General features: G+C 63.7%; 838 protein-coding genes, 6 tRNA genes, 8 pseudogenes and 1 riboswitch (2 of these 853 running past the window's edge). Of the genes and pseudogenes, 417 read left to right on the forward strand and 435 right to left on the reverse strand.

Annotation, left to right across the window (positions count from 1 at the left end; all coding sequences use genetic code 11):
* Window positions 1–550: the 5' portion of a universal stress protein gene (locus XH91_RS25215; protein ID WP_128953089.1), read on the reverse strand. It extends 281 nt beyond the left edge of the window; 550 of the gene's 831 nt are visible here — the first part of the coding sequence; its start codon is at window positions 548–550; its stop codon lies off the left edge, out of view.
* A gap of 203 nt (window positions 551–753) precedes the next feature.
* Here XH91_RS25215 and fixL point away from each other — a divergent pair, with 203 nt between their 5' ends.
* From fixL to XH91_RS25235, 4 genes are all read left to right on the forward strand, one after another.
* Window positions 754–2,271 (forward strand): sensor protein FixL, encoded by a 1,518-nt coding sequence (gene fixL, locus XH91_RS25220; protein ID WP_128953090.1) that lies wholly within the window; start codon window positions 754–756, stop codon window positions 2,269–2,271.
* A 3-nt stretch (window positions 2,272–2,274) separates the two neighbouring features.
* Window positions 2,275–2,892 (forward strand): response regulator FixJ, encoded by a 618-nt coding sequence (gene fixJ, locus XH91_RS25225; RefSeq protein WP_128953091.1) that lies wholly within the window; start codon window positions 2,275–2,277, stop codon window positions 2,890–2,892.
* 43 nt (window positions 2,893–2,935) lie between these two features.
* On the forward strand, window positions 2,936–3,358 hold the full coding sequence (locus XH91_RS25230) for a response regulator (protein ID WP_128953092.1): 423 nt from the start codon (window positions 2,936–2,938) through the stop codon (window positions 3,356–3,358).
* Window positions 3,359–3,832: 474 nt separating this feature from the next.
* Window positions 3,833–4,531: a helix-turn-helix domain-containing protein gene (locus XH91_RS25235; RefSeq protein ID WP_164933790.1), complete on the forward strand. Its 699-nt coding sequence runs from the start codon at window positions 3,833–3,835 to the stop codon at window positions 4,529–4,531.
* A gap of 41 nt (window positions 4,532–4,572) precedes the next feature.
* Here the strand turns inward: XH91_RS25235 and XH91_RS25240 are convergent, their stop codons facing one another.
* Genes XH91_RS25240 through XH91_RS25255 form a run of 4 tightly spaced genes read right to left on the reverse strand, consistent with a single transcriptional unit; the run spans window position 4,573 to window position 10,491 of the window.
* Entirely contained in the window at window positions 4,573–5,883 is a 1,311-nt protein-coding gene (locus XH91_RS25240; protein WP_128953094.1) for an MFS transporter, read from the reverse strand.
* A 23-nt stretch (window positions 5,884–5,906) separates the two neighbouring features.
* Window positions 5,907–6,440, reverse strand: a complete 534-nt coding sequence (locus tag XH91_RS25245; RefSeq protein ID WP_164933791.1) for a PRC-barrel domain-containing protein — start codon at window positions 6,438–6,440, stop codon at window positions 5,907–5,909.
* 23 nt (window positions 6,441–6,463) lie between these two features.
* Window positions 6,464–8,668 carry an amylo-alpha-1,6-glucosidase gene (locus XH91_RS25250; RefSeq protein ID WP_128953095.1) on the reverse strand — a complete coding sequence of 735 codons (2,205 nt, stop codon included), beginning with the start codon at window positions 8,666–8,668 and terminating at the stop codon, window positions 6,464–6,466.
* 59 nt (window positions 8,669–8,727) lie between these two features.
* Window positions 8,728–10,491: an ABC transporter ATP-binding protein gene (locus XH91_RS25255; RefSeq protein WP_128953096.1), complete on the reverse strand. Its 1,764-nt coding sequence runs from the start codon at window positions 10,489–10,491 to the stop codon at window positions 8,728–8,730.
* Between the two features lie 270 nt (window positions 10,492–10,761).
* Between XH91_RS25255 and XH91_RS25260 the strand changes: the two genes are divergently transcribed.
* A complete protein-coding gene (locus XH91_RS25260; RefSeq protein ID WP_128953097.1) occupies window positions 10,762–11,832 on the forward strand; it encodes a glycosyltransferase family 4 protein in 1,071 nt (356 codons plus the stop codon).
* Between the two features lie 208 nt (window positions 11,833–12,040).
* Here the strand turns inward: XH91_RS25260 and XH91_RS25265 are convergent, their stop codons facing one another.
* From XH91_RS25265 to XH91_RS25280, 5 genes and pseudogenes are all read right to left on the reverse strand, one after another.
* Window positions 12,041–13,975, reverse strand: a complete 1,935-nt coding sequence (locus XH91_RS25265; protein ID WP_128953098.1) for an alkyl/aryl-sulfatase — start codon at window positions 13,973–13,975, stop codon at window positions 12,041–12,043.
* 69 nt (window positions 13,976–14,044) lie between these two features.
* Window positions 14,045–15,202: a GGDEF domain-containing protein gene (locus tag XH91_RS25270; RefSeq protein ID WP_128953099.1), complete on the reverse strand. Its 1,158-nt coding sequence runs from the start codon at window positions 15,200–15,202 to the stop codon at window positions 14,045–14,047.
* A gap of 120 nt (window positions 15,203–15,322) precedes the next feature.
* Complete coding sequence (locus XH91_RS39995) at window positions 15,323–16,606, reverse strand: TRAP transporter large permease (RefSeq protein WP_347338586.1); 1,284 nt, start codon at window positions 16,604–16,606, stop codon at window positions 15,323–15,325.
* Window positions 16,607–16,897: 291 nt separating this feature from the next.
* A pseudogene (locus XH91_RS40000) lies at window positions 16,898–17,215 on the reverse strand (TRAP transporter small permease); the annotation flags it as partial.
* Between the two features lie 235 nt (window positions 17,216–17,450).
* On the reverse strand, window positions 17,451–18,452 hold the full coding sequence (locus XH91_RS25280; protein ID WP_128953100.1) for a DctP family TRAP transporter solute-binding subunit: 1,002 nt from the start codon (window positions 18,450–18,452) through the stop codon (window positions 17,451–17,453).
* Between XH91_RS25280 and XH91_RS39260 the strand changes: the two genes are divergently transcribed.
* Window positions 18,451–18,714 (forward strand): hypothetical protein, encoded by a 264-nt coding sequence (locus XH91_RS39260; RefSeq protein ID WP_128953101.1) that lies wholly within the window; start codon window positions 18,451–18,453, stop codon window positions 18,712–18,714. The genes XH91_RS25280 and XH91_RS39260 overlap by 2 nt on opposite strands.
* Here XH91_RS39260 and XH91_RS25290 read toward each other — a convergent pair.
* On the reverse strand, window positions 18,667–19,437 hold the full coding sequence (locus XH91_RS25290) for a methyltransferase domain-containing protein (RefSeq protein ID WP_128953102.1): 771 nt from the start codon (window positions 19,435–19,437) through the stop codon (window positions 18,667–18,669). The genes XH91_RS39260 and XH91_RS25290 overlap by 48 nt on opposite strands.
* Window positions 19,438–19,592: 155 nt before the next feature.
* Between XH91_RS25290 and XH91_RS25295 the strand changes: the two genes are divergently transcribed.
* Entirely contained in the window at window positions 19,593–20,336 is a 744-nt protein-coding gene (locus XH91_RS25295; RefSeq protein WP_128954989.1) for an SDR family NAD(P)-dependent oxidoreductase, read from the forward strand.
* Window positions 20,337–20,866: 530 nt separating this feature from the next.
* Window positions 20,867–21,069: pseudogene (locus XH91_RS25305) on the forward strand (hypothetical protein); the annotation flags it as partial.
* 249 nt (window positions 21,070–21,318) lie between these two features.
* Here the strand turns inward: XH91_RS25305 and XH91_RS25310 are convergent.
* Window positions 21,319–22,380, reverse strand: a complete 1,062-nt coding sequence (locus tag XH91_RS25310; RefSeq protein WP_164933793.1) for an isocitrate/isopropylmalate dehydrogenase family protein — start codon at window positions 22,378–22,380, stop codon at window positions 21,319–21,321.
* Window positions 22,381–22,515: 135 nt separating this feature from the next.
* On the opposite strand from XH91_RS25310, the gene XH91_RS25315 reads away from it, so the two are divergent.
* From XH91_RS25315 to XH91_RS25365, 11 genes are all read left to right on the forward strand, one after another.
* The gene (locus tag XH91_RS25315) at window positions 22,516–23,904 is read left to right on the forward strand and encodes an MFS transporter (RefSeq protein WP_128953105.1); all 1,389 of its coding nucleotides are present in this window, start codon (window positions 22,516–22,518) and stop codon (window positions 23,902–23,904) included.
* A gap of 159 nt (window positions 23,905–24,063) precedes the next feature.
* A complete protein-coding gene (locus tag XH91_RS25320; protein ID WP_164933794.1) occupies window positions 24,064–24,513 on the forward strand; it encodes a (2Fe-2S)-binding protein in 450 nt (149 codons plus the stop codon).
* A gap of 12 nt (window positions 24,514–24,525) precedes the next feature.
* Window positions 24,526–26,709: a xanthine dehydrogenase family protein molybdopterin-binding subunit gene (locus XH91_RS25325; RefSeq protein ID WP_128953107.1), complete on the forward strand. Its 2,184-nt coding sequence runs from the start codon at window positions 24,526–24,528 to the stop codon at window positions 26,707–26,709.
* Window positions 26,710–26,755: 46 nt separating this feature from the next.
* Complete coding sequence (locus XH91_RS25330; RefSeq protein WP_128953108.1) at window positions 26,756–28,039, forward strand: NAD(P)/FAD-dependent oxidoreductase; 1,284 nt, start codon at window positions 26,756–26,758, stop codon at window positions 28,037–28,039.
* Entirely contained in the window at window positions 28,032–28,481 is a 450-nt protein-coding gene (gene soxX, locus XH91_RS25335) for a sulfur oxidation c-type cytochrome SoxX (RefSeq protein WP_128953109.1), read from the forward strand. Before XH91_RS25330 ends, soxX begins: the two co-directional genes overlap by 8 nt.
* An 8-nt stretch (window positions 28,482–28,489) precedes the next feature.
* Window positions 28,490–28,957, forward strand: coding sequence for a SoxY-related AACIE arm protein (locus XH91_RS25340; protein WP_128953110.1), 468 nt, complete (start codon window positions 28,490–28,492; stop codon window positions 28,955–28,957).
* Window positions 28,957–29,274 (forward strand): thiosulfate oxidation carrier complex protein SoxZ, encoded by a 318-nt coding sequence (gene soxZ, locus XH91_RS25345; RefSeq protein ID WP_128953111.1) that lies wholly within the window; start codon window positions 28,957–28,959, stop codon window positions 29,272–29,274. The genes XH91_RS25340 and soxZ overlap by 1 nt, the downstream gene beginning before the upstream one ends.
* Window positions 29,271–30,050 (forward strand): sulfur oxidation c-type cytochrome SoxA, encoded by a 780-nt coding sequence (gene soxA, locus XH91_RS25350; protein WP_164933796.1) that lies wholly within the window; start codon window positions 29,271–29,273, stop codon window positions 30,048–30,050. Before soxZ ends, soxA begins: the two co-directional genes overlap by 4 nt.
* Before the next feature lie 78 nt (window positions 30,051–30,128).
* On the forward strand, window positions 30,129–31,454 hold the full coding sequence (locus XH91_RS25355; RefSeq protein ID WP_164933797.1) for an ABC transporter substrate-binding protein: 1,326 nt from the start codon (window positions 30,129–30,131) through the stop codon (window positions 31,452–31,454).
* Complete coding sequence (locus XH91_RS25360) at window positions 31,451–32,389, forward strand: carbohydrate ABC transporter permease (RefSeq protein WP_128953114.1); 939 nt, start codon at window positions 31,451–31,453, stop codon at window positions 32,387–32,389. Before XH91_RS25355 ends, XH91_RS25360 begins: the two co-directional genes overlap by 4 nt.
* A complete protein-coding gene (locus XH91_RS25365) occupies window positions 32,386–33,210 on the forward strand; it encodes a carbohydrate ABC transporter permease (protein ID WP_164933798.1) in 825 nt (274 codons plus the stop codon). Before XH91_RS25360 ends, XH91_RS25365 begins: the two co-directional genes overlap by 4 nt.
* Before the next feature lie 65 nt (window positions 33,211–33,275).
* Here the strand turns inward: XH91_RS25365 and XH91_RS25370 are convergent, their stop codons facing one another.
* From XH91_RS25370 to XH91_RS25380, 3 genes are all read right to left on the reverse strand, one after another.
* Window positions 33,276–34,940 (reverse strand): regulator, encoded by a 1,665-nt coding sequence (locus XH91_RS25370; protein WP_128953116.1) that lies wholly within the window; start codon window positions 34,938–34,940, stop codon window positions 33,276–33,278.
* 19 nt (window positions 34,941–34,959) lie between these two features.
* The gene (locus XH91_RS25375; RefSeq protein WP_128953117.1) at window positions 34,960–35,649 is read right to left on the reverse strand and encodes a cysteine hydrolase family protein; all 690 of its coding nucleotides are present in this window, start codon (window positions 35,647–35,649) and stop codon (window positions 34,960–34,962) included.
* Between the two features lie 275 nt (window positions 35,650–35,924).
* Window positions 35,925–36,878 (reverse strand): hypothetical protein, encoded by a 954-nt coding sequence (locus XH91_RS25380; protein ID WP_164933799.1) that lies wholly within the window; start codon window positions 36,876–36,878, stop codon window positions 35,925–35,927.
* A 163-nt stretch (window positions 36,879–37,041) separates the two neighbouring features.
* Between XH91_RS25380 and XH91_RS25385 the strand changes: the two genes are divergently transcribed.
* Window positions 37,042–40,518, forward strand: coding sequence for an indolepyruvate ferredoxin oxidoreductase family protein (locus XH91_RS25385; RefSeq protein ID WP_128953119.1), 3,477 nt, complete (start codon window positions 37,042–37,044; stop codon window positions 40,516–40,518).
* A gap of 133 nt (window positions 40,519–40,651) precedes the next feature.
* On the opposite strand, the gene XH91_RS25390 is transcribed toward XH91_RS25385, so the two are convergent.
* From XH91_RS25390 to XH91_RS25405, 4 genes are all read right to left on the reverse strand, one after another.
* Window positions 40,652–42,382 carry an FAD-dependent oxidoreductase gene (locus XH91_RS25390; protein ID WP_128953120.1) on the reverse strand — a complete coding sequence of 577 codons (1,731 nt, stop codon included), beginning with the start codon at window positions 42,380–42,382 and terminating at the stop codon, window positions 40,652–40,654.
* Between the two features lie 57 nt (window positions 42,383–42,439).
* Window positions 42,440–43,459, reverse strand: coding sequence for a S1C family serine protease (locus XH91_RS25395; protein ID WP_128953121.1), 1,020 nt, complete (start codon window positions 43,457–43,459; stop codon window positions 42,440–42,442).
* Window positions 43,460–43,550: 91 nt separating this feature from the next.
* Window positions 43,551–44,000: a hypothetical protein gene (locus XH91_RS25400; protein WP_128953122.1), complete on the reverse strand. Its 450-nt coding sequence runs from the start codon at window positions 43,998–44,000 to the stop codon at window positions 43,551–43,553.
* A gap of 7 nt (window positions 44,001–44,007) precedes the next feature.
* Window positions 44,008–45,606: a GMC family oxidoreductase gene (locus tag XH91_RS25405; RefSeq protein WP_128953123.1), complete on the reverse strand. Its 1,599-nt coding sequence runs from the start codon at window positions 45,604–45,606 to the stop codon at window positions 44,008–44,010.
* Between the two features lie 200 nt (window positions 45,607–45,806).
* Between XH91_RS25405 and XH91_RS25410 the strand changes: the two genes are divergently transcribed.
* Window positions 45,807–46,595 carry a thermonuclease family protein gene (locus XH91_RS25410; protein WP_128953124.1) on the forward strand — a complete coding sequence of 263 codons (789 nt, stop codon included), beginning with the start codon at window positions 45,807–45,809 and terminating at the stop codon, window positions 46,593–46,595.
* A 213-nt stretch (window positions 46,596–46,808) separates the two neighbouring features.
* Here XH91_RS25410 and cyoD read toward each other — a convergent pair whose 3' ends face one another.
* Genes cyoD through XH91_RS25430 form a run of 4 tightly spaced genes read right to left on the reverse strand, consistent with a single transcriptional unit; the run spans window position 46,809 to window position 50,653 of the window.
* Window positions 46,809–47,192, reverse strand: a complete 384-nt coding sequence (cyoD, locus tag XH91_RS25415) for a cytochrome o ubiquinol oxidase subunit IV (protein ID WP_128953125.1) — start codon at window positions 47,190–47,192, stop codon at window positions 46,809–46,811.
* Entirely contained in the window at window positions 47,189–47,830 is a 642-nt protein-coding gene (locus tag XH91_RS25420; RefSeq protein ID WP_128953126.1) for a cytochrome (ubi)quinol oxidase subunit III, read from the reverse strand. Before XH91_RS25420 ends, cyoD begins: the two co-directional genes overlap by 4 nt.
* Window positions 47,830–49,830 (reverse strand): cytochrome o ubiquinol oxidase subunit I, encoded by a 2,001-nt coding sequence (gene cyoB / locus XH91_RS25425; protein WP_128953127.1) that lies wholly within the window; start codon window positions 49,828–49,830, stop codon window positions 47,830–47,832. Before cyoB ends, XH91_RS25420 begins: the two co-directional genes overlap by 1 nt.
* The gene (locus XH91_RS25430) at window positions 49,820–50,653 is read right to left on the reverse strand and encodes a cytochrome ubiquinol oxidase subunit II family protein (RefSeq protein WP_128953128.1); all 834 of its coding nucleotides are present in this window, start codon (window positions 50,651–50,653) and stop codon (window positions 49,820–49,822) included. The genes cyoB and XH91_RS25430 overlap by 11 nt, the downstream gene beginning before the upstream one ends.
* Before the next feature lie 233 nt (window positions 50,654–50,886).
* Between XH91_RS25430 and XH91_RS25435 the strand changes: the two genes are divergently transcribed.
* From XH91_RS25435 to XH91_RS25445, 3 genes are read left to right on the forward strand one after another with little or no spacing between them, the layout of a single operon-like run.
* Entirely contained in the window at window positions 50,887–51,699 is an 813-nt protein-coding gene (locus XH91_RS25435) for an SDR family NAD(P)-dependent oxidoreductase (RefSeq protein WP_128953129.1), read from the forward strand.
* Window positions 51,700–51,712: 13 nt separating this feature from the next.
* Window positions 51,713–52,267, forward strand: coding sequence for a carboxymuconolactone decarboxylase family protein (locus tag XH91_RS25440; protein WP_128953130.1), 555 nt, complete (start codon window positions 51,713–51,715; stop codon window positions 52,265–52,267).
* Between the two features lies 1 nt (window position 52,268).
* Window positions 52,269–53,069, forward strand: coding sequence for an SDR family NAD(P)-dependent oxidoreductase (locus XH91_RS25445; protein WP_128953131.1), 801 nt, complete (start codon window positions 52,269–52,271; stop codon window positions 53,067–53,069).
* 12 nt (window positions 53,070–53,081) lie between these two features.
* Here XH91_RS25445 and XH91_RS25450 read toward each other — a convergent pair whose 3' ends face one another.
* Window positions 53,082–54,383, reverse strand: a complete 1,302-nt coding sequence (locus XH91_RS25450) for a PQQ-dependent sugar dehydrogenase (protein ID WP_128954990.1) — start codon at window positions 54,381–54,383, stop codon at window positions 53,082–53,084.
* Window positions 54,384–54,588: 205 nt separating this feature from the next.
* On the opposite strand from XH91_RS25450, the gene XH91_RS25455 reads away from it, so the two are divergent.
* The 7 genes from XH91_RS25455 (at window position 54,589) to XH91_RS25485 (ending at window position 59,927) form a co-directional block, all read left to right on the forward strand.
* Window positions 54,589–55,782 (forward strand): urate hydroxylase PuuD, encoded by a 1,194-nt coding sequence (locus XH91_RS25455; protein WP_164933800.1) that lies wholly within the window; start codon window positions 54,589–54,591, stop codon window positions 55,780–55,782.
* Window positions 55,783–55,928: 146 nt separating this feature from the next.
* Entirely contained in the window at window positions 55,929–56,786 is an 858-nt protein-coding gene (locus XH91_RS25460) for a VOC family protein (protein WP_128953133.1), read from the forward strand.
* A gap of 77 nt (window positions 56,787–56,863) precedes the next feature.
* Window positions 56,864–57,139, forward strand: a complete 276-nt coding sequence (locus XH91_RS25465; protein WP_128953134.1) for a hypothetical protein — start codon at window positions 56,864–56,866, stop codon at window positions 57,137–57,139.
* A gap of 214 nt (window positions 57,140–57,353) precedes the next feature.
* Window positions 57,354–58,295, forward strand: a complete 942-nt coding sequence (locus XH91_RS25470) for a lytic transglycosylase domain-containing protein (RefSeq protein ID WP_128953135.1) — start codon at window positions 57,354–57,356, stop codon at window positions 58,293–58,295.
* A gap of 323 nt (window positions 58,296–58,618) precedes the next feature.
* Window positions 58,619–59,215, forward strand: a complete 597-nt coding sequence (locus tag XH91_RS25475) for a hypothetical protein (protein ID WP_128953136.1) — start codon at window positions 58,619–58,621, stop codon at window positions 59,213–59,215.
* Window positions 59,212–59,562 (forward strand): HGGxSTG domain-containing protein, encoded by a 351-nt coding sequence (locus tag XH91_RS25480; RefSeq protein ID WP_245477194.1) that lies wholly within the window; start codon window positions 59,212–59,214, stop codon window positions 59,560–59,562. Before XH91_RS25475 ends, XH91_RS25480 begins: the two co-directional genes overlap by 4 nt.
* Before the next feature lie 8 nt (window positions 59,563–59,570).
* Window positions 59,571–59,927: a response regulator gene (locus XH91_RS25485; protein WP_128953137.1), complete on the forward strand. Its 357-nt coding sequence runs from the start codon at window positions 59,571–59,573 to the stop codon at window positions 59,925–59,927.
* A gap of 22 nt (window positions 59,928–59,949) precedes the next feature.
* Here the strand turns inward: XH91_RS25485 and XH91_RS25490 are convergent, their stop codons facing one another.
* Both XH91_RS25490 and XH91_RS25495 read right to left on the reverse strand, forming a co-directional pair.
* A complete protein-coding gene (locus tag XH91_RS25490; protein WP_245477195.1) occupies window positions 59,950–60,447 on the reverse strand; it encodes a GDSL-type esterase/lipase family protein in 498 nt (165 codons plus the stop codon).
* A gap of 1 nt (window position 60,448) precedes the next feature.
* Window positions 60,449–60,880 carry a GFA family protein gene (locus tag XH91_RS25495; protein ID WP_128953138.1) on the reverse strand — a complete coding sequence of 144 codons (432 nt, stop codon included), beginning with the start codon at window positions 60,878–60,880 and terminating at the stop codon, window positions 60,449–60,451.
* Window positions 60,881–61,089: 209 nt separating this feature from the next.
* Here XH91_RS25495 and XH91_RS25500 point away from each other — a divergent pair, with 209 nt between their 5' ends.
* The 4 genes from XH91_RS25500 to XH91_RS25515 all read left to right on the forward strand — a co-directional run bounded on the left by XH91_RS25500 (window position 61,090) and on the right by XH91_RS25515 (window position 66,158).
* Window positions 61,090–62,337 carry an MFS transporter gene (locus XH91_RS25500; RefSeq protein ID WP_128953139.1) on the forward strand — a complete coding sequence of 416 codons (1,248 nt, stop codon included), beginning with the start codon at window positions 61,090–61,092 and terminating at the stop codon, window positions 62,335–62,337.
* Window positions 62,338–62,378: 41 nt separating this feature from the next.
* Window positions 62,379–63,584, forward strand: coding sequence for a M20/M25/M40 family metallo-hydrolase (locus tag XH91_RS25505; protein ID WP_128953140.1), 1,206 nt, complete (start codon window positions 62,379–62,381; stop codon window positions 63,582–63,584).
* Between the two features lie 178 nt (window positions 63,585–63,762).
* Window positions 63,763–64,848: a mandelate racemase/muconate lactonizing enzyme family protein gene (locus XH91_RS25510; protein WP_128953141.1), complete on the forward strand. Its 1,086-nt coding sequence runs from the start codon at window positions 63,763–63,765 to the stop codon at window positions 64,846–64,848.
* A gap of 161 nt (window positions 64,849–65,009) precedes the next feature.
* Entirely contained in the window at window positions 65,010–66,158 is a 1,149-nt protein-coding gene (locus XH91_RS25515) for an amidohydrolase (protein WP_128953142.1), read from the forward strand.
* A 66-nt stretch (window positions 66,159–66,224) separates the two neighbouring features.
* On the opposite strand, the gene XH91_RS25520 is transcribed toward XH91_RS25515, so the two are convergent.
* Window positions 66,225–66,626 carry a hypothetical protein gene (locus tag XH91_RS25520; RefSeq protein WP_128953143.1) on the reverse strand — a complete coding sequence of 134 codons (402 nt, stop codon included), beginning with the start codon at window positions 66,624–66,626 and terminating at the stop codon, window positions 66,225–66,227.
* 344 nt (window positions 66,627–66,970) lie between these two features.
* Here XH91_RS25520 and XH91_RS25525 point away from each other — a divergent pair, with 344 nt between their 5' ends.
* The 3 genes from XH91_RS25525 to XH91_RS25535 are packed head-to-tail and all read left to right on the forward strand — an operon-like array spanning window position 66,971 to window position 70,261.
* Complete coding sequence (locus tag XH91_RS25525; protein WP_128953144.1) at window positions 66,971–68,395, forward strand: sodium:solute symporter family protein; 1,425 nt, start codon at window positions 66,971–66,973, stop codon at window positions 68,393–68,395.
* The gene (locus tag XH91_RS25530; protein WP_128953145.1) at window positions 68,392–69,576 is read left to right on the forward strand and encodes a sialidase family protein; all 1,185 of its coding nucleotides are present in this window, start codon (window positions 68,392–68,394) and stop codon (window positions 69,574–69,576) included. Before XH91_RS25525 ends, XH91_RS25530 begins: the two co-directional genes overlap by 4 nt.
* A gap of 4 nt (window positions 69,577–69,580) precedes the next feature.
* The gene (locus XH91_RS25535; protein ID WP_128953146.1) at window positions 69,581–70,261 is read left to right on the forward strand and encodes an SDR family NAD(P)-dependent oxidoreductase; all 681 of its coding nucleotides are present in this window, start codon (window positions 69,581–69,583) and stop codon (window positions 70,259–70,261) included.
* 7 nt (window positions 70,262–70,268) lie between these two features.
* On the opposite strand, the gene XH91_RS25540 is transcribed toward XH91_RS25535, so the two are convergent.
* Both XH91_RS25540 and XH91_RS25545 read right to left on the reverse strand, forming a co-directional pair.
* Complete coding sequence (locus XH91_RS25540; RefSeq protein ID WP_164934248.1) at window positions 70,269–73,388, reverse strand: DEAD/DEAH box helicase; 3,120 nt, start codon at window positions 73,386–73,388, stop codon at window positions 70,269–70,271.
* 414 nt (window positions 73,389–73,802) lie between these two features.
* The gene (locus XH91_RS25545; protein WP_128953148.1) at window positions 73,803–74,990 is read right to left on the reverse strand and encodes a CaiB/BaiF CoA transferase family protein; all 1,188 of its coding nucleotides are present in this window, start codon (window positions 74,988–74,990) and stop codon (window positions 73,803–73,805) included.
* 171 nt (window positions 74,991–75,161) lie between these two features.
* Between XH91_RS25545 and XH91_RS25550 the strand changes: the two genes are divergently transcribed.
* The 7 genes and pseudogenes from XH91_RS25550 to XH91_RS25575 all read left to right on the forward strand — a co-directional run bounded on the left by XH91_RS25550 (window position 75,162) and on the right by XH91_RS25575 (window position 81,251).
* Window positions 75,162–76,049 (forward strand): VOC family protein, encoded by an 888-nt coding sequence (locus tag XH91_RS25550; RefSeq protein WP_128953149.1) that lies wholly within the window; start codon window positions 75,162–75,164, stop codon window positions 76,047–76,049.
* A 314-nt stretch (window positions 76,050–76,363) separates the two neighbouring features.
* Window positions 76,364–76,507: pseudogene (locus tag XH91_RS40135) on the forward strand (GntR family transcriptional regulator); the annotation flags it as partial.
* A 99-nt stretch (window positions 76,508–76,606) separates the two neighbouring features.
* Window positions 76,607–77,113 (forward strand): GntR family transcriptional regulator, encoded by a 507-nt coding sequence (locus XH91_RS39485; protein WP_245477198.1) that lies wholly within the window; start codon window positions 76,607–76,609, stop codon window positions 77,111–77,113.
* Window positions 77,114–77,163: 50 nt separating this feature from the next.
* Window positions 77,164–78,345, forward strand: a complete 1,182-nt coding sequence (locus tag XH91_RS25560) for an extracellular solute-binding protein (protein ID WP_128953151.1) — start codon at window positions 77,164–77,166, stop codon at window positions 78,343–78,345.
* A 66-nt stretch (window positions 78,346–78,411) separates the two neighbouring features.
* Window positions 78,412–79,479: an ABC transporter ATP-binding protein gene (locus XH91_RS25565; protein ID WP_128953152.1), complete on the forward strand. Its 1,068-nt coding sequence runs from the start codon at window positions 78,412–78,414 to the stop codon at window positions 79,477–79,479.
* The gene (locus XH91_RS25570; protein WP_128953153.1) at window positions 79,476–80,402 is read left to right on the forward strand and encodes an ABC transporter permease; all 927 of its coding nucleotides are present in this window, start codon (window positions 79,476–79,478) and stop codon (window positions 80,400–80,402) included. The genes XH91_RS25565 and XH91_RS25570 overlap by 4 nt, the downstream gene beginning before the upstream one ends.
* 6 nt (window positions 80,403–80,408) lie before the next feature.
* Entirely contained in the window at window positions 80,409–81,251 is an 843-nt protein-coding gene (locus XH91_RS25575; RefSeq protein ID WP_128953154.1) for an ABC transporter permease, read from the forward strand.
* 172 nt (window positions 81,252–81,423) lie between these two features.
* Here XH91_RS25575 and XH91_RS25580 read toward each other — a convergent pair.
* Window positions 81,424–81,498: transfer RNA gene (locus XH91_RS25580), tRNA-Gln, on the reverse strand.
* A 246-nt stretch (window positions 81,499–81,744) separates the two neighbouring features.
* Here XH91_RS25580 and XH91_RS25585 point away from each other — a divergent pair.
* A complete protein-coding gene (locus tag XH91_RS25585) occupies window positions 81,745–83,523 on the forward strand; it encodes an acyl-CoA dehydrogenase family protein (protein WP_128953155.1) in 1,779 nt (592 codons plus the stop codon).
* Window positions 83,524–83,621: 98 nt separating this feature from the next.
* Here the strand turns inward: XH91_RS25585 and XH91_RS25590 are convergent, their stop codons facing one another.
* The gene (locus XH91_RS25590; protein ID WP_128954992.1) at window positions 83,622–84,866 is read right to left on the reverse strand and encodes an MFS transporter; all 1,245 of its coding nucleotides are present in this window, start codon (window positions 84,864–84,866) and stop codon (window positions 83,622–83,624) included.
* A 302-nt stretch (window positions 84,867–85,168) separates the two neighbouring features.
* Here XH91_RS25590 and XH91_RS25595 point away from each other — a divergent pair, with 302 nt between their 5' ends.
* The 9 genes from XH91_RS25595 to XH91_RS39490 all read left to right on the forward strand — a co-directional run bounded on the left by XH91_RS25595 (window position 85,169) and on the right by XH91_RS39490 (window position 95,530).
* Window positions 85,169–85,927, forward strand: coding sequence for an enoyl-CoA hydratase-related protein (locus XH91_RS25595; protein WP_128953156.1), 759 nt, complete (start codon window positions 85,169–85,171; stop codon window positions 85,925–85,927).
* A 112-nt stretch (window positions 85,928–86,039) separates the two neighbouring features.
* Window positions 86,040–87,698, forward strand: a complete 1,659-nt coding sequence (locus XH91_RS25600; protein ID WP_128953157.1) for a bifunctional metallophosphatase/5'-nucleotidase — start codon at window positions 86,040–86,042, stop codon at window positions 87,696–87,698.
* A gap of 133 nt (window positions 87,699–87,831) precedes the next feature.
* Window positions 87,832–88,761 carry a histone deacetylase family protein gene (locus tag XH91_RS25605; protein WP_128953158.1) on the forward strand — a complete coding sequence of 310 codons (930 nt, stop codon included), beginning with the start codon at window positions 87,832–87,834 and terminating at the stop codon, window positions 88,759–88,761.
* Window positions 88,762–88,834: 73 nt separating this feature from the next.
* Window positions 88,835–89,086 carry an exodeoxyribonuclease VII small subunit gene (locus tag XH91_RS25610; RefSeq protein WP_027554315.1) on the forward strand — a complete coding sequence of 84 codons (252 nt, stop codon included), beginning with the start codon at window positions 88,835–88,837 and terminating at the stop codon, window positions 89,084–89,086.
* Window positions 89,087–89,659: 573 nt separating this feature from the next.
* A complete protein-coding gene (dxs, locus tag XH91_RS25615) occupies window positions 89,660–91,588 on the forward strand; it encodes a 1-deoxy-D-xylulose-5-phosphate synthase (RefSeq protein ID WP_128953159.1) in 1,929 nt (642 codons plus the stop codon).
* 207 nt (window positions 91,589–91,795) lie between these two features.
* Window positions 91,796–92,350 carry a nucleoside 2-deoxyribosyltransferase gene (locus XH91_RS25620; RefSeq protein ID WP_128953160.1) on the forward strand — a complete coding sequence of 185 codons (555 nt, stop codon included), beginning with the start codon at window positions 91,796–91,798 and terminating at the stop codon, window positions 92,348–92,350.
* 24 nt (window positions 92,351–92,374) lie between these two features.
* Window positions 92,375–93,109 (forward strand): TlyA family RNA methyltransferase, encoded by a 735-nt coding sequence (locus tag XH91_RS25625; RefSeq protein WP_164934247.1) that lies wholly within the window; start codon window positions 92,375–92,377, stop codon window positions 93,107–93,109.
* Window positions 93,102–94,349, forward strand: a complete 1,248-nt coding sequence (locus XH91_RS25630) for a class I SAM-dependent RNA methyltransferase (RefSeq protein WP_128953162.1) — start codon at window positions 93,102–93,104, stop codon at window positions 94,347–94,349. The genes XH91_RS25625 and XH91_RS25630 overlap by 8 nt, the downstream gene beginning before the upstream one ends.
* A 500-nt stretch (window positions 94,350–94,849) precedes the next feature.
* On the forward strand, window positions 94,850–95,530 hold the full coding sequence (locus XH91_RS39490) for a hypothetical protein (protein WP_245477200.1): 681 nt from the start codon (window positions 94,850–94,852) through the stop codon (window positions 95,528–95,530).
* Here the strand turns inward: XH91_RS39490 and XH91_RS25640 are convergent.
* The 3 genes from XH91_RS25640 to XH91_RS25650 all read right to left on the reverse strand — a co-directional run bounded on the left by XH91_RS25640 (window position 95,527) and on the right by XH91_RS25650 (window position 97,976).
* Window positions 95,527–96,117 (reverse strand): hypothetical protein, encoded by a 591-nt coding sequence (locus XH91_RS25640; protein ID WP_128953163.1) that lies wholly within the window; start codon window positions 96,115–96,117, stop codon window positions 95,527–95,529. The genes XH91_RS39490 and XH91_RS25640 overlap by 4 nt on opposite strands.
* A 174-nt stretch (window positions 96,118–96,291) precedes the next feature.
* Window positions 96,292–96,927, reverse strand: a complete 636-nt coding sequence (locus tag XH91_RS25645; protein ID WP_128953164.1) for a hypothetical protein — start codon at window positions 96,925–96,927, stop codon at window positions 96,292–96,294.
* Between the two features lie 170 nt (window positions 96,928–97,097).
* The gene (locus XH91_RS25650; protein ID WP_128953165.1) at window positions 97,098–97,976 is read right to left on the reverse strand and encodes a DUF1194 domain-containing protein; all 879 of its coding nucleotides are present in this window, start codon (window positions 97,974–97,976) and stop codon (window positions 97,098–97,100) included.
* 205 nt (window positions 97,977–98,181) lie between these two features.
* A riboswitch (Fluoride riboswitch) is annotated at window positions 98,182–98,260 on the forward strand.
* Between the two features lie 98 nt (window positions 98,261–98,358).
* On the opposite strand from XH91_RS25650, the gene XH91_RS25655 reads away from it, so the two are divergent.
* The 5 genes from XH91_RS25655 to clpS are packed head-to-tail and all read left to right on the forward strand — an operon-like array spanning window position 98,359 to window position 101,102.
* A complete protein-coding gene (locus tag XH91_RS25655) occupies window positions 98,359–99,567 on the forward strand; it encodes an MFS transporter (RefSeq protein ID WP_128953166.1) in 1,209 nt (402 codons plus the stop codon).
* 19 nt (window positions 99,568–99,586) lie between these two features.
* Window positions 99,587–99,976, forward strand: coding sequence for a fluoride efflux transporter CrcB (crcB, locus tag XH91_RS25660; RefSeq protein WP_430648527.1), 390 nt, complete (start codon window positions 99,587–99,589; stop codon window positions 99,974–99,976).
* A gap of 6 nt (window positions 99,977–99,982) precedes the next feature.
* Complete coding sequence (crcB, locus tag XH91_RS25665; protein ID WP_128953168.1) at window positions 99,983–100,408, forward strand: fluoride efflux transporter CrcB; 426 nt, start codon at window positions 99,983–99,985, stop codon at window positions 100,406–100,408.
* 2 nt (window positions 100,409–100,410) lie between these two features.
* Window positions 100,411–100,752, forward strand: a complete 342-nt coding sequence (locus XH91_RS25670; protein WP_128953169.1) for a DUF190 domain-containing protein — start codon at window positions 100,411–100,413, stop codon at window positions 100,750–100,752.
* A 44-nt stretch (window positions 100,753–100,796) separates the two neighbouring features.
* The gene (gene clpS / locus XH91_RS25675; RefSeq protein WP_128953170.1) at window positions 100,797–101,102 is read left to right on the forward strand and encodes an ATP-dependent Clp protease adapter ClpS; all 306 of its coding nucleotides are present in this window, start codon (window positions 100,797–100,799) and stop codon (window positions 101,100–101,102) included.
* Between the two features lie 53 nt (window positions 101,103–101,155).
* Here clpS and XH91_RS25680 read toward each other — a convergent pair whose 3' ends face one another.
* The 4 genes from XH91_RS25680 to fabI form a co-directional block, all read right to left on the reverse strand.
* The gene (locus XH91_RS25680) at window positions 101,156–102,346 is read right to left on the reverse strand and encodes an adenylate/guanylate cyclase domain-containing protein (protein WP_164934246.1); all 1,191 of its coding nucleotides are present in this window, start codon (window positions 102,344–102,346) and stop codon (window positions 101,156–101,158) included.
* An 83-nt stretch (window positions 102,347–102,429) separates the two neighbouring features.
* Window positions 102,430–103,518 carry a chorismate synthase gene (gene aroC, locus XH91_RS25685; RefSeq protein ID WP_128953172.1) on the reverse strand — a complete coding sequence of 363 codons (1,089 nt, stop codon included), beginning with the start codon at window positions 103,516–103,518 and terminating at the stop codon, window positions 102,430–102,432.
* A 177-nt stretch (window positions 103,519–103,695) separates the two neighbouring features.
* Window positions 103,696–104,295 carry a histidine phosphatase family protein gene (locus XH91_RS25690; protein ID WP_128953173.1) on the reverse strand — a complete coding sequence of 200 codons (600 nt, stop codon included), beginning with the start codon at window positions 104,293–104,295 and terminating at the stop codon, window positions 103,696–103,698.
* A 12-nt stretch (window positions 104,296–104,307) separates the two neighbouring features.
* Window positions 104,308–105,120 carry an enoyl-ACP reductase FabI gene (gene fabI / locus XH91_RS25695; RefSeq protein WP_128953174.1) on the reverse strand — a complete coding sequence of 271 codons (813 nt, stop codon included), beginning with the start codon at window positions 105,118–105,120 and terminating at the stop codon, window positions 104,308–104,310.
* A 171-nt stretch (window positions 105,121–105,291) separates the two neighbouring features.
* On the opposite strand from fabI, the gene XH91_RS25700 reads away from it, so the two are divergent.
* The gene (locus tag XH91_RS25700; protein ID WP_128953175.1) at window positions 105,292–105,780 is read left to right on the forward strand and encodes a sigma-70 family RNA polymerase sigma factor; all 489 of its coding nucleotides are present in this window, start codon (window positions 105,292–105,294) and stop codon (window positions 105,778–105,780) included.
* Window positions 105,781–105,886: 106 nt separating this feature from the next.
* The gene (locus XH91_RS25705) at window positions 105,887–106,660 is read left to right on the forward strand and encodes an anti-sigma factor family protein (RefSeq protein WP_128953176.1); all 774 of its coding nucleotides are present in this window, start codon (window positions 105,887–105,889) and stop codon (window positions 106,658–106,660) included.
* A gap of 317 nt (window positions 106,661–106,977) precedes the next feature.
* Here XH91_RS25705 and XH91_RS25710 read toward each other — a convergent pair whose 3' ends face one another.
* Window positions 106,978–107,943, reverse strand: coding sequence for a DnaJ C-terminal domain-containing protein (locus XH91_RS25710; protein WP_128953177.1), 966 nt, complete (start codon window positions 107,941–107,943; stop codon window positions 106,978–106,980).
* Window positions 107,944–108,052: 109 nt separating this feature from the next.
* Window positions 108,053–108,460 (reverse strand): RT0821/Lpp0805 family surface protein, encoded by a 408-nt coding sequence (locus tag XH91_RS25715; RefSeq protein ID WP_164934245.1) that lies wholly within the window; start codon window positions 108,458–108,460, stop codon window positions 108,053–108,055.
* Window positions 108,461–108,573: 113 nt separating this feature from the next.
* Between XH91_RS25715 and pdxH the strand changes: the two genes are divergently transcribed.
* Genes pdxH through XH91_RS25730 form a run of 3 tightly spaced genes read left to right on the forward strand, consistent with a single transcriptional unit; the run spans window position 108,574 to window position 110,802 of the window.
* Window positions 108,574–109,215, forward strand: coding sequence for a pyridoxamine 5'-phosphate oxidase (pdxH, locus tag XH91_RS25720; protein WP_128953179.1), 642 nt, complete (start codon window positions 108,574–108,576; stop codon window positions 109,213–109,215).
* Between the two features lie 39 nt (window positions 109,216–109,254).
* On the forward strand, window positions 109,255–110,007 hold the full coding sequence (locus XH91_RS25725) for an SDR family NAD(P)-dependent oxidoreductase (protein WP_128953180.1): 753 nt from the start codon (window positions 109,255–109,257) through the stop codon (window positions 110,005–110,007).
* Between the two features lie 24 nt (window positions 110,008–110,031).
* Complete coding sequence (locus XH91_RS25730; RefSeq protein WP_128953181.1) at window positions 110,032–110,802, forward strand: class I SAM-dependent methyltransferase; 771 nt, start codon at window positions 110,032–110,034, stop codon at window positions 110,800–110,802.
* A gap of 84 nt (window positions 110,803–110,886) precedes the next feature.
* Here the strand turns inward: XH91_RS25730 and XH91_RS25735 are convergent, their stop codons facing one another.
* Together XH91_RS25735 and XH91_RS25740 are read right to left on the reverse strand one after the other, a co-directional pair.
* Entirely contained in the window at window positions 110,887–111,123 is a 237-nt protein-coding gene (locus tag XH91_RS25735) for a hypothetical protein (protein ID WP_128953182.1), read from the reverse strand.
* 208 nt (window positions 111,124–111,331) lie between these two features.
* Window positions 111,332–112,309 (reverse strand): magnesium transporter CorA family protein, encoded by a 978-nt coding sequence (locus XH91_RS25740; RefSeq protein WP_128953183.1) that lies wholly within the window; start codon window positions 112,307–112,309, stop codon window positions 111,332–111,334.
* Window positions 112,310–112,648: 339 nt separating this feature from the next.
* Between XH91_RS25740 and XH91_RS25745 the strand changes: the two genes are divergently transcribed.
* Entirely contained in the window at window positions 112,649–113,329 is a 681-nt protein-coding gene (locus tag XH91_RS25745; RefSeq protein WP_128953184.1) for a L,D-transpeptidase, read from the forward strand.
* Window positions 113,330–113,370: 41 nt separating this feature from the next.
* Here the strand turns inward: XH91_RS25745 and XH91_RS25750 are convergent, their stop codons facing one another.
* Window positions 113,371–114,444 carry an extensin family protein gene (locus XH91_RS25750; protein ID WP_128953185.1) on the reverse strand — a complete coding sequence of 358 codons (1,074 nt, stop codon included), beginning with the start codon at window positions 114,442–114,444 and terminating at the stop codon, window positions 113,371–113,373.
* A 65-nt stretch (window positions 114,445–114,509) separates the two neighbouring features.
* Here XH91_RS25750 and XH91_RS25755 point away from each other — a divergent pair, with 65 nt between their 5' ends.
* Both XH91_RS25755 and XH91_RS25760 read left to right on the forward strand, forming a co-directional pair.
* Window positions 114,510–116,138 carry a fatty-acid--CoA ligase gene (locus XH91_RS25755; protein ID WP_128953186.1) on the forward strand — a complete coding sequence of 543 codons (1,629 nt, stop codon included), beginning with the start codon at window positions 114,510–114,512 and terminating at the stop codon, window positions 116,136–116,138.
* 149 nt (window positions 116,139–116,287) lie between these two features.
* Complete coding sequence (locus tag XH91_RS25760; protein WP_128953187.1) at window positions 116,288–117,496, forward strand: ABC transporter substrate-binding protein; 1,209 nt, start codon at window positions 116,288–116,290, stop codon at window positions 117,494–117,496.
* A gap of 90 nt (window positions 117,497–117,586) precedes the next feature.
* On the opposite strand, the gene XH91_RS25765 is transcribed toward XH91_RS25760, so the two are convergent.
* Window positions 117,587–118,594 carry an HTTM domain-containing protein gene (locus tag XH91_RS25765; protein ID WP_128953188.1) on the reverse strand — a complete coding sequence of 336 codons (1,008 nt, stop codon included), beginning with the start codon at window positions 118,592–118,594 and terminating at the stop codon, window positions 117,587–117,589.
* Between the two features lie 392 nt (window positions 118,595–118,986).
* Between XH91_RS25765 and XH91_RS25770 the strand changes: the two genes are divergently transcribed.
* A complete protein-coding gene (locus XH91_RS25770; protein WP_128953189.1) occupies window positions 118,987–119,844 on the forward strand; it encodes a DUF1499 domain-containing protein in 858 nt (285 codons plus the stop codon).
* A 119-nt stretch (window positions 119,845–119,963) separates the two neighbouring features.
* On the opposite strand, the gene XH91_RS25775 is transcribed toward XH91_RS25770, so the two are convergent.
* From XH91_RS25775 to XH91_RS25795, 4 genes are all read right to left on the reverse strand, one after another.
* On the reverse strand, window positions 119,964–120,884 hold the full coding sequence (locus XH91_RS25775; protein ID WP_128953190.1) for an MBL fold metallo-hydrolase: 921 nt from the start codon (window positions 120,882–120,884) through the stop codon (window positions 119,964–119,966).
* A gap of 159 nt (window positions 120,885–121,043) precedes the next feature.
* Window positions 121,044–122,258 carry an acyl-CoA dehydrogenase gene (locus XH91_RS25780; RefSeq protein ID WP_128953191.1) on the reverse strand — a complete coding sequence of 405 codons (1,215 nt, stop codon included), beginning with the start codon at window positions 122,256–122,258 and terminating at the stop codon, window positions 121,044–121,046.
* A gap of 83 nt (window positions 122,259–122,341) precedes the next feature.
* Window positions 122,342–123,418, reverse strand: a complete 1,077-nt coding sequence (ribB, locus tag XH91_RS25790) for a 3,4-dihydroxy-2-butanone-4-phosphate synthase (RefSeq protein ID WP_128953193.1) — start codon at window positions 123,416–123,418, stop codon at window positions 122,342–122,344.
* 202 nt (window positions 123,419–123,620) lie between these two features.
* Window positions 123,621–125,351, reverse strand: coding sequence for a cation:proton antiporter (locus tag XH91_RS25795; protein ID WP_128953194.1), 1,731 nt, complete (start codon window positions 125,349–125,351; stop codon window positions 123,621–123,623).
* 67 nt (window positions 125,352–125,418) lie between these two features.
* On the opposite strand from XH91_RS25795, the gene XH91_RS25800 reads away from it, so the two are divergent.
* Window positions 125,419–125,946, forward strand: coding sequence for a DUF3124 domain-containing protein (locus XH91_RS25800; protein WP_164934244.1), 528 nt, complete (start codon window positions 125,419–125,421; stop codon window positions 125,944–125,946).
* A 239-nt stretch (window positions 125,947–126,185) separates the two neighbouring features.
* Window positions 126,186–127,418: an aminotransferase-like domain-containing protein gene (locus tag XH91_RS25805; protein ID WP_128953196.1), complete on the forward strand. Its 1,233-nt coding sequence runs from the start codon at window positions 126,186–126,188 to the stop codon at window positions 127,416–127,418.
* A 7-nt stretch (window positions 127,419–127,425) separates the two neighbouring features.
* Here the strand turns inward: XH91_RS25805 and XH91_RS25810 are convergent, their stop codons facing one another.
* Complete coding sequence (locus tag XH91_RS25810) at window positions 127,426–127,698, reverse strand: helix-turn-helix domain-containing protein (RefSeq protein WP_164934243.1); 273 nt, start codon at window positions 127,696–127,698, stop codon at window positions 127,426–127,428.
* A 157-nt stretch (window positions 127,699–127,855) separates the two neighbouring features.
* Here XH91_RS25810 and XH91_RS25815 point away from each other — a divergent pair, with 157 nt between their 5' ends.
* Together XH91_RS25815 and XH91_RS25820 are read left to right on the forward strand one after the other, a co-directional pair.
* Window positions 127,856–128,320, forward strand: coding sequence for a hypothetical protein (locus XH91_RS25815; RefSeq protein WP_164934242.1), 465 nt, complete (start codon window positions 127,856–127,858; stop codon window positions 128,318–128,320).
* A gap of 94 nt (window positions 128,321–128,414) precedes the next feature.
* Complete coding sequence (locus tag XH91_RS25820; RefSeq protein WP_128953199.1) at window positions 128,415–128,633, forward strand: hypothetical protein; 219 nt, start codon at window positions 128,415–128,417, stop codon at window positions 128,631–128,633.
* 184 nt (window positions 128,634–128,817) lie between these two features.
* Here XH91_RS25820 and XH91_RS25825 read toward each other — a convergent pair whose 3' ends face one another.
* Window positions 128,818–129,684 (reverse strand): ABC transporter substrate-binding protein, encoded by an 867-nt coding sequence (locus tag XH91_RS25825; RefSeq protein WP_164938246.1) that lies wholly within the window; start codon window positions 129,682–129,684, stop codon window positions 128,818–128,820.
* A gap of 357 nt (window positions 129,685–130,041) precedes the next feature.
* Here XH91_RS25825 and XH91_RS39005 point away from each other — a divergent pair, with 357 nt between their 5' ends.
* Window positions 130,042–130,356, forward strand: a complete 315-nt coding sequence (locus XH91_RS39005; protein WP_164934313.1) for a YrhB domain-containing protein — start codon at window positions 130,042–130,044, stop codon at window positions 130,354–130,356.
* A gap of 73 nt (window positions 130,357–130,429) precedes the next feature.
* Here XH91_RS39005 and XH91_RS25835 read toward each other — a convergent pair whose 3' ends face one another.
* Together XH91_RS25835 and XH91_RS25840 are read right to left on the reverse strand one after the other, a co-directional pair.
* Window positions 130,430–130,609 carry a hypothetical protein gene (locus XH91_RS25835; protein ID WP_128953201.1) on the reverse strand — a complete coding sequence of 60 codons (180 nt, stop codon included), beginning with the start codon at window positions 130,607–130,609 and terminating at the stop codon, window positions 130,430–130,432.
* Window positions 130,610–130,910: 301 nt separating this feature from the next.
* Complete coding sequence (locus XH91_RS25840) at window positions 130,911–131,477, reverse strand: CBS domain-containing protein (protein ID WP_245477202.1); 567 nt, start codon at window positions 131,475–131,477, stop codon at window positions 130,911–130,913.
* A gap of 256 nt (window positions 131,478–131,733) precedes the next feature.
* On the opposite strand from XH91_RS25840, the gene XH91_RS25845 reads away from it, so the two are divergent.
* Window positions 131,734–134,205, forward strand: a complete 2,472-nt coding sequence (locus tag XH91_RS25845; protein ID WP_128954994.1) for a penicillin-binding protein 1A — start codon at window positions 131,734–131,736, stop codon at window positions 134,203–134,205.
* 156 nt (window positions 134,206–134,361) lie between these two features.
* Here XH91_RS25845 and XH91_RS25850 read toward each other — a convergent pair whose 3' ends face one another.
* From XH91_RS25850 to XH91_RS25870, 5 genes are all read right to left on the reverse strand, one after another.
* Window positions 134,362–135,180 (reverse strand): aldo/keto reductase, encoded by an 819-nt coding sequence (locus tag XH91_RS25850; protein ID WP_128953202.1) that lies wholly within the window; start codon window positions 135,178–135,180, stop codon window positions 134,362–134,364.
* Between the two features lie 191 nt (window positions 135,181–135,371).
* Window positions 135,372–136,931 (reverse strand): alkaline phosphatase D family protein, encoded by a 1,560-nt coding sequence (locus XH91_RS25855; protein WP_128953203.1) that lies wholly within the window; start codon window positions 136,929–136,931, stop codon window positions 135,372–135,374.
* Window positions 136,932–137,049: 118 nt separating this feature from the next.
* Entirely contained in the window at window positions 137,050–137,469 is a 420-nt protein-coding gene (locus XH91_RS25860) for a hypothetical protein (protein ID WP_128953204.1), read from the reverse strand.
* Between the two features lie 107 nt (window positions 137,470–137,576).
* Window positions 137,577–138,578: an NAD(P)H-dependent flavin oxidoreductase gene (locus tag XH91_RS25865; protein WP_128953205.1), complete on the reverse strand. Its 1,002-nt coding sequence runs from the start codon at window positions 138,576–138,578 to the stop codon at window positions 137,577–137,579.
* Window positions 138,579–138,643: 65 nt separating this feature from the next.
* Window positions 138,644–139,381, reverse strand: a complete 738-nt coding sequence (locus XH91_RS25870; RefSeq protein WP_128953206.1) for an SDR family oxidoreductase — start codon at window positions 139,379–139,381, stop codon at window positions 138,644–138,646.
* 164 nt (window positions 139,382–139,545) lie between these two features.
* Between XH91_RS25870 and XH91_RS25875 the strand changes: the two genes are divergently transcribed.
* Window positions 139,546–140,010: a winged helix-turn-helix transcriptional regulator gene (locus XH91_RS25875; RefSeq protein ID WP_128953207.1), complete on the forward strand. Its 465-nt coding sequence runs from the start codon at window positions 139,546–139,548 to the stop codon at window positions 140,008–140,010.
* Between the two features lie 140 nt (window positions 140,011–140,150).
* On the forward strand, window positions 140,151–141,305 hold the full coding sequence (locus tag XH91_RS25880; protein ID WP_128950217.1) for an IS4 family transposase: 1,155 nt from the start codon (window positions 140,151–140,153) through the stop codon (window positions 141,303–141,305).
* Between the two features lie 127 nt (window positions 141,306–141,432).
* Here XH91_RS25880 and XH91_RS25885 read toward each other — a convergent pair whose 3' ends face one another.
* The 4 genes from XH91_RS25885 to XH91_RS25895 form a co-directional block, all read right to left on the reverse strand.
* Window positions 141,433–143,052: a DHA2 family efflux MFS transporter permease subunit gene (locus XH91_RS25885; RefSeq protein WP_128953208.1), complete on the reverse strand. Its 1,620-nt coding sequence runs from the start codon at window positions 143,050–143,052 to the stop codon at window positions 141,433–141,435.
* On the reverse strand, window positions 143,049–144,206 hold the full coding sequence (locus tag XH91_RS25890; protein ID WP_128953209.1) for an HlyD family secretion protein: 1,158 nt from the start codon (window positions 144,204–144,206) through the stop codon (window positions 143,049–143,051). Before XH91_RS25890 ends, XH91_RS25885 begins: the two co-directional genes overlap by 4 nt.
* Before the next feature lie 190 nt (window positions 144,207–144,396).
* The gene (locus XH91_RS39010) at window positions 144,397–144,555 is read right to left on the reverse strand and encodes a hypothetical protein (RefSeq protein WP_164934176.1); all 159 of its coding nucleotides are present in this window, start codon (window positions 144,553–144,555) and stop codon (window positions 144,397–144,399) included.
* Between the two features lie 27 nt (window positions 144,556–144,582).
* Window positions 144,583–144,957 carry a PRC-barrel domain-containing protein gene (locus XH91_RS25895; RefSeq protein WP_128953210.1) on the reverse strand — a complete coding sequence of 125 codons (375 nt, stop codon included), beginning with the start codon at window positions 144,955–144,957 and terminating at the stop codon, window positions 144,583–144,585.
* Between the two features lie 153 nt (window positions 144,958–145,110).
* Between XH91_RS25895 and XH91_RS25900 the strand changes: the two genes are divergently transcribed.
* From XH91_RS25900 to XH91_RS25925, 6 genes are all read left to right on the forward strand, one after another.
* Window positions 145,111–145,338, forward strand: coding sequence for a hypothetical protein (locus tag XH91_RS25900; RefSeq protein ID WP_128953211.1), 228 nt, complete (start codon window positions 145,111–145,113; stop codon window positions 145,336–145,338).
* An 82-nt stretch (window positions 145,339–145,420) separates the two neighbouring features.
* Complete coding sequence (locus XH91_RS25905; RefSeq protein ID WP_128953212.1) at window positions 145,421–145,972, forward strand: DUF4142 domain-containing protein; 552 nt, start codon at window positions 145,421–145,423, stop codon at window positions 145,970–145,972.
* Between the two features lie 204 nt (window positions 145,973–146,176).
* Entirely contained in the window at window positions 146,177–147,067 is an 891-nt protein-coding gene (locus XH91_RS25910; protein WP_206733188.1) for an SDR family oxidoreductase, read from the forward strand.
* Between the two features lie 78 nt (window positions 147,068–147,145).
* Complete coding sequence (locus XH91_RS25915; protein WP_128953214.1) at window positions 147,146–147,730, forward strand: phosphatase PAP2 family protein; 585 nt, start codon at window positions 147,146–147,148, stop codon at window positions 147,728–147,730.
* The gene (locus XH91_RS25920) at window positions 147,727–148,077 is read left to right on the forward strand and encodes a DUF3147 family protein (protein ID WP_128953215.1); all 351 of its coding nucleotides are present in this window, start codon (window positions 147,727–147,729) and stop codon (window positions 148,075–148,077) included. The genes XH91_RS25915 and XH91_RS25920 overlap by 4 nt, the downstream gene beginning before the upstream one ends.
* Window positions 148,077–148,517: a hypothetical protein gene (locus XH91_RS25925; RefSeq protein ID WP_128953216.1), complete on the forward strand. Its 441-nt coding sequence runs from the start codon at window positions 148,077–148,079 to the stop codon at window positions 148,515–148,517. Before XH91_RS25920 ends, XH91_RS25925 begins: the two co-directional genes overlap by 1 nt.
* 13 nt (window positions 148,518–148,530) lie before the next feature.
* On the opposite strand, the gene XH91_RS25930 is transcribed toward XH91_RS25925, so the two are convergent.
* Both XH91_RS25930 and XH91_RS39015 read right to left on the reverse strand, forming a co-directional pair.
* Window positions 148,531–148,725 (reverse strand): hypothetical protein, encoded by a 195-nt coding sequence (locus XH91_RS25930; protein ID WP_128953217.1) that lies wholly within the window; start codon window positions 148,723–148,725, stop codon window positions 148,531–148,533.
* A complete protein-coding gene (locus XH91_RS39015; protein WP_164934175.1) occupies window positions 148,709–148,867 on the reverse strand; it encodes a hypothetical protein in 159 nt (52 codons plus the stop codon). The genes XH91_RS25930 and XH91_RS39015 overlap by 17 nt, the downstream gene beginning before the upstream one ends.
* A gap of 173 nt (window positions 148,868–149,040) precedes the next feature.
* Here XH91_RS39015 and XH91_RS25935 point away from each other — a divergent pair, with 173 nt between their 5' ends.
* Complete coding sequence (locus XH91_RS25935) at window positions 149,041–149,283, forward strand: hypothetical protein (RefSeq protein ID WP_164934174.1); 243 nt, start codon at window positions 149,041–149,043, stop codon at window positions 149,281–149,283.
* Between the two features lie 135 nt (window positions 149,284–149,418).
* Here the strand turns inward: XH91_RS25935 and XH91_RS25940 are convergent, their stop codons facing one another.
* The 3 genes from XH91_RS25940 to XH91_RS25945 form a co-directional block, all read right to left on the reverse strand.
* Window positions 149,419–149,625, reverse strand: coding sequence for a hypothetical protein (locus XH91_RS25940; RefSeq protein ID WP_128953218.1), 207 nt, complete (start codon window positions 149,623–149,625; stop codon window positions 149,419–149,421).
* 84 nt (window positions 149,626–149,709) lie between these two features.
* A complete protein-coding gene (locus XH91_RS39925; RefSeq protein WP_271606962.1) occupies window positions 149,710–149,841 on the reverse strand; it encodes a hypothetical protein in 132 nt (43 codons plus the stop codon).
* 119 nt (window positions 149,842–149,960) lie between these two features.
* Window positions 149,961–150,155, reverse strand: a complete 195-nt coding sequence (locus XH91_RS25945) for a hypothetical protein (RefSeq protein WP_128953219.1) — start codon at window positions 150,153–150,155, stop codon at window positions 149,961–149,963.
* A 96-nt stretch (window positions 150,156–150,251) separates the two neighbouring features.
* Here XH91_RS25945 and XH91_RS25950 point away from each other — a divergent pair, with 96 nt between their 5' ends.
* Window positions 150,252–150,764, forward strand: coding sequence for a DUF4142 domain-containing protein (locus XH91_RS25950; RefSeq protein WP_128954996.1), 513 nt, complete (start codon window positions 150,252–150,254; stop codon window positions 150,762–150,764).
* Window positions 150,765–150,769: 5 nt separating this feature from the next.
* Here the strand turns inward: XH91_RS25950 and XH91_RS25955 are convergent, their stop codons facing one another.
* The gene (locus tag XH91_RS25955) at window positions 150,770–151,066 is read right to left on the reverse strand and encodes a hypothetical protein (RefSeq protein WP_128953220.1); all 297 of its coding nucleotides are present in this window, start codon (window positions 151,064–151,066) and stop codon (window positions 150,770–150,772) included.
* Window positions 151,067–151,359: 293 nt separating this feature from the next.
* Here XH91_RS25955 and XH91_RS25960 point away from each other — a divergent pair, with 293 nt between their 5' ends.
* Together XH91_RS25960 and XH91_RS25965 are read left to right on the forward strand one after the other, a co-directional pair.
* On the forward strand, window positions 151,360–157,653 hold the full coding sequence (locus XH91_RS25960) for a HAMP domain-containing protein (RefSeq protein ID WP_128953221.1): 6,294 nt from the start codon (window positions 151,360–151,362) through the stop codon (window positions 157,651–157,653).
* 14 nt (window positions 157,654–157,667) lie between these two features.
* A complete protein-coding gene (locus XH91_RS25965) occupies window positions 157,668–159,161 on the forward strand; it encodes an HWE histidine kinase domain-containing protein (RefSeq protein WP_128953222.1) in 1,494 nt (497 codons plus the stop codon).
* Here XH91_RS25965 and XH91_RS25970 read toward each other — a convergent pair.
* A complete protein-coding gene (locus XH91_RS25970) occupies window positions 159,158–159,379 on the reverse strand; it encodes a hypothetical protein (RefSeq protein ID WP_128953223.1) in 222 nt (73 codons plus the stop codon). The two genes, XH91_RS25965 and XH91_RS25970, sit on opposite strands and share 4 nt — an antisense overlap.
* A 141-nt stretch (window positions 159,380–159,520) precedes the next feature.
* Between XH91_RS25970 and XH91_RS25975 the strand changes: the two genes are divergently transcribed.
* Both XH91_RS25975 and XH91_RS25980 read left to right on the forward strand, forming a co-directional pair.
* Window positions 159,521–159,790 carry a hypothetical protein gene (locus tag XH91_RS25975; RefSeq protein ID WP_128953224.1) on the forward strand — a complete coding sequence of 90 codons (270 nt, stop codon included), beginning with the start codon at window positions 159,521–159,523 and terminating at the stop codon, window positions 159,788–159,790.
* 94 nt (window positions 159,791–159,884) lie between these two features.
* Window positions 159,885–160,121: a hypothetical protein gene (locus XH91_RS25980; RefSeq protein WP_128953225.1), complete on the forward strand. Its 237-nt coding sequence runs from the start codon at window positions 159,885–159,887 to the stop codon at window positions 160,119–160,121.
* A gap of 72 nt (window positions 160,122–160,193) precedes the next feature.
* Here the strand turns inward: XH91_RS25980 and XH91_RS25985 are convergent, their stop codons facing one another.
* From XH91_RS25985 to XH91_RS25995, 3 genes are read right to left on the reverse strand one after another with little or no spacing between them, the layout of a single operon-like run.
* Window positions 160,194–160,394, reverse strand: coding sequence for a hypothetical protein (locus XH91_RS25985; protein ID WP_128953226.1), 201 nt, complete (start codon window positions 160,392–160,394; stop codon window positions 160,194–160,196).
* A 60-nt stretch (window positions 160,395–160,454) separates the two neighbouring features.
* Complete coding sequence (locus tag XH91_RS25990; RefSeq protein WP_128954997.1) at window positions 160,455–160,640, reverse strand: hypothetical protein; 186 nt, start codon at window positions 160,638–160,640, stop codon at window positions 160,455–160,457.
* 24 nt (window positions 160,641–160,664) lie between these two features.
* Window positions 160,665–160,874 carry a hypothetical protein gene (locus tag XH91_RS25995; protein WP_128953227.1) on the reverse strand — a complete coding sequence of 70 codons (210 nt, stop codon included), beginning with the start codon at window positions 160,872–160,874 and terminating at the stop codon, window positions 160,665–160,667.
* Between the two features lie 115 nt (window positions 160,875–160,989).
* Between XH91_RS25995 and XH91_RS26000 the strand changes: the two genes are divergently transcribed.
* Together XH91_RS26000 and XH91_RS26005 are read left to right on the forward strand one after the other, a co-directional pair.
* Window positions 160,990–161,220 (forward strand): DUF3072 domain-containing protein, encoded by a 231-nt coding sequence (locus tag XH91_RS26000; RefSeq protein WP_128953228.1) that lies wholly within the window; start codon window positions 160,990–160,992, stop codon window positions 161,218–161,220.
* A gap of 76 nt (window positions 161,221–161,296) precedes the next feature.
* A complete protein-coding gene (locus XH91_RS26005; RefSeq protein WP_128953229.1) occupies window positions 161,297–161,572 on the forward strand; it encodes a DUF6496 domain-containing protein in 276 nt (91 codons plus the stop codon).
* Window positions 161,573–161,584: 12 nt separating this feature from the next.
* Here XH91_RS26005 and XH91_RS26010 read toward each other — a convergent pair whose 3' ends face one another.
* Both XH91_RS26010 and XH91_RS26015 read right to left on the reverse strand, forming a co-directional pair.
* Window positions 161,585–161,947, reverse strand: a complete 363-nt coding sequence (locus XH91_RS26010; protein WP_164934177.1) for a hypothetical protein — start codon at window positions 161,945–161,947, stop codon at window positions 161,585–161,587.
* Between the two features lie 272 nt (window positions 161,948–162,219).
* Window positions 162,220–163,752 (reverse strand): Do family serine endopeptidase, encoded by a 1,533-nt coding sequence (locus XH91_RS26015; RefSeq protein ID WP_164934173.1) that lies wholly within the window; start codon window positions 163,750–163,752, stop codon window positions 162,220–162,222.
* Window positions 163,753–163,964: 212 nt separating this feature from the next.
* On the opposite strand from XH91_RS26015, the gene XH91_RS26020 reads away from it, so the two are divergent.
* Window positions 163,965–164,798 (forward strand): universal stress protein, encoded by an 834-nt coding sequence (locus XH91_RS26020; RefSeq protein ID WP_128953231.1) that lies wholly within the window; start codon window positions 163,965–163,967, stop codon window positions 164,796–164,798.
* Window positions 164,799–164,819: 21 nt separating this feature from the next.
* Here XH91_RS26020 and XH91_RS26025 read toward each other — a convergent pair whose 3' ends face one another.
* The 11 genes from XH91_RS26025 to XH91_RS26075 form a co-directional block, all read right to left on the reverse strand.
* Window positions 164,820–165,032: a hypothetical protein gene (locus XH91_RS26025; protein ID WP_128953232.1), complete on the reverse strand. Its 213-nt coding sequence runs from the start codon at window positions 165,030–165,032 to the stop codon at window positions 164,820–164,822.
* Between the two features lie 176 nt (window positions 165,033–165,208).
* Window positions 165,209–167,080, reverse strand: coding sequence for a putative bifunctional diguanylate cyclase/phosphodiesterase (locus XH91_RS26030; protein WP_245477364.1), 1,872 nt, complete (start codon window positions 167,078–167,080; stop codon window positions 165,209–165,211).
* 2 nt (window positions 167,081–167,082) lie between these two features.
* A complete protein-coding gene (locus XH91_RS26035; RefSeq protein WP_128953234.1) occupies window positions 167,083–168,234 on the reverse strand; it encodes an FIST signal transduction protein in 1,152 nt (383 codons plus the stop codon).
* A gap of 178 nt (window positions 168,235–168,412) precedes the next feature.
* Window positions 168,413–169,150 carry a ribulose-phosphate 3-epimerase gene (gene rpe, locus XH91_RS26040; protein WP_128953235.1) on the reverse strand — a complete coding sequence of 246 codons (738 nt, stop codon included), beginning with the start codon at window positions 169,148–169,150 and terminating at the stop codon, window positions 168,413–168,415.
* Window positions 169,147–170,079, reverse strand: coding sequence for a CbbX protein (cbbX, locus tag XH91_RS26045; RefSeq protein WP_164934172.1), 933 nt, complete (start codon window positions 170,077–170,079; stop codon window positions 169,147–169,149). The genes rpe and cbbX overlap by 4 nt, the downstream gene beginning before the upstream one ends.
* Before the next feature lie 97 nt (window positions 170,080–170,176).
* Window positions 170,177–170,584, reverse strand: a complete 408-nt coding sequence (locus tag XH91_RS26050) for a ribulose bisphosphate carboxylase small subunit (protein ID WP_128953237.1) — start codon at window positions 170,582–170,584, stop codon at window positions 170,177–170,179.
* Window positions 170,585–170,596: 12 nt separating this feature from the next.
* Window positions 170,597–172,057: a form I ribulose bisphosphate carboxylase large subunit gene (locus XH91_RS26055; RefSeq protein ID WP_128953238.1), complete on the reverse strand. Its 1,461-nt coding sequence runs from the start codon at window positions 172,055–172,057 to the stop codon at window positions 170,597–170,599.
* 31 nt (window positions 172,058–172,088) lie between these two features.
* Window positions 172,089–173,174, reverse strand: a complete 1,086-nt coding sequence (gene fba / locus XH91_RS26060; RefSeq protein ID WP_128953239.1) for a class II fructose-bisphosphate aldolase — start codon at window positions 173,172–173,174, stop codon at window positions 172,089–172,091.
* Window positions 173,175–173,188: 14 nt separating this feature from the next.
* Complete coding sequence (tkt, locus tag XH91_RS26065) at window positions 173,189–175,210, reverse strand: transketolase (RefSeq protein ID WP_128953240.1); 2,022 nt, start codon at window positions 175,208–175,210, stop codon at window positions 173,189–173,191.
* A gap of 29 nt (window positions 175,211–175,239) precedes the next feature.
* A complete protein-coding gene (locus XH91_RS26070; protein ID WP_128953241.1) occupies window positions 175,240–176,115 on the reverse strand; it encodes a phosphoribulokinase in 876 nt (291 codons plus the stop codon).
* A 12-nt stretch (window positions 176,116–176,127) separates the two neighbouring features.
* Window positions 176,128–177,165 (reverse strand): class 1 fructose-bisphosphatase, encoded by a 1,038-nt coding sequence (locus XH91_RS26075; protein ID WP_128953242.1) that lies wholly within the window; start codon window positions 177,163–177,165, stop codon window positions 176,128–176,130.
* Between the two features lie 118 nt (window positions 177,166–177,283).
* Between XH91_RS26075 and XH91_RS26080 the strand changes: the two genes are divergently transcribed.
* Window positions 177,284–178,312, forward strand: a complete 1,029-nt coding sequence (locus XH91_RS26080) for a LysR family transcriptional regulator (RefSeq protein ID WP_128953243.1) — start codon at window positions 177,284–177,286, stop codon at window positions 178,310–178,312.
* Between the two features lie 171 nt (window positions 178,313–178,483).
* Here XH91_RS26080 and XH91_RS26085 read toward each other — a convergent pair whose 3' ends face one another.
* The 5 genes and pseudogenes from XH91_RS26085 to XH91_RS26105 all read right to left on the reverse strand — a co-directional run bounded on the left by XH91_RS26085 (window position 178,484) and on the right by XH91_RS26105 (window position 182,580).
* Window positions 178,484–178,681: a hypothetical protein gene (locus XH91_RS26085; RefSeq protein ID WP_128953244.1), complete on the reverse strand. Its 198-nt coding sequence runs from the start codon at window positions 178,679–178,681 to the stop codon at window positions 178,484–178,486.
* A gap of 135 nt (window positions 178,682–178,816) precedes the next feature.
* Window positions 178,817–179,236, reverse strand: a complete 420-nt coding sequence (locus XH91_RS26090) for a DUF4118 domain-containing protein (protein WP_128953245.1) — start codon at window positions 179,234–179,236, stop codon at window positions 178,817–178,819.
* A 136-nt stretch (window positions 179,237–179,372) separates the two neighbouring features.
* Window positions 179,373–180,566 (reverse strand): annotated as a pseudogene (locus tag XH91_RS26095) (MFS transporter).
* A gap of 71 nt (window positions 180,567–180,637) precedes the next feature.
* Complete coding sequence (locus tag XH91_RS26100; protein WP_245477203.1) at window positions 180,638–181,192, reverse strand: TetR/AcrR family transcriptional regulator; 555 nt, start codon at window positions 181,190–181,192, stop codon at window positions 180,638–180,640.
* A gap of 428 nt (window positions 181,193–181,620) precedes the next feature.
* Complete coding sequence (locus XH91_RS26105) at window positions 181,621–182,580, reverse strand: N-carbamoyl-D-amino-acid hydrolase (protein ID WP_128953247.1); 960 nt, start codon at window positions 182,578–182,580, stop codon at window positions 181,621–181,623.
* A 241-nt stretch (window positions 182,581–182,821) separates the two neighbouring features.
* On the opposite strand from XH91_RS26105, the gene XH91_RS26110 reads away from it, so the two are divergent.
* On the forward strand, window positions 182,822–183,046 hold the full coding sequence (locus XH91_RS26110) for a hypothetical protein (RefSeq protein WP_128953248.1): 225 nt from the start codon (window positions 182,822–182,824) through the stop codon (window positions 183,044–183,046).
* 199 nt (window positions 183,047–183,245) lie between these two features.
* Entirely contained in the window at window positions 183,246–183,572 is a 327-nt protein-coding gene (locus XH91_RS26115; RefSeq protein ID WP_128953249.1) for a hypothetical protein, read from the forward strand.
* A gap of 187 nt (window positions 183,573–183,759) precedes the next feature.
* On the opposite strand, the gene XH91_RS26120 is transcribed toward XH91_RS26115, so the two are convergent.
* Window positions 183,760–183,836: transfer RNA gene (locus XH91_RS26120), tRNA-Pro, on the reverse strand.
* A gap of 68 nt (window positions 183,837–183,904) precedes the next feature.
* On the opposite strand from XH91_RS26120, the gene XH91_RS26125 reads away from it, so the two are divergent.
* From XH91_RS26125 to XH91_RS26150, 6 genes are all read left to right on the forward strand, one after another.
* The gene (locus XH91_RS26125; protein WP_128953250.1) at window positions 183,905–184,894 is read left to right on the forward strand and encodes an L-threonylcarbamoyladenylate synthase; all 990 of its coding nucleotides are present in this window, start codon (window positions 183,905–183,907) and stop codon (window positions 184,892–184,894) included.
* Window positions 184,895–184,988: 94 nt separating this feature from the next.
* Window positions 184,989–186,416, forward strand: coding sequence for an FAD-binding oxidoreductase (locus XH91_RS26130; RefSeq protein WP_128953251.1), 1,428 nt, complete (start codon window positions 184,989–184,991; stop codon window positions 186,414–186,416).
* 2 nt (window positions 186,417–186,418) lie between these two features.
* Window positions 186,419–186,850 carry a GNAT family acetyltransferase gene (locus XH91_RS26135; RefSeq protein ID WP_128953252.1) on the forward strand — a complete coding sequence of 144 codons (432 nt, stop codon included), beginning with the start codon at window positions 186,419–186,421 and terminating at the stop codon, window positions 186,848–186,850.
* Between the two features lie 9 nt (window positions 186,851–186,859).
* Window positions 186,860–187,441, forward strand: coding sequence for an NUDIX hydrolase (locus XH91_RS26140; protein ID WP_128953253.1), 582 nt, complete (start codon window positions 186,860–186,862; stop codon window positions 187,439–187,441).
* Between the two features lie 266 nt (window positions 187,442–187,707).
* Window positions 187,708–188,637: a glycine/sarcosine/betaine reductase selenoprotein B family protein gene (locus XH91_RS26145; protein ID WP_128953254.1), complete on the forward strand. Its 930-nt coding sequence runs from the start codon at window positions 187,708–187,710 to the stop codon at window positions 188,635–188,637.
* A gap of 37 nt (window positions 188,638–188,674) precedes the next feature.
* Window positions 188,675–189,868: a CaiB/BaiF CoA transferase family protein gene (locus XH91_RS26150; protein WP_128953255.1), complete on the forward strand. Its 1,194-nt coding sequence runs from the start codon at window positions 188,675–188,677 to the stop codon at window positions 189,866–189,868.
* A gap of 3 nt (window positions 189,869–189,871) precedes the next feature.
* Here the strand turns inward: XH91_RS26150 and XH91_RS26155 are convergent, their stop codons facing one another.
* Entirely contained in the window at window positions 189,872–190,432 is a 561-nt protein-coding gene (locus tag XH91_RS26155; protein WP_128953256.1) for a TetR family transcriptional regulator, read from the reverse strand.
* Window positions 190,433–190,538: 106 nt separating this feature from the next.
* Here XH91_RS26155 and XH91_RS26160 point away from each other — a divergent pair, with 106 nt between their 5' ends.
* Window positions 190,539–190,955 carry a Tautomerase enzyme gene (locus XH91_RS26160; protein WP_128953257.1) on the forward strand — a complete coding sequence of 139 codons (417 nt, stop codon included), beginning with the start codon at window positions 190,539–190,541 and terminating at the stop codon, window positions 190,953–190,955.
* Window positions 190,956–191,073: 118 nt separating this feature from the next.
* Here XH91_RS26160 and XH91_RS26165 read toward each other — a convergent pair whose 3' ends face one another.
* Window positions 191,074–191,838, reverse strand: coding sequence for an SOS response-associated peptidase (locus XH91_RS26165; protein ID WP_128953258.1), 765 nt, complete (start codon window positions 191,836–191,838; stop codon window positions 191,074–191,076).
* A gap of 61 nt (window positions 191,839–191,899) precedes the next feature.
* Here XH91_RS26165 and XH91_RS26170 point away from each other — a divergent pair, with 61 nt between their 5' ends.
* The 4 genes from XH91_RS26170 (at window position 191,900) to XH91_RS26185 (ending at window position 193,724) form a co-directional block, all read left to right on the forward strand.
* Window positions 191,900–192,397: a hypothetical protein gene (locus tag XH91_RS26170; protein WP_128953259.1), complete on the forward strand. Its 498-nt coding sequence runs from the start codon at window positions 191,900–191,902 to the stop codon at window positions 192,395–192,397.
* A 16-nt stretch (window positions 192,398–192,413) separates the two neighbouring features.
* Complete coding sequence (locus tag XH91_RS26175; protein ID WP_128953260.1) at window positions 192,414–192,848, forward strand: NUDIX hydrolase; 435 nt, start codon at window positions 192,414–192,416, stop codon at window positions 192,846–192,848.
* A gap of 45 nt (window positions 192,849–192,893) precedes the next feature.
* Entirely contained in the window at window positions 192,894–193,271 is a 378-nt protein-coding gene (locus XH91_RS26180) for a TIGR02301 family protein (RefSeq protein ID WP_128953261.1), read from the forward strand.
* Between the two features lie 186 nt (window positions 193,272–193,457).
* Window positions 193,458–193,724 carry a hypothetical protein gene (locus XH91_RS26185; protein ID WP_057757219.1) on the forward strand — a complete coding sequence of 89 codons (267 nt, stop codon included), beginning with the start codon at window positions 193,458–193,460 and terminating at the stop codon, window positions 193,722–193,724.
* Window positions 193,725–193,736: 12 nt separating this feature from the next.
* On the opposite strand, the gene XH91_RS26190 is transcribed toward XH91_RS26185, so the two are convergent.
* Window positions 193,737–194,606 carry a sulfurtransferase gene (locus tag XH91_RS26190; protein ID WP_128953262.1) on the reverse strand — a complete coding sequence of 290 codons (870 nt, stop codon included), beginning with the start codon at window positions 194,604–194,606 and terminating at the stop codon, window positions 193,737–193,739.
* A 172-nt stretch (window positions 194,607–194,778) separates the two neighbouring features.
* A complete protein-coding gene (locus XH91_RS26195) occupies window positions 194,779–196,113 on the reverse strand; it encodes a dihydroorotase (RefSeq protein ID WP_128953263.1) in 1,335 nt (444 codons plus the stop codon).
* A gap of 101 nt (window positions 196,114–196,214) precedes the next feature.
* Here XH91_RS26195 and ygfZ point away from each other — a divergent pair, with 101 nt between their 5' ends.
* The 6 genes from ygfZ to XH91_RS26225 all read left to right on the forward strand — a co-directional run bounded on the left by ygfZ (window position 196,215) and on the right by XH91_RS26225 (window position 202,776).
* On the forward strand, window positions 196,215–197,090 hold the full coding sequence (ygfZ, locus tag XH91_RS26200) for a CAF17-like 4Fe-4S cluster assembly/insertion protein YgfZ (protein ID WP_128953264.1): 876 nt from the start codon (window positions 196,215–196,217) through the stop codon (window positions 197,088–197,090).
* Window positions 197,087–197,713 (forward strand): DNA-3-methyladenine glycosylase I, encoded by a 627-nt coding sequence (locus tag XH91_RS26205; protein WP_128953265.1) that lies wholly within the window; start codon window positions 197,087–197,089, stop codon window positions 197,711–197,713. Before ygfZ ends, XH91_RS26205 begins: the two co-directional genes overlap by 4 nt.
* Window positions 197,710–198,324, forward strand: coding sequence for a YfbR-like 5'-deoxynucleotidase (locus tag XH91_RS26210; protein WP_128953266.1), 615 nt, complete (start codon window positions 197,710–197,712; stop codon window positions 198,322–198,324). The genes XH91_RS26205 and XH91_RS26210 overlap by 4 nt, the downstream gene beginning before the upstream one ends.
* 210 nt (window positions 198,325–198,534) lie before the next feature.
* Window positions 198,535–199,041 carry a tyrosine phosphatase family protein gene (locus tag XH91_RS26215; RefSeq protein WP_128953267.1) on the forward strand — a complete coding sequence of 169 codons (507 nt, stop codon included), beginning with the start codon at window positions 198,535–198,537 and terminating at the stop codon, window positions 199,039–199,041.
* Between the two features lie 16 nt (window positions 199,042–199,057).
* Window positions 199,058–200,017 (forward strand): NUDIX hydrolase, encoded by a 960-nt coding sequence (locus XH91_RS26220; RefSeq protein ID WP_128953268.1) that lies wholly within the window; start codon window positions 199,058–199,060, stop codon window positions 200,015–200,017.
* Window positions 200,018–200,064: 47 nt separating this feature from the next.
* Window positions 200,065–202,776: a DUF2339 domain-containing protein gene (locus tag XH91_RS26225; RefSeq protein ID WP_128953269.1), complete on the forward strand. Its 2,712-nt coding sequence runs from the start codon at window positions 200,065–200,067 to the stop codon at window positions 202,774–202,776.
* A gap of 4 nt (window positions 202,777–202,780) precedes the next feature.
* On the opposite strand, the gene XH91_RS26230 is transcribed toward XH91_RS26225, so the two are convergent.
* The 5 genes from XH91_RS26230 to XH91_RS26250 form a co-directional block, all read right to left on the reverse strand.
* Window positions 202,781–204,469: a methyl-accepting chemotaxis protein gene (locus tag XH91_RS26230; RefSeq protein WP_164934171.1), complete on the reverse strand. Its 1,689-nt coding sequence runs from the start codon at window positions 204,467–204,469 to the stop codon at window positions 202,781–202,783.
* A gap of 287 nt (window positions 204,470–204,756) precedes the next feature.
* Window positions 204,757–205,029, reverse strand: coding sequence for a DUF6894 family protein (locus tag XH91_RS26235; protein ID WP_128953271.1), 273 nt, complete (start codon window positions 205,027–205,029; stop codon window positions 204,757–204,759).
* A 160-nt stretch (window positions 205,030–205,189) separates the two neighbouring features.
* The gene (locus XH91_RS26240; protein ID WP_128953272.1) at window positions 205,190–205,804 is read right to left on the reverse strand and encodes a hypothetical protein; all 615 of its coding nucleotides are present in this window, start codon (window positions 205,802–205,804) and stop codon (window positions 205,190–205,192) included.
* A 112-nt stretch (window positions 205,805–205,916) separates the two neighbouring features.
* Complete coding sequence (gene acuI / locus XH91_RS26245; protein ID WP_128953273.1) at window positions 205,917–206,903, reverse strand: acrylyl-CoA reductase (NADPH); 987 nt, start codon at window positions 206,901–206,903, stop codon at window positions 205,917–205,919.
* A gap of 42 nt (window positions 206,904–206,945) precedes the next feature.
* On the reverse strand, window positions 206,946–208,196 hold the full coding sequence (locus XH91_RS26250) for an MFS transporter (RefSeq protein WP_128953274.1): 1,251 nt from the start codon (window positions 208,194–208,196) through the stop codon (window positions 206,946–206,948).
* A gap of 340 nt (window positions 208,197–208,536) precedes the next feature.
* Here XH91_RS26250 and nadA point away from each other — a divergent pair, with 340 nt between their 5' ends.
* The 3 genes from nadA (at window position 208,537) to nadC (ending at window position 212,305) form a co-directional block, all read left to right on the forward strand.
* Complete coding sequence (gene nadA, locus XH91_RS26255; RefSeq protein WP_128953275.1) at window positions 208,537–209,640, forward strand: quinolinate synthase NadA; 1,104 nt, start codon at window positions 208,537–208,539, stop codon at window positions 209,638–209,640.
* A gap of 164 nt (window positions 209,641–209,804) precedes the next feature.
* A complete protein-coding gene (locus tag XH91_RS26260) occupies window positions 209,805–211,415 on the forward strand; it encodes an L-aspartate oxidase (RefSeq protein WP_128953276.1) in 1,611 nt (536 codons plus the stop codon).
* Window positions 211,416–211,426: 11 nt separating this feature from the next.
* Window positions 211,427–212,305 carry a carboxylating nicotinate-nucleotide diphosphorylase gene (gene nadC, locus XH91_RS26265; RefSeq protein WP_128953277.1) on the forward strand — a complete coding sequence of 293 codons (879 nt, stop codon included), beginning with the start codon at window positions 211,427–211,429 and terminating at the stop codon, window positions 212,303–212,305.
* Between the two features lie 6 nt (window positions 212,306–212,311).
* Here nadC and XH91_RS26270 read toward each other — a convergent pair whose 3' ends face one another.
* The 3 genes from XH91_RS26270 to XH91_RS26280 form a co-directional block, all read right to left on the reverse strand.
* Window positions 212,312–213,772: a cell wall hydrolase gene (locus tag XH91_RS26270; RefSeq protein ID WP_164934170.1), complete on the reverse strand. Its 1,461-nt coding sequence runs from the start codon at window positions 213,770–213,772 to the stop codon at window positions 212,312–212,314.
* Between the two features lie 508 nt (window positions 213,773–214,280).
* Window positions 214,281–217,241, reverse strand: coding sequence for a pyruvate, phosphate dikinase (gene ppdK / locus XH91_RS26275; protein WP_164934169.1), 2,961 nt, complete (start codon window positions 217,239–217,241; stop codon window positions 214,281–214,283).
* Window positions 217,242–217,337: 96 nt separating this feature from the next.
* Entirely contained in the window at window positions 217,338–217,493 is a 156-nt protein-coding gene (locus tag XH91_RS26280) for a DUF3096 domain-containing protein (protein WP_128953280.1), read from the reverse strand.
* 224 nt (window positions 217,494–217,717) lie between these two features.
* Here XH91_RS26280 and XH91_RS26285 point away from each other — a divergent pair, with 224 nt between their 5' ends.
* Complete coding sequence (locus XH91_RS26285; protein WP_128953281.1) at window positions 217,718–218,071, forward strand: DUF1236 domain-containing protein; 354 nt, start codon at window positions 217,718–217,720, stop codon at window positions 218,069–218,071.
* 276 nt (window positions 218,072–218,347) lie between these two features.
* Here the strand turns inward: XH91_RS26285 and glyS are convergent, their stop codons facing one another.
* The 6 genes from glyS to XH91_RS26315 form a co-directional block, all read right to left on the reverse strand.
* A complete protein-coding gene (glyS, locus tag XH91_RS26290; RefSeq protein ID WP_128953282.1) occupies window positions 218,348–220,576 on the reverse strand; it encodes a glycine--tRNA ligase subunit beta in 2,229 nt (742 codons plus the stop codon).
* The gene (locus tag XH91_RS26295) at window positions 220,576–221,523 is read right to left on the reverse strand and encodes a glycine--tRNA ligase subunit alpha (RefSeq protein WP_128953283.1); all 948 of its coding nucleotides are present in this window, start codon (window positions 221,521–221,523) and stop codon (window positions 220,576–220,578) included. Before XH91_RS26295 ends, glyS begins: the two co-directional genes overlap by 1 nt.
* Window positions 221,524–221,674: 151 nt before the next feature.
* On the reverse strand, window positions 221,675–221,866 hold the full coding sequence (locus tag XH91_RS26300; RefSeq protein WP_128953284.1) for a hypothetical protein: 192 nt from the start codon (window positions 221,864–221,866) through the stop codon (window positions 221,675–221,677).
* Window positions 221,867–221,981: 115 nt separating this feature from the next.
* Window positions 221,982–222,890, reverse strand: a complete 909-nt coding sequence (locus tag XH91_RS26305; RefSeq protein ID WP_128953285.1) for a S49 family peptidase — start codon at window positions 222,888–222,890, stop codon at window positions 221,982–221,984.
* Window positions 222,891–223,106: 216 nt separating this feature from the next.
* Entirely contained in the window at window positions 223,107–223,874 is a 768-nt protein-coding gene (locus XH91_RS26310) for a tRNA1(Val) (adenine(37)-N6)-methyltransferase (RefSeq protein WP_128953286.1), read from the reverse strand.
* Complete coding sequence (locus XH91_RS26315) at window positions 223,867–224,094, reverse strand: putative signal transducing protein (RefSeq protein WP_092227450.1); 228 nt, start codon at window positions 224,092–224,094, stop codon at window positions 223,867–223,869. The genes XH91_RS26310 and XH91_RS26315 overlap by 8 nt, the downstream gene beginning before the upstream one ends.
* 131 nt (window positions 224,095–224,225) lie before the next feature.
* Between XH91_RS26315 and XH91_RS26320 the strand changes: the two genes are divergently transcribed.
* From XH91_RS26320 to XH91_RS26335, 4 genes are all read left to right on the forward strand, one after another.
* Window positions 224,226–225,233 carry a polyprenyl synthetase family protein gene (locus tag XH91_RS26320; RefSeq protein WP_128953287.1) on the forward strand — a complete coding sequence of 336 codons (1,008 nt, stop codon included), beginning with the start codon at window positions 224,226–224,228 and terminating at the stop codon, window positions 225,231–225,233.
* A 469-nt stretch (window positions 225,234–225,702) separates the two neighbouring features.
* On the forward strand, window positions 225,703–226,218 hold the full coding sequence (locus tag XH91_RS26325) for a winged helix-turn-helix transcriptional regulator (RefSeq protein ID WP_128953288.1): 516 nt from the start codon (window positions 225,703–225,705) through the stop codon (window positions 226,216–226,218).
* 1 nt (window position 226,219) lies between these two features.
* On the forward strand, window positions 226,220–227,482 hold the full coding sequence (fabF, locus tag XH91_RS26330; RefSeq protein WP_128953289.1) for a beta-ketoacyl-ACP synthase II: 1,263 nt from the start codon (window positions 226,220–226,222) through the stop codon (window positions 227,480–227,482).
* 137 nt (window positions 227,483–227,619) lie between these two features.
* Window positions 227,620–228,495, forward strand: a complete 876-nt coding sequence (locus XH91_RS26335; protein WP_128953290.1) for an alpha/beta fold hydrolase — start codon at window positions 227,620–227,622, stop codon at window positions 228,493–228,495.
* Here the strand turns inward: XH91_RS26335 and XH91_RS26340 are convergent.
* From XH91_RS26340 to XH91_RS26350, 3 genes are all read right to left on the reverse strand, one after another.
* Window positions 228,492–229,376, reverse strand: coding sequence for a 4-(cytidine 5'-diphospho)-2-C-methyl-D-erythritol kinase (locus tag XH91_RS26340; protein WP_128953291.1), 885 nt, complete (start codon window positions 229,374–229,376; stop codon window positions 228,492–228,494). The genes XH91_RS26335 and XH91_RS26340 overlap by 4 nt on opposite strands.
* Before the next feature lie 29 nt (window positions 229,377–229,405).
* Window positions 229,406–231,202 carry a tetratricopeptide repeat protein gene (locus tag XH91_RS26345; protein ID WP_128953292.1) on the reverse strand — a complete coding sequence of 599 codons (1,797 nt, stop codon included), beginning with the start codon at window positions 231,200–231,202 and terminating at the stop codon, window positions 229,406–229,408.
* A gap of 325 nt (window positions 231,203–231,527) precedes the next feature.
* Window positions 231,528–233,189 carry an electron transfer flavoprotein-ubiquinone oxidoreductase gene (locus XH91_RS26350; protein ID WP_128953293.1) on the reverse strand — a complete coding sequence of 554 codons (1,662 nt, stop codon included), beginning with the start codon at window positions 233,187–233,189 and terminating at the stop codon, window positions 231,528–231,530.
* Window positions 233,190–233,325: 136 nt separating this feature from the next.
* Here XH91_RS26350 and XH91_RS26355 point away from each other — a divergent pair, with 136 nt between their 5' ends.
* Entirely contained in the window at window positions 233,326–234,132 is an 807-nt protein-coding gene (locus tag XH91_RS26355) for a uracil-DNA glycosylase (RefSeq protein WP_128953294.1), read from the forward strand.
* A 119-nt stretch (window positions 234,133–234,251) separates the two neighbouring features.
* Here XH91_RS26355 and XH91_RS26360 read toward each other — a convergent pair whose 3' ends face one another.
* From XH91_RS26360 to XH91_RS26375, 4 genes are all read right to left on the reverse strand, one after another.
* Window positions 234,252–235,760, reverse strand: a complete 1,509-nt coding sequence (locus tag XH91_RS26360; protein ID WP_128953295.1) for a glycosyltransferase family 39 protein — start codon at window positions 235,758–235,760, stop codon at window positions 234,252–234,254.
* A 99-nt stretch (window positions 235,761–235,859) separates the two neighbouring features.
* Window positions 235,860–236,645, reverse strand: a complete 786-nt coding sequence (gene rnhB, locus XH91_RS26365; protein WP_128953296.1) for a ribonuclease HII — start codon at window positions 236,643–236,645, stop codon at window positions 235,860–235,862.
* Between the two features lie 72 nt (window positions 236,646–236,717).
* On the reverse strand, window positions 236,718–237,173 hold the full coding sequence (locus XH91_RS26370; RefSeq protein ID WP_128953297.1) for a VOC family protein: 456 nt from the start codon (window positions 237,171–237,173) through the stop codon (window positions 236,718–236,720).
* 24 nt (window positions 237,174–237,197) lie between these two features.
* Complete coding sequence (locus XH91_RS26375; RefSeq protein ID WP_128953298.1) at window positions 237,198–238,361, reverse strand: PA0069 family radical SAM protein; 1,164 nt, start codon at window positions 238,359–238,361, stop codon at window positions 237,198–237,200.
* Window positions 238,362–238,571: 210 nt separating this feature from the next.
* On the opposite strand from XH91_RS26375, the gene XH91_RS26380 reads away from it, so the two are divergent.
* The 4 genes from XH91_RS26380 (at window position 238,572) to XH91_RS26395 (ending at window position 245,778) form a co-directional block, all read left to right on the forward strand.
* The gene (locus XH91_RS26380) at window positions 238,572–240,959 is read left to right on the forward strand and encodes a phosphoketolase family protein (RefSeq protein ID WP_164934150.1); all 2,388 of its coding nucleotides are present in this window, start codon (window positions 238,572–238,574) and stop codon (window positions 240,957–240,959) included.
* Window positions 240,956–242,146: an acetate/propionate family kinase gene (locus XH91_RS26385; protein ID WP_128953300.1), complete on the forward strand. Its 1,191-nt coding sequence runs from the start codon at window positions 240,956–240,958 to the stop codon at window positions 242,144–242,146. Before XH91_RS26380 ends, XH91_RS26385 begins: the two co-directional genes overlap by 4 nt.
* A gap of 82 nt (window positions 242,147–242,228) precedes the next feature.
* Window positions 242,229–244,157 carry a hypothetical protein gene (locus XH91_RS26390; RefSeq protein ID WP_128953301.1) on the forward strand — a complete coding sequence of 643 codons (1,929 nt, stop codon included), beginning with the start codon at window positions 242,229–242,231 and terminating at the stop codon, window positions 244,155–244,157.
* Between the two features lie 10 nt (window positions 244,158–244,167).
* On the forward strand, window positions 244,168–245,778 hold the full coding sequence (locus tag XH91_RS26395; protein WP_128953302.1) for a PEP/pyruvate-binding domain-containing protein: 1,611 nt from the start codon (window positions 244,168–244,170) through the stop codon (window positions 245,776–245,778).
* Window positions 245,779–246,016: 238 nt separating this feature from the next.
* On the opposite strand, the gene XH91_RS26400 is transcribed toward XH91_RS26395, so the two are convergent.
* Window positions 246,017–246,856: an RMD1 family protein gene (locus XH91_RS26400; RefSeq protein ID WP_128953303.1), complete on the reverse strand. Its 840-nt coding sequence runs from the start codon at window positions 246,854–246,856 to the stop codon at window positions 246,017–246,019.
* A 320-nt stretch (window positions 246,857–247,176) separates the two neighbouring features.
* On the opposite strand from XH91_RS26400, the gene XH91_RS26405 reads away from it, so the two are divergent.
* Together XH91_RS26405 and XH91_RS26410 are read left to right on the forward strand one after the other, a co-directional pair.
* Window positions 247,177–247,752, forward strand: coding sequence for a glycosyltransferase family protein (locus XH91_RS26405; protein WP_128953304.1), 576 nt, complete (start codon window positions 247,177–247,179; stop codon window positions 247,750–247,752).
* Window positions 247,753–247,814: 62 nt separating this feature from the next.
* Window positions 247,815–248,744: a bifunctional helix-turn-helix transcriptional regulator/GNAT family N-acetyltransferase gene (locus XH91_RS26410; RefSeq protein WP_128953305.1), complete on the forward strand. Its 930-nt coding sequence runs from the start codon at window positions 247,815–247,817 to the stop codon at window positions 248,742–248,744.
* A 209-nt stretch (window positions 248,745–248,953) separates the two neighbouring features.
* On the opposite strand, the gene moaB is transcribed toward XH91_RS26410, so the two are convergent.
* Together moaB and ypfJ are read right to left on the reverse strand one after the other, a co-directional pair.
* A complete protein-coding gene (moaB, locus tag XH91_RS26415; RefSeq protein ID WP_128953306.1) occupies window positions 248,954–249,517 on the reverse strand; it encodes a molybdenum cofactor biosynthesis protein B in 564 nt (187 codons plus the stop codon).
* A gap of 160 nt (window positions 249,518–249,677) precedes the next feature.
* Window positions 249,678–250,622, reverse strand: a complete 945-nt coding sequence (gene ypfJ / locus XH91_RS26420) for a KPN_02809 family neutral zinc metallopeptidase (protein ID WP_128953307.1) — start codon at window positions 250,620–250,622, stop codon at window positions 249,678–249,680.
* A gap of 414 nt (window positions 250,623–251,036) precedes the next feature.
* Between ypfJ and XH91_RS26425 the strand changes: the two genes are divergently transcribed.
* From XH91_RS26425 to XH91_RS26435, 3 genes are all read left to right on the forward strand, one after another.
* A complete protein-coding gene (locus XH91_RS26425) occupies window positions 251,037–252,167 on the forward strand; it encodes a site-specific DNA-methyltransferase (protein WP_128953308.1) in 1,131 nt (376 codons plus the stop codon).
* Window positions 252,168–252,351: 184 nt separating this feature from the next.
* Window positions 252,352–252,678 (forward strand): hypothetical protein, encoded by a 327-nt coding sequence (locus tag XH91_RS26430; protein WP_128953309.1) that lies wholly within the window; start codon window positions 252,352–252,354, stop codon window positions 252,676–252,678.
* 119 nt (window positions 252,679–252,797) lie between these two features.
* Complete coding sequence (locus XH91_RS26435) at window positions 252,798–253,478, forward strand: glutathione S-transferase family protein (RefSeq protein ID WP_128953310.1); 681 nt, start codon at window positions 252,798–252,800, stop codon at window positions 253,476–253,478.
* 54 nt (window positions 253,479–253,532) lie between these two features.
* On the opposite strand, the gene XH91_RS26440 is transcribed toward XH91_RS26435, so the two are convergent.
* From XH91_RS26440 to XH91_RS26455, 4 genes are all read right to left on the reverse strand, one after another.
* Window positions 253,533–255,542: a methyl-accepting chemotaxis protein gene (locus XH91_RS26440; RefSeq protein ID WP_128953311.1), complete on the reverse strand. Its 2,010-nt coding sequence runs from the start codon at window positions 255,540–255,542 to the stop codon at window positions 253,533–253,535.
* Between the two features lie 132 nt (window positions 255,543–255,674).
* Window positions 255,675–258,218: an HWE histidine kinase domain-containing protein gene (locus XH91_RS26445; RefSeq protein ID WP_128953312.1), complete on the reverse strand. Its 2,544-nt coding sequence runs from the start codon at window positions 258,216–258,218 to the stop codon at window positions 255,675–255,677.
* The gene (locus XH91_RS26450; RefSeq protein ID WP_128954999.1) at window positions 258,215–258,799 is read right to left on the reverse strand and encodes a biliverdin-producing heme oxygenase; all 585 of its coding nucleotides are present in this window, start codon (window positions 258,797–258,799) and stop codon (window positions 258,215–258,217) included. Before XH91_RS26450 ends, XH91_RS26445 begins: the two co-directional genes overlap by 4 nt.
* A gap of 135 nt (window positions 258,800–258,934) precedes the next feature.
* Window positions 258,935–259,357, reverse strand: coding sequence for a nuclear transport factor 2 family protein (locus XH91_RS26455; RefSeq protein WP_164934147.1), 423 nt, complete (start codon window positions 259,355–259,357; stop codon window positions 258,935–258,937).
* A 91-nt stretch (window positions 259,358–259,448) separates the two neighbouring features.
* Between XH91_RS26455 and XH91_RS26460 the strand changes: the two genes are divergently transcribed.
* A complete protein-coding gene (locus XH91_RS26460) occupies window positions 259,449–260,363 on the forward strand; it encodes a LysR family transcriptional regulator (protein WP_128955000.1) in 915 nt (304 codons plus the stop codon).
* Between the two features lie 124 nt (window positions 260,364–260,487).
* Here XH91_RS26460 and XH91_RS26465 read toward each other — a convergent pair whose 3' ends face one another.
* A complete protein-coding gene (locus tag XH91_RS26465; RefSeq protein ID WP_128953314.1) occupies window positions 260,488–261,108 on the reverse strand; it encodes a glutathione S-transferase family protein in 621 nt (206 codons plus the stop codon).
* A gap of 128 nt (window positions 261,109–261,236) precedes the next feature.
* Between XH91_RS26465 and XH91_RS26470 the strand changes: the two genes are divergently transcribed.
* Window positions 261,237–262,514 carry a flavin-dependent oxidoreductase gene (locus XH91_RS26470; RefSeq protein WP_128953315.1) on the forward strand — a complete coding sequence of 426 codons (1,278 nt, stop codon included), beginning with the start codon at window positions 261,237–261,239 and terminating at the stop codon, window positions 262,512–262,514.
* A 144-nt stretch (window positions 262,515–262,658) separates the two neighbouring features.
* Here the strand turns inward: XH91_RS26470 and XH91_RS26475 are convergent, their stop codons facing one another.
* The gene (locus XH91_RS26475) at window positions 262,659–263,087 is read right to left on the reverse strand and encodes a PaaI family thioesterase (RefSeq protein ID WP_128953316.1); all 429 of its coding nucleotides are present in this window, start codon (window positions 263,085–263,087) and stop codon (window positions 262,659–262,661) included.
* 251 nt (window positions 263,088–263,338) lie between these two features.
* On the opposite strand from XH91_RS26475, the gene XH91_RS26480 reads away from it, so the two are divergent.
* A complete protein-coding gene (locus XH91_RS26480) occupies window positions 263,339–265,084 on the forward strand; it encodes a sensor domain-containing diguanylate cyclase (protein WP_128953317.1) in 1,746 nt (581 codons plus the stop codon).
* A gap of 4 nt (window positions 265,085–265,088) precedes the next feature.
* On the opposite strand, the gene mutY is transcribed toward XH91_RS26480, so the two are convergent.
* The gene (mutY, locus tag XH91_RS26485) at window positions 265,089–266,186 is read right to left on the reverse strand and encodes an A/G-specific adenine glycosylase (RefSeq protein WP_128953318.1); all 1,098 of its coding nucleotides are present in this window, start codon (window positions 266,184–266,186) and stop codon (window positions 265,089–265,091) included.
* Window positions 266,187–266,427: 241 nt separating this feature from the next.
* On the opposite strand from mutY, the gene XH91_RS26495 reads away from it, so the two are divergent.
* The 10 genes from XH91_RS26495 to XH91_RS26540 all read left to right on the forward strand — a co-directional run bounded on the left by XH91_RS26495 (window position 266,428) and on the right by XH91_RS26540 (window position 277,194).
* Complete coding sequence (locus XH91_RS26495) at window positions 266,428–266,751, forward strand: HigA family addiction module antitoxin (RefSeq protein ID WP_128953319.1); 324 nt, start codon at window positions 266,428–266,430, stop codon at window positions 266,749–266,751.
* Between the two features lie 12 nt (window positions 266,752–266,763).
* A complete protein-coding gene (locus XH91_RS26500) occupies window positions 266,764–267,255 on the forward strand; it encodes a DUF721 domain-containing protein (RefSeq protein WP_128953320.1) in 492 nt (163 codons plus the stop codon).
* Window positions 267,256–267,383: 128 nt separating this feature from the next.
* Window positions 267,384–268,040, forward strand: coding sequence for a DsbA family protein (locus XH91_RS26505; protein ID WP_128953321.1), 657 nt, complete (start codon window positions 267,384–267,386; stop codon window positions 268,038–268,040).
* Window positions 268,041–268,256: 216 nt separating this feature from the next.
* On the forward strand, window positions 268,257–271,721 hold the full coding sequence (gene smc, locus XH91_RS26510; protein WP_128953322.1) for a chromosome segregation protein SMC: 3,465 nt from the start codon (window positions 268,257–268,259) through the stop codon (window positions 271,719–271,721).
* Between the two features lie 151 nt (window positions 271,722–271,872).
* The gene (locus XH91_RS26515; RefSeq protein WP_164934146.1) at window positions 271,873–272,853 is read left to right on the forward strand and encodes a small ribosomal subunit Rsm22 family protein; all 981 of its coding nucleotides are present in this window, start codon (window positions 271,873–271,875) and stop codon (window positions 272,851–272,853) included.
* Window positions 272,854–272,987: 134 nt separating this feature from the next.
* Window positions 272,988–273,548 carry a LemA family protein gene (locus XH91_RS26520; RefSeq protein WP_128953324.1) on the forward strand — a complete coding sequence of 187 codons (561 nt, stop codon included), beginning with the start codon at window positions 272,988–272,990 and terminating at the stop codon, window positions 273,546–273,548.
* 129 nt (window positions 273,549–273,677) lie between these two features.
* On the forward strand, window positions 273,678–274,940 hold the full coding sequence (locus XH91_RS26525) for a M48 family metallopeptidase (protein WP_128953325.1): 1,263 nt from the start codon (window positions 273,678–273,680) through the stop codon (window positions 274,938–274,940).
* 194 nt (window positions 274,941–275,134) lie between these two features.
* Window positions 275,135–275,887, forward strand: coding sequence for a P-loop NTPase family protein (locus XH91_RS26530; protein WP_057757117.1), 753 nt, complete (start codon window positions 275,135–275,137; stop codon window positions 275,885–275,887).
* Between the two features lie 60 nt (window positions 275,888–275,947).
* Window positions 275,948–276,616 carry a hypothetical protein gene (locus tag XH91_RS26535; RefSeq protein WP_164934145.1) on the forward strand — a complete coding sequence of 223 codons (669 nt, stop codon included), beginning with the start codon at window positions 275,948–275,950 and terminating at the stop codon, window positions 276,614–276,616.
* Window positions 276,617–276,861: 245 nt separating this feature from the next.
* Window positions 276,862–277,194: a GIY-YIG nuclease family protein gene (locus tag XH91_RS26540; RefSeq protein ID WP_128953327.1), complete on the forward strand. Its 333-nt coding sequence runs from the start codon at window positions 276,862–276,864 to the stop codon at window positions 277,192–277,194.
* 17 nt (window positions 277,195–277,211) lie between these two features.
* Here the strand turns inward: XH91_RS26540 and XH91_RS26545 are convergent, their stop codons facing one another.
* The 7 genes from XH91_RS26545 to petA form a co-directional block, all read right to left on the reverse strand.
* Entirely contained in the window at window positions 277,212–277,751 is a 540-nt protein-coding gene (locus tag XH91_RS26545) for an adenine phosphoribosyltransferase (protein WP_128953328.1), read from the reverse strand.
* A 9-nt stretch (window positions 277,752–277,760) separates the two neighbouring features.
* Window positions 277,761–279,926, reverse strand: a complete 2,166-nt coding sequence (locus XH91_RS26550) for an anthranilate synthase component I (RefSeq protein ID WP_128953329.1) — start codon at window positions 279,924–279,926, stop codon at window positions 277,761–277,763.
* A gap of 231 nt (window positions 279,927–280,157) precedes the next feature.
* Window positions 280,158–280,808, reverse strand: coding sequence for a hypothetical protein (locus XH91_RS26555; RefSeq protein ID WP_245477205.1), 651 nt, complete (start codon window positions 280,806–280,808; stop codon window positions 280,158–280,160).
* Window positions 280,809–280,817: 9 nt separating this feature from the next.
* A complete protein-coding gene (locus XH91_RS26560) occupies window positions 280,818–281,243 on the reverse strand; it encodes a hypothetical protein (protein WP_128953330.1) in 426 nt (141 codons plus the stop codon).
* A gap of 115 nt (window positions 281,244–281,358) precedes the next feature.
* A complete protein-coding gene (locus tag XH91_RS26565; RefSeq protein ID WP_128953331.1) occupies window positions 281,359–282,033 on the reverse strand; it encodes a dienelactone hydrolase family protein in 675 nt (224 codons plus the stop codon).
* Window positions 282,034–282,209: 176 nt separating this feature from the next.
* Window positions 282,210–284,270, reverse strand: a complete 2,061-nt coding sequence (gene fbcH, locus XH91_RS26570; RefSeq protein ID WP_128953332.1) for a cytochrome b/c1 — start codon at window positions 284,268–284,270, stop codon at window positions 282,210–282,212.
* A gap of 62 nt (window positions 284,271–284,332) precedes the next feature.
* Complete coding sequence (gene petA, locus XH91_RS26575; protein ID WP_092227410.1) at window positions 284,333–284,863, reverse strand: ubiquinol-cytochrome c reductase iron-sulfur subunit; 531 nt, start codon at window positions 284,861–284,863, stop codon at window positions 284,333–284,335.
* A gap of 280 nt (window positions 284,864–285,143) precedes the next feature.
* On the opposite strand from petA, the gene XH91_RS26580 reads away from it, so the two are divergent.
* The 6 genes from XH91_RS26580 (at window position 285,144) to XH91_RS26605 (ending at window position 288,743) form a co-directional block, all read left to right on the forward strand.
* Complete coding sequence (locus XH91_RS26580; protein WP_128953333.1) at window positions 285,144–285,608, forward strand: tRNA (cytidine(34)-2'-O)-methyltransferase; 465 nt, start codon at window positions 285,144–285,146, stop codon at window positions 285,606–285,608.
* A 13-nt stretch (window positions 285,609–285,621) separates the two neighbouring features.
* The gene (gene queE, locus XH91_RS26585) at window positions 285,622–286,254 is read left to right on the forward strand and encodes a 7-carboxy-7-deazaguanine synthase (protein WP_128953334.1); all 633 of its coding nucleotides are present in this window, start codon (window positions 285,622–285,624) and stop codon (window positions 286,252–286,254) included.
* Between the two features lie 14 nt (window positions 286,255–286,268).
* Window positions 286,269–286,634: a 6-pyruvoyl trahydropterin synthase family protein gene (locus XH91_RS26590; RefSeq protein ID WP_128953335.1), complete on the forward strand. Its 366-nt coding sequence runs from the start codon at window positions 286,269–286,271 to the stop codon at window positions 286,632–286,634.
* Window positions 286,631–287,530, forward strand: coding sequence for an oxygen-dependent coproporphyrinogen oxidase (gene hemF / locus XH91_RS26595; RefSeq protein WP_128953336.1), 900 nt, complete (start codon window positions 286,631–286,633; stop codon window positions 287,528–287,530). Before XH91_RS26590 ends, hemF begins: the two co-directional genes overlap by 4 nt.
* Window positions 287,521–288,261, forward strand: coding sequence for an HAD family hydrolase (locus XH91_RS26600; protein WP_128953337.1), 741 nt, complete (start codon window positions 287,521–287,523; stop codon window positions 288,259–288,261). The genes hemF and XH91_RS26600 overlap by 10 nt, the downstream gene beginning before the upstream one ends.
* Before the next feature lie 263 nt (window positions 288,262–288,524).
* The gene (locus XH91_RS26605; protein WP_128953338.1) at window positions 288,525–288,743 is read left to right on the forward strand and encodes a YodC family protein; all 219 of its coding nucleotides are present in this window, start codon (window positions 288,525–288,527) and stop codon (window positions 288,741–288,743) included.
* A 131-nt stretch (window positions 288,744–288,874) separates the two neighbouring features.
* Here XH91_RS26605 and XH91_RS26610 read toward each other — a convergent pair whose 3' ends face one another.
* The 4 genes from XH91_RS26610 to XH91_RS26625 all read right to left on the reverse strand — a co-directional run bounded on the left by XH91_RS26610 (window position 288,875) and on the right by XH91_RS26625 (window position 293,584).
* Window positions 288,875–289,681: a substrate-binding periplasmic protein gene (locus XH91_RS26610; protein ID WP_128953339.1), complete on the reverse strand. Its 807-nt coding sequence runs from the start codon at window positions 289,679–289,681 to the stop codon at window positions 288,875–288,877.
* Window positions 289,682–290,553: 872 nt separating this feature from the next.
* A complete protein-coding gene (locus XH91_RS26615) occupies window positions 290,554–291,594 on the reverse strand; it encodes an MBL fold metallo-hydrolase (RefSeq protein WP_128953340.1) in 1,041 nt (346 codons plus the stop codon).
* Window positions 291,595–291,869: 275 nt separating this feature from the next.
* The gene (locus tag XH91_RS26620) at window positions 291,870–292,862 is read right to left on the reverse strand and encodes a TauD/TfdA family dioxygenase (RefSeq protein ID WP_245477207.1); all 993 of its coding nucleotides are present in this window, start codon (window positions 292,860–292,862) and stop codon (window positions 291,870–291,872) included.
* A 251-nt stretch (window positions 292,863–293,113) separates the two neighbouring features.
* The gene (locus XH91_RS26625; protein WP_128953342.1) at window positions 293,114–293,584 is read right to left on the reverse strand and encodes an SRPBCC domain-containing protein; all 471 of its coding nucleotides are present in this window, start codon (window positions 293,582–293,584) and stop codon (window positions 293,114–293,116) included.
* Between the two features lie 1,004 nt (window positions 293,585–294,588).
* Here XH91_RS26625 and XH91_RS26630 point away from each other — a divergent pair.
* The 3 genes from XH91_RS26630 (at window position 294,589) to XH91_RS26640 (ending at window position 296,438) form a co-directional block, all read left to right on the forward strand.
* Entirely contained in the window at window positions 294,589–295,275 is a 687-nt protein-coding gene (locus XH91_RS26630) for a helix-turn-helix transcriptional regulator (protein WP_128953343.1), read from the forward strand.
* 70 nt (window positions 295,276–295,345) lie between these two features.
* The gene (locus tag XH91_RS26635; protein ID WP_347338606.1) at window positions 295,346–295,591 is read left to right on the forward strand and encodes a VOC family protein; all 246 of its coding nucleotides are present in this window, start codon (window positions 295,346–295,348) and stop codon (window positions 295,589–295,591) included.
* Window positions 295,592–295,871: 280 nt separating this feature from the next.
* Window positions 295,872–296,438, forward strand: coding sequence for a hypothetical protein (locus XH91_RS26640; protein WP_128953344.1), 567 nt, complete (start codon window positions 295,872–295,874; stop codon window positions 296,436–296,438).
* A gap of 10 nt (window positions 296,439–296,448) precedes the next feature.
* Here XH91_RS26640 and XH91_RS26645 read toward each other — a convergent pair whose 3' ends face one another.
* Genes XH91_RS26645 through XH91_RS26665 form a run of 5 tightly spaced genes read right to left on the reverse strand, consistent with a single transcriptional unit; the run spans window position 296,449 to window position 300,042 of the window.
* Entirely contained in the window at window positions 296,449–297,219 is a 771-nt protein-coding gene (locus tag XH91_RS26645) for a sulfite exporter TauE/SafE family protein (protein ID WP_128953345.1), read from the reverse strand.
* Window positions 297,216–298,469, reverse strand: a complete 1,254-nt coding sequence (locus XH91_RS26650; RefSeq protein ID WP_128955002.1) for a CCA tRNA nucleotidyltransferase — start codon at window positions 298,467–298,469, stop codon at window positions 297,216–297,218. Before XH91_RS26650 ends, XH91_RS26645 begins: the two co-directional genes overlap by 4 nt.
* Window positions 298,470–298,490: 21 nt before the next feature.
* Complete coding sequence (locus XH91_RS26655; protein WP_128953346.1) at window positions 298,491–298,754, reverse strand: DUF6111 family protein; 264 nt, start codon at window positions 298,752–298,754, stop codon at window positions 298,491–298,493.
* Window positions 298,751–299,434 (reverse strand): CoA pyrophosphatase, encoded by a 684-nt coding sequence (locus XH91_RS26660; protein WP_245470894.1) that lies wholly within the window; start codon window positions 299,432–299,434, stop codon window positions 298,751–298,753. Before XH91_RS26660 ends, XH91_RS26655 begins: the two co-directional genes overlap by 4 nt.
* Entirely contained in the window at window positions 299,431–300,042 is a 612-nt protein-coding gene (locus tag XH91_RS26665; RefSeq protein WP_128953347.1) for a DUF1285 domain-containing protein, read from the reverse strand. Before XH91_RS26665 ends, XH91_RS26660 begins: the two co-directional genes overlap by 4 nt.
* Window positions 300,043–300,316: 274 nt before the next feature.
* On the opposite strand from XH91_RS26665, the gene XH91_RS26670 reads away from it, so the two are divergent.
* The 6 genes from XH91_RS26670 (at window position 300,317) to XH91_RS26695 (ending at window position 310,480) form a co-directional block, all read left to right on the forward strand.
* Complete coding sequence (locus XH91_RS26670; RefSeq protein WP_128953348.1) at window positions 300,317–301,315, forward strand: AAA family ATPase; 999 nt, start codon at window positions 300,317–300,319, stop codon at window positions 301,313–301,315.
* Entirely contained in the window at window positions 301,315–302,259 is a 945-nt protein-coding gene (locus tag XH91_RS26675; RefSeq protein WP_128953349.1) for a DUF58 domain-containing protein, read from the forward strand. The genes XH91_RS26670 and XH91_RS26675 overlap by 1 nt, the downstream gene beginning before the upstream one ends.
* Entirely contained in the window at window positions 302,256–305,069 is a 2,814-nt protein-coding gene (locus XH91_RS26680) for a DUF4159 domain-containing protein (protein WP_128953350.1), read from the forward strand. Before XH91_RS26675 ends, XH91_RS26680 begins: the two co-directional genes overlap by 4 nt.
* A gap of 142 nt (window positions 305,070–305,211) precedes the next feature.
* On the forward strand, window positions 305,212–307,275 hold the full coding sequence (locus XH91_RS26685) for a hypothetical protein (RefSeq protein WP_128953351.1): 2,064 nt from the start codon (window positions 305,212–305,214) through the stop codon (window positions 307,273–307,275).
* 365 nt (window positions 307,276–307,640) lie between these two features.
* A complete protein-coding gene (locus XH91_RS26690; RefSeq protein ID WP_128953352.1) occupies window positions 307,641–308,063 on the forward strand; it encodes a DUF2946 family protein in 423 nt (140 codons plus the stop codon).
* 149 nt (window positions 308,064–308,212) lie between these two features.
* Window positions 308,213–310,480 (forward strand): TonB-dependent receptor, encoded by a 2,268-nt coding sequence (locus XH91_RS26695; protein ID WP_128953353.1) that lies wholly within the window; start codon window positions 308,213–308,215, stop codon window positions 310,478–310,480.
* Between the two features lie 111 nt (window positions 310,481–310,591).
* On the opposite strand, the gene XH91_RS26700 is transcribed toward XH91_RS26695, so the two are convergent.
* From XH91_RS26700 to XH91_RS26715, 4 genes are all read right to left on the reverse strand, one after another.
* Window positions 310,592–310,975 carry a RidA family protein gene (locus XH91_RS26700; RefSeq protein WP_128953354.1) on the reverse strand — a complete coding sequence of 128 codons (384 nt, stop codon included), beginning with the start codon at window positions 310,973–310,975 and terminating at the stop codon, window positions 310,592–310,594.
* Between the two features lie 25 nt (window positions 310,976–311,000).
* The gene (locus XH91_RS26705) at window positions 311,001–312,611 is read right to left on the reverse strand and encodes an N-acyl-D-amino-acid deacylase family protein (protein WP_128953355.1); all 1,611 of its coding nucleotides are present in this window, start codon (window positions 312,609–312,611) and stop codon (window positions 311,001–311,003) included.
* Between the two features lie 9 nt (window positions 312,612–312,620).
* Complete coding sequence (locus XH91_RS26710) at window positions 312,621–313,940, reverse strand: MFS transporter (protein WP_128953356.1); 1,320 nt, start codon at window positions 313,938–313,940, stop codon at window positions 312,621–312,623.
* Window positions 313,941–314,217: 277 nt separating this feature from the next.
* Window positions 314,218–314,988 carry an IclR family transcriptional regulator gene (locus XH91_RS26715; RefSeq protein WP_128953357.1) on the reverse strand — a complete coding sequence of 257 codons (771 nt, stop codon included), beginning with the start codon at window positions 314,986–314,988 and terminating at the stop codon, window positions 314,218–314,220.
* Window positions 314,989–315,435: 447 nt separating this feature from the next.
* Between XH91_RS26715 and XH91_RS26720 the strand changes: the two genes are divergently transcribed.
* A complete protein-coding gene (locus tag XH91_RS26720) occupies window positions 315,436–318,609 on the forward strand; it encodes a hypothetical protein (protein ID WP_128953358.1) in 3,174 nt (1,057 codons plus the stop codon).
* 117 nt (window positions 318,610–318,726) lie between these two features.
* On the opposite strand, the gene XH91_RS26725 is transcribed toward XH91_RS26720, so the two are convergent.
* Genes XH91_RS26725 through XH91_RS26735 form a run of 3 tightly spaced genes read right to left on the reverse strand, consistent with a single transcriptional unit; the run spans window position 318,727 to window position 320,957 of the window.
* Entirely contained in the window at window positions 318,727–319,194 is a 468-nt protein-coding gene (locus XH91_RS26725) for a hypothetical protein (protein WP_128953359.1), read from the reverse strand.
* Between the two features lie 20 nt (window positions 319,195–319,214).
* Window positions 319,215–319,730 carry a GNAT family N-acetyltransferase gene (locus XH91_RS26730; RefSeq protein WP_128953360.1) on the reverse strand — a complete coding sequence of 172 codons (516 nt, stop codon included), beginning with the start codon at window positions 319,728–319,730 and terminating at the stop codon, window positions 319,215–319,217.
* 54 nt (window positions 319,731–319,784) lie between these two features.
* Window positions 319,785–320,957 carry a hypothetical protein gene (locus XH91_RS26735; RefSeq protein ID WP_245477208.1) on the reverse strand — a complete coding sequence of 391 codons (1,173 nt, stop codon included), beginning with the start codon at window positions 320,955–320,957 and terminating at the stop codon, window positions 319,785–319,787.
* A gap of 113 nt (window positions 320,958–321,070) precedes the next feature.
* Here XH91_RS26735 and XH91_RS26740 point away from each other — a divergent pair, with 113 nt between their 5' ends.
* Entirely contained in the window at window positions 321,071–321,829 is a 759-nt protein-coding gene (locus XH91_RS26740) for a glycosyltransferase family 2 protein (protein ID WP_128955005.1), read from the forward strand.
* A gap of 61 nt (window positions 321,830–321,890) precedes the next feature.
* Complete coding sequence (locus XH91_RS26745) at window positions 321,891–322,268, forward strand: DUF2304 domain-containing protein (RefSeq protein ID WP_128953361.1); 378 nt, start codon at window positions 321,891–321,893, stop codon at window positions 322,266–322,268.
* Between the two features lie 4 nt (window positions 322,269–322,272).
* Here XH91_RS26745 and XH91_RS26750 read toward each other — a convergent pair whose 3' ends face one another.
* A complete protein-coding gene (locus tag XH91_RS26750) occupies window positions 322,273–322,764 on the reverse strand; it encodes an NUDIX domain-containing protein (RefSeq protein ID WP_128953362.1) in 492 nt (163 codons plus the stop codon).
* Window positions 322,765–322,883: 119 nt separating this feature from the next.
* Here XH91_RS26750 and XH91_RS26755 point away from each other — a divergent pair, with 119 nt between their 5' ends.
* Complete coding sequence (locus XH91_RS26755) at window positions 322,884–323,765, forward strand: metallophosphoesterase family protein (RefSeq protein ID WP_128953363.1); 882 nt, start codon at window positions 322,884–322,886, stop codon at window positions 323,763–323,765.
* Between the two features lie 126 nt (window positions 323,766–323,891).
* On the opposite strand, the gene XH91_RS26760 is transcribed toward XH91_RS26755, so the two are convergent.
* The 3 genes from XH91_RS26760 to XH91_RS26770 all read right to left on the reverse strand — a co-directional run bounded on the left by XH91_RS26760 (window position 323,892) and on the right by XH91_RS26770 (window position 326,507).
* The gene (locus tag XH91_RS26760) at window positions 323,892–324,449 is read right to left on the reverse strand and encodes a hypothetical protein (RefSeq protein WP_164934144.1); all 558 of its coding nucleotides are present in this window, start codon (window positions 324,447–324,449) and stop codon (window positions 323,892–323,894) included.
* Window positions 324,450–324,639: 190 nt separating this feature from the next.
* A complete protein-coding gene (locus XH91_RS26765; RefSeq protein WP_008137787.1) occupies window positions 324,640–324,849 on the reverse strand; it encodes a DUF4170 domain-containing protein in 210 nt (69 codons plus the stop codon).
* Window positions 324,850–324,872: 23 nt separating this feature from the next.
* Window positions 324,873–326,507 (reverse strand): isocitrate lyase, encoded by a 1,635-nt coding sequence (locus XH91_RS26770; RefSeq protein WP_128953365.1) that lies wholly within the window; start codon window positions 326,505–326,507, stop codon window positions 324,873–324,875.
* Window positions 326,508–326,740: 233 nt separating this feature from the next.
* Here XH91_RS26770 and XH91_RS26775 point away from each other — a divergent pair, with 233 nt between their 5' ends.
* Window positions 326,741–328,186 carry a helix-turn-helix domain-containing protein gene (locus XH91_RS26775; RefSeq protein ID WP_128953366.1) on the forward strand — a complete coding sequence of 482 codons (1,446 nt, stop codon included), beginning with the start codon at window positions 326,741–326,743 and terminating at the stop codon, window positions 328,184–328,186.
* A 145-nt stretch (window positions 328,187–328,331) separates the two neighbouring features.
* Here the strand turns inward: XH91_RS26775 and XH91_RS26780 are convergent, their stop codons facing one another.
* Entirely contained in the window at window positions 328,332–328,625 is a 294-nt protein-coding gene (locus XH91_RS26780; RefSeq protein ID WP_074120044.1) for an antibiotic biosynthesis monooxygenase, read from the reverse strand.
* Between the two features lie 227 nt (window positions 328,626–328,852).
* On the opposite strand from XH91_RS26780, the gene XH91_RS26785 reads away from it, so the two are divergent.
* Together XH91_RS26785 and XH91_RS26790 are read left to right on the forward strand one after the other, a co-directional pair.
* The gene (locus tag XH91_RS26785) at window positions 328,853–329,665 is read left to right on the forward strand and encodes a hypothetical protein (protein WP_128953367.1); all 813 of its coding nucleotides are present in this window, start codon (window positions 328,853–328,855) and stop codon (window positions 329,663–329,665) included.
* Between the two features lie 178 nt (window positions 329,666–329,843).
* Window positions 329,844–330,203, forward strand: a complete 360-nt coding sequence (locus XH91_RS26790; RefSeq protein WP_128953368.1) for a hypothetical protein — start codon at window positions 329,844–329,846, stop codon at window positions 330,201–330,203.
* A 164-nt stretch (window positions 330,204–330,367) separates the two neighbouring features.
* Here XH91_RS26790 and XH91_RS26795 read toward each other — a convergent pair whose 3' ends face one another.
* Both XH91_RS26795 and htpX read right to left on the reverse strand, forming a co-directional pair.
* Window positions 330,368–331,009 carry a tetratricopeptide repeat protein gene (locus tag XH91_RS26795; RefSeq protein WP_128953369.1) on the reverse strand — a complete coding sequence of 214 codons (642 nt, stop codon included), beginning with the start codon at window positions 331,007–331,009 and terminating at the stop codon, window positions 330,368–330,370.
* A 124-nt stretch (window positions 331,010–331,133) separates the two neighbouring features.
* A complete protein-coding gene (htpX, locus tag XH91_RS26800; protein ID WP_128953370.1) occupies window positions 331,134–332,066 on the reverse strand; it encodes a zinc metalloprotease HtpX in 933 nt (310 codons plus the stop codon).
* A 185-nt stretch (window positions 332,067–332,251) separates the two neighbouring features.
* Between htpX and XH91_RS26805 the strand changes: the two genes are divergently transcribed.
* The 5 genes from XH91_RS26805 (at window position 332,252) to XH91_RS26830 (ending at window position 337,659) form a co-directional block, all read left to right on the forward strand.
* Window positions 332,252–333,553, forward strand: coding sequence for a lytic murein transglycosylase (locus XH91_RS26805; protein ID WP_128953371.1), 1,302 nt, complete (start codon window positions 332,252–332,254; stop codon window positions 333,551–333,553).
* Window positions 333,554–333,822: 269 nt separating this feature from the next.
* A complete protein-coding gene (locus XH91_RS26810) occupies window positions 333,823–334,326 on the forward strand; it encodes a DUF1993 domain-containing protein (RefSeq protein WP_128953372.1) in 504 nt (167 codons plus the stop codon).
* 178 nt (window positions 334,327–334,504) lie between these two features.
* Complete coding sequence (locus XH91_RS26815) at window positions 334,505–335,605, forward strand: alkene reductase (RefSeq protein ID WP_128953373.1); 1,101 nt, start codon at window positions 334,505–334,507, stop codon at window positions 335,603–335,605.
* A 228-nt stretch (window positions 335,606–335,833) separates the two neighbouring features.
* Window positions 335,834–336,697 carry a tetratricopeptide repeat protein gene (locus XH91_RS26825; protein WP_128953374.1) on the forward strand — a complete coding sequence of 288 codons (864 nt, stop codon included), beginning with the start codon at window positions 335,834–335,836 and terminating at the stop codon, window positions 336,695–336,697.
* 22 nt (window positions 336,698–336,719) lie between these two features.
* A protein-coding gene (locus XH91_RS26830) for an IS630 family transposase (RefSeq protein WP_128950151.1) occupies window positions 336,720–337,659 on the forward strand; the annotation gives its coding sequence in 2 pieces (ribosomal slippage) (window positions 336,720–337,055 and window positions 337,057–337,659; 939 coding nt in all).
* A 12-nt stretch (window positions 337,660–337,671) separates the two neighbouring features.
* On the opposite strand, the gene XH91_RS26835 is transcribed toward XH91_RS26830, so the two are convergent.
* The 8 genes from XH91_RS26835 to glpD all read right to left on the reverse strand — a co-directional run bounded on the left by XH91_RS26835 (window position 337,672) and on the right by glpD (window position 346,243).
* Window positions 337,672–338,382: a hypothetical protein gene (locus tag XH91_RS26835; protein WP_128953375.1), complete on the reverse strand. Its 711-nt coding sequence runs from the start codon at window positions 338,380–338,382 to the stop codon at window positions 337,672–337,674.
* Between the two features lie 168 nt (window positions 338,383–338,550).
* Window positions 338,551–340,332 (reverse strand): ABC transporter substrate-binding protein, encoded by a 1,782-nt coding sequence (locus XH91_RS26840; RefSeq protein WP_128953376.1) that lies wholly within the window; start codon window positions 340,330–340,332, stop codon window positions 338,551–338,553.
* A gap of 75 nt (window positions 340,333–340,407) precedes the next feature.
* Window positions 340,408–340,737: a DUF2160 domain-containing protein gene (locus XH91_RS26845; RefSeq protein ID WP_128953377.1), complete on the reverse strand. Its 330-nt coding sequence runs from the start codon at window positions 340,735–340,737 to the stop codon at window positions 340,408–340,410.
* Window positions 340,738–340,750: 13 nt separating this feature from the next.
* A complete protein-coding gene (locus tag XH91_RS26850) occupies window positions 340,751–341,557 on the reverse strand; it encodes a carbohydrate ABC transporter permease (RefSeq protein ID WP_128953378.1) in 807 nt (268 codons plus the stop codon).
* The gene (locus XH91_RS26855; RefSeq protein WP_128953379.1) at window positions 341,557–342,459 is read right to left on the reverse strand and encodes a carbohydrate ABC transporter permease; all 903 of its coding nucleotides are present in this window, start codon (window positions 342,457–342,459) and stop codon (window positions 341,557–341,559) included. The genes XH91_RS26850 and XH91_RS26855 overlap by 1 nt, the downstream gene beginning before the upstream one ends.
* Complete coding sequence (locus XH91_RS26860) at window positions 342,459–343,544, reverse strand: ABC transporter ATP-binding protein (RefSeq protein ID WP_128953380.1); 1,086 nt, start codon at window positions 343,542–343,544, stop codon at window positions 342,459–342,461. The genes XH91_RS26855 and XH91_RS26860 overlap by 1 nt, the downstream gene beginning before the upstream one ends.
* 12 nt (window positions 343,545–343,556) lie before the next feature.
* Window positions 343,557–344,696 (reverse strand): ABC transporter ATP-binding protein, encoded by a 1,140-nt coding sequence (locus XH91_RS26865; RefSeq protein ID WP_128953381.1) that lies wholly within the window; start codon window positions 344,694–344,696, stop codon window positions 343,557–343,559.
* On the reverse strand, window positions 344,693–346,243 hold the full coding sequence (glpD, locus tag XH91_RS26870; RefSeq protein ID WP_128953382.1) for a glycerol-3-phosphate dehydrogenase: 1,551 nt from the start codon (window positions 346,241–346,243) through the stop codon (window positions 344,693–344,695). Before glpD ends, XH91_RS26865 begins: the two co-directional genes overlap by 4 nt.
* Window positions 346,244–346,510: 267 nt before the next feature.
* Between glpD and XH91_RS26875 the strand changes: the two genes are divergently transcribed.
* Entirely contained in the window at window positions 346,511–346,762 is a 252-nt protein-coding gene (locus XH91_RS26875) for a type II toxin-antitoxin system prevent-host-death family antitoxin (RefSeq protein WP_128953383.1), read from the forward strand.
* Window positions 346,762–347,178 (forward strand): type II toxin-antitoxin system VapC family toxin, encoded by a 417-nt coding sequence (locus XH91_RS26880; protein ID WP_128953384.1) that lies wholly within the window; start codon window positions 346,762–346,764, stop codon window positions 347,176–347,178. Before XH91_RS26875 ends, XH91_RS26880 begins: the two co-directional genes overlap by 1 nt.
* Window positions 347,179–347,182: 4 nt before the next feature.
* Here XH91_RS26880 and XH91_RS26885 read toward each other — a convergent pair whose 3' ends face one another.
* Window positions 347,183–348,028, reverse strand: coding sequence for a DeoR/GlpR family DNA-binding transcription regulator (locus tag XH91_RS26885; RefSeq protein WP_128953385.1), 846 nt, complete (start codon window positions 348,026–348,028; stop codon window positions 347,183–347,185).
* A 103-nt stretch (window positions 348,029–348,131) separates the two neighbouring features.
* A complete protein-coding gene (locus tag XH91_RS26890; protein ID WP_128953386.1) occupies window positions 348,132–348,806 on the reverse strand; it encodes an HAD family hydrolase in 675 nt (224 codons plus the stop codon).
* A gap of 147 nt (window positions 348,807–348,953) precedes the next feature.
* On the opposite strand from XH91_RS26890, the gene XH91_RS26895 reads away from it, so the two are divergent.
* Entirely contained in the window at window positions 348,954–349,346 is a 393-nt protein-coding gene (locus XH91_RS26895; protein WP_128953387.1) for a nuclear transport factor 2 family protein, read from the forward strand.
* A 180-nt stretch (window positions 349,347–349,526) separates the two neighbouring features.
* On the opposite strand, the gene XH91_RS26900 is transcribed toward XH91_RS26895, so the two are convergent.
* The 13 genes from XH91_RS26900 to XH91_RS39265 all read right to left on the reverse strand — a co-directional run bounded on the left by XH91_RS26900 (window position 349,527) and on the right by XH91_RS39265 (window position 365,701).
* Window positions 349,527–349,718, reverse strand: coding sequence for a hypothetical protein (locus XH91_RS26900; protein ID WP_128955006.1), 192 nt, complete (start codon window positions 349,716–349,718; stop codon window positions 349,527–349,529).
* 222 nt (window positions 349,719–349,940) lie between these two features.
* A complete protein-coding gene (locus XH91_RS26905) occupies window positions 349,941–350,351 on the reverse strand; it encodes an acyl-CoA thioesterase (protein ID WP_128953388.1) in 411 nt (136 codons plus the stop codon).
* A gap of 7 nt (window positions 350,352–350,358) precedes the next feature.
* On the reverse strand, window positions 350,359–352,455 hold the full coding sequence (locus XH91_RS26910; RefSeq protein ID WP_164934057.1) for a 3-hydroxyacyl-CoA dehydrogenase NAD-binding domain-containing protein: 2,097 nt from the start codon (window positions 352,453–352,455) through the stop codon (window positions 350,359–350,361).
* A gap of 2 nt (window positions 352,456–352,457) precedes the next feature.
* Window positions 352,458–353,741 carry an acetyl-CoA C-acetyltransferase gene (locus tag XH91_RS26915; RefSeq protein ID WP_128953390.1) on the reverse strand — a complete coding sequence of 428 codons (1,284 nt, stop codon included), beginning with the start codon at window positions 353,739–353,741 and terminating at the stop codon, window positions 352,458–352,460.
* A complete protein-coding gene (locus tag XH91_RS26920; protein ID WP_164934058.1) occupies window positions 353,741–356,008 on the reverse strand; it encodes an acyl-CoA dehydrogenase in 2,268 nt (755 codons plus the stop codon). Before XH91_RS26920 ends, XH91_RS26915 begins: the two co-directional genes overlap by 1 nt.
* Before the next feature lie 181 nt (window positions 356,009–356,189).
* Window positions 356,190–356,813: a flavin reductase family protein gene (locus XH91_RS26925; RefSeq protein ID WP_128953392.1), complete on the reverse strand. Its 624-nt coding sequence runs from the start codon at window positions 356,811–356,813 to the stop codon at window positions 356,190–356,192.
* A gap of 181 nt (window positions 356,814–356,994) precedes the next feature.
* On the reverse strand, window positions 356,995–357,594 hold the full coding sequence (locus tag XH91_RS26930; protein ID WP_128953393.1) for a TetR/AcrR family transcriptional regulator: 600 nt from the start codon (window positions 357,592–357,594) through the stop codon (window positions 356,995–356,997).
* A gap of 33 nt (window positions 357,595–357,627) precedes the next feature.
* A complete protein-coding gene (locus tag XH91_RS26935; protein ID WP_128953394.1) occupies window positions 357,628–360,765 on the reverse strand; it encodes an efflux RND transporter permease subunit in 3,138 nt (1,045 codons plus the stop codon).
* 182 nt (window positions 360,766–360,947) lie between these two features.
* Entirely contained in the window at window positions 360,948–362,054 is a 1,107-nt protein-coding gene (locus tag XH91_RS26940) for an efflux RND transporter periplasmic adaptor subunit (protein ID WP_128953395.1), read from the reverse strand.
* A 197-nt stretch (window positions 362,055–362,251) separates the two neighbouring features.
* Complete coding sequence (locus tag XH91_RS26945) at window positions 362,252–363,571, reverse strand: MFS transporter (protein WP_128953396.1); 1,320 nt, start codon at window positions 363,569–363,571, stop codon at window positions 362,252–362,254.
* Window positions 363,572–363,844: 273 nt separating this feature from the next.
* Complete coding sequence (locus XH91_RS26950) at window positions 363,845–365,005, reverse strand: winged helix-turn-helix domain-containing protein (RefSeq protein WP_128953397.1); 1,161 nt, start codon at window positions 365,003–365,005, stop codon at window positions 363,845–363,847.
* Window positions 365,006–365,123: 118 nt separating this feature from the next.
* Window positions 365,124–365,378 carry a hypothetical protein gene (locus XH91_RS26955; protein WP_128953398.1) on the reverse strand — a complete coding sequence of 85 codons (255 nt, stop codon included), beginning with the start codon at window positions 365,376–365,378 and terminating at the stop codon, window positions 365,124–365,126.
* Window positions 365,375–365,701 carry a hypothetical protein gene (locus tag XH91_RS39265; protein ID WP_128953399.1) on the reverse strand — a complete coding sequence of 109 codons (327 nt, stop codon included), beginning with the start codon at window positions 365,699–365,701 and terminating at the stop codon, window positions 365,375–365,377. Before XH91_RS39265 ends, XH91_RS26955 begins: the two co-directional genes overlap by 4 nt.
* Before the next feature lie 72 nt (window positions 365,702–365,773).
* Between XH91_RS39265 and XH91_RS26965 the strand changes: the two genes are divergently transcribed.
* Window positions 365,774–366,415, forward strand: a complete 642-nt coding sequence (locus XH91_RS26965; RefSeq protein WP_128953400.1) for an OmpA family protein — start codon at window positions 365,774–365,776, stop codon at window positions 366,413–366,415.
* Window positions 366,416–366,493: 78 nt separating this feature from the next.
* On the opposite strand, the gene XH91_RS26970 is transcribed toward XH91_RS26965, so the two are convergent.
* Window positions 366,494–367,759: a phospholipid carrier-dependent glycosyltransferase gene (locus tag XH91_RS26970; protein WP_128953401.1), complete on the reverse strand. Its 1,266-nt coding sequence runs from the start codon at window positions 367,757–367,759 to the stop codon at window positions 366,494–366,496.
* A 212-nt stretch (window positions 367,760–367,971) separates the two neighbouring features.
* Between XH91_RS26970 and XH91_RS26975 the strand changes: the two genes are divergently transcribed.
* Together XH91_RS26975 and XH91_RS26980 are read left to right on the forward strand one after the other, a co-directional pair.
* Window positions 367,972–368,670 carry a FecR family protein gene (locus XH91_RS26975; protein WP_128953402.1) on the forward strand — a complete coding sequence of 233 codons (699 nt, stop codon included), beginning with the start codon at window positions 367,972–367,974 and terminating at the stop codon, window positions 368,668–368,670.
* A gap of 2 nt (window positions 368,671–368,672) precedes the next feature.
* Window positions 368,673–369,863 (forward strand): hypothetical protein, encoded by a 1,191-nt coding sequence (locus XH91_RS26980; protein ID WP_164934059.1) that lies wholly within the window; start codon window positions 368,673–368,675, stop codon window positions 369,861–369,863.
* Between the two features lie 166 nt (window positions 369,864–370,029).
* On the opposite strand, the gene XH91_RS26985 is transcribed toward XH91_RS26980, so the two are convergent.
* The 3 genes from XH91_RS26985 to XH91_RS26995 all read right to left on the reverse strand — a co-directional run bounded on the left by XH91_RS26985 (window position 370,030) and on the right by XH91_RS26995 (window position 371,618).
* On the reverse strand, window positions 370,030–370,518 hold the full coding sequence (locus XH91_RS26985; RefSeq protein ID WP_128953404.1) for a VOC family protein: 489 nt from the start codon (window positions 370,516–370,518) through the stop codon (window positions 370,030–370,032).
* Between the two features lie 26 nt (window positions 370,519–370,544).
* The gene (locus XH91_RS26990; RefSeq protein ID WP_128953405.1) at window positions 370,545–370,973 is read right to left on the reverse strand and encodes a VOC family protein; all 429 of its coding nucleotides are present in this window, start codon (window positions 370,971–370,973) and stop codon (window positions 370,545–370,547) included.
* Between the two features lie 129 nt (window positions 370,974–371,102).
* On the reverse strand, window positions 371,103–371,618 hold the full coding sequence (locus tag XH91_RS26995) for a cupin domain-containing protein (RefSeq protein ID WP_128953406.1): 516 nt from the start codon (window positions 371,616–371,618) through the stop codon (window positions 371,103–371,105).
* Window positions 371,619–371,747: 129 nt separating this feature from the next.
* Between XH91_RS26995 and XH91_RS27000 the strand changes: the two genes are divergently transcribed.
* Window positions 371,748–371,966 carry a CsbD family protein gene (locus XH91_RS27000; RefSeq protein WP_128953407.1) on the forward strand — a complete coding sequence of 73 codons (219 nt, stop codon included), beginning with the start codon at window positions 371,748–371,750 and terminating at the stop codon, window positions 371,964–371,966.
* 58 nt (window positions 371,967–372,024) lie between these two features.
* On the opposite strand, the gene XH91_RS27005 is transcribed toward XH91_RS27000, so the two are convergent.
* The 5 genes from XH91_RS27005 to ggt all read right to left on the reverse strand — a co-directional run bounded on the left by XH91_RS27005 (window position 372,025) and on the right by ggt (window position 378,236).
* A complete protein-coding gene (locus XH91_RS27005; protein ID WP_128953408.1) occupies window positions 372,025–372,489 on the reverse strand; it encodes an FKBP-type peptidyl-prolyl cis-trans isomerase in 465 nt (154 codons plus the stop codon).
* 61 nt (window positions 372,490–372,550) lie between these two features.
* Window positions 372,551–374,842: a xanthine dehydrogenase family protein molybdopterin-binding subunit gene (locus tag XH91_RS27010; RefSeq protein WP_128953409.1), complete on the reverse strand. Its 2,292-nt coding sequence runs from the start codon at window positions 374,840–374,842 to the stop codon at window positions 372,551–372,553.
* A 2-nt stretch (window positions 374,843–374,844) separates the two neighbouring features.
* Window positions 374,845–375,861 carry an FAD binding domain-containing protein gene (locus XH91_RS27015; RefSeq protein WP_128953410.1) on the reverse strand — a complete coding sequence of 339 codons (1,017 nt, stop codon included), beginning with the start codon at window positions 375,859–375,861 and terminating at the stop codon, window positions 374,845–374,847.
* Window positions 375,862–375,865: 4 nt separating this feature from the next.
* The gene (locus XH91_RS27020; protein ID WP_245477210.1) at window positions 375,866–376,429 is read right to left on the reverse strand and encodes a (2Fe-2S)-binding protein; all 564 of its coding nucleotides are present in this window, start codon (window positions 376,427–376,429) and stop codon (window positions 375,866–375,868) included.
* A gap of 220 nt (window positions 376,430–376,649) precedes the next feature.
* On the reverse strand, window positions 376,650–378,236 hold the full coding sequence (gene ggt / locus XH91_RS27025; protein ID WP_128953412.1) for a gamma-glutamyltransferase: 1,587 nt from the start codon (window positions 378,234–378,236) through the stop codon (window positions 376,650–376,652).
* A gap of 182 nt (window positions 378,237–378,418) precedes the next feature.
* Between ggt and trhO the strand changes: the two genes are divergently transcribed.
* Entirely contained in the window at window positions 378,419–379,186 is a 768-nt protein-coding gene (gene trhO, locus XH91_RS27030; RefSeq protein WP_128953413.1) for an oxygen-dependent tRNA uridine(34) hydroxylase TrhO, read from the forward strand.
* Window positions 379,176–379,394, forward strand: coding sequence for a SlyX family protein (locus tag XH91_RS27035; RefSeq protein ID WP_128953414.1), 219 nt, complete (start codon window positions 379,176–379,178; stop codon window positions 379,392–379,394). The genes trhO and XH91_RS27035 overlap by 11 nt, the downstream gene beginning before the upstream one ends.
* Window positions 379,395–379,406: 12 nt before the next feature.
* Here the strand turns inward: XH91_RS27035 and XH91_RS27040 are convergent, their stop codons facing one another.
* Entirely contained in the window at window positions 379,407–381,311 is a 1,905-nt protein-coding gene (locus XH91_RS27040) for a diguanylate cyclase (protein ID WP_128953415.1), read from the reverse strand.
* Window positions 381,312–381,477: 166 nt separating this feature from the next.
* A complete protein-coding gene (locus XH91_RS27045) occupies window positions 381,478–381,693 on the reverse strand; it encodes a hypothetical protein (protein WP_128953416.1) in 216 nt (71 codons plus the stop codon).
* 111 nt (window positions 381,694–381,804) lie between these two features.
* Between XH91_RS27045 and hemE the strand changes: the two genes are divergently transcribed.
* Window positions 381,805–382,839 (forward strand): uroporphyrinogen decarboxylase, encoded by a 1,035-nt coding sequence (gene hemE, locus XH91_RS27050; protein WP_128953417.1) that lies wholly within the window; start codon window positions 381,805–381,807, stop codon window positions 382,837–382,839.
* Window positions 382,840–383,008: 169 nt separating this feature from the next.
* Here the strand turns inward: hemE and XH91_RS27055 are convergent, their stop codons facing one another.
* Together XH91_RS27055 and XH91_RS27060 are read right to left on the reverse strand one after the other, a co-directional pair.
* Window positions 383,009–383,713 (reverse strand): dienelactone hydrolase family protein, encoded by a 705-nt coding sequence (locus XH91_RS27055; RefSeq protein ID WP_164934060.1) that lies wholly within the window; start codon window positions 383,711–383,713, stop codon window positions 383,009–383,011.
* A 40-nt stretch (window positions 383,714–383,753) separates the two neighbouring features.
* Complete coding sequence (locus XH91_RS27060) at window positions 383,754–384,734, reverse strand: Bug family tripartite tricarboxylate transporter substrate binding protein (RefSeq protein ID WP_128953419.1); 981 nt, start codon at window positions 384,732–384,734, stop codon at window positions 383,754–383,756.
* Between the two features lie 156 nt (window positions 384,735–384,890).
* On the opposite strand from XH91_RS27060, the gene XH91_RS27065 reads away from it, so the two are divergent.
* From XH91_RS27065 to XH91_RS27080, 4 genes are all read left to right on the forward strand, one after another.
* Window positions 384,891–385,802 carry a LysR family transcriptional regulator gene (locus tag XH91_RS27065; protein WP_164934061.1) on the forward strand — a complete coding sequence of 304 codons (912 nt, stop codon included), beginning with the start codon at window positions 384,891–384,893 and terminating at the stop codon, window positions 385,800–385,802.
* Window positions 385,803–386,011: 209 nt separating this feature from the next.
* Window positions 386,012–387,034, forward strand: a complete 1,023-nt coding sequence (locus XH91_RS27070) for an ABC transporter substrate-binding protein (protein ID WP_128953421.1) — start codon at window positions 386,012–386,014, stop codon at window positions 387,032–387,034.
* Between the two features lie 276 nt (window positions 387,035–387,310).
* Window positions 387,311–388,270 carry an ABC transporter substrate-binding protein gene (locus XH91_RS27075; protein WP_164934062.1) on the forward strand — a complete coding sequence of 320 codons (960 nt, stop codon included), beginning with the start codon at window positions 387,311–387,313 and terminating at the stop codon, window positions 388,268–388,270.
* A gap of 207 nt (window positions 388,271–388,477) precedes the next feature.
* The gene (locus tag XH91_RS27080; protein WP_164934063.1) at window positions 388,478–389,392 is read left to right on the forward strand and encodes an ABC transporter substrate-binding protein; all 915 of its coding nucleotides are present in this window, start codon (window positions 388,478–388,480) and stop codon (window positions 389,390–389,392) included.
* A gap of 273 nt (window positions 389,393–389,665) precedes the next feature.
* On the opposite strand, the pseudogene XH91_RS27085 reads toward XH91_RS27080, so the two are convergent.
* Window positions 389,666–389,955 (reverse strand): annotated as a pseudogene (locus XH91_RS27085) (hydroxymethylbilane synthase); the annotation flags it as partial.
* Window positions 389,956–390,078: 123 nt separating this feature from the next.
* Window positions 390,079–390,606 carry a Crp/Fnr family transcriptional regulator gene (locus XH91_RS27090; RefSeq protein ID WP_164934064.1) on the reverse strand — a complete coding sequence of 176 codons (528 nt, stop codon included), beginning with the start codon at window positions 390,604–390,606 and terminating at the stop codon, window positions 390,079–390,081.
* A 61-nt stretch (window positions 390,607–390,667) separates the two neighbouring features.
* Here XH91_RS27090 and XH91_RS27095 point away from each other — a divergent pair, with 61 nt between their 5' ends.
* Window positions 390,668–391,312 (forward strand): hypothetical protein, encoded by a 645-nt coding sequence (locus XH91_RS27095; RefSeq protein WP_128953425.1) that lies wholly within the window; start codon window positions 390,668–390,670, stop codon window positions 391,310–391,312.
* Between the two features lie 123 nt (window positions 391,313–391,435).
* On the opposite strand, the gene hemC is transcribed toward XH91_RS27095, so the two are convergent.
* From hemC to XH91_RS27110, 3 genes are read right to left on the reverse strand one after another with little or no spacing between them, the layout of a single operon-like run.
* A complete protein-coding gene (hemC, locus tag XH91_RS27100; RefSeq protein WP_128953426.1) occupies window positions 391,436–392,416 on the reverse strand; it encodes a hydroxymethylbilane synthase in 981 nt (326 codons plus the stop codon).
* A gap of 25 nt (window positions 392,417–392,441) precedes the next feature.
* Window positions 392,442–394,067, reverse strand: coding sequence for a GMC family oxidoreductase (locus XH91_RS27105; RefSeq protein WP_128953427.1), 1,626 nt, complete (start codon window positions 394,065–394,067; stop codon window positions 392,442–392,444).
* Window positions 394,068–394,120: 53 nt separating this feature from the next.
* Window positions 394,121–394,711, reverse strand: coding sequence for a TetR/AcrR family transcriptional regulator (locus XH91_RS27110; RefSeq protein WP_128953428.1), 591 nt, complete (start codon window positions 394,709–394,711; stop codon window positions 394,121–394,123).
* A gap of 324 nt (window positions 394,712–395,035) precedes the next feature.
* Between XH91_RS27110 and XH91_RS27115 the strand changes: the two genes are divergently transcribed.
* Window positions 395,036–395,401 carry a nuclear transport factor 2 family protein gene (locus XH91_RS27115; protein ID WP_128953429.1) on the forward strand — a complete coding sequence of 122 codons (366 nt, stop codon included), beginning with the start codon at window positions 395,036–395,038 and terminating at the stop codon, window positions 395,399–395,401.
* 331 nt (window positions 395,402–395,732) lie between these two features.
* A complete protein-coding gene (locus XH91_RS27120; RefSeq protein WP_128953431.1) occupies window positions 395,733–397,694 on the forward strand; it encodes a putative bifunctional diguanylate cyclase/phosphodiesterase in 1,962 nt (653 codons plus the stop codon).
* Between the two features lie 140 nt (window positions 397,695–397,834).
* Here XH91_RS27120 and XH91_RS27125 read toward each other — a convergent pair whose 3' ends face one another.
* From XH91_RS27125 to pgm, 4 genes are all read right to left on the reverse strand, one after another.
* On the reverse strand, window positions 397,835–398,815 hold the full coding sequence (locus XH91_RS27125; RefSeq protein ID WP_128953432.1) for a PDR/VanB family oxidoreductase: 981 nt from the start codon (window positions 398,813–398,815) through the stop codon (window positions 397,835–397,837).
* Between the two features lie 7 nt (window positions 398,816–398,822).
* Window positions 398,823–399,578, reverse strand: a complete 756-nt coding sequence (locus tag XH91_RS27130) for a GntR family transcriptional regulator (protein ID WP_128953433.1) — start codon at window positions 399,576–399,578, stop codon at window positions 398,823–398,825.
* A 5-nt stretch (window positions 399,579–399,583) separates the two neighbouring features.
* Window positions 399,584–400,633: an aromatic ring-hydroxylating dioxygenase subunit alpha gene (locus XH91_RS27135; protein ID WP_164934065.1), complete on the reverse strand. Its 1,050-nt coding sequence runs from the start codon at window positions 400,631–400,633 to the stop codon at window positions 399,584–399,586.
* 298 nt (window positions 400,634–400,931) lie between these two features.
* A complete protein-coding gene (gene pgm / locus XH91_RS27140) occupies window positions 400,932–402,578 on the reverse strand; it encodes a phosphoglucomutase (alpha-D-glucose-1,6-bisphosphate-dependent) (RefSeq protein WP_128953434.1) in 1,647 nt (548 codons plus the stop codon).
* 130 nt (window positions 402,579–402,708) lie between these two features.
* Between pgm and XH91_RS27145 the strand changes: the two genes are divergently transcribed.
* The 3 genes from XH91_RS27145 (at window position 402,709) to XH91_RS27155 (ending at window position 404,976) form a co-directional block, all read left to right on the forward strand.
* Window positions 402,709–402,924, forward strand: coding sequence for a hypothetical protein (locus XH91_RS27145; protein ID WP_128953435.1), 216 nt, complete (start codon window positions 402,709–402,711; stop codon window positions 402,922–402,924).
* Between the two features lie 93 nt (window positions 402,925–403,017).
* A complete protein-coding gene (locus XH91_RS27150; RefSeq protein ID WP_128953436.1) occupies window positions 403,018–404,157 on the forward strand; it encodes an alpha/beta hydrolase family protein in 1,140 nt (379 codons plus the stop codon).
* A gap of 69 nt (window positions 404,158–404,226) precedes the next feature.
* On the forward strand, window positions 404,227–404,976 hold the full coding sequence (locus XH91_RS27155; RefSeq protein ID WP_128953437.1) for a transglycosylase SLT domain-containing protein: 750 nt from the start codon (window positions 404,227–404,229) through the stop codon (window positions 404,974–404,976).
* A gap of 294 nt (window positions 404,977–405,270) precedes the next feature.
* Here the strand turns inward: XH91_RS27155 and XH91_RS27160 are convergent, their stop codons facing one another.
* Together XH91_RS27160 and XH91_RS27165 are read right to left on the reverse strand one after the other, a co-directional pair.
* Complete coding sequence (locus XH91_RS27160) at window positions 405,271–406,086, reverse strand: response regulator transcription factor (RefSeq protein ID WP_128953438.1); 816 nt, start codon at window positions 406,084–406,086, stop codon at window positions 405,271–405,273.
* A 346-nt stretch (window positions 406,087–406,432) separates the two neighbouring features.
* Window positions 406,433–407,317, reverse strand: a complete 885-nt coding sequence (locus tag XH91_RS27165; RefSeq protein ID WP_128953440.1) for an aldose 1-epimerase family protein — start codon at window positions 407,315–407,317, stop codon at window positions 406,433–406,435.
* Window positions 407,318–408,119: 802 nt separating this feature from the next.
* On the opposite strand from XH91_RS27165, the gene XH91_RS27170 reads away from it, so the two are divergent.
* A complete protein-coding gene (locus XH91_RS27170; RefSeq protein ID WP_245477214.1) occupies window positions 408,120–408,473 on the forward strand; it encodes a hypothetical protein in 354 nt (117 codons plus the stop codon).
* An 81-nt stretch (window positions 408,474–408,554) separates the two neighbouring features.
* On the opposite strand, the gene XH91_RS27175 is transcribed toward XH91_RS27170, so the two are convergent.
* On the reverse strand, window positions 408,555–408,959 hold the full coding sequence (locus tag XH91_RS27175; RefSeq protein WP_128953441.1) for a hypothetical protein: 405 nt from the start codon (window positions 408,957–408,959) through the stop codon (window positions 408,555–408,557).
* A 170-nt stretch (window positions 408,960–409,129) separates the two neighbouring features.
* On the opposite strand from XH91_RS27175, the gene XH91_RS27180 reads away from it, so the two are divergent.
* From XH91_RS27180 to XH91_RS27215, 8 genes are all read left to right on the forward strand, one after another.
* The gene (locus XH91_RS27180) at window positions 409,130–409,459 is read left to right on the forward strand and encodes a hypothetical protein (protein WP_128955008.1); all 330 of its coding nucleotides are present in this window, start codon (window positions 409,130–409,132) and stop codon (window positions 409,457–409,459) included.
* A gap of 22 nt (window positions 409,460–409,481) precedes the next feature.
* Window positions 409,482–409,739, forward strand: coding sequence for a hypothetical protein (locus XH91_RS27185; RefSeq protein WP_128953443.1), 258 nt, complete (start codon window positions 409,482–409,484; stop codon window positions 409,737–409,739).
* Between the two features lie 389 nt (window positions 409,740–410,128).
* On the forward strand, window positions 410,129–411,643 hold the full coding sequence (locus XH91_RS27190; protein ID WP_206733537.1) for an FAD-dependent oxidoreductase: 1,515 nt from the start codon (window positions 410,129–410,131) through the stop codon (window positions 411,641–411,643).
* A 134-nt stretch (window positions 411,644–411,777) separates the two neighbouring features.
* Window positions 411,778–412,914, forward strand: a complete 1,137-nt coding sequence (locus XH91_RS27195; RefSeq protein WP_347338600.1) for a glycosyltransferase family 4 protein — start codon at window positions 411,778–411,780, stop codon at window positions 412,912–412,914.
* Window positions 412,915–413,089: 175 nt separating this feature from the next.
* Window positions 413,090–414,253 (forward strand): glycosyltransferase, encoded by a 1,164-nt coding sequence (locus tag XH91_RS27200; protein ID WP_245477215.1) that lies wholly within the window; start codon window positions 413,090–413,092, stop codon window positions 414,251–414,253.
* A 104-nt stretch (window positions 414,254–414,357) separates the two neighbouring features.
* Complete coding sequence (locus tag XH91_RS27205; RefSeq protein WP_245477216.1) at window positions 414,358–415,686, forward strand: glycoside hydrolase family protein; 1,329 nt, start codon at window positions 414,358–414,360, stop codon at window positions 415,684–415,686.
* A gap of 76 nt (window positions 415,687–415,762) precedes the next feature.
* Complete coding sequence (locus XH91_RS27210; protein ID WP_128953445.1) at window positions 415,763–416,998, forward strand: glycosyltransferase family 4 protein; 1,236 nt, start codon at window positions 415,763–415,765, stop codon at window positions 416,996–416,998.
* A gap of 62 nt (window positions 416,999–417,060) precedes the next feature.
* Window positions 417,061–418,455, forward strand: a complete 1,395-nt coding sequence (locus XH91_RS27215; RefSeq protein WP_128953447.1) for a polysaccharide biosynthesis protein — start codon at window positions 417,061–417,063, stop codon at window positions 418,453–418,455.
* A gap of 85 nt (window positions 418,456–418,540) precedes the next feature.
* On the opposite strand, the gene XH91_RS39270 is transcribed toward XH91_RS27215, so the two are convergent.
* Window positions 418,541–418,684, reverse strand: a complete 144-nt coding sequence (locus XH91_RS39270) for a hypothetical protein (RefSeq protein ID WP_206736843.1) — start codon at window positions 418,682–418,684, stop codon at window positions 418,541–418,543.
* Window positions 418,685–418,843: 159 nt separating this feature from the next.
* Here XH91_RS39270 and XH91_RS27220 point away from each other — a divergent pair, with 159 nt between their 5' ends.
* Window positions 418,844–422,752, forward strand: a complete 3,909-nt coding sequence (locus XH91_RS27220; RefSeq protein ID WP_128953449.1) for an RHS repeat domain-containing protein — start codon at window positions 418,844–418,846, stop codon at window positions 422,750–422,752.
* Between the two features lie 243 nt (window positions 422,753–422,995).
* Window positions 422,996–424,132 carry an acyltransferase family protein gene (locus XH91_RS27225; protein WP_128953450.1) on the forward strand — a complete coding sequence of 379 codons (1,137 nt, stop codon included), beginning with the start codon at window positions 422,996–422,998 and terminating at the stop codon, window positions 424,130–424,132.
* A gap of 37 nt (window positions 424,133–424,169) precedes the next feature.
* Here XH91_RS27225 and XH91_RS27230 read toward each other — a convergent pair whose 3' ends face one another.
* Complete coding sequence (locus tag XH91_RS27230) at window positions 424,170–425,630, reverse strand: lipopolysaccharide biosynthesis protein (protein ID WP_164934066.1); 1,461 nt, start codon at window positions 425,628–425,630, stop codon at window positions 424,170–424,172.
* 142 nt (window positions 425,631–425,772) lie between these two features.
* Between XH91_RS27230 and XH91_RS27235 the strand changes: the two genes are divergently transcribed.
* Both XH91_RS27235 and XH91_RS27240 read left to right on the forward strand, forming a co-directional pair.
* Window positions 425,773–426,606 (forward strand): polysaccharide pyruvyl transferase family protein, encoded by an 834-nt coding sequence (locus tag XH91_RS27235; protein WP_128953452.1) that lies wholly within the window; start codon window positions 425,773–425,775, stop codon window positions 426,604–426,606.
* Window position 426,607: 1 nt separating this feature from the next.
* Window positions 426,608–427,720 (forward strand): glycosyltransferase family 4 protein, encoded by a 1,113-nt coding sequence (locus tag XH91_RS27240; RefSeq protein WP_245477217.1) that lies wholly within the window; start codon window positions 426,608–426,610, stop codon window positions 427,718–427,720.
* A gap of 10 nt (window positions 427,721–427,730) precedes the next feature.
* Here the strand turns inward: XH91_RS27240 and XH91_RS27245 are convergent, their stop codons facing one another.
* The 4 genes from XH91_RS27245 to XH91_RS27260 are packed head-to-tail and all read right to left on the reverse strand — an operon-like array spanning window position 427,731 to window position 432,527.
* The gene (locus XH91_RS27245) at window positions 427,731–428,852 is read right to left on the reverse strand and encodes an acyltransferase family protein (RefSeq protein ID WP_128953454.1); all 1,122 of its coding nucleotides are present in this window, start codon (window positions 428,850–428,852) and stop codon (window positions 427,731–427,733) included.
* Window positions 428,849–429,955 (reverse strand): acyltransferase family protein, encoded by a 1,107-nt coding sequence (locus XH91_RS27250; protein ID WP_128953455.1) that lies wholly within the window; start codon window positions 429,953–429,955, stop codon window positions 428,849–428,851. The genes XH91_RS27245 and XH91_RS27250 overlap by 4 nt, the downstream gene beginning before the upstream one ends.
* A gap of 9 nt (window positions 429,956–429,964) precedes the next feature.
* Window positions 429,965–431,308: a hypothetical protein gene (locus XH91_RS27255; RefSeq protein ID WP_128953456.1), complete on the reverse strand. Its 1,344-nt coding sequence runs from the start codon at window positions 431,306–431,308 to the stop codon at window positions 429,965–429,967.
* 7 nt (window positions 431,309–431,315) lie between these two features.
* The gene (locus XH91_RS27260) at window positions 431,316–432,527 is read right to left on the reverse strand and encodes an acyltransferase family protein (RefSeq protein ID WP_128953457.1); all 1,212 of its coding nucleotides are present in this window, start codon (window positions 432,525–432,527) and stop codon (window positions 431,316–431,318) included.
* A gap of 614 nt (window positions 432,528–433,141) precedes the next feature.
* Between XH91_RS27260 and XH91_RS27265 the strand changes: the two genes are divergently transcribed.
* From XH91_RS27265 to XH91_RS27275, 3 genes are all read left to right on the forward strand, one after another.
* Complete coding sequence (locus XH91_RS27265) at window positions 433,142–433,639, forward strand: hypothetical protein (protein WP_128953458.1); 498 nt, start codon at window positions 433,142–433,144, stop codon at window positions 433,637–433,639.
* Between the two features lie 21 nt (window positions 433,640–433,660).
* Complete coding sequence (locus XH91_RS27270; RefSeq protein ID WP_128953459.1) at window positions 433,661–435,892, forward strand: Wzz/FepE/Etk N-terminal domain-containing protein; 2,232 nt, start codon at window positions 433,661–433,663, stop codon at window positions 435,890–435,892.
* Between the two features lie 452 nt (window positions 435,893–436,344).
* Window positions 436,345–436,641, forward strand: a complete 297-nt coding sequence (locus XH91_RS27275; RefSeq protein ID WP_128953460.1) for a hypothetical protein — start codon at window positions 436,345–436,347, stop codon at window positions 436,639–436,641.
* Between the two features lie 56 nt (window positions 436,642–436,697).
* On the opposite strand, the gene XH91_RS27280 is transcribed toward XH91_RS27275, so the two are convergent.
* Window positions 436,698–438,131 (reverse strand): undecaprenyl-phosphate glucose phosphotransferase, encoded by a 1,434-nt coding sequence (locus XH91_RS27280; RefSeq protein WP_128955012.1) that lies wholly within the window; start codon window positions 438,129–438,131, stop codon window positions 436,698–436,700.
* A gap of 577 nt (window positions 438,132–438,708) precedes the next feature.
* Between XH91_RS27280 and XH91_RS27285 the strand changes: the two genes are divergently transcribed.
* Window positions 438,709–439,446 carry a metallophosphoesterase family protein gene (locus XH91_RS27285; protein ID WP_128955013.1) on the forward strand — a complete coding sequence of 246 codons (738 nt, stop codon included), beginning with the start codon at window positions 438,709–438,711 and terminating at the stop codon, window positions 439,444–439,446.
* Between the two features lie 53 nt (window positions 439,447–439,499).
* Here the strand turns inward: XH91_RS27285 and XH91_RS27290 are convergent, their stop codons facing one another.
* Window positions 439,500–439,775 (reverse strand): hypothetical protein, encoded by a 276-nt coding sequence (locus XH91_RS27290; protein WP_128953461.1) that lies wholly within the window; start codon window positions 439,773–439,775, stop codon window positions 439,500–439,502.
* 560 nt (window positions 439,776–440,335) lie between these two features.
* Here XH91_RS27290 and XH91_RS27295 point away from each other — a divergent pair.
* Window positions 440,336–440,608 carry a hypothetical protein gene (locus XH91_RS27295; protein WP_128953462.1) on the forward strand — a complete coding sequence of 91 codons (273 nt, stop codon included), beginning with the start codon at window positions 440,336–440,338 and terminating at the stop codon, window positions 440,606–440,608.
* A 609-nt stretch (window positions 440,609–441,217) separates the two neighbouring features.
* On the opposite strand, the gene XH91_RS27305 is transcribed toward XH91_RS27295, so the two are convergent.
* From XH91_RS27305 to XH91_RS27320, 4 genes are all read right to left on the reverse strand, one after another.
* Window positions 441,218–441,433 (reverse strand): hypothetical protein, encoded by a 216-nt coding sequence (locus tag XH91_RS27305; RefSeq protein ID WP_128953464.1) that lies wholly within the window; start codon window positions 441,431–441,433, stop codon window positions 441,218–441,220.
* A gap of 535 nt (window positions 441,434–441,968) precedes the next feature.
* The gene (locus XH91_RS27310) at window positions 441,969–442,196 is read right to left on the reverse strand and encodes a hypothetical protein (RefSeq protein ID WP_128953465.1); all 228 of its coding nucleotides are present in this window, start codon (window positions 442,194–442,196) and stop codon (window positions 441,969–441,971) included.
* 56 nt (window positions 442,197–442,252) lie between these two features.
* Window positions 442,253–442,432, reverse strand: coding sequence for a hypothetical protein (locus XH91_RS27315; protein WP_128953466.1), 180 nt, complete (start codon window positions 442,430–442,432; stop codon window positions 442,253–442,255).
* Between the two features lie 168 nt (window positions 442,433–442,600).
* Window positions 442,601–443,221 (reverse strand): hypothetical protein, encoded by a 621-nt coding sequence (locus XH91_RS27320; protein ID WP_245477223.1) that lies wholly within the window; start codon window positions 443,219–443,221, stop codon window positions 442,601–442,603.
* A 144-nt stretch (window positions 443,222–443,365) separates the two neighbouring features.
* Here XH91_RS27320 and XH91_RS27325 point away from each other — a divergent pair, with 144 nt between their 5' ends.
* From XH91_RS27325 to XH91_RS27345, 5 genes are all read left to right on the forward strand, one after another.
* Window positions 443,366–444,631, forward strand: coding sequence for an NHLP bacteriocin system secretion protein (locus tag XH91_RS27325; protein WP_128953467.1), 1,266 nt, complete (start codon window positions 443,366–443,368; stop codon window positions 444,629–444,631).
* On the forward strand, window positions 444,624–446,789 hold the full coding sequence (locus XH91_RS27330) for an NHLP family bacteriocin export ABC transporter peptidase/permease/ATPase subunit (protein ID WP_128953468.1): 2,166 nt from the start codon (window positions 444,624–444,626) through the stop codon (window positions 446,787–446,789). Before XH91_RS27325 ends, XH91_RS27330 begins: the two co-directional genes overlap by 8 nt.
* Window positions 446,786–449,674, forward strand: coding sequence for an NHLP bacteriocin export ABC transporter permease/ATPase subunit (locus XH91_RS27335; RefSeq protein ID WP_128953469.1), 2,889 nt, complete (start codon window positions 446,786–446,788; stop codon window positions 449,672–449,674). The genes XH91_RS27330 and XH91_RS27335 overlap by 4 nt, the downstream gene beginning before the upstream one ends.
* A 254-nt stretch (window positions 449,675–449,928) precedes the next feature.
* Entirely contained in the window at window positions 449,929–450,108 is a 180-nt protein-coding gene (locus XH91_RS27340) for a hypothetical protein (protein WP_128953466.1), read from the forward strand.
* 56 nt (window positions 450,109–450,164) lie between these two features.
* On the forward strand, window positions 450,165–450,392 hold the full coding sequence (locus XH91_RS27345; RefSeq protein ID WP_128953470.1) for a hypothetical protein: 228 nt from the start codon (window positions 450,165–450,167) through the stop codon (window positions 450,390–450,392).
* 554 nt (window positions 450,393–450,946) lie between these two features.
* Here the strand turns inward: XH91_RS27345 and XH91_RS27350 are convergent.
* Entirely contained in the window at window positions 450,947–451,192 is a 246-nt protein-coding gene (locus tag XH91_RS27350; RefSeq protein WP_128953471.1) for a type II toxin-antitoxin system VapB family antitoxin, read from the reverse strand.
* A 336-nt stretch (window positions 451,193–451,528) separates the two neighbouring features.
* Between XH91_RS27350 and XH91_RS27355 the strand changes: the two genes are divergently transcribed.
* Entirely contained in the window at window positions 451,529–451,807 is a 279-nt protein-coding gene (locus XH91_RS27355) for a type II toxin-antitoxin system HigB family toxin (RefSeq protein ID WP_245477225.1), read from the forward strand.
* Between the two features lie 33 nt (window positions 451,808–451,840).
* A complete protein-coding gene (locus XH91_RS27360) occupies window positions 451,841–452,215 on the forward strand; it encodes a helix-turn-helix domain-containing protein (protein WP_128953472.1) in 375 nt (124 codons plus the stop codon).
* Between the two features lie 250 nt (window positions 452,216–452,465).
* Here XH91_RS27360 and XH91_RS27365 read toward each other — a convergent pair.
* Window positions 452,466–452,642 (reverse strand): annotated as a pseudogene (locus XH91_RS27365) (PIN domain-containing protein); the annotation flags it as partial.
* Entirely contained in the window at window positions 452,639–452,884 is a 246-nt protein-coding gene (locus tag XH91_RS27370) for a FitA-like ribbon-helix-helix domain-containing protein (RefSeq protein ID WP_128953473.1), read from the reverse strand. The pseudogene XH91_RS27365 and the gene XH91_RS27370, both read right to left, overlap by 4 nt.
* Before the next feature lie 205 nt (window positions 452,885–453,089).
* On the opposite strand from XH91_RS27370, the gene XH91_RS27375 reads away from it, so the two are divergent.
* From XH91_RS27375 to XH91_RS27385, 3 genes are all read left to right on the forward strand, one after another.
* Window positions 453,090–453,380, forward strand: coding sequence for a hypothetical protein (locus XH91_RS27375; RefSeq protein WP_128953474.1), 291 nt, complete (start codon window positions 453,090–453,092; stop codon window positions 453,378–453,380).
* A gap of 205 nt (window positions 453,381–453,585) precedes the next feature.
* Window positions 453,586–454,188 carry a ParB/Srx family N-terminal domain-containing protein gene (locus XH91_RS27380; protein WP_128953475.1) on the forward strand — a complete coding sequence of 201 codons (603 nt, stop codon included), beginning with the start codon at window positions 453,586–453,588 and terminating at the stop codon, window positions 454,186–454,188.
* A gap of 740 nt (window positions 454,189–454,928) precedes the next feature.
* On the forward strand, window positions 454,929–455,468 hold the full coding sequence (locus XH91_RS27385; RefSeq protein ID WP_128953476.1) for a hypothetical protein: 540 nt from the start codon (window positions 454,929–454,931) through the stop codon (window positions 455,466–455,468).
* A gap of 284 nt (window positions 455,469–455,752) precedes the next feature.
* On the opposite strand, the gene XH91_RS27390 is transcribed toward XH91_RS27385, so the two are convergent.
* From XH91_RS27390 to XH91_RS27405, 4 genes are all read right to left on the reverse strand, one after another.
* On the reverse strand, window positions 455,753–456,169 hold the full coding sequence (locus XH91_RS27390) for a DUF5681 domain-containing protein (protein ID WP_128953477.1): 417 nt from the start codon (window positions 456,167–456,169) through the stop codon (window positions 455,753–455,755).
* 299 nt (window positions 456,170–456,468) lie between these two features.
* Window positions 456,469–457,167 carry a uracil-DNA glycosylase family protein gene (locus tag XH91_RS27395; protein ID WP_128953478.1) on the reverse strand — a complete coding sequence of 233 codons (699 nt, stop codon included), beginning with the start codon at window positions 457,165–457,167 and terminating at the stop codon, window positions 456,469–456,471.
* A 217-nt stretch (window positions 457,168–457,384) separates the two neighbouring features.
* Complete coding sequence (locus XH91_RS27400; RefSeq protein ID WP_128953479.1) at window positions 457,385–457,780, reverse strand: type II toxin-antitoxin system VapC family toxin; 396 nt, start codon at window positions 457,778–457,780, stop codon at window positions 457,385–457,387.
* A complete protein-coding gene (locus XH91_RS27405; protein ID WP_128953480.1) occupies window positions 457,777–458,031 on the reverse strand; it encodes a type II toxin-antitoxin system VapB family antitoxin in 255 nt (84 codons plus the stop codon). The genes XH91_RS27400 and XH91_RS27405 overlap by 4 nt, the downstream gene beginning before the upstream one ends.
* Before the next feature lie 142 nt (window positions 458,032–458,173).
* Between XH91_RS27405 and XH91_RS27410 the strand changes: the two genes are divergently transcribed.
* Both XH91_RS27410 and XH91_RS27415 read left to right on the forward strand, forming a co-directional pair.
* Window positions 458,174–458,428, forward strand: a complete 255-nt coding sequence (locus tag XH91_RS27410) for a FitA-like ribbon-helix-helix domain-containing protein (RefSeq protein WP_128953481.1) — start codon at window positions 458,174–458,176, stop codon at window positions 458,426–458,428.
* Complete coding sequence (locus XH91_RS27415) at window positions 458,425–458,847, forward strand: type II toxin-antitoxin system VapC family toxin (protein ID WP_128953482.1); 423 nt, start codon at window positions 458,425–458,427, stop codon at window positions 458,845–458,847. The genes XH91_RS27410 and XH91_RS27415 overlap by 4 nt, the downstream gene beginning before the upstream one ends.
* Before the next feature lie 160 nt (window positions 458,848–459,007).
* On the opposite strand, the gene XH91_RS27420 is transcribed toward XH91_RS27415, so the two are convergent.
* The 4 genes from XH91_RS27420 to XH91_RS27435 form a co-directional block, all read right to left on the reverse strand.
* Window positions 459,008–460,318: a site-specific DNA-methyltransferase gene (locus tag XH91_RS27420; RefSeq protein WP_128953483.1), complete on the reverse strand. Its 1,311-nt coding sequence runs from the start codon at window positions 460,316–460,318 to the stop codon at window positions 459,008–459,010.
* Window positions 460,319–460,421: 103 nt separating this feature from the next.
* On the reverse strand, window positions 460,422–460,937 hold the full coding sequence (locus XH91_RS27425) for a hypothetical protein (protein ID WP_128953484.1): 516 nt from the start codon (window positions 460,935–460,937) through the stop codon (window positions 460,422–460,424).
* 8 nt (window positions 460,938–460,945) lie between these two features.
* Entirely contained in the window at window positions 460,946–461,596 is a 651-nt protein-coding gene (locus XH91_RS27430; protein WP_128953485.1) for a hypothetical protein, read from the reverse strand.
* 445 nt (window positions 461,597–462,041) lie between these two features.
* Window positions 462,042–462,557 (reverse strand): hypothetical protein, encoded by a 516-nt coding sequence (locus XH91_RS27435; protein ID WP_128953486.1) that lies wholly within the window; start codon window positions 462,555–462,557, stop codon window positions 462,042–462,044.
* Between the two features lie 181 nt (window positions 462,558–462,738).
* On the opposite strand from XH91_RS27435, the gene XH91_RS27440 reads away from it, so the two are divergent.
* Complete coding sequence (locus XH91_RS27440; RefSeq protein ID WP_128953487.1) at window positions 462,739–462,984, forward strand: helix-turn-helix domain-containing protein; 246 nt, start codon at window positions 462,739–462,741, stop codon at window positions 462,982–462,984.
* A gap of 236 nt (window positions 462,985–463,220) precedes the next feature.
* On the opposite strand, the gene XH91_RS27445 is transcribed toward XH91_RS27440, so the two are convergent.
* Complete coding sequence (locus XH91_RS27445; protein ID WP_128953488.1) at window positions 463,221–468,056, reverse strand: autotransporter domain-containing protein; 4,836 nt, start codon at window positions 468,054–468,056, stop codon at window positions 463,221–463,223.
* Between the two features lie 392 nt (window positions 468,057–468,448).
* Window positions 468,449–469,225: an outer membrane protein gene (locus tag XH91_RS27450; RefSeq protein WP_128953489.1), complete on the reverse strand. Its 777-nt coding sequence runs from the start codon at window positions 469,223–469,225 to the stop codon at window positions 468,449–468,451.
* Window positions 469,226–469,309: 84 nt separating this feature from the next.
* Between XH91_RS27450 and XH91_RS27455 the strand changes: the two genes are divergently transcribed.
* Window positions 469,310–469,594: a hypothetical protein gene (locus XH91_RS27455; protein ID WP_128953490.1), complete on the forward strand. Its 285-nt coding sequence runs from the start codon at window positions 469,310–469,312 to the stop codon at window positions 469,592–469,594.
* Window positions 469,595–470,301: 707 nt separating this feature from the next.
* Here XH91_RS27455 and XH91_RS27460 read toward each other — a convergent pair.
* Window positions 470,302–470,760 (reverse strand): hypothetical protein, encoded by a 459-nt coding sequence (locus XH91_RS27460; protein WP_128953491.1) that lies wholly within the window; start codon window positions 470,758–470,760, stop codon window positions 470,302–470,304.
* Window positions 470,761–471,114: 354 nt separating this feature from the next.
* On the opposite strand from XH91_RS27460, the gene XH91_RS27465 reads away from it, so the two are divergent.
* From XH91_RS27465 to XH91_RS27480, 4 genes are read left to right on the forward strand one after another with little or no spacing between them, the layout of a single operon-like run.
* Window positions 471,115–471,975 carry a YqaJ viral recombinase family protein gene (locus XH91_RS27465; RefSeq protein WP_128953492.1) on the forward strand — a complete coding sequence of 287 codons (861 nt, stop codon included), beginning with the start codon at window positions 471,115–471,117 and terminating at the stop codon, window positions 471,973–471,975.
* Window positions 471,959–473,137, forward strand: coding sequence for an ERF family protein (locus XH91_RS27470; protein WP_128953493.1), 1,179 nt, complete (start codon window positions 471,959–471,961; stop codon window positions 473,135–473,137). The genes XH91_RS27465 and XH91_RS27470 overlap by 17 nt, the downstream gene beginning before the upstream one ends.
* The gene (locus tag XH91_RS27475) at window positions 473,134–473,760 is read left to right on the forward strand and encodes a hypothetical protein (protein ID WP_245477227.1); all 627 of its coding nucleotides are present in this window, start codon (window positions 473,134–473,136) and stop codon (window positions 473,758–473,760) included. The genes XH91_RS27470 and XH91_RS27475 overlap by 4 nt, the downstream gene beginning before the upstream one ends.
* A gap of 8 nt (window positions 473,761–473,768) precedes the next feature.
* A complete protein-coding gene (locus XH91_RS27480) occupies window positions 473,769–473,993 on the forward strand; it encodes a hypothetical protein (RefSeq protein ID WP_128953494.1) in 225 nt (74 codons plus the stop codon).
* Between the two features lie 216 nt (window positions 473,994–474,209).
* Here XH91_RS27480 and XH91_RS27485 read toward each other — a convergent pair whose 3' ends face one another.
* Window positions 474,210–474,431, reverse strand: a complete 222-nt coding sequence (locus XH91_RS27485; protein ID WP_128953495.1) for a hypothetical protein — start codon at window positions 474,429–474,431, stop codon at window positions 474,210–474,212.
* Window positions 474,432–475,185: 754 nt separating this feature from the next.
* On the opposite strand from XH91_RS27485, the gene gmd reads away from it, so the two are divergent.
* Window positions 475,186–476,277 (forward strand): GDP-mannose 4,6-dehydratase, encoded by a 1,092-nt coding sequence (gene gmd, locus XH91_RS27490; RefSeq protein WP_128953496.1) that lies wholly within the window; start codon window positions 475,186–475,188, stop codon window positions 476,275–476,277.
* 100 nt (window positions 476,278–476,377) lie between these two features.
* Here the strand turns inward: gmd and XH91_RS27495 are convergent, their stop codons facing one another.
* From XH91_RS27495 to XH91_RS27510, 3 genes are all read right to left on the reverse strand, one after another.
* Window positions 476,378–477,679 carry a WcaI family glycosyltransferase gene (locus tag XH91_RS27495; protein WP_128953497.1) on the reverse strand — a complete coding sequence of 434 codons (1,302 nt, stop codon included), beginning with the start codon at window positions 477,677–477,679 and terminating at the stop codon, window positions 476,378–476,380.
* Between the two features lie 59 nt (window positions 477,680–477,738).
* Complete coding sequence (locus tag XH91_RS27500) at window positions 477,739–478,713, reverse strand: GDP-L-fucose synthase family protein (protein ID WP_128953498.1); 975 nt, start codon at window positions 478,711–478,713, stop codon at window positions 477,739–477,741.
* 770 nt (window positions 478,714–479,483) lie between these two features.
* On the reverse strand, window positions 479,484–480,476 hold the full coding sequence (locus XH91_RS27510; protein ID WP_128953499.1) for an ABC transporter substrate-binding protein: 993 nt from the start codon (window positions 480,474–480,476) through the stop codon (window positions 479,484–479,486).
* A 258-nt stretch (window positions 480,477–480,734) separates the two neighbouring features.
* Between XH91_RS27510 and XH91_RS27515 the strand changes: the two genes are divergently transcribed.
* From XH91_RS27515 to tnpC, 5 genes are all read left to right on the forward strand, one after another.
* Window positions 480,735–482,234 carry an undecaprenyl-phosphate glucose phosphotransferase gene (locus XH91_RS27515; protein WP_245477229.1) on the forward strand — a complete coding sequence of 500 codons (1,500 nt, stop codon included), beginning with the start codon at window positions 480,735–480,737 and terminating at the stop codon, window positions 482,232–482,234.
* Between the two features lie 204 nt (window positions 482,235–482,438).
* Window positions 482,439–483,344: a glycosyltransferase family 2 protein gene (locus XH91_RS27520; RefSeq protein WP_128953500.1), complete on the forward strand. Its 906-nt coding sequence runs from the start codon at window positions 482,439–482,441 to the stop codon at window positions 483,342–483,344.
* A 206-nt stretch (window positions 483,345–483,550) separates the two neighbouring features.
* Window positions 483,551–483,946 (forward strand): IS66-like element accessory protein TnpA, encoded by a 396-nt coding sequence (tnpA, locus tag XH91_RS27525; RefSeq protein ID WP_128957938.1) that lies wholly within the window; start codon window positions 483,551–483,553, stop codon window positions 483,944–483,946.
* Window positions 483,947–483,969: 23 nt separating this feature from the next.
* The gene (tnpB, locus tag XH91_RS27530; RefSeq protein WP_430644539.1) at window positions 483,970–484,290 is read left to right on the forward strand and encodes an IS66 family insertion sequence element accessory protein TnpB; all 321 of its coding nucleotides are present in this window, start codon (window positions 483,970–483,972) and stop codon (window positions 484,288–484,290) included.
* A 45-nt stretch (window positions 484,291–484,335) separates the two neighbouring features.
* Window positions 484,336–485,988 carry an IS66 family transposase gene (gene tnpC / locus XH91_RS27535; protein WP_128950307.1) on the forward strand — a complete coding sequence of 551 codons (1,653 nt, stop codon included), beginning with the start codon at window positions 484,336–484,338 and terminating at the stop codon, window positions 485,986–485,988.
* A 130-nt stretch (window positions 485,989–486,118) separates the two neighbouring features.
* Here the strand turns inward: tnpC and XH91_RS27540 are convergent, their stop codons facing one another.
* Window positions 486,119–487,051 (reverse strand): class I SAM-dependent methyltransferase, encoded by a 933-nt coding sequence (locus XH91_RS27540; protein WP_128953502.1) that lies wholly within the window; start codon window positions 487,049–487,051, stop codon window positions 486,119–486,121.
* Between the two features lie 407 nt (window positions 487,052–487,458).
* Between XH91_RS27540 and XH91_RS40140 the strand changes: the two genes are divergently transcribed.
* From XH91_RS40140 to XH91_RS27580, 9 genes and pseudogenes are all read left to right on the forward strand, one after another.
* The gene (locus tag XH91_RS40140) at window positions 487,459–488,022 is read left to right on the forward strand and encodes an LbetaH domain-containing protein (RefSeq protein WP_128953503.1); all 564 of its coding nucleotides are present in this window, start codon (window positions 487,459–487,461) and stop codon (window positions 488,020–488,022) included.
* 7 nt (window positions 488,023–488,029) lie between these two features.
* Window positions 488,030–488,158 (forward strand): annotated as a pseudogene (locus XH91_RS40145) (FAD-dependent oxidoreductase); the annotation flags it as partial.
* A gap of 612 nt (window positions 488,159–488,770) precedes the next feature.
* Window positions 488,771–489,676, forward strand: coding sequence for a GMC family oxidoreductase (locus XH91_RS39500; protein ID WP_245477230.1), 906 nt, complete (start codon window positions 488,771–488,773; stop codon window positions 489,674–489,676).
* Between the two features lie 2 nt (window positions 489,677–489,678).
* Window positions 489,679–490,584: an aldo/keto reductase gene (locus XH91_RS27555; RefSeq protein WP_128953505.1), complete on the forward strand. Its 906-nt coding sequence runs from the start codon at window positions 489,679–489,681 to the stop codon at window positions 490,582–490,584.
* A 27-nt stretch (window positions 490,585–490,611) separates the two neighbouring features.
* Window positions 490,612–491,739: a glycosyltransferase family 4 protein gene (locus XH91_RS27560; RefSeq protein WP_164938303.1), complete on the forward strand. Its 1,128-nt coding sequence runs from the start codon at window positions 490,612–490,614 to the stop codon at window positions 491,737–491,739.
* A gap of 85 nt (window positions 491,740–491,824) precedes the next feature.
* On the forward strand, window positions 491,825–493,045 hold the full coding sequence (locus XH91_RS27565) for an O-antigen ligase family protein (RefSeq protein ID WP_128953507.1): 1,221 nt from the start codon (window positions 491,825–491,827) through the stop codon (window positions 493,043–493,045).
* A gap of 72 nt (window positions 493,046–493,117) precedes the next feature.
* The gene (locus tag XH91_RS27570) at window positions 493,118–493,957 is read left to right on the forward strand and encodes a hypothetical protein (RefSeq protein WP_128953508.1); all 840 of its coding nucleotides are present in this window, start codon (window positions 493,118–493,120) and stop codon (window positions 493,955–493,957) included.
* A 49-nt stretch (window positions 493,958–494,006) separates the two neighbouring features.
* Entirely contained in the window at window positions 494,007–495,125 is a 1,119-nt protein-coding gene (locus tag XH91_RS27575; protein WP_128953509.1) for an acyltransferase family protein, read from the forward strand.
* A 5-nt stretch (window positions 495,126–495,130) separates the two neighbouring features.
* Window positions 495,131–496,063 (forward strand): hypothetical protein, encoded by a 933-nt coding sequence (locus XH91_RS27580; protein WP_128953510.1) that lies wholly within the window; start codon window positions 495,131–495,133, stop codon window positions 496,061–496,063.
* A 263-nt stretch (window positions 496,064–496,326) separates the two neighbouring features.
* On the opposite strand, the gene XH91_RS27585 is transcribed toward XH91_RS27580, so the two are convergent.
* From XH91_RS27585 to XH91_RS27635, 11 genes are all read right to left on the reverse strand, one after another.
* Window positions 496,327–497,052, reverse strand: a complete 726-nt coding sequence (locus XH91_RS27585; protein ID WP_128953511.1) for a hypothetical protein — start codon at window positions 497,050–497,052, stop codon at window positions 496,327–496,329.
* A gap of 196 nt (window positions 497,053–497,248) precedes the next feature.
* Window positions 497,249–498,424, reverse strand: coding sequence for a glycosyltransferase family protein (locus XH91_RS27590; RefSeq protein ID WP_128953512.1), 1,176 nt, complete (start codon window positions 498,422–498,424; stop codon window positions 497,249–497,251).
* Window positions 498,425–498,450: 26 nt separating this feature from the next.
* Window positions 498,451–499,431: an aldo/keto reductase gene (locus XH91_RS27595; protein ID WP_128953513.1), complete on the reverse strand. Its 981-nt coding sequence runs from the start codon at window positions 499,429–499,431 to the stop codon at window positions 498,451–498,453.
* A complete protein-coding gene (locus XH91_RS27600; RefSeq protein ID WP_128953514.1) occupies window positions 499,428–500,996 on the reverse strand; it encodes an FAD-dependent oxidoreductase in 1,569 nt (522 codons plus the stop codon). The genes XH91_RS27595 and XH91_RS27600 overlap by 4 nt, the downstream gene beginning before the upstream one ends.
* A complete protein-coding gene (locus tag XH91_RS27605; RefSeq protein ID WP_128953515.1) occupies window positions 500,997–502,295 on the reverse strand; it encodes a lipopolysaccharide biosynthesis protein in 1,299 nt (432 codons plus the stop codon).
* A gap of 460 nt (window positions 502,296–502,755) precedes the next feature.
* Window positions 502,756–503,400: a hypothetical protein gene (locus tag XH91_RS27610; protein ID WP_128953516.1), complete on the reverse strand. Its 645-nt coding sequence runs from the start codon at window positions 503,398–503,400 to the stop codon at window positions 502,756–502,758.
* Between the two features lie 116 nt (window positions 503,401–503,516).
* On the reverse strand, window positions 503,517–505,763 hold the full coding sequence (locus tag XH91_RS27615) for a polysaccharide biosynthesis tyrosine autokinase (RefSeq protein ID WP_128953517.1): 2,247 nt from the start codon (window positions 505,761–505,763) through the stop codon (window positions 503,517–503,519).
* A 486-nt stretch (window positions 505,764–506,249) separates the two neighbouring features.
* Window positions 506,250–506,831 carry a hypothetical protein gene (locus XH91_RS27620; protein ID WP_245477231.1) on the reverse strand — a complete coding sequence of 194 codons (582 nt, stop codon included), beginning with the start codon at window positions 506,829–506,831 and terminating at the stop codon, window positions 506,250–506,252.
* Window positions 506,832–507,000: 169 nt separating this feature from the next.
* Window positions 507,001–508,476 carry an O-antigen ligase family protein gene (locus XH91_RS27625; protein ID WP_128953519.1) on the reverse strand — a complete coding sequence of 492 codons (1,476 nt, stop codon included), beginning with the start codon at window positions 508,474–508,476 and terminating at the stop codon, window positions 507,001–507,003.
* A 45-nt stretch (window positions 508,477–508,521) separates the two neighbouring features.
* Window positions 508,522–509,103: a hypothetical protein gene (locus tag XH91_RS27630; RefSeq protein WP_128953520.1), complete on the reverse strand. Its 582-nt coding sequence runs from the start codon at window positions 509,101–509,103 to the stop codon at window positions 508,522–508,524.
* Window positions 509,104–509,292: 189 nt separating this feature from the next.
* Complete coding sequence (locus XH91_RS27635; protein WP_128955017.1) at window positions 509,293–510,495, reverse strand: polysaccharide biosynthesis/export family protein; 1,203 nt, start codon at window positions 510,493–510,495, stop codon at window positions 509,293–509,295.
* Between the two features lie 260 nt (window positions 510,496–510,755).
* Here XH91_RS27635 and XH91_RS27640 point away from each other — a divergent pair, with 260 nt between their 5' ends.
* The 3 genes from XH91_RS27640 (at window position 510,756) to XH91_RS27650 (ending at window position 513,073) form a co-directional block, all read left to right on the forward strand.
* The gene (locus XH91_RS27640; RefSeq protein WP_245477232.1) at window positions 510,756–511,307 is read left to right on the forward strand and encodes a hypothetical protein; all 552 of its coding nucleotides are present in this window, start codon (window positions 510,756–510,758) and stop codon (window positions 511,305–511,307) included.
* A 75-nt stretch (window positions 511,308–511,382) separates the two neighbouring features.
* Window positions 511,383–511,658: a hypothetical protein gene (locus XH91_RS27645; RefSeq protein ID WP_128953521.1), complete on the forward strand. Its 276-nt coding sequence runs from the start codon at window positions 511,383–511,385 to the stop codon at window positions 511,656–511,658.
* A gap of 152 nt (window positions 511,659–511,810) precedes the next feature.
* Window positions 511,811–513,073 (forward strand): hypothetical protein, encoded by a 1,263-nt coding sequence (locus tag XH91_RS27650; RefSeq protein ID WP_128953522.1) that lies wholly within the window; start codon window positions 511,811–511,813, stop codon window positions 513,071–513,073.
* A 13-nt stretch (window positions 513,074–513,086) separates the two neighbouring features.
* Here XH91_RS27650 and XH91_RS27655 read toward each other — a convergent pair whose 3' ends face one another.
* A complete protein-coding gene (locus XH91_RS27655; RefSeq protein WP_128953523.1) occupies window positions 513,087–513,716 on the reverse strand; it encodes a transglutaminase-like cysteine peptidase in 630 nt (209 codons plus the stop codon).
* Between the two features lie 192 nt (window positions 513,717–513,908).
* On the opposite strand from XH91_RS27655, the gene XH91_RS27660 reads away from it, so the two are divergent.
* Window positions 513,909–514,646 (forward strand): metallophosphoesterase family protein, encoded by a 738-nt coding sequence (locus XH91_RS27660; protein WP_128955019.1) that lies wholly within the window; start codon window positions 513,909–513,911, stop codon window positions 514,644–514,646.
* Between the two features lie 69 nt (window positions 514,647–514,715).
* Window positions 514,716–515,378: a BRCT domain-containing protein gene (locus XH91_RS27665; RefSeq protein ID WP_128953524.1), complete on the forward strand. Its 663-nt coding sequence runs from the start codon at window positions 514,716–514,718 to the stop codon at window positions 515,376–515,378.
* 30 nt (window positions 515,379–515,408) lie between these two features.
* On the opposite strand, the gene XH91_RS27670 is transcribed toward XH91_RS27665, so the two are convergent.
* From XH91_RS27670 to XH91_RS27680, 3 genes are all read right to left on the reverse strand, one after another.
* Window positions 515,409–515,858, reverse strand: a complete 450-nt coding sequence (locus tag XH91_RS27670; RefSeq protein ID WP_245477234.1) for a hypothetical protein — start codon at window positions 515,856–515,858, stop codon at window positions 515,409–515,411.
* Window positions 515,859–516,010: 152 nt separating this feature from the next.
* On the reverse strand, window positions 516,011–516,250 hold the full coding sequence (locus XH91_RS27675) for a hypothetical protein (protein ID WP_128953525.1): 240 nt from the start codon (window positions 516,248–516,250) through the stop codon (window positions 516,011–516,013).
* Window positions 516,251–516,324: 74 nt separating this feature from the next.
* The gene (locus XH91_RS27680) at window positions 516,325–516,561 is read right to left on the reverse strand and encodes a hypothetical protein (RefSeq protein ID WP_245477235.1); all 237 of its coding nucleotides are present in this window, start codon (window positions 516,559–516,561) and stop codon (window positions 516,325–516,327) included.
* A 207-nt stretch (window positions 516,562–516,768) separates the two neighbouring features.
* Here XH91_RS27680 and XH91_RS27685 point away from each other — a divergent pair, with 207 nt between their 5' ends.
* On the forward strand, window positions 516,769–517,980 hold the full coding sequence (locus XH91_RS27685; protein WP_128955021.1) for a hypothetical protein: 1,212 nt from the start codon (window positions 516,769–516,771) through the stop codon (window positions 517,978–517,980).
* Window positions 517,981–518,009: 29 nt separating this feature from the next.
* Here the strand turns inward: XH91_RS27685 and XH91_RS27690 are convergent, their stop codons facing one another.
* The 3 genes from XH91_RS27690 to XH91_RS27700 all read right to left on the reverse strand — a co-directional run bounded on the left by XH91_RS27690 (window position 518,010) and on the right by XH91_RS27700 (window position 519,141).
* Window positions 518,010–518,297 (reverse strand): hypothetical protein, encoded by a 288-nt coding sequence (locus XH91_RS27690; RefSeq protein WP_245477237.1) that lies wholly within the window; start codon window positions 518,295–518,297, stop codon window positions 518,010–518,012.
* 94 nt (window positions 518,298–518,391) lie between these two features.
* Entirely contained in the window at window positions 518,392–518,808 is a 417-nt protein-coding gene (locus tag XH91_RS27695) for a hypothetical protein (protein WP_128953527.1), read from the reverse strand.
* A 51-nt stretch (window positions 518,809–518,859) separates the two neighbouring features.
* A complete protein-coding gene (locus XH91_RS27700; RefSeq protein WP_128953528.1) occupies window positions 518,860–519,141 on the reverse strand; it encodes a hypothetical protein in 282 nt (93 codons plus the stop codon).
* A 926-nt stretch (window positions 519,142–520,067) separates the two neighbouring features.
* On the opposite strand from XH91_RS27700, the gene XH91_RS39020 reads away from it, so the two are divergent.
* On the forward strand, window positions 520,068–520,241 hold the full coding sequence (locus tag XH91_RS39020) for a hypothetical protein (protein ID WP_164934084.1): 174 nt from the start codon (window positions 520,068–520,070) through the stop codon (window positions 520,239–520,241).
* Here XH91_RS39020 and XH91_RS39505 read toward each other — a convergent pair.
* Together XH91_RS39505 and XH91_RS39510 are read right to left on the reverse strand one after the other, a co-directional pair.
* Entirely contained in the window at window positions 520,238–520,555 is a 318-nt protein-coding gene (locus XH91_RS39505; RefSeq protein ID WP_128953529.1) for an NUDIX domain-containing protein, read from the reverse strand. The two genes, XH91_RS39020 and XH91_RS39505, sit on opposite strands and share 4 nt — an antisense overlap.
* Before the next feature lie 45 nt (window positions 520,556–520,600).
* The gene (locus XH91_RS39510) at window positions 520,601–520,789 is read right to left on the reverse strand and encodes a hypothetical protein (RefSeq protein WP_128953530.1); all 189 of its coding nucleotides are present in this window, start codon (window positions 520,787–520,789) and stop codon (window positions 520,601–520,603) included.
* A gap of 141 nt (window positions 520,790–520,930) precedes the next feature.
* On the opposite strand from XH91_RS39510, the gene XH91_RS39025 reads away from it, so the two are divergent.
* The 3 genes from XH91_RS39025 to XH91_RS27720 all read left to right on the forward strand — a co-directional run bounded on the left by XH91_RS39025 (window position 520,931) and on the right by XH91_RS27720 (window position 523,738).
* A complete protein-coding gene (locus XH91_RS39025; protein WP_164934085.1) occupies window positions 520,931–521,101 on the forward strand; it encodes a hypothetical protein in 171 nt (56 codons plus the stop codon).
* A 527-nt stretch (window positions 521,102–521,628) separates the two neighbouring features.
* A complete protein-coding gene (locus XH91_RS27715; RefSeq protein WP_128953531.1) occupies window positions 521,629–523,212 on the forward strand; it encodes an EAL domain-containing protein in 1,584 nt (527 codons plus the stop codon).
* 160 nt (window positions 523,213–523,372) lie between these two features.
* Window positions 523,373–523,738 (forward strand): VanZ family protein, encoded by a 366-nt coding sequence (locus XH91_RS27720; protein ID WP_128953532.1) that lies wholly within the window; start codon window positions 523,373–523,375, stop codon window positions 523,736–523,738.
* 52 nt (window positions 523,739–523,790) lie between these two features.
* On the opposite strand, the gene XH91_RS27725 is transcribed toward XH91_RS27720, so the two are convergent.
* Together XH91_RS27725 and XH91_RS27730 are read right to left on the reverse strand one after the other, a co-directional pair.
* Complete coding sequence (locus tag XH91_RS27725; protein WP_128953533.1) at window positions 523,791–524,237, reverse strand: CHRD domain-containing protein; 447 nt, start codon at window positions 524,235–524,237, stop codon at window positions 523,791–523,793.
* Between the two features lie 149 nt (window positions 524,238–524,386).
* The gene (locus XH91_RS27730; protein WP_128953534.1) at window positions 524,387–524,668 is read right to left on the reverse strand and encodes a hypothetical protein; all 282 of its coding nucleotides are present in this window, start codon (window positions 524,666–524,668) and stop codon (window positions 524,387–524,389) included.
* Window positions 524,669–524,968: 300 nt separating this feature from the next.
* Between XH91_RS27730 and galE the strand changes: the two genes are divergently transcribed.
* The gene (gene galE / locus XH91_RS27735; RefSeq protein ID WP_128953535.1) at window positions 524,969–525,955 is read left to right on the forward strand and encodes a UDP-glucose 4-epimerase GalE; all 987 of its coding nucleotides are present in this window, start codon (window positions 524,969–524,971) and stop codon (window positions 525,953–525,955) included.
* Between the two features lie 275 nt (window positions 525,956–526,230).
* Here galE and XH91_RS27740 read toward each other — a convergent pair whose 3' ends face one another.
* The 11 genes from XH91_RS27740 to XH91_RS27790 all read right to left on the reverse strand — a co-directional run bounded on the left by XH91_RS27740 (window position 526,231) and on the right by XH91_RS27790 (window position 538,010).
* Window positions 526,231–526,677, reverse strand: coding sequence for a hypothetical protein (locus XH91_RS27740; RefSeq protein WP_128953536.1), 447 nt, complete (start codon window positions 526,675–526,677; stop codon window positions 526,231–526,233).
* A gap of 149 nt (window positions 526,678–526,826) precedes the next feature.
* Window positions 526,827–528,548 carry a methyl-accepting chemotaxis domain-containing protein gene (locus XH91_RS27745; RefSeq protein ID WP_128953537.1) on the reverse strand — a complete coding sequence of 574 codons (1,722 nt, stop codon included), beginning with the start codon at window positions 528,546–528,548 and terminating at the stop codon, window positions 526,827–526,829.
* Between the two features lie 5 nt (window positions 528,549–528,553).
* On the reverse strand, window positions 528,554–529,645 hold the full coding sequence (locus XH91_RS27750) for a protein-glutamate methylesterase/protein-glutamine glutaminase (protein WP_128953538.1): 1,092 nt from the start codon (window positions 529,643–529,645) through the stop codon (window positions 528,554–528,556).
* Between the two features lie 18 nt (window positions 529,646–529,663).
* Window positions 529,664–530,518 carry a CheR family methyltransferase gene (locus XH91_RS27755; RefSeq protein WP_128953539.1) on the reverse strand — a complete coding sequence of 285 codons (855 nt, stop codon included), beginning with the start codon at window positions 530,516–530,518 and terminating at the stop codon, window positions 529,664–529,666.
* 135 nt (window positions 530,519–530,653) lie between these two features.
* Window positions 530,654–532,459, reverse strand: a complete 1,806-nt coding sequence (locus tag XH91_RS27760; RefSeq protein WP_128953540.1) for a methyl-accepting chemotaxis protein — start codon at window positions 532,457–532,459, stop codon at window positions 530,654–530,656.
* A gap of 59 nt (window positions 532,460–532,518) precedes the next feature.
* Window positions 532,519–533,007, reverse strand: coding sequence for a chemotaxis protein CheW (locus XH91_RS27765; protein ID WP_128953541.1), 489 nt, complete (start codon window positions 533,005–533,007; stop codon window positions 532,519–532,521).
* A 31-nt stretch (window positions 533,008–533,038) separates the two neighbouring features.
* A complete protein-coding gene (locus XH91_RS27770; RefSeq protein ID WP_128953542.1) occupies window positions 533,039–534,736 on the reverse strand; it encodes a methyl-accepting chemotaxis protein in 1,698 nt (565 codons plus the stop codon).
* A 40-nt stretch (window positions 534,737–534,776) separates the two neighbouring features.
* Window positions 534,777–535,238: a chemotaxis protein CheW gene (locus XH91_RS27775; protein WP_128953543.1), complete on the reverse strand. Its 462-nt coding sequence runs from the start codon at window positions 535,236–535,238 to the stop codon at window positions 534,777–534,779.
* The gene (locus tag XH91_RS27780; protein ID WP_128953544.1) at window positions 535,238–537,325 is read right to left on the reverse strand and encodes a chemotaxis protein CheA; all 2,088 of its coding nucleotides are present in this window, start codon (window positions 537,323–537,325) and stop codon (window positions 535,238–535,240) included. Before XH91_RS27780 ends, XH91_RS27775 begins: the two co-directional genes overlap by 1 nt.
* Complete coding sequence (locus XH91_RS27785; RefSeq protein WP_128953545.1) at window positions 537,322–537,687, reverse strand: response regulator; 366 nt, start codon at window positions 537,685–537,687, stop codon at window positions 537,322–537,324. The genes XH91_RS27780 and XH91_RS27785 overlap by 4 nt, the downstream gene beginning before the upstream one ends.
* Window positions 537,687–538,010 carry an STAS domain-containing protein gene (locus tag XH91_RS27790; RefSeq protein WP_128953546.1) on the reverse strand — a complete coding sequence of 108 codons (324 nt, stop codon included), beginning with the start codon at window positions 538,008–538,010 and terminating at the stop codon, window positions 537,687–537,689. The genes XH91_RS27785 and XH91_RS27790 overlap by 1 nt, the downstream gene beginning before the upstream one ends.
* A gap of 287 nt (window positions 538,011–538,297) precedes the next feature.
* On the opposite strand from XH91_RS27790, the gene XH91_RS27795 reads away from it, so the two are divergent.
* From XH91_RS27795 to XH91_RS27805, 3 genes are all read left to right on the forward strand, one after another.
* Window positions 538,298–539,437 carry an HD domain-containing phosphohydrolase gene (locus tag XH91_RS27795; protein WP_128953547.1) on the forward strand — a complete coding sequence of 380 codons (1,140 nt, stop codon included), beginning with the start codon at window positions 538,298–538,300 and terminating at the stop codon, window positions 539,435–539,437.
* Window positions 539,438–539,618: 181 nt separating this feature from the next.
* Window positions 539,619–540,287 carry a hypothetical protein gene (locus XH91_RS27800; RefSeq protein ID WP_128953548.1) on the forward strand — a complete coding sequence of 223 codons (669 nt, stop codon included), beginning with the start codon at window positions 539,619–539,621 and terminating at the stop codon, window positions 540,285–540,287.
* A 19-nt stretch (window positions 540,288–540,306) separates the two neighbouring features.
* Window positions 540,307–542,457, forward strand: coding sequence for an adenylate/guanylate cyclase domain-containing protein (locus XH91_RS27805; protein ID WP_128953549.1), 2,151 nt, complete (start codon window positions 540,307–540,309; stop codon window positions 542,455–542,457).
* Between the two features lie 186 nt (window positions 542,458–542,643).
* Here the strand turns inward: XH91_RS27805 and pobA are convergent, their stop codons facing one another.
* Window positions 542,644–543,816, reverse strand: coding sequence for a 4-hydroxybenzoate 3-monooxygenase (pobA, locus tag XH91_RS27810; RefSeq protein WP_128953550.1), 1,173 nt, complete (start codon window positions 543,814–543,816; stop codon window positions 542,644–542,646).
* Between the two features lie 50 nt (window positions 543,817–543,866).
* Here pobA and XH91_RS27815 point away from each other — a divergent pair, with 50 nt between their 5' ends.
* Window positions 543,867–544,772, forward strand: coding sequence for a helix-turn-helix domain-containing protein (locus XH91_RS27815; protein ID WP_128953551.1), 906 nt, complete (start codon window positions 543,867–543,869; stop codon window positions 544,770–544,772).
* Window positions 544,773–544,780: 8 nt separating this feature from the next.
* Here the strand turns inward: XH91_RS27815 and XH91_RS27820 are convergent, their stop codons facing one another.
* Window positions 544,781–545,158, reverse strand: coding sequence for an SPW repeat protein (locus XH91_RS27820; RefSeq protein WP_128953552.1), 378 nt, complete (start codon window positions 545,156–545,158; stop codon window positions 544,781–544,783).
* Between the two features lie 94 nt (window positions 545,159–545,252).
* Window positions 545,253–546,203, reverse strand: a complete 951-nt coding sequence (locus tag XH91_RS27825; RefSeq protein WP_430648561.1) for a GlxA family transcriptional regulator — start codon at window positions 546,201–546,203, stop codon at window positions 545,253–545,255.
* A gap of 126 nt (window positions 546,204–546,329) precedes the next feature.
* Between XH91_RS27825 and XH91_RS27830 the strand changes: the two genes are divergently transcribed.
* Together XH91_RS27830 and XH91_RS27835 are read left to right on the forward strand one after the other, a co-directional pair.
* The gene (locus tag XH91_RS27830) at window positions 546,330–547,043 is read left to right on the forward strand and encodes a DJ-1/PfpI family protein (RefSeq protein ID WP_128953554.1); all 714 of its coding nucleotides are present in this window, start codon (window positions 546,330–546,332) and stop codon (window positions 547,041–547,043) included.
* Window positions 547,044–547,081: 38 nt separating this feature from the next.
* Window positions 547,082–547,471 carry a nuclear transport factor 2 family protein gene (locus XH91_RS27835; protein ID WP_128953555.1) on the forward strand — a complete coding sequence of 130 codons (390 nt, stop codon included), beginning with the start codon at window positions 547,082–547,084 and terminating at the stop codon, window positions 547,469–547,471.
* A gap of 68 nt (window positions 547,472–547,539) precedes the next feature.
* On the opposite strand, the gene pcaG is transcribed toward XH91_RS27835, so the two are convergent.
* Window positions 547,540–548,166, reverse strand: a complete 627-nt coding sequence (gene pcaG / locus XH91_RS27840) for a protocatechuate 3,4-dioxygenase subunit alpha (RefSeq protein ID WP_128953556.1) — start codon at window positions 548,164–548,166, stop codon at window positions 547,540–547,542.
* 4 nt (window positions 548,167–548,170) lie between these two features.
* Complete coding sequence (gene pcaH / locus XH91_RS27845) at window positions 548,171–548,953, reverse strand: protocatechuate 3,4-dioxygenase subunit beta (RefSeq protein WP_128953557.1); 783 nt, start codon at window positions 548,951–548,953, stop codon at window positions 548,171–548,173.
* Between the two features lie 96 nt (window positions 548,954–549,049).
* Between pcaH and XH91_RS27850 the strand changes: the two genes are divergently transcribed.
* From XH91_RS27850 to XH91_RS27860, 3 genes are all read left to right on the forward strand, one after another.
* Window positions 549,050–549,979: a LysR family transcriptional regulator gene (locus XH91_RS27850; protein WP_164934087.1), complete on the forward strand. Its 930-nt coding sequence runs from the start codon at window positions 549,050–549,052 to the stop codon at window positions 549,977–549,979.
* An 80-nt stretch (window positions 549,980–550,059) separates the two neighbouring features.
* Window positions 550,060–551,364 (forward strand): nicotinate phosphoribosyltransferase, encoded by a 1,305-nt coding sequence (pncB, locus tag XH91_RS27855; RefSeq protein ID WP_128953559.1) that lies wholly within the window; start codon window positions 550,060–550,062, stop codon window positions 551,362–551,364.
* Between the two features lie 234 nt (window positions 551,365–551,598).
* On the forward strand, window positions 551,599–552,906 hold the full coding sequence (locus XH91_RS27860) for a GGDEF domain-containing protein (RefSeq protein ID WP_128953560.1): 1,308 nt from the start codon (window positions 551,599–551,601) through the stop codon (window positions 552,904–552,906).
* 7 nt (window positions 552,907–552,913) lie between these two features.
* On the opposite strand, the gene XH91_RS39030 is transcribed toward XH91_RS27860, so the two are convergent.
* On the reverse strand, window positions 552,914–553,534 hold the full coding sequence (locus tag XH91_RS39030; RefSeq protein WP_206733129.1) for a TetR/AcrR family transcriptional regulator: 621 nt from the start codon (window positions 553,532–553,534) through the stop codon (window positions 552,914–552,916).
* 657 nt (window positions 553,535–554,191) lie between these two features.
* Here XH91_RS39030 and XH91_RS27870 point away from each other — a divergent pair.
* Window positions 554,192–557,596 carry an acyl-[ACP]--phospholipid O-acyltransferase gene (locus XH91_RS27870; protein ID WP_128953561.1) on the forward strand — a complete coding sequence of 1,135 codons (3,405 nt, stop codon included), beginning with the start codon at window positions 554,192–554,194 and terminating at the stop codon, window positions 557,594–557,596.
* A gap of 5 nt (window positions 557,597–557,601) precedes the next feature.
* Entirely contained in the window at window positions 557,602–558,357 is a 756-nt protein-coding gene (locus XH91_RS27875) for an alpha/beta hydrolase (RefSeq protein ID WP_128953562.1), read from the forward strand.
* A gap of 343 nt (window positions 558,358–558,700) precedes the next feature.
* Here XH91_RS27875 and XH91_RS27880 read toward each other — a convergent pair whose 3' ends face one another.
* The 3 genes from XH91_RS27880 to tcuA form a co-directional block, all read right to left on the reverse strand.
* Window positions 558,701–560,521, reverse strand: a complete 1,821-nt coding sequence (locus XH91_RS27880; protein WP_128953563.1) for a lipase family protein — start codon at window positions 560,519–560,521, stop codon at window positions 558,701–558,703.
* Window positions 560,522–560,722: 201 nt separating this feature from the next.
* Complete coding sequence (gene tcuB, locus XH91_RS27885; protein ID WP_128953564.1) at window positions 560,723–561,823, reverse strand: tricarballylate utilization 4Fe-4S protein TcuB; 1,101 nt, start codon at window positions 561,821–561,823, stop codon at window positions 560,723–560,725.
* Entirely contained in the window at window positions 561,810–563,201 is a 1,392-nt protein-coding gene (gene tcuA / locus XH91_RS27890) for an FAD-dependent tricarballylate dehydrogenase TcuA (RefSeq protein ID WP_128953565.1), read from the reverse strand. The genes tcuB and tcuA overlap by 14 nt, the downstream gene beginning before the upstream one ends.
* Before the next feature lie 157 nt (window positions 563,202–563,358).
* Between tcuA and XH91_RS27895 the strand changes: the two genes are divergently transcribed.
* The gene (locus XH91_RS27895; RefSeq protein ID WP_128953566.1) at window positions 563,359–564,042 is read left to right on the forward strand and encodes a GntR family transcriptional regulator; all 684 of its coding nucleotides are present in this window, start codon (window positions 563,359–563,361) and stop codon (window positions 564,040–564,042) included.
* Window positions 564,043–564,051: 9 nt separating this feature from the next.
* Here XH91_RS27895 and ybaK read toward each other — a convergent pair whose 3' ends face one another.
* From ybaK to mobB, 8 genes are all read right to left on the reverse strand, one after another.
* Window positions 564,052–564,525 carry a Cys-tRNA(Pro) deacylase gene (ybaK, locus tag XH91_RS27900; protein ID WP_128953567.1) on the reverse strand — a complete coding sequence of 158 codons (474 nt, stop codon included), beginning with the start codon at window positions 564,523–564,525 and terminating at the stop codon, window positions 564,052–564,054.
* A 209-nt stretch (window positions 564,526–564,734) separates the two neighbouring features.
* The gene (gene fdhF, locus XH91_RS27905) at window positions 564,735–567,503 is read right to left on the reverse strand and encodes a formate dehydrogenase subunit alpha (protein WP_128953568.1); all 2,769 of its coding nucleotides are present in this window, start codon (window positions 567,501–567,503) and stop codon (window positions 564,735–564,737) included.
* Window positions 567,500–569,209: an NADH-ubiquinone oxidoreductase-F iron-sulfur binding region domain-containing protein gene (locus XH91_RS27910; RefSeq protein WP_128953569.1), complete on the reverse strand. Its 1,710-nt coding sequence runs from the start codon at window positions 569,207–569,209 to the stop codon at window positions 567,500–567,502. The genes fdhF and XH91_RS27910 overlap by 4 nt, the downstream gene beginning before the upstream one ends.
* 235 nt (window positions 569,210–569,444) lie before the next feature.
* The gene (locus tag XH91_RS27915) at window positions 569,445–569,732 is read right to left on the reverse strand and encodes a hypothetical protein (protein ID WP_128953570.1); all 288 of its coding nucleotides are present in this window, start codon (window positions 569,730–569,732) and stop codon (window positions 569,445–569,447) included.
* Between the two features lie 92 nt (window positions 569,733–569,824).
* Window positions 569,825–571,477 (reverse strand): OFA family MFS transporter, encoded by a 1,653-nt coding sequence (locus XH91_RS27920; protein ID WP_128953571.1) that lies wholly within the window; start codon window positions 571,475–571,477, stop codon window positions 569,825–569,827.
* A 318-nt stretch (window positions 571,478–571,795) separates the two neighbouring features.
* Window positions 571,796–572,059, reverse strand: a complete 264-nt coding sequence (locus XH91_RS27925; RefSeq protein WP_128953572.1) for a sulfurtransferase TusA family protein — start codon at window positions 572,057–572,059, stop codon at window positions 571,796–571,798.
* A gap of 45 nt (window positions 572,060–572,104) precedes the next feature.
* Window positions 572,105–573,361: a molybdopterin molybdotransferase MoeA gene (locus XH91_RS27930; RefSeq protein ID WP_128953573.1), complete on the reverse strand. Its 1,257-nt coding sequence runs from the start codon at window positions 573,359–573,361 to the stop codon at window positions 572,105–572,107.
* Window positions 573,362–573,370: 9 nt separating this feature from the next.
* Window positions 573,371–573,898, reverse strand: coding sequence for a molybdopterin-guanine dinucleotide biosynthesis protein B (gene mobB / locus XH91_RS27935; protein ID WP_128953574.1), 528 nt, complete (start codon window positions 573,896–573,898; stop codon window positions 573,371–573,373).
* Window positions 573,899–574,106: 208 nt separating this feature from the next.
* Between mobB and XH91_RS27940 the strand changes: the two genes are divergently transcribed.
* From XH91_RS27940 to XH91_RS27950, 3 genes are all read left to right on the forward strand, one after another.
* Entirely contained in the window at window positions 574,107–574,997 is an 891-nt protein-coding gene (locus tag XH91_RS27940; RefSeq protein ID WP_128953575.1) for a formate dehydrogenase accessory sulfurtransferase FdhD, read from the forward strand.
* Entirely contained in the window at window positions 574,990–575,619 is a 630-nt protein-coding gene (gene mobA, locus XH91_RS27945) for a molybdenum cofactor guanylyltransferase MobA (RefSeq protein ID WP_128953576.1), read from the forward strand. The genes XH91_RS27940 and mobA overlap by 8 nt, the downstream gene beginning before the upstream one ends.
* A gap of 70 nt (window positions 575,620–575,689) precedes the next feature.
* A complete protein-coding gene (locus XH91_RS27950) occupies window positions 575,690–575,935 on the forward strand; it encodes a hypothetical protein (RefSeq protein WP_128953577.1) in 246 nt (81 codons plus the stop codon).
* Here the strand turns inward: XH91_RS27950 and XH91_RS27955 are convergent.
* Genes XH91_RS27955 through XH91_RS27970 form a run of 4 tightly spaced genes read right to left on the reverse strand, consistent with a single transcriptional unit; the run spans window position 575,902 to window position 581,029 of the window.
* A complete protein-coding gene (locus XH91_RS27955; RefSeq protein WP_128953578.1) occupies window positions 575,902–577,029 on the reverse strand; it encodes an FAD-dependent monooxygenase in 1,128 nt (375 codons plus the stop codon). The genes XH91_RS27950 and XH91_RS27955 overlap by 34 nt on opposite strands.
* Before the next feature lie 12 nt (window positions 577,030–577,041).
* A complete protein-coding gene (locus XH91_RS27960) occupies window positions 577,042–579,021 on the reverse strand; it encodes a molybdopterin biosynthesis protein (protein WP_164934089.1) in 1,980 nt (659 codons plus the stop codon).
* Window positions 579,022–579,034: 13 nt separating this feature from the next.
* A complete protein-coding gene (locus tag XH91_RS27965) occupies window positions 579,035–580,141 on the reverse strand; it encodes a molybdopterin-binding protein (protein ID WP_128953580.1) in 1,107 nt (368 codons plus the stop codon).
* A gap of 54 nt (window positions 580,142–580,195) precedes the next feature.
* Window positions 580,196–581,029 (reverse strand): ABC transporter substrate-binding protein, encoded by an 834-nt coding sequence (locus XH91_RS27970; protein ID WP_128953581.1) that lies wholly within the window; start codon window positions 581,027–581,029, stop codon window positions 580,196–580,198.
* A 388-nt stretch (window positions 581,030–581,417) separates the two neighbouring features.
* Here XH91_RS27970 and XH91_RS27975 point away from each other — a divergent pair, with 388 nt between their 5' ends.
* Together XH91_RS27975 and XH91_RS27980 are read left to right on the forward strand one after the other, a co-directional pair.
* Window positions 581,418–582,311, forward strand: a complete 894-nt coding sequence (locus XH91_RS27975; protein WP_128953582.1) for a substrate-binding domain-containing protein — start codon at window positions 581,418–581,420, stop codon at window positions 582,309–582,311.
* A 103-nt stretch (window positions 582,312–582,414) separates the two neighbouring features.
* The gene (locus XH91_RS27980; RefSeq protein ID WP_128953583.1) at window positions 582,415–583,629 is read left to right on the forward strand and encodes an ABC transporter substrate-binding protein; all 1,215 of its coding nucleotides are present in this window, start codon (window positions 582,415–582,417) and stop codon (window positions 583,627–583,629) included.
* 130 nt (window positions 583,630–583,759) lie between these two features.
* Here the strand turns inward: XH91_RS27980 and XH91_RS27985 are convergent, their stop codons facing one another.
* Window positions 583,760–584,725 (reverse strand): TAXI family TRAP transporter solute-binding subunit, encoded by a 966-nt coding sequence (locus XH91_RS27985; RefSeq protein WP_128953584.1) that lies wholly within the window; start codon window positions 584,723–584,725, stop codon window positions 583,760–583,762.
* Between the two features lie 104 nt (window positions 584,726–584,829).
* Between XH91_RS27985 and XH91_RS27990 the strand changes: the two genes are divergently transcribed.
* The 3 genes from XH91_RS27990 (at window position 584,830) to XH91_RS28000 (ending at window position 587,330) form a co-directional block, all read left to right on the forward strand.
* Window positions 584,830–585,804: a Bug family tripartite tricarboxylate transporter substrate binding protein gene (locus XH91_RS27990; RefSeq protein WP_164934090.1), complete on the forward strand. Its 975-nt coding sequence runs from the start codon at window positions 584,830–584,832 to the stop codon at window positions 585,802–585,804.
* A 329-nt stretch (window positions 585,805–586,133) separates the two neighbouring features.
* A tRNA-Ile gene (locus XH91_RS27995) sits at window positions 586,134–586,209 on the forward strand.
* A 236-nt stretch (window positions 586,210–586,445) separates the two neighbouring features.
* A complete protein-coding gene (locus tag XH91_RS28000; RefSeq protein WP_128953586.1) occupies window positions 586,446–587,330 on the forward strand; it encodes a hypothetical protein in 885 nt (294 codons plus the stop codon).
* A gap of 75 nt (window positions 587,331–587,405) precedes the next feature.
* Here the strand turns inward: XH91_RS28000 and XH91_RS28005 are convergent, their stop codons facing one another.
* From XH91_RS28005 to XH91_RS28060, 12 genes are all read right to left on the reverse strand, one after another.
* Complete coding sequence (locus tag XH91_RS28005) at window positions 587,406–588,368, reverse strand: YecA family protein (protein WP_128953587.1); 963 nt, start codon at window positions 588,366–588,368, stop codon at window positions 587,406–587,408.
* Between the two features lie 20 nt (window positions 588,369–588,388).
* Window positions 588,389–589,828, reverse strand: coding sequence for an argonaute/piwi family protein (locus XH91_RS28010; protein WP_128953588.1), 1,440 nt, complete (start codon window positions 589,826–589,828; stop codon window positions 588,389–588,391).
* Window positions 589,816–591,129 (reverse strand): DUF4365 domain-containing protein, encoded by a 1,314-nt coding sequence (locus tag XH91_RS28015; RefSeq protein WP_164938304.1) that lies wholly within the window; start codon window positions 591,127–591,129, stop codon window positions 589,816–589,818. Before XH91_RS28015 ends, XH91_RS28010 begins: the two co-directional genes overlap by 13 nt.
* Window positions 591,130–591,295: 166 nt before the next feature.
* Window positions 591,296–593,332, reverse strand: coding sequence for a protease Lon-related BREX system protein BrxL (gene brxL, locus XH91_RS28020; protein ID WP_128953590.1), 2,037 nt, complete (start codon window positions 593,330–593,332; stop codon window positions 591,296–591,298).
* A 3-nt stretch (window positions 593,333–593,335) separates the two neighbouring features.
* Window positions 593,336–595,909 carry a PglZ domain-containing protein gene (locus XH91_RS28025; protein WP_128955024.1) on the reverse strand — a complete coding sequence of 858 codons (2,574 nt, stop codon included), beginning with the start codon at window positions 595,907–595,909 and terminating at the stop codon, window positions 593,336–593,338.
* A 5-nt stretch (window positions 595,910–595,914) separates the two neighbouring features.
* Complete coding sequence (locus XH91_RS28030) at window positions 595,915–597,942, reverse strand: type II restriction endonuclease subunit M (RefSeq protein ID WP_128953591.1); 2,028 nt, start codon at window positions 597,940–597,942, stop codon at window positions 595,915–595,917.
* Window positions 597,939–599,864, reverse strand: coding sequence for an Eco57I restriction-modification methylase domain-containing protein (locus XH91_RS28035; protein WP_128953592.1), 1,926 nt, complete (start codon window positions 599,862–599,864; stop codon window positions 597,939–597,941). Before XH91_RS28035 ends, XH91_RS28030 begins: the two co-directional genes overlap by 4 nt.
* A 10-nt stretch (window positions 599,865–599,874) precedes the next feature.
* Window positions 599,875–603,405 carry a BREX system P-loop protein BrxC gene (gene brxC, locus XH91_RS28040; protein WP_245477239.1) on the reverse strand — a complete coding sequence of 1,177 codons (3,531 nt, stop codon included), beginning with the start codon at window positions 603,403–603,405 and terminating at the stop codon, window positions 599,875–599,877.
* A 12-nt stretch (window positions 603,406–603,417) separates the two neighbouring features.
* Window positions 603,418–603,993, reverse strand: a complete 576-nt coding sequence (locus XH91_RS28045; RefSeq protein ID WP_128953594.1) for a BREX protein BrxB domain-containing protein — start codon at window positions 603,991–603,993, stop codon at window positions 603,418–603,420.
* Window positions 603,990–604,760, reverse strand: coding sequence for a BrxA family protein (locus XH91_RS28050; RefSeq protein WP_128953595.1), 771 nt, complete (start codon window positions 604,758–604,760; stop codon window positions 603,990–603,992). Before XH91_RS28050 ends, XH91_RS28045 begins: the two co-directional genes overlap by 4 nt.
* On the reverse strand, window positions 604,757–605,335 hold the full coding sequence (locus XH91_RS28055; RefSeq protein WP_128953596.1) for a BrxE family protein: 579 nt from the start codon (window positions 605,333–605,335) through the stop codon (window positions 604,757–604,759). Before XH91_RS28055 ends, XH91_RS28050 begins: the two co-directional genes overlap by 4 nt.
* Before the next feature lie 8 nt (window positions 605,336–605,343).
* Complete coding sequence (locus tag XH91_RS28060) at window positions 605,344–605,541, reverse strand: hypothetical protein (RefSeq protein WP_128953597.1); 198 nt, start codon at window positions 605,539–605,541, stop codon at window positions 605,344–605,346.
* A gap of 270 nt (window positions 605,542–605,811) precedes the next feature.
* Here XH91_RS28060 and XH91_RS28065 point away from each other — a divergent pair, with 270 nt between their 5' ends.
* The 13 genes from XH91_RS28065 (at window position 605,812) to XH91_RS28125 (ending at window position 618,315) form a co-directional block, all read left to right on the forward strand.
* Complete coding sequence (locus tag XH91_RS28065) at window positions 605,812–606,354, forward strand: hypothetical protein (protein ID WP_128953598.1); 543 nt, start codon at window positions 605,812–605,814, stop codon at window positions 606,352–606,354.
* Between the two features lie 4 nt (window positions 606,355–606,358).
* Window positions 606,359–606,892: a hypothetical protein gene (locus tag XH91_RS28070; RefSeq protein ID WP_128953599.1), complete on the forward strand. Its 534-nt coding sequence runs from the start codon at window positions 606,359–606,361 to the stop codon at window positions 606,890–606,892.
* 1 nt (window position 606,893) lies between these two features.
* Window positions 606,894–607,673, forward strand: coding sequence for a metallophosphoesterase (locus tag XH91_RS28075; RefSeq protein ID WP_128953600.1), 780 nt, complete (start codon window positions 606,894–606,896; stop codon window positions 607,671–607,673).
* A gap of 185 nt (window positions 607,674–607,858) precedes the next feature.
* Window positions 607,859–608,353, forward strand: a complete 495-nt coding sequence (locus tag XH91_RS28080; protein WP_245477240.1) for a hypothetical protein — start codon at window positions 607,859–607,861, stop codon at window positions 608,351–608,353.
* Window positions 608,350–609,132, forward strand: a complete 783-nt coding sequence (locus XH91_RS28085) for a hypothetical protein (protein ID WP_128953602.1) — start codon at window positions 608,350–608,352, stop codon at window positions 609,130–609,132. Before XH91_RS28080 ends, XH91_RS28085 begins: the two co-directional genes overlap by 4 nt.
* Entirely contained in the window at window positions 609,120–609,386 is a 267-nt protein-coding gene (locus tag XH91_RS28090) for a hypothetical protein (RefSeq protein ID WP_128953603.1), read from the forward strand. Before XH91_RS28085 ends, XH91_RS28090 begins: the two co-directional genes overlap by 13 nt.
* Window positions 609,387–610,255: 869 nt before the next feature.
* The gene (locus XH91_RS28095) at window positions 610,256–610,951 is read left to right on the forward strand and encodes a TnsA endonuclease N-terminal domain-containing protein (RefSeq protein ID WP_128953604.1); all 696 of its coding nucleotides are present in this window, start codon (window positions 610,256–610,258) and stop codon (window positions 610,949–610,951) included.
* Window positions 610,952–610,961: 10 nt separating this feature from the next.
* The gene (locus XH91_RS28100) at window positions 610,962–613,346 is read left to right on the forward strand and encodes an integrase catalytic domain-containing protein (RefSeq protein WP_128953605.1); all 2,385 of its coding nucleotides are present in this window, start codon (window positions 610,962–610,964) and stop codon (window positions 613,344–613,346) included.
* Between the two features lie 18 nt (window positions 613,347–613,364).
* Window positions 613,365–614,066, forward strand: coding sequence for a Mu transposase C-terminal domain-containing protein (locus tag XH91_RS28105; protein ID WP_128953606.1), 702 nt, complete (start codon window positions 613,365–613,367; stop codon window positions 614,064–614,066).
* 12 nt (window positions 614,067–614,078) lie between these two features.
* Window positions 614,079–615,119: an ATP-binding protein gene (locus XH91_RS28110; protein WP_128953607.1), complete on the forward strand. Its 1,041-nt coding sequence runs from the start codon at window positions 614,079–614,081 to the stop codon at window positions 615,117–615,119.
* Window positions 615,116–617,455, forward strand: a complete 2,340-nt coding sequence (locus XH91_RS28115; protein WP_128953608.1) for a helix-turn-helix domain-containing protein — start codon at window positions 615,116–615,118, stop codon at window positions 617,453–617,455. The genes XH91_RS28110 and XH91_RS28115 overlap by 4 nt, the downstream gene beginning before the upstream one ends.
* A 20-nt stretch (window positions 617,456–617,475) precedes the next feature.
* A complete protein-coding gene (locus XH91_RS28120) occupies window positions 617,476–617,958 on the forward strand; it encodes a DDE-type integrase/transposase/recombinase (protein ID WP_128953609.1) in 483 nt (160 codons plus the stop codon).
* Window positions 617,959–617,970: 12 nt separating this feature from the next.
* Entirely contained in the window at window positions 617,971–618,315 is a 345-nt protein-coding gene (locus tag XH91_RS28125; RefSeq protein WP_128953610.1) for a glyoxalase superfamily protein, read from the forward strand.
* 191 nt (window positions 618,316–618,506) lie between these two features.
* Here the strand turns inward: XH91_RS28125 and XH91_RS28130 are convergent, their stop codons facing one another.
* Window positions 618,507–622,517 carry a helix-turn-helix domain-containing protein gene (locus XH91_RS28130; RefSeq protein WP_128953611.1) on the reverse strand — a complete coding sequence of 1,337 codons (4,011 nt, stop codon included), beginning with the start codon at window positions 622,515–622,517 and terminating at the stop codon, window positions 618,507–618,509.
* A 183-nt stretch (window positions 622,518–622,700) separates the two neighbouring features.
* On the opposite strand from XH91_RS28130, the gene XH91_RS39515 reads away from it, so the two are divergent.
* Entirely contained in the window at window positions 622,701–622,970 is a 270-nt protein-coding gene (locus XH91_RS39515) for a hypothetical protein (protein WP_128953612.1), read from the forward strand.
* 115 nt (window positions 622,971–623,085) lie between these two features.
* On the forward strand, window positions 623,086–624,219 hold the full coding sequence (locus XH91_RS28140) for a hypothetical protein (RefSeq protein ID WP_128953613.1): 1,134 nt from the start codon (window positions 623,086–623,088) through the stop codon (window positions 624,217–624,219).
* Window positions 624,220–624,240: 21 nt separating this feature from the next.
* Here XH91_RS28140 and ku read toward each other — a convergent pair whose 3' ends face one another.
* On the reverse strand, window positions 624,241–625,167 hold the full coding sequence (gene ku, locus XH91_RS28145; RefSeq protein WP_128953614.1) for a non-homologous end joining protein Ku: 927 nt from the start codon (window positions 625,165–625,167) through the stop codon (window positions 624,241–624,243).
* 142 nt (window positions 625,168–625,309) lie between these two features.
* On the opposite strand from ku, the gene XH91_RS28155 reads away from it, so the two are divergent.
* From XH91_RS28155 to XH91_RS28165, 3 genes are read left to right on the forward strand one after another with little or no spacing between them, the layout of a single operon-like run.
* Window positions 625,310–625,705, forward strand: coding sequence for a hypothetical protein (locus XH91_RS28155; RefSeq protein WP_128955025.1), 396 nt, complete (start codon window positions 625,310–625,312; stop codon window positions 625,703–625,705).
* Between the two features lie 11 nt (window positions 625,706–625,716).
* A complete protein-coding gene (locus XH91_RS28160) occupies window positions 625,717–626,166 on the forward strand; it encodes a hypothetical protein (RefSeq protein ID WP_128953615.1) in 450 nt (149 codons plus the stop codon).
* 3 nt (window positions 626,167–626,169) lie between these two features.
* Complete coding sequence (locus XH91_RS28165) at window positions 626,170–626,886, forward strand: SOS response-associated peptidase (RefSeq protein ID WP_128953616.1); 717 nt, start codon at window positions 626,170–626,172, stop codon at window positions 626,884–626,886.
* Window positions 626,887–627,119: 233 nt separating this feature from the next.
* On the opposite strand, the gene XH91_RS28170 is transcribed toward XH91_RS28165, so the two are convergent.
* The gene (locus tag XH91_RS28170) at window positions 627,120–627,440 is read right to left on the reverse strand and encodes a hypothetical protein (RefSeq protein WP_128953617.1); all 321 of its coding nucleotides are present in this window, start codon (window positions 627,438–627,440) and stop codon (window positions 627,120–627,122) included.
* Window positions 627,441–627,506: 66 nt separating this feature from the next.
* Entirely contained in the window at window positions 627,507–627,962 is a 456-nt protein-coding gene (gene hspD, locus XH91_RS28175; protein ID WP_128953618.1) for a small heat shock protein HspD, read from the reverse strand.
* A 285-nt stretch (window positions 627,963–628,247) separates the two neighbouring features.
* Between hspD and XH91_RS28180 the strand changes: the two genes are divergently transcribed.
* A complete protein-coding gene (locus XH91_RS28180; protein ID WP_128953619.1) occupies window positions 628,248–628,460 on the forward strand; it encodes a hypothetical protein in 213 nt (70 codons plus the stop codon).
* Between the two features lie 98 nt (window positions 628,461–628,558).
* On the forward strand, window positions 628,559–629,173 hold the full coding sequence (locus XH91_RS28185; RefSeq protein WP_128953620.1) for a hypothetical protein: 615 nt from the start codon (window positions 628,559–628,561) through the stop codon (window positions 629,171–629,173).
* Between the two features lie 35 nt (window positions 629,174–629,208).
* Here the strand turns inward: XH91_RS28185 and XH91_RS28190 are convergent, their stop codons facing one another.
* Together XH91_RS28190 and XH91_RS28195 are read right to left on the reverse strand one after the other, a co-directional pair.
* Window positions 629,209–629,706, reverse strand: a complete 498-nt coding sequence (locus XH91_RS28190) for a hypothetical protein (RefSeq protein WP_128953621.1) — start codon at window positions 629,704–629,706, stop codon at window positions 629,209–629,211.
* A 64-nt stretch (window positions 629,707–629,770) separates the two neighbouring features.
* A complete protein-coding gene (locus XH91_RS28195) occupies window positions 629,771–630,112 on the reverse strand; it encodes a hypothetical protein (protein ID WP_128953622.1) in 342 nt (113 codons plus the stop codon).
* Between the two features lie 270 nt (window positions 630,113–630,382).
* Between XH91_RS28195 and XH91_RS28200 the strand changes: the two genes are divergently transcribed.
* Together XH91_RS28200 and XH91_RS28205 are read left to right on the forward strand one after the other, a co-directional pair.
* On the forward strand, window positions 630,383–631,030 hold the full coding sequence (locus tag XH91_RS28200) for a hypothetical protein (protein ID WP_128953623.1): 648 nt from the start codon (window positions 630,383–630,385) through the stop codon (window positions 631,028–631,030).
* 9 nt (window positions 631,031–631,039) lie between these two features.
* Window positions 631,040–638,113, forward strand: coding sequence for a hypothetical protein (locus XH91_RS28205; RefSeq protein WP_128953624.1), 7,074 nt, complete (start codon window positions 631,040–631,042; stop codon window positions 638,111–638,113).
* A 425-nt stretch (window positions 638,114–638,538) separates the two neighbouring features.
* On the opposite strand, the gene XH91_RS28210 is transcribed toward XH91_RS28205, so the two are convergent.
* Together XH91_RS28210 and XH91_RS28215 are read right to left on the reverse strand one after the other, a co-directional pair.
* On the reverse strand, window positions 638,539–639,564 hold the full coding sequence (locus XH91_RS28210; RefSeq protein ID WP_128955026.1) for an aldo/keto reductase: 1,026 nt from the start codon (window positions 639,562–639,564) through the stop codon (window positions 638,539–638,541).
* Between the two features lie 424 nt (window positions 639,565–639,988).
* Entirely contained in the window at window positions 639,989–640,969 is a 981-nt protein-coding gene (locus XH91_RS28215; RefSeq protein ID WP_128953625.1) for a GlxA family transcriptional regulator, read from the reverse strand.
* Window positions 640,970–641,079: 110 nt separating this feature from the next.
* On the opposite strand from XH91_RS28215, the gene XH91_RS28220 reads away from it, so the two are divergent.
* Together XH91_RS28220 and XH91_RS28225 are read left to right on the forward strand one after the other, a co-directional pair.
* Window positions 641,080–641,877, forward strand: coding sequence for an SDR family NAD(P)-dependent oxidoreductase (locus XH91_RS28220; RefSeq protein ID WP_128953626.1), 798 nt, complete (start codon window positions 641,080–641,082; stop codon window positions 641,875–641,877).
* A 125-nt stretch (window positions 641,878–642,002) separates the two neighbouring features.
* A complete protein-coding gene (locus tag XH91_RS28225; RefSeq protein ID WP_206733539.1) occupies window positions 642,003–642,812 on the forward strand; it encodes a type 1 glutamine amidotransferase domain-containing protein in 810 nt (269 codons plus the stop codon).
* A gap of 155 nt (window positions 642,813–642,967) precedes the next feature.
* Here the strand turns inward: XH91_RS28225 and XH91_RS28230 are convergent, their stop codons facing one another.
* Window positions 642,968–643,672, reverse strand: coding sequence for a L,D-transpeptidase (locus tag XH91_RS28230; protein ID WP_128953627.1), 705 nt, complete (start codon window positions 643,670–643,672; stop codon window positions 642,968–642,970).
* Between the two features lie 449 nt (window positions 643,673–644,121).
* Between XH91_RS28230 and XH91_RS28235 the strand changes: the two genes are divergently transcribed.
* Window positions 644,122–645,015 (forward strand): N-acetylmuramic acid 6-phosphate etherase, encoded by an 894-nt coding sequence (locus XH91_RS28235; RefSeq protein WP_245477242.1) that lies wholly within the window; start codon window positions 644,122–644,124, stop codon window positions 645,013–645,015.
* 207 nt (window positions 645,016–645,222) lie between these two features.
* On the forward strand, window positions 645,223–646,137 hold the full coding sequence (locus tag XH91_RS28240; RefSeq protein WP_128953629.1) for a hypothetical protein: 915 nt from the start codon (window positions 645,223–645,225) through the stop codon (window positions 646,135–646,137).
* A 76-nt stretch (window positions 646,138–646,213) separates the two neighbouring features.
* On the opposite strand, the gene XH91_RS28245 is transcribed toward XH91_RS28240, so the two are convergent.
* Window positions 646,214–646,900 (reverse strand): type 1 glutamine amidotransferase domain-containing protein, encoded by a 687-nt coding sequence (locus XH91_RS28245; protein ID WP_128953630.1) that lies wholly within the window; start codon window positions 646,898–646,900, stop codon window positions 646,214–646,216.
* Between the two features lie 136 nt (window positions 646,901–647,036).
* On the opposite strand from XH91_RS28245, the gene XH91_RS28250 reads away from it, so the two are divergent.
* Entirely contained in the window at window positions 647,037–647,624 is a 588-nt protein-coding gene (locus XH91_RS28250) for a TetR/AcrR family transcriptional regulator (protein WP_128953631.1), read from the forward strand.
* Window positions 647,625–647,759: 135 nt separating this feature from the next.
* On the forward strand, window positions 647,760–648,437 hold the full coding sequence (locus tag XH91_RS28255; protein ID WP_128953632.1) for an RraA family protein: 678 nt from the start codon (window positions 647,760–647,762) through the stop codon (window positions 648,435–648,437).
* A gap of 101 nt (window positions 648,438–648,538) precedes the next feature.
* Here the strand turns inward: XH91_RS28255 and XH91_RS28260 are convergent, their stop codons facing one another.
* Genes XH91_RS28260 through XH91_RS28270 form a run of 3 tightly spaced genes read right to left on the reverse strand, consistent with a single transcriptional unit; the run spans window position 648,539 to window position 652,168 of the window.
* Entirely contained in the window at window positions 648,539–649,861 is a 1,323-nt protein-coding gene (locus XH91_RS28260; protein ID WP_128953633.1) for an MFS transporter, read from the reverse strand.
* 25 nt (window positions 649,862–649,886) lie between these two features.
* On the reverse strand, window positions 649,887–650,801 hold the full coding sequence (locus XH91_RS28265; RefSeq protein ID WP_128953634.1) for an NAD(P)-dependent oxidoreductase: 915 nt from the start codon (window positions 650,799–650,801) through the stop codon (window positions 649,887–649,889).
* Between the two features lie 2 nt (window positions 650,802–650,803).
* A complete protein-coding gene (locus tag XH91_RS28270; protein ID WP_164934091.1) occupies window positions 650,804–652,168 on the reverse strand; it encodes an MFS transporter in 1,365 nt (454 codons plus the stop codon).
* A 324-nt stretch (window positions 652,169–652,492) separates the two neighbouring features.
* On the opposite strand from XH91_RS28270, the gene XH91_RS28275 reads away from it, so the two are divergent.
* The gene (locus XH91_RS28275) at window positions 652,493–653,647 is read left to right on the forward strand and encodes an IS4 family transposase (protein ID WP_128950217.1); all 1,155 of its coding nucleotides are present in this window, start codon (window positions 652,493–652,495) and stop codon (window positions 653,645–653,647) included.
* A gap of 123 nt (window positions 653,648–653,770) precedes the next feature.
* Here XH91_RS28275 and XH91_RS28280 read toward each other — a convergent pair whose 3' ends face one another.
* Both XH91_RS28280 and XH91_RS28285 read right to left on the reverse strand, forming a co-directional pair.
* Window positions 653,771–654,694, reverse strand: coding sequence for an SMP-30/gluconolactonase/LRE family protein (locus tag XH91_RS28280; RefSeq protein WP_128953635.1), 924 nt, complete (start codon window positions 654,692–654,694; stop codon window positions 653,771–653,773).
* A 100-nt stretch (window positions 654,695–654,794) separates the two neighbouring features.
* Complete coding sequence (locus tag XH91_RS28285) at window positions 654,795–655,541, reverse strand: IclR family transcriptional regulator (protein ID WP_128953636.1); 747 nt, start codon at window positions 655,539–655,541, stop codon at window positions 654,795–654,797.
* 391 nt (window positions 655,542–655,932) lie between these two features.
* On the opposite strand from XH91_RS28285, the gene XH91_RS28290 reads away from it, so the two are divergent.
* The gene (locus tag XH91_RS28290) at window positions 655,933–656,961 is read left to right on the forward strand and encodes a glycosyltransferase family 2 protein (RefSeq protein WP_128953637.1); all 1,029 of its coding nucleotides are present in this window, start codon (window positions 655,933–655,935) and stop codon (window positions 656,959–656,961) included.
* A gap of 3 nt (window positions 656,962–656,964) precedes the next feature.
* On the opposite strand, the gene XH91_RS28295 is transcribed toward XH91_RS28290, so the two are convergent.
* The 6 genes from XH91_RS28295 to XH91_RS28320 all read right to left on the reverse strand — a co-directional run bounded on the left by XH91_RS28295 (window position 656,965) and on the right by XH91_RS28320 (window position 663,332).
* A complete protein-coding gene (locus XH91_RS28295; protein ID WP_128953638.1) occupies window positions 656,965–658,050 on the reverse strand; it encodes a Gfo/Idh/MocA family protein in 1,086 nt (361 codons plus the stop codon).
* Between the two features lie 3 nt (window positions 658,051–658,053).
* Window positions 658,054–659,073 (reverse strand): Gfo/Idh/MocA family protein, encoded by a 1,020-nt coding sequence (locus XH91_RS28300; RefSeq protein ID WP_128953639.1) that lies wholly within the window; start codon window positions 659,071–659,073, stop codon window positions 658,054–658,056.
* 26 nt (window positions 659,074–659,099) lie between these two features.
* Window positions 659,100–659,972, reverse strand: a complete 873-nt coding sequence (locus XH91_RS28305) for a carbohydrate ABC transporter permease (protein ID WP_128953640.1) — start codon at window positions 659,970–659,972, stop codon at window positions 659,100–659,102.
* The gene (locus XH91_RS28310; RefSeq protein ID WP_245477365.1) at window positions 659,965–660,867 is read right to left on the reverse strand and encodes a carbohydrate ABC transporter permease; all 903 of its coding nucleotides are present in this window, start codon (window positions 660,865–660,867) and stop codon (window positions 659,965–659,967) included. Before XH91_RS28310 ends, XH91_RS28305 begins: the two co-directional genes overlap by 8 nt.
* Before the next feature lie 47 nt (window positions 660,868–660,914).
* Window positions 660,915–662,207 carry an ABC transporter substrate-binding protein gene (locus XH91_RS28315; RefSeq protein ID WP_128955028.1) on the reverse strand — a complete coding sequence of 431 codons (1,293 nt, stop codon included), beginning with the start codon at window positions 662,205–662,207 and terminating at the stop codon, window positions 660,915–660,917.
* Between the two features lie 177 nt (window positions 662,208–662,384).
* A complete protein-coding gene (locus tag XH91_RS28320) occupies window positions 662,385–663,332 on the reverse strand; it encodes a LysR family transcriptional regulator (RefSeq protein ID WP_128953641.1) in 948 nt (315 codons plus the stop codon).
* A 239-nt stretch (window positions 663,333–663,571) separates the two neighbouring features.
* On the opposite strand from XH91_RS28320, the gene XH91_RS28325 reads away from it, so the two are divergent.
* The 4 genes from XH91_RS28325 (at window position 663,572) to XH91_RS28340 (ending at window position 667,569) form a co-directional block, all read left to right on the forward strand.
* The gene (locus tag XH91_RS28325; RefSeq protein ID WP_128953642.1) at window positions 663,572–664,495 is read left to right on the forward strand and encodes an MBL fold metallo-hydrolase; all 924 of its coding nucleotides are present in this window, start codon (window positions 663,572–663,574) and stop codon (window positions 664,493–664,495) included.
* Between the two features lie 16 nt (window positions 664,496–664,511).
* Window positions 664,512–665,525: an alpha/beta hydrolase gene (locus tag XH91_RS28330; protein ID WP_128953643.1), complete on the forward strand. Its 1,014-nt coding sequence runs from the start codon at window positions 664,512–664,514 to the stop codon at window positions 665,523–665,525.
* 112 nt (window positions 665,526–665,637) lie between these two features.
* Window positions 665,638–665,955, forward strand: a complete 318-nt coding sequence (locus XH91_RS28335) for a hypothetical protein (protein ID WP_128953644.1) — start codon at window positions 665,638–665,640, stop codon at window positions 665,953–665,955.
* Between the two features lie 132 nt (window positions 665,956–666,087).
* Entirely contained in the window at window positions 666,088–667,569 is a 1,482-nt protein-coding gene (locus XH91_RS28340) for a tetratricopeptide repeat protein (RefSeq protein WP_164934213.1), read from the forward strand.
* Here the strand turns inward: XH91_RS28340 and XH91_RS28345 are convergent.
* From XH91_RS28345 to XH91_RS28375, 7 genes are all read right to left on the reverse strand, one after another.
* Window positions 667,517–668,869, reverse strand: a complete 1,353-nt coding sequence (locus tag XH91_RS28345; RefSeq protein WP_128953646.1) for a carbohydrate porin — start codon at window positions 668,867–668,869, stop codon at window positions 667,517–667,519. The genes XH91_RS28340 and XH91_RS28345 overlap by 53 nt on opposite strands.
* A gap of 200 nt (window positions 668,870–669,069) precedes the next feature.
* Entirely contained in the window at window positions 669,070–669,867 is a 798-nt protein-coding gene (locus XH91_RS28350) for an adenylate/guanylate cyclase domain-containing protein (protein ID WP_128953647.1), read from the reverse strand.
* Window positions 669,868–669,959: 92 nt separating this feature from the next.
* The gene (locus XH91_RS28355) at window positions 669,960–671,165 is read right to left on the reverse strand and encodes an adenylate/guanylate cyclase domain-containing protein (protein WP_164934220.1); all 1,206 of its coding nucleotides are present in this window, start codon (window positions 671,163–671,165) and stop codon (window positions 669,960–669,962) included.
* A 106-nt stretch (window positions 671,166–671,271) separates the two neighbouring features.
* Window positions 671,272–671,856 carry a HutD/Ves family protein gene (locus tag XH91_RS28360; protein ID WP_128953649.1) on the reverse strand — a complete coding sequence of 195 codons (585 nt, stop codon included), beginning with the start codon at window positions 671,854–671,856 and terminating at the stop codon, window positions 671,272–671,274.
* Between the two features lie 215 nt (window positions 671,857–672,071).
* Window positions 672,072–673,226 (reverse strand): ABC transporter substrate-binding protein, encoded by a 1,155-nt coding sequence (locus XH91_RS28365; protein WP_128953650.1) that lies wholly within the window; start codon window positions 673,224–673,226, stop codon window positions 672,072–672,074.
* Between the two features lie 25 nt (window positions 673,227–673,251).
* A complete protein-coding gene (locus XH91_RS28370) occupies window positions 673,252–674,085 on the reverse strand; it encodes an amidohydrolase family protein (protein ID WP_128953651.1) in 834 nt (277 codons plus the stop codon).
* 20 nt (window positions 674,086–674,105) lie between these two features.
* On the reverse strand, window positions 674,106–674,945 hold the full coding sequence (locus XH91_RS28375; protein WP_128953652.1) for a shikimate dehydrogenase: 840 nt from the start codon (window positions 674,943–674,945) through the stop codon (window positions 674,106–674,108).
* Between the two features lie 245 nt (window positions 674,946–675,190).
* On the opposite strand from XH91_RS28375, the gene XH91_RS28380 reads away from it, so the two are divergent.
* The gene (locus XH91_RS28380; protein WP_128953653.1) at window positions 675,191–676,003 is read left to right on the forward strand and encodes a class I SAM-dependent methyltransferase; all 813 of its coding nucleotides are present in this window, start codon (window positions 675,191–675,193) and stop codon (window positions 676,001–676,003) included.
* Window positions 676,004–676,033: 30 nt separating this feature from the next.
* Here XH91_RS28380 and XH91_RS28385 read toward each other — a convergent pair whose 3' ends face one another.
* The 3 genes from XH91_RS28385 to XH91_RS28395 form a co-directional block, all read right to left on the reverse strand.
* Window positions 676,034–677,605 (reverse strand): L,D-transpeptidase, encoded by a 1,572-nt coding sequence (locus tag XH91_RS28385; RefSeq protein WP_128953654.1) that lies wholly within the window; start codon window positions 677,603–677,605, stop codon window positions 676,034–676,036.
* Between the two features lie 310 nt (window positions 677,606–677,915).
* A complete protein-coding gene (locus XH91_RS28390; RefSeq protein ID WP_128953655.1) occupies window positions 677,916–679,109 on the reverse strand; it encodes a CaiB/BaiF CoA transferase family protein in 1,194 nt (397 codons plus the stop codon).
* Window positions 679,110–679,271: 162 nt separating this feature from the next.
* Entirely contained in the window at window positions 679,272–680,702 is a 1,431-nt protein-coding gene (locus XH91_RS28395; protein WP_128953656.1) for a lipopolysaccharide biosynthesis protein, read from the reverse strand.
* 259 nt (window positions 680,703–680,961) lie between these two features.
* On the opposite strand from XH91_RS28395, the gene XH91_RS28400 reads away from it, so the two are divergent.
* Both XH91_RS28400 and XH91_RS28405 read left to right on the forward strand, forming a co-directional pair.
* Entirely contained in the window at window positions 680,962–682,050 is a 1,089-nt protein-coding gene (locus tag XH91_RS28400) for a glycosyltransferase (RefSeq protein ID WP_128953657.1), read from the forward strand.
* Between the two features lie 100 nt (window positions 682,051–682,150).
* Complete coding sequence (locus XH91_RS28405) at window positions 682,151–683,218, forward strand: endo-1,4-beta-xylanase (RefSeq protein ID WP_128953658.1); 1,068 nt, start codon at window positions 682,151–682,153, stop codon at window positions 683,216–683,218.
* A 19-nt stretch (window positions 683,219–683,237) separates the two neighbouring features.
* Here XH91_RS28405 and XH91_RS28410 read toward each other — a convergent pair whose 3' ends face one another.
* A complete protein-coding gene (locus tag XH91_RS28410; protein WP_128953659.1) occupies window positions 683,238–684,032 on the reverse strand; it encodes a protein-L-isoaspartate O-methyltransferase family protein in 795 nt (264 codons plus the stop codon).
* Window positions 684,029–687,493, reverse strand: a complete 3,465-nt coding sequence (locus XH91_RS28415; protein ID WP_128955029.1) for an ATP-binding protein — start codon at window positions 687,491–687,493, stop codon at window positions 684,029–684,031. Before XH91_RS28415 ends, XH91_RS28410 begins: the two co-directional genes overlap by 4 nt.
* Window positions 687,494–687,628: 135 nt before the next feature.
* Here XH91_RS28415 and XH91_RS28420 point away from each other — a divergent pair, with 135 nt between their 5' ends.
* The 4 genes from XH91_RS28420 (at window position 687,629) to XH91_RS28430 (ending at window position 696,304) form a co-directional block, all read left to right on the forward strand.
* Window positions 687,629–694,063 carry a non-ribosomal peptide synthetase gene (locus tag XH91_RS28420; RefSeq protein ID WP_128953660.1) on the forward strand — a complete coding sequence of 2,145 codons (6,435 nt, stop codon included), beginning with the start codon at window positions 687,629–687,631 and terminating at the stop codon, window positions 694,061–694,063.
* Window positions 694,064–694,198: 135 nt separating this feature from the next.
* Window positions 694,199–694,366 carry a hypothetical protein gene (locus tag XH91_RS39040; RefSeq protein WP_164934214.1) on the forward strand — a complete coding sequence of 56 codons (168 nt, stop codon included), beginning with the start codon at window positions 694,199–694,201 and terminating at the stop codon, window positions 694,364–694,366.
* Window positions 694,367–694,595: 229 nt separating this feature from the next.
* Window positions 694,596–695,327, forward strand: a complete 732-nt coding sequence (locus XH91_RS28425) for a 4'-phosphopantetheinyl transferase family protein (RefSeq protein ID WP_128953661.1) — start codon at window positions 694,596–694,598, stop codon at window positions 695,325–695,327.
* On the forward strand, window positions 695,324–696,304 hold the full coding sequence (locus XH91_RS28430) for an LLM class flavin-dependent oxidoreductase (RefSeq protein WP_128953662.1): 981 nt from the start codon (window positions 695,324–695,326) through the stop codon (window positions 696,302–696,304). Before XH91_RS28425 ends, XH91_RS28430 begins: the two co-directional genes overlap by 4 nt.
* Before the next feature lie 120 nt (window positions 696,305–696,424).
* Here XH91_RS28430 and XH91_RS28435 read toward each other — a convergent pair whose 3' ends face one another.
* From XH91_RS28435 to XH91_RS28445, 3 genes are all read right to left on the reverse strand, one after another.
* Window positions 696,425–697,450, reverse strand: coding sequence for a histone deacetylase family protein (locus XH91_RS28435; RefSeq protein ID WP_128953663.1), 1,026 nt, complete (start codon window positions 697,448–697,450; stop codon window positions 696,425–696,427).
* A 123-nt stretch (window positions 697,451–697,573) separates the two neighbouring features.
* Window positions 697,574–698,515 carry an SMP-30/gluconolactonase/LRE family protein gene (locus XH91_RS28440; protein WP_164934215.1) on the reverse strand — a complete coding sequence of 314 codons (942 nt, stop codon included), beginning with the start codon at window positions 698,513–698,515 and terminating at the stop codon, window positions 697,574–697,576.
* Window positions 698,472–700,508, reverse strand: coding sequence for a PQQ-dependent sugar dehydrogenase (locus tag XH91_RS28445; protein ID WP_245477243.1), 2,037 nt, complete (start codon window positions 700,506–700,508; stop codon window positions 698,472–698,474). The genes XH91_RS28440 and XH91_RS28445 overlap by 44 nt, the downstream gene beginning before the upstream one ends.
* 243 nt (window positions 700,509–700,751) lie before the next feature.
* On the opposite strand from XH91_RS28445, the gene XH91_RS28450 reads away from it, so the two are divergent.
* Window positions 700,752–700,985 carry a DUF6894 family protein gene (locus tag XH91_RS28450; RefSeq protein ID WP_128953666.1) on the forward strand — a complete coding sequence of 78 codons (234 nt, stop codon included), beginning with the start codon at window positions 700,752–700,754 and terminating at the stop codon, window positions 700,983–700,985.
* A gap of 9 nt (window positions 700,986–700,994) precedes the next feature.
* Window positions 700,995–701,171: a hypothetical protein gene (locus tag XH91_RS39045; protein WP_164934216.1), complete on the forward strand. Its 177-nt coding sequence runs from the start codon at window positions 700,995–700,997 to the stop codon at window positions 701,169–701,171.
* 92 nt (window positions 701,172–701,263) lie between these two features.
* Here XH91_RS39045 and XH91_RS28455 read toward each other — a convergent pair whose 3' ends face one another.
* Window positions 701,264–702,037: an enoyl-CoA hydratase-related protein gene (locus tag XH91_RS28455; RefSeq protein WP_128953667.1), complete on the reverse strand. Its 774-nt coding sequence runs from the start codon at window positions 702,035–702,037 to the stop codon at window positions 701,264–701,266.
* A gap of 114 nt (window positions 702,038–702,151) precedes the next feature.
* Here XH91_RS28455 and XH91_RS28460 point away from each other — a divergent pair, with 114 nt between their 5' ends.
* A complete protein-coding gene (locus XH91_RS28460) occupies window positions 702,152–703,741 on the forward strand; it encodes a gamma-glutamyltransferase family protein (protein WP_128953668.1) in 1,590 nt (529 codons plus the stop codon).
* Here the strand turns inward: XH91_RS28460 and XH91_RS28465 are convergent.
* Genes XH91_RS28465 through XH91_RS28480 form a run of 4 tightly spaced genes read right to left on the reverse strand, consistent with a single transcriptional unit; the run spans window position 703,738 to window position 707,198 of the window.
* A complete protein-coding gene (locus XH91_RS28465) occupies window positions 703,738–705,021 on the reverse strand; it encodes an NAD(P)/FAD-dependent oxidoreductase (RefSeq protein ID WP_128953669.1) in 1,284 nt (427 codons plus the stop codon). The genes XH91_RS28460 and XH91_RS28465 overlap by 4 nt on opposite strands.
* Window positions 705,022–705,034: 13 nt before the next feature.
* Window positions 705,035–705,766: an amino acid ABC transporter ATP-binding protein gene (locus tag XH91_RS28470; protein ID WP_128953670.1), complete on the reverse strand. Its 732-nt coding sequence runs from the start codon at window positions 705,764–705,766 to the stop codon at window positions 705,035–705,037.
* On the reverse strand, window positions 705,763–706,416 hold the full coding sequence (locus tag XH91_RS28475) for an amino acid ABC transporter permease (RefSeq protein WP_128953671.1): 654 nt from the start codon (window positions 706,414–706,416) through the stop codon (window positions 705,763–705,765). The genes XH91_RS28470 and XH91_RS28475 overlap by 4 nt, the downstream gene beginning before the upstream one ends.
* Before the next feature lie 23 nt (window positions 706,417–706,439).
* On the reverse strand, window positions 706,440–707,198 hold the full coding sequence (locus XH91_RS28480; protein WP_128953672.1) for an ABC transporter substrate-binding protein: 759 nt from the start codon (window positions 707,196–707,198) through the stop codon (window positions 706,440–706,442).
* Window positions 707,199–707,375: 177 nt separating this feature from the next.
* On the opposite strand from XH91_RS28480, the gene XH91_RS28485 reads away from it, so the two are divergent.
* Window positions 707,376–708,026: a helix-turn-helix domain-containing protein gene (locus XH91_RS28485; protein WP_164934217.1), complete on the forward strand. Its 651-nt coding sequence runs from the start codon at window positions 707,376–707,378 to the stop codon at window positions 708,024–708,026.
* Window positions 708,027–708,220: 194 nt separating this feature from the next.
* On the opposite strand, the gene XH91_RS28490 is transcribed toward XH91_RS28485, so the two are convergent.
* The gene (locus tag XH91_RS28490) at window positions 708,221–709,486 is read right to left on the reverse strand and encodes a D-amino acid dehydrogenase (protein ID WP_128953674.1); all 1,266 of its coding nucleotides are present in this window, start codon (window positions 709,484–709,486) and stop codon (window positions 708,221–708,223) included.
* 49 nt (window positions 709,487–709,535) lie between these two features.
* The gene (gene aptA, locus XH91_RS28495; RefSeq protein WP_128953675.1) at window positions 709,536–710,864 is read right to left on the reverse strand and encodes an omega-aminotransferase AptA; all 1,329 of its coding nucleotides are present in this window, start codon (window positions 710,862–710,864) and stop codon (window positions 709,536–709,538) included.
* A 148-nt stretch (window positions 710,865–711,012) separates the two neighbouring features.
* Between aptA and XH91_RS28500 the strand changes: the two genes are divergently transcribed.
* The 3 genes from XH91_RS28500 (at window position 711,013) to XH91_RS28505 (ending at window position 713,533) form a co-directional block, all read left to right on the forward strand.
* The gene (locus XH91_RS28500; RefSeq protein ID WP_011085008.1) at window positions 711,013–711,561 is read left to right on the forward strand and encodes a cupin domain-containing protein; all 549 of its coding nucleotides are present in this window, start codon (window positions 711,013–711,015) and stop codon (window positions 711,559–711,561) included.
* 185 nt (window positions 711,562–711,746) lie between these two features.
* Window positions 711,747–711,899 carry a hypothetical protein gene (locus XH91_RS39050; protein ID WP_164934218.1) on the forward strand — a complete coding sequence of 51 codons (153 nt, stop codon included), beginning with the start codon at window positions 711,747–711,749 and terminating at the stop codon, window positions 711,897–711,899.
* Window positions 711,900–712,015: 116 nt separating this feature from the next.
* On the forward strand, window positions 712,016–713,533 hold the full coding sequence (locus XH91_RS28505; RefSeq protein ID WP_128953676.1) for a lysozyme inhibitor LprI family protein: 1,518 nt from the start codon (window positions 712,016–712,018) through the stop codon (window positions 713,531–713,533).
* A 65-nt stretch (window positions 713,534–713,598) separates the two neighbouring features.
* Here XH91_RS28505 and XH91_RS28510 read toward each other — a convergent pair whose 3' ends face one another.
* Genes XH91_RS28510 through XH91_RS28520 form a run of 3 tightly spaced genes read right to left on the reverse strand, consistent with a single transcriptional unit; the run spans window position 713,599 to window position 717,396 of the window.
* Window positions 713,599–715,854, reverse strand: a complete 2,256-nt coding sequence (locus XH91_RS28510; protein WP_128953677.1) for a xanthine dehydrogenase family protein molybdopterin-binding subunit — start codon at window positions 715,852–715,854, stop codon at window positions 713,599–713,601.
* Window positions 715,847–716,902, reverse strand: coding sequence for an FAD binding domain-containing protein (locus XH91_RS28515; protein WP_128953678.1), 1,056 nt, complete (start codon window positions 716,900–716,902; stop codon window positions 715,847–715,849). The genes XH91_RS28510 and XH91_RS28515 overlap by 8 nt, the downstream gene beginning before the upstream one ends.
* Window positions 716,899–717,396, reverse strand: a complete 498-nt coding sequence (locus tag XH91_RS28520; RefSeq protein ID WP_128953679.1) for a (2Fe-2S)-binding protein — start codon at window positions 717,394–717,396, stop codon at window positions 716,899–716,901. The genes XH91_RS28515 and XH91_RS28520 overlap by 4 nt, the downstream gene beginning before the upstream one ends.
* A gap of 239 nt (window positions 717,397–717,635) precedes the next feature.
* Between XH91_RS28520 and XH91_RS28525 the strand changes: the two genes are divergently transcribed.
* Together XH91_RS28525 and XH91_RS28530 are read left to right on the forward strand one after the other, a co-directional pair.
* Entirely contained in the window at window positions 717,636–718,298 is a 663-nt protein-coding gene (locus XH91_RS28525; protein WP_128955030.1) for a TetR/AcrR family transcriptional regulator, read from the forward strand.
* A gap of 65 nt (window positions 718,299–718,363) precedes the next feature.
* Window positions 718,364–718,771 carry a DUF4864 domain-containing protein gene (locus XH91_RS28530; protein ID WP_128953680.1) on the forward strand — a complete coding sequence of 136 codons (408 nt, stop codon included), beginning with the start codon at window positions 718,364–718,366 and terminating at the stop codon, window positions 718,769–718,771.
* Here XH91_RS28530 and lspA read toward each other — a convergent pair.
* Together lspA and XH91_RS28540 are read right to left on the reverse strand one after the other, a co-directional pair.
* Window positions 718,768–719,256: a signal peptidase II gene (gene lspA / locus XH91_RS28535; RefSeq protein WP_128953681.1), complete on the reverse strand. Its 489-nt coding sequence runs from the start codon at window positions 719,254–719,256 to the stop codon at window positions 718,768–718,770. The two genes, XH91_RS28530 and lspA, sit on opposite strands and share 4 nt — an antisense overlap.
* A gap of 55 nt (window positions 719,257–719,311) precedes the next feature.
* On the reverse strand, window positions 719,312–720,577 hold the full coding sequence (locus XH91_RS28540; protein ID WP_128955031.1) for an MFS transporter: 1,266 nt from the start codon (window positions 720,575–720,577) through the stop codon (window positions 719,312–719,314).
* 150 nt (window positions 720,578–720,727) lie between these two features.
* On the opposite strand from XH91_RS28540, the gene XH91_RS28545 reads away from it, so the two are divergent.
* The 8 genes from XH91_RS28545 to XH91_RS28580 all read left to right on the forward strand — a co-directional run bounded on the left by XH91_RS28545 (window position 720,728) and on the right by XH91_RS28580 (window position 728,062).
* Window positions 720,728–721,168, forward strand: a complete 441-nt coding sequence (locus tag XH91_RS28545; RefSeq protein WP_128953682.1) for a hypothetical protein — start codon at window positions 720,728–720,730, stop codon at window positions 721,166–721,168.
* Between the two features lie 81 nt (window positions 721,169–721,249).
* Window positions 721,250–721,534, forward strand: a complete 285-nt coding sequence (locus tag XH91_RS28550; RefSeq protein ID WP_128953683.1) for a hypothetical protein — start codon at window positions 721,250–721,252, stop codon at window positions 721,532–721,534.
* Between the two features lie 9 nt (window positions 721,535–721,543).
* Window positions 721,544–722,983, forward strand: coding sequence for a TolC family protein (locus XH91_RS28555; protein WP_128953684.1), 1,440 nt, complete (start codon window positions 721,544–721,546; stop codon window positions 722,981–722,983).
* A gap of 13 nt (window positions 722,984–722,996) precedes the next feature.
* A complete protein-coding gene (locus XH91_RS28560; protein ID WP_128953685.1) occupies window positions 722,997–724,328 on the forward strand; it encodes a multicopper oxidase family protein in 1,332 nt (443 codons plus the stop codon).
* Between the two features lie 35 nt (window positions 724,329–724,363).
* A complete protein-coding gene (locus tag XH91_RS28565) occupies window positions 724,364–724,819 on the forward strand; it encodes a cupredoxin domain-containing protein (RefSeq protein WP_128953686.1) in 456 nt (151 codons plus the stop codon).
* Between the two features lie 17 nt (window positions 724,820–724,836).
* Entirely contained in the window at window positions 724,837–725,136 is a 300-nt protein-coding gene (locus XH91_RS28570; protein ID WP_164934219.1) for a copper-binding protein, read from the forward strand.
* A gap of 289 nt (window positions 725,137–725,425) precedes the next feature.
* Window positions 725,426–727,567: a flagellar biosynthesis protein FlhA gene (flhA, locus tag XH91_RS28575; RefSeq protein ID WP_164938305.1), complete on the forward strand. Its 2,142-nt coding sequence runs from the start codon at window positions 725,426–725,428 to the stop codon at window positions 727,565–727,567.
* Between the two features lie 294 nt (window positions 727,568–727,861).
* Window positions 727,862–728,062 (forward strand): hypothetical protein, encoded by a 201-nt coding sequence (locus XH91_RS28580; protein ID WP_128953689.1) that lies wholly within the window; start codon window positions 727,862–727,864, stop codon window positions 728,060–728,062.
* Between the two features lie 178 nt (window positions 728,063–728,240).
* Here XH91_RS28580 and XH91_RS28585 read toward each other — a convergent pair whose 3' ends face one another.
* From XH91_RS28585 to XH91_RS28595, 3 genes are all read right to left on the reverse strand, one after another.
* Complete coding sequence (locus XH91_RS28585; RefSeq protein WP_128953690.1) at window positions 728,241–729,176, reverse strand: glutathione S-transferase family protein; 936 nt, start codon at window positions 729,174–729,176, stop codon at window positions 728,241–728,243.
* 71 nt (window positions 729,177–729,247) lie between these two features.
* The gene (locus XH91_RS28590; RefSeq protein ID WP_128953691.1) at window positions 729,248–729,739 is read right to left on the reverse strand and encodes a cupin domain-containing protein; all 492 of its coding nucleotides are present in this window, start codon (window positions 729,737–729,739) and stop codon (window positions 729,248–729,250) included.
* A 110-nt stretch (window positions 729,740–729,849) separates the two neighbouring features.
* Window positions 729,850–730,242, reverse strand: a complete 393-nt coding sequence (locus XH91_RS28595; protein ID WP_128953692.1) for a putative quinol monooxygenase — start codon at window positions 730,240–730,242, stop codon at window positions 729,850–729,852.
* Between the two features lie 347 nt (window positions 730,243–730,589).
* Here XH91_RS28595 and XH91_RS28600 point away from each other — a divergent pair, with 347 nt between their 5' ends.
* A complete protein-coding gene (locus XH91_RS28600) occupies window positions 730,590–731,000 on the forward strand; it encodes a MarR family winged helix-turn-helix transcriptional regulator (protein ID WP_245470753.1) in 411 nt (136 codons plus the stop codon).
* Between the two features lie 42 nt (window positions 731,001–731,042).
* Here the strand turns inward: XH91_RS28600 and XH91_RS28605 are convergent, their stop codons facing one another.
* The 3 genes from XH91_RS28605 to dsbD all read right to left on the reverse strand — a co-directional run bounded on the left by XH91_RS28605 (window position 731,043) and on the right by dsbD (window position 734,329).
* Complete coding sequence (locus XH91_RS28605; protein WP_128953694.1) at window positions 731,043–731,738, reverse strand: L,D-transpeptidase; 696 nt, start codon at window positions 731,736–731,738, stop codon at window positions 731,043–731,045.
* Between the two features lie 88 nt (window positions 731,739–731,826).
* On the reverse strand, window positions 731,827–732,462 hold the full coding sequence (locus XH91_RS28610; RefSeq protein ID WP_164934294.1) for a DsbA family protein: 636 nt from the start codon (window positions 732,460–732,462) through the stop codon (window positions 731,827–731,829).
* Window positions 732,463–732,502: 40 nt separating this feature from the next.
* A complete protein-coding gene (gene dsbD / locus XH91_RS28615) occupies window positions 732,503–734,329 on the reverse strand; it encodes a protein-disulfide reductase DsbD (RefSeq protein WP_128953696.1) in 1,827 nt (608 codons plus the stop codon).
* 101 nt (window positions 734,330–734,430) lie between these two features.
* Between dsbD and XH91_RS28620 the strand changes: the two genes are divergently transcribed.
* Both XH91_RS28620 and XH91_RS28625 read left to right on the forward strand, forming a co-directional pair.
* Window positions 734,431–735,093 (forward strand): response regulator, encoded by a 663-nt coding sequence (locus XH91_RS28620; RefSeq protein ID WP_128953697.1) that lies wholly within the window; start codon window positions 734,431–734,433, stop codon window positions 735,091–735,093.
* Between the two features lie 26 nt (window positions 735,094–735,119).
* Complete coding sequence (locus XH91_RS28625; RefSeq protein ID WP_430648562.1) at window positions 735,120–736,403, forward strand: ATP-binding protein; 1,284 nt, start codon at window positions 735,120–735,122, stop codon at window positions 736,401–736,403.
* Window positions 736,404–736,442: 39 nt separating this feature from the next.
* Here the strand turns inward: XH91_RS28625 and XH91_RS28630 are convergent, their stop codons facing one another.
* Window positions 736,443–737,327, reverse strand: coding sequence for an MBL fold metallo-hydrolase (locus XH91_RS28630; RefSeq protein ID WP_128953699.1), 885 nt, complete (start codon window positions 737,325–737,327; stop codon window positions 736,443–736,445).
* Window positions 737,328–737,421: 94 nt separating this feature from the next.
* Here XH91_RS28630 and XH91_RS28635 point away from each other — a divergent pair, with 94 nt between their 5' ends.
* From XH91_RS28635 to XH91_RS28645, 3 genes are all read left to right on the forward strand, one after another.
* Window positions 737,422–737,754 carry an ArsR/SmtB family transcription factor gene (locus tag XH91_RS28635; RefSeq protein ID WP_128953700.1) on the forward strand — a complete coding sequence of 111 codons (333 nt, stop codon included), beginning with the start codon at window positions 737,422–737,424 and terminating at the stop codon, window positions 737,752–737,754.
* A 20-nt stretch (window positions 737,755–737,774) separates the two neighbouring features.
* Window positions 737,775–738,101 carry a rhodanese-like domain-containing protein gene (locus tag XH91_RS28640; protein WP_245470752.1) on the forward strand — a complete coding sequence of 109 codons (327 nt, stop codon included), beginning with the start codon at window positions 737,775–737,777 and terminating at the stop codon, window positions 738,099–738,101.
* Window positions 738,102–738,250: 149 nt separating this feature from the next.
* The gene (locus XH91_RS28645; protein ID WP_164934293.1) at window positions 738,251–739,030 is read left to right on the forward strand and encodes a sulfite exporter TauE/SafE family protein; all 780 of its coding nucleotides are present in this window, start codon (window positions 738,251–738,253) and stop codon (window positions 739,028–739,030) included.
* A gap of 420 nt (window positions 739,031–739,450) precedes the next feature.
* On the opposite strand, the gene XH91_RS28650 is transcribed toward XH91_RS28645, so the two are convergent.
* Window positions 739,451–739,774, reverse strand: a complete 324-nt coding sequence (locus XH91_RS28650) for a hypothetical protein (protein ID WP_128953702.1) — start codon at window positions 739,772–739,774, stop codon at window positions 739,451–739,453.
* A gap of 119 nt (window positions 739,775–739,893) precedes the next feature.
* On the opposite strand from XH91_RS28650, the gene XH91_RS28655 reads away from it, so the two are divergent.
* Window positions 739,894–740,838: an AraC family transcriptional regulator gene (locus XH91_RS28655; protein WP_128953703.1), complete on the forward strand. Its 945-nt coding sequence runs from the start codon at window positions 739,894–739,896 to the stop codon at window positions 740,836–740,838.
* Window positions 740,839–740,920: 82 nt separating this feature from the next.
* Here the strand turns inward: XH91_RS28655 and XH91_RS28660 are convergent, their stop codons facing one another.
* From XH91_RS28660 to fliI, 6 genes are all read right to left on the reverse strand, one after another.
* Window positions 740,921–742,147, reverse strand: a complete 1,227-nt coding sequence (locus XH91_RS28660; protein ID WP_128953704.1) for an NAD(P)/FAD-dependent oxidoreductase — start codon at window positions 742,145–742,147, stop codon at window positions 740,921–740,923.
* 119 nt (window positions 742,148–742,266) lie between these two features.
* Window positions 742,267–743,226, reverse strand: coding sequence for a helix-turn-helix transcriptional regulator (locus XH91_RS28665; protein ID WP_128953705.1), 960 nt, complete (start codon window positions 743,224–743,226; stop codon window positions 742,267–742,269).
* Between the two features lie 298 nt (window positions 743,227–743,524).
* Window positions 743,525–744,622: an anti-sigma factor gene (locus XH91_RS28670; RefSeq protein WP_128953706.1), complete on the reverse strand. Its 1,098-nt coding sequence runs from the start codon at window positions 744,620–744,622 to the stop codon at window positions 743,525–743,527.
* 37 nt (window positions 744,623–744,659) lie between these two features.
* The gene (locus XH91_RS28675; protein ID WP_128953707.1) at window positions 744,660–745,205 is read right to left on the reverse strand and encodes a sigma-70 family RNA polymerase sigma factor; all 546 of its coding nucleotides are present in this window, start codon (window positions 745,203–745,205) and stop codon (window positions 744,660–744,662) included.
* A 319-nt stretch (window positions 745,206–745,524) separates the two neighbouring features.
* Window positions 745,525–745,944: a flagellar export protein FliJ gene (gene fliJ, locus XH91_RS28680; RefSeq protein ID WP_128953708.1), complete on the reverse strand. Its 420-nt coding sequence runs from the start codon at window positions 745,942–745,944 to the stop codon at window positions 745,525–745,527.
* A 133-nt stretch (window positions 745,945–746,077) separates the two neighbouring features.
* Window positions 746,078–747,403 (reverse strand): flagellar protein export ATPase FliI, encoded by a 1,326-nt coding sequence (fliI, locus tag XH91_RS28685; RefSeq protein ID WP_128953709.1) that lies wholly within the window; start codon window positions 747,401–747,403, stop codon window positions 746,078–746,080.
* Between the two features lie 473 nt (window positions 747,404–747,876).
* Here fliI and ctrA point away from each other — a divergent pair, with 473 nt between their 5' ends.
* Window positions 747,877–748,578 carry a response regulator transcription factor CtrA gene (gene ctrA / locus XH91_RS28690; RefSeq protein ID WP_008138878.1) on the forward strand — a complete coding sequence of 234 codons (702 nt, stop codon included), beginning with the start codon at window positions 747,877–747,879 and terminating at the stop codon, window positions 748,576–748,578.
* Between the two features lie 86 nt (window positions 748,579–748,664).
* On the opposite strand, the gene XH91_RS28695 is transcribed toward ctrA, so the two are convergent.
* Both XH91_RS28695 and XH91_RS28700 read right to left on the reverse strand, forming a co-directional pair.
* The gene (locus tag XH91_RS28695; RefSeq protein WP_128953710.1) at window positions 748,665–750,248 is read right to left on the reverse strand and encodes a hypothetical protein; all 1,584 of its coding nucleotides are present in this window, start codon (window positions 750,246–750,248) and stop codon (window positions 748,665–748,667) included.
* A gap of 71 nt (window positions 750,249–750,319) precedes the next feature.
* On the reverse strand, window positions 750,320–752,137 hold the full coding sequence (locus XH91_RS28700) for a CHAT domain-containing tetratricopeptide repeat protein (protein ID WP_128953711.1): 1,818 nt from the start codon (window positions 752,135–752,137) through the stop codon (window positions 750,320–750,322).
* Window positions 752,138–752,412: 275 nt separating this feature from the next.
* On the opposite strand from XH91_RS28700, the gene XH91_RS28705 reads away from it, so the two are divergent.
* Genes XH91_RS28705 through XH91_RS28715 form a run of 3 tightly spaced genes read left to right on the forward strand, consistent with a single transcriptional unit; the run spans window position 752,413 to window position 754,406 of the window.
* The gene (locus XH91_RS28705; RefSeq protein ID WP_128953712.1) at window positions 752,413–752,817 is read left to right on the forward strand and encodes a DUF350 domain-containing protein; all 405 of its coding nucleotides are present in this window, start codon (window positions 752,413–752,415) and stop codon (window positions 752,815–752,817) included.
* Between the two features lie 17 nt (window positions 752,818–752,834).
* Window positions 752,835–753,242 carry a hypothetical protein gene (locus tag XH91_RS28710; protein WP_128953713.1) on the forward strand — a complete coding sequence of 136 codons (408 nt, stop codon included), beginning with the start codon at window positions 752,835–752,837 and terminating at the stop codon, window positions 753,240–753,242.
* Between the two features lie 3 nt (window positions 753,243–753,245).
* Complete coding sequence (locus tag XH91_RS28715; protein ID WP_128953714.1) at window positions 753,246–754,406, forward strand: glutathionylspermidine synthase family protein; 1,161 nt, start codon at window positions 753,246–753,248, stop codon at window positions 754,404–754,406.
* Between the two features lie 176 nt (window positions 754,407–754,582).
* On the opposite strand, the gene XH91_RS28720 is transcribed toward XH91_RS28715, so the two are convergent.
* The 6 genes from XH91_RS28720 to chpT form a co-directional block, all read right to left on the reverse strand.
* Entirely contained in the window at window positions 754,583–755,455 is an 873-nt protein-coding gene (locus XH91_RS28720) for a CheR family methyltransferase (protein ID WP_128953715.1), read from the reverse strand.
* Entirely contained in the window at window positions 755,452–756,654 is a 1,203-nt protein-coding gene (locus XH91_RS28725; protein WP_128953716.1) for a protein-glutamate methylesterase/protein-glutamine glutaminase, read from the reverse strand. Before XH91_RS28725 ends, XH91_RS28720 begins: the two co-directional genes overlap by 4 nt.
* Window positions 756,655–756,728: 74 nt before the next feature.
* Window positions 756,729–757,094, reverse strand: coding sequence for a response regulator (locus XH91_RS28730; RefSeq protein WP_007600538.1), 366 nt, complete (start codon window positions 757,092–757,094; stop codon window positions 756,729–756,731).
* 72 nt (window positions 757,095–757,166) lie between these two features.
* Window positions 757,167–757,640 (reverse strand): chemotaxis protein CheW, encoded by a 474-nt coding sequence (locus XH91_RS28735; RefSeq protein ID WP_128953717.1) that lies wholly within the window; start codon window positions 757,638–757,640, stop codon window positions 757,167–757,169.
* Between the two features lie 81 nt (window positions 757,641–757,721).
* A complete protein-coding gene (locus XH91_RS28740) occupies window positions 757,722–760,553 on the reverse strand; it encodes a hybrid sensor histidine kinase/response regulator (RefSeq protein ID WP_128953718.1) in 2,832 nt (943 codons plus the stop codon).
* A 196-nt stretch (window positions 760,554–760,749) separates the two neighbouring features.
* Window positions 760,750–761,403 carry a histidine phosphotransferase ChpT gene (gene chpT / locus XH91_RS28745; protein WP_128953719.1) on the reverse strand — a complete coding sequence of 218 codons (654 nt, stop codon included), beginning with the start codon at window positions 761,401–761,403 and terminating at the stop codon, window positions 760,750–760,752.
* A 176-nt stretch (window positions 761,404–761,579) separates the two neighbouring features.
* Between chpT and XH91_RS28750 the strand changes: the two genes are divergently transcribed.
* Window positions 761,580–762,407, forward strand: coding sequence for a 3'(2'),5'-bisphosphate nucleotidase CysQ family protein (locus XH91_RS28750; protein WP_128953720.1), 828 nt, complete (start codon window positions 761,580–761,582; stop codon window positions 762,405–762,407).
* Here the strand turns inward: XH91_RS28750 and XH91_RS28755 are convergent.
* The gene (locus XH91_RS28755; protein WP_128953721.1) at window positions 762,401–762,886 is read right to left on the reverse strand and encodes a YHS domain-containing (seleno)protein; all 486 of its coding nucleotides are present in this window, start codon (window positions 762,884–762,886) and stop codon (window positions 762,401–762,403) included. The two genes, XH91_RS28750 and XH91_RS28755, sit on opposite strands and share 7 nt — an antisense overlap.
* A gap of 141 nt (window positions 762,887–763,027) precedes the next feature.
* Between XH91_RS28755 and XH91_RS28760 the strand changes: the two genes are divergently transcribed.
* The 3 genes from XH91_RS28760 to XH91_RS28770 all read left to right on the forward strand — a co-directional run bounded on the left by XH91_RS28760 (window position 763,028) and on the right by XH91_RS28770 (window position 765,298).
* Entirely contained in the window at window positions 763,028–763,636 is a 609-nt protein-coding gene (locus XH91_RS28760; protein ID WP_128953722.1) for a DUF1134 domain-containing protein, read from the forward strand.
* A gap of 120 nt (window positions 763,637–763,756) precedes the next feature.
* Window positions 763,757–765,052: a coiled-coil domain-containing protein gene (locus tag XH91_RS28765; protein ID WP_128953723.1), complete on the forward strand. Its 1,296-nt coding sequence runs from the start codon at window positions 763,757–763,759 to the stop codon at window positions 765,050–765,052.
* Between the two features lie 171 nt (window positions 765,053–765,223).
* Window positions 765,224–765,298: transfer RNA gene (locus XH91_RS28770), tRNA-Val, on the forward strand.
* A gap of 230 nt (window positions 765,299–765,528) precedes the next feature.
* On the opposite strand, the gene greA (XH91_RS28775) is transcribed toward XH91_RS28770, so the two are convergent.
* From greA (XH91_RS28775) to XH91_RS28785, 3 genes are all read right to left on the reverse strand, one after another.
* The gene (gene greA, locus XH91_RS28775) at window positions 765,529–766,011 is read right to left on the reverse strand and encodes a transcription elongation factor GreA (protein ID WP_128953724.1); all 483 of its coding nucleotides are present in this window, start codon (window positions 766,009–766,011) and stop codon (window positions 765,529–765,531) included.
* A 96-nt stretch (window positions 766,012–766,107) separates the two neighbouring features.
* Window positions 766,108–766,614 carry a hypothetical protein gene (locus XH91_RS28780; protein WP_128953725.1) on the reverse strand — a complete coding sequence of 169 codons (507 nt, stop codon included), beginning with the start codon at window positions 766,612–766,614 and terminating at the stop codon, window positions 766,108–766,110.
* A 155-nt stretch (window positions 766,615–766,769) separates the two neighbouring features.
* Window positions 766,770–767,141 (reverse strand): hypothetical protein, encoded by a 372-nt coding sequence (locus tag XH91_RS28785; protein ID WP_128953726.1) that lies wholly within the window; start codon window positions 767,139–767,141, stop codon window positions 766,770–766,772.
* 529 nt (window positions 767,142–767,670) lie between these two features.
* On the opposite strand from XH91_RS28785, the gene XH91_RS28790 reads away from it, so the two are divergent.
* A complete protein-coding gene (locus XH91_RS28790; RefSeq protein WP_128953727.1) occupies window positions 767,671–769,212 on the forward strand; it encodes a peroxidase family protein in 1,542 nt (513 codons plus the stop codon).
* Between the two features lie 176 nt (window positions 769,213–769,388).
* On the opposite strand, the gene XH91_RS28795 is transcribed toward XH91_RS28790, so the two are convergent.
* The gene (locus XH91_RS28795) at window positions 769,389–769,907 is read right to left on the reverse strand and encodes a hypothetical protein (RefSeq protein ID WP_128953728.1); all 519 of its coding nucleotides are present in this window, start codon (window positions 769,905–769,907) and stop codon (window positions 769,389–769,391) included.
* 185 nt (window positions 769,908–770,092) lie between these two features.
* The gene (locus XH91_RS28800) at window positions 770,093–771,640 is read right to left on the reverse strand and encodes an acetolactate synthase large subunit (RefSeq protein WP_128953729.1); all 1,548 of its coding nucleotides are present in this window, start codon (window positions 771,638–771,640) and stop codon (window positions 770,093–770,095) included.
* A 325-nt stretch (window positions 771,641–771,965) separates the two neighbouring features.
* Here XH91_RS28800 and XH91_RS28805 point away from each other — a divergent pair, with 325 nt between their 5' ends.
* On the forward strand, window positions 771,966–772,463 hold the full coding sequence (locus XH91_RS28805; protein WP_430644573.1) for a L,D-transpeptidase: 498 nt from the start codon (window positions 771,966–771,968) through the stop codon (window positions 772,461–772,463).
* Window positions 772,464–772,722: 259 nt separating this feature from the next.
* Entirely contained in the window at window positions 772,723–773,532 is an 810-nt protein-coding gene (locus tag XH91_RS28810; protein WP_164934022.1) for a DUF2927 domain-containing protein, read from the forward strand.
* Window positions 773,533–773,640: 108 nt separating this feature from the next.
* On the opposite strand, the gene XH91_RS28815 is transcribed toward XH91_RS28810, so the two are convergent.
* Window positions 773,641–774,768 carry a threonine synthase gene (locus XH91_RS28815; protein ID WP_128953732.1) on the reverse strand — a complete coding sequence of 376 codons (1,128 nt, stop codon included), beginning with the start codon at window positions 774,766–774,768 and terminating at the stop codon, window positions 773,641–773,643.
* Window positions 774,769–775,061: 293 nt separating this feature from the next.
* Between XH91_RS28815 and XH91_RS28820 the strand changes: the two genes are divergently transcribed.
* The 3 genes from XH91_RS28820 to upp all read left to right on the forward strand — a co-directional run bounded on the left by XH91_RS28820 (window position 775,062) and on the right by upp (window position 778,263).
* Window positions 775,062–776,318, forward strand: a complete 1,257-nt coding sequence (locus tag XH91_RS28820; protein ID WP_128953733.1) for a GTP cyclohydrolase II — start codon at window positions 775,062–775,064, stop codon at window positions 776,316–776,318.
* Window positions 776,319–776,325: 7 nt separating this feature from the next.
* Window positions 776,326–777,564, forward strand: coding sequence for a URC4/urg3 family protein (locus XH91_RS28825; RefSeq protein ID WP_128953734.1), 1,239 nt, complete (start codon window positions 776,326–776,328; stop codon window positions 777,562–777,564).
* Between the two features lie 69 nt (window positions 777,565–777,633).
* A complete protein-coding gene (gene upp / locus XH91_RS28830; protein WP_128953735.1) occupies window positions 777,634–778,263 on the forward strand; it encodes a uracil phosphoribosyltransferase in 630 nt (209 codons plus the stop codon).
* A 7-nt stretch (window positions 778,264–778,270) separates the two neighbouring features.
* Here the strand turns inward: upp and XH91_RS28835 are convergent, their stop codons facing one another.
* Together XH91_RS28835 and XH91_RS28840 are read right to left on the reverse strand one after the other, a co-directional pair.
* Window positions 778,271–779,389 carry a M48 family metallopeptidase gene (locus tag XH91_RS28835; RefSeq protein WP_128953736.1) on the reverse strand — a complete coding sequence of 373 codons (1,119 nt, stop codon included), beginning with the start codon at window positions 779,387–779,389 and terminating at the stop codon, window positions 778,271–778,273.
* A 3-nt stretch (window positions 779,390–779,392) separates the two neighbouring features.
* Complete coding sequence (locus XH91_RS28840) at window positions 779,393–780,541, reverse strand: YjgN family protein (RefSeq protein ID WP_206733532.1); 1,149 nt, start codon at window positions 780,539–780,541, stop codon at window positions 779,393–779,395.
* Window positions 780,542–780,823: 282 nt separating this feature from the next.
* Between XH91_RS28840 and XH91_RS28845 the strand changes: the two genes are divergently transcribed.
* Together XH91_RS28845 and XH91_RS28850 are read left to right on the forward strand one after the other, a co-directional pair.
* Window positions 780,824–782,089, forward strand: coding sequence for a cytochrome P450 (locus XH91_RS28845; RefSeq protein ID WP_128953738.1), 1,266 nt, complete (start codon window positions 780,824–780,826; stop codon window positions 782,087–782,089).
* A gap of 84 nt (window positions 782,090–782,173) precedes the next feature.
* The gene (locus XH91_RS28850; RefSeq protein ID WP_128953739.1) at window positions 782,174–783,448 is read left to right on the forward strand and encodes a cytochrome P450; all 1,275 of its coding nucleotides are present in this window, start codon (window positions 782,174–782,176) and stop codon (window positions 783,446–783,448) included.
* 253 nt (window positions 783,449–783,701) lie between these two features.
* Here XH91_RS28850 and XH91_RS28855 read toward each other — a convergent pair whose 3' ends face one another.
* Window positions 783,702–784,622, reverse strand: coding sequence for a LysR family transcriptional regulator (locus tag XH91_RS28855; RefSeq protein ID WP_128953740.1), 921 nt, complete (start codon window positions 784,620–784,622; stop codon window positions 783,702–783,704).
* A gap of 125 nt (window positions 784,623–784,747) precedes the next feature.
* On the opposite strand from XH91_RS28855, the gene XH91_RS28860 reads away from it, so the two are divergent.
* From XH91_RS28860 to mdlC, 4 genes are all read left to right on the forward strand, one after another.
* Complete coding sequence (locus XH91_RS28860; protein ID WP_128953741.1) at window positions 784,748–785,917, forward strand: acyl-CoA dehydrogenase family protein; 1,170 nt, start codon at window positions 784,748–784,750, stop codon at window positions 785,915–785,917.
* 9 nt (window positions 785,918–785,926) lie between these two features.
* Window positions 785,927–787,024: a CaiB/BaiF CoA transferase family protein gene (locus XH91_RS28865; protein WP_128953742.1), complete on the forward strand. Its 1,098-nt coding sequence runs from the start codon at window positions 785,927–785,929 to the stop codon at window positions 787,022–787,024.
* 15 nt (window positions 787,025–787,039) lie between these two features.
* Complete coding sequence (locus tag XH91_RS28870; RefSeq protein WP_128953743.1) at window positions 787,040–787,891, forward strand: HTD2 family dehydratase; 852 nt, start codon at window positions 787,040–787,042, stop codon at window positions 787,889–787,891.
* 142 nt (window positions 787,892–788,033) lie between these two features.
* Window positions 788,034–789,656, forward strand: coding sequence for a benzoylformate decarboxylase (gene mdlC, locus XH91_RS28880; protein ID WP_128953745.1), 1,623 nt, complete (start codon window positions 788,034–788,036; stop codon window positions 789,654–789,656).
* A gap of 155 nt (window positions 789,657–789,811) precedes the next feature.
* Here mdlC and XH91_RS28890 read toward each other — a convergent pair whose 3' ends face one another.
* Together XH91_RS28890 and trhA are read right to left on the reverse strand one after the other, a co-directional pair.
* Entirely contained in the window at window positions 789,812–790,606 is a 795-nt protein-coding gene (locus XH91_RS28890) for an SDR family oxidoreductase (protein WP_128953746.1), read from the reverse strand.
* A 66-nt stretch (window positions 790,607–790,672) separates the two neighbouring features.
* Entirely contained in the window at window positions 790,673–791,368 is a 696-nt protein-coding gene (gene trhA, locus XH91_RS28895) for a PAQR family membrane homeostasis protein TrhA (RefSeq protein ID WP_128953747.1), read from the reverse strand.
* Window positions 791,369–791,566: 198 nt separating this feature from the next.
* On the opposite strand from trhA, the gene XH91_RS28900 reads away from it, so the two are divergent.
* Together XH91_RS28900 and XH91_RS28905 are read left to right on the forward strand one after the other, a co-directional pair.
* Window positions 791,567–793,036: a YcjX family GTP-binding protein gene (locus tag XH91_RS28900; protein WP_128953748.1), complete on the forward strand. Its 1,470-nt coding sequence runs from the start codon at window positions 791,567–791,569 to the stop codon at window positions 793,034–793,036.
* Window positions 793,033–794,061: a YcjF family protein gene (locus tag XH91_RS28905; RefSeq protein WP_128953749.1), complete on the forward strand. Its 1,029-nt coding sequence runs from the start codon at window positions 793,033–793,035 to the stop codon at window positions 794,059–794,061. Before XH91_RS28900 ends, XH91_RS28905 begins: the two co-directional genes overlap by 4 nt.
* On the opposite strand, the gene XH91_RS28910 is transcribed toward XH91_RS28905, so the two are convergent.
* A complete protein-coding gene (locus XH91_RS28910; protein ID WP_245477366.1) occupies window positions 793,970–795,544 on the reverse strand; it encodes a glycosyltransferase family 39 protein in 1,575 nt (524 codons plus the stop codon). The two genes, XH91_RS28905 and XH91_RS28910, sit on opposite strands and share 92 nt — an antisense overlap.
* A 301-nt stretch (window positions 795,545–795,845) precedes the next feature.
* On the opposite strand from XH91_RS28910, the gene XH91_RS28915 reads away from it, so the two are divergent.
* The 4 genes from XH91_RS28915 (at window position 795,846) to XH91_RS28930 (ending at window position 799,840) form a co-directional block, all read left to right on the forward strand.
* Window positions 795,846–797,582, forward strand: coding sequence for an adenylate/guanylate cyclase domain-containing protein (locus XH91_RS28915; RefSeq protein WP_128953751.1), 1,737 nt, complete (start codon window positions 795,846–795,848; stop codon window positions 797,580–797,582).
* 329 nt (window positions 797,583–797,911) lie between these two features.
* The gene (sorA, locus tag XH91_RS28920) at window positions 797,912–799,111 is read left to right on the forward strand and encodes a SorA family sulfite dehydrogenase catalytic subunit (protein WP_128953752.1); all 1,200 of its coding nucleotides are present in this window, start codon (window positions 797,912–797,914) and stop codon (window positions 799,109–799,111) included.
* An 11-nt stretch (window positions 799,112–799,122) separates the two neighbouring features.
* The gene (gene sorB, locus XH91_RS28925; RefSeq protein WP_128953753.1) at window positions 799,123–799,431 is read left to right on the forward strand and encodes a SorB family sulfite dehydrogenase c-type cytochrome subunit; all 309 of its coding nucleotides are present in this window, start codon (window positions 799,123–799,125) and stop codon (window positions 799,429–799,431) included.
* A gap of 208 nt (window positions 799,432–799,639) precedes the next feature.
* Entirely contained in the window at window positions 799,640–799,840 is a 201-nt protein-coding gene (locus tag XH91_RS28930) for a cold-shock protein (protein WP_008134691.1), read from the forward strand.
* A 169-nt stretch (window positions 799,841–800,009) separates the two neighbouring features.
* On the opposite strand, the gene XH91_RS28935 is transcribed toward XH91_RS28930, so the two are convergent.
* Window positions 800,010–800,471: an Lrp/AsnC ligand binding domain-containing protein gene (locus tag XH91_RS28935; RefSeq protein WP_128953754.1), complete on the reverse strand. Its 462-nt coding sequence runs from the start codon at window positions 800,469–800,471 to the stop codon at window positions 800,010–800,012.
* 114 nt (window positions 800,472–800,585) lie between these two features.
* Here XH91_RS28935 and putA point away from each other — a divergent pair, with 114 nt between their 5' ends.
* From putA to XH91_RS28950, 3 genes are all read left to right on the forward strand, one after another.
* The gene (gene putA, locus XH91_RS28940) at window positions 800,586–803,585 is read left to right on the forward strand and encodes a bifunctional proline dehydrogenase/L-glutamate gamma-semialdehyde dehydrogenase PutA (RefSeq protein WP_128953755.1); all 3,000 of its coding nucleotides are present in this window, start codon (window positions 800,586–800,588) and stop codon (window positions 803,583–803,585) included.
* Window positions 803,586–803,701: 116 nt separating this feature from the next.
* Window positions 803,702–804,907, forward strand: a complete 1,206-nt coding sequence (locus XH91_RS28945; RefSeq protein ID WP_128953756.1) for a CaiB/BaiF CoA transferase family protein — start codon at window positions 803,702–803,704, stop codon at window positions 804,905–804,907.
* 153 nt (window positions 804,908–805,060) lie between these two features.
* Window positions 805,061–805,708, forward strand: coding sequence for a glutathione S-transferase family protein (locus XH91_RS28950; RefSeq protein WP_128953757.1), 648 nt, complete (start codon window positions 805,061–805,063; stop codon window positions 805,706–805,708).
* 9 nt (window positions 805,709–805,717) lie between these two features.
* Here XH91_RS28950 and XH91_RS39055 read toward each other — a convergent pair whose 3' ends face one another.
* From XH91_RS39055 to XH91_RS28960, 3 genes are all read right to left on the reverse strand, one after another.
* Complete coding sequence (locus XH91_RS39055) at window positions 805,718–805,882, reverse strand: hypothetical protein (RefSeq protein ID WP_164934023.1); 165 nt, start codon at window positions 805,880–805,882, stop codon at window positions 805,718–805,720.
* 81 nt (window positions 805,883–805,963) lie between these two features.
* On the reverse strand, window positions 805,964–807,499 hold the full coding sequence (locus XH91_RS28955; RefSeq protein ID WP_128953758.1) for a hypothetical protein: 1,536 nt from the start codon (window positions 807,497–807,499) through the stop codon (window positions 805,964–805,966).
* A gap of 93 nt (window positions 807,500–807,592) precedes the next feature.
* Window positions 807,593–808,579 (reverse strand): hypothetical protein, encoded by a 987-nt coding sequence (locus XH91_RS28960; protein WP_245477367.1) that lies wholly within the window; start codon window positions 808,577–808,579, stop codon window positions 807,593–807,595.
* Between the two features lie 302 nt (window positions 808,580–808,881).
* Here XH91_RS28960 and XH91_RS28965 point away from each other — a divergent pair, with 302 nt between their 5' ends.
* Both XH91_RS28965 and XH91_RS28970 read left to right on the forward strand, forming a co-directional pair.
* Complete coding sequence (locus XH91_RS28965; RefSeq protein ID WP_128953760.1) at window positions 808,882–809,253, forward strand: Crp/Fnr family transcriptional regulator; 372 nt, start codon at window positions 808,882–808,884, stop codon at window positions 809,251–809,253.
* Entirely contained in the window at window positions 809,250–810,062 is an 813-nt protein-coding gene (locus tag XH91_RS28970; RefSeq protein ID WP_128953761.1) for an MBL fold metallo-hydrolase, read from the forward strand. Before XH91_RS28965 ends, XH91_RS28970 begins: the two co-directional genes overlap by 4 nt.
* A gap of 130 nt (window positions 810,063–810,192) precedes the next feature.
* On the opposite strand, the gene XH91_RS28975 is transcribed toward XH91_RS28970, so the two are convergent.
* The 3 genes from XH91_RS28975 to XH91_RS28990 form a co-directional block, all read right to left on the reverse strand.
* The gene (locus XH91_RS28975; RefSeq protein WP_128953762.1) at window positions 810,193–810,690 is read right to left on the reverse strand and encodes a TPM domain-containing protein; all 498 of its coding nucleotides are present in this window, start codon (window positions 810,688–810,690) and stop codon (window positions 810,193–810,195) included.
* Between the two features lie 2 nt (window positions 810,691–810,692).
* Complete coding sequence (locus XH91_RS28980) at window positions 810,693–811,580, reverse strand: TPM domain-containing protein (protein WP_164934024.1); 888 nt, start codon at window positions 811,578–811,580, stop codon at window positions 810,693–810,695.
* Window positions 811,581–811,718: 138 nt separating this feature from the next.
* Window positions 811,719–812,324: a LemA family protein gene (locus XH91_RS28990; protein WP_128953764.1), complete on the reverse strand. Its 606-nt coding sequence runs from the start codon at window positions 812,322–812,324 to the stop codon at window positions 811,719–811,721.
* 191 nt (window positions 812,325–812,515) lie between these two features.
* On the opposite strand from XH91_RS28990, the gene XH91_RS28995 reads away from it, so the two are divergent.
* The 3 genes from XH91_RS28995 to XH91_RS29005 are packed head-to-tail and all read left to right on the forward strand — an operon-like array spanning window position 812,516 to window position 815,730.
* Entirely contained in the window at window positions 812,516–813,367 is an 852-nt protein-coding gene (locus XH91_RS28995; RefSeq protein ID WP_128953765.1) for an enoyl-CoA hydratase, read from the forward strand.
* Window positions 813,368–813,372: 5 nt separating this feature from the next.
* Window positions 813,373–814,521, forward strand: coding sequence for an acyl-CoA dehydrogenase family protein (locus tag XH91_RS29000; protein ID WP_128953766.1), 1,149 nt, complete (start codon window positions 813,373–813,375; stop codon window positions 814,519–814,521).
* Between the two features lie 12 nt (window positions 814,522–814,533).
* Window positions 814,534–815,730, forward strand: a complete 1,197-nt coding sequence (locus XH91_RS29005; protein ID WP_128953767.1) for an acyl-CoA dehydrogenase family protein — start codon at window positions 814,534–814,536, stop codon at window positions 815,728–815,730.
* 154 nt (window positions 815,731–815,884) lie between these two features.
* Here the strand turns inward: XH91_RS29005 and XH91_RS29010 are convergent, their stop codons facing one another.
* Together XH91_RS29010 and XH91_RS29015 are read right to left on the reverse strand one after the other, a co-directional pair.
* A complete protein-coding gene (locus XH91_RS29010; protein ID WP_128953768.1) occupies window positions 815,885–818,209 on the reverse strand; it encodes a xanthine dehydrogenase family protein molybdopterin-binding subunit in 2,325 nt (774 codons plus the stop codon).
* A gap of 114 nt (window positions 818,210–818,323) precedes the next feature.
* A complete protein-coding gene (locus XH91_RS29015) occupies window positions 818,324–819,199 on the reverse strand; it encodes a dihydrodipicolinate synthase family protein (RefSeq protein ID WP_128953769.1) in 876 nt (291 codons plus the stop codon).
* A 112-nt stretch (window positions 819,200–819,311) separates the two neighbouring features.
* Here XH91_RS29015 and XH91_RS29020 point away from each other — a divergent pair, with 112 nt between their 5' ends.
* From XH91_RS29020 to XH91_RS29030, 3 genes are all read left to right on the forward strand, one after another.
* Window positions 819,312–820,145 (forward strand): transporter, encoded by an 834-nt coding sequence (locus XH91_RS29020; RefSeq protein ID WP_245477245.1) that lies wholly within the window; start codon window positions 819,312–819,314, stop codon window positions 820,143–820,145.
* Window positions 820,146–820,352: 207 nt separating this feature from the next.
* Window positions 820,353–821,219 carry a S1C family serine protease gene (locus tag XH91_RS29025; RefSeq protein WP_128953770.1) on the forward strand — a complete coding sequence of 289 codons (867 nt, stop codon included), beginning with the start codon at window positions 820,353–820,355 and terminating at the stop codon, window positions 821,217–821,219.
* On the forward strand, window positions 821,216–821,587 hold the full coding sequence (locus tag XH91_RS29030) for a response regulator transcription factor (RefSeq protein WP_128953771.1): 372 nt from the start codon (window positions 821,216–821,218) through the stop codon (window positions 821,585–821,587). Before XH91_RS29025 ends, XH91_RS29030 begins: the two co-directional genes overlap by 4 nt.
* On the opposite strand, the gene XH91_RS29035 is transcribed toward XH91_RS29030, so the two are convergent.
* The 4 genes from XH91_RS29035 to XH91_RS29050 form a co-directional block, all read right to left on the reverse strand.
* Window positions 821,582–822,652, reverse strand: coding sequence for a sensor histidine kinase (locus XH91_RS29035; protein ID WP_128953772.1), 1,071 nt, complete (start codon window positions 822,650–822,652; stop codon window positions 821,582–821,584). The two genes, XH91_RS29030 and XH91_RS29035, sit on opposite strands and share 6 nt — an antisense overlap.
* Entirely contained in the window at window positions 822,639–823,331 is a 693-nt protein-coding gene (locus tag XH91_RS29040; RefSeq protein ID WP_128953773.1) for a response regulator transcription factor, read from the reverse strand. Before XH91_RS29040 ends, XH91_RS29035 begins: the two co-directional genes overlap by 14 nt.
* A gap of 97 nt (window positions 823,332–823,428) precedes the next feature.
* Window positions 823,429–823,908: a hypothetical protein gene (locus XH91_RS29045; protein ID WP_128953774.1), complete on the reverse strand. Its 480-nt coding sequence runs from the start codon at window positions 823,906–823,908 to the stop codon at window positions 823,429–823,431.
* Window positions 823,909–824,170: 262 nt separating this feature from the next.
* Window positions 824,171–826,507 (reverse strand): Tex family protein, encoded by a 2,337-nt coding sequence (locus tag XH91_RS29050; RefSeq protein ID WP_164934025.1) that lies wholly within the window; start codon window positions 826,505–826,507, stop codon window positions 824,171–824,173.
* 584 nt (window positions 826,508–827,091) lie between these two features.
* On the opposite strand from XH91_RS29050, the gene atzD reads away from it, so the two are divergent.
* Window positions 827,092–828,219 (forward strand): cyanuric acid amidohydrolase, encoded by a 1,128-nt coding sequence (gene atzD / locus XH91_RS29060; RefSeq protein WP_128953777.1) that lies wholly within the window; start codon window positions 827,092–827,094, stop codon window positions 828,217–828,219.
* A gap of 111 nt (window positions 828,220–828,330) precedes the next feature.
* Entirely contained in the window at window positions 828,331–829,806 is a 1,476-nt protein-coding gene (locus XH91_RS29065) for an amidase (protein WP_164934026.1), read from the forward strand.
* Between the two features lie 51 nt (window positions 829,807–829,857).
* Here XH91_RS29065 and XH91_RS29070 read toward each other — a convergent pair whose 3' ends face one another.
* The gene (locus tag XH91_RS29070) at window positions 829,858–830,649 is read right to left on the reverse strand and encodes a hypothetical protein (protein WP_128953778.1); all 792 of its coding nucleotides are present in this window, start codon (window positions 830,647–830,649) and stop codon (window positions 829,858–829,860) included.
* 121 nt (window positions 830,650–830,770) lie between these two features.
* On the reverse strand, window positions 830,771–831,088 hold the full coding sequence (locus XH91_RS29075) for a hypothetical protein (protein WP_128953779.1): 318 nt from the start codon (window positions 831,086–831,088) through the stop codon (window positions 830,771–830,773).
* A gap of 130 nt (window positions 831,089–831,218) precedes the next feature.
* Between XH91_RS29075 and XH91_RS29080 the strand changes: the two genes are divergently transcribed.
* Both XH91_RS29080 and XH91_RS29085 read left to right on the forward strand, forming a co-directional pair.
* Window positions 831,219–832,127 (forward strand): PaaI family thioesterase, encoded by a 909-nt coding sequence (locus XH91_RS29080; RefSeq protein ID WP_128953780.1) that lies wholly within the window; start codon window positions 831,219–831,221, stop codon window positions 832,125–832,127.
* 79 nt (window positions 832,128–832,206) lie between these two features.
* The gene (locus tag XH91_RS29085; protein ID WP_164934027.1) at window positions 832,207–832,572 is read left to right on the forward strand and encodes a hypothetical protein; all 366 of its coding nucleotides are present in this window, start codon (window positions 832,207–832,209) and stop codon (window positions 832,570–832,572) included.
* Window positions 832,573–832,640: 68 nt separating this feature from the next.
* Here the strand turns inward: XH91_RS29085 and poxB are convergent, their stop codons facing one another.
* The 3 genes from poxB to XH91_RS29100 form a co-directional block, all read right to left on the reverse strand.
* The gene (gene poxB, locus XH91_RS29090; protein WP_128953781.1) at window positions 832,641–834,377 is read right to left on the reverse strand and encodes a ubiquinone-dependent pyruvate dehydrogenase; all 1,737 of its coding nucleotides are present in this window, start codon (window positions 834,375–834,377) and stop codon (window positions 832,641–832,643) included.
* 80 nt (window positions 834,378–834,457) lie between these two features.
* Complete coding sequence (locus XH91_RS29095) at window positions 834,458–835,090, reverse strand: 2-dehydro-3-deoxy-6-phosphogalactonate aldolase (protein ID WP_128953782.1); 633 nt, start codon at window positions 835,088–835,090, stop codon at window positions 834,458–834,460.
* Window positions 835,091–835,103: 13 nt separating this feature from the next.
* Window positions 835,104–836,018, reverse strand: a complete 915-nt coding sequence (locus XH91_RS29100) for a 2-dehydro-3-deoxygalactonokinase (RefSeq protein WP_128953783.1) — start codon at window positions 836,016–836,018, stop codon at window positions 835,104–835,106.
* Between the two features lie 219 nt (window positions 836,019–836,237).
* Between XH91_RS29100 and XH91_RS29105 the strand changes: the two genes are divergently transcribed.
* The gene (locus XH91_RS29105) at window positions 836,238–837,335 is read left to right on the forward strand and encodes an LLM class flavin-dependent oxidoreductase (protein ID WP_128953784.1); all 1,098 of its coding nucleotides are present in this window, start codon (window positions 836,238–836,240) and stop codon (window positions 837,333–837,335) included.
* 58 nt (window positions 837,336–837,393) lie between these two features.
* Complete coding sequence (locus tag XH91_RS29110) at window positions 837,394–837,963, forward strand: flavin reductase family protein (RefSeq protein ID WP_164934028.1); 570 nt, start codon at window positions 837,394–837,396, stop codon at window positions 837,961–837,963.
* Window positions 837,964–838,019: 56 nt separating this feature from the next.
* Here the strand turns inward: XH91_RS29110 and XH91_RS29115 are convergent, their stop codons facing one another.
* The 5 genes from XH91_RS29115 to XH91_RS29135 all read right to left on the reverse strand — a co-directional run bounded on the left by XH91_RS29115 (window position 838,020) and on the right by XH91_RS29135 (window position 847,640).
* Entirely contained in the window at window positions 838,020–839,870 is a 1,851-nt protein-coding gene (locus XH91_RS29115; protein ID WP_164934029.1) for a sigma-54-dependent Fis family transcriptional regulator, read from the reverse strand.
* 230 nt (window positions 839,871–840,100) lie between these two features.
* Window positions 840,101–843,406 carry an acetyl-CoA carboxylase family protein gene (locus XH91_RS29120; RefSeq protein WP_164938306.1) on the reverse strand — a complete coding sequence of 1,102 codons (3,306 nt, stop codon included), beginning with the start codon at window positions 843,404–843,406 and terminating at the stop codon, window positions 840,101–840,103.
* An 8-nt stretch (window positions 843,407–843,414) separates the two neighbouring features.
* Window positions 843,415–845,136: an AMP-binding protein gene (locus tag XH91_RS29125; protein ID WP_128953787.1), complete on the reverse strand. Its 1,722-nt coding sequence runs from the start codon at window positions 845,134–845,136 to the stop codon at window positions 843,415–843,417.
* A 137-nt stretch (window positions 845,137–845,273) separates the two neighbouring features.
* The gene (locus tag XH91_RS29130; RefSeq protein ID WP_128953788.1) at window positions 845,274–845,945 is read right to left on the reverse strand and encodes an aspartate/glutamate racemase family protein; all 672 of its coding nucleotides are present in this window, start codon (window positions 845,943–845,945) and stop codon (window positions 845,274–845,276) included.
* 12 nt (window positions 845,946–845,957) lie between these two features.
* Complete coding sequence (locus XH91_RS29135; RefSeq protein ID WP_128953789.1) at window positions 845,958–847,640, reverse strand: methyl-accepting chemotaxis protein; 1,683 nt, start codon at window positions 847,638–847,640, stop codon at window positions 845,958–845,960.
* A 272-nt stretch (window positions 847,641–847,912) separates the two neighbouring features.
* On the opposite strand from XH91_RS29135, the gene XH91_RS29140 reads away from it, so the two are divergent.
* Window positions 847,913–848,308, forward strand: a complete 396-nt coding sequence (locus tag XH91_RS29140) for a GFA family protein (protein ID WP_128953790.1) — start codon at window positions 847,913–847,915, stop codon at window positions 848,306–848,308.
* A gap of 3 nt (window positions 848,309–848,311) precedes the next feature.
* On the opposite strand, the gene XH91_RS29145 is transcribed toward XH91_RS29140, so the two are convergent.
* The 3 genes from XH91_RS29145 to XH91_RS29155 all read right to left on the reverse strand — a co-directional run bounded on the left by XH91_RS29145 (window position 848,312) and on the right by XH91_RS29155 (window position 851,672).
* On the reverse strand, window positions 848,312–849,178 hold the full coding sequence (locus tag XH91_RS29145; RefSeq protein WP_128953791.1) for an urea carboxylase-associated family protein: 867 nt from the start codon (window positions 849,176–849,178) through the stop codon (window positions 848,312–848,314).
* 73 nt (window positions 849,179–849,251) lie between these two features.
* Window positions 849,252–850,178, reverse strand: coding sequence for a CobW family GTP-binding protein (locus tag XH91_RS29150; protein WP_128953792.1), 927 nt, complete (start codon window positions 850,176–850,178; stop codon window positions 849,252–849,254).
* Between the two features lie 3 nt (window positions 850,179–850,181).
* Window positions 850,182–851,672: an amidohydrolase family protein gene (locus XH91_RS29155; protein WP_128953793.1), complete on the reverse strand. Its 1,491-nt coding sequence runs from the start codon at window positions 851,670–851,672 to the stop codon at window positions 850,182–850,184.
* A gap of 561 nt (window positions 851,673–852,233) precedes the next feature.
* Here XH91_RS29155 and XH91_RS29160 point away from each other — a divergent pair.
* The 4 genes from XH91_RS29160 to XH91_RS29175 are packed head-to-tail and all read left to right on the forward strand — an operon-like array spanning window position 852,234 to window position 856,743.
* Complete coding sequence (locus XH91_RS29160; protein WP_164938307.1) at window positions 852,234–853,562, forward strand: 5'-methylthioadenosine/S-adenosylhomocysteine nucleosidase; 1,329 nt, start codon at window positions 852,234–852,236, stop codon at window positions 853,560–853,562.
* Between the two features lie 33 nt (window positions 853,563–853,595).
* Entirely contained in the window at window positions 853,596–854,534 is a 939-nt protein-coding gene (locus tag XH91_RS29165) for a hypothetical protein (RefSeq protein WP_128953795.1), read from the forward strand.
* Window positions 854,535–855,971 (forward strand): GMC oxidoreductase, encoded by a 1,437-nt coding sequence (locus tag XH91_RS29170; protein WP_128953796.1) that lies wholly within the window; start codon window positions 854,535–854,537, stop codon window positions 855,969–855,971.
* A gap of 58 nt (window positions 855,972–856,029) precedes the next feature.
* On the forward strand, window positions 856,030–856,743 hold the full coding sequence (locus tag XH91_RS29175; protein ID WP_128953797.1) for a hypothetical protein: 714 nt from the start codon (window positions 856,030–856,032) through the stop codon (window positions 856,741–856,743).
* A gap of 125 nt (window positions 856,744–856,868) precedes the next feature.
* On the opposite strand, the gene XH91_RS29180 is transcribed toward XH91_RS29175, so the two are convergent.
* Together XH91_RS29180 and XH91_RS29185 are read right to left on the reverse strand one after the other, a co-directional pair.
* Window positions 856,869–857,654: a substrate-binding periplasmic protein gene (locus tag XH91_RS29180; protein WP_128953798.1), complete on the reverse strand. Its 786-nt coding sequence runs from the start codon at window positions 857,652–857,654 to the stop codon at window positions 856,869–856,871.
* A 56-nt stretch (window positions 857,655–857,710) separates the two neighbouring features.
* Complete coding sequence (locus XH91_RS29185) at window positions 857,711–860,104, reverse strand: ATP-binding protein (RefSeq protein ID WP_128953799.1); 2,394 nt, start codon at window positions 860,102–860,104, stop codon at window positions 857,711–857,713.
* Between the two features lie 444 nt (window positions 860,105–860,548).
* Between XH91_RS29185 and XH91_RS29190 the strand changes: the two genes are divergently transcribed.
* The 3 genes and pseudogenes from XH91_RS29190 to XH91_RS29200 all read left to right on the forward strand — a co-directional run.
* Complete coding sequence (locus XH91_RS29190; protein WP_128953800.1) at window positions 860,549–861,268, forward strand: DUF7986 domain-containing protein; 720 nt, start codon at window positions 860,549–860,551, stop codon at window positions 861,266–861,268.
* A 45-nt stretch (window positions 861,269–861,313) separates the two neighbouring features.
* A complete protein-coding gene (locus tag XH91_RS29195) occupies window positions 861,314–861,562 on the forward strand; it encodes a hypothetical protein (RefSeq protein ID WP_128953801.1) in 249 nt (82 codons plus the stop codon).
* A gap of 97 nt (window positions 861,563–861,659) precedes the next feature.
* Window positions 861,660–861,743, forward strand: a pseudogene (locus XH91_RS29200) (SEC-C metal-binding domain-containing protein); the annotation flags it as partial.
* A gap of 523 nt (window positions 861,744–862,266) precedes the next feature.
* On the opposite strand, the gene XH91_RS29210 reads toward XH91_RS29200, so the two are convergent.
* A tRNA-Glu gene (locus tag XH91_RS29210) sits at window positions 862,267–862,341 on the reverse strand.
* Between the two features lie 219 nt (window positions 862,342–862,560).
* Window positions 862,561–862,905 (reverse strand): hypothetical protein, encoded by a 345-nt coding sequence (locus XH91_RS29215; RefSeq protein ID WP_128953802.1) that lies wholly within the window; start codon window positions 862,903–862,905, stop codon window positions 862,561–862,563.
* On the opposite strand from XH91_RS29215, the gene XH91_RS29220 reads away from it, so the two are divergent.
* The 3 genes from XH91_RS29220 (at window position 862,904) to XH91_RS29230 (ending at window position 865,550) form a co-directional block, all read left to right on the forward strand.
* Window positions 862,904–863,911 (forward strand): RluA family pseudouridine synthase, encoded by a 1,008-nt coding sequence (locus tag XH91_RS29220; RefSeq protein WP_128953803.1) that lies wholly within the window; start codon window positions 862,904–862,906, stop codon window positions 863,909–863,911. The two genes, XH91_RS29215 and XH91_RS29220, sit on opposite strands and share 2 nt — an antisense overlap.
* Before the next feature lie 218 nt (window positions 863,912–864,129).
* Window positions 864,130–865,029 (forward strand): RNA polymerase sigma factor RpoH, encoded by a 900-nt coding sequence (rpoH, locus tag XH91_RS29225; protein ID WP_100178250.1) that lies wholly within the window; start codon window positions 864,130–864,132, stop codon window positions 865,027–865,029.
* Between the two features lie 179 nt (window positions 865,030–865,208).
* Window positions 865,209–865,550, forward strand: coding sequence for a hypothetical protein (locus XH91_RS29230; RefSeq protein ID WP_128953804.1), 342 nt, complete (start codon window positions 865,209–865,211; stop codon window positions 865,548–865,550).
* A 116-nt stretch (window positions 865,551–865,666) separates the two neighbouring features.
* Here XH91_RS29230 and XH91_RS29235 read toward each other — a convergent pair whose 3' ends face one another.
* The 4 genes from XH91_RS29235 to XH91_RS29250 all read right to left on the reverse strand — a co-directional run bounded on the left by XH91_RS29235 (window position 865,667) and on the right by XH91_RS29250 (window position 869,188).
* On the reverse strand, window positions 865,667–866,287 hold the full coding sequence (locus XH91_RS29235) for a peptidoglycan recognition protein family protein (RefSeq protein ID WP_206733531.1): 621 nt from the start codon (window positions 866,285–866,287) through the stop codon (window positions 865,667–865,669).
* A 36-nt stretch (window positions 866,288–866,323) separates the two neighbouring features.
* Window positions 866,324–867,526 (reverse strand): GGDEF domain-containing protein, encoded by a 1,203-nt coding sequence (locus XH91_RS29240; RefSeq protein ID WP_128953806.1) that lies wholly within the window; start codon window positions 867,524–867,526, stop codon window positions 866,324–866,326.
* A gap of 603 nt (window positions 867,527–868,129) precedes the next feature.
* A complete protein-coding gene (locus XH91_RS29245) occupies window positions 868,130–868,741 on the reverse strand; it encodes a LysE family translocator (RefSeq protein ID WP_128953807.1) in 612 nt (203 codons plus the stop codon).
* Between the two features lie 72 nt (window positions 868,742–868,813).
* Window positions 868,814–869,188, reverse strand: a complete 375-nt coding sequence (locus XH91_RS29250) for a response regulator (protein WP_128953808.1) — start codon at window positions 869,186–869,188, stop codon at window positions 868,814–868,816.
* Between the two features lie 126 nt (window positions 869,189–869,314).
* Here XH91_RS29250 and XH91_RS29255 point away from each other — a divergent pair, with 126 nt between their 5' ends.
* Entirely contained in the window at window positions 869,315–870,160 is an 846-nt protein-coding gene (locus tag XH91_RS29255) for an SDR family NAD(P)-dependent oxidoreductase (protein WP_128953809.1), read from the forward strand.
* Between the two features lie 134 nt (window positions 870,161–870,294).
* On the opposite strand, the gene XH91_RS29260 is transcribed toward XH91_RS29255, so the two are convergent.
* Window positions 870,295–871,101 carry a lytic murein transglycosylase gene (locus XH91_RS29260; RefSeq protein WP_128953810.1) on the reverse strand — a complete coding sequence of 269 codons (807 nt, stop codon included), beginning with the start codon at window positions 871,099–871,101 and terminating at the stop codon, window positions 870,295–870,297.
* A 474-nt stretch (window positions 871,102–871,575) separates the two neighbouring features.
* Between XH91_RS29260 and XH91_RS29270 the strand changes: the two genes are divergently transcribed.
* From XH91_RS29270 to XH91_RS29280, 3 genes are all read left to right on the forward strand, one after another.
* The gene (locus XH91_RS29270; RefSeq protein WP_128953812.1) at window positions 871,576–872,115 is read left to right on the forward strand and encodes a hypothetical protein; all 540 of its coding nucleotides are present in this window, start codon (window positions 871,576–871,578) and stop codon (window positions 872,113–872,115) included.
* Window positions 872,116–872,489: 374 nt separating this feature from the next.
* A complete protein-coding gene (locus tag XH91_RS29275; protein WP_245477246.1) occupies window positions 872,490–872,870 on the forward strand; it encodes a hypothetical protein in 381 nt (126 codons plus the stop codon).
* Between the two features lie 463 nt (window positions 872,871–873,333).
* Window positions 873,334–873,570 carry a hypothetical protein gene (locus XH91_RS29280; protein WP_128953813.1) on the forward strand — a complete coding sequence of 79 codons (237 nt, stop codon included), beginning with the start codon at window positions 873,334–873,336 and terminating at the stop codon, window positions 873,568–873,570.
* A 269-nt stretch (window positions 873,571–873,839) separates the two neighbouring features.
* Here XH91_RS29280 and XH91_RS29285 read toward each other — a convergent pair whose 3' ends face one another.
* The gene (locus XH91_RS29285) at window positions 873,840–874,223 is read right to left on the reverse strand and encodes a thiol-disulfide oxidoreductase DCC family protein (RefSeq protein WP_128953814.1); all 384 of its coding nucleotides are present in this window, start codon (window positions 874,221–874,223) and stop codon (window positions 873,840–873,842) included.
* A 146-nt stretch (window positions 874,224–874,369) separates the two neighbouring features.
* On the opposite strand from XH91_RS29285, the gene XH91_RS29290 reads away from it, so the two are divergent.
* Both XH91_RS29290 and tcmP read left to right on the forward strand, forming a co-directional pair.
* Window positions 874,370–875,122: a DUF5131 family protein gene (locus XH91_RS29290; RefSeq protein WP_128953815.1), complete on the forward strand. Its 753-nt coding sequence runs from the start codon at window positions 874,370–874,372 to the stop codon at window positions 875,120–875,122.
* An 11-nt stretch (window positions 875,123–875,133) separates the two neighbouring features.
* Window positions 875,134–876,285, forward strand: coding sequence for a three-Cys-motif partner protein TcmP (tcmP, locus tag XH91_RS29295; protein ID WP_164934031.1), 1,152 nt, complete (start codon window positions 875,134–875,136; stop codon window positions 876,283–876,285).
* Window positions 876,286–876,343: 58 nt separating this feature from the next.
* Here the strand turns inward: tcmP and rpoD are convergent, their stop codons facing one another.
* The 3 genes from rpoD to XH91_RS29310 all read right to left on the reverse strand — a co-directional run bounded on the left by rpoD (window position 876,344) and on the right by XH91_RS29310 (window position 881,539).
* Complete coding sequence (gene rpoD / locus XH91_RS29300; protein ID WP_128953817.1) at window positions 876,344–878,479, reverse strand: RNA polymerase sigma factor RpoD; 2,136 nt, start codon at window positions 878,477–878,479, stop codon at window positions 876,344–876,346.
* A 371-nt stretch (window positions 878,480–878,850) separates the two neighbouring features.
* On the reverse strand, window positions 878,851–880,875 hold the full coding sequence (gene dnaG / locus XH91_RS29305; RefSeq protein ID WP_128955039.1) for a DNA primase: 2,025 nt from the start codon (window positions 880,873–880,875) through the stop codon (window positions 878,851–878,853).
* Between the two features lie 265 nt (window positions 880,876–881,140).
* Window positions 881,141–881,539 (reverse strand): gamma-glutamylcyclotransferase family protein, encoded by a 399-nt coding sequence (locus XH91_RS29310; RefSeq protein ID WP_128953818.1) that lies wholly within the window; start codon window positions 881,537–881,539, stop codon window positions 881,141–881,143.
* A 76-nt stretch (window positions 881,540–881,615) separates the two neighbouring features.
* Between XH91_RS29310 and XH91_RS29315 the strand changes: the two genes are divergently transcribed.
* A complete protein-coding gene (locus XH91_RS29315) occupies window positions 881,616–882,419 on the forward strand; it encodes an N-formylglutamate amidohydrolase (RefSeq protein ID WP_128953819.1) in 804 nt (267 codons plus the stop codon).
* Between the two features lie 12 nt (window positions 882,420–882,431).
* Here the strand turns inward: XH91_RS29315 and XH91_RS29320 are convergent, their stop codons facing one another.
* The 3 genes from XH91_RS29320 to XH91_RS29330 are packed head-to-tail and all read right to left on the reverse strand — an operon-like array spanning window position 882,432 to window position 885,094.
* The gene (locus XH91_RS29320) at window positions 882,432–883,049 is read right to left on the reverse strand and encodes a LysE family translocator (protein WP_128955040.1); all 618 of its coding nucleotides are present in this window, start codon (window positions 883,047–883,049) and stop codon (window positions 882,432–882,434) included.
* 51 nt (window positions 883,050–883,100) lie between these two features.
* Window positions 883,101–883,646 carry a hypothetical protein gene (locus XH91_RS29325; protein WP_128953820.1) on the reverse strand — a complete coding sequence of 182 codons (546 nt, stop codon included), beginning with the start codon at window positions 883,644–883,646 and terminating at the stop codon, window positions 883,101–883,103.
* A 2-nt stretch (window positions 883,647–883,648) separates the two neighbouring features.
* Window positions 883,649–885,094, reverse strand: a complete 1,446-nt coding sequence (locus tag XH91_RS29330) for an LVIVD repeat-containing protein (protein ID WP_164934032.1) — start codon at window positions 885,092–885,094, stop codon at window positions 883,649–883,651.
* A gap of 117 nt (window positions 885,095–885,211) precedes the next feature.
* On the opposite strand from XH91_RS29330, the gene XH91_RS29335 reads away from it, so the two are divergent.
* Genes XH91_RS29335 through XH91_RS29345 form a run of 3 tightly spaced genes read left to right on the forward strand, consistent with a single transcriptional unit; the run spans window position 885,212 to window position 886,498 of the window.
* On the forward strand, window positions 885,212–885,526 hold the full coding sequence (locus tag XH91_RS29335; protein WP_128953822.1) for an ArsR/SmtB family transcription factor: 315 nt from the start codon (window positions 885,212–885,214) through the stop codon (window positions 885,524–885,526).
* Window positions 885,519–885,989: an SRPBCC family protein gene (locus tag XH91_RS29340; RefSeq protein ID WP_128953823.1), complete on the forward strand. Its 471-nt coding sequence runs from the start codon at window positions 885,519–885,521 to the stop codon at window positions 885,987–885,989. The genes XH91_RS29335 and XH91_RS29340 overlap by 8 nt, the downstream gene beginning before the upstream one ends.
* The gene (locus XH91_RS29345) at window positions 885,986–886,498 is read left to right on the forward strand and encodes an SRPBCC family protein (RefSeq protein ID WP_128953824.1); all 513 of its coding nucleotides are present in this window, start codon (window positions 885,986–885,988) and stop codon (window positions 886,496–886,498) included. The genes XH91_RS29340 and XH91_RS29345 overlap by 4 nt, the downstream gene beginning before the upstream one ends.
* A gap of 113 nt (window positions 886,499–886,611) precedes the next feature.
* On the opposite strand, the gene XH91_RS29350 is transcribed toward XH91_RS29345, so the two are convergent.
* On the reverse strand, window positions 886,612–887,388 hold the full coding sequence (locus XH91_RS29350; RefSeq protein WP_128953825.1) for a DUF2189 domain-containing protein: 777 nt from the start codon (window positions 887,386–887,388) through the stop codon (window positions 886,612–886,614).
* Window positions 887,389–887,628: 240 nt separating this feature from the next.
* Here XH91_RS29350 and XH91_RS29355 point away from each other — a divergent pair, with 240 nt between their 5' ends.
* Window positions 887,629–889,857 carry an ATP-binding protein gene (locus XH91_RS29355; protein WP_128953826.1) on the forward strand — a complete coding sequence of 743 codons (2,229 nt, stop codon included), beginning with the start codon at window positions 887,629–887,631 and terminating at the stop codon, window positions 889,855–889,857.
* A gap of 103 nt (window positions 889,858–889,960) precedes the next feature.
* On the opposite strand, the gene XH91_RS29360 is transcribed toward XH91_RS29355, so the two are convergent.
* From XH91_RS29360 to XH91_RS29370, 3 genes are all read right to left on the reverse strand, one after another.
* On the reverse strand, window positions 889,961–891,571 hold the full coding sequence (locus tag XH91_RS29360) for an acyl-CoA synthetase (RefSeq protein ID WP_128953827.1): 1,611 nt from the start codon (window positions 891,569–891,571) through the stop codon (window positions 889,961–889,963).
* Between the two features lie 184 nt (window positions 891,572–891,755).
* Window positions 891,756–892,895: an epoxide hydrolase family protein gene (locus tag XH91_RS29365; protein WP_128953828.1), complete on the reverse strand. Its 1,140-nt coding sequence runs from the start codon at window positions 892,893–892,895 to the stop codon at window positions 891,756–891,758.
* A 129-nt stretch (window positions 892,896–893,024) separates the two neighbouring features.
* Window positions 893,025–893,480 carry a GatB/YqeY domain-containing protein gene (locus tag XH91_RS29370; protein ID WP_128953829.1) on the reverse strand — a complete coding sequence of 152 codons (456 nt, stop codon included), beginning with the start codon at window positions 893,478–893,480 and terminating at the stop codon, window positions 893,025–893,027.
* 230 nt (window positions 893,481–893,710) lie between these two features.
* Here XH91_RS29370 and carA point away from each other — a divergent pair, with 230 nt between their 5' ends.
* Window positions 893,711–894,901, forward strand: a complete 1,191-nt coding sequence (gene carA, locus XH91_RS29375; protein WP_128953830.1) for a glutamine-hydrolyzing carbamoyl-phosphate synthase small subunit — start codon at window positions 893,711–893,713, stop codon at window positions 894,899–894,901.
* Between the two features lie 204 nt (window positions 894,902–895,105).
* The gene (locus XH91_RS29380) at window positions 895,106–895,627 is read left to right on the forward strand and encodes a cupin domain-containing protein (RefSeq protein ID WP_128953831.1); all 522 of its coding nucleotides are present in this window, start codon (window positions 895,106–895,108) and stop codon (window positions 895,625–895,627) included.
* Window positions 895,628–895,743: 116 nt separating this feature from the next.
* On the opposite strand, the gene XH91_RS29385 is transcribed toward XH91_RS29380, so the two are convergent.
* Window positions 895,744–896,268 (reverse strand): Dps family protein, encoded by a 525-nt coding sequence (locus tag XH91_RS29385; protein WP_128953832.1) that lies wholly within the window; start codon window positions 896,266–896,268, stop codon window positions 895,744–895,746.
* A gap of 104 nt (window positions 896,269–896,372) precedes the next feature.
* Here XH91_RS29385 and XH91_RS29390 point away from each other — a divergent pair, with 104 nt between their 5' ends.
* The 5 genes from XH91_RS29390 (at window position 896,373) to XH91_RS29410 (ending at window position 902,378) form a co-directional block, all read left to right on the forward strand.
* A complete protein-coding gene (locus tag XH91_RS29390; RefSeq protein WP_128953833.1) occupies window positions 896,373–897,074 on the forward strand; it encodes a class I SAM-dependent methyltransferase in 702 nt (233 codons plus the stop codon).
* Between the two features lie 54 nt (window positions 897,075–897,128).
* A tRNA-Ala gene (locus tag XH91_RS39060) sits at window positions 897,129–897,204 on the forward strand.
* A 481-nt stretch (window positions 897,205–897,685) separates the two neighbouring features.
* A complete protein-coding gene (carB, locus tag XH91_RS29400; RefSeq protein ID WP_128953834.1) occupies window positions 897,686–901,150 on the forward strand; it encodes a carbamoyl-phosphate synthase large subunit in 3,465 nt (1,154 codons plus the stop codon).
* Window positions 901,151–901,373: 223 nt separating this feature from the next.
* Window positions 901,374–901,847: a transcription elongation factor GreA gene (gene greA, locus XH91_RS29405; RefSeq protein ID WP_018318257.1), complete on the forward strand. Its 474-nt coding sequence runs from the start codon at window positions 901,374–901,376 to the stop codon at window positions 901,845–901,847.
* 135 nt (window positions 901,848–901,982) lie between these two features.
* The gene (locus XH91_RS29410; RefSeq protein ID WP_128953835.1) at window positions 901,983–902,378 is read left to right on the forward strand and encodes a DoxX family protein; all 396 of its coding nucleotides are present in this window, start codon (window positions 901,983–901,985) and stop codon (window positions 902,376–902,378) included.
* Window positions 902,379–902,388: 10 nt separating this feature from the next.
* On the opposite strand, the gene XH91_RS29415 is transcribed toward XH91_RS29410, so the two are convergent.
* Window positions 902,389–902,868, reverse strand: coding sequence for an Lrp/AsnC family transcriptional regulator (locus XH91_RS29415; RefSeq protein ID WP_057741909.1), 480 nt, complete (start codon window positions 902,866–902,868; stop codon window positions 902,389–902,391).
* Between the two features lie 266 nt (window positions 902,869–903,134).
* On the opposite strand from XH91_RS29415, the gene trxB reads away from it, so the two are divergent.
* From trxB to XH91_RS29435, 5 genes are all read left to right on the forward strand, one after another.
* On the forward strand, window positions 903,135–904,100 hold the full coding sequence (gene trxB / locus XH91_RS29420) for a thioredoxin-disulfide reductase (protein ID WP_128953837.1): 966 nt from the start codon (window positions 903,135–903,137) through the stop codon (window positions 904,098–904,100).
* A 5-nt stretch (window positions 904,101–904,105) separates the two neighbouring features.
* The gene (locus XH91_RS29425; RefSeq protein ID WP_164934033.1) at window positions 904,106–905,029 is read left to right on the forward strand and encodes a LysR family transcriptional regulator; all 924 of its coding nucleotides are present in this window, start codon (window positions 904,106–904,108) and stop codon (window positions 905,027–905,029) included.
* Window positions 905,030–905,475: 446 nt separating this feature from the next.
* A complete protein-coding gene (locus tag XH91_RS29430; protein WP_128953838.1) occupies window positions 905,476–906,384 on the forward strand; it encodes a 4-hydroxy-tetrahydrodipicolinate synthase family protein in 909 nt (302 codons plus the stop codon).
* Window positions 906,385–906,575: 191 nt separating this feature from the next.
* The gene (locus XH91_RS39065) at window positions 906,576–906,722 is read left to right on the forward strand and encodes a hypothetical protein (protein WP_164934034.1); all 147 of its coding nucleotides are present in this window, start codon (window positions 906,576–906,578) and stop codon (window positions 906,720–906,722) included.
* Between the two features lie 99 nt (window positions 906,723–906,821).
* Complete coding sequence (locus XH91_RS29435) at window positions 906,822–907,001, forward strand: hypothetical protein (protein WP_128953839.1); 180 nt, start codon at window positions 906,822–906,824, stop codon at window positions 906,999–907,001.
* Window positions 907,002–907,077: 76 nt separating this feature from the next.
* On the opposite strand, the gene XH91_RS29440 is transcribed toward XH91_RS29435, so the two are convergent.
* Both XH91_RS29440 and XH91_RS29445 read right to left on the reverse strand, forming a co-directional pair.
* Entirely contained in the window at window positions 907,078–907,755 is a 678-nt protein-coding gene (locus tag XH91_RS29440; RefSeq protein ID WP_028150667.1) for a ParA family protein, read from the reverse strand.
* A 406-nt stretch (window positions 907,756–908,161) separates the two neighbouring features.
* Window positions 908,162–908,509 carry a hypothetical protein gene (locus tag XH91_RS29445; protein ID WP_128953840.1) on the reverse strand — a complete coding sequence of 116 codons (348 nt, stop codon included), beginning with the start codon at window positions 908,507–908,509 and terminating at the stop codon, window positions 908,162–908,164.
* Between the two features lie 454 nt (window positions 908,510–908,963).
* On the opposite strand from XH91_RS29445, the gene XH91_RS29450 reads away from it, so the two are divergent.
* Together XH91_RS29450 and XH91_RS29455 are read left to right on the forward strand one after the other, a co-directional pair.
* On the forward strand, window positions 908,964–909,908 hold the full coding sequence (locus XH91_RS29450) for an AEC family transporter (RefSeq protein WP_128953841.1): 945 nt from the start codon (window positions 908,964–908,966) through the stop codon (window positions 909,906–909,908).
* Between the two features lie 99 nt (window positions 909,909–910,007).
* Window positions 910,008–910,247 (forward strand): hypothetical protein, encoded by a 240-nt coding sequence (locus XH91_RS29455; protein ID WP_128953842.1) that lies wholly within the window; start codon window positions 910,008–910,010, stop codon window positions 910,245–910,247.
* A 4-nt stretch (window positions 910,248–910,251) separates the two neighbouring features.
* Here XH91_RS29455 and tenA read toward each other — a convergent pair whose 3' ends face one another.
* The gene (gene tenA, locus XH91_RS29460) at window positions 910,252–910,941 is read right to left on the reverse strand and encodes a thiaminase II (RefSeq protein ID WP_128953843.1); all 690 of its coding nucleotides are present in this window, start codon (window positions 910,939–910,941) and stop codon (window positions 910,252–910,254) included.
* A gap of 350 nt (window positions 910,942–911,291) precedes the next feature.
* Between tenA and XH91_RS29465 the strand changes: the two genes are divergently transcribed.
* Window positions 911,292–911,329, forward strand: partial view of a hypothetical protein gene (locus XH91_RS29465; RefSeq protein ID WP_128953844.1) — the beginning only. It continues 310 nt past the right edge of the window; 38 of the gene's 348 nt are visible here — the first part of the coding sequence; the start codon lies at window positions 911,292–911,294; its stop codon lies off the right edge, out of view.

A 911,329-nucleotide genomic window follows, 5' to 3' on the forward strand; every position in this document is an offset into this window, starting at 1 on the left:
CGATGGTGATATCCTTCGCCTTGCGCAGCATGGGCAGCGCGTCAGCCACCGCCCGCCGCGCCTCGGGCGTGTCCTTCCAGGCCACGAGCACGCTGCGCAGATCGAGCCAGTCGATCCTGTCGGGCACCACCAGCAGCGGCCGGCCGGCCTGCATCACCAGATCCTTGGGGCTTGCGAGCGCAAAGGAATCGGAGAAGGCCGGGCTCTGTCCGCCGCTGACGACGATGTCGGCACAGCGCGCCTGCGCCGAGACGAATCGTGCGGGGAAGTCCATGGCACTGCGCCATTCCACCCGTCCGCCACGGGCCTTGGTCGCGGCGCGGAATTGCACCTCCAGATCGGCAAGGCGCCTCTTGATGGAGGCTTCTTCCTGATCGATCAGCCGCTGAGCTGCCGCGCCATCCGTGAAATAAAGTGGCGGGGCGAACCGCGCCGCGGCGACCCCGACAATCGCCGCCTCGAATCGTTCGGCAAGCTCGCCGGCGACCTGAAGGCGCGCATCGTTGGGCTGGCCGAGCGCCAGGCTGACCATCACCGTCGCGTATGTCATCGAAGGCCTCCAATACAGTCTATTTGATGAGAATGTAGGCCTGCCTCCATTCCGCGAGATGAGATAGATCAAGAGCGCACCGGCGTGGCTCGTGACCTCAACCGGCTGCCCGGCGACGGAACTTGCCTCTGAGCCGGGCTTGGGCGACATTGCGGCAGCGGTAACGGCGTCTGGGCCACCGCACCAGAAATCAGGAGCATCAGGTGTCGCCGAGTCGCGTAACGCATCCCCAAGATGACGGCCGGGGCGAGCATTTCCGCGTCCGGATCGAGGGATTTGGCGTCGGCACCTGGGATCTCGACCTCAAAACGATGGCATGGGAATGGTCCGCCACGTCCAGGGCCCTGCTCGGCGTCTCACCGGACCAGCCGGAGAGCTACGAGCTCTTCCTGTCCCGTATCGAGCCGAACGATCGCGAGAGGGTCGAGAGTGCGATCCGGCGCGTCTCCGAGCGCGGCGGCGGCCTGGATGTGTCCTTCAGGGTCTCCGGAGCGATAGGCGGGGAAAAATGGATCAGGGCCCGCGCCGGCCTGATCCGCGACGAAACCGGCACCGCCGGTCATCTCAGCGGCATCTTCGTGGACATCGACGAGGAGAAGCACGTCGAGGAAGCGCTGCGCACGCGTGAGACCCACCTCCGCTCCATCCTTCACACCATTCCCGACGCCATGATCGTCATCGACGGTCGCGGCATCATGCAGTTGTTCTCGACGGCGGCCGAGCGCCTGTTCGGCTGGTCCGAGCAGGAGGCGATCGGCCAGAACGTCAGCATCCTGATGCCGGAGCCCGATCGCTCCCGTCATGACGGCTACATCGCCCGCTATCGCTCCACCCACGATCCGCACATCATCGGCATCGGCCGCATCGTCACCGGCAAGCGCCGCGACGGCACGACCTTTCCGATGCACCTGTCGATCGGCGAGATGCAGTCGGGCGGCGAGCCCTATTTCACCGGCTTCGTCCGCGACCTCACCGAGCATCAGCAGACCCAGGCGCGGCTCCACGAATTGCAGTCCGAGCTCGTCCATGTTTCGCGACTGAGCGCGATGGGCGAGATGGCGTCCGCGCTGGCGCACGAGTTGAACCAGCCGCTTGCCGCGATCAGCAACTACATGAAGGGATCGCGGCGGCTGCTCGCCGCCAGCGCCGATCCGAATCGGACGAAGATCGAAAGTGCGCTGGATCGCGCCGCGGAGCAGGCCGTACGCGCAGGCCAGATTATCAGGCGGCTTCGCGATTTCGTCGCACGCGGCGAGTCCGAAAAGCGGGTCGAAAGCCTTTCCAAGCTGATCGAGGAGGCCGGCGCGCTCGGGCTCGCCGGTGCGCGCGAACAGAACGTCCAGCTTCGGTTCAGTCTGGATCAGAATGCCGATCTCGTCCTCGCCGACCGGGTCCAGATCCAGCAGGTCCTGGTCAATCTGTTCCGCAACGCGCTGGAGGCGATGGCGCAGTCGCCGCGGCGGGAGCTCGTCGTCACCAACTCCCGCATCGGTGACGACATGATCGAGATCGAGGTTTCCGACACCGGCTCCGGCTTCCAGGATGACGTCATTCCGAATCTGTTTCAGACCTTCTTCACCACCAAGGAAACCGGCATGGGGGTGGGACTGTCGATCAGCCGCTCGATCATCGAGGCTCATGGCGGACGCATGTGGGCCGAGAGCAATGCATCGGGCGGAGCGACATTCCGCTTCACTCTGCCTGCAGCCGACGAGAGCTGAACCATGACGACCAACGGAATTGTCTACGTTATCGACGACGACGAGGCGATGCGCGATTCGCTGAATTTCCTGCTCGATTCATCGGGATACAGCGTCACCTTGTTCGACGACGCGCAACGCTTCCTCGATGCCCTCCCCGGCCTCGCATTCGGTTGCGTCCTCTCCGACGTGCGCATGCCCGGGATCGACGGGATCGAGCTCCTGAAGCTGATGAAGGCGCAGCACTCTGCGTTTCCGATCTTGATCATGACCGGCCACGGCGACGTGCCGCTCGCGGTCGAGGCGATGAAGCTCGGCGCCGTCGACTTCCTGGAAAAGCCGTTCGAGGACGACCGCCTCCTGACGATGATCGAATCGGCGATCCGGCAGGCCGAGCCGGCCGCCAAGATCGAAGCGATATCGCAGGACATCGCCGCCCGCGTCGCATCGCTCAGCCCGCGCGAGCGCCAGGTCATGGAAGGACTGGTCGCGGGCCTGTCCAACAAGCTGATCGCCCGCGAATACGACATCAGCCCGCGCACCATCGAGGTCTACCGGGCCAATGTCATGACCAAGATGCAGGCCAACAGCCTCTCGGAGCTGGTCCGGCTGGCGATGCGCGCCGGCATGCTGAAGGATTGAGGCAAGTCAAGGCGGCTGCCTCAGCCTGTGCTAGCCAATACCGATGATCGAAGTCGGTTCGTACCCTGCGCGGCTCTCCATGGTGTCATCGGCAAAGCCCACCGTCTACGTGGTCGACGACGATGACGCCGTGCTCGGGTCCCTGCGTTTTCTGCTGGAGACCGACGGCTTTGCCGTACGGACGTTCAGGAACGCCACGGCGCTGCTCAACACGACGAGCCCGTCTGGCGCGGACTGCTACCTGATCGACTACAAGATGCCCGACATCAATGGCATCGAGCTTGCCGGTCGCTTGCACCAGTCGGACCGCGACACGCCGGTGATCCTGATCACCGGCTATCCCGACAAGAACATCTCGGCTCGGGCGAAGGCTGCCGGCGTGAAAGACGTGATTCTGAAGCCGCTTCTCGACGAGAATCTGGTCAAGCGCATCCGTCGCGCCATCCAGAACAGACGCGGAAATTGACCGGGCCTCAGAACGCGCTCCTGTACTGCGAAATCTCGCTGCGCGGACCGTAAATCCACATCGGCTCGCCGCACTCGCTCGGGCCATGATCCGTCATGCAGGCCGCACTCCAGGGGGGAGCCGCGATCTGGCGGCCCGCGATCGGATTTGAATGCGAATGGCCGGCGACGGCGTTGGCTCGAGGCCGTGTCGTCGTTGCCATAGCCAGCGACGGCAGGAGCAACAAGGCGACCAGAACGGGTAAGGCAGATTTGGCTGGCATCGGGCGTCTCCCTTGGCGTGAACGCTTCCGATGACCCGATTTGCGCCGAGGCCCCGTTATTTCCAGGACACCAAACAGTGAGAACAGCGGTATCCTGCCACTGCGGCCGACTACGGGGTTCTACGTAGGTAGCCCCCCTTAAGATATCTCGCGAAATTTTCGAAGCACCCGATACCGCGTAGACAAGCGCCATCACAACGGAGATGGCGCAAATGCTGACGCAGACCCTCAACACCCCGGCGATCAACACCCAAATCGGTGGCAGGATTGCCCCTGTTCATCCCGTCTCCGACCAATTCGGCGCGATCACCGGCCATGTCGGTCTGGTCGCCACCGAGTTCTCCTACCGCAAGGACGAAGAGATCTACGGCGAGGACGAGCCGGCGGAATATGTCTACCAGGTCGTCTCCGGCGCGGTCCGCACCTACAAGCTCCTCTCCGACGGTCGCCGCCAGATCGGCACCTTCCACCTTCCCGGCGACGTGTTCGGCCTCGAATCCGGCGCCAGCCACCGCCTCGCCGCCGAGGCCATCATCGACACCAATGTGCGCTTGGTGAAGCGCGTCAGCCTCGAAAAGGCCGCCGGCATCGACGTGCAGGTCGCCCGCAAGCTCTGGGCCATGACCGCCGGCGAGCTGCGCCACGCCGAAGACCACATGCTGCTCCTGGGCCGCAAGACCGCGATGGAGCGGGTCGCGACCTTCCTGCTCGAAATGGACCGCCGCCTCGCCGTTGCCGGCATGATGGCGCTGCCGATGTGCCGCCGCGACATCGGCGACTATCTCGGCCTCACGCTCGAGACCGTGTCGCGCGCGCTGTCGCAACTCCATGCCCAAGGCATTCTCGGTTTCTCCGGCGCCCGCCAGATCGTGCTGCGCAATCGCCAGCGCCTGCACAATCTCGACGCCTGATCGTTTCGTTCTCCCCCCGCCTAATGGCCGGCTGATCTGGTTCAGCCGGCCATTTCTTTTGCCGCAATGCCGGTGCGTCGGGTCTCCGGCATCACGAACAGGATCAGCAAGAGCCCGGTCGCTGCGATGCCCGCGAGCCCGAAGAAGGCGGTGGCATTGCCGAACTTGTCGCTGACATAACCGCCAAGCGCCGTGCTCAGCGACGCGCCGATGCCGGTCGCCGTGCCGACAATGCCCTGCGCGAGATTGAAATGCCCGCTGCCGAAGGCGACGTCGGCAACGATCAGCGGAATCATCACTGCGAACACCGCCGCGGTGATGCCATCGAACACCTGCACCGCCACCAGCAGATACGGATCGCGCACCGTCGCAAACAGAAGACCACGAATCGCCAGCGCGCCGAATCCGATCAACAGCAAGGGACGCCGTCCCCATGCTTGCGCCTTGCGTCCGACGGTCGGCGACAGCAGCGCCACGATCGCCTGCGGGACAACGATGCAGAAAGCCACCAGCACCGTCGCCCATTGGCTCGACCGCGCCGTTACCGCGCTCGCCATCAACGGCATCATCGAGGCATTGGCGAGCTGCAACAGCAGCACGCTCAGCGCAAAGACGATCAGCGGCCGCTGCCGGATCAGATGCCAGATATTGGTGTCGCCCGGAACGGGCGCTTCGCGCGGCATCTCGCCGTGACAGCGCGCGATGTCCACTTCCTCCTCGCGGATGCGCGACAGCGCGATCAATGTCGGGATCGCCAGCAGGAAGGTGACCAGGAACACCGAACGGCTCGAGAGAAGATAGCCGGCCGTGCCCATCACCGCGGCGGCGACGCCGTTGCCGAGCGAGGCAAAGCGCGCATTGCGGCCGAGCCGCTCGCCGATCTTGAGCGGGCCGACCAGGCCGAGGCTGATCGCCGCGATCGCCGGTCCCAACACGCAGCTCGCCGCCGCATGCAGCGTTGCGGCCGTCACCACCACCGGGAAGATCGGCATCGCCGCATAGGCGAGCGCACAGCCGCCGATGGTCGCGATCGCGAGCGCCGCCACCAATCGCTCCGATTTAGCAGCATCGATGATGGCGCCGCCCGGCATCTGGCCGATCAGGGCGACGATGCCCCCGATCGACAGCACGAAGCCGATCTCGACCTGCGTCCATTTCTGTGTCGTCAGATAGACCGCGATGAAGGGGCCGAAGCCGGTCTGCACGTCGGCGAGGAAGAAGATGAACCAGTCGAGACCGCGCAGGCTCCGTTGCGACGGCGCCGGAATGGCCGCGAGGACGGGTGCGGCGACGTTGTCCTGTTCAACGCGTCCCTCGCGATTTGCACGATCAGGCTTCCTCGACAAGAGCACAGGCGATCAGCCCTCCCCCCTCCTCACTGGATGGCTTGCAGCGGTTGAAGACTGCCGGACGCACCCAACACGACCATCGGCGTGTCTTCCTTGTATTCCGGCGCGGCCGCGACCTGCGCCTTGGTCAATTCGAGCGTGATGCTGTCCTTCTTGCTGGTGATCTTGCCGAAACGAAGCGCGCTCCAGTCCACCACGATCTTGCGGCTGCCGACGCCGAGGAAGCCGCCGAAATCGATCACGGCGGCGCGCACATGGCCGCTGAGATCGACGATGACGTCGACGATATGGCCCATGTCCTCGTCGGCCGCGCTGCGGACGTCGCGGCCGAGCACGCCGTGGGCGTCGCTGGCACCGATGATCGTCACCGACGGCGGCGGCGCGGCGTCCTTCGGCGTGACGGGCACGACCGAGGCCGGCGGTTGCGCCGTTGGCGGCGCGTTCGCTTCGGTCGGGACCGCATTGGCGGACGCGGGCAATTCCTCAGCGGCGCGCGATACGGCAACCGTCAATCCCGCAACGATTGCGACGCTTAAAGCCAACCATCCGGCGGTACGCATGAACTCCTCCTTGCCGCGCGCCGCTAGCGCGCGAGCACGATCGAGACCTGGATCTGGCCGCGGGTGCGCAAAACTTCCAGCGCCACGTCGTGGCCGTGGCGGCTGACGCGCAGGTCCACGCTGGATTCGCCCAGGCGCAGATCGCGCAGGATGATCTCGTTCAAGAACGCCGGCAGGTGCGGATTGCGCAGCCGGATCTCGCAGCGCGCGACGTCGAACTCGATGCCGAGCGCCGCCTCCAGCAGCGTGAACGGCGTTGCGCTGGCCCAGGCTTGCGGCGCGCAAGCGACGGGATAGAGCGTCGGGCCGCGCCGCTTCTCTCGGCGGAAGCCGCAGAACAATTCCGGCAATCGCCTGAGATCCATATAGGTCGCGGCCTCGAACAGTCCCTTGAAGACCTGCGCGACCGAATGCTTGAGCCCGTAATGGGCGAGCCCCAACGCAATCAGTGCGTTGTCGTGCGGCCAGATCGATCCATCGTGATAGGACATCGGATTGTAGCGGACTTCGCCGCGCGCGACGGTACGGATGCCCCAGCCCGAGAAGAAATGCGGGCGCATCAGATCGGCGGCCACCAGCCGGGCGCGGTCCTCACGGATCATGCCGCTGAACAGCACCTGCCCGGCATTCGAGGTGCGGACCTCGCAGCGCCGCTTCTGACCGTCGAGGGCGACCGCATAGGTGCCGAGCTCCTGACACCAGAACGCCTGCTCAAAGCGTTCGGCGAGCGACTTGGCCTCCGCCTCGAGCTTCCTCGCGAGATCGGGTTTGCCGAGCGCCCGTGCACATCGCGCAGCGAGCTGCTTTGCGGCATAGACATAGCCCTGGACTTCGGCGAGCGCGATATTGCCTTCCGCGAGCTTGCCGTCGGCGTGGAAGATGGCGTCGTAGGAGTCCTTCCAGCCTTGATTGGCGAGCCCCTTCTCGGTGGCGCGCTGGTACTCGACGAAGCCGTCTTTATCGGGATCTCCGGGACCGTCGATCCAGGCGAGGCCCGCCTCGATCGCGGGCCACAGCTCGGTCAATGTCGTCTCGTCGCCGGTGCGCTCGAAATAGCGGCCGGCGAGCAGGACGAACAACGCGGTCGAATCCACGCTGCCGTAATATTGCGAGAACGGCACCTCGCGCAGCGCCGCCATCTCGCCGCCGCGCATCTCGTGCAGGATCTTTCCCGGTGCGGCATCGGCGAGCGGGTCGACCGTCTTGGCCTGAAAATGCGCAAGCCGCCGCAGCACGCCCTTCGCCACCCGTGGATCGACCCACAGCATCTGTAGCGCCGTGATCAGGCCGTCACGGCCGAACGTCGTCGAATACCAGGGAATGCCGGCATAGGGATAGCGCCCCTGCGGCGTCTCCGTCATCAGCATGTTGAGGTCGGCCATGGCCTGGCACAGCACCTCGTTGAAGATGTTGTTGGAGGTCTCGATGCTGGCCGCACCGACGGTCGATTGCCGCATCTCGCGACGATGCGCCAGCAAGCCGCGGAAGAAGCGCGCCGGCTTCTCCGCGAGCGGCCGGTTGCAGGACACGGCCACGAACAGCGATTTGGCTTCGTGCGGATCGAGCTCGAGCTGCCAGGTCGCGGCATTGACCGAAAGCCGCGTCGGACGCGGATCGAAATGCAGGCCGGTGGTGCGCTCGGCCTCGTCGAGGCCGCGATAATCGAACAGCACGTCGGTCGGCCCGAGCAGCTTGCTGGTGCCGGTGCCGCGGCGCGGCCGCCGCTCGCCGCGCACTTCGAACAGATCGGCAAAATCATTGTCGAACAGCAGCGTCAGCTCGAAGCTGGCGCGTTGCTCGCCGTGATTCTGCAGCCCGATGCGCTGATAGGCCGTACCGCGCCACAGGAAGATCGTGCGCACGATGTGCAGCAGGTCCTTTTGCAGCACGATGCGGCCCTGGCGATAGATATCGGGGTTGGTGAGATCGACCGTCAATCCCGAATTGTCGTCGCGCAGGTTCGAGCCGAGCAGCAGCGGCTGAAGGTCGTCGAGAACGAGCTCAAGCCGCGCCAGATAGCGCGTGTCGTGGTTGAACAGGCCGTCCGGCCCGCCGGCGGAGGCGCCGATATCGCCATGGCTGTCCAGCACGATGAAGGTGTCGTCGTGCTTGAGCGAGCGGCGGGGCCGCGCCGCGGGTCCCGTCATCGGAATGTAGAACGGCTGCTCGGCGACGGTCTCTATCGTCTGCGAAGACGAGGTCATCCTGGTTGCGGCTTCGGCTGCCATGAGTTGCTCCCCTGCTGCCGGTGTTTCGAACGCGACCAACGCAAACGCAACTGTTGGATTTACGCGGCGAACTTCGCGAGCCGGCTCATTTCCTGCGTCACCAGCTCACGGTACGGTCCATGCCCCTGCATCAGCCGGTCGGGCGCACCGTCCTCGATGATCTTGCCGTTCCTGAGCACGACCACGCGGTCGAAATTGCGCAGCGTTGCGAGGCGATGCGCAATTGCGATCACGGTGCGGCCGCGCATCAGCCGCGACAGCGCCTCGCGGATCGCCTCCTCGGATTCGCTGTCGAGCGCGGCGGTGGCCTCATCCAGCAGCAGGATCGGCGCGTCCTTCACGAAGGCGCGCGCGATCGCGATGCGCTGGCGCTGGCCGCCGGACATTTTGACGCCGCGGTCGCCGACCATGGTGTCGAGGCCGTCGGGCAGGCTATCGATGAAATCGCAGCGCGCCGCGATCGCAGCGCGCAGCACCTCGTCGTCGGTCGCGTTCGGCCGGCCATAGCGGATGTTCTCGCGGATCGAACGATGAAACAGCGAGATGTCCTGCGGCACCACCGAGATGGCCTCGCGCAGGCTCTGCTGCGTGACCATTGAGATGTCCTGGCCATCGACCGTCACGCTGCCCTCGTCGACGTCGTAGAAACGTTGCAGCAGCGTGAACAGGGTGGACTTGCCGCCGCCCGATTGCCCGACGAGGCCGACGCGCTGACCGGGCTGGAGCCGCAAGCTGAAGCGCTCGAAGATCTTCTCGCCGCCCGGATAGCCGAAGGTGACGTTGTTGAACGCGATCGCGGCACCGCTCTTGACCAACGGCTCGGCCTCGGGGTGGTCGCGCAGCTCGTGCGGCACCAGCAGCGTCGCGATCGCCTCGGTCAGGCGCGCGACGTGCTGGGTGACATCGACCAGGGCAACCGCGAGATCGCGGGTCGCGCTCAGGATGGAGATACCGAGAGTGCAGACCAGCACGACGTCGCCGGTGGTCGCCTCGCCCTGCTGCCAGAGCGTGACCGCCCAGGCCATCAAGGCAATCGTCAGGATCACGGTCACGGCGGCATGCAGCAGCCGCAGCTTCTCCAGATAGCGCAGGCTGCGTGCGCGCGCATTGACTTCGCGGTTCACCGTGGCGTCGAAGCGCTCATGCTCATGGCCGATACCGCAGAAGGCGCGAACCAGCGGCATGTTGCTGATGACGTCGATCATCTCGCCATCGACGGCCGCGGCCTTGTCGGCAAACTCGTCATGCAACGGCTTGCCGGCCGCGGCCAGGCGGAACATCGCCGCCACCATGCCGCCGGCGATCACGATCAGGCCCGCGGCCATAGAGGGGCTTACGGTTCCAATCAACCCGATCGCCGCAATTGTGGCAATGCACGGCGGCAACACATTCCAGACGAACATGTTCTCGACCGTGAACACCGCGTTGGATGTCGCCGTGATGCGGCTCGTCAGCATGCCCGGCATCCGGTCCAGGAAGTAACTCGGCGCATGTCCGGTCAGATGACGAAATATGTCACGACGTAAATCGCCCGTGACGCGGACGAAGGTGAAGCTCGCGGTCCAGCTCGCGATCCGCCACAGAAAATTGTCGGCGGCGATCAGCGACATGAGCAGAATGAATGCCAGCCATACGCTGCCACCATGCGAGGTTCCCGCCGACAAAGCGTCGACGAGCGATTTGACGCCGTACTGCGTGCCCACGGAGCAGGCAACCGCTGCGACGACAGCGGACAGAATCACAAGATGCGACGCCAATCGTCGCCGTAGATAGCGCAAGACAAAGGCAAATGGCCTGCGCGCGTATCCAGAAAGATGATCCATGTGACCCCGTCGTGATGATTTCAATTGCGCCGACTGATCGATTGAACAACGACCAGTTCGCCTCGGTTCCCGGGCAATGTCATCACGACATGTGGATGCGGACGATCTGCGAAGCGGAGATGGCAGCATCGAGACACGCGCGCGATGTGTCGAATAAGTAACGATTGTTGAGAGGAACTTCGCAACTGCGGGAACGTTCCCCTGTCGGCATGCCGGTGCCGATACTCGGCGGGGGTTCCAACGTTATATGATCGCAGAGGAGATGGTGAGATGCGCATCGCGCAGGTAGCTCCGTTGACGGAGGCTGTTCCACCCAAGCTGTATGGCGGCACCGAGCGGGTGGTGCATTGGTTGACGGAAGAGTTGGTGGCCCTTGGACACGACGTCACCCTGTTCGCCAGCGGCGACTCGCAGACATCGGCGAAGCTCGATGCATTATGGCCGCGAGCGCTGCGCCTCGACGGTTCGGTGCGCGATCCCAACGCGCTGCACATGGTGCTATTGGAGCGCGTGCGGCAGAAATGTGATGACGAGGAGTTCGACTTCCTCCACTTCCATCTCGACTATTATCCGTGGTCGTTGTTCTACCGGCAGCCGACGCCGTTCCTGACCACGCTGCATGGCCGGCTCGATCTGCCGGAGCATCAGCCGGTGTTCAACACCTTCTCCAAGATGCCCGTCATCTCGATCTCGAACGCGCAGCGACGACCGGTGCCGCAGGCGAATTGGGTGACCACCATTCACCACGGCCTGCCGGAAAAGTTGCTGACGCCGAAGCCGGCGAAGCAGGAATATCTCGCCGTGCTCGGCCGCATCGCGCCGGAGAAGGGCGTCGATCGCGCCATCAAGATCGCGATGCATTGCGGCATCCCGCTGAAGATCGCGGCCAAGGTCGATCGCGCCGACCAGGACTATTATGACGAGCTGATCAAGCCGATGATCGAAGGCAATCCCCTGGTGGACTACATCGGCGAGATCAGCGATCACGAGAAGTCGGACTTCTTGAGCGGCGCGCTCGGCCTGTTGCTGCCGATCGACTGGCCGGAGCCGTTCGGCCTCGTGATGATCGAAGCCATGGCCTGCGGTACGCCGGTGGTTGCCTTCAACCGTGGCTCGGTGCCTGAAATCATCGATGAGGGCCTCACCGGCTTCGTCGTCGAGGACGTCCTCAGCGCCGCCGGCGTCGTGAACCGCCTCGCGCAACTCGACCGCGCCGCCATCCGCAAGCAGTTCGAAAAGCGCTTCACCGCGCGGCGGATGGCTCTCGACTATCTCGCCGCCTACCGCAGCCTGACCGAAGAACAGGCGCCACGCATCAAGCTGGTGAGCAGCGCGGAGTAAGGGGGCGCGCTGCCGCCTCAAGGCACACTGTCATGCGCCGCGAAGGCGGGGCATCCAGTACGCCGCGGCTTCTCGGCCTGAGCACTGAGGTCTCTGGAATACTGGATCGCCCGGTCAAGGGCCGGGCGATGACAGCTGAGGATTGCGCTCCAGTGCTCCACACGCGAGCGCAGCAAAGCAATGACGGAGTGTGCGGCGACGGCGGTGGCTACCCCACCACCGCCCGCTTCGGCTCCACGATCTCGAACATCCGCGGAAACTCGTCCATCAATCCCATCAGTTCGGCAAGCTTCATCGGATTGCCCGATAGCTTGACCTTCCCCGCCGCAACCGCTTCCGGAAAGCTGGTCAGCTTCGCGATCACCTCATCCAGCGTGGCCCGTGCCAGCGTGAAGCTGGCGTCGGCATTGCCGGCCTGCACGCCTTCGGCATAGGTCAGCGCGCAATTCTCCAGATTGAGCACGAACCTCTCGCCGGTATCCGAAAAGCTCCAGTTGAGCACGATGCGCTTGCCTTCCGCCTTGGGCCCGTTGAGACGGATGCCGAGCACGTCCCAGAGCTGCTCCGTTCGCAGCGCGGCCAGGGTCTCGCGCGGCATTGGCGGACGGGGCGGCGTCTTCGGCATGCCTTGCCGCAGCTCCTGCGCGCCAAACAGATAGGCGTTGCGCCAGGTCGAGCTCTCGGCGGCATAGCCGAGCTGCTCCAGCGTGTCGGCCAGCAGCGTCCGCGCCGCTTGATTGTCGGGCTCGGCGAAGACGAGATGCCCGAGCGCCTGCGCCACGAAGCGGAATTCACCCTTGTCAAAATCCGTACGTGCCCGCGCCAGGATCGCGTCGGCGCCGCCCATGTACTCGACGTACTTCTTGCCTGACGCCGCCGGCGGCAGCGGATCGAGATTGACGGGGTTGGCGTCGTACCAGCCGAGATACTTCTGGTAGATCGCCTTCACATTGTGCCTGATGTGACCGTAGTAACCGCGGCCGTGCCAGGCGCCTTCCAGGCTCTTCGGCAGCCGGATCGTCTCGGCGATCTCGGCCGCGGTGAGGCCGTGATTCATCAGGCGGATGGTCTGGTCATGCGCGAACTTGTAGAGGTCGCGCTGCTCTCGGATCATGCTGTCGATGCGCTCCCCTCCCCACACCGGCCAGTGGTGCTGGCCGCACATCGCCTCCGCCTTGCCGCCCCACAGCTGCAGCGCCTCGCCCAGATATTTCGACCAGGCCAGCGCGTCGCGCACGTCGGCACCGCGGAACGGCAGCAGATTGTGGAAATTGTGCGTGCAGTTCTCGGCCAGGTTCAGAAGCTTGTAACGCGGCAGGAAGAAATGCATTTCCGCCGGCGCCTCGCTGTTCGGCGCCATCTGGAATTCGAATTCGACACCGTCGATGACACGCCTGTCGCCGGTCGCCATGATCAGATCGGTCGGACGCAGCAGCGCGACCGCGCCGGCCGCCATGGTCTTGCCGAGCCCGCAATCGACCTGGCCGCGCACGCCCTTGGCGAGGAATGGCCCGAACTGATATTGCGCCCGGCGCAGCATCGCCGGCCCCGCGATGATGTTCTCGGAGACCGCATGCTCCATGAACAGATCAGGCGCGATGATCGGCACCCGGCCGGTGGCAAGCGCATCCTCCTCCAGCACGCCGCGCGCGCCACCCCAATGATCGGTGTGGGTGTGGGTGAAGATGACGGCCGCGACCGGCTTCAGGCCGCGATGCCTGAAGTAAAGATCGAGCGCGGCGCGCGCCCCCTCGATCGAGGTCAGCGTGTCCACCACGATGACACCGCTGTCGCCCTCGATCAGCGTCATGTTGGCGATGTCGAGGCCGCGGACCTGGTAGACGCCTGGCACGACCTCGAACAGGCCGTGCCGCATGTTCAGCCGCGACTGCCGCCACAGGCTGGGATTGACCGTCGGTGGGGCCTCTTCGCTGGACAGGAAACCGTAGGGCTCCAAGCTCCAGACCGTCCGCCCTTGCGGATTTGCGATCTTCGCGTGCTCGATCGTGCCGAGGAAGCCGCGCGCCGCGTCGTCGAAATCCCGCGTGTCGGAAAACGGCAGCGCATTCAACATCGCCTGATGTTGCGCGATGACCGACGGCGTTGCGTCCTTCGGCGTGTTGGCTGCTTCGGTACTGGTCATTGGGCCTCTCCCCGGCGTCTTGTCTGGGGAGGCATCTAACCGCATCTCGAATGCGGTTCCAACCGCTGCTTACGCGGCCAGTCCATCGGACACGAGCCGGGCCGATGCCGTCTTGTCCATGATCCGCAATTCACGCGCCAGCACGTAGCCGCCGCGATTCTGCTTGGCCCGGTAGAGCGCCTTGTCGGAGCGCGACAGCAATGCGTCCGCGGTCCGGCCATCGTCCGGCGCGACGGCAATGCCGACGCTCACGCCGATCTCGACCGTCTGTCCGTCGATGTCATAGGGCGCGCCGATCGTCTGCACGATGCGCTGGGCCACCGCTTCCGCATCGTGCCCCGCGCGTTGGACGAGCACGAACTCGTCACCACCCATCCGCACCACGAGGTCGTGGGTTGCCGCGATCGCCTTGAGCCGCAGGGCCACCTGCTTCAGCAGCGCGTCGCCAACGGGATGACCGAACCGATCATTCGCTTCCTTGAAGCGGTCGAGATCGAGCGTATGGACCGCAATCGTCGCGGCCGCGAGCATGGCAGGCAAGTCGGTCGCCAGCACCGAACGATTGGCAAGGCCCGTCATCGGGTCGATGCGTGACATCTGCTCGAACTGACGCTTCAGCGTGATCTGGTTGATCGAGGCGTTGAAGCTCAGCCGCACCATCTCGAAGCTCGCGGCGACATACATCAGGATGAGCAGACCGAGCCCGACATGGCGCAGATCGGGCTGCATCAGGGTCACGATCGCGGCGGGGGCAGCGATCGCGATCAGGTCGAGCAGCGCCGCGACGGGGCGCAGCGCCAGCCGCGCCACCACGCCGGCGCCGAAGCCGAAGCCGATCCCGACCGCCATCACGCAGCAGAGTGCATCACCCAGTACGATGCTGCGCGCGGCAAAAACGCCGAGGATGAGCGCGGTCACGATGGTACCGGCCACATAGCGCCGTTCCCAGCGTGCGGCCTCGGCCCTTCCGAGTTGCGGCGCGCGCGCAAGACGGCGACGGAATGCAAAAACCTCGACCAGGCGGACGATGGCGACCAGCACGCCGGTGACGGTCAGGCCAGCCGTCACCATATCGCCGGTCTCGTAGATCGTGATGGCACCGACCATCGCCAGGCAGGCAGCCGCGAGAATGTTGGGCACCGACGTGCCGTGAAGGCCCGTGATGACTTCCATATAGACAGCGTCGGAAATCGACGCCCGTCCGGATTCCATTCTATTGAAGAACATGCCAGCCCCATCCGCTGGCATGGTTCTACCGCAGATGCGTAAAGATGCGCTGCCAACGCATGACCCGCATTCGAGCGAACGGATTTACCCGGCGTTAGCCATGTCCAGCCCGCCGATGGGCTAATGCATCCCCAGCACGCGCGGCAGCCACAGCGTCAGATCGGGCCAATAGGTCACGATGACGAGGAAGCCGAGCATGGTCAGCAGCCAGGGCATCACCGCGCCCGCGAGGTCGGTGATGCGCATTCGGGCTATCATGGACGCCACATAAAGGTTCAATCCGACAGGCGGATGGCAGAGGCCGACCTCCATGTTGACGTCCATTACGATGCCGAAATGGACGAGGTCGATGCCGAGCTTCTTGGCGGCCGGCGCCAGGATCGGGGCCATGATCAGGATGATCGAGTTCGGCTCCATGAAGTTGCCGGCGAGCAGCAGCAGCACGTTGACGACAAGCAGGAAGCCGACCCAGCCGAGATTCTGCGCCGCGATCCAGTCGGCCAGCGTTGCCGGCAGGTTCTCGTTGGAGAGCACGAAGGAGAACAGCACCGCGTTGGTGACGATGTAGAGCAGCATCGCGCTGGTGTTGGCAGCGCGCAGCAGCACCCGCGGCACGTCCGACATCTTGATCGCCTTGTAGACGAACACCGCGATGATGAAGGAATAGACCGCGGCCATCGCGGCGGCTTCGGTCGCGGTGAACAGGCCGCTGTAGATGCCGCCGATGATGATGACGACCAGCATCAAGCCCCAGACGCTCTCGCGGAAGGCGTGGACGGTCTCGCCCCAGGTCGCTTTCGTCATCCGCGGATAGTCGCGGCTGCGCGCCAGCCACCAGGTGACGATGCAGAGCATGGTCGTCAGCAGGATGCCCGGCAGCAGGCCCGCGACGAACAACGCGCCGATCGAGGTGTTGGTCGAGACCGCGTAGACGATCTTCGGGATCGACGGCAGCATCAGGATGCCGAGCGAGCCCGCGACCGTGATGATGCCGGCGCCGAAACGCATGGGATAGCCGTGGCGGACCATTTCCGGCAGCACGATGGCACCGATCGCCGCGACCGTCGCGACGCTCGAGCCGCACACCAGCGCGAACATCGCGCAGGCGACGATGCCGGCGAGGCCCAGGCCACCGTGCCAATGCCCGATCAGCGAGGTCGCGAAATTGATCATGCGGCGTGCGACGCCGCCGTGGGTGAGGAAGTTGCCGGCGAGGATGAAGAACGGGATCGCCATGATCTCGAAGCCCTCGATGCCGGTGAACAGCTTCATCGAGACGGCTTCGATCGGCACCGCGGTCAACGTGAACAGGAACGTCATCACGGTGAGGCCCAGCGCGATCGAGACCGGAATGCCCGTCAGCATCAGCGCGATCAGCAGCGCGAACACGGTCGCGGCGCGCATCCAGTGCGGCAGCACGATGAAGCCGGTCTTTTCGGCCATGCAGAGCGCGAAGATCAGGATCGGCGCCATGATCAGGATGACGCCCAGCGGCGAGACTTTTCGCGCGGCAGCCTTGGTCGCGGCGCCGGAAGGCTGCGGATGCAGCGCCGGCGAGACGTCGGCCTCGACGCCCTCGACATGGGTCTCGTCATGATGCGGCAGCTCGCCGGTCCAGAAGTAGAACCAGGAGACCTGCAGGAAGCGGAAGCACATCAGGCCCGAGCCGAGCGGGATCGCCAGATAGACGAACCACATCGGCGCTTCCAGGTCGTTCGATTGCTGACCGGTCTTGAACATCTCGCCGACGAAGGACGCGCCGAAGGTGGCGATCATGCCGGTGAACAGCGCGCCGCACAGCAGCGAGAACAGGATGACGTGCTTGCGCGAATGCTCCGGCAACTTGTTGACGAGCAGGTCGACGCCGACATGGATGCCGGTGCGCACGCCGTAGGCCGCGCCGAACTTCGCCATCCAGATGAACATGTAGATGCAGAGTTCCTGCGCCCAGGACAGATCCAGCGCGGACAGGAATGTGAACACGGCCATCGACAGCGATGCCAGCCAAGTCATCCCGTGCGCGGTCGCCCAGCGCGACAGGTTGATCGATTCGCCCGCACCGTAACGGTGCACGACGGCGATGAAGATCAGCCCGGTTGCAGCGGCAATGAGCGTCGCGATCAACCATTCTTCGAGATGATTGAGCAACTGGTTGAGCACGCGCAGCAAATCAAGGCCCCCCTATCGATACGAAACGGTCGGGAGTGCCTGCACTCCCGACCGTTGGTCTCATTCTCCAGGAAACGCGTCAGTTCATCTTGACGTCGAGTTCTTTGGCGACGAGGTCGAGCACCTCCTGCCCAACCCGGCCCTTGGCCCAGGTATAAGTCGGCCGCATCGCCTCCTGCCAGGCCTTGCGATCGGCGTCGGTCAGTGAATGGAGCGTGGTCTTGCCCGATTTCTTGATCTCGGCGAGCGCATCCTCGTTCTCCTTGCGCGCGATCGAGTTGGTGTAGTCGGTCGCCTCGGACATCGCTTTTTCCAGCTGACCGCGAATGTCGGCCGGCAGACCGTCCCAGAACTTGCTGTTCACGATTACGGCGTATTGCAGATGGGCGTGGTTCGAAACGGTGATGTCCTTCTGCACCTCGTAGAATTTCTGCGTGAGGTAGTTGGACGGGGTGTTCTCGCAGCCGTCGACCACGCCGGTCTGCAGCGCCTGATAGACTTCCGAGAATGCCATGATCTGCGGGATCGAGCCGACGTTGCGGAAGTACTGGTCGGCGATCTTCGACCCGGAAATGCGGAACTTGAGTCCCTGGAAATCCGCCGGCTTGATCAGCGGCTTGTTGGCCGAGACCATGTGGAAGCCGTTATCCCAATAGGCGAGCCCTTTGATGCCCTTGGCCTGGAGCTTGTCGAACAGATACTTGCCGAGCGGGCCCTTCATGGCGGCGGCATAGCTATCGTCGTCCTTGAACAGCCAGGGCAGATCGAGCGCCTCGAATTCCTTGACGCCCAGCGGGGCGAATTTCGCGGTCGAAGGCGCCAGCATCTGCACCGAGCCGAGCTGGAGCGCCTCGATCTCCTCCTTGTCCTTGTAAAGCGAGGAGTTCGGATAGACTTCGACCTTGACCTTGCCGTCGGTGTACTTCTCGGCAAGCTCCTTGAACTTCAGCGCCCCCTTGCCCTTCGGCGTATCGTTGGCGACGACGTGGCTGAACTTGATGATGATAGGGCTCTGAGCTTCGGCGACCACAGGAGCCAAAGCGAGCGCGGCCGCGGCGGCCGCAAAGAACAGTTTGCGCATGAAGGACCTCCCCAACAACTCGAAAAACAGTGCTTTTTTTGTTTTGCAGGTCAGTAGTGGCAGCAATCAGCAGGCCGAACAACTAGACCTAAGCCCAATTTGCCACAGCGAAGATATGCCGCAGCGAGGCTATATTGGCGACGGTCGCATCCGCAACCCGGCGCCCGCTCCGGGCTCCCGGAGCGGGCGCTTATGTCGCATCGCCGAGGTATCATTAACCTTTGCGCTGGGCAACGATGAACAGCCGCCGGAACGGGAATAGCGTCTGTCCCGCGGCGTTCTTCGGATAGGCTTTCGCGACCCGCATCCCATAGGCCGCCTCGAACGCGGCCTTCTCATCGCCCTGCAATACGTCGAGATACCGGGTCAGCCAGGTGCCCTTGGTCCATTCCTTCACGGGATTGTCGCCCTCGAGGACCTGGAGATATTCGGTCTCCCAGATGTCGATGTTCTGCGCGAGCGGGGCAAGAAGATCGTGATAGAAGGCCGGCCCCTCGACCGGCGGCGGCGTCACGAGATGCTCGACCTTGGACCGCCAGGGCCCGTTCAGGGCGGTCTCGCCGATCAGGACGTGCGACGGCGCCAGGAAGTTGCGTGGCATCTGCACCGCGAGCATGCCGCCCGGCGCGACCTTCTCCATGACCGAGGGGAACAGTGCCGCATGATTGGGCAGCCAGTGCAGTGCGGCATTGGAATAGACCACGTCATATTGCTTCGCGGGACGCCAATGGCCGAGGTCTTCATGGGACCATTCCACGTCAGGCGCGGCCTTGCGCCCCGCAGCGACCATCTCGGCCGAGCCCTCGACGCCCGTGACGGCGGCGGACGGCCAACGTTCCTTGATCAGCCTGGTGACATTGCCGGCACCCGCGCCGAGATCGGCGACCGTCCGCGGGCCGACATCGGGAATGCGCATCAACAGGTCGACCGCGGGCCGGAGCCGGTGGCCGGAGAATTTCAGATATTGCTGCGGATCCCATACCATGGCCTGCGCCTTTTCTTTTTCGTGTTTCCTTCGTGTGGCCTCTTGGTTACCACTGCTCGTCCCGGTCGGGCAAATCGCCGCACCCGGGGCATGGCAGGAAACGAATTCCTGGCGAAGACCAAAACGCGAAAAAGCGAACAAGAGAGCGTGTGACCATGGACCTCGGGCTGAAATCGAAAACCGCAGTCGTCACGGGAGCGAGCATCGGCATCGGCCGCGCCATCGCCAAGGGCCTGGCTGCCGAAGGCGTGCGCGTCGTCGGCGTGGCGCGGCGGACCGACCTGCTCGCCGAGCTGGTGAAGGACGTCGGCGGCGGGCTGATCACGCCGTTCGAACAGGACGTGATGGCCAAGGACGCGGCGGAGAGGATTTCCGCCTTCGCGCTGAAAGAGCTCGGCCATGTCGACATCCTCATCAACAATGCCGGGGGCAGCCGCCCCCTGCCGGTCGACGCGCCCGACAGCAAATGGGACGAAGCGATCGCGCTCAACTTCACCAGCTACCGCCGCATTGCCCATGCGCTGCTGCCGCAGATGATCGAACGCAAATGGGGCCGCATCGTCAACATCACCGGCAAGTCCGAACCGGAAGGGCTCAATGCGGCGTTCGCCGCCAAAGCCGCCGTTCACGCCTGGGCCAAGGGCCTGTCGCGCGAGATCGGCGAGCACGGCATCACCATCAACTGCATCCCGCCCGGCCGCATCATGAGCGAGCAGATCCGCCGCAACTATCCGCCTGAGTATCGCGAGCGCTTTGCCGAGGAAGAGATTCCGGTCGGCTATTGGGGCGAGCCGGAAGACCTCGCCGCGCTCGCGGTGTTCCTGTCCTCGCCCGTGGCGCGCTACATCACCGGCACGGTGATCCCGGTGGATGGGGGATTGAGAAGGTATCAGTTCTGACTTGGCGCAAATCTCTCATGTCCCGGACGCGGAGCGCCACTTCGTGCCGCGCCGCGTCCGGAACACAAGTCCTTTCCTAGAGGTCGGACTCACCCCTCGCGCATCTCAATAGCAAGGCGGATACGGATAATATCCGCAGGCCCTTCGGTAGCCATACGCACCATAAGCCCCGGCAGCACCTACCGCTGCTGCGCCGTAATAGGCGCGCCGGTGCACTCTGCGGTTCACGCCCGCGACGCTCATCGGCGTCAGCGGTCGCCCTACTCTCGCTTCGGCGCGGTCCAGTGATACGGATGGAAGTCTTGAAGGCGAGAAGTTGAGCGACAATGGTGCGGCGGTAGACAGAGCCACTGCCGCGACCAGCCCAAGACGCCTGACGTTGAAGATCATGTTGTGTCCTCCCGTGCGAACGCTGACCGGTCCAACGTGACGCGCGCCCGCGGCCGAACCTTTGATCAGGGTCAACACCAGGCAAAGATAGTACGACAGAGACGTTTACGTGTCGCCGATTGCGCCAATGACCATCAGCACTGCGCATTCACGTAGCGGCCGCTGAGGTCAAGTTCCGGGAGGCGCCCGACTTCACCCACACCAACATGCCGCAGGGATTCCCGGATGCGGGATTGCCAAGAGCGGTGAGGTGCTGGTAGCCACGCACATGCCGTTCCCGTCTGTCCGCCATGTCGCAGTCGATGACGACACGTTCCGTTGGGTGCCGGTCTTCTGGGACTACCGATCACCATGGCAACCGAATCGACGCGCACGCTCGCGAGAGCGAGCCGGTTCGGCATTGGCGTTCTGCCTTGCCAGCGCCCCATCATGACATGGCGCCGGTGTTTTGCCCGACGTGTCAACCTGACCGAAGCCTGGAGGGTCGCAACGGCTGCACTTGAAAAAACCTTTGCGCATCAGAGGAACTTCTACTGTGCATGGGGTTGTTTTCGACTTCTCGTCTAGGCCGTCCGACAAAAGCAGCCGCAGCTCACTCCGCCTCCAGGATCTCCGCAATCGCAGCGCCCGCCGCGATGGTGCCGAGCTTGCCGCCGACGTCGCGCGTCGCCCTGCCCGCGCCGAGCGCCTTCGCTACCGCCGTTTCGATTGCGCGCGCCGCTTCCTCGTAGCGGACCGCGCCGCTCCGCTCGCCGTGCCAGGCAAGCAGCAGCGCGGTCGAGAGGATCAGCGAGACCGGGTTGGCGACGTCCTGCCCTGCGATGTCGGGCGCCGAGCCGTGCGCGGCCTGCGCCATGGCATAGCGGTCGCCGACATTGAGCGAGCCGCCAAGGCCGAGGCTGCCCGACAGCTCGGCGGTGAGATCGGACAGGATATCGCCGAACATGTTGGTAGCGACGATGACGTCGAAACGGTCGGGGCTCCGCACCACATGCGCCATCATGGCGTCGACGAGGATGTCGTCGACAGCGAGGCCCGGGTACGCGTTCGCCGCCGCCCGGCAGATGTCGAGAAACATGCCGTCGCCGATCTTGAGCACATTGGCCTTGTGCACGATGGTCAGATGCTTGCGCCGTTTCATCGCCAGCCGGCAGGCGGCATGCGCGATGCGCTCGCAGCACGCCCGCGTGATCCGGCGCAGCGAGATCACGACATCTGACGTGACCAGCAGCTCGCCATTGCCCTGCTCCATGTTGCGGTCGGCGTAAAAGCCCTCCGTGTTCTCGCGCACGACCACGAGATCGAAATCGCCGAGCCTGCCGGGCCGCCCGGCATAGGTGCGCGCCGGGCGGATGTTGGCGTAGAGGTCGAGGTTCTTGCGGAAGTGCCTGGACGGATTGATCTCGCCATGCGCCTCGTCCTTGAAGTCGAAGGTCGCGGTCGGCCCCAGGATCAGGCCGTCGGCGGCGCGGACGATGTCGAGCAGCTCGGGGCGCACCGTGGTGCCTGCCAGCTTCAGGCTCGCATGCCCGACCGCATGCTCCTCCAGCCGCAGGTTGAGCTGGAAGCGCTCGGAGGCCGCGCGCAGCACGCCTGATGTCGCGGCCGTGATCTCCGGTCCTATGCCGTCTCCCGGCAGAACGACGATGTGCATGATGATCCCCTTCCGGAAGCGGCGACTGATCTTCGCGCATACAATGCATGCAAGCATATGCCTGTGGAAGCCACCGCAAGCGTAGTACATGGCGGAGACCATCAAAGCCAGCTGCGGGAGCAAAGCGCCGAGGCAATGATATCAACGTTACCTGCCGCTGCGCGCGAGCCCGATCATCCCAAAGCCGACGGCCTGCCAGCCGAACGGCGGCGCTGGGCGATTGCCGCGATCTTCACCGCGCTGGCGATGGCCTCGCTCGACACCGCGATCGCCAACATCGCACTGCCCGCCATCGCCGCCGATCTGCATGTCAGCCCCGAGCAATCGGTCTGGGTGGTCAATGTCTACCAGATCGCGCTGGTGGCGACCCTGCTGCCGCTCGGCGCGCTCGGCGAGATCGTCGGGCACCAGCGCATCTATCTCGGCGGGCTGATCCTGTTCACCATCGCCTCGCTGCTCTGCGCGGTCGCGTGGTCGCTCGACAGCCTGCTGGTCGCACGCACGCTGCAGGGCCTGGGCGCGAGCGGCATCATGAGCGTCAACACCGCGCTGGTGCGCTTCGTCTATCCTGGCCGGATGCAGGGCCGCGGCTTCGGCCACAACGCGCTGGTGGTCGCCACCGCCTTCACCTTCGGGCCGTCGATTGCATCTGCGATCCTGGCGGTCGGCCCGTGGCCATGGCTGTTCGCCGTCAACATCCCTTTCGGCCTCCTCGCAACAGGCATCGGCTTCGCGATGCTGCCGAAGACGCCGCGCGCCGATCACGGTTTTGATTTTCTCGGCGCACTGCTGGCGGCAATCTGCCTCGGCCTGTTCATCACGGGCATCGGCAGCGCCGCGCATAATCTGTCGCCTGTCCTCGTCGGCTTCGAGCTGGTGACGGCACTCGCGCTCGGCTTCGTCCTGACGCGCCGCCACGCCGATCATCCGGCGCCAATGCTGCCGATCGATTTGTTCGCGCGGCCGATGTTCGCGCTGTCGGCGGCAACGGCGGTCTGCTCCTTTGCCGTGCAGGGTCTCGCCTTCGTCTCGCTACCGTTCTATTTCGAGGACGTGCTCGGCCGCTCGCAGGTCGAGACCGGTTTCTTCATGACGCCGTGGCCGCTGGTGGTCGGCATCATGGCTCCGATCGCCGGCCGGCTCTCCGATCGCCATCCCGTCGGCCTCCTGGGCGGCATCGGCCTTATTTTGCTCGGTCTCGGCATGGCCCTGCTGGCCCTGCTTCCGGCGAGCCCGAGCGTTCCCGATATCGTCTGGCGGATCATGATCTGCGGCATGGGGTTCGGCTTCTTCCAGGCGCCGAACATGAAAGCGATCATGTCAAGCGCCCCGCCACACCGCGGCGGCAGCGCCTCGGGTATCGTCGCCACTGCGCGCCTGACCGGGCAGACCACCGGCGCGGCACTTGCCGCGGCTTGCTTCGCGCTCGCCGGTCACAATGGCGCCACCGTCGCACTGGCACTCGGTGCATGCTTTGCCGGGCTCGGCAGCGTGATGAGCTTTTTGCGATTGGCCGTGAAGTAGAACGGCAGGTGCGCGCAACACCGCTCGAATTATAATCTTCCACGCGATCTCGAAAATCTTCGTGGCCACCCTCGCACTGTTGATTTGAAAGGTTCCAATTTGCCGGACACATTGCGCCCCTTGAGTCCATCGGTGGATGGGCCGATCAGGGGACTTGCGATGGCAAACCTAACAATCAACGGAAAAACCTTCACGCTCGATGTCGAGCCCGATACGCCGCTGCTCTGGGCGATCCGCGAGAATGCCGGCCTCACCGGCACCAAATATGGCTGCGGCATCGCCCAATGCGGCGCCTGCACCGTGCACATGGACGGCGTCGCCACCCGCTCCTGCGGGATCTCGGTTGCCGAGGCCGAGGGCAAGAAGATCACAACGATCGAAGGGCTCGCCTCCGGCGCCACGCTGCACAAGGTGCAGGAGGCCTGGATCGCGCAGGACGTTCCGCAATGCGGCTATTGCCAGAGCGGCATGATCATGGCCGTGGCAGCGCTGCTGAGCGAGAAGCCGAAGCCGACCGATGCCGATATCGACGAGGCCATCACCAATATCTGCCGCTGCGGCACTTTCCAGCAGGTGCGCGAGGCGATCCACACGATCGCAAGCGCGTAAAGGAGCTGGCACATGAACAAGCACGTCTCTCCCAAGTTGAACCGCCGCGCCTTCGTGGTGGGCACAGCCGCTGTCGGCGCTGGTCTTGCCCTCGGTTTCGATCTGCCGTTTGGCGGCCCCACCGTGGTTCGCGCCGCTGACGGCTCGCCCGAGGTCAATGCCTGGGTCGTGATCCGGCCCGACGATACCGTGGTGATCCGCATCGCCCGCTCCGAGATGGGACAGGGCTCGCTGACCGGCCTCGCCCAGCTCGTCGCCGAGGAACTCGAATGCGACTGGACCAAGGTCACCACCGAATTCCCCTCGCCCGGCCAGAACGTCGCTCGCAAGCGCGTGTGGGGCGATTACTCGACCGGCGGCAGCCGCGGCATCCGTGCCTCGCACGACTATGTGCGCAAGGGCGGCGCCACCGCGCGCGTGATGCTGATCCAGGCCGCGGCCAATGAATGGAAAGTGCCGGCTTCCGAATGCACGGCCGCCAGCAGCGTCATCACCCACACGCCGTCCGGCAAGATCACGACCTACGGCAAGGTCGCCGAAGCCGCGGCCAAGCTGACGCCCCCGGCTGACGTCAAGCTAAAGGATCCCAAGGATTGGCGGCTGATCGGCAAGGGCGTGAAGCGGCTCGACACCGCGGACAAGGTCACCGGCACCACCGTCTATGGCATCGACGTCAAGCTGCCCGGCATGCTCAATGCCGCGATCAAGGATTGCCCGGTTACCGGCGGCAAGCTGAAGAGCTATGATGAAGCCAAGATCTCCGGCATGAAAGGTGTGAAGAAGGTGGTGAAGGTCGGCGACACCGCGGTCGCGGTCGTGGCCGACACGTTCTGGCACGCCAAGACCGCGCTCGATGCGCTGCCGATCGTCTGGGATGAAGGCGAGAACGCCAAAGTCTCCAGCGCCTCGATCGCAAAGTGGCTGGCCGAAGGCCTCGATGGCGGTCCGGCCTATGTCGGCAATTCCAACGGCGATGCGAAGGCCGCGCTTGCAGGTGCCGCCAAGACGATCGAAGCCGTCTACAACTATCCCTACCAGAACCACGCCACGATGGAGCCGATGAACGCCACTGCGCTCTATACGGCCGACAAATGCGAGGTCTGGTGCGGCACGCAGAATGGCGAGGCCGCCTTCGCCGCCACGCTGGAAGCATCAGAGCTTCCCGCCGAGAAATGCGACGTCAACAAGCTGCTGCTCGGCGGCGGTTTCGGCCGGCGCGGCCAGACCGACTATGTCCGGCAGGCCGTGCTGATCGCCAAGCAGATGCCGGGCACGCCGATCAAGCTGATATGGACTCGCGAGGAGGACATGACGCACGGCCGGTACCACCCGGTCACGCAATGCAAGCTCACCGCGGGCTTCGATGCCGACAACAATCTGACGGCATTCCATATGCGGATCTCCGGCCAGTCGATCCTTGCGAGCTTGAGGCCGGATGCACTCGTCAAGGGCATGGACGCGGCGACGTTCGCCGGCCTCAACGCCAGGGGCGATGCCCCGTTTGGATACACGGTGCCCAATCTCCTGATCGAGCACTCGATGCGCAATCCGCACATCATCCCGGGCTTCTGGCGCGGGGTGAACGTGAACCAGAACGCCATCTATGTCGAATGCTTCATGGATGAGCTGGCGCACGCGGCAGACCAGGACCCGCTGGAGTTCCGGCGCAAGTTGATGAAGGATCATCCGAAGAATCTCGCGGTGCTGGAAGCCGTGGCTGAGAAGATCGGCTGGAGCACCGCACCGCCGCAGGGCATCTACCGCGGACTTGCACACTTCGCCTCCTACGGCAGCTTTGTCGCGGCGGCCGCGGAGATCTCCGTCACCGACGGCACCAAGATCAAGGTGCATCGCATCGTCGCGGCGACCGATCCCGGCTATGCCGTCAACCCGGCCCAGATCGAGCGGCAGATTGCCGGCTCGTTCGTCTACGGCCTGAGCGGACTGTTCTATGGCGGCATCACGATCAAGGATGGCGCCGTCGAACAGACAAACTTCGATACCTACGATTCGATGCGGATCGCGGCGATGCCGAAAGTGGAATCGATCGTGATGCCGAGCGGTGGTTTCTGGGGCGGCGTCGGAGAGCCGACCATTGGCGTGGCGGGACCTGCGGTGCTCAACGCCTATTTCGCGGCGACCGGCAAGCGAATCCGTTCCGTACCGCTTCGCGATCAGAACATCACCTTCGCCTAAAGAAGCACCGCGGGGGCCGCGATGGCCGCCGCGGCAATTTGACTGGATGATCCTGATGACCGCGCGACCGATGACACGGCGAACTGCCGTGCTCGGCATCACCGCCGCGGCCGCGTCATTGGCGCGGCCATCGCTCCTACGTGGGCAATCGAAAGGTCGCGTCGTCGTGGTCGGCGGCGGTTTTGGCGGAGCTGCCTGCGCCCGCGCGCTCAAGCGGGCGCAAGCCGGCCTGCAGGTGATCCTGATCGACCCCAATGCGATCTTCACCGCCTGCCCGTTCAGCAACGAGGTGATCGCGGGTTTGCGCAACATCGACGCGCAGCAATTTGGCCATGAGAAGGTCGCCGCCGAGGGCGTCACCGTGATTGGCCAGACCGTGACCACCATCGCGCCTGAGCAGCGCAGCGTCATGACGGCCGACGGTGTCGCGCTGCCCTATGACCGCCTGGTGCTCTCGCCCGGCATCGATTTCCATTTCGAAGCTCTGCCCGGCTATGACGAGGCCGCATCGGCAAAAATGCCGCACGCCTGGAAGGCCGGAGCCCAGACGCTCCTGCTGCGCAAACAGCTGGAGGCGATGGAGGATGGTGGCACGGTCGCCATCGCGGTCCCCGCCAATCCCTCGCGCTGTCCGCCCGCGCCTTACGAGCGCGCCAGCCTGATCGCGCATTATCTGAAGACGAAGAAGCCGCGCTCGAAAGTGCTGATCCTCGACGCCAAGGACAATTTCTCGCAGCAGCGGCTGTTCGAGAAGGCGTGGAAAGAACTGTATGGCGACATGATCGAACGGATCGGCCTGTCACAAGGCGGCCGCGTGACATCCGTGGATCCTTCGACCAAGACCATCGTCACCGAGTTCGGCAATTACACTCCTGACGTCGCCAATGTCATCCCGCCGCAACGCGCTGGGCACATTGCCGAGAGCGCGGGTGCAACCGATGTCACCGGCTGGTGCCCGATCGATCCTGTCACCTTCGAGTCGAAACTCGTCAGGAACGTCCACGTCATCGGCGACGCCTGCCTTGGCGGCGGCATTCCCAAATCGGCATCGGCCGCAGGCGCGCAAGGCAAGGCGTGCGCGGCCGCCATCGTCAGTCTGCTCGCCGGCCGCACGCCGGAAACACCGCGGCTCACCGGCGTCTGCTACAACATTGTCGCACCGGGTTATGGCTTCTCGCTGTCAGGCAACTACCAGCCCAAGGGCGACGTCTTTGCCGAGGTCGAGGGCGGCGCTACGAGCCCGGTCGATGCGCCGCGCGAGGTGCGCACCCGCGAAGCGACCGACGCGGAGCGCTGGTTTCGAACCATCACGGCGGACACCTTTGGCTAGATCGACGGTCACCATCGCAGTGCTGATTGCCAGCGTGGTGCAGGTCGCGAACGCGCGCGCCGAGGGACTGGCGCCCTATGAGATCACCGGCGACGGCATCACGACACCGCTCACAGGCGCGCCGGGCGATGCCACGCGCGGGCGCGCTCTGGTGCTGGCGCGAACGACGACCTGCATCCTCTGCCATTCCGGCCCGTTTCCGGAAACACGGTTCCAGGGTGACCTCGCGCCCGATCTCGCCGGCGTGGGGAACCGCTGGACGGTGAGCCAGCTGCGACTTCGACTGGTTGACGCCTCCCGCTTCAACCCGGACACCATCATGCCGTCCTATTATCGCAACGATGGAATGGTGCGGGTCGCACGCAATTTCGTCGGGAAACCGATATTGTCGGCCACTGACATCGAGGACATCGTGGCTTATCTCGCAACGCTTCGGAACTAGGGTTGCTCATGCCGACGACGCGACGACAATTTCTGAGCTTTGCCGGAGGCATCACGGTCGCCGGAACGATCCCGGTCGTCACGTTGCGACCGCTCGAAGCGACGCCAGCGATGCTCAACACTGCAATCCGGAACGTCGTCGGCGAAGCTCCAATTCGCACCGGCAAGGTGAAGCTCGACATTCCGCCGCTGGTCGAAAACGGCAACACGGTGCCGATGACGGTCAGCGTCGCAAGCCCGATGACGCCGGACGACTACGTCAAGAGCATCCACGTCTTCAACGAGAAGAACCCGCAGCCCAACATCGGAAACTTCCACCTGAACCCGTCCTGCGGCCGCGCGCAGGTCTCGACGCGGATCCGGCTTGCCGACACCCAGAAAGTGGTCGCCATCGCTCGCCTCTCCGACGACAGCTTCTGGCAGGTCACGGCGGATATTGTCGTGACGCTCGCCGCCTGCACCGAGGAGGTGAATTGATGGCCGCGCTCATCAACGTTCCCGCCAAGGCCAAACGCGGCGACATCATCGAGATCCGCACGCTGACCTCGCACATCATGGAAACCGGCTTCCGCCGCACCATGGACGGCGCGCTGGTGCCGCGCGATATCATCACGAGCTTCACCTGCCGCTACAACGGCACCGAGATTTTTCGCGCGGATCTGTTTCCGGCGATCGCCGCCAACCCGTACTTGTCCTTCTTCACGGTCGCCGAGGAGAGCGGCAAGCTCGAGTTCGAATGGATCGGCGACAACGGCTACTCGTCCACGGCATCGGCATCGATCACGGTCGAATGAAGTTTTATCGCGCGATAGCGGTGGCGGCGCTTGCCGCCATGGCCCCTGCCCTGCTGGCGGGTGAGATCCCGCCCGATGCACGCCGCTCCGGCTATTCCTTCATGAGTCCCGATACACGCGCCATGCAGGATGACGACACCTCCAATCCGGGCATGCTCTTCGTGCTGGATGGCGAAGTCTTGTGGGGCAAGAAGGTCGGCCGCGCCGACAAGGCGTGCGCGGACTGTCACGGCGATGCGCGAGGCAGTATGAAAGGCGTCGCGGCACGCTATCCGGCGTTCGACCGGACGCGGGGGCGCCCCGTCACCCTCGACCAGCGCATCAACCTTTGCAGAGCCAATCATCAGCAAGCGAGCCCATTGCCTTACGAGAGCCGCGACATCCTTGCGCTGTCCGCCTTCGTTGCTCATCAGTCGCGCGGCGTTGCGATCACCACAGGCGATGATCCACAACTTTTTCCCTTCGTCGAACAGGGCCGCAGCCTCTTCATGCAGCGCGAGGGGCAACTCAACCTGGCCTGTACCAATTGCCATGACGACAACTTTGACAAGCACCTCGCGGGCTCCTCGATCACGCAAGGACAACCGACCGGCTATCCGCTCTATCGGCTGGAATGGCAGACGCTGGGATCCCTGGAGCGGCGCTTGCGGAGCTGCATGACCGGCGTCCGTGCCCAGGCCTATGATTATGGCGCGCCCGAATTGGTCGCGCTCGAGCTTTACCTGATGTCGCGGGCTCGCGGAATGCCGATGGAAACGCCAGCGGTGCGACCGTAACACACAAATTAGGGCTAGGCAGGCGTGGCACGGTCGCTAGTATCTCCCCAAAGAATTGAATCAGAGGGAGGGACTAAAGTGGCTGACCATAAGATCTCGCGCCGTACGCTGTTGACGGGCACTGCTGCGGCTGGCGCGCTCAGCCTCACCGGGCTTCCGGCGCGCGCCGAGGTGAATTGGAAGAAATATGCTGGCACCAAGCTGGAGGTGATTCTCGCCAAGGGGCCGCGCGGCGACAATCTGCAAAAATACGTCAAGGAATTCACCGAGCTCACCGGCATCCAGGTCGAATCCGAGCAAATCCCCGAACAGCAGCAACGGCAGAAATGCGTCATCGAGCTCACCTCGGGCCGGCCGAGCTTCGACGTCGTTCATCTCAGCTATCACGTGCAGAAGCGGCAGTTCGAGAAGGCCGGCTGGCTCGCCGACCTCACGCCCTACATGAAGGATCCGGCGCTGACCGCGCCCGATCTCGTGGAGAGCGATTTCTCGGCCGCCGGCCTGCAATACGCCAAGAACGACAAGGGCCAGATGCTGTCGCTGCCCTGGTCGGTCGATTATTTCATCCTCTACTACAACAAGGAGCTGTTCCAGAAGAAGGGTGTCGCCGTCCCCAAGACCCTCGATGAGATGGTCACGGCCGCCGAGAAGCTCACCGACCCCAAGGAAGGCACCTTCGGCTTCGTCGGACGCGGCCTGCGCAACGCAAACATGACGTTGTGGACCAATTTCTTCCTCGACTATGGTGGTGAATTCCTCGACGCCAAGGGCAACATCCTGACCGACGGCCCCGAAGCGATCGCCGCGACGAAACTCTATCAAACGCTGCTGACGAAAGTCGCTCCGCCCGGCGTCGCCGGCTTCAACTGGATGGAGTCGATGGCCTCGTTCACGCAAGGACGTTCGGCGATGTGGATCGATGGCGTCGGCTGGGCGCCGCCGCTGGAAGATCCGGCGGCCTCGCGCGTGGTCGGCAAGGTCGGCTACACCGTCGTGCCCGCCGGACCGAAGGGACAATATTCGGCAACCTATGGCGACGGCATCGGCATTGCCGCGGCGAGCAAGAACAAGGAAGCCGCCTATCTGCTCTGCCAGTGGATCGTCTCGAAGCAGCAGGGCGCGCGGCTCTTGCAAGCCGGTGGTGGCGTGCCGTTCCGCAACTCCATCCTGAACGATGCGGAGGTCCAGAGCGGCGTCAAGATGCCGAAGGAATGGCTGCAATCGGTGATCGATTCAGCCAAGATCAGCAAGCTCGGCCTGCCCGTGGTGATCCCGGTCGCCGAATTCCGCGACATCGTCGGCGCGGCGCTCACCGCGACATTGTCGGGCGCAGATCCCGCGACCGAGCTGAAGAAGGCCAACGATCAGTACCGTCCGATCCTGGAGCGTAGCGAAAAGGCGTGAGTGCGTTGACACAATCGACTCCGGCCGCGGCGCAGTCTGATGCCGCGCCGGAGAAGGAATTGCGGCCGCCGTCCTATTGGCCGTTCGTGATACCGGCGCTGGTCGTCGTGCTCGCGATCATCATCTTTCCCTGGGTCTTCACCATCTGGATGAGCCTGAACGAATGGCAGGTCGGTTCGCCGACCACTTTCGTCGGGTTCTCCAACTATCTGCGGCTGACCGGCGATCCACGTTTCATCGAGGCAATCGGACATACGCTGGTCTACACCGTGCTGTCCGTCCTTCTGCCGCTCGTGTTCGGGACGATCGCGGCCGTGGTGTTTCACCAGAAATTCGCGGGCCGCGGCTTCCTGCGCGGCATCTTCATCATGCCGATGATGGCGACGCCAGTGGCGATCGCGTTGGTCTGGACCATGATGTTCCACCCGCAGCTCGGCGTGCTCAACTATTTGCTGTCGCTGGTCGGGATTCCCGCGCAGCTCTGGGTGTTTCATCCGGCAACGGTGATCCCCTCGCTGGTGCTGGTGGAGACCTGGCAGTGGACGCCGCTGGTGATGCTGATCGTGCTCGGCGGGCTTGCTGCGATCCCGACCGAACCCTACGAGAGCGCGCAGATCGACGGCGCCAGCCTGTGGCAGGTGTTCCGCTTCATCACCCTGCCGCTGATCATGCCGTTCCTGTTCATCGCCGGCATGATCCGCATGATCGACGCCGTGAAGAGCTTCGACATCATCTTCGCAATCACCCAGGGCGGGCCCGGCTCGGCGTCGGAGACGATCAACATCTATCTCTACAGCGTCGCCTTCACCTATTACGACCTCGGCTACGGCTCGGCGATCGCGGTGGTATTCTTCCTGCTGATCGTCCTGCTTGCAGCAGTGATGCTCTATGCCCGCCAGCGCATGCTGTGGACCGAAATCGCGAGCGGCACATGACACCACGTCAGATCATCGGCAAGATCAGCCTGTGGTTCGCGGTGCTCGTCATCGTGTCGCCGGCCATCCTGTTCTTCCTCTGGATGCTCTCGCTCTCGCTCAAATTCGAAGTCGACAACGCCGCCTACCCGCCGGTGTTCATCCCCGAGCATTTCGCCTGGAAGAACTATGCCGACGTGCTCGCCTCCAACCGCTTCGCGACTTATTTCTTCAACAGCCTGATCGTGACGGGCGGCGCGACGGCGCTGGCACTGATGGTCGGCGTCCCCGCCGGCTACGGCATCGCGCGGATGGCCGCCCATAAGTCCGCGATCGTGATCCTGATCGCCCGCATCACGCCCGGCTTGTCCTATCTGATCCCGCTGTTCCTGCTGTTCCAATGGCTCGGCCTGCTCGGCACGCTGGTGCCGCAGATCATCATCCATCTCGTGGTGACGGTGCCGATCGTGATCTGGATCATGATCGGCTATTTCGAGACGACACCGCTAGAGCTGGAAGAGGCAGCCCTGATCGACGGCGCCAGCCGCTGGCAGGTGTTCCGGCACGTCGCGCTGCCGATCGCCAAGCCCGGCATCGCGGTCGCCTTCATTCTCGCCGTGATCTTCTCCTGGAACAATTTTGTGTTCGGCATCGTGCTCGCCGGACGCGAGACCCGCACCTTGCCCGTCGCAGTCTACAACATGATCTCGTTTGACCAGCTGAGCTGGGGTCCGCTCGCCGCGGCCGCGTTGATCGTGACACTCCCGGTGCTGCTGCTCACCGTGTTCGCGCAGCGGCAGATCGTTGCCGGGCTCACCGCGGGAGCCGTCAAGGGCGGGTAGCTACATCGCAAATGAACGGGCCGGGCGACGCCATGACGCCCGGCCCGTTCATATTGCCATCTGGCCTACTCCGCTGGCGCAGCATGCATCTCCGGATGTGACGCATAGTGCTCGCTGCCGCGCCGGCTGAGCGCATACAATCCGGCCGCCATCACCGCATAGGCGAATGCGACCGAAGGCGTCACACCAAAGCCGCCGCCCATGCCCACGGCTTCTCCGTGCATGAAGCCGAAATAGGTCAGGACCGCGCCGACGAGCGAGAAGGCCGACGCCTTCTCAAAATCACGCTCGATGATGAAGACGCCGATAGCGCCGAGGATGAGGCCCGCCAGAATCGAGCCGCCACCCATCACTTCGAGCCCGTGATAGATCACGCCCTGCTGCGGCAGCGCCGCGATGGCAGCCGCCTTGACTGCATCGGCCTTGTCGGCAGCCATGCCGCCGACAGTCCCCGCCGCCATCATGGTTGAGCCGAGCATGGTGTCGATCTGCAGCTTGGCCCAGGCGGCCAGATGCGGCGTAAACGCCAGCGCAACGGCGGGCGCGTGCTTTGACGGCGTGGTCTGGAAGGCCTGCGCAGTCATCAGCATGCCGATATAGAGCAGGATCGGCGAGATTGCGACGACGGGCACCAGCGCCAGCAGGACCGAAATGACGCCAAACCAGGACAAGACCACCACCATGACGCCGGTCGCAGCCGAGTAGCCGATGCGTCCGCCCATCGCTTTCCAGCCGGGATGACCGATATAGACGGCGTTGATGAACGGATTGCCCATCAGGCAGCCGATCAGGCTGACAACGCCATCGGCAGTCAACACGCGCGTGGTCGGATATTCGTCGCCGGCGGCTTCCGCGCTCTCGACATTATCCATGGCCTCGACGAGGTCATAGATGCCGAACGGAATGGCGGTGACCAGAATGACGCCGAGATATTCGAAGCCGGAGAAGACATAGTTCGCCGCGGGGATCGGCACCGAGAAGCCGAAATTGGCGAAGGCATCACCGACGCCCTTGAGGCTCAATCCGCCGAGGTTGAGACCGAGCATGTTCGAACCCCAGGCAATGACCATGCCGACCACGATCGCAACCAGGCCGGCCGGAATGCCCTTGGGGTATTTCACGCCGCCGAACCAGCTCACCAGAATGATGGCAAAGCAGACGAGACCGATCTGCGGCGTCATATACATTTCGAGCGCCGGGCGCATCGCGATGAAGGTCAGCGAGACCCCCGCAAGCGTGCCGAGCAACGCCGCGCGCGGGGTGATCTTCCGGATGAACGGCGCGATGAAGCCGCCGATCATCAAAATAAAGCTCTGGAAGAACACCCAGACCAGACCAGCCGACCAGCCCTTGAGCGGGTCACCGGTCTTGAGCGTCACCGGCAGCATGATCACGAAGGTGACGATGAACATGTGCGGCACGCTGACGCCCGAGGGCAGCGCGCAGACGTCGCTGCGGCCGGTCTTTTGCGCGAGACGATAGGCGAGGAAGGCGTAGTAGAAGGTGGAGAGGCACATCATCAGCCCGAGCGCGGGCAGGATGCGGCCGAACACGAGGCTATCAGGCATCTTCAGCACGAAACGAAGCAGGCCCGTGAGCACCAGCATGTTGACGAGGATGTTGGTGCCGAAGCCGAAAAACGCGTTCCAGTCGCCTGATGTCCATAGCGCCGGTTTGAACTCGGACGTATTGCTTTCAGACTTGCCGGCCGTCCCCGTCAATGTGCTCATGAGAATACTCCTGTGTGGTCTAAACCTTCATTGCCTCCAAGACTGCGGCTGAGGTCGCGACCCAGCCGAAGATGCCGCCTTGGGCCTTGATCATCTTCAGGCCCATCTCGTGAAACTCGGGGAAGTAGGATGCGCAGCCGTCCGAGATGACGACGCAGCGATAGCCGCGGTCATTGGCCTCGCGCACGGTGGTGTTGACGCACACCTCGGTGGTGACGCCGCACACGAGCAGATTCTCGATGCCGTATTTCTCAAGCACATCGGAGAGCTCGGTGGCGTAGAACGCGCCCTTGCCGGGCTTGTCGATCACGACCTCGCTGTCGAGCGGATAAAGCTCGGGGATGATGTCGTGACCGGCTTCGCCACGAATGAGAATGCGGCCCATCGGGCCGGGATCGCCGATGCGCAACGACGGCGCGCCGCGCTCGACTTTCGCCGGCGGCGCGTCGGACAGATCCGGCAGATGTCCCTCGCGGGTGTGGATCACCAGCATGCCGGTGTCGCGTGCGGCTTTCAGCACCGCGCTAATCGGCCTCACCGCACGTGCGAGCTGGCTGACGTCATTGCCGAGCGTCTCGCCGAAGCCGCCAGGCTCCATGAAGTCGCGCTGCATGTCGATGATTACAAGCGCGGTCGACGACCAGTCGAGCTTGATCGGCTCGGGCTCGGCGCTGATGACGCCCTGTGTCGGCTTGGTTGAGTTCAACATGACGCAGGCCCCCGCGAGAACTCTCTTTGAGGAGTTCTGCAAACGCCGTGCCATTGTGTACAATTGCGGTGACGTGCGGACCGCGACGGAAATCGTCGTGCGCTCAGAAGGTTACGCCGGCGATCGACGCCTGCTTATTCCCTGTGCGACGGCTTTGCGACGTGCATTTGCCTAGAGGATGAGCGGTGGCCGCGCACTCTCCATCCGTCATTCCGGGGCGCGACGAAGGCGCGAGCCCGGAATGACGAGCGGAGGAACTGGGCGAAGCTTTGCCCCTACCGCGCCGCCCCATGCAGCCGCTGATGCTCCTCCTCATACGGCGCATAAGAGTCCTTCAGCGTCGCCATGTTGAGCAGCATGGTCGCGACCATCGCGCCAGCCGCGTCGAACACTCGCGTCTTGACCCAGGCGCTCTCGGTGCGTCGGCTGCCGGACAGGGCGACCACTTCGCGCTCGACCTCATACTCTTCGTCGACGAAGAGCGGCCCCTTCATCAGCCGGATCTCCTGGTCGGCGAACAGGCCGACGGCCGGTCCCTTTGCCGGCAGTGGATCGTCCTTGGAGCGGTACTGGAACAGCACGCTCAGCATCTCCATCGGGATGATCGCCTTCCGCCACGGATTGGCGGCGCTCGAATAGTAAGGCGAGTTTTCGGTGATGACTGCGAGCTTCTGCCTGAGCGAGAACGGATAGAGGTCGCCCATGTTCTGATCGAAGGCCATCCGCACCTGCTGCCGCTTGCTCGTGTGCGCCACCTTCACATCGCGCAGGATGACGGGATCGGTAAGCGGCTTGAGCTCGGTCAGGCGCGTCTCGAGCGCCGTCGCGACTTGCGCTTCGCCGACCGAGGCCGTGCCGCGCAGCACCTCGGTGCCGTCGCGCTTCACCATCTGGATCTGGCACTGGCTCGTTCCAGGCAACGGCTTCGACAGGATCGCCTGCACGTCCTCGCCTTCGAAGCAGGCATTGCGATAATGCGCGGACAGACAGCCACTCTCAAACCACGCCTGTCCCCACAGCCGCGCGCCGAGCGGCGCGAACTGGCTGAAATGCGTTGGGCCCTCGATGGTGCCGCCCTTGAAGCCGAGCTTCTGCGCGGTGGCATCGTCGTGGATGGAGGCGTGCGCGTCGTAAACCTGCGCGTGCAGCATCTGGCGCGGCTGGCGCCACGGCCCGATCAGCGCCTCGGCGGTTTCGGTGATCTCGGTGTTGAACGCGCTTGAAGTCATGGGCTCCTCCACAGGCAGCCATGACTAGCAGGCCCGCCACGGATGCGGCCAGCGATATTGACTTCGGTGCGCCATGCTTTTGACTGCTGACACCCGCTTCGCAAGTCGCCCAGCTTTCCGTGGCGCAAAATTCCCACCGGACGAGACGACGAGGACTTCTGAAATGACGCTGTTGCAGGTCGAGCTGGACGATAAATACCGGCTCGAATCGAAGCGGATCTTCCTGTCCGGCACCCAGGCCCTGGTCCGCCTGCCCATGTTGCAGCGCGAACGCGACCGGCTTCAGGGGCTCAACACCGGCGGCTTCATCTCCGGCTATCGCGGTTCCCCGCTCGGCATGTACGACCACGCGCTGTGGCGCGCGAAGTCGCACCTGCAGCAGCACGACATCGCTTTCGTTCCCGGCCTGAACGAGGATCTGGCGGCGACCGCCGTCTGGGGCAGCCAGCAGGTCGGCCTGTTTCCCGGCGCCAAGGTCGATGGTGTGTTCGGCATCTGGTATGGCAAGGGCCCCGGCGTCGACCGCTCGGTTGACGCGCTCAAGCATGCCAATGCCGCCGGCACCTCGCTCAATGGCGGCGTGCTGGCGCTCGCCGGCGACGACCATGGCTGCCAGTCCTCAACGCTGGCGCATCAGAGCGAGCAGGTGTTCGCGGCCGCGCTGATCCCCGTGATCAATCCGGCAACGCTGCAGGACTATCTCGATCTCGGCCTCTACGGCTTTGCGCTGTCGCGCTTCTCCGGCTGCTGGGTCGGTTTCAAGGCGATCAGCGAGACGGTCGAGAGCTCGGCCTCGATCGACAGCGATCCCGAGCGCATCAAGATCGTGCTCCCCGACGATTTCGAAATGCCGCCCGGCGGGCTCAACATCCGCTGGCCCGATCCGCCGCTGGAGGCCGAGAAGCGCCTGTTCGGCCCGAAGATGGCCGCCGTGCAGGCGTTTGCCCGCGCCAACCGGCTCGACCGCATCGTGCTCGATTCCAAGCCGGCTCGACTCGGCATCGTCGCGACCGGCAAGGCCTATCTCGACCTGCGCCAGGCGCTGGCCGACCTCGGGATCACCGACAAGGATGCGCAGGATCTGGGCTTACGCATCTACAAGGTCGCACTGACCTGGCCGCTGGAGGAAAGCGGCGCCAGGCGCTTTGCCGAAGGCCTGCAAGACGTGCTTGTCGTCGAGGAGAAGCGCGGCTTCATCGAAGACCAGCTGATGCGCATCCTCTACAATATCCACGCGTCGAAACGTCCGACGGTCACGGGCAAGCGCGATGAGAGCGGCGCGCCGCTGCTGCCGAGCGAAGGCGAGCTGACGCCGACCATCGTCGCGGGCGCGCTCGTGGCGCGCTTGCGCAGGCTCGGCCATCACAGCCCGGTGCTGGAGCAGCGCCTCGCGCGGCTCGAGGCCTTCGACAATCCCGTCACGACAAGCACACAGATCAAGCTGGCGCGCACGCCGTTCTTCTGCTCGGGCTGCCCGCACAATACCTCGACCCGCGTACCCGAGGGAAGCCGGGCGATGGCCGGCATCGGCTGCCACGGCATGGCGCTGAGTATGCCGACCCGCCGCACCGATTTGATTTCGCATATGGGCGCCGAGGGCGTGAACTGGATCGGCCAGTCGCCCTTCACCACCGAGAAGCACATCTTCCAAAATCTCGGCGACGGCACCTATACCCATTCCGGCTTGCTGGCGCTGCGTGCGGCCTCAGCGGCCGGCATCAACATCACCTACAAGATCCTCTACAACGATGCCGTGGCGATGACCGGCGGCCAGCCGGCCGAAGGCGCCTTCAATGTCGCGCAGATCGCGCATCAGGTCTGGGCCGAGGGCGTCAAGCGTCTCGCGATCGTCTCGGACGATCCGAGCAAATACCCTGACGGCAATTACTTCCCGCAGGGCGCGACGATTCATCACCGCCGCGAGCTCGATGCCGTGCAGCGCGAACTGCGCGATATCAAGGGCCTGACGGTCCTGATCTACGACCAAACCTGCGCCGCGGAAAAGCGCCGCCGCCGCAAGCGCGGCCTCTATCCCGATCCGGCAAAGCGCGCCTTCATCAACGAGCTTGTCTGCGAAGGCTGCGGCGATTGCTCGCAGGCGTCCAACTGCGTCTCGGTGCAGCCGCTGGAGACCGAGTTCGGCCGCAAGCGCCAGATCGACCAATCCAACTGCAACAAGGACTTTTCCTGCGTCGAAGGCTTTTGCCCGAGCTTTGTGACCGTGCACGGCGGCTCGCTGAAGCGGATGAAGACGTCGGCCGTCGATTCCGGCCAACTGTTCGCGGATTTGCCGCTGCCGCCCGCACGTGAGCTTGATGGACCCTACAACATCCTCGTCACCGGCATCGGCGGCACCGGCGTCATCACCATCGGCGCGCTACTCGGCATGGCCGCTCATGTCGACGGCCGCGGCTGCTCGGCGCTGGACTTCACCGGCCTGTCGCAGAAGAACGGCGCGGTGATGAGCCATGTGCGCATCGCGCCGAAGCCGGAGGACATTTCCGCGGTCCGCATCACCACCGGCGGCGCCGACGTCATCCTCGGCTGCGACATGATCGTCTCGGCCGGGCCGAGCGCCCTCAGTCGCGCCGAGCGCGGCGTGACCAAGGCCTATGTCAACGCCGACCTGCAGCCGACCGCGAGCTTCGTGCAAAACCCCGATATCGATTTCGAGATGGGCACGATGCAGACCGTTTTGCGCGATGCCGTCGGCGACAAGAACCTCGAGATCATCGACGCCACCGGTATCGCCGCCGCGCTGATGGGCGACACCATCGCGACCAACCCCTTCATGCTCGGCTTCGCCTTCCAGAAGGGCGCGATCCCGCTGTCCCTGGAGGCCCTGCTCCGCGCCATCGAGATCAACGGCGCCGCAATCGAGATGAATAAGCTCGCCTTCACCTGGGGGCGCCTCGCCGCGCACGACATGTCGCGGGTGCGCAGCGTGCTGCAATTCAAGAACCGGGCGTCCGCGCCGAGCAAATCGCTTGACGACATCATCGCGACCCGTGCCGAATTCCTAACCGGCTATCAGGACAAGGCGTACGCGGATAACTACCTCGCAGCCGTCGCCAAGGTGCGCAAAGCGGAAGCTGTCGCTTCGCCTGGCTCTTCGGAGCTGACCGAGGCCGTGGCGAAGAACCTGTTCAAGCTGATGTCCTACAAGGACGAGTACGAGGTCGCGCGGCTCTATATCGACGGCAGCTTTGCCAGGAGGGTGTCGGAGAAATTCGACGGCGACTTCACGCTGAAGTACCATCTGGCCCCGCCGATCTTCGCAAAGCGCGACAAGACGACGGGACGGTTGCAGAAGCAGGAGTTCGGCGCCTGGATGATCCACGCTTTCCGCGTGCTGGCGAAGCTGAAATTCCTGCGCGGCGGCGCCTTCGATCCGTTCGGCCGCACCGAGGAGCGCCGGAGCGAGCGAAAGCTGGTCGCGGATTATCTCGGCATGATCGATCAGCGGATGCCCGGACTGAGAGCGGAGCAGATCCCGCTGCTGGCGAAGCTTGCCCGCGTGCCGGAGACGATCCGCGGTTTCGGCCACGTCAAGGAAGCCAACATCAAGCTGGCGGCGGCCGAGAAGGCCCGGCTTGAGGCGGAGCTGGAGAACAGCCGATTTGCGGCGGCAGCGGAGTAGTATTGCCCCACACTCAGTGTCATCGCCCGGCTCGACCGGGCGATCCAGTACTCCGAGACGACTGCGGTTAGATCGATGGGCCGCGGCGTACTGGATGCCCCGCTTTCGCGGGGCATGACGGCGGTGGAGATGGCTAGACCGAGGACGAGGCTGCGGCCGTTCCGATAGCGACCGCAGCCTTCTCCGCCAGATGCCTGCCCGCGATATACCCGAACGTCAGCGCCGGCCCGAGCGTGATGCCCGGCCCCGGGTAATTCCCATTCATGATCGAGCCCATGTCGTTGCCGCAGGCATAGAGCCCCGCGATCGGCGTGCCGTCCTCGCGCAGCACGCGGGCCTGCGCGTCGACCTTCATGCCAATCGCGGTGCCGAGATCGGCGGGATGGATCCGCATCGCGAAGAATGGTGCACTGACGACCGGCGCAACGCAGGGGTTGGGCTTGTGGGCGGCATCGCCAAGATGGCGCTGGTAGACGGTGCTGCCGCGGCCGAATTCAGGATCGCGCCCCTCCCTCGCGCCTTCGTTGTAGTTCGCGATCGTCGCCGTGAGCACAGAGGGCTTGATGCCGACCTTCGCCGCCAGCTGCGCGACATCAGCAGCCTCGACCAGCTCGCCGCTCGCGACATAGCGCCGGACATTGCGCGTGTACGGCTTGATGCGACCGAGACCATAAGCCCACAAGAACGCGCGGTCGCAGATCAGGTAGAACGGCCGGTCCGGTTCGCCATTGCCATCGCGCAGCATGGCAAGCACGAACTCATGGTAGGATAGCGCCTCATTGACGAAGCGGCGGCCGGCCGCGTTGATGGCGATCACGCCCGGCTTGGCACGATCGGTCACCGTGTGCGGAAACACGCCGCGGCTGCCGTCGCCGCGACGGAACAGAGAGGCCGGCACCCAATAGGCCGGGCTGGTCGCGTCCGTGTTCAGCGCAGCACCGGCCGTGGCTGCAAGCCGAAGCCCGTCACCGGTGCCTGATGCGTTGGTCGCCGAGACAAATCCCGCTGCCGCGGGAAAGAAGCGCTTGCGCAAAATCGCATCGTGCGAAAAGCCGCCTGTCGCGATGACCACGCCGCGGCGCGCAGCAATCGAACGGTCGCGCGAGCCGTGGCGAATGACGACCCCGCCGACACGATCGCCTTGCATCGACAAATCCTCGACGTCAACACTGAAGAGGAATTCGACCTGCCGCGCCAGAAGCGACGCATACAGTCTCGCGGCAAGCGCATTGCCGAGATGCAACGTCGTGCCACGCGGGCTACGCAGCCGCTGAAAGGCGTATTGGGAGACGAGACGAGCCGCGCGCAGGGTCGAACGCAAAGACTTTCCGATGCGGCGCAGATGCGGGATGTCGAGACGATTGACCATCATCCCGCCGAACAGCGTGAACTCCGGCAAGGGCGCACGGAGTCGCGCGAAAGCTTGGCCCAGCCGTGTGCCGTTGAACGCAACCGGCTCCAGCACGCGCCCGCCTGATGTCGCGCCCAGCCGCTCCGGATAATAATCCGGATAGACCTTTACCGGCTGAAGGCGAACTTCCGTGTTGGCTTCGAGATACGCGATCGCCTCCGGGCCGCGCGCGAGGAAGGCGGCGCGCAAGCCGGCGTTGGCGGGCTCGGGCACGGTGCTCGACAGATACTGGACGGCATCCGTGATGCTGTCGGAGAGCCCTGCCTCCTTCATCTTGGCATTGGCGGGGATCCAGACCATGCCGCCGGACCACGCGGTTGTGCCGCCGACAAAGGCGGTCTTCTCGATCACCAGCACGCGCAGCCCCTCGGCAGCGGCCACTGCCGCAGCCGTCATGCCGCCGGCGCCAGCACCAATGACAATGACGTCGTAGGTCTCATGCGCTGGCATCATGCGGCAGGGGTCCAGAAGCGGGGCACGACACGTCATACCCCGACCGCGGGCCCGCAGCTAGCGGGCCGGCTTCCGCTCGATTGGATCGATGTCGATCGCCCGCAGTCGGCCGAGCCGCAGCACGTCCATGGCGAGCCGACGGCCGATCCTGTCCCGATCCAGCACGCGGATCAGATCGTCGACGCCGTTGATCTCGACACCGTCGAGCCTGATTACGACGTCGCCGGGCAACAGGCCCGCCTTCGCTGCCGGTCCATCAGGCTCGATCTGCATCAGGAGCGCGCCCATCTTGTTCTCGACCCCAGCGAGCACCGCATGCCGCCGCGGCACCGGCGCGGTCTGGCCCGCGACGCCGATGAAGGCTCGGCGAACATAACCGTGGCGGATGATCTCCGACAGCACGAATTGCGCCGTGTTGCTCGCGACCGCAAAGCAGATGCCTTGCGCACCATTGATGATCGCCGTGTTGATGCCGATCACCTCGGCATTCGACGACACCAGCGGCCCGCCGGAATTGCCGGGATTGAGCGCGGCGTCGGTCTGGATCACGTCCTCGATGGTGCGGCCCGAGACCGAGCGGATCGAGCGCCCGAGCGCCGAGACCACACCGGCGGTAACGGTCGATTCAAAGCCGAGCGGATTGCCGATTGCGATCACGAGCTGGCCGCGCCTCAGCGTCTTCGAATTGCCGAGCGCGGCATAGGGCAAATCGCGCACGCCGTTGGCGCGCAGCAGCGCGAGGTCCGTATCGGGATCGACGCCAAGCACTCGCGCGTCGCCAACGTGGCCCTCGACGTCCCGGAGCCGGATCTCCTTGGAGGATCCGACCACATGGCTGTTGGTGAGGACGAGTCCATCCGGCGAGATCACGATGCCGGAGCCAAGCCCACCGCGCTCGCGGCCATTCGGCGTCTTTGGCCCGGTCTCGACGCGCACGACCGCGGGACCGACGCGATCGGTCACATCGATCACGGCATTGGAATAGGCATCCAGCAGAGCCCGATCATCGACCGGGGCAGATTCCGTCGTTCGCGATGACGGTGCGTCATCGACGATGTCTGAAGTGAAATCCAGCATGGCAAAAGTCCTTGAGGCTCACACAGATGGTGGCCTGTTCCGCCGGATGCAAGGTGCACACCCCGGACGCAAGGCTGGACTGCCCAGCTGGCTAGGGCGCGCGGCGCAACGTGCCGCCCCTGGCCTTGACCGGATCGAGCAGCGACCAGTCGCCATCCGGAAGCGCGTAGCCCTTGGGAAACGGCGCACGCAGCTCCAGCCCGAGCGAGCGCAGCACGCGGTCGTCGCGGTAGTAGCATTGCAGCACGACGCGAACGAGCGTTGCCGCGGCCGCGCCGCCGTTCTTGCGAAACTCCTGCACCACGGCATCGCACTTCGTCGCATCGAGCTCGGCAAGCGGCCCGCCGGCGAGTCGCGCCAAATGATCCAGCGCCGCCATCACCATCTTGGTGTCGCGACCGAGCGTCGCCAACATGTCGGCCTGGATCGCGGCATCGTCGGCGCCTGGCACCTTGTACTCTTCGCTGGCGGGCACGATCATCGCGGCGATGGTGCGGAGGTCGTCGCGTTGAGCGTAGGTGAGTTGAAGACTTTCGGTCATGGCGGCCTCAGTCGAACAAATTGGCGAGGCGCTGCTTCATCTGGTCGGCGATGTAGAGCGCGAGGGCCTGGATGGTGGATGTCGGGTTCACACCACCCGAGGTGACGAAGATGCTGCCATCGACGATGAAGAGGTTCTTCACGTCGTGCGTGCGACCCCATTCGTTGACGACGGAGCGCTCGGGGTCAGTGCCCATCCGCGCGGTGCCGAGCAGGTGCCAGCCGCCCCAGGGGATTGGTGAATTGACGCAGATGTCGGTCGCACCCGCGGTCTCGAGAATTTCCCGACCGCGCGCGAGCGCATGGTCCATCATCTTCCGGCTGTTTTCGGAGATCGTGTAGTCGATCTTCGGGGCCGGAATGCCGTGGCTGTCCTTCAGCACGGGATCGAGCGTGACCTGGTTGTGCTCCTCCGGTAGATCCTCGCAGATCGCGGAGAAGCCGAGCCGATGGCCATTGAGCTTGCGGAAGACGCGGTGATGATCCGCGCCCCACGGCAGAATGCCCTTCTGCTCGCTGACCACAGCCTCGAACACGGGACCTGCGCCGCGCACGAACTGGACGCCATAGCCGCGCACGAAGCCGCGCGACAGGTCCGTGTCGTACCACTCCTTGCTCCACAGGCACGTCGGCGGCGCACGGTTCGAGTCGGTCGGCTCCTTCACATAGCCGTAGATCTGCGCATAGGGGTGGAACATCAAATTCTTGCCGACGAGGCCGGACGAATTGGCAAGGCCGTTCGGGAAGCGGTCGGATGTGGAGTTGAGCAGCAGCCGCGGCGTACCCACGCCGTTGCAGGCGATGATCACGACATGCGCGGGCTGGAACTGCTCGATGCCGTCCTTGTCGTAATAGACCACGCCCGTCGCCATGCCGTTCTCGTCGGTGGTGACCTCGCGCACCCGGCAATGCGTGCGCAGCTCGACGCCGGCGCGAATCGCATGCGGCCAATAGGTGATATCGGTCGAGGATTTTGCGCCCTGCGCGCAGGCCGGCGTGCAATGGCCGAGATTGATGCAGCGCGCGCGGCCCTCATAGTCCATGGTCGCGACCGTCGTGTCCGATGGCCACCAGTGCCAACCGAGCTTGTTCATGGCCTTGCCGACGATGGCGCCGGACAATCCCATCGGCTGCTGCGGCATCGGCGGATGCGTCAGCGGCGACAGCGGATCGCCTGAGAGACCCGACGTGCCCATCATGCGGTCGTTCTCTTCGAAGAACGGCGTCAGCGCGTCGTAATCGATCGGCCAGTCGTCGGCGACGCCGTCGAGCGTCTTCACCTTGAAATCGGAGGGGTGCAGCCGTGGCCAATGCGCGGTGTACATGACCGTCGAGCCGCCGACGGCGTTATAATTCACGACCTTGATCGGGGAATTGTCGTCGTTAACAGGATAGTCCTCGGGCCGGCCGCGGATATTGGGGCTCGACGACCATTCGCCGAAGAACCTGGCCTCCCAATCCCGGCCCGTGCTCGGATATTCCGCCGGGTTCATCCAGCCGCCCTGCTCCAGGCAGAGAATGTGCATCTTGGTTTCGGCCAGCGACCACGCCACCGCCGCGCCTGAAGCGCCGGCGCCGATGATCAGGACGTCCACGGGGTCTTTCATCGAAAAGTCTTCCTCCCACCCTCGCCACTTCCCGGGCGATTCGGCCATCACGGCTCACAAGGTCATCAAACGATAGGGGCAGACCGGCCGGCGAGTAAAGGCTGGCTGGCGAATGTCGCACTTCGCACAGCGCAGACCATTGGTCTGGCGTCTGCCGGATGCTAGGAACGAGCAGCTAGAGCAATCGACAGCGAGAAATTATGTCCTCCGAAAATTCATTGGCCGCCGCCCGCGCCTTCGCGCTTGTTTTGTTTCTCGCTCTTTCCGGATTCGTGGGGACCTCCAGTCCCGCCGCCGCGCTGACTGCGGCCGCGACGGTCCGGGATGCCAATTCGATCCAGCTCGGCGACATCACCTACCGGCTCGATGGCGTCGACGCGCCGGAGCTGGACCAGGTCTGCATCGACGACCACGCCGATCCCTGGACCTGCGGCCTCGAGGCCCGCGACCAGCTCACCAAGCTGGTCGGCGGCAAGCCGGTGCGCTGTGACGACGTCGGTCCCGAGAAGAATTTCGGCAAGCGCCACCGCGCGATCTGCACGGTCGAGGGCGAGAAGGTGTCGTTGAACGAGCAACTGGTCAGGCTGGGCTTTGCCATCGCGCGCGAGCCGCTCAAGGCCAATGTCAAGCCGGCGGCGGCCGAGGCGAAGGCGGCGTCATCAGGCATCTGGAAAGGCTGCTTTGTTGCACCGCAAGAATTCCGCACCGGAAAGAAGGACGGCGCCCTGCTCGGCGCCGCCTGCCGGCCCGACCGCGACAAGGAGATTCGTGCTGTGCTGTTTCCCGAAGAGCTGACGGCGCCGCCGAACTGCGCCATCAAGGGCAAGCTCGCCGTGCGCGCCCGCGTCACCGGCAATATCGGCATTTATCACCTCAGGGGCTGCCCGAGCTATGCCGCGACCACCAAGCCGGATCGCTGGTTCTGCTCGGAGGACGACGCCCAGGCCTCCGGCTTCCGCAAGGCTTATAATTGCCGTCGGCCAAAGTGAAGAATTGGTTCACGCAGCCGTGAGTGGTAGGCCGAGACAGTAATGATCCGGAATTGAACTGAAACGGGAGTTGCTGCACCTTATGTGTACGCAAGCGCTTTGCGCGAGCGTTTCCTTGGCAGACGATCCTCATCGGATTGTCCTTGCTCGGGCGTTTCCTCCCTAGACTTGGGCCGCTTGTCACAACAAGCGGCTCTTCTTTTTTGTGCCGCGCTAACTGTGCATCCGGATGAACTGATCCATCGGCGGCATGTTCTGGTTGAGATGCGACATGATCCAGACCGTTCCTCCGACTACCAGGAAGACGACCAGAAGGCCGAAGGCCAGCGCCAACACGTTGTTGGTGTTATCAGGCCCCGTGGTGATGTGCAGGAAGAACACCAGATGCACGCCCATCTGCGCGATCGCGAGCACGATCAGCGCAACGGGGATCGAAGGCTGCCAGACCAGATCGGTGCCGGCGATGAAGAATGAGGTCGCGGTGAGCAGCAGCGCGAGGCCGAGACCGACGACATAGCCGACGATGCGCTCGCCGACGCTGTGTTGCTCTTCTTCGCCCGGCGCCAAGTCATGTTCGATGTGCGTCTGATCGCTCATACGCCACTCCCAAGCAAATAGACGACGGAAAAGACGCCAACCCAGATGATGTCGAGCGCGTGCCAGAACAGCGCAAAGCACATCATCCGGCGCAGCACATCGGCGCGAAAGCCCTTGGCAAAAACCTGCGCCATCATGGTGAGGAGCCAGAGCACGCCGGCCGAAACGTGCAGGCCGTGGCAGCCGACCAACGAGAAGAACGCGCTCAGGAAGGCGCTGCGCGACGGGCCATAGCCGCGGGAGACGAGATCGGCGAACTCCCTGAACTCGATGGCGAGGAAGATCAGCCCGAGCACACACGTTACGGCCATGCCGAGATAGAACCAGAGCCGGTTGCGCACATCGGCGGCGATGCTGGCCATGCCGCATGTGAAACTCGACAGCAGCAGACAGACGGTTTCGATCGCGACATTGCGCTGCTCAAAAATCTCCGAGCCCTTGGGGCCGTCGGCGGTCTGGCTGACCAGCACCGCGTAAGCCGCAAAGAAGCAGGAGAACATCACGATGTCGGACAGCAGGAATACCCAGAAGCCATAAGCGGTCACGATCCGCTTCGACGCGGGCCCGGGATGCTCGACGATAACACCGATGTGATGGGGATCGGCGTGCGCGCGGCCGACAGTCGCGGTCATCGACATCAGATCGCCCCCGCCATGCTGACAAGGTTGCGCCGTTCCTCGAGGTTAACGCGATCGATCGCAGCGACTTCCGCGGCCGGAATGACGTACTCGTCATGGTCTCGCCAGGCGAACACGACGAAGGTCGCGAAGGCTCCGATGCCGCCCAAAATCACCATCCACCAGATGTGCCAGATCAGCGCAAAGCCCATGATCGTGGCGAAGAACGCGCAGACGAAGCCGGTCGGCGAGTTCCGGGGCATTTCAATGTCGTGATATTCGGGTACCTCGTGCTCGAGCGATTGCTGTTGGGCAGCGATCTTCATGTCCCAATAGGCATCCTCGCCGCGGACATCAGGATGGAAGGCGAAGTTGAACACCGGCGGCGGCGACGAGGTCGCCCATTCCAGCGACCGGCCATCCCAGGGGTCACCGGTGCGGTCACGCAAGGCCTCGCGGTTGCGGATGCTGACGACGAGCTGCAGGATCTGGCAGATCACGCCGACCGACAGAACGGCCATGCCGATTGCCGCCACGATCATCCAGGGCCGCCACTCCGCGACATCATAGTGCTGCAACCGCCGCGTCATGCCGAGCATGCCGGCAACATAGAGAGGGACGAAGGTGATGTAGAAGCCCACGAAAGTGAACCAGAACGCCAGCTTGCCCCAGCGTTCGTCGAGACGGAAACCGAATGCCTTCGGAAACCAGTATTCAAAGCCGGCAAAGGCGCCGAACAGCACACCGCCGATGATGACGTTGTGGAAGTGAGCCACCAGGAACATGCTGTTGTGGAGCATGAAGTCCGCCGGCGGCACCGCGACCAGCACGCCGGTGAGGCCACCGATGATGAAGGTGACCATGAAACCGACCGCCCAAAGCATTGGCGTCGCAAAGCGGATGCGGCCGCCGTACATCGTGAAAAGCCAGTTGTAGATCTTCACACCCGTCGGCACCGCGATGACCATGCTGGCGATGCCGAAGATGGCGTTGACGTCGGGGCCTGCGCCCATCGTGAAGAAGTGATGCAGCCAGACCATGAACGCGATGAGGCAGATCGCCATCGTGGCCAGCACCATGGAGCGATAGCCGAACAGCGCCTTGCCGGAGAAGGTTGAGACCACCTCGGAAAAGATGCCGAAGGCCGGCAGCACGAGGATGTAGACCTCCGGATGCCCCCAGGCCCAGATCAGGTTCATGAACATCATGATGTTTCCGCCGGCCTCGTTGGTGAAGAAATGGAAGCCGAGGTAACGGTCGAGCAGCAGCATCGCGAGCGTCGCAGTCAGGATCGGGAACGCCGCGACGATGAGGAGATTCGAGGCCAGCGTGGTCCAGCAGAACATCGGCATGCGCAGATAGTTCATGCCCTTGGTACGCAGCTTCAGCACTGTCGTGACGAGGTTGATGCCCGCCACCAGCGTGCCGACGCCGGAGATCTGGAGCGACCAGGCGTAATAGTCGACGCCGACGCCCGGTGAATAAGACAGCTCCGACAGCGGCGGAAAGGCGAGCCAGCCGGTGCGCGCGAACTCGCCGATCACGAGCGACAGATTGACCAGCAGGGCACCCGTCGCGGTGAGCCAGAAGCCGACCGAATTCAGCGTCGGAAACGCGACGTCGCGCACGCCAAGCTGAAGCGGCACGACCAGGTTCATCAGTCCAATCACGAACGGCATCGCCACGAAGAAGATCATGATGGTGCCGTGCGCCGAAAAGATCTGGTTGTAGTGCTCCGGCGGCAGATAGCCCTGCGACTGATAGGCGATCGCCTGCTGGATCCGCATCATGATGGCATCACTGCCGCCACGTAGCAGCATCACCGAGGCGAGCAGGATGTACATGACACCGATGCGCTTGTGGTCAACGCTGGTGATCCATTCGTGCCAGAGATAGGGCAGATGCCCCTTCACGACGACCCAGATCAGCACGGCAAGAATCCCGATCAGCACCACGCCGCCCGCGATGAGCGGAATTGGCTGATCGAACGGAATGGCCGACCAGTCGAGCTTACCGAGCATCAACGCCTCCACTGTGGGGACGGCCGGCATCGGAGATGAGCTCCGGTCCCGGTCCCGGCGGAATGTGCTGGCTTGCAATCAAGTCGAACAAGCGCGGATCTTCCAGCCGGTAGGTCGGCCTGCCCCTCTCGATGCTCTGCTGCATCAGCTTCTTGTAGCTATCCTCGTTCAGCACGGCGTCGGTCTTCGCGGTGGTCGCTACCCAGTCGGGAAAGGCCAGCGGCGAGACCACGTTGACGTCGAACATCATGGCCGGAAAACCGTCGCCGGAGAAATGTGCCGAGAGGCCTTGCAGCTTGCCCTCATTGTCGGCACGCAGGTTCAGCCTCGTGACCATTCCGTTCATGGTGTAGATCATGCTGCCGAGCTGCGGGATGAAGAACACGTTCATCACGCTCGACGACGTCAGCTGAAAGTTCAGCTCGGCGCCTGCGGGCACTGTCAACGAATTGACCGTCGCAATGCGCTGGTCGGGATAGATGAACAGCCACTTCCAGTCGAGCGAGACCACCTGGATCCGCACCGGACTTCCGGTGCCCGGCACCGGCGTCCTCGGATCGAGCTGGTGCGAGCCGATCCATGCGACGCCGCCGAGCAGAATGACGGTGAGCGCGGGGATCGCCCACACCACCATCTCGACGCGGCCGGAATAAACGAAGTCGGGCTGGAAGCGTGCTTTGGTGTTGGAGGCGCGAAACCAGAACGCAAAAGCGAGGATCGCAACAATGGTGGGAACCACGATCGCGAGCATGATGAAGACGGAATCGACCAGGATGGTGCTGTTCGCGGCAGCCACCGGCCCTTGTGGATCGAGCAGATTCATCGGCAAGCCAATGGCGATTGGGAGACCCCGACAGCAAGCGTAACGCGAAAAGCGCTCCAGCCGCAAACGCAGTTGCGTGAAGACGGTTCCGAATAGTTGCCGCTCAAAGACAGCTCATCTCGTCCGGCGGCATGCAATTCCGTGCGATGTCAATGACATCGACGCGGGACGGCGGCCCTTCTCACGTCGGCGACGTGTTGCTAGTTTGCAGGAAAATATCGGGACGGAACGACATGCAGGGCCCCGAGGACGATGCCGGCCTCACCGGCAAGGTTGCGCTGATCAGCGGCGGCGGCGCCGCGGGCGACGGCATCGGCAACGGCCGCGCTGCAGCAATTCTGCTGGCCCGCGCCGGGGCAAGAGTGCTGGTGGCCGATCGCGACCTCAAGCTCGCCGGGCGCACTGTCGAGATGATCGAGACCGAGGGCGGCACGGCCGCGGCTCATGGCGGCGATGTCACCAGCGAGAGCGATTGCAAGCAGCTCGTCGAAGCCGCACTCGACCGCTGGGGCCGGCTCGATTTCCTTGACAACAATGTCGGCATCGGCAGCCGCGGCACCGTGGTCGACGAAGCACCCGAACAATACCGCCGCGTCATGCAGGTCAATGTCGAGACCATGTTCCTGCTGTCGAAGCATGCGATCCCCGCCATGATCAAGACCGCCAGGGGCGGCGCGATCGTCAACATCTCCTCGATATCGGCGCTGCGGCCGCGCGGGCTCACGACCTACACGACATCAAAAGCTGCGATCATCGGCCTCACGCGCGCCATGGCGGTCGATCACGGCCGCGACAACATCCGCGTCAACTGCATCTGCCCCGGACCGATGTACACGCCGATGGTCTATGCCCGCGGCATGAGCGAGCAGGCGCGCGCCAACCGCGCCAAGGCTTCCCTGCTCAAGACCGAAGGCACCGGCTGGGACGTCGGGCACGCAGTCAAATTCCTGCTCAGCAATTTTGCCCGCTACATCACCGGCCAGGTGCTGGTGGTCGACGGCGGAGTCACGCTGCAGGCTCCCGAACGCGAGTCACAAGAACACTAGAGGAAACGCAGAAATGGCCCGCCTGCCCTATCTCGAGGCCGACCAGGTCGCGCCTGAGTATCGCGACATGCTCAAGCGCAATACCAATTTGCACAAGCTGCTGGTCAACTCGCCGGAGATGGCTCGCGCTTTCAACGGCATCGGCGGCTACATCCGGTTCAAGAGCAAGCTCGACCCGCGACTGCGGGAGCTCGCCATCCTTCAGGTCGGCTGGATGGAGAAATCGGAGTACGAATTCACGCACCATGTGAAGATTGGCAGGGAGTTCGGCGTTACGGATGAAGACATCGCCGGCCTGATGGCGGAGACCGAAGGCAAGCCATCGACGCTGGAGCCGCTGGCCAAAGCGATCCTGAAAGGCGCCCGCGAGATGGTGCGCGAGCTCGCGATGTCGGAGGCGACCTTCGCCGAGATCAAGCGGCACCTTTCCGATGAGCATATGGTCGACCTTGTTCTGACCGTCGCATTCTATTGCGGCGTGGTGCGCGTTCTGGCCACCATGAAGATCGACAACGAGCCTTATTACAGAGAGGTACTCCAGCAGTACCCGATCCCCGGAGTGAATTGACATGCGCCTGAAAGACAAGGTTGCGATCGTCGTCGGCGCCGGTCAGAGCCCCGGCGAAGGCATGGGCAACGGCCGCGCCACCGCACTGACCTTCGCACGAGAGGGCGCGAAGGTGCTGTGCGTCGATCATCATCTGGAATCGGCGCAGGAGACCGTCGCGATGATCGCCGCGAAGCAGGGCATCGCGGTGGCCTTCAGGGCCGACGTGACAAAATCTGCCGACATCAAGGCGATGGTGGCGGAGGCACAGGTACGCTGGGGCCGCATCGACGTGCTGCACAACAATGTCGGCGTGTCTCTCTCTGGCGGCGATGCCGAGCTGCTGCAAATCACCGAGGAGGCGTTCGATCGTGTCGTCGCGATCAATCTGAAGAGCTGTATTCTCGCGGCGAAGGAAGTGATCCCGATCATGCGCGCGCAGAACGGCGGCGCCATCATCAACATCTCGTCGATGGCGGCGATCACCACCTACCCATACGTCGCCTATAAGGCGACGAAATCGGCGATGATCGCCTTCACCGAGCAACTCGCCTACCAGAACGCCGAATACGGCATCCGCGCCAATGTCATTCTCCCCGGCCTGATGAACACGCCGATGGCGGTCGATACCCGCGCCCGCGAATGGCACAAGACCCGTGCCGAAGTCGAAGCCGAACGCGACAGCAAGGTGCCGCTGCGCAAGAAGATGGGCACGGGCTGGGACGTCGCCAATGCCGCGCTGTTCCTGGCGTCGGATGAGGCAAACTTCATCACCGGCGTGACGCTGCCGGTGGATGGCGGAGCGAGTGTGAGGCGGGGGTAGGTCTCTCCTTTCCTAATGCGTCACTCGCCAGATGGTCCCACCCGTATCTTCCGAGATCAGCAGTGCGCCATCCTTGGCCACCGCGATCCCGACCGGTCGTCCCCACACTTGAGAATCGTTCACGACGAAGCCCGTAACAAAATCCTCGTACTCGCCGGTCGGCTTGCCGTCCTTCATCCTGATGCGGATCACCTTGTAGCCGGTGCGCTTGGAGCGGTTCCAGGAACCGTGCTCGGCGGCGAAGGCGTCGCCCTGATATTCGGACGGAAACTGCGTGCCTTGGTAGAAGGTCATACCGAGCGAGGCCGAATGCGCCTGGATCAACACATCAGGCACCGTCACCCTGTCCTTGAGGTCCGGCCGCGCGCCGGCATGACGCGGATCTTCGTTGCTGCCGATGTAGAACCAAGGCCAGCCGTAGAAAGCGCCTTCCTTCACGCTGGTGACGTAGTCGGGCACGAGATCGTCGCCGAGGCCGTCACGCTCGTTGGTCGAGCACCAGGGCAGGCTCGTTTGCGGCTGGATCGCAAGACCAACGCAGTTACGGATGCCGGTGGCGTAGAGCTTGTGGTCCTTGCCCTCGGGCGTGAATGAGAGCACCGCGGCACGCTCGGCCTCATAGCCCCAGGAGGCACCGAGCGGCTGCGATCGCGACCAGGCCTCCAGTCCGCCGGGCGGGCTCCCCATGCCTTCAGCGACATTGCTGGCGGAGCCGACCGACACCAGCATGCGCTTGCCGTCAGGCGTGAACACGATGTCGCGGGTGGAATGGCCCGATCCGTGCGCGAGGTCCGCCACCACCACATCCGCCTTGCCCGCCGCTTTCAGGTCGCCGGCATGATAGAGAAAGCGGACGACGTTGCCGGCATTGGCGACATAGATCCATTGCGGATTCTCACCGGTCGGGAAAAAGCCGATGCCGAAAGGACGGGTGAGCCCGCTGGCAAAGATCTCGTTGGTCGCAACCTTGCCGCCCTCGCCGAGACGCAGCACCCGAATGCGTCCCGGTCCGGTCTCGGCGACGAAGATATCGCCATTCGGCGCAACGCGCAGCACGCGAGCGTCGGACAGGCCGTCGGCCAACAGCTCGATCTTGAATCCATCGGGCACATCAGGCGTTGCACTGCCACGCGACGTCACACGCGTGGGGTTGGAGACCGAGGGCGAGGCGCCTGGCTTGGCCAGATCCTGCGGGCGGATCAGCCTGACGGTACCGGGCTTGTCGGCCTGCCAGCTGCCATAGGCATCCTTGCCCTGCAGCACCGGCTCGCCTTGCGCGACGGTGCAGACGACCAACAGCCATGCGGGCACCATCATGTGCGAAACATGAATCTTCACGCCACCTTCCTCCCGGACTTATCTGCCAAATCCAACGTCAGCTCATGCCCGCACGATGTGCAGATGGTGTGACCCATCGTACTGGAAAACGGCGTGGATCGGTGCAACAGATTGTAAGGGTACGGCCGCGGGTTGCGGTCATCAAAGCTGCGGCATCGGTGTCGCGGCTGATGGGGTGATCATGTGGGGATCGATCGTATCGGAATGGGCGAGCCTGCTGCTGCGCTGGCTGCATGTGGTGGCCGCGATCGCCTGGATCGGCAGTTCCTTCTATTTCATCGCCCTCGACCTCAGCCTCAAGCCCGGGAGTGACCTGCCCGACGGCGTGCAGGGCGAGGCCTGGCAGGTCCATGGCGGCGGCTTCTACCGGATCATGAAATATCTGGTCGCTCCCGCCCAAATGCCGGACGAATTGACCTGGTTCAAATGGGAGGCCTACACCACCTGGCTGTCCGGCTTCGCGCTGATGGTGGTGGTCTATTATCTCGACGCCGACCTGTTCCTGGTCGACAAGTCGATCCTCGACCTCACGCCATTGCAGGCCGGGCTGTTCAGCTTCGGCAGCCTCGCACTAGCGTGGTTGCTTTACGAAGCCGCCTGCCGCACCGGGATGGCGCAGCGCGAGCTGCCCTTCGCCGTCGGCGGCTATCTGTTCCTGGTCGCGCTGACCTACGCCTTCACCCATGTACTGAGCGGCCGCGGCGCCTTCAACCAGATCGGCGCACTGATCGGCACCATCATGGTCGCCAACGTCTTCGCGGTGATCATCCCGAACCAGAAGAAGATCGTGGCTAGCCTGATCGCGGGCAAAGCGCCTGACCCGAAGCTCGGCAAGACCAGCAAGGAGCGCTCGGTCCACAACAATTATCTGACGCTGCCGGTCGTCGTGCTGATGATCAGCAATCACTATCCCCTGCTCTACGCCACGCGCTTCAACTGGATCATCGTCGCGATCGTGCTGGCGCTGGGGCCGGTCATCCGCCACTTCTTCAACGAGGGCCATGCCGGGCGCAAATCGCCGTGGTGGGTGTGGGGCGTCGCGGCAGCGGGCGCGATCGCGATCCTCTTCCTCTCCGCGGCCGGCCCGCGCGAGGTCAAGACCGGCGCGCTGTCGGCGCAGCCGACCCTCGCCAATGTCGAGGAGATCGTGATGTCCCGCTGCAGCATGTGCCATGCGGCCGAGCCGGTGTGGGACGGCATCGTGACCGCGCCGAAGGGCATCTTGCTCGATGCGCCCGAGCACATCCATCGCAACATCCGCCTGATCGGCCGCGTCGCGGCCTGGTCCAATGCGATGCCGCCTGGCAACATCACCGAGATGACCAGCGAGGAGCGCGCCGTCCTCGCCGCCTATATCGGCGGGCAGGATCGCTAATCGCAACGCGTCGACGCCGCGTTTCGCGGAATGAAATTCGTGGATCTCCCTTCGATTTGAAAATGACTTGAGCGCCTATCCGGCGTAGACAGGACCGGCGGCGCAGGCCGACCAGAGTCAGTTCGCAATTGCCGGGGAAATCGCAAGTGGCCCTCAAGAACGTCATCGGGATCGACCACGCCGTGGTCATGGTGCAGGACCTCGACAAGGCTGCCGAAAATTATCGCCAGCTCGGCTTCACGCTCTCGCCGCGCGGCACCCACAGCGCGCATATGGGCACCGGCAACTACACCATCATGTTCGACCCCGATTATATGGAGCTGCTCGGCGTGCTGGTCGCAACCGAGCACAACGCGCCGGCGCGCGCCTTTCTCGAGCGACAGGGTGAGGGCATCGAACGCATCGCCTTCACCGCGATCGATTCCGCCGCCGGAGCCGCGGAAATCCGCGCACGCGGCTTTACGCCTGTTGGCCCGACCGACTTCGAGCGGCCAGTGACATTGCCTGATGGCACCGTCTCGGCCGCCAAATTCCGCACCTTCATGTGGCCGACCGCGGAAGCCCCGGGCGGCGTGCGCATCTTCGCCTGCCAGCACAAGACCCGCGAGACGGTGTGGATCCCCGAGCTGATGAGGCACGCCAACGCGGCCAGGCGGATCAGTCAGGTGCTGATCGCAACGCCCGAGCCCGCAGCGGAAGCGGCGCATCTGGCGCGGCTGATCGATCGCGAGCCGAAGGCAGAGACCGATGGCGCTTCGACGGTAACCTCAGGCGGCGACCGCGCCGACTTCGTCTATCTGACGCTGGAGCAGCTCGGCAAACGCTATCCCGGCGTGCCGCTCACGGGCCTCTCGGGCCGCGGCGGCGCAGCGCTGGTGCTCGTCAGCGGTGATCTGGCGGCAACCGAGAAAGCGCTCAGCGCGGCGGGCATCCGCAGCGGAGCTGCGGTCGTCGTGCCCCCGGCGAGGGCCAACGGCACCCTGCTCGCCTTCATTGCCGGCTGAGTCGAGGCAATTCTTTAACGCGCGTTTACCTGATGGCTTTAGGATTCCCCTGAAGTCCAAGCCGCCCGGGGACACGCATGTTCAAAGAGGGATCGCCGATCGCTTACGACGCGCCGGCCGAGCTGAAGAAGTGGCCGTCGCTGAAGGGCGAGCGGCAGAAGGACCGTGGCCCGCCCTATCTCGTCTACAACGGCACGCTCGCCGACTGCGTCCGCGAGCTCATGGGAAAGCCCGTCAAGGGCATCTCGCTCTACGACATCATGACCAAGCCGCAGGCGGCCTTCGACCAGACCGTGCTGTCGCCCGGCGATGCCGCCGAGATCGCGATGCGCAAGGATTTTCCCAAGGCGTAAGGCGCCGCCCTCTCCGGCAATGACGTTTGCAGCTCTGAGGTCCGCGCGGTTCCCGTAGAAGCGCGGAAAGCGGCTGCCCGCGTTCCTGCGACGGGAACACCGTACTAACACCGGCCATCTCGCGGAATCGCAGCTTCGCCGCAATTACGGTTAAGAAGTCCTTGTCACCGGCGCACGCTGGTCGTTCCCCCACAGTTCGAGGACTCTTACCGAGATGCGATTTCTCGTCGCGGCTTGCGCTGCGTTCCTGATTCTGATGTGCGACGTCGGCCCGGAGCCGACCTGGCAAACCTCACATGCCGACCAGGCCACGCCGAAGTCCGACCGCGCGCCCTCCTTGGTTCCCCTCGCCGAACTCTTCCTCGCAAGCGTGCAGGCCATCGAGCTTGCCAATGCGCGCGCTTCCTACGAGGACACGATCGAGCCGGAGCCCACGGCCGAAGCTGCCGCAGAGACTCCGCCCTCACCGACCGAACAGTTCTGCCGCGCGCTCAAGGAAGCGGCCGAGGAGAGCGGCATTCCCGTGCCGTTCTTTGCTCGCCTGCTCTGGCAGGAGAGCCGCTTCAAGTCGAACGAGGTCAGCCAGGCCGGCGCGCAGGGCGTTGCGCAGTTCATGCCGGAGACCGCTGCCGAGATGGGGCTCGACGATCCCTTCGATCCGATGAAGGCGCTGCCCGCATCGGCAAGATTCCTGCGCAAGCTCCGCGACGATTTCGGCAATCTCGGCCTTGCCGCGGCCGCCTACAACGCCGGCCCCGGCCGCATCCAGAAGTGGCTCGCCAAGGAGAGCGACCTGCCGCGCGAGACGCGCGAGTATGTCCGCATCATCACCGGCACGAGGGCCGAAGACTGGATCGAGCGTTCGGACGCGCTGGCGATCCGGATCGACCTGCCGCGCGAGGCGCCTTGCGAAGGCGTCGGCAGCCTGTCCAAGACCAGGGACGTTGCCTGGGTGCCGGCGAACCTCACGCCGTCGACCGCCACCATCATCCGCAAGGCCGAGCAGTTGGCGGCGCGGCTCGCGGCCAATCGCGCCCGCAAGCACCTCGTGGCCCTGCTCCGCAAGGGCGGCGCAGGCCACGGCAAGGCGCGCAGCATGATCGCGGCCCGCGCCAAGGGGGCAAAGGCCCACGCCATCCGCTTGGCGGCGCGCTAGCGGTCATCGGGCTGAGCCCGCCGCGACCAAAACGCGAAAACAACCCCATGCACAGTAGCCGGCCCCGCCAGGACGGGGACTTGCGCGCGGGCGACTGCTGAATTTCAGAAAATCACTTTGACCCGTCGGGCAAAACAGGAGTATATTGGCATCATCGCGCTATCAGGCTCTGTCCAGCTTCGCCCGACGACGGGCGCGCTCGATCCGGCGGCGCGTCAACGCATCATCACCACCTGAAAAATCTCAACCGCCGCGTCGGCAGACGCGCGGCCGGCTTCGCTCGCCGCGAGGCCTCGCGCCTGCTTCGGCAAAGGACACATCGCATGACCACATCCCTGACATCGCCGGACACGACTGATATCACAGCCACCGATCGCGCCCCGATCGTCGCAAGCCCGAAAGTCAAGCTCCGCCGCAGGCGGATCGTGATCGAACACCCTGACGCGAACGCCGGCGAAACGCTGCTGGCCGAGGCGCTCGGCGCCGCCGACCGCGACGCGCTGCATGGCCTGTTGAGCCAGCTGGTGAAGGCGAGCGTCGTCGCGCGCAAGCCCGACCAGGGCAATCTCGCCTTCATGGTCTCGGCGCTGAAGAGCATCGCGCCGAAGGATTCGCTCGAATCCATGCTGGCGGCGCAGATGGTGAGCATTCAGGTCGCGACGATGCGCTGCGCCTGTCGCCTTGCGTGCACCGATGACGTCCAGCAGCAGGAGAGCCTCACGCGCGCCCTGACCCGGCTGTCCCGCACCTTCGCAGCCCAGATCGAAGCGCTGAACCGTCACCGCAGCAATGGCGCGTGTGCGATCACGGTGCGGAATTTGTCGGTGCAGGATGGCGGCAAGGCCGTCGTCGGCAACTTCACCCAACATGCAGGCTTGATCGCCGCGCAACCCGGTCTGGTGGACGCCTTCCCCGCATGAGCCACGCCCGCAACACCGAAGCGATGCAGGCGAGCCTGCGTTGTGGCGCGCAAACACGCCTCGGTGAACCATGCCGCGCGCCGGCGCTACGCGGCAAGATGCGCTGCCGCATGCACGGCGGCGCATGGGGATCCGGCGCGCCTGATGGAAACAGCAACGCTGTCAAGCACGGCTACTTCACTAGGGAAGCGGTCGAGGAACGGAGGTTCGTTCGCAGCATCTTGGCTGAAGCGGAAAGCTTGCTCAGCCGACTGCCGGACGCAAACTGCAACACGCGCAAGAACGGAACCCAACTTAATGCGGGAACAGAACAGCCCTCTTCGCACTTAACATATGATAGGAAGTGAGGTGCGTCATGGGCCAATCCAAGCCGATCCGCCCGACCGCGATCGTCGTCGAAGATGACGACATTCAACGCGAGATGCTGACGTTGCTGCTCGAACAGAGCGATTTCGAGGTGCTCCAGTGCGAGGATGCGGAGACGGCGGCGCTGGCGCTGAAGGCGCGCCATCCCTCCCTGATGGTCACCGACATCAACCTGGTCGGCAAGATGGACGGCGTGGATCTGGCTCACCTCGCCCAGCAGCAGAACGCCAACATGCGGATCATCGTGATCTCGGGCCGTCCGCTGCCGCGTCCCCTGCCGCCCGGTGCGAAGTTCCTCACCAAGCCTGTGTACCCGACGGCACTGCTGACGGAAGCAGGACGATAGAAGCGCACAATGGGGGATGCCCCTACTTGCCGAGCGCCGCGGCGACCTCGCCGGCCAGCTGTTCTGCCAGCATGTGATAACCCTCCGGCGTGAGATGCTGCCCGTCGGGTTGGTGCGGCAGCCCGTGCAGCATCCCGTTCGGGAGCATGACGACCTTGATCCCCATCGCACCTAACCGGCTCTGGATTTCAGGCGTGTTGTCGGCGGCCAGCTTTCTCCGATCGTTACCGCCGGGTTGGAGGATCACAACGCTCGTTCCTTTCGGAACGACGCGATCGAGGCGGGCCAGCATGCCGCCGGTGGTGTCACCGTTGATGCCGGCATTGATGACACGGACGCTCAGCCCCCTCGCCCGAAGCAGCGTTTCGAGCTGCGCGGGATAGGCCTGGCTGCGCGACACGCCCTTGCCGAACGTGTTGCTGGCGCCAAGGGCCACGACGGTTGCAGCATGAGCGGTGCCTAACATGGCGAACGCCGCGAATGCGCCGAGAACAACGATCTGTCCGAGCCTTGCGATCATTTTACTTAACCTGCAAATTGACACTCTCGGGATTTTTGTCGAACGTTTGGAGGCCGGCGATCGTATCTACCCACGGCAACGCTGAACATTTCCAGATCTGTCTCACTGGCGTGAACGCTTCGCGCTGCTTGATTGAACCGACGCCTATCCTCAGAATGGATGGATCAAGCAGGGAATGCCTGTAGATTGGCGAGCCGCAATTGCCGCAGAAAGCACGCAATACTTTCCTGCCGCTCTGTTCGGCAGTCTTCACGTAGGTGCTTGGCGTACCACTCAAAAGCACAAATTTAGCGGCCGAGACCGGCACGGCCGTGTTGAAGGCTGTACCGGTTAGAGTTTGGCATTCGCTGCAATGACAAATTCCAAACTCGTTGGTCTCCGCTTCCGCCTCAAACGTAATCTGACCGCAGTGACAGCTACCTTCGATTTTCATATCGCCCTCGCCAGCCTCGCTACAGGAGCAAAGCACAGCGTGGAGATTGCCGCCAGATGCCGAGTTCGGGTTGGGATCAAGGCAGAGCCGACACCCCACCGCTGTGCCGCCTCGACAGGCGGGCCATGCGATAAGCCACCCCCTGCCGGCATTGGCACGCCTCCGCCAATCATGTAACCCGGCTAAAACATTGCCGGGACGAAACGCAGATGAGTGCGGTTGCCAATGACGACGCAGACCATGGCACGAGCGCGCTGATCTTTGCGCTGGTGGCGCTGGCCTGCGGGCACATGCTCTCGACGCTGCTGCGCACCATTCCCGCGCTCAGCCTCGATCTGATGGCCGCGGATTTTCATGTGCAACCGCAGGCGCTGGCGAGCCTCACCTCGGTCTATCATTTTGCCTTCGCGGCCTCGCAGATCCCGGTGGGAGCTGCGATGGACCGCTTTGGCGTGCGGCCGGTGTCGCTGAGCCTGCTCGCGGGCACCGTGATCGGCGCCATCGCGTCGGGCTTTGCGACGGGGCCGTCGAGCTTTGCCTTCGGACAGTTGCTGCTGGGCATCGCGACCTCGGGCATGCTGATGTGTCCGATGACGCTGGCGGCCAAGCAGATGTCGGCGGCGCGCTTCGGGCTGTGGTCGGGCGCGATCCTCTCAATCGGCAATATCGGCATGCTGCTGTCGTCGAGCCCGCTCGCCTTCGTGGTCGACACCTATGGCTGGCGCGCAGGGTTCTGGATCGCCGCGGCCGGCGGCATCGCCGCGGCGCTCGCGGTGTTCGTGCTGGTGCCGAACCAGCCGGCCGAGCACAAGGACGATGCCTCCCCGCTGTCGCAGATGATCGAGGTGCTCAGGCTCGGCTTCTCGCGGCCCTTGCGCGGATTGATCGCGCTGGCGCTGGTGTCGCTCGCGACCTCGCTGGTGCTGCGTGGTCTCTGGGGTGGGCCGTGGCTGATGCAGGTCAAAGGGCTATCGCGGGTCGAGGCCGGCAACCAGCTCGGTGCCTACACGCTGGCGATGATCGCGGGTCCCCTGCTGATGGGCATGGTCGACCGCAAGGTCGGCCATCGCCGCGAGCTGGTGGCCGGCACGCACACGCTCGCGGCGCTGCTGGTCGTGTTGATGGCGCTCGGCGCGCCGCATTATGCGGTTGCATGGCTGTTCGGCGTTGAGGTCATGCCGCCGCAATACGACCTCGTGCTGTTCGTGCTGATCGGGCTTGCGACCTCGGCCCAGCCGCTGCTGTTCGGCATGTGCCGGCAGCTGGTCGATGCGCAAGTCGCGGGCAAGGCGCTGGCCGCGGTGAACCTCGCCTTCTTCCTCGGCACCGCGCTGATGCAGTCGATGTCAGGCGCGGTTGCCGCGGTCGCGGGGCTGCCGGCGGTGCTGCTGTTCATGGCGGCGATGCTGCTCGTCGGCGTGACGATCTTTTTGACTTACACGTCGGCGAGTTCGTAGGGTGGCCCACCCTACGACTCCGCGCGTTAAAGGAATGCATCATGCCCGTCGACACCAAAGCCGCCACCGACCGTCTCATGCGCTTCCTCTCTGTCGAGGGCGTCACCGGACAGGAGGCGGCGATCGGGCGTGAGCTCACCGCCGCGCTGAAGGAGAGCGGCGTGCCCGATAAGGCGATCCGGCTCGACGATGCCAACACCCGCATTCCCGTGCCGACCGAAACCGGAAATCTCATCGTCGACCTGCCCGGCCGCGGCGCGCTGCACAACCAGCCGCGCATCATGTTCATGACCCATATGGACACCGTGCCGCTCTGCGCCGGCGCCAAGCCGAAGAAATCCGGGCGCAAGATCGTCAACGAGGCCAGGACCGCGCTCGGAGGCGACAACCGCTGCGGCTGCGGCGTGCTGGTGACATTGGCGGCCGAGCTCGAAAAGCACAAGCTCGACCATCCGCCGATCACGCTCTTGTTCTGCGTGCGCGAGGAGAGCGGGCTCTACGGCGCTCGCCACGTCAAGCTCGACGAGCTGGGATCGCCGGCGATGGCGTTCAACTATGACGGCGGCTCGGCCTCCAACGTCGTGATCGGCGCCGTCGGCGCCGACCGCTGGACCGTCGAGATTTTCGGCCGTGCCTCGCATGCCGGCGTCGCGCCGGAGCGCGGCATCTCCTCGACCATGATCATGGCCCTCGCTCTCGCAGAGGTGAAGGCCGGCGGCTGGTTCGGCAAGGTGGTGAAGGGCAAGGGCGCCAGCGCGCGGATGGGCACCAGCAATGTCGGCCCCGTCACCGGCGGCGAGGGCCGCCCCGCGGGCGATGCCACCAACGTCGTCACCGATTACGTGCATGTGCGCGGCGAAAGCCGCAGCCATGACGGAAAGTTCTTCAAGGAGATCACCAAGGCCTACAAGGCCGCGTTCGAGAAGGCCGCGAAGAAGGTGACGAACGCGCAAGGCAAGTCCGGCAAGGTCAAGTTCAAGGCCGAGACCGACTATTATCCGTTCCGCATGAAGGAGAACCTGCCGGTGGTGAAGCGCGCGATCGAAGCCGTGTCCGCCGTCGGGGGCACGCCCAACGTCCGCGCCGCCAATGGCGGCCTGGATGCCAACTGGATGGTTCGCCACGGCATCCCGACCGTGACGTTCGGCGCCGGCCAGAACGAGGCGCACACGATCGACGAGTGGATCAATCTGGATGAATACGACCGGGCCTGCGCGCTGGCCGTGCAGCTCGCGACGATGCGGTAGCGTTCGTAGGGTGGGTTAGCGATGCAGATGCGCGAAGTGCATCTGCAGCGCGTAACCCACCGCTGCTGCCGCCGCGGAGACGAAAGAGGTGGGTTACGCCAGCGGACTGCGCTTCGCGCATCCGCTAGCTAACCCACCCTACGAAACTACGAAACAAAAAGAAAAACGGGGAGGCCACATGCCGCGCATTTCAAATCTCGAATCCGGACTCTACCGGATCCCCCTTCCCGTCACGCTGTCCGACTCCACGCATGGCGACATGTCGGCGTTCGAACTGATCACCTGCCGCGTCCGCGATGCCGATGGCGCCGAGGGCGTCGGCTACACCTACACGGTCGGACGCAATGGCGGTGCTGTCGCCGATATCCTTAAGCGCGAGATTCCGCCGCTGGTCGAGGGGCGCGAGGCCGACGACACCGAGGCGATCTGGCATCACGTCTGGTGGGGCCTGCATTATGGCGGGCGCGGCGGGCCGACGGTGCTGGCGCTGTCCGCGCTCGACATCGCGCTGTGGGATTTGAAGGCGCGGCGCGCGAATTTGCCGCTGTACCGGCTGCTCGGCGGCTTCGATGCGCGCGTGCCCTGCTATGCCGGCGGCATCGACCTCGATCTCTCCATCGAGGCGCTGCTCAAACAGACCGACGGCAATCTCGCCAAGGGGTTTCGCGCCATCAAGATGAAGGTCGGCCGGCCCGATCTCAAATCCGACGTCGCGCGCGTCGCGGCGATGCGCAAGCATCTCGGCGACGGTTTTCCGCTGATGGCGGACGCCAACATGAAGTGGACGGTGGAGGAAGCGATCCGCGCGGCGCGCGCGTTCGTGCCTTACGACCTCACCTGGCTGGAAGAGCCGATCATCCCCGACGACGTCGCCGGACACGCGCGCATCATGCAGGCCGGCGGCGTGCCGATCGCGGCGGGCGAAAATCTGCGCTCGCTGTGGGAGTTCAAGAATTACATCACCGCTGGCGCGGTGTCCTATCCCGAGCCCGATGTCACCAATTGCGGCGGGGTGTCCGCCTTCATGAAGATCGCGCGGCTGGCGGAGGCGTTCAATTTGCCCGTCACCAGCCACGGCGCGCACGACATCACCGTGCACCTGCTCGCGGCCTGTCCGAACCGCTCCTACCTCGAGGCGCACGGCTTCGGCCTGGACAAATATATCGAGCATCCGCTGGTGCTGGAGGACGGCAAGGCGCTGGCATCGACACGGCCGGGCCATGGCATCAGCTTCGACTGGGCGGGACTCGCGAAGCTGGTCTGACATTCACCACCCGTCATTCCGGGTTCGCGCCTAAAGGCGCGCCCCGGAATGACGGGGATGCGGCGCGCATTGCTGCACGCGAGGCATTCGCTGGCGCCAGGTGCAGCGCGCGGATAATCGGCTAGAGTGGTGACAGCTGACACCATCAGAGAGCGCCGCATTTGACCCCCGAGCTGCACCAGAAACTGACCGCGTGGCGCCAGCATCTGCATGCCCATCCCGAGCTGTCCCTGCAGGAGAAGGCCACTGCCGCCTTCGTGCAGGAGCGGCTCACCGAGCTCGGCATTCCCTTCGTGCCAGGCATCGGCGGCCACGGCATCGTCGCGACGCTGACGCGCGGATCGGCCGAGGGGCGCGTCGGCCTGCGTGCCGACATGGATGCGCTGCCGATCACCGAGGATACGGGGCTCAGCTATGCCTCGATAAATCCCGGCGTGATGCATGCCTGCGGCCATGACGGGCACACCGCCTCGCTGCTCGGTGCGGCCGCGCTGCTCGCCGCCGACACCGACTGGAGCGGCACGGTCGATTTCATCTTCCAGCCGGCCGAGGAAGGTTTTGGCGGCTCGCGCGCGATGGTCGGAGACGGGCTGTTCGAGCGCTTCCCGATGCATCGCGTGTTCGGCTTCCACAACTGGCCGGGTCTGGAGGCCGGCACCATCGCGGTGCATGACGGCGCGGTGATGGCCTCGGGCGGACGCGTGACGATCACCATCGAGGGCCATGCCGGCCACGCCGGCATGCCGCATCTGACCCGCGATCCCGTCATGGCCGCAGGTCATCTGATCGTGGCGATGCAGTCGATCGTGTCGCGCAGCGTCGATCCGCTCGACACCGCCGTGCTCTCGCTGTCGACGATCGAGGGCGGCACCGCGCCCAACCAGATCGCGGGGAAGGTCACGATCCGCGGCACGCTGCGGCATCATCGCAACGGCGTGAAGGACATCCTCCTGGCGCGGATCGCCGAGATCTGCGCCGGCATCGCCACAAGCTTCGACGTCAAGGTGACCCCTGATATCGTCATGGGCGTCGGCGTGACGATCAACACGCCGGAGGAAGCGGGTTTTGCGCGCACGGCTGCCGACAAGCTGGGGGCCAAGGTCCGGCGCGATCTCGCGCCGAGCATGGCGGGAGAGGATTTCGCATTCTATCTCAAGCACCGGCCCGGCGCATTCGTGTGGATCGGCAACGGGCCCTTGCGCGCCGGCGCCGAGCTGCACGGCCCGCGCTATGATTTCAACGACGCGATCCTGCCCGTGGCAGCGACCTGGATGGCCGAAGTCGCCAAGACCGCGCTGTCGGCGAACTGAAGACGTGTACTCATAAAGTTCAAAACGAGGCTTTTGACCTAAGCGGACGCGGGCTCCCATGCGACCTCAAGCGCGCAGGACGCCTGGGGGCAGCTTGTCTTGTCCGGGAAGCGCTCTGAAAGTTGCTGTGTAGAGCGCAGAGATAGGCATGAGGGCCTTGAGTTGCTCGTCCAGCCATTCGCCCAGTTCATCATATTCTGGAACGATGCCGCCATGACCTGGATGCGTTTTGAGAGGTTCAAGACCTCGATGAAACTTAGCCTCCCAGCTCCGGTAAATCGCCCACCATCGGAACTCTCGTTCCATGAATTGAGTGCTCACTGCATAGAGCCGATAGTCCTGCGTATAGTCGCCTATGCCATCATCAAAGACGGCCGCAATGTAGTGTGGAGCACCGCTAAGATCGGCAGTGCCCGTTCGGATGCCGTCATAGATGTCTCGGATCGTGTGAACCTTCTCGAACTTCATGGTCTCAATAATAATCTCGATCGACGCTACTCACCACCGACGAACTGAGTCGGCTCTTGGCTCTAAACCGAAGCAGCCGCTGAGTATCGTCAAGTCTGCTTTCGAAGGTCAACCGATCGCGGCGTTATGAGTAATCGCCCCAACCGGGAACCCTCCTGAACCTGCTGCGGCAGTGACCGCCGGCGCGACGCGTCGCGCCGCGGATTGCTGCGCGTGCGCTTGACGCACGACGTCCGAGCAGCTTTAATAAGAACCAAGAACAATTGTTCGCATTCCGAACATTTTGCCGTCGGGCAAGCGGGCTCACAACGCCGCATCCCGCGCCACCAGAGGAAACGTCACCGATGCAAGCCATCCTCACCGGCGAAAGCACGCTCGTCATCGCGATGATCGTCGCCTATATCGCTTTCACCTCCTGGCTCACCTTCAAGCTGCGCAGCCGAACCAGCGATCAGTTCATGACCGCTTCGCGCGCGATGCCCGCCGTCGTCGTCGGCGTGCTGATGATGAGCGAGTTCGTCGGCGCCAAATCGACCGTCGGCACCGCGCAGGAGGCGTTCCAGTCGGGCATGGCCGCAGGGTGGGCCGTGCTCGGCGCCTCGATCGGCTTCCTGCTGTTCGGCTTCTTCATGGTGAAGAAGCTCTACAACTCGGGCGAATACACCATCTCTGCGGCGATCGCGCAGAAATACGGCAAGTCGACCATGCTCACGGTGTCGGTGATCATGATCTACGCGCTGCTGCTGGTGAATGTCGGCAATTACGTCAGCGGCGCCGCGGCAATCGCCACCGCACTGCATGTCAGCCTACCGGTCGCGATGTGCATCATCGCCCTGGTCTCGACCTTCTACTACGTGTTCGGCGGCCTGAAGGGCGTCGCCTGGGTGACGATCCTGCACAGTGCCATCAAGGTGGTCGGCGTCATCATCATCTTTGCGGTCGCGATGTCGCTGACCGGCGGCATCGCGCCGATGCAGGCAAAGCTGCCGGCCTATTATTTCAGCTGGGACGGCAAGATCGGCTTTGCCACCATCTTCGCCTGGACCTTCGGCACCGTCGGCGCGATTTTCTCGACCCAGTTCATCGTGCAGGCGGTCGCCTCGACGCCGAGCGCCGATGAGGCACGCAAGGCGACCTTCTATGCCGCCGCGTTCTGCCTGCCGCTCGGCTTCCTGCTCGCCCTGATCGGCGTCGCGGCGAAGTTCCTCTACCCCGACATGAAGAGCCTCTACGCGCTGCCGGTGTTCCTCGAAAAGATGCCGCCGCTGGCTTCCGCTTTCGTGACGACCTCGCTGGTCGCCTCGATCTTCGTCAGCGTCTGCACCGTGGCGCTCGCGATCGCGTCGCTGGTCGTGCGCGATTTCTACGTGCCCTATTGGCAGCCGACGCCGGAGCGCGAGCTGAAGATGACGCGCCTGTTCTCGATCGTGATCGCGATCGTGCCGCTGGTGTTCGTGTTCTTCATTCCGGAGATCCTGAAACTGTCGTTCTTCACCCGCGCGCTGCGGCTGTCGATCACGATGGTGGCGATGCTGGGCTTCTATCTGCCGCTGTTCGCCAGCAACCGCGGCGCCACCGCCGGCCTGATCGGCGCGGCGGTCTCGACCACGGTCTGGTACGTGCTCGGCAATCCCTTCGGCATCGACAACATGTACATCGCCGCAGTGACACCGCTGCTGGTGATGGCGATCGAGCGCCTGGTCATGGGTGCCGCGCCCGCCGCTCCGGCCGCGCAATCCAATGCCTTGGTCGAGAGGACTTCGACGTGATTTCCGAACTCGAGATCACGGCCGACGGCGCCGTTCGCAAGGCGGCCGGCGACCCTGACAGGTTCGACGCCTTCATCCCCTCGCCCTGCGTGCAGAACCACGCCGCCAATCTGATGCCGCTCGCCAATGGCGATCTTGCCTGCGTTTGGTTCGGCGGCACGCAGGAGGGCATGTCCGATATCTCGGTGTATTTCTCGCGGCTTCCGCGCGGGGCAACGCAATGGTCGCCGGCGGAGAAGCTGTCCGACGATCCCGGCCGCTCCGAGCAGAACCCGGTGCTGTTCCCGGCCCCCGACGGCACGCTGTGGCTGATGTGGACGGCGCAGCTCGCCGGCAACCAGGACACCGCCATCATCCGCCGCCGCCTCTCGCGTGACCACGGCAAGAGCTGGGGCCCGATCGAGACGCTATTCCCCGAACATCGCGGCCGCGGCACCTTCATCCGTCAGCCGATCGTCGTGCTCGACAATGGCGACTGGCTGTTGCCGGTGTTCTATTGCCACAGCACGCCGGGCAAGAAATGGAACGGCGACGAGGACACCAGCGCGGTGAAGATCTCGTCCGATGCCGGTGCGACCTGGCGCGATGTGGATGTCCCGGGCAGCCGCGGCTGCGTGCATATGAGCATCGTGCGCCTCGACGACGGCTCGCTGCTGGCGATGTATCGCAGCCGCTGGGCCGACAACATCTATCAGAGCCGGTCGATCGATCACGGCCGCACCTGGTCGGCGCCCGTGGCGACCGCGCTGCCGAACAACAACTCCTCGATTCAGTTGACGCGGCTCGGCAACGGCCATCTCGCTTTGGTTTTCAACGATTCCAGCTCCAAGGATGCGACCGGGCGCCGCCTCTCGCTCTATGACGAGATCGAGGACGATCTGCCGCCCGTACTCGCGGGTGATGGCAGCAAGACGGTTGATCGCACCGCGTTCTGGGGCGCGCCGCGGGCACCGATGACGCTGGCGATCTCGGCTGACGGCGGGAAGAGCTGGCGCAAGCGCAATGTCGAGATCGGCGACGGTTATTGCATGACCAACAATTCGCGCGACCAGACCAACCGCGAACTGTCCTACCCCAGCGTCAAACAGACCGCCGACGGCGCGATCCACATGGCCTTCACCTTCCATCGCCGCGCCATCAAATATGTCCGCGTGAGCGAACCATGGGTGACGCGGGGCTGAGCACATGGACAAGCGGCCGCACGCGCTCGTCACGGGCGCCAGCTCGGGGATCGGCGCTGCGATCGTCGAGCGCCTGCTGCGCGACGGCTGGCAAGTCACCGGGATCAGTCGCCGGCCTGTCACGTTCGACCATCCGGCGTTCGACCATCTCGCGCTCGATCTCGCCGATGTCGCGGCGATTGCGAGCGCCGTCGCTCAACTCGCGCCGACGGCGCTGGTTCACGCCGCCGGCCTGCTGAAGGTCGCCCCGCTCGGATCGCTCGACCATGACGACGGCGCCGCGATGTGGCGGCTGCATGTCGACGTCGCCGAACGTCTCGCCGACGCGCTGGCGCCGCGCCTGCCGAACGGAGGGCGCATCGTCTTCATCGGTAGCCGCACCGCCTCGGGCGCGGCTGGCCGCGGGCAGTATGCCGCGACGAAGGCGGCGTTGGTGGCGCTGGCGCGGTCCTGGGCCGCCGAACTCGCGCCGCGTGGAATCACCGTCAACGTCGTCGCGCCCGCCGCGACGGAGACGCCGATGCTGAAGGACCCCACGCGCGCCACCGTCGCGCCAAAACTGCCGCCGATCGGCCGCTTCATCCAGCCGGAGGAAGTCGCCGCCGCCGTGGCCTTCCTGCTTTCGGACGAAGCGGCTGCCATCACCGGCCAGCAACTCGTGATCTGTGGCGGCAGCTCGCTGTAGGGCTGGCTCACGACTCGTCGAGAAGCTCCAGCAGTTCCTCGACCCGTTCGAACGGGGCATCGCGCATCGGGCTGTGGTAGACGACACGATCGCCATCGCGTTGCAGTGATTTCCCCTTGGATTTCCCCTTGGACTTCCGCAGCCGTCCCGGCAGGAAGGTCGCCGCCACCGCGCTTTGGCCGACGTCGAGACGGATGATGCCCCGGCGCTTGCAGTCCAGCCGCAGTCGCGCCGCCGCAAAGAAATCGCGGGCGATCTGCGGCAACGGTCCGAAGCGGCGCGAGGTCTCCTCCTCGAGATCGTCGAGATCATCCTCGCTGGCGCAGCGCGCGGCGCGGGCATAGAGCTCCAGCCGCACCGGGGCGGATTGCACGTAACTCGCGGGCAGCATGTCCGCGACCGGCAGGTTCAGATCGGGCACCCACACCACGGACATGCCGTCATCGACCTTCTCCGATGCCATCTTGAGCAGATGGCTGTAGAGCACCGGGCCGAACACCTGGACGTGGCCGGATTGCTGCTCCGAGAACAGATCGCCGGCGCCGCGCAGATCGAGATCGCGCTCGCTGATGGCAAAGCCCGCGCCGGGCCGGCTGAACTCTTCCAGCACCTTGAGCCGCTTCTCTGATTGCCCCGAGGCCGACTCGGTCAGGAGATAAGCGAAGGCGCGGATACCGCCGCGCCCGACACGCCCGCGCAGCTGGTGCAGCTGGGCGAGACCGAAATTCTCCGGCCAGCAGACCACGATGGTGTTGGCGCGCGGGATATCGAGGCCGCTCTCGACGATGTTGGTGGCGAGCAGCACGTCGGCCTTGCCTTCGACGAAGGTCATCATGCGCTCGTCGATCTCGTCGGCCGGCAATTTGCCGTGCAGACAGACGATCTTGAGATCGGGCGCCACCGCCTGCACCCGCGCCAGCATCGGCTCCAGATCCTGGATGCGCGGGCAGATCAAGAAGCTCTGCCCGTGCCGCCGCTGCTCGCGCAGCAGGGCCGAGGCGATGGCGGCATCCGACAGCGGCGCGATCTTGGTTGCGACCGGAAGCCTGTGCACCGGCGGCGAGGCGATGAGGCTGAGATCCCTGAAGCCGGCAAGACCCGCGGCGAGCGTGCGCGGGATCGGCGTCGCGCTCATCCAGAGCGTATGCGCATTCTTGGCGAGGCCCGAGAGCTTTGCCTTCTCGGCCGCGCCGAAATGCTGCTCCTCGTCGATGATGACCAGGCCGAGATCGTCAAACCTCACGTCCTTCGACGTCAGCGCCTGCGTGCCGACCACGACCTTGATCCGGCCGCTGCGCAGGCCCTCCCTGGTCTCCCTGACCTCCGCACCCGAGGTGGCGCGCGACAGGCTGCCGACCTCGATATCGAGCGGCGCGAACCGTTTGCGGAAGGTCGCGACGTGCTGCCTCGCCAGCACGGTCGTCGGCACCGCGATCGCGACCTGCTTGCCCGAAAGCACCACGGCCGCCGCCGCGCGCAGCGCCACCTCGGTCTTGCCGAAGCCGACGTCGCCGCAGATCACGCGGTCCATGGGATGGCCGGATGCGAGATCGTCCAGCACGTCGTGGATCGCCTTGGCCTGGTCGATGGTCGTGAAATAGGGAAAGCGGGCGACGAATTTTTCGTAAGGCGCCCCCGGCGGCACCAGCTTGGCCGCCTTGCGCCGCTTGCGCTGGCTGATGTGCTTGGCAAGCACCTTGCCGGCGGCCCGGATCTCCTGCTCGGCCTCGCTGCGGCGCGCCCACCATGTGCTGCCATCCGCCTTGTCGAGCGCGAGCTTGCCGCGCTCGGTCGAGTAGGGCCACATCTGCGCCAGATCAGGCGGCGGCACGAGGACCGCATTGTCGCCGGCGAAGGAAAGCCGGACCATCTCGCGCATGGCCCCGCCGCCGGTATTGACGGTCTGCAAGCCATCGAGCACGCCGATGCCGCGCTGCAGATGCACGACCACCGTGCCCTGCTCCGGCACGTCGGCATGATCGAACGCCGCGCTCCAGCTTCGCGCCATCGGCTGCGGATGATGCGCGCGGCTGCCGAGCACGTCGGTCGCGGTCAGGACGATTGCAGGCTTCTTGCCAGCAATGACGAAGCCGCCATCGAGATCGGCGAGCAGCGCCACATCACGATGGCGCGCACTCTCGGCCTCCGCCCAATCGGCGACGCGCTCCGTCTTGACGCCGCTCATCCGCTCCATCGCGCGCAAATCCTCCTCCTGCGCGGCGACGAAGACGAAGCGCGAGCCGGCGCGCCTGATCTCCTCGACGAAGGCGCGCAGGGCCTTCCTGGCGGACGACAGTTTCGAGAATTCCGGTGTCGGCTGGAATGGAGAGGTGCGCGCCAGCACCTTCATCCCGCGGGTCGCCTGCTTCCAGTCGCTGCGCCCCAGATATTCGCGCTCCCTGTCGGCGCGGCTAGCTGCCTCCTCGATCGTGCTCAACCAGGCATCGGCATGCACGGCAACGCCGGCATCCGCAATCCACTTCGCCTTGCCGCAATAGTCGAACAGCGTCGCACGCCTGGCGCGCGCGCCTGACAGTGCCGTTCGTTCCGACATGGGATCGACGAGCAGCTCCCTGGTCTCGAAGATGATGTCGTGCTGTTGCGGGTCGAACGCCACGATCCGCTTGATGGCGCGGCCGGAATGCTCGACCCGGAACGGCCCCAGCGCGCCGGCCGGGAAAATCTCGAAGGTCTGGCCGTGAAACAGCGCGCCGCCCGGATAATCCGGCTCGTCGTCGAGATCATAGCCCAGCTCTTCCAGGCGGGTGCGAAGCTCGCTCTCGGAAAACGCGCCGCCGACCTTCAGACTGGTGTTCAGACGCAACAGGCTCGCCGGCGGCGGCAGGCGCTCCATCACGGCTTCAGCCGTGGAGATGAGAAAGATCGGCTGTTTGGCCTTGGCCAGGCGCCGCAGCACCGAAGCTCTGCGGCCCGCGATCTCGCGCGATGGTTCCAACTGATCGAACGGCAGGGTGTTCAGCCGCGGAAACACCAGGACCTCGCAAGACGGATCCAGCGCGTGAATGACGCTGCCGAGCCGCTCCGCCCTGTTCTCGCTCTCGGCGAGGAACACGAGACCGCCGCGGCCGGACTCCTTCCATTGCGCCAGCAGGTGCAGCGCCATCATGCCGAGCGGCGATGACGAGGAGATGGTGGCGCGCTGCGCGCCCTTGCTCGGCTTCGGTGAAGCCTTGCCTGGCGCGCGCCTGCTGGTCGGACTCTTTGCGAGCGCGCGCTTCTTGGGCGAAGTCTTGACTGCCGCTTTCTTGATTGCCGCGTTCTTGGCTGGCCGCAATGTCTTGGAATGACGCACGTGAATCCGTTTCTCGTCGTGGACAGTCGTCAATGCCACGCGCCGCCGAGCTCATTGATGATTCGGTTGCGAATGGTCATGCATATGGGATGGGGCGCACGAACATGCGCCTCTCCTCCAACCTCGTGCGACGCAGAGGTCGCCGGCCAACGCACAATGCGCGAGGATGAGCCGCCAGTCGTCTAGCAGACGCGCGGGCTGATTTCCACCGTCGTGATCACGTCGCGGCTAAATGATGCCGCCCTGCCGCAGCGCTGCAATCGCGGCCTTGTCATAGCCGAGTTCCGCCAGCACGGAATCAGTGTGCTCGCCGAGCGTCGGCGGACGCGATGCGATCTCGCCGGGCGTTTCCGAGAGGCGGACGGCGGCGCGCGCGACCGGCGCCTGCTTCGGCAAGCCGGGATAGTCGATGCCTTGCAAAAATCCGGCGGCGCGAATGTGCGGATGATCCAGCGCCTGCTGCGGGCTCAAGACGGGTCCGGTGGGGATCATCGCCTTGCCGAGGGTATCCACAGCTTCCTGCGTGGTGCGGATCGCGCACCAGCGCGCCATGCGCTCGCTGATGACGGGGCCGTTATTGCCGCGGCTGATGTCGTCGGCAAAGCGCGGATCGTTCAACCAAAGCTCCTCCTCGCCCATCAGCTTCGCCCAGCGCTTGAACAGCGGATGACCGGTGACCTGGCACAGCACCCAGCCATCCCTCGTGCGGTAGATATCCGCGGGCGCTGCGGTCTGGCCGAGATTGCCTGTCGGAACGCGGTTGACGTTGATGACCGCCTGCTCGATCAGCGTGGCATTGGTGAAGGACAAGGCGGTCGCCAGCAGCGCGCCCTCGACGATCTGCCCGCGTCCGGATTTGCCGCGCTCGATCAGGGCGGCAAGCGTCCCGAAGGCGCAATGCAGCGCGGTGCCGAAATCGACCCAGTTCACCGCGGCCCGATACGGCGGATCGCCCGCGCCGGTCATATAGACCGAGCCCGACATGACCTGGCCGACACCATCGAAGCCGACGCGGTCGGACCAGGGGCCCGGCCCGCCGAACGCGGTCGCCGTCGTCAGGATGATGTCCGGCTTGATCGCCTTGAGGGACTCATAGTCGAGCTTCATCGCACGCAAGGTCTGCGGCGGCAGATTGGCGACGACGACATCAGCGGTCGCCACCAGCTTGCGCATCACCTCCTGTCCCTCCGTCGTCATCGGATCGAGCGTGATGCACTTCTTGTTGCGGTTGATCTGGAGGAACAGCGCGCCCTCGCCGCCTTCGCCGATCGGCGCCACGAAACGATCCTCGCTGCCGTCGCGCTTCTCCACGCGAATGACCTCGGCGCCGAACTCGGCCAGCAATGTCGCGCAATAGGGCCCCGCGATATAGCGCCCGAAATCGAGGACGCGCACGCCGTCCAGAACTCCCCCCATCGACCTCATTCCTTATGTCGTTCCAGCCAGATTACAGGGAATGGGTGCCGCGGCAAGGTGGCAGCGCACAACATGCCCTGCTCTCAAGATGTGATCGGGCAAGTGTTTCGGCTGGCGGAAATTCTGCTCTAGTATGGAGCCTCTAGTCCCTCCAGCCAGAAGCGCACACCTATGCCGCAACAATTCGACCGATCCGCAGAAGATCTCGGCAACGCCATCCATTTCGAGCACGTCAACATCACGGTTCCGGATCAGCGCCTCGCCACGCTGTTCTACGTCACCGGTCTCGGGCTGACCCGCGATCCCCATCTGATGGTCTCAGACACCAACATGTGGATCAATGCCGGACGGAGCCAGTTTCATCTGCCCGATGGCAAGGCGCAGGTGCTGCGCGGCCGTACCGGGCTCGTCATCGAGGGACGCGAGGCGCTGCTGGCGCGACTGGCCTCGGTCAAAAGCAAGCTCGAAGGCACCGCCTTCACCTACGCCGAGCACAATGACTATGTCGAGGCGACCTGCCCCTGGGGCAACCGCATCCGCATCCACGAGCCCGACGCGGCGCGCTTCGGGCGCATCACGCTCGGTATCCCCTATGTCGAGTTCGATGTGCCCACGGGATCGGCGCAGGCGATCTGCGCCTTCTACCCTGAAATCATGGGCATGCCCGCGGCCCTGCGCAACGGTGACGGCAAGGTCGCCGCGGTGCAGACCGGCCGCGACCAGCACCTCCTGTTCCGCGAGACCGATCGGCCGCAGCCCTTCTATGACGGCCATCATGTGCAGATGTACATCACCGACTTCTCGGGCCCCTATCGCAAGCTGCTGGCGCGCGATTTGATCTCGCGCGAGGACAATCAGTACCAGTACCGCTTCTGCGACATCGTCGATCTCGACAGCGGCAAGCCTGTCTTCACCGTCGAGCACGAAGTGCGCAGCGCGACCCACCCGATGTTCATGCGGCCGCTGGTCAATCGCAATCCCGCCGTCAACAACCGCAACTACGCCTACGGCCACGACCAGGCATCGTGGGCGATGGGACCGGATCAATACGAGGGTTAGGGCGCACCTGGCCGGGGCGGGAGGGAACGAACCTCCGCCGCCAAAGGCGCCCACCATTGCTGAGGATGCGCTGCACTGTTGGGAGACAGCGCGCAAAGTGCCTGCATGGCGCTCAAAAACGCGCTCGGCCTCGGAGATGCGCCCGGCCCGCAGCGCGGTCACTTCCAACGAGTTGACGCTGCGGGGCGCGCTAATATACTAGTGTTCCAATTCTAAGATGGGAGGAAAGTTTGGACCGACGCACGGCGCGCGATCGCGGTCGCCAGGGCGGCCGTCCAAACAGCTCCGCACCCGCCGAGTCCGACGCAATTCTGGTGAGGCGCAATACCATCGCAGAGCAGATCCATGCCCTCCTGCGCCGCGACATCATCTGCGGTCGCCTGTCGCCACGCGCCGGCTTGACCGATCAGGAATTGGTCCAACGCTTTCGCGTATCGCGAACGCCAATCCGGGAGGCCATGATCAAGCTCGCCGATGAAGGCCTGGTCGAGATATTTCCGCAATACGGCTCGTTCGTCGCACCGATCAAGCTCGCCGAGGTCTTGGACAGCCAATTCGTGCGCGAGACGCTGGAATGCGCCGCGGTCGAAAAGGCGATCGCGCAGATGGATTCGAGGCAAGCCGATGACCTGAAGGCTCATCTCGATCGCCAGCGCGCATTGCAGCGAAGCGGCGACGAGGAGGGCTTTATCCGCGCCGACGAGGCCATGCATGCCCGGATTTTTTCGATCGCCGGCCATCCGACGGCCTGGCAGTTTGTGGCCGGCGCCAAGGCACAGATGGACCGCGTGCGCTATCTCGCCATGACGATCCTGCACAAACAACCATCCGTCATCGCCCAGCACGCCCTCATCATCGACGGGCTCTGCGCCCGGGATCGCGAGGGCGCTGTCGCGGCCATGCGCACCCACACGCGGGGAATTCTGAAGACCATCGAGATTCTCAAGGATGGGAAGTACGACTATTTCGCCGAAGAGGACGGACATCCGCAGCCGCGGCGCGAAGCACTCGATCAAGAAGCCCGGAAGCGGCCGCGGAAAGTACAAGCCGACAACTTGCCATAAGCATCGCGCAAGACAATTGCGCGCCAATTCAAGAGGGAGAGAGAACGGCCATGACATTCGCACCCACTCGCCGCAACGTCGTCGCGGGCCTCGCCGGCTCGTTCGCCTTCAACGGTCGCGCTTTCGCGGCGTCTCCGCCGCTGCCCTCCTCCCCCGTATCCTTGAACATCGTCGACGTGGCCGGCAATTTGGCCTTGACGCAGAAGGCGATCGAGGCCTACCGCGCCAAGAAGCCCGGTCTCGTCTCCAGGATCACCTTCACCAAGGCGCCGGCGCCGGAGCTGCCCGGCAAAATCAAGGCGCAACAGGACGCTGGCCGGGTCGACATTGACGGCGTGCTGACCGGCATCGATGCGCTCTCGGCGGGAGTCGACCAGAACCTCTGGATTCCGACCGTGAAGGACTACGCGGACAAGCTGCCGAAGCTTGACGATATCTATCTGCCGGGCGCGCGCGCCATGCAGGGGCTCGCGGCCGATCAGGGCGTTTGCATTGTGTTCTGTCCAGCAGGCCCCGTGATGGAATACATGCCCGAGAAGGTGAAGCAGGTGCCGGGCACGGCCGAGGAGTTGCTGGCCTGGGCCAAGGCCAATCCCAACCGATTCATGTACGCACGTCCCGCCAACTCGGGTCCGGGCCGCATCTTCATGATGGGGCTTCCCTACATCCTCGGGGACAAAGACCCGAAGGATCCGAAGGACGGCTGGGACAAGACATGGTCCTTCCTCAAGGAGCTTGGGCAAAACGTCGAATATTATCCCGCCGGTACGGGCGCGGTGATGAAGGAACTCGGCGAAGGCTCGCGCGACATGATCCCCTCACAGATGGGCTGGGACATCAACCCGCGTGCGCTCGGCGTCGTGCCGAAGGAAGCAAAGGTCTTCTTCCTGAAAGGCTTCCACTGGGTTCTCGACGCCCACTATCTGTGTATCCCCAAGGGCGTCAGCCCTGACAAGCTCGCGGTGCTGCTCGATCTTCTCAACTATCTGCTCGGCAAGGACGCGCAGGCCACCACCTACGACACCGGCTATTTTTATCCAGGACCCGCGGTGAAGGATGTCACGCTGGCGATGGCGCCACAGGACAGCCAAGACGTCATCAAGGAATTCGGTCGCGCGGAATACGAGGCCGCGATCACTGGCAACCCACAGGAGCTGCCGCTGACACCCGATAAGCTCGTCTACGCCTTCGGTCGCTGGGATGAGCAGATCGGCGCCCAAAAGAAGAAATGACGCGGGGTGGCCTGCCTTCATGGCCCTCGGATGAGAGCAGCCTGGTTCTCCTGGAGTTCTTGATACATGTCGATTGCAGGACGTGACTTCCGCGAGCTCCGGCTGGAGGACCTGAATCGCAGCTTTGGCATGCTGAACGCCCTCAAGGGCGTCAGCCTGAGCGTCAAACGCGGCGAGTTCATTGCACTCCTCGGCCCGTCCGGATGCGGCAAGTCGACCGCACTCAACTGCCTCGCAGGCCTGCTCACGCTGAGCGGCGGCAGCATCTGGCTCGACCAGACCCGGATCGACCGGCTCAAGCCGGAAGAGCGCGGCTTCGGCATGGTGTTCCAGAACTATGCGCTGTTTCCGCATATGACGGTCCGCCGCAACATCGGCTTCGGGCTCACAATGCAACGCAGGCCGAAGGAGGAGATCGCGCGCAAGGTCGAGGAAGCCCTTGCCATCGTCCGCCTCAGCCAGCAGGGCGACAAGCTGCCGGGTCAGCTTTCGGGCGGTCAGCAACAGCGCGTGGCGATCGCCCGTGCCATCGTGATCGAACCGCCGCTGGTCTTGATGGATGAGCCGCTGTCCAACCTGGATGCAAAGCTGCGACTGGAAATGCGCTCGGAAATCCGCCGCATCCATGACCTGATCGGCTCGGCCACGATCTATGTCACCCACGACCAGGAGGAGGCGCTCTCGCTGGCCGACCGGATCGTCGTGATGCGCGACGGCACGGTGCGCCAGGTCGGCACGCCGGCGGAGCTCTATGGCCGGCCGGCGCATGCCGATGTTGCGGAGTTCATGGGCTATCGCAACGTGCTGCCTGCGCGCGTGCTCGACGGCAGCGGCAGCGGTTGCATTCAAGTGTCTGTCGGCGGCGCTGCGCTCGAAGGGATGGCCGTCGAACAACGCCCCGCCGATCAGGCGATCGTTGCCGTTCGGCCCGACGATCTCAGGCCCGCCAGCGACGGGCCGGTCGCCGCGATTGTTGAGAGCACGCAGTACCACGGACGCGAATTCTACTGCTCCGGACGTGCGAGCGACGGTACCGAGCTCTATTTCTGCTCACCGCAACCAGTCCGGAAGGGCGAGCGGGTGCTCCTGGCCGCCGATCCGGCCCGGGTGCTGATCTATGCGGGCACACCATGACCCATACTGCCGATCGACTGGCGCGCGCCGCGCAAGAGAGTACTCGTGAACGCACTCCCTGGCGCGTCCGGCTTGCGCTCCATGACATCGACGGCATCACCCTCCTGGTGGTGCCTGCGGTGCTTTTTGTGCTCGGTCTCTTCGTCTATCCGTTCCTCTATGGTTTGGTGTTGTCATTCAAGCCGCGTGCCGGGGACTTCCTCGCCAACTACAGAAAATTCTTCTCCGACCCGTTCCTCTACGACACTATTTTCGCGACATTGCGGCTCGCGCTGCCGGCGACCATCATCAACGTACTGGTTTCGATTCCGGTCGCGCTTCGCGTGCGCAAGCTGCACCGCCGGCGGCTGTTGACGACAATCCTCGTCATCCCGATCACGCTCGGCACGGTATTGATCGCCGAGGGCCTGCTCAACTATCTCGGTCCGCAGGGCTGGCTGAATCGCACGCTGATGCTGTTCGGCGTGATCAGCGCGCCGCTGCGGCTCGTGCACAACTACACCGGCGTGATGATCTCCCTGATTCTGTCCGGCTTCCCCTTCACCTTTCTGTTGACCCTCTCTTACATCACCGGGATCGATGCCTCGCTCGAGCAGGCCGCCGCAACGCTCGGGGCCACGGCCCGAGCGCGCTTCCGCCATATTGTGCTGCCGCTGCTGGTGCAGGGGCTCGCCGTCAACTTCTGCCTCTCCTTCGTTCAAACGTTTTCGGTGTTTCCGTCGGCGGTGCTGCTGGGGGCGCCGGCCGGCGATACAAGAGTGATCTCGATCGCTGCCTATCAGGCCGCCTACGAGCAATACGACGCGTCCATGGCCGCGGCGATCGCGATGATCATGGGCTTCGTGCAACTCACCGTCGTCGTGCTGGCACTCGCGGGGCGCAACCTGTTCTACCGTGGCGCGGCGGGTGGCGGAAAGGGCTAACGGGCAATGGGCCAGGACAAGACCGTCTCCGAGCGACTGTGGGCACTGGCGATCTGGGCAGCCGTCATCTTCTTCATCGTCAACTTCATGGCGATGATTGCGACGGTCGTGATAAACTCCTTCGGCACGCGATGGCTCGGAACGTGGTTGCCGGCCGGCTACACGGTTCGCTGGTATCGCTCGGCGTGGGACGAATTTCAGCTCGGCGACGTGTTGATCACCACGTTCCAGGTCGTTGGCGCTGTGGTGCTGTTATCAGGACTGTTCGGCGTGCCTGCAGCCTATGCGCTGGCCCGCCGCAACTTCCCCGGCAAGCAGTTCGTCATGCTGTTGTTTCTGCTCCCCCTGATGATCCCGCCGATCACGTTCGGCATTCCGCTCGCGACCGTGCTCTATCAGCTCGGCGCCGGCGGAACACTTTGGGGCGTCATCATTGCCAACCTCGTGCCGACAGTGCCTTTCGTCATCCTGGTGATGATCCCATTCATCGAGCAAATCGACCCGCGTATCGAGTCCGCGGCCCGCGTGTTCGGCGCCGGGACGGGGCAGTTGTTTGTTTACGTCCTGGTTCCGCTGCTCGCGCCGGGCATTCTGGCAGCGCTGCTACTGGTACTGGTACGCACGATCGCGATGTTCGAGTTGACTTTCTTTACCGCCGGGCCCGATAGCCAGACGCTGGTTGTCGCGCTTTACTACGCCGTCTATGCCGCCGGTGTGAGGGCGGGCCAGTCGATCGACGCGATGGCGGTCATCTACATGATCACCACGCTGATCTGGCTCCTGATCGCGCTACGTTTCGTCGATCCCACCCAGATGGTCGCCCGCGCCAAGCAGGAAGCAGCGAGGTAAGATGATAAAAATATCCACCGCGCTGTTGCGAGCTCGCCGCGGGCTTCGCGCCAAGTGGGTCCGGGCCGTGGAGAACGACCGCACGCTGGCCTGGCAGCGCGCTCTTTAGGCCGCTTCAAGACTGATATGCTCACCGAGCCACTGGCGGCACGCAATGTTCGAGCTCACGGTCTGGCTGGGGCGGGAGGGATCGAACCTCCGAATGGCGGAATCAAAATCCGCTGCCTTACCGCTTGGCTACGCCCCATCAGGCGACGACGGGAACGGCGGACGAGCAGGCCGCCGCAGATTCCCTTCGGTCGCTGCCGGTCTATAGGGTGCGGCGCGGCATTTCAACCGCCTGGAGGCGCAAAATACCACCGACCGGGGCGCGGTCGCGCCACACCTTGATATAGGCGGTGGTAAAGGCCCGATGCGGTCCCGTATCGCGCCCATTGAGGCCTCCGCCATTTCATGGGAATACGGCGGCAAACCTGTCTACCGGGAGTGAGCCATGACCTACCGCGCGCCGATCTCTGACATGCTGCTGTCGCTCAACCATGGCGCCGGCCTCAAGGCCGCATTGGACGCCGGCCATTATGGCGATTTCGACGCCGACATCGCCGCCGCCGTGCTGGAAGAGGCCGGCAAGTTCGCAACCGATGTGCTGGCGCCGCTGAACAAGGTCGGCGACGAGCACGGCATCAAGCTCGATGCCGGCAAGGTGACGACCGCGCCGGGCTGGCCGGACGCCTACAAGCGCTGGACCGAGGGCGGCTGGAACGCGGTCTCGGGCCCGGAAGATTTTGGCGGCCAGGGCCTGCCGCTGGCGATCAACGCCGCCTGCACCGAGATCTGGAGCGCCTCCAACGTCGCGTTCGGCCTCTGTCCGCTGCTGACGGCATCCGCGATCGAGGCGCTGGACGCGCATGGCAGCGACGAGCTGAAAAAGATCTATCTGGAAAAGCTCGTCACCGGCGAATGGACCGGCACGATGCAGCTGACCGAATCGCAGGCCGGCTCCGATGTCGGCGCATTGCGCACCCGCGCCGAAAAGCAGGCGGACGGCACCTATCGCATCAAGGGGACGAAGATCTTCATCACCTATGGCGAGCACGACATGACCGACAACATCGTGCATTTCGTGCTGGCGCGCCTGCCCGATGCGCCCGCGGGCACCAAGGGGATCTCGCTGTTCCTGGTACCGAAGTTCATGGTCAATGCCGACGGCTCGCTTGGCGCACGCAACGACATCTTTGCCTCGGGCGTCGAGCACAAGCTCGGCATGCACGCCTCCCCCACCTGCACCATGACCATGGGCGACCATGGCGGCGCCATCGGATTCCTGATCGGCGAAGAGAACCAGGGCATGCGCTGCATGTTCACGATGATGAACCAGGCCCGTCTCGGCGTCGGTCTCGAAGGCGTCGGCGTCGCCGATCGCGCCTATCAGCTGGCGCTGTCCTATGCGCAGGAGCGCAAGCAGGGCCGCGCCGTCGGCAAGAAGGGCGATGGCTCGGATGCGATCTTCGTCCATCCCGACGTCAAGCGCATGCTGATGCGGATGCGGGCTCAGACCGCGGCCGCGCGTACCATCTGCTACGCGACCGCGGTCGCACTCGACGTCTCCATGCGCGCCAAGGACCCGAAGGTGCGCGCCGATGCCGCCGCACGCGCGGCGCTGCTGACGCCGATGGCGAAGGGCTATTCCACCGATATCGGCAACGAGGTGGCCTATCTCGGCGTGCAGATCCATGGCGGCATGGGCTTCATCGAGGAGACCGGCGCCGCGCAGCATTATCGCGATGCGCGCATCACCGCGATCTATGAGGGCACCAACGGCATCCAGGCGATCGACCTCGTCACCCGCAAGCTTGCCGCCAATGGCGGCGCGTCGGTGTGGGCGCTGCTCGATGAGCTCGCCGCCACGGTCAAGCAGGTCGAGGCCTCCAACGATCCCGCCTTCGGCACCACCGGCGTGAAACTGCGCGAGGCGCTGGAGGCCTTGAGGCGCACCAGCAAATGGCTGCTCGAACGCGTCACGTCGGCGCCGAACGAGGCGCTCGCGGGCGCGACGCCCTATCTGCAGCAGTTCGGCGCCACGCTCGGTGGCTGCATGCTGGCCTCCGAGGCGCTGGCCGCGAAGAGTGACGGTGTGGCGGATGCGCAGCGCTACGTCTCGCTCGCGCGCTTCTTCGCCGAGAACATCACCGTGCAGGCCGGTGCGCTCGAGCGCACCGTGACGGAAAGCGCGGAGTCGGTCGCGGCGGCGGATGCGGTGTTGCTGGGGTAAGATGCTTGCCGAGAGCGTCGATGCGTAGGGTGGGTTGGCCGTAGGCGTAACCCACCACTTGTGCCGCCGCGTATAGAGAAGAGGTGGATTACGCTTCGCTAATCCACCCTACTGGCCGCGACCTCCGCCCTCTTCCCAGGCCGCCACAGCACGATGCCGGCCGCGACGACGTCGAGCGCCACGCATATCGCAAATGCCATGGTGTAATCGCCGCTCACGCTGCGCACGAGGCCGACGATGCCCGGACCGAACGCGCTGACGATGCCGCTGATCGAGGTCCCGAGGCCCATCGCGGCCGCGAACGCCGCACTGCCGATCTCGCGCTGGATGATCAGGGGCGGAAACGTGATCATGTTGCCGATCGAGAAGCCATAGACGGCGCAGCACAGCAGCAGCACGATCGGGTTCTGGCTTTGCAGGAGCACGAGCAGCGCCGCCGCCTGGCTCACCATCGACACCGCGCAGGCGTGCCGCGGATCGAGCCGATCGACGAACAGGCCGAGCGTGAGCCGGCCGACCACCGCCATGGCCGCCATGATGGTGACGGCGAGGCCCGCACTGGCGCGGCCGACCAATGGTTCGAGAAACGTCACCTGGTGGATGATGAATCCCATCTGCGCCAGCAGCGCGATCGCGATCGGCAGCACCATGGTCCAGAATGATGCGTTCGCAAGCAGCGCCCGGCGCGAATGACGCGCGCCCTTGCCGCCGCCTGAAGCGGCTCCTGCTGCATGCAGCGGCCCATCGACCGGCCAGCCGGTGAAGACGACAACCACCGGCAACACCAGCACCACCATCACGACGGTCGCCGCCAGCATGGCCGAGCGGAAGCCGATGCTGGTGCTCAGCGCCAGCAGAACCGGAACGAGAATGATGCCGCCGCAGGTGGCGCCGTTGAAGGCGAGGCTGAGCGCGAGCCCGCGCCGTCGCTCGAACCAGGAGTTCAGCACGGTGGCGATCACCACCGAGCCCATTCCGGTCCAGCCGACCGACATCAGCGCATAGGCAAGATAGAGCTGCCAGGGCAACCGCATCAGCCCCAGCAGCGCGGTCGATGCACCAAGCGCCGCAAGCCCGCACAGGATCAGCGCGCGCAGCCCGATGCGGACGAGCAGATCATCGGTAAAGATCACGAGGACGGCGCTCAGCAGGAACGAGAAGGTGCTGGCAGAGGACACCAGCGTGCCGGGCCAGCCATGGGCGCGCTGGAGCTCGACGAGATACACGCCCTGGCCGTAGAGGCCAAAGCCGAACATGAAGAAGGCCATCAGGAAACAGGCCAGCACCACGCGCCAGCCGCGGTAGCGCAGCGAGGACTCGTCAACCACCGTTGCGGCGATCATCGTCAAATGTCAGCCTCATGAACGAGACGGCTGATCGTGACGCACAACCACCGGTTTTTCAAATGAAACATTGTAGCCAATTGTTGCAATGCGCAAATCGTCGCAGGAGGCGCGATGCACCCGTCACGCCGGTTATTGCATCACCCCGTGCTGCCGCGGGTGTGCGGGTGTCATGCAACCACTCAATGGCATCACTGCCGAAATGATTGAGAGGCAGGATTGGCACGCCTGCGGGATCATGTAGGCTGAGCTCTGATAGGACTCGCCGACGGCAGGCGCCGCGGCGACCGCAGGGAGTGCTCATGCCGAACGGCAATATCATCGTCACCGACGAGCGCGGCACACGCGTCATCATCCTGCGTCGTCCCGGCAAGAAGAACGCGATCACCCAGCACATGTATCGTGAGATGAGCCGCGCGATCGACACCGCGCAGAACAACCCCGATATCCGCTGCATGATCATCACCGGCGGCTCCGGCGTGTTCACCGCCGGCGACGACATCGACGATTTCATGCATGCCGACACGGCGCGCCCCGAAACGTTGTCGGACGGTGCCAAGTTCCTCTATTCGCTGGCGCTCAACGTCAAGCCGATCATCGCAGCCGTGGACGGCGCCGCGATCGGCATGGGCACCGTGATGCTGTTTCACTGCGACTATGTGCTCGCCTCCAACGCCGCGACCTTCTCGGCGCCCTACATCAATCTCGGGCTCGTTCCGGTCGGTGCCGCCAGCCTCCTGATGCCGAGCACCATGGGGTACCAGCGCGCCTTCGCCATGCTGGTGATGGGACGCAGCTTCACCGCCGCCGAGGCCCATGCCGCCGGCTTCGTCAACACCGTGGTGTCGCCGGGACATACCGAGGTCGAGGCCCGCAAGGTCGCGCGCGAGATCTGCCGGCTGCCGGCCGAGGCCGTCGCAACGTCGCGCAAATTGCTGCGCACCCCGCCGGAAGAGCTCACCCGCCGCATCGACCAGGAAGGCCATCTGTTCGGTGAGCGGCTGAAATCGGATGAAGCCATCGCCGCGTTCAATGCGTTTGCGAACAGGAAGAAGCGGTAGGACTTTCCGGCGCCTAATCCCCCGCCGTCATTCCGGGGCGCGCGCAGCGCGAACCCGGAATGACGGCAAGAAGCTTCGTGAAATCTTCGCGCGGAGCGATTAGTCTTGTTCCATGCGACACCTTCTCCGTCTGACGAGCTTCGCTCTCGCGCTTCTCACCCTGCCCGCCGCGGCCCAGACCACTGCGCCCGTCGAGCTGCGGATTCTCGCGATCAACGATTTCCACGGCAACCTGCGTCCGCCGCCGGGCGGCATCCGCATCGATGACCCCGAAGACAAGACCAAGAAGGTGACGGTGGCCGCCGGGGGCGCCGAATACATGGCGACGCTGGTCAAGCAACTCCGCGAGGGGCACAAGAACACCATCTTCGTCGCCGCCGGCGATCTGATCGGGGCGAGCCCGTTCCTGTCGGCGATGTTTCACGACGAGCCCTCGATCGAATCGCTTTCGATGATGGGGCTTGCGATCACCTCGGTCGGCAATCACGAGTTCGACGAGGGCAAGACCGAGCTGCTCAGGATGCAGAATGGCGGCTGCCATCCGGAAGATGGCTGCCAGGGGCCGCATGCTTTCACCGGCGCCAAATTCCACTATCTCGCGGCGTCCACAATCGAAACCGCGACCGGCAAGAGCGTGCTGCCGCCTTACGAGATCCGCGAGTTTGATGGCATCCCGGTCGCCTTCATCGGGCTGACCTTGAAGGAGACCGCCGGCATCGTCTCGCCAAAGGGCATTGCGGGGCTGGAATTCCGCGATGAGGCCGAGACGGTGAATGCGCTGGTGCCGCAACTGAAGGCGAAGGGCGTCGAGGCGATCGTGGTGCTGATTCACCAGGGCGGTGAGCCCGCCGGCGACTACAACGAGTGCCCGGCAATAACAGGGCCCATCGTCGACATCGTCAAGAAGTTCGACCGCGCCGTCGACGTCGTCGTCAGCGGCCACACCCACCGCGCTTATGTTTGCAATATCGACGGACGGCTCGTCACCAGCGGCGACAAATACGGCACGCTGGTCACCGCGATCGACCTCAAGCTCGATCCAGCGACCCGCGACGTCGTCAGCGCCAAGGCCGAGAACGTCATCGTCGCCGACGCCTCGCTCGCCAGGGATCCCGAGCAAACCGCGCTGATCGATGCCTATGACAAGCTCTCGGCGCCGATTGCCAACCGGCCGGCCGGGTCGGTGACGCAGACGCTGTCGCGCGTTCCGAACGAAGCCGGCGAAAGCGCACTCGGCGACATCATCGCAGATGCACAGCTCGCCGCGACGAAGGATGCCAAGGACGGCGGCGCCGTCATCGCGCTGACCAATCCCGGCGGCATCCGCACGGATCTCATCCCGAAGGAGAACGGCGCTGTGTCCTATGGCGACCTGTTCGCAAGCCAGCCGTTCCGCAACCGCCTCGTCACCATGACGCTCACCGGCAGCCAGCTCAAGGATATGCTGGAGCAGCAATGGCTCGATCCGAAGCGGCCGCGAATCCTCCAGGCCTCGATCGGTTTCAGCTACAGCTGGGACGCGTCAAAGCCGTATGGCGAGCGCGTCATGGCCGACAAGATGACGCTCAACGGCAGGCCGATCGAGTCGGCCACCGGCTATCGCGTCACCGTCAACGATTACCTCGCCGTCGGCGGCGACGGCTTCACGGTCGCGAAACAGGGCGCATCGGCGCAATATGGCGGCTACGATTCCGACGCGCTTTTCGCCTTCTTCAGGGCGCATGGTCCGATCGGCCCGTTGCCGCCCAACCGCATCCTGCGTGTGAATTGATCTGGATCAAACGGGCCGGAACGGGCGGCCCTTTGCCATTCGCCAGGGAACGCCTAGATTGGGTTTTGCATTGCGTTTTGGCGCCGGATGCGCCAAGCGACGTCGAGAGTTCGTTCCCTGTGAGGCCGACCTGATGAGCACGCTTCTTCTTTCCCACAAGGCCTGCCTCGACCACGTCACGCCGCCGGGGCACCCCGAGCGCCCGGACCGCCTGCGCGCGGTCGAGGAAGCGCTGTCGGTCGAGCGCTTCCAGTTCCTGGTGCGCGACCTGGCACCGGAGGGCGATCTCGATCTCGTCACGCTCTGTCACAACGAGCATTACGTCACCGAGCTGCGCCACGTCGCGCCGACCAGCGGCCAGGTCTATCTCGACGGCGACACCTCGATGTCCCCCGGCACGTGGGAAGCGGTGATGCGCGGCGTCGGCGGCGCGGTGGCCGCGACCGAGGCCGTGATGAACGGCGAGCACCGCAACGCCTTCGTCGCGGTGCGCCCGCCCGGCCATCACGCCGAGATCGGCAAGCCCATGGGCTTCTGCTTCTTCGACAATGTCGCGATCGCCGCGCGCCATGCGCAGCGCAAATACGGCATCAAGCGCGCGGCCATCGTCGATTTCGACGTTCATCACGGCAACGGCACCCAGGACATCTTCTGGTCGGATCCATCAGTGATGTACTGCTCGACGCATCAAATGCCGCTGTTTCCCGGCACCGGCGCCAAGGGCGAGCGCGGCGATCACGACACCATCGTCAATGCGCCGCTGGCCTCGGAAGACGGCGGGCCTGAATTTCGCAGCGCGTTCGAGAATCTGATCCTGCCGCGGCTGACCGAATTCAGCCCCGAGCTCCTCATCATCTCGGCGGGCTTCGACGCGCATTACCGCGATCCGCTGGCCTCGCTGAATTTGCGCGCCGAGGATTATGCCTGGGTGACGCGCAAGCTGATGGACCTCGCCGACAAGTCCGCAGGCGGGCGCGTTGTTTCCGTGCTCGAAGGCGGCTACGACCTGCAAGGACTGAAAGAATCTGTTACGGCGCATGTCGGCGCCCTGATGGGCGCTTGAGAGACCCGCCACATTAAGCCCGCAAAACTCTGCTGTTTTCCAAAAGAAGCGAATCGGGCAATCGGAAACGGATATGGCCGAAAATACCCAAATCGACGTCTCCAGGCTCACCTTCGAGCGCGCGATCGAGGAACTCGAGACGATCGTGAAGCGGCTCGAGGACGGCAAGGTGCCGCTCGAGGAATCCGTCACGATCTACGAGCGCGGCGAAGCCCTGAAGCGGCGCTGCGAGGAGCTGTTGCGCCAGGCCGAGGCACGCGTCGACAAGATCACCACCGATGCCAGTGGCCAGGCCGCCGGCACGGCGCCGCTGGACGTGCAGTAAGGCGCGCGCAGCCACCCGTCCTCAGCATCAGCCGCCTGCAATTTTTCGGGATCGCACGCCCATCTTGGCCCGCCGAGACGGCGTCGGGATTGAAGAGTTCCCTCGTCGACGTCTCATCGCGGGAATCGCCCTCGAAAACCACTGTCATTCCGCAGAGAATCCTGCCAAGGAACCGGGCAGGATTGGAACCTTCTCTCCGGCGCCGCGATTAACCAAATTGGCCCGCCGGTTGCACCTGCATACCCGTAATCGGCCCTGTGGGTTGGCTTTGGCCCAAGCTTTGGTGTAAAGCTGCGCGGAGTGTGGCTTTTTGTTAGCCTTGACGTGGGGACCGATTTCCGACGACAAGCGCCTCAAATCGCTGATGAAATTGGCTGGGACGGACGAAGCCGATCTACGTGACAGGGATCACAGAGACTGAACCGGAGCGCACCTAAGCTCACCTAAGCTTGAAGACGGGGCGTTGACCCTGGCAGGTGGCTCCGACGGTTTAAGGACTCGCGCTGCGCCGATATTGTGCAAACCCATCGCGCACCGGAATGACCTTCCGGCGCTGACAAATTGGAAATCGCCGTGAACGCATACAGTAAAACGCCGCTTCTCGACACCATCCGGACGCCGGAAGACCTGCGCAAGCTCAAGGTCGAGCAGGTTCGCCAGGTCGCCGACGAGCTGCGGCAGGAAACGATCGATGCCGTCTCGGTGACCGGCGGTCACTTCGGCGCTGGCCTCGGCGTGGTCGAGCTCACCACCGCGATTCATTACGTCTTCGACACGCCGCGTGACCGGCTGATCTGGGACGTCGGCCATCAGGCCTATCCGCACAAGATCCTCACCGGACGCCGCGACCGCATCCGCACGCTGCGCACCGGCGGCGGCCTCTCCGGCTTCACCAAGCGCAGCGAGAGCGACTACGATCCGTTCGGCGCCGCGCATTCCTCGACCTCGATCTCCGCCGGTCTCGGCATGGCCGTCGCCCGCGACCTCTCCGGCGGCAAGAACAACGTTATCGCCGTGATCGGTGACGGTGCGATGTCGGCGGGCATGGCCTATGAAGCCATGAACAATGCCGGCGCCATGAACTCGCGCCTGATCGTGATCCTCAACGACAACGACATGTCGATCGCGCCGCCGGTCGGCGCCATGAGCGCCTATCTGTCGCGCCTCTACTCCGGCAAGACCTATCGCACGCTGCGCGATGCGGCCAAGCAGATCAACAAGCGCCTGCCCAAGATCCTCGCCAACCGCGCCAACCGCGTCGAGGAATATTCCCGCGGCTTCATGATGGACGGCGGCACGCTGTTCGAGGAACTCGGCTTCTATTACGTCGGCCCGATCGACGGCCATAATCTCGACCATCTGCTGCCCGTGCTGAAGAACGTGCGCGACATGGAGACCGGCCCGATCCTGGTCCACGTCGTGACGCAGAAGGGCAAGGGCTACGGCCCGGCGGAAGCCTCCGCCGACAAGTACCACGCCGTCGTCAAGTTCGACGTCGCCACCGGCACGCAGGCGAAAGCCAAGCCGAATGCGCCGGCCTACCAGAACGTGTTCGGCCAGAGCCTCGTCAAGGAAGCGCAGAAGGACGACAAGATCGTCGCCATCACCGCGGCGATGCCGTCCGGCACCGGCGTCGACATCTTCAACAAGGCGTTCCCCGACCGCACCTTCGACGTCGGTATCGCCGAGCAGCACGCGGTGACCTTCGCCGCCGGTCTTGCGACCGAAGGCTACAAGCCGTTCTGCGCGATCTACTCGACCTTCCTGCAGCGCGGCTATGATCAGATCGTGCACGACGTCGCGATCCAGAACCTGCCTGTCCGCTTTGCCATCGACCGCGCCGGCCTCGTCGGCGCCGACGGCGCGACCCATGCCGGCTCGTTCGACAACGCCTATCTCGGCTGCCTGCCCAACATGGTGATCATGGCGGCGGCAGACGAAGCCGAGCTCGTGCACATGGTGGCGACCCAGGTGGCGATCGACGACCGTCCGAGCTCGCTGCGCTATCCGCGCGGCGAAGGCCGCGGCATCGAGATGCCCGAGGTCGGCATCCCGCTCGAGATCGGCAAGGGCCGCATGATCCGCCAGGGCAACAAGATCGCCCTGCTCTCCTTCGGCACGCGTCTGGCCGAATGCGAGAAGGCGGCCGACGAGCTCGCCGCCCACGGCCTCTCCACCTCGATTGCCGATGCGCGCTTCATGAAGCCGCTCGACACCGAGCTGGTGCTCAAGCTTGCCCGCGACCACGACGTGCTGATCACGGTCGAGGAAGGCTCGGTCGGCGGCTTCGGCTCGCATGTCGCGCAGTTCCTGACCGATCAGGGCGTTCTCGACACCGGGATGCTCAAGTTCCGCACGATGGTGCTGCCCGACGTGTTCCAGGACCACGATACGCCGGCCGCGATGTACGCCCGCGCCGGTCTCGACGCCAAGGGCATCGTCGCCAAGGTGTTCGAAGCCCTCGGCAAGGACGTGAAGACCGAGACGGTCAAGCTGGCTTGATCTGGTTCACCTCTTCCCCTTGCGGGAGAGGTCGGATCGCGAGGCGATGCGAAGCATCGTCCTAGGCGATCCGGGTGAGGGTTTTATCCTCTAGAGGGTTCTCGCGAACCGGGAGACCCTCTCCCCAACCCTCCCCCGCGAGCGGGGGAGGGAGCAGAGCACGCTCTGCGGCTTGCATCTCGACACAAATTTTCTGGTTCTAGCTCCATGAAAATCTATCTGGCAGGTCCCGACGTATTCCTGCCGGATGCGGTCGAGATCGGTCGCCGCAAGGCCGTGATCTGCGCCGCGCATGGGCTCGCCGGCCTCTACCCGCTCGACAACACGATCGACCTCGCAGCAGCCGACGCGTCGCGGCAGATTTTTTGCGGCAACGAGGCGATGATGGACCAGGCCGACGCCATCATCGCCAATCTCACCCCGTTCCGCGGCGCCGGCGCCGATCCGGGCACCGTCTACGAGCTCGGCTACATGGCCGGCCGGCGCAAGTTCTGCCTCGCCTACTCCAACGATCCAGCCACCTATGCCGACCGCGTCACGCGCTTCATGGAGGTCACCTCCGAGGACGGCCGGCTGGTCGATGCGCAGGGGCTGACGGTCGAGGATTTCGGCCTGGTCGATAATCTGATGATGATCCATGCGCTGGAGCTGCACGGCTGCCCCCTGGTGACGCCGGCGCAAATGTCCGTTGACGTCTGGCATGATCTGGCCGCGTTCGAGGCTTGCGTCCGGATGGCAGCCGCGCGATTGATCGCACCATAGCGCCCCGGTCGCCACGGAGAGATCATGTCCCCTGCCCGCAAGCGCGCGGATGTTGTACTGGTCGAGCGCGGCCTGTTCGAGAGCCGGGCGCGGGCGCGCGCGGCGATCGAGGCCGGACTCGTCACGGCTGATGACAAGCAGGTCGCCAAGCCATCGGAGACGATCGCCGAGGACGCCGTGATCCAGGCGGAGCCGGCGCATCCCTACGTCTCGCGCGGCGGCGTCAAGCTCGCCGGCGCGCTGGAGCGGTACAGAATCGAGATCGAGGACCATGTCTGCCTCGACGTCGGCGCTTCGACGGGCGGCTTCACGGAGGTGCTGCTGGCGAACGGCGCGAGCCTGGTGTTCGCCATTGATGTCGGCACCAGCCAGCTGCATCCCTCGCTGCGCAATCATCCAAAAATCGTGTCGATGGAGGCGACCGACATCCGCGCCTATGACGGCAAGCGCCTGCCGGCGCGACCCGATGTCGTCGTCATCGACGTCAGCTTCATCTCGCTGAAGGCCGTGCTGCCGGTCGCGCTGTCGCTCGCGGCAGCGCCGATGAGCCTGCTGGCGCTGATCAAGCCGCAATTCGAGGCTGACAGAAAGCACAACAAGAAGGGCATCGTCCGCGACGCCGCGGTGCATCAGGAGATCTGCGACGACATCGCGGCCTTTGCCAAGTCACTCGGCTGCACCGGCATCGAAATGTTTCCCTCCGCGATCGCCGGCGGCGACGGCAACGTCGAATTCTTCCTGGGCGCGCGCCGTGGTTGAACGCCTCACCATCGATCATGTCGGCCATCGCGGCGACGGCGTCTCGCTCACGGCGGGTGATGCGATCTATGTGCCCTACACGCTTGGCGGCGAGACCGTCGAGGTCGATCACGTCGCAGGCCATCATCCGGACCGCCGCAAGCTGCTGGCGGTCGACGTCGCCAGCCCCGAGCGCATCGAACCGTTCTGCCCGCATTTCGGCATCTGCGGCGGCTGCGCGATCCAGCATTGGGAAGTCGAGCCCTATCGGGCCTGGAAACGCAACGTCGTGGTCGAGACGCTGGCGCAGGCCGGCATTACTTGCGAGGTGGCGCCATTGGTCGATGCGCATGGCGCCGGGCGAAGGCGCGTGACGCTGCACGGACGGTTCGGCACGCATGACGTGCTCAAAGTCGGCTTCTCCGCGACGAGCTCCCACGATGTCATTCCGATCGACCACTGCCCGATCCTCGATCCCGCGCTGGAAGGCGCGCTCGATGCTGCCTGGGCCATCGCCGAGCCGCTGACATCGAAGATGCCGGTGACCAAGCCGCTCGATATCCAGGTGACGGCGACCTCCAACGGCCTCGATGTCGACGTGCGTGGTTCCGGCCCGCTCCCGACGCCGCTGGTGACGGCGCTATCGCGCGTCGCCGAGCAACATCGTCTGGCGCGGCTGACGCGGCATGGCGAACTGGTGCTGCAACGCCTGCCGCCAACGGTGAAGATGGGCCGCGCCGAGGTGACGCTGCCGCCTGGCTCGTTCCTGCAGGCAACCGTGGCAGGTGAAGAGACGCTTGCTTCACTCGTCGGCGAGCGCGTCGGCAAGGCGAAGGAGGTTCTCGACCTCTTCTGCGGTGTCGGCCCGTTTGCGCTGAGGCTCGCCGAGAAGGCCCGGGTCACCGCCTATGACAACGACGCCGGCGCGATCGCCGCGCTTGCGAAGGCGGCGCGCACGCCGGGGCTGAAGCCGATCAGGTGCGAGCCGCGTGACCTGTTCCGTCGTCCGCTGGTGCCACCGGAGCTGCGCGATTTCGATGCCGTGGTGTTCGATCCGCCGCGCCAGGGCGCACAGGCACAGGCGCTCAAGCTCGCCGCGAGCAAGGTGCCCGTCTTGGTCGCAGTCTCCTGCAACGTCGCCACCTTCGCCCGCGACGCGCGGCTTCTGATCGATGGCGGCTACAAGATCGAGAATGTCGTCCCGGTCGATCAGTTCCGCCACACGCCCCATGTCGAGATCGTCGCGCGGTTTACCCGCTAGGGCCAAAGTCCCTATCGCGCCAGCGCGCTCCAGCCTTGATTCTGCTCAATCGCCCTATCTTCGTGGGCGCTAGAAGCGTCCTAAGCAACGGGACGCGGAGCAGACGCTTGTGGTTGATCGACGACAATTCATCGCGGCCACGCTCGGGTTTTCTGCGGCCGCCATCAGCGGCCTCCCTGCTTGTGCGGAAGGCATGACCTACGAGGAGGCCGTCAAGACGTCTCGCGCCCCGCTGCAGGCTACGTCCCGGGACCGCGAGCTCGTGCGTTTTGCGACGCTTGCGGCCAATAGTCACAACACGCAGCCCTGGATTTTTTCCGCCCACGGCGACGAGATCGCAATTGCGCCCGATTTCAAGCGCCGCTGTCCGGCTGTCGATCCCGACGATCATCATCTCTTCGTCAGTCTCGGATGCGCCGCCGAAAATCTCATCCTCGCCGCCGCCGCGCTCGGCTGGCGCGCCAACTCCGTCTTCGACGGCGAGCGGATCGTGATCGCACTTGAGCAAGCCCCGCCGGCAGCATCGGCGCTGGCTGGGGCGATTCCGGTCAGGCAATGCACGCGCGCAGCTTTCGACGGCAAGCCCGCCGCGCCCGAAATCCTGTATCGGCGCCTGCCGCGAACCTGGTGTCGCCGCGATGCTGATGACCGAGCGTACCGCCATCAGGAAGGTGGGCGACTATGTGCTCGAAGGCAATGCGGCACAGATGCGCGATCAGGCCTTCATGCGCGAGCTCGTGAGCTGGATGCGCTTCAACGAGGCCGATGCGCTCGCGACGATGGACGGGCTGTACTCTCGTGTCTCGGGAAATCCATCCCTGCCCGCATGGGTCGCCCGGCCGCTGCTGCGACTCTTCTTCACCGAAGACGGGGAAAACAAGAAGTACCGCGAGCAGCTCGACAGCTCAGCGGGCGTTGTCGTGCTCGCAGCCGATCGCAGCGACAAGGCGCACTGGATCGCGGTCGGCCGCGCCTGCCAGCGTTTCGGCCTGCAGGCGACCGCGCTGGGCCTCAAATATTCGTTCGTCAACCAACCGGTCGAGGTGGCGGCACTGCGACCGCAATTCGCGGCATCAATCGGACTGGGCGAACGGCGCCCCGACATCGTGATGCGCTTCGGAACCGGTCCGGACTTGCCGACATCGCTGCGGCGCCCCCCGGAGGCGGTGATGCAACGCTAGCGCCGAAGCGCGCCCAGCGCCGGTGACTCGCCGGGCAGCATGTCCGACCTGATATCGCTGTCCATGCGGCTGGAGTCGCGCTGGGTGAACCCGGCTCCGAACGACAGGCTGAGATTGGAAGTCGGCTTGAATTCGACGCCCGCAAATCCGCCGTAGCCGGGCCCTGCGGCGGAGGTCAGCGGCGCAACCGAGCTGCCGATGCCGTTGCCGTATTTCAGCGTGTCGATGCCGCCAAAGAACGTCACGGGCGAGCCCCCGGTAGTCTTCATGTTGTAGCCGAACTGCGTGCTGTCATAGGACAGCGCGCTGAAATTGCTCGCCGGTCCAGCCTGGCTGAAACCGCTTAGACCGAGATTGCCGTGCTGGCTTCCGACGAAAAAGCCGGGACGGAAATCGTAGCCCGTCTTGGCATCGCCGCCGTTGAAGCCTGGAAAATTGCCGTAACTCTCGGCGCTGCCGCCATAGCCGAAGGCCCCGCCGGGAATCCAATACTGCAGAGGCGCGACCTGAGCATGAACAGGTGGGCCGCCAAGGCAAAACACGGCGAAGAGAATTGCAAGAGCGCAGGAACGAACGAGGCTGGGCATTCGGCTAACCGTCAGAATGGTCTGCAGATTATACGCGACACACGCCGCAAATACCAGCCGAGCCGGGACGCGCTCCAGGCGGTTCCAGAGACGCCCATCCTGAATGTGACCTGATTGCCGTCGGCATCGGCCGCGTCGAGGTCGCGCATGCCATAGTCGCAGCACGCGTCAGGACTATGCAGTTCGATCGACCGAGGATGATGAATCCGCCGGCGGATATTTCGTCACCGGCACCATGAAGGATTTGGTGCCGACCTGGTAGATGATCTTGCCGTTCTGCCCGTCGTCGGTCGCGATCTGCGACTGCCCGAACATGATGACGTTCTTGTAGACGATGCCGGTGCCCTGGCGGGTGATGCCGTCGGTGGTGACGCTGACCTGCGCTTCGTTGCCGTCGACCGACAGCACGCGAAAGCTCGCGCTCTTGCCGTTGTCGCTGGAATAGCCGCCCCAGCTTCCCATCAGGCGGCTGTCGGAGGCCGGCGGCGCCTGCTTTGCGAGCGTCGCGGTCTGCTTGCCGGCGCCGCCCGCAGAGAACAGGAGCACAAGATTCTTGCCGTCCTTGGTGCCGACGGTGATCGAACCGAAGGTGATGAGCGAGCCGTTGACCTGGGCAAAGCCGCGCTCGGTGTGCCCGTTGTGGGTGTACTCGACCTGGGCGCGGCTGCCTCTGATGTTCACGACCTTGAACTCAACGGGCTGGTTGTTGCCCGCCCAATTGCCCTTCCAATCTCCAACCAGAGCGCTCTGGTGATACATCCGCTCGTTGGCGGGCGAGATCTGGCTGGTGCTTTGCGCGATGATGGCCATGGGATGGGGCTTGGGCCTGCTCGACGAATGGATCGGACAAACCCGCTGGCCTTCGAACACGGGCAAGGAGCGTCAGAAACATTCAGAAACGTCTGAGATTAGGGCCCCGCTGTCGTTAACAAGCGGTTAATTTCCCCGCGAGGGGCGGATGGTCTCATCGCAGATGCGTTTCAGCGGCCCCAGCGATCCGACCAGATCTTCTCGCCGATCAGGCAGCTCACGCGCGGCTCTTTGTCCTTGTCCGCAACGCGCACCACCGGACGCTCGGGCGTGCGGCCCGCGACCTCCTGCAAGAGCTTGGCGTGGATCGCCTCCTTGAACTTCTCGCGATCCTTGATCGCGATGACGAAGGAGCCGGGTCCGCCGATCACGCAATCCTCGTAATAGAAATCGAGATTGTCGATATCCATCGTCGAATAGGACGGCTCCTTCACCATGATCGGCAGGCCGTTGATGATGATGCCCTTCTCGAGCGCGAGATCGCGCGCCACCGTGACGGGACCGCCATTGTTGTTGGGACCATCGCCCGAGATGTCGATGACGCGGCGAAGCCCGTGATAGGGATCCTCGTCGAACAGCGGCATCGCAAATCCGATCGCACCCGAGATCGAAGTGCGCGAGGCGCGCCGGATCGGCGTCTTCATGATCTCGGCCGAGACGGCATCCGCGGTCTCCGGTCCGTCAATGAGGCGCCAGGGGATGATGATCTTCTGGTCGTTGGATGCGGCCCATTCGAAATAGGTCACCGCGATCCTTCCATTGGGGCCGGACTTCAGCGCCTGCAAGAACTCCTTGGACTGGATCGCCTGGGCGTAGCCCTCGCGCTGGATCGCGAGCTCGTCCATGTCCATGGAGTAGGAGACATCGACCGCGAGGATCAGCTCGATATCGACCGACTGCGCATCGCCGTCGGCGGCCTGCCGCTGCTGTCGTGACGGCTCGAATTTCGGCGGTTCAGGCTTAGGACTTGGCGCCGCAATGCCCGCGACGTCTCCTCCGGCAAGCACGCCGGCCACCAGCACAGCCCCGATCGAGAACAGCACGCGCATCGCAGCCTCCCGTCGTATGATGCGATGGTGACATGCAAACGCCTTGCCGCAAAGCGCGAAGATCGATGGCACTTCACTTTCGAGTTAGGATTTTCACACGCCAGCGCGAAACCGCCGCCATATCGCCACGCTTGCGCCGCCTCGCGCTCGCGCCACGTGACTTGTGCCGCCCACTTGTTCCCCATAATTTCCATGCTAGGCTGACTGGACAGATGGGGATGGAGTCCCCCGACAACCGCCCGGCGGTCGCGTGACTGCAGTGGGCTGATGACTCCTGCCAAGGTGAGGCAATCAGCCTCTGCCTTTGGCGGGAGCATGGACAAACCCGCCGCTGGCGGGTTTTTTGTTGCCTGAAACGAAGGCCAAGGAGAGCGTGGACGACATGACGACGACCACACCGAAAGCTGCGCACGCCAGGCTGCCCAAGGAGATCTGGGTGCTCGGCTTCGTCTCGATGCTGATGGACATCTCCTCCGAGATGATTCATGCGCTGCTGCCGGTCTATCTCGTCACCGTGCTCGGCGCCTCCACGCTCGCCGTCGGATTCATCGAGGGCATCGCGGAGGCCACGGCTGCGATCACGAAGATCTTCTCCGGCGCCCTGTCCGACTGGCTCGGCCGCCGCAAGCAGCTCGCGGCCCTCGGCTACGGGCTGGCCGCCTTGACCAAGCCGCTGTTCCCGCTAGCCCCCAGCGTCGGGTGGCTGGTGGCAGCGCGCTTCATCGATCGCGTCGGCAAGGGCATTCGCGGCGCACCGCGCGACGCGCTGATCGCCGATATCTCGCCGATGGGCCTGCGCGGCGCGAGCTTCGGCCTGCGGCAGTCGCTCGACACGATCGGCGCCTTCGTCGGACCGCTCGCTGCAATCGGCCTGATGTGGTGGACATCGGATCATTTTGTCGCCGTGTTCTGGGCGGCGGTGCTGCCGGCGTTCTTGTCCTTCGGGCTGATCACGTTCGCAGTCAACGAGCCGGAGCCGGATGCAAGCCGGGAGCGCGCGTCGAACCCGCTCAACGTAGCCGCGATGCGGCAGCTCGGGCCGGTCTACTGGCGTGTCGTTGCGGTCGGCGTCGTCTTCACCCTTGCACGCTTCAGCGAGGCCTTCCTGATCCTGCGGGCGCAGAACATCGGGCTCAATGCGATGTGGGTGCCGGCGGTGCTGGTGCTGATGAACATCACTTACGCTCTCTCGGCCTATCCGGCCGGCGTGCTGTCGGACCGGATCAACCGGACCGCCCTGCTCGCGCTCGGCCTCATCCTGCTTGCCGGCGCGGACCTCGCGCTGGCGCTGCTGCCTCACCTCGCCGGCCTCGCGCTCGGCGTCGTGCTGTGGGGCCTGCATATGGGATTGACGCAAGGCTTGCTCTCAGCCCTCGTCGCCGATACTGCACCCCCGGCGCTGCGCGGCACCGCCTTCGGCTATTTCAATCTGTTCACCGGCCTTGCAATGCTGGCCGCGAGCGTGATCGCCGGAGCGCTGTGGGATGCCTATGGTCCGGTCGGCACGTTCCTTGCCGGGCTCGGCTTCGCACTGGCGGCGCTGGTGGGACTGCTGACCGTCGGCAATGGCCTGGCAATGGAGAACAAGTGATGACGGGGGACTGTTCATCGTGCTGAGCGGAGTGATCGCAATCGTGGTCGGCTGCGTGCTGGGCGGCTGCGCCCGCTATTTCGTCTCCGGCGCCATCGCGCGGCGGCTGGGCGAGACCTTTCCCTGGGGCACCATGACCATCAACGTCACCGGCGCCTTCCTGATCGGCATTCTCGGTGCGCTGGCGACCCATCCCGGCTCGGTGTTCGCGACGCCCAATCCGTGGCTGTTCGCCGTGACAGGCTTCCTCGGCTGCTACACCACGGTGTCCTCGTTCAGCCTGCAAACGCTGACCCTGGCGCGCAACGGCGAACCAGTGCACGCGCTCGGCAACGTCGTGTTCTCGGTCGGACTGTGCCTTGCGGCGGTGAGCTGCGGCTTCCTCCTCGCAGATAGCTTTGGAGGCTAGCGGCAGATGAAGGCTTCCTCCGCCGAACGCTGGCGCACCGCGACGCTTTATGCCTGGGTTTCTGCCGGCAGCATCGTCGGCGGGCTGACGCGCTATCTGGTCGGGCTCGCCCTCGATACCGGCCCGGGCTTTCCCTTCGCGACGTTGTTCATCAACGCCACGGGCTCGCTGATCATCGGCTTCTATGCGACGCTGACCGGCCCCGACGGCCGCATGCTGGCGCGGCCGGAGCACCGGCAGTTCGTGATGACCGGCTTCTGCGGGGGCTACACCACCTTCTCGACCTTCAGCCTCGAGACCTTCCGCCTGTTCCACGGCGGCATGAAATATACCGCACTCGCCTATGTCGCGGCGTCCGTCGTCTGCTGGCTGGTGTCGGTATGGACTGGGCATATGATGGCGAGCCGCTACAACCGCTTGACGAGGAGTTGACCATGCAAATCCCCAATCAGGCTGTTTCGCTTCGGATCTTCATCGGCGAGAGCGACCATTACGACGGCAAACCACTCTATGAAGCGATCGTGACGACCGCGCGAGCGCGGCACCTCGCCGGCGCCACCGTGCTGCGCGGCCCGATGGGCTTCGGCAAGTCGAGCCGGCTGCACACCTCGAAAATCCTGCGGCTTTCGGAAGACCTGCCGCTGCTGATCGAGATCGTCGACAGCGAGGACAACATCAACGCATTCCTGCCCATCCTGGATGGCATGATGTCGAGCGGCCTGATCACCTTGGAGAAGGTACAGGTCCTGCAATATGGTACGAAGGCCGCGGGCTGATCGCTCCGGCTGGGAACCCGAGCCCGCCGTGTCCGGGAGGCGGAATGAGCGACACCGTTACCACGCCGAAAACCAGGACCAAGACCAAGGTCGAGCGGCCGAAGCTGCACAAGGTCATCCTGATCAACGACGACTACACGCCGCGTGAATTCGTCACCATGGTGCTCAAGGCCGAATTCCGCATGACCGAGGATCAGGCCTACAAGGTCATGATCACCGCGCACAAGCTCGGCGCCTGCGTCGTCGCCGTGTTCACCAGGGACGTCGCCGAAACCAAGGCGACGCGCGCGACGGATGCAGGCCGCGCCAAGGGCTATCCGCTGCTGTTCACGACCGAGCCGGAGGAATAGGCCATCGCTTTAAGGCTGGGCCTCGAGAGGCACCATCACGGATGGCTCGACTTTCACGCCATCACCACCGGCGTTTCCTCGGCCAGCCCGTACACGCGCTGCGCCTTGGAAAATCCTGCGATCGGAAACTCGCCGAGATTGCGCCAGTCATGCTGGCAGACTTTGGCAAACCCCTCGGACACCACGACGGTCCGCCCGAGGCGGCCGGCGATCTTCTCCAGCCGCGCCGCGAGATTGATGGCTGGGCCGATGCAGGTGAAGTCGAGCCGGTTGCCGCCGCCGATATTGCCGTAGAGGATGTTGCCGACATGCAGGGCGACGCCGAAACGAAAGCGTTCGACGACATCGCCGACCGGATGCCCCAACGCCTCGACGCTGGCGCGGGCCTCGCGCGCCGCTTCCAACACGCGCGAACAGACATGGCTGGCGTCGCCGACATATTCGTCGATCGGAAACACCGCGAGCAGGCCGTCGCCCATGAATTTCAACACCTCGCCGCCGTGCCCTCGGATGGCCGTGACCTGGCAATCGAAGTAGCGGTTCAGGATATCGACCACCGTCTCGGCCGGCAGCCGGTCGGATAGCGCAGTGAAGCCGCGCAGGTCCGACAGCCAGATCGCGGCCTGCATGGTGTCGTTGTGGCCGCGACGGATCTGGCCGCCGAGGATGCGCTCGCCGGCGCGGTTGCCGACATAGGTGTCGAGTAACGTCACGGCGGTGCGACGCAGGGTGACGATCTCGCTGACACGCGCCAGCGGCGCGACGATGGAGCGGATCGTCGCGATGTCATCCTCGCTGAAGCCGCCGGGATGCCGTGTGGTCCAGCTGATGGCATGGATCGAGCCATCGAGAAACCGCATCGGCGTCGCGATGTAATCGGTGACGCCCTCGGCACGCATGTCGTCCAGGAACGGAAATCGCTTGCTGTCGGGGTCATCCATGCGTCCCCTCACCTCCAGTCCCTCCTCGAACACGATCCGAAGCGGGCTCCGCGCAAATTCGGGCGTGGCAAGAATCTCGAAATCGACCGTGCCGATCTCGACTTCCTCGCCCTGCCGCCAGATGAAGTTGCGGCCGTAGATCTCGGGATGCAGGGTCCGGATGAAGACGCCGAACCGCCACAGCGGCAGGCCGGCCGCAACCAGTTGCTCGCAGGCATCCGAAATCATCTCGGCAGAGTCCCGCGACGACCGGGCACCGTCGATCAGCCAATTGATGATGCGCTGGAGCTCGGAGCTTTCCATACCCGCATTAGCCGACGAAGTTGTGGAATCGTCAAGCTGCGCGGTGGGCAGGTACCGCGACACAGAAGCTTCAAGCAGGGGCGCTAGCGCCCCACCTGCCCGCGGTCGCGCAGGAAGTGGTCGGCGAGCACGCAGGCCATCATGGCTTCGCCGACAGGGACGGCGCGGATGCCCACGCAGGGGTCGTGGCGGCCTTTTGTCATGATCTCGGTGTCGGCGCCCTGACGATCGACCGTGAGGCGCGGCTGCAGGATCGACGAGGTCGGCTTCACCGCGAAGCGCACCACGATCGGCTGTCCGGTGGAGATGCCGCCCAGAACGCCGCCGGCATGGTTGGACAGGAAGCGCGTGCCGTCATTGCCGGTGCGCATCTCGTCGGCGTTCTCTTCGCCGGTGAGCTCGGCCGCACCAAAGCCGGCGCCGATCTCGACACCCTTCACCGCATTGATGGTCATCATCGCGCCGGCGAGATCGGAATCCAGCTTGGCGTAGATCGGCGCGCCAAGTCCTGCCGGCACGCCTTCGGCGACGATCTCGAGCACCGCGCCGATCGAGGAGCCGCTCTTGCGGATGCCGTCGAGATAGGTCTCGAAGAACGCAGCCTTGTCCTTGTCGGGACAGAAGAACGGGTTCTTCGCGATCTCGTCCCAATCCCATTTCGCGCGGTCGATCTTGTGCGGCCCCATCTGCACCAGCGCGCCGCGTACTTTCACATCCGGCAGCACCTTTCGCGCGATCGCGCCAGCAGCGACGCGCATCGCGGTCTCGCGCGCCGATGAGCGACCGCCGCCGCGATAGTCGCGCAGGCCATACTTGGCCTCATAGGTGAAGTCGGCATGGCCCGGGCGAAACTTGTCCTTGATCTCCGAATAATCCTTGGAGCGCTGATCGGCGTTCTCGATCAGCAGCCCGATAGGGGTGCCCGTCGTCACCTGCACGCCGGTCTCCGGATGCGCCATGACGCCGGACAGGATCTTCACTTGGTCCGGCTCCTGGCGCTGCGTGGTGAAGCGCGACTGGCCCGGCTTGCGGCGATCGAGGTCCTGCTGGATGTCGGCCTCGGTCAGCGGGATCATCGGCGGGCAGCCGTCGACCACGCAGCCGATCGCCACCCCATGGCTTTCGCCGAAGGTGGTGACGCGGAACATGTGGCCGAAAGTGTTGAAGGACATACCGAACTGCCGCCTAGTGCTGACGTTTTGCACAAACGTTGTTTGTCAACGTCGTAGCGCCGGGGAGCTTTGGGTTCAACCCTCGTTCCGTCATTCCGGGGCGATGCAAAGCATCGAACCCGGAATCTCGAGATTCCGGGTTCGCCCCTCGGTCGCCCCGGAATGACAGCGGGCTGCTTAACTATACTTCTCCAGCCGTCCCTCGCGGAACACGTAGACGGCGCCCTGCTCGATATAGAGTTCGGCAGCACTGGCCGGCGTTTCCAGGCCGAGCGAGACCATCAGGGCCCGACAGGTGCCGCCATGGGCGACCGCGACGGTGTCGGCCTTGAGCTCGTCATACCAGGCGCGGACGCGGAGCTGCACGTCGGCATAGGTCTCTGCGCCCGCAGGCCCGACCGTCCATTTGTCGGCAAGGCGCCTTGAATAGACCTCGGGATCTCTCGCCTCGCTTTCTGCGAGCGTCAGCCCTTCCCAGACGCCGTAGCCGATCTCGCGCAGGCGATCATCGAGCACATAATCCGTCACAGACAATTCGAGCTTGCCGCGCGCGAGCTCCATGGTCTGGCGGGCACGGCCGAGCGGGCTCGACACATAGGGCAGCGTCGCCTTGTCGCGGCCGTCGCGTTTGAGGAGATCGGCCAGAACGAGGCCTGCCTGCACCGCCTGGTCGCGGCCGCGCGCATTCAGCGGAATGTCCCTGGTGCCCTGAAGCCTGCCGAGCGCATTCCACTCGGTCTCGCCGTGGCGAAGATAATAGATCGTGGGCGCGGGCATTGCGGGAGGCGGTCAGTCCTTCGATGCATCCGACGCTTCGGGCCGCATCATGCCCAGCACGTTGTAACCGGAATCGACATGATGCACCTCGCCGGTGACGCCGCGCGACATGTCGGAGAGGAAATAAACCGCGCTGTCGCCGACCTCCTCGATCGTGACGTTGCGCCGCAGCGGGGCGTTGATCTCGTTATATTTCAGAAGAAGGCGTGAATCGGCAATGCCGGCGAAGGCCAGCGTCTTGATCGGCCCTGCCGAAATCGCGTTGACGCGGATCGCCTTCACGCCGAGATCGGCGGCGAGATAACGCACGCTCGCCTCCAGCGCTGCTTTCGCAACGCCCATGACGTTGTAATTCGGCATCCACTTCTCGGAGCCGTAATAGCTCAGCGTGATGATCGAACCGCCGTCGGTCATCAGCTTCTCGGCACGCTGCGCGATCGCGGTCAGCGAATAGCAGGAGATCAGCATCGACTTGGAGAAATTGTCCGCGGTGGTGTCGACGTAGCGGCCCTCGAGCTCGTCCTTGTCGGCAAACGCGATCGCATGCACGACAAAATCGATCTTGCCCCACTTCTCCTTCAGCACGTCGAACACCGCATCGATGGTCGCAGCATCCGTGACGTCGCAATGTCCGAGCATGAGCGCGCCGAGCTCGGCGGCGAGCGGCTCGACCCGCTTCTTCAGCGCATCGCCCTGGTAGGTGAGCGCGATCTCGGCACCGGCCGCCTGGCATGCCTTGGCGATGCCCCAGGCGATCGAGCGATTGTTGGCAACGCCGAGGATGACCCCGCGCTTGCCTTGCATCAGACCTGAATTCTGCGCCATTTGCTAACGTCCTGTAGCTCTCGTCGAGGTCTGGAGGTACACCAGCCCTCCCCTGCGGTACAGTCCTAATCCGCGGCGTTAACGCTGTTTCCGGCGCCGGAATAGCCGTTCCATTCGGGTGTTATGATCGCTAGAGGCGCTCGCGCCTGATGTGAAGGACGTCAAGACGGCATGAGTGCTTTTCGCCAGAGCGTGGAAGCCATGATCCCGGCGTTGCGCCGCTACGCCCGCGCGCTGACGCGCGATGCGGATGCGGCCGACGATCTGGTGCAGGACACGCTGGTGCGTGCGCTGCGCTCGGAGCGATTGTTTCTGGGAGGCGACGTCAGGAGCTGGCTCTATACGATCCTGACCAACCTCAACAAGAACCGGCGGCGCTCGCTGGCAAGGCGGCCGCAATTCATGCAGCTGACCGAGAACAACCCGGATGCCAGCGGGACGGAGGCCGAAGGACGCGACATCGAGCGAGCCCTCTCGACGCTGGTCGAGGAGCAACGCTCGGTGCTGCTGCTGGTGATGCTGGAGGGTATGAGTTACCGGGAGGTCGCGGACATCCAGGGCGTGCCGATCGGCACCGTCATGTCCCGCCTGGCGCGCGCCCGCGCCCACGTCAAGGCGTCGCTGGAGGGTGAGCGCCCGGCGCTTAGGCGGGTGAAATGATGGCAGGATTGATGCATCGCGCATGCCGCATCCCCTGCACGGAGAGAGAAGCAGCGCAGTTGAACCGCGTCAGATATTTTGGGCCGCAGAGCCAGAGACGATCGATATGAACGACCACAATATTCCAGTGACCGAAGACGAATTGCACGCCTTTGTCGATGGCGAGTTGCCGGCGGAGCGCCGCGCCGACGTCGAGGCCTGGCTTGCCGCCCATCCTGACGACGCCGAGCGGGTACAGTCCTGGCGGACGATGGCCGAGATGCTGCACGCCCGTTACGACGGCGTCGCCCAGGAGCCGGTGCCCGCCCGGCTGGAGCTCGAGCGGCTGGAGCGCCGTCCGCGGCAATGGCTCTATGGCGCCATCGCGGCCACGCTGGTCGCCTTCGTCGCCGGCGGCGCGGCCGGCTGGGTCGCGCATGGCGCCGCCAACGCGCCCTCGACTTTCCAGAGCTTTACCGAGGACGCGCTCGACGCCCACCGCCTCTATGTCGTCGAGGTCCGCCATCCGGTCGAAGTGCCCGGCAATGAGCGCGACCACCTCCAGGCCTGGCTGACCCGGCGCTGCGGCTGGACCGTGTTCGCGCCCAATCTGGAGGCGAGCGGGCTGAAGCTGGTCGGCGGACGGTTGCTGCCGGGGCCGAATGGCCCGGCGTCCTTCCTGATGTATGAAGGCGCCTCAGGCGAGCGCTATACGATCTACACCGCCAAGACCGAGACTGGCGCAACGCAGATGCGCTATGCCAGGGCGGACAAGGATGGGGCGCTGTTCTGGGCCGAGCGCGGCGTCGGTTACGTCGTCAGCGGCGGCGGCGCCGACCGCGATCGCCTGACCAAGGTGGCGCAGGCCGTGTACGACCAGGCCGAGAAAAACGGTACCTAAACAACCGCGCAAACGCCGTGCCCAGATTCCGTCATTGAAAATTTGGAATCAGGACATGGGCGCGTCTCATTATCGCACCGGATGCTCACGCGAAAATGAGCAGCGTTCGATCCGCCGATCGACGCGGGCGGCCTCGATTGGGGTTTTTGGTACCGCGCTGGTCCCCCTCTCGAGGCCGCACCCTTTTATCGACTGTCCCGCCGGACAGCCGACACGTCGAGACATGAAGCGCTACCACGCCTCAGGCGTATGATGGGCATCATCTGCTCGGTGATGCCCTAGGCCTTTAGGAGAAACCCCTTCGCTTGGATCTTGCCTTAACCGAGCCCGCTACGTGGATTGTAGGGGTGTTGGTCTCGCCATTTTTCCATCAATGCTTCAAGCTCGGCGTCGTTCCCGTCCGGTAACATAATCCTGATGGTGACGAAGAGATCCCCGGTGGCGCCAGATTTTGGCAGGCCCTTGCCTTTGAGTCGGAAGGTCCGGCCGCTGGAGGTGTTTTTCGGGACTGACAGTTCCACGGCATTGCCGAGCGTGGGCACGCGGACCTTAGCCCCCAGCACCGCCTCGTAGAGCGTAACAGGCAGATCGATCCTGAGATCGGCGCCCTCGATCTTGAAGAAGGCATGCGGCGCGATGCTGATCGTGATCAGGAGGTCGCCGGGCGGATGGCCTTGCGCGGTCTCGCCCTGTCCCCGCAGTCGGATCTGCTGGCCCTCGATGACGCCAGCCGGAATCTTGACGTTGAGTTCCTTGCCGTTCGGCAACCGGACGCGCTTTTCGCCGCCCTTGACCGATTCTTCCAGCGAGACGGACATGGCGACATTGACGTCGAGATCGAGCCCGATCCCGCCGGTGTCGAAGTCGAACTGAGCGCCGCCGCCGGCCCCGGGCCGCGCACCGCGCATCCCGCCGCCGAACATGCTGTTCAGGATGTCCTCGAACGCTCCGGCGCCCTGGCCGGGGCCTGCGCCGCCACGGAACGAGTACTCGAAGCCGCCGGGACCCGCGCCCGCGCGCCCGCGCGGCCCGCCGCCACCTGGAAAGCCCTGGAAGCGCGGCTTGCCCTCGGCATCGATCTCGCCGCGATCGAACTGCTTGCGCTTGTCCTCGTCGCCGATGATCTCGTTGGCCGAATTGATCTCGGAGAAGCGCTCGGCGGCCTTGGGATCACCCTTGTTACTGTCGGGATGATGCTTCTTGGCCAGCTTGCGATAGGCGCTCTTGATCGCGGCAGCGGTCGCGCTCCGCGGCACCCCCAAGACCTCATAGGGGTCGCGCATCCGTCACGTCTCCTTCAAGAATTCGAATTGTTCAAAGGGCTCCCCGCCCCACCTGCGATCCATGTGGGGAGCGAGTGGCATTTTTGCAACTAGTTGATGGAGCTGATTCCTAGCTCCGCCACGGCTTTAGCGTATGAATCTCCCAACGGCCACGGCTGCTTTGGCAACCGGCGCCCTGCAGCCAGGTTTGGGTGGTGCCGTTGACATAGCTCGCCAGGAAATCGCGGCACTTGCGGCCATCCTCGGCGGCGTAGGATTGCGCGATCGGCGTCACCGAGCCGCGTGCGCCGGTTTCCGGATTCTCCCAGTGCTGGCTCGCATCCTTGTCGCCCATGCTGAGCACGTCGGAGGCGGCGTTGCGGGCAAAGGCAAGATCGGTCTCGGTCGGTGCGGCGTCCTTCTCCGGCCGCGCGATCGAACCGGTGAGGTCGCTGTCGTCAGCCTTGGCGTAGGCGTTGGTGTCGGTGCGGGACATGCTGCAGCCGCCGGTGCAGAGCCCGATCAAAATCATCGTCATGACGAGGCCAGATGGCCGCATCGCCGATAGGCCAACGCGTCCCCATGCCCTATATAGGGCAGTGGCAGACAACAGCGCGCTTTGGGCCGCGGGACGCAATTCGGACTCCAGACATGACCGACACGACCTCGATGAAACACCAGACACCCTTAACATCCGGTGATTTCACCGCCGCCGATGAGCCGTTCGCGCTGTTCGAGGCCTGGTTGAACGAGGCGATCAAGAGCGAGCCGAACGATCCGAACGCAATGGCGCTCGCCACCGTCGATCCCGACGGCCTGCCCGACGTGCGCATGGTGCTGATGAAGGGCTTCGATACCCAGGGTTTCGTCTTCTACAGCCACATCGCGAGCCAGAAAGGCCGCGAACTCGCCGCAAATCCTAAGGCGGCTTTACTATTCCACTGGAAGTCGCTGCGCCGTCAGGTCCGCATCCGCGGCAACGTGACGCCGGTGGCGGATGCCGAGGCGGACAGCTATTTCGCGACACGACCGAAGCAGGCGCAGATCGGCGCCTGGGCCAGCAAGCAGTCGCAAGAGCTCGAGAGCCGCTTCGCCTTCGAGCAGGCCATCGCCAAGGTCGCGGCCAAATACGTCATCGGCGAGGTGCCGCGTCCGCCGGGCTGGAGCGGCTGGCGCATCACGCCCGCGCGTATCGAGTTCTGGCACGACCGCCCGTTCCGCCTGCACGACCGCATCGAATTTCGTCGTGACGCGGCCGGCAAGCCGTGGTCCAAGACGCGCATGTATCCATAGAGCCTTGTCTCGATCTTTGGGCCGACCTGAAAGATGTCCATGCCGCATTCGTCCAACGCGCCGCGCCGCACGCTGCTCCTGACCGGAGCGAGCCGCGGTATCGGCCACGCCACCGTGATCCGTTTCTCGTCGGCGGGCTGGCGCGTCATCACCTGTTCGCGGCATCCCTTCCCGGAGGATTGCCCGTGGGACGCGGGCCCTGAAGATCACATCCAGGTCGACCTCGGCGATTCCCGGGACACCACGCGCGCGATCTCCGAAATCCGCGACCGCCTCGAAGGCGGCATGCTGCACGCACTGGTCAACAATGCCGCGATCTCGCCGAAGGGGCCCGGCGGCTCCCGCCTCGGCTCTGTCGACACCGACCTCGACACCTGGACGCACGTCTTCCACGTCAATTTCTTCGCGCCGATCATGATCGCGCGCGGCCTGATCGAGGAATTGAAGGCGGCCAAGGGCTCGGTCGTGAACGTCACCTCGATCGCAGGCTCGCGCGTGCATCCATTCGCGGGCGCGGCGTACGCGACCTCCAAGGCTGCGCTCGCTGCGCTGACGCGCGAGATGGCCTCCGACTTCGGCCGTGTCGGCGTGCGCGTCAATGCCATCGCACCGGGCGAGATCGACACCGCGATCCTGTCGCCGGGCACGGAGAAGATCGTCGACCAGCAGATCCCGATGCACCGCCTTGGCACGCCGGACGAGGTCGCCAAGATCGTCTACGTGCTGTGTACGGACACCAGTTCTTACGTCAACGGCGCCGAAATCCACATCAACGGCGGCCAGCACGTCTAGGCCAGATAACGTTCGGGGTGACGCATGGGCCGGTTTGCGAGCACGGCGTCAACTTACGAGCATCTGCGCCCGCCCTACCCGGGCGCGTTCTTTCGCGGCGTCGCGCAGAAGCTCGGCCTTTCCCAACGATGCGCCTTGATCGATCTCGGGACCGGTCCAGGACTGCTGGCCCTCGGCTTCGCACCCTATGTCGGCCGCATCGTCGGCGTCGATCCCGAACCTGCCATGATCGAGGCCGCGCGAGAAGCGGCAGCGCGCGGCGGCCAAGCGCTCACGCTGATCGAGGGCAAGGCGGAGACGCTTGCCCCCGACATCGGCACGTTCGACATCGTCACGATCGGCCGTGCGCTGCATTGGATGGATCGCGAGGCGACGGTTGCGCGGCTCGATCAGATCGTCGCGCGCGACGGCGCGATCCTGGTCTGTGCCTCGTTCTCCGTCACCGACGGCCGCAACCCGTGGGTTGACGGCTACAACGAGATCCGCCGCCGCTGGTCACCGGAAAAGCTCTGGCAAGAAGCCGGCAAAGGTGCGCGCACCCATCGCGACCTGCCAACGTTCTTCCGCGGCAGCGCCTTCGCGCCCACCGAACGCGTCGCGGTCGAGACCAGCCACGCGGTCAGTGTGCGGGACCTGACACAACGCGTGCTGACCTACTCGTCGTCGTCACCGGAGGCCCTGGGGGACAAGGTCGAGGCAGCGCTGCGCGATGTCGAGAGCCATCTCGCCGCGTTCAGCCGCGACGGCATGATCGCCGAGACCATCGTCTCGACGGCTGAGATCGTGAAACGTTGACGGGATTTGCCGCAAAGAGCGGGAAGCAAGGCGATCCACACAACGCCGCCGCAAGACTGGATCGCCCGCTCTTCCTTCCGCTCCTCAGTCCAGGCGAATTCGACGCGACCGTTCGCGCAGCCCCAGCGTCGCAGCATTAGGAGCAGCGGCTGCGTTGAATGCAGTCGAGCAGTCGTCATCGTTCTCGCCGTCGAGCAGCGGAGCACCACAGTGCCGGCACATGCGTGCCGACAACGACGGCGCCTTGCCGCTCGCCACCACCTGACGATAGCTCGTCAGATCGATGACGTTGGGGGGCGTCGTTATGTGTTTTTCAACCATGGTTCTTCCTCGCGGCTAACCCGCTGCTTATCGCAGACAAGTTTCGCGCAAACGTTCAGCCCACCGCTCAAATTTTACCGGAGGAATTGGGGCACGGCACACACATCACGACGCGGCCGCAATGGCGCTCTATTCTGCGACACCATCAGCCTTGTCTCGGCGACCGGCGTAAGGTCTCGGTCACTATTTTTGGAAAGCGCGTGCCGGATCACAGCCACTTCTTCCACTTGAAGATCCAGTACGGAACGATCGCGGCGATCACCATCAGCACCAGTGCGAATGGATAGCCGTGCTCCCATTCGAGCTCCGGCATCGCCTTGAAGTTCATGCCGTAGATCGAGGCGATCAGCGTCGGCGGCATCAGGACAACGGCCATGACCGAAAACAGTTTGATGATGTTGTTCTGCTCGAGATTGACGACGCCCAGCATGGCGTCGAGCACGAAGGTGATCTTGCTGGAGAGATAGGAGGCGTGGTCGGTCAGCGAGGCGACGTCGCGCTGCATGGTCTTGAGCTGCTCGCGCATGTCCTTGGACCATTTCACGCCCTCCACCACCGCCGACAAGAAGGTGACGACGCGGCCGATCGACACCAGGCTCTCACGGACCTTGGAGGTCAGATCGCCCTTGCGGCCGATCGAGATCAGGATTTGCGAATATTGCTTGGCGTGGCCATGGCGCTCGCTTTCCGGTTCGAAGATGTCGTGCGAGACCTGGTCGATCTCCATGCCGCAGCGCTCCAAAATATCCGCGCAACGGTCGATCACGGCGTCCAGCAGTTCCATCAGCACCATTTCGCCCGTGATCGCGGGGGCACAGGTACGGGCGAGCTTCGCCTCGACGAGGGCGAAAGGCTTGGGCTGGTCGTAACGCACGGTGACCAGGCGGTGGTCACCGAGGATGAAGGTCACCGCCGTGGTCCGGGGCATGTCGGTATCAGAGTGGCACATCAGCGTCGCGGTCATGTAGCGCGCGCTGTTCTCGATATAGAGGCGGCTGGAGATCTCGATCTCCTGCATGTCCTCCCGTGTCGGGATCGCGATCCCCAGCAGCCGTTCCACAGCCTTGTCCTCGGCCGCGGTCGGATTGACCAGGTCGACCCACACGGCGTGATCAGGCACCGCCTCGAGATCGTTGACGACGGCCTTCTTCAGGGAGGAGTCGGTGGGAACGAACACAGAAAACATGAACAACTCCAAGAAGGGCCCTGCGACAGAATGACTGCGCTTAGCGCGATTCTGACAAGTTCATGATGACAAGCACATTAACGGAGCGTTTGCATTTGTGGCGGCGGCATGGCTCAACTGTGGCACGGAATCGACAGCTGTGCTTTTCGCGCCAAAAAACCAGCCGAGACGCGGAAAACTTGCGGCAAAAAAGCCACAGGTTGGGTCTCGCAGCGCGGGATAAGCCCCTAAAAGCTGGAATTGTGGCGGATTTCAACGATAATGAAAGCAACGGAGTCGAAGGCCTTGGGTGGTACGCTTCAAGGACCTGCGCGGTATTGTTTTGATTGGAACCGAACCATGTCGTCGCTGAAGGTTATCGTTGGAATTTTGGCTGCCGGCTTCATGCTGTCGGGCTGCATGCAGGCCACGCATTACGAGGCCACCAACACCCAGAATTTCAAACCGCATGACAAGGAACTCCTTGCCAAGATCCGGTACGAGAATACGCCGGTGGCAGAGCCGTTCCGTCGCGCCATTGTGGACTATCACCGCAAGGAGTTGCCGGGCTCGATCGTGGTCGATTCCGACAACCACTATCTGTATTACGTGATGGATGGCGGCAAGGCGATCCGCTACGGCATCACTGTTGGTGAAGAAGCCATGGCCTGGTCGGGCATCGCCAAGGTCGGCAGCATGACCGAATGGCCGGCCTGGCACCCGACCCCGGGCGAGATCTCGCGTCTGGGCGTGCCGACCTACGTCGCGCCGGGCCCTGATAATCCGATGGGCTCGCGCGCGATGTACCTGTACTCGGGCGGCAAGGACACGCTGTTCCGCATTCACGGCACCAACCAGCCGGAATATATCGGCGCTTCGATCTCGTCGGGTTGCATCCGCATGACCAACGAGGACGCGATCGACCTCTACAGCCGCGTCAAGATCGGCACCATCGTCGTGGTGCTCGAGCCGAAGCACGGCGACTCGCCCTACAATTCGCGCCTCGCGCTGCAGGGCGGCGGTGTTTCGACCCCCAACTAACAATCTCGGACTGATCCGAAGGTTTTCGAAAAGCGCCGGTTTTACCGGCGCTTTTTTGTTGCTGGCTTGCTCTTGCCGGAGTCGGCTGCCGGCTTGTCGTCCGGCGCGGCGGGCTTCTCCTGATCATCAGCCCCCTCCTTGCCGCCCTCTGACTTGGCCGCGACCTCGCGCGGCGGCGCCTCCTCGGGGCGCTCCGCCGGCAGCAGGGGCGCGATCTGCGGCAGGGGATCCCAGACATTCCACTGGCAGATTCGGTAGTCGTTGCGCCGCTGCGCCAGATCGAGGTGGATGTGATCCTCGTGGTACCAGTCCGAGCCCGGGCCCAGCACAGTGGTAAAGCGCGAGCAGACCGAATGCAGCACGCGTTCGCGCACATCGCGGGATAGGGTGCGGTCGGTCAGGCCGATGGACTGCCCGTTGGCGAGCTTGAGCGAACGGACGTCGAGCGCGTTGGCCTTGCCGTGCTCGGACAGCATCGCGCCGGCAACGCGGTTGCGGCCCCGGCACTCGAAGCTGTCGAAATTGTCGAGGTCGGTGATGGTCGAGCCGAGGCTGGTGGCCAGCGGCACCATGTCGGTGCGCACCCAATCGGCGATCGCCGATGCCATGGTGCAACGGAGGACCGCCGCCGGTTTGACTGCGACCTTGCGCTTGTCCGGCAGCACGATGGCCTCCAGCCGCACCAGATCTTCGCCGCCGCAGGCCCCGGGGCCGTGGATGGCGGGAATGGACGGGGCGACCGCGATTTCCTCGGTCAGCGCCAGCCGGCATGCCGAGAGTTGCTTCTCGGGAGGCGGCGCAGCCTCGGCCGGCTTTTCCGGAGGGGGCTTGTCCGGGGAAGCCTTGTCGCTGGGCTCCGGCGTGACCTCCGCGGCTCCTTTGGGAGCCTCCTCGGGCCGAGGCTTTGGTAGCGGTATCTTGGTGGCGTGAACGCGCCGATGTGGCCTCGGCGTACCAAGACCAAAGATATCGAGCGGCGCAGCATAGTTTCGTGCATCCACAGGCTCGGGCAGCACAAGAGACAGCCCAAGCGCAGCGGTAACCATTGCCGCGCCGGCGGACATATTGCCGCGATAAGACCATTTGCGGCGAAAGTCCGGCAGGCTAAAACTCATGACAATTCTTTGGCCCTGCGCTGAGAGCGACAATGCGCCCAGCGAATTCTCGGAGGAACGTCTGAATGCTCGGTTTGATGCAAGATTGGCCCCTGCTCTGCCACCGGATCATCGAACACGCCGCCAAGATTCACGGCAAGCAGGAGGTCGTCACGCGATCGGTCGAGGGACCGATCCATCGCACCACCTACGCCGAAATCCACCAGCGCGCGCTCAAGGTCTCGCAGATGCTGGAGCGCGACGGCATCAAGCTCGGCGACCGCGTCGCCACGATCGCCTGGAACACCTGGCGTCATCTCGAAGTCTGGTACGGCATCATGGGCATCGGCGCCATCTGCCACACCATCAATCCCCGCCTTTTCCCCGAGCAGATCGGCTGGATCATCAACCACGCGCAGGATCGCATCGTGATGGTCGATCTGACCTTCGTGCCCGTGCTGGAGAAGCTCGCCGACAAGCTGCCGAGCGTCGAACGGTACGTCATCCTCACCGACAAGGCGCATATGCCCGAGACCACGTTGAAGAACGTCGTGGCCTACGAGGACTGGATCGCCGAGGCCGACGGCAAATTCAAATGGAAGGACTTTGACGAGAACACGGCGGCAGCGATGTGCTACACGTCAGGCACGACGGGCGATCCGAAGGGCGTGCTGTATTCGCACCGCTCCAACGTGCTGCACGCGCTGATGGCCAACAATGTCGACGCGCTCGGCACCAGCGCCTCCGAGACAATGCTGCCGGTGGTTCCATTGTTCCATGCCAACAGCTGGGGCATCGCTTTCTCCGCACCCTCGCAGGGCACCAAGCTCGTCATGCCCGGGCCCAAGCTCGACGGCGCCTCGGTCTACGAGCTGCTCTCGACCGAGAAGGTGACGCACACCGCCGGCGTGCCCACGGTGTGGCTGATGCTGCTCCAGCACATGACCGCCAATAATCTGAAGCTGCCGCATCTGAAGATGGTGATCTGCGGCGGCTCGGCGATGCCGCGCTCGATGATCAAGGCGTTCCTCGACATGGGCTCGAACGTCCGCCACGCCTGGGGCATGACCGAGATGAGCCCGATCGGCACCGTGGCGGCGCTGAAGCCGCCGTTCCAGAACGCCACCGGCGAGGCCCGGCTCGACGTGCTGCAGATGCAAGGCTATGCGCCCTTCGCGGTCGAGATGAAGATCACCGACGATGCCGGCAAGGAACTGCCCTGGGACGGCAAGACCTTTGGCCGCCTCAAGGTTTCCGGCCCCGCGGTCGCCAAGGCCTATTTCCGCCTCGACAACAACATCCTCGACGAGGAGGGCTTCTTCGACACCGGCGACGTCGCGACCATCGACGAGGGCGGCTATATGCGGATCACCGACCGCTCCAAGGATGTGATCAAGTCCGGCGGCGAGTGGATTTCCTCGATCGACCTCGAAAACCTCGCGGTCGGCCACCCTGCCGTGGCGGAGGCAGCCGTAATCGGGGTCTTCCACCCGAAATGGGACGAGCGCCCGCTGTTGATCGTCCAGCTCAAGCAGGGCCAGCAGGCCACGCGCGACGACATCCTCAAATACATGGACGGCAAGATCGCCAAATGGTGGATGCCGGACGACGTCGCCTTCGTCGAGGGCATCCCGCATACCGCGACCGGGAAGATCCTGAAGACCGCGCTGCGCGACCAGTTCAAGGACTATCGCTTCCCGAACGCGGCGGCGTAAGCCGACCGACAGCACCAGCCGAAATCGGCCCCTGCCCGTCCGCAAGGGCCTTTTTCGTTGGTGGTGTCGCGACCAAAGACGAATTGGAGCCGAGCCAACGGCTCCCTAACGTCGCGCCGCACTTCAAGCCAATAAGAGGAACACTCAAGATGAAATTGTTTGCGCTGCGAATGCTGCCTTGGCTGCTGGCCACGTCGATGGCGGCCACGGCCGCCGCAAAGGCGGCCGATAACAAGGTCGTGATCGGTGATATCGACGATATGTCGGGCCTGTACGCCGACGTGATCGGCCCCGGCGGCGTCGAAGCGGCCAAAATGGCGATCGAGGATTTCGGCGGCAGCGTCCTCGGCAACAAGATCGAGTTCATGGTCTCGGACCACCAGAACAAGCCCGATGTCGGTGCGCAGAAATTCCGCGAATGGGCCGACCGCGACGGCATCACGATGATCCTCGGCGGCTCCAACACCGGCGTCAGCCTGGCGATGAACAATGTCGCCAAGGAGAAGAAGATCCCGTTCATTGCGATCGGCGCCGCCGGCGCCTCGCTGACCGGCAAGGACTGCACGCCCTACACCGTGCATTACGTCTACGACACCACGGCACTGGGCAACGGTACCGCCAAGACCATGGTGAAGCAGGGCGGCAAATCCTGGTTCTTCCTGACGGCAGACTATGCCTTCGGCACGCAGTTGCAGGAATCCGCCTCGAAGGTCGTCGAGGCCAATGGCGGCAAGGTGGTCGGCGCGGTGCGCGTGCCGCTCTCGACCTCCGACTTCTCCAGCTACCTGCTGCAGGCCCAAAACTCGGGTGCGCAAGTGCTGGGCCTCGCCAATGCCGGCAACGATTTCACCAACTCGATCAAGGCAGCCGACGAATTCGGCATCGCCAAGACGATGAAGCCGGCCGCATTGCTCGCCTTCATCAGCGACATCCACAGCCTCGGGCTGAAGACCGCGCAAGGCCTCTATCTCACGACAGGCTGGTACTGGGATCTCAACGACAAGACCCGCGCCTTCGCCAAGCGCTATTTCGAGAAGACCAAGCGCGAGCCCACCATGAACCAGGCTGGCTACTATTCGGCCACCATGACCTACCTCAACGCGGTCAAGGCTGCCGGCACGACCAACTCCGACAAGGTGATGGCCGAACTCAAGAAGATGAAGATCGACGACATGTTCACCAGCAACGGCAAGATCCGCGCCGACGGGCTGATGGAACATGAGATGTACATCATGCAGGTGAAGAAGCCCGAAGAATCCAAGCAGCCCTGGGACTACTACAAGCTGGTTCAGACCATGACAGGCGAGGAGGCATTCGGAAAGCTGTCGGACTCGGCCTGCCCGCTGATCACGCACTGAAGCCTGGTTCATAATCAGGCGTCACATGAGGCGCACCCACGGGTGCGCCTCTCTCCCTGCTTGGCAAGCAGACCTGCTTCTTGCAGCCTCTCACAATTGCGAGCAGCGGAAACCGATCTCCGGGCGGCTGAAGAACAGGCGTTGCTCCTTCACCACGAGCACGAGCTGGTTGCTGTCGGGCAAGGCGCGGCACAGATCGCCGGCAATAATCTTGAAAATGCGCGTTTCTGCATAGGGCGTGACGTTGAGATCCTCGATCGCCCAGCGCTGGAGATTGAGCACGTTGGTATTCTCCGAGGTGTGAACCAGGTACGGGCGGACGTTGTCCGGCGTCGAGGCCGCGCCGAGATCGCTGAGATAGATCTGCGCCTCGGTGAGATTGCCGGAGTAGAGCGCCGAAGAAAGATAAGAATCCCAGAGATTGAAAAAGCTCAGCACCGGCAGCACCACGAACAGCGCCACTGCCGCGCCATGGCGAAGATCGCGCACGTTCCAGACGATGTCGCGCCAGATGAAGTCATCGGTGCCGGAGAACAGCAGCACATCGAACACCGCCATGGCCGCGGTCCATGGCCAGACGATGTCGTTCCAGTTCAACCCCAGGGGACCGAACATCGCGAGGATGAAGACGTGCATACCGACAGCGACGACGAGCGAGGCGCGACGGAAGCGCCTGGTCAATAGACCGACGGCGAACGCCACCTGAACGAAGGGGACCAAAAAGCCGAGCGCATCGAGAGGAGTCGCCACCGCCGGAAACAGGCTGGTGATCGGCGTGATGATCCAGGAAAACTCGTGCTCCATGAAGTTGAGGTTGATCTTCTGAAGCCCCGAGAAGACGTAGGTGAAAACGATGACCAGTCGGGCAAGGTTCAGCGTCTGGAGATCATCGGCCGGCGCTGCGCTGCCACCGCGCGCGAGCCCGACGACCATGAGCAGGAAGCTGTACTGAAACACCCAGGGCTGCCACCGCGTCTGGTCGGCAAGACAGAACGCCATCATGATGATGAGGAAGCCCGCGATCGGCCAGCGCGCGCGAGGAATGATCACCGCAAGCGCCGCCAGCGCGAACAGGGCGCCATAGAGTGCCAAAGCCACGGAGCCCTCGATCGGCGGCAGGAGCGACCAGACCGGCGCCTGTGGATAAGACCGCGGCCCTATCCATAGCCCCGAGGACATCACCAACCCGGTGCAAAATGCGACAATGATCGTCAGCCGTAGCAGAAACAGCCGCTGCGGAAGAGTTGCACTTCCATCCTCCGCGTTACCCGGCTTCCAAGTCCCTGGCCTCCCCATGCCCCCTCCGCGAACCGCCACACAACAAATATGTGGCTCGCAGCGGGGCGTTGGTTCGATCGCCATGGCCCCAGCCTCTCACCGGCCAAAACGGGGGATAAACCGCTTCCCAGCCAAGCGGAAAATGCGCTAGGTCAGCTTGCTCCCGTCGCCCGTGCCCTCAACCGGCGACTTAAGACCGGTGATGGAACGACATGGCCCGCAGGTTTTCCGCTCCCTATCAGACGGAGCCCGTGTCCAGCCTCGCCACCTGGGCGCGCAATCTGGCCGTGTTCGCGGTGGTGGCAGTGGTGGTGTCGATCATCATCGTCCGCTTCGACTTCCTGGAGATGAAGCCGGCGCTGGCCACCTTCTTCGGCGGGCTCGGCATTGCCGCCCTTTCCATCCTGTTCGGCCTCGCCGGCTTTGCTGCGATCTGGCAGAACGGCACGCGCGGCATGGCGCGCATCCTGCTCGCCTTCCTGATCGATGGCGCGATCCTCGCCTATCCCGCGTATCAGGCCCTGCTCTACCGCAAGCTGCCGCACATCTACGACATCACCACGGACCCGATCGACCCGCCGCGCTTCGATGCGCTGTCGCGCCTGCGCACCGGGGACGGCACCAACACCGCCGTTTACGCCGGTCTCTACTCGGCTGAGCAGCAGCGCCAGTTCTATCCTGATATCGAGCCGATCGAGCTCGAGATTCCCGTCGACCGCGCCTATGCGATCGCACGCCAGCTCGTCATCAAGCGCAAATGGACCGTCATCGACGAGCGCGAGCCGCAGCCGCCGCGCCGCATGGGACGCATCGAGGCGGTGGCGCGGACGCCGATCATGGGCTTTCGCGAGGATATCTCGATCAGGGTCGTGCCTGACGGCGACGATTCCCGCGTCGATATCCGCTCGGCCTCGCGCTATTTCGACAGCGACCTCGGCAGCAACGCCGCGCGCGTGACCAAATTCATCGACGATCTCAACACCGCCGCCGACGCCGATGCGCTGAAGCCGGCGAAGAAGACCCCGGTGGCGCCGCCACCCAAGGCACCGGCAAAGACGGTGAAGAAGTAGCCTCGGCCGTCATTCCGCGGCGTGCGAAGCACGTTCCCGGAATACATCGCGCCGCAGAGTTGGTGGATGAATGGATTCCGGGCTCGCCGCTCCGCGGCGCCCCGGAATGACGGAGGGGATTAACCCGCCATCCGATAAGTCCCGCCGATCACCGGGTCGCCATCCGTCGCGACGACACCGCGCGCGACGAGATCTTCCAGATGCGCCAGCACGGAATAGCCGGCGGCCGTCGTCAGGCGCGGGTCGATGCCGATATAGATCGCGCGAACCATGGTCGGGATATCGGTCTCGCCCTTGGCGAGGCGGTGCAGGATCGAGGCCTCGCGCGCCTTGCGGTGACGGATCAGGAAGCGCACGAAGCGCTGGCCCTCCGGGATCTCCGGGCCGTGGCCGGAGAAATACAAATCCTCCTCGCGCGCAGCGAGCCGGTCGAGCGATTCCATGTAGTCGATCATCGAGCCGTCGGGCGGCGCCACGATCGAGGTCGACCAGCCCATCACGTGATCGCCGACGAAGTTGAACTTTCGCTCGGGCCAGGCAAAGGCGAGATGATTGGCGGTGTGGCCGGGCGTCGCCACGGCCTCGAGCCGCCAGCCGGCGCCTTCGACGACGTCACCATGGGCGATCCTGATATCGGGCACGAAGTCGCGATCCGATCCGGATTCCGGATTGTGCTTCTCGCTTTCGAAGCGGGGGCGCGAGGCGCGGTGCGGGCCCTCGGCATAAACAGGCGCGCCGGTCGCCTGCTTGATCCGCGCCGTGTTGGGCGAGTGGTCGCGGTGGGTGTGGGTGACGAAGATGTGGCTCACCGTCTCGCCGCGCACGGCGTCGAGCAGCGCGGCCGCATGAGCCTGATCATCAGGACCGGGATCGATGATCGCGACGTTGCCTTGGCCGATGATGTAGCTGACAGTGCCCGTAAACGTGAACGGGCTCGGATTGTTACAGAGCACCCGCCGGACGCCTGGACGAACTTCCTCGACGGCGCCGGCCTTCAGCGGAAAGTTGCGGTTGAACGGGACGTCGTCGTTGTCGGACATGGCATTTCCTGTAGCCGCACCCTCCGCCGTCATACCCCGCGAAGGGTATCCAGTACGCTGTGGCGTCCGTGGCGAAGGCGAGGTCTCTGGGATACTGGATCGTCCGCTTTCGCGGACGATGACAGTTGAGCAAAACAGAGCCACGGAATCCGGGCGCGCTCAGAAAAACGCCTGAATGCCCGTGATCGCGCGGCCCAGGATCAGGGCGTGGACGTCGTGGGTGCCCTCGTAGGTGTTGACAGTCTCGAGGTTATGGACGTGACGCATCACGTGGAATTCGGCCGAGATGCCGTTGCCGCCGTGCATGTCGCGGGCAACCCGGGCGATGTCGAGGGCCTTGCCGCAATTGTTGCGCTTCATGATCGAGATCATCTCGGGCGCGAACTTGCCCTCGTCCATCAGGCGACCGACGCGAAGCGAGCCCTGAAGACCGAGCGCGATCTCGGTTTCCATGTCGGCCAGCTTCTTCTGCACCAGTTGGGTCGCAGCGAGCGGCTTGCCGAACTGCTTGCGATCGAGCGTGTATTGGCGGGCGCGATGCATGCAGTCCTCGGCGGCGCCGAGTGCACCCCAGGAGATGCCGTAGCGGGCGCGGTTGAGGCAGCCGAACGGGCCCTTCAGGCCGGAGACGTTGGGCAGCAGCGCGCTTTCGGGGACCACGACGCCGTCCATCACGACCTCGCCGGTGATGGAGGCGCGAAGCGAGAGCTTGCTGCCGATCTTCGGCGCGGACAGGCCCTTCATGCCCTTCTCCAGCACGAAGCCGCGGATCTGGTTGTCGTGCTCGGCCGACTTGGCCCAGATCACGAACACGTCGGCGATCGGCGCATTCGAGATCCACATCTTGCTACCGGTGAGGCGGTAGCCGTCCGAGACCTTCTCGGCGCGGGTCTTCATGCCGGCCGGGTCGGATCCGGCGTCGGGCTCGGTCAGGCCGAAGCAGCCGACCCACTCGCCGCTGGCGAGCTTCGGCAGATACTTCTTGCGCTGGTTCTCGTCGCCATAGGCGTAGATCGGATACATCACCAGCGAGGACTGCACCGAGTTCATCGAGCGATAGCCGGAATCGACCCGCTCGATCTCGCGCGCGACGAGGCCGTAGGCCACGTAGCTCGCATTGGCGCAACCAAACTCCTCCGGCAGCGTGATGCCGATCAGGCCGAGCTCGCCCATCTCGTTGAAGATCTCGCGATCGGTCTTCTCTTCCAGATAGGCCTTGGTGACGCGCGGCAGCAGCTTGTCCTGGGCGTAGGCGCGCGCGGTGTCGCGCACCATGCGCTCGTCTTCGGTCAGCTGCTCGTCGAGCAGGAACGGATCGTCCCACTGGAAGGAAGCCGCAGCCGGCTTGTCCTTGGTCTGAGGGCGCACGCTCATGAAACGTCCTTTCGGGTCTGGTTCCGTCTGAAAATTGCCCGACAAACTAAAGCGCCGCGGCAACAAGTGCAATTGCGTTGGGTCTAGCTTTCGAGCTGCTCGTTGGCGACGATCTCGATGCCGAAGCCCGAGAGGCCCTTGTAGTCGTGCACAGACGAGGTGAGATGGCGGATCGAGGTGACGCCGAGATCGCGCAGGATCTGCGCGCCAACGCCGACCTCGCGCCACTGGCGGTTGCGGTCGGCTTCCGTCGCCGTCTCATCCGGCAGCGGCGACACGGGAACACCGGCCGCACCGTCGCGCAGATAAACCAGCACGCCGCGGCCGGACTTCTTGAAGTGCTCGAGCACGGCCGCCATGCGCTTGTGGCCGGTAAAGGTGTCCTTGACGATGTTCGGCTTGTGGAAGCGCGTCAGCACGTTCTTGCCGTCACCGACGCCGTTATAGACGAAAGCAACGTGGGCGATGGAATCGAACGGCGAACGATAGGCATAGCCCTGTAGCGGCCCGATCGGGCTTTCGGTCGTGAAGGTCGAGACCCGCTCGATCAGCTTTTCGCGTGCCTGCCGGTAGGCGATCATGTCGGCGATGGTGACGTGCCTCAGCTTGTGCCTGGCTGCGAACTGAGCGACCTGCTCGCCCTTCATCACACTGCCGTCGTCGTTCATCAGCTCGCTGATGACGCCGACCGGCGGAAGCCCCGAGAGCTTGCAGAGGTCGACCGCGGCCTCGGTATGGCCGGAGCGCAGCAGCACGCCGCCATCCTTGGCGATCAGCGGGAAGATATGGCCCGGGCGGGCGAAGTCGTTGGCGCCGGCATTGGGGTTGGACAGCGCGCGGCAGCAGGAGGCGCGCTCCTCGGCCGAGATGCCGGTGCCGCCGTCGGGCTTGTAGTCGATCGAGACCGTGAAGGCGGTGGTGTGCGCGGAATCGTTGTGGGCGACCATCGGATCGAGCCGCAGCCGGCGCGCATCCTCGGTGGTAATCGGCGCGCAGACGATGCCCGAGGTGTGGCGGATGATGAAGGCCATCTTTTCCGCCGTGCAGAATGAGGCGGCAACGATCAGATCGCCCTCGCCTTCGCGATCCTCGTCGTCGGTCACGACGACGAGCTCGCCCCTGGCAAAGGCCTGCAAGACTTCCTGGACGGTATCGGGCATGTCCCAATCTCTATTGGTTACGGGCCGGCGGCTTCACGGGACGCCTTAGCCGGGATCGCCTTAGCCGGACTTGGACCCCAGCGCTAGTGTCCTGGATGCAACCGCACATGCTTGGCGCCGTCCCCGGCCCGGCTTTCAGGCTTGCACCGGAGATACCAGCGATATAGGCCCGCGCCGGCCGGACGGAAGACGGCCCCCACGATCAGGGCAGCACCTCGCGCCGCTCACCCAGCCGAGCATCGAGCTCGGCGCGCTTGTCGGCCAGCAGGCCGGCTTGCGCCGCCTCGATCACCGTCAACAATTCATGAGCGTCGCTGAGCCGGGTCACGGTCACGTAGCTGGCGCCGGCCGCATAGAGCTCGCCGACGTCGGAGAGGAGATCGGCCGTGGCGATGATCGAGGCATTCGGATTGAGGGAGCGAACATGACGGACCAGCTTCTCGTTGCTGGCGCCCTTCAACAGCGCGTCCGGCACGCTGAGGATGATCATCTCGGACTTGCCGATCCCGGCATGGAGCAGCGTATCGACATTGCTGATGTCGCCATAGATGACGTGCAGGCCGCGCGAAAGCAGGGTCTGGTACACATTGGGGTTGAAGTCGACCACCGTGATCTGCTCCAGCAGCACCGGGGCCTGCCGCTCGATCTCGGCCAGCAGCGCGCTCGCCGCACGGAAAAAGCCGAGGATGACGATGCGGCGCGCCTCGCCGTGGCCGCCCTCGTGCCCCTCTTCGGCATGGCCGTTGCCGTGGTCGAGATCGCGCAGGCCGATCCGCTTGAGCGGGCCGATCGCCCAGCGGGTGATCTCGTCGCTGCGCGTCATGACGAAGGTCGAAAGCACGGCGAGCACCACGAAGGCGAAGGAAGCCGCATTCGCCGTTTCGGCTGCGATGTGATTGTCGGTGACACCGGTCTGGATCACCACCAGCGAGAACTCGGAGATCTGCGCCAGATTGATCGCCGGCAGCAGGCTCGCACGCAGGCCCTGCTTCATCAGATAGAGCGGCGTGAAGGTGGTGACGAGACGGCTCACCACCGTGAAGGCTGCGATCATCAGTGCCAGCCCGATCACGGAAAGGCCGGGCACCGGAATGGTCATGCCCAGCGCGACGAAGAACAGCGTGATGAAGAAGTCGCGCAGCGTCGTGACCTTGGCGGTGACGTCGAGCGCATAGGGAAAGGTCGACAGCGAGACGCCGGCGATCAAGGCCCCCATCTCGCGCGACAGCGAAAGCTGCTCGGCGGTCTCGGCAACGAGGAAGCACCAGGCGAGCGCCCCGAGCAGGATCAGCTCGGGGCGGCGGGCGATCTGGTGAAACAGCCGCGGCAGCACGTAGCGACTGACCAGCAGCGCGGCGGCAACCAGCACTGCGACGCGGCCGATCGACAGCAGGATCACGCTGACCTGCAGATTGGCAAGGCTCGGCTGCACCGCCAGGAACAGGATGGCAAAAATGTCCTGGAGCACCAGCACGCCGAGCGTGATGCGGCCGGGCAAGGTGTCGAGCTCGCGCTTCTCGTAGAGCACCTTGACGATGATGACGGTCGAGGACAGCGCGCAGGCAATGCAGAGATAGAGCGCATCGAAATGGCCGCCGCCGAGCGAAAGCCCAATGCCCGTGAAGAACAGGATGCCGAGCAGGCAGCCGCCGAGGAGCTGGCCGCCGGCCGCGAACAGGATCACCTTGCCGGCCCGCACGATCTTCTTGAGGTCGATCTCGAGCCCGATCATGAACAGCATGAAGATCAGGCCGAGCTCGGAGATGACGCTGATCGATTCCTGCGACTTGACCCAGCCGGCACCGAATGGACCTATGCAGAAGCCGGCGATAAGGTAGGCCAGGATCAGCGGCTGCCGGGAGAAATGAGCGGCGAGGCCCAGCATCCAGGCGAACAGAATACAGAGAGTGATGTCGCGAATGAGCTCGTGCATGCCAGACCGGTTCGTTTTGCCGCACCCTAGAGACCGCGTGCAGCGCGGCAAACGAGCAATTCGTCACATGCGGGCGGCCCTCGCCGCTGCAATGCTGCTATGCCCCCTCGCCTTCGCCGGCCCAGCGGCCGCACAGCCCAAGGTGAACCTCGAACAGACCTTCGCCGATTCGCTTCAAGCGATGCCGAAGGAGGAACTCGCCGTGACCGGCGGCTTCTACGTGCCGGCCTATTCGAGCGTGGCGATGAGCCAGGGCAAGCTGCGGGTCGATTTCTCGGTGACCTTGAGCGTCCACAACGCCTCGGAGACGCAAGCCCTGGTGGTGAGGCGCATCGCCTATTTCGACACCGCGGGCAAGCAGGTCGAGAGCTATCTGAAGGCGCCGGTCGCCGTGAAGCCGCTCGCCACCATCTCGATCGTCATTCCGACCGACGACGTGCGCGGCGGGACCGGGGCCAATTTCATCGTGGACTGGGCCGCCACGGGCGAGATCGCCGAGCCCGTCGTCGAGGCCCTGATGGTTGGCGGCGTCGCCAATGCGCATTACGCTTTCATCAGCCAGGGCCGTCCGACCAGGACGGTGGGTAAAAAATAGCCGCGCCGTCACGGCCGCAGATCGAAACCGCGAAAACAACCCCATGCACAGTAGCCGCGCCGGTCAAATCAACGCCTTGTTCCCACGCCCGACGGGAGATGCGGATTTTACGAATTTTGTTTGACCCGTCGGGCAAAACACTGGCATGATGGCATCATCAAGATCGCGGCGCCCGGTCGGCACCAAGCCGGCCGCCCAATAAGAACAACGCTCAAATAAAAACAACGAGGAACGCTCCCATGACGTCCAGCTTCGATTTCGCGCCCCTGTTTCCCGCAGGGCTGCCGGCCCCTTCTGCGCGCTGGACGGGCCTTGCCAAATACAGCTTCGTCGGCGGCAACAACGATTCCGAGCAGCTGCCGCTCGACGAACTGATCGAGGCCGCCAAGCAGGCCCTGCAACGCGAGGGCCGCTCGCTTGCCACCTACGGACTGGCGCACGGCCCCCAGGGTTACATCCCCTTGCGCGAATTCCTGGTGACGAAGCTGAAGCGCGATGCCGGCATCGTCTGCACGGCCGACGACCTCATGATCGTCTCCGGCTCGCTGCAGGCGCTCGACCTCGTCAACAGCACGCTGCTGACGCGCAGCGACACCGTGATCGTCGAGCAGGAGACGTATCAGGGAGCGCTGCAGCGGCTGACGCGGCTCGGCGTCAACACGGTCGGCATTCCCCTCGACGACGACGGCATGCGGATGGACGCGCTGGCCTCGACGCTGGCCGACCTGAAGAGCCGCGGCATCCGGCCGAAATACATCTACACCATCCCGACCGTGCAGAACCCGACCGGCAGCATCATGCCGGAGAGCCGCCGCGCCGAGCTGCTGCGCCTGGCGGCCGAATATGGCGTGCCCGTCTTCGAGGACGATTGCTATGCCGACCTGGTCTGGTCCGGAGAGCGCCCGCCGGCGCTCTCCGCGATGAGCCAGAACGGCGGCGTGATCCATGTCGGCTCGTTCTCGAAATCGATCGCGCCGGCGCTGCGCGTCGGCTTCATCGTGGCGCCCTGGGATGTGATGTCGCGGATGCTGGCGCTGAAGACCGATGCCGGCTCCGGCGCGCTGGAGCAGATGGTGCTCGCCACCTATTGCAAGCCGCATTTCGCAAGCCACGTGCCTGTTCTGTCCAAGGCGCTGCGCACCAAGCTCGATACGCTGATGGAAGCCCTCAACGAGCAGTTCGGGACCGCGGCCGAATTCGGGGAGCCCAAGGGCGGCATCTTCCTGTGGGTGAAGCTGCCCGACCAGGTCGACACGCTCAAGCTCTATCAGGCGGCGCTTGCCGCCGGTGTCGCCATCAATCCCGGGCCGGAATGGTCGACCAACAAGCCGTATGCGGGCTCGCGCCTGCGGCTGTGCTTTGCAAGCCCGTCGCATCAGCAGATCCGCGACGGCATCGCCGTGCTGGCCGAAATCTGCCGCAAGGAGTTCGGCGTGCCGGCCCGCAGCGCCAATGTGGAGAAGCGGGCCTGAAGTCGGATTAGGCCGCCTGCGGCTGGCTGCCGTGGATGGCCGAGGCAAGCCGCAGCAACAGGACGATCGAGACGTTGCCCTTGCCGGCCTCGATCTGGGCGATGTAGCGCTCCGAAATGCCGGAGCGTCGGGCCAGCTCCCGGCGCGACAGCTCGCAGCGGGCGCGCGACGATTTCAGGCGCTCGCCCAGCTCGGCCAGAAACGCGGTCTCGGAATTAGGCGGCACGGCACAGCTTCCCGGCAGCACCTCGCCCGCGAAATCCATCACTTGATTCAGCATCGCTCTCACCACGTTCGCCTTCGGGAGCGTCATCTTACCCCGCAAGCGCATGGCCTCATTGACGCGGATCAAATTCGCGCGCGGCGGATGGCTCCCGTGGACGGCCGCAACGGGGATGCTACACTTTGGAACTCTTCCAGGCGGGGCCTTTCCGGACATGATGCGATATTTGAGCCGCTGGACCATTGCGGCGGTGCTTTGGATTGCGTTCACATCGCTTGCGGATGCCGAAACGCTCGCGGCGACGGTCGAGCAGTGGGGCCTGCTCGGGTCATGGGCGGTCGACTGCACGGTCGGCCCCGACCGCGACAAGGGCGCGCTGCTCACTTACGAAATTCGCGGGGATGGCCGCGTGATGTACCGCCGCGATTTCGGCGACGCCAAGGACGACAACGAGGTCGTGTCCGCCACCGTCAATGCCGAAGGCCTGCTCAACCTGATGGTCTACTTCCCCGCGCTGCATCAGACGCGCGAATCCGGATTGATGCTCGCGAAGGACGGCAGCCTGCGCGCGATCTACAATCACAATGAGCGAGGCGAATACACGATCAGGGACGGCAAATTCGTCAAATCAGGCGCGCCGACGCTTCCGCTGCAACGCTGCCACCAACGATCATCCTGATGCTGAACATCCATTCAGAATTCTCTTCCCTTTCCCTCGGGAACGTTCACGCGAATGCGCGGTTTAAATTTGCATTCGATTGGAGGAGGACATCATGAAGAAGCTTGGTTATGTCGTTGCCGCTCTGGGTGCGCTCGCGGTTGCGGCGCCGACGCTGGCTAGTGCCGAGACCGTCATCGTCAAGCACGGTCATCACGGCCCGTACGGCGCCCGCGCCGAATTCCGCGAGCATCGCGACAATGGCTGGCATCGCGGCTGGCGCCATCACGACCGCGTCGTGGTGATCAAGCGTGGTCATCGCCACTGGGACTAACGCGCAACGCAAATGGAGATGGCCCCTGATGGGGCCATTTTCTTTGCGCTCAAATCGACTGACGACGAGGCATCTACTCATCATCCGCTACGTGTGCTCTGCCTCCAATAGCGGCCGAACAGCGGACATCGATCTACTGCGGCCATGGGCCACAAACGGACTCATAAAGCGCAACGTCCTGGGCTCACTCGATCACCTCGTCGGCGCGGGCGAGCAGAGCCGGAGGGACCGTGAGACCCAGGGCGCTCGCCGTCTTGAGATTGATGATCAGCTCAAATTTGACGGGTTGTTGGACCGGAAGATCACCCGGCTCCGCGCCTTTTAGGATTCTATCGACATAGGTTGCTGCACGTCGGTAGAGGTCGGGCCAGTCGGAGCTGTAGCGGATCAATCCATTTCCGAGCGCCTGCACGTTTGCATAGAGGTCCGGTAGGCGGTACTTGCCGGCGAGGCCAGTGATACGCTCGTGGTTGGCCGAAAGCATGATGTCCGGCAGAGCGATCATGGCGCCTCTCGGCCTTTTTGCAAAGGCGTCAACCTCTGCTTCGATTTCCGCGGCGCTTTTCACGTGCGCGATGGTCAACTGTATTTCGAGCAATGGCGCCGCGTCTTGCATCGTTTTTACGTGTGTCCGCCAAGTTGGGTTTGGGCCGGCGAGGACCAGAACGTTCGTCGTGCGCGGCGCAATTTCCTTGAGCAGTTCTAGCCATTTTCCGGCGATCGAGAATTCATATGCGGCAAAGCCGGTTATGTTTGCTCCAGGATGTGGGAGACTTTGCACAAGGCCCTCCTGAACGGGGTCGGCAACGTGCACGAAAACAATCGGAATTCTCTCAGTTAGATCGCGCAAGACAGTTGTCGCCTGCGTACCACCACTGACAATCACTTCAGGATTGAGATCAACCAGACTGGCAGCGTCGGCTCTCAGTTTGTCAGGGTCTGGTCTGGCCCAGCGAAAATCAGACTGGATATTCTTGCCTTCGATCCAGCCGAGGGCACTGAGGCCCTCTCGAAGCGCACGTGCGTAGGCTTCTTGGACGGGACTAGTCACTACGAAGGCTCCAATCCGCCGCGTACGCTGTTGAGCCTCCGTACAAACCGGCGTCATAGCTGCCAAGCCACCTAGACCTAGGATGAATTCGCGTCGCTGCACAACTACTCCTCCAGAGCCAACCTTTACACGCTATCATGTTGCTGAGCGCGGATGCACAGTCTGTCGCAGCAAATTAGCCGCTCGAAGTTCGGCAATGGGTCAAAGGCTGCCCTCGGCAGCCAACATGCCCTTGGTCGGATCCTCTCTCGGAAGCCGACATCGCCGCGCTCTGGGCTGAGGTCAGCCACGGGGCCAAAAGCTGACTTGATTCAGAATCAGTTTACCTGCACTTGGGCTTGGGGGAGTGATGGGGTCATGGACGTAGCAGCGGCGATTGCAGCATTCGAGGTATTTATAGAGCGAAAGCAGAATGAGCTCGGGGAGACCCTTGCGTCCCTAGGCAGGCCCGAGCGCCTGTCGCGCGGGTGGGCGTTTTACTATCAATCGCGTGCCTACATGGAGACTGGTGAGTTTAGTTCAATGCTAGTCGGCCATGGGCCTGTCGTGATCAAGGATGAGGGTGGGATCATCGAGGGCGGCTCACTGGACAATGACCCAGAAGCTTTGCTGAATCGCGTCGGCGAGACACCGATAAACGGTCCTGATGTTGGCGACCCGCATCTTCGCTGATCGGCCACTAGCTGCTGGGCGTCAATCGCGGCACCCAAACACGACTCGCGGGACCCGATCCGCGCGCAGTGCTCTATTGCCCTTGGGTCAATTGCTGCAAAATCTGTTGAAACATTTGGGCGGGGTCGTTTTGACCAGACTTCCCTTGGTCTTTTCTGCACACGCCCTCAAGTGCCCCCTTGATGCCACCGCTCACGCAGTCGAGTTCGCGCTCACCCAGAACGTTGCTCTTCGCGTTGATTGTACCAGTCATCACATGTCTCCATTGGTCGGCGCGATCATCAAACGCCGGTGCGACCACATTGCCATCGCCGCATTCGTAGGGATGTGACAGCCATCACAAAATGTATGATTGACCGGGGGGCTCCCCTATCAGCACGTACGTGGCGGCGAAACCATCCCGCTATGGTCCGCTCAGTCACAAGCTGCTCCTCGCAGGCTGCTCCGAGTTGGTCCGCCATCTCTCCTGAGCAGGCATCGCGGCTCTCCGAGCGAAGGTCAACAACGCGCTACAGGCAGACATACTCAGGGGCGACAACACCGCGGTTCGTTTGTCAGCCCCCGGGACCGTCCTTCATGATGTAACCCATCAGGTCGTCCACGTTGTGCTCCAAATCCCGGATGATGTTCTTGACGACGTCTCCGATCGAGATCACGCCCACGACCTTGCCCGCATCCAGCACCGGCAGGTGACGAAAACCGCGCGCAGCCATCACTGCCATGCAGGCGTCCAGCGGATCGTCCGGCTTGATCGTCACCGGGTTGCCCGTCATCACCTGGCCCACCGGCGTCTGCTTCGCGTCGAGCCCGGGCAGCAGCACCTTGATGGCGCAATCACCCTGGGTCACGATACCGACCAGCTTGTCGTCGTCGATGACCAGCACCGAGCGGACCCGGTTGTCGCGCATCTGGCGCAAGGCTTCGACGACCATGTCGCCGGAACGTACATGGATCAGAGCGCCACGCTTCTGTGCCAGAGCGCCTTTTACCGTGCTCATCGATCTGCCCTCGTGGGTCCTGTCCTGGCCCATCTCGATAAGGATAGTCGAAATAACTGGTCTCGTCAGCACCGCGCCGATGCCGCAGGGACCCCGCATGGGGGCAGCGGGGTAACGGGTCACAAGCTGCCCCTGGCGAGCTGCTCCGAGTTGGCCCGCCCATCTCCCGCGAGCGGACATTGCGGCCAAGTGAGGACAGCAACGGGCCAGAAGCAAAAGGAGGATCATCGCAGCCCCAAATTTGCCGCAACCTCGGAGTCTGGTATCTCGGTGTTTTCAAAGACCTTTGAGGGTTGGCGGATCGTGCCGCCAGCTCGGTCATCCGACCTGGCACCGGATTTGAACCCCCAAGATCAACGGAATGGTGGAATATCGGCCGATGCGGTTGATGGCGCGATTGCTCGGTTTTCTCTTCACGATAGGCACCATCATATTTCTGATCGGCGTGGCCGGCGTGGCAGGGCTCGTCTGGCACTTCTCGAAAGACCTTCCGGATTATTCGCAATTGCAGGATTACGAACCGTCCGTGATGACGCGCGTCCATGCGGCTGACGGCTCTCTCGTCGGCGAATATGCGCGGGAACGCAGGCTCTATTTGCCGATCCAGGCCGTGCCCAAGCTGGTCATCAACGCGTTTCTCGCCGCGGAGGACAAGAACTTCTACGAGCATGGCGGCGTCGATTTCTCCGGAATGGCGCGAGCTGCGCTTCTCTATGTGGAGAATTTCGGCTCGGATCGCCGTCCGCAAGGCGCGTCCACCATTACCCAGCAGGTCGCCAAGAATTTCCTGCTGACGAATCAAGTGTCATTCGCCCGCAAGATCAAGGAGGCACTGCTGGCGACGCGCATCGAGCGCACCTATTCCAAGGACAAGATCCTCGAGCTTTATCTGAACGAGATCTATCTGGGCGCAGGCTCTTACGGCATCGCTGCGGCCGCGCTGACCTATTTCGACAAGTCCGTGAACGAGCTGACCGTCGCGGAAGCCGCCTACCTCGCGGCATTGCCCAAGATGCCCGGCAGCCTCAATCCGGTCCGCAACCACGACCGCGCGATCGAGCGTCGCAACTACGTGGTCGACCGCCTGTTCGAGAACGGCTGGATCAGCAAGGCCGATGCGGACAAAGCCCGCAAGGAGCCGATCGAATTCGTCAGTCACTCCAACAGCGCACATCGTTTCGCCGGCGAATATTTCGCCGAGGAGGTCCGGCGCGAGCTGCTCGAGCGCTACGGCGAGAAGAAACTGTATGAGGGTGGCTTGTCGGTCCACACCACCCTCGATCCGAAGATTCAGGTCATGGCACGCAAGGCCATGGTCGCCGGGCTCGCAAAATACGACGAAGCGCAGGGTTATCGCGGGCCGGTCAGCAAACTCGACATGGCCGGCGATTGGGGCGTCAAGCTGGCCGACGTGAAGTCTCTCGCCGACGTCTCGCCATGGCGGATGGCGGTGGTGCTGCAGGTCTCCGATCAGTCCGCCCGGATTGGCTTCCAACCCGCTCGCGAGTCGACCGGCGCGCTCAGCCCGGACCGCGAGATCGGCTTGATCCCGCTCGACGGCGTGAAGTGGGCCAAGGCCGTCGCGGGTCCGTCCCGTGGAAGGACCCCGTCCTCGGTGGCGCAAGTGTTGCAGCCGGGAGATGTGATCTATGCCGATCCATTGTACCGGGACGGCAAACCCGTCAGCGGTCAATACCGGCTCGAGCAAGTGCCCGAGGTATCTGGCGCACTGGTCGCGATGGAGCCCACGACGGGTCGCGTGCTGGCCATGGTGGGCGGCTTCTCGTTCGACCAGAGCCAGTTCAACCGCGCCACCCAAGCCTATCGGCAACCCGGTTCGTCGTTCAAGCCGATCGTCTATGCGGCAGCACTGGACAATGGCTACACACCATCGAGCCAGGAGCTCGCCGCACCGATCGAGATCGACATGGGACCGGGCGCCGGCGTATGGCGGCCGGAGAACTTCTCCGCGAGCGAGAACAATCTGGGGCCGACGACGCTTCGCAATGCGCTGCGGCTGTCCCTGAACACGGTGACCGTGCGCCTGGCGCAGGACATCGGCATGCCCCTGATCTCCGAATACGCCAAACGTTTCGGCATCTATGACGAACTACCGAATTACTTGTCCTATTCGCTCGGCACGGGCGAAACGACCGTCATGCGGATGGTAACGGCCTATTCCATGATCGCCAATGGCGGTCGCCGCGTGAAATCCACCTTGATCGACCGCATCCAGGACCGTTACGGTCACACCATCTTCAGGCACGACAGCCGCGAATGTATCGGCTGCGACGCCGCCGGGAATTGGCACGACCAGCCGGAGCCGCAATTGATCGACCACCGTCAGCAGGTGCTCGATCCCATGACCGACTACCAGATCACCGAGATGATGGAAGGTGTCGTCCAAAGTGGCACCGCCATGGGCATGCGTGACATCGGCAAGCCGATCGCCGGCAAAACCGGCACGACCAACCAGGCGAAGGACGTGTGGTTCATCGGCTTCTCGCCGGATCTCGTCGTCGGCCTCTATGTTGGTTACGACAAGCCGCGCAGCCTCGGCAGCGGGAAGCAGGCGCAAGCCGCGTTCATCGCGGTTCCGATCGCGCATGATTTCATGAAGCTTGCACTCGCCGACAAGCCGGCGACCCCGTTCAAGGTGCCTGCCGGGATCAAGCTCGTCCGCGTAGACCCCAAGACCGGGATGCGCGCCGGGCCTGCCCAGAGCGCAATCATCGAGCCTTTCAAACCCGGCACGGCACCGCCGGATTATTATTCGGAAATGGGCGACGACGATCCGGACCGCAGGTCACTTCCCCCGGACGCCGGACCCGTCATGCACGGACTTTACTAGCCTCACCTGATGTTCGCAGGCGGAGGAAATGGTTGCTCACTTGCCAGCCACGTGATGCATATTCCGGGCTTGGGGTCACAAGCAGTCATGCCCTGATGAAGCATGGAACCTGCTTGCGCCCGAAAGCCGACATCGGCGCCTTCATGAATGCGCCACCTAGTCCCAGGCGGGCGCAAAGCCCGGATTGACGCAACGCTTGTCCTTCGGCAGCGCGGCGATCTTCTTGCGGTCGGCATCGTCCAGCTCGATCTTCAGTGCGTCGAGATTGGCCTGCTGGCTCTCGCGGCGCGAGGCCTTCGGAATCGCGGCGACGCCGTCCTGGTCGAGCAGCCATTTCAATGCGACTTGCGCGGCGCTCGCATTGTGCCTGGCGCCGATCTCGGCGAGCACCGGGTCCGTGGCAAAACGCCCCTGCGCCAGCGGGCAATAGGCGACCAGCGGGATCGACTTCGCCCTGAGATAGGCCAGCACCTTCGATTGATCCAGCATCGCGTGATATTCGACCTGGTTGCAGGCGATCGGCGCCTTGATGTCCTCGACCGCGATCTTGAGCAGCGCCGTGGTGAAATTGGCAACGCCGATCGCGCGCGTCCGCCCCTCCTCCTTCAGCTTCATCAGGGTCTCGAACACCGCGCCCCAGTTCGCCGATTTCGATGGCCAGTGCACCAGGTAGAGATCGACATGGTCGAGCCTGAGCTTCGTCAGGCTGGCGTCGAAGGCGCGGCGGATCGCATCGGGGCTAAGGTTCTCGTGCCAGACCTTGGTCGTGACGTGCAACTCGCCACGCGGCACGGAGCTGGCGGCGAGCGCGGCGCCGATCACCTCCTCGTTGGCATACATTTCGGCGGTGTCGATGTGGCGGTAACCGATCGACAGCGCGCTCTCGACCGCGGCACGGCAGGCATCGCCCTGCATGCGGAAAGTGCCGAGGCCGAGCTTGGGCATGCTGATGCCCTGTGTTTTCAGATTGTCCATGGAACAGGCTCCTGAGGTATTGCAGCCCGCCGGATGCGCGCGACGATGCCGCGTGAGCAGACTCTTCGGTGATGGAAAAGAGGTGGCGGGGACGGGCAGTATAGCCGCGAGGACGCGGGGCGGCCAATCAAGATCGGGTTAGGTGGTCCCCCTCTCCCGCTTGCGGGAGAGGTGAACCAGCCGCCCAGCCCTCACGAATGCTGCGCCACCAACGCCGGCCGCGCCTGAGGCACGATGTCCACCGACCAGAGGTCGCGGTTGTCGACGTCTTTCAGGGTCACCGTCATCACGCCGCTGGCGCCGTCGATGTCGACCCGGCCGAAGAACTGCAGGCCGAAGCAGGGTGCGAGATTCTCGCCCTGGGCCTCGCTGCAGCCATTCCGGTACATCGCCGTGGGGCCGAACGTGTTGTCGAGCTCGCCGGGGCCCCAGGTGCCGGCGTGGAGAGGACCGGAGACGAACTCCCAGAACGGCTCGAAATCCTGGAATTGCGCCTTGTTCGGATCGTAGTAGTGCGCCGCGGTGTAGTGCATGTCGGCGGTGAGCCAGACGATGTTGCGGATACCCGCGCGCTTGATCGCGGCCAGCAGATCGGCGATCTCGTGCTCGCGCCGATCGGGCGGGCCGTCGCCGAGCGCGACGGCATCGAGGCTGATCAGGCCGATCGGCAGATCCGCCGCGATCACCTTCCAGGTCGCGCGCGAGGCGGCGAGCTCGCGCTTCAGCCAGGCGAGCTGCGCGGCGCCAAGAATCCAGCCACGCTGATCCCTGCCCTTGTTCCAGGTCTCGTCGCGGTAGCTGCGCATGTCGATCAGGAAGACATCGAGGAGCGGGCCATAAGAGATCTTGCGATAGACGCGGCCCTGCCGCGCGCCGATGTCGCGGATCGGCATGAAGTCGAAGAAGGCCCGGCGGGCGCGCGCGACCAGGCGCGGCGTGCCGTCGTCCTCATAGCCGGCAGCGTCGTAGCTGCCGGTCGGCGACCAGTCGTTGGTGACCTCGTGATCGTCCCATTGCGCGAACATCGGCACCTCGGCGTGGAAGGCACGGAAATGCTCGTCGAGATGATTGTATTTGTAGTTGCCGCGGAACTGCGCCAGCGTGTGCGCGACCTCCGACTTCTCCTCGGTCACGACGTTGCGCCAGGTCTCGCCGTTCGGCAGCTTCTGCTCAGACGGAATGGTGCAGTCGGCATAGATGTGGTCGCCGGAATGGATGAAGAAATCCGGCCTGAGGTCCAGCATGGTGCGATAGCTGCGATAGCCGCCGCGGGAGATGTCGATGCCCCAGCCCTGCCCCGCGACGTCGCCCGACCACAGGAACGAGATCGACTCGCCGGCGGCGGGCGCGGTGCGGAAATGACCGACGCGGCTTTCGCCTGGGATGCCGGTCGCGATGTCGTCGAAGCGGACGCGATAGAAGATGTCCTGCCCGGGCGGCAGATCGCCGAGCTGCAGCTTTGCGGTGAAGTCGGCATCGGGCAGAGCATCACGCGACGCAGATGCGATGATGGTTTTGAAACTCTCGACGGTCGAACACTCCACCTGCATCCGCGCGGGCCGGTCGGCGCGCGCCCAGATCACGGCGGAGCCGTCCGAGATATCGCCGGACTGGATGCCGCCCGCGATCTGCGGACGATCAGCGGCGCGGCTGATGCCGGGCTTTGCGAGCGAGGCGATGGCGAGAGAGGATGTGGAGCGGACCAGGAACTGCCGCCGGGTCCATGCGCGCGAGGCGCGGAGCGTTGCCATCAAGGAAACCTTCGTCGAATCGCGACGGAAGGTGCCTGCGCCGTTTGACGGCTGGCTTACGTTTCCTTGACTCCGGGCCTACGGTTTTGCGACGCGGGGATGACGGCCTCGGACCGGCTCAATGCTTCCAGTTGCAGATGCCGCCGGAGCGGCACGGCCAGGTCTGGATGCGGGTGTCCATCGCCTGCGCGTCGAGCGGATTGCCGTGACGATGCGCTAACTTCGTGCGCGCGGCGCCGCGCGGCCGGGCGCTCCTGGTGTGAGCGATCTTCGGCTCGGAGACGTGCACGCGTTCGGCCGCGACCTTCTTCGGCACATCGACCGGCTCGGCGCGGGCCTGCGCTTCGTTGCCGCCCTTCGCTTCCATCGCAACCGGCGCGAATTGCGTCTCGGGCCCGAGCCGCTTCGGCGACAGCACGGCCTTGGAGAGATCGAGACCGAAATATTCGTCGGGCTTGTAGTCGTCAGCGCGCGCGAGACCGCCCACTGCGAGCACGAGGGCAATGGCAACCGCACTGGGAATGCTTTTCAGGACCACGGACGCCTCCTGAAATTTGATGTTGAGGAGCAATTTACTCCTATTTAGGAGGCGTTCCGCGCAATTCCAGCGGCCAATTGTCGCCGTGGTTAAGAAGTTTGGCGGTGTCAGGCGACCTTTCGCGTCGTACCCGTCCCGTCGAGGAACCCGATCAGCCTGCTGCGGATGATTTGTTCCGCCTCGGTCATGATGCGATCGATGAGTTCCTTGCAGGAGGGGATGTCGTGGATCAGACCCGCGACCATGCCGCAGCTCCAGGCGCCGGCATCCATCTGCCCCTCCAGCATGATCCTGGGATAGACGCCCGCGACCTGGTCGTGGATGTCGTCGATGGTGAGCTTGTCGCCCTTGGCATGCTCGATCTCGAGCAGGCGGTCGACATTGGCGTTCTTCAGCACGCGCTCGGTGTTGCGCAAGGACCGCATGATCAGGCGGGTGTCGAGCTCGGTCGCCGCGACCAGCGCGTTCTTCACGTTCTGATGCACTGGCGCTTCCTTGGTGGCGATGAAACGCGTGCCCATGTTCATGCCCGATGCGCCCAGCGACAGCGCCGCGACCAGGCTGCGCCCGTCGGCCATGCCGCCGGAGGCCACGAACGGGATCTTCAATTCCTCCGCTGCGCGCGGCAGCAGGATCATGTTGGGAATGTCGTCCTCGCCGGGATGGCCGCCGCACTCGAAGCCGTCGACGCTGACGGCGTCGCAGCCGATGCGTTCGGCCTTCAGCGAATGACGCACCGAGGTGCATTTGTGGATCACCTTGATGCCGGCGGCCTTCAGCGCCGGCATGTATGCTTCCGGGCTGCGGCCCGCGGTCTCCACCGCCTTGATGCCGCCCTCGACGATGGCGGCGATGTATTCCGGATAGGGCGGCGCCGCGAAGGTCGGCAGGAAGGTGAGGTTCACGCCGAACGGCTTGTCGGTCATGTCGCGACAGCGCGCGATTTCCTTGGCCAGCAGCTCCGGCGTCTTCTGCGTCAGACCGGTGATGATGCCGAGCCCGCCGGCATTGGAGACGGCGGCGGCAAGCTCCGCAAAGCCGACGAAATGCATGCCGCCCTGGATGATGGGGTGCTCGATGCCGAACAGTTCGGTGATCGCGGTCTTCACTTCATTCTCCTCCCCGGAATTTTGCCTGGCGTTCGGATCAGTCTAACCGGACTTCTGCGCCGCGGTCACCATTTCTCGCCGAACGGACGTATCTCCATCTCGAAGGTCCAGGCGCTCTTGGGCTGCTGGTAGAGCTGCCAATAGGCATCGGCGACGGCCGACGGCGGCATCAGCAGATCGGGGTTGTCGAGCGCGTTCGGCCCGAGCGCCTCGAGCCGGCGCTGCCGCACCCACTCGGTGTCGACGCCGGAATCGATGATGAGATGGGCAACGTGAATATTCTTCGGCCCGAGCTCGCGCGCCATCGCCTGCGCCACGGCGCGCAGGCCAAACTTGGCACTGGCAAAGGCGGCAAAGCCGCTGCCGCCGCGCAAGCTCGCCGTCGCGCCGGTGAAGAAGATGTTGCCGCCACCACGCGGCAGCATCAACCGCGCCGCTTCGCGGCCGGCGAGGAAACCGGAATAGCAGGCCATCTCCCAGACTTTCCTGAACACGCGCTCAGTGGTGTCGAGAACAGGGAAATTGACGTTGGCGCCGACATTGAAGATGCAGACCTCCAGCGGCGCGTGTTTGTCGGCATCGTCGAGGAAGGAGATGACCTCCTCCTCCTTGCGCGCATCCAGCGAGCGCGCGTGGATCTCGCCACCGGCGGCTTCGATGTCCTTCACCAGCGGCGCGAGCTTGTCGCCGTTGCGGCGGCCTGCGTAGATCGAGAAGCCTTCGGCGGCGAATTTCTTGGCAATCTCGGCGCCGATGAAATCGCCGGCCCCGATCACGGCCGCGGTCGCATTTCGCTTGGGCAAGGTCGCCTCCTCCGGTGAAAGCATGATTGGCTTGGAGCCTATAGTTCTAAAATAGAACTGTCAAACTTCTCCGTCAGATGTTAGCGTATCGTGCAAATTGCGCTGGTCATTCAAGTCAGTTCCTTTTTCTGACTGACTGACCGGGCCATGGCGGAGACAGGATCATGAAATGGGACACGCTGGACGAGGAGCCCTGCTCGCTCGCCCGCACCGTCGCCGTGGTCGGCGACCGCTGGACGCTTCTCATCCTGCGCGAATGTTTTTTGCGCGTGCGACGCTTCGAGGCGTTTCAGTCCTCGCTGCAGATCACCCGGCACCTGCTCTCGGAGCGGCTGAAGAAGCTGGTGCGTTTCGGCATCCTGCGCCGCGTCCCCTATTCCGAGGCGCCGAAGCGCTACGAATACATCCTCACGCAGAAAGGCCTCGACCTCTATCCCGTGATCATGGCGATGGTGCATTGGGGCGACACCCACATGGGCGACGAGCGCGGCCGCCCGTTGCTGCACGAGCACAAGAGTTGCGGCAAGCTGTTCGACCCGGTCATGGTCTGCTCCGAATGCGGCGAGGTACTGCATGCCAGGCAGGTGCATGTGCATGCGGGGCCGGGGCAACGGGAGGCAATTGCATAAGCAGCTCGAAACACAGGTGTCATGCCCCGGCTTGACCCACGGGTGTCCGGTTCGATTGTTGTGGACAGGGTGCATGACGGGGATTCTTCTGTGTTTCGAGCGCTTCGCACACGTTCGAGACACGGAAGGAAGTCCACGCCATGCGGCATCAGAATAGCGTATTTCACAGTCTAACGAAGCAAATCCCTTGGTCTAAGTTCGAACAGGTCGTGGAGAAGTACGGGGCCGATCGATTGGTGCGCAAGTTGACGACGAAGCGCCACTTTATTGCACTGCTGTATGGGCAATTGAGCGGCTCGACGAGCCTGCGGGAGATCGTGACTGGGATGGCAAGCCACGAGACGCGGCTTTATCACGTGGGGGCGGCGCCGGTGAAGCGCTCGACGATGTCGGACGCCAACTCGCAGCGACCTTGGCAGGTGTTCAGCGAGCTGTTCGCACAGATGCTGCCGCAGGCGCATCGCGGGCTGCGGCGGGCAACCGCGGATGCGGTCCGCCTGATTGATTCTACCAGTATTAGGCTCTCCAGCCTGAGCGAGAGCTGGGCGACATTTTCGGCCGATGTGTTCGGGGCCAAGGCGCATATCGTCTACGATCCGAATGCCGATCGGCCGGTTTACTTTGCGGTGACGCCAGCCAACGTCAACGACATCACGGCTGCGAAGGCCATGCCGATTGAGCTGGGCGCAACCTACGTCTACGACCTCGGTTACTACGATTATGGCTGGTGGGCGAAGCTCGATGAGGCCGGCTGCCGCTTCGTGACGCGGTTGAAGAAGAACACTCCGCTCGACGTGATAAGGGAGAACCACGTCTCCAAGAACAGCAATATTGTGAGCGACCGGATCGGTCACTTGCCGGCCCGCCTCGCCAACAGCCGCAAGAATCCGCTGCAAGTTCCGGTCAGGGAGATCTGCGTCGTCATTGAGAGCGGCAAGCAGTTGCGTATCGTGACCAATGATCTCGACGCGTCGGCAGAAGAGATCGCCGAGCTCTACAAACAGCGCTGGCAGATCGAATTGTTCTTCCGCTGGGTCAAGCAGACGCTTCGAATCAGGCATTTTATCGGCGTCTCCGAGAACGCAGTCCGCATTCAGATCGCCATCGCCCTGATCGCGTTTCTCCTCCTGCGCATGGCCCAGCTCGCTCAAAAAGCGGTACACAGTCCCCTCGAATTTGCCCGGCTCGTCCGCACCAATCTCATGCACAGACGTCCGATCAACAACTTGCTCGAACCTCTGCAGTCCGTCCCTATCAACCAAAACCAGTTGAACCTTGGACTATACTTCCAATGAACCGGACACCCGTGGGCTTGACCGGAGCATCCAATACGCCGTGGCGTCTCGATTCAAGCACAACTCTCTCTGGAATACTGGATCGCCCGGTCAAGCCGGGCGATGACACCGAGGATGGGATACGCTCTTAGTGCCCCCGCGCCGGCGCGCCGAGATTGATCGGGCGCAGCACGGCTGCGGTCGGAATCATCAGCACGGCGATGATCGCAAGCGTCCAGAACACGTCGATGTAAGCGAGGAAGTCGACCTGCTGCTGGAGGGTTTTGCCGACCCAGGCGACCGCCTGCGACGCCGCATCGCTGGCATTGGAGCCCTGGGCCTGGAAGTAGCGCGTCATCGCGTCGATGGTCTGCTGGTAGCCGAGGTCGGATGGTGCGGCGCGCTCGATCAAGCGGCTCTGATGGAATTGCTGGCGCTGCGCCAGGATCGTCTGCGCCAGCGCCACACCCATGGAGCCACCGATGTTGCGGGCGACGTTGATCAGCGCGGAGGCCTGGTTGGTCTTGTCGGGCGGCACGCCGTCATAGGAGGCCGTCGTCACCGGCAGGAACAGGAAGGGAAGGCCGATGGCGAGAAAGATGCGGGCCAGCGCCGCGTAGCCGTAGGTGATGTCGCCATTGAGCCCGGTCAGATGCCACATCGAGAATGCCACGACCGCGGCGCCGAACATGATGAGATATTTCGGCTGCACCGTGCCGACCAGGCGGCCGACGACCGGCATCAGCATCAGCGTTGCGATGCCGCCGGGCGACAGAGCGAGCCCCGCCAGCAGCGCCGTATAATTCAGCTCGGTCTGAAGCAGTTGCGGGAGAAGCTGCGTGGTCGAGATCAGCACCGCACCGGTGCCGAGCATGACCAGGAAGCAGGCGCCGAACTGCCGCCGGCCGAGCAGCCGGATGTCGACAATGGGATCCTCGCGCGTCAGCTCCCACGGGATCAGCGCGAGCAGCGACACGGCCGACAGCACCGCGAAGGCGACGATCAAGTTGGAGCCGAACCAGTCGTTGCGCTGGCCTTCATCGAGCACGTATTCGAGCGAGCCGAGCCCGATCGCGACGAGAAGAAATCCGATGTAGTCGACGCGCAAGCCCTTGCTCAGCAGCTTCTCCCGCTCCTCCTCCGCGCCCGACGGCTCCTTGACCAGCGTCCCGACCAGGAACAGCGAGAGCAGTCCCATCGGCACATTGATCAGGAACACCCAGTGCCAGCTGTAGGTATCGGTGATCCAGCCGCCGAGCGTCGGCCCGATCACCGGTGCGACGACCACCGCGACGCCGTAGATCGCGAAGGCCTGTCCGCGCTTCTGCGGCGGGAAAGAGTCGGCGAGGATCGCCTGCTCGCTGGTGGCCATGCCGCCGCCGCCGAGCCCCTGCAAGATGCGAAACAATACCAGCGACTGCAAATTCCAGGCGAAGCCGCACAGCAGCGAAGACACCGTGAAGGTCGCCACGCACATCATGTAGAAGCGCTTGCGGCCGATCACGGTCGACAGCCAGCCGGAGATCGACAGCACGATGGCGTTGGCGACGAGGTAGCTGGTGATGACGTAGGTGCTCTCGTCGATGCCGACCGCGAGCGCGCCGGCGATGTGGCGCAGCGCGACATTGGCGATGGTGGTGTCGAGCACTTCCATGAAGGTCGCGATCGAAACCACGAAGGCAATGAGATAAGGATTATGCCCGCCGGCCGCCGAGCGCTCCGGCGACCAGGCACCCGTGGACGCGTCGTGTCGCGTGGCGTCCGTCATCGCACCCTGGTCCAGGGCACGACCGACATGCCGGGACCAACAGGCAGATCCGCCGGCCAGTTGTCGACCACGATCTTCACCGGAACGCGTTGCACCACCTTGACGTAATTGCCGGTGGCATTCTCCGCCGGCAGCAGGCTGAACGCAGTGCCGGAGCCCGGCTGCACGGAATCGACATGGCCGGTGAGCTTGCGCCCGGGATAGGCGTCGATGCGGATCTCGACCGGCTGACCCGGCCGCATGTCGGCGAGTTGGGTCTCCTTATAGTTCGCGACGATCCAGACATCGTCGGGGACGAACATCATCAGGCTCTGCCCTGCGGTGACGAACGTGCCCTTGGCGCCCGAGAGCTTGACGACCCGGCCGGGCTGCGCGGCGACGACGCGGGTGTATTGCAGGTTCAGCCTGGCCTGGTCGAGCTGTGCCTGCGACTGCTCGAGTTGCGCCTTGGCGCCTTCCAGCTGCGCTTGCAGCGTCTTGATACCGACCTGGGCAACGGCGACCGCGGTCTTGCTGCGCTCGGTGTTGGCCTGTTGCGACTGCAGATCGGAGCGCGTCTGCTGCTGACGCTGCACGGTGCCGGCGCCCTTCTCGACCAGATCCTGTGCGCGGTTGAACTCCTCCTGCGAGAACTGAAGCTGCGCCTGCGCCTGCTCGAGCTGCGCCTGGGCCTGCTTGATCTGCTCCGCTTGCGAATCGATCTGCGCCGCCACATTGGCGATGTTGGCCTTGGAGACCTCGACCTGCGCTTGAGCCTGATCGACGGCGATGCGATAATCGCGCTCGTCGATCTTGGCGAGGACATCGCCGGCATTGACATGCTGGTTGTCAGTGACAGGGATATCGGTCACGTAGCCGCCGACTTTCGAGGCCACGGAGAAGCTGCGCGCGGCGACGAAGGCATCGTCGGTGGATTCGTAGTGGCGGACCGCGAGCCAATACAGCAGCCCGCCGACCAAAGCCGCGATCAACACAATGGCGCCGACGGTTGCGAGCAGCCAATGCTCACGGGCCCGCTCGCGCAGCGTCGGAGTTTTCTCCGGCTTGCCGCGTTGCTCCTTGGTCTCGTGCTTGGCATCGGGCGACGTCTTTGGAGCTTCCACCTTCTGCGGCTGCTCCGCGGACGGCCCACGCTCCCGGGTTTGAGCATCCACGGTGAACACCTTGATCGGGACTTTGGCTTGACGAACGGCCTGGTGCCGTGCGCGCACGCCGGGAGCCTAACCTTAGCCTCAACGCATGGTTCCGGGTCGTGGGAGCACCGCCGTCATTCGTGAATGCATTGCACAGAAAAGAAGCGCGGCCTGTTCCGACCGCGCTTCGTAGATGGCCCGGCGCGCTTGCTCAGTGCGTCTTGGTCTCGTGCCATTTCTCCAGGTCCGGCTTTTTGTCGCCGGACTTTTGCTCTTTCTCCGGATTGCCCCGCCAGGGCTTGTCCGTCTGGGCGTGGGATCCCCAGTCGTTCTGCTGGCGGGGGTCGTCGGTGGGCTTTTCCTTGCTCATCGGGTCTCGCTTTGTCTGCATCGAGGGTTAAGCGAACGGAACGCCGTAATAGGCATTGATGCCGCGCATTGCGGCGTCATCACCCCAGTTCCAGTCCGCGCGCTCGCCATATTTCGGCGCGCCTTCGAGCGCCCCGGCGGTGATCCCGGTGACATAACCACCCAGCTCGGTGTCGTATTTCAGCGATTGCCAGGGCAACGGATAATGATCGTTGCCGAGCCCCAAAAAACCGCCGAAGCCGAGCACGGCATAGGACACCCTGCCGCTGACCTTGTCGATCATCACACGTTCGATCGAACCGATCCGGTTGCGATCGGCACCGTAGACCGATGTTCCCTCGACCTTGTCGCTGCCGATCAACCGGCCCATCTCGCTGCGGTCCATCTCGCCTTGATTCAACATGTCTGTTCTCCACTCAGCCAATGTGAGGATCAACTTGCGCGGATGGATGATCGTTCCAGAATACTGCGTGCGGCATCTCGCGGCCGGGCAGGAACCCTGCCGCTTACGCATGGTTCTCAATGCTCGCATCAGGAAACCGAGGTGAGGTGAACCATGAGCGACTTTCGCGACATTCAGCACGGCGTCAACGACCCCGTCGACGGCGTCGACGTGAAGCGTCAGATCAACACCAACCAGACGCCGCATGAGCGGGCGCAGCGCCATGCCGACGTGCGCGCCGAACCGTCGGCCTCGCCGTCCGAGCCGTTCCTCCCCGAGCGGCTGCGGCGGAAGCCGACCGATCCGATCAATCCCCGCACCGGCCGTCACCCGACGGATTAGGAACCTCGGTCCCGAAGCCGTGTTGGTCGCCGCAAAGCTTCGCGCGGCAAGCGGCCGCGCGGCCGATCAGAGGGACCGGACCATGAAACGTACCGTCGTCGCCCTTGCCTGCGTGCTTCTCGCAGGCCCAGCTCTCGCGCAGTCGCTTGGCGAGAAGACCGGCGTCAATTCGGCGCTCGGCGTCGCGCCCGCGACCGCCGATTTCGTCAAGGAGGTCGCCGTCAGCGACATGTTCGAAATCGAATCCAGCAAGCTCGCCGAGCAAAAGGGCAACGCGCAGGAGAAGGGCTTTGCGCAGCAGATGGTCACCGACCACACCAAGACCAGCAGCGAGCTGAAGGGCCTGGTCGGCAACGGCAAGGTCCAGGCGACCCTGCCGACAGCCCTGGATAGCTCCCATCAGAGCAAGCTCGACAAGCTCAAGAACGCAAGCGGCAAGGATTTCAGCTCGGACTATAACTCGTATCAGGTCAGCGCTCATGAGGATGCGATCTCGCTGTTCGACCGCTATGCGAAGGGCGGCGACAATGCCGCGCTGAAGGACTGGGCCGGCAAGACGCTGCCGGCGCTCAGGCATCATCTCGACATGGCCAAGGAGCTTGGCACGGCGCCGAGCGTCGGACAGTCGAAATAAGACCCTTGCGAAAGACGTCGGCTCAGCCGGCGTCCGCCGTTAGCAACAATGCTTCTCTCCGCGGGTTGGGACTGCAAACTCGCGGAGACCCTCATGACACGACAAAACAAGACTTCGATATCCCGCCGGCAAATCGTCCGCGCGGCGAGCGCCACGCTTGCTGCGGCTTCGCTGGGGTCGTCGACCGCGCAAGGAAACACCGACATGGCCGAACAGGACCTGATCGATCCCGTCACCCGCTATCCGAAGCCGCCGTTCAAGAAGCAATCGCAGCCCTGGCCCGGTCTCGCCGGCAAGATGGAGCCCCGGCCGGATCACGGCGAGAGCAGCTACAAGGGCTCTGGCCGCCTTAAAGGCCGCAAGGCGCTGATCACCGGCGGCGATTCCGGCATGGGCCGGGCCGCCGCGATCGCCTATGCGCGCGAAGGCGCCGACGTCGCCATCAACTATCTGCCGGCGGAGGAGCCGGACGCGCAGGAGGTGATCGCATTGATCAGGAAGGAAGGCCGGACCGCCCTTGCGATTCCCGGCGACCTCAAGGACGAGGCGTTCTGCAAGGACCTGGTCGAACAGGCGGCGCAGGGTCTCGGCGGTCTCGACATCATCGTCAACAACGCGGCGCGCCAGCAGACGCGTGCTTCCATCCTCGACGTCTCGTCGGAGGATTTCGATGCGACCATGAAGACCAACCTCTACGCGCCATTCTGGATCATCAAGGCGGCACTGCCGCATCTCAAGCCCGGCTCCTGTCTCATCGGCACGACATCCGAGCAGGCTTACGATCCCTCGCCTGACCTCTACGACTACGCACAGACCAAGGCGGCGACGATGAACTACGTGAAGTCGCTGGCAAAGCAGCTTGCCTCGAAGGGCATTCGCGTCAACGGTGTTGCACCGGGACCGATCTGGACCCCGCTCCAGGTCTCCGGCGGCGCGACGATGGAAAAGCTCGAAAAGTTCGGCGGCATGACGCCGCTCGGTCGCCCTGGCCAACCGGCCGAACTGGCCTCGATCTACGTGCAGCTTGCCGCGGCCGATGCGAGTTACGCGACCGGCCAGGTCTATGGCTCCGCGGGTGGATCGGGCCAACCGTAACGCCCAGGCTCAAGGAACGATCGTGGACGTCAGGCTTTACAAGACTGTCATGGAGACCCTTTCGCCAACCCTGGATCAATGGCGCCCGTCACAGTCAGACCCACGCGGATCGATATCGCGATCGCGAATGAGATCGCCGAACATACCAACCCGGAGCTCGAGGAAACTGCCGAAGCGTTGACCTGGGGCGCGGACGAGCACGTGCTGCTCGCCGTCGCCGCTGCGGGGTGGCTGTACGCCAGAATGCGACCTGCCGAAGAGCGTCGTGCGGCCAACCATATCCTCGCGGTGTCGCTGGTGACGGCGATGCTCCCGCACGTCCTGAAATCCGCATTCGATCAGGTCAGGCCTGACAGGCTGACGGTGCGAGGCCATCGCCGCGGCGTCCCGTTCTCGGGACGCGCGCGCGATGCTTTCCCGTCAGGCCATGCCATGCATATGGGCGCGCTGGCGTCCGCGGCGGGCCTGCTTCCACCTGCTCGACGACGTCTCGTGCGCGGCATTGCCGTGGGACTTTCCCTGACGCGCATCGCTCTGCTCGCGCATTGGGCCAGCGATGTGGTCGCGGGCTTTACGCTGGGCATCGTCATCGAGCGGATGCTGCGACCGTGGACGCTGGCAAAGCGGAGCACCGAGCCTGGAAAGAGGCAAGCACGATCATGACCGAGTACGTCCTCCGCTTCGTCGCCGGCGGCGTGATCGTGACCGCATTTGCAATTCTTGGCGACATGCTGCGGCCCAAGAGCTTTGGTGGCCTGCTCGGCGCGGCGCCGTCGGTGGCGCTGGCGACCCTGAGCATTGCCGTCGTTCAACACGGTCCGCGCTATGCTGCGGCGGAAAGCTGGACCATGATCTATGGCGCGGCAGGCCTGGCCTGCTACAGCCTTGCGGTCTGCCAGCTCCTGATGAGGTTTCGCCTCGCGGCGCTTCCTGCCACCATCATCGCGTCCGTCGTATGGCTTGCGGTTGCCTTTGCCCTGCTCGCGGGTTTCGGAGGAGCCGCCGCCTGATGCTGGTCAAGATGTCATCGGCCTCCCTCAAGCAAACGCGGTGGTACGAATACGGCATTCGCTTCCTGCTGGGCGGATTGGCGACAGTCTTCGCCGGCCTCGTCAGCGCACGCTTTGGCGTGGCCATCGGCGGACTCTTCCTCGCGCTTCCCGCCATCTTCTGCGCCAGCGCGACGCTGATCGAAAGCCACGAGCGCCGAGCCAAGGGGAAGGCCGGTCTTGGCGGGCGACGGCGCGGGCAGCAGGCTGCGGCTCTCGATGCTGCGGGGGCCGGCCTCGGGAGCATCGGTCTTGCGGCGTTTGCCGCGACCTTCCACGCCCTGGTCACGGCGAGCGTGATCGGGGCATTCGCGGCTGCCATCTTGGTATGGGCTGCGGTCTCGGTGGCTGCGTGGTGGCTGAGGCGAAAGCTGCGCATCACCTCACGTCACCCAGGCTGAATGCCGAGGGCGATCAGCGCGAAGCCGCGGCCGCTTCCCGCAACATCAGGAAACCGTGCATCTCGGCTGCAGTTTTCAACTGCTCGAGGCGCGCCACGACAGCCTCGCGCTGCCCACCGTCCGGCAGGCGCGCCAGCTCTTCCTCGAGCCGCCGCCTCTGCTCGTCGAGACGCTGTTCGAACGTATGGGGCTCAGATCGTTTTCGCATTATCTGTCCTCGGGGGTTGCAAGCCTGGGCTGTTGGCCCAGCGCTCGACCTGGTCGATGACCTTCTGGTGGCTGGGACGTACCGGCTTTGGACCTTCGGGCTCATCGGAAAGCTTGCGGGGTAACCTGACTTCATCTGTCATGGCCCATCTCCCTTTCCAAAAAGAATGCGCCAGGCCCCAACTCGGTTCAATATTAAAATATTGATTTTACTGAGTGTTTTTACTCATTTGGGGATTTTTCCGACTCTTGTGGAACTCGCGGCGACCTCGTCCATTGAGTAAACTACTCAAACTCATCAATTTATGTGGTCGCTATGAATGACCTTCGCGCGGAGCGCCTTCAGGTCATGCTTTCCCCGGAAGAGCTGGCCGCGGTTGACGATTTCCGGTTCAAGCACCGCATGCCGACGCGTGCGGCAGCGGTCCGTGAGCTTCTGAAGCTGGGGCTGGCCGCCGTGGGCAGTGATGCAGTCCCCGGGGTCAAGTCGAGCAGCTTCGGCGTATTCGGCCGCGGGCCGGATGGGCACACACAGGGCGATCCCGACGGCGGGAGCTGATCACAGCCTCACCGCAAAACGGCCCCGGCACGTTGGGTGCCAGGGCCGTCCTGGAGATTGCTTCCGGAGCACCGGGGGCATGTCACCGAAAGCAACCAGTCGACTCGTCGTCAGAGGATTCGTTCCTCGCGAAATCTAGCCGCTTGGAGCAGCGCCGGAATCATCCGGCGTCATGCCCGAGCCCGGCGTCTTGCTGTCGTCGTTGAGCTTGGGATCTCGCGTCGCTTCGCGCGATGGCGAACCGTCCTGGCTTGTCTTGTGGACGGTTTGCGCACGCTGCTTGTCGCGCGGCTGATCCTCCGCCCGCTTGTCCTTGACGATGCCGTGGTCGGAATGTGCCATGATGTCCTCTCGCTTCTTCCGGTGCCTCGAAGCGCTTACGCTTCCATGCATCGAATGTTCCTATGAGCGCGAGAGGCTGCGGCGCTAGCTGTGCGCCGCGTGCACCGCCACGGATGCGTTTTCCTGATGCACCTGCCGGACCGTCGTCACCGTCGCAAACGCAACCGAAACGCCAAAGGCGAGAATGAGCGAGAGAAGTGCCAGACGTGGGGCCATTGCAAAACCTCCTTCTGGAGTCAAAAAAATAACGCAGCGGACAATTCCTGGATGATCGTGGATTGCACCAGCTTATTCCGTGAGCAGCCTCACACGCGGATGCACGAAAACGAGAGCGATCATGCGCCCTGGCTTTGCAGGACGCTGACCTTGACTGGCGGGACTTCGCCGTCGAGCCAGTCCTGCTCTTGTGCCAAAGCCGTCCAGGCATCCGCCATGCGCGAATATCTGTTATAGGCGGGCCGCCCTTCCGATCGCTCGGCCAATTGCAGGCAGTTCTCGGCGTTGTCCCTGAAGATATCAGACTGTTTCATGCCTTTGACGTGGGTACGGAACCCCTCGCCTGCAACCGCCCTTACGGGATCGTAACCTCCGCCGGAACATTGCACGTTACAGGTCATTGGATAGTCATGAGGATATTCGTGGCGATCATCCTGGCGTTGATCAGCACCGCGGCGCTTGCCGACAGCAGCGGCGAGCAAACGCGCGGAGATCGTGTGCCTGACGCCACCGACGTCATCAGCGGCCTTTACAGCTTCAGCCGCTTCCAGCAAGGCCTGTTGGAGAGTACCGACCTGAAGGGCAATGCGGAAGTCAAGAACCTCGCCGCCCTTCGCGCTGAAGAAGCGGCCAAGCGCGACAAGGCGCTGAAACAAATTCAGGATACAATCGGCGCCGAGCCGCGCGTGAGCAAGGCGACGTCAGCCAGCATCAGCCTTGCAAAACCCGATGATGCCGAGGGGCCGGCCTACGTCAGAACTTTCTATGCCGCCCAGATACCTGAATACGAGTCCACGATCGCCCTGCTCGAGCGCTATCTGAGGACGCCTGACAATCCCGCGCTCGCGTCCTTCGCCCGCGAGTACCTCCCCCTGCTGCGCGCGCAGTTGAAGGACGCGGAGCGCACCATGGCCGACAAGTAGCGGGCCTATTTGTCCTCCGGATGATGTTGCTGATCCATCGGGCGCACAGCGCGATTGCTGTCGGGCATGTTGTCCCGGCCGGCGTCGCCATTGGCGTCCTTGCCGCCCGAGGTCGACGTGCCGCTGCCACTGGGGTTCGACTTGGTGGCGGTCCCCGTGGTCTGCGAGCCTGCATGCGGCGTGGCGGAGCTGGCGGCTGGATCTCCGGTGGCGGCGCCGCGCCCGCTGGGCGCGCCGGCCTGCGCCAGCGCCGATCCCGTTGCGAATAACCCGGCGATGAGGACGCCCAATCCAGCTTTCATATGCGCTCTCCCTGTGTTTGCAGGGCTAACCTCAGGACCTGTCCCGACGTTCCTAAGCCGGGCCGGGGGTTTCAGGATTGGAACATCCCCACGCCTTCTTAAGCCTCGATAATTTTTAGGCAATCGGATGGAACTCTCGATAACCTTCGCCGTTAGCTTGGCCGGGCTGAGCATGGCAGGTTCCAATTCCTCGCGTCACTTCCTTGGCGCTTGATTTCGAATTTGGCTGACGCTCTAGTTTGATCAGGCGCGTCACGCCATAGGATTCGGCCGACGCTTGCGGGGGAATCAGTATGAGCGACCTCGATCCCGGAACTGCATCACGCTCCGGTCGTCGCGTTCCGAAACCCAAACCCAACGGCACCTCGGAGCCGGATTCCCGGCAGGAGCTGCTGCTCGTGCTCCAGGCCATGCGCAGCGGCGATTTCTCCGTGCGCATGAGCGGCGATTATCTCGGCATCGACGGCAAGATCGCCGACACGTTCAACGAAATCATCGCGGCCAACCAGCGCATGGCCCAGCAGCTCGAGCTGGTCGGCCAGGTGGTGGGACGCGAAGGCAAGACCCGCCAGCGCGTCAAGTTCGGCCTCGCCTCCGGCTCCTGGGCCGACATGGAAGGCTCCGTCAACACGTTGATCGACGATCTGCTCTGGCCGACGCGCGAGGTGACGCGCGCCGTGGCGGCCGTGGCGCAGGGCGACCTGCTTCAGACCGTCAAGCTCGACGTCGACGGCCGCCCGCTGCGCGGCGAATTCCTGCAATCGGCGACCATCGTCAACACGATGATCAAGCAGCTCGGCGTGTTCACCTCCGAAGTGACGCGCGTCGCGCGCGAGGTCGGCACCGAGGGCAAGCTCGGCGGCCAGGCCCAGGTGCCCGAAGTGACCGGCGTCTGGAAGGACTTGACCGAGAGCGTCAACTCGATGGCGAACAACCTGACCAACCAGGTTCGTAACATCGCCGAGGTGACGATCGCCGTCGCCAACGGCGACCTGTCGAAGAAGATCACCGTCGACGTGCGCGGCGAGATCCTTCAGCTCAAGGAAGCCATCAACACGATGGTGGACCAGCTGCGCTCCTTCGCCTCGGAAGTGACGCGCGTGGCGCGCGAGGTCGGCACCGACGGCAAGCTCGGCGGCCAGGCCATCGTGCCCGGCGTGGCCGGCACATGGAAGGATCTGACCGACTCCGTCAACGCGATGTGCGGCAATCTCACCGCGCAGGTTCGCAACATCGCCAACGTGACGACCGCGGTCGCGCGCGGCGACTTGTCCCGCAAGATCACCGTGGACGTGCGCGGCGAAATCCTGGAGCTGAAGGACACCATCAACACCATGGTGGACCAGCTCAACTCGTTCGCCTCCGAAGTGACGCGCGTGGCGCGTGAGGTCGGCACCGAAGGCAAGCTCGGCGGCCAGGCCCAGGTGCCCGGTGTGGCCGGCACCTGGAAGGACCTCACCGACAACGTCAACTTCATGGCGTCGAACCTGACCGCGCAGGTCCGCAACATCGCCGACGTCGCGACCGCCATCGCCGGCGGCGACCTGTCGAAGAAGATCACGGTGAACGTGTCGGGCGAGATCCTTCAGTTGAAGGAAACGCTCAACACCATGGTCGACCAGCTCAACGCCTTCGCCGGCGAAGTGACGCGCGTCGCGCGCGAGGTCGGCACAGAAGGCCGGCTCGGCGGCCAGGCCAACGTGCTCGGCGTCGCCGGCACCTGGAAGGACCTGACCGAAAGCGTCAACTCGATGGCGTCGAACCTGACGGCGCAGGTCCGCAACATCGCCGAGGTGACGACGGCGGTCGCCGGCGGCGACTTGTCGAAGAAGATCACGGTGGACGTGCGCGGCGAAATTCTGGAGCTGAAGGACACCATCAACACCATGGTGGACCAGCTCAACGCCTTCGCCGGCGAAGTGACGCGCGTGGCGCGCGAGGTCGGCACCGAAGGCAAGCTCGGCGGCCAGGCCCAGGTGCGCGGCGTCGCCGGCACCTGGAAGGATCTGACGGACTCGGTCAATTCGATGGCCTCGAACCTCACCGGCCAGGTCCGCAACATCGCCGACGTCGCGACCGCGGTCGCCAAGGGCGATTTGTCGAAGAAGATCACCGTGAACGTGTCGGGGGAAATCCTTCAGCTGAAGGAAACGCTCAACACCATGGTGGACCAGCTCAACGCGTTCGCCGGCGAAGTCACCCGCGTCGCGCGCGAAGTCGGCACCGAGGGCAAGCTCGGCGGTCAGGCGCAGGTTCCCGGCGTCGCCGGCACCTGGAAGGACCTCACCGACAACGTCAACTCGATGGCGGGCAACCTCACCGCCCAGGTCCGCAACATCGCCGAGGTCGCGACCGCGATCGCCGGCGGCGACCTCTCGCGCAAGATCACGGTGGACGTGCGCGGCGAGATCCTTCAGCTGAAGGACACCCTCAACACGATGGTCGACCAGCTCAACCGCTTCGCGGGCGAGGTGACGCGCGTGGCGCGCGAGGTCGGCACCGAAGGCCGCCTCGGCGGCCAGGCCAACGTGCCCGGCGTCGCCGGCACCTGGAAGGACCTGACGGATAGCGTGAACTCGATGGCGGGCAACCTGACCGCCCAGGTCCGCAACATCGCCGAAGTCACCACCGCCGTGGCGCGCGGCGACTTGTCGCGCAAGATCACCGTGGACGTGAAGGGCGAAATCCTCGAGCTGAAGAACACCATCAACACCATGGTGGACCAGCTCAACGGCTTCGCCGGCGAGGTGACACGCGTCGCGCGCGAGGTCGGCACCGAAGGCAAGCTCGGCGGCCAGGCCGAAGTGCCCGGCGTTGCCGGCACCTGGAAGGACCTCACCGACAACGTCAACTTCATGGCCTCGAACCTGACGGCGCAGGTCCGCAACATCGCCGAGGTCGCAACCGCGATCGCCGGCGGCGACCTGTCCAAGAAGATCACGGTGGACGTCCGCGGCGAGATCCTGCTGCTCAAGGACACCCTCAACACCATGGTGGAGCAGCTGCGCTCCTTCGCCGCCGAAGTGACGCGCGTGGCGCGCGAGGTCGGCACCGAAGGCCGGCTCGGCGGTCAGGCCGTCGTGCCCGGCGTCGGTGGCACCTGGAAGGACCTCACCGACAACGTCAACCTGCTGGCGGCGAACCTCACGACACAAGTCCGCAACATCGCCGAAGTCACCACCGCCGTGGCGCGCGGCGACCTGTCGCGCAAGATCACCGTGGACGTGAAGGGCGAAATCCTCGAGCTGAAAAACACCATCAACACCATGGTGGACCAGCTCAACGCGTTCGCCGGCGAAGTGACGCGCGTGGCGCGCGAAGTCGGCACCGAGGGCGAGCTCGGCGGTCAGGCCCAGGTGCCTGGTGTCGCCGGCACCTGGAAGGACCTCACCGACACCGTCAACTTCATGGCGGCGAACCTGACCGAGCAAGTCCGCGGCATCGTCAAGGTGGTGACCGCGGTCGCCAACGGCGACCTCAAGCAGAACCTCACCGTGAAGTCGAAGGGCGAGGTCGCGGCGCTCGCCGACACCATCAACAACATGACCGAGACGCTGGCGACCTTCGCCGACCAGGTGACGTCGGTGGCGCGCGAAGTCGGCGTCGAAGGCCGTCTCGGCGGCCAGGCCGACGTGCCCGGCGCGGCCGGCACCTGGAAGGACCTCACCGGCAACGTCAACCTGCTGGCGGCCAACCTCACCTCCCAGGTGCGCGCGATCGCGGAAGTCGCGACCGCCGTGACCAAGGGCGACCTGACGCGATCGATCCAGGTCGACGCCCGCGGCGAGGTCGCGGAGCTGAAGGACAACATCAACACGATGATCACGAACCTCCGTCTGACGACGGAGCTGAACACCGAGCAGGACTGGCTCAAGACCAACCTCGCCAAGTTCACCAACATGCTGCAGGGCCAGCGCGATCTCGCCACCGTCGGCCGGTTGCTGCTGACCGAGCTGTCGCCGCTGGTGAACGCCCATACCGGCGTGATCTACCAGGTCGAGAACGAAGACAGTCCGCAACTGCTGCTGCTCGCCTCCTATGCCGGCGACGGCGTCTATCCCTATCAGCGCGTGCTGCAATTCGGCGACGGCCTGATCGGCCAGTGCGCGGTCGACCGGCGTCCGCGCGTCGTCGCCGACATCCCCGCCGACGTGGTGCCGATCAACTCGGCGCTGCTGCGCGTCGCGCCGAAGAACCTCGTGGTGCTGCCGGTGCTGTTCGAGGGCCAGGTCAAGGCGGTGATCGAGCTCGCCTCGCTCACATCGTTCACGACCTCGCAGATGACGTTCCTGGAGCAGCTCACCGACTCCATCGGCATCGTGCTCAACTCGATCGAAGCGACGATGCAGACCGAAGGCCTGCTCAAGCAGTCGCAGCAGCTCGCCGGCGAGCTGCAGACGCAGCAGCGCGAATTGCAGCAGACCAACGACCAGCTCGAGCAGAAGGCGCAGCAGCTCGCCGAGCGCAATGTCGAGGTCGAGCGCAAGAACCAGGAAATCGAGCAGGCCCGCCGCGCGCTCGAGGAAAAGGCGACCGAGCTCGCGCTGACCTCGAAGTACAAGTCGGAATTCCTGGCCAATATGAGCCACGAGCTGCGCACGCCGCTGAACTCGATCCTGATCCTCGGACAGCAGCTCACCGACAATCCGGACGGCAACCTCTCGGCCAAGCAGGTCGAATTTGCCCGCACCATCCACGGCGCCGGCACCGACCTGCTCAACCTCATCAGCGACATTCTCGATCTCTCCAAGATCGAGTCGGGAACGGTGACGGTCGATGCCGAGGAGATCCTCACCGCGAACCTGCTCGAGACGGTCGGGCGGCCGTTCCGGCACGAGGCGGAGAACCGCAATCTGTCGTTCAAGATCGACCTCGATCCGAACCTCGCCCGCAGCATCGTCACCGATTCCAAGCGCCTGCAGCAGGTGCTGAAGAACCTGCTCTCTAACGCCTTCAAGTTCACCGGCGAAGGCGAAGTGCGGCTGAAGGTCGCCGGCGCGCTCGGCGGCTGGGGTCCCGATCATCCGGTCCTGAACTCCGCGCCGGCCGTGATCGCCTTCGAGGTCTCGGACACCGGCATCGGCATCCCGCTGGAGAAGCAGAAGCTGATCTTCGAGGCGTTCCAGCAGGCGGACGCCGGCACCAGCCGCAAATATGGCGGCACCGGTCTTGGCCTTGCCATCAGCCGCGAGCTTGCGAGCCTGCTCGGCGGCGAAATCCATCTGCGCAGCGCTCCCGGCAAGGGCTCGACCTTCACGCTGTACCTGCCGCTGAAATATTCCGGTCCGACGCTGGCACCGCGCGCGCCCGCGGCGCAGCAATATAACCAACCGCCTGCGCTCCAGCCGGCGACAGCTGTGCCCGAACGCGTCATCGAGCAGCTGCCCGACGATCGCCTCAATCTCGAGCCCGGCGACAGCATCCTCTTGATCGTGGAGGACGACCCGCATTATGCCCGCATCCTGGTCGACCTCGCGCGGGACAAGGGTTTCAAGGTTCTGGTCGCCGCGCGCGGCGCAGAGGCGCTCGAGCTTGCGAAACAGTATCAGCCGCGCGCCGTTTCGCTCGACGTGTTCCTGCCGGACATGCTCGGATGGACGGTGCTGAGCCAGCTCAAGCACAATCCGCTGACGCGCCACATTCCGGTGCAGATCATCACGCTCGACGAGGATCGCCAGCATGCGCTGGCGCGCGGCGCCTTCTCCTTCGTCAACAAGCCGACGACCACCGAAGGCGTTTCCGCGGCGCTGACGCAGATCAAGGAATATGCGCGTCCCAGGCGCAAACGGCTGCTGATCGTCGAGGACAACGAGGCCGAGCAGCTGTCGATCCGCGAGCTGCTGCATCATGACGATATCGAGATCGTCACCACCGATACCGGCGCGGGTGCACTCTCGACACTTCGCGAGGCGCCATGCGATTGCGTGGTGCTCGATTTGCGCCTGCCCGACATGAGCGGCTTCGAGGTGCTGGACCAGATCCGCCGCGACGAAGCCCTCTCAAACGTTCCGGTCGTCGTGTTCACCGGCCGCGAGCTGTCGGCGGAAGAAGATGCCGAGCTCCACACCATGGCGCGCAGCATCGTGGTCAAGGGCGTGGAATCGCCCGAACGTCTGCTCGATGAAACCGCTTTGTTCCTGCACCGGGTGATCACCGAGCTGCCGGTCGAGAAGCAGCGCATGCTGGAGAAGCTCAACAGTTCCGACGAGGACCTGATCGGCAAGACCGCGCTTCTGGTCGACGACGACGCCCGCAACATCTTCGCGCTGTCGAGCGTGCTGGAACGGCGCGGCATGAAGGTGCTGACGGCGACCACCGGGCGCGAGGCGGTGACGCTGGTCGAATCCAACCCGGAAATCGCCATCGTGCTGATGGACATCATGATGCCGCAGATGGATGGCTATCAGACCATCGGCGTGATCCGGGAGAACCCGGCCTTCCTGCGCCTGCCGATCATCGCGCTGACAGCGAAGGCGATGAAGGGCGACCGCGAGAAATGCCTGGAGGCAGGAGCCTCCGATTATCTCGCCAAACCCGTCAACACCGACCAATTGCTGCTTGCAATCCGCATGTGGCTGCACCGTTGAGTTTGGATCCGAGAATGGACCACGAAAAGGTCAACATCCTCCTCGTCGACGACCAGCCGGCCAAGCTGCTCGCCTACGAGGTGATCTTGAAGGAACTCGGTGAGAACCTCGTGATCGCCTCGTCCGGCCGGGAGGCGCTGGAGGTGCTGCTCAAGACCGAGATCGCGGTGATCCTGGTCGACGTCTGCATGCCCGAGCTCGACGGTTTCGAGCTCGCGGCCATGATCCGCGAGCATCCACGCTTCCAGAAGACCGCGATGATCTTCATTTCGGCCATTCAGGTCAGCGACATCGACCGCCTGCGCGGCTACGAGATGGGTGCGGTCGACTACGTTCCCGTGCCTGTCATACCGGAAGTGCTGCGCGCCAAGGTCAAGGTGTTTGCCGAGCTTTATCGCAAGACGCGCGAGCTCGAGCGGCTGAACCAGGATCTCGAGGATCGCGTCCGCGCCCGCACGGCCGAGCTGGAGAACTCCACCGCCAAGCTGCGCGAGAGCGAAGAGCGGCGCACCATGGCCATCGCGGCGGGCAAGATGGGCTCGTGGGACTGGGATTGGGTCAATGGCGACTGGATGTGGGACGAAGGCCAGTATCGCATTTTCGGTGTGACGCCGGAAACGTTCAGCGTCACATCGGTGAATGTCCAGGCGCTGCTGCATCCCGATGATGCCGACCAGTTCAGCAAGGCCATTGCCGCGTTCAACACCGGCTCCCATGCCTATGAAGGTGAATTTCGCATCCGTCGCCCCGACGGCGAGGTGCGCTGGTGCGTCGGCACGGCGGCCGCGACCGTCGACTCCAACGGCCGCGTCGTGCGGGTGAGCGGCGTCACCGTCGATATCACGGAACGCAAGCGCGCCGAGGAACGGCAGAATCTGCTGGCGCGCGAGGTCGATCATCGCGCCAAGAATGCGCTGGCGCTGGCGCAATCGATCGTCCGCCTCACCCGCGCCGAGGAAGTCAAGGCTTACGTCAATGCCGTCGAGGGCCGCATCAATGCGCTCGCGCGCGTGCACACCATCCTCTCGCTGTCGAGCTGGCAGGGCGCCGAGCTCTCCAAGTTGATCGAGGAAGAGGTGGCGCCCTACTCGCTCGGCGGACAGGTCAAGCTTGCGGGTCCCGAAGTGCAGTTGTTGCCGGCCACCGCGCAGACACTGGCCCTGGCGCTGCACGAGCTCTTCACCAATTCGGCCAAGTATGGCGCGCTCTCGACGCGGTCGGGTCGGCTCGCGATCGGCTGGGGAGCCGAGAACGATCTCCTCACCTTGACGTGGGATGAGAGCGGCGGGCCGCTGGTCAGGACGCCGAAATCGCGTGGCTTCGGGACGAGAAGCCTGCTCGCCAGCGTTGAATCCCAGCTTGGCGGACAGGCGCAATTCGATTGGCGTTCGGAGGGCTTGCTGTGTCGTCTCGAAGTCCCCTTGACGAGTAGGACCGCAGCGACGCCGGCGGCGCAGGACAAGTTCGAGACCGGCAGCTCTCCCGAGCTTCAGCGCGCGTCGGGTTAACGCGAGGCGGCAACTTTCAGTCGCGACATCGACCGCGATTCATCGGCGATGCGCCCTTCGAGCCAGGCTTCGGTTTGCGCGAGATCGCGCAGCGCCCTCGCGTAGCGGCGGGCCGCGCTGCGGTCCGCACCGCGCGGCAGCTTGCGCGCCTTGAGCAATATGTCGGCCGCCGCGTTGCGATAGGCCAGCGAGCGGTAGAGAAAGACCACCTTACCCATAGCTGATATTCCCGTGTTGATGGCGCACATCCTCGCAAGGCCGGCATGAACGTCGGATGAAGCGGGTGATGACAAATCCTTCATACGCAATGGAACCCGCAATGACCGCGCGCGTTGCATGCCAGACCGATCGGCAGTTCCATGCGCGCAAAAAAGTCGCCAAAGGGGTCGCCAAGTCTGATCTCGCCCACCGGCGTGATCAAGCTGATGACCCATGCGATGATGGGGGCGGCACTCGGCCTGACGTTTACGCTCGCGCTCATTCTGGTCAATCCCGCGGCTGCAGAATTGCTGAACGATGGCGGCCGTGCGGCGGCCTTCGTGTTCGTTGCCACGATGGTGACGACCTTCGCCATCGGTGCCTCGCTGACGGGCGTCGTGTTCATCCTCAACGAAGACAAGAACTCTTGATGCGGACGTGAAACGCGCGCGACGTTTTTCTTCGGAACTCCTGTGGCAAATGGCGGTTGGCTCCTGCGTCAATTCAACTCAGGGAGTTCCCTACATGAAGACGACCAAGCTCGCTCTCGCCGTGATGTTGGCAACCGGCCTCGCCGCCGCGCCGTTCGCCGCGCAGGCCAAGTCCCACAAGAAGCACCACTCCTCCATGTCGCAGACCACGACGGGAGCGAACATGAAGTCCAAGGGTAGCGAACCGACCCCCCAAGGCGGCACCAACCCTGGTACGGACCAGAGCGGCGGCATGATGAACAACAAGAGCGCTCCGACCAACACCAAGTAGGCTTGCAACCAAGCTCTTGGCGTTCAGGCCCCGCGAGAGCGGGGCCTGTTGCTTGAGCGCCTGGGCATTCGCTCAGGGCCACATCGTCGGTGCGCGGATCAGCGCATCACCACCTACCCGCTTCAACTCGTCGACCGAACTGCGCCCCGAACGGACGAGGTTACGCAATCTCTCAGCAACGCGCTCGCGCGTCGTCGTATCCCATGGGGGCAAGTCTGCGCAGACCTCATCGAGCACCGCCTGCAGCAGGGCAGTCATTTCGGCATCCGGCATGGACGAGCTCCGGCATGTCGCGTTGCGCGACTGCTTTAGCTGCGTCGGATGTCAGGGATGTTAAAGGGGGCGGACGACAGAGCTCGTCTTCACGAGATGATCGAGCTGCGCCCGCTTGCGCGCGATCAGGAGCTGGGCGGTGGCGTCGTCGAGGCCTTCCCGCTGCAATTGCCTGATCGCAGAGCCCAGTTCGAGGATCTCGGCGCGCAGTCTCAGAATCCGGTAGGCGTCCGGGTCTTCCTCCACCACCAGCCTCCCTCCACGAACGCCTCAGCGGCGTACCGGCCTGCTCTCGTTTTTCAGCGGACGGAGGCGCACCCGCTCGCGGATGTCAGGCAGCACCTCGCCGCCGCCCGCAGCCTTCCATTCGCCAATCAGCAGGTTGATTTTCCGGCGCAGGTCAATTTGCGCCCGGGCCCGTTCGGTGCAATCGCGGTCGCGATTGACGAGATCGCGCACGGACGCTTCGACGTCGGCCATCTCCAGCCTCAAGATGCTGATTTTACGTCGAATTTCATTAATTCTGTTGTCCATGGCTTGTTAGAACAAAATAAGAACATATAGTCAAGTCACGAAATCAGGAATGGAGAGCGAGATGCAGGTTCAGGGTAAATACGACGCCAAGGCTTTTGCGGACGCCAAGGCTTTTCCGAATGCCAAGGCTTTTCTGATGGAGCAGATGACCCGGGCGCAAGGGCTGCGGCTCAAGCGGCTCAGCGAAGAGGCCTACCAGCCGGCGCAATACGATCGCGACCTGTCCTTTGCCGAAGCCGCGCGCCGCATCCAGGTGCTGGAAGCAGAGATCGAGCTCGCCAACTCTTTCTGAAGAGGCGCTTCGCAAAGCGCGCTGGAACATTGGGTCAGCGCTCCTGTTCTCTTCCGGAAGCCATGGGAGAGAGCTGATGGCACGCAAAGCAAAGAAGCGCCGCTATTCACGCAGCTCCGGCAGCGATGTCGAGAGCGAGATGCGACGCTACAAGAAGGGCACCGCAAAGAGCGGACGCGGCGGTCGCGGCGGACGCGTGAAGAGCCGCAAACAGGCGATTGCGATCGGCCTGTCCAAAGCGCGCAAGAAGGGCAAGAAGGTGCCGAAGAAGGCGTCGAAGCGGAAGACGTCCAGGAAGACCAGCAAGAAGACGAGCAAGAAGAGCTCGAAGCGCAAATCCTCCAAGCGGTGACGCGGGCCGCTGTCAGATCATGCTGCCGGGCATGAAGCAGCGGATCGAAACGCCGAACACCGTCTTGACCGGCCAGACCATGGTACGGCCGGCCCGGTTTGGCTCGGTGATCACGGCTTCGTCGGGGACGTCGACCCACTCTCCGTCAAGCCGTACCCGGTAATGACCATTGTGCGAGTCCCAATCGGGATCGGCCACGGCAACGCCGTCGGCATCCGAGCAGCACGGACCGAGATGGCTGCGCAAACTGTCGAACCAGGGTTTGAGCGGCGAGTCGGTGAAGCGACCGTCATCGCGCCCCAAGGCGCTTCCGGTCGACAACAGAAAAGGCGCGACGAGCAGCGCAAGCTTCAGCGAGAGCTTCAATCGATCCATGTCGGCACCGATCAAATGCGAACCACCGGCCGGTTCCACAAATCGGCCGGACGTCCGAAGTTCCACTCCTGCAATTTGCCTCGGCAGCTTCGTTGCGGCCGAAGCATAACAGTATTCCAGAGTTTGACGAGCGAACGCGGCTTTTTCGGACGAACCCGTCATCATTGCTGCCGTTAACGAGAATGTTATCGGTGGGCTGTGGGTATCTCGAGAGACGCGCACGAAAAAGGCGGCCCGCAGGCCGCCTTTTGAACTTGCCGTCAAGCTCGATATCAGGCGAGCGGCACTGCGACGAACCGGGTCGCCTCCGCATTCTTCACCTGCAACAGCACGCTGTTCTTGCCGGACGATTTGGCCTGTGCCAGCTCGGAGCGGACCTCACCGACGTTGGAAACAGCCTTGCCGCCGACATTGAGGATGACGTCGCCGGTCTGAATGCCGCGCTGCGCTGCCGGTCCCTGCGGATCGACCTCGGTGACCACGACGCCCTTCTGGCCGGCACCCTGGACTTCACCTGCCGGTGCGAGGCCGAGGCCAAGGCGCGGCGTACCGGGGGTCTGCTCCGTCTTGCCGTCGTCAGCGTTGGCCTGGTGCTCGTTCGGCAGCTCGCCGAGAGCGAGCGTCACCGTCTTGCTGTCGCCCTTGTGGACGACGTCGAGCTTCACGGACGTACCCGGCGCCAGCCCCGCGATGGTGCGGGCGAGATCGCGGGAGTCCTTGATCGCGGTCCCATTGACCGCGGTGATGACGTCGCCCGCCTCGATGCCGGCCTTTGCCGCCGGGCTGCCATCCTGCGGATTGTCGACGATCGCGCCGCGTGCCGCCTTCAAGCCGAGGCTGTCGGCGATCTCCGCGGTCACCGGCTGCACCTGCACACCGAGCCAGCCGCGCGTGACGGCACCCTTGTCCTTGAGCTGCGCGACGACGAGCTTTGCGGTCGAGGCGGGAATGTCGAAGCCGATGCCGACCGATCCGCCGGAGGGCGAGTAGATCGCGGTATTCACGCCAATCACGTTGCCGTTCGTGTCGAAGGCCGGACCGCCGGAATTGCCCTTGTTGATCGGGGCATCGATCTGGATGAAGTCGTCATAGGGGCCGTTGCCGATATCGCGGCCGCTGGCCGAGACGATGCCGGCCGTCACGGTGCCGCCAAGGCCGAACGGATTGCCGACCGCGACCACCCAGTCGCCGATCCGCGGCTTCTGGTCGGAGAATTTCACGAACGGAAAGTCCTTCTTGCCGTCGACCTTGATGAGCGCGAGATCGGTCTTCGGATCGGTGCCGACCACCTTCGCGGTGTAGATCGTACCGTCGTCCATCGTCACCTGCACGGACTCGGCATGGTCGACGACATGGTTGTTGGTGACGGCATAGCCGTCAGCCGAAATGAAGAAGCCGGAGCCCTCGCCGGTGATCACCTGGTGGCGCTGGCGCTGCATACCGTTCATGCCGCCCGGGAAGCGGAAACCGAACTGCCGGAACTGGTCGAGCGGGGAATCTTCGTCCTGATCCATCCGGTTCTGTTGCAGCATCGCATTCTTGTCGTTGTCCTGGTCGATTTTCACCCGCACCGATATGACGGCGGGCTTGACCTTGCTGACAAGGTCGGCAAAGCCCGAGGGCGTTGCGGCGGTCTCGGTGGCGTGCGCTGGCGAGATCAGGGGGCTCACGCCAAAGGACGTGGAAACGGGAGAAGCGACCAACGCGGCTACGCCCAGCGCGGCCACGGTGCCGAGCAGAGCAAGCCGGCGCGGCTTCAGAATTCTGCGGGTTTTGGTAGTGTCGGAATTGTCGCGATCGATCATGTCCAATTCTCCATGTTGGGTAAATCCCCTTGCACCCAACATGGCGATCGCCACCTTACGACGTCCCGTCCGCGCGATTAATTCTTGGCAAAGAAAGTGCGGCCGGCGGCCGCAGGGCAAATTCCTCACCGCAGATTTGATGCAGCTCAACGCGGGCCTTTCGGGTGGTGAAAAACTGCAGCCATCGGATGATGTCCATCGGAGGGGCCGCCATGTACAAAGACATTCTCGTCCACATCCCGACCGAAAGGCCGATGCGCGCCGTCATTGATGGCTCGATCTCGCTCGCAGCCGGCCTCAATGCCCATGTCGATGCCGTCGCGGTCGGCTATGTCGCGAGCACCGCGGCCTATTTGATGGAAGGCGGCGCTGCCGTCGCGGCCGTGTTCGAGATGGAACGCGAGCGCGCGCTGGAACGGGCCGAAGCCGCGCTTGCAGTCTTCAGGAGCGAAGCGGGCAACGCCGATATCTCCTGCACCTGCCACCCGCTCGGCGCGATTCCGGTGGATGCAGCCAATTCGCTCGGCGAGATGGCGCGGCTGCACGACCTCAGCGTCGTGCTTCAACCGGATCCCGAGCAGGTGACGTTCGACAACGATGTCCCTCGCGAGATCCTGTTCCAGGCCGGCGGTCCCGTCCTGTTCCTGCCCTACACCTTCCGCGGGAGCTTCAAGGCAAAGCGGATCGGCATCTGCTGGGACGGCAGCCGCGTCGCGGCGCGTGCGCTTCGCGATGCAGCAACGTTCCTCGCCCGCGCCGAGGACATCGCGATCATTGCGATCAACGAGGCCGACACCGCCCCCGACGCCTCGGCCGGCAATCTGGCCAAGCATCTCGGACGGCGCGGCCTCTCGGCCCGCACGATCAGCCTGTCGGCCACGCGCGCCGATATCCAGCCGACCATCCTGTCACTGGCAGCCGACGAAAACCTGGATCTGCTGGTGATGGGTGGCTATGGCCATTCCCGCTTGCAGGAGCGCTTTCTCGGCGGCGTCACGCGCGCCATGCTCGAAGCCATGACGATCCCGACTCTGATGTCGCACTAGCAAAGGCGCAAGCGGCCGGCATCACGCCGCAGCGGAAGTCTCCCATGCCGCGGCGGCGCTTTCGTCGTCTTCGCGTTGTGCATTGCACGCTTCAAAATGCGCCTTCAGCGCGATCTCGGCGAGATGCTCAAAATGTTCGGCCTGACCGAGCAGCTGCCAGTTCTGCAGCGGCCGATAGGCGGCTTGCTGGCGACAGAGGGACGCCAACGCGCGGTAGCGACGTACGTTTTCCATGAGACCCTCCCTCGCATTTACACCGGGCTTATTGCCCTGATTTGCGTCAGGCCGATGGCGGTTGTGCAAAACATTTTCTGCGCGTACGGCCGGCTTAACCTTGGTTAACTCCAGAGAAATGTGCAGACGCACATTGGTTCCTATCGGCAGACCCGAGTCTGGAAGTGATCATACTTTTAGGCGTAGCGGCGACGTTCGACGTTGATGCCGATCAAATCGAAATAATGTTCGATCGGTTCCGGCCGCCCGATGAGATAGCCCTGCATCTCCTCGCAAGCCTCGCCTTCCAGGAAGGCGCGCTGGGCGTCCGTCTCCACTCCCTCGGCGACGACAGGGATGTGCAGGGCATGTGCGAGGCTCAGCACCGCCCGGACGATCTCGGCCGATTGCGGCGTTGCCTCGAGGTTGGAAATGAAGCTCCGGTCGATCTTGATCTTGTCGAACGGGAACGACTGCAGATAGGACAGCGAGGAGTACCCTGTGCCGAAATCGTCCATCGCGATCCGGATGCCGAGCGCCTTCAGCCGCCGCAGCAGATTGAGCGCGCGGGCAAAATCGCCGATCAGCACGCCCTCGGTGATCTCGACCTCGAGCCGTGTTGGCGAAAGTCCCGTCTCCAGCAGGATCTGGTGGATGGACCGTTCGAGATCGCCGGCCTGAAACTGGACCGGCGACAAATTGACCGCGACCTGCAACGGCCGCGGCCAGGAGGCCGCTTCCCGGCACGCCTCCCGCAGCACCCATTCGCCGATCGCGATGATCAGCCCGTTCTCTTCCGCGAGCGGAATGAATTGATCCGGCGGCACGAAGCCGCGCGACGGATGGTTCCAGCGCAGCAGCGCCTCGAAGCCGATGATCTCGCCATCTATCCGCGCCTGCGGCTGGAAGTAGACCATGAGCTGGTTCTGCTCCACCGCCTGCCGCAGGTCGTGCTGAAGCAGCCTGCGGTCGCGCAGTTCCCGGTCCATCTCGGTTTCGAAGAAGCAGACCCTTCCCCGGCCTTCGCGCTTGGCGCGATAAAGGGCGGAATCGGCATTGGCAAGCAGCGTCGCTGCATCGACGCCGTCGTCCGGGTAGACGGCTATGCCGATGCTGAGGCCGACATGGGACAGAAAATCGTCGACCTCCAGCTCCTTGCCGATCGCCTCGACCATGCGCTCGGCGAGTGAGAGCACGTCTTCGCGCCGGACATCGTCGGGCATCAGGATCATGAACTCGTCACCGCCGATGCGGGCGACAAAGGCGCCGTCAGCCTCGGCGAGAAGACGCTCGGCGGCGGCGCGCATCATCATGTCGCCGACGGGATGGCCGAACACGTCGTTGACATCCTTGAAGCGGTCGAGATCGAGGCTGAGGACCGCAAAGCTGGCCGACGCCTCCTGCGCGCGCTCCAGCCGCTCGGCCAGTATCGCGTTGAAAGCGCTGCGGTTCGGCAGATCCGTGAGCGCATCGTGGTGGGCCAGATGGCTGATCCGCGCCTCGTTGTTGATGCGTTCGGTGACGTCCTCGATCACCCCGATCAGATATTGCGGCGCGCCGTTCCCGTCGCGGACCAGCAGCTTGCGCGAATTGACCACGCGGTCGGGACCATCGACGCCGACTTCGAGCAGATGCCCTTCCAGGAACATCGGCGTGCCGCTATCGACGACACGGCGATCCTGCTCGTTGACGATTCGAGCGATATCATCAGGGAAAATCTGCTCCGGAGTCTTGCCCAGCATCTCCTGGCGGGGCATGCCGTAATACTCTTCGCCGGCGCGGTTGAGCAGGATGTAGCGCGAGTCCCGTGCATCCTTGGCGAACACCGCAATCGGGATGTTCTCGATGATGCTATCGAGAAATTCGCGTGCCCGCGACAGGTCCTGCTCGGCGCGCTTGTGCGTCTGCTCGAGCTCCTCGATCATCAGCTTGATCGCACGATCGGTGCGTCGCCGATCGCGATCGCTCTCGTCATAGGCCGCGCTGACCAGCTCGCCGAGCCTCGTCATGTCGACCTGCCCGGATTCGTCGGTCGATTGCCTGATCTGCCTTGCCAGAAGGCGATGCATGGTCACGGGGCCGCCTCCGCGATGACGGTGACGGTCATGGTCTGGTTGTGCAGCTCGCAGCGGCCGGTCGCCGCGGGTGGTGCGATCTCACCATACGAATAGAAGCCGATCCGGGTGACGTCGTCGCCGAGCTCGGCGGCAACCGCATCGAGCTCATCCTGCGTACGCTGCCCCATCACCTTGCGCCGGCCGGTGCAGCTCACCAGGATCGCGAGCTTGTCGCCCGCGACCTCATCTGCGAGAGCGTTGCGCGCCTGTCGGCCCGCCTCCCCTGCCCCCGCGGCAAGACTATCGAAATTGGCGCGCATCAGTTGCGCGGTGCATCCTTCCGGAATATCGGCCGCAAATGTCAGCGTGCCGGCATCGCGATCCACTGCGAAAACGGAGCGCACAATCTGCCGCTCCGGCGCCGCCTCGTCGTGAATACGCAAGGGGAACGCAAGACCCGAACCCGGCATCGCCGCGGCCTCCTCGTCGCCGAGATAGCGGGTGTAGAGGTCGAGCGGCGGCTCGCCATCGAGCTCGACCACAACAGGGCCGGCCGACTTCGTCACCTTGCGCCGCGGGCCGAACACGTCCCACCCCCCGGCGCAGCCATGTGCGAAGCGGAAGGACGAGCCGTAGAAACCGATCGCAGCAATTTGGTTCGGCTGCGGCTCGCCGTCGGCCCCGACCAAGGTCTGCTCGAGCCTGGTGCCGTCGCCGGCGAGGCCACCTGTCACCAGCAAGTCGGGCCCGAGTATCTCGGTGATGCCCGCGATCAGTTCATTGCCGTTCACGTTCAATCCCTCGGAGAGAACGAACACACCGGCGAGATCCGGCGCCGCCAGCCGGCGGGCGAAACGCATGCCGCAAGTCCGCGACGTCTCGCGCGATTCGATCGTCTCGTTCACGACCCGCAACTGTGTCCGGGCGAAATGCAGGGCGACGGCAACGATGACGTCGTCGGCGATGTCGTCGCCATGAATCTGGCCACCCGTGCTGCAACCGACGATGTGGCTGTCGGGATAGAAGCCGCGCAGCTCGCGATAGCGCTCGCCCCCCGCCAACCCCTCACGGCTGCCGAAATAAAGGACGAGCTGAGGCGGCTCGCGCAGGGCACTCGCTCCGCGCCAGCCATGGGCAGCATTCCAGTGGCGATATTGAATCTGCATCCCACACTCTCTGCGGTCCTTGAACCACAGATTGTGAAGCAGCGCATTGCGTCGCCGTTAATCCGGCGACTGCTTTACCGCCGTTGGTTACCCCGGCATGAAAGCTGGTGCCGATTCGCGATCTATTCCCCGTAGGAGCCCGGAGAAACGCCGCGCGCACGCGCGACGCCTCCGTAATCTACCGGAGGAGCATGCGTTCTGCGGTGCGCACCGGCGGCGCGGAACCGTCGTGCAATTTCCGAGCTGCGCCAGCCTCAGCAGCGCTTCTGATGGCCGCGATGTTGGCGGCATAGTCGGCGCTGCTGTTCCCTCGGAACACGGCGGAACCCGCCACCAGCGTATCGGCGCCCGCCGCTGCGACCGCAGCAGCATTGTCGCGCGTGATACCGCCATCGACCTCGAGCCGGATCGGCCGTTCGCCGATCATGCTGCGGATGCGTGCGATCTTCTCGAGCTGGGAGGCGAGGAATGATTGGCCGCCGAAGCCCGGGTTGACCGTCATCACCAGCACCAGATCAACACGATCGAGCACGTATTCGAGCGCGCTCTCTGATGTCGACGGGCACAGGCTGACGCCGGCTTTCTTGCCGAGGGCGCGGATCGCCTGGAGCGAACGGTCGAGATGCGGACCGGCTTCTGCATGAATGGTAATGACGTCGGCGCCCGCCTTCGCGAACGCCTCGAGATAGGGATCGACAGGCGCGATCATCAAATGCACGTCGAAGATCTTCTTCGTCGCGGGCCTGATCGCCTTGACGATATCAGCGCCGAAACTGATGTTCGGGACGAAGTGGCCGTCCATGATGTCGCAATGGATCCAGTCGGCGCCCGCAGCGTCGATTGCCGCGATCTCCTCACCGAGGCGGGCGAAATCCGCTGCCAGGATCGACGGCGCGATGATGATCTCCCCGGTCATGGCTTTGCATCCCGCGCATCCGCCCCGCCGCTGAAGACGCGGCTCGCCAGGACGTCGATGGGATCGATGGTTTCGAGATCGGCAACGTCGAGCATGCGGTCGAGATCGGACACAAGCCGATCGGCCTGCCGCAGGCGGATGCGGTCGACCGCGTTGCGGATCGAGCGCGCGTTGGAGAAGAACGGCTGGGTCCGCCGCAGCGCAATGTATCTCTCGAACGCCTCGCGTGCCGCCGCCGAGAAGCGATAGCCGCGCTCCTTCAGCATCAACTCTGCGATGACCAGCAGCTCGGCTTCGGCATAATCGGGAAATTCGATGTGATGGGCGATGCGCGAGCGGAAGCCGGGATTGGAAGCGAAGAAGCTCGTCATGCGCTCGCCATAGCCGGCCAGGATCACCACGAGGTCCTCGCGCTGGTTCTCCATCACCTGGAGCAGGATCTCGATCGATTCCTGACCATAGTCGCGCTCGTTGTCCGGGCGGTGCAGATAATAGGCCTCGTCGATGAACAGCACGCCGCCCATCGCCTTCTTCAGGATCTCCTTGGTCTTCGGCGCGGTGTGGCCGATATATTGCCCGACCAGATCGTCGCGCGTCACCGAGATCACCTGCCCGCGCCGCACGAAGCCGAGACCGTGCAGGATTTTTGCCATGCGCAGCGCCACCGTGGTCTTGCCGGTTCCGGGATTGCCGGTGAACGACATGTGCAGCGTCGGCGGCGCGGCTGCCAGACCCGCACGCTGGCGGATACGCTCGATCAGCAGGAGCGAGGCGATCTGGCGCACGCGGCTCTTGACCGGCTTGAGCCCGATCAGCTCCTGCTCGAGCTGTTGCAGCGTCTCGGTGATCCCGGCCGCTTCGGCTTCCTTGCGAAGATCGAAGCTGGTCTCGGCCGGCTCGGTGGTCGTTGCGTTGGGCATGTCGAGCATCGTCACCTCGAAGAAAGAAGCTTCGCCGCGGGGGGCAGCGGCGAAGCAGTGATCCGCCAAGGAAACGGAGCAGGGAGGCTCCGCGCGGAAAGGATGATCAGGTCGATGCGTGCGCGGCCGGCTTGCGCACGGTGGTGTAGCGAATCGCACGGCCACCGACCTCCTGCCGCACCAGCTCGAACTCGGCCTCCTGCTTCGGCCGGTTGACGATGAACGAGATCCGCACCGATTCCCAACCGTGGCTGGAATCGAAACCGCTGATACGGATGTACCGGTCGCCATAAACGCGCCGGCATTCGGCGAGCTCCATCATCACGCCGGCGGCGTCCTGCAGATCGAACATCGGCAGGCCCCACATCTCCCAATAGGTGCTGCGGGGATGCGGATCGTCGGTGAACTCGATGTTCACCGCCCAGCCGTTGGCGAGGCAGTATTGAACCTGCTTATAGATCTGGTCGTCGGTCAGATCGGGCAGGAACGAGAAGCAGCCCTGGGTCAGTTTCATTGTGAGAACTCCTCAGACGGTTTCGAGCGCCGTCGGCACGAAGTCCGGCGTGTCGGTGGATTGATAGTTGAAGGTGACGTCCTTCCAGACTTCGAGCGCGGACTTCAGCGGTGTGCAGGTCTGCGCGGCCTTGGCCAGGATCTCGGGGCCTTCATGGACGTAGTCGCGTCCCTCGTTGCGGGCGAGGATCATCGCTTCCAGAGCCACGCGGTTGGCGATCGCGCCCGCCGCAATCCCCATGGGATGGCCGATGGTGCCGCCGCCGAATTGCAGCACGACGTCCTCACCGAGCAGATTGAGCAGTTGGTGCATCTGGCCGGCATGGATGCCGCCGGAGGCGACGGGCATCATCTTGTTCAGGCTCGCCCAGGATTGATCGAAGAAGATGCCGTGCTCGAGCCTGGTCGGGTTGAACTCCTCGCGGCAAACATCGTAATAGCCGCGCGTGGTGTTGGGATCGCCCTCGAGCTTGCCGACCACGGTGCCGGCATGGATGTGGTCGACGCCGGCGAGCCGCATCCATTTCGCGATGACGCGGAACGACACGCCGTGGCTCTTCTGCCGCGTATAGGTCGAATGACCGGCGCGGTGCAGATGCAGGATCATGTCGTTGCGACGCGCCCATTTCGCCATCGACTGGATCGCGGTGTAGCCGATCACGAGGTCGATCATGACGATGACCGAGCCGAGCTCCTTGGCGAACTCCGCGCGCTCGTACATGTCCTCCATCGTAGCAGCGGTGACGTTGAGGTACGTGCCCTTGACCTCGCCGGAGGCGGCCTGTGCGCGGTTCACCGCCTCCATGCAATAGAGGAAGCGATCGCGCCAGTGCATGAAGGGCTGCGAATTGATGTTCTCGTCGTCCTTGGTGAAGTCGAGCCCGCCCTTCAGCGCCTCATAGACGACGCGGCCGTAATTGCGGCCCGAAAGGCCGAGCTTGGGCTTCACGGTTGCGCCGAGCAGCGGCCGGCCGAACTTGTCGAGCCGCTCGCGCTCGACCACGATGCCGGTGGCAGGCCCCTGGAACGTCTTCACATACGCGACCGGGAAACGCATGTCCTCCAGGCGTAGCGCCTTCAGCGGCTTGAAGCCGAAGACGTTGCCGATGATGGACGCCGAGAGGTTGGCGATCGAGCCCGGCTCGAACAGATCGAGGTCATAGGCGATGTAGGCGAAATACGAGCCAGGCGTGCCAGGGACCGGATCGACGCGATAGCACTTGGCGCGGTATTTTTCCGCGGCGGTCAGGCGATCGGTCCACACCACGGTCCAGGTTGCGGTGGAGGACTCACCGGCCACCGCCGCCGACGCCTCGATCGGATCGACGCCATCCTGCGGCGTGACGCGGAACAGCGCGATGACGTCGGTGTCATTTGGCGTATATTCGGGCTCCCAATAGCCCATGCGCGCATATTCCATCGTGCCCGAGCGATAGCGCTCTTTGCCGCGGACGGTTCCAGCATGTGCATTCATGGCTCTCTCCTGCTCTTCTCTCTCTGAATCACTAGGCTGCGACCGGCTCGCGCGTGCCGGCGCGCGGGTCGAGCTCACCGGCGCGGTAGCGTCGTGCCATCTCGCTCATCGGGATGACCTTGATCTTGCTGGCATGCCCCGCCGTGCCGAACTGCTCGAAACGGTCGCGGCAGAGCTCGCGCATCGCATCCATCGCCGGCTTGAGGAATTTGCGCGGATCGAACTCGGAGCGCGCTTGCGCGGCCACCTTCCGGAACACCGCGGTCATCGCCAGGCGGCAATCCGTGTCGATGTTGACCTTGCGCACGCCGCTCTTGATGCCGCGCACGATCTCTTCCACCGGCACGCCCCAGGTCTGCGGCATCTCGCCGCCGAACTGGTTGAACATGTCCTGGAGCGGCTGCGGCACCGACGAGGAGCCGTGCATCACCAGATGCGTGTTCGGCAGCCGGCGATGGATCTCCTCGACCACCCGCATCGCCAGGATATCGCCATCGGGCTTGCGGCTGAATTTGTAGGCGCCGTGCGAGGTGCCCATCGCGATCGCGAGCGCATCGACCTTGGTGGCGCGGACGAAATCGACGGCCTGATCGGGGTCGGTCAAGAGCTGGTCGTGGCTGACCTTGCCCTCGACGCCGTGACCGTCCTCCTGCTCGCCGCCGCCATGTTCGAGCGAGCCGAGCACGCCGAGCTCACCTTCGACGGAGGCGCCGACCCAGTGAGCGAGATCGACGACGCGGCGGGTGATGGCGACGTTGTAGTCGTAGTCGGCGGCCGTCTTGGCATCGGCCTTGAGCGAGCCGTCCATCATCACCGAGGTGAAGCCGTGCGCGATCGCCGAGGCGCAGGTCGCCTCGTCATTGCCGTGGTCCTGATGCATGCAGAGCGGGATATCCGGATAGGTCCGCTCGAGCGCATCGATCATGTGCGAAAGCATGAGATCGCCGGCATAGCTGCGCGCGCCGCGCGAGGCCTGGATGATGACGGGCGCATCGACCTCGGCCGCCGCCTGCATGATCGCGATGCCCTGCTCCATATTGTTGATGTTGAACGCCGGCACCGCGTAGCCATGGGTCGCGGCATGGTCGAGCAATTGGCGAAGGGTGATACGGGCCACGGGACTTCCTCCTGTTATGGCTTGCGAGCGCGGGCAATCGTCCGCCGGGCGGCCTCAGCGACGCTTTGCGCCGTGATGCCGAACTCGCGGTAAAGCACCGGCGCCGGCGCCGAAGCGCCGAAGCCGCGCATGCCGACGAACTCGCCGTCCGTGCCGATCCAGCGATGCCAATCGCCGGCGACAGCCGCCTCGACGCCGACGCGCGGCGCGGTGCCGAGAACGGCGGTGCGATAATCATCCGGCTGTTCCTCGAACAATGCGAAGCACGGTGCCGACACGACAGCCGCGCGGACATGCTCGGTCGCAAGCAGGCGGGCGGCTTCGAGGGCGATCGAGACCTCCGAACCTGTGGCCATCAACGTCACGTCGCGACCGCCATCGGGCGAGACGATCAGATAGGCGCCGCGCGCGACGCGGTTCTTGCCGCGCGCATCGCTGCGGAAGGTCGGCAACGCCTGGCGCGACAGGCACAGCACGGAGGGACGATCCTCTGCTGCCAGTGCGCAGTCCCACGCCTCCAGCGTCTCGACCGCGTCGGCGGGACGAAACACCAGCAGGTTGGGAATGACGCGCAGCGCGGCAAGATGCTCGACCGGTTGATGCGTCGGACCATCCTCCCCGAGTCCGATGGAGTCGTGCGTCATCACATGGATGACGCGCAGCCGCATCAGGGCCGCAAGGCGGATCGCGGGCCGGCTATAATCGGAGAACGCGAGGAACGTGCCGCCATAGGGAATGAAGCCGCCGTGCAGCGCGAGGCCGTTCATCGCGGCGGCCATGCCATGCTCGCGGATCCCATAATGGATGTAGTTGCCGGCGAACGCCTCGCGCTTCACAGGCGCCTGCGTCTTGGCGTGCGTCAAATTCGAATGCGTCAGGTCCGCGGAGCCACCGACCAGGCCGGGAATGGTCCCCGCGATGGCGTCGAGCACCTGCTGCGAGGCTTGCCGCGTCGCCAGCTTGGGACGCTCGGTGGCAAAGCGCTCGCGCAATTTCGCCGAGGCCCGGGCATAGGCGTCCGGCAGGGCAACCGCCCTGCCCTCGATGAAGAGGTCCCGCTGCTCCGGCGTTGCGTCTTCATAGCGGTCGAGCCAGGCGAGGCGTTCGACCTGCCCGCGCTGCCCGATCATCCGCCACGCCTTTGCGACGGTGACAGGCACGACGAAGGGCTGATAGTCCCAACCCAGCGTGCGCCGAGCCGCCGCGGCCTGCTCGGTGCCGAGCGGAGCGCCATGCGCCTTCTCGGTGCCCTGACGGTCCGGCGCGCCGTAGCCGATGATGGTGCGGCAGGCGATCAACGAAGGCTTTGCGGTTTCACGTTCTTCCGCGATCGCCTGCGCAACGGCTTCGGGATCGTGCCCGTCGACGCGACGCACCGACCAGCCTGATGCAGCGAAGCGCGCCAGTTGGTCATCCGAGGTCGCGAGCGACGTCGGTCCATCAATCGAGATGCCGTTGTCATCGAACAACACGATCAGGCGGCCGAGCCCGAGATGGCCGGCAAGCGAGATCGCCTCCTGGCTGATGCCTTCCATCAAGCAGCCGTCGCCAGCGATCACATAGGTGAAGTGATCGACGAGGCCGTCGCCGTGCCGCGCATTGGCCATGCGCTCGGCGAGCGCCATACCCACCGCAGTCGCGATCCCTTGCCCGAGCGGTCCTGTCGTGGTCTCGACGCCGGGCGTGTGGCCATATTCCGGATGCCCCGGCGTCTTGGATCCCCATTGCCTGAAGGCCTTGATGTCGTCGAGGCTGACATCGCCGCCGGTGAGATGCAGCAAGGCGTAGAGCAGCATCGAGCCGTGGCCGGCCGACAGCACGAAGCGATCCCGGTCCGGCCAGCTCGGATGCGCGGAATCGAATTTGAGGAAGCGCGAGAACAGCACGGTCGCGACGTCGGCCATGCCCATGGGCAGGCCGGGATGACCTGATTGCGAGGTCTCGATGGCATCGACCGCGAGGAAGCGGACGGCGTTGGCGAGATCGCTGTGCGCGACCGCCGTGAGGTCGGCGTCGGCATGAACCGAGATGTTCATCAGATCCTCCAATTGTTGATCCTTTCGGATCACTTCAGGCTGCGCTTGCGCTCGATCAGCTGCATGATGAGCGGCGTCAGGATGAGTTGCATGGCGAGGTCGAGCTTCGCGCCGGGGCACACGATCGAATTCGCGCGCGACATCCAGCTGTGCGGCAGCATCGAGAGCAGATAGGGAAAATCGATGCCGCGCGGATTCTTGAAGCGGATCACGACCATCGATTCGTCTGGCGTCGGGATCCAGCGCGCGATGAACGGATTGGACGTGTCCACCGTCGGCACCCGCTGGAAATTGATGTCGGTCTCGGTGAATTGCGGGCAGATGTAATGGATGTAGTCAGGCATCCGCCGCAGGATCGTGTCGGTGACGGCCTCGGTCGAATAGCCCCGCGCGCTGCGGTCGCGATGCAGCTTCTGGATCCATTCGAGATTGATGACGGGCACGACGCCGATCTTGAGGTCGGCGTAGCGTGCGACATTCACCCTGTCAGTGACGACGGCGCCGTGCAGGCCCTCGTAGAACAACAAGTCCGAGTTCTCCGGCAGCCGCTCCCATTCGGTGAAGGTGCCGGGCGCCGCGCCATGGAGCGCGGATTCGTCGGCGTCATGCACATAGTGCCGTGTCACCGCCGTGCCGGTCTCGCCATAGTCGCGGAAGGCCCGCTCCAGCTCTTCGAACAGATTGGTCTCGGGGCTGAAATGGCTGAAATGCTTGTTGCCGCGTTCCGCCTCCGTCGCCATCTGCGCGCGCATCTCGGCGCGGTCGTAGCGATGGAACGCATCGCCCTCGATGTAGACGGCGTTGACCTTTTCACGGAAGAAGATCTGCTCGAACGTCTTCTTGACGGAGGTGGTGCCGGCGCCGGAGGAGCCGGTGATCGAGATGATCGGGTGCTTCCTGGACATGGGACGCCTCGCTCACAGCCGGAAGAAGCCGCGCCGCGCGAACAGCGGTGCGGAGACGCCGGCGGCCAGCAGCGGATCGCAATGCAGTTCGGCGACGCGGCGCACCTCGTTGCTGGAGCCCATGACCAGCGGCACGCGCTGGTGCAGGTTTTGCGCAGACAAATCGAGGATGCGCTCGCGCCCGGTGGAGGCCGAGCCGCCGGCTTGCTCCATGATCATGGCCATCGGGTGGGCCTCGTAGACGAGGCGCAGACGGCCATCGCCGTAGCCGGGCCGCGCATCGGAGGGATAGAGGAACACGCCCCCGCGGGTGAGGATGCGATAGGTCTCCGCCACCAGCGAGCCGATCCAGCGCATGTTGAAATCGTGGTTGGCGGGTCCTTCGACACCGGCGAGACATTCGTCGATGAACGCGCGCACCGGCGTTTCCCAGTGACGACGGTTGGAGACGTTGATCGCAAACTCCTCGCAGGTCTCGGAGATCTGCACGGCGCTGCGCGCGAGACGGAAGCAGCCGGCCTTGCGATCGAGAGTGAAGATGTCGACGCCCTCGCCGAGCGTCAGCACCAGTGAGGTCTGCGGACCGTAGGTGACGAAGCCTGCCCCCAGTTGCGCACAACCGCGTTGATGGAAAGCGAGGCCGAGATCATCAGGTGCGGGCAGGATCGAGAAGATCGTGCCGACGGTCATGTTGAGGTCGATGTTGGTCGAACCATCGAGCGGATCGATCGCAACACAGATTTTGGCTGCGCGGTCGCCGATCTGCGGCTCGCGCATCTCCTCTGACGCCAGTGCCGCGATGGGCAGCTTGCCGAGGCAGCGGCGCAGGATCGCATCGGCCTGAACGTCGAGGTCGCGCTGGATGTCGCCGTCGCTGTTGCGTCCGGTGGTCAGGCCGGAGGCATCGGCGAGATCGCCTGTCGCGATGAGGTCGGCGATCTCGATCGCGGCGGTTGCGATGGCGTCGACTGCGGCCGCCACAGCCAACGCGTGCGGGGCCGTCTCGGAATAGCGTTGAAGGCGGTCGTCCAGCCTGAGTTGCCCGGTCATCTGCGTCCATCCCCTTGTCGGCGCCGCATCCGGTTCCCTCCCTTCGGGAGGTCGGGCGGTCTGTCCCAACACGTTGAGATTGACAGGGGCGGCTTAATAAGGAAAATTTCTAATCATAATGAGTGCCAAAGAATTTCCTTATAATGGTTCCGGCCATGCGGCGACCCAACTCCGGCATCTGACGATCCGGCAGTTGCGCTCGCTTGCGGCGCTGTCAGCCAAGGGCAGCGTGACGGCGGCCTCGACCCAGCTTGGGCTGACCCAGCCGGCGGTGACGCAGCAGCTCCGGCAGCTTCAGGACCTTGCCGGTTTGCAGCTGGTGCAGCGGACCGGCGACGGCATGCTGCTGACCGAGGCAGGCCGGGAGGTTCTGGCGCTCGCCGAGCGCGTCGAAGCTGCGATCGCCGACTGCCAGGGCGCGCTCGACCTGCTCGCCGGCAGGACCGGCGGCACGGTGCATCTCGGCGCGGTCTCGACCGCAAAATATTTCGTGCCGCACGCGATCGCGGCCTTCTCCAAGCGCTTCCCGAAAATCGAGATCAAGCTCACCATCGGCAACCGCGAGGATATCCGCGAGGCCATGCACGGCTATGAGCTCGATTTCGCCGTGATGGGCCGGCCGCCGGCCGACGTCAGCGTCGACGTGCGCCAGCTCGGGCGCAATCCGCACATCATCGTCGCGCGCAAGGGGCACTGGCTGGAGAAGGATTCCGGGCTGAGCCTGACCGACCTCGTGCACGAGACCTTCCTCACGCGCGAGCCGGGATCCGGCACCCGCACGCTGATGGAGGGGATGTTCCAGCGGTCCGATCTCGAGCCGATCATCGGCATGGAGATGAGCAGCAACGAGACCATCAAGCAGGCGGTGATTGCCGGGCTCGGCATCGCCTTCATCTCGGCGCACACCGTGGCGCATGAGCTCGCCGAGGGCCGCCTCGTCGTGCTCGACGTCGCGGGACTGCCGATCGTCCGGCAATGGTACGTGATCCGCCGCAGCGACAAGGTGCTGCTGCCGCCGGCGCAGGCGATGTTCGACTTTTTGGGCTCGGAAGGCGCGAACTATCTGCCCGAAGTGCCCGCTCTCGGCGAGAGCGCCAGCGCCGCGTTCAGCCCATCAGCTTCATCGCGATCGTCGCCGCCAGAATGACGATGATCTGGAGCAGGCGCTCCGTCGTGAAGATGCGGTTGAAGGTGGTCATCGCGGGGCCCGGTGGTCTCGATGGAATGGGTCGGGCGTATGGCTAGCATACCGGGCCGACGGCGCAACTCCGTATGGCCCACGTATCCTGACGGCACGCAGGCCCGCGATCGTTCATGATCAGGCGGCGCGCGGTGCGGCGAAATCGGTGCGCGCGGCGAAATAGGCTTCCAGCTCCAAAAGAGCGCGGGCTTCCCATTCGCCCGCCTGCTCCAACAGCGACCAGCGCTGGCTCGGACGAAACGCCGCGGTCTGGCGATAGAGCGATGCGATGCCGCGGTAGCGGCGCACGTTCTCGAAAATGGCGTGCCCGTTCATGACGAAAACTCCCTCGTATTCCCGCGGGAGAAATTGCGGCCAAATCTTTTTCGAAAAGTTAGCGGCGCGATCCGGCTGCGCGGATGGTTGCCGGACTGTTGCGCGAGCGCAACGGCCTGATCGCGCACCCGCCGTCTATTGCGAATTCGTTGCCGCGCTCTTGCCTGGCGCCTTCAACCCGCCGCGGCTGACGAGGGCCGAAGCCTTGCGGCAGAGATCGGCAAGGCCGATCAGGAGCACGGCAAGCAGGAAGAACAGGTTGATGGAATCCGCGTCAGCGGCGGTCAGCGGGGTGATCTCGAACACCGGAGGCATGAAGGCCCACCACACCACCGGAACGGTGAGCAAGGCGGCGAAGATGGCCGCCGGCGCGCCCGCGACGAGGCAGAGCACGAACAGGCTCGGCAGGAATGTTGCGAAATAGAGCTTGGCGCCGAACGCGACGCAGACGCCTTGAAGCGCAGCCGATACTGCGACCGAAACAAATCCGAGCAGAAATGCCTGCCACGACCATGGCCGTACTCGCGGTACGCCAACCAGTCCCGCACGCCTCATAGGGCCTCCCCTGCCGCCGTTAACCAGGCCGCTTGCGACCAAAGTACTACAGCCGCAGGAAATCTGCGAGGCGCAAATTGCGCCATTGGGCCGACGATCAGAGCCTGGTAAACCGCTGCGTCACACAATCGTACCGCTACTCGGTCGTGGCATAGATCAGGCTCGCGACCGGCAGCGCAAGGCCAATGGCCGAGGCCAGCGTCCAGCCGCCTTGGACGAATGCCTAGGCGCCGATCGCAGATCCGGCCGCACCGGCGGCGAAGAACGTCGCCATATAGAGGCCGTTGAGGCGGCTGCGGTGCTCATGCCCGAGCACGAAGATGGCGCGGAAGCCCAGGACGACATTGCCCTGCACGCCGAAATCGATCGCGATCGCGGCGACGACGAGACAGGCGAGATTGAGCATCGATCCGGCCGCACCGACATGGGTGACGAGGAAGCCGAGGGCGACGAACAGCATCGCGGCGAGCGTGGCGATGCGGCTGTGGCCGCGATCGGCGAGCCGCCCCGCGATCGGCGCCGCGAACACGCCCGAGACGCCGGCGAGCGCGAACAGCGCGATGCCGCTCTGGGTGAAGCCGAACTGGCCGGCAAGCTGCAGCGGGATGACGGTCCAGAACAGGGCGAAGGCGCCGAACAGGCCGGCCTGGTAGAGCGCCCGGCGCCGCAGCAGCGGCATGGTCCGCACCAGATGCGGCATCGACAGCAGCAAATCGCCGTAGTGCATCCGCGCCACCGGCTTGCGCTGCGGCAGCGTCAGGCGCAGCACGACGATCAAGGCGATCATCAACGCCGCCGAGCAGAAGAACACCGCGTGCCACGACAGCGCCGCGGTGACGAAGCTCGAGGCCGGTCGCGCCAGCATGATGCCGAGCATCAATCCGGTCGAGACGTTGCCGACAACCCTGCCGCGACTGGCCTCCGGCGCCAGATGGGCGGCGTAGGGAATGATGATCTGCACTGCGACCGAGCCGAGGCCGATCAACAGCGCCGCGATCAGGAACGGCACCGCGTGGGTGGCAAAGCCGGCTGCGACCAGCGCCGCCGCGCCGAGCGCAATGACGGTGCAGATCAAGGTGCGGTTCTCGACGAGATCGCCGAGCGGCACGATAAACAGCAGTCCCGTGCCATAGCCGATCTGCGTCATGGTCACGATCAGTCCCGCCGCCGCGTGCGACAGGCCGAGCGCGGCGCTGATCGGCGCGATCAGCGGCTGGGCATAGTAGATGTTGGCGGCGACCATGCCACAGGCCGCGGCAAGCACGAAGGTCAGTCGTTGCGACACCGCATCCGGCTCGGGGGCGGCGTCGATCGTGGCATTCATCGTCATTCCAAACTCTCCGGGACTTCCATACAGGATTTTCGATATAGGAAACGCTCATTTCCTAATGTGACAAGAATTCAGGCAAGCAGCTTCATCGCGACGCCGACCAGGCGCTCGCCGTCGAGCGGCAGGCGTGCCTTCCCGACCACGCGCAAGCCCTGCGTCATGCAGATCACCAGCCGCGCGGTATCGTCGGCGTCGACTTGATCGGGGATCGAGCCGTCGGCGTGGCCCTCGCGAATGAGGCCGGCGATGAAACTTTCGTTGGTCTTGAGCTGCGCCGTCACGCGCGCACGCATCACCGGATCGACCGCCGACAGCTCGACCGCGCTGCCGACCACGATGCAGCCGCGGCGCCCCTCCGCGCCTTGCGAGTGCTCGACATAGGACTCAAGGACGTTGCGCACCCGCTCGCGACCATTGGCGCCGCGTGCCGCTGCACGGCGGGTCTGCTCGCTCCGCACCGCGACGTAGCGCTCGAACGCGGCGAGAAAGACGGCGTGCTTGTCGCGAAACGCCTTGTATACGCTGCCGGTGGCAAGCCGCATCGCCGCCGTCAGCTCTCCGATCGAAGTGGCATGATAGCCGCGCTCGCAAAACACCCTGATCGCGCCGTCCAGCGCGGTGTCCATGTCGAACTCCCGGGGGCGACCGGGGAGATGGGCCGATGGCTCGGATTTTCGGGCAGCTTTTTGCATTGCGGAATAATAGGGAATGACTGTTCCCAAATAAAGACACGTGGTTGTGATTGAGGCTCGGGCAGCAGGCTGGTCGTGATCCCCGTGTCCCGGACGAGCTGCAGCGCGCAACGCTGCTGCGCAGAGCCGGGACCCACGCCACACGGAATGCTCGGAGACGTGGGCCCCGGCTCTGCAGTGCATCGTCGAAGAGACGCTGCACTGCGTCCGGGGCACGAGATCGGAGACGCATACTGCCTTTCCGCGTCATTCCGGGATGCGGCTCTCGGCGCAGACCCGGAATCCATTTCACAGCGCGACTGGCGGCCCGATGGATTCCGGACCCGATGCTGCGCATCGCCCCGGAATGACGGAGAATGCCATCACTCCTTCCGCCGCACCTGCGTCCCGTCGGCCATGGTCGCCACGCCCTTCCGCTCCACGATCATCCCATACGCCTGCGGCTGGCGGTGAACATCGAAATTGAAGGTCGTGCGCTTGTAGGAGTTGCAGAGATCGAGATCGCAGCGGGCAAAGGCGAGCTCGTCGCCCTTGGTGGTGCATCGCGCGATGATCTCGCCTGATGGCGCGATGATGCAGCTGCCGCCGATATGATCGACGCCCTCCTCAACGCCGGCCTTGGCGACGCCGACCACGAAGGTGCCGTTCTGATAGGCGCCCGACTGCATCACCAGATGATTGTGGAACAGCGAGAGATCGTCGTGCTCCGGAGCCGGCGGATTGTGCACCGGCGTGTTGTAGCCGATCATCACCATCTCGACGCCCTGCAAGCCCATCACCCGATAGGTCTCGCTCCAGCGGCGATCGTTGCAGATTGCCATTCCCATCACGCCGCCGAAGGCGTCGACGACACCAAAGCCGGAGCCCGGCTCGAAATAGCGCTTCTCCAGATGCTGAAACTTGCGCCACGGCTCGTGCTCGGCATGACCGGGCAGATGGACCTTACGATACTTCGCAACGATCGCGCCGCCTTTGTCGACGAGGATCGACGCGTTGTAGCGATGGATCATGCCGGCCTCGACCGTGAGCTCGGCATAGCCGAGACAAAATCCGATGCCGAGCTCGCGGCCGAGATCGAACAGCGCTTGCGTTTGCGGCCCCGGCATCTCGCGTTCGAAGAAGCTGTCGATCTCGGCCTGATCCTCAAAATGCCAGCGCGGAAAGAAACTGGTCAGCGCGAGCTCGGGGTAGACGATCAGATCGCAGCCATTGGCCTTGGCCCCGCGCATCAACGCCATCAGCCGCGCCACCACCTCGGTTCGCGTCTCGCGTCTCGCGATCGGACCAAGCTGGCCGGCCGCCACAGTCAAGAATCTCGCCACGCGTTCGCCCCCATTCGCGTCTCGGATGGTCCGAGGCCCGCCGCACATACTGGCCGCGCCTATGCACATTCCGCGCCTGTTGGAGCTGATGCCGCACGGGAATCTGGCCCAATCAGGCATTCCAGGAACTTTCGTTGCCAATCTGCAACGGTTCCCCACTATCTAAGACCGGACAAAAGAAACGCCCATTGCGGCCACGAACCCTGCTCACAACGCCGTGAGACAAGTCAGGGGAACGACGATGCGTGCACAACGCGTTTGGAACGTGAATGGAGCCGCCAGCATCGGGCAGCTTCAATCCAGATTGGATGATCTGAACAAGCGGCTCAGCCAGCTGGAGAGCCAGCATCCGGAAAGCTGGAAGGTGGAAGAGCTGAAATCGAGCGCGCTCAGCCTGTCCCGGGAGATCGACGATATCAGATGCGCCGAGGCGACGGCGGCTTTGCGGGAATTGCTGCGGAAGTAACCGCGCACCATTCGCCGCCGCAGGGGGAACCAACGCTCCGCCCCGCCATTGCCATGGTGAGCATGGAGCAAAATCATGACCAGGCACCTGACGCGAGCTCATTTCGCGCGTGGCGTGGCCGGCGCGGTTTCCACGCTGGTCCTGTGCGCAACGATGGCCTTCACCATCGCGCGCCACTTCGCGCTGTGAGGAATTTTGCATGACGTCCGAGCCCGAGGAGTCGGTGAGGCTGCAAGGATTTGGCGAGATGACGCTGCGCACGGCCATCGCAACCGTGATGCTGCTCAGCCCGCGCGAGCGCGCGGAGGCCGCGATCTTCCGCGTTCGCGACGGCGAGCGTCTCGCCTCGAGCGAAATCACAGAGCTCGCGACAGCGTGGGGCATCGCGCCGGCGCCTGAGATCAGGTCGCCAAGACTCGTCCCTGAGCGGCACTGGTCCGACATCGTCCGCGGCATGGTCCGCGAAGCGCCGCTGCCATCGCTGATGGTGGCGTTTCTGCTGGGTGTGCTGGTGACGCGACGGTAAGCCGTTGACCTAGCGCGCAACGTCCGACCGCTTGCGCCGGCTCATCAAGAGCCATGCCGCCGGAACAGGCCACCCTGCGAGGGCCAAATCGGCCGTGGACCCGTCTTCAAAATCGTTGCAAAAAGGGCCCTGAAGGCGCTGGCGGCCGGTCCGCCAAGCCTTTGGAAAAAGCCAACTTTTGGAAGAATGGTCGGAGTGGCAGGATTCGAACCTGCGACCCCTGCGTCCCGAACGCAGTGCTCTACCGGGCTGAGCCACACTCCGACAAGAGGCCGGCTTATAGCGTCGGGTTTGGCGCACCGCAAGCGGCCGATAAGAGGAATTTTGTCCCTGTGAAAACGGGTCTTGAAACGCTGATTTTACCGGCTGGAGAGGCCGGCGCGGAAGCCGCCGCCCGAACCCTGGCCGCCGGCGGGCTGGTCGCGTTTCCGACCGAGACGGTCTATGGGCTCGGCGCCGACGCCGCCAATGCCACCGCGGTCGCTCACATCTACAGCGCCAAGGGCCGGCCGGCGTTCAATCCGCTGATCGCCCATGTCCCCGACCTCGCAGCGGCACGGCGGATCGGACGGTTCGATGCGCGCGCGCTCAGGCTCGCGGAGGCGTTCTGGCCCGGGCCGCTGACGCTGGTGGTGCCGAAGACGGAGAACTGCCCGGTCTCTGATCTCGCCACCGCGGGGCTCGACACCATCGCGATCCGCATTCCCGCGCATCCCGTGGCGGAGGCCATCCTGCGCGCCTTCGGCGGGGCGGTGGTGGCACCGTCCGCCAATATTTCCGGCCATGTGTCGCCGACGCTGGCGACCCATGTCGAGAGCGATCTTGCGGGACGGATCGACCTGATCATCGACGGCGGGCCGGTTGCGGTCGGCGTGGAATCGACGATCGTCGGTTGCTTCGAGGCGCCGATGCTGCTCCGCCCCGGCGGACTGTCGCGCGAGCGGATCGAAGCCGTGCTGGGGGCGCCTCTGGCGCGGCCGCCTGTCGAGGCCGACAGCGACGACAGCCAGCCGCTGGCGCCGGGCATGCTGGCCTCGCATTATGCGCCGCGCGCGACCGTGCGGCTTCAGGCGCAGGACGTTGCGCCCGGCGAGGCGCTGCTCGCCTTTGGCCCCGCGCGTCTGCCCGGTGTGGGGGCCGCCGCTGCCGTCATGAATTTGTCGCCCACCGCTGATCTCGATGAAGCCGCGGCGAATCTGTTCGGCTATCTTCGCAGCCTCGATGCGAAGGCGCCACGGGCGATCGCCGTGATGCCGATTCCTGAAGAAGGCTTGGGCGAAGCGATCAACGACCGGCTGCGGCGCGCTGCGGTGGCACGATAGCGCATGATCCGGACCCGAAGGGCCGCGTCAGCGCAAAGTGTGCGGCGGTTTTCCGATGAGACCATGAGCAAGAGATAAAGGCGAAGAAGACACGATGAATATCAATCAATCCGCCACCCCACAGCTTGCGCCCGAGCTGATCGACCAATTCCGCAAGATCGTCGGCGATCGCCACGCGATCACCGGCGCTGATGATATCGAGGCCTACGTCACCGAGGAGCGCAACCTCTTCCACGGCCACTCGCCGCTGGTGCTGCGGCCGGGCTCGACCGCGGAAGTGTCGGCGATCTGCAAGCTCGCCTCGGAGCACAAAATCGCGCTGGTGCCGCAGGGCGGCAATACCGGCCTGGTCGGCGGGCAGACGCCGCACAACGGCGAGGTGGTGGTGTCGCTGCGGCGCCTGGACAAGATCCGCGAGGTCGACACCGCCTCCAACACGATGATTTGTGAGGCCGGCGTGGTGCTGCAGATTGCACAGCAGAAAGCGTCCGATGTGGACCGGCTGTTTCCGCTGTCGCTGGGCGCGGAAGGCAGCTGCACCATCGGCGGCAATCTCTCGACCAATGCCGGCGGCACCGCCGCGCTCGCCTATGGCGTCGCGCGCGAGATGGCGCTGGGGCTGGAAGTCGTGCTCGCCGACGGGCGCGTGCTCAACGTGCTGTCGAAGCTGAAGAAGGACAACACCGGCTATAATCTGCACAACCTCTTCATCGGAGCGGAAGGCACGCTCGGCATCATCACCGCGGCGACGTTAAAACTGTTTCCGAAGCCGCGGGCGATCGAGACGGCCTATGTCGGACTGAAATCGCCTGACGCGGCGCTCAAGCTACTGACGATCGCGCAAAGCGAGGCCGCGAATGCGCTGACGAGCTTCGAGCTGCTGTCGGAGATGGCGGTGGATTTCTCGGTGCGGCACGGCATCGACGTGCGTGATCCACTCGCCGAGAAGCATCCCTGGTGCGTGCTGATGGAATTGTCTTCCCCCGGCGACGATGCCCGAACGCCGTTGGAGACGATCCTCGGCCGCGCCATGGAAGAGGAGATCGTCGACGACGCCGTGATCGCGGCCAACCTGACCCAGCGCAACAATTTCTGGAAGCTGCGCGAAGAGATGTCGGCGGCACAGAAGCCCGAGGGCGGCTCGATCAAGCACGACATCTCCGTTCCGGTCGCCGCGGTGCCCGCTTTCATCGAGGAAGCCAACGCGGCGGTCGTGAAGCTGATCCCCGGCGCACGGCCGGTGCCGTTCGGCCATCTCGGCGACGGCAATCTGCACTACAATGTCAGCCAACCCATCGGCGCCGACACCGCTGAATTTCTCGCGCGCTGGCATGAGATGAACGCCGTCGTGTTCGAGATCGTGCTGCGCATGGGCGGCTCGATCTCGGCCGAGCACGGCATCGGCGTGCTCAAGCGCGACGAGCTGCCCGAGGTAAAAGACAAGACCGCGATCGAGCTGATGCGATCGATCAAGGCGATGCTCGATCCGCTGGGCATCATGAATCCGGGGAAAGTGCTGTAGGGATGTCCGCTCTCAAGATCGATGCGATCGACGATTCCGACGTCGAGCCGGTGGTGGCGCTGTGGCAGCGCTGCGGCCTGACGCGCCCCTGGAACGATCCGCATGCCGATATCGCGCTGGCACGGCGGCGCGAGAATTCGACGGTGCTCGTTGGCCGCGACAAGGGCGCGATCGTGGCGACCGTCATGGTCGGCCATGACGGCCATCGCGGCTGGGCCTATTACGTCGCCGTCGATCCCGATGGCCGCAAGCGCGGTTACGGCCGCGCGATCATGGCGGCCGCCGAAGACTGGCTGCGCGCGGCCGGCATCGCCAAGCTGCAGCTGCTGGTCCGGCGCGAGAATGCGCAGGCGAACGCGTTCTACCAGTCGTTGGCGTTCGAGGAATCGACCTCGGTGATGTTCCAGAAGTGGCTCGACGGCCGCGAACACTGAAAGACAACAATGACCATTTCCGACCGCGTCCGCATCAAGGACGTTCGCGTGCTCTCCGACGGCTGGACCACGTTGAAAAGCACCACGTTCGACTACCGGCGCGCCAATGGCGAGTGGCAGACGCAGAAGCGCGAGACCTATGAGCGCGACAACGCCGCCGCCATCCTGCCTTACAATCGCGCGGCGCGCAGTGTGATCCTGGTGCGTCAGTTCCGCCTGCCCGCCTTCATCCGCGGTTACGACGATCTGCTGATCGAAGCGGCTGCCGGCGTGCTTGACAATGCCGAGCCAGAAGCGCGCATTCGCGCCGAGGCCGAGGAAGAAACCGGCTATCGCCTGCACGACGTGCACAAGGTGTTCGAAGCCTTCATGAGCCCCGGTGCCATCACGGAGAAGCTGCATTTCTTCGTCGCCGAATACGAGCCGCACATGCGGGTCAGCGACGGCGGCGGCCTCGAGCACGAGGGCGAGGACATCGAGGTACTGGAGCTCGGCATCGACGAGGCTCTGGCGATGATCGCCGACGGCAGGATCATCGACGGCAAGGCGATCATGCTGCTGCAATACGCCGCGCTGCATGTGTTCAGGTAGGTGCTCTTGCTTCCTTCCCCCCTTGTGGGAGAAGGTGGCGCGAAGCGCCGGATGAGGGGTCCTCTCCAATTGCGAGACTGCTCGTGAGGATTGAAATCCCTCACCCGTCTCGCCGCTACGCGGCGAGCCACCCTCTCCCACAAGGGTAGAGGGTAAGACAGCGCCTCATTAGAATCGCAATACAGGCCTGCGTCACTCCGGCGCCTGTTGAGCAACCCCAAAACTATCTCTAGTCTGGCGCCAACCAAGAACCAGGAGACGCGCCCATGTCCGCCCCGCGCGACGACGAATTCGGCTTTGCGCCCGACTATGATTCTCCGATCCCCTATATGCAGCGCACGCGGGATTATTACAGCGCGATCGGCTACACCACGCCTTATCGCTGGGCGCATCACACCGCAGCAGCGTTTCAACCCCTGAAGAAGCCGCTAGCGCAGTCGCGCGTCACCATCATCACCACGGCCGCGCCCTACGACCCTGATAAGGGCGACCAGGGCCCGGGCGCGGCGTATAACGGCAGCGCGAAGTTTTACCAGGTCTATGACGGCGACACCTCAAAGCAGCACGATTTGCGCATCTCGCACATCGGCTACGACCGCAAGCACACCTCGGCCACAGACAACGGCACCTGGTTTCCGCTGCCGCAGCTCTTGAAGGCAAGCGCCTCGGGCCGCATCGGCGAAGTCGCGCCGCGCTTTTTCGGCGCGCCGACCAACCGCAGCCATCGCGTCACGCTGGACACTGATGCGCCGGAGATTCTGGCGCGCTGTCTTGCCGACAAGGTCGACGCTGCCGTGCTGGTGCCGAACTGCCCGGTCTGCCACCAGACCACCGCGCTGGTGGCGCGGCACCTCGAGGCGGGCGGCATTCCGACCGTGATCATGGGCTGCGCCAAGGACATCATCGAGCACGCGGCCGTGCCGCGCTTCTTGTTCAGCGACTTCCCGCTCGGCAATTCCGCCGGCAAGCCGCAGGACGTCGCCTCGCAGGCGCAGACGCTGGAGCTCGCGCTCAAGCTGCTGGAGACTGCGAGCGGACCGCAGACCACGATGCAGTCGCCGCTGCGCTGGAGCGAGGACGCGTCCTGGAAGCTCGACTACAACAACGTCGCGCAGCTGTCGCCGGAAGAGCTGGCGCGCCGCCGCGCCGAATTCGACAAGCAGAAGGAGATCGCGCGCGGCAACCGTGCCGCCTGACGTCCTTCCGACAACGACAACAAGCAGGGAGAGCGACGTGACGCGACCGTTCGAAGGCGTGAAGATTCTGGACTTCACGCAAGTGCTGGCCGGCCCCTATGCGAGCTACCAGCTCGCGCTGTTGGGGGCTGATGTCATCAAGGTCGAGCGGCGCGAGGGCGAGGACATGCGCCGCACACCTCTCTCGCGCGAATGGGCCGAGCGCGGGCTGGCGCCGGCATTCCAGGCCATCAACGGCAACAAGCGCAGCCTGACGCTCGATCTGCAAAAGCCCGACGCAATCGCGATCGTGAACAAGCTGGCCGCGCAGGTCGACGTCGTCATGGAAAACTTCCGCCCGGGCGTCATGGATAAGCTCGGCATCGGCTACGAGGCGCTTTCGGCGATCAATCCAAAGCTGATCTATTGCGCGGTGTCGGGCTTCGGCCAGACCGGCCCGGATCGCTTGCGGCCCGGCTATGACGGCAAGATGCAGGCGCTGTCGGGCATCATGGCGATATCAGGCCACCCCGAAACAGGCCCCACGCGCGCGGGCTTTGCCGTGTGCGACGTGCTGTCGGGCGCAACCGCCGCATTCGCGGTGTCGAGCGCGCTGTACCAGCGCGACCGCACCGGCAAGGGCCAGCTCGTCGACGTCTCCATGCTGGAGGCGACGATGGCGTTCTTGTCAGGGCAAATCGCTGACTGGTCGGTCGCCGGCCATCGCCAGCAGCTTTCGGGCAATCAGGCCGTCAGCCGCAGGACCACGGCGAACTTGTTCAGATGCGGCGACGGCCACATCCTGCTCGCGGTCAACAACGAGAAGCAATATCGCGCGCTGATGACCACGCTCGGGCGCGAGGATACGCTGAGCGATCCCCGCTTTGCCGACTGGTTCTCCCGCAACGAGAACGAGCCCGCGCTGCGCGCCATCATCGAGCAGGCGCTTGCGAAACGGCCGGCACGCGAATGGGAGACGATCCTCGAGGATGCCGGTGCGCCCTGCGCAAGCATCTGGAAGGTCGAGGAAGTGATCGATCATCCCCAGATCAGGGCGCGTGGCGCGATCCAGGAGCTGGACACGCCCTATGGCCGTCTGCGCTTTGCCGGCAGCGGCTTCAAGCTGGCGCATGGCGGCGGCAAGCTCGACCGGATGGCGCCGGAGCTGGGCGCGGATACGGATGCGGTGCTGGGTGAACTGGGGTTCGACGCGACCGAGATCGCGGCGCTCAGGGCGCGGGAGATCGTCTGAGAGCTAGATCGCCTTCGCCGCAACTTTGGCCGCGGCGAGGATCTCACGCCTGATGGCATCGTCCTTCACCGCGCGCGCCATGTCGGCCGCACCTGTCAGGATCGCCAGCAGCGCCAGCGCGCGCTGCCGCGCATGCGTGCCGCGAAAACCCTGCGCGACCAGATCTGCCAGACGTTCCAACTCCCCCTGGTAGACTGCGCGCGTTGCCGCATCCGAGCGCGCCACATCCGATGAAAAGCTCGGCAGCGCGCAGGCCTCATCGAGGCCGACCTCCATCCGCTCACCGAGATAGAAGTCGATGAACGGTTCGCGCCAAGCGCTGCCGTATTGCGCCTGAAACTGGGCCATGCCGCCGCGCAGGAAGGCGAGCCCGTCCGCCACCGCGAGCCGGAATGCATCGGCCTTGGAGTCGAAATGGGCATAGAACGCGCCCGAGGTGAGGCCCGCGCCCTTTGCGAGCGCGTCCACGCCGGCGCCGCCGAATCCGCCGGTGCGGAAGCCGCGCCCGACGGCATCCGCCAGCCGCGCGCGCGCGTCACCATCGCTCTTCTTCGGTCGTGCCATCGCAGGTCACCTCTCGATAGCGATCGTTATATTATGCTTGACTATATAACGATCGTTATGTTTTATATAACGACCGTTATTTCACGGTTCAAAGGGAGACCTCTCTATGCCCATCCAGATCATCGTTCCCGAAGGTGCGCTGACGCCATCGGGAGAAGCCGAGGCGTTCGGCAAGCTAACCGAGCTCCTGCTCCGCCTGCACGGCCTCACCGGCAACCGCTTCATGACGCCGAACGTCATCGGCGAAGTGACCGTGGTGCCGAAGCGCCGCACCTATTCCGGCGGCAAGCCCGCCGACATCGCCGTGTTCGAGCTCAAGGTGCCGTCGTTCGTGCTGCCGACGCAGGAGCTGAAGGACGCCTGGATCTCCGAGGGAACTGCCATCATCGAGAAAGCCGCCGAGGGACGCATCAAGCGCGAGCATATCTTCGCCAATGTCAGCTACGCGGTCGATGGCGGCTGGGGCATCGGCGGCGACGCGTTCAGCAACGCAGCGCTCGGGTCGGCTGTCGCTGCGGCTTGACGCGAACGAGCCCAGCTCTCGCGGGGTGGGTTGGCGTCAGCGTGACCCACCTCTTCTGCCTCGGCTGCACACAGCGGTGGGTTACGCCTTCGGGTAACCCACCCTACCGCAGCGGCGCCTAGAACAACGAGCCCTGCCCGTCATCGGATGACGCAGCAGCAACCTTCCGCACCAACTTCTTCGGCTTCACGGCCTCCGCTTCCGCCGCCATCTCCTCCGCGCTGATCGGCAAGAGCAGTTGCTCGTCGTCATTGGCGACGCGGTTGACGCGGGTGGAGACCGGGTGCCAGGCGAATTCGCCGATGCGTGGCGCCGTCATCAACGGCAGGATCTGATCGATCTCGTCGCCACGGCAATCGAGCCAGCGCTCGAAATCGCGCGGGCTGATGGTGACGGGCACGCGGTCATGCAGCGTGGCCAGATCTTCGTCCGCAGCGGCCGTCACGATCGCAACCGTGTCGAGCTCCTCGCCGTTCGGCCCGATCCAGGTTTCGAACACCGCGGCAAAGCCAAGCGGCGCGCCGTCGGCGCGATGGATGAGGAAAGGCTGCTTGCGGCCGCCTTCCGACTTCCATTCGTAATAGCCGTCAGCCGGGATCAGGCCGCGCCGCCGGCGAATCGCCTTTTTGAACGCGGGCTTCTCCAGCACCGTTTCGGAGCGGGCGTTGATCAGCAGCGTAAAACCCTTGGGGTCCTTGACCCAGCTCGGCAGCAGGCCCCAGCGCATCAGGCGGAAATGGCGCGCGCCATTCTCGACCAGCACGACCGGAATCGGTTGTGTCGGCGCGACGTTGTACCGGGGCGGGAAATTCGGCTGCTCGATATAGCCGAACAGTTGCCGTAAGGCCGCGGGGGCCGAAGTTATGACGAAGCGTCCACACATCCTTGCGCCAATATAGGGTCCGTTGAGGTCCTTTTAACCCCGAACGTTAACACTGCGGCCGATGAGCTCAATGGCCTCCCAACCCGCGACGCGCGCACAGACGGGCCCCGAGGCCGTGGCCTGGGCTGAGCGGCTGCGCGTGGCCAATATCAACCCGCGGACGGGGCTTGCCACCGACTATCTCAACCATTTCAATGAAGCCGTGATGCTCCTGGAGATGATCCCGGACATGCCCGAATGCGCCGAGGATTTTTTGACCTGGTCGCCGCTGTCCTATGCCGAGCATTTTACAGCGTCGAATTTCAAGGCGCGGGATCTCGCCATCGAAGCCTATGAGAAAGCCGAGCCGTCGGTGCGTGCCCAGTTCGACCACATCACCGACACCATGACCTCGATTCTATCAGCGGTCGGCTCGGCCATGCGCGAGGTCGAGAAGGACACGACCCGCGTTCGGCTGGCCGAGCAGGCGACGGCTTGGGTCAAGCCGCTGATCGCGGCTTGCGGCGGCATCATCAATGGCGGCGCGGAAGCCGACGTCGACACCATCATGGCGAACTAGGCCAAGTCTTGACGATATGCCCACGGTCATCCAGCCCACCCATCCCCAGATCGCCGTCAGTGCCGCGATTTTTCGCGACGGTAAGGTGCTGCTGACCCGCCGCGCCCGCTCGCCCGCCAAGGGCTTCTACTCGCTGCCTGGCGGGCGGGTCGAATTCGGCGAATCGCTGCACCAGGCCCTGAGCCGTGAGGTCGACGAGGAGACCGGGCTCGCCATCGAGATCGTCGGCCTCGCCGGCTGGCGCGAGGTGCTGCCGGCCGCGCCGGGTGCCGGCCATTATCTGATCATGTCCTTTGCCGCCCGCTGGGTCGCGCGGGAACCGTCCCTGAACGACGAACTCGACGATTTCAGATGGATCGCCCCTGGCGCGCTTGGCAGCCTCAGTGACCTCAAGCTGACCGGGGGGCTGGAGGAAATCATCCAGTCGGCCGCGCGCCTGATCGGCCCCTGAGCGACGCCTTGCGTCATCAGCCCTGAGGGGGCATACACGCCGCCGATGTTCCCGCGATTTCTGGCCATTTTTGCCCTGATCCTCGCCTGCGCCTCCGCGCCCCTCCGGGCCCAGGACGTGGCGGCGCCGTTCGACGCCGATTTGCAGCGGCTGGCCGAGATCCTCGGCGGCCTGCATTATCTGCGTGGCATCTGCGGCTCCAACGAGGGCAACAAATGGCGCACCGAGATGCAGGCGCTGATCGATGCCGAAACCCCCGCCGGCGAACGGCGCACCCGCATGATTGCCGCCTTCAACCGCGGCTATAACGGCTTCCAGCAGACCTACCGAAGCTGCACGCCGGCGGCGACGGTGGCGATCAGCCGTTACATCGAGGAAGGCTCGAAGATCTCACGGGATCTGACAGCGCGCTACGCGAACTAGCCTCCTCCTGTCATTCCGGGGCGCGCAGCGCGAGCCCGGAATGACAGAGACGGGAACTCTGTCATCGACTTTGTTCACAGCCGTTAACCGTTCTTAAAGATGTGGCCTAGCGGTCGTTAATGCGCGTGCTACACCTTCTCGTGCAGCGCATCGCCGTGGATCGCGCCCCAGCCCTGATCGAGTTTCATGAGCCAGCCGATTTCCTACGCCCCCGCCCGCGCGCCGCTGCCCGATCACGAGCAGAAACAGGCCGCCCTGAGCTATCTGAACGAGGCCTGGGCCGAAGCGCGCCATGACGGCGTCGACGGCGATTGCCTCGCGCAGGCGAGCCTGTTTGCGGCGCTGGCCGAGCTCGTCGGCACCTATGGCGAGGACGCGGTGGCGAAATTCGTCGAGGGCTTTCCCGCCCGCATCCGCAACGGCGAATTCTCTGTCAGCCTCGCGAGGCAATAAGTCTTCTGCGTGCTAATCCGTTTCGATCGGCAGTGACGGGTCTCTGGCCCATTCACCCATCGAGGCATCATAGAGCGTCAGCTTGTCGTAGCCGAGCTGCGTCAGCATCAGCAGGTCGATCGTTGCCGAGATGCCGCCGCCGCAATACAGAATCACGTTCTTGTCGCGCGTGATGCCAGCGGCGGCGAATTTGGCCTCGGCATCGGCGAGCGTCGTCAGCGTCTTGTCGGCGTTCACCAGCGTTGCGGCCGACACGTTGACGCTGCCGGGCACCCGGCCCGGCCGGCCGTAGCGGCTCGGCTCGAGGCCACGATGAAATTGCGGCCCCAGCGCGTTGACGGTAACGGTCGCGGGATCGCCGATGCGCGCCTTCACAAAATCCTTGTCGACGAAGAAGCCGGCACGCGGCGCGGCCTTGAAGGTCGTCGTCGGATAGCCCTTCGGCGCGCCTGTCTCAATCGCCCGCCCCTCATCCTTCCATTTGTCAAAACCGCCGTCGAGCACGCGCGCATCAACGCCGAGCGAGCGCAGCATCCACCAGAACCGCGTCGCCCACATCATGGTGCCGATGCTGTAGAGTACGATGGTCTTGCTTGCATCGAGCCCGTGGTGGCCGAAGGCGGCCTCGAGCTGGGCCACATCAGGCATCATGAAGAACTGTCGCGCGGAGGTGTCGGAGAATTCGCCCTGCAGATCGAGGAAATCGGCGCCGGGGATGTGGCCGGCCGCAAACGTCTTGTCGCCGGGGACGGCGCGATACGGCACGTCGCTGCCTGGTGGCACCGGCTCGTTGTAGGTCGTGCAATCGTAGAGGCGGAGATCGGGATCGCCGAGGATGGCGGCGAGTTGCTCGGTGGTGATGAGGGCGGTGGGCTGGGACATTGCTCTCTCCCAATCTGAGCTAACGCTTTGCGGCACACTGTCATTGCCCGCGAAGGCGGGCAATCCAGTATTCCAGAGGCGGCAGTCGTATCAGCCAACTATCGCCGCGGGGTCCTGGAAGCCCCGCCTTCGCGGGGCATGACGGCGGAGCGAGACGGTAGACCGCGCCCCCCTACTGCTTCAGCGTCTCCAGGAACCGCACCGCCTCGCCCTGCGAGGCCGTCACCAGTTCGCCCTGCCACATCACGCGTTTGCCGCGGACGAATGTGCCCACGGGCCAGCCCGTCACGCGGACGCCGTCGTAGGGCGTCCAGCCGGCCTTGGACGCCACCCATTTGTTGGTGATGGTTTCGCTGCGCTTGAGATCGACCACTGTGAAATCGGCATCGTAGCCGGCGGCGATGCGACCCTTGCAAGCCATGTTGTAGAGACGCGCGGGGCCGGCGCTGGTGAGATCGACGAAGCGTGCGAGCGACAGCCGGCCTGCATTGACGTGGTCGAGCATCAGCGGCACCAGCGTCTGCACGCCGGTCATGCCGGAGGGCGAAGCGGGATAGGTCTTCTGCTTTTCGTCCAGCGTGTGCGGAGCGTGGTCGGAGCCGAGCACGTCGATGATGCCCTGCTCGATGCCGCGCCAGATGCCGGTGCGATGATCGGCGCCGCGCACCGGCGGATTCATCTGCGCCAGCGTGCCGAGCCGCTCGTAGCATTCCGGCGCGACCAGCGTGAGATGGTGCGGCGTCGCCTCGCACGATGCCACGTCCTTGTGGTCACGCAAAAACTCGATCTCTTCCTTGGTCGAGATGTGCAGCACGTGGATACGTTTGCCGGTCTCGTGCGCGAGCTTGACCAGGCGCTGCGTCGCCATCAGCGCCGCGGTCTCGTCGCGCCACACCGGATGCGAGCGCGGATCGCCCTCGATGCGCAGCGATTTCCGGTCGTTAAGGCGATACTCGTCCTCGGCATGAAATGCGGCGCGGCGTCGGATCACCTGAAAAATGCGGCGCAGGCTTTCGTCGTCCTCGACCAGGAGCGCGCCGGTCGACGAGCCGATGAACACCTTCACGCCCGCGCAGCCGGGGGCGCGCTCGAGCATGGGCAGGTCCTGCACGTTTTCGCGGGTGCCGCCGATGAAGAAGGCGAAATCGCAATGCATGCGATGATGGGCACGCTTGACCTTGTCGGAGAAGGTGGCCTCGGTCACCGTGAGCGGCGAGGTGTTCGGCATCTCGAACACGGCGGTGACGCCGCCCATCACGGCGCTGCGCGACCCGGTCTCGAGGTCTTCCTTGTGCTCCAGCCCTGGCTCGCGGAAATGCACTTGCGTGTCCATCACGCCGGGCAGGATGTGCAGACCCTTGCAGTCGATCACCTCGGCGGCGGCGCCTTGCGACAGCGGGCCCAGCTCAGCGATGCGGCCATTGATGATGCCGATATCGCTGATACCCTCGCCGTCCTGATTGACGACGGTGCCGCCCTTGAGGATCACGTCGAAGCGCTGGGTCATGGCTGAAGGCCCCTCTCATCCCCAAGCGCAGGGCTCGAGGTCTTGTCGTTTATGCCTTGCGGGCTTACGTTCGCCAGCACCATGTCGCAAGAGATTTTCGCATGAAATCAGCGTTTCTTCCCGACCGGGGCGTGATCAAGGTCGCGGGCGAGGACGCACGCAACTTCCTCAACGGCCTCATCACCACCGATGTCGACAGGCTCAAGCCGGGCCTGGGGCGATTCGGTGCGCTGCTGACGCCGCAGGGCAAGATCATCGTGGATTTCCTGATCACGGAGGCGCCCAGCGGCCACGGCGGCGGGTTCCTGATCGACTGCCCGAAACCGCTGGCCGATGGCCTCGCTACCAAGCTGAAATTCTACAAGCTGCGGGCCAAGGTCACGGTGGACATCCTCGATCTGGGCGTGCTCGCAGCCTGGGATGGCCAGCCTGCCGCACTGCCGGATCTCGCCTTCGCCGATCCGCGCCATGCCGAGCTCGGCACGCGCATCCTGATCCCCGAGGATCTCAAGCAGAAACTGTCGGACCTGATCGGTGCGGAGCTGGTCGATGCCAGCGAATACGAGTCGCACCGGATCGCGCTCGGCGTGCCGCGCGGCGGGCTCGATTTCATGTACAGCGACGCGTTCCCGCACGAGACCAACATGGATCGCCTTGCCGGCGTCGATTTCGACAAGGGCTGCTATGTCGGCCAGGAGGTCGTCTCGCGCATGCAGCATCGCGGCACCGCGCGCACCCGTAGCGTGAAGGTGCTGCTCGAGGACTCTTCGCCCGAGATCGGCGTCAGTGTCATGGCCGGCGACAAGGCCGTCGGCACCATGGGCTCGTCGGCAAAGGGCAAGGGCATCGCGCTGGTGCGCATCGACCGTGTTGCGGATGCGCTCGATGCCGGGCAGCCGCTCACCGCTGGCGGACTCGCGCTGAAGCTGGCAGAACCCGAAATCGTTCGCATTCCCGCAAAGCAGCCCATCGCATGAGCCGTGCTCCCCGCCTGCATCCCGACGGAAAGACCCGCTGCCCCTGGCCCGGCGAAGACCCGCTCTACGTCGCCTATCACGACACCGAATGGGGCGTGCCTGAATATGACGACCGCGCACTCTATGAAAAGCTGATCCTCGACGGCTTTCAGGCCGGCCTGTCCTGGATCACGATTTTGCGCAAGCGCGACAATTTCCGCAAAGCTTTCGACGATTTCCAGCCGGAGAAGATCGCGCGCTACAGCGAGAAGAAAGTGCACGCACTGATGAACGATGCCGGCATCGTGCGCAACAAGGCCAAGATCGACGGCGCGATCCTGAGCGCGAAGTCATATCTCGACATCATGGAGAAGGGGCCGGGCTTCTCGAAGCTGCTGTGGGACTTCATGGGCGGAAAGCCCAAGGTCAACAACTTCAAGACCACCGCGAGCGTGCCGGCGTCGACGCCGCTGTCGGTTCAGATCTCCAAGGAGCTGTCCTCGCGCGGCTTCAAATTCGTCGGGCCGACCATCGTCTATGCCTTCATGCAGGCGACCGGCATGGTCAACGACCATCTGGTCGACTGCCATTGCCACGCGACCTGCAGCAAGCTGCAGCGCAAGCCGCGCCTCAAGGCCAAATGACGGCCAGGAAGACCGCACGCGGTGCGGAGTCCCGCGCCTGGCAGCGCATGCTGTCGGGCCGGCGGCTCGATCTGCTCGATCCCTCCCCGCTCGACGTCGAAATTGCCGACATCGCGCATGGGCTCGCGCGGGTCGCGCGCTGGAACGGGCAGACCATAGGCGCGCACATCTTCTCGGTCGCCCAGCACACCCTGCTGGTGGAGACCGTGCTGCGGCACGAGATGCCACGCGTCGACCAGCGCATGCGGCTCGCCGCTCTGCTGCACGATGCGCCCGAATATGTGATCGGCGACATGATCTCGCCGTTCAAGGCGGTGCTCGATGGTCATTACAAGGCGGTGGAGAAGCGCCTGCTCGGCGCCATCCACATCCGCTTCGGCCTGCCGCCAGTGCTGCCTGACGAGATCACGCAGGCGATCAAGGCAGCCGACCGTGGCGCGGCGTATCTCGAGGCAACCGAGCTCGCTGGCTTCAGCGAGAGCGAGGCGAGGCGCCTGTTCGGCAAGGATCCCGGCCTCTCCGACAGTACCAGGCGCGACTATCTGACGCCCTGGACGGCAGCGCGGGCCGAGAAGCAGTTTCTGGAGCGGTTTGGGGCGGTGTTTGCGTGAGCGTTCGTGGGGGTGGTGGCGCCTCCCACTCCGCTGTCGTCCCGGCGAAGGCCGGGACCCATACTCCGGGAAGGCCGTTTTACGACGACTCGGAGTTGCCACCACCCCAATCACAGGCGCGGGTGGGGTCCCGGCCTTCGCCGGGACGACAATGTGGAAGCTTTGCCCACTCAACGGCGCTCGCTATACTTGGCGCCAAAAAGGTCCACCATGATCCACGTCTGCTCGCTCGCCGCCCTTCCCGAAACCGTTCGCCGCACCGGGGCCAGCCACGTGCTGACCGTGATGGCCAATGTCGAGCAGGTGGCGCGGCCGGTGTCGGTGCTGCCGGCCAATCATCTCAAGGTGTCGATGGATGACATCATCGAGGAGATGGACGGCTTTGTCGCCCCCTCCGAGGCCCATATCGACCAGGTGCTGAACTTCGTGCGCGGCTGGGACCGGGCTGCACCGCTGGTGGTTCATTGCTATGCCGGCATCAGCCGCTCCACGGCGAGCGCGTTCGCCGCCGCCTGCGCGCTCAATCCTGATCGCGACGAGATCGAGATCGCGAAGAAGATCCGCGCGGCCTCCCCGATCGCCTCGCCGAACCGCCGCATTGTCAGCCTCGCCGACCGCGCACTCGGGCGCAACGGCCGCATGCTGCGCGCGCTCGACGAGATGGGTCCGGGCGAGATGCTGGTCGAGGGCCGCCCCTTCGTGATCGAGCTCGAATGACATCAGCGATCTTGGGATGAGCGACAAGCTGACGCCGATCGAGATCGGCCTGACGGCCGCGATCGTCGCGATCGAGGATCACGAGCCGCTGGTGTTGACCGCGCGCGGCGCTGACGGGCTCGCCGGGCTGCCGTTCGGTCCATTCGATGCGCCGAGCCATCGCACCTTCGAGATCGGTCTGCGCGCCTGGGTCGAGGAACAGGCGGGACTGCGGCTCGGCTATGTCGAGCAGCTCTACACGTTCGGCGATCGCGGCCGTCATGCCGAGGCGGGCGACACCGGCGCGCATATGGTGTCGATCGGCTATCTGGCGCTGACGCGCGGCGCCGAGGGCGCTGCGAATGCCGCAAGCTTCGAGCCCTGGTATCGGTTCTTCCCCTGGGAGGACTGGCGCGAGGCGCCACCTGCGATCATCGCCCGTGACATCATCCCGGCGCTGACGGCATGGGCCGAGGAGGAGCCGCCCGAGACGACGCGCGCGCTACCGCGCAGGGATCGCGTGCGGTTCTATTTCGGCCTCGAGGGTGCTTCCTGGGACGAGGAGCGCGTGCTCGACCGCTATGAGTTGCTCTACGAGGCCGGCCTCGTCGAGGAAGCCCGGCGCGATGGCCGCCCTGCGGCACTGGCGCGCAAGACGCTGCCAGCGCTCGGCACGTCCATGCGCTTCGACCATCGCCGGATCCTCGCCACCGCGATCGCCAGGCTGCGCGCAAAGCTGAAGTATCGTCCTGTGGTGTTTGAACTTTTGCCCGCCGAGTTCACACTCACTGAGTTGCAGTATACGGTGGAGGCGATCTCCGGCCGGCACCTGCACAAGCAGAATTTCCGTCGTCTGGTCGAAACCGAGGCGCTGGTCGAACCGACCGGCGAGATGTCGACACAGACGGGCGGGAGACCGGCGGCGCTCTATCGCTTCCGCCGCGACGTGCTCCAGGAACGGCCGGCGCCCGGTTTGCGCGTCCGCTCCCGGCGCTAGATCAAAGATTGCGGTCGGCCCCTGCCTGCCGATTGCCAGGAGGCCCCATGTTCGACGCCCCGTTCGACGTCTTTGCAGTGATGATTGCGATCGCCGCGTTCCTGATCGCGCTGAAAGCGTCGAACCAGGCGACCGAGCTGCGCCGTCGGCTGCGCTCGCTGGAGGCCGCTCTGCAGGCGCAGCGCCAGCTTCAGCCACCGCCACCGCTGCCTGTGCAGGAGCAGCCAAGCACGCCGGAGACATCTGCGGCAGAGCCGCCGCCGCTGGCGCCGGAAGCCGAGGCTGCGCCGCCGCTCGTCACCGAAGAGGCTTCGCCACCCCCGCTCGAACCGAGTGCTGAAGCCGGCCTCGCAGCCGATGCGCCGCCGTCATTGCCCGCGCCGGCGCCCGGCTTCGAGGAGCGGCTCGGCACCCGCTGGGTGGTGTGGATCGGCGGCCTGGCGCTCGCGCTCGGCGGCTTCTTCATGGTGCGCTATTCGATCGAAGCGGGCCTCGTCGGCCCCGGCGTGCGCGTGTTCCTGGGCGGCCTGTTCGCAGCCGCGCTGCTCGGTGCCGGCGAGTGGACGCGGCGCAAGGAAAGCATCTCGAGCATCGCAGCGCTGCCGATCGCCAACATCCCCGCGATCCTCACCGCGGCCGGAACGGCGGTGGCGTTCGCGACCGTGTATGCCGCCTACGCGCTCTATGGCTTCCTGGTGCCCGCCACCGCCTTCGTGCTGCTCGGCATCGTTGCGATGGGCACGCTCGCGGCGGCGCTGCTGCACGGGCCGGCGCTCGCAGGCCTCGGCGTGGTCGGCGCCTTCGCGACGCCGGTGCTGGTCTCCAGCGGCAAGTCGGACTATTGGGCGCTGTACATTTATCTTGCCATCGTCACCGCCGCGAGCTTCGGCCTCGCCCGCATCAGGCTGTGGCGCTGGCTGGCCGTCACGACGATCGTCTTCGCAGTGCTCTGGATCTTCCCGGGCCTCGACACCGGTGACATGCACGTCGCGCCGCATGCGTTCCATGTGATGTCAGGCTTCGTGCTCGCCGCGCTGCTCGTGGTCTGCGGCTTCATGTTTGGCCCCACCATCGAGGACGGACAGATCGAACCGGTGTCGTCGAGCGCGCTCGGCGCCTATCTGTTCGGCGCGATGCTGATCGTATTGTCGAGTGCGCATGCCGACCTGTCGCTGATCGCCTTCACGCTGCTCGTTGCTGCGACGCTGTTCGTCGCCTGGCGCGCGGACGCCGCCGTCGGCGCGCTGGGCGCGGCCGCGGCAACCGTGTTCATCGTGTTCGCCGAATGGGCGGTGCGCGCCAATCCTGACATGCTGGTGCTGCCTGGCGGCGCGATGCCGGGCATCACGCCGACCGCAACCGACAGTGCGGTGACGCAGCATCTGGTGATGGCTGCGATCTTTGCCGCCGGCTTCGGCATCGCCGGCTTCTTCGCGCAAGGCCGATCGAATTCGGCGATCATTCCCGTGGTGTGGTCGGCGGCGGGTGTCGCGACGCCCATCGCGATCCTCGTCGCGCTCTACGCCCGCATTGCCCATCTCGACCGCTCGATTCCGTTCGCGATCCTCGCGGTGCTGCTCGCCGCCGCCTTTGGCTTTGCGACCGAAACACTGACCCGCCGTCAAACCCGGCCGGGCCTTGCGATCTCGACGGCCCTGTTCGCGACCGGCACGCTCGGCGCGCTGGCGTTGGCGCTGACCTTCGCGCTGGAGAAGGGCTGGCTCACCATCGCGCTGGCGCTGATGTCGCTCGGCACCGCCTGGATTGCGCTGCAGCGACCTATCCCGTTCCTGCGCTGGCTCGCCGCGATCTTCGCCGGCATCGTCACCTCGCGCATCCTCTATGACCCGCGCATCGTCGGCGATGCCGTCGGCACCACGCCGATCTTCAATTGGCTGCTGTGGGGCTATGGCCTGCCGGCCGCCTCCTTCTGGGGGGCGAGCATCTTCCTGCGCCGCAGGGGCGACGATGCACCGCTGCGCATGGTGGAGGCGGCCGCGATCCTGTTCACCGCGCTGCTCGCCTTCATGGAGGTCCGCCACTTCGCGACCGGCGGGGACATGATCGCATCGCCCTCGCTGATCGAGGCCGCCCTGCAGGTCTGCGTGGCGCTGGCCATGGCGATCGGACTGGAGCGGTTGCGGCTGCGCAGCCACAGCATCGTGCACAATGTGGGCGCGATCGTGCTCACGGCGATCGCCGGCTTCATCGGCGTGTTAGGCCTGCTGTTCCTGGAGAATCCGCTGCTGTGGCACATTGATGTCGGCGGCGCCTTGTTCAACCTGCTGCTGCTCGGCTACGCCCTGCCCGCGGTGCTGATGCTGCTGCTCGCTTATGCGGTGGCCGACGCGCGGGGCAAGATCTATGCGAATACGATTGCGGGCTCGGCGCTGGTGTTTGCGCTCGTCTACCTGACGCTGGAGATCCGCCGCTTCTATCACGGCCCGTTCCTCACCAGCGGCGAGACCACGGGCGCCGAGCAATACACCTATTCGATCGGCTGGCTCGCCTTCGGCGTCGTGCTGCTCGGCATCGGTATTCTCGCCAACTCCGAGCGGGCGCGCCTGGCGTCGGCCGCCGTCATCGCGCTGACGATCCTGAAGGCCTTCGTCATCGACATGTCGACGCTGACGGGCGTCTACCGGGCGCTGTCGTTCATGGGCCTCGGCATCGTGCTGGTCGCGATCGGCTGGCTCTACCAGCGCATCCTATTCCGGCGGCAGGCAACGCCACCGCCGGCTCCCCAGACGGGCAGCTGAAAAATCAGGCCGCGCGGACCGACTCCAGGAACTGCGCGACCTCGACCTTGAGACGTGTGCTGTCGGTCGCCAGCGACTTCGCCGCCGACAGGACTTCGACCGACGCTTCGCCGGTCTCGATCGCACCGCGCTGCACGTCGGTGATGTTCGACGAGACCTCCTGGGTGCCAACCGAGGCCTGCTGGACGTTGCGCGAGATCTCCTGCGTCGCCGCGCCCTGCTCCTCGACCGCGGCGGCGATCGCCGCCGCGACTTCCGACAGCCGCTCGATGGTGCCGCCAATCTCCTGGATGGCGCTGACGGATTCCTGCGTCGCGGCCTGAATGCCCGATACCTGCGCCCCGATTTCGCCGGTCGCCTTCGCGGTCTGTTCGGCCAGCGCCTTCACCTCGGAGGCGACGACGGCGAAGCCGCGGCCCGCTTCGCCCGCGCGCGCGGCCTCGATGGTGGCGTTCAGCGCCAGGAGATTGGTCTGGCCCGCGATGGTGTTGATGAGCTCGACGACGTCGCCGATGCGGGCGGCCGCCTGCGACAGCTCGTTGACCCGCTCATTGGTCCGCGACGCCTGCTCGACGGCCTCCGCCGCCATCCGCGCCGAATCCTGCACGCGGCGGCTGATCTCGGTGATGGAGGACGACAGCTCCTCGGAGGCGGATGCCACCGCCTGCACGTTGGTGGAGGCTTCCTCGGAAGCCGCGGCGACGACGGTCGCCAGCTCCTGGCCGCGCTGGGCCGTGTTGGTCAGCGTCGACGCGGACGCCTCGAGCTCGGTCGAGGCCGACGACACGGTGCCAACGACCTCGCCGATCATGGCTTCGAACTTGCTGGTGATGGCGTCGACGCGGCGGCCACGCTCGATCTTGGCCTCGGCGTCGAGCCTCGCCGCCTCGTCGGCCTCGCGCTTGGCGATCAGCGCTTCCTTGAAGATCTGGAGCGCGTCCGCCATCGAGCCTATCTCGGTCTTCTCGCCGCGATGCGGCACCTCGGCCGACAGATCGCCCTCACCGAGCAATTGCATCGGCTTGATGATGGAAGCAATGCCGCGCGAGACGTCGCGCACGAGATAGTAGGCCGCACCGATCGCGATCACGACCGAAAGCACGATGATGCCGACCAGCACGCGAAAGATGGTGGCGTAGCTGTCGGCCGCCTGCTTCGTCTCCAGCTCGGCACCGTGGTTGTTCAGCTCAATGCCCTTCTGGAGCAGCGGATCGGCCGCCTGGGCCATCTTCGCGACCTTGGTCTGCAGCATCTCGTTGGCTTCAGTCGGGAACTTGCCGGGACTCTTGCGCGACAGCGCCATCGTCTCCTGAACGCCGGTCAGGTACTGCGCCCAAGCCTTGGCCCACTGTTCGTAGATCGAGCGTTCCTCCGGTGAGGTAATGAGGCCTTCATAGATCTTGCGGGTGGTCTCGATGCGCTCGCGCAAGGGAACCATGCGCTTCTCTGCGGCGTCCTTGCCCTCAATGCTCTCCTGCATGAGATGCAGACGAAGGACGACGCGCAGCTCGTTGATGTCAGCCCGCATCGAGCCCAGCGCACGCACGCTCGGCAGCCAGCTCTCCGCGATCTCAACCGTGTGGGAATTGATGTTCTGCATCGTTCCGATCGCAACGACGCCGACACCGGCGAGCGAGAGCACGAGGACCGACAACACAGTCAGAAGCTTGAAGACGATCGACAATTTCGACATCACGACAAATCCCGATGAGACCTAAACGCACACGTTACCTGCGCCACGACCGTCACGACGGACGGCAGGGCGGGTCATTCCAACAATTCTGGCTGGTTCTTATCCGGTAAGATTGCGCACATAGTTGCAAGCAGCCGTTAACAGAGGCCTACGTGGAACTACGGATGCGACAATTGTGGCCGTTATTTCTTTTGCAACCATTTGTTGCAGCCTGTCCGAACATCCCCTCCTGGCCAAGCCGGTGCATCGCCGCCGGACAGGCCCGGTTCACGCGCTTGAGAAGCTAATCACGGCCGCCGGTCGTTACCCATGCTCCTCGCTGGTGCAGCACACACGGCCTCGCTGACCAGGCTGATGCGAAAGACCTGCTGCTTGTTCTCGTCGAGCAGCTCCATGCTCCACTTCGCGTTGGGCTTCAGATTGCGGGCGATGCTGCCGAGCAGATTGGCGCACACCTCGGTCATCTCGGTCCAGGCCGCGGCGCGATCCTCGAACTCGTACGGCTGATCAGCCGCGCCGGAATAGCGCCCGGTGCTGATGCGAAAGAAATAGAGCGACATTATTGAACTCTTGCGTAGGGCCGCCTCCCGGCCGTTACGCAGGCTGGGGCGACAGTCGCTACCAAGGCATAAAAACCGCGGGCCGTATGATTACGGCGCCACGGCTTGCCGCGCGATGCATTCGTCAAATGCAGGTAAACCGAGCGCAGTTGCGCTCGTATCACTCGGTCGAGCGGCGCAGCTCCAGCGGACCTTCGTTCTTCGAATCCGACTTTGGCTCGGCCTTCGCTTCCGACTTCACCGGCTCGATCCGGCGGCTCTCGACCCGCGGCGTCTCGACCCGCGCGGCGACTTCGGTACTGGGCGCATTGATCGAACCGGTCTGCTCTGAGGTATGCAGCGAGCGCGGCCGTGCGACGGCGCGGGCCATCAGCATCTGGTTGCCACCCTGGTGATGGAAGTCGCAATAGGCGAAGCCCATGCCCGAGACGGAGCCGCGGAAGCTGCGATCGTCGGTTTTTTCCAGGTTGAAACAAGGCTCAAACGGGATGCCCTTGATCGAGGCGCAGACGTTCTGGCCGCGGATCTGGAGGGTGTTGCCGGGAAGCCGGATGTGGCGCACCGGGCCCGAGCCCGAGAACTGCACCGCACCGGCGGCGCCGAGATCGTCGAGGATGCGGCCTGCACCGCGGGTGCCGTCGAAACAGGTGAAGGCGAAGACCTTGCCGGCGACGAAGCGACGAGCCTCGTCCGCGTTCATACTCCCAGCCAAGGCGACGGCCGGCGCTAACGTCACGACTGCCGTGACAGCCCCCAACACAATACGCGCAAGCATGCTCAACTCCGAACCAACCCCGCAGCGGGCGATGCCTTATCTCTTTACCCGCTGCTTACCATACTAACCAAGGCAACATTGAAGCAGCTTGGTTGGCAAAGTCTGAACGCCGTTAGAGAATTTTTACCACGATGCGACCGCGGACCTGGCCGGCCAAGATTTTCGCGCCCCATTCCGGAACCTGGTCGAGCGAAATTTCCGTAGTAATTTCAGCTAGTTTTGCCCGATCAAGGTCGGAGGCGAGGCGTTGCCAGGCGGCTTTTCGCGGCTCGATGGGACACATCACAGAATCGATGCCGAGAAGGCACACCCCGCGCAAAATGAAGGGCGCGACCGAAGACGGCAGATCCATGCCGGCCGCAAGACCGCAGGCGGCAATGGCGCCACCGTACCTGGTCATCGACAACAGGTTCGCCAGCGTGGTCGAGCCGACGCTGTCGACGCCACCCGCCCAGCGCTCCTTGGCAAGCGGCTTTGCCGGTGCAGACAATTCATTGCGGTCGGTCACCTCGGCAGCACCTAAGCTCTTCAGATAGTCGGCCTCGGACGCACGGCCGGTCGAGGCGATGACGTGGTAGCCGAGCCGGGACAACAGGGCGGTGGCGACCGAGCCGACGCCGCCGGCCGCGCCCGTCACGACGACAGGACCGCTTTTCGGCGAGACGCCGTGCTTCTCCAGCGCCAGCACGGAGAGCATCGCGGTGAAGCCGGCGGTGCCGATCGCCATGGCATCGCGCGCCGACAGGCCTTGCGGCAGGGCGACCAGCCAGTCGCCCTTCACCCGCGCCTTTTCGGCATAGGCGCCGAGATGGGTCTCGCCCATGCCCCAGCCGGTGCAGACGACCTTGTCGCCGGCCTTCCATTGCGGATGGGAGGAGGCCTCGACCGTGCCGGCGAAATCGATGCCGGCAATCATCGGGAAGCGGCGCACCACCGGCGCCTTGCCTGTCAGCGCGAGGCCGTCCTTGTAGTTCAGCGTCGACCATTCGACGCGGACGGTGACGTCGCCGTCCATCAGCTCGGCGTCGTCGAACTGGGTGAGCGCGGCAGTGGTGCCCTTGTCCGCCTTGTCGATCCTGACAGCCTTGAATGTGCCCACGGCTTGAACTCCCTGACTTGTTTGACCGGGATGTTTAGCCGATCAGGCCGGCTGCGCAACCGCTCGTGCGACCGGCTTCTCCACGATCGGGAGATTGATCAGCGCCGAGAGCACGCCGAACAGGATCGAGAGCCACCAGATCGGCGTGTAGGAGCCGAATTTCTCGAAGACGATGCCCCCTAACCAGACGCCGAGGAAACCACCGACCTGGTGGCTGACGAAGGCAAAGCCATAGAGCGTCGCCAGCCACCGCGTGCCGAACATCAGCGCCACCAGCGCTGAGGTCGGCGGCACGGTCGACAGCCAGGTGAGGCCCGAGACCGCACCGAAGGCGATCGCCGAGAACGGCGTGATCGGGAACGAAATGAAGGCCAGCGTTGCCAGCGCGCGGGTGAAATAGATGACCGAGAGGATGTAGCGCTTGGGCAGCGAGTTCTGGAGATAGCCGACGCTGAGCGAGCCCATGATGTTGAACAGGCCGATCGCCGCGATCACCCAGCCGCCGGTTTGCGTCGAGATGCCGCGATCGACCAGGAACGCCGGCAGATGCACGGTGATGAAGGCGAGCTGGAAGCCGCAGGTGAAGAAGCCGAGCACCAGCAGCACGTAGGAGCGATGGCCGAAGGCCTCGGCGAGCGCCCTGGTGATGGTCTGCTCATCCGCAGGCGCTGCGCCGGCAGTGGTTGCGACCGGTGGCGTCGAGATCGCCAGCGACAGAGGAATTATCAGCAGCATCAGGAAGCCGAATACGGTGAGCGCCTGTTGCCAGCCGAAATTGTCGATCAGCGCGACGCCAACAGGCGCGAACAGGAACTGGCCGAGCGAGCCCGCCGCCGTGCCGGCGCCGAGCGCAAGACCGCGCTTCTCGGCCGGCAACAGTTTCGTGAACGCCGACAGCACCAGATTGAACGAGCAGCCGGCGAGGCCAAAGCCGACCATCACGCCCGCGCCGATGTTGAGCGACATCGGCGTCGACGAATAGCGCATCAGCAGAAGACCGCCGGCATAGAGCAGCGCACCGACGCACATCACACGAAACAGGCCGAAGCGATCGGCGATCGCGCCGGCAAACGGCTGGCCCAATCCCCACAACAGATTCTGGAAGGCGATGGCGAGGCCGAACACGTCACGGCCCCAGGCGAATTCATGGCTCATCGGCTGCACGAAGAAACCCAGCGCCGAGCGCGGACCGAAGCCGAGCATGCCGATCGCGCAACCGCAGAAGATGATGACGGCCGGCGTGCGCCATTGAGAGGAACGAGAGGGAGCGAATTCGCCCGCTTGGATCGACATGGTGTTCCTCATCCGGCGCTGGCGATCCGCAAACCGCCGACCGCTGATCAGCCGTTTAATGCAGGTGCATGAAAATCGAAAGTCAAAAATGATTGCGTTCCGCAAAGGGCTATTGCGGGAGCACTGCGTTTTATCGCGGCCTCCACTGGCGCCCATAGCGCGGCTTGACGGAAATGTGTCCGGCCGGGCCTAGCGGCTTGCCAAAGGGCGTGTTATCTTAGATTTACTCAGATTGAGTATATCAAAGCTCTGGCGAAATCCCCACCGGCCCTCTCGGCCGGATTTCTCAGCGCCCATATATACTCAAATCGAGCATAATTGACATGCACGGGAGGCTTCGATGCCGATAGCTGGAATTTACGGCCCTGATGATTTCGCCAACCGGCCGCAGGGCCAGGCCACCCCCACTCCATCAGCGCCGGCGCGATCCGCTCCCACGCTGCCGCGCCCCTCGCTGGAATGGACCAGCGAGGTCGAGCGCGCTACCGCGCCGATCTACCAGCGCGTCAAACATGTGATCCCGTCGATCGAGTGGCCGCTGATGGCGCCGACCATTCACGCGATCAACCAGCTCAAGCGCGAGCGCAATGCGGTGATTCTCGCGCACAATTACCAGGCGCCGGAGATCTTTCACGGCGTCGCCGACATCGGCGGCGACTCGCTCCAGCTCGCCGTCGAGGCGACCAAGGTGAAGGCGGACGTCATCGTCCAGTGCGGCGTCCACTTCATGGCGGAGACGTCGAAGCTGCTCAATCCGGACAAGACGGTGCTAATCCCGGATTCCCGCGCAGGCTGCTCGCTCGCCGCCAGCATCACCGGCGCCGACGTGCGGCTGCTTCGCGAAAAATTTCCAGGCGTGCCTGTCGTCGCCTATGTCAACACGTCGGCCGAGGTGAAGGCAGAGGTCGACATCTGCTGCACCTCGTCGAACGCTGTGCAGGTGGTCGAGAGCCTGAACGCGCCGCGCGTGATCTTCCTGCCCGACCGTTATCTCGCGACCTATGTCGCCTCGAAGACCGACGTGAAGATCATCGCCTGGAAGGGCGCGTGCGAGGTGCATGAGCGCTTCACCGGCGAAGAGCTGCGCGCCTTCCGCGACGCCGACCCCTCCGTGCAGATCATCGCGCATCCGGAATGTCCGCCTGATGTGCTGGCGGAAGCCGACTTCACCGGCTCGACCGCACATATGATCAATTGGGTGCGCGAGCGGCGGCCGAAGCGCCTCGTGATGATCACGGAATGCTCCATGGCTGACAATGTCCGCGCCGAGCTGCCCGATGTGGAGATGCTGCGCCCCTGCAATCTCTGTCCGCACATGAAGCGCATCACGCTCGCCAACATTTTGGAGAGCCTGCTGACATCAGGCGAAGAGGTGACGATCGATCCGGCGCTCGCAGCGCGGGCGCGGCGCTCGGTCGAGCGGATGATCAATTTGAGGAACTGAGGGTGAGCCATGGCGACACCCACAGTGTCGTCCCGGCGAAGGCCGGGACCCATAACCACAGGGAGATGTGGTTGCGAAGAACAGCGTTACACAGCCCCGCGAACCAATAAGTGCTGCGGCGTATGGGTCCCGGCCTTCGCCGGGACGACGATGAGGAGAGAGCCATGACAACAAACAACATCCACAACCTCACCCGCACCACCGACGACGTCGTCATCGTCGGCGGTGGCCTCGCGGGATTGTTTTGCGCGCTGAAGCTCGCGCCGCGGCCGGTGACACTGATCTCGGCGGCGCCGCTCGGACAGGGGGCGTCGTCCGCATGGGCGCAAGGCGGCATCGCGGCTGCCGTCGCCGACGGCGATACTCCCGAAGCGCATGCCGCCGATACGATTGCGGTCGGCGGCGGCATCGTCGATGAAGCGGTCGCACTCGGCATCGCGCGCGAGGCACCCTCGCGGATCCACGATCTCATTGCCTATGGCGTGCCGTTCGACCGCGATCTCGAAGGCCGGCTTGCCGTGGGGCGGGAAGCGGCGCATTCGGCGCGGCGGATCGTGCATGTCCGCGGCGACGGCGCGGGCGCGGCGATCATCGCGGCCCTGGGCGAGGTTGTACGCCGCACGCCATCGATCCGCCTGGTCGAAGGTTTCGTCGCCGAAGCGCTGCTGACCGAAGACGGCGCCGTTACCGGACTTCAACTGCGCGAGGCCGACAATTTCGCGTCGAGACGCGTCGTGATCGCCTCGCGCGCGGTCGTACTCGCGACCGGCGGCATCGGCCATCTCTATGCCGTCACGACCAATCCGGCTGAAGCCAATGGATCGGGCCTCGCGCTCGCAGCTCGCGCCGGCGCCGTGGTCGCCGATCCGGAATTCGTACAGTTTCACCCGACCGCGATCATGGTCGGCCGCGATCCGGCACCGCTTGCGACCGAGGCGCTGCGCGGCGAAGGCGCGACATTGATCAACGGCGAGGGCGAGCGCTTCATGCTTGCGCAGCATCCCCTCGCCGAGCTCGCGCCGCGCGACATCGTGGCGCGCGGCGTGTTCGCCGAAATCGCGGCAGGGCGCGGTGCCTTCCTCGATGCGCGGCAGACGCTGGGCAGGCGCTTCGCCGACAAATTCCCGACGGTGCATGCAAGCTGCATCGCCGCCGGCATCGATCCCGCGATGCAGATCATCCCGATCGCGCCGGCCGTGCACTATCACATGGGCGGCATCGCGGTCGATGCACGCGGCCGCAGCTCGATCGATGGGCTCTGGGCCGGCGGTGAAGTGTCGTCGACCGGCATGCACGGCGCCAACCGGCTTGCGTCGAATTCGCTGCTCGAGGCCGTCGTCTACGCCGCGCGCATCGCCGACGACATCGCCGGTCACGCGATCGCTTCGCCTGCCCGCCTCCCCGACGCGCTGGTGACGCCGCGCGGCGGCGCGCCGGATGCGGCCACCGTAAGGCGCTTGCGCGCGATCATGACCTCGCATGTCGGCGTGATCCGTGAGCGCGACGCGCTCGCGGAAGCCGTGCGCAATTTCGCTGCGCTCGAGCGCTCAGCAACGAGCATCGCGGTCCGCCACATGGCGACAGCGGCTCTGCTCGTTGCGTCCGCGGCCTGGAGCCGGTGCGAGAGCCGTGGCGCGCATTTCCGCTCCGACCATCCGCAGGAGGCGCCAGCGCTGGCGCAGAGAACGATGACGACACTCGCCGGGGCGCGCGAGGTCGCCGACGGACTCAGCGCACATTCCACGCCGCGCATCGCCCAATCCATGATCGCCTGACGGAGCTTGTCATGATCACCCCGACTTCCCTGCTCTATCCCGACGCCTTCCTCTCTGCACTCGCCATCGATGATGCCGTGCATCGCGCTCTCGACGAGGATCTCGGCCGCGCCGGTGACATCACCTCGCTCGCGACGATCCCGGAAGCGACCAAGGCGCAAGCCGACCTGGTTGCACGCCAGTCCGGTGTCATCGCCGGCCTGCCGCTGGCGCTGGCGACGCTGCAAAAGCTATCGACCGACATTGAAGTCCGCGCGCATGTCCGCGACGCCGCACGCGTCGTCCGCGGGCAGCAGGTTTTGACGATCTCAGGACCGGCCCGCGCGATCCTCACCGCGGAACGGACCGCATTGAATTTCGTCGGCCGCCTCTCCGGCGTCGCGACACTCACGGCCGACTATGTCGCGCGCACCGAGGGCACGAAAATGCGCATCTGCTGCACGAGAAAGACCACGCCGGGATTGCGAGCGCTGGAAAAATACGCGGTGCGTTGCGGCGGCGGCTTCAACCACCGCTTCGGCCTCGACGATGCCATCCTGATCAAGGACAACCACATCGCGGTTGCCGGCGGCATCCGCCCCGTGCTGGAACGTGCTCGCGCCCTTGCCGGCCATCTGGTCAAGATCGAGATCGAGGTGGACACGCTCGACCAGCTGCGCGACGTGCTCGCCACTGGCCTCGCCGATGCGGTGCTGCTCGACAACATGGACCTCGCGACGCTGCGCGAGGCCGTCAGGATGACGGAAGGTCGCCTCGAGCTGGAGGCTTCCGGCGGCGTCACGCCGGACTCGATTGCGGCGATCGCGGCGACCGGCGTCGATTACGCCTCGTCAGGCGCGCTGACGCATTCGGCGCCGAATTTCGACTGCGCGGTGGATATCGAGATGTGAGGAGGCTTAGCGTCGCTCGGTCACGCCCATCTCGGCGGAGCTCTTGGCCTCCTGGACGAGTTCGGCCGAGAGCGCGGCGGTCTGTGCCGGCGTGCCCCAGCTCGGTTCTTCCTCGCCGTCGCCCCAGGCGCGCGGCCGGTAGAAGGTGTGCACGCCGGTCCTGTACATCTTCTTCATCTCGGCGACCCAGGACGGACGCACCCAATAGGCGTGGTAATGCGTAGACTTGCCGACTTCCGGCAACCAGATCTGGCCGTCGAGCATCGCCTTCGAGATCTTCTTGGCGCGATCCCACATATCGGGCTCGCGGATCACGTCGGGATTATTGTCGCAGGCAAAAGTGAACTGGCAGGCGAAGTGGCGGTACTTGTTCTGATAGACCACGCCGCAGACGGTGTCGGGATATTTGCCTGAAAACACCCGGTTCATCACCACCTGCGCGACGGCGATCTGGCCGCGCACGGCCTCGCCGCGGGATTCGAAATAGACGGCTTCCGCGAGGCACTTTTCCGATTTCGCGCGCGATTTCTCGTCGAGCGCCAGCCGCTCGGCCGGCGATTTGGCGCGCTGGTTGTCGGCGTTGACCTCACCCTTGGGCGCGACGCTCTCCCCGCTCTCGGCGGCGCTGGCGGCGTCTTCGTTCGGCGCCGACAGCGAGGCCAGCTTCATATCGGGATCGGGCGCCACAATCAGCGGCTCGGCGCCGGGTTGCCAGCTCTCGATGCTCTCGAGGTTACCGCCCAGCGAGGAACTGCCGAAGAACAGGTTCGAGGTCTTGACGCTGAAGGGATCGCGCGGCGGCGCGGCGACCGTTGCCGGCTTCAACGCGTTGAGCGGCTGGGCTGCGAGGGACAACGCGTTGTCATCGGCCCTCGGCGGATTTGTATATTGAGCCAAGGGCGGCGCACGCATCGCCTCCTGAAGCTCGGGATCGAGCGCGGCCGCTGATTCCGGCGACATTGCCTGCGGCTGCACCGCGGGCAGCTCGGCCGTTTTCGCGCCGAACACGGAGCTATTCGAGGTCGCAGGATTTTCCTGCGCGGGCGTCGCGGCCGGAGCAACGGGCTCAGGCACTGGCGCAGGCGACGCGGTGGCGAGACGATCGCCTTTCAGCGCGCGATCGACCTTGGGAAAGTCGGAGGCCTGATAACGCGCCGGCGCCTGCAGCACCGGGTTGCGCGAAATGGAACGAGTGACATCGCGGCCATCAAGGCTGGCGAGGCGCACCATTGCGCTCTGCGGCGCGGACGTCCCGATCGGGCGCGAGAAGCTGTAGGTGGCGAGCTGAATGGACGAGGCCGCCGAGAACACCTGCTTCTGCCAGCGCTCGGCGACGCCGGGCTGACGCGCCAGCAGCGAGCCTATGTCCTGATATCCGATCTCTCTCGGCATCAATGCGAAGATGCAGAGACCGAGTCCGAAGGATGCGAACCGCGCACCCTTCGGATGGTTACGCAACACTGACATCGATACGCTCACACTACGCTTACGCCCGTACTGATCGAATTCAGTACATCCGTGCAATTCGATCTTTATCGTGAGTATCTAATTTAGGTTGCCGGGGCGTTAATCCGCGTTGCGGGCGAAGCACACTCAAGCGATTGCAGGTGTTTTCACGGGGCGATGCGATGTGTTGGTAAACGCCGCGTCGCGAGAAGCGGTAAACAATCGGTCAACGCGAATGGTGAAGGAACTCTTGCGCATGCGTATCAATACGGGACGCTGGTGAATTCAGTCGTCAGTGTCTTTGCGAAACGCATCCACATAGTCGGTGTCATGCTCCGCGCAAGCGGGGCATCCAGTACGCCGCTGCCTCTCGGCGTAATCACAACTGCCTCGGCGTACTGGATCGCCCGGTCAAGCCGGGCGATGACGGCGAGTGTGTGGCGACAGCGTCGCCTCAAACGGAAGTCGCCTCAAATGAAAAGAGGCGGTGCAAGCCCCGCCTCTTTCGCATCACCTATATTGCTTCGTCCTACGCCTGGCTCGCGATCGCCTTGCCGAGCGCGGCCTGCGCGGCAGCGAGGCGCGCGATCGGCACGCGATATGGCGAGCACGACACATAGTCGAGACCGACATTGTGGCAGAAGGCGACGGAGGCCGGATCGCCGCCGTGCTCGCCACAGATGCCCATCTTGAGCTTTGCCTTCGTCTTGCGGCCGCGCGCGACGCCGATCTTGACCAGCTCGCCGACGCCTTCCTGGTCGAGCGAGATGAAGGGATCGATCGAAAGGATGCCCTTCGCCACATAGGGACCGAGGAAGCTCGCCGCATCGTCGCGGCTGATGCCGTACGTCGTCTGCGTCAGGTCGTTGGTGCCGAACGAGAAGAACTCGGCGCTCTCGGCGATCTCGGACGCGAGCAGGCACGCACGCGGCAGCTCGATCATCGTGCCGACCTGATAGGCGATCTTGGTGTTGGTCTCGCGCATCACCGACTTCGCGGTGGCGTCGATGCGAGCCTTGACCAGGTCGAGCTCGGCCTTGGTCGCGATCAGCGGCACCATCACCTCGAGGCCGACGGCCTTGCCGGTGCGCCTCTCGGCCTCGACCGCGGCTTCGAAGATCGCACGGGCCTGCATCTCGGCGATCTCAGGATAGGCGATCGCGATACGGCAGCCGCGGAAGCCCAGCATCGGATTGAACTCCGACAGCTCGCGCGCACGGTCGGCCAGGCGCCGCGGATCGGTGTTCATGGCACGCGCCACTTCCTCGACCTCGGCATGGGTGTGCGGCAGGAACTCATGGAGGGGAGGATCCAAAAGCCGGATCGTGACGGGCAGCCCCTTCATGATCTCGAACAGCTCGACGAAATCGGCGCGCTGCATCGGCAGGAGCTTTGCCAGCGCGGCACGGCGCGACTGCTCGTCCTCGGAGAGGATCATTTCGCGCACCGTGCGGATGCGGGTCTCCTCGAAGAACATGTGCTCGGTGCGGCACAGGCCGATGCCTTCCGCGCCAAACTTGATCGCGGTGCGGGCGTCGTCGGGCGTGTCGCCGTTGACGCGGACGCCGATCTTGCGGACCTGGTCTGCCCAGTTCATCAGCGTGCCGAACTCGCCTGACAGTTCCGGCTCGATCATCGGCATGCGGCCGGCCAGAACCTGGCCGAGCGAGCCGTCGATGGTGATGACGTCGCCGGCCTTGAAGGTGCGCGAGCCGATGCTCATGGTGCCCCGGCCGTAATCGACGCGGATGGTGCCGCAGCCGGAGACGCAGGGCTTGCCCATGCCGCGCGCGACGACCGCCGCGTGCGAGGTCATGCCGCCGCGCGTGGTCAGGATGCCTTCGGCGGCGTGCATGCCGTGGATGTCTTCCGGGCTGGTCTCGATGCGGACCAGAATGACCTTGCGCCCGTCGCCCTGGAGCTTGGCCGCTTCGTCCGACGAGAACACGATCTCGCCGGAGGCCGCACCTGGCGAGGCCGGCAGGCCGGTCGCGATCACGTCGCGCTTGGCGTTGGGATCGATGGTCGGATGCAGCAGCTGGTCGAGCGAGGCGGGATCGATCCGCGTCACCGCTTCCTTCTTGGTGATCAGGCCTTCATTGGCGAGCTCGACCGCGATGCGCAGCGCGGCCTTCGCGGTGCGCTTGCCGCCGCGGGTCTGCAGCATCCACAGCTTGCCCTGCTCGACCGTGAACTCCATGTCCTGCATATCGCGGTAGTGCTTCTCGAGCAGCGTGTAGATCCGCGTCAGCTCCTTGAAGGCCTCCGGCATCGCCGCTTCCATCGACGCCTTGTCGGAGCCGGATTCTTTCCGCGCTTCCTCGGTGATGTCCTGCGGCGTGCGGATGCCCGCCACCACGTCCTCGCCTTGCGCGTTGATCAGGAATTCGCCGTAGAGCTTGCTCTCGCCGGTCGAGGGGTTGCGGGTGAAGGCAACGCCGGTCGCCGAGGTCTCGCCCATGTTGCCGAACACCATGGCCTGCACGTTGACCGCGGTGCCCCACGATTCCGGAATGTCATGCAGCTTGCGATAGGTCACCGCGCGCGCGTTCATCCAGGACGAAAACACCGCGCCGACCGCGCCCCAGAGCTGGTCGTGCGGATCCTGCGGGAAATCCTTGCCGGTCTCGCGCGCGACCGCGTCCTTGTACTTGCCGACCAGATCGACCCAGTCCTCGGCGGTGAGGTCGGTGTCGAGCGTATAGCCCTGGCTGTCCTTGAAGGTGTCGAGGATTTCCTCGAAATGATGATGCTCGAAGCCGAGCACCACGTCGGAATACATGGTGATGAAACGGCGATAGCTGTCATAGGCGAAACGACGATCGCCCGAGAGCTCCGACAGCGCTTCCACCGTCCGGTCGTTGAGACCGAGATTGAGCACGGTGTCCATCATGCCCGGCATCGAGGCGCGCGCGCCTGAACGCACGGAGACCAGCAGCGGGTTCTTGGTGTCGCCGAACACCTTGCCGGTCAACTTGCCGACGTAGTCGAGCGCCTTCTCGACCTGCGACTGCAATTCCTTCGGATAGGATTTGTCGTGGGCGTAGAAATACGTGCAGACCGAGGTCGGGATGGTGAAGCCGGGAGGCACCGGCAGGCCGAGATTGGCCATCTCGGCGAGGTTGGCACCCTTGCCGCCGAGCAGGTCGCGCATCTCCGTCCGGCCCTCGGCCTTGCCGTCGCCGAAAGTAAAGACCCATTTGTTGGCCGGCACCTTTGCCGGAGCGCTCCTGGCTGGAGCCGCCTTCGCAGCAACTTTCGGTGCAACCGCCTTGGTCGCAGCCTTCGCGGCGGGCTTTGCAGCACCCTTGGCAGCACCCTTGGCAGCACCCTTGGCAGCACCCTTGGCAGCACCCTTGGCGACCGGCTTCGGGGCGCTCTTCACAGAGCTTTTGGGGAGCGCCTTGCGGGCTGCCGGCGCGGCTTTCGCCTTAGCGGAAGGCTTTGATTTCGCTGGGAGTTTCTTAGGCTTCGAGGCGGCTTTGGCCATAGCTTGCACACAACCTGCGAGAGGAATGGGAAATCGCGCGCCTTACACCACTTTGAGCAGGCCCGCGCAAGTCGAAGAGTTCCGGAAAATGAAGGCCTAGAGATGGAGCCACTTCAACAGACCGAGCCCGATCGCACCGTTGAGGATGAGAAAGATCGCCACGATGAAGTTGAGCAGGCGCGGCATGATCAGGATGAGAACGCCCGCAAGCAGCGACAGCAGCGGCGAGATGTGGGCGACGGTGAGGTGCATGAATTATCTTTCCCAAGGGATGAGGCGAATCGCGGCGGGATCATAGCGGACCCCGTTTCGCCCGTAGAGACGCGTGAAGGTCGATACGGGTTCCCTGCTCCGCGAAAACTGCCCGAAATTGCCGCGTATGCGGCAAGGCTTTTTCCGGAACATCACGCCCGGCGCAGCATTGGCAACCGGTCGCGCCACTGGCGCCGGCTGAAGTCAATTCGAAGGAGTTGCCCATGCGGAACAGGATTCTTGCCCTAGCAGCGCTCGCGGCCGCGATCGGCTCGCCCGTCGCGGCGCAGGCGCAAACCGGGATCACAGTGGGACGTGCGCCTGTCGTGATCGATAACGGCCCGACGATTGCGGTCGAGCAGCGGCCGGCTTTCCGCGACTATGTCGTCGAGCAACGTGTGCCGGCCTTCCATATTCCCGATCGCGTCGTGGTCGGTGCCACCTTACCTGAAACCGGCATCACTTATTATGACGTGCCGCAACGTTTCGGCGCGACGACGTATCGCTACACGGTCGTGAACGGCGAGACCGTGCTGGTCGAGCCGCGCTCGCGGCGCATCGTCGAGGTGATGAACTAGCAAACGTTGCCGTTCAACTCGATGTCCGGCGCGCCACATCAATCAGGCTGGCGCGAGCAGTGCAATCGGACATCAGGCCCCGCCCGGTCTTCCCCCCGCCGGGCGGGGCATTTTTTGTGCTTCGCGTGCGCACGCTCTTGTGTCCCGGACAAGGCGCAGCGCGCAAAGCGCTGCGGCGCAGAGCCGGGACCCAGGAGCTCCGAGCACGGAGCCGGCATGGGCCCCGGCTCTGCAGCGCACCGCTAAGTGGCGCTGCGCTGCGTCCGGGGCACGAGCCTAGTCCTGGATCTTCGAGAAATCCGCCACCGCACGCGTGGCGCTGCGGATCTCGTTCAGCAGCTTGAGCCGGTTCTCGCGCACCTTGGCATCGTCGTCATTGACGCGCACCTTGTCGAAGAACGCATCGACCGGCGGACGCAGCTTTGCCATCGCGCTCATCGCGGCGGCGAAGTCTTCCTTGGCGACGGCTGCATTTGCTTCCGCCTTGACCTCGTCGATCGCCTTCGCCAGCGCCTTTTCTTCACCGAGGCTGTAGAGCGCAGCATCGGGCGCACCGTCGAAGCTGCGCTTGTCCTTCTTCTCCTCGATCGCGAGGATGTTGCTGGCGCGCTTGGTGCCGGCGAGCAGGTTCTTGCCGTCATCGCTCTCGAGGAACTTGCCGAGCGCCTCGACGCGGCGGACGATCATGAGGAGATCGTCCTGCCCGCCGAGCGCGAACACGGCGTCGACGAGATCGTGACGCGCGCCCTGCTCGCGGAGCTGGACCTTGAGGCGGTCGGCGAAGAAGGCGAGGAGATCAACGCTGTTCTTGCGAACCCGCCTGTTGTTCCATTCAAAGCCCGCGTAGCCGACCGCAACAAAGTGGTCCCCACCTTGCTTTTGTCCGCTAGCATGCGCCAATTGCTTGAATGTCTTGTCAACCGTCTGAGAATGATGATCAAACAAGGCAACCATTTCAATTCGCAGGTTGTTTTCGAGGATCAGCCTGATCACGCCTAACGCCGCGCGACGCAACGCATACGGGTCCTTGCTTCCTGTCGGTTTCTCATCGATTGCCCAGAAGCCTACGAGCGTGTCGATCTTGTCAGCCAGCGCCACGGCAACGCTGACCGGATTAGTCGGCACGCGATCAGCGGGGCCTTGCGGCTTGTAATGCTCCTCGCAAGCAGCGGCGACGGAGGCGTCTTCACCCTGCTCGAGTGCGTAATACTTGCCCATCAGTCCTTGAACCTCAGGGAATTCTCCCACGACCTCGGTGAGCAAATCCGCCTTGGCAAGCTTCGCTGCTTGCTCGACGTCGTTGACGTATTTGGCCGCGCTCCCGCCATAGCTTTTTTGGCCCACTTGCAACTGAGGCTCAACAAGATTGGCGATCTGAGCAGCCAACGCGACAATTCGCCCAATACGCGCGGCCTGCGTGCCGAGCTTCTCGTGGAACACGATCTGCTCGAACTTCGGCAGGCGGTCCTCGAGCTTGGTCTTCAGGTCCGTCTCGTAGAAGAACTTCGCATCGCTCAGCCGGGCGCGGATCACGCGCTCGTTGCCTGAGACGATGACCTTGCCGCCGTCGGTCGCCTCGATATTCGCGGTGAGGACGAACTTGTTGGTCAGCCTCCCGGTCTTGGGATCCCTGACCACGAAGCATTTCTGGTTGTTGCGGATGGTGGCGCGGATCACCTCGCCGGGAGTCTTCAGGAACTCCTGCTCGAACGAGCCCATCAGCACGACAGGCCATTCGACGAGGCCCGAGACCTCGTCGAGCAGGTTCGGGTCCTCGACGAGCTCGAAGCCCTGCGCGAAGGCAAGCTGCTTGGCGTCGGTGAGGATCGCATCCTTGCGCCTGTCGGGGTCGAGCACGACCTTCGCATCCAGGAGCTTGGCTTCGTAGTCCTCGAAGCGGCGGACGGAAATGGCGGACGGCGCAAGGAAGCGATGGCCGTAGGTGGTCTGGCCGGCCTCGATGTCGTCGACGGAAAACTTCACGACATCGGGCTCTTCGGTCTCGAGGCCGAAGGTCGCGGTGATCGCGTGCAGCGGACGCACCCAGCTCAGCGCGCCCGGCTTGGCGGAGCGCGCACCCCAGCGCATCGATTTCGGCCAGGGGAAGGTGCGGATGATCACGGGCAGGATTTCCGCGAGCACGTCGATGGCGTCGCGGCCGGGCTTCTCGATCAGGCCGATGTAGAAATCGCCCTTCGGGTCGCGCTGGATCTTGGCCTCATCCAGCGACTTCAAGCCGGTCGCTTTCAGAAAGCCCTGCACGGCCGCATCGGGCGCGCCGACTTTAGGTCCGCGGCGTTCAGTCTTGAGATCAGGCTGGCGCGCGGGGATGCCGTGGACGGTGAGCGCAAGACGGCGCGGCGTCGCGAACGCTTTCGCGCCTTCATAGACCAGGCCTTCAGCGACGAGTTTCTCGGTGACCAGGCGGCGCAGATCGTCGGCCGCCTTGGCCTGCATGCGCGCGGGGATTTCTTCCGAGAACAGTTCAAGCAAAAGATCGGGCATCAGGCCGCTCCACCGGCTTCGGTGTGCACCCAGGCTTCGCCGCAGGCTTTCGCCAGTTCGCGAACCCGGAAGATGTAGCTCTGTCGCTCCGTCACCGAAATCACGCCGCGCGCGTCGAGCAGGTTGAAGACATGGCTCGCCTTGATGCACTGGTCATAGGCCGGCAGCGCCATCAGATGCGCCTCGCGCTTGCCGGACTCCGGGTTTGTCTGCCAGCCGGCATCGAGGTACTTCTTGCAGGCCGCTTCGGCCATCTTGAATTGCTCGAACAGCATCGCGGTGTCGGCATGTTCGAAATTGTGCCGCGAATATTCCTGCTCGGCCTGGAAGAACACATCGCGGTAGCTGACCTTCTCGGCGCCTTCGCGGCCGTTGAAGTTCAGGTCCATGATGCGGTCGACTCCTTGCAGATAGCAGGCGAGCCGTTCGAGGCCGTAGGTGAGCTCACCCGCGACGGGGGCGCATTCGACGCCCGCGACCTGCTGGAAATAGGTGAACTGGCTGACTTCCATGCCGTCGCACCAGCACTCCCAGCCGAGACCCCAGGCGCCGAGCGTCGGGCTTTCCCAATCGTCCTCGACGAAGCGGATGTCGTGGATGGCGGAGTCGATGCCGATGGCGGCGAGCGACTTCAGGTACAGCTCCTGAAGGTTCGGCGGCGACGGCTTGAGGATGACCTGGAACTGGTAATAGTGCTGCAGCCGGTTCGGGTTCTCGCCATAGCGGCCATCCTTGGGCCGGCGCGAGGGCTGCACATAGGCGGCATTCCACGGCCGCGGCCCGAGCGCGCGCAGGGTCGTCCCGGGATGGAAGGTGCCGGCGCCGACTTCCATGTCGTAGGGCTGCAGGATCACGCAGCCGTAATCCGCCCAATAGCGCTGCAGGGCCAGGATAAGGCCCTGGAACGAGCGGTCCGGGCGCATATGGGCGGGCAATGAGGCGTCCATCGTCAGATCAGGCTCTCGCGGGGGGTTTGAATCGCGCGGGACCGTATCGACGGCGGGGATGGGAATCAAGGCAAAGGGGGCGGAAATGGCCGTCATTCCGGGGCGCCCGCAGGGCGAGCCCCGGAATGAAGGTGCGCGTGGAAGACTCGGCCTATCCCGGCCTATAGGCCCCGGTCACGGGGTCACGCTTCAGCGTCTGGATATTCCCCATGTGGGCGGCCTCGGCGACGCGCGACAGGCGCATCTCCTCCAGCTCCTCGTTGATCCTGAGTGCGGTCTTGTAGGCCCAGCGGACCACGGCAAGCCCGCCCAGGACGCCCGCAAATGCGACGAACGGCGGCATCGGTCGATCCTCGTGTAGTACTCAGCCCCCACACCCATATTCGCGCAGTCCGGGCCGCGCCGCAATTGGCTCGGCTCCTGATCCCCTTGGACCAAATGGCGCGGGAGGTCCGAACCTAGAACCCGAATTTCGCCCAAATCGCCCGCGTCTCGACCGCGGAGATCAGCTCGTCCGGCAGCCCGGCCATTGATTCCATGGCCGAAAGCTGGCCCGCGCCGGGCGATTTCCGCCCCAACAGGTTGGACAGCAGCCCGCTCGGCTGTGCGATCACGGGGGTGAGAACCTTCTCGCCATAGCGGGCACGAAGAGTTGAGCGGAGATCGCCGATACCGTCGGCCAGCCCGAGCGCGATCGAGCTCTCCCCGGCCCAGTACTCGCCGGTGAACAGGGTGTCGTCCGCGCCCTTGAGTCTTGCGCCGCGGCTGTCCTTCACCAGCGCGATGAAGATCTGGTGGATCTCGCGCTGAAGCGCCTTCAGCTTGGCGACGTCATCAGGATTTTCCGGGAGGAACGGATCGAGCATCGCCTTGTGGGCGCCTGCCGTGTAGAGCCGCCGCTCGATGCCGAGCCGCTTGATCGCCTCCTGGAAACCGAAGCTGCCGCCGACCACGCCGATCGATCCCAGGATCGAGGACGGGTCGCAGAAGATCTCGTCACCGGCGCAGGCGATCATGTAGCCGCCGGAGGCCGCGACGTCCTCGACGAACACCAGCACGGGCAGCTTCTTCTCCGCCGCGAGCTGCTTGATACGCAGATAGACCTGGCGCGACTGCACCGGCGAGCCGCCGGGCGAATTGATCACAAGCGCGACCGCCTTGGCGTTCCGGTACGAAAACGCCCGCTCCAGCACGCGCGCGACTCCCGCCAGCGTCATGCCCGGACGCAGCGGCGTCACCGCGCCGATGACGCCTGACAGCCGCACCACGGGCACCACCGCAGCACCGGGGCGGAAGCGCGCCGGCAGATATTGCATGAGCTTGTCGGCCAGGCCGGAATTCTCACGATCGTTCAATTGTTCGGCCATGCCGTCACCTCTGGTTAACCCTTATTTATCACGCGACTGTCATTGCTGGTGCCTGGAACGTGTTTTGCAGAATCCCTGCTGGGAAGCTGCAATGAGGCAGCGGAGGAAACGACATGAAGATCTATCTGCTGCTGATGCTGATGGGCGCGCTCTTTACGGCGATTCGCTTTACGTCCCGGCCGGAACAGCAGTCGGAATCGCTTCCCCAGTAAGCCGTCACGGCTCCGCCAGCGGCAAGACCGCTCTCCCTTCCAGAATATTCCGTACCTCTTTTTTAGGCACGCGTGACTCATCATTGAGCATGAGGCCCGGCAGCAATCGCGTCGGCGCTCGTCCGCCTTTGACCGCGCGCACCAGCACGCGGATCGCAGGACGTCCCACTTCACCATGAACCGGCAGGACCGACAGGCTGCCGAAGCCGCGTGACAGCGCTGCCAAGACGTCCGCGATTCCGTCAGCGCGCCAGATCAAGGTCAGCACACCGTTCGACCTGAGAATGCGCCGCGCTGCATGCACCCAGGCCTGCAGCGTCTCGTCCGTCGCGACATGCGCGGTGTGACGCGCCTGGTCCGGCGAGCCGCGGTGCCGCGCGGGATCGTTGAAGGGCGGGTTCATCAACACGCAGTCGGCGCTGTCAGGCAAGAGCCCAACGCCTGCGAAGGCCTGCGCATCGGCGGTAACGTCGAGCACGATCACGTCAGCGACGATCGCATTGGCGGCTGCATTGGCGCGCGCGAGCGCGGCCAGTTCCGGATCGATCTCGACGAGGCAAAGATTGATCCCACCGGCGCGCCGGGCCAGCGCGAGGCCGGCCGTGCCGATGCCGGCGCCGAGATCGACCACATGATCGCCGTCGCGGGCCTCGGTCGCGGCCGCAAGCAGAATGGCGTCGTGTCCTGCCCGGTGGCCGGATCGCTTCTGCTTGAGCAGCAACTGGCCGCCGAGAAAGGCGTCCTCGGTGAGATCTGTGACGACGTCAATCATCGCCGCGCAATTCGTGACTGAGGCCCGCTTCGGTCAGCAATTGCCGGGCCTCGCTGGCATCGTCCTCATGGACCAGGATCCGCCTGGGCAGCACGCCGAGCGAGCCCTCGATGATGCTCATGTTCTGGTCCAGCACCAGATGATGGATGTTGGCGCCGTCGAGCAGCGCGCCGATCGCCGACACCAGCACGATATCGTTGGTCCGAACCAATTCACGCAAGACGAGCCTCCTGCCCGAAGGGGGTGAAAGCGGCAAATGTCAATGGTTCCACAGGCCTTGCCGCATCCCCGTCCAGTTTCTATTGTCTTTCCATCAGAATAGCCCCTCCGGGGCAAATATTGGAGACCGGCGTGGCCGTCATCGTACCTTTCGAAACTCCCGGCGCGTCGATCGAAGAGCTGGTTGCCCTTGTGGCCCCCGACATGGAGCGCGTCAACGCCACGATCCTGTCGCGGACCGGATCTGACGTGACCATGATCCCGGAGGTCGCCAACCATTTGATCTCCTCCGGCGGCAAGCGGCTGCGGCCGATGCTGACGCTGGCGATGGCCAACCTCGCCGGCTACACCGGCGACGGCCACATCAAGCTCGCTGCCTCCGTCGAGTTCATGCACACCGCCACGCTGCTCCACGACGACGTCGTCGACGAGAGCGAGATGCGCCGCGGCAAGCTCTCGGCGCGCATGCTCTGGGGCAACGAGGCGAGCGTCTTGGTCGGCGACTTTCTGCTCGGCCAGGCCTTCCGCATGATGGTCGAGGTCGGCTCGCTGCGCGCGCTCGACATCCTGTCGGCTGCCGCCGCCACCATCGCCGAGGGTGAGGTGATGCAGCTTGCCGCCGCCAAGAACACGGCGACCACCGAGGACGAATATCTCGCCGTGATCCGCGGCAAGACCGCCGAGCTGTTCGCCGCGGCCTGCGAGGTCGGCCCCGTGATCGCCAACCGCCCCAAGGCCGAGCAGACCGCCTGCCGCTCGGTCGGCATGAATCTCGGCATCGCCTTCCAGCTCGTCGACGACGTGCTCGACTATGGCGGCAAGAGCGCGAAACTCGGCAAGAACACCGGCGACGATTTCCGCGAAGGCAAGATCACCCTGCCCGTCGTGCTCGCCTTCCGCCGCGGCAACGACACCGAGCGCGCCTTCTGGATCAGGGCGCTGGAACGCGGCGAGATCGGCGATGCCGATCTCGACCATGCCATCGGCCTGATGAACAAGCACCGTGCGCTCGAGGACACGCTCAGCCGCGCCCAGCACTACGGCGCCATGGCGGTAGACGCACTCGCGCTGTTCCCATCCTCGCCGATGAAGAGCGCGCTGGAGCAGGTGGTGGCATTCTGCCTGGCACGGTCGCATTAGGCTTTCGCGCTTAGGTCTGGGTGCTCTTCAATCATCGGTGTCGTCCCGGCCAAGGCCGGGACCCATACCGCCTGATCTATCGATAGAACAGGTGTGCCGGTACCAATAACGACCATTCCGACCCAAACCACTCCCTGTGGCTATGGGTCCCGGCCTTCGCCGGGACGACAGCGGTGAGTTAGGCCCCGGCCGTCTCCTCATCATTGCGAGCCGAGCGAAGCGATCCAGAATCCCTTGCGGAAACAGTCTGGATTGCTTCGCTACGCTCGCAATGACGGAGTATGTCGCGCGGCAATCGCTCAGCAGCTTGCATCTCAAACCGCAGCGACAAGGTCTGTCACAGCAGCGACTCTCGCCACACCAACAGTGTCACAGTCGCGTCCCTCCAACCCATCACCCGCTCCACCCCATATCCGTTCGTGTTCGCAGTTACTTGCATTTTGCAAGTCACTCCACTACCTTTCCCGCCATGCAGCCCAAATCCCCCTCCATCCAGGAATGTCCGGTCGGCCGCGCCGTGGAGATGGTGGGGGAATGGTGGAGCATCTTGATCCTGCGGGATGCGCTTCAAGGATCGACGCGCTTTGACGAGTTCGAGCGCAATCTCGGCATTGCGCCGAACATCCTGTCGCGGCGCCTCGCCCATCTCACCAAGACCGGCATGTTCGTCCGCCGCCGCTATCAGGAGCGGCCGCCGCGTTACGAATATGTGCTGACCGACAAGGCGCGGGATTTCTTTCCGGTGATCGCGACGCTGCTGGCCTGGGGCAACAGGCATCTCGCGCCGAAGGGCGAATCCATCCTGCTGGCCGACAGGAACGATCGTCGGCCGCTCGATCCGATCGTGGTCGACGCCGCCGACAGGCAACCGATCACGCTCGCCAATGCAGTTGTGATCGCAGGCCCGGCCGCGAGCCGCCTGATGCGGCGGCGGCTCACCTCGCTCAAAGCCATGAACCCGGACCTCGCGCCGGCTGGAGATTGACATGCGTCGTATCGTCGTGACGGGAATGGGCGCGGTGTCGCCGCTCGGCTGTGGTGTCGAGATCTCCTGGCGCCGGCTGCTTGCCGGCCAGAGCGGGCTGCGCCCGCTGCCGCAATGGTCGCAGGCCTTGCCCGGGCGTACTGCCGGCCTCGTGCCCGACAAGGCCGATGACACCGAAGGCGGCTTCGACCCGGCGCAGGCCGCAGCGCCAAAAGACCAGCGCAAGATGGACCGGTTCATCCTGTTTGCCCTGCTCGCTACCGCTGAAGCGGTCGCACAGGCCGGATGGACACCGCAGGATGCATCTGCGCTGGAGCGGACCGCAACGGTCATCGGCTCCGGCGTCGGCGGCTTCCCGGCCATGGCGGAGGCCGTGCGCATCACCGAGCAGCGCGGCCCGCGCCGGCTGTCGCCGTTCACAATCCCCTCGTTCCTCGCCAACCTCGCCGCCGGCCACGTCTCGATCAAATATGGCTTCAAGGGTGCGCTGGGCACGCCGGTCACGGCGTGTGCCGCCGGCGTGCAGGCGATCGGCGATGCCGCACGCATGATCCGATCAGGCGAAGCTGATGTGGCGATCTGCGGCGGCGCGGAAGCCTGCATCGACATCGTCAGCCTCGGCGGCTTTGCGGCGGCCCGCGCGCTGTCGAGCGCCTACAACGACGAGCCCACGCGTGCCTCACGCCCGTTCGATCGCTACCGCGACGGCTTTGTGATGGGCGAAGGCGCCGGCATTCTGGTGATCGAGGAGCTGGAACATGCGCTGGCGCGCGGCGCGACGCCGATCGCCGAGCTCGTGGGATATGGCACCACCGCCGATGCCTATCACATGACGTCGGGTCCACCCGACGGCGACGGCGCCCGCCGCGCCATGGAGATCGCACTCCGGCAGGCAAACCTTGCGCCCTCAGACGTACAGCACCTCAACGCGCATGCAACCTCGACACCGGCCGGGGACGAGAGCGAGCTTGGCGCGATCGGCGCGCTGTTCGGCCGCAACAAATCCATCGCGGTCAGCGCGACCAAATCGGCAACCGGCCATCTGCTCGGCGCCGCCGGCGGCCTGGAGGCGATCTTCACCGTGCTCGCCCTGCGCGACCAGATCGCACCACCGACGCTCAATTTCGAAAACCCGGATGCGGGCGCGGAAGGGATCGACATCGTTTCCGGTGCTGCGCGTCCGATGCCGATGCAGCACGCGATCACGAACGGCTTTGGCTTCGGCGGGGTGAACGCCAGCGCGATCTTCCGCCGCACCGGCTAGCGGGCGCGGAAGCTCCGTGATTCAACCGACGCCTGGCGGCGGAACGCCCCCGAAGCGAGCGTGAGCGATTGCTTGTCGAATGCCTGGCGGCAGGCTAGTTCAGGGCATCTGCCATCAGTCCAGGGGATCGCGACCCGATGCTCGACCCGCAAAGCCGCTTCTATGAATCGCACGGCCTGCGGCTGCATTATGCCGATTGGGGCAACGCGGGCGCGCCGCCGCTCATTCTGGTGCATGGCGGCCGCGATCATTGCCGAAGCTGGGACGCCATTGCCCGCTCGCTGCATCCGCATTTTCATGTGATCGCGCCCGATTTGCGTGGCCATGGCGATTCCGATTGGACCAAGGGCGGCAGCTACGCGCTGACCGAATATGTCTACGATCTCGTCCAGCTCGTCCGCAGCATAGCAGCGCCTCGTGTGACGCTGATCGGCCATTCCATGGGCGGCATGGTGAGCCTGATCTTCTCGGGATCGTTCCCCGAACTGGTCGACAAGCTCGTCGTGCTCGACGGCGTGACGATGCTGCCCGATTCACCCAAGCCACCGACACATGAACGTATCGGCAAATGGGTCAGCCAGCTCGACAGGCTGCACGACCGCACGGCGCGCCGCTATCCAACGCTGGAGGACGCCGCGGCGCAGATGGTGCTTCACAACAAGCGCCTCACCCGTGACCTCGCGCTGCATCTTGCCACGCATGGCGCACGACAGAACGAGGACGGCACCTATAGCTGGAAGTTCGATCCCTATCAGCGTGTCAGCGCACCGCACCGGCTCTGGCCGGAGGATCACACTGCGCTATGGTCGCGCATCGCCTGTCCGACCCTGCTGCTGAACGCCGGCGAGAGCTTTCTCGCCGGCGCGCGCTCGGCCGGCCTGGAGCGCTATTTCCAGCAGGCGCGGATCGCCACCATCGCCGGCGCCGGGCACTGGTTGCAGCACGACAAGCCGGATGAGGTGCTGGGTGAGATCCGGAAATTTCTCGGGCTGGAGGAGGATGGAACGGGCTAGCTCAACGTCCCCGCATGCACCCACCAGCCGGGGTGATCCCTGCGAATCTTCTCTGCGGCGGCATGCGCATCCGCCGGCGCGCCGTAGATCGCAAAGCACGTCGCGCCGGAGCCGGACATGCGCGCCAGCTTGACGCCGGCGGAATCGCGCAAAGCGCCAAGTACGTTGCCGATGACGGGCTCGATGCGCATTGCAGGGGCTTCGAGATCATTGGCGACGGTTTCGAGGACCTCGACCCAGTCCGCGATCGACCCGCCCGTCTCCGGCCAGGCCGGAGCTCCGAGGACCGAGGTGGCCCCGACCAGCAATTCGCCGTTGCGCAGTCCCAGCGCCTGGAACACATCCTTGGTCGCGACCGGCACGCGCGGATTGACCATGACGCAGGGCATGCTCGGCAGAGGCAGCGGCAGCAACTGCTCGCCGACGCCGGTCATATCGCAGGCGCGCGAGAGCAGGCACACCGGCACATCTGCGCCGGTCGACAGCGCAACCTTCTGCAGCCTGGGATCATCGAGCGACAAATTGTTGAGACGCGCGAGCAGGCGCAGCGCCGCGGCCGCGTCCGCCGAGCCGCCGCCGATCCCGGCTGCGACCGGCAAGACCTTGTCGAGCGCGAAGGCACCGAGCTTCAGATTCGGCACGGCTTCGGCCAACAGCTTGGCGGCCTTGAACACGAGATTGTCTGAGGTCTCGCCGCAGGCGGCCGCGAGCGGCCCCGTGGTCGCAAGCTTCAGCTCGCCCCCCGGCTCCAGCGTCAATCGGTCGGCACAATCGGCAAACGCAACCACGCTTTCGAGATCATGATAGCCGTCGGCGCGACGGCCGACCACGCGAAGGCTCAAATTGACCTTCGCGCGCCCTTCTTCAATCAACGCCGCCATCGGCGATACGCCCCCAGAACTTAGCGAGATTAGCCGCCCTTGCCGTCGTCTTTCTTCTTGTCCGCCTGTGCGGCCGAAGAATTCGAACTGTCATCCGTCATGCCGTTGGCGATCTTGGCTTCGATCTTCGGCAGATCGTCCGGCTCGGGCTTGAGGTCGCGGGCGTGCGCCCACTGGAATTTGGCTTCCAGCGTGCGGCCGACGCGCCAATAGGCGTCGCCGAGATGGTCGTTGATGGTGGGATCCTCGGGCTTGAGGTCGATCGCGCGCTCGAGGTTCTTCACCGCCTCTTCGTAATTGCCGATACGGTAATAGGCCCAGCCGAGGGAGTCGACGATGTAGCCGTCGTCGGGACGCTGCTCGACGGCACGCTTGATCATCTTCATGCCTTCGTCCAGGTTCACACCCTGGTCGATCCAGGAATAGCCGAGATAGTTGAGGACATGCGGCTGGTCGGGTTGCAGCTCGAGCGCCTTCTTCATGTCGGCTTCGGCCTTGCCCCACTGCTTGGAGCGCTCCTCGCAGATGCCACGATAATAGTACCAGACGCTGTTGGCCTTGTCGTTTCCGGCCGGCAGCACGTCGATGCCTTGCGAATAGGTCGCACCGCAGTCGCCGAACTTCTTGCGGCCGCGCTCGAGATTGCCGAGCGCCATGATCGCTTCGATATCCTTGGAGTCCTCCGAGATCACGCTCTTGAGGATCTTGATCGCCTCGTCGCTGCGGTCGGCGGAATCCAGGTCAATGGCGAGCTGGATCTGCGCATTGCGCTTCAACGGCGAGGATGACGGCACGCGCTCATAGATCTTGATCGCCATCTGCGGCCGCTTCACCGATTCGTAGAGGTCGGCGAGCGAGAGCAAGGCCAGCGGATGGCTGGGCTGCAGGTAGAGTGCGAGCTGGAGATAGACCAGCGCCAGATCCTCGCCGCCGCGGCGGGTCAGGGTGGCGCCGATGCCGTAGAGCGCCTCGGCCGCACCGGCCTGCGCGGAATCGACCAGCGGCGGCAGCTTCTTGCCGGCCTTGGTCTCGCGCAGCCCCTCCTCGATCAGCGGATGACGGGGGAGCTTCTTGTCGAAGGCTTCATAGACCGCGGTCGCCGAGGCCGCGTCCTTGTTGCGCGACAGCCAGCGTGCATAGGCCTCGCTGACGCGCAGCATGGAATCGTCGAGCTTGTAGGCGCGCTCGAAGCGGACGCCGGCGTCCTTCTCCTTGCCGGCGTTCTCGAGGATCATGCCGGCATGCAGGTCCTTGAACAGCGGATACCATTCCGGGCCCGCCAGCTTGTCGATGGTGGCAACAGCGCCCTTGGCATCGCCGGCACCATAGGCGGCCCAGCCGGACAGCAGCGTCGCGACGAGATCGGTGATGGGTCCCCGAACCGACTGGTTGATGTTGCTCTGCGCGCTCGGATATTTCTTGAGCTTCAGATCATGCACGCCAACCACGAGGCGCGCGATGCGGTTGGTCTTGTCGATGGTGAGAATGCGCTCGGCGAGCTTGACCGCTTCCTCGATGTCGCCGTCGTCGACCGAAGAGATGAAGGCGCGGTCGAGCAGCTCGTTGTTCTTGGGGTCGGTCCGCAGCGCGGAGCGGTAGAAGGCGGCGGCGGAGGTCGCATCGCGCTCGACGCTGGCGTGGCGGGCGGCGAGATAGCTGCCGGCGGTGGTGAGCGACTTCAGATCGTTTCGGGTCGGAAACTGCGCCGCCGTGTCGGCCGGATGGTCCGGCGTCTGCGCCAGCCCCGCGCCGGGGACCGCCATGATCGCAGAGCCGGCAAGGGCGATGGCAGCAGCAGTCCAGCGGTTGAAACGATTTGAAAACATCAGGGCTCGCCTTGAGTTGGTAGTGCCTGGGTTTGAAGCAAAGGCCGTTTCGCGAGCGAACGCGACCGGCGACATGTAACCCGGAACCGTCGGGTCCGGACAATGCCGCTTTTGGCGCTTCGCCGCAAGGATTCGGACCGGGCGATCCCCTCCGCACGCCCCAAATCGGCCAAGTGACCGTTCAAGTGACCGTCAAGAGAGCCCCAAGACGCCGGTACTATGGCCTTATCGTGGCCATGCCCCCCCGTGGTGCTCCCGGGCCCACCCATCATGCGCCCGTTCTCACGCGAACGTGCGCTAGGTCACGTTTGTGACCCGGCGTCCCCTACATCGCCTCGTAGTTCGGGCCGCCGCCGCCCTCCGGGGGAACCCAGGTGATGTTGCCATTGGGGTCCTTCACGTCGCAGGTTTTGCAGTGGACACAGTTCTGCGCGTTGATCTGGTAGCGCGGGCTGGCGCCCTCCTCGACCCATTCATAGACGCCGGCCGGGCAATAGCGGTTCGAGGGTCCGGCGAAGACATCATGCTCGGAGGTCTTCTGCAGGTTCATGTCGGCGACCCGGAGATGGACCGGCTGGTCCTCCTCGTGGTTGGTGTTCGACAGGAACACCGAGGACAGCTTGTCGAACGAGATCTTGCCGTCGGGCTTCGGATAGTTCTTCGGCGCGTGCTGCTTTGCAGGATCGAGCGTCGAGCGATCGGGCTTGGCATGGGACTGCGTGCCGAACAGTGAGGTTCCGAACAGCGTGTTGAACCACATGTCAAAGCCGCCGAGCGCGACACCGAGCACGGTGCCGAACTTCGACCACAGCGGCTTGACGTTGCGGACCAGGAACAGATCCTTACCGACCGACGAGGCCCGCCAGGCGTTCTCGTAGTCGACGACCTCGTCATTGGCGCGATCGGCCGCGAGCGCGGTTGCGACGTGCTCGGCAGCCAGCATGCCCGTACCCATCGCATTGTGCACGCCCTTGATGCGGGGCACGTTGACGAAGCCGGCCGCGCAACCGACCAGCGCGCCGCCGGGGAACGTCAGCTTCGGCACCGACTGATAGCCGCCCTCGGTGATGGCACGCGCGCCATAGGCAAGACGCTTGGCACCTTCGAAGATGCCGCGGATCGAGGGATGGGTCTTGAAGCGCTGGAATTCGTCGAATGGCGACAAATAAGGATCGTCGTAATTCAGATGCACGACGAAGCCGACCGCAACGAGATTGTCGTCGTAGTGATAGAGGAACGAGCCGCCGCCGGTCTTCAGGTCGAGCGGCCAGCCGAAGGAATGCTGGATCAGGCCCTTCTGGTGCTTGGCAGGATCGATCTGCCAGACTTCCTTGAGGCCAATGCCGAACTTCGGCGGCTCGCTCTTGGCATCGAGCGCAAACTTCGCGATCAGCTGCTTGGTGAGGCTGCCGCGCGCGCCTTCGGCGAACAGCGTGTACTTGCCGAGCAGCTCCATGCCGCGGGTGAAGGAGTCCTTCGGCTTGCCGTCGCGGCCGATACCCATGTCGCCGGTGGCGATGCCCTTCACCGCGCCCTTGTCGTCGTAGAGCACTTCGGCGGCGGCAAAGCCCGGATAGATCTCGACGCCGAGCGCTTCGGCCCTTCGCGCCAGCCAGCGGCAGACATTGCCGAGCGAGCCGATATAACAGTGATGGTTGTCCATCAGCGGCGGCATCATGAAATTCGGCAGCTTGATCGCGCCGCCGGCCGTCATCCAGTAGAAGCGGTCATCCTTCACCTGCGTCTTCAGCGGGCAATCCGAATCCTCCCGCCAGTCAGGGATCAGCTTGTCGAGACCGGCCGGATCGATCACGGCACCGGAGAGAATGTGCGCACCGACCTCGGAGCCCTTTTCCACCACGACGACGTTGAGATCGGCATTGATCTGCTTCAGCCGGATCGCCGCAGCCAGGCCAGAGGGGCCGGCGCCGACGATGACGACGTCGAATTCCATGGATTCGCGCGGGGGAAGTTCTTCGGTGCTCATCTGATCTCAGCCCTTGAGACGGTTCCTTGTCATTTGCGCCCCCTTGTTTCCGATTTTTCCGGGTAGGACAACCACGGAAATGCGTTCCGCTGGGATGCAAGGCGCCTTAAGATGAACTAATAGTCTGACTTTCCCAATGATCCCCGAGCCCGCACCCACCGTCCGCGAACTTCTTGCCTTCTATCTGGAGGCCGGCGTCGATTGCGCGCTCGCGGAGGAACCGGTCGACCGCCTGGCGGAATTAGACGCCCCGCCGCCGGCCCCCCGCGTAGCGCCGGTCGAAGCGCCGCGGCCTGTCGCCGCGCCTGCGGTGCTGCGCGGCGAGGCCGCACCTGCGCCTGACGTCGCGATCGCCTCGGCGCGCGAGGCCGCGCGCACCGCGCCGACGCTCGAGGCGCTGCGCGAGCTGATGCAGAACTTCGAAGGCTGCGCGCTCAAACACACCGCGACGCGGCTGGTGTTTGCCGACGGCAATCCGCAGGCGCGCATCATGTTCGTCGGCGAGGCGCCGGGCCGCGACGAGGACATCGAGGGACTGCCGTTCGTGGGCCGCAGCGGCAAGCTGCTCGATTTGATGATCGGCGCGATTGGGCTCAACCGCAGCACGGCCTACATCACCAACGTCATTCCCTGGCGGCCGCCCGGCAACCGCACACCGACACCGCAGGAGACGCAGATCTGCCTGCCCTTCATCCAGCGCCATATTGAGCTCGTGAACCCCGACGTGCTGGTGACGCTCGGCAATCCCTCGACGCAGACACTACTCTCGACCCGCGAAGGCATCATGCGCACGCGCGGGCGCTGGTTCGAGTACGAGACCGGCCAGCGCACCATCCGCGCACTGCCGACCTTCCACCCGGCCTATCTGTTGCGCTCGCCGTCCTACAAGCGGCTGGCCTGGCAGGATCTGCGGGCGATCGCGAAGGTGTTGGCGGCCAAGTGAGAGCAAAAACTCTCCCCGTCATTGCGAGCGCAGCGAAGCAATCCAGAATCTCTCCATTGGGACAGCCTGGATTGCTTCGTCGCAAGGGCTCCTCGCAATGACGATGGAGAGAGCTAGCGTCAGCCCCCCTTCGGCCGTACAATCGCCCAGCCGATACGCAGCAATCCCTGACGGCCATTGATCAACCATTCGAAGGCCCGCGGCACTTCCGGCACGATGCCGGGGAAGCGCGCGAGGATGTCAGGAGGCGGAGTACCAGCGGTGTCAGACGCGCGCCAGACCACGACGCCGCCGCTCTCGCTGAATTTCGTCTGTGACATCCACGGTGTGCGCGCCGGATCGGCATCGATGAACAGGTGCGGCCGGCCGGAATGCAGCGTGATCAGGCTTGCAAGCTGCGTCTCGCCGGCGACCGCGCGCAGGCGATGATTGGTGCGGCGGGCAAAGCTGTCGTCGAAGAAATCCGAGATCGCGTGCGCCGGCATCGAGGTCGCGATCTCGCCGGTGCCGGTCCAGGGCAGAAACAGCACGGCCAGCACGACGCCGGCGGCGGGGGCGACGACGGCGGCCGCCCACACCGTGCGCAACATCCGCGCGCGGCGCATCGCGATCAGATCGCCGGCCGCGACGACCATGGCGAGGCCTGACATGACCAGCACGACGCCGGCGCCGCCGACGACGGTCTCGAGCCCGAACAGACCGGAGATCAGGACTGCACCGAGCGCCGGCGCGAGTGCGAAGAAATAGACGAAGTTGCGAGCGAGCGGCTCGACCGGCGGCCGGTAGATGATCGGCGCCTCCTCACTCTTGCCGGCAAACAGGGGCGTGTTGAGGAAGCTCAGCACCGGGACCGCGATCGCGCCGAACACGAGCCCACCGAGCAGCCAGGCGGCGTGGATCGCACGGGCACCGAGGTCGGCTATTTGCGGCATGGCCGGCAGCACGAGAGTTTGGGCGCGCATCAGCCAGACCGCATAGGGCAGCGCCAGCACGGCGACGACGACGAGCGCGAACAGCGGATCGAGCGCACGCAACGTGCGCCTGCCGCCCGCCGTCGAGAGCGCGAAGATGACGAGCAGCGCAAGCAGGTAGATCGCAGCCGGTGTGGTCAGGAGCAGAAGGCCCGCCTCGATCGACCAGGCGAACCAGGCGTTGCCTCGGCGTTGGCCGATGATCTGCCAGGAATGCAGCAGCAACAGCGCCCAGATCGGCCGGGCAAGGACAAGGGGGCCAAAGTCGAGCGCGGACGACGAGAAGGCCAGCACCGTCATGGTCAGGAGCGCAGCGAGCACCGCCTGCTGTGAGCCAATCACGGCCCGCGACAGATGATAGAGGGTGATGAAAGTCGCGATCTCGCAGAGCTCGGCAAGGACGTAGACGCCGAATACATGGCCGCCTGCCACGCGATAGGCGATATCCGCCAGCCAGATCGATAGCGGCGGGCCGAGATCCGTGCCGACCTGATATTCGCGGCCAAAGGCCAGCAGGGTCGCAAGGCTGCCGGGTGGGCTGCGGTAGAACAGCAACGCCACCAGCAGCCACATCGCAGCCTGCAGCAGCACGGCAATCCAGACGATCAACCGCGGCCGGGCGCGAATGAGCTCGATGACCAGGGAGGTAAACCGCATGCAACGCCCGCAAGATGCAGCCAACCCGTCCAGCCGGCCCTATTCGCTCACAGCTGTTTTGATAAAGGGCGCCACGCGCCGTGGCAACGGCGGTCTGCTCTAGAGGCCCGCTGAAGCATCGATTTCAACTGCGGTCTCCACCTGCACCTCGACCTCGGTGATGGAGAACAGATCCTGCACCGGCTCGACGGTCCAGGGCATGTGCTTGGCGCGGGCGGCGGCGACGGGGGCGAAGAAGCTGCGGTGGTGGACGGTCGGGCCGAGCCGGTCGAGCGCGTCGAGATGGTCGGGCACGGCATAGCCCTTGTGCTGTTCGAAACCATAGCCCGGGCAATCCTGCGCCAGCGCACACATCAGCCGGTCGCGCGTCACCTTGGCGACGATCGAGGCGGCCGCGATCGAGAGCACGATGCCGTCGCCGCCGATCACGGCCTCGCAATCGCAGGCCGTGTCGAGGCGATCACGGCCGTCGACGAAGACGAGCTTCGGCTGCTCGGGCAACGCGACCACCGCGCGCTTCAGCGCCCACAGCGAGGCGCGCAGGATGTTGTCGCGGTCAATCCGCGCGGGCGAGGCGACGGCGACCGAGACCTGCGCGGTGGCACAGATCCTGTCGAACAGCTTTTCGCGCTCTTCCGCCGTCAGGCGCTTGGAATCGTCGATGCCGCGCGGGATGCGGTCAGGATCGAGAATCACCGCGGCCGCGACCACGGGGCCGGCCAGCGGCCCGCGGCCGGCCTCGTCGCAGCCCGCGACCGGCCAGATGCCGCGCTTGATCAGCGCGCGCTCGCGGCGGAAGCTCGCCTTGGCCGGCGCAGCCTTCTTCTCGGCAGCCTTCTCCGGTGCGTCTTTGGCTGGCCTTTTGGTGGACTTGTCCCGAATCATGGCCGGATCGTGCGCAAGCCGGCTCGCCGGCGCAACCGGGAACCCGACGCAATTCCCGTTATTCAGGCAGCCTTATTCGGCCAGATGCACCCGCCGGTCGTCGCCGACCTCGACGCCGGGCGCGACGGCGACCTCCCAGGGATGGCCGTCGGGATCGGCAAAATAGCCGGAATAACCGCCGTAATCGGTCTCATGCGCGGCCTTCAGCAACGTGGCTCCCTTTTGCAGCGCGAACGCCAGCACGGTATCGACCTCCTCGCGCGAAGCGCAGTTCCAGGCGAGCGTGACGCCGCGGAAGGTCGTTGGTCTCGGCTGGTCCGGCAGCCTGGCGTCATCGGCGAGCTGGTCCCAGGGAAACAGGCCGAGCACCGGGCCGCCGGTGTCGAAGAATGCAACTGCTTCGCCTGTTACCTTCAGCCGGCGCGAAAAGCCGAGCGAATCATAAAAGGCGATGCTGGCACGGATGTCGCGCACGCCGAGCGTGATCACGGTCAGCCGCGGGATCGGGGCCGGCAGTTCCTTACTCATCACATACCTCGTCCGCTCCGCGCCTCAGAACAGGCTGAGCTGCTCGCCGTTCTGCTTCGGCCTGGCAAAATGATCCGTCGTCAGCTTCGAGCGGCGCTTGTTCAGCCCGAGCCGGTCGCAGGCGATCTCGAAGCGGCGGCCGATGGTCCAGGCCATCGGGCCGGTGCCCTTCATGCGCTCGCCCCATTTCGAATCGTAATCGCGGCCACCGCGCATGTCGCGGATCAGGGTGAAGACGTGGCGATAGCGGTCCGGATAATTCGCCATCAGCCATTCGCGGAAGAGATCGCGCACCTCCAGCGGCAGCCGCAGCAGCACGTAGGAGGCTTCCTTGACACCGGCATGGGCGGCGGCATCGAGGATGCGCTCGATCTCGGAATCGTTCAGCGCGGGGATGACAGGCGCGACCATCACGGTCGTGGGAATGCCGGCCTCGGACAGCTGCTTCAGCGCCTCCAGCCGTTTCGGCGGCGTCGCGGCGCGCGGCTCCATGGTCCGCGCGAGCTTCGGGTCGAGCGAGGTCACCGAGATCGCGACCTTGGCGAGGTTGCGCTTGGCCATGCGGGCGAGAATGTCGATGTCGCGCACGACCAGCGCGGATTTGGTGACGATGCCGACGGGGTGGCCGGTGCGCTCCAGCACCTCGAGAATGCCGCGCATGATTTTGCGCTCGCGCTCGATCGGCTGATAGGGATCGGTGTTGGTGCCGATCGCGATCATCCGCGGCTCGTAACCTGAGGCGGCGAGCTCCTTCTCGAGCAGAACTGGCGCTTCGGGCTTGGCGAACAGCTTCGACTCGAAGTCGAGCCCCGGCGACAGGCCGAGATAGGCATGCGTCGGCCGCGCGAAGCAATAGACGCAGCCGTGCTCGCAGCCGCGATAGGGATTGATCGAGCGGTCGAAGCCGATGTCGGGGGAGTCGTTGCGGGTGATCACCTTGCGCGAGGTGTCGACCCCGACACTGGTCTTGAACGGGGGCAGGTCGTCCAGGCTCTGCCAGCCATCGTCGAAGGCGACACGCGCCTCGGCCTCAAAGCGCCCACTGGCGTTGGACTGGGCACCCCGCCCTCGCCGGCGCTGGCGGTCGATGGCGACAGCCAACTCGGGAAAGTCAGAAGGCGCACCCGCCGGCTCGGAGGGCGCCGTGACCGGCGGGTGCTTGAGAGCAGAAGAAGAAGCTGGACTCATGCAATCAAGATAACACGCAAAAGGAACAAATCAAGAACAAGAATCGAAAACGCGAAAACAACCCCATGCACAGTAGACCTGCCTAAACTTCGCGCGCCGATTTTTGACCTCACGCAACAGCGTGTCATCTCGATCCCGTTTGATGCCGCGGATGGATCGATCGCGCCGGAACCCGGTTGGTGACGATTCCCGGTGAAGGTCGGCATGAATATGACATCTCAACAACAATCGGCCGCTGCAAGCAGCGACCTCGATCTCCTCGATCGCTACTGGCGCGCTGCGAACTATCTCTCCGTCGGGCAAATCTACCTGCTGGACAACCCACTGCTGCGCGAGCCCTTGCGGCCCGAGCACATCAAGCCGCGTCTGCTCGGCCATTGGGGGACGACGCCCGGGCTGAATTTCATCTACGCGCACCTCAACCGCCTGATCCGCGCGCTGGACCTGAGCGTGCTTTATGTCTGCGGTCCCGGTCACGGCGGCCCCGGCATGGTCGCGAACACTTATCTCGAAGGCAGCTACAGCGATATCTATCCGAACATCCCGCGCGATGCGGACGGATTGCGCAAGCTGTTCAGGCAGTTCTCATTCCCAGGCGGCATCCCGAGCCACGCAGCGCCGGAGACGCCGGGCTCGATCCACGAAGGCGGCGAGCTCGGTTACGCGCTGGTGCACGCCTATGGCGCGGCCTTCGACAACCCCGATCTGATCGTCGCCTGTGTCGTCGGCGACGGTGAGGCCGAGACCGGCCCGCTGGCCGCATCCTGGCATTCGAACAAGTTCCTCAATCCCGCGCATGACGGCGCGGTGCTGCCGATCCTGCATCTCAACGGCTACAAGATCGCCAACCCGACCGTGCTCGGCCGGATGCCTGATAGCGAGATCCGCGATCTGTTCCGCGGCTTCGGCCACGAGCCGCTGTTCGTCGAAGGCGACGATCCAAAATTGATGCATCGGGCGATGGCTGATGCGCTCGACGTCGCGATCGCGAGCATCCACTCGATCCAGCAGCACGCCCGCGACGGACGCAGCACGATCGAGCGGCCGCGCTGGCCGATGATCGTGTTGCGCAGCCCGAAGGGCTGGACCGGCCCGAAGGAGGTCGACGGCAAGAAGGTCGAGGGTTTTTGGCGCGCGCATCAGGTGCCCGTCGCGAACTGCCGCGAGAACCCGGCTCACTTGAAGATTCTCGAGGACTGGATGCGCAGCTACGAGCCGGACAAGCTGTTCGATGCCAGCGGCGCACTCATTCCCGAGCTTCAGGCCCTCGCGCCCGAAGGTGACAGGCGCATGGGCGCCAACCCGCACGCCAATGGCGGCCTCTTGAAGAAGGAATTGAAGCTGCCCGACTTCCGCAGTTTTGCCGTCGAGGTGCCGCAGCCCGGCGGCGCGACGGGGGAAGCCACGCGCGAGCTCGGCAAGTTCCTGCGGGATGTGATCCGCCTCAACGCCGGGGAGCGCAACTTCCGTATCGTGGGTCCTGACGAGACTGCGTCAAACCGGCTCGATGCCGTATTCGATGCGACCGAACGCGTCTGGATGGAGCCGATCGAGCCTTATGACGTGCATCTGGCCCAAGATGGCCGCGTGATGGAGGTGCTGAGCGAACATCTCTGCCAGGGCTGGCTCGAGGGCTATCTGCTGACCGGACGGCACGGTTTCTTCTCGTGCTATGAGGCGTTCATCCATATCGTGGATTCCATGTTCAACCAGCACGCCAAATGGCTGAAGGTGACGCGGCACCTGCCATGGCGGCGACCGATCGCCTCGCTGAACTATCTTCTGACCTCGCATGTCTGGCGCCAGGACCATAACGGCTTCAGCCATCAGGACCCGGGCTTCGTCGATCTCGTCGCCAACAAGAAGGCCGACATCGTCCGCATCTACTTCCCGCCTGACGCCAACACGCTGTTGTGGATCGCCGATCATTGCCTGCGCACCTATAACCGCATCAATGTCATCGTCGCCGGCAAGCAGCCGGCGCCGCAATGGCTGTCGATGCAGGAGGCCGCGACGCATTGCGATGCCGGCATCGGCATCTGGACCTGGGCCGGCACCGAGGACGACGACGGCGAGCCGGACGTGGTGATGGCCTGCGCCGGCGATGTGCCGACGCTGGAGACGCTCGCGGCCGTCGATCTCCTCCGCAAAGCGCTGCCGGATCTCAAGATCCGTGTCGTCAACGTCGTCGACCTCATGACGCTGCAACCCAGGGAGCAGCATCCGCATGGCTTGTCCGACCGCGACTTCGACAGTCTGTTCACGGCAGACAAGCCGGTGATCTTCGCCTATCACGGCTATCCCTACCTCATCCACCGCCTCACCTATAACCGCACCAACCATGCCGGCCTGCACGTGCGCGGCTTTGCCGAGGAAGGCACCACGACGACGCCGTTCGACATGGTCGTGCTCAACGAGCTCGACCGCTACCACCTCGCCATCGAGGCGATCGAACGCGTGCCCGGTCTTGCCACCAGGGCCGCGCAAGTGAAGCAGCAGTTCCGCGACGCGCTGATCGAGCATTCGCGTTACGTGCGTGAGCACGGCGAGGACATGCCCGTGATCCGCGACTGGGTCTGGCCGGGCAAGGCGGCATGACCGCGTCGGTCCTTGTCCTCAATGCAGGCTCCTCGAGCATCAAGTTCGGCCTGTTCGAGACCTCAGGCACCGAACCTGACCTGCTCTGCAAGGGCCTGCTCGACGAGCACGAGACGAAACCGCGCCTGGTGGCCAGGAGTCCATCGGGCGAGACGATGTTCGAGACACAGCGGGAGGCGTCGGACGCGGACGGCGGCCATCTGTTCGCAGACGTGCTCGCTTTCGTCGAGGACCGTTTTGGCGATCATCGCCTGCGCGCCGTCGGCCACCGCATCGTTCATGGTGGTCCCGACTATTCAGGCCCGGTCGAACTGACCGAAGAGGTCTACGCGAAGCTGGCGGCACTGACGCCGCTGGCGCCGCTGCATCAGCCGCGATGTCTCGCACCCGTGCACCCGATCAGGACGATCAAGCCCGAGCTGACGCAGATCGCCTGTTTCGACACCGCATTTCATCACACTATGGCCCCGCCCGCGAACCGCTTCGCGATCCCGAAGCGCTACGAGGCGCAGGGCCTGCGGCGCTACGGCTTCCACGGCCTCTCGTTCGAATATGTCGCGGTCCGTTTGGCTGTCATCGCGCCCGAGCTCGCAGCCAGGCGCGTTGTCATCGCCCATCTCGGCAATGGCGCGAGCCTCTGCGCCTTGCGCGACGGCCGCAGTGTCGACACCACAATGGGGCTGACGCCGCTCGACGGACTCGTGATGGGCACGCGTTGCGGCACGATCGATCCCGGCGTGCTGCTCTACTTGCTGCAACATGAGAAGATGTCGGCCGAAGATCTAGAGCATCTGCTCTACCACGAGTCCGGCCTGCTCGGCGTCTCCGGCCTCTCCGCGGACATGCGGACGCTGCTTGCGAGCAGCGAGGCGTCGGCGCGCGAGGCGGTCGATCTCTTCACCTTCCGCGCGGCGCAGGAGATCGCCGTCATGGCCAACACGCTCGGAGGACTCGACGGCATCGTCTTCACCGGCGGCATCGGCGAGCATGCGAAGGAGATCCGCAAGGGCATCGGCGAGCGCCTCGCCTGGCTCGGCGTGCGCATCGACGCGACGGCGAACGGCGAAGGCCGCGAAAGCATCGGCGCTCCGGACAGCAGCGTTGCCTTGTTCGTCATTCCCACCAATGAAGAGATCATGATCGCGCGTCACTGTGCCGAGTTGCTGCGCAAGGGCGGCCGCCTATGACGGTTTCATGAATGATCTGGCGCAACGCCAGCGCCGCCGCCCTGCGACATGATGCACGCATCGAACGTGATGCGGATAGATCATGAAAACCCAGATCATCGAAGAACTCGGACAAGGCGGCATTCTGTTGCCGACCCTGGTGGCAGAAGGACTCGCCGCCAACGACCGCATCAAGGTGCGCATGAGCGCGCTCCAGGCGGCCGCTCAACATGCGCGGGACCCGAACCGGCCGGCGAGCGACCTCGGCATCGAGAGTCAGACCGCGGGCATTGCGCCTGCCGCCATCGCGACGCTGATCGGCGGCGCGCATATGGTCGGACGGGACCGGCTTGCGGCCCCTGATCTCGCGAAGCTGATGAAGGATATTCAGGACGACGCCGCGACCATGATCCGCGCCGTCGACGCCGGCGCCCCCGATGAAGGCACGAAGGCCAATGCCCGCCTCGAGGCTATCCGCAGCGCCGGCCTGCTCGATGCCGCCAGCGAAATCGAGGTCGCCCGCATCGCGCGCCTGACAGGCGTGACCGACACGGCCGGCGACAGCCTGCACCGGCTGGTCATGGACCTGCACAAGCAGCTCAACAAGCTGGCGGCGAGCTGCTCGGAAGAGGCGCTCGACGGCGCCCATGTGTTCGGCCTGCATGGCGAGGACCGCGCCGCGGTTGCGGCCTTCATGAAGGGGCTGAACGCTACGCGCGGCCTCAAGTTCAATCATCCCGGCCTCGACACCATGGCCACACGGGCGGGCGGACGGCTCCTGATCCAGAACGACATCGGCACCACCGATGCCCATGTCGTCGTGATCGCGGTGAAGAAGAACGCGGTCACCGTCACCTACACCGACGTACACCTGGCGCGCGCGAAATTCTTCATGTCGCTGTTCGACAAGTTCGACGCGAACTGGAGCGGGCTCGATCGACATACGGCTGCGGATCTCGGCGAAGAGAATTCGTTCTATCTCGTCACCGGTCAATACCAGGCGGATCATGCCGCGGAGCGCAACGAATTCCTGTCGGCGATCGGCGCTGCGCTGGTTTTCCTGATCGACTGGAATAAGGCCCGCAAATTGCTGCGGACCTGGGTCGCGAAGGACGACGCGACGCGCATCCTGGAATGGGCGGCGCGCAACCTGATCGGCCACCGCGGCTTTCTCGAACTCGGCGGCAACGAACTGCTGGGCTCGGCGGTCCGGAACGCCGCTCCCTCGCGGATCGGCTTCGGCGAGCGGCTCGACCAGGCGCTGGGCCGCGCCGCCGCGATCGACTTTCTCAAGGCGGCACTGCGCGCCTCGACCGAGGCGCTGCTTGCCTGCCGCTCGGTCAGGACGGTCCGCGACCAGATCGAGGCCGACCTGGTGCGGCACCTCGACCGCGTCGACGGGACGCTGCTCGCAGCCGTGCTGCGCCAGACCGGATTGGCACACGATCTCGTCATTCTGATCACACGCCATATCGCGGCGGTCAGGGCCGGACTGCCTGCCGACGGCAAGCTGCTGGCGGCGCGCTGTGCTGCGATCGAACAGAAAGCAGACCGCATCGCACTGGAGGGCCGCAAGGAGGTCGACCGCCTCGATGCCCGCCCTGTGATCGGGCAATTGATCGACCGCATCGAGGATGCCATCGACGAGCTGGAGCAGGCAGCCTTCGTCGCCTCGCTGCTCCCCGAGCGGGCCGATCCGGCCCTGCTGGCGTCGCTGGCCGAGCTTTGCGTGGTGGCCGCGACAGCGGCCGAAACAGCCTCACGGGGCGTTGCGGCGGCGATCGACGTGCCGGAAGGACGGCGGGTCGATTCCGAGGATGCGCTGGACGCCGTAACCCGCCTGATCGACGCCGAACATGCGGCTGATACCAGGGAGCGAGCCACGACCACGCTCGTCTTCGGCGGGGGCTTCGACGTTGCGACGTCGCTATCGGTGATCGAGCTGGCGCGCGCCATCGAGCGCGCCACCGATCGCTTCGCCGCTTTCGGCCATCTGCTCCGCCGTCACATCATGATCGATCTCGCAGCCTGAGGAATCCACCATGCATATCGTGCGTATCGGTGCTGACGCGACCGAACTGCGGCCCGCCGAGGAGATCGGTGCCAAGGCCGCCAACCTCGCTCGGATGGCAGCGCTCGGCCTGCCGGTCCCGCCGGCCTTCGTGCTGCCTGTCAAGCTCTGCGCCGACGTGATTGCCGGCCGTGCCCATGCGACGCAGCACCTGCGCGACGGGCTGAAGGACGGGATCGCTTTCCTGGAGAGCGCGACCGGAAAACGCTTCGGCGATCGCCGGCGGCCGCTCCTGGTCTCCGTGCGCTCCGGTGCGGCGCGATCAATGCCTGGCATGCTCGACACCGTGCTCGACGTCGGCTGCACGCTCGATGCCGTGCACGGCCTGATCCGCGCGACCGGCCGTCCCCGGCTCGCGTGGGATTGCCGGAGGCGCTTTCTGGAGAGTTATGGCGAGACGGTGCTCGGGCTCGATCCCGCTCCGTTCGCCGCGCGCATCTGCGAGCTGGTCGACGCCGAAGGCGTGACCAGCGACCGGGAGCTGGATGGCGAAGCGCTGGAGCGGCTGGCCGCCGGCGAACAGGCGCTGATCGAAGATCGCGCCGATGGCGGGCTCGACGATGCGTCGGCCCAGCTCGAGGCGGCGGCACGGGCCGTCTACCAATCCTGGACCAGCGAGCGGGCGCAGACCTATCGCACGCTCCAGCAGCTCGACGATCTCGAAGGCACCGCCGTCACCATCCAGGCCATGGTGTTCGGCAATGGCGGGCTTGCCTCGGGCGCCGGCGTCGCGTTCTCGCGCGATCCATCGACCGGCGCCCCCCACGCCATGATCGATCTCGTGCTCGACGCGCAGGGCGAGGACGTCGTGTCGGGCCGCCGCACGCCGGACTCCGACGATGCGATCGCGCGTGCGCTGCCTGACATCCGGGCGGAGTTGAGCAATGTGTTGAAGCGGCTCGAGCGCGAATTTGGCGACGTACAGGATGTCGAGTTCACGGTCGAGGACGGCAAGCTGTGGATGCTGCAGACCCGCTCGGCCAAACGAACACCGCGCGCCGCGGTCAGGATCGCGATCGACCTCGTGCATGAGGGATTGATCACGAAGGACGAGGCGCTGGCGCGCCTCTCCGGCATCGACGTTGCCTCGCTGGTCGATATCTCGCTCGTTGGCGCCGGCAGGCCCGCGGCCTCCGGCACCGGCGCTTCGGGCGGCATCGGAATTGGCCGCGCCTCGTTCGATTCCGAAGGCGCCAAGCGCCTTGCGGCTGCCGGCGAGCCGGTCATTCTGCTGCGCCCCGACACCAGCACCGCCGACATCGCCGGATTTGCGGTGGCAGCCGGCATCGTCACCGCGGTCGGCGCGCGAACCTCTCACGCGGCACTGGTGGCTCGGCAGATGGGCAAGCCATGCGTGGTCGGCTGCACTGAGCTGAGGATCGACCCGGACTCTCGGCGCGCCCGGCTCGCCGATGCGACGCTCTCGGAGGGCGACTGGATCACGATCGAGGGCGACGCCGGGCAGATTTATCTCGGGCGCTGCCAGACCTCGGAGACGCGACCGGAGGCCGAGCTCGCCGAGATCGTCGCATGGCAGTCGCAGAGCTGCGATCAATTGCGGGCAGGCGCGAAGACGGCTTAGTGAAGCCGGCACATATCTGGATGCAGTCTCGTAGGGTCTGCCTCCGACTTCCCTTCTCCCCTTGTGGGAGAAGGTGGCGCGAAGCGACGGATGAGGGGTTCTCTCCACGCACACACATGCAGATGAGTATGCGGAGATATGCCCCTCACCCAAGCGAGTTCGTGTCTCCCGGCGGTGCGGCCCTCTCCCACAAGGGGAGAGGGCACAACAACGCGCGCCTCGCTCGTAGGCTCCGCGTTCAGTGAACCCCCGCAAAAATCTGGATACACCCGATCACGACCTCGATCACGATCAGCACCACCACCGCGATTTCGAGCCGCAGCGAGCGCTGGGTGTCGATGATGTCGGTGAGCGCATCGGCGGTCTCCGCGATGACGGTGAGCTTGCGCTCGAGCGTGTCGAGACGCTCCTTCAGCTCGTACTCGTCTTCGAGACGCGCATAGAGCCGGTCGAGCTGCGGCCTTTCCCAGAGCGCATCGGGTTTTTCTGCAACCGCGACGCGGCCGGCGACGCGCTGCTGGACGAGCAGCGCGTTGCCAATCAGCTGCAGGATGCCCTTGCGTCGCCGCGACGTCCGGCCCTTCTCGGCAAGCTCCCGTGCAAAAGGCTCGATGACATCGAAGACCGCAGCGACACGCCGCTCGTCGCGCGCCAGTGACGTGCTCTTGGCGAGCGCGTCCGCGATCAGCAGCAGCCGCTCGTCGGAGAATTTCGAGAGATTGATCGGCCCGCCCGGCTGGATCGCCTCGGCGTTTTCGTCCTTGCACAACTGCGCCTGGGCGGTCTCCTCCTCGATCGGGCTGAGTTCGCCGGTCACACGGGACTTCAGGCTGTCGAGCAGCACCTTCTCCTCCGAAGGAAGCAGGCCGATCAGAACCACGACGCCGTAGCGGAAGATCACGGCGAGGCCGGCATGGACGCGAAACGCCGCCGGCGTCGAGGAAACGGCAGGGCCGATCTCGAGCCCCGACGGATTGATGCGCTCGCCGAGCATTACGGCGCGGATCCGCAGGGTCGTCGCGGGATCCGGCCTCGGCGATGTTGACGGCGCACCAACGGGAAGTTGATCGGCGTTCATTGGACATCTCGCTCTGCGCGGCGGCGATTGCACGTTTTTCCCATCGGCAAGGTCCGTGTCAGACTGACGATGCCGCCTTGCTCGCCCGACGACAGCGACGGAGCAAATTCGCGTTGAAGTTCACGAACCCGTCACTCGCCGAAACATTCGGCAATATCACCACCGCGCGCGCGACACATTCGGCTGCGATGGACCGGCGGTGGTTTACCATCGCACGGCCAAACGCCGCCGGAAAGTTGCACTCGGTATCGCAGCGTGTTTTATGACAATATCATACCGAGCTGCGCTTCTGCCGAAGTGCTGATATCGAAACCTCAATCATGCTGAGCGTCATCATACCGACTGAAGGCATCGAGCAGACGGCGGTCGCGACTCTGGCCGCGCTGGTCCCCGGTGCCGCAGCTGGAATCATCAAGGAAGTTCTGCTGGTCGACGGCACCCGCAACGGCGTCATCGAGCGCGTTGCCGACGTCGCCGGCTGCCGTTTCATCGGCTACGAAGGCACTTCGCAGGGCGCGGCACTGGCCGCCGGCGCACTTCAGGCCCGTTCGCCGTGGCTGATGTTTCTCCCGGCCGGCGCGGTGCTGGACACCGGCTGGATCGAGGAGACGACCCAATTCATCCAGGCCGTCGCGGCCAGCGGCCGGGACCGTGCGGCCGTGTTTCGCTACGCCCGTTCGCCTTACGCAAATACCGGTTTTCGCGACGTCCTGTGGTCTGTCGCGCGCAAGCTGGTCGGCCCGCTCGGCGATCAAGGGCTTTTGATCGCGCGCGACCATTACGACCGGATCGGCGGCTACCCGCCCCAGGCCCGCCGTTCCGAGGCCCGGCTGCTGCGGCGGCTCGGCCGTTCCTCCCGCACGCTGCTGCGCAGCCGGATCGTCATGGTCGGGTGAGGCGACCAGATACTTGCCAAAGTCAAATAATTATTTGACAATGGCAATTATTGAGGTGTCCCATGCCAATCAACGGTGCCGACGACCAGATCGCAGCGGTTCGCGCCTTCAACCGCTTCTATACCCGCAAGCTCGGCGTGCTCGACCAGCATTTGGGCAAGAGCCCGTTTTCGCTGAGCGAGGCCCGCGTGCTCTACGAGCTCGCGCATCGCGATGACCTTGCGGCCAAAGAGATCGGCAACGAGCTCGGTCTCGACCCCGGCTATCTCAGCCGCATCGTGCAAAGCTTCGACGAAAAGGGGCTGATCACGCGCACGCCTCTTCCTGCGGATCGCAGGCAGTACCAGCTCAGCCTCACCGCCAAGGGTCGCCAGACCTTCGCCAAGCTGAACCTCGGCTCGCAGAACGAGGTCGCCGCCATGCTGGCCCGGCTTTCAACCGGCGATGCAACGCGTCTCACCCAGGCGATGGCGACCATCGAGGCCGTGCTGGAGCAGCGCCAGACCGCGCCCGCATCCGTCGTGCTGCGCAGCCATCGCGTCGGTGACATGGGCTGGGTCATCTCCAAGCAGGCGGCCGCCTATGCCGCGGACTATGGCTGGGACATCAGCTACGAGGCGCTGGTCGCCGAGATCTGCGCACAGTTCGTCAAGAGCTACGACGCCGCGCGCGAGCATTGCTGGATCGCGGAATTGGGTGGCGAGCCGGTCGGCTCGATCTTCCTGGTCAAGGCCACGGACGAGCTCGCCAAGCTCCGCCTGTTGCAGGTGGAGAAGAAGGCACGCGGCTTCGGCGTCGGCCGCGCGCTGGTCGAGCAATGTCTCCAGGGCGCGCGCGAGCGGGGCTACAAGAGGATGACGCTGTGGACGCAGAGCATCCTGGTCGCAGCACGCGGCATCTACAAGAGCGCCGGCTTCGAGCTGGTCGCGACCAAGCCGCATCACAGCTTTGGGCACGATCTGGTGGGTGAGACGTGGGAGCGGGATCTGTAGCTGCGCACGTTCGGCGCAGATCAAGAAATGATGCGCATTGTAGTGCCCTCGCCCCTCGCGGGAGAGGGCAGCGACACTGGTGGACACAAACTCACTTGGGTGAGGGGTATGTCTCCGCGAACATCTGTGCACGCAGATAGATACCCCTCATCCGGCGCTTCGCGCCACCTTCCCCCACAAGGGGGGAAGGGAAGAAAGGAAGAAAGTCATCACACCGTCGCGCCCTGCGCCTTCGGCCGGCGCAGATGCTCGTCGAGCCGCGGCATGATCTCGACGAAATTGCAGGGGCGCGTGCGGTAGTCGAGCTGGCTCGCGAGAATGCCGTCCCAGCCGTCGCGGCAGGCGCCGGGTGAACCCGGCAGGCAGAAGATGTAGGTCGCACCCGCAACGCCAGCGGTGGCGCGGCTCTGGATGGTCGACGTGCCGATCTTGGCATGGCTCAGCATGTGGAAGGCGATCGAGAAACCGTCCATGCGCTTCTCGAACAGCGGCTCGATCGCCTCCGGCGTGACGTCGCGCCCGGTGAAGCCGGTGCCGCCGGTGGTGACGACGACGTCGACGCCGGCGTCGGCGATCCAGCGGCGGATCACGGCGCGGATCGCCTCGACATCGTCGGTGACGATCTCGCGCGCGGCGAGATGATGGCCGGCAGCGGTGAGCCGATCGACCAGCGTCTGGCCGGATTTGTCATCCGCCAGCGCACGCGTGTCGGAGACGGTGAGCACCGCGATGTTGAGCGGGATGAACTGCTTGGATTCGTCGATGGAGGCCATTGCTCAATCCTCTCGTGTCCCGGACGCGCCGCAGCGTGAAACGCTGCTGCGCAGAGCCGGGACCCATTTAGAGGCTTGAGTGACCGGCCATGTGGGCCCCGGCTCTGCAGCGCACCGCTGAAGAAGCGCTGCGCTGCGTCGGGGGCACCAGCATCTGTGTCTACGGCCCGCCGCCGCCGAACGTGTTACACGCCTGCAGCGTGCCCTGCTGATAGCCGGTCATGAACCACTGCTTGCGCTGCGCGGCCGAGCCGTGGGTGAAGGAATCGGGTACCACTCGCCCCGTCGCCTGGCGCTGCAGAGTGTCGTCGCCGATCGCGCTCGCCGTGGTCAGGGCGGCGTCGATGTCGCCGGCCTCGAGGAAGTTCGGACGCTTCTTCGCTTCGCGATTGACCCAGATGCCGGACAGACAATCGGCCTGGAGCTCGACCTTCACCTGAAGCGCGTTCGACTCCGCCTTGCTGCCGGCTTGCTGCTGCAGCCGCGTCACCTTCGGGATGATGCCGAGCAGGTTCTGGATGTGATGGCCGGCCTCATGCGCGATGATGTAGGCCGAGGTGAAATTGCACGCCGACTTGCCGGAGCAGCCGTGGAAGCGCGTCTCGACCTCGCGGAAGAACGAGGTGTCGAGGAAGATGGTGCGATCCGGCGGGCAGTAGAACGGCCCCATCGCCGATTCCGCCCGGCCGCAGCGGCCGCCATTGGTGACGTTGCGGAACAGCACGACCTTCGGGCCGGTGTAGGACTGGCCGGAAGCCTGGAAGATCTCGCTCCAGCGATCGTCGATCTCGCCGAGGATGCCCGAGATCATGCTGCCCATCTCGTCGGTCGGCGCGCCGCGCTTGGCCTGACTGGACGGACGGTCGCTCTGGTAGCTCGGCGCCTGGCCGCCGCCGGTGAGGATCTCGGCGCCGCCGATCAGGATGCGGGGGTCGATGCCGAAGGCGTAGCCGACGAGGCCGAGCACGATGATGGTGCCGATGCCGAGGCCGCCGCCGCCCATCGGCAGGCCGAAGCCGCCGCCTCCGCCGCCGCCGAATCCTCCACCGCCGTCATCGCGACGATCCTCAATGTCGTCGCTGCGGCGGAAATCATCGTAGCGCATGGTAGGCTTCCCTCAGATCGGCGATGACACGGCGCGGGCACGCGGAAACACGAAAACCTCAACGCGCCACACAGCTAAAATTTCCATTGCGTTAATCAATATCCCGCTCGGCAATTATTGCCTAGTGCGACAGCATGCGACGCGAGCAATTTTTTCCGAGGGCCAAGCATTTTTTTCCGAGAGAAATTTGGAGTCTTTTGCCGATCCGACCGCCTCCGCAACGCGAGGAAATGCGAAACACACTGTAAAACACGGCGAATGCGCACAGCGACTCGCACGCGACGCGCGATGCGGCGCCTGCTCACGAAAGCGGCGGGTTAAGTCGATTTTTACTTTGCCGCTTCATTGTAACGGCCAGTCGGTTGTTTGGTCCCGCGTCGCCGACAGCGTCGCCTGAGTCAGAGTTCTTGAGTCATGGTAGTGTCGCGTCGCGGGGCGTCTGCAAAGGCGCCCCGCACAAATTTCGAGTCTGCCTCGCACAGCATCATCCTCGGTGATTGCGTCGCCGAGATGTCGAAGCTTCAGGCCGGCTCGGTCGACCTCGTGTTCGCCGATCCGCCCTACAATCTGCAGCTCAAGGGCGATCTCAAGCGCCCCGACGAATCCCATGTCGATGCCGTCAACGACGACTGGGACAAGTTCGATTCATTCTCCGCCTATGACGATTTCACCCGCGCCTGGCTGCTGGCCGCGCGCCGCGCGATGAAGCCGTCGGCGACGATCTGGGTGATCGGCTCCTATCACAACATCTTCCGCGTCGGCGCGATCATGCAGGACCTCGGCTTCTGGCTCCTGAACGACATCGTCTGGCGCAAGACCAATCCGATGCCGAATTTCCGCGGCCGCCGTTTCACCAACGCGCACGAGACCATGATCTGGGCCGCGCGCGACGAGAAGGCCAAGGGCTACACCTTCAACTACGAAGCGCTGAAGGCGGCCAACGAGGACGTTCAGGCACGCTCCGACTGGCTGATCCCGCTCTGCACCGGCGAGGAGCGCCTCAAGGGCGCCGACGGCAAGAAAGTGCACCCGACGCAGAAGCCGGAAGGGCTGCTCGCGCGCGTGCTGTTGTCCTCGTCCAAGCCCGGCGATCTCGTCATCGATCCCTTCAACGGCACCGGCACCACCGGCGCCGTCGCCAAGCGCCTCGGCCGCTCCTATATCGGCTTCGAGCGCGACAAGACCTACGCCAAGGCGGCAGAGGCGCGCATCGCCGCGGTCGAGCCGCTGCCGGAAGCGAGCCTCGCCCCGTTCATGACCGCGCGCGAGGCGCCGCGCGTGGCCTTCTCCGAATTGATCGAGCGCGGCATGATCATGCCCGGCACGAAGCTGTTCGACGCCAAGAAGAAGCTGGGCGCGCTGGTCCGTGCCGACGGCGCCATCATGTTCGGCGACAAGGTCGGCTCGATCCACCGCATCGGCGCGGTCGCGCAAGGCGCGCAGGCCTGCAACGGCTGGACCTTCTGGCACGTCGAGACCAAGAAGGGTCTCAAGCTGATCGACGAGCTCCGCGCCGAGATCCGCGCCGGCATGGCGGCGGAGTGATCCGATCGTGATCTCGTAGTTCCTGTAGGGTGGGCAAAGGCGCACTTGCGCCGTGCCCACGATCTCTCCCGGGGTTACGGATTTGGTGGGCACGCTTCGCTTTGCCCACCCTACGGCACCTTGAACGCCGCCACGGCCAGGACTAGATTCACGGGATTAGCCCCGTCCTGACCGGCCGGCTCCCATGCGACGACAGTCCGAGACATTGCTGCTGGTGCCGCTGCTGCCGATCTTCCTGGTCGGCATGTTTCCGATGTTCCTGATCGCCCTGCTCGGCTTTTTCGGCCTCGCCTTGTTCGGCGTGCTCGTGATCTGCGTCGGGCTCGCGAGCAGCAACGAGGCGCACGACAATTTCAATCACGATGTCATCGTGCATGGCTACGCGCGTGGCTCGGAGCGCAAGGCGCGGGCCTGCGACATGCATCTGGCCAGTCGGCTCGGGCTGCGCCTGGAAGCGGTCGGCGCGGCGATGGTCATTACGGCCGCCATCGGCCTTTGTTACGCCCCCTGATCTGCGCGGCGCGCAGAGACCGCCCCGCAAACTCGCCGGTTGCTCTCCCCGGCCCTATTCAGGCACAGAAAGCCGCAAGGCCGTATTCATTCTCTAAACAGGGAAATGGGGAGAGAAACATGCTCAAATTCTATTTCAACGGATCGCCGAACCCGACCAAGGTCGCGCTCTTCCTCGAGGAGGCGGGCCTGCCATACGAGCCGGTCAAGATCGACACCCGCAAGGGCGAGCAGTTCGCGCCTGAGTACCTGAAGATCAATCCGAACGGCAAGGTGCCGGCGATCGACGATGGCGGCACCGTCGTGTTCGACTCCAACGCGATCCTGCTCTATCTCGCCGAGAAGACCGGCCAATTCCTGCCCGCGAACCGCGCGGAGCTGCTGTCCTGGCTGATGTTCGTGGCGACAGGCGTCGGACCGTATTCGGGCCAGGCGGTGCACTTCAAGCATTTCGCGCCGAAGGACCAGAACCACGACTACGCCCATAACCGCTACCAGTACGAGACCGATCGCCACTACAAGATTCTCGACTCGCACCTCAAAGGCCGCAGCTACATGGTCGGCGATGCCTATTCGATCGTCGACATGGCGCTGTGGGGCTGGGCGCGGATGGTGCCGTTCAAGCTCGGCGACGACGCCTTCGCACGCTACCCGAACGTGAAGCGGCTGGTCGACGAGATCTCGGCGCGGCCCGCGGCGGCCCGCGCGATCGCGCTGAAGGACAAGTTCACCTTCAAGGCCGAGATGGACGACGAGGCGCGCGCCAACATGTTCAGGCACATGACGACGAAAGTGGCCTGATCATATCGCAAAGCGATGCAAGGCCACGCGCACGCGCGTGGCCCTTTTGTTTTCTCAGGCGGCCTGCACCGAGCTCAGGAACTTCGCGACTTCCTGCTTCAACCGGCTGCTGTCTGACGACAGCGAGCGCGCGGCCGACAGCACCTGCGACGAGGCCGAGCCGGTCTCGGCCGCGCCGCGCTGGACGTCGCCGATATTGGTCGAGACGCGCTGGGTGCCATGCGCGGCCTGCTGGACGTTGCGGGAGATCTCCTGCGTCGCGGCGCCCTGCTCTTCCACGGCAGCGGCAACCGTCGAGGAGATTTCCGAGAGCCGCTCGATGGTGCCGCTGATCTCCCTGATGGAGCCGACCGACTCCTCGGTCGCGGCCTGGATGCCGGAAACCTGTTGGGCGATCTCGCCGGTCGCCTTTGCCGTCTGCTCGGCCAGCGCCTTGACCTCGGAGGCGACCACGGCAAAGCCGCGGCCGGCCTCGCCCGCGCGCGCCGCCTCGATGGTGGCATTGAGCGCCAGGAGATTGGTCTGGCCGGCGATGGTGCTGATCAGCTCGACGACATCGCCGATGCGGGCAGCCGCCTTGGAGAGCTCGCTGACGCGGGCGTTGGTCTTGCTCGCCTGCCCCACGGCTTCGCCGGCGATGCGGGCCGATTCCTGTACCTGACGGGCGATCTCGCTGACCGAGGACGACAGCTCTTCGGTCGCCGACGCGACGGCCTGGACGTTCGCCGAGGCTTCCTGCGATGCGGAGGCGACTTCCGTCGACAGATCCTGGGCGCGCGTCGCCGTCGTCGTCAGCGTGCCGGCGGAGGTCTCGAGCTCGCTGGAGGCCGACGACACGGTTTCGACGATCTCGCCGATCGCCTGCTCGAACTGGTCGGCGAGCCGGACCATGTCCTTCTTGCGATCCTCGGCCTGCCGCGCCTCGCTCTCGGTCTGCTCGTGACGCAGGCGCTCGGTGTCGATCATGTTGTCCTTGAACACCTGGATCGCCTTGGCCATGTCGCCGATCTCGTCGCTCTTGCCGCGCGAGGGGATCTCGACCGCGAGGTCGCCGCCGGCGAGCCGGCCCATCGCGCGCGTCATCGAGGTCAGCGGACCGACGATGCTGCGGGCGATCAGGAAGGCGACGATCACGCTGAACACAACGGCGAGAGCGCCTGCGGCCTCCTGAATCCATGTCGTGCTGGCGATGACGCCAGCGGCGACCGTACGCGTCTTCTGGGAGTCGGCTTCCAGTTTGGTGTCCGCGGCCTTGAGCTTGTCGATGCTGCCGACGATCAGGGGCGCAATGTTGTTCCGGTAAGTGTCCTCAGCCACGAGGATCGCGGCGGATGTCGCCTCGAACGCCGCCTGGTAGGACGCAAGCGAGGTCTTGACCGGGGCGAGCGCAGACTTGACCTGCTCTGGCAGATTTGCCTCCTGGAGCCCCGTGATCCGCTGCTGCGCCCTCTCGGTATTGGCTCTGAAGGTCGAGGTTGCCTTGGAGTCGCGCATGGCGAGGAAGCGCCAGCTCGCCAGACGGGCCTGGAGGATCTTGGATTCGAGGTCGGCGACGGGCGCCGTGATCTCAGGATCGTGGGTTCCATGGGCCGCGATGACGAGCTTGCCGGCATTGGCGTTCAGTTCCTCGCCACCCGGCAGGAGCGCGGCCTTGCCTTTCGTCATTTCCTTGACCGCGGCGCCCATGCGCTCGCGGAGCGCCTGCAGCTTGCCGATATCGGCAACGAGGCCGTCGTAGATCTTGCGTCGCTCCTCGGAGGCCGTCCCTGCCGAGGCGACTTTCAGCAACTCGATCGTCGCCGCCTCCCGCTCCGCGGCCTCCTTGAAGGCAGGCTCGTTGGCGTCATGGATGTAGCGCAGATTGGCCCGCTGCAGCGCCTGGAGATGGACGGATATCTCGCGAATGCGCGCTGTACTGTCCGAGTAGGCGGACATTTTCGCGACCTGGTCCTGGACTGCCCACAGGTTCCAGACGGCGACCACGGTCATGATCAGGCCAACCGCGGCCAGAGCCGTAAACCCGGCGTAAAGACGTCCCCGGATTCTCAAACGAATGCCCCGCATGATGCCGCCCCCAAGAATTCGGGCAGCCGAACGCCCTCATGGCGTCTCCGGCTGCGCGGCCACAGAATGAAGCACACTCGTTAATTGTGTCCTTCTTGATCGGACCCGGGCCGCCGTGCGGGGTAAGCGATATCAGGCCGTCGCCTGCTGCAATTTGCCGAGCGCGTTCTCGACCACTTCCAGCGTGTAGGGCTTTTGCACCACGGGCGCCGAGGCGAGGTCGACGGGGATCGGCGCGCGCTCGCCATAGCCGGTCGCGAAGATGAAGGGCACGCCGATTTCCTTCAGCCTTAAGGCCACCTTGATGCTGCTCTCGCTGCCGAGATTGAGATCGAGCAGCGCAAAGCTCGGCCGCGTGCGCTCGATCGCGCGCAGCGCCTGGTCGACGCTCGCGGCCGTGTCGACGTGCCGCGCCCCGAGATCGAGCAGGATCACCTCCGCCGCCATGGCGATGATGAGATTGTCCTCGACGATCAACGCCGTGTCGGAAATGCGGGGACGGGCGGGCTGCTGTTCCTCGATGCGCATGGCGGCTCCTGCGATTGACGGCACCAGTTCGACGAAGTTCGGCGGGATCACGAACCTCGCCTGCACGCCGAGCAGGTCGAAGCGGATTTCGGCTTCACCCTTGAGGTCGAACGGGACGGAACGCTCGATGATGGTGGTGCCGAAACCGCGGCGCGACGGCGGCTGCACCGGCGGACCGCCGCTCTCCTTCCACTCGATCTCGAGGCTCGAATTCGGGTCGACCCGCCACACCACCTCGACCTGGCCGGTGGAATCGGCGAGCGCGCCGTATTTGGCCGAATTGGTCATCATCTCGTGGACGACGAGCGCCAGCGTCGCGAACGCCTTGGGATCGAGCGCAACGTCGGGTCCATCGATCTTCACGCGATCGGCGCGGGACCCGAGATAGGCCCCGGCCTCGGATTCCAGCAGCGTGCGCAGCGCCACCGGCGCCCAGTTCAGATTGGTGATCTGGTCGTGCGCACGCGCCAGCGCCTGGATGCGCCCGCCGAGCACGCTGGCGAACTCGTCGACGCTTCCGGCGGTGTCCTTGCTCTGCGCCACCAGCGCACGGACGAGGCTCAGGATGTTGCGGACGCGATGATTGAGCTCGGCAATCATCAGCTCCTGCCGCTCCTGCGCGCCGCGGCGCTCGCGGGCGGCAAGGTCGGACAGTTGCAGGATCACCTCGAGCAGCGTGACGCGCAGGCTCTCGGCGATGCGGATGTCGGCTGCCGACCACGGCTTGGACTGGCCCGCGACCGTCTCCTGCCAGAGCTCAAAACTCTTCCGTGGCGTCAGACGCGGCCCGTTCGGGCCTTCCTCGTAGACCTTTTCGGGCGCGCCCGCCCAGTTCACCGAGCGCACCACCTCGCGCCGGAAGAAAATCAGGCAATCGCGCGGCGTGCGCGAGATCGGAATGGCGAGGAAGCCGGCGGCGCGATCGCGAAACACCTCGCCGGCCGCATAGAGCTTGGCGATTTCCGCGCTGGCACAGATCCGACCCGGCGAAGTCCGGTTGATGAAGGCAACGAGGTCCTTGACCTCGGCCTCGGTCGGCGTCTCGCCGTCGAGCGTGATCCTGTTGTCGGACCAGACTGCCACCCCGTCGCAGGCGATCATCCTGCGGTAATCGCCGACGAAATCGACGATCGCGCGACGGCTGTGCTCGTGCGTGCCGGCGGTCTCGATCAACCGCTCCTGGATCTTCTGGGCACTGGCCTCGTAGGCCATATCGCCCTCGCGCTCGCGCCCTTCCACGATCCAGGAGAACATCTGCCCGAACAGCTCGGATGCCGTGCGCTTCTCGAACGAGATGTAGCGCGGCGAGTAATGGTGGCAGGCGAACAGCCCCCACAGCTTGCCGTCGCGCAGGATCGACACCGACATCGAGGCGCCGACGCCCATGTTGCGCAGATATTCGATGTGGATCGGCGACACCGAGCGCAGCACGCTCATGGACAGATCAAGTAGCCCCGCATTGTGCGTGGCTGTCGACAGCAACGCGGCCGGCTTGGCATTGATGTCGGCGATGATGCGCAGCCAGTTGCGCTGATAGAGGATCCGAGCCTGTTTGGGAATGTCGGAGGCCGGGTAGTGCAAGCCGAGAAACTTTTCGAGTCCCGCTTCAGCGGCTTCCGCGATCACCTCGCCCGATCCGTCGGGGTGAAACTGATAGACCATGACACGGTCGAAGCCGGTCAGAACCTTGAGCTGGCGCGCCGCCTCGCGGGCAAGCTCGGTCATGCCGCGGGTCTTGCGGATGCGCTCCAGCATCAGCCGCACCAGCTCGCCCGAATTGACGCCAGCCTCGACGACGCTGGGCTCGGCCTCGACGACCAGATAGGCGCCGGAAAAATGGATCGAGAGATCGTAGAGCGGCTTGTCCGCCTGGAGCTCGACGCCGAACACGCGTTCGGTCGAGTCGGGGCCGCCGAGCTGGTCGACGCGGCTGCGGATGGTCTCGATCGCGGCTGCGGAGAAGACTTTTGCGAGCGGCTGTTGCAGGAGATCGGTGACGTCGCCGCCGAGGAAGCTGCCGGCATTGTCCGACGCCATGCAGATCGTGAAGTCCGACAGCAGCGTCAGCAGGAAGCCGAACGGCTGCACATTGCCGGGAATGTGGATCGGCTCGCGATCGCAATTGGTGAGATTGACCGCCTCGTTCATGCGCGATTCGCCGCCCGCTCGAATGCGGCAAAGGCGCTGCGCGCCGCCTCGATCGCCTCGTCCTCGTCGCAGCGCTGTTCGCTGCCAAGCCTGGCCATAAAGCTCTGCCACAGCCGCTTGCCGGCGCCGTGGCTGAGATAGGCGGTGGCCCGCCCGATGCGCGGATCAGCCGCATCCGCGACGGCCCTCAGCAGGAATTTTGCGCCGAGCCGGGATCCTTCCAGCACGTACATGGTGCCGATCACGCCGCTTTTTGTCAGCGGCGGCACCGACACGGTGGCATGCGCCTCCCGGCCGAGCCAGTCGAGATCTGCAGCGATTGCGGCGCTGCGCGCCCGCTCCGGCCAGTCCGGAAAGTGTTTGGCGACGCCGGCGTCCACCAGCGCAGTTTCGAGCGGCAGCAGAGCGCCCGCGCTGGCTTGGAGAAAACGTCGATAGCCGGAGAGCACGGTGAGATCGAAGGCGGACATTTGCGCGTCGAGCTCGTGATGTGCCTTGGCTGTCGCATCTCTCAATCGTTCGCGGAGTCCGGAAAAGCTTCTCCCTGCCTGTATTGATACGTCCGAAGCCCCAGCCAGCATGAAATTCCCAAACGCGCGCAAAGCCGGCGCGCGATTGCCCCGGAAACGAACGAACGCGGGCGGGACCAAAAGGTTCCCGCCCGGTTCCAGCCCTTTCTGGCCGGCGTTTTTTTGGCCGGCAGCGGCGCGTTTGGCTTATTGCGGGAATAACCCGAGGGCCCTTTCGGTCAGGACGGAGTCGCAGTATTCGCGGATCTCCTTGATCTTGCCGTCCTCAAACCGAAATACCAGGCAATAGTCGTTGTCGTAGCGCACGCCTTCGGGCGTGACGTTGTCGCCCTTGGCCTCGACCACGACGATGTCGCCATCGGCGATGAAGCGCTCGGCGACCGTGCGCGTCCGGTCGCGCAGGCGGCTGCGCACATAGCCATGCAAATCGTTGAGGATCGCGCCTTTCCCGGCGAAGGTCCGCGACCAGGAATACTGGCCGGTGACGATCCATTTGGCGTCGTCGGCAAGGCTTGCGGTGAACAGGGCGCGATCACGCGCCGCCGGATCGGGATTGGCGGCGGCGGCGAAAATATCCTGCATCAGTTTCTTGTTTGCGCTCGTGCTCATGGCGGCATCTCCTGACGGTGGCAACCCGGAGAACATCGCCGCTCGATGCACATTCTTCAAATCGATAGTGAATATGATATATATTCATTCCATGAATTTGAATTCGCTCGACCTCAATCTGTTGACTGCGCTCGACGCCCTGCTGCGCGAGGCCAGTGTCAGCCGCGCCGCCATGCGCATCGGACTGTCGCAGCCGGCAACGAGCCACGCCCTTCAGCGGCTGCGCGATATCTTCGGCGATCCGCTGCTGGTGCGCACCGGCGCACGGATGGAACTGACGCCGCGGGCGCACACCCTGCGCGCGCCGCTGGCGCAAGCGCTCGATCAGGTCCGCGGCCTGTTCGTGCCCGAGGAATTCGATGCCGCGCGCAGCGAGCGGTCGTTTCGCCTGATGATGCCTGATCTCGCCGTCGAATTGCTGATGCCCCCTCTGATTGAGAAGGTCACGCGCCTAGCGCCCAACGTCCGCATCGATGTCGTGCCATGGCGGGGACCGGCGATCTTTCACGCCGAGTTCGCCCGCACCATCGACCTCATGATCTCGATCGGCAACGCCTTTAGGGGATTTCACCGCCAGTTGCTCTACACCGACAGCGACGCGCTGGCGGTGCGGCGCGGCCATCCGGCAGGCGCCAGGCTGAAGCGACGCGACGCCTTCCTCACCGCGCGCCATGTCGGCGTGATCATCCGCGGCCAGCCCGAAGACCTGATCGACACCTGGCTGCGCAGCAAAGGCATCGAGCGGCACATCTCGCTGGTGGTGTCAGGCTATCTCGAAGCGCTGCACGTCGCCGCACGCACCGACCTCGTCGCCTTCGTGCCGCGGCGGCTGATCGCGGCGCTGTCAAAGCAGTTCGGCCTCGTCACGGTCGCGCCGCCGCTCGATCCCGGGATCGACGAGCAGTTCATGTTCTATCCGACGCGCGCACAGATGGACCCCGGCTCGATCTGGCTGCGGCGGCTGATGCTGGAGACGGGACGGGAGTTGGAAAAGAGAGGTTCGTAGGGTGGATTGGCCGAAGGCGTAATCCACCACTGCCTGTCGTCGCGGAAACGAAAGTTGGTGGGTTACGCCGAGCAATTGCGCGTCGCGCAATTGCAGGGCTAATCCACCCTACATTCCCGTTGCCTCACGCCTTCTGCGCGTCCATCACCTTGCGGATCGCCGGGCGGTCCATCATGCGCTTGAAATGGTCGGCGATCTTCGGCGTGGCGTTGATGTCGACGCTGTCGCCTTCGAGCCAGTGCGAGAGTGTGTGGAGATAGGGATCGCAGATCGTGAACTGATCGCCCATCACCCACGGCCCCCTGAACATCGTCGCCTCGATCAGCTTGAAGCAGGCGCCCATGGTCTGCGGCACCATGGCCTTCATGTCGGCGAACGAGCTCTCCTGCGTCGCCCAGCGCGCACCGCGCATCTTGTGGGCATGGTTGATGTGCACGGTCGAGCAGAGATAGGAGTTGAACGACTGAACCTGGGCGAAGTCGAAGGGATCGTCGAGAGGAGCGAGTTTCGCCTTGGGGAAGGTTTGCGCGATATAGGCCAGCATCGCCGGCGTCTCGGTGAGGACGCCGCGATCGGTCACCAGCGCCGGGACGCGCCCCTTCGGGTTGATGGCGAGATAGGCCGGGCTGTTCTGCTGATTGTCCTTGAAGCTCAACCGTTCAGCCGTGTAATCGGCGCCGGCCTCCTCCAGGGTCATGTAGCTGGCGAGCGCGCAGGTGCCGGTGGCGTAGTAGAGTTTGAGCATGTCGGACCTCATGGGAAGCTGGAAATTAGCGGCTGTTGCCCCCGAGGTCTATAGCACGACATTCTCTTCGCAGTTGCCCACATCCGCCCGCCTGTGCCAAGACGCCAACAATCGGAGGGGGTTTTGTCATGACGGTACTCATCGCCGGCGGCGGCATCGGCGGGCTGACGCTTGCGCTCAGCCTGCATCAAATCGGTGTTCCCGTAAAAGTATTCGAGAGCGTCGCGGAGCTGAAGCCGCTCGGGGTCGGCATCAACGTGCTGCCGCATGCCGTGCGCGAGCTGATCGAGCTCGGGTTGCTGGACAGGCTGGACGCCAGCGGCGTGCGGACCCGTGAGCTCGCTTATTTCTCCAAGCACGGCAAGCCGATCTGGAGCGAGCCGCGTGGGCTGGAGGCCGGCTACAAATGGCCGCAATTCTCGATCCACCGCGGCACGCTGCAGCAGATCCTGCTCGATGCCGCAGTCGAGCGGCTCGGCCGCGAGAACATCTTGACCAGCCATCACCTCACCGGCTGGACCGAGACGGCCAGCGGCGTGCGCGCCGACTTCATCGACCGGGCGACCGGCAAGCCTGCCGGAACCTCCGAAGGCGCGATCCTGATCGCCGCCGACGGCATCCATTCCGCCGTGCGAGAAAAGCTCTATCCGAACGAAGGCCCGCCGATCTGGAACGGCCGCATCCTCTGGCGCGGCGTCACGCCTTCGAAAGCCTTCCTCACCGGCCGCACCATGATCATGGCCGGCCACGAGATCCTGAAATTCGTCTGCTATCCGATCTCGAAGGAGCCGGACGCGGCAGGCAACCACCTCATCAATTGGGTCGCCGAGCGGCACATGCCGCCGACCTATCAGTGGCGGCGGGAAGACTATAACCGCACCGCGCGGCTGGAAGAGTTCCTGCCCTGGTTCGACGGCTGGAGATTCGACTGGCTCGACGTGCCTGGTCTGATCAGGAATTGCCCGCACGCCTATGAATATCCGCTAGTCGACCGCGATCCGGTGTCGCAATGGACGTTCGGCAAGGTGACGCTGATGGGCGATGCCGCACATCCGATGTACCCGATCGGCTCGAACGGCGCCTCGCAAGCGATCCTCGATGCCCGCACCATCACGCGCGAGATCCTGGCCCATGGTCCAACCACCGCGGCGCTGCTCGCCTACGAGGCCGAGCGGCGGCCTGCGACCACCGACCTCGTGCTGCTCAACCGCAAGAATGGCCCCGAGCAGGTGATGCAGCTCGTCGAAGAACGCGCGCCCGACGGCTACAAGGTCGTCACCGACGTGCTGTCGCAGAAGGAGCTGGAGGATATCGCGGCAAACTACAAGCGCGTCGCGGGCTTCCAGGTCGAGGCGCTGAACGCGAAACCGCCGATCGTGAGCAAGGACGCGCGGGTCGGGGCGTGACGCGTTCGCTCAAAGCGAGATGCGCATGAATGTGCCCTCGCCCCTTGTGGGAGAGGGCATCGCCGCCGGTAGACCCGGACTCACTTGGGTGAGGGGTTCTCTCTGCGCATTCATCTCGCGCTTGAGCTTGCGGAGACAGACCCCTCATCCGGCGCTGCGCGCCACCCTCGCCGCCTCCAGCAATCGCTCGCTCGCACTCGCCGTTGCCAGCACGGTGCCATCCTCCGTCATCAGCTTGGCCTCGACGAACGCGATGGTCTTGCCGAGCTGGGTCACCCTGGCTTCGCCGATGATCGGCCCGGGCTTTGCGGGACTGAGGAAGTTTACGGTCATGCTGATGGTCGTGGTGTACAGCCGGCCCTCGCTCATCACGAGCACCGCCGGCCCCATCGTGTCGTCGAGCATGGCCGAGAGCATGCCGCCCTGGATGAAGCCAGCCGGATTGCAGAACTCAGGCCTGCCTTCGAAGCCAAGCTTGATCCAGCCGTCCTCCGGGCGGGCATCGAGCAGGTGCCAGCCGAGCAGCTCGGCGCAGGGCGGCCTCTTGAAGTTGTCGAGCGCGGTCTTGACCATGCGAACCTCCGTTGCCGTCGCACTCGTAGCCCCGGCCTGCTGACAGCCTCATGGCAACAGGCGACCGCCGGGGCCCAAAATTCCGGCGAATCACGGAAAACTGCTCGGATTCGGTGCATTCCGCATATCGTTAAGCGCGCTTCAACCAAGCGGCTTCACGACCGATTCAATACGATCCAAATCGGAGATGTGCCGGTAAGCGGTTGGAAGTTACCTCATGGCATGAGCGACGGGGAAACCGGAGCCTTTCCATGCGAGCCCTCTTGCAACAGGCGGCGAGCCGCCTGCACGCGATTGAAGATCGACTGACCGTACGGACGCAGATCGCTGCGGCCGTCGCCGCGATGTCCATCGTGCTGGTGGGCACGCTCGCTGCCGGCGCCGCCCTCATCAGCTACAGACACACCGCGGCCCTGATCGAAAGCAGCGTCGCCGGAATTGCATCCAGCACGTCCGGCCGGCTCGACCGTTTCATGGCGACGCGGCAACAGGAGATGAAGCTGTTCACCGAGCTGGAGCCGATGCAACGGCTGTGGCAGGGCGACCCGAACGAGTTGCGCAGCGCGCTCGAGGCGCTTCAGCGCAATTTCGAATTTACCTGGATCGGCTTTGCCGACCTCAACGGCGATGTCGTCGCCTCGACCGGCGGGCTGCTGCAAGGCAAGTCCGTGACGGCGCGCCCCTGGTTCAAGCAGGGTCTCGAAAGGGTCGTGGTCGGCGACGTGCACGAGGCCATCCTGCTGTCCTCGCTGCTCACCCAACGCGCCAACAACGAACCCTACCGCTTCGTCGATATCGCCCTGCCCGTGCGCGATACCTCCGGCAAGGTGATCGGCGTGCTCGGCGGGCACCTGGACTGGTCCTGGGCCAGCAGTTTGATCAAGGACGTCGAGGCCAATGACGGCAACACCGACACGCGGCTCTCGATCCTCAGCAAGAGCGGCATGGTTCTCGTCGGGCCGCAGAAGGAAACGATCCGCTACGACGGCGACGAGCTTGCCGGCATCCTGAAGGCCCGCGACGGCACCTTCCGCGAGACCGTGGACGGCCAGCAGATGCTGACCGCATTTTATGTCGGCAACGGCTTCCGCGACTATCAGGGACTGAACTGGATCGTCACCGCGAGCCAGCCCGCGAGCGTGGCGCTGAAGGCGGCGATCTCGTCAGCGCAGACGATTTTGGCGATCGGTGCCGTCTTCGCGCTGATCGCGCTATCGCTGGCCGTGCTGGTCTCGCGAAGGATCGCAGGCCCGATCATCGCGCTGACGCAGGAAGCCGATCGCATCGGACGCGCCCACGGCCCGACCATGCTGGCGCGACAGAGCGGCTCGGTCGAGGTGGTCCAGCTCTCGCGCGCACTGCGCTCGCTGCTGCGCCGCATCGGCCTTGCCGAAGAGCGCACCAAGGAAGCCGAGATGCGCGCGACCGAGAACGCGATGCAGCTGCAGGAGGACATGCTGAAGCTGCGCCAGCTCGCCGACACCGATTTCATGACCGGCCTGATGAACCGCCGCTCCTTCCTCGCGGTTGCCGACGACGCGGTCGCGTTCAGCCGCCGCTACAAGCGCAACATGGCGACCTTGATGATCGACATCGATCATTTCAAGAAGATCAACGACACCTATGGCCACGCCGCCGGCGACGACGCCATCAAGCACGTCGCCGAGATCGTCAGCCAGTCGATCCGGACCACCGACAAGGCGGCCCGCTTCGGCGGCGAGGAATTCGTGGTGCTGCTGCGCGAGATCGATCAGGAGACCGCGGTGCTGCTTGCCGACCGCATCAGGACCTCGATCGAGAGCGCGTCGGTGCGTCATGGCGACAGCGTGATCCCTCTCACCGTCTCGGTCGGGCTCGCGCTGTTCGACGAGGACGATCGCGACGTGCAGGACGTGATCGAGCGCGCCGACCAGGGCCTCTATGTCGCCAAGAAAACCGGCCGAAACCGCACCTTCCTGATGCCCGCCACCGAGGACCGCGCCGCGCGCGCCGCCTGATGAGTCAGTCCAGCGCGTGCGCAATCACCTTGCGCATGAGATTGGGCAGCGCCTCGTCGGCCAGCGTCGCGATCGGCACCCAGCGCATGCCGGAAGGCGCGCGCGTGCGGGCTTCGGCCTTCGCGGTGTAGACCACGAGCTCCAGCGGAAAATGCGTGAAGACGTGGGTGACCGCCCCGACCTTGCGCTGCCAGCGCGACAGCCCCTTGATATCGGGGGCCTGCTGTTTTGCGGTCGCGTCTTCCTGGCCGGCAAGCCAGTCCGAACCCGGCACTTCGGTCATGCCGCCGAGCAGGCCTTTCTCGGGCCGGCTGCGGACCAGCAGCTCATCGCCGCGCGTGACGACGAAGGCGGCACCGCGCCGCAACGTCCCGCTCTTCTTCGGGGCCTTGCGTGGAAAGGTCTCCTGCGTGCCCAGCGCGCGCGCCACGCAATCCTCGTTCAACGGGCACAGCGAGCAGGCCGGCTTCTTCGGCGTGCAGATCGAGGCGCCCAGATCCATCAGGGCTTGCGCACTATCGCCTGCCCGCGCGTTGGCCAGCAGCGTCGTTGCCATCTGCTGGATCGTCGGCTTGGCCTGCGGCAGCTCCTCCTCGACCGCATACAGGCGCGACACCACGCGCTCGATGTTGCCGTCGACCGGCATGGTGTGACGGTCGAACGCGATCGCGGCAATCGCGGCCGCTGTGTAAGGGCCAATGCCCGGCAACGCGCGGAGGCCCTCTTCTGTATCGGGAAAAGCGCCGCCGTGCTCGCGCGTCACCGCGACCGCGCAGGCATGCAGATTGCGCGCGCGCGAGTAATAGCCGAGCCCGGCCCACATCCGCAGCACGTCATCGAGAGACGCATCCCCGAGCGCCGTGACATCGGACCACCGCGCGACGAATTTTTCAAAATAGGGCCCGACCGCCTTCACCGTGGTCTGCTGCAGCATGATCTCCGACAGCCAGACCCGGTACGGATCCGAGGTCTCCCCGGGCGCCGCGCGCCAGGGCAGCCTGCGGCGGTGGCGGTCATACCAGGCGAGCAGCAATGTGGGGCGCGATGACAACGTGGTTACCGTCGTGTTCCGTTCCTTCTTGCGCGCAGTCGCGGAGGGCATTCGGCTTTCCTAATGGAGGATTCTGCTCGTGGCCAGCGTGGCCAGGCGGTTGCCGGCCATAACGCCTTGCGTTATACACAAGCATGATCCAGAGCTTCGCCAACTCGGAGACAGGGCTGATCTGGTCCGGGCGGCGAAGCAGGAAACTGCCGCCCGACATTCAGAATGCAGCCTTACGAAAACTGCGTTTGCTCAATCAAGCACGGGTATCGACCGATCTGGGATGACGGAGGACCAAGAGATGTCGAAATCGTCGACTACCACGGCTAGGTCCGGGCTGCTCCGCAATCCTCATCCGGGCGAAATCCTGCTCGAGGAATTCCTGAAGCCGATGGATCTCAGTCAGAACGCGCTCGCGCGTGCCGTTCGCGTGCCGCCGCGGCGGATCAACGAGATCGTCCTGGGCAAGCGCGACATCACGGCCGACACCGATCTGCGGCTCGCCCGCTATTTTGGCGTGTCGGAGGGCTTTTTCCTGGGACTTCAGATGGACTACGATCTGATGCAGCGGCGGCGCGAGATTGATCGCGACCTCAAGGCCATCCGGCCTCGCGCGGCAGCATAGCGGACGGGCCCCATGGCCAAATTCCCTCCCAAACCCGGCCCCATCAGCGCCAAGCCGCTCGGGATCCTGCTCAACGACGTCTTTGCGGAGGCCTATGCCAAGCAGGGGTTTGCGGCACGCGAACTGGTGACGCGGTGGGCGCAGATCGCGGGGCCCGAGATCGCCGCTCATGCCGAGCCGCTGAAGATGCAGTGGCCCCGACCGGTGGAGGGCCAGCCGCAGGAGCCGGCGACACTGGTGCTGCGGGTCGAGGGCCCGATGGCGCTGGAAATCCAGCACTCGGCCGACGTGATCCTGGAGCGGGTCAACCGCTTCTTCGGCTGGAGCGCGGTCGGCAAGCTCGCCTTCCGCCAGGCCCCCCTGTCGCGGCCTCAGGTCCGGAAGCGGCCCGGCCCGCCCGATCCCAAGTCCGTGGCCAAGGTGGCGGAGAGCCTGGGCGAGATCGAGGATGACGAATTGAAGTCGGCGCTGGCGCGGCTCGGGGCCGCCATCAAGCGAAATTGAGCCTCATTTTGCGGTCAATCTGGACCTCGACTTATCGCTCGCCATTGCCTCAAACCACGTTTCAAGCTAGCGACAGGCCGCCCGGGCGGGAACTCGGGCGCGAGACCACGCCAATTCGGGAGCCGACCTTGATCATCACCCGCCGCGCCTTCAACACGATGCTGTCGCTGACCGGTCTTGCCGTGATCGCCGGGCTCTCGCCGCTGCGGTTCATTTCCGAAGCGATGGCGCAGGCGGCTAGCGACGTCGCCAAGCCGGTCTCGCTGCCCGACATGGCGCTCGGCCCGAAGGACGCCGCCGTGACCATCACCGAATTTGCCTCGATGACCTGCCCGCATTGCGCGGCCTTCAACGAGCAGGTTTTCCCCAAGATCAAGTCGGAGTACATCGACACCGGCAAGATCCGTTACATCTTCCGCGAGTTCCCGCTCGACATCAAAGCCGCCGCCGGCTCGATGCTGTCGCGCTGCATCGCCAATGGCGACGCTGCTAAATACTTCGCCGTCACCGACATGCTGTTCCGCCAGCAGAACGACTGGGTGGTGAAGAACACCACCGAGACCCTGACCCGGATCGGCAAGCAGGCGGGCCTCAGCCAGCAGCAGGTCGAAGCCTGTTTGAAGGACCAGTCGCTGCTCGACAAGATCGCCGCCGACCAGAAATATGCCAGCGACGTCCTGAAGGTGGATTCGACGCCGACCTTCTTCATCAACGGCGAGAAGATCAAGGGCGAGACCTCGTTCGAGGAGTTCGCGAAGAAGATCAATCCGCTGCTGAAGAGCTGATTCGCTCGTCAAGATCCTGATTCGCATCTCGAAAGCCGTATCTTTCCCGGCATAAATCCCTTGGGAAAAGCGGCTTTCGCTGGTTGCCCTCGCGGCGCACCGCGGCCATTGTCCGCCGCATGAGGCGCCTCGCGCGACTCACCCAGAGAGTGACATTGCCTTCCATGGTACTGTCCCGGCAGGGGGATTCGCGCCTGCCAACAGAGATGCGTGCTTATGAAAATCACCCGCCTGCGCCTACACGGATTCAAGTCCTTCGTTGAGCCGACGGACTTCGTCATCGAGCCCGGCCTGACCGGCGTGGTCGGCCCCAACGGTTGCGGCAAGTCGAATCTCGTCGAGGCGCTGCGCTGGGCGATGGGTGAGACCTCCTACAAGAGCTTGCGCGCCGCCGACATGGACGCGGTGATCTTCGCCGGCTCAGGCAACCGCCCGGCACGCAACCACGCCGAAGTGACGATGACGATCGACAACGCCGATCGCACCGCGCCGGCGGCGATGAACGACAGCCAGTTGCTCGAAATCTCCCGCCGCATCGAGCGCGAGGCCGGCTCGGTCTATCGCATCAACGGTCGTGACGTGCGCGCCCGCGACGTGCAGATCCTGTTCGCGGATGCCGCCACCGGCGCGCGCTCGCCGGCCCTCGTTCACCAGGGCAAGATCGGCGAAATCATCCAGGCCAAGCCCGAGCAGCGCCGCCGCGTGCTGGAAGACGCCGCGGGCGTCGCCGGCCTGCACGCCCGCCGCCACGAGGCCGAGCTGCGGCTGAAGGCGGCCGAGACCAACCTCACCCGCGTCGAGGACGTGATCGGCCAGCTCTCCGGCCAGATGGAGGGCCTGAAGAAGCAGGCCCGCCAGGCGGTGCGTTATCGAGAGGTCGCGGCCAAGGTCCGCAAGGCCGAAGCGACGCTGTTTCATCTGCGCTGGATCGGCGCCCATGCCGACGTCAACGAGTCCGGCCAGACCCATGATCTCGCCGTGCGCGAGATGGCCGAGCGCACCCAGCACCAGGCCGAGGCCGCCCGCATCCAGGCGATCCGCGCCGCCGAAATGCCGGCGTTGCGCGATGCCGAGGCGCGCGCCGCCGCCGGCCTCCAGCGCCTGACCAACGCCCGCGAGCTGCTCGACCGCGAGGAGGAGCGTGCCAAGGAGCGCGTCGCCGAACTCGAGCGCCGTCTCGCCCAATTCGAAGGCGATATCTCGCGCGCCCAGCAACAGACCATGGACGCCGACGTCGCGCTGCAGCGGCTCGACACCGAAGACGCCGAGCTGAAGGAAGAGATCAAGTCGCGCGTCGAGAAGCGCTCCGGCGTCGACGAGCGCGTCGGCGAAGCCGAAGCCGTGCTGACCGAAACCGAGCAGCAATTCGCCGAGCTCACCACCGCGCTCGCCGATCTCACCGCCAAGCGCAACCAGCTCGAGGCCAACGTCCGCACCCACCGCGACAAGCTCGCCCGTCTTGACCAGGAGATCGCGAATGTCACGGCGGAAGAGCAGAAGCTCGCCGCCGACACCGGCGGCTTCGGCGATCTCGACGAGCTGACCGCTACGGTCGAGACCGCAGAGCAGACGCTGGCGGCTTCCGAGGCCGCAGCGCAAGCCAGCGAAGCCGCGCATGTCGCCGCGCGTCAGACGCTGGAATCCTCGCGCTCCCCGCTGGTTGAAGCCGACAAGCGCGTGCAGCGGCTCGATACCGAGGCACGCACGATCTCCAAGATCGTCAACGGCGAGACCAAGAATCTGTGGCCGCCGATCATCGACGGCATCACCGTCGACAAGGGCTTCGAGAAGGCGATCGGCGCCGCGCTCGGCGACGATCTCGACGCGCCGATCGATCCTTCGGCCCCGATGCGCTGGACCAATGTCGGACACACCGAAGGCGATCCTGAACTGCCCGAAGGCGTCACCCCGCTCGCCAACCACGTTCAGGCGCCGGCCGAGCTGACGCGCCGCCTGGCGCAGATCGGCGTGGTGCCGCGCGAGCGCGGCGCCGAGCTGGTCTCGCAGCTCAAGACCGGCCAGCGGCTGGTCTCGCCCGAGGGCGACGTCTGGCGCTGGGACGGCTTTGTCGCCGCCGCCCACGCCCCGACCGGTGCCGCACGGCGCCTCGCCGAGCGCGCCCGCCTCGTCGACATCGAGAACGAGCTGGAGCAGGCCCGTATCGACGCGCAGATCAAGCGTCAGGCGCTCGAGAATGCCGAATCCGAATTGCAGATGGCGGCCAGCACCGAAGGCGCCAGCCGCGAAGCCATGCGTGCCGCGCAGCGCGAGCTGAACGTCGCGCGCGAGCGTCACGCTGCTGCCGAGCGCGAGATCAGCCGTCACGCCGCCCGCAAGGCGACGCTGTCGGAGGCGCACAGCCGTCTCGCCGCCGATCGCGCCGAAGCCGAGGCCGCCTACGAATATGCTGAGGCCGGCATCAGCGAGCTGCCGTCGAGCGAAGACACCGAAACGCGTCTTGCCGCCGTCCGCAGCGACATCGAGGGCCAGCGCCGCATCGCCGCCCAGGTCCGCGCCGAGGCGCAGGCGCTGGCGCGCGAGGCCGAGCTCGCCGACCGCCGCGTCCAGGCGATCCTCGCCGAGCGCACCGAGTGGGCGAACCGCAAGGATAGCGCGGCCTCCCACATCGACACCATCCAGGCGCGTATTGCCGAACTCACGATCGAGCGCAGCGAGCTTGAAAACGCGCCCGCAGTGTTCGCCGAAAAGCGCAGCGCGCTGATCACGGAAATCGAATACGCCGAGAACGACCGCCGCATGGCCGCCGACGCGCTCGCGACTGCCGAGACCGCGATGGCGGAGACCGATCGCGTTGCCAAGCTGACCCTCGAAGCGCTCTCCAGCGCACGTGAGGCCACGGCGCGTGCCGAGGAGCGTATGGAAGGCTCCCGGCGCCGGCTCGAGGACATCGAGCGCGAGATCCGCGACATGCTCGAAGTCGAGCCCCAGGCCGTCGCCGGCCTCGCCGAGATCGAGCCCGGCGCGGAGCTGCCGCCGCTGCACGACATCGAGGAAGACCTCGAAAAGATGCGCCGCGACCGCGAGCGCCTGGGCGCCGTCAATCTGCGCGCAGAGGAAGAGCTGCGCGAGGTCGAGACCCAGCACAACGGTCTCGTCACCGAGCGCGACGACCTGGTCGAGGCCATCAAGCGGCTGCGCCAGGGTATCCAGAGCCTCAACAAGGAAGCGCGCGAGCGCCTCTTGACCTCGTTCGAGGTCGTCAACAACCACTTCAAGCGCCTGTTCGTCGAGCTGTTCGGCGGCGGTGAAGCCGCGCTGCACCTGATCGAGAGCGACGACCCGCTGGAAGCCGGTCTCGAAATCATCGCAAAGCCCCCCGGCAAAAAGCCGCAGACGCTGTCGCTGCTGTCGGGCGGCGAGCAGGCGCTGACCGCGATGGCGCTGATCTTCGCGGTGTTCTTGACCAACCCCTCGCCGATCTGCGTGCTGGACGAAGTCGATGCGCCGCTCGACGACCACAACGTCGAACGTTACTGCAACTTGCTGCATGAGATGACCGGCTCGACCGACACGCGTTTCATCATCATCACGCACAATCCGATCACGATGGCGCGGATGAATCGGCTGTTCGGCGTCACCATGGCCGAGCGCGGCGTCTCCCAGCTCGTCTCGGTGAGCCTGGCCGAGGCCGTGGACATTCTCGACCAGAACGTGGCGTGAGGCTGCGGTCGTTCCGCACCCATTGACGTCATCATCCGCCTTGTGCGCAAATTGCGCACTGGAGCGGATGATCCAGTACGCCGCGCCGTCTCGGTCTAGCGGCGCGGCCTCGGAATACTGGATGCCCCGCCTGCGCGGGGCATGACTGCGGATGACGATAGCCCCTACCCTTCCCGCCGAACTTAAGGCCGCGCTCGACGCCAGGCTGCAGGGATTCTCCCGCACCGACGCGGCACAGCGATCGCAAAAAATCTCGACGACCTACCGCGCCGGCGGCGGCTCCACCACGATCAAGTCGGAAGCGGATGCGCTCGCCTATGCGCTGGCGCGCATGCCGGCCACTTACGCCGCCGTCGCTGCGAGCCTGAGCGCGCTCGCCGAGATCACCCTCGACTTCGCCCCGGAAACAATGCTCGATGTCGGCGCGGGCCCGGGCACCGCGAGCTGGGCCGCCGCGGAGGCCTTTTCGTCGCTGCAGGATTTCACGCTGCTCGACGCCAACGCGACGCTGAGCCGGCTTGCGCTCGAGCTCGTGCGCGACAGCACACGCCTGTCCGACTGCCGCTATTTGCCCGGCGATGCCGCCACCAACCTCGCCGAGGTCTCGCAAGCCGATCTCGTGGTCGCGAGCTATATTATCGGCGAACTCGGTGAGGCCGATCAACGCAAGCTCGCGGAGACGATGTGGATCAAAGCGCGCCACGCCCTGGTCGTGATCGAGCCCGGCACACCAGCCGGCTATGCCCGCATTCTCGCGCTGCGCCAGCAGCTGGTCGCGGCCGGGGCCTTCGTCGCCGCGCCCTGCCCACACGAAAAGCCCTGCCCACTCGTCGCGCCCGATTGGTGCCATTTCAACCAGCGCCTGCCGCGCTCGCAGGCGCACCGCCAGATCAAGGGCGCCGAGGTGCCGTTCGAGGACGAGCGCTTCATCTACGTCGCGTTGACCCGCACACCGCCCGCAGTCCGCGCCGCGCGCGTGCTGGCGCCACCGGAGGTCGGCAAGGTCGAGGTCACGGCCAAGCTCTGCACCGAGGCAGGTCTCGAACTTGCCAAGATCCCGCGACGTGACAAGGCGGGATATGCCGGCGCCCGGCGCTGGCGCTGGGGCGATGCAATACTGTCCGAAAGTTAACCTCGTCCCCCGCTTTTCCCTTGAACTCGGACGGCTCCCGATCCGACCAAGTCTTACCTTCCCTCCGCGCGGGGCTCTCCCCCGGCTCCATTTTAGTTTAGGCTGTCTGCTCCATTTCCTTTCAGGAGTCCTCCATGTCGACCGGCTGGATCGTTCTCGGCGTCATCGTCGTCCTCGTGTTCCTGGCGTTCAGCGCCTACAACCGGCTGGTGGCGCTGGGTCAGCGCGTCAGCCAGGCCTTTGCCGATGTCGACGTGCAGCTCAAGCAGCGTCATGACCTGATCCCGAACCTGGTCGAGACGGTGAAGGGCTATGCCTCGCACGAGCGCGGCACGCTCGACGACGTCATCAAGGCGCGCAATTCGGCGATGTCGGCGCAGGGACCGGCCCAGGTGTCGGCGGCCGAAAACCAGCTCTCGGGCGCGCTCGGTCGGCTGATCGCGCTGTCGGAGGCCTATCCGGACCTCAAGGCCAACGCCAACTTCCAGCAGCTTGCGAGCGAGCTCTCCGACCTCGAGAACAAGATCGCCGCAAGCCGCCGCTTCTTCAACAACGCGGTCCAGGAATACAACACCGGTATCCAGCAGATGCCCGCCGCTCTGTTTGCTGGCATGTTCGGTTTCACCAAGAAGGACTTCTTCGATCTCGGCACGAGCCGCACCGAGGTCGAGGCCGCCCCTCAGGTGAAGTTCTGATCACCTAACATGTCCATTGTCTTTCTCCGTCATTCCGGGGCGTCGCAAAGCGACGAACCCGGAATCTCGAGGTTCCGGGTTCACGCCTTCGGCGCGCCCCGGAACGACGGACTTTAACGAAGTCGCGTCATGGCTGCGTATGGTCTCTACACGCACATCGCCTCGAACAAGTTTCGTTCGATGCTGCTGCTCGGCGGCCTGTTCGCACTGGTCTATGTGCTGGTCTTTGCCGGCGCGCTGGTCGCCGAGGTCGTCACCAACGGCAACGGCACTGTCGCCTATTATCTGAACCGCGCGTTTCACGACCTCATCGTCGCCTTCCCGTTTGCGACGGCTGGGGCGATTGCCTGGATCGTCATCGCCTATTTCTTCCATCAGTCGATGATCGATGCGGTGACCGGGGGCCACGACGTTACCAGGCAGGAAGAGCCGCGGCTCTACAACCTGCTGGAAAATCTCTGCATCTCGCGCGGCATCACCATGCCGAAACTGAAGATCATGGAAAGCCCGGCGCTGAACGCGTTCGCGACCGGCCTCAATCCGCGGCAATATGCCGTCACCGTCACCACCGGTCTCCTGAAGGCGCTGAACGACCAGGAGATCGAGGCGGTGCTGGGCCACGAGCTGACCCACATCAAGAATGGCGACGTTCAGCTGATGGTGGTCGCCGTCATCATCGCCGGCGTGGTGGGCTTTTTCGGCGAATTGTTCTTCCGCCTGTTCACCAATTTGAGCTGGAGCTCCGGTGGCGGATCGTGGTCGTCGGGCTCTTCCTCGTCGTCCCGTTCGTCCTCGTCGTCGAGCGACAACAAGAATTCCGGCGGCGGCGCGATCATCGTGATCATCATCGCGGTCGTGCTGATCGTGGTGGCCTGGCTGGTCTCGCAGGTAGTCAAGCTCGCGCTGTCACGCTCGCGCGAATATCTCGCCGATGCCGGCTCGGTCGAACTGACGAAAAACCCCGATGCCATGATCTCTGCGCTCCGCAAGATCGAAGGCCGCGGCGAATTGCCGGGCGCGACCTCCGCGGTGATGGAGCTGTGCCTGGACAATCCGCGCGAAGGCTTTTCAGATCTGTTCGCGACCCACCCCTCGGTACAGTCCCGCGTCGACGCGCTGGTAAAATTCGCCGGCGGCCATGATCCCGGTCCGTTGCCGCCGCCTGCTGATGAGACGGAGCAATCCACCGCCGAAGAGACCCAGGCCGATCAGCAGGACGCCCCACCTCCGATCCCGCACGGCCCTTGGAACGATGCAGCCAACCCGTCCGCTCCCCCGCCCGTGCCCGCGCCGAGCCCTGCCGGAACCGCTGCCGGCAATCCGCTCGGACCTCCAGGCAATCCCGTGGGTAATTCTATGGGTAATCCTGTGGGTCCTTGGGGCCGCCACTAAGGGCAATCCGTCACGGCTTGCAGCTGGTTTTACGGCCTTTGGGAAAAACTTCGGGAATTGCAGCTGGCCTGTACCAGAGATTTGAATTCTCCCTTGTTTCTGCCATGTTCGCGCCTAACAGCAGACTCGGGACATCGATTTGGCGCCCGGCCGATTGCGACCTCGCGATCGGGGGCGCGCGTTAGGGGACAGCAATGGCAAAGCCGGCAGTGGTAGTGGTGGGCGCGGACAAGGGCGGGGTCGGTAAGACCACGGTATCGCGCACCCTGCTCGATTATTTCTCAGCCAACAACGTGCCGACGCGCGCGTTCGACACGGAGTCGCCGCGCGGAACGCTGAAGCGCTTCCATCCCGAGATCACCGAGATCGTCGACATGACGACGACGGCCGATCAGATGAAGATTTTCGACACGCTCAACGCTGTCAGCCCGTCAGTCACCGTCATCGACGTCCGCGCCGGCCTGCTCTCGCCGGCGCTGGCCTCGCTCCGCGACATCGGCTTCCTCGACGCCGCCAAGGCCGGCCAGATCACCTTCGCGGTGTTCCATATCCTCGGGCCGTCGATCGCCTCGCTCGAGGAGATCGCCGAGACCGCGGGCTTCATGGGTGGCGCGAAATATTTCCTGGTGAAGAACTTCATCAACGACACCCAGTTCTTCCAGTGGGACCAGGCGACCTATAATTCCTACTTCCACCGCATCAAGGACGCGACCGAGCTGACCATCCCGAAGCTCAACGAAATGGCCTATGAGCAGGTCGAGGTGTCGTCGGTGCCGTTCCTGAAGTTCGTCGCCAACAAGGGCATCCACGACGAGGCCGCGAACTATTCGTTCGTGCTGCGCGGCTATGTCCGGCACTGGCTGGCCAATGTCTGGAGCGAATTCGACCGCATCCGCCTGACCGACATCGTCGGTTCGAAGCCGGTTACCCGCAACAGCGAAAAATAGTTGCAGAGGCCGGGCTGATACGGCTGGATTGGGCGGTGAGTTCGCTCAGATAATAGCGTGATGCCCGCGACGCCGCTCTACATCATCTGCTCGCCCCGCCCGCAGGTCGGCAAGACGCTGCTGGCGCGGCTATTGAGCGAATTCCTGCTGCTCAAGAACGGCAATGTCGCGGCCTTCGACGTCAATCTGAAGGAGCCGTCGCTGCTCGACTATCTGCCGAAGGTGACCGAGACCGCCGACGTGATCGACACCTACGGCAAGATGCAGCTGATGGACCGCGTCATCGTCGATGACGGTCTTGCCAAGGTGATCGACCTCGGATTCCACGCCTTCGACGAATTCTTCAAGATGACCGACGAGATCGGCCTGCTCAAGGAAGCGGCGCGCCGGCATGTCGCACCACAGATCCTGTTCGTCGCCGACACCGACCGCGTCTCCGCCCGTGCCCACGAGATGCTGCGCCAGCAGATCCCGCGGATGAACCTGATCACCGTCGACAACGAGTTCGTCATCCGCGGCGAGCTGCCGCCCGCGATGGAAAGCGGCCGGCTATTCCGCCTTCCCGCGCTGCCCGGCTTCCTCAAGACCTATATCGACCGGCTGAGCTTCTCCTTCACCGGCTACCTGCGCCAGGAAAAGGATTCCTCGACCGAGCTACACCAATGGGTCCGGCGCAACTACCTCGCCTTCCGCGAGCTCGAGCTCAGCCTCATCCTGCAGCGGTCGTGAGTCATTCCGGGGCGCGACGAAGTCGCGACCTATGGTGCGCAATTGCGCACCTGAGAATCCATCGGGCCGCAGATGCTGGTCGCACAATGGATTCCGGGTTCGCGCTGACGCGCGCCCCGGAATGACGAGAGGGAGAGAGAAGGGCGGGCCCAGCGCTTAGATCATTTCACCCGGGTAATATTGACACCGAGCGGCCGCCCGGCTACTGAGGCTGCACAACAACATCTCCAGCAAGGCCCCTCCCCGTGACCATCGACCGGAAAGCAGCCATCGCAGCCTATAAGGAGCGGAAGACCGTTGCGGGCATTTTCGTCGTCCGCTGTGCCGCTTCAGGCGAGGCCTGGGTCGGCCAGGCCCCGAACCTCGAGACCATCCAGAACCGCATCTGGTTCACGCTGCGCCAGGGCGGCCACCCATGCCGCAGCCTCCAGGCCGCCTGGAAGGCGCATGGCGAGGCTGGCCTGACCTTCGGCGAATGCGAGCGGCTCGAGGATGAGAAGAGCGCCTATGTCAGGAACGCGCTGCTGAAGGAGCGCATGCTGCACTGGCAAGCGGAGCTGAAGGCCGAGGCGATCTAAGCCGCCTCAGCGGCGCCTCAGTGCCCCTCGAACGTCATCAGCGTACGCACCGGCACGTCCATCGCGCGCAGCTTGGCGGCGCCCCCGAGCTCGGGCAGATCGATGATGAAGCAGGCGGCGACGACATTGGCGCCGATCTGGCGGAGTAGCTTCACCGCGCCCTCCGCAGTGCCGCCGGTGGCGATGAGGTCGTCGACCAGGATGACGCGCTCGCCAGGCTGGATCGCATCGACATGCATCTCCATCTCGTCGATGCCGTATTCGAGCGAGTAAGCGATGCGCACGGTGGTGTGCGGCAGCTTTCCCTTCTTGCGGATCGGCACGAAGCCGGCCGATAGCTGATGCGCCACGGCGCCGCCGATGATGAAGCCGCGCGCTTCCATGCCGGCGACCTTGTCGATCTTGTTGCCGGCCCAGGGATTGACGAGCTCGTCGACCGCGCGGCGGAAGGCGCGCGCATCCGCGAGCAAGGTCGTGATGTCGCGGAACATGATCCCCGGCTTGGGATAGTCGCGGATGGTGCGGACGCTCGCCTTCAGATCGTGGTCAAAAGTCATTGGTGCCTCTCAATTGACCGGCGCATCCAGCCGGAACGCGTTCTCGACAATTCGCAAGCCCACCTCGCCGCCGAGCGACATCAGCGATTCCGGGTGGAATTGCACGCCCGCGACCGGCAGGGTCTTGTGCTCCAGCGCCATGGCGACGCCGTCCTCGGTGCTGGCGGTAACGGACAATACCTCAGGCATGCTGTCGCGCTCGACGAAGAGCGAGTGATAGCGGCCGATGACGATCTCGTTCGGCAGATTGCGCATCAGGCGCCCGCCGCGCACCTGAACCCGCGAGGGCCGGCCGTGGGCGGGATGAGTGAGCTGACCGAGCTCGCCGCCGAAATATTCGCCGATCGCCTGCACGCCGAGGCAGACGCCGAACACCGGCAGCTTGTTCTCCAGCGCCGCATCGATCGTCTTCTTGATCCCGAAATCTCCCGGCCGGCCCGGCCCTGGCGACAGCACCAGCAAATCCCACCTCTTCTGCTTGAGCATGTCGAGCGCATGCACATAGCGGACCACGGTGACGCTGGCACCGACCTGGCGGAAGTAGTCGGCGAGCATGTGCACGAAGCTGTCGTCGTGGTCGATCAGCAGCACCCGCTTGCCCGAGCCGGTCGCATCAGGCGCGAAGCTCGACAGCGGCTTTGGCGGATCGCCGCGCAAAGCCTGGAACAGCGCCGCCGCCTTCACCTGGCATTCGCGGTCCTCGGCAGCCGGATCGGAGTCGAACAGGCAGGTGGCGCCGACGCGCACTTCGGCGAGGCCGTCCTTCATGCGGATGGTGCGGATGGTGAGACCGGTGTTGATACTACCGTCGAAATTCACCGCGCCGATCGCGCCGGCATACCAGCGCCGCGGCGAGCGCTCATGGTCCTCGACGAACTGCATCGCCCACAGTTTTGGCGCGCCCGTCACGGTGACGGCCCAGGCGTGGGTAAGGAAGGCATCGAGCGCGTCGAAGCCGGGACGCAGCATGCCTTCGACGTGATCGACGGTGTGGAACAGCTTTGAATAAGTCTCGATCTGCCGGCGTGCCAGCACCTTGATCGTGCCGGGGACGCAGACGCGCGCCTTGTCGTTGCGATCGACGTCGGTGCACATGTTCAGCTCGAACTCGTCCTTCTCCGAGTTCAGGAGCTGGCGGATCTGCTCGGCATCTCCGATCGCATCGGTGCCGCGTGCGATGGTGCCCGAGATCGGACAGGTCTCGACGCGGCGTCCGTCGGAGCGCACGAACATCTCCGGCGAAGCGGAGACCAGGAATTCGCCCTCGCCCAGATTCATCAGCGCGCCATAGGGCGACGGGTTGATGACGCAGAGGCGCTGGAAAACTTCGGCCGGCGAGCGCTCGCAGGGCTCGGCGAAGAGCTGGCCCGGCACGGCCTCGAACAGATCGCCGCGGGCGAAGGCCGCGCGCGCGGTCTCGACGGTCGCCTGATATTCGCCGGGCGCGTGATCGGCAAAGCCCTGGCGATCCGTCTTCACATAGGGGCTCTCGGCTGTCTCGCGCGGCAGGCCTTCGGTCGACTTGCCCTTCCAGGCAAAATCGTAGGAGAGCACGACGCCGCGCCCGGTGGCGCGGTCGTAGGCGAGCAGGCGGTCCGGGACATAGAGCACGATGTCGCGCTGGTCATTCTCACGCACACGCTTCTGCACGAGGTCCTCGATCTGGAACACGAGGTCATAGGCGAAGGCGCCGAACAGGCCGAGCAGCCCGTCGTCATTGGCCGAGAAAGCGGCAATGATGTCGCGCACCAGCGACATCACGCTGGCGCGCCGCGTGCGCTGGTCTTCCTCAACAGGCGCGTCGCCGCGGATGATGTGGCCCGCAAGACGCGTGGCGCTCTTCTCGGAGATCACGACGCAGGGCTCGCGCAGGACGTCAGCCAGGAAAGCGATCAGCACCTCGCCGCGCGCGTTGAGTGCTTCCAGCTTGAAATTGGTGCCAACGGTTTCGAGCTTGAGCGGCGGATCGGAGAAACCGAGGTCAAAGCTCTCATAGCGGCCCGGCACGGTCGTGCCCGACGACAACACCACGCCGCGGCGGCGGTCGAGAAGGTTGATGAGATCGTCGAGCCGGTCGGCATGGCCGGTGAACTGCTCGGCCACGCGGGTGATCGAAAGGCCCCCGCGGGTGACGTAGTCGCTTCTGGGAGGGAGAGCAAAGACTGTCCTGTTCATGGGGTCCTCTTACGAAACTTGCCGAGGGAACGCCACACAGGACAAACGATCAGGCCGCCGCGCTGTGCTGGCGACCTCAGACGATTTTGGGAGAATAAATCGCACCGGCCACCTCTTAGGAGGTGCGCCACCAACGACGGGATGGGCGGGCTGGGGTGCTCATGGGGCGGATACTCACCATGGCCGGGGGACGGCGTCAAGGGCCGCCGCCTTCGGTCGCCGGCTTTTGGGTTACTGCTCGACCGGGGCGGCCTGCCAGTCGAATTTGCGCTTCTTCCGGTCCCATTTCAGGACCGAGAAGTTGTCGCATTCCATGCACGTCCAGGCGACGATGCTGTCGTCGTCGCCCTTCTGCAGGGCACCGAACTGGTGATCCGTCCGCAAGGCATTCACGAACCGGATCTTTGGCTTTCCTTGCGCAGGTTGATTCAGGATGAGAATGAACCTGCCCTTTTGACCTGAGCACTCCTCGAAGACGCCGACCAACGCGACCTGCTTGGCCGCCGTGCCGTCGAAGCGCCCCTCGACGGCGAACGACATGTTGGCGGCTGCCATCGCATCAGTACCGCCCTCGAAGAGCAACTCCCTTGGAATGAGGTCTTTGCGGAATTCAGTGGCCTTGCACCAGCTCTTTCTTATCTCCCTCGCGGGAATCCCGCGAACCTCCGTCGTGAACGGATGGAAGTTGGCAAGGACCCACCAGGCGATAGTCTTAAGGTCGCCCTCAATCGTCACGAATGCCGGCTCGGCCCGAGCCTGCGCAGCGGCTAGCCAACAGCACAGAGCAATGATCCATCGCGCGGCGCGGACGAACGTGCATTTGCGAAGCATGGCCTTACTCCCACAAGAACATGCGATACCAACTCTCCGCACGCCCTGCATGGCGTCGTCCTAGTAGGCTCCAACCTCGTATCCGATCGCCCGAAACCCACTCTCGGGAGCATATCGGAATTCAAACGTGAACTCGGAGTTGGCATCGTGCCAGCTCAGCGCACAGCGGCCGTCCGGCAACGACAGCAGCTTTGCTGTGTGCAGATGCTTGCGCATGGCGGGCGTGAACAACGTGTCGTAGCGCTGCAGAAATTCGGCCTCGCTCTTGACCGGCCCGCTCTGAACGTCGCGCTTGCCTTCCGCCGACCAGTACTCGACCGGAAACGCAATCAGCTTGACCATGCGCGTCTTGTCGTTCGCGTTCGCGGCGCTCTCGAAGTCCGTTCGGAATGCCTGGAATTCGGGCCCGTTACACGCGGGCTCTTTCGCCCAACAAGGCGTCGCAAGGCCGGCGACGAACAAGGATGCAATCAGGTAGATCTTCATAGGACGATGCTCGGCGCCAACGTGTTGGCTCCGACGCGGCAGGGTGTGTGACCACGCCAGAGCGGCCCCGGATTCCCGGCGACCTGCCCTGTGTCGCTTCAGCGCGTGACTGCGTTCATCCCAGATGCTTCCGGAAAAACTCCGTCGCCCTCCCCCAGGCGAGCTCCGCGGCTTCGCGGTCGTGCACGGCCTGGCGCTGCTCGTTGACGAAGGCGTGCTCGGCGTCATAGCGGAACAGCTCGAGCGACTTGCCGGCGGCCTTCATGGCCTTCTCGAAGCCGCCCACCAGCTCCGGCGTGCACCAATCGTCCTTGTTGGCGAAATGCGCCTGCAACGGGATCTTGACGTCGGCGGGCTTGGCCGCCTGCTCCGGCGGGATGCCGTAGAATACGACGCCGGCGGTCAGCTCCGGCACATGCACCGCGCCGATGATCGTGACGGCACCGCCGAGGCAGAAGCCGGTCAGCCCGACCTTGGCACCATTGCGCGACAGATATTGCGTGGCGCCGCGCACGGTCTGCGTGGTGGCGTCCATGAAGTCGAGCGAGTTCATCTCTTTGCCGGCCGCGTCCGTGTCATGATACGGCACCACCTTGCCCTTGTAGAGGTCGGGCGCCAGCGCATCGAAGCCGGCGAGCGCGAAGCGGTCGCACAGGCCCTTGATCTGGTCCGACAGGCCCCACCATTCCTGGATCACGACCACGCCCGGCGCGTTGCCGCGCGCGGCATTGGCGAGATAGCCCGAGGCGTCCTTGCCGTCCGGGCGCTTGAAGGTGATGCTGGTTCCCATGGTGTCCTCCGATGGGTTTCTGGGGGAGCGGTTGGTGGCATTTTGGCGGCTGCGCGCACAATGCGCAATCCACACTCCCGTCATTCCCTGGCGCGACGAAGTCGCGAGCCCGAAATGACGGCAACAAAAAAGCCCCCTTGCGGGGGCTTCTTCGGTCTCGTCTCGCGTCACGCCGCTCAGTGCGAGTCGGCCCAGACCTTCTTCTTGGTGAAGTACATCAGGAACGCGAAGATGATCAGGAAGATGAAGACCTGGAAGCCGAGGCGCTTGCGCGCCTCCATGTGCGGCTCGGCGGTCCACATCAGGAACGTGGTGACGTCGTGGGCGTACTGCGCGACGGTGGCCGGCGAGCCGTCGTCATAGGTCACCTGGCCGTCGCTGAGCGGCTTCGGCATCTTGATGGCATGGCCGGGGAAGTACTTGTTGTAGTACGTCCCCTCGGGCACCGTGACGCCCTCCGGCGGCTTCTCTTCAAAGCCCTGAAGGATCGCGTCGACGTAGTTCGGGCCCTGCTCCTGGAACTGGGTGAAGAAGTCGAAGATGAACTGCGGAAACCCGCGCTCGTAGGACCGCGCCTTGGTGATCAGCGAGAGGTCCGGTGGCGCTTTGCCGCCGTTCGCCGCGGCCGCCGCCTGCTCGTTGGGGAACGGCGGCGGGAAGTAATCCGCGGTGCGGCCCGGACGCTCGAACATCTCGCCCTGGTCGTTCGGGCCGTCCTTGATCTTGTAGTCGGCCGCGAAGGCAGCCGCCTGTGCCACCGAATAGCCCGGCCCGCCGGGATCGGCGAGGTTGCGGAACGCGATGTAATTCAGGCTGTGGCAGTTCGAGCAGACTTCCTTGTAAACCTTGAGGCCACGCTGGAGCGAGCCACGGTCAAACTTGCCGAATGGGCCGGAGAACGACCACTTGTTCGACGGGGGCTTCATATCGCCCTCGGCGCGAGCATCCTGCAGCGTGCCGACGAACAGCGCGCCGGCCGCGACGAGCGCGACCGCGATCGACGCGACGGCCTTGCCGCTCTTGGCGAGGATCGCCTCCGAGATCGAGTTCGGAACCGGCCGCGGCTTCTCGATCCGCGAGAGCAGCGGCAACACGATCAGGAAATAGGCGAAGTAGCAGACCGTCAGGACACGGCCGGCGATCACGTAGATGCCTTCCGGCGGCTGCGCGCCGAGATAGCCGAGCAGGATGCAGACCGCAACGAAGATCCAGAAGAACTGCTTGGCCAGCGGACGATACTTCGACGAACGCGTCCTCGCGCTGTCCAGCCAGGGCAGGAAGCACAGGATGATGATCGCCGAGAACATCCCGATCACGCCCGCGAGCTTGTTCGGGATCGAACGCAGGATCGCGTAGAACGGCAGGTAATACCATTCCGGCACGATGTGCGGCGGCGTCACGCCCGGATTCGCCGGAATGTAGTTGTCGGCGTCGCCGAGATAGTTCGGCATGTAGAAGATGAACCAGGCGTAGAGCAGCAGGAAGCAGGCGACGCCGAAGCCGTCCTTGATCGTCGCATGCGGCGTGAACGGCACCGTGTCCTTTTCCGTCTTCGGCTCGACGCCGTCAGGATTGTTCTGGCCGGCGACGTGCAGCGCCCAGACGTGGAGCACGACGACGCCCGCGATCAGGAACGGCAGCAGGTAGTGCAGCGAGAAGAAGCGGTTCAGCGTCGGGTTGCCGACCGAATAGCCGCCCCACAGCAGCGTCACGATGCTCTCCCCGACATACGGAATGGCCGAGAACAGATTGGTGATGACGGTGGCGCCCCAGAAGCTCATCTGGCCCCAGGGAAGCACGTAGCCCATGAAGCCCGTCGCCATCATCAGGAGGTAAATGATGACGCCGAGGATCCAGAGCACCTCGCGCGGCTCCTTGTAGGAACCGTAATAGAGGCCGCGCAGCATGTGGACGTAGACTGCGAAGAAGAACATCGACGCGCCGCAGGCATGCATGTTGCGCAGCAGCCAGCCGTAGTTGACGTCACGGACCAGCAGCTCGACCGACTTGAAGGCGAGATCGGCATGCGGCGTGTAGTGCATCGCCAGGATCACGCCGGTCAGGATCTGCATCCCCAGCATGAAGGACAGGATGGCGCCGAAGGTCCACCAATAGTTCAGGTTGCGCGGGGTGGGATAGACGACGAAGGAGGAATGGACGAGACCCATGATCGGCAGGCGCCGCTCGATCCATTGCAGTGCCGGATTGCTCGGCTGGTAGTCGGATGGTCCGCTCATGATGCGATCCTGAGGAAATAAAACGACGAGACGGTTCGAGGCTTCGGACGCGGGTCCGAAGCTCAGCCGATCTGGATTTTGGTGTCGGAAACGAAAGTGTACGGCGGCACGGCCAGGTTCGCGGGCGCGGGCCCCTGGCGGATGCGGCCGGACGAATCGTACTGCGAACCATGGCAGGGGCAGAAGAACCCGTCGTAATTGCCCTCATGGGCGATCGGGATGCAGCCGAGGTGGGTGCAGATGCCGATCACGACCAGCCACTGGTCATGGCCGGACTTGACCCGGGCCTCGTCGGACTGGGGATCGGGCAGGCTCGCCACGGGAACGGCGCGCGCCTCGTCGATCTGCTTCTTGGTGCGGTGGCTGATGTAGATCGGCTTGCCGCGCCAGAACACCTTGATGTCCTGCCCCTCGGCAACCGGGCTCAGATCGACCTCGATCGGCGCACCTGCCGCGATGGTCGAGGCGTCCGGATTCATTTGGGAGATAAAGGGCCAGAGCGCAGCCGCGCCCCCTACTGCTGCAGCTGCCCCCGTTGCAACGAATAAGAAATCACGGCGTGTCGGATGGTCCGCCGAAGACGCTGTCGTCACGATTCCAACCCTTTCTTCTTATGCTGCCGGTGGAACCGCTCCAGGGGCCCCCAAGGTCCCCGGAACAGTGCTGCCGGCGCCCGCGGCCCCCCGCGGCGGCAGAACTTGGCTTGTCCTCGCCAAAACAAGGCGAAAAACAGCAGTCCAGAATCGTTCTATTGGCACCCTTGCAGGGCGAGCGCAAGCCCGCTAACGGCGCGGGAGCGTGCAATGCACGAATTCCCGCGCTAGCGATGTTTTATTGAGACAATTCCGTCCCGGCCGAAGCCCTGTAACGCCCATGCAGATCGCACTTTTCCAGCCCGACATTCCCCAGAACACCGGCACGATTCTCAGGCTCTGCGCCTGCTTGGGGCTGGCCGCCCATATCATCGAACCGGCTGGCTTCCCGGTCTCCGACCGGCATTTCCGCCGGGCGGGAATGGATTACCTCGACCATGTCAGCATCACCCGGCACGACTCCTGGACCAAATTCGAGGAATGGCGGGCGGCACATAGCTACCGCCTGCTGCTGTTCACCACCAAAGGCGCCACCGACTACCGCGATTTTCGTTACCAGACGTCGGACATCCTGCTATTCGGGCGCGAGAGCGCCGGCGTCACCGACGCGGTGGTCGAGGCTGCGGATGCGCGGCTGGTGATCCCGATCACCGAAGGGTTGCGGTCGCTCAATGTCGCCATGACCGCGGCGATGGCCGCCGGCGAAGCACTCCGGCAGGTCCGGAACCCGCACGATTTGATATGACGAGGAGAGACCAGTGAGCTACGCGGTCAAGGAAATCTTCCTGACCCTGCAAGGCGAAGGCGCCCATGCCGGGCGCGCGTCGGTATTCTGCCGTTTTGCCGGCTGCAACCTCTGGAGCGGCCGCGAGGCGGATCGCGCCGGCGCGACATGTCAATTCTGCGACACCGATTTCGTCGGCACCGACGGCACGCTCGGCGGCCGCTACGCCACGGCCGTGGAACTCGCCGACACCATCGCCGCGCAGTGGACCGGCCCGGCCTCCAATTGCTACGTGGTGCTGACCGGCGGCGAGCCGCTGCTCCAGGTCGATGACGCGCTGGTCGCGGCGCTCCATGCGAAGGGCTTCGAGATCGGCGTCGAGACCAACGGCACGGTCGAAGCGCCTGAGGGCCTCGACTGGATCTGCGTCAGCCCGAAGGGCGGCAGCGCGCTGGTGCTGCGACAGGGGCACGAGCTCAAGCTGGTCTATCCGCAAGCCCTCGCCGCGCCCGAGACCTTCGAGGGCCTCGCCTTCGAGCGCTTCTCTCTGCAGCCGATGGACGGGCCCGAGGTCATCGAGAACACCGCGCGCGCGATCGACTATTGCCTGCGCCATCCGCAATGGCGGCTGAGCGTGCAGACGCATAAATCGCTCGGCATCAGATAGGACTGAACGGACAGATGTGGGAATTGACCAAACAGTTCCGCTTCGAGGCGGCGCATACGCTGAAGGGCACGACCTTTGGTGAAGCGAGCGAAGAGATCCACGGGCACTCCTTCCGCGCCGAGGTAACGGTACGCGGCACGCCCGACCCTGCGACCGGCATGGTGATCGATCTCGGCCTGCTCCAGCGCGCCATCGAGGAGGTCAGGCTCACGCTCGACCACAAGTTCCTCAACAAGATCGAGGCGCTCGGCACGCCGACGCTGGAGAATCTGTCGCGCTTCGTCTGGGAGCGGCTGGCGCATGTCGGAAAGCTGAGCCGCGTCAGCATTCATCGCGACAGTTGCTACGAGAGCTGCACCTATTACGGTCCGCAAACATGACATCCACACTGGACCCAACAGTCATCGAAGAGCGCAAGGCCCGCGCCCGCGCCTGGTTCGAGCGCTTGCGCGACGACATCTGTGCGAGCTTCGAGCGGCTCGAGGACGACGCGCCGGAAAGCCTCTACCCCGGCGCGGCTGGCCGCTTCAATCGCACGCCCTGGCAGCGCACCGACCACAGCGGGGCCAAGGGTGGCGGCGGCGTGATGTCGATGATGTCGGGCCGGCTGTTCGAGAAGGTCGGCGTGCACTGTTCGACCGTGCATGGCGAGTTCGCGCCGGAGTTTCGCGCGCAGATCCCGGGCGCGGCGGAGGACCCGCGGTTCTGGGCGTCGGGCATCTCGCTGATCGCGCATATGCGCAATCCGCAAGTGCCGGCCGTGCACATGAACACGCGCTTCGTCGTCACCACCAAGGCCTGGTTCGGCGGCGGCGCCGACCTCACACCGGTGCTCGACCGCCGGCGCACGCAGCAGGACGCGGACACCCTCGCCTTCCACGCCGCAATGAAGGAAGCCTGCACGGGGCCGAACGGCGTTGCCGATTACGACAAGTACAAGAAATGGTGCGACGAGTATTTCTACCTGCCGCACCGGAAAGAGGCGCGCGGCATCGGCGGCATCTTCTACGACTGGCACGACAGCGGCGACTGGGACGCCGACCTCGCTTTCACCCAGGATGTCGGCCGCGCCTTCCTGAAGATCTACCCCGAGATCGTCAGGCGCAATTTCGCGACAGCCTGGACCGCTGACGATCGCGAGGAACAGCTGATCCGGCGCGGGCGCTATGTCGAGTTCAACCTGCTCTACGACCGCGGCACCATCTTCGGGCTCAAGACCGGCGGCAATGTCGACTCGATCCTGTCGTCGCTGCCGCCGGAGGTGAAATGGCCATGAATGCAACCAAGCCCCTCCCCCGCGCCATGCTGATCGACATGGACGACACCATCCTGTCCGCCTATGGCCGGCCCGAGATTGCCTGGAACACGATCGCGGAAGAATTCGCCGAGGAGCTCGCGCCGCTGCCGCCGCGCGAGGTCGCCACGGCCGTGCTGGCCTATGCGCGGCAGTTCTGGTCGACCGCCGGAGCGGAGTGGCGGATGAAGCTCGGCGAGGCGCGCCGGCTCACGGTGCGCGGCGGTTTTGCCGCGCTCGAGGCCCGTGGCCATCGTGCGCTCTCCGACGCGCTTGCCGATCGCCTCGCCGACCGCTTCACCACCTATCGCGAGCAAGCCATCTTCGTCTTCCCCGGCGCGCATGATGCGATCGACGCCTTCAAGGCCCACGGCGTCAAGCTCGCGCTGGTCACCAACGGCGCCGCCGACATGCAGCGCGCCAAGGTCGAGCGCTTCGAGCTCGCCCATCGCTTCGACCACATCCAGATCGAGGGCGAGCACGGCTTCGGCAAGCCCGAGGAGCGCGCCTATCTGCACGCGATGCAGGCGCTCGGCGTCACTGCCGAGGACACCTGGATGATCGGCGACAATCTGGAATGGGAAGTCGTGACGCCGCAGCGCCTCGGCATCTACGCGATCTGGCTCGACGCGCATGGCGACGGCCTGCCCGAGGGCTCGACCGTCAAGCCGGACCGCATCATCCGCTCGCTGACCGAGCTGGTGCCGGGCTGAATCTTCGAAAACAACCCCATGCACAGTAGGCGGCTGCTGCGAAATCAGCCGCTTGCCGCAAAACGCCACGCGACTGCGGATTTTACGAAAATCCGTTGACCCGTCGGGCAAAACAGGCGCATGATGCCATCGTCGGGATGCTGGCGATGAAAGCGCCTCCCGGCTCGCGAGCGCACTGCGCATCGCCCGCGCGCCCCGTGTTCGGCGTGTCATGACAAGTTGCTAGCCTCGGCTCCGGATCGATCAACTGGAAAGGACAATCCATGGAATTGAAAGCCGGCGATATCGTCATGCTCAAATCGGGCGGCCAGCCGCTGACGGTGGCGGAGGTCAAGGGCGAGGACGTGCTCTGCGTCTGGATGGGCATGGAAGGCGATCTCTTCCGCGAGACGCTGCCGCTCGCCACCCTCATCCAGGTCGAAGAAGACCACGACGAGGATGAAGACGAAGACGAGGAAGAAGACGACGAGGACGACGAATAGTCTCGTCCAACGCAGGGAAGTTACGGTGCCGGTGCACTCAACTTGCAGGACACGGCGGGTCATGAAGTGCTGGCGCCGTAATCGACGCGATCCACCACACGGTCGTCCACAGCCCTTGGTGCCCGGCCTCCTTAGTGCCCGACCTTGGGCCCCAAATATTTCTCATAGATGGCCTCAAAGCTGTGGTCGTCCTTCATGCTCGTCAGCGCTCGATCGTAATCGGCAATCACTTTCGAATAATCGTGTTGCTTGTTGAATGCGAGATAACTTGGAATCTCGTCGACGCCTGGAGACAGTTCCCTTATCTTGTCCGGATACCCGTAGTTGCGCGCGGCGTCGAGGACGACATGCCGGTAGCCGATCGCCAGATCGATCCTCTTCAGGGCAAGCATGCCAACGAGGGTATCGACATTGTTGGTTTCGACAACCGTCGACCATACCCCTGCCTCGAGTGCACGATCGACCTTGAGGCCGTAACTCGTGCCCCTGATGGTCCCGATCCTAAGCCCTCCCAGCTTGCCGATGTCGCCGTCAAACGTCACATCGGAATCGGCCGGGACAAAAAACGCCAGCACCTGGGTGATGACCGGGACGTTGGTATAGGTGAGAAACTCGTTTCGCTCAGGCAGCTTGAAAACGGAGAATATTCCGTCGACACGACCGCTGCGAACTTCCGCCAGGCAACGTGCCCAGGGCATCACCTGGACTTCGAACGGCTCGCCAGTCCTTCGAAAGGCTTCGGTCACGACATCGACAAGTATTCCGGACGGCCTGCCATCCTTGACATAGGCTGTGGGCGAACTGTCGGCGGCCACGAGGACAAGGCCGGCAGGATACGCATTGCCGCAGCCCGTTGTCGCGACCGCGAGGGCGAACAGGAAGGATCTCAGAGAACCAGCGCCTTTGGCTGAATCCCGGATGCGCTGATGTCGCATCATGTCGAACTTTCGCGGCGCTGGCTCTCGCGCAAATCGAAGTCACGCGCGAATCTCGCACCTCCGCGGGGCATTGCCAAGCGCAAAGGGATTCGGAACCGCGGGAGACATTGGAATTGGCGACTGAACCGCCTCCGGCAGTATCTGCAGCGGTCGGCTTTGGCAGAAATCGCACATCATGTGGCACGCATCGGCGGAGATTGCTTCGGGCCGCCGGGCAACCTTAGCCAAATCGCACGACCGCTCGCGCCAGGCGGCCCCGTGGTGCCGGGGATGTGACTGGTCGTGAAGCCGTGATCCGTTGGGGCTTTGCGGTCGAAGGCCAATTTAAGGGGGCAACGACATCCGGAGAAAAACGATGCGTTCCATTTTGGCTTTGAGCCTTTTGATCGCCCTTTGCGGCGCTGCGAATGCAGCGACGGTGCATCACACCCATCAGCACGCTGTCGTGCACTCCCGGCAGAGCGTACCTCGATCCGCTTCGAGCTTTGCCTACGCGCCGTCCGAGTCGCCGGGCCAATTCCGGTCGACCTCCTGTAGCCAGCCCGAGCCGTATTACGGCGCATGTCAGGGCTATGCGCCCGGGGAAAAGGAGCGGTTTCTCGGCAGCGTATTCACCCCGTAGAAGCCATCCACATCGCACTTGATGATGCGCACCCTCGTGCGCGAAAGCCTGTTGAAGTTGAACTCGCCGTTGCCGGATATTTTCGCACGATCGAGCAACAAGCGGGAACGGAGTTCCTATTTCGCCTGGGCGCAAAAGCAAAAGCCCGTACGGCGCGAGCCGTGCGGGCTGTCGTCGAGCGCCTGCTCGTCGACAAGTTTGCCACGGGCCACAAACGGACTGACAAACCCGCAGCGAAGATGAGCAGCTTTCATGCCTTCCAGGACGTGAGCACCGCCTGCGCGCATTCGTTCATCACCGTGAGTGCACGTTCAACAGTCGGCGCCCCCAGCACGAACGGATTAGGACCTGCGCCCGCGGCGGCAGCGAGTTTCTCGATCGAGCCATCATAGGCACTGTGGTTCGAGATGAAGACATCGACGCCCTGTTGCCTCGCCAACTCACGAGCCCGAGCCGTGGCTTCGACATAGGCCTGCAACCTTTCCGGCTTCCGGCCGAAATTGAAGGCGGTGCCGCCCCACAGCAGCGCGCGATGTTTCTGAGTTCCCAGGGTCACGTCGAAGATCGGCGATATCGTTCCCATCGTGTGCCCCGGGGTGATCAGGATGTTCACGATGGTGTCACCAAGCTGGACTTTGTCGCCATCAGTGACGACGACGTCGCGTTTCGGAGGCCGCCCCCAAAGCGGATGGTCAAACTCGAGCTTGGTTTCCATCATGGCCCAATCGGCCTCGCTGAGGACGATGCGCGACCCATACTTCCGGGTGAAATAGCCGGCTCCGCCATAGTGGTCGCCATGGCCGTGGGTCACGATGATCGTCTTCACTTTCGATGGATCGAGTCCGACACTCTTGAGGCCTCGCTCGATGGTATGCTCCGCGTCATCGTCGTTATTCATTGCATCGAGCAGGATGATGCCGTCGGAAGTCGTGAGCGCCCAGGCGCTGACCCATTTGCCGCCGACGAAGTACAAATTGTCGAACGCCCTGCCCGGCGGCGGCGCGGGTAGCGCCATCAACTTCTCCAAATCGGGCATCGGTGCCTTGAAATTCGGGTCGGCCGACTTGCCGAGCACGAGTAGCGCCTCGAGATCGCTGCCTGCGGCCTGTCTGGCGGCCGTGAGATGACGTTCGACTTCCGGAGTCATCGCATCGGCCAATGCTTGCGGTGCCGCTAGTGCGAAGCAACAAGCACAGCCCATTTTAAGCAGCGCCCGCCGACTGGTTCGCGAGGCGTGCGGAGCTTCTTCAGCGCGAAACGGAGTTGGCATCTTTTGACGAAAGAGAGCCATTGGGGTGTCCTCACTGGCTGGCGTTTCTGACGGATCCCGAGACAATATTCGGCCCACGCTCGGCCAAACGCAAGCCACCCAAATCTCGATCGCGCAAATCGATCCGCCTCCGGTTCGGGGCAAAATTGCCGCTTCGATCAACGGCAGGGCGCGGCCGGCTCATCCTTGATGAACGGACGTCCTTCGCGCAGCTTTGATGGCAGGGAATTGGTCCAGTTCGTCGCGTTTGGACCTTGGGCCGAGTTCTATCGCGCGACGCAATCAGGTGTATGCCATCAATCCAGCGGCACGTTCAGACTGGTCCCTTTGACGATGATGCCGCCACGGTTGCCGATCTCGATCGAACCGTAGCGTTGCCTGAAGCAATCGGGCAGCGGCCGGTCGCCTTCCATGCTGAGCCAGAGGCGCAACAAATGACGCTTCTGGCTGACATCCGGCCAATCGCGGAATCCGGTCCGATCGTGCAGAAGGGCATGATTGTAGACGAACTGCATGTCGCCAGGCTGCAGCCGCATGCCGAAATGCAGCGATGGGTCATTTGCGAGCGCATCAAACAGGTCGAGCGCCTCGACGTGAGCGGGCGTCAGCCTCATGGCTTCAGGGAAGCGCTGCGCGCTGTCGATGTACTGGCGCTGATAGAAACCGGTCAGGAACCCCGCATGCCAGTTCAGCACGGGGATTTCGAGATATGGTTTTTCGTTCTCCGGGACCTCGCCGCGGCGGTCCGTCGCGATTCCGTCGAACAGGAGGGCGGCAAGGTCGGGACGCCTGGCAAACATCTCGTTATAGATCGTCGACGTGCTGACGAGGAGCGAGTCCCCACCCTCCATGGCCTCGCGAATGCATAGCAGCCCGACCACGTCGGACGAATCCGTGTGAAACGTCTGCCGTTCCGAGGTCTGATAGATCCTGACGTTCGGATCCTTGGCGTCGGCGCCGACGTCGCGGACGTGACCGAGAATATGCCCCGCGGCATTTTGCGATCGCGCCGACCCCAAATGCGCACCCACCCCGCAAAAGATGGTCGCGGCAAACGCCTGGCTGTACTTTGCCACCGGCAGGCCGCGGATGACTTCGAAGCCGAGGCCGGTGAGCAGCGTGGTCTTGAGCTGTTCGAGATGCGCGCCGAGACGAGGCAGCGGAAAGCTCTCCTTGGTGATCCCGGCGATGTTGCTGCTCCGACCCAGATAGGATTCAGCCGCGTTCTCGAGCTCGGCAATCTCGCTGGCCGCGAGTGTTCTCAACCATCGATCGGGGCTGGCTTTCATCTCGGCGCCTCTCCAGGCGGACGGGATGTCGATCTTCCCTGGAGGGCGATTGATTGCTCGCGCTGAGACGTCGTTCATATCATTGGTTCCCGGGAGAGTGGTCGCCAGACAGGGGGCAGAACCAATCGACGATAGGGTGGCGACCACTTGTTTGCAACTTGGCCAGGCGCAATGCACGGCTAACCGAGGGCAAGCGTCGCTCAGCTTCGAAAACTCGTGTCGTCCTCTGCAAGAGCTGAAGCCGGCCAGGGCTAGCGGTCGCCGGTTTCGACAAACGCCGCCAGATTCTCGAGCGTGGAGGCCATCCCCGCTTCATGGTCGGCTTTGCTGATCCCTTGCGGAACATCGCGTGCGACGATGCTGACGAGAGTCTTGTCGCCCGAGGGATGAAAGACCCAGCTCATCGTCATCGTGCCGGCGAATTCAGGTCGGTCGGATACGAAATCGATGGCCTGGACGATCCTCTGGTCCGGCACAAGTTTGAGGAAGCGCCCCAGCACGACATCGGTCCGGGCCGACGACTTTCCAATGTCGCTCCCGAACGACAAGATGATCTTGAAGTGGCCTCCGTGCCTGGGTTCGAATCTTTCGATTTCAGCTTCGGCGCCCCTGGGCGCAATCCAGCGCGCGAGGTCTCCGGGCTGGATGCAGGCGCTGTAGATGCGCGTCGAACTTGCGGAGATCAGGCGAGACGAGGTGTGCGTCCGGTCCGGCTCGTCCATATCCGTTTCCTGCTTTTGTGTTTGCCCAGCCACGCTCATATCGTTGCAAGACGTCTCCAGTCGTCGCATTCCGACAAGTCAGTCTCGTATTTATCTCGATAGCGGCCGTCAGGTGATTGCGACTGGCGTGCCATTGGCCACGCTGTCGATGACAAATCGCCAGATGGCCTTGCGATCTGCGAATGGCCGGTATCGGAATATTGTGATACAACCCCTGGGTGTCGGGACGGCTGTTCCGTCCCGAATTTCGGGAGGTCCCTTATGCGATCGTCATCAGGCTTCGCCGTGCCGTCAGTCGTTGCGACCTTGTCAGCCGTCTTGCTGTGCAGCAGCACAGCAATGTCGCAGCCCACGCCAAACGCCTCGCTCCCCGCCGTCTCGGTCGAAGCGCCGAAGCCTCGGCCGACTGTTGTGCCACGGCAGGGGCCAACGGCCGTGACCTCCCACCACCGGGCCGCCGGCGCGTCATCAGCCCAAAATCCGGTATTCGCCCCGGATTCGGCGCTGGGTAAGCTTGCCAGGCTGGAGCGATCCGCCAGCAGCTGCAACGGTGGTTGCGAAACAAGTTACAGGGTCGGCAACGCTCCCTGGGTTGGGTGTAGTTACACCGGTGAAAACTTTGCGACCGGAACCAACTTCTCGTCCACGTGCCGGGACACGCTCAGCTACAACACCTACGGGCAATGCTTCGCCACAAAGACCTTCCTGGGCATGACAGGCCGAGAGGCCCGGTGGCTTTGCAGCAGCCTGTTGGCCTCAGGCAAGCTGCCCGGCGAAAGGCAGGTCGCCGAGCAATCGGGCCGCCGCTGATCGACGCACTCGCAGGCGATATCAGAGACATAGGACAGCGTGGCTCGAGGGATTTTCGCGCCACGCTGAATGCTTGTTCGGGGGCGAAAGCGCCTGACAATCGGGCCCGAACGCGCCGTGACGCGAATGACGCCCAGCCAGGCAGGACGTTCAATGCTGACAGAATCTGGCAGCAGGCCGTGATATCAGCCGCCATGTCGCGCGCTCAACGCCTTCTCGATGTGATCCAGCTCCTGCGAAGTCATCGTCGGCCGGTCGCGGCATGCCGGCTGGCCGAGGATCTGGGTGTCTCTGTCAGGACGATCTACCGGGACATCGAGACGCTGAAGGGCCAAGGCGCCCACATCGATGGTGAGGCCGGCATCGGCTATGTGCTGCGGCCCGGATTCATGTTGCCGCCGCTGATGTTCTCGGAAGAGGAGATCGAAGCGCTGGTGCTGGGCGGCCGGTGGGTTGCCGCGCAGCAGGATGAACCGCTGGGAAAGGCGGCCAAGAACGCGCTTGCGAAGATTGCCGCCGTGCTGCCGGACGATCTGCAGCGAAGCCTGGAAACGTCGGGCCTGATGGTCGCTCGCCGCGATCCGGCGGCAGGCGACGCCGAATTGCCGATCATTCGGGCCGCCATCCGCAACGAGCGCAAACTGCGCATCACCTACAGCGACGAAGGGGACAACCGCACCCATCGCACGATCTGGCCGATCGCGCTCGGGTTCTTCGATCGGCTTCGCATGGTGGCGGCCTGGTGCGAGAGTCGCGGCGACTATCGCCATTTCCGCACCGACCGGATCCTGTCGATCACGCTCACGGAGCGCCGCTATCCGCGGCGCCGTACAGATTTGCTGCGGGAATGGCAGCAGCAGGAATGTATCACCCAGCCCTGATCATGCTGACAAAAACTGGCAGCACCCTCCTGTAAGCCTCGGCCATCGCCAAGCTGAACAGGAGATGCAAATGGCCGAATTCAACATCGTGGTGCTCTATGTCGACGACGCGCAAGCGAGCTCCACTTTCTATCAGACCCTGCTGGAGCGCCCGGTCGCGCAATCGTCCCCGAAATTCGTGCTGCTCCCACTCGGGAACGGCGCCATGCTGGGCCTCTGGCAGCGTGACGCCGTCGAGCCGCCGCCTGCTGCGGAAGCCGGTTGCAACGAGATCTCGTGGGCGGTCGCAAACGCGGAGGCCGTGCGCGACCTATGACATCTGGACGACCCGCGGCGTGCGGATTGCGCAGCCTCCGACCGCCATGCCCTTCGGACATACCTTCGTTGCGCTCGATCCCGACGGTCATCGCCTGCGCGTGCTGGCGACCGCCGCTTAAACGGCGCCCGGCTGGCGCCGACTGCCGCGCGTGAGAGGCTGAACGTCTGGCACTGCCGCGATCAGCCTCTCTGTCGCAGGGGCTCGACGGGACGCCCTCTTCATGCCGTTGGCCGAAGCTCCGATTGCGTGAAGCGAAAAGGCTGACTAGGAAATTCGGATGAATTCCGAATCGCCCCCCAGTTGGCCCGTCGTGGAGCCGCCGCCTTTCCTTCCCGCCCCGCGTCGCCGGTGGCCGCTTGCGCTCGCCGTGGCCGTCGTCTTTGCGCTCGCAGGCGCAGGGGCCTGTTATGTCTGGCTGAACGGCGGATTGTTCCTTCCCTCCGCGGGGCGCGAGGCCGCCGACGCCGATGCCGGCGCCAACGACAAGGCGGTCATGACGGACCTGCTCGCTTCGCAGCAAAAGACGGCTGACGATTTGGCCGCGATCGACAGGGCCGTCGCCGATCAGCAGGAGCAGCTGAAGGAGATCGTGAGCCAGCTGGCCAGCCTCAGCTCGAAAATCGACGCATTGAAGAGCGCGGCCCCCCAGCCATCGGTTCCGCCGTTCCCGTCGCCCGGGCCTGTGACATCGATACCGCCGGCTTCACCGCCTCCTGTCGCACCGGCTCCAGCAGCGCGCGTCGCCCCACGGCCAAAGAAGCCGCCGCGTGTCGCGACCCCGACGGGTCCGATCTCGGTCGGGGGAGCGCCGCTGAACGCTGCGCCCACGGCGACCGCGCACTGAGCAAGCCCGTCTAGGCGATGAGTTGTTTCGCCGCGGCCGAGATCATCACCAACCCGCCTGTTATCACCGCGACGTCGAGGATCGCGGTGTGGATGTGCACCGGCATCCGCTCGACGAAGGCTCTGGCCAGGAACGCGCCTGGGATGGCGATGCCGCCGATTAGCAGCGCCAAGGCGAGCACCTGCGCGGTCACGGCGCCGGCGAGGCCGAACACCGAGATCTTGATCAAACCGGTTCCGAGCGAGATCATCGCATCGGTCGCGATCACCGCGGCGCCTTCGAGGCCGGCGGCCATCAGCAGCGAGAGCAGGATCACGCCGGAGCCTGAGGTGCCGCCGACCAGGACGCCGTAGCCGACCGAGCCCGTCGCCAGGCCGGTGTCGCCGATCCTGACCTCCCGACGGCGCAGCACGCGGCGCAGCGGCACGCTCAGGATCAGCATGGTGCCGATCACGATCGCGGCGCCGGCATTGGTGAGGCGGGTGTAGCCGTAGGCGCCGAGCGCGGTCGTCAGCGCCGCGCAGGCGAGCACGATCACTGCACGGCGGCGATCGACGTAGCGGAGATAAGCCACGGCGCGGCTGGAATTGGTGAAGAGCGCCGATATCGCGATGATCGGCACCACGGGCTCGGCGCCGACCAGCGGCACCAGCACCAGCGGCATCAGGGCGCCGGTGCCGTAGCCGGCGAGACCACCGATGATCGAGGCAAACAACGCCATCATCGCGACCAGCAGCAGCTGGAAAATCGAGATGTCGGCGAAGCCTGGGACGATGGTCAATTTTTCTCGCGAGTGGCGCGTGCGGTGGCTTGATCGGCGATGGCAGCGAGTGCGGCTTCCTCTAATGGAAAATCCGCCGCGAGCCAAGCGTCCTCGGCGAGCGTCAACACATGTCCGAGCGAAGGGCCTTCGGCCATGCCGCGTGCGATGAAGTCGGCGGCCCTCAGCGGGAATTTCGGTGCGGTCCAGCGCTGCGGCAGCCCGGCGAGCTCGCGCCAGCGCGACGACTTCGCATCGCCGCCGCTGCGCGCCCAGGCCAGCAACACGCGATCGTGATAGCGCTCGGGCCCGAGCCGGTAGAGCAGCCGCCGTGCGCGAGCCTCGTCCATGGCGGCGAAGCGCCACCAGCGATGGCCCATCGAATCCAGCGCCTTGGCTTCGGCGTTGGACAGCCGCAGGCGCGTCGCAACGCGCTTGGCGTCTTCCGTGACGGCGACGGAGAGCGCGGCGAGACGGCGCGTCGCGCTTGGCGGCAAGCGCAGCTCTTGCTCGATCGCGATCATCGCCGTCAGCGGCCCGGCATAGGCAACGCCGCCGATCATCGCCTGCAGCAGGCCGGCATCGACCATGGCCAGCGCGGCGGCGGAGGCGCCTTGCGCCACCAGCAATTTCAGCATCTCCATGCGCACCCGCTCGGCCGAGAGCGTGGCAAGGCCTGCGCGGCCGCGGATGCAGGCGAGCGTGCCGTCGCGATCGGGCGCGCCGGCACCGAAGGCGGCGTGGATGCGGAAGAAGCGCAGGATGCGCAGATAGTCCTCGGCGATGCGCTGGTCCGGCGCGCCGATGAAGCGGACGCGGCGCGCCCTGGCGTCGGCGATGCCGCCGACATAGTCGTAGACGACGCCGTTCGCATCGACCGACAGGCCGTTCATGGTGAAGTCGCGCCGCTCGGCGTCCTTCACCCAGTCGCGGCCGAAGGCGACCTTGGCCTTGCGGCCGAAGGTCTCGGTGTCCTCGCGCAGCGTCGTCACCTCATAGGGCGCGCCGTCGATGACCAGCGTGAGGGTGCCGTGGTCGATGCCGGTCGGCACACATTTGATGCCGGCGGACTTCGCACGCCGCACCACCTCCTCCGGCAGCGCCGTGGTGGCGATATCCATGTCGCCGGGCGGCAGACCGAGCAGCGCGTTGCGGACGGTGCCGCCGACCACGCGCGCCTCCTCGCCGTCAGCGTTGAGCAGTTGCAGGACGCGCGCGGTCCCGCCCGCAGTCAGCCAGGGCGCACCGGCAAGGATCGGCTCCGCGCTCATCGTCCGGCCCTTATCTTTCATTCAGGTTTCCCGGCCCGGCACGAGCTTGCCGTTCTCGATATGGGCGGGAATGTAGGTCGAGTTCGGCGCGGCGCCGGAGAAATGCGCGAACGCAATCAGCCCGGCGATGACGAGCAGCAGCGCCACCAGGATGAGGCGCGCGACGACGGTGATCGGCCAGGACGATTGCACGAACAGGCCGGACCGCGTGGCGGCCAGGAACAGCGCATAGACGGCAAAGGGGATGAGGAAGATTCCGATCTCGGTCAGAACCGGCCGGATCATGACGAATAGATCCGCTCATACAGCACACGCAGCATTCCGGCCGTGGCGCCCCAGATGTAGCGCTCCGCAAACGGCATCGCATAATAGAACCGCTCCATGCCGCGGAATTCCTTGCTGTGGACCTGGTGATTGGCCGGGTTCATCAGGAAGGATAGCGGCACTTCGAATGCATCATCAACCTCGGAATGGTTGATCGTCAGTTGAAAACCGGGGCGCACACGGGCGACCGTCGGCAGGATGCGGAAGCCGAACGCGGTGCCGTAGAGATCGAGATAGCCGATCGGCTCGACGAAATCCCTGCTGAGCCCGACCTCCTCCTCCGCCTCGCGCAGCGCGGCATCGAGCGGCGAGGAATCGATCGCGTCGATCTTGCCGCCGGGAAAAGCGATCTGGCCGGCATGGTCGTTGAGATGCGCCGAGCGCTGCGTCAGCAGGATGGTCGGCTCGGGATGGTCGACCACCGCGATCAGGACCGCGGCCGGCCGCACCGGCTGCTCGCGCGCGACGATCTCCAGCATCTTGTCGGTGCCGGGATCGCCGGAAGCCGGGATGATGTTCGGATCGAACAGCCCGGCCGGCACGTCGAAGCTGAGCTTCGCGCGTGAGCGGGCGAAGAAATCCGGCGCGCGAAACGCGACTTGCTCGTTCTTCGAGTCGCTCTTGGCAATAGGCTTGTTCAAAGCGCGGCCCTCACCTGCTCCGCGTCGGCCATGGCGAAGAACTCGCCGGCCGACTGGACGCCAAACATCGGCTGGCCATCGACCATCCGCTCCTCGCCCATGTCAACCAGATCGTAATAGAGCGCGCGGGTGACCTTGGCCCAGAGATCGGCGCGGACATGCAAATACGGCGTCAGGCCGCCATCCGCCGCCTGCTCGAAGCGGAGCCGGTGCGCGCCATCGCAAGTGACCCAATCATCGACATTGGTGCGGAAGCTCAGCACGCGATGGTTGTCCTCGTCGCGCTTCAGCATCTCCACCGCCATGAACGGCGCGTCATCGACCTTGATGCCGACCTTTTCCACCGGCGTGACGAGGAAATGCTTGTCGCCCTCGCGTTTGAGGATGGTCGAGAACAGGCGCACCAGCGCGTGACGGCCGATTGGCGTACCCATGTAGAACCAAGTACCATCGGAAGCGATTCGGATGTCGAGATCGCCGCAAAACGGCGGATTCCACAGATGCACCGGAGGCAGGCCCTTTTTGGCGCCTTCGGCATTGGCAGCACTTTTGGCGGCGGCAGTCAGCCCCTCAAGACCTTGGTTTGTGCTCTGCCCTTGGTTCGCCATGGTTTGCCCTGACTCTCTCCGTTGGCACGATTGGTGCAGGTCTGACTTAAAAGTCTACGTTGTACGTAAGTCTACGGTTCCACCCCGGGTTCGTCCGGTGTGGAGGTCTCCACTTCGTGATGCCGTACATAACCCGAAGCCGATAAGGTGGGGATAGGTTAATTCAACGAATACATGGCGTTCCTGCAAGTCTAGCATAGGGGCCATGACGCAGATTGATGCGATGAATTCGACGACGCAGAAGAGCCGCGTGGCAGGCTCGAGGAGCTAACGGATGGCAGAAAGTGTCGAGAAGCTCGAAGACGGCATCGTCCGTTCGGCCGAGCAGGTCTCAGCGCAGATTCGCGCGGCGAAGGATGCGATCGGGTCGGTGATCTTCGGCCAGGATCGCGTGGTCGAGAACACGCTGGTCACCATCCTCTCCGGCGGCCATGCGCTCTTGATCGGCGTGCCCGGCCTTGCCAAGACAAAGCTGGTCGAGACGCTCGGCGTCACGCTCGGTCTCGATGCCAAGCGCATCCAGTTCACGCCCGACCTGATGCCCTCGGACATTCTCGGCGCCGAAGTGCTGGACGAAAGCACCGCCGGCAAGCGCTCGTTCCGCTTCATCTCGGGACCGGTGTTTGCGCAGCTGTTGATGGCCGACGAGATCAACCGCGCCAGCCCGCGCACGCAATCGGCGCTGCTGCAGGCGATGCAGGAGCAGCACATCACCGTCGCCGGCGCGCGGCACGATCTGCCGAAGCCGTTCCACGTGCTCGCGACGCAAAATCCGCTGGAGCAGGAAGGCACCTATCCGCTGCCCGAAGCACAGCTCGACCGCTTCCTGATGGAGATCGACGTCGACTATCCCGATCGTGACGCCGAGCGCCGCATCCTGTTCGAAACCACGGGCGCCGAAGAGACGCTGGCGAAGGGATCGATGAATGCGGATGCGCTGATCGCGGCGCAGCGGCTGGTGCGCCGCCTGCCGGTCGGCGATTCCGTGGTCGAAGCGATCCTGTCGCTGGTGCGTTCGGCCCGTCCCGGCGCCGAGAGCGGCGAGGCCGGCAAGTTCATCGCCTGGGGCCCCGGCCCGCGCGCCAGCCAATCGCTGATGCTGGCGGTGCGCGCCCGCGCGCTGATCGACGGACGTCTCGCGCCCTCGATCGACGACGTGCTCGACCTCGCCGAGCCGGTGCTGAAGCACCGCATGGCATTGACGTTCCAGGCACGCGCCGAAGGGCGCACGATTCCGGACGTGATCCGGCAATTGAAGACACGGATCGGTTGATGGCTGCAGAGACCGGGCACACGGCGAAGGAGATCATCGCGATCCGACGTGCCGATGGCGAAAGCCGCACGCTCGCAGCTTCCTTGCCGCGCCTGGTGCTCGAGGCCCGCCGCATCGCCGCCAACGTCATTCATGGTTTGCATGGACGGCGCCGCGCCGGCTCAGGCGAAAATTTCTGGCAATATCGCCGCTTCGTCTCAGGCGAGCCGTCGCAGAACGTCGACTGGCGGAGATCGGCGCGTGACGACCATCTCTATGTCCGCGAGCTCGAATGGGAAGCCTCGCACACGGTGTGGATCTGGCCCGATCGCTCGCCCTCGATGGCGTTCGCCTCGAAGACCGCGCGCGAATCCAAGCTGGAGCGCACGCTGATCGTCGCCTTTGCGCTGGCCGAGCTGCTGGTCGCGGGCGGCGAGCGCGTCGGCATTCCCGGATTGATGACGCCGACCGCGAGCCGCAGCGTCATCGACAAGATGGCGCAGGCGATGCTGCATGACGATGCCGACAGGCTGAGCCTGCCGCCGTCCTTCGTGCCCGCGGCGCTGGCGGAGACCATCGTGCTGTCGGATTTCTGGTCGCCGATATCAGAGATCAGGAATACGCTCGCAGGGCTGTCCGGCTCCGGCGCCCATGGCACCCTGGTGCAGATCGTCGATCCTGCCGAAGAGAGCTTCCCCTATTCCGGCCGCGTCGAATTCGTCGAGCCCGAGGGCTTTGGCGTGATCACGGCCGGCCGCGCCGAGAGCTGGGCGCAGGATTACGCCACGCGGCTTGCGCTGCACCGCGACCAGATCCGCGCCGAGACCAACAAGCTCGACTGGTTGTTCACGACGCATGCGACCGACCGCTCGGCCGCAGAGCTGCTGCTGTTCCTCCATGCCGGCATGCAGGTGAGCAAGTCGGGCCCCCGCATCACCTCGATCAAGGCGGGGCCGGCCGCATGATGGGATTGCCGCTCGCCTTCACCGAACCGCTGCTGCTGATCGGCCTCGTCAGCCTGCCCGTGCTGTGGTGGCTGCTGCGCGTGATGCCGCCGCGGCCGCGCCGCATCGAGTTTCCGCCGACCCGCCTGCTGTTCGACATCGCGCCTCGCGAAGAGACGCCGGCGCGAACACCATGGTGGCTGACGGCGCTGCGGCTCCTCGCTGCGGCCCTGGTCATTTTCGCCGCCGCCGGCCCGATCTGGAATCCGCAAACAGGTTTGGCGGGGAGCAAGGCGCCGCTGATGATCATGCTCGACGACGGCTGGAGCGCCGCTTCGAACTGGGACACCAGGATCCGGGCCGCCGACGAGCTGATCGCGAATGCCGAGAACGACCGTCGCGGCATTGCGCTGGTGCCGCTGTCCGAGCCGAACCGCGACATCACGCTGATGCCGGCGGGCGCGGCGCGGGTTGCGCTGCGGCAGATCGTGCCAAAGCCCTATTCGATCGAGCGCGTTGAAACCCTCGCCGCGATCGATCGTTTCCTGAAAGCAACCGGCGATTGCGAGATCGCCTGGCTATCTGATGGCGTCGACACCGGTCGCGGCGACGAGTTCGTGGCCGGGCTCGGCAAGACCATAGGGGATCGCAGCTTGACGCTGTTCGAAGGCGGCACCTCGTCTCCGCTCGCGCTGGTCGCGGCGGAAAACGCGGCTGCAAAGATGACGGTGAAGGTGCTGCGCACCGACAGCGGCATTCTCGCCGGCACCGTGCGGGCCCTCGACCAGAAGGCTTCGCCGATCGGCGAGGCGCGCTTCACCTTCGGACCGCAGGACAAGGAAGTCGAAGCCGCGTTCGACCTGCCGGTCGAGCTGCGCAACGACATCTCCAGGCTCGAGATATCAGGCGAGCGTTCGGCGGGCGCGGTGCAACTGCTCGACAAGCGCTGGCGCCGCCGCGCCATCGGCATCGTCTCGGGCTCGACCAGCGAGACCTCGCAGCCTTTGTTGGCGCCGACCTTCTACCTGACGCGCGCGCTGGCGCCGTTCGCCGACGTGCGGCTCGCCGACAAGGGCGCGCCGCAGCAGGGCATCACGCAGTTTCTGGACCAGAAGCTGCCGATGATCATCCTCGCCGATGTCGGCACCGTCGCGCCCGAACTGCGCGAGCGTCTCAACGCCTGGATCGACCAGGGCGGCGTGCTGGTGCGGTTTGCCGGCCCCCGGCTGGCGCAGGCCGAAGACGATCTGGTGCCGGTCAAGCTGCGCAAGGGCGGTCGCACGCTCGGCGGCAGCCTGACCTGGGAGAAGCCGCAGCATCTCGCCAGCTTCACCGCCGATGGTCCGTTTGCCGGCATCGCGGTCCCCAAGGACGTCACCGTGAACCGGCAGGTGCTAGCCGAGCCCGACGCGGTGCTCGCCACCAAGAGCTGGGCCTCGCTCGAAGACGGTACGCCGCTCGTCACCGGCGAGCATCGCGGCAAGGGCATCGTCACCCTGTTCCATGTCAGCGCCGACATGCGCTGGTCGGATTTGCCGATGTCCGGCACCTTCGTCGAAATGCTCCGGCGTGTCGTCGACATGTCCGGCTACACCGCCAAGCCCGGCGCCGGCGTTGCTACCGAAGGAACTGCCGAGACGCTGGCGCCGCTGCACATGCTCGACGGCTTCGGCGCCTTCGGCCCGCCGCCCGCCACCGCCAAGCCGCTGACGGCTGATTATCGCGACCGCGCCACGCCGGACCATCCGCCCGGCTTCTACGGTCCGGCAGAAGGACCGCTCGCCGTGAACACGCTCGCTCCCGCTGATCGCATCGTCGCCCTCAACACCACGCCCCTGCGCGCCCGGCACGCCACTTACACCAACGCGGAGCCGCGGGACCTGCGCGGCTGGCTGCTGTCCACCGCCTTGGCGTTGTTCCTGATCGACGCGCTCATCGTCGCGCTGCTGGGTGGCGGTCTTGCCGCGCTGCTGCGCCGCCGCGCCGCGCCCGCCATGATCCTGCTTGGCTTGATGCTCGCAGGCGTCGCGGTGCTGTCGCCGACGCCCTCGCGCGCCGACAGCGCCTCGGACGAATTCGCGATGAAGTCGACCTCGCAGACCCGCCTCGCCTATGTCGTGACCGGCAATGCCGACGTCGATTCCATCGTCAAGGCCGGCCTGACCGGCCTGACGCTGTTCCTGGCGCAGCGCACTGCGCTCGAGGCCGGCGATCCCGTCGGCGTCGATCCCGCGCGCGACGAGCTCGCCTTCTTCCCGCTGATCTACTGGCCGATCGTGCCGGGCGCACCAAAGCCGCCGCAGGACGCGCTCAACAAGATCGACGCCTATATGAAGCAGGGCGGCACCGTGCTCTTCGACACCCGCGACGCGATCGAAGCTCCGCCCGGCGACAACGGCGCCGCGCAGACGCCGGGCATGCAGGCCCTGCGCGAGCTCCTGTCCTCGCTCGACGTGCCCGAGCTCGAACCGGTGCCGCGCGAGCACGTGCTGACCAAGACCTTCTATCTCTTGCGCGACTTCCCCGGCCGCTTCAATACGGGCCAGACCTGGGTCGAGGCGCTGCCGCGCGAGGATGACGACGAGAGCGCCCAGCGCCCCGCGCGCGGCGGCGACGGCGTCTCGCCGATCATCATCACCTCCAACGACCTCGCCGGCGCCTGGGCGCTCCGTCCCGACGGCCAGCCGATGCTGCCGCTCACGCCGGGCGAGCCGCGCCAGCGCGAATTTGCCTACCGCGCCGGCGTCAACATCGTGATGTACACGCTGACCGGCAACTACAAGGCCGACCAGGTGCACGCACCGGCCCTGATCGAACGGCTGGGGCAATGATGCGGGTACTGGAACTCGGTGCCCACCAAACTGAAGCCGTCGTGCCCGACCTTGTGCCGGGCATCCACGTTCTTCGTGCCGCGTGGCCAGACGTGGATGGCCGGGACAAGCCCGACCATGACGATGCCGAGAGATTGACGCCATGAATTACGGCATCGCGTTCACGCCGCTTGTCCCCGCGACCGTCCTCTGGATCGCGCTCGCTGCAATCGTGCTCATCGCCATCGTGCTGCTGGTCGCGCGGGCGCGCGGCGCGGCGGTGCGCGTGGCGGCGCTGGCGCTATTCCTGCTAGCGCTCTCCAATCCCTCCTTCACGCGCGAGGACCGCGATCCCCTCACCTCGATCGCCGCCGTCGTCGTCGACAAGAGCCCGAGCCAGAATTTCGGCAAGCGCAACCAGGAAGCCGCGAAGGCGCAGGAGGCGCTGGTCGACAGCCTGAAGAAGATCAAGGGGCTGGAGGTGCGCGTCGTCGAGGCCGGTCAGGCCGACGGCGAGACCGACGGCACAAAACTGTTCGGCGCGCTGGCCTCCGCGCTGTCGGACGTGCCGGTCGACCGCGTCGCCGGCGCCTTCCTGATCACCGACGGCCGGGTTCACGACATCCCGGCCAACGCCGCCGCGCTCGGCTTCCAGGCGCCGGTGCAGGCGCTGATCACCGGACAAAAGGACGAGCGCGACCGCCGCATTGCGATCACCGCGGCGCCGCGCTTCGGCATCGTCGGCCAGAACCAGACCATCTCATACAAACTGGACGACCAGGGCGTCACCGGCGAGCGCGCCAAGGTCACGGTGCGCCGCGACGGCGAGGTCATCAACGAGCGCACGCTGACGAGCGGTCAGAGCGCGAGCGTCGACGTCGAGATCAAGCACGCCGGCCCGAACATCGTCGAGATCGAGGCCTCGCCGCTCGAAAGGGAATTGACCCCGGTCAACAACCGCGCCGTCGTCGCCATCGACGGCGTCCGCGACAAGCTGCGCGTGCTGCTGGTCTCGGGCGAGCCGCATTCCGGCGAGCGCACCTGGCGCAACCTCTTGAAGTCGGACGCCAGCGTCGACCTCGTGCATTTCACCATTCTGCGTCCGCCGGAGAAGCAGGACGGCACGCCGATCAACGAGCTGTCGCTGATCGCGTTTCCGACCCGCGAGCTGTTCCAGCAGCACATCAACGAATTCCAGCTGATCATCTTCGATCGCTACGCCCGCCAGGGCGTGCTGCCGATCCCCTATTTCGAGAACATGGCACGCTACGTGCGCGCAGGCGGCGCCGTGCTGGTCTCGGCAGGCCCCGATTATGCCTCGACCAGCAGCATCTGGCGCACGCCGCTGGATTCGGTGCTGCCGGCCGAGCCGGTCGGCGTCACGGAGAAACCGTTTTACGCGCATCTCTCCGACATCGGCAAACGCCATCCTGTCACACGCGGGCTGGAGGGCTCGGCGTTCGAGCCGCCGCATTGGAGCCGCTTCTTCCGCACCGTCGAAACCCGCAATGCGGTCAACCCGCCGGTCATGACCGGCGCAGACGGCAAGCCGCTCTTGTTCCTGTCCCGCTTCGGCGAGGGCCGCGTCGCGCTGTTGCTGTCCGACCACATCTGGCTGTGGGCGCGCGGCTATGAGGGCGGCGGTCCGCATCTCGATTTGCTCAGGCGAATGTCGCACTGGCTGATGAAGCAGCCTGATCTCGACGAGGAAGCACTGCGCATGCAGGTGCAGGGCAAAGATCTCGTCGTGGTGCGCCAGACCATGGCCGATACCGTTCAGCCGGTGAGCGTGACCTCGCCTTCCGGCATCTCGCATGATTTGACGCTCAGCGCCGGCGATCCCGGCGAGTGGCGCGCCAGCCTTCCCGCCAACGAGCTCGGCCTGTGGCAGGCGACCGACGGAACGCTGAAGGCGCTGATCAATGTCGGCCCGACCAATCCGAAGGAATTTTCGGAAGTCACCTCCACTGCCGAGACCCTGAAGCCGCTGACGCAGGCGACCGGCGGCGCTTCCGTGCGGATCGCAGCTGACGGCAGCGTCGAGCTGCCGCGTATCGTCCCGGTGCGCTCGACCAGTACCTTCGCCGGTGACGGCTGGATGGGCGTGCGGATGCGCGACGCCAGCGTCGTGAAGGGCGTCGGCGTGCTGCCGATCTTCGCCGGTTTGATCGGGCTGCTGCTGCTGCTCGGCGCCTTTGCCGCGACCTGGGTGCGTGAGGGGCGGTGATCTTCTGAGAGATGCGCGTTTCTCCGCCTCTCTCGTTTGCAGGAGAGGCCGACATGCCCCGGGGCGATGCGAAAGCATCGTCCCGCGCGCAGCGGGTGAGGGTTCTTTCCTCTTGGGAATTATCCCGTTGCGGAGACACCCTCTCCCCAGCCCTCCCCCGCAAGCGGAGGAGGGAGCGCACCTCCGTCGTTTGCATCAGCAGTGAAACCTAACCGCGCGCCAGTTGCCCGAACGACACAATGTGCAGGCGCGCGCAGGGCGCCGCTCCTCTCGCCGTTGACATCCATGAACCGATCCTGCGATGTTACAATATAACATCGCAACGCCCCGTCGGCGTCGCGCGATGCGCAGGTGACGTTTTCCAGATGAAGTGGTTCCGGTCGAATATCAGGCACGGTGCCCGGCTCGCATTGTTTGCGATGCTGGTGCAGTTCGCGCTGACCTTCGGCCACAGCCACTGGTTCGCGCAGGCTGCCCCGCTGGCTCAGCCCCAGCTGAGCGATCACGCCAAGACCGTTGCCAGGACCGTTGCCAAGTCCATCGCGTCGCCCGATAGCGCGGCGGTTCAGAAGCAGTCACCGACCAGTCCTCATCGCGAACAGCCTGACAACGACAATTGCGCGATCTGCGCGCTCGTCGCAATGGCCGGCACGGTCATATCAGCGACGCCGCCTCTGCTGCATTTGCCGCAGGCGGTCGAGCTGCTCTACCGCACCACCGATGCCGAATTCATCCATCTGGAATCGGCAAAGCACGCGTTCCAGCCGCGCGCCCCTCCCGCCTCCTGATCTCCCCCGATTGAGCTGCCTTCGGCGTCGGCCGCGCATGCGCGCCGATTCCGCTGGGCTATCGCAGATGATCCGTCGCGTGTCGACGGCGCGTGCTGCCTGCATGTGCTCTGAAGAGCCGCGGCGGCGCGCGAGCGGAAATCAGGACAATGGTGTCTTCAAAAGCAATATTGGCGGGCGCGAGCCTCGCCGCACTCACGCTGTGTCATCCCGCCGCCAGCGCCATGGCGCAAACGACGGCCCCCATGACGACGCTGCCCAGCGTCGAAGTCGATGGGCCCAAGCACGCGCAGGCGCCGCGCCGTCCAAAAGTGCGCGTCGTCCTCGACAGACGACGTTCGCCGTCTCAGGCCCGTCCGCAGACCGAGGCGCCAGCCGCCGCCGAGGGACAAAGCAACCGGCTGGATGCCGCGCGCCAATCGGTGCTTCCACCGGGCGGCGCCACGACCCACACGCTCACGCGGCAGGCGATCGAGGCGCTGCCGCAGGGCAGCAATGCCTCGCTCGACAAGGTGCTGCTGCAATTCCCCGGCGTCACCCAGGATTCGGCGGCGAGCGGTGACCTTCATATCCGCAACGAGCACGCCAACCTGCAATATCGCATCAACGGCGTCATGCTCCCCGATGGAGTCGGCGCGTTCGGGCAGATCCTCGACACCGGCATCGTCGGTAGCCTCAGCCTGCTCACCGGCGCGCTGCCGGCGCAATACGGCCAGCGCACCGCCGGCGTGCTCGACATCTCCACCAAGGCCGATGCCTTCAACAATTCCGGTGTGGTCGGCGTCTATGGCGGCAGCAACGGCACCATCTCGACCAATATCGAATATGGCGGGACCTCGGGACAGACGCAGTATTTCCTGTCGGGACGCTTCCTCCAGAACAATCTCGGCATCGAGAACCCGACCCCGTCGGTCAATGCGATCCATGATCGCACCAACCAGGAGAAGGGATTCTTCTATCTGTCGACGATGATCAATCCGGACAGCCGCCTTACCTTCATGAGCGGCGTGTCGAACGCGACGTTCCAGATCCCGAACAATCCCGGGCAGGCGCCCGTCAACACCGCCTTCGGCGTCTCGAATTTCGACTCGTCCCGTCTCAACGAGCACCAGAACGAATTCAACCAGTTCAACGTCGTCTCCTACCAGACCTCGAACGGCGCGTTCGATACGCAGACCTCATATTTCAATCGCACCAGCCTGCTGCACTTCTACCCTGATCCGATCGGCGATCTCGTCTTCAACGGCGTGTCGTCGGACGTCTATCGCCAGAGCGTGGTCAACGGCATCCAGCAGGACACCGCCTGGCGCATCGGCTATGCGCACACGCTGCGCTTCGGACTTTCGGTCAGCGCCGAGCGGACGCTTGTCAACAGCGGGACCACGGTGCTGCCGCTGGTCGATCCAAGCGATCCAGCCGCGGGCACGATCGACGCGCCGTTCTCGGTGTTCGATTCCAACGCCAAGACCGGCTGGCTCGTCGGGACCTATGTCCAGGACGAATGGAAGATCACCAATAATCTGACGCTCAACGCCGGCCTGCGCTTCGACCAGATGTATCAATATGTCGATGCCAACCAGCTGAGCCCGCGCGTCAGCCTGACCTGGAAGCCGTTCGACGGCACCGTTTTCCATGCCGGTTATGCGCGCAACTTCACACCGCCCTCGCAGGCGATCGCGAGCCCCGTCAATCTCGCGCTGGTGACGCCACCCGGCGCGCCCGCGAATACGCAGACGCCGGAGGTCGGGCTGAACAGCCCGGTGCGACCGGAACGCTCGCACGTGTTCGACGTCGGCGTGACGCAGAAAATCTACGCGATCCCCGGCTTCGAGGTCGGCGCCGACGTCTACTACAAGAAGGCGCGCGATTTACTCGACGACGGCCAGTTCGGCGCCGCTTATGTGCTGAGCGGCTTCAACTACGATCGCGGCGAGAATGTCGGCGTCGAACTGAAGTCGAGCTACAGCAGCGGCAATTTCAGCGCCTATGCCAACCTTGCCTGGGCGAAACAGATCGCGACCAACGTGGTCTCGAACCAATATCTGTTCGGCGCAGACGAGCTCGCCCATATCGACGGCCATTACATCTACACCGACCACGCGCAGATGCTGTCGGGGTCCGCCGGCGCCTCCTATCTCTGGGAGGGCACGCGCTACAGCGTGTCGATGGTTTATGGCAGCGGCCTGCGCTCGGGCTTTGCCAATACCGATCACCTGCCCGGCTATACGCAGGTCAATCTCGGCCTGTCGCACGATTTCAACATCGTCGCGCCGAACAAGCCGACGACGGTGCGATTCGACGTGGTCAACCTGTTCGACACGATCTACCAGATCCGCGATGGCTCCGGCATCGGCGTGTTCGCCCCGCAATACGGCCCGCGGCGCGGATTCTATGTCGGTGTCTCGCAGCGGTTTTAGACGGGAGCTGATGGGATCGGATACGGGTCGCGGCTGCTGTGGTTCACCTCTCCCCGACGGGGAGAGGTGTTCGGAGTTCGCGGTTAGACCGATCTAATCCGAGCCAGCACTTCACCTGCGATAGGCGACGCAGTCGATTTCCACCTTGCAGTCCACCACCATGCTCGACACCACGCAGGCGCGCGCCGGCGGATTGGCGCCGAAATATTCGGCGAAGACTTTGTTGAAGCTCTGGAAGTCTCTGGGATCGTCGAGCCAGACGCCGCAGCGCACGACATCCTTGGACTCGTATCCGGCTTCAGCGAGGATCGCGAGCATGTTGCGGATGGCCTTGTGCGATTGCGGAATGATGCCGCCTTCGATCACTTCGCCATTTTCCATCGGTGTCTGGCCGGAGACGTAGAGCCAGCCATCGGCCTCGACCGCGCGGGCAAAGGGAAGGTGCTGGCCGCCGGTGCCGGTGCCGCCGGCCGCGCCGTATCGTTTCAACGTCATTGCATGTTGTCCTGCGTGTGATGGTTTAAATCAGGGCCCGGCCCGGCCGCGCGAAAGTGCTGCGTCCGTCCGCGACCACGGCCTCGCCCGCAACGAAGACCGAGCGGATGCCTGCCGGCATTTCCGTCGGCGTCTCGAACGTCGCCTTGTCCATGATGGTCTCGTCGAACAGCGTGAGATCCGCGATCATGCCTGGCCGCAGGATGCCGCGGTCGGACAGGGCGAAGCGCTGGGCGGGCATCGCGGTCATCCGCCGCACCGCATCTTCCAGAGTCAGCCAGCCTTGCTCGCGGGTCAACCGGCCGGCGACGCGGGGAAAGCTGCCGTAAGCGCGCGGATGCGGCTTGGTGCCCGGGCGCGGAATGCCGTCGGAGCCGACCATGTGCAGGCGATGAGTGAAGGCCGCGCGCAGATCGGCCTCGTCGAGCTGGAACATGATGATGCCGGTCTGGCCCTGGTCTTCCTCGATGCAGCGGACCATGAGATCGAATGGAGAGATGCCGAGCTCGTGCGCGGCATCGACCATCGACTTGCCTTCGAGCGGCTTCAACGCCGGATTGGCGGTGGCGGAAATGCGCACATTGTGCCAGCCGATCAGCACGATCTTGGACTGCGCGGCATGCGGATCGGGATCGCCCTCCTCCACCAGCACACGCAGCGCTTCGCGCCTGGCGGGATCACCCAGCCGCGCAAGCAACGCGTCGATGCCGCCTTCGAGCGCGGCCGGCGGCAGCAATTGCAGCATGTAGGAGCTGCCGGCGGGATACGGATACATGTCGAAGGAGATGTCGATCCCCTCGGCGCGTGCGGCCTCCAGCCGGTCGAGCGCCTTGGGGATCGCGCCCCAGTTCGGCTTGCCGGCCGATTGCAGATGCGACAGCAGCCCCGCCGCGCCTGATGCCCGCAGGATCGCGATGAACTCGTCGATGGAGGACAGGAGGCCCGCTTCATAGCTGCGGACATGGGCGGTGAGCAGCTTGCCGTGCGCCCGCACCGTCTCTGCCAGCGCGTTGAGCTCAACGGTGTCGGCATAGGCGCTCGGCGGATAGACCAGGCCAAGCGACAGGCCGGCGGCTCCTTGCGCGAGCTGCTGCGCCAGCAGCGCCTGCATCGAAGCGATCTCCTCGCGGCTCGCCGCGCGGCGCTCATAGCCGAGCACGGCGAGACGGATCGCGGCATGTCCGACCAGGGAGACGAGGTTCAGTGCAACGCCGGGCCCTTCCAGGGCTTGCTTGTATCCGTCAAAGCTGTCGAAGATTTCGTCGGGCCGGGTTTCGCCGGCAAGTCCCGAAAAATGCAAGCGAAGCATCTCGGCGGAGCCTGCGGTTGCCGGATAGAGCGAGAAACAGCAATTGCCGACCACGAGCGTGGTCACGCCCTGCAACACTTTCTCGGGCCTGTCGGGCTCGCGCAGGCAGATCAGATCGTCATGGCAATGCGCATCGATGAAGCCGGGCGCCAGATAGCACCCGCGCGCCTCGACGATGTCGGCGTCCTCCGCCGGCAACGCGGCCCCGATCGCCGCGATCCGGCTGCCGCTGATGCGCAGATCCGCCTCGAACCACGGCGCGCCGGTACCGTCGATCAGGCGCGCGTTGCGGATCAGTGTGTCCTTGGCGTCGGACGTCTGGGGCATGCCCTCTCCTCAGTGAACAGGCACGGCACCTGAGGGTGCTACCTCTTCGTAATCGGGGATCGATTCGATGCGGCCGAGCACCACGACATAGAAGAAGATGCCGATCAGCAGCACCGCGCCGGCGATCATGAACGCACCGGCGAAGGATTGCGTCCAGTCGACCACGACGCCTGTTACGATCGGCGCGAGCACGCCCATCATGTTGTTGGTGAAGTTGACAATGCCGCCGACACTTCCCGCCCCGCCCTTGGGCGCGATCAGCGACACGATCGAGGAGCCGACGGGCGCCGCGGCCGACAGGCCGGAGATCGCGATCGACAGCCATAGCAGCGCCCAGCCCGGCTTCACGGTGAAGGCGGCGCCGATCACGGCGAGCCCCATCAGCATGCCGACGATGATCACCGACTGGCGCACCCGCGTGGAGTCGTAGCCGCGCGCGATCAGATGATCGACCAGGAAGCCGCCGATCAAGAGGTCCGACAGGGTCGCGAAGATCCAGGGAATCGTCGAATAGCCCGCGGCCGACATCAGGTTCATGTGCATGGTCTGGGCGAGATAGCCCGGCAGCCAGGTCAGAAAGAGATAGAACGTGTAGCCATAGGCGGAGAAGCCGATGGTCAGGCCCCAGACCTTGCGGTTGCGCAGGAGGTAGCCGAGCATGCGGCTCTGCCCCGCCGCGGCCGGGCCTTCGGGCGTGCCGCCATTGGCGATGATGTAGTCGTGCTCCGCCTTGGAGAGCTTCGGGTCCTCGCTCGGATTGCGGTAGATGACGTAGTAGGCGACGAAATAGAGAAAGCTCAGCACCGCCGTGACGCCAAAACCCCAGCGCCAGCCATAGAGAAAGATCACATAGGCGACCAGCGGCACGCCGATCACGTTGGAGAACTTGGCGGCGGAATCGAAGATCGCAGTCGAGCGCGCGCGTTCGTCGAGCGGAAACCAGTGGCCGGTCGCCTTCTGGCTGGCCGGAAACGCCGGCGCTTCCGCGACGCCGAGCAGCAGACGCGCGGCGAAGATTCCGTAAAGCCCGCTGGCGAGCGCGGTGATGGTGGCGGCGACCGCCCAGAGGAAGCTCGAGGCGCGGCCGACCCTGGTGACGCCGAAGCGGTCGAGCACCATGCCACCGGGGACCTGCAGCAGCGAATAGGTCCAGAAGAACGCGCTGCCGAGCAGGCCGATGTCGGTGGCGCTGAGGCCGAGCTCCTTGGTGAGCTCCGGCGTCGCAGCGGAGAGACCGACGCGATCGATGTAGTTGATGAGAATTCCAACGCCGAGGAGACAGCCGATCAGCCAGCGTCGTCCGGGTACCTGTTGGGTTGCCTTCGCCATTTCGAATCCTCGCTTGGACACGCAGGATCGCGTCTCCCGTCCGACATCGGACCGGGAGAACCTCATCGCGCCTGCAATCACGTTGTCTCTTATAGTGGACAATATTATCTTATAGCGACACGTTAGATATTGCAGCGGCGTGATGTCAAGAGCGGACATTCTAGTCCTGCTCGGCGCGATGCGCATTCGCCGTTACGCGATTCATTGGAATACGCGACGATGGCCTTGCGAAAACGATGCGGATAAATCAGTCAGGGACGCTGACGGTCGGCCCGGTTCAGGAACGATCCGAGAGTTCCGTTGCGGTGGCGACCAGATCGTCGAGCAACGCAGTCCTGCGCTCCTTCACCGAGTCAGCGGGAACGACGAAGCAAAGCGTTGCAACCGCGACACCCTTCTTGTCTCGGATCGGCGCGGCAAGGCACGAGGTGAAGCGATCGGACAGCGCCGTCGTCACGCATTTGCCGTCGCGCCGCGCGCGTGCGACGTCCTTGATGAAATCGTCGACGTCGAGCACGCGGCCATCAGGAAGACGAAAATCCTCTTTCGGCACGAAGTTACGAATCTGCGCCGGGCTCATGTGATCCAGCAGCAACCGGCCGGACGCGGTCCAGGGCAGCGGCACCTCGATGCCGACGTCGGTCGTGATCCGAAACAGGCCCGACCCGTCCCTGGTATCGACCACCACATATTTGCGGCCGCGCAGCGCGCAGAGTTGCGCGGTGGCACTATGCTGGGTCGCGAGACGATCGAGCGCTTCGCGGCATCGGCGATGCAAGGGATTGGCATCCGCATAGGCCCGCCCATAGAGATGCACCGCCTTGCCGAAATAGACCTGGCCGCCCTCGCCGACGCTCTCGAGCAGGTCAGCCTCGATCAGGCGGTTGGCGATGGCATAGACGGTCGATCGCGGCGCGCCCATCTGCTTGGCGAGGTCGCTGAGCTTGGAGGGCGCGCGCAAATGCAGCAGCGCTTCCAGGAGATCGATGGTCCGATCAATCCCGTTCTGGCGTTCCGCGGGCGAGGCGCCCTTCTTCGATGCGGCCAAACTTCACATGTCCTTCGCAAGCTTCGCGTGTGCGGTTTTGGCATAAACCGCGCCGACCGTATAGCGTGTCCGCCTTTGCGCATCCGGAATTCAGCTTCAAATGTTATCCAGATCACAAAGCTGCGGCGGTCCGTCGACGTTTTGCCGCAAGCGTGATCAACACCCGCATCAAACCTGTGGTAGTATCTTCTCGTGAAGCTCTATTAGCGTGTAATTATTTTGAGCACCATGGCAGGTTGTGATTTCAACACTGCCTGTGCCGAATTCGGCCAGCAACGATCGCATTGCTTGCGATCATCGCGCAGGACAACCGACCGGATCTATTTGCGCGCAGGCGGCGCCAAGCGTCTGCAAGCCATAGCACCTTGAACTGCGGAATTTTCTCGAAGCCGCGCCTGCGCAAACCAGAAGCGATCGCGAGACAAATCAGTTTCAAGGAGTAGCAACATGGCTCTCAGCAGCAACAGCTTGACCGATATTGGACAAGGCGCCGGCAAGACCACCAATTTCTGGATACGATACGAGAATTCGCTGGCCGACCAGGCCAACGTCATCAACAACGCCAACTCCCTGCTCGGCAACATCAGTCCCTCGCTGAGCGTCATCGAGAACGAGTTCAACGTCACCACCGGCTGGTTCGGCACGCCCTCCAGCCAGTTCGGCACCGGCGCGCGGCAAGAGGTCCGCCTCGACCAGGCCGACAGCGCCCTCTCGGGCGGAGGCTTCTCCTTTCCCGGCGCCAGCAACAACGGCGTCGGCAATCCGATCAGCCTCGACTCGCAAAACCTGATGAGCGATGCGCCACTGCCGGCGCAGCGCGTCGGCATGGTGTTCATTGCCGAATGGGTCGAGGTGCTGATGGGCATCCGCGGCAACTGGAACGCCGGCGACAGCAGCGGCGAAGGCCTGTCGCACTGGTCGGCCATCACCCGCTTCCAGCAGGGCCATGACAATTATTACAGCTCCTTCGTCGCGAACTGGTTGAACGGGGATGGCAACCCCAATCAGGGAACGATCCTGCCGAATCCGGCGCGCGGCGACTGGGTCACCCAGACCTACACGGGCTCGACGGTGAGCGACGGCACCTTCGTTCACGGCGACGGCGATCCGGTCAGCTACGGCTGCGCGCTCGGTTTCATCTACTATCTCAACGTCCAGCTCAGCTTCAGCATCAACCAGATCATCGCGAACTACAATTCCAACCTCGCCAGCGTCTATCACGCCTTGACCGGCGACAATTCCAATCCGTTCCCGATCTTCCTCGGCCTGGTCGAGAGCGTCTATCCACCCGGAACAACCGCGTCGATTTCCGGCCCCAACCGAAACAATCCCTTCCCGATCGCCCGCGTCTCCTTCGGCGCCGGCAAGAACACATTCGGCAAGGACGAGACGCAGGACATCATCAACACGCAAGGCGGCTACGTTCCCAACGCCTTCACGATCTTCGTCGAAGGGTTCAGCAAGTCTTCGTTCCAGTCGCTCGGCATCACGGTCGGAAGCTTCGGCGGCTCGTTCCCGGGCCTCGCGGGCGTCGCGATCACGCCCAATCCGACCGGCGTGCAGTTCGAGAGCGGTGTCAACGACTTCACGCCGCAGCGTATCGAGATTCCCTACGACCTGCATATCGACACGCCGTTGCTGGCGCAATTCCCCGCAAGCGGCGAGACCGAATTCGACCTCACGGTCTCGCTGAACGCCTCCGCGACCGGACAGGTGAGCGGCTCGCAGGCCACGATGCAGTTCGAGCTGATCGCCGGCGCCGATCCTTACTTCACCAATCTGAACGCGGACCACAGCAACCTGCCCTATCTCAGCCAGGACCTGCGCGTGTTCACGGTCACCCCGGCGCTCAACGCGACGCCGATCCCCGGCGTGCCTGCGCTCGCCGACAACGTCTCCGGCGCCTACACCTATATCCAGAACCTGCTGTCGCGCTGGAATTCCGCGGCCAACGGCTTCACCAATCCGAACGGCCCCGATCCGTTCACGACGATCCTTCCCGATCAGGGCGACGCCAACCAGGGCGACTCCTCGGTGAACCCGTTCACCGTGCAGATCAGCGGCACGTTCCCGCCCAATATCAGCATCGACAATAACTACAGCTTCGCCGTCGCGCGGGTGCGCCTGCGTGGCTCGGCGGCATCGCAGGCCAGCAATGTTCGCGTCTTCTTCCGGCTGTTCACCACCCAGACCAACGACACCGACTACGACGTCAACGGCTCCTACCTCGCCAACAACGATGCCGCCGGCAAGCCGGGCTCGCCAAGAATGGGGGCCGGCAACACCACGATCCCGTTCTTTGCGACCAGCAATTTCTCCAGCCAGACCGACTATACGACCGGCCCCAACATTCAGACGCTGACGATCCCCGACCATCAGGATCAGCTCTGGGCGTATTACGGCTGCTTCCTCAATCTCTACGACGGCGGCAACGTCATCAACGGCGCGCAGGTGCAGACCTACCTGAACGGCACGCATCATTGCATCGTCGCGCAGATCGCCTTCGACGACGCGCCGATTCCGCAAGGCGTCTCGCCGCTGTCCTGGGACCAGCTGGCGCAGCGCAATCTCCAGGTCACGCGCTCCGACAATCCGGGCCCCGCGGCCGCGCATCGCATTCCGCAGACTTTCGACACCAAGCCAGGCCGCGCCGTCCGTGCGCCGCATGGAGCGAACACGATCTATCCGGACGAATTGATGATCGAATGGGGCAGCGTCCCGACCAGCTCGGTCGCCTCGCTGTACTGGCCGCAGGTGCATGCCAGCGAGGTGCTGGCGCTCGCCAAGGCTTTCTACGGCGTCTCGCCACTCGGCATGAGCGATGCCAACACGATCCGGATCCCGATCACCCGCGGCGTCAGCTACGTGCCGATTCCGCCCGGCGCCGGCGACAATTTCGCCGGCCTCATCACCATCGATCTTCCGCAAGGCGTCCGCAGCGGACAGGTGTTCGACGTGACGGTCAAACGGCTCGGCACGCGCATCGGCAAGCCGCTGCCGCCGCCACCTCCACCGCCGCCCAAGCTGCAGACAGCGCCGGCTGTGATGCACGCCGACGGCAAGACGACGCAGGTGGGGACCGCCAAGGGCAGCTCCAAGCCACATCGCGGCAAGCCGACGGAAGTGGAGCGGCTGACGCAATGGCGCACCGTCGTCGGCACGTTCCAGATCCGCATTCCCGTGACCACGGGCGACAAGATCCTCCCTGCCGAAGAGACGACGCTCGCGATCATGAAATGGCGGCTGGAGCAGATGTCACCGTCCAATCGCTGGCATCCGGTGCTGGTGCGCTACATCAAATATATCTCCGACCGCGTCGACGGCCTCGGCGGCAATGCGAGTGCCGTGCCGCCCTCGCTGACCTTCGTGCCGCCGTTGCCGAAGCGGCCGCATGAACCCGAACAAGAGCGTTGCGGCAAGGTCTGCGAGGTGCTGTACGACTGCCACGGCGAGTTCATCGGCTTCATTCTCGAGGATTGCTGCGAGACGCATGTGTTCCACAGCCGGGCCAGGAACGTCGGCAGACTTGCCGTTGAGGCCTGTCGCTACGGTTTGACGCTGTGCGTCTGGGTCGACGGCAAGCACGGCGAGAAGATCCGCAAGCTTGCGATCAAGGCGTAGGGCTGGCGCCACGACACGATCCCGATCGATAGGATCGACGTAATCGTGAGAACGCAAGCTAGATCGAGAGACAGCACCGCGCACAAGGGCTCAGACCTTTGGCGCGGCGCCGCCAGATCAGGAACCTTGCATGTAGCGAACGGGGTTTTCGGGATCGGCTTGGAAGATGCCGGCAATCTCAGCGAAGAGGGCCGATACGGCATCCTGCTGGAGATCGTCGAACCGCTCGAAACTGAAATTGTTGCCACCCATGCGTAGTTCGCCCAGCTTGCCGGCATAGCGGGATACGATCGGCGCGCCTTGCTTCGTTATAGTCACATACACGCTGATGTAGTTTTTCTGGAGCGCAACACCGATCACCGGCCAGTCCGTGCTTTTTCCGGATTTGACGGCGTAGCGAAACTTTCCGTAACCGATCATCTTCATGCGCATGCCCGCCTCGCCCGCGGGCGTTCCCTGATGGAAATGGCGCTTGAGGGCTGGCGCGGCCGAGACAATCAGTCTGTGCAACGCGGTCAGGTCGCGCTTTCGCTCCGGATCGAAATCGAGGTAGGCCTGCAAGGTATCGGCTGTGACTCGGAACATATGAGCCTCGAGTTGGTGCGCTAGCCCCGCGCCTTGCTCCAGTCCGGAGCCACCGTGCCGGAGACGCCTTCGAAGGCGCCGTCGGCCAGCTCGAACACCAGGACACGCGCGGCATCGACCGGGCCCGGCATGGTGATGCGGCCTTTAGGGACCAGCTTGAAGCCGACGCGGCTGTAATAGGGCTCGTCGCCGACCAGCAGCACGATGCGATGCCCCTTGTCCCTGGCCTCGTCCAACGCCCGCTCCATCAGCATGCGGCCGATGCCGCGGCTGCGGAACGGCGGCTCCACCGTGAGCGGTCCGAGCAGCAGCGCCGGCGTCTCACCGATCGTCACAGGCAATTGCCTGACGGAGCCGACCAGCAGCGTGCCAATGCGGGCGGTGAAGGAGACGTCGAGCAGGTGGTCGACATGCTCGCGGATGCGATAGGCGCTCAGCACGAAGCGGCCGGGGCCGAAGGTACGCTCGTGCAGCCGCTCGATCGCCTGGGCGTCGCCTGCGGCTTCGGGGCGGATGGTGATGGAAAGATCGTTCATGTGACCAGAGCGTTTTCGAGCGAAGTGGGTCCCGGTTCGCGTTCAAAAAACGCGTCACTGCTGGGGGCGGGATAACACCTCAGGGGGCCGCAGTCCATCGGCCTGATGAGTGTCGATCCCCTGCGGCGGACCACGAGTCAGGACGACCGCGAATAACAGCGTCCAAAGCGACAGCATCAGGATCGGGATGACGTAGTACTGCGTGAACACCGGATGCGTGGCAAAGAACGCAAGGTTCAGCGCGAGATTGCCGGCAAGCAGCAGCGCGAGCCTCCTGACGCCCGAATGCTGCGCGAAGCGCCACAGCAGTGCGGTACCCAGGCAGGCGATCACCATCAGCGGGAACTGGGTGTCGTGCAAATAGGCCCGCAGCACGGCAGGATCGAGGCTCGGCGGTGCCGTATCCTGGCCGCCATAGGCCGAGACCAGCGGATGACCCGAATTGACGAAATTCGCCGCGAACACGGGCAGCAGGCCGACGAGGAAGGCGAGGCCCAGCACGAGGCCCGACATGAAGGTCTCGCGGCTGCGCCGGGTCAGGAAGGACAATCCGAAGAAGAGAAAATAGCCGGCCGACAGAACCACGTTCGCAATCCTGAAGCTCGCGGACAGGCCGAGCAGAACGCCGACAGCCACGATCAGCAGCAATCGACGCGGCCGTTCATCAACGAACAGTCGCGCGGTGAACAAGCCCGCCAACGCGCAGACGACCATCGTCGGCGCCATCGAATAGCTGGCTTTGGTCGGATTGATCATGAAATAGATCGCGAGCGCGCCGAACAACGCGGCAAGCGTCAACGCGATCTTTTCCCGCGCACGCCACAGCGCGTACAGCGCGAAGCCGGCGATGAACAAATTGGCCACGACATAGAGCGGTACGACCTGGAACCCCTCGGGGAACAACGCCAGCACGAAGCCCGTTCCCGGTGGCGGTGTCATCACCCATTTGCCACCGTCGGCGGTTTGGGTGTGGCAAGGCGCTCGCGTCGGTTCGTTCCAGTTCGGAAAACCAATACTGCGCAGCTTGGCTGCCAGATAGCCGTCGGTTTCACGGGCAAGGCTGGTGTCGAGGCCCTGCCATCCGAAGCGCTGGAACAGATGTGCCTGCCTGAGGTAGCAGATGTCGTCGTACACGCCGCGGCTCTCGGTCCAATGCGAGATCAGCGTGATGTTGCTGGCCAGCATCGCCAGAAACACGATTGAAAAAAGGATTTTGACAGCTCTCATCTGCGTTCGTCAGGCGGTCCGGTGCGGCTTGAAACGGCCCGCCGCCTGTACATGAAAAGCTCCGGCAAGTATAGCAAGGTGGGGATTCTTGAGGTGAGGCAAACTTGGCCGACATGGGCTTTGGTTCAACCGAAACGCAGGGCAACGGTGCTGCCGCACCGCGACGCGGCGCACCCCGGATTCTGCTCATCATTCCCTGCTTCAACGAGGAAGCTTCGATCGGCGGTCTTTTGAGCGAGATCACAGCGATCGGCCACGACTACCATACGCTGGTCGTGGACGACGGCTCGTCGGATGCGACGGCTGCTGTGGCAAGCCGCAGCTCACCCGTCGCTCGCCTGGCTCAGAATCTCGGCATCGGCGGCGCGGTCCAGACCGGTATCAAATACGCGGCGCGCCACGACTTCGATTTCTGCGTCCAGATCGACGGCGACGGCCAGCATGATCCGCGGGCCATCGAGACTCTGCTGAACGCCTATCGAAAGCAGCCGAGCAACATCACCATCGGAAGCCGCTTCATCGACCGAACCGGCTTCTGCTCCACGCGCATGCGTCGTGCCGGCATCAGACTGATCGTGCTTGCGCTCAACGGGCTTTTCAGCGGCGGCGGCCGCATCACCGACCCGACCAGCGGCATGCGGCTGATGGACCGGACCGCAATCGCATTCTTCGCAAAGGCCTATCCGGCCGATTTTCCGGAACCAATCTCGCTGGCCTGGGCGATGCGCGCCGGCCTCACGATCGGCGAGGTTCCGGTCGAAATGCGGGCGCGGGAGACCGGCTCTAGCTCGATCGACGGCTTGAAGTCAGCGAGCTATATGATCCGCGTCCTCGGCTATATCCTGCTGGCGCGGCTCGTGAGAGCGTCATGACGCCGAGACGCGGCGCTACGAGTTGCAGTCTCATCAAGGTCGATATTTTGCGAGGGCAGCCGTGACAGATTCCCTTCCGAGTCCAGCCACAGTCGTCGTCATCTCTGCCTTTGCGCTTGTCTACATGCTGATGTTGCTGCGCAAGACGCTGCAGGGGAAATTCGATCTCTACGATTTCCTGATGCTCTCGATGGTCGCGATCGTCCCCGCGGGCTTCGCACTGTTCCCGACGCTGGCTTATCTCATCAGCCATTTGACCGGCGTCGTGTTTCCGTTCGTCGTGATGTTCGGCGGCCTGTTTCTCGTGGTCTTCGCTTTCCTGCACACCATGACGGCGCGGCTGCACAGGCTCGAGCGGCAGAATTGCGCGCTGATCCAGGAGTTGAGCCTGCTGGCGGTGGAGTTGAAAACAAGGGAGAGCGGCCAGCCGAGCAATTGAGCGTTCACCGCCACGTCGCCATCGCGGGCTTGCCATCGAGCACTTCCGCGATCCTTAAGCGCGTGCCGGGCGTGGCCCCCTCCGGCAGCGCGGCGGCGTCGAAGAAGCCGCATTCGATGATCTCGCGGTTGGGCTCGGGCAACCGGTCCTGGCGGAAATGCCTGACGACGTAGACCGCGACATGGTCGCGGCGGGAGACGTGGCTGTTGAGGAAAATGCCATGCAGCACGGCCTCCCCTAGCAGGTCGATGTCGCCCTCCTCCTTGAGCTCGCGGCGCATCGCCTGTTCCATGGTCTCGCCAAAGTCGACGCCACCGCCGGGCAGATACCAGCCGGAGACGTAGCTGTGCTTGACCAGGAACACCTTGTTGTCGGCATCGAGCACCACGGCGCGAACGCCCAGCGTCATGCCACGGACCACCAGGAAGTAGGCGTGGAAGAACCGCCGCAGCAGCGGCTCGAATTTTCGTCGGATCTGGTACAGGCGCTCTCCCATCAGTCTCCCGGGCTTCCCTCTTTCATGCTTCTCTCTTTCAGCCTTCCCTTGCAGGTTGCCGGCGACCTTGCCATTACAGCATATGAATAGCGAGGCAATCGCGCGCGATGACATCTTTCATGGCACCTTTCACGCTCGCCCATCTGTCCGACCCGCATCTGCCGCCGCTGCCCAAACCGCGGCTGACCGAGCTCGCCGGCAAGCGCGCGCTCGGCTTCGTCAACTGGACGCGCAACCGCCATAAATACCAGCGCCGCGAGGTGCTCGACGCGCTGGTTGCCGATGTGCAGGCGCAGGCGCCGGATCACATCGCGGTCACGGGTGATCTCGTCAATCTGGCGATGGAGGCGGAGTTCGCGCCGGCGCGCGCCTGGCTCGACCAGGTCGGGCCGCCCGACCGCGTCACCACGATTCCCGGCAATCACGACGCCTATGTCCGTGCGACCTCTCACCGCTTCGGTGAGACCTTTGCGCCCTATCTTGCTGATGACGCCGGCCGCATTGGCTTTCCCGGCGTGCGCCGCCGCGGACCGGCTGCGTTGATCAGCCTCTCCAGCGCGGTGCCGACGCTGCCCTTGATGGCGACGGGCACGCTCGGGCGCAATCAGCTCACCGAGCTCGAACATGTGCTCTCGCAGCTCGCGACTGAAGACGTTTTCCGCGTGTTGCTGGTGCATCACCCCCTGAAATCCGACGCGCGCCAGAAGCGGCTGACGGATTCGGCTGCGCTGCTGGCGCTGCTGAAGCGCCAGGGTGTCGAACTGGTCCTGCACGGGCACGACCACATTCATTCGACGATGTGGTTCGAGGGCCCGAACGGCAAGATTCCCGCGATCGGCGTGCCATCGGCCTCCGCGCTCGCGCACGGACGTTATCCCGCGGCGGCCTACAATCTGTTTGCGATCGAGAAGGACGATGCCGGCTGGCGCTGCGAGCAGATCGTGCGCAGCATCGATCATGGCTTGCAGATCCGGGAGATCAAGCGCGCGCGGGTGGTGTGAACCCACGCCGTCATTCCGGGGCATGCGAAGCATGAGCCCGGAATCCATCGGGCGGCAATACGTGAGGACAAATGGATTCCGGGCTCGCACCTTCGGTGAACCCCGGAATGACGACGGAGAGTAATTTCACCAGCTCCGCAACGCCGCGAGCACCGCGACACCGAACAGCGCGGCGGCGCCGAGGATGAAGCCGAACACGAACGGCCAGAGGCGCGAGCGGCGAGGCGGCTGCTCCGCAACCTCCTCCTTCGGCTCCGGCGGCACCACCATCGCGTGCTCGCGCTCGATCATGCGGCGGGCGACATAGTCGGTCACGGCGTCCACGATCACGGCCGTGTCGTGCGATTCGGCGAGCACGATGCGGCCGAAGCGGGTATCCTGGACGAAGCGGTACTGCCGCTTGTCGCGCCCCATCATGATGTGGGCGACGACGTCGATCCAGAGCCTGGGCGTATCCCCCTGGCTGATGCCGCGGTCGAACAGGTCGATCCTATCGGGCACCTGGGCGAACAGGGGATCGAGCGCGTCGTTGAGGATTTCGAGCCGCGCCACCTCGGCGTCCCTGAGGTCGACGACGACGCCGGTCCGGTCGGCAGCCTCGATCCGCGCGCGGAGCAGCGCATCGCGCAGCCGCACCGGGCGGGGCTGGCCGGGATTGGTACCGCTGGTCTCGGGCTCTGACATTGTCGTCGCTGTCCTCAACTCTCCCCGTTAACCTATCAGCAACCATCACGCCCGCAAAGGGCCCATTATTCCAAATACTTACGCCGCCCACAGGCCGTTGATGTGTGCCAAAAACAGACGATCCCACCCGGCTTGCGCCGGGTGGGACCCTCCGTCCTTGGACGTCTTCTTAAGGTTTGTCAGCTGGCCGTCAGGCCGAGACCCGCGACGGCTCTTCCACGATGGAGAAACGGACGCCGGCCTTGTGGCGGTTCTCTTCCGAAACCGAGCGCCAGGCGTCTTCGGCTTCCTTGCGGGTCTTGAACGGGCCCTGCACCTGGGCCGAGCCCTCGACCAGCTTGTGGAAGTTCATCGAGCCGAACTCGCCGCCGATCACCCAGAAATTGCTGCCTTTGGTCATTGTCAGTCTCCTGTCGAGGTGCGTTAGCCGAACTGGTTCATGGTGTTGTGGGCGCCGCCCGCCTTCAGGGCCGCTTCGCCGGCGAAGTATTCCTTGTGGTCGTCGCCGATGTCGGAGCCGGCCATGTTCTGATGCTTGGCGCAGGCGATGCCCTGACGGATCTCCTGACGCTGCACGTTCTTGACGTAGCCGAGCATGCCCTGCTCGCCGAAATACTCGCGTGCGAGATTGTCGGTGGACAGCGCGGCCGTGTGGTAGGTCGGCAGCGTGATAAGGTGGTGGAAGATGCCGGCGCGCTTGGCCGAATCCGCCTGGAAGGTCCGGATGCGCTCGTCGGCTTCGATCGCCAGCGGCGTATCGTCATATTCCGGCTTCATCAGCTCGGCGCGGCTGTACTTGCTGACATCCTTACCTGCTTCCTTCATCGCGTCGTAGACCTGCTGACGGAAGTTGATGGTCCAGTTGAACGACGGCGAGTTGTTGTAAGCGAGCTTGGCGTTCGGGATGACCTCGCGGATGCGGTCGACCATCTTGGCGATCTGCTCGATATGCGGCTTCTCGGTCTCGATCCACAACAGGTCGGCGCCGTTCTGCAGCGAAGTGATGCTGTCGAGCACGCAACGGTCCTCGCCCGTGCCGGCACGGAACTGGTAGAGGTTCGAGGGCAGCCGCTTCGGACGCATCATCTTGCCGTTGCGGTTGATGATGACGTCGCCGTTCCTGGCATTCGCCGTGGTGACTTCCTCGCAGTCGAGGAAGCTGTTGTACTGGTCGCCGATGTCGCCGGGCTTGTGGCTGACGGCGATCTGCTGCGTCAGACCGGCACCGAGCGAGTCGGTACGGGTGACGATGATGCCGTCCTCGACGCCGAGCTCGAGGAAGGCGTGGCGGCAGGCGCGGATCTTGGCGATGAACACCTCGTGCGGCACGGTGACCTTGCCGTCCTGGTGACCGCACTGCTTCTCGTCCGAGACCTGGTTCTCGATCTGGAGCGCGCAGGCGCCCGCTTCGATCATCTTCTTGGCGAGCAGATAGGTCGCCTCGGCGTTACCGAAGCCGGCGTCGATGTCGGCGATCACGGGGACGACGTGGGTCTGGAAGTTGTCGATCTTCGCGATCAACTCCTTCTCACGCGTGGTGTCGCCTTCCTTGCGCGCCTTGTCGAGGCTGCGGAAGATGTCGTTCAGCTCGCGGGAATCCGCCTGACGGAGGAAGGTGTAGAGTTCCTCGATCAGCGCCGGCACCGAGGTCTTCTCGTGCATCGACTGGTCGGGCAGCGGGCCGAACTCGGAGCGCAGCGCTGCGATCATCCAGCCGGACAGGTACAGATATTTGCGATCGGTCCTGCCGCCGAAATGCTTCTTGATCGAGATCAGCTTCTGCTGGGCGATGAAGCCGTGCCAGCAGCCCAGCGACTGGGTGTACTTGGTCGGATCGTTGTCATAGGCCGCCATGTCGGCCCGCATCAGCGCCGCGGTGTAGCGGGCGACGTCGAGGCCGGTCTTGAAACGGTTCTGCAGGCGCATGCGGGCGACAGCCTCGGCCGAGACCCCGTTCCAGGTTGGCTGGGTCTTGAGGAGCGCCTGGGCTGCCTCGATCTCGCTCTGATACGAGGCCGGACCCTCAAGGGTGCTGATGCCGCGGGGCTGGTAGTTCATGTGCCTTATCCTTCTCGACAGATGACAAAGCGATTGCCTCGTCATCGACATTTTTGACAATGCATTGCGAAATGCGTGTCGTGAGATAAACGCGAGAAAGAGAAGTTCTTACAGAGGCCTTGTATTTGAATGGTGATGTTGTGTAACATCAGAACATGTAATAGATGTTATTTTGTAAATTCTGTAAATTATAGGTCAGAAAGACTGACCTAGATCCATCTGGAGATCTGAAGATGCCCGCTACGTCGGGAAAAAAGCTATTCGTCGGCCCGCGCTTCCGGCGGATCCGGCAGCAATTGGGGCTATCCCAGACCCAGATCGCCGAAGGGCTCGGGATCTCGCCGAGCTATGTGAATCTGATCGAGCGGAACCAGCGCCCTGTGACGGCGCAGATCCTGCTGCGGCTCGCCGAGACCTATGACCTCGACCTGCGCGATCTCGCCACCGCCGACGAGGACCGCTTCTTCGCCGAGCTCAACGAGATCTTCTCCGATCCGCTGTTCCGCCAGATCGACGTGCCCAAGCAGGAGCTGCGCGACCTCGCCGAGCTCTGCCCCGGCGTCACCCATGCGCTGCAACGGCTCTACGCCGCCTATACCGAGGCGCGCCAGGGCGAGACGCTGGCGGCGGCGCAAATGGCCGACCGCGACGTCGGCACGCGCTATGAGGCCAACCCGGTCGAGCGCGTGCGGGAGCTGATCGAGGCCAACCGCAATTATTTTCCGGAGCTCGAGCAGGCCGCGGAGAATCTGCGCGACGAACTGAACGTCCCGGCCGAAGGACTCTATGCCGCGCTCGCCGCACGCCTGCGCGAAAAGCATTCGATCCAGACCCGCATCATGCCTGTCGACGTGATGCGCGAGACGCTGCGGCGGTTCGACCGCCACCGCCGCCAGCTGCTGATCTCGGAGCTGGTCGATCCGCCCGGACGCGCCTTCCAGCTCGCCTTCCAGCTGGGCCTGGGCGAATGCGCGCAAGCCCTGGAGACCATCATCGGCCGCGCCGGCCCGCTGGACGATGCGCCGCGACGGCTGTTCCGCATCACGCTCGGCAATTATTTTGCGGCGGCCGTGATGATGCCGTACCCGGCCTTCCTCGCCGCAGCCGAGGCGCTCAACTACGACATCCACGTGCTGGCACAGCGCTTCAATTCCGGCTTCGAGCAGGTCTGCCACCGGCTCACCACGCTGCAGCGGCCGAACGCGCGCGGCATTCCGTTCTTCCTCTTGCGTGTCGACAATGCCGGCAACGTCTCCAAGCGCTTTTCCTCAGGCACCTTCCCGTTCTCGAAATTCGGCGGCACCTGTCCTTTGTGGAACGTGCACTCGACCTTCGACACGCCCGATCGCTTGCTCAAGCAGGTGATCGAGCTGTCCGACGGCACGCGCTATTTCTCGATCGCCCAGATGGTGCGCCGTCCCGTCGCGCCACATCCGCTACCGCAGCCGCGCTTTGCCATCGGCCTCGGCTGCGAGATCCGTCACGCGTCACGCCTGACCTACGCAGCCGGCATGGATCTCGAGAAGACGGAAGGCACGCCGATCGGCGTCAATTGCCGTCTGTGCGAGCGCGAAAACTGCGCCCAGCGCGCCGAGCCGCCGATCACGCGCACACTGATCTTGGATGAGACGACGAGAAGGGTGTCGAGTTTCGCATTCTCGAATGCGAGAGAGTTGTAAATCTCACCGCAGTCATGCCCCGCGAAGGCGGGGCATCCAGCACGCCGCGGCTTCTCGGTTCAACCACAGCTGTCTCGGCGTACTGGATCGCCCGGTCAAGCCGGGCGATGACAGCTGAAGATGTGGCGCGAGCCTCGCGCCCCTCTCACGCCAGCGTATGCACGATCACCGGCCCCGCGGCGGCGCTGGCATGCCCGGCCAGCAGCGAGCCCAGATCCTTCTCGATCCAGGCGATGGCGCGCTTGTTCGCCTCCTCGGCCTGCTCGAACTTGTCGAAGATCGAGATCGCGGTCACCGTGTCGTCGCCGGCATAGACCACGTAATAGGCTCTGAAGCCGTCGACATCGCTGATGATCGGAACGGCGCCGTCCTTGATGCGGCGCGCCAGCTCCTCGGCGCTTCCGCTCTTGGCCTTGGCCTGACGGATGGCGGCATACATGGCATCCTCCCTTCCGGCTATCGATTTGGGGCTTGGGGCCCGTGCGCATATTACGCCGAACCACGCGGCCGATCTACCGCTTGGTTAACCCGCCACTAATCCGTGTCCGCGATCTGCAACCCAACATTAAGCACGCCTCAACATCGGTGCCTTAGTCTCGCCCCACTCACTTTTCGCAAACAACGGCAGCCTATCCTGCCGCGTGAAGTGACATCAGGGGGTTCATCATGCGCATTGCGATGCTGCTGACCGCGACCATTGTCGGCGCGCTGTTCGCCAATCCGTCCAACGCCGGCTCGCTCGACGTCGCGTCGACCGATGCCGCGAAATCGCTGCCGCCCGGCTTCCAGAGCTACCGCGGCTACATGTTCGACGTATCGGAGGCCTCCGATCGCAAGGACCTCGACAAGCTCACGGACAATCTCAAGCGCCAGATCGATGTCGTGGAGGCTGCCGGCCTCTCGCCGCGCGTGATGCGCTTCTTCCGCACCGTTCCGATCATCGCCAGCGAGCTGGCATGCCTCGACGAAGGTGCCGCCACCGCGTGTTACGGCCGGGTCACGCCGGACATCCAGCGCACTTCGCCCCGCACGCTGACGGTGTGGGACCATGACACGCAGCGCTGGACCAATCCGAATGCCGTCGACCTCGCGGTCGATTCCGGGCTCGGCGTAATCATGATCCGGCCGGACATGATGCGCTACGAGAAGGAGGCCGTGCTGCTGCACGAGATGCTGCACGCCTATCATGCGAGGCTCCTGCCCGACGGCTACGCCAACAAGGGCGTGATCGGCTATTACGCCTATGCCAAGTCCAAGGATCTCCTGCCCAAGGACGCCTATGCGATGAAGAACCACATGGAGTTCTTCGCCGTGACCGCGAGCATTTTCCTGGCGGGAAAGAGCGATTACCAGGATCCGAAGACCCGCGAAGCGCTCAAGGAGAAGATGCCGGACTATTACAAATATCTGGTCGGCGTGTTCGGCTTCGACCCCGATCCGGCGGCGGCCTCGAGCGGGCCGGTGGCCTCGCTGAAGTGAGTGCCGCCGGGCGCCTCCTCGCGCCAGCCTGAAGCCGAAAGCCGCGCGATCCGCGCGGCTTTTTTCGTTTTGTAACGCCGGAAGCTGCGGATGACGCACGGGCGGCAATTGCCAAGGCGGGGGCTGATCTGCATAGTCCCGCCGCATCGATTGGACTGTTTCGAAGAGGATAGAAGACATGGCGGACGCCGACCTGGATGTCGTGATCCGGCAACTTGCCAGACAGCTACAGACGGGCCTGATGACCCGCGCCAAGGAGCGGCGGGATCGCTTCAGCGGCCTCGCGGCCAAGGCCAAGAGCAAGGAGACCGGCGCCCGCTTCAAGATGATGGCCAAGGCCACCATGGAACAGGCCACCGCCGCCGCAAGGCGCCTGCAGATGTCCGCAGACAACGTCGCCGACAGCTACGCCCGGGCGATGCGGCTTGCCGCCAGCACGCCCATCGAGGTCAAGGCAGAGAAGCCGGCCAAGGACAAGCCGATGAAGGACAAGCCGGCGAAGAAAGCCAAGGCAGCAAAAGCCAAGAAAGCGAAGTAGCCGGTGCTTTCTTCCTTCTCCCCTTGTGGGAGAAGGTGGCGCGAAGCGCCGGATGAGGAGTTCTATCCGCTCACAAAGCTATTCTTGAGGATAGAACCCCTCACCCGTCTCGCCGCTATCGCGACGAGCCACCCTCTGCCACAAGGGGAGAGGGAAAAACAGTCTCACCGCCGCGGTGTTGGAATCTCGGTCGGCGCGGAATTGGTAAGCTCGGCGAGTTTTGCGCGCGCGGCATCTTGGGTGCGCGTGTCCTTGCCGGCAGGTAGCGCGAGGGCGGCTTCGAAATCGGCGCGGGCTTCGCTCGCCTGGCCGCGGGCAAGGAACGCGAGGCCACGGTCGAGGCGGGCCTGCGCATCGCCGGGGTCGAGACGGACCGCCGTGCTGTAGCTGAGGATCGCGCGATCGAGATCGCCGTTGGCGATGAGTGCGCGGCCGCGCTCGCGATAGGGCGCCGCCGGCTTGGGATCAAGCGCGATCGCCTCGTCATAATCGCTAATCGCAAGGCCCAGATCGCCGTTGTCCCGGTACGCCTGTGCGCGGTCGCGGTAGAGCGATGCGCGGTTGGGATTGAGATGGATGGCCTCGTTGAAATCGACGATCGCCCGGCCATTGTCGCCGTGCCGCAGCGCGATCCGTCCTCGGCCCTCATAGGCGAAGGCGATCAGGGAGCCACGCAACGGCGAGAAGCCGATCACGGCCGAGCAGATGTCGGGCTCGTCCTCATCTCCGCAATTCACGACCGTATGCGTGGACAGGCCGATGGCCACGCCCAGGACGATCAATAATGGCACGGCAACTCTGGTCATCTTCGACGGTGACCGGCGGGCCAGCCACACATCCCCTTTCGAAGGAACACATTCGCCGAGGTGTTAACATCTGCCGGCCGGGCGCTCTGTGCGCCAGGTCACAAAGCAGGGCAGAATCTCCGTATCAGCCCCACGGCCCGCGTGAGGACGAGCGGCCCCACGGACCCTGGGGCGGATAGTTCTCGACGGCACCGACCGAGGGCGTCGCCTGCGCGCCGAGTTCTGCCGCAAGCTGCCGGAGCGCCGCGATGCGGTTCTGCGTCGAGGGGTGGGTGGCGAAGAGATTGTCGACGCCGTGGCCCGAGAGCGGATTGATGATGAACATGTGCGCGGTCGCGGGATTGCGTTCAGCCTCGAGATTCGGCACCTGGTGCGCAGCGCTCTCGATCTTGAGCAGCGCCGAGGCCAACCACATTGACTGTCCCGCGATCCGCGCGCCGAGATTGTCGGCGGCATATTCGCGGGTGCGGCTGATGGCCATCTGCACCAGCATCGCCCCGAGCGGCGCCAGGATCATCATCAGAATCGAGCCGACGATGCCGGGACCGTTGTTGTCGCGGTTGCCGCCGAAGAACATGCCGAACTGCGCCAGCATGGAGATCGCGCCCGCGATGGTCGCGGTGATGGTCATCAGCAGCGTGTCGTGATGCTTGATATGCGCGAGCTCATGCGCGAGCACGCCCGCGAGCTCCTCGCGGCTGAGCTGGCGCATCAGGCCGGTGGTGACCGCCACGGCGGCGTTTTCCGGATTGCGCCCGGTCGCGAACGCATTGGGCTGCGGCTCGTCCATCAGGAACACGCGCGGCATCGGCAAGCCCGCGCGGCCCGCCAGCTCGGCGACGAGGCCGACCAGCTCCGGCGCGCTGCGACGGTCGACCTCATGGGCGCCGTACATCGAGAGCACCATGCGGTCGGAGTTCCAATAGGTGAAGAGATTGGTCGCGGCCGCGATGAGAAGCGCGATCATGGCGCCAGCGGCGCCACCGATCAGATAGCCCACGCCCATGAACAGGGCTGTCAGGCCTGCAAGAAGCATCGCGGTACGCAGATAGTTCATGGTCGTCTCCAGCGCCGGCGATCGCCGTCGAAGGCACTGCGGGCCGGCAGACATCAGGTAGGGACGCCCCCTGTTGAAGCGCAAGGCTTCAAGGTGCGTCGCGGAGCCGCGGCACTGGCTTGATCTCGATCATTCCATTAAACTTCGTCAAGAATCCAAGGCGTCTCCCCCCTTTCGGAAACCTCATGCTCCTGACCCGATTTGCGATCGCGGCCGTTACCCTCGCCGCGTTCTCCCTTCCCGCTTCCGCCCAGTTCGCCCCGTCGCCCGCAAGGCCCGCGGCGCCCAGGACGACTGCGCCATCGCCGCGCGCCGCCTCGTGCCACAATGGAGCGAGCTTCGACCGCTTCCTCGCTGAGGTGAAACGACAGGCGGTCGCCGCGGGCGTGTCGCAACGAACGATAGCGGAGGCCTCGCCCTACCTCGTCTACGACCAGGGCATCGTCAACCGCGACCGCGGCCAGCGCGTGTTCGGCCAGCTCTTCACGGAATTCGCAGGCCGCATGGCCGCGCCCTATCGCATGCAGAACGGCCAGCAACACATCAAGCAGCACGCAGCAGCGTTTGCGCGCGCCGAGAAGGAGTATGGCGTGCCGCCAGCGGTCATCGCGGCGTTCTGGGGCCTGGAGAGCGACTTCGGCGCCAACATGGGCAACCTGCCGACGCTGAGATCGCTGGTGTCACTCGCCTATGACTGCCGGCGCTCGGAGATGTTCGTGAACGAGACGATCGCCGCACTGAAGATCATCGACCGCGGCGATCTCACGCCCGACGAGATGATCGGCTCCTGGGCCGGCGAGCTCGGCCAGACGCAATTCCTGCCGACGCATTACGTCAATTACGCCGTCGACTATGACGGCGACGGACGGCGCGACCTCTTACGCAGCGGAGACGACGTGATCGGCTCGACCGCGAACTACATCGCCAATGGCTTGAAGTGGCGGCGCGGCGAGCCGTGGCTGGAAGAGATCAAGGTGCCGCAAAACCTGCCGTGGGATCAGACCGATCTCAGCGTGCAGCTGCCGCGCTCGAAATGGGCACAGTTCGGCGTCACCTATCCCGATGGCCGGCCGCTGCCGAACGACAATCTTCCGGCCTCCGTACTGCTGCCGATGGGACGCTTTGGGCCGGCCTTCATGGCCTACGCGAACTTCGCGGCCTATACCGAATGGAATAACTCGCTGATCTATTCGACCACCGCCGGCTATCTCGCCTCGCGCATTGCGGGCGCAGCGCCGATGCGCAAGCCTGCGGGCCAAGTGGCGCAACTGCCGTTCAACGAGCTCAAGCAATTGCAGCAGCTTCTGGTCCAGGCCGGCTTCAACGTCGGCAAGGTCGATGGCGTGCTGGGCCAGCAGAGCCGCACGGCCGTGAAGGCGATGCAGATCAAATACGGCCTGCCCGCCGATTCCTGGCCGACTGCGGAGCTTCTGGCCCGCATGCGCGGCGGCTCGGCGCAGGCGCAGCCAGCGGCGACGATTCGCTAAACCCCTCGTCTGTCATGCCCCGGCGACCGGGGCATCCAGTACGCCGCGGCCTATCGATTCAATCATTCCCGTCTCGGAGTACTGGATCGCCCGGTCAAGGCCGGGCGATGACAGCGAGGATGTGGCGGCGACCATGACAGCGAAAACGGCGACGCCATGGAATTTTCGCACCGCACAAGCCATTTTCGCGATTGTATTATTCCATGAGGCTCCCATGTGAGTGGCTCAGGTTTTCCGCCTGAGATTCCCACCATTAAAGCGAGCATCACATGTCCTTCTATGACGCCGTCGTCCCCGCCTATTTGCAAATGCTGAACAGCTTGACCGGCCTGCTCACCAAGGCCGAGGCGCATTGCGCGGCCAAGAAGATCGACCCGAGCGTCATGCTCGGCTCGCGCCTCTTCCCGGACATGCTGCCGCTGTCGAAGCAGATTCAGCTCGCCAGCGATTTCGCGGCCAAGGGCTGCGCCCGGCTGACCCATAGCGAGCTGCCTTCGATGCCGGACACGGAGAAAACCTTTGAGGAGCTGAAGCAGCGGCTCGCGAAGACGATCGACTACGTGAAATCATATAAGCCGGAGCAGTTCGAGGGCGCCGACAACAAGGACGTGACCTTCCCGGTGGGCCCGGACCGGACCATGACGCTCAAGGGCCAACAGTTCTTCAGCGCGGTCTCGCTGCCGAACTTCTATTTCCACGCCACGACCGCTCACGGCATCATGCGCCACAACGGCGTCGAGATCGGCAAACGCGATTTCCTCGGCGCGAACTAATTGCTGGATCGCACGGCCACGATAGCGGAAATTCACTGCCGCGGCCGAATTTACGCATGAATCGTGCTGCGCGGGCCCTGCCGCGCAGCTCGCCTGCACTTTCCGTATGGCTCATCCCTTGCGCCCGATGTCGCAATGCACAAGTGTTCCGGACCTCTTAACCTCTGGAAGCATCCCGATGAGCCGTCCGACCAAATTGTTTGAGACCTACAAGCTCGGCCCGATCACGCTGGCGAACCGCCTCGTGATGGCGCCCTTGACGCGGAACCGCGCCACGCCCGGCACCTTCGTTCCGTCTCCGCTCGCCGCCGAGTATTACGGTCAGCGCGCTTCCGCCGGCCTCCTGATCACCGAAGCGAGCCAGGTCTCGCAGCAGGGCCAGGGCTACCAGGACACTCCCGGCATCTACAGCAAGGACCAAGTCGCCGGCTGGCGCAGGGTTACCGACAAGGTGCATGAGCGCGGCGGCAAGATCTTCATCCAGCTCTGGCATGTCGGCCGCATCTCGCATGTCGACCTCCAGGCAGGTGGCGCAGCTCCCGTTGCGCCGAGCGCGATCCGCGCCAAGGGCAAGACTTTCGTGAACGGCACCTTCGCCGACGTCTCCGAGCCGCGCGCGCTCGAGCTCTCCGAAATTCCGGGCATCATCGACGACTTCAAGCGCGCCGCGAAGAATGCGCTGGAAGCCGGCTTCGACGGCGTCGAGATTCATGGCGCCAACGGCTATCTGCTCGAGCAGTTCGCCAAGGACGGCGCCAACAAGCGCACTGATGCATATGGCGGCTCGATCGAGAACCGCGCCAGATTGATGCTTGAAGTCTCCAAGGCCGTCGCGACCGAAGCCGGCGCCGACCGCACCGGCATCCGCATCTCGCCGGTAACGCCCGCCAACGACATCTCGGATTCGAACCCGCAAGCTCTGTACGATCATATCGTCGACGGCCTCAGCGCGCTGAAGCTCGTCTATCTCCACGTCGTCGAAGGCGCGACCGGCGGGCCGCGCGACGTCGCCCCGTTCGACTATGCGAGCATCCGCAAACGCTTCGCTGGCGCCTACATCGCCAATAACGGCTACGATTTCGATCTCGCCACCAAGGTGCTCGACGCAAATGCGGCCGATCTCATTGCCTTCGGCAAGCCGTTCATCTCCAACCCCGACCTGGTCGAGCGGCTGAAGAAGGGCGAGGCGCTGAACGATTGGGACAAGAACACGTTCTATGGCGGCGGCGCCAAGGGGTACACGGACTACCCGGCGCTCGCGGCCGAGCCGGCGGAGTAAGGCTCTATCCACACGAAGACTGTCATGTCCCGCGAAGGCGGGGCATCCAGTACGCCGCGGCCTCTCGGTTCAATCGCAGCTGTCTCGGCGTACTGGATCGCCCGCCTTTGCGGGCGATGACACCGAAAATGCGGAACGCCGGTATCGCAACAGAAAAGGCCGGGGGTCGCTCCCGGCCTTTTGTCGTTACAAGTTGCTGGCCTCTCGCATCCTTGCTCTAATGCGGCGATGGATGACACCGGGACACTCGTTCGCCGCGCGACTGAAGCGTTCAATGCGGGAAAGCCGGACGAGGCGCAACGTCTGTGCGAAAAGGGCCTTGCACGCGCGCCCGCCGATCCGGTGCTGCATCATCTGCTGGCCGCCGTGCTCTTCTCCAGAGGCGTCATTGCCCCGGCTCATGCGCATATCGACGTCAGTCTTGCCAATCGGCCCAGCAACGCGCCGGCCCGGCTGCTGGCTGCCCGCATCGCGCGTAGCGAAGGCCAGTTCGAGGCCGCGCTCGCACATCTCGATGCCGCGATCGCCACCAGCCCGCAGCGCGAGATGTTCGTCGAGAAGGCACGAACGCTCGATATGGCCGGGCTGCGGGATCAGGCGCGCGGAGCCTGGCAGGCGATCCTCAAGGTCATCCCCGGTCATCAGGAAGCAACGGCGCGGCTTGGAAGGCTCGCGTGGGAGGATGGTGATGCCGCCACCGCCGCAAGCCTGCTCGCGCAAGCGGTCGCAGCGAGCGCGCCGGCCTCGGTGTGGTTCGATCTCGGCGTTGCGCGACAGGATCTGCTCGATCACGCCGGCGCTGCCATCGCCTACCGCAAGGCGCTCGAACTCAAGCCCGATCATGCCGAGGCCGCGCTCAACCTCGGTATTGCCTTGCAGGAGAGTGGAGACGTCGACGCCGCCATGGGTGCCTTTGCCCGGGCCTATCGCCTGCGGCCGCAGCTGTTCGGCTCGATCGCAATGGCGCTGACGTCGGCCTCGCACGGCCGTCTGTGGCTCGACGAAGATGGGCTGCGGCGTGCACTAGAGCATGTTGGGGTCGACTTGAATCGCAGGGATTCCCAAAGGGAGCGAACCGTGATTCATCCTTGAGACCGGGAGGAGGCCGGCAGGGATGGCGCATGGAGAAGCTCTTCGCATTCGGGTGATCAAGGCCGTCGTTGAGGATGGCCTTTCGCGGAACGAGGCGGCCCGGATATTCCGGGTCGGGATCGCGAGCGCGATCCGCTGGGTGAAGGCGTTTGAGGAAACGCAGCGCACGGCGGCTTTGCCGACCGGCGGTGACCGGCGTTCTGTGCTGAAGCCGCATCGGGACTGGCTCTTGGAGCTTCGGCGCAAAGAGAACGATCTGACGCTCGATGCGATCGCCGAGCGACTGCTTCGCAGGCATGGCGTCGAAGCCGACAAGTCGATGCTGTCGCGCTTCTTTGCCGGTGAGGGCATCAGCTTCAAAAAAAACCGTGCACGCCAGCGAACAGGATCGTCCCGACGTCGTTGAGCGCCGACAAGCGTGGCGGTGCGCGCAAACCAGCCTTGGCGGTCGGCTCATCTTCCTCGACGAGACCTGGACGACGACGGCGATGACGCGTCGTTACGCCTGGGCCGATGTCGGCACACGCGCCTTGGGCCATGCGCCGCACGGACATTGGAAGACGACGACGTTCCTTGCCGGCCTGACCTGCAAGGGGCTGATAGCGCCGTTTGTGCTCGACGGGCCGATCAACGCCGAGTGCTTCTTCGCCTATGTCGAGCAAATCCTCGTCCCCGCGCTGCGCGAAGGCGACACGGTGATCCTCGACAATTTGTCGAGCCATAAGAACGAAGCGGCTCGGCGTCTCATCGCCGACGCCGGCGCGAGCCTCCTGTTCCTGCCGCCCTACAGCCCCGATCTCAATCCAATCGAGATGGCCTTCGCCAAACTCAAAGAACTGCTGCGCCAAGCCCAAGCTAGAACCGTCGATGCCCTCTGGGACCTCATTGGCCGCTCTCTAAGCCTCTTTACCCCCGAAGAATGCGCCAATTACATCCGTCATTGCGGGTACAATCCGCTTTGATCGCAACTCGCTCTAACGCGTTAGCCGCCCGCGTTTGGCGCGAAACTGCTTGCGGTAGACATTGGGCGCAGCCAGCACGTCGGCGACGACCTTCGCGTAGGATTGCCGGTGCGCCTCGTCGAAGGACTCGAACACCAGCTCGGGCGCCTGTCGCGGCACGGCAAAGCATTGCGCAATCGGCGTGCCCTTTTCCAGAACACCTGAGAATTCGGGCTTGATCCAAACGGCCGGAAAATTGATGCCGCCATCGTGGAAGCGATCGGCGTCGACCAGACCCGACACCAGACGAAACGGCAGGTCATCCCGGTTGACGGGATGCGTCGCGAACAGCGACCAGCCGGGCTCGAGCTCGATGGTCCAGAAGCTGTTGAACTTGATGGCGGAGCGTCCGTTCGCGAAAGGCGCAGCAGCAAACTGCGCGGCGGGGTGGAAGCTCAGAGGCGCGCGTGGGTGCCCCGTCGTCTCCGGCTCGGGGATATCCCAGTCCCACGAAAACTCCCCGGCCTCGACCTTGACGTCGCATGGCAGCGGAATCACGACCCCATAGGCCATCGCATCGACGAAGGGCGGGCATTGCTTGACGGTGCGGATGTCGCGGCCGTGGATGTCCGAATGCGCCGTCGCCGGCATTGCCCGCAGCCAGTCAGGCAGGGCGCTGCGTGCGGGAAACGGCTGCACCAGATGACCGGCCAGCTTTGGATCGCAACGGAAAATCATGCGCATGGCGAAGTCTCGTGTCGGTATCCGAGCCATTCGGGAGCGGATCCAGGCCAATTCAGATCACCACCGCCGATAAGGCAATAGCCAATAAGACAAAAGGCCGGGATTGCTCCCGGCCTCCTGCTTTCATGGACCGCCGGGACGCGCCCGGCCATCATGATGTCTCGCGAATTACTTCGCTTCGGCGCGCTTCGGCGGCGAGGCCGGCCACGACTTGATCAGCGTGTCGTAGTCGACGGTTTCGCCCTTCGGCTTCTCGTTCGCGAGCTTGCGCTGCGGAGCGATGTTGCCGTCCTTTGCCGACTTGGCGAACCAGTACTCGGCGGTCTCCTTCTTGTTCAGCTTCGGACCGCAGGCACCCTGCACGCCCGACTTCTCGAGACGCTCCATGACCGAGTCCTGAGCGGCTGCCAGCGCATCCATCGCCGCCTGCGGCGTCTTCGCACCGGACGACGCATCGCCGATGTTCTGCCACCAGAGCTGAGCGAGCTTCGGATAGTCAGGCACGTTGTTGCCGGTCGGGGTCCACTGCACGCGCGCGGGCGAGCGGTAGAACTCGATCAGGCCGCCGAGCTTCGGCGCGCGTTCCGTGAAGGACTTGTCCCAGATGTCGGATTCACGGATGAAGGTCAGACCGACATGGCTCTTCTTCAGGCTGACCGTCTTGGAGACGATGAACTGGAGGTAGAGCCACGCCGCCTTGCGGCGATCGACCGGGGTCGACTTCAGCAAGGTCGCCGATCCCACGTCCTGATAGCCGAGCTTCATGCCGTCCTTCCAGTACGAGCCGTGAGGCGACGGAGCCATACGCCACTTCGGCGTACCGTCCGCGTTCATCACGGGCAGACCGGGCTTCACCATGTCGGCGGTGAAGGCGGTGTACCAGAAGATCTGCTGGGCGATGTTACCCTGCGACGGAACCGGACCGGACTCGGAGAAGGTCATGCCCTGGGCCTGCGGCGGAGCATACTTCTTCATCCAGTCGAGGTACTTGACGATCGAGTAGACCGCCGCCGGACCATTGACGTCGCCGCCGCGCTCGACGCTCGAGCCGACGGGACGGCAGCCTTCCATGCGGATGCCCCATTCGTCGACCGGCAGACCGTTCGGAATGCCCTTGTCGCCGTTGCCGGCCATCGACAGCCAGGCGTCGGTGAAACGCCATCCGAGCGATGGATCCTTCTTGCCGTAATCCATGTGACCATAGATTCGGGTGCCGTTGATTTCCTTGATATCGTTGGTGAAGAATTCAGCGATATCCTCGTAGGCCGACCAGTTCACGGGAACGCCGAGATCGTAGCCATACTTGGCCTTGAACTTGGCCTTGTAGTCGGGGTTGGTGAACCAGTCGTACCGGAACCAGTAGAGGTTGGCGAACTGCTGGTCGGGCAGCTGGTAGAGGTGACCGTTCGGCGCGGTCGTGAACGACTTGCCGATGAAGTCGTTGACGTCGAGCATCGGGTCAGTGACGTCCTTGCCGTCCTTCGCCATCCAGTCGGTCAAGTCGACCGCCTGGCCGTAACGGAAGTGCGTACCGATGAAGTCGGAGTCGTTGATCCAGCCGTCATAGACGTTCTTGCCGGACTGCATCTGGGTCTGGATCTTCTCGACGACGTCACCTTCCTGGATGATGTCGTGCTTGACCTTGATGCCTGTGATCTCCTCGAACGCTTTCGCGAGCTTCTCGGACTCGTACTGATGCACCGTCAGGGTTTCAGAGACGACGTGGATCTCCATACCCTTGTACGGTTCAGCGGCCTTCATGAACCACTGCATTTCCTTCATCTGGTCGTCTTTGGATAGCGTCGACGGCTGGAATTCGCTGTCGATCCACTTCTTGGCGGCGGCTTCGTCCGCACGTGCCGGCGCGGCGATCGTCACCGAAGCCGCGATCAGCGCGACCGCGCTGGTCATGGTCAGAAGACTATTCTTGGTCGTTCTCAAGTGTCGCATTAGTTTCCTCCGGTTGAAGCGACAAACTAAAACCCAGGCCCGGGTAGACCCCGGATCTGCTCTTTCTCGCCTGGCTCAGACGGTGCGAAAAATCACCGCGCCTGAAACAAGCGAAATCACCGTTGCGAGCCACAGGCTCGTTATCTCAAATCCCTCTTCTCCGATCGGAAGCGTCACAATCGGGTTGGTGCCGACGAGGCCGATCCACGCCAAGTGGATGACTGCCGCCACGATCAGCGAAATGAACAGGCGGTCGCCGCGCGTGGTCGGGATGCGCAGGATCCCGACACGTTCGGCCTCGGGATAGGCAACGCCGAGCCATGTCATGACCCCGAGCGTGCAAGCGAGGCACGCGAAGAAGATCGCGGTCGGCCACGTCCAGGCCATCCATGCGATAGAGTCCATGCGCGCGCCTCCCCTAGACCCGACCGAGCGCGAAGCCGCGCGCGATATAGTTGCGGACGAACCAGATCACGAGCGCCCCCGGAATGATCGTGAGTACCCCGGCGGCCGCGAGCAGCCCCCAATCCATGCCCGCGGCGGAAACGGTGCGAGTCATGACAGCGGCAATCGGCTTGGCGTCGACCGACGTCAGCGTGCGCGCGAGCAGCAGCTCGACCCACGAGAACATGAAGCAGAAGAACGCCGCGACGCCGATGCCGCTCGCAATGAGGGGCACCAGGATCTTCACGAAGAAGCGCGGGAAGGAATAGCCGTCGAGGAACGCAGTCTCGTCGATCTCGCGCGGCACGCCCGAGACGAAGCCTTCGAGGATCCAGACAGCGAGCGGCACATTGAAGATGCAATGCGCGAGCGCGACGGCCCAGGGGGTATCGAACAGGCCGATCGCCGAATAAAGGTTAAAGAACGGCAGCGCGTAGACCGCAGCCGGCGCCATGCGGTTCGAAAGCAGCCAGAAGAACAGGTGCTTGTCGCCAAGGAAGCGATAGCGCGAGAACGCATAGGCCGCCGGCAACGCCACCGAGATCGAGATGATGGTATTGAGGATGACATATTCCAGCGAGTTGATGTAGCCGGAGTACCAGCTTGCCTCCGTGAAGATGCGCCGATAGTGCTGCAGCGTCGGCGCGTGCGGCCACAGCGTCATGGTCGAGACAATCTCGGTATTCGTCTTGAAACTCATGTTGACGAGCCAGTAGATCGGCAACATCAGGAAGATCAGGAACAGCCCCATGATGAGGCGGCGGCCGGGGATCGAGTGCATCACGCGGCTCCTTCCTGGGGTTTGCGTTCGTTGCCGGCGTTGGTCATGACGGTGTAGAAGATCCAGCAGACGATCAGAATGATCAGGTTGTAGACGAGCGAGAGCGCGGCAGCCTTGCCGAGGTCGAACTGGCCCAGCGCGATCTTGACGAGCTCGATAGAGATGAAGGTCGTGGAATTGCCGGGGCCACCGCCGGTCACGACGAACGGCTCGGTATAGATCATGAAGCTATCCATGAAGCGCAGCAGCACGGCGATCAGCAGCACGCGGTGCATCTTCGGAAGCTGGATCGCCTTGAATACCGCCCATCGCGAGGCGCCGTCGATCTGGGCCGCCTGATAATAGGCCTCCGGGATCGACTTCAGGCCGGCATAGCAGAGCAGCGCGACGAGGCTCGTCCAATGCCAGACGTCCATCACGATGACGGTGATCCAGGCGTCGATCTCGTTGGAGACGTAATTGTAGTCGAGCCCGATGTGGTTGAGGACATAGCCGAGCAGGCCGATGTCGGGCCGGCCGAAGATCTGCCAGATCGTTCCGACCACGTTCCACGGAATCAGCAGCGGCAGCGCCAGGGTGACGAGGCAGACGGCGACCGTCCAGCCCTGCCGCGGCATCGACAGTGCGACAACGATGCCGAGTGGCACCTCGATCGCAAGGATCACCAGCGAGAAGAACAGATTGCGGCCGAGCGAGGCCAGGAAGCGGCCGCCGAGATCGGTCGAGGGATCGAGCAATTCCTTGAACCAGCCGACGCCGTTCCAGAAGAACTGGTTGTTGCCGAAAGTGTCCTGCATCGAATAGTTCACCACCGTCATCAGCGGCAGCACCGCCGAGAACGCGACGACCAGGAACACCGGCAGCACCAGGAACCAGGCTTTTTGGTTGACGGTCTTGTCCATCAGGCGGCCCCTTCCACCAGAAGGCTGTCGGCATAAACGTGGACGTGTGCCGGATCGAGCTTCAGCCCGACATTGCCATCGGAGCTGGTGAAGCCGGCCGGCGTACGCGCCGCGATCCTGGCCTCGCCGATGCGCACGCGCGCGAAACGGATGCGGCCGAGATCGTCGATGCGCTCGATTTTTGCGCCGAGCAGACCGGGCGCCGGCGCAACCGCGTCGACGAATTCCGGACGCACGCCGATCTCGATCTTGGCGCCTGCGGGCAGGTTGTCGTAGCTACGGTTGAGCGCAATGACATGGCCATCGACCCTGGCCTCGCGACCCTTCACTTCGGCCGGCAGGATGTTCATGCCGGGCGAACCGATGAAATAGCCGACGAAGGTGTGGGCCGGCTTGTCGAACAGCTCGGCCGGCGTGCCGCTCTGCACCACCCGACCGTCATGCATGACGACGACGGTGTCGGCGAAGGTCAGCGCCTCGGTCTGGTCGTGGGTGACGTAGATCATCGTGAGATCGAGCTCGCGGTGCAGTGCCTTCAGCTTGGAGCGGAGCTGCCACTTCAATTCAGGATCGATCACCGTGAGCGGCTCGTCGAACAGCACGGCAGCGACGTCGGAGCGGACGAGACCGCGGCCGAGCGATATCTTCTGCTTGGCATCGGCGGTGAGCCGTGTCGCCTTGCGATTCAGGTACGGCTCGAGGTCGAGCAGACGCCCGATCTCGGCGACGCGCTTGCCGATCTCGGCCTTCGGCACGCCGCGGTTCTTCAGCGGGAACGCCAGGTTCTCCCCTACCGTCATGGTGTCGTAGATCACCGGAAACTGGAACACCTGGGCGATGTTGCGCTTCTGGGTTGACAGCGGTGTGATGTCCTCGCCGTCGAACAGGATTTTCCCGCGCGAGGGCGTGATGATGCCGGAGATCACGTTGAGCAGCGTGGTCTTGCCACATCCGGACGGACCGAGCAGCGCATAGGCGCCGCCCTGGCGCCAGGTCATGGTGACAGGCTTCAGCGCAAAGGTTTCCTGCGGCGCGTCATTGCCGCCGTAGGAGTGAGCGAGATCGACGAGGTCAATGCGGGCCATGGCGCATCTCCCTCAGGCTTTTTTCTTTGATGCGTTTTCTTCACGCGAACCGCTAGGCACTTCGCTTGAAAACGCTATGGGACCGGGCGCCGCGACGAGGCGATCGGCCGCGTCGAAGACGAACACATCATTGGGATCGAGCACGGCATCAATGGTCTGGCCGGGCTCGAACTCGTGTACGCCGTGCAGCACCGCAACCCAGTTCGATCCGTCGCGGGTCAAATGCACAAAACTCTCCGAACCGGTGATCTCGGTCACCGTGACAGTGGCGTGGAAGGCGTGGCGATCGGTCTCGCCATTGGCGAGCGCAAGCTGGTGGGCGCGAAAACCGACGCGATAGGCGCCGTCGGCAAGCGAGGAATAGAGGCCGGAGGCCGGCGCGGCGATGCCTCCCGCATATTGCACGGAACCGTTCTTCTTCTCGATGCCGACGAGGTTGAGCGGCGGATCGGAAAACACCTGCGCGACGCGCAGCGTCTGCGGACGGCGGTAGACGCCGGGCGTCTCGCCGATCTGGAGCGCCTTGCCTTCCCACATGCACACCGTGTTGCCGCCGAGCAGCAGCGCCTCGGTCGGCTCTGTGGTGGCATAGACGAAGATCGCGCCTGATGCCTCGAAGATGCGCGGCAGCTCGGCGCGCAGCTCTTCACGCAGCTTGTAGTCGAGATTGGCGAGGGGCTCGTCGAGCAGTACGAGGTCGGCGCCTTTCACCAGCGCGCGCGCCATGGCGGTGCGCTGCTGCTGGCCGCCGGATAGCTGGAGCGGCGTTCGCTTCAGGAACGGCTCGAGTCGCAACAGCCTGGCGGCTTCCGCCACGCGCGTCTCGATCTCCTGGCGCGGCTTGCCCTGCACGCGCAAGGGCGAGGCAATGTTCTCGTAGACCGTCAATGAGGGATAGTTGATGAACTGCTGATACACCATTGCGACCGAACGCTGCCGCACGTCGACACCGGTGACGTCCTTGCCATTGACCAGCACCTTGCCCGCGGTCGGCTTGTCGAGGCCGGCGAGCAGCCGCATGATCGAGGTCTTGCCAGACAGCGTCGGCCCGAGCAGCACGTTGAGCGTACCGCTCTCGAGCGTCAGCGAGACGTCGCGGATATGCTCGATACCGTCGACGGTACGGGTCACGTGATCGAGTGTCACACTCATGAGCGTCCTCCTGCTTCCAGCAGAGGACTTTGCGATACAAAATGGGTCCTGATCCAGTCGTCCAGTGCGGCAACTTCGTCGGCAGACAACCGCAGACCGAGCTTGGAGCGGCGCCAGACGATATCTTCGGCGGTGACCGCCCATTCGTTGGTCATCAGGTAGCGAACCTCACGTTCGGTCAGAGTCGCGCCAAAGGCCTGGCCGAGATCGACCGCCGATTTGGCGTCGCCGAGCAGCTTGATGGCGCGGGTGCCATAGGCGCGCGCGAGACGACGCGCATGCTCATGGCTCAGGAACGGATAGCCGCGCTGGAGCTCGGCGATCAGGCCATCGACGGCGGAGACATCCATGTCACCGCCGGGCAGCGGCCATTTTCCGGTCCAGCCTTCGCGCGCTTTCGCGCTGCGAAGATAGGGCGCGAGCCGCTCCAGCGCCTCTTCGGCGAGGCGGCGATAGGTCGTGATCTTGCCGCCATAGATCGAGAGCAGCGGCGAACCGCCGGGCGTGTCGAGCTCGAACACATAGTCGCGGGTCGCGGCCTTGGCTTCGCTGGCGCCGTCGTCATAGAGCGGTCGCACGCCGGAATAGGTCCAGACGACGTCGTCTGACGTCACGGGCCTGGCGAGATACTCGCTCGCGGCGGCGCAGAGATACTGGATCTCCTCCGGCGTCGCTTTCACCTTGGAGGGATCGCCGTCATAGTCGCGGTCGGTGGTGCCGATCAGCGTAAAATCATCCTGGTAGGGGATGACGAAGATGATGCGGCCATCGGCGTTCTGGAACATGTAGGCGCGGTCGTGGTCGTAGAGCTTCTTGACCACGATGTGCGAGCCCTGCACCAGTCGCACCTTGGCCTTCGCGTTGACGCCGGCACCGCGGCCGAGCACGTCCTCGACCCAGGGGCCACCGGCATTGACAAGTGCGCGGGCCTGGATCTGTGAACGCGCACCGGTCAGCGTGTCGACCATGCTGACGGTCCAGATGCCGTCGGACTGCTTGATGTCAGTCGCGCGGGTGCGGGTACGGATCTCGGCGCCCTTGTCGGCGGCGTCGCGCGCATTGAGGACGACGAGCCGGGCGTCGTCGACGAAGCAGTCGGAATATTCAAACGCGCGGCTGTAGCGGTTCGGGATCAGCGGCTTGCCGACCTCGTCGCGCCGGAGATCAAGCGAGCGCGTTGCCGGCAGCAGATGACGACCGCCGATGTGATCGTAGAGGAAGAGGCCAAGGCGCAGCAGCCAGGCCGGGCGCAAGCCGGCGTGATGCGGCAAAACGAAACGCAGCGGGCGGATGATATGGGGCGCAATACCCCAGAGAATCTCGCGCTCGATCAGCGCCTCGCGAACCAGCCGGAACTCGTAATATTCGAGATAGCGCAGGCCGCCATGCACCAGCTTGGTCGACCAGGACGACGTCCCGCTCGCCAAATCGTTCATTTCGCACAGGAATACAGTGTTGCCGCGGCCGACCGCGTCACGCGCGATACCGCAACCGTTAACACCGCCTCCAATGATGGCGAGGTCGAAAATACGCTCCAACAGACGCATCCCCCGGAAACCGCCCGTTCAGTCGAGCGGCAGCTTTCGTTTTTGATTAGATCACACCGCAAAACGAAAGCAAGACGAAAGAGAGGCGAAAGGAAGCGAAAATGGAACTTTTCACCGGTCAAGATGGCGTAAAATTCGGCAGGTAGATGGGCCATTTCCCGGGCATTGGACCCGATTGAAAGGCGGGCGCGCTGTCGGCCTTGAATGTAGCAACATGGCTACATATCTTTGCGCGCATGTGACGCCGCCTCAATTGGAGTGCCGACGATGGTGACCACCCTCACCAGCCGGGAATTCAATCAGGACACCAGCGGCGCTAAGAAGGCGGCATCGCAAGGGCCCGTCTTCATTACGGATCGCGGCCGCCCGGCCCATGTTCTCCTGACGATCGAAGACTATTTGCGTCTGAGCGGCGGACACATGAGCCTTGCCGAGGCTCTGGCGCAGACGAGTGCGGACTTTGACTTCAATCCGCCTCGCGTGGATGGCGGAATCTTCAAGCCCGCCGATCTCGACTGATGTTTCTGCTGGATACCAACGTCATCTCCGAGTTGAGGCGACCGGACAAAGCCGATCGCAACGTCATCGCTTGGGCCAATGCAGTTCCGGCAGCGAATTTTTTCATGTCCGCCATCTCGATTCTCGAAATCGAACTTGGCGCGCGCCTGATCGAGCGTAAGGATGCTGCACAAGGCGCAGTCCTGCGCGCCTGGATAGACGATCAAATTCTGGTTCGATTCGAAGGGCGAATCCTGACCATTGATACGGCTGTAGCACAGCGCTGTGCGCAACTTCACGTTCACAACCCGCGGGCTGAACGTGACGCTCTCATCGCGGCGACCGCGCTTGTTCACGGTTTGACGGTCGTCACGCGCAATGTGGGAGATTTCGAACCCACGGGCGTGCAGTTGCTCAACCCGTGGGACGGCGCCTGAGCTGTTAGCGCAGCCGTACCACCGGCGCGGCCTCAGGTGCCGCATCCTGCGTATCGGCCTGGGTCTCGTCGACGTCAGCGCCCTTCGGCATCGCCTCCACCACTTCGATGCCCTTGCTGTGGCAGATGGTGGCGAGGCGCTCGGGCAGCTCCTGGTCGGTCACGAAGGTCTGGATCTGGGTCATGTGCGCGATGCGGACCGGCGCGCTGCGGCGAAGTTTTGTGGAATCGGCGACCAGCATGACGCTGCGGGCATTGGCGATGATGGCCTGCGCCACCTGCACTTCGCGATAGTCGAAGTCCAGCAGCGCGCCCTCCTCGTCGATCGCGGAGGCGCCGATGATGGCGTAGTCGACCTTGAACTGGCCGATCAGCTGCGTCGCGGTCGAGCCGACCACGGCGCCGTCGGCGCGCCGCACCGTGCCGCCGGCCACCACCACCTCGATGCGGGGATGGCGGTAGAGCAGCATGGCGACATTGAGATTGTTGGTGATGACCAGCAAATCCTCGTGCGAGGTCAGCGCGCTCGCCACCTCCTCGGTCGTGGTGCCGATGTTGATGAAGAGCGAGCAGCCGTTCGGGATCAGCGAGGCGGCGGCGGCGCCAATCGCCTTCTTCTCGTCGGCGGCAACGAAGCGGCGCGCCTCATAGGCGAGGTTTTCCACGCCGGAGGCGATGATGGCGCCGCCGTGGATGCGGGTGAGCGACCGGCGTTCGCAGAGATCGTTGAGATCCTTGCGGATGGTCTGGGCCGAAACTTCGAACCGGCGCGCCAGCTCCTCGACCATGACGCGGCCCGAGGCGCGGGCGATGTTGAGAATCTCGGCTTGGCGATGGGTCAATCCGGTCACGACAATGGCCTCAAATCAGAGTGATGCATGGTGCGGCTTCTCGCGCACGCGGTCAATGCGCACGCCGATCACGGTTAATGAATCGGACCTCACCACGCCCACTCTACCAGTTCATGGCGCGCGCGAGCCGCGCGATCAGCTCGGGATCGTCGAAGGCGCTGGCGGAGGCGACGGCGCCGGATCCGACAAGGTCAGCATCGCTGAGGCTGGTCCGGATGCCGATGGTCGGGATACCGGCGGCGGTGGCCGACTCCACGCCGGAGCGGGAATCCTCGAACGCGATCGAGGCTGCCGCGCTGGCACCGACGAAGCGCAACCCTTCCTGATAGGGCAGCGGATGCGGCTTGCCGTGGGGCAGTTCGTCGCCGATCACGAGCGCCTTGAAGCGCTGCGTGATGCCGAGACCGGCAAGCAACAGCTCTGCGTTGAGGCGCGGCGCGTTGGTGACCGCGACCATGGGAATTCCGGCAACATCGGCGCGGTCGAGCAGCGCGATCAGGCCCGGGAGCGGTTCGATCTGCCCCGCGACCAGCGTCCGGAACACTTCTTCCTTCTCCCCAAGAATCTCGGCGCGGCGCTCCAGCGTCTCGTCGGGCAGAAAGCGCTCACCGATCGACACATTGGCAAAACCTTGCAGCTCCCTGGAGAAACGAGCGTGATCGAAGACGTGACCGTGAGGACCGAGCACCTGGTTGAACGCCTTGAGGTGGAGCGGGTCGGTGTTGGCGAGCGTGCCGTCGATGTCGAACAGCAATGCCCTGCCCGGTCCCTGGATCATGTCGTGGTTCCTCTCGCGCACGGCGCAACGATGCGCGAGACGTATCAATTCGCGCCTGATGACGCAATGCGGCCCATGGCGGCGTGACACTCGACAAAATCGAATGCGGCTGCAACACTGGGTACAAGATCAAGAACGGAGGATACGATGACACTCAATCGCGATCACGCTGCCGCGGTCGACCACGAGGCGGTGGCGCAAAAAGTCGAGGCCTTTCGCCTCGCCCAGATCGCGGCCGATCCAAAGGCGCTCAGCGCGCTGTGCGCGGACGATCTGAGCTACAGCCATTCCAACGGCTTCCTCGAGGACAAGGCAGCCTTCGTCGCCAATGCCACCGACGGCAAGACGAAGTTCCTGTCGATCACATACAAGGATCCGACCATCAAGATCGTCGGCCCCGCCGCGATCGTGCGCTTCCACTGGCTGGCCGAGATGATGACCGGGGGACAGAAAGTCGCAAACAGCCTTCACATCCTGATGAACTGGCAGAAGCAGGGCGACGCGTGGAAGCTGCTGTCGCGGTCCGCGACGAAGTTGTGATCGACGTTCTTTGCCCTCTCCTCCTGTGGGCCCCCCTGTGGGAGAGGGTGGCTCGCCGCCTTAGCGGCGAGACGGGTGAGGGGTTGCTTCGGCGAGCACCATTCTCGCGCCAATGTGCCGATAGAACCCCTCAACCGGCGCTTCGCGCCACCTTCTCCCACAAGGGGAGAAGGAAGAACGTTACGCCGCTTCCTTCACATCGCCATTCACCAGCTTGCGCGCAGCGCGCTCGGCTTCGCGGGCGTTACGGAAGAGATGGCCTTCGAGACGATTGAATTGATGGGACGAGGCGAAGAAGCAGTAGCCGCCCTGACCGCGAACGACGATGCCCGCGGTCTCTGAGTTAACTTCGATGATGTAGCTATCCGGCATGGCCCGTGGATTCCTCAGTGCGGGCAAATAACGACGGCTCTGCCCAAAGGTTCCCAAGGGCAAATCGGCCGTTTCCACCCCGAATCGACAGGCTATTGAGTACGCCGGGACCTCATCCGTTTTATGACCCGTTCTTGGCAAAGAAGCGACGCGTCGACCTATCCGTGCCGCGTTTCGCGAGGCTGCAAGTTTTCGTGAGATGAGGCGATGCGCCGCGCGCGACTACGTCGCGATCGGCGGATCGTTGCGCTGGATCACTTGTGGATGGCCGTTATCGTCGATCGAGACATAGGTGAAATTGCCGTCGGTCACGAGGATCGGCTGCAGCTCTCGCCGCCGCAGCGCCCAGGCTTCGAGATGGACGGTCATCGAGGTGCGTCCTACCCGCACGAGAGTGGCGTAGACGGAGACGAGATCGCCGACATAAACAGCTTTTCGAAAATTCATCGCATCGATCGCAACCGTGACGGTGCGCGACTTCGCGACCTTCGAGGCGAATACGCCGCCGCCGACATCCATCTGGCTGAGCAGCCAACCGCCGAAGATGTCGCCATTGGCATTGGTGTCGGCGGGCATCGCCAGCGTGCGAATGCAGAGATCGCCGCTCGGCTCGGTGTCGGACTTTCCAGTCATATCCGTCTCACTTGAAATTGTCCCAGCCCGGGTCGGGCGCGAAGCGCTCGCCGAATCGTTCGGCCAATGCACGCAAGGTGGATACAATATTTCCCACGCCGCGCGTGCGCGCATAGTTCAGGGGACCGCCGCGGAACGGGGCATAACCCGTGCCGAAGATCATCGCACCGTCGACCGCATCGCCATCGTCGACGATGCCTTCGCGCAGGGCGGCGACACAGACATTGGACATCGGCAGCACCAGGCGGTCGATCATCTGGTCGGTGACGCGTGGACCGGTCTGGGGCAATGGCGCCTTCTCCGCTTTGCCGTCCTTCCAGGTGTAAAAGCCCTTGCCGGACTTTCGGCCGAGCTCGCCCTTGGCGACCTTGTCGCGCAGCCAGGCCGGCGTCGGCGGCAGCAGATCGCCGAACTTGGCGCGCAGCATGTCGCCGACGTCGAGGCAGATATCGAGCCCTACCTGGTCAGCAAGCTCGATCGGCCCCATCGGCATGCCGAACTGCTCGGCCGCGGCGTCGATCAGGCGTTGATCGGTCTTCTCGTCCAGCATCACCATGGCTTCGAGCATGTAGGGTGTCAGCGCGCGGTTGACGAGGAAGCCCGGCGAGCTCTTCACCGACAAGGGCAGGCGGTCAATGGCACCGACGAAGGCAAGAGCTTCTTTCAGCACCTGCGCGTCATTGCCAACGTGGCTGACGACCTCGACCAGTTGCAGCCGCGACACCGGATTGAAAAAGTGCAGCCCGACCAGCCGCTCCGGCCGCGCCAGCGTGGTGCGCAAATCCTGAAGCGGGATGCTCGATGTATTGGTGGCAAGGATCGCGCCCGGCTTCATCCGGGGCTCTAGGCCGGCATACACCTTCTGCTTGAGCTCGAGCTTTTCCGGTACCGCCTCGATGATGAGGTCGGCGTTGCGGACGCCCTCGCCGTCCATATCGGGGATCAGCCGATCGAGCGCGTCGCGGACCTCGGTCGGCTTGCGGATGATCTTGCCGTAGAGCTCTGCGGCGCGCTTCACGGCGCCCGCGATCGGCTCGGCCTTCATGTCGGCGAGCGAGACCCGCAGCCCCTGCCCGGCTACCCAAGCCGCGATGTCGCCACCCATGGCGCCGGCGCCGATGACATGGACGTGCTTGATCGTGTTGCCCGAGCCTGCGGTCTTCTTCATCTGCTCGCGCAGGAAGAACACGCGGATCAGATTCTGCGCGGTCGGCGTCACCATCAGCCTGGCGAAGGACGCCTGTTCCGCCTTCAGCATGGCGGCCTTGCTGCCGCCATGCGTCTCCCACAGATCGATCAGCGCATAAGGCGCGGGATAATGCTCGCGCGGCGCGGCCTTCGCCGCCTCCACGCGCATGCGCTTGGCAAGCAGCCCGCGCACCGGGCCGAGATTGGCTGCGCGGGTGAGCAGGCCCGGCTTGGCCCGCTTCATGCGGCCGAACAGCACATCCTTCACGGCAGCCCTCACGTGGCGCTCCTGCGTCACGCTGTCGACGAGGCCGAGCGATTTGGCACGGCGCGCATCGATGGTGCGGCCGGTCAGCATCAGCGCCATCGACTGGGTCGGATTGACCAGCGCCGTGAAACGCGCGGTGCCGCCGAGGCCGGGATGCAGGCCGAGCATGACCTCGGGGAAGCCGAAGCGCGCACCGTCGACCGCGATGCGCGACTGGCAGGCGAGCGCGACCTCGAGCCCGCCACCGATGCAGAAACCGTGAATGACCGCGACCGTCGGCAGCTTGAGCGCTTCCAGATGATCGACCACCGCATGCGCGGCTCGGATGCGCGTTTCGACCATCTCGGGATCAGACGCACCGCGGAATTCGTTGACGTCGGCGCCGGCAATGAAACCGGACGGCTTTGCCGAGCGGATCACGAGGCCGGCGGGACGCTCGGTCTCGATCGCGGCGAGCGCGGCGTCGAACTCCTCCATCACGTCGGCGGAGAGCGTGTTCGCGCTGGCGCCAGCACGGTCGAACAACAGCCAGGCGACGCCGTCGGCATCGCGCGTCAGCTTGAAGTTCTTGTAGGGACCATCTGCTGCAGGCGGGGGCCCGAGCGAGAGCACGCGATCGCCGAGCGCGGTCATGATCTTGGAATCCATGGTCACACCGCCTCGATCAGCATGGCGCCGCCGAGCCCGCCGCCGATGCATTCGGTGGCGATCCCGCGTCTTGTGCCGAGCCGCTTCATCGCATTGACGAGATGCAGCACGATCCGGTTGCCCGAGGTGCCGACAGGATGACCGAGCGAGATGGCGCCGCCGTCGACGTTGAGTTTCGCCCGGTCGATCTCGCCAGCGGCGCCATCGAGCCTGAGAATCTCGCGGCAGAACTTCTCGTCGTTCCAGGCGGCGAGGCAGCCGAGCACCTGCGTGGCAAAGGCCTCGTTCAGCTCCCAGGTCTCGACGTCCTGGAGGGTGAGGTTGTTGCGGGTCAGAAGCGGCGTCGCCGACATCACGGGACCAAGCCCCATGATGCTCGGATCCAGCGCAGCCCAGTTGCTGTCGACGATTACGGCCTTCGGCGTCAGCTTGTGTTTTGCCACGGCCGCATCGGAAGCCAAGATCACCCAGGACGCGCCATCGGTGATCTGCGAGGAATTGCCGGCGGTGACCTGGCCCCAGGGGCGCTCGAACACCGGCCTCAGCTTTGCGAGCGTCTCAGCCGTTGAGTCCGGCCGCACGCCGTCATCATGGTCGAAGAATTTGCCGTCGCGGGAGAACGCGGTCTCGACCTCGCCTTTCAGATAGCCCTCGGCCTGCGCATGCGCGAGCCGGCGGTGGCTCTCGGCGGCATAAGCATCGGACTGCGCCCGCGTAATGCCGAAGAGATGGCCGACGACTTCTGCGGTCTGGCCCATGTTCAGTTCGGTGATGGGATCGGTGAGCCCACGCTCGAGGCCGATGATCGGCTTGAGGTAACGAGGGCGCAGCTTGAACGCGGCGGCGAGCTTCGCCGCCACGCCCTTGGCGGTGGCAAGACCGGCAAACCAGCGCACGCCGGAATTGGGCCAGACCAGCGGCGCGTGGCTGAGCGCCTCGGTGCCGCCGGCCAAAATCATGTCGGCATGGCCCTCTCGGATGTAGCGGTAGGCGGTGTCGATCGACTGCATGCCGGAGCCGCAATTGATCTGCACGGTGAAGGCGACCATGTCCTCGCCCATGCCGAGCCGGAGCGCGGCAACGCGGGCCGGGTTCATCTCGTCGGCAATGACGTTGACGCAGCCGAGAATGACCTGGTCGAAATCGGTAGGCGAGAACGGCTGGCGCGCCAGAAGGGGCCGGCCGCATTGCACGGCGAGATCAACAGGCGTGAATGGGCCCGGCCCGGAGCGCGCTTTCAGAAACGGCGTCCGGCTGCCGTCGACGATGAATACCGGTCGTGCCATCAGCTCGCCGCCCTCTGTTCACCGAGTTCCTGGAAGAACTGATGCACGTCGCCGGTTTTCTTGTAAATCGGCGACAGCGCCTCCGGCGCAAAATCGTCGACCTCGATGACTTTCGCGACGGCTGCGTGGGCGACCGCGAGCTGCTCGCCTTCGGCCTGCGTGATCACGCCCTTGGCCACCGCCTCCTTCCAGTCCCGCAGATGCGCCGCGCGCATGCGCTTGGCAACGGCGTCGGTCGCCGCGACCAGCTTGAACGCGCGCTCCAGCCGGGCGAAGCCGCTGTCGTCGTCGACATGGGCGAGATCCGGCGTGAGGCGCTCGCGCGCCGCCGACGGCTCCAGCACGATACCAGCGCATTGGTGCACGACGCGGTCGGAGGGACCGAGCACGCGGGCCCCGAACGGCTGGACCACGAGCTTGAGGATGACGGCAACGAAGCGGTTCGGCAAATTGGCGAGGATTTCGGCGAATTTGATCTCGATCGTCTTGAAGCCGGTCGCCATGCACCATTCCAGCACGGCAAAATCGTCCTTCTGCCGGCCCTCGTCCTGCCAGCGCTTCAGTGCGGCCGAGAGCAGGTACAGCTCCGACAGGATGTCGCCGAACCGCGCCGACAGCATCTCCTTGCGCTTGAGCGCGCCGCCGAGCGTCAAGAGCGCCATGTCGGCGCAGAGCGCGAAGGCCGCCGAGTAGCGGGAAAGCTGGCGATAGAACGGCGTCGCATCGCCGGCATCCGGCGCCAGCGCGAAGGCGCCAAAACTCCAGCTCCGGCCAAAAGCACGGAGCAGCGTCTGGAAACTGTGGCCGACATGTTTCCAGAAGGCTTTGTCGAAGGCGGTGAGGCCGCGTTCGCGGTCGGTGTCCGCAAGCGCGTTCATCTCGTCGAGCAGGTAGGGATGGGCGCGGATCGCACCCTGCCCGAAGATGATGAGGTTGCGCGTCAGGATGTTGGCGCCCTCCACGGTGATGCCGACAGGCACGGCGCGGTGCAGATTGCCGATATAGTTTTGCGGGCCGTCGATCACGGCCTTGCCGCCATGGATGTCCATGGCGTCGTCGACGGCGACTCGCATCCGCTCGGTCGCGTGCAGCTTCATGATGCCGGAGATCACGGCGGGATGGACCCCGGCATTCAGCGCAGCGCAGGTGAGCCGCCGCGCCGCGTCGAGCTGGTAGGCGGTGGCGACGATGCGCGCGAGCGGCTCCTCCACGCCCTCGAACTTGGAGATGGAAATGCCGAACTGCTCGCGGATCCGGGCATAAGCGCCAGTCGTGCGTGCCGCATAGGCAGCGCCGGCAGCAGAGAGCGACGGCAGCGAAATGCCGCGACCGGCGGCGAGCGCCGTCATCAGCATTTTCCAACCCTGGCCTATCCGCTCCTGGCCGCCGATGACATAGTCGAGCGGGATGAAGACGTCGCGGCCCCAGTTCGGACCGTTCTGGAATACCTGCATCGACGGCAGATGGCGGTGGCCGATCTCGACGCCAGGAAGATTCGTCGGGATCAGCGCGACGGTGATGCCGAGCTCTTCCTGATCGCCGACCAGATGATCGGGATCATATGCCTTGAAGGCGAGGCCAAGCAGCGTCGCAACAGGGCCGAGCGTGATGTAGCGCTTGTGCCAGTTCAGCCTGAGACCTGTCACCTCGCGGCCCTCAAACACGCCCTTGCAGATGATGCCGGTGTCGACCATCGAGGCGGCATCGGAGCCGGCCTCCGGGCTGGTGAGGCCGAAGCAGGGAATGTCGCGGCCGTCGGCAAGCCGCGGCAGCCAGCGCTCCTGCTGCTCTTTCGTGCCGAAGCGCATCAGGAGTTCGCCGGGGCCAAGCGAGTTCGGCACCATCACGGTGACGGCGGCGGCGATCGAGCGGCTCGAGATTTTTCGCACCACCTCCGAATGGGCATAAGGCGAGAAGCCGAGGCCGCCGAACTCCTTCGGGATGATCATGCCGAAGAATTTCTCGCGCTTGATGAAGGTCCAGGCCTCCTGCGGCAGGTCGCGCCACTCCCAAAAGATCTTCCACTCGTCGAGCATGGCGCAGAGCTCGTCGACGGGACCGTTGAGAAAGGCCTGCTCCTCGGCGGTCAATGTCGCCTGCGGGATCTCGAGAAGCTTCGACCAGTCGGGATTACCGGTGAAGAGGTCGGCGTCCCACCAGACGTCGCCGGCCTCGAGCGCCTCGCGCTCGGTGTCGGACATCGCCGGCAGCACGCCGCGGGCCCAGGAGAAGATCGGTTTTGTCAGTTTGTCGCGGCGGAAGCTCATGGCGGACCTCATGCAACGGCGCGGTGACGGGGCATTTTAGCGGAAAGTGGCCGGGAGGCGTGAACACTTCGCGGGCAAAATGATGCGAATTGACGCGGCCGGGCGGCCGCCCCGGCGACGATAACGGCCGGGGCGTGCGGGCAGTTCCGGGAGGGGGAAGCGGTAGCCCGGATGGAGCGGCCTAATCCGGCCGGACCATCTCGAACATGTTTTCCGGCTTGATCTCGAAATAATCGCCGCGGCGTCCCGCGCGCATGATCGGGCGGCCGGCGGCGGTCTGGTAGACGCCGTCCTTGATCAGGGCCTTGTCGATGTGGACGGCCACGACCTCGCCGAGCGTCAGCCAGGCGTTCGCCTCCTTGCCGTCGGCACCTTTGAGGCGGATGATATCGGACACCTTGCACTCGAAAGCGACCGGGCTCTCGCCCACGCGCGGCACGTTGACGAGCTTGCCCGGGACTGCGGTCAATCCCGCGAGCTTGAACTCATCGACCTCGGGCGCGACGTGGGCGGCGGTCGCGTTCATCTGCTTGGCCAGGTCCATGGTCGCGAGATTCCAGACGAACTCGCCGGTCTGCTGGATATTCTCGACCGAGTCCTTCCAGTGGGTCGAGGAGAAGCCGATGATCGGCGGCACGTAAGCGAAAGCATTGAAGAAGCTGTAGGGCGCGAGGTTGACGTGGCCCTTGGCATCGCGCGATGAGATCCAGCCGATCGGCCGCGGCGCGATGATGGCGTTGAAGGGATCGTGCTTGAGGCCGTGGCCCTTGGAGGGCTCGTAGAAGTGCAGGTCTTTGTCGGTCACGCGCTGGCTTTCCCCTGATGGTCATTGCGAGCGTAGCGAAGCAATCCAGAATCCTTCCGCGGAGATAGTCTGGATTGCTTCGCTGCGCTCGCAATGACGGAGATTGTTGATCCGTCCTAACCAGCCACCGGCAAGTCGGCCCAGGGCGGTCGGCCCCTTATATGGGAAAAACCCCGCCCCGTCAGTGGCGCGGCGACAGACCGGCGATGACGAAATCAATCATCTGATCAATCGAAGGGCCGGGCTTGTTGGCGGCCTGGGCGATCATCTGGGGGTGGAAGAACCGGATCATCGCGGTGCAGGTGCAAAGCGCGGCCAGCGGCACATCGGGCGCCTCGAAATCCCCTGAGGCCACGCCTTGGGCGATCACCGCGCCGATGGTCTCGGTGACGCGATGGATATGGGCGACGCAGACGTCCCAGTCCTCCTGCATCGCGATCTCGACCATCTCATGCAGCTTGGAATCGCCGACATAGCGCTCGGTGTTCATGCGGTTGACGGTCGTGAGCAGCTCACGGAAGCGCGGCAGCACCGGACCGGGCCTCGCCACGATCCGCTGTGCCTCCAGCTCGACCTCGCCCATCAGGCCCTGTGCCACCGCCTGGTGGATCGCCTTCTTCGATTCGAAGAAGCGATAGACGTTGGCGGGGCTCATCCGGAGCTCTTTGGCGATGTCCCCGACCGTGGTCTTCTGATAGCCGATCACGCGGAACAGCCGCTCGGCCACCTCGAGGATACGATCCCGGGTGTCGCCTTCGATATGTTCCGAAATCAGGGCCATCAATCAGGACTCGTTCCTCGGTAGTCTTCTCATTTATTCAGCCGCTTCAGCAAGCGGAATTGCGTGGTCGTCATTGCTCCCATGCTGCGGCGCGGCAGGCTGTTCCGGCGTGCCGGCTTCGTCCAGGCTTTTCCTGAACCACAGGGCATAGAGGCCCGGCAGGTACAGCAGCGTCAGGAAGGTCGCGACGAACAGGCCGCCCATGATGGTGATCGCCATCGGGCCCCAGAACGCCGAGCGCGACAGCGGTATCATGGCGAGGATGGCGGCAAGCGCCGTCAGCACCACCGGACGGGCGCGACGGACGGTCGCCTCCACGATCGCCTCGCGGCGCGTCAAGCCATGAGAAACGTCGGTCTCGATCTGGTCGACCAGAATGACCGTGTTGCGCATGATCATGCCGGCGAGCGCGATGAGGCCGAGCAGCGCCACGAAGCCGAACGGGGCGTTGGCCACGTTGAGGCCGAAGGAGGCGCCAACGATGCCGAGCGGCGCGGTCAGGAACACCAGGAACAGGCGCGAGAAGCTCTGCAACTGGATCATCAGCAGCGTCAGCATCACCATGACCATCACGGGGAAGAGGACGAAGATCGAGGCATTGCCCTTGGCGGACTCCTCGAACGCGCCACCCGGCTCGATGCGGTAGGCCGGCTCGAGGCTGTCCTTGATCGCCTGAAGCTTCGGCGTGATCTGGTTGGTGATATCGGGCGCCTGCACGCCGTCGATCACGTCGGAGCGCACGGTGATCGCCATGTCGCGGTTGCGCCGCCACATGATCGGTTCCTCGTGCGCGTATTCGATCTTGGCGATCTGCTGCAGCGGCACGGCAACGCCGTTCTTCGAGGTGATGGTGAGATCGCCGACGCCGCCGAGGTCGAGACGTTCGGACGGGATCGCACGGGCGACCACGCCGACCTTCTCGATGCCGTCACGCACGGTCGTGACCTGCGTGCCGGAGATCAGCATCGACAGCGCCTGCGAGACGTCCTGCGGGGTCAGGCCCATGGCACGGGCGCGGTCCTGGTCGACGACGAGCTTGAGGTAGGGCGACTGCTCGTTCCAGTCGAGCTGGACATCCTTGACGTTCTTGTTTTCGCGCATGACGTCGCGAACCTGGTAGGCGATCTCGCGCACCTTGTTGGCGTCAGGCCCGATCACGCGGAACTGCACGGGGAAACCGACGGGGGGGCCGAAATTGAAGCGGTCGACGCGCACGCGCGCCTCGGTCAGCATGCCATCGGCAACCGCACCCTCGATCTTGGCCTTGACCCGTTCGCGCGCCTCGACGCCCTTGGCGACGATGACGATCTCGGCAAAGGCCTCGTTCGGCAGTTGCGGGTTGAGGCCGAGCCAGAAGCGCGGCGAGCCCTGGCCGACATAGGACGTATAGGTCTCGATATCCTTGTCGTCTTTCAGCAGCGTCTCGGCCTTCTTGACGGCCTTCTCGGTGACGTTGAAGGCGGTGCCCTCAGGCAGGCGCAGCTGCAGGAACAGCTCGGGCCGCTCCGACAGGGGGAAGAATTGCTGCTGGACGTGGCCGAAGCCGACGATGGAGGCGATGAACACGCCGACGGTCGCGACCACCACGGTGATGCGATGATTGACGCACCATTGCACGATGGCGCGCAGGCCGCGGTACATGCGGGTCTCATAGACCGCATGCGGATCGTGATTGGCGTGCACCTTGATGTTCGGCAGCAGCTTGACGCCGATATAGGGCGTGAAAATCACCGCCACGAACCAGGATGCGACCAGCGCGATCGCCACGATCCAGAAGATGCTGCCGGCATATTCGCCGACCGCCGAATTGGCAAAGCCGATGGGAAGGAAGCCAGCGGCCGTGACCAGCGTGCCCGTGAGCATCGGAAACGCGGTGGATTCCCAGGCAAAGGACGCCGCGCGCATGCGGTCCCAGCCCTGCTCCATCTTCACCACCATCATCTCGACCGCAATGATGGCATCATCCACGAGCAGGCCGAGCGCGATGATCAGCGCACCGAGCGTGATGCGGTGCAGGTCGAGCGACATCGAGTTCATGACGATGAAGACGATGCCGAGCACCAGGGGCACCGACAGCGCGACCACGATGCCGGTGCGCCAGCCGAGCGCCAGGAACGAGACGAACAGCACGATGACGAGCGCTTCCATGAAGGAGTGCACGAACTCGCCGACGGCGTGCTCGACCACCTTGGGCTGGTCGGCGATCAGCGAGACGTCCACGCCCTGCGGCACGGCCTTCATGAATTCGGCGGTCGCCTTCTCGACCTCCTTGCCGAGTTCGAGGATGTTGGCGCCCTTGGCGGTGACGACGCCGATGCCGATCGCGGGCTTGCCTTCCTGGCGGACGACGAAGCTCGGCGGATCGACATAGCCGTGGGTGACGGTGGCGATGTCGCCGAGACGGAATACGCGGCCGTTGCTCTCGACCGGGGTCTCGGCCACGGCCTTGGCACCGTCCAGCGCACCGGTGACGCGCAGCGGCACGCGCTGCGAGGAGGTCTCGACCGTGCCGGCGGGCACGACGTTGTTCTGCTTGGCGAGTGAATCGAACAGCGCCTGCGGCGTGATACCGAGCGTGGCGAGCTTGGCGTGCGAAAACTCGACGTAGATGCGCTCATCCTGATTGCCGTACATGTCGACCTTGGTGACACCAGGCACCTTGAGAAGGCGCTGGCGGAAACCTTCGGCGACCTTCTTGAGCTGGGCGTAATCGGCGCCGTCGCCGGTCATCATGTAGAGGATGGAATCGACGTCGGAGAATTCGTCGTTGACGACGGGTCCGAGAATACCTGCGGGCAGCTGGCCCTGGACGTCGACCAGCTTCTTGCGCAGCAGATAAAAGAGATACGGCACGTCCTTCGGCGGCGTGGAATCGCGGAAGGTGACCTGAAGCGCGGTGAAGCCGGGCTTGGAATAGGTCTGCACCTTCTCGAAATAGGGCAGCTCCTGGATCTTCTTCTCGATGGGATCGGCGACCTGGGCCTGCATCTCCTGTGCGGTCGCGCCCGGCCACAGCACGGAGACGTTGACGACCTTCACCGTGAAGAACGGATCCTCGGCGCGGCCGAGCTTCTGATAGGAGAAGAAGCCGGCGACGCCGAGCACGAGCATCAGGAACAGGACCAGCGTCGGATGGCTGACGGCCCAGGCCGAAAGGTTGAAGCGCTTCATCGCACTCTCCGGAAAAGACGATCCAATTGCCACGAACGACAGCCGCTCTGTTCAAACCGTCGTCGCGAGGCAGCGAAGCAATCCAGGGGGCTGGGCAGGTTCTGGATCGCTTCGCCGCTTCAGCCTTTGCGTAGGGGCAAAGGCAGAAGCTCACCTCACACGACGTAACTCGTAAGAAACACTCAGAAGGCCAGCGACGACACGACCCGCACCTTCTGGCTGGGATCGAGCTTCTGCACGCCGAGGGCGACGATCTTGGCGCCCTCGTCCACACCGCCGGTGATGACGACGTCGTTGCTGTCGTAGGATTTCACCGCAACAGGCTTGAGCGTGACCGAACCGTTGTCGTCGACGACGAAGAAGGACGGCTTGCCGCCTTCGTTGAACAGCGCCGACAGCGGCAGCCGCGCGACGCGCTCGGTGGCGGTGTCCGACAGCGTCAGTGTCGCGGTCATGCCGAGTGCGACCTTGTCGTCGGCCTCGGGCAGCGAGAATTTTGCGAGATAGGTGCGCGTGGCCGGATCGGCGGCCGGCGCGATCTCGCGCAGCTTCGCGACATATTTCTTGTCCGGCTCCGACCAAAGAGTGACGCTGGCGACGCCCGACTTGGCGCGTCCGACCAGCGTCTCAGGGATCGCGACGACCGCTTCCTTTTCGGCAAAGCGGGCGACACGGATCGAAGCCTGGCCCGCGGCGACCACCTGGCCGGGCTCGATCAGCGTTGCGGTGACGACGCCACGGGCGTCGGCGTTGAGCGTCGCGTAGGAAAGGGAATTCTTGGTCAGTTCGACCGAGCGGACGGCGCGGTCAAGGCGCGCACGGGCTTCGTCAGCGGCGGCGCGGCTCGAATCCATCGCGGCGTCGGTGGTCCAGCCCTTGGCCTTCAGTTCCTTGGCGCGCTGCTCGGCGGCAGCGGCCTGCGCCAGCACACCGGTCGCAGCGGTCTGCTCAGCGACGGCCTGCTCGGCCTGGAGCTTCAGATCGACCTCGTCGAGGGTGGCGAGGGCTTGGCCGACTTCGACGGTCTGGCCGACCTCGACAAGGCGCTTTGCGACCTTGCCGGCGACGCGGAAGCCGAGATCGCTCTCGATCCGGGGCTTGATGGTGCCGACGAAGCTGCGTTCCGGGCTCTCGGCATCATAATGCGCGGTCGCGACCAGGACCGGCCGCGGGGGCTCGGCCTTTTGCGCCACGGAATCGTTGCATCCCGCCAACGCCGCGGCCATCAGGGCCAGCGACACACCCGCCAAGAGCCTGGAATAGCTGGATAAAACCGACCGAACGAACATCGGGGACACTCCTGCGCCTGCAATGAGAGGAATGTCGAATAATCACTGATAAAAGTCAATAATCGTCAGTCATCAGGAATGCGTGATCGTTAAGGGGTGGTAAGGATCGGCAGGGCGTTACCAGGAAGGTGCTATCGTAGGGTGGATTACGCTGCGCTAATCCACCCTCCAGGACCGTCTGCTCGGCTCTACCGTCTCTATTCGGCGAACTCGTGCTTGGTCTCATGGCCGCCGATAAACACCAGGATGCCGGCGAGCAGCGGCAGCACGGCGAGCACCAAGAGGCCGGTCGAGGTCTGCCCCGTTGCTTCCTTGACCCAGCCGATCAGATAGGGGCCGCCGAAACCGGCGAGATTGCCGATCGAGTTGATCAGCGCGATGGCGCCGGCGGCCGCCGTGCCCGACAGCCAGGCGGTCGGCAAGGTCCAGAACACACCGAAGACGCAGAACACGCCGATCGCGGCGAAGGTCAGCGCCACCATCGTCAGGGTGGGATCGGTGAGATAGCTGGAGATGGCGAGCGCGACCGCGATCAGGATCATGGGCGCACCGACATGCACAACGCGCTCGCGCGTAGCATCCGAATGCCGGGCCCACAGGATCATCGCGACCGTACCGAACACATAGGGGATCGCGGTCACGAAGCCGGTCTGGGCATTGGTGAGGCCGAACGCCTTGACGATCTGCGGCAGCCAGAACTGCATGCCGTAAAGCGCGCCGACGAAGCCGAAATAGATCAGGCTGAGCGCGATCACCTTCGGCGAGGACAAGGCTTCACCGAGCGAGAAGTGCTTCACGGCCTGCTTGGCGGCAATTTCCGAATCGAGCTTGGCCTTGAGCCAGGCCTTCTGCTCGGCCGAGAGCCAGTCCGCCTTCTCCGGCTTGTCGGTGAGATAGAACCAGGTGACGATGCCGAGCAGCATCGAGGGAATGCCCTCGAGAATGAACAGCCACTGCCAGCCTTGCAGGCCCATGACGCCGTCGAGCCCGAGCAGGAGCCCGGAGACCGGCGCGCCGATCACGGTCGAAACGGGCACGGCGATGGCGAAGGCCGCAAGGAAACGGCCGCGATATTCGGCCGGATACCAATAGGTGAGGTAGAGGATGATGCCGGGGAAGAAGCCGGCTTCGGCGACGCCGAGCAGGAAACGCAGGACGTAGAAGCTGGTCACGCCGCTCACCAGCGCCATCAACGCCGAGATGATGCCCCAGGTGACCATGATGCGGGCGATCCAACGGCTGGCGCCGAACTTTTCCAGCGCGAGATTGCTCGGCACCTCGAAGATGAAATAGCCGATGAAGAAGATGCCGGCGCCCCAGGAGAAGATCAGCGGCGTGAACTTCAGCTCCGCGTTCATGGTCAGCGCGGCAAAGCCGAGATTGACGCGGTCGAGATAGGAGAAGAAGTAGGCCAGAACCAGGAATGGAATCAGGCGCCAGGAGATCGCGCGGATGGTGGAGGTCTCGATGGCGCTTTTCGCGCTGGTCGAAGCGGTGTAGGTCGTGGTCTGGCTCATGGCGTCCCCCTGGGGTTGTTGCTTTTGTGGGCTGATCCGGGGTTTTGAGCATCGCCGCGAAAGAGTCAATGGAGCAAGCAATGCACGGGGCGCAGCCAATCATTCTGCCGCGCTGCTACTGCTCGGACTGTGGAATTTGGCGGCGTATGCGGTTGCGATTCTGTTGGGCGTTTGGATGGATCGACTTGCCGCAATACGCGATCTCGTAAGCTGGCAAAGCGAAGCGCGCCAACCACACGCAGATAGTGGGCACGGCGCCGTTGCGAGCAGTCATCACTCCTCGAGCTGAAACCGCTCGAACCGATCGAGCTCTTCCTCGATCTTCTGCTTCAGCTCCTTGCGCCCTGCCGTCTTCTTGCCCTGGCCGACCCAGGTCCATTTCTGCATCAACACCTTCTTCGCCTGCCGGTCGGTCTTGAGATCGAGCGCGGCGACGATCTCGTCGCCGACCAGCACCGGCAGCGCGAAATAGCCGAGCTTGCGCTTGGCCTTCGGCACATAGGCCTCGAACAGGTGGTTGTAGCCGAAGAACAGATTGGTGCGCTTGCGCTGGATGATCAGCGGATCGAACGGCGAGAGGATGTGGACGAGATCTGACGACACTTCGGCGGGCTCGAGCGCCGCAGGTGCTGCCCAATGCTCCTGCTTTCCGGCGCCTTCGATCACAACAGGCACGAGTTCGCCGCGGCGGACGCGCGCGGCGACCAGGGCGCCGACCGCCTTCTTGCTCGGCGCATCGAGATGGCAGATCGAATCGAGGCTGACGACGCCTTGCGAGCGCAGCGCGCGGTCGAGCAGATAGGCCGTGATCTCCTTCGGCGATGCCGGCTTCGGTAATTTGTCCCAGCCGAAATGCCTGACCATCAGGTCATAGGTCTTGAGCATGCCCTGACGCGCACTGATGGTCGCGACGCCGGTATAGAAGGCCAGTTGAAGCGCCCGCTTCGAGGGTTTTCGGCTCTGCCAGAGATGCTCCTTCTCGATGAGCACGTCGTCCTCGATGTCGCGGATCGTCAGCTCACCCGCCCGCAACAGCCGCATCACCTTGCGCGTGTCGGTCGCTGTCACCGAGGCATACCATTTGTGCCCTTCGCGCTTGTGCTCGCGCATCGCCGGCAGGAAGAAGCGAAAGTCGTTCGACGGAACGTAGGACAGCGCATGGGTCCAGTATTCGAACACGCTTTTGTCGACGCTCTGCGCCTGACGCAGATCGGCGCGGCGATAGGATGGGATGCGGCTGAACAGGATGTGGTGATGGCACCGCTCGATCACGTTGATGGTGTCGATCTGGACGTAGCCGAGATGGGCGACCGCCTCAGTGACGGCCTGGGCGCCCTCGCCGAACGGTTCGCGCCTATCGAGCCGCTGGGCCCGCAGCCAGATCTGCCGGGCCTGTGTCGTCGAAAGCGGAAGGGGTTTTGGTGCGCGGGCCATTGCGAGAGGCAATGTAGCCGGATTCGCGCCGATCAGAACAACAACGAACGAAACAACGGGGAGAGGAAAAGCCGCGCTGCCAGCTGCTGACAGCGCGGCTGGACGGCAAGGCCGGAACCTACTTCATCATCATGGCCTTCTGCGCCTTCATGTAATGCATGCAGGCGCCTTTCATCTTGCCCATGCTCATGTCCGTGTTGACCATGGCCATTTCCTTGTTCATGGCCGCCTTGGCGGGAGTATCGGTCGGGCCGGTCATCATGGCCGTCGATTTCATCATGTTATCGTTGGTGCACGCCATCATCGCGGCGGATGCCGGCGAAACGGAAAGAGCAAAAGCGAAAAAGGCTGCGGCGGTGACCAAGGTCCTCATCGAGAAGTCTCCTCAAGTAAAGCGAAACCGGCGTCATGCCGGCATTCGCAATTACGTATTCTCTGGCGAGAACGTTTCGCGGAGAAGACAATTTTCTTGTTGCAGTGCAAAGCGGGCCGACGTTGGCGACCGTCCTTCGGCGCCTTGGCCCGGCCGTTGGCCCGGTCACCGACGCTGGCGGTGGCGACGTCGGGCTCGCAGGAGGCCCTGCCCCGCCCCTCCGCCTGGCAGCAGTAGACGTTGCCGGTGGGACGATCGACCAGCCACATGGTCTGATCGGTGGCAGCTTCGCAGGCCCGGCCTGCGAACGTGACGAAGATCACATCGGAGCCATTGAACCTTCGCTAGGCTCGCAGCATCAAATCGCCATCAGGCGTCACAGCGAGGATACGACAATGACCCATTTGAATAAGTCTTTTGGACTGAAGGCGATCACGCTGACGGTCGCGCTGTCGATGACGGCGGGCCTGGCCTTCGCCGGCGACAGCAACGTCTCCTCCAGCCAGATCCTGGATGCGCTGAAGCCGAAGCCGATCACCCGCGGCCTCTCCGTCGGTCCGCAGGCCGATCCGACCGCGCAGGCCAAGGAAGCGACCTTCCTGAACTCCGTGCGCAACCGGCAGACCCGATCGCTCTCGATGGGCGAACGCGACCAGATCGCCGAGCTCGCCTCGACCAAGCCGAACATCGATCTGGAGATCCAGTTCGACTACAACTCGGCCGACATCGCCAAGACCTCGGTGCCCTCGGTGCAGGCACTCGGCAAGGCACTGTCGGATCCGTCGCTGAAGGGCTCGACCTTCGTGGTCGCCGGCCATACCGATGCGATCGGCACGGAGGAGTACAATCAGGGCCTCTCGGAGCGTCGCGCCGACACCATCAAGAAGTACCTGGTGCAGAACTACGGTCTGAACGGCAGCGACCTCGTCACCGTCGGCTATGGCAAGACCAAGCTGAAGGACGCCGCCAACGGCGCCGACCCGATCAACCGCCGCGTCCAGGTCGTGAACATGGACACCAAGACCGCGTCCAAATGATCTGAACAAGTGACCTGAGGGGCTGTTGCAACAGTCGCCAAACCGCCTGCCGCGCGCGTGGCAGGCGGTTTTCTGTCGTCAGATCCAGCTCTGAAACAGCATCAGGTGGTTGAACGTCTGCATCGACGTGCCGATGAAGGCCGCCGAGATCGGCAGCATCACCGCAAAGCCGATCGCGGCCATGCCGACATAGGCCCACAGCAGCCAGCGCGGCAGCCCCTCTCGGCGCAGCGCATAAACCAGCGCAAGCGACGCAACCGTTGCGGCCGGCAGATAGTAGTAGATGAAGCCCAGCGTGCGCGGGAGCAGAGCCCAGGCGAGCCAGCAGCCGAAATAGAACGCCGCGATCAGAAACGCATCCCAACGACGTGCGATGACGAAATCGCGCAACACGACAGCAAGCGCGAGCAGCGCCGGCCACGCGACCAGCGGATTGCCGAGGAAGACGACCGCAGCAACGTTGTCGTCCGCGATCTTGTCGAACAGGAACCACACCGGGCGCGCGAGCAAAGGCCAGGAGGGCCACGAGCTCATGTAGGTATGGCCGGCGATCGCGGTGGTGGTGTTGTCGGCGAATATCCGGCGCTGCGCCTCGATCAGATCCGAGAGCGACAGGCCGTAGAGCGGAACGAAAGCGGCGAGATACGTCACCGCCGGCAACAGCACAAAGCAGAGCGCGGCATCATGCGCCCTGAATGTGGGCCAGAGATCGGGCCGGTACCAGTCGGTTGGCTTCGCATCGGCAAACAGCGTATGCCAGCGCTGCATCAAGCGGATCATCGCAACGATCACGATGCAGCCAGCGAGCGGAAACAAGCCACTCCATTTGCACGCGGCTGCGAAACCGAACAGCGCACCCGCGGTCGCGAACAGCGCCTGCGGCCGCTCTCGCCGAAAGCCGTGCATGAAAGCAGCGATGGCGAGCAAGCCGAGGCCCAGCGCAAAGATGTCGAGCATCGCGATGCGCGCCTGCACGTAAAGCATCTGGTTGAAGGCCGCGATCAGCGCTGCCGCGATCGCAGGCCCTTGCAACCCGAACAGTGCGAGCCCGCAGAGATAGATCGCGACGACAGCGAGCGCGCCGAACAAGGTTGCCGGATAGCGCCAGGCAAACGCATTGTCGCCGAATGCCGCGATCGATGTCGCGATCAGCTCTTTCGCCAACGGCGGGTGCATCGGATTGAGCATCGGCTGCGGCGCAGTCAGGCCCAGCATCTGCCGCGCTGCCGGCACGTAATGCACCTCGTCGAACACGAACTTGTCCGGCGTCGTCAGCCCGATCAGCAGCAAGAAATGCGCGGCTAGGAAGATCGCGACAGCGATCACTGCGCTTCGCGACGTCATCGGCACCGCATGTGCTTCCAGCGACTGTTGTAGGGCTATTTTGCGTGGCAAATCTGCGTCACCGCCAATAAAAAACAACTCTGTCGATCCATTGAACGCATTCTGCCGCAACTGTCACTAAGCTAACGCTCGTCTCGCGCCGCCTGTGATAATTCTGCCACAAGACGGGCGCGCGCGATCCAGAGCGATCAGGGACCTCGATCGGTTACGACATGAATTTGCGTTTTCTGCTTTTCCCAACACTGCTGTCGGTCGCATTATGCGCTGCGCCTTCTGTGCAGGCCCAGACGCGCGTCGGCGAAGCCGTCCTCGTCCAGAACGAAGTGGTACGCGTGGCCGCCAGCGCGACGCCGATCAATGTCGGCGACAGCATGCTGCGCGACGAGACCGTCCGCACCGGCGCCGACAGCGCGGCGCGCTTTGTCATGGCCGACAGCACCAACCTGTCGCTCGGGCCGAGTGCGACGCTGAAGCTCGATCGCACCGTCTTCAACGACGAGCACAGCTATCGCGACGTCGCGATCCGAATGGCGACCGGTGCATTCCGCTTCGTCACCGGACATTCGGAGAAAACCGCCTACAAGATCACGACGCCGCTCGCGACCATCGGCGTTCGCGGCACGATCCTCGACATCCTCTCGCAGCGTGGCCGCTCGGTCGTCGTGCTTCAAGAGGGCGCGGCCAGCGTCTGCACGCTGAGCTTCCAGTGCATCCAGCTCACCCAGCCGGGCGACACCGCGATCATCACCTCGACCGGCGGCAAGGTCACGATCACCAAGACCAACGCGCCGCCCTGGACGTTCGCGGCCAACTGCGCCGCCAATGCCGGGCTGTGCACCGTCAACCAATATGCCGATGCCTCGCCGACCACACCCGCCGTCCACGACGACGGCATGCTGTGCGGGCGCTGACGATGGCAAAGCCCGGTTTCAAGAGGCTTGTCCTGGCCTTTGCGCTCGGTGCGACCGCCGCGCTCACGCTGTTCGCGCTCGACGCCCGTCCGGCGACAGCCGCGACCTTCTGCGAATCCGAGTGCGGCAGTCCGACCCCTTCCCCGTCACCGACATATTCGCCGTCCCCAACGCCGAGCGCATCGCCTTCCCCATCTCCGTCCCCCTCGCCAAGCCCGTCTCCGTCGCCAAGCCCCTCTCCATCGCCAAGCCCCTCTCCAACACCGAGCCAGGCTCCGTCGCCGACCCCGACGCCTACCGGCTCCGATTCCAGCGGCAACTCGATCAACGGACTCGCGGGCCAGCGCTTCAATCAGATGATCACCAACCGCGTGCTCGGCACGGTGCTGCTTGGCGTCAACGAGCAGATCAATTGCAGCGACTGCATCAGCGCGTTCGGCTCGGCCGGCTCGTTCTCGGCCGGCATCCACGGCCGCAAGGAGCTGACGCCCAATTTGTCGCTGCTCGCCGGCATCGCCTACACGCAATACAACGAGGGCGGCTATCACATCACCAGCGCGCCGATCGGCGCCTTTGCGCTGCGCTATGACTTCACCGATTGGGGCTCATCGCGTCCGTTCTTCGACGTCGGGACGATCCTGACGCCGTGGGAGAAGGCGCGCTACACCCGCAGTTACAACACCAGCCTGGGTCCAGTGAGCGTGACGAGCTCAACCGATGCGTCCAATTACGCGGTCTTTGGCCGCGCCGGCTGGATCAGTCGCCTGTCACCGCGCGATGAGGTCGCAGCCTCCATCGAGGTCTGGCAGCTCTGGCAGCGCGTGTCGGGCTATGCCGACAACACGGTCGCGTTCAATCCGTTCGACGCCACCGTTGCAACAGGCACCGACCGTACCAGCCTGGTCAAGATCGGCGGCCAGTGGACCCATCTCTTCGCCAACAATATCGAGACCAACATCAACGGCGGCTGGGTGCAGTCCTTCGCCAGCCACAGCGGCATCGTCGCCACCGTAACCGGCGACGGCACGGTGGTGCCGACGATGGGCAACCAGGGCTGGTTCGAATATGGCGGGCGTCTCGGCTTCCGTGTGCAGAAGGGCTGGGTCGTGGACCTCTTCGCCAACGGCACGCTGGGCCCGCAGCCGGTGGGCAACACGATCCATGGCGGCGTAGGGCTACGGATCAATTATTAGCGGACGAGCACTCCCAAGACTCCGCTGTCATGCCCCGCGAAGGCGGGGCATCCAGTACGCAGCGGCGGTCGTTGTGAGAGCGAGCTCTTCGACGAACGCCTCTGGAATACTGGATCGCCCGCCTTCGCGGGCGACGACACTTGTCGTGTAGCAACGGCACTGCCCTTCAAGCCGCCGACTTGCCCTCGAACGCCCGCCGCAACACCTCCACATCCAGCTTCACCATGTTCATCATGGCCTGCCACGCGCGGGCGGCGGCAGCCTTGTCGGGGCTCGACAGGTACTCGAACATCGCCTTCGGCACCACCTGCCAGGCCACGCCCCAGCGATCCCTGAGCCAGCCGCACTGCTCTTCCTTGGCGCCATGAGCGAGGAACGCATTCCAGACGCTGTCGACCTGAGTCTGGTCGTCGCAGTGGATCATCAGCGAGATCGCGTGGGTGTATTCCATCTTCATGCCGCCGTTGAGCGCGACCAGCGGCTGCCCGGCCACCGTGAACTCGACGACCAGCACCGAGCCCTCCTTGCCGGAAGGGCCATCCGAAACGTTGTGCTGGATGTGCGTGATCTCCGAATTCGGAACGAGCGAGACGTAGAACTTGGCGGCTTCCACGGCATCGCCGCTGAACCACATGCAGGGCACGAGCTTGGACATTGCGAATGCTCCTCTTCAGCTTTCGGTCACGCGTTCGCCATAGCGGGCTTCGGTGGAACAGCTGCCATGTCCAGCCAGTTCACGCCCCACATATGGCCGTCCGGATCCTCAAAGCTGCGGCCATACATGAAATCGTATTCGTCGACAGGGCTGGGATCGGCCACGCCGCCCGCAGCCTTGGCCCGACCGACGATATCGTCGACCTCTTTCCGGCTCTCGGCGGACAGGCAGAACAGCGCCTGGTTCGAGGTCTTTGCGTCGGCGATCGGCTTCGGCGTGAAATGACGGAATTTGTCGTGGGTGGTCAGCATGACGTAGATGGTCTCGGAAAAGACCATGCAGCTTGCGGTGTCATCGCTGAATTGCGGGTTCCTGGTCGCGCCGACCGCCTCATAAAAGGCGGTCGCACGCTTGAGGTCGGTCACCGGCAGATTGACGAAAATCATCCTGGGCATGGAGGCTCCTTGGGCGGGGTTCTGCCCAAGGACGGACGGCTGGGCCGCCATCCGACACCGCTTCCGGATTTTTTTCAGACCGTGCCCGCGCAGTTCTGTCGCACCGCGCCCCGCGCGGGCTGGTCAGCCTTATCTCTTCTCGTTCGGGTCCCGATGCACTGGATCGATCCACAGCACCGTCTCGGGCTTCTCGACCGGCTCGATGTCGAGATTGATCGCAACCGCCTCGCCATCGCTGCGTACCAGCACGCATTCCAGCACTTCGTCGGGGCTGGCGTTGATCTCCTGATGCGGCACGTAAGGCGGCACAAAGATGAAATCTCCGGGGCCGGCCTCGGCGGTGAATTGCAGGCTCTCGCCCCAGCGCATCCGCGCCTTGCCCTTCACGACGTAGATGACGCTCTCGAGATGACCGTGGTGATGCGCGCCGGTCTTGGCGTCGGGCTTGATGCTGACGGTGCCCGCCCACAATTTCTGCGCACCGACGCGAGCGAAATTGATCGCGGCCGCACGGTCCATGCCAGCGGTCGACGGCACGTTGGTATCGAGTTGGTTGCCGGGAATGACGCGCACGCCGTCATGTTTCCAGCGATCATCGTGGTTATCGTGGTCATGGTGGGAATGGCTGTGATCGTGGCCGGTCATTGATTTTTCTTTCTGCTGGTTCCGTGTGCGCGAAACTAACCAAAGCGGGCCTATCAAGCCATACCAAAATCGGAACTGTCATAGCTGCCCGGCGTTGTTACCGGGAGCAATCTGGAAGGAGAGAGTTTCATGGGTAGCACCAGCGACAAGATCAAGGGCAACGCCAACGAAGCCATCGGTAAGGCCAAGCAGGGCATCGGCGAAGCCACCGGTTCCGAGCGCCTCCAGGGCGAGGGCGTGGTCCAGGAAGTCAAGGGCAAGGGCCAGAAGGCCATGGGCGATGCCAAGGACGCAGCGAAGGAGGCGATCGATCGCGCCGCTGCGGCCGCTCGTCGCACAACCGAGTAAACTGAGTTGGACGAAAAGCGAAAAGACCGGCCGCAAGGCCGGTCTTTTTGTTTGCGCGTTATTTCACGCCGAGCAATTCCACATCGAACATCAATGTCGCATTCGGCGGGATCACGCCGCCGGCGCCGCGCGCGCCGTAGCCGAGCTGCGGCGGGATGATCAGCGTGCGCTTGCCGCCGACCTTCATCGTGGCGACGCCCTCGTCCCAGCCGGCAATGACGCGGCCCTTGCCGATTGGAAATTCGAACGGTTCGTTGCGATCGACGGACGAGTCGAATTTCTTGCCCTTCTGGCCGTTCTCATAGAGCCAGCCGGTATAGTGCATCACGCAAATCTGGCCCGGCTTCGGCGAGGCGCCGGTGCCGACGACGCTGTCGGTGATCTGCAGTCCTGAAGCTGTGGTCATGGTCTTTCCTGCGGTCTGGGCCGAGGCCGTGGTGGATATGAATGTCGATACACCGCCGATCAAAATGATCGCGAATGCCGACATGATGGCGAGGAGCACGCGCTGGAAACGCTGCATTAGGCACCTTCCGTTTGAGGCGGAAGGTGTCTAGCGCAAGGCCGACGCCGTTTCCACCCCTTTAGACCTCGATATTTTCCAGCCGCACCGGCAGCTTGCGGACGCGCTGACCGGTGGCGTGATAGATCGCATTGCAGATCGCGGCATTGGTGCCGACATTGGCGAGCTCGCCGAGCCCCTTGGCGCCGGCCGGATTGATGTGATCGTCCTGTTCGGAGAGCAGGATCACCTCGACGCCCGGAACGTCTGCATTCACGGGCACGAGATAGTCGGCAAAATTGTCGTTGACGTAACGTGCGGTGCGCTCGTCGATCTCGGTCGCCTCCAGCAGCGCCGAGGACATACCCCAGATCAGACCGCCCATCAGCTGACTGCGGGCCGTGCGCGGATTCATGATGCGGCCGGCTGCGAAGGCGCCGACCAGGCGCGGCGCGCGGATCTCGCGCGTGAAGCGATTGACGCGGACCTCGACGAACTCGGCGCCGAAAGCATAGGCAATCTTGTCCTTCATGGCCGCACCACCGACGAGCCGCGCATGACCGCTGTGCATGGCCTTGAAGGAGTCCAGCGGCGCGCCTTCCGGCTTCCACTCGCCATATTCCTCGACCACGCCGGCACCGAGCGCGTCGAAGGCCTTCTCCAGATCGAGCCGGCGATCGCTTCTGGCCGCCTCCGTCGATGGCGTCTGGCCCATGCCAACGGTTTCCTTGGCCTTGTCCGCGAGGCTCTCGTTCGGCATCAACGCCTTGAACAGCCGCTGACGAACCTGGTCACACACCATCATCACAGCGGAGCAGGTGCTGGCCGTCGAATTCGATCCGCCAGCGACGGGTCCCGGCGGCAAGTCGCTGTCGCCAATGAAGACCGCGACCTTCTCCAGCGGCACGCCGAGCCTCTCGGCGGCCGTCTGCGCAAGGATCGTATAGGCGCCCGTGCCGATCTCATGACCGGCGATCTCGACGCGGGTGCGCCCGTCGCGCTGCAGGCGAACGCGCGCTGCTGCCGGAGCCATCTGGGTCGGGTAGCAGGTGGCCGCGCAGCCATAGCCGATCAGCCAGTCGCCGTCGGACATCGATTTCGGCGCCGCCGAGCGTTGTGCCCATCCGAAAGCCTTGGCGGCCTGGTCGAAACACGCCATCAGCGAGCGCGACGTGTAGGGCTTGCCGCCGATCGGCTCATTGGTCGTGTCATTGACGCGGCGGAGCTCGACCGGGTCCATGTTGAGCTTCACAGCCAGCTCATCCATCGCACTCTCGAGCGCGAACAGATAAGGCACCTCCGGCGGCGAACGCATGAAGCCCGGCGTATTGCGGTCGGCGCGCACGATCGACACCAGACTGTCGACATTCGGGCAGGCATAGAGCCGCGTCGTGGTCTTGGTGCCGCCGACGCAATAGGGGTCGGCGCGCGAGGAGACTTCGGTGCCCTCGTGCCTGAGCGCGATCAGCTTGCCGTCGCGGCTCGCGCCAAGCCTGATCTCGTGGCGGGTTTCGGCGCGATAGGTCGCGATCGTAAAGCCTTGGTCGCGGGTCGGGACCAGCTTGATCGGCCGGTTCAGCCGCTTCGCGATGCCGGCAATGATCGCAGTTCTCGGCGTCATCGAGCCGCGCGAGCCAAAGCCGCCGCCGACATAGGGATTGACCACCCTCACCTTGTCGGCGTCGATGCCGAGCTGCTCGGCGACGCCGTTCTTCAGGCCGTAGACATACTGGCTGGGCTCATAGATGACGAGGGTGTCGCCCATCCAGGCACAGCTCGTCGAAAACAGCTCCATTGGATTGTGGTGCTGCGTCGGCGTCTCGTAGGACGCGGTGAGCTGGACCTCGGCCTCGCCGAACGCCTTGGCAAAGTCGCCGACCTTCGGGTCTTCCTTGAATTGCGCGTTCTGGCCTTTCGCGGCTGCTTTCGTGGTTCCGGGGGAGTCGAAGCTCGCGCTGGGAGTTACCGCTGAGTAGCTGATCTTGACGCGATTGGCGGCCTCGCGCGCGGCCTCATAGCTCTCCGCAATGACCACTGCGATGATCTCGCCGTCATGGGCGATGTCGGCCGACTTCAGCGGCTGGATGGTCGTGCCGGCGTAGCCGCCATTGCTGAAGAGTTTTGATTCCTTCAGATCCGGGGCGTTCTCGTGCGTGACGATGTCGATCACGCCGCGGACGCGCTTCGCATCGTCCAGATCGAAGCTGTCGATGCGGCCTCGGGCGATCGCGCTGGTCACCAGGAATGCATAGGCCGGATTGTCCAGCGGCATGTCGGACCCATAGGTCGCACGCCCCGTGACTTTTGCCACTGCATCATAGCGGGGCACGGGCTGGCCCATATTCGCCTTCGGCTCGGGAGCAGCAGCAGTCATGATCAGATCTCCATCGTTACGGCCTGCTGGAGCGCGCGCGCCACTACGCGCTTGCCGAGCGCAATCTTGAAGCTGTTGTGTCGGCGTCCCCTGGCGTCAGCGAATGCGGCATCGGCGGCGCGCCGCGCCAGATCGTCGTCGAATTTTTGCCCCTTGAGCTGCGCCTCCGCTTCGCGGGCGCGCCATGGCACGGTTGCGACACCGCCAAGCGCAACGCGCGCGTCCCGGATCGTCCCGTCCTGCACGTCCAGCGCAACCGCGGCCGAGGACAGCGCGAACTCATAGGATTGCCGGTCGCGCGCCTTCAGATAGACCGACCGCGGCCAGCGGCTGGGAACGACGAAGGCCGAGATCAGCTCGCCTGGATGAAGCGAGGTCTCGATCTCGGGGCTGTTGCCCGGTGCCTTGTGCAGCTCCGCGAACGGCATGCGGCGGGTCCCGGATCTGCCGGTAACCTCGACCGTTGCATCCAGCGCGATCAGCGCCTGGGCGAAATCGCCGGGGTAAGTCGCGATGCACTGATCGGAGACGCCGAGCACCGCGTGCATGCGGTTGACGCCATCCATCGCGGCACAGCCGGAGCCGGGATTGCGCTTGTTGCAATTCTCGTAGGAGACGTCGCGAAAATAGCTGCAGCGTGTCCGCTGCATCACATTGCCGCCGAGCGTTGCCATGTTGCGCAGCTGGGCACTGGCGGCGAGCTTCAGGGAATTGGCGATGACCGGATAGTTGCGCAGGATCTCGTCATGCGCGGCGACATCGGACATCCTTGCAAGCGCGCCGAGCCGCAGGCTCCCGCTGCCAGGCTCGATCGCCGACCAGCCTTGCGCGAGCGGATTGATGTCGACGATTGCGGCCGGCCGCATCACATCGAGCTTCATCAGATCGATCAGCGTGGTGCCGCCGGCGAGCGGCTGGGCCGAGGCCTGCGTCAGCGGCTTGTTGGCGGCCGCAGCAGCGCTGAGCGCCTGCACGGCCATATCGGGGTCGGTTGCCCTTTGGTATGCAAACGATCGCATGCGCCTAGCCTTTCATAATCTCGGGCGCGGCCTGCTTCACCGCGGCGACGATGTTGGGATAGGCGGCGCAACGGCAGATGTTGCCGCTCATGTATTCGCGGATGTCCGCATCCGAGCCGGCATGCCCTTCCTTCACGCAGGCAATCGCCGACATGATCTGGCCCGGTGTGCAATAGCCGCATTGGAAAGCGTCATTGTCGACGAAGGCCTGTTGCATCGGATGCAAACGGTCGTTGGTGGCGAGACCTTCGATGGTCGTGATCTCCTGCCCTTCGGCTGCGAGCGCGAGCGTCAGGCACGACACTACGCGGCGATCGCCGATCAGCACCGTGCAGGCGCCACACTGGCCGTGATCGCAACCCTTCTTGCTGCCGGTGAGCTTGAGATGCTCGCGCAGCGCGTCCAGCACCGTGGTGCGCGCATCGAGGCTCAGGCGCTTGTCCTGGCCGTTCACCCGCAGCGTGACGTCAACGGGAAGCGCAGGATCCTGCGCCGCTGGCGCTCGTGCTTCCTGCGCAGCCGCGCGCGCGGTCAGCGGAACAAGCGCGCTGCCTGCGGCACCCGCCATGAACGCGCGCCTGTCGAATCCGGATGGTTGGGAACTTGAATGATCGGGCATGGACGGCCTCCGCCGCTTCGACAACAAAGCAGCGCACGCCTGCACCGCTCACCGCCCACCAACTTGGGGCCATGAGCTCCGTTCCGAACGGACAAGGGCGACGCTGCCGATGCCGCGTCGCCTTCCGTCAACTTTTCCTGATCTTGCGCCGGGGAACCTCGCGCCCCGATCAATAGCCGAGCGCGCAACCGTCCTTGCGCGGGTCGGAACCGCCGGTAAGCGTGCCTTTGTCCCAATCGATCCAGATCGCCTGGGCGCCGCCGAGCGGGCCGACCACGCTGGTGGTCTTGTGACCGAGCTTCTTGAGGCCTTCGACGATATCGGCCGGAACGCTGTCCTCGAGCTGATACTGGCCCTCATAGTGCAGGCCGCGCGGCATGTCGATTGCCTCCTGCACGTCGCAGCCATAGTCGAGGATGTTGGTCAGCAGATGAGTCTGACCGGTCGGCTGGTACTGTCCGCCCATCACCGCGAACGACATCGTGGAACGGCCGCCCTTGGTGAGCAGGCCCGGCATGATCGTATGCAGCGGACGCTTGCCGCCTTCGATGCAGTTGGGATGGCCCGGCTGGATGCGGAAGCCGCCGGCGCGGTTCTGGAACAGCACGCCGGTCTTGTTGGAGACGATGGCCGAGCCGAAGGAATGCGCGACCGAGTTGATGAACGAGCAGACGTTGCGGTCCTTGTCCACCACGGTGATGTAGATGGTCGAGGGATTCATCGGTGGCGCGACATTGGGCAGGTCGAGCATGCCGTCCATGCGGATCTTGCTGATGTACTCGTCGGCAAACCCCTTCTCGAGCATCTCGGCGACGTTGATCTTCATGTGCTCGGGAGAAGCAACGTGCATCTCGCGGTTCATGTAGGCGATGCGCGCGGCTTCCGCTTCGAGATGGAAGCGCTCGACGCTGACGGGCGCGTATTTGGTCAGCTCGAAGCGCGACAGGATGTTGAGCATCAACAGCGCGGTGACGCCCGGGCCGTTCGGCGGGCACTGCCAGACGTCGTAGCCCTTGTACATGGTGCCGATCGGCGTCGTCGTTTCGGTGGTATGCGCGGCGAAATCGTCGAGCGTGTGCAGGCCACCGATGCCGCGCAGGGTCTCGACCATGTCCGCCGCGATCTCCCCCTTGTAGAAGGCATCGCGGCCATCCCTGGCGATCGCGCGCAGCGTCTTGCCGAGCTCCGCCTGGCGGATGACATCGCCGGCGACCGGCGGCTTGCCGCCGGGCAGCAGGTAGCGCACCGTGTTGGTGCCGTTCTTCAGCTTCTCGAACTGGTTCTTCCAGTCGAAGGCGACACGGGGGGCGACGACATAGCCTTCCTCCGCCGCCTTGATCGCCGGCTGAAGCAGCCGGTCGAAGCCGAACTTGCCGTGATCACGCAGCACGGTTGCGAAGGCGTCGATCACTCCCGGAATGGACACCGCATGTGCGGAGGTCAGCGGCACGGAGGTGATCTTGCGCTCGAGATACCATTCGGCGTCGGCAGCCTTCGGCGCGCGGCCGGAGCCGTTATAGGCGATGATCTTGCCCTCGCCGCGTGGCTGGATCAGCGCGAAGCAATCGCCGCCGATGCCGGTCGATTGTGGCTCGATCACGCCGAGCAGGGCAGACCCCGCCACGGCCGCGTCCACCGCCGTGCCGCCCTCGCGCAGCACCTCGATCGCGGCAAGGGAAGCCTGCGGATGCGAGGTCGCCACCATCGCGTTGGTGGCGTGGACCGTGGACCTGCCGGGGAAATGGAAGTTTCTCATCGAAGTTTTGCTCTCTCAGACCGTGGGGCGCGCGCCGCGCCGTCTCGGAAAAACCGGGCCTTCATGACACATTCCAGGGCGTCCGGGCAATGCTGGCATACCAGGGAAATGGCTGCCATTCGCCGGGAAGAGAGCTATCCGTTGCGGGTTTTCTGGGCGCCAGCCGCCTGCTAAACGGGCGCATGATTTACAAGGTCTGCGCGTTCTACCAATTCGCTGCCCTGCCCGATTTCCGCGAGCTGCGCGAGCCGCTGCGCGCGTTCTGTGCCGGCCTGTCCCTCAAGGGCAGCGTGCTGCTGGCCCAGGAAGGCATCAACGGGACCATCGCCGGGGCGCCCGAGGCGATTGACGCCTTCGCCCATGAGCTCGCGCACGGGGCTTTGTTCGGCGGCCGGCTGAACAATCTCGAACTGAAGTGCTCGACTGCCCAGGCGATGCCGTTTGGCCGGCTCAAGGTGCGGCTGAAGAAGGAGATCGTCACGCTCGGCGATGCAGCCGCCGATCCGACCCGGCAGGTCGGCATCTATGTCGATGCTGCCGAATGGAACGCGCTGATCACCTCGCCCGATACGCTGGTGCTCGACACCCGCAACGCCTTCGAGGTGGCGATGGGAACGTTCGAGGGAGCGGTCGACCCCGACATCAAGAGCTTTGGTCAGTTCAAGGATTTCGTCAGCCAGCAGCTCGATCCGGCAAGACACCGGCGCGTCGCCATGTTCTGCACCGGCGGCATCCGCTGCGAAAAGGCGAGCGCGCATCTGCTCGCGCGTGGCTTTGCCGAGGTCTACCATCTCAGAGGCGGCATCTTGAAATATCTGGAAGAGGTGCCGGAGGCGCAAAGCCGCTGGCGCGGCGAATGTTTTGTTTTCGACGAGCGCGTCGCGCTTGGCCATGGCTTGCAGGAAATTGGTTTGCGCGAACGGGACAAGGACGCCGCACGTGACGAATGAGATCAAGACGCTCACCGAGCGCATCGACGCACTTGAGATGCGCCTCGCCTATCAGGACGACACCATCGAAACGCTGAACCAGACCATCACGGCGCAATGGAAGCAGATCGATGTGCTGGTGCGGAAGGTCGCAGAGCTCGGGGATCGGTTGCAGGAAGCCGAGACCAACGCGCCGGGCCCCGGCAACGAGCGCCCGCCGCATTATTGAGCTGATGCCCTGCTACTGGCCCGATGCCCTGCGCAGCAGGTTCGTAATTTCGCCCGACATCATCAGACGATCGCGGCCGCTATCCTTGGCGGCGTAGAGCGCGCGGTCGGCGGCCTCAACCAGCGAGCTCGTGCCCGCGGTGCGCTCCACTGCCGGACGGCAAGCCGCGCCGCCGACCGAGACGGTGACGCATGGCCCCGTCGGATTGGAGGCATGAACCAGGCCGGCGTCGCGGATGGCGTTGCGGATACGCTCACCGACCCGGGCGCAGCCGGCAGCGTCGGTGTTCGGCAGCAACATGGCGAATTCCTCGCCGCCATAACGGGCCGCGAGATCGCCGACCCGTTGCACCTCGGTCGCGATGGTCTTTGCCACCACGCGCAGACAGACATCGCCCGCGGGATGGCCGTATTCGTCGTTATAGGCCTTGAAGTGATCGACGTCGATCATCAAGAGGCCAAGGCTGGAACGATCGCGATACGCGCGCGCCCATTCCTCTTTCAGCCGCTCGTCGAAGCGGCGACGGTTGGCGAGCCCCGTGAGGCTATCCTCGATCGCGAGGGTCTCGAGCCTTGTCTCCAGATTCTTCTGCTCGGTAATGTCGCGCGAGATCGCGACCACGCCGTCGACATTGCCGTTCTCCTTGCGCGTCACGCGCATGGTCGATTCCAGCCAGACCTCGGACTTCTGCCGGTGCACGTTGCGGTAGGTGACGCGCGCCTCTTCCGTGTCGCCACGCTTCATGGCATCGACGATGGCCTGGACATGCGGGCGGTCCTCCGGATGGATTCCGGCGAGTGCCTCCGTGCCGATCAACTGATTGGGCCGCCAGCCGACGACGCGGTTCGACGACGGCGAGACATAGCGCAGCCGCTCGTCGAGCCCGATGCGGGTGACCATGTCGCTGGAGCCTTCCGCGAGCAGGCGGAAATGCGCCTCCTTCTCGATCAGGGCCGCGGCCATGCGCTGGCCACGTTGCAACTGCCGCACCAGCACCGCGCCGATGATCGCGATCAGCATCACCAGCGCGAGCACGTACAGCATGCGGGAGATCGCGGCGGCCCGCCACGGCGCCAGCAATTCGTCCTTGTCGACGGTTGCGAGCAGCACGAGCGGATAGCGGCCGGAGCGCTTGAAGAAGCTGACGCGCTCGGCCCCGTCCAGCGGCGAGGTGAAATGATAGGCGCCGTTCGGCCGCTGCAGGCTGGCATCGCGGAACAGCGGCGTATCGCCGACATTGAGGCCAACGAACTTTTCGTTGTTCGGGTTGCGCGCGATGATCGAGCCGTCGCCGTACATCAGCGTCACCGAGCTGTTGCGGCCGATCTCGAACTGCTCGTAGAAGTGCGACAGATACCGCGAGCCGATCGCGGCGAGCACGACGCCGCCAAAGCTGCCGTCCGCCTTGTTGAACCGCCGTGACAGCGTCACGACCCATTCGCCGTCCACGAGGCTCTTTACGGGATGACCGACATAGGCCTCGCGCCTGGACGAGAGCTGGTGGTGCCGGAAGAAGGCGTCGTCGCTGAGCGTCGAGGCGATTGTCCCGGGCGAAGTCAGCCAATTGCCCTTGTCGTCGATGATGGCGAGGCTATGGACCCGGTCTATCGCCTTCTTGCGCGCCTCGAGCAGGTTGCGCAGCTTGCCGATCGTGGCGGGATCGGCGCCGTCCATCTCGAGACGGCTGACGACGCCGACGACACCGGAATCCAGGAGATCGAGGCTGTCCTCGGCGTGCTGCGTCAGCGAGCGGGCGACGTTCGCCATCTCGGTTTCGGCGCCCTTGAGCACCTGATCGCGCGCGGCCCATTCGCGCCAACCGCTGACGCCGAGGATCGCGACGCAAGTGAGCACGACGAAAGCCGCCGCGCGCAACGGCAGGCGGCTCCATCCGGCTCTCTGTGAGGCGAGGTTCATGCGGCAGAAATCTCCGATCGCCGGAAACTCTGCCGCTTCTGTTATTGAACCCTGAAGCCCCCGCGCGGATTCGCATTCATCTACGGGTTTTCCCGTACTCCTACGGACCGGGCCTTCCGCAGATCACTAACAAGGTCTTAGCAAGACTATCGGAAACCGGCGATGGCTAGCTGAAGATCGCCTTCACCTTGTCCCACAGCGAGGGATTGTCGGCGTCGGCATCGGCTTTCGACGGCGTCGGCTGCGCGGCGCTGACGGGATCGGAGGCGGGGAAGCTATCTTCCAGCCCGGTGTCGAGCTTGGCGTGGCGATCTGCGGCGAGGGCTTCGCGCAAGTCCTCGGCATGCTTGTCATGCGGCGCGGGGTTGAATGTCTGGGCCATGGAATTCCTCCTCCATTGGCGGGTCAACGCGGCGCATTTGCGCTGGTTCCCCTGTTCCGCTTCCGCCCGCGGCGGTGTATCAGGAACCTCAACCCTGCATCAGGACCATCAGTGCCCCAGTCTGCGACAAAGCCCTTCATCGACGTGCTCTCCGGCCAGCGGCAAGCCGTCCCACCCCTGTGGATGATGCGGCAGGCGGGCCGCTATCTGCCTGAATATCGCGAGGTGCGCGCCAAGGCCGGCGGCTTTCTCGATCTCTGCTTCAATCCGGAGCTTGCGGCCGAAGTCACGCTGCAGCCGATCCGAAGGTTCGGCTTCGATGCGGCGATCATCTTCTCCGACATCCTGGTGATCCCCTATGCACTCGGCCGTGAGGTGCGCTTCGAGGTCGGGGAAGGCCCGCGGCTCGAGCCGCTGGATGATCCGGCCAAGGTCGCGACGCTCGCCGCGCAGGCCGACTTCGGCAAGCTCCAGCCGGTGTTCGACGCGCTCAAGATCGTACGCGCCGCGCTCGATCCCAGCACGGCGCTGATCGGCTTCTGCGGCGCGCCGTGGACGGTTGCGACCTACATGGTCGCGGGCCACGGCACGCCCGACCAGGCGCCGGCGCGGATGATGGCCTACCGGCATCCCGAGGCGTTCGCTGAGATCATCGACGTCCTGGTCGAGAACTCGGTCCGCTATCTGCTGGCGCAACTCGAGGCCGGGGCCAACGCCCTGCAGATCTTCGACACCTGGGCCGGCGTGCTGCCGCCGGCCGAATTCGCGCGCTGGTCGACCGAGCCGACGCGCCGCATCGTCGAAGGCGTGCGCGCCAAGGTCCCTGACGCGAAGATCATCGGCTTCCCGCGCGGCGCCGGCGCACAACTGCCCGGTTACGTCGAGGCTACCCTCGTCAACGCCGTCAGCATGGACTGGACCGCCGAGCCCGCCTTCATCCGCGAGCGCGTGCAGAGCCGCGTCGCCGTGCAGGGCAACCTCGATCCGCTGGTGCTGATATCAGGCGGCGCGGCACTCGACCGCGCGGTCGACGACGTGCTGGCGAACTTCGCGCAAGGGCGCTTCATCTTCAATCTCGGCCACGGCATCCAGCCGGAGACGCCGATCGCCCATGTCGAACAGATGATCAAGCGCGTGCGGGGCTGAGGCGCACCCCGACGACGGAAACAAAACCGCGAAAACAACCCCATGCACCGTACAAATCATTGACGGATTTTGCACCGCATCGATTTTGTATTTTCCGAATATCGTTTGACCCGTCGGGCAAAACAGGTGTACGATGGCATCATCCCGCCGATCGTCATTCCGCATGACGTCAGCGACCGGCCGACGTCAGACCTTCGAGAATCTCTCGGGCACGCCTCATTGAAAAATCATATGCTGCCCGGTCGAAGGACGGACTTCCCCGCATCATGAAGCCGTGGCGCACGTCGGGAAGAATGTGCACGTCGACATTGTCCATGCGCATTGCCGCGTCACGATACGTCTCCAGCACCTCGATCGGCGCGCGATTGTCCTTGTCGCCCCAAATCAGATCAACCTGCCGGCGACCCCCGACAAGTTCCTCAAGATAGTCCAGCATCTGGGACCCGTGGCAGCAGATACCAGCAGCATAGCCAAGTCGCTTGGGCCCGAGAATCGCATACGGACCGCCGTAGCAAAATCCCATGACCGCCGCCTGGCCGTTGAATTGCGGGATTGTGCCGAGGTGTCTCAAGGTGTCGATCATGTCCTCTTCACCGGCCTTGATTTGTGCCAGGCGCGGCTGCGCGCGCTGGGCCGCGCGCGGGTCATTCCGGGACAGCGGACCGGCAATCGAACGCCAGAACAGATCCGGCACCGCCGCGATGAAGCCATATGCCGCCAGTTCGTCGGCGATTGCGATCATGTCGGTATCAACGCCGTGAATAGCGGAGGCAAGCACAATGGCAGCAACCGCCGTCTCAGTCTCGGGCGCGACCAGATAGCAATCGAACACCCCGCCGCCTCTCGCGGAGATCTTGCTGAATGTCCCTTGCATGTCGAATCCCACAGGCCGCGCCATCCAGGACTTCGCCGCGCTACTCGGGCCGAATCTTCGCGAGGCTGATCACTCTGGCCCACTTCTCGGTTTCGGCGGCCATCAGCTTGCCGAAATCGACGGGCGAACCGCCCAGTTCCGTCGCATCAAGAGCGCGCAGGCGCATCCTGAATCCGGGATCGGCCAGAGCGGCATTTGCTTCCATATTGAGCTTGTCGATCGTCGGGGCCGGCGTGTCTTTCGGCGCACCGATGCCGAACACCGAACTCGCCTCATAACCGGGCACGAATTCGCCGATCACAGGCACATCCGGCAAGGCTTCGGATCGCTTTGCCGTCGTGAGCCCGAGCGCGCGTAGCCTGCCGCTTGCGATGTATCCGATCGACGGCGCCAGGTTGACGAAGACGACCTGCACCTGCCCGCCGAGCAGATCCGTAATTGCGGGCGCCACGCCTCGATAAGGCACATGCTGAAGATCGAGCCCGCCGGCGGCCTGCTTGAACAGCTCCGCGGCGATGTGGGTGATGCCGCCTACGCCGCCCGAACCGTAGGATAGTTTCCCAGGATTGGCTTTGGCATAGGCGATGAACTCCGGGATCGTATGGGCAGGAACCGATGGGTGTATCACCATCACCAGAGCGCCACGGGTCAGGCCTGCGACCGGCGCGATATCCCGCAGGAAATTGAAATCGAGATTTTCATAAAGCGTGGCATTGATCGCGTTGGGGGAGCCGACCAGCAGGAGCGTGTAGCCGTCCGGCGGTGCGCGCACGACCGCCTCGGTGGCGAGATTGCTTCCCGCTCCCGGCCGGTTCTCGACGATGAATTGCTGGCCGAGCCGCTCCGACCACCACTCCCCGAGCAGACGCGCGAGAATGTCGTTGGGGCCGCCGGCGGCAAAGCCGACCATGATCCGGACCGGCCGCGCAGGATAAGTCTGCGCCCAAGCTGGCCCTGAGAGCAGCGCCGGCGCGGCCACCCCAGTTGCAAAGCGCAGAAATTGACGTCGGGAGGAAGTCATAGGCTCTGCTCCGTCGAACCGGCACTCGCGCGGGCTCTCCTCAACGGCCGAGGATAGTTGATGCCGTCATAAGCGCATAAGGCTATTGTCTGATGAGGTCATCTCAAAACGGAAATGGGTGCTCCCATGCAGATGAGCGATCGCATCGGAAAGCGAATGAAGCTGCAGGATCTGCATGTGCTCATGACGGTGGTGCAGGCCGGCAGCATGGGCAAGGCGGCGCTCATGCTCAACACCACCCAGCCCAACGTTTCGAGATCGATCGCGGAACTGGAGCATGCGTTTGGCGTCCGCTTGCTGGATCGCCACCGGCGCGGAATCGAGCCGACCAAGTGCGGCCGCGCCCTGATCGATTGCGGCGCTGCCGCCTTCGACGAATTGCGACGGGGCGTGAAGAGCATCGAATTCCTGGCCGACCCCACCGCTGGAGAGGTGCGGATCGGGAGCACGGCCTTTCTGGCGGCGAGCTTTGTGTCCGCGCTCGTCGACCGGCTCTCCCGGCGTCATCCGCGGATCAGGTTTCAACTCGTCACCGGCTACATCGAGACATTGCACCGCGAGTTGAGCGACCGCAAAGTCGATCTTTTGTTCGTGCGGAGCGGCGGCTCGATGACTGATGAGCGATTGCAATTCGAGTTTCTTTTTGAAGATCGCTATGTCGTCGCAGCGGGTGCGAAAAATCCGTGGACGCGCCGGCGCAATATCCAGCTCCCCGATCTGGCGGAGGAGCGTTGGGTGCTTCCGCCGCGGGAGAGCGTGATCGGCTCCATCCTCACGCAGGCCTGTCTTGCCCGAGGCCTCGCGTATCCCCAGGCAACGGTGGTCACCGATTCCCCCCATATGCGGGTCAGCTTGCTGGAGACGGGGCGGTTCATCACGGTTTTCCCGGCGTCCGCACTGAAATTTCTCGCCCGGGAGGCAGCGCTCAAGGTCTTGCCCATCGAACTGCCGGCGGCCCGCCGACCGAACGGGATGGTCACCATCAAGGACCGCGCCGTCAGCCCGGTCGTGCAGCTCGTCATCGACAGCGCCCGTGAGCTGGCAAAGCCGATGGTGAAAGGAAAGTGACGCTCTGGATGTCTACTGATGGCCCGTGGCTGACCTTCGCTCGAAGAGCCACAATGTTTGTTTACGGGAGATGAGCCGACCAAGCGGAAGCAGCCTGTCGAGGGCAGCTTGTGACCCGAAGCCGACAATTTGCACTTCTGCCGTGCTGGCAGATAGCCACTCCCTATGATTTGATTACCAGTCAGAGCCGTTGCAGGGGAATTGTCGCCATGAGACGCCGAGAATTCTTGCAGTTAGCTGGTGGAGCGTCATTTGCTTGGCCATCGCTTGCGCGGGCTCAGAGGCGCGCAACCCCGCCTCTCGTTGCGTTCATAACACCCTTCACAGAAGAAATAGTTATTGAAAGAACACTCGACCTGCGCGCGGGTCTCAAACAAGTCGGGCTTGTCGAGGATGTTGACTATACTCTCGCACTACGTTTCGCGAACGGGAATTTGTCGCGAATACCTAAGCTTACAAGAGAGCTACTCGAGTTGAAGCCGCGGGTCTTTGTTGTGGCAGCCTCACTGAGCGCGCTGAACACGATCCGCAAAGAAGCGCCGGATATCCCGCTGGTCGTTACTGGTCTTGCTGCTGATCCTATCGCAATGGGCTTTGCTGAAAGCTATGCAAGACCAGGTGGAATGATTACTGGCAACACTATGAACGCCGTGGGCGGCGAAGAGGCCCTCACCACAAAACGCATCGGCTTTTTCAAGGAATTAGTGCCGAACGTTGCGCGCCTTGGGATGATCCACTTTGCGGATAGTCTAACCCCGGTTACTGCCGGAAATCTGGCGCTTTCCGAGCGCAAAGCCTTGCGAAAGGTGTCAGATCATTTTGGCTTCGAGTTTCTGAACTATGAAATCCAGACACTCGATGACTTCGACGACGCTGTTTCGGCGGGACTGCGGGATGACGTCAGCGCATTTTACATTTCGGGCGACCCAAGGATGGACTTCGATATTCCTCGCGTTGTGACATCTCTAACAAAATCTGAAAAGCCAACGTGTGGCGTCTATCCCTTCTGGGCGCAACGCGGATTGTTGATGTCATACTCAAACGATCTGCACGATATGCTGCGGCGAGCAGGCTTCCAGGTCGCGAAGATCATTCAGGGCGCGAAGCCGGGAGAGCTCCCGTTCGAGCAAGCAGTTAAATACACCCTGGTCATCAATATGAAGACTGCGAGGCGGCTCGGGATCACCCCGCCGCCTACGCTTTTGGCCGCGACGGATGAACTAATCGAATAGCGAGGGAATCAGCGTCCGCTGCTGGCCCTGCTGATCTTTCTCGACGCATTGCGGCATGGACCGGTTTTGACTCGAAGGCGACATGATCACCGCAAGGCGGGTGGCGCGAAGCCAGTCGCTATGGTCTGATAGGGGGAGATCAACAAAGGTTTTTTGTGGCTGGCAGCAACTTCGAGCCAGCGATTGGCAGACTGCCGACGATGCTGATTCCATGCGACCGGCCAAAGCAGAACGAGGCGTCAAATGAGGAGGCGGAACTTCATCGGAGGGGTGGGTTTGCTTCTGTTGACCCGTGCCTCCAGAGCACAGCCATCGGCAAATCAACGACGGATTGCCATCGTGGCACCTTGGCACTCGATTGAGGAACTCACGAGAAACCCGGTTTATCGCGCATTTCTTGACGAGCTTGCACGCTTGGGGTTTGTCGAGGGAGAAAACTTGATCGTTAACCGCTATTCGGGGGACGGCAAGCTGGACAGCTATCCCGAGTTGGCCCGAACGGTCGTGAAGGACAATCCAGAGGCGATCTTGACCGGCGCGGGTCCGATGACGCTCGCGCTCAAATCAGCGACGCAAAGCATTCCTATAGTCACGATCATAGGAGACCCGGTGGTTTGGGGACTTGCGGAAACGCTGGCGCGACCTGGTGCAAATGTGACCGGCGTCACCGTTGATGCTGGCATTGAACTTCATGGAAAGCGTCTAGAACTTTTGCGAGAGACAAGACCTGGGGCCTCGAGATTGGCCTACCTAGCGTCTTCGTCAGCGTGGAAGCAGCCTCAGGGCGCGATGGTCCGAGAGGCCGCACAATCTTTCAAGCTTTCCGTAGCGCATGTAGATTTGGGGAGTAACTTGAATGATGCCTCCTATGAGGCAGCCTTCGCATCGACGAGTTGGACCAACTCAGATGTGCTGCTCGTTTCCGATGAACCAGAGCATCTATCCCATAGCGGGACCCTAGTTAGTTTAACTACGAGCGTTCGCGTCCCGGCCTGCTATCCTTTCCGTGACCTCGTCGTTGCCGGTGGGCTCATGGCTTACTATCGGGATCTGATCGACGCGTTTCGGCAGCTCGCGGCCCAGATGAAGCAGGTATTAACCGGACAGAACCCCGCCGAGATACCATTCCGGCAACCGACTAATTTTCGGTTGTCGATCAATACGAAGGCTGCCCTGAAAATTGGTCTGATTCTGCCGCAGGCGATACTCGTCAGCGCCGATGAGGTGATTGAATAGACTTTGTTGTTGCGAGGCACGAGTCTGCAACTGTTCCTCAACGAACCAATCACGGCATGGTGCGCGACGGCACCTTTTGACGCTTAGCGGAATGGCTCTGCCATCCCCCTAGCATCGCTCAAGCTGGCATGGTGAAATGGGGCGAGAACAAGATCGATTGGGTGGGAGATGAGGCGGCGAGAATTCATTTTTGGCGTCGGTGCCTCGATGGTCTCACCTATCGAGCTCAAAGCACAACATCGGAAAATCTGGCGTGTTGGATTTCTTGGATCAGGACGACTTGATCTGGCGCTGCCAGTTTTTCGGCGGCGAATGATTGAACAAGGGTACGTTGAAGGTAGTACCTACGTCCTCGATGTGCGCGAAGCCAGGGGCCAATTTGATCTGCTGCCCCAATTAATGAAAGAGATTATGAACGGCGGCCCGGATGTTATCGTCGCCGAAGCTACGCCAGCTATTGCGGTGGCGCAGCATGCAACAAGCACTATTCCGATCGTAATGGCGCCATCGACCGATCCGGTTGGCTCCGGTTTCGTCGAGAGCTTTGCTCACCCCGGAGGGAATATAACGGGCTTTGCCAACATGTTTGGCGATCTCGCGGCGAAGTCCCTGGAGATGTTGCGTTTGGTTGTGCCAAGCGTCAAACGCATTGCCGTATTGATGTCGGCAAATCCAACCCACCAGAAAATGCTTGAGCTCGCGCGTGGCGGTGCGGATCGATTGGGGCTCACACTCTTTCCGTTCGTGGCACCAGCCCCGGCGGACCTAGAGCGGGCTTTTAGCGGAATGAAGGAGACCAATTGCGAGGCGGTCTACGTATTAGCTGATCCTTTTCGTCCCGCGATTGCGAAGCTAGCAGCAGAGGCGCGACTTCCCTCGATTTACCAGTATAGCTTGTTCGTCGATATTGGTGGGCTTATGAGCTACGGCCCGAACATATTGAGTATTTTCGACCGAGCTGCCGTCTACGTCGATAAGATAATCAAGGGAGCGCGTCCTGCGGACTTGCCGGTCGAGCAACCTGAGCGGTTCGAACTGGTGCTTAACTTGAAAGCCGCCAAGGCGCTGGGTTTGTCGATATCTCCGTCCGCAATCTCATTGGCCGATAAAGTGTTAGAGTAAGACCACGGCATCAGTCACGGATCCTAACAGCAACGGCGAGCGCTTCCCGGTTGATGATGTCGGCTTATGGCTCTTAGCCGACCTTCCTCCAGCGTTACTCGCTTGGACCGGTTTAGACCCACCGCGGTCACCGAGTAATCGTTCGTTGCAACAGTGGCAGCTTCAGTTTGCGAACGGCGAAATGAACGAAAAAGTTGCGGAGGGCACTTGGTACTATGACGGCAAAATCCCGAGGCGAGTCGCCGAAGTGGTAGGTGGAGAGAGCACTTCGCATCACTCCACTGAACTCATGGGTACGGCCTGCCGTGGCCTGCTGCGCTCGATGATCTCGGCGGCGCCCTTGCCCAGCAGATCCAGTTCGACGCTACGTCCGAGTTCACGCGGCCGATTGGCCCGCCCTGCGCCTGAAGCTTCGATGATGGTGTTGCCGGAGAGATCGAGCACAGACGCTGTAAGCGACATCTGATAGCCTGCGATGGTCGAGAAGCCGGCCGCCGGCGAATTGCAATGGCCGCTCAGCACCCGCAACGCTCAACATCGGCGGAGGCGTGGGCAAGCTCGTCATTGGTAGCGCCCGAGAGCTCGCAAAACCGATGGCGAAGCCGAAGTGACGAACCGGATGTCGGCTTGTGAGCCGTCGCGGGCCTTCGGCCGCTGCTCCTCGCAGCCGCCAAGAGGGGGTATGGCTAGTTGCGCTTGGCGATTTCGCGATACAGCGACTCGGGGCTAACACTGAGTTCGGCAGCAAGGCGCACCCACTGCCCCTTGGAAGGGGGAGGACCGCGCCACGCAATCCATGCATCGAGGCGCTCGGCAACGGTTTTCATGGACAGGATTTCCGCGTGGAAGCGCGCATTTTGAAGCTCATGAGCGAAGTGTCGAATGAGAGCCAATCCGAGCGTGGGATTTTGCGCGAGGCGGTTCAGGAACTCTCTCTTCGAGACGGCCCAAGCTGTTGAACTCGAAACCGCGACTGCGGCACAGTGGTAAGTTGGGGAATCGATTGACGCTTCCGCGAGCATTGTCCCCGGTCCAGCGTGCTGGAGCACAAGTGAAGCTCCGGAAGCCTGATGTCGCACCAAATCGATAGCCCCGCCGGTCACCATGAAGATGTACCGGACCGGGTCTCCCTGGCGGAAGACGGTCTCGCCAGGCTGGAAGCCTAGATGGCGTCGGTCGAGGCCTTTCAGTAGCGGGGCAAGATCGGAGAACATGATAGCAATCATGTTCCTGAAGCGACCGCTATGGCAAGATGCCTCAACAGGAGAGTACCCCATGCGCCTACTCGCATTCGCACTTTTGCTCCTTCCAATGGCAGCACTGGCCCAGCAGCCCGAGCAACAGCATCAACATTCGATGCGCGGCGAGAGCATGCCCGGCAAGCCCATGCCGATGGACCACACGCAAATGATGAACCATATGCAGATGATGCACGGTGGGAGCATCAACGAGACGGATGCGCGCAAAGACACCCGAGCGCCGACCGAGCCGGGACAGTCCGCCTTCGCAGCAATTCAGGAGATCGTTCAAATTCTGGAAGATGATCCGCAAACGGATTGGTCGAAGGTCAACATCGAAGCACTACGCCAGCACCTGATCGACATGAATAACGTCACCCTGGCCGCTCATGTCAGCAACGAAGCAATCGATGGCGGGATGAAATTTGTCGTCACGGGTGACGGTGCCGTCCGCGATTCCATCCAGCGAATGACGTCAGCACACGCCGCAACCATGGACGGCGTGGGTGGCTGGCATTTCGTCGCGAAGGACACTGACGAGGGTTCCATCTTTGAAGTCCGCGTACCGCCGCAAGATATGGATAAGCTGAAGGCGCTTGGCTTCATTGGCACCATGACACGCGGGATGCATCACCAGCAGCATCATCTGATGGTAGCCAAGGGCGAACATCCGCACGGCTGACGGCACGCCCGAATGCCTGACCTACGGCCCCATTCCCCATTCGTCAGCTTGTGATCCGAGCAGATATCGCGCTTGCGCGCTATCAGTGCATCGCAGACGCTCTTGAACGCGTGGGCAGATGGCCTACCGTGGCCGGCTGCGCTCGATGATTTCGGCGGCGCCTTTGCCCAACAGATCCAGTCCGACGCTACGTCCGAGTTCACGCGGCCGATTGGCCGGCCCTGTGCCTGAAGCTTCGATGATGGTGTTGCCGGAGAGATCGAGCACAGACGCCGTCAGCGACATCTGATCGCCTGCGATGGTCGAGAAGCCGGCGACCGGCGAATTGCAGTGACCGTTCAGCACCCACAGCACCTCGCGCTCGGCATCGGCCGAGGCGTGTGCGGCGTGATCGTCGATGGACGACAGGATTTGTCGCGTTGGCCAGTCCTGCGCAGCGCATTCGACCGCGACGATACCCTGCCCTGCCGCGGGCAGCATCTCCGCCACGGTGAACTCGTAGGCGATCCGGCTGGAAAGACCGACGCGATCGAGGCCCGAGCGCGCCATGATCAGCGCATCGGCAGGCCCCACCGCGCCGCCATCCGGCAGCTTCTGCATCTCGCCATGATCGAGCTTTCGCACCCGCGTGTCGGCGGCGCCACGGAAGTGAATCACCTCGACCTCAGGAAACAATCGCCGCGCATAGGCGGCGCGACGCACGGCATTGGTGCCGATTTTGAACCCCTTGCCGCGAGACTGGCGCAGCGCCTCCAGCGTCACGCCCGCGCGCAGCACCAGCGCGTCGCCGGGCGGATCGCGCGACAGCGTGGCGCCGATGACGAGGCCGGGCGTGTCTTCGTTGCCCGGCATGTCCTTCAACGAATGCATCGCGGCCTGCAATTCGCCCGCGAGCACGGCGGCCCGGATCTGTGCGACGAACGCCCCGCCCTTGCCGCCATGGGGCAGCAGCTTGCCGGTCTGGTCGATATCACCCGTGGTGTCGAACTTGACGATTTCGACGTCGAGGCCTGATACGGCTGCTGTCAGACGGCGCGCAATCTCTTCCGTCTGTGCCAGCGCCATCGCGCTCTTGCGGGTGCCGATCTTGAATCGCGGTGCCAAGCCGTTTGTCCTTTCGAGCCGCAAATTACCGCGCGTCCTGCAATATCATATCGGAGGCCTTCTCCGCGATCATGATGATCGGCGCGTTGGTGTTCCCCGAGACGAGATCCGGCATGATCGAGCCGTCGACGACGCGAAGGCCCTCGAGCCCCCTCACCTTCAGCCGCTGGTCCACCACCGCGAGCGCGTCATTGCCCATACGACAGGTCGAGGTCGGATGGTAGATGGTGCTGCCGCGCTCGCGGCAATAATCCAGGATCTCGGCGTCCGTGGATACCTTGGTGCCGGGGTCATACTCGCCGACCACGAACGGCTTCAACGCCGGCGCATTCAGGATTTTCCGCAGGATCTTGATGCCTTCGACATTGGTGGTGCGATCCGTCTCGGTCGACATGTAGTTGATGCGGATTTCCGGCGGCACGGTCGCATCAGCGCTCTTGATGCGCAGGGAGCCCCGGCTTTCGGGCCGGAGCTGGCACACCGACGCGGTGAAGCCGGAGAAATCGTGCAGCCGCTCGCCCATCTTGTCGGTCGAGAACGGCAGGAAGTGCACCTGGATGTCGGGCGAGGCCAGCCGCGGACTGGTCTTGAAGAACGCGCCGGCGGTGCCGGCCGCGATCGTCAGCCAGCCTTTCCGGAACAGCGCATAGCGCGCACCGGCCAGCGTGCGGCGGAGCGGATGGTTGACGGTGTCGTTCAGCGTGATCTTCTGCGAGCATTTCATCACGATGCGGACCTGCATGTGGTCCTGGAGATCGTGGCCGACGCCTTGCGCGTCGAGCACGACATCGATGCCGTATTTGCGCAGGAGATCGGCGGGGCCGACGCCGGAGAGCTGCAACAGTTGCGGCGAGTTATAGGCGCCGCTCGACAGCACGACCTCCTTCCGCGCCCGCGCGCGGCGCAGGGTTGAGCCCTGCATGTATGCGACCCCGACCGCGCGGCGGCCCTCGAACAGCACGCGCTGGGCGAGCGCCTCCGTCTCGACCTTGAGATTGCTGCGCGCCTTCGCGGGGCCGAGATAGGCCACCGAAGTCGAGGCGCGGCGGCCGTTGCGCGTGGTGGTCTGGAACAGGCCGACGCCTTCCTGGGTCGCGCCGTTGAAATCGGGGTTGTAGGGCAGACCGGTCTCGACGGCAGCATCGATGAAGGCTTTCGACAGCGGATCGGTCACGACCATGTTCGAGACCGGCAGCGGCCCGCCGGTGCCGTGATATTGATCGGCGCCGCGCGTCTGGTTCTCCGCCTTCTTGAAATAGGGCAGCACGTCGTCATAACCCCAGCCGGCATTGCCGTGCTGGCGCCAGCGGTCGTAATCCTCGTGCTGGCCGCGGACGTAAAGCAAGCCGTTGATCGAGCTCGATCCGCCCAGCGTCTTGCCGCGCGGCTGGAACACCTGCCGTCCCTTCAGCTCGGGCTCCGGCTCGGTCTGGTACATCCAGTTGACGGACTTTTCCTTGAACAGTTTTCCGTAGCCGAGCGGCACATGGATCCAGATGTTGGAATCCTTGGGTCCCGCCTCGAGCAGCAGCACCCTGTGCTGGCCGTTCGCCGAGAGGCGGTTGGCGAGCACGCAGCCGGCGGAGCCGGCGCCGACGATGATGTAGTCGAACTCGGGGTCGGACGGTGTGAGGGATGAAGTTGCGTTCATGCGCTACTATTCTTCTTGTTGGCGTGGGCGTTTCCGTTTCGTCACTAGCACAATCATGCGCGCTGACGCAGCGCCTCGACCAGCGACTTGAACGCACGGGCATATTCCGCGCCTGCCCTTGCGATATCGGCGCGCCCGGCGCAGGCGACCGCGGCCTCCGTCACCGCACCGAGCAGCAGCCGTGCCAGCGGCTCGACCGGCTGCTTTGCGATCAGGCCGGCCTCCATGGCCACCGCGAGCGCGCGCGGCATCTTGCCGCCGAAGTGCCTTGCATCGATCTCGCGCCAGCGTTCCCAGCCGAGCACGGCGGGCCCGTCGCGCAAGATGATCTGGCCGGTCGGTCCCTTGGCAGTCGCCGCAAAGTAATGCTGTGTGCCGGCGACCATGGCGGCCAGCACATCCTTCTCGGCGCGCGCGGCGCTGTCGATCTCGACGACGAGGTCGCGCGAGACGGCATCGAACACCGCTTCGAACACCGCCTCCTTGGTCTTGAAGTGATGATAGACCGCGCCCTTGGCGACGTGGGCGGCCTCCGCGATCTCGTCCATCGTGGTGGCGGCAAAGCCCTGCGTCCCGAACAGCCGTCGCGCCGCCGCCAGGATAGCCTCCGATGTTGCTGCGCGCCGCTCTGCTTGTTTGGCCATGCTATTCCTGTCTAGCGCAGATCGGGCCGCGGGCTGGCTTCGCCTCTCCCGCTTGCGGGAGAGGCCGACACGCCCGGGCGATGCGAAGCATCGTCCCGCGCGTGGCGGATGAGGGTTCTTTCCTCTAGGGGATTGTCCCGTCGCGGAAACACCCTCTCCCCAGCCCTCCCCCGCGAGCGGGGGAGGGAGCCGACCGCCTTCGCGGACGCACTCGATCTGTCCTGGCGATGCTCTAATCGAATTCGCCCTCCACCACCAGTTGACTTTTCGACCCCCGGTCGGTATTTACCGACTATCAGTCGGTTTTATTCATGAGGTGCGCCCATGCCGAGCCGTGACGTCGTTGAAGCCTTTGCAAGGCGGCTGGAGGCCGGGGAGTTCGTCGAGGCGATCGAGCAGTACTACACGCCCGATGCCGCGACCTATGAGAACAACGCCGCGCCGACGGTCGGCCGCGACAAGCTCATCGCCAAGGAGCGCGGCGTGCTGGCGGCGTCCAAGGAGGTCAAGGCCGTGCGCGTCGGGCCGAGCCTGATCGACGGCGACAATGTCGCGAGCCGCTGGGTGTTCAGCTTCACCAACGCCGAAGGCGTCACGCGAACGCTGGAGGAAATCGCCTGGCAGACCTGGCAGGGCGACAAGCTGATCGAGGAGCGGTTCTTCTACGACCCGAAGCAAATGGGGCGGTGACGGCCAAACGCAGCGCTGTCATCGCCCGGCTCGATCGGGCGATCCAGTACTCCGTGAAGGTTGTGATTGATCCGATGGGCCGCGGCGTACCGGATGCTCCGCCCCCCGTGCGCAATGGCGCACTAGGCGGGGGCATGACAGCGGAGTTGGTGGCGGCGGACCACCGTCCCCGCGCATTTGTATCGATTTGTTATCGATACTCTCCTTCGAACACGCAGAAGTGGTCGCGGCGACAGCAGCAATCGGGGATAATTCATAGTTCGTCAAAGATTTGCGGCGAATTCTCCTGATCGAGCCGAAAACAACGGCCCGTGCTGCTGCAGGCTCTGGAATGCGGACTCGACCGACCACTTTTCTCGCGCGGCTGTTTGCCGGCGATCTCTCCGTCTTTGGCGGTCCCGCAACCGACGAAGCCACGGCCGGCCATATCCGCGCCGAACAGATGTCGCTGGTGCTGGGCTATTCGGTCGGCATCATGCTGGCCAATGCCTGCAACGCCGCCGTGCTCGCGATCGCGCTGCGGCACTCGCCGGACGGGATTTTTGCGCTGATCTGGGCCGTCGTCGTCGCTGGCGCCGCGATCGGCTTCGGCCTGCAATCCCATCTGTCACGCCGGATCACCAAGCCGCAATTCGTCTCGCGCCGCGCCATGCACCGGCTGGTGCGCAACGCCTTCGTGCTCGGCGCCGCATGGGGCATCGTGCCGGTCGCCTTCTTCGCGAACGCCTTCACCGGCGGCCAGCTCGTCATCACCTGCCTCTGCTCGGGTATGCTCGCGGGCGGCGCACTGGCCTTCGCCACCATTCCGATCGCGGCAATTGCGTTCACGACGCCGATCTTCATCGGGATCGCGATCTGTCTCGGCCGCGACGGCGACCCCGCCTATGTGCTGATGGCCGTGCTGGTGGTGGTCTACGGCAGCGTGCTGCTGCGCGCCGTGTTCGTCAATTCCTTCGCCTTCGCCCGGCGCATCATCCGCCAGGTCGAGGCCGAGCGCACGGTACGGCGGGATCCGCTGACGCAGCTGCCCAACCGCGTCGCCTTTAACGAGACGCTCGATGCCGCCTTGAAGCGGCTGACGCTGTCAGGCGAGGAGTTCGCGGTGCTGCTGCTCGACCTCGATCGCTTCAAGGAGGTCAACGACCGCTTCGGCCACCCCGCGGGCGACGAATTCCTGGTGCAGGTCGCGAGCCGCCTGCAACGCTGCACCCGCGCGGCCGAACACGTCGCGCGCATCGGCGGCGACGAGTTCGCGCTTGTCATGGCCAATCTGACGCGGCCCGAGGATGCGCTGGAAATCGCCGAGCGCTTCGTCGCGGCGTTCACGGAGCCATTCCTGATCGAGGGCTGCGAGTTCGTCGGCGCGACCAGCGTCGGCATCGTGCTGGTGCCGCGCGACGGCAATACGGCGCTCGACATCATGAAGAACGCCGACGCCGCGCTCTATCGCGCCAAGAAGGCCGGACCCGGCACGGTGCGCTTCTTCGAGGAGGCCGACGACAAGGTCTCGCGTGACCGCAAGGCGCTGCAGGCGGACCTTGCCGGTGCCGTCGCGCGCGAGGAGCTGTTCCTGGTGTTCCAGCCGTTCCTCGATCTCGACGAAAACCGCATCACCGGTTTCGAGGCGCTGCTGCGCTGGCAGCATCCCTCGCGCGGCCTGGTGCCGCCGAGCGAGTTCATTCCGATCGCGGAAGAGACGGGACTGATCCACGAGATCGGCGAATGGGTGATCAGGCGTGCCTGCGCGACGCTCAAGGACTGGCCGGACGACATCCGGGTCGCCGTGAATTTCTCGGCGGCGCAGTTTCACAACACGGGCATTCTCCAGACCATCGTGCAGGCGCTGGCCGATGCCAAGGTTGCCCCTGCCAGGCTCGAGATCGAGATCACCGAATCGATGCTGCTGTCGAAATACGGCTCGGCCGCCTCGATCCTGAACGCGTTGCTGGAGTTGGGTGCCACGGTGGCGCTGGACGATTTCGGCACCGGCTTCTCGTCGCTGACCTACCTGCGCAAGCTGCCGTTCAGCCGCATCAAGATCGACCAGTCCTTCATCCGCGACATGCTGGTGCAGCCGGATTGCGCGGCGATCGTGAAGTCGGTGATCTCGCTGGCGCGCGACCTCGACATCGAGGTCGTCGCCGAGGGCGTCGAGACCACGGACCAGCTCGACTATCTCAGGCAGATCAATTGCGATGAGGTGCAGGGCTATTTGATCGGCCGGCCGGTGTCGGCGGAAGGCGCGCAGGCGCTGCTGGACACGAAGAAGCTGCGGGCGATTTTCGCGGCGTGAGTTTTCTGCGACCATTTTTCATTGAGGTCTAGCCCCGGATGGAGCGAAGCGCAATCCGGGGAAAGCACAAGCCGCAGCAACACCGCCCCCGGATTTCGCTTCGCTCCATCCGGGCTACGATTCTCCCGAGAAAGCCACCCTCAAACCGCATCCGCCCGCAACAACGTATCCACCGTGATGGTGCCTCGCGCCCGCGAGACGCAGGCGCATATCTTCTGGTTGCTCTGTTTCTGGTGATCGCTGAAGAAGACATCGCGATGATCGATCTCGCCGTCGACGGCGACGACGTCGATGGCGCAGAGGCCGCATTCGCCGCGCTTGCAGTCGGATATCACCTCAAAGCCGCTGGCATTGAGGACGTCGAGCATCGAGCGCTCGCGCGGAATCTCCAGCTCGACATTTGAGTCCTTCAGGCGCACGCGAAACGTTTCGGTCGGCAGCGTGCCGCTGGAGCCGAAGGTCTCGTAGCGCAGATCGGACAGCGGATGGCCGGCGCCGATCCAGGCATGGCGCGCCGCATCGAGCATGCGCATCGGGCCGCAGAACAGCGCGAGCGTGCCCTTCGGCAGCGAGGCGAACAGCGCATCGAGGTCGAGGCGCTTGTTTTCATCGCTGGCATGGACCACGAGGCGATCGCCGAGGACGTCAGCGAGCTCCTCGAGATAGGCAGCATCCGCGCGGCTACGCACGGCGTAATGCAGCGTCACGTCGGCGCCGCGGCGCGCCAGCGCCTGCGCGGCGCCGAGAATCGGGGTGATGCCGATGCCGCCGGCGATCAGGCAATAGTTTTCGCGCGCCCAGTCGACCGCGACGAGCGAGGCGGGCCGCGTGATGTCGAGCCGTGCGCCCGGTGCCATCTGCCACATGTAGCGCGAGCCGCCACGGGAGTCCTCAGCGCGGCGCACAGCGATCCTGAAGCCTTGCGTGGTCGCCTCGCCGACCAGCGAATAGGACCTCGTCTCCGGCTGGCCGTCGATGCTGACGCTGACATTGATGTGGCTGCCGACCGGGTAGGCGGCACCATCGAACTGGTCGGGCATGATCAGGAATTCGCGGATGCCGGGCGACAGATCGCGCGTGGCGACGAGCGTTGCGGGAATCCAGGTTTCGACGAAGCGCATGGTGCCCTCAATCGGTTGCGGTCTTGATCAGCGCGAGCGCCGGCAAGAGGTCGAGATGGGTTCGGTTGCGCAGCGCAAGGCGCAAGTTGCGCACCGCGAGCCGCGCGTGCTCGCGCATGATCGCCTCGGCGCGTGCGCCTTCGCGGTTCTCGATCGCGTCGATCACGACGCGATGATGCTCCTGCCCGATGATCAGGATCTGCTGCGCTTCGGGGAGCGCGGACTGCGCCATCACGAATCCGCTGGGCGAGGCGAACGGCAGCGCGGAGGCCCGGTCGATCTGCCGGATCAGCGGCGGGCTGCGCGACAATTCGGTCAGCAGGGCATGGAAGCGGGCGTTCAAGGTGACATAGGCCGAGAACGCCTCGATCGAGATCGGCACCTGACGCAGGAGGTCATCGATTGCGAGATGGCATTCCTTCAGCGGCTCGAGCTCGCGCGCGGAAACACCGCGCTCGGCGGCAAAGCGCGCGGCAAGACCCTCCAGCGTGCCGCGCAGCTCGATGGAATCGGAAATGTCGCGCTCCGAGAACGCTTTCACCATGAAGCCGCCGGAGGGGATCGCCTCCAGGAGGCCCTCCTCCTCGAGCCGCACCAGCGCCATGCGCACCGGGGTGCGCGAGGCGCCTGTGGTCTCCACCGCCTGAAGCTCGGAGATGCGCTCGCCCGGACGCAACGATCCGGACAAGATCTGGTCGCGCAGCGCGAGCTGCGCCTTCACGGTCTGCGAGACCGAGCGGTCGACCTCGGGCGCTGCTTTCACTTGCCCTACTCCGCGGCCTGCAGATGCTGCGGCCCGTTTTCCTTGGCCACCATCCGGTCGATCAGCTTGCGCGTCCACATCGCGCCGGCGTCGATGTTGAGATTGTAGAAGATGCGATCCGGGTTTTCGTCCATGGCGCGCTGCTGCGCCTCGAGGATCAGCTCGTCCTCGCGGAAGATGCCGGAGACGCCTTCGCGGATCTCGGTGGTGATGCGCTGCTCCCCGATCTGGTAGTTGCGGACGAAGGCCCAGAAATAATGGCAGGTCTTCTCGGTCTCCGGCGTGATGGTGTTGAGCACGAAGCCGTTGACGCCCTGCGAGCGGTCGCCTTCGGGCGCGCCGGTGCCAGCAGGCGCGACGCCGACGTCGATGGCGATGGTGCACGGCGCCTCGAAACGGATGATCTGCCAGCGGTCGACCAGGCCGGACTTGCCGAGCTGCTTGGCCCAGAACGGCGGTGCCTCGATGCCGCGCATCCAGCGCGTCACGGTGACGGTCTTCTCGCCATGGGTGACGTCGAACGGCGCTTCGGCGACCGCGTCGTTGCCGATGGAGGAGCCGTGCACGAAGGTCTCGTGGGTGAGGTCCATGAGATTGTCGAGCACGAGGCGGTAATCGCAGTTCACGCGGATGGTCTTGCCGTCGCCGGCCCAGGCCGGATCGTGATTCCAGTGCATGTCGGGGACCAGCGCGGGATCGGCCAATGCCGGATCGCCCATCCAGAGCCAGATGTAGCGGTGACGCTCGACCACGGGATAGGCGCGCACGCAGGCCGACGGATTGATGGTCTCCTGCGAGGGCATGAAGGTGCAACGCCCTTGCGCGTTGTATTTCAGGCCGTGATAGCCGCAGACTACGGTGTCGCCTTCGAGCCGGCCCTTCGACAGCGGCACCAGCCGATGCCAGCAGGCATCCTCCAGCGCGGTCACCGCGCCGTCAGCCTTGCGGTACATCACGATGTGCTTGCCGCAGATCGTCCGCGGCAACAGCGCCGGCTTCACCTCCGCGTCCCACGCGGCGGCGTACCAGGCGTTCATGGGGAAGGGTTTTGTCACGGGCGATCTCCCAAGGACTGTTGTATGCGTTATGTATACAATAGCGGAGGAGCAGCGGGCAATCAAAGCCAAAATGTGCTTACCATAATACCTGTCTCCGGTATGCTGTATACATCTAGAGCTCACTGTCATTCCCCGCGAAAGCGGGGAATCCAGTACGCCGCGGCGGACATTGGGTTCACACAGCTGGGGCCGCGGCGTACTGGATCACCCGCTTTCGCGGGTGATGACAGCGGAGGATGCGGCACGCACAACCCTCGGAGCCGCAACTAGAGAGCGCTCGGCCGAAACCTTCCACTCAAGCCCCGAACACCTTCGCCAGCCCGGCCTGGGCCTCTTCCTGAATCCGCTTCAGGTGCTCGGTGCTGCGGAAGCTCTCGGCGTAGATCTTGTAGACGTCCTCCGTCCCCGAGGGGCGCGCGGCAAACCAGCCGTAGTCCGTCTCGACCTTGATGCCGCCGAAGGGTTGGCCGTTGCCCGGGGCCTTGCTCAGCGTGGCGCGGACCGGATCGCCGGCGAGGTCTTTCAGGCCGAGCTGTTCGGGCGTGACTGATTTCAGGATGTTCTTCTGCGGTCCGGTGGCGGCGACGTCGATGCGGGCGTAATGGGGCATGCCGAACTCGGCGGTGAGATCGCCGAACAGCTGGCTCGGATCGCGGCCGGTCTTGGCCATCATCTCTGCGGCGAGCAGGCCGAGGATGATGCCGTCCTTGTCGGTGCTCCACACCGAGCCGTCGCGGCGCAGGAACGAGGCCCCTGCACTCTCCTCGCCGCCGAAGCCGAAGCCGCCGGTGAGCAGACCATCGACGAACCATTTGAAGCCGACCGGCGTCTCCACCAGCTTGCGGCCGAGCTTCTTGGCGACGCGGTCGATGATCGAGCTCGACACCACGGTCTTGCCGATCGCAGCACTCTTGCTCCAGTTCGGCCGGTGCGCGAACAGATAGGAGATCGCGGTCGCCAGATAATGGTTGGGGTTCATCAGGCCGCCGGTGCGGGTGACGATGCCGTGACGGTCGGCGTCGGTGTCGTTGGCAAAGGCGACGTCGAAGCGGTCGCGCATCGCGATCAGGCTCGCCATCGCGTAAGGCGAGGAGCAGTCCATGCGGATCTTGCCGTCCCAGTCCACCGTCATGAAGCGGAAGGTCGGGTCGATCGCCTCGTTCACGACCGTGGCCTTCAACCCATAGCGCGCGATGATCGGGTGCCAGTAGTGCACGGCAGCGCCGCCGAGCGGATCGATGCCGATATTGACGCCGGCGGATTTGACGAGGTCGAGATCGACGACGTTGCCGAGATCGGCAACATAGGGCGTGACGTAGTCGTAGGCGTGGACGCTCGATGATTTCAGCGCCCTGGCATAGTCGATGCGCTTGATGCCCTTCAGTCCATCGGCGAGATAGGCATTGGCGCGCTTCTCGATGACGGAGGTGGCGTCGGTGTCGGCCGGGCCGCCATGCGGCGGATTGTATTTGTAGCCGCCGTCCTCGGGCGGATTGTGCGACGGCGTGACGACGACGCCATCGGCGAGGCCTGACGTGCGGCCCTTGTTGTAGGTGAGGATCGCGTGCGAGATGACGGGCGTCGGGGTGTAGCCGTGGTCCTTGTCGATCATGATTTCGACGCCGTTCGCCGCGAACACCTCCACCGCGGATGCGAGCGCCGGCTCGGCCAGCGCGTGGGTGTCGATGCCGATGAAGAGCGGACCGGTCAGCCCCTTGTCTTTCCTGTAGTCACAGATGGCCTGCGTGGTGGCGAGGATGTGGCCTTCGTTGAAGGTGTTCTTGAACGAGGTACCGCGATGGCCCGACGTGCCGAACGCCACCCGCTGCGCCGGGTCGGCCGCATCCGGCTTGCCGGCGAAATAGGCGGTCACGAGCCGCGGAATGTTGGCGAGCGCGTCCGGCGAGGCCTGCTTGCCCGCCGCGGGATGAACATCAGCCACTGGGAATTTCCTCGTCCTTGAAAAATTGAGGTCCTGTCGCACCATAGCACCGGGCCTGCACGCGCCAAGCCAAAAGCCCTTGGATCGACCACAGCAACAAATGGCCGCATTTGGGTCCATCAATGCAGGGATGACCATTTTCGCAACGGCCGTGCTGCTCGCCAGTTCCTTGGCATCCTCCTCGCCAGTCCATGTCAGGGCAGCCGACGTCGAGCCCAACCCGATGCTGCGCTATGCAGCCGTGGATCACGACCTCGCCAAGGTGAAGCGGCGGATCGAGCGGGAGCTCCGCAGCTCGACATCGGACAGCACGGCAGCGGCCTCCCTTCCCGACATCACGCGCTGACGGCACGAGGCGGCTTGTTTCCCCGACGCGGCCGCGCCGGCGGACCTGGGAACATGCTATGGTTGACGGGTCCTGGCCGCCTCGAATCGTCCCATGGTCCTTTCGCGCAAGCTCCTGTCCTTGCTGATCGCCAGCCTTATCTTGGCCTTCGCACCGGCGCGCGCCGCCCAGTTCTACACCGAGGACCTGCGCATCCCGATGGCGGAGGCCGGACCGCAGGGGCTGGAGGCGTTCCTGGTCCGCCCCGCAGGGACCAAACGTTATCCGCTGGCCCTGCTCAGCCACGGCTCGCCACGCAGCTTCGAGGACCGCGCAACGATGACCGCGCATAAGTATTACGGCATCGCGCTGGAATATGCCCGGCGCGGTTTTGCCGCGTTGATCGTGATGCGGCGCGGCTACGGCACCTCGCCCGGCGGACGCGTCGACAGCGTCGGTGGCTGCACCAACGCCGCCTATCTGCCGGCCGCCGCGGTCGCGGTTGCGGATTTGCGCGCGGCGATCGATGCGATGGCCCGCCGGACCGACGTCACCACCACAGGCATGATCGCGGCCGGCCATTCCGCCGGAGGGCTCGCCACCGTCGCGCTGACCGCGCAGGCACCAAGCGGTCTCGTCGCCGCGATCAGCTTCGCCGGCGGCCGCGGCTCGCGCGACGATGACGATGTCTGCAATCCGGATGGGCTGGTGCAAGCCTTCGCGACCTTCGGCAAGACCTCCCGCGTGCCGATGCTGTGGGTCTACGCAACCAACGATCTGTACTTCGGGCCCGATCTGGCGCGCCGGTTCTATGACGGATTTCGAACCAGTGGCGGCAATGCCAAATTCGTCGCGGCGGCGGCTTACGGCGATGACGGCCACTATCTCTATTCCGTGGTGGGCCGCCCGCAATGGACGCCCTATGTCGACGCCTTCCTGCGCGAGCGCGGGCTCGGCCACGACGTGCTGAGCCCGCCCGACCCGCTGCCGCCGCCGGATCATTTCAACGACGCGGCGAAAGCCGAGTTCGCGCGCTATCTCGCCAGCACCATGCCGCACAAGGCTTTTGCGGTGTCGCCGAACGGCGGCTACGGCTGGCGTTCGGGGCGCAGCACCGTGGACGAGGCGCAACGCGATTCGCTCGCGGCCTGCATGAAATGGTCGCCGACCTGTACGCTCTATGCCGTCGACGACCAACTCTCCTCCGGCAGCGTTCAGGGAACGGCCACGGACCAGGTCTCGCGCGCGCGATAAGTCTTCGCGACGCGCGGCAAGCGCCGGCGACACATCGGTTGTTAACTCGAAAGATGTACGACGGGCTCCATGCTGCGGTATCAGGCACGACGAAATCCGAGCGCGACGTGGATGCACGTCGTGGTCGCGCTGCTGTTGTCCGCATCGACCTGCGCGCGGGCCCAAGATGCCGATCTCGGCGCAGGCGAAACCGCGACATCGCGCGCCGAGATCCGAAAGATCATCGAGCATGAGACGGCGAGGACCAACCTGCCCGCCGACATCGTGGAGGCCGTGGTCTTCGTCGAGAGCGGCTACAATCCGGCCGTCGTCGGCAGCGCCGGCGAGCTCGGCCTGATGCAGCTGCGGCTCGAGACCGCGGCGGCGCTCGGGTTCCGGGGCAACGCCGCCGAACTCGCCGAGCCTGATATCAACATCCACTACGGCGTGCTTCATCTCAGCCGCGCATGGCGCCTCGCCGGCGGGGACCTCTGCCGCACGCTGATGAAATACCGGGCCAGCCGGGACGAGGACGAGACCAGTCCTCGTTCGCAGGTCTATTGCAATCGCGCCCGCAATCGCCTGCTCGCGATGGGCTCGACGGCGGTCGTCACCCCTGATGCGGCGGCCCCACCTTCGGAACCCGCACCGGCAACGGCAGCAGCCGGCACTGAAAAGTCCAAGACCCGGCACAGACCGGCGCAGCCGACCGACGTCTATGCCCGCTTCCGCCGGGGCACGGCCGCCGCATCCAGGGCCTTTTGGGCCGCGCATGAGGCCAGGGTCAGCCGCATCAAGGCCCGCATCGAGGCAAGGTGGAAGCGGACGGCCTCGCGTTAACGGTCGTTCGTCACGAAACGGACCCGGCTCTTGACGACACCGTCATGGTCGATGGAATACTACGGATGCGCCCCTTTTCGGGGTCGCCGCAGCGATTGAACCAACAGTCTTTTTTGCGTAACCCCTGATAGAGACCATGCACAACAGTTTGAGAGTATTGTTTGCGATCTTCGCAACGGCGGCCGTGGCCACCTCGACCTTCATCGCCATCCGGTTTCTGGTCGGGTTCAGCGGCTGAAGCAAACGGTACCGGCCGGCCCTTGGCCGGCACGACGTGCCCTCGATCACTCGTGCCTAAAGGCGTTCGCTGAGCGCGAGCTTGTAGCCGACGCCGGTGACGGTGGCGATGACGGGCGTGCCGCTGCCGACGAGCTTGCGGCGCAGCCGCGCCACCAGCGCATCGACCGTACGGATGTCGACTTCGGCCTGGCGGTTGCTGACGACCTCGATCAGATAGTCGCGGCTGAGCGGGCGTCCGTCCGCGCCGACGAGAGCGGCGAGCAGGTCGAACTCGGCACGCGTCAGCGCCACAGGCTTGCCGTCGCTGCCGAGCAGCTCGCGCCGCGTCAGGTCGATGATCCAGTCGCCGAAGGCGATCGAATTGTGGTTGCGCGCCGCCTTGCGGTCGATCGAGCGCCGCCGCAGCACGCTGCGTGCTCGCGCCAGGAGATCACGCAGATTGATCGGCTTGGTGACGTAATGATCGCCGGCGATCTCGAGGCCAAGGATGCGATCGACGTCGGTGTCGCGGCGGGTCACGAAGATGATGCCGGCGTTGCTGGTGGCCTGGATCTCCTTGGCGAGATCGAAGCCATCGCCGTCGGGCAATTGCAGGTCGAGAAAGACGAGGTCGGTGCGCGCGCGCAGCGCCTGGCGGCATTCGGCGCAGCTGCCCGCGCCGACCACGTCGAAATTGTTCTCGCTGAAGTAACCGACCAGCATCGTTCGCGTCACGGGATCGTCTTCGACGACGATCAGCCGCTCGCGGCCGATCGGCCGTAATTCCTGAAGTGCGGAATCAGCCACGATGTTGGATGTCCTGTGTGCCTGCGACTGGGCTTGAAAGTTCAAGTGGCCGCGTGATGCGCTGTCCTGTGAACGAACATTCACGGCTTGTTCGAGCCCCCGAAATTGCCTGCGGAATACTAGGCGCGTTGTGCCGCCCAAACAATATAAGTCACGGTATTGCAGTATTAACTATGAATTGCCCCACACTTCTCACTGAGCGCACCGATGTGTCGGCAGGACAAGTTCGGAGGCGCCGGGCACCAACAACTCCGCTCATCCGAATTCGGCTTCAACCGCCGGTTAGTGCACGGGAAGGTTTCCGCTTCAACCTCCGCGTGGATGCGCGCTCCCGGATTGCTCAGGCGCGCAATTGCGCGCCGAAGCAATCCGACCTCTCCACGCTGGGGGGAGGTGCTCCGAGACAGATCGGACCCAACGCCATCATGCTCTAGGACGTGCCGATCTCGATGCGGAACGAGGCTTGCTCTTCCGCACCGGGCGCAATGTGCATCAGGCCCGGCTTGTCGGTGAACTCCCCATCAAAGCCGACGGGGCTTGCGTAACCGCGCCAGGGCTCGATGCAAACGAACGGCGCGCCCGACGGCTTCGACCAGATTCCGAGCTCGCGAAAACCGTGCCATGACATTTTGAGCCAGGGCCCGGCGCCCTGCCCCGCCGCATAACGAACCGCAGTGCTGTTGACGGGATTGAGGATGACGGCATCGCTGGTGAACAGCGCTTCCGACAGAGGAAGCACCCGGTCTCGGACCGGGCTCGGGTCCGTAGCCGTGAGCAGGAGCCCGCCCTCGACACGACAAATCGGAGACGGCTCCTCTTTCTCGAAGGTCAGCGCATAGCTTTCCTTCGGCACGCCAGGCTGCAGCGGCCAGTTGAAAGCGGGATGACCACCGACCGACACCGGCAGCGTCTCGTTGCCGGTGTTCACGACCGTGAGTGTGAGATCGAGACCGGCATCATCGAGCGCGTAAGCGGCCGTCAGCCGGAACGCGAACGGGTAGCGCTCGCGTGTCGTCTCGCTGTCTTCGAGCACCAGCGTGCAGCGGCTCTCTTCACGTGCCCCCCATGCAAACCGGCTGTCGCGCGCAAAGCCGTGCTGGGTCATCCGGTATGTCTTGCCCCGGTGCCGCAATTCGTTATTGGCGAGACGCCCGACGATCGGAAACAGCAACGGCGCGTGGCGCGGCCAGGCCGGTTCGGCCTGCCACACGAATTCGATACCATCCTCGTGCCTGAGCGAGCACATCTCGGCGCCCTGTGCTTTGATGCTCGCGGCGAGGGAGCCGCTTCGGATCGTGTACGTGTCGTCGGTCATGGCGACGGATCTCCAGACATTTCGAATTCTTCTCCGGCAGCCGACTGGATCAAGCAACCCGCATTCGACCCGATAGCCACACCTAAGGACATGTCGTCCTTTCATCAAGCGATTGCAGTGTGCTCTTGAATCAAAGCAATGCCCTCGATCATGGACCCGAATGGCGGCGGACCACCCGCGTTTGTGAGGGACATCACAGATGGCCACTTGCAAATTCCCGGCCGCGCCGGCTGTGGGGCCGTATGCCGATCCGCAGGAGGCGCTCCGCCGCAACCACGAATTCTCGCTCCAACTCGGTACCCGCGCTGGCTGGACCGTGTTCAATAGCGACAACGAATGCGAGAGAGGACAAGAGAAGAAGCTTGTCGCAGCGCGTGAAGCGTCAGGCAGTCGACGACGAGCGGAAGCAGCTCGAGTCAGCACCTTCGAAGCAACAGGCGAGATCGAGCGGCCAGACGACTGCTTTGGACGGGGCAGAGGCCAGTATGCCTATGGGCCGTAGGGCACAAAAAATGAAAAGCTGAGTGCGCAGTTTGTTTTGGGTGAGGCCCCCGGCCTCACCATGCGACGAGTCCCAACAGTGTCAGGCTAAGGCCGCCGAGAACAGGAAGAGCCGCAAGGGTGCCAACTGCTATCAGCGCCAATTCTTTCTTCGTCTCATCTACCATCGTGACATGCTCCCGATCACAGGTCTTGAGAACGATTGGGTTGCCATTTCCGTTCCGGCATTAAATCGCGCCCGACGTTCCGTCGCAGGGAACAACAAGGGGGTCGCGACTGTTTCCCGCCGAGGAGACCTTTCATGAGCTTGAGACGGTCGATCGAACGACTCGGACCCTATCCCTCGCTGTTCTTGCTGGCGCTTCCGACGGCGACAGTAGAACCACTGAAGCTCGTCGCGGTGGCCGTGGCGGGAAAGGGGCACTGGATCACCGGCACGGCGATCATCGTTGTCTGCTACGCGCTCAGCCTTCTGGTGGTCGAGCGGCTTTTCCTCATCGTCAAGCCGAAGCTTTTAACGATTCCGTGGTTCGCGAAACTCTGGGAAGCCTGCCTTTCGGTGCGCACACGCGTATGGACGGCTTTGAAAGGATGCGTCGGATTTCGCCGGGACTGTCGATGCTCTGGGAAGCAGCCAGACCTGTCGGGGGGATGATCGTCTGCCCTCCAGGAGCGGTGCCGAGGCTGCCTCCCTCGAACCCCTTATCGGCTCCGGCTGGTGATTTCGTTCGCTCTCCTACCTCTTGCTTCTCCTGTTCCTTTGAGGTTGCTGTGAGCCGGCGTTTGCGTCTGCACTCGATGACGAAAGAGCATCTACTCGCTCACTGAGCGAGCCGAGCTGATCGGAGAGAAGTTTGCGCTCTCCCTGTTCTTTTGCAACCTGGCCCTTGAGCTCGCTGACTTGGCCGCTCAAGCTTGTTTGTCCGCTCTGAATTTCATCGAACCTTTTTTGCAGCGCTGCCAGGGCTTGCCGCGTTTCATCAACATTCAGCTCCTGAGCAGGCGCCTTGGCAGCTTCGAGTGCCCCAATCTTGTTGTTCATCCAAATGATGCTTGATCCGGCTACCAACACTGCAAGAGCAACAATCACCCACGGGAGTGCGGATTGGCGCGCGCGGACAGGAGCTGAGAAGTCTTCCATATCTGGCCTTTGACAAAGATTGGGTGAGTCCAAACGCCTGGAGCGAGGTTTTGTTGCCGATCAAGGAAGTCGAGGCGGCTCGCGCGGGTCACGGCCAGGAACGTATTGCCCTTTCTTCCCGTTTACCGTCGACCCGGCGGATGTCCCGCGGGGCGTTTTGGAGCAACATCATGGAAAAAAAGATAGCCGGCCTTTTAGGAGCGGTGGCGGCGCTCGGCACCCTTTCGTCAGCGCAAGCCGCCCCGGGACCGGCCCCGCTTTCCTCGGGTCCGCTACAAGCTAACTCCTATGCTGAGTTGCTTGAGCCGATCCCGAATGCCGCGACGGTCTTGCAGGCTCTGGACGAGCAAACCCCTGAGACGACAAAGGCGAACGTGCAGCTCGCGCAATATCATCATCACCACCACCATCACCACAGTCATTGGCGACGCGGACCGGTGGTCGTGATCGGGCGCCATCGGCACCATCATCATCATCATCATCATCATCACCACCGCTGAGGCCAAACGCGTTGAAGAGACGATGGCAGCAGAGGCCGAGCAGCGGCGCAAGGAGGACGAAGCTGCCGTCGTCAAGGCGCTTGCCGAAAGGCAGGCCGCCGAGGCCGCGCTGACCGACAGGATTGCCAGCGAGAAGGCTGCGGCCGATCTTGCAGATCAGCACAACGACGCTGTGAAGGTTGCGGATCTTCCACCGGCGCCATCAAAGCCATCCCTCTCGTCTCAAGAGATGATCAAGCTGCTTCAGTCTGAGCTGCTGCCGATCGCGAAGCAGCTGTGAGACGCAAGCTGAGACCAGTCGATTCGCAAGACACGAATAGACGATGCTGAGGTCCGCATTGCCGTGACGAGCATTCGAAAAGCCACGGCCTGCCCCGTAATTTGCGCGCGGCCAGCCTCATCATTCAGCCCGGTGTCAGGCTTGCGGCGAGATCAGCGCTTCGCAGCGACAAACGTCAATCTCTCGACGCCGTTCCGACGCCAATCGATCATACTGCGTTGCTACGCCATTCATCGGAAGTCGCAGATAAAAAGAAAGGTCATCTCCAGCCCGCGGAAGCGTTACAGATGTCGATCCATTGCAGAACATCCGGCCTCCTGGTTTGCCTGATACTGTCGCTTATTGTTAGCCCGGCGAGCGCGCAATCTCCCGTCAACAAGGACGTCCTCGTGTACGGCGGCACGGCTGCCGGCGTCATGTCCGCCTATTCGGCCGCACGCCGGGGCTCGCATGTCGTGCTGCTCGAGCCGGGTCATCATCTCGGAGGGATGGTTACGGGAGGGCTTTCCGCCACCGACCTCGGCAATCCCCAGGTGATCGGCGGATATGCGAAGCTGTTTTATCGCCGCGTTGCCGAGCATTACGGCCGATCTCGCCTCGACCGCATCACGGACTGGCTGTCCGAGCCGCACGTCTCCGAAGACACCTTCGGCGCGATGCTCGGTGAAGCCGGAGTTGAAGTCGTGTTCGGCGCGCGGCTGCGCGAACGTCACGGCGTCACGATCGAAAATCGCAGGATCGTTTCCGTGACGAGCGAGGACGGCCGCGAATGGCGCGCCGAGGTCTTTGTGGACTGCAGCTACGAAGGAGATCTTCTGGCACAATCAGGCGCAACCTACACCTGGGGCCGGGAAAGCGCGCAGACTTACGGCGAGACGCTCGCCGGCGTACGCACCATCACGCCGCAGCACCAGTTTGGTTGGCCGATGCTTGCTTATCGCGACGACCACCGGCTCTATCCCGAAATCTCCCCCGGCCCGCTGCCGACGGCCGGAAGCGGCGACAAGAACGTCCAGGCCTACAATTATCGTCTCGTTCTGACCGACGATCCTGCAAATCGTTTGCCGTTTCCCAAACCGGACGGCTACGATCCGGCACAATTTGCGCTGCTCGCGCGATACCTGCAGGAATTTCAATCGCACATGGGACGAGACCCCTCGCTGAGGGACTTCCTGTATCCGGTCCGGCTCCCGAACCACAAGGCCGACTTCAACAACAACGGGCCGTTCTCGAGCGACTATATCGGCCATAGCGCCGCCTATCCGGATGCCTCCTACCAGGACAAGCTACGGATCCGCACCGAACATCTTCGCTACACACAAGGACTGCTTTACTTTCTCAGCCACGATCCCGTCGTGCCTGCGCCCCTCAAAAGCCAGCTCAATGTATGGGGCCTGCCGAAGGACGAGTTCTCGGACAGCGACCATTGGCCGAGAGAATTGTACATCCGCGAGGGACGTCGCATGGTGGGTGCCTATGTCGTGACACAGGCAGACCTGCAAACAAATCGCGCCAAGCCTGACGCGATCGGCATGGGCTCGTACAACAGCGACTCCCACAACGTGCAGCGTGTCGTGATGCCGGACGGCACGGTACGTAACGAGGGCGACATGCAAGTCCCCGTTCAGCCCTACCAGATCCCCTATCGGGTCATGACGCCTCGCAAGGACGAATTGCAGAACCTGCTGGTGCCGGTGTGCCTGTCCGCTTCGCATGTGGCCTATTCCTCGCTGCGCATGGAGCCGCAATACATGATCCTCGGGCAAGCCGCAGGCGTTGCCGGATCGCTCGCGGCGGAGAGCGGTGTACCCGTGCAGGACATTCCGATTGCGCGCTTGCAACGCGAGCTTCTCAAGGCCGGCGCCGTTCTCGACCTGCCGGAGAACAGCTTTTTTGGACCGTGACCGCAGCGGCGGCGACCGGCCTCGTTGCAAACTCACGATCGCGAGCGGTTCCGTCGCTCCGTCATATTTTCGTGCCTAACAATTGCTCTCTGGCGGCCCATCGGCTGGCCCGATCCGTGCACCGCCAGGACATCATGACGATACAGACTTCGAAAAGCGCTCTGCCGAACAGCACCCATCTGAAGATCTCCATCAACGGCCGCTTTCTCTCGCAAGCGCTGACGGGCGTTCAGCGCTATGCTGCCGAAATCGTCAAAGCCATCGACCACGCATTGGTGTCAGGCCGTTTTCCGGCACGACTGCACGATTGCGAATGGCAGCTCCTTGTCCCACCCGATGTCCGGGAAGTGCTTGATCTCGAGAAAATCAAGGTCCGAAAGATCGGGCGCTTGAGCGGCCACGCCTGGGATCAGGTTGATCTGGCGCGCGCGGCTGCGGGCGGACGCTTGATAAGTTTGGCGAATTCAGGACCCGTGCTGCATCGTGACCAAATCGTGGTGATTCACGATGCCCAGGTCTTTCGTCGCCCGGACTTCTTCGGCTGGCGCTACCGCGCGGTTCATCGCACGATGGATCGCCTGCTCGCACGTAGCGCAACCATTGCGACGGTCTCCAATTTTTCGCGTCAAGAGCTCGCTGACGTCCTGAGACTATCAGCGTCTCGGATTCCCGTGCTGCCCAATAGCGCTGAGCACTTTGCAAACACGGTTCCCGATTATGGCATCCTCGGCCGGCTCGGGCTTCGTTCTCACAGCTACTTTCTCTTCATCGGTTCGATGACGAAGAACAAGAATCTCACTGTGGCAACGCGCGCCATTCAGTCGCTGAACCGGCCGGATGTTCCACTTGTCATCGTCGGCGGCCATAACAGCAGCGTCTTTCAGGATAATCTGGGCAAGGCAACTCCGAATCTCATCCTGGCAGGCCGCCTGACTGACAGCGAAATCGCCGCACTCTATGGGCGCGCGTCTGCGTTCGTATTTCCTTCTCTCTATGAGGGATTCGGCGTGCCTCCGCTCGAGGCAATGCTGTTCGGATGTCCGGTCATTGCCTCGACAGCCGACGCAGTCAAGGAGACCTGCGGCGACGCGGCTGCCTATTTCGACGCCAACGATGCCGATGCTCTGCGTCAGTGCATGCAAGCACGCCTTGCCGCCGGCGCAATCACGGAGAGCGAACGAAAGAGGCAGCAGGATCGACTCGCACAGTTTTCATGGCAGCGATCGGCGGACGCGCTGCTTCAATTCCTGGCCCAGCGGCACATCAACTGAAACGCGCAAACCGATCGAATACTCGTAAATCCTTTTGGTTCCGTCCGAAGACAAAATTATTCGTGACGACGACGGATGCAGTGTTGGCGCAACAACACCACACGCTGGTCAAATTGTTGCTTCGTATTGGGAGGATCGTCCGCGCCACTGCCGACGCCTACGAAGGGATTCATCGATGTCAGGCTCGCTCCAACGACCGATCAAGCTGCTGCACATCGCTGAGACGATCCGAGGTGGAATCGCGAGCTACCTGAATGAGCTGCACCCGCAGCAGCAGGCGAGCTTCGGCGCCGAGAATATCCATTATGTCGTGCCTTCGGATCATCGAGGCGATCTCGCCATTGATGACGCCCAGATGACGACATTCGAGCGGTCGGGCCGCAGCGTGTCCGGTCTCTTCCATATGCTGCGCGCCAGCTTGCAAGCGATCGACAGCTTCAGGCCCGATGTCGTTCACCTGCACTCGTCATTTGCGGGTCTCGTTCTCCGGCCTGCGCTCGCGGCAAGGCCTCAGGCCCCCAGCGTGATCTATTGTCCGCATGGCTGGGCCTTCTCTCGCGAGACCGGACGGTTGAGCCATCAGGTCTCGAAGGCGGCCGAAAGGCTTCTGACGCGAACCACGGATCGCATCATCTGCATCTCTGCAGACGAGTTCAACGAAGCCGTGCGCGCCGGAATTCCGGCCGATCGCCTGACATTGGTGCCCAACGGCATCTCGATGAAGCGTCCGGAGCCCTCGCCAGTGGCGGCAATCTGGCCTTCGAAGAAGGCCAAGGTCCTGTTCATCGGCCGGCTCGATCGGCAGAAGGGCTTTGATTTGCTGATCGAAGCGGCACGGCTTCTCGAAGATGTGGTGGACGTTCGCATCGTCGGTGCCTCCGTCGTCAACAAGTTCGACGGGCCGGCGGTGCCTCCCAACGTCACCCTGCTCGGCTGGCTCGACCGCCGCGAAATCGAGACCCATCTGGAGGCCGCCGACCTTGTCGTGATCCCGTCCCGCTGGGAGGCCTTCGGTCTGGTCGCGCTGGAAGCGATGCGCGCGGCCAAGCCGATCTTGGCCTTCCGGATCGGCGCATTGCCGGAGATCGTGGTGGACGGCGTGACCGGCGTGTTGTGCGAACCGGTCACCGCCGCGGAGCTGGTCCAGGGTTTCCGACGCGCGCTCGACCTTGACCTGAACGTGTTGGGGCACCGCGGCTACGAGCGCTTCAAGCAATATTACGACGTGCAGAAGACGCACCGCCAGCTCCGGCAGGTCTACATGGAGGTGCTGCAGAGCGACGAGCGCCGCCCCGAAGAACAGGTGCAACTCCGTCAGGACGTGTCGAGCAACGCCTGAGCATGACCTGGCGCATCGGCGCGTCCAGGGATGGAACAAGTGGACCGCCATCGGGAGTATCCCTGGCAGCGTGAGCGAGGACCGTGGTGGGCGCGATCTGAACGATGCAAAGCACCTTGAGAAGCGCCACACGGCATATCCTCATCTGTCTCCTCGCCATCGGTTTATCGACATCGGGCGGGCTCTCTCAGACCGCGCAGCGGCTGGACAGCAAATTCTTGCTTGGCGTCGGCACGCATCAGGGGCTGGGTGGCCCCGTCAGCTCGCGCGGCTACACACCTTCGATCAATATCGGCCAGATCAGGGAATTGGGCGTCAACGCATTCCGCGACGATTTTCCGTGGTCGGATTTCGAGCAGCCTGGAGGCCGGATCGGGTTTACCCCGCAGCTCGGCCGGTTGGATGCCCAGATCAAGTCGGCCGTTGCCCGCCCCTTCCTCATCCTGGCTTTCGGCCACCACCTCGTGCCGAACTCCATGCCGCCGACGACGGACGAAGCACGGCGGCGCTTCGCCGCCTACGCGTCGGCCGCAGCGCACGCCGTCGCACCACAGCACCCGGTGTTCGAGCTCTGGAATGAATGGAATCTCGCGGCGAAGAAGGACGCGGCATTCTCAGTCGACAATTATCTGGCGTTGGCCAAGATCGTACAGCCCGCCGTCAAGCAAGCCGCGCCCGGCGCCCCCTTCGTGGTCGGGGCGATCGGCGATGATCCCGGCTGGAATTGGACCGAGCAGATGCTGCAGTCCGGCATCCTTCAATATGCCGACGGCGTCTCGATCCATCTTTACAATTTCTGCATGGGACCGGCCAAGCGCAATTCGGCTGAAGTCGTCGACCGGCTGAACACCTTTCATCGCCTGGTGAGCGAAGCCAGCGGCAGTCCGACTTTTCCAATCTATGTGACCGAAGCAGGCTGGCCGACGGCGAACAACAAATGCGGCGTCAGCGAGCAGGCCCAGGCCGACAACATGGCCCAGCTCATCCTCTGGGCTTCGACCGCATCATCCTGGCTCAAAGGCATCTGGCTCTACGAGCTCAAGGACAGCGGAACGAATCCATCGGACCTCGAACACAATTTCGGCCTGTACCATTTCGACAATTCTCCGAAGCGAGCCGCCTGCGCGGTTCGTGACGCATGGGCCTTTGTCCGCTCGAGCACGAGCGCGGAGAGCAAGCAGCTGTCCGGCGGCGTCACCGCGATCATTGCGTCGACGCCGGCCGGTCGGCGAATGGCGATCTGGTCCGGCGATCCGAACCAGCGCTTCGCCGTACGGCTGCGATCCAACGCGGCGGACGCGACTTATAGCCTGCCTTGCGAAGCTGCGGCGCAACCCGCTTCGGGGGCGTGGATGCCGGTGTCGGGCACGCCGCTCCTGGTCAGCACGAATAATGCCGCGGCTCCCGATTTCGACATCCGGCCGGAGAGGTGAGCGATGCCTCCGCGCACGCCAGCCGACGCGATCCGGATCAGTTGTTTCCTGCGTTCTCAACAATGAGATTGACCCCATGAAAGTTCTTTTGACATCCTCGCTCTATCCGACCCCCAACGCACCGAAGGTCGTCGGCGGCGCCGAGATTTTCGCCCGCCGCTTCGCCGAAGGCCTGGCCGAGTCCGGCGACAAGGTGGAGGTGGTCCGCACCGCAACGTCGCCCGACCTCAGTCCCGAAACACACAATGGCATCGATATCCATACCGCGCCCGTGCAGAACTTTTATTTGCCTTTCAACGAACCGAGGAACGCCGCGGTGCGCAGCATGTGGCACGCGGTCGAGGACTGGCAGATCCTGGCGCCGATGATCGCGGAGCGGATCCGCGCCTTCAAGCCTGACGTCGTGCACTCCAACAATTTGTCGGGACTGACGACCGCGATCTGGAGAGTGGCGGCGCAACTCGGCGTGCCTGTGCTCCATACGGTGCACGATTATTATCTCACCTGTCCCCGCTGCTCGCGGTTCGATCGGGGACGGTCCTGCGAGCATACCTGCACCAGCTGCTCGCTGCTGACCTATCACCGCCGCCGCGCCACGCACTGGCTCAGCGCCGTGGTCGGCGTCAGCGAGCGGGTTCTGTCGATTCACACCGACCTCGGCCTGTTCGCGGACACGCCGATCCGCACCGTCATCCACAACGCTTCGACGGCCCCACCGAGCGCTCCCCATCTTCGTCCTCTCTGCACCACCGAAGTCACATTCGGATTCATCGGCCGCCTGACCGAAGAAAAGGGCATCGAGAACCTGATGCGGGCATTGGCCAGGCTGCCGCGCGAGCGTTTCAGGACGCTGATTGCCGGGCGCGTCAGTGACGGCGAGCAGCAAAGGCTGAAGGCGATCGCTCCGGACGCCCGCGTCGAGTTCATGGGATTTGTTTCTCCCGACGAGTTCTACAAGGCCGTCGATGTCGTGATCGCACCCTCGATCTGGCATGATCCCGGCCCGCTCGTCGTCGCCGATGCCAAGGCGGCGGGCCGGCCGCTGCTCGGAACGCGTTTTGGCGGAATGCCGGAGGCGATCGAGGACGGCGTCACCGGCTGGTTGACCGAGTCCGACCCGGCCTCGCTTGCCGACAGCATGCTCGCCATCGCGGCGGACCCGCACAAGATCGTCGAGATCAGCGAACGCCTGGCCAGCGACAACAACAAATGGATGTTCTCCGACGTCATCCTCGCCTATCGCAAACTATACAGGCAGTTGCGCGAAACGCAGCCGCGACGAAACTACGCCAGGGCGGCCGCAGCATCATGATGGATTCGCAGGCCCCCGAGCACGTTTCCCGCGCGGACCCAAGCTGAGATCATCAGTCCCAAATGGCTCGCTTGTCTGCCGTCGCCGGTTACATCTATCAGAGCGCAACGGCGATCGTTCTGATCTTCGCGATCAGCCATCTACTGGGCGCGGCTGACTACACCAGCTTTTCGCTGGCACTCGCCTCGAGTCAGTTGCTCTGCGTGCTGATGTTCGAGTGGTTGCAGCTCGCCGGCCTGCGGTTCCTCGCGGCAGCCGACGGCCATGAGGCCGCTCGGCTGCGGTGGTCGCTGCTCTGCGCAGGCCTTTTGAGCGCGCTGGCGCTGGTCCTGATCGGCGCCTGCGCATCTAAGCTGAGTCGGCTCTCGCCCGACATCGTCGCTCTCGGCTTGAGCGTCGCCATGCTTCAGGGCTTTGCCGACCTCTATTTCCTGACGATCCGCCTGTGCGACCGCCTGGGCCTTGCGTCCTGCCTGCTTGCCCTGCGTGCGAGCGCGGTTCTCGGCGGGGCCGTGGCAGGGGCTGCGTTTTGGGGAACTGCCGAGGCTACGCTGATCGGTATCGCATCCGGCCAGGCGGCGGGCCTCGCCGCAGGTCTGGTCACGCACCGTGCCAGGCTGGCGCGGCCGCCGCTTTCGATTCTGCTTCGCGACTGGTCAGAGTTCTGCCGCTACGGGCTGCTGGCCGCCGGCGCGTCCGTCATCCATCTGTCGGTGCCCGTGTTGTTGCGCTTCATCATCGTCAGTCGCCTTGGCGCAACGGGCGCCAGCGCCGGCTTCTCGATCGCCCTCGACCTGCTTCAACGCCCCTTTGGCGTTCTCAACGCTGCAATCCACACGATCAGCTATCCCGAGGTCGTTCAGGACTTCGAACGCGGGGGTGCCTCGAGGCCGGCCGATTCGGCCCGTCGCATGTTCGAATTCATGGTTTGCACGACGGTCGTGCTGCTGGGGGGACTGATCGGCTTCATCCCCGATGCCGCCCATCTTCTTCTGGCGCAGGACAGCCTGGACGGGTTTCTGGCCACGGCGCCGATGGTGGCCTTGTTCTATTTCCTGCACCTCCACTTGCAGTCCACGGTCGCGCTTGTCCCTCATCTGGAGAAACTCGCAATCCGGCTGGTCGTCGTGGCGACCACCCAGTTGATCCTTGTGGCAGCCGCATCAGCCCTCGCGGCCGCGGCGGGCCTGTCGCCGCGCGGTGCGGTCGCCTCTGCCTCGGCCGCGACGGTGATCGTCATCGTGCTCGCCCTGGGCCCGACGGTCCAATACCGCGCGGTTCCCCGCGCCATCCTGATCGTCCAGGCTCTTGCCGCGGCAATGCTGATCGGATCGCTTGCATCCATGCCGATCCAGCCGCTCTGGCTTGCCGCCAAGATCGTGATTGCAGGACTGGCGGCCGCAATCGTTGCCTGGCGGGGAGACTTCCTCATGCTGGCGCGTCACAGCAAACCTTGAGTTCCCGGTTCGAAACCGACATTCGGCGCCGATTTACAACCAAAGCGAGACGCTGATCATTCAACCTTTACGAATATTCCTGTCGCTATGCTCGCTTGGCCATCACCGGCGTGCTGATGTTGCCGGTCTCGTGACCAGTCGCGCGCGCGACTGCGCAGATAATCAGCAGATCAGGCTGTCGAATTCTTGAAAGCGCCGCGGTCGCGCCATCCTGCGTCGACACGGCCACGATATACCCTTCGTCGATACGACATCTGTTCCTGCACAAGGAACCTGCGTCGCACGATTTTTGTCGCGTCGATCTTTATCTGAAATTCACACTCGAAATCGAGAGTTGCGATCAATCCCGCGGGCAATTCCGTTCGCTCTCTCTTGGCTCGAGTGTGCAATGTCAGATCAGACCATTCTTTCCGCAAGCGGCTTCATCAACTCCATCGGCGTCAACAGCCACGCCGGCTTCGGATGGACCGACTACAATAATCTCGCAATGATGGTCGACGACCTGAAATATCTCGGCGTCACCCATCTTCGCGACGCGATGGCGACCAATCCGGCCGCACAACCCGTCGTCGACGGTCTGGCGGCGGCCGGTTACAAGTTCGACTTCATCGTTTCGTCCGCCTTGCCCGGGCAGGGCGCGACCGGGCTTCAGAATTACGTAACCTCGCTCGATAAATTCCTGGCAAGCCATCCAGGCAGCATCAGCGCGATCGAGGGGCTGAACGAGGCCAATGCCCAGCCCTTCAGCTATCACGGCAGCTCGAGCCTCAGCGCGGCTGCTCAATTTCAAAGCGCGCTCTACCAAGCCGTGAAGGCGGATGGCGCGCTTTCGAGCATTCCGGTCTACAACCTGTCGCTCGCATACAACGATCCGCAAGGCTACAACCAGCTCGGCAACATGTCGGGTTCGGTCGACTACGCCAACGCCCACGCCTATGTCAGCACCGGCTCGACCCCTGCCAGTTCCCTTGCTGCGACGCTGAGCGCGGTGGAGACGGCCGCCCCCGGCAAGCCGGTGGTCATCACCGAGACCGGCTACACGACCCAGGCCAACACCCAATATCTCGGCGTTGACGAAACGGTGCAGGCGAAATCGATCCTGAACACGCTGGTCGATGCCTACAAGGACGGCGTGAGCTCGACCTATCTCTACGAACTGTTCGATCGGAATTCGGCCGCCAGCACCACCAACCCCGAAGACAAATACGGCCTGTTCCATTCGGACGGCACCCCGAAGCTGGCCGCCACTGCGATCCACAATCTCACGACCATCCTGGCCGATGACGGCTCGGGCGGTCATCAGCCGACTGATCCATTGAACTACACGCTGAGCAACATGCCTGAAACCGGCAGCAGCATGGTGCTGGGCAAGAGCAATGGCGCCTATGAGCTCGTCGTCTGGGCCGAGCCCAAGCTCTGGAATGATGCGGCCGATACCGAGATATCGAACCCGACACAAACCGTCACCGTGAATCTCGGCGGCGTGCACCATTCGGTCAAGGTGTACGACACGATGACCGGGACCACGGCGATCGCCAGCTATACCGATGTCTCGACGATCACGATCCCGGTGAGCGATCACCCGCTCATCATCGAGATCGACGCGCCTGCGGGCACCTCGGGTCCGCCGAGCGTTCCGCCCGACGTGACCGGCACCGCGGCCGAGATCGTTCCGCAGCTCTCCGACTTCAGCACATCGACCACGCTGAAGACGATCACCCTGACGGATACGCACGTCCTGCCGGTCGCCTCGAAAGCGACGCTGGACTACATCATTGCGCATTACGGCAATGCGCTGTCCAAGATCCAGGGTGGATATTCGTTCTCCGTCACGAATTCGGCCCCGACCTGGACCAGCACGCTCACCTACAGCGCGAACGGCAGCCTGGTCTCGACGTCGAACACCGGCCTGAACGGCAGCGGCCAGCCGATTTCGACGACCGTCAACTATGCCGACGGCTCGAAAGACGCGATCGGCTACACGGGCGGCATCAAGACCACCTTCATCCATCTCGCAACGGACGGCACCAGAACCACCGATACCTACAACACGGCCGGGACCCTTCTCAGCGAAGTCGTCCAGAAATCGACCGGATACTACTCGACCACCCTCTACACCGCCGGTGTCAAGACCGCTGCCTATGTCCTCAATGCCGACCACACCCAGGACAACTACACCTACAACATCAAGGGACAGAGCTACACCAGCCAGGTCCAGCACGTCGACACGACGGGCAAGGTCACCTCGGTGACGCGCACCCACGCGGATGGCTCACTGGATTCGACGCAGATCTATAACAGCGATGGCAGCAGTGCCATCACCACTTATAGCACGACCGGCGTCAAACTTGTCGAAACCGACTATCACGCCGATCACAGCAAGGATGTGTGGACCTACAATATCACCGGGCAGCCCTACAACAGCGAACACGATATCTACGATACCACGGGTTTCCTCACGACCCTGGTGCGCCGGCACGCCGACGGCAGCTACCAGTTCAAGCTGGTCCAAAGCAGCGACGGCACCAAGACCAGCGACTTCTATGATGCGACCGGAAACCTGACCAGCGAGGTGGTGCAGAGAGCCGACGGCTTCACTTCGACGACGCTCTACAGCAACGGCGCCAAGACCCAGGCCTATGTGAAGAACCCGGACGGCAGCCTGGATAATTACAGCTACGGTATCACCGGGCAGAGCTATGTGACGCTGGTCCAGCACGTCGACCCCTCCGGCAAGGTCACGGCCATCACCCGCAAACACGCGAACGGAACTCTGGATTATACCAAGGTCATCAATTCCGATGGCAGCAGCGTCGTCACGACCTATGACGCCGCCGGCAACAAGACCAAGGAGATCGACGCGCACGCTGACCACAGCCAGGACATCTGGCTCTATAATATCACCGGGCAGGCCTACACGACCGAGCACGATATCTATGACGCGACCGGTTTCCTCACCACGCTGGTGCGGCGTCACGCCGACGGTAGCTACGCATTCAAGCTGGCCCAGAGCAGCGATGGCACCAAGACGACCGATTGGTACGACGCCACAGGCATTCTCACCAGCGAGGTGGTTCAGAAGGCCGACGGCTTCGATTCCACGACCGTCTACACCAATGGCGTGAAGACCGCCGCCTATATCATCAACGCCGACCAGAGCCACGACAACTACAGCTACGACATCACCGGCCAGAGCTATACCACCCAGCACCAGCATCTCGACGCGTCCGGCAAGCTCACCGAGATGGACCGAACCCACGCCGACGGCACGCTGGACTACAGCCAGATCGTCAATGCCGATGGCAGCAGCGTCGTCAGCAACTACAACGCATCAGGCGTGAAGACGACCGAGACCGACTATCACGCGAACGGGTCAAAGGACGTTTTCCTCTACAACGTCGTCGGCCAGAACTACACGACCGGGCACGACAGCTACGATACGACCGGGTTCCTCACCAACATCACGCGAACTCACGCCGACAACAGCCTGGCCTTCACCTTGGCGCAGACCAGCGACGGCAACAAGACCACGGACTGGTACGACGCGAACGGCATCATCACGAGCGAGGTGGTGCAGAAGGCGGACGGTTACAGCTCCACGACCGTCTATACGGGAGGCGTAAAGACGGCGGCGTACATTACCAACGCCGACCACACGTCCGACAACTGGAGCTACAACGTCACCGGGCAGAGCTACACCACCCAGCATCAGCATCTCGATGCGTCCGGCAAAATCGTCGCGATCACCCGAACCCATGCCGACGGCACCCTGGACTACACGCAGGTGGTCAACAACGACGGCAGCAAGCTGACCGACATCTATGACAGCGCCGGCAACAAGACCCAGGAGGTCGCGAACAACGCTGACAGCACGAAGGATGTCTTCCTGTTCAACTTCAATGGCCAGCAGGGAACGACCCAGCACGAACATTACAACGCGGCTAACGCGCTGCAATATTTCGACGATACGAAAGCGGACGGCACCCACAACGTCACCGCCGTGGCTGCGGGCGTGACGGTTCAGGGTGGTAACGGCAACGACCTGTTCTCCACGGCTCCCGGCTCCACGACCGTGGTCTACGATCACGGCCAGGACCAGATCGTCAACTTCCACGCCGGCGATGCCGCCAACCACGACATCGTCGAGATCTCAAAACAGCTGGCAGCCGACTATAGCCATCTCCAGATCGCGCAATCGGGCAACGATGCAATGGTGACGCTGTCAGCCAACGATTCGGTCCTGCTGAAGAACATCGCCGTCGCGAGCTTGACCAGCCACGATTTCATGTTCGTCTGAGACATCGTACGGAACGTCCGGACCTGCGACGCTGCAGGTCCGGGCTCGCACGACCAAAGCACAGGCATCTGCCTTCTGAAACGGCACGACCGGAAAGCCGCATCTTGCGGTGCCATGCACCAGCGGCATTTCCGCCATGATCATGGACGCCGTGTTGCCGCGAAGGACATGCGGGACTTGCGAACTTGCGTCACAATTCGGCTCTAGAACGACATCTCGCTTCGCAGGGAATACGACATCGAGATGGAAATCCGTGAACAAACACGCTTTGTCGTGCTCGATTTCTATCGGTTCGTCGCAGCCCTCGGGGTCTTCATTTTTCATCTGAAGAACATCGACAAGGGCATCTCGCCGGCGTGGAACGGCTCGTACGGGCTGTTCGTCGACATGTTCTTCATCCTTTCGGGATTCGTGATCTCGTACTCCTATCCGGCTGGTTCCATTGGAATCCGCGGCTATGCCCGCTTTCTGATGCGGCGCATTGCGCGGATCTATCCCCTGCACTTGTTGACCTTGCTCGCCTTCGTCGTGCTCGCCTGGATCGGAGTGAAAGGCCCGACATCACATGCGAGCGCGCTGGACTTCATCCACAATGCTCTGCTCGTCCAGGCCTGGGGCGTCACCGATCATCTCAGCTTCAACTCGCCGTCCTGGTCGATCAGTGCGGAGCTGTTCTGCTACCTGCTGTTCCCGCTCCTGATGCTGCTGGCCGGGCGCGTCTCCGCCCTGACGCTCGCGGTGATCGTGGCGAGTCTGTACGCCGTGCTGGCCCATGGTCACCTGCCGATCTGGCAGGATCGGTCGCAAATGTATGGCGCCAATTTCGATTATGGCATGCTGCGGGCGCTTCCGAGCTTCCTGAACGGTATTCTGCTCGCGCTGCTGTTCAAGCAATTCCGCAATCGCGGCAGCAAGCCGGTCGCCATCGCGGGAATTGGCGTGTTCCTGGCCTCGATCCTGATCCTGAACGTTTTTGCCAAGCCGGATCTCGCGATCGTTCTCTTCTCGCTCGCCATCCTGCTGACCGCAATCGGCGAAAGCGCGTTTGTCAGGTTCCCTGGCGCCACCTGGCTTGGCCGGCTCGGCAACACCTCCTACGCCATCTACATGCTGCACGAACTCTTGCTGATCCTGGTGTTCAAGCCGGTCTGGCATCAGCTCGGACTGCAACCGGGAGCGTTTCCGATATTCGCGCTGGCCTGCTGCCTCATTCTCACGATCGCAGCTGATCTGACCTACGTTCTGATCGAGAATCCGGCGCGAAAATTGATCAATCGTCTCGCGCCGGCTGCCGAAGCCAGGCGCCCCACCGCTCCCGAGCCCGCGCTGGCCGAGACACTGGAGCTGCGGCCGACAGGACAAGCTGCGAACGCAGGTTAGCCTCCGCGCTCCTGCCATCCTCAAGGGCGCTTCCAGTCTAGGACCGTCGAAGCCGAATCGCGACTTCGTGCCAGACCCGAAGCGCCGCCGGTCGCGCGGTCAGCAGCACCGCGGCCAGATAGACCGCAGCGCCGAGTGATGTCAGTGCCGCAAGGCGGAGCCAGGGCGACAGCGGGGGCAAGTTATGGGATGCCCCGACGACCACCGCGGCCATGAGCGCCGAGCTGCCGAACGCCGGCACCAGCGCGCGCGCGTAGTGACGCACGGCGATCGACAGGATGCGCAATGACGCTCCCGCCGACAAGGGATACAGCAGCACGGCGCGCACGACATAGCCGACAGCGATAGCGACCAAACCGAACGGAGCCGCCGCGATGAAGATCGCGATGTTGGACGCGGCGTAAATCAGCGTGAGCCAGGTCTGCCAATGCGGCTTGCCGAACGCCAGGATGACCGAATGATTGTAGAGCCCGATGGTCGTCAAGAACCCCGTTACCGAGATGATCGACAGCAACGGCGCGGAGTCGAGCCACTTCGCGCCGAAGAATGCAAGGATGAGATCGGGCGACAAGGCCGCTATCCCCGCGAAGATCGGTGCCGTCAGCAGCGAGGTGTACATGACAAAATCGAGAAGCGCCTCACTGGAGGCCTTGCGATCGTGCTGGAGGCCCGCGATCGTCGCGAAGAACACGCGGTTCAACGCATTTCCGATCACCGTGCTGACCGCATTTACGAGCCGCTTGGCGAGGCTGTAGAAGCCTGCTCCCGCAGCCCCCGTGTACCATGTCACGAAAAGGAGATCCGAATTGGCGTTGGCGAAGTTCGTGATGCCCGTGAGCGCCACATAGCGGCCGTAACTGATGAGCTCGATCGCCTCGCGGCGGCTGAAGCGGAAACCTGGACGCCACGGCGTCAACGTCCACAGGCTGACCAATGACACGAGCGAGGTCGTGACCAGCTGGCCGACGAGCGCAAGCACGCCGTAGCCGCTGATGGCCAGAGCAATGCCGATGGTGCCGCCAAGCGTGATGGAGAACAGCGTGCGAAGGGCGAGCGAACGGAAGACCTGATTGCGCGTCAACCAGGCCTCGTGGGTGCGGGATAGCCCCTGCACGGCAACCACGACGGAAAAGCCTTTCAGCACGACGGCGAGATCTTCCAGGCCGGACAGACGTTCGATGCTGCTACTGGCTGCGAAGAGCAGTGCCGCGGCAACCAGCGAAAAACCCGCAATCAGCCAGAACGACGCGTTGTAGTCCTCGTCTTTCGGCTGGGCGCGTGCCTGGACCGCGATCGCGATGCTTTCGATCAGAACAGCCCGGCAGAAATCCAGTGCCAGCGCACCCGTCGCCACGAGGCCGATGATCTGCGGCGACAGCAGTCGCGCCATGATCACGTAGATGGCGAGCGTCAGCGCTTGCCCCACCGCGGAATCGAGGGTGGACCAGATGACGCCGGAAACGATCGAGCGTGACGTGACCGAAGGCTCGCTGCTCAATTGGAGGCTTGTCATGAGTTCAGACTAGGTATGTGCGGGCTAGCGATGCATCGGCACTGCTCGAACGGTCCAAGAAACGGTCCAAGAGTCGCCTCTTTCGAGAGACAGTGTACGAAGGATAGCATCTGCCATCCGAGGACGCATGAATATTCGAGCCAATCTGCGTAGATTGATCAACGAGGTCGGCTGCGACTTTGTTCAGCAATTGCCTTATCCGCATGTAGAGCTGTTCTTCTGGCGACCTGATGATGGAACGATCAATTTTGGCGACTATTTGTCCCTCGTCGTGGTGGAACAACAACTTCGACGCAGCGGGTATACGCTTGCAGACGAAACGTCACGGCAAGCACGGATGTTTGCGATCGGCTCGGTTCTGCACTACGCACGCAACGACGATGTGATCTGGGGCAGCGGCATCAACGGGCGCCAAGGCCAGAACGATCTCAATCGTCGCGTTCAAACGCTGGATATTCGCGCGGTGCGCGGCCCTCGCACCCAGGAAATTCTCCGGCGGCGCGGCCTCTCCGTGCCTGACATATTCGGCGATCCTGCGTTGCTTCTGCCACGCCTGTTCCCTGATCGCTTTCAACGGCGTGGCGTCCGTCCGTGGATTTTCGTGCCCAACCTGCACGACCTCAACATGATCGATCACGGCCCGGCGAATGTGGTCAGCCCGCTCGGATCATGGAATCGACGCATTGAGGCCATTCTCGAGGCAGAGCTGGTGCTGGCAAGTTCCCTGCACGGCCTGATCGTCGCGGAAGCTTACGGAATTCCCGCGCGCTATGTGCGGCTGAGCGATGGCGAAGCCGAATTCAAGTATCGTGACTATTATGAAGGCACCGGCAGGTTCGACGTCGAATTCGCCTCCAGCCTCGAGGAAGGCCGGGAGATGGGAGGCGCTGCGCCTCTCAGCTTCAAGCACGACTCCCTGATGGATGCCTTCCCGATCGATCTCTGGCGCGAGACACGCTGATATGACCAGGCGTTTCAGGGTGGCGATCTATGCCCCGCATTTCGCTGAATATTCCTATCGACTGGCCGCTGCACTAGCCAAGCATTGCGACGTCCGGCTGGTGCTCAATCGGAAGGACGCCAATCAGCAATGGAATCTGGACTGGATTCCTGCGCCCTCGTCGTTCGACACGCGCATCCGGGATCTGAGCCTGCGTCGATCCGGCGCCATCGGACTTCCACGGTCGTTTCTCGACATCCTCGCCTTTCGTCCGGACGTGGTTCATTGTCACGAATGCCCGGAATATTTCACGGCTGGACTGATGGAGCTGCTTCGGCTCACCAGCCTTCCGCGCGTCCTCACCGTTCATGACGCCATTCCGCACTCCGAGGGCGGTTCGGGAACGAATACGAGCGAAGAGCGGCTGCGGGACCGCATGCGCGCCGGTGCCACGCATGTGACGGTGCATGGCCAGAGCTGCGTGGCTGACTTTGCCCGTGCATCGCCCGATTTCCGCGGCGAAGTGACGTCCTCCATGCATGGCGTGTTGATGGTGCCATCGACAAACCGGACACCAATTCAGGCGGTCGAGGGCCGCATCCTCTTCTTCGGACGCATGTGGGCCTACAAGGGACTCGATGTCTTCCTTGACGCAATCGATCTGCTGTCAAAGCGCGGTGTACGTCATCAGGCCGTCATCGCCGGCCGTGGTCCCGAGATGACGCGATTTGGTGCGCGGATGGCCGATATGGCATCGGTCAACGCCATCGACACGTATGTCTCGGCCGAAGACACCAGCACCCTGTTCCAATCGGCTGAAGTCGTTGCGTTGCCTTACAAGGATGCATCGCAGAGCGGCGTGCTGGCATCCGCCTTTGGCAATCACCGCCCTGTCGTTGCAAGCGCGACCGGCGGCATTCCCGACGTCGTCACAGACGGTGTCAATGGCCTGCTTGTGCCGCCTGCCGACGCTACCGCGCTGGCCGATGCTCTGGAGCGCGTCCTGACGTCGAGGCCTTTGGCTGCAAGCCTGACGGAGGGAGCGCGGCAGACGGCTGAGGGCTCACTGAGTTGGGATCATATCGCCGAACGCCTGTTGACGACCTATCGTCGGATCGCCGGCGTCAGCGCCTGATCGGCCGGCGTCACCGCCTGACGGCACCGCTCGCTGGTGGGAGCGGCTGCTCTATCTTGTCGAGCGGCCCGAACACCAGCCCCCGTAGCGCGCCGTCCAGGACGCGCCTCAACCTGACTTCAATCAGCTGGTAGCTGATCGCGCTCGCGGCCAGCGATGCGATGAGCCCCAAGATGATGAATGCGAACCAGAGCAGCCAGCGGTCAGCCCCCATCGCGACGAGCTTCAGCCCCGTCACTTGCAACGGAAACAGCACGAAGGGATGCACCAGATAGAGGCTGTAGCTGATCTTGCCGACAAATTGCAGCGCCGGCGCGCTGAGGGCGTTGGCGATGCCCGAGCCGGGGGCGAGCACCATGCCGAACAGCAGGAACCCCGGGATCAGCGCAACGAAGGGATGAAACAGCACCAGGCTCGCATACATGGCGACGCCACAAACCACCCCGGCAGCCAATCCCAACCGCCCCTGGACCGGGAAGCGGATTCCGGTGGAACTGAAGACCATGCCGATGCAGAAAAACGCCGTGATGGGCCAATGCAGGGCACAGGCGAAGCCAAACAGGATCAATGGCGCCGCCATCATGCGACCACCGACGCGCAACGCGGCGAATGTCACCGCAAACCAGATATAGAATGCCCACTCGTAAGTCAGCGTCCAGGCGTTCTGCTGTGCGGCGGGAAGACCGAGCGCATCCTGCAGAAAGAACAGATTGGCAAGGAAGATGCCGAGATAGCTGCCGACATCGATGCCGCGGAAGAACTTGTAGCCGACGACCGGCCCGATCACGAACAGCGCAACATGCAGCACGAGAAAGACCGGCATGATGCGAAGCACGCGGTCGAAGAAGAAGCGGGCCAGCGACCCATGACGCACAAGGCTCGCCGGAATCAGGAAGCCGCTGATCATGAAGAACAGCTCGACGCCGTGCCCGCCGACGTTGATCACTGACTGGAGCCAGGGCCAGAGCGGCGGCAGAAAGCCGGGGTTCGGGATGTCGTACATGCCACCCTTTGGCATGTCGTAGAAATGATCCATCAGCACGCTCAGGGCTGCGATGGCGCGAAGACCCTGGACGGACGGAACGAACGATCCGTCATATCTCACGTCCGGTTGCCTCGCCGCCTCGCTCACTCGGCGGCTCCCTGCGTGCTGAGAGCCGGCTCGAGAGCTGCCCGCCGCCGGCGTACGGAACGGAAACGGTGCCCGAATGAGATCGACGGCTTTTCGACCAGAGAAAACGTGGTCCAGCTGACCAGGATCGACAACGCCACGATGACGGCCGCGAAGGCGGACCACCCCAGCGGACCATCACCGAACCACACCAGGCGATGAACCCAGACGATCACGAACGGCGACATCAGATACACGGAGTAACTGATCACACCAACGAAGGCCACCGGGCGCCAGGCCATTCGCTCGCCGAACGCGGCAAAGACCAGGAAGACCAGAGCCGCGCAGATGTAGGCCGATCCGATCGAATAGCTGTAGAAGAAGTTTTCATGATAGACGCCTCCGAAGCGCCTGTCGGACAGGACGGCTGCGAAAATCGCATAGAGAAGTGTGCAGCCGGCGACATGCACCCAGCGCAGCTTGCCGCCGATCACGGCGTCGCGGACAATCTTGCCCAGGAACATCGCCGAGAGATTCAGCCCGACCTCCATCAGGGATGAGACCGTCCTGTTCGCGATCAACAGGGCGGCGACGGTGCCGATCAATGCCGCGGCGACGACAATCGTCACCGCGGTGAAGCGCCTGTTCAGCAGCCCCATGGCAAACAGGATGGTGCAGCTGACGTAGAACAGCAGCTCGATGGCCAGCGTCCAGTAGAAGACCCAGAGGTTCGGGATGTTGGCAAATGTCTGCAGCATGGTCACGTTGGCAATGACCTGCGAGACCGGAAAGACGGTGGAATCCAGCACCAGCATCGTGGCGAGCCCGATGACGATCGAGGTCCAATAGGCCGGATAGAGCCGGAAGAAACGGCTGATTGCAAAATCTCGGACGGGCGTCGCGCTGTCCGGAAAGCTGAACGGGATCACGAAGCCGCTGACGAAGAAGAACAGGACGACCCCGAATCGTCCGAAGTTCATGTAGTAGCCGATGATGTCGTGAAACGTCCAATAATACGCACCGGTCGGGTGCTTCTGCACGATCACTTCGAGCACGTGCTGGAACAGCACCGACAGCACCGCGATGCCGCGCAACGTATCGATGAATGCGAGCCTTTTATGCATGATCTGATCTCACCTGCCCGCGCCCAGCGCCGTTCCAGGCACATCAGGGTCGAATCCATCCAGCGAACGGATCGGCCGGGGCAGCTGAACCGGAGTGACGTCGCTGGCCCGCGCGGCCGTCGCCCGCTTGGAAAACACCTCGCTGAAGCTCAGTGCGATGATGAGAAGGCCGGATGCCGGGCCATAGTTCAGGACCGTAATCGTGAACAGGTTGACGACGAAGATGAGCGTCAGCTTGTACACGTCGGTTGCGCCGAAAGTCGCGCGGAACACCATGATCATGAATGCGACGAAGGGCAGCCCGAACATCAGGTAGGTGCCGATGTAGAAATTGTCGACGGGCACCCAAAATGACGCGAGCGGCGAGAACAGCTTCTGCGGATAGTTGAAGCAGCCGGCGCCGCAGCCCGTCACCAGCCCGATCGGCATCAGCTGGCTCATATAGACAAACGGCAGCTGCCAGCTGTTGTTGATGCGATCCAGGATGCTGAACAAGGTCGAGTGCGGTATCGCTGCGGTTCCCGACGCAGCCACGATCAGGAAGAACGGAACGAAAATCGACGCGAATGACCACAGCGCGATGGTCCTGATGGCGGGGAAGCGTGACTTCTCCGGCAACATGCGGACGAGCACCAGCAGCACGAGGTATAGCACGAGCACGATCATGGTCGTCTTGCTGGTGGTCAGGCGGATCGTGTAGACGGCGATGGAGCCGAACAGAAGGCACCATAGCGTGCTCTTGCGAATCGACGTGATCGCGAACGACACGAGGATGAAGAAGGCCGCCATGGTGTTGTCGGCGGCGAAGCCCATCAAACGCTGATCGTCTCCGCCATAGGCCCACCACAACCGGCCCGCCTCGCGGACAGCGCCGAACGATTCATATTTGTATCCGACCCAGGGCATCACGTAGTACTTGGTCAGGATCACGCCGATCACCGAAAGATAGAAGGTCACGGCAATGACCGAGAGCAGCTTTCGGTACGAGCCCAGGCTCGAATCGCAGAAGCAGAACCCGACGAACACCGGCAGCATCATCTTGAAGGACGATACCGCCGCATTGCCGGTCCCCAGCATGAAATAGCCGAGCACGATCGAGAGCATGATCTGCAGGAACGTCAGCGTCGCCAATGTGCTGCGGTTGCGCAGGATGCAATGGATGATGAATTGGGCGAGGCACAGAAGCGCAATGCCGTCCGGCAGGTACCAGAGCGGATCCACGTGAAGAATACTGGTGGCGTAGCGGATCACGCCGCCGAAGGCGTCCCGGATCAGATATGTGCCGAGCGCGATCGCCTCGATATTGAGGCTGATCAGCGTGATCCGCGGACGATGCAGTGCAAGCGCAGTCATATGCAGCTCAATTCGTCAGCCGCGCCGATGGCGCGGGCGCAGCCGAAAAATCGGACCGGCGTCCAAGAAGGTTGCGAAGGAACTTGCCGCCGGGAATCTCGACGTAGCGGTAGGTGTAGTGCGACACCGCGAACACGGCGGCGAGCGACACGACGAGATTCAGCGTTGCCGGCAAGCCAGGCCGGATCGAATCGAATGCCGCGATCCGCGACGCTCCGACCGCTCGTACGAAATACTCGGCGAACAGCACCACAAGCGCATGCACCATATAGATCGAGTAGGATCGACGCCCGAGCCACACCAGCGGCTTGCTCACCAGCATCCGGGGGATCAGCAGCGCATCGGGAAACGCCAGCAGGCTGCCGAGAAAGACCGAAAAAATCAGCGGCGCAAGGAAGCTGGCGGCCGGATAGGCCTCGACCATGCTGACGAGAACGATGCTGGCCATCATCGCAACCAGCTGCACGATGCCTTGCGTGGCCGGCCCCGGCCTGCCGGGCAACCGGCGAACCACCCTCACCGTCAGCACGCCCAGGAAGAAGCTCACGAAACAGCGCAGGATGCCGAAATCGGTCTGCAGGCCGAGGCTCTTCTTGTCCAACACGAACACGATGATGGCCAGGCTTACGGCTGCGATCAGGCCCGAGAGCCCATAGAAAAGCGACAGCGACCGCATGCGCTGGGCCAGCAGGACGAGCAGGCCAAAGACCAGATAGGTATAGAATTCGACGCTGATGCTCCAGCTCGGCGCATTCCAGCTGAGATAGTCGACAAACCCCATCGAGTGCAGAAGAAAGACGTTGAGCAGGAACGAATAGGAATTGTTCACCTCGAAAGCGGCAGGCGCTGCGACCACGAGGCCAGCCATGACCAGACTGATGCGCAGGAGACGAAACAGCAAATTCGCGGCCAGCATCACGATGTGCAGCGGATAGACGCGCGCCAGACGTCGCACCATGAAGTCGCGCAGCGAGAAGCGACCGAACTCGCCCTCGACAGAGCTGAGCGACATCACCATTCCGCTGAGAACGAAGAACAGATCGACAAGTAGCCACGAGCTCCGGAAGAACGAGCAGTCGATCCACGCGTTGTGGGGGAATATCGCGAGGAATGTCGGCATCAGCAGGAGATGATGAATCACCACGGATGTCGCCGCGATACCCCTGATACTGTCGAGCGGCAGGACATGCGCCTTCTCACGATGAACCTGCTCCGTCACATCCACATTCCGTAGCTATTGCGCCGCAGCACTCTGTAGGACATCGCGCGCGCTTTCAATCCTCGAGATCAACGACGTGCTTCCGATGCATGACGATCGACTGCAAATTCATCGCTCGCTGTTCATTCCGACATGCGGAGGACAAGTTCACGCCACTTTTCTCGATTGCGCGACGATCTCGACGTGATCGAGTCATGCTTGCGGAGATTTGCGAGCAAAGTTTGCGCGAAATCCGGCGTTGTTGCGATCGCCGCGAAAGGCACCGCGCGAATTTATCTCTCATGGGTTGGAACAAAATCGCGCGTCGTTGGATATGTCAGCTTCGCGACATCGAGTCCGCCTCACGAATCTTCAATCTGCAACATTCGTGAGCGGCAAATGCCAATCTCTCAGGCATTGCAACTCCTCGTTATGCAACCGCAGGCAAGAGAGCTGCATGTTTGCCACCGATACGATTGATTGAACCAGCTTTTGCGCCGCACAAAATTTGACACAGTTACCTGTCAGATTTTGCGCGCGTTCGTTAGCAGAATGAAGGGATACGAATGGGCTGCGGATCATCGCGTCGCCGATCGAAGCCACTGTGGCTGCCAATCATCTTAGCGTCATCTGCAATGATCGCGGCGAGTCTCGGCACCTGCCAGGCTCAGTGCGTCGAGTTCTCGGATCGCGCCTCGCAGATCGACATCGATGCATTCGTCAAATCGCCGTCGTCGCTTTTGGAGCGGTTGCGCAACGACAAGGAGAAGTTGAAGTACCGGCTCTCCACTTATGTCGCCACCAATCCGTCCGTATTGCCGTCGGTGCAGACGCTCATTACGGAATCGAGTTCCGACGATCGTTCGGCGATCGGCGGCGCGCTGCGGCTCGCAGAAGCCAGATGCACGACGACGAAGCCGGATGCTGCACGAAAGATCCGCGACTTTACCAAGCGGATCGGCGATCTTTCCGTGCAGGCAGGCTATTCCGCAGTGGGCGAGGACGATTCCGGCGCCCCGCCGCAACCGCGTGACAAGACTTCGACGCAACCCTCACGGGCCGGAGCGCTCCTCGAAGGGGAATGGAAGACGCAATTGTCCGATCCGTTCAAGCCCGTTCCCATTCCTCAGTGATCATAAGGCAGCCGTCCGCAGATGTATCAGCCCAGAGAACAGTTCCAGTCGGGTCACAGGTTTGCCATTGAGTTTGGCGGAGCGGTCCTGAGCTTCGAGCGCGTGACCGACGTGCTTCGCCGCCAATGGCCCGTGATCGCGACCTGCGTCGCAGCCGCGCTTACGCTGGTGCTGGTCTATTTGGCCACGGCCCAGCCGATGTACACGGCAAATGCCCGTATCATGATGGACACGCGCCAGACCCAGGTTCTGGACAAGGATAGCGGAACCAACAGCGCTCTCATCGATACCGGCTTTGTCGACAGCCAGGTCGAGGTGATCAATTCGGACGATCTCATCCTGTCGGTGGTTCGCCGCCTGCATCTGACCGAAGACCCCGACTTCAACGGCTCCAATCCGGGCGCGCTCGCCGTCGTCCTTGGCAAGATCATGTCGCTGTTCGAATCCGGCGAACCGCCCTCGCAGGACCGCATCGAGCATGCCGTGGTCGAGGCGATCCAGAAGAATCTCAGGGTCGAGCGCGTCCTGCAGACCTATGTACTCTCTCTCAGCTACAAGGCTCGTTCACCCGACAAGGCCGTCAAGATCGCCAATGCGATCGCTGATGCCTACATCGTGGGCGCGCTCGAGGCCAAATATCAGTCCACCAAGCGTGCGACCGAATGGCTGCAGCAGCGCAGCGTCGAGCTGAGCGAGCAGGCGACCGCAAGTGACCAGGCGGTGCAGAGCTTCAAGGCAGAGCACAATATTGTCGGGACCAGCCGCGGATTGATGTCCGAACAGCAGCTGTCCGATCTGAACACGCAGCTGGTTCAGGCGCGGGCCGGAACGGCCGAAGCCAAAGCCCGCCTCGACCGGATCAATGCAATCTCGGACCAGGATGTCGCCCAGACGACGGTGACGGATGCGCTCAACAACCCGGTGATTACGCGCCTGCGCGCCCAATATCTCGACCTTCAGGCCCAATATTCTGACTGGTCACGACGCTACGGCGCAACTCATCAAGCGACGATCAATCTCGCCAACAAGATGGAGGAGCTGCGCAAGAATATCGCGGACGAGATCCACCGGATCGCGGACGCCTATCGCAGCGATTATGAGATCGCAAAGAGCCGCGAAGCATCGCTTGACAAGAACGTGAAGGACCTCGTCGCCCAAGCGGGGCACACCGGCCAGGCGGAAGTGAAGCTGCGCGACCTCGAAAGCGCGGCCGACACCTATCGCAATCTCTACAACAACTTCCTGGAAAAGCTCCAGAGTGCCACCCAAAATCAGAGCTTTCCTCTCAGCGAGGCGCGCCTGATCAGCACCGCGACGAAGCCCGATCGAAAGAGCTCGCCGCGCACGGTCCTGGCGTTGATCGGAGGCCTGGTCGGCGGCCTCTGCCTGGGATTCGGCTGCGCGTTCGCCCGCGAATTCCTGAGCGACGTACTGCGGACCCCTGGCGAGGTCGAGGAGGAGCTCGGCGTGAAGTGCCTCGGCGTGCTCCCCGACGTCCGCCCCCCAAGCAAGGCAAGCGCACTACTTTCCAAGTCCGCGACCGGCAGCGCGCCGGATCTCTCCCGCTACGTCGTCGACCATCCGTTCTCGCGGTTTGCAGAGACGCTGCGTAACATCAAGGTGTCGATCGACGTCGCGCGACTGACGCGGGAAATCAAGGTCATTGGCATCGTGTCATCGCTGCCGAAGGAAGGAAAAACGACGGTTGCGGCCAATTTCGCCCAGTTGATCGCCCTCACCGGGCACCCCACCCTCCTGATCGACGGCGATCTGCACACGCGTTCATTGACCCGTGAGCTCGCGCCCAACGCCAAGACGGGACTCGTCGAGACGCTGAACGACCCGGCCAGCCTCGGCTACCATGTCCAGCGCAGCAAGGAGACGGGTCTGGATTTCCTGCCGTCGGTCGTTGCCTCGCGCCTGGTCAATTCGGCGGATGTGATCGGCTCAAAGGCCATGGCCGAGCTGCTCAAATCGCTGAGGGAGCATTACGAGTACATCGTGATCGATCTTGCGCCGGTGATGCCGGTCGCTGACTCCAAGGCCTTCAGCCCGCTCATCGATGCGATGGTCTACGTGATCGAATGGGGACAGACGACGCGATCCGCCCTCCAAGAGTCCATTTCAGGCTCGGAAGTCCTTCAGAAGAAGCTACTGGGGGCCGTTCTCAATCGCGCCAACCCGAAGATGCTCAAGCGCATCGAGGCCTACAAGGGCAAGCACCATAACAGCTACTATGTGGAGCACGCCTGAGCGCGCCGTCGCCTCGCCGGCCTCGACCGGCGCAGGGGAGCTTGTGAGCAATTCGGCCCGCCGTCTTCGGTCAGCCGCCGCACCAGAACAATCCGCCGGTCGGCTCCTCGCGAGCCGACCGTTTTCGTTTCGCCGCTGCTTCCGAAACCAGCGGATCGACCTGTTCCCACACAACGAATTTGAGAGCTGCCGCGAGCAGGACGGGCGCAGCGCGACGCCCGGGGCCGGCCTCCGTATTCGTCCGGAATCCACATCCCGCCACCATTACCTTAGCTGAAAGCCGGGATTGACGGGCAACCGGCGGTCGCGAGATGGTCCGGGATGCGATCTGGTCGCTGCCGCTGCCGTGATCTTTACTGATGAACGGCAGCCGCAGGCTTAGGCATCTTTTCTTTCGAGTTCCCTGAGGCTAAGTTGAGCTCATACTCATTGCTCGTTTTTGGTGGGTTCGGATGCTGATCGTCCTCACTGTTTTGTCAATTTGGGTCCTGCTCAACATCCTCTTCGTGTTGATCGTGGTTCCCCCGCGCAAGCCGCGGCGGCAGACGAGGCCGCTTGCGACCACGCTTTCTCCGGCCCCCATCGATCCGAGCCAGCGGGAACTCGAGCAAGACGAGCCGTTCTCCCTCCGCCATGTCGTCGCTTCAGTCGCGATGGGCGCGTTCTTCGTGCTGGTGCCGCCCCTGCTCGCGCTGCGCGATGCCATCATGCGGCTGTTCGGGAAGTCGCGGCAAGACGGCAGCCGATAGCCGGAGCGCAGCCCCGGCTATCCCGACGAATTTTCTGGCTTGTGATTTAAAGCGGCCTAATAGGCTTCCTGGAACATCACGGCTGACGTCGTCCGCGCCATGATCTTCAGATCGAGCCAGATGCTCCAATTGCTGACGTACCAGACGTCGTATTCGACCCGCTTTTCCATCAGATCGATCGTCGGTGTCTCACCGCGCAGGCCGTTCACTTGAGCCCAGCCGGTCAGGCCGGGCTTCATGTGATGGCGGTAGACATATTTGCTGATGAGCTCGTCATAGTAATTGTCGTGAGCCAGGGCGTGCGGCCGCGGCCCGACCAGAGACATATCGCCGCGCAAGACGTTCCAGAGTTGCGGCAATTCGTCGATGCTCGTCATGCGAAGGAAGCGCCCGATCTTTGTGACCCGCGCATCCTTCTTCGTCGCCTGGGCGATGGTCTGACCATTTTCGGAAACGGTCATCGTCCGGAACTTCCAGATATCGAAGGGCTTGCCATTGAACCCACGGCGCGACTGCCGGAAGATGACGGTTCCGGGCGAGTCCAGCTTGATCAGCATGGCGACGGTCAGCAGCAGTGGCGTCAGGACGACGAGCGCGAATATCGCCACGCCGACGTCGAGGCAGCGCTTCTGCAAACGCTCGAAGATGCTCAGCGGCGGCCGCTGAATCTCCACCGCCACGGTCCCGCTGACGGGCAGGAACGGGCGCGAGACGATATCGGCGATGGAATCATCAGGCAAAAGGCGCACAGGCTGCGGTACGGCACGGAGGTAATGGCCTAGCTTTCGAAGCATCGGCAATTCGTTCCAGTCGATGGCGAGAAGATATTCATCCACATCCGCGAGGCGCGACTGGCGGATGACATCCCGAACTTCACGCTCCCAATGGCCGTCGTCGCTCTCGTCGATTCCGAGCACGAAATGACGCACGACGTCGAAGCCGTTCCTGCGCAAATCCTTGAAACGGCCCGACGTGAAGTCGAGCGGCTTGAGGCTCAGAAGCACCACCTTGCGATCAACCAGGCGGCTTCTGGCAAAACTCGTACCGAGCACGACCTGCCAGCCGAAGCGGAGACTGATCAGCCCCAGGCCGCCCATCGCCGCGAAGATAATCACTGTGCCGCGGGACAGATTGTCCGTCGACTTCAAGAGGAACGCCGCAACCGCAAGGACTGTCAGCGACACCAGCCAGATGAAGACGGCCTTGCGCATCTGCCAGACGAGATTCAGCAGGCGATGCGTTGCGTAGACCTCCTGGAAGTAGGCCAGCGCGACGAACACAAGGCCGACGATCAATCCGGCGCCAACCGAAGCGCCGTCGGCAGTCGATGCCGTCGCAAAGCCGTAGAGGGCGGAGCCGGCGACGTAACTCAGCAGGATCAGCAGAAAATCAGCGGCGATAACCACGATCTGAAATGGTCGCTGAAGGGCAGTGCCGCGCGACGATGACGGCGAGTAAGCCTTCTCAGAACCATAAGTTGCAACAGCCATTCGAACCTCTACGTATCGAGAGAGTGTCTGACGCTCATCGTGATGCTGAAGATTCGTCACTTCCCCTTGCAGAACGTGTGCAGTGATCGCAGCGACATTGTGGCGCTGCACGCAAAACTTTTGCGATGCACGACGAAGAACGGTTTCTGACTCGCGTGCGCTTGGAAGCGCGTCACAGTGCTGACATATCCGCGGACGCGCTGCCCTATTTTGAATCAAGTTCCGCATCGAAGCGACGCACAGAAGCTGCGCGAGCCCGATTTCAGCTCAGCATTGAGGCACGAAACTCCACACGGAAAATGTACCCGATCGAATGCGAGAATTTCCTCGAAATACCACCTCCGGACGCATCATCGATTTTCATCGAGACGTGCATCTTTCGCCGTAGCGACTGCAGCAGCAATGCATTCATGCGGGCTGGCCTCGTTTATGCAGGCATCGTTGCATGGCCAGTGGGCAAGAATTGCCGCGCCTTCCTTTTGGCAAGATCAAGCTTGAGAAGCACGCCGACGATGCTCTCGTTCGATTGGAATTCTCTGGTGCCCGCGTCTCTCGACCTCGCGACCGACAACGCGCCATGATCTCCGGTGCGAGACCGTCCTTGCCAGTTCTCAAGCCGCAATTGCCGGATGGTGTTCGCATCTACGCGATATCGGATATTCACGGCTGCGCTCATCTGCTTCAACCGATGTTGCGGGTGATTGACGCCGACGTCGCCCACCGTCGGCCTCCCTATGCCATCGAGATATTCATGGGCGACTACATCGATCGCGGGCCGGACACGCGGGCGACCCTCGATATCCTGGTCGAACGAAGCCGTCGGGGAAATGCGGTTTTCCTCAAGGGCAACCATGAGGCATTTCTGGTGAGGATCTTCGAGGACCCCTCATTGTTCGAGGATTGGATCGGCGTCGGCGGAGCCCAGACAATGATGTCCTACGGGCTTGCGCCGCCAGATCTGAGACGAGACGAACCGGCAACGGTCTTGCGCGATTTAATTCGCGCCATGCCGACCGAGCATCTGGAGTTCCTGGACAATTTGCGGTTGAGCTTTACTTGCGGGGACTTCTTCTTTGTTCACGCCGGCGTCCGCCCGGGCGTCCCCCTGGCAGAGCAGACCGAACGCGATTTGCTCTGGATTCGCGAAGAGTTCCTGCGAAGCGACGAGCAGTTCGGAAAATATATCGTCCACGGCCACACGCCGGTCCGGAGTGCCGAATTTCTGGCGAACCGAGTCAACATCGATACGGGCGCCTATGCCACCGGCAATCTGACCTTGATGAGCATCCAGGGAAGCAGAATGCTGGCGGTGTGAAATGCACGGCCAAAGACCCAATGGACCTCGACGAGCGCGAAAAGGCGCACGACCTAATTGAGCAAGTGAGGCGTCAGCCGGGCGCGGGTCTCAGCCATCCAATTGCTCCAGGCCCGCTCGTGTTTGACGTAGAGTTCGAGCCAACGCTCGTTATGCTTGTGCTGACGAATCCCAGACTCGTTGGCAAGCATGCCAGCGCCCGGGCGGACTTCCCCACTCTCTAAAGTCTCGAACTCGATTGTCTCTGAAATCGTCAGACCGACCAGGACACGTTGGCCGGCACCATCCATGATGTAGCGCCGCGGCGCATCCTTCTTCGGCTCACTCATGTCATCCCCTCTAGATGAATGTGAAACGCATTTACGACGTGACTCGACGGAACCTAGAAAGCCCGTCGTGCATGTCCGAAAGTCGAGGTCGGAGCAGGTCTCGCTGATGGGCGTGAGGGGGAGGTGAACAAGTTTGCCAACTTCCGTCGGACACCCCAGGCGCGCAATGCGTATCCCAAGGCCAGCCCGGAACAGAAGAACGATGCGGAGACAGAGCAGAAACCATTGAGAGCTCGTCCTGAGGAGTCTGTCACGCATCAAGAGTGAGTAGTGTGTCGACATCATGATTCCTGGCGCGTCTTGCGGCTGAAAGATTGTTCAACCCGCACTGCTCTTCCGCGCCGGAAAATTTCTGCCGAAACTTTCAGCTCAAATGGACGACGGCGCGCCTGGCCTCAGCTCTGCCGCGGAGAAGGGTCTCCAAGACTCGGGGCCCCCGGGCCGCTCGAGCAACCCAGCGTTTCCGCAAGTAGGATTCCCGATCGATCGCCCGATCCACTTGCAACCTTGCGGCGACCGTCGCATTATTCAGTACCGTTTTTTGAGAAAGGTTCGAGCCAATGAACTTTCGCTTTTTTATTTCCTCGCTTGCTCTTGCTACGTTAGGCGCCGTTCTGACGCCGAACGCGGTTCCGGCCGCGGAGCTCGCGATCGCACCCATCCACCATCATCATCGGGCAGTCTACGTCCAGACGGGATACGTGCCGTGGGATGATGTCTATCCGCCGGCGATCTACGGCCCCCAACTCCGCCCGGTCGAAGAGGTGGCGGCGATGAAGGCGGGAGCGCGGCCTGTGTCGCAGCGCTGGTGGGGATACTGGTACGTCCGGTGAGCGCCGGAAGCGCACCCAGCCGAGATCAGCATTGATCGACGAGGAGACCGCCGCAGCGCCGATCAATCGGGGAGCGGCGGTTTTCGTTTGCAGGCTCGAGGCTTTGTTGATGCGCCGCGCGTCGCGGCAAGACCGGCGTTTGACCTCGAGCGGCTATTTCGCCGTCGCGCCTCGCTCCCAAGGCCGCTTGCCATCCGCGCCCCTGTCCCAGGGACGCGCCGTCGGAGCGTTCTTCTCCTCCGCAGCCGCTCGCGCACGATCCGCCTGAACCTGTTCGCGCGTGGTCAAGGGTGCAGGCGGTGCCGGCTGATCGCTCTGGGCGGACACCGGCGTCGCGATAAGCAGCGTCATCAAAAGGAATTTTTTCATGCCCGGCTTTAACACAGCGGCCGGGCTGTTCGGCGCGACTGAATGACACAGACAGCTGCGGCGGCATTATGCAGGGTCGGCCGTTCGAAGAAGAACAAGAGACTGTTCGATCCGAGCAATGACAGGCAGCCAAGACCGGCCTTTGCGCAAACGGAGAGCCGGGATTGCTGCCCGGCCTCGCCCCTTATGATTCCAATTCGCAATCGCTCGATCGAGCTCGTAACAGGGATACTGTCGCCGTCAGGGCTTTTCCGGCTTTCGCTCCCAGGGGCGCCTGCCGTCCGCATCGCGATCCCAGGGACGGGCCGTCGTTGCGGCCTTGTCTTCCTCGGCGGCCTTTGCGCGATCGGCCTTGACTTGTTCGCGATCGGTGAGAAGCGGCTTGGTGGAGGGTACGCCCGTCTGCGCCAGAGCCGGAGCCATGGTGAGAAGCGCAACGATGATGAGCTTTGTCATCCCTGGCAGTAACACGAATACCGATGCGAGTCCGATTTAGTTGCACGTCCTTGAGGCCCCGTGGAAGTCCACCTCATCCCGGCGCGGGGACGTATTTGCTAATGACCAGTCCGATGGTCGTTCACCTGTCCGCCGCCTCCAGTTTGGTGGTTCTGTTGCTGGGCTGGCCATCCGCCGAGGCCGCCTTGCCGGCATGATGAACTCGTGCACGGGGGATAGACCGAGATCTCACCGGGAGGAGCATCACCTCGATGGTCGCGCACCACGACATTGGTCGACCCATTGGGCCCAAACGTACCGCTCGTGCCAATCTGGCCCCTGCCGCCAGCATCGGCTGCAGTGCTCAATGACAGAGTGAGCGTGACGAGAAGACTCGACCGAGCAACGCGCTCGACGATGGACATGTAAGGCTCCTTGTCTATCAACTGCATTGAAAAAACATCTGGGGCCCCACGGAAATGGATTTGGGCCGAGGTGAAAGAGGCCGCCATTTGAGGCGGCCTCCAGACTCGCGAGCAGCTCTTGGCTGGCGAATTCAGAAGGGCGGCGTCCCCGGCCCCGAGCCCGGGCCAAACGGGCCGCGCAAGTTGCCCGGGCCCTGGAGGCCGCCGAAGATCAGTCCGCCGACCCATTCGACGGCATCCTTGATGGCGCCGCCGATGGCACGGAAGGCGTCGCCGAGCCAGTTGCCGCCGACGACCGCTTCGAGTTCCGCATCGTTCAGTTCGATGATCTCAGGCTTTGCATGTCTTGGGTTCAGCATGTTGGTCGCTCCTCTCCAAATGATGGATGTGATGGATTGTTTGAAGGCGCTGGTTCTCAGCGGTGGAAGATGCCACCCGGCAGCCAGGGGTTCGGACCCATGGGCTGATGGGTCGTGATCTTCCCATCCACGATCCACGGCCCGATGCAGCCTCCGTCATTGATGAAGCCGCCGCACACAGAGCTCAATTCGCGATCGTCCAACTCTCTACGGTCTTGGTTGCTACGCTCGGTCATTTGTGTCTCCCGCTGTTGTGGAGGGTCCATCCCCTCTCATCTCGTGGCCATAGCAGTACCGCAGCCTGTGCGCTCAGACCGTGAGACGGGTCACAGAGGTGCCGCTGGGTGGGCAATTTGGAGGGGGAACCGAAGCGTTCGGCCTCGGAGAAGCTTGGCTCCCGCCAGTCAAAGCCGGGAGCGAATGGAATTCAGAACCCCGGTCGTCGCGTCAACAACCTGGAGGGCCTGCTGGGATTTTGCCAACGCTACGGCTGATCTGGTGCATTGGTCGGGAAGTTGCGCGATCTTCTTACGCTGGCTGGAAAGAATATTGGTCGACTGCTCGATGGCAAACTTCACCACATCCCGAGTGGGGTCGTTTTCGCTGACGCTCGTCAGCTCCTTCTCGATCGTAATCAGATATTCGTAACTGGATAGCTCTTGGGAAATCTCGACCAGATTTTGTACGGTGGCCTTGACGCAATCCGCGTCCACAGCAGGAATGTCGGTCCGCCTGGAGGTTTGGACAAGATCCGCCATCAAGCCGGCGAACATTGGCCTGAGATCTTCGACACGCTTCAAGTCGGCGGGGCTCAGAACACCGGCCACGCACATTTTGGTTGCGACCAGCAATCCCAAGCATTGCAACGCCAGTCGGGTGGCAATCACACGAACTGCTCCGGCACGTTTCACGCTGTCCGTTTGCCATCTCATTGAGACGCTCGAATTTTCTGCGTCAACAAGGCCGCCGTCCTCGAGGCCGACAATAGCGCTGCGCCATGGAACCCTCAATCCCATTCTTTCCATGAGCCCTGCACGAACGCGGGGAATCGGAACCGTTGTAGGAAAATCGTCTCCTATGTATCATTGGCGCTTGCGCCGGTCTTTTCAGGCCTATCTTTGACGAACTGAAAGTTATTGCGCCGAGATCGTTTGCGAGGGATTTCAACCGTGGCCGACGGTCCCGAACATATTTTCCGTGCGAGCGCGTTGCAGCGCGCGGCGTCTCCGGACGAGCTCGACCATCTCGTCGCGATTACCAAGCCGGCCGACTGGATCCTGGCCGTCGTCGTAACGGTCGCACTGATTGCGGCGCTTATCTGGGGGATCTACGGCCGGATTCCCTCGCGCGTGTCGGGACAAGGCATTCTGGTCGGTAGCGGCCGCGTTGTCGATGCAGTCTCTGCCGCGGAAGGACGGCTGGCTTCCCTCAGCATTTCCGTCGGGGACCATGTCGAGCGTGGTCAGGTTATCGCGCAGATCTCGCAGACCGATATCGAGCAGAAATACGCAAACGCGGTCGAGACCTACAAAGAGCGCCAGCGCGAGCATGATGACATGGCCGGGAAGGTGAGGTCGGAGCTCGCCGTCAAAGCCGCCAATCTCGACAAGCTCGAAGCGGCCTTCAACAAGGTCATCGAGGCAACCGGGCAGCGCGTTCAGTCCCTGGACGTCGACGTGAAGAATCTCGAGCAGCTCATGGCCAAGGGCCTGACGACGCGGAAGACGCTGGAGGATCGTCGTCTCGAGTTGACCGAGGCGCAGCAGCGGCGAACGGATTCGCAGAACGAGATCCTCAAGTTGCACGCGCAGCAATCCGATCTCGAAACCCAGCGCGAGCACGAATTGCAGCAAGCCGAGTTCGCGGCCAACAACGCGCGCCGCGAGATGCAGGCACTCGCCGGGACCCTGGGACGCAATTCGCAGGTCATCAGCCCGATCACGGGGCGCGTGCTGGAGATCAAGATATCGACCGGTTCGGTCCTCGCCGTCGGCACGGCAGTCGTCGCGATTGAAGATGAGGGGTCGAAGCTCGAAGCGGTCATCTATATCCCCGCCGAGCAAGGCAAGAGCGTCAAGCCAGGCTCCCAGGTGCGCATCGCGCCCAGCACCGTCAAGCGCGAGGAGTTCGGCATGATGATCGGGACGGTCTCCAGCGTGTCGGAGTTTCCCGTGACTCCGCAGGGAATGACCGCGGTGCTTCACAACGATCAATTGGTCAAGGTGTTCTCCCACGACGGGGCACCCTATGCCGTCACCGTATCCCTGGAAAAGGACGACTCGACGACGAGCGGCTATCGATGGGCTGTCGGTCAAGGACCTCCGGTGCACCTGACCAGCGGCACGATGGCCCAGGCCGAGATCACCACCCGAAATCGGCGTCCCCTGGATCTCGTTGTTCCTCTCATCAGGAAGCTGACCGGGATCGATGGATAGCTTTGCCAAGCCTAGTCCGGGGGTCAAGAAAACACCCACCGTCCTGCAGATGGAGGCGGCGGAATGCGGCGCTGCCTGCCTCGCCATGGTGCTGGCGCATTATGGCCGATGGGTGCCGCTCGAGCAGTTGCGTGTCGAATGCGGCGTATCGCGCGACGGCAGCAAGGCCAGCAACGTCGTCAGGGCCGCGCGGCGTTTCGGCCTGTCCGCCAAGGGATTCCGGCAGGAAATAGCGACGCTGCGCGCGACACCGACGCCCTGCATCATCCACTGGAACTTCAATCATTTCGTCGTGCTCGATGGGATCGATGGCAAGTTCGCCTACATTAACGACCCGGGCTTTGGGCGCAGGCGAATTGGCCTCGACGAGCTGGACAGGAGTTTTACCGGCGTCGTGCTCACCATGGAGCCGACGGCGGCGTTCGTCGCGCAAGGAAGCAAGCCCGGCGGGCTGCGCCTGTTGGTCCGTGAGCTGCGCGGCTCAAAGGCGGCCGTGGGGTTGCTCGTCCTGCTCAGCTTCGTCATGGTCATTCCGGGCCTCGTGGCCGCGAGCTTCTCGAAAATCTTCATCGACGACGTCCTGATCCAGCATCTGGACGGGTGGTTGCGTCCGCTGCTGGTCGGCATGGCCGTCACCGCTCTGATCCGGACGACCTTGACGCTGCTCCAGCAATCGCTGCTGCTGCGGCTGCAGACCAAGCTCTCGGTGGTGATGATCAGCCGGTTTCTGTGGCGGGTGATGGCATTGCCGATGGAGTTCTTCACGCAGCGCCACGCCGGCGATATCGCGACGCGCGTTGCGGCCAACGATCAGATTGCGCGGCTGCTTGCGGGCGGCGTTGCGGCCAACGTGCTCAACCTCACCTCGGTCGTTTTCTTTGCGTTCGCGATGGTGGTCTACGATCCCTGGCTTGCAGCGATCTGCGTCGCCCTGTCGATGCTCAACGTCCTGTCGTTGCGCCTGTCGCATCGGCGCCGGGAGGACCTCAGCCGTGGTCTTTCGCAAGAGCGAGGAAAGTCGTTGGGAGCGGTGGTCAGCATCGTCAGGACCATCGAGACGATCAAGGCCAGCGGCCTCGAGGACGAGGCTTTCGGACATTGGTCCGGTGTCCACGCCAAGCTTCTCAATGCCGAGCGCGAGCTCGCCTCCTCGTCGATCCTGCTCGACATGATCCCGACCCTGATCTCCGGATTGAGCATGACGGCGATACTCATCCTGGGCGGCCTGCGGGTGATCGAAGGATCGCTGACGCTCGGCAGCCTCGTCGCCTTCCAGTCGCTGATGGCAAGCTTCTCGGAGCCCGTCGCGACGCTGGTCAATCAGGCCAGCTCCTTTCAATTGATCCGGGGCGCGCTGGATCGCCTCGAGGATGTCTACAACTATCCGCTCGGCGACAAGCCGAAGCAGAACGGATCTGAAGGACGCTTTCCCGCCAAGCTTGCCGGGCGCATCGAACTGAAGAATGTGCAGTTCGGCTATTCATTGCTTGAGCCTCCCCTCATCTCCGAGCTTTCGATCAACATCAGCCCGGGATCGCGCGTGGCGATCGTTGGCGCGTCCGGAAGCGGTAAATCGACGCTGGGACGCCTGATTTGCGGCCTCAACAAGCCTTGGGCCGGAGAGATAATGATCGACGGGGCTCTGCTTGTGGACGTTCCACCCGAAATCCTCGCCAACTCCATCGCCTATGTGGATCAGGATATCTTCCTGTTCGAGGGCACGGTGCGCGACAATCTCACGCTCTGGGACCGGACGACGCCGGACGCCGATCTCACCAGAGCGCTGAAAGACGGACAGATCCAGGACGAGATCGCCATCAGGGCCGGCAATTACGATTCCTATGTGAGCGAGGGGGGAACGAATTTCAGCGGCGGGCAGCGACAGCGCATCGAGATCGCGCGCGCCCTCGTCGGCCGTCCCTCCGTTGTCGTTCTCGACGAAGCCACGGCTGCGCTCGATCCGGTCACCGAAAAGGCGATCGACGAAAATCTGCGCCGCACCGGCTGCACCTGCATCATCATCGCACATCGTCTGAGCACGATCAGGGATTGCGACGAGATCATCGTGTTGAGGCAGGGCAAGATCGTGGAGCGTGGGACGCATGAAAGCCTGCTGGCCCAGCACGGCGAATATGCGAGGCTGGTGTCCCAGGAATGATCCCTCCGGCTGAAAACATCGTGTCGGGTGCGAGCCTCGTCAGGTCGGCGGAACTTCCGATTGATCTGACGCTCGATGGTCGCAGGCCCATTTCGCTCAATCACCACGGTTACGTGTTCGAGGTCGTCACCGGTCATCTCGATATCTTCGCGGTCGATACCGACGAGGGCGAATACGGGAAGAGACACCATCTCTTTCGGATCGAAAGCGGCGACATCGTCGCCGATCTCCCGGAGATCGCCGCATCAACGGGACGGGGCGCAAGCTTCATTGCAGTGGGGACCGAAGGCACGAGGGCGACGGCGCGGTCCAGATCCGATCTGCCTCCCGCGCAGGTCATGCGCTGGATCGAACGGCTCGCACGCTTCGTCGCGGGGCCTGCACCGCTGTGGCAAATCCCCGAGCTGCCGGAAGGCAAGGCCGAACTTGCACCGAACGAAGGCGGCCGCGGCCCCATGCGCGGCCTGCTATGGCTGACGGTAGAGCACGGCGATCTCAAGCTGATAGGCATTTCCCCGCCATGCGCGGCCGGAAGCCGGCCTCTGCCGCTCACGTCAGGCTTGTGGGTCGAGGCGGGCGCGGAAGGCTGCGGCGTGGTCGCAGACGGCGCAGCGCCGGCCGCGATCTGGCCGGCGGTCGATCAGTTTCACCAAAGCTTTGCTGCCTGCGTCCAACGCATTCTGGTTCACGAGAGGCAAAGCGAGAGCGAGCGGCTGACGAGCCGGAGTGCCCTCGCGGCGTCGCAGTCCATGGAAGCCTTCGATCGCCTGTCCGGCATTATCGTGCGGCGCTTCGATCATGACGCGGTCGATGCATCCTATTCCGATCGACTTGCGGGCGCCTGCCAGCTCGTCGGAAGCGCGATGCGAATGCCGATCGCGATCTCCGGGCGGGCGGATGGCAGCCGGCAGGAATTCGCTGGGCTCGCGCAGATCGCGCTGGAGTCCCGGCTGCGGCTCCGGCAGGTTCTGCTCCGGTCGGACTGGTGGAGAACCGACGCGGGCCCGCTGGTCGGCTGGTTCGGCGAGAAGCGCGAGCCCATCGCCCTGGTCTATGAGCCACGTCGTGGCTACGTGATGATCGATCCACTGACGAAGGCACGCCTGTCGGTCAATCGCAGCGTGGCGGCAGAAATTGCTCCGGAAGCGGCGATGTTGTATCCGCCGCTGCCGTCAAGCCCGCTGAAGTTCAGGGAGCTCCTGCAATTTGCCTTGCGCTATGCGCGTGGCAGCGGACTGCGCATCGCCCTGGTGGTCGTGGTGATCGGGCTTCTGTCCCTGGTGACGCCCTTCGTCACCAATTTGCTGATCAGTTCGATCATCCCGAGATCCGAACTCGACCAGCTCGTCTTTTGTGGCCTCGCGCTGGGCCTGACGGCCCTTTCGGTCGCCGGCGTCCAGGTCATGCAGGGCCTCGTCATGCTCCGCATGGAAGCGCTGATCGACTGGCGATTACAGTCAGCGATGATCGATCGCATCCTCAGGCTGCCAACTGCCGTCTTCCGAAAATTCACGACGGGCGAGTTCGTCGACCGCGCAATGGGCATCGACGCCGCACGCCGTGCCCTGACCGGCCACGCGCTCCGCGGCATGATCGCCGGCCTATTCTGCATCTTCAGCCTCGGCTTGATGATCTACTATAGTCCGAAACTGGCGCTGCTCGCGATCGGGCTGACATTCGTCAGGGCGGCCGCCATCATCTCGACCAACCTGCTGCGGCTTTATTTCGAGAACAAGCACTTCAACCAGCAGGGCAAGGTCAGCGGTTTCGTCCTCCAATTGCTGACGGGGGTCGGCAAACTGCGGGTGTCGGGGGCAACCGGGCGCGCGCTTGCGATCTGGTCGAAGCAGTTCGCGACGCAAAAGCAATATTTCGTGTCATCGCAGCTCGCCAGCAACGGCCTTGGCGCGTTCGAGACGGCATTTCCGACGATCGCGACGCTGATCATCTTTGCCTATGCATCCTATTCCAACAGCAATCTGCTCACGGATCTCGGCCGATTCTTCGCTTTCTTTTCCGCCTTCGGGCAATCCATGGGTGCCGTCGGCTCATGGGCCGGCGGCGTCAGTGAAGCGCTGATCGCGATACCGCCACTGCTCCGGTTGCGTCCCCTCATCGCCGGCCCGACGGAGATCTCGGACGACAGAAAGGCGCCGGGAGAGCTGTCTGGATCGATCGAGCTTGCGCGCGTTTCGTTCCGCTATCTGTCCAGCGGCCCTCTGGTGCTCGATAATGTCTCATTGAAGATCGCGCCGGGCGAATATGTCGCGATCGTCGGTCCCTCCGGAAGCGGCAAGTCGTCGTTGTTTCGGCTGCTGCTCGGTTTCGAGTGGCCGGAGACGGGTGCGGTGTTCTACGACGGAAAATCGATCGAGACGCTGGATGTGAGTGCTCTGCGGCGCCAGCTCGGCGTTGTCTTGCAGAGCGCTCGGCTCGCGAATGGCAACATCTACGAAAATATTTGTGGTGGACTTCGGCTTCCGCTCGACCAGGTGTGGGACGCCGCCCGACTTGCCGGAATTGAGGACGACATCAAGGCCATGCCAATGGGCATGCTGACCCAGATATCCGAAGGGGTCAGTACTCTCTCCGGGGGACAACGGCAGCGCATCATGATCGCGCGCGCCATCGCGCGCCGTCCGCGCGTCCTGCTGTTCGATGAGGCGACGAGCTCGCTCGACAATCGATCCCAGGCCATCGTCAGCGATGCGCTGGAAAATTTGAACGTCACCCGGATCGTCATCGCCCACAGGCTGAGCACCGTCAAGAACGCGGACCGGATCATCGTGCTGGTTGACGGCAAGATCGTCGAAGCCGGGACGTTCGAGGAATTGACCGCCGCAGCAGGTGCCTTTGCAGCGTTCGCGCAGCGGCAGATGCTTTGATCCGCCGCAGAGCCGCTCTCCGCTCACTCTCAAGAAGCAGGTCGAACTGGTTTTGGGCCTCAGCGCCTAGCTCACCGCTCGCCCTTCCGAGCCTCTACCATGATGGCGCCCACTGGAACGGCAGTGTGGAACCGGCCGTCATTTCCAGTCTCTGACCTCTGTGACCCGTCTCACGGTCTAAGCGCACAGGCTGCGGTACTGCTATGGCCACGAGATGAGAGGGGATGGACCCTCCACAACAGCGGGAGACACAAATGACCGAGCGTAGCAACCAAGACCGTAGAGAGTTGGACGATCGCGAATTGAGCTCTGTGTGCGGCGGCTTCATCAATGACGGAGGCTGCATCGGGCCGTGGATCGTGGATGGGAAGATCACGACCCATCAGCCCATGGGTCCGAACCCCTGGCTGCCGGGTGGCATCTTCCACCGCTGAGAACCAGCGCCTTCAAACAATCCATCACATCCATCATTTGGAGAGGAGCGACCAACATGCTGAACCCAAGACATGCAAAGCCTGAGATCATCGAACTGAACGATACGGAACTCGAAGCGGTCGTCGGCGGCAACTGGCTCGGCGACGCCTTCCGTGCCATCGGCGGCGCCATCAAGGATGCCGTCTTGTGGGTTGGCGGCTTCATCGCTGGCGGCTTGCAGGGCCCGGGCAACCTGCGCGGCCCGTTTGGCCCGGGCTCGGGGCCGGGGACGCCGCCGTTCTGAGTCCGTCTTCTCGACGTGGTTCGAGATTTGGAGGCCGTCTCATTGGCGGCCTCTTTCATTTCGGCCGCTTAGTGAGTGCGCGCCCTACTCCGGCGTCGCGCAGGAGCGATCGGATAGCGCGCTTGTGCTGTGCGAGCGCGGCGCGATTATCGGTAGAAGAAGCTTGCCGCTCCTTGAGGGACCTGGCTCGTATCTCATAACAGGGAATTTCTCGCGATTTGCGCGAACGAACACGCTGTCCCGGGCAAATCCATGCGCGCCCGGCGCAATTGCGACGCGTTTCCTGTGGCTCAGGCCGAGGAAATGACAGTTTCCTGTTATCGCCGACAACAGGCTGCGAACAAGGAAATGAATGGCGCGGTCACAGTTCTGTGGCGCTTGAGGATTTGGTGGGATCAGCGCGGGTGCTTCTTCCCGGGTCCCCATTTCCATCAACTGGCAACGAGCCTGCGCGCTCCCTCGGAGACAACGACGTCCGGCGGCGTCCACCAGACATACTTGGCCGCAAGCCGCAGCATTTCCGAGCTTCGGACAGCTTCGTTCATTGCAGCATCTCATCCCTGCTTATCATAGAGCAGGTCACCGTGCTCCAAGGATCGATACGGCTCCTTGAGTCGCTTGGCGCAATCCTGGCCGATATTCACCAAACGAACCGATAAGCGCACGCCCTGTTCGCGACGGACCCGCTCCAAGCGCTCGCAAACAGCGATCGTCACTGCGGCCGTCAGCGACTCTCCCATGCGTTCCGCGAGCTCGGCCGCCAACTGATGTGTCTCGGGGTTCTTGATGCTCAGGCTCATGCTCTACCTTCTACCCATCAGTTTATGCCTATCTACCCCGCGTGCAAGGTACTCGGCCAGCTGGAGTTTGTCGGGTGAATGCCTGCACGCAGCGGTACAGGGGATCGTCAACTTGCCTGCATCGCGGGACTGGCCGGCCTTCCTCAGGTAAGCCGCCCGCCATGACATCCGGCCCAATACCGGTTGGGCCTATCTCTTATCGGCTGGCGCGGCGGTGAACGGGGTGCGCCGGATTGCAGGAATCCCTGGTCAGTGGTCATTAGCGGCCGACAACATGACCTTCCCAAAAATGGAAATATTCTTTCCATTTTTGGGAAAAAATGGTAGTATCCTTCCATGCTGGTAATCGGCACAGACATTGTTGAGAGCTATTTTGCCGAGCGCTCCGGTCATCGGGGCATCGATGCGGCGCGCGCGCAATACAGGGCATGGCTGGCGATTGCGGAGGCTTCGGACTGGCGGACGCCGCAACAGGTGAAGCGATCGCATCCCAAGGCCAGCATCCTGAAGGGGGGACGCGTCGTATTCAACATCAAGGCCAATGACTACCGCCTGATCGCCATGGTTCAATATCGTGATGGCGTGTTGATGATCCGCCTTTTTCGGCAGTCATGAAGACTATGACAAGGTGAACGCAGAGACGGTGTGATGAAAGCAACATTGATAATTATCCAGAACCAGGCCGATCATGAGGCGGCCAAGGCGCTTGTCGGCAAGCTGCTGCAATCCAACGCGACTGACGATCGAGCGCGCATGGTAGCGCAGGCTCGCCTTATCGAGGCGTATGAACGCGCGCGATGGCCCCGCAAAGCGCCGGCGTTGCCCGATTTGTTGACCTATTTGATGGAGCAACATGGTCTGACGCGCGCCGATCTTGTGCCACTTCTTGGCACTGCGAGCCGCGTCAGTGAGGTCATGTCCGGCAAGCGCGAATTGAGCATGACGATGGTGAAGCGTCTGCGGGACCGTTTCCACATTCCGGCAGATTTGCTGATTTCCGCAAGTGAAAGTGTTGCCGCTTAGGTCAATCGGCACCATGACTTTCGATGGGAAAGAGGAGCGCAATCACGCGCTCCTCGCGTCTTGCGTGCCAAATCACAAGCCGAGCCTCGTCGTCCGTTATGATGACCTCTGAACGCACGAAACTGGTGAAAGGGCGAGATGCAACCATTTGATGAATTCAGTGGAAGCCGGCTCAAGTAGCTCTCGCCTCGGAGCCTTTCGATCGATCTCGGTCTGGGCGCAGACATGGGGCCGGCCGAGCACAGCTGCCAATCTGCCCTTTGCGCTTGCCGCGCAACAGAGCGCCGATGCCGAACAACAGCTCGGCGATGCTGGCGCTGGAAAGAAACGCCGTCTCGGCAACCTGAGCATCGAGCCAATCACGGAGCGATGGATGCGGCGCGGGCTTCATTGCCTCGGAGATGACGTAGGTATCGAGCAGGATCATTCGAAGCGCATCGGCTCAGCGGCACTGCCATGTTCAAGTGCCTCGACATCGGCATTGGTGAGTCCGATCTTCCGGCTCATCTCGGAAAGAGCGGTGCCGAGCCGCAACCGGCCCTCGGGACGGACGGCGGCCTCCAGAATGGCGCGCATTTCCGCTTCCGTGCTGCGATTGTGCCGTGCCGCACGGGCTTTTAGGGCGCGATGCGCCTCTTCGGAGAGGTTTCGGATGGTAACGGTGGCCATGGAAGCATCCCCGGGGAAACGATTTCATCGATATCAATATAGCATCTTCAAGTGTTTGCGCGCAGACCGAAATGCCCCACAAAGACAGAGAGGAGGATCGCAGGCGTGGATAGCGGATTCACTGTGAGCTGGCTCACACCCCCGATCGAACGCGGCCGCTCTCGGGCGGCACCAAGAGGCATCGTCCATCGTGGAGAATGATGCCATGTCGTACCGCACTATCGCCGTCCCGCTTTTGGTGGCCTCCCTGTCGCTGATCAGCGCCAGTGTCGATGCGGCCACCTTCATGAACGCGCCCACCGTCCACACCACCCCGGGCGTCTCCAACACAACGACTTTGGCGACGCGTCCGCCTTGCAACTATTGCGGACCGAAAGAACCTCCTCCGATTCCGCGCTATGAGGGCAACGATCCCTTCGACCACAGCGCCAACCTCAATCCAGGCTCGGGTGGGGGTGGAGGTTCAAAGCCTCCGAAAAAGCCCAATCTCTACTGAAGTTGACGCCAGCAAAATGAGGTGAGGCGCGATCGCGGCTGATCCGACCGCCGTCGCGCCCGCAGCACTGATAGTAGTGGGATGGTCCGATCCCGCGCCGCGAAGCATTGTCTTGATCTGACTTTAGCGTGAAATCGGTGAACAATCCGGGCGCAACCGTCGCGTGGATATCGTCCAATAGAGATGTTCGCGCTATTTGCGGCTCATGAACAACTCTTTCCCGCTTCCCATCTGCACGCAGCTCTCCCTCATTTATCGCTCGCCCAGCGATCTCATCCCGGATCCGCGCAATGCGCGAACGCACCCGAAGCGCCAGATTGAGCAGCTCAAGGCGTCAATCCGGGAATTCGGATTCACCAATCCGATCCTGATCGATCCCGACGGCCACCTCATCGCAGGCCATGGCCGGCTTCAGGCCGCAAAGGCCCTGGGCATGGTCCAGGTGCCGACCATCACTCTCTCCGGGCTCTCGGAGACCCAGAAGCGCGCGCTTAGACTTGCCGACAACAAGATCGCGCTGAACGCGGGATGGGACGTGGAGATCCTCCAACAAGAGCTGGGCGAACTCGCCTCGATCGATCTCGAGATTGACCCAACCCTCACGGGCTTTTCGACCGGCGAGATCGACGTCATTCTCTCCAAATCCACGGCGGATACCGATGACGAAATCATTCCACCGCCGCCGTCAACGCCAAGGACGAAGCCGGGGGATATCTGGATTCTCGGCCAGCACCGCGTCGGATGTGGCGATGCGCGTGACGCGCAATTCCTGGACCGGGTTTCGGTCAAAGGTTGGTGTGCGTACTAGCCGGTGAGCGAGATCACGCACGAGCTGAGCGAGCATCGTCATCCCGAATCGACCTGATGCCTCCTGTAAAGGATCCCGATTTTGGCTATCCGCAAGGCCCAAAGGAATAGAACGCTAAATTATTCAGCGGCTTGCTCTTAATTGCGCAAATACACCGACACGATCAGAACAGGTAGCTTACAGGTCTCAAACAGGGATCGAACAGGAGCCGAGCAGGACGGCTTCAGGGCTCAATCGTACCGCGCAGTAAATCTGCGCAGCGGCGCCGTTCGCTAGCGCCGTCCAGAGCAAACGCCGATGATCTTCGCCCATCAAAGATAACCGCAATTTGCACCGTCTATCCAATTCCCCTCCAGGCGACGCCGTCGCGTATGGTCGAGCCGGATTTGATCGAGCTTCGCGGTCAGTTCCGAGACGGATCAATCAAATCGCAGCGGCGGGGGTGCGCTGTCGGGCGCCGATAGCTTCTCTGCCATCATCGTAATCGAGGACGGGCTTTCCCGACTTGAGGACGCTTCGAGGATTTGTGCGGCTTTGTGGTCATCTGTCAGCGTCAAGACAGACGCGAACTGCTGCTGCGCTTGATCAACATGGTCCGCCGGCTGAAAGACGCGGTTGAGAGGCTCGAAGCCGTTGGTGATCGCAATATCGAGAGGTCGTCTTCAGCAAACGCGACAGCGCCCCCGAGGCATCGACGGAGACGAAATCCGATAGGAACAACCGGATGTTACCGATGATTGATGTTCTTTAAATCGGAGCAGATCATGAACCAAAAAGCTCTACTTCTTACAGCGGCACTCTCGCTCGCAATTGTCTCGCCTGCGCTTGCTCAAGGCGGGGGTGGTGGGGGCGGTGGCGGCGGCGGCGCAGCCGCCAGTTCAGGCGCCGGCACCGGCACCTCGTCTAGCAGCGCGACGAGCGGCCCCTCAGCACCCTCAGGCATGGGCACCAGCGGCACCACGACTGGCGTTCATACCAACACGTCGGCAACAAACCCGAACGTCCAGCCACCAACACTAAATGGAACAGCTCCAGCGAACGGGGCGAGCCAGAACGGGACCGACAGATCGGGCATCACCGCAACCAATGGTGCCAACGACAACGGCAAAGGCGGCCAGCAAATGACCCCGGCTGAACAAGCGAGAACCGGGGCCAAGACGCTTCCCTCATCTGAAACACCTGGCGCCGTCAGCGGACCTGGCGTCGGCGTCGGTCATGCGGCGAACGGATTGCCGATCGGCACACCAGGCTCCGGCACCAGCAATGTCGATCAAAAATAAAGGCGATCGTTTTGCCACCTCTCAAAGCCCGCCTTGGCGGGCTTTCCCATCCCCCGAGGAAAGACGCGAGACGTTGACAACCGCGTGCCGCGCGATCTTCCGTGCCGTCGCTGGCGACAACGAACACAACAGTGCCGCTACCTGAATCGTAATCGAATCGGCGCCAATATCACGGGCGACGCGGGCGCCGTACCGGATTGCGAGCGAGCTCGGGGAGAACATCTCGCCTGCCTCGTCGGCCTCTAGCAGTCCTCTTTCTCGCGCGCGAGAGGGTACGCGCCGAGCTAGAGCAAATAGCTCTTGTCGATCTTAAACTGGAGCAGCTGCACGGCTCTCTTGAATTCGTCCGTGACGTCTTCGGGGAAGTCACGGATGCGCTCCTGCGCCTCGACAAGGGCCCGCAAGTTCCTCATCTGTTGCTCCACGTATTCAAGAACGAAGCGGTCCTTTCGCTTATAGTACAACATCATCGATCGCGGGTCGCCTGAGGCGGCCTTGAAGATCAGCTGCTTGTCAATGGCAACGCTTGCCGGAATCATCTCGCGCTTGTTTCCAACGACGATCGGGACCAAGGTATCCTCGGCCTCGAAGAACGCGCGGCGGACCTCCTCATCCGAGATTGAACGCAGCTGCTTGCGCGGCCTTCCCTTCGGATTGCCCGTGATACCCTTTTCGAACTGTCCCTTGGCGTTACGGCTCATGTCATCCTCGCAAAACCGATGTCAGGGAGGACACACAACACAAAAATGGCGTGGCCTCCGGGTTCGCCAAATCCCTGCAAGCAGGAACTCGGCCCCATCAGGCGTCACGCCATCATTTGCGCACTACAGGTCGGGTTTGTGCATCACGCAAAGCCCAGATGGGCTCAACCCGGCTCTCGTGCGAGGCACGCTCTCTATAGCTGAAATCAGCGCCTGGCTCAATGATCGCACCGATGTTCTGGATCGAGCGCGCTGTCACGCTGCCGGCGCCGCCGTTCAGATACGCTCCTAGAGATCGTCTAGGGCGCCGGCTGTTGAGGCGAGGTGGCAAGCTCATGAAATCGGCGAGCGAGATTGGTCCAAATGAGGTCGATCGCTTCATCGCCGCCCGCGTTTTTCGTCCCCCAGCTGCCGGTGTGCGGCACACCGTAAAGTTCTGTGGGGCCGATGCGGGTGTGCGCGGAGGGCAGACAGGCGTGTCGCCATGGCAGCGGTGCAAAGCCCAGGGCGGACCTCACCGAGTTGAATGTCTTGGCCCCGAGGCAGAGAGCCATCCGCGGCTTCACGATGTCCAGCTGAGGCAAAGTGTAGGCGAGCGCGCAGGCGCGCAGATCCCTCATCGGGACATTGCTGCTCATCTTGCCTGGCTTGATATAGACCAGAACGTTGGTGGCATAGGTCTGCGAGAAGCAAAGGCCGAAATGCTGCGCCAGCAGGCGCTTTAGGTTTTGGTTGGTTGCGAGATGGGCGTCCTGTCCGGTGACGGCGCGATCCGCACGCTGCTTCGCATCATCGTTGCGCCGGAGGTAATCGTCAGAAGCCCAATCCTGCCCAATGATCATGAGGTCCGCATCCAGATCGCATGCCGACTTGGTCCAGGGTACCACAAAATCAAAGTCCCAACGTCCACCGTCATACAGGTGCAAATGATGGTAGCGGCCGCCGGCCTCTGCGCGACGCTTTGCGACCAGCATCGCCATGGCGGCTTGCTTGTCCACCCCTACCTCCCCTGTCGACAGCCTACGTGCTTCTGATTAGCGTTTTCCGGATGACTTGCAGGACCGCGATCATCTTGGGCGAACGTCGCGCTCCCTCGAGCCGCGGCATGCGACGCGCCATGAGCTGGCTGTTGCCAAGCCGAAAGTCTGGACGTTCGCTAAGGCTTGCCGTGCGTACGGACACGAGGGAGCACACGGACCCGTTGCAATGGAATCGTCACGGGGCGGCCGAAACGATATCGGTATGGATGAAATCGTCACCCTTGAACAACAAAGGCTCGCCAGTACTTTTGGCGAGCGCGTAAGCAAAGCAGTCGCCAAAATTCAGTCTGGCAGGATGGCCGCTGCCCTTGCCGAAATCGCGATAGGCTTCGCGTGCGACTTGCGCCTGAGCCTGAGTCACAGATTCGATCGAAATCTGCGCTTCCTTCATCAGTTCGTCGAAACGCCGGCTGGCGATAGGATCCCGGCTGGCATCGATCACGACGGCGGCCTCGACGAAATTTGCAGCGGATATCCGTCGAATGGGATGAGATTCGATTGCAAGTGCGCAGCGCTGTGCCTCGGGCTCATTGCGCAGGATGGCAATGAGCGCAGATGTATCGACGATCATCGAGGCAATCCGCGCTCGTCGTAGAGCAGATCGCCGTGATCGGCCGATCGGTACGGCTCTTTCAAGTGCTTAGCGCAATCCCCACCGATCTTCAGCAAACGATCCGATAGACGTGCGCCTTGCTTGCGGCGAACCCGCTCGAGCCGCTCACGAAGGGCATTCGTCACCGCCGCAGTCAGCGACTCCCCGGTCCGCTGTGCTAGTTCTGTCGCTAGTTCATGGGCTTCGGGATTCTTGATGTTCAAACTCATCTTCCACCTTCTACCGGTTAAGATAAACCTTTCTACCAAGCCGCTCAAGCCGTCTTTTTGGAATGAGCGCAATCACTCTTGTAAAATGCTATCAAAATATCTAACTTGATATCATCGCAGTCAATTTGAGGACGACGCTATCATGGCCGCTGTCACCATCCGCCACCTCTCCGAGGAGACGCATCGCGCCCTCAAAGTCCGCGCCGCGCAGCACAATCGCAGCACGGAGGCCGAAATGCGCGCCATTCTGGAGGCCGCCGTACGACCCGAGGGCCGGCTGCGGCTCGGCACCGCCCTTTCGGAAATGAGCCGGAAGATCGGCCTCACCAATGCCGACGTCGAGGCACTCGAGCATGGCCGCGACGCGCGTGCCGCTGAGCCGATGCGCTTCGAATGATCTTGCTCGATACCAATGTTGTCTCCGAGGCGATGAAGCCCGAACCCCATCCGTCGGTCCGTGGCTGGCTCGACGCCCAGGCCGCCGAGACGGTGTTTCTCTCCAGCGTTACGATCGCCGAGCTGTTGTTCGGCATCGGCGCACTGCCACGCGGCAAGCGCAGGGAGCGGCTGGCGACTGCGCTCGACGGCGTGCTGGACCTGTTCGCGGCCCGCATTCTGCCCTTCGATACCACCGCGGCGCGGCGATACGCCGATCTCGTTGTCAAGGGGCGCGCGGCCGGAAAAGGCTTCCCCACGCCCGACGGCTATATTGCCGCGATCGCCGCCGCGCACGGGTTCGTGGTGGCATCGCGGGACACGAGCGCGTTCAAGGCCGCCGGTCTGACGATCATCGATCCCTGGACCGTGGCCAGCTGATAGAGTGTCGAGCGGCCGCGTCACCGCGACGACAGAGACCGTGAGGAATTTTGCAAAGACGACGCACAGCCGCACCAGCAAATCATGGCTCTGCATGAAGCGCAGAACTGGGTCAGTTTAACGGGGCTCTGCATCGCATGGACTTCGCGAGTTCGCAGGCTCACTGAAGGAGATCGCTCCGGCGCTGTTCGATCTCGGCGAAGGTTTCCCCAGTCACCGCCATGGTCGCAGCCTGCCCGGTATAAGCCTGCCAGCGGCGGATCGCGACGTCGACGTAGAGCGGATCGAGCTCAATGGCGCGCCCCCGCCGGCGGGACTTTTGCGCGGCCATGATGGTCGTGCCTGATCCGGAGAAGGGGTCGAGCACGATGTCGCCGCGACGCGAGCAATCCTTGATGGCGTCGATCACGAGCGCAGTCGGCTTTACCGTCGGGTGCATTTCGAGCTCGCTTGCACGGCTCGCACTAAAACTGTTGATGCCGGCGTAGTCCCAAACATTGGTGCGATAGCGGCCGTGCTTGCCGAGCTCGATCGTGTTCACGTGTGGCCCCTGCCCCACCTTGTAGACGAACACCAGCTCATGCTTGGAGCGGTAGAACGAGCCCATGCCGCCATTGCTCTTGTTCCAGACGCAGAGGTTCTTCAGCTCGGAATAGACGCCGCCGGCCGCCTTCAGCACCTCGTCCATGTGGCGCCAATCCATGCAGATGAAATGGATCGCGCCATCCATGCTCACCTGCGCCATGTTGCCGAAGACCACACTCAAGAAGCCGGCGAACTCCGGAGAGCTCATCTCGCCGGACGCCATCTTGAATTCGCGGTGCTTGACCTCGCCATTGCCGCTGACATGCCCGTCGATCGGCACGTTGTAGGGCGGGTCGGTGAACACCAGGCGGGCCTCGTCGCCGTCCATCAGATCTGCGAGCGAGACCGGATCGCAGGCGTCCCCGCACAGCAAACGATGCTCGCCCAGGACCCAGAGATCACCCAGCCGCGAGACCGCATCGCTGCCCACAGCCGGAACGCGATCGCTCCGGTCGGGCTTCTCGCGCTCCATTTCGCCGTCAACCAGCAAATCAATCTCGGCGGTCTCAAAACCGGTCACTTCCACATCGAAATTGATCTCGACACCCATCAATTCGCGCCAGAGCCCGCGCAGCTGGTCCATGTCCCAGTCCGAGTTCAGCGCGATCTTGTTGTCGGCAAGTGAGAACGCAATCTTCTGTGCGGCCGTCAAATGGCTGACCCGCAGCACCGGCACCTGCTCCAGCCCGGCCAACCGCGCGCCCTTGACACGGCCATGACCGACCAGGATCATGCCGTCCTCGTCCGCCACTACAATGCTGTTGAAGCCGAACTCGCGGATCGAGGCCGCGATCTGATGCAACTGCTTCTTCGAATGCCGCCTGGCATTGGCCGGATTCGGCTTCAGCTCGGCAATGGGCAGGTGGTCGACGCGGAAATCACTCATGAGACCTCTCCAGCAGACAGGTCTCGACCGTATCATAATCTATACGTATACTTCAAACATACTCACGCGATAGACGGCGCGCATTCGCGCATTGGTTAATCCGTCATCCTTTGATCGTGATCTCGATATCTTCGGGCCTCACGCCAAAGGTGGCGGCCAACCCTTTCTTCGCCTCGGCGATCGTCAGCCCTCCTCGCACCGCGCCAGAGTCGGTCGGCCGCGCGGCAGGCACCGGTTGAAATGTCAGCCGCTTGAGCTGGATCCCGAGCTGCTTCAGGCTGCTATAGGCGACGGGGTTACGCAGCTCCTTGCGCCAGACATCCGCAACGGCAATCTCGGCGAACTCCGAGATTCCGACGTGAAAGCGAGCCTGCCCCCGCGAGTTCTCGGACGCCTCAAGCGGGGCCAGCGATGAAATGCGGCCGACCAGGAAGGCGGTACGAGGCGGAATGCCCTCGGCCTTGTTGTCCCAATCTTGGCGCCTACAGCAAACAAGGTAAGGGCAGCGCTCGACGCTTTTGCGATTGAGGACCCAGCCCCGGGACCCCGCGCGAGCCAGAATCTCTTGCCGCGTCTCCGAGGTAAAGACGGCCACGGCGGCGTCATCGGTCTTGATCATGCCCAGCCTCAATCCAAGTCGGGAGCGTGCTCGGCTGCGGGCCTTCCAGATGCCCCGTGAGCGACCATCAGTTCAGTTCCAGCCTTCTGCAGCACGCGGCTTGGGGGCAGGCGCCCGTAAGCACCCCGCTCATTGCGTGCGCCATGCACCAGCAACAGCAGCTTGTCGGCGAGCTCGATTGGATCGCGCAAGCCCGCGGCTCGGCACAGTCCGACCACCCGCCGCCGCTCCACCTGCCAATAGTCTTCGATCATCCTCAGCAGGGGCGGACGCTGCTGGCGAGGCTCGAACAATTCTGCCGCCGTGCGTGCGAGCAACACGCGCGCCTCCATCATATATCCGGTCTGGTCTCCTTCGAAGCCAAGCCACTGCCGCAGCTGCGTCTCAGGATCATTCGGATACTCCGCGGCAAGACTGCCCCAGAATTCCTCGCCCTCCGCAATCAGCGTCTTGATGAAATGACCCACCAACGGATCGCCATGGCCGAAATACTTGGCCAAGGTGTCCGTATTCGTATGCGCGTCGTGAGCGATGAGGCTTGGGGCGGCCCTGATCCCAAGCAACCGAAACAGCCTGTCGGCAGTTTCGATCAGGCGCTCCTTGGCAGACTTCTCGAACTCGGAAGCTGGCTGCTGTATCTTTCTGGGAAGCTGCTGCATCAAATTGGCTCCTGGACCATGTATCAGCCAATTATAGCATAACTTGTGCCGATCGGTTTTCTCCGCGGGCCGACCAACGCCCAATGATGTCCGCTCTTGGCCGGTCGCCAACTGGACGAAAACGGCCATCGCGCCATCGGGGGCCGCGCCTAACATATTGTTATCATAGAGCATTATTCGTTAGCCCAACCCAAAAGCGCGCTGCAAGAGCCGAGATTTAAAGGATTCCGGACCTGCCGGAGTGCGGACAGCAGGCAAATCTCCTCCACGACCTTCCCTGGGCCTTGGAGAGGCTATCGACTTTCCTGCTGGTTCGCCCCGCGCGAGGAGCCGCAGCACGATCGCCCTGAAACTCGGGTTCAGGCACCCATCGAAAGAACAAGCGGCCTCGCCAACCACAACATTCTGGATGGCTGGCCGCGCTCTTCTTTTGCGCTGAGCTAAATTAGCCGAACAACCTGGCGAGCAGCTCATCCGCGCTATCGACCTGCTCGAAACAGGCTTTGCCGAGATCACGGTGCATGGGGCGTTCGAGCTTCTGCCCGTTGCTGTCCGCGCGCGTATGCCGGCTGATCTTCGAGCCCAAGTCCGGCAGCCGCGCTCCCGGCTGGCCGCCGAACCAGAAGTAGCGCTCGAACGCCAACGTGCGCTGGTCCACCTCCAGCCAAATCACGCAGCCGCTGGGCTTTTCGAGCAGCCGGGTGCTGACCGTCACGTGCCGGACGCAGGACCCGGAAAAGCTCGACTTCAGCTGGACGTGCCGGAGGATACCGCTGGCTTCCAACACGATATCGTAGCCGCCCCGGTCCACCTCGCTCGTCAGCACCTCGATGTCGTGACAGCCCTGCTGCCAGCGTGCGGCCATCAGCTGACCGAGCAGAAGATGGAGAAGCGCCTGCTCCCGAATGTTAGAGGCGCGGGAGTGAGACGTAAGTGGGTCCTGATGCAATTCAGCGAGCATTGTGAATCTCCTTTGGGGGTTAGTCATACCCGCCATTGCGCTCCGCTAGCCGCACAAGTCCAGCACAACCGAGCGTCCAGCCCACCAGCTTCGCACGTGAGGGTTAATCATATCCTTTTTTGGGATAATCCCATTCTGGGATCAAATTGGCCGCCGCCGAATCGAAACGCGACTGGCGGCTATGGAAAAGTCCCTCAAATCCGCCGACTATGCCCGCCTGATCGCGCTTCTTGTCGCGACGCGACATAAGGCCGGCATCCGCCAGCAAGCGCTGGCAAAAAAGCTCCGCAAACCGCAATCCTTCGTCGCTAAGTATGAAGGCGGAGAACGCCGGCTCGATGTGATCGAGTTCATCACCATCGCCGAGGCGCTCGGCGCCAATCCCCTGAAGCTATTTAGATCGTTCCTGCGGGCTAAGACGCGGTAGCCGGCGCCTTTCTTGCCTGACAGAACTTCAACAGCTCTTCAACGCCGAACGCTCGCCGGCCACAAAGTTAGCGACGGATCTGAGAACTGGAGGGCCGCGGTTCGTGACCACGACGGTGCGAGCGCCTCCAGAGCATTTTTCCGGCATGCTCGTAAAGTCGTGAAGCCGCCTAGGCTCTTGCTGACCGTTCCATGACGCGGAGAACCCGATTACTACTCTACGACATTGGCACCGGATCACCACGCGTAACGCAAGATGCCCTTGCCGGCATAGCTGCGCGTGACGTTTGAGAACTCCCCCTCGAAGGTCGCAGCCGCCGACCAGCCATTCAACCACTTCTTTTCCGCCGAGGCCGTGACCAGCGCCGAGTCCGATGCCATCGCCGCGCCATTCACGACGAAGCTTGCGCCGGGCAAGGTCTGGAACGTGGCGCCGATCGCGCGATTGGAATTGAAGTCGTGGGCCCAGGCCAGCCGGCTCCGCAACGTGACGATCCCGTTATCCTGGGCAAACGCCTTGTCGCTGCGCAGGCCGAGCTCGCTGCGGATATCCGTGATGCTTTGCGAATTGTAGGCAAGTGCGAATTGATTGCTACCAACGATCATCCGCTCGGCGTAGGCCGGTAAGTCGAACGATGTGACCTGCGCCGCCGCGTACGGCGTCAAGCCAATGCCTCGCGTGGCGAAACGATAGCCACCTTCCAGCCGCGCGGAGTACGTATTGGCGTTGAACTCGGCTCGCAGGCGATCGACTCCAGCGGCGGTCACGGTCCGATCGGTGATGACGTCCTGCCAACCATACGCCAGCGCGGCCGTGATGTAGGCGGGGCCAGCATTGTGCCGGAAGAAGGAGCCAGCCTGGAACAGATCCGAACGGCCGCCACCGAGATTGTTGGCCACGGAGAAACTGGTGCCGCCGCCAGCGAGCGCGAAGCCAATTAGCGTGTCGCGTGACAGGCGGTAGTCTGCACCGACGGCCGTAGCGTAGAGGGTGCTAGTCGTCGTGTTGGATACAACAGCCGCGTTGCCGTCGGTCTGCTGCGAACCGCCGAAGCCTGCTGCCCAGACACTCCAGCGCTGCTCGAAGCTGGGAGCCGCCGGGCGGCCCTTCGTGTAAATCGTCGATAGCGCGTCGTCGGGCCTGCGCTTGGCGGCATAGGCAAGTGATTCATCGTCGGTATAGCCCATCGCACTACCGCCCACCGCAATTGGATCGCCGCGGCCTGCAATGAAGGGATCTGTCATGACACCAAGAAACTGGTTCATGGCGTTGAAGGTGGTTTGCTGGGACCCGGTCGCGGCCTCGCCGGAAACCTGCGACAAGCCTGATGGCGTCAACGTTCCGAACACGATCGGGATGCTTCCGCTGGAATTGAAAAAGTTGACCAGCGTGTTGGCAACGGCCTGTTGATTGCCGGAAAGGCCGCTGCCAAAATTCGGGGCAGTCGAGAAGCCCAATGTTAGATCGAGATAAGCATGCGCGGTGTCATAGCTGAGCGAGTCGCTGAAATTCGCGGGCAAATTGACGTTGCTGAGTGATCCGAACGTCCCATTGACGCTGCCGGCGCTCACAATCGTGTATCTTTTGGAGATGTAGGTGCCGTTGCTGAAGAACGCCTGAACCGAGGCTCCGCCCGGGGTCGCTGCACCTGACACGGTGGCAAGCGAAGCGGTCTGTGGATTAACGGCCACCTGGAACAAGGCTCCGGAGGAGAACGCCAGACTGCCATTGATGTTCATCGTCGAACCTGGCGTGCCATTCCCTGGCGCAAACACGGCGCCGCTCCCGATGGCCAGCGCTCCCACTGAGCCGGTTCCGGAGAAAGCTCCGCCCGCGATGGTGGTCGCGCCGTTGATCGTGCCCGTGTTGTTGAATGTGCCGGCCGTATTGGTGAGACCGCCATTGAGTGTGCCGGCGTTGCTTGCCGAGCCGCTGTTGGTCAACAATCCCGATACGGTCGCGCCGGAAGTGTTGCTGAACGATCCCGACGTATTGATCGTGCCGGTCCAGGTCCCGCTGTTCACGATGGTGCCGGTGTTGGAGGCGACATTCGCAAAATAATTGCCACTGTTGTTGACGAGACCCGCGTTGTTCAGATCATCATGAACCGTGCCACCCGCGGCCACCGCAATGATGCCCGTTGCCGTATTGGTGACCGAGCCGAACGTCGCGAAGCCTCCGCTGTCAACCATGAAATTCGCAGCGTTCGTTAGCGAGACGCTATTGGTGATCGAGCCTCCGTTCGCGATCTCGAGCGTACCATTGCTGACGGTGGTCACACCGCCATAGGTATTATTCACCGTGAGCATGAAAGTCCCGGACCCGATTTTGGTAAGGGAGCCGCCACCGCTGATCACACCGGCATACGCCGTTGAGCTATTATCGTTGCCCGTGGTGAGCGTGGCCGGCCCAAGCTGGGTAGCACCGGATCCCGCCAGCGATCCGATGGTCTGATTAAAGCCGTTCAGGGACAGGATCGCGCCGCTATCGACCGTGAAGGCCGAGTGGGCAGCAAACACGTTGGCGGCACCCGCGGCCATCGTCCCCTGTTGAACTTCGGTCGTGCCGGTATAGGAGGATGCGACGCTGACGGTGAGCGTGCCGGTGCCGTATTTGACGAGCGGCCGGGACGCATAGTTGCCGTTAGTGAGTTGCGACGCGCCTGGCACGGAATCATTGTTTGCCAAGCCGAATTGCAGGACCAGGGCGCTATCAAAATTGCTGCTGAAATCGTGGAGCAGATAAGCGCCGCGGCCGTCGGTGCCGACACCGAGCGTATCAGTCTTTTCGTCGAAAGCGAGCGATGTGACGGTCGTGTTGGGCAGGCCAGTACCCAGGCGGCGCCATCCCGACAGCGCGCCCGCGGCATTGCTGTCGGCGACGACAAGTGGACTGCCAGCGTTGTCCGCGTTGTTGACGCCTCCCACGAGCAGCGCGTCGACGCCGTTGTAATCGACGAAGCCGAGTGACGTCGGCCGCGTGAAGTTCGCCGGCAGGTTGGAGGTCAAATTCTGGAAGGACGTACCCTGATTGGTGCTTCCGTAAAGATTGATGCTGTCAGCGACGAAAAAGCGCTGGTCGGATCGCAGATCGAGTTTCACCGACGTTGGTGCAGAGCCAGCGTAAGCCCCGAGCTGCTGAAGTGAACTGGCGGCAGCGGTGGAGCTGAAAGCGACGCCACTGAAGGAGCCTGCAAGAAGGGCATTGGTGTTGTTGCGCGTGCCGTAGTCGATGGTGGTGACAAAGGTTCCGGTTCCGCCGAGATTCGTCAGGGCGAGATTTATGGTGGTCGCCGACGGGCCATTGGCGCCAGTCAGAGAGTCTGTCGTTACCGACACCCCGTCGCTCTCGATCGCGATGCGGGTGGGATCGACGTTGTTGAGGACAAGCGGGCCAGTAAAGTTCTGAGGATTGGCTCCAATGAAATTCACGGACGCACGCTGGGTCACGTTGCCGAGGGAATCGACGATCAGGCGCGTGGGCTGTCCAAGGAACTGCGTCGTCGTGTAAATGGCGCTGCTCGTGCCCAACGTACGGTCGTTGACGCGCGCATTGATGCCATCGCCGGCCTGGATCTGGTTGAAAGTTTGACCGCCGAGCGCCGATTGGAGCGAGGCCCCGTTGTCCTGAGCTGCGATCACGACTCGCTTGCTGTTGCCGTCGTACGCTGAGGAATAGAGCTCCATCGTGGCTAGATTGTTCATGCCCTGGAACACGCCACCCGTCGTCGACGGGCTGGTCCGCGAATAGATGCCACCATCGACGCCGAGTAAAAGCTTTCCGTTCGCGTCGAACGTCAAAGCCCGGCCGTCGGGATGGGTCGTGGACCCGTTTGCCGTATTGGTCGGCGTGCTCGTGTCGTCACCCAGCGCCTGCGACGTGTTGTTCGAGGCGTTCACCCGATACGCGGCAAGCGCGTTGATCCCGCCGTTGCTAGAGAAGTTGTTATCCCCCATGACGTAAACAAGATTCGGATGCGCGGGATCGACCGCCAGCGCTATGTTGACCGGAGCTTGTGCCCCGCCGTTAACATTTGGGGCGGTCAAAGCCGTATAGGCGCCACTGCCACCTGTAGCGTTGTAGTACAAACCAGTGAGCTTGAATGTCGAGAGGTCGACGATACCGATAGCCAACACGCCATTGGCTCCGACGCCAAGCTTGATCGTCGTCTGCGTGCCAGCGGTAATCAATCCAGTGTTTGCGGATGTAAACACGGCGGACCAGGTCGCGCCTCCGTCAGTGCTCTTGTAGACGGCGGTCTGATTGTTGGTCGCAGCGCTGCTCGCCGTCACGGTGGCGTAGAAAATGTTGGCGTTGGCGGGGTCGCCGACCAGAGACGTGATCGGCCCCGCGGGCAAGCCGCTTCCGCCAGCACCTCCGACCGCGGTGAAAGTCGTGCCGCCATTGGTGCTGCGGTAAAGACCACCGCTATAGAAACTGCCGCCCGCCTCCATGACCCGCGGCTCATAGGAGGCCGCCAAAATCGTCTGCCCGCGAACAGCCACATCGGTGATACTTTGACCCGCCAAGGTCGGGTTCGCGATTGTTGTGAAGGAGGCGCCCCCATTCGTGCTGTAGTAGATCAAGCCGGGTAGATTCCCGAAATTTCTCGGGTCGGTGAACGTTGAGGCCGACGCAAAGCCACCGTTCGAGGTGGCGCCGGTTCCGACAATGATGGTCTGATGCGTCAGGTCGGTCGGATCGAGTGTGACGCTGGCGATCGAGAGCGAACTTTTCTGGTCGGTCAGCGGTGTCCAGCTTGCGCCACCGTCCGTCGTTTTCCAGACACCGCCGTTGACGCTGCCGGCATAGATAATGTTGGCGTTCGAGGGATCGGCTGCGATCGCCTCTATCGCGCCGCTCACCGTCCCATTGGGTGGATTGTCGCCGCTCCCTACTGTGTTGCGATCACCGATAGCCGGTCCAGGCCCCTGGGAGATGAACGTGGCGCCCTGTTGAATTTCGGCACGGGCTGCCGCCGGAATGAGAGCCGTTGCCAGGAATACCGCATACGCCGTCCGAAACCGCGAAATCTTGACCGAGATTCCGCGCCCACCCGCTATATTGCTCACCGCGCCGCCCAGAAATAATCATCAACAATTGGAAATAGAATTACTGATGCACTTGGCGGAGTCGACGTGAACTGCCGATTTTTCCCAAAAAATCCACGATTGTTGCAGATGCGCACCAAGGCGGCTCCGGACTCCAAAGCCGTAGCCCTTAAGGGAAGTTACCGTTCGCGCTGCGCGGCGATGACGTTTACATATGATGGGGCAAATACGTCTTGAAAAGACGCCGGCCGCAACCAACGAGCAAAGGATTGGACAGAGGCTAGGTGAGATCCGGACATTTATTTGGAAAAGTTCACGTGTAACGATGCAAAGAGATCACGTCTCGGTATCTGTCGTCGCAAACAAAAGCCCCGGGCGTTACCCCGGGGCTTCGACACGTTTTAGAGACCTAATTAGTACTTCGCGATAACTGGTCCACCGAACCGATAGTTGATGCGCGCTGTGACCATATCGACGTCTTGGCGGATGCTATCCGTCCGAGAGAGACCGCCTGCCGGAGGAAGCGCAGAGGTAAACGTCAAATCTCGGCGGCCCAGGAAAAGATGGTCGTACTCAACACCGACAGACCAGTTCGGAGCAAAACCGAACTCAATTCCGGTCCCGACCGCACCACCGTATCGGGTCTCGGAAGCGCGATCGAAAGTCACCGACGTAGCGGTCAGGATGCCTTCGTATTTATCATGAGCGATCGCCAAACCACCCTTCGCATACCAGAGCACGTTGCTCCATGCATACCCGACTTGGCCCGTGACAAGACCAATGGCGTCGATCTTGCTCTGGTTGGTAGCCGCGAAGCCAAAGATAGGTGCCGACGCCAAACTGGCGTTCGATCCCTTCAGGTTCGCCCAGTCACCTTGGCCTTCGAGGCCGAAAACCCAGTTTGCGGACTGCCAGCGATAGCCCACCTGCCCGCCGACAATGCCCCCCGTGGCATCGTGGCATCCTTCATCGAAGGCCGGGACGGTCGGGCCGCCGAGTGTGCTCGTGTTGGTCCAGCATTTCCGGCTCCAACCGCCACCACCATTGAGGCCAATATAGAAGCCGCTCCAATCGTAGATTGCAGCAACCATCGGCGCGGCCTTGGTATAAGGACGAGCGGCTAGATCGGCGGAGAACGCAGCTCCAGCGGTCGTTAAGAGAATAGCAAGTGAAAGTGCAACGCGCTTCATGGAGGCTCCCCAGCAAGTGTTCTCCAACTTTTACCACCTCTTCCCGGTCCTCACCGTGTCCGAGACGCAACAGTGGAGTGCAAAATGGACAAGTTGTCGCAGTTTCGGCCAGGAGAAAAACCCGCGGGCCAGGGTCTGCGCGATCGTCCGCTGCATGCGCGAAAAGGCGGTCGAGGACTTGCGCGCGCAGTGGCGAACCGGCGCGACCTCTACGAAACGAGCCGCTACCCCTGCCGGGATTGGGAAGAGCTCGCGGAGAAATGCGCAGAGCTTGATCTCGATCTCGTTCATAATCACAGCGCCGACAAGGATTTCTGGCTAAGAAGCCGCGCAAGGCTCCGAAGAAGGGCAGCTCCGGGAGAACGTTGATATGGCCTAGCTCACCACCGCCGACCGGATCTAACTGAGCTACGATCACGCGAATTGAGCGCGCTGGCAGATTGCCCCAAGCGCGAGCAGGACACAGAGACAATTGTCGATCGGCTGCTCCGCATCCTCGACTAAGACAGCCTGCGAGACGCCGTTTCCGAGGTACGCGTCGATTAACGTGTCATCCACGACCACAGATGGCGCCTCGAGAGCCACCTTTTCTTGCAACTACACCGCCTAGGCCCTTAGTGCCCATGGCCGGGAGGCCCGTTGCCGCCGGGCCCGTTGCCACCAGCTGCATTCGCTGCACCGCCGCCACCTTCTTGCCGGGACCTTTACCCGGATCGTCGGGGGCGCTGGCCACTGAAATGACTGCCAGGACCGACCACCGAAGACGGGGGCGCTGTGTTATCGCCGCTCGCGGCACCCGATGCACCATTGCACGGTAGTCGTCAAACAAGGCGACCGCTGCGGCCGTTGGTCGAAAGACATAGTTAGCCCTGCTCGCCGTTTCCTCACCGGGCTGTCTAAGACCAGGTTATTGAACGCGCTGCGTCCCGTCGGAACGCAGCGATTTCCAGGCCCTGCTCCCTTCCGAGGCCGTCCCTCGCGGAAGGCGAAGCTGCCTCCATCGAAGCCAAACCGGGATCGGGTGGCTGCTCTTTGACCCCCGGTCGTCTGCTTGTGACCACGGATTCCGGCGCGTCTCATCCGGTTGACGCAACTAACGTAGTCTTCTCCCCGGTGCGACTAAATCCAGACCGACTTCGGAGATATTCCAAGGCGCAGAGCGATCGGATGGCGCGCTTGTGCTGCGTGAAGGCGGCTCGATCGTAGCGGTCGAGACTATAGATGGCCTTGATGTTCAAATCGGCGGAAGCGTCAAGGAGCATAGCCAGCATGCCGTCGCGAACGCGGCGGACCTCCGCCAACCTGAGCTTTGCACGTGCAAGCAGGACAGCTTCTTCCATTAGACTTTCGGGTCCCAGCGCGCCGGCGATCGATACGCCCAAGTTCTGTATCTGCGCTTCGTCATCGCTACTGAGACGAGCCAACCCGTGCTTCAGCGCGTTTTTGCTTGAACGCTGCTTACCTGCGACCGTTTGCGGCCCCGTGCTTTGTTTTGCGTTCTGCCGATTGGCCGAGATTTGACGCTTAGAGGCCATTCCATCTCTCCTATCGAGTTTTGCTGTCCGCCGAGGTGCTTTCGCTCCAGCAAGCGACGGCATCAAGTCCAATGCAAGTTGCCTCTGACGATGAGGGAATGGCCTCGTGCCGAATTCGGCAATTGGCTTCGAATTGCAGTTTGAGGCGTCGCCTTGAATTCGCTGTCATAGGATGCTCCGTAAAGCGGCAAACGAGCAACAATCTTGCTGCAGAAACGACTGGCATTCCTTCGCGATTGGAGCGTTACTGATTCGAACGGGCGTTGAGGCGCTCTAGGTATCTCACCTCGCAGCTGCGGGGCTCGCGGCAGTGCAGCCATGAGCTGCATTGGCAAAGCAAAGCGAGAGATACCCATGACCTTCCTTCAATCGAATGGCGCGGATGCGCCCAATCAAATCATTCGGTTCAATCCGTACGACCGGCGCCACTTCATCGGTGGCTCGGACGCCCGGATCATCATGGGAGACGACCAAGACGCACTCGTCCGGCTTTGGCGCGAGAAGCGCGGCGAGGTCGAGCCGGAGGATCTCGCTGACAATCTGATCGTTCAGCTAGGCACCGTGACGGAGGTCCTGAACCGCGCCTGGTATCAAAAATCCTCGGGGCAAACCATCAAGGACATCCAGAAGCGGGTCCGCCACCCCGTGCACAAATGGATGGCTGCGACGCTGGACGGGGTCGTCGAGCAAACCGGTGCAGTATTCGAAGCCAAGTTCATGTTGCCCTGGGCGTTCACCGAGGAGGCCGCAGCGGACAAGCACATGGCCCAGTTGCAACACAACATGTGGGTCATGGCCGCGCGCAACGCGGTGCTCTCGATCATTACCGGCGGCGGCAAATGGGTCGAGATCAAGGTGCATGCCGATCCGCTCTACCAGCACCTGCTGCTCACAGCCGAGAAAAAGTTCTGGCGGTGCGTCCAGAACGGTGAGCCGCCCCTCCTGTTCAACATTGAAACGCCGCGCCCAAGGCTCGAAGCCGTCAAGGTCGTCGATATGTCCGCCTCCAATCAGTGGGCTCAGCTCGCGGCCACGTATTTGCGCACGCGAGAAGCGCATGGAGAGCATGAGACGGCCAAAGCTGACCTGAAGAAAGCCATGCCAGAGGACGCCAAAGAGGCGACCGGGCACGGGATCAAGGCCAAGCGCTCCAAGTCCGGGGCAATCAGCTTCGAAGCGCAGGCCATGGAGGTGTCCCATGCACCAATCCAGTGAGCGTATCGGGACCATCGCGGCCGCCCTTGCGCGCGCCCAGGCCGAACTCATGAATCCGGAAAAGACCCTGACCGCCGTCATCCGGTCGCCCTTCCCGCGGGAGGCGGATCGCACCTTCCGCTATGCGTCCCTGGCTTCGGGCCTCGACATCGTCCGAAAGACGCTGAGCCAGCAGGAGATCGCGACCATCCAGACCACCCGGACCGAGCAGGCGACCGGCCAGATCCACCTGACCACCCTGCTCGCCCATGCCTCGGGCGAGTGGATCTCATCCGACCTGCCGGTCTGCGCCGGCAAAGACGTCGAGGCGCCGCATCGGATGGGTGCGGCGCTGACCTACGCGCGTCGGTATGCCCTATTTGCCCTGGTAGGCATCGCCGGAGAGGACGATCTGGACGCTCCCGATGCCGTCGCGGGGCCTCTCGAACCGACCGAGCCTGCAGGCGTTGCCGGGGCGAAAGCAAACCCACCGAAGGGCGTGCTGAACCGCTCGCCGGTTCTGCCGCCTGAACGTTCCGCCGAGCTATTGGATCACCTCCTCGGCGAGCTAGCCTCTCAAGAGGCGAGCGACGACCTCCTCGCATGGGCCAGGACCTGCCTTCCTCTCAAGAACACCCTTCTGGAGGCGGACGCTCGAATGCTGGAGGTCGCCTACCAGAAGAGGCTCGAGGAAGCCGCCGTTCCTGACGCTTCTGTACCAGAACAGGGGCCCCGGCCGGCGGCCAATAATTCGGTCGTGGGTCGAGATCTCGTGGAAGCAACCGGCGACTTCCGGCCGACTGTAGACCCCCCACGAGGAAACGAAGCCGGTCTTTCGTTCCCCAAAGAACCGCCCAGAAAGCGAAGCAAGGTTCACATAGCATTCGTTCGAGCGCAGGCTTGCCTGATCTGCAAGACGAGTCCGGCGGACGCTCACCATCTCAAGTTCGCACAACCACGTGCACTCGGGCGCAAGGTCAGCGACGAGTTTACCGTCCCTCTTTGCAGGCTGCATCACCAGGATCTGCACCGACACGGCAATGAGAAGGCTTGGTGGGCGAACATGCAGATATCGCCGCTGCCGATCGCAAAGAAGCTGTGGGACGCTAGCCCAGTGCACCAGATGAACGGCGCAGCTATGCCTGCCTCGACGCAGCGCCAGTTGGAGGTACCAGGCGAATGAATGGCCCGGTCGAAACTTCTCAAGCACTAGCTGCGGGTCTCGTCCCCGTCGAATTCCAAGCCTTGTGCCCTCCTCCTCAACTGCTACCCGGAGAAAGCCAAGCTCACTACAGCGCACTCCAAGCAGCTGTTTTCCGAGACTTAGCTCCCCAATCAGCCATCGAATGGCTCTTTGCTATCGACATCGCTGAGCTCTCCTGGGAGATGCACCGCTATCGGGTGCTAAGGCACCGGGTATTGAGCAGCTTCCGCCAGAAGGCGGTCGAAGAGGTTTTGCGCCGGATCGATCTTGTAGGCATCGCGCCCGAGTTTAGGGACGTCGCCGAAATCTATACCGTCCAAAATGCGCTGGATTGGCAGCTCGATCCCATTGCCGCGGAGGACATCGAAACCCGGCTGGCCTCATACGGATTCGATCAACATACCATAAGCATGGAAGCTTACGTTTTGGCACAACAGATCCTAGCGCTGTTTGACGGCCTACTGAGCGGTGCCCAGCTCAGGCGCCTGCTCCTGATGAAGGAATTAACTAGCTGCCGCCGGCCAAGTCCAGCACTGTCCGGTCAGACATCGCGCCGACCGCGATCCGACGCGTCACTCATGTACGATGGTTCGACCAAGTGAGATGTCTAATGAACAATGGGATCCCAGAACAAGCTATCAAGCTGCTCCTTGCCAAAATCCACATTAAGCTCAAGGAAGCCGAGCAAATTGCCAAAGTGGCGCAGGCATGTTCAGAGGCAGGCAGTACTCCTGAAGCCATACGAGTATCTATGGACCTTGACCAATACATCTTTGATGTAGGTCGATTACACGACGCAGTGGCCGTGCTTGGCCGGCTGACTGCAGACTATTAGATGCGCCGCGCCTGCAACAGTCCAGGGTCCCGGCCCACACCCAACGGATGACCTCGGCGAATTTGGCATTGGGGTCGGCCTCGCCCGTACTGATGTCGGCACGGCAGCAGGAGCCAGACAGTTTAGCCAAAGTAAATGGCGTTGTATTTGAAGCATCGCAGCCGCTGGATTGAGGCGGCGCGAAACAAACGCGATTGTTGGGTTTTTGAAACGCTCCTAGGGAAGGCCCAATTTGATGCGCAGCCTGGCACGCTCTTGGAGCAATTCGCGAAGATATTGTGCAGTGGCAGTTTGTTCTTCCTGCCATTCGATCCGGTCTTCTGCCGTCCAGAGATAAGATTCGCGATCGAATCGTGCCTTTTCGGTTTTCTCAAACTCGATGTGCAGTTTGATGTCTCGTTCAACACGGTCCAGTTGTTCTTGTAGAGTTCTTGGCATCAGCCGTTCCTGGCTTTGCCCTCTAGCCCAATTCCACATTGGCACAATCGATACGACGCTCAATAGGCATTAGCTCGCCTTATGGACAGGAAAAGCGGCTTCACCAGTAAAGGTTATTGCGTAAGATTGTCGTCATAGTAGATTGGCCTCGCGCCACTATCTTTCGTACTGCTCGACGGGCGTTGCGCCAACAGGGCGCGATGCGCTTCGTCCGCAAGCCGCGGCCCCTCACATTCGATAAGCAGAAACAATCTACTTCTGATCTTCCTCGCTCGTTCCCGATCCGGGGCTCCCAATTGGCAAACCATTGGCCGCGTGCGTACGGCCAAGCATTGCCTTTAGGCGACATTTAACGGTAAAATCGATGGACAACTCGGACGCAACCTGCGGGCGGAAATCGTTTGAGCAAGATGTTCGCGCCATCTGCGGGTCATGAACAAACCTTTTTCGCTTCCCGTCTCCTCGCAGCTCTCCCTGATTTATCGCTCGCCCAGCGATCTCATCCCCGACTCGCGCAACGCGCGGACGCAGCCGAAATTGGAGCTCCGAAGCAAATTGAACCGCACGGACATGCCCACTTCCGAAAAGTCCCAATCCGGAGCAGAAAGCAAATCTGAAATAATCTTAGCGAAACAAGCTGTTGCCCATTCTACAGACCTGAAAAGCCATTAATCTAAGCTTGCTTTTTTAATCTAGCCCGTCTCCCTATTCCGTCCGTTTTCGAGTACGAATGGGCACCGAATTAGAGATCATTATGACAAAGAAACGTGCACTTATTACCGGTGTGACCGGTCAAGACGGCGCTTATTTGGCCGAGCTGCTCCTTGGAAAAGGGTACGAAGTTCACGGCATCAAGCGCAGAACTTCACTGTTCAACACCGATCGTATCGATCATCTCTATCTCGATCCTCACGAACCAAATCCGGCATTCCGCCTACATTATGGTGACCTTACGGACTCTTCGAGCCTAATTCGCATAGTCGGTCAGGTGCAGCCCGACGAGATCTACAACCTTGCTGCGCAGAGCCACGTGGCCGTCTCGTTCGAAGAACCTGAGTACACGGCGAACTCCGATGGCTTGGGCACCCTTCGCATTCTCGAGGCGATGCGGATCGTTGGGCTGGAAAAGAAGACCCGCTTCTACCAGGCATCCACATCTGAGCTGTACGGCTTGGTTCAGGAGATTCCTCAGAAGGAAACCACTCCTTTTTATCCACGCTCGCCGTACGCTGTGGCCAAGCTCTATGCCTACTGGATCACGGTCAATTACCGCGAAGCGTATGGGATGTATGCCTGTAATGGCATCCTCTTTAACCACGAATCTCCTGTTCGCGGCGAAACCTTCGTAACGCGAAAGATTACGCGCGCTCTCGCTCGAATCCATCTAGGCCTCCAGGAGCGGCTCTATCTCGGCAATCTGGATGCGTTGCGCGATTGGGGGCACGCGCGCGACTACGTCGAGATGCAGTGGCTCATGTTGCAACAGGAAAAGCCGGAAGATTTCGTCATCGCAACCGGCGTTCAACATTCGGTCCGAGACTTCGTCAATATCGCCGCGAGCGAAGTCGGCATGAAGATCCGGTGGGAAGGATCGGGCGCCGACGAGAAGGGTTACAATGTTGCGAACGGAAAGTGCGTAGTCTCGGTCGACCCGCGCTATTTCCGTCCGACAGAGGTTGCCACCCTGCTCGGCGATCCTTCCAAGGCGAAAGAGAAGCTTGGCTGGCAGCCCGCAACTTCGTTTGAGAGCCTCGTTCGCGAGATGATGAAAGAAGATCTTGAGTCCGCAAAACGAGATGAACTCATCAAGCAGCACGGCTTCAGATACTTCCCGCGTCACGAGTAGATCTCGAAAAGCTAGCCGTGGTAGCGAAGTAGCGGCAGCGCCGGCAAAGCGCTCCCGCTTTTTTGCTTGATGCAGACGCACCAGCGCTGACAACCGAGCGCTACGGAACAGCGTCTTTCATCGGCATGGGCGCAGGCGCTCCCGAATCAATTTCGCTAGTCTCCGGCAGAGAGCCTGATCCGTGCATCGCCGACATTTCGTTGAGCCACCGACGAACGATAGTTCGGCGATCCCAACGCACAATTGACCTCCTACGCCCCTCGGCACCCAGCTCTTCGCAGCGCTCGCGATCAGCGCTTAATGTGCAAATAGCTGACGCGAGCGCACCAACGTCGCCCGGGCGAATAACAAGACCGGCTCCTTCAACTTCAGCGGCGAGTCCTGTACCTTCGCTGGCCATGGCAATCACGGGCCGCCCTGAGGCGAGAACTGCTCCTAATTTCGAGGGCAACACCAAATCTGCAGCTTCCGCCTTTTGCGGGATCAGGTGAAAATCAGCAGTCGCCATGAACTCGTTGAAAGACTCATTAGGCTGCAATCCAAGGAAATGAACTCTAGCGCAGCCTGCTGCCATGTCGACTAGCTTCGCCTTGTGAGGCCCCTCACCAGCCAGAATGAAGTGTACGTTTGGATGGTCGACTTGCAGCGCAGACGCGGCCTCGATGACCAGGTCCAGCCCCTGCTTGTTGGACATCGTTCCCGAATAAACCCCAACGATATCGCTTTCAGATATGCCGAGTTGACTCCGATACTGGGTCTGCCTCGGACGAGGGAAGACCGCGCTCGTGTCGATCCAGTTCCTGACCTCGGCAGTCCGTACAGCCGCAACGCCCTTCTCGCGCAGGCGACCAACCATTTGGGGCGAAATCGAAGAGACCCGATCGAAAGACCGTAGGATGGCGGACTCAACGCTGAGCATAGCCGAGCGGAGCTTTTGACTGCGCAGCAAACCTAGATCAAACGCAGCATCAACTTCAAAATCCTGGATATGCAGCCAGGATCGCGCTCCAATCCTCCTCGCGATAAAGGAAACGAAAGCGGCCGACATCAAAGACGGCGCAACGGACAAAACGATATCGGGCCGCCAACTGATGGCTTCCTTGAGCACCGGCAACATGCTGCTCAGTGCAAATGACGCATGATGGGCCAGACGCTTCCCCCCTGATGGGTGTGCCGGCACGTATATGGGCGTGCGCACAACACGCACGCCGTTGACATCCATGGCCCTGAAATAGGCAGCATCAAAGTTGGCCGGGACCTTCCAAGCGGGATAGTAAGGCGGCGCACTAATCACCCTGACTTCGTGGCCTTCATCAACAAGGCTCTCACAAAGTTCAGTGTTGTACTTCGCCACACCGATCAAATCGGGGGCGTAGTTGATGCCCACCAGCAAAATACGCATCAAGAACAATCCAACTTGCAAAATGTAAGAGAGCGGCCCCAGTGGGATCGCGTCTTCAGTCAGCCAGCCGCACGAACTTCAAGGTGGCGGCCATACCCCTTCAGAAAATCTTCATACGCAGCGACAAGTCCAGTCTGCAGCTTCGTATTCGCTCGCCAGCCGAGCGCGTGAATGCGCGAACTATCAAGAAGCTTGCGCGGCGTACCGTCCGGCTTGGACGTATCGAAGACGAGGTTGCCTTTGTACCCAACCGCGGCCGCTACAGCCGCTGCAAAGTCTGCGATTGATAGTTCGTCCCCACTGCCAGCGTTTATTGGCAGATCGCTCGAATAGTTTTTCAGAAGGAAGACGCATGCATCCGCAAAATCTTCGACATTGAGAAATTCGCGGAGCGGCCTGCCTGTGCCCCACACTGATACCGTCGGCGCTTTGGAAAGTTTGGCCTCGTGGAAACGCCGGATCAATGCCGCCGGAACATGGCTATGATCAGGATGATAGTTATCGCCACGACCATACAGATTAGTCGGCATCACCGAGATGAAGTCGTCGCCATACTGCCTGCGATAGGCTTGGCACATCTTCAGTCCGGCGATCTTTGCGATAGCATACCATTCGTTGGTCGGCTCGAGCGGTCCCGTCAGCAACTCGCTTTCGGCGATCGGTTGCTTGGCGTGCTTGGGATATATGCAGGATGAGCCGAGAAAAAGCAGGCGTCGCACACCAATCGTGTGACTTGCGCGGATGACGTTTAGTTCGACTTCGAGATTCTCGCAGAGGAAGTCGACTGGGAAATTGTTATTGGCGCCAATACCGCCGACCTTTGCGGCGGCGTGGACCACGACATCAGGCCGATTGGCTTCGAGCCATTTCAGCGTGGGCTCTTCCTTGGTAAGGTCAAGTTCGCGGCGATCAGCGGTCAGAACGGTGCAATTTTCAGACGCAAGCCGACGAACGACAGCTGATCCCACCATACCTCGGTGCCCTGCGACAAAAATCCGTTTGCTCCTGAGATCGTAAGCTGAAAATCCTGTCATCGAACCCTCTACGGCGTCCGGTCGGCCCGATCACCACCATCGGTGAGATCAGCTCGAGGCCGCGCAGTATATTTAGCCGCCAATGCGGCCGTGCCAAACTGGTAACACAATCTTCACCTTGCGGCAGCCTATCCCGGCAGACCAAAGATATTCATAGTGAACCTACGTTGCGCGCACAAAAGATCAGCAAGCGACGAAACAAAAATGAGCAAGGCAGCCGCGTGCGGTTGCCTTGAAATTTATTCGATCAAGCGGGTAGCCGCCGCCCTGTCCGTCGAGACTCAGTATGCCCGCCGCAGAACGGGACCAACGGGAACACAGACACGATCCATATACCAACCGTATGGCGTCTCTACCCTCACCAAGGGGCAACGGCGCGAAGGCACATACCGATACGGATAAGGTTGCGCCCAGAACGTGACGGGCGTCGCTTTCATGTGGCTCTCGCCAATGAGCAGCGCTCCGGAAGCAGATATCTGCATAGCGGCACTTGCTCCGCTCGCTGCCCAGAGCAAAACAGTAGCGGCCAAGAGGCCCGTACGCGCAAACGATTTAAGCATCCCAAAAGGCTCCTTGCCGTGCGGAACGGATCCGCTGCCCACGCCTCATCAGGCAGCCTTCCAATGGCAGGTCGCGGCGCCGTGAACCACCCCGAACCCGCCCATATAGTAGAGCAAAGTTTACCAAGCCGCCCGGAGGGAAGGCAACCGATGCCATGGCTGCCGAAGGCGCATTATCGCGATATGGCGCACAACTGTGGCTTCTCGGTCCTATTTTTCCTCGTTCCAAGCGCCCTGGGCGGCGAGGTCCGGTGAACGGCGGTAAACATCCCGAATGAACTGGTAGTTGACGGTCTGAGCTATTGGCACGTCCTCCTCTCCGAGCTTGGCGAAAATGAGAATATCCCGAAGCGTCCGCCAACGGCTTTCGTCGTAGTCGGCGATCCGTCCCCCGGTAGGCAGTACCAACGCCCGCAACTGTTGCAGCTCGAACCTCAGCCGCTCAGATTTCAGCCTAGCCGGATCGGCGCCGACGAGAACAGGCACGCTCTGTGCATAATCGGCATAGGCAAACTGCCATCCGCGGATCAGGCCCTGCAGGGCGTCGGCGATTACTGACGGCTCGTCGTGAATGAGATCATTGCTTGCGAAGTAGACCAATCCTGGGACGTGGATACCATAATCTTGCGGTTTGATGACACTCAGCCTGACAAAGGACGGGCTAGAAGGATCTGGTTGCCGGTCGATTCCGGCGACGATCGCATCCACCTCGCCGGCCCGCAAAGCTTCGAAGCTATCGCGCTCGGGCACCTTGGTAATCTGGCTACGTGGGAGCCCAAGCTGCGCCATCATGGCGTCGAAAACGACCTCTCCCTCGCTCGCCCTGCGATATCCCACACGCTTTCCAACCAAATCGGCGGGCCGCCGCAATCCCGAACTTTCGAGGGTGAAGATTGCGACGGAGGTGTCCAAAAAGCTCGCGGCGAAAGCCGTCACGGGGACACCGCGCCAGGTCGCCAGCAGGAACTTCTGGCCGCTCGTCACGCCGATGGCATGTTGGCGTGCGACGGATTGGACGAAGTCAGGGTCTTCGGGTTGGGCCGCCAACTCAACGCGGGAGGAAAGATATTGCTGCCTGGATGCACAGAGCTCGCCGGCAAACCGCGCACCGTATCGGCCGTCCAGCAGGAGCTTGACTTGCGCAGCCTTCGGAGCCGTCGGCGCTTGCAGCGGAGCGACATCGGGCCGCAGCAAGACAAGCATGGTCGCAGCCAGTGCCAAGGCGGCCAGACCTATAGCCAGATTGCGGTCACCTCTCGACCGGAATCGCCGCCGGGACCGCTTATGGGGCAAGGAGAACTTCCTAACGAGTTGTGAAATTTAAGATATCAGCGGAGCTAAGATGCGCTACAATTGGATCTACGGGATAAGGTTACTTTTCCCTTCGTCTTGTTTTAACGACGATTTTGACCGATAGCACGGCATCTTTCGACAATGAATTTGATCAATGGGCTTGGTAGGATGACAGTTCTTTCCGATCGACCGGCACCCGTTGCTGATTCTGGAGCAAGAATTCATATTCGCGAGCAGGCCGCTCCGGCAGCTAAAGGGTTTACCAAACGCTGGCTACGCCCTGTGGTTGTCGAACGGGCAATGGCGATTCTGGATGCGGTTCTCATCGTGCTCGGCGGCATTGGCTGCGCGTTCGGCTACCACCTCGCAACCGCCGGAGCGGTCGGCAACGCGGACGTCTATATCGCCGCAAGCCTGCTGATTGCAGTAAACTTCGTCCTCCTCACCACGGTGCAGCACGGCTATCGGCTGAAAGCGATCACCAACCTTTCGCGCACCATCCGGGTGACGCTGACAACATGGACGGGACTGTTCGGCGCGCTGCTGGCAATCGCTTTCGCGATGAAAGTCAGCGACGAGTTCTCCCGCGGCACCACCATCTCGTTTTATCTGGTCGGCCTGGCCTTGCTGCTCGCGTCGAAGGCCGCCGCCGCCCGATGGACGGCCAATGCGTTGCGCACCGGCGCCTTCGCCAACAGCCGCGCGGTGATGATTGCCGAATTGGGACTGCCAGCCTCGTCAAACGCGATCCCTGACCTTGCGCAGCACGGTTATCGGATGATGCGGATTTTGGAGATTCGCCCCAACGACCTTGCCTCTCCGCTGTTGTTGTCGTCCATCGCGCCACGCTTTGAGGAATTGATCGACTACGCCCGGGAGAAGCAGATCGAGCACGTCTTCCTGATGATGAGCTGGAGCCGCCAACACGTAATCGACAGCCTTCTCGATGCGCTCAAGATCCTACCCATTCCCGTACATCTGGTGCCCGACGCTCATACCGCGCGCTTCCTGCGATACCCGCTGGTGAACACAGGAAATACCTGGACAGCGGAACTGCGCCGCGCGCCCCTCTCCTGGAAAGAGCGGGCCCTCAAGCGCGTGCTGGACCTTGCCGGCGCCAGCTTGGCGCTACTCCTTTTCGCCCCCGTCATGGTGGTGACGGCCATCCTCATCAAGGCAACGTCGAGGGGCCCGGTGTTTTTTCGCCAGACTCGCAACGGCTTCAGTGGACGAGCGTTCAAGATCTTCAAGTTCCGCACCATGAGCGTGCTTGAGGATGGCCCGACCATTGCGCAGGCGCAAAAGGACGATCCGCGTGTGACGACCATCGGCCGCTGGTTGCGCAAGACCTCAATCGATGAACTGCCGCAGCTCTTTAATGTGCTGAAAGGCGAGATGTCGCTGGTCGGCCCTCGCCCGCACGCTGCCGCTCACAATTCCGAATATGAGCAAATTATAGGCAACTATGCTTTCCGCCATCACGTCAAGCCAGGCATCACGGGCTGGGCTCAAGTGTGCGGTTACCGCGGCGAAACCCGAGCGATCGAGCTGATGGAGAAACGTGTCGAGCACGACCTTTGGTACATTAACAATTGGAGCTTGTGGCTCGACATGCGCATCCTCGCGCTCACTGCGGTGCGGGGTTTCGTGACCCCTAACTCGTATTGAGAGCCGCAGCTCTGGTCAGTATACAGTCAGCGCGGTTGCTAGCCCCACCGGCGATCGGAGTGAGCGGCATTCAAAACGCTTTTGGATAAAGCGCCGATCACTCGCTGCGACGCTCCGTTGCAGAACGCCTGAACCAGATTCTTGCTGTAACGCTCTCTGTCTACAAAGAGCGCCGAAGAAAAAGAAGCATCAACGGTTGTCGATATGACGGATGGACTGCTCACGGCAATCATTCTGACGAAGAATGAAGAGCTGCATATAACCCGCTGCATCGAAAGCGTTCGAGGTTGCGCGTCCCGCGTCGTAGTCGTCGATTCCTATTCCTCAGATCGAACCGTGGAATTGGCACAGTCCGCTGGCGCAGAGGTCTTTCAACGCGCTTTTCGCCACCAGGCCGATCAATTCAATTGGGCACTGGACAATTGTAAAGTGTCGAGCGCGTGGACGATGCGCATCGATGCTGATGAATACGTTGACCCGCAGCTTTCGTCGGAGATTTCACGATCCATTAACATGGCCCCCGCGGCCTTTACCGGATTGACAGTAACTCGCTACTTGACGTTTTCTGGCCGCGTTATCCGGCATGGCGGCGTTTCACCACAACAACAGCTAAGGATTTGGCGGACAGGAACCGGCCGCATCGAAAACCGCTGGATGGATGAGCACGCGGTCCTTTCGCACGGCGAGATCGGCAGCGTTCCCGGCGCTCTAATTGACGACAACAAGAAAGATGTGAGCTCTTGGGTCGACAAACACGATCGCTACGCGACCCGCGAAATGATCGACTTCCTAAACGCCGAATATCGATTTTTTCTGGAAGATGACACGATGGCCAGCGCTGCGGAGGCCAAGTCTAAGCGCATAAAGAAGCAGACACTCTACAATAAAGCACCACTTCTTTATCGCGCGGTTGCGCTCTTCCTCTACCGTTACATCTTCAGACTAGGTTTTCTGGACGGGAGCGAAGGCCTGTCGTTCAACCTGTTTCAGACGCTTTGGTACAGATACCTGGTCGACCTGAAGATTATTGAGGCGCGCAAATTAATTGCCGACCACGGGGTTGAAGAGTTTAAGCGGACGCTTAAGCAGAGGCACGGCTTTGAGCTATAGCGAAGCTATCCCCAGCGCGCGGCCACAACCGGCCTAGCATCGATCAAATAAAGCTTTGGGAGGAGGAGACGCGCGATGTTTGTGCCGACCTTCGCAGCCAAAAGTTCGCTGCTGAGAATAGCAATATGGTACGCCTACGAGGAAGGCCGCCTTGTTTGACGGAGGCGAACGCTGCAGGTCCTAGGGGTAATCCTAGGAGAAGCGCTATGACGATTTCGAGGGCGGAGGTGATCACATCGGTCGAGCGGCGGCGCCGGTGGTCGCAGGATGAGAAGGAACGGCTTGTTGCAGCGTCGCTCGAGACCGGTGCCAATGTTTCCGAGGTGGCTCGCGTGGCCGGGCTTCATGTGAGCCAGCTGTTCAGGTGGCGTAAGGAGCTTTGCAAGCATGGTGAAGCGAGTGTAGCGCCGTTCGTGCCTGTCGAGACCGGGCCGTCTATGCCGCCGCGGGAGGTTGCCGAAGTGCCATTGGCGCCGGCGCGTCGGCGGAAGAGCCAGGGCATCATCGAGATCGACCTTGGTAGTGGGCACCGCATCCGGGTCGATGGCGATGTGGACGGAGACGCGCTACGTCGCGTTCTCGATGCTTTGGTCCGCCGATGATCCCGGTTCCGACTGGCGCGCGAGTGTGGCTCGCGACCGGCTACACGGACATGCGCCGAGGCTTTCCGTCGTTGGCTCTCCAAGTGCAGGAGGTGCTGCGCAAGGACCCGCTTAGCGGTCATTTGTTTGTCTTCCGCGGTCGCCGCAGCGATCTTGTGAAGCTGATCTGGCACGATGGCCAGGGAGCATGCCTTTTTACCAAAAGACTCGAGCGAGGAAGGTTCATCTGGCCATCGGTTGCAGGCGAAGCAGTGACGATCTCGTCGGCGCAATTGAGCTATCTGTTGTCCGGAATCGATTGGCGCACCCCGCAAGAAACCCAGCGTCCGACGCGGGTCGGATAACGGTTTTGGGTTTGAATCTGCCGCTCGATCTGATTCAATGGCTCCATGATATCGAAGCCGGACGACCTCCCGTCGGACCTTGTCAGTGCGCTGGCCGCGCTGCAAGCCGAGCGTGAGGCACGGCTACGAGCCGAAGCGATGGCTGCCAGCGCACAGGCGGAGCTGTCGGATAACGCGGCGCTGATCGCGCATCTCGAGCTACGGATCGAGAAGCTCAAACGCGAACTGCACGGGCAGCGCTCCGAGCGCACGGCGCGCCTGATCGAGCAGTTGGAATTGGAGCTCGAAGAACTCGCCACCACGGCGAGCGAGGATGAGCTTGCCGCGCAGGCCGCAGCGGCGAAGACGCAGAACGTCCGCCCCTTCACGCGCAAGCGGCCGGTGCGCAAGCCATGGCCGGACGACATAGAATGCGAACGCGTCGTCATTGAGGCTCCCACGACCTGTGCCTGCTGCGGCGGATCGCGGCTGGCGAAGGTCGGCGAGGATGTGACCAAGACGCTGGAGGAGATCCCGCGTCGCTTCAAGGTCATCGAGACGGTGCGCGAAAAGTTCACCTGCCGCGATTGCGAGAAGATCAGCCAGCCGCCTGCGCCGTTCCATGCCACGCCGCGCGGCTTCATAGGCCCACAACTGCTGGCGACGATCCTGTTCGACAAGTTCGGCATGCATATCCCGCTCAACCGCCAGAGCGTGCGATTTAAGGCCGAGAGGATCGATTTACCGCTGTCGACGTTGGCCGACCAGGTCGGCCACGGGACCTTCGCCGTCATGCCGCTGTTCCAGCTGATCGAGCACCATGTGCTCGCGGCCGAGCGCCTTCATGGGGACGACACCACCATCCGCATCCTGGCGAAGGGCAAGTGCACGACCGGCCGGATCTGGACGTATGTGCGGGATGACCGGCCGTTCGCCGGGCCTGCGCCGCCGGCGGCGGTTTACTACGCTTCGGGCGACCGTCGCGGCGCACACCCCCAGAAGCATCTGGCCACCTTCACCGGTATCCTACAGGCGGACTGCTACAGCGGCTTTGAGCCCCTGTTCGACCCGCAGAGGAAGGTTCTACCGATCGCGCCGGCATTTTGCCTGGCCCATGCGCGGCGGGGCTTCTTCGAGTTGGCTGACATCGAGAAGAATGCTCGGGAAGGCAAGAAGGGCAAACCGGTCTCTCCGATCGCGCTGGAGGTGGTCAAGCGTCTCGACGCCCTGTTCGAGATCGAGCGCGCCATCAACGGCCGAAATGCCGACGAGCGGCGTGCCGTGCGCCAGGAGAGAAGCAAGCCGCTTCTTGAAGACATGCATGCCTGGTTGCTGCGCGAGCGCGAAACCCTCTCGCACTCTTCCGAGGTCCTGAAGCCGATCAACTACATGCTCAGGCGTTGGGAGGGCTTCGCCCGCTTCCTCGACGATGGCAGGATCTGCCTGACCAACAATTGTGCTGAGCGCGCATTGAGAGGTATCGCATTGGGAAGGCGCAACTGGACCTTCGCCGGCAGCCAGCGTGGTGCCGACCGTGCCGCCATCATGCTGACGATGATCACGACCTGTCGTCTCAATGACGTCGATCCCAAGGCCTGGCTCGCCGACGTCCTCGCCCGGATCGCCGATCTTCCCACATCGCGGCTGCACGAACTGCTGCCCTGGGAATGGAAGCTCCTGCGCCAAGCCGATAAGCCAACCGATCAGCAAGCCGCCTGACCTTCACCCAACGCCATCATAGACCCCGCCGTGCCCGCGCGCATCCGTCAATCAGGCGGTCTTCGTCGTATGCGTACGCAATATGTCGCGTCTCAGATCTTGCATCGACGCGACACAGATGGAAGAACGATCAAGGTTTTTCAATCTTGCACAAGATGCCGGAAGCGCGTGAAGACATCCGATCATAAAGGTAGACCGGAAGGGACAATACGACTGCGGCAGCCTTGATAATGGTGCTGTCGTTAACGCGGGAAACAGTATCTCTAAAGCTATCTCCCTGAGCCCCGCCTCCGCCGATGCGTTCAACTCTGTTTCGCATAGCTCCTGCTATCGAGATGGCTGGCTCCCACATGTACTCGCCAGTCGTGATGCTGATAGTGCTGGCTGGCGGCGAAATATATGGAAAGGCCTTCGGAGTTAGTAACCCAACGTGATCGACTGGCCGTAACATCGACCAATTTCTTCCAGTAAGTTTAGCAACGGTCGAAGCGGCGTTGGGGGTCGCAACTAAGATTACACCTCCTGGGCGCAGGACGGAGTAAACATCCTGCAAGAATTGCCGCTGCTCGAAAATGTGCTCGATGACGTGCCAAAGGATAATAATGTCGAATGTTTCACCGGCATAATCTTCCTTGGAAAAGTATGCGGTCTTGATATCGAGATTGAACCTGTCGCGCCCTAGTGAGCTGTGCGACTGGCTGGGTTCGACGCCCTGAGCGTGTAAACCGAGATCCTTTGCGGCCAATAGATATCCACCCATGCCGCAACCGATATCCAGCAGACGAAGCTTCTCGCGCGGCCTCTTGCGCTGGATCCTGGCGACGAGCGGAGCAAGATGCCGCTTGTAATCATCTATATGCAAACGGTCGCGCCAATTTTCATCATCTATCTTGTCTATAAAGGCGCCCGGGTCGTAAGAAATGTTCAAATTCTTGTATTCCTCTTGCGTCAGAATCTTGCTGATGGACCCGCAATTTTTGCAGATGCCGTAACGATAAGATGCTTGGTCGAACCTCTCGCTGTATTCGCCGCCGCAAGCGCGGCATGTAGAAAAAAATGTCATGATTCCCTCAAGGATATAGCCCCTACGGAGTTTAGTTGAGTAGTATAAGCAATCTTCGGAATCTCGCGTTTATGTCCCCGGACTACGATTGCGGGTTTCTGCTCTTTAATCTTTGAATTTTTCGCCAAATTTAGCTATCATCGTACTTATCTTCTCGAAGTTTGGAAGTGGGTCTTCGTAGTCTATCGTATTTTGGTTTTCCTTCGATGCTGTGGCTTCGCTGGTCCTTAATCGACACCATCAATATTCGGCACTACACCGAAGCAGTTTCGGCGCACAATGGATTTCCAATCGACATGGGCGCCTTTACCTTAATAAACAGGAAGGCTCTGTGTCTGCCTCCTTCTCGGGTAATAAGTTGAAAATCGGGCGCGATAATTCGTTCGACGTGGAGCGAAACAAGGCTAATGGCGATTCTTGAGGCAAGCGTATCAAACCCTTTGACCGGCGGTCCGAGTTTTTCTCTCCGCAACCGGCTCATTCGCCTCCTCTGGAACGCTACCTGGTTGCTGTTGGCCTCTTGGACTCCGCCGTTTATGCACTCTTGGAGGCGATTCCTACTCCGCCTCTTTGGAGCGAGAGTTGCCGCCACCTCAGGCATCTATGGGAGTGCGAGGATTTGGTATCCGGCAAACTTTGAAATAGGTGAGCACGCATACGTGGGGCCGCGCGCAATCATTTACAGCATGGCCAAGATAACCCTTGGCGACTACTCGCTAGTTTCTCAAGGCGCCCATCTCTGTGCCGGCAGTCATGACATCGATGATCCCAATTTTCAGCTTCGCGCGAAACCGATCACCGTTTCCGCAAGAGCATGGATCGCAGCTGAAGCCTTTGTCGGTCCAGGCGTGTGTATTGGGGAAGGTGCGGTACTCGGCGCACGGGCTTGCGCATTTCGTGATCTAAGCCCTTGGACCGTATACGCTGGTAATCCTGCTCAGGAGTTACGCCGACGCAAGACGCGTACCTAAACTCTGCATGATAATTCATTTCTCAGACGCCCTCACCATTCCACCTCACGATTTTTGTATCGTCGGCGCAGGGCCCGCCGGTATTGCTCTGGCGTTGAGACTGGCTGACAGAGGACACCGCGTTCTTCTTCTAGAATCAGGAGGAGAAAAGCCCGAGGCGTTTAGTGGAAGTCTTTCCGGCGCGAACCTTGTCGACGAACGCGTACACGCGCCGATGACAATCGCTTCTTGCCGCGCGCTCGGCGGTACCTCTTGGTGGTGGGGCGGGCGCTGCGTGCCATTTGACCCAGCTGATTTTGCTGAGAGGCCACACGCACCCGGCACAGAATGGCCGATAAGATACGAAGAAATCGAGAGATGGCACCCAGAGGCAGCAACGTTCTTTGCTGTTGGTGGGCACTCCTTCGAGAAGGAGGCAGGACTACCCTCCCTCGCGGGAGCTTGTTGCAACACACTCGAACGATGGTCACCCCAACCCAACGTGGGCCACCTTTACAAGGAAGACCTCCAGCGTGATGACCGGATCATGCTTATACTTGGAGCAACAGTGACCGCCCTTCAGGCTGAACAAGGCGGTCGGCAGATTAGGGCGCTTACACTCACTGACCGAACTAAGAAGCTCGATTTGCCTGTCAAGAATTGTACGCTAGCCTGCGGCGGACTGGAGACCACTCGCCTGTTGCTACTTGCAAAGCAACACTGTCCTTGGCTCTTCGAGCCATCCGCGCCAAGTCTTGGTAGATTCTATATGGGACACATTTCGGGAAAGATTGCTGACATCGTCTTCAACGCTCCTGAATCTGCGGAAGCCTTCGACTTCTTTCTTGAAAAGGGCGCATTTGCGCGTCGCCGCTTCACTTTCGACGCGGCTACGTTACGACAACGCAAGCTGCTTAACATCGCATTTTGGGTCGACAATCCACCCTTCCACGATCCTGCTCATCGCAGCAGCATTTTGTCTGCCGTTTGGCTCGCGCTCGCGACTCCCTTTCTGGGCCGCCGATTGCTAGCAGAGGCCGTACGCCTAGCTCATGTCGGGCCGCCTCCATTCCGCGTTACGCAGCACATCGGCAATATTGTGCGATCCCCATTTAGTTTATTCGTATCGCTAATTCAAATAGTCAAGGATCGATTTTTTGCTAAGCCCAGAAAACCTGGCTTCCTCATTAAAAATGCAGGAGGAAAGTACGCCCTCCATTATCATGCGGAGCATATTCCGTCGCCGTCTTCGCGAGTGACGCTTTCAGAGGAAACGGATCCGCTGGGCGTGCCGAAGCTCTCCGTCGACCTACGCTTCAGCGATCGAGATGCGGATTCAGTCGTCCGCGCACACGAACTGCTCGACCAGTTTCTCAGGAAATCTCAGCTTGGTTATCTCGAGTATCGGTTTCCAAAGGATGGACGGCTGTCCGGCGTACTATCGCAGGCATGCGACGGCTTTCACCAAATTGGGACCACCCGGATGAGCAGCAGTCCGGATGCCGGCACAGTGAATTCCGATTGTAAGGTGCATGGAATAGACAACCTCTATATTCTAAGCAGCAGCGTCTTTCCGTCGTCTGGACAGGCAAATCCTACCTTCCTTGTCGTCGCCCTTGCGCATCGTCTTGCGTCCCATTTAGCGTCCAGCGTTAGTTCGTCCAAAGGAATCTAGATTTGCGAACCGTTCATTTCTCACCACTCGCCCGTGATGTATCGGCACTAGGATTCGGCTGCGCTTCGCTTGGCTCCAGGGTCGCCCCCTCGGTCGGCCTGCAATCTCTACAATACGCCTATGAGTGCGGCGTGACTTGGTACGATGTCGCGCCTCCCTATGGCGACGGTCAGGCGGAACAACTGCTCGGCACATTCTTGAGGGGACGCCGCGATCGGGTTGTCGTCTGCACAAAAGTCGGAATCGAACGTCCGGACATATCTCGAACCAAGCGCTGGCTTCGCCCCGCAGCTCGATTGCTCGTCAAGCGCTTCCCAAAGCTCCGAGCTACCGTAGCAAAGAGTCGCTCCTCAGGAGAGCGCAAGCCGCTCGATCCAAATGTGATCCGCAAATCTGTCGAAACGAGTCTGCGCTTGCTGCGAAGCGATTACATCGATGTTCTCGCACTCCACGAACCAACACCGGCTGATTGCACCAGTCCCGAGGTTCTGGAAACCCTTCAGAATCTGGTGAAGGCCGGGCTCGTCCGGACATTATCGATAGCAGGCAGCCTAGACGCAATAAAGGCCGGCACATCATCGTCGAGCATTTTTACTACGGCGCAATTCGCCGACAATAAAACGCTCAAAACGTGCGAAACATTGCGACAGGAGCACCCTCCTGCATCGAGCCTCTTCTTTGTGACGCACAGTGTCTTCGGAACCTCAATACCTATGGATCCGCCAAGTGCCCTGCTAAGCTACGCTTTCCGCTCCAACGAGAAGGGCGTGGTGATCACGTCCATGACCTCACGGGATCATATCTCGTCGAACTGCAAAGCTGCATCGGTGAAGCTTGAACCGTTCGCTTCAAAAGATAGAGCAGGACGTGGATTTTACGTAGCAGGAAATGAGAAGCCGAAGATCTAACCTGTTCTGTTTCTGTGATCGCAGATGATGACAAAATATTCCGTATACTTTTGGGAGCCGGAATTATCTCCGCACAAGTTGCCCTTGTTCAAGGAGCTACTTGATCATCCGAGGATTTCGCATGCCACTTACATCGCGGAAGCCGATCTCAACACGACCCGCAAGCGAGAAGGGTGGCAGGTCAGTACTGGTCGAGAACTCCCGATCATTCTCGGCCCGTCCGCCGAGCAGGTCGAGACCATCGTCGCGAATTCCCCGAACGATGCGATACACATTTTTTCCGGTATGCGCTGGGTGCCTTGTATCGTAAATGGGCTGCGCGCTGTTGTTAAGCATCGGCGCCGATTTGGTCTTCTGCACGAGCCACGGGTACTCGAAGGAATCGGTGGAGTGGCACGGTTGGGTCATTCTTGGCTTACCGAGCGCCCCTTGCGGCGAAACGCAAACTTTGTCCTGGCAATCGGATCCCACGGTCCGAGATGGTTTCGGCTAACAGGATATCCGAATGAACGCATATTCCCCTTTGCTTATTTCTTAAGCGAGCCCCCAGTTCCTGGCACGAAGCTTCAAATTGGCGGCGGCTCGGCACCCGTTGTTACGTTCTTGGGCAGATTAGAGAAACTGAAGGGCATACACTTATTTCTGAATGCAATTGATAAGGTGGAAAATGAGGCACGGTTTTACGTGGCCGGCTTCGGAACCTGGTCTTCTCATGTCGAGAAGGCCCGGGAAACACACCAGAACCTGCAATTTGCTGGTCCAATCAAGATGACTGAGGTACCCTCACTCTTGGCTAGCACAGATGTGCTCGTGTTACCTTCGATTACCATGGATGACGGTTGGGGCGCAGTTATTAGCGAGGCACTTATGGCCGGCGCCGCAGTCGTTGCTTCTCATAAAGTTGGAGCATCGATGTGCCTGGCAGACAGAACGCGGGGGCGAGTAGTTCGCCAACTTTCCGGAAGCGAGGTCGCGAGAGCGATAGATGATATAATTGATGATGGCCTGCTCCAACCGAATTTCAGAAAGGTCCGAGCAGACTGGGCCAACAAGCATCTAACACAAGTCGCGGGGGCAGATTATTTGATCAAGATCTTCGATTGCACGTTCCTTGGCAAGTCTCGCCCGAACTCGTTTGTTCTTGAACATGACTAGCAATACCTCCACCGACCCACCTTATCCTCGGCAACAGACACCTGTTTTGTCTCAAGAGGCGCCCCTTGTGGCAAGACGTCGGCGAATGGCCGATCGGCCTCGTTTTGGAATTAGGCACCTCGTTTTTTGTGCATCCTGCGTGGTGCTGATGTTTTCAAACGAAGAGGGTAGCGCAATCTTCTTCCAGGCGCTCGGCGTGGCGTTATTCGTTTTGTCTGGGATGCTGTTCTTCGTGTCCACGCCCAGTACTCCGATCAAGATAACGCCGTTTGACGCCATAATGCTATTTTCTGTGCCCTTGTCCTATGTGGCGGTTGCCCTTTCCGAAGATAGTTACTCGCTAATGCACACGACGATTTTCCTGATTACATACCTGTCCGTTATGATCATTGCTCAACGAGCGAGCGCTGAGGAACTGATTATGTGCATCCGCACCGCGACGCTTGCTATTTTGGGGATCGTTGTCGTGCAATTTGGCGACAGCCTGATCACCGGATTGATGCCTGGCGCGCTCAAGCGCTGGCAATTGCGTGAGGCTCCATTTGGGATGCATCCGAATCTGGCCGGCTTCATTTATGGAGGCTTTATAGTAATGGCCGCAAATTCGGGCATGCTGAGGTGGCGATTGAACCACTTACTTACAGTGGTTATTATAGCGCTCTGCGTTGCTGTGATGCTCGTTGCGTCCGCTCGCGGTGGCCTTCTAGCTGTTGTGCTTACACTTGCGGTCTACGTGGCGAGCGAGATTATCAAGGGTCGACGCTCCACAACTTATATTATTGTTATTGGTGTAGCGCTTGCAATTCTAGCGTTTTTCTATTGGGAAAGAATTGCGGCTTATGCCATCGAAATGTTTGACCTCAATTCGAGGGAGCGGGGCTTGAGCTCCGGCGGAACAGGGCGCTTCGAAATCTGGGCTCGCGGGATCGACTATATATTTGGGAGAAGCTGGGAGATATTTATCGGCAGCGGTCTAAGAAGTACCCACAATATGAGCTTCCCGGTCGAAAGCTCATATATAAACTTGGCGGTAGATTCCGGCATATTTCTCACCGCAGCGACTTTGCTTTGCTTTATTGGAATTTTGGCCCGCAGCTACAGTGAACAGAACTCTGGAAGCGCGTTTCACCGCTTTGCATTTTACACGCTGCTGTTCGCCGTTTTTCAGTCGGTTTTTAACCGGTACCTTATTGCGGTCGGCAATCCGTTCTCGCTGATTGTTCTGTTGGTTGCGTCTAAGGCGTCGGGTAAGATCACTCCCGCTCTAAGAAACGCGCGCGCGATAGCGGCGGCTGATACGGCGTGAATTAGTTGAAGTTAACTGTACTTGAAGGTGACGTTGTTCACGGCGCCTTGGGATCGGGTAAAGAACGTTAACATGTCGTTAGTGGATCTCGCGCGTACTTGGAAGCTCCTCGTGGTTGTTGGCGATCTCCTGCTCGCGCAAGCCGCGGACGCATGCGATGACGGACCAATGCCAATCGGAGCCGCAGAACTCCAATATACGAAAGTAGCCTTCGATTTCTGTCCTCATACATCGGACATCGCGCTTGACGGGAAGGGAGCGACCGCACGACTGTACAATGAAACGTGGTGGGACAAGGCCATTCCAGCTCCGTCCCTCTATAGCGAGAGTACAGACGGATCGCTCGCGATCTCGCTAGGAGGGGTGCTGGCTAGCGTCCCGAGGGCAATGGTCGGTGGCTCTTTGCCGCTACTCTCGGGCGATCGAGGATTCTTTGTCGAATTCGAAACCTCCCTTTCCGACAACGATCCGGATCATTTCTCCGCCGTGTGGTTGATGCCTATCGAGCATAATCAGCGGCAAGAGGATAGTTACCCGCCTGACCCACGCGGTTTCGAGCGCTGGATCGAAATCGATGTGGATGAGAGTGGCTTCGCGCCTGGGCCAATGGGCACAACATTGTCGTGGTCGGGTATTTGGCCAAAATACGAGCGCGTGCGGAGCAATCCGAATCTATACAATGAAAAAATAGACCGCACCGTTCGGCACCGATTTGCAGCTGGATTTAATCCAGAAAAGCTCACTGTGACGTTCTGGTATGACGATAAAATTCAATATGTGGCCTCTGGTCCTTCCGTACCCGAGATAGCCAGAAAGCAAAACTTTTATATCATTTTGGACGCGACAACTCACAAGCTAGGACATCCGTACACCCTCTACATACATAGAATTCGCGCCTATGTGCCCGAGTGACGAATCCCCTGTGTTCAAGCAAATTCAACACTAAACCCCGGATTTTCTAATGACATCGACCTCTCAAATCGACGTCGCTCTTGATGTTACGCAAGAATTGCGATCGCCGGGAAAATTAACGAGCACCCCTTGCATTGAAAAGCGCACAAGATTTATGTCAATTGGTCTTATGCGCTTTATCGCAGCCGGTGGCGTTTTGCTCAGCCATTCCTGGTATTACACTAGCGAGCGGCTCTCCCATTCAGATCTTCAATTTCCTGCTGGCGCGCATGGTGTTGACTTGTTCTTCGTCATTAGCGGATTTGTAATGATTGTCTCCTCCAGACAGTTGATCGGGAAGCCCAATGGTGCGCTAGTTTTTTCCATACGTCGGCTCGTACGCATTGTTCCGCTATATTGGGCCGCAACGACATTTAAGTTGGCTGTAGCAATACTAACGACGGGATTGGCGTTGCACGTAACAATCAATCCCGTAAACGTCATTTTCTCTTACTTGTTTATCCCTTCGTATAACGGACCCTACATAAGCCCAATTCTCCACCCGGGCTGGACACTCAACTATGAGATGATGTTTTATTTCCTTTTTGCGACATCAATACTGATTGGTGCATCTCAAATTCTGTTTGTTGGCACGATACTGATTGTCTTCTCAGCACTTTCGTTCTTTGTCGAACCGGGAGCACCGGCCTATACTTTTTATTTCAACACCATTGTGCTCGAGTTTGCACTCGGGATGCTTATCGCACAATTCCTTGCTGAAACTCGACAACGCCCATTTTGGGGAATTTTACTGACGGCTCTGGGGCTGATACTCTTGTTTGCATTCAATGCAGATGATTTCTTTGACCCCAATCCGTGGCGCATTTTCTCGTTAGGAATACCTGCCGCGCTGGCGATTATCGGAGCAATTCATTTGGAGGGATTAATCTCGCCCCGTTATAAAAGGCTTCTTGATATTTTTGCCGATGCCTCCTATGCGCTTTATCTTATTCCCCCAATTACCGCTCCAATCGTCCCACTGCTATTTCGGTGGCTAGGTTTCGATTACCCGAGTTTATGCGTATTCTTTACAGCGCTCTTTTGCCTGTTCACCGGCTTCTCAGCTTACTTTTTGTTTGATCGCCCGATAACTACTTTTTTGCGAGCTAGGCTGGAGCCAAGGACATAAGAGCGATGCTTGCCCGTCCGAAGCTAGCGCGGCCAGGCTCAACAAGCCTTAAGCGACTGAATGTCTCCATTCGAGTGCTTGGAATTGTTGTCATAGCCGCCCTGCTCTCCGGCGAGATACTCATTCGTTTGATCGGTCTTTTGGACTTTCCGCTTTATAGCAAAAGCGAGGAACTCGGCTACATACCGGCCGCTAATCAACGTGGATCTTACCAACATAGGAATGAGTGGGCCTTCAACGATTTGAGTATGGGTGTCCGTGAACCATATGATCCACATGGATCGGACCGAAATATCTTCTTGATCGGAGACAGTATTGTACTGGGCGGAAATCCCATACCTCAGCAACTGAGGCTAGGCTCACTTTTGGCCGCGGACTGTCCTCGCGTCTGGCCCATCTCGGCAGGCAGTTGGGCCTTCTTGAACGAGCTAAGGTACCTCCATCTCCACGAGAACTTGCTGGGCGAAGTAACCCGCATCGTATTTGTCTTGAATTCGGCCGACTTCGGAAGCGCGTCGATCTGGTCTTCCGAAGCCACACATCCGACCCACTATCCGATGAGCGGCCTACTGTACTTGACACGAAAGTTCTTTTTTCACGAATCCGATGCAAGCGCGACTTCAATTGATAACGACTGGCGGGCTGAGCTTCGATATCTGCTATCTGTGTACCGCGGCCCTTTAACGCTGGTGCTATATCCGAATAAGGTTGAATCCAAGAACGACACCGTCAGAAAAATGAATTTGGATGTTCACATTCCAGAGCTTAGATCAGACCGGATTACGGTTCTTAGTCTCGCTGAAGATCCCAATTGGTCGCCGGACTATTATCGAGATGACATCCACCCAACCGCGACCGGGTTGAGAGAGCTTGCAACGTTCATAAGGGCAAACGCTCCCGAATGTGACGAGTTGCAGAGGCACAGTTCTACACCATAATCCACCTCCATTTTCACTCATCTGGCGATCTGCGTCCAGCTTTTGGAGGGCAGTAGCCTGGTCCGACCATCCGATATCGCCAAAGCTGGCTTCCTCTTCTCCACGAGATCACTCTTGCTATGCGATAATATCGTTCTCCGGGTCTCTGTCATCTCGCGCGGAACAAGCGGACGCCTCTCAAGCCTCTCTTTCTGATACCGACGCCGTTCCTTTCCCGCCATTCGTTCTGTCCACTCCTCAGACTCGAGCTCATTGTAGAAGAGTCAGTAGAAGGCCGCCGCCGACATATTTCCTGAAGCAAATACGACCTGACGCTTCAGCGCGGTAACCTGGCCTTGATGGAATGAGACACCACGCCCCTGCAGCGTCGAGCTGATGTTAGCGACAAGTGCTTTCTCGCCCTCTCGCTCTGCGTCGTCAACGACGATCAGAAAGCCCTCGTCGGTGTTAAGATGGTCAAGGATGGGCAACGCTCCAAGCCGAGCGAAGGTAAGGTCCGGGCTGCCCCAACCCACTGGTCCGTCGATCAGCAATAAGTCTATCTTCGATGGCAAATCGACGTTCGTGAGATCATAGCCGGAGTATTGCAGATCGGCCGTCCTGGTTGCGCGGAGAGGTACGCATTTGATTTCGTGGGTGACCTTGCCTCCGATATGTGAAGCCCAGAAACGATCATTTTCCATCGTGACGATCGCATCTGTTTTGATCACGTGTTTTCGCCGCAGAGCATCCAGCAAAAGTGTCGTCTGGCCGGCACCGAGTTCAACGATGCTTCGGATCTCATGTTCTTGAGCGGCGCGCAAAATGAGATAAAGGAAGCTGTAATTCGCCGCGCCACCAAGGGGATAGAATGTATTTGGAATCCCAAGTCCGGCCAGATCGCGATCAAAGATTGATTGATATACGGCCTCGAGCTCAGGTTTCACGCTGGCGCGCAATCCTGAACCTAGACGAACGAGTTGCTGACGAACAAAGCTTGCAACGGTCACAGGGAGGCTCCCACAATGGATCGAATTGTGGCTCGCCAGATGGGTTTTCGTCAAGCTATGTGCAACTCCTTCAGCCGCGATGAGCTCGCGCCCCCTTTCAAGGCTGCGCTGCCTCGCATCTGGATTACCGCTTCCGGATGGCTTACTATTTCAAGCGGCTTCGTCGCCGCCTAAAACGTTGCTGCGAGTTCGTCGATCACCGGTCGAGCTGCATCCACCTGTGGACGGCGACAGCCTGGTCCAACCATCCAATATAGCCAAAGCCTGGCTTTCCCTTCTGCGCAAGTTCGTTCTTGCTATGCGACAGTATCGTTCGCAGGGTCGCGGTCATATCCCGCGGGACAAGCGGAAATCCCTCCTTGAAGATCAGTCGCTGGTCGAGCCCTCCCTCGTATTGAGGCAACCACGCGACCCAGCAGGGAATACCAAGACAGGTGAATTCGCGGAGGCTTCCGGGGACGCCGCCCTCCGCCGACGACATCAGCACGCCAACGTCGGAGGTCGCGATGATCTCAAGCAGCTTTCGCTTGTTCGAGACAAACCCGAGCGCGTCGACATAGCTGCGTTTCGGTATCGCGGTCCGGTCGGGACCTACAACGCGAATCTTGATCCGCGCTTGCTCGACGCCCGACAGGGCGTCCATCGCTTCAATGATCTGCAAGACCCCCTTGCGAGCCGCATCCCTGCCTATGATCGTAAAGACGATCGGACCATCGGGCTCGATCGGCCGCCTATCCCGCATCTCGCAGGCGAGCTCGAAATCTGCTCGGGACATGTTCAGCCCGCGCCCCGTCACGTAGATCTTCCTTTCGTCGACACCGTAACGCTCGATCAGCGTGCTCCGGATGACCTGATCGTAAACAAACACGCGGCGTGCCCGGGCATACAATCTGGTCTCATTCTCGATGAGTTCATCCCGTGCCTTGGTCGTCAACGTTCTTGCGTATTTGAACTGCTCCAGGAGCTGGAGGTACGTAGCGTCGCGATAGACGTAAATGCGACAACCGTCCGCCGCGTCTATCGCCCCCCATAGCGAAGGAGCCATCAAGCTGGTGAAGCTGATGATGCTGGTGTCGCTCGTAATGCTGATAGGCTCGCCCCGCAGACTTGCCTCATGATAGTCCTTCGAAAAGAAGAACGCCGACTTTTCGAACGTTCCGGCCTTCAATCCCCAGCGCAGATAGGTCAACGGGATTTCGGTGATCCTCTTGAGCGGAATTGGCCGGATCAGCGAGCCGTCAGTATCCCCCACCACCTCTCGCAGGTTCTGCATGAAGTAATATGGCGACCCCGAATAATGAATAGGGTCGCGTGCCGCATAGACGTAGATGCGGTCGTGGGATTCGAGGCCAGTATTTACGTCTCCTGCCATCGCTCGTTTCTTGTCATTTCCAAATGTTAGCGCGAAGCCGCACTATGTGACGGATCGATGTCCTGCGAGCCAAGACAGCTACGCAGCGTGCGCAGCACTTCAGCCCCAGCTGCGGTACCGGCATTCTGCGCAAATTTCAGATAGGACGCGACCCTGTCCTGCGCCCGCGAACTGAAAAGAACGAGCCCGCGCGGATTTGCCGCAATCGCCGCCAACAGTAGAACCTTTGCGATGTCATCCGAGGATCCGATTTCGAGGCTGCAGAGCTCTTGTAGCCGTTGCCTGGCGTGGACATCCATCCGGAGCTTCTCACCGACGGCTTCCATCGCACCCAGGATGCTTCCATGGAAAATCTGGTAGCGATCAGCAAACAGGTTTTCATCGGACGCAAGGACCGACCAGGGTCGCTGATACACCTCGAAATTTCGACCGGTAGCCCTGATCTGCTTCATGCTCTCGACGCTTGTCCCTATTCCCAAACGGCGCACTTTTCCCTGATGAACAAGGCTTTGCAGCTTTTTGAGCAATTCGTCCGAGATGTCCTGCGCTCGCACCTCATGCAATAGCAGCAGATCGATGTAGTCCGTCTTAAGCTTCGAGAGCGATTTCTCGATCGATCGATCGATGAACGAAGCCGAGAAATCCGTCTGGATCGCCCCGGAATAAATCCGCTTTGCCGCAAGCTTCGATAGTCCCGGCGTCCATCGGCGCAGCGGGGTTGCGACGAGCCGCAGGAGCTGCCGCCTGGAACTCAGCTCGCCGTGAGGAATGCCAACCTTGGTCGCAATGGAGATGTTGTGACGCTCCCCCCGCAAGGCGGCCGCCAGCACCTCCTCCGAGGTACCGTGGCCATACATCGGGGCCGTATCAAAGTGCCTGATACCGTGGTCATAAGCTAGCCTCAGAAGACGCAGATTGGCTCTCGTCTCGAAGCCACCGGTGATGTGCGAACAACCAAAGCCGATCCGTTCCAAAGCCCGTTCCGCCGGGCCAGCCGTCGATGTCATCGTTGCACCTGCCGCGCGATCGCCTCGGCCGTGCGGAGCGCCAGCGCCATGGCCGTGAAGGTGGGATTGGCAAAGCCTGAGACAGGGAACACTGCGGCGCCCATGACGTACAGGTTATCGCAGCCGAACACACGGCACATCGGATCAACAACGCCATCGGATTCCGAGGTGCTCATCCGCGCGCCACCCATGTGATGAAACGTATCCACAAAAGCGGCCAGCAACTCTGGTCCGCCGGCAAGAATCTGCTCAGGAATGGTGACTTTCGCGATCCCGCGGCTCTCGAAATAGGTCTTCGCAAACTGGGCTGCGGCTTGGATGGTCTTAACTTCCTTCTCGCTCGCTACGGCCCAGCTCAGCTGGGGTATCCGCATTCCAAGTTTGTCGCTAGCCTCGGAGAGCGTGACCGTGCTGGTCGGCAGCGGCACCTGCTCCATCATGACGCGAAGCTGGATGTTGCCGCTCATCGGCGACCAGATCCGCTGGTTTACGAGATAGTGCCAGGCCATCGGGAAGCCGAGACGGGCAGCCGCCCAGATTTCCGAGGTTATCCTCTCTGGGTTAGACAAACGCCCTTTCAACAGGCCAGCCAGGAATATCTTCGCATTTTGCACATGCTCCTGCGCCTCGAACTTGACGTGGATTGCGGCGCCGAGAAGCTGGTCCTGAAGCTGGCGTGCCTCAGAAAGTCTCAGGCGCGGCTGCAACTTCATGCCTTGCAGGAAGACGTTGTCGAAGAGACCTCTGAACAGCTTCTTGTCGAGCGGCACAATGCTTGCGATTGTCCCCTCCAAATGGTCCATGAACCCGCGACCAAGCCACGGATTAGCGGCCCACGGCGGGGCGTGGCCATCCGTGGTTTGATGCTGTAACAGGCGGATCATCTCGACCGTGCCGTTGGCAAGGACAAGAACGCGAGCGGCAACATCGACCGCCTTGGGACCGCAGCCGACGGTTACCGCGGTGACTTCGCGGTTCACTCCGATCCGCAGACTCGTGACCGGGGCATTCGTGACAACGGTGATGTTGGCATTGCTTTCAAGAAAGCGAGCAAAACGAAAGCGGAAGTTCTTCTCGGTCAGCCAGCGCGTGTAGAAGTATTCGAGATCGTCATCACGGTACTCCGGAGGCGTCTGCAGTTGCTCGATCACCGAGAGATCGTCGCTGAGACCATCGGGCAGACCGAGCAGGCTTTCACATTCGCTGTAGAACGGCTCGATGTCTTCTAGCTGGATGGGCCAAGCTGCGTCCCCCAGCCACGGACGCCCTGCAAATACAGTATGATCGAAGCGGACCAGCTGCCCACCCCAGAAGTTAGTTGTCCCTCCAAGCGCCCGGAAACGCCCCTGATGCAACCCCGCATGCTTGCGGCCACGCGACACCGCCGCATGAAAGATTGCCTGAGAGTCTTGATCCAGCTGCTCCGGTCCGGCCTCCAGAACCAGGACCCTGATATTCCGGGACGCCAAGTACACCGCCGCGAGGAGGCCGACCGCTCCGCCGCCTATGATGACAACTTCGGGCGAGAGCCGCGCTAGGTCGATCTGATCAATTGATAATATCACTTAGCGAACCATCGGCCATAGTTGATATCGCACCCGACTGGGCCGATCATTCAGCGCAGCGAAAGAGAGCAGTGTAGCCAGCTCAAGCCCGATCAGGGTAACGGCAATCCCGTTAAGTCCGAATAGTTTGGAAGCCGGCCATGCCATTGGGGTAATCACGCACGTCACGATGACTACCGCCAAACCAAACCTGACATGCCGGTTGATGGACACCAGGAGGTTTGCAGAGAAGGCCCAGCAGCCATGAAACAAAGCGCCGACGGCAATCAGCCATACGAACGTCGACGGTGGATCGAGATGGCCGCGCGTCCAGAAACCCACAAAATCCCGGCCAAAAACTCCAAATAAGACGCAGCCCGGAAGCAGTAGAACCAGCAGCAACAGCCGCATAATCCGGTCGATGACGTCGCGGGAGCGTTGGTTGTTGACGGCGACGCTGGCGGAATAGATCGGCATGGCAGCGCGGCTGAAAATGCCGACGAGTTGAATGACCACCCGGCTGGCCGTACGCACTGTGGCCAAAACAGCAGCGGCTCCTGGACCTAAAGTAGTTCCCGCGATCCAAATCATACCTTGAAAATTCAACGCGAGTGCGACTGGCATAGCCATGGCAGCAAGGGCCGGCGCGAACAATTGGCGGAAAGTGCTCCAATCAAACGCATCGAAGCCCCAGCGCAACCATCTCATCCGTCGGAAGATCAAGAAGATCAAATACGCGATGTTCCCCACGCGGATGCAGACATAAATAAGCGCGCAAACGAAAAACGTTTTGCCCTCATAGGCAGCCCACAGAATCGCCACACCTTCGAGGAACTGAATGGCATCGTAGACTAGGGTGGATTCGGCGTAGTGTTGGCCAGCTCTCAAAGAGGCGAGGAACAACCTTGAGAGTATGAGTAACGACGAATAACAAACGACGAGATAGAGCGCCGCCAGAGCATCCGCATCCAGCCGCACACGCCCAATCTCGAAATGATCAAGGTAGAGAACCGGGGTCGCAGTTACGACAAGACCCACACAAACCAGTAACGTCATTGCCAATATGGTTTGAAAGATCCGTGTAGCCTCACGCCGTTGCCCCCTGGCGATCTCCATCGTCATCTGCGATGCTGCGGCATCGGCAAATCCCAGATCAGCAACTGCAAGCAGCGTTGGGAGCGAGGTAATGAAAAGCCACTCGCCATACCGATCGCTACCCCACCAAGCCAACAGAGCAGGCGGCAAGAGCAGCTGACCGATGATGCGCCAGAAGATGCTGCCGGCGCTGGCAATATTATTAGCCAGCATCTCCTTCTTCATGACCGCTTCTCACTTACCGTCATAAAAACTGACTCAGATCTCACGCGTGTCACTTCTGAAAAATAAAGAACTTGAACCGAGAAACTTTAGTCATCATTCCGAGAAACACCTCCTCGGTCTTGTAAGCCCCCAAGTCGAGAGCCTTGCAGTGGTCTTCCGTAAAATAACAAACCTTGAGCTTCAAGACTCGAGGGCACCTATTCTCTAGTCTGACCAAGTGATCGACCAAATCCGGGTTTACGGTGTGCGGACGAGAAACGCCGGCCGCTTCGAGACAAGGCCGATTGAGCGCATCTCTTACGGGTGCCGACCCAAGGCCCTCCGCGGGATCCTGAAGTTGGGAACGAAGGTTGCTAAGCTGGGCTTGCGCCGCCAGCCTTCCGTCAACCTCAAACAAAGCAACACTAGAGACGGCCAAAGCCAAACAGGCCCTCGCCAACATCGGAAAGATGCAATTCATTCAGTTACGCCGCCAAGGTTGATCCGGAATCGACACTCCGGGGACTTGGACACTAACGCCACTGTCCCACAATGTTCGCGCGAATGCTTCACGAGCGGGGAGGTCAACTTTCTCAAGGGAAGCGAGGAGGCGCTCCCGATAAATCCACCCGGCCCCCGTCAAGCTTGCTTGAGCCACCTCTGACAGGCCTGCGTTAACGAGCGCGGCAAATTCGGACACAGCCAGCTGCTGGCTTGATGGATTAAGAAATGGCAAAATCGCGAGCGCTCGACGATTTCTCGAAATGGCTATCCACCCCTCTCTTGGCCCCATAGCGTAAGATTGATCCAACAGGACCGCGTGCTCGGACGCGAATCCACTGGCCGCAATCTGTAGCAAATAATCGTTAAGCCAGAGGATTGAATCATACGGATTTTGAATGAGCGCATCGCCAACAGCCCGCTGCGCCGTAAGCAATGCGCTGTCGCGATCAGCGGCGCCCGAATCGGACGCGCTGAATTCTGCCAAATAAAGAGCAACAATTGCCCTTGCGCGCGCAACCGCAGGATTATCTCGGCCGGTGTCAACCAGCATTAAACTCGGCGCTAAAGCCTGCTTTAGATCACGAGCCCGGTAAGTTCGGCCACTGACAAGTTGTTTTGCCACGTCCAACTCTCCTCCGAGAGTCCAACGATCGGGCAACACATACATCGACCAGCTCAACGCAATGACGCCTAGGCCGAGCAAAAGAAGCTTCGTCAACGAATGTGAGCTTTGCCTGTTCACTCTACGTAGCCGTATCGCGAATAATATTTCTGATAGTAGTATCTGCCGTGATAGGATTCGTATCGCGACATAAGCTTAGTATCCGCCTTATTGAGAACCACACCAAGAAGCTTCTCATGAATGGCAGGTGCGTTACGGAGGTTGTGCATCACAACATCCGTCTTTGTCTTACCCCACTCGACCACAAATACATACGAATCCACGAACGACGACGTGACCCGCACATCGACGACGGGCGCCATCGGAGGAAGATCCAATACGACGTAATCAAACTTCGATCTCAGAACCGCAATCAGATCGCGCATGGCCTTTGATGCGAGTATCTCGTTTGTGTGAAGCAGTTTTGAAGTAACGACCACGGGAAGCACAGCCAAGTTCGTTTCCGGGTCAACCGTCCAGACGTCTTCCAAATGCCCCTTCTGCGCAATGACTTCGAGCAAACCGGTTTCCGCGTTAGGCAAGAGCGCACGCGATAAAGATGGATTGCGAAGATCAGCATCAACAAGAATAACACGAGCACCGCCATGAGCCATCAATTGAGCCAGGTTGATCGAAAGCGTACTTTTCCCTTCATTGGGCAGGGCAGAAGTCACCGCAATGACGCGGTTCTCCCTAACGATCGAATTGAGATCCAAGCTCACTTTTAGTGAGCGAATAGCTTCGGAAAACCGTGAAAGAGGGTGATCCACAACGTAGCGAAGCAAATTTTCGCCGTCAGCAGGCCTATTTGCTCCGAGCAACTTGCGAGACGGCCCCTCACCAACAATCGCCGGAACGACCGCCACGCAATTCGCCCCTAGTTTTTCCTGGACTCTAGAGGTCGTCCGAAAAACGTTGTCCGTGAGCTCGCGCGCGAGAGCAGCACCTAGTCCCAACAAAAGCCCCGACAGGAGTCCACCGGCAAGCACAACGAAGGTTTTGGGGAACGTCTTGGCTAAGGATGCGCTTGCAGGAGTTATTACGCGCGCCTCGGTAATCGGGAACGACTGCTGCTGGACCGATTCCATATATTTCTGGAGAAAGTTGTCATACATCGCTTGATAAGACTGCGCGCTGCTTTCCAACTCTCGCAATTGCACCTGAGCCTGATTGGTAAGTTGCGACTCGGACACGACGTTGTTCAGGCTTGTCTTGATGCTTTCCTCTCGAGTGACCGCGATATCATAGTCGCTTTTATAGGACTCCTGGATCCGCTTCAGCTCGTCGGTGATATTCTTCCTGATTTCCGCCATTTGCCGGCGAAGATTCACAGCGGCAAGATGGTCAGGACCATATCTTGACGACCAAATAGACTCTTTGGCGGCCATATCAACATACTGTGCCCGCAGCTTCACAATCGTATCGTTCTTGAGTGCGTCAGCCACATTAGCATCTGGGATATCCTGCTTCAGGATATCGTTCATACGGTCAAGACGCGCCTTTGCTTCAGCGGTAGATGCGTGCGCGAGAACCAACTGACTATTCACCTCAGCCAGTTGCTGCTCATTCATGAGGCGACCGCCAGTATCAACGATCTTATTGACGGTTTTGAAATCAACAACCGCCTTTTGCGCAGCAGAAGCTTGCGTCCGCAGCTCCTTGATACGATCTTGCAGCCATATGCTGGCCCGCCTTGTTGACTGGTATTTGGCTTCTAGCTGATCAACGATATAGGCATCTGCAATCGCATTCGCTATGCGCCCAGACTTGACCGGATCGCGGGAGGTAAACCCGATCTCCATTACATAGGTTTGACCAAGCCGCCTGATCGTACGACCAGCTTCGAATCGGCCGAGAGCCTGTCGCGTTAATTGGAATTCGGACGACGCGCTGGGAGTCGAGAACAACCTTGAAATCGATCCGATGATGGCTCCTACGACCCCCCCGCCTCCGCCCGTAAACTCTGGGTCGTCGATGAGATGCAGGTCCCGAATAACCGCAAGGCTAACGTTTTCAGATTTTAGAATTTCGACTTGAGTTTCGACTGTCGCCGAGTCTAGAGCAACATCGCCGAGCACGGATTGCTGCTGGAACAGCTGCAGCTTCCTTGTGTCAATCACCATGGATGCCGTTGAGGTAAAAAGCGGCGCCGCAGTAAACAGATAGACGATCGAAACAAGTAGGGCTGCCGATGCAATGGCGAGCACCGTCGGAAACTGACGACGAATAATATCAACGTAAAACTTTATATCGTGGGACGAGCCTTGCTCCCCTTCGGGAAAATCCCGGTTGATCTCGTTAGTCGGCCTATTCAGTTGAAGCATATCCGAACCCTGAGACGAACCCCGTTTCCAAATCGCTAGAGGCAGTAGGCATTTTCCCGGGGGTGAAGAAAGCGCGTGTTGGCAAAGTGAAAATCCATCCCATGCACAACCACTATTAACATGCTCCATCCCCAATAAGAACAAACTTATTGCATCGCAAACTGACCTTGCAATTGAAACTCTTATGAAGCTTAACGAGGTAGTCCGTCTCGAACTCGGCACAGTCTTCGTCTAGACCAAACAGGTGACTTCCGCTGGCACCTCGAACAAAGAGCCGAAGGAAAATCGCTGGACCGTCGTTAACGCGCGGCTCGGACCGAGTTCGCAAAGACCAGCAGTCTGCGACAATGCGCGCATCAGCTAAGCCGCGTTGGATCGCTCTACCGCGCTCATTGAAGCTACAAGATTATCAGAATGCCTCCCCTCACCAAAGCGCGACCGAACAATTGATCCCAACGACAGCTCGCTCGGAAACGACGCTCGAGATTAAGGGCTCACACTTGACGACGTTGAGCTAACTGATCCCGAAAAACTTGCCGCTGTATTTGTGTGAGGCGTCCCGCCGAATGTCACAGCCGTCCCGCTGGTCCCACCGGTAGCCCCCCCACTTCCAGTGGCCCCGCCCGTGCCCGAACCACCGCCGCCAGCGCCACCGCCGGTCGCCGCGATCGCCGCATCGCCGGTTGCTGCCTGATACGCAGCGATTACGTCGGCGTTCTGGGTGCCAGCGATCGCATTCTGAATTTCGGTGCCGAAAGCTTGGTCGGTCTGCGCAGCCATTCGAGCGACCAAAGCAAGACCGCCAACAATGGCCTTCATCTGGTCCTTTGTCGTCGCGGGATCTTTGAGAAGTGCGATCAAGCCGGGCACCGTCGTGGGATCAGACGCTCCGAGATCGGTCACGCGCACAATCATCTGCTGGCCGCCGTTCGGATACTGCTGCAACAGGCTCTGCGGCGAGGTCTTGAAGTCGGAAATGACCTGGGCCGGCAACTGGCGCTGAGGCGGATAGATAGCGGCGCCTGCGGTCGTCGAAATCATCGCGGCGAGGGCCGCGGCCGCAGCCATGCGAAGCGCGATCTTAATAACGCTCATAAAATACCTCCGAAATCAGTTACCTACCCCTAGCTTGGGCAAAATGGCTGGTGCTATGCAGGAAAATACCCGAAGACTAAGGAACCGTCCACTTAATCTAAAGACTTCGTAAACGGGCCAACTGCTTCAGATCTAGACACTTTTATGAATTTCTGACGCCCATCGACAAGCCGCGGAGCTCCGTTCCGGTGCTGATCTCGGACGTGTTCGTGATGTCACTTTGGCGGCGCTGATGCACCTCGCTGGTTCGGAATGACTGCGCCAATCCAACTCCGAAAAGCGCAAAGAATGGAATGGAATAGCCGGGAATTTGTAGCGTAAAATCCAAACAGGAATGCAGCAGGGAGAGCGTCGCGGTGGCGGCGGCCGCCAAGGGTATGACGAGATCTCTTCGCCGGCCGAACACGCCGTTAGCGAGAATACCGAGCATAGCCGCCCAACCGACTGCGACTAAAAGCGCCAAGGGGATGCCGACATCTGAGGCGAGCTCGAGCGGCGTGGAATGAGCGCGATCCCAAACCCCGCTGATCGAGATGTTGGGGCTCCGATAAGGCGGGAACGCCCATTGAAACGTACCCATCCCGGTGCCGAACCACGGATTATCTGCAATGATCCGAAGCGTGGACTTCCAGGCTTCCACGCGGCCCTCGTCGACCAGACCCTGGCTGTCGAAGCGGCTCGAGACCTGGCCGCCGAGCAGCTGGAGCAGACCCAGCGCAACAGCAACGCCTGATCCGAGGGCAATAAGGATCCCGGTGCGCGGCGGTAAATCCCTCCTGAGGAAAACAGTTGTCGCGATGATCATCGCGAGCAGCGACAGGCCGACGCCGGCCCGCGAGGTCGTCATGAACATCGCCATCAGGCAGATCAGAAGTGCGGCGAGCTGCGGTGAAATCTCTTTCAGGGGGATTGCCCGCAGATCGAGCGATAGACGCCGCCACTCGATGTGACGCTCAGGAAGACGGCGACGAATATCTTCGAGGATCAAGAGGGTCCAGATCACGGCGCAAGAACCGAAATACGCCGCCGCTGTGTTGCGGTTGATAAAGGTGCCGGTGACGCTGCCGAGATAGAATTGCTTATCCCTCCACAAGATCATTGTGGGCTCGATCAGGAACGATAGCACACCATAGAGCGCGTAGAGCGCGCCAGAGATCGCAATCACCCAAAGGATGCGGCGCGCGCGTTCACGATCGCTGCCGACGGTGATCCCGAGGAGAATTGCCAGAATGTTGGCGAGCGGTGCGCCCAGCGCAAAGAACGCTTCATTCTTCACAATGGACGCCGACGGAGCGATTGGCACACCCAAAAGGTCCGACGCTTGCTTCCAGATCGGCTGGAACGGTGCAATCCAGGGATGATCTGACAGCTGTTCATGCAGGACGAACGCATAGCCGGCGACGATCAGGCCGATGCCGGCGATCATCCATAAATGCGGCTTTCGCAGATCGCGCGTTGGCGCGAAGATCATCGCAATGCCGAGACACAGACACCAGAACGCAATCGACAAATCATTCGTCGAGCCGAACGGAAACGGCGCAAAAGCCACCACGAAGTACAGAATGAAGACCGAGGGAAGACTCCACGACCAGCGGATATTGGGAAGCCAGTGGCGCATCGTCGTTCTTCGGCGGCCTTGCTTTAGCGTTAGTTGATTGAGCTCTCAGAGGGCGCAATCGATCGGATAAATCTTCAGATCCACATTCAGGCGGCTGTTCCGGGTCTGCGCCCGGAAGGCATAGAATAAACCAAGATTATCGCTTCCCTGCGCGAGTTTTATTCCAGGGGTTAATTCATCGGGTGGGACCAATAGCCCAATATGCCTGATGATGGCGTTGACCTCGACCCGCCCCTCCCCCTCGCCAAAACGGCCGCTGAGCTGGGTGACGGTAACTTTGGGCAGGCCGCGCCGCTGGTGACAGACCTGCTCCTCCCACAGCTTGGTCTGCTGGACTAATGGCTTGGCGGAGCCGTCGGGAACGGTGATCTCAGGGAAAGAGGGGTGCAGCATTCCGAAGAACTTGCTCTCCTTGGAATTGGCCGACAGCCGGACCGTGAATGTAAGCTGCCCTTTGGCGGCTTTGAGGTGCTGGAAAATCGGCGAGTCGGGCTCCGCCGAGACTACCACGTCGATCCGGTGACGCACGCCGAGCTCGCCAGCAGCGCCGAAGGCCCTGCCGCATAAGGCACCCCCTGCCGCGAACGGGATGAGTGCCAGAAAAGACGCGAAAGCTCGAAAGCGCATGATGCCCCTTGCGATCCTGCGGGGTGACCGATGACTGGCACACCCTTGCTCGGTGGCGCCTTGATCCAAATCCTGATCTCTCAAAACTCGATCAGGCTCTCGATTTTCTAGCGAACGAGCCACCGAAACAAAGATGGCACCAGGACAAAGCCCCGGTGCCATCCTTTGGTCGGCTCAGTTAGGCGGACCTTACGGCGCCAGTTTGATGTTGTTGCGGAAGATCAGGGCATCGTTGGAGAGATTCACCGCATCCGATCCGGTCGCCATGATCACACGCAGGTAGGTCAGGAACTTAGCAACTTCGACGTTGCGCGAGTTCGAGACGTAGATGATGTCCTGGTTCTTCATCATGACCTTGGTAGCGAGGAAGAAGCCGCCGGGATCGCGCAGGTTTATGCTGAAGATAACAGGGATGGTCTCGGTGGTGTACTTGTTGACGTCGATACCGAGTTGGGCGGCAACATCACGCGGCTCGCGGCGATAGAGGAACACGCCAGCCGGCTCGGCCTGACCGTCCAGAAGACCACCAGCCTTGCCGACACCCTCTGCAAGGTTGATTCGCCAGGCGTCAAAGTTGAACTCGCCGCTCTGACCACTGGCACCGAACGCCAGGAACTTCTGCTGTTCGCGGTAGACATAGATGCTGTCATCCGGGCGAACATAGATGTTGTTCTCGGGCGTCATCACGAGGTTTTCGAACGGCACGGTTGCCCGCCGTCCGCCACGCTCCAGCATAACCCAGGTCTCGAAGCCCTGGCCCTTGATGCCGCCGGCGCGGGTGATCGCGTCCAGAACCTTGTCCTTCGCACCAGCCGCGCTCGCAGGGTAGCGTGCCGGCGCATTAACTTCACCCAGCACGCTGATGAGCTGCGTCCGCTGCGACGACATCGCAACGACGACCTGCGGCTCAATCGCTCGATTAGCGATCTTCTCGACAATCGCTCGTTGAATCGCGACCGCCGTGAGGCCGGCAGCCTTAACCTGGCCGGCATAGGGCACCGTGATGAAGCCGTCGTTGTCGACAGCCTGATCTGGAATCGTAACGAAGTTACCCGGACGGACTCCGGCTTCCGCCGGGATGAACAGACCGCCTGCGGCCGCTTCGAAGATGGTAACGCTGACCACGTCGCCGATCCCGAACACGATGCTGGCCGGCGGCCGCTTGTCCGTGAACGCACCCGCAAGCCCCTTGGGCTCATGGGTGTGCAGGATATTAACGGTGGCAGGGTTGAGCGGCACCAGCTCATAGGCCGGGGCGTTCTCGGTCTGGACGTGATTGTTAACGTCGTCGACCAGAGGGCCTGAGCCAGGATTCGTCGAGCAATCTCCGAGCGCCAAAGCGACCGCCAGAAACGCCAGCTTCAATACGTAGGTCTTGGCAAGAGATTGCATGAATCGCCCGATCGTCCCCAATTACCTGAAATTGGTACGGCGGCGTGGGCGGTGCGGCAAGGGTTCCAGGGCGGGCAACGCCCAATGAGTCCGCTACTGTTGCGTGCGAGCCACTCTTTAGGGGCTGGGTTAACCCTTTGTGACTATTTGTTGTATTTCGTGTGCTTGATCTGCGTGCACGGCGCTCAACTGAAGGGCGAGGCTTCTCGGAACGCGCATGCTTCTGGTAGGGTCGGCCGCATCCCAAGGAGCTTTTCCGCGTGCCTATTCCCATCCTTGTCGCGCTCATGGCGGGATCTCTTCTCGGGCCGGCGCCGGTTGGCTCGGGCACCCGGGGCGCTCCGGTCGTTCCGGTCGCCGGCCCCGCCTCGTCCAGCTCCCTGTCCTCCTCGGTCTGGAAGTTCAGCCGGACGCAAGGGCCCAAGGAGGGCGAGAGCTTTGCCGCCATCACCAAGACGGCCGACACCAGCCAATCCGACCCGGACTTTGCCGGCCTGATCGTCCGATGCGCGCCCAAGGGGAAGGTCGATGTGCTGGTGGCCCTGATCCGGCCCTTCCCGCCCCGGAGCCACCCCCAGGTCACGATCGCCGCGAGCAATGGCGGGACGCTGACGGTCGAGGCCAGCATGGCTGCCGCTGGCGCCGCGGTCCTTTTGCCTGACGAGGTCTCGGCTTTTGCTGCGGGGAAGTGGCAGACGACCCCGTCGCTGGCTGTCGCGGTCAAGGAAAGCGACAGCGAAATCAAGGGCGTGGTGAGCCTGACGGGTCTCCGCGAGGCCTACAATTCGCTGGTGGCCAATTGCAGCCAATAGGCCAAATTTAGCCATAGCACTTAAGGGTCCTTTTAGGGTGGGGAACCTAAGGTCCGGAGCACGGGGGTGTTTCGGATGACCGAGCTTTTGATCTTCAGCTTTCTCGCTGGCGCCGTCCTGGGCCAACGCTTTCGCGTCCTGGTGCTGCTGCCGGTGACCTTCTTCCTGGTGCTGACGGTGCTCCCGGTCGGCCTGATGACCAGCCTCGGCTTCCTCGAAGGTCTCAAGGCTGCGGTGTTCGCAGCGATTGCTCTGCAGGCCGGCTATCTCTTCGGCTCCGGCGCTCGCTTCGCTCTTGCCGCCGCCCGGGCCGCGCGCGTGTTTGCCCGACCGGTCAAGGCTGCGCGCTGATCTCCTCGATCAGTCGCTGCAATAAACCTCTTGCGAGCTCGCGAAAGGTTTGACGCGAAGCTGTTCGCAGGAGCGAGAACCTCTGTTTCAAAACGGACCAGCGGCTTGTATGGTGACCTGACAGGTTCAGGATTCCTCGTCGAGCGCGCCGTTTGTCCCTCGCTTATTTTGCTCTCATCATTGCCGTTGTTTCCGCTTCCGTTCTCGAAATTGCCGGTGCCAAGTTTGGTGCGCAGCTCGGGATGATGGCTGCGGCGCTGGGCCTATTGGCCACAGCCGCAAGCGCGCAGAAGGCCGACTTCGAGCACTATCTGCGCGCCACATCGTGGGGCCGATGGATTCTGGTCGCCATCCCGCTCGGCATTGCCCTCCAGCTCGCGCCCGTCGGGTTGGGGGTGGCGCATCCGATCTGGGCCAGCACCCATGATGCCCTTGGCGGCCTGCCGTTAGGATTCATCACGGCCGACATTGGCCTAACGCTGAATGCGTTGCTGCAAGCCGTTGTCGCGGTCTCGCTGCTCGGGGTGACGATGGTGGTGGTCCGCGATCGCAGCCGCGCCGAATTGGTGCTGTTCGTGCTGAGCGGAACGACCGCCGTCGCGGCTCTGGCCATGGACCTTCATCGCCTCTCGCCCGGATTGATGGCCGCGACGCCCGCTGATCTCGCGACCACCATGGCGGGCTTCGGCATCATGCTCAATATGGCCGTCATGCAGCTTGCCGCCGAGCGCGCCGAGACGCGTCACTCGCTGCCGCGCTCCATCGCGATCGGGGTCTGCGGCCTCCTCGGCGCATTGGTCAGCGCGCTTGCGATCTTCGGCTTCTCCAGCGCCAATAGCGCGATCGCAGCCGGCTTCGGCATTGTGTTGATCCTGTTGGTCCTGGTGATCCGCAGACTGGACCTGTCGCCCTTGGCCGCGGGCGCCCTGGCTTTGGCCGGACTGGTTGGAGCGGCGATCGTCCTGACATTCCTGTTCGAACAAAGCCCCGGGCTTGCGCTTCTGCGCCTCGCCCCCGACGTCGGGGCTGAAACCAAGGCCGCGCTGGAGCGAATGTTGGCGGACACGCGATGGTTCGGTGCGGGGGCCGGGACTTTTTCGGCCGTGGCAAGGATCTATCAGAGCGATGCAAGTGAGGCCCTGTTGGCTCCCTCGACGGCAACAGCCATCTTCGCCGACATGGGATGGATTGGTCTTGCTGTCGCTGGAGCTGCGTGCGTGCTGGCCTTAACCCGCTTGTTCTTCGGCGCCTTGCAGCGCGGGCGCGACTCGTTCTTTCCAACGGCCGCCGCAGCTTGTCTGTTGTTTGCGCTGGTTCAGAGCCTCGCGGGTCCAGGATTGCTGCGTCCGGCAGCAATCCTGTGCTTTTCAGTGATCGTGGGACTCGGGCTGTCGCAGAGCGTCAGCTCACGATAGGCAGCACGATCCGTCAGGCGTCGCGATCGCCGCTCAGCGAGGCCCAGTAATATGGGTTCTTCGGCGTCTGGATCCGGACCCAGCGATAGGATTTTTTCGACCACGGCAAGATATGACCGGTCAAGTTGTCGAGCACCAGGTCGCCGGCCGTGGTGCGCACCACGACCACCAGATGATGTTCACCCCAGGGCACGACGACCTCGCTGAGCAGCACCGAGCGCGCCGGCAAGCCCTTGGCGATGAGGTCGTGACGTTTTGTCACAGCGTAGTCGTTGCAGTCGCCGCTCGCAGGATGCAGCAGCCATTTCTCGCCGCGCAGCCCTTCCAGGTTCGGCTCGGGGCGGATCGAGGCATTGACGTCCCGGTTGACCTCTTCGAGCAGCGCCAGACGCTCCGGCGTAAGCTTCAGACGACCGCCCCTGAACACGATGCGCTGCCTCGTCGGCTTACACTCGCCCTTGTACTTCAGGCAAAAGATCGTGAACGCCATCGGCGCCAGCGTCGGCTGGTCGAACTTGATGTGCTGGATGGCGCCCCGCAGCGCCAATGGCGCGCCAACGAAGGCGGCCTTCGCGCTGTGCTGCACCCCTGCAGCCACCGCAACGGCGGCCACGGCCGCCAGGAACTTTACAACTTTGCGCATGTCGCGCTCCCCATTCTTGTTGGGGAGACGCTACGCGAGACGTCTTGAAATACGGCTCAAAGGCCGCGCGATCCTTTAATCAAAACGCGGGTGTTTCCGTCGGAAACAATTAAGAATACCGATCCGTGACTTGTTCTGCTAAGAGCGTTCCAGCGTCCGCTCGCGACGTTAAGAGGCGATTTGACCGACCTGATGGGCCTTTCCACACGCTTACGCAAGAAGATCAAGCCGCGGCTTCCCGACGGCGTCAGGATCTATGCGATCGGAGACGTCCATGGTCGCGCGGATCTGCTTCAGTCGCTGTTAACCGTCATCGACGCCGACCTTGCCAAGTCCAATCCCGGGCGCGCGATCCAGGTCTTTCTCGGTGACTATGTCGATCGCGGTCCGGATTCACGCGGCGTGATTGATCTGTTGATCGAGCGGTCGAAAACACACGAGACGGTGTGCCTGAAGGGCAACCACGAAGTCTTCCTGCTCGAGGTTCTGAAGGATCCCGCACGTCTGCAGGAGTGGCGCCACTACGGCGGACTTCTGACGCTGGTATCCTACGGTATCACGCCGACGATGAACCCTACGGCCGAACAACAGACCGAGCTGATCGAAGCGTTGAACCGCGCGATCCCGCCCGAGCACCTCGCCTTCCTTCAGCAATTGCCCTCGTCGTTCACATGCGGAGACTTCTTCTTCGTCCACGCCGGCGTCAAGCCGGGGATCGCGCTGGATCGCCAAAAGGACGAGGATCTGCTGTGGATCCGCGAGGAATTTCTCGAATCCGAGCGGCGTTTCGGCAAATATGTCGTGCACGGTCATACACCGGTCAGCACCCCCGACATCCGGCCGAACCGCATCAATATCGACACCGGTGCCTACGCGACCGGCAACTTGACGCTGCTGACCATCCAGGGCGATAGTCTGCTCGCAATCTAACAATGCCAATAATGGTTGCCGTGCTGCTGGTTCAGCCTTTCGGCATCACCTGATTTTTCGGATTCGATTGTGAACCGCATTCTCCCGCTTCGTATCATCGGAATCTGCACCGCGCTTGTCCTGGCGCTCTATGCGGGCCTGGCCTTCTTCAGCGATCTGGTGCGGCCGGACTTTCGCGCGGGGGATCTATTCTCGGGCGTAGTTCCGCCCGACGACGTCAATCCGACCAACGCCCGGCTCGCAACCCGCTTCTCCTTCGACGGCGACTTGCTTGCGAATGATGCCTCAGCGAAGGCTGCGAGCGTCCTTCACCGCCCGGCGTCAGATACGACCAAGAGAACCGAAGAGAACAAGGCGGCCCAGGATGCCGTCACGTCCGCGCTGAAGGTCTCGCCGATCCGTCCCGCATTGTGGCTCACGCTGAGTACGCTCAAGGCCCAAGTGGGGGAGCCGACAACGCCCGCATTGAAGATGTCCTATCTGACCGGGGCAGTGCCCGTTGACGTTGCCTTTTCGCGCGTTCAAACGGTGACATCGAGCGTCGCTGCGGCCGACGACGAGATCAGGCTGCTCGCGCAATCCGACATCCGCTCGGCGCTCGCCAACCGCGCGCGTTACGCCCCTCTTCTGATTGCCGCTTATGTGCAGGCGACCCCTCAGGGCAAATCGCTCCTGATGGAATCGGCACAAATGATCGATCCCAAATTCAAGGACATCCTGCTTCGGTACTGACACCGGCGCGGATGATCCGCTCGCCGCCCCTCAGCGTCCCGGTTTCGGGGCGACCGGCACGAAGTCCTGCTCGCGACGCGGCTGGTCCGATCTGCCCTGGTAGACGAACATGCCTTTTTTCGTGGTGACGATGTCGCCCCGCTGCAGACTATCGTCATTGAGGAGACGCTCGGTCGCAACGAGATCAGGATCTTCCGGAACAGGCTTGTAGAGTTCGGGATGCTCGCGGCGCTCGCGCGAGGCTTCCTTGGCGCGTTGCCTGGCCTCGTCGATCCGCTGCCGCCATTGATCGCGCGTCGGCTCCGGATCGCTGGGCGGAAGATAATCGTTGATGGTCGGTCCCGGCTCGTCTTGCGCCAGGCAAGGCGTCGCGTCGACCAGCCAAGCGCCGAGACCGCCCGACGTCCCGAGGATGGTGGCAAGCAGGACGCCACGCAGCGGGCCGCGATTGAGCAACAGATGACGCCGAGCGGGATGCACCGTGATGTCTCCAGGGACGGATCACAAAATCAAAAATCGAAAAACAACCCCATGCACAGTAGCGGCAACACCCGGGGTCGAGAAGCTGCTTCTTTTCCGAAATTGACTTGACCCGTCGGGCAAAACAGGAGCAGTATGGCATCCTCCCGAGACTAACGTCGGCTCGAGCCGCTGGTTCGCGTCCTGTTGCCGACATAAGGCTGGGCCCGTCCGCCTCTGGTGATCGGCGGCTGAATCGTACTCGGAATATTCGGCGTCGCCGTGGTCGGCGATGGCTGCGACGGATTGACGATCGTCACATTATGATTGGGTGTCGAGGGATCGTTGACCCCCTGGGCCCACGCGGCGGCGGGCACGAACAGCGCGACCGCGATCAAAGCTAGACGTTGCATGCGATATCTCCCGATCAAGAACGTCAGGGAGGCGATCACCGTTCCTTCACGGCGCTTCACGGTTCCTCGGGGTCCTACTGCCGCGGCACGGCAACGAGCTTGCCATCTCTCCAAACGCCCTGGGCCGCCGTTCCGCTGGGCAGAGTGCCCGGCGCCAGATTCCTGATCGCAGTGGGGCGAGAGGCCTCGGTGGTCTGGGTCTTCTTGGTGGTGGTCGTGGTGACGATGCTGGTGCTGGTCAGATTGGCCTTATCCTTGACCCCTTGGGCAAAGCAAGGCTGCACCAGGAGGGCCACAAACATGAGTGCCATGAAACCGCTGCGCATGATCAAACACCTGAATGAGGAGCTTGCCGGAATGTCACAGGTTTTGGCCCAAAAGCAAGCGCCTTAAGGCGGCAGGCGGCCTGAAGAAGGGCTCTCGCAAGCTTGACCATGAGGAGGCCGCTCTCACAAAGGCCGGCTTGAGGTGGAAAAGCCTAGCGAAACAGCCTCAGTCGGGTTACTTGATCGACCTTGATGACCGACCCCGGCAACACTGCGGCCAACGCTCCGAACACGCGAGAGATCAAGGCCGGGTTTGTCCGGCTTCTGTCGGATCGCATCCGAGAGACCTCCGCCGATCCCAAGCAGGTGCGGGACATCGTCTACGAGCTGGCCCGCGTCAAGCTGCTCGAGCAATTCACCCACGCTGATGCGCGGGAATCCCGTGACCTCCTGCAAATCCTCGAACGCGCAATCGAGGAGGTCGAGCGTTCCTTCAAACGCAGCGTCGCAGCAACGGCGCAAAAGGTCCCGGAAGCACCCCCTGCCGTTGCTCCGTCTGTCGCATTCCCCTCCCCGCCGCCGATTCCGGCGGCGCCCGCTGTTTCGACCGTAGCGTCCGCCCCTCAGCCGGCAGAACCACCGCGCCGTCCTGTCGCACCGTCCAAGTCCCCAGATCGTCCCAAACGAAGCGGCGCCTTCACATCCGTCATTCGATTGGCCGTCCTGCTCTTGCTGATCGCGGCCGTTGCAATCGGAGTGGCCTATTGGCCGCGGTTGAAAACACAGTTCGCCGCACTGTCGCAGTTCGCAGCGCGACAGCCTGCGTCGGGGGATGCTCAGCCTCAGCAAGCGGCGCCGCCGGCCCCACCCCAGAGCGAAACTGCGGAACGGGCGCCGGATGGCCAAAAAGAACAGGCGCCGCCGGCGCAACCCTCGATGCCGTTGCCGACAACGTTCGGGGTCTACGCCTTGAGCGAGGGCCAACTCCAGGAGCTCAAATCGGTGCCCGGAAAGATCCCGGACCGGCGCGTTGCGATCTCGGCGGCGATCAATACGCCGAGCGCGACCACGCTGACGAGCGGGGATGTCAGGTTCATCGTATTCCGCCCGGATGGCGGGATGGATACGAGCGTGACCGAGGTCCGGGTGGTCGCCAAAGTCTCCCGCGCGATGGGCGTCGATGCCACGGGGAAAGCCGCGATGGTCAGCGCGGGCGACTCCTGGGTCATCCGCAGCATGTCCCACCCCTACAAGGTGGGGCCCGTTGAGGACCAGCCAAGAATGCTGTTGCTCCAGCCCGAGCAGGACGGCTTCACGTTAGCCCCCGGTCGTTACGTCGTCGTGGTCAAGGGCATGGGCTACGATTTCACGGTGGCCGGCACCGTCACCGATCCCGATCAATGCGTGGAGCGCATCAACGCGACGAACGGGGCGTTCTATTCTCCCTGCCCGCCCCCTCGTTGAGGCACTAACCGGCTTGTCGCGTAGCCTGCCTAATTCTTGGCTTTGCTGTCTTTGGGCGCATCGGCCGGCGCGTCGTCAACCTTGCCGTCGTTCGCGACGCATTTGTTGAAATAGTCCCGCTGCTCCTTCGCAGACCCCTTGGCGCTGCCGGCGGCCGGATTGCCGACTTGCTTTGGAGGAAAAGCTTTCGCGACCGCCGTGTTGCATGTGCGTGCCACTTCGGCGGTAACGGCCGACGCCGTCACGGGAGCAGCCACCGCGAACAGACATGCTAGTCCCAGCAACCTTGGCGTATTTCTGACGGGCACCTTGCTCACTCCTTTGATCCACGCGGCGTGACGGGACCATATCAAAGACGGCCGAAACGCCCAACGGCAAAGCAACACTGAATTGCCGCGTCGTCGCTTCGGACTAGCTGTTGAGCTGAGGCGGCTTGAAATCTGGGAAACGCGTCAGCATTGCCGCCTTGACGAATTTCAGGTGCGAAATCGTGCTCGCGAGCTCCTTGAGCCTGCGTTGGCCGTTGGAAATATCGGCAGCAAAGAGGTCCTGATGGTGATTGTCCAGCGGCTCGCGCTCCAGATATTCGTCTGTCCCGTTGCCAAAGGTGACGGAGGCGCGGGCGAGCGCGTCATCAACACGTCGATTGAGGCCTGCCTGCTCTCTTTCCGCCTCCTGCAGGGCGGTATCGAGCGCTGTCATGATCGCATCGATCCGGACGCGGTCCGTCTCGGCGTCGCGCTCGACCGAGCGGGCCTTGAAGCCCTTGTCCTCACGCCGGGAGCTGAGAAGATTGTGCGCGCGCGCCCTCAGGAACAGCTGGAACATCTGGGCCATCCCACGTTCGGATTTGAAGCCGCCACCATCGGTCAAATACAGTTAATAAAGTTTGAAAGTCGGCGCCTGCTCGGCTCGACTTTCCGTGATCCAGGTCCGCCAAGCCCCCTCATGCTTGAGGTAGAGTTCGAGCCACCTCACCTCGTTGTCAGCCACGACGCCGTCGCCGATGTCACCGGTGGCCTGCGGCACGCTACCTTCGATCGACGACAGATCCAGCGCCTCAAATTCCGCGGTTTCGTCCGACGACAGGCCGATCAGAACGCGATGCCCCTGCGCGTCGACGAAGTATCGCCGCGGCGCATGGCGCTTCTGCTCAATCATTGCGGCGGCCCCCGCCAAGGATCCAGGGGCCGGAGAGGCCTTCGAACCGTCGACTATAAATGCACACAAAGGCAATCAATGAGACTGCGCCAGCAACCAGGCCCAGCAACGCAATGAGATACGCCATCTACGATTCCTTACGCACGCCTCGCAATTCCAGACGTCTTCAAATCTCGCAACAGGCTCGTAAGCTCTAAACTCCTATTCCGACGCCCTCAATGAGAGCGGTGAATTAACCTAACCGAGCGTGGTTTACGAAGGAGGGCTTCGGCCGGCGGCGATTGAAGCCGGATTATAGGGCGCATAGAGCCGATAGCGCGCCGACCGCCTGCGTGAGCGCCATGCTCGTACGCCATAGCCGCAGCCAAAACCTGCCGCAAAAATCGATGCCAAAACCAGAATTGCTGTCATTGGAATGTTCCTGCGTTGTCGGAACGCTCCTCCCATCACATTTCATCGTGCAGACGTGACGACTTCAAGATCGCCGCCGCTGAAACTTTTGTCAGACGACGATGAAGTTTGTGCAACGTGTTGCTTGAGGATTGATCGCGCGGCGGTCAAGCGGCGCGCTTCACACACGGCCACCGGAGCTCAGCGAGCGCCGTCTGTTTTCCCGAATTCCGGACGACGCGGCGGCGCGGCGCGACCTCGTGAACATTCCCGATCGCGGAGACCAGCACGCGCGGATCGACCGCGATCGAGGGAACTCCCGTGGTTGTACGGAGCGTTTTGCGCTGAATTCATCGAGGTAAGGTTTCCCAGTTAGCTTAATTCGGGTTGTTTGTTGCGCGCTTTTCCCGATCGCATATCCAAGACCGCACCGGGCTTCCCCAAGGCCCGGCCCCACCCAAGCAAAGCCGTCGAGCGAACATGGGTCCGCTTGGCGGCTTTGTCGTTGTGTCGATGCGAAGAGGAATGTTTCTGAAATGGCGCGGAAGCCCTGGTCGTTCAAAGAGGACCGCCGGCTCATGGAGCTGGCCAAGTCCTCGACGTCGCTGGAAGAAGCAGCGAAGCAGCTCGGGCGCTCGCCTGACGCGATCAAGCGCATGGCGATGCGGCTTGGTTTGTCCTTGAAGTCGAAGCCGGGGAAGAAGAGCTAATCTTCGAAACAAAGCAGTCCTCTTGCGGAGGCCTGTGCCAACACACCCAAATGGGTCTGTTCGCCAAATTCACCCGATAGAACCATTCGGCGAAGCTCGCTCTGCGAGACCGGAACGACCTCGATACCGGGCTCTTCGACAAAGCCAGGCTTGCGATCGCCAGTCCTGACGAAGAACGAATGAGTCGCATTGCTGATCCGGCTGGAGCAGGTCGCGGACAGGCCGATGCGCTCGATGCTCACAGTGGGATAGCCGGTCTCTTCCAGAAGTTCACGCGCGGCTGTCATTTGCGGATCTTCGCCCGGGTCGACCATTCCTGCGGGCAACTCCAGCGAGAAGCGCTCGATCGCCGGCCGATATTAGCGCACCAGAAGTATCTGCGAGTCGGTCGTCATGGCCAGCACGGCCACGTAGTCGGGCTGCGCGATTGCGTAATAGGTCTCCGCGGCAGCCTCGCGTGAGAAACTCACCTCCCGAGCGATGACCTCGAGCCAGGGCGAAACTGTCGTGCGTTCGACCTTCAGAATTTTAGGCAGGTCCCGGACCATCCGCGAGAGGTCTCCTTGGCTGACGCAGCTCATGCTGCCATGGCGGCGGGCACGAAGCGATTTGACTGACTTCCGCCCTGTCCGCGGGGAACATAGACGGCATGCCGGGGTTTGACTCAGATGTCCTAGCGAGGTCAGGCCGTGCTGCATCTTGCCATCTCCGTCATGCTGATCTGGGTGGCCTTCAACATCGCCTTCGTCGTGTTGAGATTGCGAGCGACGCGATCCCCGCATGGCGCAAAGAACCTGAACGGCTGCATGACCCCTTATCACCCCGAGATCGTTCCCCTGCACCGCCAAATGCAGCGATAGAGGCTCGAGGGCTCGCGCGCCCATCAGATTTCCCCGCGATCTCGGCGTCCTAGGGCCGCCGCTTCTTGGGCGAACCCATTCCCGGACTGGTTCCATAGGTGGGCATGCCCGTGCCTTTGAACGCGCCCCCCATGCTGTCGGGGCTGGAGTTCGTGCTGCCCCCGCTGCGGATCGTCGAACCGGACTGGGTGCCGGAGCCTCGATCCTTGGTTCCCTGTGCCGAAACTCCGGCATCCCCAGCCACCACAGCCACCAAAACCACTGTTAACGCCCCGGTCGTGCCGATCAGCCACCTCATCATGGATCCCCCTCTGACATTCGACCATGGCGACATCGAGCGGCCCGGCGGTAGCCGGGCTGAGCGCCCCCGGCAGCTCCCCACCGCTGACCGTCGTCCGCCTCAGAACGAGGCCGCCTACCAAATAGGCAACCTCCCATCCCCCGCTTCGCTGGCGCCATTAAACCCTATCTTAGCGCGTCCAGACTAGGATCGATGGTTAAGCCTCCTCAACTTCCGCGCGGGCAAGATGAGACTACAGCGACCGACCTTCGCTTTTGCGGCGCTCGTGCTTGCGAGCACGGTCGTGTTCGGCCTGGCTGGACACCTTGGGGCCGAGAGCTTCATTCGCCACCAGCAGGCCCGCCAGCTCGACGAATTGACTGAGGTCGTTCTGCGCCGTTCCGAATTTGCGGTCGAGTTCGCGGCCGCAAGTCTGGTCGAACTCGGCAAGCGTGACGCCGTGAACTGCGAGCCGGCGACGCTCCAGGCCATCCGCCTTCATGTCTACCAGCGCTCGGCCATCAAGGACGTCCGCGTCGTCAATCCCGACGGTTCGGTGATCTGCTCGGCCTATTCCGAAACGCTGGAATTCGACAAGGGATGGGTCGAGCGGCGGGACATGCTCGCCTCGCGCGACGGGAAACTTTCATTGTTCCGCGTTCAGCAATTCGGCGGCGACGCGCTTGGCGTTCTCAGGGATATCAACAGCAGCACCGCACTGGTCGCCATCGTCGGCATCAACGCGAGCCTGTTTGACATCATGCCGTCCGAACTGCGCGGACACAGTGAGGTGGTCCTCTCCTTGAGCAATGGAGAGAAGCTTGGTGAGTTCCAGCTCGATGCCGACCGGCCACGGCGCAATGCGAAGCGCTTCGACAGGTCCTCCGACCGTTATCCTCTTCACACGACCATCGAGGTCGACGGCGCCGTGCTCTCGGCGTGGAATAACGAAGCCTATTGGCCGGCGCTTGCCGTTGCCGCCGGGCTTGGCGCCCTCTTCGGGGTCCTGCTGGCGCGAAGCCGCCGCACCGAGGGCCCGGTCGCCGATCTCGATCGCGCCCTGACTGCAGGCGAATTCAAGCCGTACTATCAACCCATCTTCGATCTCAGGACGAGAGAGATCAGAGGCTGCGAGGTCCTGGCGCACTGGGTGCGCGACGACGGCTCCGTCATCCCGCCGATGAATTTCATTCCGCTCGCCGAGTCCAGCGGCCGCATCCAGGCCATGACCTGGCAGATCCTGAAATCGGCATTGTCAGACCTCCGGCCGTTGCTGAAAGCAGACAAGGATTTCAAGCTTTCCCTCAACGTCGTCCCCAAGCATCTCCTCAGCGCCGGCTTCGTCGAAACGCTTCGACGTACCGTCTTGACGGCAAAAGTTGCGACACGGCAGATCGTGGTCGAGGTGACCGAACGCGACGAGCTCGACGATCTCGCGCGCGCGGCTGCCGTCGTGACCGAGCTGCGCGAATATGGCTTCCGCGTTGCCATCGACGACGTCGGGGTCGGCCACAGCGGACTGTCGCGACTGAAGGGTTTGGGCGCCAACACGATCAAGATCGACAAATTCTTCGTCGACACGATCACCGTGGATGCATCGACCACGACGATCGTCGAGATGCTGGTCGCACTCGCCAAGGACTTTCGAATGACGGTCGTTGCGGAAGGAATCGAGACGGAAGAACAACTCCACGCCCTGGTCGCCTCCGGTGTCGAGACCGGGCAGGGATATCTCGTCGCCGCGCCGCTCCCCTTTGCGAAGTTCAGCCAATTGATGGCGCCGCGTCATGCCGCGGAGGCTCAGGCCAACGGTGCTGCGCTGGTGGCTTGACCGACGCTGCTGGTTCGAATTCGGACACGCGCTCGACGCGCCGCACAGATGCGTCCCGGTGCGAACCACTATTCATGAACGCGGCATCGGCGATGTGCGACTTTAACGATATTTTCCGCTTTTGAGAGCGGCCCTCAGGTCGACCGGCTATGATGCCGCCATGCGCCGAAATCACCTCATGGCAGCCTCAGCAATCTGCCTCGCCCTCATCGCCTACGCCACCTTGGCGCGGCTGGCGGGGCGGCCCGCGCTCATGGGTCACGCCGAGGCGTATTGGGTCGTCGTCATCGAGCGCTTCAGCGCCTATGGCCTGCTGGGATTTCTTCTCTCCTTCCTGCTGCCGGGCCGCTTCATCTCCGCATGCTTGCTTGTCGTGGCCGTCGCAATGGGGCTGGAGGTGCTTCAGGCTCTGACACCGGATCGCGATCCCGGTGTGCTGGACGTTCTGCAAAAGGCAGCGGGAGGCACCGTAGGGGTCATCCTTGCCCAGACCATCCTGGCTTTCCTTCCCCGTCCGCCGTCCTGACGTGGGCACGACCTCGCACAAGCGAGGCCGTCAACGCGCCAAGATAGCGCCCCTACTTCGCCATCTGACCGCGCAGCTCGCCACCGGGGTTCGCAGCCGTGTGAATGTTCGCGTACCATTTTCCGGCGAGCAGATCCGTCGCCTGGGTGTCGGTGAGTGTCGCGGTGCCCTGAATGGGGCTCTGCACCGTCTTGAACGGCAGGGCGATGCCGGCGTTCTTGCCGGCTTCACTGGGCCCATGGAAATGTGCCCCCAACGCGGGACCCGACAGGCCGGTAAAGGTGATCGAATAGGTCAGCGTCTTCGTCTGGGTGTCGTAGCTTGCCTCTGCCTTGCCCGACCCGGCCGAATTGTTCGGAGGCACCTCGTTGGTGCCCTTGAGATCGGCCTGCAGCTTCACGACCTCAGCTTTTGCGGGAGCAGCTGTCATGATCAGCAGTCCTCCCAAGGCCGCCGCTCCCAACGCTCCGACGCAGACCCAATGATTGGCTTTCCTCATGGCACCCCTCCTGCGGGCTCTTTGGCCCAACTCGGTTGAAACACCGGCCCCGGCCGGAAAATTCCGGACGTGGATTTATGCCTGATTCGAGGCAACTATCGCGGGAATCTCGGAGCCAGGCCGGTCCAATCCAAAGAGGTGCACAGCGATTAGGCCACCCCGCGCCTGTGGACCTCATTCGGCGTCAGCAGTTCCGCCATCTGCCGGTGCGTGGCCTGGAGCGCCGCGATGGCGCTGTCGAGGTCAAAATCCGACTCACGGATGGAGGCAAAAAATCTGGCCGTCAGCGCCAGATCCAGTTTGACGCGGGTTGCCCCGTCGCGACTCTTGCGGCGGTCGAGCGACAGGTGGATGGCCCGCAATCTCGCTTCGCTGCTGCTGCATTCGCACAGCGTCGCGAGCTCGTCATATGTCATCCAGATTTGAGGCATGTCCCTGTCCGTCGCTTGTTATCGACCTTAGCCTAAATTTCAGCTCTAAAAGTATGGTTGCCGAGGGCGCAACCTGGCGACATTTTCGCTGCACGATGGTCAATTGAAGCTGAATCAGGCGCGGTTTTCTTGCGCAGCCAAAGGGAGCGATGGCGGAACCTCGAAGGCTTGCAGCTTTTCAGGATCGTCAAACTCGATATAACGAACCCGGTCGACGATGGCGCTCCCTGTGCTTTGCGTGGACTTGCTGCTGGCGGCCTCAGCCTGGATGGGCGTTGAACTGTGGTGGGATAAAAGGACATGACTGACCGACCGACCATCCTCGTCACGGGAGGCGCTGGCTACATTGGCTCGCACGCTTGCCGCGCCCTCGCGGCTGCCGGCTATCGGCCTGTCGTCTATGACAATCTCACAACGGGACATCGCAGCTTCGTCGCCGGAGACCTGGTGACGGGCGATCTGCTCGACAGCGCGACGCTGGCGCGCGCCTTTGCCGACCACAAGGTGACGGCCGTGATGCATTTTGCGGCGGCGAGCCTCGTCGGCGAGTCCATGACCGACCCGCAGAAATACTACATCAACAACGTCCAGGGCACGCTGTCGCTGCTCCAGGCGATGCGCAACGCGGGCTGCCGCCGCATCGTCTTCTCCTCGACCGGCGCGGTCTATGGCAACGCCGATTCCAAGGCGCTGTCCGAGGATTTCCCCTGTGCACCGATCAATCCCTACGGCGCCTCGAAATGGATGATCGAGCGCATGCTGGCCGACTATCGTGCGGCTTACGGTTTCGGCGCGTTCTGCCTGCGCTATTTCAATGCCAGCGGCGCCGATGCGGCCGGCGGCATCGGCGAATTGCGTGACAACGAGACCCATCTCATTCCGCGCGCCATGATGGCGTTGCAGGGCCATGTCGAGTTCGCCGTGTTCGGCGACGATTACGACACGCCCGACGGCACCGCGATCCGCGACTACATCCACGTCACCGATCTCGCCGCGGCACATGTCGCGGCATTGAAGCTGCTGGAAGTAGGACATGCCGGCGGCAGCTTCAATCTCGGCACCGGCTCGGGCTTCTCGGTGCGCGAGATCTTGAACGCCATCAGGCAAGAGACCGGACGCGAGGTCCCTCATACCGTCAAGCCGCGCCGCGCCGGCGATCCGACCTATCTCGTGGCCGATCCTTCCGCTGCGCGAAAGGTGCTGGACTTCGTGCCGCGCCATTCCGACCTGCCGACCGTGATCCGCACCGCCTGGGCCTGGCACCAGAAGGCGCATCCGCTCAAATGAGCGCGACACTTGTTGATGACCTGTATGCGCTGAAGAGGCTAAAGCCGACCTGACCGCCAAAGCGCGATAGCACTGGGATCAATCGATGAGCGCCAAGAACTCGATCACCTCTCCCGCAGGGAGAGGTCGGATCGCATCGTAAGATGCGATCCGGGTGAGGGGTTACAGTCTCACTGTGCGCCGCGGCCCCTCACCCGGATTGCTGCGCAATCCGACCTCTCCCCGCTGGGGAGAGGTGAACCACGACCGCCGACCAAACCTAGTTTCATCATGCTTTAATCGCGCGCCGATCCGAATGGAGCGGGCGGACGGCGCGGCCGAGACCGGCTGTCGAGCGCCTTGGGCAATTTGTCGGCATTGAGCTTCACGACCGCGCATTTGGCCTCAGTGGCCACGGTGTCTTCCTGGCTGTAGATCAAGGTGCACTCGAACCTGACGTCCGGCGCCTCGCGCGCCGTGCCCCAGCACGTCGCGACCGCGCCGCTGCAATCGCCCGAGAGAGTGGCTTCGACTTCGTCAGGACCAAACACGCTCGGATTGCCCTCGGTATGGCGCTTCACGGTCAGGACAGCCGTGAAACGTCGCTGGTCGACCTGATAGGAACCGCCATAGGTGAAGAAGCTGTCGCTGCCGGAGATTCGCCCCTCGGTCAGATCGACAAGGCCCGTGCCCTGGCCACGCGGGGTCCTGAACCAGGCAGCGTATTTGCCGTCTCTCAGCATGACAATATCCGTCGTAAAATTCAGACGTATTTGCTGGCAACTCTGGGGCGCGACAATGACCGATATGGCGCGCGTTCCGCCACGGTTAACGCCCTGCAAAGCCAGTTCCTAAAATTGCCGGCGCGGCCTGCGCCGCGACGGCAGCAAGCTCAAAACAATTCTATGCCGTCATCCGCAGGCTCGACCGTTTCGACCCGGCGGCTGGCCGCGCTCGACGACAGCCCAAGGGCTTGCAAAAAGTCCCGGTGAACGTCGCGCTCGCGCTCCATCGTGTAGCGAGCAAAGAGATCGTCGAGCAGCGCCTCGTCCTGCCGCTGCGGCCGATGCGTGCCCGCGCTGGCGCTCTCGAGGCGCGCGGCGACGGAAGGTAGTGTCGCCGAGCTCTCCCCGAGCGAGTTCATCAGGCCTTGCGCCGAATTCATCAGGCCTTCGAACTCGGCGCCTTCGTCGACGAGACGGGTCATCAATCTGCCGAGCCGTTCGTTGCCGGCTTCGACCTCGCGCAGCGCCTGAAGTATCTGCGGTTCGAGCTTGGCGAGCTGGGTGGGATCGCCCTGGACGCGGAGCTCCTTCAACTCGTTGGCCGACTGCTCGATGCCGTCGAGGATCGGTCGCAGGCGTCCGGCGCCTGCCGAGACCTGATCGGCGGTCGCCTTGAGCTCGTTGGCGATGACGACGAAGGCGCTGCCGCGGCTGCCGAGATGGCTTGCCTTGAGGCCCGCGTTCATGCCGATCAGCGTGATGTCGACCGTGGCTTCGGCGAGACCTGCGATGGCCTGGCGGAATTTGGCCAGCGTCTCCTCGACGACCGCCAGTGCCTCGTCGACCGAACGACCCGCGCTCTCGCAGGTCGCAATCAGGGTCGAGGCATGGGCCAGCGTCTGCTTGATGCGGGCGAGGAACGAGGAGGAGGATCCGTTCTCGGCGCCGAACAGCGAACGGCCGTGATTGACGACACCACCGGCATCATTCAGGATCGCGGACAGCGCCCGGATGATCTCACTGATGTCGCCGCCGAACTCGCGTTGCGCGTCCCTGAGCTGAGCCGCCTGCAACCGGCGGATCGCATGGGCGCCGTCTTCGCTGGCGACGGGCGTGGGGACGAGGCTCGGCTCCGAGCCGGACGACAAGCGCAAGCCGTGACAGACATGTTCGAGGCGCTGCCGCGTGCTGTCGCCGGCCTGCAACGATATGATCGCGCTGCCGACGGCGTCGGCGATCTTCCGCGTGCTGCCGCTGGAGAGATCGGCGAGATGGCTGCTCTTGCTGCGCTGCTCGCGCAGGCCGGAATAGGCTGCACCAAGCTCGGCACTCTCCGCGACCAGCTGGTCACCGTAGCTCTTCTCGAATTCCTTCTGCCTGATGGATGCGGTGACGACGGCCTCCGACAACCGCTGCTGGTCCCGCGCGCAGCCCTCGATCGAGCCCTGCACGGCCTTGCCCAGATCGTAGGCCTCCTGCGTGAAAGCCAGAAAACCCTCGCGATCGCCATCGAGCGACGCCGCCTCGATCCGGGCGCTGCGCGCGATGATGGTGATCATCTGGATATGCTTGAACAGCGGCTTCAGCAGAGCGGACGCTTCCGTCGTGCTCTTGCCGATCATCGCGAGCAGCGCGCTCTCGGCCGGCAGCGCCCGCGCCAGCTCGCTCAGCCGCGCCGCGATCTCCTGCAATGCGGTCGCCGCGCCTTCGATCTCGGCGCCGGAGAGCTCTCCGGAGAGAGACCCCAGCCCCTGATTCAGCTCCTTGAAGATGATGTGACCGCGACCGAGGTCATGACCGACGCCTGAAAACACGTCCTCGATGCGCGACGAGACGCCCTCGACCGCGGCAATCGCATCCGTCAAATGTCCGGCCGGAACGGCAGTCATCGCCATCAACCCGCCGCTGCCGGGTGCCCGGCCTGATACCACTGCATGATCTCGCGCGGGATATGGTTCAGCGAAACCACTTTCTCGACGCCGCCGTGGGCGATGGCCTCCTTGGGCATGCCGAACACCACGCAGCTTTCTTCATCCTGCGCCCGTGTCGAGGCGCCGAGCTTGCGCATCTCCAGCATGCCGCGCGCGCCGTCGTCGCCCATGCCGGTCATGATGACGCCGAGCGCGTTGGCGCCGGCATGCTGGGCGGCCGAGCGAAACAACACGTCGACCGAGGGGCGATGCCGCGACACCGGGGGCCCGTCCTTGATCGCGACCTGGTAACGCAGCCCGATGCGCTGGAGCAGCATGTGGCGGGCACCCGGAGCAATGTAGGCGCAGCCAGGCAATACCGGCTCGCGATCCTCCGCCTCCTTGACGCGGATCTGGCAGATGCTGTCGAGACGCCGTGCGAACGCGGCCGTGAAGCCCGCCGGCATGTGCTGGACGACGAGAATGGGAGGACAGTTCGCCGGCAACATCTCGAGGACGTCGTTGAGCGCTTCAGTTCCGCCCGTCGAGGCTCCGATGCAGACGATGCGCTCGGTCGTCGGCCGGACCTTGCTCTGCACCGGCGGCGGGATGATGGCGTCAGCCGTGAGCTTCTTCTCGATCACCCGCCGTTCCGTGCGCGGCCGCACGCGTGCCCGCGCCGCCGACTTCACGGATTCACGCAAGCGCGTCGAGCATTCGAGCAGCGCCTGACGCGTGTCGACCTTCGGCTTGGGCACGATGTCGACGGCGCCGGCCTCGAACGCCTCGAACATCACGTGCGAGCCCTCCTCCGTCAGCGAGGAGCAGATGATCACCGGGATCGGACGCTGCGCCATGATCTTGCGCAGGAACGTCATGCCGTCCATGCGCGGCATCTCGAGGTCGAGGATCATGACGTCGGGGATCTCGTCCTGGAGGCGCCGTGCCGCAACGAACGGATCGGACGCCGTCGCCATCACCTCGATATCGGGATCTTCGTTCAGGATCGTCTGGAGGATTTGGCGCACCGACGCCGAATCATCCACGATCAGGACGCGAACTTTCTCCCTTGGCATGTTGCAACGCGCTCCCGATCAAACCTGAAAAATGGTCGGCTGAACCTGCTTCAGGCCCGGAACAGAACTGTGGATCATCGACTCGGAGTGTCCGACCAGCAAATACCCGCCCGGCCGCAAATGACTGCAAAGCTGCTCGACGACCTTGCGCTGCGTCGGCTTGTCGAAATAAATCAGCACATTGCGGCAGAAGATCATGTCGACGTCGCGGTCGACGGGATAGGACTGATCCATCAGGTTCATCCGCATGAAATGCGTCATGCGGCGCAGTTCCGGCACCACCCGCACTTCGCCCCGCGATTTGTCGCGCGAGGACAGGAAATACCGCTTCACGAACGGCTCCGGCACCGGTGCCAGCACGTCGCGGGTGTAGATCGCGGTCTTGGCGAGGCGCAGTACCGCCGTCGAGATGTCGGTTCCCAGGACGCGATACTGAAACCGCGATCCGCTCCTGATCATGTCGTCCAGCACCATGGCAACCGTATAGGCCTCCATGCCGGTGGAGCTCGCCGAGCTCCAGACCTTCAGGTTTGCGCTTCTGCGGCCGTGCGACTTGAGCAGCGCGGGGATAGCGATCTCCCGCATGAAGGTGAAATGCTGCGGCTCGCGGAAGAAGTCGGTCTTGTTGGTCGTCACCACATCGATCAGATGGGTGAGCTCCGCGTCGAAATGGTCGGCCTCGAACAGGTTCTCGACATATTCGTTGAGGTCGGAGAAGTTCAGGGCGCGCACACGCTTGTGCAGGCGCCCCTCCAGCATCAGCCGCTTGCCCTGCGGCAGCTTGATGCCGACCTGGCCCTCGATCAGTTCGGCAATGGTGCGGAAATGGCGGTCCGACAAATGCACGGCCGTATCCTGCAAGGCGAGCATCATGGCCGCCAGCCCCGGTCCCGAAGGCCCGCATGCACTTGATATCGGGCCATCAGGGCCATTTTGAATCCTACGCGTTTACGCGACAGCAGACGAGGACCGCCCGCAGCAAAGGAGCGGACCTGCCCGCGAAAGATCTCAGCGCTGAAAATCGGCGTCCCGATCGTCCTCACCGTCGTTCATGTCGAAGGCAAAACCGCCCCCGCCCGCGACCTTCATGGCGCGCGCCGGCTTGGCTGGCTGCTTCTTGGTGGGACGCTCGGCTGCCGCCATGGTCGCAGCCTTGGCGCGGAGCTGCGTGACGGCCCGGTCGACCGACGCCGGCGCCTGGCTCCTGCCGCCCTGCTCGATGCGGAAATAGGCGATCGTCGATTGCAGTTGCTCGGCCTGCGAGGCGAGCTCTTCCGAGGTCGAGGAGACCTGCTCGGAGGCGCTGGCGTTCTGCTGACCGACCTTGTCGAGCTGCTGGATCGCCTGGTTGATCTGGGAGGAGCCGACGTCCTGCTCGCGGCAGGCGGCGGTGATTTCCTGCACCAACTCGGCCGTCTTCTTGATATCGGGCACGAGCTTCGCCAGCATCGAGCCGGCTTCCTGCGCGACCTTCACGGTCTCGCTTGACAGCGTACCGATATCGGCCGCGGCAGCCTGGCTGCGCTCGGCGAGCTTGCGCACTTCGGATGCGACCACGGCAAAGCCCTTGCCGTGCTCGCCGGCGCGGGCGGCCTCGACCGCCGCGTTGAGCGCGAGCAGGTCGGTCTGGCGCGCGATCTCCTGCACGATGGTGATCTTCTCGGCGATGGTCTGCATTGCCTCGACGGCGCGGCCAACCGCAGCACCGCTGGCCTCGGCATCCTTGGCCGACTGCGCCGCGATCTTCTCGGTCTGGTTGGCGTTGTCGGCGTTCTGCTTCACGTTGGAAGCCATCTCCTCCATCGAGGACGAGGCTTCCTCGGCCGACGAGGCCTGCTCGGTCGCGCCCTGCGAGAGCTGCTCGGCGCTGGCAGAGAGCTCCTGGCTGCCGGCCGAGACGTTCTGCGCCGCCGTGAGCGCCTCGGAGACGATCTGCCGGAGCCTTTGGACCATGCGTTCCAGCGCAAGGCCGAGCGTGTCCTTGTCCGACAGCGGCTTCGCCTCGACGGTGAGGTTGCCTTGCGCGATCTCGTTGGCGACGGCCGCGGTCGCGTTCAGGTTCTTGGTCATCGCGTTCAGCGAGGTGATGAGATCGCCGATCTCGTCGTTGCTGGAAACGTCGATCTTCTTGCTGAGATCGCCGATGGCAACCGCGTCGGCCAGCCCGACCGCGCTGGCAAGCGCACGGCTGATGCCGATCGCGATCCAGGTCGCGGCCATCGCGCCGATCACCAGCGAGGCGAGGATCAGGCTGATCAGCATGATCTCGGCACGATTGCCTTCGACCCTGGCCTCCTCGCTCTCTGCCGCCATCTGCTTTTTGACGTACTCGATGTACTCCTTCGCGGCGTTGAGCGCGGGCGTCATGGCCTTGAGCCCTTCGGTCATCGAATTCTCGGCCGCCTTGACCTTATCCTGCTTGGCCAGCTTCAACGTCTGATCCTGCACCGCGTTGGCGCTGACGTAGGCGGCGCCGAACTTGTCGAGCAGCTTCTTGCCGTCCTCGCTCGCACCGACATAGACGTCGTTCTTGATCTTCACCACGCGCTCGCGCGCTTCGGCGATGAGGATGACGAACTTGTCCTGATCCGCGTCGGTCGGCGCGAGGATCGCATTCTTCTCGGCGCGCACTTGAAGCAGCGCATTTTCCTGCAAGTCCGCCACCTTGGCGAGGCGCGCGGCCCGTGCCGACAAATGTTCGGCAGTCCCGACGGTGTCGTTGAGCTTCAGATAGGCGACACCGCCGGCAATCATCGACAACAGGATGACGACGCCGAATGCGCTCGCAAGCTTCGCTTTGACGGTAAATCTCATGATCGGCCCCGGTCTTCGAATTGTTGAATTGAATTGCTTACGCGCGACAAACTGCGAATTCAGGCCGCAAAGGACGCATCCAACCGCGCGGCACTTCCTTCCGTCATCCCGTCCGCGGCCATCAACCTGGCGAGGTCGAAGATGACGACGAACTTTTCGCCCTTGCGGCCGATACCGGCGGCGTAATCGGACTGCCATTTGCCGCCGACTTCGGGGATCGGCTCGATCGCCTGCTCGTCGATGTCGGTCACCTCGAACACGCAGTCGGCCACAAAGCCGACGCCGACCAGGCGGTCATTCATCGGCACGTCGAGGATGATGATGCGGGTCGCCTCGGTGGCCGCCACGGCCGGCAGGCCGAGCTTGGTGCGGAGATCCACGATTGGATATCCCGCGCCGCGCACATCGATCATGCCGAGCAGGAAGTTCGGCGCATGCGGCAGGCGCGAGATCGGCCGCATGTCCAGGATTTCCCGCACGTTGCGGATGCTGATGCCGAACGTCTCGCCGGCGAGCCCGAGCGTCAGATATTGCGAGGTTGCGGCCATTTCCTCAGTCCAGGTCAGATGGTTCTAGATGTCAGCGTTGAAACTCGGCGTCGCGATCGTCTTCGCCGTCCTGCATGTCGAAGGCGAAGCCGCCGCCATTGGCGACCTTTGCCGCGCGCGCCGGCTTGCGAACGGGCACGGGCTTCTTCGCGCCGCGATCCGCCGCCTGCATCTGCCCCGCCTTGCTGCGAAGCTGGGTGACGGCGCGGTCGATCGGCGCGGACGCTACGGCCTCGCTCCGCCCGGCTTGCTCGATGCGGAAGAACGAGATGGTCGATTGCAGCTGCTCGGCCTGCGAGGCGAGCTCTTCCGAGGTCGAAGACACCTGCTCGGAGGCGCTGGCGTTCTGCTGGCCGACCTTGTCGAGCTGCTGGATCGCCTGGTTGATCTGCGAGGAGCCGACGTCCTGCTCGCGGCAGGCGGCGGTGATTTCCTGGACCAACTCGGCCGTCTTCTTGATGTCGGGCACGAGCTTCGACAGCATGGAGCCGGCTTCCTGCGCGACCTTCACGGTCTCGCTCGACAGCGTGCCGATGTCGGCGGCGGCAGCCTGGCTGCGCTCGGCGAGCTTGCGCACTTCGGAGGCGACCACGGCAAAGCCTTTGCCATGCTCGCCGGCGCGGGCGGCTTCGACTGCGGCGTTGAGGGCCAGCAGGTCGGTCTGGCGCGCGATCTCCTGCACGATGGTGATCTTCTCGGCGATGGTCTGCATGGCTTCGACGGCACGGCCGACGGCGACGCCGCTGGCTTCCGCGTCCTTGGCCGACTGCGCCGCGATCTTCTCGGTCTGGTTGGCGTTGTCGGCGTTCTGCTTCACGTTGGAAGCCATCTCCTCCATCGAGGACGAGGCTTCCTCGGCCGACGAGGCCTGCTCGGTCGCGCCCTGCGAGAGCTGCTCGGCGCTGGCCGAGAGCTCCTGGCTGCCGGCCGAGACGTTCTGCGCGGCGGTGAGCGCCTCCTGGACGATCTGTCTGAGCTTCCCGACCATGCCGTTCAACGATTTGACGAGATCGCCGACCTCGTCATTGCTCGTAACATTGATCGTCTGACCGAGGTCGCCGCTCGCGACCGCACCAGCGAGAGCGACGGCACGTCCGAGCGCCCGGCTGATCGAGATCGAGATCCACAGCGCCGCGGCGATCGCAATCGCAAGCGAGATTGCGATCAGGGCCATCAACATGAGCTGGGCCTGGTGGCCTTCTTCCTTCGACTGGACGGCCTGCTCGGCCATCTGCTTCTTGGTGTTCCCCACATAGGCACCCACGGCGTCGAGCGCGTCCGCGACCACCTTGCGGCCTTCGCCGGCGGAGCGTTCGGTTGCCTTGACCTTGTCTACCTTCGCTACACGGATGGTCTCTTCCTGGTAGGCATTCATCTTGCCGAGTGTGACGGCGAAGGTATCCAGCAGTTTCTTGCCTTGTTCGCTTGCGAGGGCATAGACCTCGTCCTTGGTCTTCAGCGTCTGCTCACGGCGGGTGGCGGCGTCCGTGACATCCTGCTCGTATTCGTTCCCTTCAGCCAGGATGGAATTCTTTTCGGCCCGTAGCTGAAGCAGGATGAGCTTCTCGATCTCGGCCGCCTTCTCCATTCGCTTGGCGCGCAGCACCATGCTGTCGGCGGTCGTCATCATGTCGCCGAGCTTCATGTAGGCGACGCCGCCTGCGACCATTGACAGGACGATGACCAGACCGAACGCGCTGGCAAGCTTTGCCTTGACCGTGAATCTCATATTCAGCCCCTTAAACCCAGTCTCGCCCCGAGACCTCGTTTCAATTCAGAATGCGTTCCATGTTCGGAACGATGACGAACTCTTCACGCCATTTCGCAATGAAGCGAATGAACTCCGGCTTCCAGTGCATGCCGACGCGCGGTGTCTGCTGCACGTCGGTCTGCGAGATCTCCGTGACTTCATAGACCTTGTCGGCGGTGACGCCGACCAGAACCGGCTCGTTGTCGAGCTCGATCTCGATGACCACGATGCGCGTGTCGGCGGAATCGTCGAGCTGCGGCATGCCGAAACGGATGCGCAAGTCAGCAAGCGGAATGACGTTGCCGCGGACATTGATCACGCTGGGAACGAACGCCCGCGCACCCGCCACCTTGGTCACGGGCACGGGGTCGATGATCTCGCGCACGAGGCCGGCGTCGAGCGCGAATTTTTCCTCGCCGAGGCCGATCATGACGACCTGCATCGCGTCGGCCCGGTGTTCGGCCACCTGTCCCTCGGTCATTACGCAGCCTCGCTGATATGCTGTTTCTCGACCTTCGACTGCGCCAGCGTGACGAGCTGTGCGACGTCGAGGATCAGCGCCGCCGTGCCGTCGCCCAGGATGGTCGCGCCGGAGAAGATGGTGACGTCCGAATGCAGCTTGGAGAGCGATTTGATCACGGTCTGGTGGTTGCCGATGATCTGATCGGCGACCAGGCCGACATGAGTCTCGCCGGTCGAAATGATAATCGTCTTCTGGTGCCGGTCAGGCGTACCCGAGGACGACATGATCTCGCGCAGGCGCAGGAAAGGCACGAGGTTACCGCGCACGTTGAGGAAGTTGCGGCCACGGGAGCGCTCGTCCTCGGCGGTCAGCTCGATGCATTCCTCCACCGCCGACAGCGGAATGATGTAGCGGCCCTCGCCGACGCGGATCAGGAGACCTTCGATGATCGCGAGCGTCAGGGGCAGACGCAGGGTCACGATGGTGCCCTGGCCCGGCTTGGTCGACAGGTCGATCGAGCCGCGCATGTTCTCGATGGTGCGCTTGACGACGTCCATGCCGACGCCGCGACCTGATAGCGCCGAAATGGTCTGCGCGGTCGAGAAGCCCGGATGGAACAGGAACTGGTGGATCTCGTGATCCGAGAGCACGGCGCCGGCGGCGATCAGGCCCTGCTCTTCGGCCTTGGCGCGGATGCGCGCGGTGTTGAGGCCGCCGCCATTGTCCTTCACGGTGACGAGCACCTGTGCACCGGAATGCACGGCCGCGAGCTCGATGCGGCCCTGCTCGGTCTTGCCGTTGGCAGTGCGGGTCGCCGTGTCCTCGATACCGTGGTCGATCGCGTTGCGGATCAGGTGCACCAGCGGATCGGCCAGGCACTCGATCATGGTCTTGTCGAGCTCGGTATCCTCGCCCGTCGTGACGAACTCGACCGGCTTCGACAGGTCGCGCGACAGATCGTGGATCAGGCGGCGGAAGCGGCCGAACAGCGAGCCGATCGGCACCATGCGCGCGCCCATCGTGGTATCGCGCAGGGACGAGGCAAGCCGTTCGATCTCCTCGGCGATCATCTTGATCGAGAGATCGGAGCCGGAAGCCGCAAGCTGGGTCAGCCGTGCCTGGGCGATGACGAGCTCGCCGACGCGGTCCATCAGCTCGTCGAGGCGCTCGGCCTGGACGCGGACCGTGGCGATACCGCGATCGTCGCGCTTGGCTTCGGCCTTCGGTTCGGGCTTGGGTTCGGGCTTGGGTTCGGCTTTGGGCTCCGCTTTCGCGACGGGCTGTACGGCAACTGGCGCGGCAACAGCTTCAACCAACGGTACGGGCATCTCGACGACCGGAGCTGGCTCCTCGTCGAGGAGTTGGAACACCGGAGCCGGCGCCGGCGCTTCGATATGCTCCAGCGGCGCGAGCGTCAGCTTCATCTCGTCCGAGACGAACATGAAGACGTCGTCGATCGCCGCCTTGTCGCAGGCCGCGTGCAGCTTGACGTCCCATTTGAGATAGCAGTCTTCCGGCTCCATCTCGTCGAGGAACGGGATGCCGTCGGTCACGGGAACGACGAAGCAGGGTCCGAGCTTGCAGAGATCTTCCAGCAGATCGAGCGGGTTCGAACCGTTGCGAAGGATGTGGGATTCGAATTCCAGGGTGAGATGCCAGCCGGCCTGCCTGCTCTCGACGGGCGCGAGCGGCGGCGCTTCGACGATCTCGGCCACGGCCGCACCGGGCTGATCCGACGAGACGAAACGCTTGAGGTCGTCGAGGATGGCTTCGCCGATGATGTCGTCGGTCGACTGCGGATCCTCGATCAACGCGCGGATATAGTCCTTGGCGGCGAGCGCGACCGAGATCAGCTCCTGGGTCGGCTTGATCTCGCCCTTACGGACGCGGTCGAACGCAGTCTCGAACTCGTGGGTGAAGGACGCGACCTTGTCGAAGCCGAACATCGCGCCCGATCCCTTGATCGTATGCAGGGCGCGGAAGGCGGAATCGACCAGCTCGCGGTCGTCGGGACGCTGGCCGAGGTCGAGCAGAGCCCCTTCCAGGACTTCGAAGAGCTCGCTGGCTTCCTGACGGAAGACCTCGGTCGGGTCCAACGCACTCATGCGCGCACCAGTTTTGCGACGACGGCGAGCAATTGCTCAGGCTTGAACGGCTTGGTGATCCATCCCGTCGCGCCGGCACTCTTGGCCTCCTGCTTCACCGTATCGTTGGATTCGGTGGTGAGGAACACGATGGGCATGCCGACCGCGCTCGGCAGCTTGCGAAGCGCCTTGATCAGCTCCAGCCCGTTCATGACGGGCATGTTGAGGTCGGTGATGACGAGGTCGAGCTTGCCGGCCTGAGCCTTGGCGAGCCCTTGAGCGCCGTCGCCGGCCTCGATGACGTTGTGACCGGCGGGCTCGAGCACGACCTTGATCATCTGACGGATGCTGGGAGAGTCGTCGACCGTGAGAATCGTGGCCATTAGATGCCATCTTTCTTTTGCGGGAAGTGCTGATCGATCATCGCTTCACTGGCGAAGCCGGCGCGGCGAAGGGTGTTGCGCAGAGACTGGGAAAAGGACGTCAGGACCACCGGGCGGCCTTGAGCATCGCCGGTCTTGGCAGCCGACAGCAGAAGCTGGATCGAGGTCACGTCGGCCTTGTCGACGCTGGAGCAATCGATCTCGAGCCGATCCTGCCGACCGAACGCTTCGCGGATCAAATCATAGACGCTGCGGATCGCGGCAATGCTGCAATCGGCGGGCAGCCGCAGGGACCACTTCGGCTCGGTCACATCAGACGACATTCGTCCCCCAATTCCCTCGGGGCTCACTGCACGCATGGCGCGAATCCCGCACGATGACTATTCGCGTCGGAGAGTATGCAAACCCCTAACGGAGTGACCCGTACAACTACGGGTCACAAGTCGAAGAATCTCGCGTATGCATGCAAGCGTGCACGGTGAGCTCAAATTTCATGCGTTGCGCATAACGTCGAAGCAGCTCGCCGCGGGCCGCATGTTTGCTCCACGTTAAATCACGGGAGCTATTGGTTGAGCTTCACGCCTCGCCATCCGAACGAGTCCGGCCGCCGATGCTGACCCAAGCGCTTCTGGTTGATGACAGCCGCTCCGTCCTCAATTTCCTGAAACGTCTCATCGAAGCGGAAGGCCTCGTTGAGGCCACAACCTTCCTCGATCCCGTCGAAGCGCTGGCTTGCGCGCGCGAGCGTGTGTTCGATCTCGTACTGGTCGACTACGAGATGCCGCACATGGACGGCATCAGCTTCATCCGCACGCTGCGCACGCTGCCCGGCTGCGCCGACATTCCGATCGCGATGATCACGTCGCGGCAGACCGACGACGTCAAGATGGAAGCGCTGCAGGCGGGTGCAACCGATTTCCTGCCCAAGGCGCCGCAGAGCGTCGAGATGACGGTGCGCCTGCGGAATTTGATTCAGCTTGGTGCAGCCGTACGCAAGCTCAACGATCGTGCTGCACATCTGGCGAGCGAAGTCGCGGCCGCAACGCGCAAGCTCGGCGAGCGCGAGGAAGAGATCATCCTGCGCCTCGCGCTCGCGGTCGAGTATCGCGACAACGACACCGGCGAGCACACGCTGCGGGTCGCCCGCTACAGCCGCATCATCGCCGAGCAGCTCGGCCTCCCGGCCCGTCTCTGCCGGGACATCTATCTCGCGGCGCCCCTGCACGACGTTGGCAAGGTCGCCATTCCCGACAACATCCTGCTCAAGCCCGGCAGGCTGACCGACCAGGAGATGGCCGTCATCCGCACCCACGCCACGATCGGCGAAAGGATCCTGGCCGACTCCGGCTGCGAGCTGATCCAGCTCGGTGCGCAAATCGCCGCAGGCCATCACGAGCGCTGGGATGGCGGCGGCTATCCAAACGGCCTGATGGCAGACCAGATCCCGGTCCCGGCGCGCGTGGTCGCGGTCGCCGACGTCTTTGACGCCCTGACGACCCGGCGCCCATATAAAGAGCCAATGCCGCTGGACGTGGCGCGCGACTATCTGGCCCAGAACGCGGGACGGCAGTTCGACCCGGCCTGTGTCGAAGCTTTCCTGTCGCGCTGGGATGAAGTGGTCGGGATCGCCACCGGGCAAGCGACGCTCCCGCAGCAGACATCCGAGGCCGCCCTTTCACCCTTTATATCAGGGCCGGCCGGCAGCCCCGACCAGGACTGCGCGCCCGACGCGGCCGCGGCGGCGGTCTGACATCGCGCCTGGCCAGAGTTTGCCGCGGCGCCCTTTTCTGTCATCACAGGCTTGAACCCGTTCCTGCTAGGCTGCACCAACACCAAGAGTGATTCTGATCACACTTGGCTCGGCCATCCCCTGCTAGGCTCGCGCCGGGACGTGGTTCGGTCACACACCGTTCGAACTGGAAGAGACAGTCATGAGAACCTTGATCAGCGCCATCGTCGGCGCGATTTGCCTCGCCGCCCCCGCCGTCGCGGAGACACCGGCCGCGATCGTCGAGGACGTCCAGGGCAAGGTCGACGGCATCGAATTCATGGACTACGTGGCGCCAGGCAAGATCATCAAGCTCGGCCCCAAGGCCGGCGTCACGCTCAGCTATCTGAAATCCTGCCTGCGCGAAACCATCACCGAAGGAGTGGTGCTGGTCGGCGCCGAGCAAAGCACGGTGCAACTCGGCAATGTCCAGCGCGTCAAGGTGCCGTGCGATGCCAACGCCACGCAGCTCTCCGAGCGCGAGGCGAACCAGAGCGCGGCAACCACGTTTCGCACCATGCGAGCGGACACCAATCGCGCGCCGGCGAAACTGCCGACCATCTACGGCACCGCGCCGCTGATCCAGGCCAAGAGCGGCAGCACACTGGTGATCGAACGCACCGACGGCAAGGAGCCCGAGATCAGCGTGCCGCTCAAGGGCAACATCATGGTCGCCGGGAAATTCTTCGACCTCTCGAAGGCCGGAAAATCGCTGACGCCGGGCGGCAGCTATCTCGCGAAACTCGGCAACAAGCGCTACACTTTCCAGGTCGATGCCGCCGCCACCGCGTCACCGACGCCGATCATCGGGCGTCTGCTGCGGCTCGAATAGACCGATAGCGACAGCAACGATGCGGCGGATCGGCAGGCGGGACATCGTTGCAGCGATCGTGATCGCGCTCATCACGGGCGCGGCGTTCACCTCGCCACCGCTCCAGGCGCTGCAGGGGCTCTCACTCGACATTCTCACGGCGTTGCGCTGGACGCTGGTCGGCGACAGCCGCGATCCCGCGACATCGCCGGTCGTCGTCGTGGCCATTGACGGGGAGACCTACGACACCCCGCCTTTCAAAGGGTCCCCGACGCAGACCTGGACGCGTGAGGTCGGCCGGGTGCTCGGCAGCATCACCGAGGGCGGCGCCAAAGTCATCGGCTACGATGTCATCTTCAAGAATTCGATCGAGCAATCGGACATTCCTTTTGGCGACGCTCCGGTCGGTGCGCGGCTGAAAGGATTTGACCGCGACTATCTGATCGCGCTGCGCAAGCTATCCGACAGCGGCAAGCTGGTGCTCGGCGAGGTCCTCAGCAACGACCATCCGGAGTCGCCCTTCCCGGCCCAGCGGCTTGCGGTGAAGAACAATGTTCGCGCCCTCAACGTCTACACCGACCCCGATGACGTGATCCGTCGGATGCCGCTGAGCTTTTCCATCGCGGGCCAGCAAGTGCCTGCCATGGCCGTCGAACTCGCCTCGCGCGCGCTGGGTGCAAAGCCGGAGACCGGTGCAAGCGGCGCGACGAATTTGTCGGGCTACGCGATTCCGAGCGCAGTCCCCAACACGATGACGCTCAACTTTCGCGGCATGGGCCGCGACATTCCGGCCTATTCCTTCGCCGATTTGCGCGCCTGCGTCGAGAAGGGAGACATGGACTTCTTCCGCCGCGCCTTCGACGGCAAGGTCGTGCTGCTGGGCAGCATCCTCACCTTCGATGACCGCAAGCTCACCTCGATGCGCCTGGCCCGCGATTATGACGGAACACGGGGATCGCGATGTGCCTTGCCCACGCCTGCGAATGCCGAGCCAATGGCCCGCAGCGGGATCGCGGGCGTCTTCGTCCATGCCACGGTCGTACGAAACCTGATCGAGCATGATGCCGTCACCGAGCTCGGCTTCGCGCAGCGTTCGCTCCTGGCGATCATCTTCGCGGCGATCATGGCTTGCGCCGCCTGCATGCTGGCGCCGGGCGGCGCCCTGATCGCCTGGCTGGCGCTGTCCGCCGCCTACACGGCCATCGCCGTCGGCGCCTTCGTCCACGCATTTGCGCTCCCCCTGACCGAGCCGGTGCTCGCAGGCCTGACCGCCATCGCGATGATGATCGGCTACCGCTTCGTGATCGCCGACCGTGAGGAGCGCTTCCTGCGCAAGAGCTTTGCGTTCTACCTCGCGCCCGAGGTGATCGACAGCATGGTTACGTCCGGCAAGATGCCCGCGCTCGGCGGCGAGATGCGTGACATCACCATGTTTTTCTCGGACCTGGCCGGCTTCTCCTCGATTGCCGAGAAGATGACGCCGGGCGAGCTGGTCGCATTGATGAACGACTATCTGTCGGCGATGACAGACATCATCGAAAGCCATGGCGGCTATGTGGACAAATATATCGGCGATTCCATCGTCGCGATATTTGGCGCGCCGGCCGACGATCCCGACCATGCGCGGCACGCTGTCGCGGCCGCGCTGCAATGTCGCGACCGACTCGAGGAGCTCAACGACAGCCATCCCGCGTTCCGGGAGCGCGGCCTTGCTCATCGCATCGGGCTGAACAGCGGCGAGGCCGTGGTCGGCAACATCGGCTCTCGCCGGCGCTTCAACTACACCGTCATGAGCGACACGGTGAACCTGGCTTCGCGGCTCGAAGGCGCCAACAAATATTATGGCAGCGTGATCATGGCGTCCGAGGCAACTGTCAATCAAAGCCGCAGCGCATACACCTGGCGCGAGCTCGACCTTGTCAAGGTACAAGGGCGCGACGAGCCGATCCGGGTGTACGAGCCGCTCGCCGAGAAGAACAAGGAAACGCAGGAGCAAGGCATGCGCGCGGCGACGTACGCCAGCGGACTTGCGTCCTGGCGCGCGCGCGACTTCGCGAAGGCCGCCGAGCTGTTCGAAAGCGCCGCCGGCGATGATCCGCCGTGCCGACATTTTGCCAGGCGTGCGCGGGTCCTGGCCGGCAATCCACCGCCGATCGATTGGACGCCGGTGAATACGCTGGAAGGCAAGTAGCAGCCCGAGCTACGCGCGCCGGTGCACCCTCTCCCCTTGCGGGAGAGGGTGGCTCGCCGCATAGCGGCGAGACGGGTGAGGGGCTCTGTCCGCGAGTTCAACTCTCATTTGAGCATGCGCAGGGATACCCCTCATCCGGCGCTTCGCGCCACCTTCTCCCACAGGGGGAGAAGGGATCACGCCAAGTTAAAACGGCAGCCCCACATAGTTCTCCGCGAGCAACCGCTGCGCGGTCTCGGACGAGAAGAGGTATTCGAGCTCGGTCTGCTGGAGCCGGTCTTCATACTCGGAGCGATCGGGGAAGCGGTGCAGCATCATCGTCATCCACCACGAGAAACGTTGCGCCTTCCAGATCCGCGCCAAGGCCTTGGCGGAATAACCTTTCAGCCCGGAATCGTCACCGCCCTGATAATGCGCGAGCATGGCGTGGTAGAGATAATAGATGTCGGAGGCGGCACTGTTCAGCCCGCGCGCGCCGGTCGGTGGCACGATGTGCGCGGCGTCGCCGGCGAGGAACAGGCGGCCATAGCTCATCGGCTCCGCGACGAAGCTGCGCAGTGGCGCGATGCTTTTCTCGATCGAGGGACCGGTGATCAATCGTGCGGCAACATGGTCCGGCAGGCGACGCTTCAGCTCCGCCCAGAAAGAGTCGTCCGACCAATCCTCGACCTTGTCGGTCAGCGGCACCTGGACGTAATAGCGGCTCAGCACCTGTGAGCGCAGCGAGCAGAGCGCGAAACCGCGTTCGTGCTTCACATAGATCAGCTCCGGCGACACCGGCTTGGTGCGTGACAGCACCCCCAGCCAGCCGAACGGGTAGACCTTCTCATATTCGCGCAACACGTCCTTCGGGATCGACTTGCGGCTGACGCCGTGAAATCCGTCGGCACCGACGACATAATCGCAATCGACGCGAACGGTCGCGCCGTCCGCGCGATACGTCACGTAGGGCCGGTCGGAGGTCAGATCATGCGGTGTCACGTCCTCGGCATTGTGCACGACCTTGCCGTTCAGCCGATCGCGCGCCTCGTAGAGATCGCGCGTCAGCTCGGTCTGGCCGTAGACCAGCACCGAATTGCCGCCGGAATGCTTGTGCAGATCGATATGAGAGAGCGCGCCGTCATGAGCGATCTCGAAACCGTTGTGGATCTCACCCTCGCGGTCCATCCGCTCGCCGCATTGCGCTTCGCGCATCAGCCTGGCAAAGCCGTGCTCGAGCACGCCGGCACGGATGCGGGCCAGCACGTGCTCGCGGCTGTATTTCTCCAGCACGATGGTGTCGATGCCCTTCAGGTGCAGGAGCTGGGACAGCAACAGCCCGGACGGCCCACCGCCGATGATGCAGACCTGAACTTTCATTTTTCCGTCCTCCCGTCGGTACTTTTTTGCAGATTTCGCAAGCACGACCGATGGAGGGTTTCGCCATTGTCTTGTACTATTCGAACATGAAGACCACAGCCCCCGCCCCGGCGATCCGGGTCTACAATCTGTTCGGCGAAGCCGGCGACCTGCCTGACGTCGTCCATTGCGAGACGATTGCGTCCCGCTCGGTGCTGCATGACTGGACGCTGGCCGTGCACCGGCATGCGCGGCTGCACCAGGTGCTGCTGATCGAGCGCGGCGGCGGCGAAGCGACGCTCGAAGGCCGCGTGGTTCCCTTGAAGCCGATGCAGATCGTCAACGTGCCGGTCGGCCATGTCCATGGATTCCGCTTCATTCCGGGGACACAGGGCTGGGTGCTGACCATCGCGGCGGAGATCATGGACGAGGCGCTGCTCGCCGCCGAGGGCCTGCGCGGCGTGCTGTCTCGATCCGCGGTCGTTCGCGGCACACCGCAGATCCGAGCGACCATGAAGCAGATCTTTGCCGAGCACGCCGCGCGCGATTTCGGCCGCGCACATGTGCTGCGCGCGTTGTCGGCGGCCATGGTCGGCCTCGTTGCCCGTGCGCTTGCGGGCGAAAGCGGCGGCAGTAGCAATGCCGAGACAGATCTGTTCCGCCGCTTCGAAGCCTTGCTCGAACAGCATCATCTGGAGCGCTGGACAGTGGCGGACTACGCGACATCGCTGGCGATCACACCGACCCATCTCAACCGCGTCACCCGCGCGGCGACCGGCGACACCGCCTCGCACCTGATCCTGAATCGCCTGATCCGCGAGGCCCGCCGCAACCTCGTCTATACCAATCTGCCGGTCTCGGCGATCGCCTACGCGCTCGGCTTCGAGGACCCCGCCTATTTCAGCCGGATCTATGCCGCAGCCACCGGCCTGTCGCCGCGCGCCTTTCGCGCGCAGCTCCACGGCGACGAGGGTTGATCCGCGCGCTATCGGTGCGCTCGTTCTGCCGCATCGTCTTCAGGGTGCCTCTTCTCGTAGTGCAGGAAGAGATCCAGCAGCGCCAGGAGCAGGATGGCGATCCCGAAGCCGATGCTCAGATGCATCGCGCGCGTGTGCGGAAATCCGATCACCCAGGGCGATGCGATGAGCCAGACGCCCATCAGGACGTTGATCCATTCCTCCCAGTCCCGGTAAGCGATGATGGCCGCCAGCGAGAGCACGACGATGATCGCACTGGTGACCCAGAGGTCGATCTTGCCCTGGCTGTTGGTCAGCTTGAACAGCCACGGCGAGATGAACAGAACGGCCGCGAGAAACAGGTTGTAGACGTCGGGCGCCGTTTCGCGCTCTTGCAACTTGCTCATGACTCAGCCTCCGCGAGGAGCCTGTCGAAGCAAAGACCGTGAGGCGATTTTGTTCCTGGCCAGCAGCAACCCGTGGCCTAGACTTTTGTCGCACTCAGGAGCCGAAGCGGCGGCGATAGTCCTGCGGTATAGTCGCAAGCACGCGCAAAAAGCTCCGGCGCATGGTCTCTTCGGACCCGAAGCCGCAGCTCTGCGATATTCGCTTCACCGGCAGGCGCGTCTCCGACAGCATACGCCGCGCAGCCTCCACGCGCAGCCGCTCGATGGCGCGCTGTGGCGTCAATCCGGTGGCCTTGGCGTAATGGCGGCTGAAGCTGCGTTCGCTCATGCCGGCCTCGCGCGCCAATCTGGGCAGCGACAGATCGCTGGCAAGATGCTTGCCGATCCAGTCGTGCAGCGCGCCGAACTCATCTTCGGCGGATTGCAGCGACAGCGCCTCGCTGAATTGCGCCTGCCCGCCCGGCCGTTTGAGGAAGACGACGAGGTAACGTGCGACCGCGAGTGCAGTGGTGCGGCCAAGGTCCTCCTCGACCAGGGCCAGCGCCAGGTCGATGCCCGCCGTGACGCCGGCTGACGTCCAGATCGTGCCGTCGCGGACGAAGATCGGATCGGACTCGACGCGTATCGCGGGAAAGCGCCGCGCGAGATCGGCGCAGTACGACCAATGCGTCACCGCCCGTCGTCCATCGAGCACACCGGACGCGCCGAGCAGGAATGCGCCGGTGCAAACCGACGCAACCCGCCGCGCCTTCTTCGTGCGATGCCGCAACCAATCGAGCAACGCCGGATCCGACGCCGCGAGGTCAACGCCCGGGCCGCCCGCAACCACCAGCGTGTCCAGCGTGCTCGCACTGCGCGGAAGCGGTTCTGTCGCGATCTCCAGCCCCGACGAGGCCACGACTCTCGTCCGATCCTTTGCCACGACGCGAAGCACATAAGGCGGCGTTCCGCCGGCCTCCACGATCTGCTCGTTGGCGGTCGCGAACACCTGGAGCGGCCCCGTGACATCGAGCAACTGCACCGACGGATAGGCCAGCACTTCGATCGCCCGCGCGGAACTCCGCGCCGGGCGCGAAACGGAATTTGGCGAGAACCGAGGGGTCTTTGGCATTTGCGCCATAGCGTGCCTCGCTAGATTGCGCCTGTCCAGCACCGAGTTGAGAGCAAACCCATGATCCCGCACGACACCCATCTGCAAATCGGATCCCTGCTGTTCGACGGCCTCGACCAGATCGACCTCACCGGCCCCTTCGAGGTGCTGTCGCGCATTCCGAACGCGACTCATCGCATCTACGCCAAGACGATGGTTCCCGTGCGCGACGTCAAAGGCCTGCGCCTCGCACCCGATGCGACGCTTGCCGATTCTCCGCAGCTCGATGTGCTTCACGATCCCGGCGGCTTTGGCCAAGAAGCCGCGATGGACGACGAGGAAATCCTGGCTTGGCTGCAGAAGCAGGTCGCGGGCGCCGGCCACATTTTCTCCGTCTGCACCGGTGCCCTGCTGCTCGGCGCGGCTGGCCTGTTGCGCGAACGCCGGGCGACGACGCATTGGGCCTCGTTTCACCTGTTGCCGCTGTTCGGCGCTACTCCCGTCAATGAACGGGTCGTCGTCGACGGCAACTGGATCTTCGCTGCCGGAGTCACCGCGGGAATTGACGGTGCCCTGTGGCTCGCAGCCGAGCTCCGCGGCGGCGACGCCGCACGTGCGATCCAGCTCTACATGCAGTACGCGCCGGAACCGCCATTCGACAGTGGCACGCCGGAACGCGCCCCGCGCCCAATCCTCGCCCAGGCGAAACGAGCAGTCGCCGGCATTACCGCACAGCGCGAAGCGACGGCCCGGCGCGTTGCGGCGCGGCTCGGGATCAGCGCGCCCAATCTCTAATTCGCAACACTCATATCGACCGACCGAAGGAGAATAGCATGAGCACGAAAACCTTTACCAAGACTGCGCCGCCGGAATGGCTGCTCGCGATGTGGAAGGAGATCGACGACAAGACCTTCGGCAAGGGTTTCGACTGCTTCGCCGAAGACGCCATCTGCAATCTCGGCGTCGCCGACTGGCACGGTCGCGAAGCGATCCGCAACAATCTGCGCCAGTTCATCGACCGCGGCTTCACGGCGCTCCACGACGTCGTCGAGTTCTGGGATAGCCCGGAGCTGAAAATATTCCACGGCAAGGTCGCGATGCGCTTCGACGACCCCAGTATCGCGCCGGTCAGGCCAACAATGGTCCATTTCTTCTATATGGACGAAAAGGACCGCACCAAGGTCAGGCACTGGATCGGCGCTGTGGGGCCGACCGGCTTCTAGCTTCACGGATAGCAACAGAAGCGGCCCCATCTTCGGATGGGGCCGCTTCACCGCATAGATGAGGTCGATCAGACGTCGAAGAACACCGTCTCGTCCGGCCCCTGCAGATTGATCGTAAAGGAATACACGACCTTTCCTGCGCGCTCGCCGCGCTTGGCGATCAGTGTCGCGCGGCGCACCGGCTGCTCGATCAGGTTCAGAACGGGATCGGTGGCGTTGGCGGCCTCTTCGTCGGAGAAATAGAGCCGCGTGTTGAGACCGATATTGATGCCGCGCGCGACGATCCAGACGTTGACGTGCGGCGCGCATTTGCGCCCTGCCTTGTCGGTGATCGCGCCCGGCTTGATGGTCTCGAACGTCACCAATCCGCTCTCGAAATCCGAGCCGCCGCGGCCCCAGCCGCGGAAATCCCGATCCAGCACGCCGGCGGAGCGATCGGCCGGATGATTGTAGCGGCCGGCCGCGTTGGCCTGCCAGATCTCGAGCAGCACGTCGCGCAGCGGAGAGCCGGTGCCGTCGAGCACCTTGCCCTCCAGCGTGATGCGCTCGCCTTGCGTATCCGGCGTCACCAGAACGTTGGAAAAGTTCTTCTCGAAGATGTCGAAGCCCGCCATGGCCGGGATCAGGCCGATATGGACGTAGGGCCCGGCGGTCTGCGAGGCGGTTTCCTTGAGATAGTTGAGCGGCTGCGGCATGTGCTCAGTTCCCTTCGGGACGATTTTCGAAATAGGTGGAGCGCTGACCGCGCAGCACGATGTCGAAGCGGTAGGCGAGCGAGTCGAATGGCGTCGAGGCATTGAGGTCGAGCGGCGCGACCAGACGGTCGAGCGCGTCCTTGTCGGGAATCGTCGTCAGGATCGGGCAGATCGGGATCAGCGGATCACCCTCGAAATACATCTGCGTGATCAGGCGCTGCGCAAAGCCGGAGCCGAACACCGAGAAGTGGATGTGGGCGGGGCGCCAGCTGTTGACGAAGTTGCGCCAAGGATAGGGGCCGGGCTTCACGGTGCGGAAATAATAGTAGCCGGTGTCGTCGGTCAGCGCGCGGCCGCAGCCGCCGAAGTTCGGATCGATCGGCGCCAGATAGGTGTCCTTCTTGTGCCGGTAGCGGCCGCCGGCATTGGCCTGCCAGAATTCGACCAGCGTGTTCGGCACGCCGCGGCCGGTCTCGTCGAGCACGCGGCCATGGACGATGATACGCTCGCCGACGGGATCGCCGTCCTTGGCGTAGTTGCGGATCAGATCGTTGTCGAGCGGCCCGAGATCATTGTGGCCGAACACCGGCCCCGTGATCTCCGAGACCGAGGTCTCGATCGACAACAGCGACTGGCGCGGCGAACGCAGCACCGAGGATTTGTAGCCGGGCGCATAGGCGGGCGGATGGATGGTGCGGTCGCGCTGGAAAAAGCCGCCGTCACGCGGCGTGAACGGCTCGGGGCTGTTGAGGCGGGGATCCCTTAAGGCTGGCGCCTGGACATTCATCGGCGTTGTCTCTCCCTTGGATGCGCCGGATTCCGGCGCGCGGCTTATCGGCAAATCATGGGCCCGCCTATTCCACAAATAAATAGATCAATTATAATGCATTACATGAAGAAAATCGATCATTTGGCCCTCGACGGCCACGACCTCGAACTGTTCCTGGCCGTGCTCGAGGAGGGCTCTGTGACGGCAGCCGCGACGCGTCTCGACCTGACGCAATCGGCCGTCAGCCACGGCCTGAACAAGCTGCGGCGGATCGTGGGCGATCCGCTGTTCGCGAAATCCGGCCGGGGCATTGTCGCAACCGCCCATGCCCAGGCGCTGGCCACGAAGGCTCGCGCACTGATCGACGAGATGCGCAGCTTCGCCGGGGGCGTCACGTTCGAGCCCGCGAGCGCGCAACTGTCGTTGACGATTGCCGCCAACGATTTCCAGCGCGACCTGCTGTTGCCGCGCTTCTTCGGTCATGTCGCCGCGCGGGTAAAAAGCCTGAACCTGCGCGTGATCCCGTCGCAATCGCCCTCGCCCGCGATGCTACGCGAGAATCGCTGCGACCTCATGATCACGCCGCTGCCGCCTGTTGGCATCGACATCGTGCAAAAGCGCCTGCTGCGGGATCATTACGTCTGCTACTACGATGCCACGATGCGCGCGGCTCCGGCCAGCCGCGGCTTCTATCTCGCAGCGCGTCACATCACCGTCGTCTACACGGACAATGAGCGGCTCGATTTCGACCGCCGGCTCGCAGCGAACGGCTTCCACCGCGACATCGCCATCTCGGTGCCGAGCTTCACCGGCGTGCCGTCGTTCCTGCGCGGCTCGCAGATGCTGGCGAGCATGCCGAGCCTGCTCGCCTCGGGCGTGATGCGTGGCTTCGCGCAGACGCGGATTCCGCTCGCCTCCCGCACGCGCATGCTGGCCGAACTGCCGATGTTCATGGTCTGGCACCAGCGCTACCAGAAGGACCCGGCCCATCGCTGGGTTCGAAGCCAGCTCGAGACCGTCGCGGCGACGGCAGCCGGCGACTGAGCCCCTGCTGCAAATCCGTGGAAGCCAGCCCCTCGCGGAACCCACTGGTTGCTTCGTGACGGGCACGCTAGAATTGCTCCATGACAGTGACCGACATTGCGAGCCGAACCTATAATCACAGCTGGCGGCTGGATCCCATCATCCGCAGCCTGTTGGATACGGATTTCTATAAGCTATTGATGTTACAAATGATTCGGGAGGATTACCCCGATCAAAGAGTGACCTTTTCGGTCATCAACCGTTCGCGCCATGTGCGGCTCGCCGAGATCATCGACGAAGGCGAGCTGCGCGCCCAGCTCGATCATGCCCGCACCATCCGCTTCACCAAGAAGGAGCTGATCTGGCTCGCCGGTAACACCTTCTACGGCAAGACCCACATGTTCTCGGCGGACTTCATCCGCTGGCTCGCCGAATTCCGCCTTCCCGAATACGAGCTGCGCAAGGTCGAGGGCCAGTACGAGCTGCATTTCCACGGGCCCTGGACCCACACCTCGATGTGGGAGATTCCGGCGCTCGCCATCCTCAACGAGCTACGCTCGCGCGCGGCCTTCAAGGGCCGCGGCCGCTTCGAGCTGGACGTGCTCTACGCCCGCGCCAAGGCCAAGCTGTGGACCAAGGTGGAGCGGCTGCGCAAGCTGGAGAATTTGCGGCTGTCCGACTTCGGCACCCGCCGCCGCCACGGTTTTCTCTGGCAACGCTGGTGCGTGGAGGCGGTGAAGGAAGGGCTGGGCCCTTCGTTCATCGGAACGTCCAACGTGCTGCTGGCAATGGACAACGACCTCGAAGCGATCGGCACCAATGCGCACGAGCTGCCGATGGTCGCGGCCGCGCTCGCCAAGGACGACGAGGAACTGCGCTGGGCGCCCTATCGCATCCTCGACCAGTGGCGCCAGACCTATGGCGGCAATCTTCTGATCGCACTTCCGGACGCTTTCGGCACCAAGGCTTTCCTGCGCGATGCGCCGGAATGGGTTGCCGACTGGACCGGCTTCCGCCCCGACAGTGCGCCGCCGATCCAGGCCGGCGAAGAGATCGTCGCGTGGTGGCAGAAGAAGGGCCGCAATCCCAAGGACAAGCTGCTCGTCTTCTCCGACGCCATGGACGTCGGCTCGATCGAGGAGACCTATCACCACTTCGCCGGTCGCGTGCGGCTCTCGTTCGGCTGGGGTACCAACCTCACCAACGATTTTGTCGGCTGTGCGCCGGACGGCTCGTTCAACCTCGATCCGATCTCGCTGGTGTGCAAGGTGTCGTCGGTCGACGGACATCCGGCCGTCAAGCTCTCCGACAATCCGGAGAAGGCGACCGGGATGCCCTCGGAGATCGAGCGCTATTTGCGCGTGTTCGGCGATGCCGGACGCGTGCGCCAGCCGGTACTGGTCTAGCGCCAAGCTGAAATTCTCTCGATCGAGTTAATCGCGAAGGCCGAATGCGCGGCGTTGGCGCGCAAGTTCCGGCTGAGTGGCATTTGCTACGATCTGCGCACATCCGTTTCATGGCGCTTTCACCCTGCGAGACGGTCGCTCGCCTCTTTCAGATCGAGTTAAGCAGCGTTCCCGCGCAATTCGCGTTATCAGCGCAACGCTCCGCTGGGGCCGTTGAGCGATTTGGGGAACGCAGTGTTTCGCAGAACAGCAACGTCGGCGAAGGAACGCAGCTTCCTTCACGTGATCAAGCTCGTCTCGCCATTTGTCATGGTCGTCGTGCTCCAGGCGACAATTGCCGGGTTCAGCCTGGAAGTGATGTCGTCGGTTCGCGCCTATGTCGCCGGCGAGGCGATGTGGTCGCGCTCGCAGAAGAACGCCGTCTATGTCCTCAATCTGTATCTGCATTCGGGTGAAGCCAGCCGGTTCGCGCAATATCAGGCTTCGCTCGCCGTCCCGATCGGCGACGAGTATGCGAGATGGGCCCTCGAACGCGATCCGGTCGATGTCGAGACCGCCCGTATCGGGCTTCTGCAAGGCGGCAACCATCCCGACGACGTGCCGGGCATGATTCGGTTGTTCCGCTATTTCAGCGGCATCAACTTCTTTCAGGAGGCGATCCGGGAATGGGCCGCCACCGATCCGATGCTGCTGGAGCTTGGCATCTTCGGTGAAGTGATCCGGAGCGACCTGAAGGACGGCCCCATCCGCAACGCCGGTCGCCTGCAATTCCTGTCGTCGCGGCTTTCGGAACTGAACGAGCAGTTTACCGGACATGCCGAGCGGTTCTCGACCGCGCTCGGCGAAGGCTCTCGCACCATCAAGGTGACGCTGACCTGCGTCAATATCGTCACCGCCGCAGCCCTGATCCTGCTGATGATCTGGCACACGCGGCGACTGGTGTTGCAGCGGCAGGCCTTCGAGGATGCCTTGCACGCGGAGAAGGAGCGGCTGGCCTTTCAGGCGTCGCACGACTGGCTCACGGGCCTCACCAACCGCCGCGCCTTCGAGGCTTGCCTGCAGGGCGAGCTCGACAATAACGCGGCCGGTTCGCTCGGTCTGATCCTGCTCGACCTCGATCAGTTCAAGAACGTCAACGACAGCTGCGGTCATCTGGCCGGCGATCGACTGCTGTGTCAGATCGCGCAGCTATTGCAGCAGGATCGGCGGCCGCGCGATCTGGTCGCCCGGCTCGGCGGCGATGAATTCGCTCTGATCCTGCCGCAATGCGCGCCCTACGACGCGGTCGATATGGCCGAGCGACTGCGGCGGTCGCTCGAGCTGTTCAGCTTCGCCTGGGAGGATCGCTGCTTTGCGGTGACCGGCAGCATTGGCGTCACCTGCATCACCGATCGCGACATTACGCTCGAGGAGGCGATGCGTCGGGCCGATGCCGCCTGCTACCGCGCCAAGGAGAAGGGGCGCAACCGGGTTCAGCTTGACAACGGGAAAGCGGACGTCGTCCTGGTCGCCGCGCGGCCACGTGAAGCCGCCCGCGCGTGACGATCGCCTACCGCGCCGACAGGACTCCGAGACCCAGAAGATGCGCGTCGAGGAACTGCGTGACCTGCTGGCGCAGCATCTGCGGCGGCACGGCGACCATACGCTCTTCGAGGCCGAGCGAGATGATGCCGTGGACCGCGGAAAACAGCGTGCGCGACAAGAGCGCGATCTTCACGTCATCCGCATCTGGCAGCACCCGCACCAGGGGCGGATGCATCAGCGCGAAGGCGTCCATCACCATCTGAAGGATGTCATCGGGATACGGGCGATCGTCCTCCATCCGATGCTCGAACAGCGAGCGCAGCAGATTGGCGTTCTCGGCGAAGAAATCGAGATAGGTCTCGGCCAAGCCATAGAGCTGGCGAACCGGATCCTCGGCCGGAACCGCCCGAAGCTGCGCTGTGAGCGCCTGAACCGTTTCCCTGTTGACGGTCAGGATGACCCCGTCGAAGTCGCCGAACTCGTTATAGACGCTGCCGACGGAGCAGCCGGCGGCATCCGCGACGTCCCGAACCTTTAACGATCTCAATCCCTTAGAGGCAATAATGCCGCGGGCGATCTCCAGAATCTGGAACCGCCTTCGATTTTTTTTGCGATCTCGCAGCGATTCTTCTTGAACATTGTTCATTTTCGGGCTACTCACGTGAACAATGTTCAAATTAACCCGGAGACCTGCAAAATGCAAACGCTTGCTGTTGAAATTGCCTCCACCTTCATCGAAGACGCCGCGGCCCTCGTCAGCGGGCTCAGTCGCGCTGTCGTGCGGCTCGCAATGGCGCCGATCGACCGGATTGCAAATGCCTGCGACATCGCCGGCGTGCTCGCCGAGCGCCGCGCGACATTCCGGATGTGGCGGGCGAGCCGTCCCCGCCATGTCAGCCTGCTTGGCCGCCTCAACCCCTTTCGCCATCTCGCTCACCTCACCTGAGGACAAGCCGATGCGAATTCCGGTCCACTCGAATGCGAACGCCGGTCGCAACAAAGCACTTACTATGTCCTCACATCGCCCGCCGACGTCGCGAAAGTCAGGGATGCCGTTCAGCTTTTTCTTATCGGCCCCGGCGATATCCGCATAATCGCGGCATTTGCGCCCGAAGCTGCGGCCGCGACCGGATATTTGCGAACCTAACGAGACAAGCTGGAGACCAACAGGATCGGAGGGACCGAGGGGACATGACAGGTGGGCCAAGCATCGTCGCCTGCAATCGCTCCCCACACCTTCCGGTCGTGACGTTCGACCCGCAACGTAACAACCTCAGGCTGGCTTTCCAAAACAGGACTCGTCATGATCAGGGAATTGATGTCGTCACGCCGCTTTGCGCCGCTGTTCTGGGCGCAATTTTTCTCGGCACTCAATGACAACGTGCTCAAGAACGCGCTCGTCATCATCCTGCTTTACAGCGCCGCAACAGGCCACGGTGATGCCCTGGTGACGTTGGCAGGTGCCGTCTTCATCTTCCCCTACTTCATCCTGTCCGGGCTCGGCGGCCAGCTCGCCGACAAATACGTCAAATCGGTCGTGGCACGGCGATTGAAGTTTGCCGAGATCTTCGCCGCCGCCTTTGCCGCCGCCGGCTTCTTCATGCACTCGGTGCCGCTGCTGTTCACTGCGCTGGCACTGTTCGGCATCATCGCCGCGCTGTTCGGCCCCGTGAAATACTCCATGCTGCCGGACCAGCTCGGGCTCGGCGAGCTCGCCACCGGCAACGCGCTGGTCGAAGGCGCGACCTTCATGGCGATCCTGCTCGGCACCGTTGCCGGCGGCCAATTCGTCGCAGGCTCTGCCCATATGGGCTGGGTCGCATCGGCCGTGGTCGTGCTGGCGCTGCTGTCCTGGGCCTTTGCCTCCCGCATTCCACAGACGACGCCGTCCGCGCCCGAACTGCCCGTCGATGCCAATCCCTGGAGCTCGACGCTCGGCCTGCTCAGGACGCTATATGCCGACCACCGGCTGTGGGACGGCACCGTGATCGTCTCCTGGTTCTGGCTGGTCGGCGCCATCGTGCTGTCGCTCTTGCCGGCGCTGGTGAAGGACGTCGTCGGCGGCAGCGAAGGCGTGGTGACGCTGTGCCTTGCGATCTTCGCGATCGGCATTGCCATCGGTTCGCTGTTTGCAGCGAGCCTGAGCCACGTTCGTCCGAACCTCGCGCTGGTGCCGATCGGCGCCATCATGATGGGATTTGCCGGCATCGACCTCGCCTGGGCCATCGGCGTCACGGTGAAGGGCAACGACATCGCCGCGGTCGATTTCGCGACCTCGTTCGCAGGCCTGCGCATGCTGATCGACTTCGTCGCCTTCGCATTCGGCGGCGGCCTGTTCGTGGTGCCGTCCTTCGCCGCGGTGCAGGCCTGGTCGGTGGCGTCCGAGCGTGCCCGCATCATCGCGGCCGGCAATGTGTTGCAGGCCGCTTTCATGGTGGTGGGCTCGCTGTTCGTCGCGCTGCTGCAGGCCGGCGGCCTACATGTCGGCTGGATCTTCCTCGGCCTCGGCGTTGCCAGCTTCGGCGCGGTGTGGTTCGTGCTGACCAAATGGGGCAAGGAAGGCGTGCGCGATTTCGGCGCGCTCTTGTTCCGGGCGCTGTTCCGCACCGAGGTGCGCGGGCTCGAGAACCTGCCGCCTCCGGGCACGCGCATGCTGATCGCGCCCAACCATGTCAGCCTGATCGACGGCCCGCTGCTGCACGCCGTCCTGCCCATTGACGCGAGCTTCGCGGTCGACACCGGCATCTCCAAGGCCTGGTGGGCCAAGCCGTTCCTGCGGGTGGTCAAGCACTACACCATGGATCCGACCAAGCCGCTCGCCGCGCGCGACCTGATCAAGCTCGTCGCCGCCGGCGAACCGGTCGTGATCTTTCCGGAGGGACGCATCACCGTCTCCGGATCGCTGATGAAGGTCTATGACGGCACCGCGATGATCGCGGACAAGGCCGACGCCGTGGTCGTACCCGTTCGCATCGAGGGTGCACAGCGCTCGCACCTCAGCTACCTCAACTCCAGCCAGATCAAGCGCTCGTGGTTCCCGCGGGTGACGGTGACGATCCTGCCGCCGGTCAAGCTGCCGGTCGCCTCGGAGCTGAAAGGCAAGGCGCGCCGCAACGCCGCGGGCGCAGCGCTCCAGGACGTCATGATCGACGCGATGGTCAAGAACGCCATGCTCGATCACACGCTGTTCGAAGCGCTCGGTCACGCCTATCGCGATCGCGACACCGGCAAGGTCATCATCGAGGACGCGCTCGGCACCAAGCTGACTTATCGCAAGCTGATCCTCGGCGCGCAGGTCGTGAGCCGCAAGCTCGAGCCCGGCACAATGGCCGGCGAGAATGTCGGCGTGCTGCTGCCGAACTCCGCGGGCGTTGCCGTCGTCTTCATGGCGCTGCAAGGCATCGGCCGCGTTCCGGCCATGCTCAACTTCTCGGCCGGCCCGGTCAACGTGACAGCCGCCATGAAGGCCGCGCAGGTCAGGACAGTGTTGACGTCAAAGGCGTTTATCGAGAAAGGCAAGCTCGACAAGCTGATGGCCGCGATCTCTGCAGAGGCGCGAATCGTCTATCTCGAGGACATCAGGGCCTCGATCGGAACGGTCGACAAGATCAAGGGTCTGCTCGCCGGCACCGCGCCGCGCGTCACCCGCCAGGCCAACGATCCCGCCGTGGTGCTGTTCACCTCGGGCTCGGAAGGCACGCCCAAGGGCGTGGTGCTGTCCCACCGCAACATCCTCGCCAACGCGGCGCAGGCGCTGGCGCGGGTCGATGCCAACGCCGATGACAAGGTGTTCAACGTGCTGCCGGTGTTCCACTCGTTCGGGCTGACGGGCGGGATGATGATGCCTGTTCTCGCGGGCATTCCGATCTATATGTATCCCTCGCCGCTGCACTATCGCATCGTGCCCGAGCTGATCTACCAGACCGGCGCCACCATCCTGTTCGGCACCGATACGTTCCTGTCAGGCTATGCGCGCTCGGCGCACGCCTACGACTTCCGCACCCTGCGCCTGGTGATTGCCGGCGCCGAGGCAGTGAAGGACCGCACGCGGCAGGTGTTCATGGAGCGCTACGGCATCCGCATCCTCGAAGGCTATGGCGTCACCGAGACCGCGCCGGTGCTGGCGATGAACACGCCGATGGCCAATCGCCCCGGCACCGTCGGCCGCCTCTCGCCGCTGATGGAAAGCCGCCTCGACCCGGTGCCCGGCATCGAGGAAGGCGGACGCCTGTCGGTGCGCGGTCCGAACGTGATGCTCGGTTACCTCAGGGCCGAAAACCCCGGTGTGCTCGAAGTGCTGCCCGAGGGCTGGCACGACACCGGCGACATCGTCGCGATCGACGCCGCCGGCTTCATCACCATCAAGGGACGCGCCAAGCGCTTTGCCAAAATCGCCGGCGAAATGGTCTCGCTGTCGGCGGTCGAGAGCATCGCGACGACGCTGTGGCCGCAGGCCGGCTCGGTGGCCGTGTCGATCCCCGACCAGCGCAAGGGCGAGCGCATTGTGCTGCTGACGACGGAAAAGAATGCCGAGCGCAGCGCCATGCAGGCCCAGGCCAAGGCGATCGGCGCCTCCGAGCTGACCGTGCCCGCGACGATCATGGTGGTCGACAAGGTGCCGCTGCTCGGCACCGGCAAGACCGACTATGTCACGGCGACAGCCATGGCCCGCGAGCAGGCGTCCGCGCCGGAGCGCGAGGTGGCGTAAGGACAATGCGCAAGGCGCCTGAAAGCAGCGATGCGCGGTGTCCGGGAGTGGTTCTGCTCCATGGCATCGCGCGCGGCTCCTCGTCGCTGAGGAAGCTCGAGCAGGCGATCCGGGCAGCCGGGTTCGCGACGCTCAATATCGACTACGCCAGCCGTACAAAGCAGATTGGAGCGCTCGCGGACGATATCCACCCGGCGATCGCCCGCTTCGCCGAGCGTGACGCGCCGCTTCATTTCGTCGCGCATTCGATGGGCGGTCTCGTCGCGCGTGCCTATCTCGCGAAACATAGGCCGGACCGGCTTGGCGGCGTCGTGATGCTTGGCACACCGAATGGCGGGAGCGAGGTGGCCGATCTGCTGAGCGGATCACGGCTCTACCGCGCATTCTACGGCCCGGCCGGCCTCGAGCTCACCACAGCGCCACGGCCAGACTCCCTGCCCACCGTGGACTATTCCGTCGGCGTCATCGCGGGCAACCGCTTCATCGATCCCGTCGCCGGCATATTCGTTCTACCGAAGCCGAATGACGGACGGGTGTCCGTGCAAAGCGCGATGCTGGCCGGCATGGCCGACCATATCGTCGTGAACGCTTCCCATACCGGACTGCCGCGTGACGGCATTGCGATCGCGCAGACCATTACTTTCCTGCGCGAAGGCCACTTTTGGCCGTTTACTCATGAATCGAAGTGGCTCGGATCACGCGCCTTCGATGTCATGTCCGCTATGGTCCTGACAGCGACGAGAAAGCGGACATTGCCGTAGGTCTGAGATAGGCCAGAAGCGGCGCCATGGTTTCGCACACAAGGCCGCCATCCCGCAGTGGCCGCGGAAGGCTGAATCACCATTCGGGTCCACGAGGAAGTCGAGGTGTTGTGACACTATTCAGTTTCACTTTCACCAGAGCCCAAACGCCGGCGACCTGCAATTCATCCGAATTGCTCCAAACGAGAGAATTATCGAGCTGCGTTGCACTAAACTCAACGTAGTTGCCGGCATAGGCTCGCGGCAATCAACTGAGGCGGCCCAGAGTTGAGTGTTAAAGCAACGACGAAGATACGGCGACGACACCCCAACATCACCGCGATCTCTCAAATTGGGCCATTCGTCACTGATAGCTGGGCAGGAATGTATGGTCACCGATTGGCTTCGAGTTGGGCATGTCGGCGCCAGCGATCCAGTCCGCGATTTGGGAGATGCACTCTTCATCGGTATAGTAGGCAGCGTGAACAAGCGATTGATCCTCTTCGACGGTGCGCAGCAGCGCGGTTAGATCGGCCGCAGTCACGGCAAGCTTCGAGAATGTCTCCGATACACTTCCTAGATGGCGCGCTACCCAAGCGCTACGTCTCTCCAATGCGCGTTCCTCGGCGCCTTTTGGCATACTTTCGTATTTGACGAGCTTCTCGGCAATATTGCGAGGAAATTGCTCGACAGGGGGGATCGAAAACAGATAGCCGTCGAGTCCCATCGCAATCTTCATTAGCATCGGCCAACCCTTAGCGCGGACCAAAAGCATTCCTATCTCTCTTGGAACGGCTCCCAAGGCTCCTGCGAACCGGAACAACCACCGTAGCGGCGAGAAAGAAACAGACACGACACTTTCACTTAAGGTCATCGCAAAGCTCAGTATTAGAAAACCTATGAATGGAAGCATGATGTTATAGTTGAGAAGGTTAAATGAGCTTTTTGGGAGTTGACCATCCCCCCGCCAATAATAATCTCCGACAAGATAAATCAAGATAAAGACCGCAAGCAGCTGCGCTGACGCAGCGGCGAATTTAGCCGCGGGTCCAAGATCGCTATATGATCTGGCCCCAAAAATGCGAGCCACCGTGCCACTTTGCCAAAGATTGGCTCCGACGGACGAAGCTATATGCGCGAGGGGACGGCGGATCGTGAGCGGACTACTGGAATTTCGGAGATGAAATAAAATCTGCCACGCTTCATCCACTCGACTACTGATCGCAAACAATGCCGGCCGTTCTTGAGTAGAATCGTCTAGCATCGGCCACACTCCCGAAAGACCTTTGCGGCCAAGTTTTCGGCGGACGCGGTCTGCAATCAGCAATACAGGAACAAGGACGACAAGCAGGGCCATATTTCCCATTGCCCTATTGCCGATGTAGATTAGGTGGCCCAGCAGGAGCTGCTTAAGGAAATATGGCACGTCTTTCGGAGACCACAAAATAATCTCGAACAACCATATCGCAGCATCATAAAGTAGAAAGAAAATACAACCGGCAATAATCCAAAACGAGCTCTCCAACACCCAATATTTTATTTTTGATCGCTGCCATCTTCGCCACTGCAAGCGCCAAGCCCTATAAAAGAAAATTGCATAAACGACCAGTGCCCAAGCGACAATGATGATTGAATAGTACTTTCCAAAGGTCTCATAAACTACAGCATATGCATTCGCTAAGTCGTACAGTTGATACACGAGTAAGGCGAACAGGATGACGAATATCGCATTCATGTTTCTTTGGCGCCATTCGAGTTTTTCAGCTATGGGCGACGTCGTATCTATGAAGGGTGTACCCAGGGTCACCACTTTGCTCCACGGCTGGCCTGGCTCTTCCGCGCTAAAGATTTGTGGAAGCGCGTCGGCTACGATATTTCCGCCGTGACTGTGTGCAACTATGTGACACCGCCAGCCGTCCGCCCGAATTCTGGCGACATAATTCGTCAAAGCGGATGCCGCCTCGGAACGCGCGATCCAACTATTCTCGCCAGACCAATGGAATATCTGCTCCCCATTCTGGCAGTGTGCCCAACACCGAGCTAGCGATCCGCGCCTTTGCAGAGCGGCATCGAGTTTGGCGGCGAAACCAGTGCCCGGTTGATACCATTGATTTTTATGATCCTCGGCAGGTGCTGCCCAAGTACCGTGCACGATGATCACCGTTTCCTTTGACAGCTTCGGCATACGCATCCTGCAGCGCGCAAATTTTTTTTGGATGGTAAGGACGGGAAGGCGTGGGCGTCGTTGATCTAGCGCAACCCTCAAGCGCTACTTCGGCTACAGGTCGCAACCGGCAAAGCTCAGAACGAGCGCAAGATTTCCGCTTTGCGTCCGAAGCCGGACATATGCGGGTTTATGGGTACGCGGCTTAGCCTGCCGTAACGGCTAAGCCGCCGTCCGCCGCTCCTGCGCATAGCGCACCAGTGCCGCGAAGCGATAGATGCCGTGCACGAACTTGCCGTAGGGCATGGTGATGAACAGCGCGAACACCGCGCCGAGGTGCAGCGCCAGCAGCGGTCCCATGGCCGCAGTCTCACGGAGGATGAGAAGCAGCATGCCGGTGAGCCCGGTGAGGAGCAGCATGGCGATGAAGCCGACATCCATGCCGTAGCTGCTCTCGTCGAGCAGGGCCGGATCGCGCCGCATCTTGGCCAAGAACAGGCCGATCGGGCCGACGATGAGGCCGATGCCGCCGAGCGTGCCGAGCACGACCGGCAGATCCCACCACGGATACGGCGCCTCACGGCCGAGCAGATAGTGATAGAGCGTGGCCACCGAGGTTGCGGCGAAGCAGAGAAGGAAGCCATAGAACGTCAGGTGATGGAAAAGCTTTCGCCGGTCTGTCGGCTTGTCGTCCTCGTCGTAGCAGCCGACGCCACCGCCATGGAGATAGCGCAACTCGCCGGCATCGCGGATCGCCTGGAAAATCGAGACCCCATCAGCCCGACCGCCGATCGGCGTTCCGATGTCGCGCCAGAACGCGCGCACGCTCATGATGAGCGCGAGAATCGCGTAGAGAAACGCGGCGCTGAACAGCGCGGCCATCGCCTGATGCGGCATCAGCTTGTAGAACGCGCCGGGGCCGGTGTGCACGCCGAACAGCACGCCGCGGTCGCTGAGCGCCGCGAAGCCGAGGATAAAAGCCGCCATGCTGAGCGCGGCAACGATGCTGATGACGAGACCATTGCGGGCGAACGCGCCGGACAGCACCTGCGGCCAGGCATAGGCCGCATAGGATTCCGCACGCGCAACCGCGAGTGTCTTGGGAAGGTTGACGTTGAACTCGTGCGGCGGCGAGAACTGGCAGTCGACATAGCAGGCGCCGCAGGAATGGCAGAGGTTGGCGAGATAGTTGAGGTCGCCATCCGAGAAGGCGCGGCGCATCTCCATGGCCGGAAATACCGCGCACAGGCCCTCGCAATATCTGCAGGAATTGCAGACCGTCATCAGACGGTCGGCTTCGTCGAGGATTCTAGTTCCGTGCATGTTTCGCCGCTTCCCGTCCTGCGATCCGCCCGAACACGCTGCCGATGGTCATGCCCATGCCGGCGGCGTACCCCTTGCCGAGCACGTTGCCCGCCATGATCTCGCCGGCCGCGAACATGTTGGCGGACGGCTTTCCGTCGGCCATCAGCATCCGCGCCTCCTTGGTCACGCGCGTGCCCAGATAGGTGAAGGTGATGCCGGGTCGCACCGGGTAGGCAAGATAAGGCGGCGTCTCGATCTTGCGCGCCCAGTGGGTCTTGGGCGGCGTGATGCCTTCGGTCACACAGTCGTCCAGGATTGTATGATCGAACGTGCCTGGCCGTACCGCGGCGTTGAACTCGGTAATGGTCTTTTCTAGCGCGGCCGGATCAAGCGCCAGCTTGCCGGCGAGCTCGGCAATTGTCTGCCCAGCGATCGGCGGAAACAGCGTCGGCATAAATGAGTTGACGACGGTCGAGTCAAAGATGATGTAGGCGATCTGGTCGGGCTGCGCCGCGACCAGCCGGCCCCAGATCGCGTAGCGCTTCGGCCAGATGTCCTCGCCCTCGTCATAGAAACGCTGGGCGTGCTTGTTGACCACGATGCCGAACACGACCGAGTCATGGCGCGTGATGATGCCGCCGTCGAATTTCGGCGCACGGGCATCGATCGCGACCGCATGGCACTGGGTGGGATCGCCGACCTCCTGCACGCCCTTGTCGAGCAGCATCTTCAGGATCGAGCCGCGATTATACGGCGTGCCGCGGATCAGGAAATTGTCGGCGGCCTCGCCCCAATATTGCTTCAGCCATTCGATGTTGGCCTCGAACCCGCCGGCGGCCGCGACCAGCGAGGTCGCACGAATCTCGGTCTCGCCGTTGATCGGCCGCTTGAGCCGGGCGGCGAGGAACATGCCGTCCTCGATCACGAGGTCAGTGACCTCGGCATCGTATACGACGTCGACGCCGAGCCTCTCTGCGGTCAGATACAGCGCGTTCAGCATGGCGCGGCCGCCGCCGAGGAAGAAGGAGTTGGTGCGGCCGAGGCTCAGCGTGCCGCCGAGCGAGGGCTGCCAGCGTACGCCCTGCTCCACGATCCAGTTCAGGATGTCCTTGGACTCCCGGATCATGTGGCGGGCGAGCACTTCGTCGGTCTGCCCGCTGGTGACGCGCAGCAAGTCCTCCCAGAACTCGTCCTCGGTGTAGGGGCCGGTCAGGATCTCGGTCGCCGCATCATGGGCGCAGCGCATGTTGCGGGTGTGGCGGGTGTTGCCGCCACGATAGAACTTTGGCGCGCCTTCCAGCACCAGCACCGAGGCGCCGCCGCGGCGCGCCGAGATCGCCGCGCACAGTGCCGCGTTGCCGCCGCCGATCACCAGCACGTCGTATTTGCTGCCCATTCGGTCCATCCGCTGCGACGAAGTTGGAGACATTCTGCCCGCAGGTTGCCGCGGTCAAGCCGATCCCCATTGCGTACTTTTGTATACAAAGATATACAGACGCGATGCAAGCGGCATCTCTGCATGGGCAGGATGCATCTTGCAAACCCGAGGATTTATGGCGAGGCGCCCAGGAAAGGCAGGCGGATCGATCGCACGCGGCGGTGGTGTCGCGCTGGGCGAGGCCGTGTTCCGTTCGCTGTGCGAGGCGCTCCAGGCCGGCAGCTACCGCGCCGGTGACCGGCTGCGCGAGGAAGAAGTCGCCCAGCGGCTGAAGGTCAGCCGGACGCCTGTGCGTGAAGCACTGGGCCGGCTCGCAGCGCGCGGCTTCGTCGCGCCATCAGGCGGGCGCGGACTGATCGTGCGTAATCTCGACATCTCGGAGGTGCTCGAGCTCTACGCCATGCGCGAGATCATGGAAGGCGCCGCCGCGCGCCTCGCCGCCGAGCACGCCTCTGCCCCCGAGGTGGATGCGCTCAGGGATATCGAGCAGGCGTTTGCCGAAGCCTCCGAGACGGACGCCGCCGAGATGGCAAGGCTCAACCGCGCCTTCCACGAAGCGATCTGCCGCGCGGCACGGAACCGCTATCTCGACAACGCCTCGCGCGAATTGCAGGACTGGATCGCCCTGCTCGGTCCGACCACCTTCACCGTGACGGGGCGTCCCTCGACCAGCCATGGCGAGCACCTGGCCATCATCGACGCCATCGCCGCGCGCAACGGCGACAAGGCCGAGCAGCTCGCGCGCGCGCACATCCGCGAAGCGCTGCGCTGCCGCCTCAAGCTGCTGCAGAAGCAGTAGGCAGAATAGTCACGCCAGCACGTCGGCCACGACGGCTTTCACGACATCTCGCACATCCGTCGGCTTCATCCGCACCTGCAGGCCGCGCTGACCGCCATTGAGATAAACCAGCTCATGGGAGAGCGCGCTCTGCTCGAGCACGGTGGCGACCTGCTTGCGCTGGCCGAATGGGCTGATGCCGCCGACCTTGAAGCCCGTGACGCGCTCGGCCTCCGGCGGCTTCATCATCTGCGCCGATTTACCGCCCACGGCGGCGGCGAGCTTCTTCATCGAGACTTCCTGGTCGGACGGGACGATGACGCAGACCGGCTTGCCGTCCACCAGCGCCATCAGCGTCTTCAGCACGCGCGCCGGGTCTTCACCGAGCGCGGCGGCCGCCTGCAGGCCGATGCTCTCGGCGTCGGGATCGTAGTCGTAGGAATGGACGGTGAAGGCGACACCGGCGGCAGAGAGCGCGCGGGTGGCCGGGGTGACTTTGGACATGGGATGACATGTAGCATTGTGGGGCAGGCTCGCACCACACCCTCACCGTCATCGCCCGGCCTCGACCGGGCGATCCAGTATTCCAGAGGCCAGCTCAGAAGAGCTCGCTCTCACCGCATTCGCCACGGCGTACTTCATGCCCCGGTCAAAGCCGGGGCATGACCGCGAATTCCGCAGAAGGCCTCGTGCGCGATGATGGAGAGGCGTTCCTACTCCGCTGCGTCCCGCATCTCCGCCCGTTCGGCCCGCGCCGCGCAGAACTTGAACTCGGGGATCTTGCCGAACGGATCGAGCGCCGGATTGGTGAGCAGGTTCGCAGCCGCCTCCGCGTAGCAGAACGGCATGAACACCATGTTTTCAGGCACGTCGCGGTCGGACCGCACCTTGACCTCGACCGCGCCGCGGCGGGTCTCCAGGCGAATGAAATCGCCGGGCACCAGCTTCTTCCTGCGCATGTCCTTTGGCGACATGAACGCAACGGCCTCGGGCTCGATCTGGTCGAGCACCTGGGCGCGACGGGTCATCGAACCGGTGTGCCAGTGCTCCAGCACGCGGCCGGTCGAGAGCACCATCGGATATTCATCGTCCGGAAGCTCATCCGGCGGAATGACCTTGGCCGGCACGATCTTGCCGCGGCCGCTTGCGGTCGGGAAGCCCGTGGTGAAGATGATCTCGTTACCGGGCTTGTTCGGATCGTCGGCCGGATAGGTGACGGCGCCTTCGCGCAGCAAACGCTCCCAACTGATGTTCTTGAGTGACGGCATCAGTTCCGCCATCTCGGTGTAGACCTCGCCCGGGCCCGAGTAATTCCAAGGCAGGCCCATGCGCTTGCCGATCTCCTGGATGATCCAGAGATCCTGCCGCGCATCGCCCGGCGGCTTGATCACCTGGCGCGCGAGCTGCACGCGGCGATCGGTATTGGTGAAGGAGCCGTCCTTCTCGGCAAACGCCGAGGCCGGCAGAATGACGTCCGCGTGGAACGCGGTCTCGGTGACGAAGAGATCCTGCACCACGAGATGATCGAGCATCGCGAGCGCCTGGCGCGCGTGCTGCAGATCAGGATCCGACATCGCGGGGTTCTCGCCCTCGATATACATGCCCTTGATCTCGCCGGCGTGGATCGCGTTCATGATCTCGACCACGGTCAGGCCGCGCACGGGATCGAGATCCTGCTGCCAGAGCTTTTCGAAGCTGCCGCGCAGATCGTCGCGGCCGACCGGCTGGTAGTCCGGCAGGAACATCGGGATCAGGCCGGCGTCGGAGGCACCCTGCACGTTGTTCTGGCCGCGCAGCGGATGCAGGCCGGTGCCGGGGCGGCCGACCTGGCCGGTGATCAGCGCCAGCGCAATCAGGCAGCGCGCATTGTCGGTGCCGTGGACGTGCTGGCTGATGCCCATGCCCCAGAAGATGATCGACGATTTGGCGCGCGCATAGGTGCGTGCCACCTCGCGCAGCGTCTGCGCCGGGATGCCGCAGATCGGCTCCATCTTCTCCGGCGTGAACTCCTTGATCTTCTCCTTGAGGTCCTCGAAGCCCTCGGTGTAGCCGGCGATGTACTGATCGTCGGTCAGGCCTTCGGTGATGATCGTGTTGATCATCGCGTTGAGCATGGCGACGTCGGAGCCAGGCTTGAACTGGAGATGCTTGCTGGCATGACGCGACAGCGTCTGCCGGCGCGGATCCATCACGAACAGCTTCGCGCCGTTCTGCTTGACCGCGTTCTTGATGAAGGTCGCCGCGACCGGGTGGTTGACCGTCGGGTTGGCGCCGATCACCCAAATCACTTCGGCGTCCATCGCCGCCGAGAATGGCGCCGACACCGCGCCCGAGCTCAGGCCCTCGAACAGCGCTGCCACCGATGAGGCGTGGCACAGCCGGGTGCAGTGATCGACATTGTTCGACCCGAAACCGGTACGCACCAGCTTCTGGAACAGATACGCCTCTTCGTTCGAACCCTTGGCCGAGCCGAAACCGGCGAGCGCCTTCACGCCCTTCTCGTCGCGAATCTTGACGAGGCCCTTGGCGGCGATGTCGAGCGCTTCATCCCAGCTCGCTTCCCGGAAATGCGTGAAGGGATTGGCGGGATCGACTTGGTCGTTGGAATCCTTCTTCGCATTCGGCAGCCGCACCAGCGGTTTGGTCAGGCGATGCGGATGGTGGATGTAGTCGAAGCCGAAGCGGCCCTTGACGCAAAGACGATTGTGGTTGGCCGGACCGTCGCGGCCCTCCGCATAGATCACCTTCTCGTCCCTGACCTCGTAGGTGACCTGGCAGCCGACGCCGCAGAACGGGCAGAGCGAATCCACCTTCTTGTCCGCATAGGTGACGCGGGTCTGGTTCTCGTCGAGCATCACTGATGGCATCAAGGCGCCGGTCGGGCAGGCCTGCACGCATTCGCCGCAGGCGACGCAAGTGGACTCGCCCATGGGATCGTCGAAATCGAACACGATCTTGGCGCCATGGTTGCGGTAGGCCATGCCGATGACATCATTGACCTGGACTTCGCGGCAGGCGCGCACGCAAAGGCCGCACTGGATGCAGGCATCGAGATTGACGCGCATCGCCGGGTGGCTGGCATCGGTCTCCCAGCGCTCGGCGGCAGGGAAGCGGCTCTCGGTGACGCCCGTGGTCTCGGCCCAGTGCCAGAATTTCGAATCCGGATCGTGCGAGGTCTCACGCGCCGGCTGGTCGGCGACGAGCAGCTCCATCACCATTTTCTGCGCGGCAGTCGCGCGCGCGGATTCGGTCTTCACCTTCATGCCGACCGACGGCGTGCGCTTGCAGGATGCCGCAAGCACCCGCTCGCCCTCGATCTCGACCATGCAGGCGCGGCAATTGCCGTCGGGGCGATAGTCCGGCGCGGGCGAATAACACAGATGTGGAATCTCGCGACCCTGGCGCTTGGCGACCTGCCAGATCGTCTCGCCGGGCTTGGCCTCGACCTGCTTGCCGTCGAGCTCGAACGTAATCTTGGTCATTCGGCCGCTTCCTTGAACTCGTCAGGGAAATATTTGATCACGGAGGACAGCGGATTCGATGCCGCCTGACCGAGTCCGCAAATCGAAGCATCGCGCATCGCCTGGCTCAATTCTTCCAGCAAAGCGCGGTTCCAGACCGGCTTTTGCATCAGCTGTGCCGCCTTCTGGGTTCCGACCCGGCACGGGGTGCACTGGCCGCAGCTCTCGTCCTCGAAGAACTTCATCAGGTTCAGCGCTGCCGCGCGCACGCTGTCCTTCTGCGACAGGATCACGATCGCGGCCGAGCCGATGAAGCAGCCGTATTTTTCCAGCGTGCCGAAATCGAGCGGGATGTCGTCCATCGACGCCGGCAGGATGCCGCCGGACGCGCCGCCCGGAAGATACGCGTAGAACTGATGGCCGTCGGCCATGCCGCCGCAATATTCGTCGATCAGCTCCCGCACGGTGATCCCAGCAGGTGCGAGCTTCATGCCGGGATTTTTCACGCGACCCGAAACCGAAAAGCTCCGCAGCCCGTGGCGCTCATGGCGGCCATGACCCTTCCACCAGTCAGCCCCCTTCTCGACGATGTCGCGCACCCACCATAGCGTCTCGATATTGTTGATCAGCGTCGGCAGGCCGAACAGGCCGACCTGGAACGGATAGGGCGGCTTGTGTCGCGGCAGGCCGCGCTTGCCCTCGATGCTCTCGAGCAGCGAGGATTCTTCGCCGCAGATATAAGCGCCGGCGCCGCGGCGCATGTGCAGCGCCGGGCCACCCGCAGGAAGTTTTGCGATCTCGCGCTCGAGGATCTCGCGCGAGGCCGGATATTCATCGCGCAGATAGATGTAGACGTCGGAGGCCTGCACCACATGCGCGCCGATCAGCATGCCCTCGATGAAGCGATGCGGATCGGTTTCAAGGTAATAGCGATCCTTGAACGTGCCGGGCTCGCCCTCATCGCCGTTGATTGCCATCAGCCGCGGACCAGGCTCGCCGAGTACGGCGCGCCATTTGCGCCCCGTCGGGAAGCCGGCGCCACCGAGGCCGCGCAGCGAGGCATCGTCGAGCGCCTTCAGGAGATCGTCCGTCGGCAATTCGCCCGAGCGGAGGCGCCCAAGCAGCTTGTAACCGCCAGCGGCGACATAGGCGTCGTAGTCGATATATTTGGGCGGATGCGCATGCGTGTCGCCAGCCTTCGCGGCCGCCATCACATTGGCGACGGTCGCGTGATCGACGAAGTTGTGGCCGACCTCGGCGGCAGGTGCGGTATCACAGCGACCGACGCAGGGCGCGCGCACGACGCGGATGCCGGGGCCCGAGGCTTGTTGCAAATCCTCCAGCAGCTTTTCACCGCCGAGCATCGCGCAGGTCAGCGAATCGCAAACGCGGATCGTCAGCGGCGCGACGTCGGGCTCGCCCTCCTTCACCACGTCGAAATGCGCATAGAAGGTCGCGGTCTCGAACACTTCCGCGAAAGCGAGCTTCATCTCGTCGGCGAGCGCGGCGAGATGCGCAGCCGAGATCTGGCGATAAGTGTCCTGGATCAGGTGCAGATATTCGATCAGGAGATCGCGCCGCCGCGGGCGATCGCCGAGCAATTGCTCGATTTCATGCGAGGCAGTCGGGTCGACCTGCCTGCCCTTGGGCGTAGCCTTGGCGCGCCGGCGCCCCTCGCCCGGATGCTCGAATTCCCTGACCTTGTGAACGTCGTCGTTGCTGCTCATGGAAACGTCGCGTTCTCCTCAAAGGCGCGATGATCTCGGGCGCAATAACCATCGCGATCCGCCTTTATTTCCAGCCCTGAAACCCGGGAACCATCCACGAGATCAGGTCTCATTCCAGGCGACTCTAGCTTCTGGTATACCAGACGCCAAGTGAATTTAGAACGTCTCTATAATCATTTGGGGGCGGGCAGCCGCGCTGCCACGCCCCCCTGCGCGAGTTGACCGTGGAACCTGGTCAGGTCTTCTCCATACAGTCCTGGATGTAGAACCAGCGATCGTCGCCGACCAGGCCCTTGGCCTTCACCTCGGCGCGGCACGCCTTCAGCTTCGGCTTGTTGGCGGACCACTTGGCCTTCATCTCCTTCAGCTTTTGCATGGTGAGCTTGATCTTGCCCGGCGGCTTGGCGTCGGTCGTCGTCGCGGCCGGCGCCGGCGTCGCAGGTGTGGTCGCGGTCTGCGCGGAGGCGGTGTGAATACCTGCTGCCAAAACAGTGGCGGCAAGACAGATACGGATGCGAAGCATAGATCCCCCTAGGTCCCATTCTCAATTGTTTGGTCAGGCGAGCATCGCGGGATGCAGACATGCAGCATCCCGCGACGATGTGGGCTTTTCGATCAGAAGATCTGCCACGCGCTCTGGAGCGTCTTATACACTCCCCAAATCAGCGGAACGCCGACGAAGAGCCAGAACAACGCAGCCTTGCCATCGAGGCCGCCGGTGCCGATCCCGAACGATCCCGTCTGGACCGGACCCGCGCCAACGTTTGCCGCCTGCAACTTCGCGACCTCGGCCTCGCTCATATACCACTTCGAATTGACCGGCTTGACCAGATAGTTGCAGATGATACCCGCGACCAGCATCGCACAGAGAATATACATGGTCGTGTTGTAGAGCTGGTCACGCGGCACGCCCGCCGCGAGCTGGAACTCGCGGATGTAGTTGACCACGACAGGGCCAATGATGCCAGCGGTCGACCATGCCGTCAGCAGCCGGCCGTGGATGGCGCCGACGAACTGGGTGCCAAACATGTCGGCGAGATAGGCCGGCACGGTCGCGAACCCGCCGCCATACATCGACAAAATAATGCCGAAGCCAAGCACGAACAGCAGCTTCGAGCCCATCGCCGCGAAGGTCGGCGCCAGCGCGTAGAGCGCGATGCCGAGGATGAAGAACGTGTAGTAGGTGTTCTTGCGGCCCATATAGTCGGACAGCGAGGCCCAGAAGAACCGGCCGCCAATGTTGAACAGCGACAGCAGGCCGGCAAAGCCCGCCGCGATGCCGGCGATGACGGTCTTCTGATCGGCCGAGAGCTGGCTGAAGGTGAGCTCGGGATGCCCGATCAGCTTGCCGGCGAAGATTTCCTGAAGCATCGGCGAAGCCATACCGATCACGCCGATACCGGCCGACACGTTCAAGCACAGCACCCACCAGATCAGCCAGAACTGCGGCGTCTTGTGCGCGTTGTCGAGATGGACGTGATGCTCGGTGATCATCGACTTCTTTTCGCTCGGCGGCGTCCAGCCCGCGGGCTTCCAGCCCGCGGGCGTCACGCGATAGGCGAAGGCACCGATCGTCATGAAGATGAAGTACACGACGCCCATGACGATGAAGGTCTGCCAGACACCGACGTCGGTCGACGATTTGAAATAGTTGATCAGCAGATTGGCAAATGGTGCGCCGATCATTGCACCACCGCCAAAGCCCATGATGGCCATGCCGGTCGCCATGCCGCGGCGGTCGGGGAACCACTTGATCAGCGTCGAGACCGGCGAGATGTAGCCGAGGCCGAGCCCGACGCCGCCGATGACACCGGCCCCGAGCCACATGATCCAGAGTTGATGGACGTAGACCCCAAGCCCGCCGATCAGCAGCCCGCCGCCCCAGCAAAGCGCGGCAACGAAGCCCGCCTTGCGCGGACCGGCCCGTTCGAGCCAGCCGCCCCAGATCGCGGCGGAGACGCCAAGCAGGACGAAGAACAGCGTGAACATCCAGCCAAGGCTCGCCACCTTCCAGTCGCAGGTCGTCGTGAACAGTTCCTGCCACAGCGACATATCTGGGCAAGCCTTCGGCGCCGTGAGGCCGATCGCGCGCGACAGCGGCAGCCAGAACACCGAGAAGCCATAGGCCATGCCGATGCAGAGATGGATGCACAGCGCCGCAGGCGGCACCAGCCAGCGATTGAAGCCGGCCTTCGCCACTGTATGTTCGCGATCGAGAATTCCCGCGCCAGCACCCGAAATGCTTCCAGTGCCCTCAATTGTCGTCATGCACTCCTCCCCTGCAGCTGCCCTTCTGAGCGATGCTGCCGCTACGATCCTGTTCCTCAGCCCATTGCGGCGCAGCCGTTGTCCCTGCTGCTCCGCACAATCACCCGACACGCGCCAGGATCGTCACGCGTGTCTGAAAAGTTAACCCCTCGACCGGGGCTCTATGCCCGCTACGATTTGCAGGCTTCGTGCGTGGCCCGCTGCTCCGCGCATCGCGGACAAGACTCAACCTCCGCGCCCGCGCGGACAAAGTCAATTGGGGCAGAAGCCGTGATCGATGTCGATAGACAAAAGGTCGGTATCAGCGCGGTAACGCGCCTAAGAACGCAGCGCACCATTGGTACTGGCTATCGAGCCATTCGCTTTTTCTATCAAGAACACGATGCGCGCCTCGTTGCGCTGGGTGATCTCCACCTTGTCGCCCGTCTCGCGGATCAGGTTCGGAATGTCAATCACCGACAAGGGATCGGTGCAATGGACTTCGAGCTGATCGCCCGGCTGCAATGGTTTCAGCGCCTTGCGCGTCTTAAGGGCCGGCAACGGGCATTTGAGTCCGGTGAGATCAAGCGTCGTTCTGGTCATCGGCGCAACATGGCGGGAGGGATCGATTGCGTCAACGCAAGGACCTCAGAGCAGGCCGGCGTAGGACAAGAAACCTACGCTGTCGCCCGCTTCGACGCGCGTGATGTCCTCGCCAAGCTCAATGAGGCCGTCCGTCTCCACCAACGACGACAGCAGGCCTGCCCCTTCGCGCGGGAACTTGACCGCCTCCAGCGCGCCATCCGGTGCGCGGCGCAAGGAGGCGCGAACATATTCGCGGCGGCCCAGCTTCTTCTTGTATGTGAACGCCGCACGCAGCGGGATCGGCAATAGCGGCTCTGACAGACTGCCGGCGAGCGCGAGCACGGTTGGCCGCACCACGTGGACGAATGTGACGAAACTTGCGACAGGGTTGCCGGGCAGCCCGATCAACGGCGTGCCGCCGATGATGCCCATCGCCACAGGGCGGCCGGGCTTGATCGCCATCCGCCACAGCACGAGCGAGCCGACGCTCTCGACCGCCGCCTTGACGTGATCCTCCTCGCCGGTCGAGACGCCGCCGGTGGTGAGGATCAAATCATGGTGGCCCGCAACCTGCTTCAATCCGTTGGCAAGCGATGCCTGCTCGTCGCGCAGAATGCCGAGATCGGAGACCTCGCAGCCGAGACGGCGCAGCATCGCCATCAGCATGAAACGGTTGGAATCGAACAGCTGCGAGGCCGTACGCGGCTCGCCAGGCGAGGCCAGCTCGTTGCCGGTCGAGAATACGGCGACACGGACGCGCCTGACGACATCAAGCCGGGTCAAGCCAAACGCGGCGGCAAGGGCAACATGCTGCGGCCGCAGTCGCAGGCCCGCCCGCAGCGCGACATGGCCAACGGGGATGTCCTCGCCTGCCGGCCGGACATTCGCACCGGACTTCAGCCCGGGTGGCAGCACGATCTTTCCTGATACATCGATGCGGACATCTTCCTGCATGAAGACGGTCCCGGCACCCGGCGGCATCGGCGCGCCCGTGAAGATGCGCGCAGTGTGGCCGGGCTTGATCGGCGCCTGCGCAAGGCCTCCGGCCTGGATACGGCCATCGAGCGCGAACGCTTGCTCCCTGTCTTGCGGAAGATCCGCGTTGGCAACAGCGTAGCCATCGACGGCGGAGTTGGTGAAGGGCGGCAACGGCAACGGTGCTGCGATATCGCGCGCCAGCACGCGCCCGTCGGCGTCTCCGAGCGCCACCGTCTCGAGGTCGGCAATCGCGCGGACGCGGGTCGTTATGAGGCCAACGGCCTCATCGACCGACATCATCGGTCCGCCGAAAGCAAAGCAATCGTCCGACAGTTGCGCCATGCTGCCTCGTCAGCGCATCGCCGCGCTTTTGGCCACCGCGTCCTCGACCGGCATCGCCGCCCGGAGCATCAGGGCCGCCGCGGCCTCGACATCATCGAGATGTACGGTCGGCAGCCGGGTTTCAACCGCAGCGTCGGTCACAATCCCGACGATGCCGGGATCATCAGGAAACAGCAGCGGCTTGTCGTTGGCGGCGCGATGCACCTCGATCTTGCGATGCGGCTCGCGCTTGAAACCTTCGACCACGACGAGATCGACCGCGGAGAGCTTGCTGAGAAGTTCCGGCAGCCGCGGCTCGGCCGCGCCGCGCAACTCGTGCATCAGAGCCCAGCGGTTCGACGATGCCACCAGCACCTCGGCCGCACCGGCCTCGCGGTGGCGCCAGGAATCCTTGCCGGGCACATCGACGTCGAACTGATGATGCGCATGCTTGATGACGGAGACGCGCAGCCCCTGGGCGTTGAAATGCGGGATCAGCCGCGTCAACAGCGTGGTCTTGCCCGCACCGCTCCAGCCTGCAAGGCCGATGACTTTCATTCCAGCTCCGTCTCCGGGTACGACTGAGTCTTTGGTGGAACCGCTCCCTCCTCCGTCATTGCGAGCGTAGCGAGGCAATCCAGACTGTCTCCGCGGGGGCATTCCTGGATTGCTTCGCTGTGCTCGCAATGACGACGAGGCGGCATTTCGCCCTCTCTCGACCATGCTTATATCGGCTTGACCACAATGTCATGCTAACGTCGCGGCCATGATGAAGATCGACAAGTCTCCGGTGCCCCTGATTATCCCTGCCCCAGACGACCCGCGCCTGACCCAGAGCGTGACCGGGACCGACCAGACCGGCACCAGGGTCGAGATCAAGGTGCCGATGGAGCGGCCACTGACCCTCTACCTGAATGCGCAGGAGATCGTCACCATGATGACGATCGGCGACTATCCGGAATATCTGGCCCTCGGCTATTTGCTGAACCAGAACATGCTGAAATACAATGATGCTGTTACCGAGGTCGAATACGACGACGACCTCCAGGTCGTTGTCGTGCGCACCTCACATCACACCAATTTCGAGGCGAAGCTCAAGAAGCGCACGCAGACTTCCGGCTGCGCGCAGGGCACCGCCTTCGGCGATCTGCTGGAGGCGGTCGAGAGCGTCGCGCTGCCGAAGGCGGAACTACGCACCTCCTGGCTCTACCAGATGACGCAGACCATCAACACCATGCCCTCGCTCTATCTCGAGGCCGGCGCGATCCATGGCTGCGTGCTGTGCAGGGAGAGCGAGCCGCTGTGCTACACCGAGGATGTCGGCCGCCATAATGCGGTCGACAAGATCGCAGGCTGGATGTACCGCCACGGCGTCGATCCCGGCGACAAGATCCTCTACACCACGGGCCGCCTCACCTCGGAGATGGTGATCAAGACCGTGCGCATGGGGATTCCGATCCTGGTGTCGCGCTCCGGCTTCACCGCCTGGGGCGTCGATCTCGCACGGCAAGTGGGCCTGACTCTGGTCGGGCGTGCGCGCGGCAAACGCTTCATCGCGCTCGCGGGCGAGGAGCGGATCGTCTACGACCAGAACCTCGCTTACGTCGAAGAGGAATCGGCGAGGCACAAGCGCAAGGGCGAAAGTGGTGATGACTAGGATTCCGCCCACTCAAGGCGTGCTGCTCGCCGGCGGCCTCGCTCGCCGCATGGGCGGTGGCGACAAGCCGATGCGCACCATTCGCGGTCGCACCATCCTCGAGCGCGTGATCGCGCGCCTCGCGCCGCAATGCGACGGGTTGATCCTGAATGCCAATGGCGATCCGGCGCGCTTCGCCGCGTTCGGCTTGCAGGTGATTGCCGACGACGTGCCCGGTTTCCCCGGACCACTCGCCGGCATCCTCGCGGCGCTGGACTGGACCGCAGCAAACCGGCCGAAGATCGAATGGGTGCTCAGCGCTGCGGGCGACTGCCCGTTCCTGCCACGTGACCTCGTTGCTCGGCTGCACGAGGTGCGCGCGCGAGAGAGCGCGCAGCTCGCGGTCGCGGCTTCAGGCGATCAGTCGCATCCGGTGATTGGCCTATGGCGCGTCGGCTTGCGCAACGAGTTGCGTCATGCGCTGGTGGACGAGGATCTCCGCAAGATCGATCGCTGGACCGCGCGCTATCCGCTCGCAACCGTGACCTGGCCGACCGAGCCGCTCGACCCGTTCTTCAATGCCAACACGGTCGAGGACATCACTGAAGCCGAGCGTCTGGCGGCGCTCGATGCGGCATCCTAGCGCCTACCGGGACATCGAACCGGACCGATACGAGCCGCGACTACTGATCGGGACGCATTCCGGATCGATCATGGCCGACTCTCTTCTGAATGCCATATTCGCAGTCGTCGATTTCGTATTCGATGTGTCGAAAGCAATCGACAGCACCAGGCGGCTGAGCCAACAGGCCACGGGCAGCGACAAGATCGTCGATGTCCCTCCAGACCCGAAGCCGCTGCCGCCCGCGGCGCAACGTGCGCTTGCAGAAGCCGAGGAACGCGAGCGTGCGCGCGAGAAGTCCGCTCAGGCCGCCAACGGCACCGACCAGGCATCGTAACCGTAGACCCAGCTCGTATCGGTTCGTTGCTTTAGCCAGATGTTGGCGCGCGACGTCTCCTGAACCCGGCTCGTCCGCTCCTTGCGTGTCGCCTCGAAGCGGCGGAAGGCATCGGCGACGCCGTCGCGGTCGATACCGTCGAGACAGCGCGACAGCACCGCGGCATCCTCAATCGCCATGGCCGCGCCTTGCGCCATATAGGGCGTCATCGGATGGCAGGCATCGCCGAGCAGTGTCACCCTGCCGTCAGCCCAGCGCTTCAGCGCATCCCGATCCATGATCGCCCATTTGTGCACGTCGGGACACGCCGCCAGCACCTTGCCGACCTGCGGATGAAAGCCTTCGAACGAGGCGCGCAGATCCCGTACATTCCCCTTCGTCGACCAGGACTCGATGCGGAAATCCGGCTCCGGCTGGCTTGTCACGAGATAGACCTCGCTACGATCGGGCTTCACGTAATAGATCACGATATGGCGATCCTCGCCCCACCATTTGGTGCAATCATCGATCTTCTCGCCAAGCAGTGCTGCGGGATAGGTGGTGCGATAGGCGATGCGGCCGGTGAATTTGACCGGCGCGGTCCTGAACAGAATGTCGCGCACGGCTGAATGAACGCCATCCGCACCGACCACCGCATCGGCAACCGCGCTGGTGCCGTTCGCAAAGCTGAGCCGGATGCCCTCACTTGTCTCCTCGAGACCGACAAGCTTGTGGTTGAGCCTCACACACTCATCCGGCACCACGCTCGCCAGCGCCGCATGGAGATCGCCGCGATGCGCGAGCAGATAGGGCGCGCCGAACCTCTCCTCCGCGCTTTCACCAAAAATCATATCGAACTTGATGTCGCCGCTCTTCCAGTCGCGGTTGTTCCAGGAGCGCGGATAGAACGACTGCTCGCGGATCCGCTGCTCTAGTCCCAGCGCCCGCAGCACCTTCATCGCATTGCAGCCGATCTGGATGCCCGCGCCGATCCGGGCAAACTGCGAGGCCTGTTCGTAGACCATCACGTCGATGCCGACGCGCCTGAGCGCCGCGGCGGTCGCGAGCCCACCCATGCCGGCACCAACGATCGCAACCGAAAGCCGCCTTGCCATGCCGTCGCCACCCTATGTCGCGCGGCTTGGATGCCGCATCGTTGATGCGGGCCGGAATCCCGCTCGCTGAAGTGCCGTGCGCGCCTCGTCCGAGCCGAGGGCGTCGAGGAAGGCCTGGACCGCGGGGCGCCGCTTGCGCGACGTCACCAAGGCAAAGTCATAATGCTCTTCCGCGAACGGAATGAAACCGAGATTGGCCGCATGGGCGACCGGCGCAATGGTCATGCCCCAGTCCGCGCGGTGCTGCGCGACGGCGGCGGCAACCGCGTTGTGCGAGCGCGGCTGGTTCCAATAGCCTTCCGGGCGCGCGCCGCCAAGCAGCCGATCGATCAGGATACGCGTGCCGGCGCCCTGGTTGCGGTTGACCATGATGCAGGCGGGGTCGGCGACCGCGGCGGCAACGGCCTCTTTTGCGCCGAGCCCCTCAAAACGCTGGTCGCCCTTGCGGAAGACAATGCCTTGCATCCGCCGCCATCCCGGCACGAGTTCGAGCCCCTCGACGAGGTAAGGCGCGTTGTAGGTCTCGCTCTTGTCGTCGAACAGATGGATCGGCGCGAGATCGCATTCGCCGCGCCTTGCCGCTGCCAGGCCGCCGAGACTGCCAACGGCAATCGAGCGCACAGTGAGGCCCGCGCGGGCGAGCGCCGCAGTCACGAGATCGAGGCCGGTACAATGGCTGCCGACGATGACGAGATCGGGCACGCGCACATGCGGCGTAAACAGCGTCACCTCGGCGTTGGTCCCCGCCGGCATCTGGTCGGCGAGCGCCTCGATGCGCAGGAAGCCATCGGCTTGCGCAAAGGACGTGATCGCACCCGAGCCTTTGCCGGAGGGATAGGCAATCAGGCCGTCCTCGCTCTCGACCAGCGAGACCATCACGAATTCAGTGCGGCCCAGCTCGGAAGCAATACGTACCGGTACAGTTGCGCTCACCTTGGCATCGGCGCGCGGCGGCAGTCCGGCCATTTTGCGCAGCGCCGGCACGATCATGTCGTGGAAGGTGAACATCGCCGAGGTCGGAAAGCCGGGCAGGATCACCACCGGCTTGCCGTCGCAGACCGCAAGGCAAAGCGGCTTGCCGGGCTTGAGCGCCACGCCATGCGCGATCACCCCGGGCTGGCCGAGCCGGCCGATGATGCGATGGGACAGATCGCCCGCACCCTTCGATGTGCCGCCTGACAACACCAGCATATCGGCGTCCGCCAGCGCCCGGCGCATCGCCGCTTCGAGCCTCGTTTCGTCGTCGGGAATTGCACCGAGGAAGATCGCCGCGCCGCCGTTCTCGTTGATCGCGGCTGCGACGATCGCGCCATTGATGTCGTAGATCGCGGCCGGTGCAAGCGCCTCGCCGGGCTGCACCAGTTCGTCGCCGGTCGAGATCACGGCAACCCGCAGCTTGCGCGCAACTTTCACCTCGGCGATGCCGCAGGCCGCCAGCATGCCGATCTCACGCGAGCCGATGATCGTGCCGTCGCGCAGCAGCGCTTCGCCGCGCGCGATGTCGGAGCCGGCGTACGAGACGAACTGTCCCGGCGAAACTGCGCGACGGACATCGATCGCATCAAGGCCGGACGGCTGGGTATGCTCGACCATGACGACGGCATCGGCGCCGCGCGGCAGCGGGCCGCCGGTCGCAATCGGGGTTGCGGTTCCCGTCGTCACCTGCAGCGCCGGCGCGGTGCCGCAGTGAATGGTCTCGCCGTTCAGCGCCAGCCGCACGGGGGCGCCTTCGCCCGCGGCTGAAAGATCCGCCGAGCGCACGGCAAAGCCGTCGACATTGGAGCGATCGAACGGCGGCACATCGATCGGCGCGGAGACGTCTTCAGCAAGGGCTGCACCGAGCGCATCGGCAAGCTTGCGGGCCTCATTCGGAATCGGACGCGGAAACAGCGCAGCGTCGAAGCGCGCCAGCGCCTCCTCGCGCGAGAGGATCTTGAGGAATTGCTGCTGCTCGAGCGCGCTGCGATCTGGCGGCTTTGGGATCATCGTCATGCCGGAACCCATATCATTCCCGCATCAAATAAGCATCGACCGGCTCACCCGCCGCAAATCCTTCCTGGCTGGCAGGGATGAGCAGCCATGCATCCGCATTGGCGATGGCGTGGAGCGGCCATTCGCCCACGGCAAGCGGCATCCATGCTTTATGTTCCTCCGCCAGCAGCGAGATCTCGGCGATGCCGACGCTGGAAGCGATTTTGCGCGCGAGCGGCAAGGTCACCGTGCGACGTGGCCGACGCGCCGACATTCTGTCGATCAGCGGAAGCACCAGCGCCAACCAAACTGCGAGCGCATGGGCGGGCGAGCCGGGCAAGGCGACGACGGGAACGTTTGCGAGCCGCCCAGCGGCTGCAGTCCGTCCAGGCTGCAGCGCAAGACCGTAGGCGAGCTTCGCCCCGCGCTCGATCAGTGCCGTCACCGTGGCATCCGCGCGACCGACGCCGCTGCCGCCGATCGTGAGCAGGACATCGCAAGCGGAGACGTGGAGCGCCGCCGCGATCGACGCTGCATCGCGTCCGCCCGCTTCATGCGCGCTCACATCCAATCCCGCCGCGCTTGCGAGTTCGGCGATCATCTGCAGCGTCGCGGTTGCGCCCGGCACGTTGACGATGCGCAGGCGCGGCCGCCTGACACCCAGCTTGTCCGCACCCGCAACGCGCGCGAGCAGCAGAGCCGCTGCATCGACGGGACATCCCGCTGCGGCCGCGGGCGCGTTTTCGGCGATATCGCTGCCAGCACGGGCGACACCTTGTCCCGGAACGCCCTCCGCCAGGACCTGGGCGAGCGGCCCCGACACTTCGACCGCGTCAACGTCGAGCACGCAGTCGCATCCCGCCGGCATCGCACCGCCTGCCTCGACCCACACAGGAAGCCCGGCCAGGGGCAGCGGCGAATAGGAGGACGCGCCGACAAGATCAACGGCGCTGAGCGCCCAGCCGTCCACCGCGGCGACGTCGCGCGGCGGATGGGCCGGTAGCAATGGCAAGCCGGTGGAGATACAGCCGGCCGCTTCAATCAACGGCAATTCCTCCGCTGCGACGGGGCCAACACCGCGCAGCAGCGCAGCGAGCGCAGTATCGAGCGGAGTTAACGAGAGCGGCAGGCGCTGGGTCATGTCTGATGATGGACCACGCATCGCGCGGTTTGGCAACCGCTCGTGCCTTGGCTGTCAGCCGCCCGATTTGTCCGCGTTCGGAAAGAACACCTGTTGCCCGTGGACCCTGTAGCCGGCGATCGCCGCCTGCCCCTCTGGAGAGATCAGCCAATTGATGAAGGTCTGGCCCAGATCCTTCTTTACGTTCGGAAATTTTTCCGGGTTCACCAGCATCACGCCATACTGGTTGAGCAGCCGCTTGTCGCCCTCGACGATGATGTCGAGATCGCCGCGATCCCTGAACGAGATCCAGCTGGCGCGATCCGCAAGCATATAGGCATTCGCCGTGCGTGCGGCGTCGAGCGCCGCGGTGATGCCCTGCCCGCTTTCGCGATACCAGGCGCCCTTGGCGCTGGAAATGTCGATGCCGGCGACGATCCAGAGCGCGAGTTCGGCCGCGTGGGTGCCGGAACGATCGCCGCGGGTCACGAATGGCGCACCCTTGGCCTCAATCGCCTTCAGCGCGGTCACGATGTCCTTGCCCTTCACGCCCGCGGGATCACTCTTCGGCCCGATCAGCACGAAATCGTTGTACATCACGTCGTAGCGTCTGGTGGCGAAACCCTCAGCAACGAATTTCTCCTCCTGTGGCCGGGCATGCAACAACACCACGTCGGCCTCGCCTCGGCGCGCGCCGTCGAGCACCTCGTCGCTGCGGCGTGCGATCACCGTCACCTCGATGCCGGTCTTGTCGCGGACGACAGGCAGCAAATAGTCGAGCAGGCCCGATTCCTGTGTCGATGTCGTCGAGGCCAGCACGATCGCGCGCTCCGCGGCGGACGATGCCGCCACGCCGCCGGCGAGGCCGCAGAGCAGCGAAAATGCAACGATCAGTCGGCGAACGGCCATGACAGGTTCCTATCGAAAACGACGCGATCATGATGAGCGATTACGCCGCACTCGTGACGGAGGCGGCTGCGGCGATGACAACATGAGGTAGAGGCCGGGCCAACGCCACTACCGAAAGGCAAGCTCAGGTCACCGGCACCAACTGAATCAGTCGGGAAACTTCGGCAATGAATCAACCGGCACGTTGATTGCAGTCACGCGCGCAACGATCGCAAGGCCCGCATCGTCAGCGCCTCGCAAGATCGTCAACCAAAATCAAAACACATGTCAGGATGTGTTGCAAAGCATCGAGATCATCGGGCATGGTTCGCGCGGACAAAAATCGAAGTGCAGAATTCCACCTGCGTTGAACGTCAAAAAGAAGCAAGAATTTGCATAGGAATGCAGGATGGAATTCCTGACGACCAGTGAAGCGGCGGATTACCTCCGCCTTGGCGAGCGCAAGCTCTACGAACTCGTGACCAACGGCGCGATCCCCTGTACCAAGGTGACAGGCAAATGGCTCTTCCCCCGACATGAGCTCGACCTCTGGGTGCTGTCGGGCATGGCCCGTCCGGCCGGCATGCTGATGGCGGAGCCGCCACCGGTCGTGGGCGGCAGCCAGGACGAGCTTTTGGACTGGAGCCTGCGCGAATCCGGCTCGGGCCTGGGATCGATGACCGAAGGCAGCGCGCGGGGGCTCGAGCGACTGCAGCGTAACGAGGTGATGGCGGTCGCCGTGCACTTCCACAGCCTCGATCCCGAGGGCAACCTTGCCTCCGACGCCAGCGTGACGGCGCTGAGGGATGCGCCTGACTTACATGATGCGGTGCTGGTCGCCTTCGTGCGCCGCGAGCAGGGCCTCGTGCTGCCGCCCGGCAATCCGAAGCGGCTGCGCGGGCTCTCCGACGTGCTCGCGCTCGGCGCGCGGATGGCGATGCGGCAGCAAGGCACGGGCGCGCAGATGCTGCTCGACGTGCTGCTGACGCGCGCCGGCGCCTCGACGCGCGATCTGCGGCGGGTGGAGACGCCGGCCCTCACCGGGCCCGACCTCGCCGAGATGGTCCGCGCCGGACAAGCCGATTGCGGCGTCGCGACGCGCGCGGCGGCGCGCTCGGCCGGGCTCGATTTCGTGCCGCTGGTCTGGGAGAATTTTGACCTCGCGATGCGGCAGCGCAGCTATTTCCGCCCGGCCATGCAGGCACTGATCCGGTTCCTGAGCGAACGACGGCTGCGCCAGCGCGCCGAGGAGCTGACCGGCTACGACCCCTCGCCCGCAGGCCAGATCCGCTTCGCGGCCTGAGATTGACGCCCACCCCAAAATAGTTGCAAAAGAAACCAATTCAGCCGGGCCGTACCCGGCGCAGGCAACTTCGGCCAACGTGCCGGATCAGGGGAGGACAAGCGTGAATCCAATGAAATTTGGACTGCCGGTCGCGGCCGCCTTGACGGCGGCGCTGCTATCGGGTGCCGCAATGGCGCAGGTGTCCGACGACGTCGTCAAGATCGGCGTGCTCACCGACATGAACGGCCCGGCCTCCGCGCCGACCGGTCAGGGCTCGGTGACGGCCGCGCAGATGGCGATCGACGATTTCGGCGGCACCGTGCTCGGCAAGCCGATCAGCATCGTGGTCGGCGACCACCAGCTCAAGGCCGACATCGGCGCCGCGATCGCGCGGCGCTGGTACGACGTCGACCAGGTCGATCTGATCGTCGACGTGCCGGTCTCGGCGGTCGGCCTTGCGGTGCAGAACATCGCCAACGAGAAGAAGCGGCTGTTCATCACCCACTCCACCGGCACTGCGGATTTCCACGGCAAGTTCTGCTCGCCTTATGCGATGCAATGGGTGTTCGACACCCGCGCGCTCGCGGTCGGCACCGCGGACGCGGTGGTCAAGCGCGGCGGCGACAGCTGGTTCTTCATCACCGACGACTACGCCTTCGGCCATTCGCTCGAACGCGACGCCTCCAGCGTCATCACCGCCAATGGCGGCAAGGTGCTGGGCTCGGTGAAGCCGCCCCTGGCAACGCCCGATCTCTCCTCCTTCGTGCTGCAGGCGCAGGCCTCCAAGGCCAAGATCATCGGCATTGCCGCAGGTCCTCCCAACAACATGAACGAGATCAAGACCGGCTCGGAGTTCGGCGTGTTCAAGGGCGGCCAGCAGATGGCGGCACTGCTGGCGCTGATCACCGACATCCACGGCCTCGGCCTGCAAGCCGCGCAGGGCTTGCTCCTGACGACGTCGTTCTATTGGGACATGGACGACAAGACCCGCGAATGGTCGAAGCGGTATTTCGCCAAGATGAACAAGATGCCGACGATGTGGCAGGCCGGCGTCTATTCCAGCGTGATCCACTATCTCAACGCCATCAAGGCCACCGGCACCGACGATCCGCTCAAGGTCGCAGCGAAAATGCGCGAGACGCCGGTGGAGGATTTCTTCGCCCGCCACGGCCATTTGCGCGATGACAATCTGATGGTGCACGACCTCTGGCTGGTGCAGGTGAAGACGCCGGAGGAGAGCAAATATCCGTGGGACTATTACAAGATCCTCGCGACGATTCCCGGCGACAAGGCCTTCGGCCCGCCGGACCCGGCGTGTGCGATGCTGAAGAAGTGACGATCGCTTAAGGCGATCGTCATTCCGGGATGGTCCGAAGGACCAGACCTCAGGTGCGCAATTGCGCACCGGGGAATCTCGAGATTCGGGGCTCGGTGCTACGCACCGCCCCGGAATGACCGCTACGCGGTCACTTCACCACTCCGATCTCGCGATAATATTTCATCACGCCCGGATGGATCAGCTCCGGCCTCGGCGCGGCGGCGACGGTGTTCGCCGCCGTCGTCTCGCAGGCCTGCGCGAGCTTCTTGCAGAAGGTCGCCTCCGCGCCATGCAGCGTCCTGGCCAGGCGATAGGCGACATCGTCGGGCAGATCCTCGCGCGTCAGCACAAAACTCCAGGAGCCCAGCGAGGCGATCGGCTCGGACTGTTTTGGATAGGAGCCGGCCGGCACGGTCAGGGGCTTGAGGAACGCATGCTTGGCGCGGATGCGCGCGATCTCGTCCGCGCCGGGCGCGATGAAGCGCGCGCCTGACGCGCTCGATGCGACCGCCGCGAAACCGGGCCAACCGATGCCGGCGCCCCAGAGCGCCGCAACGCGGCCATCCTCGACCATCGCGGGGCCGTCGCCGGCGCGGTCGAGATAGACCGCCTTGAAGTCTTCATCCTGCTTCAGGCCGAGGCCATCGAGCACGTAGCGCGACAGGATCGGCAGGCCCGAACCCCTGGCGCCGAACGCGACCGGCTGGCCGACGAGATCGTGGATGGTCTTGTAGGGACTGTCCGCGCGCACGACGAACATGCCGGGGTTGGAATAGATCGCGGTCAAAATCTTCAGCCGCACGGGCGCGCGCCCGATGCCGGCGAACGCCTCATAGGCCGGCTCGCCCGCGACCAGCGCGAGATCGAGTTCGCCCTTCTCCAGGAGCGGAATGTTTTCGTTGCTGCCCTTGGTGTTGCGCGGGGCGATGGTGAGCGCGCCATCGGCCGCGCTCATCACCTCGGCGAAGGCGTTGCCATAGAGCGGGAAGCCGCCGCCGGGAGTCGCAGTGCCCAAGCTGATCGTCGTGGTGGAAATGGCGTTGCCTCCGGTTTGAGCAGCAGCGGGGCTGAGCAGCAGCGCCGCACTGACGAGGATACGAAAAGCGAATGTCATGGTCGTCCCGGCTGCGCCTGCGTCAACATCGCCGAGCGCCGATGTAGGCAGCGGGCGGTTTTTGTGAAAGCATGTCCGCAAACAATAAAGCAATGGGAGGCGTCATGTTGCGAATTTTGCGTAACGGTGTGTTCGGGCTGGTCATTCTTTCAAGTCTTTTCGCAGCCGCCCCTCCCGCCTCCGCCGCCTACCCCGACCGCCCCGTGCACTGGCTGATCGGCTTTGCCGCCGGCGGCCCGGTCGACATCGTCGCGCGCATCATGGCGCAGACGCTCTCCGAGAGGCTCGGCCAGCAGTTCATCGTCGAGAACCGCGCCGGCTCCGGCGGCAACATCGCGGCTGCCGCCGCGATCAACGCAGCCCCCGACGGCTACACGCTGCTGTTCGTCGCGCCCAACAACGCGATCTCGACCTCGCTCTACAAGAAATTGCCGTTCGATTTTCTGCGCGACACCGCTCCCGTGGCGAGCATCATGCAGCTCACCAACATGCTGGTCGTCTCCAATGCGATGCCGGTGAAGACGGTCCAGGAGTTCATCGACTATTGCAAGGCCAACCCCGGCAAGATCTCGTTCGCCTCGTCGGGCAACGGCACCTCGGTGCACATGTCGGCGGAGCTGTTCAAGGCGATGACCAAGTGCGACATGGTGCACGTGCCCTATCGGGGATCTGCGATCGCCTTCCCCGACATCATCTCCAACAAGGTGCAGCTGATCTTCGACAACCTTCCTTCCGCGCTCGAGCAGTCGCGCGGCGGCAATGTCCGCGCACTCGGCGTGACCTCGCCGCAGCGCTGGCCCGCGCTGCCCGACGTGCCCGCCATCGCCGAGACCGTGCCGGGCTTCGAATCGGTCGGCTTCTACGGCATCTCCGCGCCGAAGGGCACGCCGCCTGACATCGTCGAGCTCCTCAACAAGACGGTCAACGAGGCGCTGAACGATCCGAAGGTGGTGGCGCGGCTGACCGAGAATGGCGGCATCCCGAGGCCCATGACGCCGGCCGAGTTCGGCAGGCTGGTCGCTGACGAGACAGAGAAGTGGAAGAAGGTCGTGGAGTTCGCCGGGGTCTCGGTGGACTAAGCGGGCTGCCTCTCCTCATTCGGGCCGGCAAGAGGGGACTTAAGGGCCCCCTCCCGTCAAAACACCAAAACAACCCCATGCACAGTAGAAAGTGAGCCGATTACAACGGGTTACGGCGTTAAAAATCAAGACCACCGGAAAAACGGTTGTTCCGTCGGGCAAAACAGGCGTATAAGGGCATCATCGCAAAATTCGGTATTTTGGAAATCACGCGCGATGCCGCGCTGTCGTTTCGCCTCGCTCCGTCCCGGCATTGCACCCCCGCCTCCATCCCTGTAAACGAACCGCGCACCGTTGCCGGCCGCATCTCCGCGAGCCGTCTCGCGGCGGGGCCTGTAGCTCAATGGTTAGAGCCGGCCGCTCATAACGGTCTGGTTGCAGGTTCGAGTCCTGCCGGGCCCACCACGCTTCGCCCTTCGTGTGCGGACACTTTGAAAACGACTCGATTTCCGGTTTAAGAACGACTCGATTTCGTTTTGAAAACGACTCGATCTCAGATCCCTCTGACACGTCAGAAGAATTTCACCTCGATTTTTTCGCCGATTTTGGGGCGCTAAAAAACCGAGGGGGGTCCTTTCGCACGCAGGGCGGCTTCTAGGATCCAACTAAAGCGCCCTTTCGCAGGCGAACGGAGAGCGGCCGTGGCGGTCGGACACATTGTCAGTAGCGATGTCAAGCCTGAGCGCCGACGAACGCGGGGCGCGTTGCTCCGCATCCGGCTCCTCTCTAGCATTGGCCTTTACCCACAGGGGACAATAAGAAGTGCCAAAGGCATCTATCACCTGGATGAGCAATTAGCGTTTGTCGCAGTTCAGACCGACGAACAGCGAACTCACGCATATTGGTCAGACCTCACTCTATTCGCATTCGAAGAAATACGATTTCTCTCTGCGCTTCTTCTATCCATGAGACCTGATTACGGCGTCCTACGCCTCTACCCCGGCGGCGCACACGTGACCGAAGTAGTCTCAACTGAAGCAGATCTACACCAGCTCGCCTCGAATCTCGCGAGGAACGTCCGCCCGGCCGCATCAGTCCCTCTCAGTGGAGGCAGCCCTTACTCGATGTCGGAACAGAGGATTGACATTAAGCTATACAAAAAGCTCGTCGCCTCCATTTCCATTCGCGATCATCTCATGATGCGAGGGCTATCCGCGATTTTGAAGGCCGACATGCTGCAGGTCCATCCCGAGTTCGCAGAAGAGGCAAATACTATTCTCTACATCGCGATGGAGGTGGCGTTTCAGCTTACGTTGAGGCACCTCAAGGACTCGGGCAAGGCTAACCCTACGGCTCTTGACGCTGGAGACTTCCTATATTTGACATTCCCGAACCACTTACCTGGGAGGAAGTTTTTCGAAGATTACTATGAAGATCGCATCAAGACGTTTCATCCACACAGCAGACTCGGTACGTTTGCTTTCCCGCCGCTGCTGGCATCGCATGCGTACGGACTGCGTGCAGGTCTGATAGCCATGTTTCAATATTTGATAACGAAGAATCGCTCTTACACGCTCTGGGACTGATATCGCCCGCTGCGCGATCTGGGAGCCTGCTCCGAGCCGCCGACTGGCGCACCTGCACTGTCTCGTCCGGACCGCTCACGGTTCCTTTGCTCTGCGGACTGGCGAAAACGTGGTGGTGTTTTCGTTCAACCACCCCTGGTGTTCATGCACCAGACGCCTGCCTCCCGGGGCTCCGTGACATCGCTTGTACTTAATACTCGAACCGCAAGGACACAGCGAGTTGGGCCCAATCTTCTGCGGCACTTTCCTGCCCAAAGCGATTTCGTTCGATAAAGCGAACAGGAATAGATCATTATCGATGATTTCTTCAGGAACGGGCGGAAAGCCAGCGTCGACTGCAACGTTGGCGCCGACGAGTTCGCAGTAGTCCGCATCGTAGCAGACCACCGCTCCCTCAACTGGGTAAAATTGAATCATGAACTGCGCATGGCCAATCTGGTAGACGCACTTGTACGCGCTCTGATAGTGGCGGATATCCGGACGCGCATTCTCAGGCGCTTGAACAACCCACGAATTCGAGATTGAAAAAAACATCCGCCAGTGTGGCGATTGGCGATGAAATACCGCCACGCCTCGGGGTAGACGCGCTTGCCCCCGGATGACATGTCGCCCGTGGCGCAGCGGCACCTTCCCAACGGGAGGATCCAAGAACGCGGTAAGAACGAAGGCAGTTTTGAGTCCCCAGAGGGCGAAGGCGGTGGAGAGGCTGCGAGGAATGGCCGCCGACATGCCCGGGATCAATGTCCTCAACGCTGGCGCGACTTCGCCTTCCAGCGCGTTCAGGCGCTCGTTGTTGCAGACGTTGCAAACACTTCCCAAAAGAAAGCTATCGAACGAATGACTGCGAAAACGTGTCTGCTCAGTGAGATGAAGCGTGGTGGTCGCGCCAGCTTCTGATTCGAATCGAGAATAGCTGATCTCGTCCTTTTTGATTCCAAACTCGCGTAGGATCCAGGAAGCGAAGATGTGCTCGCGAGCACGCGGCCTGGTCCCCTCCTTGGTGCCAATTACGTGGGTGCAGAAGATACACGTTTTCATGCGCCACGCGCCCCAGAGCCCTAGCTGTAGAAACGATAGTCCGGCTGCTCGATCTGACCGAACGGAACGTATTTCAGGACCCTCCCGACCTGTCTTGCAGCACGGATGGGGATAGGAGACGCCTGATCGAACTGCGTCGAATTCCAGTTCATCTTTGTCAGCGCCAGGACCTCCGAGGCCAACTCGGAGATCGGCGTGTCGCAGGAATGCGGTCGCAGAAGGATTGGCTGCGGCACGCGCAGACCGGGGTAGGTCCGATAGTATGGCACGCTGCCCCTGGTGAAGAGCAGCCCGTTTCGTCCGATCTGAACGAAGCTACCCCGGAGCATGGGATAGTTGCCGTCCCTCACCAGGGTCGTGTCTTGGTGTTCCGACACCCAGATCAGATCACGTCTGTCGATGCCGAACTCGTCGCAGGCCTGCGCAATGCCGTCAGCCTCGCCAGCCTGAAACCGGGACGTCTTGAGGACGACCAGTCGCGCCGGCGCGTGACCATGATGCCCTCTATAGGCCTTAATGGACCGGACTAGCAGATCGTAGGCGTCCTCACGTTCCAAATAAGGATGACGGTCCCCCTTGTCGGTGCGCGCCCGCGCCCCCCTCAAGATGAGGCCACGCCCGCGCTCGTCGAACATCTGCGCGGTGCTGGTGAGCAGCCTCTGGCCGGCCAAGTCCTTATAGAAGCCAATCCCTAAGAAGCTGGCTGCGAACGCGCCCTCCGCTTTTGGCAGCTTCCAAGGCACCTTTCCTGCCTTGTAGAAAATCGCATTCAGCAGGTTCCAGGCGCGTGTCGCCGGGTCCTGGACCTCGCGCAGCGTCTCCTTCAATTTCCGCGGGATCTTCGCTCGGTCGTCCCAGAGGGTCGGCCAGACAATTTGGGTCGGGACACTCAAAGGCAGGGCACGCGCCTTCAGCATGTCCCGAAAGTTCAGCTCCTGGTCGTCTTCGACCTCCTCGTCCTCGCTCTTCGCGTTGACCAACTTTTCGATCAGGTTGCTCGGCAACGCGCATACGATCACGTCCGGCCTGGCGGAACTCTCCAGCACCGATCCCGCGAGCTCGGCGAACATTTCCGACGCGGCCGTTACAGCCTCCGATTGCTTGCGCATCTCGATAATGCGGCGGATATCCCTCTCCGGAACGATGCGCCGGGCGATCTGGTCGACCTCGAACGTGCAACGAAACGGGTTCTGGTTTCCTACGCCGGGAAAGGGCGGATAGAGATTGGCAAGCTTTGTGTTCTTGCCCTCGATGCCGACCCGACACCGCTCGATGAATTGCGCGAAGCCGTCAGCGGTGTCCCCCGTGCCGATCACGCCGATTCTAACGGTGTCGCCGAGCATGGGCTGCAAGGGCCCGTGCTCGACCAATCCAAAGCGAGGATCGACGTGGCGCCCACCCTCGCCGAATTCAAGCTCGGGCTCGGCAATCACCTTGGCGTTGAAGTTCAAAGAAGCCATTCCCGGTCCTCCATGGCCTCTGCATTCGGGTCCTCTACCTTCCACGCCTCTTCGGGAACGGCCATGGGCATCTGGATTGGCTCGAGCGACTCGAAACGCAGCGGCCCACCGGCAGACTGAACCGCTGCGAGGAGGTCGCTTTGTTGTTGTCCGCCACCCGTCAGCAGATAGCGCCACATCAAGAACTGACCGCGTACGGCGCCGTTCTTCTCTTTCTTCTTCTTGCCGGCGAGGAGGCTGCTCGAGAAGTTGTGAGGCCGGTATCCGTCCCGGGTGAACACGAAGGTCGGCGTCACCGTCAGGAACCAGTCGTCGCCAATTCGATGAAATCGGGGGATGAAGGCGTGGTGCCTAACGCTTCCGACCTTGCCATCCTTCTTCCGCACCCAAGGAGCCACGACCAACGCCGAGGTCTCGTTGATCAGCGACCGATAGGAATACTTGAATCCCTTATTCATCGCCTTGGCGCGGAAGTAGAGAGCCTTGCTGTCCCGGTCGAACGAAAGCCTGTCCTCGAACTGGACACGGACCGTCCGCCCCAGGAGCTCGATGAAGGCGTTCTCGTCGTCGACATCGTCGGACGCCGAGATCGCGCTGGTTTCGACTGCCTCGACGGTCCCCTCATCGAGCACTTCCATCAGGGAAGTGCCTTCGGGATCCCGGAATGAGATGAAACGACGGTCGCGGATAACCCAATCAAACGGAGCGTCCGCATCCAGTTCGGCCAAAGCATCCCGGCCAGAGGCGAACAGCGAGGTGCCGACGAAGATTTTCTCCGGCAACACCACGCTCACCATGTTGATGTGAACGCCCTCGCCCGACAGCATCGGCGGAACGTAGGTGCCGAGCTTGTCGCGTTCGATGCAAAGCGAAGCGATGCGGTCAGCCGCCGACTTATCGAAGCGATCCTCATTCTTATCAAAATAAAGTCGCCGTGGCTCCGAGGCGGGCCCGGCATCGACCTGCTTCCAGTACATTTCTCCGGTGCTCAGGCGCACCAGCACGATGATCACCGGGAGGTTCGAGCCACGCCAGTAGTTCAGGTCATCCGGCTCAATCAAATACTCAAACCGGCTATCGTCCTCGCGGGTGTATCGTCCATTCTCGGTAGTCTTGACCTGGGCCCCGATCCATTTCGCCAACGTGCGTCCGGTGCGCGGGTCCCGGAGCTCCAGCATACCGTCCACGCCAGTCTCAAGACGGCCCTTTTGGTCGAAGGCAAACCCCATCGACATGGCGCGCTCTCCAGCCAAGAGTTCGCCGCGCTCGCCAATTAGTTGACTTTGGGACAGCTTTTTCATCGTCTGATTGTAGGGAACAGACCATGAATATCCAACCTTCTGTCCGAGATTTCCCCGTTTTTTGGCTGCGGGGTGCTTGGAGACCGCAACGGACTGAGATGGCGCCCGGCAGCTCTCTTTTCGACCCGCTCTTTTCTGCGGCCCATTTCTGCCGACGACAGACCCCTCAGTTGATCCCGAGGGCCTTAAAGGCCGCGGTCTTCGGGTCTCCGAAGAAGATGGGGTCGACATGTTCTACGACGTCCCCGGTCACCTCCAGAAAGCTCCGCTTGTTCTCGATCGGGATCAGGGCCCGCTTAGCCCCGTTATCCATCGCGAGCTGTAGCGGCTCCGCCAGCGAGCGCAGGCCCTTGATGTTGCCTTGGACGCTGAGATCTCCGACCACCAGCATGGCCGCGGACGGCGGCGCCTTCTTGAGCGCGGAGAATGCTGCGATGAAGAATCCCAGCCCGATCTCGCCCTCGACCCGATTGTTCATGAGGTCGATGACCTCGACATGGAGGTCGGAAACGTCAAGCTCGCGGGCGATTGATAGGTCACCCTTTTTGGCGAGCATGTAGCTGAACGCCCTATTGATCGATTCCTTTGTGACACCATTGACGCCGCCGGCAGTCTTGAGCTTCCCGGATCCGGACGAGACCGAGACTTCGACGCGGTACATCCCGACCGTGCCGTTCTGGTCGACGGCCGCCGTGTAGACGCTGCCGGGCGGAAGGGGATCGGCCGAAATCATGTTGCGGCCGCCCTGCTCCGGAACACCGACGAACCGCTCCTCGCCGGTGTCGTTCACGGTGTAGCTGAAGGACGTATGGTAATATTCGAAGGAGCCCATCTTCTTGAGCTGCTCCTTCACCCGGCGCCGGCCCTCCATCGCGAACTCCAGGAGCTCGGCGATCTCCTCCTGGGCGGCTTCGCCGCTCGGATGGATGATCTTCATCAGCCCGGAGACGGTCTTCTTGACCGCCTTGCGGTCGCGCGTGATCAGATGCGATCCCATCGTGAAGTGGCGGTCGCAGATCTCTGTGAAATTATGGCGGCGAAGTTCGCGCAGCGCCTCGGCGAGGAAGTCGACGACGAAGCCGTAGTGATCCGTGAAGAGGTCGTTGCGCATCTTCGGGACCTCCCATCCGGGGAGATAGAAGTGCAGGCGGTCGATGAAGGCCATGTCGTCCCGGATCACCTCGGGCATCGGCTCGAACAGGTGCCCGGTCTGGACCATGACGTCGATGGGCTGCTGCGTGTTGCCGAACAACGCGATGCCGGCCTCTCCGGAGGCGGCTTCCTGGCCACGCTGGAACGATCCGGATTCGCAGTAGGTCTTCATAGTGGTGATGACCTCCTTGGGCATCTTCTCGAGATCAGCCACCTCGTCGAAGCCGACGACGTCCCATATCTGAACGAGCCCCTTTGCCCGTCCGCCCATGTGTCCGAACAGATTCGCGACCGTGGTCGGACCGGTCATGAGAGCAGCATACGGCGACACCTCTTGGATGACGTAGCTTTTGCCGGTGCCGCGCGGGCCCAACTCGACCAGGTTGTAGTTGCGCTCGCAAAGCGGGACCAGCCGCGTCAGGAAGAGCAGCTTCAGGCGCTTCGACATCTCGCCCGGCTCATAGCCCATGCTGCGCAGGATCAGATCGATCCACTCGTCCGTCGTGAATTCTGCCCTGAGGCGCTGGTACTCGGCGAGATCGAAGGCCGCGATCTGGATGGGCGTCAGCTTCTCGATCCAGAAGGGGTTCTTTCCCTTACCCTCCTCGTCGTATTCGAAGCGCATGTCGACCTGCGCCCAGATGCCGCCAGTCAGGAGACGTTCGTAGTCTCTGACATACTGGTTCTGGATGTGGACGAACTTGTTCCCGAAGTTGCTCAGCTCCGCCCAATAGTCGGAGTCGACCAGGCGGACCTTGACCTTGTCGATGAAGGTCCAGCTACCCTTTTCCTTGACCTTGCTCTGAGCCTTCATCGACTCGTCGGAGCGGATGTAGTTGTTGGCCAGCGTATCGTTGACGACTTGCAGGCCCATCTGGATAGCCATCTCGTCGGAAGACGCGCAGTATTTGCCGAGTAGGAACTCCAGAACAAAGACCGGCACATTGGCGCCGACCTTCACCTTCCGAACGAGATCCTTACGGACCACTTTGCCGGCAAAGGTGCGATTGACCTTGTCGTCGAGAGCGTCGCGTGCGGGGACGTTACTCATCACCTAAACTCCCAAACGAACGGGGATGTCTTTCTTCGAAACGTACAGGACGGCGTCGGTCTCGGCGTCCAAAACCTGGATGCGGACGTGTTTGACCGTGTCGTCGGTCAACATGAAGCCGACGTTCGCCTTGACGGCGGGCGGCAAGGTCAGAACACCCTCCGCCAGGTCAGCGCCGGTCGCAATGGCCGCGCGAGCGACCGGCCGATCGTCGGATACGACGATCGGCCGAACCTTGCGGGCGCCGGCGAAGAGGTCCTTGGACGCCGCCCCCAGCTCGATATGGACCGTGAAGATTCGGTTCGTAACCGCGTCGAAGTCGTGGGTGAGGACTATGGCGTCCTTTTCGGCCTTGGCGCTGCCGTCGACCTTCAGCTTCACGGCGATAACCGGAATGACCATTTCCTGCAGCGAAGTGCCGCCATGGTGGTAGGCGAGATCGCCACCGCTCTTGAAGACGGAGGTACTGGCGGGGAAGGCGAAATCGAGATCCGTCGCGTAACCGAGCTTCGCACCGGGCACCCTGACGGAACCGGCCGGCGTGGCGCCGCCGCGGCCGATCCAGCAGCGACGATGCAGATCGATCGCATCGCCGCCGGGCGTGTCCAGGCGCATGGAGGGGTCGCGATCGGCGGCGAAGAAGAGATGCCCGTGGTCTGCCGTCACGACGGCCTCCCCCACCCCAATGGCCGCCAGACGCCCGAGGCACCGCGCGAGGTCTTCGACGACGTTGTCCATGACCCGGCGGGCATACGTCGTCGTAGTGGCGTTTTCGCCGGCGGCATCGATCTCCGTGGAGCGGATAATGATGACCTTGGACTTCCCGACCTTCTTCTGCAATGCCTTCGTACTCAGCGAGATCACCTCGTCGAGCGTGAGGTCGATCAAATCTGGAATGCGGGACTTCAGGAACTTCTGGCGGGCCGAAAGATCCGGAAGGAAGGTGCCCTCGATCGAAGCGCCGAGCTTATCCTTGTTCGAGACGACCGAGAAAGTCGCGGAGGCTCCCGGAAGCAGCGCGGCCATGCCGACTGGCGTGATGGAAGGAAGCGCAGCCAACGCCGGACGCATCTGGACTTCGGAGGCTCGCGTGGTCAGGCGACCGATGAGTTCGTGCCCCATTTCGAACCGCATGGCGTCGACCATGACGTAGGCGACCGGCACTGGCCGGCTCGCCACTACGTCCGACCAGATACGGGTCTGCTGCAGGACGCCCGGGACCGTCCAATCGGCCTTCTGCAGGGCCTTCAGGAAACCTTCGCTCATGCGGCGGACAGTATTTTCGTAAAGTTCTCGGATCTTCGCCTTGGCCTTGTCGTCGACCTCCTCGTCCAACGAGGAGAGAAATGCCTCCAGGCGCCGCTGCGCCTGGTCGAGCGCGTACCACCCGTCCTTGTCGGACACGTAACGATCGACCCAGGTGGTCGGGTTGCCGTTCGCCTTCGCGATCGTCGCGTCCACCGCAGCGGAAACGAGACCGAGGTCGACCATCAACTTGCAGACCGTCCAGACCGACTTCCGCGAAAGCTCGCGGCTGACCCAAAAGCTGCTCTCCCGGGCCGCCATCAGAGCGCTGGCTGCTTCGAATTTCTCCGAGGCGATGAGACCGAAGCACGCCGTCACCACGGCGGCCTCCTCAAACCTGAAGGTATCGATGGAGCCCAGCGCGGCACCGTTTACCGTCTCCGCCGACAGGCCGAGTTCCGCCTCGATCTTGTCTGCCGCCTCGACATACGAAGTCGGATAGCGCTCGCGGAGGCGCTTAGCGACCTCCCGGACGGCCTTATGGTGGTCGCTGGTCTTGGCCTCGGGCACGTTCATGATGGCCGTCGCCGCCGCCCCTTGAAGATCCGCATTCGGGCCCAAATCGGATCGAAACTCGTTGACCAGCACGTACCGGAGGGCGATCTGACGCGCTCGACCCAACGTCGCATCCGCAGGCAGGGCGAAACCCATCCTCGCAAGAGCGGCGTCCCGAAGCTCTCCGAAGGCCGCCTTGGCCTGGATGTCGGCGTCGTAAGAGGTGCGGCCCAGCCAGTCCGTGATGATGGCGACTGTGTCCGTTATGCCGAAGACGCTCTTCAGCAACGACGCCCCTTGGCCCCCGCCCCCATCGTCCTGCGCCATACCGGCCAAATCGGTATAGGTCAGCGCGTCGGATTTAAGCATCTCGTCGATAGCGATGTCGGTGAACCGCTTCCGGAGCACCAGCCTGGCGAACTGCTTCAAGGCCGGCTGCTGGTAGAAGGTGCCTGCCTTCTCCAATTCCATCAGAAGAGAGCCTTTGGCATCCCGATCGATGCCGGGGATGTAGATGACCACATCATCCGGCTGGTCGCCACTCGTCATATCCTCGACGGCGAAACGCGCCTTGAGGAAGGAGCCGTCAAAGACGTAGAGGCTGGCTTTCCGCTTGCCGAAGTTGGCCGCCACAGGGCCTTGGCTTGCGCCGCGCCCATCCGCGATCTCCGCGAAAAACGGCCGCAGCTCCTCGCGCTTGTCGTACATGACGACAACACGGCGATCCTTGATGCGATCGCCGATCTGACTGGCGATATAGTCGTGGAGCGGATGCATCTGGGTCACGCTGCCTTTGACTTGCGAGTACGTTTCGAAGCGACGCCAGCTTCGGGGGCATCCATGAGGCTCTTGAGGGCCGCCTTAATGCTGGGGGACGTCCTGTCGCGGACAAGTTGAGGGGCCGGCGGTTTCGGCTTGTCGTGCGCCTTCCACTGACCCTGTTCATCTTCGAACCAGAAGACGGTCTCGAGCCCATGGGCAATTGCAAGACTACGATCGGCTGCGCACTTCGGGATGACCCGCTCGGGCCAGAGCTGCATGGCAAGGTGCGACCAATCAAACTTTCCGTCACAGAGCCCCCTCCAGGTTGCCATGAGCTCCCTCTGCCATGCACGATTATGCGACACCAGTCGCCAGAACGGCGCAAAGTTCATGAGTATGCCATCGTCAGGATTGACGAACCAAAGAGGCGAAACTCGAGCCAGTTCGTCGGCGAAGGCCTGGAGTTCAGATACGAACGCCTCCTGCGCCTCAATAGACTTCATTTGATTGGAGTCGGGGCGCGCCCCTGCTTCTGCTCGCAAGCTCTCCAGTTGGCGCTTCTCATGAGCAAGCTTTGGCGAAACGAATTCGTTCTGAACCCGAAACAGAGTGTCTTTCGTAAAGCTCTGCGTATAGATCCAGACGGAATAACTCGCTGAAGCCGTTGCAAGCTGCCAATAGATTGGCGCTTTGCGGCGGCTTTTCGAGTATTGCCGCAGGTGCTGGTTGAAGAAATTTCGAGCGAAATGCTGCCTAAGTTCCGTCTTGTCGACTGCCGAATAACCGACCGCCGCGCAGACAGCGACAACGCGCTCACTCAAGTCGTTCTCATGACCCGGGTCATCCACCAAAATATCCACGACGGGAATAGCCGGAGTGTCGTGGTCAGGCAGCATCGCCGGGCTTTTGGCCGGCAATTCAGTGAACGGCGACGGGGGCGGAGGCAAGCGCCGCGCCCCCGTCGCCAGTCTGACGTCGAAACGTCCGAATGCAACCCCAACTGACCAGGAGATAACCGCATCGAAGTCACTTGCGTCCGCTGCTTCGTCGCCGCCGTCCTCGTCGTTGTCGACCTCGATAGCCGCGTCGGCGGCATTGCCTTTCAGGCGCTCGCCCCAAGCCTCGATGCTCAACTGATCGGTTTCCGTCAGTCCGTACAGACGATAGACAACAGCTTCAATATCAAGCTGGATCTCGTCGATCTGGCGCTGGATGAGAGCCGGGTCGAGCGGCTCGACCCGAGACAGCAGTGCACGCGGCAGCTTGAATGCGTGGGACGTTTCGATCGTTTCGTCTAGGCGCCGTCGAAGGCTCCACGAACGTCGCCCGAGGTCTGCCAACGTGGTCAAACCAGCCTGGCCAACTACAGGGATGGGTGCCGCCTGAACGAGGCCAACCTCGAAGGATTGCGCAAGCTCAACGCGAGCCAACTGCAAGCCAAGCAAATAGTTGAACGCCTTCGAATTCAGGATCGCGCAATGCGCAAGAAGCCTTTCTTCGTTGTCATGCTCTTCGAAGATGGCCGGTCCCTTATTTCCGAAAATGCAGCCAATCGGAAGGACCGAAAAGCTAAGACGATTGGTCCGCCGTGGCCAGGTCAAACCTGGCCTAAAGAACCAATCTGCCGACGCAGGCTTCTCAAGGGGGCGATCCTTGGTGCCGATGAAGCCGGTGTACGTTCCGCGGGCGCGGCTCCAGCGCACTACCGTTTGAATGTCATAATAAAAAGGCGCAAACGAGCGTCCCTTTGCCCAGACCACCCAGTTCTCTGAACCTCCCGGACCCGGCTCCCACCAGAGTCTTGCGTATCGGGAGTCGTCGCTCAACTGGTTAGTCGAGAGCGGGCTCAGGTCTGACGAGGAGACCGGCTTCAGGTCGCTGTAACACTCCAGGGCCTTTGGGGTGGTCCAGTATGCGAAAGGGCTACCCGGCAAAGAGGCGAACTTTGTGACATCGATTTGGAACGAATGGGCGCCGCCGTCTTTCACGGCGGATCGGAGGCAGTCAGCTTTATCGACAGCGTCGATGGCCCGGATGAAAAGAGTCACGACTGAACCTCCAAGCAATAGGCTGCGGTCTCGACCATCGCGCTGTCAAGAACACCGGCGCCGAGGTCGGCAAACACAACCGGCGGCGCTTTCTTAAGGAGGACATCTTCGCGCCAGCTTCGAAAGCTGGAAAGAAAGAACCCGGTCCGCGACGTGATAGCCCCTAGCATTCCTCCTTCGTGCAAAATCTCTACACCACGTTCGACGAATGCCGCGTAAACGTCGTTCTTCGTTCGTGGATACAGTTTCTCGAATTCCTGCTTGGCCAGTAGGCTGCCGTCGCCAAAGGGAGGATTCATCAGCACGACATCGAACTTGCGTCCGAACAGCTCCACGAAGGCCAGTCCTTGCTCGGCGTCGTCAGCAAAGAGCCGGCGCCGCGTCCCCTTCCCGTTGACGGCGTCGCTGACAAACGCTTTCAAGGCCGAGAAGATATTCTCCTCCACCTTCTCGAAGAAAGCCGAGTTGCTGATATCCGAGAGGTCGAATTCGCGCTGACTCTTCACCGGAGCGAATCCCGGAAGAAACGCTTCCTTGCGCGATTGCTCCTCGTTGAAGGCGGTTCGCGCACCGTTGATGGATTTTGCCAAGGTGCGCTCGATCGGCAGGAGTGAACCCATTTCGCCAGCTAGGCGCATCTCGGACACGATCTCACTGAATAGGCCGCCGATCATCGCGGGACGCAGGCTCGATGAGAAATCTTCGACCAGTTTCGGGTCGCCCGGCATGGGCTCCGCGATGACAATGTTCGCGCGTCGGATGATCGGGCGTTCACCGCGCGCGACCTTGTTGTCCATGTAGACCCGCTGGGCACGCATCCAAAGGGCGAGCTGCGCGATCTGGGCGCAGCGGGGGTCGATATCGACGCCGTGGAGGTTATGCCGAAGGATGAGCCCGGGCGCCGCCTTCTTGAGGTCGTCGATCGTGGCATAGTCCTGCCGAAGGGTGCTGCCCGTTACGCTGGATGCCGGCGGGGTTTCGTCGTTCCAGGCCTCTTCGTAGATAAGGAGGAGCAGCGCGAAGCAGTAGAGCAGAAAGTGGCCCGAGCCGCAGGCGGGGTCCAGAATCCGAAGATCACGAGGGTCCTTCTTGGCCAGGCCGGACGGCTCCGCGCTGTCGCCCGACGCCTTCACCATGTACTGGCATTTCTCGGCCAGGCCGGTGCTGCCGTCGCGCATCTTGTGCCAGATGTGTCCGAGCGTGTTGTCGGTCAGGAACTGCACGACGTACGAGGGGGTGAAGAACTGATTGCGGATCGCGAGTTCGCGGCTGTTGCGCGGCGCCGCGCTCTCATCGCGCATCTGACGGCGTTCTTCGCCGGAGTTGAAGAACTGGTAGATCCAGCCGATCGTCTCGTCCTCTTCCCAAACGTCCTTGAGCTCGGCGCCGTTCAGGATCTCGAGGATCTCGTCGAAAGTGGCCTTCTTGGGCCAGAGAACGGATGCAGGATCTCGGCGGTCGAACAGGACCTTCACCTCCGTGGAGAGTTCATCGAAAATGCTCTCGATGTAGAACCGATAGCCGGCGCCGTCGGCGGTCTTCAGGGCGGGCGCCAGGCCGCAGAATTCGGTGAATCCAATCGAGTTTTCGCCGCGGCTGATGCATTGGGACACGAGCCCGCGCGGCTCGAGCATCTTGAGGGCGGCGAAACGATTCAAGTTGGTGAACGCGGCGTCCCGAACGTAGTCGCGCACGGCGTCGGCCTGCTTCATGCCGGCGCGACGCTTGTGCTCGATGGCAGCTACGATCCTATCGCGCAGGATGAGCTGGCGACCGGTGAGGTGCTGACCGCCCTCGTCGGCAATGCGGCCGTCCTGGCGCACGTCGAACACGGCATCGAGCTGCTCGGCGAAGTCCTCCTGAAGGAGGCGCCGGATCCTCTGAGTGGCGCGTTCGATCGCGTTTCGGGTGTCCTTGTCCATCAGCCCGCGCTCACTTGACGATCACCTTCTTGCCCTCGCCGATGAGCCGCGAAAACTCATCCCGGATACCCTCGAGCGCCTGCTCCAACTGCTCCTCTGTCTCGATGCCCCCCGAGAAGAACTGGCCGACCGAGACGGTGGCCAGGCGTTCGCCTTCGAGAATCTGATGCATCTTGGCCACGGCGGCCGCCAAGCGGCTTTCGGCCAGCTCCGCTTCCGACCTCAGATGGCGGATCGTCTGGTTGTTCCAGTTCTTGTCCGCGCACTGCTTGAGATGGCGGGAGATCTCGTCCCGCTGCGCCTCGTCGAGGCGCTCCCAGCCCGGCGTCTTCGCCAGCACATCGAGGGCGCCCAGATACGCCTTGACGCGGGCATCCAGGGCCGCGTCGTACCGCCGCTTGTACTCGGCCGCGATGGAGGTGGCCGCCTTCGAGATCGGTCCGATCTCCCGAAAGAACGTCTCCCTGCCCAGCAGGTCGTTCAGGGCCTTGCCTTGCTCCGGATAGACGGCGTCGAGTTCGGGCTCCTCTTCCAGGGCGGGCATGAGCTTCATGGCGGTCCGGGCATCGGCGATCGCCTTCAAGGCCGAGTCATTAAGGGCGGCGGCGAGATCGGAGCCGCGCTTGATCGCATCCTTGAGGCTCTTGTGAGAAGCGTTGAAGGTGAGGATGGCGTTTTCCTCGTTGCCGCGCCGGATGGCCCGCATCTGGTTGACGGCGCTTTCGAGAACGTCCGCGCCCGGAAGCTGAGCGGACCGCATCGTACCGAGAACGCCATCGAGCCCTTCCTCGTGGCGTTCGACCGCGGCCCGGATCTCGGCCGCAATCGGCCCCGGCGCCAGTTCCTTGACCTCGTCGCCGAACGTGTCGCGATAGTTCTCGCCGGCTTCGGCGAGGACGGCGAAGTCGATCCCCTTCTTCGGCCGGAAAGCGGCGGCCCGGAACATGTTGTTGCCGGAGAAGCAGTCCTTGGCCGCGGTGGTCGTCGCCTGGTCGATCGTTTGCCCTTTGGAAATTGCCTCGATCTGGCCCGCCCTCAGCAGCGAGAGCGTCAACAGTCGCACGACGTCGAAATCCCAGCCGAAGGGCGGCTTCAGGAACTCGTCCTCCAGATACTTGCCGGTCACCTGCTCGCCGTAAGCGGCCCGCTGTTCGACCTTCGCAAGGATCTCCGACAGCGGCACCACGTCGGCCCTGAAGACCCGCTTGTTCTGCTCGTCGCGCAGCAGCTCGAGATGCGAGAACACGGCGGGCAGACCCGAGAGGTTCTCCGCGGTGAGGAGGGCATCGATGCCTTTGGTGACGTCGGCCTTCTTGGCCGAGGCTTCGGCGAAGCGATTGTAGACGTCCGGCAGAACCTGCTGCAGGACGCCGGTCACCGCCTTCCCGACCTCGGTGACGGTGCCGGCGGGGCTGCGGTCGTTGCCGCGGAAGAACACCTTGCCGGCCAGGCAGGCCGACTTCAGACGACGGCCCAGCTCCTGCAGGTGATTGCGCTGGCGGACCTTCTCCTCGGCGATCAGCGCGGTCTCGTCGGCGGTCGGAGTGCCCCGCCCCTTGCGCTTGATCATCTCGTCAGAGCGGAATGCCTCGCGCATCTCGCGCCTGATGTCCTGGTCGAGCGCGATGCTCCAGAAGACGTCCTTCTGCTGCATCTGGCTGCGCTTGCGCAGGTTCTCCGCGTCCATCAGCGCCTGCTCGGCGTTGTCGGCGAGTTCCAGGTGGAAGGAGATGTCGCCGGCGACCTCTTCGTTGCCCTCAACCGTCAACCCGGCCTTGAACACCTTGGCGTCGCCCAGCGTGAAGCCGGGTTGCGGGGCCCAAAAGCCGGCGAGCACGGACGCGAAGAGGCGCCTTTCGTCACCCTTCTTCGGCTCGATGGACGCCCGGGAATTATCCCAGTCGTCTTCCGCCGGCGTCGGGATCCGGTAGCCGCCCTCACCCTGACGGACCATGAGCGCGCTTTCGAGCTTCGCCAAGGCCTCACGGACCTCGGTCAGCCTGGAATCGGCGTCCACGCGGTCGACCAGCGCCGCAGCGATGTTCTCCGGCGTCCGGTGGACCGTCCGGACGAACTGCAGGAGGCACACGACCTTCGCCACCGCCTGGGCCAGCGGATGCTGGACCTTCTGCGGGATGGAGATGATCTTGGCCCGAATGTCGGAATTGATGTTGCCTTCGACCAGATCATACACCTGGTCGAGCCGCACCAAGGCGCCGATGGGCGCGTCCGCGATCTTGGTGGCCGGGTTGATCAGGAGCTGCTGGGCGAGCTTGATGATGGTCCGGTTCGCGCCGCCAACGTGCTTGCTGGCGCCGCCTTGCATCCGGAGACCCGAGACAATGTCGATGATCAGGTCGATCTGATAGGGCAGCAACGGATAGAGATCAACGAACCGTTCCCTGGACAGCGACGGCAACGAGACGTCGGCGGTGATCTTGGAGTTGAGATCGAGGCGAGCCCGATTGTCGTCGTAGAGCTTGCCGAGCGCGGTCTCCGCGGCGGCGTTCTTCGCCAGCACGCGGCGGCTGGTGACTTCGGAGATATCGGACGGCTCGAGGTGGACCTGGAGCGGGAAACGATCCATGAGCTTCGGCAGCTCGATCCTGCGGTCATCGAGGCCGCTGACCACTTCGCTCAGCCGTTCCTGGGAAGTGACCGCGATCCAATACTTGCCGCGCCCTTTGACGCCGAGCTGCTGCACGATGGCCTGCAAGTCGAGCATCTTCTGGGTGTCCCTGGCGACGAACTGACCGACTTCGTCGACGACGAAGATCAGCGAGCGTCCCGGCTTGCGGCGCTTCATCAGCTCTACGATCCGGTCGGCCAGACGGCCCGGCGTGATATCGATCTTCGGACGTCCCTTGGACCACGAATCCGCCATCGGATACGTCGCCGGTTCGAGCTTGTGCAGAACGGCGCTCGCCTGGTTGAGGGCGAAGATCGGCAGGTTCTTCTGTGCATCCCAGGATTTGCCGTGAAGCTCCTGGAACACCTTCTTGAACTCGTCGAGACGTCCCTCGCCCTCGAGTGCGATCTCCAGCTCGGCCGGGTCGATCTCTTTGGCGTAGCCCAGACTCCCCAAGAACAGCCGGTACATGATCTCGGTCAGCATCTGATTGCCGGTCCGGATGCCCCTGTCGGTCGAGACATCGAAGATGACCGTGTGCGTTGGGATCTTCTCGTTGATGGTCTTGAGGACGACCGAAAGCTTCGGGTCGTTGGCGCGGGTGGAGAACCGCTCGGCGGCGGGGACGCCGAGAACGTCGCGATCCTCGATCGCGAGTCCCAGCACCTTGGCGAAGCTCGACTTGCCCGAACCGAAGAAGCCGGAGATCCAGATCGCGACGCCCTCGTGGGGCTTCTGGGGTGTCTCCTGGTAGCGCTCCAGAACGTGAACGTAGTGCTTCTTGATCGCGTCCGTGACCACGTACTCGTCGATTTCGGATGCGATGATCTCCGACGAGGTCTGGTCGACCTTGATGACCTCCTCGATCTGCCGAGTGATGTCGCTTGCGAACAGTGATGCGATCTTGGCCACGTTGTTCATTCCTCAGAAGATCTTCGGTCGATAGTTATGCTCGGCATCGAGCTCGCTCATGAAGCGAAGGCCGGAAGCCCCGTCGAGGTCGCCCGGATAGAACAGGATGGTCGGCACGTGCACGCGTCCCTTCAGCTGCTCCAACAGCGAGAAGGTTCGGTAGACCGGAAAGAGAGCACCGGTGCGGGAAATCAAGACAACATCCTTCTTGGGATCGGGGTCTTCCGGCATGCGAGCGGCGACGAGATCCACCAAGGGCGCATATTCCTCAAGGAGGTTGGAGATCGTCCGAACAGTGTCCTCGACCGTTCCCGCCCGCTCCGCCTCGTACCAATCTTCGAGCGGGAGCTGCGAGGTCATGGCGGCCGAAAGACATTCCGCCAGCGAGATGCGCGTCACGCGCTTGCCCTTCTGGGTCAGGCGGGTGGTCAGCAGAGTCAACTCCCGCCGCAGCGGGTACTCCTGCTCGGGATCGTACCGGAAGAGCGCGTACGGCATGTCGTGGTAGGCGCTGATCTTCGCGCGCGGATCCGCGGCCACCAAATGCGGCTCAAGGTCGTTCCGAAGGCGCTTCTCGAAATCGGTCATGCGGCAGCCCTCTCGGCGCACTCCAGCGCGCTCTTAAACGGAAGCCCCACCTGCGCGATGTTGCCCGCCACCTCGTAGTTCAGCCGCTTGTACTGGTGGAGACGCAAAAGCGCGACATGGACATCCGTCGGAGCCATGTAGGCCAGACGCCAGAGCCGACTCGACAGCATCTTGGTGGTGTTGCCTTCAAGGTCGCTGATCATGTGGACGTAGAACATCGTCACGTCGTCGCTCATCGCGATGGACGCGAACGTTTTCGTCGGCCCGTCGCCGGCCAGCATGCCGAGATCGACCGCCATTCTGAGCAGGTCCCGAGCGCTACGGAGCTGCCCGTACTCGGAAAGCGGCTTGGCCTTGGGGCCGCGAGAGGCAGCGGACTTTTCGATGAAGGGACGCACGTCCTCCGACCGTATCTGATAGCGCCCTTTCCCATGCTCATTGAACAGCCATCCCAGCGCGAAATCGTGGAACGGCTGCTCTGTGACGCCGATCCACAGCCGCAAGCAGTCGCGCCAGTCGACGAGAGACATGCCCCGCTTGGCCAGCACGATCAGAGGACGCACATGTTCGACGTCGCGCAGCCGGCGCTTCAAGGTGGCGCGGACCTCCCGCTCCCAGCCGGCGGTCTTGTGCCTGCCGGAAAGAGCCGACTTCAGGTTGTCGGCAGCCGACAAGCCGTCATCCCACGCAGCAAAGAGCTCGTAGGTCTCTTGGGCCAGCACCCCCTTCCGCAGGAGACGCTGCGACCATTCGGGGCGGATCTTCATGCGTCGGCCTTCCGCGCATAAGGGACGACCAGGCCGCCGGGCACGCTGGCGGAGAACGAGAGCGCCAGCAAGGCAACGGCGCTCCGCCGCCCGTTGAACTTCTCGGGGATCTGGATCGACCGTCCGTCGGACGACTTCTTGCTCTTGCCGTGTGCCTCGATCTCCGCATCCGTGACCAGATCGAAATCCTTGAGGACGGACGGAACGTCGTTGAACTTCAGGCCGGCGACGCGCTCGAAGAACGGCTGCCACGTCCCGGCCGCGTCGAGCCAGCTTTCCCAGATCGAATCCAGACGGTCTTCGAGATCGTCGGTGAGGCGCCAGAGGGTAACCGACCCAGGCGGATCGAATATCTCCGCGCAACGGGCGGCGGCGACCATCTGCACTGACTTCGCCTGAGCAAAATAGTGCGTCCTCGGAAATCCTCGGCGCAGCACGATCGCGCCCGGGCGCCCGAGTTGCCCTTGCGAGTTCCACCAGCGGGCGCAATCCATTTCGCCCAGACGTGCCACGACCGTCCTCAGCCTCATCAGCCAAGCGAGATCGATATCATTGTAAGTGTCGGCGGCCCCCATATCGACCGCTACCGTTTGCCGGCGCGATGCCGCTCGAGCCACTCCTTGGCGGCGGTCTCCAGCACCTGGGACGCGGTCCTGTCCAGTTCGGCGGCCGCGACCTTTATGGCCCGGATTACGTCCGGATCCATCGACGACAGGAACTGCTTCTTTTCGCCGTCCGGGGGCTTTCTTCCCCGTTTTGCGTCCGCCTTCTTTTCCGCCATTACCCTGCCCGCGCGTTGTGCGTCCCACGGAATCGTCCCATGGGTTGCGGGTTGCAGCAAGAGTCCGGGGCCGGCCGCCGGCGTTTTTCCCCTTCAATCGGCGGTTTTTTATCGATCCCAAAACGGAACATCCCTCTGAAATAACGGCAATTTCGCCGAGGCGGAAGCTCAATCCTTATAGACCTATATGAAATAGGTCTATTGATCCTATTGACTCTGGTTAAATGTTCCTGTTTTGTTCGTGTATAACGGTAGGCGTTGAGGTCGGTCATGTCGGGCGTCGTTGGAAACTGGAGGGTCGAGCTCATCGAGGCTCACCGCGACCTCTTCCAGCCGCCGGCCGACTTCCCGGGCGCGGCTCAGGGCTCCCCCGAGTGCGGTGCCGGCTGGCGCGATCTCATCGACCGCTGCTGCGTCCGGATCCGGGAGGTGCTGGAAACCGAGGGCGGCACCTTCCAGTTCACGCAGATCAAAGAGAAGTACGCCAGCATCAGGATGTACTGGACCGGCCGTCTCTCTCCCGAAGCGAGCGCCCGCGTCGAGAAGGCGATCGACTTGGCCGAGGCCCGCAGCGCCTGCACCTGCGATGTCTGCGGCGAGGAGGGTCGCCTTCGCGGCGACGCCTGGCTGGCGACGCGCTGCGAGGCGCACGCGGAGGGCCTTCCGCCGGTCGAGCGGCGGCCCGGATTCGAGAACGTGTACATGGTCCGTCACTTCGCCGATGGCAGGCACTTCATCACATGCCGCCGATACGACCGCCAGAACGACGTTTTTGTCGACGTCGACCCGACTTCTCTGGGCATCGAGGAGTAGCGAGATGGCGAACGTTCACGATTGGCGAGTCGAACTCATCGAGGCGCATTCCGCGCTCTTCCAGCCGCCGAAGGGACATCCGGAGCGCGCCAGCGGCTATCCGTGGTGCGAGCAGGGGTGGCAGGGCCTCCTCGAACGCATGTGCAGCCGGATCGAGGCAGCTCTTCGACATGGCGAGCGCATTCACTTCTCACAGGTGAAGGAGAAGTTCGGCGAACTGCGTGTCTACTGGCGCGGCGAGGTATCGCCCGAGACCGCAGACAGGATCATGCACGCCATTTCGCTGGCCCGGGCGCGGTCGGCCTGCACCTGCGAGGAATGCGGCGACGAAGGGCGGCTCTACAACAAGAGCGGCTTCTACATGACTCGCTGCTCTCAGCACGCCCAGGGCGTGGAGGTACCGGCCGAACCCGGCCGGGAAAACGTGCACTTGGTGAGACGCAACTGGGGTACGTCCAACGTCTACTACGCGCACTACGACCGCGAGCGCGACACGCTGACCGAGTTGCCGCCGCCCTCGCCGAAGCAGGAGGGCTGACATGCGTCTATGGCCCATGTCCGATCTCCATCTTGAATTGACCCGCGGCTGGGACCTGCCGTCGGGAGACGCGCGTCCTGATTTCGACGTGATGATCGTCGCCGGCGACCTGGCCCCTCGCATGGAGAGAGGCGTCGCCTGGCTGCGAGAGCGCGTGCAGGACCGGCCCGTGCTTTACATTCCGGGCAACCACGAATTCTACGGCTGCGACATCGACAGGACAGTCGAGAAGGCGCGCGCCACAGCGGCAGGGACGAACATTCACGTGCTGCAGAACGATGTCTTCATCATCGACGACATCACCTTCCTCGGCGCCACCATGTGGACCGACTTCGACCTGTTCGACGACCCAGCCTATGCGATGATGGTCGCCGGCGGCGTCATGAACGACTACCGGAAGATCAGGCACGGCAACTACGAATTCCGCCTGCGCCCGGAGCACACGCTGTCGCGCCACCTGCAATCGCGCGACTTCATCGCGCGCGAGCTACGCAAGGGCGGCCGACACGTCGTCATTAGCCACCACGGTCCGGTGCCCCAAGCAATGAAGCGCGGCTTCGAGCGTGACATCTCGTCGGCCGCCTATTGCAGCGACCTCCGCGACCTCATCCGCGAGGGCGCGCCGGAACTCTGGATCTACGGTCACACGCACGAGTCTCGCGACCTGGAGATCCGCAGCACGCGCCTGGTCAGCAACGCGAAGGGCTACGGCCCGTGGCCCGGCGCGCAGAGCAGCTGGGACAATCCCGACTTCGACGACAAGCTCATCATCGAGATCTGAAAGGAACGGCCAGCCATGGATACCGACAGCCAAAAGCACACCGAGAGCCTGCCCATTCCTTTCATGTCCTCGGATGCTTTCTCATGTTCCGTCCCCGCGCCCGCAGCGGCCATCCCCACCTCTTCTCGTCCGCAAAAACTGCGGCCCCGGTCCCCGCTCGCCACCCTGCGCTCCGAGAGGCGCTCGTGCACGCGTCGCTCGATCCGGCGGTCCGCGAAATCTCATACGTTGCGACGGCGCATGCTGGGTCCCCGCAAGTAAGCGTCGAGATCGACGCGGTCATCCTGACGCGGGAGGACGGGCGCCTCCACCTCGACGTCGTACCTGCGCGCCGCGTCCGCGATCTCGATACCGAAGGCCTCGTCCAGATCGCTCTGCGCGAACTCGGCCTACAGCAACTCGTCGTCACTGCGGAGGACCTGCGGGCCGAGCCCCGCAGATCGAATGCGCGCCTGGTGTGGTCCTACAAGGACCGACCGGTGCCCGTCCCGCTGCGCCTTAGCATCCTGACGGTCCTTGCCGACGACGGACCGATGCAGCTGGGCGCCCTGCTCGAGACAATCCGTGTCGGCCAAGACCCCTCGCCTGCGGTCATGGCGCTCGCGTGCGCCGACCTCCTCGAAATCGATCTGATGTCAGGACCGCTCGGTCCATCCACCATGGTGAGAACCCGCACATGAAAAAGCCGACACGCCGCCGCCCCTCCGGCAACGTCATCCCCATGACCCCGAATAAGGGACACGACGAGCATCAGGAGAAGCCTCCCGGCACGGTCCTCGTCGACCGCGTCTACGACCGCGGTCTCGGCCGGTTCGAGGATGAGCCCGACGAGATGGAGGACAACTTCTACCTGGACCAGGAGGAGGACGCGGCGGCGGCGGCGGACGGCGACCGCCCGGACGCGGTGACGGCAATCGTCGCAGCCACGTTCGAGGCGGCTACGACGCCGGAGCAGCGGCGCAGGCTCCGTCATAACCAGTCGATGTGCGCCATCATCCATGTGCCGAGTCCGGCGTGGGTTCTGCCCGTGTCGGTCTACTTCCGATCCGAGTTCGGCGAGCGCTGGCAGCAGCACACCCGACACGTTGCCCTTCCGAACGAAAAGAACTTCTCGACCAGCTCGGCTGCGGTCTCCCTCGCCTTGTCGGCGGGCCAGTCCGTGGCAGGCATCGCGGCCGACGTCGGCTTGCTCCCCCGATCGCTGATTGGCGCTGCCGACGTGACGATCCGGCTCCCGTCCCCGAACGCGGCCATACTGAGGATCGCGATCGGCCGGTTCGCGAAGCGGGCCCCCGCCGAGATCGGCGACACCGTCACGGCGGGGCTCGACCTCCCCGACCTCGTTGCTGCGTTCCGGCCAGGCGCCGGCCCCGCCCGGATCGTGCAGCGGCTCGCCGCGGCGGCCGCCGCGCTGCAGGTCTATGCCGAACTCAGGGAGGCACCGCCATGCTCGTCGTGACCATCGAGGTTCATCCCGCCGGCATCCGGGCCCTGCGCCGAACGGTCGGGGCACTGCGCATCGGCAACGTCAGCGACCTGGCCAGCATTTCGGACTACCGGGTCTTCGCCATGCAGTCGGCCAACCCCCTGACCGGTGAGGCAGCCGGCGCGGCCGAATTCATGGTCCTCGGCCACGACCGCCGGCAGCAGGTCTGGCCACTGCTGCGGCGCGCCTGCGAGGAGGCCATGAAGGCCGACTGGGTCGAGTTCTAGGAGGTCCGGAGAGAGCGAAATGTACCGTACGCCGTTCGACCTTCGTCCAACCGAGAGGGCTACCCCGGCGCCAATTCCGAGCGTGCGGGGGGCGATCTCGGCCGCAACGGGGCCCGGATCCGGACCTTCAAGCTGGTTTTCCACCGGTTATCCACAGTATTCGCCGGCCTCCTCGGGACGGTCCTCGGCTCGTTTCGAGGGGCCGGAAAACCGGGCACGCGGACCCCAGCGGCGGGGCGTCCGGCGGCGGCACGGACCGACCGGACTCTTGGACAGGATTTCAAGGACTCGAAATTCCAGATTTTCGATCCGCGGCCGCGGAGCGAAAAATTCCGCGAACCGTCGAATCCTTGAAATCCTGCGCGCCGATTCCCGGCTCCGGCGGGCGCGGACGGGCCGGCAGAAGGGGGCCGACCCGCCCTGAACCGGGGCCCGCCCGCCCTGAACCGGGTCCGGAGCTGGCCGAAACGGGCGGTTCGCAGCCCTTAAGCGACCGAAACCTACTCGACTCCAGAAACAGCGATCGTCATGGTCGCGCCCGTAACCGAAACCCAAGGCCCGACGAAAGGAGAACGGACGACCCCTAGGGGCCAAAAACGAAAAGCGACCCTGCGCCAACAGGGCCGCCCTTCGTTCGGGGGTAGCCAGCCTACGAGAGAACCGGACAACCGCCTTCACAGACACCCGCACCAGAGCAGCTCGGCGCGGGGAAGGCAAGGCCGCGCGCCGTCCGGATTCTCCCAGATCCCCGCAATTCACCCCCGACGCCGGAAAAAGACCTTTCCGGCGGACGGCGGAGTATTGCCCGGGCCGGCTAGTCCGAAGCCGCCATGTCGAAGCAGCGCCCCCATCTCGAGTCCGCAAGGATCGTGCGCGCCGAAGGCGGTGGGCCGATCAGGACTGTCATCCAGGCCGTCCTGAAGAGGCCGACCGGCGAGTTCCCGTCGCTGAAGGCGGGACGGCCGCTGCCGTGGGAGAGCATCGCCGAGCGGCACTTCATCTGGGTGTGCGAAGCGGACTGGGACGTGCGCGCGTTCATGATGCAGCCGATGCGGATGGAATTCCGCATGAGCGACGGCCGCACGCTCGTCTATTTCCCCGACTGCGAGCGCCTCCTCGCCAGCACCGCGATCGAGATCATCGAAATCAAGCGTTCGGACGACGAGCACCGGCGCGACCCCGAATACAGCTTCAAGCTCTGGCTGGCCAAGCGCGTGTGCAAGCTCCGCGGCTGGAATTTCCGGATCCTCTCGGCCGAGACCTATCTGGCCGAGGGCCACCGCCTGGCCAACGCCCGGTTGATCCGGATGGACCGCTTCGCCGCGATCTCGTCTCAGGACTACCTCCGTCTTGGCGAAGCCTTCCGCCTCGCCGACGGCACGATGCCGTGGGGCGCGGTCGTCACCACGCTCAGCCGCACCGACGACGAGTGGAGCCCGCAGGGCCTGGCGCGCCTGCGCGCACTGATCGTCCGCCGCCACGTGCGCGTCGACATCACCCGCCGGATCACCCAGCAGACGCCGGTCGTCCTGACCGAAAGCGCCGCGATCAAGCTCGGCAAGTAGGGAGCGCTGCATGTCTTCGCTCGACATCAGGAAAGGCGAGCTGTTCCACCACGCCGAGAAGGGACTGATCCGCTTCGACCGCTGGCGGGCCTACAACGTCATGTGCTTCGAGGAGGAGACGGACGGCACCCCGGTCAAGATTCCAGAGCACAAGTTCCTCGAACTGCATACGCTGCGGAAGATCCGGAAGATCGAGCAGGACCGCGACGGCCATCCGATCGAACTCCGCGAATTCGGTCCGGACGAATTGTGGACGGACTCTTCGGACGCGGACCAGGCGAAGCTCACGCCGGAGGGGCGCGCAGCGCTCGCCCGTCAGTTCTACACAATCAAGGCCGACGAAGAAGGCACCGGCCTCGGTGGCAAGGCCCTGCAGACGCTTATTAGCCGGTGGCGTCCCGTCGTCCGGCAGCTCCGATACGAAACCGACGAATTGCGTGAGGGCAAGAATCCGGAGCCCTATCGAGTCGAGGTCGCGCGGCTCCGCCACTGCATCAAGTTCTGCGGCCGGCCGGGCGCGCGGCCGCTCGAAGCGTTCCGGGACAACCGCGGCAAGAATTCGAAGCGCCGTCTTGCCGACGAGGTCGAGAACGAAATCCCGAAGGTCATCGATTATTTCTACGGCGCTTGCAACCGGGACTACAACGACGCGCACGGCGAGCTGCGCGAGGCGATCAAGGAGCTGAACAAGAAGCGTTCCGCAGACGATCAGCTCAAGTTGCCGCGACTGGAGGTGCTCCGCCGCCGCATCGACGAGGCTCTGACCTTCGATAACTGGGCCCGCAAGACTTCGCGCAGCGAAGCCTGGCGCAAGCTTCACGGCCACCGCGAGCACATCACTGCGGAGCTGCCGCTCGAGCTCGCCATCATCGATACTACGCCGCTCGACGTCCATGTGCTCGACAGCAAACTGCTGCTGCCGCTCGGGCGGCCCTATCTGACCGTCTGCCTCGACGTCTACAGCCGGATGGTCCTGGGATTCTTCGTCACGTTCGAGCCCCCGTCGCTCTACTCCGTGCTGGCGACGCTCAAGCGCGTCAACCGCCACAAGGGGTACATGCAGAAGCTGTACCCGCAGATCAAGCGGCCGTGGGACGGCTGGGGTCGGCCCACCGAGATACTCCTGGACCGCGACTGGGCGCACCAGTCGCCCTCGTTCCAGCACTCGATGGCGAACCTGGGCACCGAAGTCCACTACGCCCCGGCGGATACGCCGCAGTACAAGGCAGTCTGCGAGCGCTGGTTCGACAGCCTCAACAAAGGCCTGATCCACAAGCTCGCCGGCGCGGTCCGCTACAACGTCTACGTCATGCGTCAGGTTGGCCTCAATCCTTCAAAGGATGCGCTGATCACGCTCGAAGACCTCAACGAGCTCCTCCACGAATTCATCGACGTCTACAACTACCGTCCCCACGACGGAATCGACGCGATCCCCGCCCGGAAGTGGCAGGAAGGTCTCGTCATCCAGCGCCGCAGCTTCATCAGCGACGTCGCGGCCCTCGACCACGTCCTCGGCCAGGTTCACACCGCCACGATCAGCGGCAACGGCATCAAGTTCAAGAACATGCGCTGGCACGACGAGGCCACGACCAGCATGCTCCTGGACGATCTCGTCCGCTTCGAGAAGAAGCGCTCTCAGGACCTGCGCACATTCGGCCAGTCGCGCGCACGCGTCGTCGTCAAGTTCAATCCAGCGGATGCCTCCTCCATCAGCGTCTGGAATCGCGGGGGCGAGCCCAAGGGTTACTGGGTGACGATGCCCAACGTGAATGCCGAAGCCCTGAAGGGCATGTCGTTCTGGCATCTCGACCGGATCCGGGAATTCTCGAAGGAAAAAGATCTCGAGTTCAGCCCAGAAGAGGATCGCTGGGAGGCCCAGAACAGGCTCCGCAAGCACTGGGAGACGCTCGCCGGCCAGATGCCGATGCGCCAGGCCCGCCAGGCGCGCCGCGGACTCGGCTGGTCGCTCGGCCAGTTCGACGACACCACGACCAACGAACTCCCCGACATCACCTTGGACAACATCACCGACGCCGTGGCGGAAGCGTCGACCGCCGGCCTCAACAAGGTCGAGCCGGAAGGCGTGCCCGACCATGTCGCCGCCGAGCTCCTCGACCGGGACAACACTCCGAACAAGGGCCGCACGCCCAGCAAGTCCGCTATCGCGAAAACCAAGCGCACGAAGGCACGCAACAAAGCCGAAGCCGAACAGGCCGACCACGAGGCGTACGTCAAGGAGCGGCGGGGCGATCCAACCGGCGACCCCAAGGCGCGCGGCACTCCCGTGATCGAGGACGACGACTTCGACGACGACGGCTGGAGCGAGACCGACGCTCCGATCACCGCACCCACCGAACCACCGAACGACGAAACCGCAGCCGACGAAGGCTGGTAGCAGCGAAAGGACTGACGAATGCGCAAGTTCATCACCAACATCATCGAGCGGGTGAGCCGCTTCATCGGCCGCCGGCCGCACGTGGCGGCCGACCCGATGCTCTGCACGGTCGACGGCGAATCCGGCATCCGGATTCCGCCGGGCCGGCTCGATACCGCCCTCCTCACCTCAGCCGGCATCCGCATCAATGGCATCCGCTATCACGATGCCGCGCTCGCCGAACTGCCGCTGAAATCCGGCTCTTCGAGGAGGATCCCGATCAAGTGGGATCCGAGCGACGCCTCGTACATCAAGGTCCTGGATCGCGCACTCCCCGGTGAGATCAAGTGGATCACGGTGCAGGCGGTCGACCTCCCGACGAAGATGTCGTTCGCGGAATACGCGCGGCTCCGTGAGTTCGCGAGATCGCAGGGGATCGCCTTCGGCACCGAGACCGAGCGCTCCGAAGCATTGGAGCGACTGAAGAGCCATTGGGAGAGGCTGGCCGGATTGTCCCCGTTGCGCGCCCACCGGATCGCGAGCGAGTGGGACGGCCCGGTCGCGGACGAGATCGATACCCTCCCGGCTACCGAGGACATGCCGCTCGCGCCGGAATCGCGCCCTCGCGCACGCAAGCCCCGCAAGGCCGCGCTCCTCAAGGCCAAGCGCACCAAGAGCCGCAAGGCGGCCGAAGCGAAGACCAAGGTCCCCACCCGCATTTCCCGCGCCAAGCGCAAGTAACAGGAGCAACCCATGCAGGACGGCATCAAGCGGCTCAGCATCTTCGACGGAAACATCATCGAACACCCCCGGCTCGGCAAGTTCCGCGAGAAGATCCGGTGGCTGCTCGGGAACACGAGCAGCGTGGTCCACACGAACGAGGCCCGACGCGCGGCGGCCAAGGGCCGCCCCTGCAAGATGCGGGAGCTCTGGGTGCTCCCGATCATCGGGCCCAGCGGCGCGATGAAGTCGACCTCGATCGGCAAGGTCGTCGACGAGATCAACGCCGACCCCAGCTTCGCCGAAGACGACATTCCCGTGCTCCTCGTGACGATGCGCGGCGTCAGGACCCCGCGCGCCTTCCTCTCGCTGGTGCTCGAAAGCTACGGCGACGCCGCCCAGGAGATCATCCCCGGATCCGGCCCGATCAACGCGCAGGTCGTGGTCAGGAGCATCTACGAGATCGCGCGGACCAAGCGCACGCTCCTGCTCGTCATCGACGAAGCGCACGAACTGCTCCGCCACGACGGCGGCAAGACCGGCCACAACATGGCGATGTTGCTCAAGACGATGGTCAACGAGGGCATCTTCAGCGTCGTCCTGGTCGGGACCAAAGAGATGCTCGGCCTCTTCCGCTCGAAGGAGCTCAAGTCCCGCACGGTCGCGGACGAGGATGCCACCCTGCTCCCGTTCGACATCAAGAAGGAGGCGGATCGGAACTATTTCTTCAAGTTTTTGCAGCGCGTCGAGGACGAGATGGTGAAGCGCGGCGTCGTCGACGAGCCGCTCGGCTGGGTGTCGACGATCGAGGATCGCGCGAAGATCTACGACATGTGCGACGGCGTGCCCGGCATCGCATGCCGGGTGCTCCGCATGGCGCTCGAACGCGCACTGCGTCTGGGCCGCACTTCGATCGAGTGGCCGGACTTCGAGAGCGCCTTCCGGGCGTTCAACGCCACCGAGCCGCGCCCGCTGTTCGACCCCTTCGCCGAAGGGCCGAGGAAGGAGACGCTCGGCCGCCTGAAGGCTGAGGCCGCTGCCAAGACCAAGCGCGGCGGCAAGGACGCGGCATGACGCTCGCGAGCCCGCCCAAGAAGTTCGTCGCCACGGTTGGGGCGCCGTACATCGACGAGAGCCTGCGCGGCTATCTTGGCCGCGCGCTGTCGGTCACCGCCGTCAGGAATCACGCAACCCTGCTCAAGCTCGCTGACGCCACCAAAGGCAACGCGGTATCTGTGGCGACCACCCTGACCGACCCGGACGAGATCGCGCGCATCGCCACCCTGATCGGATGCACGCCGGAGGACATCGTTTCGCGCACGTACCGCACCGGCGTGTTCGCCCACTCCGGCTCCGAAAGCATCGACTTCTTCGGCACCCAGATCCGCCTGCACTTCCGCGAGACCCGGTATCGGCGCGTGTCGCCGCTGGCGCTGGAGATCTCGCAGCACCACCGCTCGCCCTGGGAGCTCCGCCCCCTCAGCCACGACTTCCAGACCCACGAAAAGACCATCGACACCTGCCCGGCATGCAAGCGCAAGCTCGGCTGGCTGCGCGCCGATCTGCCGACCCGCTGCGACAAGTGCGACGTCGATCTGCGCGACTTCCCGCAACCGGTCTTTCCGATCGAGGACGAAGAAGCCTTCCGTTTCGTGTATGGGCTCGTCGACCCCGATCCGATCAAGAAGGAGGTGGCCCGGCGGCTGCTGCCGGAAGCGTGGCGCGGCTTCTCGAACGGCGACCTGTTCGAGACCGTCATCGCGCTCGCGTCCGGCCTGATGCTCGACCCGGCCCGGACCGCGAAAAGCGCCCAGGGCCGCGGCAAGAGCAGCGATCAGTTCGATGCGCTCACGCCCGAGATGCTCGCTCTGGCCGGCCGCGCGATCATCGGCGGCGTGGATGGCTTCGCCGCGCTCGCCGGGCGCCATCGCGCCGACATGGACAAGCGGCCGCAGCACTATGGACGCCGCAAGGAGCTGGGCGCGCTCGCGTATGTCATCCACGACAAGCACATCGAGCCGAAGATCCGGGGGCTGCTCGGCGAGATGATCGACGCCGACATGAAATCCACTTCGCGCGACCACTCGCTGCGCAGGGGGGCGGACGCTCACTCCTCGATGCTGTCGATCCAGCAGCTCTCGGCCACCTTCGGTGTCGAGCGCGCCATTCTGCAGCGCCTCGCCAACAGCGGCCTCGTGCCGGTGGTCCGCGCTCAGACCGTCCGCTCGCCGGTCCGGATGGCGGTCAACGACGTGCTGCCGTTGCTGCTGCAGATGAAGGACGCCGTCAGCGAAACCGCAGCGGCCGGGCTGCTCGGGCTGCCGCCGACCGTGCTGCCGAGCCTCGTGGACCGCGGCCTCATCCGCCGCCTGGACGGACCGGTCTGCGGCCTGGTCGCCGGGTATGCTGGCTACAGCAAGGCCTCGATCGACGACCTGATGGACAAGGTGTGGTCCGCGGCCCGTCCCGCGGGCGACAAATGCCGCTCGATCGCCGTCGCGGCCCGATGCATCGGCCCCGGCGAGACGCCCTGGGCGGCGATCATCTCGGCCATCGTCGCCGGCGACGCAGAGATCTTCGACAAGGGCACCAAGCGCCGCAACCTGCGCTTCAGCCTCGCCGTCGAGGACATCGACGCCTTCGTCGACGGCGTTTCAGGTCACCTGCACGACAATCCCTCGGACGCGAAACCGCCGGAGTGGATCGCGCAGTCCACCGCCGCCGAAATCCTGCACGTGAACGTGGCCTTCCTGTCCCGCCTCGCCCACGCCAGGCCGGACCTGCTGGCGCAGCGCGGCCCCAGCTACACGCCCTACTCGACCATCGAGGTCCACGCGCTCGGCGGCGTCTACATGTTCGTCGCCGAGATCGCCAAGCGCAGCGGGATGCATCCGCGCAAGGTGCCCACCTGGCTGCGGACCAACGGCGTCGCTCCCGAGATCGCGCTGCAGGAGAACCGCGACTTCGGATACCTCCGCCTCGCCGTCGAGCCACTGCTGACCGAGTTTGTCGACCACATCGCCAATAAGACGGCCGCCCTCGCCGAGGCGCCCGAGACAGCCCGCACCAGGTTCATCGCAGCGGTCGCGGCCGGCGCCGGACCGAAAGCGACCGCTGCGGCGATGGGCCTGCCCTACCGCCAGGCCAAACGCTGGGTCGAGGTCTGGCGCGAAACCGGCGCCGTCGCGGAGCGCAAGCACGGCTACCGCTCGAAGCTCGACGCCCACGAAGACTTCCTGCGCCATCTCGTCGCCAGCCGTCCGACGATCAAGCTCGCGCAGATCCACGAAGCAGTCACCGGCCAGGGCGTGGACGCCAGCAAGACCGCCGTCTGGAAGGCGCTCGTGCGCTTCGGCATCGCGCTCGCCGACCGCGACGCCAGGCAGGCCGCGGAATCCTCCCAATCCTAGCAACCAAGAAAGGAAACCATGTGAAGTTCGACACCAAGCAGTTCGCGCCGACGCCGACGCTCCCCACGCGCCCCAACGAGGCATGGGCAATCGATTTCGCGATGCTCGACCAGGATCGCCGGGCACTCGTGATGATGGTCGTCGATGTCGGCACCCGCCGACCTCTGAGCGCGACGGTGTGCCTGCCGATCGTCGATGACGTCGTGGCCACGATGCGCCGCCTCGTCCGGCGTTCGGGGCGCCCTCAAGAGGTTTGGCTGGACGCGGGCTTCCGCGCCGATCCGATGCTGCAGGCCTGGGCTCGCGAGCATTCCGTCTTGCTCGTCTACACCCCGGCGGGCTTGCCGCGGATGAATAATCCCGCGGAGCGGATCCTCCACCACCTCGCGTCCTTCCTCCATGGCAGGTGCTTCCCGGAACTCATGGAGCTGGGCCACGAGATCGAACGCTGGCGCCAGTCCTACAAGACGGCCGTTCGCACCATCCCCGAAGTCAACCAGTAAGAGGAGTAGACGATGAACATCATCATGATGCCCGAGCACCGCGTGAAGCGCACGGCCAAGCGACTGCGCAAGGTCCTGCGGGATCTCGGTGTCGAACTCTGGTACAAGCAGTGCCTCGAAATCGCGGCCCGCCTTTGCGGGTTCGACGACTGGGATCACTTCCGCGCCCGCGATGTCAACGCGCCGCTGAGCCCGTTCGACGATTATCTGTCGGAGGAGGATTTCGCCATCCGCGATACGTTCCAGATGGGCGTGCTGGAGACGGCGGGTCTTGGCTCCATCGCCCGCGAAGTGCTGGACCGCGTGAACCCCACCGGCTCGTGGGCGCCGGTGCCGGCCGAGGAGGCCGACGGCTAGGCGAGGCCGGCAACGATCCGGCCGCTGGAGCGAGGACCGGCCGCCGATGACGGGCTAGTCGATGCCTTGCGTCGGCAGCGGCGGCCGCCGACGCAAGGCGGCCCTCCGGAGTGGCGAAATTCAGACTTTGCCGCCGAGAGGCGCGTTTCCGCCGACGACAGAGGGCCTTGGACCTACGCCAGCAATCTTAGCTACCAGTCTCGCCGCTCGGCCCCCTCATCCTCCTCATTCGCCTGATACTGGTAACTTTCGGCAATCTTATTCAGGAGCGCGCGCGTCCTCACGTTCGCGGCTCCTGCCGACTTGGCATCGGAACGGTACATCGCCACCAAATCACGTTCCTGATCTCCACCATCGTTGGCTCTTCGCATGGTGATGCCGCGGCGATTGCGCAGAGCCACATAGAATCCTTCTTCCAGATCAACGCTTCTCGAGCTTTCGAGTACCTGCCGCACCGCCTCGGGCGGCCAAGGCACGCCGTCCGTCCTAGTAGCCGCCGACAGGATGGCCCCGATCTTACCTTCCGTCACTGGCGAGAGGCGCTTTTGCTGCGCGATCCTGCGTACCTCGTCGACCCACGCCTGCAGAGCGCCCGGGTCGATTTCGCCGTCTGACCTTGTGCCGGGCACAGTTGTCCAACCCGACAGGACCCTCCACGCCTGTTCCGCGACGTTCTTGTCTTGCTCGGAGATTTCCGCGGGCGCGACCTCGCCGTCCGGAAGGTACACGCGGCCGATCAAATCCATAAATAGATGCGGCTCCATCGCGAGCGCGTCGTTCAGGTTCTTTGGTGGACGCTCGGAATGCTCCAGCAACGAGTAGTAGATCCACTCCAGTCCAACGATCTCCAGAGGGTTTGCGGTCGGGTCAGCATCAAGCCGTTCGAATAGCTGGACAGCGTAATATTGGAGCATCCCGTCGCCATCCTGATGCCCGCCGCTCGTGGTCGACGAATGGCGCAGGACAGAAACTATGAGAGAGGCGGGCACGGCCAGCTTGGGATGTCCCCCAATCCAAGCCAACGCGGTGTGGCCCCGATCGACGGCCAGAAGCTTGTCGATGACGAACGCCGGATCAGCGCTATCGGGAATCGCGTGATCCTCGATCTGTTCCCAATAGGCCCTCGCGACTTCAGCACCAGCGCCATCGACTGCGTCCCAGGTTTTCTGGCCGTCCGACAGCGCAAGCGCCAGTCGCGCCAGCACGGCGGACCCTTCTCCTCTGCTGATCCCGTCCCTGAAGCGGTCGAGCAACCACTGCTCGCCCCTCGACTGAAGAAGCCCAAAGAGCATGCTGCGGGCAAACTCCTTCAGCTCCGGCGCCGAGAGCGCCCTCTCCATCAGACTGTCCTTGACCGCGTCAGGCGCGGACGTCGAGGCAAGTGCCTCGCCGAGACGCCGCGGCTGCCGAACCCGACCGACCATGGCGATCACATCATCAGCCGAACATGTCGCCAGTATATCCTCGGCGGCATCGCGCCGCCTGGAACTGGCCTCCTCTTCCAGTTCACGCCAACTCCGGTCGCCCCGGTAGGCGAACGTTGGGCCGCCGAAGAGATAAGCGTGTTTGACGGCTGGATCGGTCGGCTCCAACTGCCTGAGCAGCTCCTTTAGCGGACGAAGCGCGTCGGACTTGAGCGACCAATGCGCTTGCGGCACGTGCTCGTGCTTGCCGATGACCCGCCGAAGCGTTTCATGGAACTCGGTCCTCTGCTCCAAACTGAAGGTGGCGATTGCGCCTCCTAACGCAGCCTGGGCGTTCGCCCTCCACTCCTCAGTGAAGCCGTGCCAGCGATCCAGCAGTGCAGCCCAGCGCTTCGGATCGTTCCCAGCGGCGCAGAGAAGGCGCTGGCCGACGGCCGCGTAATTTTCGGCGAGCTCATCGCGAGTCAACATCGGCGGCGGATCGCCGGCCGAGAAATCGCGCCATCGAGGAAATGCCGACGGCTGCTCCGAGGCAAAGTCGGCTGGTGCGAGAGCGATCAGCAAGTCCCATCCCACCTCGGGTTGTCGCGCAACGATGGCGTCCAACACCTCGAGCCGTTCGGCCGCAGCGGCGAAAGTCTGCGGAAGCCATGGCAAGAAGATGCGCTTGAGCGTCGCATCCGGACGGTTTCCCCAGTTGCCGCCGGGGTCCAACTCAGCCAACCGCGCAAGCGCAAAGGCCACCCGGCCAAGATAATCGGGACTCCATGCCAAGAGCTCAAGCGCCCACATCAGATCGGCTAGATACTCGGTCTTATGCAGGAAACCCTCATCGCTCCTGAACACCGACATCACGGGCACAGGGTTCGCATCCAGCGCCTGTTCCAGACAATCCAGAAATGCTTCGGGTGAGGCCTCGGCGAGTCCCCGGAAATCATTCGAAAGGGACCACCACTTCCGCTCGTCCGCTCCTCGCATCAGCGCCCGAACCGCTGCCTCGCTTCGCCCCTTCGCGTCGTGAACAGCGGCTGCACGTTCGGGAAAGACCGCAAGAGCTATCATGGCTTCGGTCAGACCCTTCCTGAGCAGCCTGGAAGCGAGCTTCGGCGGACCTGGCTGGAAGTTCCACTTCTCGGCAGGATCAGCATCGAAACCGGGATCATCCGTCGACAGCACACTCAAGAACGCGTCCGTCAAGAGATCGAGGTGACGCGCGGTCAGATGTCCGGCCATGAGAAACCAGCTATCCCGCAGAGAAGCGAGCTTCCACGCTGAGCCGGCTCGACGTAGTGGACTATCCAGAGCGCTCGACCAAGGGGCCAGTTCCGCCTCGAATTCCGCATAGGGCCGGCCGCTCAGCCGTTCCATGATCTGTCGGTCAACGGGATAGGCCGAGTCCCAAGCGCCGCCGAGCATGGCAGCCAGCAGCGCGGAAGAGATCGGAGGCGCTGCCCATGGCGGCGTTCGATCCACTCCGACAGGCATCAGCCGACGCAAAACAGCCAAGCTGCGTCCGCACTCCTTGGCCAAGCCTTGCGCTTTTTGACGATCGATGCCCATCAATACCAGCTCTCGCTCGACCGCGAGGCGCCACGGCCGGGGTAGCTGCATGACCTTGCTAGTCGGCACCGCTTCCGAGCCCAGGGCGACGAACACATGATGCCCGCTCTTGACGAGCGAGGCAGCCAGCCCTGCGTCACCTTCTTCGAGAACAACAACGACCTTGGCGCTGAGATCGATGAGAGCCCGCGCCGCCTCGCCGGACCCTGCGACCAGAAATCGACTCTCCCAGAACAGCCGATATGCCGTCGGAAGTGGCTCGACGACGGCGCCCAAAAACGCAACCGCCTCGTCGGTCGACTCAGCCTGAACGCTCTCCACGGAAGGCGGACCGACCAGCCAACGGCGCAGCCTGGTGGCTTCTTCATCCCGGTCGGCAAGCAGAAGGCCCGCACTCATGGGCGGGTTCGTAGCAAGGGACCATTCTTCGAAAGCCTGCCTCAGATCTCTAGTACCCGGCCGACGCTTCCCGATCCGGTTCGCGAGCCACTGCGAAACTCCAGGACAGAGGTCAAGCCAGTGCACCAAGTCGTCGCCGTCGATCGCGCCGACCTTCCGCCAGATGGGCGGAACAAGGGCTTCCTTTTCGTGCACCCAAGCGAATTTTGCGGGCCAACGATGGGGCGTCACGAAAATGAAAGCGCTGTCACCGCGCGCGATGGTCGTGAATCCAGTCGAGCGCTTCTCGAAGTCCTCGTCAGCTTTGCCCTTGATGTCGGTCCGCTGCGCGCCGATTTCCCATACCGAGATTCCATCGGGAACGTTTCCCTTTCCGGTCGCCACGTCGCAGATACCGTCCCATCCCGGAAAAACGATGCTATCGCCCGAAGGGAATCGAAGCTGGGCGCTCGGCCCCACCGTCGCAAGGATCAGTCGACTGACCAGTTCCGGAAGGCCCTCCTGCCCGTCGCGCGTTGCAGCCCATGCGGCCAGATCCTGAGCCTCGATCCATCGGAAAGGCGCGCCGGTCGCCAGAGTCGGCGCGGACGGAGCCGCGGCGGAGATGGTGCCATCCACCTCGAAGCGAACACCAAATTTGGCCATCGCCTCGCTGATGGCCTCGGCGTGCTCCCCAAGCGAATTCTGCTTTCCCCGCTCAAAGTCGGAAATCAGCCAGGTACTAACCTCGGCCGCGCGCGCGACGTCCTTCATCGACTGCGCCGACAACGCCCGTGCCGCCCGCAGATTGCCTGGTGTGATTGCCGAAGCCTTCGTCATGTTCACTCGTTGATCTAGAACACCCGGTCTCTACTCCAAGGGCACACCCTAAGCTACGGACAAAGGTCCGCCTTCTCCGCGCTGTACGGTGGAACACGTGGAAAAGCTCGTGGCTTCGGATCAGAAATTCAAGGTTCGTGCTAACGCCGCGGAACAACGCAGGGGATCGAGAGATTCCCTCCTATGCTAACGCCTAAGACAGAGCGGCGACCCGAAGTTCGGACCTTACGTGGCTGGGCGATCTCGATTCTAAATGAAGCTGGCGCGATCCGCGAATGCGAGGAGCACGGCTGGATGCAGGACCGCGCTGACCCTCATGCCCGAGAGCGGGCTTTCGAGATTGCGCACCGAGATCGTCCGGCAGGCGTTTCTCCCGCTGCAGCCATTGTCGAACTGCGGGAAGTTCTGGACTCTCTCGGCGACAGCTGCCCGGAGTGCCCGCCGAAGGTCTAGCGGCCACGGGCCGGGAAATCGCGCATCAACAGGCAGGCAGCTTGGCCACTTGACGCGGAAGTATGCAGTCTGGTCCGATGACGCCGAACACCACGGCTGCGCGAAGAGAAGCTGGGTGGACATGACCAGTGAGCACGATGCATTGACGACAGTGACCTCTTCTCCCCCGCCTCCAGCTCAGGTGTTGCTCGACCTGCTGGGCCGATTGACCGGGAACCCCCCTCCGACCGACGAAGAAACGGACAAAGCGATGTCCGAGTTCGTGGGGCATCTTGCGGCACTCGACCGACAGCACAACCGCAAGGACCGGTCCGAAAGGTACCTCGTCGAGACGGTCTTTGGGCGTGCACGGCTCTTCAAGAACGATGTCGAAAGAGTGCAGTATTGCCGCTGCCACCTGCATGTCAGCGTAGCGGAGCTATCGAAGCTTTCTGCTCGCCTGAAGAATTCGCCAAGCGGCGGCGTCACAGCTGCCTCCCTCGCCATCTGGGCTGATACCATCCGGGACTACATCTTCGACTTGCAGGATGTCGTTCCCTTCCTGCAGCGCAATCAGCCTGACTATGTGTATTTGATCGGCTTCAAAAATCCGACTGTGCATAGCTGGGAGGTCTTTCGCCTCGCACGAAGCCTTGCGTACCACTCGGCCTTCTTCCGCCAGAACGGCTTCGCTCTAGATCATAAGGCCGCCCAGATCGCCGCGATCGCCGTTCTCAGGCAAGCGCTCGAGCTTCGCTTCGAACGGCTCGTCTCCGTCTACCCGACAGACAAGAAGGGCAAACCTCCCAGGCTGTGGCACGGCTTTCATCAAGACTTCATCGTCGCAAATCCCCGCTTCTTCCAAGCTCAAGGGTTCAGCATCCAAGATTTGAAGCCCGTCTACGATTGGTGCAGCGAAATCGTTCACCAAGCGTACCAGCCGTACGCCTGGCAGATCGCCTGGGCGCTCGAGCTAAGCGGAAGACTGTTGGGAGCTCGCGACGCGCCTCCAACCGAGCCGTGGTCCATTGCCAATGGCGTCGAAGTCGTCGACGTGCAGGAGATGCAAAACGCCTTCGAAGTACACTTCCTAGAGACCTACGAACACGGCGAATGGAAAATGACCAGAAGACGTCCCGAGGCACTGGTTCGCCACTGGACCAGTGCCATGGCCGTGCATGGCGAAGCTTTCCGGCCGGTCAGACGCCGTCCATCCCTTCTACGACGCATCGCCAAGCGCATCTCGCGCCTGTGGACGGGTAAGCGATGATCCAGCATCGATCCCAACCCTCTACGCCGATTTCCGCCGCGCGCCCGTGGCCGGCTTCTTCACCGCGGTCTCCTTCGCCGGCTTCTTGCCCTCGATCGACATCAGCATCTCCTTCTGGCCGGGCGAGGCCTTCTTCGCCTTCCTGGCGGGCTTGCCGGCCTTCGCCGGCGCGGCTTCCTTGCCGACCGATCGACGCAGCGCCTCCATCAGATCGACGACATTGGTCGCCGCCGGCTTGGACTTCGGCGTGATCACCTTGCCCGCCCTCTTCTGGTTGATGAGGTCGATCAGCGCGGTCTCGTAGTGGTCCTCGAACTTCTCGGGCTCAAAGCGCCCGGCCTTCTGGTTCACGATGTGTCTCGCGAGGTCCAGCATGTCCTTCGTGACCTTCACGTTCTGGATCTCGTCGAAATATTCGGCCTCGCTCCGCACCTCATAGGGATAGCGCAGCAGCGTGCCGACCAGGCCCTTGTCCATGGGCTCGAGCGCGATGATGTGCTCGCGGTTGGTCAGCACCACCCGCCCGATGGCGACCTTGTTCATCTCGCGGATGGTCTCGCGGATCACAGCGAAGGCGTCGTGCCCGACCTTGCCGTCGGGGCGGATGTAGTAGGGGCGGATCAGGTAGCGCGGGTCGATGTCGGGCTTGTCCACGAACTCGTCGATCTCGATGGTCCGCGTCGACTCCAGCCCGATCTCCTCTAGCTCCTCTTTCGAGACCTCGATGTACTGACCCTTGTCGAGCTCGTAGCCCTTGACGATGTCCTCGTTCGGCACCTCGTCACCAGTGTCGGCGTCGACCTTCAGATATTTGATGCGGTGGCCGGTCTGCCGGTTGAGCTGGTTGAAAGAGATTTTCTCGCTCTCCGAGGTCGCCGGGTAGAGCGCGACAGGACAGGTGACGAGGGACAGACGCAGGAAGCCTTTCCAGTTCGCTCGCGGGGCCATGGTGAACGCAACGCTCCAGGTACGGGGGCTCGGACTCAAGACGAACGGCGGCCCGTGGTTCCGACAGCATGGACGAGCCCACAAGAGGATATTTTTCAGAACGACCCTCGACTCTTTTGTTCTTGATATGTTCTAATTGGATATGACGGACCGACCCGCGAGCTGGCGCATGCCCAACCCCAAGCAGATGGAAAAAATGGCCGCTGCCGTCGGCAGAAGCGTGCCTTCCAGGCCCGGACTGGCCCCGGACGCTGATCTGCCGGCGGAATACTGGCAAGCGCTTCTGGACGACCCGCGGGCGGAAGCTCGGCCAGCCCCGTCCCGAGGGGCGCAGCGGCTGAGCCAAATTCCGCAACACGTTCTGAGGGTGAGCTGTCGCCGCTGCGCCAGGATCGTCGAAATCCAGAAGGCAGATGCCGCCCGGCTCTATGGTCCGGACGCGCTTTGGAAGCATGTCGGACAACGCCTGCTGGACAACACCTGTCGAGAGCGAACCGGCCGCCACGAAGAGGATGGCTGCTGGCCGGCGTTCGATTAAGGCGCCGGTCGATGGCGCCCAAGCATCATCCGACGCCGCTCTCCGGATCCGACCGCAAGGCGCTGAACAAGGAACTCGGCAAGGCACGCGCGATGACCAACATCCTCGCCGCGCAGTCGGTCGACTTGCGGGCCAAGGCCGAGACCATCCTGCAGCAGGCCGACAGGCTGCTGTGCGAAAGCTGGAACGAACGGATGTGGAGCGACGGCGAGCCGATCGATCCGTCGCCGACCATCGACCAGGCAGTCCACGGCGGTTTCCCATGGCTGGAGATCCAGTGCTCCCGCTGCAAGACACCGAACGACGTCGATCTGGCGGCAATGAAACGCCCGTCGACCACCTTCGTGCACGACCTCGCCAGCCGACTGCGCTGCCGCAAATGCGCCAAGGCCGGCCGGCGGCCGGCGGCGACTCTGCTACAACTGAGCAGGCAACCCCGCCACGCTCGAACAGAACCCTGACCGATGTGCAACCTGTATTCGATCACCACCAACCAGGCCGCCATCAGCGCGCTGTTCCGCGTCGTCAACCGGTACGTCGGCAACCTCGCGCCGATGCCCGGTGTCTTCCCCGACTACAAGGCCCCGATCGTCCGGACCGGTGTCGACGGCCGCGAGCTCGCGACCGCGCGCTGGGGCATGCCGTCGTCGTCGAAAGCGCTGATGGACGCAACGAAGAAGCGGGCCGAGAAGCTGCAGGCGAAGGGCAAGCAGGTCGACTTCAAGGAATTGCTCCGGATGGAGCCCGACGGCGGGACGACGAACATCCGCAACGTGAAGTCCAAGCACTGGACGAGATGGCTGGGTCCGGAGCACCGCTGCGTGGTGCCGTTTAACTCGTTCAGCGAGTTCAACAAGGCCGAGGGCGGCGACATCTGGTTCGCGCTTGACGAGACCCGCCCGCTCGCGTGCTTCGCGGGGATCTGGACGAACTGGACATCGGTCAGGAAGCTCAAGGAAGGCGAGACCACCAACGACCTCTACGCGTTCCTGACCACGGAGCCGAACGCCGAGGTCGGCGCCATCCATCCCAAGGCGATGCCCGTGATCCTGACCACGCCCGACGAGGTCGAGACCTGGATGACCGCCCCGGCCGACGAGGCGCTCAAACTGCAGCGGCGGCTGCCGGACGAAGCGCTGCGGATCGTCGCCAGGGGCGTGAAGGAGGACATGGTCGGGTAACCCCGCCTCCTTCGACGTTTCGCCCTAGCTTCGGCTACTGGCTGCCGTGCGACTTCGCTTGACGACGACAGTAACCGGCCGCGAGCCGGGCAAATGCAAACTCCCCGCCTCGGCCGCTCTGTTCCGGCCGCCGCGCCAAGTCTCCACGTCCTGCTGCAGCCGGCTCGCCCAGCCGCTCTCGGCCTGGCCGAGTCTCTGTCCTGCCGATTGAACTGTCTGCATGGTTGCGTTCCTCACGCCGCCAACCGCGACACCGAGAAGCGGCGCTTCGGTTTGCCGCCGGGCGGATTGCGGGGGCCGCCATCCAGTTCGCAGAGCGCTTCAAGGATCGCGTCGATGCTGACGGGCGCCTTCAGCCCCTCGGGAGCCCGCAGCGCCGGGCAAGACGCGATGGCCGAAGCGTCCGAGGCCCAGGACGCGAGAATGGCCCGCTTTTCGGCCAGCGTCAGAGCGGGGTGGGCAACCACGTCCTTCGGATGTTCGAAGACCGTGCCGGGGTGCAGGATGGCCTGGAAGTCGAAGACGTTGTCGTCGGTCGCGGTCGTCGGCCGCATGATTTCCTCCATTCGAAGACGATCATTGTCGGGAGCCGCAGCGCCGCGGCTCCCGATCTCGTTCGCTCAGGCCGCCTTGGCTTCGAGCTGGTGGACTTTGTCCGGCGCGGCGCCGTTGATGGCGATCCGACGCGGCTTCATGGCCTCCGGGATCTCCCGAACCAGTTCGATCTTGAGCAGGCCGTTATCGAACGCCGCCGCCTTGACCTGGACGTAGTCCGCCAGGTTGAACTGGCGCTTGAAGGGCCGGTTCGAAATGCCGCGATAGAGGTACTCGCGCTCGGCCTTCTCGGGCTTGCTGCCTTCGATCGTGACGACGTTGTGCTCGGCCGTCACCGAGATCTCCTCGGGAGAGAAGCCGGCGACCGCGAGCGAGATCTGGTAGCGATCGTCGCCGAGCCGTTCGATGTTGTAGGGGGGATAGTTGTCCTCGGCGGCCCGCTGGGCGGATTCCGCGAGGTCGAAAAGGCGATCGAAACCGATGGTCGAGCGCCAGAGGGGCGAAAAGTCGTAGCTGCGCATAGCCAGATCCTCCAAAGAGCAAAATGGTTACGAACGGCACCGGACACGACCGGTGCCCGTCTCTCGGTCCCGGGCCCAAGAGGCACCCGGAAGCCACCCTGCGGTAGCGACAAAAAAATTAGAAAAACCGGATTTGGTTTCAAGGGCGGGATCGAAAATTTTTCACGGTCCCTGCGCCTGATCGGCCCGGCGCGAATCCAGGGCCCGTGCGCCCCCGAAAGATCCTTGACTCGCCGGGGGCCGGCATACTCCACTACACCTTTCAGCGTGCTGCGGGATTGCGTCATGGAGCAGGAATTTTACCAAGGCCTCGCCCACCGGGTCCGAACCCTCGCCGAGAAGGCCGACCCGTTCACCAGGCGCCGCCTGCTCGACCTGGCCAAGCGATACGACGCGAAGGGCGGTCAGACCTCCCGCCCCGCCGCGGCCGAGCGTCCCTTGCCCACACCGCGCACGACGCCGCCGGCGTCGATCCTTTCCGGACCGGGCGAGGCCTGACCGAATTCCGCTCGCGCCCTGAAAACTTTAGCCAATGCTCTAACGAGATTTTTGCCTCGAGGCGATAGGTTGGCCGCAGCTTTTCTCAGGTCGGTGCCATGCTGCTCCTTGTGCAACTGCTGTCGTTCGCCGGAATTCTTGCGGGTCTGATCTCACTCGTCCGACCGCTACGGGTTCTGTTCATCCGCACCCGCCGGACGGCACTTGGCCTCCTTGCGGCCTGCTTCGCGACCTTCCTGGTTTCGGCCGCCGCGGACGGAGCTTCTCAACAGCGCAATCCGGCGCCGCAGCAAGTCGTCACCACGGAGGAGCCGACGGCGTTCGACGATGGCTGCAAACTGGCCGGCGCCATTCCGAACTGCGAGGCGGAAGTCGCGAAGTCGGTCGCCAAGCAAGCCGCCCTTCCGAAACCGGCCGCGCCTCCGCCCCCCGAAGCCAGCCGAGGCGGAGGTCGGTACGCGCAGTGCGATATCTTTCTCGAGGAATCGCTGCTTGCCGACAAGGGATATGGCTCATACGACGGCCGCGACGCCGACAACGCCATGATCAGCTGGAAGACGTGCAAATCCGGCGTCGATCTGGATCGCAAATTTCCGGATATTGCCGCCTCTGCGGATAGAACCGTTGAAAACGCGGAGCGACGCAGGGCAGAGTCCGTCGTGGCGCAATGGCGAGCCATGGAGCGGCAGCGGGAGCTGCAACGCGCTCGCTGACATAGAACCCCCTCCCGGCGGCCTCCGCCATTTGCCTACCTCTCGGGCAACGGATCGTCCTCGGTCAGCCTGGTCTCGAGCCGGAGGCTGTTGAGCTTCGCGCTCCGGTGCCGAAACCGCGTGCCGCGCATCAGGACGAACCTGAAGCGGCCGGCTATCAGCATCTGAAGGATCGGCGTCAGGGCATCCCACGGGATGCCGATGTTCCCCAGCACGCAGTCCGGGCCGAGGCTGAGCGAGCCGAGCGCGATCGGCGTCAGCTCCTTGCGACGCTCTTCCTCCAGGTCGGACGACGGCAGCAGCGAGATCTCCGCCCTGTCCGTCTTCAGGCCAGTCGGCGTCAGCAGCCGGCCTTTGATCTGCAGGTGGCGGAATTCGTGGTAGGGATCGATCGGCTGCCGCTCCATGTTGAGCGAGAACGAGTAGCCCCAGTCCCAGCCGTCGATCTCGACGACGTAGTCGACGATCTCCTCGCGCGGCTTGCGCCGCCGCTTCCGCTTCACGCGCCTCGAAGGCTTGGGTTCGGCGGCCATCCGTTCGACCCCGCTTCCTGACCAGGGCCAAGCTATCCGAGTCGGCCGCACCATCGAAGGCCGGCTACGAGCACGCCCCCGGCGCGACGACCTCGCGTAGCGCGGCCAGCATCCTCTTCAATTCGGCCGCCCGGTCCTCAAACTCCAGGCGGTCCATGCGCGCGAAGTCATCCCACCAGTCAGAAGCCCAACGTCGCTCGATGATGTTGCGGAGCACCAGGATGAAATTCGCCTGCACCACCTCGTTCTCGCCAAGGCGGTCGCGCAGCACGGGCACGCCGCCGGCGGCCTCGCCGATCGCTGCGACCCGCGAGGTTTCGTCGGCCATGGCCTCGTCGATCTTCTCCTCGATGAAGTCCATCAGGTCTAGGACGAAGGCGGCAAATTCGGTGCGGCGGTGTGTCATGAGATGCTCCATTCGGTTTCCGTTGCGACCGTGTAGCCGCCGAGGCGCTGCAGCAACATTTGTTGACCGAAACCGTCGCGTAGAAAAGTTAGCTTCCCACCGACGCAGAAAGTTGCGTAGAGCGACAGACACCGCGCTCTTTTTGGTTGAAATCCGTTTTTCAGATCCTGCAGAGTGATCCCGCGGAGCTCCGGCGATGGCTTCCGCGGATTCGGTGGCGTTTCGCTCGTATCGCGTCGTGACGTCTGAACTGGATTCGTGGAAATCGGAATGCTTCGCGGTTGCGATCAACGGAATTCTGCTTCGAGGCTGTACGCAGTCTTCGCGAGGTCAGCCCTCTTCGCGTTCGTTTTCGCGTCAGCGCAGCCGTTCGGCGGCCTCCGAGCCGCAGAGTTTATTGCCGATCCGCATGTGGCCTCAACCCTTCGCATTCCGGATGCTCCCCCTCCGCCAGCTTCGCCGCCCGACAGCAACATGGGGCCAGGCGGAATAATTACCCATGATATGGATCCGCGAGGCACCCACAAGTACGAGCCTTATTGGGACGATGCGCCATTGTTCGTCGGCTCCATCCCCAAGGGTGACATCGGCAAGAAAGTCGTCCTGAAGGTCAAAGTGCTTCGGTTCATCACCAGCTACGAATGCACAACGGCGAAAGAAGACCATCCGATAGAACAGTCCGATCAACTGGCTCCCACAACTTACGCCTTCGCGGAAGTTCTATCCGTTGTGAGAGGCACATTCAGCGCAAAAAGAGTGATGCTGTGCGACGCCAGCCAGCCATCCGAGCGCTTTGCCATCGGGCAGACCGGATTGGTCTTCGGCACTCCAAGCGCAAACGCGGACGGGCATTGGCGCTTAATCATTTCCGAAACCAACAGGCAAAGAGTCGCCCGCGAGCGCGCCGAGTCAAACTAAGGAACCCACATGTCTTGGGACGCATTCGTCAAAAGCATCGACTGGTGGCACGAAGGCAATACGTTCAACAACGGGCGTGGCACCGGGACGGAGTTTTCCGTCCAAGACCAGCAAAAAATCCTCGCTGCCCTACAATTCATTTACCTGAATTCGCCTTCGGCTCAGGCGATTATGGACGCTCTGGCGACCACCACGCATCTCGAGATTTACCAGGAAACGAGGGCCACCGGCGCCTATACCCTTCCAGACAACCGCCTGCCAACGATCGGACTCAATATCCAAGGAATTGCGAACAGCTACTACGTAAACGCGTACGGCACCTTGACCCAGGAGCCGCTTGACCTCGCGATTATTCATGAAATCAGTCACGCCTTCATGGGAACCACCGACCCGCTCATTTCGACCAATTCCACGCAAAACTCTCCAGATTACAACTTTTTCGGCTCGGTCATCGATACTCCGACCCCGTCCGACGGCACTGTTTGGAGCAAGGACATCCAGGATGCACTGAAGCTTGGGGCTGTCGGGATCGAGAACCTCGTCGCCAGCGAAATTGCGAACCGCAACTTCCAATACGAAAAGTATGAGCGCTCCTCCTACTGGTCCTCGTTCAAGGAATACAATTTCATCACTGATCCGTTCGGGACAGTTCCAAACCCGATCTATAGCTGGCTCTCGACCCCTCCATATACATCGTTCACCGGCGGATCACACGTCGACATCGTGCGGTATGGCGATATCGCACCCGACTCCGCCGGCGGCGACACAATCGACATGTCGGCGCGCACCGACGACAAAGCGATGCTCGTCTTTGGCTTCAACGGCGGCGACAGAATCGTATCGGGGTCTCAAAACGACTACCTGTACGGCGGGGATGGCAACGACACCTTTACCGCGGGTGCCGGAAATAACTTCATCCACGGAGGCATGCTCGGCGGAGACATCAAGGGCGATGGTATCGATACTGTCCAATACGTATCCAGTACGGGCAACGGCGCAAACACCGGCGCAATCATAACTCTGGATGGCGGCGGCGCGCGAGCGCAGTCATTTGGAAAGAGCACGATTCTCGTATCCGACAATGGCTTTGCGGACTCGCTAGGGCGCCATGGCAATGACGCCTTAGTTTCAATCGAACGCATTGAAGGCGTCAAAGAACTCGACGTCAGCAGCCTCGACCTGTCGAAGTACGCGCTCACGCCCAACGGCAGCGATCCAACGCTGCTCTGGGTCGCCGGCAACGGCTCCAGCACGCTCGCGCTGACCGGGTCTCTTGGCGTCTCATTCGGGACAGCGTCTGACCCCGCCTACACTGCCGTGCTGAACGGGACGTCACCAAGCGGTCTTGCCGTTAAGGGATTCACGACGCTCGACATCCGCGGCGGCGGCGACTTCGTCAAGTTCGGCGCCATAAATCCGTTCACGCAAATCGCCGTTTCCGGATCGGGCGACCATCTCGATTTTTCCGCATCCTCTGGCGGCACAAGCACATCCGTCAACATCACCGGATCGGGAACCGAGATCGACGCTGGGAGCGGCGGCCTTTCGGCTTCCGACGCCAGCGGCACGGGGAAGTTCGTCCTTCTGGAGCGGTGGTCGGACTACAACATCTCCGGCGGCAGCGGCTCGTACACGATCACGGCGAAAGACGGGTCTGGATCGTATCATGTCTCCGGTTTCGCGACCTACAAATTCGCGGACGGCACCCTCGATGGAAACCACCTTCTTAACCAAGCGCCGAATCCGAAGTTCGGAAGCGATGGGCATTTCAGCGATTCCAACGTCCTGGACCACCTCGCCTACACTTTGGATAACGGATCGGACGCATTCGCGTCCGTGAGCACCGTCGGGGTGGTTTCATTCAATCCTTCGGCTGCGGTCGACTACACCTTCTGGAGCAACGCGATCGTTTCGGTCTACGGGCTTCAGACGGCGGAGTGGCTCGATCCCGCCGATTTCTCCACCCTGGTTTCTCAGGCCAACCTCAACAAGGACCCCGCAAAGGCGGCGGCACTCGCTGCGGCTTTCGCGGACACGCCATACGTCGCATTCGTCGAGGCCACGGACGCGGCGGGGCAGTCTGCGGAGGTGCCCGTCTTCAAGACCGATTTCGCGTCCTCGTTCGGGCTTTCCCATCCGACGACCACAAGTCTGCACAAGCCGATCGCGGTTTCGGCACCGTCGACGGATACCAATCTTCAGGGGGCCAGCGTCTCGGTGGGGGACGGCGCATCCTACTACGCCACCAATGGCACCGTCGTGGGCGGCAACAACGACCTCATCACGGGGTCCAACATCAACGTCGTCGCCGGCGACAATGCTCAAGTCACCGTGTCGGACGGCAACGTCACGGTCGGGGCCAATGCCCAGGTCGACATCTCGGGCACGCAGGGGCAGACCTATTACGTCAACGCTGGGGCAAATTCCTGGGTCGGGGATGGCGCCTTCGGCACGAATCTGTCCCTGTCCGCCTACACCAACGTTTACAGCTTTTGGGGGCGGGGCAACGTCGTCGGCAGGGACCCAGGAGGGAAGCTTTTCCTCAACGAGAACCTGTCCGATTTCCATGTGACCGCCAATCCGGACGGCGACGGGCACGCGTTTCTCCTGACTTCTGCACTCGGGTCGCAGATCCTCGAGGTCGGTTCGACGACGACGTTCGTGTTCAACGACGTGACGCTGGACGTACCGGGGCTGATGGCCTGGCAGGCCAAGCAAGACGCGATCGCCGCCGGCACCACGATGTCGTTCGCCAGCACTACCTCCTGGCAGGCCTCCGCCAGCACAGCCAACCTACACCCGACGAGTTCGGTGCAGTTCGGCGACGTTCTGCAGGCGGGAACGCACACCACGACGATCGAATATGTCGGCTCGACGCCCCAGCTCGGGACCCTGTCCGGGTTGGTTCATGAGGCGCAATCGACCACGAGCGGCTATGTCGCTCTCACCTACAATCTCAATTCGGCGAACCTCGCGACGGCTCCGAAGGGTGTCTCTACTCAGCAATATCGCATCACCGTTTCCGACCCGAACGGCCACTCGGTGTCGCACGACTACACGGTCAACGTCACCGGACTCGGACAAACGACCTCCATCAGCGGTCTCCCCATCGTAGGAGTGACCGAAAATCCTGCGCAGGCGGCGGCCACCGCGGACGGCACCATGACCGTCTCCGATAGCGATCTATCGGACGTCCATGCCCTCTCCTTCTCCAGAACTGGATCGACGGGCCCCAGCGGCTTCAACTCGCCTCTCGGCATATTGACGACCTCCCTTGCGACGGACACGACGCAGACCGGATCAGGCCAGGTCGTCTGGCACTATTCCGTCGACGAGAGCGTGCTGCGCACCCTGCAACCTAATTCGCACTACTCGGAGTCGTTCATCGTCACTCTCGACGACGGCTTGGGCGGCACGGCGAACAAGACGATCACCTTCGCCGTCAACACGGCGCCCAGCTCTACGTCGATGGACGCGGTCTCGCCGATCGCCCTCCAGCAGTCCTCGGACTACCTCGGTGTCCAGACGAAGACCGGCAAGATCTTCTTCACAGACGCCAATCCTTCGGACGTTCATGTCCTCGCGCCAACCGACTTCTCTTGGGGGAACAAGGGGACGCTGCAGGCCTCAATCGTGCACGATACGACGAATGGCGGCCAGGGAGAGATCGACTGGACCTATTCGCTGTTCGGCATCGACACGATCGACATGCAGTTCGGTCAGAATGCGGCGGACAAGTTCGGGCTTACACTCTCGGACCAGCGTGGTGCACAGACATCGACGGAGATCGATGTCGGAATCCTGGGAACGGCCCCCACCAGCCCGCCGTCGATTCCAGATTCCCAGCCCATTACGCTGTATGCCGGGTCCCCGCTCAATTCGGTCGGGATCTCGTATAGTTTCGCCGATCCGGATACGGCGATCCACCATACGATTTCGGTCGCCTATCAAGGTACTGGCTCCCCGATGGGGATAATGACGGGAGCGGTTTCGGACCCCGCCGGCGGCAGCGCAGTCGAGTCCTACAGCCTGACCTATACGATCGATCCGACCATTCTGGCTGCGATGCAGGACGGTCAGATGATCGCCGAAACATGGCATGTGACGTTGGGATCCGAATACGGCTTGACCGCGGAGCAGGATCAAACCGTCACCGTCACCCGGCAAAACCTGACCCACTTCATGCCCGGCCCTGACGCTCCGGCCTTCGAAGCAGACGTGCCGGCGCCCTCGTGGAGTCCGTTCCCGCCGGGCGGTCTACTCTTTGAGGATGGCAACGTCGAAGCTCACACGGTTTCAGCCACCTTCAAGTCGTCGTCCGACGGCGGTGGACCGCTGGGCGAATTCTCCGCTCAGGTGCTGTACGAGACCTGGAACGCTCCGCAGTTTCTCGGCGGCTACGGCGCCGTGGGATGGAACTACGATGCCTCGCATGTCCGGCCGACCTCCCATTCGCCGCAAACGGTGACCGAGGTCTGGACGGTCAACCTGGACGACGGTCACGGAGGCATCACCTCTCAGGACGTCAACGTCACCATCGACGTTCCGGCATCGACCAACCAGGCGCCGGTCGTCGGTGCCATCGACGCCGGCACCGTGTCGCAGAACGACGCTCCAAAGGCGATCAACCTGCTCTCCACGACGACGGATCCGGAAAACGACCCGGTCTCGGTCGTGCCAGACAGCTTCTCGGCGACCACTGCCGACGGCAGGTATGTCTGGGCCTCGATGCAAGACGGCGTCGTCACCATCGATCCGGGACAGTTCAGGTACCTCGGAGCCGGCCAGAGCACGTCGGTCTCTTTCGGATTCGACGTGACCGACGGGGTCGATACCACCCATGGTACCGGCTCCTTCATGGTCCACGGAGAGAACGACGCGCCGGTCTTCTGGGGCGGGGGCAGCGCTCCGATATCGACGACCCATGCTCCCATATCGATCAACTTGATCGACTTCTCTTGGGACGCCGACGGCGATGCCATTTCGTTGGTTGGAACCCCTACCGTCATTGCCGACAACGGTCATTCCGTTGCCTTCAGCATGTCCGGTGGCACGATCACGATCGATCCGTCGCAGTTCGGGGACATGCAACCCCTCCAGACAGCCGATCTTCACGTCAGTTTCGGGATCACGGACGGAATGGCTACGTCAGAGGGCGGATTCGATCTGACTGTCGTAAAGCCGACGCCACCCGTCGACCATGCACCCGTCGTCAGTCCGGTCGCGCCTTTGCGAGCGACGCCGATCGATGCCCCGATCTCGATTGACCTGCTGGCAACCGCCAGCGACCCAGATCAGGGCGACGTCGTTTCGCTCGCCGGCACACCGGTGGTGACCGCAGCGGACGGCCACGCCGTGGCCTTCACCATGTCGGGCTCGACGCTGACCATCGATCCGTCGCAGTTCGGCTATCTGCAGTCCGGCCAGGAGAGCGACCTGACCATCAGCTTCGACGTCACCGATGGGCACCTGACCGCAGCAGGCAGCGCTTCGCTGACGGTCGCGCAGCCGCTCCCGCCGATCACTTCGACGCCCGTCGACGGCGGCACGACGACCGTCGGGTTCATGCCCGGCTTCAACATCGCCTGGATCTACCTGCCCGCGAACGCACACGACAGCACCCCCGGCGCCGTCCTCTCGGTCGTGCCGTCGAGCATCGCCTTCACGACCTCGGACGGGCACACGGTCGACTACACGATGTACGGAGACGTCATCGCGATCGACCCCAGCCAGTTCATGTACCTGCAGGCAGGCCAGCACGAAAACATCGCGATCTCCTACCAGCTCACCGACGGGACGAATACCGCGACCGCCGAAGCCCTGCTGACGATCGATCCGCCCGGGGCGCCTTCGGTCTACCCCGGCACGGTGTACGTCCGAAGCGGAGCCAACGGCAGCTACCAGCCCGGCAACCACGCTACCGCCATCGTCAATTCGGGCGACTGGCACTTCCAGACAGCCGACGGCCAAAACGCGTTCACGAGCCCCACACTCTACGACCTCGAGCACATGCAGCTCTCGTCCACGATCTCGGTTTCCGACGCCCACAGCGCCGACGGCGCGCCATTGTCGCTGACCGCCGCCCAGATCGCGGCGCTCGATGCAGGCTTCACCGCCGGCCAGGACCCGAGCGTCGACGGACCGGAAGCCCCCAGCTACGCCGCCTGGCACTACGCCGTCAACGATACGGCGCTCTCTTTCCTGACGCACGGGGACGTGGTCAGGCTCGCCGCCGACATCATCGCGACCGACACCCACGGCCAGTCCGCGGATCAGCCCTACACCATCGACGTCTACGGTCCGAACGCCGCGCCCGCCCTGAGCCTGGGCGGTTTCGGCGCCTACCCGATGGCGTCGGACGCCTCCTACTCGGACATCGTCCAGTTCACCGATGCCGACGGCACCGACGTCCACACCGTCGGCCCGGCCACCTTCGTGACGACGATCAACCTCTCGACCGGACAGGCCTCCGCGATCCAACACTTCGGCGACTTCACCGCGGCGATCACCCAGGACACCACCGCCACGAACCACACGGGGACGGTTTCCTGGACCTACACGTTGGACCAGGCGAAGGCGGCCACGCTGTCTCAGGGCGAGTCGGTCCTCGATATCTTCTCCGGCCTCGCCGTGAGCGATAATTTCGGCGGCGCCTTCAGCAACGGCGGCGGCGCCATCGTCACTGGCGTCAATTCGGCGCCCACGGTCGCCGCAGCGCCCCAGGCGGCGAACATCTCCGTTGACCCGAACCACGGCGCCGGCATGGTCGAAATCGTCGGCGACAGCTTCGTCTTCAAGGACGCCAATTGGCACGACACGCACGGGGTCTCGGCCTCGCTGGTGTCCACTAACTTCGGCAGCGCGGCGCTTGGGACGTTCTCGAGCAGCGTCCAGACCGACGCTATCAACGGCATCGACGGCAGCATCGCCTGGCACTACACCGTCGACGACGCGGCGCTGGCGGGCCTCGGCGACAACCAGGTGGTGCACGAGATCTACGACCTGGCGATCACCGACAATCACGGCGCAGTCGCCCATCAGCAGGTGGCTCTCAACCTGTCGCACTATCCGCTGTCGGCCTGATCCGGGCCGCCAGCTCAAAAAAAAGCCCCGAAAATCGGTCATCTCGCAGAAAAAATCCGTTCGGAATCCCGCTGTGTTTTTAGTGGCTTGCGAGATCGAGTCGTTTTCAAAGCGAAAAACGGGGTGATCGAGTCGTTTTCAAAGTCAAAATCGAGTCGTTTTCAAAATGCGGCTTCTAGGAAAATCAAAGGGATAGCCGAGTCGTTTTCAAAGTGGCCTCACACTTCGGGCTACGCGTGGCGCAGCCAGCCAAGGGCTCGAAGGGCGAAGCGTGGTGTCCGGCGTAGCTGGAGCGTAGCGGAAGCGAAGACGGACGGCTAGCTGCCGAGCGACAAGGGGCTGCTCGGCAAACTCGCTGCGACTTAGTAACGCCAGTCCACCTACCACCTATATCTGCACGCAAATGCGCCCTGCGCGCCGTCGCTTCACCCCGGAACAGGCGCGTCTGCGTCCAGCAGGCGCGCTGCCTTGAGGTCGCTCCAGAGTGCGGCGGGCACTGAGGCGGTCAGCGCTGCTACGTTGCGCTCGACCTCCTGCGCATCATGCGCCCCGAGCACCACGCTCGCGACAGCCGGATGACCAAGCGCGAAATGTAAAGCGGCCGTCGGCAGCGGTACTCCATGGGCTGCGCAGATACGCTGGATTTCGACGACCTTCGAAAGGATATGCGGCGGCGCATCCTGATAATTGTACTTGGCGCCCTTGATAGGGCCCGTCGCCAGAATCCCCGAATTGAACACACCGCCGAGTAGCACCGCGATGCCTTGCTTCAGCGCCAGCGGCATGAACTCCGCGAGTGCCGGCTGCTCCAGCAGCGAATAGCGTCCGGCGAGCAGCATCACATCGAAGGATCCTGCTTGCGCAAAGCGCACGCACATTTCGGCTTCATTGACGCCGATTCCGATCCCCGCAACCACGTGTTCGGAACGAAGCTTGTCGAGCGCTACATAGGCACCAGACATCGCCTCGCGAAAGCGGTCTTCGATCGCGTCCTTACCGTGAGTCCACACATCGACATCATGGATCAGCAGCAGGTCGATACGGTCGGTGCCAAGCCGCAACAGCGATTGCTCGACCGAGCGCATGGTGCCGTCGTAGGAATAGTCGACAACGGCCCGGTGCGGCTGTCCGCCGACGAACCCGGACCGAGTCTCCGGCTGGTGAAAGGGATCCATCCAGCGACCAGTCTTGGTGCAAAGCACCACATCGTTGCGTTGCACGCGGCGGAGCGCCGTTCCACAGCGATGTTCCGACAGACCATTGCCATAGTGGGGCGACGTATCGAGCAAATTGATGCCGAGCTCGAAGGCGCGGCTTGCGGCGGCGATCGCAGTTTGGTCGTCGAGCTCAAGAAAGAGGTCGCCCAGCGGCGCGGTTCCGAATCCGAGGATGGAAACTTCAAGTCCCGTCCGGCCAAGCGTGCGGCGCGGTAAAGCCGATTGCGAAACCATGATTGTTTGCTGCCTTCTCCGCGGTCGCAATGACGCGCTGGTCTCGTAAGTGGTGATGCGCAGCCTATGTATTTGCCGCGACGTGTCAACGCGAGGGATGAGCCCGCTGCGCAAAGCTGCTCAGCTGGCGCGATCATCTTAGCACGCGTCCTCCTCGATCAGGCCGATCTCAACGCTCAATTCAGGCTGCCCCTTCCGACGACCGTGCTTACTTTCAGCCGGGCCGCGGTGACAGTGCACTAAATGCGGCGGTTCGAAAGCTCATCATTGGGTGCACTGGACTGCACCCCTGAAGTGAGACACGATAATTTCAGTGACAGGGGAGTTACGGTCACAGTGCACCAAATTCCCAGGCTCGAAAGCTCAAGAGTTAAATGCACCGTCACCGTAATCTGAAGGGAAAGGTGGCGGATTTCGAGCGAGCCTATTTGGCGCTCTCGTGCTCGTCGGTCTCATTATGGATGTCGATCGATTCGAGCCGCGCATTGCGTCGAAGCACTTGCGGCGGTTGGCCGAAAGCGCGCAAAAACGCCCGGCGCATGTGATCGCGATCGCTGAAGCCGGTTTGGCGAGCGACCTCATCGATCGAATGACGACTCTGCTCCATGAGGTTGCGTGCGCCCTCGACCCGAAGATTCTCGATCGCCTTGGCCGGTGATTGTCCCGTCTCGGCGTGAAAGGCGCGGCTAAACTGCCGCGGACTGAGGTGCGCCGCATCGGCGAGATCGGGGACGGTCAGCGGTCTGTGAAGGTTTTCGCGCGCATAGGCCAGCGCGGCCTGAATGCGATCCGACTTTGGATTCATTTCAAGCAGCGCAGAAAATTGCGATTGGCCACCGCCGCGCCGATGATAGATGACGAGCTTGCGCGCCACGCCCTTCGCAAGTTCAGGCCCGAGATCGTTTTCGATCAACGCCAGCCCGAGGTCGACGCCCGCAGTCATTCCGGCCGACGTCCAGATCGGACCATCGTTGATGAAGATACGATCCTCTTCCATCTTCATTTTGGGATAATTCCGCTGCAGATCCCGCGCGTGCATCCAATGCGTCGTAACGCGCCGGCCGTCGAGCAGACCAGCCTCGGCGAGCACAAACGCACCGGTACACACCGCTGCAATACGCCTGTGACGCTTGGGAGCATCGCGCATGAAGGCAAGCATGCCGGGCGTAGATGCCTCAGGAAAGGTTGCTCCCCCAACGACCAGCGTGTCGAACGGCTTTTCCGTGAACACTTCCGTCTGCAGCATCAAGCCGGTCGATGTCCTGACCGCCCCTCCGGTTTCAGAGACAAAGTGGAGGTCGTAAGGCGGCGGGTCCACCATCGTATTTGCGACCTCAAAACCCGCGGTTATGGCCAAAGCCATCAGCGAATAGCCGGGATAAACGAGGAAAGCGATGTCGCGCATGGGTTGCCGTCCATGTCCTAAATTGACGTTTATATGACATTTGAGACTTGAAGGCGCAAGCGTATTTCCGTCTGCACGCTCAATCTCGGGCGCCACGGACGGAGAACAACATGAGCAAGACATCACCCAAAGGAGTCGCCCTCGTCACGGGGGCATCATCTGGCATCGGCGCGATCTACGCCGACCGCCTCGCCGAGCGCGGTTATGATCTGATCCTGGTCGCACGCAATGAGGACCGGCTGACGGCCGCCGCCGAGCATCTTCAAGCCGAGACCGGTGTGAACGTCACGCCGCTGACAGCGGATCTCGGCAACCACACCGATCTGGCCAAGGTCGAAGCGGTGCTGCGCGACAATCCTGATATCACCATGCTGGTGAACAACGCCGGAGTGGGTTCGGTCGCGTCGATCCTTCAGGCCGACGTCGACAAGATGGAGGCAATGATCGACGTGAACATCACCGCCCTCACTCGCCTGACCTACGCCGCCGCCCCGGCCTTCGTGGCCCGCGGCAAAGGCGCCATCATCAACATCTCCTCGGCCGTGGCCATCGCTGTCGAGAACCTGAACGGCGTCTATAGCGCGTCCAAGTCCTATGTTCTTAGCTTCGGCCACTCGCTGCAAAAGGACCTGGCCGACAAGGGCGTGCGCGTCCAGACCGTGCTGCCCGCCGCCACCGCGACCGAGTTTTGGGATGTCGCCGGCTACGCGCCGCAGAAGACGTCCGACACCACGATGCGGGCGGAAGACCTGGTCGACGCGGCGCTGGCCGGCTTCGATGCGGGTGAGCTTGTGACCATCCCGGCCCTCCACGACACCAAGGCCTGGACGCAATGGGAAGCAGAGCGCCGCGCCATGGCGTCCAAGTTCCGCAACCCGAAACCTGCCCCACACTACCACGTGGCCTGACCGGCCTCGTGCATCAGCCGGGTGTCTCCCCTCAAGGGCAGCTCCCTTTTCATCCACGCAATCAAAATGCTTCTCCACAAACTCGGCGGCGCCCTGGCGCTCGCCCTGACAAGAAAGTGACTCCAATGACGACTTCTGCGCAATCCAAAGGCAAGGTTCTCGTCGTGATGTCGAGTGCCAACGCGCTCGATCTGAAGGACGGCAAGATCTATAAGACCGGTTACTATCTGAATGAGTTCGTCATCCCCTACCGCAAGCTGATTGCGGCCGGATACGAGCCGGTGATCGCAAACCCGAAGGGCGATCTGCCGGTGATGGACGTGAACTCCAACAATGCGATGTTCTTCGGCGGAGACGACGCCGCGCGGGCCGAGGCGCTGAAATACGCCGAGACTCTCGAGGCGCTGAAGCATCCGAAGACTCTGGCTTCTGTCGTCGCGGAAGGCACCAACGGTTATGTCGGCCTGTTCATTCCCGGCGGCCACGCGCCGATGGTCGACCTGCTTAAGGACAAGAATCTCGGCAAGATCCTCACCAGCTTTCATGAGTCCGGCCGCCCGACTGGCATCGTCTGCCACGGCCCGATCGTACTCCTGTCGGCGCTCCCCGATCCGGACGCGTTCATCGCCTCGATGATCGCGGGTGATGGCAAGGCGAGCAGCATGACGAAAGGCTGGCCCTACGCCGGTTACCGCGTCACCATCTTCTCGACCGGCGAAGAGCAAGCTTTGGAAGGCGCGAACGGTCTGGGTGGCAACGTCCAGTTCTATCCCGTCAACGCCCTCGCCGAAGCCGGCGCACGCGTGGAGAGCATCGCGAACTGGCACCCCAACGTCGTCGTCGACCGCGAGTTGATCACCGGTCAGCAGCCGATGTCGGCGCCAGCGTTCGGCGATGCCTTGGTCGCCAAACTCGACGAGCACGCTCAACGATAAAGGCTCCCCTGATCCTCAAGGCTCCGGCGTTCGGCCCGACCGACGCCGGAGTCGTGAGGTTCCCACTCGAGGTTTCCGTGTCAAAAAAGTTACGGTGACGTGCTGCACTGTCACCGTATTCCCGGCGACGCCCGGATTGCGGCCGACGCTGTTGCCTATGCCGGCAGCACGATCACCTTCGTATTGACGGGCGTTCGTGAATAGAGGTCGATCATGTCCTGGCTGAGCAGGCCGGTACAGCCGCTCGTGATGCCGTTGCCGATCGTTTCGGGGGCGCTGGTGCTATAGATCGTGTAGAGCGTGTAAACCCCGTTTTGATAGAGGTAGAGCACGCGGGCACCGAGTGGATTGTCGAGACCTCCCGGCATGCCGCGAGCATATTTGCCCGCCTCCGGCTGGCGCGCGATCATCTCCTTCGGTGGCGTCCAGGTCGGCCATTCTGCTTTGCGCCCGACATAAGCATCCCCACTCCACCGGAAACCGTCGCGGCCAACATTGGCGCCATAGCGGGTCGCGTTTCCCTCGCCTTCGATGCGGTAGACATAGTACTTGCCGGGATCGACGATAATCGTACCGGGCGCCTCATCGCTGTCATAGCGTACTGTCTTGCGGAAATACTTCGGATCGACCTTGCTGACATCGACCGCAGGGATCGGGAATTTCTCGTTCGGAACGGGCCCGTAGACTTTCTCCGCTTCGGCCAGGCTCATGTAGTCGGACGCGCAACCGGCCAGGCCCAGTGCGGCGAGACCAGCGGAGCCCAACAGAAACGCCCGGCGGTTGAGAAGCCGAGACTGAAGCCCGGACAGAGCTCTATCGCCCAGCTTGCCGGCGTCGACATTTTCACGGTCCATGATCATGATTTCGGATTTCCCTTGTCACGCTGTGCGGCGGGATCAGACTTTGCCGTGGCGGGAGAAAATGTCCTTCGTCATTGGAGGCTGAAGGCCTGCGCAAGAGTAAACCTGCCTTCAAGGCGCCGGGCAATATACGCGAAAGAGCCGTGCTCGTCCCCTGCGCGGCAATCGCGAGAACGGCGATCCGAGATTCGCAGTCACGGACCCGTGAGGCGAGCTCCGTCGCTTCCGGGTGCCTGGTGTACACAGGGTTTTGGGGGACCCCGAGCTAGTTCCTCGCGTTAAACTTCCCATGGGAACAAAAGGTACCCGGTATCTTGGCATTGATGGCAGCGAAACCCGCTGCCGAGCTGACTTGGCCAACCTAGATCTGGCCAAGCTGGACCTGCCCAGAAGAGAAACTGACCATGAACAGGCTCCGAAGTTCCGCGTTTGAGGCTGGGATCAGCGGTATGGCGACGGAAGACGTCGATCCCCGATTTGCCGACCTCGATGCATGGCCGCTGAATTCGGCGATGGAAGCGATGTGGGAGGGCCAGCTTGCGGCGGTCGCTGCGATCGGTCATGCGCTGCCCTCGATCACCGCGGCGACCGAAGCGGCCGAGACCGCGCTCGGCGATCGCGGCCGCATCGTCTATGTCGGCGCCGGCACCTCGGGCCGCGTCGCGGTGCAGGACGGCGCCGAGCTGACGCCGACCTTCGCCTGGCCCCGCGAGCGCGTCCGCTTCGTCGTCGCCGGCGGCGACAGCGCGTTCGTCAGCAGCATCGAGGGTGCGGAGGACGATGTCGATGATGCCGTCGCTCAGATCAACGCCGCACGGCTGACGCCGCATGACGTGGTGATCGCGGTCGCTGCCAGCGGCACGACGCCGTTCACGGTCGCAGCGCTCGAGCACGCAGGCTCTTTCGATGCGGTGACGGTCGGTGTCGCCAACAATCCCGGCACCGCACTGCTGGCATCGGCCAAGTTTCCGATCCTGATCGAGACCGGCCGCGAGCTGATCGCCGGCTCCACGCGGATGAAGGCGGGCACCGCGCAGAAGGTCGTGCTCAACCTGATCTCCTCGGGGATCATGCTGCGCCTTGGCCGGGTCTATCGCGGCATGATGGTGAACATGCAGCCGACCAATGCCAAGCTGAAGCGGCGCGCCGAGGCCATGGTGGCGCAAATCGCGCAGTGCGATCCGCAGTACGCGGCACGCGCGCTGGAAGAGGCCGAAGGAGACGTCAAGACGGCGGTGCTTCTGGCGCTGGGTGTCAGCAGGGCTGATGCGGAAACCATCCTGAAGGACGGCGACGGCAATCTCCGGCGCGTGCTTGGCGAGCTCGCCCGGGATCGCGACTAGCATCCTCAAACGGGACGACGGTGACACTGCACTCAATTCGTCGACTCGAAAGTTTGCCGATCAAGTGCACTGGACTGCACCGTCACCGTAAAACGACCTGACCCGTCGGGCACGCACCGATCGACATCTCGGCCTGTCTGGCCCTCTATTCATCGGCTATCCATCGGTTATCATCAAGTCGGCCACCACCGATGAATGGATAATCCCATGACACCGTTACAGGCTCTCGCACCCTTGCCGCCGGGATTGCGCACCCCACTCCTCGAGTATTACGAGGCCGTAGTTGCCGACTACAAGCAAGAGCGTTGGGATGGGTCGATTGTGAATGCCGGCAAGTTTTGCGAGACGGTCTACACAATTCTTAACGGATATCCCAAGGACTATGAGGCCGCCCCCCGTAAGCCGAGCAATTTTCCCGAGGCGTGCCGGCGCCTCGAAAACGAGAAAGCCAATACAGACGCGAGCCGCGCCCGCCACATTCACTATCCGCGCGCCATTCAAATCCACATCCCGCGAGCCTTACCGGCGATCTATGAAACACGAAATAATCGTGGCGCTCACGTCGGACAGATCGATCCAAATCGCATGGACGCGTCTTTTGTGGTTCCGGCCTGCAGCTGGGTGCTGGCCGAGCTCGTCCGAGTCTTCGTAACCGAGACGGGCGACACGAGAAAGAGAACGCCAAACGTCAGGAGACGCTTCACAACCAAAGACGCACAGGCACTGGTCGACGAGCTTACTCAGCAGCCCGTGCTCGTTGTCTGGGAGAGCGGAGAAACGCAGCGGGTTCTCGACGTAACCCTCAATCTTCCTCACCAAATTCTGCTGTTGGCTGCGGCGGGCCCCACGACCAAGAGCAAGATCAAGCGGGCGACCGAGCATTATACCGAAAGATATCTGTCCCTCGCGCTTGGTCGGCTTCACGCCGATCGTCTGATCGAATTCAACCGCAGGAATGGCTCCGTCAGATTGACATCGCTCGGTATCGAGCAAGCCTCGATTTTGGCAGCTCGCTTTCGCAAGAGAGTTGACCTGAACGCTTCATCTGATGGGGTCATCGGAACAAGGCGATCTGTGGCGCCGGGCACGAAAACGCCAAGACCAAGGCGTCGAACGACATGAGTGCCATCCGCATCGGAGCACGCTCGGGAAGCGGACGTCCGGCGAGACCAATGAGATCTCGCCGAACGCCGGATCATCAACGCAAACGAGCGACCAGCGCGTCGGCGATCGGGGCGGCCGATGCCGGGTTCTGACCGGTGAGCAGCGCGCCATCCTCGACCACGTTCGGCAACCAGTTCTTGTTGGAACGACGGAAATTGCCGCCGTTCGCGGTCAGGGCCTTCTCGAGCGAAAACAGCAGGTGACGCGAGAGATCGATCTCTTCGTCCTCGGCATCGGTAAAGCCGGTCACGTCCCTGCCCTTGACCAGCGGCTCGCCGGCGGGGGTCCTGGCATCGCGCAGGATCGCGGGCGCGTGGCACACCATGGCGACCGGGGTTTTCTCCTGAACCCAGTCCTCGATGGCCCGGATGACCTTCGAGTCGCTGGCGAGGTCCCAGAGCTGGCCGTAACCGCCCGGGAAAAACACACCGTCATAATCGTCGGTGTCGATGTCGTTGAACCGGAGCGTGTTCGCCAGCGTCAGCTGGGCCAGCGGATCCTTCTGAAACGTCCGCGTATTCTCCGTCATGAACATGTCGTCGAAGCTGAACGGATCCAGCGGCGCAGGCCCGCCCTTCGGGCTCGCAAGCGTCACGTCGAAGCCGGCTTCCTTGAACTTGTAATAGGGCGTCGCAACTTCATCGAACCAGTTGCCGGTCTTCTTTCCGCTGATGCCCATCATGTCGTGGGACGTCAGCACCATCAAAACGCGCTTTGCCATCTGACTTGCTCCTCTTGTTACGGGGTCCGATCATCGTCTCGATCGTATCTACCTAACGTTAGGTAGATGACCGGTACGCCTTGCCCGTCGGCCTGTCAAGGACTATCTAACATTAGGTAGACCCGGGATTGGCTGGATGGAAACCAATAGCAAGCGTGACGAAATCCTCGACGTCGCGGAGGCGATGATCCGCAATGCGGGGTTCAACGCCTTCAGCACACGCGATGTCGCCAGCGCGGTCGGCATCAAGGCGTCGAGCGTGCACTATTATTTTCCGACAAAGGTCGACATGGGCGTCGCCGTCACCGAGCGCTACACCGAGCGCTTTCTGACGCAGCTCGGCGATCCCGGCAGGTTCGAAGGCGACGTCCGCGAGGTCGTGTCTGTCTACGTCGGTTCGTTCCGCGAGACTTTGATCCGGGACGACAAGCTTTGCCTTTGCGCCGTTCTGGGTGCCGAGATCGGCGGCTTGCCGCAGGAGGTCGGAGGCCATACCCGAACTTTCTTCGACCGAAACATCGCCTGGTTGCGCAAGGCCCTCGCGGGATCATCGAAGATGAGCGCTGCCGAGGCGAATGCCTTTGCGGTTCATATTCTGGCTGCACTCGAAGGCGGCATGATATTGAGCAAGTCGCTGGGCAAGGAGAAGATCTTCGAGAGCGTGGCCGCGATGTTGAACAGGCTTTGCGATGCCGTTGGCGCATCTTCGGACCGACAGGCCTAGTTGCGATGCCGGAGGCATTGCGTCTTCCTGGGCCGCGTCTGTGACGAAGCAGCCGAACGGGTCCTCGGTCATCGCGTGCATTGTGAAAAATGAAACGCCGTTCTATAACATTTCCAGCAATTTTGGAGAAACCCCATGCCCGTCGGATTCAGAGTCCTGAAGCGCAACAGGAAGATCGGCGCCGATGTCGCCGAGCGTTTCGCGCGCCTGCCGGTCGCCAATGTCAGCGACAGCATGTCGCGCCTGACGGCCGGCGGCGCGCGGCTTCGGCCGATGCACGGGAGCGGCGGGCTGGCCGGGCCGGCGCTGACGGTCAAGACGGCGCCCGGCGACAATCTCATGGTGCACAAGGCGATCGCGCTGGCCGAGCCCGGCGACGTCATCGTCGTCGATGCCGGCGGCGACCTGACCAATGCCATCACCGGCGAGATGATGTTGATGCAGATGGTCAAGCGCGGCGTGGCCGGCCTCGTCATCAACGGCGCGATCCGCGACGCCGGCTTCATCCGCAGCCAGACGTTCCCGGTTTTCGCAGCCGGCGTGACGCATCGCGGCCCTTACAAGAACGGGCCCGGCGAAATCAACGTTGCGATCGCGATCGACGGCATGGTGATCGAGCCCGGCGACCTCATCATCGGCGACGACGACGGCCTGCTCTGCGTGCCGTTCGATCAGACCGAGGGGGTGTTCAAGGCGGCGACAGCGAAGTTCGAGGCCGAGCAGAAGCAGATGGCCAATATCGAGGCCGGCACCCACGACGCCTCCTGGGTGGACAGGCAATTGCGCGAGCTGAAGTGCGAGGGCGTCGATTGAGACGCTCGACTCTCCGCCTCTCCCTGCGGGAGAGGCGGACACGCTGGTAGGCAGCGGACCAACGAGAACGCCGCGGCGGATGACGGCGTGCTAGTGCTCGCTCATGATTTCACCGCCATCAAGTCGGCGGCGCGCGCGACGTTGCGGCCGAGCACGAGGACACAGGTCGCGGCCACGGCACACAGCAGCGCCAGCGGCAGCATTCCGAGCACGAAGCTTCCGGTCGATTGCTTGACCAGCCCGACCACGTTCACCATCAACCCGCCGCCGATCAAATTGGAGATCGCGTTGATGCCGGCGAGGCCGGCCGCGAGCGTGCTGGTCGAAAGCCAGCTCGCCGACAGCGCCCAGAACGGTCCCTTGAAGGCATAGGCCCCCACCAGGCAGAACGTCACCATGACGATGGTCGGCGCAACAGCCGTTCCCGTCAGGCCCAATGCCGTGAACCCGCCGGCGGCGAGCAGCAGCGGAATGGCAGTGTGCCAGCGGCGCTCGCCTGATTTGTCCGAATGGCGTCCCCACAACACCATGAGCACGGTTGCAATTCCATAGGGGATCGCATTGACGAAGCCGGTTTGCAGATTCGACAGGCCGAACGATTTCAGCAGTTGCGGTTGCCAGACCGACAGCACGCTGCCGGTGGCCGAGGCGCCGGAGCAGACCAGGGCCATCACGAGAAAATACTTGTTGGTGGCGAGCTGCCAGAGCGAGAGATGACCGACCGGCTTGCGCGCGGCCGCATCGGCCGCCATGCGGCCCGTCAACCAATTCCGCTGTTCATTCGTCAGCCAGGTCGCCCCTTCGGGCCTGTCGGTCAGAACGAACAGGCAGGCGAGCCCGAGAAAAACGGTCGGCAATCCCTCCAGGATGAACAGCCACTGCCAGCCGCGCAGACCGAGCGCGCCGTCGAGCTCGAGCAAGCCGACCGACAGCGGTGAACCCAGAAAGGTCGCAAGCGGGATCGAGACCGTGAAGGTCGCCAGGATGCGCGCCCGATATTCGGATGGCAGCCAATAGGTCAGATAGAGGATCGCACCGGGGAAGAAGCCGGCCTCCGCCGCGCCGAGAATGAAGCGCATGGTATACAGCGAGTATGGCCCCACGACGAACGCCATGCACGCCGTCACCAGTCCCCAGGTGATCATGATCCGGGCGATCCAGCGCCGCGCGCCGAATTTCTGCAGGGCCAGATTGCTGGGAACTTCGACCAGGAAATAGGAGACGAAGAACAGGCTGGCGCCAAAGCCGAACATCGCCGGTGTGAGCCCGAGATCCTTGTTCATCTGCAACGCCGCAAAGCCGACATTGACGCGATCGAGCAGCGCGAAGAAGTAGCAGATCATCAGGAACGGCACGAGGCGCAGGATCACCTTGCCCATCGTCGCCTTCTCTATCGGGTCGATATCCGTTCGAGCAGCCGTCACGTTTCTCTCCCTTTTTGTTGTTGGTTTATTCGGCTGCTTTCGCGCTGGCCTGCATCCTGGTCGCGATCGCATCGATGGCGATCTTGTAATTCTCGGGAACGACGCCCTTGAAATGCTCCTTCAGGCCGAGGCTGTCCTTCCAGCGCAACCGCGCCGCCGTCGCGCGCGCCATCAGCGGCTCGATGCCTGCATCCTCGACCGCCTCGGCCGCCATCTCGACCTCTTCGGTGCGTCGCTTGGCATGGATGACGCCTGACGGCGTCAGGCTCTCGACCGTGTCCATGAACGGACGCGTCAGCGTCTTCGACGCCGATGCCAGTACCGTCTCATCGAGACCATAGGACCGGGCGGCGAGCAGCGTCTCGTCGATCAGCGCCTCGATGCCCTTGATCAGGACGGAGCGGAGGATCTTGATGCCCGAGGCCGTGCCGAGCTTGTCGCCGGCGAATTCGATGCTCATGCCCCAGGGCACCAGCAGGTCGACCACGCGCCGGCCGGCGGGACCGCTCGACATCATGTGCATCGCATAGCCGTGCTTGGGCGTGCCCATGATGGAGCCGTCACCGAGCGTGGCGCCCGTCCCGGCAAGCCGCTCGGCAACGCCGTATTTCACCTTCGGCGTGGCCGAGGCGAAATCGAGGAAGGTGTGGCGGCGATCGAGAACAGGCGCGAACGCGGCCGCGCTTTCGAGCGACTTCGAGCCCGGCGTGACGCTGAAGATCAGCTCCGCGGCGTCAGCCAATTCCTGATTGGACTTGAGCAATATCACGCCCGCCGCCTTGGCGCGGCCCTGGATCAGATCGGCATACGGGCCGTCGAAGGCGTATTTGTCGTAGCAGAAGATCGGCTGCAGGCCGGCCTCGCGCAGTCCCTTGCCCAGCGTGCTGCCGATCTCGCCATAACCGACCAGACCGAGACGGAACTGCTTTCGTTCGCTCATTTTCAAATTCCTTTCGGGAGGGGTGCGATCGCGCCCGCGCGGCCGCCAACGGTTCCGGCTTGTCGCTGCAGGCTGGCACCAACCAGGCGGATCAGGATGGCGGCCAGCGCAAGAAATCCCGCCACCGAGATCAGGGCCCATGAGAAGCTGCCGGTCGACTGCTTGATCACGCCGATGAGATAAGGACCGACGAAGCCGCCGAGATTGCCGATCGAGACGATCATCGCGAGGCCGCCGGCGGCGGCGCTGCCGGTGAGGAAGCTCGACGGGATCGGCCAGAAGGTCGACTGGTAGCACATGATGCCGATCACGGCGCCGCAGAGCGCGACGACCGAGACCGGCGCGGACGATGTCGCGTAACCGCAGACGATCAGCGAGACCGCGCCGACGAGCAGCGCGGACGCCACGAACCAGCTCCGCTCGCCGCCTCTGTCCGACAGTCGCGCCCACAGCATCATCGTGACGGCGCCACAGACGTAGGGAATGGCGGCGATGAAGCCGACGGCAACGACGCCGAAGCCGAAGCCTTTGATGATCTGCGGCATCCAGAGCCCAAGACCGACCGAGCCGATGATGGCGCAGAAATTCACGGCGGCGCAGACGAGGACCCGCCAGTTGAGGAAGGCATCCTTGAGGCGGGATGAGTGTCTGGCGGCAATGGCCTCGCGCTCCGACGCCAGCACGCCTGCGAGCCAGGTCCGCTCCGCGGGGCTGAGCCAACCGGCCTGTTCGGGCTTGTCGGTGAGCGCAAACAAGCACACGAAGCCAAGCAACGTGGCCGGCAGGCCCTCGAGGATCAATAGCCACTGCCAGCCATGCAGGCCGCCCAGGCCGTCAAGGGTGAGCAGCGAGCTCGAGATCGGCGCACCGATGATGTTGGCGATCGGGATGCCGAGCAGAAAAGCCGCAGTCGCCGTGCCGCGGACGCGCGCCGGAAACCAGTAGGTGAAATAGAGGAACACCCCGGGCGTGAATCCGGCCTCGCCAAGTCCGAGCAGGAAGCGCATCGCGCCGAAGCTCGCAGGACCGACCACGAATGCCGTTACCGCCGAGATCAAGCCCCAGGTGATCAGGATGCGGGCAATCCATTTGCGGGCCCCGATCGCCTGCAAGGCGAGGTTGCTCGGCACTTCCGCCAGGAAATAGCCGAAGAAGAACAGCCCGGCGCTCCAGCCGAATTGAGACGGCGAGATGCCGAGATCGTGGTTCATCGTCAGGCTGGCGATGCCGACGTTGACCCGGTCGAGATAGGCGACGAAGTAGCAAAGCAGCAGAAAGGGCACGATGCGCCACAGCACCTTCGAGAGGATCTTCTCCTCCTCGGGTGTGAAGCCCTGTTGGACTGAGGCGGCTGCGGGGCTTGCCATGGGTTCCCTCCGGGCGCCGGTGTTCTCCCGGCCATGACGAGCGCCTTAACAAAAATAGAATGCCGTTTCAATCTATTTTGAAACGGCGTTTCGTTTTGTAAGGCGCAGCGTGATTGGAACCTCGTCGTGATTGGAGGTTCCGGGGAAAAAGCGAAGCGCCGGCCATCGGTTAACGTGCATCGCAGCCGCCTCAACCTCCGCTGTCATGCCCCGGCTCGACCCACGGGTGTCCGGTTCGATTGTTGTGGACAGGGTGCATGACGGGGATTCTTCTGTGTTTCGAGCGCTTCGCACACGTTCGAGACACGGAAGGAAGTCCACGCCATGCGGCATCAGAATAGCGTATTTCACAGTCTAACGAAGCAAATCCCTTGGTCTAAGTTCGAACAGGTCGTGGAGAAGTACGGGGCCGATCGATTGGTGCGCAAGTTGACGACGAAGCGCCACTTTATTGCACTGCTGTATGGGCAATTGAGCGGCTCGACGAGCCTGCGGGAGATCGTGACTGGGATGGCAAGCCACGAGACGCGGCTTTATCACGTGGGGGCGGCGCCGGTGAAGCGCTCGACGATGTCGGACGCCAACTCGCAGCGACCTTGGCAGGTGTTCAGCGAGCTGTTCGCACAGATGCTGCCGCAGGCGCATCGCGGGCTGCGGCGGGCAACCGCGGATGCGGTCCGCCTGATTGATTCTACCAGTATTAGGCTCTCCAGCCTGAGCGAGAGCTGGGCGACATTTTCGGCCGATGTGTTCGGGGCCAAGGCGCATATCGTCTACGATCCGAATGCCGATCGGCCGGTTTACTTTGCGGTGACGCCAGCCAACGTCAACGACATCACGGCTGCGAAGGCCATGCCGATTGAGCTGGGCGCAACCTACGTCTACGACCTCGGTTACTACGATTATGGCTGGTGGGCGAAGCTCGATGAGGCCGGCTGCCGCTTCGTGACGCGGTTGAAGAAGAACACTCCGCTCGACGTGATAAGGGAGAACCACGTCTCCAAGAACAGCAATATTGTGAGCGACCGGATCGGTCACTTGCCGGCCCGCCTCGCCAACAGCCGCAAGAATCCGCTGCAAGTTCCGGTCAGGGAGATCTGCGTCGTCATTGAGAGCGGCAAGCAGTTGCGTATCGTGACCAATGATCTCGACGCGTCGGCAGAAGAGATCGCCGAGCTCTACAAACAGCGCTGGCAGATCGAATTGTTCTTCCGCTGGGTCAAGCAGACGCTTCGAATCAGGCATTTTATCGGCGTCTCCGAGAACGCAGTCCGCATTCAGATCGCCATCGCCCTGATCGCGTTTCTCCTCCTGCGCATGGCCCAGCTCGCTCAAAAAGCGGTACACAGTCCCCTCGAATTTGCCCGGCTCGTCCGCACCAATCTCATGCACAGACGTCCGATCAACAACTTGCTCGAACCTCTGCAGTCCGTCCCTATCAACCAAAACCAGTTGAACCTTGGACTATACTTCCAATGAACCGGACACCCGTGGGTCAAGCCGGGGCATCCAGTACGCCGCGGCCTTTCGGCTCTACCACGATTGTCTCGGAGTACTGGATCGCCCGGTCGAGGCCGGGCGATGACACTGCGTGTGGGGTGACTACTCAGCGTGCGAGAACATCGCCAGGCCCGGCGTTTCGAGCTCGGCGCGCAGCAGGGATCCGGTGCGGCTCTCGGTAATGAAGAGGCTCTTTCGCTCCCGTCCGCCAAACGCCAGATTGGTGGTCCCGACGCCGGCGCAGGAGACGATGCGGTCGAGCGGTTCGGCCAGCGGCGACAACCGCCAAACCGAACCGAAGCCGGTGTGGCAGACCAGCAGATTGCCGCCGTCATCCAGCGCCAGCCCGTCGGGACCGCCGGGACCGCCATGCAAATGCGAGAATATGCCGACCTTGGTGGTCAGGCCGCTCGCCGGCAGCGGCACGCGCCAGATCTGGTTGGCCCGCGTCACCGCGACGAGCAGGAAGCTCTCGGCGGGGTCGACGACGATGCCGTTCGGGCTCGGGATCGTTTTGATCAGGCAGGTCAGCCGTCCTTCGGGCGTGAGCTTCCAGACCCGGCCCGTCGGATCATGCATGCCGGTCTGGCCCTGGTCGGTGAAATAGAGATTGCCGGATGGCGCGAAGACGAGATCGTTCACGCCCTTGAAGCTCTCGCTCGCCGCCGTCTCCAGGAATGGCGTGACGTTGCCGCTGGCCGGATCGAGCAGCATGATCCCGCGCTTGTAATCGGTGATGAACACGCGGCCGTCGCGGTGGATCTTCAAGCCGTTCGGCCAGCCATCATATTCGGACACCAGCTCCCACGCGCCGTCGGCGCTGACGCGGAAGATGCGGCCATTGGGAATGTCGGTGATGTACAGTCGCCCCTGCCGATCGAAGGACGGCCCTTCGAGGAAGGAGTCGATCTCGCGCCCGCCCTGGTTGGCATCTGCCCAGGCGGTGCGCCGCGATTTGCGAAAATGATCAGGCAGCCGCGTGAAGATGCTGGTTTCGATCCGGCGTGGCGGGCTGAAGAACGTCATGGGCTAACCTTTGAGACGAGCTTGGCAGAACCATCGAGTTCGACAGGATTGTCGCCCGCCGAGGCCGACGCCGCAAGGTAAAACGAAACATCGTTTCGTTTCAAACTGAACCGGCCCGCTTGCGTCCGCTTTTCGCCGTGCCCGAGGACGGCGTTCCTCCGCATGCCAGCGTCAGCTTGCTTGCGGCCTCGACCAATGGCGCCTTGATCTGCTCCGCGCGCGTCGTGGTGAGCCGGCTGACCGGCCCAGAGACCGCAAGCGCGCCGACCAGGGAGTCGCCAATGCCGAAGACGGGCATGGCGAGAGCGGCCGCATGAGGATCGGTCACGCCGGAGGTGAACAGCGGCAACTCGTCATCCGGCCCCGGCGGCCCGGACTCATACCGCCGCAGCGTTTGCGCGATGGCGGACTTGTCCATGGGGCGGGTATCGCCCGGCTGCACGGTCATTCGGATACGATTGCTGCTTTCCACCCGAAAAAGGCACAGCCTCTCCTCGCCATTGCGGACATAGAAGGACGTCGTCTCGCCGGTCTTCGCCGCGAGTTGCTCGAGCATCGGCATGACGTGATCGGCCAGACGAAACGCCTGCTGATAGGCCGTGCCGAGGCGCAATGTCTCCGCATCAAGCCGGTAGGAGCCATCAGGCAGCCGCGCGAGCAACCGGTATTGCTGCAGCGACAAGGCAAGACGCAGGATCGTGCTCTTGACGAGGCCCGTCCGCTCCGCGAGCTCAGCCAGGCTCAAGGCGCCATCGCCGCGGCGGAACGCGGTCAATACCGCGAGGGCGCGTTCTGCTGCCGATACGCCCTTGAGTGCGGGCGGCTTCTTCACGGTCTGCTTTGCCATATCACCCCTCGTCCTCGTCACGTCCTAAGGCATTCTGCCCACGAGGAGAAGGGGCTGCGATCGATCGCGGAGCGCTTATATCCGCACCCTTGTCAAAGGCGGCATTCTCCAGAGACCAATTCTGCTGGATGGTGTCGGCCGGCCCGGAGCAAATTTCCCGCGGCTGTCTGCCTTAACAGGGATGGTTACCCAGCCATTGACGCTCCGCGACGATGTTCGCGCCGTCACGCTCATTTCAGGCCGACGCCCGCGGCGAATCTGCGCGGTTCATTAACGACGCAGTGCTAATTGGCTTCAGAAGAGGGCGGTGTTTGATAAATTCGGCACGGCTGATACAGGCGCGAGCCGTTCATGGACGTGACCGACCCGTTCCACGGCATGGAGAGATGAGATGCAGGTCAGATCCGCGCTTCAGATCAATCTGCATCCGCTGGACGTGCGCCATGCGGTCCATACGCTGCCGCATCAACTGGGCGTGTGGGGCGATCAGGTCGACCGTATCGTCTTCACCGTCGACACCAGGCAGAGCAAGAGCGGCCGTTACACCGGCGGCGCCTACGAGGAGAGCCGCGGACGCCTGTTTGCGCTGCTGGAGGACATCACGCGGAAGTCGCCGAAGGCGGAGATTTCCGAGGTCGATTATTCGCCGGCGGCGCTCGCGGCCGTGCGGCAGCGCTATTTCTCGACATCCAGCGCCTATCCGGAAAAGGCCTTCGATGGCGGACCGTTCCATGCCTATTTCCATGGTCTCCTGAAAGCCAACGCGGAGTATGTCGTGCATATGGACAGCGACATGCTGTTCGGCGGCGGCAGCCAGGTCTGGCTGGAGGAAGCGATCGGCTGGCTAAAGACGACGCCGGACGCGCTGTTCGCCGGACCGCTGCCCGGCCCGCCCCGCGCCGACGGCACGCTCGGCGATCTGCATGGGGCATTCCCGGGATTATCAGGCATCCGGCCACCCGAGCGGCTCGCCGCCGACTACCCGGCTTACCGCTTTCGCACCGTGAGCACGCGCATCTTCGTGCTCGATCAGACCAAGTTCGATGCATCGATCGGAGCGCTGGAGCTGGTGCGTCCAAATCTGAAGCGCCGGATCCGCGCGAGACTGTTTCGCCAGTCGCCGCTGACGATGCCGGCCGAGGAGATCATCTCCGCGGCCATGATGCGCAATGGGCTTTCCCGCATCGACTTTCTCGGTTCGGGCGCCGGGCTCTACTCGCTCCACCCACCCTATCGCACCGACACCTTCTACCGGGAATTGCCGCAACTGATCGCCCGCATCGTGGCAGGTCAAATACCGGACGCCCAGCGCGGCGACTATGATGTCAATTCAAGCATGTTCGACTGGTCGGAGGCGCTGCGGCAGAAGACCGTCAGCCGGCGCCTCGTCCGCGCCGCGCGCACGCTGATGTCGAGCTAGGCATCATCGCGGCGCTGTCGCTGCCGGGCGCCAGCTGCGATATTTCGGATGGTCCTTGCCGATCGGCAGCACCACCGCCTCGCCAGTTTCCGCAGCGTGATAGAGCGCGGTGATCAGCTCCAGCGAACGCCGCGCGTCCTTCAGCGTCACCGGCAAGGGACTATCAGTTTCCAGCGCCTGATGATAGGCGGCCATCAGGCCCTCGAACCGAGAGGGCACGAATTTGAAGCCTTCCAGCGCCTTGGCAATGCGCGCTTCCGCTTCCGGCGAGGTGGCGATGATCTGCCAGGGATCGTCGCCGGGAGCATAAGGCGACAGCGAGCTCTCGAAGGTGACGTGCTCGAAGCACAGCCTGATACGGCTGATCTCCTTCGCCGACCCCAGCGTCGCGGCCAGCGAGGCCAGCGCGCCGCTCTGCATCACGAGGCTCGCCACCGCGCAGTCCTCGACCTCGATGGCATTGACGCGCGTTGCGGTGCGCGCAAACACCTCGGCGATGTCGCCCATCAGCCAGGTCAGGATATCGTGGGAATGGATGGCGTGGGTGAGCAACGCCCCGCCCAATTCGGTCTCGAAGCGGCCGCGCCACGGCACCGCGTAATAGTTCGGGCCGCGCAGCCACGCGGTCTCGATCGTCGCCAGATACGGCTTGCCGGCAAGGCCTGTCTCGATGATGCGTCGCGCCTTCTGCAGGCCGTTGCCGAAACGATATTGGAAGATCGGCATGGTGCGCCCGCGCGAGGTCGCTTCGGTGGCAGCGAGCTGGTCGACCTCGTGCAGCGAGCCGACCAGCGGCTTTTCGCAGATCACCTGCTTGCCGGCCGCGAGCGCCGCCATGATTTGCGGAAAATGCAGCGTCGGCGGCGTGCAGATATCGACGATGTCGATGTCATCCATCGCCAGCACCTCGTCGAACGAGGTGGTCCGGCGCGGGACGGAAAACTCGTCGCCGACGGCGGCGAGGCGCTCCTCGTTGAGGTCGCAGATCACCTGCAGATCGAACTGATCGCGCAAGCGCGCATAGCCCTCGTCGATATGGCTACGGCCGATGCCGAGGCCGATAACGGCAACCGTTCTACGCTTCGACATGCCTTATGCCCTTTCCTGCGCCTTGCCTTCCGCCATCGCCTGCGCGGTGAGCGCCAGCTCCATGGCCTTGAAGCAGCGGGCCTGGGGAATCGCGGTTTCGGTGCGATCAAGCACGTCGGCGATGAGCTGACGGCCATAGGGCAATTCGACGTTGGAACAGTCGATCCGATGCACGCCCTTGCGGTCGACCATGATGAGATGGTCGATGCCTGCCTGCCCGGCGACATCGATATATTTGCGCAGCTCCATGTAGCCTTCGGTGCCGAGAATGGTGATGCGGCCGTCGCCCCAATTGGGCAGGCCGTCGGGAGTGAACCAGTCGACGCGGACGTAGCCGGTGACATCCCCGGTTCGCAGCAGCATCTCGCCGAAATCCTGCAGCTCCGGCCTGTCGGGGTTGGCGCGGTTGCCGACCGTGGCGCTGACGACTTTGGCATCGAGCGCGTCGGCGAAGAACAGGAACTGCTCGCATTGATGCGAGGCGATGTCGGTCAACACGCCGCCGGTGCGCTCGCGCGAATAGAACCAGTCGGGCCGTGGCAAATTCTTCAGCTTGTGCGGGCCGAGTCCGACGGTGTTGATGACCTTGCCGATGGCACCTGATGCGATCAGCTCGCCGGCCTTCACCGTGCAGCGGGTCTCGAAATGCTCGGAGTAGCAGACCGAGTAGATGCGTTTGGTCTCGGCCTGGACCTTGCGCACTTCGGCCAATTGCGCCAGGGAGGTCATGCCCGGCTTGTCGCTCATATAGTCCTTGCCGTGACGCATCACCTCGATGCCGAGCGGCGCGCGATCGGCAGGGATGCCGGAGGAGAGGATCAGCGCGATGCTACTGTCCTCGAGCAATCGCGCCCGCTCGGCGACGCGCGGCGCTTGCGGATATTTCGCCGCAAAAGCCAGGGCGAGATCGTCCTCGACGGCGTGAAAGCCGACCAGCTCGGCCCCGGCGCGCAAGAGGCAATCGACCTGGCCATAGATGTGGGCGTGATTGATGCCGATCGCGGCGAAACGCAGTTTGCTCATGACTTTTTTTCCTTCGGTAACGGCCGTCAGCCCTTCAACCCCGTCGTGGCGATGCCGTCGATCAGGAGACGCTGGAAGAACAGGAAGAAGACGAACAGCGGCAGCAGCGTCAGCGTCGACATCGCGAACAGGGCGCCCCAGTCGGACTTGCCGGTGGAATCGACGAAGCTGCGCAGGCCGAGCTGCACGGTATAGGAGTTCATGTCGTTCAGATAGATCAGCGGCCCGAAGAAGTCGTCCCAGGTCCAGATGAAGGTGAAGATCGCGGCCGTGGCCAGCGCCGGTATCGACAGCGGCAGGATCACGATCCAGTAGATGCGCCAGGGACCGCAGCCGTCGATCATCGCGGCCTCGTCGAGCTCGCGCGGGATCGAGCGGAAGAACTGCACCAGCAGAAAAATGAAGAAGGCGTCGACCGCGAGGAATTTCGGCACGATCAGGGGCAGGAAGGTGTCGACCCAGTCGAGATTGAGGAACAGGATGTATTGCGGGATCAGCGTCACGTGATACGGCAGCATCAATGTGCCGAGCATCAGCGCGAACCAGAATTTCTGGCCGCGGAACTTCAGCCGGGCGAACGCGTAGGCCGCCAGCGAGCACGACATCACGTTGCCGACCACGCTGCACAGCGACACCACGAGCGAGTTCAGGAAGAACCTGCCGAAGGTGACCTGCAGCCCGGACCAGCCGCGCCAATAGGCGGCGAGGCTGAAATGGCGCGGCCAGAGCGAGGCATCGCCGAAGATGTCGCTGTCCGGCTTGAACGAACTCGCCAGCATCCACAGCAGCGGGTACAGCATGGCGATCGAGGCGAGGCACAGCACGACATGGTAGAGCAGCGCGCGGCGGCGGCCGTCGCGAGGAGGCGTAACGCCATCCTGTCCTGCGAGATCAACCATCGTAGTGCACCCAGTAGCGCGATGTCAGGAAGGACAGCGCGGTGAAAACAGCGATGATCACCACCAGCACCCAGGCCAGCGCGGAGGCATAGCCCATGCGGAAATACGCGAACGCCTCCTGGTAGAGATACAGCGTGTAGAACAGCGTCGAATCGATCGGGCCGCCGGTGCCGCCGCTGATGATGAAGGCCGGGGTGAACGCCTTGAAGGCGTCGATGGTCTGCACCACCAAGTTGAAGAACAGCACCGGCGTCAGCAGCGGCAGCGTGATCCGCCAGAATTGCTGGCTGCGGCTGGCGCCATCGATCTCGGCGGCCTCATAGACGTCCTTCGGAATCTGGCGCAGGCCGGCGAGAAAGATGATCATCGGCGAGCCGAATTGCCACACAGCCAGCGCCACCAGCGTATAGAGCGCGGTATCAGGGTTGGAGATCCAGCTCGGTCCATGAATGCCGACGAGCTTCAGCGCCTGGTTGAGGAGGCCGTCGCCTGAAAACACCTGGCGCCACAGCACCGAGACGGCCACGCTGGCGCCGATCAGCGACGGCAAGTAGAAAATCGCCCGATACAGCGGCAGGCCGCGGAGGCCCCGGTTCAGCATCATGGCCACCAGCAGCGCGAATGCGAGCTTCAGCGGCACCGATAGCGCCACATAGAGGAAGGTGACGTGCATCGCCGCGCTGAACTTGGGATCGCTGGTGGCGATGCGCACATAGTTGGCGGCGCCGACCCAGCGCGGGTTGCTGAGCAAATCATAATCCGTGAACGACAGATACAGCGAGACCAGCGCCGGCCCCAGCGTGAGCCCGAAAAATCCGATGAGCCAGGGTGCAAGAAACAGATAGCCTGTCGCGCTCTCGCGCCAGGACGTTTCAGGCGTGTGCGCGGCTGCCAGGGCCTGCCGGGACGCCGCAGCGTCGATCAGCGTATCCGCCACTGCTGCTATCCGCGCGCCAGCACGGCGGACGCCTCGGCGACGAACTGCTTGGCGCCGTCGGCGGGCGTCAGGCGGCCGAAGCCGACCTGCTCGTTCACCCGCCGCAGCACGGCCTGGATCTCGCCGGCGCCCCGCGGCGGAGGAGGCGGCAACGGCCCGACCTTGTCGCTGATCAGGCTGATATAGTCGACCATGGCACGGCCGAGGTCGTCGAGCATCGGCGTCACGACGTTGCGCACCGCTGAAGAGGCTGGCACGCCGCGCTCGACACCGAGCAGCTTGCCGGCCTCGGTATCGGCGATGAAATAACTGACGAGCTGCACCGCCGCCTCGGCCTGCTTCGACTGCGCCGAGACGCTCCACATCATGGCCGGCTTGAGATACTGGCCGGGTTTCGCGCCTTGTCCGCCGTCGGGAAATGTGGAGAGGCCGAGCTTGCTCTTGTTGATGGCCTGGAAGCCGACCAACTGGTTGGAGTGGGCAAACGTCATGGCAATCTTGCCAAGCGACAGCAGATTCGAGTCGATCTCGCCGCGATCGAGCGCCTGGACATCAGGCGCGGCGCTGGCGCCGCGCTTGCGCATGTCGCTCCAGAACGCGAGCCACTCTGTCATGTCCTTGTCGTCGTAGCCGACCTTGCCCTCCGCCGTGTACAGCGACTTGCCGCGTTGGGCGAGCCAGACCTCGAGCAGCGGCTCGTTGCCACCGCCGTCCTCCATGCCGGTAAAGCCGTCGCGCTTGGCGGCCTTGGTGATTTCGGCGGCGAGATCGCCGATCTCGTTCCACGTCATGTTCCAGACCGGCTCTTTCAGACCCAGACTCTGGATCAGCCCCTTGTCGTAGACCATCGCCGTCGAATTGAGCCCGAGGCTGACACCGTAGATCTTGCCGTCGACCTTGCCGCTGTCGACCGCGGCCGGGCTGAAATCCGAAAGGTTGAGGGCTTTCGGCACGTAAGCATCGAGCGGCAGCAGGGCGCCCCGGCGGGCGTATTCGAAGATGTAGCGGTAATCCATCTGCAGCACGTCGGGCGCATTGCGACCGGCAGTTTGCGTCGCAAGCCGCGCCCAGTAGTCGGTCCAGCCCAGCGTCTCGCTGGCGATTGTCATGTCCGGATGGCTGCCCAGATAGAGCTGATTGACCTTGTCGGTGCGCTCCGCCCGCTCCTTGGCGCCCCACCAGAACATGCGTAGCCGCGTCTGTCCCGCCGCAGCGGGCAAGCCGCCGAGACCGACCAATGTTGCACCGCCGATACCGGCTCCGATCAATGAACGACGCGACAGCGCGAAGCCGCTCATGAACTGTCCTCCCTGACCACGTGTCAAATTGAGGCGCGTGTGACCGGCCGATGACACCTTTGACTGCCTGCCACTGCACGCGTTGCGCAACGTGCTTCTTTTCGCAAGCGAACCGAAGGTAGCGGCTGTGTCGGCTTTGTCAAACGCGGGCTCGGCTCACCACGCGGGTTGCGGACATCACGTGGCGGCAGCCGCCTGATAGAGGCGATCGCGCAGCCAGGCGTGACCTGCATCCTCCTGGTTGCGCGGGTGCCACAGCGCGACGATGCGCGCCGGCGGCAGAGCGAGCGGCGGCGGCACAAGATCGAGCTCGTGGGCGAAGCGCATCAGGAATCGCCGCGGCAGGGTGCAGATGCAATCGCTGTGCGCGAGGATGACGGGAGCAAGCGCATAGGTCTGGATCGAGACCGCGACGCGCCTGGCACGGCCGAGCGCGGCCAGCGCGTCGTCGACCAGGCCCGCGAAGCCGCCGCCGTCTGCGGCGATCAGCAGATGATCGGATGCGCAAAAATTGTCGAGATCGAGCGCGCCTGTGCCGCGCGGGTGGCCTTTGCGCTGCGCGGTCAGGAAACTGTCCTCGAACAGCGGGCGCTGCATCAGCTCGCCGCTGGTCCGGTCAGGCCCCGTGACCAGGAGATCGATCTCGCCACGTTCGAGGCGATCGACGATGTCGTGCGTGGGGTGGACAAGGGCAAGCCGCGTGCGGGGCGCCATCGCCGTTATTTGGGCAACGAAACCTGGCGCCAGCGTCACCGCCGGATTCTCGTGAATGGCAACGACAAAGGTGCGCTGGTCCCGCGCCGGGTCGAACGCTGCCGGTCCCTCCACCATGCGACGCAATTTGCCGAGCACCTCGGCAAGCTCCGTCTGGAGCTCCACGGCCCGCGTCGTCGGCACCACGCCGCGGCCCGCGGCCGCAGGCACGAACAGCGGATCGGCGAACACTTGCCGCAATCGGTTGAGCCGGGCCGACAGCGCCGGCTGCCCGATGTTCAGCCGCGAGGCCGCACGGGTGACGTTGCGCTCGCGCAGCAGCGCCTCCAGCGCCAGCAACAGGCCGAGGTCGATCTCGGCGAGGCCGGCATCGTCGGCCGGGCGGCCCGGACCGCGTTCGACATCCGCCATCGCGGCACCTCCGTTCAATCGCGGCTGAATGAGCCGCGATGACATAAGTAGAGCCTTCACGCGGGCATGAAAAGGCAGACCGCCGCAAGTCCTCAGCCATCACCGGCATCGATGAGACGTATCGACTCCACGGCCCTCCCGGACGCGCGGTCCCACTCGTACCTCACGGCCACGGCGGCAGGTCCGGGATATCGGCAATCACGCCGCGTCCGGCGCCGACCGAAGCGGAGGATATCTCGGTGACGAAGGAGACGAAGACTTATCACGTCGGCGATGCGGCCATCACGCGGATCGACGAACTCTCGCTCGCGGCGTTTCAGTTCGACACGCTCTACCCCGGCGCGGACCCGGACGCGCTGCAGCGCCAGCGCGCTCGGCTCGAGGCCGGCTCGTTCGACGTTGCGACCGGCACGTTCATCCAGAGCATCCACAGCTGGCTTGTGAGAACGCCGCGCCACACCATCCTGATCGATACGGCCACCGGCAACGACAAGAACAGGCCCGAGATTCCGCCGCTGCACCGGCTCAACGAACCTTTCCTCGCGCGGTTGGCCGCCGCGGGCGTCACGCCTGATGACGTCGATTATGTGCTCCTCACCCATGTCCACGCCGACCACGTCGGCTGGAATACGCGCCTCGTCGATGGCCGCTGGATGCCGACATTCTCCAACGCGACCTACATCTTCTCCCGCGTCGAGCAGGCCTATGGCGAGAGCCTGGCTTACGGTGAGGAACCAGCGACGAATCCGGCCCTGGGCCCTGCCCTGCGCAAGCCCGCCGATCGCGTCTATGACGACAGCGTGCGGCCGGTGATCGAGGCGGGCCTGGCTCGGCTCGTCGCGATCGACGGCGGCGAGGTGCTGGAGGGAATTTCGTTCATTCCGACGCCGGGCCACAGCGTCGACCACGCCTCCATCCGCCTCGTCTCGCGCGGCGAGCAAGCGCTGTTCGCGGGCGACGTGATGCATCACCCGCTCCAGGTCTATGAGCCCTCGCTCAATTCCTGCTTCTGCGAATTCCCGCAAGCCGCACTCCGCTCGCGCAAATTCGTGCTGGAGGACTCGGCTGCGAGCGGCGCAACTGTCTTCACCACCCATTTCGCGCAGTCCTCCGCCGGCCGCATCACGCGCAGCGGCGAGCGCTTTGCCTGGCAATTCCTCTGATCATGGGAGAATGACGATGGACCAGACCATTCCTGCACATGCATACAGACCCGATCTCGTGAGCGAGGATTTCGCGATCCCGAGCGACACGGCTGGCATCTCGCTTCACCTGCGCAACAAGCGCGCCGCCGCGCAAAAGGCTTTCTCGGCCGAGCGGACCATCCTGTTGGTCCATGGCGCGACCTATTCGTCGGCAAGCCTGTTCGACGTGCCGCTCGGTGGCCGCTCCTTCATGGATCATCTCGCCGCGCAGGGCTTTGATGTGTTCGCACTCGACGTGCGCGGCTACGGCGGATCGACCAAGCCGGCTGAAATGGATGCGCCGCCGCAGAACTCTGCGCCGCTCGTTCGCACCGATGTCGCCGTGCGCGACCTTGCCAGCGCAGTCGATCACATCCTGCGGCGTCGCGGCATCCCGCGCCTCAATCTCGTTGCCATGTCCTGGGGCGGCTCCGTGGCCGGGGCCTATACCGCTGCCAACAACGACAAGGTCGTGCGACTCGCGCTGGTCGCGCCGCTGTGGCTGCTGAACAGCCCTGCTCCGATTGATTCCGGAGGCGCGCTCGGGGGCTACCGCAAGGTCCCGGTGCTCGATTTCAGGGAGCGCTGGCTCGCCGCGGCGCCGGAAGCGGCCCGCGCGAGCCTCATCCCCGAAGGCTGGTTCGAGCGCTGGGCGGAGGCCTCGCTCGCATCAGATCCGCAAGGCAACGCCGAACATCCCCGCGTGATGCGCGCGGTGAACGGTCCGATCCAGGACATCCGCGATTATTGGGGCGCCGGCAAGGCGCTCTATGACCCGAACGACATTCGCGTCCCCGTGCTGCTCGTTCACGCCGAATGGGACCGCGACGTGACCATGGCCACGACGCAGGATTTGTTCACTTCGCTCACACGGGCGCCATACCGGCGATGGGTGGAAATCGGTGAAGGCACTCACATGGTGCTGCTCGAAAAGAACCGAATGCAGGCCTTCGACGCCATCAGTCAGTTCCTCGCCGAGGGCGGCCCGCACGGAACTCCATCCCACTGAAGTCGCTAGAACCGAGGATCATCCGGTGTTCCCCATCTCCCGCATCAGTGCATCGCAGGGAACATCGGCAATTTTGCCTCGTTGTCCGTGCTCGAAGAAATGGAGGACAGACATGAAGATCGTTCCAAGCATTGGCATCATCGCCACGGCGATCGCGGTGACTGCGATGGCGACCCCGAGCTTCGCTCGAGGTCGAGGTCCGGGTCCCTGCACAAGCTCAAGCGATACCGCGGTCGGTGCCGAAGGCCCCGCCATGAGCGGCGGTCAGTTGATGGCCGGCATCGGCGATTGCCGCCACTACCGCGGAAGGTGGCGCGATAGCTATGGCTACTACCAGGCACCGGCTCGCACCTACTATGATCGCGGCTACTATGACCGCGGCTATGACGGCCCAGGCGTCACGATCGGCGTCGGTCCCGACCGGTGGTGAGAATAGAGAAGAGGCCGCCGTCTAGGCGGCCTCTTCGGTTGCGGAAGCGCCCAGTCAAGATGCGCCAGCCTCGCACCAGCCTGGCACCGGAAAATGCCGCGACGGGACGTCGTCTCCATTTCTGGTCAGCCAATGAACCGCCAAGAGCGCCGGGCCGCGGCCAAACAATCCCCAAAAGCCGCGCCGCAAAATCTGCAGATTGCGAGACATCTCGAGGCGGCAAAACAGGGCCAATCGCTGTTCAAGCTCGGCCGCTACGCCGAAGCCCTTGAATGTTTCAACACATTCGAAAAGCTCAATCCGGATGTCGCACCTCTGTACCAGACGCGCGGCCTTTGCCTGCAGCGGCTGGGACGGTTTGTGGAAGCACAGGCCGACTTCGAGAGGTCCATCGCGCTAAATCCCGGCGAGGCCGAGACGCACAAGAATCTCGGCACGCTGCATTCGAGACTGGGCCGGATGGAGCAGGCCTTTGCCAGCTTCGATCGCGCCCTCGCGCTTCGTCCGGATTTCTCCGCAGCGCTCAACGAAAAGGCGCGGGCGCTGTGGAGCCTGCAATTGCTGGATGACGCCTTTGCGACGTTTCACCGATCGCTGGCGGTCGACCCCGGCAATGCGGACACGATCTGGAATCTCGCGCTATTGCAGATGCTGACGGGAGATTTCGAGCGGGGCTGGGCGGGACGCGAGGCCCGCTGGACAGCGCCGTCTTTGGGCCTCGCCGAGCGCGGATTTTCGCAGGCCTGCTGGCTTGGCGACCGGCCGCTCGACGGCAAGACCATCCTGCTTCACGCCGACGAAGCCCTGGGCGACTCCATCCAGTTTGCGCGCTACGCGCCCATGGTGGCTGCGCTCGGGGCTCGGATCATCCTGGAGGTCAACCCTGCCGTCCGGCGGCTCCTGGCCGGCGTCAGCGGCGTCGCAGATTGTATCGACCGATCGTCGGCGCCGTCGCTGGCGTTCGATCTGCACTGTCCTCTCGGCAGTCTGCCGCTGGCGTTCGGAACGCGTTCCGATACGATTCCGTCTGCGCAAGGCTATCTTGCTCCGCCATCGATGGAGCGCGTGACGGCGTGGGAGAGCCGGCTCGGTCCCCGCACGCGCTTCCGCGTCGGCCTGGTCTGGTCGGGCGACCCGGGCCACAACAACGATCACAACCGGTCGATCGCGCTGCGCGCGCTCGTGCCCTTGCTGGATTGCGACGTCCAGTTCGTCTCCTTGCAGAAGGGCATCCGCGACGAGGACCGCGCCTTCCTCGCCGCGCGTTCCGACATTGTCGACCTGACCGAGCAGCTCACCGATTTCGACGAGACCGCGGCGCTAATGTCCTGTCTCGACCTGGTGATCTCGGTCGACACCAGCGTGGTTCACCTCGCCGGCGCGCTCGGCGCACCGGTCTGGACGATGCTGCCCTTCAACCCGGATTGGCGCTGGCTGCTCGATCGGGACGACAGCCCGTGGTATCGGTCGATGCGGCTGTTCAGGCAGCCCACCAGAGGCGACTGGGCGAGCGTCGTTGATCGTGTGCGACGTGAACTGGATGGCATGGCCTCGGCTGGCTTCAGAAACGGACCGCGGTGCGCAGACCCAACACCCATGCGTTGTCGGTCTTGACGCCGGCGGCATTAAACCCGCGCCCGCCGGGATTGATGACGTACTGGGCGTCGAACTTGAGATTCATCCAGCCGGTCGCCTGCAATCCGTACCAGAGCTCGATCGGAACTTCGTTACCGCCTGCGTTCGGGCCAAGGGCCGCCGAGTTCACATGAGTCGTGCCGACCGCGAAGCCGACCTCGTCATCGGGGCGCGAGGCGAATGTTCCGCTGTGCTTCACGCCCCAGGCGATCTGGTAGTCCTGGAACGAGGTCCGATGATCGGCCACGGTCGTGTTGAGGAACGTGTACCAGCCCTGCGTTTTGGGACCATCGACGGTCAACCGCTGCAGGATCGACTCATAGACGCCGAAGCGACCACGCTGGTCTCCCAGATTTTGATCCGGGACACCACCGAGGCCCGGAATCGTCGTAACAATGCCCGGCAGGCCGCCATCGATCGTCGACGCGCCGTCGTACCAGCCGCCAAGTCTCCAGGTCCCGTTCAAGGGACCACTCGGGGTCCAGGTCAACTCCACCGGGACCAGCACACCCGCCGCGGGGTTCGAGGCCGGAATGCCGGGCAGGAAGTAGATCGTCGGGTCTGACGTGGTGAGATAATTCGGATTGGCGTCGTAGACGCCGACGGAAATCTTCCATTCCTTGGCCAGATTGAAATGGGCCACGCCGGCCCATTGGCTCACCGGCCAGTTGAAGATGTAGCCACCCAGGATGTTGCCGGGTTGGCCGCCGCAGAAGGTCAGGTTGATGAAATCGCACTCGCCGAAGAAGAAGTCGGAGCCGACGGGGAGACGGCCGCCCTTGAGCTCGAGACGATCATCGAGAAGCTTTTGCGCGTAGGAGAGTTCGGTCAGGCGCAGAATGTTGCCGCGGCCAAAGACCTCATTGGTGAGCTGCAGGGCGGGAATGTCAGCCTCGCTATTCAGATTGTTGCCGAAGCGGTCGACCAGCGTGAGACCGACGGTACCGCCCTGGACGCCGGCCAGCTTCGCCAGGTCGAATTTTGCCTGAAACGCCAGCTGACCGGCGTTCGCGCCGGTGTTTCTGGCTCCGCCCGACAGGTTGGCGACGGCTTCGTCGCCCAGCGTCAGCGCCAGCGAGATGCCCTGCTCCTTCAGCCGCGTCCTGCCGAGATCGCCGAACAGATACGGCCTTGTCCAGAAATCATCGGCCGCGGCATAAGGAACAGGCGGCGCTTTGGTCGGAAGATCGGCCGCATGCGCTCCGCTGCCCAACAGTAACGACAACACGATCCCCGCGCCGCACAGCCGTGCGGCGCTTGCAGACTTCTCCAACGACATCAGTTACTCCCAGGGTCTCAGGCTTCTTCTGTTTTGTGTCACGTCGCCGCCCCACGGCGACGCTGCCGCACGTCAAAGCGCGCTGCGCGTTTCCCCTGGCAAGGGATCAATCCGAGCTTGTGTTTATTCCCGCCCCGAAGGCATTCGACGAGAGAAGAATGGCAAGACAGGCGAAAGTCCCGGCCGGAAGAGCATCGCCCTCAATCTTCCACGCGATAAAGCCGCCACCGCGCCGGCACGCCCTTGAGCTGGTGGCTGCCGTGATCCTTCAGGCTTATCTGGGATTGCGCCGCGAGCAGGTCCTTCACGGCGCTCGAGACCAGCACCTCGCCGGCGCGCGCCTTGGCGGCGACACGGGTGCCGATGTGGAAGGCAAGACCGACCATCTCGCCGCCGCTGATCGTGTATTCGCCGGCGTGCAGGCCGACCCTGATCTCGAGGCCGAGTGTGCGCACGGCTTTCCGGATCGCGGTCGCGCAATTGATGCCGGCGGCCGGCACCTTGAAGGTCGCCAGCACGCCGTCGCCTGTCGTCACGACCTCCTTGCCGCGCGATGATTTCAGCTCCTTGCGGACTGCGGCGTAGTAGAGGCCCATGACCTTGGTCCAGCGCACATCGCCGAGCTTTGCGGCCTTTGCCGTGGAGCCGACGATGTCGACGATCAGGATCGTCGCGAGGGCCTGCTTGAGCTCGGCGCTGCCGTTGGCGGATTTTCTCCGGACGCCAATGGCGCCAGTCAACGGTTCATAGTCATGGCTGCGCCGCCGGGCGATGGCGGATTTGGCGTAGTCCTGGGCGCGCTGCGCGGTGCCGCAGCGGATCGTTTTCTCCTGCGGCAGATGGGTCCAGTAAACCTTGCGGCCGTTGCCGGCGCCCTGCACTTCCACGGCGCCCCATTTCAGGAACACCGCCGAGCCGACCCGCCGCACGCACCACGCCTTCGACGTGTACCCTGATACGTTCGACTGATGCAGGCCGACGCGAAGAAATTTGGGCATGACGTTGCGGCTGATGCTGAACCATTGCGGCGAACCTGGAGCGTAGTTGGACGCCCGCGCCTTGGCAACAGCGCACGGTCGAGCAGTGCGGTTTACGTCCGCGCGGACGGCCCAAAGGCAAACAGCTCGATCGGATCGCTGAAACCGCGCACGGCATGCTTGCCGACGCGCTCCAGCTCAAACTCGCGATCGACCAGTTCGGCGAAGTCGCGCGACAGCAGCACCGGCTTGCCGACCTGCTTGGTCAGCGCCTCCAGCCGCGAGGCCATGTTGACGGCGGGGCCGATCACGGTGAAGTCGAGCCGGCTTGACGATCCGATATTGCCGTACATGACGTCGCCGACATGGACGCCGATGCCGTAATTCAGCGGCGCGCGGCCCGTGCCGTTGTTGCGCTCGTTCAGCGCAGCCATCGCACGCCGGGCCTCGGTGACGGCGCGCAACAGATTGGCGCAGGCGTCGGGCTGGCTCAGCGGGAAGATCGCGAGCAGACCGTCGCCGATGAATTTCAGGATCTCGCCGCCATACCGCGCGATCGGGTCCGACATCGCGTCGAAGTAATCGTTGAGGAGATCGATGACGTCGTCGCGCGGCCAATTGTCGGAGATCTTCGTGAAATCCCTGAGGTCGCAGATCATGATCGCGGCGCGCACCGTCGTGCCGGTGCCGCGGCGCGTCGCGCCGGCGAGAATCAGCTCGCCGGCATGGGAGCCCACATAGGTCTCCAGCAATGTGCGCGCCAGGCGGTTCTTGATACGGATTTCACTGACCAGGGCCAGCACCGGCAACAGCTTCTTCAGCGCGGTGATATGCGCAGCGTCGAATCCGCCGGGCCGATCAGTGGCGAAGGTGACGAGATGGCGCTTGCCGAGGGTGTGATACAGCGGCCAGGCGACATAATCTGTCAGGCCCTTCGCCCGCATCTCGTCATAGAGCGCGTGCTTGCGGCCAAGGGCGGGATCCTGCTCCAGATCTTCCCGCACTTCAGTGGCGCCGTTCTGCATTTCATTGGCGGGACTGCCGATATATTCGGAGCGCTCCCGCACGTCGAAATCAACTCGCGCGATCTCGGCCTCGCGCATGCCGTCGGCCCACATGAAACGGGCTCCCAGCCATTGCGGGTGCTGAATCAGCACGTGAAGCGTCGACCGCTTCAGCGGAATGCCCGTCTGCTGGATGCGGATGCACATCTCGGCAAAAATGTTGTCGATGAAGCGCTCGTTATGCGTCCCGGTGGTCAGCCAATCGACGACGCCGTCGGATAGCGTGGCAGCGGGATTCTTGTCTGGCGCGTTCATATCCTGGCCTTCAACGGCGGTCTTCATGCCCGCACATATCGTGTTCCGGATCGGCTGCGTCAACCTAGCCAGTTGCACGGATTGTGCGCATTCGCACGACCACCGCCTAGCCGGCGAGCTGGATTGAGCCCAGCACCGCCAGCCCCGAAACGAGCGTCAGCCTGGACGCCTCGGCCAGCTCGATCTCGAGCGTGCAGCCGGCAGGAACGGGAAATTCCTCGCTATTGACTCGAATGCCACAATCGCCCGACGGCGCATAAACCAGATGCGTGCCCACGGGCAAAGCCCGCTCGCCGGGCTCCTTCAGCGCCACCAGCTCGATCTCCGCCGCACCGCGCCGCGCCATCAGGTTGACGACCTCGACCGGACCGGCCTCGAGCTCGGTGACGATCTCTATCTCGCCGGTGAAGCGGACGGTCGTGAACGGCTCGCGCTCGTCCAACTCCTGCCCCCCGGCTTTCAGCACCAGCCCACGCCCGCCGATCACCATCTGCAGGCGATCGATACCAGGCATGTGCGAGAACGGCCCGGGCGCGACGATCGGCGTCGACGCAAAGCGCCACAGCAGGCTGTCCCAGTTCTTCACCACCGTGCCGGGCCGATGCGCATCCGCAATATCGGTAAAGATGCCACCGCCGTTTTTCCAGGGCGCCCGGGTGTAGTCTTCGGATTTCAGCAGCGTGGTTTTCATGGGGTGCGAGTGTCCTGGAATCACCCGCGCATCATTAGTCGTCTCACGTCTCGGCGTCGAGCCGAAGCCTGTCGTCGTCCTGGCGAAGGCCAGGACCCATTACCCCGACGGCCCGTTGTCGAAGCGAGCTGCGGCCGCACCGTCTTCCAACAACGTTAATGGTGGCTATGGGTCCTGGCTTTCGCCAGGACGACGCTGGGGAGATACCGCCTCCCTCACTCGCTCTTGCCGCCATTCAGCTTCGGCAAGGTCTCCACGATCTTCTGCTTGCCGTCGACGATCTCGGCGAGAAAGCTGGCGCGGTCGATATCGCCGTTCTGGTCCCAGCTGGCTTCCATCAGGATGCCCGGCGCCTTGTCGGGCGTCAGCGTCAGGCCCTTCATCGCGGCGCCGAAGGCCTTGCTGTCGAACTTGCCGATCTTCTCGGTGACGTATTTGACGAGATAGACCGCGGTGTAGCCCTTGATGCCGTTGTGATCGGGCCGGTACTTGAAGCGGTCGCTGAACTTCTTGGTGAACGCCTCGATCGCCGGGATCGGAGCGTCGGCGCTGAGGCCGACATGACCGCGCACGCCGTTGGCGGCGGGACCGGCGAGCTCGACCACCTTCTGGCTGAGCAGCGTGGTCTCGCCGAACAGCGGCGTCGACAGGCCTTGCCGCTTCGCCTCGATCAGGAAGCGGGCGCTCTCCTCCTCATTGGTGTAGATGAAGGCGGCATCGGCCTTGGCGCCTTTGAGCTTGATCACGTCGGAGCCGAAATCGACCTGGCCCTGCTCGGTGGAGATGTCGGCCGCGATCTCGATGTTGCGCGCCTTCATCTCCTTCACGAAATTGTCGTGGCCGCCCTTGCCGAAATCATTGTTGACCCAGAGCACCGCAACGCTCTTCACCTTGAGCTTGTCGTGCAGATAATTGGCGATCTTCGGCATCGAGAATTGCTGGCCGAAGGCGGTGCGGAAAATCCAGGGATTGCCCTGCATGGTGATGTCCGCGGCCTCGGCGCCGACGATCTGCGGGATCTCGGCTTGTTGCGTCAGCGCCATGTTGACCTTGACGGAACCGGAATAGATCGGCCCGAGCACGACATAGGGATCCTTGTCCAAGACCTTCTGCACCTGCGCGCGCGAGATGCCGGGGTTGCTCTGGGTGTCCAGATGCTCGGTCTGGATCTTGCGGCCCAAGATGCCACCGGCGGCATTGATCTCGTCGACAGCGAGCGCGACGCCATCGCGCCAGTTGGTGCCCGAGACCGCGCCGGGGCCGGAGAGCTCGATGACGTCGGGGATGTAGACGGTGCTCTGCGCGCGGGCCGCGCCCGTCGCGAGCGATGCCGCCAAGGCGATGATGAGTGTGCCTGCAAGATGCCTCATGATGTCCTCCCCGTTGCTTTCCTTGTTATGATGCGTCGAAACCGAGCAATTTCGCCGGCGTTCGCCACAGCAGGCGCCGCTGGTCGTCCTTGTCAGGAAACAGCGATGCCAACAGCGCGAGCAGCGGCCCGTAGTCGAGCCTTTCGGCCGCACGCAGGAACGGATAGTCCGAGCCCCAAATGCAGCGGTCGAGCGTGAAGGCCTCGACAAGCGCTGCAATGAACGGCCAGGTGTCCTCATACGGGTGCGGCTGTAGCGAAAACTTGTAATGGCCTGAGAGTTTGATGTGGGCGTCGCGCTCGCGGCCGATTGCGAGCAGGGCCTGGAAGGCTTTGCCTTTGATGCCCTGGCCGACCGGCGGTCGGCCGCAATGGTCGAACACGAGGCGCACCGGCGATTTGTCGATCAAGGGCAGCAGATCGATCAGTTGATCGTTCTCGACCTGGATCTGCAGGAACAGGCCGAGGCTGACCAGCTTCTCCAGCAGCGGCGCGGTGTTGCGATAATAATCGGCGCCGTGGAACGGCACATTATAGGCAACGCCGATCACGCCGCCGGCTTTCAATCGTTCGAGCTCGCTGATGTCGACGTCGTTCTCGACCACGGCGACGCCCCTGAAGCGGCCGCCGCCCTGCCTCAAGGTGTCGAGCAGGATACGGCTGTCGCTGCCGTAGCCGGTGTTGGTGGCGACGACCAGCGCATGGTGAACATCAAAGGCGTCGAGCACGCGGATCAACTGCGCGGCCGGCACGATCTCCTGCCCGCTCGGCCGGTACGGCGTATCGGCGCCATAGGGAAAACGGACGGGATCGATGGCGTGGATGTGACAATCGATCTTGGGCCCCGCCGGCAATGTCATGGCGCAAAGCTCCCCGCGGGTCAGAACGTGGCTTCGATGGCCTTGATCAACTCGGGCGTGACGTCAGGCATCACGCCGAACCAGGCCTTGAAGGCGAGCCGCGCCTGGTTGAGCAGCAGGCCGAGCCCGTTCACGGTGACGCAGCCGCGCGCACGGGCCTCAGCCAGGAACGGCGTCTCCAGCGGCGTGTAGATCAGATCGGCAGTGAGCGTTGCAGGCTTCAGCCGCGACAGGTCGATCTCCAGCGCGCTCTTGCCGACCATGCCGCGATCGGTGCAGTTGACGAGCAGCGCGACATCGGAGAGCGCGGCCGCGCGATCGTCCCACGCGACGGTGCTGACGGCAGGGCCGAACTCCTTCGCAATCGCCTCCGCTTTCTCCGCGGTGCGGTTGGCGATGCGGATCTCGCGCGCGCCGTTTTCGAGCAGCGCGACGACGACCGCGCGCGAGGCGCCGCCTGCGCCTAGCAGCAGGATCGGGCCGGTATCGCCGCGCCAGTCGGCTTTCGCATCGCGCAGGCTCTGCACAAAACCATTGCCGTCATTGTTGAAGCCGGACAGCGTGCCGTCCGGTTCGACCACGATGGTGTTGACGGCACCGATGCGCCTGGCGGTCTCATCGACGCGGGCGAGCTGCGCCATCGCTGTCTGCTTGTGCGGCATGGTGACGTTGCAGCCGCGGAACCCGAGCGCGACGAGTCCGCGAAGCGCATCTGCGAGCCGCTCCGGCTTCACCGCCAGCGGCACATAGGAACCGCGGATGCCGTGCGCCTTGAGCCAGTAATTGTGAACGACCGGCGAGCGCGAATGCGCGACGGGCATGCCGATGACGCCAGCCAAACCAAAACCGTCCTGCGACATGCTGCGCTTCCCATCCCGGATCGCGTCTTTAGCGCGCGACCATGCCATTTGGTCAAATGTACAAGACATCTAGAGGGAATGGCTAGCGGGTGCAATGTGAATTTGGGGCGGGCCGCGGGCCGACACCGGCCCATGTCACCCCGCTTGCGGCCGGAAATCAGACCCGCATGGTGAGGAGTCCGCCAAAGCGGGCGTCTTGGACCATGCTATCGTGCCAGCGATGGTCCAACCCTCGCGAGGCAAGCATGTCTGCAACTGACAAGGTTTTCGCCGGCTCGGTCCCCAAGCTCTACGACGAATATCTGGTCCCGCTGATTTTCTCGGTCTATGCCGACGACCTGGCCAAGCGCATCGCCGCGCAGTCGCCCTCGGACCTGCTCGAGATCGCCGCGGGCACCGGCGCCGTCACACGGGCCGTGGCGGCGCTGCTGCCTTCGGATGTCCGCTATGTCGCGACCGACCTCAATGAGCCGATGCTCGCTGTCGCCAGGCAGCGTCAGGGTGGCGATCCGCGCATGACCTGGCGCCAGGCGGATGCGTTGACGCTGCCGTTCGAGAACACGGCATTCGACGTGGTCTGCTGCCAGTTCGGCGCCATGTTCTTTCCGGATCGCAGCAAAGGCTACGCCGAGGCGAAGCGGGTGTTGAAGCCTGACGGTGCTTACCTGTTCAACGTGTGGGATCGTATCGCGGACAACGTGTTCGCCGATGACGCGACCGCCACACTCGGCAAGGTGTTTCCCGACAATCCGCCACTGTTCATGGCGCGGACGCCGCACGGCTATCACGACAAGGCCGTCATCAAGGCCGATCTCGAGCGCGCCGGCTTCAGGGACATTTCGATCGAAACCAAGACGGCAACGAGCCGCGCGCCCTCGGCCGAATATGTCGCGATCGCGTATTGCCAGGGAACGCCGCTGCGCGGCGAGATCGAAGCCAGGGATGCGAGCAAGCTCGAGGTCGCAACCGATGCGGTCGCCGAGGCGATCCGGAAACGCCACGGTGAGGGACCGGTCGAAGCGAAGATTCAGGCCCTGGTGATCACGGCGAGGCCGTGATCGCCGGAGCAGCGAGATCGAGCCCCGCCCCTACCAAAAGCTCCGCTGCATCGGCATCGGCTGGGCCGGCTGATAGTACTGGTACTGGCCGGCGCGGCGGCGCGGCGCGACCGGTTGGGGATCGCGCTGCCCGAAGAAGAAGAAGCCATTGCCGCCGAAGGCGCCGCCATTGCCCCAGCCATCGTCGCTGGCCATTTCCACCGGCGGCGCGGTCGGCTTGCGGGTGATGAAGCCGCCTTGCGGGTGGTTGCTCAGGACTGCCACAAACTCGGTGCGGTAGTTGGTCTCGGCGCTCAAGGGCTCGTCCGAGATGATGATCGATGAACGCGGCAACGCGGTCGGCGCGATGCGATCCCACACCTCCTGCGGGATGGTGATGCGGTCGAGCGCGTCCTTGGCGTTGTCGCCCTCGTCGATGCTGACGACGCTCCAGCGCAGGCCCGTGTCGTTCTTCGCCATCGCCGTGAAGATGTGCGTGCCGATCGGCTGGTCGGGATTGCGGATGGTGACCGGAACCTCGATGCTGGTATCGAACACCTCGCCGCCACCATCCGGCGCGGGCTTGTGGGTGTTGCGCCGGACATAGAGCTTCTGCGTGGCGCGGCTGATGTAGACCGAGACCGGCTCCAGCGCGAGCTTGGCATCCAGCGCAGCCTTCACGGCGTCGGCCTTCTTGGCCGCAGCGGCCTTCGCTGCATCCTTGGTCGCGGCAACCGCGTCGCGCTTGGGCTGCGCCGCAGCCTTGGCGGCGTCGAGCTGGGTTGCGGCATCAGCGGCCTTGGCCGCCACCTTCTGTTTCAGCTCGTCGGCCTTTGCCTTGGCCTGGTCGGACTTGGCGTTCGCGACAAGCTTGTCGGCATAGGCGTTCTCGGCGTCGGCGCGCGCCTTCTGCTGCTCGAGCTTGCGCAGCGTTGCCGGAAGCGATTGCGCCTCCTTCGCCGCCGCAGCCGCAGCCTTCTTGGTCTCGTCTGCAGCCCTGATGGCCTCCTCGGCCTCGGCGGAAAGCTTGTCGATGCGTCCGGGCGCGGCAGCAATGGCCTCCTTGCTCGGCACGAACAGCGAGGGATGCGAGAATTCGACCGGAGCAGCGTCATACGGCGAGATGATCACCCGCATGCCGATATTGGTCTTGTCGAACAGGCTCTCGGCAAAGTTGAAGGGCATGCGCACGCAGCCGTGCGAGGCCGCGTAACCGGGCAGCGGTCCGCCGTGCAGCGCGATGCCGTTCCAGGTGATGCGCTGCATGTTCGGCATCCAGGCGTCGTCATACATGGTCGAGTGGTGGTCCTTGTCCTTCTCGACGACGGCGAAGACGCCCGCGGGCGTCTCGCGGCCGGTGGTGCCGGTCGAAACCGGCGCGCGCAGGATCCAGCCCTCGGAATCGTAGAACGTCACCTGCTGGCTCTTGAGCGACACGATGGCCATGATCGGCTCGCCTGCTTCGCGCGGAGCCACCGCCTCGGCGGTCTGGCGCGGCTGCTTGGCGGCAAGGGCCTGGCTCGGGGCGGCCAGCGCAAGCGCCGCCGCGACCATCACAATTCCGGGAGCCCCCCAACGCCGCGCCACTCGATTGGATTGCGCCGTCGTGATCAGGTCTTTCATGCCATTCCCCGGTTGCCTGTCCGCACTTGGTTCATCATCGATCACATTGCGATGTTTGGATTAAGAATTCGCAGCCACCTTCAGTTCCGTTCTCGGCGATATCAGGTCCGTTCCGGCGACGAAACTCTCTTATACGACGGTCCATGCGGGCGGAAGGGCGGTCCGCCGCCCAGGCTGGCCCGGAGCTTTCGGACGCGCTGCGGCAGACATGTCGGCCCGCCGGAGGCCGGGGCAGGATGTGACCGGAATCACAGAGAAGTGTATCCAGGCAGCAAGCGATCGAGACTGACGTCGTCATGGCGCGCCCGCCTTACGGCGCGCCGACGGCCTTGTTCGCGACGAGCGTGTCGATTTCGGCATCGCTCAATCCGGCCTCGCGCAACACTTCGCGCGAATGCTCGCCAAGCCGCGGCGCCATGCGGTGGATGCCGGCCGGGCTCTCGGAGAATTTTGTCGCCGGACGCGCCTGGCGAATTCGCCCTTCTGTCGGGTGATCGATATCGGCAAACAGACCGACGGCCTCGAGATGCGGCTGCTCGCCGATCTCGCTCAGCTTGGCGAAAGCGGTGTGGGGCACGTCGAGCCGCAGCAAAAGCTCTTCCCATTCCGCGGTGGTGCGGGTCGGCCCGATCTCGCTCATGCGGTCGTAGACCTTGTCGATGTTCTGGGAGCGCAGCACGGGATCGCGTACGCCGAGCTCCTCGATCAGCTCGGGGCGGCCGACGGCCTCGAAGAAGGCGCACCAATTGTCGCCGGAATAGGGCAGCATCGTCAGCCAGCCGTCTTTGGTCTTCACCGGACGGCGGTTCTTCATGCGCTTGTAGCCGGTCGGGCCGATCGGCGGATCGAACGCATGCCCGCCCAGCATCTCGATGCTGTTGAAGCCCGCGATCGTCTCCAGCATCGGCACCTCGACCATCTGGCCCTGCCCGGTGCGCTCGCGGCGAAACAGCGCCGCAGACACGGCGCCGACCATCGCCATCGCGCAGATCTTGTCGCCGATCAGGCTCGGGACGAAGTGCGGCTCCTCGTCCGATCCGATCGATGATGCGAGGCCCGAGGCCGCCTGGATGATCTCGTCGAAGGCCGGCCGCGCGGCCCACGGTCCATCCTGGCCGAAGCCGGTCGCGGCCGCATAGATCAGCCGCGGATTGAGCTTTGCGCAGTCTCCGTAACCGAAGCCGAGCCGGGCCATCGCGGCCGGACGCACATTGGTCACCAGCGCGTCGACCGTCGGGATCAGTCTTGCGAGCGCCGCCTTGCCATCGGGATGTTTCAGGTCGAGCGCGAGACTGCGCTTGTTGCGGTTGACCGCCATGAACTGGCCGCTCATGCCGCGGTTCCGGAACAGGCCGGTGTAGCGCCAGGTGTCGCCCGTCAGCGGCTCGATCTTGATGACGTCGGCGCCCCAGTCCCCGAGCATCTGCGCGGCATATGGACCGAACAGCACGCTCGTCAGATCGAGAACGCGGATGCCGCTGAGAGGGCCTGATGGTGCCATCATCGCTTCACGGTGGTTGGAGGACGCATATCATCGGCCGCATCGCACGCGATGTCGGCGAGGGAGACGATACATTGATTGTCAGGCGTGAGATGTAGCGCAGAATTCAGATGCGTATGCGCAAGCCGCAGCCGTTCCGTTTGACCGGTTCGGCACCTTCGGCCGCTAGACGCCCAGCGCCTTGCGGTCGAACGTACGCAGGAGACGCAGCGACAACGTCCGCACATTGGCGACATTGAGAAGCCACGCGGTGGCGGCGTAGGCAAAGCCCCCCGCGACGCTCACGATGATCAGCGCCGCGATACCTGTCCCATGGACCTGCGACCGTGCGAGCAGAATCGCAGCTGCCATTGCCGCGGCGGAAGCGGCGACGCCGGCCAGCCTGACGACGTCGAACGGCACGGGATAGGCACGGTGCATCAACACGACGGCGACGACGAAGCCGATCGCCTCGGTTGCAAGCGTCGCCAGCGCGGCGCCGTAGATGCCATAACCCCTCACCATTGCGAGCATCAGCGCCACGCTCACGACCAGCGTGAGAAACGACTGCGCCGCCAGCATGAAGGGGCGCTCGGCGAGCTGGAAGCTGAGCTGGACGTAGAATTGATTGGCGATGCCGAAGCAGCGGGCGAGCACCAGCGTCGGCAACAGCGCGGACACACCGGCGCGAAAATCGACACCGACGAGCGTGCCCGTGACCTGATCGGCGGCAAGCGCCAGCCAGACCGCGACCGGCGCGACGACGACGAGCAGCAGTTCGAGACTCTCGGTCAGCCGCTCCCGCGTCGTGTCCTGCTCCGACAGCGAGCGGAACACCATCGGCACGGTGGCCGCGGCGACGCTGGTGGCGATCATGACCATGAACTGGCGCGGCAGGTCGGCGGCGACACCGAAAATGCCGGCGGAATCCTTGCCGAGCAAAAAGGCGACAATGAGCCGGTCGCTGGCCGAGTAGACCGCGACGGACAATCCGGCCAGCGTCAACGGCAGGCCGTAGCGCGCGAGCTGCATGAACTGGCTGCGCGAGAAGCTTGCGACCCTGGCGCGATCGCTGACGAGATTGAGGATGACGCCGGCGAACGAGCCGAGGCCAAAGGCGGCGAGCAGGCCCATGCCGCCCCAGCCAAGCCAGATCCCGAGCAGGCCGAATCCGACGCTCGACACGCTGCGCACCATCGAGATCGCCGCGAATCGAAAGGGCCGAAACTTGGCGCGTTCGAATTCCTGGCCGACGTCGAACCCATTCGACATGATCGCGACGAACATGCTGGCGAGCACCAGCGCGACGCTGACGTCGCTGCGGAACAGGAATACCAGCGGGGTCGCCGCGCACATGGCGAGGACGGTCAGTGCAAAGCCAACCATCGCCGTGCCGCGGAAATCCACTTCCGCCGACATCGCCTGATAGCGCGACACCGACAGCTTGATCCAGGCGAAAAAGATCGCGCCCAGAATGCCGGCGATGCTCATGCCGACGACATAGACACCATACTCCGCCGGCGTCAGCAGCCGCGTGTAGGCGGTGACCGCGAAAAAGCCCATCGCCGCAGACAGGATGTAGCTGACGAGGTAGATGGAGAAATGGCGGTTCAGCATGCGTGCACGGGACTGGCGGCCTTGAAATCGAGCGGCCGTTAATCAGTTGGACCTTGGCGTGATGGTTCGACTGCGCCGCAGCATCTCCCAAGATAGTCATTTAAGTCTGCAAATCGGCCACCGAATGGGATGGCCCCACCGCTTTTGCGCGTTAGCGTTAAATTTGCCCTGTCCTTGAACGGGCCGCTGCGATCACCGAAAAGAAACCATGATTTTAAAGACGTCGCCCGACGTTTGGTTAATGGGTGGACTGGCTAAGATGGACGTTGTCGACCGCATAGGGGCAAACCCGGGCTCCCTGCCCCATGGCGGGACGGATGCATCCCTGGTGCCGGCATCCCCTGGGGACCGGGGCGAGCGGATGACGCTCAATTTGTTCTTCGAGGAGCGCGACGACCGCTGGTTTCCGGGCGACCGCCACGTCCGGCCGCTGGTGCGGCGGATGCTGCTCGGACAATCCTGGATCAGCGGCCAGCGGCGCGTGTTCCTCAATCTCTGCGCCGGGCTCGACCGCGTCGGGATTCCCTATCGCGTCAACGACTACGGCTACATCCGCAAGCACCCGGAGGAGCTCGCCTGCATCCTCGGGCGCCCGTTCGTGCTCGACTGGTTCGCATGGAAGAACCCGCTCCTGCTCGGCGTCGTCATGTACAACCATCCTGTCGACGTGCCCGAGCGTCTCAGGCTTCTCCACGAGAACACGATCCTGGTGCCCTGTGACTGGTATGCGGAGATGTGCCGGCCCTACTGGCCTGACGTCGAGGTGTGGCCGGTCGGCATCGAAACCGATTTGTGGACGCCGACGCCGGTCGCGCGGAAGAGCGTCGATGTGCTGCTCTACGACAAGGTACGCTGGGACCACGAGCGTTATGCGAGCGAGCTGATCGAACCGATCCGCCGGCATCTCGAAGCAAGTGGCCGCTCGGTCGAAGTGATCCGCTACGGCCATTACAGGGAAGACGACTACAAGGCGGCGCTGGCGCGCTGCCGCAGCATGGTCTTCCTTTGCGAGCACGAGAGCCAGGGCATCGCCTGCCAGCAGGCGCTGTCCAGCGGCGTGCCGGTGTTCGCCTGGGATCGCGGCGGCCCGTGGCAGGACCCGGAATATTTCCCGGACAAAGTGAGATATGAAGGCGGCGTGTCCTCCGTGCCTTATTTCGACGCACGCTGCGGCAGCAGATTCACCGATGCCGATAACTTCATGTCCGGCTGGGGCGGCTTCTGGTCGCGGGTAGAGGCGGGCGGCTTTGCGCCTCGCGATTTCGTGATGGACAATCTCACGCTCGAGAAAGGCGCGTTTCACTATTACGACATTGCGGAAGCGGTGATGCAGCGCCGCACGCGCTGAGCGGAACATTCGCGACAATTAACCCAACGACAGGAAACCGCGGCGTCGCAAGATGCCGCTTGGTACGATGGCGCGTTGGTTCCGGAAGGACTGAAGCCACGTGATCAAGCTCGACAGACGCAAATTTCTGCTCGGCAGCGCCGCTACGCTCGCGGCGGGCTCATCTGCGTCAGCACTGCCGGCGTCGAAACTGGCCCAGCGTCATCAGGGCTATGGCGCCGCCGCCACGCTGTGGGATCTGCAGGCCGATCCGAGGCTGGGCGAAGCCATCAGCACCTATTGCACGCAGGTGGTGCCGGTGCTCGAACTGAAATGGCCGATGCTGCGGCCGGACGCGCACACTTTCGCCTTCGAACGCGCCGACGCCATCTATGATTTCGCGCAGAAAAACGACCTGACCATGCGCGGCCACACGCTCGCCTGGTATCACGACATTCCTGACTGGACCAAGCAGATCAAGGATTCGAAGGCTGTCGAGCGCGCCTATGTCGATCACATCTCGACCGTCGTGTCCTATTACAAGGACAAGTTGACCTCGTGGGACGTCGTCAACGAGCCCATCCCTGACAATCCCAGGGACGTCAAGGACCGGCGCGACACGTTCTGGACACAGCATCTCGGTAGCAGCTGGATTCCGCTGGCGTTCCGCACGGCCGCAGCGGCCGATCCCTACGTCAAGCTCGCGATCAACGAATATGATATCGAGTCGGCGAAGGACTCGTTCATCGCCAAGCGTGCGGCCTATCGCAACCTCATCATGGAGTTGCTGGATCAAGGCGTGCCGCTACACGCGGTCGGACTGCAATCGCATCTGCATGCCGAGCTCGAGATCGACACTCACGGGCTTGCCGAATTCGTCACCGAGATCCGCTCATGGGGTCTCGAGGTCTACGTCACCGAGCTCGATGTCAACGACGAGAAGCTGACGGGCAGCCCTACGGAGCGCGACGCCATCGTCGCCAAGCGTGTGAACGATCTTCTCACCGCGATCTGGACCAGCGGACCTGTGCGCTCGATCCTGAGCTGGGGCATTTCCGATCGCTACAGCTGGATCAACGGCTACGTCAAACGCCCGGACAAGCAGCCGAACCGGCCATTGCCGCTCGACGGCGAGTTCAAGCCGAAGCCGTTGATGGATGTCATCAGCAAGTTCACGAAGGACGTGTGAGGGCCTGGCGCGGATTCACCTAGCCATCCGACGGCAGCCCCTGGGCCAGCCCGCGAAAGCGCAGCGGCGCCAGCGATGATGCGCGCTGCCACCAGTCGGCGACGCGATCGTCGAGCGCGGTCACCCCGCGCCCCTGACCAGGGAAGATCCGGATCTGTTGCACCGCTTCGGCGACGAACCCCTTGCCGCGGCGCGTGATCTTGAGTGCGGCGCCTTCGCGGTCCCGCTGCGTCAGCGGCACCAGCAGCCGGCCGCGCGGGCGGAGCGAGGCAAGCCAGAGCGGATGCGGATGCGGGAAGCCGGCATGCACCATGATGACATCGGACGGCTCGCCGACATCGCGACAGCCGTCGCCGTTGATCACCTCGACATTGTGATAGGCGCGCAGGTAGTTCGCAGCGCGCGCCGCCAGCCGCGCGTCGCATTCGATTGCGCGAACCCTGCCCTTCGGCCCCACGATCTCCGACAGGATCGCCGAGAAATAGCCGAGCCCGCAACCGATCTGGACCACGCGGTCCTTTGCCCGGACATCGAGCAGATCGATGAAATGGGCCCACAGGCTCGGCAGCCCGGTGTCGAGCTTGCGGCGCGCGTCGATGGCGACGAGCACATTGTCGTAGAGATGAACGGGATCGGCGCTGGGCGTCAGCCGGTAGCTGCGCGCCGCCTCGCTCTTGATGCGCCAGGGCCCTTTCGCCAGAAAATCTTCACGCGGCACCGACGCGAGCGCCGCAAGCAGGCGCGACGAACCAATCCGCTCGCGCTTCGCAATCAGCTCGACGTAGCGCGCCCGCGCGGCGGACAGGTCGGTCATTTCACCGGATCAGGCTGTGAACGCGCCGGAGTATCGCCGCCGAGCTCGTGCACCAGCTGCATCGCGAGCTTCAGGTCGGGCGTCAGGAATCCCTCGTTGAATTTGCCGACGATCGGCACGAGCAGAAGGCTCGCGTGCTCGCGCTTGCCCGATGTGTGCGACAACCGCGCGAGGCTGACTGCGGTTCTGAGCTCCCAGGACAGCGCACCCTGCTTGCGTGCCGTCTCCAGCGACTGGTCGAACAGATCTTCGGCCTCCTGCACCGAGGCCGGATTGCCGTCCGACAAGATGATCTCGCCTTGCAGGCGGTAGACCTCGGCGAGGTAGGAGTGATCGCCGGTCCGCCTTGCGGTCGCAAGCGCACCGTCCAGCGCGCGCAAGGCGGCATCGCGCATGCCGACCTTGGCATAGGCCTCCGCGAGCAGGCAACGGAACCAGCAGCCGGCGAGCCAGGAATCCATCGCTTCATACTCGTCGAGACCGAAGCGCATCTGGCTGATGCCTTCGTCGGCCTCGCCGAGCTGGGCCAGCGCCCAGCCGCGCAGGATCGCGGCCTGCTGCTTCCAATGCAGGAAATTGTGCTCGGTGGCGATGATCATGGCGCGATTGGCGTGATCGCGCGTGCCCTCGATATCGCGCAGATGCTGGCAGAGATAGGCGCCGAACACGAGCGCGAAGGCGAGCGAGAACGGATGGCGGATCTTCTCCGCAAGCGCAATCGCCTGCTCGCTGTGCCGGCGCGCCGCGTCGGGCTGGCCGAGGAACCAGAGGAGATAGCCGAGATAGGACAACGAGACGACGCCGGGATCGGTGCCGTGACGCTCCATCAGGTCGGAATGCAAATCGGGACTATAGAGATCGATGCAGCGATGCAGATGATGCTGCGCGGCAGCGAAGCGCCCGCGATAGAGCATGGTCATTGCGATCGAGCGGTGCGCCTCGATCAGATAGCCGGTCTGCTGCGCGGGGTCCGCGCGCTCGTTCAGCCGCTCGCGCTTGGCGAATTTCAGCAGCTCGACGCTGAGATCATGCGCGCGGGTCAGGTCGGCGCGGATGAAATGGCAGACCCATAGCCCGCGCGTGGCAGCAAAGGCCTTTTCGTCGTCGTCGAGCTGTTGGCCAAGCTCGAGGGCGCGCATGTAGTTCTCCTCGACCTCCTGCACGGCGTAGCCCTTGGCGGCGATCAGCGCGTTGCCCAGCGCGATCCGCAGCTCGAGCTCCATCTCGTCGGCGCCCTGCATGCGTGCATTGGCCTGCACGACGCTCAAGCCGCGGCGGAGATGGCCGATCGCCTCGAGATTGGCGCCGCTCTTGGCCGCCTGCTTGCCGGCCTTGAGCCAGAAGCTCGCCGCGCCCTCGCTCTGCCCGGACTCGGTCAGATGGTGGGCCAGCAGCTCCGGCTCGCGGTCGGTCTTCTCCGGATACATCTCGGCGAGGACCTGGGCGATGCTGGCATGCAGCTTGCGCCGCTCACTGTGCAAGAGGCTGTCATGCGCTGCGTTCTGGATCATCACGTGCTTGAAGGAGTAAAGCGCGTCGGGCGGATGCCCCCGGCGCATGATCAGGCCGGCCTCCTCCAGATGGGTCAGTGCCGCCTCGATCTGCTCCGCCGGCGTATTGGCGACGGCGTGCAGGGTCTCGTAGGAGAATTCGCGGCCGATGGTGGCGCCGATTTGCGCAATCCGCTTGAACGGCCCCATCCGGTCGAGACGCGCCATCAGCGAGTCCGTCAAGGTCGCCGGGATCGCGAGCTGCCGCCACGGACCCGACAGCACGTAGCGGCCATGCCGCTCGGTCAGGAGGTTGGATTCGAGAACGGTCTTGGTCAATTCCTCGAGGAACAGCGGCACGCCATCGGTCTTGACGATGATCTCCTCGACGACCTCCTTGGGAAGTTCTCTGCCCGCAACGCGCTCGACCAGCGTGGTCCGCAGCGGCCGGCTCAGCCGGTTCAGCACCAGCGTGGTGATGTGCGAATGCGCGTTCCAGCTCGGCTGGAATTCGGAGCGCGCCGTGATGATGGCCAGGATCGGCCGATTCTGCACCTGAGCGACCAGCAAATCGACCACCTCGCGGGACGTCGGATCGATCCAGTGCAGATCCTCAAAGGCCATCACCAGCGGCATCTCGCGCGTGAGGCCCAGGAAGTGATTGACCAGCGCTGCGACAGTGGCGTCTTTCTGTTGCTGTGGCGATAGCTCCAGCGGCGGATAACGCTCTCCGGTCGGGATCGACAGCAGCGCGGCGAACAGCGGTGCCACCTGCTCGACGTCGCCGTGGGCTGCCGCAATCGCATTCTCCAGGCCCGCCAGCGACAGCGCGGAGGCATCCTCGCGGTCGAGGCCGAGCGAGAATTTGAGCTGCTCGACGAAGGGATAGAAAGCAGTGGAGGTGTAATAGGGCGAGCACTGGAACGCGACATGCCCGTGCCGGTCACCTGCGATCCGCTCGAAAATCTCCTGGATGATGCGCGACTTGCCGATCCCGGGCTCGCCGAACTTGACGACGACCTGGCCGTCGCCCTCCTTGACCTGCTGCCAGCGCGCCATCAGCAGCGCGATTTCCTCCTCGCGATTGACGAGCGGAGTTAACCGCGTGCCCATGGCGGCGGCGAAGCGGGTCTCCACGCGCGTGGCGCGCACGACGTGCCAGGCCTGGGTTTTTTCCGAGATGCCCTTCAGCGCATGGGCGCCGAGATTGCGATAATCGAACTTGCCCTTCAGCAGCGATTGCGTCGAGGCGGAGATCACCACGCCGTTGGGGGGCGCGAGCGCCTGCAAACGCGCGGCGAGATTGACGGTCTCGCCGACGGCGGAATCGCGCTCTTCGGTCCCCTGGCCGACGAGGTCGCCGACCACGACGAGGCCGGTCGCGATCCCGATGCGCACGGCGGGCGCATGGCTGAGCGCGCCGCGCGGCTCGATTGCGCGCGCGGTCGACAGCACCCGCACGATCTCGAGCCCGGCGCGCACCGCGCGCTCGGCATCGTCCTCATGCGCGGTCGGATAACCGAAATAGACCAGAATGCCGTCACCGACGAAGCGGGCGGCGAAGCCCTCGTAATGCTTGACGACGCGCACGCAGGTTTCGCGAAAGCTGGCGATCATGTCGCGCACGTCTTCCGGATCGAATTGGGCCGAGAGCATCGTGGAATCCACCATGTCGCAGAACATGGTGGTGAGCTGGCGCCGCTCGGCGCCAACCTCCGTGCGGCTCTGCGGACGCGCCGGCGCAACCGGCGCCTCGACCGTCTCCGCCTTGAACAGCGCGGCCATGGCCCGCTGCAACCGCTTGCGATCGCCGAGCGGCAGCCCGAGTTCGGCAAGATCCGCCTCGGTCAGGTCGCCCATGACGTCGAGATCGAGGCGGTGCTGCGCGAACAGATCGGTGTAGTGACCGAGACCAATGCCTTCGAGCCAACGCTTCAACCCGACTTCCGTCCCCGGCTCATTCTCCAGCATGGTGATCCCGCCGTACACTCCCTCCGCCAAAGGGCTTAAGGTCCCTCAACCACAGATTTTGGGGCCCAAACTTCACCTTAGACTGGACGCGTTCCCTAACTCCAGGGAAGAATAGCTCAATCGGATCAAAAGGGAATGGCATTGTCGGAGATCGCATCCGAGGCGGGAGAGAGATCGGCCGGCGCGGGCACCGAAGCCGAGAAGCTTGCCGATATCGGCAGCCTTCTCGCGTTTCACGCGCGCACGATGCCGGCCGCGCCCGCCCTGATCGCCCCCGGCCGGCCTCCTCTGACCTATGGCGCACTCGGCGCCGGGATCGCTCATGTCGTCCGCACGCTGCGCGGGCTCGGCATTACGCCTGCCGACCGGATTGCCGTCGCGCTGCCGCGCGGGGCCGACGCTGCGTTGGCGCTGATCGCGGTGGCATCGACCTGCGCCTGCGTCCCCGTCAATCCCGACCTTACGGCGGACGAGCTGCAACGCTATTTCAGCGAATTGAAACTCACCGCGCTCGTCACACGGGCGGACATGAATTCACCGAGCCGCGACGTCGCCAGAACGCTTGATATCGCGGTGATCGATTTCGTGCCCGCAGCGGAGCCGGATCTCGGCGGCTGCGCGTTCGTGGGCCCGACGATCGGCCCAGCCTGTGCCGACGGCGCCGCCGGCGCGGAGGACGATGCCTTCATCCTGCTGACATCGGGCACGGCCGCGCGCCCGAAGATGGTGCCGCTGACACACCGCAATGTGTGTCTCTCGGCGCAGAATGCCGGCCGGGTGCTTTCGCTCGCGCCGCACGATCGTCTGCTCAACGTCCTGCCGCTGTTTCATGCCCACGGCCTGATCTCCGGCCTCCTGACCGCGCTCGCGGCGGGCTCCAGCGTGATCGTGACCGGCGGCTTCGACGCCCCGTCCTTCTTCGGCTGGATGCGGGACCTGCAACCGACCTGGTACACGGCGGTGCCCACCATTCATCGCGCGCTGCTGACCGCCGCGGAAGCAAGCCCCGAGCGCGTCCGGTCATCGTCGCTGCGCCTGATCCGCTCGGCCTCGTCCTCGCTCGCGCCCGCGATCCTGAATGGGCTGGAGGCGATCTTCGGCGTCCCCGTGCTGGAGACCTATGGGATGACGGAAGCGGCCTCGCAGATCGCGGCCAATCCGTTCGAGCTGCGCAAGATCGGCTCGGTCGGCCGGGCCGCCGGCCCCGAGATCGCGATCATGGACGAAGCCGGCCGCCTGCTTGCGCACGGCCAGCATGGCGAGATCATGCTGCGCGGAGCGAACATGAGCCGCGGCTATTGCAATGACGAGGCGGCAACGCAGGCCGCGTTCCGCAACGGCTGGTTCAGGACCGGTGACCTCGGCTATCTCGACGCCGACGGCTATCTCTTCATCGTCGGCCGCATCAAGGACGTCATCAACCGCGGCGGCCAGAAGATCTCTCCGCTGGAGGTGGAAGAGGTGCTGCTGGCCCACCCCGCGGTGCTGGAAGCCGGCGTCTTCGCCATTCCCCATGCCAAGCTCGGCGAGAACGTCGCCGCCGTCGTGGTGCTCAGGGACAATTCCGAGACGACCTCCGACCAACTGCGCCAGTTCGCACGGAAGCGGCTCGCCGCCTACAAGGTGCCGAGCCTGATCCGCAGCGTGGCCGCGCTGCCGAAGGGCGCCAGCGGCAAGGTCAAGCGCAATGCGCTGGCCGAGCTGATTTCAGCGCCCCATGATGACGACGAGACCCAGCTGCCGCGCAACGAACTGGAAACCCAGCTTGCCGGGATCTGGGCCGATCTGCTCGAGCTTCCGCAAGTCGGCATCGATCAAGACGTCTTTGCGCTCGGCGCGGATTCGCTCGCGGTCACGCAGATGCGCTCCCGCCTGCGCGAACGCTTCAACATCGACTTCTCCTTCGAGGACATCTTCGATTGCGCCACGGTCGGGGCTCTTGCGGCCCGGATCGAGACCACGGCGCACCGCGATGCGACGCTGCCGGCATGGCGCCCGTCGGCCGCCGAAGGTGACGCGCCGCTCTCGTTCCAGCAGCAGCGGATGTATGTGCTCTCGCGGCTCGACCCGACGCGCTACAATTATAACGTGGTCGAGGTCGTGCTGCTGAAGGGACGGGTCGACCTCTGCGCGCTTCAGTCAAGCCTCGCGGCAATCTGCGCGCACCATGAGGTGCTTCGCTCGGTCTTCGTCGAAAGCCAGGGCGAGCCGATGCAGCGCGTGCGTCAGGCGCCCCTGCTCGAACGGATCAAGCTCAAGCCCTGCCCGGCCGACAAGCAGGCAGCGGTCGTCAGGCGCGAGGCACTCAAGCTCGCGCAATACACATTTGATCTCGCCCGCGAACCGCCGCTGAAGGTCACGCTGCTCTCCTTCGACAAGTCCAGTCATGCGCTGGTGGTCAATGTCCATCACCTCGTCACCGACGGCTGGTCGCAGCGGCTGTTCTGGGAGACGCTTGCCGCCGGCTATTCCGCCGCGCGCAAGGCAAGTACGCCGGCGTTGCCATCGTCCAGCTTTCAATATCGCGACTTCGCGCGCTGGCAGCAGAGCTGGGCGCAGACGCCGGCCGCGAAAGAGCAGCTCGATTACTGGCGCGTGCAACTCGACGGCATCACCACGCTGCCGCTGCGAACCGACCGGCCGCGGCCGGAAGTCTGGAGCGGCCACGGCGCCCGTCATTATTTCGAATTCTCCAAGGCCGTTTCCGCCGACATCCGCGTGCTGAGCCAGGACCAGGGCGTGACGCCTTACATGGCGCTGCTCGCGGTATTCCAGTGCCTGCTGTTCCGCCACACGGGGCATGAGGATGTGGCGACGGGATCGCTGATTGCGAACCGCAACCAGATCGAGAGCGAGCGGCTGATCGGGCTGTTTGCCAACACGCTGATCCTGCGCAACGATTTCAGCGGCAACCCGACCTTCGGCGAGCTGCTGCGCCGGGTGCGGCAGGTCACGCTCGATGCCTATCGCAACCAGGACCTTCCGATCGAGGAGGTCCTGCGTGCGCTGCAGATCGCCCGACGGAGCGACGGCAATCCGCTGTTCCGGATCATGTTCATCCTCCAGAACGCATCGATCGAGGCCGCGCGCTTTCCAGGCCTGTCGACGCGGCGGCTGGAAGTTGACCCCATAGTCGCGCGCTTCGACATCACGCTCGAGCTGGTCGAGGCCGAGGGCCGCTTCACCGGCTTCTTCGAATATGCCACCGATCTTTTCGATGCGGGTACGATCGAGGCCATGGCGGACCAGTTCAAGACCCTGCTCAAGGCCGCCATCGCCGATCCCGAACGGCGCATCTCGCACCTGCCGCTGCTGACGGCCACCGAGCGCCGGCAATTGCTGGCGAAGGGCCGGCCTGCCAACTTCGCCGTGCGCGGACATCTCTGCGAACGCTTCGAGCGGCAGACGAAAAAGACGCCGAACGCGGTGGCGATTTCCGACGGACTGACGTCGCTGAGCTATCGCGAGCTGGCTCGGCGCAGCCAGGCGATCGCACGCTGGCTCGCCCGCGAAGGCGTCGGTGCCGAAACGGTGGTCGGGCTTCTGGCCGATCGCGGGCCCGATTTGCTCGCAGCGATGATTGCGGTGCAGCGTGTGGGTGCGGCGTTCCTGAATCTCGATCCCGAGCAGCCGCCGGCGCGGCTCGCAACCATCCTCGGGGCGAGCTGCGCAAGCCTGCTGCTGACGGGGCGCGCGCAGTCCGCCATGGTCGACACGCTGCTCGAGCCGCTGGTCGCGCGCATTCGGGTCGCCGAGCTCGACGATGCGATCGCACCCGAATCGACCAAGCCGGGCCACCCTGCGCGGCGCGCGGATTCGAGCCTCGCTTATCTCATCTTCACGTCCGGCTCCTCCGGCGCGCCGAAAGGCGTCATGATCGAGCAGCGCGGGCTGTCGAACCATCTCGCCTCGCTGATCGACGAACTCTGCCTCACCGCCAAGGACGTGATCGCGCAGACTGCGCCACAGAGCTTCGTCATTTCCGTCTGGCAGTTCCTTGCCGCTCCCATGGTCGGCGCACGCGTTCATGTCTGCGCCAGCCCGGTGGTGCAGGATGCGATGCTGCTGGCACGCGAAATCGAGCGCGAGCGCATCACGGTGCTCGAGATCGTGCCCTCGCTGCTCCGCGTGATCCTCGAACGGATGGACGAGGCGCCGATGCTGCGCGCTTTTGCCAGGCTGCGGCTCTTGATCTCGACCGGCGAACCGCTGCCGGTCGATCTCTGCCGCGCCTGGTTTGCCCGCTGCCCGAAGGTGCCGCTGATCAACGCCTATGGCGCCTCGGAGTGCTCTGATGACGTCTCCCTGCACCGGCTGACCCGCGCACCCGACGCCGCGACGACCAATGTTCCGGTCGGAGCACCACTGCCCAATACCCGGATCTACGTGCTCGATCCGCATCTGGAACCGCAGCCGATCGGTGTGGTCGGCGAGCTCTGCATCGGCGGCGCCGGCGTCGGCCGCGGCTATGTCAACGATCCCGCGCAGAGCAGGGAGCGCTTCATCCCCGATCCGTTCGCGCGAGCGGAAGGCCGCCGGCTCTACCGCACCGGCGACCTCGCCCGCCGCCGCGCCGACGGGACGATCGAATGCCTCGGCCGCGCCGACCTTCAGGTCAAGGTGCGTGGTTATCGCATCGAGCTCAAGGAGATCGAGGCCGCGCTTGCCGACCACGCAAGCGTGCGGGCCGGCATCGTCGAGCCGCGGCGCGACGCCAACGGCGATGTCAGGCTGATCGCCCATGTGGTGGCCAAAGCCGGCAGCCGGATCAGCGCCAGCGAATTGCGGGACTTCCTCAGGAGCCGGCTGCCTGTTCATGCGATCCCGTCGGCGTTCCTGTTCCTGGATCAGGTCCCGCTCAATGCCCACGGCAAGCTCGATCGCTCCGCCCTGCTGGCGCCCACGCAACAGGAGAGCGCCGCGACCGAGACCGCCGTGCCGGCGCGCCGCTTCACCGAAAAGGTCCTGTCCGACATCTGGGGCGATCTGCTGAAAGTCGAGAGCCTTGGTGTCACCGACAATTTCTTCGACCTCGGCGGTCATTCGCTGCTGGCCGGCCAGGCGATGGCGCGCGTCTCCCGTGCACTCGGCGTCTCGCTGCCGATCAAGACCATTTTCGAGGCACCGACGATCGCAGAGCTCGCCCGGCGGGTCGACGAGGCCTTGGCCGCGACGCCGCAAAAGCCCACGGCCGGCGTTCCACGCCTGGCCGAGAGCGCGCCCCCCACGCTCTCGATCGCGCAGGACCAGATGATGCGGATCGAGCAAAACCTGCCCGATCTGCCGCTGTTCAACCTGCCGTTCGCCTTCCACCTCGAAGGCCCGATCGATCCGCGTACCCTGGCGCAGGCCATCGACGACATCGTCCGCCGCCACGAATCATTGCGGACGGCGTTCGGCTGGAATGGCGAGGAGCCGGTCAGCCGCGTCCTCGCGCCAGCCACGCTCGGTCCGATCCTGACCGTCGAGACCCTCGGCGACGGGCGGCCCCACACCAACCAGCGGCGCAAGGCGCTCGAATTCAGGAAGATCGAGCTCCTGATCGCGCAGGAGGCCTATAGCCCCATCAGCACCGCCCGAGCCCCGCTGCTGCGGGCGCGGCTGCTGCGCCGTCACGCCGAGGATCACGTGCTGATGCTGACGCTGCATCATGCCATCGCCGATGGCTGGTCGATCGGCGTTCTGTTCGAGGAATTGTCCAACCGCTACGCCGCGCTGACGGGCCGTCGGTCGCCGCCCCTGCCGAAGAAGCCGCTGGCGTTTTCCAGCGTCGCGCGCTGGCAGCGCTGGTGGTGCGGAACCGCGGCGGCCCGCCGGCAGGCCGCCGACTGGGCCGAGAATCTGCGCGCTGCGGCCCCCCTCTTTGACGGCAAAGCACGCCCGGGCGCGTCGACCGGTCACCATCCGCTCAGCCTGGAGCGCGATCTCGTCGCCGGTCTCACCTCCCATGCGCGCCAGCACAACAGCACGTTGTTCATGTGTCTGCTCACCGGCCTGAAGGCCCTGCTGCTGGCGCGGACCGGGCGCACCGACATCTCGGTCGCCACCGCCATGGCCAACCGCGCTCAGCCAGACACTGATCGCATCATAGGCCCGTTCGAAAACACCGTGATCATCCGCAGCCGGATCACGCCGGATCTGTCATTTGCGCAGGCCTTGGGCCGCGTACGCCAGGGCGTGCTCGACGCACATGCGCGGCAGGAGCTGCCGTTCAACATCCTGGCCGACCATCTGGAGCAGGAGGGCATCGACCCGGCTTCGCTGCTTCAGGTCTATTTCACGCTGCAAAACCCGCTGCGCCAGCCGCTGGAGCTGCCCGATGTCACGGTGCGATCGATCGGAAACGTCGCGCGCGAGGGCCAGCCGGTGCTGCCGGTCGACCAGACCCTGATGTCGCTGATGCTGAAGGAGCGTCCGACCGGGATCACAGGGTCGTGCAATTACAAGGACGATCTGCTCGACGGCGCCACGGTCGGCGCATGGATGGAGGATCTCGTCGCGCTGCTCGAGGCGGCCATCCTCCGGCCAAACACGCCGCTGGAGCGCTTGCTCGCCCGCAAGGCGGCATGACCAGCCGGACCGGCGAACACGAGTTCACCCGTCAAAGCTGTGAATGCCCAAGTTGCATCTTGATTATTTGGCTCCAGCGCGCGAGATTATTCCTGCGTTTTGATTTGGACTGATTTCAACCGGGGGAGTAGCGTTATGGGTTTCATCAAATTTACCAAAGGCACCTCGCTCAGCGACAAGGACCGCAAGTCGCTGCAGAAGCTGCTCACGGGCGAGAAGAAGAAGCTTCAGTCCGCACTGAAGGACGTCGACGCCAGCCTTTCGATGCTGGGTGGCGGGAAGAAGGCCAAGAAGAAAAAGTAAGATTCGTCGGCCGGGACGCCGCGCGGATCTTCGCATTTTCATTTTCGATTTGGGCCGCTCGCCTGTCGGGTTGGGGTCTCGCACAAGCTTGCGCCTGTAAACCGGCCAGCAATCGACAAGAATTTGCCCGGGTGGACCGCTAGAAGCGGTCCGCCGAGTTGCTTCCTGTTCGGTTGATCCTTCAGTCAGGGCCGGATTTGGCCTCCGCCTGGCGCTATGGGCCCAATTGATGGCAGACGACGGAATTGAGCTGTTTGTCGGATTGATCGAGAGCATTGATACCCCCGGCGCGGTGGACGCGTGCCGACGGTTGCTCTCGGTCGACGAGCAGATGCGCGCCGACCGCTTCAAGTTTGAACGGCATCAGCGGCAATATGTCTTCGCGCATGCGATGCTGCGCCTCGCGCTGTCGCACGCGGCCCCGGATGTCGAACCGACCGACTGGTCGTTCTCGACCGGACGCTATGGGCGGCCCTTTGTCGCAGCGCCTGCGCCTTCGACGCCGCTGCATTTCAGCCTGTCCCATGCCGACGGCTGCGTCGCCTGCGTCGTGTCAAGGCATGAGACGGTCGGCGTCGATGTCGAGACCGTGTCGCGGCGCGTCGCGCCGCTGTCGACCGCGCTTCGCTTCTTTGCGCCGGAAGAGGTCGAGACGCTCCGCACGCTGCCGGAGCCCGCTGCGATCGAGCGATTTTTCGACTATTGGACGCTGAAGGAAGCCTATCTGAAAGCGAGGGGTTTCGGGCTCAACCTGCCGCTCGACGCCTTCGCGATGCAGGTGTCGCGGGAGGCGATCAAGATCAGCTTCAGGCCCGAGATCGCCGATGATCCGGCGGGCTGGCGCTTCTCGCTGTGCTCGCCGTCGCCCTCGCATCGCCTCGCCATCGCCGACGGCTCGCGCGCGGCCGGCGGCCTGACCATCACCCGCAACGCCTGGCCGTTCCAGGAAGCGGCGGAGTGATGTCGGCGCGGCTGCGCGTGTTTCCTGCGATCTCGCGCAACCGCGATCCCAAAAAATATGTCGGCGAGCTGATGCGGGTGGCTGAGTTCGCGGACCGCAACGGCTTCGAGGGCATTTTGCTGTTCGAAGGCAATGACGTCTTCGTCGAGCCTTGGGCGATGGCCCAGCACATCATGGCGGCGACGACGCGATCCTCGCCACTGATCGCCGTCAACCCCGTCTACATGCACCCGTACACGGCGGCGAAGTTCGTTTCGTCCTTTGCGCAGCTCTACAGCCGCAAGGTCTATCTCAACATGATCACGGGGACCGCGATCAGCGACCTGCAGGGGCTCGGCGACGATCAGTCTCACGCCGACCGGTATGTCAGGCTAGACGAGTTCGTCAGCCTGATGCGACAGCTGCTGTCGAGCCCGCGCCCGGTGAATGTCGACGGCCGGTTCTATCGCGCCAGCAATCTGCAACTGCGGCCGCGCCTGCCGGCCGAGCTGATGCCGGAGTTCTTGATCGCGGGGCAATCGGACGCCGCCAGGCGCGTCGCCGAGGAGACCGGCTGCATCAAGATGCAGATGTTGCCGCCCGACCTCGATCGCGGGCTCAACGCGTCGGGCATGAACTTCGGCATCTTCGCGCGCGAGGGTCGCGAGGAGGCGCGGCAGGCGGCGAAGACCCGTTTCCGCGACAATCCCGACGATCGCGAGCTGCTCGCGCTGACCGTCGAAAATTCAGATTCCGTCTGGAAGCGGCTGATGTACGAGGGCCAGAGCGGCGAGCTCGCCGACAATGGCTATTGGCTGCTGCCCTACCTCACCTTCCAGGCCGACTGCCCCTATCTCGTCGGCAGTTATGCCGAGATCGGCGCCAAGCTGAAGCAGTTTGCGGCGAAGGGGCTGACCACGGTCATGCTCGACATGGTCGCTGACGAGGCCGAGATGCAGCACGTTTGCAACGCGCTCGAGGCGAGCGGGATGTTTTGACTACTGATCACACTTTATCGACATCGTCATTGCGAGCGCAGCGAAGCAATCCAGATTGATGCCGAGGAAAGATTCTGGATTGCTTCGCTGCGCTCGCAACGACGGAGAACGATGACCAATTCACCGCGCCTCTTCGAAGCCCGCCAGTACCGAGGTCAGGTTGGCGCCGAGAATGTCCGAGAGATAGCCGCCCTCCTGCACGAACACGGTCGGCAGGCCCAGCTTCGCAATGGCCTGGCCGATGCGACGGAAGCCTGAGGTGGTGACGGCAAGCCCCTTCAGCGGATCGTGCTCGGAGGCATCGAGGCCGAGCGCGATCACGACTGCGCCGGGTGAGAAGGATTCGATCGCCTTGCGCGCGACGTCCATCGCCCTGAGATAGCCGTCATCGCCGGTGCCGATCGCCAGGGAAATGTTGAGATTGGCGCCGAGGCCGGCGCCCTCGCCGCGCTCATGCGCGTAGCCCCACACATAGGGATAATAGGCGACCGGATCGGCGTGGATCGAGATCGTGTAGACGTCCGGCCGCGCGTAAAAGATGCCTTGCGTGCCGTTGCCGTGATGGACATCGACGTCGAGGATCACGACGCGCTCGTGCTTTTGCCGGAGATGCGCCGCCGCGATGGCGCTGTTGTTGAGGAAGCAGAAGCCGCCGGCCATATCGCGATAGGCATGGTGGCCGGGCGGACGGCAGAGCGCATAGACTGCATCCTCGCCGTCCATCACCATCTGGGCCGCTGTGACCGCAACATCCGTCGCGGCGCAGGCCGCAGCCCAGGTGCCAGGACCGATCGGGGCCGCTGTATCGGCGGTGTGCCAGCCGAGCTTGCCGACGATATGGGTGGGATAGGTCGCGGCGTGGCGGACGGGATGGATGTTGCCGATCATCTCCGGACCGGAATCGCCGAGTGCCGTCCAGGCATCCCAGGCTTCGCTCAGGAACGACAGATATTCCGGGCTGTGAATGCGTGCGCGCGGGCCCTGGCCGAACTTGGTCGGCTCGACCAGTTGATGCTTGCCGTCCTTCAACCCCTTGAGCAGGCGGTCGGCGCGCTCGGGCTGCTCGGTGGTGCGCTTGACGACGCCACGAACCAGGAAGAATTGCGGATCGTGGCTGCGGTGCAGTTCAGTATGGACGGCCTTCACTCAACACTCCGTGGTCTTCAACAATTCCACGGCGTTTTTTGATCGCTGCGGCGGCCAGATGCAAGCAAGAAGAATGCCGGCCTCGCCGAGCCGTTCTGCGCCTGAAGCAGATCGCCTTGATATTCAGCAGCGACCACGCTGCAGACAGTGCTCGCGACCCTGCTGGTCCGTCCGGAACGACTCGATGAAGCCGCCCTGGCGCTGGGTAACGAAGACGGTCCTGCCGTCGCTGCCGCCAAAGGCGAGATTGGTCGGCTCCTTTGCCCTCAACGCGATCTCGCGCTCGACCACACCACTCGGCTTCATCAACGCGATCGTGCCCTTGAGAATGCGCGCGACGTAAAGGCGGCCGGTGACGTCGGTGCGCAGGCCGTCGATGGTGTCGGGCTGGAATGCCTTGACGAGCCTGGCATCGGTGAGCTCGTTGCCGCGGATGGTGTAGGACCAGACTTGGCCATTGCTGGACTCGCCGACATAGAGCGTCTTGCCGTCGGGACTGAGATCGATGCCGTTGGTGGTGCCCATTGCGCGCGGCGCCGACATGACCTGTCCTTGCACCGACCCGTCGGCGGCCTTCGCGATGCGCCAGATGTGACCTTCCCGTCCCTTCCAGTTCGGATCGCTCGCATAGAGCGTGCCGTCGCGGGCGATAGTGATGTCGTTGGGCTGGTTCATCTCGTCGGAGTGAAACCAGACCGCCGGCTCTGTTGCACCTTTCGGCATCGCAAAGATGTTGTGCTTCTTGTAGTCGGCGATGAACATCGTGCCATTGCGATCGAAGCGGATCGCGTTGCCGACGCTTCCCTCGGGAAGCTCCGTGAAGGCTTCAGACGCCGCAGCGCCCGCCGGCAATCGGCCGATGGTGCCGGGCCTGCCGAAATTGACGACGAAGAGATTGCCATCGAGATCGGCCGCGGGTCCTTCGATGCCATGCGTATATTCACCCGACGGCGTGACCTGCACACTCTCGAACAGCTTCGTCTCGGCTGCGAAGAGCGGCGTTGTGACGACAAGCAGAATGCTACTGCACAGGCACCAGAAATTCCTGCCGGATGTAATAGCCATCGTCGTCGCTGCACTCGCCATTCAGATAAGGATCGGCCGGCCGGAAGAATCGGCTGAAGCCGGGTTTGTCTACAGCGTTCCTTTGTGTCACGACGACGACCTTGGCAGCCGGTATTTCGCCGCATTCCTTGTTGGCCTTGCTGACAAATTTACGCTGCGGCAGGCCGAGCTTGATGCGCATCGGCGTTCCCGGAACCATCCTGGCAACGAGCAGATCAGCCGTATTGAGCAGGGCCGCGTAACCGGGCTCGGTCTTGGGCAGGCCCTCGCCGCCGGGCGGCATCAGCTTCTCCGCGCCGATGCCGCGCAGCCGCGTGCGCAGTCTGCCGGAGGCGGGATCGCCCGGGTAGATCCAGCCGTCCTGCGACAGCATGAAACGCAGCACGGTCGCATCCTTGTCCGCGTCCGACTGACCCGCCTTGAGGCCGAAATCGGAGTGGCAGCCGACGCAGTGCTTTTCGACGAGGTTCTTGCGCAGCGTGGCGAGCCGCATCTTGTTCTGCGCATCCTTGGCGACGAAGGCGGCGAGCTGGTCGATCAGCGCCTGGCTCCTGATATCGCAAGGCAATGGCGGCGGTGGCTCGCCCGTCGCGCGATCGATGCGGATGATGGTCTGGTTCTTGTCCTCGGCCAGCCAGATCGCGCCGTCTTCCGCGACCGTCATGCCGGCCGGCGCGCCTTGCGGCCGCGCTCCGTTGACGCGATGCCAGCCGGCGATCAGCTCGTCGAACGGCGCAGCGGCGACGTCGCCGGCGTCGGTCTGAAAATCATGGGTCGGATCGGCCGCGCAGCTGACATGGTAGCGCACCGGGGGCGGCGCCGGCTTCGGGAAGCCGTGGTCGTCGACGTCGTAGATCAGCACGCGGCTGCCGGTCGGACGATAGCCATGCAGGCCGACCAGGAGCTTGCCTTCCAGCTCGGGGAACTTGGCGCCGTGATAATACAGCATCGCGAGCGGCGCACCGTGCGGCGGCAGCAGCGAGAACGGCTGCTTGTAGAGCGCGTTCGCCGTACAGAGCGATTTGTACACGCCCGATTGCAGCACGAGCTTGAACTCGGGGCTCGGCGTCGACAGATCATAGCAATAGGGCCAGCCATAATGCCTGCCCTGCTCGATCGCGTTGATCTCCTCGTTCGGCTTGAAGATGTCGGGCAGATCGCGGCCGTTCTCGGCTTGCAGGAAGGCATAGCCGGCATCAGGAAAATTCGGGTGCAGCACCAGCGCCAGCGAATTGCGCAGGCCGCGCGCGTAGATCGCGTGAGGGGGATCGGGATCGCCGGGCTTCAAGGCCGGAAAGACGCCGCCCGACGGCGGCGTGAACAGCCAGAGCGCCGCCATGGCGGAAGCGCCTTCAGCCGGTGCGCAAGGCTTCGTGATCGGTGCCGGCGTGACGCAGTCGTCGCTGTGGGCACCGACATTGACGAACAGCCGCCCGTTCCTGTCGAACACAAACTGCTTGAGCGGATGCGCGGCCTCGTCGAGCTTGGTGCCATCGGGCAGCGTGATGCGGCGACCCGGCATGTGGCGGATGATGGTCTCGACCGTGCTGCGCGGATTGTCGGCGAGCGGATCGAAGCGGAAGATCGTTTCGGCGGTCGAGGCATAGAGCCTCTTGTCCGGCCCGATCACGAGGCCGAACGGATATTCAATCCCGGTCAGGAGCTCCTTGAAACGCTGGCCGTTGCCGGCGTGGGGATCGAGCAGCAGCAGCCGGCCATCGCTGTGGCCCCAGCCGCCCATGTCGGCCACCACGAACAGATCGCGACCGGGCACCTGGATGATCGATCGCGGAAATTTCAAATGGTCTTCCTCGCTGCCGACGAGGCCGGCACAGAAACCCGCCTTCATGTCGATCTGGATCTTGGGAAAGGCGAGATCGCCGCTGCCGCACGTCTCCGATCCAACCGCATAGCCGCTTTTCCGCAACGGATCGGACGCAGCTGGAGAAGCGAAGCCAGACAAGACCGCGAGGACGACGGCAGCTGCGCGCAAGCTTCGGCGTCCATTCTGCAAAATGAGACGATTCACAGCGACCTCCCCCGGCTTCGGCTGAGGGTTGTTCCATGCCGTGCAGGCGCCGTCCAGTTGAACATCACCTGCCTGTGATCAAACCCGCTAGGCGCGTGGTGTCGACCAACCTCCGTAGATTTCCTTACCGGGCTCGACCCGAATGTTTTTCGGCTCTTTCGGCTGGTATCGATATGCCATCCAAATCGCTTTCCAGAGGAGGCGTGTATGGTTCAGATGTACTTCCACTGCTCGAACGCCGAAGGCACGCTGATCGATCGCTACGGCACCGCAGTCGCCAGCCTGACGGAAGCGCGCGACCGCGCCGCCCAGATCATGCGCTCGATGATCGAGACGCCCGGCGCCGAAGACTGGCGCGACTGGGTGATCCATATCAGCGACGACGACGGCGAGGAGATTTTCGATCTCCCCTTCACCGCCATGCTCGGCAAGCCGCATTGAGGTGATGCCATGCTGTTCGCCTCATTGAGCCTGCTCCGCCAGCCCTTCACTTTCGTCGCCAGCAAATGGCAGAAACTGGTGCAAGTCGCCGGCAACCCCTACCGTCCCGAGCTGCACTACATGCGCGGCCCTGGCCCGAAATGGCACGCCAAATATCAGGCCAGCCGCGTGAATCGCGGGCTCTGAACTCGGCGGCTCTTGCCGCTTTCCCGCAAATTTCCTGCTCAACATGGCCGGGCTTGACCCGGCCTTGTTGCGTTTAGGAGCTGGCCCGCCCTTCACCTCCCCGTGAACTTCGCCTTACGCTTCTCAACGAACGCCCTGCGCCCCTCGATCGCATCGGCACTTGTGCGGATCGCGGCTTGAAGCTCGATCTCGCGGCGGAACTGCGCCTCGTAGCTGGTGTGCTCGCTCTCCTCGACCAGCGCACGCGTCGCGACCAGGGCGCGCGTCGGCCCCTCCGCCAGACGACGCGCCAAGGCCAGCGCCTCCTCCATCAGCCTGTTATCGTCGACGACCTGCCGCACCAGGCCGATCTCGTGGGCGCGCTCGGCGGCGAGCGGCTCGTTCAGGAGCATCAGCTCGAGCGCACGCTGTCGGCCGATCAACCGTGGCAACAGCCAGGTCGAGCCGAGATCTGGCACCAGCGCAATGCGGCTGAAAACTTGAATAAAATTGGCTGAACGCGCCGCAACAATCATGTCGCCGGCCATCGCCAGGCTGAAGCCGCCACCGGCCGCGACGCCATTGACGGCGACGACGACAGGCACGCGGCATTCGCGCAGGGCCTTGAAGGCCGGCCAGTAGAAGCGCATCACGCCTGCGGCGAGGTCTTCGCCCAGCGCTCCGGCCGCCTTCAAATTCTGTCCTGAGCAAAATCCACGGCCCGCGCCGGTCAGGATCAGCGCGCGAACATTCTCATCCCCGGTCATGTCGCCGACCGCGGTCGCGAGCGCGCCGAGCAGGTCGGGCGTCATCGCGTTCAGGCTTTCAGGCTCGTCGAGCGTCAGGATGCCGACGGCACCATCCCGCGCCTGTTTCACACCTGCCATGTCGCGTCTCCCTTTCGATGTTCTCGTCGCCGGCAATGTGCCATCCTTCGTGCGCGCCGCCAACGCGGCGCCCAAAGTCAGCGCAACGAAGCCAGAACAAGCACAAGCGACATCATGCCTCATCAGTTCAGCCTCAACCAAACCGTCCGCAAACCCGCCGTGACATCCAAGGGCGGCATTGTCGCTTCGCAATCGCGGCGGGCGGCCGAGGTGGGAGCGCAGGTGCTGGCGGCGGGCGGCGACTGCGTCGACGCGATCGTGGCCACGACCTTCGCGCTGAACGTGCTGGAGCCATGGAATAGCGGCATCGGCGGCGGCGGCGCGATGGTGCTCTACCGCGCCAAGGAAAATCGCTACGAGGTGATCGACTATGGCATGTGCGCACCGCAGAGCTTGCGCGCGGCCGATTATCCCATCACCGGAGACCGCGTCGCCACCGACCTGTTTCCGTGGCCACGGGTGAAGGACGATCGCAACGTTCATGGTCCCGCCGCGATCGCCGTGCCGGGTGTGGTCGCCGGCATGGAGGAGGCGCACCGTCGCCACGCCAGGATGTCGTGGAAAGACCTGGTCGAGCCGGCAGCGGCGCTCGCCGGCGAAGGCTTGCTGGTCGACTGGTGGACCGAGCTGACGATCGCGGGTTCGGCGGCGGATCTCCGGCGCTATCCCGCGAGCGCGGCCATGTTCTTGAAGGACGGCCTGCCTCCGAGCCCGCCCTGGAGCATCGAGGCTGAAATCCGAATGCCGCAGGACAATCTGAAGGCGACGTTGTTGCACCTCGCCGCAGCCGGGCCGCGCGACTTCTACCAGGGCGATCTCGCCAGGAGCATCGCGTCCGACATCAAGGCCGATGGTGGCTCGCTGTCAACAGAGGATCTCGCCGCATTCCGCGCCCATCTGCGCGAGCCGCTGGCGATCCCCTATCGCGGCGGCAAGGTGCTGGCGACGCCGGAGCTCACGGCCGGGCCGACCATGGCGCAAGCCCTTCGCCTGTTGCAGCAGAATTTGAAACCGACAGCCGCGCCGGATGCGATCGCCTATGCGGAATATGCCGCCGCCCTGCAAGCAGCCTTCCGTGAGCGGCTCAAGGACATGGGCGATGCCGACGGCAAGCGCTCGCTCGGCGCCGAATATCTGGCGCCGGCTTGCACCACGCATTTCTCCGTGGTCGATCGCGACGGCAACATCGCCGCGGTGACGCAGACACTGCTGTCGTCCTTTGGCTCGAAATATGTGACGCCGCACAGCGGCATTCCCATGAACAACGGCATCATGTGGTTCGATCCGACGCCCGGCAGCACGAATTCACTTACACCCGGCAAGCGTTGCCTCTGCAACTACACGCCCGTCATTGCCGAAACTAGCGACGGCAAGCGCCTTTCGGTCGGCGCCTCCGGCGGCCGCCGCATCCTGCCATCGGTCTTGCAGCTGGTGTCCTTTGCAATGGATTTCGGCATGGACCTCGATGCCGCCATCCACCAGCCCCGCATCGATTGCAGCGAAGGCGCGATCGTGCTCGGCGATACCAGGCTGCCTGCGGATGTGCGCAAGGCTCTCGCGGCGCGCTTCGATTACAGGGAGGCGCCGGTGCAGACCCTGCCGATGAAGTTCGCCTGCCCGAGCGTGGTGATGCGCGATGGCGACACCAATTCCGGCGCGGTCGAGATCTTCCAGCCCTGGGCAGATGCTGTAGCGGAGGGCTAGATCCCCAGCCGGTCGCGCACGCGGCCGGCAATCACCGCGGTGGTTACGCCGATTGGCCAGAACGCGTGCATCGGGATCGGCTTGATGCCTGATACGGGCATGTCGATCTCGGCCTTGGCGCCGCCGATCAGCCGACGCGCGAGCTGCGCGCCCATCGCGGTCGAGAGCGCGACGCCGCGACCGTTGCAGCCGAGCGAGATCAGGATGTTCTCCGCGGGCTCATGCACATGCGGGTAATGATCTCCGGTGATGGCGAGGCGGCTGTTCCAGCCGTGGGTCCAGGCCACGCCCTTGAGCTGCGGCCATAGCCGCTCGGCGTAGCGCATGAGATAGGCGACGTCCGTTGGCGACTTGATCCAGCGCATCGGGCCGCGCCCGCCCATCAAGAGGCGGTTGTGCTGGTCGATGCGATAGTAAACCGTGATGTGGCCGCTTTCGTAAAGGACCGGCCGCGTCGGCATGATCGAGCGGGCAACCTCGTCGGAGAGCGGCGCCGTGGCCGCGATCGAGGAAAACACCGGCACGATGGTGCGGCGGAGTGCGGGCCACAGATCGTCGGTGAAGCCGTTGGTGGCCAGCAGCACCTTCTCCGCACGCACGACCGCACGCGGCGTCTCGATGCGCCAGCGACCGCCGTCGCGGCGGAGTGATAGTGCCGGCGTCTCGCCATACACTTTCGCGCCCGCAGAAATTGCCGCGCGCGCGAGGCCGCGGGCGTAGCTGAGGGGATGCAGGTCGCCGCCACGGCTATCCAGCATCGCGCCGATATAGCGATCCGTGCCGGTCATCGCGCGCAATTGCTCGCGGCTGAGATACGACACCGGCATGCCGCGACGGATGCATTGCTGCGCGGTCTGTTCGATCGCGGCCGCGCTGGCCTCGTTATAGGCCGCGCGCAGCGTGCCGTTCTGCCGGGCCTCGCAGGGGATCTGGTAGCGGCGGATCAGGTCGTGGGTAAAGTTCGGCGTGCCGTAGGAGAACTCGATCATGCGGCGGCCGAGTTCGGCGCCGAAGTCGGCCTCGATCTGATCGGGGTCGTGCTTCAGGCCGGGATTGGTGTGGCCGCCATTGTTGCCGGACGCGCCCCAGCCCGGCTCCTGTGCCTCCAGCACCAGCGCCTCGACGCCCTGCTCCGCCAGATGCAGCGCCGTGGACAAACCCGTATAGCCGCCGCCGACGATCGCGATGGAAACGTTCTTGTCCGCATCCAGCGGCGGCGTCGCCACCGGCGCGACGGCCGTGTCGGCATAGAGCGAGGGCGGCAGAGGCAGGCGCGTCATTCTGAAAGTCCGGTCAAAGCGGATGCAGCACGCGGCGCAGAAAGTCCTGCGTGCGCGGATGCTGGGGTTGGTTGAGCAGCGTTTTCGCCGGCCCCTGCTCGACGATGATGCCGCCGTCGATGAACAGCACGCGATCGGCGACGTCGCGGGCAAAGCCCATCTCGTGGGTGACCACGACCATGGTCATGCCATCGTCGGCGAGCTTACGCATGACACCGAGCACGTCGCCGACCAGCTCCGGATCAAGCGCCGAGGTCGGCTCATCGAACAAGATCGCCTTCGGCTGCATGGCGAGCGCGCGCGCAATCGCGACGCGCTGCTGCTGGCCGCCGGAGAGCTGCGGCGGGTGTGCGTCGGCCTTCTCGGCGAGACCCACTTGTGCCAGCAGCGCGCGACCACGTTCCAGCACCTGGGCGCGCGGCTCTTTCTTCACGAACAGCGGTCCCTCGACCACGTTCTCCAGCACCGTCCGATGCGGGAACAGGTTGAAGCGCTGGAATACCATCGAGACCTGGGTACGGATGTTGACGATCGACGGCGCATCGCGGTCGACCTTCAGGCCTTCGACGCTGATGTCGCCGCGGTCGTAACTTTCCAGCCCGTTGATACAGCGCAGGATGGTGGATTTGCCCGAGCCTGACGGGCCGATGATGCAGACCACCTCACCCTTCTCGACGCTCGCCGTGATGCCCTTCAGCACCTCGTTCTGGCCAAAGCTCTTGTGGACGTCGGTGAGCTCGATCATTTCTTGCCCGCCCGCTTCTCGAAGTGACGGACCAGCAGGATCAGAGGGATGCTCATGGTGAGATACATCAACGCGACCATCGTGAACACGTTGGTGTTCTTGAAGGTCGAGGAGGCGATCAGCTTGCCCTGCAGGGCAAGCTCGGCGACCGTGATGGTCGAGGCCTGCGAAGAGTCCTTCAGCATCATGATCATGACGTTGCCGTAGGGCGGCAGCACGATGCGCACCGCCTGCGGCAGCACCACGCGGCGCATGCTCAGCCACCAGCCCATCCCGATCGACTGCGCCGCCTCGATCTGGCCCTTGTCGATCGCCTCGATGCCGGCGCGGAAGTTTTCGGCCTGGTAGGCCGAGTACGCAATGCCGAGGCCGAGGATCGCGGCCTGCAAGGCCGACAGCGTGACGCCGAGATCAGGCATCACGAAGTAGAGGTAGAACAGCAGCACGATGATCGGGATGCCGCGGATCACATTGATCAGGCTGGCGCTGAGCAGCGACAGCGCCTTGATGCCGGAGACGCGCATCATCGCCCAGATCAGGCCGAGCACCGTCGAGAGCAGCAGCGAGCCGATCGTGACGATGATCGTCAGTGCGACGCCGTTCATCAGGATCGGGAAGAACTCGACGGCGTCGTGCCAGAAGCCTTTCATCGGGCAGCCCTATGCGCGCTTTATCAGCTTTGCGCTTTCTGGCCCCATTTCTCGAGGATCTTGTTGATGGTGCCATTGGCCTTGAGCTTCGCCAGCGACGCGTTGATCTTGCCGAGCAACTCGGTCTCGCCCTTGCGGACACCGATGCCGACCGAGCCGACCGTGACGGGCTTGTAGCCGTCAACGAGACGCACCTCGGGGAACCCGCCCTGCTTGAGATTATAGGCAAGGATCGGATAGTCGGCGTAGCCGGCCTTGAGGCGGCCGGTGTTCACGTCCCGCAGGATGTCCGGGATGGTGTCGTAGGCCTTCACCTCGGCGAACAGGCCGGACTTCTTCAGCGCATCAACGAAGGCCGTGCCGACTTGTGCGCCCACGGTCTCGCCCTTCAGATCATCCTGCGTGGCATAAGCCTTGGTGTCGGTCTTCGGGACGACCAGGCCTTCGCCATAGGTGTAGATCGGATCGGAGAAGTCGACGACTTCCTTGCGTGGGGCGGTGATGAACATCGCGGCCGCGATGATGTCGATCTTGCTCGAGGTCAGCGACGGGATCAGTGCCGAAAACTGCATCGGCTCGATCTGCACGTTGAAGCCGGCGTCCTTGCCGATCTCGGTGACGAGATCGACCATGATGCCCTGGATGGAATTTGTCTTGGTGTCGAGGAAGGTGAAGGGAATGCCCGTCGGCGTCGAGCCGACCTTCAGCACCTGCTGCGCCGAGGCCGGTGTTACCGCTGCAATTGCGAGCGCCGCGACCGCGGCCAGACCAAAACGCTTCATCGCATCCCCTCATATCCGACCGATGGCGGCGCTCGCGCATGTCGTGATCAGACGTTGCGGGCCAAGCCGTTTCGGCCTATTTTCACCAATATGAAAATTTGGCCACACTTTCGCGGATGATGCAAGCGGTTTTCATGCACATGAAGGAAGCGGTTTGACGTGAGCGGTGACAAAAGAATGCGCAAGCCGGCCGCGACAAAGCCGGCCAGGAATGGCAATACGCGCGGGAAGAAGGCTACCGCGAAGCCGACTGAGCCCGCAATGGACGTCGCCGTTGGCCGTCGCATCCGCGATCTCAGGCGCGTCAGGCAGTTCTCGCTCGAAACGGTCGCGGCACGCACCGAGCTTTCGATCGGCTTCCTCAGCCAGATCGAGCGCGGCCTGTCGTCGCCCTCACTGCGCGTACTGGCCACGCTCGCCGACGTGCTCGGCGTCGGCATCGCCGCATTGTTTGGCGCGAGCCCGAGCGCCGACGGCGCATCCGATCAGGTGGTGACGCGCGGCCTGCAGCGGCCCGAGCTGAAATTATGGCGCACCGGCGTGTCCAAGCAATTGCTGAGCCCGGCCAGCGCCGACAACAAGCTCAACCTGTTCCTCGTGCATCTCGAGCCCGGCGGCTCGACCGGCGACGAGCTCTACACCCATGACGGCGAAGAGGCCGGCCTCGTGCTCGAAGGCGAGATGATGCTGACGGTGGACAGCGAGACATGGTCGCTGAAGACAGGCGACAGTTTTCGGTTCGCAAGCCGAAGGCCGCACCGGTTCTCCAATCCCGCGCAGGATGCGAAGGCCGTGGTGCTGTGGGTGAACTGCGTGACGGGGACGTAGGCTCTCTCCTTCTCCGGCGATTACGCCCTCAGTTCCGTCATCCTGAGGTGCCAGCGGCGCGATGCAAAGCATCGCGCTGGGAGCCTCGAAGGATGAGCGGCCTCGCTGCTGCAGCCGGGCCGTCGCCCTTCGAGGGCCGCTGGAGAAGCGGCCACCTCAGGGTGACGGAGATGGATTATCGGCGCGCAGAGATGCTACCCAAACCGGTGCTGATACCGGTCCACCGTCAACTCGCTCGCATCCACCTCAGGCTTCTTGCCCGAGAGTATATCCGCGAGCACGCGGCCGGAGCCGCAGGACATGGTCCAGCCGAGCGTGCCGTGGCCGGTGTTGAGGTGGAGATTGGCGTACTGCGTCGGCCCGATCACGGGCGGTCCGTCCGGCGTCATCGGCCGCAGGCCGCTCCAGAACGTCGCCTTGGAGAGATCCCCGCCGCGCGGGAACAGATCGGTCAGGGAGTGATCGAGCGTGGCGCGACGCGCGCCGTAGAGCTTGGTCGAGAAGCCCGAGATCTCCGCGGTACCGCCGACGCGGATACGATCCCCTAGGCGCGTGATCGCGACCTTGTAGCTCTCGTCCATGACGGTCGATTCCGGCGCGCCGGAGGCGTCCTTGATCGGCACGGTGATCGAGTAGCCCTTCACCGGGTAGACCGGTAACGCGATGCCAAGCGGCGAGGCCATTCGCGACGAATAGCTGCCGAGCGCGAGCACGTAACTGTCTGCCTGCAACAGGCCGGCGCCGGTCGCAACGCCGCTGACACGTCCGCCATCGGTGACGATGCGGTCGATACTGGTGTTGAACAGGAAGCGCACACCGAGCGCCTCGGCATGCTTGGCCAACGCCTGCGTGAACATGTGGCAGTCGCCGGTCTCATCCTGTGGCAGGCGTAGGCCGCCGACGAATTTTTCCTTCACGGCCGCGAGCGCCGGCTCGACCGCGATGCAGCCTTCGCGGCTCAGCGTCTCGTAAGGCACGCCGTACTGCTTGAGCACGGCGACGTCTTCGCCGGTGCCGTCGAGCTGCGCCTGGTAGCGGAACAGCTGCAGCGTGCCTTTCGAGCGCTCGTCATATTGAATGCCGATGTCGCGGCGGAGATCACGCAGAGAATCGCGGCTGTACTCCGCGATCGGGATCATGCGGCTCTTGTTTACCGCGTAGCGCGCACTGGTGCAGTTGCGCAGCATCTTGAGCAGCCAGACCCACATGACAGGATCGAGCTTCGGCCGGATCACCAGCGGGCCGTGCTTCATCAAGAGCCACTTGACCGCCTTCACCGGCACGCCGGGGCCGGCCCATGGCGAGGAGTAGCCGGGCGACACTTCGCCGGCATTGGCAAACGAGGTCTCCAGCGCCGGCTCGGGCTGACGGTCGACGACCGTCACCTCGTGGCCGGCACGGGCGAGGTAGTAGGCAGAGGTGACACCGATGACACCGCTGCCGAGGATCAGAACTTTCACGCTTGGTCAAACTCCCGCGGCATTACGCTCGCCGCTGCAAGAGCAATTATCAGGCCACCTTCTTGATGGCGTCGCCGAGGATCGAGACGATCTGGTCGATGTGGCTCTTCTCGACGATGAGCGGAGGCGACATCGCGAAGCTGTCACCGCTCATGCGCAGATAGAGGCCGGTGTTGAAGCAGTCGACCATGACGTCGTAGCCGCGCGCGCCGACGGCGCCCTCGCGCGGGGCGAGCTCGACTGCGCCCATCAGGCCGCAATTTCTGATATCGACGACGTTGGGCAGGCCCTTCAACTGATGCAGCGCATCGCGCCAGTATTCGGCCATCGACGCACCGCGCGTCAGCAGGCTTTCGTCCTTGTAGATGTCGAGCGTGGCGATGCCGGCGGCGCAGGCGGTCGGATGCGCCGAGTAGGTGTAGCCGTGGAATAGCTCCATCTGGTTCTCGGGGCCGACCATCAGCCCATCATGCACCTTGCGGCTGGCGAATACCGCGCCGCAGGGGATGGTGCCGTTGGTGATGCCCTTCGCCGTCGTCATCAGGTCCGGCGTGACGCCGAAGAAATTGGCGGCGAACGGCGTGCCGAGACGGCCGAAGCCCGTGATGACCTCGTCGAAGATCAGGAGGATGCCGTGCTTGTCGCAGATCTGGCGCAGGCGCTGCAGATAGCCCTTCGGCGGCGGCAGCACCGCGGTCGAGCCCGGCACCGGCTCGACGATGACGGCGGCAATGGTCTCGGCGCCGTGCAGGCCGACGAGGCGCTCGAGATCGTCGGCAAGCTCGGCGCCATGCTCGGGCTGATCCTTGGCGAAGGCGTTGCGGGAAAGATCATGGGTGTGGCGGATATGGTCGACGCCCGGCAGATGCGTGGCGAAGGCGCGGCGGTTGGCGACCATGCCGCCGACCGACATGCCACCGAAGCCGACACCGTGATAGCCGCGCTCGCGGCCGATCAGGCGGGTACGGCTCGACTGGCCGGTGGCACGATGATAGGCGAGCGCGATCTTCAGCGCGGTGTCGACCGATTCAGAGCCGGAGTTGGTGAAGAAGATGCGATCGAGGCCATCAGGCGCGATCTCGGCAAGACGCTCCGCGAAGTCGAACGCCAGCGGATGGCCCATCTGGAAGGTCGGCGCGAAGTCCAGCGTCATCAGCTGCCGCTCGACGGCGGCGGCGATCTGCTTGCGGCCGTGGCCGGCATTGACGCACCAGAGGCCGGCGGAGCCGTCGATCACCTTCCGACCGTCGACGGTGGTGTAGTGCATGCCCTCGGCCGAGGAGAACAGGCGCGGCGCCTTCTTGAACTGCCGATTGGCCGTGAACGGCATCCAGAACGAGTCGGTCTTGATAGTGTTCGGAATCTGATGAAGGGTCACGGGCCACGCTCCTTTGCTGACGGCACAGCAGAGCCACGGCTTCGATAGCGCAACAAGTCCTTTTCTGGCGACCTACAAGCCATTGATTTCACTGGGGTGACCGGTCCATATTTGCGCGATCCGCAACACCTGAAACAGGGATTTGGGCATGAGCGTCGACATCGGTGGACGGCTGCGATTCATCCGGGCGCGCCAGAAGCTGTCGCAACGCGAACTGGCAAAACGCGCCGGCGTCACCAATTCGACCATCTCCCTGATCGAATCCAACCAGATGAACCCGTCGGTCGGCGCGCTCAAGCGCATCCTCGACGGCATCCCGATGGGGCTCGCCGAGTTCTTTGCGCTGGAGCCGGAGTCCAGGCGCAAGATCTTCTACCGCGCCGAGGAACTGACCGAAGTCGGCAAGAAGCCGATCTCGTATCGGCAAGTCGGCGACAATCTGTTCGGCCGCAGCCTGCAAATTCTGAAGGAGCGCTACGAGCCCGGCAGCGACACCGGACGCGTGCACCTCGTCCATGACGGCGAGGAAGGCGGTATCGTGATCTCGGGCAAGCTCGAAGTCACGGTCGAGGACGAGCGGCGCATCCTCAATCCCGGCGATGCCTATTATTTCGAGAGCCGCCGCCCGCACCGCTTCCGCTGCGTCGGCGGCAAGCCGTGCGAAGTGATCTCGGCCTGCACGCCGCCGACGTTCTGAAAGGCGATTGCGACATCCGCAATCATACGGAGCACCGGCATTTTACGGTGCTTGAGCCAGCTCAATTTCTGCGGGCCGGACCGCTATACATTGCGAGACGTAGCCGAGCAGCCTCGCGCAAAGGTGTTGAGGTTATGGCCCCGGACTCCTAGGCACTCCGGGGCCGCTTCGTAACAGAGCGGACGATGAAGACCACCCTCGCCAATGCAGAAGCAGCGCTCGACGAAGTTCAGCGCGATACCAGAAAGCTCCATTCACGGGAGCTGCGCGCCGCCATCGAGAAATACATCGAAGAGCAGAGAGAGCAGATCAAGGCGCTCCGCCGGATGATGAATTGATCCGGTCACCAGGGCGGACGCGACGTCACGCGGCCGTCTGAACCGGAAGGACGCAAGCGGCGACCAAGGAGCAGATCCGAACCTGCTTCGACGAAGAAGCCGCCCAAGAGCCGATCATGTCCAGGCCTCTCCGCCTCGCGCTGCTTGCAGCCGCGTTATCCATTCCCGTCACTGCCCACGCCATGGACGACGACATGCGCGCCAGTAGCAGGGGCTCCGTTGCGATGACGTTGTGCGCGCAAAACGCGGACGGAAGCAAGATCGAGGGCGGCACCAGCAAATATTGCAGGGAGAACGGCTACGACAAGCTCGTTGCCGCAGTCGATACAGCGTTTGCGACCGCGGTCGGCAAGGCCCAGGCCAACGTCCGACCGTTGTTCAGGCGCGATCAAGTCTGGTTCAACGAGATGATCCAGCAATCCGACTATACCGTGGAGGCAGTCGACGGCACTGAGCTGCGCAAGACATTGGCCGACGCGCTGCGCCAGCGCGCGGCCTTGCTTGACGACATCGGTCGCGGCTTCGGCCGCAGCGGCCTCACCGGCGCCTGGGCCAACGCATTCGGCGACGTGACCATCACGGCGACCGATCCGGGTACCTATCGCCTCGACGCCGAACTGAGTTCCAACTATGGCGCCGACATGCAATCGCACTGCAAGCTCGAGGCCACTGTCAAGTCGGGCCCGGACAGCTGGCTCGCCGGCGCTACGATCCCGACGCAACCGACCCAGCCGGGCGCGCTCCCGGCCGAACCCGTCTCGATCAAGCTACGGCGCCAGGGTGACACGCTCCGCATCGTGATCCTGGCAACCGAAGAGCAATGGTCTTTCTCCAACGATCCGGACTGCGGTCGCCTCGATCAGGTGACCGGTACCTATTTCGCCAGCGCCAGGAAGGACGGGACCGACAAGGGCGACACCAGCTTTATAATGCCGACCTTCGATTGCATCCAGCCGGAGACGGCGACCGACGAAGAGATCTGCGCCGATCCGGATCTGGCCACGAACGACCAACGGCTGAATCGTGCGTGGAAAGCGCTGCTGCCGCGACTTGACGAAGCAACACGGCGCGCGCTGACGGACGACCAGCGCCACTGGGTCGGCGCCCAAACCGAGCAGTATCCCGAGTTCCTGCATCCGGCTTGGGAGAAGGTGAACGCACCGATCCACCACACGGTGTTCGGACGCGATCGCCTCAACAGCCTGCAGCGCGAACGCATCGCCCTGCTCGAAGGTTTTGACGACAAGCGTATTGGTCTTGCCGGCACCTGGCTCGCCTACAATGCCGTCATCAAGATTACGATGGACAAGGACGGTTCGATCGACGCCAAAGGCTGGAAGTGGCTGCAGGGCGACTGGAAGGACAGCTGCGACTACGAGATGAGCGGAGAGGTCAAGGACGGTGCATTCCGGGCAAGCGACCAGGGCAAGAACCCCGATACGCTGGAGCGCGACCGCGACATGCTCGTCGTCAACCGGCTCGACGACGCCTTTGCCAGCAAGCGCAAAGCCGGCAAGACCGACAAGGATGACGAGCCGAAATGCAAACGAGTGGGCTCGATCTCCTCGACGGCACGGCTGTTTCCGGCAAAGCCCTCGGAGGATATCGACAATCCGGAAGGCGCGATCCGCTAAAGAGCGATGAGATTCTGGTGAATCATCATCGCTCGTTGCGGCAGCATCGATTGTCGGACTCAGCGCTACGTCAGCAGCTCTTCGATCCTGATCGGGAAGCGGCGCACCCGCACGCCGGTCGCATGCCAGACGGCATTGGCGACCGCGCCGGCACTGCCGGTGATGCCGATCTCGCCGACACCCTTGATGCCGAGCGCATTCACATGCGGATCGTTCTCCTCGACCGTGATCACATCGAGCGGCGGCACGTCGGCATTCACGGGAATGTGGTACTCGCCGAGATTGGCATTCATGATCCGCCCGCTGCGGCGATCGGTGACGGCCTCCTCGTGCAGCGCGAAGGACATGCCCCAAATCATGCCGCCGAACAGCTGGCTCTTCACCAGATGCGGGTTGACGATGCGTCCCGCCGCGAAGGCACCGACCATGCGGGTGACACGGATCTGGCCGAGTTCGGGATCGACCTTCACCTCGGCGAACACCGCGCCGTGGGCGTGCATGGCGTACTCTTCCATCGCCGCCGGGTTCGCCGCGCCGGTGCCGCGCGCCTCGACCTCGGCGACGCCGGCGCGCTCTAGGATATCGGTGTAGCTCTCGCTGCGGCTGTCGTCGTCGCGCCGGATCAGACGGCCATCGTGCGCGATCACGCCGGTATTGCCGGCGCCGAACAGCGGCGAGCGCTCGTCATTGGTGGCGAGATCGGCGAGCTTGGCGATGACGGCCGCGCCGGCGCTGTGGATCGCGGCACCCGCGGTCGCCGTGTGCGCCGAGCCGCCGGCAATGCCGGCATCGGGCAGATCGGACGTGCCGGCCTTGAAGTTGACGCGGTCGATATCGAGACCGACGGCATCGGCCGCGATCTGGGCCAGCGCCGTCCAGGCGCCCTGCCCCATGTCATGCGCGCCGATCTCGATCGCACCAGTGCCATCACGGCGGATCGCCGCACGCGCTTCAGCCTGGAACATCAGCGCGGGGAACGTCGCGGTGCCCATCCCCCAGCCGACCAGCAGTCCGGCATCGTCGCGCATCTGTCGCGGCTGGAGCGAGCGCTTCGCCCAGCCGAAACGCGCCGCGCCCTGATCGTAACAGGCGCGCAGCGCTTTCGAGGAAAACGGCTTTCCGGTGATCGGCTCGACCTCCGCATAGTTCTTCAGGCGGAGGGCGAGCGGATCCATGCCACAGGCCCAGGCCATCTCGTCGATCGCGCTTTCCAGCGCAATCGAGCCCGTCGCCTCGCCCGGCGCGCGCATGAACAGCGGCGTGCCGGTGTTGACGCGCACGGCGTCATGCGAGGTGCGGATCGCCGGGCTCGCATAGAGCGTATGCGAGGCATCGGCCGCCGGTTCGTAGAAATCATCGAACGTGCTCGACACGGTCCGCGCGTGATGATCGAGCGCGGTCAGGCGCCCTTCGGCGTCGGCCCCGATGCGCAAGCGCTGACGCGTCGGCGCACGATGGCCGACCGGCCCATACATCTGCTCGCGGCGCAGCACCAGCTTGACCGGCTTGCCGACCAGCTTGGCCGCCATGATGCCGAGAACCGGGGGACCGGCCATCAGCCCCTTCGAGCCGAACCCGCCGCCGAGGAACGGACTGCGGATGTGGATATTGTCATGCGCGATTCCAAACAGCTCGGCGACGCGCGCCAATGACAGCATCAATCCCTGGGTCGGCATGTCGATCTGAAGATGGTCGCCGTTCCAGTGCGCCACGATCGCATGCGGCTCCATGGCATTGTGATATTGCGCCGGCGTCTCGTAAGTCGCATCGATCCGCTTGTCGGCGGCAGCAAGGCCGGCTGCGACATCGCCGTGATGATTCTCCGAGGGATTGCCGACGCCGACGACCGGTGGCACGTAACTCTTGCCGGCATCGAGCCCGACCAGGGCGGGCAGCGTCTCATAGCGAGGCGCCAGCAGCACCGCGCCTTCCGTCGCCGCCTCTAGCGTCTCGGCGATCACGACGGCGATCGGCTGGTTGGCGTAGCGAACCTCGTTGCTCTGCAGCACCTCCATTCGGAACACGAACGGGTTGGTCTTGATTTCAGGATCGATCGCAAGCTCGGGCTTGTGATCCGGCGTCATGACGTCGACCACTCCGGGATGACGCCTGGCAGCGGCAACATCGAGCGAGGCGACGCGGCCATGCGCGATGCTGGACACCGCCATCACCGCGAACAACATGCCGGGCGGATGATTGTCGGCAGCGTAGGTCGCCTGCCCCTTGACCTTGAGCACGCCGTCGCGGCGGGTCAGCGGCTGGCCGATGCTCGAGCCGTGGCGAAGATGGGCGGGTGCACTGGTGAGATTGAGCTCAGGCATGGACGGCTCCAGAGGTCGAAGCAAAGGGGGATGCCGGCAGCGCGGGGATGCGCGCGGGCGTACCGGCAGCGGCAAGGGTCAGCGTGCGCACGACGATGCGGCGCGCCAGCTCGATCTTGTAGGCGTTGTCGCCGGACGGCTTTGCGTCGGTGAGCGCACGCCAGGCGGCCTCCTGGAACGCATCCGCCGTGGGCGCGACGCCCTTGAGAACATCTTCCGCCGCGCGGGCACGCCACGGCTTTGCAGCAACACCGCCGAGAGCAAGCCGCGCTTCCGCGATCTTGCCGTTCTCGATCCGCAGCATCGCTGCGGCCGAGACGATGGCGAACGCATAGGATGTCCGCTCGCGGACCTTGAGATAGCGCGCATGCGCCGCAAACCCGCGCGCCGCGGGCGGCAGGCGCACTGCGACGACGAGGTCGCCGGGCTCGAGCGCGGATTCACGCGTGGGCGAATCGCCCGGCAGGCGATGCAGTTCGTCGAGCGCGATCTCGCGACGACCGTTCCTGCCCTCGATCTCGACGATCGCATCGAGCGCGACCAGTGGCACGCAGAAGTCCGAGGGGTGGGTCGCGATACAGCTCTCGCTCCAGCCGAGCACGGCATGGGTGCGGTTCTCGCCGTCGCGGGCGTCGCAGCCACTGCCGGCCTCGCGCCTGTTGCACCGGCTGGCAGTGTCGTAGAAATATGCACAGCGCGTCCGTTGCAGGAGATTACCGCCAACAGTCGCAGCGTTGCGCAATTGCGCCGACGCGCCGGAGAGCAGCGCTTCGGCGACGGCCGGATAGGTCTTTGCGAACTCCGCATCGTGGGCAAGGTCGGCATTGCTGACGAGCGCACCGATCCGCAACGAGCCATCTGCGAGGCGCTCGATTCGGTCGAGCCCATCGAGATGCGTGACGTCGACCAGCCGATCCGGACGGCTGACGTTGCCCTTCATCAGGTCGAGCAGATTGGTGCCGGCGGCAAGATAGACAGCGCCCGGCCGGGCGGCGGCGGCAACGGCTTCAGCGACCGTGGCGGGTCTGATGTAATCAAACTGTTTCATGCTGAGCGCCTCTGGTTGGTTTCGTCGGCACCAGCCTGCGCCTCGAGCACGGCATCAACGATGCCGGCATAGGCGCCGCAACGGCAGAGATTGCCGCTCATGCACTCGCGGATGCGTTCGGGATCATTGCCGGCCTGGGCTTCCTGCATCATGCCGATCGCACTCATGATCTGGCCGGGCGTGCAGAAGCCGCACTGGAGTCCGTCGTGGGCGATGAAGGCCGCCTGGACGGGATGAAGCTGGTCGCCACGCGCGACGCCTTCGATGGTGAGGATCTCGGCACCATCATGACTGATGGCCAGAGCCAGGCATGAATTGACGCGCTTGCCGTCGAGAAGAATGGTGCAGGCGCCGCACTGGCCGCGGTCGCATCCTTTCTTGGTTCCTGTGAGATGGAGGCGCTCACGCAGGAGATCGAGCAGCGTGACGCGAGGATCGTCGAGGACGAAGTCGCGCCGTGCACCGTTCACGGTGAGGCTGATGGAGTGGTTCATAAATGGCTCCGATCAGGTCTGGACATGGCTCATCGTTCGGCGCGCCACCGCTGGCCGCCGTCGATATTGCGCCGGCGCGGACATATTCCGGGCCGACACCCGCGAAGATACGGAGGCACCCTCCGCTTAACAAGGGCCCCTGCAAAATATTTGGAAACCGTCAAAAGCCCGTGCGCTGACAATGCGATGCAGCAGGCTTGGGGTTCAATCTAACCAATTCGTGATCTACATTGCCTGATATGGACGACCACACCGACCAGACCCGAAAGCCCCGCGCCGATGCCGTGCGCAATCGCGAGCGCGTGCTCGAAGCGGCCAAGCTCGTGTTCAACGCGGGCGGCCCGGAGGCGAGCCTGGAAGCCGTGGCCAAACGCGCCGGGGTCGGCATCGGCACGCTGTACCGGCATTTCCCGACGCGCGAGGATCTGTTCGAGGCCGTTTACCGGCGCGAGGTCGAACAGCTCAGCGAGCTCGCCGAGCAGTTGAAGAGTGCCACGGACCCGGTCGACGCGCTTCGGCGCTGGCTGCGGTCGGGCGTCGAATTCGTCGCCACCAAGAAGGGCATGGTGGCAGCGCTGGCACTCGCGGTGCAGAGCGGGTCCGAGTTGCATGCCTTCTCCTTTGAACGCCTGACCAAGGCGATCGGCTCGCTGCTCGATCGCGCGGCTGCGGCCGGCGCGATGCGCGCCGATATCAGTCCCGAAGACTTGCTGCGCGCATTCTTCGGTATGTGCTACATGCACGACCAGCCCGGCTGGCAGTCCTCGGTGCTGCGAATGCTCGACGTATTCGTGGACGGACTGCGCGTGCAGCCCGTCGCAAAGGCCAAGACACGTATCAAGACGCGTATCAAGACGCGCACGGTCAAGCCCGCGAAGGCGGGGGTGAAACGGAAGCGGTAGCACGTCCGTATTTCCCGGGGACGTGTTAGGGTCAGTATCGCCCGAATTTCAACGCGGAGCCTGCCATGCGCATTGCAGCCCTGGTCGTTGCCCTCGCTTTTGCCTTCAGCCCCGTCGGCGCACGCGCTGACGATGTTTCGGCGGCTCAAGACGTGATCCGCGCCCAGGAACAGGCCCTCATGCATGACGACGCTGCGGCCGCCTATTCCTATGCCGCACCGGCGATCAAGCAGATTTTCCCGGCACCCGACATCTTCATGTCGATGGTGCAGAACGGCTACGCGCCGGTCTACCGCCACAAGAGCTTCGAGTTCGGCGACAGCAAGACCGAGGGCGGCTCGGTTGCCCAGCGCGTTCACATCATCGATGCCAATGGCGAAGCCTGGGAAGCGCTTTACACGTTGGAGCAGCAGGCAGACGGAAGCTACAAGATCACCGGCTGCTCGCTGCTGAAAGCGGGGCAGGCGGTTTAAGCCGCCTCCAGCATCAAGGACGTCACGGTCGCGATGGCGCCCAAGGTGATGGCCGTGTCGGCGAGGTTGAAAACGGCGAACGACGAGGCCCGGTAGGACAGATGGACGAAGTCGATGACCGAGCCGATCCGGGCGCGGTCCAGCATGTTGCCGAGCGCGCCGCCGATGATCAGGGCCAGTCCAGTGGCGAGAATCGGCTGGGTTGGCGGCAGGCGGCGGAGCCACCAGGCCAATATTCCGCAAGCGAGGAGCGACAGGCCCACCAGCGGCCAGCGCTGCGCATCGCCGGCGAGCCGCAGGAAACTGAACGACACGCCTTTGTTGTAGGACAGTAGAAAGTCGATCGACGGCAATGCGCCGGGGGCAAGGATGATCATCGGTCGATCCGGCTCCAGCAAGCCGACGACGAGCTGCTTGGTGCCCTGATCCAGCAGCACGACGGCAATGATCAGAAAGATCCACCGGCGTGACGGCGCCAGCGACATGGTCAAAATGCTCCGGCCTGTATCGATAAGACTTCGCGCCGACGAGGAGCGCACTTCAAGTCGCGAAGCTTGTCCCCGCCCTCGTCGTGTTCATGCGCGAGCGGATCAGCAGCGTCAAGACAATGCCGACATTGAGGGCATTCCAGGCCACGCCGTTGGCGAACGCCGCGCCGTAGGAGCCGGTGGCATCGAAGATGATGCCGGACACCCAGCCGCCGAAGGACATGCCGACCACGGAGGCGAAGATCACGATGCCGACGCGGGTTGCCGCTTCGCTCGCCGGCATCGCCTCGCGCACGATGATCGCGTAGCTCGGCACGATGCCGCCCTGGAACAGGCCGAACATCGCGGAGATCAGATAGAGCGAGGTGAGGCTGTCGAAGAACAGATAGAACACCAGCGCAAAGCCTTGTGCCAGCGACCCGAGCAGCAGCGTGCGGATGCCGCCGATCTTGTCGGCGAGATAGCCCGAGCCGATGCGGCTGACGATGCCGCAGGCCATCATCAGCGACAGCATCTCGGCGCCCCGCGCCACGCCGTAGCCGAGATCGCCGCAATAGGCGACGATATGCACCTGCGGCATCGCCATGGCGACGCAGCAGGAAATGCTGGCGATCGAGAGCAGAACCGTCAGCGTGTTGGTCGAGAGTTTCAGATCGACGCGCGGCGGCGGCGCGTTGGCGTGATTGCGGACCTTGTCGTCGCCCATCTGCGCGCGCAGGACCAGCACCAGCACGGCCATCAGGCTCGCACAGACGAGCCCAATACCGATATGGGTCGTGCGCCAGCCCACCGTATTCAAGCCGTAGCTCACGATCGGTGGCCATATCGTGCCCGCGACATAATTGCCGCTCGCCACGATGGTCACTGCGAGGCCGCGATAGCGTTCGAACCAGTGCGAGGCCTCCGCCATCAATGGTGCAAAGGTCGCCGAGGTGCCGAGACCAATGAGAAAGTAGGCCGACACGAACTGCCAAAGCTGCGTCGACAGCCCGGCCAGCACGTTGGCGATGCCGAGGAAGGCGATACTGATTGCCATCGCCGGCACGATGCCGAAGCGATCGGTGATCTTGCCTGCAATCACGCCGCCGAGGCCGAAGCCGAACATCATGAGCGTGAAGGCGAGCGACACCGCGCCTCGTGAGGCAGCGAATTCGGCCTGCACGACGGGAATCACCACGACCACCGCCCACATGCCGACACTGCCGATCGAGCCGGTCGCCAGTGCGAGCAAGAGCCGCACCCAGGCCTGACGCGAGTCAGGGGTGAATGAGGCAGATGTCTGTCCAGGGTGATTTGGCGCGTGCACGGTTTGGACGATGTTCGCTGATCGCCTCGTGGTCAAGCATCGTGCCGCGATAATGGGCATGCGCGGTGCACTGCGGTAAGAAGGAGCTTGGCGAAACCGCACTTTGCCATTAGTTTGCAATCCGCGTGTGCAACATTGCCGCGCGAGGAGTTCATCGGCTGAATGCTGTTGCGATTGACGCGATCGATGCGGATCAGGGTGGGGCAGATCATCGCCCTCGCCTATCTGTTCTGCGTGCTCGCGCCCGCCGCAAGCCTTGCTTGGGGCAGTGGTCCCGCGCCATGCCTCGACGATACGCTTCTTGCTGATCTCGTGCCGATCCATCAGGCGATGCCGACGAGCCACGTGCACGACGGCACGGCGCATGGGCACACCGGCATGCACGCACATCACCAGTCCGCGCAGGACACTCCCGCCCCACACCATCATGACGACAAGGGCAAGGTTGGCCCGTGCTGCGCCATGATGTGCGTCAGCGCATTGCCGGCCGATCTGCCTGATGTGGCAAAGCCGCTTCAGCCGGGTTCAGCTTGCGCACCTGAAATCGTGGCGAGCCTGCACAGCACGGTGCCGCCCCTGCACTACCGCCCTCCCATCGCCTGATCTGACACGCGACGACGTCAGGCCGCGCGCGCATTTCCGCGCGCACGGGCCTGTGGTCTCCAGACAGATCAGGGATTGCTCATGCTTACGCTTCTCGGGGCGAGATCCGCCGCCGCATCTGCGGCGCGTGGAGGATGCTTTCGTTACCATTGGCCGCTGCTGGCCGTGATTGCGCTCACGCTGGCCGGCTGCATGCCGGCAACAACGTCGCTTGCCACCGCCGACCCCGCCGATCCCGCGGCGAAGATCGCGCGCGTCGGCTATCGCTCGACGGTCGCGCCTTATGCGAGCCTGCGGCCGGCGGTACCGGCGCCATGGCGCGAGCGCAACGACGCCGTCACACCGCAACCGAAGCCAGGCCAATAGGGGCGCGCCATGGCACATCATTTGGCGCGAGGCCTGCTCGTTCTTGCCGCGCTCGGCCTCTGCGCATCCAGTCTTGCCGGCTGCGCCGCGTTCTCGCCCGATGGCGGCATGACGGCTGTCTCGGAGCTGACGAGCCAGACCATCAAGAAGGACGTCGCCTTCGTGCGAACGCCCGAGGTGGCCGACGCGGTCGATGCGCGCGTTCGCCAGCTGCTTTCGCGGACACTGACCGCGGAAACTGCCGTGCAGATTGCACTGCTCAACAACAAGGGGCTGCAAGCCGCCTATAACGAGCTGGCGCTCGCCGAGACCGATCTGGTCGAGCAGAGCCTGCCGCCCAATCCCGTGTTCTCGGTCTCGCGTATCTCGGGAAATGGCGCCAGCGAAATCGAACGCCAGGTGGTCGGCGATATCCTCGCGCTGGCGACCCTGCCGTTCCGCTCCGACATCGCCCGCGAGCGCTTTCGTCAGGCACAATTGCGCGCGGCGCTGGCGACGCTGCGGCTCGCCGCCGATGTGCGGCGCGCTTACGTCCGCGCGGTTGCCGGAAACGAAATGGTGGCCCTGCTGACGGATGCGAAGGCGACGGCCGAATCGACCGCACGGCTCGCGGTCAAGCTCGGCGAGACCGGTTCGGTCAACAAGCTCGACCAGGCTCGCGAGCAGGTGTTCTACGCCGAAACCACCGCGGACCTCGCCACCGCGCGCCAGACGGCGACCAGCGCGCGCGAAAAACTGGCGCGGCTGATGGGACTATGGGACGACGGTCTCGATTTCCGCCTGCCCAGCGCGCTGCCGTCGCTGCCCCGCCAGCCGCAAGCCCTGCCCTCGATCGAGGCCGATGCCGTCGCCCATCGCATCGATTTGCAGATCGCGCGGCTCGAGCTCACGGCGCTGGCGAAATCGCTAGACCTCACCGAGGCGACACGCTTCGTCACGTTGCTCGATCTCGCCGGCATCTCTCGCCGCACCCAGGATCCGGAAGGGTCGCCGTTCCGCGAGCGCGGTTTCGACGTGCAGTTCCAGATCCCGATTTTCGACGGGGGCGAAGTCCGGGTGCGGCAGGCCGCGGAGACCTACAATCTCGCCTTCAATCGTCTGACCGAGCGAGCGGTGAATGTCCGCTCGGAGGCACGCGATGCCTACCGGGTCTATCGCTCGACTTACGACATCGCCAGCCATTATCAGCGGGAGATCCTGCCCTTGCGCAAGATTATCACAGAGGAGATGCAGCTGCGCTTCTCCAGCATGCAGGTCGACATTTTTGCGCTTCTGACGGAGGCGCGCCAGCGCCTCGCCTCACTGCGCGGCGCGATCGACGCCAGGCAAAACTTCTTCCTCGCCCAGTCCGGGTTGCAGACCGCCGTCAACGGTGGCGGCGCGGCTGCGTCCGGCGGCGACGATCCCACCAATATCGCCGCGGCAGCACCTGCCGATGGCGATCACTGACATGGAGGCCAGCATGTTTTCCCGCCGAGGATTTTTGGGCACGGCCGCGCTCGTCAGCGCCTCGGCCGTCAGCGGACGCGTCCAGGCCGCAGCGATTCCGGAAGCCGTTCAAATGGACAAGGCGGTGATGCAGCCGCCGCTTCACCCGATCAGCGGCCCAGACTATCGCCCGGTCGTCACGCTCAACGGCTGGACCCTGCCGTTCCGAATGAACGGCGACTGGAAGGAGTTCCATCTCGTCGCCGAGCCCGTCGTGCGAGAGTTCGCCGAGGGCATGAAGGTCAATCTCTGGGGCTATAACGGCCAGTCGCCGGGCCCGACCATCGAAGCCGTCGAAGGCGACAAGGTCCGCATCTTCGTCACCAATCGCCTGCCCGAATACACCACCGTGCACTGGCACGGCATGATCGTGCCGAGCGGCATGGACGGCGTCGGCGGCTTGACCCAGCCGCACATCCAGCCCGGCAAGACCTTCGTCTACGAGTTCGAGATGAGGAAGAGCGGGACCTTCATGTACCACCCGCATTCCGACGAGATGGTGCAGATGGCGATGGGCATGATGGGCATGATCGTCGTCCACCCGCGCGATCCGAACTTCAGGCCCGTCGACCGCGACTTCGTCTTCGTGATGAGCACCTACCGGGTCGATCCCGGCACCTACCTGCCGCGGGTCAACGAAATGACCGATTTCAACATGTGGACATGGAATGCGCGGGTCTTTCCCGGCATCGATCCCGTGCCGGTCCGGCTCGGCGACAAGGTGCGCGTGCGCATCGGCAATCTCAGCATGACCAACCATCCGATCCACCTGCACGGCCACAGCTTTGCCGTGACCTGCACCGACGGCGGCTGGATTCCGGAGACCGCGCAATATCCGGAGACGACGACCGACGTGCCGGTCGGCGCGGTGCGCGTGTTCGACGTGCTTGCCGACAACCCCGGCGACTGGGCGTTCCACTGCCACAAATCCCATCACACCATGAACGCGATGGGCCACGACATGCGCAACATGATCGGCGTGTCGCGCAAGGATCTGGCCAAGGCGGTCGGCAAGCTCGCGCCCGATGCCATGGTGATGGGACAATCGGGCATGGCGATGGGCAACATGGAGATGCCCGCCCCCGACAACACGCTGCCGATGATGACGGGCGCCGGCCAGTTCGGCTCGATCGAGATGGGCGGCATGTTCACGGTGATGAAGATTCGCAAGGGGCTCGCGCGCGACGATTACCGCGACCCCGGCCCCTATCAATTCCCGCAAGGCACCGTCGCCTATGAGGTCGCTTCGCCCGCGGCGGAGCCCGTGCGGCAACCCGCCGCGCCGATGCCGAAGATGAAGATGTGACCAGCGTTTCGATCAACCACCAACCGGAGACTACAATGAAGAATACGATCAAACTCGCTCTCGCGCTGACCGCGCTCTCGGCCGCGCCCGCCCTGGCGCACGAGGGTCATGATCATCACGGCTTCTCGGCCGGCGAGCCCGGCGATCCCAACAAGCCGGCGCGCACTATCGCGATCGCGATGAGCGAGATGTCCTATGAGCCGTCGAACATCGACGTGAAGCGCGGCGAGCAGATCCGCTTCGTGCTGCGCAATGTCGGCAAGGAGGATCACGAATTCCTGCTCGCCACCACGAAGGAAAATCTCGCACATGCCGAGGTGATGAAGAAACACCCACATATGGAGCACGACGATCCGAACGGAGTGCGGCTGGCACCGAACAAGACGGCCGAGATCGTCTGGAAGTTCACCAAATCGGGCACGTTCGAATTTTCCTGCCTGATTCCCGACCATCGCGACTACGGCATGGTCGGCCACGTCACCGTGAAATGAAGACAATGGAGACATCGATGAAGCCGATCATCCGCATCACCGCAGCGCTCGCGCTGACGCTGGGCCTGACCATGGGCGCGCTGGCGCAAGCCGCCACCATCAGCGGTGAGGTCAAGAAAATCGACGAAGGTGCCGGCAAGATCACCCTCAAGCACGGCGCCGCAAAAAGCCTCGGCATGGACGAGCCCATGACCATGGTCTACCGCGTCAAGGATCCCGGCATGCTCAAGCAGGTGAAGGTCGGCGACAAGGTGACCTTCGAAGCCGAGGAGGCCGCGTCGGGGTACACCGTGACCAGGCTGCAAAAGGCGAAATAGGGGCCCCCCTCAACGGTCATTCCGGGGCGAGCTCTTGGCGCGAGCCCGGAATGACGGCCGGAAGGCCCCCGAAATACCCCGGCCTGACGTCCTCCCGCCCCCTCCGTTAACCCTTTGCTAACCATACACCCGGCAAGAATTGCCGGGTGAAGTCGAGTGTCGTCAGCCGCGTAAAACGGGAGCTCCCGTGGACGCCAGTGCGGTGCCTCACTTTCGGACCGGCGGCCCATCGGCCGCCGCGCAGGCGTTTGGGGCGCGCGGACGGCAGTCGCGCGGGGAGGCAGCTACCATGGTCGACGTCACCGCGGGACAGGGCGTAGGCGGCGGAAAGCCCGGGCTTCCCTCCCTCTCCGAAATCGTCACCATCCTCAAGCGCGGCGACATCGCGCTCGCGCTCGGCATCCTCACCATCCTGGTGGTGCTGATCCTGCCGCTGCCCGCGATCGTGCTGGACCTGTTCCTGGCGATCTCGATCACGCTGTCGATCCTGATCCTGATGACCTCGCTGTTCATCCAGGCGCCGCTGGAATTCTCCGCCTTCCCGACCATCCTCCTGATCTCGACCATGCTGCGGCTGTCGCTCAACATGGCCTCGACCCGCCTGATCCTGTCGCACGGGCACGAGGGCACGGATGCGGCCGGTCACGTCATCGAAGCCTTCGGCAGCTTCGTGATGGGCGGCAATTTCGTCATCGGCATCATCGTCTTCGCCATCCTGATCATCGTCAATTTCGTCGTCATCACCAAGGGTTCGGGCCGTATCGCCGAAGTCGCGGCGCGCTTCCACCTCGATGCCATGCCCGGCAAGCAGATGGCGATCGACGCCGACCTGTCGGCTGGCCTGATCGACGAAAAGGTCGCCAAGGAGCGCCGCAAGGCGCTGGAGGACGAGAGTGGCTTCTTCGGCGCCATGGACGGTGCCTCGAAATTCGTCCGGGGCGATGCCATCGCCGGCCTCCTGATCGTCTTCATCAACGTGGTCGGCGGCATGATCATCGGCGTCGCGCAACAGGGCCTTTCCTTTGCCGATGCGGGACGCAGCTACACGCTGCTGACGGTCGGCGACGGCCTCGTCACCCAGGTGCCGGCGCTGATCGTCTCGACCGCGGCCGGCCTGCTCGTCTCCAAGGCCGGCGTCTCCGGTGCCGCCGACAAGGCGCTGATGAAGCAGTTCTCCGGCTATCCGCAGGCCCTGGCAATGTCCTCGGCGGTCATGCTGGTGCTGGCGGCGCTGCCGGGCATTCCGACCATCCCGTTCCTCGCGCTCGGCGCGGGCGCCGGCGCGCTGGCCTGGACCGCACGCAACCGCAACCGTGCAACGGCCAAGGCCGAAGCCGCTGCAAAGGTCGCCCCCGCGGCCGGCCAGCCCGGCGCACCGGGCGCGGCGGCCGCGGAGGAGCCGATCTCGGCGGCGCTGAAGATCGACGACCTCAAGATCGAACTCGGCTATGCACTCCTGCCGCTCGTCAATGGCCCTGACGGCACCGACCGCCTCACCGAGCAGATCAAGGCGCTGCGCCGTTCGCTCGCGATCGAGATGGGCTTCGTGATGCCGGCGGTGCGCATCCTCGACAACGTCCAGCTCGAGGCCAACACCTACATCATCAAGATCAAGGAGGTCGACGCCGGCACCGGCAAGATCTGGCCGAACCAGTTCATGGTCATGGACCCCGGCGGCAGCCAGGTGCAGGTGCCCGGCATCCACACCACCGAGCCGACCTTCGGCCTGCCCGCGACCTGGGTCGACGCCAGCCTCAAGGAGGAGGCCTCGCTCAAGGGCTACACCGTCGTCGATGCCGCAACCGTGCTCTCGACCCATCTCACCGAGCTGCTCAAGGCCAACATGTCGGACCTGTTGTCCTACGGCGAGGTGCAAAAGCTGCTCAAGGAGCTGCCGAAGGAGCAGAGCGAGTTGGTCAAGGACATCGTACCCGGACAGGTCACGGTCTCCGGCATCCAGCGCGTGCTGCAGCTGCTGCTCGCCGAGCGCATCTCGATCCGCGATCTCTCGACCATCCTCGAGGGCATCGCCGATTCGCTCGCCTTCTCGCGCAATCCCGCGACCATGGTCGAGCATGTCCGCGCGCGCCTCGCGCGGCAGATCTGCGCGCAAAACACCTCCTATGCCGGCTATCTGCCGCTGATCGCGCTGTCGGCGAAATGGGAGCAGGCCTTTGCCGAATCCATCATCGGCCAGGGCGAGGAGCGGAGCCTTGCGATGCAGCCCTCGAAACTGTCGGAGTTCATGACTGGCGTGCGCGAAGCCTTCGAGCGCGCCGCGCGCGAAGGCGAGGCGCCGGTACTGGTGACCTCTGCGGCAATTCGTCCCTTCGTCCGCTCCCTGGTCGAGCGGTTCCGGGCTCAGACGACGGTTCTGTCACAAGCCGAAATTCATCCTAGGGCGAGGTTGAAAACGGTCGGAAGCATCTGATTTGCCTTAAGAAGCCGTGTGTTTTTCGGCCACAGGCAAATGGTTTTTGGGTTCCTGGCGCCTTGCCGCCCAAACGCTGACGAGGCGCCTTACGAGCAAATTATACCTTTGAAATAATTGCGAAATCGAACGATCGAGCGCCGCTTTTAATCGCGATCTTTCACGTCCTATCACGCTCTTGTGATGGCCCCTTGGGAACGAATCCCCCCAATACTAGGTTGTTGGGCACCGGAAGCATGAACCTGCCTGAACAGGCTGGCGACTACTTCGGGTAGATGGCGGCAGGAGGCTTCCATGAACCACTCGATTTACAGCGCGGACCGCTCGACCCACCTCAAGGTGGTGGCCGTGGCGCTCGTTGCCGGCATCGCAGTTGCGGGCTTTGGCATCTCGGCGCGCACGGGATCGGATGAAGGCCTCACACAGACTGCTCGCGTCATCAAGGCCGGCAAGCCGGTCGTGGTCACCAGCTCGGACGCATCGCTCGTTCGCTAAGGAGATTTTGAGTTTCAGGAATTCACGCGGCTCTTTACCAGCCCCCCAAAGTCGCCACGTGGATATGTAGACGACCCCAACCCCAAGTCGACTACAGAAAGCGCCCGCCCCCCACGGGCGCTTTCTCATGTCTGGGGTACTCTGCGCGAACGCCCAATCAGCCTCGCGACCGGCATGCTCAATTAGCCTTTCGATCCGCCGGAGCCGTGTCGAAGCCGACACGCGGGAAGCGCAGGTTCACTTCTCCCACCGAGGGATCTTCGTGCCGGATCACCACCTCGTCGGCGGTCCAGGCGAGCAACTTTCCATTGACGGCGTTGCCATAGTCGTCCGGCGTCACACTGACCCAATCGCCGCGCCGGAGCCCGATGTTCTGGGCCTCGGGCCACCACTCGTCGGGCTCGCTCGGCCGGCTGGTCCGCGCGACCTCGATCGCCTGGTCGGGTGTCATCTCCGAGGATTTGCCGTGGCCGATGGCTGCTACTCTCTTGTACCAGGGATCGATCACGCTTGCGAAAGCGATCAGATCGTTGACCTCGGTGCCGCCATTTTGCCGCGCAAACCACAGCGGATGATAGGCCGACAGATCTGCGGCGGACGGTTCGTCCCCGAGGATGAACTTGCGGCCGTCGGAGAGGATTTCGGCGAGCCACGCGAGTTGCGCGTCAAGCCTCTGCAGGTAGAGCGGACGCTTGGAACGCAATTCGCCGGGGTCGAGGTTGACGCGAAACAGCGGACGCCGCTCGTCGATCAGCTCCTGGGGAATCCCGGGCATGTTGCCGATGGTCAGGCATACGGCGTTGAAGAACGAGCTCTTCTCGATCCACCAGCCGAAAGCCTTTGCCATGGCTTCCTGCCGTTTTGGATAGAGCGCGCCGCGCTGGCCCAATTTCTCGATCGCTTGAAGGATGTGCAGCGTGTCGCAGTAGAACTCTGCACCGATCTGGAGGATCGGGGTTTTTCGATAGCCTCCGGTCATCGGCGTGAGCTTGGGGCGCGGCGTCCAAACCGGGATGTCGACGGAGCTCCAGGTGATATTCTTCAGACCCAGGGCGAGCCGCACCTTCTCCGAGTAGGGCGAGAGCGCGTAATGGTGCAGAATGACATTGGACACTTGATCCTCCCCTCATGTTGTTCGGCCGACAGCCCGGCCGCTGGCTCTCTGTGCGAGAAATCCGCCGCTCCTTACTTTTTGGCCTGCATGTCGAAGCCGAGGAATTCGAACGGCGTGTCGCCATTGACCCATGCGTGCCAAGTGTGCGGCTGGAACAGGATAACGTCGTCCGGCTTGTAGGCGATCTCGCCGTACGCCTTGCCGTCCTTGTCGTTCAACGACATCGTGCCGGTGCCGCTGATGACGTAAAGAACGTAGGTCTGCTCCTCCGGTCCCTCGTGCAGCGCGATCGAGCCTCTGGCGTCGACATGCCCGCGCATCACGTTGATGCCTTTGCCGATGTCGATGCTGTTCGGCGGGACCTGATAGAGCGCCGCATAATCGAACCCCTTGTTCGGTCTGCCGCCAATGTCCGGAATCGACACGAGCTTCCCAGGCTCTTTCTTGACCGCGACCGCTTTGCCGCTGGGATCGAGTTCAATGCTCGTCAGATCGCCGGCGGACGCCGGAGCACCGATCGCGAGCGTTGCAACCACAGCCAATCCACAGATGAAACCACGCATTCCTTCCTCCCTGAACGAAGCTGAATTGTCGGATGAGCGCTATTCGGGCCGCCCTGGAGAGGATCGGCCCGCCGTCGAATGATGCTGCGCCGTCGCGCGAGATCCCCGACCTATCCGCCCGTTCGCGCTTCGAGGAAAATCTGGGTGAACGGCTTTGCCAGCACGGGTTCGAGCTTGGGCACGATCGCCTTGATGTCCGGCGTCACCATGTGGCCGTCGAGAGCGGCCTTGTCTTTCCAGCGCTCGAAGGTCAGGAAGCGACCCGGCTCACCGATGACTTCCATCAGCGTGTAGACCAGACAGCCCGGCTCCTTGGCCGACGTTTCGGCAAAGGGAACGAGCAAGGCGCGCAGCTCATCCGCCTTGTCCTTCTTGGACACGATTTCCGCGATCACGAAGTAGCCGCTCTGGCCTGCTGCTTCCGCCGACGAGGCGGAGAAAATTGCGGCCGCCAATCCAACCGCGGTCGTTCCCACGAAAGCACGCCGATCCACGTCCGACATGGCAATCCCTCCCTGATGTTTTCATTTGTAGATCCGGCCCAGCGGCCGGATGCCTCATTTAGATGAGACACAAATACTTTGCATACAATATAAACTGAGTCAAATGTTTGCCCTAAGATATGATGCCTCCGGATCAAATCGCGGCCCATACGACTTGGCTTCCACGAGGGCTAACGCTAGGATTTGGCGCGACGATTTGCTTTGCGAGCGGGCCAAGAATGACGACACGAACGATGAAAATGCGGCGCGACACACGAACCAATGCAGATCAGAGCTCCATCGCACCGGTCGAAATGCCTGGGCTCGACAATCATCTCTGCTTTGCGCTCTATGCCGCCAGCAATCACATGACGCGCCTGTTCGTGCCTTTTCTCAAAAAGCTCGGCGTCACCTATCCGCAATATCTGGTTCTCGTGGTGCTTTGGGAGCGCGGGGCGCGAGGTGTCGGAGACCTGGCCACGGCCCTGCAAATGGACCTCGGCTCGCTCTCGCCGATGCTCAAGCGGCTCGAGGCCAAGGGGTTGGTGACACGGCGCCGGCAGGCCGACGATGAGCGGCGGGTGCTCGTCGACCTGACGCCTCAAGGGGTGTCGCTGCGCAAGCGAACCGAACAGATGCTCGGCGAGTTCTACTGCTTCCTGAACATGCCGCTGGACGAGCTTTTCGACCTGAAGGACCGGCTGCGTCATTTCGTGAAATCGGCCGGCCCGACGGAGACGACGACCTCCTCCGTCAGATTGCCAGAGCCAACGCTCTAAATAGGTTCCTATCCGTCCGTCAATGGGCCTATGGGAATCCCGTCATCCGGCGAAGGCGGCGGTCTCGACGCCAGTCGCCGGAAGCACCACGACCTTCGCTCCCGGCGGCACGCGAGGATAGAGATCCATCACGTCCTGGTTCATCATGCGAATGCAGCCGGACGACATCGCCTGGCCGATAGACCATGGCTCGTTGGTGCCGTGAATCCTGTACAGTGTGTCCTTACCATCCTTGAACAAATAGAGCGCACGCGCGCCGAGCGGGTTCTGCGTGCCGCCCTCCATGCCTCGGGCCCACTTGGAGTATTTGCCAGGCTCGCGCGAAATCATGTCCTTGGTCGGCGTCCAACGCGGCCACTCGCGCTTCATCGCGACATTGGCGGTACCCGACCATGCCATGCCTTCCTTGCCAACGCCAACGCCATAGCGCAGCGCCTTGCCGCCTTCCTGCACCAAGTAGAGCAAGCGGTTCTTCGGATCCACGACAACGGTTCCGGCTGGCTGTCCGGTCGGATCGTCGACGAGCTGACGCATGTAACGGGTCTTCAGATCGCCGACGGGAACGGCCGCAACGGTGTAGGCGCCGTCCGAGACCGCGCCGTAGCGTAGGTCGAAGGTCGGTGCGTAGGTCGCCCCCGCGGCCTTGGGCATGATGTCCGAGTCGGAAACGCAGCCCGCCAGCGCGGCCGGCAGAAGCAGTGCCGCAGCACACACACACCATTGTTTTCGAAGCGTCATGCTTTATTCCTTCGGGAGGGCCTGCCTGAGCGCGGGCGCCAGTCTCGGTCCGGAGCTTAAGCCAGGCTTAAAAGTGCTCCGCGATCGCTCATTTCTTTGCCGCGCGGGCGCGCGCGTCGGCGGCGACGCGCTTGAAGCCTTCGTAGTTCAGGGCTTGCGTTACACGGTACTGACCGACGATGTAGGCGGGCGTGCCCATCAGCCCCAGCGAGTCCGCTTGGGCAAGGTTGCGTCGCAGGATCTTGGTGATCTCGTCGCCGTGGGCCTGAAGATCCGCATCCAGACGGTCCATATCGACTCCGGACTTCGCGATCGCTTCCCGCATCCGCTCGGCGGGTATCTTCGGCCCGGGAATTCCCATCATCGCGAGATGCGCGGCGTCGTAGCGGTTCTGATACTTCGCGGCCAGCGCCCACTGCGCACCCTTGATGGAATCCGGCGTGAGGATCGGCCAATCCTTGTAGACGAGGCGAATCTTGCCATCGGTCTTCACCAGCCGCTCGAGTTCGGGCTCCGCCTGTTTGCAGAAGGGACAGTTGTAATCGAAGAAGACCACGATCGTCAGATCGCCCTTCGGATTGCCCGCGGTGGGTGCGGCTGGATCGTAGAGAATGGCTTCGCGCGATATGTCCGCCTCGGTGGGTGCGTCGTCGGCGTGCGCGGGGCCGACCATGTAGCGGATGCCCGCGACGGCGATCATCTGGGAGAGCGTGCGTCTGGAGATATGCCGCAGCATGTTGTCTTCCTTGTTCCGGGAGTTGAGGTCAGTTGCCCGAGTTGGCTGCTGTCAGTTTTCCGAGCAGGGCGTTGGCATCGACGGCACCGATGATCTTGACCGCGGGATCGACGTTTCCATGCGTGCCAAACAGCAGGATCGTCGGCGGCCCGACGATGTCGAAGCGCTTCATAAGGGCTCGGCTTGCCTCGTTGACGACGGTTACGTCGGCACGAACCATTCTGAAATCCTGCAGCCGCGCACGTACTTCACGCGTGCGCAGGACGGCATCCATGACCCTGCATTCGACACACCACGCGGCGGAGAAGTCGAGCAAGAGGGGCTTTCCGTCCGTGCGGGCCGCGGCGAGTTCGTCGTGCAGCGCGGCGACCGATCGAATCGTTCGGACTGGTGCTTCGGATGCGGTCTCGCGAGGCACGAACCGATTGAGAATGCGGGTCGCGTCGAGGCAGTCGTCGCCTGCCGATCCGATCATCAGGACCGAACCGATCAGGAGCGCGATGCTCGCCAGGCCCATGGAAGCAAAGCGCCATCGGCCCTGCACCATCAGGAATTGAGTTCCGAAATAGACGGAGACGCCGGTCGCGAGCCCGCCCCAGAGCTGCAGCGTGGTTTGCTGCGACAAAACGCGAGAGAAAATCGAGATCGCGACGGCCAGCAGGATGAACCCGAAGGCATGCCTGACGCGGACGAGCCAGCGACCAGGCTTCGGCAGGAAGCGTGGTCCAAGCGCCCCGAAGACCAGAAGCGGCATTCCCATGCCGACGCCGAACACGAAAAGGGCAGCCATGCCACGCGCGACATCGCCGGTCCGCGCGACGTACAGCAGAGCGCTCGCAAGCGGAGGTGTCACGCAGGGGCCGGCGATCAGCGCCGATCCGAACCCGAGAACGGCGGCGGCGGCCAACGGCCCGCGACTGCCTTCGGAGGCCACGCCCGATATCCGCGCGACGAAGGAGGCCGGCAGCTGGATCTCGAACAGGCCGAACATGGATAGCGAGAGGACCACGAGAACGGCGCTCATTGCGCCGAGGGCGATCGGCGTCTGCAGCAGGATTTGCAGGTTCTCTCCAGACCCGGACCAGGCCGCGAACGCGCCGAGTGCCGCATAGGCCGAGGCCGACGCGCCGACGAACGTTGCCGCGAGAACGAGACCGCGACCGAACGAAAGATGGTCCTGCGACCTCGCCATCAGGCCAAAGAAGATCGGCACCAGCGGGAAGGTGCAGGGTGAGAACGACAACAGAACGCCGAACCCGAAGAACGAGACCAACATGCCGCCGAGCGTCACCCAGGAGGAGATGTCCCGGTCAGGGGTTGGCGTCGCGTTCGTCGAAAGGCTATCGTCCGGTGCGCCCGCGACGTCCGGCGCGTCCACGAATTCTGACGAGGATCCAGATGATGTCGCGCCGTTTTCGTTTCGATCTTTGATGGCCAGCGTCTGCAGGTCGATCGTCTTGGCGACGGGCGGGTAGCAGATTTGGTATTGTTCCGCACAGCCCTGATAAGTCACTGCGATCTCGCGCAGCCCTCGCAGGTCGGCAGATGGGATCTGGGCTTTCGCGGAATTCCGATAGATCTCCTGCGGCCCGAAATCGGGATCGTCCTTCGGTTCTCCCTGGGGAGTTTGGATCGCGACAGGGGTCCCGGGGGGCATTGCGTTCTTGGCGACGATCATTGCGCGGTAGAGATAGCTGCCCGGCCCTATCGCCCAGGTGAGCCACAGCCCGGCGTCGTCGCGCGAAACCTTCAATTGGAAGGCTGTGTCGGCCGGAGGCGGCGTTCCCGCCCCCGCCTGCGCGAGCGGTAACATGAGAACGAACAATAAGATCGATAGTCGCTGAAAGCCCGGCATGTTCGGCGCGCCCTGCGTTTTGTGAGCGGATGCCGCGGCTTGGATGGGCTACCTTAAGCCAGCCTTAAGGCTGGCGACCGAGAGGAACCTCGGAGGTGCTGATGCGCATACTTGTGGTCGAAGACGATCCCATCCTGGCCGACGGTCTGCGGGCGGGTCTGTCGTTGACGGGTGCGACGGTCGACGCGGTCGAAACTTGCGAGGACGCCGACCACGCGCTGGCGGCGTCGCACTACTCCGCGGTCGTGCTCGACATCATGCTGCCGGATGGAAGCGGTCTGGATCTGCTGCGCAGGCTCCGGGGTCGGCGGGACGCAACGCCCGTCCTGCTTCTGACCGCGCGTGACAGCGTCGGCGACAAGGTTTCGGGGCTGGATTCAGGGGCCGACGACTATCTGGCGAAACCATTCGATCTGGATGAACTGGCTGCGCGCTTGCGCGCCATTGTCCGCCGGGAAGGCGGTCGTGCGGCTCCGGCCATGACCCACGGCGCCATTGTGCTCTCGCCTGCTGATCTCTCCGTGACCGTCGCAGGTGAGCCGATCAACCTGTCGCGTCGCGAGTTCGCGATCCTGGCGGCGCTCATGGAGCGTCCGGAGCAGGTCCGGTCGCGCGCCGAACTTGAGGAGCGCCTCTACGGATGGCAAGAGGACGTCGAAAGCAACGCGGTCGAGGTTCACATCCATAATCTCCGCAACAAGATCGGCAAAGACGCGATCCAGACGCTGCGCGGCGTAGGCTATCGGATGGGGACGGGCCGATGAGGTCCCTGAGACTGAGATTGTTCGCGATGCTGCTCGCAGCCACCGGGATCGTCTGGTTAGCGGCGGTCGTCTGGATCTACGTCGGAACCAGGGACGAAGTTGAGCATGTTCTCGACACGCGCCTGCAGGAGGCCGCGCGCATGGTGGCCTCTCTGGCATCCAGCTTCGATGCTCTCCCCGGGGCCTCGACTTCCGCCGCGCTGCAGCCCCTCGGCAGCTACGAACGTCAACTGTCATGCCAGATCTGGTCTCTCGATGGCCGCATGGTCGCGAAATCGAGCGGCGCACCCGATCAGCAGCTCTCACCCGCCGCCTCAGGGTTCTCGGACCGGATCATCGACGGCGAACCCTGGCGCGTGTTCTCGGTCGAGGATGCCGATCACAATCTCCGCGTGATGGTGGGGGACCGTGTTGGGCTGCGGGAGCGGCTGGTGACCGACCTGATCAAGGGGCTCATGTGGCCGGCGCTGCTGATCGCGCCGCTGCTCGGCGCGGCGATCTGGACGAGCGTGGGGCAGGGTCTTCGTCCCTTGCGGCAGATGGCTCAGGACCTCGGCGCGCGCGAGCCGGACGACATGCGGCACGTCGAAACCGAACGTGCTCCGACCGAGGTCAGGCCGCTCGCGGTCGCCCTGAACGGGCTTCTCAGCAGAGTGGAAGCCGCGCGTCGGCATGAACGCGAAGTGACTGCCTTCGCGGCGCACGAACTGCGCACGCCGCTGGCAGGCCTGAAGACGCAGGCCCAGGTGGCCTTGGCCGCCGACGACCCGAAGGTCTTGCGCGGGGCGCTCGAACAGATCGTGACAGCCGTCGACAGGAGCTCGCGCCTGGTGCGCCAACTGCTGACGATCGCAAGGCTGGACTCCGAAGCGGTCGATGCACCCTTGGCGCCGGTCGCGGTCGGTCCGATTCTCGAGGAGATCGTCGCCGCCACGCCAAGGCACGAACGGACGACGGTGACGATCGACGCCAGCGTCCGGGCCTTGGTGCTGAATACGAACGCCGACTGCCTCCAGCTCGCGCTGCGGAACCTGCACGAAAACGCGATGCAATACACCAGCGAGGGACGGGTCGTCTGGATGGCCCGGGGCAATGCCATCGCCATCGAGGACGAAGGGCCGGGGATCCCCGCCGACGAACTCGATCAAATCGGAAAGCGCTTCTTCCGGGGTAGACTGAGGAGCCCGATCGGAAGTGGGCTGGGCCTTGCCATCGTCAAGCTCGCGCTCGCCAAGGTCGGAGCGAAGCTCACCATATCGAACCGCGAAGGGCGCAGCGGCACTCGGTCGGAGCTGACGTTCGACGTCTGATCAGCGACCGGTGCCGCGGCATGAACGATCGTCTGGGGCCTACACCCAGGTCTGCGCGCCGCCCCTGAGTTTCACGGGGATCGCGAGATAGCGCACCCCGTTGGCTTCGGCCGGCGGGAATTTGCCGGCGCGGATGTTGACCTGAATGGAAGGCAGTAGCAGCTTCGGTGCCGACAGTTTGGTGTCGCGCGCCTGCCGCATGGCCACGAACTCGTCTTCCGATACGCCGTCTTTGACGTGGACGTTGTTCTCGCGCTGCTCGCGTACCGTGGTCTCCCACGCGAAAGTATCACGGCCGGGGGCCTTGTAATCGTGACACATGAACAGCCGCGTTTCCGGCGACAGCGCCAGCAGCCGCTTGATCGAACGGTAAAGCCTGTGAGCATCGCCGCCGGGGAAGTCGGCGCGTGCGGTGCCGTAGTCGGGCATGAACAGAGTGTCGCCGACGAACACCGCATCCTCGATCTTGTAGGAGATGTCTGCCGGCGTGTGCCCCGGCGTATAGAGAACCTCGACCTCGAGTTCGCCGACCTTGAAGCGCTCGCCGTCGCGGAACAGATGATCGAAATCGCTGCCGTCGGTCTTCACGTCGGTGGCGTTGAAGATCGGCCGGAAGATGCGTTGGACATCCTTGATGTGCTCCCCGATGCCGATCTTCGCGCCAGTCTTTGCCTTGATGAACGGCGCGCCCGAGAGATGGTCGGCATGCGCGTGCGTCTCCAGCACCCATTCGATGATGTTGCCGGCATCTTCCGCAGCCTTCAGCATCGCCTCGACGGATCGCGTGTCCGCCTCACCCGAACTGTGGTCGTAGTCGAGCACCGGGTCGATGATGGCGGCCTTTTTGGTTGCGGGATCGCCGACCAGGTAGCTCACCGTGTTGGTCGGCTCGTCGAAGAATGATCGGATGATGGGTCGTGACATGTCTGGAACCTCCTGATGTCAGCGTCCGGTTGGTCTTGACGGATATATTAGCAATAGCTAAATAAGCAACATCTAAAGTAAGAGAGATGGACCGATGGCGTCCCTAACGTTTGATCCGGAAAACTTCGAGAAGCAGGCCGTCGAGGTTGCCGCCATCTTGCGGGCGCTGGCCAATGAGCGCCGGTTGATGATCCTGTGCAAGCTCGTTGAATGCGGCGAGGACAACGTGAGTTCCCTCGCTGAAGCCGTGGGCCTGTCGCAATCGGCCCTGTCCCAGCACCTTGCGAAAATGCGCGAGGAGGGGCTCGTCGCGTTCCGAAGGGAGAGCCAAACGCTCTGGTATCGCATTGCCGATCCGCGCATCGAGCAGCTCTTCGCCACGTTCTACAGGCTGTTTTGCGCGCCTGTCAGAGCGAAAAGCCGATAAGCCAACAGAAGGAGCCAGGAATGTCGTTACCCACCATCAATCCCGCACAAGCGCGTAATCTCGTCGAGAAGGGCGCGATCCTCATCGATATCCGCGAAGCCGATGAGCACGCCCGCGAACGGATCGTGGGCGCTCGGAACTTGCCTCTGTCGAAACTCGACCAGGCCGACCTAGCGGCGCATCAGGGCAAGCAGGTCATCTTCCACTGCAAGAGCGGCGCCCGCACACAGATCAATGCGTCCCGCCTCGCATCGAAGCTGGACCGAAGCTGCGAAGCCTTCATCGTGGCAGGCGGGCTCGACGCATGGCGCAAGGCGGGGCTGCCGGTTGAAAGCGAGTGCCGTTGAGCCACCGGCTCAACGCCAAACGCAGATCGGTGCCGGACTGATCGTCGCGGCGGTCGCCGCCTTGTTGCATGGCCGTCCTGATGTGAGCGCCCCGGCATTGCCGGATGACCGCCTGCCGTCGCTGCCTGATGGCAATTGAGGAACGCATGATGCTATCCCTGACCCAAGGCGCGCTTGGTGTCGCCTCCGGCTCGCTGGTCGGCTTCTCGCTCGGGCTGGTCGGAGGCGGCGGGTCGATTCTGGCCGTCCCGCTCCTGATCTATCTGGTCGGGGTGGCGGATCCTCATGTCGCGATCGGGACCAGCGCCATCGCGGTTGCGGCGAACGCTGCCGCCAACCTGGCGAACCATGTCCGCGCCGGCAACGTGAAGTGGCGCTGCGCCTCGGTGTTCGCGCTCGCCGGCATCGCCGGCGCCTTTCTTGGCTCCACTCTCGGCAAGATCATCGACGGTCAGAATCTTCTCGCCTTGTTCGCCATTGTCATGATGGTCGTGGGCGCGCTGATGCTGAGGGGCCGTTCCGGCGAGGGAGAGCCGTCGGTGAGGCTCAATCGGGAAAATCTTCCGAAGCTCGTGGGCTTGGGCCTCGCCACCGGCGCCTTGTCCGGCTTCTTCGGGATCGGCGGTGGCTTCCTGATCGTGCCCGCTCTGATCGCCGCCACCGGCATGCCGATCTTGTACGCGGTCGGCTCTTCTCTCCTGGCGGTCACCGCGTTCGGGCTGACAACTGCGGCCAACTACGCCGTGTCCGGCCTTGTGGATTGGTCTCTCGCGGGGCTGTTCATCGTCGGCGGCGTTGTTGGAGGGCTTCTCGGCGCCCGCTCCGCAACCTCCCTTGCTGGCCGCAAGGGCGCGTTGAACACCGTGTTTGCGGCGCTCATATTCGCGGTTGCGATCTACATGCTGGTACGGAGTCTCGGCCTGATGTGACGCTTTCCTCAGCGTTTGTTCCTCAGAGCGGTCTCGCCGAGGGATAAACTGCGGAGACGTTCCATTCTTCCAGGCGTCCGCCCCCGAGACGGGCTGCGGTGCAAAGCCCGCCAGATCCTCGCGTGCCTTTTCTCTCGGTGACAGAGAAATCAATCGTTCCCCCGCCCAAGTCAGGAGGGGCACGGCTAAAGCAGACGTCAAAACGACTTACCGCCGGCGGGGGAGCGGCGCTGGTGAAGGCAAGTCCCGTTGCCAGATCGTCCCGTTGTCGAACTGGATCAGCAGTCCGTCTGGCGAGTAGACTGCGCTCAGATTGAAGCTTGCTTTGCACTTGCGATCGGATATCGGCGGTGTAGCTGTCATCTGGCTACCGCCGGCTCGACCGGTATTGTTTTGCCGTAGGCCGTTCGTGCTCCCGATCTAGGCCGAGCAAACTTGAGACGGAGCAACAACCAGGCCCTCAATTCGTTTCCGGGCGGCTTCGATCAGCACTTTGATTCCTTGTGATTGCTCGATGAGCTGATGGACCGCCGGCTCTTGGCTGAAGTCCGACAGGACGATCCGGATGCATGCGTTGGCGGTATCGAAAATCCGCAAAATTCTGGCCATCTCGCCCGGCGTAAGGCTCTCGATCTGCATGCGGGATACGAAAGTCTCGACCTCCGCCGAGATTCGACGCAAGCGCTGCATTGCCACGGCCGCCGATGGTGCGGACCGTTGATTGAAGGGCACGACCTTGGACATGCGGCGTTTCCAATTATTAGCAATTGTACTTTTAGTATGCCGATGATCATATAACCCGCAACGACCGTGCTTATCGGAATTCGGTCAAACTGATCCCCTCAACAGCTCGGTGCAGACCCGTGCCATTTTCGAAGCTGAAGCAATCTGCTCATCTGAGACTGCAACGCGTTTCAAGCCCCGACGAATTCCGGGCCATCGGATTCCTGGATATTGAGCGCCACGCCTTGCTCGGGCCGTATTTTTACGGTCGCGCCATTACCGCGCTACCGGGCGCGCTGCTCATGCTCGAGCACACATCGCCTCGCGCCCTCTCGGGTTTGATGAACGCGATGGGTTGCACCGTCGTCGTGCCAATGAGCAACCCTACGCATGCCGTGTTCAACGGGAGAACATGGAGCGCGTCCGAAGTCGGATTGCTCAGAAGCGAGATTTTGCTCGATCTCCACGAGCCCGCTCCGAATACCTTCGCTGTCATCAGGTTCGCTTCCGACATGCAGAATCGCGGCTGGGAGGAGTCGGAAGGAAAATTGCATTTGTACGATGCGGGCGGCGAGCAGCTTGCGCGCCTGCAACACGTCATTCGATGCGCGTTCGCCTTGTCTTGCACGCCGATTGATCACCGGCAATTTGCATTCGTCGCGGAAACGCTGCGGGATGAATTGATGGATGCATTGGATAACCTGCTGGTCCTCGGGAGCGATCGACGTTCAAGCCAACGCGCCTTCGAAAGGCATCGCAAGCTGGTTGCGAAGCTCGATGAATTTGCGCATTCGCATCCGGAGATTCCTCTTTACAGCGAGGCCCTGGCCAGGGAGCTGGGAACGTCGGTTCGAACGCTGCAGCTGGCCGTCCAGGCAATTCACGGAGCGAGCCTGCATCAGCATCTCCGCAACAAAAGACTATGGTCGCTGCGCGCGCAACTCGCACGGGGCATGCCGGCAACGTCGGTTTCATCGGCGGCTTTCGCCAACGGTTTTTCGCACATGGGCGAGCTATCGCACCTCTACAAGGTCACGTTTGGAGAACTGCCGTCCGAGACGCTTCTGCGAAGCAAGGGCAGCTGAGCCGCTTGCGAAGCACGCCGGACAAGTGACCACAGGCGCACACCTGAAGCGCGCCGAGACTTGTGGGCTGCGCACCCCCGGCTCATCGGCGCGGCGCCCCATAGGTGGGCGGCGGCGCCTGCACCATCGGCGCGGCGGCGGCGAACAGGTCGTCCTTGCTGCCAGTCAGCGGCGGGTAGATGCGCTTGCGGTTGATGGTCTGCTTGGTTGCCTTGGCGGCCTGACCCGAGTTGCGCACCTCGCGACCCCAGCCTTCGGTGTAGAGCGCGCCCCAATCGCCGAGGTCGAGCACGGTGACGTACCAGTCGATCCGCAGCGGCAGCATCGGCTGGCCGACCAGATCAGCCACCACATTGTGGCCGGCGAAGCGGCCCATCGGGCGGGCGAACTGGCACGACATCACGGTCGGATGCAAGCCATCAACCACGCTGGAGGCGACGTCGCCGGCGGCGAACACGCCGGGCAGATCCGCAACCCGCATGAACGGATCGACCAAAAGGCGCCCGAGCCGATCGCGCGCGCCCGGAAAATTTTCGGCGAGCCGGCTCGCGCGCATGCCGGCGCACCAGATCACCGTCTGCGCCGGGATGAACTCGCCCGAGTTCAGGCGAACACCTGAAGCGTCGACCGATGCGACCTGCACGCCGAGCCGCGTCTCGACTTCGAGCGACGAAAGCGCCGTCTCGATGATGGGGCGTGCATGGTCGCCGATCGTAGCGCCGACCGCCGGATTGGGATCGACCAGGACGATGCGCCGGCTGCCATGGATACCCGCGCGCACCAAGCGCTCAGGCATTTCGGCGGCAACCTCGATGCCGGTGAAGCCGGCGCCCACAACCACGACAGTCGATCGTCCCGGCGACGGCGCGCTGCGTCCGAGCGAGATGAGATGACCCTCGAGACGAAGCGCCGCAGCATAGCTGTCGACGTCGAATGCGTGTTCGGCGAGGCCCGGAATATCGGGCCGCGTCACTTCACTGCCGAGGGCGAGCACGAGGCGGTCGTAACCCAGCTTCTCCTTGCCGCTGCTCGTGACCAGCGAGATGGCGCGGCGCACGGGGTCGATGGCTTCGACCTCGCCGATGCCATGCACGACGTCGACCGGATCGAGCAGCTGTGCAAGCGGCAGCGCGACCTCGCTGAGATCGACCTCGTAATTGCGCACGCGGATGTTGTGATAGGGGTTGCGGTCGATGAGGCGGATCTCGATGTCGCGGCCGGCATCACCGATCGCCTCGCGCAGGCGCGCGGCGCCGATGGCCGCCCACAGGCCCGCAAACCCGGCGCCGAGCACGACGATACGCGCCATGTCCGTTGACTTCGATGCTTCCAGGGATCCGGTGATCCGCCCCGCGCAGGCAGATATAGCTCATCCGGACGGATCGACCAAATACAGCCGCGATGCGCGGCTGCACAAAATCGGGAGGCTCAGGCCTCGCGCAGTTCCGACGGCGTCGCGCCAAAGCGCTTGCGGAAGGCGCGGTTGAAATAGGACAGATCGGAGAAGCCCGAGGAATGCGCGATGTCGCTGATCTTGCGCGCCCGTGCCCGGGGATCGCCGAGCAGTTTGCGCGCCAGCAGCAGTCGCTGCTCCAGCACGAATTCGGTGAAGGTGGTGCCGGCCTGCTCGAACAGCCGCTGTGCCTGGCGCGGGCTCAGGCCAGAGCGGGTCGCGACCTCGGACAGGCAGAGATCGTTGCGGCCGAGTGCCGCCATCACGTCGGCGCGCATGAGATCGAGACGGGCCGCCGCATGACCCCGGCCGCGCGCGAGCGCGGCATGCTCGGCATCGGTGCCGAGCAGGAGGCCGACGAGATCGACCATGTGCTGGGCGGTCAGGCGCTGGCCGACCGCGTCGAGATGCGGCGCCTGATGCGCGGCGAGCCCGTGATAGCGGAAGATGGTCTCGGCGACGGCGCCGTCGGACAGCACCTGCGACAGCTTGTCCTCGGCGCGCGGATTGATGTCGAGCAGCGCGCGGCGCGGCATGCGGATCGTGGTGAAGCGGTTCTCGTCGGTGTGACCGACGCTGCCGGTGATGCTCATGTCGGCCAGCACCATCTGCGCCGGCGCGAGCTCGACCGTATGGCCGTTCTGCCTGACGTTGACGAGGCCGGCATGGGCGGCGATCAGCACGAGATCGTCACTGCCGTCGGCAAGGCCGCTCTGCGTGCGCGAATATTGCGCGGAGGCCCCTTCGGGAATGGCGAGTGTGATGTTGTCGACCACGCTGACCTGCAACCGGCAATCGATGCTGTCGCCATGGCTCGGCCCGATCTCGAGGCCACAGGCCCCGAGCGCCCGCTCGCGCCATTGTTCGAACGCCGGCCCCTGCGGCAGGCCTGAATATTGGTGGACAAGAATGCCCGGCGGCTTGGCTGCATCCATTTGATTTCTAGCCCCTTCCCGGCACCATGATCGGTCGTGCCGACTGCAATTCCGGGCATTTGACGCCGCGGAATGGACAGAGGTTCAAATCGGATGCGGATTTGGCCGGACTTGTCGGATTGCGACGGCTGAATGGACCATGGCGACATCGCAGATATTCGCGCAAACCACTCGGTCATACCCCGCGCAGGCGGGGTATCCAGTACGCCGTGGCGGTCATTGGGTTCACACAACTTCCCCCGCGGCGTACTGGATCGCCCGCCTTCGCGGGCGATGACGGCTAGCGCTTGGATGAATCCTACTTCTTCGCAGGCGCCTGCGGCTGGGACGGCGGCACGGTCTCGATCAGCTTGCCGGAAAACACCGGGGCCGAGGTCGGCTGGCCGCTGGGCGAGCCGCCCGACGGCTCGACGGTGACGGCGTAGGTCGCACCATTGACGACGTCGGCATCGTAGCCCGCGAGGACCGGACGCGCCGTGAAATCGCCGTTTCCGATCACACCCAGCGAACGGGGGCGCGGCAGCTTGTCGGAGATCAGCCAGAGCTCGAAGCTCTTGCCCGGCTCGGGCGTCGCGCCGACCTTGCGCACCGTGAAGTTCTTGGTCGCGCCATCAATGGTGAGGATGAAGGCGGGACCACCGTTCTGGCCCTGCAATAGCGCGACATATTGCGCGGGCAAGGACGACGGCGCAGACGGTGACTTGACCTCGACGGTCTGGATGCGCGGCGCGGGCCGCAGCGCGCCAGGCAGCGCATCGGGCGAAAGGATCTGGAGTGACAGCGTCACCAGCAGTGCTGCCGCGAGCGCTCCCACGGCGGAGGCGATGGTGCGCCAGCGTTTCACACGGCTCTCGAGATCGATCACGTTGGAATTGTCGACGACCGGCACCTGCGTTACCGGCGCAATGCGCGGGTCGGGCGCATGGGTCTGCGGAATGAATTGCGGCGCGAGGTCGGAAATGACGTCAGTGTCGGAGCGTGGCGGTGCCGGCGGCTGCACGTCCGGCGAAGGAGCTTGCTGCGATGGCAGCTCTGGAGACGAGGGCTCTTGGGTGGAAGGCTCGCGCGATGAAAGCTCCGATGACGAGAGCTCCGGCAACGGCGGAGGCGGCGCATCCACCAGCACCGGCGGCGCCTCGAGCGAGCCTTGCTCCGAATCTGGTGTCGATACCGTCTGTGCGATCTCGCGCTTGATGTTCTCCCACACGATCGGCCGCGGCTCGATCGTGCCGACCATCTGGTTGAGGACGCCGAGCCGGAATTGCCAGGCCTGCACGATCGCGGCGAACTCCTGGTCCACCGTCATCATGGCCGCGACCTGCGCGCGCTCGTCGGCATCGAGTGTGCCGAGTGCATATTCCGCGGCAAGCGCGATATTGTCCTCGCTGTAGGCCATCAATTGCAGTCCAACACCACCCTCATGATCGAAGCCCTCACAGTCCGAGGCACTCCCGGATATCCAGCATGCTGCGCCGCAGCCACGTCTTCACCGTGTTGACGGGCGCTGCGAATTTCTCCGCCAATTGCTCGCGGCTCCAGCCGTTGTAGTACGCGAGGAGCACGAGCCGCTGGCGGTCCGGCTCGAGCCGGCCAATACATTCCAGGAGCCGCTTCAGCTCCTCGGACATCTCCCGGCGCGCCAGGGGATCGGGACTGTCGGCGGCGACTTCCATCGCCTGCGGCTCCTCCTCGATCGAGGCTTCGGTCTTCTTGCGCACGATATCGATGGCGCGGTTGCGCGCGATCGACGCCATCCACGTGATCGGCGAGGACAGCTGCGCATTGAACTGGCCGGCATTGTTCCAGATCTTGACGTAGGTCTCCTGAATGACCTCCTCTGCGAGATCCTGTCGGCGCAAGATACGGAGCACGACGCCATAGAGTTTCGCGCGCGTGGCGGCGTAAAGGCGCTCGAACGCGGCCTGATCGCGCCTCGCCACCGCCTCAATCAGCCCGACCAGCTCTGCTGGCGTCAGCATTCAGCCCCCCAACGCGCGGCGTGGCGCCTCGCTTCACCTCTCCCCGACGGGGAGAGGTCGATTTGCGCAGCAAATCGGGTGAGGGGGCGGAGGGCTAACGGGAGACCGTAACCCCTCACCCGGCGCTCCGCGCCGACCTCGCCCAAGGGAGAGGTGGACACCGCCGTCGCTGGCACAGCATTCATTGCCGCCACCATAGCGCGCGGCCGAGCCCGTCACCAAGAGGCGGTGCGCCGCGCTGTGGACAGGACACGCAAAAACCCGGACCTTGCGGGTCCGGGCTCGCAAATTCCTGGAGGTTTTGACTGCGGGCTGCCGCTTAGGCGACGGCGCCGATCCGGGAGCGCATCAGGCCGATGCTGTCGAGATCAGCCTGCTCGCGGGCGTTTTCCTCGGCGCGCTCGCGGGCCTGGTCGCGCTCGTCCAGCAACTCGACCTTCTTCAGCTCCTCGAAAGCCTCGCCGAGCGCGGCCTTGGCTTCCTCGAGCTGGCCCTTCAGCTCGTCGGCCGAGCGGGTCAGGTTCTCGCGGCGCTGGATGGCGGCCTTGGCATAGGTCGGATAGGCGAAATGCGCGGGGTCGTTGATCCCGGCGCGGTCCTGCTCGGTCTGGATCTCGCGATCGAGATCGGTCGACATCCGCTGGAAGTCGGCGATCATGGACTCGATCTGGGCGACCCGGCGGCGCTTCTCGTCGACCTGAAACTTCTTCAGGCGGATGAGGGTATCACGTGACTTCATCGACTCGTACTCCCCAGAAGTCCCTTGGCTGCAAGACATACACACATTGGGACGACACCGGTCTCCCCACTGGCCCCGTCAGGGCCAAGACCGGCTCTGCTACTCTGTGGGAACGGATGATGACGGGACAAAGTTAGCGTTCCGTTTCCAAATTACCGAGGATTTGCGCCAACTGGCGGTAGCCGTCGGCCAGCGAGGCATTTTCGTCCTTGCGCTGGCGCAGGAAGGCTTCGAGCGGCTCGTGCAGGCGGATGGCCTCGTCGACCTCGGGGCTGGAGCCCGCCCGGTAGGCCCCGAGCCGGATCAGCTCTTCCATATCGGCGTAAGTCGCCATCACCGCCCGCGCCCTCTGGATAACAGGCCAGAACTGCGGGTCGGCCGATTTCGGCATGGTGCGGGAGACGGATTTGAGAATGTTGATGGCGGGGTAGCGGCCTCGCTCGGCGATCGAGCGCTGCATCACGATGTGGCCGTCGAGAATGCCGCGGACGGCGTCCGCGATCGGCTCGTTGTGATCGTCACCATCGACGAGCACCGTGAAGATCGCGGTGATGGCGCCCTCCCCGAGGCCCGGGCCGGCGCGCTCGAGCAGCTTTGGCAGCTCGGTGAAAACGGTCGGCGTATAGCCCTTGGCGGTCGGCGGCTCGCCGGCGGACAGGCCGATCTCGCGCTGCGCCATGGCAAAGCGCGTCACGGAGTCCATCAGGCAGAGCACGTCCTGGCCCTCGTCGCGAAAATATTCGGCGACCGCGAGCGTCAGATAAGCGGCCTGCCGCCGCATCAAGGCCGGCTCATCGGAGGTCGCAACCACCACGACGGAGCGTGCGAGGCCCTCCTCGCCGAGGTCGTCCTGCAGGAATTCCTGCACCTCGCGGCCGCGTTCGCCGATCAGCCCGATGACGCTGACGGCGGCATCGACGTTGCGCGCGAGCATCGACAGCAGCACCGACTTGCCGACGCCAGAGCCGGCGAAGATGCCCATGCGCTGGCCGCGGCAGCAGGTGAGGAAGGTGTTCATGGCGCGCACGCCGAGATCGAGCGGCGCGCCGACGCGCTTCCGCGAATGCGCCGGCGGCGGCGAATTGCGGTACGGCATCGGCGAGGCGCCCTGCGGCAACGGCCCCTTGCCGTCGATCGGCTCGCCCAGCGCATTGACGACGCGGCCGAGCCAGGCCGGCGACGGACGCACCTGATTGGCGGCATTGGCGATGACGGCCTTGCAGCCACGGCGCACACCGTCGAGGCCGGCGAACGGCATCACCACCGCATTGCTGCCGGAGAAGCCGATCACCTCGCAAGGGATCGAGCGGTTGGCGCCGGTCTCGATGACGAGGCGCGCGCCGACCGACATCGCATGGATCGGACCGGCCACCTCGACCATCAACCCGCGAACGCCGACCACGCGGCCATAGATGTTGATGCCGTCGATATCGCCGATCTGTTCGGCAAGGGCTTTCATAGAGCAGCCTTCATGGAGCAGCCTTCATAGCGGGGCCTTGATCAAGAGCGCGCCTTCACGACAGCCTTCATCAAGGTGGTCGCCTTCGATATCCGGGGCCTCACGGGGAAACCCTTAAATTTCGCCATATTTCTGAACGGCGCTTAACTTCGTGTTTACCCGCATCATTAATCATTGCGTCACTGTCTTTGTGACTGAGCGTGGCTCCCCTTCAGAAGAAGGCTGAGTCGCGGGAGTCGGTTAGGCCCGTCTCTTAAAGTGGAACTTGAACGGAGCCGGATAACGAAAGCTGCTTCGCGCGCAAGACCTTAGGGCGATTCGAGAAAAATTGCACCGGGGGGACTTGCGTTCCAGAATCAGGATTTGTTAACCATCTGTTGTCAGGATCCGAATCAGTTGTTCAAAGGCGTTTTGTTGAGTGCCGCGAATGCGGCCGACCTGACGCCCAGGAGCGGCGACTATGGGGAACTGGCATGCGCGTTTTGCTGATTGAAGATGACAGCGCCGTCGCGCAGTCGATCGAGCTGATGCTGAAGTCTGAGAGCTTCAACGTCTACACGACCGATTTGGGGGAAGAAGGCGTCGATCTCGGTAAATTATACGATTACGACATTATTCTTCTCGACCTTAACCTGCCCGACATGTCCGGTTACGATGTGCTCAAGCAGCTTCGGGTCTCCAAGATCAAGACACCGATCCTGATCCTCTCCGGCCTCGCCGGCATCGAGGACAAGGTCAAGGGTCTCGGCGTCGGCGCCGACGACTACATGACCAAACCCTTCCACAAGGACGAGCTGGTTGCCCGCATCCACGCGATCGTGCGCCGCTCCAAGGGTCACGCCCAGTCGGTCATCCAGACCGGCGACCTCGTCGTCAACCTCGACACCAAGACGGTCGAAGTCGGCGGCCAGCGCGTGCACCTGACCGGCAAGGAGTACCAGATGCTGGAGCTGCTCTCGCTCCGCAAGGGTACCACCCTGACCAAGGAAATGTTCCTCAACCACCTCTATGGCGGCATGGACGAGCCCGAGCTGAAGATCATCGACGTCTTCATCTGCAAGCTCCGCAAGAAGCTCGCCAACGCGTCCGAGGGCCGCAACTTCATCGAGACCGTGTGGGGCCGCGGCTACGTGCTGCGCGAGCCGCACGAGCACGAAGAGCGCATCCCCGCCTGATCCGTTTACGTCGCGAGCCCCACGGGCTCGCTCCTCCCAGCCTGGACCCCGCCGCAAATGGCGGGGTTTTGTTTTTTGGGGCTTGGTCAGGCGCCGGCGAGCACGGGGCTGGCCATGGCCGGGCTCCTCACCGGAACGCGCGAGGCGGCCTCGCGCAGCCAGGCCATCAACGCGTAGCCGATGATGAAGCCGAAGGCGAAGGTCGGCAGCACGAAGGACCAGAAGAACGTCCAGCCGGAGACGGCGTCGACGACATCCATCACCGGCATCGGGCTGATCTTGTGGATGGCGAGCAGCAGCCACAGCAGCACCGTCATGCCGCCGCCGAAGACGAGGCCATCGCGCATCCGCCGCGTCTTGCGCGACCGCTTGCCCCAGATCGAGTCCTGCACCAGCAGCGCCGCCATCGCCGCGATCCCCCAGGGGAAGATCAGAACCGGCAGCTCGTGCAGGACGACGTCGAGATAGGGCCTTTGCGGAAACTGGTAGAAGTCGAACGCCGCCTGGACGGGAAACAGGATCAGCGCACCCCAGAGGCCGATCGTCAGGATGAAGCCGACCGGCAGCCGGCCGAAAATGTTCTCGTTCGCGAACGCGTATTGCCGCTTGAAATAATAGACCAGCCAGAAGTTCACGATCAGATACAGCGGCGTCATCAGCAGCGTCCGCATCATGCCGACATATTGGTCGCCGGGCATGTGGACGATCTTGCCTGACCCGAGCAGCCAGGCGAGGCACCAGACGAAGCCGAAGCCCGCCGCGACCGCGACGAATTTCGCAAAGCCCGGAGGCGCCGGCTCCAGCGTGAAGCCGATCGCGCCAAGCCGCTGCCGGCTGCGGGCAAAGGTCCATTCGCCGGCGAGAGCTGCGCGCGCGGCGAACAGCAGCAGATTGTTGAGCAGCGCGTCCATGTCCTTGCGCAGATCCTCCAGCATGCATCCGGCCGCGGTCTGGGCGGCGAGCTGAAGCTGGCTGACCACGGTGTGGCGGGTCGAGAGCTTGTCGAGCGCCTGCCAGTCGTCGGGCTCGACATGGCTGTCCTCCATGATCGCACCGTAGATCTCGGCGCTGCTCTTGAGCACGCGGACGGTGCGGAAGCAGAGCGCGTCATAGACCGCGAGCAGCTCCGCATAGAGATCGGAATTGCGCTCCATGAAGGCCTGATGCTCAGAGGCCCAGCGCTCCAGATGAAGCATCAGCGCGGAAATCTTGAGGAAGCGCGACTGGATCGCGGTCGACTGCGTGGCGCGGAAATCTTCGACCTGGTAGCCGACCCTGGACAGCTTGCGCTGCAGGCTCGGCATGTCGTCCGGACCGACCTGGAAGGGAGCGGCGGCCAGCGTCTCGCGCAGCGCGAGCGCGCTGACGGGAATGCCGGCCAGCTCCTGGCAGAATTTGCGCCACGCCTTCGGCGCCACCGGAACGAGCCAGACGAACATCAGCAGCCAGACCGAAGCGAGCGGCGACAGTTTGTCGGGCAGAATGGCGTAGATCACCAGGAACGGCGTGATGAAGACCGCGAGGCCGAACAGGAACAGCGGCCGCGTCGTGAACGAGCGCGTGCCCTTCATCGTATGGAAGCGGAACCAGTAGAACAAGACGACCAGAAGCGGTCCGCCGAAGGACTCGAAGATCGCATTCAAGGGGTCGACGACATGAGCGAGCGGCACGATGAACTCCTATTGCTAGGGTTCGCTGTTGAAAAGGCGCGCCGGACACTGCATCCGGCGATCGCATGAAATCAGGCAGCCTGCGCGACCATCTTGGCCTTCTGGACCAGGAGATCGATATTGTCGGGAGCCAGCGCAATCGCGCTGTCCATATCGTTCTGGGCCTTCACCACGTCCTTGATCTGGGCATAGGCATTGGCGCGCGACACCAGATATTTCGGCTCGTTCTCGTTGGTCGCGATCGCCGTGCCGAATGCCTTGATCGCCTCCTCGACATAGCCGCGCTTGTCGTCGGTGCCGGCGGCCGTCATGCTGACGATGCCCTTGATCCAGTAGAACTCGGCGTTCTTCGGCTTGAGCTTGATCGCTTCGGTGATGTCGCTCAGCGCATTCTCGTAGAGACCGACCGTGACGTTGAAATTGGCTCTTCGCACGAAATATTCCGGCTTGGCCGGATCGAGCTTGAGCATATAGGCGAAGCTCGCCGCGGCCTTCGGGATCTGCTTCTGCTTGTGCTGGAGCGTGCCGAGATCGAAATAGACCTTTGCGAGCTGGACCGAGAGCTCGGTATCGTCGGCCAGGAGGCCGTGCAGCTCCTGTCCGCGGCGTGTCAAATCCTCCAGCGCCTCGATCGTCGTCGGGGCGATCAGCAGCGCCTCCATGAACTCGTCGCGGCGCTGTTGCAGCAGCTCCTTCGAGGGCCGCGCCGCTTCGGGCGGCGCCACCTGCGGCTGCGGCGCCTCGACGTCGAAGATCCGGCCGTCCGGCGAGCGCATGTAGAGGACCGGAATGCCCCACTCGACCCGCGACTTCTCCTGGATGAATTTGCGCGCGAGCGTCACCGCATCGTCGATGGGACGGTTGCCGGCGAGCGCGGCGTAGAATCCTTCCGACATCGAGATCGCGGCGTTGTCGGTGATCGGAAACTGCATGGCCACCACGGCGGGCAGCCATCCGGTCTTCATCAAGCCGATCGCAGGATTGCCGAAGCGGTCGCCGACATTGATCCTGGCGCTCTCGCAGCAATTGAGCACGATCAGGCGCAGGCTGCGCCGTGCTCCCGTCAGCATCATCGCAAGGTCGGACGCGAACTTCTTCACCGGCTTGCCGTCCTCGTCGACCATGACGACGAAGCCGCTGGCACCCGCGCCGGGCAAGGCTTCCTCGACCCCGCCATGCCCGATGAAGTGGAAGATGTGCCACTCGCCTTCCAGCAGCTTCTTCATCAGGTCTTTGCCGGTCCCGCCGGGGACCCACTGGAAATCCACCTTGCCTGCGTGCTGGAGCGCATCGATGCCCTTGTTGATGCGGTCGCGCTCCTTGACGACGTTGAGCTTCGGCCATTCGCTGGTCGAGGGATCGGCGATCATGCCGAGGATGCGCAGCGGTCCCTTGACGCCCATCCGGCCGACGCCGCCCGCGGTCTCGAGATAGCGCACGATGGGACGCGTCAGGCTGACGAAGCCCGGCATGTCGTCTTCGTCGTAGAGATATTCCCAGGGCAATCCGGCAAGGTCGGCGGCCTCGATGCGCAGCTTGATCCTCAGATCCTGCGCCGCGCCCTTGCTGCGCTCATAGATCCGCTGGATCGAGGGCACGTCGGTGAAGACGCTGCGAAACACGCCGCGGCCGAAATCGCGCAGCACCTGCTCGCCGCGCGTGGTCGGGCCCTGGCGGTTCTTCTCGTCGATCTCGAGGACGGCGTTTTCCAGCTCGCCGCGCAGCTTGGCCAGCTCGCCGGGCGCGGAGAACCAGAACTTCACCAGGCTCTTCGGCGCCTCGCCCGCCGGCGACCTGACGACCCGGCCGTAATATTGCTGAGGACCGCCGCCCACGGGCAGATCGGAGCCGATCTCGAGCTCGAAATCTTCGTATTCGGCAATAGGCATTTTGAGCCTCACTCAACAAGATTCTTGACCTGAACGAAGTATCCCTCGAATGAGCGCGGCCGATCGAAAATGCCGGGCGACCGCAAAACAATGCCTCAGACTATCACACACAACCTCGAGACGCATTTGTGAAGCATGTCTCATGCGGCCCGGATTTTTGTGCGGCGCCTGCGCGCACGCGGCGGCGGTAGTTTCTGGGGATCGAACCTGGCGGCCCGGTGCAGCGACTAAGCGATCGTGCCAGAATTTGCGCCGCAACCGTCGGACCTCCCCTCATGATCCTGCAATCGCTCGCCGGCCTGCCCGCCTTCCTGGTCTATTTCTGCACCGGGCTGATCGCGATAGTGGCATATCTGCTCGTCTACACGCGGATCACGCCGCACAACGAGTTCCAGCTGATCCGCGACAACGACCCTGCCGCGGCGATCGCGCTCGGCCTCAGCCTGCTCGGCTTCGTGGCGCCGCTGTTCAGCGCGATCGCCCATTCGGCCAACGTGCTGGACTGCCTGGTCTGGGCTTTCATCGCACTGATCGTGCAGGTCGCCGTGTTCTACATCGTCAAGATCCCGGTACCGAACCTGTCGGGACGGATCGCCGCAGGCGAGCTCGCGCCCGCCATCTGGCTCGGGCTGTCCTCGCTTGCCGCGGGCCTTTTGAATGCCGCCTGCATGATCTACTGACATGGTAGCGAACTGACATGGTCAACAAGCCTCCCAATCAGGAGTTCGGCAAACGCCGGCCGCGCCTGCCGGCGGACCTGCCGCTACCACCGCGGGAGCCGGTGAAGCGCTCGGGGCATGTCGCACTGCTGGTGATGGGAACGATCGCGGTCGGCACCACAGCCTTCATGCTGACGCCGCGGCGAAACTGCGACCCCACACCTCCCGGGGCGTCAGTCCCCGGGGCGGCGCCAGTGCAGACCAGCACCAACTGCAGTAGCAGCTCATCTGGCGGCAGCGGTTCGCACTGGTCGTCGCGATCGAGCTTCTATAGCAGCGACTCCTCAACCCATTCCTCGTCGGGAGGCTCGTCCGATGGAGGCTCAGCCGGCGTCACGCGCGGCGGCTTCGGCTCGTTCGCGCATGCCTTCTCGGGCGGCAGCTGACTCATGCAGCGCATCCTTTGTCCCGAGCGCGACGATTGGCAGCAGACCGCCGAACAATGCGGTTTCGCCTTCCACACCATCGACGGCGAGCGCTATTGGGACGAACACGCCTATTACGCCTTCACGCTCGACGAGATCGAACGCGCCATCGAGACGCCGACCGGCGAGATCGATGCGATGTGCCTCGAGCTTGCCGGCCGTGTGATCGGCGACGAGCAGCACCTGCGGCGTCTCAAGATTCCGGAAGCGTTTTGGGACGTCATCGCCGAGAGCTGGGAACGCGACGACCGCAGCCTCTACGGCCGGCTCGATCTCAGGTTTGACGGCGCAACGCCCGCCAAGCTGCTCGAGTATAATGCGGACACGCCGACCTCGATCTTCGAAGCCGCGGTGTTTCAATGGACCTGGCTCGAGCAGGCGATCGAGCGGCGTATCATCCCCGCGCGCGCCGACCAGTTCAACTCGATCCACGAGCGGCTGATCGCAGCGTGGAAGGACATTGCCGCGAACAGGCATGTGCACCTCACCGGCACCACGGGCAACGAGGAAGACGCCGGCACGCTCGCTTATCTCGAAGACACCGCGCGCCAGGCGGGCCTCTCCACGACGCTGCTGGACATCCAAGATATCGGCTGGCGCGACGAGGGCGGCGGCTTCGTCGACCTCGATAACGGCGACATGGAGCTGGTCTTCAAGCTCTATCCCTGGGAGTGGATGTTCCACGACGCGTTCGGGGCGAAGCTCAGGGGCGCGCCGACGCGCTGGATCGAGCCGCCATGGAAGGCAGTGCTCTCCAACAAGGGCATCCTGCCACTGCTCTGGGCGATGTTTCCGAACCACCCCAATCTGCTGCCGGCGTTCTTCGAGGATGACCCACGCGCTGCCGAGCTCGGCAACTCCTATGTCCGCAAGCCGCTGCTGTCGCGCGAAGGCGCCAATGTCACGCTGGTATCCGGCGGAATGTCACTTGACGAGCATGAAGGTCCCTACGGCGCCGAAGGCTTTGTGCGCCAGGCGCTGTCGCCGCTGCCCAATTTTTCCGGCGTCTATCCCGTGGTCGGGAGCTGGCTGGTGGACCACGAGCCGTGCGGGCTTTCGATCCGCGAGGACGAGAGCCCGATCACGGGCAACAGCTCGCGGTTTCTGCCGCATGCGATTTTGTGAGGCTTGCTGTTCTTCCCTTCTCCCCTTGTGGGAGAAGGTGGCGCGAAGCGCCGGATGAGGGGTTCTCTCCACCTGCAAAACCGTTCGTGGGGATGGAGACCTCTCACCCGGCTTCGCTCTCGCGAAGCCCCCCTCGCCCACAAAGGGCCCTCAAGGGGAGAGGGCAGGGAAGCACCTCACCGCGCCGCGGCGACCTTCAGTGGCTGCGGCATCAAGCCGCCCATCGCCCGGCCGGAGCGCGCGGGATTGAGCTGGTAGAGGCCACGACGGTCGGACACGGGGCGGAACGCGTCGGTGATGCCGACGACGGATTCGGCGGCACCTAGCAGCAGCGCGCCGTCGGATTCCAGGCCCTTGGCCATGCGCTCGAAGATCATCGCCTTGGTGTCCTGGTCGAAATAGATCAGCACGTTGCGGCAGAAAATCACGTCGAACGTGCCGAGATGAGAGAAGTCCTGCAACAGGTTGAGCTGGCGGAACTGGACCATCGCACGGACATCGGCATTGAGCTGCCAGACGTCGCTCGCTTGCGTGAAGTATTTCATCAGCAGCTGGATCGGCAAGCCGCGCTGCACCTCGAACTGGCTGTAGACGCCGGCCTTGCACTTCTCCAGCACTTCCTGCGAGAGGTCGGTCGCGACGATCTCGACGCGCCAGCCAGCCAGCGCAGCACCCATCTCCTTCAGGCACATCGCGATCGAATAGGGTTCCTGCCCCGTCGAGGAGGCCGCCGACCAGATCCGCAGCGACCTGCGCGCGGCGCGAGCCTGGATCAGGCCGGGCACGATGCTGTCGCGCAGATGATCGAACGGGATCTTGTCGCGGAAGAAGAACGTCTCGTTGGTGGTCATGGCCTCGACCACATCGGTCGCAAGACGGCCATCGCCGTTCCTGATCTTCAGAACCAGATCGGGAATGCCGGGAAGGCTCGCCTTGCGGGCCAGCGGCAGCAAGCGGCTCTCGACCAGATATTGCTTGTCGGACGAGAGATCGAGACCGGAACGTTCCTTCAGGAACTTGCGCAGATAGTCGTAGTCCGCGGGCGTCACGAGCGGTCTCCCGCGAACAGGCGGTTGACCTTGGCACCGATCTGGTTGAGCGGCAGGATCGCCGCGCAGATGCCGGCATGGGCAGCCGCACCTGGCATGCCCCAGACCACGCTCGAGGCTTCGTCCTGCGCGATCACGCTGCCACCGGCTGCGACGATGTCCTTACCGCCGCGCATGCCGTCCGAGCCCATGCCCGTCAGGATCACGGAGAGGATGTTGCCGTGCCAGATGTCGATGGCGGAGGTGAAGAGCGGATCGACCGCGGGTTTGCAGAAATTGACGGCGGGACCATCGTCGAGCGCGATCGCGGCCTCAGCGCCGCTGCGCGCGACGCGCATGTGCTTGCCGCCCGGAGCGAGATAGATGCGACCCGGCTTGACCGGCTCGCCATCGACAGCCTCGGCTGCCGGCTTGCGGCTCGAACGCGCCAGATGCTCGGCGAGAATGGTGGTGAAGGTCGGCGGCATGTGCTGGGTGATCAGCACCGGGAAGCGGTCGATGACGGGGCCGAGCTCGGTGACGAGCGCCATCAGCGCCTGCGGGCCACCGGTCGAGGAGCCGATCAGCAGCACCTTCGGCGCCTGGGTCGAGAACGGACGCGTGGAGAGCGGACCCGACGACGGGGCATGCGGAGCCGGAGCAAGCGCGGGCGCGGCAGGCCGCGCAACAACCGGTGCACGCGCGAGCGGTGCGGCAGGGCTCGCGGGCGCGAGCGGCGGGCTCGCCACCGCCGGCTTGCGGCGCAGCCGTGCTCCGAGATGACGGATCTTCTGGATCAGGTCGTGATGGAAGATATCAGCGGCCGACGTCTCGCGCGTCGATTCCGGTTTGGGAATGTAGTCGGCCGCGCCGAGCGACAGCGCCTTGAAGCTGATCTCCGCATTGCGGCGGGTCAACGTCGAAGCCATGATGATGACGAGATCGCGCTTCTTCGCCAGCAGTTGCGGCAACGCCGAGATGCCGTCGAGCTCGGGCATTTCGATATCGAGCACCGCGACGTCGGGATTGATGCGTTCGAGCTGGTTGACCGCCTCGAGCCCGGTGCGCAGCGACGCCGCGACCTCCATGTCGTGCTCGGCTCCGATCCAGCGCGAGATCAGACCGCGTATGACGACGGAGTCGTCGACGACCATCACCCGCAGCGGCCCGGCCTCACGCGACGGGCTCATGGTCGAATTACCTGCGAACGCAACACTCATTACTCACCAACTCAGACTGAAACGGTTTAGTTGAAGACAAACGCCGAAGGAGCCGTCCAGCCTCCGGTGTTCGCTCAGATCAAGCCGACTTCCTGGAACTTCGCTGTCACGATGTCCTTGTCGAACGGCTTCATGATGTATTCGTTGGCGCCGGCATGCAGCGCGCGCGCGATGTGCGCGACGTCGTTCTCGGTGGTGCAGAACACCACCTTCGGCTGGTCGCCGCCGGGCATGCGGCGCAGATGGCCGAGGAATTCGTAGCCGTCCATGACAGGCATGTTCCAGTCGAGCAGCACAGCGTCGGGCAGTCCGCGCTTGCAGGCCTCCAGGGCCTTCTCACCGTCCTCGGCTTCGAGAATCTGGAAGTCGAGGCCTTCCAGGATCCGGCGCGCAACCTTGCGGATGACGCTGGAATCATCAACGACGAGACAAGTTCGCATGTGAACCTCTGCTTCCTATCCCCTGTGCGGGGTACTTCCAATTACAGATACGTCGGCCGGTGCGCCGGCGTATCAGGCCGCCATCATCTCGGGCGCGAGCTCAAGGACGCGATCGACGTCGAGGACGACCATGAGCTGGCCGTCGAGACGGTGGACGCCACCGGCGAGCTTGGCCATGCGGGGGTCGAGGTTGACGGGGTTCTCTTCCTTGCTGTCCTCGGGCAGGCGCAGCACCTCGCCGATCTGGTCGATCAGCAGGCCATAGGATTCGCCGCGCAGATCGACGCCGACGGCCATGGGGGTCTTGCCGTCCTCGTCCCGGGGCAGGCCGAGACGGGCGCGCATGTCGACCACGGTGACGATGCGGCCGCGCAGGTTCAGGACGCCCGAGATCTCGCGCGAGGACAAGGGAACGCGGGTGACGCGCTCGGGCATGAACACGTCCTGGACGCGGGAGATCGGCAGGCCGAACAGCTGGCCGCCGATCATCGCGGTGACGTATTCGACCATGGCGCCTTCGCCGATCTGGGTCTTCTGCTTGCTCATCTCGATATCTCCTGATCCAGGTCCTTGTTTTTGAGCATGATCTGATCGGAAAACCGCTTCACACTTTTCCGGATCATGCCCTTACGCCGCTGCCCGGCTCAGCTCGGAGGCGCCGGCGGCGCCCGCGGTCTGCTCCTTCAGCGCCGCGATCAGACCGGGACGGTCGAACTTGGCGACATAGTCGTGGAAGCCGGCCTGACGGCCGCGCTCGATCGCGGCCGGCGACACCAGGGCGGAGAGGCCGATGATCGGCATCGAGCCCAGATTGCTGTCGGAGCGGATCGTTTCCGCGAACTCGAACCCGTTCATGTCGGGCATCTCGATGTCGGTCAGCACCACGTCGAAGGTCTGCGCACGCAGCGCGGCGAGGCCTTCCTGCGCGGTCGGCGCGGTGCGGACGCGGTAGCCGGCGGCCTTCAGCACCGGGGCCAGCATGTTGCGGAAGAAGGCACTGTCGTCGACCAGCAGCACCGACTGCGAGTGCATCGACGGCTTCATCTCCTTGCGGGTGAACCAGTCGGCGAACGCCATCGGCAGGAAGTGGCCGACGTCGATCACCTCGGTGGCCTGGCCCTTGATCACGGCCGAGCCGAGGATGCCGGAAGCCGAGCCGCCGACCTCGATGTTGAGGCGCTCCTCGACGATGTCGATGATCTCGTCGACGACCAGGCCCATGGAGCGGCCGTCATCGGCGAACACCAGGATCGGCTGGGCGCCCTGGCTTGCGATGGTGACGCCGTCCATGGCCACCAGCGGCATCAGCTGCTCGCGGTACTGCACCATGTAGCGGCCGTTCGAGAACTCGATCTTGTCGGCCGGCAGCTCTTCCAGGCGGGTGACGAGACCGAGCGGGACCGCCTTGGGCTGGGACGAGCCGGCACGGAACACGAGCAGCGAGGTGGTCTGCTCGCCCGAGCCGATATGATGGCCGCTGTTGTCGTCGGCCAGGTCATGGGCCGAGGAGCCGGCGGCGCCGAGCGCCTTGGCAATGCCGTTGGGGTCGATGATCATGATGACGGCGCCATCGCCCAGGATGGTATTGCCCGAGAACATGTCGATGTGACGCAGTTTGGTCGACATCGGCTTGACCACGATTTCTTCGGTGTGGAACACGCCGTCGACGACGATGCCGAAGGTCTGGCTGCCGACCTGCGTGACCACGATGAAGCCGTTCTCGGGATCGGAGGCCGCGCCGTCGTCGATCTTGAGGAGCTTCTTCAGGTGGATCAGCGGCAACAGCTTGTTGCGCAGGCGCAGGACCGCCGTGTCCTTGATGCGCTCGATGCGGTGCTCGCTATTGGCGCGGGCGCGGACCAGCTCGACCACCGAGAGCTGCGGGATCGCGAAGCGGTCGCCGGCGGCCTCGACGATCAGGGCCGAGACGATGGCGAGCGTCAGCGGGATCTTGATGGTGACGGAGGATCCCTCACCGGCCACCGACTTGATGTCGATGGTGCCGCCGATCTGGTCGATATTGGTGCGGACCACGTCCATGCCGACGCCGCGGCCCGAGACCGAGGTGATGGCGGCCGCGGTGGAGAAGCCCGGCGCGAAGATGAACTTGTGGATCTGGGCTTCGCTCATCTTCTCGAGCTCGGCCTCGGAGACGAGACCGGAGGAGAGCGCCTTGGCCTTGATCTTCTCGGTGTTGAGGCCGCGGCCATTGTCGGCGATGCAGATGATGATGTGGCCGCCCTCGTGATAGGCGGAGAGGCGGATGGTGCCCTGCTCGCCCTTGCCGCTGGCCAGGCGCTCGGCGGGGGTCTCCAGGCCATGATCGGCGGAGTTGCGCACCATGTGGGTGAGCGGGTCCTTGATCAGGTCGAGCACCTGGCGGTCGAGCTCGGTGTCGGCGCCGTGCATCTCCAGCTCGATCTGCTTGCCGAGTTCGCTCGAGAGGTCGCGGACGATGCGGGGCAGCTTCTGCCAGGCATTGCCGATCGGCTGCATGCGCGTCTTCATGACGCCTTCCTGCAGCTCGGCGGTGACGTTGGAGAGGCGCTGCAGCGGCACCTTGAACTCGGTGTCCTCGTTGCGCCTCGAGATCTCCAGGAGCTGGTTGCGGGTCAAGACCAGCTCGGAGACCATGGTCATCAAATGCTCCAGCGTATCCACGTTGACGCGGATCGACTGGTTGGCGATGCTGGCGCCTTCGCCGGCATTCTCGTCGGCCATCGACTTCTTCGGCGCGGCCTTCTCCTTGGGCGCCTTCACGTCCTTCGCGGCCGGCGCTTCAGCCGCAGGCTCTTCGGCCTTCACTTCGGCCCTGGCAACCGGCGCTTCGATCGCGGTCTCGCGGAAGGCGCGCTCGAGCTCGTCGAGCGAGACCTCGCCGGGACGCAAGGGGCGCTCCAGGGTCTGGTCGATCAACGAGCCCGTGGTCATCTCTTTGGCGGGAGCGGCGGCGGGTGCAGCGGCGACTGGCGCTTCCGGCACCAGCGGCGGAGCCTCGGCGACGGGAGCAGCGGCGCCTGCGGCCGGCATCGGCTGCGCCGAGCCTGACGCGATCGGCGAAGCCGACGCTGACATCGCCGCCATGCCCTGCTCGACCATCGCTTCGAGCTTGTCGATGAGATCGCGGTCGTTCCCCTCGGGCTCGGCTTCGGTCGCCTCCAGGCCTGCCAGGATCTCCTTGATGCGGTCGATCGAGGACAGGATCACCGTCACGGCCTGGCCGGTCACCGGCATGCCGTCGCGGAATTTGCCCATCAGGGTCTCGCCGGCATGCGCCAGCGCTTCAAGCCGCGGCAAGCCAAGGAAGCCGCACGTCCCCTTGATGGTGTGAACCAGGCGGAAGATGTTATCCAGTATCTTGGCGTTGTTCGGCTCCTGCTCGAACTTCACCAGCTGATTGTCGACGGTGTCCAGGCTCTCGCTGGTCTCCGTCAGAAACTCCCGCAACAGATCATCCATGAAAACAGGCCTTCATACAGGGAGGGCGCGCACGAAACGTGATGCGCCAGATCGGAATGAGGCCAGCTTCACCGCAAAGCGTTTAATATTGGTTGAGTATGTGCAAAAGAACGGAACCAACAAAGAGATAAGGCGCTCCGGACAAGCCGAAGCGCCTCGTAAAGGATCGATTAACGCTTGAGAGCGATGCGCTCGTTTACGAAGCGGTAACGATGACGGCTTCGCCTTCCAGCTTGAGCGTCACGGTGAGCCCGCAGGCCTGCGCCAGCAGCCGCGTGTAATAAGGCTGGATCGCGTGAGCGTCGGCTGCCGGGCCACGCTCGCCGCTGAGCAGCTCGGAGATATTCTGCGGCAGGCGGGCATTGTGTCCGGTCGCGGTGATGCGGAAGCTCATCGTCTCGCCCTCGCCGATCGGATCGACCGTCAGCATGCCGCCGCGCGGGATCGTGTGCTGGGAGACGACCAGCATATTGAGCAGCAGCTTGACGCGATTCTTCGGCAGCAGCAGACGCGGCAGATTCCATGTGATCGTGCACTTGCCGTCCTCGATGTGGCCCTTCGCCATGGTCTGGGCATCGCCGAGGTCGATCTGGGCTCCCGAGGAGCCGGCCGCGCCGAAGGCGAGACGGCAGAACTGCAGGCGGGCGGAGGCGGTCTTGGCGCTCTTGCGGATCAGGTCGAGGGCGAATTCGCGGTCCTCGGGCTTGGGATCGTCATCGAGCACTTCAAGCCCATTGACGATGGCGCCGACCGGGCTGATGAGATCGTGACAGACCCGCGAGCACAGCAGGGCCGCGAGTTCGAGCATGTCGGGAGCAGAAGCGGTAGCTGAAGACGGAGCGTCAGACATAAAGGGTTCCTGGAATTGCACGGCGCGGACGCGGCGAATCACGCATGGCTTGGACTGTCGCTGCGGGTTCTATCATTCGCCAGCCCGTGGCAGGAAGCTTGCGATAGGTTCGAAGCGGCCATAAGGGGACACGGGCGAATCACGTGAACAGGGGCAAACTTGCCGATGAATGAGGCATGCAGGTGAGGATCATCGACGGCGAGGCCGCTGGTCGGCTGATGGAGCCCCTGACCGCGCTAGTGGTGCAGGCCGGCGAGGCGATCCTCGGCGTCAACCGCTCCGCGATGCGGGTCGATGGCAAGCAGGACGGCTCGCCTGTCACCGAGGCCGACCTCGCCGCCGACCGGATCATTGCCGAGGGCCTCGCCCGGCTTGCGAACGACGTGCCGACGCTCTCGGAAGAGCGAACCCATCTCGCCTCGCCGCCGTTTCGCGGCAGCTTCTTCCTGATCGATCCACTTGACGGCACCAAGGAATTCGTCGCCGGCCGCGACGAATTCACCGTCAATCTCGCCCTGGTCACCGAGGGCGTGCCGCTGCTCGGCATCGTCAGCGCGCCCGCGCTCGGGCTGCTCTGGCGCGGCATCGTCGGCCGCGGCGCCGAGCGCGTGACATTTGACGGCACCACCATCGGCACCACCGAGCCGATCCGGACCCGCAAGCTACCCGGGCATGGCGAGCCCTGGATCGCGGCGGTGAGCCGTTCGCATGGCGACCCCAAAAGCGAAGCCTTCATCGACGCAAGACCCAACGCCGTCAGAAAGACCTGTGGCTCGGCCGTGAAGTTCGGCCGGATCGCGGAGGGCAGTGCCGACATCTACCCCCGCTTCGGGCCGACCTGCGAATGGGATGTCGGGGCGGGGTGCGCCGTGGTGACGGCCGCCGGCGGCAAGGTGACCGACGGCCAAGGCGGCGAGATCAGGTTCGGGGAGCGCGGTGACACCGGTTTCATCATCCCCGATTTCATCGCCTGGGGCGATGTCCGGGCGGTAGCAACCTACTGACTGAGCTTGTCCTGCAGCGCCGGCCAGCGCTTGCCGACCTCATACAGGAAGCGTTCGGGGTCTTTGGTGAAGGCGTCGCGGTTGTCTTCGCGGCTGAACAGATACAGCCGCTGTGCCGAGATGGCGTAGAAGCGGGGATTGCCGGCGATGGTCACGCCGCGCGCAATGTCGACGGGGTCATAGCCGCCGAACTGCGGTCCGTAGACTTCGGGATGTGCCAAAAATTCCGCCCGGTTGCCCTCGTTGCGGAAGCGCCAGACCGCGCCCCAGAGATTGGCCTCGAACTCCGCCGTCCCTTGCTCGGCTCCGCCATCGACGAAATAGGCCACGGGGTCGAAGCCTTCGATGGCGACGCCCGAGAAGCGATTGACGACGATGCGCTCGGTGGTGGCAGCTCGTGCAGGCAACCAGGACAGGCCGAGCCAAATGCCCGCCAACAGGCAGACCAGACGGCCGATCAAGGCAATTCCGGGGCGCAAAGGGCTATCTTCCTGCCGTTGTGCCGTCATAGTTGCTGCGGATAACATCCGAGTCGAGGGGACATCCGGCGCAACCTAGAGCCGTGCCTAATAGCATCAGGTTAAGGGAAGCGGTCCGGGATCGATATCAGGGGTTCTTTTATGACTTTCGCATCACGCCTTGCCGCAGTGGCGCTCATCGCGCTGGCTGGCTGGACCGTGCCGGCCTCCGCCCAGACGGCCGCGCCGCCGCCGGACCTGCCACCGCCGCAGCGGACCCCGAGCCCCAACACCTATGGACCGGAGGAACTCGTCACCGCGGGCCATCGATTCTTCGGCAATGTCTCGCGCGGGCTCGCCTCGATCATCGAGAAGGCGGTCAGCCAATGGGGCCTGCCGAACGGCTACATCCTCGGCGAGGAAGGCTCGGGCGCCTTCGTTGCGGGCCTGCGCTACGGCGAAGGCACGCTCTACACCAAGAACGCCGGCGATTTGCGCGTCTATTGGCAGGGTCCCTCGCTCGGCTTCGACTGGGGCGGCGACGGCGCGCGCACCATGACGCTGGTCTATAACCTGCCGGCCACCAACGCGATCTACCAGCGCTTCGCCGGCATCGACGGCTCGGCCTATATCATCGGCGGCTTCGGCATGACGGCGCTCACTGCCAACAACATCGTGCTGGTGCCGATCCGCTCCGGCCTGGGCTTACGCCTCGGCGCCAATATCGGCTATCTGAAATACACGCCGCGGGCGACCTGGAACCCGTTCTAGGTCCCCTCCTTCCCCTCCGGTTTCCGGATTCACGTTAACAACAGGGCGGGGCTGGCTTTTTGCCGGCCCGCCATGCATTGTCCTTGGTAAATTTTTCCTTGTCTGTTGGAGCTCTGACCCATGGTCGAACCGATCATGTACCTGGCGATCGGTTTCCTGCTGTCGATGCTGTGCGGGCTCGCCATCGTGCCGCTGGTGCATAACCGCGCGGTGCGCCTGACCACGCGCCGGCTCGAGGCGGCGACGCCCTTGTCGATGGCGGAGATCCAGGCCGACAAGGACCAGCTCCGCGCCGAGTTCGCCATGTCGGCGCGGCGGCTCGAGATGAGCGTCGACCAGCTCAAGAACAAGACCACGAGCCAGCTTGCCGAGCTCGGCAAGAAGAGCGACGCCATCAACCGCATGAAGATCGAGCTCGGCGAGAAGAACGCCACGATCTTCGCGCTCGAGGCGCGCGAGAAGGCGGTGAAGGAGCAGCTCCGCGCCACCGAGGAGGAATTCAACACCAAGACCGAGGCGCTGCGCGAGGCCGAGATCGCGCTGAGCAACAAGCAGGGCGAGCTCGCCAAGATCAACTCCGAACTGTCGGACCGCTCGATGATGGCCGAGACCCGCCAGGTCGAGCTGGTCGCGGTGCGCGCCCAGATCGAGGAATTGAAGAATCGCGTCGGCGACGCCGAGAAGGAATTTGCCGCGACGCAGGCCCGCCTGACGCAGGAGCGCTCGGAATCAGAGACCGTCTCGCGCGAGCTCGGCGACGCGCGTGGCCGCGTCGAGAGCCTGAGCCAGCGTGTCACCGAGCTCGATCGCCAGCTCATCGTGCAGGTCAAGGAAGCCGAGATGCTCTCGGGGCGCGTTGCCGACCTCGAAGGCCGCCTCGCCACCCAGGGCAAGCTGCTGGCCGAGCGCGACTATGAGAACAACCAGCTGCGCCAGACCAACGAGGGCGCCGAGCGCACCATCAAGGAGCTGCGCGTCGAGATCGCAGCCTTAAGCGGCGGCAAATCATCGGCCGCGATGGAGACGCTGCGCGCCGAGAAGGCCGCCCTCGAAGAGCAACTCCGCACCGCCCGCGACGAGCGCGCCAAGCTCCAGCGCGACATCAATGCGATCCAGCAGCAGGCCGAGAGCTCCTGGGCGACCGAGCGCATGGAGAATGCGCTGTTGCGCGAGCGCATCAACGACATCGCCGCCGAGGTGGCAAAGCTCGCGATGCAGCTCGAGGGCCCGAACTCGCCGATCGAGGCGCTGCTGGCGGCCGAAGCCGGCCAGCCGCCGAAGCCCGCGCCGCGCCCGGCCAATGGCGTCGCCACCAATGGCGCGGCAAGCCCCCTGCCCGAGGGCGGCGGAACGCTGGCCGAGCGCATCCGCGCGCTCCAGGCTCACGCCTCCCGCGCCCGCCAGCAGGGCGCGTAAGCGGCCCAAAACCCGGCCGCGCCGCCGAATTGTGACAGCAGCGGAAGGTTTTCCGGCCCCAGGCGGCCTGAAAAGCCGCCTGAAAACTTGACACTGAAAGCCCGCACTTCTAAATCGCGGGCTCCGATGCGCCGGCCGGCCGAAAAGTCCGGCCGCCTGCATGATGGTCCCGGGCGCATAGCTCAGCGGGAGAGCGTTCCCTTCACACGGGAGAGGTCCAAGGTTCGATCCCTTGTGCGCCCACCACGCTTCGCCAAAAGGCTCCGCGTGGCGCAGCCAAGCCCAATGATGGCGAAGCGTGTCCGGCGTCGCACGAAGAGCCTAGACGGACCGGGGCGTCTTGCTCCCGCTCCGATTAAAATGTCGAAAACAACCCCATGCACAGTAGCCGGCGTCGGTAGGATTAACGGGCTGTGAATTTTCCGAAAATCGGTTGACGCGTCGGGCAAAACAGCAGGCAGGCTGGGGCCATCCGCCTACCCGATCGCCAACACCTCGATCTCCTGCGCACCCGCGCCCACGACATCGCCGACCGCCTTCCCCATCAGCGACTTCGCGACCGGGGCGACGAACGAGATCGAGCCCGCCTTCGGATCGGCTTCGTCCTCGCCGACGATGCGGTAGGTTTGGACGCGGCCATCGGCGCGGCTGAACGTCACCGTGCTGCCGAAAGAGACCACCTCGTTCGACGCGGGACTTGCGACGAGTTGCGCGGTGCGCAGCCGTTCGCCGAAATATCTGATATCGCGCAGCGGCACCGCCGACTGCCGGCGCTTTTCGTTGACGTCGTCGATGGCCTGCGCGGCCTCATAGGCTTCGCGCGCCTGATGGAGCTGCGTCTGCAAGGCCTGCAGGCCTGCTTCCGTCACGAGATTCGGATGCGGCGAGATCGGGCGATCCGGCAGCAACGTTTCGGACGCGGTCTCGGCGCTTTCTTCTTTGGTAAAGGCGACGCTCAATTCGAATATCCTGTCGAACGGTGAACACCCTCTCCCAAGCGGAGAGAGGACCGCGAGTTCCCGGCTCGCATCGATTCAATCAAATTCCGTCGATCCTTATATCTCGAGTTCGACGAAACGACGCAGCTTGAAGACGAGGTCGGGCAGGGCCTGGCGGAATCGCGTCGCATTCTGGAAATTGGTCGAGAACGGCGCGAAGGTGATCATCGCATTCCAGTGCCTGTACCCGTAGACCGTGACCGAGACACCGGACGCCGGAAAGCCCTCGATCTTCCTGAGCTCGCCGAGCACGAGATCGGCGATCGCATCCGCCGGCAGAAGCCTCTTGCCGTCAGGCGTCAGGGGCGGACTGGCCGGCGCGGCCGGCTGCGCAAGCGCCGCCGCTTCATCGGATGCGCCGTCGGAGCCGCCACCGGGTGTGTTCTGCAGCTTCGGCGATTCCGCTTCGGGAATCTCGGGGACCACCGCGGCTGGTCCCGCCGCGGGTGCGGCCGGAAGGAAGTCGGCAAGCAGCGGCGGGCTGGCGGCCTCTGCGCGCTTGTTGCCTCCCAGGATGCTGCTGATCATCGCCACAAGGCCAGCATCCTTCGCGTCGTCGCTCATCTGATCATCCCCCCTGGCCCTCGCCTACTGTAACACCGGCACCGGAGGCCGCCACTGGGGCCGCTGATCAGATCACGCCATCACTCCTGCATGGCTCCCGTCAGGTTCCACCATGGCGCGATGCGGGTGCACACCGCGCCATTGGGGCAATCCTTTCACTGCTTATCGAACGGAATATATTGCTGGTACTCCTTCGGCACCGACTTGCGATAGCGCGCCGGAACGGTGCCGCTGTCGATCGAATGATCGATCTCCTGCTGCCGCGTCATCTTCTTCTTCGCCGGCTTCTTCTCGGCACTCTTCTTCGCACCGGCCGGCGGGGTTGACGTGTTGGTGGCGGCAGCCGGTGTGGAGGTCGCAGCCGGCGCAGTGGTCGCGGCAGGCGGCGCGTTGGCAGCAGGCGGCGTGGTGGCCGCGGCCGCCGGCGGCGTGGTCCCCGCGGCGGGCGCGTTCTGCGCCAGCGCGAGCGGTGTCTGCATGATGAGAGTCAGCGCGGCAGTCGCGGCCAGCAGATAAGATCTTTGCATCACAACCTCCAAAATCTCTGATCCCAATGACGGAAGCGTAGTCCCGCAGGATCGATGCGTGCAAGTACGCCGAAGATAGGCGCGACCAGTGTTGCAAACTGTGGCCGGGATCACATTGCCACAAACGCGACGTGCGCTCCGACATCAGGACACGAACGACAATGTGTCGGAGCAGCCCGGGACTCCGCGACCATTGGCAAGGCGGCATGCCTGCACTCGTGCAATTTTTACGCGAACACGACATTCGCTACGTCAATCGCTTGCCCGATCAAGTCGGTGAAGCCGACATTGCTTCGAGGCGCGGATGGCGATGACGAGAATGTTATTCGGCATCTGCTTTGGAAAAATCTGCAAAGCGCATCCGCAGCTTGCTCGCAACGCTCGCTGCTGGAACCGCATCGACGTCGCGCGATGTGTGAAGCAACGCATTGCGACATCAAATTCCGCGATCTAGCCTCACCTGCATATTTCATAACGAACAACTTTAAGTTTAGTTACTTTCCGTCGTAACTTTTCAAGGAGGTACTTTATGAGCAGTCGTCACGCTACGCCGCCCCGCGGTCTCAACGCCACCCGTTCGCCGCTGTCACAAGGCCGCTTTGGTCGCATGTTCCGCACCCTGACGCCGGCGACGTTCGGTCCGAACGAAGCCGATAACATTGCCAACCTCTCCGCCCTCGCCGACAACATGGTCGGCGATTTTGATCCGCCCAAGGACGGCCCCGATGCCGAGGAGAGCGGAATTCCCGCGCTCTATACGTATTTCGGCCAGTTCATCGATCACGACATCACCTTCGATCCGGTGAGTTCGCTGGCCAAGCAGCAGGATCCCGACGGACTGATCGATTTCCGCACGCCGTCGCTCGATCTGGACAATCTCTATGGGCGCGGGCCGAACGACCAGCCCTACATGTACGACAGCAACGGCAAGTTCCTGCTCGGAGATCCCTTGACCGGCACCGGCGTCTCCAGCGCCTTCGACCTGCCGCGCTTCAGGGGGCGGGCCCTGATCGGCGATCCCCGCAATGACGAGAACAGCATCGTCTCGCAGTTCCAGGGGCTGATGCTGCGCTTCCACAACCGCATGGTCGACGACAACGACACCCTCTCCTTCCAGGACGTGCAACAGCGCGTCCGCTTCCACTACCAATATGTCGTGCTCAACGACTTCCTGCCGCGCATCGTCAATGCCAGCGTGCTGAACGATCTCAAGAGCGGCGGCCGCTACGACCGCAGCAAGCTCGCCTATTATCACTGGAAGACATTTCCCTACATGCCGGTCGAGTTTTCGGTCGCGGCCTACCGGCTCGGTCATTCCATGATCCGGCCCGGTTATCGGCTCAACGACGCCGACAACATGCTGCTGCAGATCTTCCCAGATCCCAATAATCCCGACAACAACGCGCTAACCGGCTTCCGCTCCATGGGGCCGGGACGCGCCATCGACTGGGGCCGCTTCATCGACATCGACACGCGCGCCTATGGCGTCGAGGACGACAGCACCAATGTCGACAACAAGCGGCGGCTCCAGTACGCCTATCGCATCGACACCTCGCTGGTCGATCCGTTGCGCAAGCTGCCGCCGGAGATCGCGTCCAATCCGTCGTCGCTGGCGCTGCGCAACCTCGAACGCGGCTGGCGGCTTGGCCTGCCCTCGGGCCAGGCGGTCGCCAGGGCCATGCACCAGACGCCGCTGACCGACGAGCAGATCATCGTCGGCCGCGCCGTCGACCATCCCACTGCCGGCGACCCGCAGGTTCCGATCGCGTCGATCGCGAACGGCGCGTTCAAGGGCAATTGCCCGCTCTGGACCTACATCCTCGCGGAAGCGCGTCAGTTCGCGACGTCGGTCACGGTCTCCGCCACCGGCGCGCCGGCAACCGGAATCACGACGCCGCAACTCGGCCCGGTCGGCGGACGCATCATCGCCGAAGTCTTCCTCGGCATGATGTTCGGCGACGCCTCCTCCGTGCTGTCGCTCGACCCGAACTGGGCACCGGTGACCGGTCCCGATTTCAAGCTGAAGGATCTCGTGACCTACGCGCTGGGCAATGGCCCTGCGCTGCATTGAGCGGGTGACGAGATGATGCGAGGCCGTCCGCATCATGCGGGCGGCTCTCGTCATCGACCGTAAGAGCTCCCTGAGATGAAACTCCTCTCTGCTACGACGGAGGTGCGTTGGGGAGAGAACGGAGAGAGTGGTGCTCGCGGTCAACTTGGCAGAAGCAGTGCGTACGAAACTGCGCTTTAATGCGCCGCTCCAAGACCGTTCTCCGCGAGGCGGCCCGCGAACCACAGCGACTGCGCTTGATCGACTGCGCCGCTGACATAGACCTCCGACACCGTCACGCCTTGCCTGTCCAGCACCAGCAGCACGCCGATCCAATAAGCGAACCAGATATGCGGATCGGTCAGCGCCATCAGCTTGTGCTGGTCGTGCTCGAGCGGCGTGTGGTTGCTGGCCTTGCGGATCTCGACGGTCAGCAGATTGTTCGGGATCTCGCGCTGGTGCACGACGACATCAGGATAGATCGACTTGCCGAGATGATCGTCGGTCGAGATGATGGTGCCGTGCGGCAGATGCAGCGTGCGCTCGCCGAGGCGATCGTAATTGCAGTCGACGGCCCAGCCCGAAAATTGCTGCTCGAGATAGACGGCGAAGCGGTGCGTGATGGCGCGTTCGCCGACGTCCTTCTCGAACAGGAATGTCTCGTGGGCATAGAACTCCCTGAGCGCCGCGATCACCTTGTTCAGCTCGGTCTGCATCGTGCCTCCGGGCTCTTTATGGTGAGGAGCGCACCACACCATCAGCGTCGTCCCGGCGGATGCCGGGACCCATACAGCGAGGTCTATCGAATATGCTCAGTGAACGTACCGGACTCCAAGTCTTCGCCAAACCTCTCCCTGGGGTTATGGGTCCCGGCTTTCGCCGGGACGACATAGGAGAGAGTTTACATCACGACTTCAATCAGCCGCGGGCCCGGCTCGGCGACGGCCTCGGCCAAGGCCTTGTTGAACTCGTCGGCATTGGTGACGGCGCGGCCGGGCACGCCCATGCCCTTGGCCAGCGCGACGAAATCGAGTGTGGGGCGATCGAGGCGGAGCATGTCGTTGGCGCGCTGGCCGGGCTCGCCGGCGCCGACATTGTCGAACTCGCCGCGCAGGATCTGGTAGATGCGGTTGGCGAACACGATGGTGACGATGTTCAGATTTTCGCGGGCCTGCGTCCACAGCGACTGGATCGTGTACATGGCGCTGCCGTCGCCGACCATGGTGATGACCTTGCGGTCCGGGCAGGCGATCGCGGCGCCGATCGACAGCGGGGTCGAAAAGCCGATCGAGCCGCCCATGTTCTGCAGCCAGTCGTGCGGTGCGGCGGCGGCGGTGGGCGGGAAGAAGCCGCGGCCGGTGGTGAGGGACTCGTCGACCATGATCGCGTTCTCGGGGATCGCACAGGCAATCGCCTGCGCGATCGAGGCGAAGGTGAGCGCGCCAGTCGGCTTGACCAACTCGGCCGAGGCGTGCGGCTTGACGTCTCGGGCGCTGGCCTTGACGGCACCGGCGAGCGCTTCGAGCGCGGCCACCGAATTCTCGCCCCAGGAGGTCATGCGATGGACCTCGCAGCCCTCGGGCTTGAGCATGCTCGGCTTGTTCGGATAGGCGAAGAACGCCACGGGATCGTCGGACTCGACCAATACGATGTGACGGAATTTGGCCAGCATCGGCAGCGCGTTCTCGATCACATAATGGATGCGGTCGATGGAATAGCGGCCGCGGCCGCGCGCCATCTTCGGACGGAAGGTCGGGCCCATCACGGTGCAGCCGGTCTTGCCGGCGATGCGCTCGGCCAGCGCCAGGCCGTGCTCGCTCAGGGCACTGCCGGTCATCAGCAGCAGCGTGCCCTCGCCGTCGCCGTGCAGGATTTTCGCGGCCTGCTCGACCGCCTGCGGCGAATAGCTGGCGCGCTGCTGCTCGGCCGGAACCTCGGCAAGGCCGTCGGCCTCGTTCCAGGCGGTGTCTGCGGGGAGGATCAGGGTCGCGATCTGTCCGGGCGCGCTCTTGGCGGCGGCGATCGCCGCGGCGCCGTCAGCGGCGACCGATTTGGAATTCGGCGAGGTGCGGACCCAGGACGACATCGGCCGGGCAAGGCCCTCGATGTCGGAGGTCAGCGGCGCGTTGTAGTCGATGTGGTAGACGGCGTGCTGGCCGACGATGTTGACGATGCCGGAGTTCGCCTTCTTGGCGTTGTGCAGATTGGCAAGGCCGTTGGCGAGGCCGGGACCGAGATGCAGCAGGGTCGAGGCAGGCAGACCCTTCATGCGGTAATAGCCGTCGGCCGCTCCCGTCACCACGCCTTCGAACAGGCCGAGCACGCAGCGCATGCCCGGCACGCGGTCGAGCGCCGCGACAAAATGCATCTCTGAGGTGCCCGGGTTGGTGAAGCAGACGTCCACCCCGCCCTTGACCATCGTCCGCACCAGGCTTTCCGCACCGTTCATCCCAACACTCCCGCAGGCCATTTCCGTCGTTTCATCCGATCAATCATTGTTCGCTCGGCCCGTCAAAGCAATAGCGGCCATTGCGGCCCTGTCCCGCGCTGCGATCCCAGGGTTTGGCTAATAGTGTTTTGAGGCGGTTTCCGATCTGGTAACGGCAACTGCCGGCCTCACGCGGCCGTGGCTTGCGAAACGCCGGCAAATATGGCCTGTGTTTTGCCATTGAATCGATTTTTTGCTGGGGGAATGAATGATCCGGTTTCTTGCCGCAACTGTCGCCACCATGCTGGCCGTGACGATCGGGGCGAGCAGCGCTTCCGCCGCGGGGATGCTCGACTTCACGGGCACCAGCTCCACCGGCTATCTCGGTGGCGGCGCCAGCCCGATCCCCCGCACCACCGTCATGTATAACGGCAATTATGCTCCCGGCACGGTCGTGGTGAACACCGCCGAGCGTCGGCTGTATCTGGTGCTCGAGAACGGCCAGGCCCTGCGTTATGGCATCGGCGTCGGCCGCGACGGCTTCCGCTGGGGCGGAGTGCACAAGATTACCGCCAAGAAGGAATGGCCGGATTGGACGCCGCCGTCGCAGATGATCGCCCGCCGGCCGGACCTGCCGCGCCACATGAAGGGCGGTATCGAGAACCCGCTCGGCGCGCGCGCAATGTATCTGGGATCGACGCTCTACCGCATCCACGGCTCCAACGAGCCGGAGACGATCGGCCAGGCGGTGTCCTCGGGCTGCTTCCGCATGACCAATGACGACGTCACCGACCTCTACGGTCGCGTCAACGTGGGCACCACCGTTGTGGTGCTGAACAACTAGCCACACGCGAACCGCCGTAGCGAGCTCTCGTAGAGTGGGTTGGCCTTGCGGATTGCGCGAAGCGCAAACCGCAAGGCGTAACCCACCACTTCTGCCACCGCGGAGACTCGAGAGGTGGGTTACGCCTCGGGACTGCGCTCCGCGCAGCCCGAGGCTAACCCACCCTACAGCACCCGCGCTTGAAAGCGGCCGGAACCTTCCAGCCGCGTGAATTTGCGGACTTGTGCGCACGGCGCGAATGCGGCAGCGTTGCGCGACGATGAGCGCATTGGTCCCGCCTGCCCTACGCTTCGCCCTGCTGACGCTCGCAGCGCTGACATGTGTGCCTGATATCGCGCCGGTGGCGACCGCCGGCGAGTTGCCCGCGATCGCCTCGCGCCAGCGCACCGAGAAGAAGAGCTTTACCGACGCCGAGATCGTCGACGGCTTTTTCAAGACCGCGTTCGGCGCCGAATATCACCTCGCCGGCCGCGTCGATCGTATCCGCAAGTTCGACGAGCCGGTGCGCGTGTTCGCCGAGACCGACCGCGCCGACCGCAAAGCGCAGCTCGCAAAGGTCGTGGCCGACATCGGCAAGCGCGTGCAGCATCTCGACATCGCCATGACCGACACGAGCGAAGCTGCCAATGTGCGGGTGAAGCTGGTGCGCGACCGCGACCTCTATCGCACCATCACGAGCTTCTACGGCGCGGAGAAGGCGCGCGAGATCCGCACCTCGCTCGATCCGCAATGCCTGTCCGGCTTCCGCAAGAACGAGCAATTCGAGATCGAGCATTCCGACGTCATTCTCACCGTCGACGTCAGCGACTTCACCTTCCTCGACTGCGCCTATGAGGAGGTGCTGCAGTCGCTCGGGCCCATCAACGACACCGCGAGCGTGCCGTGGACCATGTTCAACGACAATGTGTCGATGGGCTATTTCGACGTCTACGACCAGTACATCCTCAACCTGCTCTACGATCCCCGCATCAAGGCCGGCATGACCGTGCCGGAAGTGAGAGCGGCGCTGCCCGAGGTGCTCAAGGACGTGCGGACGTGGGTGAAGCAGGTGAACGAGTTGAAGGAGTGAGTGAGCCCGCTCGTCATTGCGAGCGCAGCGAAACAATCTAGAATCTTTCCGCGGTGACAGACTGGATTGCTTCGCTGCGCTCGCAATGACGGAGCCAGTTGCGGCGTCCTACCCCACCAGATCAGCGACCGTCGTCGCGGCTTTCAGCCCGGTGCCGGTGAGGACCGCGACCGTTGCCTCGTTCGCCTTGATGGCGCCGTTGCTGGCAAGCTTCTCCAGCGCTGCGGCCGCGCTGGCGCTGGTGGGCTCGGCGAACAGGCCCTGCCGCGCCAGACGACGAAGAGCGGCAACAATCTCGTCCTCGGTGAGCGCCACCGTGCCGCCGCCGCTCTCGCGAAGCGCGCCGATGATCTCGCGCAGCCGCAGCGGATGCTTGATCGCGGTGCCTTCGGCGATGGTCTTGCTCACCTCGCGCGCAACCGGCGTATCGACGCCGGCCTTGAAGCTGGCATCGATCGGCGAGCAGTTCAGCGGCTGCGCGGCGAACAGGCGCGGCAGTTTTACGATCTGCCCCGCCCTCAACAGCTCGCGGAAGCCGAAGGCGCAGCCGAGCAGGCTGCTGCCGGCGCCGACGGGGACGATGACGTTGTCGGGCGCACGAAAGCCGAGATCTTCCCAGATCTCATAGGCGAGCGATTTCGTGCCCTCGAGAAAGAACGGCTGCCAATTATGACTGGCGTAAAACGTCCGGCTCGATTGCCTGATGGCCTCGGCCTCCGATTCCTCGCGCGGGCCTTCGACCAGTTGCACCTCGGCGCCGTAAGCGCGCACCTGCGCGATCTTGGCCGGCGAGGTCGAGGCCGGCGCCAAAATCTTCACGCGCATGCCGCCAGCGGCGCCAAGCCCCGCCATCGACGAGCCGCCATTGCCGGAGGAATCCTCCAGAATGGCGTTGACGCCGATCTGTCGCAGGAAGGACAGCATCACCGCGGAGCCGCGGTCCTTGAAACTGCCGGTCGGGTTGAACCATTCGAGCTTGAACAGCGGCCGCAGATCGCCCCACGCCTGCGCTACCAGCGGCGTGCAGCCGGTGCCGAGCGAGATCGGATCCTTGATCTCGACCGGCAGCGCCGCGCGGTAGCGCCACAGCGAGCGCGTGCCGCTGTCGATGTCGGCGCGCGAGATCCCCGCGCCCGGCGTCACCAGCAGCGGCGTGCGCTCGTCCGAGCACCAGCGCGGCTCGAGAAGCGGATAGAGCTTTCCATTGCGGGGATCGATGTAGCTGGCGGCGGGCATGGGCATTCTCCGGGGCAGAGCCGATCCGGTCGATATGTCCGAATATGCGGGGTTTATCCAGCCGCCGGACGCGCCCCTTCAAAAATTCGAACGATTACATAGATATAGCGTCTGTTCTGGCGCCCCTCGCCGGCCCGGACCGGAAGCGCGGCTCGGCCGCTCGGCACGATTAACTTGTCTGTCGTCCCTGGCCGCTACAATATGTTGGATTGCGTCGCCGGGCTCCGGTCCGACAACGCTGATAAGCCAGGCCCGTCCGAGCGGCGGGCCGTTGGCTTTTTGGGAGTTTGGCCATGAGCCGCGCGAATCGTACCGAGCATATCCGCCTCACCTCTCACCCGGAGCCGGGCAAGAAAGCCGCCTACCCGATCAACTGGGGCGCAGGCGATGCGCGCGCCCGCGGGCCGATCATCGGCACGGTGTCGCGCGCCGGGGATCGCAACGTGATCGGCAGCCATGGCGGCTCCTATGCCATGTACCGCGCGCTCGCGGTCTCCGCCGGCGCGCTCGATCCAATCAGGCGCCCCGATCTCACCAACACGTTTCCGGCGGCGACCATCGGGCCGTTCGAGCAGTGGCGCGATCCCGCCAAGATCGTCGCACTCGATCCCTGGGGTCATCTGGTCGCCGAGAATTTCGGCAAGGACATCGCCGAGGGCGTCGATATCAGGCCGAGCATCGCGGTGACGCGGGCGCGGCTCGACCTGCCCGAGATCCGCGAGGCGCTGGCCGCAAAACGGCTGCGCGCCGACGGCGAGGTCGTGCATGCCAACGGCGCCGTCTCGGTGGTGAAGATCGCGATCGATCCGGTCTGGTACCTGCCCGGCCTTGCCGAGCGCTTCAAGACCAACGAGACCGAGCTGCGCCGCACGTTGTTCGAGCAGACCGCCGGCATGTTCCCCGAGCTCGTGACGCGTCCGGACCTGAAGGTGTTCCTGCCGCCGATCGGCGGCACCACCGTCTACATGTTCGGCGATGTGACCAAGCTGCCGGACCATCGCACCAAGATCACCTGCCGCGTGCATGACGAGTGCAACGGCTCCGACGTGTTCGGCTCCGACATCTGCACCTGCCGGCCCTACCTCATCCACGGCATCGAGGAATCCGCGCGCGGCGCGCAGGAGGGCGGGCTCGGGCTCGTCGTCTACAACCGCAAGGAAGGCCGCGCGCTCGGCGAGGTCACCAAATTTCTGGTCTACAACGCGCGCAAGCGCCAGGAGGACGGCGACGCGGCCGCCGCCTATTTCGAGCGCACCGAATGTGTCGCCGGCGTCCAGGACGCGCGCTTCCAGCAATTGATGCCGGATACGATCCACTGGCTCGGCCTGAAACGCATCGACCGCTTCCTGTCGATGAGCGACATGAAGTACGACGCGCTGACCTCGCAGGGCATCGACATCGTCGAGCGCGTGCCGATCCCGCCGGAGCTGATCCCGGCCGACGCCCATGTCGAGATCGCCGCCAAGAAGGCCGCCGGCTATTACTCGACCGACGTCGCGCCCGAGAAGGACGTCGACGGCGTAGTCGGACGTTCGCTGGAAAAATACTGACCTCGTGATGGCGGACGCTTCAGAACAAGAAGCACGCGCGTTGTTGTCCGCAAAGGCGGTTCGCGCGCGTGCCGGCCAAATGCTCGACATCGGCCTGCAGGGCGGGCTCTCGCATTTCAACGTCGATCTCGATCGCATGGATGGCGTTGCCGACGCCGTACTCGCCGTGACGCGAAAGGCGTACCCGACGCTCGACATTCCCTTCCACGCGCGCTGGCGGCATTTCGTGTTCGGCGGCGTCGACCGCTGGGCGCAACTGGCCGATGCGACGTCATGGCCTGATCGGGCGGCGCGGGCGCGCGCGGAGTTCGACCTCGCCATCGTCAGCGTGCTGCTCGACGCCGGCGCCGGCGCGACCTGGCGCTACCGCGACGCCGTGACGGGACAAGGCATCGGTCGCTCCGAGGGGCTGGCACTCGCGAGCCTCGACATGTTCGCCGGCGGGCTGTTTTCGCGCGATGCGCACGCGCCGTTCAGGGTCGATGCCGACGTGCTCGCCAAGCTGCCGCTCGCGGCGCTGGCCTCGGCCTTCCAGGCAAGCGATGCCAATCCGCTGCTCGGCCTCGAGGGACGCACGGATCTGTTGCAACGTCTGGGCAGACTGGTGGCTGCGCGCGCCGACATTTTCGGCGCGCAGGACACGCCGCGGCCGGGCGGACTGTTCGACCACATTGCCGCGCAGGCTGTGGGTGGTGCCATCCCCGCCCCCGCGATCCTGTCCGCGGTGCTGAACCAGCTCGGCCCGATCTGGCCGTCGCGGCTCGAGCTCGCCGGCGTGCCGCTCGGCGATTGCTGGCGCCATCCGGCGATCAGGGCCGACAATGCGACCGCCGGCCTCGTACCGCTGCACAAGCTGTCGCAATGGCTGAGCTATTCGCTGATCGAGCCGCTGCAGCGCGCCGGCTTCGACGTCACCGACATCGACGGCCTCACCGGGCTCGCCGAATATCGCAATGGCGGCCTATTCGTCGATCACGAGGTGTTGCGCCTGCGCGATGCTGCGGACGCCGAGCGCGCGCATGCGGTGGATTCGCTGCTCGTCGTCGAGTGGCGCGCGCTCACCGTCGCGCTGCTCGATCGTGTTGCGGATCTCGTTCGCGCCAAGCTCGGTCGCACGCCGCAATCGCTGCCGCTCGCCAGCATCCTGGAAGGCGGCACCTGGGCCGCAGGCCGGGCCATCGCCTTTGCGCGCCGTCCCGATGGCTCGCCGCCGCTCAAGGTGATCAGCGACGGCACTGTTTTCTGACCCCTCATCCGGCGCTTCGCGCCACCTTCTCCCACAGGGGGAGAAGGGAAGAAGCAAGAGCATCCGATCATGGAAGGCGTCACGATCGTCGATCATCCGCTGGTGCAGCACAAGCTGACCCTGGTGCGGGACAAATCGATCTCGACAAAGTCGTTCCGCGAGCTGATCAAGGAGATCGGCATGCTGCTCTGCTACGAGGTGACGCGCGATCTGCCGCTCACCGACACCATGATCGAGACCCCGCTGGCGACGATGCACTCGGCCAAGATCGCCGGCAAGAAGCTGGTGTTCGTGCCGATGCTGCGTGCCGGCACCACCTTCGTCGACGGCATGATGGATTTGGTGCCGACCGCGCGCGTCGCCCATATCGGGCTCTACCGCGAACCCGAGAGTTTTGCGGCGGTCGAGTATTTCTTCAAGTCGCCGTCGGATCTCAGCGAGCGCCTCGCCATCGTGGTGACGCCTGTCGTCGCCACCGCCAACACAGCGGTGGCCGCAGTCGACCGGCTGAAGGAGCGCGGCGCCAAGGACATCCGCCTCGCCTGCCTGATTGCCGCCCCGGAAGGCCTCGAACGGCTGCGCGGCCTGCATCCGGACGTGCACATCTGGACGGCTGCAGTGGACGAAGGTCTCGACGACAACGGCTTTATTTTGCCAGGCCTTGGCGACGCCGGCGACCGCGCCTACGGGACGCGGTGATCGCGAACTAGATCTTCCCGCTGCCGCAAATGCCCTTCAGTGCCTGCCACTCCTTGTCCGTCAGCAGCGGCGGGCCGCTGGCGGGACGGTCTTCGCTGGTCATGCGGGCGAGGCGATCTTCGGTGAGCGGGTGGCTTGCCAAGATCGAGGCAAGGCCGCCGCCCTCCTTGCCGGTGATGCGGAACATCAACTCGGCCGCGGGCTTCGGCGAGCGGCCGAGCTTGTGCATGATCTCGATTGCGAACGTATCGGCGCCGGTCTCGGCCTCGCGCGAATAGGACGCCTCGACCACGCTGCGCGAGGCAAAGATCACGGCGGAGGAGCCGGTGACGTCGCCGAACAGCAGGCCGATCAGGAACGAGGTGCCGCCGTTGTAGATCAGGCCGCGCATGTTGTCGTGATGCTTGAGATGGCCGAGCTCGTGCGCAAGGATGCCGGCGAGCTCGTCGGGATTCTCGGCCTTGTCGAGCAAGGCGCTCAGCACGTAGACCTTGCCACCCGGCAGCGCGAACGCATTCGGCACTGAGGTTCGCAGCACACCCGATGTCATGGCATCGTCGTCGAGCCCGGCGGCGTCGCGCAGGCGGTTGACGAGCTTGCGGAACGCCGCCTGACCGGCAGCGTCGTCGCAAGCCTGCCCGCGAAAGATGGTTTTCACCTGCACCTCGGACGCATCGCCGATGCGCCGCTCGATCGGTTTCGGCACCAGCGGCGCGAGGCGGTCCGCGGCCAGCGGCACGCCGAACAGCACGACGCAGACGATGGAGACGGCGGCCGCAACCGACCAGCCCACGATCTTTGCAACACCGCGCCCGGTGGTCCGGTGTTCGTCCATGCGGGGGCAGCGTGCGATGAGATCGGCACTGAGCGCCGCATCGCGAATCTCGAGCCGTGCCAGAGGCGGCGCAGACGTCGAGGTCAGCCGCAGGATGCCGGCCGGACTGTCGGCACGGCGGATGTCGTCATACGCCCAACGCGCAACGACCGAGCCTGTCTGGACGTCGCTGGGCTCGGCGATCTCGAGCGCGTCACCGAGCGTCAGCACGACCTGACGCCGACGGCTCGACAGGCCGTCGAAGAAGACCGCCGTCTGTCCGGGCTTCGGCTCGGCAGTCACATCACTCACGGCTCAGAATCCCGCGACATCGAGACCATCGGCAAAACCTTCGCCGAGCGCGCTGGCTAGCTCGCCGCTGGCGCGGACGTCGGCCGCAGCTCCGATATCGTGCACCGCGACGGTCTCCAGCACCATGGCCCAGAGATCGCGCTGGAGATAGACACGCATGATGATGTTCATGGCGAGGGCCAGCGCGAAATAACCGACCACCATCATCACCAGCATCGGAATGCTCTTGGCCGCGTGGCCCGGCCCGAACAGCTGCTCGGCCGGCACGCCGCTCAGCTTGACGGCGAGCATGGTGGCGCCGCCGACATAGAAACCGAACAGGGTCGACAGCAGCACCCACCAGCCGACCATCTTCCAGTAGAGGCCGTAAAAAGCATTGTGCGGCAAATCCGAGGACAGGCTGACGCCGCCGACGCGGATGCCGTTCAGCCACCATCGCCATTCGCGCGCCTTGAACTCGGCATAGAAGAACGGCGCAAGCGGGAAGATCACTACCGCGATCGGGCTGAGCAGCCACAGCCACCAACCGCGCTTGAAGAACTCCCAGCCGCTGCCTTCGAAGTCGCCCTGCAGATCGCCGAAATGCGTGTGCCGCATCTTGTAGCGCTCCAGCGACGCCTCGCGCCATGGCAGCGCCAGGCCGAGCGTCAGGGACACCAGCAAGCCCCACAGCATCGCGCGGAAGGAATAGGCCCAGCCGGAACCGTCCATCCAGAACCGCACGCCGCGCCAGACCGTGCGCGTCAGCCGGTAACGGCGCGCGCGAAAGATCGCGAACTGGCCGAAGGCGTAGAAGGAGATGAACAGCGGCGTCGAGGCAAAGCCCTGCCAGCGCTCGAACTCGATGCCGACCAGGAAATAGGCGAGATAGATAGGCACCAGGATCGCGAGCGCGAACAGGAAGCCGATCAACAGCTCCTTGGCCCGGCCGGTGTATTCGGCGGCGTCGCCGTCGACGGACGTGTTCGACCACAAATGGCGGCGAATGTCGGTGACGAGCCAGAACCGGTAGAAGCCGAAGGTAACGAGCTCCAGCATGGCACCCTTGGTAACCATTTTGCGGAACTCGGTACGATTGCCGGTGAATTCGACCCCTGTGGCCGGCAGCGGCGGCGGGACCGGTTCGGAGGGGCCGATGGGGCTCCATTGCATATCATTCACGACAGCAACCTCGGGATGCGGATCTGATGCGCTCAAACTATAGATCAGAGGTTAGTCGATCCCCAAGATGGGCGGGTTCGATTTGGCTCGGTTTGGCGCGATTTCTGACAGGATTTCATGACGAACGGCGTGCGGCAGGTCACGTTCGTGATGACACCTCGGTTGCGGCAAAACTGCCGCTTGCTCCGAAGCACGTAACGCGTTGTAATTGTGGTCTAAATACCGCGGCGCAGAATTCACAAAAATCGGGCGGTCACGTCAGGGAGAACGGTCATGCATGGGACCATGGAAAGCGCGGCAAGTCTCGACGCATTGCGCGAGCGCGCGTCATCGCTTCCGCTGGCGCAGTTCGATCCCGGCGACCCCGAGCTGTTCAGGACCGATACGTTCTGGCCGTATTTCGACCGACTGCGCCGCGAAGATCCCGTGCACTATTGCAAGGATTCGATGTTCGGGCCGTACTGGTCGGTGACGCGCTACAACGACATCATGGAGATCGAGACCAATCATTCGGTGTTCTCCTCGGCGTCCGCGCTCGGCGGCATCACCATCCGCGACATCGATCCCGATCTGCGCCGCGAGAGCTTCATCTCGATGGACCCGCCGCGGCATGCAGCTCAGCGCAAGACCGTGGCGCCGATGTTCACGCCGACGCATCTGGACAATCTCGCGCTCAACATCCGCAAGCGCTCGGCCGAGTGCCTGGACAATCTGCCGGTGGGCGAGGTGTTCGACTGGGTCGACCAGGTCTCGATCGAGCTGACCACCCAGATGCTCGCGGTGCTGTTCGACTTCCCCTGGGAGGACCGCCGCAAGCTGACGCGCTGGTCCGACATCGCAACCACCATCCCCGGCCCCGATGGGCTCGTCGCCACCGACGAGGAGCGCATGGCCGAGCTTGGCGAATGCGCGGCCTATTTCTCCCGTCTCTGGAAGGAACGCGCCGAGCAGCCGCCGAAGAGCGACCTGCTCTCGATGATGGTTCACAGCGCCGCGACGCGCGACATGGATGCCAAGAACTTCCTCGGCAATCTCATTCTCTTGATCGTCGGCGGCAACGACACCACCCGCAACACCATGTCGGGCTCGCTTCTCGCGCTGAGCCAATATCCGGAGCAATATCGCAAGCTGCGCGAAAACCCTGATCTGCTCGACAGCTTCGTGCCCGAGGTGATTCGCTGGCAGACGCCGCTCGCACATATGCGCCGCACCGCGCTCACCGACTTCGAGTTCCGCGGCAAGCAGATCAAGAAAGGTGACAAGGTCGTGATGTGGTACGTCTCGGGCAACCGCGACGAAGAGGTCATCGAGAAGCCCTACGATTTCATCATCGACCGCGCGCGTCCGCGCACGCACCTCTCCTTCGGCTTCGGCGTCCACCGCTGCGTGGGCTTGCGGCTTGCCGAACTCCAGCTCAAGATTATCTGGGAGGAGATCCTGAAGCGGTTCGACCATATCGACGTGGTCGGCGAGCCGAAGCGGGTGTATTCGAGCTTCGTGAAGGGTTTGGAAACGTTGCCGGTCAAGATTGCGGCGTAACCTCTGAATTATAGTGTATAACATTGGCACTTGCGACGACGCGCCACCGCGACGGCGTGAACGAACACACTGGAGCGACTGCCCATGAACATTCAGACCCCGGTCAAGGCCGACAAGGCCGAACGCATGCGGCGCGCGCGCGAGGAAGCCTATGCGACGCCGCTGAAGAATTTCCACCCGGGGGCGCCGAGGCTGTTCCAGGACGACACGCTGTGGCCGTGGTTCGAGCGGCTGCGCAAGGAAGAGCCGGTGCATTACTGCACCAATGCGCCGATCGAGCCGTACTGGTCGGTGGTGAAATACAACGACATCATGCATGTCGACACCAATCACGGCATCTTCTCCTCGGATTCGACGCTTGGCGGCATCTCGATTCGTGACGTGCCTGAGGGCTACGACTGGCCGAGCTTCATTGCGATGGACCAGCCCAAGCACTCGTCACAGCGCAAGACCGTGTCGCCGATGTTCACGCCGACGCATCTGGACGAGCTGGCAAAACTGATCCGGGAGCGCTCGCAGACCGTGCTGGACAATCTGCCGCGCAACGAGACTTTCAATTTCGTCGAACGGGTCTCGATCGAGCTGACGACGCAGATGCTGGCGACCCTGTTCGACTTCCCCTGGGAGGAGCGGCGCAAGCTGACGCGCTGGTCCGACGTGTCCACCGCGCTGCCCAAGAGCGGCATCGTCGCTTCGGCCGAAGAGCGCCGCCGCGAGATGGACGAGTGCTACGCCTACATGTCGAAGCTGTGGAACGAGCGCGTCAACTCCGCGCCGCGCAACGATTTGCTGTCGCTGATGGCCCACAACGACGCCACGCGCTTCATGGACCCCGACAACCTCATGGGCAACATCATCCTGCTCATCGTCGGCGGCAACGACACCACGCGCAACACCATGACCGGATCGGTGCTGGCGCTGAACGAAAACCCCGAGCAGTACGATAAGCTGCGCGCCAACCCTGAACTGATCGACACCATGGTGCCGGAGGTGATCCGCTGGCAGACGCCGCTGGCGCATATGCGCCGCACCGCGCTCCAGGATACCGAGATCAACGGCAAACACATCAAGAAGGGCGACCGCGTCGTGATGTGGTACGTCTCGGGCAATCGCGACGAGGAGATGATCGAGCGGCCGAACGAGTTCATCATCGACCGCGCCCGGCCCCGCACGCATCTCTCCTTCGGCTTCGGCATCCACCGCTGCGTCGGCATGCGGCTCGCGGAGCTGCAACTGCGCATCGTCTGGGAGGAAATGCTGAAGCGGTTCGACCGGATCGAGGTGGTCGGCGAGCCGAAGCGGATCTATTCCAGCTTCATCAAGGGATATGAGACGCTGCCGGTGAGGATTCCGGGGTAGCGGCTCTCTCCTGCGGAGTTCTTTGAGGCGACGCGCCTCTCCAAATTCAGTTGCCAAGCCCCCGAAGGCGGGCATCCAGTACGCTGCGGCTTCTCGGCTCAAGCACTACGGCCTCTGGAATACTGGATCGCCCGCCTTCGCGGGCGATGACGACGGAGTATGGGACGGCCAGCTATAAAATTCCGGCATGACAGCTCGCACAACATGCGATGGGCCGCACCCGCCCTTCTGTCCTAAACCGCATTGAAAGCACCTAACTCAGCTTGATGTCCCACACGCCTTCCTTGCGGCAGGCGGCGACTTCCTCGCGCAGCAGCGCGGTGACGGCGAGCGAGGCCGTCGAGGCCGGGCGGTCGATCGGAGAAGCGAAAATGAGCTCGCGCGTCATCGGCTTGGACACCATGGCCGTTTCCAGCCTGCCGTCGGCGACCTCGGCATGGACCGACGATGGCGGCAGCAGCGCAAAGCCGAGGCCTTCCTCGACGAGGCTCGTCAGCACGCGAAACGAATCCGCCTCGAGCTGGACGTTGAGCTTGATCTTGCGCTGCGCGGCGGCGTGCTCGATCAGCGCGCGGAGACCGTGCGAATGACTGGGCAGCACCAGCCGCTGCCGCAGCAGCCAGCCGATATCGACGCTCTTCTTGCGCGCGAGGCCGCAGCCGCGCGGACCGACCGCGACGATGTTGTCGCGCCCGAGGCTCTGCACATGGAGATGCAGATCGGCGGAACGGCCGTAGAGGATGGCGAGATCCATCTCGCCGCGATGCAGCCATTCGACGATATGGCCGCTGTAGCTCTCGACGATGCGCAGCGAGATACCGGGAAATTTTTCGACACAGCGCCGCGCAAAGCGCGCCGACAGCACGCAGCTGACTGTCGGAACCAGGCCGAGAACGACCTGCCCCGACGGCGGTCCCTTGGCCGACTGGATGTCGTCGCGGATCTGGTCGATCTGCCGCACGATGCCGGAGGTCCGCGCGAGCAAGAGCCGGCCGGCCTCGGTCAGCACCATGCCGCGGCCGTTGCGGGTGAACAGTTCCGTGCGCAGCTCGTGCTCCAGCAGCTTGATCTGCCTCGACAGCGCAGGCTGCGCCACGCGCAGCGTGTCGGAAGCCTTGCTCAGGCTGCCGAGCTCCGCCACGCAACTGAAGGTCCTGAGCTGCCGGAAATCCATGCTTGCCAATCCTGGAAGGCTACTCCATACGCTATAGCAAATGAGCATAGGGGGCTGGCGATGTTTTCACAACGCCAGAGGATCGGCCGGCGTTATCTTGACTGCCGCTCAATACGGGAAACGCCATGAGTGAAGAACACCACACCGAAGATTACGCCGACATCCGCGAAGCCGTCGCGAAACTCTGCGCGCAGTTTCCCGGCGAGTATTGGCGCAAGCTCGATCGCGAAATGGCCTACCCCAAGGCTTTCGTCGATGCGCTGACCGAGGCCGGCTATCTCTCGGTCCTGATCCCCGAGGAATATGGCGGCGCGGGGCTGAAGCTGTCCGCGGCGGCCGCGATCCTGGAAGAAATCCAGCGCGCGGGGTGCAACGGCGGCGGCTGCCACGCGCAGATGTACACGATGGGCACGGTGCTGCGGCACGGCAATGCCGAGCAGAAGGCAAAATATCTGCCGAAGATCGCCAGCGGCGAATTGCGCCTGCAGGCCTTCGGCGTCACCGAGCCGACCAGCGGCACCGACACCTCCTCGCTGAAGACCTTTGCGCGCAAGGAAGGCAACGACAGCTACATCGTCAACGGCCAGAAGATCTGGACCAGCCGCGCCGAGCATTCCGACTTGATGGTGCTGCTGGCGCGCACCACGCCGAAGGAGCAGGCCAAGAAGCGCACCGATGGACTGTCCGTGTTCATCGTCGACATGCGCGAGGCCAAGAACAATGGCCTCGAGATCCGCCCGATCCGCACCATGATGAACCACGCCACGACGGAAGTGTTCTTTACCGACATGAAGGTGCCGGCGGAGAATCTGATCGGCGAGGAAGGCAAGGGCTTTCGCTACATCCTCTCCGGCATGAATGCCGAGCGCATCCTGATCGCCGCCGAATGCGTCGGCGATGCAAAGTGGTTCATCGCCAAGGCGACGAACTACGCCAGGGAGCGCAGCGTGTTCGGCCGGCCGATCGGGCAGAATCAGGGCATTCAGTTCCCGATCGCCAAGGCTTACGCCTCGATGCGCGCGGCCGAATTAATGGTGAAGGAAGCAACCCGCAAATACGAGGCCGGGCTCGACTGCGGCGCGGAGGCCAACATGGCCAAGATGCTCGCGGCGGATGCGTCCTGGGAAGCGGCCAATGCCTGCATCCAGACCCATGGCGGTTTTGGCTTTGCCGAGGAATACGACGTCGAGCGCAAATTCCGCGAGACCCGGCTCTATCAGGTGGCGCCGATCTCGACCAATCTCGTGCTCTCCTTTGTCGCCGAGCATGTGCTCGGCATGCCCCGCTCGTACTGAGGTCGCACCATGGGAGCTCTTGACGGGATCAGGGTGATTGCGGTCGAGCAGGCGGTGGCGGCGCCGTTCTGCTCCTCGCGGCTGGCGGATGCGGGCGCGGAGGTGATCAAGATCGAACGGCCGGAGGGCGATTTCGCCCGCGGCTATGACGCGGCGGCCAAGGGCCAGAGCAGCTATTTCGTCTGGCTCAACCGCGGCAAGCAATCGGCGGTGGTCGATCTCGCCACCAAGGAAGGGCGAGCCGAACTCGAGAAGCTGATCGCCAGCGCCGACGTGCTGGTGCAGAACCTCAAGCCGGGCTCGATGGACAAGCTCGGCTTCTCCCGCGAGCGGCTGCTGAAGGACTATCCGAAGCTGATCTCCTGCACCATCACCGGCTATGGCGACGAGGGCCCCTACGCGCATCGCAAGGCCTATGATTTGCTGATCCAGGCCGAGAGCGGGCTGGCCTCGATCACGGGCAATCCCGATGGCGCCTCGCGCGTCGGCATGTCCATCGTCGACGTCGCGACCGGCGCGACCGCACATGCGGCGATCCTGGAGGCGCTGATCGCGCGCGGGCGCACCGGCAAGGGGGCGGACATCCGCATCTCCATGTTCGATGTCATGGCGGATTGGTGCACGGTGCCGCTGCTCAACGCCGAGGCGGGCAATCCGCCAAAGCGCATGGGGCTGCGTCATCCCTCGATCGCTCCTTATGGCGTCTTCACCTCCAAGGACGGCAAGGACATCCTGATCTCGATCCAGAGCGAGCGCGAGTGGAAGACGCTCTGCGCCGAGGTGCTGGACCGGCCGGATCTGCCCGCCGATCCCCGCGTCGCCAACATGGTGGAGCGGGTGCGCAACCGCGATTTCACAGACACAACGGTCGCCGACATCTTCGGCAGGATGACGCGCGACCAGCTCTTGAAACGGCTGTCCGATGCCGACATTGCGTTTGCCGAGGTCAACACCATGACCGACCTCACCAACCATCCGCACCTGCGCCGCATCGAGGTGGATACGCCGAACGGCCGCGTCAGCTATCCCGCGCCGGCGCCTGTTATCGTCGGCGAGACGCGCACCTACGGCGCCGTGCCCGCGATCGGCGAGAATCCCAAGAAGTAACAAGAGCGAGGCATCATGACCGATAAGCTCGACATCGATCACCTCAGGCAATGGATCGGCCGCAGCACCGAGGCCACCGACATCGTCACCGCGCAGCTCGTCATGGGCCTGCGCGCAACGCTGTTCCAGGACGTCGGTGAGCCCAAGGCGGGCGATGCCGCGCCGTTCACGGTGCATTGGTGCCTGGCCCAGCCGGTGTTTCCGATGTCGATGCTCGGGCCCGACGGCCACCCGACCCGCGGCGGCTTCCTGCCGCCGGTGCCGCTGCCGCGCCGGATGTGGGCGGGCGGCGAGATCGAATTCCTGGAGCCGCTCCGCGTCGGCGACGAATCGACCCGCACCTCGCGTATCGCCGACGTGCAGGTGAAGACGGGTTCGACCGGCACGCTGTGTCTCGTCTCGGTCGAGCATACCGTCACATCACCGCGCGGCATTGCCATTCGCGAGCGGCAGGACATCGTCTATCGCGAGGTGACCAGCAGCGCGCCCGCGAGCGCGAAGGCCTCGCCTCCGCCGCCGAAGGCGCAGCACCGCGAGACGCACGTCTCCGATCCTGTGCTGCTGTTTCGCTACTCCGCACTGACCTTTAACGGTCACCGCATCCATTACGACCGCGACTACGTGACCAAGGTCGAGGGCTATCCGGGCCTGATCTTCCACGGGCCGCTGCAGGCCGCGCTGATCATCGAGATGGCGGCGAAGCTGCGCGGTGGCAAGGCGCCGCAGAAATTCTCATATCGCGGCGTGCAGCCGCTGTTCGAGGGCAGCGAGTTTTCCATCAACGCCAACGAGACCGACGCGGGCATGGAGCTGTGGACCGCGAATGCGCAGGGGCAGCCGACGATGAAGGGGACGGCGGTGTGGTGAGCCGCCGCTGTTTCCTCCCCGTCATTGCGAGCGGAGCGAAGCAATCCAGAATCCCTCCGCAGAGATAGTCTGGATTGCTTCGCTCCGCTCGCAATGACGGGTGGGGCTAGTAGCGGCGATAAACAACAAGGGACGGAAACCAATGGCCAAGAACGGCAAGACCGGGAGCAAGTCCGTCACCGTCAAGCAGGCGACGCTCGACCTGCTGCGCGCGTTCGGCATCACAAAGGTGTTCGGCAATCCCGGCTCGACCGAGTTGCCCTTCCTCAGTGACTGGCCTGGCGACATCGACTATGTGCTGGCGCTGCAGGAAGCCTCTGCGGTCGGCATGGCCGACGGTTATGCGCAAGCAACCCGCAATGCCGGCTTCGTCAACCTGCATTCGGCGGCCGGCGTCGGCAATGCGCTCGGCAACATCTACACCGCGCACCGCAACCAGACGCCGCTGGTGATCACCGCCGGCCAGCAGGCGCGCTCGATCCTGCCGCTGCAGGCGTTCCTCTATGCCGAGCGCGCCTCGGAGTTTCCGCGCCCCTATGTGAAGTACAGCGTCGAGCCGGCGCGGGCCGAAGACGTGCCGGCCGCAATCGCGCGGGCCTATTACACCGCGATGCAGCCGCCGTGCGGGCCGACCTTCGTGTCGATCCCGATCGACGACTGGGCGCACGCCTGCGCGCCGATCGAGGCGCGAAAGGTCAGCCGCGAGATCGGGCCTGAGCCTGAGGCGATGAAGGCGCTGGTCGCAGCGCTCGGCTCGGCAAAGCATCCTGCCCTCGTCGTCGGCCCCGGAATCGATCGCGCCGGCGCAGTCGATCTGATGGTGCGCGTCGCCGAGAAGGCGAAGGCGAGCGTCTGGGTCAGCCCTTTCTCGGCCCGCTGCTCGTTCCCCGAGCGGCATCCGCAATTCGCAGGCTTCCTGCACGCCTCGCCCGCGCAGCTCTCCGATGCGCTGCGCGAGCACGACCTCGTCGTCGTGATCGGCGCGCCGGTGTTCACCTTCCATGTCGAAGGCCATGCCGCGATCTTCGACGGCGGCGCGACCATCTTCCAGATCACGGACGATGCGGATGCGGCCGCAGTGACGCCATCAGGCACCAGCATCATCGCGACGATGAAGCCGGCGCTGAGCGCGCTGCTCGACATGCTGCCCGAGAGCAAGCGCGCCGCGCCAAGAGGCCGCACGCTGCCGCCGGCGCCACAGGCCGGCGACCCGCTGCCGGTCGAATTCCTGCTGCACGCGCTGTCGCAGGCGATGCCGGATGGCGCGTCACTCGTCGAGGAGGTGCCCTCGCACCGGCCGGCGATGCAGAAATTCCTGCCGATGCCCGGCCAGGACAGCTTTTACACGATGTCGAGCGGCGGCCTCGGCTATTCCCTGCCCGCCGCGGTGGGCATGGCGCTGGGCAAAACGAAGCAGCGCACCGTCTGCCTGATCGGCGACGGCTCGGCGATGTACTCGATCCAGGCGCTATGGACCGCCGCGCAGCGCAAGCTGCCGCTCACCATCGTCGTCATCAACAATTCCGGCTATGGCGCGATGCGCTCGTTCAGCCAGGTGATGCAGGTGCGCAACGTGCCGGGGCTGGAGTTGCCGGGGATCGATTTCGTGAAGCTCGCCGAAAGCATGGGCTGTCACGCAATGCGGGTGAGCAAGGCGGCGGAGCTCGGCGATGCGCTGAGGCGCGGCATGGCGCACGAGGGCACGAGCTTGGTGGAGGTCGTCGTGGATTCGGCGGTGCCGCTGCTGTACGGGCAGAAGCATTAGGGGACGAACGCCGCCACACACTCAGCTGTCATCGCCCGCGAAGGCGGGCGATCCAGTACTCCGCGGCGCTAGTTGTGCAAACCAATAGCCGCCGCGGAGTACTGGATGCCCCGCCTTCGCGGGGCATGACAGCGTCAATTGCGGAAACTGTGTCCCTACTTCCCGAACTCCTCCCGCATCTTCGCCTGGATCTTGGCCATGCCGCCGATCCAGCGGTCGTAATTCTCGGTCTTCTTGCGCATGTAGCCGAGTACCTGGGCGTGCGGCAGGATCAGGAAGGTCTCCTGCTCGAGGCCGGCGAGCACGTCCTTCGCCACCTGCTCGGGCGTGAGATCGCCGTCACCGGATTGCGGGCCCTTGGGGATCGAGCGCAGCATGTTGGTATCGACGCCCTGCGGGCAGAGGATCGAGACCTTGATGTTGTGAGCCTTGTGCGAGATCGCGAGATTTTCGGCAAAGCCCACTGCGGCATGCTTGGTGGTGGAGTACGCGGGGCTGCCGACCTGCGACAGCAGGCCCGCGGCCGAAATGGTGTTGAGGAAATAGCCACCGCCACGCGTCTTCATGCGGGGGATCAGATGCCTGGCAGCATAGACATGCGCCATGACGTGGATCGCCCAGCTGCGCTGCCACGGCTCGTCGGAGGCGCCGCCGGCATTGACCGACATCGGATCGAAGCCGCCGCCGATGCCGGCGTTTGAGCAAAACAGATCAATCGGCCCGAACTGCCGCTCGGTCTCCTCGATGACGTGGGAGATTTCCTTTTCCTGCGCGACGTCGCATCTGAACGCCGCGCCGTCCACCGTGGCGGCGACGGCCCGCGCGTTGGCGGCATCCATGTCCGCAACCACGACCTTGGCGGCACCCGCCTTGTGAAAGGCCTCGCACAGCGCCTTGCCGATGCCGTTGGCGCCGCCTGTGACGACCACGACCTTGCCGGTCACCTGCATGCGACGTCTCCTCTTTTCTTATGTAATCTCGTCTTGTGTCGTCTTATCCCGCGTCGCGGGACGTGCTCAGTTCAAGACGAGGTCGAGCACCGCGGTATAATGGCATGCCGCGCCGGCCAAGACAAAGCCGTGCCAGATCGCGTTCTGGAAACGCAGTCGGCGCCAGGCGTGGAAGATCACGCCAAAACTGTAGAGCAGGCCGCCCGCCAGGATGAAGCCGAGCGCGAGCGCGGGCAGCGCCCTGACCACGGGTCCGTACAGCATCAGGCCGCTCCAGCCCATCACGAGATAGATGCCGACCGAGACACGATCAAACCGGCCGGGGTAGAAAAGTTTCAGCACGATGCCCGATATCGCGACGCACCAGACGCCGGCGAGCAGCACCAGCGCGAAAGCGCTGTCCCTCACCTCCAGGATGAACGGCGTGTAGGTCGCGGCGATCAGCAGATAGATCGCGGAATGATCGAAGCGGCGCAGCAGCCATTTGGCACGCGAGACCGGCCAGAGATTATAGGTCGCGGACAGCACCAGCATCGCGAGCAGTCCCGCGACATAGATCGAGACGCCGACGATGTCGGTGGCATCGGCATAGACCGCCGCCAGCACCACCAGCACGGTCGCGGCGATGATGCCGGCGAGCACGCCGATCCCGTGGATGATGCCGTCGGCGATCAGCTCGGCGCGGTCATAATTCCAGCGGATCGCGTCGGCCGCGGCGTGGACGGAGCTGGATGCAAGCTGTTTCAATCTGAACACGGTCATGGCAATCCGCAACGTGAGGCAATGCCCTCTGCTATGGGTCTCTCGGGATCAGCGCGTCGTTCAATCCGCTGATCGCCGACAAAGGCGGTGGAAGTATGAAGCTTGATTTTCCCCGCGCAATTGCCACTTTTGTGAACGGCTTCACTGTTCCGCCCGCCCGAGATCACGCCCCTTCAATATCCCTCGCGTTAAGTTAATATGGCATTCAGTTTCCAGGATATGGTCGAAGAGGCGCGCCTGTCGGCCCGGGCGTTGATCGACTATGGCGAGCACTTCTTCAACCCGACGGTGCGGCTTGGTGTCACTGGCCTGTCGCGCGCTGGTAAGACCGTATTCATCACGGCCCTGATCCACGGGCTGACGCGCGGCGGCCGGTTTCCGGTGTTCGAGGCCTATTCATCGGGCCGGATCGCGCGGGCGCATCTGGCGCCGCAGCCTGATGATGCCGTACCGCGCTTTTCCTACGAGAGCCATCTGCGCGCGCTGGTCGAGGAGCGGCGCTGGCCGAGCTCGACCGTCGACATCAGCGAGCTCCGTCTGGTCATCGACTACCAGCGCCAGAACGGCGCCGACCGCACGCTGACGCTCGACATCGTCGATTATCCCGGCGAATGGCTGCTCGATCTGCCGCTGCTGCAAAAGAGTTACGAGCAATGGTCGTCGGAGAGCCTGGCGCTGTCGCGCGAAACGCCGCGCGCGCACCTTGCCGCCGATTGGCACGCGCATCTCGCAACGCTCAAGCCCGAGGCGCGCGAGGACGAGCAGGCAACCCTCACGGCTGCCAAGCTCTTCACGAGCTATCTGCGTGCCTGCCGCGACGAGCGCTTTGCCATGAGCCTGTTGCCGCCGGGCCGCTTCCTGATGCCCGGCAGTCTCGCCGATACACCGGCGCTGACGTTCGCCCCGCTCGCCGTGCCCGCAGGCGGGCAAGCACCGGAGGGATCGCTCTGGGCGATGATGGTTCGCCGCTTTGAAGCCTACAAGGACATCGTGGTGCGGCCGTTCTTCCGGGATCATTTCGCCCGGCTCGATCGCCAGATCGTGCTGGCCGATGCGCTCGCCGCATTCAACTCCGGCCCCGAGGCGCTGCACGATCTCGAAGCGGCGCTGGCAGGCATTCTCGATTGCTTCAACATCGGCCGCAGCACGTTCCTCTCCAGCCTGTTCAGGCCGCGCATCGACCGCATCCTGTTCGCGGCGACCAAGGCGGACCATCTGCATCATTCCAGCCACGACCGGCTCGAGGCCGTGCTGCGCCGCGCGGTCACCCGCGCCGTTGCGCGCGCCGAAGACACCGGCGCTGCGATCGACGTGGTGGCGCTCGCCGCCGTGCGCGCCACGCGCGAGGCACAGGTCGCGCATGGCCGCGACACATTGCCATCGATCCTGGGTACGCCGGCTGCCGGCGAAAGTGCGAATGGCGAGTTCTTCGACGGCAACACGGAGGTCGCAACCTTTCCGGGCGACCTGCCTGGTGATCCCGAACCGCTGTTCAACGGCGCGGATGCGTTTCGCGGATTGTCGACACAAGCCGCCGAAAAGAGCGATTTCCGCTTCCTGCGCTTCCGCCCGCCCAAGCTCGACCACGAAGGGACGGAAGAACCCGCGCTGCCTCACATCCGCCTCGACCGTGCCCTGCAGTTCCTGATCGGAGACAAGCTCGCATGAACGACGGATCGAAGCCACGGCGGCCGGCAACGTTCCGGCTCGACGATCCCGATGTCGTCCTGACCGAACCCGACGAGACCGGCCGGCTCGGCCGCGCCACGATCCGGATCACGCCGGAGCACGATCCGATGGCCTTGCCGGTGCCGATCGAGCCGGCGCTGCCGTCGCGGCGTGGCTTCCCCTGGGGCGCGCTGTTCTGGTCCGGCGTCGCCGGCCTGACGCTGCTCGGCACCGGGCTGGGCGTCGTCCGTCTGATCGAGGATCTGTTTGCGCGCAGCGAAAGCCTCGGCTTCGTCGGGCTTGCGCTCGCCTTCGTCACCACGCTGGCGCTCGCGGTGGTGACCGGACGGGAGGCGCTCGGGCTCGTGCGCCTCGCGACGATCGAGAAACTGCATGCACGCGCCGCCGTCGTCCTTGCCAGCGACGATCGCAAGGAGAGCCGCGCGATCGTGCAGGATCTCTTGAAGATCGCGCACCAGAATCCGCAGCTCGCGCGCGCCCGTGCCGCCCTGGAGAGTCATTCCGGCGAGATCATCGATGGCGCCGACATGATCCGGCTTGCCGAGCGCGAATTGATGGCGCCGCTCGATGCGGAGGCGCGGCGCCTGGTCTCGTCGGCGGCCCAGCGCGTCTCGATCGTCACGGCGGTATCGCCGCGCGCGCTGTTCGACGTGCTGTTCGTGTTCGTGGCCTCGCTGCGCCTGATCCGCCAGCTCGCCCGCCTCTATGGCGGCCGGCCCGGCGCGCTCGGCATGATCCGCCTGCTCCGCCACGTCATCGCCCATCTCGCCATCACCGGCGGCCTCGCCGCCAGCGACAGCCTGGTGCAGCAGATGCTCGGACACGGAATTGCGGCAAAGCTGTCGCAGCGGCTCGGTGAAGGCATGCTCAACGGCCTGCTGACGGCGCGCCTCGGTCTCGCCGCGATCGACGTTACCAGGCCGCTGCCATTCGCCGCGCTGCCGCCGCCGAAGCTGTCGGATCTGGCGACCGATCTGCTGCGGCGGAAAGAGGACGAGGAGTAGCTCTGAGAGCCAGCACGCGCCACTGGAACAGCGGCGAGTCCTTTGGCGGCGAAAGCTCCGGGGTCCATCCGGTGAGCTTGTCGAGCGTATAGGTGTCGATCAGGACACCGCGCCAGCGGCGCTCGGCCTCTCCCAACGACTCGCGCCTCGCAGGGATCGAATCCCACATCGGCGCGTGATCATCGGGCTGACGCCCGATATAGAGTCCCGCATGGCCCTTGATGCGGTCCATGCCGGGATCGCGAAAATCCTGGAAGCGGCCGCGTTCGTTGATTTCGACCACGGGCACCCGGCCGCGGAACAGCCAGCGCATCATGGCGTAGGTGCGGTAATCGGTGGTCGCGATCCAGGTGGCGCCGGTCTCATCGAGGGCGACCTGCGCACGCGCTGCGACCTGCTCGAAGCCGGCCTCGGCGCCGATCGGATCCATCCTGCCGAGGAAGTTCCAGGGCGCGGCGACGTAATAGAGGAACACGATCACGACGAAAGCGATGCCCGACACCAGTGCCGTGTTCATCCAGAAGATGCCCGAACGGAGCGTCCGCGCCGACCAGCCTTCTCTCTGCATCAGCACGAGATTCACTGCGGCGGCCGCAAAGCCCGTCGGCCACATGAACATCGGCCAGGTATCCCCGACCCTGAGCGTCAGCGACTTGAACAAGAAATAGACGAACGGCACCAGCACCGCCGTCGACAGCAGGATCGCAACCGGCTCGCGGGAGCGATAGCCGCGCCACGCCGTCATCACCAGACCGGACAGCACCACCGGCAGCATGACGAAACCGACGAGGCCGAATTGCAGGCCGATATAGTCGCCGAGGGTCCGCAGCGAGATGCCGTAATTGGCGGTGGCGCGCACGCCCTGGAAGCGGACCGAGGCCCAATCGTGCTGCGCGTTCCAGATCAGGACCGGCGAGAACACGGCGATTGCGATCAGCACCGCGAGGTAGGGGTACGGGCTGCGCAGCCAGCGCCAGCGCCAATCCGGCACCAGCAGAAAGGCGGCCACCGCAGGCGCGAACATGATGACGGTGAATTTCGACAGCAGCGACAGGCCGGCGAACAGGCCGGCCGCGAGCCACCAGCGGCCGTCGCCGCTCTGCGCAAGTCGCACCAGCGACCACATCATCGCCACCGCGAACGGAATCATGGCGACGTCGGGCGCGACCTTGGCCATCAACAGGCCATAGTAGAGCGCGGCCTCCGGCATCAGCACCGCAATTGCGATCGCGCGCACATCATGGGTGAGGCGGCGGACGATGTCGGCGAGCAGACATTGCGTCACCAGCATCGCGACGATGCCGCCGAAGCGGACGCCGAGCACGGTGTCACCGAAAATCGCCGTCCCGAAGCGGATCAGCCAGGCGATGCCGGGCGGATGATCGAGGAAGCTCAGCGCTCCCTCCTTCGACCAGGTCCAGTAATAGGCCTCGTCGGTGCGCAGCTCGATGGACGAGGCATAGACAATGCGGAGCACGGTCATCGCGGCGATCACCAGCGCGGCCACGACGAGCGGCCGGCGCGATGCGCCATCGGGCTTTGCGGTGATGTCGAGAGCAAGCGTCACGGCCGCGCTTTTCCCCGACTTGGGAGGGGGAGTCAATGTAGGCACCGTCATCCCGGGCAAGCGCAGCGTGGCCCGGGACGACGGCGGAGAGCTTTGCCCGTGCTGCGAACACTTACCGTTACGTAACCTTGCCGCGCATGTGATCGGATGGTCCGCTCAAGGGTGGAATTTAACTCTCCGCTGGCTGTTCTCCTCAGTGAACTGGTACAACCGAATCATGGCCGCCACCGTGCTTTCACGACTGCCCGAACTCGTCCGCTCGACCAGCGCGCGGCAGGTGCGGCTGGTTTGCGGCGTCATCCTGTTCTCGTACGTGGTCAGCCATTTCCTCAACCATGCGCTCGGCAACATCTCGGTCGATGCCATGCAGGTCGGGGTCTATTACCACACCGCCTTCTGGCAGTTCCTCCCCGTGGCGATCGTGTTCTATGGCGCGGCGTTCACCCATATGGGTCTCGGCGTCTACGCGCTGTTCCAGCGCCGCCAGTTCCGCTGGCGGACGATCGAGCCGCTCCAGCTGGTGCTGGGACTGAGCATCCCCGCGCTGGTGATGGCGCATGTGATCGGCATCCGGCTCGGCCAGGTGCTGTACGGCCACGAGAAGCTCTATCCGCAGGAGCTCTATCTGTTCTTCGTCGTGGCCCCCGGCCGGCTCTGGACGATGACGATCCTGCTGATCGTCGCCTGGGTCCACGGCTGCATCGGCATCTATTTCTGGCTCCGGTTGAAGTCGTTCTTCACGCGCGCGGCGCCCTATCTGCTCGCGGCCGCGGTGCTGATCCCGACGCTGGCGCTGCTCGGCATCTACCAGGGCGGCCGCAGTGTCGCCTCGGACAGTGAGGACGGCGACTGGCGCCGGCAAAATTACACGCAGCGCGAGGTCGGCACGTTCGCACAGGCCGATACGCTCGACCGCATCACCGGTGGACTGACGATCGGTTATTTCGGCCTGCTCGGGCTGGTGATGCTGGCACGGGGAGTGCGCGGCTGGCGCGAGCGGCGCGGCGGCATGATCGCGCTGTCTTACGGCAACGGCAAGACGGTGCGCGTGCCCAAGGGCCTCTCCGTGCTGGAAGCGAGCCTGCGCCACAACGTGCCGCATGCCAGCGTCTGCGGCGGTCGCGCCCGCTGCTCGACCTGCCGCATCCGCATCATCGGCGACCACGGCGCCTTGCCCGAGCCCTCGCAGCGCGAGGCCTTCGTGCTGGCCCGCGTCGGCACCGCCGATCCCTCGATCCGGCTTGCCTGCCAGCTGCGGCCGAACTGCGACCTCTCCTTCTTCCAGCTGTTCATGCCGCAGATGCTGGCGGCCAACGCCCAAGCGTCCTCGCCCGCACGAATCGGCCAGGAGCGCTATCTCGTCAGCCTGTTCGTCGACATGCGCGGCTCGACGCAGCTTGCCGAGAAGCGGCTGCCGTTCGACACAGTCTTCATCGTCAACCGCTTCCTGGGTGCGGTGTCGCAGGCCGTGATCGAGAATGGCGGCCAGCCGAACCAGTTCGTCGGCGACGGCATGCTGGCGCTGTTCGGCCTCACCACCGATCCGAAAGAAGCCTGCCGGCAGGCGCTCAAGGCCGTCGCCGGCATTGCGACCCATGTGGACGAGCTGAACGAGCTGCTGAGCCACGATCTGCGCCAGCCGATCCGCTTCGGCATCGGCGTCCATGGCGGCGAGGTCATCATCGGCGACATCGGCTATCGCGACCACATCGTCTTCACCGCGCTCGGCGATGCCGTGAACGTCGCCGCCCGGCTCCAGGACATGACGAAGACGCTTCAATGCGAGGCCATCGTCTCCGACGAGGTCCGCCGCGCCGCCGGTCTTCACGAGGATGCGTTGCCGAAGCAGGAGGTCGCGATCCGCGGTCGCGACGAGCCGATGATGGTGCGGGTGGTTGCAGACACCAGGACATTGTCGGCCGTCATCGCCGGCGGCGAGCGCGTCGCGGCTTGACGCGCAAGCCACGCAGAAGGTGCGCTCCCTCTCCCGCTTGCGGGAGAGGGTTGGGGAGAGGGTATCTCCGCAACGGGACAACCCCCTAGAGGTGAGAACCCTCACCCGGCACTTCGTGCCGACCTCTCCCGCAAGCGGGAGAGGTGCACCGTCGTCGCGGCTACAGCTCAGCTCAAACTTGTCACAGACACAACACCGGCCTGCTGCAACGCAGCGGCATGGACCCGCTGCGAAAGCACGAATTGACTTCGGCTGAGTCGTTGCGACAGATGGGGGCGGGGATTGCGGTGATGACCGCGAACCGACGAAAAGCTCCGGGAGGAGACGACATGTTCGACCGACGCGACCTGCTCAAAGGAGCGGGTCTTGCCGCCATGGCGGCGACACTGAATTCAACCAAGGCGCTGGCCCTGGACACCGTCACCCTGCCCATCGGCAATGGTGAGCGGCCGCTGGTGAAATATCCGCAGAAGCGGCCGATGATCGGCTTGACCAGCCGGCCGCCGCAGCTCGAGACGCCGTTCGCGGTGTTCAACGACGGGCCGATCACGCCGAACAACGCGTTCTTCGTGCGCTATCACCTCGCTGGCCTGCCCTACGATCTCGACCCTGATAAGTTCACGCTCGAGGTCAAGGGCAAGGTCGACAAGCCGCTCAAGCTGTCGCTGAAGGACATCCGCAAGATGAAGGCGACGGAGATCGTCGCCGTCAACCAGTGCTCCGGCAACAGCCGCGGCTTCTTCGAGCCGCGGGTCGCCGGCGGCCAGCTCGCCAATGGGGCGATGGGCAATGCGCGCTGGCGCGGCGTGCCGCTCAAGACCGTGCTCGAGATGGCCGGCGTGCAGGCCGGCGCCAAGCAGGTCGTCTTCGGCGGCATGGATGGCCCGGTCAGCGACCGGACTCCCGACTTCGCCAAGGCGCTCGACCTCGATCACGCCACCGATGGCGAGGTGATGCTGGCCTATGGCATGAACGGCGACGATCTGCCGTTCCTCAACGGCTTCCCGCTGCGCCTGGTGGTACCCGGCTATTACGGTACCTACTGGGTCAAGCACCTCAACGAGATCACCGTCATCGACAATGTCTTCGATGGCTTCTGGATGAAGGGCGCCTACCGCATTCCCGATACGCCCGATAATTCGGTTGAGCCCGGCACGACGCCAAAGGCGACGATTCCGATCAACCGCTTCACCATCCGCTCCTTCATCACCAGCGTGTCCGATGGCGCCAAGCTGAAGGCGGGACGCACGACGCTGCGCGGCATCGCCTTCGACAGCGGCAAGGGCATCAAGGACGTCCAGGTCTCCACCGATGGCGGCAAGACCTGGACCTCCGCCAAGCTCGGCAAGGATTTGGGAAAATACTCTTTCCGCGAATGGAAGCTGCCGGTGAAGCTCGCCGCAGGCGAGGTCGCGCTCAAGGTGCGCGCCACCAGCAATTCCGGCGAGACGCAGCCGGAGACGCCGCGCTGGAACCCCGCGGGTTATTTGCGCAACGTCGTCGAAACCACCCGCGTCAGCGTCGCCTGAGGAGAGATATCATGCAGCGCACCGTTCTCCTCGCCGCCGCGCTTGCGGTTGTCACCGTCGCGGGTTCGGCCCTTGCCGCGCCGATCAACTACAAGACGCCCGACGAGGTCGCGGCCTTCAAGCCCGGGCCCAATCTCGAGGTGGTCCAGGGCAATTGCGCCGCCTGTCACTCGTCCGACTACATCGCGACGCAGCCGCCGATGAAGGACAAGAAGGGCTTCTGGCAGGCCGAGGTGACCAAGATGATCAAGGTCTATGGCGCACCGATCGACGATGCCGACGTCGGCAAGATCGTCGACTATCTGGCCGCGACTTATTGACGGCCCAGGTTGACGGCGCAGGCTCAATTGACCGCGAAACGGGCAAAACCGGCAAAAACGCTGCGAAGTTGAGCGAATTTCGGCGAAATGCGGATGTGGTTTGATCTACCAAGCCTGCCACATTCCGCGTATCCTGTAGGACCGAACCGGCCGGTTGGCGGGGACTGGCGGTTCGTGATCTCGGAGGAAGACCCGCGGAGAAGTCGTGATGGCTAAAGGTACGGTCAAGTGGTTCAACCCGACCAAGGGTTATGGATTTATCCAGCCTGCGTCGGGCGGCAAGGATGTGTTCGTGCATATCTCGGCAGTGCAGAAAGCCGGTCTGTCGTCCCTGAACGAAGGACAGACGGTGGAATACGAAGAGATCGCAAACCGGGGCAAGACCTCCGCAGAGAACCTCAAAGTATAAGCCGCCAGCTCTCGCTGCCTCCCGGATCCGCTCCGGGAGTGAGGCCAAGAAAATTTCAGAAGACGATTCGTGCATTCGACGACAGGCGTTGCGACTGCACAGGGAAGGCTATTGGCCTTGAGAGATCGCCAATCAACGCCGCAGCAATGACAATCGCGACCGCATGTGGTCAGCCCACCGGCAACGGTGCGTCGCGCTTGATCTCCTCCATCACCGCATAGGTGCGCGTCTCTCGCACGCCCGGCATCGACAGCAAGGTCTCGCCGAGGAAGCGCCGATACGCAGTCATGTCCGCCAGCCGCGCCTTCACCAGATAGTCGAAGCCGCCTGCAACCATGTGACACTCCAGCACTTCGGGCGCGAGTTTGACCGCGCGCGCAAAGCGCTCGAAATTGTCGGGCGTGGTCTTGTCGAGCAGCACCTCGACGAACACGAGCAAACCCAGCCCAAGCCGGTGCGGATTGAGCCGCGCCCCGTAGCCTTCGACAATGCCCTCGCGTTGCAGGCGCTTCAGCCGCTCGCCGATCGAGGTCGGCGACAGTCCGATGCGTTCGGCGAGCTCGACATTGGCGATTCGCCCATCCTCCTGCAAAATCGAGAGGATTCTCCGGTCGATTCGATCGAGTTCCATATTATATGTGGCCAAAATGCCAAAGATGTTCATTTCCTAAGGCAAAATTGCTATCTTGTCTATCGAACTACGGTCTCGCGGGCTTTATCCTGATTCCGAGCAACAGGACACGCCATGCCGAACATTCCGCCGCCCTTCTCGGCCCCTTACGCCCCTGATGATGCCGACATTGCTGCGCGGCTGTTTCCATCGGCGCATCTCGCCCCGCCGCGGGAAGCGCGGATCGATCGCACGGCCACCCGGCTGATCGAGGCCGTCCGCAAGCGCGATGACCGGCTCGGCGGCGTCGAAGACATGCTGCGGGAGTTCGCGCTCTCGACCAAGGAAGGCCTCGCCTTGATGGTGCTGGCGGAAGCGCTGCTGCGCGTGCCCGATGCCCGCACCGCCGACCAGTTCATCGAGGACAAGCTCGGCGAGGGCGACTTCATCCATCACGAGACCAAGTCCACCGCATTCCTGGTCAACGCCTCGGCCTGGGCGCTCGGCCTGTCGGCAAGGGTGATCCAGCCCGGCGAGACGCCCGATGGCACCATCGGCCGGTTGGTGAAGCGGCTCGGCGCGCCTGCCGTGCGCACCGCGACGCGCCAGGCGATGCGGCTGATGGGCAATCATTTCGTGCTGGGCGAGACCATCGAGCAGGCGCTGGAGCGGGGCAAACCGCGCGCCGGCGAGAGGCCGCGCTATTCCTTCGACATGCTCGGCGAAGGCGCACGCACGGCTGAAGACGCCAAGCGCTATTTCGACGCCTATGCCAGTGCGATTCTGACCATCGGCAAGGCGGCAGGCAATCATCCGCTGCCCGATCGCCCCGGCATCTCCGTCAAACTCTCGGCGCTGCATCCGCGCTTCGAGGCCATCAGCCGCCACCGCGTGATGGCCGAGCTGGTGCCGCAATTACAGGATCTCGCCCGGCGCGCCAAGGCGTATGACCTCAACTTCACCGTCGATGCCGAGGAAGCCGACCGGCTGGAGCTGTCGCTCGACGTGATCGCGGCCACGCTGGCCGATCCCATGCTTGGCGGATGGGACGGCTTTGGGCTCGCGATCCAGGCCTATCAGAAGCGCGCCGGTGCAGTGATCGACTACATTCACGAGCTCGCCCGTGCGCATGACCGCAAGCTGATGGTGCGGCTGGTCAAGGGCGCTTATTGGGACACCGAGATCAAGCGCGCGCAGGAGCGCGGGCTCGACGGCTATCCGGTGTTCACGCGCAAGGCGATGACGGATCTCAACTACGTCGCCTGCGCATCAAAGCTTCTGAGTTTGCGGCCACGCATCTTCCCGCAATTCGCGACCCACAATGCGCTCACCGTCGCGACCGTGCTGGAACTCTCCGGCGACAGCGGCGGCTTCGAGTTCCAGCGCCTGCACGGCATGGGAGAAGCGCTCTACGAGCAGCTGGCCAAGGATCACCCTGAGATCGCCTACCGCACCTATGCGCCGGTCGGCAGCCATCGCGACCTGCTCGCTTATCTGGTGCGGCGTCTTTTGGAGAACGGCGCCAATTCGTCCTTCGTGGCGCAGGCGGCCGATTATCGCGTGCCTGTTACGGCGCTGTTGAAGCGTCCGGTCGACCTCATCGTCCGGCCCGATCATGCGCATCACGCAAAGATTCCGCTGCCGGGCGATCTGTTCGCGCCGGAGCGGCACAATTCAGGCGGCATCGAATTCGGCGAACGCGCGGCGCTCGATAGATTGCTGACCGAGGTCAAGGCCGCGACGCCTGATCTCAAACCCGTCGCCGACGCAACCCCCGAACAGGCGGGCGCCGCGATCGCAGCGGCCCGAGCGGGCTTTGCTGGATGGAGCCGGACGCCCGCGGCGACACGCGCGGCTGCGCTGGAGCATGCCGCGCATTTGCTGGAGAGCCGCAACGCGCATTTCATCGCGCTGTTGCAAGCCGAAGACGGCAAGACGCTCGACGACGCGCTGTCCGAGGTGCGAGAAGCCGCTGATTTCTGCCGCTATTACGCCGCGCAGGGCCGAAAGCTGTTCGGCAGCGAGACGCCGATGCCGGGACCGACCGGAGAGAGCAACGCGCTCGCCCTGCGCGGCCGCGGCGTCTTCATCGCGATCTCGCCGTGGAATTTTCCGCTGGCGATTTTCTTGGGTCAGGTCACGGCGGCGCTGATGGCCGGCAACAGCGTGGTCGCAAAACCCGCCGAGCAGACGCCGCGCATCGCGCGCGAGGCCGTCGCCCTGCTGCACGAGGCCGGCATCCCCAAGGCCGCATTGCATCTGGTCACCGGCGACGGCCGCACCGGCGCGGCGTTGACCGCGCATCCTGATATCGCCGGCGTCGTCTTCACCGGCTCGACCGACGTGGCGCGCCACATCAACCGGACGCTCGCTGCCAAGGACGGATCGATCGTGCCGTTGATCGCGGAGACCGGCGGCATCAATGCCATGATCGCCGATGCCACCGCGCTGCCCGAGCAGGTCGCCGACGATGTCGTCACCTCGGCGTTCCGCTCCGCCGGCCAGCGCTGCTCGGCGCTGCGCCTCTTGTTCGTGCAGGAGGATGTCGCGGACCGCATGATCGAGATGATCGCGGGCGCTGCGCGCGAGCTCAGGATCGGCGATCCCAGCGAGGTCGCGACCCATGTCGGTCCTGTCATCGATGCCGAGGCCAAGCAACGCCTCGACGCCCATATCGCGCGAATGAAGACGGAGGCGCGGCTGCACTTTGCCGGCACGGCACCGGAGGGCTGCTTCGTCGCGCCGCACATCTTCGAGCTCAGGGATGCCAGCCAGCTCGGCGAGGAGGTATTCGGCCCGATCCTGCATGTGGTGCGCTACCGGGCCGAAACCCTCGCGCGTGTGCTGCAGGCGATCGAGCGCACCGGCTACGGGCTGACGCTCGGCATCCACTCCCGCATCGACGACACGGTCGAGGCCATCATCGACCGCATCCAGGTCGGCAACATCTACGTCAACCGCAACATGATCGGCGCCGTGGTCGGCGTGCAGCCGTTTGGCGGCAACGGCCTGTCCGGAACCGGCCCCAAGGCCGGCGGCCCGCATTATCTGACGCGCTTTGCCACCGAGCAGACCGTGACCATCAACACGGCCGCGGCCGGCGGCAATGCCGCCCTGCTTGCCGGCGAGGAGTAAGGCCCTGCGCCCGGCGCCGTTGCATCCCGCCGAAACATCAGTCAAATGATCGTGCTGTCAGGGATTGCCGAATTCCAGCCGGCGGGAAACAACAAGAGCGAGGGAGCAACGCCGCAATGGAAAAAGGCATTTTTGCAGGGCTGAAGGTTCTGGACTGCGCGAGCTTCATCGCGGCGCCGGCAGCTGCCACCGTGCTGTCCGATTTCGGCGCCGATGTCATCAAGATCGAGCCGCCCGGCGCAGGCGATCCCTACCGCAATCTGCCCAATCTGCCCGGCTATCCCACCGGCGAGCACAATTTCGCCTGGCTGCTCGAGGCCCGCAACAAGAAGAGCCTGGCGCTCGACCTCTCCAAGCCCGAGGCCCAGGCCGTGCTCTATAAGCTGGTCGAAGAAGCCGACGTCTTCATCACCAACATGCCGCCGCCGGTGCGCACCAAGCTCGGCATCACCTACGACCATCTCGCCCATCTCAACGACCGGCTGATCTATGCTTCCTTCACCGGCTATGGCGAGAAGGGCGAGGAGGCCAACAAGCCCGGCTTCGACAGCAACGCCTATTGGGCGCGCTCCGGCCTGATGGACCTCGTTCGCGCCGACACCGACACGACGCCGGCCCGCTCGGTCGCCGGCATGGGCGACCATCCCTGCGCCATGGCACTGTACAGCGCGATCGTCACCGCGCTCTATCAGCGCGAGAAGACCGGCAAGGGCTCGCATGTCGCGTCCAATCTGATGGCCAATGGCGTCTGGGCGGCGAGCGTGCTGGCGCAGGCAAAGCTCTGCGGCGCCAAGTTCGGCGAGCGGCGCCCGCGCGAGCGCGCGCTGAATGCGGTCGCCAACCATTATCAGTGCAAGGACGGCCGCTGGTTGATCCTGTCGCTGCTCAGCGAGGAGAAGCAGTGGCCGACGCTCGCCAAATGCCTGGGACGCGAGGACCTGATCGACGATCCGCGCTTTGCCACCAAGCCCGACCGTCACGCCCGCTCGGTGGAGCTGATCAGGATCTTCGACGAGACGTTTGCGACCAGGGATCTCGCCGAATGGCGCAAGATCCTCGACGGCAACGGACTGGTGTTCGGCATCGTCGGTATTCTGGACGACATCCCGAACGACAAGCAGATGCTCGACAACGAGGTGCTGGTGCCGTTCGAGAACGACACCATGCTCACCATCAACTCTCCGATCTGGATCGACGGCACCAAGAAGGTGCAACCGCGCAAGCCGCCCGGCGTCGGCGAGCACAGTGACGAGATTTTGCGCGGCGCCGGATACGACGAGGCCGCGATCAAAGCGCTGCGGGCGAAGGGGGCGGTGGGGTAAGGGGCGCCCGCTCTAACCCCGTCATTGCGAGCGCAGCGAAGCAATCCAGAGTGTCACCGCGGATGCATTGCTGGATTGCTTCGCTACGCTCGCAATGACGAGGTGGGACCATCTCGCTATAACATCGGCAAAACACGAACGCCGTGAGATCCCATGCCGCACTATCGTCTGCACTACTTCCCCGAATCCGGCAACAGCTACAAGCTCGCGTTGATGTTGACGCTTTGCGGCGAGACGTTTGAACCTGAATGGACCGACTTCGGCGGCGGCGTCACGCGCACGGCCGCGTGGCGGGCGAGCGTGAACGAGATGGGCGAAATTCCCGTGCTCGAGGTCGACGGCGTGAAGATGACGCAGACGGCCCCTCTCCTGCTCAAGCTTGCCGAGCAATACGGCCGTTTCGGTGCCAAGACCGAGGCCGAAAAATTCGAGCTGCTGCGCTGGCTGTTCTGGGACAACCACAAGCTCACCGGCTACATGGCGACCTACCGCTTCATGCGGGCCTTCACCGAGACAAACGATCCGCAGGTGCTGAAGCATTTTCGCCGGCGGCTCGACGATTTCCTCGGCATTCTCGACGGCCACCTGCAGCGCAATGCGTTTGCGATCGGCACCAAGCCGACCATCGCCGATATCTCGATGATGGCCTATCTGCATTATCCCAGCGACGAGCACGGCTTTGATTTTGCGGCGAGCCATCCGGCCATCCACGCCTGGCTCCGCCGCATGGCCGCACTGCCCGGCTGGAGGCCGGCGTATGAGCTGTTGCCCGGCAAGCGGATGACGAATTACGCGAAGTGAGGGTGTCGTTTATCTCAGCGCCAGCCAGCCGAGCGTGAACAGGATGCCGCCGATGATGACGACCACTGCGACCGCCGTGGTGCTGACGCGGACGCTGCCGGCGACCTGCTTGGCTTCCTCATTGCGCGCGATCTCGCGATTGCGCTCCTTGTTGGCGTCGCTGGTGTCCGTCATGGATCATCCAAATCGGTTGGGGGGCTCTGTCTTGTGCGGGATCTTTGCGGAAAAACGCTACGCACTTTTCCGGATCACGCCCTAACGCGTCTTGATGAAGCACATGCCAATGCGGCTCGAAGCCGCCGCAGCCTGACAGGTGAGACCTTTAGCACAGGTCCATGACGTAAAACTCTTGTCGGCCGTTCCCGATCCCGGGTTTTGCAGGGAACAATGCGCGCCCCAGCCGTCTTGATATTCGGTGCCGGCAAGCTCCCGGCTGCCGCGTGTTTGCGGCCGGCTGGCAAATCCGCGTGAAAAATCAGGCTGTTTGCCGCCAGCGAAGGCGGTCAGGATATCGCGGCGGCGGAGTTGGTCGCCGAAGAAATGCGGCGAGGCGGGCACGATGGTGGCGTTCGACGCCCCCTCGGTCAGCCAGTCCACGCCCGGAAAGTGGAAGCCGCCGATGCCGCGGGTCTGGTGGCAGCCCGAGCAGGTGACATCGTTGAGGCGGCGCTGGAAGCCCGCGACCGAGCGGATGTTCTCCATTGTGATGCCGCGCGCCGCCGCCTGCTTCAGCGCGCCGACGACGTCGTTGTCGGTGAAGACAGGATCGCTGTTGCCCTCGCCTTCGACCAGGCCGAACTCCGGCTGCAACGTTGAGCCATCGAGACCGGCAGGCGTCGGCGCCACCGCCGCCTTGGCGAGGTATTTCTCCGGGATCAGCACGGTGCCGCGATCGAACTCGCGGAGATTCGCAGGCTCGAGCAGCCAGGCCTTGAAGTCGCGCCGGAGCGCCTCATCGGCCAGGATACGGTCGCGATCGATCTGGTTTTCCAGCGTCGATTCCACGAACGTCTTGGTCCCAGGGTCGTATCTGAACACCTTGAGCAGATAGTCGGAGCGGAAATCGTGCAGCGCCGATTTTGGCGCGATCGATATCTGGATGTTGGTCTCGATGCGGTCGATCATCGCATCATAAGGCGCAGCGTGGCTGCCGATCAGCCCCTGCCAGTCGCCATTGTCGAGCCAGCGCCGCGCCACCTCGGTGCAGGTGATGGGCTTGCCGCTCGCGTCGGTCTGGCGCGCATCGCGCGCCTTCATCACCAGGTTGAACGTCATCGGCAGGCGCGTCGCGGTGCCGCCACCATCCGGCCCGGGCTCGAATCGCGCCAGGCGATAGATCAGCCGGATCTCGCCGCAGGATTCCTCGGACACATAGGCGCGGTCCATGCGGTTGACGATGCCGGCCAGCACGAAGCGCGTGTCGGCGGATGTCAGATTGAAACGATCGAACAGTTGAACGTCAAAACCATCGCCGACGCCGATGGTCTCGCTCGGCACCGCCTGCTTGTGCTGCGCGATGTAGCGATCGAATTCAGCATCGATTGCGGGAAGAATCTCCTTGAGCTGCGGCAGCGACGCGAACAGCTGGTCGCTCGTCAGAACAGTGGCGTTCCGCTCCGGCTGCAACAGGCGCGAGATTGACAGCGCATCGCTCTGGTCGAGCCTCTTCAGCAGATCGGGATCGGTGATCGCGGTGCCGCGCGCGAGCGGCGCGTTCTCCGCTGCCGAGAGCGATAGGATGCTGCCCAACAACAATATGGCGGTCAGGAGAATTCGCAGCGCGCGGCTCATGCCTCCACTAACACCGCGCCTGACGGCCTATTCAAGTAAAAAGGCGCTTCACGCGGTGGTGAAGCGCCTTTGCGGAAATCGCTTATCGGAAGCCTAGCGCGCGACGATCAGACCTCGCGGCGTGACGACAACCCAGCGGCCGTCCTGGCGCCGGATCGCATCGACGCGGCCGAGACCGGGGATGGGATCACCGGCATAGACCTCGTACAAGCCCCCCCGGCCCTCGATCAGCGCACCGCCATTGGCGACGTCGCGGAGCCTCCAGCCGTCGATCGTCGGCAGGCGGCCAACCTCGGTCTTGGGCGCGGCGGACGCCGGCGGCACGGCAGCCGGCGCAACAGCAGCCGCCTGGGTCGCGGCCGGCGCGATCGTGCCGGTGGTCTCCTTGGCGGACGCGGCGGCGGCTTGCGTGGGAGCGGCCGGCGGCGTGGCGCGGAGCTTGTCGACCGTCTCGGACAGCTTTGCCAGCTTGGCCAACGGTTCGGCCTGCGCCTTCTCGAGCTTGTCGAGGCGGTCGTTGGCGCGGTTGAACTGGCTGAGGCTGGTCTTCGAGCTGTGCTCGACATTGGCCTTGAGCGCGACGATGTCGGCATCGATCCGGGCGACGGAGGCATCCAGCGCGCTGGTGTCGGCGACCTGAGCCGGCGCCGGCGCCGGGCTGGCCGCGAAATGCATCATGCCGGCGGTCGCGAGCGCGCCGCTGATGGCGCCGACGCAGGCCGCGATTGCGACGACCGCGGCCATCGCCGACAGGCGACGCTTGCCGCCGGTGTCACGCACCTCATCGGCCTCGACATGCGGGGCGTACTCGTCGCGGTTCCACGACCGCTCCGAAGGCGCCATGACGATCAGCTTACCGGGCTTTGCCTCGGCTTTGGGCTCGGCTCTCGCTTCGAACCTTGGGACCTCGATTTTTGACGGCTCGAGCTTTGGAGCATCCGCCTTGACCGGATCGGGCTTGACCGGATCAGGCTTGGGCGGCGTCTCATGGTCGGGGGCGATCGAGGGGGCCTCGATGCCGGCGGCGTCAACGGCGCCAGTCCGGTCGTTCGTCCGGTCTTTGATCGCTTGGCCGGCCAGGTCGGACACAGGTTCGCTCACGGCTCAAATACTCCAGTCTAGGTTGACCTTTTGGTAACTTTCATTGCTTGCGAATTCCTTACCTCGGGACCCGCTTACCGAAATTTTAGGAACTCGTCCGAGGCCGAATTGGGTCGGGAAAGTGGAACCGGGGTGGCGGCGTGCAACAAATCGTCAGACGATGCTGCCCTGCGGTAGATTGCCTGCTTAGCCGAAGGGGGTTATTTGCCCGCCGCGGTTCCCCGGTTAACATGAGCCGTCCCGTCAGCCAGAAGGCGTTTGGGGGGTGCCAAGGGGGTGCCATGACGATCGAGAAGTGCATCAACGCGTTTGATGTGGATGACGTCATCTTCGAGGAGGGCTCGACCGGCCGCGAACTGTTTGTCGTGCTCGACGGCGAGGTCGAGATCGCCAAGATGAGCGGCACCAGCAAGACCAGCATCATCAAGCTCGGCAAGGGCGAGTTCTTCGGCGAGATGGCCGTGATCGACGGCTCGGCTCGCTCGGCGACCGCGATCGCGTCGGCGCCCAACACGCGGGTGATGCGGATCAACCACGCGCGCTTTGTCTATCTCGTCAGCCAGCAACCGGCATTCGCGCTGATGGTGATGGACGCGCTGTCGAAACGCCTGCGCGCTTCCAACGCGGTCACCTACCGGGCGGCGCAATCATGAGCGAGCGCAAGCCGACCGCATTCCCGATCCTGATGAAGAACGACATCTGCTCGCTGATCCAGGCGGCCGATGACGTCTATCAGATCCGCTTCTCCAACCGCGCCGCCAACGCCTATCTGGTGCGTGGCTCGGCGCGCACCATCCTGATCGATGTCGGCCTGTCCTCGAACTATCCGGCGATGGTGGAGTGTCTGACCTTCGCCGGATGCCCACCTGAAAAGATCGACATGGTGGTGCTGAGTCACGAGCACCTCGACCATATCGGTGCGGCCTGGCACTTCAACGAGCGCCGCACCTATGTCGCAGCCCACCGGCTCGCCGCCAACAAGATCATGCTGCGCGACGACTTCTCAATGCTGCGCAAGATGTTCAACGAGCCGAACGTGCCCATCAATATCGACATCTGGCTCGAGGAAGGCAATCTGATCGACCTCGGCAATTTCCGCCTCAACGTGATGTACACGCCGGGCCATACCTCCGCCTGCATCACCCTGTTCGACCAGGACAAGGGCCTCTTGTTCGCAGCCGACACCTTGATGCCCGGTGGCGTGATGGGCGGCGTGTTCGGCTCGGGCAGCATCGCCGACTACATCCAGTCGCTGGAGCGCATCAAGGGGCTGAACACCAAGCTCCTGCTGTCGGGGCACGGACGGTTGTCGGATACGCCGCAGGACGACGTGCGCACTGCCATTGCGCGCTCGCACGGCCTCTTGGAAGACACCGCGCAATTGTTCGATGCGCTGGATGCGCGCTCGAATTTCGAGCCGATCATGCAGTCGGTGCGGGATTTGAACAAGCTGGATGATTGAGGCACGCGCCGTTGCTAATCCCGTCATTGCGAGCGGAGCGAAGCAATCCAGAATCTTTCCGCGGTGACAGTCTGGATTGCTTCGTCGCAAGGGCTCCTCGCAATGACGGAGTGTGGGTTATCAACTCGGCCTACATCACCACCGGCGCATCCGGCAGCTCATTCGGATGCGGCCCTCCCGGTGGATAGTGCCTCGCCAGCTCCCGCGACACCGCCGCGATACCGCCAGTCACGCCGCGCTCGAATTGGCCTGCGCTGAACTCGGCCTCCATCGCACGGCAGATCGTCTCCCAGCCCGCGGCGCCGACCTTCGCATCGATGCCGCGGTCGGCGATGATCTCGACGTCGCGGTCGGCGAGCAGCAGGTAGATCAGCACGCCGTTGTTGTGCCCGGTGTCCCAGATCCGCAAATGCGAGAAAACATCGAGCGCGCGCTCGCGCGCGTGCTGGTTGCGGAACAGCGGCCGACCATCGAGCGCGCCTTCGACGACGAAACGGACCTGGCCGGAATGCGTCGCTTCGCCTTTCTTGATCGCCTGCTCGATACGCTCGAGCGCGTCTTGCGGAAACACTTGCTTCGCACGCCAATGGTGCTGGAGGAGATGCCTGGTGATACGCCCGATGCCCATGACTACCAGCTCCCCGAGGCGCCGCCGCCACCAAAGCTGCCGCCGCCTCCGCTGAAGCTGCCGCTGTCACTGGATGATGAACCGCTGCTCCAGCCGCCGGACGAGGAGCCGCTCGACCGGGAACCGCCGCGCGAGGGCCCTGTCGATGCCGGAAACAGATCGGCGATGAAGGACAAGACGAAGCCGATGATCCCGGCGAGCAAGGCCAGCGCGCCGGATCCGAGGATGAGCAACGCCAGGAGGCCGATCACGCTCCCGGTCGCGACCGAGCCCAGCAATCGTCCCAGCAGCGTGCGCAAAAAGCCGCCGACGATGAGCGAAGCAAACAGCGCGACCGGCAGGAGTGGCCCGATATCGTCCAGATTGGCGAAATTCACGCTGCGCGAGGGAGCGGGCAGCGGCTCACCATCGACGACGCGCATCATCCGCTCGGCACCGGCCGAGATGCCGCCGGCGAAATCGCCCTCCCGGAATTTCGGCGTGATGACCTCGTCGATGATCCGCCGCGAGGTGACGTCGGTCAGCGCGCCTTCGAGCCCGTAACCGACCTCGATGCGCAGGTGCCGGTCGTTCTTGGCGACCACGAGGATCGCGCCGTCGTCGACCTTCTTGCGGCCGATCTTCCAGGTCTCGGCGACCCGGATCGAGAACTGCTCGATCGTCTCCGGGTCCGTCGTCGGCACGATCAGCACCGCGATCTGGCTGCCCTTGCGCGTCTCGAAATCGGCGAGCTTCTGCGACAGCGCGGCGATGTCGCTGCTCGACAGCGTGCCGGTCCGGTCGACCACGCGGCCGGTGAGCTGCGGCACTGCGACGTCGGCGAGGGCGGGGAAGGCAAAGACGAAGAGGAGCGCGAATGCCACAAGCGCATGCCACAATCTCGCTGTCATCGCCCGGCTTGACCGGGCGATCCAGTATTCCAGAGACGCCAGCGGATCACCGAGAAGCCGCAGCGTACCGGATTCCCCGCCTGCGCGGGCAATGACAGCGGTGGGTGGGGTGAAGCGCATTCGCAAAACGACGCGCGCTTACTTCGACGGCGCGGGCGCGTTGAAATCGACCTTCGGTGCGGTCGAGATTTCCTTCTCGTTTTCGACCGAGAAATTCGGCTTCTCCTTGTAGCCGAACATCATCGCGGTCAGGTTATTCGGAAACGAGCGGACCGTGACATTGTATTCCTGCACCGACTTGATGTAGCGGTTGCGCGCGACCGTGATGCGGTTCTCGGTGCCCTCGAGCTGCGACATCAAATCCCTGAACAGCGCATCCGACTTGAGCTGCGGATAATTCTCCGTCACCACGAGGAGGCGCGACAGCGCGCTGGAGAGCTCGCCTTGGGCCGCCTGGAATTTCTGCAAGGCGGCGGGATCGTTCAACACCTCGGGCGTCGCCTGGATGCTGCCGACCTTGGCGCGGGCATTGGTGACGCCAAGCAGCACGTCCTTCTCCTGCTGCGCAAAGCCCTTCACCGAGTTGACGAGGTTGGGCACGAGATCGGCGCGACGCTGATACTGGTTCACCACCTCGGACCAGTTGGCCTTGATCTGCTCATCCTGGCTCTGGATCGCGTTGTAGCCGCAATTGGTGAGGCTGAGCGAAGCCAGCGTTGCCAGCACGGTCAGGATCTTGCGCATCAAATTTCTCCCGGTGGAATCGGCCCGCAAGCTACCAGATCGAGCGCGTACAACGCCAGATATCCCGCGCGGGCGGCGTGAAAAGCAGCCGGCTGACGCAAGCCCCTTGCCTATCAGCACACGACATAGTCAACTCCTGGCAAACAAGTCGTCTTGGCAAACAAGACGAAAGAACAGCACGGGAGCGCGCCATGTCCTCGTTCGAGACCATCCTGGTGGAGCGGCCGGAGCCGGCGATCGCCAGGGTCGTGATGAACCGCCCCGAGGCGCGCAATGCACAGAACCTGCAAATGACCTACGATCTCAACGCCGCCTTCGACCAAGCGGTGCAGGACGATACGGTCAAGGTGATTATCCTCGCCGGCAATGGGCCGCATTTCTCGTCCGGTCACGACCTTCGCCCCGGGACCAAGAATGCCGCAGGCACAGATTTTCCGCCGATAGGAAATTGGGGCGGCTTTGCGGAAGCGAACGCCCACGGCCGCTTTGCGCGCGAGCAGGAAATATATCTCCAGATCACGCGGCGCTGGCGCAATCTCGCCAAGCCGACCATCGCGGAAGTGCACGGCAAATGCATCGCCGGCGGCCTGATGCTGGCCTGGGCTTGCGATCTCATCGTTGCCAGTGACGATGCGCAGTTTTGCGACCCCGTCGTGACGATGGGCGTCTGCGGCGTCGAATGGTTCGTGCATCCCTGGGAGCTCGGCCCGCGCAAGGCCAAGGAATTCCTGTTCACCGCCGACAGCTGGAGCGCGCAGGAGGCGTACCAACTCGGCATGGTCAACCAGGTCGTGCCCCCCGCGGAGCTGCCATCGCGCGTGCTGGAGCTGGCGCGCCGGATCGCGTCAAAGCCGTCCTTTGCACTGAAGCTGACCAAGGAGGCCGTGAACCGCTCCGTCGACGTGATGGGCCAGCCCGCCGCGATCGACCAGGCCTTCGCGCTACATCAGCTCTGTCACGCCCATAATCTTCAGGAGTTCGGCATGGTGGTCGATCCCTCAGGACTGCATCCCTCCGTGCGCAAGCCGGCGGCTGCGGAGTAAGCGCCATGGATCTCAATCTCAGTGACGAACAACGGCTGCTGCGTGAAAGCGCGGAGCGCTTCGTGGCCGAGAGCTACGACGCCGACCACCGCCGCAAGATGGCGAACGATCCGCTCGGCTTCAGCCCTCATGTGTGGAAACAGTTCGCAGAGCTCGGCTGGCTGGCGCTGCCGATCCCGGAGGAGTTTGGCGGGCTCGGCGGCGGGCCGGTCGAGATCGGCATCTTGATGGAAGCGTTTGGTCGTGGGCTGGTGTCCGAACCCTATGTTGCGACGATTGTGCTGGGCGCCGCGCTGATCGAGCGATGCGGCAGCACGGTGCAGAAGCAGGCGAGCCTGCCCAAGATCGCGGACGGCTCAATGAAGCTTGCGTTTGCGCATACCGAGCGCGCCGCGCGGTTCGATCTCGCCAAGGTCGCGACATCAGCGACCAAGACGGCGCAAGGCTGGCGCCTATCGGGCAGCAAGATCGCCGTGCTCGACGGCCATGCCGCCGACGAGATCATCGTCTCCGCGCATCTGCACGATCATCACGGACCCTCGGGGCGCATCGGCCTCTTTCTGGTGCCGGCGACGGCGCAGGGACTTGCGATCTCCGATTACCCTCGCCTCGGCGGCGGGCGCGCCTGCAACATCGAGCTGTCCGATCTGCATTTGCCGGAGGATACGCTGCTCGGCGACGGCAGGGACGCACTGCCCGCAATCGAATGGGCGGTCGACCGCGCGATGGCTGCGCTCGGCGCGGAGGCCGTCGGCATCATGCAGACTCTGCTCGACACCACGCTCGAGTACACCAAGATCCGGAAGCAGTTCGGCCGGCCGCTGTCCGCCAAGCAGGTGATCCGCCATCGCCTCGCCGACATGGCAATCCAGGTCGACGAGGCCCGTTCGATGGCGCTGCGCGCCGCATTGAAAGCGGATGGCACGCCGGTGGAGCGTGCCCGCGCTGCATCGGCTGCGAAGGCGAAGATCGGCAAATGCGCTCGCTTCGTCGGCGAGCAATCGATCCAGCTTCACGGCGGCATGGGCGTCACCGAGGAGCTCGAGGTCGGCGCCTATTTCAAGCGCCTTGTCGCCTTCGACACGCTGTTCGGCGGCAGCGCGCACCACTATGCCCGCCACGCCCAGCTTGGCCGCGCCACTGCTTCAGCCTGAGAGGAGCGCATCATGGACCTGTCGTTCAATGCCGAGGAGCGCGCCTTCCAGGGCGAGGTGCGCAGCTTCATCGCCAAGAATCTCACCGAGGAGATGAAGCGTGCCACCGCGCTGACGCCATCGGTGTTCTCCGATCCCCCGATCGGGATGGCCTGGCAGCGCGCGCTGCACAGCCGCGGCTGGGGCGCGCCGGGCTGGCCGGTCGAACATGGCGGCCCCGACTGGACGCCGGCGCAGCGCTGGATCTTCGAGAGCGAATGCGCGCGGGCCGGCGTGCCCAACGTCAACGTGATGGGCGTGAAGATGGTCGGTCCCGTCATCATCGGCTTCGGCTCGCCCGAGCAGAAGAATTTTTTCCTACCGCGGATTCTCTCCGGTGAGGACTATTGGTGCCAGGGCTATTCCGAGCCGGGCTCGGGCTCGGATCTCTCCTCGCTGAAGACGCGCGCAGTGCGCGACGGCGACGACTACATCATCAACGGCACCAAGATCTGGACCACGCATGCGCATCACGCCAACCGCATGTTCGCGCTGGTGCGCACCAGCGACGGGCCGCGGCAGCAGGACGGCATCAGTTTCATTCTGATCGACATGAAGACGCCTGGAATCACGACGCGGCCCATTCTGACCATCGGCGGCGACCACGAGGTCAACCAGGTGTTCTTCGACGATGTGCGCGTGCCCGTCGCCAACCGCGTCGGCGATGAGGGCAAGGGCTGGACCTACGGCAAATATCTGCTCGAGTTCGAGCGCGGCTCCGGCATTGCGTCAGCCAAGCTGCGTGAAGGGCTCCGGGCCATCACCGAGCTTGCGGAGTCCGATCTCACGGGACGCGCCATCGATAGCCCCGATATCGCGACGCGGATCTCGGAGGTCGAGATCGACATCGACGCGCTGGAGATGACGGAATTGCGCGTGCTCTCGGCGCTTCAGACCGGGCAGAATCCCGGCGCGGTGTCCTCGATCCTGAAGCTGCGCAACAGCGAGATCCGGCAGGCCGTGACGCGGTTAGGGGCCGATGTGATCGGCCACGACGCGCTTGCCGTCGAGCCGATGCGCCCGCTCTACAAGCTCAACCACGAGTCCGCGCTGCCCGAGGACATGCTGACGGTGGTGCCGGAATATCTCAACGGCCGCGCCTACACGATCTTCGGCGGCACCTCGGAGATCCAGCGCGATATCATCGCGAAGATGATGCTGGGGATTTGAGCGCTTCGGCTCGCTCCTTCGTCATTGCGAGCGCAGCGAAGCAATCCAGACTTTTTCCGCGGAGGGACGCTGGATTGCTTCGCTGCGCTCGCAATGACGGCGTCGAAACAGCGCGGCCCTGATTTCGCACCGCAATCAGGGCTACGCTGAAGTCCTATCCCGCCGCCTTCGCGTCCCTGATCGCCTTCCAGATCTTCTGCGGCGTCAGCGGCGTGTTGAGCTGGGTGATGCCCAGCTCGGCGAGCGCGTCCATCACGCCGTTGGTGACGCAAGGCGGACCGCCGATGGCGCCGGATTCGCCGCAGCCCTTGGCGCCGAGCGGATTGGTGCGGCAGGGAGCGGAATCGTCCAGCGTCACCACGATCGGCGGCACGTCGTCGGCGCGCGGAATGCAATAGTCCTGGTAGCTCGCGGTGAGCAGCTGGCCGTCGGCATCGTACGACACGCCTTCATACAGCGCCTGGCCGATGCCCTGCGCGACGCCGCCATGGATCTGCCCCGTCACCAGCATCGGGTTCACGGCGACGCCGACATCGTCGACGGTGGTGTAGCGCACGACCTTGGAGACGCCGGTCTCGGGGTCGATCTCGACCTCGCAGATATGGGTCCCGTTCGGCCAGCTGGGACCATCGACCTCACCTTCGGAATCGACGCTGAGCTTTGCGCCGCTTTCCTTTTCGGCGAGATCGAACAGGCTGATGCGACGATCGGTGCCGACCACGGTGAGCATGCCGCCCTGATATTCGATGTCCTCGACCGAGGTCTCCAGCACGTTAGCCGCTTTCTCGCGCGCCTTCTGGATCAGATCGGTGGAGGAGACCGCGACGGCCGTGCCGCCGACGAACAGGGAGCGCGAGCCGACGCTGCCAAAGCCCATGGCGAGATCGGTATCGCCTTGCACGACGTCGATCTTGTCCATGGCGATCCCGAGCGTGTCGGAGATCATCTGCGCGTAGGTGGTCTGCAGCCCCTGCCCCATCGCCTGAGTGCCGGAATGCAGCACGACACGGCCTTGCGAGGTCGCCTGCAGCGTGACCTTTTCAGTATGCGCGCGGCCGCCGGTCCATTCGATGTAGGACGTGAGCCCGCGGCCGTAGAGCAGGCCCTTCTTCTTCGCGGCCTTCTTGCGCGCGGCAAAGCCGTCCCAGTCCGCAAGCTTCACGGCGCGATCGAGCATGTGCGCGAAGGCGCCGGAATCGTAAACCTGACCGGCAGCGTTGGTGTAGGGCAGCTGCGCCGGCTTGATGTAGTTCGCTTTCCGGATCGCACGCGGATCCATGCCGATTTTTCGCGCGGCAGCGTCGAACAGGCGCTCGACGATGAAGACAGCCTCGGGACGGCCCGCGCCGCGATAAGCGCCGACCGGCGCGGTGTGGGTCATCACCGACTTGACCTCGAAATGCACCAGCGGCAGGTCATAGACTCCGGTCTGCACGAACGGCCCGAGCACGAGCGGAATGATGTTGGCAGCGCCCGAGGAATAGGCGCCGGTGCAGCCGATCGAGGTGACGCGATAGGCCAGCACCTTGCCTTTTTCATCCAGCGCGAAGGACGCGGTCGAGGTGAGATCACGGCCGTGGGTGCCGCCAACGAATTCGTCGGTGCGGTCGCCGCGCCAGCGGATCTTCTTGTTCAGCTTGGTCGCGACATAGGCGACGATGCCGTCCTCCGGATAGAGATTGGTCTTCTGGCCGAACCCGCCGCCGATATCGCCGACCAGCACGCGCACGCTGTCCTTCGGACGCTTCAGCACGGCTTCGGCAAGCACGTCGCGGGTCGAGGCCGGGGTCTGCGATTGCACATGAAGCAGGAGACGGCCGGTCTTCTTGTCAATCTCGGCAATGGTCGAGCGTGGCTCCATCGCGGAGGGTACCAGGCGCTGGCTGACGAGATCGAGCTCGACCGTGTGGGCGGCCTTGGCAAAAGCCTCGTCGACCTTGGCAGCATCGCCATAGCTCATCGCGCCGACGATGTTGTCGGGCGCCTCAGGCCACACCACCGGCGCGCCGGGTTTCACGGCCTCGACCGGATCGACCACAGCGGGCTGCACGTCGTATTCGACCACGATCGCCTCGGCCGCGCTCTGAGCTTCCGCACGCGACGAAGCCACCACTGCGGCCACGGCCTCGCCGGTGTAACGCACGACCTCATGCGCGAGCAGCCGCCGCGGCGGCACCGTCATCGGCTTGCCATCGGGGCGCTTGAAGATGCTCAACGTCGGAATGGTGCCGACGTCGTCCTTGATCAAATCGGCACCGGTGTAGATCGCAGTGACGCCGGGCATCGATGCGGCAGCGCTGGTGTCGATCGAGACGATGTTCGCATGCGCATGCGGCGAGCGCAGCACGTGCAACCACAGCGCGCCATCTTCCGGCTTGTCGTCGATGAATTGCCCCTTCCCGGTGAGCAGCCGCTGGTCTTCCAAACGCTTGACGGGCTGTCCCGCTCCGAAACGCAAATTGCCGGGAAGAATGTTCATTCCGTGGGGTCCTCAGGGTCTCTTGAAATGCGGGCAGCCTTTTAGCGGATCGAGCCATGCGAGACCAGCCGCGGTTTTAGGCGGCGGGACCACGGATTCGTCATGTCAGGAGGGCTAAGCGAGCTCCTTGAGCGCCGCTTCCACGATTTTGCGTGCCTCGGCCGTCAGCGCGGCCTGCGGCAGGACGGGATCGCCGACATCGTAACCCTGGATCGCAAGGCCAGCCTTGATACAGGCAGCGAGATTGAAACGGGCGAACGCCTCGTTGATGCGCCACACCTTGCGCTGGAGCGCCATGGCCTCGTCCCAGCGGCCGGCCTGGCAGAGATCGTAGAGCTTGACGCTCTGGCGGGGGATGATGCAGGCCGGCCCCGCCATCCAGCCGAGACCGCCGATTAGCATCACCGCAACAGGGATATGGGCGGAGGCCGAGAACACCCGCAAGGCATCGCCGCAGCGGTTCATGATCGAGAGCAGCCGCCCGGTGTTGGTCGAGGCGTCCTTGATGTAGCCGATGCGCGGATGCTCGGCGAGCCGCGCGATGACATCGAGGGTCAGGTCGGAGCGCTGGAATTGCGGATTGGTGTAGATGACCACGGGAATGTCCACGGCATCCGCGATGCTGCGGAAATAGGATTCGACCTGGGCATCATTGAGCGGGAAGTACGCCTCGAGGATCGCCAGGATGCCGTCGGCGCCGAGCTTCTCATAGGCCTTCGCCTGCGCCACGGCATCGGCCGTCGAGGTGGAGGCGACGCCGGCCACGACAGGCACGCGGCCCCTTGCCGCCTCAATCGTGGTCTGCACGATCGCCATGCGCTGCGCGGCATTGAGATAGGCGAACTCGCCGGTCGAGCCGAGCGGCGTCAGCCCATGCACGCCGGCGCCGATCAAATCGTCGCAGAGCCTCGCGAGCACATCGGCCCTCACCGTGCCGTCAGCGCTGATTGGCGAGACGAGATAGGGGAAGACGCCGCGAAAATCAGTCATGTCGGGAATAAATCCGGGGGAAGCTCAGTCCAATCTGGCAGGCGCGTGGTCCATCGCGTGCTAGCATGGGGTCTTATTGCCAGCAAGCGATCGACGTTCGAAGAGCATATTTGTGGTTTTGGGATCTGACCTGCAGCGTTGGCGGGCTTCGCTGTGTTGCGTCGGCGTCCTCGTCGTCGCGCTGGGCCCGCGCATGGCCGAGGCCGGTGAATGCCCCTCGCCGCAATCCGAGATCGCGACCGACCGTCCTGATGTGACCAATTCCAGCCTGGTCGTACCTGGCGGCAGCATCCAGATCGAGAACGGGCTCAACACGTCCGGCCAGGGTACGTCCAAGGGATTTGACGGGAGCAACAGTCGCCTCCGCTTTGGTGTCGCGCCCTGCCTCGAAGTGCTGGTCGATGTTCCGAGCTATGTCGGGCGGCTGATCGGCTCGGTCGACACCGGCTTTACCAATGTCGTCCCCGCCGTGAAATGGCAGGTCAGGGGACTGCCTGAGCCCGCGAACCTCTCGGTGGTCGCAGGCGCCGACCTGCCGACCGGCACTCCCGCGATCACGGGTGCGGGCCTTCAGCCCTATTTGCAAGTCCCCTGGTCCTACGAGCTCGGCAGCGGCTGGGGCATCAGCGGCATGTTCACCAGCTTCTTCCGACCATCGGATCTGACCAACCGCCAGACCAGTGAGGCGACCTTCGTGGTCGAGCGGAAGGTCGGCGAGAAGCTGGCGCTGTTCGCCGAATATGTCGGCGATTATCCGTCGCGCGGCGCGAGCACGGCGCTGCTCAATGTCGGCGGCGGCTATCTCCTGAACCGCACCGAGCAAATCGATTTTCACCTCGCCTTCGGTCTCAATCGGAATTCGCCGGACTACATCGTCGGCGTCGGCTATTCCTACCGCTGGGACAACGTCCTCGGCACGGCGGCGCGACCGCGGCTTTGGCATTGACCAGTTTCCAGGGACGCTCCGCACCCGACTATCAGGCTGCCGTGGCTGACGCGGAGTCCGTCCGGCGCGGTTCGGGATTGCCACACGTTCCCGTGAGCGATCCTAATAACAAGTCCGTCGGCTGCGACGAGGTTAAGGACTGGCCACCCGGCCAGTTTCGCAGACGGCCGGGACATCCCAGATTGAGGGCAGCTTAAGGAGCCTTCCATGACCGACCTCACCCCACTCACCTCGCTGTCATCAGCGCTCGCGGATGTCGTGGCGCGCATCGCGCCGTCCGTGGTCTCAGTCCATTCGCATCGCTCCCGCTCGACCGGCTTCGCCTGGAAGCCCGGCCTGATCGTCACCGCCGACGAGGCACTGGCCCATGAGGGCGATGTCCAGATCGGTCTTCCCGACGGCAGCACTGTTGCGGCCACGATCGTGGGCCGCGACCATACGACCGATATCGCCCTGCTGCGCGCTGATACCGGTATCGCGCCGGTCAAGCTGGCCACGACTGTGCCTGCTCTCGGTGCGCTCTCGATCGTGGTCGCCACCAACAGGGACGCGCAGAGTGCGGCGCTGGGGATGGTGTCCGTCTCAGGCCAGGGCTGGCGCTCCTTGCGCGGCGGCGAGATCGACGCACGGATCGAGCTCGATGTTCGGCTGCGGCCGAACCAGGAGGGTGGCCTTGCCGTCGATGCCTCGGGCGAGGCCTTTGGCATGGCCGTGCTCGGACCGAGGCGCGTGCTGGTGATTCCCGCAGCGACGATCGAACGCGTCGCCGCCCAGCTCGAGACGCGCGGCCGCATTGCGCGCGGATATCTCGGGCTCGGACTGCAGCCGCTGCGGCTCGATGACGGCATCGGCGCGATGGTAATGAACGTCGACAAGGCCGGCCCCGCGGCCGCGGCCGGCATCCGCCAGGGCGACGTGATCGTGGCGGTCAACGACCAAAAACTCGCCGGCGTGCGCGAGCTGTTGCGGACCCTGACACCCGCAAGCGTCGGCCGCGTGGTCGATGTCGCGGTCCTCCGCGGCGGCGAGCCGGCGAGCTTCAGGGTGACGATCGGCGAGAGGCCCGAGGCGTGAGCGCGGACACCACGCCCGAGATCGTGCTGTCGCTCGAGATCGACGATCCTGCCCTCGCCGACCGCCTCGCGACACTGCTCGGCAGTGTCGCGGGGCTTCGGCTTGCCGCGCCCGGCGAGGCCGCCAACGCGACGATCGTCGCCCGCGATCCGCGTGTCATGCCTGAAGACATCGTGCTGACGCAGCGCGAGCTCGACGTGCTGGCGCTGATGGCGGAAGGTGCCTCCAACAAGATGATCGCCCGGCAACTCAACATCTCCGTGCATACCGTGAAATTCCATGTCGGCTCGCTGCTCGACAAGCTGGATGCCACAGGCCGTACCGACGCAGTGGCCCACGCGGCGCGCCGCGGCGTGATCGAGCTATAGCGCGGACGGGAAGCTGAGCCGAACCGTCAGACCCGGCGCGTTGTCTTGCAGCACGATCTCGGCACCGTGGAGGCGCGCCACCGCGGCGACCAGGCTCAAGCCGAGGCCGTTGCCCGGGGTGTAGCGGCTCTGCTCGAGCCGGTAGAAGCGTTTGAACACGTGGTCGCGCTGGTCGGCGGCAATGCCCGGACCGTCATCACCGATGGCGATCGTCGCGCCATCACCGGCGTTGCGGCAGATCACCGTCACCTTTCCGCCGGCGCGACCATGCTTGATCGCGTTGTCGACGAGATTGGCGATGGCGTCGAACAGCAGGTCGCGGTCGCCGGTGACGGCGACCGCGCGATCGCCAGTGAGGCTCAGGCGCGTTGCAACCTGCTCGGCTGCGGCATCATAGAGCTCGACCACCTCGCCGGCGATCTCGGCCAGATCGAGCGGGCGGAACGCGCTGCGGCGGGCGCGGGTCTCGATCTCCGAGATCCGCGTGATCGAGGCGAACATGCCGAGCACCGCATCGAGGTCGGCAATGGTGTCGCCGATCAGGGCGGCATCGGCCTCGTCGTTGCGCGGAGCATGATAGGCCTTTTCCAGCCGGCCGCGCATGCGTGTCAGCGGCGTGCGCAGGTCATGGGCGACATTGTCGCTGACCTGCTTGACCTCGCCCATCAGCGTCTCGATGCGGTCGAGCATCTGGTTGAGGTTTTCGGCGACGCGGTCCCATTCGTCATGGCTGCCGCGCAAGGGAATGCGCCGGTCGAGGCCCGAGAGCATGATGGCGCGGCTGGTGGCGTTGATCTCCTCGATCCGCCCGACCGTGCGCCGCGTCACCAGCACGGCCGCGACGCCCGACAGCACGACCAGCAGCACGGCCACCGCGACCATCGCCAGTTCGAGCATCGCGACGAAGCCGGAGTGATCGCCGACATCGCCGACACGGCTGCGCACATAAGCGAGCGTGCCGAAATAGACATAGGCCATGATCGCCGCGACGATCAGGCCGAAGATCGCGATCGCGATCAGCGCCAGGCGGAAGGTCGAGGACCGGAGCGTGTTAGCCAGGAGCACGGAGGCAATATCCGATGCCGCGGATGGTGTGGATCAATGGATAGGCCTGTGCATCGTCGACCTTGCGGCGGACGCGTCCGACATAGACGTCGATGATGTTGGTGGAGGGATCGAAATGCAGGTCCCAGACGTGCTGGAGCAGCATCGCGCGGGAGACGACGCGCCCCTCGTTACGCACGAGATATTCGAGCAATTGAAATTCGCGCGGCAACAGCGGGATCTTGCGGCCACGGCGGCTGGCATTGCGTGCGATCAGGTCGACGGCGAGATCGCCGACGCGCAGGATGGTTTCCTTGGCGATCGTCTCGCTGCGGCGACCGAGCGCCTCGAGGCGCGCGAGCAGCTCGACGAAGGAAAACGGCTTGACGAGGTAATCGTCGCCGCCGGCGCGCAAGCCGCGTACGCGATCGTCGACCTCACCGAGCGCGGAGATGATCAGGAACGGCGCGGCAACGCCGTCGTCGCGCATCTGCCGCATCACGGCGATGCCGTCGATGTCGGGCAGCATGCGGTCGATCGTGATCACGGCATAGTCGCGCGCGATGCCGTGGCTGAGCGCTTCGCGCCCGGTCGCTGCGAGGTCGACGTCATAACCCGAGGTCGTCAGCTCCTCGACGAGCTGGCCTGCGGTTTCCGGATCGTCTTCGACGACGAGGATGCGGCGATGGCCTCCGGTCATGACAAACTCCGCGCGACGATCGCCACCAGATTATCCCGTTCCGGGGCTGAGCGGAACCACCCGGTGGCGATCGCGACAATGGTGCGGGCCGGCGATGCTAGTACCAATTGTCCCCGCACACATTGACCCATTGCCACCCGTAGGGCGTCCAGCTCCTGCGCCAACAGCCGTCGTCATAATAATTTGAATAGTAATAGGGCGCGCCGAACACGGCGAAACGGCGGAAATGGTGATGGTGGAAGAAGAAGGCGTGACGGCCGATGAAGGGCCTGCCATGCCAGCCGCCGCCGAAGCGCGGCCCGATCGCCGCATGCGCAAAGCGCGCGCCACCGAGGCCAGGCCCACTGAAGCCAGCTCCGCCGACATGGGCGAAGCCAGCCCCGCCAAAGCCTGGTCCACCGACATGCATGCCGCCGAAGCCGCCGGCGTGCATGCCGCCGCCAGCGAAGTGGCCACCACCACCGAAGCCGCCGTGACCGCCGCCTCCGCCGCCACCGCGGGCCAGCGCCGGTGAAGCCAGCGCCGTCGCTACGGCGATCGCCACTGCAGCGAGGCCTTTGAGAATCCCGTTGTTCATCGACACATCCTCCTTGCAGTGCGGCGATGACCGCGCCGCACAAGGATGCTCAGATGAAAGGAAGCGACAGGCTCCTTCAACTTACAAAGGCGCCAGATTCTGACGCGGGAGTTAGGAATTTGTCACGCTCTCTCCCCGTCATTGCGAGGAGCTCTTGCGACGAAGCAATCCAGAGTCTTTCCGAGGAGATAGTCTGGATTGCTTCGCTGCGCTCGCAATGACGGCCTGGATGGAGTTCGCCTTGAGACGAGCTCCTCCATTCCTACGCCCGTTTGCCGTTGTTCTTCTCCGCAGCCCGGCGCATCGCCTCGGCAAGCGCGCCGCCGCCGCTGGAGGATTCCTGCTTGCGCGGCGCCGATGACGTCATGCGGGCCGGGTTACGCGGAGAATTGTCGCGCTGCATGCCGGGGGCGTCCTTCTTGGCGCCGACCTCGTCGTCGAGGCGCAGCGTCAGCGAGATACGCTTGCGGGCGACCTCGAAGTCCAGCACCTTCACCTTGACGATGTCGCCGGGCTTCACCACCTCGCGCGGATCCTTGATGAAATTCTTCGACATCGCCGAGATGTGCACGAGGCCGTCCTGGTGCACGCCGATGTCGACGAAGGCGCCGAAGGCGGCGACGTTGGTCACGGTGCCCTCGAGGATCATGCCCTTCTGGAGGTGCTTGATCTCCTCGACGCCCTCCTTGAACACCGCGGCCTTGAAGGCCGGACGCGGATCGCGGCCGGGCTTCTCCAATTCCTTCAGGATGTCGGTGACGGTCGGCAGACCAAAAGTCTCGTCGACGAAATCCTTTGGCTTCAGTGTGCGCACGATCTCGCTCGAGCCGATCAGCGTCTTGATGTCGCTCTTGGTCGCCGCGAGGATGCGGCGCACCACCGGATAGGCTTCCGGATGCACGCCCGAGGCATCGAGCGGGTCTTCGCCGCCGAGGATGCGCAAAAAGCCGGCGCACTGCTCGAACGCCTTCGGACCGAGGCGCGGCACGTCCTTCAGCGCCTTGCGCGACTTGAACGGGCCGTTGGCGTCGCGATGCGCGACGATGCTCGAGGCGAGGCCCGAACCGACGCCCGACACGCGAGCGAGCAGCGGCGCAGAGGCGGTGTTGACGTCGACGCCGACCGCGTTCACGCAGTCTTCGACCACGGCATCGAGCGATTTGGCGAGCTTGGCCTGGCCGAGATCGTGCTGGTACTGGCCGACGCCGATCGCCTTGGGCTCGATCTTGACGAGCTCGGCGAGCGGATCCTGCAGCCGGCGGGCGATCGAGACAGCGCCGCGCAAGGTGACGTCGAGGCCGGGCAATTCCTCGGAGGCAAAGGCCGAGGCGGAATAGACCGACGCGCCCGCTTCCGACACCACGATCTTGGACATCTTGAGTTCGGCGAGGCCCTTCACCAGATCGCCCGCGAGCTTGTCGGTTTCGCGCGAGGCGGTGCCGTTGCCGATCGCGATCAGCTCGACACGGTGCTTGATGGCAAGTTTGCCCAGGATCGCGAGCGCCTCGTTCCACTGCCGCTGCGGCTCGTGCGGATAAATCACCGCGGTATCGACGACCTTGCCGGTGGCGTCGGTGACGGCGACCTTGACCCCGGTGCGGTAGCCGGGGTCGAGCCCCATGGTGGCACGGGTGCCGGCGGGGGCGGCCAACAGCAGGTCGCGCAGGTTGGAGGCGAATACGCGTACGGCTTCGGTCTCGGCCGCGTTCCACAGCCGCATGCGCAGATCGATGTTGAGATGCACCTGGATTTTTGTGCGCCAGGCCCAGCGCACCGTGTCGATCAGCCAGCGGTCGCCGGCACGCTTGAGGTCGGCGATGCCGAACCGCTTCATGATCTTCAGCTCATAGGCACCCGGAACGCCGGCGGGCGGCGCTTCCTCGGCCTGGATCTGAAGATCGAGGATCTCTTCCTTCTCGCCGCGGAACATCGCGAGGATGCGATGCGAGGGCAGTTTCGTCAGCGGCTCGGAGAAGTCGAAATAGTCGGCGAATTTCTCGCCCTCGGTTGTCTTGCCATCGCGCACCTTGGAAGCCATGCGCGCATTGGTCCACATCTCCTCGCGCAAGGCCCCGATCAAATCGGCATCTTCATCGAAGCGTTCGACCAGGATGGCGCGGGCGCCATCGAGCGCAGCGACGGCATCTCCAACACCCTTCTCGGCGTTGATGAAGGCTTCGGCGACGATCTTGGGATCGTTGCCGGGCTCGGCCATCAGCTTGACGGCGAGCGGCTCGAGGCCGGCTTCCTTGGCGATCTCCGCCTTGGTGCGGCGCTTCGGCTTGAACGGCAGATAGATGTCTTCCAGGCGCGCCTTGCTGTCGGCCGCCATGATCGAGGCTTCCAGCGCGGCATCGAGCTTGCCCTGCTCGCGGACCGATTCGAGGATGGCCTTGCGGCGGTCTTCGAGCTCGCGGAGGTAAACCAGGCGCTCCTCCAGGGTGCGCAATTGCGCGTCGTCGAGCGCACCGGTCGCTTCCTTGCGGTAGCGCGCGATGAAGGGAACCGTGGCGCCACCGTCAAGCAGCGTCACCGCCGCCTCGACCTGCTCCGCACGAACCCCAAGCTCCTGCGCAATTTTCTGGTTGATATTTGCCACGCGAGATTTCCTCTCTATTCCCAAGCACGCGACGCAAACCGAAATCCGGCCGCGGGACGCCGCTTATGGACCAACCAAGGTTGATTCATCAAGGTGCGGGGCGCAACCGTCGACAGAGGATTTTTTTGTCGAACCGATGCGATCCCGCCACAATCGTGGGGATGGCGCGGGCTATTGGCGCTCGCGTCCCGGACGCGCAGTCATTCCCCGCGAAGGCGGGGAATCCAGTACGCCGTGGCTTCTCGGCTCAGTCATTGCTGTCTCGGACTACTGGATCGCCCGGTCAAGCCGGGCGATGACAGCGAGTGTGTAGACGTAGGCACGCCTTCGCATCCGACAAATCCGAATTTCGGTAAAGTGGAATATTTTTGACTGGTGGGATTGACAGGAAGGCGAAACAGGGGCGACGGAAGCTCTGCTCTCCGGCGTCATTCCGGAGCGCGCCGCTTGGCGCGAGCCCGGAATGATGATCAGGGCTTGCTGTCCCTGATATTGCTTCGCGCCATCCAGGCTACAGCCTTGACATCCGCCCCACTTCCACGGCTGGTTGGCGCGCCGGACCACCGAACTCCATAGGACTATGCATGCGCACCACGTCGGTCGGCGTTTTCAAGATCGCCACCAAGGGCCCCGGCGATGTCTCCGGACTAATGCGGCTCATCGAGCAAGGCGCGATCGATCCGGCAGCCATTCTCGCCATCCTCGGCAAGACCGAGGGCAATGGCGGCGTCAACGATTTCACCCGGGAATATGCCGTCGCGGCGCTGTGCGCGGCGCTGGCGCCGAAGCTCGGCCTGATGCCCGAAGAGGTCGAGCAGCGCATTGCCTTCGTGATGTCCGGCGGGACCGAGGGCGTGCTCAGCCCGCACATCACGGTATTCACGCGGCGGCAGGTTGAGGCCCCGCCGGCGGGCATCTCGGGCAAGCGCCTGAGCATCGGCATGGCGCAGACGCGGGATCTTCTCCCCGAGGAGCTCGGCCGCTCCGCCCAGATCACCGAGACCGCCAAAGCGGTGAAGGCCGCGATGGACGATGCCGGCATCACTGATACCGCCGACGTTCATTTCGTCCAGATCAAATGCCCGCTGCTCACCAGCGAGCGCGTCGAGGCGGCCGCCGCCCGCGGCCACAAGACCGCGACGATCAGCGCTTACAGTTCGATGGCCTATTCGCGCGGCGCCTCGGCGCTCGGGGTTGCGCTCGCGCTTGGCGAAATTGCCGCTGACGTCCGCGATGAGGACGTGCTGCGGCGTTACGATCTGTTCTCGAAGGTCGCTTCGACCTCGTCCGGAATCGAGCTGATGCACAACGTCGTTATCGTGCTCGGCAATTCGCAAAGCTCCGCCAGTGAATTCGAGATCGGGCACGCCGTGATGAACGACGCCATCGACGCTTCCGCCGTGACCGAGGCACTGAACAGCGTCGGACTTAGCCTCGGACTTGGCCTCGGACTTGGCGCGCAGGCGAAAGCCGGCCGCGAGCTTGTCAACGTGTTCGCCAAGGCCGAGGCTTCGCCTGACGGCACCGTGCGCGGCCTCCGCCACACCATGCTCGAGGACACCGACATCAGCTCGACACGCCACGCCCGCGCGGCCGTCGGCGGCCTGATCGGCGGCCTTGCCGGCACCGGCGCGGTGTACGTCTCCGGCGGCGCCGAGCACCAGGGACCTGCCGGCGGCGGCCCGGTTGCGGTGATCGCACGCTTGTCCTAAAGAGCGCGACCTCTCCGCCCGGCGCAACCCTGCCCCTCGCGCCGGCTCAGTTGATTCAGGCGGGCCCTTGCGAAAAAGGTGGCGCCGCCATTCACGAGGATTTTGACGTCGATGACTTTGCCGATGAGCTGGAACGAATGGGCGCAGCACGATGGCGTCGGCCTGGCGGGACGCGTCCGCAAGGGCGAGCTGACGGCAAAGGAACTGGCACGTCAGGCCGCCGCCGCCGTGGCCAAGGTCAATCCGACGCTGTCGGGCGTGGTCGAGCTGTTCGATGACGTGATCGCCGATCCCGCCAAGGACGGTGCCAATCTCGCAGGTCCCTTTGCCGGCCTGCCCTTCCTGATGAAGGATCTGGGCCCGACCATGAAGGGCCGGCTGCAGGAGATGGGCTCGCTGTTGATGCGCGGCAATCGCGCCGCGGCGGACACCTTCCTGACAAGCAAATTCCGCCAGGCAGGACTCAACCTGATCGGGCGCACCACCACGCCGGAATTCGGCGTGTGCTCTTCGGCCGACAATCCCGCCGTTTATGTCACCCGCAACCCCTGGAATACCGATTACACCACCTGCGGCTCGTCGGCGGGCAGCGCCGCGATGGTCGCGGCCGGCGTGGTGCCGATTGCACACGCGACCGACGGCGGCGGCTCGATCCGCATTCCCGCCGGCGTCAACGGCAATATTGGCCTGAAAGTCTCGCGCGGCGTGTTCTCGCTGGCGCCGCATATGTCCGACCTCACCGGTCTCGTCTCGATCCAGGGCTGCCAATCGCGCTCGGTGCGCGACACCGCGGCCTTCGTCGATCATGCCCGCGGGCCGGCGTCCGGCGAGTTCATGCCATTCTGGACCACGGCGCAGCCTTACAGCGAAATGATCAAGCGCGATCCGTCCAAGCTGCGCATCGCGTTGTCGCACAGCTGGGGCGACTACACGGCGACACCCGAGATCAAGGCCGAGCTGGAAAAGACCGGCCGTTTCCTCGAAGGCCTCGGCCATCACGTCGACTACGCGCTGCCCGAGCTCGATTTCCGCGCTGCCTTCGCGGCGCAGACCACCTGCTACATTTCGAACTTTTCGGTGGTGATCTCCAACATGCTGGCCGCGCGCGGGCTGGAGCGGCCACCGGAAGATCTGATCGAGCCGATGAACATCCGGATCTGGGAAGCCGGGCTCCACACCAGCTTTGCCGACCGGGCCAAGATGCAGGCCGTGTTCAATACGACCTCACGCAGCTTCGGCAGCTTCTTCGAGCAGTGGGACGTGATCCTGACGCCGATCACGGCGCTGCCGACGCCGAAGGTCGGCACCAGGAAATATCTCACCCTCTCCGACAACCCCGACGTGATCGACTGGTTCGACAATCTCTGGCGCTTCTTCGCCTTCACGCCGCTCGGCAACCTCTGCGGCATGCCGGCGATCTCGCTGCCGCTGGCGAACCAGGATCACGGCCTGCCGCTCGGCATCCAGGCGATCGCCAAGCAGGCCAATGACGGCCTGCTGCTGCAATTCGCCGCCCAGATCGAGCGCGCGCTGGAGGGCAAGTGGAACGGCGGCCGGAAGCCGAAGGTGCATGTGAGCAACGCCTGAGCTGCCGCATGTCCTCACGCCTCCGATACGGAGCAGCCGGAGCGATGGATATCAGGGATTGCCGACAATGAGCTTGCGCACCGGGCTCGGATTGATGAACGGACTTCCAAACTGGTAGAACTGCTCCCCAGGCGTCAAAAGCTGATAGAGCAGATAGACGTCGTTTCCCTGTTGCTTGCTGGCGGTGAGTGCGAAGATTGTCAGAGGGGACGAGGCGATCAGCCTCAACTGGTCGGCCGGATCGGCGATAACGTGGAAGCTCACCTTTTCGCCGAACTTGGCCACGTAACCGTCCGGCGGGTAGACCACTTTCGCCTGCCGCACGATACTCCGTACCTTCGGCAATTCTTGAGCAAGGCTCTGCCTCTGAAACACGGATAGAAAAGCCGCGCTTTGGGGATCGGGGGCGGCCCACTGGTCCAGCAGAAGCAGAAATGCCGCCGACGCCCCTGAAGAGACGCTCCTGTTGCGAGATATGGTACTGCATAATGCGAAATCCAACCATGGGTCCACCAATTGGACTCCCTGGGTTGAGAAATTCGTGCAGAGCGTCACCGAGGTGATGCCCCCGTTTCCGGGAAAGTCCACCTTCTCCTTCGCGCGCTCGCCGTCCCAAGTCCCTTCAATCGAGTAGGGCTGGTTTGAAACCCACGTCTTGCCGCCGAACTCGCATTGCCCCTTGAAGCGGTAAATGTGGGTGCCGCCCTTGAACTCGTGCCCCGTCAAATATCCCGGATGGCAACTGACCCAAAGATTCCCGTGGGGGTCGAAGGAAGCTGCTCGTCCCGACGTAGCAGCAAACATCCACATCAGGGCGGCCGCAGCAGCGATTGCGATACGCATGGGCGTGCTCCAGGAAAGGAGTATCCTTTCAGGTAACGCTGGCGTGCCCCATCGTCATTGATCTGGCTCAACGTGCCGCTGCATCTTGATACAAAGCAACCTCGGCCGGCCAATTGTGATCTCAGTTCTTCACCGCCGGAATCGCCTCCTCCGGCTGCTGCTGGCCGAGCTTGAGCATCGCCAGCGCCTTGTCGAGCGCTTCGCGCAAGGCGAGCGCCGCGGCCGGGCTGCAGCGCAAATGCGCGGTCTGGACCACGTCGACCCTGACGGCGGCCCCGATGGGCATCAGCAGGTTTGCGGCCAACTCGATCTGGATCGCGCCGTTGTGATGGCCGAAGCAGGACGCGCCGTCGAAATAAATGATCGGCGCGCGCTCCGAGCTCGAGGTGGAAATGGTGACGGGCCCCTGGTTGGCGGCAGGCGTTTCGGGATCGGCCATGGGGTACTCCTCGCGGGCAGGGAACGGACGCCCACCATCGTTGCTTCAGCGGGCTGTGTCGAGGCCAAACCTGCCGTGCAGCGGCGCATGCGGGGTTTTGCGCAGGCCCCGACTGGTCTAGAACATCTCCATGCCCACGTCATCGATCACGCTTCCGTTCGAGGAACTCGCCGAGGCCGTCAAGGGCCGCCGTTCCGATTACGGCCATATCAGCGGGCTCCAGCTCGACCGGTTCGCACCGGGCGAAGCCTGGTCGAGCCTGCCCTACCGCCCCGTCTTCGTCGGCGACACCGAGACCGGCGTGCTGCATGGCGGCGTCGTCACCGCAATGCTGGACGAGAGCTGCGGCATGGCGGTGCAGCTGGCGCTCGACGGCACGAGCGCGATCGCAACGCTCGATCTGCGCATCGACTACCAGAAGCCGGCAACGCCCGGCCTTGCCATCAAGGCGCATTCGGTCTGCTACCGCACCACGCGCTCGATCGCCTTCGTGCGCTCCACCGCCTATCAGGAGTCCGAGGACGACCCGGTGGCGACGGCCACCGGCTGCTTCATGATCGGCGCCAACCGCACCAACATGCTGGCGGACCGGCGGATGGATTCGCGCAGCATTCCGACGCTGGAAGCAGCTGATGATCCGGACGGGCCGTTCGCCAACAGCCCGTTCGCACGCGCTCTCGGCATTCGCGTCAACGACGACGGTACGCTGACGATGCCGTTCTCGCCAAGGATCATCGGCAATCCGATCCTGCCCGCGATCCATGGCGGCATGACCGGCGCCTTCCTCGAGACCACGGCGATTTTCGGCGTGCGGCGCGAGCTCGGCATCGCGGCGCTGCCGAAGCCGATCGGGCTCACCGTCAACTACCTGCGCTCCGGCCGGGCATTGGACACGATGGCCAACGTCTCGATCGTGAAACAGGGACGGCGTATCGTCGCCTTCGAGGCGTGGGCCTGGCAGGACGATGCGGCCAAGCCGATTGCGTCTGCCTTCGGCCATTTCATGCTGCGGCCGACGCCCGGAGGCGACGAGGAATAGGCGTATTTGACTTGACGGAACGGGCTTGACGTCGAAGGTTTGGGCTCCACCATCGCGCATTTCATCGAGAGGTATTTGCTTGCGGCATCCGATCGACATCATCGCCATGTTTGCCGCCATCTGGCTGCTCGCTTCGATGGTGCTCGACGCGCTGACGCCGAAGGAGCTGACGGCGGTCATGATCGCGATCGCGATCGCGCCGGCAATCGTCATCACCGCCGTGTTTTACTATCTGCGCTGCCCGCGCACGGATTTCGCGGTGATGTTCGCAGGATTGTGGCTGATATCGGACATTGCGATCGCCTTCATCTCGCCTAAGGAGCTGCCGCTCTGGCTTCTGCTGCTCGGCTTCGTGCCGGCGGCGCTGATCGGCATCGTATTGCACTGGCGGCGCTTCCAGCGCCGCGATGAGCAGCTCCCCGCACCATCGGTGAAGCGCGGCTAATTCACCTCTCCCCGACGAGGAGAGGTGAACTGAGCGTTTGGCTCGCACCATATCAAGATCAATGCGCATCAGCGCGCCAGCAAGTTCGTCTTCGCGAGGTCGATGACCTCGTCGCCACGGCCGCTCATCACCGCGCGCAGCACCCAGAGGCTAAAACCCTTGACCTGCTCGGCCGTGATGGTCGGCGGCATCGAGAGCTCCTGCTTGGCGGTGACGACGTCGAGCAGCGCCGGGCCGTTGTGGGCCAGCATCTCCTTCATCGCGCCTGGGAGCTCGCCGGGGTCCTCGATGCGCCTCGCAAAAATGCCCATCGCGCGCGCCATCGCGGCGAAGTCGGGATTCGCCAGATCGACATTGGTGTCGACGAAGCCTGCGGCCTTCATCTCCAGCGCGACGAAGCCGAGCACACCGTTGTTGAAGACGACGATTTTTACCGGCAGCTTCATCTGCGTCAGCGTGATCAGATCACCCATCAGCATGGTGAAGCCGCCGTCGCCGGAGAGCGAGATCACCTGACGGCCGGGCTGGGACGCCTGCGCGCCGATCGCCTGCGGCATCGCGTTGGCCATCGAGCCGTGCACGAAGGAGCCGATCAGCCGGCGGCGGCCGTTCATCTGGAGATAGCGCGCGGCCCAGATCGTGGGCGTGCCGACGTCGGCGGTGAAGACGGCATCGTCGGAAGCGTGCTCGCTGATCATTTTTGCGAGGTATTGCGGATGGATCGGCTTGGCTCCGGGCGTGCCCTTGGCGAGGGAGTCGAGGCCCTCGCGCGCCGTCCTGTAATGCGCGACGGCATCGTCGAGATGCCTGCGCTGCGTCTTGGTCTCGAGCAGCGGCAGCAGCGCCTCGATGGTGAGCTTGACGTCGCCGACGAGGCCGAGATCGATCTTGGCACGCCGGCCAAGATTTTCGGGGCGGATGTCGATCTGCACGATCTTCGCATCCGTGGGGAAGAACTGCTTGTAGGGAAAGTCGGTGCCGAGCATCACCAGCGCGTCGCAGGCGTGCATGGCGGCGTAGCCCGAGGAAAAGCCGATGAAGCCGGTCATGCCGACATCGTAAGGATTGTCGTACTCGACATGCTCCTTGCCGCCGAGCGCGTGCACGATCGGGCTCTTCAGGGTTTCCGCGAGTTGCATCAGCGGCGCATGCGCGCCGGCACAGCCGCGGCCGCAGAACAGGGTGATGCGCTCCGCGCCGTTGAGGAGACCGGCGAGCGCCGTCAGCTCATCGGCTTGAGGGACGACCTTCGGTGCGGCGAGCGACAGGCCCCGATTGGTCGACAGCGCGCGCTTCGGGGGCGAGCGGAACGCGACATCGCCGGGCATGGCAACGACGGCAACGCCGCGCAGGCCCACCGCGGCGCGAATGGCGTTCTCCAGCACGAAGGGCAGCTGGCTCGGATCCGAGATCAGCTCGCAATAATGGCTGCATTCGCGAAACAGGTTTTGCGGATGGGTTTCCTGGAAATAGCCGCCGCCGATCTCGGCCGAGGGGATTTGCGCCGCGATCGCCAGCACCGGCACACGGCTGCGATGCGCATCGAACAGGCCGTTGATCAGATGCAGATTGCCGGGGCCGCAGGAGCCCGCGCAGACCGCGAGGCTGCCGGTCATCTCGGCTTCGCCGGCGGCCGCGAACGCCGCGACCTCTTCGTGGCGGACGTGGATCCACTCGATGGTGCCGCGGCGACGCAGCGCCTCGGTGAGACCGTTCAGGCTGTCGCCGACAATGCCATAGATGCGCTTGACGCCGGCGTGTTCGAGCGTTGCCACGAACAGATCGGCTATGTTGTTGATCGCCATGTCGGTCTCCTGATCTTGCAAGTCACGCAAGATAGGACACCACACGACAGCGACGGCATCACGGCTTGTTTATTGCTCGATCAGTCTTTCGCAATCGCCCGATCGTAGGCGTCGATCGTCGCCCTGGCGCGCGCGGCGACGTCGGCGGCCGACATGCCGGGCTTGTAGAGGCTGGAGCCGAGGCCGAAGGCGGTGACGCCGCCCTTGATGTACTCGGCAAAATTCTGGTCGGAAACGCCGCCGACGGCGGCGATCATCGCGCCTGCGGGAAGCACCGCGCGGATCGCGGCGATGCCGGAGGCACCGAGCACGCTCGCCGGAAAGAACTTCAGGCCGGATGCGCCGGAGCGCGCCGCGAGCAGCGCTTCGGTCGGCGAGAACACGCCGGGCAGCGTGATCATGGCGTACTGATGTGCACGCGCGAGCACCTGCGTATCCACATTCGGCGACACCATCAGCTTGCCACCGACGTCGTTGAGGCGATCGACGTCTGAGGTGGCCAACACGGTGCCAGCCCCGATCAGCACGCTTGATGGCGCGAGCTTCGCCGCAAGACCGATCGAGCGGAACGGATCCGGCGAGTTCAGCGGGATCTCGATCGCGGTCATGCCGGCGTCGATCAGCACGCCGACGATGGCCTCGGTCTCCTCGGGCTTGACGCCGCGCAGGATCGCGACCAGGGGCCGCTTCATCGACGGAAAGGGAACGCTCATCTCAAAGATCCTTCTACTTCGTCCAGATCGCGGCAGCCGCCATCGACAGGCCGCGACGCACCGCTTCATCGGCATCGATCGGGTTCACATCGACCGATAGCGCATCGAAAGCCTGCCGGTACAGGGCTGCGAGCCGTCCCGACGCAATCAGCGAGATGCCGGTCTTCGGCACGCTGCCGGAAAGGCCTGCCGCGAGCTCGGCGCCGATCAACGTACCGGACAATGTCTCGCGCGCCGCAGCCGGCGTGCCGCCGAACAGCAGCTGCCGCGACCGCGCGGTGAACAGGAGGTTGGCCGCGAAAGCCGGCGCCTCGAACGCGGCTTTCACCGCCGTCTTGAAGGTCGCGACATCCTCGGCCTGATCGGCCCCGGCAACTGCGAGCGACAGGATAGTCTCGCGCGAAACGACGCTGAACAGCTCGCCGGTCATGAATGTCGAGAAATGCGCGACCGTGCCGTCCTTCACCCGCACCCATTTGGAATGGGTGCCGGGCATGCAGACCAGCGCCTCACCTGCGGCCTCGAGCCCGAGCGCGCCGAGCAATTGCGTCTCCTCGCCGCGCATCACATCAGGCGCCTTTGTGTCGCGCTGCGCGATGCCGGGCAGGATGCGGATGTCCCGCCCCTCGCCGGGCACGCGCGCGGCCTGTTTCAGGATCGCGGACAGCGGCGCCGGCGTATCGACATAGCCGGCCTCGACCCAGCCGGTCTTGGCCCCGGCCATGCCGCAGACCAGGACCGGCAGATGATCGGGCGCCGGAACCGCGGCAAGGTGCGATTGCAGCACGCCGGAGAAACCGGCCTTGGCCGCCGCCAGCATGCCCTCGTCGCTGCGGCGCTCGGCCAGCACCTGGCCGGCGCGATCGACCAGCCAGAGCCGGAAACTGCTGGTGCCCCAGTCCACCGCGACATAAGCGGGTTCGGTCATTTCGAATCGTATCCTCGTCTCACGCCTGAGACGCCGTCTCGCGACAATGAGACGGGCGTTCAGACAATCTGCTCCGGGATATCGGCAATTGCCGCTCTAAACCAGCGTTTTCTCGCGGGGTCCGCGCGCCCGGCGCGCTGGCACACCGCTTGCTGAAGCTGTTCCTGTTCAAGCCAGCGAACGCGCAGCAAGACGCGTCAACATCAGATGAGGAAACCCATGGAGATCGGCTATTTCACGATGCCTTCGCATCCGCCGGAGTGCGGCCTGAAGGAAGGACATGACTGGGACCTGCAGGTCCTGCGCTGGCTCGACGAGCTCGGCTATCAGGAGGCCTGGATCGGCGAGCACCACACCGCGCCGTGGGAACCCAATCCCACGCCGGACCTCTTGATCGCTCAGGCCCTGCTGCAGACCAAGCGGTTGCGCATCGGACCGGGCGGCTTCCTGCTGCCCTATCACCATCCGGCCGAGCTCGCCAACCGCGTCGCGATGCTCGACCATCTCTCCGAGGGCCGGCTCAATTTCGGCGTGGCGGCCTCGGGCCTGCCGAGCGACTGGGCGATGTTCAACGTCGACGGCATGAGCGGACAGAACCGCGACATGACCCGCGAGGCGCTGGAGATCATCCTCAGGCTCTGGACCGAGCCCGCGCCGTTCACCCACAAAGGAAAATTCTGGACGGTGACCAAGCCGGACACGATGTTCGACTTCCTCAAGCCGCACATCAAGCCGCTGCAGGCGCCGCATCCGCCGATCGGCGTTGCGGGTCTGTCGAAGAACTCGGACACGCTGAAGCTCGCGGGCGAACGCGGTTTCATTCCGATGAGCCTCAACCTCAACCCGGCCTACGTCTCCAGCCATTGGGATTCGGTCGTAACAGGGGCCGCGAAAACCGGCCGCAAGCCGAACCGGCAGGACTGGCGGCTGGTGCGCGAGGTGTTCGTGGCCGACACGGATGAGGAAGCCTGGAAGCTCTCGACCGGCGACATGATGGGCCGGATGATGAGCGAATACTTCCTGCCGCTGCTCGGCCATTTCGGCTTCAAGGATTATCTGAAGCACGCCCCTGACGTTCCCGACAGCGACGTCACGGTCGAATATTGCGCCAAGCGGAACTGGATCGTCGGCTCGCCATCGACGGTCGCCGAGAAGATCGAAAAGATCTACGACGAGGTCGGCGGCTTCGGCGTGCTCTGCGTGTTCGGCTTCGACTACAAGCACAAGCCGGAGGCCTGGCACCGCTCGCTCGCGCTGCTGAAGAACGAGGTGATGCCGCGCCTGAAGCACCTCGGCTCCGCGAAGAAGGCGGCTTGACGCATCGCGGGTGCGGCGCGAACCTGCCGCACCCGCTTTTGTTTTCGGAGATTTCCGCGTGAGCGTCGACGCCAAACCTCTCGACCCAAAGGACTTCAAGCAAGCGATGCGCCAGTGCGCCGGCGCGGTTGCACTGGTCACAGTTGGTGCCGAGCACGGCAAGCGCACCGGGCTGACGGTGACGTCGGCCACTTCGCTCTCGGACAATCCGCCGTCGCTGATCGTCTGCGTGAACCGCAACGCCAGTGCCCATGCGCGCATCCGCGAGGAAGGCGCGTTTGCGATCAACTTCCTGCACGAGGATCACGCCCTGCTGGCGCTGACCTTCAGCGGCCAGAAGGGCGTCAACGGCGACGATCGTTTCGCATTCGGCCATTGGGCGCGCGGCGAGACGGGCGCACCCGTCCTGACGGACGCGATCGCGGCGTTCGACTGCGTGCTGGCGCAGGAGTTCGAGACCAGGACGCATTCGATCTTCGTCGGCGAGGTGCGCGGTGCGACGCATTCGGCCACGGCCGCGCCGCTGGTGTATTTGCGCAGCAGTTTCCACACGCCGCAGGAAATCCGCGAGACCGTTTCGGTCGGCGACCTCGACTCGCGGCATTTGAGTTGGACGGATTTTTCGTGAGACACAGTACGCCGCTCTTCCCTTCTCCCCTTGTGGGAGAGGGAAAGAAGCAAGCGCTACTGCCCTGTCTCGATCTTCAGCTGCTTGATCTTCCGATACAGCGTCGCGCGGCTGAGTTTTAACGCACGCGCTGCTTCCGTCACCCGGCCGCCGTGCTTGCGGAGCGCCGCGATGATGGTGGCGCGCTCGGCCGCTTCGAGATCGGTCTCCACAGCTTTCCCGCCGAACGGCGGCAGATCGAGGTCGGCGTCCATGATGATGCCATCCTCCGCCGTGCAGCCGGCGAGGCGCAGCACGTGGCGGAGCTGGCGCATGTTGCCGGGGTAGGGATAGGCCGAGAGCATCGCCCAGGCTTCGGCCGAGAGGCGGCAGTTCGGCGCTTCCTCGCGCGCGATCTGGCGAATGATGTCATCCCGGTCGGCGCGCTCGCGCAAGGCCGGCAGCCGCACCTCCATGCCGCGCAGGCGGAAATAGAGGTCGGCGCGGAAGGCGCCCTGCTCCGCCATGCGGCCGAGGTCGCGATGGGTGGCGCTGATGAGGCGGATGTCGACCGGCACCGGTTTGAGCGCGCCGAGCGGCCAGACCTCGCGATTCTCCAGCACGCGCAAGAGGCGCGTCTGCAGTGCGATCGGCATGTCGCCGATCTCGTCGAGGAACAACGTGCCGCCATCGGCCTGCGCGATCAGGCCCTTCGAACCGTCGCGCCGCGCGCCGGTGAAGGCGCCGGCCTCGTAGCCGAACAGCTCCGCATCGATCAGGCTCTCCGGCATCGCCGCGCAGTTCAGTGCAACGTAATTGTTGCGCGCGCGGTTGCTGGCGGCATGAATGGCGCGCGCGAACACGTCCTTGCCGACGCCAGTCTCGCCATGCAACAGAACCGGCAGATTGTGCTCGCCGATGCTCCGGAGACGCTGCACGCTCTTGACCAGGTCAGGATCGCCGCCCGCAAGCCGATGCAACGCGTCGAAGCGATCGACGGGCACATCCCGGCGCAGTGCGGAGGATCTCGCGCGCAGCGGCGGGACGACATGGCTCTGACCGAGCGCACGGCCATCGGCACGGCGCAGCTCGACGAGCTCATCCACGCCGCGTGCATGGTCGAGCTTGATGTAGCGCGACAGATCGATGCCCGAGGCGATCAGGCCATCGGTGAGGCCGAGCAAGGCGCGCGCTGCGCGGCAGGCACCGACGATGCGGCGATCGTCGTCATAGGCGAGCAGGCCGCTGCCGCCATCGCCCGGCACCGTCGCGATCCAGGCGTTGCGGAAATGCTCGCGGAAGATCGCGCCTTCCATCCGCCGCGTCGCCTCCATCGTCACTGCGAGCGCAAGCTGATGCGCGGCGCGTTCGAGGTCCTCGCGGCAGGAGGTGATGTTGACAGCGCCGGCGAGACGTCCGGCCTGATCGAACAGCGGCGCGACGGCGCAGGAGAACATGTGCCATTGCGCGCGAAAGTGTTCGTCGCGATGCACCAGGATCGGCTTCCGCTCGGCGAGGCAGGTCCCGAGACCGTTGGTGCCCTCGAACGTCTCCGCGAAGTTCGAGCCCGTATAGATCTTCCAGTCCATGAACATCCGCGCGTCGGCTTCGCCCGGCAGACGGCTGAACAGCATGGTCGCGTTGGCATCGGCCAGATTGACGCAATAGCCGGCGTCGCGCAGCACGCGGGCAAGGTCGTCGAGCTCAGGCGTCAGCAGCCGGATGGTCTCCTCCATCGGCTCGGCGACGTGGCGGATCTCGGCCTCGGTGAGCGTTTGCGGCGGGCCTTGCCGTGCGGGATCGAGCTTGTGGCTGATCAGGCAGCGCCGCCAGGAGTTTTCGATGCGCGAGGAGGCATCGACGTCGGCCACATGATTGGCCACGGACAAGACACGGGCGACATGGTTCGAGGCCGAAAGGCTGGCCATCGCGGACGTCTCCACCCTGTATTATTGTGCAAAGTCTGGCACCACGGGCGGGGATGTCAACCGGGAACCGGGACGCCGTTGTATGGCGCGATGCCTCAGCGAGTCGTCGTGGCCGGGCTTGTCCCGGCCATCCACGTGTTTGCCGCGCGTGCGAACAAACGTGGATGCCCGGGACAGCCCGGGCATGACGATGTGATTGCCTCAAGCGGCTCCGATTTGCTGCACCGCCCTCACCACGTATCGATGCAGGGCCGCTTCTTCGTCGTCCTCGGCTCCGGCTTCGGCACCGATCGAAGCCCCGCCATGATCCAGCGCCGGGTCTCGGCGGGGTCGATGACGTTGTCGATCTCGAACACCGAGGCGATCGAGACCGCCTTGCCGTTGGCATAGAGCTCGGCGACCTTGTTGCGATAATAGATCTCGCGCTCCTCGGGATCGGCGATCGCCTCCATCTCCTTGCGAAAGCCGAGGCGGACATAGCCTTCCAGGCCCATGCCGCCGAACTCGCCGGTCGGCCAGGCCGCGGTGAAGAACGAGGCGTGGAAGCCGCCGCCGATCATGGATTGCGCGCCAAGGCCATAACCCTTGCGCAGCACGATGCCGAACAGCGGCACGGTGAGGCTCGCGCCCGTCACGAACATACGCGAGACGTGGCGCACGATCGCGGTCTTCTCAGCCTCCGGGCCGACCATGAAGCCGGGCGTGTCGCAGAGCGAGACCACAGGCAGATCGAAGGCGTCGCACAGCTGGAGAAAGCGCGCGGCCTTGTCACCTGCATCGGCATCGATGGCGCCGCCGAGATGGCGCGGATTGTTGGCGATCAGGCCGAACGGCTTGCCTTCGATCCGGATCAAAGCGGTGATCATGCCGACGCCGTAGTCGCGGCGCAGCTCCAGCACGCTGTCCTTGTCGGCGACCAGATCGATCACGCTGCGGATGTCGTAGACGCGCAGGCGGTTCTCGGGGATGGCGCGGCGGAGCAGGCGCTGATCGGCGGCTTCCCAATCTTTCACTGCCCCCTGGAAATAGGAGAGGTATTTTTGCGCGACCGAGGTCGCCTCTTCCTCGTCCTCGACCAGGATGTCGATGACGCCGTTCGGCGACTGGAACGAGACCGGGCCGACCTCCGCTGGATGATAGACGCCGAGCCCGCCGCCCTCGATCATGGCAGGTCCACCCATGCCGATCGAGGCATTCTTGGTGGCGATGATGACATCGCAGCAGCCGAGCATCGCAGCGTTGCCGGCGAAGCAATAGCCGGAGACGACGCCGATGACAGGCACGAGGCCGGAGAGCCTTGCGAACTGCACGAAGGACGGGCCGTCGAGGCCGGTCATGCCGAGCCTGTCGGTGTCGCCGGGCCGGCCGCCGCCGCCTTCGGCATAGAACACCAGCGGCACGCGCCAGTCTTCCGCAAGCGTCAGCATGCGGTCGATCTTCTTGTGGTTCATGTGGCCCTGCGTGCCTGCGAGCACAGTGTAGTCGTAGGCTACCACGATGCAGCGCGCGACATCGGGACCGAACTTGTCGGCGTTGACGGTGGCGACGCCCATGACGAGGCCATCGGCCGGCGTGTTCTTGATGAGGTCGTCGAGCTTGCGGCGGCGGCGCTGCGCCGCGATCGCGAGGCTGCCGTATTCCATGAAGGAACCGTCATCGACCAGCTGTGCGACGTTCTCGCGCGCGGTGCGCTGATTGGTGTTGCGGCGGCGCTCCACCGAGGCCGGGCGATTTTCATCGAGCGTATTGGCCTGGCGGGCGATCAACTCGGCGAGATCCGGGCGAATGTGATCGAGATCGACATCGGCTTCCGCCGCCGCGTGATCGGCTGCGACATCGAGCGGCTCCAGATACATGATCGGCTCGCCATGCAGCAGCGTGACGCCGTCGCCGGCCACGAGCTTCGTGACGCGGCCGCCCTGCTCGGCCATCACCAGATGCTCCATCTTCATGGATTCGATCACGGCGAGCTGCTGGCCGGGGCGCACGATCTCGCCCTCTTTCACCTGAACGGTGACGATGGTGCCTTGCAAGGGCGCTGCGACCATCACGGTGCCTTCGGGCACCACTTGCGCGACGTGCGTCTCGGCGGCATGCGCGCCGCCGCGCTCGACCGCGGCGAAGTAGAGCGGCTTGGCCGCGCCGTCGGCCGCCTCGACCAGCTTGGCGATGTTGCGATCGATGAAATCAGTCGCGATGCGGTTGGTCCGGAAATCGGGATGCGACAGCACCGCCTGCAGAAAGGAGATGTTGGTGACGACGCCGTCGATCCGGAACTCGCGCAAGGCGCGCGACGCCTTTGCCACCACGTCGTGCCAGGCTTCGCCCGGCGCATGCACGATGACTTTTGCAAGCAGCGAGTCGAAGGCCGCGCTGGTCTTGTAGCCGGCATAGCCAAAACTATCGACGCGGACGCCGGGGCCCGACGGCGGCTCGAACACGGCGAGCACGCCGCCGGTCGGGTGCGTCGCGCCTGTTTCGTCCAACGTCTCCATGTTGACGCGCAGCTGCATCGCATAGCCGCGCGGCTTCGGGATCGTGCCTTGCGCGAGACCGAGCGTCGCCAGCGACGAGCCCGCGGCTATCGCGAGCTGGGCGCGGACGAGGTCGAGGCCGAGCACCTCTTCCGTCACGGTGTGCTCGACCTGGAGCCGCGGATTGGCCTCGATGAAGGCAAAACTGTCCTCGGCGGTGCCGTCGACCAGGAATTCAAAGGTGCCGAGATTGTCGTAAGCCGCGGCCGACGCGAGCTGCTTCGCTGCCTCGATGATGCGGCCGCGCAAGCCGTCGCCGAGCGACGGGCTCGGCGCCACCTCGATGAGCTTCTGATGCCGGCGCTGGATGGTGCATTCGCGCTCCCAGAGATGCGAGATTGCGCCGTGGCGGTCGCCGATGATCTGCACCTCGATGTGGCGCGCCTGCCGGATCAGCCGCTCTGCATAGACCCCGTCGAAACTGAACGCCGCCTTGGCTTCGGACTGGCAGCGCGCATGGGCTTCCATGAGATCAGCAGCATTCTCGACGACGCGCATGCCGCGGCCACCGCCGCCCGCCATCGCCTTGATCACGATCGCCGCGTCGGCCCCGAGCGAGGTAAAGAACGCCGTGATCTCGTCGAGCGACGACGGGCCGCCCGTGCCGGCAACAACAGGCACGCCGCAGCGTTTTGCGAGCTGCCGTGCGGCGACTTTGTCGCCGAACAATTCGAGCGCGGTCGGCTTTGGGCCGACAAAGACGATGCCCGCATCGGCGCAGGCTTTCGCGAAGGCCGCGTTCTCACTGAGAAAGCCGTAGCCGGGGTGAACGGCATCGCAACCCGCGCCCTTGGCCGCCTTCACCACGGCCTCGATATCGAGATAGGCCCGTGCGCCGCGACCGGGGATTTCGACCGCCTCGTCGGCAACGCGCACGTGCAGCGAGAGCGCATCGTCAGCGGGGTGGATCGCGACCGTCGCGATGCCGGCGTCGGCCGCGGCGCGCGCGATGCGGATGGCGATCTCGCCGCGATTGGCGATCAGGAGTTTCTTGAACGACATCGTTTCTCTCACTCAGCGGCAGGCTGGTTCGCGTTGAGGTCCTGCTTCTTCACCTTGCCCGTGGCGGTCAACGGCAGAGCTTCAATGATACGCACTTCCGGAACCTTGTAGACGGCCATGCGCTCGGCGCACCAGGCGCGAATATCCTCGGCGGAGACGGTGCCGACCGCTTCCGGCTTGAGCTGGATATAGGCCACCGGCACCTGCCCCCTATCGGCGTCGTCGCGACCGACCACGCCGGAGCCCAGCACCTTCGGATGCTGGCCGAGCAGCGCCTCGATCTCCGGCGGGAACACGCTCATGCCCTTGACCTTCAGCATCTCCTTGCGGCGGCCAAGGAAGTGCAGAAAACCGTCCTTGTCGATGGTGCCGATGTCGCCGGTGCGCAGCCAACCGTCGATCAGCGATTCCGCCGTCGCCTCCGGCTTGTTCCAGTAGCTTTTGAGCAGCGCGGGCGTGCGCACGCGGATCTCGCCCTCCGCACCGAGCGGCAGTAATGCGCCGGTCTCGAAATCGGTAATCTTGAACTCGGCGCCGGGGACCGGCAAGCCGACGAAGATCGGCTGGTTGTTGAGATCGAAATCGTCGTCCTGGAAGCCCGCGGTGAAGGTGTTGGAGGTGTGTGTCTCCGTCATGCCCCAGGCCGCCTCCATCAGGGTCGTGCCGGTGAGATCCTTCCAGCGCTTGCGATAGTCCGCGTTGAGCTTCTTGACGAAGGACACCACGCGCACCTGTTGCAGCGACGACAGATCGAACTCGCTCCACCGCTGATGGTCCATCAGCTCGACCGCGCCGTCGACCGGCATCGCCGTGATGGTGACCTTGTATTTGTCGATCGCGGCCATCGCGCCGACCGCATCCCAGCGCGCCAGCAGCACGAGCGTCGCGCCTGAAAACAGCGGGAAGATCAGGCCAAAGTTCTCGCCCGCGATCCAGAATTCCGGGAAGAACGACAGGAACACGCTGCTTTCGTCCGACAGCACCGAGATGCCGTAATTGGCCGCCGCCGTATAGACCATGTCGCGATGGGTATGGACGCAGCCCTTGGGCATGCCGGTCGTGCCACCGGTGTAGTTGAGTGCTGCGACTTCATCGAGGCCGGGCGGCGGCAGCGGTGCCGGTGCGGGCAGCGCGGCCAGCGCCGGAAGCAGATCGGTCACGCCTGAGATCGCGATGCGCGGCGTGCGGACCGAGTCCGGCGTCGGGAATGCGGGGGTTGCCGGCACGACATCGGCAAAGCTGGTGACGATGATCTCGCGCAGGCTCACCTCGCCACTCACCTGCTCGACGACGGGAATGAGTTGGTCAAGCGCCACGATCACTTCCGCCTGGGTGTCGTTGAGCTCGTAGGACAGCTCGAACGCGCGCGACAGCGGGCTGACGGGCACATGGACCGCGCCGAGCTTCAGAACGCCGAAGAACACGATGTGGAATTGCGGGCAGTTCGGCAGGAAGACGGCGACGCGATCGCCCTTGCGCACACCCTTGGCCTGCAGCAGCGCCGCGAAGCAGTCGCTCTGCTGGTCGAGATCGCCATAGGTCGTGACATGCCCGTAGAAGATCACCGCCGGGCGCTCAGGGCTGTGCCTCGCCCAGGCGCGCAGATACTCCGTCAAGGGAACTTCGCCGTGCAGATAGTTCGGCGAACGCGGCATGCCCTTGGGCCAGGCTTTCTCCCACAGGCCGTGCAAGGTGGCGAGGTAGTCCTTCTCATTGAGGCCTGCACTCATGGCGTCTTCCCGTGTTGCTTTTCTTTTCGGGCACGGATGTGCCTTTGATCGGCGTGATTACACGTCGAGCACGGCGAACGTCATGTCAAGACAAACAGTTCGTCGGCGTCACCAGCGATACCGTGGCGCGGAAAAAACTACGCCGTCGCGAGGCGAATGATCCGTGCCGCGGCAGAGGGGATCGGCGCGATGACGGGCACGGCAAACATCGACCGCAGGTCGCGCGCAGCTTCACCCAGCGGGCCGCCACCGATGATGACCGCCTCGGCGCCATCCTGCGCAATGCAGGCCTCGACCACACCAGCCAGCGCAGCGCACAGCCGCGCCGGATCGCGCATCAGCTCCAGCGGATCGCCATCGGCAAAGCGCGAGCCGGTATAGCGCGAGCGCAATCCCAACGCGTCGGGCAGCGCGTCGATCTTTGCCTTCAGCCGCGGCGTCGTGGTGGCGACGCCGAAGCGGCGGCCGCCTTCGGCCGCTTCCAGCATCGAGGACTCGCCGATGCCGACCGCGGGAATTTTCAACGCCGCCTTGATTGCCGCAAGGCCGGGATCGCCGAACGCCGAGACGATGATGCCGTCGCAGGAATCTCGATGCGCTCGCGCGATCTGCGCGACCTCGGCCGCGGCGGCCTCCAGCGCGTCCGCGGAGACGATCATCGACGGCGCACGTGTTGCCGTGGCGCCGATGATGTCGGAAGCATCGGTAACGGCGGACTTCGCGATGGCGACCATCATCGCGGTGGTCGCCGCGTTGCTGTTCGGATTGATCAGGAGGATGCGCGCGCGCCCACCGGAGTCTGGGTCCATCCGCCTATTATACTAGGCCGCCCGCACGCCCGCAACGAAGGCGCTGACCTCGTTCTCCAGCGATTGCAGTTTCTCGGTCAGCCGGCCGCTCGATTGCAGCACGCGGCCAGCGGCCTGGCCCGTCTCGGCGGTCGCATCGGTGACGCCGGAGATGTTTTGCGAGACCTTGTCTGTGCCGGAGGCTGCCTCCTGCACGCTATGTGCAATGGCCTGCGTCGCGGCGCCTTGCTCTTCGACCGCGGCTGCGATCGACGAGGAGATCTCGTTGACCTCCATGATGGTGGCGCGGATGCTCTCGATATTGCCGACGACCTGGTTGGTCTCGGCCTGGATCGCGGTGATCTGCGCGCCGATCTCGTCGGTCGCCTTCGCGGTCTGGCTCGCCAGCGACTTCACTTCGCTCGCGACCACCGCAAAGCCCTTGCCGGCCTCGCCGGCGCGGGCGGCCTCGATCGTCGCATTGAGCGCGAGCAGGTTGGTCTGCGAGGCGATCTGGTTGATGAGGTCGATGACCTCGCCGATCTTGTGGGCGGCCTGCGCGAGCCCCTGCACGGTATCGTTGGTGCGCTGGCCGTCGGCGGCGGCCTTGTCGGCGACGGTCGCAGCCTGCGCCACGCGCTGGCTGATCTCGGTGATCGAGGCCGACAGCTGCCCGGCAGCGGACGCCACCGTCTGCACATTGTTCGAGGCCTGCTGGCAGGCGGTGGCAACGAAGCTGGCGCGGTCGGTCGCCTTATCAGCGGTCTCCGACATGCCTTGCGCGGCCTGCTGCATCGCGCGCGCCTCGTTGAAGACGTCTCGGACGACGGCCTGGACGCTCGCCTCGAACCTGCCGGCGAGATCGGCCATGGTCCTGCGCTTCTCGTCGTCGGCGCGCTGCTTCGTCTCCTGCTGCTCGGCATGCATCCGGCCCACGGCCGAGGCATTGTCCTTGAACACGGCGAGCGCCTTGGCGAGCCCGCCGACCTCGTCGGCGCGGCCGGTGTAGGGCACCTCGAACGCGCTGTCGCCGGCGGCGAGGCGCTCGGTGAGGTCGGTGATTTTCGCCAGCGGCCGCGTCACGCTGCGGCCGATCACGAAGGAGGCACCGAGCACGAGCACGAACACCGCGAGGCACACGAGGCCGAACGTCATCGCATCCTGGCGGAACACGGCGTCGACATCGTCGAGATAGATGCCGGTGCCGATAATCCAGCCCCAGGGCGCAAAGCCCTTCACGTAGGAGATCTTCGCGACCGGCTGCTCGAAGCCGGGCTTCGGCCAGAGATAACTGTAGAAGCCCGCGCCCTGCTTCTTGACGACGTCAACGAAGCCGAGGAACAGCGCGTTGCCGGAGGGATCCTTCATTGCTGCCAGATCCTTGCCGTCGAGCTCCGGCTTGATCGGGTGCATGACCATCTTCGGGGTCATGTCGTTGAGCCAGAAATACTCGACCTTGTCGTAGCGAAGGCTCTTGATCTCGGCCATGGCGCCGGCCTGCGCCTGCTCGCGCGTGAGTTTTCCGTCGCTCTCGAGCTTCTGGTAATGCGCCAGGATACCGTAGCCGACATCGACCATGTGCTGGGTCTTGGCCTGGCGGTCTGCGATCATCTGGCTGCGCAGGGTCGACAGCGCGATCGGCGCCAGCGCGATCATGCCGACGAGGCTGATGCCGACAATGAGGACCAGCTTGAAACTGATGCGGGAGAAAATCATCGGTGCTCGCAAGATTTGGCGGGGCAGATATGCCAGATTATCCCGCTCCCCTTAGCAAAGCTTTAAGCAATGGGGTTCCCGACACGGATCTTCGGCAGTGCCTGCGAGTCACCCCAACCGAAACCAGGTCGATCCTGTTGCTGACGCCTGGCGCAGGCCATCCTCGACGGCCTCTATCGCGCCATGCACGAGGCGCCGGACACGGCATCGCGCCGTTTGCGAGAGCGACGAGGACCTGCCACCTTCTTGAGAGTTGTCGATGGAGGAGTGATATGGCTGCGTTTCGGGGAAGCTGCCTGTGCGGCGCGGTTGCGTTCGAGGTCGAGGGTCCGTTCGATCGCTTCCTCAACTGCCATTGCTCACGCTGCCGCAAGGCGACAGGCACCGCGCATTCGTGCGAGGTGATCGTCAAGGCGAGCGCACTGCGCTGGCTGCGCGGTGAAGCAACCGTCACGCGCTTCGATCTGCCCAACGCGCGCAGTTTTGCCACCGCCTTCTGCAAAATCTGCGGCAGCCCGATGCCGCATCTGACACGGAGCGGTCGCGAGGCGATCATCCATGCCGGCGCATTCGACCAGCCGTTGGGCGCGACGCCCGACCGGCATGTGCAGTGGGCCTCGCGCGCGGAGTGGTATGTGCACGGGGACGCCTTGCCGGTGGAGGATTAAGACTCAGCTTCCCCTGGGCACACCGTGGTGACGGTGATACGCGCTCGGCGCCGGCCAGGACCAGCCCTTCAGTGCCGCCCGGTCCGGCTCGAAGATTTCGATCTTGAGCGGATGGCACGCGGCGGCATCGCTGGAATGGGTTGCGCTGCAGTCCCCGCCGGGACAGGCCGACAACGCTCCGAGCAGGTCGATCTCCGCGAAGAACTCGATGAAGTCGCCGGGCCGGACCGGACTTGCCTTCATGAAATATTGGTGCGTGTCCTTGGTGAAGCCGGTGCACATGAAGACGTTGAGCACATCGTGGACGTGATGCTCGGCCGCGGCGGGATCGACCTTCAGCTCGGCAGCGAGCGCGCGCGACAGATTGGAGTGGCAGCAGTAATCGTAGCTCGTGCCGTTCAGCAACAGATTGGTGTAGGGATCGCAGCGCGTGCCGATGACGTCATGGATGCCGGCGCCGTCGGCGTCGAAGCCGTACCAGCTGAGCGTATCGTGACTGATGGTCGCCATCGGTCGCAGATAAGGCATCGTGCTCCAGAGCCGGTTACCGAGGCCGACATGGGTGCCGTGGAGCGCCCGCGTCTTGCCGCTGAAGAAACGCTCGGCGAGATCGTCCGCGTTCCAGAGGTTGAGATCGCCGACCTGCGGGCCTTCGATGCTGACGATGCGAAGGAATTGACCGCGCGCCACGCGAAAGGCGCGGGCATCGCGTGGCGGCACGATGAGCTCGTGGGTCTTGACCATCGTCCGCCGCGCGGATTCGAGCGTGGCCATGTCAGGCGCGGGCATCGACCCGGCGGGATAGACGATGGCCGGCTTGGCCGCGCGGCGTGAGGCCGCGTCAGCAGGGGCGGAGTTATTCAGGGGCATAATGGCCTCGGATCGACACGACAGGACAACAGGCAGCAGCCGACGATGGAGCGAATGACTCTATCGCCTCACGTCAGGACGAAGCAACACAGCCGTCCATGAGCGCGTCGAGCTCGGTCTTCGAGAGCACACCGAGCTCGGCGATGAAGACGATCCGCGCGCGGGGCACGCCTGGCGCGGGGGCATCGCCTGGCGCAAGCGTCGCGCGGCCGCCAGCGAACTGGAACACCATCTGGCGGCCGGGCTGCTCAGCCGTTTCGAACAGGCCCTTTGCGCGCGCCAGTTTCGGCGCCAGCCTGCCGATCGCCTGCTGCAGGCGCGGCAGCGAGATCGGATGGTCCGAGGTCCAGCTCAGAGTCTCGAAGCGCTCTTCAGCCGGACGCTTCGGCCCTGGCTCTCGCGGCGCGGGCGCACGATCGCTCGCGGGAAACAGCAGGGCGGATGGAATCTCGCCCTGCCTGGCATCGACAACAACGGCGGGCACGCGCTGGGCGCGAATGGCCTCGCGCATCCGCGCGCCTGCGCCTTCGCCCGCCAGATCCAGCTTGCTCAGCGCCACGATATCGGCGACGCGCAGCTGCGAGCGCTGGAGCGCGTCGTCCAGGTTGGCCGGCGGTGTTGCGGCGTCCATCACGCACAGCACCGTTTCCAGCGGCGCTTCGCGCAGGATTACGGGATCCATCAAATTGCGCACAATGTCGCCGGGATCGGCGACGCCGCTGGTCTCGATGACGATGTACTCCGGCCTCGGATCACGCCGCAGCAGCGTCGAGATCGTCCGGAGCAGATCACCTTCGAGCGAGCAGCAAATGCAGCCATTGGCGAGGCTGACCACGCCATCGCTGGCGCCCGCGATCAGCTCCGCATCGATGTTGATCGCCCCGAAATCGTTGACGACGGCGGCAATGCGACGTCCGTCGGCGTGCGCCAGCAGATGATTGACGACCGTGGTCTTGCCCGCTCCCAGGAAGCCCGTCACCAGGAGGATGGGGACCGGCATCGATCAGCTCGCAACGACAGGACGGCGCACCGGCTTTCCCGGCCGCGCCGCGACGTCCAGCACACCGTCGGTGATCAGGGGCTGACCGCTGACGACGAGATGCCGCACACCTTCCGACGGACGGTTCATCGCGGTGAAGGTCGCGCGGTCCGACAGCTTCTCGTAGTCGAACACGACGATGTCGGCGTCGGCGTCCCTGGCGAGCCGGCCCTTGCTGCGCATCGCCGGCGTGCTCTGCGACAGGATCTCCGCGGGGATCAGCGCGCATTTGCGCACGCCTTCGAGCAGCGACACGGTCTTGCGCTCGCGCACCCATTCGCGGATGAATTTCGTGAAGCAGCCGGCCGAACGCGGGTGCGAGGTCGCATCGTCAGGCAGCGGCCACGCGTCGCCGGTGTAGGTCTTGCCGTCCGAGGTCGTCCACGGCATCGCGTCGGAGGCGATCGCGCCGCCGGGATACAGCACCGACATGTCGAGCAGGTCGCGGTGATGCGCATTGTGCTCGGTGTCGAGGATGTGCCAGAGCACCAGCGAGGACGGCTCTTCGGCCTGCGCCTTCAAGAGCTCCTCGCGGTCGTGGAAGCGATAGCCGTCGGTCACGCGCTGCACGGAATCATAGCCGGTGCCGTTGCGCTCGACGAATTGCGGATCGCTGAAGAAGGCCGCCGCCAGCACGGTCGAGCCGGTGCCGTAAGGATAAGCCTCGACCGTGATGGGCAGGCCCTGCGCCTGCGCCTTCTCGATCAGCGCGCGGCAGCGCTCGATGTCGGTCTTGCTCGACGAATTGAAATGGCAGATGTGCATATGCGCGCCCGTCGCGCCGGCATAGCCGATCAGGCGGATATAGGCCTCCGCGGCGCTCTCGGGGTCGATGCGCGACATGTAGGCGACGTGGGTGAAGGTCGGCACGTTCTGCTTGGCGGCGAGCTGGCACACCGCAGTCAGCTCCTGCACGCCGGCGCCCGGGGCATAGGCGTTCAAGATGCCGATGCCGATGCCGCCCTCGTTGAGGCCGCTCGCGAGGCGGTCGAGGATTCCCGTCACCTCGGCATCGCTGGCGACGTTGTCCATCCAGCGGCGATCGCGCATGGCATTGCCGAACGCCTCCAGCGAACTCTCCGCATTGGAGCCGGTCATCGCGCCGATGCGTGCAAAGGCCCAATTGGTGGCGGCGCCGTAGTTCAGGACGCGACCCTTCCTCGCCTGGCGCTCATACCAGGAGCCGACCGGCAGCACGCCGGCCTCGAGATCGAGCGTCGTCGTCACGCCGTCGAACGCCTGCATGCGATCGGCGGGAACGGACTGGCCATGGGCATGCAGATCGATGAAGCCGGGCGCGACCACGAGGCCGGTCGCATCGATCACCCGCTCTGCGCCACCGAGCGAGGCGCCGACCGCGGCGATCTTGCCGTCTACCACGGCCACGTCGCCGACGGCATCCATCCCGCTCGCAGGATCCACCACCCGGCCGCCCGAGATCACCAAACCGCTCATGTCGTCACTCCGCAGAAGCTTATGCCAAGGCCCCCAAAGGCCTGGCTTCGGAGGTACGTCCCGATCCCATAGAGGCAGATTCCGGAAGCCACGACCACCTCCGCCGATGCCGACGTATCATGCTATTGCCGCGCCTCTTCGCCAGCGCGGCAGGCCGGCGGCAGCATCCGTGCGCGCCGCGTCTCCAATCACAATTTTTAGTTGCTTTTTTGAAACAAACCTCCAAACTGCGTGAGCGTATTTCATATTAGTCATTTGCTATCGAACATTGGTCAGGCCCCGGCGCGCCGCCGCCCCTCAAACCAGCGCCAGACATACAAAGATATTCCAAAAGTCGGGACTACTATTTCAATGGAGTGAAGCATGGCCTTCGACCCTCAAGAACTTGGCCTCAAGATCATTGAATTCGATCCCACTCATCCGCAACCCGGCTTCTTCTCTACCGCGACGGAGATGGCGGCCGCGCTTGCAGCCGGTCTGATGGCCAAGCCGGTTGCGTTTCCTGCGCATCTGGCGCCGACGCTGGACACGCCCAGCGTTCCGCCCGATCCGTCCGAGCCGTTGCCCAAGGCCGACGTCGTCATCGTCACCTGGACGCTCGCCGAAGCGCAGACCCTGGCCACCCTGCTGACGCCCGGCGTCTCGTTCGACAATTGGTATCAATATAAATCGAAGCTCGATCAGTACATCCCACTCGTGATCGGGAAGCGAGCGCCGTTCAACAGTCATAGCAGCGCGAGATTCTTCCATTCGCTAGGGATGTACTATCCGATCAAGCTTGCAGGAAAAAAGGTGATTTGTATCAAGTCGGGCCTTCACCTCGACCATGATACCTACAACCCGGGTCAACCGGCGCCCGCCAGGCTGCCGATGCTCGATTTGTGGAAGCAGATGATCGCGGAGACCGGAGCACAATTCATCGTCACGACCGGTACGGGGGGAGCGATTGGTGCCAACGTCCTGCTCGGCGACGTCGTCGTCGCCAAGGAGACCGTGTTTGATTGCACGCGGCAGTTTGTCCAGAAGCCATTCGCAAAGGCCTCCTATCCCACCACCGCTCTGCCACCCTCCTTCGCGCCGCCGCCGGCCGCAATGCTGGAGATAAATGCGGCCCTGGTCGCCGAAAGCGGCGACCAGCAGCATACGGGTGGACTACCGGCCATCCTCTACGACGGTTCGGTCGTCGCAGAGCCGAAGATCGTGACGACCGACACGTTCGCATTCGACAACACGACAAACTCGGCCGGCTTGCAGGGGCTTGGGCAGGCCTGCGACATGGGCGACGCCTCGCTCGGACTTATCATTGGTGAACTCGGCCATGGCGCACCTGAATGGGCGGCCATTCGCAACGCCTCGGATCCGCAGATCGACGGAACTCTGACGCCGCAGCAACAAGGAAATGTCGCCTTCCATACCTACACAAAGTTTGGCGGCGTGACGTCCGCGGCCAGCGTGCTGGCGACCTGGAGCCTGATATGCTCCCGCTTTCCCGTACATGCATCGGCTGCCGTCGCGATGACAATAGCGGCGCCTGCGCCGGCCAATCCAGGCTTCGTGCTGGAAGCATCGCGACGCCGGGCGATGAGGTCGACGCCCTCTCATCTCCTGCTCCAGATCGCGGCAGGACGCGACTTTTCCGCGAATGACGTGACGCCGGGCGATGTTCCCGCCGATGTCGCGCAAGCGCTGAAACAAAGGATGGATGAAGTTTCGGTCGATCCGCAAGCCAGCGCGATCGACTGGCGCCGCATCGGCTTCGTGGACGAAACCAGCGCGAGATGTGAACTCTACCTTGCACATGTCTCCTGCGACAATCCGGAAGTATTTCGCGGAAGCTACCTGTTCTCCAGCGCATCGCTTGTCGCAAAGGAAGAGTTCGTTTCCAGTTGAGATTCACCCCAGGCGGCCGAGAGAGACATCACCATGGCCACGACCTTGCAGCTCCTCGAGCTTAGCTCGAACAAGGGTAGCTGGACGCTGACCTCAGCGTATTCCGGAACGCCCGCGGAATTCGCGGGCCCTCGCTACGATGCCTTCGTCTTCATTCGGAATGGAGACGATCACATCCTGTGTGCATATCGCGCGGCCGACGGGACGACAGACCTGTTCCAGACCACCCTGTCGGACCCGCCGACCCGTAAGGTCGCATCGATCAATCTCGGGACGGGCTGGTCCACCCTCGATGCGTTCAAGTATTACAACGAGAACTTCCTCATGACTTATCGCCCCGATACGGGGCTATTCGGATTTTTCTCGCTGGGATCCGATCTCGCCATTCGCGGAAAGTACATGTACTCCCGCTTCCATGCCCCGGCGATGTCGCGCGACTTCACGATGGTCAAATCGTTCGTTGCGGGCGGCCGGGTCATCATCATGGGATACGGCTTCGACAGCGGAAGCGTATGCCTCTATCGCATCGAAGGCCTGGTTTCGTCGCAGCCCGGCGCGCCGCCAATCGCAGCTCATACCGTCTGGGATCATGTCTGGGCGCCGGGCTGGACCAGGTTTGCGTTCTTCACGCTGGGGAAAGAGGTTTTCTTCCTCAAGACGAATACCAAGTTTCCAAACGTCAACATCGACCACGTGCTCGACGACCCCGCCACCGGCACGAGCGAGGTAGATAGCAACATGCAGCTCGTCGACGCCCAGACGCTGAGTCTGGTGGCACCGTTCGAACGGGATCAGGGGCATCCGCATTTCGTCGCGTATCGCCCGGACGGGGCGGTCGTCGCATACCGGATCTACAGCACCTGTGCCGGGTGGTCGCAATTGGCCAACGCCAAGGCCGTGGCCGCCGCTCACACCCTGCTGCCTGTCGTGATCGATGAAAAGCAGCTGTTTCTGCTGGTCGCGGAGAGTTAGGTGACGGACCCCGTTGCCGACAAATTGACGGTTGCCTTGACCAAGGTCAGCGCGAGCTCCTTGACGTCCCCGTTCGATGCCGTGGTGGTGGGCGGTGGAAGCGCGGGCATCACCGCCGCGCGCACGCTTGCGGAGGCGGGCAAGCGCGTCGCTCTGCTCGAAGCAGGGCCGCTGTCGCTCTTGACTCATGTCCAGAGCACCGACTTGAGGTTTGATCCCAACCTCGTGCGAGGCGTTCAGCAGGCGCTGTCCTACAGCCCGCAGCTCTCCGGCGGCGGAACGTTCGGATCGCTGATCGGCTGTCTCGGCGGGCGCGGCCTGTTCTGGAACGGTGCGGCCCCCCGGTTCGACGCGGACGATTTCGACGACTGGCCGTTTTCGATCGGCGAGATCGACAATCACTATGAATGGGCGGAAGCCGAGTTTCGGGTCACGACCGAATACAGCGCGGGACGGCTGAGCGATTTGCTGATGGCACGGCTGAAAAGTGCAGGGCTCGACGCGCGCCTTGGTCCATACGCCGTCGATTGCCACAAGACCGCATCCGGCTGGCTGGCCGGAACGGTCGGCAATTCGCTCGCCCCGCTGCTCCGTTCGACCGCGGTCACGACATCCGGGCTGATATCGATATCGACGCGTGCTTTCGCCAGAAAGATTCTCCTGTCCGGCGATACGGCCTCCGGTGTCGAGGCCCTCGACCTCGCGACAGGGGCGGTCCTGCGGGTCAATGCGCACTCGGTCGTGCTGGCCGCCGGCGCCTTCGAATCGACGAGGCTTGCCCTGGCATCGGGTCTGCCGAATCCGCACAATCTCGCCGGCCGTTTCATCTCGGACCACAATTTCGTGCGGGCCTATTATCCGATGAATCCAGCCGATTATCTGGCCGATACGCCGGAAGTTTCGATCATCTGGATTCCCGCCGACAAGACGCGGGACTACCAGATCGAGATTCATCTGCCGTCGGACAATCTCTTTCTGGCCAGGGAACACGGTCCTTGGGCACCCGATCGCGGTCCGTATTATGCGGCAATGGTCCGGAGTTTCGCCCCGATTCAACCACGCGCGGGCAATTTCGTCGAGGCATTGCCAGGAGATGCCCCGGGATCGTATCGCGTGACGATCTCGCCCGACGCGGACGACCAGGCGCTCGCAGCCCGTCAAATGGCGGCGCTGGAGCAGACGCGTTGCGCGCTCGGCGCCGATTCAGCGCAGGTCCAGAACCTGCCGCTCGGTGCCAGCCATCACGAAGCCGGCGGGCTGATCATGGGGCGTGATCCCGCCTCGTCAATGACGGATTCGTTCGGGCGCTTCTGGGCCGTCAAGCGGCTCGTCGTGTGCGATTCCGCATCCTGGCCGAGCGTATCTCCAGCAAATCCGCACCTCACCATCGTCGCGGTCGCGCGACGGCAGGCCACCCAGCTTGCATCCGAGCTCTAGGGGGAACGGCATGTCGAACCAGCCATTCAGCTACGCGACACCCACGTCGGCGATCCGCGTGTTCTGCGGCTTCAACCGGCCCGAATTGAACGAGAGCCAGTTCTTCACCCAACTGGGGCAGACCTTCATGCCCGGTACGCCCTATATGTTGCAGCCGCTCGGACTTGCAGCGTACCTGCCCGGCGTGGTGTCGAATCCGCCCGCCGGACTGCCGCACGAATTTGCCCTGATCTGCTATCCCAGTCCGGCCGCGTGGCGGCATGCCAGCAGCGAAACGCTGCGTGGCCGGGTCTACACCCAGACCCATGGCGGCGTTTACGCATCGCCGCCGTCCGGAGCCTCGTTCCCGATCCTCATGGACGAGCTTCCGCCGACGGCCGTGGATCCGTTTTTCCTTTTCCCGACCGATATCGATTGGCAATACGGCGTCACTCACGTCCTGATCGGATTGAAGAAGGACGCGACGCAAACCGGAAGCCAGTTTCGGGCTGCCCTCCGCGCCGCGCTGGCCGGACTGGTGCCCCGGTTGAAGCAAGGCCGCGTGGATCAGGTCGTGGCCATGGCGCGCGACGACTTCGCCATCGTCTGGTTTCACGGGGAAAGCGCCGAATTCCCCGATCCGATCGATCCCGTCTCGCAGCTACTCAATCATCCGCAGAGCCTGCTTCACGAACGGGTCATTTGCCAGGACGAACCACCGACGGTGACCATCAACCGGAGCCAGGCGTTCAACTTCATCTTCGTGAGAGAGCCGCGCTTCTTCCTGCAATAGCTCATGCGGCAGACGCCCGACCAAATCGGGGGCGCCGACTTCGAGCGGCATCGGCCGACCGGCCCCAAGCCCTGACGTCTGTGGACCGGACGTTGAGACGGAGGCGGCCTGTTCGTCACCCGCGCTCACCTCTCCCGCGCTTGCTGTCTGTACCGTTCCAGCAGGCCCTCCGCCTTCATCTCCTTCAGAACGGCGGCAAGGCGGGGCGCGAGGTCGGCATGGGTCTTGTACAGATATGGATAGAGCACCATCCGGTCGCCGATCGTCAGCAGCGGCCGCACCGAAGTGACGCCCTTGAACTCGGGCGAATAGAGCGCGCTTAGGAGCGCGGCATCGATCTCGCAGAAAAAGTCGACGCGGCCGCTCAACAGCATGCGCAAGCCGTCATACTCGGTCGCGATGCTGGTGAGGCGCGTCTCCGGCACCAGAGATGATAACGAGCGCTGGCACAGCTCGACGCCGCGTCGATAGACGCCGATCCAGTTCGTCGCAGCCAGATCCTCGAGACGCGGCAAGGTCAGCGCCGGATTGCTGGCCCAGATCGCAAACCTCACCTCGTAGATCGACTCGTCGACCCGGACCTGGTCGGGGTGCGTCTCCCCGTAGGCGGGAACGCGCATGAACTGCCCATCGACGGCGCCGGAATCGACCATCGCGCTCACCCGCTGCGTCGGCATCAGGTCGACCTCGAGTGGAACGCCGAGCCGCTTGAACGCCTCCTGGTAGGCGAGCCGCTGCCATTTGCCTTCGTATGTGGTTTCTGGCTGGTCCGTCACCATCACGAACGGACGCAACGATTCCGCACGGAGAGCATGAGGCAGCACCGCCAGCAGCAGGAGAGCCGCGAACAGGAAACACGATCGGCAGTTCTGCAAGCAACGGCCGGATGCATGGGGATGAGAGGATGACATGAAGCGCTCTCGCAGAATCGGTACTTGGCCTCGCAGCACTCAAAGGATCTTGCACATTATTTTGCCGATAGGACCTCGCGGATCATCTGCGCGAGATCAGCTCTTCGGTATGGCTTGCGCAGCAGCGCGACGCCGGTGTCGAGACGTCCGTCGTGGACGAACTCGTCGGTGTAGCCCGACGTGTAGAGCACCTTCATCCCCGGGCGACGCGCTAGCACGGCCTCTGCCAGTTGGCGCCCGTTCATTCCGCCCGGCATGACCACATCGGTGAACAGAAGATCGAACTCGGCACCCTGGTCGACCAGCGCCAATGCCGCCTCTGCGTCGCTGGCGATCAGGGTCTTGTAGCCGAGGCCGCCGAGCTGGGCGATCACATAGCCTTGCACCAGCGGATCGTCCTCGACCACCAGGATGGTTTCCTGGCCGCCGATCGCAGCGACGGCCGGAGCGGATGCCGATTTCGCGGTGGCCTGAATCTCCGAGCGCGGCAGGTAAAGCCTGACCACGGTGCCCCGCCCCTGTTCGCTTTCGATCTTCACGGCGCCGCCGGTCTGCCTGGCAAACCCGTAGACCATCGCAAGCCCCAGCCCGGTGCCGCGGCCGACCCCTTTGGTCGTGAAGAAAGGCTCGAACACCCGACCGATGATGTCAGCCGGAATACCCTGGCCGGTGTCGGCGACCGTGATCATCACGTATGCGCCGGCGCGCACCTCGTCGTCGAACGAGGCAGCGTCATCGATGACCACGTTGGCGCTTTGGAGCACCAGCTTGCCGCCGCCGGGCATGGCATCTCTTGCATTGATCGCGAGATTGACGATCGCCGCCGAAAGCTGCGATGGATCGGCCAGCGCAGACCACGCATCGCCCGCAAGCAGCGTGTCGATCTCGATGTGCTCGCCGAGCATCGGCTTGAGCAGCTTGCAGACATCGAGCACCAGGTCGTTGATGTCGACCTCGCGTGGCTGCAACGGCTGGCGGCGCGCGAAGGTCAGAAGCTGCGAAGTGATCTCGGCGCCGCGCACGGCCGCTTCGTCGATGAGCTGGGCGATCGCGGCGAGCTCGGGCCGGTCGGCTACGCCTTCCTGAATGATCTCGATGGTGCCGGTGATCACCGTCAGCACGTTGTTGAAGTCGTGAGCGACGCCGCCAGTGAGCTGGCCGATCGCGTCCATCTTCTGGGACTGGCGCAACCTGTCCGTGGTGTCGTGCTGCTCGGTCAGGTCGGTGCCGGTGCCGCGATATCCCAGGAAGCGGCCATCGGATGCGAATGCGGGCTGCCCGCTGACGCTGACATGGCGCAGTCGCCCGGCCAGATCGCGCCTCGTGTACTCGAAATTGCGGAACGGCTCGTGACGTTCCAGCACGGCTTCATGTGCGCGCCATTTCTCCGGCTCGGCGCCGCTGTTGATCGCGGTTTCGATGCGGCTCGTGCCGATCAACGCGGCTCGGTCCATCCCGAAGGCATCCAGCCTTTCCGATATGTAGGTGAAATGATGATCCGGTCCGGTTTCCCAGAACCAGTCGGATGCGGTCTCCGCGTAATCGCGAAAGCGCTGCTCACTCAACTGGGCGGCCTGCTCGGCCTTCTGGCGCACAAAGAGGTCTTGCTGAAGCTGCGCGTTCACCTGTTGCAGATCGCCATAGGCGCGCTGCAAATTGGCGCACAAATCATTGAAGGCGTCCGCGACCTTGTCGAGCTCGTCGGGCTTGTCGCGGACTCTCCTGCTCAGCTGCAACGGCGGCGGCGGCCGCGCAAAATTGTAGCTTCCGACAAAGCCGGCGATGGTGATGAGGTGGCGGGTGACCAGGACGTGGAAGATATAGAGGATGAAGAGCGAGACGAGAAACGTCTTGGCCGCCTGGCTCACGAGGATGACGAGAGTCCGGTTCAGGAGATGGCGGCAGACCTCGGTGAGTGTCGCTTCGACATAAAGGATCCCGATCGGACGTTTTATGCCGCGAACCATGTAGTCGAGCGGATATTCGCGGGCGATGCTGGCGCGCGCGCTGCGCTCTCCGACGGAGATGTGAATCGGATCCTTGCGGTCGATGACCTCTCGGACCTCGACTGCGCGGATACCGGGCAGGCGGTGAATGCCGTTGAGCTGGAGCTGGAGCTGGTTCTGGTCGAGCGCCCAAAGGCTCTCGCCGAGGCTCGCAAGGTAGCTTCGGCCGATCTCGTCGAGACGCGTCTCGATAACGCCGACTTCGTGATCGTAGTCGAGGTAAAGTTGAAGCGCGGTCAGCGTCAGCGTGACGAGCGAGCTGAACAGCAGCACGGCGGCCAGCAGGCGGAAACCGACGCCGCTACGCAGCCTGCCGAGGATCTCGGCTGCGCGGAAACCAAGCGAGTTAGACGCGAGCGGCGATCCGATGGCCTGCAAGTCCCCCTTCGCGGCAACGGGCTCAATGGCGTAGCAACCATTGAGATCATTTTCGCCCTTGTCCACCTAGCATTCCCCCCGAAGCATGGACGGAAACCGTGGAGCGCAATCTGCGCCTCGGGGTTCGGTGTGGCAAGCCAACGACCAGCGGGGGGTGAAATCAACCAAGTGTCATCTGAAACCGGCGCGGGCGAACGGAGATTCCAACGGCACCATAGAGTGGAATGGCGTGCCGTTCAGAACAGGCCGAGACTCGTATGTTGTTGAAATATAAATCCAATCATCTTGTGAACACCGACCAATAAATAGGCCGAACAGGCTGAGTGTGCTGACAGCCCTGCCGCTCCCACGATTAAGCGCCTTTCGACCTTGCGAGATGATTTTCCTCGGCTGTGGGAAAGGTGGAACCTGGCGCCTCCGGCCAATGTGAAATCGCGAAATTGGGAGTTACGCGAATCGATCCAGAGCGTAACTTTTGCAGAGGTCGTCGGTCCAATGCGGAGACTTTCTATGGCCCTTCCTCTCGTCCAGCGCCAGCCACCACTGCCTTGGGGTCCCGATATGCGTTCGACGCGGGACGATCTTCTCGACAGGTATCTTCATCTTCGGAAAATCTCCAAGACACTTCACGACGACGTCCTCAGGTCCATCTCTGCCGACGCACTCTTGAGTCAGGCGCGTCGGCTCGGATTGGCACAGGGAAGAACCTTCGTTCTCGACCATGAGGACGAGATGTATTTCGTCTACGACCTCGCCATTTACACGGCGCCGGCCGACCGCTCCCGGGCGATCGACCGCTACGCGAGGCCGGCCCCATTCGCACCGCAATCCGACGAGCGGTTGATGTTGGACGCGATGCGCGCTTCACAGTTCGCGATACTTCTGATCGAACGACCTCACGACTCTGCGGGCCTGATCGTCACCGATATTCTCCGCAACACCAAAGTGTGGCTGCTCGACGTTGGGCTTGAAGCTTCGATGGACGAAGGAGAATTGATTGCGACCAGACTGATCACCCCCGGTCCGTTCTCGATGACCGCCGGCGTCAACGTCCCATTCGAGGTCGAAATGCTCGAAGCAATTTGTGCGATGCTGCCCCGGAGCATCGGCAACAGGGAGCTTAGCCGCATAGCCGAGGACCGACGCTTCGCTGAAGCCGTCTACAAAGCGGGGCTGATCGGCGGCGTCATGGACAAGATGGCTTATATTGACCTGACTGACCAGGCCTGACCTTTCCTGCAAGGTGGGCGCGTTTTTGCATGACACATCGCGCCTTTGAGCGCAGCATGCCGCAGCGTCGTCGATGAGCCGGTTGGCACGCTCGGAGGTTTGACGCATCGCGCCACGGTCAAGGCGAAGGACGGACCAGACCAAGTCGCCGAATGGCTCAAGCTGCTGGAGAACATGACGGCCAAGTCCGGCGATGGCTCCGGCGCGATGCAGTTACAGCTTCGGTTGGATGTGGGAGGAATTGGGTCCGGACGCTCCGGCGAAGAGCGTCAGAGCCTGTTTATCATGACCTGATGTTGCTCGGCGCGGTACCAATGCCGATATCGTCATTGCTGCAAAAAGCTTGGGTCCGGCTCTATCGATGGAGATTCCGTTCATGAACTCGCAGAAGGTCGGACGCAACGACCCTTGCCCCTGCGGCAGCGGCAAGAAGTTCAAGAAGTGCTGCCTCGACGCGCAACGGCTTGATGGGCCGTCGTCGGGATTGCTCCAAGATGATGCCTTGGATCATGGTTTGGATGACGGCTTGGATTTCGTCTCGTCGGCGCTCGAGGAAGCGGAGGGAAGGATGCTGGCGTACGACCCCTTCATTGAACCGGACCGCGAGCAATGGCTTGCACTGGATGAGGAGGAACGGATCGACCTCGTGATGGATTACCATCGGCGCGCCGGAATCCGCTTTCCGCGGCCAAAAGTGCACGCGATCTTCCATGCAATCGTCGAGAGCCAGATTGCCGATCCCGAACTGCCGGTGCGACGCACGCTGGAACGGCTGATGGACGAGGGGCTCGACCGCCACGAGGCCATTCATGCGGTCGGCTCAGTCCTCGCTGCACACATGAACGACCTGATGCGCAAGGTCGAAGCGGGCGGCGCGAAGCCCGACACCGCGGCCGGCGAGGATCCGAATTTGGCTTATTTTGAGGAGCTGAAGGCCCTCACCGCCGAGCAGTGGCTTCGGTCCGGCTGAGCTGCCTGTCAGGGGCGGTCTGGAAAAATGGCGCTCCCTAGGGGAATCGAACCCCTGTTTCAGCCTTGAGAGGGCCGCGTCCTAACCGCTAGACGAAGGGAGCGTGAGGGAGAGGACATAGCCGCGAATTTTGCCGACGGCAAGGTGAGATTGCGGGTTTCAAATGTCTCCGCATGGTCGTCCTGGCGAAAGCCGGGACCCATTACCACATTGAGCAGTTGTGACGCGCAGGGTTAACTCCCAATCTCCGTAACTATACCCGCCCGTGACTATGGGTCCTGGCTTTCGCCAGGACGACGATGGAGGGGTAAACGAGCCGGCCTCACGGCTCATTGGCAAATTTCAGGTTTCCGGTCGGCTTCAGCGTGTGGGCGTCGAAGGTGCGGATCTCGGTGACCCCGCCGATATCCAGGGTCACCATGAGGCGATCGCCGGCAACGCCCGTGGAGATGATTTTGGCGCCTTTTGGCAGGGTGGCGGTGACGTCGCTCAACGGTTCAGTCGCCCTTCCCTCCGACTTGAAAAGGCGGTAGCCCACCGCAATCAGAACGGCGCAGACGGCCAGCGCCGTGGTCAATCCCGCGATCAGCATCATCCGCCGCACCCGCACGAACAGCGCGGTCTGCTCGGGGGTCGGTTCGGGAACAGCGGTATCAGACGTCGTCATGGAAAGCTCAGGGTCAGCGCAAAGGTTGGACGTCGTGGTCGAAGGCGACGAGGGCTCGGCTCGGCTCGACCGCGTGCTGGCGGCACGACTGCCGGATCTGTCGCGATCAAGGCTGAAAGCCCTGATTCTGGCGGGCGCGGTGAGCCTCAAGAACGCCGAGATCCGCGACCCCGCTTATCACGTCGCCTCAGGCGATACGATCAGAATCGACGTGCCGGAGGCGGCCCCGCCCCAGCCCAAGGGCGAGGATATCGCGCTGGATATCGTGTTCGAGGACGACGACATCATCGTCATCAACAAGCCAAAAGGCCTGGTCGTACACCCCGCGGCCGGCCACGAGACCGGCACATTGGTCAACGCGCTGATCGCCCATTGCGGAGGTTCGCTGTCGGGCATCGGCGGAGTGCGCCGGCCCGGCATCGTGCACCGGCTCGACAAGGACACGACCGGGCTGATGGTGGTCGCCAAGAACGACCTCGCGCACGCCTCGCTCACCGCCCAATTCGCCGATCACGGCCGCACCGGACCGATGCGGCGCGGTTACATGGCCTTCGCCTGGGGATTGCCGGGCCGGCACCGCGGCACCGTCGACGCGCCGATCGACCGCCATCCGCATGCGCGGGAAAAGATGGCAGTGCGACAGGGTGGCCGCGAAGCGGTGACGCATTGGGAGCTGTTGGAGAGCTTTACTGGGCGCGACGGCAAGCCGGTCGCGGCGCTGCTGGCGTGCGAGCTCGAGACCGGCCGTACCCACCAGATCCGCGTTCACCTCGCCCATATCGGCCACCCCCTGATGGGGGACGCTGTCTATGGCCCCCATTTCAAGACCAAGGCGAACCAGCTCGGACCCGAGTCGCAGGCCGCTTTGGCGGCTCTCGGGCGGCAGGCCCTGCATGCTTATTTGCTGGTATTGGAGCACCCCAGGACGGGAGAACCTCTTCACTGGGAGGCGGGTCTTCCGGAGGATTTGCTTCTCTTGGAGAGCGCATTGAAAGCGGCGCTATGACGCAGGGGCTTTGAGAAAAGCCTTACCTTACAAAAAGTTATAGCTGCCACACGGGGACGTGACGTCAGCAATCCTTCCCTTTTTGGCCCCCGATGAGGTATATTGCGCCTGCGTTGGAAGTGACCAACGTGGAACATCGCAGCTACGGCCGGCTTTAACCAAGCGGTCGTCTGCCTGGCCCGCCGCTATCGGGGGCCTGAACCTTGGAGGGCTTCATAATGGCCCGTACCGCTGCTTTACCGGTCCTCAATGGAGAATCCGGCCTCTCTCGCTACCTCGCCGAGATCCGCAAGTTCCCGATGCTGGAACCCCAGCAGGAATACATGCTCGCCAAGCGTTGGCGCGAGCATGACGATCGCGACGCGGCACATCAACTCGTCACCAGCCATCTCCGGCTCGTCGCCAAGATCGCCATGGGCTATCGCGGCTACGGCTTGCCGATTTCCGAGGTCGTCTCGGAAGGCAATGTCGGCCTGATGCAGGCGGTGAAGCGTTTCGAGCCCGAGAAGGGCTTCCGTCTCGCCACCTACGCGATGTGGTGGATCAAGGCGTCGATTCAAGAGTACATCCTGCGTTCCTGGTCGCTCGTGAAGATGGGCACCACCGCGAACCAGAAGAAGCTGTTCTTCAACCTGCGCAAGGCGAAGAGCAAGATCAACGCGCTGGACGAGGGCGATCTTCGCCCCGACCAGGTGAAGATCATTGCCAAGCGCCTCGGCGTCACCGATCAGGACGTGATCGACATGAACCGCCGCCTCGGTGGCGATGCGTCGCTCAACGCGCCGATCCGGGACGACGGCGAAGCCGGCGAATGGCAGGACTGGCTGGTCGACAATACGCCCAACCAGGAAGCCATGATGGCGGAGCACGAGGAATATGATCACCGCCGGGACGCGCTGAACGGCGCCATGGGCGTACTCAACCCGCGCGAACGCCGCATCTTCGAGGCTCGCCGCCTCGCCGATGAGCCGATGACGCTGGAAGACCTTGCCGCCGAGTTCGGCGTGTCGCGCGAGCGCGTCCGCCAGATCGAGGTCCGCGCCTTCGAGAAGGTGCAGTCCGCGGTCAAGGGCACGATCGCAAGGGCCGAACAGGCCGCGCTGGAAGCCGCGCACTGAACGCGGCTTTTCCCGCGCCAGAAATTGGCGGATCGACAAGAGACCAAAAGCCGGCGGCAACGCCGGCTTTTTTGTATGAGCCGCAGCATGGTTGCGAGAGATGCCGGCGGTCCTCTTGAACGCCTGCGACGGGTCAACCGACCAAAGATGATCGGACAATCAAAGAACGGACACGCACCGTGTCGATCATCCTGCAATCCACCGTCGGCGGCTTCTCCGCCCAGTTCATGCGCAAGCTGCCGCAGGTCGAGCAGGCCATGCGCGACCACGGCCTCGATCCCTCGGAGTTCGTGATCTCCAAGGACTATGCCTCGACCGCGACGATCCCGATCATGGGTCCGTTCTTCTTCAATTACAGCGTCTACTTCGGTGAGGAGGAATTCACCGTCACCGAGCCGAACGACATGGTTTTTCTGGATTACTTCCTCAAGCGCGTGCTGGCCGCGGACGGCCCGCCGGAGCTGCCTGAGCAGCCGGGATTGTTCCGGCGGCTGTTCGGCTGGATGTCGCAGCCGGTGTAACCCTCGTCAGTCCGGGGCGCGCCCCTTGGCGCGGGCCCGGAATCCATTCATCGACCGACTCTGCTGCGCGATGGTTTCCGGGTTCGCGACTTCGTCGCGCCCCGGAATGACGGCGGCTACTCCCCCCAAATCCTTGCAAGCGTCGCGAGCCAGCAGCCTTCGCAATAGCGGGCGTCCTTGAAGTCGATCCAGTTGTGGGCATAGACGTGGTCGAGCGGGATGCCGTAGCGGGCGCGCAGGATCTGGACCAGGATCTTCCACGCCGCGACCTGCGCCTCGGTCGGCCCGATCGTGACATCGGGATAGTTGCCGGCAAACTCGACACCGATCGAATTGTCGCGCACGACCTGATGATAGGTCGTGCTGTTGTCGATGTATTTGTTGTCGTTGCGGTTGGCGCCGTCGGTATGGGTCGGCACCAAGGTGTCCGCGACCGACCAGTAGACCGTGCCGTCGGTCTCGACCCAGACCATCACACCACGCCGGGTGGGATTTTTGAACTGCTCCTGCGCGCCGCCGCGCGCCGAGCCCGATGGCCCTTCGGTCTGGTGCACGATGATGTTGCGCCAGGCATGGGCATCAGCGACATCGCCCCACGGCGCCAGCCAGACGATCTTCAGGCCGGGAATATCGGGCGTGCCGGTGCTGCGCGCGAGTTTTGCGAGCCCGGCGTCCATGGCTGCGGCGGGAGAGACCAGGAGCGCGGCGAGAACCGCCGCAACGAGGCGAGATATCATCACAGGATCCAACAGCGGACCGTAAGCGTAGCAAACTTACGCGAATTTACGCGCGGGTTCGACCGGCTCGGGCGAGAGCGGCGGGGCCTGATCGTAGATCGCAAAATCGTTCTTGCCGTTCTTCTTGGCGGCATAGAGGGCATGGTCGGCGTGGGCGATCAGCCGATCCGGGAATTGGCCGATGCCGCGATCCCATTCCGCAACGCCGATCGAGATCGCGATCGGGATGTCGTTGCCGGAGCAGCCGGCGGCATCCTGGCGGCAGACCTCGAGGATGCGGCGGGCAATCAGCGCACCCTCGCGCAAGGACGAGGACGGCAGCACGACACAGAACTCGTCGCCGCCGGTCCGGGCAAGCATGTCGCCCGGCCGGAGGCGCGTCTGCGCCATCAGGGTGAAATGCCGGAGGCAGGCATCGCCCGCGGCGTGGCCATGGGTATCGTTGATCGTCTTGAAGCCGTCGAGATCGATCACCAGCAGCGAAAACGGCTCGCCGCTGCGCTCCGATCGGGCGCATTCCTCGCTCAGCCGCTGCAACAGGTGGCGGCGGTTGGCGACGCCGGTGAGATCGTCGAGCAGCGCAAGATCGGCGACCTCGTTGCGGAGGCGATCCATTGCCATCAGCAGGAATCCGAAATTGAGTGTCATCGACAGAAATAGAAGCCCGAGCAACATGACCCCATGGGCCTGAGTGCCGGCTATCGCCGAAAAGTCGCCGCCGAGCGAATTGCCGACCGCGCGGGCCACGAACACCGCGATGATGATGAGGATGACGATGCCGGACAGCCGCGCGCCGGGGCTGACACGGCCCTCCGGCGGCGACAGCAACAAGCGCAGCGACAGAGCCAGCGGCAGGCCCTGGCCGATCGTGTAGCTCAGCATACGCAGCTGCAGCTGGTTGAAGCCGATCTTGAACAGCACGACACCGACGACGCTGACAACCGCCGTCCCGACCATGAGGCGCAGATAGAGCGGGCGATCATAGAAGCGCTGGATGCCCATCGCCGAGAAGCAACTCGCCGCAATGATGCCGGCGGCCGCGAGCAGAAGTGGAATTGGAGAATCGACGAATAGGTGGACCAGCGCCGTCATCGCGCCGAGGGCCCCCAGGAAAGCCGATGCCATCCAGTAGCGCGCGGCTTCGAATTTCGGATAGGAGCGCGTCACATAGGCCCAGATCAGGCCCAGCGCCAGGAAGTTGACGACGAAGACCGTCCAAAGCGTCGGTACGTTCAGCATGGCGTTCGCGATACGCGCAGCGTCCCGCCCCCTGTCCCCAGCAGAAGTTCGTCCATGACCCCGTCCCCGTGTTCTTGCGGAGGATCATGCGCGGGTTGCGCTTAACGGAACCTCACTGCGATCGTCGAAAGCGCGCCCTTGGTTTTGGATTCATGAACGCCCCGTCTCGGTTATCGGATCGTTAGGCACGTCGTCGGCGTCGATGCGCGATCGCGTCGAAGCCGACCGCGAAGCGGATTCGCGGGCCAAAATCACCTAAAAACGCATCTGAGCTGTGGATAACGTAATGACACAGATGTGACAGCGCGGGGCATGGACGCGCGAATCTGCTGAGTTTGTCATCGAGGATGTTGCGAGGCTGGCCCTCCGCCGAGCGATCCTCGTGTCGCGTTTCACCATTAACCCTTAAGAGGATCCTATGGCTAAGAAAGCGAAGAAGGCGAAGAAGGCGACGAAGAAAAAGGCCAAGAAGGCCGCGAAGAAGAAGTAGCGCGGATGTTCTTTGCCCGGGTGGAGCTCGCTCCGCCCGGGCGTCGGGCAGGACTGGCGGGTAAAGCCGAGAGAGTTTGAAGATGGCGGGCGCGGGGCCCGCTTTTTTAGTGCCTACCGCTCGGCGAAGGCCAGCTTGGCACCGAGCAGGGCGAACCCCGCCGCAAAGGAGCGGCGCAGCCACGCCATCACGCCGGGACGGGAAATGACGCGCGCGCGCACGGAGGCGGCGCAGAGGCCGTAGATGACGAACACCGCGAGGGTCATCGCCATGAATGCCCCGCTCAATTCCAGCATCCGCGCCAGCACATGCGCCTCGTCGACCGCGATGAACTGCGGCAGGAAGGCGAGGAAGAAGATCGAGAGTTTCGGGTTGAGGATGTTGATCAGGAAGCCGGTGACGATGACCCGGCCGCTCGAGCGCTCCTTGATATCAGCCTCGACCGCGAGCGCCCCCGTCTCCCGCAGCGCCTGCCAGGACATGTAGAGCAGATAGGCCACGCCGCACCATTTCAGCGCGGCAAAGGCGAGCGCGCTGGTGTGGAGTACCGCAGCAAGGCCGAGCATCGCCGCGACCATGTGCGGCACGATCCCGAGCGTGCAGCCGAACGCCGCCGCCACGCTGGCGCGCGAACCGCGGGTGAGTGCCGCAGCCAGGGTGTAGAGCACGCCGGTGCCGGGCGAGGCGACGACGATGAGCGAGGTGAGCAGGAAGGACCAGGACATGCCCCGTCCCTACCATCCCTGACGCTTGCCGAGAAGTCACGACACGGTCAGCGCCGCCGCGCCGGGCGCGCTTCAATTCAGCTGGGCGATCTCGGCTTCGCGCAACACGTCCAGCGGCGCCCAGGGCTTGGCCCAGAATTTCGCGCCGTCGGGCAAGGCCTGCGCCAAGGGGCGGCCGGAGGTGACGACGACGTCGAGCTTCGGATTGCGGTCCTTGGCGACGTGGGCCAGCTCGACGCCGTTCATGCGTCCGGCCAGCTGCACGTCGGTCAGCATCAGGCAGAGCGCGGCGGCGTTCTTGTCCAGCACCCGCTCGGCGGCTTCCGCGCTCTCGCACTGGATGACCTGGTAGCCGCTCTCCTCGAGCAGGAGGCAGAGCATCTCCCGCTGCAACGCATCGTCCTCGACGATCAACGCGGTCGCTCGGTATGGCTGGGCCTGTCCCATCTGGCTGCTCCAATGCTCGCATCCGCTTCAAGTCACGAAGGTTAAGGAGGCGAGCGGCGATATGGTTCGGTTCCAGACTGAAAATATGTACATTGAAGTTCCATTCGAGGATTGAGGGAGCTACCCATGACTGCGATTCGCGGCGCCGCCGCCATCACCGGAGCGGCCAGCGGCATCGGCCGCGCCCTCGCAATTGAACTCGCACACCGCGGCTGCGATCTCGCGCTCGCCGATCGCGACGAGGCCGGGCTGAAATCGCTCGCCGCCGAGATCGGTGCACAGCGCAAGATCAGCGTGCATCGCGTCGATGTCGGCGAGCCCGACGACATCGCGCAATTCGCAGCCGAGGCGCTCGCGGCCCATCCCGCGCTCAACATCGTCATCAACAATGCCGGCGTGGCGCTGATGGGGACGTTCGAGGAGATCGACCAGGCGCAGATGGACTGGCTGTTCGACATCAATTTCTGGGGCGTGGTGCACGGCACCCGCGCCTTCCTGCCGCATCTGAAGGCAAGGCCAGAAGCGCATATCGTCAACATCTCCTCGATCTTCGGCATCATCGCGCCGCCGGGACAATCGGCCTATGCGGCGGCCAAGTTCGCGGTGCGCGGCTTTTCCGAGAGCGTGCGGCACGAGCTCGCGGTCGCGGGAAGCCCTGTCAGGCTCTCGGTGGTTCATCCCGGCGGCGTCGCTACCTCCATCGCGCGCTCATCGCGCACCGGGGTCGGCGTCACCGACAATGCGCGCCGCGCGCAGGCGATCGACCGGTTCGAGAGCGCGGCGCGGACGACGCCGAAGGACGCGGCGCTGCGCATCATCAGGGGCATCGAGCGCAACGAGCCGCGCATCCTGATCGGCAATGACGCGAGGTTCATGGACATCCTGCAGCGCTTCCGCCCGGGGACGTATTGGGCGCCGTTGCAAAGGCGGCTGGAGAAGATGACGAAAGGGAAGTCGTCAGGGACGCAATAGCGCCGCCCACACTCCGCTGTCTTGCCCCGGCTTGACCGGGGCATCCAGTACGCCGCGGCTCCTCGGTTCAATCACTGCCGTCTCTGGAATACTGGATCGCCCGATCAAGTCGGGCGATGACACCGCGTATGCGGTCACTGCCCCATCAGCCGGTCCGCGAAATAGCCGATCGTCTTGCGGTAGATCACCGCCCTGTTCCACTCGCGCATCGCTTCGAAATTGGCCGAGCCTTCGTCGTAGGGCTGGCCCATCTTGAAGCCGTTGGAGTGCAGCAGGTTCGCGGTCGAGGCCAGCACGTCGGCGACGCTGTGGCGGAGGTCGACATGGCCGTCGCCGTCGAAATCGACGCCGTATTTGATGTAGGACGACGGCAGGAACTGGGTCTGGCCGATCTCGCCGGCATAGGCGCCGATGAGGTCGCGCAACGGCAGGTCTCCGCGCTGCACGATCTTGAGCGCGGCGAGCAGCTCGCCCTGGAACAGCTCGGTGCGGCGGCAATCATGCGCGAGCGTGGTCAGGGTGCGGATCACGGGCAGCTTGCCCATGTCACCCTTGCCGAAATCGCTCTCCAGGCCCCAGATCGCGACCAGGATCTCCCTGGGCACGCCGAACTGCTGCTCGATGCGCGAGAGCAGCGCGGCATGACGCTGCAGCAGCGCGCGGCCGCCATTGATGCGGCCGGCGCCGACGCGGGTCGAGACGTATTGCTCGAAGGTCTTGTTGAAGGTGTAGCGCTGGCGCCGGTCGAAGGCGAGCACGGCGCCATCCTGGGTGATGCCGCTGAATGCCGCGCTGGTCACGCCCGCCGACACGCCAGCCGCCTGCGCCTCCGCACTCATGCTGGCGACGAAGCTGTTGAAGTCGCCACCGCAGCGCGCGGCCTGCGCCGATCCGCCGGCGAGCGTGACAAGGACGGCGGCGGCGAAAAGCGGTCTCAACATCCGAAGGAGTTCCTCTGCAGTGACGCGAAGCGGAAGGCGATCATGCCCGGGAACGGGATTCGCGTCAAAGCGACGGCGGACTCGATGGCCGAAACAAAAACCGCAAAACAACCCCATGCACAGTAGGCGCGGCAGCGACTGCGATTTTTCCGAATAGATGTTGATCCGTCGGGCAAAACAGGGATATAGTATCAGCATAGCAGGCTCCGGTCGTCGGCGGGGCAATCGCATATGGCGTGCACGATGCAGCGGCATCGGCGCTTGGCTCCCTCGCCCGCTTGCGGGAGAGGGTTGGGGAGAGGGTGTCTCCACAACGGGACAATCCCCCAGAGGAAAGAACCCTCACCCGCAAGCGGGAGAGGCGGAGCAAGCCCGCTGCCGGCTTGATCCGCATCAACATGCCTCAGGCCCTCGTTCATAGACTGGAGCAAACAGGAGCGCCTTGTCCAAGCATCCTGCCCAGGAGACCAGCCCATGACCGGAATTACCCTGACCGCCGACCAGATCCGCAACGCGCCCGCACCGGTGCGGCAATGGATCGAGCAGGAGGTGATCAATTCGCTCGGACTTAATTCGGCAGGACTTGCGCCGCGACCGCCCGTCGCCGCACCGGCTCAAGCCGCCCATCTCGTCGCCTGCAGCGTGGACGACGTCGCCGGTGTGCTCGAGCACATCCGCGGCACCTTCCCGGCGGTGAACGTGCTGTTCGAGTTCGGCCGGCCCGGGATCACCTACGGCCAGCCCGCAGTGATGACGTTCCGCCTCATGGACATCCTGCACCACACGCGGCTGCAGCAGATCGAGCAGGTCATGACCTCCCTGGAAATGATCAACCAGGCGCTGACCGTGGTCAGGAAAGACCCGTCCGCGCGGTTCTGCGGCTTCGACAATGAAGGCCATTGCCTGATCGCGCCGCAGACGCAGGCCAGCATCGCCACGCTCTGGCAGGACATGATGGCGCGTCAGCAGATGCAGCAGACCAAGCCGGACGAGCGGATCGCCCCGGCGGCGTGAGACGGCGGCTCGGGTCGCCCCAACGGCAAGCAGGGCGATTGATATGGATTTTACGATTGTCGTGGGCTTGCTCCCGCCTCTCCCGCTTGCGGGAGAGCATAGGCCGCCTTCGGCGGCCGTCCTTCCGAAAGACGCCGAGGCGTAGCCTCGGCTATTGCACGCCCCGGGCGATGCGAAGCATCGTCCCGCGCGTGGCGGGTGAGGGTTCTTTCCTTTTGGGGGTTGTCCCGACGTGGAGACACCCTCTCCCCAACCCTCTCCCGCAAGCGGGAGAGGGAGCGCAGGTGCACCAGGCCGCCCGCATCGTGCACGCCATATGCGATTGCCCTGCGCCGGCAAGGAGGGACGAGCGTAACATTTGTGGAGACTTCATCGTGCCGAACACCGAACGACCAGCCGGGCCGCGGCCGTTCCGCCTGCTCCGCATCCCGCTGTTTCGCCTGCTCGCCATCAACCTTGCGATCGGCGCCTGCGCGGCCGCGCTCCTCGTCGGCGGACTGCTCTGGCTCAACCCCGGCCATCTGCGCGAGTTGATCCTGGCGGATCGCGCGCCCGGCATCGGGCTGGTGTTGCTGCTGGCCTCGTTCGTCATCACCTTCGGCTCCGCCGCGATGGGCAGCGCGATCATGGCGCAGGGACGCAAGCAGGACGAGGGCGGAGGCGGTGGCGGGAGGCCCATCGCGATTGGCGATGCGGTCGTTGTCGCGGCGCGCACGGCCGACGGGAAAGGCGCTTCGCAACGCCAGAGCAGCTAACCTATGTTATTTTCAAGAGCATGCTCGCTTGCACTAATGGTTGAATTCGTTGCGCTGCGAAAAACTGCAAGATGAACAGAGTATTTCGATCATCGGAGCATCTGCTTTTCGACATCGCGGGAACCCGCTGACGACATCGTCTGCATATCTGATGCGCTCGCTGCGACATCGTCGCCATCACGATTTGCCTTGCCATCGCAGAGCGCAAGCGATAGCCTTCTATCTCAGGTTGTCGCCCTTGCCAGCCCCGGGCGACGCTGAAGAACCAATAAGCGGCGGGCTCACCGGCCCGCCGTTTATTGAGGTTCAGGGCCGCTCGGAGATGAGGGCCGCTCGCAGGCATCAGGCCGCTGCCGGCCGAAAGGCACGATCCAACGGCTCCGCTGGTATTCCGGTCGCGAAGGACGTCGATATCTCGCGCGAAGTCATTTGACTGCGGCGCCCTGATCGACGACAAGCCGCCATGGCCAAGAAACCCGGAACCAACCCGAAAGGCGAATTCGCCTTTTTCAACGTCGTCTACGAAGACGGCTCCCAACGCTCCAACCGCCGCGTGCCCTCCGAGCTGCTCGGCGGCCTCGACGGCGACGAACCCGCGCGCAATTTCATCAGGGAGCAGGACCGCGAGATCGCGGAGAAGAGCGGCCGGCCGCCGCTGGAGATCAAGGAGATCGAGCGGGTTGGGGCGAAGAAAAAGTAACGCCGCGACGAGATTGGGCTGAACTGGTGCGGCATCGGGAGGTCACCTCTCCCTTGGGAGAGGTCGGCGCGTCCCGGGCGATGCGAAGCATCGTCCCGCGCGCCGGGTGACGGCTTACGGTCTCACCGTGTGCTGCTCCCCCTCACCCGATTTGCTCTGGACGATGCTTCGCATCGCCAGGGCAAATCGACCTCTCCCCGCCGGGGAGAGGTGTCGGAGCCCGCGGCCGGCCTATCGACTCAAACCAGAGCCGATGGCTTCAGGCGCGCTCACCCGCGCCCGCACCATTTATTCCAGGCAAACAGCAGATCGGCAAAACGATCGTAGACAAACCGCGTGACCGGCAGCGCCACGCGATTGCCTGACAGCGCCGCAAGCCACCCCTCGCCCGGCGTCAGCCTCCACAGCGCAATCGCGACGTCAGCACCGACGATGAGCCGGCCAGCCTCGTCGGTCGCATGCAGACGGCGCCTGATGTCGTCGAGCGAGGCGCCGAAGTGCGCCAGCGCATCGGGCTCTTCGTTGATGTCCTTGAACTCGACGGCACCGCTGCGCACCAGCGCCAAAAGCTTGTTGCGCTGCCAGTCGATCCCGGCGTCACAGACGGGACAGCGGGTGTTGTAGTAGACGGTGAGGTGATGAGCACTCGACATGGCTGGGTAAGGCGAAGCAGAACTCTAGAATCTTGGATCGAACGAACTCGCATTGCGCGCAGGCTTACGTTAACTCAAGGTAGTGCTCATTTTTGATACGTCTTTATAGGTTTGACTAAGTTCTCTTTTTGTTCTATGGTGGATATATGGCTGCCTCGACCCAGATTGAGTGGACTGACGCCACGTGGAATCCGGTCACCGGATGCACAAAGATTACACGTGGCTGCGACCTCTGCTACGCCGAGCGGTTTTCGGAACGATTTAGAGGCGTGCCTGATCATCCATTCGAATCCGGCTTTGATCTTAAGCTGCGCCCAGAACGGCTAGAGCAACCGCTTAGTTGGCGTCAGCCGCGACGCATCTTCGTTAATTCCATGAGTGACCTCTTTCACAAAGAGATACCGAAATCATTCATCGACTCCATCTTCGAGACGATGGAGACCGCCAATTGGCATACATTTCAGGTACTGACAAAACGCAGTTCGCTGATGACGCGATATCTCCTGAATCGATATCGCGCGGAAGAGGCCCCTCCTCACATTTGGTTAGGCGTGTCTATCGAGGACGCCCAGAACGCTGTTCGACTAAAGCATCTCCACGCCGCGCGTGCATCGACGAAGTTCGTTTCGTTCGAGCCCCTGCTTGGTCCTGTCGGCAAGCTTAACCTCGAAGGAATCGATTGGGCGATCGTGGGCGGTGAAAGCGGCCCGCGCGCACGACCAATGGCGGAGGATTGGGCAATCGAAATTCGCGATCAGTGTCGAAGCGCGAAGGTCGCTTTCTTCTTCAAGCAATGGGGCGGCACCCGACCGAAGTCTGGTGGGCGGCTCCTGCAGGGCCGTGAATGGAATCAGTACCCCCGGATTTCTCGAACCAGACTATTAGAGGCAGCCGAATAGAGAGGTTAGTTGTGACCGATCCTTACTTCGGTCGCGAGCAGACCAAGGCCAAGCATTTCATCTTGAAGAGCTACCTTCAGGCGCTCGCGTTTAAGGTATTGAATTTTTCTGATGTAACGTATGTCGACGGCTTTTCAGGTCCGTGGGAATCCAAGACCACCGACTTTAGCGACTCATCTTTCATGATCGCAATCCGCGTCTTGAAGGACGCTCAAAGCCAAGTGCTAACGCGAACCGGAAAAAGACGACGGATCAAATGTTTCTTTTCCGAGAAGAACGCAAAGGCGTATTCCCTGCTAGCGAGCGCGGTTGCTGAATTCCATAAACCTGAGGACGGCTTCGAAATAAAGACTTACGAAGGAAACTTCGAGGATGCGATCGACATCATTCGATCTTTCGTTGGCACATCCTTCCCTCTGATATTCATCGACCCCACCGGATGGAAAGGATATCCATTCGACAAGATCAGACCTCTGTTTGCGCGGGCCAAGTGCGAGGTACTGATCAACTTCATGTACGACTTTATCAATCGATTTGCATATAGCCCGGACCCTGAAACCATTGAGTCGTTGGCCCCCATTTTGGGCGGGCCTGATTGGCCCAATCGTCTCGATCGAGATATTCCTCGCGGCCTCGCCGTCGAAAAGCTATTTCGCGATACACTCCGAAAAGCGGGAAACTTCGACTTCGTGATATCCACGAAAATCGACAAGGCAACAGCCGAGCGCCCGCATTTCTTCATCGCATACGGAACCAAGAGCGCTGAAGGATTGAAGACGTTCCGTGAGATTGAATACGACGCACTGCGAAGGCACGCGAAAAGTAGGGCAGACGCAATAGAAGCAAAGAGAGAGGAGCGATTAAACGTTACCGATTTGTTTGCAAATCAGCGTGCCGAATTAAGCGAGGCAACCGTTGAGGAAATCGTTGGCGAACAAAAACGATTGGCCGCAGGTTACATATTGGAGTTACTTATTCAACATGGGACACTCAAGTTTTCGAAACTTGTTCCTGCCCTGCTGCAACCATTCATGTTGCGGGAAACAAACGTGAAGGACATTTGTGTCGACCTTGCCAAGGCCGGTCAGATCGAAAATGTATGGGGTAGCGGTAATCGAAAGCCGCGCGACGAAGACGTTATCCGGCTACGCCCACAGCAATGATCCAAAAGAAACGGCGGGCTCACGCCCGCCGTTCTGGATTCCAATAATGGCCTTCGGCTCAATTATCCAAGAAGCTCCGCAGCTTCCGCGACCGCGACGGATGCTTCAGCTTCCGCAGCGCTTTCGCCTCGATCTGACGAATACGCTCTCTCGTTACCGAGAACTGCTGCCCCACTTCTTCCAGCGTATGATCCGTGTTCATGCCGATGCCGAAGCGCATGCGGAGCACGCGCTCTTCGCGCGGGGTGAGCGAGGCGAGCACGCGCGTGGTGGTTTCGCGCAGGTTGGACTGGATCGCGGCGTCGATGGGGAGGATCGCGTTCTTGTCCTCGATGAAATCGCCGAGGTGTGAATCCTCTTCGTCACCGACGGGGGTCTCCAGCGAGAGCGGCTCCTTGGCGATCTTGAGGACCTTGCGGACCTTCTCCAGGGGCATGCCGAGCTTTTCGGCGAGCTCTTCCGGGGTCGGCTCGCGGCCGATCTCGTTGAGCATCTGCCTGGACGTGCGCACGATCTTGTTGATCGTCTCGATCATGTGCACGGGGATGCGGATGGTGCGGGCCTGGTCGGCGATCGAGCGCGTGATCGCCTGCCGGATCCACCACGTGGCGTAGGTCGAGAACTTGTAGCCGCGGCGGTATTCGAACTTATCGACCGCCTTCATCAGGCCGATATTGCCTTCCTGGATCAGGTCGAGGAATTGCAGGCCGCGGTTGGTGTACTTCTTGGCGATCGAGATCACGAGACGGAGGTTGGCTTCCACCATCTCCTTCTTGGCCTGGCGTGCTTCGCGCTCGCCCTTCTGCACGGAGTGCACGATCTTGCGGAACTCGACGATCTCGAGGCCGGTCAGCGCGGCGAGCTGATGCACCTCGTGACGGAGGTCCTTGATGCGGTCCTTCTCGTGATGGACGAAGTTCTTCCAGCCCTTGGCCGAGAGTTTCGAGACGCGGTTGAGCCAGCGCGGATCGAGCTCCGAGCCGGTGTAGTTGCGCAGGAAATCCTCGCGGGCGACGCCGTGGCTGTCGGCAAGGCGCATCAGGCGGCCCTCATGCGAGACGAGGCGCTTGTTGATGTCGTAGAGTTGCTCGACGAGACTGTCGATACGGGCCTGGTTGAGGCGCAGCGACTTCACCTCGACGATGATCTCGTCCTTCAGCTTCTTGTACTTGCGCTCCTGGTGCGGCGAGAGCGACTCGTTCTGGAGCTGGTTCTGGATGTCCTGCTCCTGAAGCTTGCGCAGCTTCTTGTAGCTGTCGGCGATCTTGTCGAAGATCTCGACCACCTTCGGCTTGAGCTCGGCCTCAATGGCCGCAAGCGACATCTGGTTCTCGAACTCGTCGTCGTCCATGTCGGACTCGGCCGCAGCCTCGCCCGGATCCTTCTCCTCGCCGACTTCAGCACCACCGGCCGGGGCGGCGCGGAACGGGGTCGGCGACGGGGGCGCGGCGGGCGGCGCGACATGCGCGGGCGCGCCTGTTACGGCAGCCGCCTGGCCTTCGGCCGGCGCTTCGCCGTTCTCGCCATTGGGGCCTGCGATCATCGCATTGTTCATGCCGCCCTTGGCGTCGGGACCGGCATAGGTGGCTTCGAGATCGATGATGTCGCGAAGGAAGATCTTGCCTTCGTTCAATTCGTCGCGCCAGATGATGATGGCCTGGAAGCTCAACGGGCTTTCGCAGAGGCCCGCGATCATCGCCTCGCGGCCAGCCTCGATGCGCTTGGCGATGGCGATTTCGCCTTCGCGGGAGAGCAGCTCGACCGTGCCCATCTCGCGCAGATACATGCGAACAGGATCGTCGGTTCGCTCGCCCGGCTCGCTCTTCTTGACCTCGGTGACGGCCTTCTGGGTGACCTCGACGAGCTCGTTATCGGTCTCGTCGTCGCCCTCGTCCTTCTCTTCCTCGCCTTCGGAATCGTCGGCCTCGGTGACGTTGATGCCCATGTCGGAGAGCATGGACATGATGTCCTCGATCTGCTCCGGCGAGGTCTGGTCGGACGGCAAAACTTCGTTGAGCTGATCGAAGGTCACGAAGCCGCGCTTCTTGGCCTGCTTGATCATCTTCTTCACTGCCGCGTCGGACAGATCGAGCAACGGCGACGGCGCGTCCTGGGAGTCCTTCTCCGGTGCGTCCGCTGCCTTGTCGTCTTTTTCCTTGTCCTTCGCCTGCAGCGTCTTTGCCTTGGTGGCCATCCATTGCTCCTAAACGCGTTTCATGCGGGACGTTGCGCGCGCCCGCGTGAAATCACTTGAACCTGTTGCTCGACGCTCTCGCTTCGCCAGATCTCGACACGGAAAGGGCGGCGCGCACAGATCTCGCCACCCCGACCTTTCACTCGCCGGATTTGCCTAACGCTTCGTGAGCCTCTTTGTCGCGGCGATGCAGGTGAAGTGCCAACAGCTGTTGCGCGGATTCATTCCTGACGCGTCTGTTCTGCCTGCGGCCGCGGGGCCAAAGTGCTACAAGACCGTTAAGCCTCGATTAACCCTGTTTTTGCCGCCAAACCTTGGATTTGGCGAGTCTTTTAGCGGTACCGGCGGCGTCCGTCCGCATGATTCTTTCATCACACGCTCTTCTGGAACCGGCCCGACAGCTCGCCAAAGCCCTCGATCAGGGCCTCGGTACCGTCGACCTCTCCTATCCGAGCCTTGACGTCACGCAGCCATGCCAAATTGGCCTCGCTGGGGTCCTCCCCCAAGGCCAGCTCGGCGTCTTTCAGCTCTCTAAGTAGTGAATGCCATTGCCGATGCAAGGCAACGAGCTGATGCCAGGTGGCAAGAACATCGTCCCTGGCGGCGCCCTCGCGGGCGCCCCACACCGCCGCGGTGGTGATTGCGCCCTCAACCCGTTGAAGAACCTGAGAAAAACCGCCCTTATCGAGGTCGCCGCGCATCTTCTCGGCCTGCTCCTCGGGGTCCGGCGAGTGGTAATGGTCGTTGACGAAGGCGCTGATGATGGCGGCCCGGAGCTTGTGGGCCTCGGGATGGGCGATCTCCAGGGCCGCCACCTCCTCGAGATGGTCGTGCAGCAGCCAGGGGTGGTTGATCAGGCTCTGCAGGATCAGGGCCTCGCGGCGGGAGATGGCGCTGCGCTGCCCGCGCATGATCGGGCTCGCCGCCAGCTGGGGGCTTGCCGCCTGGTAGGGGCCTGAGGGCAGCAGGGCCGGCCCGGGCGGACCGCCGCGGCGGCCTCCGCCGAATCCTTGCCCGAATCCTTGCCCACCGAATCGATTCGGGGACGCACCGCGGGGCTGGAACGAGCGGCCGCCGCCGCCTTGCCGGAAATTGCCCCTGTTAGCAAAACCGCCGCGGCTGCCATCAGGCGAGAAGGTGCGCTGCAGCCGCTCGATGAACTCGTCGCGATAATAGCGCCTGACAACCTCGTCGCGGATGCCGTTGGAGAGCTCCTTGATGCGGGCTTCCAGCGCGGCGCGGCGCTCGGGCGTGGCAAAGTTGCCGCCTTCGAGCTCGCGCGACCACAGCATGTCGGCGAGCGGACGCGCCGCCGCGATCACCTCTTCCATCGCGCCGCGGCCACCGGAGCGGACGAGATCGTCGGGGTCCTGGCCCTCCGGCAGCAGCGCGAAACGAAGACTCTTGCCGGGTGCGAGAAACGGCAAGGCAAGGTCCGCAGCACGATAAGCGGCCTTCTGGCCGGCGCGGTCGCCGTCGAAGCAGAGGATCGGCTCGTCCGCCATCTTCCAGAGCAGCGCGAGCTGGCTTTCGGTCAACGCCGTTCCGAGTGGCGCAACGGCGCCGGAAAAGCCCGCGGTGACCATGGCGATGACGTCGACATAGCCCTCGACCACGATCAGCGAGGCGCCGTCATGGGTGGCTTTGCGGGCGGTCTGGTGATTGTAGAGATTGTCGCCCTTGTGGAAGAGCGGCGTCTCCGGCGAATTCAGGTACTTGGCCGGAACGTCCTTCTCCAGCGCGCGTCCGCCGAAGGCGATGACGCGGCCGCGTAAGTCAGCGATCGGGAACATCACGCGATCGCGGAAGCGATCATAGGGCACCGGAATGTCGTCGCCGCCGACCAAGAGGCCGGTCTCGACCATGTCCTCGACGGAGACACCGAGCTTGCCGAGATGCTCCTTCAGCGCGAAGCGATCGGGCGAGGCATAGCCGAGGCGGAACTGCACTTGCGTCGCCGGCGAGATGGCGCGGTCGGCCAGATAGCCGCGCGCCTTCGCGCCGAGGCGCGAGGCCAAGACTTCCGAAAAATACTTGGCGGCGAGCTCCATGACGTCATGCAGCGTGCGGCGGCGCTGTTCCTGCCGCGCCGCATCCGGCGTCACCGCCGGCAGCGGCAGCCCGGCCATGCCGGCGAGCCGCTCGACGGCTTCGGCGAACGGCACGCCGTCGGTCTCCATCACGAAGCTGATGATGTCGCCGTGCTTGCCGGAGGAGAAGTCGTGGTAAAAACCCTTCTGGTCGTTGACGTAGAAGGACGGCGTCTTTTCTTGCTGAAACGGCGACAGCCCCTTCCACTCCCGCCCCGCCTTCTTCAGCTTGACGCGTTTGCCCACGACCTCGGAGACCGAAAGCCGGGCACGAAGCTCGTCGAGGAACTGGGGCGTGAAGCGCATGGCCATGGTGTAGCGCGAACCGGGGTGAGTCGGGCGAAGGATCAGGGATATAGGTGCGGGATCGCCAGAAGTCAGGTTTGGCCGGGTTATCCCGACTATTCGACCTATGCACAGGGGCGCGTCATTCCGGGGCGCCCGGAAGGGGCGAGCCCGGAATCCATCGAGCCGCCGGAATGCTGGCAGGAATGGATTCCGGGCTCGCGCTGCGCGCGCCCCGGAATGACAGGGCCGCTTGGACCCCGAGAAGCGGAGCAGGCGCCCGCTGTCAATGCTCCAAAAACCGGCCGGACTCGATGTGCGGCAGGCCCGTCACCGGCCAGTTGTAGACATAGGTCCAGGCCGGCGCCGTCAGGCCATCCGCACCTGTGACGTCGACGAGGCAGCGCAGATATTCGGTCGGCTCCGGAAAGCCCTCGCCGCAGGCCTCATACATGTCGAGCTCGCGCAGGAGCTCGTCGCCGGCGCGCAAGGCGAAGAGCTCGCCGTGCACGACGTCCGATGACAGCTCGGACAGCAGCAATCCCGGATAATGCTTGACGAGGACGAGCCGGCCGCGGCAGCGCGCCTCGCCCAGGAAATCCGCATGCTGCGCGAGCAGCCGCGCCATCGGATGGTCGAAGCCGCGCATCAGGGTGCCGTAGACGAAGAGACGATCGGAGGTCATGTTTGTCCTGACGTTGCGGCGTCGATGTAATGGGGCTACTCCGTTTAGACGAGATATCGTTTGATAGGCAATCAGGATGGACCTGCACGCAGCCGAGGCGACGGATCGACTTCTTGGCGACGGCGACATTCCGCCAGTGCATGAGGTGAATGCGGCGGGCACATCGCCCTTCCTGCTCACATCGGACCATTACGGCCGTATTCTGCCGCGCGTGCTCGGCGATCTCGGCGTATCGGAAAGCGAGCTCGTCAGGCATATCGCATGGGACATCGGCATCGCCGGCGTCGCCGAGCGGCTCGCAAACATGCTCAACGCGCATTTGATCGCACAGCGCTATTCGCGGCTCGTGATCGACTGCAACCGCCCGCCCGGTGTGGCGAGCTCGATCCCCGTGATGTCGGAAGCGACCGCGATCCCGCGCAACGAAGGCATCCCGGACGGCGAGCGCGCGGCCCGGCGGCGCGAGATCTTCGAGCCCTATCATCGGCGCATCGACGCGGTGATCGACAGCCGGATCCAGGCGAAGCAGCCGACGGTGCTGGTGTCGCTGCACAGCTTCACGCCCGTCTATGCCGGCGTCGCGCGGCCCTGGCACATCGGCGCGCTCTACAATCGCGACAAGGTGCTGCCGCAGCTGCTGCTGAAACATCTACGCGCCGAGGGCGACCTCGTCGTCGGCGACAACGAGCCCTATGCGGTGAGCGATCTCAGCGACTACACCATTCCCGTCCATGGCGAGGCGCGCGGCCTCGTCAACACCGGCATCGAGATCCGTCAGGATCTGATCGCGGATCAATCCGGCGAGCAGCAATGGGCGGAGCGGCTGGCAAGGATCTTTGCGGAGATCGAGGTGGAGTTGAAGCCGGCGCTGCTGGTGTAAGACACGCTGCCTTCACTTGGCGCGGATCAACGCCAGCCAGATGCCGCCGCCGATCATGAAGCCGCCGGAGACGCGCGACACCAGGCGGGTGCGGCGCGCCGAGAAAAAGCCGCGGACCTGCCCTGCCAGCAGCGCGTAGATTCCGTCGGTCAATCCGGCCAGCACCATGAAGGTGACACCGAGCAGCAGGACCTGCGAGAGGTGATCCTTGCTCATGTCCATGAATTGCGGAATGAACGCGCCGAAGAACACCAAGAGCTTCGGGTTCGACAACGCGACGACGAAGCCCTGCAACAGGAAGCCGCCCCGCGGGGGCGGCGGCGGCGCGTTGGCGTCGACGCCCTCGACCGGAGAACGGATCAGCTTGATGCCGAGCCAGACCAGATAGGCCGCGCCCGCAAAGCGCACCCAGTTGAACCAATAGCCCATCGTCGCCATCAAGGTGGTGAGGCCGACCGCAAGGACGCCGATCACGATCAACAGACCCATCTGCACGCCGAGAATGTTGGTCAGCGCTGCGCGCGTGCCGTGGCGCAGGCCGTTGGCGATGACGAGGGTCACGATCGGCCCCGGCAGCAGCGCGAGCGCAATGCAGGCGGCGATAAAGGCGAGATAGGCTTGCATGGACATCATGGGGAAGACCCTGCTCGATGGCGTTTCGCCGGCATTAATGCATGGCACCTAGTTTCCGTCCAGCGCCGCCGTCATCCACGTTCTCATTTCCCGCGTCTTGAGGAATGCGAGCGCCGCATGCTGCATGGCGCCTGCGTCGCCGCGCCCCTGCGCCACCGCGACGAAGAGATCGCAGCGCCGCGACAGCGCAACGCCGACCGCGGCGCGGCCCGCACCGTCATGGATGGCGAGATCATAGCGGCGCGCCCGACCGCGCAACTCGCCGACATGCACGACCTCACCCTGTGCGGCGGCCGTGAAGCGCGGGGTGATCAGATCGATATCGGCGACACGATCGACCTCATCGTCATCGGCAACGCCGCTCTCGCAATTGCAGAAGCCGCGCTTGGCGCGCAGATAGAGCTCGGCGCCGTCGCAGGCACCGCCCTCGCAGCGAAAGGCACGGCCCGCGGGCCAGCCGTCGCGCGGAAACGGCCAGGCCGTCTCGCGCCATCCAGCAGATGGCGGCGCGGACGACGGAGCCAGCTGATAGGCGCCGACGCCGAACGCGCCGAGCGCGATCAGAGTGACCGCAATCGTCGCCGCACGCCGCATCGTCAATTCTTCGGCAGTCCGGCGACGGCGCGCGCCGCTCCGGTCAATTCGAGGATATGCAGGCCGGTGTTGGCGCGATCGACGATGTAGATGTAGCCGCGGTCGTCGGTCTCGACATTGTTGGTCTGGATCGCGACCTTGCAGCGCTCGCCGCCCTCCACCGGAATGCAGCGCTTGTCGGTCGCGCTGGTGATCGCCGGAATGAAATAGCCGACTTCCCTGGGATGATAGGGATCGCGGATGTCGAGCGCGCGCACGCCGGCATTGAAGAAGGCGATGAAGGCCATCTTCTTGTAATAGACCGGCGCCATGCTCTCGTTGGAGGAATGCGAGCCGAAGCGGCCGCCGCGCTGGCAGAACTGCCCGCTCGCCTCCGGCACGGTGTAGCTCGAGATCATCATCGGCCGGGTCTCGGTGGTGACGTCGGCGAACCACACCATCTGCCTGGCCTCGCCGCATTCGTTGAGGATCGCCTCGTCCACGATCATGACGATGTCGCGCGTCTTGCCGTCCTTGTCCTCGGCGAACTCGGCGACGGGCATGTCGAGCATCGGAAACGTCGTGTGCGCGCCGTTGAAGGCGGACATCGGCAGCCGCGATATCTCGGGAAAGCGCAGATTGTCCGGCGTCGGCTCCTTCGGCCCGTTCAGCAGCTTCTCGCGATCGACGATCTGCAGGATGCCGCCCTTGTTGGTGCCGTAGCCGAAATAGACGCGGTTGCCGTTCGGCCCGGTCGAGATCGGTCCATGCAATTCGGTCGGCACCGCGCCGGTCGCGCCGGGCTCCTGACCGGGCAGGCCGAAATCGCGGATCTTTTGCGGATGCGCGGGATCGGAGAGATCGTAGATCTGCGTCATGCGCCGCGTGCGCCAGTCCGGCGCCCCCGAGACCAGATAGGCAATGCCGGTGTCGCATTCCCACCAGCTCTTGTGCGTGTCCTTCAAGCCACCGAGGCGCGTGATCAGCACGGGATTGGCGGGGTCAGCGACGTTCCAGATCTCATGCGCCTGGCTGCCGAAGGTGCGCAACATGTAGACCGCGTTGGGATCGCCCTTCGGCAACGACTTGCCGTCGCACACGCGCACCATCTGCGCGCCGCCGGATTCGTATTTGCCCTCCTGCCCCGGCAGATGCCTGAGATATTTCGGATGCGCGGGATCGGTCACGTCGAGGATCGAGGTGCCGTTCGGCTCCGCGTTGCCCGTCATCGGATTGACGGGATCAGGCACGTCGTCGGTGCCGCCATGATGACCGATATAGGCGATCCAGCGGTCGCCCTGGTGATGGATGGTCGGCTGATAGGCGCTGCGCGCCTGAAGATCGTTGAACCCGACCAGCTTCATGTTTGATGCTTCGGGCGGCGCGCCGATCGTCTGCTTCTGCGCGTGAGCAGACGGGCTGCCGGCAAAAAGGACGAGGGCGGCAGCAGTCAAGACGCAACGGAACATCAAAGTCCTCCCCGGAACCAATCTGCGTTGGCTGAGCTGCGACGCTAGCACAACCGCTCGCGCGCGCCAAAGACATCATCTTGACATGCAACCATTTGGTTGCCTATTATCGCCGCCATGGATGAAGTCTTCAAAGCGCTCGCCGATGCCTCGCGACGGTCGCTGCTGGACCGGCTTCACGCCAGGAACGGCCAGACGTTGAACGAGCTCTGCGACGGCCTCGCGATGACGCGCCAGGCCGTGACAAAACACCTGGCCATCCTGGAAGAGGCCAATCTGGTCACGGCCATCAAGCATGGCCGCGAGAAGCTGCACTATCTCAACCCGGTGCCGATCCATCAGATCGGCGAACGCTGGATCAGGAAATTCGAGCGCGGCAAGCTCGCCGCACTCGGCGAGTTGAAACGCCAACTGGAGAAGCGTGATGAGTAAGCCGCAATTCGTCTATGTCACCTACATCGAGACCACGCCAGAAAAGCTGTGGCAGGCGCTGACGTCGAGCGAGTTCACCAGGCAATACTGGTTCGGCGCCGAGGTCCGCTCCGACTGGAAGGTCGGCTCGCCGTTTGCGCTTGCGCTGGACGGCGAGGTCACCGATTCGGGCGAAATCCTCGAGGCCGATCCGCCGCGACGGCTGTCCTACAGCTTCAAGCATCACAAATATGAAGAACTGCGTGGCGAGCCGATCTCGCGCGTCGTCTTCACCCTCGAACCTTTCGGCCCGGTCGTGCGTTTGACCGTGCTGCATGATGGCTTCGTCGAGGGCGGCAAATATCTCGGCGCCGTCTCCAACGGCTGGCCGGCGATCCTGTCGCAGCTCAAGAGCCTGCTCGAGACCGGCAAGCTGCTCAACATCACGCGCGCAGCCCTCAACAAGGGATTCGACGCAAAATGAGCCTCGACCAGTTCAAGCCGCTGACGGTCTACACCATTTACATCGCCTCCACGCCGGAGAAGGTCTGGGAGGCGCTGACCTCGGCCGAGTTCAGCAAGCAATATTTCTTCGGCAACGCCGTGGAGGTCGAGCCGCGGCTTGGCGGTGCCTTCATCGTGCGCACGCCCGACGGCGCCCTGCATATCAGCGGCGAGGTGCTCGCCTACGATCCGCCGCGCAAGCTTGCGGTGACGTTCAACGTCAACTGGCCCGAGCTGATCGAGAAGCTGGGGCCGACCCTCGTGACCTACGACATCGAGCAAACAGGCGACGCCGTCAGGCTCACCATGAGCGAGGGCCACGATCGCGAGCTCAGCGACGACATTCTCGCCGGCGGCCGGTCGGGCTGGCCCGCGATCCTGTCCAGCCTCAAGAGCCTGCTCGAGACCGGCAAGCCACTCGTCGTCAAGCTCGGTCCGCCCCAGCGGATGCTGGATGCGCTGAAGGCGATGGGGATCAAGACGCCGTAGGGGCTGACCTGTCATTCCGGGGCGCGCGCAGCGCGAGCCCGGAATCCATCGCGCAGCCGCGTTGGCGGATGAATGGATTCCGGGTTCGCCCTGCGGGCGCCCCGGAATAACGACTAGGAGGCCACCGGCACCACCAACCGCCGATAAAGATGCCATGTCGCGTGTCCGAGCACCGGCAGCGTCACCACGAGACCGAGGAAATACGGCAGCGCCGACACGATCAGCAGCATCACGATGACGGCGGCCCAGCCGATCATCGGCAGCGGGCTCGTCACCACCGCGCGCACGCTCGTCACCATGGCGGTGACGAAATCGACCTCGCGATCGAGCAGCAGCGGAAACGACGCCACGGTCAGTGAAAACAGGATCAGCGACAGCGCCGCGCCGACCGCATTGCCGACCGCGAGGAACAGCAAGCCCTCATTGGTGGTCAGCACCACGGTCATGAATTCCTGCAAGCTCGAGAAAGAGGCGTGCAGGCCGAGCAAGAGCGCGATCAACAGCCGCACCTGGTACATCCAGATCACGAATACGAACAGCGTAACGAAGGCCATCCAGCCGATTTCGCTACGCGAGCGTATCGCCGACCAGATCGCGCCGAAAGACACGGGCTCGCCGCGCTCGCGGCGGCGGCTCACCTCGTAAAGACCGATCGCGACGAATGGCCCGATCAGCGCAAAACCGGCCGCCAGCGGATAGACGAGATAGACCATGCCGAAGGCGGTGAGGCAGAGCATGATGGTGATGCCGCCGACGGCGTAGAGCGCGCCGAAGCAGAGCCCGTAGAGCGGCAGCGCCTGGAAATCACGCAGGCCTTCGACCAGCGACTCGGCGATGTCGGTCGCCGCAACGGGCCGCACCACCGGATCGACCTTGCCCGAGATGGACATCAGCTTCCTCCGCACATCGGCGCGATCTTTCGTCGCACGCGGATCGCGATATTAGCGCCCCTTCGCGCAAGCGCAACTTGAGGCGAACGACGAGTAGATCGTGGCGGCACCGCAATGCACGCGCCGGGAATCTTTGCCATCGGTATGATTTTCCAGCCGGGAGCTATGGACTGCGCAGACGATCGTGCCGCAGATTGTACCTTCGAAGACAAACGCGCGAGCAGCGGACCCGTCCGAGCGATGAGCCTGCGTACCCGGTTACTGATCCTCGTCATCGCGGCCATGCTGGTGCCGGCGAGCCTCGTCGGCCTGCGCTTCGTGCAGAATCGCACCAGCGAGATCAACGCTGCGCTGGCCAATCTCGCTGCTTCGGCCGACGATATCGCGAGCGATCTCGACGAGAAGATCCAGGGCACGGCCCAGCTTGACTACGGCCTTGCCCGCGCCCGGGATCTCGACACAAGAGACAAGGCGGCGTGCTCTGCGTTTCTGTCCGATGTGCGCGAGGAATATCCGCAGTTCACGGGAATCTTGACGATCGATCCCGACGGCAGCCTGTTCTGCGACTCGCTCCGCAGCAACCGCACGCTCGATCTGAATGATCGTGCCTATTTCAGGCAGGCAAAGGTCTCGCAAGGTACCGTCGCGCTGGAGCCGGTGTTCGGCCGCCTGACCGGACTGTCGGTCCTCCAGATTGCCTATCCGGTGCGCTCCGAGGCCGGCGCGCTGAAATTCGTCCTGCTCGCCTCGTTCAACCTGAACAAGTTCGCGGAGTTTCACGACAGGCGCTTGCTCGCCGAGAAGGACATCCTGTTCGTCGACAGCAAGGGTACGGTGCTGGTCGCCCCCAGGGGAGGCGGCTGGAGCGGTTCGGTCGGCGCGTCGATCGCTGGCTCCGATCTGTTCCGCTTTGCGGCGTCGCCCGATCACGAACCGTCTCGCGAGGTCACCAATCGCGACGGTCGCACGCAGGTCTGGGCCGTCTCCCGGTCGCCCTCGATCAGCAAGGCCGGCCTCTACATCATGGTCGGACGCTCCAAGGACGGACTGGTCGCGGCCGCCAACCGCCGGCTCTACGAGGATCTGGCGATCCTCGCTGTGGCCTCGCTGCTGCTGCTCGCCGGTGTCTGGATCCTCGCGACCGTCAGCGTCGGACGCCAGGTCGGCCGCCTCGCCGCGATGGCGAAGCGGCTCGGGCTCGGCGATCTCAGCGCTCGTATTCCGCCGCCGCATCCGCGCGGGGAACTCGGCGGATTGATGATGCTGCTCAACGGCACCGCCGAGTCGCTCGAGCAGCAGCGCGCCGCCATCGCCGATCTCAGCCACAAGCTCAGCCAATCCCAGAAGATGGAGGCGATGGGCCAGCTCACCGGCGGCGTGGCCCATGATTTCAACAATCTCCTGACCGTCATCCTGGGCAACTCCGAACATCTCGCCGACAGGCTGGCGGACAACAAGGAATTGCACCGGATCGCAAGCGACATCGCGACCGCGGCCGAGCGCGGCTCCGACCTGACGCGGAGCCTGCTGGCCTTCGCGCGCAAGCAGCCGCTGCGGCCGCGCCAAATCGACATCGCCGAGAAGGTCGTCGGCATGGAGCAGTTGCTGCGCCGGTCGCTCGGCGAGCACATCGAATGCAGCTTCGCGTTCGGAGCCGCCCTGTGGCCGGCCAGCGTCGATCCAGGCCAGCTCGCAACCGCCTTGCTCAACCTCGTGCTCAACGCGCGCGATGCCATGCCTGACGGCGGCAGACTGACGGTCGAGGTGCGCAATGTTTCGCTGGGCTCGTCCGATCTCGACGTCAACGGCGAGCCGCGGCCGGGCGACTACGTCATGGTGGCCGTGACCGACACCGGCTGCGGCATGGCAGCCGATGTCGCCAACCGCGCATTCGAGCCGTTCTTCACCACCAAGGAGGTCGGCAAGGGCACAGGCCTCGGCCTGAGCATGGTGTACGGCTTTGCGCAACAGTCCGGCGGACTCGTGCAGCTACAGTCTCAGCCGGGCGACGGAAGCGTCGTCAGGCTGTTCTTCCCGCGTGTCGCTTCGGCGCCGAACGAGGAGCCGGCTCCCGCGGAACCGATCGTCGCGCCCGCGGCAAGCGAGACCATTCTCGTGGTCGAGGACGACGACATGGTGCGCGCCTATGTCGAGAGCGAACTCAGAACGCTCGGCTACCGCGTCATCGCGACGTCGAACGGGCCCGCGGCACTGGAGTTGCTGCGCCAATCCGGGGATATCCATCTGCTCTTTACCGACGTCGTGATGCCCGGCGGCATGTTCGGACCGGAACTTGCGCGGCAAGCCGCAGTGCTGCGACCTGGCCTCAAGGTGCTGTTCACCTCCGGCTACAGCCAGACTCCGGTCAAGACGCCCGACGGGGTCGACGCCCGCGTTCTGACCAAGCCGTTCAAGCGGCAGGATCTCGCCGCGATGCTCCGGTCCGCGCTGTCGGCGCCGCTGCGGTAAGGCGGAATGTGTTTTGGTTGAATCGGTTTGATCCGCGGCCTCCGAACACCTCTCCCGTAGGGAGAGGTGCTCCGAGGCAGCCGATCTTCGCCATCCTCGGAAGCTAACCTCTCGCCCGCAGTTCGCGCCGCAGCACCTTTCCCGTAGCGGTCATCGGCAGTGTCTCGGCGAACTCCACGTAGCGCGGATATTCGTGCGCCGCGAGTTGCACCTTGACGAACTCCTGTATTTCGCGCGCGAGCGCATCATCAGCGGCAAAGCCCGGGCGCAGCACGATCCAGGCCTTGATCGATTCGGTGCGGATCGGATCGGGAATGCCGACCACGGCCGCCATCGCCACCGATGGATGCTTCATCAGCGTATGCTCGATCTCGGACGGACCGACGCGATAGCCGGCCGTGGTGATGACGTCGTCCTCGCGGCTCACATACCAGAAATAGCCGTCGTCATCCTGCACGCCGAGATCGCCGGTCAGCAAGAACTCGCCGGCATATTTCTTCGCCGTCGCCTCCGGATTGTGCCAGTATTCGAGCATGGTCACGGGGCATGGCTGGCGCACGCCGATGATGCCGCGCTGGCCGCGCGGCTGTTCCTCGCCCTTGTCGTTGACGATGCGGACATCGAAGCCCGGCGTCGCCTTACCCATTGAACCGGGCCGGATCGGAAACAGATTGGAGTTGCTGCCGATCACGAGATTGCACTCGGTCTGACCGAACACTTCGTGCGCATCGATGCTGAAGGTCTGGCGCACCCAGCCGAGCAGCTCGCCGCCGAGCGATTCACCGCCGGTGAAAATACTGCGCAGCTTGACGCTCGCGTGTCTGACGCCCGCCTGCCGCATCAGTTTCAGCGCGGTCGGCGGCAGGAAGACGTTGCGGACGCCGAGATCGGCCATCATCTGCATCGCCGCCTGCGGCTCGAATTTTCGCGCGCGATGTCCGACCAGCGGAATGCCGTGATACCAGAACGCGAACAGGCCGTTGATGAGACCGCCGATCCAGGCCCAGTCGGCCGGCGTCCACATCAGGTCGCCGGGGCGCGGCAGGAAGTTGTGGCACATCTCCACGTTCGGGAGATGGCCGAGCACGACGCGATGCGCGTGTAGCGCGCCCTTGGGATTACCGGTGGTACCTGAAGTGTAGATGATCAGCGCGGGATCGTCGGCGGAGGTGTCGACGTCGGCAAAATCCTCGGACGCGGCTTCGATTGCCGACCAGAACGGTTTCGCGCCGGCGTGGACGGCGCCGCTCGTGACGTAGATGTCCTGCAGATAAGGCAGCCGATCGCGGATTTTCGTGAGTTTTTCCCAGCCTGCCTCATCGGTGACGATCGCCTTGGCTTGCGAATTCGACAGGCGGAATTCGAGCGCATCCTCGCCGAACAGCGCAAACAGGGGGATCGAGATCAGCCCGGAGCGGAACGCCGCCATATGCGCGATCGGCAGCTCCAGCGACTGCGACAGGAAGACCGCGACGCGATCGCCACGCGAAAGCCCGTCCGCCTTCAGCACATTGGCGAAGCGGCGCGACATTTCCGCGACCTCGTCGAAAGAGGTGCGTGTGGTGGCACCGATCTCGTCGACATAAACAAGCGCGAGGCGACCGGTGCCGTCGGCGTGCCGGTCGCAGCACGCTTCTGCGATGTTGAAGCGCGCCGGAATGTCCCAGCGGAAATTGCGATAGAGCTCGTCGTAGGTCGCGGCTTCGGTGAGCATGGGCTTGGTCGTCTTCGCGGTGTCTTGTCGCTATTGTCCAGTCTAGAGCCGTGGGGGCTCGGAACAAGCCCTGCGGCGTCATTCTGGGGCGCCCGAAGGGCGAGCCCGGAATCCATCGAGCCGCAGAGAACGTCGCACGATGGATTCCGGGTTCGACGCTGACGCGTCGCCCCGGAATGAAGGCCTATCGCACCGTCGCAAAAAATTTCCTGACGTCGCGCACGAACAGCTCCGGCTGCTCGAAGGCAGCAAAGTGCCCGCCCCGCTCCATCTCGCTCCAATGCGTGATGTTGGCGAAGTTCGGCTCCATCCAGCGCCGCACCGGTGTGATGATCTCCTTGGGAAACACGGCGACGCCGGTCGGCACCGTTACCTTTGGCGTCGTGCGGCGCTTGCCAAAGCTCTCCCAATAGAGCCGCGCGGACGAGGTGGCCGTCTCCGTCGTCCAGTAAAGCATGACGTTGTCGAGCAGTTCGTCCTTGGTGAAGATGTCTTCGGGATGGCCGTTGCAGTCGGTCCAGGCCCAGAATTTTTCCAGGATCCAGGCCGCCTGCCCGCTCGGCGAATCCGTCAACCCATAACCGAGCGTCTGCGGCCGCGTCGATTGCTGTTTGGAATAGCCGGAATCGAGATCGACGTAATGCTTGAGGCCGGCGAGCGCACGCTTCTCTTCCGGTGTCGGCTCGCCCTCGACCTTCGGCGCGGCGTTGAAGGCGAGCGTGATGTGGATGCCGGCGCAATGCTCCGCATCCCGCGCGCCGAGCGAGGTCGTCACCGCCGAGCCCCAGTCGCCGCCTTGCGCGCCGTAACTGATGTAGCCGAGCCGGTCCATCAGCTTTGCCCATGTCGCTGCGATGCGGTCGACACCCCAGCCGGTGGTTTTGGGCTTTGCCGAGAAACCAAAACCCGGCAGCGAGGGGCAGATCAGATGAAACGCGTCCGCTGGATTGCCGCCATGGGCGGCGGGATCGGTGAGCGGTGCAATCACCTTTTGGAATTCCACGATCGAGCCGGGCCAGCCGTGGGTGATGATCAGCGGCAGCGCGTCGGGCTCCTTCGAGCGCACGTGCAGGAAATGGATGTCCTGCCCGTCGATCTCGGTGGTGAATTGCTCGAAGCGATTGAGTTTTGCTTCACGCGCGCGCCAGTCGTAACCGTTGGCCCAGTAGGTGCACATCTCCTGGATCCATGTCAGCGGCGCGCCCTGGCTCCAGTCATCGACCAATTCCGCCTCCGGCCAGCGCGTGCGTGCGAGGCGTGATTTGAGGTCGGAGAGAATGTCGTCGCTGATGGCGATGCGGAACGGCTTGATGGCGCTGGTCATCAGTTGGCTCCCCATTCTTGCTGTCATTCCGGGGCGCGCCACTTGGCGCGAACCCGGAATCCATTTGGCAACAGAGCCGGTGGCACGATGGATTCCGGGTTCACGCTGCGCGTGCCCGGGAATGACGACCTAGCCCGACAGCGCAGCCTTCACCAGCCCGCTGGCCTTGCCGAAATCCATCTGTCCCGCGTACTTCGCGCGCAACACCGCGATCACCTTGCCCATGTCCTTCATGCCGGCCGCGCCGGTCTCGGTGATGGCATCCGAGATCGCTTTCCTGACCTCGTCGTCCGACATCTGCTTCGGCAGATAGGCCGAGATCACGGCGATCTCCTCGCGCTCCTGCGCGGCAAGCTCGGCGCGGCCGCCCTTGTCGTAGAGTTCGACCGACTCCTGCCGCTGCTTGATCATCTTCTGAAAGACCCCGAGCAGGTCGGCGTCCGACAGCGGCGGCTTGCCTTGGCCGCGGGCATCGATGTCGGCATTCTTGATGGTCGAATTGACCATGCGCAGCGTGGAGAGCTTGCGCTCGTCCTTGGCCTTCATGGCCTCCTTGACCGCATTGTTGATGTCGTCGCGCAGCATGATCGTCACCCTCTCAATCTCTAGCCCTGATCTAAGCCGTTCGCTGGAAAGAGGCCAGTGCGGACCGGTGACCGGGGGTTCATTGTTTCCCGCCTGACGGCCAAAACGGCGCAAAATTTCAGGACGTAACCCTAAGTCCCTGAACAGACCTGTCAAATATGCAAAAACGCATGTGAATCCGGCGTTTCCCGCTTTGACGGGCGCGCGTGGGGGGCTTATGAAGCGGGCTCATGACACAACATGACAACGATCCCGCCTGGCCGGACCACAAACCGACCGCGCTCCTCGTGCTCGCCGATGGCACGGTGCTCGAGGGCTTTGGTCTCGGCGCCGAAGGCCACGCCGTCGGTGAAGTCTGCTTCAACACCGCGATGACCGGCTATGAGGAGATCCTCACCGATCCCTCCTATGCCGGCCAGCTCATCACCTTCACCTTCCCGCATATCGGCAATGTCGGTACCAACGAGGAAGACATCGAGACCGTGAACATGGCCGCGACGCCAGGCGCGCGCGGCGTGATCCTGCGCACCGCGATCACCGATCCCTCTAACTACCGCGCCACCAAGCATCTCGATGCCTGGCTGAAGGCACGCGGCATCATCGGCCTCTCCGGCATCGACACCCGCGCGCTGACCGCGCTGATCCGCAGCAAGGGCATGCCCAATGCCGTGATTGCGCACGCCAAGAACGGCGAGTTCGATCTGCATGGCCTGAAGGAAGAAGCGCGCGAATGGCCCGGCCTGGAAGGCATGGACCTGGTGCCGATGGTCACGTCGGGCCAGCGCTTCACCTGGGACGAGACGCCGTGGCTGTGGGACAAGGGTTTTGGCCGTCAGGACAAGGCCGAGTTCAACGTCGTCGCGATCGACTACGGCATCAAGCGCAACATCCTGCGCCTGCTCGCCGGCGTCGGCTGCAAGGTGACGGTGGTGCCGGCGACGACGTCGTCCGAAGACATTCTGGCGATGAAGCCGGACGGCGTGTTCCTGTCGAACGGCCCGGGCGATCCGGCCGCGACAGGCAAATACGCGGTGCCCGTGATTCAGGACGTCATCAAATCGGGCACGCCGACCTTCGGCATTTGCCTCGGCCACCAGATGCTTGGCCTTGCCGTCGGCGCGAAGACGAAGAAGATGCATCAGGGCCATCACGGCGCCAATCATCCGGTGAAGGACGAGACCACCGGCAAGGTCGAGATCACCTCGATGAACCACGGCTTCGCCGTCGACGAGACGACGCTGCCAAAAGGCGCGACCCAGACCCACATCTCGCTGTTCGACGGATCCAATTGCGGCATCCAGCTCGACGGCAAGCCGGTATTCTCGGTGCAGTACCACCCCGAAGCTTCGCCGGGTCCGCGCGACTCGCACTATCTGTTCCAGCGCTTCGCCGATTTGATGCGGCAGAAGAAGCGGGCGTAAGCTAGTCTCCCGTGCCCCGGGCGCAGTGCATCACGCCGCTCCTCGCGGCGAGATGCGCTGCTGAACCGGGGCCTATACCGCGGCACTCTGGGTCCCGGCTCTGCGACGCAGCGTTGCACGCTGCATCGCGTCCGGGACACGAGAGGAACACCCTCGCCGGATTAAATGTTGTCCCGGTGCATGTGTGCACTCGGAGTCCCTCCCATGTCCATCGTCCGCGACTTTGCCGAGCCGCTCGCCATCGTGTTCGAGGATGACGGGCTCGTGCCGAACAACACCCTTCCTTTCCTTGTCTACCAGGGCGCGGTGACGCTCGATCGGAAGCAGCCCGAACAGACCATCGAAAACCTGTTCGAGACCAACGGATGGGGCGGCACGTGGCGCAACGGCGTTTACGATTATCTGCACTACCACGCGACCGTGCATGAGGTGCTCGGCGTCGCGCGCGGCCATGCCCGCGTTCGCTTCGGCGGCGATCGCGGCCAGGAATTGGAGATCAAGGCCGGCGATATCGCGATTTTGCCGGCCGGCACAGGCCATCAATGCATCAAGGCAAGCGACGATTTCTGCGTGATCGGCGCCTATCCGCCGGGATCGAAGATGGAGATCACGCGGGCGACGCCGGAGAACCATGCCAAGGCGCTGAAGACGATTCCGAACGTCGCGCGGCCGCCGGCCGATCCGGTGACGGGGAAGCACGGGGCGTTGATGCGGCTGTGGCGGTAGCGACAACGACGGCGCCGTAGGGTGGATTAGCGAAGCGTAATCCACCTCTTCCTTTCCCGTGGAAACAGACGTGGTGGATTACGCCTTCGGCCAATCCACCCTACGGCAGCTCGGCGTTACGCCTCGTTGCCGCCTTCCTGGCGCGTCGCTTCGAACAGGAACCATGTCCGTCGCTCGGTCTCGTCGATGAAGTTCTCCAAAATGCTGGCGCTGGCGACGTCGCCGGCGTCGTCGCAGACCTCGTGCGCCTTGCGCATCGCGTTCGCGACATGTTTGTTGTCCTGCATCAGCTCGCGCAGCATCTCGCGCGGCGGGACGTAATCCTCGTTGTTGTCCTTGATGGTCTGGAGCTTGGCGACCTGGCCGATCGACTTCAGCGTGGTGCCGCCGATCTTACGGACGCGCTCGGCGAGCTGGTCGGTGGTGGCGAAGATCTGATCGGACTGCTCGTCCAGCAGCAGGTGATAATCGCGGAAATGCCGGCCGCTGATGTGCCAGTGGAAATTCTTGGTCTTGAGATAGAGCGCGAAGGCGTCGGCCAGAAGCACGTTGAGCGCCTCGGAAACCTTTTTGACCGCCTGGGGCTGCAGATCGGTGGGGGTGTCGAGATCGGGCGAGACCTTGCTGGGGGCTTTGCTCACGGGAAACCTTCCTGTTAGGACGCGGACATTGACGGCGCGCCGTCGCACCCCTAACGCAAGGCGGGCAGCGCGGTTCCCGGACAGGAACCGCCAGGCGGGATATCATGGAAGATTGGATCGATTATTACGACTCGACGCACACGATCTATGTCAGCAAATTGCATCGCGATTTGCACTTCCAGATCATCGCGCGGGACATCATCGGCTACATCACCTCGCCCGACGCGACGGTGCTCGACTATGCCTGCGGTGAGGCGCTCTCGGCGAGCCAGGTGGCGTCGGCCTGTGGGCAGCTGATTCTGGCCGAGCCCGCGCCGGGCGTGCGAGGCCGGCTGATCGCACGCTTTGCGCCGGACACCAAGATCCGCGTCCGCTCGCTCGACGATGTCCGCAACATGCAGGACCAAACGATCGACCTCGTCGTGATGAACTCGGTCGCGCAATATATGACGTCCGAGGAGCTCGATGCCGCGCTCCGCAATGTCAGACGGATCCTGAAGCCGACCGGCAAGCTGGTGCTCGGCGACATCCTTCAACCGCATGTCGGCATGGCAAGGGACGTAACGGCGCTGCTGTCCTTCGGACTGCGTCATGGCTTCCTGAAAGATGCGCTGGTCGGTCTCGTCAGCACCGCGCTGTCGGACTATCGTCATTTGCGCTCGCGCATCGGATTGCAGCGCTACAGTGAGGGCGAGATCACGGCCAAGCTGAAGGCAGCGGGCTTCGCCAGCCAGCGCGCCACCACCAATATCGGCCACAACCGCTGGCGCATGACCTTCATCGCCCGGCCGCCGCTGACGCGTTAAGCATAACCACCACCTGAGGTGGCTTGTCGCACCTCTATCGGACATGATCGCCGCGGCCCGGTGGCGGAAGCGTCCACGCGAGAGCAGTGCATTGCTCTTTATCCTGGTTCAAATCCAGGCCGGGTCTCCAGCCTTCGCTGGCTGCGCCAGCTTCGGCCAGGCAAGCCCTGTCGCGGCGAAGCCCGAAGGGCGAGGCTGGGCGTGGCGTGCGGCTCATGATCCGGCAATGCAGCCCCAACGTTCAATAGTTCTTGAACTGGTTGACTCCGGAATCACTTCTTGAGGCCTGCCGGGCTGGGCGTTCTATCTGGCCCAGATCGCCAGCGGGGCACTAGGCGGCGCGGTGCTAGCCGCCCCCTCGCCTGATGACCTCGGCCGGATTGGCGGATCAGGCCTTGCCGCCTCGCTTCTGATGCATCTCGCCAGTGGCTGGCAGGCGCGGCCAAAACCCGACAAAATTGCCGGTTGATGGGCGTTTTTCGGGGTTTCGCCGCCCCGAAAACTGGTCTAAGACCCACCCGCGCGCGAGGGAGACCCCCGCGCTCTCGGCTTAGGGGACGCGCGGCAAGCGCGCCCTTTTTTTGTGCCCAAAATCCAGCCCGCGAGCGGTGATGCCTAAACGAACCGACATCTCGACCATCCTGATCATCGGCGCCGGTCCCATCGTGATCGGTCAGGCCTGCGAGTTCGACTATTCGGGCACGCAAGCGGTGAAGACGCTGAAGGAAGAGGGCTATCGCATCGTCCTCGTCAATTCCAACCCGGCCACGATCATGACCGATCCGGAATTGGCCGATGCGACCTATATCGAGCCGATCACGCCCGAAATCGTCGCCAAGATCATCGAGAAGGAACGCCATGTCATTCCCGGCGGCTTCGCACTGCTGCCGACCATGGGCGGCCAGACCGCGCTGAACTGCGCGCTGTCGCTGCGCCGGCAGGGCACGCTGGAGAAGTTCGACGTCGAGATGATCGGCGCCACGGCCGACGCCATCGACAAGGCCGAGGATCGCCAGCTGTTCCGCGAGGCCATGACCAAGATCGGGCTCGAGACGCCGAAGTCGCGTCTCGCCAACGCCTCCGAGCTGAAGAAGTCGTTCCGCGACAAGTACCATGCCGAACGCGAGAAGCTGTCGGGCGTGGCGCTCGAGGAGCTCGACCGGCAATGGACGCTCGGCGAGAGCGATCGCCGCAAGCGCTACCAGGAATACGCGTTCGGCCAGGCCATGATGGCGCTGTCCGAGATCGGCCTGCCCGCGATCATCCGCCCCTCCTTCACCATGGGCGGCACCGGCGGCGGCATCGCCTACAACAAGGAAGAATTCCTCGACATCATCGAGCGCGGTCTTGACGCGTCTCCCACCAACGAAGTCCTGATCGAGGAATCCGTGCTCGGCTGGAAAGAGTTCGAGATGGAGGTGGTGCGCGACAAGAAGGACAATTGCATCATCGTCTGCTCGATCGAGAATTTCGATCCGATGGGCGTCCACACCGGCGACTCCATCACCGTCGCGCCGGCGCTGACGCTGACGGACAAGGAATACCAGATCATGCGCGACGCCTCGCTGGCGGTGCTGCGCGAGATCGGCGTCGAGACCGGTGGCTCCAACGTCCAGTTCGGCGTCAATCCCGAAGACGGCCGCATGGTCGTGATCGAGATGAATCCGCGCGTGTCGCGCTCCTCGGCGCTGGCCTCGAAGGCCACCGGATTCCCGATCGCCAAGGTCGCAGCCAAGCTCGCCGTTGGCTACACGCTCGACGAGATCGCCAACGACATTACCGGCGGCGCGACGCCGGCTTCGTTCGAGCCGACCATCGACTACGTGGTCACCAAGATCCCGCGTTTCGCCTTCGAGAAATTCCCCGGCGCCTCCTCCACGCTGACGACCTCGATGAAATCGGTCGGCGAGGTCATGGCGATCGGCCGCACCTTCCAGGAGAGCCTGCATAAGGCGCTGCGCGGGCTCGAGACCGGGCTCACCGGCCTCGACGAGATCGAGATCGAAGGCCTCGGCCAGGACGACGACAAGAACGCGATCCGCGCAGCCCTCGGCACGCCGACGCCGAACCGCCTGCTGCAGGTCGCGCAGGCCATGCGGCTCGGCTGGTCGAACGAGGACATCTTCAACTCCTGCAAGATCGATCCGTGGTTCCTCGGCGAGATGCGCGGCATCGTCGACATGGAGGAGAAGGTCAGAAAGCACGGCCTGCCCGGCAACGCCTTCGGCATGCGCACGCTCAAGACCATGGGCTTCTCGGACGCCCGCCTCGCGGTGCTCGCCCAGACGACCGAGGCCGAAATCACCGCCAAGCGCCACGCGCTCGGCGTCCGTCCGGTCTACAAGCGCATCGACACCTGCGCGGCCGAATTCGCCTCCCCCACGGCCTACATGTACTCGACCTACGAGTCGCCGTTCGCGGGCAGCACCGCCGACGAGAGCACGCCGTCGGACAAGAAGAAGGTCATCATCCTCGGCGGCGGCCCGAACCGCATCGGCCAGGGCATCGAGTTCGACTATTGCTGCTGCCATGCCTGCTTCGCGCTGCATGACGCCGGCTACGAATCCATCATGGTCAACTGCAACCCGGAAACGGTGTCGACCGACTATGACACCGCCGACCGGCTCTATTTCGAGCCGCTCACCGCCGAGGACGTGCTGGAGATCATCGCCAAGGAGCGCAGCAACGGCACGCTGCACGGCGTGATCGTGCAGTTTGGTGGGCAGACCCCGCTGAAGCTTGCGCGCGCGCTGGAAGCCGCCGAGGTGCCGATCCTCGGCACCTCGCCCGACGCCATTGATCTTGCCGAAGACCGCGACCGCTTCAAGCGCGTGCTCGACAAGCTCCGCCTGAAGCAGCCGAAGAACGGCATCGCCTATTCGGTCGAGCAGGCCCGTCTCGTCTCCGCAGATCTCGGCCTGCCGCTGGTGGTGCGCCCGTCCTACGTGCTCGGCGGCCGCGCGATGCAGATCATCCGCGAGGAGAACCAGCTGAACGACTATCTGCTCGGCACGCTGCCGGAACTGGTGCCGGCCGACGTCAAGGCGCGCTACCCGAACGACAAGACCGGGCAGATCAACACCGTGCTCGGCAAGAACCCGCTGCTGTTCGACCGCTATCTGTCCGATGCCACCGAGATCGACGTCGACTGCCTCAGCGACGGCAAGGACACCTTCATCGTCGGCATCATGGAGCACATCGAGGAAGCCGGCATTCACTCCGGTGATAGCGCCTGCTCGCTGCCGCCACATTCGCTCGAGCCTGAGATGATCGCGGAGCTGGAGCGGCAGACCCGCGAGCTCGCGCTCGGCCTCGACGTCGTCGGCCTGATGAACGTGCAATATGCCATCAAGGACGGCGATATCTACGTGCTCGAGGTCAATCCGCGCGCCTCGCGCACGGTGCCGTTCGTCGCCAAGGTGATCGGCATGCCGGTCGCCAAGATCGCCGCGCGCATCATGGCGGGCGAGAAGCTCGCCGACTTCAAGCTGAAGAAGGCGGACTTCAAGCATGTCGGTGTGAAGGAATCGGTGTTTCCGTTCGCCCGCTTCCCCGGCGTCGACACGGTGCTGGGTCCGGAGATGCGCTCGACCGGCGAGGTCATGGGCATCGACCGCTCCTTCGCGGTGGCGTTTGCCAAGAGCCAGCTTGGCGGCGGCACGCGGGTGCCGCGCAAGGGCACGGTTTTCGTCTCGGTGCGCGAAAGCGACAAGGTTCGTATCGCCGAAGCCGTGCGCCAGCTGCATTCGCTCGGCTTCAAGGTGTTGGCGACATCAGGTACGGCGCGCTTCCTGACTGATCAGGGCATCCCCGCGGAGAAGGTCAACAAGGTGCTGGAGGGACGGCCGCACATCGTCGACGCCATCACCAATGGCGACGTCCAGCTCGTCCTCAACACCACCGAAGGCCCGCAGGCGCTCGCCGACAGCCGTTCGCTGCGGCGCGCGGCCCTCTTGCATAAAGTGCCGTATTACACCACTCTTTCCGGGGCCGTGGCGGCCGCGCAGGGCATCCGCGCCTATCTGGGCGGGGACCTTGAGGTTCGGACCCTGCAGAGCTACTTTTCGGAAACCTGATCGCTTGCGAAAGGCCGGGCCCTGAGGGTGAAGCCTTGCGCTAAGTGATTGGCAATCAAGCCACAATGGCCGGAGGAACTGTCCGGCCATGTGGTTGTTTTGTTCCGGCGCCAGCCCACTTAACGTTCCGGTGGCCGTGTGGTCGGGTCCGGAAAGCACTGACGAATCAGGTTTGCCGCGCCCTCCGTTTTGGCGGGCGCGCGACCGGAAGACGAGAGAAGAGATGGAAAAGGTTCCGATGACTGCGAGCGGCTTTGCCGCGCTCGGGGAAGAATTGAAGAAGCGCCAGTCCGAGGACCGTCCGCGCATCATCGAACATATCGCGGAGGCGCGCTCTCACGGCGACCTCTCCGAAAACGCGGAATACCATGCCGCGAAGGAAGAGCAGTCCCACAATGAAGGCCGCATCGCCGAGCTCGAGGACAAGCTCGCGCGGGCCGACATCATCGACATCTCCAAGCTCTCCGGCGACACCATCAAGTTCGGCGCCACCGTGACGCTGGTCGACGAGGACACCGAAAAGAAGACGGTGTGGCAGATCGTCGGCGAGGTCGAGGCCGACGCCAAGAAGGGCCGCATCTCCATCACCTCGCCGCTGGCGCGCGCGCTGATCGGCAAGAAGAAAGGCTCGACCGTCGAGGTCAACGCCCCCGGCGGGGCCAAGGCCTACGAGATCACCAAGGTGGAGTGGCGGTAGTCCAATCCGCGCAAGATTGCCTGAAAAGCCGCGCCTTGCGCGGCTTTTCTGTTTCGCAATCTGCCCGGCGTACGATTGTGAAGCGCACTGTCATCCGTCATGCTCGGCGCTGCCGTTCGAGCACGGGAGGACACAATGGACACCGATCGCATCGCCGCGCAAAGCCAGCCTTATCTGCTCAGCCTCTTCCGCTTCGTCATCGGGCTAATGTTCTTCCACTACGGCGTAGCCAAGCTGTTCAAGTTTCCGCCGGTGGAGATGTTTGCCGACGTCACGCCGTTGTCGCTCTGGGGCGTCGCCGGCATGTTCGAGTTCGTGCTCGGCGGTCTCTTGATGATCGGCCTCTTCACCCGCTTCGCCGCCTTCATCCTGTCCGGTGAGATGGCCTTCGCCTATTTCATCGAGCACATGCCGCACAGCTTCTTTCCCGTCGTCAACGACGGCGCGCTGGCGATCGTGCTGTGCTTTGCGTGCCTGTTCCTGGCGGCCGCCGGAAGCGGCCCGATCAGCGTGGACGCGCTGCGGCGGTGACCGTTCGTTTCTACCGCCGCCCCTTGACGTCGAGCGGCACCGCCGCCTCGTACTTCGAATTGTGCAGCACCAATGACGTCCGCACGTTGCGCACATGGGGCGCCGCGGTCAGGTGCGTCACAAAGTCCTGGAAGGTCGCCATGTCGGGGGCGACGCATTTCAGGATGAAATCGACCTCGCCGGACAGCATCCAGCATTCCCGCACCAGCGGCTCGGCGCGGACGAACTCCTCGAAAGCGCGCAAATCCGCTTCCGCCTGGCTGGAGAGATGCACGGCGGCGAACACCGTGACGTCGAAGCCGAGCTTTCGCGCATCCAGCAGGCCGCGGTAGCCATGGATATAGCCCTCTTCTTCCAGCGCCCGGACCCGGCGCAGGCAGGGCGGGGGTGAGATTCCGACTCGTTTGGCGAGCTCGACATTGGTGATTCGACCGTCGGCCTGGATCTCGGACAGAATCTTGAGGTCGATCTCGTCTAGGTTCCGCGACACGTGATTGGAACTCCTGGCCTTATCGGCGGTATTGGGTGGGTCTGTCGCAATCCTCATAACCAGTCTGCGCCAAATGCGCAATTTTATTGCGCGTGCAGCGCAATCGACTTTTGTTCCTTGTTGGAAAAATCCGCCGGCAGGGAATGCAATTCTTGCATAGCTCACCAGAACGCTTAGATTAGCACTGATATTTCAGCGCCTCCGCGAGGCCTCCCGGCACGTTCCGCGCCCGCGCTGCAAATCCCCCGTGAAAGGCGTCCGTAAATATGTCCGCTCCCGTTCATGCAAAGGTCGTCATCATTGGCTCCGGCCCCGCCGGCTACACCGCCGCGATCTACGCTGCGCGCGCGATGCTCGAGCCGATCCTGATCCAGGGCATGCAGGCCGGCGGCCAGCTCACCATCACCACCGACGTCGAGAACTACCCGGGCTTCGCCGACGTGATCCAGGGCCCCTGGCTGATGGAGCAGATGGAGAAGCAGGCGGTGCATGTCGGCACCAGGATCGTCACGGACCTGGTGGTCAAGCTCGACACCTCGCAGCGGCCGTTCCGGCTTACCTGCGACTCCGGCGATGTCTATCTCGCCGACACCGTGATCCTCGCCACCGGCGCACAGGCGCGCTGGCTCGGGCTGCCTTCTGAAGCAAAGTTCCAGGGCGGCGGCGTCTCGGCCTGCGCCACCTGCGACGGCTTCTTCTACCGCAACAAGGAGGTCGTGGTGGTCGGCGGCGGCAATACCGCGGTCGAGGAAGCGCTGTACCTGACCAACCACGCCTCGCAGGTCACGATCGTGCATCGTCGCGACCACTTCCGCGCCGAGCGCATCCTGCAGGAGCGCCTGTTCAAGCATCCGAAGATCAGGGTGATCTGGGACTCCGCGGTCGACGAGATCTGCGGCACCGAGAACCCGAACAAGGTCACCCATGTGCGCCTCAAGAACGTCAAGACCGGCGCGCTGTCGGATGTGAAGACCGACGGCGTGTTCATCGCCATCGGCCACGCCCCGGCGACCGAGCTGGTGAAAGACGCCGTCAAGCTGAAACCGTCGGGCTATGTCGAGGTGGCCCCGAACTCGACGGCGACTTCCGTGCCCGGCCTGTTCGCCGCCGGCGACGTCGCTGACGAAACCTATCGCCAGGCCGTGACGGCCGCAGGCCTCGGCTGCATGGCAGCGCTCGAGGCCGAACGTTTCTTGGCCCTGCGCGCCAGCGAGCGCGCGGCAGCGGAATAACGATCATGCCCCGAACACGCGACGGATTTACGGATATGGACTGGGACAAGCTGAAGGTATTTCACGCTGCGGCAGAAGCGGGCAGCTTCACGCATGCGGGAGAGCAGCTCGGCCTGTCGCAATCGGCGGTGTCACGCCAGGTCTCGGCACTGGAGCAGGAGCTCTCGGTCTCGCTGTTCCACCGCCATGCCCGCGGCCTGATCCTCACGGAGCAGGGCGACCTGTTGTTCCGCACCGCGCATGACGTGTTCATGCAGCTGCAGGCGGCGCGTGCCAAACTGACCGACAGCCGCGAGCGGCCGAGCGGCGATCTCAAGATCACCACCACGCCCGGCGTCGGCATCAACTGGCTGATCCCGCGGCTCGGCGAATTCACCGCACTCTACCCGGAAATCCGGATTTCGCTGATCGTCACCGACGAGGAGCTGGATCTCTCCATGCGCGAGGCCGACGTTGCGATCCGGACCCGCAAGCCGACGCAGCCGGATCTCATCCAGCGCAAGCTTTTCGCGATGGGCTTCCACGCCTATTGCTCGCCTGATTACATCAAGCGCTTCGGCACGCCGCGCACGCTGGAGGAGCTCGACTCCCACCGCATCATCACGCTCTCCGACGGCAACTTCGCGCCGCATTTGCAGAACCGCAATTGGCTGGTCGAAGCTGCGCGCAACGGCTCGGGTCCGCGCGAGGCCTATTTCAAGGTCAACAACATCCTCGGTCTGGTGCGCGCCTGCCAGCAGGGTCTCGGCATCGCCGCGCTGCCGGATTATTTGATCGAAGAACAGAGCCGCCTCGTACAACTGTTCGGCGAATCGGATTCGATCCAGCTCGATACCTACTTCGTCTATCCGGAAGAGCTGAAGACGGTCGCACGCGTGCAGGTGTTCCGCGACTTCGTGGTGAGCAAGGCGCAGCGCTGGCCGTCCTGATTTCCGCATGACTGACATGCGGCCTCGGCTGTTGCTGCATGGCGCTCGTCAAGCTCATACTACTTGAACGCTGAGCCTTCGCGTTGCGCATTTGTCCCCCTCCTCCAGTGGCGCGGGAGTTCAGTAATCCCTCTTGGAAGGTGATTGTGTCGGCCTCACGTGGCCAATACCTAAGCCGGGCCTTCGGGTCCGGCTTTTTTTCTGCCCAATCAGGCCTTCGCCCTCCGCGTGTATTGACAGTTTTGGACATACACCGCATCATTTCCCAATGATCACGAAGTCGTGCGCCATCATCTCGAAAAAAGGCCCCCATCCGGGGACCTCGGATTTTTGCGCGCGCTAGGCTGACTTTGTCATCGCTGCCAAATCCCGAAAACCCCGCCACCTGGACGGGGTTTTTTCATGTGCCTCCGTCTCAGGTCCATCACTGAGAAGGAGATAGGAACATGACTGATTTGCGAACTCGCATGCATGGGCTGTGGCTGCCGCTGGTGACGCCGTTTCGGAACGGTCGTCTCGACGAGAACTCGCTGCGGCGGCTGACGCGGCACTACGCCACGCAAAGCATCGACGGCTTCATCCTGGGGGCGACCTCGGGCGAAGGCATGACGCTGCGCGAGGCCGAGCTCGAACGCCTCGTCGCCATCGTCCGCGACGAGATGGCGGCCGGCCTCCGCAATGTTCCGATCGGCCTCGGGCTCTCGGGCGCGGACACCTCGCGGATGAAGGAGCGGCTCGACGCGACCGCGGACTGGCCGATCGACTTCTATCTGATCGCGAGCCCCTATTACGTGCGGCCGTCGCAGCGCGGCATCCTGGCGCATTTCGAGGCGCTGGCCGATCACGCCGCCTGGCCGCTCGCGCTCTACAACATCCCCTATCGCTGCGCCGTCGGCATCACCAACCAGAGCCTGCTGCGGCTCGCCGAGCATCCCAACATCGTCGGCCTGAAGGATTGCGGCGCGAGCCGCGAGCAGTCGATCGCATTGCTGCGCGACCGGCCGAAGGGCTTTGGCGTCCTCACCGGCGAGGACGCGAACTACTTCGAGGCGCTCGGCGACGGCGCCGACGGCGGCATCCTGCTGTCCGCGCATCTGGAGACCGCGACCTTCGCGGCGGTCTATAGCGAGATCAAGCAAGGCAACCACGATGCGGCAGAGGCGCGCTGGCAGGAGGTCGCGGAGCTGACGCGGCTGCTGTTCACCGAGCCGAGCCCGGCGCCGGCAAAGTACTGGCTGTGGCGGACAGGCCTGATCGACAGCCCCGAGGTGCGGCTTCCCATGGTGGAAGTCAGCAGCGAACTCGCCGCCGCGCTCGACCGCGAGATCGCGCGGCGGGTCAAGGTTGCGGCGTAACCGTTTCCGGTCATTCCGGGGCGCGCGGAGCGCGAACCCGGAATGACGTCGGAGAAGGGAAGTGACGCAGCGCGCTCATAGTTAACCACGCACCAACGTGCTTCGCAGCCGCCGCATGGCGCATCCACGTCTCGTTTACGCAATGGCGCCTATCGTTCCCCCTCGACGTCTTTCAAAAAGAGGGAATGACCATGAGGCAACGCGTTCGCCCGACCGCGGCGGAAATGTTCGCGCCTGCCGATCTTTTGCAGGGGATCTTGGTGGTGTCGTCGTTCGGCTTCTGGGCCGTCATGCTCGGCCTGATGCCGGTGCTGCTGTTCAGGGTCTGGCTCGCCTGATCACGCAAGGCCGCGGCGATGGTTAATCCGTGGTGGCAAATGCGCTCAAAATGCGAGCGTGGCGCTGAGCCGGAATTTTAAAACATCCCGCGTATCGTTCTGCCCATAAGCGAAGAAATCGCGGGGGCTATCTTGAACAATCAGAATGATGCGGCGTCGCATTCCGACGCCGAGCAGCAGGGCTTTTCCACCGGAGACATTCTCTGGGCCGTCGGCGTCTGGTCGGTGATCCTGACGCTGTCGCCGGTGATCGTGTTCTACATGCTGATGGTCGCGTAACTTCCTCGTCAGTCCCTGAAAACGCAAAACGCGCAGGACCCTGCGCGTTTGTCGTCCGGGGAAATGATTGATGAAATTATGCCGCCTGCTTGTGCATGGCGCCCGATGCCGACGCCGTGCCGCGAATGGCCTTCACTGAACGCTCGATCGCCGCCCACAGTCTCGCAATTTCCTGGGCCGCACGGCTTTCGGCCTGATACTCACGCGCGCCTTCGCCGTGGCTGAGTGCCATCAACAAATCCGAACGATTGGTGATCTGACCGCCCCAGACCGGAGCGCGGAACTTGGCCAGCGCCTCGCGGGCGATGGTGACGATCGGGCTTTCGGACTCGTCGCGGCGCGCCGGAGCGCCGTTGAGCACGACCGCGTACGGCTTGCGCGCTGCGCGGCACATCTGGATGGTTTCCTGCACCGCGTTGACGTCGAACACGCCGGGCCTTGCCGGGATGACGACCATCGTGGCGTTCTTGATCGCGTCGTCGACCACGGCCGAGAGATTCGGCGGCGTGTCGATCAGCACCCACTCGTAACCGTCGCGCTTGGCCGCGGAGACGATGCCGCTGACCGAGTTCACGGCCGCCTTGATCGGCGGCTCGTTGGTGCCGCGCAGCTTGTGCCACAGCGTCAGCGAACCTTGCGGATCCGCATCCACCAGCATCACCTGCTTGCTCGCCTTGATCTGCGCAGCGAGATGTGCGGCCAGGGTACTCTTGCCCGAGCCGCCTTTACGCGATGCAAAAACAATAACGTTCATACCTCTGGCCTCCAGATTGACCCCAGGTCGCGAAAATGAATCACCGCGCTGATTCGTGAAAGAAAAATTTATCGGCAGTTGCGTCGGCGCCACGAAATAACAAGACGTGTTGGCTTTTGAGTCACACTGCCTTGTGCGACTGACGACATGTCAGTCATGAATCGCTGTTCACGGCGGCAATCCCGTATCTTTTCAAGCACTCACGCGGAAAAGGCCGCGCCACAACCTCGCCGCGCAAAGCGTAGCGGCGCTTTTTTCGGCAGAGCGAAGCGCAATTGCTGCAAGCCGGTGCGCAGCCTTGCGCGAACAAAACGAGTCCGGTGGCTGGCGCGAGGCTGGTGTCGCTCGCGTCACATTGACGCGCGGGGCATGACGAGGTTTCGCGAAGGGAACGCCGGAGGGGCGCCTAGCCGTCGTCGGTTTTCTTCTTCTTGGCCTTCGGCTTGGCCTTCTTGGCGACAACCGGCTTGATGTTGGTGGGTTGACCGGCAACCGGCTCCGGGCCGCGGCGGAAGAACACCGCGCATTGCGGCGACAGCTGCGCCTTCTTCTGGACCATGCAGGCGGTGATGGCATCGACGTTGGGCACGAACTCGCCGCACAGCCGCATCGCATCCGGCGAGCAGGCCTGCTGCTGCTCGGGCGTGTAGGCAAGGCTGGTGCCCGGCTGGACCAGAACGGCGAGCGCAACCCCGAGAGCCGCAGCCGCCATCGACTTGGTGGCCTTGGACGTCGTGACACGAGATACCGGCATCGGTCCCCCCAAAATGTCGAACAGGATGGGAGTGTGGGTGAACGGGCGTTGGTTGGCAACGAGGGGGCAGGCGAAAGGTCGGACCTGTGCGGTCTCGGCAACAGGGCTGGGCTTGCCGGCTTCTCCGCCGTCATCGCCCGGCTTGACCGGGCGATCCAGTACTCCGAGGCGGTTGTGATGGAGCCGAAGGGCCGCGGCGTACTGGATCCCCCGCCTTCGCGGGGGATGACGGCGGTGGGTGGGGGATGACGGCGGTGGATTTGGTTGGCCTCCCGTAAAATCGCGAAAACAACCCCATGCACAGTAGCCAGGCCCCTGCCTCGCCTCGCGAATTCCCGCCATTTGCGGATTTTACGAATTTTCCTTTGACTTGTCGGGCAAAACACCGGCATGATGGCAGCATCGAGAGGCGCGTGGGGTGGTCGGCCGAAATCCCCGTGAGGGGGAGGACCGCATGGCCACCGTGTTGATCGTCGCGCCGGTGTTTGCACTGATCGCGGCCGGCTATGCATCGGTGCTGTTTCGCTTCGTCTCCGAGGGCGCGCACAAGGGCATCTCCGAATTCGCCTTCAGCATCGCGATCCCCGCGCTGCTGTTCCGCACCATCGTCGTCTCGGAATTCCCCGACGTCAGCCCGTGGCGCATGTGGGGCGCCTATTACGGCGCGCTCGCCCTCACCTGGATCGCGGCGCTTGCGATCTCCGCGCTGATCCGCGAACGGCGCGAGGACCGCGAGGACGGCGTCGTGTTCGCGATCGGCTCGGTCTACGGCAACATCGTCATGCTGGGGATTCCGCTGGTGCTCTCCGCACTCGGCAACGAGGCCGCCGGCCCGATGTCGCTGATCCTGTCGGTGAACACGCCGCTGCTCTGGCTGTGCGGCATCCTGCAGATGGAGCTGGTCAGCCGCAAGCGCACCGGCTCCGTGCTCTCGGTGATCTGGCCGATCCTGGCGGATCTCGCGAAGAACCCGCTGATGCTCGGCATCGGCTTCGGCGTGATCTGGCGCTTTACTGGTCTGGGCCTCAACCCCGTCGTCGACAAGACGATCGAGCTGCTCGCGCAGGCGGGCTCGCCGGCCGCCCTGATCGCGCTCGGCATCACGCTGTTTCGGTTCGAGGTGAAAGGTGAGATGACAAGCGTCGCCGCGATCAGCGCACTCAAGCTGCTGGCGATGCCGGCAGTGGCCTTCGCGCTGGCCAAGCTCTTGAACCTGCCTCCAATCGTAACAGGCGTCGTCGTGCTGTTCGCGGCGATGCCGACGGGCGCCAATGCGTACATCTTCGCGGTTCAGTATCAGCGGATGGTGAACCCCGTGTCCGGCGCGGTGGCGCTGTGCACGCTGCTGGCGGCGGCGACGTTGCCGGTGGTGGTGATGGTGGTGGCGGGGGTGAGGTAGGGCGGGCGTCCGCCGGCCCGGCCGATGGCGGTGGCGGGATTTGCGTTCTGGTAGCTAGGAACTACATTTTGCCGGTCAATGGACGCTTGGAGGCCTGGAATGAGCCAGACCAACCAGATCATCGCAATGCTGTTTCCGCTGCTTGCACTCGTCGTTGCGGGCTTCACGGCGCTCGTGGTCAGGAAGCCCTGGCGCCAGAAGGCACTCCGCGATGTTCAGAGCACGGGCACGACAACGGTTGTCGCTGTCGCCGGAACGGACTTCCTGGTTGCGGCCAAAGACCTGGAACGCCGCGCGCACGACCTTGCCCAGGATCTGCAACGAACTCTCGTTCGCTAACGACTTACAGGCGCAACAGGCTTTCAACAGGCTGGCCCGCGCGCCAGGCCATCTCCCAGAAGTCGGCCTCCAGCCGGGTGGCTTCCTTGAAGATCGCAATCAGCTCGGCCTCGCGGGCCGGCGTGGCGTAGCGATCGGCAAGATGCTCCATATGCGCCCGCGCCTTGGCCGCGACCTCCTGGTACGGCACGCCGGCGTACTCGGCGATCCAGACGCGGTAGGCGTTCGTGGTAGCGTCCGCGAGGGGGAGCGAGGCGAGCCGCGTTGCGATCTCCGCGTAGCCGATCACGCAAGGCGCGAGCGCCACCTTGAGCGCCAGCAGATCGCCGCGCATTCCTGCATCTAGCACGTAGCGTGTATAGGCCAGCATCTCGGCCGCCGGAGGGGCCTGTTCAAGATCGGCCGGGGACAGACCCCAACCGGCGCAGAGCTTCACATGCAGGTCCATCTCGACATCGAGGATGGCCGAAAGGCCGGCTGCTGCTTCACGCATGTCGGCAAGTCTGGGCGACTTGTAGACCGCGAGCGCGTAGGCGCGGGCAAACTCGATGAGGAACAGATAGTCCTGAACGAGGTAGTGACGGAACGCCGCTTCGGGGAGCGAGCCGTCCGCCAACCCGTTCGTGAAGGGATGCTCGGTGTAGGCCCGCCACTCAGCGGAGGCTGCTGTCTTGAGACGCTCGAAGAAACTCACGATCTTTCCTGCCTAAAGCGCGATGAGATTGAGTTGAATCGTCATCGCGCTTTAGCTCTTTGTTTGAGCATGATCTTTTCGGAAAACCGCTTCACACTTTTCCGGATCATGCTCTAGCTTGCCATGAACGTCCTTGGCTCGCTACCGATATCGCATTGCGTGGCGAGGAGCTACGGTGCCGCGCACGAAACCGGCATTGAGAAGCGTTGCAGATAGGGCACTCGCCGCGTCGCGCGTTTTGTGTGCTGTCACCGTAGTCCCTGCAGGCGCAGCAGGATCTGCGCACGCCACGCGATAGCCATTTTGGTCTGGCTCATTTCGGCCGGAAGACCGCATCTGTGGTGGCTCGCGTGATCACCCCGGGTAGATATTCCGTTTGGTTCAAGAC

The organism is Bradyrhizobium guangzhouense (assembly GCF_004114955.1).
Classification (GTDB): domain Bacteria; phylum Pseudomonadota; class Alphaproteobacteria; order Rhizobiales; family Xanthobacteraceae; genus Bradyrhizobium; species Bradyrhizobium guangzhouense.

Bases quoted from the DNA above. Each gene is read 5' to 3' on its own strand.
- fixJ (WP_128953091.1), top strand. From the start codon at position 2,275: ATGACGACCAACGGAATTGTCTACGTTATCGACGACGACGAGGCGATG.
- XH91_RS25230 (WP_128953092.1), top strand. From the start codon at position 2,936: ATGATCGAAGTCGGTTCGTACCCTGCGCGGCTCTCCATGGTGTCATCG.
- XH91_RS25235 (WP_164933790.1), top strand. From the start codon at position 3,833: ATGCTGACGCAGACCCTCAACACCCCGGCGATCAACACCCAAATCGGT.
- XH91_RS25245 (WP_164933791.1), bottom strand. From the start codon at position 6,440: ATGCGTACCGCCGGATGGTTGGCTTTAAGCGTCGCAATCGTTGCGGGA.
- XH91_RS25250 (WP_128953095.1), bottom strand. From the start codon at position 8,668: ATGGCAGCCGAAGCCGCAACCAGGATGACCTCGTCTTCGCAGACGATA.
- XH91_RS25255 (WP_128953096.1), bottom strand. From the start codon at position 10,491: ATGGATCATCTTTCTGGATACGCGCGCAGGCCATTTGCCTTTGTCTTG.
- XH91_RS25260 (WP_128953097.1), top strand. From the start codon at position 10,762: ATGCGCATCGCGCAGGTAGCTCCGTTGACGGAGGCTGTTCCACCCAAG.
- XH91_RS25265 (WP_128953098.1), bottom strand. From the start codon at position 13,975: ATGACCAGTACCGAAGCAGCCAACACGCCGAAGGACGCAACGCCGTCG.
- XH91_RS25270 (WP_128953099.1), bottom strand. From the start codon at position 15,202: ATGTTCTTCAATAGAATGGAATCCGGACGGGCGTCGATTTCCGACGCT.
- XH91_RS39995 (WP_347338586.1), bottom strand. From the start codon at position 16,606: ATGCGCGCCGCGACCGTGTTCGCGCTGCTGATCGCGCTGATGCTGACG.
- XH91_RS39260 (WP_128953101.1), top strand. From the start codon at position 18,451: ATGAAGGACCTCCCCAACAACTCGAAAAACAGTGCTTTTTTTGTTTTG.
- XH91_RS25280 (WP_128953100.1), bottom strand. From the start codon at position 18,452: ATGCGCAAACTGTTCTTTGCGGCCGCCGCGGCCGCGCTCGCTTTGGCT.
- XH91_RS25290 (WP_128953102.1), bottom strand. From the start codon at position 19,437: ATGGTATGGGATCCGCAGCAATATCTGAAATTCTCCGGCCACCGGCTC.
- XH91_RS25295 (WP_128954989.1), top strand. From the start codon at position 19,593: ATGGACCTCGGGCTGAAATCGAAAACCGCAGTCGTCACGGGAGCGAGC.
- XH91_RS25310 (WP_164933793.1), bottom strand. From the start codon at position 22,380: ATGCACATCGTCGTTCTGCCGGGAGACGGCATAGGACCGGAGATCACG.
- XH91_RS25315 (WP_128953105.1), top strand. From the start codon at position 22,516: ATGATATCAACGTTACCTGCCGCTGCGCGCGAGCCCGATCATCCCAAA.
- XH91_RS25320 (WP_164933794.1), top strand. From the start codon at position 24,064: ATGGCAAACCTAACAATCAACGGAAAAACCTTCACGCTCGATGTCGAG.
- XH91_RS25325 (WP_128953107.1), top strand. From the start codon at position 24,526: ATGAACAAGCACGTCTCTCCCAAGTTGAACCGCCGCGCCTTCGTGGTG.
- XH91_RS25330 (WP_128953108.1), top strand. From the start codon at position 26,756: ATGATCCTGATGACCGCGCGACCGATGACACGGCGAACTGCCGTGCTC.
- XH91_RS25340 (WP_128953110.1), top strand. From the start codon at position 28,490: ATGCCGACGACGCGACGACAATTTCTGAGCTTTGCCGGAGGCATCACG.
- soxZ (WP_128953111.1), top strand. From the start codon at position 28,957: ATGGCCGCGCTCATCAACGTTCCCGCCAAGGCCAAACGCGGCGACATC.
- soxA (WP_164933796.1), top strand. From the start codon at position 29,271: ATGAAGTTTTATCGCGCGATAGCGGTGGCGGCGCTTGCCGCCATGGCC.
- XH91_RS25365 (WP_164933798.1), top strand. From the start codon at position 32,386: ATGACACCACGTCAGATCATCGGCAAGATCAGCCTGTGGTTCGCGGTG.
- XH91_RS25370 (WP_128953116.1), bottom strand. From the start codon at position 34,940: ATGAGCACATTGACGGGGACGGCCGGCAAGTCTGAAAGCAATACGTCC.
- XH91_RS25375 (WP_128953117.1), bottom strand. From the start codon at position 35,649: ATGTTGAACTCAACCAAGCCGACACAGGGCGTCATCAGCGCCGAGCCC.
- XH91_RS25380 (WP_164933799.1), bottom strand. From the start codon at position 36,878: ATGACTTCAAGCGCGTTCAACACCGAGATCACCGAAACCGCCGAGGCG.
- XH91_RS25385 (WP_128953119.1), top strand. From the start codon at position 37,042: ATGACGCTGTTGCAGGTCGAGCTGGACGATAAATACCGGCTCGAATCG.
- XH91_RS25390 (WP_128953120.1), bottom strand. From the start codon at position 42,382: ATGATGCCAGCGCATGAGACCTACGACGTCATTGTCATTGGTGCTGGC.
- XH91_RS25395 (WP_128953121.1), bottom strand. From the start codon at position 43,459: ATGCTGGATTTCACTTCAGACATCGTCGATGACGCACCGTCATCGCGA.
- XH91_RS25400 (WP_128953122.1), bottom strand. From the start codon at position 44,000: ATGACCGAAAGTCTTCAACTCACCTACGCTCAACGCGACGACCTCCGC.
- XH91_RS25405 (WP_128953123.1), bottom strand. From the start codon at position 45,606: ATGAAAGACCCCGTGGACGTCCTGATCATCGGCGCCGGCGCTTCAGGC.
- XH91_RS25410 (WP_128953124.1), top strand. From the start codon at position 45,807: ATGTCCTCCGAAAATTCATTGGCCGCCGCCCGCGCCTTCGCGCTTGTT.
- cyoD (WP_128953125.1), bottom strand. From the start codon at position 47,192: ATGAGCGATCAGACGCACATCGAACATGACTTGGCGCCGGGCGAAGAA.
- XH91_RS25420 (WP_128953126.1), bottom strand. From the start codon at position 47,830: ATGTCGATGACCGCGACTGTCGGCCGCGCGCACGCCGATCCCCATCAC.
- cyoB (WP_128953127.1), bottom strand. From the start codon at position 49,830: ATGCTCGGTAAGCTCGACTGGTCGGCCATTCCGTTCGATCAGCCAATT.
- XH91_RS25430 (WP_128953128.1), bottom strand. From the start codon at position 50,653: ATGAATCTGCTCGATCCACAAGGGCCGGTGGCTGCCGCGAACAGCACC.
- XH91_RS25435 (WP_128953129.1), top strand. From the start codon at position 50,887: ATGCAGGGCCCCGAGGACGATGCCGGCCTCACCGGCAAGGTTGCGCTG.
- XH91_RS25440 (WP_128953130.1), top strand. From the start codon at position 51,713: ATGGCCCGCCTGCCCTATCTCGAGGCCGACCAGGTCGCGCCTGAGTAT.
- XH91_RS25445 (WP_128953131.1), top strand. From the start codon at position 52,269: ATGCGCCTGAAAGACAAGGTTGCGATCGTCGTCGGCGCCGGTCAGAGC.
- XH91_RS25450 (WP_128954990.1), bottom strand. From the start codon at position 54,383: ATGGTGCCCGCATGGCTGTTGGTCGTCTGCACCGTCGCGCAAGGCGAG.
- XH91_RS25455 (WP_164933800.1), top strand. From the start codon at position 54,589: ATGTGGGGATCGATCGTATCGGAATGGGCGAGCCTGCTGCTGCGCTGG.
- XH91_RS25465 (WP_128953134.1), top strand. From the start codon at position 56,864: ATGTTCAAAGAGGGATCGCCGATCGCTTACGACGCGCCGGCCGAGCTG.
- XH91_RS25470 (WP_128953135.1), top strand. From the start codon at position 57,354: ATGCGATTTCTCGTCGCGGCTTGCGCTGCGTTCCTGATTCTGATGTGC.
- XH91_RS25475 (WP_128953136.1), top strand. From the start codon at position 58,619: ATGACCACATCCCTGACATCGCCGGACACGACTGATATCACAGCCACC.
- XH91_RS25480 (WP_245477194.1), top strand. From the start codon at position 59,212: ATGAGCCACGCCCGCAACACCGAAGCGATGCAGGCGAGCCTGCGTTGT.
- XH91_RS25485 (WP_128953137.1), top strand. From the start codon at position 59,571: ATGGGCCAATCCAAGCCGATCCGCCCGACCGCGATCGTCGTCGAAGAT.
- XH91_RS25490 (WP_245477195.1), bottom strand. From the start codon at position 60,447: ATGATCGCAAGGCTCGGACAGATCGTTGTTCTCGGCGCATTCGCGGCG.
- XH91_RS25495 (WP_128953138.1), bottom strand. From the start codon at position 60,880: ATGAAAATCGAAGGTAGCTGTCACTGCGGTCAGATTACGTTTGAGGCG.
- XH91_RS25500 (WP_128953139.1), top strand. From the start codon at position 61,090: ATGAGTGCGGTTGCCAATGACGACGCAGACCATGGCACGAGCGCGCTG.
- XH91_RS25505 (WP_128953140.1), top strand. From the start codon at position 62,379: ATGCCCGTCGACACCAAAGCCGCCACCGACCGTCTCATGCGCTTCCTC.
- XH91_RS25510 (WP_128953141.1), top strand. From the start codon at position 63,763: ATGCCGCGCATTTCAAATCTCGAATCCGGACTCTACCGGATCCCCCTT.
- XH91_RS25520 (WP_128953143.1), bottom strand. From the start codon at position 66,626: ATGAAGTTCGAGAAGGTTCACACGATCCGAGACATCTATGACGGCATC.
- XH91_RS25525 (WP_128953144.1), top strand. From the start codon at position 66,971: ATGCAAGCCATCCTCACCGGCGAAAGCACGCTCGTCATCGCGATGATC.
- XH91_RS25535 (WP_128953146.1), top strand. From the start codon at position 69,581: ATGGACAAGCGGCCGCACGCGCTCGTCACGGGCGCCAGCTCGGGGATC.
- XH91_RS25540 (WP_164934248.1), bottom strand. From the start codon at position 73,388: ATGATGGCGCTGCACCTGCTGGCGCAATGGAAGGAGTCCGGCCGCGGC.
- XH91_RS25545 (WP_128953148.1), bottom strand. From the start codon at position 74,990: ATGGGGGGAGTTCTGGACGGCGTGCGCGTCCTCGATTTCGGGCGCTAT.
- XH91_RS25550 (WP_128953149.1), top strand. From the start codon at position 75,162: ATGCCGCAACAATTCGACCGATCCGCAGAAGATCTCGGCAACGCCATC.
- XH91_RS25560 (WP_128953151.1), top strand. From the start codon at position 77,164: ATGACATTCGCACCCACTCGCCGCAACGTCGTCGCGGGCCTCGCCGGC.
- XH91_RS25565 (WP_128953152.1), top strand. From the start codon at position 78,412: ATGTCGATTGCAGGACGTGACTTCCGCGAGCTCCGGCTGGAGGACCTG.
- XH91_RS25570 (WP_128953153.1), top strand. From the start codon at position 79,476: ATGACCCATACTGCCGATCGACTGGCGCGCGCCGCGCAAGAGAGTACT.
- XH91_RS25575 (WP_128953154.1), top strand. From the start codon at position 80,409: ATGGGCCAGGACAAGACCGTCTCCGAGCGACTGTGGGCACTGGCGATC.
- XH91_RS25585 (WP_128953155.1), top strand. From the start codon at position 81,745: ATGACCTACCGCGCGCCGATCTCTGACATGCTGCTGTCGCTCAACCAT.
- XH91_RS25590 (WP_128954992.1), bottom strand. From the start codon at position 84,866: ATGATCGCCGCAACGGTGGTTGACGAGTCCTCGCTGCGCTACCGCGGC.
- XH91_RS25595 (WP_128953156.1), top strand. From the start codon at position 85,169: ATGCCGAACGGCAATATCATCGTCACCGACGAGCGCGGCACACGCGTC.
- XH91_RS25600 (WP_128953157.1), top strand. From the start codon at position 86,040: ATGCGACACCTTCTCCGTCTGACGAGCTTCGCTCTCGCGCTTCTCACC.
- XH91_RS25605 (WP_128953158.1), top strand. From the start codon at position 87,832: ATGAGCACGCTTCTTCTTTCCCACAAGGCCTGCCTCGACCACGTCACG.
- XH91_RS25610 (WP_027554315.1), top strand. From the start codon at position 88,835: ATGGCCGAAAATACCCAAATCGACGTCTCCAGGCTCACCTTCGAGCGC.
- XH91_RS25620 (WP_128953160.1), top strand. From the start codon at position 91,796: ATGAAAATCTATCTGGCAGGTCCCGACGTATTCCTGCCGGATGCGGTC.
- XH91_RS25625 (WP_164934247.1), top strand. From the start codon at position 92,375: ATGTCCCCTGCCCGCAAGCGCGCGGATGTTGTACTGGTCGAGCGCGGC.
- XH91_RS25640 (WP_128953163.1), bottom strand. From the start codon at position 96,117: ATGCCCAGCCTCGTTCGTTCCTGCGCTCTTGCAATTCTCTTCGCCGTG.
- XH91_RS25645 (WP_128953164.1), bottom strand. From the start codon at position 96,927: ATGGCCATCATCGCGCAAAGCACCAGCCAGATCTCGCCCGCCAACGAG.
- XH91_RS25650 (WP_128953165.1), bottom strand. From the start codon at position 97,976: ATGCGCGTGCTGTTCTCGATCGGGGCTGTGCTGGTGGCCGGCGTGCTT.
- XH91_RS25655 (WP_128953166.1), top strand. From the start codon at position 98,359: ATGACGACGACCACACCGAAAGCTGCGCACGCCAGGCTGCCCAAGGAG.
- crcB (WP_128953168.1), top strand. From the start codon at position 99,983: ATGAAGGCTTCCTCCGCCGAACGCTGGCGCACCGCGACGCTTTATGCC.
- XH91_RS25670 (WP_128953169.1), top strand. From the start codon at position 100,411: ATGCAAATCCCCAATCAGGCTGTTTCGCTTCGGATCTTCATCGGCGAG.
- clpS (WP_128953170.1), top strand. From the start codon at position 100,797: ATGAGCGACACCGTTACCACGCCGAAAACCAGGACCAAGACCAAGGTC.
- XH91_RS25680 (WP_164934246.1), bottom strand. From the start codon at position 102,346: ATGGAAAGCTCCGAGCTCCAGCGCATCATCAATTGGCTGATCGACGGT.
- aroC (WP_128953172.1), bottom strand. From the start codon at position 103,518: ATGTCCTTCAACACTTTCGGCCACATGTTCCGCGTCACCACCTTCGGC.
- XH91_RS25690 (WP_128953173.1), bottom strand. From the start codon at position 104,295: ATGCCCGCGCCCACGATCTATTATCTTCGCCACGGCGAGACCGAGTGG.
- fabI (WP_128953174.1), bottom strand. From the start codon at position 105,120: ATGGCGCAGAATTCAGGTCTGATGCAAGGCAAGCGCGGGGTCATCCTC.
- XH91_RS25700 (WP_128953175.1), top strand. From the start codon at position 105,292: ATGAGTGCTTTTCGCCAGAGCGTGGAAGCCATGATCCCGGCGTTGCGC.
- XH91_RS25705 (WP_128953176.1), top strand. From the start codon at position 105,887: ATGAACGACCACAATATTCCAGTGACCGAAGACGAATTGCACGCCTTT.
- XH91_RS25710 (WP_128953177.1), bottom strand. From the start codon at position 107,943: ATGCGCGACCCCTATGAGGTCTTGGGGGTGCCGCGGAGCGCGACCGCT.
- XH91_RS25715 (WP_164934245.1), bottom strand. From the start codon at position 108,460: ATGACGATGATTTTGATCGGGCTCTGCACCGGCGGCTGCAGCATGTCC.
- pdxH (WP_128953179.1), top strand. From the start codon at position 108,574: ATGACCGACACGACCTCGATGAAACACCAGACACCCTTAACATCCGGT.
- XH91_RS25725 (WP_128953180.1), top strand. From the start codon at position 109,255: ATGCCGCATTCGTCCAACGCGCCGCGCCGCACGCTGCTCCTGACCGGA.
- XH91_RS25730 (WP_128953181.1), top strand. From the start codon at position 110,032: ATGGGCCGGTTTGCGAGCACGGCGTCAACTTACGAGCATCTGCGCCCG.
- XH91_RS25735 (WP_128953182.1), bottom strand. From the start codon at position 111,123: ATGGTTGAAAAACACATAACGACGCCCCCCAACGTCATCGATCTGACG.
- XH91_RS25740 (WP_128953183.1), bottom strand. From the start codon at position 112,309: ATGTTTTCTGTGTTCGTTCCCACCGACTCCTCCCTGAAGAAGGCCGTC.
- XH91_RS25745 (WP_128953184.1), top strand. From the start codon at position 112,649: ATGTCGTCGCTGAAGGTTATCGTTGGAATTTTGGCTGCCGGCTTCATG.
- XH91_RS25750 (WP_128953185.1), bottom strand. From the start codon at position 114,444: ATGAGTTTTAGCCTGCCGGACTTTCGCCGCAAATGGTCTTATCGCGGC.
- XH91_RS25755 (WP_128953186.1), top strand. From the start codon at position 114,510: ATGCTCGGTTTGATGCAAGATTGGCCCCTGCTCTGCCACCGGATCATC.
- XH91_RS25760 (WP_128953187.1), top strand. From the start codon at position 116,288: ATGAAATTGTTTGCGCTGCGAATGCTGCCTTGGCTGCTGGCCACGTCG.
- XH91_RS25770 (WP_128953189.1), top strand. From the start codon at position 118,987: ATGGCCCGCAGGTTTTCCGCTCCCTATCAGACGGAGCCCGTGTCCAGC.
- XH91_RS25775 (WP_128953190.1), bottom strand. From the start codon at position 120,884: ATGTCCGACAACGACGACGTCCCGTTCAACCGCAACTTTCCGCTGAAG.
- XH91_RS25780 (WP_128953191.1), bottom strand. From the start codon at position 122,258: ATGAGCGTGCGCCCTCAGACCAAGGACAAGCCGGCTGCGGCTTCCTTC.
- ribB (WP_128953193.1), bottom strand. From the start codon at position 123,418: ATGCCCGATACCGTCCAGGAAGTCTTGCAGGCCTTTGCCAGGGGCGAG.
- XH91_RS25795 (WP_128953194.1), bottom strand. From the start codon at position 125,351: ATGCACGAGCTCATTCGCGACATCACTCTCTGTATTCTGTTCGCCTGG.
- XH91_RS25800 (WP_164934244.1), top strand. From the start codon at position 125,419: ATGCGGGCGGCCCTCGCCGCTGCAATGCTGCTATGCCCCCTCGCCTTC.
- XH91_RS25805 (WP_128953196.1), top strand. From the start codon at position 126,186: ATGACGTCCAGCTTCGATTTCGCGCCCCTGTTTCCCGCAGGGCTGCCG.
- XH91_RS25810 (WP_164934243.1), bottom strand. From the start codon at position 127,698: ATGCTGAATCAAGTGATGGATTTCGCGGGCGAGGTGCTGCCGGGAAGC.
- XH91_RS25815 (WP_164934242.1), top strand. From the start codon at position 127,856: ATGATGCGATATTTGAGCCGCTGGACCATTGCGGCGGTGCTTTGGATT.
- XH91_RS25820 (WP_128953199.1), top strand. From the start codon at position 128,415: ATGAAGAAGCTTGGTTATGTCGTTGCCGCTCTGGGTGCGCTCGCGGTT.
- XH91_RS39005 (WP_164934313.1), top strand. From the start codon at position 130,042: ATGGACGTAGCAGCGGCGATTGCAGCATTCGAGGTATTTATAGAGCGA.
- XH91_RS25835 (WP_128953201.1), bottom strand. From the start codon at position 130,609: ATGACTGGTACAATCAACGCGAAGAGCAACGTTCTGGGTGAGCGCGAA.
- XH91_RS25845 (WP_128954994.1), top strand. From the start codon at position 131,734: ATGCGGTTGATGGCGCGATTGCTCGGTTTTCTCTTCACGATAGGCACC.
- XH91_RS25850 (WP_128953202.1), bottom strand. From the start codon at position 135,180: ATGGACAATCTGAAAACACAGGGCATCAGCATGCCCAAGCTCGGCCTC.
- XH91_RS25855 (WP_128953203.1), bottom strand. From the start codon at position 136,931: ATGGCAACGCTCCGCGCCTCGCGCGCATGGACCCGGCGGCAGTTCCTG.
- XH91_RS25875 (WP_128953207.1), top strand. From the start codon at position 139,546: ATGAAATGGGACACGCTGGACGAGGAGCCCTGCTCGCTCGCCCGCACC.
- XH91_RS25880 (WP_128950217.1), top strand. From the start codon at position 140,151: ATGCGGCATCAGAATAGCGTATTTCACAGTCTAACGAAGCAAATCCCT.
- XH91_RS25885 (WP_128953208.1), bottom strand. From the start codon at position 143,052: ATGACGGACGCCACGCGACACGACGCGTCCACGGGTGCCTGGTCGCCG.
- XH91_RS39010 (WP_164934176.1), bottom strand. From the start codon at position 144,555: ATGAGCAAGGAAAAGCCCACCGACGACCCCCGCCAGCAGAACGACTGG.
- XH91_RS25895 (WP_128953210.1), bottom strand. From the start codon at position 144,957: ATGTTGAATCAAGGCGAGATGGACCGCAGCGAGATGGGCCGGTTGATC.
- XH91_RS25900 (WP_128953211.1), top strand. From the start codon at position 145,111: ATGAGCGACTTTCGCGACATTCAGCACGGCGTCAACGACCCCGTCGAC.
- XH91_RS25905 (WP_128953212.1), top strand. From the start codon at position 145,421: ATGAAACGTACCGTCGTCGCCCTTGCCTGCGTGCTTCTCGCAGGCCCA.
- XH91_RS25910 (WP_206733188.1), top strand. From the start codon at position 146,177: ATGGCCGAACAGGACCTGATCGATCCCGTCACCCGCTATCCGAAGCCG.
- XH91_RS25915 (WP_128953214.1), top strand. From the start codon at position 147,146: ATGGCGCCCGTCACAGTCAGACCCACGCGGATCGATATCGCGATCGCG.
- XH91_RS25920 (WP_128953215.1), top strand. From the start codon at position 147,727: ATGACCGAGTACGTCCTCCGCTTCGTCGCCGGCGGCGTGATCGTGACC.
- XH91_RS25925 (WP_128953216.1), top strand. From the start codon at position 148,077: ATGCTGGTCAAGATGTCATCGGCCTCCCTCAAGCAAACGCGGTGGTAC.
- XH91_RS25930 (WP_128953217.1), bottom strand. From the start codon at position 148,725: ATGCGAAAACGATCTGAGCCCCATACGTTCGAACAGCGTCTCGACGAG.
- XH91_RS39015 (WP_164934175.1), bottom strand. From the start codon at position 148,867: ATGACAGATGAAGTCAGGTTACCCCGCAAGCTTTCCGATGAGCCCGAA.
- XH91_RS25935 (WP_164934174.1), top strand. From the start codon at position 149,041: ATGAATGACCTTCGCGCGGAGCGCCTTCAGGTCATGCTTTCCCCGGAA.
- XH91_RS25940 (WP_128953218.1), bottom strand. From the start codon at position 149,625: ATGGCACATTCCGACCACGGCATCGTCAAGGACAAGCGGGCGGAGGAT.
- XH91_RS39925 (WP_271606962.1), bottom strand. From the start codon at position 149,841: ATGGCCCCACGTCTGGCACTTCTCTCGCTCATTCTCGCCTTTGGCGTT.
- XH91_RS25945 (WP_128953219.1), bottom strand. From the start codon at position 150,155: ATGAAACAGTCTGATATCTTCAGGGACAACGCCGAGAACTGCCTGCAA.
- XH91_RS25950 (WP_128954996.1), top strand. From the start codon at position 150,252: ATGAGGATATTCGTGGCGATCATCCTGGCGTTGATCAGCACCGCGGCG.
- XH91_RS25955 (WP_128953220.1), bottom strand. From the start codon at position 151,066: ATGAAAGCTGGATTGGGCGTCCTCATCGCCGGGTTATTCGCAACGGGA.
- XH91_RS25960 (WP_128953221.1), top strand. From the start codon at position 151,360: ATGAGCGACCTCGATCCCGGAACTGCATCACGCTCCGGTCGTCGCGTT.
- XH91_RS25965 (WP_128953222.1), top strand. From the start codon at position 157,668: ATGGACCACGAAAAGGTCAACATCCTCCTCGTCGACGACCAGCCGGCC.
- XH91_RS25970 (WP_128953223.1), bottom strand. From the start codon at position 159,379: ATGGGTAAGGTGGTCTTTCTCTACCGCTCGCTGGCCTATCGCAACGCG.
- XH91_RS25975 (WP_128953224.1), top strand. From the start codon at position 159,521: ATGCGCGCAAAAAAGTCGCCAAAGGGGTCGCCAAGTCTGATCTCGCCC.
- XH91_RS25980 (WP_128953225.1), top strand. From the start codon at position 159,885: ATGAAGACGACCAAGCTCGCTCTCGCCGTGATGTTGGCAACCGGCCTC.
- XH91_RS25985 (WP_128953226.1), bottom strand. From the start codon at position 160,394: ATGCCGGATGCCGAAATGACTGCCCTGCTGCAGGCGGTGCTCGATGAG.
- XH91_RS25995 (WP_128953227.1), bottom strand. From the start codon at position 160,874: ATGGCCGACGTCGAAGCGTCCGTGCGCGATCTCGTCAATCGCGACCGC.
- XH91_RS26000 (WP_128953228.1), top strand. From the start codon at position 160,990: ATGCAGGTTCAGGGTAAATACGACGCCAAGGCTTTTGCGGACGCCAAG.
- XH91_RS26005 (WP_128953229.1), top strand. From the start codon at position 161,297: ATGGCACGCAAAGCAAAGAAGCGCCGCTATTCACGCAGCTCCGGCAGC.
- XH91_RS26010 (WP_164934177.1), bottom strand. From the start codon at position 161,947: ATGGATCGATTGAAGCTCTCGCTGAAGCTTGCGCTGCTCGTCGCGCCT.
- XH91_RS26015 (WP_164934173.1), bottom strand. From the start codon at position 163,752: ATGATCGATCGCGACAATTCCGACACTACCAAAACCCGCAGAATTCTG.
- XH91_RS26020 (WP_128953231.1), top strand. From the start codon at position 163,965: ATGTACAAAGACATTCTCGTCCACATCCCGACCGAAAGGCCGATGCGC.
- XH91_RS26025 (WP_128953232.1), bottom strand. From the start codon at position 165,032: ATGGAAAACGTACGTCGCTACCGCGCGTTGGCGTCCCTCTGTCGCCAG.
- XH91_RS26030 (WP_245477364.1), bottom strand. From the start codon at position 167,080: ATGCATCGCCTTCTGGCAAGGCAGATCAGGCAATCGACCGACGAATCC.
- XH91_RS26035 (WP_128953234.1), bottom strand. From the start codon at position 168,234: ATGCAGATTCAATATCGCCACTGGAATGCTGCCCATGGCTGGCGCGGA.
- rpe (WP_128953235.1), bottom strand. From the start codon at position 169,150: ATGACCGGGGAGATCATCATCGCGCCGTCGATCCTGGCAGCGGATTTC.
- cbbX (WP_164934172.1), bottom strand. From the start codon at position 170,079: ATGCTCGACATGCCCAACGCAACGACCACCGAGCCGGCCGAGACCAGC.
- XH91_RS26050 (WP_128953237.1), bottom strand. From the start codon at position 170,584: ATGAAACTGACCCAGGGCTGCTTCTCGTTCCTGCCCGATCTGACCGAC.
- XH91_RS26055 (WP_128953238.1), bottom strand. From the start codon at position 172,057: ATGAATGCACATGCTGGAACCGTCCGCGGCAAAGAGCGCTATCGCTCG.
- tkt (WP_128953240.1), bottom strand. From the start codon at position 175,210: ATGAACATCTCGGTTCATGCCGACGCCGACCTCACGGCGGTCGCGCAC.
- XH91_RS26070 (WP_128953241.1), bottom strand. From the start codon at position 176,115: ATGTCCAGGAAGCACCCGATCATCTCGATCACCGGCTCCTCCGGCGCC.
- XH91_RS26075 (WP_128953242.1), bottom strand. From the start codon at position 177,165: ATGACCGGGCAACTCAGGCTGGACGACCGCCTTCAACGCTATTCCGAG.
- XH91_RS26080 (WP_128953243.1), top strand. From the start codon at position 177,284: ATGAGTGCCAAAGAATTTCCTTATAATGGTTCCGGCCATGCGGCGACC.
- XH91_RS26085 (WP_128953244.1), bottom strand. From the start codon at position 178,681: ATGAACGGGCACGCCATTTTCGAGAACGTGCGCCGCTACCGCGGCATC.
- XH91_RS26090 (WP_128953245.1), bottom strand. From the start codon at position 179,236: ATGAGGCGTGCGGGACTGGTTGGCGTACCGCGAGTACGGCCATGGTCG.
- XH91_RS26100 (WP_245477203.1), bottom strand. From the start codon at position 181,192: ATGGACACCGCGCTGGACGGCGCGATCAGGGTGTTTTGCGAGCGCGGC.
- XH91_RS26110 (WP_128953248.1), top strand. From the start codon at position 182,822: ATGCGTGCACAACGCGTTTGGAACGTGAATGGAGCCGCCAGCATCGGG.
- XH91_RS26115 (WP_128953249.1), top strand. From the start codon at position 183,246: ATGACGTCCGAGCCCGAGGAGTCGGTGAGGCTGCAAGGATTTGGCGAG.
- XH91_RS26130 (WP_128953251.1), top strand. From the start codon at position 184,989: ATGAATATCAATCAATCCGCCACCCCACAGCTTGCGCCCGAGCTGATC.
- XH91_RS26135 (WP_128953252.1), top strand. From the start codon at position 186,419: ATGTCCGCTCTCAAGATCGATGCGATCGACGATTCCGACGTCGAGCCG.
- XH91_RS26140 (WP_128953253.1), top strand. From the start codon at position 186,860: ATGACCATTTCCGACCGCGTCCGCATCAAGGACGTTCGCGTGCTCTCC.
- XH91_RS26145 (WP_128953254.1), top strand. From the start codon at position 187,708: ATGTCCGCCCCGCGCGACGACGAATTCGGCTTTGCGCCCGACTATGAT.
- XH91_RS26155 (WP_128953256.1), bottom strand. From the start codon at position 190,432: ATGGCACGACCGAAGAAGAGCGATGGTGACGCGCGCGCGCGGCTGGCG.
- XH91_RS26160 (WP_128953257.1), top strand. From the start codon at position 190,539: ATGCCCATCCAGATCATCGTTCCCGAAGGTGCGCTGACGCCATCGGGA.
- XH91_RS26165 (WP_128953258.1), bottom strand. From the start codon at position 191,838: ATGTGTGGACGCTTCGTCATAACTTCGGCCCCCGCGGCCTTACGGCAA.
- XH91_RS26170 (WP_128953259.1), top strand. From the start codon at position 191,900: ATGAGCTCAATGGCCTCCCAACCCGCGACGCGCGCACAGACGGGCCCC.
- XH91_RS26175 (WP_128953260.1), top strand. From the start codon at position 192,414: ATGCCCACGGTCATCCAGCCCACCCATCCCCAGATCGCCGTCAGTGCC.
- XH91_RS26180 (WP_128953261.1), top strand. From the start codon at position 192,894: ATGTTCCCGCGATTTCTGGCCATTTTTGCCCTGATCCTCGCCTGCGCC.
- XH91_RS26185 (WP_057757219.1), top strand. From the start codon at position 193,458: ATGAGCCAGCCGATTTCCTACGCCCCCGCCCGCGCGCCGCTGCCCGAT.
- XH91_RS26190 (WP_128953262.1), bottom strand. From the start codon at position 194,606: ATGTCCCAGCCCACCGCCCTCATCACCACCGAGCAACTCGCCGCCATC.
- XH91_RS26195 (WP_128953263.1), bottom strand. From the start codon at position 196,113: ATGACCCAGCGCTTCGACGTGATCCTCAAGGGCGGCACCGTCGTCAAT.
- ygfZ (WP_128953264.1), top strand. From the start codon at position 196,215: ATGAAATCAGCGTTTCTTCCCGACCGGGGCGTGATCAAGGTCGCGGGC.
- XH91_RS26205 (WP_128953265.1), top strand. From the start codon at position 197,087: ATGAGCCGTGCTCCCCGCCTGCATCCCGACGGAAAGACCCGCTGCCCC.
- XH91_RS26210 (WP_128953266.1), top strand. From the start codon at position 197,710: ATGACGGCCAGGAAGACCGCACGCGGTGCGGAGTCCCGCGCCTGGCAG.
- XH91_RS26215 (WP_128953267.1), top strand. From the start codon at position 198,535: ATGATCCACGTCTGCTCGCTCGCCGCCCTTCCCGAAACCGTTCGCCGC.
- XH91_RS26220 (WP_128953268.1), top strand. From the start codon at position 199,058: ATGAGCGACAAGCTGACGCCGATCGAGATCGGCCTGACGGCCGCGATC.
- XH91_RS26225 (WP_128953269.1), top strand. From the start codon at position 200,065: ATGTTCGACGCCCCGTTCGACGTCTTTGCAGTGATGATTGCGATCGCC.
- XH91_RS26230 (WP_164934171.1), bottom strand. From the start codon at position 204,469: ATGTCGAAATTGTCGATCGTCTTCAAGCTTCTGACTGTGTTGTCGGTC.
- XH91_RS26235 (WP_128953271.1), bottom strand. From the start codon at position 205,029: ATGTCGCTCTATTTCTTTCGCATCAGCACCGGGCGCTATTCCGGCGCG.
- XH91_RS26240 (WP_128953272.1), bottom strand. From the start codon at position 205,804: ATGCTTGCGCGTATTGTGTTGGGGGCTGTCACGGCAGTCGTGACGTTA.
- XH91_RS26250 (WP_128953274.1), bottom strand. From the start codon at position 208,196: ATGTCGATCCAAGCGGGCGAATTCGCTCCCTCTCGTTCCTCTCAATGG.
- nadA (WP_128953275.1), top strand. From the start codon at position 208,537: ATGCCGATAGCTGGAATTTACGGCCCTGATGATTTCGCCAACCGGCCG.
- XH91_RS26260 (WP_128953276.1), top strand. From the start codon at position 209,805: ATGACAACAAACAACATCCACAACCTCACCCGCACCACCGACGACGTC.
- nadC (WP_128953277.1), top strand. From the start codon at position 211,427: ATGATCACCCCGACTTCCCTGCTCTATCCCGACGCCTTCCTCTCTGCA.
- XH91_RS26270 (WP_164934170.1), bottom strand. From the start codon at position 213,772: ATGTCAGTGTTGCGTAACCATCCGAAGGGTGCGCGGTTCGCATCCTTC.
- ppdK (WP_164934169.1), bottom strand. From the start codon at position 217,241: ATGGCCAAAGCCGCCTCGAAGCCTAAGAAACTCCCAGCGAAATCAAAG.
- XH91_RS26280 (WP_128953280.1), bottom strand. From the start codon at position 217,493: ATGCACCTCACCGTCGCCCACATCTCGCCGCTGCTGTCGCTGCTTGCG.
- XH91_RS26285 (WP_128953281.1), top strand. From the start codon at position 217,718: ATGCGGAACAGGATTCTTGCCCTAGCAGCGCTCGCGGCCGCGATCGGC.
- glyS (WP_128953282.1), bottom strand. From the start codon at position 220,576: ATGCCCGATCTTTTGCTTGAACTGTTCTCGGAAGAAATCCCCGCGCGC.
- XH91_RS26295 (WP_128953283.1), bottom strand. From the start codon at position 221,523: ATGGACGCCTCATTGCCCGCCCATATGCGCCCGGACCGCTCGTTCCAG.
- XH91_RS26300 (WP_128953284.1), bottom strand. From the start codon at position 221,866: ATGCCGCCGTTCGTCGCATTTGCGGGCGTCCTGGGCGGGCTTGCCGTG.
- XH91_RS26305 (WP_128953285.1), bottom strand. From the start codon at position 222,890: ATGGCCGAACAATTGAACGATCGTGAGAATTCCGGCCTGGCCGACAAG.
- XH91_RS26310 (WP_128953286.1), bottom strand. From the start codon at position 223,874: ATGATTGACGTCGTCACAGATCTCACCGAGGACGCCTTTCTCGGCGGC.
- XH91_RS26325 (WP_128953288.1), top strand. From the start codon at position 225,703: ATGCAGCCCAAATCCCCCTCCATCCAGGAATGTCCGGTCGGCCGCGCC.
- fabF (WP_128953289.1), top strand. From the start codon at position 226,220: ATGCGTCGTATCGTCGTGACGGGAATGGGCGCGGTGTCGCCGCTCGGC.
- XH91_RS26335 (WP_128953290.1), top strand. From the start codon at position 227,620: ATGCTCGACCCGCAAAGCCGCTTCTATGAATCGCACGGCCTGCGGCTG.
- XH91_RS26340 (WP_128953291.1), bottom strand. From the start codon at position 229,376: ATGGCGGCGTTGATTGAAGAAGGGCGCGCGAAGGTCAATTTGAGCCTT.
- XH91_RS26345 (WP_128953292.1), bottom strand. From the start codon at position 231,202: ATGTTTTCAAATCGTTTCAACCGCTGGACTGCTGCTGCCATCGCCCTT.
- XH91_RS26350 (WP_128953293.1), bottom strand. From the start codon at position 233,189: ATGAGCACCGAAGAACTTCCCCCGCGCGAATCCATGGAATTCGACGTC.
- XH91_RS26355 (WP_128953294.1), top strand. From the start codon at position 233,326: ATGATCCCCGAGCCCGCACCCACCGTCCGCGAACTTCTTGCCTTCTAT.
- XH91_RS26360 (WP_128953295.1), bottom strand. From the start codon at position 235,760: ATGCGGTTTACCTCCCTGGTCATCGAGCTCATTCGCGCCCGGCCGCGG.
- rnhB (WP_128953296.1), bottom strand. From the start codon at position 236,645: ATGATTCGGGACAAGTCCACCAAAAGGCCAGCCAAAGACGCACCGGAG.
- XH91_RS26370 (WP_128953297.1), bottom strand. From the start codon at position 237,173: ATGAGTAAGGAACTGCCGGCCCCGATCCCGCGGCTGACCGTGATCACG.
- XH91_RS26375 (WP_128953298.1), bottom strand. From the start codon at position 238,361: ATGAGTCCAGCTTCTTCTTCTGCTCTCAAGCACCCGCCGGTCACGGCG.
- XH91_RS26380 (WP_164934150.1), top strand. From the start codon at position 238,572: ATGACATCTCAACAACAATCGGCCGCTGCAAGCAGCGACCTCGATCTC.
- XH91_RS26385 (WP_128953300.1), top strand. From the start codon at position 240,956: ATGACCGCGTCGGTCCTTGTCCTCAATGCAGGCTCCTCGAGCATCAAG.
- XH91_RS26390 (WP_128953301.1), top strand. From the start codon at position 242,229: ATGAAAACCCAGATCATCGAAGAACTCGGACAAGGCGGCATTCTGTTG.
- XH91_RS26395 (WP_128953302.1), top strand. From the start codon at position 244,168: ATGCATATCGTGCGTATCGGTGCTGACGCGACCGAACTGCGGCCCGCC.
- XH91_RS26400 (WP_128953303.1), bottom strand. From the start codon at position 246,856: ATGAACGCCGATCAACTTCCCGTTGGTGCGCCGTCAACATCGCCGAGG.
- XH91_RS26405 (WP_128953304.1), top strand. From the start codon at position 247,177: ATGCTGAGCGTCATCATACCGACTGAAGGCATCGAGCAGACGGCGGTC.
- XH91_RS26410 (WP_128953305.1), top strand. From the start codon at position 247,815: ATGCCAATCAACGGTGCCGACGACCAGATCGCAGCGGTTCGCGCCTTC.
- moaB (WP_128953306.1), bottom strand. From the start codon at position 249,517: ATGGCCTCCATCGACGAATCCAAGCAGTTCATCCCGCTCAACATCGCG.
- ypfJ (WP_128953307.1), bottom strand. From the start codon at position 250,622: ATGCGCTACGATGATTTCCGCCGCAGCGACGACATTGAGGATCGTCGC.
- XH91_RS26425 (WP_128953308.1), top strand. From the start codon at position 251,037: ATGGTAGTGTCGCGTCGCGGGGCGTCTGCAAAGGCGCCCCGCACAAAT.
- XH91_RS26430 (WP_128953309.1), top strand. From the start codon at position 252,352: ATGCGACGACAGTCCGAGACATTGCTGCTGGTGCCGCTGCTGCCGATC.
- XH91_RS26435 (WP_128953310.1), top strand. From the start codon at position 252,798: ATGCTCAAATTCTATTTCAACGGATCGCCGAACCCGACCAAGGTCGCG.
- XH91_RS26440 (WP_128953311.1), bottom strand. From the start codon at position 255,542: ATGCGGGGCATTCGTTTGAGAATCCGGGGACGTCTTTACGCCGGGTTT.
- XH91_RS26445 (WP_128953312.1), bottom strand. From the start codon at position 258,218: ATGAACGAGGCGGTCAATCTCACCAATTGCGATCGCGAGCCGATCCAC.
- XH91_RS26450 (WP_128954999.1), bottom strand. From the start codon at position 258,799: ATGCTGGCTGGGGCTTCGGACGTATCAATACAGGCAGGGAGAAGCTTT.
- XH91_RS26455 (WP_164934147.1), bottom strand. From the start codon at position 259,357: ATGAGCACGAGCGCAAACAAGAAACTGATGCAGGATATTTTCGCCGCC.
- XH91_RS26460 (WP_128955000.1), top strand. From the start codon at position 259,449: ATGAATTTGAATTCGCTCGACCTCAATCTGTTGACTGCGCTCGACGCC.
- XH91_RS26465 (WP_128953314.1), bottom strand. From the start codon at position 261,108: ATGCTCAAACTCTACTACGCCACCGGCACCTGCGCGCTCGCCAGCTAC.
- XH91_RS26470 (WP_128953315.1), top strand. From the start codon at position 261,237: ATGACGGTACTCATCGCCGGCGGCGGCATCGGCGGGCTGACGCTTGCG.
- XH91_RS26475 (WP_128953316.1), bottom strand. From the start codon at position 263,087: ATGGTCAAGACCGCGCTCGACAACTTCAAGAGGCCGCCCTGCGCCGAG.
- XH91_RS26480 (WP_128953317.1), top strand. From the start codon at position 263,339: ATGCGAGCCCTCTTGCAACAGGCGGCGAGCCGCCTGCACGCGATTGAA.
- mutY (WP_128953318.1), bottom strand. From the start codon at position 266,186: ATGCCCTCCGCGACTGCGCGCAAGAAGGAACGGAACACGACGGTAACC.
- XH91_RS26495 (WP_128953319.1), top strand. From the start codon at position 266,428: ATGTCGAAATCGTCGACTACCACGGCTAGGTCCGGGCTGCTCCGCAAT.
- XH91_RS26500 (WP_128953320.1), top strand. From the start codon at position 266,764: ATGGCCAAATTCCCTCCCAAACCCGGCCCCATCAGCGCCAAGCCGCTC.
- smc (WP_128953322.1), top strand. From the start codon at position 268,257: ATGAAAATCACCCGCCTGCGCCTACACGGATTCAAGTCCTTCGTTGAG.
- XH91_RS26515 (WP_164934146.1), top strand. From the start codon at position 271,873: ATGACGATAGCCCCTACCCTTCCCGCCGAACTTAAGGCCGCGCTCGAC.
- XH91_RS26520 (WP_128953324.1), top strand. From the start codon at position 272,988: ATGTCGACCGGCTGGATCGTTCTCGGCGTCATCGTCGTCCTCGTGTTC.
- XH91_RS26525 (WP_128953325.1), top strand. From the start codon at position 273,678: ATGGCTGCGTATGGTCTCTACACGCACATCGCCTCGAACAAGTTTCGT.
- XH91_RS26530 (WP_057757117.1), top strand. From the start codon at position 275,135: ATGGCAAAGCCGGCAGTGGTAGTGGTGGGCGCGGACAAGGGCGGGGTC.
- XH91_RS26535 (WP_164934145.1), top strand. From the start codon at position 275,948: ATGCCCGCGACGCCGCTCTACATCATCTGCTCGCCCCGCCCGCAGGTC.
- XH91_RS26545 (WP_128953328.1), bottom strand. From the start codon at position 277,751: ATGACTTTTGACCACGATCTGAAGGCGAGCGTCCGCACCATCCGCGAC.
- XH91_RS26550 (WP_128953329.1), bottom strand. From the start codon at position 279,926: ATGAACAGGACAGTCTTTGCTCTCCCTCCCAGAAGCGACTACGTCACC.
- XH91_RS26555 (WP_245477205.1), bottom strand. From the start codon at position 280,808: ATGCAGGGCGTGCGGAGAGTTGGTATCGCATGTTCTTGTGGGAGTAAG.
- XH91_RS26560 (WP_128953330.1), bottom strand. From the start codon at position 281,243: ATGAAGATCTACCTGATTGCATCCTTGTTCGTCGCCGGCCTTGCGACG.
- XH91_RS26565 (WP_128953331.1), bottom strand. From the start codon at position 282,033: ATGGGAACCAGCATCACCTTCAAGCGCCCGGACGGCAAGGACGCCTCG.
- fbcH (WP_128953332.1), bottom strand. From the start codon at position 284,270: ATGAGCGGACCATCCGACTACCAGCCGAGCAATCCGGCACTGCAATGG.
- XH91_RS26580 (WP_128953333.1), top strand. From the start codon at position 285,144: ATGCAGATCGCACTTTTCCAGCCCGACATTCCCCAGAACACCGGCACG.
- XH91_RS26590 (WP_128953335.1), top strand. From the start codon at position 286,269: ATGTGGGAATTGACCAAACAGTTCCGCTTCGAGGCGGCGCATACGCTG.
- hemF (WP_128953336.1), top strand. From the start codon at position 286,631: ATGACATCCACACTGGACCCAACAGTCATCGAAGAGCGCAAGGCCCGC.
- XH91_RS26600 (WP_128953337.1), top strand. From the start codon at position 287,521: ATGGCCATGAATGCAACCAAGCCCCTCCCCCGCGCCATGCTGATCGAC.
- XH91_RS26605 (WP_128953338.1), top strand. From the start codon at position 288,525: ATGGAATTGAAAGCCGGCGATATCGTCATGCTCAAATCGGGCGGCCAG.
- XH91_RS26610 (WP_128953339.1), bottom strand. From the start codon at position 289,681: ATGATGCGACATCAGCGCATCCGGGATTCAGCCAAAGGCGCTGGTTCT.
- XH91_RS26615 (WP_128953340.1), bottom strand. From the start codon at position 291,594: ATGGCTCTCTTTCGTCAAAAGATGCCAACTCCGTTTCGCGCTGAAGAA.
- XH91_RS26620 (WP_245477207.1), bottom strand. From the start codon at position 292,862: ATGAAAGCCAGCCCCGATCGATGGTTGAGAACACTCGCGGCCAGCGAG.
- XH91_RS26625 (WP_128953342.1), bottom strand. From the start codon at position 293,584: ATGGACGAGCCGGACCGGACGCACACCTCGTCTCGCCTGATCTCCGCA.
- XH91_RS26630 (WP_128953343.1), top strand. From the start codon at position 294,589: ATGTCGCGCGCTCAACGCCTTCTCGATGTGATCCAGCTCCTGCGAAGT.
- XH91_RS26635 (WP_347338606.1), top strand. From the start codon at position 295,346: ATGGCCGAATTCAACATCGTGGTGCTCTATGTCGACGACGCGCAAGCG.
- XH91_RS26640 (WP_128953344.1), top strand. From the start codon at position 295,872: ATGAATTCCGAATCGCCCCCCAGTTGGCCCGTCGTGGAGCCGCCGCCT.
- XH91_RS26650 (WP_128955002.1), bottom strand. From the start codon at position 298,469: ATGAGCGCGGAGCCGATCCTTGCCGGTGCGCCCTGGCTGACTGCGGGC.
- XH91_RS26655 (WP_128953346.1), bottom strand. From the start codon at position 298,754: ATGATCCGGCCGGTTCTGACCGAGATCGGAATCTTCCTCATCCCCTTT.
- XH91_RS26665 (WP_128953347.1), bottom strand. From the start codon at position 300,042: ATGGCGAACCAAGGGCAGAGCACAAACCAAGGTCTTGAGGGGCTGACT.
- XH91_RS26670 (WP_128953348.1), top strand. From the start codon at position 300,317: ATGGCAGAAAGTGTCGAGAAGCTCGAAGACGGCATCGTCCGTTCGGCC.
- XH91_RS26675 (WP_128953349.1), top strand. From the start codon at position 301,315: ATGGCTGCAGAGACCGGGCACACGGCGAAGGAGATCATCGCGATCCGA.
- XH91_RS26680 (WP_128953350.1), top strand. From the start codon at position 302,256: ATGATGGGATTGCCGCTCGCCTTCACCGAACCGCTGCTGCTGATCGGC.
- XH91_RS26685 (WP_128953351.1), top strand. From the start codon at position 305,212: ATGAATTACGGCATCGCGTTCACGCCGCTTGTCCCCGCGACCGTCCTC.
- XH91_RS26690 (WP_128953352.1), top strand. From the start codon at position 307,641: ATGAAGTGGTTCCGGTCGAATATCAGGCACGGTGCCCGGCTCGCATTG.
- XH91_RS26695 (WP_128953353.1), top strand. From the start codon at position 308,213: ATGGTGTCTTCAAAAGCAATATTGGCGGGCGCGAGCCTCGCCGCACTC.
- XH91_RS26700 (WP_128953354.1), bottom strand. From the start codon at position 310,975: ATGACGTTGAAACGATACGGCGCGGCCGGCGGCACCGGCACCGGCGGC.
- XH91_RS26705 (WP_128953355.1), bottom strand. From the start codon at position 312,611: ATGCCCCAGACGTCCGACGCCAAGGACACACTGATCCGCAACGCGCGC.
- XH91_RS26710 (WP_128953356.1), bottom strand. From the start codon at position 313,940: ATGGCGAAGGCAACCCAACAGGTACCCGGACGACGCTGGCTGATCGGC.
- XH91_RS26720 (WP_128953358.1), top strand. From the start codon at position 315,436: ATGGCTCTCAGCAGCAACAGCTTGACCGATATTGGACAAGGCGCCGGC.
- XH91_RS26725 (WP_128953359.1), bottom strand. From the start codon at position 319,194: ATGTTCCGAGTCACAGCCGATACCTTGCAGGCCTACCTCGATTTCGAT.
- XH91_RS26730 (WP_128953360.1), bottom strand. From the start codon at position 319,730: ATGAACGATCTTTCCATCACCATCCGCCCCGAAGCCGCAGGCGACGCC.
- XH91_RS26735 (WP_245477208.1), bottom strand. From the start codon at position 320,957: ATGAGAGCTGTCAAAATCCTTTTTTCAATCGTGTTTCTGGCGATGCTG.
- XH91_RS26740 (WP_128955005.1), top strand. From the start codon at position 321,071: ATGGGCTTTGGTTCAACCGAAACGCAGGGCAACGGTGCTGCCGCACCG.
- XH91_RS26750 (WP_128953362.1), bottom strand. From the start codon at position 322,764: ATGGGAGAGCGCCTGTACCAGATCCGACGAAAATTCGAGCCGCTGCTG.
- XH91_RS26755 (WP_128953363.1), top strand. From the start codon at position 322,884: ATGGCACCTTTCACGCTCGCCCATCTGTCCGACCCGCATCTGCCGCCG.
- XH91_RS26760 (WP_164934144.1), bottom strand. From the start codon at position 324,449: ATGTCAGAGCCCGAGACCAGCGGTACCAATCCCGGCCAGCCCCGCCCG.
- XH91_RS26765 (WP_008137787.1), bottom strand. From the start codon at position 324,849: ATGACCAAAGGCAGCAATTTCTGGGTGATCGGCGGCGAGTTCGGCTCG.
- XH91_RS26770 (WP_128953365.1), bottom strand. From the start codon at position 326,507: ATGAACTACCAGCCCCGCGGCATCAGCACCCTTGAGGGTCCGGCCTCG.
- XH91_RS26775 (WP_128953366.1), top strand. From the start codon at position 326,741: ATGCCCGCTACGTCGGGAAAAAAGCTATTCGTCGGCCCGCGCTTCCGG.
- XH91_RS26780 (WP_074120044.1), bottom strand. From the start codon at position 328,625: ATGTATGCCGCCATCCGTCAGGCCAAGGCCAAGAGCGGAAGCGCCGAG.
- XH91_RS26785 (WP_128953367.1), top strand. From the start codon at position 328,853: ATGCGCATTGCGATGCTGCTGACCGCGACCATTGTCGGCGCGCTGTTC.
- XH91_RS26790 (WP_128953368.1), top strand. From the start codon at position 329,844: ATGGCGGACGCCGACCTGGATGTCGTGATCCGGCAACTTGCCAGACAG.
- XH91_RS26795 (WP_128953369.1), bottom strand. From the start codon at position 331,009: ATGACCAGAGTTGCCGTGCCATTATTGATCGTCCTGGGCGTGGCCATC.
- htpX (WP_128953370.1), bottom strand. From the start codon at position 332,066: ATGAACTATCTGCGTACCGCGATGCTTCTTGCAGGCCTGACAGCCCTG.
- XH91_RS26805 (WP_128953371.1), top strand. From the start codon at position 332,252: ATGCTCCTGACCCGATTTGCGATCGCGGCCGTTACCCTCGCCGCGTTC.
- XH91_RS26810 (WP_128953372.1), top strand. From the start codon at position 333,823: ATGTCCTTCTATGACGCCGTCGTCCCCGCCTATTTGCAAATGCTGAAC.
- XH91_RS26815 (WP_128953373.1), top strand. From the start codon at position 334,505: ATGAGCCGTCCGACCAAATTGTTTGAGACCTACAAGCTCGGCCCGATC.
- XH91_RS26825 (WP_128953374.1), top strand. From the start codon at position 335,834: ATGGATGACACCGGGACACTCGTTCGCCGCGCGACTGAAGCGTTCAAT.
- XH91_RS26835 (WP_128953375.1), bottom strand. From the start codon at position 338,382: ATGCGCATGATTTTCCGTTGCGATCCAAAGCTGGCCGGTCATCTGGTG.
- XH91_RS26840 (WP_128953376.1), bottom strand. From the start codon at position 340,332: ATGCGACACTTGAGAACGACCAAGAATAGTCTTCTGACCATGACCAGC.
- XH91_RS26845 (WP_128953377.1), bottom strand. From the start codon at position 340,737: ATGGACTCTATCGCATGGATGGCCTGGACGTGGCCGACCGCGATCTTC.
- XH91_RS26850 (WP_128953378.1), bottom strand. From the start codon at position 341,557: ATGCACTCGATCCCCGGCCGCCGCCTCATCATGGGGCTGTTCCTGATC.
- XH91_RS26855 (WP_128953379.1), bottom strand. From the start codon at position 342,459: ATGGACAAGACCGTCAACCAAAAAGCCTGGTTCCTGGTGCTGCCGGTG.
- XH91_RS26860 (WP_128953380.1), bottom strand. From the start codon at position 343,544: ATGGCCCGCATTGACCTCGTCGATCTCGCTCACTCCTACGGCGGCAAT.
- XH91_RS26865 (WP_128953381.1), bottom strand. From the start codon at position 344,696: ATGAGTGTGACACTCGATCACGTGACCCGTACCGTCGACGGTATCGAG.
- glpD (WP_128953382.1), bottom strand. From the start codon at position 346,243: ATGCGTCTGTTGGAGCGTATTTTCGACCTCGCCATCATTGGAGGCGGT.
- XH91_RS26875 (WP_128953383.1), top strand. From the start codon at position 346,511: ATGGTGACCACCCTCACCAGCCGGGAATTCAATCAGGACACCAGCGGC.
- XH91_RS26880 (WP_128953384.1), top strand. From the start codon at position 346,762: ATGTTTCTGCTGGATACCAACGTCATCTCCGAGTTGAGGCGACCGGAC.
- XH91_RS26890 (WP_128953386.1), bottom strand. From the start codon at position 348,806: ATGATCCAGGGACCGGGCAGGGCATTGCTGTTCGACATCGACGGCACG.
- XH91_RS26895 (WP_128953387.1), top strand. From the start codon at position 348,954: ATGACACTCAATCGCGATCACGCTGCCGCGGTCGACCACGAGGCGGTG.
- XH91_RS26900 (WP_128955006.1), bottom strand. From the start codon at position 349,718: ATGCCGGATAGCTACATCATCGAAGTTAACTCAGAGACCGCGGGCATC.
- XH91_RS26905 (WP_128953388.1), bottom strand. From the start codon at position 350,351: ATGACTGGAAAGTCCGACACCGAGCCGAGCGGCGATCTCTGCATTCGC.
- XH91_RS26910 (WP_164934057.1), bottom strand. From the start codon at position 352,455: ATGGATTCCAAGATCATGACCGCGCTCGGCGATCGCGTGCTCTCGCTC.
- XH91_RS26915 (WP_128953390.1), bottom strand. From the start codon at position 353,741: ATGGCACGACCGGTATTCATCGTCGACGGCAGCCGGACGCCGTTTCTG.
- XH91_RS26920 (WP_164934058.1), bottom strand. From the start codon at position 356,008: ATGAGCTTCCGCCGCGACAAACTGACAAAACCGATCTTCTCCTGGGCC.
- XH91_RS26930 (WP_128953393.1), bottom strand. From the start codon at position 357,594: ATGGCCCTGATTTCGGAACATATCGAAGGCGACACCCGGGATCGTATC.
- XH91_RS26935 (WP_128953394.1), bottom strand. From the start codon at position 360,765: ATGAAGCGCTTCAACCTTTCGGCCTGGGCCGTCAGCCATCCGACGCTG.
- XH91_RS26940 (WP_128953395.1), bottom strand. From the start codon at position 362,054: ATGTTCGTTCGGTCGGTTTTATCCAGCTATTCCAGGCTCTTGGCGGGT.
- XH91_RS26945 (WP_128953396.1), bottom strand. From the start codon at position 363,571: ATGAGCCAGACCACGACCTACACCGCTTCGACCAGCGCGAAAAGCGCC.
- XH91_RS26950 (WP_128953397.1), bottom strand. From the start codon at position 365,005: ATGGCCCGCGCACCAAAACCCCTTCCGCTTTCGACGACACAGGCCCGG.
- XH91_RS26955 (WP_128953398.1), bottom strand. From the start codon at position 365,378: ATGAGGACCTTGGTCACCGCCGCAGCCTTTTTCGCTTTTGCTCTTTCC.
- XH91_RS26965 (WP_128953400.1), top strand. From the start codon at position 365,774: ATGACCCATTTGAATAAGTCTTTTGGACTGAAGGCGATCACGCTGACG.
- XH91_RS26970 (WP_128953401.1), bottom strand. From the start codon at position 367,759: ATGACGTCGCGAAGCGCAGTGATCGCTGTCGCGATCTTCCTAGCCGCG.
- XH91_RS26975 (WP_128953402.1), top strand. From the start codon at position 367,972: ATGAATTTGCGTTTTCTGCTTTTCCCAACACTGCTGTCGGTCGCATTA.
- XH91_RS26980 (WP_164934059.1), top strand. From the start codon at position 368,673: ATGGCAAAGCCCGGTTTCAAGAGGCTTGTCCTGGCCTTTGCGCTCGGT.
- XH91_RS26985 (WP_128953404.1), bottom strand. From the start codon at position 370,518: ATGTCCAAGCTCGTGCCCTGCATGTGGTTCAGCGGCGATGCCGTGGAA.
- XH91_RS26990 (WP_128953405.1), bottom strand. From the start codon at position 370,973: ATGCCCAGGATGATTTTCGTCAATCTGCCGGTGACCGACCTCAAGCGT.
- XH91_RS26995 (WP_128953406.1), bottom strand. From the start codon at position 371,618: ATGACCGGCCACGATCACAGCCATTCCCACCATGACCACGATAACCAC.
- XH91_RS27000 (WP_128953407.1), top strand. From the start codon at position 371,748: ATGGGTAGCACCAGCGACAAGATCAAGGGCAACGCCAACGAAGCCATC.
- XH91_RS27005 (WP_128953408.1), bottom strand. From the start codon at position 372,489: ATGCAGCGTTTCCAGCGCGTGCTCCTCGCCATCATGTCGGCATTCGCG.
- XH91_RS27010 (WP_128953409.1), bottom strand. From the start codon at position 374,842: ATGACTGCTGCTGCTCCCGAGCCGAAGGCGAATATGGGCCAGCCCGTG.
- XH91_RS27015 (WP_128953410.1), bottom strand. From the start codon at position 375,861: ATGCGATCGTTTGCATACCAAAGGGCAACCGACCCCGATATGGCCGTG.
- XH91_RS27020 (WP_245477210.1), bottom strand. From the start codon at position 376,429: ATGGCGGGTGCCGCAGGCAGCGCGCTTGTTCCGCTGACCGCGCGCGCG.
- ggt (WP_128953412.1), bottom strand. From the start codon at position 378,236: ATGAGAAACTTCCATTTCCCCGGCAGGTCCACGGTCCACGCCACCAAC.
- trhO (WP_128953413.1), top strand. From the start codon at position 378,419: ATGATTTACAAGGTCTGCGCGTTCTACCAATTCGCTGCCCTGCCCGAT.
- XH91_RS27040 (WP_128953415.1), bottom strand. From the start codon at position 381,311: ATGAACCTCGCCTCACAGAGAGCCGGATGGAGCCGCCTGCCGTTGCGC.
- XH91_RS27045 (WP_128953416.1), bottom strand. From the start codon at position 381,693: ATGGCCCAGACATTCAACCCCGCGCCGCATGACAAGCATGCCGAGGAC.
- XH91_RS27055 (WP_164934060.1), bottom strand. From the start codon at position 383,713: ATGCAAGGGACATTCAGCAAGATCTCCGCGAGAGGCGGCGGGGTGTTC.
- XH91_RS27060 (WP_128953419.1), bottom strand. From the start codon at position 384,734: ATGACTTCCTCCCGACGTCAATTTCTGCGCTTTGCAACTGGGGTGGCC.
- XH91_RS27065 (WP_164934061.1), top strand. From the start codon at position 384,891: ATGAAGCTGCAGGATCTGCATGTGCTCATGACGGTGGTGCAGGCCGGC.
- XH91_RS27070 (WP_128953421.1), top strand. From the start codon at position 386,012: ATGAGACGCCGAGAATTCTTGCAGTTAGCTGGTGGAGCGTCATTTGCT.
- XH91_RS27080 (WP_164934063.1), top strand. From the start codon at position 388,478: ATGGTCTCACCTATCGAGCTCAAAGCACAACATCGGAAAATCTGGCGT.
- XH91_RS27090 (WP_164934064.1), bottom strand. From the start codon at position 390,606: ATGTTCTCCGATCTTGCCCCGCTACTGAAAGGCCTCGACCGACGCCAT.
- XH91_RS27095 (WP_128953425.1), top strand. From the start codon at position 390,668: ATGCGCCTACTCGCATTCGCACTTTTGCTCCTTCCAATGGCAGCACTG.
- XH91_RS27105 (WP_128953427.1), bottom strand. From the start codon at position 394,067: ATGAACGCAACTTCATCCCTCACACCGTCCGACCCCGAGTTCGACTAC.
- XH91_RS27110 (WP_128953428.1), bottom strand. From the start codon at position 394,711: ATGGCCAAACAAGCAGAGCGGCGCGCAGCAACATCGGAGGCTATCCTG.
- XH91_RS27115 (WP_128953429.1), top strand. From the start codon at position 395,036: ATGCCGAGCCGTGACGTCGTTGAAGCCTTTGCAAGGCGGCTGGAGGCC.
- XH91_RS27120 (WP_128953431.1), top strand. From the start codon at position 395,733: ATGCGGACTCGACCGACCACTTTTCTCGCGCGGCTGTTTGCCGGCGAT.
- XH91_RS27125 (WP_128953432.1), bottom strand. From the start codon at position 398,815: ATGCGCTTCGTCGAAACCTGGATTCCCGCAACGCTCGTCGCCACGCGC.
- XH91_RS27145 (WP_128953435.1), top strand. From the start codon at position 402,709: ATGACCATTTTCGCAACGGCCGTGCTGCTCGCCAGTTCCTTGGCATCC.
- XH91_RS27150 (WP_128953436.1), top strand. From the start codon at position 403,018: ATGGTCCTTTCGCGCAAGCTCCTGTCCTTGCTGATCGCCAGCCTTATC.
- XH91_RS27155 (WP_128953437.1), top strand. From the start codon at position 404,227: ATGCTGCGGTATCAGGCACGACGAAATCCGAGCGCGACGTGGATGCAC.
- XH91_RS27165 (WP_128953440.1), bottom strand. From the start codon at position 407,317: ATGACCGACGACACGTACACGATCCGAAGCGGCTCCCTCGCCGCGAGC.
- XH91_RS27170 (WP_245477214.1), top strand. From the start codon at position 408,120: ATGAGCTTGAGACGGTCGATCGAACGACTCGGACCCTATCCCTCGCTG.
- XH91_RS27175 (WP_128953441.1), bottom strand. From the start codon at position 408,959: ATGGAAGACTTCTCAGCTCCTGTCCGCGCGCGCCAATCCGCACTCCCG.
- XH91_RS27180 (WP_128955008.1), top strand. From the start codon at position 409,130: ATGGAAAAAAAGATAGCCGGCCTTTTAGGAGCGGTGGCGGCGCTCGGC.
- XH91_RS27185 (WP_128953443.1), top strand. From the start codon at position 409,482: ATGGCAGCAGAGGCCGAGCAGCGGCGCAAGGAGGACGAAGCTGCCGTC.
- XH91_RS27195 (WP_347338600.1), top strand. From the start codon at position 411,778: ATGACGATACAGACTTCGAAAAGCGCTCTGCCGAACAGCACCCATCTG.
- XH91_RS27200 (WP_245477215.1), top strand. From the start codon at position 413,090: ATGTCAGGCTCGCTCCAACGACCGATCAAGCTGCTGCACATCGCTGAG.
- XH91_RS27205 (WP_245477216.1), top strand. From the start codon at position 414,358: ATGCAAAGCACCTTGAGAAGCGCCACACGGCATATCCTCATCTGTCTC.
- XH91_RS27210 (WP_128953445.1), top strand. From the start codon at position 415,763: ATGAAAGTTCTTTTGACATCCTCGCTCTATCCGACCCCCAACGCACCG.
- XH91_RS27215 (WP_128953447.1), top strand. From the start codon at position 417,061: ATGGCTCGCTTGTCTGCCGTCGCCGGTTACATCTATCAGAGCGCAACG.
- XH91_RS27220 (WP_128953449.1), top strand. From the start codon at position 418,844: ATGTCAGATCAGACCATTCTTTCCGCAAGCGGCTTCATCAACTCCATC.
- XH91_RS27225 (WP_128953450.1), top strand. From the start codon at position 422,996: ATGGAAATCCGTGAACAAACACGCTTTGTCGTGCTCGATTTCTATCGG.
- XH91_RS27235 (WP_128953452.1), top strand. From the start codon at position 425,773: ATGAATATTCGAGCCAATCTGCGTAGATTGATCAACGAGGTCGGCTGC.
- XH91_RS27240 (WP_245477217.1), top strand. From the start codon at position 426,608: ATGACCAGGCGTTTCAGGGTGGCGATCTATGCCCCGCATTTCGCTGAA.
- XH91_RS27250 (WP_128953455.1), bottom strand. From the start codon at position 429,955: ATGCATAAAAGGCTCGCATTCATCGATACGTTGCGCGGCATCGCGGTG.
- XH91_RS27255 (WP_128953456.1), bottom strand. From the start codon at position 431,308: ATGACTGCGCTTGCACTGCATCGTCCGCGGATCACGCTGATCAGCCTC.
- XH91_RS27265 (WP_128953458.1), top strand. From the start codon at position 433,142: ATGATCGCGGCGAGTCTCGGCACCTGCCAGGCTCAGTGCGTCGAGTTC.
- XH91_RS27270 (WP_128953459.1), top strand. From the start codon at position 433,661: ATGTATCAGCCCAGAGAACAGTTCCAGTCGGGTCACAGGTTTGCCATT.
- XH91_RS27275 (WP_128953460.1), top strand. From the start codon at position 436,345: ATGCTGATCGTCCTCACTGTTTTGTCAATTTGGGTCCTGCTCAACATC.
- XH91_RS27280 (WP_128955012.1), bottom strand. From the start codon at position 438,131: ATGGCTGTTGCAACTTATGGTTCTGAGAAGGCTTACTCGCCGTCATCG.
- XH91_RS27285 (WP_128955013.1), top strand. From the start codon at position 438,709: ATGATCTCCGGTGCGAGACCGTCCTTGCCAGTTCTCAAGCCGCAATTG.
- XH91_RS27290 (WP_128953461.1), bottom strand. From the start codon at position 439,775: ATGAGTGAGCCGAAGAAGGATGCGCCGCGGCGCTACATCATGGATGGT.
- XH91_RS27295 (WP_128953462.1), top strand. From the start codon at position 440,336: ATGAACTTTCGCTTTTTTATTTCCTCGCTTGCTCTTGCTACGTTAGGC.
- XH91_RS27305 (WP_128953464.1), bottom strand. From the start codon at position 441,433: ATGACAAAGCTCATCATCGTTGCGCTTCTCACCATGGCTCCGGCTCTG.
- XH91_RS27310 (WP_128953465.1), bottom strand. From the start codon at position 442,196: ATGCTGAACCCAAGACATGCAAAGCCTGAGATCATCGAACTGAACGAT.
- XH91_RS27315 (WP_128953466.1), bottom strand. From the start codon at position 442,432: ATGACCGAGCGTAGCAACCAAGACCGTAGAGAGTTGGACGATCGCGAA.
- XH91_RS27320 (WP_245477223.1), bottom strand. From the start codon at position 443,221: ATGGAAAGAATGGGATTGAGGGTTCCATGGCGCAGCGCTATTGTCGGC.
- XH91_RS27330 (WP_128953468.1), top strand. From the start codon at position 444,624: ATGGATAGCTTTGCCAAGCCTAGTCCGGGGGTCAAGAAAACACCCACC.
- XH91_RS27335 (WP_128953469.1), top strand. From the start codon at position 446,786: ATGATCCCTCCGGCTGAAAACATCGTGTCGGGTGCGAGCCTCGTCAGG.
- XH91_RS27340 (WP_128953466.1), top strand. From the start codon at position 449,929: ATGACCGAGCGTAGCAACCAAGACCGTAGAGAGTTGGACGATCGCGAA.
- XH91_RS27345 (WP_128953470.1), top strand. From the start codon at position 450,165: ATGCTGAACCCAAGACATGCAAAGCCTGAGATCATCGAACTGAACGAT.
- XH91_RS27350 (WP_128953471.1), bottom strand. From the start codon at position 451,192: ATGAGCCTGAGCATCAAGAACCCCGAGACACATCAGTTGGCGGCCGAG.
- XH91_RS27355 (WP_245477225.1), top strand. From the start codon at position 451,529: ATGCTGGTAATCGGCACAGACATTGTTGAGAGCTATTTTGCCGAGCGC.
- XH91_RS27360 (WP_128953472.1), top strand. From the start codon at position 451,841: ATGAAAGCAACATTGATAATTATCCAGAACCAGGCCGATCATGAGGCG.
- XH91_RS27370 (WP_128953473.1), bottom strand. From the start codon at position 452,884: ATGGCCACCGTTACCATCCGAAACCTCTCCGAAGAGGCGCATCGCGCC.
- XH91_RS27375 (WP_128953474.1), top strand. From the start codon at position 453,090: ATGTCGTACCGCACTATCGCCGTCCCGCTTTTGGTGGCCTCCCTGTCG.
- XH91_RS27380 (WP_128953475.1), top strand. From the start codon at position 453,586: ATGAACAACTCTTTCCCGCTTCCCATCTGCACGCAGCTCTCCCTCATT.
- XH91_RS27385 (WP_128953476.1), top strand. From the start codon at position 454,929: ATGTTCTTTAAATCGGAGCAGATCATGAACCAAAAAGCTCTACTTCTT.
- XH91_RS27390 (WP_128953477.1), bottom strand. From the start codon at position 456,169: ATGAGCCGTAACGCCAAGGGACAGTTCGAAAAGGGTATCACGGGCAAT.
- XH91_RS27400 (WP_128953479.1), bottom strand. From the start codon at position 457,780: ATGATCGTCGATACATCTGCGCTCATTGCCATCCTGCGCAATGAGCCC.
- XH91_RS27405 (WP_128953480.1), bottom strand. From the start codon at position 458,031: ATGAGTTTGAACATCAAGAATCCCGAAGCCCATGAACTAGCGACAGAA.
- XH91_RS27410 (WP_128953481.1), top strand. From the start codon at position 458,174: ATGGCCGCTGTCACCATCCGCCACCTCTCCGAGGAGACGCATCGCGCC.
- XH91_RS27415 (WP_128953482.1), top strand. From the start codon at position 458,425: ATGATCTTGCTCGATACCAATGTTGTCTCCGAGGCGATGAAGCCCGAA.
- XH91_RS27420 (WP_128953483.1), bottom strand. From the start codon at position 460,318: ATGAGTGATTTCCGCGTCGACCACCTGCCCATTGCCGAGCTGAAGCCG.
- XH91_RS27425 (WP_128953484.1), bottom strand. From the start codon at position 460,937: ATGATCAAGACCGATGACGCCGCCGTGGCCGTCTTTACCTCGGAGACG.
- XH91_RS27430 (WP_128953485.1), bottom strand. From the start codon at position 461,596: ATGCAGCAGCTTCCCAGAAAGATACAGCAGCCAGCTTCCGAGTTCGAG.
- XH91_RS27435 (WP_128953486.1), bottom strand. From the start codon at position 462,557: ATGCTCGCTGAATTGCATCAGGACCCACTTACGTCTCACTCCCGCGCC.
- XH91_RS27440 (WP_128953487.1), top strand. From the start codon at position 462,739: ATGGAAAAGTCCCTCAAATCCGCCGACTATGCCCGCCTGATCGCGCTT.
- XH91_RS27450 (WP_128953489.1), bottom strand. From the start codon at position 469,225: ATGAAGCGCGTTGCACTTTCACTTGCTATTCTCTTAACGACCGCTGGA.
- XH91_RS27455 (WP_128953490.1), top strand. From the start codon at position 469,310: ATGGACAAGTTGTCGCAGTTTCGGCCAGGAGAAAAACCCGCGGGCCAG.
- XH91_RS27460 (WP_128953491.1), bottom strand. From the start codon at position 470,760: ATGGCCTCTAAGCGTCAAATCTCGGCCAATCGGCAGAACGCAAAACAA.
- XH91_RS27465 (WP_128953492.1), top strand. From the start codon at position 471,115: ATGACCTTCCTTCAATCGAATGGCGCGGATGCGCCCAATCAAATCATT.
- XH91_RS27470 (WP_128953493.1), top strand. From the start codon at position 471,959: ATGCACCAATCCAGTGAGCGTATCGGGACCATCGCGGCCGCCCTTGCG.
- XH91_RS27475 (WP_245477227.1), top strand. From the start codon at position 473,134: ATGAATGGCCCGGTCGAAACTTCTCAAGCACTAGCTGCGGGTCTCGTC.
- XH91_RS27480 (WP_128953494.1), top strand. From the start codon at position 473,769: ATGAACAATGGGATCCCAGAACAAGCTATCAAGCTGCTCCTTGCCAAA.
- XH91_RS27485 (WP_128953495.1), bottom strand. From the start codon at position 474,431: ATGCCAAGAACTCTACAAGAACAACTGGACCGTGTTGAACGAGACATC.
- gmd (WP_128953496.1), top strand. From the start codon at position 475,186: ATGACAAAGAAACGTGCACTTATTACCGGTGTGACCGGTCAAGACGGC.
- XH91_RS27495 (WP_128953497.1), bottom strand. From the start codon at position 477,679: ATGCGTATTTTGCTGGTGGGCATCAACTACGCCCCCGATTTGATCGGT.
- XH91_RS27500 (WP_128953498.1), bottom strand. From the start codon at position 478,713: ATGACAGGATTTTCAGCTTACGATCTCAGGAGCAAACGGATTTTTGTC.
- XH91_RS27510 (WP_128953499.1), bottom strand. From the start codon at position 480,476: ATGCTTGTCTTGCTGCGGCCCGATGTCGCTCCGCTGCAAGCGCCGACG.
- XH91_RS27515 (WP_245477229.1), top strand. From the start codon at position 480,735: ATGACAGTTCTTTCCGATCGACCGGCACCCGTTGCTGATTCTGGAGCA.
- XH91_RS27520 (WP_128953500.1), top strand. From the start codon at position 482,439: ATGACGGATGGACTGCTCACGGCAATCATTCTGACGAAGAATGAAGAG.
- tnpA (WP_128957938.1), top strand. From the start codon at position 483,551: ATGACGATTTCGAGGGCGGAGGTGATCACATCGGTCGAGCGGCGGCGC.
- tnpC (WP_128950307.1), top strand. From the start codon at position 484,336: ATGATATCGAAGCCGGACGACCTCCCGTCGGACCTTGTCAGTGCGCTG.
- XH91_RS27540 (WP_128953502.1), bottom strand. From the start codon at position 487,051: ATGACATTTTTTTCTACATGCCGCGCTTGCGGCGGCGAATACAGCGAG.
- XH91_RS40140 (WP_128953503.1), top strand. From the start codon at position 487,459: ATGGCGATTCTTGAGGCAAGCGTATCAAACCCTTTGACCGGCGGTCCG.
- XH91_RS39500 (WP_245477230.1), top strand. From the start codon at position 488,771: ATGGGACACATTTCGGGAAAGATTGCTGACATCGTCTTCAACGCTCCT.
- XH91_RS27560 (WP_164938303.1), top strand. From the start codon at position 490,612: ATGACAAAATATTCCGTATACTTTTGGGAGCCGGAATTATCTCCGCAC.
- XH91_RS27565 (WP_128953507.1), top strand. From the start codon at position 491,825: ATGGCCGATCGGCCTCGTTTTGGAATTAGGCACCTCGTTTTTTGTGCA.
- XH91_RS27570 (WP_128953508.1), top strand. From the start codon at position 493,118: ATGTCGTTAGTGGATCTCGCGCGTACTTGGAAGCTCCTCGTGGTTGTT.
- XH91_RS27575 (WP_128953509.1), top strand. From the start codon at position 494,007: ATGACATCGACCTCTCAAATCGACGTCGCTCTTGATGTTACGCAAGAA.
- XH91_RS27580 (WP_128953510.1), top strand. From the start codon at position 495,131: ATGCTTGCCCGTCCGAAGCTAGCGCGGCCAGGCTCAACAAGCCTTAAG.
- XH91_RS27590 (WP_128953512.1), bottom strand. From the start codon at position 498,424: ATGGCAGGAGACGTAAATACTGGCCTCGAATCCCACGACCGCATCTAC.
- XH91_RS27595 (WP_128953513.1), bottom strand. From the start codon at position 499,431: ATGACATCGACGGCTGGCCCGGCGGAACGGGCTTTGGAACGGATCGGC.
- XH91_RS27605 (WP_128953515.1), bottom strand. From the start codon at position 502,295: ATGAAGAAGGAGATGCTGGCTAATAATATTGCCAGCGCCGGCAGCATC.
- XH91_RS27615 (WP_128953517.1), bottom strand. From the start codon at position 505,763: ATGCTTCAACTGAATAGGCCGACTAACGAGATCAACCGGGATTTTCCC.
- XH91_RS27620 (WP_245477231.1), bottom strand. From the start codon at position 506,831: ATGGCTGCGGCCGCGGCCCTCGCCGCGATGATTTCGACGACCGCAGGC.
- XH91_RS27625 (WP_128953519.1), bottom strand. From the start codon at position 508,476: ATGCGCCACTGGCTTCCCAATATCCGCTGGTCGTGGAGTCTTCCCTCG.
- XH91_RS27630 (WP_128953520.1), bottom strand. From the start codon at position 509,103: ATGCGCTTTCGAGCTTTCGCGTCTTTTCTGGCACTCATCCCGTTCGCG.
- XH91_RS27635 (WP_128955017.1), bottom strand. From the start codon at position 510,495: ATGCAATCTCTTGCCAAGACCTACGTATTGAAGCTGGCGTTTCTGGCG.
- XH91_RS27645 (WP_128953521.1), top strand. From the start codon at position 511,383: ATGACCGAGCTTTTGATCTTCAGCTTTCTCGCTGGCGCCGTCCTGGGC.
- XH91_RS27655 (WP_128953523.1), bottom strand. From the start codon at position 513,716: ATGCGCAAAGTTGTAAAGTTCCTGGCGGCCGTGGCCGCCGTTGCGGTG.
- XH91_RS27660 (WP_128955019.1), top strand. From the start codon at position 513,909: ATGGGCCTTTCCACACGCTTACGCAAGAAGATCAAGCCGCGGCTTCCC.
- XH91_RS27675 (WP_128953525.1), bottom strand. From the start codon at position 516,250: ATGCAACGTCTAGCTTTGATCGCGGTCGCGCTGTTCGTGCCCGCCGCC.
- XH91_RS27680 (WP_245477235.1), bottom strand. From the start codon at position 516,561: ATGGCACTCATGTTTGTGGCCCTCCTGGTGCAGCCTTGCTTTGCCCAA.
- XH91_RS27685 (WP_128955021.1), top strand. From the start codon at position 516,769: ATGACCGACCCCGGCAACACTGCGGCCAACGCTCCGAACACGCGAGAG.
- XH91_RS27695 (WP_128953527.1), bottom strand. From the start codon at position 518,808: ATGTTCCAGCTGTTCCTGAGGGCGCGCGCGCACAATCTTCTCAGCTCC.
- XH91_RS27700 (WP_128953528.1), bottom strand. From the start codon at position 519,141: ATGATTGAGCAGAAGCGCCATGCGCCGCGGCGATACTTCGTCGACGCG.
- XH91_RS39020 (WP_164934084.1), top strand. From the start codon at position 520,068: ATGGCGCGGAAGCCCTGGTCGTTCAAAGAGGACCGCCGGCTCATGGAG.
- XH91_RS39505 (WP_128953529.1), bottom strand. From the start codon at position 520,555: ATGGTCGACCCGGGCGAAGATCCGCAAATGACAGCCGCGCGTGAACTT.
- XH91_RS39510 (WP_128953530.1), bottom strand. From the start codon at position 520,789: ATGGTCCGGGACCTGCCTAAAATTCTGAAGGTCGAACGCACGACAGTT.
- XH91_RS27715 (WP_128953531.1), top strand. From the start codon at position 521,629: ATGAGACTACAGCGACCGACCTTCGCTTTTGCGGCGCTCGTGCTTGCG.
- XH91_RS27720 (WP_128953532.1), top strand. From the start codon at position 523,373: ATGCGCCGAAATCACCTCATGGCAGCCTCAGCAATCTGCCTCGCCCTC.
- XH91_RS27725 (WP_128953533.1), bottom strand. From the start codon at position 524,237: ATGAGGAAAGCCAATCATTGGGTCTGCGTCGGAGCGTTGGGAGCGGCG.
- XH91_RS27730 (WP_128953534.1), bottom strand. From the start codon at position 524,668: ATGCCTCAAATCTGGATGACATATGACGAGCTCGCGACGCTGTGCGAA.
- galE (WP_128953535.1), top strand. From the start codon at position 524,969: ATGACTGACCGACCGACCATCCTCGTCACGGGAGGCGCTGGCTACATT.
- XH91_RS27740 (WP_128953536.1), bottom strand. From the start codon at position 526,677: ATGCTGAGAGACGGCAAATACGCTGCCTGGTTCAGGACCCCGCGTGGC.
- XH91_RS27745 (WP_128953537.1), bottom strand. From the start codon at position 528,548: ATGACTGCCGTTCCGGCCGGACATTTGACGGATGCGATTGCCGCGGTC.
- XH91_RS27750 (WP_128953538.1), bottom strand. From the start codon at position 529,645: ATGCCAAGGGAGAAAGTTCGCGTCCTGATCGTGGATGATTCGGCGTCG.
- XH91_RS27755 (WP_128953539.1), bottom strand. From the start codon at position 530,518: ATGATGCTCGCCTTGCAGGATACGGCCGTGCATTTGTCGGACCGCCAT.
- XH91_RS27760 (WP_128953540.1), bottom strand. From the start codon at position 532,459: ATGAGATTTACCGTCAAAGCGAAGCTTGCGAGCGCATTCGGCGTCGTC.
- XH91_RS27765 (WP_128953541.1), bottom strand. From the start codon at position 533,007: ATGGCCGCAACCTCGCAATATCTGACGCTCGGGCTCGCCGGCGAGACG.
- XH91_RS27770 (WP_128953542.1), bottom strand. From the start codon at position 534,736: ATGAGATTCACGGTCAAGGCAAAGCTTGCCAGCGCGTTCGGTCTGGTC.
- XH91_RS27775 (WP_128953543.1), bottom strand. From the start codon at position 535,238: ATGACCGAGGGACAGGTGGCCGAACACCGGGCCGACGCGATGCAGGTC.
- XH91_RS27780 (WP_128953544.1), bottom strand. From the start codon at position 537,325: ATGAGTGCGTTGGACCCGACCGAGGTCTTCCGTCAGGAAGCCAGCGAG.
- XH91_RS27785 (WP_128953545.1), bottom strand. From the start codon at position 537,687: ATGGCCACGATTCTCACGGTCGACGACTCTCCCAGCATCCGTCAGATG.
- XH91_RS27790 (WP_128953546.1), bottom strand. From the start codon at position 538,010: ATGTCGTCTGATGTGACCGAGCCGAAGTGGTCCCTGCGGCTGCCCGCC.
- XH91_RS27795 (WP_128953547.1), top strand. From the start codon at position 538,298: ATGCTGACCCAAGCGCTTCTGGTTGATGACAGCCGCTCCGTCCTCAAT.
- XH91_RS27800 (WP_128953548.1), top strand. From the start codon at position 539,619: ATGAGAACCTTGATCAGCGCCATCGTCGGCGCGATTTGCCTCGCCGCC.
- XH91_RS27805 (WP_128953549.1), top strand. From the start codon at position 540,307: ATGCGGCGGATCGGCAGGCGGGACATCGTTGCAGCGATCGTGATCGCG.
- pobA (WP_128953550.1), bottom strand. From the start codon at position 543,816: ATGAAAGTTCAGGTCTGCATCATCGGCGGTGGGCCGTCCGGGCTGTTG.
- XH91_RS27815 (WP_128953551.1), top strand. From the start codon at position 543,867: ATGGAGGGTTTCGCCATTGTCTTGTACTATTCGAACATGAAGACCACA.
- XH91_RS27820 (WP_128953552.1), bottom strand. From the start codon at position 545,158: ATGAGCAAGTTGCAAGAGCGCGAAACGGCGCCCGACGTCTACAACCTG.
- XH91_RS27830 (WP_128953554.1), top strand. From the start codon at position 546,330: ATGATCCCGCACGACACCCATCTGCAAATCGGATCCCTGCTGTTCGAC.
- XH91_RS27835 (WP_128953555.1), top strand. From the start codon at position 547,082: ATGAGCACGAAAACCTTTACCAAGACTGCGCCGCCGGAATGGCTGCTC.
- pcaG (WP_128953556.1), bottom strand. From the start codon at position 548,166: ATGCCGCAGCCGCTCAACTATCTCAAGGAAACCGCCTCGCAGACCGCC.
- pcaH (WP_128953557.1), bottom strand. From the start codon at position 548,953: ATGAATGTCCAGGCGCCAGCCTTAAGGGATCCCCGCCTCAACAGCCCC.
- XH91_RS27850 (WP_164934087.1), top strand. From the start codon at position 549,050: ATGCATTACATGAAGAAAATCGATCATTTGGCCCTCGACGGCCACGAC.
- pncB (WP_128953559.1), top strand. From the start codon at position 550,060: ATGACAGTGACCGACATTGCGAGCCGAACCTATAATCACAGCTGGCGG.
- XH91_RS39030 (WP_206733129.1), bottom strand. From the start codon at position 553,534: ATGAACAATGTTCAAGAAGAATCGCTGCGAGATCGCAAAAAAAATCGA.
- XH91_RS27870 (WP_128953561.1), top strand. From the start codon at position 554,192: ATGATCAGGGAATTGATGTCGTCACGCCGCTTTGCGCCGCTGTTCTGG.
- XH91_RS27875 (WP_128953562.1), top strand. From the start codon at position 557,602: ATGCGCAAGGCGCCTGAAAGCAGCGATGCGCGGTGTCCGGGAGTGGTT.
- XH91_RS27880 (WP_128953563.1), bottom strand. From the start codon at position 560,521: ATGCCGAAGCTGTCAAAGGAAACGGTGATCATCGTGCACGGTACTTGG.
- tcuB (WP_128953564.1), bottom strand. From the start codon at position 561,823: ATGCACGGAACTAGAATCCTCGACGAAGCCGACCGTCTGATGACGGTC.
- tcuA (WP_128953565.1), bottom strand. From the start codon at position 563,201: ATGGGCAGCAAATACGACGTGCTGGTGATCGGCGGCGGCAACGCGGCA.
- XH91_RS27895 (WP_128953566.1), top strand. From the start codon at position 563,359: ATGGCGAGGCGCCCAGGAAAGGCAGGCGGATCGATCGCACGCGGCGGT.
- ybaK (WP_128953567.1), bottom strand. From the start codon at position 564,525: ATGTCCAAAGTCACCCCGGCCACCCGCGCGCTCTCTGCCGCCGGTGTC.
- fdhF (WP_128953568.1), bottom strand. From the start codon at position 567,503: ATGACCAAGATTACGTTCGAGCTCGACGGCAAGCAGGTCGAGGCCAAG.
- XH91_RS27910 (WP_128953569.1), bottom strand. From the start codon at position 569,209: ATGAGCAGCAACGACGACGTTCACAAGGTCAGGGAATTCGAGCATCCG.
- XH91_RS27915 (WP_128953570.1), bottom strand. From the start codon at position 569,732: ATGCTTCGCATCCGTATCTGTCTTGCCGCCACTGTTTTGGCAGCAGGT.
- XH91_RS27920 (WP_128953571.1), bottom strand. From the start codon at position 571,477: ATGACGACAATTGAGGGCACTGGAAGCATTTCGGGTGCTGGCGCGGGA.
- XH91_RS27925 (WP_128953572.1), bottom strand. From the start codon at position 572,059: ATGACCAGAACGACGCTTGATCTCACCGGACTCAAATGCCCGTTGCCG.
- XH91_RS27930 (WP_128953573.1), bottom strand. From the start codon at position 573,361: ATGGCGCAACTGTCGGACGATTGCTTTGCTTTCGGCGGACCGATGATG.
- mobB (WP_128953574.1), bottom strand. From the start codon at position 573,898: ATGAAAGTCATCGGCCTTGCAGGCTGGAGCGGTGCGGGCAAGACCACG.
- XH91_RS27940 (WP_128953575.1), top strand. From the start codon at position 574,107: ATGATGAAGATCGACAAGTCTCCGGTGCCCCTGATTATCCCTGCCCCA.
- mobA (WP_128953576.1), top strand. From the start codon at position 574,990: ATGACTAGGATTCCGCCCACTCAAGGCGTGCTGCTCGCCGGCGGCCTC.
- XH91_RS27950 (WP_128953577.1), top strand. From the start codon at position 575,690: ATGGCCGACTCTCTTCTGAATGCCATATTCGCAGTCGTCGATTTCGTA.
- XH91_RS27955 (WP_128953578.1), bottom strand. From the start codon at position 577,029: ATGGCAAGGCGGCTTTCGGTTGCGATCGTTGGTGCCGGCATGGGTGGG.
- XH91_RS27960 (WP_164934089.1), bottom strand. From the start codon at position 579,021: ATGACGATGATCCCAAAGCCGCCAGATCGCAGCGCGCTCGAGCAGCAG.
- XH91_RS27965 (WP_128953580.1), bottom strand. From the start codon at position 580,141: ATGACCCAGCGCCTGCCGCTCTCGTTAACTCCGCTCGATACTGCGCTC.
- XH91_RS27970 (WP_128953581.1), bottom strand. From the start codon at position 581,029: ATGGCCGTTCGCCGACTGATCGTTGCATTTTCGCTGCTCTGCGGCCTC.
- XH91_RS27975 (WP_128953582.1), top strand. From the start codon at position 581,418: ATGGAATTCCTGACGACCAGTGAAGCGGCGGATTACCTCCGCCTTGGC.
- XH91_RS27985 (WP_128953584.1), bottom strand. From the start codon at position 584,725: ATGACATTCGCTTTTCGTATCCTCGTCAGTGCGGCGCTGCTGCTCAGC.
- XH91_RS27990 (WP_164934090.1), top strand. From the start codon at position 584,830: ATGTTGCGAATTTTGCGTAACGGTGTGTTCGGGCTGGTCATTCTTTCA.
- XH91_RS28005 (WP_128953587.1), bottom strand. From the start codon at position 588,368: ATGAAAACGTGTATCTTCTGCACCCACGTAATTGGCACCAAGGAGGGG.
- XH91_RS28010 (WP_128953588.1), bottom strand. From the start codon at position 589,828: ATGGCTTCTTTGAACTTCAACGCCAAGGTGATTGCCGAGCCCGAGCTT.
- XH91_RS28015 (WP_164938304.1), bottom strand. From the start codon at position 591,129: ATGAAAAAGCTGTCCCAAAGTCAACTAATTGGCGAGCGCGGCGAACTC.
- brxL (WP_128953590.1), bottom strand. From the start codon at position 593,332: ATGAGTAACGTCCCCGCACGCGACGCTCTCGACGACAAGGTCAATCGC.
- XH91_RS28025 (WP_128955024.1), bottom strand. From the start codon at position 595,909: ATGCATCCGCTCCACGACTATATCGCCAGTCAGATCGGCGATCGCATC.
- XH91_RS28035 (WP_128953592.1), bottom strand. From the start codon at position 599,864: ATGGACAAGGACACCCGAAACGCGATCGAACGCGCCACTCAGAGGATC.
- XH91_RS28045 (WP_128953594.1), bottom strand. From the start codon at position 603,993: ATGACCGATTTCGAGAAGCGCCTTCGGAACGACCTTGAGCCGCATTTG.
- XH91_RS28050 (WP_128953595.1), bottom strand. From the start codon at position 604,760: ATGAAGATCCGCCCCGAATGGTCGCAGCGTCTCCTGCGGAAGGGGGTG.
- XH91_RS28055 (WP_128953596.1), bottom strand. From the start codon at position 605,335: ATGGGGGCCGCCGACACTTACAATGATATCGATCTCGCTTGGCTGATG.
- XH91_RS28060 (WP_128953597.1), bottom strand. From the start codon at position 605,541: ATGGCGGAAAAGAAGGCGGACGCAAAACGGGGAAGAAAGCCCCCGGAC.
- XH91_RS28065 (WP_128953598.1), top strand. From the start codon at position 605,812: ATGTCGGGCGTCGTTGGAAACTGGAGGGTCGAGCTCATCGAGGCTCAC.
- XH91_RS28070 (WP_128953599.1), top strand. From the start codon at position 606,359: ATGGCGAACGTTCACGATTGGCGAGTCGAACTCATCGAGGCGCATTCC.
- XH91_RS28075 (WP_128953600.1), top strand. From the start codon at position 606,894: ATGCGTCTATGGCCCATGTCCGATCTCCATCTTGAATTGACCCGCGGC.
- XH91_RS28085 (WP_128953602.1), top strand. From the start codon at position 608,350: ATGAAAAAGCCGACACGCCGCCGCCCCTCCGGCAACGTCATCCCCATG.
- XH91_RS28090 (WP_128953603.1), top strand. From the start codon at position 609,120: ATGCTCGTCGTGACCATCGAGGTTCATCCCGCCGGCATCCGGGCCCTG.
- XH91_RS28100 (WP_128953605.1), top strand. From the start codon at position 610,962: ATGTCTTCGCTCGACATCAGGAAAGGCGAGCTGTTCCACCACGCCGAG.
- XH91_RS28105 (WP_128953606.1), top strand. From the start codon at position 613,365: ATGCGCAAGTTCATCACCAACATCATCGAGCGGGTGAGCCGCTTCATC.
- XH91_RS28110 (WP_128953607.1), top strand. From the start codon at position 614,079: ATGCAGGACGGCATCAAGCGGCTCAGCATCTTCGACGGAAACATCATC.
- XH91_RS28115 (WP_128953608.1), top strand. From the start codon at position 615,116: ATGACGCTCGCGAGCCCGCCCAAGAAGTTCGTCGCCACGGTTGGGGCG.
- XH91_RS28125 (WP_128953610.1), top strand. From the start codon at position 617,971: ATGAACATCATCATGATGCCCGAGCACCGCGTGAAGCGCACGGCCAAG.
- XH91_RS28130 (WP_128953611.1), bottom strand. From the start codon at position 622,517: ATGACGAAGGCTTCGGCAATCACACCAGGCAATCTGCGGGCGGCACGG.
- XH91_RS39515 (WP_128953612.1), top strand. From the start codon at position 622,701: ATGCTAACGCCTAAGACAGAGCGGCGACCCGAAGTTCGGACCTTACGT.
- ku (WP_128953614.1), bottom strand. From the start codon at position 625,167: ATGGCCCCGCGAGCGAACTGGAAAGGCTTCCTGCGTCTGTCCCTCGTC.
- XH91_RS28155 (WP_128955025.1), top strand. From the start codon at position 625,310: ATGACGGACCGACCCGCGAGCTGGCGCATGCCCAACCCCAAGCAGATG.
- XH91_RS28160 (WP_128953615.1), top strand. From the start codon at position 625,717: ATGGCGCCCAAGCATCATCCGACGCCGCTCTCCGGATCCGACCGCAAG.
- XH91_RS28165 (WP_128953616.1), top strand. From the start codon at position 626,170: ATGTGCAACCTGTATTCGATCACCACCAACCAGGCCGCCATCAGCGCG.
- XH91_RS28170 (WP_128953617.1), bottom strand. From the start codon at position 627,440: ATGCGGCCGACGACCGCGACCGACGACAACGTCTTCGACTTCCAGGCC.
- hspD (WP_128953618.1), bottom strand. From the start codon at position 627,962: ATGCGCAGCTACGACTTTTCGCCCCTCTGGCGCTCGACCATCGGTTTC.
- XH91_RS28180 (WP_128953619.1), top strand. From the start codon at position 628,248: ATGGAGCAGGAATTTTACCAAGGCCTCGCCCACCGGGTCCGAACCCTC.
- XH91_RS28185 (WP_128953620.1), top strand. From the start codon at position 628,559: ATGCTGCTCCTTGTGCAACTGCTGTCGTTCGCCGGAATTCTTGCGGGT.
- XH91_RS28190 (WP_128953621.1), bottom strand. From the start codon at position 629,706: ATGGCCGCCGAACCCAAGCCTTCGAGGCGCGTGAAGCGGAAGCGGCGG.
- XH91_RS28195 (WP_128953622.1), bottom strand. From the start codon at position 630,112: ATGACACACCGCCGCACCGAATTTGCCGCCTTCGTCCTAGACCTGATG.
- XH91_RS28200 (WP_128953623.1), top strand. From the start codon at position 630,383: ATGCTTCGCGGTTGCGATCAACGGAATTCTGCTTCGAGGCTGTACGCA.
- XH91_RS28205 (WP_128953624.1), top strand. From the start codon at position 631,040: ATGTCTTGGGACGCATTCGTCAAAAGCATCGACTGGTGGCACGAAGGC.
- XH91_RS28210 (WP_128955026.1), bottom strand. From the start codon at position 639,564: ATGGTTTCGCAATCGGCTTTACCGCGCCGCACGCTTGGCCGGACGGGA.
- XH91_RS28215 (WP_128953625.1), bottom strand. From the start codon at position 640,969: ATGCGCGACATCGCTTTCCTCGTTTATCCCGGCTATTCGCTGATGGCT.
- XH91_RS28220 (WP_128953626.1), top strand. From the start codon at position 641,080: ATGAGCAAGACATCACCCAAAGGAGTCGCCCTCGTCACGGGGGCATCA.
- XH91_RS28225 (WP_206733539.1), top strand. From the start codon at position 642,003: ATGACGACTTCTGCGCAATCCAAAGGCAAGGTTCTCGTCGTGATGTCG.
- XH91_RS28230 (WP_128953627.1), bottom strand. From the start codon at position 643,672: ATGATCATGGACCGTGAAAATGTCGACGCCGGCAAGCTGGGCGATAGA.
- XH91_RS28235 (WP_245477242.1), top strand. From the start codon at position 644,122: ATGGCGACGGAAGACGTCGATCCCCGATTTGCCGACCTCGATGCATGG.
- XH91_RS28240 (WP_128953629.1), top strand. From the start codon at position 645,223: ATGACACCGTTACAGGCTCTCGCACCCTTGCCGCCGGGATTGCGCACC.
- XH91_RS28245 (WP_128953630.1), bottom strand. From the start codon at position 646,900: ATGGCAAAGCGCGTTTTGATGGTGCTGACGTCCCACGACATGATGGGC.
- XH91_RS28250 (WP_128953631.1), top strand. From the start codon at position 647,037: ATGGAAACCAATAGCAAGCGTGACGAAATCCTCGACGTCGCGGAGGCG.
- XH91_RS28255 (WP_128953632.1), top strand. From the start codon at position 647,760: ATGCCCGTCGGATTCAGAGTCCTGAAGCGCAACAGGAAGATCGGCGCC.
- XH91_RS28265 (WP_128953634.1), bottom strand. From the start codon at position 650,801: ATGAGCGAACGAAAGCAGTTCCGTCTCGGTCTGGTCGGTTATGGCGAG.
- XH91_RS28270 (WP_164934091.1), bottom strand. From the start codon at position 652,168: ATGGCAAGCCCCGCAGCCGCCTCAGTCCAACAGGGCTTCACACCCGAG.
- XH91_RS28275 (WP_128950217.1), top strand. From the start codon at position 652,493: ATGCGGCATCAGAATAGCGTATTTCACAGTCTAACGAAGCAAATCCCT.
- XH91_RS28280 (WP_128953635.1), bottom strand. From the start codon at position 654,694: ATGACGTTCTTCAGCCCGCCACGCCGGATCGAAACCAGCATCTTCACG.
- XH91_RS28285 (WP_128953636.1), bottom strand. From the start codon at position 655,541: ATGGCAAAGCAGACCGTGAAGAAGCCGCCCGCACTCAAGGGCGTATCG.
- XH91_RS28290 (WP_128953637.1), top strand. From the start codon at position 655,933: ATGCAGGTCAGATCCGCGCTTCAGATCAATCTGCATCCGCTGGACGTG.
- XH91_RS28295 (WP_128953638.1), bottom strand. From the start codon at position 658,050: ATGTCGAAGCGTAGAACGGTTGCCGTTATCGGCCTCGGCATCGGCCGT.
- XH91_RS28300 (WP_128953639.1), bottom strand. From the start codon at position 659,073: ATGAGCAAACTGCGTTTCGCCGCGATCGGCATCAATCACGCCCACATC.
- XH91_RS28305 (WP_128953640.1), bottom strand. From the start codon at position 659,972: ATGGTTGATCTCGCAGGACAGGATGGCGTTACGCCTCCTCGCGACGGC.
- XH91_RS28315 (WP_128955028.1), bottom strand. From the start codon at position 662,207: ATGAGCGGCTTCGCGCTGTCGCGTCGTTCATTGATCGGAGCCGGTATC.
- XH91_RS28320 (WP_128953641.1), bottom strand. From the start codon at position 663,332: ATGGCGGATGTCGAACGCGGTCCGGGCCGCCCGGCCGACGATGCCGGC.
- XH91_RS28330 (WP_128953643.1), top strand. From the start codon at position 664,512: ATGGACCAGACCATTCCTGCACATGCATACAGACCCGATCTCGTGAGC.
- XH91_RS28335 (WP_128953644.1), top strand. From the start codon at position 665,638: ATGAAGATCGTTCCAAGCATTGGCATCATCGCCACGGCGATCGCGGTG.
- XH91_RS28340 (WP_164934213.1), top strand. From the start codon at position 666,088: ATGAACCGCCAAGAGCGCCGGGCCGCGGCCAAACAATCCCCAAAAGCC.
- XH91_RS28345 (WP_128953646.1), bottom strand. From the start codon at position 668,869: ATGTCGTTGGAGAAGTCTGCAAGCGCCGCACGGCTGTGCGGCGCGGGG.
- XH91_RS28350 (WP_128953647.1), bottom strand. From the start codon at position 669,867: ATGCCCAAATTTCTTCGCGTCGGCCTGCATCAGTCGAACGTATCAGGG.
- XH91_RS28355 (WP_164934220.1), bottom strand. From the start codon at position 671,165: ATGAACGCGCCAGACAAGAATCCCGCTGCCACGCTATCCGACGGCGTC.
- XH91_RS28360 (WP_128953649.1), bottom strand. From the start codon at position 671,856: ATGAAAACCACGCTGCTGAAATCCGAAGACTACACCCGGGCGCCCTGG.
- XH91_RS28365 (WP_128953650.1), bottom strand. From the start codon at position 673,226: ATGAGGCATCTTGCAGGCACACTCATCATCGCCTTGGCGGCATCGCTC.
- XH91_RS28370 (WP_128953651.1), bottom strand. From the start codon at position 674,085: ATGACATTGCCGGCGGGGCCCAAGATCGATTGTCACATCCACGCCATC.
- XH91_RS28375 (WP_128953652.1), bottom strand. From the start codon at position 674,945: ATGTCGCAGGACGGTTTTGGTTTGGCTGGCGTCATCGGCATGCCCGTC.
- XH91_RS28380 (WP_128953653.1), top strand. From the start codon at position 675,191: ATGTCTGCAACTGACAAGGTTTTCGCCGGCTCGGTCCCCAAGCTCTAC.
- XH91_RS28385 (WP_128953654.1), bottom strand. From the start codon at position 677,605: ATGAAAGACCTGATCACGACGGCGCAATCCAATCGAGTGGCGCGGCGT.
- XH91_RS28390 (WP_128953655.1), bottom strand. From the start codon at position 679,109: ATGATGGCACCATCAGGCCCTCTCAGCGGCATCCGCGTTCTCGATCTG.
- XH91_RS28395 (WP_128953656.1), bottom strand. From the start codon at position 680,702: ATGCTGAACCGCCATTTCTCCATCTACCTCGTCAGCTACATCCTGTCT.
- XH91_RS28400 (WP_128953657.1), top strand. From the start codon at position 680,962: ATGGACGTTGTCGACCGCATAGGGGCAAACCCGGGCTCCCTGCCCCAT.
- XH91_RS28410 (WP_128953659.1), bottom strand. From the start codon at position 684,032: ATGACCGACCTGTCCGCCGCGCGGGCGCGCTACGTCGAGCTGATTGCG.
- XH91_RS28415 (WP_128955029.1), bottom strand. From the start codon at position 687,493: ATGCTGGAGAATGAGCCGGGGACGGAAGTCGGGTTGAAGCGTTGGCTC.
- XH91_RS28420 (WP_128953660.1), top strand. From the start codon at position 687,629: ATGGCATTGTCGGAGATCGCATCCGAGGCGGGAGAGAGATCGGCCGGC.
- XH91_RS39040 (WP_164934214.1), top strand. From the start codon at position 694,199: ATGGGTTTCATCAAATTTACCAAAGGCACCTCGCTCAGCGACAAGGAC.
- XH91_RS28425 (WP_128953661.1), top strand. From the start codon at position 694,596: ATGGCAGACGACGGAATTGAGCTGTTTGTCGGATTGATCGAGAGCATT.
- XH91_RS28440 (WP_164934215.1), bottom strand. From the start codon at position 698,515: ATGGCTATTACATCCGGCAGGAATTTCTGGTGCCTGTGCAGTAGCATT.
- XH91_RS28450 (WP_128953666.1), top strand. From the start codon at position 700,752: ATGGTTCAGATGTACTTCCACTGCTCGAACGCCGAAGGCACGCTGATC.
- XH91_RS39045 (WP_164934216.1), top strand. From the start codon at position 700,995: ATGCTGTTCGCCTCATTGAGCCTGCTCCGCCAGCCCTTCACTTTCGTC.
- XH91_RS28455 (WP_128953667.1), bottom strand. From the start codon at position 702,037: ATGGCAGGTGTGAAACAGGCGCGGGATGGTGCCGTCGGCATCCTGACG.
- XH91_RS28460 (WP_128953668.1), top strand. From the start codon at position 702,152: ATGCCTCATCAGTTCAGCCTCAACCAAACCGTCCGCAAACCCGCCGTG.
- XH91_RS28465 (WP_128953669.1), bottom strand. From the start codon at position 705,021: ATGACGCGCCTGCCTCTGCCGCCCTCGCTCTATGCCGACACGGCCGTC.
- XH91_RS28470 (WP_128953670.1), bottom strand. From the start codon at position 705,766: ATGATCGAGCTCACCGACGTCCACAAGAGCTTTGGCCAGAACGAGGTG.
- XH91_RS28475 (WP_128953671.1), bottom strand. From the start codon at position 706,416: ATGAAAGGCTTCTGGCACGACGCCGTCGAGTTCTTCCCGATCCTGATG.
- XH91_RS28480 (WP_128953672.1), bottom strand. From the start codon at position 707,198: ATGAAGCGTTTTGGTCTGGCCGCGGTCGCGGCGCTCGCAATTGCAGCG.
- XH91_RS28485 (WP_164934217.1), top strand. From the start codon at position 707,376: ATGCGCAAGCCGGCCGCGACAAAGCCGGCCAGGAATGGCAATACGCGC.
- XH91_RS28500 (WP_011085008.1), top strand. From the start codon at position 711,013: ATGAGCGTCGACATCGGTGGACGGCTGCGATTCATCCGGGCGCGCCAG.
- XH91_RS39050 (WP_164934218.1), top strand. From the start codon at position 711,747: ATGAAGACCACCCTCGCCAATGCAGAAGCAGCGCTCGACGAAGTTCAG.
- XH91_RS28505 (WP_128953676.1), top strand. From the start codon at position 712,016: ATGTCCAGGCCTCTCCGCCTCGCGCTGCTTGCAGCCGCGTTATCCATT.
- XH91_RS28510 (WP_128953677.1), bottom strand. From the start codon at position 715,854: ATGCCTGAGCTCAATCTCACCAGTGCACCCGCCCATCTTCGCCACGGC.
- XH91_RS28515 (WP_128953678.1), bottom strand. From the start codon at position 716,902: ATGAAACAGTTTGATTACATCAGACCCGCCACGGTCGCTGAAGCCGTT.
- XH91_RS28520 (WP_128953679.1), bottom strand. From the start codon at position 717,396: ATGAACCACTCCATCAGCCTCACCGTGAACGGTGCACGGCGCGACTTC.
- XH91_RS28525 (WP_128955030.1), top strand. From the start codon at position 717,636: ATGGACGACCACACCGACCAGACCCGAAAGCCCCGCGCCGATGCCGTG.
- XH91_RS28530 (WP_128953680.1), top strand. From the start codon at position 718,364: ATGCGCATTGCAGCCCTGGTCGTTGCCCTCGCTTTTGCCTTCAGCCCC.
- lspA (WP_128953681.1), bottom strand. From the start codon at position 719,256: ATGTCGCTGGCGCCGTCACGCCGGTGGATCTTTCTGATCATTGCCGTC.
- XH91_RS28545 (WP_128953682.1), top strand. From the start codon at position 720,728: ATGCTGTTGCGATTGACGCGATCGATGCGGATCAGGGTGGGGCAGATC.
- XH91_RS28550 (WP_128953683.1), top strand. From the start codon at position 721,250: ATGCTTACGCTTCTCGGGGCGAGATCCGCCGCCGCATCTGCGGCGCGT.
- XH91_RS28555 (WP_128953684.1), top strand. From the start codon at position 721,544: ATGGCACATCATTTGGCGCGAGGCCTGCTCGTTCTTGCCGCGCTCGGC.
- XH91_RS28560 (WP_128953685.1), top strand. From the start codon at position 722,997: ATGTTTTCCCGCCGAGGATTTTTGGGCACGGCCGCGCTCGTCAGCGCC.
- XH91_RS28565 (WP_128953686.1), top strand. From the start codon at position 724,364: ATGAAGAATACGATCAAACTCGCTCTCGCGCTGACCGCGCTCTCGGCC.
- XH91_RS28570 (WP_164934219.1), top strand. From the start codon at position 724,837: ATGAAGCCGATCATCCGCATCACCGCAGCGCTCGCGCTGACGCTGGGC.
- flhA (WP_164938305.1), top strand. From the start codon at position 725,426: ATGGTCGACGTCACCGCGGGACAGGGCGTAGGCGGCGGAAAGCCCGGG.
- XH91_RS28580 (WP_128953689.1), top strand. From the start codon at position 727,862: ATGAACCACTCGATTTACAGCGCGGACCGCTCGACCCACCTCAAGGTG.
- XH91_RS28590 (WP_128953691.1), bottom strand. From the start codon at position 729,739: ATGCGTGGTTTCATCTGTGGATTGGCTGTGGTTGCAACGCTCGCGATC.
- XH91_RS28595 (WP_128953692.1), bottom strand. From the start codon at position 730,242: ATGTCGGACGTGGATCGGCGTGCTTTCGTGGGAACGACCGCGGTTGGA.
- XH91_RS28600 (WP_245470753.1), top strand. From the start codon at position 730,590: ATGACGCGCCTGTTCGTGCCTTTTCTCAAAAAGCTCGGCGTCACCTAT.
- XH91_RS28605 (WP_128953694.1), bottom strand. From the start codon at position 731,738: ATGACGCTTCGAAAACAATGGTGTGTGTGTGCTGCGGCACTGCTTCTG.
- dsbD (WP_128953696.1), bottom strand. From the start codon at position 734,329: ATGCCGGGCTTTCAGCGACTATCGATCTTATTGTTCGTTCTCATGTTA.
- XH91_RS28620 (WP_128953697.1), top strand. From the start codon at position 734,431: ATGCGCATACTTGTGGTCGAAGACGATCCCATCCTGGCCGACGGTCTG.
- XH91_RS28625 (WP_430648562.1), top strand. From the start codon at position 735,120: ATGCTGCTCGCAGCCACCGGGATCGTCTGGTTAGCGGCGGTCGTCTGG.
- XH91_RS28630 (WP_128953699.1), bottom strand. From the start codon at position 737,327: ATGTCACGACCCATCATCCGATCATTCTTCGACGAGCCGACCAACACG.
- XH91_RS28635 (WP_128953700.1), top strand. From the start codon at position 737,422: ATGGCGTCCCTAACGTTTGATCCGGAAAACTTCGAGAAGCAGGCCGTC.
- XH91_RS28640 (WP_245470752.1), top strand. From the start codon at position 737,775: ATGTCGTTACCCACCATCAATCCCGCACAAGCGCGTAATCTCGTCGAG.
- XH91_RS28645 (WP_164934293.1), top strand. From the start codon at position 738,251: ATGCTATCCCTGACCCAAGGCGCGCTTGGTGTCGCCTCCGGCTCGCTG.
- XH91_RS28650 (WP_128953702.1), bottom strand. From the start codon at position 739,774: ATGTCCAAGGTCGTGCCCTTCAATCAACGGTCCGCACCATCGGCGGCC.
- XH91_RS28660 (WP_128953704.1), bottom strand. From the start codon at position 742,147: ATGGCGCGTATCGTCGTGCTCGGCGCCGGGTTTGCGGGCCTGTGGGCG.
- XH91_RS28665 (WP_128953705.1), bottom strand. From the start codon at position 743,226: ATGGATGCAGCCAAGCCGCCGGGCATTCTTGTCCACCAATATTCAGGC.
- XH91_RS28670 (WP_128953706.1), bottom strand. From the start codon at position 744,622: ATGGCCTACAGCGAGGACAATATCGCGCTTGCCGCGGAATATGCACTC.
- XH91_RS28675 (WP_128953707.1), bottom strand. From the start codon at position 745,205: ATGCTGACGCCAGCAGAGCTGGTCGGGCTGATTGAGGCGGTGGCGAGG.
- fliJ (WP_128953708.1), bottom strand. From the start codon at position 745,944: ATGAAGTCACGTGATACCCTCATCCGCCTGAAGAAGTTTCAGGTCGAC.
- fliI (WP_128953709.1), bottom strand. From the start codon at position 747,403: ATGAAAGCCCTTGCCGAACAGATCGGCGATATCGACGGCATCAACATC.
- ctrA (WP_008138878.1), top strand. From the start codon at position 747,877: ATGCGCGTTTTGCTGATTGAAGATGACAGCGCCGTCGCGCAGTCGATC.
- XH91_RS28700 (WP_128953711.1), bottom strand. From the start codon at position 752,137: ATGCCTATTGCCGAATACGAAGATTTCGAGCTCGAGATCGGCTCCGAT.
- XH91_RS28705 (WP_128953712.1), top strand. From the start codon at position 752,413: ATGATCCTGCAATCGCTCGCCGGCCTGCCCGCCTTCCTGGTCTATTTC.
- XH91_RS28710 (WP_128953713.1), top strand. From the start codon at position 752,835: ATGGTCAACAAGCCTCCCAATCAGGAGTTCGGCAAACGCCGGCCGCGC.
- XH91_RS28715 (WP_128953714.1), top strand. From the start codon at position 753,246: ATGCAGCGCATCCTTTGTCCCGAGCGCGACGATTGGCAGCAGACCGCC.
- XH91_RS28725 (WP_128953716.1), bottom strand. From the start codon at position 756,654: ATGAGTGTTGCGTTCGCAGGTAATTCGACCATGAGCCCGTCGCGTGAG.
- XH91_RS28730 (WP_007600538.1), bottom strand. From the start codon at position 757,094: ATGCGAACTTGTCTCGTCGTTGATGATTCCAGCGTCATCCGCAAGGTT.
- XH91_RS28735 (WP_128953717.1), bottom strand. From the start codon at position 757,640: ATGAGCAAGCAGAAGACCCAGATCGGCGAAGGCGCCATGGTCGAATAC.
- XH91_RS28740 (WP_128953718.1), bottom strand. From the start codon at position 760,553: ATGGATGATCTGTTGCGGGAGTTTCTGACGGAGACCAGCGAGAGCCTG.
- chpT (WP_128953719.1), bottom strand. From the start codon at position 761,403: ATGTCTGACGCTCCGTCTTCAGCTACCGCTTCTGCTCCCGACATGCTC.
- XH91_RS28750 (WP_128953720.1), top strand. From the start codon at position 761,580: ATGCAGGTGAGGATCATCGACGGCGAGGCCGCTGGTCGGCTGATGGAG.
- XH91_RS28760 (WP_128953722.1), top strand. From the start codon at position 763,028: ATGACTTTCGCATCACGCCTTGCCGCAGTGGCGCTCATCGCGCTGGCT.
- XH91_RS28765 (WP_128953723.1), top strand. From the start codon at position 763,757: ATGGTCGAACCGATCATGTACCTGGCGATCGGTTTCCTGCTGTCGATG.
- XH91_RS28780 (WP_128953725.1), bottom strand. From the start codon at position 766,614: ATGAGCGACGACGCGAAGGATGCTGGCCTTGTGGCGATGATCAGCAGC.
- XH91_RS28785 (WP_128953726.1), bottom strand. From the start codon at position 767,141: ATGCAAAGATCTTATCTGCTGGCCGCGACTGCCGCGCTGACTCTCATC.
- XH91_RS28790 (WP_128953727.1), top strand. From the start codon at position 767,671: ATGAGCAGTCGTCACGCTACGCCGCCCCGCGGTCTCAACGCCACCCGT.
- XH91_RS28795 (WP_128953728.1), bottom strand. From the start codon at position 769,907: ATGCAGACCGAGCTGAACAAGGTGATCGCGGCGCTCAGGGAGTTCTAT.
- XH91_RS28800 (WP_128953729.1), bottom strand. From the start codon at position 771,640: ATGAACGGTGCGGAAAGCCTGGTGCGGACGATGGTCAAGGGCGGGGTG.
- XH91_RS28805 (WP_430644573.1), top strand. From the start codon at position 771,966: ATGCTCGACTTCACGGGCACCAGCTCCACCGGCTATCTCGGTGGCGGC.
- XH91_RS28810 (WP_164934022.1), top strand. From the start codon at position 772,723: ATGAGCGCATTGGTCCCGCCTGCCCTACGCTTCGCCCTGCTGACGCTC.
- XH91_RS28815 (WP_128953732.1), bottom strand. From the start codon at position 774,768: ATGCCCGCCGCCAGCTACATCGATCCCCGCAATGGAAAGCTCTATCCG.
- XH91_RS28820 (WP_128953733.1), top strand. From the start codon at position 775,062: ATGAGCCGCGCGAATCGTACCGAGCATATCCGCCTCACCTCTCACCCG.
- XH91_RS28825 (WP_128953734.1), top strand. From the start codon at position 776,326: ATGGCGGACGCTTCAGAACAAGAAGCACGCGCGTTGTTGTCCGCAAAG.
- upp (WP_128953735.1), top strand. From the start codon at position 777,634: ATGGAAGGCGTCACGATCGTCGATCATCCGCTGGTGCAGCACAAGCTG.
- XH91_RS28840 (WP_206733532.1), bottom strand. From the start codon at position 780,541: ATGCAATGGAGCCCCATCGGCCCCTCCGAACCGGTCCCGCCGCCGCTG.
- XH91_RS28845 (WP_128953738.1), top strand. From the start codon at position 780,824: ATGCATGGGACCATGGAAAGCGCGGCAAGTCTCGACGCATTGCGCGAG.
- XH91_RS28850 (WP_128953739.1), top strand. From the start codon at position 782,174: ATGAACATTCAGACCCCGGTCAAGGCCGACAAGGCCGAACGCATGCGG.
- XH91_RS28855 (WP_128953740.1), bottom strand. From the start codon at position 784,622: ATGGATTTCCGGCAGCTCAGGACCTTCAGTTGCGTGGCGGAGCTCGGC.
- XH91_RS28860 (WP_128953741.1), top strand. From the start codon at position 784,748: ATGAGTGAAGAACACCACACCGAAGATTACGCCGACATCCGCGAAGCC.
- XH91_RS28865 (WP_128953742.1), top strand. From the start codon at position 785,927: ATGGGAGCTCTTGACGGGATCAGGGTGATTGCGGTCGAGCAGGCGGTG.
- XH91_RS28870 (WP_128953743.1), top strand. From the start codon at position 787,040: ATGACCGATAAGCTCGACATCGATCACCTCAGGCAATGGATCGGCCGC.
- mdlC (WP_128953745.1), top strand. From the start codon at position 788,034: ATGGCCAAGAACGGCAAGACCGGGAGCAAGTCCGTCACCGTCAAGCAG.
- XH91_RS28890 (WP_128953746.1), bottom strand. From the start codon at position 790,606: ATGCAGGTGACCGGCAAGGTCGTGGTCGTCACAGGCGGCGCCAACGGC.
- trhA (WP_128953747.1), bottom strand. From the start codon at position 791,368: ATGACCGTGTTCAGATTGAAACAGCTTGCATCCAGCTCCGTCCACGCC.
- XH91_RS28900 (WP_128953748.1), top strand. From the start codon at position 791,567: ATGGCATTCAGTTTCCAGGATATGGTCGAAGAGGCGCGCCTGTCGGCC.
- XH91_RS28905 (WP_128953749.1), top strand. From the start codon at position 793,033: ATGAACGACGGATCGAAGCCACGGCGGCCGGCAACGTTCCGGCTCGAC.
- XH91_RS28910 (WP_245477366.1), bottom strand. From the start codon at position 795,544: ATGACCGTGCTCCGCATTGTCTATGCCTCGTCCATCGAGCTGCGCACC.
- XH91_RS28915 (WP_128953751.1), top strand. From the start codon at position 795,846: ATGGCCGCCACCGTGCTTTCACGACTGCCCGAACTCGTCCGCTCGACC.
- sorA (WP_128953752.1), top strand. From the start codon at position 797,912: ATGTTCGACCGACGCGACCTGCTCAAAGGAGCGGGTCTTGCCGCCATG.
- sorB (WP_128953753.1), top strand. From the start codon at position 799,123: ATGCAGCGCACCGTTCTCCTCGCCGCCGCGCTTGCGGTTGTCACCGTC.
- XH91_RS28930 (WP_008134691.1), top strand. From the start codon at position 799,640: ATGGCTAAAGGTACGGTCAAGTGGTTCAACCCGACCAAGGGTTATGGA.
- XH91_RS28935 (WP_128953754.1), bottom strand. From the start codon at position 800,471: ATGGAACTCGATCGAATCGACCGGAGAATCCTCTCGATTTTGCAGGAG.
- putA (WP_128953755.1), top strand. From the start codon at position 800,586: ATGCCGAACATTCCGCCGCCCTTCTCGGCCCCTTACGCCCCTGATGAT.
- XH91_RS28945 (WP_128953756.1), top strand. From the start codon at position 803,702: ATGGAAAAAGGCATTTTTGCAGGGCTGAAGGTTCTGGACTGCGCGAGC.
- XH91_RS28950 (WP_128953757.1), top strand. From the start codon at position 805,061: ATGCCGCACTATCGTCTGCACTACTTCCCCGAATCCGGCAACAGCTAC.
- XH91_RS39055 (WP_164934023.1), bottom strand. From the start codon at position 805,882: ATGACGGACACCAGCGACGCCAACAAGGAGCGCAATCGCGAGATCGCG.
- XH91_RS28955 (WP_128953758.1), bottom strand. From the start codon at position 807,499: ATGAGCCGCGCGCTGCGAATTCTCCTGACCGCCATATTGTTGTTGGGC.
- XH91_RS28965 (WP_128953760.1), top strand. From the start codon at position 808,882: ATGACGATCGAGAAGTGCATCAACGCGTTTGATGTGGATGACGTCATC.
- XH91_RS28970 (WP_128953761.1), top strand. From the start codon at position 809,250: ATGAGCGAGCGCAAGCCGACCGCATTCCCGATCCTGATGAAGAACGAC.
- XH91_RS28975 (WP_128953762.1), bottom strand. From the start codon at position 810,690: ATGGGCATCGGGCGTATCACCAGGCATCTCCTCCAGCACCATTGGCGT.
- XH91_RS28980 (WP_164934024.1), bottom strand. From the start codon at position 811,580: ATGACAGCGAGATTGTGGCATGCGCTTGTGGCATTCGCGCTCCTCTTC.
- XH91_RS28990 (WP_128953764.1), bottom strand. From the start codon at position 812,324: ATGCGCAAGATCCTGACCGTGCTGGCAACGCTGGCTTCGCTCAGCCTC.
- XH91_RS28995 (WP_128953765.1), top strand. From the start codon at position 812,516: ATGTCCTCGTTCGAGACCATCCTGGTGGAGCGGCCGGAGCCGGCGATC.
- XH91_RS29000 (WP_128953766.1), top strand. From the start codon at position 813,373: ATGGATCTCAATCTCAGTGACGAACAACGGCTGCTGCGTGAAAGCGCG.
- XH91_RS29005 (WP_128953767.1), top strand. From the start codon at position 814,534: ATGGACCTGTCGTTCAATGCCGAGGAGCGCGCCTTCCAGGGCGAGGTG.
- XH91_RS29010 (WP_128953768.1), bottom strand. From the start codon at position 818,209: ATGAACATTCTTCCCGGCAATTTGCGTTTCGGAGCGGGACAGCCCGTC.
- XH91_RS29015 (WP_128953769.1), bottom strand. From the start codon at position 819,199: ATGACTGATTTTCGCGGCGTCTTCCCCTATCTCGTCTCGCCAATCAGC.
- XH91_RS29025 (WP_128953770.1), top strand. From the start codon at position 820,353: ATGACCGACCTCACCCCACTCACCTCGCTGTCATCAGCGCTCGCGGAT.
- XH91_RS29040 (WP_128953773.1), bottom strand. From the start codon at position 823,331: ATGACCGGAGGCCATCGCCGCATCCTCGTCGTCGAAGACGATCCGGAA.
- XH91_RS29045 (WP_128953774.1), bottom strand. From the start codon at position 823,908: ATGAACAACGGGATTCTCAAAGGCCTCGCTGCAGTGGCGATCGCCGTA.
- atzD (WP_128953777.1), top strand. From the start codon at position 827,092: ATGCGCACCACGTCGGTCGGCGTTTTCAAGATCGCCACCAAGGGCCCC.
- XH91_RS29065 (WP_164934026.1), top strand. From the start codon at position 828,331: ATGACTTTGCCGATGAGCTGGAACGAATGGGCGCAGCACGATGGCGTC.
- XH91_RS29070 (WP_128953778.1), bottom strand. From the start codon at position 830,649: ATGCGTATCGCAATCGCTGCTGCGGCCGCCCTGATGTGGATGTTTGCT.
- XH91_RS29075 (WP_128953779.1), bottom strand. From the start codon at position 831,088: ATGGCCGATCCCGAAACGCCTGCCGCCAACCAGGGGCCCGTCACCATT.
- XH91_RS29080 (WP_128953780.1), top strand. From the start codon at position 831,219: ATGCCCACGTCATCGATCACGCTTCCGTTCGAGGAACTCGCCGAGGCC.
- poxB (WP_128953781.1), bottom strand. From the start codon at position 834,377: ATGGCGATCAACAACATAGCCGATCTGTTCGTGGCAACGCTCGAACAC.
- XH91_RS29095 (WP_128953782.1), bottom strand. From the start codon at position 835,090: ATGAGCGTTCCCTTTCCGTCGATGAAGCGGCCCCTGGTCGCGATCCTG.
- XH91_RS29100 (WP_128953783.1), bottom strand. From the start codon at position 836,018: ATGACCGAACCCGCTTATGTCGCGGTGGACTGGGGCACCAGCAGTTTC.
- XH91_RS29105 (WP_128953784.1), top strand. From the start codon at position 836,238: ATGGAGATCGGCTATTTCACGATGCCTTCGCATCCGCCGGAGTGCGGC.
- XH91_RS29115 (WP_164934029.1), bottom strand. From the start codon at position 839,870: ATGGCCAGCCTTTCGGCCTCGAACCATGTCGCCCGTGTCTTGTCCGTG.
- XH91_RS29120 (WP_164938306.1), bottom strand. From the start codon at position 843,406: ATGTCGTTCAAGAAACTCCTGATCGCCAATCGCGGCGAGATCGCCATC.
- XH91_RS29125 (WP_128953787.1), bottom strand. From the start codon at position 845,136: ATGAGTGCAGGCCTCAATGAGAAGGACTACCTCGCCACCTTGCACGGC.
- XH91_RS29130 (WP_128953788.1), bottom strand. From the start codon at position 845,945: ATGGACCCAGACTCCGGTGGGCGCGCGCGCATCCTCCTGATCAATCCG.
- XH91_RS29135 (WP_128953789.1), bottom strand. From the start codon at position 847,640: ATGATTTTCTCCCGCATCAGTTTCAAGCTGGTCCTCATTGTCGGCATC.
- XH91_RS29140 (WP_128953790.1), top strand. From the start codon at position 847,913: ATGGCTGCGTTTCGGGGAAGCTGCCTGTGCGGCGCGGTTGCGTTCGAG.
- XH91_RS29145 (WP_128953791.1), bottom strand. From the start codon at position 849,178: ATGCCCCTGAATAACTCCGCCCCTGCTGACGCGGCCTCACGCCGCGCG.
- XH91_RS29150 (WP_128953792.1), bottom strand. From the start codon at position 850,178: ATGCCGGTCCCCATCCTCCTGGTGACGGGCTTCCTGGGAGCGGGCAAG.
- XH91_RS29155 (WP_128953793.1), bottom strand. From the start codon at position 851,672: ATGAGCGGTTTGGTGATCTCGGGCGGCCGGGTGGTGGATCCTGCGAGC.
- XH91_RS29165 (WP_128953795.1), top strand. From the start codon at position 853,596: ATGGCCACGACCTTGCAGCTCCTCGAGCTTAGCTCGAACAAGGGTAGC.
- XH91_RS29180 (WP_128953798.1), bottom strand. From the start codon at position 857,654: ATGTCATCCTCTCATCCCCATGCATCCGGCCGTTGCTTGCAGAACTGC.
- XH91_RS29190 (WP_128953800.1), top strand. From the start codon at position 860,549: ATGGCCCTTCCTCTCGTCCAGCGCCAGCCACCACTGCCTTGGGGTCCC.
- XH91_RS29220 (WP_128953803.1), top strand. From the start codon at position 862,904: ATGGAAAGCTCAGGGTCAGCGCAAAGGTTGGACGTCGTGGTCGAAGGC.
- XH91_RS29215 (WP_128953802.1), bottom strand. From the start codon at position 862,905: ATGACGACGTCTGATACCGCTGTTCCCGAACCGACCCCCGAGCAGACC.
- rpoH (WP_100178250.1), top strand. From the start codon at position 864,130: ATGGCCCGTACCGCTGCTTTACCGGTCCTCAATGGAGAATCCGGCCTC.
- XH91_RS29235 (WP_206733531.1), bottom strand. From the start codon at position 866,287: ATGATATCTCGCCTCGTTGCGGCGGTTCTCGCCGCGCTCCTGGTCTCT.
- XH91_RS29240 (WP_128953806.1), bottom strand. From the start codon at position 867,526: ATGCTGAACGTACCGACGCTTTGGACGGTCTTCGTCGTCAACTTCCTG.
- XH91_RS29245 (WP_128953807.1), bottom strand. From the start codon at position 868,741: ATGTCCTGGTCCTTCCTGCTCACCTCGCTCATCGTCGTCGCCTCGCCC.
- XH91_RS29250 (WP_128953808.1), bottom strand. From the start codon at position 869,188: ATGGGACAGGCCCAGCCATACCGAGCGACCGCGTTGATCGTCGAGGAC.
- XH91_RS29255 (WP_128953809.1), top strand. From the start codon at position 869,315: ATGACTGCGATTCGCGGCGCCGCCGCCATCACCGGAGCGGCCAGCGGC.
- XH91_RS29260 (WP_128953810.1), bottom strand. From the start codon at position 871,101: ATGTTGAGACCGCTTTTCGCCGCCGCCGTCCTTGTCACGCTCGCCGGC.
- XH91_RS29270 (WP_128953812.1), top strand. From the start codon at position 871,576: ATGACCGGAATTACCCTGACCGCCGACCAGATCCGCAACGCGCCCGCA.
- XH91_RS29280 (WP_128953813.1), top strand. From the start codon at position 873,334: ATGGCCAAGAAACCCGGAACCAACCCGAAAGGCGAATTCGCCTTTTTC.
- XH91_RS29285 (WP_128953814.1), bottom strand. From the start codon at position 874,223: ATGTCGAGTGCTCATCACCTCACCGTCTACTACAACACCCGCTGTCCC.
- XH91_RS29290 (WP_128953815.1), top strand. From the start codon at position 874,370: ATGGCTGCCTCGACCCAGATTGAGTGGACTGACGCCACGTGGAATCCG.
- rpoD (WP_128953817.1), bottom strand. From the start codon at position 878,479: ATGGCCACCAAGGCAAAGACGCTGCAGGCGAAGGACAAGGAAAAAGAC.
- dnaG (WP_128955039.1), bottom strand. From the start codon at position 880,875: ATGCGCTTCACGCCCCAGTTCCTCGACGAGCTTCGTGCCCGGCTTTCG.
- XH91_RS29310 (WP_128953818.1), bottom strand. From the start codon at position 881,539: ATGACCTCCGATCGTCTCTTCGTCTACGGCACCCTGATGCGCGGCTTC.
- XH91_RS29315 (WP_128953819.1), top strand. From the start codon at position 881,616: ATGGACCTGCACGCAGCCGAGGCGACGGATCGACTTCTTGGCGACGGC.
- XH91_RS29320 (WP_128955040.1), bottom strand. From the start codon at position 883,049: ATGTCCATGCAAGCCTATCTCGCCTTTATCGCCGCCTGCATTGCGCTC.
- XH91_RS29325 (WP_128953820.1), bottom strand. From the start codon at position 883,646: ATGCGGCGTGCGGCGACGATTGCGGTCACTCTGATCGCGCTCGGCGCG.
- XH91_RS29330 (WP_164934032.1), bottom strand. From the start codon at position 885,094: ATGTTCCGTTGCGTCTTGACTGCTGCCGCCCTCGTCCTTTTTGCCGGC.
- XH91_RS29335 (WP_128953822.1), top strand. From the start codon at position 885,212: ATGGATGAAGTCTTCAAAGCGCTCGCCGATGCCTCGCGACGGTCGCTG.
- XH91_RS29340 (WP_128953823.1), top strand. From the start codon at position 885,519: ATGAGTAAGCCGCAATTCGTCTATGTCACCTACATCGAGACCACGCCA.
- XH91_RS29345 (WP_128953824.1), top strand. From the start codon at position 885,986: ATGAGCCTCGACCAGTTCAAGCCGCTGACGGTCTACACCATTTACATC.
- XH91_RS29350 (WP_128953825.1), bottom strand. From the start codon at position 887,388: ATGTCCATCTCGGGCAAGGTCGATCCGGTGGTGCGGCCCGTTGCGGCG.
- XH91_RS29355 (WP_128953826.1), top strand. From the start codon at position 887,629: ATGAGCCTGCGTACCCGGTTACTGATCCTCGTCATCGCGGCCATGCTG.
- XH91_RS29360 (WP_128953827.1), bottom strand. From the start codon at position 891,571: ATGCTCACCGAAGCCGCGACCTACGACGAGCTCTATCGCAATTTCCGC.
- XH91_RS29365 (WP_128953828.1), bottom strand. From the start codon at position 892,895: ATGACCAGCGCCATCAAGCCGTTCCGCATCGCCATCAGCGACGACATT.
- XH91_RS29370 (WP_128953829.1), bottom strand. From the start codon at position 893,480: ATGCTGCGCGACGACATCAACAATGCGGTCAAGGAGGCCATGAAGGCC.
- carA (WP_128953830.1), top strand. From the start codon at position 893,711: ATGACACAACATGACAACGATCCCGCCTGGCCGGACCACAAACCGACC.
- XH91_RS29380 (WP_128953831.1), top strand. From the start codon at position 895,106: ATGTCCATCGTCCGCGACTTTGCCGAGCCGCTCGCCATCGTGTTCGAG.
- XH91_RS29390 (WP_128953833.1), top strand. From the start codon at position 896,373: ATGGAAGATTGGATCGATTATTACGACTCGACGCACACGATCTATGTC.
- carB (WP_128953834.1), top strand. From the start codon at position 897,686: ATGCCTAAACGAACCGACATCTCGACCATCCTGATCATCGGCGCCGGT.
- greA (WP_018318257.1), top strand. From the start codon at position 901,374: ATGGAAAAGGTTCCGATGACTGCGAGCGGCTTTGCCGCGCTCGGGGAA.
- XH91_RS29410 (WP_128953835.1), top strand. From the start codon at position 901,983: ATGGACACCGATCGCATCGCCGCGCAAAGCCAGCCTTATCTGCTCAGC.
- trxB (WP_128953837.1), top strand. From the start codon at position 903,135: ATGTCCGCTCCCGTTCATGCAAAGGTCGTCATCATTGGCTCCGGCCCC.
- XH91_RS29425 (WP_164934033.1), top strand. From the start codon at position 904,106: ATGCCCCGAACACGCGACGGATTTACGGATATGGACTGGGACAAGCTG.
- XH91_RS29430 (WP_128953838.1), top strand. From the start codon at position 905,476: ATGACTGATTTGCGAACTCGCATGCATGGGCTGTGGCTGCCGCTGGTG.
- XH91_RS39065 (WP_164934034.1), top strand. From the start codon at position 906,576: ATGAGGCAACGCGTTCGCCCGACCGCGGCGGAAATGTTCGCGCCTGCC.
- XH91_RS29440 (WP_028150667.1), bottom strand. From the start codon at position 907,755: ATGAACGTTATTGTTTTTGCATCGCGTAAAGGCGGCTCGGGCAAGAGT.
- XH91_RS29445 (WP_128953840.1), bottom strand. From the start codon at position 908,509: ATGCCGGTATCTCGTGTCACGACGTCCAAGGCCACCAAGTCGATGGCG.
- XH91_RS29450 (WP_128953841.1), top strand. From the start codon at position 908,964: ATGGCCACCGTGTTGATCGTCGCGCCGGTGTTTGCACTGATCGCGGCC.
- XH91_RS29455 (WP_128953842.1), top strand. From the start codon at position 910,008: ATGAGCCAGACCAACCAGATCATCGCAATGCTGTTTCCGCTGCTTGCA.